This window comes from Aliamphritea hakodatensis, assembly GCF_024347195.1.
GTDB classification, from domain to species: Bacteria; Pseudomonadota; Gammaproteobacteria; order Pseudomonadales; family Balneatricaceae; genus Amphritea; species Amphritea hakodatensis.
The window spans coordinates 1,325,921-2,248,666 of sequence record NZ_AP025281.1 but is presented as its reverse complement, the minus strand read 5'-3'; the positions used below and the strand labels follow the sequence as shown (position 1 = coordinate 2,248,666).

General features: G+C 52.1%; 833 protein-coding genes, 5 tRNA genes, 3 rRNA genes, 2 other RNA genes, 3 pseudogenes and 3 riboswitches (2 of these 849 only partly in view). Of the genes and pseudogenes, 368 read left to right on the top strand and 478 right to left on the bottom strand.

Annotated elements, in window-relative coordinates; genetic code table 11:
* A protein-coding gene (locus PCI15_RS10295) for a tripartite tricarboxylate transporter permease (RefSeq protein ID WP_271274244.1) crosses the window boundary here: on the top strand, window positions 1-381 show its final stretch. The gene continues 1,110 nt to the left of window position 1, outside the view; only the last 381 of its 1,491 coding nucleotides appear in the window; its start codon lies off the left edge, out of view; it ends in the stop codon at window positions 379-381.
* Between the two features lie 33 nt (window positions 382-414).
* Here PCI15_RS10295 and PCI15_RS10290 read toward each other — a convergent pair whose 3' ends face one another.
* Window positions 415-903: an MEKHLA domain-containing protein gene (locus PCI15_RS10290; RefSeq protein ID WP_271274243.1), complete on the bottom strand. Its 489-nt coding sequence runs from the start codon at window positions 901-903 to the stop codon at window positions 415-417.
* 33 nt (window positions 904-936) lie between these two features.
* Window positions 937-1,386: an ester cyclase gene (locus PCI15_RS10285; protein ID WP_271274242.1), complete on the bottom strand. Its 450-nt coding sequence runs from the start codon at window positions 1,384-1,386 to the stop codon at window positions 937-939.
* Between the two features lie 202 nt (window positions 1,387-1,588).
* Between PCI15_RS10285 and PCI15_RS10280 the strand changes: the two genes are divergently transcribed.
* From PCI15_RS10280 to PCI15_RS10270, 3 genes are all read left to right on the top strand, one after another.
* Window positions 1,589-2,305: a helix-turn-helix transcriptional regulator gene (locus tag PCI15_RS10280; protein ID WP_271274241.1), complete on the top strand. Its 717-nt coding sequence runs from the start codon at window positions 1,589-1,591 to the stop codon at window positions 2,303-2,305.
* Window positions 2,306-2,421: 116 nt separating this feature from the next.
* Window positions 2,422-2,676: a type II toxin-antitoxin system Phd/YefM family antitoxin gene (locus tag PCI15_RS10275; protein ID WP_271274240.1), complete on the top strand. Its 255-nt coding sequence runs from the start codon at window positions 2,422-2,424 to the stop codon at window positions 2,674-2,676.
* Window positions 2,669-2,932 (top strand): Txe/YoeB family addiction module toxin, encoded by a 264-nt coding sequence (locus PCI15_RS10270; protein ID WP_271274239.1) that lies wholly within the window; start codon window positions 2,669-2,671, stop codon window positions 2,930-2,932. The genes PCI15_RS10275 and PCI15_RS10270 overlap by 8 nt, the downstream gene beginning before the upstream one ends.
* Before the next feature lie 21 nt (window positions 2,933-2,953).
* Here the strand turns inward: PCI15_RS10270 and tyrS are convergent, their stop codons facing one another.
* Window positions 2,954-4,237 (bottom strand): tyrosine--tRNA ligase, encoded by a 1,284-nt coding sequence (tyrS, locus tag PCI15_RS10265; protein ID WP_271274238.1) that lies wholly within the window; start codon window positions 4,235-4,237, stop codon window positions 2,954-2,956.
* A 227-nt stretch (window positions 4,238-4,464) separates the two neighbouring features.
* On the opposite strand from tyrS, the gene PCI15_RS10260 reads away from it, so the two are divergent.
* On the top strand, window positions 4,465-5,811 hold the full coding sequence (locus tag PCI15_RS10260; RefSeq protein WP_271274237.1) for an aspartate aminotransferase family protein: 1,347 nt from the start codon (window positions 4,465-4,467) through the stop codon (window positions 5,809-5,811).
* 87 nt (window positions 5,812-5,898) lie between these two features.
* On the opposite strand, the gene PCI15_RS10255 is transcribed toward PCI15_RS10260, so the two are convergent.
* Window positions 5,899-6,513 carry a YybH family protein gene (locus PCI15_RS10255; RefSeq protein ID WP_271274236.1) on the bottom strand — a complete coding sequence of 205 codons (615 nt, stop codon included), beginning with the start codon at window positions 6,511-6,513 and terminating at the stop codon, window positions 5,899-5,901.
* A gap of 34 nt (window positions 6,514-6,547) precedes the next feature.
* Here PCI15_RS10255 and PCI15_RS10250 point away from each other — a divergent pair, with 34 nt between their 5' ends.
* The 4 genes and pseudogenes from PCI15_RS10250 to PCI15_RS10235 all read left to right on the top strand — a co-directional run bounded on the left by PCI15_RS10250 (window position 6,548) and on the right by PCI15_RS10235 (window position 8,943).
* Complete coding sequence (locus PCI15_RS10250) at window positions 6,548-7,324, top strand: SDR family NAD(P)-dependent oxidoreductase (RefSeq protein ID WP_271274235.1); 777 nt, start codon at window positions 6,548-6,550, stop codon at window positions 7,322-7,324.
* A 12-nt stretch (window positions 7,325-7,336) separates the two neighbouring features.
* A complete protein-coding gene (locus tag PCI15_RS10245) occupies window positions 7,337-8,095 on the top strand; it encodes an SDR family NAD(P)-dependent oxidoreductase (protein WP_271274234.1) in 759 nt (252 codons plus the stop codon).
* Between the two features lie 116 nt (window positions 8,096-8,211).
* A pseudogene (locus tag PCI15_RS10240) lies at window positions 8,212-8,511 on the top strand (GFA family protein); the annotation flags it as partial.
* Window positions 8,512-8,652: 141 nt separating this feature from the next.
* Window positions 8,653-8,943, top strand: a complete 291-nt coding sequence (locus PCI15_RS10235) for a hypothetical protein (RefSeq protein ID WP_271274678.1) — start codon at window positions 8,653-8,655, stop codon at window positions 8,941-8,943.
* Between the two features lies 1 nt (window position 8,944).
* Here PCI15_RS10235 and PCI15_RS10230 read toward each other — a convergent pair whose 3' ends face one another.
* The 6 genes from PCI15_RS10230 to PCI15_RS10205 form a co-directional block, all read right to left on the bottom strand.
* Window positions 8,945-9,874 carry a LysR substrate-binding domain-containing protein gene (locus PCI15_RS10230; RefSeq protein WP_271274233.1) on the bottom strand — a complete coding sequence of 310 codons (930 nt, stop codon included), beginning with the start codon at window positions 9,872-9,874 and terminating at the stop codon, window positions 8,945-8,947.
* An 85-nt stretch (window positions 9,875-9,959) separates the two neighbouring features.
* A complete protein-coding gene (gene gbcB, locus PCI15_RS10225; protein WP_271274232.1) occupies window positions 9,960-11,066 on the bottom strand; it encodes a glycine betaine monooxygenase reductase subunit in 1,107 nt (368 codons plus the stop codon).
* 130 nt (window positions 11,067-11,196) lie between these two features.
* Window positions 11,197-12,540: an NAD(P)/FAD-dependent oxidoreductase gene (locus tag PCI15_RS10220; protein ID WP_271274231.1), complete on the bottom strand. Its 1,344-nt coding sequence runs from the start codon at window positions 12,538-12,540 to the stop codon at window positions 11,197-11,199.
* 115 nt (window positions 12,541-12,655) lie between these two features.
* Window positions 12,656-14,173, bottom strand: coding sequence for an aldehyde dehydrogenase (locus tag PCI15_RS10215; RefSeq protein ID WP_271274230.1), 1,518 nt, complete (start codon window positions 14,171-14,173; stop codon window positions 12,656-12,658).
* A 3-nt stretch (window positions 14,174-14,176) separates the two neighbouring features.
* Entirely contained in the window at window positions 14,177-15,109 is a 933-nt protein-coding gene (locus PCI15_RS10210) for a dihydrodipicolinate synthase family protein (protein WP_271274229.1), read from the bottom strand.
* A gap of 253 nt (window positions 15,110-15,362) precedes the next feature.
* Complete coding sequence (locus tag PCI15_RS10205) at window positions 15,363-16,361, bottom strand: LysR family transcriptional regulator (protein ID WP_271274228.1); 999 nt, start codon at window positions 16,359-16,361, stop codon at window positions 15,363-15,365.
* A gap of 306 nt (window positions 16,362-16,667) precedes the next feature.
* Here PCI15_RS10205 and PCI15_RS10200 point away from each other — a divergent pair, with 306 nt between their 5' ends.
* From PCI15_RS10200 to PCI15_RS10165, 8 genes are all read left to right on the top strand, one after another.
* Window positions 16,668-17,897, top strand: coding sequence for an aromatic ring-hydroxylating oxygenase subunit alpha (locus PCI15_RS10200; protein ID WP_271274227.1), 1,230 nt, complete (start codon window positions 16,668-16,670; stop codon window positions 17,895-17,897).
* A gap of 137 nt (window positions 17,898-18,034) precedes the next feature.
* Window positions 18,035-18,934, top strand: a complete 900-nt coding sequence (locus PCI15_RS10195; protein WP_271274226.1) for a DMT family transporter — start codon at window positions 18,035-18,037, stop codon at window positions 18,932-18,934.
* 409 nt (window positions 18,935-19,343) lie between these two features.
* Window positions 19,344-20,522 carry a glycine betaine/L-proline ABC transporter ATP-binding protein ProV gene (proV, locus tag PCI15_RS10190; RefSeq protein WP_271274225.1) on the top strand — a complete coding sequence of 393 codons (1,179 nt, stop codon included), beginning with the start codon at window positions 19,344-19,346 and terminating at the stop codon, window positions 20,520-20,522.
* A gap of 52 nt (window positions 20,523-20,574) precedes the next feature.
* Window positions 20,575-21,510: a glycine betaine/L-proline ABC transporter permease ProW gene (gene proW / locus PCI15_RS10185; protein WP_271274224.1), complete on the top strand. Its 936-nt coding sequence runs from the start codon at window positions 20,575-20,577 to the stop codon at window positions 21,508-21,510.
* 61 nt (window positions 21,511-21,571) lie between these two features.
* Window positions 21,572-22,594, top strand: coding sequence for a glycine betaine/L-proline ABC transporter substrate-binding protein ProX (proX, locus tag PCI15_RS10180; RefSeq protein ID WP_271274223.1), 1,023 nt, complete (start codon window positions 21,572-21,574; stop codon window positions 22,592-22,594).
* 66 nt (window positions 22,595-22,660) lie between these two features.
* Complete coding sequence (locus PCI15_RS10175) at window positions 22,661-23,992, top strand: MmgE/PrpD family protein (protein ID WP_271274222.1); 1,332 nt, start codon at window positions 22,661-22,663, stop codon at window positions 23,990-23,992.
* Window positions 23,993-24,050: 58 nt separating this feature from the next.
* Window positions 24,051-25,043, top strand: coding sequence for a GlxA family transcriptional regulator (locus tag PCI15_RS10170; protein WP_271274221.1), 993 nt, complete (start codon window positions 24,051-24,053; stop codon window positions 25,041-25,043).
* 105 nt (window positions 25,044-25,148) lie between these two features.
* The gene (locus PCI15_RS10165; protein ID WP_271274220.1) at window positions 25,149-26,126 is read left to right on the top strand and encodes an isopenicillin N synthase family dioxygenase; all 978 of its coding nucleotides are present in this window, start codon (window positions 25,149-25,151) and stop codon (window positions 26,124-26,126) included.
* A gap of 184 nt (window positions 26,127-26,310) precedes the next feature.
* Here the strand turns inward: PCI15_RS10165 and PCI15_RS10160 are convergent, their stop codons facing one another.
* The 4 genes from PCI15_RS10160 to PCI15_RS10145 all read right to left on the bottom strand — a co-directional run bounded on the left by PCI15_RS10160 (window position 26,311) and on the right by PCI15_RS10145 (window position 28,476).
* A complete protein-coding gene (locus PCI15_RS10160) occupies window positions 26,311-26,631 on the bottom strand; it encodes a hypothetical protein (RefSeq protein ID WP_271274219.1) in 321 nt (106 codons plus the stop codon).
* 105 nt (window positions 26,632-26,736) lie between these two features.
* The gene (locus tag PCI15_RS10155; RefSeq protein WP_271274218.1) at window positions 26,737-27,096 is read right to left on the bottom strand and encodes a hypothetical protein; all 360 of its coding nucleotides are present in this window, start codon (window positions 27,094-27,096) and stop codon (window positions 26,737-26,739) included.
* A 288-nt stretch (window positions 27,097-27,384) separates the two neighbouring features.
* Complete coding sequence (locus PCI15_RS10150; RefSeq protein WP_271274217.1) at window positions 27,385-27,927, bottom strand: hypothetical protein; 543 nt, start codon at window positions 27,925-27,927, stop codon at window positions 27,385-27,387.
* Between the two features lie 156 nt (window positions 27,928-28,083).
* Window positions 28,084-28,476 (bottom strand): hypothetical protein, encoded by a 393-nt coding sequence (locus PCI15_RS10145; protein ID WP_271274216.1) that lies wholly within the window; start codon window positions 28,474-28,476, stop codon window positions 28,084-28,086.
* 365 nt (window positions 28,477-28,841) lie between these two features.
* On the opposite strand from PCI15_RS10145, the gene PCI15_RS10140 reads away from it, so the two are divergent.
* Window positions 28,842-30,089, top strand: a complete 1,248-nt coding sequence (locus PCI15_RS10140; protein ID WP_271274215.1) for a cation:proton antiporter — start codon at window positions 28,842-28,844, stop codon at window positions 30,087-30,089.
* Window positions 30,082-30,495, top strand: a complete 414-nt coding sequence (locus PCI15_RS10135; protein ID WP_271274214.1) for a VOC family protein — start codon at window positions 30,082-30,084, stop codon at window positions 30,493-30,495. The genes PCI15_RS10140 and PCI15_RS10135 overlap by 8 nt, the downstream gene beginning before the upstream one ends.
* A gap of 75 nt (window positions 30,496-30,570) precedes the next feature.
* Here the strand turns inward: PCI15_RS10135 and PCI15_RS10130 are convergent, their stop codons facing one another.
* From PCI15_RS10130 to PCI15_RS10115, 4 genes are all read right to left on the bottom strand, one after another.
* On the bottom strand, window positions 30,571-31,473 hold the full coding sequence (locus PCI15_RS10130; protein WP_271274213.1) for an MBL fold metallo-hydrolase: 903 nt from the start codon (window positions 31,471-31,473) through the stop codon (window positions 30,571-30,573).
* 81 nt (window positions 31,474-31,554) lie between these two features.
* Window positions 31,555-32,976: a mannose-1-phosphate guanylyltransferase/mannose-6-phosphate isomerase gene (locus tag PCI15_RS10125; protein ID WP_271274212.1), complete on the bottom strand. Its 1,422-nt coding sequence runs from the start codon at window positions 32,974-32,976 to the stop codon at window positions 31,555-31,557.
* A 109-nt stretch (window positions 32,977-33,085) separates the two neighbouring features.
* Window positions 33,086-34,126: a PLP-dependent cysteine synthase family protein gene (locus tag PCI15_RS10120; protein ID WP_271274211.1), complete on the bottom strand. Its 1,041-nt coding sequence runs from the start codon at window positions 34,124-34,126 to the stop codon at window positions 33,086-33,088.
* 118 nt (window positions 34,127-34,244) lie between these two features.
* The gene (locus PCI15_RS10115) at window positions 34,245-34,655 is read right to left on the bottom strand and encodes a GFA family protein (protein ID WP_271274210.1); all 411 of its coding nucleotides are present in this window, start codon (window positions 34,653-34,655) and stop codon (window positions 34,245-34,247) included.
* Between the two features lie 169 nt (window positions 34,656-34,824).
* Between PCI15_RS10115 and PCI15_RS10110 the strand changes: the two genes are divergently transcribed.
* Complete coding sequence (locus PCI15_RS10110) at window positions 34,825-35,187, top strand: winged helix-turn-helix transcriptional regulator (RefSeq protein ID WP_271274209.1); 363 nt, start codon at window positions 34,825-34,827, stop codon at window positions 35,185-35,187.
* 244 nt (window positions 35,188-35,431) lie between these two features.
* Here PCI15_RS10110 and PCI15_RS10105 read toward each other — a convergent pair whose 3' ends face one another.
* The 5 genes from PCI15_RS10105 to PCI15_RS10085 form a co-directional block, all read right to left on the bottom strand.
* Complete coding sequence (locus PCI15_RS10105; protein WP_271274208.1) at window positions 35,432-37,156, bottom strand: sensor histidine kinase; 1,725 nt, start codon at window positions 37,154-37,156, stop codon at window positions 35,432-35,434.
* A gap of 30 nt (window positions 37,157-37,186) precedes the next feature.
* Complete coding sequence (locus PCI15_RS10100; RefSeq protein WP_271274207.1) at window positions 37,187-38,005, bottom strand: phosphate/phosphite/phosphonate ABC transporter substrate-binding protein; 819 nt, start codon at window positions 38,003-38,005, stop codon at window positions 37,187-37,189.
* Window positions 38,006-38,085: 80 nt separating this feature from the next.
* Entirely contained in the window at window positions 38,086-39,363 is a 1,278-nt protein-coding gene (gene nosR, locus PCI15_RS10095; RefSeq protein ID WP_271274206.1) for a response regulator c-di-GMP phosphodiesterase, NosR family, read from the bottom strand.
* A 141-nt stretch (window positions 39,364-39,504) separates the two neighbouring features.
* Window positions 39,505-41,511, bottom strand: coding sequence for an EAL domain-containing protein (locus PCI15_RS10090; protein ID WP_271274205.1), 2,007 nt, complete (start codon window positions 41,509-41,511; stop codon window positions 39,505-39,507).
* Window positions 41,512-41,694: 183 nt separating this feature from the next.
* Window positions 41,695-42,687 carry an NAD-dependent epimerase/dehydratase family protein gene (locus tag PCI15_RS10085; RefSeq protein WP_271274204.1) on the bottom strand — a complete coding sequence of 331 codons (993 nt, stop codon included), beginning with the start codon at window positions 42,685-42,687 and terminating at the stop codon, window positions 41,695-41,697.
* Window positions 42,688-43,078: 391 nt separating this feature from the next.
* On the opposite strand from PCI15_RS10085, the gene PCI15_RS10080 reads away from it, so the two are divergent.
* The 8 genes from PCI15_RS10080 (at window position 43,079) to PCI15_RS10045 (ending at window position 54,040) form a co-directional block, all read left to right on the top strand.
* Window positions 43,079-44,131 (top strand): glycosyltransferase family 4 protein, encoded by a 1,053-nt coding sequence (locus PCI15_RS10080; RefSeq protein WP_271274203.1) that lies wholly within the window; start codon window positions 43,079-43,081, stop codon window positions 44,129-44,131.
* On the top strand, window positions 44,128-45,588 hold the full coding sequence (locus PCI15_RS10075; RefSeq protein ID WP_271274202.1) for a hypothetical protein: 1,461 nt from the start codon (window positions 44,128-44,130) through the stop codon (window positions 45,586-45,588). The genes PCI15_RS10080 and PCI15_RS10075 overlap by 4 nt, the downstream gene beginning before the upstream one ends.
* Window positions 45,589-45,792: 204 nt before the next feature.
* Entirely contained in the window at window positions 45,793-46,866 is a 1,074-nt protein-coding gene (locus PCI15_RS10070; protein ID WP_271274201.1) for a DUF4114 domain-containing protein, read from the top strand.
* A gap of 265 nt (window positions 46,867-47,131) precedes the next feature.
* Window positions 47,132-48,643, top strand: coding sequence for a lipopolysaccharide biosynthesis protein (locus tag PCI15_RS10065; RefSeq protein ID WP_271274200.1), 1,512 nt, complete (start codon window positions 47,132-47,134; stop codon window positions 48,641-48,643).
* A gap of 2 nt (window positions 48,644-48,645) precedes the next feature.
* The gene (locus PCI15_RS10060; protein WP_271274199.1) at window positions 48,646-50,022 is read left to right on the top strand and encodes an O-antigen ligase family protein; all 1,377 of its coding nucleotides are present in this window, start codon (window positions 48,646-48,648) and stop codon (window positions 50,020-50,022) included.
* A gap of 170 nt (window positions 50,023-50,192) precedes the next feature.
* Window positions 50,193-51,998 (top strand): glutamine--fructose-6-phosphate transaminase (isomerizing), encoded by a 1,806-nt coding sequence (gene glmS, locus PCI15_RS10055; RefSeq protein WP_271274198.1) that lies wholly within the window; start codon window positions 50,193-50,195, stop codon window positions 51,996-51,998.
* A 60-nt stretch (window positions 51,999-52,058) separates the two neighbouring features.
* Window positions 52,059-52,874 (top strand): acyltransferase, encoded by an 816-nt coding sequence (locus tag PCI15_RS10050; RefSeq protein WP_271274197.1) that lies wholly within the window; start codon window positions 52,059-52,061, stop codon window positions 52,872-52,874.
* On the top strand, window positions 52,871-54,040 hold the full coding sequence (locus PCI15_RS10045; RefSeq protein WP_271274196.1) for a glycosyltransferase: 1,170 nt from the start codon (window positions 52,871-52,873) through the stop codon (window positions 54,038-54,040). The genes PCI15_RS10050 and PCI15_RS10045 overlap by 4 nt, the downstream gene beginning before the upstream one ends.
* Window positions 54,041-54,067: 27 nt before the next feature.
* Here the strand turns inward: PCI15_RS10045 and PCI15_RS10040 are convergent, their stop codons facing one another.
* On the bottom strand, window positions 54,068-54,400 hold the full coding sequence (locus PCI15_RS10040) for a hypothetical protein (protein WP_271274195.1): 333 nt from the start codon (window positions 54,398-54,400) through the stop codon (window positions 54,068-54,070).
* Window positions 54,401-54,730: 330 nt separating this feature from the next.
* On the opposite strand from PCI15_RS10040, the gene PCI15_RS10035 reads away from it, so the two are divergent.
* The 9 genes from PCI15_RS10035 (at window position 54,731) to PCI15_RS09995 (ending at window position 63,828) form a co-directional block, all read left to right on the top strand.
* Window positions 54,731-55,207 (top strand): hypothetical protein, encoded by a 477-nt coding sequence (locus tag PCI15_RS10035; protein ID WP_271274194.1) that lies wholly within the window; start codon window positions 54,731-54,733, stop codon window positions 55,205-55,207.
* Window positions 55,208-55,248: 41 nt separating this feature from the next.
* Complete coding sequence (locus PCI15_RS10030) at window positions 55,249-56,745, top strand: GumC family protein (RefSeq protein WP_271274193.1); 1,497 nt, start codon at window positions 55,249-55,251, stop codon at window positions 56,743-56,745.
* 25 nt (window positions 56,746-56,770) lie between these two features.
* Window positions 56,771-57,874 carry a glycosyltransferase gene (locus PCI15_RS10025; protein WP_271274192.1) on the top strand — a complete coding sequence of 368 codons (1,104 nt, stop codon included), beginning with the start codon at window positions 56,771-56,773 and terminating at the stop codon, window positions 57,872-57,874.
* Entirely contained in the window at window positions 57,871-59,058 is a 1,188-nt protein-coding gene (locus PCI15_RS10020) for a glycosyltransferase family 2 protein (protein ID WP_271274191.1), read from the top strand. The genes PCI15_RS10025 and PCI15_RS10020 overlap by 4 nt, the downstream gene beginning before the upstream one ends.
* Before the next feature lie 69 nt (window positions 59,059-59,127).
* On the top strand, window positions 59,128-59,841 hold the full coding sequence (locus tag PCI15_RS10015; RefSeq protein ID WP_271274190.1) for a sugar transferase: 714 nt from the start codon (window positions 59,128-59,130) through the stop codon (window positions 59,839-59,841).
* Between the two features lie 240 nt (window positions 59,842-60,081).
* Complete coding sequence (locus PCI15_RS10010) at window positions 60,082-60,396, top strand: STAS domain-containing protein (protein WP_271274189.1); 315 nt, start codon at window positions 60,082-60,084, stop codon at window positions 60,394-60,396.
* A gap of 32 nt (window positions 60,397-60,428) precedes the next feature.
* On the top strand, window positions 60,429-60,950 hold the full coding sequence (locus tag PCI15_RS10005; RefSeq protein ID WP_271274188.1) for a hypothetical protein: 522 nt from the start codon (window positions 60,429-60,431) through the stop codon (window positions 60,948-60,950).
* Window positions 60,947-63,064 (top strand): SLBB domain-containing protein, encoded by a 2,118-nt coding sequence (locus PCI15_RS10000; RefSeq protein WP_271274187.1) that lies wholly within the window; start codon window positions 60,947-60,949, stop codon window positions 63,062-63,064. The genes PCI15_RS10005 and PCI15_RS10000 overlap by 4 nt, the downstream gene beginning before the upstream one ends.
* A gap of 47 nt (window positions 63,065-63,111) precedes the next feature.
* Window positions 63,112-63,828: a CpsD/CapB family tyrosine-protein kinase gene (locus PCI15_RS09995; RefSeq protein ID WP_271274186.1), complete on the top strand. Its 717-nt coding sequence runs from the start codon at window positions 63,112-63,114 to the stop codon at window positions 63,826-63,828.
* A gap of 16 nt (window positions 63,829-63,844) precedes the next feature.
* Here the strand turns inward: PCI15_RS09995 and PCI15_RS09990 are convergent, their stop codons facing one another.
* On the bottom strand, window positions 63,845-65,371 hold the full coding sequence (locus tag PCI15_RS09990) for a fused response regulator/phosphatase (RefSeq protein WP_271274185.1): 1,527 nt from the start codon (window positions 65,369-65,371) through the stop codon (window positions 63,845-63,847).
* Window positions 65,372-65,589: 218 nt separating this feature from the next.
* Here PCI15_RS09990 and PCI15_RS09985 point away from each other — a divergent pair, with 218 nt between their 5' ends.
* Together PCI15_RS09985 and PCI15_RS09980 are read left to right on the top strand one after the other, a co-directional pair.
* Complete coding sequence (locus PCI15_RS09985; RefSeq protein ID WP_271274184.1) at window positions 65,590-67,083, top strand: sigma-54-dependent transcriptional regulator; 1,494 nt, start codon at window positions 65,590-65,592, stop codon at window positions 67,081-67,083.
* A 506-nt stretch (window positions 67,084-67,589) separates the two neighbouring features.
* Window positions 67,590-70,418: an EAL domain-containing protein gene (locus PCI15_RS09980; protein ID WP_271274183.1), complete on the top strand. Its 2,829-nt coding sequence runs from the start codon at window positions 67,590-67,592 to the stop codon at window positions 70,416-70,418.
* 73 nt (window positions 70,419-70,491) lie between these two features.
* On the opposite strand, the gene PCI15_RS09975 is transcribed toward PCI15_RS09980, so the two are convergent.
* The 5 genes from PCI15_RS09975 to PCI15_RS09955 all read right to left on the bottom strand — a co-directional run bounded on the left by PCI15_RS09975 (window position 70,492) and on the right by PCI15_RS09955 (window position 75,841).
* Window positions 70,492-71,328: a response regulator gene (locus tag PCI15_RS09975; protein ID WP_271274182.1), complete on the bottom strand. Its 837-nt coding sequence runs from the start codon at window positions 71,326-71,328 to the stop codon at window positions 70,492-70,494.
* A 149-nt stretch (window positions 71,329-71,477) separates the two neighbouring features.
* On the bottom strand, window positions 71,478-72,086 hold the full coding sequence (locus tag PCI15_RS09970; protein ID WP_271274181.1) for a nucleotidyltransferase family protein: 609 nt from the start codon (window positions 72,084-72,086) through the stop codon (window positions 71,478-71,480).
* Entirely contained in the window at window positions 72,076-73,107 is a 1,032-nt protein-coding gene (locus PCI15_RS09965) for an XdhC family protein (protein ID WP_271274180.1), read from the bottom strand. The genes PCI15_RS09970 and PCI15_RS09965 overlap by 11 nt, the downstream gene beginning before the upstream one ends.
* A gap of 67 nt (window positions 73,108-73,174) precedes the next feature.
* Window positions 73,175-75,376 (bottom strand): xanthine dehydrogenase family protein molybdopterin-binding subunit, encoded by a 2,202-nt coding sequence (locus PCI15_RS09960; protein ID WP_271274179.1) that lies wholly within the window; start codon window positions 75,374-75,376, stop codon window positions 73,175-73,177.
* Between the two features lie 6 nt (window positions 75,377-75,382).
* Window positions 75,383-75,841, bottom strand: a complete 459-nt coding sequence (locus tag PCI15_RS09955) for a (2Fe-2S)-binding protein (RefSeq protein WP_271274178.1) — start codon at window positions 75,839-75,841, stop codon at window positions 75,383-75,385.
* A 217-nt stretch (window positions 75,842-76,058) separates the two neighbouring features.
* Here PCI15_RS09955 and PCI15_RS09950 point away from each other — a divergent pair, with 217 nt between their 5' ends.
* Window positions 76,059-76,934: an AraC family transcriptional regulator gene (locus PCI15_RS09950; protein WP_271274177.1), complete on the top strand. Its 876-nt coding sequence runs from the start codon at window positions 76,059-76,061 to the stop codon at window positions 76,932-76,934.
* 16 nt (window positions 76,935-76,950) lie between these two features.
* On the opposite strand, the gene PCI15_RS09945 is transcribed toward PCI15_RS09950, so the two are convergent.
* The 4 genes from PCI15_RS09945 to PCI15_RS09930 all read right to left on the bottom strand — a co-directional run bounded on the left by PCI15_RS09945 (window position 76,951) and on the right by PCI15_RS09930 (window position 81,735).
* Window positions 76,951-77,940, bottom strand: a complete 990-nt coding sequence (locus tag PCI15_RS09945) for an aldo/keto reductase (protein WP_271274176.1) — start codon at window positions 77,938-77,940, stop codon at window positions 76,951-76,953.
* Window positions 77,941-78,183: 243 nt separating this feature from the next.
* Window positions 78,184-78,918 carry a DNA/RNA non-specific endonuclease gene (locus PCI15_RS09940; RefSeq protein ID WP_271274175.1) on the bottom strand — a complete coding sequence of 245 codons (735 nt, stop codon included), beginning with the start codon at window positions 78,916-78,918 and terminating at the stop codon, window positions 78,184-78,186.
* Window positions 78,919-79,072: 154 nt separating this feature from the next.
* The gene (locus PCI15_RS09935; protein WP_271274174.1) at window positions 79,073-80,362 is read right to left on the bottom strand and encodes an NAD(P)/FAD-dependent oxidoreductase; all 1,290 of its coding nucleotides are present in this window, start codon (window positions 80,360-80,362) and stop codon (window positions 79,073-79,075) included.
* Window positions 80,362-81,735, bottom strand: coding sequence for a glutamine synthetase family protein (locus PCI15_RS09930; RefSeq protein ID WP_271274173.1), 1,374 nt, complete (start codon window positions 81,733-81,735; stop codon window positions 80,362-80,364). Before PCI15_RS09930 ends, PCI15_RS09935 begins: the two co-directional genes overlap by 1 nt.
* 190 nt (window positions 81,736-81,925) lie before the next feature.
* On the opposite strand from PCI15_RS09930, the gene PCI15_RS09925 reads away from it, so the two are divergent.
* Window positions 81,926-82,744: a helix-turn-helix domain-containing protein gene (locus PCI15_RS09925; protein WP_271274172.1), complete on the top strand. Its 819-nt coding sequence runs from the start codon at window positions 81,926-81,928 to the stop codon at window positions 82,742-82,744.
* A 19-nt stretch (window positions 82,745-82,763) separates the two neighbouring features.
* Here PCI15_RS09925 and PCI15_RS09920 read toward each other — a convergent pair whose 3' ends face one another.
* Entirely contained in the window at window positions 82,764-83,681 is a 918-nt protein-coding gene (locus PCI15_RS09920; RefSeq protein WP_271274171.1) for a LysR family transcriptional regulator, read from the bottom strand.
* 122 nt (window positions 83,682-83,803) lie between these two features.
* Here PCI15_RS09920 and PCI15_RS09915 point away from each other — a divergent pair, with 122 nt between their 5' ends.
* Window positions 83,804-84,400: a short chain dehydrogenase gene (locus PCI15_RS09915; RefSeq protein ID WP_271274170.1), complete on the top strand. Its 597-nt coding sequence runs from the start codon at window positions 83,804-83,806 to the stop codon at window positions 84,398-84,400.
* A gap of 92 nt (window positions 84,401-84,492) precedes the next feature.
* Here the strand turns inward: PCI15_RS09915 and PCI15_RS09910 are convergent, their stop codons facing one another.
* The 3 genes from PCI15_RS09910 to PCI15_RS09900 all read right to left on the bottom strand — a co-directional run bounded on the left by PCI15_RS09910 (window position 84,493) and on the right by PCI15_RS09900 (window position 87,378).
* The gene (locus PCI15_RS09910; protein WP_271274169.1) at window positions 84,493-85,206 is read right to left on the bottom strand and encodes an SDR family NAD(P)-dependent oxidoreductase; all 714 of its coding nucleotides are present in this window, start codon (window positions 85,204-85,206) and stop codon (window positions 84,493-84,495) included.
* A 69-nt stretch (window positions 85,207-85,275) separates the two neighbouring features.
* On the bottom strand, window positions 85,276-86,649 hold the full coding sequence (locus PCI15_RS09905) for an ATP-binding protein (protein WP_271274168.1): 1,374 nt from the start codon (window positions 86,647-86,649) through the stop codon (window positions 85,276-85,278).
* A 3-nt stretch (window positions 86,650-86,652) separates the two neighbouring features.
* Complete coding sequence (locus tag PCI15_RS09900; protein WP_271274167.1) at window positions 86,653-87,378, bottom strand: response regulator; 726 nt, start codon at window positions 87,376-87,378, stop codon at window positions 86,653-86,655.
* 218 nt (window positions 87,379-87,596) lie between these two features.
* On the opposite strand from PCI15_RS09900, the gene PCI15_RS09895 reads away from it, so the two are divergent.
* The 7 genes from PCI15_RS09895 (at window position 87,597) to PCI15_RS09865 (ending at window position 91,960) form a co-directional block, all read left to right on the top strand.
* Window positions 87,597-88,445, top strand: a complete 849-nt coding sequence (locus PCI15_RS09895) for a hypothetical protein (RefSeq protein WP_271274166.1) — start codon at window positions 87,597-87,599, stop codon at window positions 88,443-88,445.
* A gap of 45 nt (window positions 88,446-88,490) precedes the next feature.
* Window positions 88,491-89,075, top strand: a complete 585-nt coding sequence (locus PCI15_RS09890; protein WP_271274165.1) for a YceI family protein — start codon at window positions 88,491-88,493, stop codon at window positions 89,073-89,075.
* 326 nt (window positions 89,076-89,401) lie between these two features.
* Window positions 89,402-89,644, top strand: coding sequence for a thioredoxin family protein (locus PCI15_RS09885; protein WP_271274164.1), 243 nt, complete (start codon window positions 89,402-89,404; stop codon window positions 89,642-89,644).
* A gap of 58 nt (window positions 89,645-89,702) precedes the next feature.
* Entirely contained in the window at window positions 89,703-90,452 is a 750-nt protein-coding gene (locus tag PCI15_RS09880; protein WP_271274163.1) for a hypothetical protein, read from the top strand.
* Between the two features lie 68 nt (window positions 90,453-90,520).
* Window positions 90,521-90,802, top strand: coding sequence for a DUF2024 family protein (locus PCI15_RS09875; RefSeq protein WP_271274162.1), 282 nt, complete (start codon window positions 90,521-90,523; stop codon window positions 90,800-90,802).
* A complete protein-coding gene (locus tag PCI15_RS09870) occupies window positions 90,799-91,269 on the top strand; it encodes a peroxiredoxin family protein (protein ID WP_271274161.1) in 471 nt (156 codons plus the stop codon). The genes PCI15_RS09875 and PCI15_RS09870 overlap by 4 nt, the downstream gene beginning before the upstream one ends.
* Before the next feature lie 91 nt (window positions 91,270-91,360).
* On the top strand, window positions 91,361-91,960 hold the full coding sequence (locus PCI15_RS09865) for a MarR family winged helix-turn-helix transcriptional regulator (protein WP_271274160.1): 600 nt from the start codon (window positions 91,361-91,363) through the stop codon (window positions 91,958-91,960).
* 20 nt (window positions 91,961-91,980) lie between these two features.
* Here PCI15_RS09865 and PCI15_RS09860 read toward each other — a convergent pair whose 3' ends face one another.
* Complete coding sequence (locus PCI15_RS09860) at window positions 91,981-92,433, bottom strand: MarR family winged helix-turn-helix transcriptional regulator (RefSeq protein ID WP_271274159.1); 453 nt, start codon at window positions 92,431-92,433, stop codon at window positions 91,981-91,983.
* Between the two features lie 123 nt (window positions 92,434-92,556).
* Between PCI15_RS09860 and PCI15_RS09855 the strand changes: the two genes are divergently transcribed.
* Window positions 92,557-93,456, top strand: a complete 900-nt coding sequence (locus PCI15_RS09855) for an MBL fold metallo-hydrolase (RefSeq protein WP_271274158.1) — start codon at window positions 92,557-92,559, stop codon at window positions 93,454-93,456.
* A gap of 108 nt (window positions 93,457-93,564) precedes the next feature.
* On the opposite strand, the gene ubiT is transcribed toward PCI15_RS09855, so the two are convergent.
* Window positions 93,565-94,092 carry a ubiquinone anaerobic biosynthesis accessory factor UbiT gene (gene ubiT, locus PCI15_RS09850; RefSeq protein ID WP_271274157.1) on the bottom strand — a complete coding sequence of 176 codons (528 nt, stop codon included), beginning with the start codon at window positions 94,090-94,092 and terminating at the stop codon, window positions 93,565-93,567.
* 183 nt (window positions 94,093-94,275) lie between these two features.
* On the opposite strand from ubiT, the gene ubiU reads away from it, so the two are divergent.
* Window positions 94,276-95,271 (top strand): ubiquinone anaerobic biosynthesis protein UbiU, encoded by a 996-nt coding sequence (gene ubiU, locus PCI15_RS09845; RefSeq protein WP_271274156.1) that lies wholly within the window; start codon window positions 94,276-94,278, stop codon window positions 95,269-95,271.
* A 10-nt stretch (window positions 95,272-95,281) separates the two neighbouring features.
* Entirely contained in the window at window positions 95,282-96,163 is an 882-nt protein-coding gene (locus tag PCI15_RS09840) for a U32 family peptidase (RefSeq protein ID WP_271274155.1), read from the top strand.
* An 82-nt stretch (window positions 96,164-96,245) separates the two neighbouring features.
* Here the strand turns inward: PCI15_RS09840 and yegD are convergent, their stop codons facing one another.
* Together yegD and PCI15_RS09830 are read right to left on the bottom strand one after the other, a co-directional pair.
* Entirely contained in the window at window positions 96,246-97,610 is a 1,365-nt protein-coding gene (gene yegD / locus PCI15_RS09835; protein ID WP_271274154.1) for a molecular chaperone, read from the bottom strand.
* A 226-nt stretch (window positions 97,611-97,836) separates the two neighbouring features.
* Complete coding sequence (locus PCI15_RS09830; protein WP_271274153.1) at window positions 97,837-98,748, bottom strand: LysR family transcriptional regulator; 912 nt, start codon at window positions 98,746-98,748, stop codon at window positions 97,837-97,839.
* Window positions 98,749-98,854: 106 nt separating this feature from the next.
* On the opposite strand from PCI15_RS09830, the gene PCI15_RS09825 reads away from it, so the two are divergent.
* Genes PCI15_RS09825 through grxB form a run of 3 tightly spaced genes read left to right on the top strand, consistent with a single transcriptional unit; the run spans window position 98,855 to window position 100,892 of the window.
* Window positions 98,855-99,304: a cupin domain-containing protein gene (locus PCI15_RS09825; RefSeq protein WP_271274152.1), complete on the top strand. Its 450-nt coding sequence runs from the start codon at window positions 98,855-98,857 to the stop codon at window positions 99,302-99,304.
* Between the two features lie 32 nt (window positions 99,305-99,336).
* Entirely contained in the window at window positions 99,337-100,212 is an 876-nt protein-coding gene (locus PCI15_RS09820) for an MBL fold metallo-hydrolase (RefSeq protein ID WP_271274151.1), read from the top strand.
* A gap of 8 nt (window positions 100,213-100,220) precedes the next feature.
* Window positions 100,221-100,892 (top strand): glutaredoxin 2, encoded by a 672-nt coding sequence (gene grxB, locus PCI15_RS09815; RefSeq protein ID WP_271274150.1) that lies wholly within the window; start codon window positions 100,221-100,223, stop codon window positions 100,890-100,892.
* A gap of 68 nt (window positions 100,893-100,960) precedes the next feature.
* On the opposite strand, the gene PCI15_RS09810 is transcribed toward grxB, so the two are convergent.
* Genes PCI15_RS09810 through PCI15_RS09795 form a run of 4 tightly spaced genes read right to left on the bottom strand, consistent with a single transcriptional unit; the run spans window position 100,961 to window position 104,095 of the window.
* Entirely contained in the window at window positions 100,961-101,878 is a 918-nt protein-coding gene (locus PCI15_RS09810) for a nitronate monooxygenase (protein WP_271274149.1), read from the bottom strand.
* Window positions 101,871-102,824 carry an LLM class oxidoreductase gene (locus PCI15_RS09805; protein ID WP_271274148.1) on the bottom strand — a complete coding sequence of 318 codons (954 nt, stop codon included), beginning with the start codon at window positions 102,822-102,824 and terminating at the stop codon, window positions 101,871-101,873. The genes PCI15_RS09810 and PCI15_RS09805 overlap by 8 nt, the downstream gene beginning before the upstream one ends.
* Window positions 102,825-102,884: 60 nt before the next feature.
* Window positions 102,885-103,340: a RidA family protein gene (locus tag PCI15_RS09800; protein ID WP_271274147.1), complete on the bottom strand. Its 456-nt coding sequence runs from the start codon at window positions 103,338-103,340 to the stop codon at window positions 102,885-102,887.
* Window positions 103,337-104,095, bottom strand: coding sequence for an SDR family NAD(P)-dependent oxidoreductase (locus PCI15_RS09795; RefSeq protein WP_271274146.1), 759 nt, complete (start codon window positions 104,093-104,095; stop codon window positions 103,337-103,339). Before PCI15_RS09795 ends, PCI15_RS09800 begins: the two co-directional genes overlap by 4 nt.
* Window positions 104,096-104,190: 95 nt before the next feature.
* Here PCI15_RS09795 and PCI15_RS09790 point away from each other — a divergent pair, with 95 nt between their 5' ends.
* Window positions 104,191-105,060, top strand: coding sequence for a LysR family transcriptional regulator (locus PCI15_RS09790; protein WP_271274145.1), 870 nt, complete (start codon window positions 104,191-104,193; stop codon window positions 105,058-105,060).
* A gap of 60 nt (window positions 105,061-105,120) precedes the next feature.
* Here the strand turns inward: PCI15_RS09790 and PCI15_RS09785 are convergent, their stop codons facing one another.
* Window positions 105,121-107,304, bottom strand: a complete 2,184-nt coding sequence (locus PCI15_RS09785) for an OsmC domain/YcaO domain-containing protein (protein ID WP_271274144.1) — start codon at window positions 107,302-107,304, stop codon at window positions 105,121-105,123.
* Between the two features lie 217 nt (window positions 107,305-107,521).
* Here PCI15_RS09785 and PCI15_RS09780 point away from each other — a divergent pair, with 217 nt between their 5' ends.
* On the top strand, window positions 107,522-109,078 hold the full coding sequence (locus PCI15_RS09780; protein ID WP_271274143.1) for a right-handed parallel beta-helix repeat-containing protein: 1,557 nt from the start codon (window positions 107,522-107,524) through the stop codon (window positions 109,076-109,078).
* Between the two features lie 679 nt (window positions 109,079-109,757).
* Window positions 109,758-114,530 (top strand): Ig-like domain-containing protein, encoded by a 4,773-nt coding sequence (locus PCI15_RS09775; protein WP_271274142.1) that lies wholly within the window; start codon window positions 109,758-109,760, stop codon window positions 114,528-114,530.
* A 196-nt stretch (window positions 114,531-114,726) separates the two neighbouring features.
* Here PCI15_RS09775 and PCI15_RS09770 read toward each other — a convergent pair whose 3' ends face one another.
* Window positions 114,727-115,641 (bottom strand): ornithine cyclodeaminase family protein, encoded by a 915-nt coding sequence (locus PCI15_RS09770; protein WP_271274141.1) that lies wholly within the window; start codon window positions 115,639-115,641, stop codon window positions 114,727-114,729.
* Window position 115,642: 1 nt separating this feature from the next.
* Complete coding sequence (locus PCI15_RS09765; RefSeq protein ID WP_271274140.1) at window positions 115,643-116,809, bottom strand: DSD1 family PLP-dependent enzyme; 1,167 nt, start codon at window positions 116,807-116,809, stop codon at window positions 115,643-115,645.
* Window positions 116,810-116,913: 104 nt separating this feature from the next.
* Between PCI15_RS09765 and PCI15_RS09760 the strand changes: the two genes are divergently transcribed.
* From PCI15_RS09760 to PCI15_RS09750, 3 genes are all read left to right on the top strand, one after another.
* Window positions 116,914-117,816 carry a LysR substrate-binding domain-containing protein gene (locus tag PCI15_RS09760; protein ID WP_271274139.1) on the top strand — a complete coding sequence of 301 codons (903 nt, stop codon included), beginning with the start codon at window positions 116,914-116,916 and terminating at the stop codon, window positions 117,814-117,816.
* A 223-nt stretch (window positions 117,817-118,039) separates the two neighbouring features.
* Complete coding sequence (locus tag PCI15_RS09755) at window positions 118,040-119,809, top strand: sensor domain-containing diguanylate cyclase (protein ID WP_271274138.1); 1,770 nt, start codon at window positions 118,040-118,042, stop codon at window positions 119,807-119,809.
* Window positions 119,810-119,983: 174 nt separating this feature from the next.
* Window positions 119,984-120,151: a hypothetical protein gene (locus tag PCI15_RS09750; protein ID WP_271274137.1), complete on the top strand. Its 168-nt coding sequence runs from the start codon at window positions 119,984-119,986 to the stop codon at window positions 120,149-120,151.
* Window positions 120,152-120,244: 93 nt separating this feature from the next.
* On the opposite strand, the gene PCI15_RS09745 is transcribed toward PCI15_RS09750, so the two are convergent.
* Window positions 120,245-121,033 carry a formate/nitrite transporter family protein gene (locus PCI15_RS09745; protein WP_271274136.1) on the bottom strand — a complete coding sequence of 263 codons (789 nt, stop codon included), beginning with the start codon at window positions 121,031-121,033 and terminating at the stop codon, window positions 120,245-120,247.
* Window positions 121,034-121,556: 523 nt separating this feature from the next.
* Between PCI15_RS09745 and PCI15_RS09740 the strand changes: the two genes are divergently transcribed.
* The 3 genes from PCI15_RS09740 (at window position 121,557) to PCI15_RS09730 (ending at window position 125,699) form a co-directional block, all read left to right on the top strand.
* Window positions 121,557-122,924, top strand: coding sequence for a dihydroorotase (locus PCI15_RS09740; protein ID WP_271274135.1), 1,368 nt, complete (start codon window positions 121,557-121,559; stop codon window positions 122,922-122,924).
* A gap of 119 nt (window positions 122,925-123,043) precedes the next feature.
* Complete coding sequence (thrS, locus tag PCI15_RS09735) at window positions 123,044-124,993, top strand: threonine--tRNA ligase (protein WP_271274134.1); 1,950 nt, start codon at window positions 123,044-123,046, stop codon at window positions 124,991-124,993.
* Between the two features lie 145 nt (window positions 124,994-125,138).
* Complete coding sequence (locus tag PCI15_RS09730) at window positions 125,139-125,699, top strand: DapH/DapD/GlmU-related protein (RefSeq protein WP_271274133.1); 561 nt, start codon at window positions 125,139-125,141, stop codon at window positions 125,697-125,699.
* Between the two features lie 166 nt (window positions 125,700-125,865).
* Here PCI15_RS09730 and PCI15_RS09725 read toward each other — a convergent pair whose 3' ends face one another.
* On the bottom strand, window positions 125,866-126,348 hold the full coding sequence (locus PCI15_RS09725; protein ID WP_271274132.1) for a TetR/AcrR family transcriptional regulator: 483 nt from the start codon (window positions 126,346-126,348) through the stop codon (window positions 125,866-125,868).
* A 132-nt stretch (window positions 126,349-126,480) separates the two neighbouring features.
* Here PCI15_RS09725 and PCI15_RS09720 point away from each other — a divergent pair, with 132 nt between their 5' ends.
* Window positions 126,481-127,080, top strand: a complete 600-nt coding sequence (locus PCI15_RS09720; protein ID WP_271274131.1) for a hypothetical protein — start codon at window positions 126,481-126,483, stop codon at window positions 127,078-127,080.
* Between the two features lie 273 nt (window positions 127,081-127,353).
* Here the strand turns inward: PCI15_RS09720 and PCI15_RS09715 are convergent, their stop codons facing one another.
* On the bottom strand, window positions 127,354-128,277 hold the full coding sequence (locus PCI15_RS09715) for a LysR family transcriptional regulator (RefSeq protein WP_271274130.1): 924 nt from the start codon (window positions 128,275-128,277) through the stop codon (window positions 127,354-127,356).
* 59 nt (window positions 128,278-128,336) lie between these two features.
* Here PCI15_RS09715 and PCI15_RS09710 point away from each other — a divergent pair, with 59 nt between their 5' ends.
* From PCI15_RS09710 to PCI15_RS09700, 3 genes are all read left to right on the top strand, one after another.
* Window positions 128,337-128,759: a PACE efflux transporter gene (locus tag PCI15_RS09710; RefSeq protein WP_271274129.1), complete on the top strand. Its 423-nt coding sequence runs from the start codon at window positions 128,337-128,339 to the stop codon at window positions 128,757-128,759.
* A gap of 14 nt (window positions 128,760-128,773) precedes the next feature.
* The gene (locus PCI15_RS09705; protein WP_271274128.1) at window positions 128,774-129,403 is read left to right on the top strand and encodes an FMN-dependent NADH-azoreductase; all 630 of its coding nucleotides are present in this window, start codon (window positions 128,774-128,776) and stop codon (window positions 129,401-129,403) included.
* Window positions 129,404-129,580: 177 nt separating this feature from the next.
* Window positions 129,581-130,042 (top strand): hypothetical protein, encoded by a 462-nt coding sequence (locus PCI15_RS09700; RefSeq protein ID WP_271274127.1) that lies wholly within the window; start codon window positions 129,581-129,583, stop codon window positions 130,040-130,042.
* A 27-nt stretch (window positions 130,043-130,069) separates the two neighbouring features.
* Here the strand turns inward: PCI15_RS09700 and PCI15_RS09695 are convergent, their stop codons facing one another.
* The 3 genes from PCI15_RS09695 to PCI15_RS09685 form a co-directional block, all read right to left on the bottom strand.
* On the bottom strand, window positions 130,070-130,462 hold the full coding sequence (locus PCI15_RS09695) for a hypothetical protein (RefSeq protein ID WP_271274126.1): 393 nt from the start codon (window positions 130,460-130,462) through the stop codon (window positions 130,070-130,072).
* 442 nt (window positions 130,463-130,904) lie between these two features.
* Window positions 130,905-131,528, bottom strand: a complete 624-nt coding sequence (locus PCI15_RS09690) for a LysE family translocator (RefSeq protein ID WP_271274125.1) — start codon at window positions 131,526-131,528, stop codon at window positions 130,905-130,907.
* Between the two features lie 275 nt (window positions 131,529-131,803).
* On the bottom strand, window positions 131,804-132,583 hold the full coding sequence (locus PCI15_RS09685; protein ID WP_271274124.1) for an AraC family transcriptional regulator: 780 nt from the start codon (window positions 132,581-132,583) through the stop codon (window positions 131,804-131,806).
* 135 nt (window positions 132,584-132,718) lie between these two features.
* On the opposite strand from PCI15_RS09685, the gene lhpI reads away from it, so the two are divergent.
* The 3 genes from lhpI (at window position 132,719) to PCI15_RS09670 (ending at window position 136,538) form a co-directional block, all read left to right on the top strand.
* Entirely contained in the window at window positions 132,719-133,672 is a 954-nt protein-coding gene (gene lhpI, locus PCI15_RS09680; protein ID WP_271274123.1) for a bifunctional Delta(1)-pyrroline-2-carboxylate/Delta(1)-piperideine-2-carboxylate reductase, read from the top strand.
* Window positions 133,673-133,776: 104 nt separating this feature from the next.
* Window positions 133,777-135,261 carry a Na+/H+ antiporter NhaC gene (gene nhaC / locus PCI15_RS09675; protein WP_271274122.1) on the top strand — a complete coding sequence of 495 codons (1,485 nt, stop codon included), beginning with the start codon at window positions 133,777-133,779 and terminating at the stop codon, window positions 135,259-135,261.
* Window positions 135,261-136,538 (top strand): NAD(P)/FAD-dependent oxidoreductase, encoded by a 1,278-nt coding sequence (locus PCI15_RS09670; RefSeq protein WP_271274121.1) that lies wholly within the window; start codon window positions 135,261-135,263, stop codon window positions 136,536-136,538. The genes nhaC and PCI15_RS09670 overlap by 1 nt, the downstream gene beginning before the upstream one ends.
* 181 nt (window positions 136,539-136,719) lie before the next feature.
* On the opposite strand, the gene PCI15_RS09665 is transcribed toward PCI15_RS09670, so the two are convergent.
* Complete coding sequence (locus PCI15_RS09665; protein WP_271274120.1) at window positions 136,720-136,938, bottom strand: hypothetical protein; 219 nt, start codon at window positions 136,936-136,938, stop codon at window positions 136,720-136,722.
* 288 nt (window positions 136,939-137,226) lie between these two features.
* On the opposite strand from PCI15_RS09665, the gene PCI15_RS09660 reads away from it, so the two are divergent.
* The gene (locus tag PCI15_RS09660; protein ID WP_271274119.1) at window positions 137,227-137,460 is read left to right on the top strand and encodes a YecH family metal-binding protein; all 234 of its coding nucleotides are present in this window, start codon (window positions 137,227-137,229) and stop codon (window positions 137,458-137,460) included.
* Between the two features lie 343 nt (window positions 137,461-137,803).
* Here the strand turns inward: PCI15_RS09660 and PCI15_RS09655 are convergent, their stop codons facing one another.
* From PCI15_RS09655 to argE, 4 genes are read right to left on the bottom strand one after another with little or no spacing between them, the layout of a single operon-like run.
* A complete protein-coding gene (locus tag PCI15_RS09655; RefSeq protein ID WP_271274118.1) occupies window positions 137,804-138,910 on the bottom strand; it encodes a mandelate racemase/muconate lactonizing enzyme family protein in 1,107 nt (368 codons plus the stop codon).
* Between the two features lie 22 nt (window positions 138,911-138,932).
* Complete coding sequence (locus tag PCI15_RS09650) at window positions 138,933-139,982, bottom strand: threonine aldolase family protein (protein ID WP_271274117.1); 1,050 nt, start codon at window positions 139,980-139,982, stop codon at window positions 138,933-138,935.
* Window positions 139,975-141,144 carry a clavaminate synthase family protein gene (locus tag PCI15_RS09645; RefSeq protein ID WP_271274116.1) on the bottom strand — a complete coding sequence of 390 codons (1,170 nt, stop codon included), beginning with the start codon at window positions 141,142-141,144 and terminating at the stop codon, window positions 139,975-139,977. Before PCI15_RS09645 ends, PCI15_RS09650 begins: the two co-directional genes overlap by 8 nt.
* A gap of 49 nt (window positions 141,145-141,193) precedes the next feature.
* Window positions 141,194-142,354, bottom strand: a complete 1,161-nt coding sequence (argE, locus tag PCI15_RS09640; RefSeq protein WP_271274115.1) for an acetylornithine deacetylase — start codon at window positions 142,352-142,354, stop codon at window positions 141,194-141,196.
* A 152-nt stretch (window positions 142,355-142,506) separates the two neighbouring features.
* Between argE and PCI15_RS09635 the strand changes: the two genes are divergently transcribed.
* Window positions 142,507-143,439 (top strand): LysR family transcriptional regulator, encoded by a 933-nt coding sequence (locus PCI15_RS09635; protein WP_271274114.1) that lies wholly within the window; start codon window positions 142,507-142,509, stop codon window positions 143,437-143,439.
* Between the two features lie 212 nt (window positions 143,440-143,651).
* On the opposite strand, the gene PCI15_RS09630 is transcribed toward PCI15_RS09635, so the two are convergent.
* The 11 genes from PCI15_RS09630 to PCI15_RS09580 form a co-directional block, all read right to left on the bottom strand.
* Window positions 143,652-144,233, bottom strand: coding sequence for a restriction endonuclease (locus tag PCI15_RS09630; protein WP_271274113.1), 582 nt, complete (start codon window positions 144,231-144,233; stop codon window positions 143,652-143,654).
* A 170-nt stretch (window positions 144,234-144,403) separates the two neighbouring features.
* Window positions 144,404-146,131: a protein adenylyltransferase SelO gene (locus PCI15_RS09625; protein ID WP_271274112.1), complete on the bottom strand. Its 1,728-nt coding sequence runs from the start codon at window positions 146,129-146,131 to the stop codon at window positions 144,404-144,406.
* 258 nt (window positions 146,132-146,389) lie between these two features.
* Complete coding sequence (locus tag PCI15_RS09620; RefSeq protein WP_271274111.1) at window positions 146,390-148,105, bottom strand: Na(+)/H(+) antiporter subunit D; 1,716 nt, start codon at window positions 148,103-148,105, stop codon at window positions 146,390-146,392.
* Entirely contained in the window at window positions 148,098-148,352 is a 255-nt protein-coding gene (locus PCI15_RS09615; protein WP_271274110.1) for a hypothetical protein, read from the bottom strand. Before PCI15_RS09615 ends, PCI15_RS09620 begins: the two co-directional genes overlap by 8 nt.
* Window positions 148,353-149,882 carry a monovalent cation/H+ antiporter subunit D family protein gene (locus tag PCI15_RS09610; protein ID WP_271274109.1) on the bottom strand — a complete coding sequence of 510 codons (1,530 nt, stop codon included), beginning with the start codon at window positions 149,880-149,882 and terminating at the stop codon, window positions 148,353-148,355. It abuts the gene before it with no gap.
* Complete coding sequence (locus tag PCI15_RS09605; protein ID WP_271274108.1) at window positions 149,879-151,429, bottom strand: monovalent cation/H+ antiporter subunit D family protein; 1,551 nt, start codon at window positions 151,427-151,429, stop codon at window positions 149,879-149,881. Before PCI15_RS09605 ends, PCI15_RS09610 begins: the two co-directional genes overlap by 4 nt.
* Window positions 151,429-151,788 (bottom strand): cation:proton antiporter subunit C, encoded by a 360-nt coding sequence (locus PCI15_RS09600; RefSeq protein ID WP_205655897.1) that lies wholly within the window; start codon window positions 151,786-151,788, stop codon window positions 151,429-151,431. Before PCI15_RS09600 ends, PCI15_RS09605 begins: the two co-directional genes overlap by 1 nt.
* Window positions 151,785-152,768 carry a DUF4040 domain-containing protein gene (locus tag PCI15_RS09595; RefSeq protein ID WP_271274107.1) on the bottom strand — a complete coding sequence of 328 codons (984 nt, stop codon included), beginning with the start codon at window positions 152,766-152,768 and terminating at the stop codon, window positions 151,785-151,787. Before PCI15_RS09595 ends, PCI15_RS09600 begins: the two co-directional genes overlap by 4 nt.
* Window positions 152,768-153,100: a monovalent cation/H(+) antiporter subunit G gene (gene mnhG / locus PCI15_RS09590; RefSeq protein ID WP_271274106.1), complete on the bottom strand. Its 333-nt coding sequence runs from the start codon at window positions 153,098-153,100 to the stop codon at window positions 152,768-152,770. Before mnhG ends, PCI15_RS09595 begins: the two co-directional genes overlap by 1 nt.
* A 23-nt stretch (window positions 153,101-153,123) precedes the next feature.
* Window positions 153,124-153,390, bottom strand: coding sequence for an MrpF/PhaF family protein (locus tag PCI15_RS09585; protein WP_271274105.1), 267 nt, complete (start codon window positions 153,388-153,390; stop codon window positions 153,124-153,126).
* A complete protein-coding gene (locus PCI15_RS09580) occupies window positions 153,387-153,869 on the bottom strand; it encodes a Na+/H+ antiporter subunit E (protein WP_271274104.1) in 483 nt (160 codons plus the stop codon). The genes PCI15_RS09585 and PCI15_RS09580 overlap by 4 nt, the downstream gene beginning before the upstream one ends.
* A gap of 324 nt (window positions 153,870-154,193) precedes the next feature.
* Between PCI15_RS09580 and PCI15_RS09575 the strand changes: the two genes are divergently transcribed.
* A complete protein-coding gene (locus PCI15_RS09575; RefSeq protein WP_271274103.1) occupies window positions 154,194-155,126 on the top strand; it encodes a hydrogen peroxide-inducible genes activator in 933 nt (310 codons plus the stop codon).
* A 198-nt stretch (window positions 155,127-155,324) separates the two neighbouring features.
* On the opposite strand, the gene PCI15_RS09570 is transcribed toward PCI15_RS09575, so the two are convergent.
* Window positions 155,325-155,645 carry a hypothetical protein gene (locus tag PCI15_RS09570; protein ID WP_271274102.1) on the bottom strand — a complete coding sequence of 107 codons (321 nt, stop codon included), beginning with the start codon at window positions 155,643-155,645 and terminating at the stop codon, window positions 155,325-155,327.
* 213 nt (window positions 155,646-155,858) lie between these two features.
* On the opposite strand from PCI15_RS09570, the gene PCI15_RS09565 reads away from it, so the two are divergent.
* From PCI15_RS09565 to PCI15_RS09555, 3 genes are all read left to right on the top strand, one after another.
* Window positions 155,859-156,524, top strand: coding sequence for a hypothetical protein (locus PCI15_RS09565; protein ID WP_271274101.1), 666 nt, complete (start codon window positions 155,859-155,861; stop codon window positions 156,522-156,524).
* Window positions 156,525-156,692: 168 nt separating this feature from the next.
* Entirely contained in the window at window positions 156,693-157,706 is a 1,014-nt protein-coding gene (locus PCI15_RS09560) for an IS110 family RNA-guided transposase (protein ID WP_271274100.1), read from the top strand.
* A gap of 375 nt (window positions 157,707-158,081) precedes the next feature.
* Window positions 158,082-158,288, top strand: coding sequence for a type 2 periplasmic-binding domain-containing protein (locus tag PCI15_RS09555; RefSeq protein WP_271274099.1), 207 nt, complete (start codon window positions 158,082-158,084; stop codon window positions 158,286-158,288).
* 156 nt (window positions 158,289-158,444) lie between these two features.
* On the opposite strand, the gene PCI15_RS09550 is transcribed toward PCI15_RS09555, so the two are convergent.
* The 6 genes from PCI15_RS09550 to PCI15_RS09525 all read right to left on the bottom strand — a co-directional run bounded on the left by PCI15_RS09550 (window position 158,445) and on the right by PCI15_RS09525 (window position 163,891).
* Complete coding sequence (locus PCI15_RS09550) at window positions 158,445-158,966, bottom strand: hypothetical protein (protein ID WP_271274098.1); 522 nt, start codon at window positions 158,964-158,966, stop codon at window positions 158,445-158,447.
* Window positions 158,967-159,169: 203 nt separating this feature from the next.
* Window positions 159,170-160,765 carry a DUF4435 domain-containing protein gene (locus PCI15_RS09545; protein WP_271274097.1) on the bottom strand — a complete coding sequence of 532 codons (1,596 nt, stop codon included), beginning with the start codon at window positions 160,763-160,765 and terminating at the stop codon, window positions 159,170-159,172.
* A gap of 467 nt (window positions 160,766-161,232) precedes the next feature.
* A complete protein-coding gene (locus PCI15_RS09540) occupies window positions 161,233-162,414 on the bottom strand; it encodes a BaiN/RdsA family NAD(P)/FAD-dependent oxidoreductase (RefSeq protein WP_271274096.1) in 1,182 nt (393 codons plus the stop codon).
* A gap of 67 nt (window positions 162,415-162,481) precedes the next feature.
* Entirely contained in the window at window positions 162,482-162,673 is a 192-nt protein-coding gene (locus PCI15_RS09535) for a CPXCG motif-containing cysteine-rich protein (RefSeq protein WP_271274095.1), read from the bottom strand.
* A 5-nt stretch (window positions 162,674-162,678) separates the two neighbouring features.
* Window positions 162,679-163,116 (bottom strand): SRPBCC family protein, encoded by a 438-nt coding sequence (locus tag PCI15_RS09530; RefSeq protein ID WP_271274094.1) that lies wholly within the window; start codon window positions 163,114-163,116, stop codon window positions 162,679-162,681.
* A gap of 73 nt (window positions 163,117-163,189) precedes the next feature.
* On the bottom strand, window positions 163,190-163,891 hold the full coding sequence (locus PCI15_RS09525) for an aspartate/glutamate racemase family protein (protein WP_271274093.1): 702 nt from the start codon (window positions 163,889-163,891) through the stop codon (window positions 163,190-163,192).
* Between the two features lie 171 nt (window positions 163,892-164,062).
* Between PCI15_RS09525 and PCI15_RS09520 the strand changes: the two genes are divergently transcribed.
* Entirely contained in the window at window positions 164,063-164,674 is a 612-nt protein-coding gene (locus PCI15_RS09520; protein ID WP_271274092.1) for a LysE family translocator, read from the top strand.
* Window positions 164,675-164,745: 71 nt separating this feature from the next.
* On the opposite strand, the gene PCI15_RS09515 is transcribed toward PCI15_RS09520, so the two are convergent.
* A complete protein-coding gene (locus tag PCI15_RS09515; protein WP_271274091.1) occupies window positions 164,746-165,468 on the bottom strand; it encodes a YebC/PmpR family DNA-binding transcriptional regulator in 723 nt (240 codons plus the stop codon).
* Between the two features lie 653 nt (window positions 165,469-166,121).
* On the opposite strand from PCI15_RS09515, the gene acnB reads away from it, so the two are divergent.
* Window positions 166,122-168,716: a bifunctional aconitate hydratase 2/2-methylisocitrate dehydratase gene (gene acnB, locus PCI15_RS09510; protein ID WP_271274090.1), complete on the top strand. Its 2,595-nt coding sequence runs from the start codon at window positions 166,122-166,124 to the stop codon at window positions 168,714-168,716.
* Window positions 168,717-168,814: 98 nt separating this feature from the next.
* On the opposite strand, the gene PCI15_RS09505 is transcribed toward acnB, so the two are convergent.
* Window positions 168,815-169,540 carry a sulfite exporter TauE/SafE family protein gene (locus PCI15_RS09505; RefSeq protein ID WP_271274089.1) on the bottom strand — a complete coding sequence of 242 codons (726 nt, stop codon included), beginning with the start codon at window positions 169,538-169,540 and terminating at the stop codon, window positions 168,815-168,817.
* Window positions 169,541-169,646: 106 nt separating this feature from the next.
* Between PCI15_RS09505 and PCI15_RS09500 the strand changes: the two genes are divergently transcribed.
* Window positions 169,647-170,540, top strand: a complete 894-nt coding sequence (locus tag PCI15_RS09500) for a LysR family transcriptional regulator (protein WP_271274088.1) — start codon at window positions 169,647-169,649, stop codon at window positions 170,538-170,540.
* 108 nt (window positions 170,541-170,648) lie between these two features.
* Here PCI15_RS09500 and PCI15_RS09495 read toward each other — a convergent pair whose 3' ends face one another.
* From PCI15_RS09495 to nfuA, 5 genes are all read right to left on the bottom strand, one after another.
* Window positions 170,649-172,526, bottom strand: coding sequence for a SurA N-terminal domain-containing protein (locus PCI15_RS09495; RefSeq protein ID WP_271274087.1), 1,878 nt, complete (start codon window positions 172,524-172,526; stop codon window positions 170,649-170,651).
* A gap of 68 nt (window positions 172,527-172,594) precedes the next feature.
* A tRNA-Asp gene (locus PCI15_RS09490) sits at window positions 172,595-172,671 on the bottom strand.
* A gap of 141 nt (window positions 172,672-172,812) precedes the next feature.
* On the bottom strand, window positions 172,813-173,088 hold the full coding sequence (locus tag PCI15_RS09485) for an HU family DNA-binding protein (RefSeq protein WP_205655877.1): 276 nt from the start codon (window positions 173,086-173,088) through the stop codon (window positions 172,813-172,815).
* 129 nt (window positions 173,089-173,217) lie between these two features.
* On the bottom strand, window positions 173,218-175,644 hold the full coding sequence (gene lon / locus PCI15_RS09480; RefSeq protein ID WP_271274086.1) for an endopeptidase La: 2,427 nt from the start codon (window positions 175,642-175,644) through the stop codon (window positions 173,218-173,220).
* 391 nt (window positions 175,645-176,035) lie between these two features.
* A complete protein-coding gene (nfuA, locus tag PCI15_RS09475; protein WP_271274085.1) occupies window positions 176,036-176,629 on the bottom strand; it encodes a Fe-S biogenesis protein NfuA in 594 nt (197 codons plus the stop codon).
* Window positions 176,630-176,823: 194 nt separating this feature from the next.
* Between nfuA and PCI15_RS09470 the strand changes: the two genes are divergently transcribed.
* Window positions 176,824-177,993, top strand: a complete 1,170-nt coding sequence (locus tag PCI15_RS09470; RefSeq protein WP_271274084.1) for a cation:proton antiporter domain-containing protein — start codon at window positions 176,824-176,826, stop codon at window positions 177,991-177,993.
* Between the two features lie 27 nt (window positions 177,994-178,020).
* Here PCI15_RS09470 and PCI15_RS09465 read toward each other — a convergent pair whose 3' ends face one another.
* Window positions 178,021-179,022, bottom strand: coding sequence for a glycosyl transferase family protein (locus tag PCI15_RS09465; protein WP_271274083.1), 1,002 nt, complete (start codon window positions 179,020-179,022; stop codon window positions 178,021-178,023).
* 194 nt (window positions 179,023-179,216) lie between these two features.
* Here PCI15_RS09465 and PCI15_RS09460 point away from each other — a divergent pair, with 194 nt between their 5' ends.
* The 4 genes from PCI15_RS09460 to PCI15_RS09445 all read left to right on the top strand — a co-directional run bounded on the left by PCI15_RS09460 (window position 179,217) and on the right by PCI15_RS09445 (window position 182,624).
* Window positions 179,217-179,996, top strand: coding sequence for an adenosylcobinamide-GDP ribazoletransferase (locus PCI15_RS09460; RefSeq protein ID WP_271274082.1), 780 nt, complete (start codon window positions 179,217-179,219; stop codon window positions 179,994-179,996).
* A gap of 132 nt (window positions 179,997-180,128) precedes the next feature.
* Complete coding sequence (gene rlmD, locus PCI15_RS09455) at window positions 180,129-181,568, top strand: 23S rRNA (uracil(1939)-C(5))-methyltransferase RlmD (protein WP_271274081.1); 1,440 nt, start codon at window positions 180,129-180,131, stop codon at window positions 181,566-181,568.
* Window positions 181,568-182,209 carry an RluA family pseudouridine synthase gene (locus PCI15_RS09450; RefSeq protein ID WP_271274080.1) on the top strand — a complete coding sequence of 214 codons (642 nt, stop codon included), beginning with the start codon at window positions 181,568-181,570 and terminating at the stop codon, window positions 182,207-182,209. Before rlmD ends, PCI15_RS09450 begins: the two co-directional genes overlap by 1 nt.
* Window positions 182,210-182,234: 25 nt before the next feature.
* Complete coding sequence (locus PCI15_RS09445; RefSeq protein WP_271274079.1) at window positions 182,235-182,624, top strand: YacL family protein; 390 nt, start codon at window positions 182,235-182,237, stop codon at window positions 182,622-182,624.
* Here the strand turns inward: PCI15_RS09445 and PCI15_RS09440 are convergent.
* The 3 genes from PCI15_RS09440 to bamC form a co-directional block, all read right to left on the bottom strand.
* The gene (locus tag PCI15_RS09440; RefSeq protein WP_271274078.1) at window positions 182,621-182,980 is read right to left on the bottom strand and encodes a thiol-disulfide oxidoreductase DCC family protein; all 360 of its coding nucleotides are present in this window, start codon (window positions 182,978-182,980) and stop codon (window positions 182,621-182,623) included. The genes PCI15_RS09445 and PCI15_RS09440 overlap by 4 nt on opposite strands.
* 18 nt (window positions 182,981-182,998) lie before the next feature.
* Window positions 182,999-183,949 carry a 2-hydroxyacid dehydrogenase gene (locus PCI15_RS09435; protein WP_271274077.1) on the bottom strand — a complete coding sequence of 317 codons (951 nt, stop codon included), beginning with the start codon at window positions 183,947-183,949 and terminating at the stop codon, window positions 182,999-183,001.
* Window positions 183,950-184,027: 78 nt separating this feature from the next.
* Entirely contained in the window at window positions 184,028-185,410 is a 1,383-nt protein-coding gene (gene bamC / locus PCI15_RS09430; RefSeq protein WP_271274076.1) for an NlpB/DapX family lipoprotein, read from the bottom strand.
* A 514-nt stretch (window positions 185,411-185,924) separates the two neighbouring features.
* Here bamC and PCI15_RS09425 point away from each other — a divergent pair.
* Window positions 185,925-186,392 carry a peroxiredoxin gene (locus PCI15_RS09425; RefSeq protein ID WP_271274075.1) on the top strand — a complete coding sequence of 156 codons (468 nt, stop codon included), beginning with the start codon at window positions 185,925-185,927 and terminating at the stop codon, window positions 186,390-186,392.
* A gap of 13 nt (window positions 186,393-186,405) precedes the next feature.
* On the opposite strand, the gene PCI15_RS09420 is transcribed toward PCI15_RS09425, so the two are convergent.
* Entirely contained in the window at window positions 186,406-187,314 is a 909-nt protein-coding gene (locus PCI15_RS09420) for a LysR family transcriptional regulator (RefSeq protein ID WP_271274074.1), read from the bottom strand.
* A gap of 143 nt (window positions 187,315-187,457) precedes the next feature.
* On the opposite strand from PCI15_RS09420, the gene PCI15_RS09415 reads away from it, so the two are divergent.
* Entirely contained in the window at window positions 187,458-188,384 is a 927-nt protein-coding gene (locus PCI15_RS09415; RefSeq protein WP_271274073.1) for a DMT family transporter, read from the top strand.
* A 69-nt stretch (window positions 188,385-188,453) separates the two neighbouring features.
* Here PCI15_RS09415 and PCI15_RS09410 read toward each other — a convergent pair whose 3' ends face one another.
* Together PCI15_RS09410 and PCI15_RS09405 are read right to left on the bottom strand one after the other, a co-directional pair.
* A complete protein-coding gene (locus PCI15_RS09410; protein ID WP_271274072.1) occupies window positions 188,454-189,527 on the bottom strand; it encodes an AI-2E family transporter in 1,074 nt (357 codons plus the stop codon).
* A gap of 20 nt (window positions 189,528-189,547) precedes the next feature.
* Entirely contained in the window at window positions 189,548-189,784 is a 237-nt protein-coding gene (locus PCI15_RS09405) for a sulfurtransferase TusA family protein (protein WP_271274071.1), read from the bottom strand.
* A gap of 194 nt (window positions 189,785-189,978) precedes the next feature.
* Between PCI15_RS09405 and PCI15_RS09400 the strand changes: the two genes are divergently transcribed.
* Window positions 189,979-191,469 (top strand): M48 family metalloprotease, encoded by a 1,491-nt coding sequence (locus PCI15_RS09400; RefSeq protein WP_271274070.1) that lies wholly within the window; start codon window positions 189,979-189,981, stop codon window positions 191,467-191,469.
* Between the two features lie 67 nt (window positions 191,470-191,536).
* Here the strand turns inward: PCI15_RS09400 and PCI15_RS09395 are convergent, their stop codons facing one another.
* Both PCI15_RS09395 and PCI15_RS09390 read right to left on the bottom strand, forming a co-directional pair.
* Window positions 191,537-192,001, bottom strand: coding sequence for a DUF302 domain-containing protein (locus tag PCI15_RS09395; protein ID WP_271274069.1), 465 nt, complete (start codon window positions 191,999-192,001; stop codon window positions 191,537-191,539).
* Window positions 192,002-192,098: 97 nt separating this feature from the next.
* The gene (locus tag PCI15_RS09390) at window positions 192,099-193,727 is read right to left on the bottom strand and encodes an acyl-CoA synthetase (protein ID WP_271274068.1); all 1,629 of its coding nucleotides are present in this window, start codon (window positions 193,725-193,727) and stop codon (window positions 192,099-192,101) included.
* A 208-nt stretch (window positions 193,728-193,935) separates the two neighbouring features.
* Between PCI15_RS09390 and PCI15_RS09385 the strand changes: the two genes are divergently transcribed.
* Entirely contained in the window at window positions 193,936-195,447 is a 1,512-nt protein-coding gene (locus tag PCI15_RS09385) for a PAS domain-containing sensor histidine kinase (RefSeq protein WP_271274067.1), read from the top strand.
* An 11-nt stretch (window positions 195,448-195,458) separates the two neighbouring features.
* Window positions 195,459-196,070, top strand: a complete 612-nt coding sequence (locus PCI15_RS09380; RefSeq protein WP_271274066.1) for a response regulator transcription factor — start codon at window positions 195,459-195,461, stop codon at window positions 196,068-196,070.
* Here the strand turns inward: PCI15_RS09380 and PCI15_RS09375 are convergent.
* From PCI15_RS09375 to PCI15_RS09360, 4 genes are all read right to left on the bottom strand, one after another.
* Entirely contained in the window at window positions 196,039-196,932 is an 894-nt protein-coding gene (locus PCI15_RS09375) for an alpha/beta fold hydrolase (RefSeq protein WP_271274065.1), read from the bottom strand. The genes PCI15_RS09380 and PCI15_RS09375 overlap by 32 nt on opposite strands.
* Entirely contained in the window at window positions 196,929-197,351 is a 423-nt protein-coding gene (locus PCI15_RS09370; protein WP_446680451.1) for a PaaI family thioesterase, read from the bottom strand. Before PCI15_RS09370 ends, PCI15_RS09375 begins: the two co-directional genes overlap by 4 nt.
* Window positions 197,352-197,423: 72 nt before the next feature.
* Complete coding sequence (locus PCI15_RS09365; RefSeq protein ID WP_271274064.1) at window positions 197,424-199,076, bottom strand: AMP-binding protein; 1,653 nt, start codon at window positions 199,074-199,076, stop codon at window positions 197,424-197,426.
* Window positions 199,077-199,200: 124 nt separating this feature from the next.
* Window positions 199,201-200,370, bottom strand: coding sequence for an acyl-CoA dehydrogenase family protein (locus tag PCI15_RS09360; RefSeq protein ID WP_271274063.1), 1,170 nt, complete (start codon window positions 200,368-200,370; stop codon window positions 199,201-199,203).
* Window positions 200,371-200,736: 366 nt separating this feature from the next.
* Between PCI15_RS09360 and PCI15_RS09355 the strand changes: the two genes are divergently transcribed.
* Window positions 200,737-201,249, top strand: a complete 513-nt coding sequence (locus tag PCI15_RS09355; RefSeq protein ID WP_271274062.1) for a 2-thiouracil desulfurase family protein — start codon at window positions 200,737-200,739, stop codon at window positions 201,247-201,249.
* A gap of 18 nt (window positions 201,250-201,267) precedes the next feature.
* On the opposite strand, the gene PCI15_RS09350 is transcribed toward PCI15_RS09355, so the two are convergent.
* Window positions 201,268-201,774 (bottom strand): DUF3087 family protein, encoded by a 507-nt coding sequence (locus tag PCI15_RS09350; RefSeq protein ID WP_271274061.1) that lies wholly within the window; start codon window positions 201,772-201,774, stop codon window positions 201,268-201,270.
* A gap of 191 nt (window positions 201,775-201,965) precedes the next feature.
* On the opposite strand from PCI15_RS09350, the gene PCI15_RS09345 reads away from it, so the two are divergent.
* The 11 genes from PCI15_RS09345 to PCI15_RS09295 all read left to right on the top strand — a co-directional run bounded on the left by PCI15_RS09345 (window position 201,966) and on the right by PCI15_RS09295 (window position 212,932).
* Window positions 201,966-203,687, top strand: coding sequence for a proline--tRNA ligase (locus tag PCI15_RS09345; RefSeq protein ID WP_271274060.1), 1,722 nt, complete (start codon window positions 201,966-201,968; stop codon window positions 203,685-203,687).
* Between the two features lie 106 nt (window positions 203,688-203,793).
* Window positions 203,794-204,102, top strand: a complete 309-nt coding sequence (gene hmuQ / locus PCI15_RS09340) for a heme-degrading protein HmuQ (protein WP_271274059.1) — start codon at window positions 203,794-203,796, stop codon at window positions 204,100-204,102.
* A 10-nt stretch (window positions 204,103-204,112) separates the two neighbouring features.
* The gene (locus PCI15_RS09335; protein ID WP_271274058.1) at window positions 204,113-204,700 is read left to right on the top strand and encodes a lytic transglycosylase domain-containing protein; all 588 of its coding nucleotides are present in this window, start codon (window positions 204,113-204,115) and stop codon (window positions 204,698-204,700) included.
* 154 nt (window positions 204,701-204,854) lie between these two features.
* Window positions 204,855-206,420 carry an ABC transporter ATP-binding protein gene (locus tag PCI15_RS09330; RefSeq protein ID WP_271274057.1) on the top strand — a complete coding sequence of 522 codons (1,566 nt, stop codon included), beginning with the start codon at window positions 204,855-204,857 and terminating at the stop codon, window positions 206,418-206,420.
* Entirely contained in the window at window positions 206,417-207,502 is a 1,086-nt protein-coding gene (locus PCI15_RS09325; RefSeq protein WP_271274056.1) for an ABC transporter permease, read from the top strand. Before PCI15_RS09330 ends, PCI15_RS09325 begins: the two co-directional genes overlap by 4 nt.
* Before the next feature lie 2 nt (window positions 207,503-207,504).
* On the top strand, window positions 207,505-208,431 hold the full coding sequence (locus PCI15_RS09320; protein ID WP_271274055.1) for an ABC transporter permease: 927 nt from the start codon (window positions 207,505-207,507) through the stop codon (window positions 208,429-208,431).
* 5 nt (window positions 208,432-208,436) lie between these two features.
* Complete coding sequence (locus PCI15_RS09315) at window positions 208,437-209,018, top strand: DUF3750 domain-containing protein (protein ID WP_271274054.1); 582 nt, start codon at window positions 208,437-208,439, stop codon at window positions 209,016-209,018.
* A 38-nt stretch (window positions 209,019-209,056) separates the two neighbouring features.
* Entirely contained in the window at window positions 209,057-209,542 is a 486-nt protein-coding gene (gene gpt, locus PCI15_RS09310) for a xanthine phosphoribosyltransferase (RefSeq protein WP_271274053.1), read from the top strand.
* Window positions 209,543-209,616: 74 nt separating this feature from the next.
* Entirely contained in the window at window positions 209,617-210,696 is a 1,080-nt protein-coding gene (locus PCI15_RS09305) for a BMP family ABC transporter substrate-binding protein (protein WP_271274052.1), read from the top strand.
* Between the two features lie 129 nt (window positions 210,697-210,825).
* Window positions 210,826-211,788: an isopenicillin N synthase family dioxygenase gene (locus PCI15_RS09300; protein WP_271274051.1), complete on the top strand. Its 963-nt coding sequence runs from the start codon at window positions 210,826-210,828 to the stop codon at window positions 211,786-211,788.
* Between the two features lie 151 nt (window positions 211,789-211,939).
* Window positions 211,940-212,932: an adenosine deaminase gene (locus PCI15_RS09295; RefSeq protein WP_271274050.1), complete on the top strand. Its 993-nt coding sequence runs from the start codon at window positions 211,940-211,942 to the stop codon at window positions 212,930-212,932.
* Window positions 212,933-212,944: 12 nt separating this feature from the next.
* Here PCI15_RS09295 and PCI15_RS09290 read toward each other — a convergent pair whose 3' ends face one another.
* Together PCI15_RS09290 and PCI15_RS09285 are read right to left on the bottom strand one after the other, a co-directional pair.
* Complete coding sequence (locus tag PCI15_RS09290) at window positions 212,945-213,397, bottom strand: hypothetical protein (RefSeq protein WP_271274049.1); 453 nt, start codon at window positions 213,395-213,397, stop codon at window positions 212,945-212,947.
* Window positions 213,398-213,441: 44 nt separating this feature from the next.
* Window positions 213,442-214,743: a virulence factor BrkB family protein gene (locus tag PCI15_RS09285; protein ID WP_271274048.1), complete on the bottom strand. Its 1,302-nt coding sequence runs from the start codon at window positions 214,741-214,743 to the stop codon at window positions 213,442-213,444.
* Window positions 214,744-214,939: 196 nt separating this feature from the next.
* Between PCI15_RS09285 and arsC the strand changes: the two genes are divergently transcribed.
* From arsC to PCI15_RS09265, 4 genes are all read left to right on the top strand, one after another.
* Entirely contained in the window at window positions 214,940-215,287 is a 348-nt protein-coding gene (gene arsC, locus PCI15_RS09280) for an arsenate reductase (glutaredoxin) (protein WP_271274047.1), read from the top strand.
* Window positions 215,288-215,887, top strand: coding sequence for an NAD(P)H:quinone oxidoreductase (gene wrbA / locus PCI15_RS09275; protein WP_271274046.1), 600 nt, complete (start codon window positions 215,288-215,290; stop codon window positions 215,885-215,887).
* A gap of 25 nt (window positions 215,888-215,912) precedes the next feature.
* A complete protein-coding gene (locus PCI15_RS09270; RefSeq protein WP_271274045.1) occupies window positions 215,913-216,305 on the top strand; it encodes a DUF2069 domain-containing protein in 393 nt (130 codons plus the stop codon).
* Window positions 216,306-216,392: 87 nt separating this feature from the next.
* On the top strand, window positions 216,393-218,069 hold the full coding sequence (locus PCI15_RS09265; protein WP_271274044.1) for a SufS family cysteine desulfurase: 1,677 nt from the start codon (window positions 216,393-216,395) through the stop codon (window positions 218,067-218,069).
* 61 nt (window positions 218,070-218,130) lie between these two features.
* Here PCI15_RS09265 and PCI15_RS09260 read toward each other — a convergent pair whose 3' ends face one another.
* Entirely contained in the window at window positions 218,131-219,006 is an 876-nt protein-coding gene (locus PCI15_RS09260; RefSeq protein ID WP_271274043.1) for a HalD/BesD family halogenase, read from the bottom strand.
* Window positions 219,007-219,178: 172 nt separating this feature from the next.
* Here PCI15_RS09260 and PCI15_RS09255 point away from each other — a divergent pair, with 172 nt between their 5' ends.
* Window positions 219,179-220,045 (top strand): LysR family transcriptional regulator, encoded by an 867-nt coding sequence (locus tag PCI15_RS09255; protein WP_271274042.1) that lies wholly within the window; start codon window positions 219,179-219,181, stop codon window positions 220,043-220,045.
* Here PCI15_RS09255 and PCI15_RS09250 read toward each other — a convergent pair.
* The 8 genes from PCI15_RS09250 to PCI15_RS09215 form a co-directional block, all read right to left on the bottom strand.
* Window positions 220,037-221,308 (bottom strand): sensor domain-containing diguanylate cyclase, encoded by a 1,272-nt coding sequence (locus tag PCI15_RS09250; RefSeq protein WP_271274041.1) that lies wholly within the window; start codon window positions 221,306-221,308, stop codon window positions 220,037-220,039. The genes PCI15_RS09255 and PCI15_RS09250 overlap by 9 nt on opposite strands.
* Window positions 221,309-221,445: 137 nt before the next feature.
* Entirely contained in the window at window positions 221,446-222,246 is an 801-nt protein-coding gene (gene tcdA / locus PCI15_RS09245; protein ID WP_271274040.1) for a tRNA cyclic N6-threonylcarbamoyladenosine(37) synthase TcdA, read from the bottom strand.
* A 16-nt stretch (window positions 222,247-222,262) separates the two neighbouring features.
* Window positions 222,263-222,478: a hypothetical protein gene (locus tag PCI15_RS09240; protein WP_271274039.1), complete on the bottom strand. Its 216-nt coding sequence runs from the start codon at window positions 222,476-222,478 to the stop codon at window positions 222,263-222,265.
* 26 nt (window positions 222,479-222,504) lie between these two features.
* Window positions 222,505-223,209, bottom strand: coding sequence for a TIGR01621 family pseudouridine synthase (locus tag PCI15_RS09235; RefSeq protein ID WP_271274038.1), 705 nt, complete (start codon window positions 223,207-223,209; stop codon window positions 222,505-222,507).
* Between the two features lie 4 nt (window positions 223,210-223,213).
* Window positions 223,214-223,462, bottom strand: a complete 249-nt coding sequence (locus tag PCI15_RS09230; protein ID WP_271274037.1) for an RNA recognition motif domain-containing protein — start codon at window positions 223,460-223,462, stop codon at window positions 223,214-223,216.
* A 39-nt stretch (window positions 223,463-223,501) separates the two neighbouring features.
* A complete protein-coding gene (gene hda / locus PCI15_RS09225) occupies window positions 223,502-224,206 on the bottom strand; it encodes a DnaA regulatory inactivator Hda (protein ID WP_271274036.1) in 705 nt (234 codons plus the stop codon).
* A 157-nt stretch (window positions 224,207-224,363) separates the two neighbouring features.
* Window positions 224,364-225,494, bottom strand: coding sequence for an AI-2E family transporter (locus tag PCI15_RS09220; protein WP_271274035.1), 1,131 nt, complete (start codon window positions 225,492-225,494; stop codon window positions 224,364-224,366).
* 29 nt (window positions 225,495-225,523) lie between these two features.
* Window positions 225,524-226,594 (bottom strand): DUF2066 domain-containing protein, encoded by a 1,071-nt coding sequence (locus PCI15_RS09215; protein ID WP_271274034.1) that lies wholly within the window; start codon window positions 226,592-226,594, stop codon window positions 225,524-225,526.
* A gap of 168 nt (window positions 226,595-226,762) precedes the next feature.
* Between PCI15_RS09215 and purM the strand changes: the two genes are divergently transcribed.
* From purM to PCI15_RS09195, 4 genes are read left to right on the top strand one after another with little or no spacing between them, the layout of a single operon-like run.
* Complete coding sequence (gene purM / locus PCI15_RS09210) at window positions 226,763-227,818, top strand: phosphoribosylformylglycinamidine cyclo-ligase (RefSeq protein ID WP_271274033.1); 1,056 nt, start codon at window positions 226,763-226,765, stop codon at window positions 227,816-227,818.
* A 3-nt stretch (window positions 227,819-227,821) separates the two neighbouring features.
* Window positions 227,822-228,487, top strand: a complete 666-nt coding sequence (gene purN / locus PCI15_RS09205) for a phosphoribosylglycinamide formyltransferase (protein ID WP_271274032.1) — start codon at window positions 227,822-227,824, stop codon at window positions 228,485-228,487.
* 2 nt (window positions 228,488-228,489) lie between these two features.
* A complete protein-coding gene (locus PCI15_RS09200; protein WP_271274031.1) occupies window positions 228,490-229,203 on the top strand; it encodes a DUF3108 domain-containing protein in 714 nt (237 codons plus the stop codon).
* Between the two features lie 45 nt (window positions 229,204-229,248).
* Window positions 229,249-229,512 (top strand): YfcL family protein, encoded by a 264-nt coding sequence (locus PCI15_RS09195; RefSeq protein WP_271274030.1) that lies wholly within the window; start codon window positions 229,249-229,251, stop codon window positions 229,510-229,512.
* 29 nt (window positions 229,513-229,541) lie between these two features.
* On the opposite strand, the gene PCI15_RS09190 is transcribed toward PCI15_RS09195, so the two are convergent.
* A complete protein-coding gene (locus tag PCI15_RS09190; protein ID WP_271274029.1) occupies window positions 229,542-229,853 on the bottom strand; it encodes an MGMT family protein in 312 nt (103 codons plus the stop codon).
* Window positions 229,854-230,043: 190 nt separating this feature from the next.
* Between PCI15_RS09190 and PCI15_RS09185 the strand changes: the two genes are divergently transcribed.
* Window positions 230,044-231,789, top strand: coding sequence for a DEAD/DEAH box helicase (locus PCI15_RS09185; protein WP_271274028.1), 1,746 nt, complete (start codon window positions 230,044-230,046; stop codon window positions 231,787-231,789).
* Between the two features lie 77 nt (window positions 231,790-231,866).
* Here PCI15_RS09185 and PCI15_RS09180 read toward each other — a convergent pair whose 3' ends face one another.
* The 3 genes from PCI15_RS09180 to PCI15_RS09170 form a co-directional block, all read right to left on the bottom strand.
* Window positions 231,867-234,617: a bifunctional diguanylate cyclase/phosphodiesterase gene (locus tag PCI15_RS09180; protein WP_271274027.1), complete on the bottom strand. Its 2,751-nt coding sequence runs from the start codon at window positions 234,615-234,617 to the stop codon at window positions 231,867-231,869.
* Between the two features lie 345 nt (window positions 234,618-234,962).
* A complete protein-coding gene (locus PCI15_RS09175; protein ID WP_271274026.1) occupies window positions 234,963-236,741 on the bottom strand; it encodes a methyl-accepting chemotaxis protein in 1,779 nt (592 codons plus the stop codon).
* Window positions 236,742-236,812: 71 nt separating this feature from the next.
* Window positions 236,813-237,508, bottom strand: coding sequence for a M48 family metallopeptidase (locus tag PCI15_RS09170; protein ID WP_271274025.1), 696 nt, complete (start codon window positions 237,506-237,508; stop codon window positions 236,813-236,815).
* A 287-nt stretch (window positions 237,509-237,795) separates the two neighbouring features.
* Between PCI15_RS09170 and PCI15_RS09165 the strand changes: the two genes are divergently transcribed.
* A complete protein-coding gene (locus PCI15_RS09165; RefSeq protein ID WP_271274024.1) occupies window positions 237,796-238,110 on the top strand; it encodes a hypothetical protein in 315 nt (104 codons plus the stop codon).
* A gap of 2 nt (window positions 238,111-238,112) precedes the next feature.
* Here the strand turns inward: PCI15_RS09165 and PCI15_RS09160 are convergent, their stop codons facing one another.
* From PCI15_RS09160 to glaH, 3 genes are all read right to left on the bottom strand, one after another.
* Complete coding sequence (locus PCI15_RS09160) at window positions 238,113-238,619, bottom strand: invasion associated locus B family protein (protein WP_271274023.1); 507 nt, start codon at window positions 238,617-238,619, stop codon at window positions 238,113-238,115.
* Between the two features lie 79 nt (window positions 238,620-238,698).
* Complete coding sequence (gene lhgD, locus PCI15_RS09155; RefSeq protein ID WP_271274022.1) at window positions 238,699-239,919, bottom strand: L-2-hydroxyglutarate dehydrogenase; 1,221 nt, start codon at window positions 239,917-239,919, stop codon at window positions 238,699-238,701.
* Window positions 239,920-239,944: 25 nt separating this feature from the next.
* A complete protein-coding gene (gene glaH, locus PCI15_RS09150) occupies window positions 239,945-240,898 on the bottom strand; it encodes a glutarate dioxygenase GlaH (protein ID WP_271274021.1) in 954 nt (317 codons plus the stop codon).
* Between the two features lie 157 nt (window positions 240,899-241,055).
* Between glaH and csiR the strand changes: the two genes are divergently transcribed.
* Entirely contained in the window at window positions 241,056-241,739 is a 684-nt protein-coding gene (csiR, locus tag PCI15_RS09145) for a DNA-binding transcriptional regulator CsiR (protein WP_271274020.1), read from the top strand.
* A 113-nt stretch (window positions 241,740-241,852) separates the two neighbouring features.
* On the opposite strand, the gene PCI15_RS09140 is transcribed toward csiR, so the two are convergent.
* From PCI15_RS09140 to PCI15_RS09125, 4 genes are all read right to left on the bottom strand, one after another.
* Entirely contained in the window at window positions 241,853-242,080 is a 228-nt protein-coding gene (locus PCI15_RS09140) for a DUF1127 domain-containing protein (RefSeq protein ID WP_271274019.1), read from the bottom strand.
* Window positions 242,081-242,445: 365 nt separating this feature from the next.
* Window positions 242,446-246,057 (bottom strand): bifunctional proline dehydrogenase/L-glutamate gamma-semialdehyde dehydrogenase PutA, encoded by a 3,612-nt coding sequence (gene putA, locus PCI15_RS09135; protein ID WP_271274018.1) that lies wholly within the window; start codon window positions 246,055-246,057, stop codon window positions 242,446-242,448.
* Window positions 246,058-246,227: 170 nt separating this feature from the next.
* Window positions 246,228-247,694: a sodium:solute symporter family transporter gene (locus PCI15_RS09130; protein WP_271274017.1), complete on the bottom strand. Its 1,467-nt coding sequence runs from the start codon at window positions 247,692-247,694 to the stop codon at window positions 246,228-246,230.
* A 166-nt stretch (window positions 247,695-247,860) separates the two neighbouring features.
* Window positions 247,861-252,669 carry an NAD-glutamate dehydrogenase gene (locus PCI15_RS09125; protein WP_271274016.1) on the bottom strand — a complete coding sequence of 1,603 codons (4,809 nt, stop codon included), beginning with the start codon at window positions 252,667-252,669 and terminating at the stop codon, window positions 247,861-247,863.
* Window positions 252,670-253,053: 384 nt separating this feature from the next.
* Between PCI15_RS09125 and PCI15_RS09120 the strand changes: the two genes are divergently transcribed.
* Both PCI15_RS09120 and PCI15_RS09115 read left to right on the top strand, forming a co-directional pair.
* Window positions 253,054-253,515, top strand: coding sequence for an Lrp/AsnC family transcriptional regulator (locus PCI15_RS09120; RefSeq protein WP_205655807.1), 462 nt, complete (start codon window positions 253,054-253,056; stop codon window positions 253,513-253,515).
* A 26-nt stretch (window positions 253,516-253,541) separates the two neighbouring features.
* The gene (locus PCI15_RS09115; RefSeq protein ID WP_271274015.1) at window positions 253,542-254,426 is read left to right on the top strand and encodes a DMT family transporter; all 885 of its coding nucleotides are present in this window, start codon (window positions 253,542-253,544) and stop codon (window positions 254,424-254,426) included.
* 54 nt (window positions 254,427-254,480) lie between these two features.
* Here the strand turns inward: PCI15_RS09115 and asd are convergent, their stop codons facing one another.
* From asd to leuC, 4 genes are all read right to left on the bottom strand, one after another.
* Window positions 254,481-255,593 (bottom strand): aspartate-semialdehyde dehydrogenase, encoded by a 1,113-nt coding sequence (gene asd, locus PCI15_RS09110; RefSeq protein ID WP_271274014.1) that lies wholly within the window; start codon window positions 255,591-255,593, stop codon window positions 254,481-254,483.
* Between the two features lie 307 nt (window positions 255,594-255,900).
* The gene (gene leuB, locus PCI15_RS09105; protein WP_271274013.1) at window positions 255,901-256,983 is read right to left on the bottom strand and encodes a 3-isopropylmalate dehydrogenase; all 1,083 of its coding nucleotides are present in this window, start codon (window positions 256,981-256,983) and stop codon (window positions 255,901-255,903) included.
* 57 nt (window positions 256,984-257,040) lie between these two features.
* Window positions 257,041-257,688: a 3-isopropylmalate dehydratase small subunit gene (leuD, locus tag PCI15_RS09100; protein WP_271274012.1), complete on the bottom strand. Its 648-nt coding sequence runs from the start codon at window positions 257,686-257,688 to the stop codon at window positions 257,041-257,043.
* 12 nt (window positions 257,689-257,700) lie between these two features.
* A complete protein-coding gene (gene leuC, locus PCI15_RS09095) occupies window positions 257,701-259,122 on the bottom strand; it encodes a 3-isopropylmalate dehydratase large subunit (RefSeq protein WP_271274011.1) in 1,422 nt (473 codons plus the stop codon).
* A gap of 261 nt (window positions 259,123-259,383) precedes the next feature.
* Between leuC and PCI15_RS09090 the strand changes: the two genes are divergently transcribed.
* Genes PCI15_RS09090 through phaC form a run of 3 tightly spaced genes read left to right on the top strand, consistent with a single transcriptional unit; the run spans window position 259,384 to window position 262,327 of the window.
* Window positions 259,384-260,259 (top strand): LysR family transcriptional regulator, encoded by an 876-nt coding sequence (locus PCI15_RS09090; RefSeq protein ID WP_271274010.1) that lies wholly within the window; start codon window positions 259,384-259,386, stop codon window positions 260,257-260,259.
* A gap of 56 nt (window positions 260,260-260,315) precedes the next feature.
* On the top strand, window positions 260,316-261,260 hold the full coding sequence (locus tag PCI15_RS09085; RefSeq protein ID WP_271274009.1) for a poly(R)-hydroxyalkanoic acid synthase subunit PhaE: 945 nt from the start codon (window positions 260,316-260,318) through the stop codon (window positions 261,258-261,260).
* Entirely contained in the window at window positions 261,260-262,327 is a 1,068-nt protein-coding gene (gene phaC, locus PCI15_RS09080) for a class III poly(R)-hydroxyalkanoic acid synthase subunit PhaC (protein ID WP_271274008.1), read from the top strand. Before PCI15_RS09085 ends, phaC begins: the two co-directional genes overlap by 1 nt.
* Here phaC and PCI15_RS09075 read toward each other — a convergent pair.
* The gene (locus tag PCI15_RS09075) at window positions 262,321-263,124 is read right to left on the bottom strand and encodes a sterol desaturase family protein (protein ID WP_271274007.1); all 804 of its coding nucleotides are present in this window, start codon (window positions 263,122-263,124) and stop codon (window positions 262,321-262,323) included. The two genes, phaC and PCI15_RS09075, sit on opposite strands and share 7 nt — an antisense overlap.
* Window positions 263,125-263,328: 204 nt before the next feature.
* Here PCI15_RS09075 and PCI15_RS09070 point away from each other — a divergent pair, with 204 nt between their 5' ends.
* The 3 genes from PCI15_RS09070 to metA all read left to right on the top strand — a co-directional run bounded on the left by PCI15_RS09070 (window position 263,329) and on the right by metA (window position 265,918).
* Window positions 263,329-263,793 (top strand): hypothetical protein, encoded by a 465-nt coding sequence (locus PCI15_RS09070; protein WP_271274006.1) that lies wholly within the window; start codon window positions 263,329-263,331, stop codon window positions 263,791-263,793.
* A gap of 196 nt (window positions 263,794-263,989) precedes the next feature.
* Window positions 263,990-264,826 carry a hypothetical protein gene (locus PCI15_RS09065; RefSeq protein ID WP_271274005.1) on the top strand — a complete coding sequence of 279 codons (837 nt, stop codon included), beginning with the start codon at window positions 263,990-263,992 and terminating at the stop codon, window positions 264,824-264,826.
* A 9-nt stretch (window positions 264,827-264,835) separates the two neighbouring features.
* Window positions 264,836-265,918, top strand: a complete 1,083-nt coding sequence (gene metA / locus PCI15_RS09060) for a homoserine O-succinyltransferase MetA (RefSeq protein ID WP_271274004.1) — start codon at window positions 264,836-264,838, stop codon at window positions 265,916-265,918.
* A gap of 74 nt (window positions 265,919-265,992) precedes the next feature.
* On the opposite strand, the gene prpF is transcribed toward metA, so the two are convergent.
* From prpF to PCI15_RS09030, 6 genes are all read right to left on the bottom strand, one after another.
* Entirely contained in the window at window positions 265,993-267,171 is a 1,179-nt protein-coding gene (prpF, locus tag PCI15_RS09055) for a 2-methylaconitate cis-trans isomerase PrpF (RefSeq protein ID WP_271274003.1), read from the bottom strand.
* 86 nt (window positions 267,172-267,257) lie between these two features.
* On the bottom strand, window positions 267,258-269,846 hold the full coding sequence (gene acnD, locus PCI15_RS09050; RefSeq protein ID WP_271274002.1) for a Fe/S-dependent 2-methylisocitrate dehydratase AcnD: 2,589 nt from the start codon (window positions 269,844-269,846) through the stop codon (window positions 267,258-267,260).
* A gap of 138 nt (window positions 269,847-269,984) precedes the next feature.
* A complete protein-coding gene (gene prpC, locus PCI15_RS09045; protein WP_271274001.1) occupies window positions 269,985-271,115 on the bottom strand; it encodes a bifunctional 2-methylcitrate synthase/citrate synthase in 1,131 nt (376 codons plus the stop codon).
* A 53-nt stretch (window positions 271,116-271,168) separates the two neighbouring features.
* A complete protein-coding gene (prpB, locus tag PCI15_RS09040; RefSeq protein ID WP_271274000.1) occupies window positions 271,169-272,062 on the bottom strand; it encodes a methylisocitrate lyase in 894 nt (297 codons plus the stop codon).
* A gap of 36 nt (window positions 272,063-272,098) precedes the next feature.
* Complete coding sequence (locus PCI15_RS09035; protein ID WP_271273999.1) at window positions 272,099-272,809, bottom strand: GntR family transcriptional regulator; 711 nt, start codon at window positions 272,807-272,809, stop codon at window positions 272,099-272,101.
* 330 nt (window positions 272,810-273,139) lie between these two features.
* On the bottom strand, window positions 273,140-274,000 hold the full coding sequence (locus tag PCI15_RS09030; protein WP_271273998.1) for an alpha/beta fold hydrolase: 861 nt from the start codon (window positions 273,998-274,000) through the stop codon (window positions 273,140-273,142).
* A 246-nt stretch (window positions 274,001-274,246) separates the two neighbouring features.
* Here PCI15_RS09030 and pabB point away from each other — a divergent pair, with 246 nt between their 5' ends.
* On the top strand, window positions 274,247-275,638 hold the full coding sequence (gene pabB / locus PCI15_RS09025; protein WP_271273997.1) for an aminodeoxychorismate synthase component I: 1,392 nt from the start codon (window positions 274,247-274,249) through the stop codon (window positions 275,636-275,638).
* 178 nt (window positions 275,639-275,816) lie between these two features.
* Window positions 275,817-276,392 carry an acyl-CoA thioesterase gene (locus PCI15_RS09020; protein ID WP_271273996.1) on the top strand — a complete coding sequence of 192 codons (576 nt, stop codon included), beginning with the start codon at window positions 275,817-275,819 and terminating at the stop codon, window positions 276,390-276,392.
* Between the two features lie 9 nt (window positions 276,393-276,401).
* Here the strand turns inward: PCI15_RS09020 and PCI15_RS09015 are convergent, their stop codons facing one another.
* The 4 genes from PCI15_RS09015 to rluC form a co-directional block, all read right to left on the bottom strand.
* Window positions 276,402-277,148, bottom strand: coding sequence for an SDR family NAD(P)-dependent oxidoreductase (locus tag PCI15_RS09015; protein WP_271273995.1), 747 nt, complete (start codon window positions 277,146-277,148; stop codon window positions 276,402-276,404).
* A gap of 29 nt (window positions 277,149-277,177) precedes the next feature.
* Window positions 277,178-278,152, bottom strand: coding sequence for an HTH-type transcriptional regulator CysB (cysB, locus tag PCI15_RS09010; protein WP_271273994.1), 975 nt, complete (start codon window positions 278,150-278,152; stop codon window positions 277,178-277,180).
* A gap of 181 nt (window positions 278,153-278,333) precedes the next feature.
* Complete coding sequence (locus tag PCI15_RS09005) at window positions 278,334-279,437, bottom strand: hypothetical protein (RefSeq protein WP_271273993.1); 1,104 nt, start codon at window positions 279,435-279,437, stop codon at window positions 278,334-278,336.
* A gap of 65 nt (window positions 279,438-279,502) precedes the next feature.
* Window positions 279,503-280,492, bottom strand: coding sequence for a 23S rRNA pseudouridine(955/2504/2580) synthase RluC (rluC, locus tag PCI15_RS09000; RefSeq protein ID WP_271273992.1), 990 nt, complete (start codon window positions 280,490-280,492; stop codon window positions 279,503-279,505).
* Between the two features lie 768 nt (window positions 280,493-281,260).
* Between rluC and rne the strand changes: the two genes are divergently transcribed.
* Window positions 281,261-284,275, top strand: a complete 3,015-nt coding sequence (gene rne / locus PCI15_RS08995; RefSeq protein WP_271273991.1) for a ribonuclease E — start codon at window positions 281,261-281,263, stop codon at window positions 284,273-284,275.
* A 97-nt stretch (window positions 284,276-284,372) separates the two neighbouring features.
* Here rne and murB read toward each other — a convergent pair whose 3' ends face one another.
* Window positions 284,373-285,398 carry a UDP-N-acetylmuramate dehydrogenase gene (murB, locus tag PCI15_RS08990; RefSeq protein ID WP_271273990.1) on the bottom strand — a complete coding sequence of 342 codons (1,026 nt, stop codon included), beginning with the start codon at window positions 285,396-285,398 and terminating at the stop codon, window positions 284,373-284,375.
* A complete protein-coding gene (locus tag PCI15_RS08985; protein WP_271273989.1) occupies window positions 285,398-285,886 on the bottom strand; it encodes a low molecular weight protein-tyrosine-phosphatase in 489 nt (162 codons plus the stop codon). The genes murB and PCI15_RS08985 overlap by 1 nt, the downstream gene beginning before the upstream one ends.
* A 146-nt stretch (window positions 285,887-286,032) precedes the next feature.
* Between PCI15_RS08985 and PCI15_RS08980 the strand changes: the two genes are divergently transcribed.
* Window positions 286,033-286,341: a DUF1272 domain-containing protein gene (locus PCI15_RS08980; RefSeq protein WP_271273988.1), complete on the top strand. Its 309-nt coding sequence runs from the start codon at window positions 286,033-286,035 to the stop codon at window positions 286,339-286,341.
* 68 nt (window positions 286,342-286,409) lie between these two features.
* Here PCI15_RS08980 and kdsB read toward each other — a convergent pair whose 3' ends face one another.
* From kdsB to PCI15_RS08950, 6 genes are all read right to left on the bottom strand, one after another.
* Window positions 286,410-287,177 carry a 3-deoxy-manno-octulosonate cytidylyltransferase gene (gene kdsB, locus PCI15_RS08975; RefSeq protein WP_271273987.1) on the bottom strand — a complete coding sequence of 256 codons (768 nt, stop codon included), beginning with the start codon at window positions 287,175-287,177 and terminating at the stop codon, window positions 286,410-286,412.
* A gap of 12 nt (window positions 287,178-287,189) precedes the next feature.
* A complete protein-coding gene (locus PCI15_RS08970) occupies window positions 287,190-287,375 on the bottom strand; it encodes a Trm112 family protein (RefSeq protein ID WP_271273986.1) in 186 nt (61 codons plus the stop codon).
* Window positions 287,376-287,384: 9 nt separating this feature from the next.
* Window positions 287,385-288,392 (bottom strand): tetraacyldisaccharide 4'-kinase, encoded by a 1,008-nt coding sequence (gene lpxK / locus PCI15_RS08965; RefSeq protein ID WP_271273985.1) that lies wholly within the window; start codon window positions 288,390-288,392, stop codon window positions 287,385-287,387.
* A 1-nt stretch (window position 288,393) separates the two neighbouring features.
* Window positions 288,394-288,816 (bottom strand): ExbD/TolR family protein, encoded by a 423-nt coding sequence (locus tag PCI15_RS08960; RefSeq protein ID WP_271273984.1) that lies wholly within the window; start codon window positions 288,814-288,816, stop codon window positions 288,394-288,396.
* A 9-nt stretch (window positions 288,817-288,825) separates the two neighbouring features.
* Window positions 288,826-289,446 carry a MotA/TolQ/ExbB proton channel family protein gene (locus PCI15_RS08955; protein ID WP_205655774.1) on the bottom strand — a complete coding sequence of 207 codons (621 nt, stop codon included), beginning with the start codon at window positions 289,444-289,446 and terminating at the stop codon, window positions 288,826-288,828.
* Between the two features lie 79 nt (window positions 289,447-289,525).
* The gene (locus PCI15_RS08950; RefSeq protein ID WP_271273983.1) at window positions 289,526-291,853 is read right to left on the bottom strand and encodes a DNA internalization-related competence protein ComEC/Rec2; all 2,328 of its coding nucleotides are present in this window, start codon (window positions 291,851-291,853) and stop codon (window positions 289,526-289,528) included.
* Between the two features lie 43 nt (window positions 291,854-291,896).
* Between PCI15_RS08950 and PCI15_RS08945 the strand changes: the two genes are divergently transcribed.
* Window positions 291,897-292,457, top strand: coding sequence for a DUF2062 domain-containing protein (locus PCI15_RS08945; protein WP_271273982.1), 561 nt, complete (start codon window positions 291,897-291,899; stop codon window positions 292,455-292,457).
* Window positions 292,458-292,553: 96 nt separating this feature from the next.
* Here the strand turns inward: PCI15_RS08945 and PCI15_RS08940 are convergent, their stop codons facing one another.
* The 3 genes from PCI15_RS08940 to PCI15_RS08930 all read right to left on the bottom strand — a co-directional run bounded on the left by PCI15_RS08940 (window position 292,554) and on the right by PCI15_RS08930 (window position 295,620).
* Window positions 292,554-293,240: a hypothetical protein gene (locus PCI15_RS08940; RefSeq protein ID WP_271273981.1), complete on the bottom strand. Its 687-nt coding sequence runs from the start codon at window positions 293,238-293,240 to the stop codon at window positions 292,554-292,556.
* Window positions 293,241-293,693: 453 nt separating this feature from the next.
* On the bottom strand, window positions 293,694-294,383 hold the full coding sequence (lolD, locus tag PCI15_RS08935) for a lipoprotein-releasing ABC transporter ATP-binding protein LolD (RefSeq protein ID WP_271273980.1): 690 nt from the start codon (window positions 294,381-294,383) through the stop codon (window positions 293,694-293,696).
* A complete protein-coding gene (locus tag PCI15_RS08930) occupies window positions 294,376-295,620 on the bottom strand; it encodes a lipoprotein-releasing ABC transporter permease subunit (protein WP_271273979.1) in 1,245 nt (414 codons plus the stop codon). Before PCI15_RS08930 ends, lolD begins: the two co-directional genes overlap by 8 nt.
* Window positions 295,621-295,716: 96 nt before the next feature.
* Here PCI15_RS08930 and PCI15_RS08925 point away from each other — a divergent pair, with 96 nt between their 5' ends.
* Genes PCI15_RS08925 through PCI15_RS08915 form a run of 3 tightly spaced genes read left to right on the top strand, consistent with a single transcriptional unit; the run spans window position 295,717 to window position 297,454 of the window.
* On the top strand, window positions 295,717-296,298 hold the full coding sequence (locus PCI15_RS08925; protein ID WP_271273978.1) for a PilZ domain-containing protein: 582 nt from the start codon (window positions 295,717-295,719) through the stop codon (window positions 296,296-296,298).
* The gene (locus tag PCI15_RS08920) at window positions 296,298-297,143 is read left to right on the top strand and encodes a DNA replication terminus site-binding protein (RefSeq protein WP_271273977.1); all 846 of its coding nucleotides are present in this window, start codon (window positions 296,298-296,300) and stop codon (window positions 297,141-297,143) included. Before PCI15_RS08925 ends, PCI15_RS08920 begins: the two co-directional genes overlap by 1 nt.
* 11 nt (window positions 297,144-297,154) lie before the next feature.
* On the top strand, window positions 297,155-297,454 hold the full coding sequence (locus tag PCI15_RS08915; protein WP_271273976.1) for a hypothetical protein: 300 nt from the start codon (window positions 297,155-297,157) through the stop codon (window positions 297,452-297,454).
* Between the two features lie 72 nt (window positions 297,455-297,526).
* On the opposite strand, the gene sthA is transcribed toward PCI15_RS08915, so the two are convergent.
* The 10 genes from sthA to PCI15_RS08865 form a co-directional block, all read right to left on the bottom strand.
* Window positions 297,527-298,927: a Si-specific NAD(P)(+) transhydrogenase gene (sthA, locus tag PCI15_RS08910; RefSeq protein ID WP_271273975.1), complete on the bottom strand. Its 1,401-nt coding sequence runs from the start codon at window positions 298,925-298,927 to the stop codon at window positions 297,527-297,529.
* Between the two features lie 136 nt (window positions 298,928-299,063).
* A complete protein-coding gene (nqrM, locus tag PCI15_RS08905; protein WP_271273974.1) occupies window positions 299,064-299,297 on the bottom strand; it encodes a (Na+)-NQR maturation NqrM in 234 nt (77 codons plus the stop codon).
* 83 nt (window positions 299,298-299,380) lie between these two features.
* On the bottom strand, window positions 299,381-300,316 hold the full coding sequence (locus tag PCI15_RS08900; RefSeq protein WP_271273973.1) for an FAD:protein FMN transferase: 936 nt from the start codon (window positions 300,314-300,316) through the stop codon (window positions 299,381-299,383).
* A 126-nt stretch (window positions 300,317-300,442) separates the two neighbouring features.
* A complete protein-coding gene (gene nqrF, locus PCI15_RS08895) occupies window positions 300,443-301,675 on the bottom strand; it encodes an NADH:ubiquinone reductase (Na(+)-transporting) subunit F (RefSeq protein WP_271273972.1) in 1,233 nt (410 codons plus the stop codon).
* 33 nt (window positions 301,676-301,708) lie between these two features.
* Complete coding sequence (gene nqrE, locus PCI15_RS08890; RefSeq protein WP_261844665.1) at window positions 301,709-302,317, bottom strand: NADH:ubiquinone reductase (Na(+)-transporting) subunit E; 609 nt, start codon at window positions 302,315-302,317, stop codon at window positions 301,709-301,711.
* Window positions 302,317-302,976, bottom strand: a complete 660-nt coding sequence (locus PCI15_RS08885; RefSeq protein ID WP_205655763.1) for an NADH:ubiquinone reductase (Na(+)-transporting) subunit D — start codon at window positions 302,974-302,976, stop codon at window positions 302,317-302,319. The genes nqrE and PCI15_RS08885 overlap by 1 nt, the downstream gene beginning before the upstream one ends.
* 2 nt (window positions 302,977-302,978) lie before the next feature.
* Complete coding sequence (locus PCI15_RS08880; RefSeq protein ID WP_271273971.1) at window positions 302,979-303,758, bottom strand: Na(+)-translocating NADH-quinone reductase subunit C; 780 nt, start codon at window positions 303,756-303,758, stop codon at window positions 302,979-302,981.
* Entirely contained in the window at window positions 303,751-304,956 is a 1,206-nt protein-coding gene (locus tag PCI15_RS08875) for an NADH:ubiquinone reductase (Na(+)-transporting) subunit B (protein ID WP_271273970.1), read from the bottom strand. The genes PCI15_RS08880 and PCI15_RS08875 overlap by 8 nt, the downstream gene beginning before the upstream one ends.
* 2 nt (window positions 304,957-304,958) lie before the next feature.
* Window positions 304,959-306,290 (bottom strand): Na(+)-translocating NADH-quinone reductase subunit A, encoded by a 1,332-nt coding sequence (locus tag PCI15_RS08870; protein ID WP_271273969.1) that lies wholly within the window; start codon window positions 306,288-306,290, stop codon window positions 304,959-304,961.
* Between the two features lie 330 nt (window positions 306,291-306,620).
* Window positions 306,621-308,069 (bottom strand): glyceraldehyde-3-phosphate dehydrogenase, encoded by a 1,449-nt coding sequence (locus PCI15_RS08865; RefSeq protein ID WP_271273968.1) that lies wholly within the window; start codon window positions 308,067-308,069, stop codon window positions 306,621-306,623.
* Window positions 308,070-308,368: 299 nt separating this feature from the next.
* Here PCI15_RS08865 and mfd point away from each other — a divergent pair, with 299 nt between their 5' ends.
* The 5 genes from mfd to yddG all read left to right on the top strand — a co-directional run bounded on the left by mfd (window position 308,369) and on the right by yddG (window position 315,058).
* Window positions 308,369-311,815 carry a transcription-repair coupling factor gene (gene mfd / locus PCI15_RS08860; protein ID WP_271273967.1) on the top strand — a complete coding sequence of 1,149 codons (3,447 nt, stop codon included), beginning with the start codon at window positions 308,369-308,371 and terminating at the stop codon, window positions 311,813-311,815.
* Window positions 311,812-312,561 (top strand): CsiV family protein, encoded by a 750-nt coding sequence (locus tag PCI15_RS08855; RefSeq protein ID WP_271273966.1) that lies wholly within the window; start codon window positions 311,812-311,814, stop codon window positions 312,559-312,561. Before mfd ends, PCI15_RS08855 begins: the two co-directional genes overlap by 4 nt.
* Window positions 312,562-312,696: 135 nt before the next feature.
* Window positions 312,697-313,254, top strand: coding sequence for a gamma-glutamylcyclotransferase family protein (locus tag PCI15_RS08850; protein ID WP_271273965.1), 558 nt, complete (start codon window positions 312,697-312,699; stop codon window positions 313,252-313,254).
* 45 nt (window positions 313,255-313,299) lie between these two features.
* The gene (locus PCI15_RS08845; protein ID WP_271273964.1) at window positions 313,300-314,073 is read left to right on the top strand and encodes a helix-turn-helix domain-containing protein; all 774 of its coding nucleotides are present in this window, start codon (window positions 313,300-313,302) and stop codon (window positions 314,071-314,073) included.
* 97 nt (window positions 314,074-314,170) lie between these two features.
* A complete protein-coding gene (gene yddG / locus PCI15_RS08840; protein ID WP_271273963.1) occupies window positions 314,171-315,058 on the top strand; it encodes an aromatic amino acid exporter YddG in 888 nt (295 codons plus the stop codon).
* A 62-nt stretch (window positions 315,059-315,120) separates the two neighbouring features.
* On the opposite strand, the gene PCI15_RS08835 is transcribed toward yddG, so the two are convergent.
* The 6 genes from PCI15_RS08835 to sohB form a co-directional block, all read right to left on the bottom strand.
* Window positions 315,121-315,648, bottom strand: coding sequence for a hypothetical protein (locus tag PCI15_RS08835; protein WP_271273962.1), 528 nt, complete (start codon window positions 315,646-315,648; stop codon window positions 315,121-315,123).
* 205 nt (window positions 315,649-315,853) lie between these two features.
* Window positions 315,854-316,963, bottom strand: a complete 1,110-nt coding sequence (locus PCI15_RS08830) for a mechanosensitive ion channel family protein (protein ID WP_271273961.1) — start codon at window positions 316,961-316,963, stop codon at window positions 315,854-315,856.
* 35 nt (window positions 316,964-316,998) lie between these two features.
* Entirely contained in the window at window positions 316,999-318,015 is a 1,017-nt protein-coding gene (nagZ, locus tag PCI15_RS08825) for a beta-N-acetylhexosaminidase (RefSeq protein ID WP_271273960.1), read from the bottom strand.
* A gap of 110 nt (window positions 318,016-318,125) precedes the next feature.
* A complete protein-coding gene (locus PCI15_RS08820; RefSeq protein WP_271273959.1) occupies window positions 318,126-318,605 on the bottom strand; it encodes a L,D-transpeptidase in 480 nt (159 codons plus the stop codon).
* A 1-nt stretch (window position 318,606) separates the two neighbouring features.
* The gene (locus PCI15_RS08815; protein ID WP_271273958.1) at window positions 318,607-319,266 is read right to left on the bottom strand and encodes a TetR/AcrR family transcriptional regulator; all 660 of its coding nucleotides are present in this window, start codon (window positions 319,264-319,266) and stop codon (window positions 318,607-318,609) included.
* Between the two features lie 117 nt (window positions 319,267-319,383).
* Window positions 319,384-320,451, bottom strand: a complete 1,068-nt coding sequence (gene sohB / locus PCI15_RS08810) for a protease SohB (protein WP_271273957.1) — start codon at window positions 320,449-320,451, stop codon at window positions 319,384-319,386.
* A 97-nt stretch (window positions 320,452-320,548) separates the two neighbouring features.
* Here sohB and PCI15_RS08805 point away from each other — a divergent pair, with 97 nt between their 5' ends.
* Window positions 320,549-320,872 (top strand): SCP2 sterol-binding domain-containing protein, encoded by a 324-nt coding sequence (locus PCI15_RS08805; protein WP_205655748.1) that lies wholly within the window; start codon window positions 320,549-320,551, stop codon window positions 320,870-320,872.
* Between the two features lie 48 nt (window positions 320,873-320,920).
* Here PCI15_RS08805 and nudC read toward each other — a convergent pair whose 3' ends face one another.
* Window positions 320,921-321,700: an NAD(+) diphosphatase gene (gene nudC, locus PCI15_RS08800; protein ID WP_271273956.1), complete on the bottom strand. Its 780-nt coding sequence runs from the start codon at window positions 321,698-321,700 to the stop codon at window positions 320,921-320,923.
* 208 nt (window positions 321,701-321,908) lie between these two features.
* Here nudC and nhaB point away from each other — a divergent pair.
* Window positions 321,909-322,149 (top strand): annotated as a pseudogene (gene nhaB / locus PCI15_RS08795) (sodium/proton antiporter); the annotation flags it as partial.
* 58 nt (window positions 322,150-322,207) lie between these two features.
* On the opposite strand, the gene dnaQ reads toward nhaB, so the two are convergent.
* The 9 genes from dnaQ to PCI15_RS08750 all read right to left on the bottom strand — a co-directional run bounded on the left by dnaQ (window position 322,208) and on the right by PCI15_RS08750 (window position 330,912).
* Window positions 322,208-322,924 (bottom strand): DNA polymerase III subunit epsilon, encoded by a 717-nt coding sequence (gene dnaQ, locus PCI15_RS08790; RefSeq protein ID WP_271273955.1) that lies wholly within the window; start codon window positions 322,922-322,924, stop codon window positions 322,208-322,210.
* 32 nt (window positions 322,925-322,956) lie between these two features.
* Window positions 322,957-323,403 carry a ribonuclease HI gene (gene rnhA / locus PCI15_RS08785; protein WP_271273954.1) on the bottom strand — a complete coding sequence of 149 codons (447 nt, stop codon included), beginning with the start codon at window positions 323,401-323,403 and terminating at the stop codon, window positions 322,957-322,959.
* 21 nt (window positions 323,404-323,424) lie between these two features.
* The gene (locus PCI15_RS08780; RefSeq protein WP_271273953.1) at window positions 323,425-324,195 is read right to left on the bottom strand and encodes a class I SAM-dependent methyltransferase; all 771 of its coding nucleotides are present in this window, start codon (window positions 324,193-324,195) and stop codon (window positions 323,425-323,427) included.
* Window positions 324,196-324,327: 132 nt separating this feature from the next.
* Window positions 324,328-325,467 (bottom strand): HD domain-containing phosphohydrolase, encoded by a 1,140-nt coding sequence (locus PCI15_RS08775; protein ID WP_271273952.1) that lies wholly within the window; start codon window positions 325,465-325,467, stop codon window positions 324,328-324,330.
* Window positions 325,468-325,512: 45 nt separating this feature from the next.
* Window positions 325,513-326,673: a response regulator gene (locus PCI15_RS08770; protein ID WP_271273951.1), complete on the bottom strand. Its 1,161-nt coding sequence runs from the start codon at window positions 326,671-326,673 to the stop codon at window positions 325,513-325,515.
* A gap of 40 nt (window positions 326,674-326,713) precedes the next feature.
* Window positions 326,714-328,903, bottom strand: a complete 2,190-nt coding sequence (locus PCI15_RS08765) for a PAS domain-containing sensor histidine kinase (protein ID WP_271273950.1) — start codon at window positions 328,901-328,903, stop codon at window positions 326,714-326,716.
* A complete protein-coding gene (locus tag PCI15_RS08760; protein WP_271273949.1) occupies window positions 328,900-329,562 on the bottom strand; it encodes a c-type cytochrome in 663 nt (220 codons plus the stop codon). The genes PCI15_RS08765 and PCI15_RS08760 overlap by 4 nt, the downstream gene beginning before the upstream one ends.
* An 85-nt stretch (window positions 329,563-329,647) precedes the next feature.
* Complete coding sequence (locus PCI15_RS08755; protein ID WP_271273948.1) at window positions 329,648-329,965, bottom strand: plastocyanin/azurin family copper-binding protein; 318 nt, start codon at window positions 329,963-329,965, stop codon at window positions 329,648-329,650.
* Between the two features lie 2 nt (window positions 329,966-329,967).
* Entirely contained in the window at window positions 329,968-330,912 is a 945-nt protein-coding gene (locus PCI15_RS08750) for a cytochrome-c peroxidase (protein ID WP_271273947.1), read from the bottom strand.
* A 352-nt stretch (window positions 330,913-331,264) separates the two neighbouring features.
* On the opposite strand from PCI15_RS08750, the gene gloB reads away from it, so the two are divergent.
* The 3 genes from gloB to PCI15_RS08735 all read left to right on the top strand — a co-directional run bounded on the left by gloB (window position 331,265) and on the right by PCI15_RS08735 (window position 334,042).
* Entirely contained in the window at window positions 331,265-332,038 is a 774-nt protein-coding gene (gene gloB / locus PCI15_RS08745) for a hydroxyacylglutathione hydrolase (protein WP_271273946.1), read from the top strand.
* Between the two features lie 139 nt (window positions 332,039-332,177).
* Window positions 332,178-333,773: a lytic transglycosylase gene (locus PCI15_RS08740; RefSeq protein ID WP_271273945.1), complete on the top strand. Its 1,596-nt coding sequence runs from the start codon at window positions 332,178-332,180 to the stop codon at window positions 333,771-333,773.
* A gap of 20 nt (window positions 333,774-333,793) precedes the next feature.
* Window positions 333,794-334,042: a hypothetical protein gene (locus tag PCI15_RS08735; protein WP_271273944.1), complete on the top strand. Its 249-nt coding sequence runs from the start codon at window positions 333,794-333,796 to the stop codon at window positions 334,040-334,042.
* A gap of 48 nt (window positions 334,043-334,090) precedes the next feature.
* On the opposite strand, the gene phaR is transcribed toward PCI15_RS08735, so the two are convergent.
* The 5 genes from phaR to prmB form a co-directional block, all read right to left on the bottom strand.
* Window positions 334,091-334,564, bottom strand: a complete 474-nt coding sequence (gene phaR, locus PCI15_RS08730) for a polyhydroxyalkanoate synthesis repressor PhaR (RefSeq protein ID WP_271273943.1) — start codon at window positions 334,562-334,564, stop codon at window positions 334,091-334,093.
* 61 nt (window positions 334,565-334,625) lie between these two features.
* Window positions 334,626-334,880, bottom strand: coding sequence for a DUF6489 family protein (locus PCI15_RS08725; RefSeq protein ID WP_205655733.1), 255 nt, complete (start codon window positions 334,878-334,880; stop codon window positions 334,626-334,628).
* A gap of 106 nt (window positions 334,881-334,986) precedes the next feature.
* Window positions 334,987-336,135 carry an MFS transporter gene (locus PCI15_RS08720; RefSeq protein ID WP_271273942.1) on the bottom strand — a complete coding sequence of 383 codons (1,149 nt, stop codon included), beginning with the start codon at window positions 336,133-336,135 and terminating at the stop codon, window positions 334,987-334,989.
* A gap of 56 nt (window positions 336,136-336,191) precedes the next feature.
* On the bottom strand, window positions 336,192-337,283 hold the full coding sequence (gene aroC, locus PCI15_RS08715) for a chorismate synthase (RefSeq protein WP_271273941.1): 1,092 nt from the start codon (window positions 337,281-337,283) through the stop codon (window positions 336,192-336,194).
* Window positions 337,284-337,398: 115 nt separating this feature from the next.
* A complete protein-coding gene (gene prmB / locus PCI15_RS08710; protein ID WP_271273940.1) occupies window positions 337,399-338,322 on the bottom strand; it encodes a 50S ribosomal protein L3 N(5)-glutamine methyltransferase in 924 nt (307 codons plus the stop codon).
* A gap of 220 nt (window positions 338,323-338,542) precedes the next feature.
* On the opposite strand from prmB, the gene PCI15_RS08705 reads away from it, so the two are divergent.
* Entirely contained in the window at window positions 338,543-339,106 is a 564-nt protein-coding gene (locus PCI15_RS08705; RefSeq protein ID WP_271273939.1) for a Smr/MutS family protein, read from the top strand.
* A gap of 178 nt (window positions 339,107-339,284) precedes the next feature.
* On the top strand, window positions 339,285-339,824 hold the full coding sequence (gene folE, locus PCI15_RS08700; protein ID WP_271273938.1) for a GTP cyclohydrolase I FolE: 540 nt from the start codon (window positions 339,285-339,287) through the stop codon (window positions 339,822-339,824).
* Window positions 339,825-339,895: 71 nt separating this feature from the next.
* On the opposite strand, the gene PCI15_RS08695 is transcribed toward folE, so the two are convergent.
* Entirely contained in the window at window positions 339,896-340,804 is a 909-nt protein-coding gene (locus PCI15_RS08695; RefSeq protein WP_271273937.1) for a DUF4892 domain-containing protein, read from the bottom strand.
* 72 nt (window positions 340,805-340,876) lie between these two features.
* Window positions 340,877-341,761 (bottom strand): alpha/beta hydrolase, encoded by an 885-nt coding sequence (locus tag PCI15_RS08690; protein ID WP_271273936.1) that lies wholly within the window; start codon window positions 341,759-341,761, stop codon window positions 340,877-340,879.
* Window positions 341,762-341,931: 170 nt separating this feature from the next.
* Between PCI15_RS08690 and PCI15_RS08685 the strand changes: the two genes are divergently transcribed.
* The gene (locus PCI15_RS08685) at window positions 341,932-343,626 is read left to right on the top strand and encodes a PglL family O-oligosaccharyltransferase (RefSeq protein WP_271273935.1); all 1,695 of its coding nucleotides are present in this window, start codon (window positions 341,932-341,934) and stop codon (window positions 343,624-343,626) included.
* A 20-nt stretch (window positions 343,627-343,646) separates the two neighbouring features.
* Here PCI15_RS08685 and PCI15_RS08680 read toward each other — a convergent pair whose 3' ends face one another.
* The 5 genes from PCI15_RS08680 to dinG all read right to left on the bottom strand — a co-directional run bounded on the left by PCI15_RS08680 (window position 343,647) and on the right by dinG (window position 349,058).
* The gene (locus PCI15_RS08680) at window positions 343,647-344,117 is read right to left on the bottom strand and encodes a SixA phosphatase family protein (protein WP_271273934.1); all 471 of its coding nucleotides are present in this window, start codon (window positions 344,115-344,117) and stop codon (window positions 343,647-343,649) included.
* Window positions 344,117-345,142, bottom strand: coding sequence for an NAD(P)H-dependent glycerol-3-phosphate dehydrogenase (locus PCI15_RS08675; protein WP_271273933.1), 1,026 nt, complete (start codon window positions 345,140-345,142; stop codon window positions 344,117-344,119). Before PCI15_RS08675 ends, PCI15_RS08680 begins: the two co-directional genes overlap by 1 nt.
* 8 nt (window positions 345,143-345,150) lie before the next feature.
* The gene (locus tag PCI15_RS08670) at window positions 345,151-345,393 is read right to left on the bottom strand and encodes a hypothetical protein (protein WP_271273932.1); all 243 of its coding nucleotides are present in this window, start codon (window positions 345,391-345,393) and stop codon (window positions 345,151-345,153) included.
* A gap of 7 nt (window positions 345,394-345,400) precedes the next feature.
* Window positions 345,401-346,594, bottom strand: coding sequence for an ATP-dependent RNA helicase RhlB (gene rhlB, locus PCI15_RS08665; protein ID WP_376787834.1), 1,194 nt, complete (start codon window positions 346,592-346,594; stop codon window positions 345,401-345,403).
* Window positions 346,595-346,901: 307 nt separating this feature from the next.
* Window positions 346,902-349,058 (bottom strand): ATP-dependent DNA helicase DinG, encoded by a 2,157-nt coding sequence (dinG, locus tag PCI15_RS08660; RefSeq protein WP_271273931.1) that lies wholly within the window; start codon window positions 349,056-349,058, stop codon window positions 346,902-346,904.
* 97 nt (window positions 349,059-349,155) lie between these two features.
* Between dinG and lexA the strand changes: the two genes are divergently transcribed.
* Window positions 349,156-349,758: a transcriptional repressor LexA gene (lexA, locus tag PCI15_RS08655; protein WP_271273930.1), complete on the top strand. Its 603-nt coding sequence runs from the start codon at window positions 349,156-349,158 to the stop codon at window positions 349,756-349,758.
* Window positions 349,759-349,762: 4 nt separating this feature from the next.
* Window positions 349,763-350,236: a cell division inhibitor SulA gene (locus tag PCI15_RS08650; RefSeq protein ID WP_271273929.1), complete on the top strand. Its 474-nt coding sequence runs from the start codon at window positions 349,763-349,765 to the stop codon at window positions 350,234-350,236.
* A gap of 62 nt (window positions 350,237-350,298) precedes the next feature.
* On the opposite strand, the gene PCI15_RS08645 is transcribed toward PCI15_RS08650, so the two are convergent.
* The 3 genes from PCI15_RS08645 to topA all read right to left on the bottom strand — a co-directional run bounded on the left by PCI15_RS08645 (window position 350,299) and on the right by topA (window position 353,827).
* Window positions 350,299-350,556: a hypothetical protein gene (locus PCI15_RS08645; protein WP_271273928.1), complete on the bottom strand. Its 258-nt coding sequence runs from the start codon at window positions 350,554-350,556 to the stop codon at window positions 350,299-350,301.
* 27 nt (window positions 350,557-350,583) lie between these two features.
* Window positions 350,584-351,081: a DUF6586 family protein gene (locus PCI15_RS08640; protein ID WP_271273927.1), complete on the bottom strand. Its 498-nt coding sequence runs from the start codon at window positions 351,079-351,081 to the stop codon at window positions 350,584-350,586.
* A gap of 82 nt (window positions 351,082-351,163) precedes the next feature.
* Window positions 351,164-353,827: a type I DNA topoisomerase gene (gene topA, locus PCI15_RS08635; RefSeq protein ID WP_271273926.1), complete on the bottom strand. Its 2,664-nt coding sequence runs from the start codon at window positions 353,825-353,827 to the stop codon at window positions 351,164-351,166.
* 202 nt (window positions 353,828-354,029) lie between these two features.
* Here topA and PCI15_RS08630 point away from each other — a divergent pair, with 202 nt between their 5' ends.
* Complete coding sequence (locus PCI15_RS08630) at window positions 354,030-354,722, top strand: DNA topoisomerase I (protein ID WP_271273925.1); 693 nt, start codon at window positions 354,030-354,032, stop codon at window positions 354,720-354,722.
* On the opposite strand, the gene PCI15_RS08625 is transcribed toward PCI15_RS08630, so the two are convergent.
* Entirely contained in the window at window positions 354,719-354,940 is a 222-nt protein-coding gene (locus PCI15_RS08625; protein WP_271273924.1) for a DUF1653 domain-containing protein, read from the bottom strand. The genes PCI15_RS08630 and PCI15_RS08625 overlap by 4 nt on opposite strands.
* Window positions 354,940-355,446 (bottom strand): hypothetical protein, encoded by a 507-nt coding sequence (locus tag PCI15_RS08620; RefSeq protein ID WP_271273923.1) that lies wholly within the window; start codon window positions 355,444-355,446, stop codon window positions 354,940-354,942. Before PCI15_RS08620 ends, PCI15_RS08625 begins: the two co-directional genes overlap by 1 nt.
* A 120-nt stretch (window positions 355,447-355,566) precedes the next feature.
* Between PCI15_RS08620 and PCI15_RS08615 the strand changes: the two genes are divergently transcribed.
* Entirely contained in the window at window positions 355,567-356,007 is a 441-nt protein-coding gene (locus PCI15_RS08615) for a universal stress protein (RefSeq protein WP_261844612.1), read from the top strand.
* A 22-nt stretch (window positions 356,008-356,029) separates the two neighbouring features.
* Here the strand turns inward: PCI15_RS08615 and PCI15_RS08610 are convergent, their stop codons facing one another.
* Window positions 356,030-357,919, bottom strand: a complete 1,890-nt coding sequence (locus PCI15_RS08610; RefSeq protein WP_271273922.1) for an ATP-binding cassette domain-containing protein — start codon at window positions 357,917-357,919, stop codon at window positions 356,030-356,032.
* A gap of 201 nt (window positions 357,920-358,120) precedes the next feature.
* On the opposite strand from PCI15_RS08610, the gene PCI15_RS08605 reads away from it, so the two are divergent.
* Both PCI15_RS08605 and PCI15_RS08600 read left to right on the top strand, forming a co-directional pair.
* Window positions 358,121-360,142: a transglycosylase SLT domain-containing protein gene (locus PCI15_RS08605; RefSeq protein ID WP_271273921.1), complete on the top strand. Its 2,022-nt coding sequence runs from the start codon at window positions 358,121-358,123 to the stop codon at window positions 360,140-360,142.
* A gap of 8 nt (window positions 360,143-360,150) precedes the next feature.
* The gene (locus PCI15_RS08600) at window positions 360,151-360,978 is read left to right on the top strand and encodes a TatD family hydrolase (RefSeq protein WP_271273920.1); all 828 of its coding nucleotides are present in this window, start codon (window positions 360,151-360,153) and stop codon (window positions 360,976-360,978) included.
* Between the two features lie 6 nt (window positions 360,979-360,984).
* Here PCI15_RS08600 and PCI15_RS08595 read toward each other — a convergent pair whose 3' ends face one another.
* On the bottom strand, window positions 360,985-361,239 hold the full coding sequence (locus PCI15_RS08595; RefSeq protein WP_271273919.1) for a glutaredoxin family protein: 255 nt from the start codon (window positions 361,237-361,239) through the stop codon (window positions 360,985-360,987).
* Between the two features lie 266 nt (window positions 361,240-361,505).
* Between PCI15_RS08595 and PCI15_RS08590 the strand changes: the two genes are divergently transcribed.
* The 5 genes from PCI15_RS08590 to PCI15_RS08570 all read left to right on the top strand — a co-directional run bounded on the left by PCI15_RS08590 (window position 361,506) and on the right by PCI15_RS08570 (window position 368,761).
* Window positions 361,506-363,239 (top strand): PHA/PHB synthase family protein, encoded by a 1,734-nt coding sequence (locus tag PCI15_RS08590; protein WP_271273918.1) that lies wholly within the window; start codon window positions 361,506-361,508, stop codon window positions 363,237-363,239.
* A gap of 140 nt (window positions 363,240-363,379) precedes the next feature.
* Window positions 363,380-364,729 carry an MATE family efflux transporter gene (locus tag PCI15_RS08585; protein ID WP_271273917.1) on the top strand — a complete coding sequence of 450 codons (1,350 nt, stop codon included), beginning with the start codon at window positions 363,380-363,382 and terminating at the stop codon, window positions 364,727-364,729.
* 86 nt (window positions 364,730-364,815) lie between these two features.
* A complete protein-coding gene (locus tag PCI15_RS08580; RefSeq protein ID WP_271273916.1) occupies window positions 364,816-365,838 on the top strand; it encodes a DUF3080 family protein in 1,023 nt (340 codons plus the stop codon).
* Window positions 365,839-366,064: 226 nt separating this feature from the next.
* Window positions 366,065-366,787 carry a transglutaminase-like cysteine peptidase gene (locus PCI15_RS08575; protein WP_271273915.1) on the top strand — a complete coding sequence of 241 codons (723 nt, stop codon included), beginning with the start codon at window positions 366,065-366,067 and terminating at the stop codon, window positions 366,785-366,787.
* 24 nt (window positions 366,788-366,811) lie between these two features.
* On the top strand, window positions 366,812-368,761 hold the full coding sequence (locus tag PCI15_RS08570) for a bifunctional diguanylate cyclase/phosphodiesterase (RefSeq protein WP_271273914.1): 1,950 nt from the start codon (window positions 366,812-366,814) through the stop codon (window positions 368,759-368,761).
* Window positions 368,762-368,830: 69 nt separating this feature from the next.
* Here the strand turns inward: PCI15_RS08570 and PCI15_RS08565 are convergent, their stop codons facing one another.
* Window positions 368,831-369,274: a ProQ/FINO family protein gene (locus PCI15_RS08565; protein WP_271273913.1), complete on the bottom strand. Its 444-nt coding sequence runs from the start codon at window positions 369,272-369,274 to the stop codon at window positions 368,831-368,833.
* Window positions 369,275-369,391: 117 nt separating this feature from the next.
* Complete coding sequence (tusA, locus tag PCI15_RS08560; RefSeq protein WP_271273912.1) at window positions 369,392-369,631, bottom strand: sulfurtransferase TusA; 240 nt, start codon at window positions 369,629-369,631, stop codon at window positions 369,392-369,394.
* A gap of 120 nt (window positions 369,632-369,751) precedes the next feature.
* Here tusA and PCI15_RS08555 point away from each other — a divergent pair, with 120 nt between their 5' ends.
* Complete coding sequence (locus PCI15_RS08555; protein WP_271273911.1) at window positions 369,752-370,033, top strand: antibiotic biosynthesis monooxygenase family protein; 282 nt, start codon at window positions 369,752-369,754, stop codon at window positions 370,031-370,033.
* Window positions 370,034-370,054: 21 nt separating this feature from the next.
* On the opposite strand, the gene rlmM is transcribed toward PCI15_RS08555, so the two are convergent.
* Both rlmM and PCI15_RS08545 read right to left on the bottom strand, forming a co-directional pair.
* Window positions 370,055-371,107 carry a 23S rRNA (cytidine(2498)-2'-O)-methyltransferase RlmM gene (gene rlmM / locus PCI15_RS08550; protein ID WP_271273910.1) on the bottom strand — a complete coding sequence of 351 codons (1,053 nt, stop codon included), beginning with the start codon at window positions 371,105-371,107 and terminating at the stop codon, window positions 370,055-370,057.
* Between the two features lie 17 nt (window positions 371,108-371,124).
* Window positions 371,125-371,739, bottom strand: coding sequence for an alpha/beta family hydrolase (locus tag PCI15_RS08545; RefSeq protein ID WP_271273909.1), 615 nt, complete (start codon window positions 371,737-371,739; stop codon window positions 371,125-371,127).
* A 454-nt stretch (window positions 371,740-372,193) separates the two neighbouring features.
* Here PCI15_RS08545 and ccoN point away from each other — a divergent pair, with 454 nt between their 5' ends.
* The 16 genes from ccoN to PCI15_RS08465 all read left to right on the top strand — a co-directional run bounded on the left by ccoN (window position 372,194) and on the right by PCI15_RS08465 (window position 387,694).
* Window positions 372,194-373,630, top strand: a complete 1,437-nt coding sequence (gene ccoN / locus PCI15_RS08540) for a cytochrome-c oxidase, cbb3-type subunit I (RefSeq protein ID WP_271273908.1) — start codon at window positions 372,194-372,196, stop codon at window positions 373,628-373,630.
* 18 nt (window positions 373,631-373,648) lie between these two features.
* Window positions 373,649-374,269, top strand: a complete 621-nt coding sequence (gene ccoO / locus PCI15_RS08535; RefSeq protein ID WP_446680450.1) for a cytochrome-c oxidase, cbb3-type subunit II — start codon at window positions 373,649-373,651, stop codon at window positions 374,267-374,269.
* Window positions 374,270-374,313: 44 nt separating this feature from the next.
* Entirely contained in the window at window positions 374,314-374,463 is a 150-nt protein-coding gene (locus PCI15_RS08530) for a cbb3-type cytochrome oxidase subunit 3 (RefSeq protein ID WP_271274602.1), read from the top strand.
* Window positions 374,463-375,350, top strand: coding sequence for a cytochrome-c oxidase, cbb3-type subunit III (gene ccoP / locus PCI15_RS08525; protein ID WP_271273907.1), 888 nt, complete (start codon window positions 374,463-374,465; stop codon window positions 375,348-375,350). The genes PCI15_RS08530 and ccoP overlap by 1 nt, the downstream gene beginning before the upstream one ends.
* A 221-nt stretch (window positions 375,351-375,571) precedes the next feature.
* Window positions 375,572-376,996, top strand: a complete 1,425-nt coding sequence (gene ccoG, locus PCI15_RS08520) for a cytochrome c oxidase accessory protein CcoG (protein WP_271273906.1) — start codon at window positions 375,572-375,574, stop codon at window positions 376,994-376,996.
* 77 nt (window positions 376,997-377,073) lie between these two features.
* Window positions 377,074-377,592 (top strand): FixH family protein, encoded by a 519-nt coding sequence (locus PCI15_RS08515; protein WP_271273905.1) that lies wholly within the window; start codon window positions 377,074-377,076, stop codon window positions 377,590-377,592.
* Window positions 377,592-380,111 (top strand): heavy metal translocating P-type ATPase, encoded by a 2,520-nt coding sequence (locus PCI15_RS08510; RefSeq protein WP_271273904.1) that lies wholly within the window; start codon window positions 377,592-377,594, stop codon window positions 380,109-380,111. The genes PCI15_RS08515 and PCI15_RS08510 overlap by 1 nt, the downstream gene beginning before the upstream one ends.
* An 18-nt stretch (window positions 380,112-380,129) precedes the next feature.
* Complete coding sequence (ccoS, locus tag PCI15_RS08505; RefSeq protein WP_271273903.1) at window positions 380,130-380,324, top strand: cbb3-type cytochrome oxidase assembly protein CcoS; 195 nt, start codon at window positions 380,130-380,132, stop codon at window positions 380,322-380,324.
* Window positions 380,317-380,991 (top strand): sulfite exporter TauE/SafE family protein, encoded by a 675-nt coding sequence (locus PCI15_RS08500; RefSeq protein ID WP_271273902.1) that lies wholly within the window; start codon window positions 380,317-380,319, stop codon window positions 380,989-380,991. Before ccoS ends, PCI15_RS08500 begins: the two co-directional genes overlap by 8 nt.
* A gap of 102 nt (window positions 380,992-381,093) precedes the next feature.
* On the top strand, window positions 381,094-382,491 hold the full coding sequence (gene hemN, locus PCI15_RS08495; RefSeq protein ID WP_271273901.1) for an oxygen-independent coproporphyrinogen III oxidase: 1,398 nt from the start codon (window positions 381,094-381,096) through the stop codon (window positions 382,489-382,491).
* 196 nt (window positions 382,492-382,687) lie between these two features.
* Entirely contained in the window at window positions 382,688-383,470 is a 783-nt protein-coding gene (gene fnr / locus PCI15_RS08490) for a fumarate/nitrate reduction transcriptional regulator Fnr (protein WP_271273900.1), read from the top strand.
* A gap of 72 nt (window positions 383,471-383,542) precedes the next feature.
* Window positions 383,543-384,085 (top strand): adenine phosphoribosyltransferase, encoded by a 543-nt coding sequence (locus PCI15_RS08485; RefSeq protein WP_271273899.1) that lies wholly within the window; start codon window positions 383,543-383,545, stop codon window positions 384,083-384,085.
* Between the two features lie 278 nt (window positions 384,086-384,363).
* A complete protein-coding gene (locus PCI15_RS08480; protein WP_271273898.1) occupies window positions 384,364-384,915 on the top strand; it encodes a thioredoxin family protein in 552 nt (183 codons plus the stop codon).
* Between the two features lie 110 nt (window positions 384,916-385,025).
* Window positions 385,026-385,940, top strand: a complete 915-nt coding sequence (gene rdgC, locus PCI15_RS08475; RefSeq protein WP_271273897.1) for a recombination-associated protein RdgC — start codon at window positions 385,026-385,028, stop codon at window positions 385,938-385,940.
* 139 nt (window positions 385,941-386,079) lie between these two features.
* The gene (locus tag PCI15_RS08470; RefSeq protein ID WP_271273896.1) at window positions 386,080-386,601 is read left to right on the top strand and encodes a phosphatase PAP2 family protein; all 522 of its coding nucleotides are present in this window, start codon (window positions 386,080-386,082) and stop codon (window positions 386,599-386,601) included.
* Between the two features lie 40 nt (window positions 386,602-386,641).
* A complete protein-coding gene (locus PCI15_RS08465) occupies window positions 386,642-387,694 on the top strand; it encodes an MJ1255/VC2487 family glycosyltransferase (RefSeq protein ID WP_271273895.1) in 1,053 nt (350 codons plus the stop codon).
* Here the strand turns inward: PCI15_RS08465 and PCI15_RS08460 are convergent.
* The 4 genes from PCI15_RS08460 to trmA all read right to left on the bottom strand — a co-directional run bounded on the left by PCI15_RS08460 (window position 387,678) and on the right by trmA (window position 393,483).
* Window positions 387,678-388,079, bottom strand: a complete 402-nt coding sequence (locus PCI15_RS08460) for a hypothetical protein (protein ID WP_271273894.1) — start codon at window positions 388,077-388,079, stop codon at window positions 387,678-387,680. The genes PCI15_RS08465 and PCI15_RS08460 overlap by 17 nt on opposite strands.
* An 88-nt stretch (window positions 388,080-388,167) precedes the next feature.
* Window positions 388,168-391,638: an acyl-[ACP]--phospholipid O-acyltransferase gene (locus tag PCI15_RS08455; RefSeq protein WP_271273893.1), complete on the bottom strand. Its 3,471-nt coding sequence runs from the start codon at window positions 391,636-391,638 to the stop codon at window positions 388,168-388,170.
* A complete protein-coding gene (locus PCI15_RS08450; RefSeq protein ID WP_271273892.1) occupies window positions 391,635-392,237 on the bottom strand; it encodes a TetR/AcrR family transcriptional regulator in 603 nt (200 codons plus the stop codon). Before PCI15_RS08450 ends, PCI15_RS08455 begins: the two co-directional genes overlap by 4 nt.
* Window positions 392,238-392,388: 151 nt before the next feature.
* Window positions 392,389-393,483 (bottom strand): tRNA (uridine(54)-C5)-methyltransferase TrmA, encoded by a 1,095-nt coding sequence (gene trmA, locus PCI15_RS08445; RefSeq protein ID WP_271273891.1) that lies wholly within the window; start codon window positions 393,481-393,483, stop codon window positions 392,389-392,391.
* 270 nt (window positions 393,484-393,753) lie between these two features.
* Here trmA and metG point away from each other — a divergent pair, with 270 nt between their 5' ends.
* From metG to PCI15_RS08425, 4 genes are all read left to right on the top strand, one after another.
* Entirely contained in the window at window positions 393,754-395,799 is a 2,046-nt protein-coding gene (metG, locus tag PCI15_RS08440; RefSeq protein ID WP_271273890.1) for a methionine--tRNA ligase, read from the top strand.
* Window positions 395,800-395,884: 85 nt separating this feature from the next.
* Window positions 395,885-396,349, top strand: a complete 465-nt coding sequence (locus tag PCI15_RS08435) for a CYTH domain-containing protein (protein WP_271273889.1) — start codon at window positions 395,885-395,887, stop codon at window positions 396,347-396,349.
* 54 nt (window positions 396,350-396,403) lie between these two features.
* Window positions 396,404-397,387: an SrkA family protein kinase gene (locus PCI15_RS08430; protein ID WP_271273888.1), complete on the top strand. Its 984-nt coding sequence runs from the start codon at window positions 396,404-396,406 to the stop codon at window positions 397,385-397,387.
* Between the two features lie 66 nt (window positions 397,388-397,453).
* Window positions 397,454-397,885 carry a tetratricopeptide repeat protein gene (locus tag PCI15_RS08425; RefSeq protein WP_271273887.1) on the top strand — a complete coding sequence of 144 codons (432 nt, stop codon included), beginning with the start codon at window positions 397,454-397,456 and terminating at the stop codon, window positions 397,883-397,885.
* Window positions 397,886-398,365: 480 nt separating this feature from the next.
* On the opposite strand, the gene PCI15_RS08420 is transcribed toward PCI15_RS08425, so the two are convergent.
* The 3 genes from PCI15_RS08420 to PCI15_RS08410 all read right to left on the bottom strand — a co-directional run bounded on the left by PCI15_RS08420 (window position 398,366) and on the right by PCI15_RS08410 (window position 399,772).
* Window positions 398,366-398,746, bottom strand: a complete 381-nt coding sequence (locus tag PCI15_RS08420; protein ID WP_271273886.1) for a hypothetical protein — start codon at window positions 398,744-398,746, stop codon at window positions 398,366-398,368.
* The gene (locus PCI15_RS08415) at window positions 398,739-399,083 is read right to left on the bottom strand and encodes a plastocyanin/azurin family copper-binding protein (protein ID WP_271273885.1); all 345 of its coding nucleotides are present in this window, start codon (window positions 399,081-399,083) and stop codon (window positions 398,739-398,741) included. The genes PCI15_RS08420 and PCI15_RS08415 overlap by 8 nt, the downstream gene beginning before the upstream one ends.
* 119 nt (window positions 399,084-399,202) lie before the next feature.
* On the bottom strand, window positions 399,203-399,772 hold the full coding sequence (locus PCI15_RS08410) for a DUF1285 domain-containing protein (protein WP_271273884.1): 570 nt from the start codon (window positions 399,770-399,772) through the stop codon (window positions 399,203-399,205).
* Window positions 399,773-399,943: 171 nt separating this feature from the next.
* Here PCI15_RS08410 and PCI15_RS08405 point away from each other — a divergent pair, with 171 nt between their 5' ends.
* Window positions 399,944-400,936 carry a methylenetetrahydrofolate reductase gene (locus PCI15_RS08405; protein WP_271273883.1) on the top strand — a complete coding sequence of 331 codons (993 nt, stop codon included), beginning with the start codon at window positions 399,944-399,946 and terminating at the stop codon, window positions 400,934-400,936.
* A gap of 201 nt (window positions 400,937-401,137) precedes the next feature.
* Here PCI15_RS08405 and PCI15_RS08400 read toward each other — a convergent pair whose 3' ends face one another.
* Both PCI15_RS08400 and PCI15_RS08395 read right to left on the bottom strand, forming a co-directional pair.
* Window positions 401,138-401,503: a translation initiation factor Sui1 gene (locus PCI15_RS08400; protein WP_271274601.1), complete on the bottom strand. Its 366-nt coding sequence runs from the start codon at window positions 401,501-401,503 to the stop codon at window positions 401,138-401,140.
* A 32-nt stretch (window positions 401,504-401,535) separates the two neighbouring features.
* On the bottom strand, window positions 401,536-402,870 hold the full coding sequence (locus PCI15_RS08395; protein ID WP_271273882.1) for a deoxyguanosinetriphosphate triphosphohydrolase: 1,335 nt from the start codon (window positions 402,868-402,870) through the stop codon (window positions 401,536-401,538).
* A gap of 159 nt (window positions 402,871-403,029) precedes the next feature.
* On the opposite strand from PCI15_RS08395, the gene PCI15_RS08390 reads away from it, so the two are divergent.
* Genes PCI15_RS08390 through PCI15_RS08380 form a run of 3 tightly spaced genes read left to right on the top strand, consistent with a single transcriptional unit; the run spans window position 403,030 to window position 404,662 of the window.
* A complete protein-coding gene (locus PCI15_RS08390) occupies window positions 403,030-403,518 on the top strand; it encodes a hypothetical protein (protein ID WP_271273881.1) in 489 nt (162 codons plus the stop codon).
* Complete coding sequence (locus tag PCI15_RS08385; protein ID WP_271273880.1) at window positions 403,518-404,120, top strand: SCO family protein; 603 nt, start codon at window positions 403,518-403,520, stop codon at window positions 404,118-404,120. The genes PCI15_RS08390 and PCI15_RS08385 overlap by 1 nt, the downstream gene beginning before the upstream one ends.
* A 59-nt stretch (window positions 404,121-404,179) precedes the next feature.
* Window positions 404,180-404,662 carry a copper chaperone PCu(A)C gene (locus tag PCI15_RS08380; RefSeq protein WP_271273879.1) on the top strand — a complete coding sequence of 161 codons (483 nt, stop codon included), beginning with the start codon at window positions 404,180-404,182 and terminating at the stop codon, window positions 404,660-404,662.
* A 49-nt stretch (window positions 404,663-404,711) separates the two neighbouring features.
* Here PCI15_RS08380 and PCI15_RS08375 read toward each other — a convergent pair whose 3' ends face one another.
* The 19 genes and pseudogenes from PCI15_RS08375 to PCI15_RS08285 all read right to left on the bottom strand — a co-directional run bounded on the left by PCI15_RS08375 (window position 404,712) and on the right by PCI15_RS08285 (window position 449,114).
* A complete protein-coding gene (locus tag PCI15_RS08375; RefSeq protein ID WP_271273878.1) occupies window positions 404,712-405,308 on the bottom strand; it encodes an elongation factor P hydroxylase in 597 nt (198 codons plus the stop codon).
* Window positions 405,309-405,316: 8 nt separating this feature from the next.
* Entirely contained in the window at window positions 405,317-406,051 is a 735-nt protein-coding gene (locus PCI15_RS08370) for a hypothetical protein (protein ID WP_271273877.1), read from the bottom strand.
* 141 nt (window positions 406,052-406,192) lie between these two features.
* The gene (soxB, locus tag PCI15_RS08365; RefSeq protein ID WP_271273876.1) at window positions 406,193-407,959 is read right to left on the bottom strand and encodes a thiosulfohydrolase SoxB; all 1,767 of its coding nucleotides are present in this window, start codon (window positions 407,957-407,959) and stop codon (window positions 406,193-406,195) included.
* 67 nt (window positions 407,960-408,026) lie between these two features.
* Window positions 408,027-408,446 (bottom strand): SoxAX-binding protein, encoded by a 420-nt coding sequence (locus PCI15_RS08360; RefSeq protein WP_271273875.1) that lies wholly within the window; start codon window positions 408,444-408,446, stop codon window positions 408,027-408,029.
* Window positions 408,447-408,464: 18 nt separating this feature from the next.
* The gene (gene soxA / locus PCI15_RS08355) at window positions 408,465-409,328 is read right to left on the bottom strand and encodes a sulfur oxidation c-type cytochrome SoxA (RefSeq protein ID WP_271273874.1); all 864 of its coding nucleotides are present in this window, start codon (window positions 409,326-409,328) and stop codon (window positions 408,465-408,467) included.
* 40 nt (window positions 409,329-409,368) lie between these two features.
* Window positions 409,369-409,683: a thiosulfate oxidation carrier complex protein SoxZ gene (gene soxZ, locus PCI15_RS08350; RefSeq protein WP_271273873.1), complete on the bottom strand. Its 315-nt coding sequence runs from the start codon at window positions 409,681-409,683 to the stop codon at window positions 409,369-409,371.
* Between the two features lie 24 nt (window positions 409,684-409,707).
* Window positions 409,708-410,166 (bottom strand): thiosulfate oxidation carrier protein SoxY, encoded by a 459-nt coding sequence (gene soxY / locus PCI15_RS08345; protein ID WP_205660002.1) that lies wholly within the window; start codon window positions 410,164-410,166, stop codon window positions 409,708-409,710.
* 33 nt (window positions 410,167-410,199) lie between these two features.
* Window positions 410,200-410,559, bottom strand: a complete 360-nt coding sequence (soxX, locus tag PCI15_RS08340; protein ID WP_271273872.1) for a sulfur oxidation c-type cytochrome SoxX — start codon at window positions 410,557-410,559, stop codon at window positions 410,200-410,202.
* Window positions 410,560-410,825: 266 nt separating this feature from the next.
* Window positions 410,826-411,604: pseudogene (locus PCI15_RS08335) on the bottom strand (enoyl-CoA hydratase).
* A gap of 99 nt (window positions 411,605-411,703) precedes the next feature.
* A complete protein-coding gene (locus PCI15_RS08330; protein WP_271274600.1) occupies window positions 411,704-412,159 on the bottom strand; it encodes a YaiI/YqxD family protein in 456 nt (151 codons plus the stop codon).
* Between the two features lie 23 nt (window positions 412,160-412,182).
* Window positions 412,183-413,073 carry a tRNA 2-thiocytidine(32) synthetase TtcA gene (gene ttcA, locus PCI15_RS08325; protein ID WP_271273871.1) on the bottom strand — a complete coding sequence of 297 codons (891 nt, stop codon included), beginning with the start codon at window positions 413,071-413,073 and terminating at the stop codon, window positions 412,183-412,185.
* A 175-nt stretch (window positions 413,074-413,248) separates the two neighbouring features.
* Window positions 413,249-414,592 (bottom strand): TolC family outer membrane protein, encoded by a 1,344-nt coding sequence (locus PCI15_RS08320; protein WP_271273870.1) that lies wholly within the window; start codon window positions 414,590-414,592, stop codon window positions 413,249-413,251.
* A gap of 38 nt (window positions 414,593-414,630) precedes the next feature.
* Window positions 414,631-416,223, bottom strand: a complete 1,593-nt coding sequence (locus tag PCI15_RS08315) for an HlyD family type I secretion periplasmic adaptor subunit (RefSeq protein ID WP_271273869.1) — start codon at window positions 416,221-416,223, stop codon at window positions 414,631-414,633.
* Window positions 416,224-416,229: 6 nt separating this feature from the next.
* Complete coding sequence (locus tag PCI15_RS08310) at window positions 416,230-418,407, bottom strand: type I secretion system permease/ATPase (RefSeq protein ID WP_271273868.1); 2,178 nt, start codon at window positions 418,405-418,407, stop codon at window positions 416,230-416,232.
* A gap of 87 nt (window positions 418,408-418,494) precedes the next feature.
* The gene (locus PCI15_RS08305) at window positions 418,495-443,925 is read right to left on the bottom strand and encodes a Calx-beta domain-containing protein (protein WP_271273867.1); all 25,431 of its coding nucleotides are present in this window, start codon (window positions 443,923-443,925) and stop codon (window positions 418,495-418,497) included.
* Between the two features lie 746 nt (window positions 443,926-444,671).
* The gene (gene dddP / locus PCI15_RS08300; RefSeq protein ID WP_271273866.1) at window positions 444,672-446,009 is read right to left on the bottom strand and encodes a dimethylsulfonioproprionate lyase DddP; all 1,338 of its coding nucleotides are present in this window, start codon (window positions 446,007-446,009) and stop codon (window positions 444,672-444,674) included.
* Between the two features lie 74 nt (window positions 446,010-446,083).
* Window positions 446,084-448,123, bottom strand: coding sequence for an NADH:flavin oxidoreductase (locus tag PCI15_RS08295; protein ID WP_271273865.1), 2,040 nt, complete (start codon window positions 448,121-448,123; stop codon window positions 446,084-446,086).
* A gap of 181 nt (window positions 448,124-448,304) precedes the next feature.
* Complete coding sequence (locus PCI15_RS08290) at window positions 448,305-448,514, bottom strand: DUF3565 domain-containing protein (RefSeq protein ID WP_271273864.1); 210 nt, start codon at window positions 448,512-448,514, stop codon at window positions 448,305-448,307.
* A gap of 48 nt (window positions 448,515-448,562) precedes the next feature.
* The gene (locus PCI15_RS08285) at window positions 448,563-449,114 is read right to left on the bottom strand and encodes a TetR/AcrR family transcriptional regulator (protein ID WP_271273863.1); all 552 of its coding nucleotides are present in this window, start codon (window positions 449,112-449,114) and stop codon (window positions 448,563-448,565) included.
* Between the two features lie 156 nt (window positions 449,115-449,270).
* Here PCI15_RS08285 and trpB point away from each other — a divergent pair, with 156 nt between their 5' ends.
* The gene (gene trpB / locus PCI15_RS08280) at window positions 449,271-450,500 is read left to right on the top strand and encodes a tryptophan synthase subunit beta (RefSeq protein WP_271273862.1); all 1,230 of its coding nucleotides are present in this window, start codon (window positions 449,271-449,273) and stop codon (window positions 450,498-450,500) included.
* A complete protein-coding gene (trpA, locus tag PCI15_RS08275) occupies window positions 450,500-451,276 on the top strand; it encodes a tryptophan synthase subunit alpha (protein ID WP_271273861.1) in 777 nt (258 codons plus the stop codon). Before trpB ends, trpA begins: the two co-directional genes overlap by 1 nt.
* Before the next feature lie 69 nt (window positions 451,277-451,345).
* On the opposite strand, the gene speB (PCI15_RS08270) is transcribed toward trpA, so the two are convergent.
* Window positions 451,346-452,263, bottom strand: coding sequence for an agmatinase (speB, locus tag PCI15_RS08270; RefSeq protein ID WP_271273860.1), 918 nt, complete (start codon window positions 452,261-452,263; stop codon window positions 451,346-451,348).
* A gap of 366 nt (window positions 452,264-452,629) precedes the next feature.
* Here speB (PCI15_RS08270) and PCI15_RS08265 point away from each other — a divergent pair, with 366 nt between their 5' ends.
* The 5 genes from PCI15_RS08265 (at window position 452,630) to PCI15_RS08245 (ending at window position 457,642) form a co-directional block, all read left to right on the top strand.
* The gene (locus PCI15_RS08265; RefSeq protein ID WP_271273859.1) at window positions 452,630-453,358 is read left to right on the top strand and encodes a response regulator; all 729 of its coding nucleotides are present in this window, start codon (window positions 452,630-452,632) and stop codon (window positions 453,356-453,358) included.
* Entirely contained in the window at window positions 453,355-454,131 is a 777-nt protein-coding gene (locus PCI15_RS08260) for a substrate-binding periplasmic protein (RefSeq protein WP_271273858.1), read from the top strand. The genes PCI15_RS08265 and PCI15_RS08260 overlap by 4 nt, the downstream gene beginning before the upstream one ends.
* Before the next feature lie 10 nt (window positions 454,132-454,141).
* Entirely contained in the window at window positions 454,142-456,511 is a 2,370-nt protein-coding gene (locus PCI15_RS08255; protein WP_271273857.1) for an ATP-binding protein, read from the top strand.
* A 64-nt stretch (window positions 456,512-456,575) separates the two neighbouring features.
* Window positions 456,576-457,013: a DUF2214 family protein gene (locus PCI15_RS08250; RefSeq protein WP_271273856.1), complete on the top strand. Its 438-nt coding sequence runs from the start codon at window positions 456,576-456,578 to the stop codon at window positions 457,011-457,013.
* A 14-nt stretch (window positions 457,014-457,027) separates the two neighbouring features.
* Window positions 457,028-457,642, top strand: a complete 615-nt coding sequence (locus tag PCI15_RS08245) for a DUF6151 family protein (RefSeq protein WP_271273855.1) — start codon at window positions 457,028-457,030, stop codon at window positions 457,640-457,642.
* Between the two features lie 64 nt (window positions 457,643-457,706).
* On the opposite strand, the gene PCI15_RS08240 is transcribed toward PCI15_RS08245, so the two are convergent.
* The 3 genes from PCI15_RS08240 to dctP (PCI15_RS08230) all read right to left on the bottom strand — a co-directional run bounded on the left by PCI15_RS08240 (window position 457,707) and on the right by dctP (PCI15_RS08230) (window position 460,650).
* The gene (locus tag PCI15_RS08240) at window positions 457,707-458,996 is read right to left on the bottom strand and encodes a TRAP transporter large permease (protein ID WP_271273854.1); all 1,290 of its coding nucleotides are present in this window, start codon (window positions 458,994-458,996) and stop codon (window positions 457,707-457,709) included.
* 12 nt (window positions 458,997-459,008) lie between these two features.
* Complete coding sequence (locus tag PCI15_RS08235) at window positions 459,009-459,557, bottom strand: TRAP transporter small permease (protein WP_271273853.1); 549 nt, start codon at window positions 459,555-459,557, stop codon at window positions 459,009-459,011.
* A gap of 94 nt (window positions 459,558-459,651) precedes the next feature.
* Entirely contained in the window at window positions 459,652-460,650 is a 999-nt protein-coding gene (gene dctP / locus PCI15_RS08230) for a TRAP transporter substrate-binding protein DctP (protein ID WP_271273852.1), read from the bottom strand.
* 471 nt (window positions 460,651-461,121) lie between these two features.
* Here dctP (PCI15_RS08230) and PCI15_RS08225 point away from each other — a divergent pair, with 471 nt between their 5' ends.
* Window positions 461,122-462,168: a GlxA family transcriptional regulator gene (locus PCI15_RS08225; RefSeq protein WP_271273851.1), complete on the top strand. Its 1,047-nt coding sequence runs from the start codon at window positions 461,122-461,124 to the stop codon at window positions 462,166-462,168.
* Window positions 462,169-462,179: 11 nt separating this feature from the next.
* On the opposite strand, the gene PCI15_RS08220 is transcribed toward PCI15_RS08225, so the two are convergent.
* Complete coding sequence (locus PCI15_RS08220; RefSeq protein ID WP_271273850.1) at window positions 462,180-462,959, bottom strand: hypothetical protein; 780 nt, start codon at window positions 462,957-462,959, stop codon at window positions 462,180-462,182.
* Window positions 462,960-463,131: 172 nt separating this feature from the next.
* On the opposite strand from PCI15_RS08220, the gene PCI15_RS08215 reads away from it, so the two are divergent.
* The 3 genes from PCI15_RS08215 (at window position 463,132) to PCI15_RS08205 (ending at window position 466,643) form a co-directional block, all read left to right on the top strand.
* Window positions 463,132-463,458 (top strand): hypothetical protein, encoded by a 327-nt coding sequence (locus tag PCI15_RS08215; protein WP_271273849.1) that lies wholly within the window; start codon window positions 463,132-463,134, stop codon window positions 463,456-463,458.
* A gap of 632 nt (window positions 463,459-464,090) precedes the next feature.
* The gene (locus PCI15_RS08210; protein ID WP_271273848.1) at window positions 464,091-465,029 is read left to right on the top strand and encodes a LysR family transcriptional regulator; all 939 of its coding nucleotides are present in this window, start codon (window positions 464,091-464,093) and stop codon (window positions 465,027-465,029) included.
* A 39-nt stretch (window positions 465,030-465,068) separates the two neighbouring features.
* On the top strand, window positions 465,069-466,643 hold the full coding sequence (locus PCI15_RS08205) for a PI-PLC domain-containing protein (protein ID WP_271273847.1): 1,575 nt from the start codon (window positions 465,069-465,071) through the stop codon (window positions 466,641-466,643).
* Here PCI15_RS08205 and PCI15_RS08200 read toward each other — a convergent pair.
* Window positions 466,640-467,188 (bottom strand): restriction endonuclease, encoded by a 549-nt coding sequence (locus PCI15_RS08200; RefSeq protein ID WP_271273846.1) that lies wholly within the window; start codon window positions 467,186-467,188, stop codon window positions 466,640-466,642. The genes PCI15_RS08205 and PCI15_RS08200 overlap by 4 nt on opposite strands.
* Window positions 467,189-467,704: 516 nt before the next feature.
* On the opposite strand from PCI15_RS08200, the gene gltX reads away from it, so the two are divergent.
* On the top strand, window positions 467,705-469,198 hold the full coding sequence (gene gltX, locus PCI15_RS08195) for a glutamate--tRNA ligase (protein WP_271273845.1): 1,494 nt from the start codon (window positions 467,705-467,707) through the stop codon (window positions 469,196-469,198).
* Between the two features lie 155 nt (window positions 469,199-469,353).
* Window positions 469,354-469,429: transfer RNA gene (locus tag PCI15_RS08190), tRNA-Ala, on the top strand.
* 133 nt (window positions 469,430-469,562) lie between these two features.
* Here the strand turns inward: PCI15_RS08190 and PCI15_RS08185 are convergent.
* Window positions 469,563-469,940 carry a diacylglycerol kinase gene (locus PCI15_RS08185; protein ID WP_271273844.1) on the bottom strand — a complete coding sequence of 126 codons (378 nt, stop codon included), beginning with the start codon at window positions 469,938-469,940 and terminating at the stop codon, window positions 469,563-469,565.
* 292 nt (window positions 469,941-470,232) lie between these two features.
* Between PCI15_RS08185 and PCI15_RS08180 the strand changes: the two genes are divergently transcribed.
* On the top strand, window positions 470,233-470,448 hold the full coding sequence (locus PCI15_RS08180) for a hypothetical protein (protein WP_271273843.1): 216 nt from the start codon (window positions 470,233-470,235) through the stop codon (window positions 470,446-470,448).
* Window positions 470,449-471,117: 669 nt separating this feature from the next.
* On the opposite strand, the gene PCI15_RS08175 is transcribed toward PCI15_RS08180, so the two are convergent.
* Window positions 471,118-471,546, bottom strand: coding sequence for a hypothetical protein (locus tag PCI15_RS08175; protein ID WP_271273842.1), 429 nt, complete (start codon window positions 471,544-471,546; stop codon window positions 471,118-471,120).
* A gap of 598 nt (window positions 471,547-472,144) precedes the next feature.
* Between PCI15_RS08175 and PCI15_RS08170 the strand changes: the two genes are divergently transcribed.
* The 7 genes from PCI15_RS08170 (at window position 472,145) to PCI15_RS08140 (ending at window position 477,025) form a co-directional block, all read left to right on the top strand.
* A complete protein-coding gene (locus PCI15_RS08170) occupies window positions 472,145-472,477 on the top strand; it encodes a hypothetical protein (protein ID WP_271273841.1) in 333 nt (110 codons plus the stop codon).
* A 203-nt stretch (window positions 472,478-472,680) separates the two neighbouring features.
* Window positions 472,681-472,929 carry a GlsB/YeaQ/YmgE family stress response membrane protein gene (locus PCI15_RS08165; protein WP_271273840.1) on the top strand — a complete coding sequence of 83 codons (249 nt, stop codon included), beginning with the start codon at window positions 472,681-472,683 and terminating at the stop codon, window positions 472,927-472,929.
* Window positions 472,930-473,771: 842 nt separating this feature from the next.
* Window positions 473,772-473,939, top strand: coding sequence for a hypothetical protein (locus PCI15_RS08160; RefSeq protein WP_271273839.1), 168 nt, complete (start codon window positions 473,772-473,774; stop codon window positions 473,937-473,939).
* 87 nt (window positions 473,940-474,026) lie between these two features.
* Window positions 474,027-474,827 carry a hypothetical protein gene (locus PCI15_RS08155; RefSeq protein ID WP_271273838.1) on the top strand — a complete coding sequence of 267 codons (801 nt, stop codon included), beginning with the start codon at window positions 474,027-474,029 and terminating at the stop codon, window positions 474,825-474,827.
* Window positions 474,828-475,163: 336 nt separating this feature from the next.
* Window positions 475,164-476,042: a hypothetical protein gene (locus PCI15_RS08150; RefSeq protein ID WP_271273837.1), complete on the top strand. Its 879-nt coding sequence runs from the start codon at window positions 475,164-475,166 to the stop codon at window positions 476,040-476,042.
* A 343-nt stretch (window positions 476,043-476,385) separates the two neighbouring features.
* Window positions 476,386-476,562: a type II toxin-antitoxin system HicA family toxin gene (locus PCI15_RS08145; RefSeq protein WP_271273836.1), complete on the top strand. Its 177-nt coding sequence runs from the start codon at window positions 476,386-476,388 to the stop codon at window positions 476,560-476,562.
* A 52-nt stretch (window positions 476,563-476,614) separates the two neighbouring features.
* Window positions 476,615-477,025: a type II toxin-antitoxin system HicB family antitoxin gene (locus PCI15_RS08140; RefSeq protein ID WP_271273835.1), complete on the top strand. Its 411-nt coding sequence runs from the start codon at window positions 476,615-476,617 to the stop codon at window positions 477,023-477,025.
* Window positions 477,026-477,055: 30 nt separating this feature from the next.
* Here PCI15_RS08140 and PCI15_RS08135 read toward each other — a convergent pair whose 3' ends face one another.
* From PCI15_RS08135 to PCI15_RS07985, 31 genes are all read right to left on the bottom strand, one after another.
* The gene (locus PCI15_RS08135; RefSeq protein WP_271273834.1) at window positions 477,056-477,382 is read right to left on the bottom strand and encodes a hypothetical protein; all 327 of its coding nucleotides are present in this window, start codon (window positions 477,380-477,382) and stop codon (window positions 477,056-477,058) included.
* A complete protein-coding gene (locus PCI15_RS08130; protein ID WP_271273833.1) occupies window positions 477,382-478,500 on the bottom strand; it encodes a hypothetical protein in 1,119 nt (372 codons plus the stop codon). The genes PCI15_RS08135 and PCI15_RS08130 overlap by 1 nt, the downstream gene beginning before the upstream one ends.
* Complete coding sequence (locus tag PCI15_RS08125) at window positions 478,500-480,176, bottom strand: hypothetical protein (RefSeq protein WP_271273832.1); 1,677 nt, start codon at window positions 480,174-480,176, stop codon at window positions 478,500-478,502. Before PCI15_RS08125 ends, PCI15_RS08130 begins: the two co-directional genes overlap by 1 nt.
* 9 nt (window positions 480,177-480,185) lie before the next feature.
* Entirely contained in the window at window positions 480,186-480,959 is a 774-nt protein-coding gene (locus PCI15_RS08120; RefSeq protein WP_271273831.1) for a phage tail fiber protein, read from the bottom strand.
* Window positions 480,956-483,874: a hypothetical protein gene (locus PCI15_RS08115; protein WP_271273830.1), complete on the bottom strand. Its 2,919-nt coding sequence runs from the start codon at window positions 483,872-483,874 to the stop codon at window positions 480,956-480,958. The genes PCI15_RS08120 and PCI15_RS08115 overlap by 4 nt, the downstream gene beginning before the upstream one ends.
* On the bottom strand, window positions 483,871-484,494 hold the full coding sequence (locus PCI15_RS08110) for a hypothetical protein (protein WP_271273829.1): 624 nt from the start codon (window positions 484,492-484,494) through the stop codon (window positions 483,871-483,873). The genes PCI15_RS08115 and PCI15_RS08110 overlap by 4 nt, the downstream gene beginning before the upstream one ends.
* 3 nt (window positions 484,495-484,497) lie before the next feature.
* Window positions 484,498-487,959 carry a coiled-coil domain-containing protein gene (locus PCI15_RS08105; RefSeq protein ID WP_271273828.1) on the bottom strand — a complete coding sequence of 1,154 codons (3,462 nt, stop codon included), beginning with the start codon at window positions 487,957-487,959 and terminating at the stop codon, window positions 484,498-484,500.
* A 111-nt stretch (window positions 487,960-488,070) separates the two neighbouring features.
* Window positions 488,071-488,394: a hypothetical protein gene (locus PCI15_RS08100; protein WP_271273827.1), complete on the bottom strand. Its 324-nt coding sequence runs from the start codon at window positions 488,392-488,394 to the stop codon at window positions 488,071-488,073.
* A gap of 44 nt (window positions 488,395-488,438) precedes the next feature.
* On the bottom strand, window positions 488,439-489,173 hold the full coding sequence (locus PCI15_RS08095) for a phage tail tube protein (protein ID WP_271273826.1): 735 nt from the start codon (window positions 489,171-489,173) through the stop codon (window positions 488,439-488,441).
* Window positions 489,166-489,342, bottom strand: coding sequence for a DUF7210 family protein (locus PCI15_RS08090; RefSeq protein ID WP_271273825.1), 177 nt, complete (start codon window positions 489,340-489,342; stop codon window positions 489,166-489,168). The genes PCI15_RS08095 and PCI15_RS08090 overlap by 8 nt, the downstream gene beginning before the upstream one ends.
* On the bottom strand, window positions 489,343-489,786 hold the full coding sequence (locus PCI15_RS08085; protein WP_271273824.1) for a hypothetical protein: 444 nt from the start codon (window positions 489,784-489,786) through the stop codon (window positions 489,343-489,345).
* Window positions 489,783-490,382 carry a phage tail protein gene (locus tag PCI15_RS08080; RefSeq protein WP_271273823.1) on the bottom strand — a complete coding sequence of 200 codons (600 nt, stop codon included), beginning with the start codon at window positions 490,380-490,382 and terminating at the stop codon, window positions 489,783-489,785. The genes PCI15_RS08085 and PCI15_RS08080 overlap by 4 nt, the downstream gene beginning before the upstream one ends.
* Complete coding sequence (locus PCI15_RS08075) at window positions 490,375-490,680, bottom strand: hypothetical protein (protein ID WP_271273822.1); 306 nt, start codon at window positions 490,678-490,680, stop codon at window positions 490,375-490,377. Before PCI15_RS08075 ends, PCI15_RS08080 begins: the two co-directional genes overlap by 8 nt.
* Before the next feature lie 60 nt (window positions 490,681-490,740).
* The gene (locus PCI15_RS08070; RefSeq protein ID WP_271273821.1) at window positions 490,741-491,163 is read right to left on the bottom strand and encodes a hypothetical protein; all 423 of its coding nucleotides are present in this window, start codon (window positions 491,161-491,163) and stop codon (window positions 490,741-490,743) included.
* 95 nt (window positions 491,164-491,258) lie between these two features.
* A complete protein-coding gene (locus tag PCI15_RS08065; RefSeq protein WP_271273820.1) occupies window positions 491,259-492,287 on the bottom strand; it encodes a major capsid protein in 1,029 nt (342 codons plus the stop codon).
* Window positions 492,288-492,357: 70 nt separating this feature from the next.
* On the bottom strand, window positions 492,358-492,708 hold the full coding sequence (locus tag PCI15_RS08060) for a head decoration protein (RefSeq protein WP_271273819.1): 351 nt from the start codon (window positions 492,706-492,708) through the stop codon (window positions 492,358-492,360).
* A complete protein-coding gene (locus tag PCI15_RS08055; protein WP_271273818.1) occupies window positions 492,708-494,111 on the bottom strand; it encodes a S49 family peptidase in 1,404 nt (467 codons plus the stop codon). Before PCI15_RS08055 ends, PCI15_RS08060 begins: the two co-directional genes overlap by 1 nt.
* Window positions 494,112-494,176: 65 nt before the next feature.
* Window positions 494,177-495,757, bottom strand: a complete 1,581-nt coding sequence (locus PCI15_RS08050) for a phage portal protein (RefSeq protein ID WP_271273817.1) — start codon at window positions 495,755-495,757, stop codon at window positions 494,177-494,179.
* Complete coding sequence (locus PCI15_RS08045; RefSeq protein WP_271273816.1) at window positions 495,754-495,957, bottom strand: phage head-tail joining protein; 204 nt, start codon at window positions 495,955-495,957, stop codon at window positions 495,754-495,756. The genes PCI15_RS08050 and PCI15_RS08045 overlap by 4 nt, the downstream gene beginning before the upstream one ends.
* 3 nt (window positions 495,958-495,960) lie before the next feature.
* Window positions 495,961-498,129 carry a terminase gpA endonuclease subunit gene (locus PCI15_RS08040; RefSeq protein WP_271273815.1) on the bottom strand — a complete coding sequence of 723 codons (2,169 nt, stop codon included), beginning with the start codon at window positions 498,127-498,129 and terminating at the stop codon, window positions 495,961-495,963.
* The gene (locus PCI15_RS08035) at window positions 498,047-498,550 is read right to left on the bottom strand and encodes a hypothetical protein (RefSeq protein WP_271273814.1); all 504 of its coding nucleotides are present in this window, start codon (window positions 498,548-498,550) and stop codon (window positions 498,047-498,049) included. The genes PCI15_RS08040 and PCI15_RS08035 overlap by 83 nt, the downstream gene beginning before the upstream one ends.
* Before the next feature lie 208 nt (window positions 498,551-498,758).
* Window positions 498,759-499,082, bottom strand: coding sequence for a DUF1353 domain-containing protein (locus PCI15_RS23695; RefSeq protein WP_376787833.1), 324 nt, complete (start codon window positions 499,080-499,082; stop codon window positions 498,759-498,761).
* Between the two features lie 379 nt (window positions 499,083-499,461).
* Entirely contained in the window at window positions 499,462-499,641 is a 180-nt protein-coding gene (locus PCI15_RS08025; protein WP_271273812.1) for a hypothetical protein, read from the bottom strand.
* Complete coding sequence (locus tag PCI15_RS08020) at window positions 499,641-500,261, bottom strand: hypothetical protein (RefSeq protein ID WP_271273811.1); 621 nt, start codon at window positions 500,259-500,261, stop codon at window positions 499,641-499,643. Before PCI15_RS08020 ends, PCI15_RS08025 begins: the two co-directional genes overlap by 1 nt.
* 174 nt (window positions 500,262-500,435) lie before the next feature.
* The gene (locus PCI15_RS08015) at window positions 500,436-500,936 is read right to left on the bottom strand and encodes an RNA polymerase sigma factor (RefSeq protein ID WP_271273810.1); all 501 of its coding nucleotides are present in this window, start codon (window positions 500,934-500,936) and stop codon (window positions 500,436-500,438) included.
* A gap of 35 nt (window positions 500,937-500,971) precedes the next feature.
* A complete protein-coding gene (locus PCI15_RS08010; protein WP_271273809.1) occupies window positions 500,972-501,721 on the bottom strand; it encodes a hypothetical protein in 750 nt (249 codons plus the stop codon).
* Between the two features lies 1 nt (window position 501,722).
* The gene (locus tag PCI15_RS08005) at window positions 501,723-502,502 is read right to left on the bottom strand and encodes a hypothetical protein (RefSeq protein ID WP_271273808.1); all 780 of its coding nucleotides are present in this window, start codon (window positions 502,500-502,502) and stop codon (window positions 501,723-501,725) included.
* 116 nt (window positions 502,503-502,618) lie between these two features.
* On the bottom strand, window positions 502,619-503,200 hold the full coding sequence (locus PCI15_RS08000; protein WP_271273807.1) for a hypothetical protein: 582 nt from the start codon (window positions 503,198-503,200) through the stop codon (window positions 502,619-502,621).
* Window positions 503,197-503,430, bottom strand: coding sequence for a hypothetical protein (locus tag PCI15_RS07995; protein ID WP_271273806.1), 234 nt, complete (start codon window positions 503,428-503,430; stop codon window positions 503,197-503,199). The genes PCI15_RS08000 and PCI15_RS07995 overlap by 4 nt, the downstream gene beginning before the upstream one ends.
* A gap of 11 nt (window positions 503,431-503,441) precedes the next feature.
* The gene (locus tag PCI15_RS07990; RefSeq protein WP_271273805.1) at window positions 503,442-503,924 is read right to left on the bottom strand and encodes a phage regulatory CII family protein; all 483 of its coding nucleotides are present in this window, start codon (window positions 503,922-503,924) and stop codon (window positions 503,442-503,444) included.
* Window positions 503,925-503,929: 5 nt separating this feature from the next.
* The gene (locus PCI15_RS07985; protein ID WP_271273804.1) at window positions 503,930-504,190 is read right to left on the bottom strand and encodes a transcriptional regulator; all 261 of its coding nucleotides are present in this window, start codon (window positions 504,188-504,190) and stop codon (window positions 503,930-503,932) included.
* A 133-nt stretch (window positions 504,191-504,323) separates the two neighbouring features.
* Here PCI15_RS07985 and PCI15_RS07980 point away from each other — a divergent pair, with 133 nt between their 5' ends.
* From PCI15_RS07980 to PCI15_RS07955, 6 genes are all read left to right on the top strand, one after another.
* The gene (locus PCI15_RS07980) at window positions 504,324-504,977 is read left to right on the top strand and encodes a S24 family peptidase (RefSeq protein ID WP_271273803.1); all 654 of its coding nucleotides are present in this window, start codon (window positions 504,324-504,326) and stop codon (window positions 504,975-504,977) included.
* Between the two features lie 39 nt (window positions 504,978-505,016).
* Window positions 505,017-506,036, top strand: a complete 1,020-nt coding sequence (locus PCI15_RS07975; RefSeq protein WP_271273802.1) for a hypothetical protein — start codon at window positions 505,017-505,019, stop codon at window positions 506,034-506,036.
* An 82-nt stretch (window positions 506,037-506,118) separates the two neighbouring features.
* Window positions 506,119-507,426 (top strand): BRCT domain-containing protein, encoded by a 1,308-nt coding sequence (locus tag PCI15_RS07970; RefSeq protein WP_271273801.1) that lies wholly within the window; start codon window positions 506,119-506,121, stop codon window positions 507,424-507,426.
* Between the two features lie 383 nt (window positions 507,427-507,809).
* Entirely contained in the window at window positions 507,810-508,082 is a 273-nt protein-coding gene (locus tag PCI15_RS07965) for a hypothetical protein (RefSeq protein WP_271273800.1), read from the top strand.
* A gap of 260 nt (window positions 508,083-508,342) precedes the next feature.
* Window positions 508,343-508,702 (top strand): hypothetical protein, encoded by a 360-nt coding sequence (locus PCI15_RS07960; RefSeq protein WP_271273799.1) that lies wholly within the window; start codon window positions 508,343-508,345, stop codon window positions 508,700-508,702.
* A complete protein-coding gene (locus PCI15_RS07955; RefSeq protein WP_271273798.1) occupies window positions 508,702-508,965 on the top strand; it encodes a pyocin activator PrtN family protein in 264 nt (87 codons plus the stop codon). Before PCI15_RS07960 ends, PCI15_RS07955 begins: the two co-directional genes overlap by 1 nt.
* Window positions 508,966-509,126: 161 nt before the next feature.
* On the opposite strand, the gene PCI15_RS07950 is transcribed toward PCI15_RS07955, so the two are convergent.
* From PCI15_RS07950 to PCI15_RS07935, 4 genes are all read right to left on the bottom strand, one after another.
* On the bottom strand, window positions 509,127-509,936 hold the full coding sequence (locus PCI15_RS07950) for a hypothetical protein (RefSeq protein WP_271273797.1): 810 nt from the start codon (window positions 509,934-509,936) through the stop codon (window positions 509,127-509,129).
* A gap of 95 nt (window positions 509,937-510,031) precedes the next feature.
* A complete protein-coding gene (locus PCI15_RS07945; RefSeq protein WP_271273796.1) occupies window positions 510,032-510,994 on the bottom strand; it encodes a HEPN domain-containing protein in 963 nt (320 codons plus the stop codon).
* 159 nt (window positions 510,995-511,153) lie between these two features.
* Window positions 511,154-512,104 carry a hypothetical protein gene (locus PCI15_RS07940; protein ID WP_271273795.1) on the bottom strand — a complete coding sequence of 317 codons (951 nt, stop codon included), beginning with the start codon at window positions 512,102-512,104 and terminating at the stop codon, window positions 511,154-511,156.
* Between the two features lie 491 nt (window positions 512,105-512,595).
* The gene (locus tag PCI15_RS07935; RefSeq protein ID WP_271273794.1) at window positions 512,596-513,660 is read right to left on the bottom strand and encodes a tyrosine-type recombinase/integrase; all 1,065 of its coding nucleotides are present in this window, start codon (window positions 513,658-513,660) and stop codon (window positions 512,596-512,598) included.
* 203 nt (window positions 513,661-513,863) lie between these two features.
* Between PCI15_RS07935 and dusA the strand changes: the two genes are divergently transcribed.
* From dusA to PCI15_RS07920, 3 genes are all read left to right on the top strand, one after another.
* The gene (gene dusA, locus PCI15_RS07930) at window positions 513,864-514,796 is read left to right on the top strand and encodes a tRNA dihydrouridine(20/20a) synthase DusA (RefSeq protein ID WP_376787832.1); all 933 of its coding nucleotides are present in this window, start codon (window positions 513,864-513,866) and stop codon (window positions 514,794-514,796) included.
* A 40-nt stretch (window positions 514,797-514,836) separates the two neighbouring features.
* Window positions 514,837-515,799, top strand: a complete 963-nt coding sequence (tal, locus tag PCI15_RS07925; protein WP_271273792.1) for a transaldolase — start codon at window positions 514,837-514,839, stop codon at window positions 515,797-515,799.
* 252 nt (window positions 515,800-516,051) lie between these two features.
* Window positions 516,052-516,240, top strand: coding sequence for a hypothetical protein (locus PCI15_RS07920; protein ID WP_205660068.1), 189 nt, complete (start codon window positions 516,052-516,054; stop codon window positions 516,238-516,240).
* A gap of 55 nt (window positions 516,241-516,295) precedes the next feature.
* Here PCI15_RS07920 and PCI15_RS07915 read toward each other — a convergent pair whose 3' ends face one another.
* The 7 genes from PCI15_RS07915 to PCI15_RS07885 form a co-directional block, all read right to left on the bottom strand.
* Window positions 516,296-516,943 carry a LuxR family transcriptional regulator gene (locus tag PCI15_RS07915; RefSeq protein ID WP_271273791.1) on the bottom strand — a complete coding sequence of 216 codons (648 nt, stop codon included), beginning with the start codon at window positions 516,941-516,943 and terminating at the stop codon, window positions 516,296-516,298.
* A gap of 147 nt (window positions 516,944-517,090) precedes the next feature.
* Window positions 517,091-517,390 carry a DUF6506 family protein gene (locus tag PCI15_RS07910; protein ID WP_271273790.1) on the bottom strand — a complete coding sequence of 100 codons (300 nt, stop codon included), beginning with the start codon at window positions 517,388-517,390 and terminating at the stop codon, window positions 517,091-517,093.
* Window positions 517,391-517,741: 351 nt separating this feature from the next.
* On the bottom strand, window positions 517,742-518,740 hold the full coding sequence (gene pta, locus PCI15_RS07905) for a phosphate acetyltransferase (RefSeq protein WP_271273789.1): 999 nt from the start codon (window positions 518,738-518,740) through the stop codon (window positions 517,742-517,744).
* 200 nt (window positions 518,741-518,940) lie between these two features.
* The gene (gene xsc, locus PCI15_RS07900; RefSeq protein WP_271273788.1) at window positions 518,941-520,704 is read right to left on the bottom strand and encodes a sulfoacetaldehyde acetyltransferase; all 1,764 of its coding nucleotides are present in this window, start codon (window positions 520,702-520,704) and stop codon (window positions 518,941-518,943) included.
* 62 nt (window positions 520,705-520,766) lie between these two features.
* Window positions 520,767-521,873, bottom strand: a complete 1,107-nt coding sequence (ald, locus tag PCI15_RS07895; RefSeq protein ID WP_271273787.1) for an alanine dehydrogenase — start codon at window positions 521,871-521,873, stop codon at window positions 520,767-520,769.
* A gap of 267 nt (window positions 521,874-522,140) precedes the next feature.
* Window positions 522,141-523,616, bottom strand: a complete 1,476-nt coding sequence (gene pdxR / locus PCI15_RS07890; protein ID WP_271273786.1) for a MocR-like pyridoxine biosynthesis transcription factor PdxR — start codon at window positions 523,614-523,616, stop codon at window positions 522,141-522,143.
* A gap of 380 nt (window positions 523,617-523,996) precedes the next feature.
* Entirely contained in the window at window positions 523,997-525,388 is a 1,392-nt protein-coding gene (locus PCI15_RS07885) for an aminotransferase family protein (protein WP_271273785.1), read from the bottom strand.
* A gap of 508 nt (window positions 525,389-525,896) precedes the next feature.
* Here PCI15_RS07885 and PCI15_RS07880 point away from each other — a divergent pair.
* The 7 genes from PCI15_RS07880 (at window position 525,897) to speB (PCI15_RS07850) (ending at window position 533,438) form a co-directional block, all read left to right on the top strand.
* Window positions 525,897-526,610, top strand: a complete 714-nt coding sequence (locus tag PCI15_RS07880; RefSeq protein WP_271273784.1) for a CsgG/HfaB family protein — start codon at window positions 525,897-525,899, stop codon at window positions 526,608-526,610.
* 13 nt (window positions 526,611-526,623) lie between these two features.
* A complete protein-coding gene (locus PCI15_RS07875) occupies window positions 526,624-526,980 on the top strand; it encodes a DUF4810 domain-containing protein (protein WP_271273783.1) in 357 nt (118 codons plus the stop codon).
* Window positions 526,980-527,633, top strand: a complete 654-nt coding sequence (locus PCI15_RS07870) for a DUF799 domain-containing protein (RefSeq protein WP_271273782.1) — start codon at window positions 526,980-526,982, stop codon at window positions 527,631-527,633. Before PCI15_RS07875 ends, PCI15_RS07870 begins: the two co-directional genes overlap by 1 nt.
* A gap of 330 nt (window positions 527,634-527,963) precedes the next feature.
* Window positions 527,964-529,925 (top strand): biosynthetic arginine decarboxylase, encoded by a 1,962-nt coding sequence (gene speA / locus PCI15_RS07865; protein WP_271273781.1) that lies wholly within the window; start codon window positions 527,964-527,966, stop codon window positions 529,923-529,925.
* 99 nt (window positions 529,926-530,024) lie between these two features.
* Window positions 530,025-531,236, top strand: a complete 1,212-nt coding sequence (locus PCI15_RS07860; RefSeq protein WP_271273780.1) for a saccharopine dehydrogenase family protein — start codon at window positions 530,025-530,027, stop codon at window positions 531,234-531,236.
* Window positions 531,237-531,334: 98 nt separating this feature from the next.
* Window positions 531,335-532,534 carry a carboxynorspermidine decarboxylase gene (gene nspC / locus PCI15_RS07855; RefSeq protein WP_271273779.1) on the top strand — a complete coding sequence of 400 codons (1,200 nt, stop codon included), beginning with the start codon at window positions 531,335-531,337 and terminating at the stop codon, window positions 532,532-532,534.
* A 28-nt stretch (window positions 532,535-532,562) separates the two neighbouring features.
* Window positions 532,563-533,438 (top strand): agmatinase, encoded by an 876-nt coding sequence (speB, locus tag PCI15_RS07850; protein ID WP_271273778.1) that lies wholly within the window; start codon window positions 532,563-532,565, stop codon window positions 533,436-533,438.
* A gap of 71 nt (window positions 533,439-533,509) precedes the next feature.
* Here the strand turns inward: speB (PCI15_RS07850) and PCI15_RS07845 are convergent, their stop codons facing one another.
* On the bottom strand, window positions 533,510-534,301 hold the full coding sequence (locus PCI15_RS07845; RefSeq protein WP_271273777.1) for an AraC family transcriptional regulator: 792 nt from the start codon (window positions 534,299-534,301) through the stop codon (window positions 533,510-533,512).
* Between the two features lie 131 nt (window positions 534,302-534,432).
* Between PCI15_RS07845 and PCI15_RS07840 the strand changes: the two genes are divergently transcribed.
* Both PCI15_RS07840 and PCI15_RS07835 read left to right on the top strand, forming a co-directional pair.
* A complete protein-coding gene (locus PCI15_RS07840) occupies window positions 534,433-535,377 on the top strand; it encodes a DMT family transporter (protein WP_271273776.1) in 945 nt (314 codons plus the stop codon).
* Between the two features lie 251 nt (window positions 535,378-535,628).
* The gene (locus tag PCI15_RS07835) at window positions 535,629-536,024 is read left to right on the top strand and encodes a hypothetical protein (protein WP_271273775.1); all 396 of its coding nucleotides are present in this window, start codon (window positions 535,629-535,631) and stop codon (window positions 536,022-536,024) included.
* Window positions 536,025-536,184: 160 nt separating this feature from the next.
* Here the strand turns inward: PCI15_RS07835 and PCI15_RS07830 are convergent, their stop codons facing one another.
* Entirely contained in the window at window positions 536,185-536,388 is a 204-nt protein-coding gene (locus PCI15_RS07830; RefSeq protein WP_271273774.1) for a hypothetical protein, read from the bottom strand.
* 292 nt (window positions 536,389-536,680) lie between these two features.
* On the opposite strand from PCI15_RS07830, the gene PCI15_RS07825 reads away from it, so the two are divergent.
* A complete protein-coding gene (locus tag PCI15_RS07825) occupies window positions 536,681-538,609 on the top strand; it encodes an acyltransferase family protein (RefSeq protein WP_271273773.1) in 1,929 nt (642 codons plus the stop codon).
* Window positions 538,610-538,763: 154 nt separating this feature from the next.
* Here PCI15_RS07825 and PCI15_RS07820 read toward each other — a convergent pair whose 3' ends face one another.
* Complete coding sequence (locus PCI15_RS07820) at window positions 538,764-539,453, bottom strand: ArsR/SmtB family transcription factor (protein WP_271273772.1); 690 nt, start codon at window positions 539,451-539,453, stop codon at window positions 538,764-538,766.
* A gap of 139 nt (window positions 539,454-539,592) precedes the next feature.
* Between PCI15_RS07820 and PCI15_RS07815 the strand changes: the two genes are divergently transcribed.
* The 4 genes from PCI15_RS07815 to PCI15_RS07800 all read left to right on the top strand — a co-directional run bounded on the left by PCI15_RS07815 (window position 539,593) and on the right by PCI15_RS07800 (window position 543,914).
* The gene (locus PCI15_RS07815) at window positions 539,593-539,988 is read left to right on the top strand and encodes an NIPSNAP family protein (RefSeq protein WP_271273771.1); all 396 of its coding nucleotides are present in this window, start codon (window positions 539,593-539,595) and stop codon (window positions 539,986-539,988) included.
* Window positions 539,988-540,314 carry an antibiotic biosynthesis monooxygenase family protein gene (locus PCI15_RS07810; protein ID WP_271273770.1) on the top strand — a complete coding sequence of 109 codons (327 nt, stop codon included), beginning with the start codon at window positions 539,988-539,990 and terminating at the stop codon, window positions 540,312-540,314. Before PCI15_RS07815 ends, PCI15_RS07810 begins: the two co-directional genes overlap by 1 nt.
* 239 nt (window positions 540,315-540,553) lie before the next feature.
* Window positions 540,554-541,606, top strand: a complete 1,053-nt coding sequence (locus PCI15_RS07805) for a polyamine ABC transporter substrate-binding protein (protein ID WP_271273769.1) — start codon at window positions 540,554-540,556, stop codon at window positions 541,604-541,606.
* Complete coding sequence (locus PCI15_RS07800; protein WP_271273768.1) at window positions 541,584-543,914, top strand: putative bifunctional diguanylate cyclase/phosphodiesterase; 2,331 nt, start codon at window positions 541,584-541,586, stop codon at window positions 543,912-543,914. Before PCI15_RS07805 ends, PCI15_RS07800 begins: the two co-directional genes overlap by 23 nt.
* An 82-nt stretch (window positions 543,915-543,996) precedes the next feature.
* Here PCI15_RS07800 and PCI15_RS07795 read toward each other — a convergent pair whose 3' ends face one another.
* Window positions 543,997-544,200, bottom strand: a complete 204-nt coding sequence (locus PCI15_RS07795) for a ribbon-helix-helix domain-containing protein (protein WP_271273767.1) — start codon at window positions 544,198-544,200, stop codon at window positions 543,997-543,999.
* Window positions 544,201-544,339: 139 nt separating this feature from the next.
* Here PCI15_RS07795 and PCI15_RS07790 point away from each other — a divergent pair, with 139 nt between their 5' ends.
* Complete coding sequence (locus PCI15_RS07790; protein WP_271273766.1) at window positions 544,340-544,627, top strand: hypothetical protein; 288 nt, start codon at window positions 544,340-544,342, stop codon at window positions 544,625-544,627.
* Window positions 544,628-544,779: 152 nt separating this feature from the next.
* Entirely contained in the window at window positions 544,780-545,064 is a 285-nt protein-coding gene (locus tag PCI15_RS07785) for a helix-turn-helix domain-containing protein (protein ID WP_271273765.1), read from the top strand.
* 236 nt (window positions 545,065-545,300) lie between these two features.
* Here the strand turns inward: PCI15_RS07785 and PCI15_RS07780 are convergent, their stop codons facing one another.
* The 3 genes from PCI15_RS07780 to PCI15_RS07770 all read right to left on the bottom strand — a co-directional run bounded on the left by PCI15_RS07780 (window position 545,301) and on the right by PCI15_RS07770 (window position 547,421).
* Entirely contained in the window at window positions 545,301-545,888 is a 588-nt protein-coding gene (locus tag PCI15_RS07780; RefSeq protein ID WP_271273764.1) for a hypothetical protein, read from the bottom strand.
* Window positions 545,889-545,950: 62 nt separating this feature from the next.
* Window positions 545,951-546,205 (bottom strand): hypothetical protein, encoded by a 255-nt coding sequence (locus PCI15_RS07775; RefSeq protein ID WP_271273763.1) that lies wholly within the window; start codon window positions 546,203-546,205, stop codon window positions 545,951-545,953.
* Window positions 546,206-546,494: 289 nt separating this feature from the next.
* Window positions 546,495-547,421 carry a helix-turn-helix domain-containing protein gene (locus PCI15_RS07770; protein WP_271273762.1) on the bottom strand — a complete coding sequence of 309 codons (927 nt, stop codon included), beginning with the start codon at window positions 547,419-547,421 and terminating at the stop codon, window positions 546,495-546,497.
* 150 nt (window positions 547,422-547,571) lie between these two features.
* Between PCI15_RS07770 and PCI15_RS07765 the strand changes: the two genes are divergently transcribed.
* From PCI15_RS07765 to PCI15_RS07750, 4 genes are all read left to right on the top strand, one after another.
* Complete coding sequence (locus PCI15_RS07765) at window positions 547,572-549,590, top strand: TonB-dependent receptor (protein ID WP_271273761.1); 2,019 nt, start codon at window positions 547,572-547,574, stop codon at window positions 549,588-549,590.
* A 110-nt stretch (window positions 549,591-549,700) separates the two neighbouring features.
* Complete coding sequence (locus PCI15_RS07760) at window positions 549,701-550,975, top strand: MFS transporter (RefSeq protein WP_271273760.1); 1,275 nt, start codon at window positions 549,701-549,703, stop codon at window positions 550,973-550,975.
* A 17-nt stretch (window positions 550,976-550,992) separates the two neighbouring features.
* On the top strand, window positions 550,993-552,114 hold the full coding sequence (locus tag PCI15_RS07755; RefSeq protein WP_271273759.1) for a siderophore-interacting protein: 1,122 nt from the start codon (window positions 550,993-550,995) through the stop codon (window positions 552,112-552,114).
* 368 nt (window positions 552,115-552,482) lie between these two features.
* A complete protein-coding gene (locus PCI15_RS07750) occupies window positions 552,483-552,698 on the top strand; it encodes a carbon storage regulator (protein ID WP_271273758.1) in 216 nt (71 codons plus the stop codon).
* A 384-nt stretch (window positions 552,699-553,082) separates the two neighbouring features.
* Here the strand turns inward: PCI15_RS07750 and PCI15_RS07745 are convergent, their stop codons facing one another.
* The 9 genes from PCI15_RS07745 to PCI15_RS07705 form a co-directional block, all read right to left on the bottom strand.
* Entirely contained in the window at window positions 553,083-553,550 is a 468-nt protein-coding gene (locus tag PCI15_RS07745; RefSeq protein WP_271273757.1) for a hypothetical protein, read from the bottom strand.
* A gap of 309 nt (window positions 553,551-553,859) precedes the next feature.
* Window positions 553,860-554,819, bottom strand: coding sequence for an aminotransferase class IV (locus tag PCI15_RS07740; protein ID WP_271273756.1), 960 nt, complete (start codon window positions 554,817-554,819; stop codon window positions 553,860-553,862).
* 169 nt (window positions 554,820-554,988) lie between these two features.
* The gene (locus tag PCI15_RS07735; RefSeq protein WP_271273755.1) at window positions 554,989-555,903 is read right to left on the bottom strand and encodes a CobW family GTP-binding protein; all 915 of its coding nucleotides are present in this window, start codon (window positions 555,901-555,903) and stop codon (window positions 554,989-554,991) included.
* Complete coding sequence (locus PCI15_RS07730) at window positions 555,893-557,551, bottom strand: amidohydrolase (RefSeq protein ID WP_271273754.1); 1,659 nt, start codon at window positions 557,549-557,551, stop codon at window positions 555,893-555,895. Before PCI15_RS07730 ends, PCI15_RS07735 begins: the two co-directional genes overlap by 11 nt.
* Before the next feature lie 72 nt (window positions 557,552-557,623).
* The gene (locus PCI15_RS07725; protein ID WP_271273753.1) at window positions 557,624-559,375 is read right to left on the bottom strand and encodes a dipeptide ABC transporter ATP-binding protein; all 1,752 of its coding nucleotides are present in this window, start codon (window positions 559,373-559,375) and stop codon (window positions 557,624-557,626) included.
* Between the two features lie 2 nt (window positions 559,376-559,377).
* Window positions 559,378-560,298: an ABC transporter permease gene (locus PCI15_RS07720; protein WP_271273752.1), complete on the bottom strand. Its 921-nt coding sequence runs from the start codon at window positions 560,296-560,298 to the stop codon at window positions 559,378-559,380.
* 8 nt (window positions 560,299-560,306) lie between these two features.
* Window positions 560,307-561,251 carry an ABC transporter permease gene (locus PCI15_RS07715; protein WP_271273751.1) on the bottom strand — a complete coding sequence of 315 codons (945 nt, stop codon included), beginning with the start codon at window positions 561,249-561,251 and terminating at the stop codon, window positions 560,307-560,309.
* 118 nt (window positions 561,252-561,369) lie between these two features.
* Window positions 561,370-562,944, bottom strand: a complete 1,575-nt coding sequence (locus tag PCI15_RS07710; RefSeq protein WP_271273750.1) for an ABC transporter substrate-binding protein — start codon at window positions 562,942-562,944, stop codon at window positions 561,370-561,372.
* Window positions 562,945-563,035: 91 nt separating this feature from the next.
* Window positions 563,036-564,553 carry a M81 family metallopeptidase gene (locus PCI15_RS07705; RefSeq protein WP_271273749.1) on the bottom strand — a complete coding sequence of 506 codons (1,518 nt, stop codon included), beginning with the start codon at window positions 564,551-564,553 and terminating at the stop codon, window positions 563,036-563,038.
* 230 nt (window positions 564,554-564,783) lie between these two features.
* On the opposite strand from PCI15_RS07705, the gene PCI15_RS07700 reads away from it, so the two are divergent.
* A complete protein-coding gene (locus PCI15_RS07700) occupies window positions 564,784-565,611 on the top strand; it encodes a helix-turn-helix transcriptional regulator (RefSeq protein ID WP_271273748.1) in 828 nt (275 codons plus the stop codon).
* A gap of 32 nt (window positions 565,612-565,643) precedes the next feature.
* Here PCI15_RS07700 and PCI15_RS07695 read toward each other — a convergent pair whose 3' ends face one another.
* A complete protein-coding gene (locus tag PCI15_RS07695) occupies window positions 565,644-568,442 on the bottom strand; it encodes an EAL domain-containing protein (RefSeq protein ID WP_271273747.1) in 2,799 nt (932 codons plus the stop codon).
* A gap of 159 nt (window positions 568,443-568,601) precedes the next feature.
* Between PCI15_RS07695 and PCI15_RS07690 the strand changes: the two genes are divergently transcribed.
* Window positions 568,602-569,564, top strand: a complete 963-nt coding sequence (locus PCI15_RS07690; RefSeq protein WP_271273746.1) for an ABC transporter substrate-binding protein — start codon at window positions 568,602-568,604, stop codon at window positions 569,562-569,564.
* A gap of 134 nt (window positions 569,565-569,698) precedes the next feature.
* Here the strand turns inward: PCI15_RS07690 and PCI15_RS07685 are convergent, their stop codons facing one another.
* On the bottom strand, window positions 569,699-570,088 hold the full coding sequence (locus PCI15_RS07685; RefSeq protein WP_271273745.1) for a helix-turn-helix domain-containing protein: 390 nt from the start codon (window positions 570,086-570,088) through the stop codon (window positions 569,699-569,701).
* A 191-nt stretch (window positions 570,089-570,279) separates the two neighbouring features.
* On the opposite strand from PCI15_RS07685, the gene PCI15_RS07680 reads away from it, so the two are divergent.
* The 4 genes from PCI15_RS07680 (at window position 570,280) to PCI15_RS07665 (ending at window position 573,018) form a co-directional block, all read left to right on the top strand.
* Window positions 570,280-570,693, top strand: coding sequence for a universal stress protein (locus tag PCI15_RS07680; RefSeq protein WP_271273744.1), 414 nt, complete (start codon window positions 570,280-570,282; stop codon window positions 570,691-570,693).
* Between the two features lie 218 nt (window positions 570,694-570,911).
* Complete coding sequence (locus PCI15_RS07675; protein ID WP_271273743.1) at window positions 570,912-571,358, top strand: hypothetical protein; 447 nt, start codon at window positions 570,912-570,914, stop codon at window positions 571,356-571,358.
* Window positions 571,359-571,486: 128 nt separating this feature from the next.
* Window positions 571,487-571,831, top strand: coding sequence for a hypothetical protein (locus PCI15_RS07670; RefSeq protein ID WP_271273742.1), 345 nt, complete (start codon window positions 571,487-571,489; stop codon window positions 571,829-571,831).
* Window positions 571,832-572,406: 575 nt separating this feature from the next.
* The gene (locus PCI15_RS07665; RefSeq protein WP_271273741.1) at window positions 572,407-573,018 is read left to right on the top strand and encodes a C39 family peptidase; all 612 of its coding nucleotides are present in this window, start codon (window positions 572,407-572,409) and stop codon (window positions 573,016-573,018) included.
* 795 nt (window positions 573,019-573,813) lie between these two features.
* Here the strand turns inward: PCI15_RS07665 and ffs are convergent.
* Window positions 573,814-573,910: signal recognition particle sRNA small type (ffs, locus tag PCI15_RS07660), an RNA gene on the bottom strand.
* 244 nt (window positions 573,911-574,154) lie between these two features.
* On the opposite strand from ffs, the gene PCI15_RS07655 reads away from it, so the two are divergent.
* Together PCI15_RS07655 and PCI15_RS07650 are read left to right on the top strand one after the other, a co-directional pair.
* Window positions 574,155-574,667, top strand: coding sequence for a retropepsin-like aspartic protease family protein (locus PCI15_RS07655; RefSeq protein WP_271273740.1), 513 nt, complete (start codon window positions 574,155-574,157; stop codon window positions 574,665-574,667).
* Between the two features lie 26 nt (window positions 574,668-574,693).
* A complete protein-coding gene (locus PCI15_RS07650; RefSeq protein WP_271273739.1) occupies window positions 574,694-575,116 on the top strand; it encodes a hypothetical protein in 423 nt (140 codons plus the stop codon).
* Window positions 575,117-575,177: 61 nt separating this feature from the next.
* Here PCI15_RS07650 and PCI15_RS07645 read toward each other — a convergent pair whose 3' ends face one another.
* The gene (locus PCI15_RS07645; protein WP_271273738.1) at window positions 575,178-575,546 is read right to left on the bottom strand and encodes a nuclear transport factor 2 family protein; all 369 of its coding nucleotides are present in this window, start codon (window positions 575,544-575,546) and stop codon (window positions 575,178-575,180) included.
* Complete coding sequence (locus tag PCI15_RS07640; protein ID WP_271273737.1) at window positions 575,543-576,016, bottom strand: VOC family protein; 474 nt, start codon at window positions 576,014-576,016, stop codon at window positions 575,543-575,545. Before PCI15_RS07640 ends, PCI15_RS07645 begins: the two co-directional genes overlap by 4 nt.
* Before the next feature lie 127 nt (window positions 576,017-576,143).
* On the opposite strand from PCI15_RS07640, the gene PCI15_RS07635 reads away from it, so the two are divergent.
* Window positions 576,144-577,067 (top strand): LysR family transcriptional regulator, encoded by a 924-nt coding sequence (locus PCI15_RS07635; protein WP_271273736.1) that lies wholly within the window; start codon window positions 576,144-576,146, stop codon window positions 577,065-577,067.
* Window positions 577,068-577,099: 32 nt separating this feature from the next.
* Here the strand turns inward: PCI15_RS07635 and PCI15_RS07630 are convergent, their stop codons facing one another.
* Window positions 577,100-577,969, bottom strand: coding sequence for a LysR substrate-binding domain-containing protein (locus PCI15_RS07630; RefSeq protein ID WP_271273735.1), 870 nt, complete (start codon window positions 577,967-577,969; stop codon window positions 577,100-577,102).
* 100 nt (window positions 577,970-578,069) lie between these two features.
* Here PCI15_RS07630 and PCI15_RS07625 point away from each other — a divergent pair, with 100 nt between their 5' ends.
* Both PCI15_RS07625 and PCI15_RS07620 read left to right on the top strand, forming a co-directional pair.
* Window positions 578,070-579,200, top strand: a complete 1,131-nt coding sequence (locus PCI15_RS07625) for an S-(hydroxymethyl)glutathione dehydrogenase/class III alcohol dehydrogenase (protein WP_446680449.1) — start codon at window positions 578,070-578,072, stop codon at window positions 579,198-579,200.
* Window positions 579,201-579,350: 150 nt separating this feature from the next.
* Window positions 579,351-579,460: riboswitch (SAM-I-IV-variant riboswitch) on the top strand.
* A 40-nt stretch (window positions 579,461-579,500) separates the two neighbouring features.
* Window positions 579,501-579,824, top strand: a complete 324-nt coding sequence (locus PCI15_RS07620; protein ID WP_271273734.1) for a hypothetical protein — start codon at window positions 579,501-579,503, stop codon at window positions 579,822-579,824.
* A 66-nt stretch (window positions 579,825-579,890) separates the two neighbouring features.
* Here PCI15_RS07620 and PCI15_RS07615 read toward each other — a convergent pair whose 3' ends face one another.
* The 3 genes from PCI15_RS07615 to PCI15_RS07605 all read right to left on the bottom strand — a co-directional run bounded on the left by PCI15_RS07615 (window position 579,891) and on the right by PCI15_RS07605 (window position 581,860).
* Entirely contained in the window at window positions 579,891-580,373 is a 483-nt protein-coding gene (locus tag PCI15_RS07615; RefSeq protein WP_271273733.1) for an FKBP-type peptidyl-prolyl cis-trans isomerase, read from the bottom strand.
* A gap of 69 nt (window positions 580,374-580,442) precedes the next feature.
* Window positions 580,443-580,916, bottom strand: a complete 474-nt coding sequence (locus tag PCI15_RS07610; protein ID WP_271273732.1) for a GreA/GreB family elongation factor — start codon at window positions 580,914-580,916, stop codon at window positions 580,443-580,445.
* A complete protein-coding gene (locus tag PCI15_RS07605; protein WP_271273731.1) occupies window positions 580,913-581,860 on the bottom strand; it encodes a diguanylate cyclase domain-containing protein in 948 nt (315 codons plus the stop codon). The genes PCI15_RS07610 and PCI15_RS07605 overlap by 4 nt, the downstream gene beginning before the upstream one ends.
* Window positions 581,861-582,135: 275 nt before the next feature.
* Here PCI15_RS07605 and trhO point away from each other — a divergent pair, with 275 nt between their 5' ends.
* Window positions 582,136-583,125 carry an oxygen-dependent tRNA uridine(34) hydroxylase TrhO gene (gene trhO / locus PCI15_RS07600; protein WP_271273730.1) on the top strand — a complete coding sequence of 330 codons (990 nt, stop codon included), beginning with the start codon at window positions 582,136-582,138 and terminating at the stop codon, window positions 583,123-583,125.
* 45 nt (window positions 583,126-583,170) lie between these two features.
* On the opposite strand, the gene PCI15_RS07595 is transcribed toward trhO, so the two are convergent.
* Entirely contained in the window at window positions 583,171-584,046 is an 876-nt protein-coding gene (locus PCI15_RS07595) for a LysR family transcriptional regulator (RefSeq protein ID WP_271273729.1), read from the bottom strand.
* Window positions 584,047-584,229: 183 nt separating this feature from the next.
* On the opposite strand from PCI15_RS07595, the gene PCI15_RS07590 reads away from it, so the two are divergent.
* Entirely contained in the window at window positions 584,230-585,003 is a 774-nt protein-coding gene (locus PCI15_RS07590; protein WP_271273728.1) for a ferredoxin--NADP reductase, read from the top strand.
* Between the two features lie 174 nt (window positions 585,004-585,177).
* Window positions 585,178-585,954, top strand: a complete 777-nt coding sequence (locus tag PCI15_RS07585) for a hypothetical protein (RefSeq protein ID WP_271273727.1) — start codon at window positions 585,178-585,180, stop codon at window positions 585,952-585,954.
* A 12-nt stretch (window positions 585,955-585,966) separates the two neighbouring features.
* On the opposite strand, the gene PCI15_RS07580 is transcribed toward PCI15_RS07585, so the two are convergent.
* A complete protein-coding gene (locus PCI15_RS07580; protein WP_271273726.1) occupies window positions 585,967-586,851 on the bottom strand; it encodes an SEL1-like repeat protein in 885 nt (294 codons plus the stop codon).
* A 498-nt stretch (window positions 586,852-587,349) separates the two neighbouring features.
* Here PCI15_RS07580 and PCI15_RS07575 point away from each other — a divergent pair, with 498 nt between their 5' ends.
* The 3 genes from PCI15_RS07575 to PCI15_RS07565 all read left to right on the top strand — a co-directional run bounded on the left by PCI15_RS07575 (window position 587,350) and on the right by PCI15_RS07565 (window position 591,111).
* Window positions 587,350-588,348 carry a glycine betaine ABC transporter substrate-binding protein gene (locus tag PCI15_RS07575; RefSeq protein ID WP_271273725.1) on the top strand — a complete coding sequence of 333 codons (999 nt, stop codon included), beginning with the start codon at window positions 587,350-587,352 and terminating at the stop codon, window positions 588,346-588,348.
* Window positions 588,349-588,742: 394 nt separating this feature from the next.
* On the top strand, window positions 588,743-590,227 hold the full coding sequence (locus PCI15_RS07570; RefSeq protein ID WP_271273724.1) for an alanine/glycine:cation symporter family protein: 1,485 nt from the start codon (window positions 588,743-588,745) through the stop codon (window positions 590,225-590,227).
* Between the two features lie 197 nt (window positions 590,228-590,424).
* Window positions 590,425-591,111, top strand: coding sequence for an HAD family hydrolase (locus PCI15_RS07565; RefSeq protein ID WP_271273723.1), 687 nt, complete (start codon window positions 590,425-590,427; stop codon window positions 591,109-591,111).
* A gap of 82 nt (window positions 591,112-591,193) precedes the next feature.
* On the opposite strand, the gene dctP (PCI15_RS07560) is transcribed toward PCI15_RS07565, so the two are convergent.
* From dctP (PCI15_RS07560) to PCI15_RS07550, 3 genes are all read right to left on the bottom strand, one after another.
* Window positions 591,194-592,210 (bottom strand): TRAP transporter substrate-binding protein DctP, encoded by a 1,017-nt coding sequence (gene dctP / locus PCI15_RS07560; protein WP_205658452.1) that lies wholly within the window; start codon window positions 592,208-592,210, stop codon window positions 591,194-591,196.
* Between the two features lie 201 nt (window positions 592,211-592,411).
* Complete coding sequence (locus tag PCI15_RS07555) at window positions 592,412-593,254, bottom strand: hypothetical protein (protein WP_271273722.1); 843 nt, start codon at window positions 593,252-593,254, stop codon at window positions 592,412-592,414.
* A 144-nt stretch (window positions 593,255-593,398) separates the two neighbouring features.
* Window positions 593,399-594,301: a LysR family transcriptional regulator gene (locus PCI15_RS07550; RefSeq protein WP_271273721.1), complete on the bottom strand. Its 903-nt coding sequence runs from the start codon at window positions 594,299-594,301 to the stop codon at window positions 593,399-593,401.
* A 96-nt stretch (window positions 594,302-594,397) separates the two neighbouring features.
* On the opposite strand from PCI15_RS07550, the gene PCI15_RS07545 reads away from it, so the two are divergent.
* From PCI15_RS07545 to PCI15_RS07525, 5 genes are all read left to right on the top strand, one after another.
* Window positions 594,398-594,907 carry a lactoylglutathione lyase family protein gene (locus tag PCI15_RS07545; RefSeq protein WP_271273720.1) on the top strand — a complete coding sequence of 170 codons (510 nt, stop codon included), beginning with the start codon at window positions 594,398-594,400 and terminating at the stop codon, window positions 594,905-594,907.
* Between the two features lie 349 nt (window positions 594,908-595,256).
* Window positions 595,257-595,634, top strand: coding sequence for a ribosome hibernation-promoting factor, HPF/YfiA family (hpf, locus tag PCI15_RS07540; protein WP_271273719.1), 378 nt, complete (start codon window positions 595,257-595,259; stop codon window positions 595,632-595,634).
* Between the two features lie 225 nt (window positions 595,635-595,859).
* Window positions 595,860-597,029 carry an alpha/beta hydrolase gene (locus PCI15_RS07535; protein WP_271273718.1) on the top strand — a complete coding sequence of 390 codons (1,170 nt, stop codon included), beginning with the start codon at window positions 595,860-595,862 and terminating at the stop codon, window positions 597,027-597,029.
* Between the two features lie 387 nt (window positions 597,030-597,416).
* On the top strand, window positions 597,417-598,715 hold the full coding sequence (locus PCI15_RS07530; protein ID WP_271273717.1) for a diguanylate cyclase domain-containing protein: 1,299 nt from the start codon (window positions 597,417-597,419) through the stop codon (window positions 598,713-598,715).
* A gap of 202 nt (window positions 598,716-598,917) precedes the next feature.
* The gene (locus PCI15_RS07525) at window positions 598,918-599,286 is read left to right on the top strand and encodes a VOC family protein (RefSeq protein WP_271273716.1); all 369 of its coding nucleotides are present in this window, start codon (window positions 598,918-598,920) and stop codon (window positions 599,284-599,286) included.
* A gap of 128 nt (window positions 599,287-599,414) precedes the next feature.
* Here PCI15_RS07525 and PCI15_RS07520 read toward each other — a convergent pair whose 3' ends face one another.
* From PCI15_RS07520 to PCI15_RS07485, 8 genes are all read right to left on the bottom strand, one after another.
* Window positions 599,415-599,714, bottom strand: a complete 300-nt coding sequence (locus tag PCI15_RS07520) for a HigA family addiction module antitoxin (RefSeq protein ID WP_271273715.1) — start codon at window positions 599,712-599,714, stop codon at window positions 599,415-599,417.
* A gap of 167 nt (window positions 599,715-599,881) precedes the next feature.
* Complete coding sequence (locus PCI15_RS07515) at window positions 599,882-601,513, bottom strand: GMC family oxidoreductase (protein ID WP_271273714.1); 1,632 nt, start codon at window positions 601,511-601,513, stop codon at window positions 599,882-599,884.
* A gap of 13 nt (window positions 601,514-601,526) precedes the next feature.
* Window positions 601,527-602,918: an aldehyde dehydrogenase family protein gene (locus tag PCI15_RS07510; RefSeq protein WP_271273713.1), complete on the bottom strand. Its 1,392-nt coding sequence runs from the start codon at window positions 602,916-602,918 to the stop codon at window positions 601,527-601,529.
* 192 nt (window positions 602,919-603,110) lie between these two features.
* On the bottom strand, window positions 603,111-604,475 hold the full coding sequence (locus PCI15_RS07505) for a glutamine synthetase family protein (RefSeq protein WP_271273712.1): 1,365 nt from the start codon (window positions 604,473-604,475) through the stop codon (window positions 603,111-603,113).
* Window positions 604,476-604,512: 37 nt separating this feature from the next.
* The gene (locus PCI15_RS07500; protein ID WP_271274598.1) at window positions 604,513-605,277 is read right to left on the bottom strand and encodes an N-formylglutamate amidohydrolase; all 765 of its coding nucleotides are present in this window, start codon (window positions 605,275-605,277) and stop codon (window positions 604,513-604,515) included.
* A 36-nt stretch (window positions 605,278-605,313) separates the two neighbouring features.
* Entirely contained in the window at window positions 605,314-606,642 is a 1,329-nt protein-coding gene (locus PCI15_RS07495) for a TRAP transporter large permease (protein WP_271273711.1), read from the bottom strand.
* Window positions 606,639-607,178, bottom strand: a complete 540-nt coding sequence (locus tag PCI15_RS07490) for a TRAP transporter small permease subunit (RefSeq protein ID WP_205658465.1) — start codon at window positions 607,176-607,178, stop codon at window positions 606,639-606,641. Before PCI15_RS07490 ends, PCI15_RS07495 begins: the two co-directional genes overlap by 4 nt.
* 82 nt (window positions 607,179-607,260) lie before the next feature.
* Entirely contained in the window at window positions 607,261-608,313 is a 1,053-nt protein-coding gene (locus tag PCI15_RS07485) for a TRAP transporter substrate-binding protein (RefSeq protein WP_271273710.1), read from the bottom strand.
* A gap of 319 nt (window positions 608,314-608,632) precedes the next feature.
* Between PCI15_RS07485 and PCI15_RS07480 the strand changes: the two genes are divergently transcribed.
* Window positions 608,633-609,526, top strand: a complete 894-nt coding sequence (locus PCI15_RS07480) for a MurR/RpiR family transcriptional regulator (RefSeq protein ID WP_271273709.1) — start codon at window positions 608,633-608,635, stop codon at window positions 609,524-609,526.
* Window positions 609,527-609,643: 117 nt separating this feature from the next.
* Here the strand turns inward: PCI15_RS07480 and PCI15_RS07475 are convergent, their stop codons facing one another.
* Together PCI15_RS07475 and PCI15_RS07470 are read right to left on the bottom strand one after the other, a co-directional pair.
* The gene (locus PCI15_RS07475) at window positions 609,644-610,417 is read right to left on the bottom strand and encodes a TSUP family transporter (RefSeq protein ID WP_271273708.1); all 774 of its coding nucleotides are present in this window, start codon (window positions 610,415-610,417) and stop codon (window positions 609,644-609,646) included.
* A 53-nt stretch (window positions 610,418-610,470) separates the two neighbouring features.
* The gene (locus PCI15_RS07470) at window positions 610,471-611,538 is read right to left on the bottom strand and encodes a substrate-binding domain-containing protein (protein ID WP_271274597.1); all 1,068 of its coding nucleotides are present in this window, start codon (window positions 611,536-611,538) and stop codon (window positions 610,471-610,473) included.
* 384 nt (window positions 611,539-611,922) lie between these two features.
* On the opposite strand from PCI15_RS07470, the gene PCI15_RS07465 reads away from it, so the two are divergent.
* Genes PCI15_RS07465 through PCI15_RS07445 form a run of 5 tightly spaced genes read left to right on the top strand, consistent with a single transcriptional unit; the run spans window position 611,923 to window position 618,002 of the window.
* Window positions 611,923-612,414 (top strand): formate dehydrogenase subunit gamma, encoded by a 492-nt coding sequence (locus tag PCI15_RS07465; RefSeq protein WP_271273707.1) that lies wholly within the window; start codon window positions 611,923-611,925, stop codon window positions 612,412-612,414.
* Window positions 612,414-613,982: a formate dehydrogenase beta subunit gene (locus PCI15_RS07460; protein ID WP_271273706.1), complete on the top strand. Its 1,569-nt coding sequence runs from the start codon at window positions 612,414-612,416 to the stop codon at window positions 613,980-613,982. Before PCI15_RS07465 ends, PCI15_RS07460 begins: the two co-directional genes overlap by 1 nt.
* An 11-nt stretch (window positions 613,983-613,993) precedes the next feature.
* Complete coding sequence (gene fdhF / locus PCI15_RS07455) at window positions 613,994-616,852, top strand: formate dehydrogenase subunit alpha (protein WP_271273705.1); 2,859 nt, start codon at window positions 613,994-613,996, stop codon at window positions 616,850-616,852.
* A gap of 19 nt (window positions 616,853-616,871) precedes the next feature.
* The gene (gene fdhD / locus PCI15_RS07450) at window positions 616,872-617,735 is read left to right on the top strand and encodes a formate dehydrogenase accessory sulfurtransferase FdhD (RefSeq protein WP_271273704.1); all 864 of its coding nucleotides are present in this window, start codon (window positions 616,872-616,874) and stop codon (window positions 617,733-617,735) included.
* A gap of 45 nt (window positions 617,736-617,780) precedes the next feature.
* Window positions 617,781-618,002 carry a formate dehydrogenase subunit delta gene (locus PCI15_RS07445; protein ID WP_205658473.1) on the top strand — a complete coding sequence of 74 codons (222 nt, stop codon included), beginning with the start codon at window positions 617,781-617,783 and terminating at the stop codon, window positions 618,000-618,002.
* Between the two features lie 197 nt (window positions 618,003-618,199).
* On the opposite strand, the gene PCI15_RS07440 is transcribed toward PCI15_RS07445, so the two are convergent.
* Together PCI15_RS07440 and PCI15_RS07435 are read right to left on the bottom strand one after the other, a co-directional pair.
* Complete coding sequence (locus PCI15_RS07440) at window positions 618,200-618,622, bottom strand: DUF3135 domain-containing protein (protein WP_271273703.1); 423 nt, start codon at window positions 618,620-618,622, stop codon at window positions 618,200-618,202.
* Window positions 618,623-618,800: 178 nt separating this feature from the next.
* Window positions 618,801-618,876 (bottom strand) — tRNA-Glu (locus PCI15_RS07435).
* Between the two features lie 327 nt (window positions 618,877-619,203).
* Between PCI15_RS07435 and PCI15_RS07430 the strand changes: the two genes are divergently transcribed.
* The 9 genes from PCI15_RS07430 to PCI15_RS07390 all read left to right on the top strand — a co-directional run bounded on the left by PCI15_RS07430 (window position 619,204) and on the right by PCI15_RS07390 (window position 627,188).
* Window positions 619,204-619,407 carry a hypothetical protein gene (locus PCI15_RS07430; RefSeq protein ID WP_271273702.1) on the top strand — a complete coding sequence of 68 codons (204 nt, stop codon included), beginning with the start codon at window positions 619,204-619,206 and terminating at the stop codon, window positions 619,405-619,407.
* A 166-nt stretch (window positions 619,408-619,573) separates the two neighbouring features.
* Complete coding sequence (locus PCI15_RS07425; protein WP_271273701.1) at window positions 619,574-620,362, top strand: putative hydro-lyase; 789 nt, start codon at window positions 619,574-619,576, stop codon at window positions 620,360-620,362.
* Window positions 620,363-620,385: 23 nt separating this feature from the next.
* On the top strand, window positions 620,386-621,120 hold the full coding sequence (locus tag PCI15_RS07420) for a 5-oxoprolinase subunit PxpA (RefSeq protein ID WP_271273700.1): 735 nt from the start codon (window positions 620,386-620,388) through the stop codon (window positions 621,118-621,120).
* On the top strand, window positions 621,117-621,818 hold the full coding sequence (gene pxpB, locus PCI15_RS07415) for a 5-oxoprolinase subunit PxpB (RefSeq protein WP_271273699.1): 702 nt from the start codon (window positions 621,117-621,119) through the stop codon (window positions 621,816-621,818). The genes PCI15_RS07420 and pxpB overlap by 4 nt, the downstream gene beginning before the upstream one ends.
* Window positions 621,818-622,753 carry a 5-oxoprolinase subunit C family protein gene (locus PCI15_RS07410; RefSeq protein WP_271273698.1) on the top strand — a complete coding sequence of 312 codons (936 nt, stop codon included), beginning with the start codon at window positions 621,818-621,820 and terminating at the stop codon, window positions 622,751-622,753. The genes pxpB and PCI15_RS07410 overlap by 1 nt, the downstream gene beginning before the upstream one ends.
* A 208-nt stretch (window positions 622,754-622,961) precedes the next feature.
* Window positions 622,962-623,810, top strand: a complete 849-nt coding sequence (locus tag PCI15_RS07405; RefSeq protein ID WP_271273697.1) for a DUF4392 domain-containing protein — start codon at window positions 622,962-622,964, stop codon at window positions 623,808-623,810.
* Window positions 623,811-623,978: 168 nt separating this feature from the next.
* Complete coding sequence (locus PCI15_RS07400) at window positions 623,979-624,326, top strand: hypothetical protein (RefSeq protein ID WP_271273696.1); 348 nt, start codon at window positions 623,979-623,981, stop codon at window positions 624,324-624,326.
* A gap of 121 nt (window positions 624,327-624,447) precedes the next feature.
* Window positions 624,448-624,888, top strand: coding sequence for a lactoylglutathione lyase (gene gloA, locus PCI15_RS07395; RefSeq protein ID WP_271273695.1), 441 nt, complete (start codon window positions 624,448-624,450; stop codon window positions 624,886-624,888).
* A 296-nt stretch (window positions 624,889-625,184) separates the two neighbouring features.
* Entirely contained in the window at window positions 625,185-627,188 is a 2,004-nt protein-coding gene (locus tag PCI15_RS07390; RefSeq protein WP_271273694.1) for a methyl-accepting chemotaxis protein, read from the top strand.
* Window positions 627,189-627,233: 45 nt separating this feature from the next.
* Here PCI15_RS07390 and PCI15_RS07385 read toward each other — a convergent pair whose 3' ends face one another.
* From PCI15_RS07385 to PCI15_RS07360, 6 genes are read right to left on the bottom strand one after another with little or no spacing between them, the layout of a single operon-like run.
* Window positions 627,234-627,704, bottom strand: coding sequence for a GNAT family N-acetyltransferase (locus PCI15_RS07385; RefSeq protein WP_271273693.1), 471 nt, complete (start codon window positions 627,702-627,704; stop codon window positions 627,234-627,236).
* Window positions 627,701-628,051 carry a GFA family protein gene (locus PCI15_RS07380; RefSeq protein ID WP_271273692.1) on the bottom strand — a complete coding sequence of 117 codons (351 nt, stop codon included), beginning with the start codon at window positions 628,049-628,051 and terminating at the stop codon, window positions 627,701-627,703. Before PCI15_RS07380 ends, PCI15_RS07385 begins: the two co-directional genes overlap by 4 nt.
* Window positions 628,052-628,084: 33 nt before the next feature.
* Entirely contained in the window at window positions 628,085-628,606 is a 522-nt protein-coding gene (locus PCI15_RS07375) for a DinB family protein (RefSeq protein ID WP_271273691.1), read from the bottom strand.
* A complete protein-coding gene (locus PCI15_RS07370) occupies window positions 628,607-629,959 on the bottom strand; it encodes a DUF2252 family protein (RefSeq protein ID WP_271273690.1) in 1,353 nt (450 codons plus the stop codon).
* Between the two features lie 54 nt (window positions 629,960-630,013).
* Window positions 630,014-630,535 carry an RNA methyltransferase gene (locus tag PCI15_RS07365; protein ID WP_271273689.1) on the bottom strand — a complete coding sequence of 174 codons (522 nt, stop codon included), beginning with the start codon at window positions 630,533-630,535 and terminating at the stop codon, window positions 630,014-630,016.
* Window positions 630,536-630,574: 39 nt separating this feature from the next.
* On the bottom strand, window positions 630,575-631,165 hold the full coding sequence (locus PCI15_RS07360) for a TetR/AcrR family transcriptional regulator (RefSeq protein ID WP_271273688.1): 591 nt from the start codon (window positions 631,163-631,165) through the stop codon (window positions 630,575-630,577).
* Between the two features lie 116 nt (window positions 631,166-631,281).
* On the opposite strand from PCI15_RS07360, the gene PCI15_RS07355 reads away from it, so the two are divergent.
* From PCI15_RS07355 to PCI15_RS07345, 3 genes are all read left to right on the top strand, one after another.
* The gene (locus PCI15_RS07355; RefSeq protein ID WP_271273687.1) at window positions 631,282-632,457 is read left to right on the top strand and encodes a TauD/TfdA family dioxygenase; all 1,176 of its coding nucleotides are present in this window, start codon (window positions 631,282-631,284) and stop codon (window positions 632,455-632,457) included.
* A 177-nt stretch (window positions 632,458-632,634) separates the two neighbouring features.
* Window positions 632,635-633,531 carry a LysR family transcriptional regulator gene (locus PCI15_RS07350; protein ID WP_271273686.1) on the top strand — a complete coding sequence of 299 codons (897 nt, stop codon included), beginning with the start codon at window positions 632,635-632,637 and terminating at the stop codon, window positions 633,529-633,531.
* 535 nt (window positions 633,532-634,066) lie between these two features.
* The gene (locus PCI15_RS07345) at window positions 634,067-634,930 is read left to right on the top strand and encodes an aminotransferase class IV (protein WP_271273685.1); all 864 of its coding nucleotides are present in this window, start codon (window positions 634,067-634,069) and stop codon (window positions 634,928-634,930) included.
* 88 nt (window positions 634,931-635,018) lie between these two features.
* On the opposite strand, the gene PCI15_RS07340 is transcribed toward PCI15_RS07345, so the two are convergent.
* The 3 genes from PCI15_RS07340 to PCI15_RS07330 form a co-directional block, all read right to left on the bottom strand.
* Window positions 635,019-636,977, bottom strand: coding sequence for a RecQ family ATP-dependent DNA helicase (locus PCI15_RS07340; protein WP_271273684.1), 1,959 nt, complete (start codon window positions 636,975-636,977; stop codon window positions 635,019-635,021).
* 87 nt (window positions 636,978-637,064) lie between these two features.
* Window positions 637,065-638,033: a glutathione S-transferase family protein gene (locus PCI15_RS07335; protein ID WP_271273683.1), complete on the bottom strand. Its 969-nt coding sequence runs from the start codon at window positions 638,031-638,033 to the stop codon at window positions 637,065-637,067.
* Window positions 638,034-638,178: 145 nt separating this feature from the next.
* Window positions 638,179-639,120, bottom strand: coding sequence for a LysR family transcriptional regulator (locus PCI15_RS07330; RefSeq protein WP_271273682.1), 942 nt, complete (start codon window positions 639,118-639,120; stop codon window positions 638,179-638,181).
* A gap of 115 nt (window positions 639,121-639,235) precedes the next feature.
* Between PCI15_RS07330 and PCI15_RS07325 the strand changes: the two genes are divergently transcribed.
* From PCI15_RS07325 to PCI15_RS07315, 3 genes are all read left to right on the top strand, one after another.
* Window positions 639,236-640,078 (top strand): pirin family protein, encoded by an 843-nt coding sequence (locus PCI15_RS07325; protein ID WP_271273681.1) that lies wholly within the window; start codon window positions 639,236-639,238, stop codon window positions 640,076-640,078.
* A gap of 82 nt (window positions 640,079-640,160) precedes the next feature.
* The gene (locus PCI15_RS07320) at window positions 640,161-640,817 is read left to right on the top strand and encodes a LysE family translocator (RefSeq protein WP_336296734.1); all 657 of its coding nucleotides are present in this window, start codon (window positions 640,161-640,163) and stop codon (window positions 640,815-640,817) included.
* A 294-nt stretch (window positions 640,818-641,111) separates the two neighbouring features.
* Complete coding sequence (locus PCI15_RS07315; RefSeq protein ID WP_271273680.1) at window positions 641,112-641,450, top strand: hypothetical protein; 339 nt, start codon at window positions 641,112-641,114, stop codon at window positions 641,448-641,450.
* A gap of 57 nt (window positions 641,451-641,507) precedes the next feature.
* Here the strand turns inward: PCI15_RS07315 and PCI15_RS07310 are convergent, their stop codons facing one another.
* Complete coding sequence (locus PCI15_RS07310; protein WP_271273679.1) at window positions 641,508-641,960, bottom strand: DUF6714 family protein; 453 nt, start codon at window positions 641,958-641,960, stop codon at window positions 641,508-641,510.
* A 67-nt stretch (window positions 641,961-642,027) separates the two neighbouring features.
* A complete protein-coding gene (locus PCI15_RS07305) occupies window positions 642,028-642,540 on the bottom strand; it encodes a MarR family winged helix-turn-helix transcriptional regulator (protein ID WP_271273678.1) in 513 nt (170 codons plus the stop codon).
* A 149-nt stretch (window positions 642,541-642,689) separates the two neighbouring features.
* Here PCI15_RS07305 and PCI15_RS07300 point away from each other — a divergent pair, with 149 nt between their 5' ends.
* Window positions 642,690-643,622: an EamA family transporter gene (locus PCI15_RS07300; protein ID WP_271273677.1), complete on the top strand. Its 933-nt coding sequence runs from the start codon at window positions 642,690-642,692 to the stop codon at window positions 643,620-643,622.
* A 59-nt stretch (window positions 643,623-643,681) separates the two neighbouring features.
* Window positions 643,682-644,329 carry a nitroreductase family protein gene (locus PCI15_RS07295; protein WP_271273676.1) on the top strand — a complete coding sequence of 216 codons (648 nt, stop codon included), beginning with the start codon at window positions 643,682-643,684 and terminating at the stop codon, window positions 644,327-644,329.
* 56 nt (window positions 644,330-644,385) lie between these two features.
* Here PCI15_RS07295 and PCI15_RS07290 read toward each other — a convergent pair whose 3' ends face one another.
* On the bottom strand, window positions 644,386-645,150 hold the full coding sequence (locus PCI15_RS07290) for a hypothetical protein (protein WP_271273675.1): 765 nt from the start codon (window positions 645,148-645,150) through the stop codon (window positions 644,386-644,388).
* 350 nt (window positions 645,151-645,500) lie between these two features.
* Between PCI15_RS07290 and PCI15_RS07285 the strand changes: the two genes are divergently transcribed.
* Window positions 645,501-646,232: a DNA/RNA non-specific endonuclease gene (locus PCI15_RS07285; RefSeq protein WP_271273674.1), complete on the top strand. Its 732-nt coding sequence runs from the start codon at window positions 645,501-645,503 to the stop codon at window positions 646,230-646,232.
* Between the two features lie 106 nt (window positions 646,233-646,338).
* Here the strand turns inward: PCI15_RS07285 and PCI15_RS07280 are convergent, their stop codons facing one another.
* Window positions 646,339-646,800 (bottom strand): tellurite resistance TerB family protein, encoded by a 462-nt coding sequence (locus PCI15_RS07280; protein WP_271273673.1) that lies wholly within the window; start codon window positions 646,798-646,800, stop codon window positions 646,339-646,341.
* 132 nt (window positions 646,801-646,932) lie between these two features.
* On the bottom strand, window positions 646,933-647,529 hold the full coding sequence (locus tag PCI15_RS07275) for a hypothetical protein (RefSeq protein ID WP_271273672.1): 597 nt from the start codon (window positions 647,527-647,529) through the stop codon (window positions 646,933-646,935).
* A 417-nt stretch (window positions 647,530-647,946) separates the two neighbouring features.
* On the opposite strand from PCI15_RS07275, the gene PCI15_RS07270 reads away from it, so the two are divergent.
* A complete protein-coding gene (locus PCI15_RS07270) occupies window positions 647,947-649,356 on the top strand; it encodes a multicopper oxidase family protein (RefSeq protein WP_271273671.1) in 1,410 nt (469 codons plus the stop codon).
* A gap of 196 nt (window positions 649,357-649,552) precedes the next feature.
* Window positions 649,553-650,965 carry a sensor domain-containing diguanylate cyclase gene (locus PCI15_RS07265; RefSeq protein ID WP_271273670.1) on the top strand — a complete coding sequence of 471 codons (1,413 nt, stop codon included), beginning with the start codon at window positions 649,553-649,555 and terminating at the stop codon, window positions 650,963-650,965.
* A 60-nt stretch (window positions 650,966-651,025) separates the two neighbouring features.
* Here PCI15_RS07265 and PCI15_RS07260 read toward each other — a convergent pair whose 3' ends face one another.
* The 4 genes from PCI15_RS07260 to PCI15_RS07245 form a co-directional block, all read right to left on the bottom strand.
* Window positions 651,026-651,379: a putative quinol monooxygenase gene (locus PCI15_RS07260; RefSeq protein ID WP_271273669.1), complete on the bottom strand. Its 354-nt coding sequence runs from the start codon at window positions 651,377-651,379 to the stop codon at window positions 651,026-651,028.
* Between the two features lie 285 nt (window positions 651,380-651,664).
* Window positions 651,665-652,015, bottom strand: coding sequence for a cupin domain-containing protein (locus tag PCI15_RS07255; protein WP_271273668.1), 351 nt, complete (start codon window positions 652,013-652,015; stop codon window positions 651,665-651,667).
* Window positions 652,016-652,069: 54 nt separating this feature from the next.
* Window positions 652,070-652,702: a TetR/AcrR family transcriptional regulator gene (locus tag PCI15_RS07250; protein WP_205658518.1), complete on the bottom strand. Its 633-nt coding sequence runs from the start codon at window positions 652,700-652,702 to the stop codon at window positions 652,070-652,072.
* A gap of 61 nt (window positions 652,703-652,763) precedes the next feature.
* Window positions 652,764-654,062 (bottom strand): NAD(P)/FAD-dependent oxidoreductase, encoded by a 1,299-nt coding sequence (locus tag PCI15_RS07245; RefSeq protein WP_271273667.1) that lies wholly within the window; start codon window positions 654,060-654,062, stop codon window positions 652,764-652,766.
* Between the two features lie 480 nt (window positions 654,063-654,542).
* Between PCI15_RS07245 and PCI15_RS07240 the strand changes: the two genes are divergently transcribed.
* The 5 genes from PCI15_RS07240 to PCI15_RS07220 all read left to right on the top strand — a co-directional run bounded on the left by PCI15_RS07240 (window position 654,543) and on the right by PCI15_RS07220 (window position 658,959).
* A complete protein-coding gene (locus tag PCI15_RS07240) occupies window positions 654,543-655,886 on the top strand; it encodes a glutamine synthetase family protein (protein WP_271273666.1) in 1,344 nt (447 codons plus the stop codon).
* Window positions 655,887-655,969: 83 nt separating this feature from the next.
* The gene (locus tag PCI15_RS07235; RefSeq protein ID WP_271273665.1) at window positions 655,970-657,091 is read left to right on the top strand and encodes a polyamine ABC transporter substrate-binding protein; all 1,122 of its coding nucleotides are present in this window, start codon (window positions 655,970-655,972) and stop codon (window positions 657,089-657,091) included.
* Between the two features lie 124 nt (window positions 657,092-657,215).
* Window positions 657,216-657,692, top strand: a complete 477-nt coding sequence (locus tag PCI15_RS07230; protein ID WP_271273664.1) for a GNAT family N-acetyltransferase — start codon at window positions 657,216-657,218, stop codon at window positions 657,690-657,692.
* A 133-nt stretch (window positions 657,693-657,825) separates the two neighbouring features.
* Window positions 657,826-658,143 (top strand): cupin domain-containing protein, encoded by a 318-nt coding sequence (locus tag PCI15_RS07225; protein WP_271273663.1) that lies wholly within the window; start codon window positions 657,826-657,828, stop codon window positions 658,141-658,143.
* Window positions 658,144-658,179: 36 nt separating this feature from the next.
* Entirely contained in the window at window positions 658,180-658,959 is a 780-nt protein-coding gene (locus tag PCI15_RS07220; protein ID WP_271273662.1) for a metallophosphoesterase, read from the top strand.
* A gap of 8 nt (window positions 658,960-658,967) precedes the next feature.
* On the opposite strand, the gene PCI15_RS07215 is transcribed toward PCI15_RS07220, so the two are convergent.
* The 6 genes from PCI15_RS07215 to PCI15_RS07190 all read right to left on the bottom strand — a co-directional run bounded on the left by PCI15_RS07215 (window position 658,968) and on the right by PCI15_RS07190 (window position 665,154).
* Window positions 658,968-659,573 carry a class I SAM-dependent methyltransferase gene (locus PCI15_RS07215; RefSeq protein WP_271273661.1) on the bottom strand — a complete coding sequence of 202 codons (606 nt, stop codon included), beginning with the start codon at window positions 659,571-659,573 and terminating at the stop codon, window positions 658,968-658,970.
* Window positions 659,574-659,602: 29 nt separating this feature from the next.
* Window positions 659,603-660,118, bottom strand: coding sequence for a DUF2799 domain-containing protein (locus PCI15_RS07210; protein ID WP_271273660.1), 516 nt, complete (start codon window positions 660,116-660,118; stop codon window positions 659,603-659,605).
* 123 nt (window positions 660,119-660,241) lie between these two features.
* Entirely contained in the window at window positions 660,242-660,802 is a 561-nt protein-coding gene (locus tag PCI15_RS07205) for a hypothetical protein (protein ID WP_271273659.1), read from the bottom strand.
* 351 nt (window positions 660,803-661,153) lie between these two features.
* Window positions 661,154-662,617, bottom strand: coding sequence for an NAD-dependent succinate-semialdehyde dehydrogenase (locus PCI15_RS07200; protein WP_271273658.1), 1,464 nt, complete (start codon window positions 662,615-662,617; stop codon window positions 661,154-661,156).
* A 125-nt stretch (window positions 662,618-662,742) separates the two neighbouring features.
* Window positions 662,743-663,948, bottom strand: a complete 1,206-nt coding sequence (locus tag PCI15_RS07195) for a CaiB/BaiF CoA transferase family protein (protein ID WP_271273657.1) — start codon at window positions 663,946-663,948, stop codon at window positions 662,743-662,745.
* A gap of 18 nt (window positions 663,949-663,966) precedes the next feature.
* Entirely contained in the window at window positions 663,967-665,154 is a 1,188-nt protein-coding gene (locus PCI15_RS07190) for an acyl-CoA dehydrogenase (protein ID WP_271273656.1), read from the bottom strand.
* A gap of 260 nt (window positions 665,155-665,414) precedes the next feature.
* On the opposite strand from PCI15_RS07190, the gene PCI15_RS07185 reads away from it, so the two are divergent.
* Complete coding sequence (locus tag PCI15_RS07185; RefSeq protein WP_271273655.1) at window positions 665,415-666,494, top strand: sensor domain-containing diguanylate cyclase; 1,080 nt, start codon at window positions 665,415-665,417, stop codon at window positions 666,492-666,494.
* 2 nt (window positions 666,495-666,496) lie between these two features.
* Here PCI15_RS07185 and bluB read toward each other — a convergent pair whose 3' ends face one another.
* The 8 genes from bluB to pdxR (PCI15_RS07145) all read right to left on the bottom strand — a co-directional run bounded on the left by bluB (window position 666,497) and on the right by pdxR (PCI15_RS07145) (window position 676,449).
* Window positions 666,497-667,252, bottom strand: a complete 756-nt coding sequence (bluB, locus tag PCI15_RS07180; protein WP_271273654.1) for a 5,6-dimethylbenzimidazole synthase — start codon at window positions 667,250-667,252, stop codon at window positions 666,497-666,499.
* A 44-nt stretch (window positions 667,253-667,296) separates the two neighbouring features.
* Window positions 667,297-667,494, bottom strand: a riboswitch (cobalamin riboswitch).
* 96 nt (window positions 667,495-667,590) lie between these two features.
* Window positions 667,591-669,309 (bottom strand): BatD family protein, encoded by a 1,719-nt coding sequence (locus PCI15_RS07175; protein WP_271273653.1) that lies wholly within the window; start codon window positions 669,307-669,309, stop codon window positions 667,591-667,593.
* Window positions 669,306-671,237: a vWA domain-containing protein gene (locus tag PCI15_RS07170; protein WP_271273652.1), complete on the bottom strand. Its 1,932-nt coding sequence runs from the start codon at window positions 671,235-671,237 to the stop codon at window positions 669,306-669,308. The genes PCI15_RS07175 and PCI15_RS07170 overlap by 4 nt, the downstream gene beginning before the upstream one ends.
* The gene (locus tag PCI15_RS07165) at window positions 671,227-672,237 is read right to left on the bottom strand and encodes a vWA domain-containing protein (RefSeq protein ID WP_271273651.1); all 1,011 of its coding nucleotides are present in this window, start codon (window positions 672,235-672,237) and stop codon (window positions 671,227-671,229) included. The genes PCI15_RS07170 and PCI15_RS07165 overlap by 11 nt, the downstream gene beginning before the upstream one ends.
* Complete coding sequence (locus tag PCI15_RS07160; RefSeq protein WP_271273650.1) at window positions 672,230-672,790, bottom strand: DUF4381 domain-containing protein; 561 nt, start codon at window positions 672,788-672,790, stop codon at window positions 672,230-672,232. The genes PCI15_RS07165 and PCI15_RS07160 overlap by 8 nt, the downstream gene beginning before the upstream one ends.
* Window positions 672,790-673,818, bottom strand: a complete 1,029-nt coding sequence (locus tag PCI15_RS07155; protein WP_271273649.1) for a DUF58 domain-containing protein — start codon at window positions 673,816-673,818, stop codon at window positions 672,790-672,792. Before PCI15_RS07155 ends, PCI15_RS07160 begins: the two co-directional genes overlap by 1 nt.
* Before the next feature lie 2 nt (window positions 673,819-673,820).
* Window positions 673,821-674,798 carry an AAA family ATPase gene (locus PCI15_RS07150; RefSeq protein WP_271273648.1) on the bottom strand — a complete coding sequence of 326 codons (978 nt, stop codon included), beginning with the start codon at window positions 674,796-674,798 and terminating at the stop codon, window positions 673,821-673,823.
* Between the two features lie 169 nt (window positions 674,799-674,967).
* The gene (pdxR, locus tag PCI15_RS07145; protein ID WP_271273647.1) at window positions 674,968-676,449 is read right to left on the bottom strand and encodes a MocR-like pyridoxine biosynthesis transcription factor PdxR; all 1,482 of its coding nucleotides are present in this window, start codon (window positions 676,447-676,449) and stop codon (window positions 674,968-674,970) included.
* A 140-nt stretch (window positions 676,450-676,589) separates the two neighbouring features.
* Between pdxR (PCI15_RS07145) and PCI15_RS07140 the strand changes: the two genes are divergently transcribed.
* The 4 genes from PCI15_RS07140 to PCI15_RS07125 all read left to right on the top strand — a co-directional run bounded on the left by PCI15_RS07140 (window position 676,590) and on the right by PCI15_RS07125 (window position 680,590).
* Entirely contained in the window at window positions 676,590-677,303 is a 714-nt protein-coding gene (locus tag PCI15_RS07140) for a GNAT family N-acetyltransferase (protein ID WP_271273646.1), read from the top strand.
* A 49-nt stretch (window positions 677,304-677,352) separates the two neighbouring features.
* Window positions 677,353-677,802 (top strand): GNAT family N-acetyltransferase, encoded by a 450-nt coding sequence (locus PCI15_RS07135; RefSeq protein WP_271273645.1) that lies wholly within the window; start codon window positions 677,353-677,355, stop codon window positions 677,800-677,802.
* A gap of 167 nt (window positions 677,803-677,969) precedes the next feature.
* Window positions 677,970-679,379, top strand: a complete 1,410-nt coding sequence (locus tag PCI15_RS07130; RefSeq protein WP_271273644.1) for a DEAD/DEAH box helicase family protein — start codon at window positions 677,970-677,972, stop codon at window positions 679,377-679,379.
* The gene (locus PCI15_RS07125) at window positions 679,379-680,590 is read left to right on the top strand and encodes a DUF790 family protein (protein WP_271273643.1); all 1,212 of its coding nucleotides are present in this window, start codon (window positions 679,379-679,381) and stop codon (window positions 680,588-680,590) included. The genes PCI15_RS07130 and PCI15_RS07125 overlap by 1 nt, the downstream gene beginning before the upstream one ends.
* Here PCI15_RS07125 and PCI15_RS07120 read toward each other — a convergent pair.
* The 15 genes from PCI15_RS07120 to PCI15_RS07050 all read right to left on the bottom strand — a co-directional run bounded on the left by PCI15_RS07120 (window position 680,580) and on the right by PCI15_RS07050 (window position 702,485).
* The gene (locus tag PCI15_RS07120) at window positions 680,580-680,756 is read right to left on the bottom strand and encodes a hypothetical protein (protein WP_271273642.1); all 177 of its coding nucleotides are present in this window, start codon (window positions 680,754-680,756) and stop codon (window positions 680,580-680,582) included. The two genes, PCI15_RS07125 and PCI15_RS07120, sit on opposite strands and share 11 nt — an antisense overlap.
* Window positions 680,757-680,832: 76 nt before the next feature.
* The gene (locus PCI15_RS07115; RefSeq protein ID WP_271273641.1) at window positions 680,833-684,585 is read right to left on the bottom strand and encodes an SPM autocatalytic domain-containing protein; all 3,753 of its coding nucleotides are present in this window, start codon (window positions 684,583-684,585) and stop codon (window positions 680,833-680,835) included.
* A 219-nt stretch (window positions 684,586-684,804) separates the two neighbouring features.
* Window positions 684,805-685,491: a hypothetical protein gene (locus tag PCI15_RS07110; RefSeq protein WP_271273640.1), complete on the bottom strand. Its 687-nt coding sequence runs from the start codon at window positions 685,489-685,491 to the stop codon at window positions 684,805-684,807.
* Window positions 685,492-685,650: 159 nt separating this feature from the next.
* On the bottom strand, window positions 685,651-686,583 hold the full coding sequence (locus tag PCI15_RS07105) for a hypothetical protein (RefSeq protein WP_271273639.1): 933 nt from the start codon (window positions 686,581-686,583) through the stop codon (window positions 685,651-685,653).
* A 22-nt stretch (window positions 686,584-686,605) separates the two neighbouring features.
* The gene (locus PCI15_RS07100; RefSeq protein ID WP_271273638.1) at window positions 686,606-687,526 is read right to left on the bottom strand and encodes a hypothetical protein; all 921 of its coding nucleotides are present in this window, start codon (window positions 687,524-687,526) and stop codon (window positions 686,606-686,608) included.
* A gap of 13 nt (window positions 687,527-687,539) precedes the next feature.
* Window positions 687,540-688,025, bottom strand: coding sequence for a hypothetical protein (locus PCI15_RS07095; RefSeq protein WP_271273637.1), 486 nt, complete (start codon window positions 688,023-688,025; stop codon window positions 687,540-687,542).
* A 407-nt stretch (window positions 688,026-688,432) separates the two neighbouring features.
* A complete protein-coding gene (locus tag PCI15_RS07090; protein ID WP_271273636.1) occupies window positions 688,433-688,795 on the bottom strand; it encodes a SpoIIAA family protein in 363 nt (120 codons plus the stop codon).
* A gap of 526 nt (window positions 688,796-689,321) precedes the next feature.
* Window positions 689,322-690,077, bottom strand: coding sequence for an NYN domain-containing protein (locus PCI15_RS07085; RefSeq protein WP_271273635.1), 756 nt, complete (start codon window positions 690,075-690,077; stop codon window positions 689,322-689,324).
* 144 nt (window positions 690,078-690,221) lie between these two features.
* A complete protein-coding gene (locus tag PCI15_RS07080) occupies window positions 690,222-693,968 on the bottom strand; it encodes an AAA family ATPase (protein WP_271273634.1) in 3,747 nt (1,248 codons plus the stop codon).
* 12 nt (window positions 693,969-693,980) lie between these two features.
* Complete coding sequence (gene sbcD / locus PCI15_RS07075; RefSeq protein WP_271273633.1) at window positions 693,981-695,675, bottom strand: exonuclease subunit SbcD; 1,695 nt, start codon at window positions 695,673-695,675, stop codon at window positions 693,981-693,983.
* Between the two features lie 54 nt (window positions 695,676-695,729).
* A complete protein-coding gene (locus PCI15_RS07070) occupies window positions 695,730-696,674 on the bottom strand; it encodes an EamA family transporter (RefSeq protein ID WP_271273632.1) in 945 nt (314 codons plus the stop codon).
* Window positions 696,675-696,884: 210 nt separating this feature from the next.
* Entirely contained in the window at window positions 696,885-697,892 is a 1,008-nt protein-coding gene (locus PCI15_RS07065) for a metal-dependent hydrolase (protein WP_271273631.1), read from the bottom strand.
* Between the two features lie 111 nt (window positions 697,893-698,003).
* Entirely contained in the window at window positions 698,004-699,347 is a 1,344-nt protein-coding gene (locus PCI15_RS07060; RefSeq protein ID WP_271273630.1) for a DUF3422 family protein, read from the bottom strand.
* Between the two features lie 234 nt (window positions 699,348-699,581).
* The gene (locus PCI15_RS07055; protein WP_271273629.1) at window positions 699,582-700,934 is read right to left on the bottom strand and encodes an aminotransferase; all 1,353 of its coding nucleotides are present in this window, start codon (window positions 700,932-700,934) and stop codon (window positions 699,582-699,584) included.
* 84 nt (window positions 700,935-701,018) lie between these two features.
* Window positions 701,019-702,485 carry an NAD-dependent succinate-semialdehyde dehydrogenase gene (locus PCI15_RS07050; RefSeq protein WP_271273628.1) on the bottom strand — a complete coding sequence of 489 codons (1,467 nt, stop codon included), beginning with the start codon at window positions 702,483-702,485 and terminating at the stop codon, window positions 701,019-701,021.
* Window positions 702,486-702,641: 156 nt separating this feature from the next.
* Here PCI15_RS07050 and PCI15_RS07045 point away from each other — a divergent pair, with 156 nt between their 5' ends.
* From PCI15_RS07045 to PCI15_RS07035, 3 genes are all read left to right on the top strand, one after another.
* Entirely contained in the window at window positions 702,642-703,589 is a 948-nt protein-coding gene (locus PCI15_RS07045) for a LysR family transcriptional regulator (RefSeq protein ID WP_271273627.1), read from the top strand.
* A gap of 69 nt (window positions 703,590-703,658) precedes the next feature.
* A complete protein-coding gene (locus PCI15_RS07040; protein WP_271273626.1) occupies window positions 703,659-704,792 on the top strand; it encodes a porin in 1,134 nt (377 codons plus the stop codon).
* An 18-nt stretch (window positions 704,793-704,810) separates the two neighbouring features.
* A complete protein-coding gene (locus PCI15_RS07035) occupies window positions 704,811-705,116 on the top strand; it encodes a BufA1 family periplasmic bufferin-type metallophore (RefSeq protein WP_271273625.1) in 306 nt (101 codons plus the stop codon).
* Between the two features lie 32 nt (window positions 705,117-705,148).
* Here PCI15_RS07035 and PCI15_RS07030 read toward each other — a convergent pair whose 3' ends face one another.
* On the bottom strand, window positions 705,149-705,787 hold the full coding sequence (locus PCI15_RS07030; RefSeq protein ID WP_271273624.1) for a LysE family translocator: 639 nt from the start codon (window positions 705,785-705,787) through the stop codon (window positions 705,149-705,151).
* Between the two features lie 191 nt (window positions 705,788-705,978).
* Here PCI15_RS07030 and PCI15_RS07025 point away from each other — a divergent pair, with 191 nt between their 5' ends.
* On the top strand, window positions 705,979-707,262 hold the full coding sequence (locus PCI15_RS07025; RefSeq protein WP_271273623.1) for an NAD(P)/FAD-dependent oxidoreductase: 1,284 nt from the start codon (window positions 705,979-705,981) through the stop codon (window positions 707,260-707,262).
* Between the two features lie 109 nt (window positions 707,263-707,371).
* On the opposite strand, the gene PCI15_RS07020 is transcribed toward PCI15_RS07025, so the two are convergent.
* The 4 genes from PCI15_RS07020 to PCI15_RS07005 form a co-directional block, all read right to left on the bottom strand.
* Window positions 707,372-707,860, bottom strand: a complete 489-nt coding sequence (locus tag PCI15_RS07020; protein WP_271273622.1) for a Crp/Fnr family transcriptional regulator — start codon at window positions 707,858-707,860, stop codon at window positions 707,372-707,374.
* Between the two features lie 290 nt (window positions 707,861-708,150).
* A complete protein-coding gene (gene hrpB / locus PCI15_RS07015) occupies window positions 708,151-710,682 on the bottom strand; it encodes an ATP-dependent helicase HrpB (RefSeq protein WP_271273621.1) in 2,532 nt (843 codons plus the stop codon).
* 329 nt (window positions 710,683-711,011) lie between these two features.
* Window positions 711,012-711,848 carry a hypothetical protein gene (locus tag PCI15_RS07010; RefSeq protein WP_271273620.1) on the bottom strand — a complete coding sequence of 279 codons (837 nt, stop codon included), beginning with the start codon at window positions 711,846-711,848 and terminating at the stop codon, window positions 711,012-711,014.
* Window positions 711,849-712,037: 189 nt separating this feature from the next.
* Window positions 712,038-712,442 (bottom strand): phnA protein, encoded by a 405-nt coding sequence (locus PCI15_RS07005; protein ID WP_271273619.1) that lies wholly within the window; start codon window positions 712,440-712,442, stop codon window positions 712,038-712,040.
* Window positions 712,443-712,871: 429 nt separating this feature from the next.
* Here PCI15_RS07005 and PCI15_RS07000 point away from each other — a divergent pair, with 429 nt between their 5' ends.
* Entirely contained in the window at window positions 712,872-713,357 is a 486-nt protein-coding gene (locus tag PCI15_RS07000; RefSeq protein ID WP_271273618.1) for a hypothetical protein, read from the top strand.
* Window positions 713,358-713,368: 11 nt separating this feature from the next.
* Here PCI15_RS07000 and PCI15_RS06995 read toward each other — a convergent pair whose 3' ends face one another.
* The 3 genes from PCI15_RS06995 to PCI15_RS06985 all read right to left on the bottom strand — a co-directional run bounded on the left by PCI15_RS06995 (window position 713,369) and on the right by PCI15_RS06985 (window position 716,394).
* Window positions 713,369-714,163, bottom strand: coding sequence for an amidohydrolase (locus tag PCI15_RS06995; protein WP_271273617.1), 795 nt, complete (start codon window positions 714,161-714,163; stop codon window positions 713,369-713,371).
* Complete coding sequence (locus tag PCI15_RS06990; RefSeq protein WP_376787831.1) at window positions 714,151-715,296, bottom strand: pyridoxal phosphate-dependent aminotransferase; 1,146 nt, start codon at window positions 715,294-715,296, stop codon at window positions 714,151-714,153. Before PCI15_RS06990 ends, PCI15_RS06995 begins: the two co-directional genes overlap by 13 nt.
* 159 nt (window positions 715,297-715,455) lie before the next feature.
* Window positions 715,456-716,394 carry a nucleoside recognition family protein gene (locus PCI15_RS06985; protein ID WP_271273616.1) on the bottom strand — a complete coding sequence of 313 codons (939 nt, stop codon included), beginning with the start codon at window positions 716,392-716,394 and terminating at the stop codon, window positions 715,456-715,458.
* Window positions 716,395-716,676: 282 nt separating this feature from the next.
* On the opposite strand from PCI15_RS06985, the gene pbpG reads away from it, so the two are divergent.
* Window positions 716,677-717,594: a D-alanyl-D-alanine endopeptidase gene (gene pbpG, locus PCI15_RS06980; protein ID WP_271273615.1), complete on the top strand. Its 918-nt coding sequence runs from the start codon at window positions 716,677-716,679 to the stop codon at window positions 717,592-717,594.
* On the opposite strand, the gene PCI15_RS06975 is transcribed toward pbpG, so the two are convergent.
* The 10 genes from PCI15_RS06975 to PCI15_RS06930 all read right to left on the bottom strand — a co-directional run bounded on the left by PCI15_RS06975 (window position 717,595) and on the right by PCI15_RS06930 (window position 726,580).
* Window positions 717,595-718,143, bottom strand: coding sequence for a DUF3299 domain-containing protein (locus PCI15_RS06975; protein WP_271273614.1), 549 nt, complete (start codon window positions 718,141-718,143; stop codon window positions 717,595-717,597).
* An 18-nt stretch (window positions 718,144-718,161) separates the two neighbouring features.
* Window positions 718,162-719,418: an ABC transporter permease gene (locus tag PCI15_RS06970; protein ID WP_271273613.1), complete on the bottom strand. Its 1,257-nt coding sequence runs from the start codon at window positions 719,416-719,418 to the stop codon at window positions 718,162-718,164.
* Window positions 719,418-720,104 carry an ABC transporter ATP-binding protein gene (locus PCI15_RS06965; RefSeq protein ID WP_271273612.1) on the bottom strand — a complete coding sequence of 229 codons (687 nt, stop codon included), beginning with the start codon at window positions 720,102-720,104 and terminating at the stop codon, window positions 719,418-719,420. The genes PCI15_RS06970 and PCI15_RS06965 overlap by 1 nt, the downstream gene beginning before the upstream one ends.
* Before the next feature lie 79 nt (window positions 720,105-720,183).
* Window positions 720,184-720,924, bottom strand: a complete 741-nt coding sequence (locus tag PCI15_RS06960) for a DUF2796 domain-containing protein (RefSeq protein ID WP_271273611.1) — start codon at window positions 720,922-720,924, stop codon at window positions 720,184-720,186.
* Between the two features lie 100 nt (window positions 720,925-721,024).
* On the bottom strand, window positions 721,025-721,438 hold the full coding sequence (arfB, locus tag PCI15_RS06955) for an alternative ribosome rescue aminoacyl-tRNA hydrolase ArfB (protein ID WP_271273610.1): 414 nt from the start codon (window positions 721,436-721,438) through the stop codon (window positions 721,025-721,027).
* Window positions 721,439-721,442: 4 nt separating this feature from the next.
* Window positions 721,443-721,865: a GFA family protein gene (locus PCI15_RS06950; RefSeq protein ID WP_271274594.1), complete on the bottom strand. Its 423-nt coding sequence runs from the start codon at window positions 721,863-721,865 to the stop codon at window positions 721,443-721,445.
* A gap of 50 nt (window positions 721,866-721,915) precedes the next feature.
* A complete protein-coding gene (locus PCI15_RS06945) occupies window positions 721,916-722,938 on the bottom strand; it encodes a GGDEF domain-containing protein (RefSeq protein ID WP_271273609.1) in 1,023 nt (340 codons plus the stop codon).
* A gap of 47 nt (window positions 722,939-722,985) precedes the next feature.
* Window positions 722,986-723,999: an asparaginase gene (ansA, locus tag PCI15_RS06940; protein ID WP_271273608.1), complete on the bottom strand. Its 1,014-nt coding sequence runs from the start codon at window positions 723,997-723,999 to the stop codon at window positions 722,986-722,988.
* Between the two features lie 20 nt (window positions 724,000-724,019).
* A complete protein-coding gene (gene pyrC / locus PCI15_RS06935) occupies window positions 724,020-725,054 on the bottom strand; it encodes a dihydroorotase (protein ID WP_271273607.1) in 1,035 nt (344 codons plus the stop codon).
* Between the two features lie 119 nt (window positions 725,055-725,173).
* Entirely contained in the window at window positions 725,174-726,580 is a 1,407-nt protein-coding gene (locus PCI15_RS06930) for an aminotransferase-like domain-containing protein (protein ID WP_271273606.1), read from the bottom strand.
* Between the two features lie 221 nt (window positions 726,581-726,801).
* Between PCI15_RS06930 and ccoG (PCI15_RS06925) the strand changes: the two genes are divergently transcribed.
* The gene (gene ccoG / locus PCI15_RS06925) at window positions 726,802-728,190 is read left to right on the top strand and encodes a cytochrome c oxidase accessory protein CcoG (protein WP_271273605.1); all 1,389 of its coding nucleotides are present in this window, start codon (window positions 726,802-726,804) and stop codon (window positions 728,188-728,190) included.
* 68 nt (window positions 728,191-728,258) lie between these two features.
* Here ccoG (PCI15_RS06925) and PCI15_RS06920 read toward each other — a convergent pair whose 3' ends face one another.
* From PCI15_RS06920 to PCI15_RS06895, 6 genes are all read right to left on the bottom strand, one after another.
* On the bottom strand, window positions 728,259-729,128 hold the full coding sequence (locus PCI15_RS06920; protein ID WP_271273604.1) for a TraB/GumN family protein: 870 nt from the start codon (window positions 729,126-729,128) through the stop codon (window positions 728,259-728,261).
* A gap of 124 nt (window positions 729,129-729,252) precedes the next feature.
* Entirely contained in the window at window positions 729,253-729,537 is a 285-nt protein-coding gene (locus PCI15_RS06915; RefSeq protein ID WP_271273603.1) for a GIY-YIG nuclease family protein, read from the bottom strand.
* A 21-nt stretch (window positions 729,538-729,558) separates the two neighbouring features.
* On the bottom strand, window positions 729,559-730,407 hold the full coding sequence (locus PCI15_RS06910) for an alpha/beta fold hydrolase (RefSeq protein WP_271273602.1): 849 nt from the start codon (window positions 730,405-730,407) through the stop codon (window positions 729,559-729,561).
* A gap of 196 nt (window positions 730,408-730,603) precedes the next feature.
* Window positions 730,604-732,040: a siroheme synthase CysG gene (gene cysG / locus PCI15_RS06905; protein ID WP_271273601.1), complete on the bottom strand. Its 1,437-nt coding sequence runs from the start codon at window positions 732,038-732,040 to the stop codon at window positions 730,604-730,606.
* 254 nt (window positions 732,041-732,294) lie between these two features.
* Window positions 732,295-732,777, bottom strand: a complete 483-nt coding sequence (locus tag PCI15_RS06900) for a DUF934 domain-containing protein (protein ID WP_271273600.1) — start codon at window positions 732,775-732,777, stop codon at window positions 732,295-732,297.
* Entirely contained in the window at window positions 732,761-734,422 is a 1,662-nt protein-coding gene (locus PCI15_RS06895) for a nitrite/sulfite reductase (RefSeq protein ID WP_271273599.1), read from the bottom strand. The genes PCI15_RS06900 and PCI15_RS06895 overlap by 17 nt, the downstream gene beginning before the upstream one ends.
* 749 nt (window positions 734,423-735,171) lie before the next feature.
* Here PCI15_RS06895 and rsxA point away from each other — a divergent pair.
* The 7 genes from rsxA to nth all read left to right on the top strand — a co-directional run bounded on the left by rsxA (window position 735,172) and on the right by nth (window position 742,944).
* Entirely contained in the window at window positions 735,172-735,753 is a 582-nt protein-coding gene (rsxA, locus tag PCI15_RS06890) for an electron transport complex subunit RsxA (protein WP_271273598.1), read from the top strand.
* A 24-nt stretch (window positions 735,754-735,777) separates the two neighbouring features.
* Window positions 735,778-736,383 carry an electron transport complex subunit RsxB gene (rsxB, locus tag PCI15_RS06885; protein WP_271273597.1) on the top strand — a complete coding sequence of 202 codons (606 nt, stop codon included), beginning with the start codon at window positions 735,778-735,780 and terminating at the stop codon, window positions 736,381-736,383.
* Entirely contained in the window at window positions 736,380-739,679 is a 3,300-nt protein-coding gene (rsxC, locus tag PCI15_RS06880) for an electron transport complex subunit RsxC (protein ID WP_271273596.1), read from the top strand. Before rsxB ends, rsxC begins: the two co-directional genes overlap by 4 nt.
* Before the next feature lie 5 nt (window positions 739,680-739,684).
* Window positions 739,685-740,740, top strand: coding sequence for an electron transport complex subunit RsxD (gene rsxD / locus PCI15_RS06875; RefSeq protein ID WP_271273595.1), 1,056 nt, complete (start codon window positions 739,685-739,687; stop codon window positions 740,738-740,740).
* The gene (rsxG, locus tag PCI15_RS06870) at window positions 740,740-741,405 is read left to right on the top strand and encodes an electron transport complex subunit RsxG (protein WP_271273594.1); all 666 of its coding nucleotides are present in this window, start codon (window positions 740,740-740,742) and stop codon (window positions 741,403-741,405) included. Before rsxD ends, rsxG begins: the two co-directional genes overlap by 1 nt.
* A complete protein-coding gene (locus PCI15_RS06865; protein WP_271273593.1) occupies window positions 741,405-742,115 on the top strand; it encodes an electron transport complex subunit E in 711 nt (236 codons plus the stop codon). Before rsxG ends, PCI15_RS06865 begins: the two co-directional genes overlap by 1 nt.
* Window positions 742,116-742,308: 193 nt before the next feature.
* Window positions 742,309-742,944: an endonuclease III gene (gene nth / locus PCI15_RS06860; protein ID WP_271273592.1), complete on the top strand. Its 636-nt coding sequence runs from the start codon at window positions 742,309-742,311 to the stop codon at window positions 742,942-742,944.
* Between the two features lie 849 nt (window positions 742,945-743,793).
* Here the strand turns inward: nth and yfaE are convergent.
* The 3 genes from yfaE to nrdA form a co-directional block, all read right to left on the bottom strand.
* The gene (yfaE, locus tag PCI15_RS06855; RefSeq protein WP_271273591.1) at window positions 743,794-744,060 is read right to left on the bottom strand and encodes a class I ribonucleotide reductase maintenance protein YfaE; all 267 of its coding nucleotides are present in this window, start codon (window positions 744,058-744,060) and stop codon (window positions 743,794-743,796) included.
* Between the two features lie 17 nt (window positions 744,061-744,077).
* On the bottom strand, window positions 744,078-745,208 hold the full coding sequence (gene nrdB, locus PCI15_RS06850; RefSeq protein ID WP_271273590.1) for a class Ia ribonucleoside-diphosphate reductase subunit beta: 1,131 nt from the start codon (window positions 745,206-745,208) through the stop codon (window positions 744,078-744,080).
* Window positions 745,209-745,345: 137 nt separating this feature from the next.
* Window positions 745,346-747,607 (bottom strand): class 1a ribonucleoside-diphosphate reductase subunit alpha, encoded by a 2,262-nt coding sequence (gene nrdA / locus PCI15_RS06845; protein ID WP_271273589.1) that lies wholly within the window; start codon window positions 747,605-747,607, stop codon window positions 745,346-745,348.
* Between the two features lie 466 nt (window positions 747,608-748,073).
* Here nrdA and PCI15_RS06840 point away from each other — a divergent pair.
* From PCI15_RS06840 to PCI15_RS06820, 5 genes are all read left to right on the top strand, one after another.
* Window positions 748,074-748,157, top strand: a tRNA-Tyr gene (locus PCI15_RS06840).
* Between the two features lie 145 nt (window positions 748,158-748,302).
* On the top strand, window positions 748,303-748,551 hold the full coding sequence (locus tag PCI15_RS06835) for a TIGR02647 family protein (protein WP_271273588.1): 249 nt from the start codon (window positions 748,303-748,305) through the stop codon (window positions 748,549-748,551).
* A gap of 67 nt (window positions 748,552-748,618) precedes the next feature.
* Window positions 748,619-749,284, top strand: a complete 666-nt coding sequence (locus PCI15_RS06830) for a TIGR02466 family protein (protein WP_271273587.1) — start codon at window positions 748,619-748,621, stop codon at window positions 749,282-749,284.
* 128 nt (window positions 749,285-749,412) lie between these two features.
* Window positions 749,413-749,928, top strand: coding sequence for a disulfide bond formation protein B (locus PCI15_RS06825; RefSeq protein WP_271273586.1), 516 nt, complete (start codon window positions 749,413-749,415; stop codon window positions 749,926-749,928).
* 118 nt (window positions 749,929-750,046) lie between these two features.
* Entirely contained in the window at window positions 750,047-750,259 is a 213-nt protein-coding gene (locus PCI15_RS06820) for a DUF2788 domain-containing protein (protein ID WP_271273585.1), read from the top strand.
* 78 nt (window positions 750,260-750,337) lie between these two features.
* Here the strand turns inward: PCI15_RS06820 and PCI15_RS06815 are convergent, their stop codons facing one another.
* Window positions 750,338-750,874 carry a HugZ family pyridoxamine 5'-phosphate oxidase gene (locus tag PCI15_RS06815; protein WP_271273584.1) on the bottom strand — a complete coding sequence of 179 codons (537 nt, stop codon included), beginning with the start codon at window positions 750,872-750,874 and terminating at the stop codon, window positions 750,338-750,340.
* 134 nt (window positions 750,875-751,008) lie between these two features.
* Between PCI15_RS06815 and kdsA the strand changes: the two genes are divergently transcribed.
* The 3 genes from kdsA (at window position 751,009) to PCI15_RS06800 (ending at window position 755,482) form a co-directional block, all read left to right on the top strand.
* A complete protein-coding gene (gene kdsA, locus PCI15_RS06810) occupies window positions 751,009-751,854 on the top strand; it encodes a 3-deoxy-8-phosphooctulonate synthase (RefSeq protein WP_271273583.1) in 846 nt (281 codons plus the stop codon).
* A 168-nt stretch (window positions 751,855-752,022) separates the two neighbouring features.
* Window positions 752,023-754,077, top strand: a complete 2,055-nt coding sequence (locus PCI15_RS06805; RefSeq protein ID WP_271273582.1) for an SUMF1/EgtB/PvdO family nonheme iron enzyme — start codon at window positions 752,023-752,025, stop codon at window positions 754,075-754,077.
* A 4-nt stretch (window positions 754,078-754,081) separates the two neighbouring features.
* Window positions 754,082-755,482, top strand: a complete 1,401-nt coding sequence (locus PCI15_RS06800) for a DUF4139 domain-containing protein (protein WP_271273581.1) — start codon at window positions 754,082-754,084, stop codon at window positions 755,480-755,482.
* Here the strand turns inward: PCI15_RS06800 and PCI15_RS06795 are convergent.
* A complete protein-coding gene (locus PCI15_RS06795) occupies window positions 755,479-755,940 on the bottom strand; it encodes a tetratricopeptide repeat protein (RefSeq protein WP_271273580.1) in 462 nt (153 codons plus the stop codon). The two genes, PCI15_RS06800 and PCI15_RS06795, sit on opposite strands and share 4 nt — an antisense overlap.
* Window positions 755,941-756,123: 183 nt before the next feature.
* Here PCI15_RS06795 and cysK point away from each other — a divergent pair, with 183 nt between their 5' ends.
* The gene (gene cysK / locus PCI15_RS06790; RefSeq protein ID WP_271273579.1) at window positions 756,124-757,092 is read left to right on the top strand and encodes a cysteine synthase A; all 969 of its coding nucleotides are present in this window, start codon (window positions 756,124-756,126) and stop codon (window positions 757,090-757,092) included.
* A gap of 285 nt (window positions 757,093-757,377) precedes the next feature.
* The gene (locus PCI15_RS06785; RefSeq protein ID WP_271273578.1) at window positions 757,378-758,364 is read left to right on the top strand and encodes a sensor domain-containing diguanylate cyclase; all 987 of its coding nucleotides are present in this window, start codon (window positions 757,378-757,380) and stop codon (window positions 758,362-758,364) included.
* 71 nt (window positions 758,365-758,435) lie between these two features.
* On the opposite strand, the gene PCI15_RS06780 is transcribed toward PCI15_RS06785, so the two are convergent.
* The 3 genes from PCI15_RS06780 to PCI15_RS06770 form a co-directional block, all read right to left on the bottom strand.
* A complete protein-coding gene (locus PCI15_RS06780; protein WP_271273577.1) occupies window positions 758,436-759,392 on the bottom strand; it encodes a Dyp-type peroxidase in 957 nt (318 codons plus the stop codon).
* Window positions 759,393-759,463: 71 nt separating this feature from the next.
* Window positions 759,464-760,294: a sulfurtransferase gene (locus PCI15_RS06775; RefSeq protein ID WP_271273576.1), complete on the bottom strand. Its 831-nt coding sequence runs from the start codon at window positions 760,292-760,294 to the stop codon at window positions 759,464-759,466.
* Window positions 760,295-760,316: 22 nt separating this feature from the next.
* Entirely contained in the window at window positions 760,317-761,594 is a 1,278-nt protein-coding gene (locus tag PCI15_RS06770; protein ID WP_271273575.1) for a tryptophan--tRNA ligase, read from the bottom strand.
* A gap of 267 nt (window positions 761,595-761,861) precedes the next feature.
* Here PCI15_RS06770 and PCI15_RS06765 point away from each other — a divergent pair, with 267 nt between their 5' ends.
* From PCI15_RS06765 to yaaA, 3 genes are all read left to right on the top strand, one after another.
* Window positions 761,862-762,152, top strand: a complete 291-nt coding sequence (locus PCI15_RS06765; RefSeq protein WP_271273574.1) for a hypothetical protein — start codon at window positions 761,862-761,864, stop codon at window positions 762,150-762,152.
* A 76-nt stretch (window positions 762,153-762,228) separates the two neighbouring features.
* Window positions 762,229-762,462 carry a DUF2789 domain-containing protein gene (locus PCI15_RS06760; protein ID WP_271273573.1) on the top strand — a complete coding sequence of 78 codons (234 nt, stop codon included), beginning with the start codon at window positions 762,229-762,231 and terminating at the stop codon, window positions 762,460-762,462.
* 100 nt (window positions 762,463-762,562) lie between these two features.
* On the top strand, window positions 762,563-763,339 hold the full coding sequence (gene yaaA / locus PCI15_RS06755) for a peroxide stress protein YaaA (protein WP_271273572.1): 777 nt from the start codon (window positions 762,563-762,565) through the stop codon (window positions 763,337-763,339).
* A 68-nt stretch (window positions 763,340-763,407) separates the two neighbouring features.
* Here yaaA and PCI15_RS06750 read toward each other — a convergent pair whose 3' ends face one another.
* From PCI15_RS06750 to PCI15_RS06740, 3 genes are all read right to left on the bottom strand, one after another.
* Entirely contained in the window at window positions 763,408-764,313 is a 906-nt protein-coding gene (locus tag PCI15_RS06750) for a Tim44 domain-containing protein (RefSeq protein ID WP_271273571.1), read from the bottom strand.
* A gap of 108 nt (window positions 764,314-764,421) precedes the next feature.
* Window positions 764,422-766,110 (bottom strand): potassium channel family protein, encoded by a 1,689-nt coding sequence (locus PCI15_RS06745; protein WP_271273570.1) that lies wholly within the window; start codon window positions 766,108-766,110, stop codon window positions 764,422-764,424.
* A gap of 12 nt (window positions 766,111-766,122) precedes the next feature.
* A complete protein-coding gene (locus PCI15_RS06740) occupies window positions 766,123-766,506 on the bottom strand; it encodes a DUF6394 family protein (protein WP_271273569.1) in 384 nt (127 codons plus the stop codon).
* Between the two features lie 215 nt (window positions 766,507-766,721).
* On the opposite strand from PCI15_RS06740, the gene PCI15_RS06735 reads away from it, so the two are divergent.
* Window positions 766,722-769,529: an insulinase family protein gene (locus tag PCI15_RS06735; RefSeq protein ID WP_271273568.1), complete on the top strand. Its 2,808-nt coding sequence runs from the start codon at window positions 766,722-766,724 to the stop codon at window positions 769,527-769,529.
* Between the two features lie 83 nt (window positions 769,530-769,612).
* Here PCI15_RS06735 and PCI15_RS06730 read toward each other — a convergent pair whose 3' ends face one another.
* The gene (locus PCI15_RS06730; protein WP_271273567.1) at window positions 769,613-770,104 is read right to left on the bottom strand and encodes a hypothetical protein; all 492 of its coding nucleotides are present in this window, start codon (window positions 770,102-770,104) and stop codon (window positions 769,613-769,615) included.
* Entirely contained in the window at window positions 770,104-771,555 is a 1,452-nt protein-coding gene (gene sbcB / locus PCI15_RS06725) for an exodeoxyribonuclease I (RefSeq protein ID WP_271273566.1), read from the bottom strand. The genes PCI15_RS06730 and sbcB overlap by 1 nt, the downstream gene beginning before the upstream one ends.
* Window positions 771,556-771,654: 99 nt before the next feature.
* Here sbcB and PCI15_RS06720 point away from each other — a divergent pair, with 99 nt between their 5' ends.
* Both PCI15_RS06720 and PCI15_RS06715 read left to right on the top strand, forming a co-directional pair.
* Window positions 771,655-772,083 (top strand): YchJ family protein, encoded by a 429-nt coding sequence (locus tag PCI15_RS06720; RefSeq protein WP_271273565.1) that lies wholly within the window; start codon window positions 771,655-771,657, stop codon window positions 772,081-772,083.
* Between the two features lie 226 nt (window positions 772,084-772,309).
* Window positions 772,310-775,177, top strand: a complete 2,868-nt coding sequence (locus PCI15_RS06715; RefSeq protein ID WP_271273564.1) for a DUF349 domain-containing protein — start codon at window positions 772,310-772,312, stop codon at window positions 775,175-775,177.
* 52 nt (window positions 775,178-775,229) lie between these two features.
* Here PCI15_RS06715 and phbB read toward each other — a convergent pair whose 3' ends face one another.
* Together phbB and PCI15_RS06705 are read right to left on the bottom strand one after the other, a co-directional pair.
* Window positions 775,230-775,979 (bottom strand): acetoacetyl-CoA reductase, encoded by a 750-nt coding sequence (phbB, locus tag PCI15_RS06710; protein WP_271273563.1) that lies wholly within the window; start codon window positions 775,977-775,979, stop codon window positions 775,230-775,232.
* A gap of 223 nt (window positions 775,980-776,202) precedes the next feature.
* Window positions 776,203-777,558, bottom strand: coding sequence for an MATE family efflux transporter (locus tag PCI15_RS06705; RefSeq protein ID WP_271273562.1), 1,356 nt, complete (start codon window positions 777,556-777,558; stop codon window positions 776,203-776,205).
* A 185-nt stretch (window positions 777,559-777,743) separates the two neighbouring features.
* Between PCI15_RS06705 and PCI15_RS06700 the strand changes: the two genes are divergently transcribed.
* The 6 genes from PCI15_RS06700 to PCI15_RS06675 all read left to right on the top strand — a co-directional run bounded on the left by PCI15_RS06700 (window position 777,744) and on the right by PCI15_RS06675 (window position 785,318).
* Window positions 777,744-778,457, top strand: a complete 714-nt coding sequence (locus tag PCI15_RS06700) for a 16S rRNA (uracil(1498)-N(3))-methyltransferase (protein ID WP_271273561.1) — start codon at window positions 777,744-777,746, stop codon at window positions 778,455-778,457.
* Window positions 778,458-778,677: 220 nt separating this feature from the next.
* Window positions 778,678-780,096, top strand: a complete 1,419-nt coding sequence (locus tag PCI15_RS06695; RefSeq protein ID WP_271273560.1) for a DUF4856 domain-containing protein — start codon at window positions 778,678-778,680, stop codon at window positions 780,094-780,096.
* 82 nt (window positions 780,097-780,178) lie between these two features.
* Window positions 780,179-781,291: a sterol desaturase family protein gene (locus PCI15_RS06690; protein ID WP_271273559.1), complete on the top strand. Its 1,113-nt coding sequence runs from the start codon at window positions 780,179-780,181 to the stop codon at window positions 781,289-781,291.
* 118 nt (window positions 781,292-781,409) lie between these two features.
* Window positions 781,410-782,441, top strand: coding sequence for a Fe(3+) ABC transporter substrate-binding protein (locus PCI15_RS06685; protein ID WP_271273558.1), 1,032 nt, complete (start codon window positions 781,410-781,412; stop codon window positions 782,439-782,441).
* 104 nt (window positions 782,442-782,545) lie between these two features.
* Window positions 782,546-784,195: an ABC transporter permease gene (locus PCI15_RS06680; RefSeq protein WP_271273557.1), complete on the top strand. Its 1,650-nt coding sequence runs from the start codon at window positions 782,546-782,548 to the stop codon at window positions 784,193-784,195.
* 55 nt (window positions 784,196-784,250) lie between these two features.
* Window positions 784,251-785,318, top strand: coding sequence for an ABC transporter ATP-binding protein (locus PCI15_RS06675; RefSeq protein WP_271273556.1), 1,068 nt, complete (start codon window positions 784,251-784,253; stop codon window positions 785,316-785,318).
* Between the two features lie 13 nt (window positions 785,319-785,331).
* Here the strand turns inward: PCI15_RS06675 and ampD are convergent, their stop codons facing one another.
* Complete coding sequence (gene ampD, locus PCI15_RS06670; protein ID WP_271273555.1) at window positions 785,332-785,868, bottom strand: 1,6-anhydro-N-acetylmuramyl-L-alanine amidase AmpD; 537 nt, start codon at window positions 785,866-785,868, stop codon at window positions 785,332-785,334.
* Between the two features lie 192 nt (window positions 785,869-786,060).
* Here ampD and nadC point away from each other — a divergent pair, with 192 nt between their 5' ends.
* The gene (gene nadC / locus PCI15_RS06665; RefSeq protein WP_271273554.1) at window positions 786,061-786,912 is read left to right on the top strand and encodes a carboxylating nicotinate-nucleotide diphosphorylase; all 852 of its coding nucleotides are present in this window, start codon (window positions 786,061-786,063) and stop codon (window positions 786,910-786,912) included.
* A 73-nt stretch (window positions 786,913-786,985) separates the two neighbouring features.
* Here the strand turns inward: nadC and PCI15_RS06660 are convergent, their stop codons facing one another.
* From PCI15_RS06660 to PCI15_RS06650, 3 genes are all read right to left on the bottom strand, one after another.
* A complete protein-coding gene (locus tag PCI15_RS06660) occupies window positions 786,986-787,336 on the bottom strand; it encodes a hypothetical protein (protein WP_271273553.1) in 351 nt (116 codons plus the stop codon).
* A gap of 61 nt (window positions 787,337-787,397) precedes the next feature.
* Entirely contained in the window at window positions 787,398-787,823 is a 426-nt protein-coding gene (locus PCI15_RS06655) for a pilin (protein ID WP_271273552.1), read from the bottom strand.
* 84 nt (window positions 787,824-787,907) lie between these two features.
* Entirely contained in the window at window positions 787,908-788,327 is a 420-nt protein-coding gene (locus tag PCI15_RS06650; RefSeq protein ID WP_271273551.1) for a pilin, read from the bottom strand.
* Window positions 788,328-788,613: 286 nt separating this feature from the next.
* Here PCI15_RS06650 and pilB point away from each other — a divergent pair, with 286 nt between their 5' ends.
* From pilB to PCI15_RS06625, 5 genes are read left to right on the top strand one after another with little or no spacing between them, the layout of a single operon-like run.
* The gene (gene pilB / locus PCI15_RS06645; protein WP_271273550.1) at window positions 788,614-790,332 is read left to right on the top strand and encodes a type IV-A pilus assembly ATPase PilB; all 1,719 of its coding nucleotides are present in this window, start codon (window positions 788,614-788,616) and stop codon (window positions 790,330-790,332) included.
* A 20-nt stretch (window positions 790,333-790,352) separates the two neighbouring features.
* Window positions 790,353-791,579 carry a type II secretion system F family protein gene (locus PCI15_RS06640; RefSeq protein ID WP_271273549.1) on the top strand — a complete coding sequence of 409 codons (1,227 nt, stop codon included), beginning with the start codon at window positions 790,353-790,355 and terminating at the stop codon, window positions 791,577-791,579.
* Between the two features lie 24 nt (window positions 791,580-791,603).
* Complete coding sequence (locus PCI15_RS06635) at window positions 791,604-792,470, top strand: prepilin peptidase (RefSeq protein ID WP_271273548.1); 867 nt, start codon at window positions 791,604-791,606, stop codon at window positions 792,468-792,470.
* A 2-nt stretch (window positions 792,471-792,472) separates the two neighbouring features.
* On the top strand, window positions 792,473-793,069 hold the full coding sequence (gene coaE, locus PCI15_RS06630) for a dephospho-CoA kinase (protein ID WP_271273547.1): 597 nt from the start codon (window positions 792,473-792,475) through the stop codon (window positions 793,067-793,069).
* Between the two features lie 16 nt (window positions 793,070-793,085).
* Window positions 793,086-793,313: a DNA gyrase inhibitor YacG gene (locus PCI15_RS06625; protein ID WP_336296733.1), complete on the top strand. Its 228-nt coding sequence runs from the start codon at window positions 793,086-793,088 to the stop codon at window positions 793,311-793,313.
* Window positions 793,314-793,356: 43 nt separating this feature from the next.
* On the opposite strand, the gene PCI15_RS06620 is transcribed toward PCI15_RS06625, so the two are convergent.
* The 31 genes from PCI15_RS06620 to rsmI form a co-directional block, all read right to left on the bottom strand.
* Complete coding sequence (locus PCI15_RS06620; protein WP_271273546.1) at window positions 793,357-794,289, bottom strand: Nudix family hydrolase; 933 nt, start codon at window positions 794,287-794,289, stop codon at window positions 793,357-793,359.
* Window positions 794,290-794,304: 15 nt separating this feature from the next.
* The gene (argJ, locus tag PCI15_RS06615) at window positions 794,305-795,522 is read right to left on the bottom strand and encodes a bifunctional glutamate N-acetyltransferase/amino-acid acetyltransferase ArgJ (protein WP_271273545.1); all 1,218 of its coding nucleotides are present in this window, start codon (window positions 795,520-795,522) and stop codon (window positions 794,305-794,307) included.
* Between the two features lie 99 nt (window positions 795,523-795,621).
* Window positions 795,622-798,357, bottom strand: coding sequence for a preprotein translocase subunit SecA (secA, locus tag PCI15_RS06610; RefSeq protein ID WP_271273544.1), 2,736 nt, complete (start codon window positions 798,355-798,357; stop codon window positions 795,622-795,624).
* Window positions 798,358-798,553: 196 nt separating this feature from the next.
* Window positions 798,554-799,465, bottom strand: a complete 912-nt coding sequence (lpxC, locus tag PCI15_RS06605; protein WP_205658633.1) for a UDP-3-O-acyl-N-acetylglucosamine deacetylase — start codon at window positions 799,463-799,465, stop codon at window positions 798,554-798,556.
* 130 nt (window positions 799,466-799,595) lie between these two features.
* Window positions 799,596-800,789, bottom strand: a complete 1,194-nt coding sequence (gene ftsZ, locus PCI15_RS06600; RefSeq protein ID WP_271273543.1) for a cell division protein FtsZ — start codon at window positions 800,787-800,789, stop codon at window positions 799,596-799,598.
* 113 nt (window positions 800,790-800,902) lie between these two features.
* Window positions 800,903-802,141, bottom strand: coding sequence for a cell division protein FtsA (ftsA, locus tag PCI15_RS06595; RefSeq protein ID WP_271273542.1), 1,239 nt, complete (start codon window positions 802,139-802,141; stop codon window positions 800,903-800,905).
* 52 nt (window positions 802,142-802,193) lie between these two features.
* On the bottom strand, window positions 802,194-803,051 hold the full coding sequence (locus PCI15_RS06590; RefSeq protein WP_271273541.1) for a cell division protein FtsQ/DivIB: 858 nt from the start codon (window positions 803,049-803,051) through the stop codon (window positions 802,194-802,196).
* A 2-nt stretch (window positions 803,052-803,053) separates the two neighbouring features.
* Window positions 803,054-804,016 (bottom strand): D-alanine--D-alanine ligase, encoded by a 963-nt coding sequence (locus tag PCI15_RS06585; protein WP_271273540.1) that lies wholly within the window; start codon window positions 804,014-804,016, stop codon window positions 803,054-803,056.
* Between the two features lies 1 nt (window position 804,017).
* Complete coding sequence (murC, locus tag PCI15_RS06580; RefSeq protein WP_271273539.1) at window positions 804,018-805,460, bottom strand: UDP-N-acetylmuramate--L-alanine ligase; 1,443 nt, start codon at window positions 805,458-805,460, stop codon at window positions 804,018-804,020.
* Entirely contained in the window at window positions 805,460-806,554 is a 1,095-nt protein-coding gene (gene murG / locus PCI15_RS06575) for an undecaprenyldiphospho-muramoylpentapeptide beta-N-acetylglucosaminyltransferase (RefSeq protein WP_271273538.1), read from the bottom strand. Before murG ends, murC begins: the two co-directional genes overlap by 1 nt.
* On the bottom strand, window positions 806,538-807,824 hold the full coding sequence (ftsW, locus tag PCI15_RS06570; RefSeq protein WP_271273537.1) for a putative lipid II flippase FtsW: 1,287 nt from the start codon (window positions 807,822-807,824) through the stop codon (window positions 806,538-806,540). The genes murG and ftsW overlap by 17 nt, the downstream gene beginning before the upstream one ends.
* A gap of 2 nt (window positions 807,825-807,826) precedes the next feature.
* Entirely contained in the window at window positions 807,827-809,176 is a 1,350-nt protein-coding gene (murD, locus tag PCI15_RS06565) for a UDP-N-acetylmuramoyl-L-alanine--D-glutamate ligase (protein WP_271273536.1), read from the bottom strand.
* Window positions 809,177-809,197: 21 nt separating this feature from the next.
* Entirely contained in the window at window positions 809,198-810,280 is a 1,083-nt protein-coding gene (mraY, locus tag PCI15_RS06560) for a phospho-N-acetylmuramoyl-pentapeptide-transferase (protein ID WP_271273535.1), read from the bottom strand.
* 4 nt (window positions 810,281-810,284) lie between these two features.
* Window positions 810,285-811,655, bottom strand: a complete 1,371-nt coding sequence (locus tag PCI15_RS06555; RefSeq protein ID WP_271273534.1) for a UDP-N-acetylmuramoyl-tripeptide--D-alanyl-D-alanine ligase — start codon at window positions 811,653-811,655, stop codon at window positions 810,285-810,287.
* Window positions 811,652-813,172, bottom strand: a complete 1,521-nt coding sequence (locus tag PCI15_RS06550; RefSeq protein ID WP_271273533.1) for a UDP-N-acetylmuramoyl-L-alanyl-D-glutamate--2,6-diaminopimelate ligase — start codon at window positions 813,170-813,172, stop codon at window positions 811,652-811,654. Before PCI15_RS06550 ends, PCI15_RS06555 begins: the two co-directional genes overlap by 4 nt.
* The gene (locus PCI15_RS06545; RefSeq protein ID WP_271273532.1) at window positions 813,169-814,923 is read right to left on the bottom strand and encodes a peptidoglycan D,D-transpeptidase FtsI family protein; all 1,755 of its coding nucleotides are present in this window, start codon (window positions 814,921-814,923) and stop codon (window positions 813,169-813,171) included. The genes PCI15_RS06550 and PCI15_RS06545 overlap by 4 nt, the downstream gene beginning before the upstream one ends.
* Complete coding sequence (gene ftsL / locus PCI15_RS06540; RefSeq protein WP_271273531.1) at window positions 814,913-815,278, bottom strand: cell division protein FtsL; 366 nt, start codon at window positions 815,276-815,278, stop codon at window positions 814,913-814,915. The genes PCI15_RS06545 and ftsL overlap by 11 nt, the downstream gene beginning before the upstream one ends.
* Before the next feature lie 2 nt (window positions 815,279-815,280).
* Entirely contained in the window at window positions 815,281-816,219 is a 939-nt protein-coding gene (gene rsmH / locus PCI15_RS06535; RefSeq protein WP_271273530.1) for a 16S rRNA (cytosine(1402)-N(4))-methyltransferase RsmH, read from the bottom strand.
* Window positions 816,220-816,258: 39 nt separating this feature from the next.
* On the bottom strand, window positions 816,259-816,714 hold the full coding sequence (mraZ, locus tag PCI15_RS06530; protein WP_205658646.1) for a division/cell wall cluster transcriptional repressor MraZ: 456 nt from the start codon (window positions 816,712-816,714) through the stop codon (window positions 816,259-816,261).
* 420 nt (window positions 816,715-817,134) lie between these two features.
* Window positions 817,135-817,752: a type 1 periplasmic-binding domain-containing protein gene (locus PCI15_RS06525; protein WP_271273529.1), complete on the bottom strand. Its 618-nt coding sequence runs from the start codon at window positions 817,750-817,752 to the stop codon at window positions 817,135-817,137.
* 169 nt (window positions 817,753-817,921) lie between these two features.
* Complete coding sequence (locus PCI15_RS06520) at window positions 817,922-819,043, bottom strand: YchJ family protein (RefSeq protein WP_271273528.1); 1,122 nt, start codon at window positions 819,041-819,043, stop codon at window positions 817,922-817,924.
* 128 nt (window positions 819,044-819,171) lie between these two features.
* Window positions 819,172-820,824 (bottom strand): bifunctional UDP-sugar hydrolase/5'-nucleotidase UshA, encoded by a 1,653-nt coding sequence (gene ushA, locus PCI15_RS06515; RefSeq protein WP_271273527.1) that lies wholly within the window; start codon window positions 820,822-820,824, stop codon window positions 819,172-819,174.
* A 100-nt stretch (window positions 820,825-820,924) separates the two neighbouring features.
* A complete protein-coding gene (locus tag PCI15_RS06510; protein ID WP_271273526.1) occupies window positions 820,925-821,377 on the bottom strand; it encodes a YcgN family cysteine cluster protein in 453 nt (150 codons plus the stop codon).
* Window positions 821,377-821,667, bottom strand: a complete 291-nt coding sequence (locus PCI15_RS06505; RefSeq protein WP_271273525.1) for a YcgL domain-containing protein — start codon at window positions 821,665-821,667, stop codon at window positions 821,377-821,379. Before PCI15_RS06505 ends, PCI15_RS06510 begins: the two co-directional genes overlap by 1 nt.
* Window positions 821,668-821,701: 34 nt before the next feature.
* Entirely contained in the window at window positions 821,702-822,877 is a 1,176-nt protein-coding gene (rnd, locus tag PCI15_RS06500; RefSeq protein WP_271273524.1) for a ribonuclease D, read from the bottom strand.
* Window positions 822,878-822,900: 23 nt separating this feature from the next.
* Window positions 822,901-823,500 carry a recombination mediator RecR gene (gene recR / locus PCI15_RS06495; protein ID WP_271273523.1) on the bottom strand — a complete coding sequence of 200 codons (600 nt, stop codon included), beginning with the start codon at window positions 823,498-823,500 and terminating at the stop codon, window positions 822,901-822,903.
* A gap of 9 nt (window positions 823,501-823,509) precedes the next feature.
* On the bottom strand, window positions 823,510-823,836 hold the full coding sequence (locus PCI15_RS06490) for a YbaB/EbfC family nucleoid-associated protein (RefSeq protein WP_271273522.1): 327 nt from the start codon (window positions 823,834-823,836) through the stop codon (window positions 823,510-823,512).
* A gap of 72 nt (window positions 823,837-823,908) precedes the next feature.
* The gene (dnaX, locus tag PCI15_RS06485) at window positions 823,909-826,032 is read right to left on the bottom strand and encodes a DNA polymerase III subunit gamma/tau (protein WP_271273521.1); all 2,124 of its coding nucleotides are present in this window, start codon (window positions 826,030-826,032) and stop codon (window positions 823,909-823,911) included.
* Between the two features lie 188 nt (window positions 826,033-826,220).
* Complete coding sequence (locus PCI15_RS06480; protein ID WP_271273520.1) at window positions 826,221-827,981, bottom strand: sensor domain-containing diguanylate cyclase; 1,761 nt, start codon at window positions 827,979-827,981, stop codon at window positions 826,221-826,223.
* 368 nt (window positions 827,982-828,349) lie between these two features.
* Window positions 828,350-828,702, bottom strand: an RNA gene (gene rnpB, locus PCI15_RS06475) — RNase P RNA component class A.
* A 143-nt stretch (window positions 828,703-828,845) separates the two neighbouring features.
* Window positions 828,846-829,688, bottom strand: a complete 843-nt coding sequence (gene rsmI, locus PCI15_RS06470) for a 16S rRNA (cytidine(1402)-2'-O)-methyltransferase (RefSeq protein WP_271273519.1) — start codon at window positions 829,686-829,688, stop codon at window positions 828,846-828,848.
* 39 nt (window positions 829,689-829,727) lie between these two features.
* On the opposite strand from rsmI, the gene PCI15_RS06465 reads away from it, so the two are divergent.
* Genes PCI15_RS06465 through PCI15_RS06450 form a run of 4 tightly spaced genes read left to right on the top strand, consistent with a single transcriptional unit; the run spans window position 829,728 to window position 833,146 of the window.
* Entirely contained in the window at window positions 829,728-831,542 is a 1,815-nt protein-coding gene (locus PCI15_RS06465; RefSeq protein ID WP_271273518.1) for a penicillin-binding protein activator, read from the top strand.
* A 17-nt stretch (window positions 831,543-831,559) separates the two neighbouring features.
* The gene (locus tag PCI15_RS06460) at window positions 831,560-831,934 is read left to right on the top strand and encodes a YraN family protein (protein ID WP_271273517.1); all 375 of its coding nucleotides are present in this window, start codon (window positions 831,560-831,562) and stop codon (window positions 831,932-831,934) included.
* Between the two features lie 39 nt (window positions 831,935-831,973).
* On the top strand, window positions 831,974-832,567 hold the full coding sequence (locus PCI15_RS06455; RefSeq protein WP_271273516.1) for an SIS domain-containing protein: 594 nt from the start codon (window positions 831,974-831,976) through the stop codon (window positions 832,565-832,567).
* Window positions 832,568-833,146, top strand: coding sequence for a BON domain-containing protein (locus PCI15_RS06450; RefSeq protein ID WP_271273515.1), 579 nt, complete (start codon window positions 832,568-832,570; stop codon window positions 833,144-833,146). It begins immediately after the preceding gene.
* A gap of 44 nt (window positions 833,147-833,190) precedes the next feature.
* Here the strand turns inward: PCI15_RS06450 and PCI15_RS06445 are convergent, their stop codons facing one another.
* From PCI15_RS06445 to moaB, 12 genes are all read right to left on the bottom strand, one after another.
* The gene (locus PCI15_RS06445) at window positions 833,191-833,613 is read right to left on the bottom strand and encodes a ClpXP protease specificity-enhancing factor (protein ID WP_271274592.1); all 423 of its coding nucleotides are present in this window, start codon (window positions 833,611-833,613) and stop codon (window positions 833,191-833,193) included.
* 78 nt (window positions 833,614-833,691) lie between these two features.
* Complete coding sequence (sspA, locus tag PCI15_RS06440; RefSeq protein WP_205658663.1) at window positions 833,692-834,321, bottom strand: stringent starvation protein SspA; 630 nt, start codon at window positions 834,319-834,321, stop codon at window positions 833,692-833,694.
* 88 nt (window positions 834,322-834,409) lie between these two features.
* Window positions 834,410-835,171: a cytochrome c1 gene (locus PCI15_RS06435; protein ID WP_271273514.1), complete on the bottom strand. Its 762-nt coding sequence runs from the start codon at window positions 835,169-835,171 to the stop codon at window positions 834,410-834,412.
* On the bottom strand, window positions 835,171-836,418 hold the full coding sequence (locus PCI15_RS06430) for a cytochrome b (RefSeq protein ID WP_271273513.1): 1,248 nt from the start codon (window positions 836,416-836,418) through the stop codon (window positions 835,171-835,173). The genes PCI15_RS06435 and PCI15_RS06430 overlap by 1 nt, the downstream gene beginning before the upstream one ends.
* Window positions 836,418-837,011 carry a ubiquinol-cytochrome c reductase iron-sulfur subunit gene (gene petA, locus PCI15_RS06425; RefSeq protein ID WP_271273512.1) on the bottom strand — a complete coding sequence of 198 codons (594 nt, stop codon included), beginning with the start codon at window positions 837,009-837,011 and terminating at the stop codon, window positions 836,418-836,420. The genes PCI15_RS06430 and petA overlap by 1 nt, the downstream gene beginning before the upstream one ends.
* A 270-nt stretch (window positions 837,012-837,281) precedes the next feature.
* The gene (rpsI, locus tag PCI15_RS06420; protein ID WP_205658667.1) at window positions 837,282-837,674 is read right to left on the bottom strand and encodes a 30S ribosomal protein S9; all 393 of its coding nucleotides are present in this window, start codon (window positions 837,672-837,674) and stop codon (window positions 837,282-837,284) included.
* A gap of 13 nt (window positions 837,675-837,687) precedes the next feature.
* Window positions 837,688-838,116 carry a 50S ribosomal protein L13 gene (rplM, locus tag PCI15_RS06415; protein WP_271273511.1) on the bottom strand — a complete coding sequence of 143 codons (429 nt, stop codon included), beginning with the start codon at window positions 838,114-838,116 and terminating at the stop codon, window positions 837,688-837,690.
* Between the two features lie 233 nt (window positions 838,117-838,349).
* A complete protein-coding gene (zapE, locus tag PCI15_RS06410) occupies window positions 838,350-839,459 on the bottom strand; it encodes a cell division protein ZapE (RefSeq protein WP_271273510.1) in 1,110 nt (369 codons plus the stop codon).
* A gap of 174 nt (window positions 839,460-839,633) precedes the next feature.
* The gene (gene mobA / locus PCI15_RS06405) at window positions 839,634-840,215 is read right to left on the bottom strand and encodes a molybdenum cofactor guanylyltransferase MobA (protein WP_271273509.1); all 582 of its coding nucleotides are present in this window, start codon (window positions 840,213-840,215) and stop codon (window positions 839,634-839,636) included.
* A 3-nt stretch (window positions 840,216-840,218) separates the two neighbouring features.
* On the bottom strand, window positions 840,219-840,467 hold the full coding sequence (locus PCI15_RS06400; protein WP_271273508.1) for a MoaD/ThiS family protein: 249 nt from the start codon (window positions 840,465-840,467) through the stop codon (window positions 840,219-840,221).
* A 46-nt stretch (window positions 840,468-840,513) separates the two neighbouring features.
* Window positions 840,514-841,749 carry a molybdopterin molybdotransferase MoeA gene (locus PCI15_RS06395; RefSeq protein ID WP_271273507.1) on the bottom strand — a complete coding sequence of 412 codons (1,236 nt, stop codon included), beginning with the start codon at window positions 841,747-841,749 and terminating at the stop codon, window positions 840,514-840,516.
* On the bottom strand, window positions 841,746-842,297 hold the full coding sequence (moaB, locus tag PCI15_RS06390; RefSeq protein ID WP_271273506.1) for a molybdenum cofactor biosynthesis protein B: 552 nt from the start codon (window positions 842,295-842,297) through the stop codon (window positions 841,746-841,748). The genes PCI15_RS06395 and moaB overlap by 4 nt, the downstream gene beginning before the upstream one ends.
* Before the next feature lie 281 nt (window positions 842,298-842,578).
* Here moaB and PCI15_RS06385 point away from each other — a divergent pair, with 281 nt between their 5' ends.
* The 6 genes from PCI15_RS06385 (at window position 842,579) to PCI15_RS06360 (ending at window position 848,488) form a co-directional block, all read left to right on the top strand.
* Complete coding sequence (locus tag PCI15_RS06385) at window positions 842,579-842,788, top strand: hypothetical protein (protein ID WP_271273505.1); 210 nt, start codon at window positions 842,579-842,581, stop codon at window positions 842,786-842,788.
* Between the two features lie 133 nt (window positions 842,789-842,921).
* Window positions 842,922-843,809 (top strand): UTP--glucose-1-phosphate uridylyltransferase GalU, encoded by an 888-nt coding sequence (gene galU / locus PCI15_RS06380; protein ID WP_271273504.1) that lies wholly within the window; start codon window positions 842,922-842,924, stop codon window positions 843,807-843,809.
* 2 nt (window positions 843,810-843,811) lie between these two features.
* Window positions 843,812-845,458 carry a glucose-6-phosphate isomerase gene (gene pgi / locus PCI15_RS06375; RefSeq protein ID WP_271274591.1) on the top strand — a complete coding sequence of 549 codons (1,647 nt, stop codon included), beginning with the start codon at window positions 843,812-843,814 and terminating at the stop codon, window positions 845,456-845,458.
* Window positions 845,459-845,464: 6 nt separating this feature from the next.
* A complete protein-coding gene (locus PCI15_RS06370; RefSeq protein WP_271273503.1) occupies window positions 845,465-846,739 on the top strand; it encodes a nucleotide sugar dehydrogenase in 1,275 nt (424 codons plus the stop codon).
* Window positions 846,739-847,104, top strand: coding sequence for a VanZ family protein (locus PCI15_RS06365; RefSeq protein WP_271273502.1), 366 nt, complete (start codon window positions 846,739-846,741; stop codon window positions 847,102-847,104). The genes PCI15_RS06370 and PCI15_RS06365 overlap by 1 nt, the downstream gene beginning before the upstream one ends.
* A 13-nt stretch (window positions 847,105-847,117) precedes the next feature.
* Window positions 847,118-848,488 (top strand): phosphohexomutase domain-containing protein, encoded by a 1,371-nt coding sequence (locus PCI15_RS06360; RefSeq protein WP_271273501.1) that lies wholly within the window; start codon window positions 847,118-847,120, stop codon window positions 848,486-848,488.
* 84 nt (window positions 848,489-848,572) lie between these two features.
* Here PCI15_RS06360 and aceF read toward each other — a convergent pair whose 3' ends face one another.
* The 3 genes from aceF to pdhR all read right to left on the bottom strand — a co-directional run bounded on the left by aceF (window position 848,573) and on the right by pdhR (window position 854,524).
* On the bottom strand, window positions 848,573-850,528 hold the full coding sequence (gene aceF, locus PCI15_RS06355; protein WP_271273500.1) for a dihydrolipoyllysine-residue acetyltransferase: 1,956 nt from the start codon (window positions 850,526-850,528) through the stop codon (window positions 848,573-848,575).
* A 34-nt stretch (window positions 850,529-850,562) separates the two neighbouring features.
* The gene (gene aceE / locus PCI15_RS06350; RefSeq protein WP_271273499.1) at window positions 850,563-853,220 is read right to left on the bottom strand and encodes a pyruvate dehydrogenase (acetyl-transferring), homodimeric type; all 2,658 of its coding nucleotides are present in this window, start codon (window positions 853,218-853,220) and stop codon (window positions 850,563-850,565) included.
* Between the two features lie 539 nt (window positions 853,221-853,759).
* Entirely contained in the window at window positions 853,760-854,524 is a 765-nt protein-coding gene (gene pdhR, locus PCI15_RS06345; RefSeq protein WP_261844188.1) for a pyruvate dehydrogenase complex transcriptional repressor PdhR, read from the bottom strand.
* A gap of 510 nt (window positions 854,525-855,034) precedes the next feature.
* Between pdhR and PCI15_RS06340 the strand changes: the two genes are divergently transcribed.
* The 7 genes from PCI15_RS06340 (at window position 855,035) to PCI15_RS06310 (ending at window position 862,935) form a co-directional block, all read left to right on the top strand.
* On the top strand, window positions 855,035-856,102 hold the full coding sequence (locus PCI15_RS06340) for a TRAP transporter substrate-binding protein (RefSeq protein WP_271273498.1): 1,068 nt from the start codon (window positions 855,035-855,037) through the stop codon (window positions 856,100-856,102).
* Window positions 856,103-856,223: 121 nt separating this feature from the next.
* Window positions 856,224-856,751 carry a TRAP transporter small permease subunit gene (locus PCI15_RS06335; protein WP_271273497.1) on the top strand — a complete coding sequence of 176 codons (528 nt, stop codon included), beginning with the start codon at window positions 856,224-856,226 and terminating at the stop codon, window positions 856,749-856,751.
* Window positions 856,751-858,136, top strand: coding sequence for a TRAP transporter large permease (locus PCI15_RS06330; RefSeq protein ID WP_271274590.1), 1,386 nt, complete (start codon window positions 856,751-856,753; stop codon window positions 858,134-858,136). Before PCI15_RS06335 ends, PCI15_RS06330 begins: the two co-directional genes overlap by 1 nt.
* A 72-nt stretch (window positions 858,137-858,208) precedes the next feature.
* On the top strand, window positions 858,209-859,900 hold the full coding sequence (dld, locus tag PCI15_RS06325; RefSeq protein ID WP_271273496.1) for a D-lactate dehydrogenase: 1,692 nt from the start codon (window positions 858,209-858,211) through the stop codon (window positions 859,898-859,900).
* 108 nt (window positions 859,901-860,008) lie between these two features.
* On the top strand, window positions 860,009-860,497 hold the full coding sequence (locus tag PCI15_RS06320; protein ID WP_271273495.1) for a universal stress protein: 489 nt from the start codon (window positions 860,009-860,011) through the stop codon (window positions 860,495-860,497).
* A gap of 191 nt (window positions 860,498-860,688) precedes the next feature.
* Window positions 860,689-862,071, top strand: coding sequence for an SLC5/6 family protein (locus PCI15_RS06315; RefSeq protein ID WP_271273494.1), 1,383 nt, complete (start codon window positions 860,689-860,691; stop codon window positions 862,069-862,071).
* A 15-nt stretch (window positions 862,072-862,086) separates the two neighbouring features.
* Entirely contained in the window at window positions 862,087-862,935 is an 849-nt protein-coding gene (locus PCI15_RS06310) for a metallophosphoesterase family protein (RefSeq protein WP_271273493.1), read from the top strand.
* On the opposite strand, the gene PCI15_RS06305 is transcribed toward PCI15_RS06310, so the two are convergent.
* A complete protein-coding gene (locus PCI15_RS06305; RefSeq protein WP_271273492.1) occupies window positions 862,915-863,583 on the bottom strand; it encodes a tRNA-uridine aminocarboxypropyltransferase in 669 nt (222 codons plus the stop codon). The genes PCI15_RS06310 and PCI15_RS06305 overlap by 21 nt on opposite strands.
* A 156-nt stretch (window positions 863,584-863,739) precedes the next feature.
* Between PCI15_RS06305 and mnmH the strand changes: the two genes are divergently transcribed.
* Both mnmH and PCI15_RS06295 read left to right on the top strand, forming a co-directional pair.
* Window positions 863,740-864,831: a tRNA 2-selenouridine(34) synthase MnmH gene (gene mnmH, locus PCI15_RS06300; protein WP_271273491.1), complete on the top strand. Its 1,092-nt coding sequence runs from the start codon at window positions 863,740-863,742 to the stop codon at window positions 864,829-864,831.
* Between the two features lie 218 nt (window positions 864,832-865,049).
* Entirely contained in the window at window positions 865,050-866,258 is a 1,209-nt protein-coding gene (locus tag PCI15_RS06295; protein ID WP_271273490.1) for an ammonium transporter, read from the top strand.
* A gap of 44 nt (window positions 866,259-866,302) precedes the next feature.
* On the opposite strand, the gene PCI15_RS06290 is transcribed toward PCI15_RS06295, so the two are convergent.
* The 6 genes from PCI15_RS06290 to aceK form a co-directional block, all read right to left on the bottom strand.
* Window positions 866,303-866,956 carry a hypothetical protein gene (locus tag PCI15_RS06290; RefSeq protein WP_271273489.1) on the bottom strand — a complete coding sequence of 218 codons (654 nt, stop codon included), beginning with the start codon at window positions 866,954-866,956 and terminating at the stop codon, window positions 866,303-866,305.
* Window positions 866,957-867,164: 208 nt separating this feature from the next.
* A 5S ribosomal RNA gene (gene rrf, locus PCI15_RS06285) occupies window positions 867,165-867,280 on the bottom strand.
* A gap of 175 nt (window positions 867,281-867,455) precedes the next feature.
* Window positions 867,456-870,345: ribosomal RNA gene (locus tag PCI15_RS06280) — 23S ribosomal RNA — on the bottom strand.
* A 334-nt stretch (window positions 870,346-870,679) separates the two neighbouring features.
* Window positions 870,680-870,756, bottom strand: a tRNA-Ile gene (locus PCI15_RS06275).
* Between the two features lie 85 nt (window positions 870,757-870,841).
* Window positions 870,842-872,383, bottom strand: a 16S ribosomal RNA gene (locus PCI15_RS06270).
* Together the 16S, 23S and 5S rRNA genes with 1 tRNA gene alongside form the textbook arrangement of a ribosomal RNA operon.
* Window positions 872,384-872,953: 570 nt before the next feature.
* Window positions 872,954-874,672 carry a bifunctional isocitrate dehydrogenase kinase/phosphatase gene (aceK, locus tag PCI15_RS06265; protein ID WP_271273488.1) on the bottom strand — a complete coding sequence of 573 codons (1,719 nt, stop codon included), beginning with the start codon at window positions 874,670-874,672 and terminating at the stop codon, window positions 872,954-872,956.
* A 149-nt stretch (window positions 874,673-874,821) separates the two neighbouring features.
* Between aceK and pfkA the strand changes: the two genes are divergently transcribed.
* On the top strand, window positions 874,822-875,826 hold the full coding sequence (gene pfkA, locus PCI15_RS06260; protein ID WP_271273487.1) for a 6-phosphofructokinase: 1,005 nt from the start codon (window positions 874,822-874,824) through the stop codon (window positions 875,824-875,826).
* A 12-nt stretch (window positions 875,827-875,838) separates the two neighbouring features.
* Here pfkA and PCI15_RS06255 read toward each other — a convergent pair whose 3' ends face one another.
* On the bottom strand, window positions 875,839-876,585 hold the full coding sequence (locus tag PCI15_RS06255) for a lipoate--protein ligase family protein (RefSeq protein ID WP_271273486.1): 747 nt from the start codon (window positions 876,583-876,585) through the stop codon (window positions 875,839-875,841).
* Window positions 876,586-876,708: 123 nt separating this feature from the next.
* On the opposite strand from PCI15_RS06255, the gene zapE (PCI15_RS06250) reads away from it, so the two are divergent.
* The gene (zapE, locus tag PCI15_RS06250; protein ID WP_271273485.1) at window positions 876,709-877,896 is read left to right on the top strand and encodes a cell division protein ZapE; all 1,188 of its coding nucleotides are present in this window, start codon (window positions 876,709-876,711) and stop codon (window positions 877,894-877,896) included.
* An 8-nt stretch (window positions 877,897-877,904) separates the two neighbouring features.
* Here the strand turns inward: zapE (PCI15_RS06250) and PCI15_RS06245 are convergent, their stop codons facing one another.
* Window positions 877,905-878,147 (bottom strand): hypothetical protein, encoded by a 243-nt coding sequence (locus tag PCI15_RS06245; protein WP_271273484.1) that lies wholly within the window; start codon window positions 878,145-878,147, stop codon window positions 877,905-877,907.
* Between the two features lie 174 nt (window positions 878,148-878,321).
* A complete protein-coding gene (locus tag PCI15_RS06240; protein ID WP_271273483.1) occupies window positions 878,322-878,963 on the bottom strand; it encodes an MBL fold metallo-hydrolase in 642 nt (213 codons plus the stop codon).
* Between the two features lie 156 nt (window positions 878,964-879,119).
* Between PCI15_RS06240 and PCI15_RS06235 the strand changes: the two genes are divergently transcribed.
* Window positions 879,120-879,383, top strand: coding sequence for a DUF5062 family protein (locus tag PCI15_RS06235; protein WP_271273482.1), 264 nt, complete (start codon window positions 879,120-879,122; stop codon window positions 879,381-879,383).
* Between the two features lie 83 nt (window positions 879,384-879,466).
* Here PCI15_RS06235 and thiC read toward each other — a convergent pair whose 3' ends face one another.
* Together thiC and PCI15_RS06225 are read right to left on the bottom strand one after the other, a co-directional pair.
* Complete coding sequence (gene thiC / locus PCI15_RS06230; RefSeq protein ID WP_271273481.1) at window positions 879,467-881,347, bottom strand: phosphomethylpyrimidine synthase ThiC; 1,881 nt, start codon at window positions 881,345-881,347, stop codon at window positions 879,467-879,469.
* A gap of 327 nt (window positions 881,348-881,674) precedes the next feature.
* Window positions 881,675-881,781: riboswitch (TPP riboswitch) on the bottom strand.
* Window positions 881,782-882,378: 597 nt separating this feature from the next.
* Window positions 882,379-882,843 (bottom strand): Lrp/AsnC family transcriptional regulator, encoded by a 465-nt coding sequence (locus PCI15_RS06225; RefSeq protein ID WP_271273480.1) that lies wholly within the window; start codon window positions 882,841-882,843, stop codon window positions 882,379-882,381.
* A gap of 168 nt (window positions 882,844-883,011) precedes the next feature.
* Here PCI15_RS06225 and PCI15_RS06220 point away from each other — a divergent pair, with 168 nt between their 5' ends.
* Together PCI15_RS06220 and rarD are read left to right on the top strand one after the other, a co-directional pair.
* Complete coding sequence (locus PCI15_RS06220; protein WP_271273479.1) at window positions 883,012-884,028, top strand: hypothetical protein; 1,017 nt, start codon at window positions 883,012-883,014, stop codon at window positions 884,026-884,028.
* A complete protein-coding gene (gene rarD / locus PCI15_RS06215; RefSeq protein WP_271273478.1) occupies window positions 884,018-884,914 on the top strand; it encodes an EamA family transporter RarD in 897 nt (298 codons plus the stop codon). Before PCI15_RS06220 ends, rarD begins: the two co-directional genes overlap by 11 nt.
* Before the next feature lie 102 nt (window positions 884,915-885,016).
* Here the strand turns inward: rarD and PCI15_RS06210 are convergent, their stop codons facing one another.
* Window positions 885,017-885,775: a phosphoadenylyl-sulfate reductase gene (locus tag PCI15_RS06210; protein ID WP_271273477.1), complete on the bottom strand. Its 759-nt coding sequence runs from the start codon at window positions 885,773-885,775 to the stop codon at window positions 885,017-885,019.
* 52 nt (window positions 885,776-885,827) lie between these two features.
* Complete coding sequence (locus tag PCI15_RS06205) at window positions 885,828-886,622, bottom strand: sulfite exporter TauE/SafE family protein (RefSeq protein ID WP_271273476.1); 795 nt, start codon at window positions 886,620-886,622, stop codon at window positions 885,828-885,830.
* Window positions 886,623-886,967: 345 nt separating this feature from the next.
* On the opposite strand from PCI15_RS06205, the gene cysD reads away from it, so the two are divergent.
* The 3 genes from cysD (at window position 886,968) to PCI15_RS06190 (ending at window position 890,290) form a co-directional block, all read left to right on the top strand.
* The gene (gene cysD, locus PCI15_RS06200; RefSeq protein WP_271273475.1) at window positions 886,968-887,885 is read left to right on the top strand and encodes a sulfate adenylyltransferase subunit CysD; all 918 of its coding nucleotides are present in this window, start codon (window positions 886,968-886,970) and stop codon (window positions 887,883-887,885) included.
* Window positions 887,886-887,987: 102 nt separating this feature from the next.
* Window positions 887,988-889,682, top strand: a complete 1,695-nt coding sequence (cysN, locus tag PCI15_RS06195; RefSeq protein ID WP_271273474.1) for a sulfate adenylyltransferase subunit CysN — start codon at window positions 887,988-887,990, stop codon at window positions 889,680-889,682.
* Between the two features lie 326 nt (window positions 889,683-890,008).
* The gene (locus PCI15_RS06190) at window positions 890,009-890,290 is read left to right on the top strand and encodes an SWEET family sugar transporter (protein WP_271273473.1); all 282 of its coding nucleotides are present in this window, start codon (window positions 890,009-890,011) and stop codon (window positions 890,288-890,290) included.
* Window positions 890,291-890,358: 68 nt separating this feature from the next.
* Here PCI15_RS06190 and iolB read toward each other — a convergent pair whose 3' ends face one another.
* From iolB to PCI15_RS06170, 4 genes are all read right to left on the bottom strand, one after another.
* A complete protein-coding gene (gene iolB, locus PCI15_RS06185) occupies window positions 890,359-891,174 on the bottom strand; it encodes a 5-deoxy-glucuronate isomerase (RefSeq protein WP_271274589.1) in 816 nt (271 codons plus the stop codon).
* Between the two features lie 15 nt (window positions 891,175-891,189).
* A complete protein-coding gene (gene iolG, locus PCI15_RS06180; protein ID WP_336296732.1) occupies window positions 891,190-892,176 on the bottom strand; it encodes an inositol 2-dehydrogenase in 987 nt (328 codons plus the stop codon).
* A gap of 38 nt (window positions 892,177-892,214) precedes the next feature.
* Window positions 892,215-893,066 (bottom strand): MurR/RpiR family transcriptional regulator, encoded by an 852-nt coding sequence (locus PCI15_RS06175; RefSeq protein ID WP_271273472.1) that lies wholly within the window; start codon window positions 893,064-893,066, stop codon window positions 892,215-892,217.
* 220 nt (window positions 893,067-893,286) lie between these two features.
* Window positions 893,287-894,249, bottom strand: coding sequence for a sugar ABC transporter substrate-binding protein (locus PCI15_RS06170; RefSeq protein ID WP_271273471.1), 963 nt, complete (start codon window positions 894,247-894,249; stop codon window positions 893,287-893,289).
* Between the two features lie 412 nt (window positions 894,250-894,661).
* On the opposite strand from PCI15_RS06170, the gene PCI15_RS06165 reads away from it, so the two are divergent.
* From PCI15_RS06165 to PCI15_RS06125, 9 genes are all read left to right on the top strand, one after another.
* Window positions 894,662-895,792 (top strand): ABC transporter permease, encoded by a 1,131-nt coding sequence (locus PCI15_RS06165; protein ID WP_271273470.1) that lies wholly within the window; start codon window positions 894,662-894,664, stop codon window positions 895,790-895,792.
* Window positions 895,793-895,831: 39 nt separating this feature from the next.
* Window positions 895,832-896,686 (top strand): ATP-binding cassette domain-containing protein, encoded by an 855-nt coding sequence (locus PCI15_RS06160; RefSeq protein WP_271273469.1) that lies wholly within the window; start codon window positions 895,832-895,834, stop codon window positions 896,684-896,686.
* Between the two features lie 48 nt (window positions 896,687-896,734).
* Window positions 896,735-897,868: a Gfo/Idh/MocA family protein gene (locus tag PCI15_RS06155; protein WP_271273468.1), complete on the top strand. Its 1,134-nt coding sequence runs from the start codon at window positions 896,735-896,737 to the stop codon at window positions 897,866-897,868.
* Between the two features lie 75 nt (window positions 897,869-897,943).
* A complete protein-coding gene (locus PCI15_RS06150; protein ID WP_271273467.1) occupies window positions 897,944-899,863 on the top strand; it encodes a bifunctional 5-dehydro-2-deoxygluconokinase/5-dehydro-2-deoxyphosphogluconate aldolase in 1,920 nt (639 codons plus the stop codon).
* A 36-nt stretch (window positions 899,864-899,899) separates the two neighbouring features.
* A complete protein-coding gene (iolD, locus tag PCI15_RS06145; RefSeq protein WP_271273466.1) occupies window positions 899,900-901,750 on the top strand; it encodes a 3D-(3,5/4)-trihydroxycyclohexane-1,2-dione acylhydrolase (decyclizing) in 1,851 nt (616 codons plus the stop codon).
* Between the two features lie 29 nt (window positions 901,751-901,779).
* Entirely contained in the window at window positions 901,780-902,679 is a 900-nt protein-coding gene (gene iolE, locus PCI15_RS06140; protein ID WP_271273465.1) for a myo-inosose-2 dehydratase, read from the top strand.
* A gap of 125 nt (window positions 902,680-902,804) precedes the next feature.
* Window positions 902,805-903,818: a type I glyceraldehyde-3-phosphate dehydrogenase gene (gap, locus tag PCI15_RS06135; protein WP_271273464.1), complete on the top strand. Its 1,014-nt coding sequence runs from the start codon at window positions 902,805-902,807 to the stop codon at window positions 903,816-903,818.
* 323 nt (window positions 903,819-904,141) lie between these two features.
* Window positions 904,142-904,510: a diacylglycerol kinase gene (locus PCI15_RS06130; protein ID WP_271273463.1), complete on the top strand. Its 369-nt coding sequence runs from the start codon at window positions 904,142-904,144 to the stop codon at window positions 904,508-904,510.
* Between the two features lies 1 nt (window position 904,511).
* Window positions 904,512-906,158, top strand: a complete 1,647-nt coding sequence (locus PCI15_RS06125; RefSeq protein ID WP_271273462.1) for a phosphoethanolamine transferase — start codon at window positions 904,512-904,514, stop codon at window positions 906,156-906,158.
* Window position 906,159: 1 nt separating this feature from the next.
* Here PCI15_RS06125 and PCI15_RS06120 read toward each other — a convergent pair whose 3' ends face one another.
* A complete protein-coding gene (locus PCI15_RS06120; RefSeq protein WP_271273461.1) occupies window positions 906,160-907,149 on the bottom strand; it encodes a GlxA family transcriptional regulator in 990 nt (329 codons plus the stop codon).
* Between the two features lie 212 nt (window positions 907,150-907,361).
* On the opposite strand from PCI15_RS06120, the gene bcoG reads away from it, so the two are divergent.
* From bcoG to PCI15_RS06105, 3 genes are all read left to right on the top strand, one after another.
* Window positions 907,362-908,279, top strand: coding sequence for a 3-dehydrocarnitine:acetyl-CoA trimethylamine transferase BcoG (bcoG, locus tag PCI15_RS06115; RefSeq protein ID WP_271273460.1), 918 nt, complete (start codon window positions 907,362-907,364; stop codon window positions 908,277-908,279).
* A 79-nt stretch (window positions 908,280-908,358) separates the two neighbouring features.
* The gene (locus PCI15_RS06110) at window positions 908,359-909,828 is read left to right on the top strand and encodes a carnitine 3-dehydrogenase (RefSeq protein ID WP_271273459.1); all 1,470 of its coding nucleotides are present in this window, start codon (window positions 908,359-908,361) and stop codon (window positions 909,826-909,828) included.
* A gap of 223 nt (window positions 909,829-910,051) precedes the next feature.
* Complete coding sequence (locus PCI15_RS06105) at window positions 910,052-911,140, top strand: HD domain-containing phosphohydrolase (protein WP_271273458.1); 1,089 nt, start codon at window positions 910,052-910,054, stop codon at window positions 911,138-911,140.
* 88 nt (window positions 911,141-911,228) lie between these two features.
* On the opposite strand, the gene ykgO is transcribed toward PCI15_RS06105, so the two are convergent.
* From ykgO to PCI15_RS06070, 7 genes are all read right to left on the bottom strand, one after another.
* Window positions 911,229-911,369, bottom strand: coding sequence for a type B 50S ribosomal protein L36 (gene ykgO / locus PCI15_RS06100; protein ID WP_271273457.1), 141 nt, complete (start codon window positions 911,367-911,369; stop codon window positions 911,229-911,231).
* Between the two features lie 11 nt (window positions 911,370-911,380).
* Window positions 911,381-911,638 carry a type B 50S ribosomal protein L31 gene (locus PCI15_RS06095; RefSeq protein ID WP_205659689.1) on the bottom strand — a complete coding sequence of 86 codons (258 nt, stop codon included), beginning with the start codon at window positions 911,636-911,638 and terminating at the stop codon, window positions 911,381-911,383.
* A gap of 229 nt (window positions 911,639-911,867) precedes the next feature.
* On the bottom strand, window positions 911,868-912,932 hold the full coding sequence (locus PCI15_RS06090) for a glycosyltransferase (RefSeq protein ID WP_271273456.1): 1,065 nt from the start codon (window positions 912,930-912,932) through the stop codon (window positions 911,868-911,870).
* Window positions 912,933-912,938: 6 nt separating this feature from the next.
* Window positions 912,939-913,064 (bottom strand): hypothetical protein, encoded by a 126-nt coding sequence (locus PCI15_RS06085; RefSeq protein WP_271273455.1) that lies wholly within the window; start codon window positions 913,062-913,064, stop codon window positions 912,939-912,941.
* An 81-nt stretch (window positions 913,065-913,145) separates the two neighbouring features.
* On the bottom strand, window positions 913,146-917,684 hold the full coding sequence (locus PCI15_RS06080) for a cadherin domain-containing protein (RefSeq protein ID WP_271273454.1): 4,539 nt from the start codon (window positions 917,682-917,684) through the stop codon (window positions 913,146-913,148).
* A 153-nt stretch (window positions 917,685-917,837) separates the two neighbouring features.
* Entirely contained in the window at window positions 917,838-922,172 is a 4,335-nt protein-coding gene (locus tag PCI15_RS06075; RefSeq protein ID WP_271273453.1) for a hypothetical protein, read from the bottom strand.
* 30 nt (window positions 922,173-922,202) lie between these two features.
* On the bottom strand, window positions 922,203-922,746 hold the 3' portion of the coding sequence (locus PCI15_RS06070; protein ID WP_271273452.1) for a hypothetical protein. The gene runs 20 nt beyond the window's last position; 544 of the gene's 564 nt are visible here — the last part of the coding sequence; its start codon lies beyond the right edge, outside the window; its stop codon occupies window positions 922,203-922,205.

Below are 922,746 nucleotides of genomic sequence, written 5' to 3'. Positions count from 1 at the left end.
TATCTCTCCGTTGCTACCCGCTGGATCGTCAACCTGACCCGCATCCGTGGCCGCTTTATCGGTGCCTTTATTCTGGTACTGGGCTTCATTGGCAGTTACAGCCAGAACTACCAGTTCTCGGATGCACTGATCGCGCTGGGCTTTGCCATCTTCGGTTATATGCTACGTAAAAATGATATTCCGGCGGTGCCGATCATTCTGGGGCTGGTGCTGGGTCCGGTCTTCCTGACCCGCTTTAAACAAGCGCTGGGAGTATCCAACGGTGATCTGACTATTTTCCTGACCCGGCCAATCAGTCTGACACTGCTGTCGCTGACCGTCGGCTCAATTCTGATTTACGCCTGGAGCCAGCTGAAAAACCGCCAGACGGTTACCCCGTAACGGGTAAAACACTGATAACAGCCGGCCCTGCTTTCAGGCCGGCTTTTCTTCCAGAGCAGTCCATTCCCGAAACATAGCAGCCTGCCCGGTATAGTTACCTTCCGGATCATACAGATTCCAGACCCGGGCATTTTCAATATAAAAACGCTTGCCGGTGGCTGAGATTCTGACCCCACGGTAATGATCAATGCAGCCAAACGCCGTGACCTGTGCCAGCAGTTGATTGCGTTCTTCCTGTGAAACCGGTTCCGCCGACTGGCGGGAAGGCAGTGCGGTCAGCGCGGCATAGTCCATTTCGAACAGCTCCAGCGCCATCCGGTTACCGAAATTAAACACCGGATCGCTGCCGCCTCCGTGGGAAAGCAGTACAAAATCTGCCCGCCAGAGATGCTCAGCAATGCTGTCGGTTTCCCTGCTTATCCCGCTGATCAGCAACTCATCAAAAAACCGCATATAGCTGGCCATTACGTTGTCCAGATGACGTAACATTTCAGGGGATTTCAGGGCATCCGGTGCAGACATATAAAACCTTTCAAAGAGTTGAAAATACGAGACTTACTGTAAATTCTGTTGCAGCTGGTTTTCAAGGGTTTTCAGGTCACCTAACACCCAGGTTTCCGCAATTTTACCGCCTCTGAAGGTAAACAACGCGCAACCCTGCCAGGTCAGCCGTTTTCCGGTGGGCGCATAGCCCATAAAGTCGTTACGGTGAATTCCGGTGAAAGACATTTTGGCAAATACCTTATCCCCTTCTGCCACCAGCGCTTCAATGATGCAGCTATATTCACCCAGCGCCAGATGGACCATATCGACATATTCCCCAAAGCCCGCATGGCCGGTTTTCTCCTGCCCCAGCGAACCGCGGAAGACAAAATCCTCATGCAGTACTTCAGGGATCGCCTGTTTGTCATGGGCATCCCAGAGCACTTCATAGAATTTATGCACCAGCGCTTTATGCGCGCTGCTCGCCGCTAAGTCAGTTATATTGTCTTTATCGCTGTACATCCTCACCTCCTGTGTGCCGGTAAAATTTCAGGGCCTGAGCAGTTATACCGGCATCCCTTAAAGCAGGCCAGACTTTCCAACTGAATTGTTTTTACTTATTCTATAGATCAGAAAATTATAATTAACATGTTAACTTTTTATTTCTTTTCCGCTACTCTCAGTTCATAGTAATACGTACAGCTTGTGCTTAGAGGTAACGGCTATGGGCCAGATCAATCAACAACGCCTTTCAGGTTTATATAAGTTTCAGGACGAATGTCTGACGCTGCTAACCGGTGTCACGGATGCCAGCCACGCGGTGACCTATCTGCTGGATGATCGCGCAAAGCCTATGTGTTACAAGAACCATCAAATGCAGCCGCTGATGCACCGGGAGTATCTCTCAGACTTTTACAGATCCGATCCTCTCTACCCGGCTAACTTCAAAGAAAGCCACGCCGACGTGGTTAAAATGAATGATCTGGTGCAGCCTTACCGGCGCAATACCCATCCCTACTACCGGGATTTTGTCACCCCCTGGGGCATTCAGGATATCGTTGAGCTGTTTTTCCACGTGGACGGTAAACTGATTGCCGGCGCGGCACTGTTTACCTCTAAAGATCAGCCGGAACTGATGAGCGGAGATCTGAAAAAGATCCAGCACCTGCACCGCTTCATTGAATACTCACTGGAACAGAACCTCTCCACCCCGACCCTGACCAGCTTTGATGATTTCTGCGACAACTACCAGCTCACAGCCAAAGAACGGGTGGTGGTACAGCTGGTGACCCAGGGCCTGCCCAATAAGTCCATTGCACAGAACCTGTGCTGCAGCCTGGCAACCATCAAAACCCACCTGCAGCACATCTTCAGCAAAATGGCCGTGAACAGCAAGGCAGAAGTGGCGAACCTGGTGTACCGCCAGAACTGCCAACTGTAAAACTGGCAGCTGTAGAGCTAGGGTAACAAACAAGCCCCCACTCACATGTACCGTTAACTGTACATATAACGCTTACCGGACTAGACTTGTACCATTAACAGTACAGGTTAAACACTATGCGAGTCATTACATTTACCGAAGCCCGGAACAATCTGAAAAACGTGCTGGATGAAGTGGTCAATGATGCAGACACAACGGTCATCACCCGAAGAGATTCTGAAGATGCTGTTGTCATGTCTCTGGATCATTACAACAGTCTTCTTGAAACTGTTCATCTGTTACGTTCTCCGGCCAACGCTGCCCATCTGAGCCGCTCCATTGAACAGTACAAACAGGGAAAAACCAGTCCGCGGGAACTGACCGATGACTGACCGCCTGCTCAGCTGGACTGATGAATCATGGAGCGATTATCTGTACTGGCAGACGCAGGATAAGAAAACCCTGAAACGTATCAACAAACTCATTCGCGATGTAAAACGCGCTCCTTTTGAAGGGATCGGAAAGCCGGAACCGCTTAAGGAAAACCTTTCCGGCTTCTGGTCCAGACGAATCGATGAAACCAACAGGCTCGTTTACGTCATTGAAAAGAAAGCCATCGTGATCATTTCATGCCGGTATCATTATTAAAACCGCACTGCAGATAGCAGCTTACTCCACTTCTACAAGACAAAAGTGCTTCTTCCCCTTACGGATCAGGAAATAACGGCCGTGCAGTGCCTGCGCCTTATCCAGCCGGATATCAGCAGCCTCAGCCGGCACACCGTTTAACAGTACCGCGCCGGCACTGATCAGCTCACGGGCAATTTTGCGTGATCCCGCCAGTCCGGCTTCAGTCAGCGCATCCTGCAGATCAGTATCAGCACCGAGCGCTAATGCAGGCGCACCATCCAGACTCAGTTGCTGCAGTTCTTCCGACGTCAGGGACCGCGGATCACCGCTGAACATCGCCTGGGATATCCGCTGCGCCTGCGCCAGCCCCTGCTCACCGTGAATCAGTAAGGTCAGTTGTTCCGCCAGAATCCGCTGAGCTTCCGGTTTAGCGTTACGCTGCTCATCCCCTGCTTTAATCCGGTCGATCTCCTCTACACTGAGGAAGGTGTAATACTTGAGGTATTCGTAAACATCGGCATCCGCACTGTTCAGCCAGAACTGATAAAAGCTGTACGGTGAGGTTTTTGCCGGGTCCAGCCAGACCGTGCCGGATTCAGTTTTGCCGAACTTGGTGCCGTCTGACTTGGTAATCAGCGGCAGGGTCATACCGAACACCTGCTGCCGGTTCATCCGCCGGGTCAGGTCGATCCCGGCGGTGATATTGCCCCACTGGTCATTACCGCCAATCTGCAGGACGCAGTCATAACGGCGGTTCAGCTCAGAAAAATCATACGACTGCAGCAAACTGTAGGAAAACTCTGTAAATGAGATGCCCTGTTCCGGACGGTTAATGCGCTGCTTCACCGACTCTTTGCCGATCATGCTGTTCACCGAGAAATACTTGCCAACATCCCGTAAAAACGTCAGCACATCCATGCCGGCCATCCAGTCAGCATTGTTGACGATCCGGGCGGCACTGTCCGGGGTATCCGCATCCAGAATACCGTTAATCTGCCGCCCCAGTTTTGTCACCCATTCGGCCACCCGCCCGGCACTGTTGAGGCTGCGCTCCGTGGCTTTAAAGCTCGGATCGCCAATCATACCGGTGGCACCGCCGATCAGCGCCAGCGGTTTATGACCGGCCAGCTGAAACCGTTTCAGCATCAGTAAAGGGACCAGATGCCCCACGTGCAGACTGTCTGCGGTTGGATCAAAACCACAGTAGACCACCCTTCCCGGCTGTGAGAAATACTCTGTGAAGCCCTCATCATCTCCGGATTTCTGGGCGATCAGGTTACGTTGCTGCAGGTCATCAAGCAGCCGTGTGGTGTCGGTGGTCATGGGAGGTTTATCACTTTTCAGAAGGTTTGTTTACATACACAGGTAAGCAGGGGTTCCCGCCCATTTTCAGTGCTTACAGCGATGGTAAAGGATGCCCCCTGCCGGGCACATCAACCATCTGGTTGATATACATCTGAACCGCCCCGGAGATACTTAACTCAGCAGAAAGCGCCACGATTAAGCACTGAAACTTTCTCCCCACAATTACTAAAACACTGGAGCAAATAATGAGTACAAACAGCCCAGCACAGACATTCTGGAATCCGATGGTGCACCCGGGTGACCCGCGGGCACGCAACGGCATCGTTATTACTAAGGGTGACGGCAACTACGTTCAAAATCAGGAAGGCCAGTGGCTGGTCGACGGTGTCGGCGGCCTGTGGAACGTCAACGTTGGCCACAACCGTACCGAAGTGAAAGACGCAATCAAAAATCAGCTGGATGAACTGGAATATTTCCAGATCTTCGACGGCATCAGCCACCCACGGGTAACCGAGCTGTCGGACAAAATCATCAGCATGCTGGAACCGGAAGGCATGGCCCGGGTTATGTACTGCTCAGGCGGTTCTGATTCGGTTGAAACCGCCCTTAAACTGGCGCGCCAGTACTGGAAAGCAGTGGGTCAGGCCCAGCGCTATAAGTTTATTTCCCTGAAACAGGGCTATCACGGCGTACACTTTGGCGGGGCTTCCGTGAACGGCAACACCGTGTTCCGTACCAACTATGAACCTGTCCTGCCCGGCTGTATCCATATTGATACCCCATGGCTGTACCGCAATCCCTGGAACACTGAAGATCCGCAGGAACTGGGTGAACTGGCCGCGAAACAGCTGGAAGCAGAGATCGTCTTCCAGGGCCCGGATACCGTCGCTGCCTTCATCGCCGAGCCAATCCAGGGCGCAGGCGGTGTGATCGTGCCACCGGCTAACTACTGGCCTCTGGTGCGTGAAGTCTGTGATAAATACGGCGTTCTGCTGATCGCCGATGAAGTGGTTACCGGCTTCGGCCGCTCCGGCAGCATGTTCGGTGTGCGTGGCTGGGGTGTGGCTGCTGATATCCAGTGCTTCGCCAAGGGCATTAACTCCGGTTACGTGCCACTGGGTGCAACGGTTATCAATCAGCGCATTGCCGAAGGCATTGAAACCTGTGACAACTTCAGCGGCGCTGTGATGCACGGTTACACTTACTCCGGTCACCCGGTGGCCTGCGCCTCTGCGTTAGCTTCACTGAAAATTGTTGAAGAAGAGAACCTGCCGGAGAACGCCGGCCGTCAGGGTGCGGATCTGTTAGAAAAACTGCAGGCTAAGCTGCTGGATTTCCCGTCTGTCGGTGAAATCCGCGGTAAAGGTCTGATGGTTGCCTTGGATCTGGTCAGCGATAAGAAGACCCGTCAGCCGATCGATCCGATGAGCGGATTCGCCAATCAGGTAGCGGCAGTGGCGCTGCAGGAAGGTGTGATTGTACGCCCGGTCGGCACCAAGATTATCCTCTCGCCACCGCTGACAATCGGTACAGAAGAAGTCGACAAGATAGTGCATGCCTTGCATCAGGGTTTTGCTACTGTCGATAAATAACAGCCGATAAATAAGCGTGAGCTTCCGACTGCCCGGTCACGCCCGGGCAGTCGTCTTTTCCCCTTTGAATACAAGGGACTCACTCATCTAGTGCAGTGCAGGCATGCTGGAATTAATCATATCCCGGTGCAGCTTCCAGTGGTCAGATTCTTTTTTCCAGATCACCATAAACTTACCCCGGTCCAGAACCATACCGTCAGTATCTTCCAGAATATATTTACCAATCTCAAAAGCAGTATTACCAAATCCATCCAGTTCGGTGGTTTCCAGTTTAATCTCCTTCACCCCCATATCCATAAAGCTCTGGAACTGTTTTTCGATGGCTGAACGTCCCTTTATAATATCTGTATTTGGCGGCATAAATTCACCGTCCTTTGTATAAAGTGCCGCTAAACCAGCTGCATCGCCTTTATGATAAGCCTCGGTAAAGGCTTCATCTGCGGCTCTGATTTCGTCCATTACTTCCATTGAAATGCTCATACTTGCCTCCTCAGTGTTAATTAATGAACACCCCCAACCTTTAAAGCTAGACCAAAACCTTAGCTTGTAACTTGATTTAAACTCACACACAGCGCGTCCCAACTGGCTTTTACCGCCAGCTTCTCCTCCGAACAGTAATCGCAGCCCCGCCTCCACACTTAACCTGAAGTAATCTGAAACCGCTGTATAAGTCGTTTGTCGTCCCCTGCGCTTCCAACGCACACTGCCCCTAAACAACTAACAGTGTGAGAACGAAATGCGCTTTGAAAATAAAACCGTCCTGATCACCGGCGGTGCCGGCGGTGTTGGCCAGACACTGGCCAGACTCTTTGCCCGTGAAGGCGCAAACGTCATGATTGCAGATCTGAATGAATCAGCCTGTGCTGAGGTCGCCCGCCGTATTGCCGAAGAAACCGGCCGCAACCCTGCAGATATCAGTTATCTGGCCGGTAATCTGCGGGAGCGGGAATACTGTGACGGGGTGGTTGAGCACACAGTGAAACACTTTGGCGGGCTGGACATTCTGCTCAACAACGCCGGCATCATTCCCCGGGGCACCGTTGAGGAAACCACCGATGACATGTGGTTCACCGCCATGGACGTGAATCTCAACGCGGTGTTCTTCCTGTGCCGTGCTGCCGTCCCGCATATGAAACAGAACGGCGGGGCCATTGTGAACACCTCATCCGTCTGGGGCACCTACCCCGGCCCGGCGCACGTAGCCTATTGCACCAGCAAAGGCGCAGTGGCAGCACTGACCAAAAACCTTGGCCGGGATTGCGCACCACTGGGTATCCGGGTGAATGCTGTCTGCCCCCATGAAATCAATACGCCCATGATCCGCTCCGGCTTTGAACGCCGTGGCCTTGATCCGGATAAAGCGGTGGAAGAACTGAACAAAACCGTGCCTCTGGGGCGCATTGCCGAACCCGAAGACATTGCCGATGTCATCGCCTTTCTGGCCTCAGACGAAGCCCGCTACATCGCCGGGGAAACCGTTGAAGTCACCGGTGCCAAACCGGTTTCCGGATAAAAGGAACACCACATGATTAATCTCGATAACAAACTGGCCATTGTCACCGGCGGTGGCCGGGGCATTGGCCGGGGTATCAGCGAACAGTTACTGCAAGCCGGCGCACGGGTGCTGATTGCCCAGCGCCAGCCGCTGGACGATGAACTGAACAGCCATCCCGGCGTCGCCTTTATTCAGGCCGACCTGCTGCAACAGGAAGCCCCCTATGAGATTGCTGCCGCCGCAGGCAATCTGGGCGGGGCCGACATACTGGTGAATAACGCCGGCTTTATGTTCGAAATGGCGCTGGAGGATATGACCGAAGCCGACTGGGACCGCATGATGACGGTGAACATGCGCGCCCCGGTCTTCCTGTGTAAAGCCCTGCTGGGCCAGATGCGGGCGAAAGGTGGCGGCAGCATCATTAATATCGGCTCCATTGAAGGCCTTGGCGCGAATCCACTCCACGCCGCTTACTGTGCATCCAAAGCAGGTGTTCACGGTTTCAGCCGCGCGCTGGCCGTTGACCTGGGTAATGACGGCATCCGCTGCAACGCCATTGCCCCGGGCTGGATCAACTCAGACCTGAGCAACGACTATATCAACGCTCAGCAAAATCCTGATCAGGCCAGGCAGGACCTGTATGCCATGCACCCCGTTGGCCGTACCGGCGAGCCCACCGATATCGGTGCCATGGTGGCATTTCTCGCCAGTGACGCAGCAGGTTTTGTCACCGGCCAGACCTTCACCGTCGACGGCGGCCGGACCGCCAAGCTGCCATTGCCTTTTTAAGCGACATTCCTCCCAAACCGACTTTATGGTTTTGGGAGGAAATACAACCCGGAGTAAAGTAAGTTAAGCGATAACAAACAACGTACGATACCTTTCAGGGAAGCGGGGTAAATACTATGGGCAACAATGATATTCATCAGGCTTCATGCCATTGCGGCAAGGTACAGTTACGACTGAGCCTCCCCCATGGTCTTCAGGAACTGAACCGCTGTAACTGTTCAATCTGCAACAAACGCGGAGCAGTAATGGCATCGGTTCCGTTGAACGGCTTAACAATTACCCGCGGAAAAGAACACTTATCTGTCTACCGGTTTAACACCAGGACCGCCACACATTACTTCTGCAGCCTGTGCGGTATCTATACCCATCATCAGATGCGTTCTGACCCGGAGAAATATGGTTTTAATGTTGCCTGCCTGCACAATACAGATATAAATAATTTAGGGGTAATACCGACATCTTATGGCCTCAACCATGTATCTGACCGGCCAGCAAAAAACGCGGTAAAGGAAAAGGCTAATACAATGCCCCTAACCCGTGAGTTCAAAGAAACAGTCATGGAACTCTGCCAAAACCCTGAATACCGCAAAGCCCTTCTGCTTGAAGCACTGGAATCTTATCTGGAAGGTGATGTTACAGTGGGTAACTCATTCCTTCGCGATTATCTCAATGCCACTCAGGGATTCGCTGAAGTTGCCGCTGAAATGGAGATGAAGGAAGCCGGCCTCAGACGCATGGTCAGTAACAAAGGTAATGCCACCGCCAGAAACCTGTTTAGCCTGTTTAAACTCTGTCAGCGCCGGGAAAGCATCAATACAGCGGAAGAACTGTTCAGGCTGGCCGGCTGATTCATCCGCGCAAACCGGCTGTTTCTTCCAGCAGCCAGTTTCTTAACAATTGCATACCCGGCTCACCCTCCAGCTCCTTACGGCAAACAAAATAATGCTTACGTTCCGGTGCAGCATAACTCTCCACTACCGGGCGGATCAGCCGACCACTACTCAGCAGTTCATCGGTCAGGTGCCGCCAGCCCAGTCCGATACCCAGCCCTTCCAGTACCGTATCCAGCAGCATGGGGAAATGGCTGAAGTACATTTGCGCCTTCACCTTGGGATTCTCCACGCCACAGTGGCGGAGCCAGAAATGCCAGTCCACCGGGGACCACCAGCGGGCCTGCCAGAATGCCGGATCAAGATCCAGTAACGGCAGTTGCTGTAGCCCCTGCAGAGAATCGGCCTGAGGGTTGTCCTTTAAAAACTGCGGCGTACACACCGGAAAAATTTCTTCCGCAAACAGGAAGTCCGCCTGATACCCCGCCAGCTCATTCAGCCCAAGGGTCACGGCCGCATCAAACTTATCTGCTTCACCGGGGGTCGATTCCACACTCATGAGATGTAAATGCAGATTAGGATACAACTGCCGCAGGCGGCCCAGCCGGGGCACCATCCACAGGCGGGAAAAAGAACTGGTAGCATGCAGGTTCAGGTAGCTGTCGGCCACCTGGCCACGGATTTCACGGGTAGCACCGGTAATCTCATCAAAGGCATTATTGGTGGCCCGGAACAGCCGCTCCCCCGCTGCGGTAAGCGTTACCTGCCGGTGCCCGCGGACAAACAGCACTGTGGTCAGTTGCTCCTCCAGCTGTTTAATCTGCCGGCTGATGGCCGCCGGCGTCACACACAGCTCATCCGCCGCAGCTTTGAAGCTCTGCCGCCGGGCAGCCACTTCAAAGGCACGGATCGCCGTTAACGAGGGTAAATCAAGACGACGGGATTGCATTTAAGATTCGTCCCCACTGCCAGAGTTTACTTAAAGTAACCTAAAAACTGAGCGGAAACAGCCCCTTCTGGCCACCCTCAGCCATTCAGTAATCAATCGTCATATCACCGTTCACTGTGGTGCAGCAGGAAAGCACGTACCCCTGTGCTTCCTCCTCTTCGGTAATGCCGCCGTTATGAGCCATTTCATACTCACCGCTGACCACCTGTACCCGGCAGGCACCGCAAATACCCATACCGCAGGCCTTGGAGATATTCACTCCGGCCTCACTGGCCGCTTCGTTCAGGTTAGTCCCCGCCACCACGCTGACGCTGTTACCGGAATCCGTGAAGCTCACCTGATAGATTTCGCCGGTCACTTCCTGCTGATCCGCTTCATCCGCGTGTTGCTCAGCGTCTTTGGCATCTTCTGCCGGGGTCGCGCCGAAAGATTCTTCATGGTACCGGCGCATATCGTAACCCAGAGATTCCAACAGCTTGCGGACCGCCTTCATATAGGGGTCCGGGCCACAGCAGAATACTTCCCGCTCAAGAAAATCCGGGGCGATCAGTCGCAGCATATTCTCATTCAGATAGCCCCGGTAACCGGCCCAGGCCTGACCGATTTCTGATTTTTCACAGATCAGGTGCAGCTTAAAGTTTTCAACCCGGGTAGACATGTAGTCCAGCTCCCGGGCGTAAATGATATCCGCCGGGCTGCGGGCACTGTGGGCAAACACCATGTCCACTTCGGAGTCGGTATCAAACCACCAGCGGGCCATCGACATCACCGGCGTAATGCCCACCCCACCGGATAGCAGGAGGGCTTTATCCGTTGGAAAATCCAGACAATTAAACTGCCCTGCCGGGCCGTGTACCGCAATCTGATCGCCGGACTTAAGGTTGTCGTGCAACCAGTTGCTGACCATCCCCCCCGGCACCCGTTTCACGGTAACCGAAAAACTATAGGGGATCGAAGGTGAGCTGGAAATGGTGTAGGAACGCATCACCCGTTCGCCGTCGATTTCCAGTTCCAGGGTGACAAACTGCCCCGGCTTGAAGAAAAACAGCACCGGCTGGCCCATGCTGAAGGTAAAGGTGCAGACATCATGGGTTTCATGAATCACCTTGGAACAGCGCACCAGATGGCGGCCATTGCTCCAGGTCTGGGTCGCCACAGGATTCAGAAAATCAGCAGTATTAAAATCAGTCATAGATCTCTCCACAGATCAGCAACAGGCACGCATCAGCCCAACTTTTCCCGTCAGGCTGAAGCAATTACTGATCTGATGAAATGTGCAGGTGAATGCCCTGCAGGTCTTATAATAATTGGTCGCTGGCGGACTAGAGTTCTTTGCCCGCCAGCCATTCTTTCCAGCGCAGATTAACGTTGGCCCCGACCGACAAAAACGGCTCCACCGGCAAACGTTTTGGCTCAGCATAGTTACTGAATTCACGAACCAGTTCAGTATCACCCAATACCGCCTGTTCAGCCGCCAGCATCCCCGACAGGGTACCTTTAACGGTGCCCAGACCATTCTGACAGGCCGCCGACCAGATGCCCGGTTCCAGCTCGCCAAAGGCCGGCACAGAATTCCACGACAAACACAGCCTTCCGCCCCAGCGATGCTCCAGCGGTACATCCGCCAGCATCGGAAAGCGGGAAATAAAGGCCTTATCATGCACCTTCACTATGCTGTCGATATCTTTCTGGCTGATCTCCATCGACTGATTCAGGGTAAAGCGGTTACGTACCGTTAGCCGGTCGCCACTGCCCAGATAATCCGATGTTTTACGTACCGTGGTCCCCATAGGGTCCGCCGGCAGCACGCCCCAGTCAGCATCACCGCCTAAGCGCTGCAACTCATCACCGGACAGCGCCCGGGTCATGGAGGCATAGGTAAACACATGTAACAGCTGGCGGGGGTAATAGCCGAATGACTGGACATGGCCGTTCACCGCCAGAATCACCTTCTTCGCCCGGATACGGGCCTTAGGCGTGCGTAACCTGTGCGGGGTGCCGGGGCTCATTTCCACCACCGGAGACTGTTCGAAAATCCGTACTTTCTCGCTCAGGCCACGGGCCGCCTGACGGATATAGGCCGCTGGCTGAATCATCACCGCCCCCGGGGTATAAAGCCCCTTCTGGTAGTAGCTGATGCCGGTGCGGGCCTGCATATCTGAGGCAGACAGCAATTTATAGGCTTCACCCAGCCCGTCCAGATGCCTCACATAACTGTCGATATGGGCAATGCCCCGCTCACTGGCGGCACCGGTCACCCGGCCGCAGGGGTCAAACACCTGCGCTGGCATACCAAACTCACGGGCCATATCAGCGGCAAACTCGATCCCGGCCCGGTTCAGCATAATCTGTTTAAGATCCGCTTCTTTACCGCCAGCATAGGTTTCTGAATTCAGATCGTGGGGTAAATCAATCATGAAGCCGCTGTTACGCCCGGCGGGCCCTTCGGCCATTTTGCAAGCTTCCAGCAGGACGATATCATCGCCTGTCAACTGGCTCAGGCGTCTGGCGGCAGCAATGCCCGCAAAGCCGCCACCGATCACCAGCCAGTCGGTTTCTATGTTGCCACTGGCCTGCGGAAAACTGTGCGAATCGTCAAGAATCTCATTCCAGGCAGCCGGGCCGGTTTCTTTCGGCACCTGGCTTACCCTGATTGTTCTGCTCATATAATCGCTCCTAACGGGGCAGCCCGGTCACCGGCCCTTAGAGTAAGGGCAAACAACAGGCAATACCCGGCCCCGCCGTTCATCTGACAGGGCCTGTAAATGCGAAAGCGGCGTATCAGTCTACGCTGCCATCGACTGCATCGTCACTCAGATCGATCCAGATGGTTTTCAGTTCGGTGTACTGATCATGGGCATGAATGGAATTATCCCGCCCACCGAACCCGGACTGCTTATAGCCGCCAAACGGCGTGGTGATGTCCCCTTCACCGAAGCAGTTAACCGTGACCGTACCGGCCCGGACCGCCTGCGCCGCACGGATGGCTTTTTTAGCATTGGCCGTAAACACCGATGCCGCCAGACCGTATTCTGTATCGTTGGCCACGGCGATTGCTTCGTCATAGCTGTTGACAGTGATGACCGACAATACCGGACCAAAGATCTCTTCCCGGGCCAGTGCGTCACTGTTGCTGACGCCATCAAAAATGGTCGGCTGGATGAAGGTTCCGTTCTCGGTTCCGCCCCCCAGCACCACGTCATGGCCGTCGGCTTTACCCTGCTGCAGGTAACCGTCAACCTTGGCAAAGTGGCCGGCATCGATCATCGCGCCCAGCTGATTTTGCGGGTCCAGCGGATTGCCGGTGTTCCAGTCACGGGCGTGGGCTTTAATGCGTTCCAGCAGAGCATCTTTCACCCCCGCCTCAACGATCAGACGGGAACCGGCAGAACAGTTCTCACCCATGTTCCAGAACGCGGCAGCCACGACCTGTTCAGCCACCTTGTCCAGATTTTCCGCATCATTCAGGACGATGCATGGATTCTTACCGCCCAGCTCCAGTACCACCTTCTTCAGGTTGGAATCTGCCGCGTAACGCAGGAAACGGCGGCCCGTTACCGTCGAGCCGGTGAAGGTCACCATGTCTACGTCCATATGCATGCCCAGCGGTTCGCCGACTTCAGCACCGCCACCGGTGATCACGTTCAGGACACCTTTCGGCAGGCCGGCTTCCATCGCCAGTTCAGCAATGCGCAGGGCTGTCAGCGATGTCTGTTCAGCGGGCTTTACCACCATTGAACAGCCAGCCGCCAGCGCCGGGGCGATTTTCCAGGCCAGCATCAGCAACGGGAAGTTCCACGGCAGCACTGCCCCTACCACGCCGATTGGCTCACGTACGACCATAGCAATGGCATCGTTGCCGACAGGTGCGGTCTGGTCATAAATTTTATCGATCAGTTCCGCGTGCCAGGTCAGGGTATGAATAAATTCCGGAATATCGATGCTTTCACAGTCGGCAATTGGCTTGCCGGAATCCAGGCTTTCCAGCACCGCCAGTTCACGGCTGTTACGCTTAACCAGCTTGCACAGCTTAATTAAGATTTCTTTACGCTCACCCGGATGCAACTTGCTCCAGCGGCCATCTTCAAAGGCTTCACGGGCTTTGTGTACCGCAAAATCCACATCTTCAGCGTTACACGCAGCCACATTGGCCAGCAATTCACCGGTGGCCGGATTGGTGCTTTCAAAGGTATTACCCGACACTGACGGGCGGAAACCGCCGTCCACAAAGCTCATGCTGGCAGGGTTAAGATCGGCAGCAACGGCCTGATATTCTTCCAGAGTTAACAGATCAGTCATGGCTTATTGCTCCGCAGAATCTTCTGCCAGAATGCTGGCAATGGTGGTTTTCAGGGTCTTCACAACCTGGTTCATGGCACGCTTATCGTCTTTGTTCAGGCCACGCAGCGGGCGACGGACTTCACCGGAATACCGGCCGTCAATCGTCACGCCGTACTTCACGCTCTGAATGAACTTGCCGCCCTGCTCCAGTACCCGCATCAGGGGCATCATGGCCGACATAATCCGGCGGGCTTTATTGAAATCGTTTTCCAGCACACAGGCCTGATACAGCGCAAGATGCTCTTTCGGCAGGAAGTTAGAGCCGGCACACACCCAGCTCTTTGCGCCCCAGGCGAAGAATTCCAGCGCCTGATCATCCATACCACAGGCGGTCTGAATATGCGGATAGTCCCGCGCCAGCATGTGTAAACGGTTAATGTCGCCGGAGCTTTCCTTGATCGCCATGAAATTGGCAGAACGGCCGACACGGTCGAAGAATTCTTCTTCCATGTTCACGCCCATACGGTCCGGGTAGTTGTACAGCATGATTGGCAGGTTCGCTGCCCGGTCGATGGTCAGGGCATGCAGGGCCAGCTCACGCTGGGTCGGCAGAGAGTACGGCGGCGTCGCCAGCAGGATGACATCCGCGCCGTGTTTGGCACCGTCTTCCGCCAGCTTAATGGAGTGATCCGGGTTTACAGAACCGGTGCCGAAGATGACGATGGCCTTATCAGCGGCAATCTGCTTAGAGATCTCCAGCAGCTTCACCCGTTCTTCATGGCTTTCCACGTAATATTCGCCGGTGGTACCGCCCACCATCAGCCCCTGAACGCCGGAATCCACCAGATACTGTACCTGTGCGGCAAAGGCATCATAGTCGATGCTGTGATCTTCGCCGAACGGGGTAATGACTGGCGTGTAAATCCCCTCAAAATGCATAGTTGTGTTACCCATTAAGATTCTTATTGTTCCTGCTGTCAGAGGCATTGCACTGACAGCCACATACTGAAAATCTTAACGAGGAGACAGCAACTCCCACAATCAACCTTTTTGTCGCAAAAAGCATAACCACAAGTTATCAAAGACCGGCAAAAACCCGAAAAGCATCACTCAGGTAATGATTAACCGACCGGCAGCACCTGCCAACAGGCATAAAAAAACGCCATCCTGCGGAGACAGAATGGCGTTATCCGGATAACAGACACGGCTAGGATTCAGCGACGTCATCTGCCTTGCCGATATACGTTGGTTCATGGCGAATGCAATCCATAAACCAGTCCATAAAGGCTTTGAAGGCCGGGGTAGTGCTTTTGTCTTCGGTGTAGGTCAGATAATGGAGTTTTTCTTTAAATACCGCCTTGTGATCCCCTACCCGGACCAGCCGGCCTTCCGCCAGCATGTGCTCAACCAACTGGTTCCAGCCCAGACAGACCCCCTGATGGTTCAGCGCCATCTGCGCCAGCATATTAAAATCGTTAGCATTGAAAATGCGCAACTGGCTGTCATCGCTCTGATCCAGCTCCATATCATGAAAGGCAAACCACACGCCCCAGTCCACATGCTCTGCCACCTGGGAACGGCCAAAGGGGCTGAGGTTCAGTAACACCGCCTGCTGCAGGCCTTCCAGCGTGACGATATCGGGATTGTCTTCCAGATACCGGGGCGAACACACCGGATAAATCAGATCATAAAACAACGGCACCGAATGATAACCTTCCCGCGGATCACTGGCCTTGTTAATGAAGATATCCGGCCGCACCCCCGGCTCCATCTGCAGGAAGTTATTGGTGGTCACCATGTTCACATCAATTTCCGGATGCAGCGCAATAAACTCCGGCAGCCGGTATGACAGCCAAAAAGTTGAAAACGCCGGAGTACAGCAGATGGTCAGCGCCTGCCGCCGCTTACCGGTATTCTGAATCCGCTGGGCCGCCTGGGCGATATTCACAAATGAAAGATAGGCCGCATCGTAAAAAATACTGCCGGCTTCCGTCAGCTCAACCGCCCGGCCGGAACGCTTGAACAGCGTGACGCCTAAGGCCGCCTCCAGCTCACGGATTTGCCGGCTGATGGCCGCCTGTGTCACGCACAAAGCTTCTGCCGCACGGGTGAAATTCTGATACTTTGCCGCCGCCACAAACGACTTAACCGCCCGTAACGAGGGCATCTTGACCAGTATCTGATCCGGTTCTACGTGTTTAACCATAACGTCAGGTATTCAATTCTCTAAATAAAAAGTCGCTTTACCGATTTTCGGGCCAAAAATACACTGGCCCCGCTATCACACCCTGTTCGCAGCGGTACTGCCTGTGCCGTGCTGAATCCTCGCAAACCCTTCTGTACTGGCCATTTCAGCGGAGTTTGAGTATTCGGTTTCCGGTTTTAAGCGCTGCCGGTACCTGCTGCATTAAAAACGATAGATGGTCTGAAAAACAATAGCCATGTTTTTTATCCGGGTGTGTCGCAACTGTATTTCTAACAACAATAAACGTGTGTTTACAGGAGTCATCCTATGTCTGATCAGGCCAAAACCCTTGAGCTAATCCGCCAGCGTCCGCCCCGCTATGCACTGAGCAGCGCCCTTTATCATAGCCAGGATGTCTACCGGCAGGATCTGGAACAGATCTGGCACAGCCACTGGATTTTTGCCGGCCACAGCTTCGAAATACCCAAAGCCGGTGACTACCTGACCCTGCAGATCGGCGACTATCCGGTGGTCATCGTCCGGGGTGACAAGGGTGAAATTAATGCCTTTCATAACGCCTGCCGCCACCGGGGTTCACGGCTGTGCTCTGCCGCCAAAGGCAAATCTGCCAAACTGGTCTGCCCATACCATAAATGGACCTTCGGGCTGGACGGCAAACTGCTGTTCGCCGGTAACATGGGCCCGGATTTCAGCAACGCCGACCACAACCTCCTGCCGGTTCACTGTGAAGTGGTGAACAGCTTTATCTATCTGTGTGTTGCTGAGACCCCGCCGGATTTCGAAGCCTTCCGAGCCGATGTCACGCCGTTTATTGCACCCCATAATCTGGATGACTGCAAAGTGGCCTTCGAATCCAACATCATTGAAAAAGGCAACTGGAAACTGGTATTCGAAAACAACCGGGAGTGCTATCACTGCGATGCCAATCACCCGGAACTGCTGAATTCCTTCGTTGAGAACCTCTCCGTAGCCGGCGTAGGCGGTAACGATGACCCTGAACTGACCGCCCACTGGGACAGCTGCGAAGCGGCCGGTTTCCCAAGCCGGCTGGTTATGGACCCGAAAAATGGCCAGTACCGTATGACCCGCATCCCGCTGGCCGCCGGTGCCGTCAGCTACACCATGAACGGCAAACCCGCCGTGAATGGCCGGCTGGATACGCCAGATGCCGAAGGCAAGCACCTGGAAGATATCGGTGCCCTGCTGTACTTCAACTATCCCTCCACCTGGAATCACTTTTTGGGGGATCATGCCCTGAGCTTCCGGATTCTGCCACTGGGCCATGACCAGACGCTGGTCACCACTAAATGGCTGGTGCACAAAGATGCGCAGGAAGGCGTCGACTACGACCTGGATGCCCTGACAAAAGTGTGGCTGGCCACCAATGATCAGGACCGGGAACTGGTAGAAGAAACCTTCCGCGGTACCGGCTCACCTTCCTACACCCCGGGTCCGTTTTCCGAAATCGCTGAAAACGGTGTATGTCAGTTCGTCGACTGGTACTGCCAGACAATGGAAACCCGGCTGAGCAAGTAAACCGCTACGCGCTTTATGGTAGCTGGTCACCCCGAAAAACGTTCGGGGCCTGATCAGACAGAGTTTAGTCCGTCTTCCCTGCCGGTTCTGACCGGCACCGGCAGGGCTTTTTCAGACCCACAGACAACGGATGTACAATGCAAACAACACTTCCCACACCGCTCAGCCCCGGCGAATATCTGCGGGGCTACCTGCTGGTGATTGTCGCAGCAGTCAGCTACGGCCTGCAGCCTTTATTCGCCTTTCAGGCCTACGGGGATGGCGCCACTCCGCTGGGATTACTGCTGTGCCGTTACATCATTGCCTTCACTCTGCTGCTGATCTGGCTGCGCTGGCGCAACATCGCCCTGCCCAGAGGTAAGGCATTTCGCCAGTACCTGATTATCGGTATCGGCTATGGTTGTGCTGCACTGGGGTATTACACCGCCAGCCAGAGCACCTCTGTGAGCCTGGCAGTGATTGTGATGTTTTCGTTCCCGGCCTTTATCACCCTGTATGCCATGGTGATTCTCAAAGATCCGCCGCGCACATCCCGGCTGTTAAGCATGGTCATGGGGCTGGGTGGTGTGGTTCTGGCGGCCGGTTCAGACCTGCAGGGGGATCTCAGCGGCATTGGCTGGGCACTGTTCGCCGCCCTCAGTTATGGCGCTTCGATTATTTACGGCAGCCATAATGCGGTCAGTAAACAACCGCTGGCGGACAGCTGTGTGATCATGCTGGGCGGAGCGCTGATCTTCAGCGTTGCCATACTTGGCAGCACGTTGCTGAGCACTGGAATTCCCGTCAGCCTGCCCTCCGGCACTGCCAGTTGGCTGGCGACTGTCAGCCTCGCGGCATTTGCCACCCTGTTACCGGCAATCTGCTTTATCAGCGGCTCCCCCAAAACAGGGGCTGCCAATGCCGCCACCATCTCCACGCTGGAACCGGTGGTCGCGATCAGCATTGCAGTGCTGATGATCGGCGAATCCCTGCCGACCGATACCCTGCTGGGCGGTATGCTGGTGCTGGCGGCTGCCATTACGCTGGCACGTAAGTAACCCTGACCAAACCTTCCCGGGCAGTCAGTTTACGGTCGGCTGCCCTTCCCTTTTCCTCTGTCAGCTGAGCTGTACAGACCGCCGATAATGGCGTGAAATCCTGTATCCGTCCTGCCGATACCCTCCCTCCTGTCTACTTACGTAAACCAAAATATTGTCGCAAACCTAAGTCTTTAATTACTTAAGTGACGCATTTCGTTCGCCAGGCTATGAACAATAACGCCAGGTTATGGTTTCTAGGCAAATAATGTCGTTGGACGCTTTTTTGCAAAATCTCTAATTTAAATAACAGAACTTCTTTACACCTTGCCCGTTGGAAACTGTTGTCAGTGGCCCGCAAACAGCAAGGTGAATCAGCAGGTTCAGGCCTGCTGAACATATGTAATCCAATAATAAAAACGGGGACAGCATGACAGACAACACAGATATCCTGTCGATTCGCAACGTGTACAAGGTATTCGGTGAACAGCCGGAAAAAGCGATGCAGATGTTGCGCGATGGCGCAGACAAGGATCAGATCTTTGAAAAAACCGGCCAGACTGTCGGTGTCTTTGATGCCAGCTTCTCAGTAAAGAAAGGTGAGATTTTCGTCATCATGGGCCTCTCCGGCTCGGGCAAATCCACCATGGTACGTCTGCTGAACCGCCTGATTGAGCCCACCGCCGGCAGCATCGAACTGAACGGTAAAGACATTACCAATCTCGGTGATGAAGACTTGCTGGACGTACGCCGTCAGGAAATGAGCATGGTGTTTCAGTCCTTCGCGCTGATGCCACACATGTCGGTGCTGGAAAACGCCGCGTTCGGGCTGGAAATTTCCGGCGTCGAATCCGAAGAACGTAACCGCCGCGCCCAGGAAGCGCTGGATCAGGTTGGCCTGGGTGAACACAGCGCCAGCTATCCGCACCAGCTTTCTGGCGGTATGCAGCAGCGTGTGGGTCTGGCCCGCGCACTGGCCAACGACCCGACCATCCTGCTGATGGACGAAGCCTTCTCCGCCCTCGACCCCCTGATCCGTTATGAAATGCAGGGCGAACTTATCCGCCTGCAGAAGGAACAGGAACGCACCGTTATCTTTATTTCCCACGATCTGGATGAAGCCATCCGTATCGGCGACCGGATCGCCATCATGGAAGGTGGCCGGGTGGTGCAGATCGGCACACCGGAAGAGATTATGCGCAACCCGGCAGATGACTACGTAGAGACCTTCTTTCAGGGCGTGGATGTCACCAAGATCCTCAAAGCCGGCGATATCGCCTGTGCAGATACCGGCTGTGCCATCCGCATTAACGGTACGGTGCAGCCTTTCGACAGCAGCCTGCACAGCTTCGGCTACCTGCTGGATGACGGTAACCAGTTGCAGGGCGTGGTGCCATTAAGCGCCACCGACGGCTCCACGGCCACGCTGGCCTCGCTGCAAGCCTCACAGCTGGACAGCCATCATCAGGTATACAGCGATGACCTGCTCAAAGATGTGGTGAAAAAAGTCGCCAACAGCGATTACCCGGTGCCGGTAATCGACCGGGCAAACGGTTTCTGCGGAGTGATCAGCAAAGACCAGTTGCTGCAGACCCTGAGCCATTCCTGAGCCAAAGAGCCTGAGTTAAGCCGAATACAACAATAAAAGAGACCGAACCATCATGTCTGAATTCAGTTTATTAGACCCGTTTCAGTTCCTCAGCATCCCCCTTGGTGAGTGGGTCGAGAGCCTGCTGAACTACTTAGTCCAGAACTTCCGTGGCTTCTTCCGCGCCATCCGCTGGCCGATTGATCAGGTACTGGATTTTTCCGAATACGTGCTGCAATCCATCCCCCCGTTAATCGGTATCATCCTGTCATCCCTGCTGGGCTGGCAGCTGGCCGGTAAAAAAATGGGCCTCTTCTGCGCCATCACCCTGATTTTCCTGGGCCTGATTGGCGTATGGTCTGAATCCATGACCACCCTGTCACTGGTACTGACGTCCCTGTTCTTCTGCATCATTTTCGGCATTCCGCTGGGCATTGCATCTGCCCGCAGCGACCGGCTGGAAAAGATCGTCCGTCCAGGTCTTGATGCCATGCAGACCTTGCCGGCATTCGTCTATCTGGTACCGGTCGTCATGCTGTTCGGCATCGGTAACGTACCCGGTGTACTGGTAACCATCGTCTTTGCCCTGCCACCGCTGGTGCGCCTGACCAACCTGGGTATCCGTCAGGTACCGGCCGATAAGATCGAAGCCGCCCGTGCCTTTGGCTGCACCCCGCGCCAGATGCTGTTCAAAGTTCAGTTACCCCTGTCTATGCCAACCATCATGGCAGGCATTAACCAGACCCTGATGCTGTCGCTGTCGATGGTGGTAATCGCTTCCATGATCTCGGTGGGCGGCCTCGGCCAGATGGTACTGCGCGGCATTGGCCGTCTGGATATGGGCCTGGCCACCGTCGGCGGTGTCGGCCTGGTGTTACTGGCCATCTTCCTGGACCGCCTGACTCAGGCCATGGGCGATCGTTCAGAAGCCAGCCACGGCATGCACTGGTACGAAACCGGCCCGGCAGGCCTGCTGGTACGCAGCTACCGCAGCCTGACGGCTAAATAAAAACGGCAACACAACCGCTTACAACAACAATAAAACTGTTAAATAAAATGAGGACCCAGCGATGATCAAATCACGCTTCAAAGAACTGTCTAAACGCATTATTCAGTTAACTGCCGCTGCCGCTCTGGCAACCTCTGCCAGTGCTGTACTTGCAGCTGAAAAACCGGGCGAAGGTGTGGAAGTCACCCCTATTTTCCCAAGTATTGCTGAAGAACGTTTCCGCGGTGAAATTGCCATCGCGGGCCTGCAGGAGCTGGGTTATGAAGTAGAAGAGCCAAAAGAAACCGAATACGCCACCATGATGCTGGCGCTGTCTTATGGCGATGCAGACTTCACCGTTCACCTGTGGGACGTGCTGCACGACACCTTCTACAAGAAGGCCGGCGGTGACGACACCATGGTCAAGGCCGGTGACGTTATTCCGGGCGTACTGCAGGGTTATCTGATCGACAAAAAAACCGCTGACGCGCACAACATCAAGTCTCTGGCGGATCTGAAAAAGCCGGAAATCGCCAAGCTGTTTGATGCCGACGACGACGGCAAAGCGGATCTGACCGGCTGTAACCCGGGCTGGGGCTGCGAACTGGTTATCGACCACCACATCGAAGCTTATGGTCTGGGCGACACCGTTAACCACAACCGCGGTTCTTACTTTGCCCTGATGGCAGACACCATCACCCGTTACAACGAAGGCAAGCCAATCCTGTACTACACCTGGGTACCACAGTGGATCTCCGGCGTACTGGTTGAAGACAAAGACGTGGTCTGGCTGGAAGTACCGCAAACAGACCTGCCAGACGGCAACAACGACGTTAACACCAGCTTCAACGGCAAGAACCTGGGTTTTGCGGTCGACAAAGTGATGTCTGTGGTGAACAAAGAGTTTGCTGAAGAAAACCCGGCGGCCACCAAACTGCTGTCTCTGGTACAGATCAGCGCCAGCGACGAAAGCGCCCAGAACCTGAAAATGCAGGACGGCGAGAAGTCTGTTGAAGACATCAAGCGTCACGCCCAGGAATGGATCACGGCTAACCGCGGCACCTACGACAACTGGCTGACTGAAGCCCGCGCGGCTGCTAACTAATCACATACCCCTGAATACCAAAGGCACCTGCGGGTGCCTTTATTTGTTTATCTGCAAGGAATAACAATGTCCCTCTACCGCTTCATTAACAGCCTGACCTTCAGCGACGTACCTGCCCACACCCAACAACTGATCACCACCTCGCTGATGGACATCATCGGCGTTATGGCCGGGGCAACCGCTAATACCACCAGTCAGAACATCCGCAATTACGCCGCCGACCATTATCCGGCCACCCGCCTGAGCAGCCGGTTGCTGTTTGATGGCCGCGCGGTACATCCGATGGGAGCAGCCTGGGCCGGGGGATTTACCGCCGATAGCCTGGACGCCCACGAAGGACACTTCACCTCCAAAGGCCATGCCGGTGCTACCGTGGTACCTGCCCTGCTGGCCATCGCCGATGCCTGCCACGCACAGGGCAAGGCCATCTCCGGCGCTGAATTTCTGGCAGCCGTTACCCTCGCCTATGAAACCGGATTGCGGGCCGGTGTTGCCCTGATGGATACCGCCGCGGAATATCATGCCTCCGGGGCATTCTCCGGGTTAGGCGTCGTCTGTGGCGGTGCCCGCTTAATGAACATGACCGAAGAACAGTTCATGCACGCACTGGGCATTGCCGAATACTTCGGGCCACGTTGTCCGATGATGCGCTTAGTAGACTTCCCCTCCATGCTGCGGGATGCCCACGGTGCTGGCGCCTATGCCGGGGTCAACGCCCTGTTCATGGCGGAAGCCGGCATTACCGGTGCGCCGGCCGAAACCGTTGAACAGGATAAAATCAAACACTGCTGGGATGACCTTGGCCAGCGCTGGGAAATCGACGCCCAGTACTTCAAACCGTGGCCCGTGTGCCGCTGGGCGCAGCCGGCTCTGACCGCCGTAACCGCCATGCTGAAAGACCATCCGCAAATCAGCAGTGAAACCGTCACCGCCGTTCAGGTAGAAACCTTTCATGAATCCATGCGCCTGCAGGGACATTTTCCTGCCAATGCGGATGAAGCCCAGTACGGTCTCGCCTTTCCGCTGGCGGCACTCATTACCCGGGGGCAAGTTGGTCCGAATGAGGTTACAGGTGACGCAATCAGAGATGCACAGATCCTGAAGGTCAGTAAGCTAATCGACATTACCGAAGCAGATGACCTGTCGGCCCGCTTCCCGGAAGAAATTCTCAGCCGGGTAACCATTGAGCTGCAGGACGGCAGCCGTTTCACCAGCCCGGTCACCCAGGCAAAAGGCGATCCGGCAACGGCCATGAGTCAGGAAGAGTTCCGCGCCAAATTTGATTTACTGGCCGGGGTTAACCTGTCGGAGGTCCGTCGCGATGCCATCTGCACGGCCATTGATTCACTGCCGGAAACGGAATCCTGCAGCGAACTGTTTGAATTACTGATGCATTAAAAAAACGGTCTGAGCAGTTGCCTGCTCCGAACCGGAGCAGGAAAGGACGAAACACAGTATGAACACCCTGAGCAGACATCCCGGCGAACCCGTCACAACGGTATCAAAGCAGATCAGCTTTATTCTGTTACCCGGCTTTGCCCTGACATCTTTCTCGCTGGCGATTGAAGCCCTGAGTGTTGCCAACAGTCTGGACGACCAGCCGATCTACAGTTACGGGATCTGCAGCCTGACGGACGGCGACCATCCGGGCAAAGTCATCAGCTCCAACGGTGTACCTGTTGAAGTCAGCCACGGGCTGGACGCCTGCGACAATGCTGAAATGGTGTTCATCTGTGCCTATAAAGGCGCAGCTACAATAGAAGACCCGCAACTGCTCAGCCAGCTACGCCGCCTTTCCCAAAAGGGCGTACGAATCGTGGCGCTGAGCGGCGGCAGCTTCGTCCTCGCCAAAGCAGGATTACTGCAGGATAAAGGCTGCACCCTTGTACACGAACACCGCAGCACCTTTGCCGAGCTGTATCCGTCCATCCCCCTGCAGGACAGCATCTACACCGTGAATGGTAATGTACTCACCAGCGCCGGCGGCACCGCCACGCTGGACATGCTGCTCTACCTGATCGGTCTGGATCAGGGCAAAACCTTCGCCCATAACGTGGCGCAACGGTTCCAGCAGGAACGCATACGCTCCGGTGAAGAAGTGCTGGCCAGCCAGCGAATGCTTGCTCTGTCCATGAAATCCCCCTGTCTGGGTGCCGCCATCGAACTGATGGAAAAAAGCATCGATCAGCCCTACAGCATCGAAGACCTGTCCCAGCGCATCGGTACCACCCGGCGCAATCTGGAAATGGTATTTCAGCGCCATCAGAACACCACCCCTAACCGTTATTACCTGAAACTGCGGCTGCAACATGCCCGCCGGATGCTGGAAGAAACCAACCTCAGCATCGCCAGCATTGCCCAGGCAACCGGCTTCAGTTCACAGAGTTATTTCGGTAAATGTTTTAAGGATCTTTACGATATCCAGCCTTCACAGCTGCGTCAGGATTAATTTCTCGCACCACTAAGACACTCTTTCGCATTTTTGATATAACCCAACCCCATAAAACAGCAATACTGGCACCTCAAATAACAACTAAAACCGACAGGTGCCAACGTGTCTACGCAGACAGACTCCCGACTCGCGAGTAAATCAACCTCCTTCCATGAAATTCCCATTATTGATATCGGACCGTTACTCGACGGCTCTGATCCGCAACAGGTTGCCAATCAGATCGGCGATATCTGTGAAAACGTGGGCTTTCTCTATATTCGCAACCATGGCGTCGACAAAGCGCTGATACAGGCCGCCTACGAACAGGCTGAAGCCTTCTTCAAACTGCCAATTGCTGAAAAACAAAAACTGCACATCAGCCACTCCGGCCAAACCCTGCGCGGCTACATTCCCATGTATGCGGAAAACGTTGACCCGGAAAATACCAAAGACCACAAAGAATGCTTTGACCTGGGTGCCGAATGCCCGGCAACAACCCCCTTCCACGGCCCGAACCTGATGCCGGACACACCGGCAGCGTTCCGCGAAACCTTCGAACGCTACCACAGCGCCATGATGAAACTGGCCGAACAGCTGATCAGCGCTATCGCCCTCAGCCTGAACCTGCCGGCAGACTACTTCGCAAAACTGCAGCAAAATCCCATCACCATCCAACGGCTGCTGCACTACCCGTCGCAATCCGGTGATATCCGCCAGGAAGAAATCGGCATCGGCGCCCACACCGATTACGGCTTCCTGACCATCCTCGGCCAGGACAACAACGGCGGCCTGCAGGTCCAGAACCGTCAGGGAGAATGGATCGACGCCCCTCCGGTGGAAGATACGTTTATCGTCAACATCGGTGATCTGGTGCAAACCTTCACCAACGACAAATACATCTCCACCATGCACCGGGTCATCAACACCAGCGGCCGGGAACGCTACTCGCTGCCCTTCTTCATCGATCTGGATTTCGATGCTGAAGTCAGCGTCGTGCCCACCTGCCAGAGCGACAGCAACCCGGCGAAATACCAACCCTACACCTGCGGCCAGCACAAATACAAACGCTTCATCGACAGCTACGAACATCTGGGTGAATAGCCGTAACTTCTGAAAAGTCATAAAAAATGCGCCACATGGGCGCATTTTTTTATTCGGGTAATCCGCTAACTTAGCGTCACGTAACCATCCTTAGCCTTGCATTTTATTCCTTCTATGAAAATAAGACACAGATTTATTAAAACCACACTGTTTGATCATTTAAATAAATCTGTCACCTTGTCAGTCACTCTTCAATTAGCTCAATTGAGTGTAAGTACCTGATTGCAAAGAAAACCGTATAGTATTTGATTTTATAGCATTTATTTAGCGCTTCATTTGTAAGACTAACTGTTTCCCCTTCTCTTTGATAAATAGTTTCCTCTTCACCACTTTTAAATTTTGCAACTAACCCACTACTAGAGTACAAAGAGATTAAACATCCAGTCGTCTCCTTAATATCATCAGCTGCAATCTCATATTTCCACAAATTCAAAATTGCAGACACGAAAAGCACAATAGCAATAGCCTTTAAATGTGATTTATACCAAACCTTTCTCACCTTCATAAAAACACATAACAATATTCCAGCTGATAGAAATAATAAGAAATACATAGTACATCGATTTAAATTAATAATTTTTATTTATGGAGTTCAATTCACAAAGAATCTCTATTTATATGTTAAAGCATGTGACTGCATTAGCAGATGAATAAAAATCAAGGCATAAACATTCACGTTCAATATTTTCTTTAATTTCAAGTAGCCTAATAAGGAAACAATAACAAACATAAAAGTTGCGGTGAAGAACATAAAAAAGCTATTAAAATTAAAGCGCAGATACCCAAAAGATAGAACTAATGGAACTATAATAAAAACTAAAGACGCGCAAGTTATATAATCAATCTTTTTTTGATTATAAAAATAAACCCCTGCTCCAATAGCATATACAGGTGCAAAAAAACTCCCATAAAGATAACCTGCTAAATCTCTTATATTGAAAACAATGTAATGCTGATATAGTTCTTCCATTTTAATATCCTAGCAAATAACAAAGGCTAATAATTAATTTAATACTTAACTGACTGCCCTATATTCCCTTACTTATATTAACTCTCTTTATCTTACCTCATTTTATTTTTTAGTAATCACTCCCTGTGAGCAATTTTATTCTCGCTAACTCTCTTACTAAAAAAGGGCAGACTTATCTATTATATCAAACATTTAAATAATCCTATTCACTTTTCCATACAAATCATAAACCAAACCTATCTGTGCATTTATCAATGATATGTATAAACCTTATGATAAGATTAAAATTTAAAAAATCTTATATATATTTTTATAAAAATAACCAATATCTGAATTACAATAGTATGAAACAGAATCATCTCCTATAAAATCTGTCTTATAATCAATATATTCAGACATCAAGAAACCATCATTCAGCCGTATAAACTTAAATTTTATTTTCTTTATCTCCTTATACTTACCAATAAACTCCGATTCACTAACTTGTTCATACTCTGACTCTTCTAGTGAGCCAGATAGTAAATTAGAGTATGACATAATATTCTTTTTATCCCCTTCGACATATTTTACCTCAAACACATCACCATTTGATTTTTTATATCTCGCAGACTTAACCTGTTCAAACTGAGCTACAAGGGCTGCATTAAAATAATCATTTGCTCGCCATACGCTATCTACTTCAACTTTCTCATAAACATGAAAGCCAAAATCATATCCACAATAAGAACTAAATTGATAATAGCTTATTATATTTTTACGAAATAAAAACAAACCAAATAAAATAATAACCAAAACACCGATAAAAACAATATACTTTCTACATACAATCATATCCCCCCCAAACGTTTATTTTAAGAATCTCATAACAAAAGCCTGTTCTATTTACTCTACACTGTCCAAATCTCTTTATACTGCCCATCACTCTGGACCAAATCATCGTGACGTCCAGCTTCTATTATTTCTCCATACTCCATTACCACCACCCGGTCACATAGCGGCATACAGTTCAGCCGGTGGGCGATCATAATGACGGTTCTTCCTTTTACGATTTCTAGCAGTTTTTTTTAAGGTTGTTTGTTCGGCTTCGTAATCCAGTGCGGAGGTCGTTTCGTCGAATACGAAGATTTTCGGGTCGGCCACCAGAGCTCCGGCGATGGCGATGCGCTGGCGCAGGCTGCAGGAGAACCTGAAGACCCGCTCGCCTAACGAAGTAAAGGCTTTCTCAGGCGCTTCAGACAGTGCTGATTGAGCAGAACGCTCAAAGGTATGAGGATCATCCGTCAGCTGAAGAATCTGACAGAGAATTTGCAAAGCACTGAGCAGGCTTTGTGTTTCTTGATGTATATCTGAACCGAGTGATTCAGCGGCGACTGAGTTCATCCCTGATATCTATCCCTGTATGTTCCTGCAGATACGGCTGCTACCGTATGCTGCGGCAAAAATTTCCATTTTTTGTAATCTGCAGGCAACCGATACTCATTATCAGTACTGGCCTGCAATACATTCTTTATATCATCATCGTCCTCAGGCATCACACTAATTGATGATTTGCCTTTCCTATACCTCCCATCTATCTCCGGTCTGAAAAGGCTCAGACGAAAGTAGCAGCACGAAAAAAATGTGTCAACAATCTCAATCAAGGCTCATAACTTATTATTAAATAAGAAAATGATGTATAGGCATCACAGCGTTCTTCCCGTAGTACAGCTAGAATGAAATGTACTCACGTGCTTCAGGAGCTGAACATGCCAGTCACTGACATCATTGCTGTACTGCTGATATTTGCGGCCACCGGGATTATAGGGCTGTTCATTACCCGACTGGTGAATATTCCATATTCGCTTATTCTGGTGGGGCTGGGTTTCCTTCTGGCGCTGTCAGTCGAAGCCTTTGGCTGGGACAGTGGTATCCGGGCCAGCAATTTTCAGGATCTGATGCTGTTTGTGCTGTTGCCGGTGCTGATTTTTGAAGCGGCGTTCTCGCTGGATTCAAAACTTCTGTTCCGGTTTATGCCCAATGTACTGACGCTGGCCACCATTGGCCTGTTGGTGTCTACCGTGGCAACCGCCGTGTTTATCTTCTATGGCATAGGTCACCCGGGGTTTCCCTTCATCGCGGCGCTGATCACCGGTGCAGTGATTTCAGCCACTGACCCGGTGGCCGTTGTAGCCCAGCTAAAAGCTCTGAATGCCCCGGCGGAACTGAATGTGCTCATTGAAGGTGAAAGCCTGTTTAACGATGCCACGGCCATTGCCCTGTTCACAATTCTGGTGGGCATAGGGTTGGGCACCGTTGAGGCGGATGTGACGGATGGTGTGATTCAGTTCATGAAGATCTTCTTCGGCGGGGTCGCTGTCGGCGTGGTGATGGGCTACCTGTTCGCCCTTACCCTGCACATTTTCTCCGTTACCCTGCCGGGGCTGATTCTGGTGACCATCGTGCTTTCCTACGGCAGTTTTTATATCGGCGAGCATTTTCTGCATGTGTCCGGCATTGTTGCGGTGCTGTTCGCGGCGATTGTGTTTAAGAAAGTCGCCGCCGGGCAATTGGCAGAGCTGGAGCATCAGGTGCATCACGTATGGGAGTCTCTTGGCTTTATTGCCAACGTCTTTGTGTTTGTTTTACTGGGGCTTGTGATTACCGTTGAGATGTTCACCGAACGCTGGATTGCCATTGTGCTGGCGATCATAGCTGCAACGCTGGCCCGCACCGTGGCAGTGTATGTGTCAGTCTGGCTGAACGGGGTTACTGTCGGGCAACCCACCGACAGCCGCTACCCGCCGATTATGATCTGGGGCGGTCTGCGCGGTGCGGTCACCATTGCGCTGGTATTATCCCTGCCCACCGAGTTGCCCTACTGGTGGACGATTCAGTCAATCGGTTTTGGTGTGGTACTGTTTACCCTGCTGGTACAGGCCACAACGAATCCGTGGCTGGTTAAAAAAATCCTTAGCAAGCCACCTGAATCTAAAAAAAGGACACCCCATGGCTAACATCTTCCATTACGCCTTTAAAGTGAAAGATCTCGCCAGTACCCGCCGTTTCTATATTGATATTCTCGGCTGCGAAGAAGGCCGCTCAACTGACACCTGGGTTGATTTTGATTTCTGGGGCAATCAGTTATCCGCCCATGTGGCCGAGATGCCCGAAGCACTTGATTACTGTGGCAAGGTAGATGACATTGAGGTGCCGATTCCGCATTTTGGCGCGGTACTCAGCCCGTCAGAGTCTGAGGATACCCGGCAACGGCTGGAAGCCGCCGGTGTGGAGTTCATTGTTAAACCGGTACAGCGTTATGCCGGTCAGCCGGGCCAGCAGGCCACCATGTTCGTGCTGGATTTCAGCGGTAACCCGCTGGAGTTCAAGAGTTTCAGCGATGAACGGGAGATGTTTGCCTAAGCCTCCAAATAAAGGCCCTGAAATAAAGGCTGCCAAACAAAAAAGGCACCCGTTAGGTGCCTTTCAGATTATTTCTCAGTTCAAACCGTCATAGACGATACTGACCCACTTATCGGGTTTCATGAATCCGCCACCCCATTTTTCATCCAGATCCGCCGTGGGTTTGGCTTCGACGATCTGCAGGCGGGTTTTCCCTTCGGCGATCATCTTGCTGATACGGCTTTCCACCAGCTTCAGCATGTCGCGGTATTCGGCCAGTTCTGCCTTGTTCGACAGTTTGCCGTGGCCGGGAATAATTTTGGTATTCACGTCGGCCACTTCCAGAATCTGATCAGCCGCAGCAATGACCCCGGTAATGGAGCCGCCGCTGCTGGCATCAATAAAGGGATACATGCCGGCAAAGTACAGATCGCCGGTGTGAATTACGTTGGCGGCCTTAAACTGCACGAAGCTGTCGGTATCCGTATGGGCGTTTGGCTGGTGCCGTACCCGCAGTACATCGCCGTTCCAGTGGAAGTTCACCCCTTCACCGAAGGTGATCACCGGCAGTGCAGCTTCCGGAGCGGGCTCAACCTTGCGGTTAAAGGCCTTGATGAACTGATTGGACGACATGCGTTCGCGCACGTTATCGTGAGCAACGATGATACTGCCCTGCTTACCGAAGTTTTCATTACCGCCGGTATGGTCACCGTGCCAGTGTGTGTTGAGCAGGAATTTTGGTACATCGCCGCCGAGGTCTTTAATCGCGGTAAGAATGCGCTCTGAAAGCGGCGCGAACTGATCATCCACCAGATAGGTGCCGTTCTTGCCGATGGATACCGCCATATTCCCGCCGGCACCGGTGAGCATATACAGGCCTTCACTGACCTGGGCAGACGCAATCTTAACGTCTTTAAACCGCTCATGATTGTCTGCCATCACCATGCCTGCCTGGGTCAGCAAACAGAGTGATGTTGCTTGAAGAAATCGTTTGATCATGCCTGTGTCTCCCGGAATTCCTGCTCAGAAAAAAGGTATCAGGCTTACAGCTTAGTCCAGGATTTCAGTCAGACCGCCTGTTCAGCCACCTTTACTGCGACCATATACATCTTCAAGCCGTTCAATATCATCTTCACCGAGATACTCACCGGACTGCACCTCGATCAGTTCCAGCGGCATTTTTCCGGGATTCGCCAGGCTGTGAACACCGCCAATGGGAATATAGGTGGACTGGTTCTTTTCCAGCAGAAAACACTGCTCCCCCTTAGTCACCTCAGCAATGCCGGACACCACCACCCAGTGTTCCGCCCGCTGCTGGTGCTTTTGCAGGCTTAAGCGGCCACCGGGGTTTACCGTAATCCGTTTTACCTGATAGCCATTACCCATATCGATACAGCGGTACTTACCCCAGGGACGGTGCACCGTGCCATGGGGCACATCGCTGAAGCGGCTGTCGGCTTTTACTTTTGCCAGCAGCGCTTTCATAGATTCACTCTGATCACGGTCGGCCACCAGCAGTGCATCCTGCGTATCAACGATCAGCAGATTCTCCAACCCTAAGGTTGCCACCGGCCGGGACTGGCTGTGAATCTGGCAGTTGCGGCTGTTAAATGCCAGCACGGTACCTTCGGTCCGGTTGCCCTGCTGATCCGTTTCCAGTTCGCCGGCCAGCGCCGGCCAGCTGCCCAGATCATTCCAGCCAGCCTCCAGCGGAATCACGGCCACTGCGTCAGGATCATCTGCGCACAGGGGCTCCATGACGGCATAATCCACCGACTCCGCCGGGCAAGCGGTAAAGGCTTCGATATCAATGCGCTGAAAATCCAGATCTTCCCGGCGACCCCGTAAAGCGTCACGGCAGGCGGCCATAATATCCGGCCGGTAGTGCGCAAGAACATTCAGGAAACGGTCTGCCCGAAACATAAACATACCGCTGTTCCACAGATATTCGCCGCTGGCAAGATACGCCTTTGCCCGGGCAATATCCGGTTTTTCAACGAACTCTGCGACGGGAAAAACAGATTCAGTGCGCTGTGCGTCGGCACAGGTACGGATATAGCCATATCCCGTGGCAGGTGAATCCGGCACGATGCCGAAGGTCATCAGCTTGCCGGCCTCCGCCGGCTCCAGCCCCAGCTTAACCGCCGTGCGGAACACTTCAGCTTCACTGATGACGTGGTCTGCCGGCAACACCAGCAAGACTTCATCTGGCCGGGCCTGCAGGGCCGCCAGTGCAATTGCCGGGGCAGTATTGCGGCCCGCCGGCTCCAGCAGAATGTCCGCCTGTATATCCAGTTGCCGCAGCTGTTCTGCCACCAGAAACCGATGATCTTCTGCGGCAACAACCGTATAGCCGGACACGTCCAGCCCCTGCACACGGGCAAGGGTATCCTGCAACATGCTCTGTTCTGAATGCAGATTTAAAAACTGTTTGGGATGTTGCGGGCGGGACAGCGGCCACAGGCGTTCACCGACGCCGCCGGCAAGAATAATCGCTTTCATAACGGAATACATCTGGTACAGGAAGCCGCCATTCTATAAGCCAGAACAGCCGCCAACCAGTAAAATGTGCACTCAGCCAGCCCGAATGTATTAGCGCGTCCGGTAAAACCTAGGTGAAACGGGCCAGTGCTCCGGCAGGCTCACTCAGATCGCCAATATTGTCCTGCACCCACTTTGGATCGTAATAGGTGTCAAGATAACGCTCGCCGCTGTCGCACAGCAGGGTAACAATGGAGCCTTTCTGGCCATTTTGCACCATCTGTTCGGCCACCTGCAATGCACCCCAAAGGTTCGTGCCGGTGGATGCTCCGGCCTTGCGACCGATCAGCTTTTCCAGCCAGAGAATGGTGGCAATGCTGCTGGCATCAGGGATTTTCATCATGTGATCGATCACATCCGGCTGAAAAGAATGCTCCACCTTCGGCCGGCCAATGCCTTCAATCCGGCTGGAGGATGCGGAGGTAAGCTGCCGGTCGCCGCTCAGGTAGCTGTCGTAAAACACGGAGTTTTCCGGGTCTACTACCGTCAGTTCCGTGTCATACCCTTTGTAACGGATAAAACGCCCCAGGGTAGCGGACGTACCGCCGGTGCCGGCGCTCATGACCAGCACAGAAGGAATCGGGTGAGGCTCACAGGCCATCTGCCGGAAAATACTTTCGGCGATGTTGTTGTTCCCCCGCCAGTCCGTCGCCCGCTCGGCATAGGTGAACTGATCCATAAAATACCCACCAATGGATTGAGCCAGCGCCACCGATGCCTCATGCATTTCAGATGACTTGTCGACGAAATGACATTTACCGCCATAAAACTCGATCTGCTTTATCTTTGTCTGGGCTGTGCTTTTCGGCACCACGGCAATAAAGGGCAGACCTATCATGCGGGCAAAATAAGCTTCGGATACCGCCGTACTGCCGGAAGATGCCTCCACCACGGTCATGCCTTCTTTCAGCTTGCCGTTACACAGGGCATACAAAAACAGCGACCGGGCCAGCCTGTGCTTCAGACTGCCGGTGGGATGAGTACTTTCGTCTTTCAGGTAAATATCCACCCCGGGCAGCGACTGCAGCGGCAGTTTGAACAGATGTGTATCCGCCGAGCGGTGCGCATCGGCATTTATCTGGCTGACAGCCTCTTTCACCCAGGTATTCATGCTGTTATTCCTTGTATGTTGGGTTTACGTATCTCATTCAGATTATGACGCCGGCCCGCGGTAAAAGACGAAACGCAACCGCAGGGTGCGCACTCTCAGGCGCTTACAGAGAAACAGATCACATCTCAGGCATCGCTTCGAATGCGGGAAGTTCAGGGTCAATATAATCCCACGATGCAGCACTGCCGGCATAGACGACCATACCCGGCTTAAACGCTTCCGGATCATGCAAGCTGCCGGCGCGGATAAACTCCAGTTGAGGAAAACCGCTGTTCTCTGCATAGATGTGGCAACCGCAACCCGGGCAGAATCCCCGCCTGACAATATTGCCACTGGCCGCTTTTTTATCATGAAAACTCAGGGTCCCTTGAATGTCCAGGCTTCCCTTCGGCAGGGCAATGCTTGATATATGCCCGGTGCCGCTTATTTTCTGACAATCCCTGCACTGACAGTGGCCGGCCATAACCGGTTCCCGGGTACACTCATACCGTATTTCGCCGCACAGGCACTCCCCTGTTAAAGTTGCCATAACCTTCCCTCCTGACTGAACTGTGTCACTGACACATATGTAACTTACGTTTTTGAAGTAACTAAAGCCTAACCCACGAATCAGCACAGTTCAAGCCGGTTATTCAGGTTACTTCAAAATCACAAGTGACTGGGTTACCATTTACGCTCAACAGTTGAATGACAAGACAATGACGGCTGAAAAACAATTTCTTCGTTCGGGTTGCCCCATTGCCAACGGGCTGGACATATTCGGCGATAAATGGACCCTGATCATCCTCCGGGACTTAATCTGTGGGAAGGAAACTTATTCAGAGCTGGCCGGCTCACCGGAAGGCATTCCGACTAACCGGCTGGCGGAGCGGCTGAAAATGCTCGAAGCCAACGGCCTGTTAAGCAAACAGCTCTACCGGGAAAAGCCCAAACGTTACAAATATTTACTGACCCAAAAAGGCAAAGACACCCTGCCCGTTCTGCAGGCGATCTCACGCTGGGGAAATACACATATCGATGGCACCTGGGTGCCGCCGGAATGGTTTATGAAACCACAGTAAATCAGCCGGCGACCCCTATACGTCTTACTCACGGCAAGACGCTGCTAAGCGAATAACGGCATACCCGGCACAGGAATCTTCTTACCAAAGCATGACAACAGGCCTTGCTGCTGCGTCTTATCTGCTTTTTCCCACTGTGCGCTGCCCCGTTTCATGAATAACTGTTGGGATTTCACTGCAATCTGAATGACTCAATACCTACATAGATAACGGTATAAATTCAGTTCCAAAAAAAATCATCCGGCTAGACGGACACGCCGTTTTCTGGCTGCTGATCTGATGCCAGTTGTTCGGATTTTGCCTCTGCCTGCGCCTTTGGTGTCGGCGAAACCTTAGCTTTTTGCGCTGGCGCTGTAGCAGCCGATGGCTGGCCCTGCACCGGTAACCGCACAATGAAGCGGCTGCCCTTGCCTTCCACACTCTGCACCTGAATACGGCCACCGTGCTCTTCAATAATGCCATGGCTGATCGACAGCCCCAGCCCGGTGCCCGAGCCGACATCCTTTGTGGTAAAGAACGGGTTGAACAGTTGCTTCTGCACCTCCGGCGACATCCCGCAGCCGGTATCCCGGATGCTGACAATCACCTCGTTATTAATGAACCGGGTGCCTATAAAAATCTCGCCGTCTTCGTCTATGGCCTGCCCGGCATTCACCAGCAGGTTCATGAACACCTGGTTCAGCCGGCCAATGTTACAGGTCAGGGCTGGCAGGTCGGCATAATCTTCTTGCACCGTGCATTTGTATTTAAGCTGATTAGCGGCGACTTTAAGGGTACTTTTCAGCGCGTCATTAATATCTGCCGGCGCCAGCTGTTCATCATCTTCCCGGGCAAAGCTGCGCAGGCCGGAGACAATGGCTTCCACCCGGTTAACCCCGTCCAGCGATTCCACAATCAGCGGGTCAATATCTTCTGCTGTGTATTCAATATCAAATTCTTCACGGGCGCTTTGCAGTGCGTCCTGCAGGCTCTGCATATCATCATGCTCTTTCAGCAATTCATCGAGCCGCTGCACATAGTCTGTCAGGTTTTTACTGTATGCCTGCAGGCTGCCCAGATTACTTTTTACAAAGCCAACCGGGTTATTGATTTCATGGGCCACACCCGCCGCCATGGTACCCAGCCCGGCCATTTTTTCAGACTGTACCAGTTTGGCCTGGGTCTCTTTCACCGATTTAAAGGCCTTTATCAGCAGGCCATGTTTTTTCTGCAGCTCTTCGGTCCGCTGCTGTACCCGGGCTTCCAGAGAACGGTTCAGTTCGAGGATTTCAGCTTCAAAACTGTCCCGTTGCTTACTGGTTTGGGTGAGGTTTTTAGCCATGGTATTAAAGGCTTCGCCTACCACGGCAATTTCATCTTTGCCCTTCACCGGAATACTGATATTGAACTTACCGCTACCGATGACTTTTGCCGCCCGCTGCAACACATTGAGCTGCCCGGTGAGATAGCCCCCCAGCAGGAATGAAAACAGCGCAACCAGCAACATTTCTACTGTTGCCAGGGTCATACCCCAGGTGTAAACCTGATTAATCGCCTGATTAATGCTGGCAATATGAATGCCGATTTCTACCTGCCCGTAGACTTCACCGCCTTCTTCAATATCGACAATGACATCAAATACATCGTCATCCACCAGGCTGACGTCAGTATCGGCCAGGAAAGGCTCCGTCAGGTGGCTGATATCCCCGGATTCTGCAAACACATCCCCTTCCGCTGAAAGCACCCGGGCATAGACCAGGTCCGGGTTTTTCAGCATTTCATCGGTAAAGGTTTCCAGCGAGGCCAGATCATAGGAAAGCACAGCATCCTTGGTGGTGGTGGCGAACAGGGTCGCGGTGGTCTGGGCGCGCTTCACCAGTGCTTCGTAGTTCGAATCACGCATGAAGTTCATCATCGTCACCAGCAGGACGATCAGTAATGAACCCTCAATCAGCGCCACCCCAAGGATGGTCTTCAGCCGAATAGACATAACTGCTGCTTCTGTTCCTCAGCCTGCCGGTTACAGCATGTGATCAAGCAGCGTGATGTTCAGCCCGCGAACGTCGTCCCAGTCCTTATCGCTGGCCGGGGTGAATGCTTTGAAGTTAATCTTCTTCAGCAGCTCAGCCCCTTTAGGGTCTGCCGCCATGTCCACCAGCGCCTGCTGTAATTTGGCAGCCGCATCAGTGCTGACGTTCGGGCCTACAGCAACTGCGTGAGGGGTGTAACCGTCGGTGGTCCAGAGCACTTTCAGCTGTTCACGGACCGCCGGATCGGTGTTGTTAAAGGTACGGATAACGCCGCCACCGGCCGGGAAAATGCCCTTAGCAACATTCAGATACACCGAATCGTGGGAAGATACATATTTGGGATCAAACTCGATGCCTTTCTGGGTCAGGTTCGCCCGGGGCACCACACTGGCCGCAAAGGCAGCCGGAGACGGGAACGCCAGCTTGGAACCGTCCAGCCCCTGCAGGTCGGCATAGCTGCTGTCTTTACGTACCACCATAATGCCTTTGATGCGCTTGTTCTTCTGCCGGGCAATCGCTTTATAACCCGGTTTCTGGTTAAACACCGTAAAGTGATACGGGTTCATATAGGCAATATCGTATTCACCTTTTTGCAGCCGTTTTTCAAAGGTCGGGATATTTTTGGCGGTGGTGAACTTAATGTCATGGCCGGTCTTCTCACTCAGGTAAGCAGTTACCGGGGTCCAGAGTTTGGCAAGTTTCTTTGCAGATTGCTGAGGTACGATGCCAAAGGTAAAGGTATCCGCCTGGGCGCCCAGGCTGAGTAATAAACCGCCGGCAATGAGTAAACTGTGTAACTTCTTCATCATGCTGCTCCTTGAAATGTATCCTTGTTCACCGGCCGGTACCCTGTGTATCCGCCGGCGACGTCTACTGCCTGCTGCCACCGTTAACTGGCGTCAACATATATCTCCAGCTGTTCCCCCAGATTTTCTTCCATTTCGGTTAACCGGTTAATCGTATCCTGATCCAGCTTCGCGCCGGCACTGAGTAACAGCACCCCCTGCTCGCTGAGCAGATCCCGGGTCAGGGACATACCCGGCTTCATGCCGTGGCTGAGAATCCGCTCGTCCTGAATGGCTTCGCCTTCTTTTGCCAGGGTCGCGACTGCACCGGCAAGGGTTTCGATCAGATGGGTATCGTAACGCTGACCTTCAAATTCACGGATAAACTGCAGCGCTTCCTCTGAGCTGTACGGCCTTGGCTGATAACGGCCGTTGATCAGTTCAACAAAGTCATTCAGTACCGCCAGCACCTGTGCATTGCGGCTGATATGTTCTGCTGTCAGGCCATTGGGATAACCGCTGCCATCCAGATATTCTTTATGCTGTAACACGATTTGCCCGGCGGCATGCAGGGGTTTCACCAGCACCATGGAGGCATTGGCAAGCACCGGATGCCGCTGAAAACGGCGCTGCTGTTCAGCGTTCAGGTCCACATAGGAAGGTTTCAGCAGTTCATCGTCGAAACTCAGTTTGCCGATATTGCGTAGCTGCCAGGCGTAAAACAGCTGCTTGAGGTCGGCCCCGGTAATATTGAGCCGGTCCGCCATTAACAGCAGCAGTTTATTGAGGTTCTGGTTATAACGGCTGTCCTGCCCCATCCGCCGGGCCGTCAGGGAGGAGAACATCCGTACCACCGCGCGGTAACTGTTCTGTAAGCTCTGGTGGCTGTCCCGCAATTGCCGGGTGCGCTGTTCAACCTTGTGTTCGAGGGTTTTATTCAGCTGGGCCAGTTCCCGGGTTTTCTGTTCTTTAACCGCTTCCAGCTTGTCAGCCCGTTGGCGCAGTTCGGTCAGCTCAAAGCCTTTCGCGACGACACTCAGAACTTCATCGTCTTTCCAGGGTTTGGTCATGAAACGGCTGATCTTGCCTTTATTAATGGCATCAATGGTGGCCTGGGTATCGGAATAGCCGCTCATTACGATGCGTTCAGTGTCCGGCCAGCGTTCCGCCACAATGGCCAGAAATTCCTCGCCACCCATTTCCGGCATGCGCATATCACTGATCACCAGATCCACCGGATGTTCTTCAAGCACCGCCAGCCCGGCGTGGCCGGACTCCGCGGTGTGCACCGTGCACTTTGTCCGGCGCAAAATCCGCTTCAGTGCATTCAGCACTGATGCTTCATCATCAACCAGCAATAAGCTGCGCTCAGGAAACTCCATACACTTTGCATCCTTTAGTTAACATGCCCGGCACCGGAAACGGCTTTCAGACGCCTAACTGTTTGTTTCTTATAGTACATAGTAAACGTACTTCAAAAACCCTGACCAGCATTCAGCTACCCAAAGCGAGCTTTCATCCATTTATATCCGCGCCGGAACAGCACCTTCCGTTGTAACGTCCAGCATGATGAGCGGCTGGTTTTCCAGTAACTCCCTGAAACTGTCTGCGGAAACCGGCGGGCTAAAGAAAAAGCCCTGGATCTCATCACACTGCAGGCCGGTGAGGATATCCAGCTGCTCCCGGGTCTCCACCCCTTCCGCCACCACCCGCTTACCCATATCATGGGAAAGATGAATAATGTTTTTCACCAGCTCAAATGCTTCGTGGTTCTGGCCTAATCCGGTGACGAAAGAACGGTCAATTTTCAGGGTATCGACGGGTAACTGATGGAGATAATTCAGCGATGAATAGCCAGTACCGAAGTCATCTATCGCCAACCGCACCCCTAACGCTTTCAGCCCTCTTAATAATTCCAGACTGTGGCTGATATCCTGCATCAGAAAGGTTTCGGTGATTTCCAGTTCAATCTGCGACGCATGTAAAGCGTTTTGCTGAATCAGATCCCTGACCCGGTCCAGCAGAGCGTCATCTTCCAGTTGTCGCCCTGACAGATTTACCGACAGCACAAAATCCGGCACTTGCTGCGCTTCCCAGATCCGTTTCTGTGCACTGGCGGCTGCCAGCACCCAGTCTCCGATCGGATCAATCAGGCCATTTTCCTCGGCCATGGGAATAAACACCGACGGGGAAATAACACCTCGGGTACCGTGTTCCCAGCGGATCAGTGCTTCAGCCCCGGCAATCCGGCCGTCCGGCATCGATACCTTAGGCTGATACAGAACAAACAACTGATCCCGCTCCAGCGAACGGTATAAATCCGACTGCAGGGACACAAACTCACTGTCGTGGGTATTCATATGCTGCTGATAACAGACCACCGTCCGGCGTCCGCCACGGGAGGCTGTATTCGCAGCAACCTGTGCGTTACGCAGGAGCTCATCGGCGTCCTGGCCATCCACCGGTGAGCGGGCATAGCCCACCCGGAACGCCACATGCAGTTCCCGCCCGGCAAAATGAATCAGATCATGGAACGGCAACAACATTGCTTCCAGCTGCCCGCAGATATCCGCCAAGCTGAACCCGCCGGCGATAAACAGCGCAAATTCATCACCGCTCATCCGTCCCAGGCTGGCACCCTCCGGTTTAGCTTTCAGCAGTTCTGCGGCTATCATTGCCAGTAACCGGTCGGCCTGCTGATACCCCAGGCTGTCGTTGAAGCGGCGAAAGCCGTTAATGTCCAGATAAATAGCGGTTACCGGTTCGCCGGAGCTGAGCAACAGCCGGTCCAGCTGATAGAGTAATTCCTGCCGGGAAAGCAATTCAGGGATCGCCAGGGTATCCAGCTCAAACAGTTTCTCAACGCGGAACATCCGGCGCTCACTGTGCAGCGCCTGACTGCTGACCCTGAGCATCTGGCCGTTGGTTTTATCCTGCACTTCCAACTGCCGCTGCTCACCGCTGGCAAGATACAGGAGTTGCTCCGGACGCAGCATCGGCAATACAGCTTCCAGAGGTGCACCGCTTATGTCTTCATTAATGTTCAGCAGCCGGACCGCTTTCTGGTTTACATACAGCGTGCGGCCTTCAGCATCCGTTTCCAGCAGGGCATGTTCGTGATTTTCCAGATAGGTATGCTGATCATTCACCTGCTGCTTTTCCTGCCAGCAAACAAAGGCATCGTGCAGACAATCCAGCAGGGCCTCCGGTTCCCAGGGCTTCTGAAGAAACCGGAATACGGCCCCTTCATTCAGCACCCGGATCACCGCATTCAGTTCGGCGTACCCGGTCAGCAGAATTCCAACAACCTCAGGGTACTGGTGTTTAATCCGGGTCATCAGCACATCGCCGGTCATTTCCGGCATCCGTACATCAGACACAACGACCTGTACTTCAGTGGCGGCCAGAATGTCCAGCGCTTCCTTCCCGGAACCGGCCACCAGTACTTCATATTCTGTAGCACGCAACTGCCGTTTTAAGGCTGACCGCATGGCCGCTTCATCATCCACTAACAAAACCCGTCTGAGCATTCCCTGTTTCCTTATGATGATTGGTGCTGTGAAGAGTCAATTCTTCCTAAAACAACCACTTATATGTAATAGCACACGCGGTGAAGATAACCTTTGTCAGTTACCCAAAGCGGGAGACAAAGGATGAATAAAACGTCGTACACCCGCGATAAACTCCATCGCAGATGTACGACTGCCCACGACTCATAATTCGTCCAGCTCAACTTTTTCACACAAAAACGGCTCCGGCTCCGGGCGATAGCTGGCATCTTCCCGGCGCAGGGATTCCAGCGTCAGCATCAGCCCTAACCCCAGATCCACCTTCGCCCGTAAGCCAAAGCGTGCCACCGCCTTCCCCGGATCTCCCAGCGAAGAAGCAATATCGCCGGTGCGGGCCGGTTCAAAACGGATCACCGATTCAGAGCCTGCCACCAGCTTCAGGGTCTGACTCAGTTGCAGAATGGATGACATCTGCCCGGTTGAAACATTAAAAACGGCTGCTTCCTGCCGGTGGTTCATCATGGCCGCCACCAGAAACCGCACCACATCCGTCACGAAGATAAAATCACGGGTTTGTTTGCCGTCACCGAAAACTGTTAGCGGGATGCCTTTGATAATCCGGTCGATGAAGATTGAAATCACCCCGGAATAGGGAGAATGGGGGTCCTGACGGGGGCCGTACACATTGAAGAAACGCATCCCGACAGTCGGTACACCGTGCACCAGCCAGGCCACACGGGCATGATGCTCGCTGCCCAGTTTATCAGCCCCGTAGGCACTGATCGGCCGGGGTAATGCATCTTCGCTGAGCGGCACCGAGGCATTGTCGCCGTAAATGGCCGCTGAAGATGCATAAACCACAGGGACCGGTTTACCGTTATTTGCCGTCCGGGCAGCATCCAGTACATTCACCGTGCCCTGCTGGTTGATACGGTGGCAGCCAACCCAGTCAGTGGATGAACGTTCTACCGAGGCCACCGCCGCCAGATGGAAGCAGCCGGCTACCCCCTGCATTGCAGCGCGTACCACCTCAGGATTGGCAACATCACCGATAATCAGTTCAGCTTCATCCGGCAGATTACCGACACACCCTGTCGACAGGTCATCCAGTACCCGGACCTCATAGCCTTTTTCAAGTAACGAGTCGCACAGATGCGAACCTATAAAACCACAACCACCAGTCACTAAATATTTCATGGGCTTTCTCCTTTTGCTCTCAACAGAGCGAAAATGAATCGCTGATGTGTAGAGTGCAAAAGCCTCGCCAACTCGAAATATTCATATTTTTCAATAAGTTAAAAAACATCCACCTGATTCAGATAACAAATTGATTCGCAAAATGCGAAATCCCCACGCAACTTGCTACACCGCCTCTCAATTTAAGTGATTTCGCTGTGTCAGCCGTCTGATCCTGCTCAGGCGGATCATCCCCCTTATATGTAACCCACTGATTAAACTCCGTTTTTTATCGGCTGGCCGTGAAATTGCGTAATCAGCTGTATCAAAGCTGCCGGCGCGTATCTGTAACCGTGCCGACAGTTAAGGAAACACATTTAAAAAAATGGAAACTGTGACAGGAGATCTGACTATGTCCTTACATGACTGGATCATTTTTCAGCTGATCGACAGCCGCAACAGCGGTGGTATCGAAACCCACATCCTCAATCTGTCCGGCTGGCTGAAACGCCGCGGTTATCAGACACGGGTCATTTTTATACAGGATTACGGCCCCCATCCGCTGAAAGACCAGCTGGACGCTGCCGGCATTGAATGGCAGATCAGCCCGGGCTGGCACGGCCTGTATAAAATGCTGGGCCGCTATCCGTCGATGCTGGCTACCCACGGTTACAAAGCCGGCATTCTCGGCCGCATTACCGCCCGGCTGGCACGGGTGCCGGTGGTTTCCACCTATCATGCCGGCGATCTGGGAGAAGGCAGACTGAAGCTCTACAGTATGCTGGATACTCTGAGTGCCCCACTGGCAGACCGGATCATCAGCGTAAGCCCGGAAATTGCCGACCGGCTCCCGTGCGACTGCAACCAGTTGCCCAATTTTGTGAACACCGAACGTTACCGCCGCAACACCGGCCAGAAAATAGCCTTTGTCGGCCGCTTGTCACACGAAAAAGGCCCGGACTGTTTCGCGCAGATAACCGCCACGCTGTTTTCCGCCAACACCGCCGTGGAACACCCGGAAGTCGCCGTGTTCGGTGATGGTCCCATGCGGGCCGAACTGGAAGCACAGTACGCCCATCTGACCTTTTACGGTCAGGTTGATATGCAGAACCACTGGCAGGATATCGGCTTACTCTGTATTACCAGCCGCTGTGAAGGCTTGCCACTGGTCGCCCTGGAAGCCATGGCCCGTGGTATACCGGTGGCCAGCTTCGCGGTGGGTGCTCTGCCCCAACTGATTGAGCATGAACACAATGGCTGGCTGGTTGCCCCGCAAAACTTTATCCGTTTCCAAAAGGTCATCCAGAACTGGCTGCAACACAGCACAAGCGACCACAGCCGGATGTCTCTGCTGGCTTATCAGACTATCCGCCGGCGGTTCAGCTGTGATGTCGTTGGCCCGAAAATCATCGACGTTTACCGTCAGGCACTGCCGGCACTGGCCCGGATGGCGGAACGCTCATGAACGGCCGTTTCTTCGCAGGTTTAAGCGCACTGGCAGCGCTGAACGCCCTGTTACCCGCAGCCCTTACCGCTGTCTACAGTCAGGGGCTGGTGCAGGCGCTGGCTGAGGGCTTTGGCCGCAGCCCGGTGATCTGGCTGAGCCTGCTGATCGCCTTTCTGCTGTGCCGCAAAGCCCGCCAGAAAGGCTTAACTCACCAGCATGCAAGCCTTAACAGAAGCATCGCCGACGCCGGTATGGCCGGCCTGCTGACCCTGATGCTCCTGCTGCCCATCGCGTTGCTCAGCTGGCTGGTCTGCGCCGCTGCGGCTACCTGCTGGTTGCGAACCAGCCAGCAACCCTATGCCCGGGCCGCCGCCTGGCTGATGATCTCGGTGGCGATACGGGAGCCGGTCACCCAGTTATTGCTGAACGGTTTTGCAGATCAGATTCTGGGATTCGATACCTGGTTATCGGCGCTGTTTCTGCCCACCGGGGATCAGTACAGTGTCTCAGGCAACCTGATTAATCAGGCTAACGGCTTCAGCCTGCTGATTCTGACCGGCTGTTCGGCCTTTACTAACCTGTCACTGGCCCTGCTGCTCTGGCTGAGCGTCAGCCTCTGGTACCACCAGCGGCTGAATAAAACCGACCTGCTGCGAGCCGCCGTGCTGTGTATCGCAGTACTGGTGATCAACGGCGTCCGTCTGGCGCTGATGGCCACCGGGCCGGAATTGTATGCCTATATCCATGACGGCGACGGCATGCTGATCGTCGACGCCCTGCTGTTTATCACACCGGTGCTTTGTGTACGTCCGGCCAGAAAAACACGGGCACAGCATTCCCCTGAAACGCACAAGCCTGCACTCACCGCCATCAACTCAGTTCCTATGACTATAGGATTAAAAGCACCGGCACTGGGCTTACTGACAACGGCCCTGCTGATCGCACCTGCCATTCGTATCACCGACATTAACTCAACCGCAGCGACAGCTTCTGTGGCAGCCTCTGCGCCAGTGGCTGTTCAGGGGCTGGACGGTTTGCCTGTCCGTAAGCTGGGTGAACTGTCACCGGCGAACCGGGGTAATTACCGGGTCAGTGGCTTTGCCCATAACATCTGCGATGGCAGCATTGCCCTTTTGCCGCTGGAACGGAATGCCGAAGGTGCGCATATTCTCGAAAACATGCTCAGCACGCAGATCAGTGGCACCGGCAGGCAGGTCACCCGGGGCATTATCTTTGCCGGACAGCTGTACCCGGAATACCCGGAACTGACAGTGCTGATCAGACGCGTCACGTTTCAGGTCAGCAGCCTTTTCCGCAGCATCAGCCGCATTTTTCAGCCTGTCGGTGCGCTGCCCCCCAGCGCAGACATTTTCCCTGGCCCGGTGGCATTTGTGGAATTCGGCCAGTGCCGGATTGCTGACGGAATTGCGGCCAACTTTGCCACTGAACAGCAATTAAGTTATTTCGCAAAATGAGAAGAAATGGCGGACAAACCGGTATTTTTTCGCATTTTGCAATGCATAAAGCGACAGACCAAACAGACAAAACCAATAATAACAAGGAGTTAGACAATGGCACATTAACTGCAGATATTACCTCAGGCATACCGCCTGCTCAGACAGACCACCATATCTGTCGCTACCCAGGTGCATCTGCATCGGTAAACTAAGGGGATTGCTATGCAAACACACACATCCATTCCGTTCCGAACGCCCGGACAGCGCCGGTATATGATGCGTCTGGGGACCTTTCACCGCCTGAGCCGACGACTGATGGTGCTCAGCTTATTCTGCAGCCCGTTAGCCCTGGCAGCCGACGATGCCACTGACACACTGGTCAACATCGACCTGCCCGCAGGCCTGCTCACTGAGGTTACCAACGCCCTGCCAGAAGGGATGGATGTTAACCAGGAATTTCTCAATTCATCCTACAACCCAAACCTGACATTCAACGAGGACGCCCATGTCAGTGTGACATTTCTGTCAGAAGGTGCCGGTTACCGCAACTCACTGGGTTACTTTACCTTTGAAGATAACAGCTTCGATGGCATCAGTTTCGGCAGTATCGACACCAACAGTTCCGGTAATATCAGCCTGGGCGAGTTACAGAATGTCAGTGGCGTGAATGCCGGCATGATATTCAACAACGTCTCTGCTACTGGCAGCGGCGGCAGCCTCAATGCCGGTGATACGGTTACCCTGGGCGACGCGTCGATAACCAATGTAGTCGGCACCGACTTTGAAATGACCGGTGGCACCACCTTTGGTGAAGGCACTAACATGGGCTTTTTCCTGATTCAGAATGCCTGGAACGGCTCACAGGTAAAAGGCTGGGACACCGGCCATGACAATCTGGCGATGTACACCATCGATTTCCTTAACCCGGAAAACAGCAGCGATGCTTACCTGAATACGGGCATCGATGAAGACGCCCGGCACGTGGCCATGATGTCCAGCCTGTCAGCCACCAATGATTACATTCTCGGCTTTGAGGATCTGAAACGCCCCTGGGGCGATAATGACTTCAACGATGCGGTGTTCCGTATCCGGACTGACCCGGTCACCGCCATGTTTGCCGACATCCCTTCAACTGAAACGGTTATCAGCATGCAGGCGGCACCCATGCCAAAACTGGGCAACAGTGCCGCCAGTGTATTGCTGATTCTGCTGGCGGGTATCGGTCTGCTGGCCAGACAGACAGCCCGTCAGTTAAAGGCACGGTTCGCGTTTCTGAAGCTGATCCGAATCAGCTGATTTCTGTCCCCCCCTTCCTCCCGACATCCCCCGTCCGGGAGGCACACCCGGCCACTGGCCGGGTGTTTTTTTGTTTATAACATCCTGACACCAAGGTCATTCACATTTTGTTTTGCAAAATGCGAAAACCCGGACGACGCTACCCTCTAAAGCTAAACCTAACCTTAAGAATCAACCGTAACCAACTGATTTAACTAATAAATAAAGAAATGGCCCGGATATAGCTTAGTACTTATCAGAACCTATATCACGGAGGGTCCGCACCATGTCAGGCAGATTACATATCAGCAACCCGGTTATCCGGCGGTTTAACAACCTGCCCCAGGCGTTACAGTACAGCCTGATTTATGCGGCGGCACTCGGCCTTTCCAAGGGGTTGGCACTGGTGATGGTACCGGTCGCTACTCACTACCTGACCCCGGCGGATTATGGCCGGCTGGATGTGTTACAAACCCTTGCAGACTTGCTCAGCATTCTCATCGGTATGGGCCTTGCGGAAACCCTTTACCGCTACGCCGGCAGTGCCGATAAGCCGGAAGAACGTCAGGTAGCCGTCGCCAATATTTTTGGTATGGCTCTGTGCCTTGGGGGATTCGCCCTGGTACTGGGTCAGCTGTGCGCCGGCCCGGTCAGCCGTTTATTGCCCGGTGATGTCAGTGAAACGGATACCCGTCTGATTCTCTTCAGCCTGGCCCTGTGCGGCACAATTCTGGTACCACTGGCCTGGTTACGGATGCAGAATTTCGCCTGGCTCTATCTGGCAGGCACCGCTGGCAGAGTAGCCCTGCAGGTTGCCATCAGTGTGCTGTTACTGACCCTGGGATTCGGCGTCACCGGCGTCCTCAGTGCTACGCTGATTTCTGCCATCGTACTGGCCGGCTATCTGATTTATAAACAGTATCAGGACACCGGGATCCGCTTTGATTTCACCCGTTTTCGCAGCTATTCCGTTTACGGCGGCCCACTGATTTTTGTCGGCATTGCCGGTTTTGTGCTGGGAAGCTTTGACCGCTGGATTCTGGCAGACAGTGTGGGTACCGCGAAAATGGCCGAATATGCGCTGGCGGCTAAGTTTGGCCTGATCACCGCTGTTCTGATCCAGCCGTTTGATCTGTGGTGGCACGCCCGCCGGTTCAGCCGTCTGAAGGAAGCAGACGGCCCCCGGGCCTGCGCCCGTTTCGCAGCTATCGGCATTGTTATCGCCCTGTTTGCAGCCCTGTTTATTACCGTCGCTGGCCCCATTATGGTCAGGCTGCTAACCCCTGCAGCGTATCACGGTGCCATCGTATATATTCCCTGGCTCGCGGCGCTGGCGGCGGTTCACAACATCACCGCCACGCTGAACTTCGGTGCCATGAGCCAGCGCAGCACCTGGCGTCCTGCGGCCATCGACTGCAGCGCTGCAGCGCTGGCACTCACCGGCTACCTGTTGCTGATTCCCCTGTATCAGGCCTGGGGGGCAATTATGGCCACCAGCATTGCACTGGTCAGCCGTTGTCTGGTAACCCTGTATATCAGCCAGCAGATCCTGCCATTACCCTACCCGCTGCGCCGCCTGACGTTGCTGGCAGTTATCAGCCTGTTGCTGATCAGCCTGACACCTCAACAACCGCTAAGCTGGTCAACACTGGGCATTTATCCGCTGATTTTTGCAGCCTTTGCTTGCGCCGTTATTGTCAGCGGGCTGATTCCCCTGAACCTGTTACCGGCCGGGCTGCAGCAGCGGCTGCACAACCTGCGCCGGAAACTTTCGCTGTCCGGCAACACAGGTAAATAACCATGCTGCCTGTGAACCGTCGCCGTACCCAGATCATGCTGGCAGGCAGTTTTCTGCTGCTGATCGCACTGGTCTGGGTGAAAGTTCCCAACCCGCTGATAGCAGCTATTGCACTGTTACCTGCCTGTCTGGCGGCGGGTTTGCAGATGCCTTTTTTACTCTGTCTGGCCTTTATTGCTTTCTCATTCTTCCGTCTGCATGAGGTATTTCCGGCACTGTACCCCTTGCACATTCCCCAGTTGCTGGCGCTGGGCACACTGGGCTCGCTGGCGGTCAACCTGCTGACCAAACGCATCAATATGTTCTGGAGCCGCGAACTGTCGGTATTCAGCTTCTTTCTCTTTCTGGTGATTATTGGCAGCCTGCTGGCCACCAACCGCAGTGCTGCCATGGGCAGCCTGACCGGCACCTATATCAAAATTGCCGCCATGGTATTCGCGATCAGCTGGTTGCTGCGTAACAGCCGGCAGTTCTTCTGGCTGCTGCTGACCATGATTGTTTCCGGTATTTCGGTGGCCATTGTCGCCCTGCGTAATAAACATTTAGGGCTGGAACTGGTGGAAGGCACCCGGGTGACCATCGGCCGCAGTATCGGCTCCATGCTGGGCGACCCGAACGACCTGTCTCTGGTGTTACTCTTCCCCGCCAGCTTTGCTCTGGCACTGTTGCTGACACCAGGTTTTGGCAGATTCTGGAAATGTCTGGGGCTGATCTGTTTTCTGTTGGTCGCCTGCGCGGTTATCGCTACCCAGAGCCGGGGTGGCCTGCTGGGCATCTGCGCGGTCAGCGGCATTTATGCCTGGCACCGGGTACAAAATAAAGCGTTGCTGATCGGCATGGGAGGCGCCGCACTGATGGTGCTGTTTGTGCTTGCCGGCATCACCGACCGGGCGTCCGGCGGCGCCCACGAAGAAGGCATCGATGAATCCGCCATGGGCCGGATCTATGCCTGGCAGGCCGCCATCGGCATGGCACTGCACCATCCGTTAACCGGGGTCGGGCTGAATAACTTTATCTCAAATTATTTCGATTACAGCCCCCACTGGGATGGCAAAAACCATGCGGTACACAGCACCTGGTTCGGGGTGCTTGCAGAAACCGGCCTGCTGGGTTTTACGGTATTCATTGCCATCATCATTGCGGTTGCCCGCATCAGCAGCCGCTGCCGCAGCTGCTTTGCCCCGGGTAACAGCCACACCGGCCACACCTACGACCCGGTGCTGTTTGCCTGCGCCCAGTCGGTACAGGCCGGGCTGGCTGGCTTCTGCGTGTCCGGCACCTTTCTGACCATGGGTTTCACCTGGCCACTGTACATCATGCTCGCACTGGCGGTGGCGCTTTCCCAGTATCTGCACCGCCAGACCACCGGCCAGCGTTAATGCTGCCTGGCGCGACCGGAAACCGGTTACGCCTCGCAAATCTGCTCTCAAAATGCGAAAGCACATCTAACCAAACACAGCCCATCTAATTAACCTATTGATTTTAAACAATATACAAGGCTGGCACGGCTTCTGCACTCATGACTGTAACCGTTAAAAGGAGAATTATTATGTGTGGAATTGTCGGATCTATCAGTCATTCAAACGTCGTCCCTGAACTGCTGGATGGCCTGAGCAACATTGAATACCGCGGCTATGACTCAGCCGGCATTTCTGTACAGACAGACGCCGGTATCTCAACCGTAAAGCAAACCGGAAAACTGCAGGCCCTGCGGGATCTGCTCAGCCAACAGCTGGTCAGCGGGAACGCCGGAATCGGCCATACCCGCTGGGCAACCCACGGCGAGCCGAATACCCGGAATGCCCATCCCCATACCAATGATCATGTGGCGGTGGTACATAACGGTATCATCGAAAACCATCATGAACTGCGCCAGTGGCTGAATGCTGAAGGCTTTATTTTCCGCAGCCAGACTGACACCGAAGTGATCCCCCACCTGATCAGCTATTACTACAGCCGCTGCAGTGATCCTGCTCAGGCCCTTAATCAGGCGCTGGAACGGTTACAGGGCGCCTTCGCGCTGGGTGTGCTGTTCAATGACGATGCCGAACATATTTATGCAGCCCGCCGCGGCAGCCCGCTGGTACTGGGCTGCGGCGAGGCTGAGATGAGCCTGGGTTCAGACACCATGGCGCTGGGCAACGGCGCTTCGCAGGTCATTTACATGGAAGAAGGTGATCAGGCCTGCCTGGGACAACGGGACATAGAACTGGTGGATGCCTTCGGCCGTACCGTCAGCCGTAAACGGGTGGATAACGACATCGACCATGAGCAGACCGGCAAACAGAACCACAGTTTCTATATGCATAAGGAAATCCACGAACAGCCGGATACTGTGGCCCGCACCCTGGTCCACAGCTATCACCTGAAGAATCAGCTGGAGCTGGATTTCATGGAAATCGACCGCCTCAGCATCATCGCCTGCGGTACTTCCTATTACGCCGCCATGGTGGCCAAGTACTGGTTTGAGCAGTTGGCCGCCCTGCCGGTGGATATCGACGTCGCCTCGGAATTCCGTTACCGCTCACCCTTGATGAGCAACCACGGGCTGGCGGTGTTTATTTCCCAGTCCGGTGAAACCGCCGATACCCTGGCCGCCCTGAAATACGCCCGCAGCTATAAACAGCAAACGCTGGCGGTGGTCAACGTTGCTGCCAGCAGCATCGCCCGTGAAGCGGATATGTCGGTTCAGACCCAGGCGGGGCCGGAAATCGGCGTGGCGTCCACCAAAGCTTTTACCGCACAGCTGAGTGTGTTGGGCAGCCTGGCCATTCAGGCTGCGCAGCAACGGCGTCAGTTTTCGCCGGAAATGGCCCGGGCAGCGTTCACCACTCTCGCCAGCGTACCGCAGAAACTGGAGCAGATTCTCAGTATGGAAAGCCAGCTTGAGGCCATTGGTAACAGTCTGGCTGATGCCCGCGACGCCTACTTCATTGGCCGGGGCAGCAGCTACCCAATCGCCATGGAAGGTGCGCTGAAACTGAAGGAAATCAGTTATATCCATGCCGAGGGCTTCGGGGCCGGTGAACTCAAACACGGGCCGATTGCGCTGATCGAAAGCGGCGTGCCGGTATTCGTGATCGCGCCGAACAATGATCTGCTGGAAAAAACCCTTTCCAACATGCAGGAAGTGGTTGCCCGGGGGGGCCGCTGCATCCTGCTCGGCGATAAGCACAGCATTAAAGCCTGTGGCGATGATCCGGTGGAATGCATCGAGATACCGGAGTCTGACCCCTTTACCAGCCCGCTGCTGTACGTCACTGCCCTGCAGCTGATTGCCTATTACGCGGCACTGGCAAAGGGTACCGATGTCGACCAGCCCCGTAATCTGGCCAAATCCGTCACGGTTGAATAACCACCACCCGTTCCCCGGCCGGACGGCTCACTGTCCGGCCACAGACTTAAAGGTGATGCCATGAATACACTGCATAACGTAAAGCGCTGGGTTAAAGCCACCCGTCACCCGCTGGGTACGGTGATTCGCGGACTGCATACCGGTTGGCGTGAGTTTGAAATTCCGGCGCTGTACCCCGTATATAAGCCTCTGCGCCTGCTGCATCAGACACTCAATCAGCTGGCCAGCGAAACCGCCCGGATTCTGTACTGGACGCCCATGTTCCGCACCCGTCTGCGCCACGGTCCGCAGGGCCTTGGCAACCAGCTGTATCTGTTCGGCGGTATGCCGCTGGTACAGGGCAACCTGATCATTGAAATGGGCCGTCACTGCCGGCTCAGCGGCCAGACTACCTTCAGCGGCCGCTGGCGCAGCGAACAAACCCCGATGCTGATCATTGGCAATAACGTGGGTATCTCATGGCAAACCACCATTGCTGTTGGCGGCAAGGTGGTACTGGGTGACAACGTAAGAATGGGCGGCCGCTGTTTTCTGGCCGGCTATCCGGGCCACCCGCTGGATCCGGTAGCCCGGGCCAAAGGCCTGCCGGATACCGATGATCAGGTCGGTGACATCATTCTGGAGCCGGATGTCTGGCTGGGCTCAGGGGTCACGGTGATGAAAGGGGTCACCATCGGTGCCGGTACAGTTGTTGCCACCGGCAGCGTGGTCACCCATGACCTGCCAGCCGGCGTCATTGCTGCCGGTATGCCTGCCAGAGTCATTAAAGCCATTAGCTGCCCGGAACAGGCAGTTGCCGAAAAGGAAGCGTTACTCAGTAAAGAGAGCCGGGAAGAAAACCGTGCCCATTTGCTGACAGAGGAGGACGTCGCATGAATATTGATATGTTAGTGTTTGGTGAAGACTGGGGCGAGCATCCAAGCAGCACCCAGCACCTGATCACCCAGTTACTGCCAGAACAGCAAATCCTGTGGATCAACTCGCTGGGGCTGCGCCGTCCGCGCCTCAACCGTGCAGATCTGCGCCGGGCCTGGCAAAAAGTCAGCAGAATGATGGGGCAGCCCGGCCAGCAGCAACTGACAACCAACGGCCCGGCAGTGGCAAGCAGCCTGCCGGAGCAGCTGCAGATCGTCAATCCGCGGGCGATTTCCTGGCCCGGTAACCCGCTGGCCCGCAGCCTCAGCCGCCAGCTGCTGACCCGCCAACTGCTGCCAATGCTGTCCGGTTCTGACCGGCAGGCAAAGAAGGCACCGCTGTTATGGACCTCTCTGCCATCCGCCGTCGACGTTGTCGGCAAGCTGAATGAGCGGGCCTGTGTCTACTATTGCTGCGATGATTTCGCCGCGCTGGACGGGGTTGATCACGGCCCGGTCAGTAAAATGGAACAGGAGCTGGCCGGCAAAAGCCAGCTGATTATCACCGCCAGCTCAAAACTGGCGGCTAAATTTCCTGATCATAAAACCTGGTTACTTCCCCACGGCGTGGATACCGGCCTGTTCAGCACCCCGGCCCCCCGTGCCGAAGACCTGCCCAGCGAAGGTCCGGTCGCCGGCTTCTACGGTTCACTGGCTGGCTGGTTCGATCAGCAACTGTTTGCGGTGCTGGCAAAACTGCTGCCCCACTGGACCTTTGTGTTGATTGGCCCGGCAAAAACGGATATTTCGACCCTGCTGGCCCAGCCCAATATTCGCTGGCTGGGCAGCAAACCCCATCACGAACTGCCCCGTTACAGCCAGCACTGGGATGTCAGCCTGCTGCCGTTCCTGCAGAATCCGCAGATTAAAGCCTGTAACCCGCTCAAACTGCGGGAATATCTGGCCGCAGGCAGCCCTATTGTCAGTACCAATTTCCCGGCACTGGACGGTTACCGGGACCTGGTCAAAGTCAGCGACTGCGCCGCCGGGTTTGCGGAAGAACTGGAAGTGATTTACTGCAGCCGGCAGGATCTGAACGCCCTGCGGATGATCCGCCAGCAACGGGTCGAAAAAGAAAGCTGGCAGCAGCGTGGTCAGGAACTCAAAGGCCTGTTAGACGCGCTGTAAAGATGGCCCCCATACCGGATGCCGGCACTAACAACCGGCACGCCGGTATTTTCCGGCTATCAGCGCCAGTGTATCAAGCTGCTCATTAATACAGATAAATACCTGACAGGCCGGGTAACCCTGACGCCGCAGGCATTGCATAAAGGAATCTTTGGTCATGCAGATTTGCTGATGGGCTTCGATCAGCAAAACGATCCGGCGCACCACTGCGGCAGCGGACAGATCATCATCGCTGAGTCGGAAAGCCAGATAATGAATCCGGTTGGTCAGGCTGTAGATAGGGTTATCGCAGTGGCTGTAACGGAGTAAACCGATAATTTCGGTCCGGCAACGGTCAATTCTGGTGGAAACGTATCTCATGGCGCACTCCCTGTGCTGTCTGAACGGCGGCGTCCTGCCTGTGCTGCCGTTGGTATGCTCTCAGGTGCATTGTAACCGGACAGCGGCCGGATACCACACCCCTGACGTCATGCAATGTCCTTCGCATTTTGAGAAACATTCTGAGATTTCCCGGAAACCGCCAGGATTTCTCACTTTTTTACCCCGTCTAAAACACATCACAAAACTGCGACAGCCCCCAAGGACTGTAGCCTGCAGCCATTCCCTCATATTTCTGGCCCACTTATTGCCCTCTTTAAAGGTACACAGATAAAAATCGCCACGCTGTGACAGGAAAAACGGAGAAGGACAATGAACAGACAGCCAGAGACAATCCGCACCGCCGCCCTTGGCATGCTAATCAGCACCCTGCTGCTGACCGGCTGCGGCAGCCAGCAACTGACCCCTCAGGCCATTCTGGATCAGGGGGCTGACGGTTCTCAGGCCGGTGCGATCAGTATCACTGAACTGCTGAACAATGCCCGTCACCAGGCCGGTACCGACACAGACAGCCAGGTACCTGCTCAGTTGACCCTGACCTTCAGCCCGCAACAGATGGAACTGTCTGAACAGCAGGCCATCCGGCTCAACGCCTACGCCAATCAGTATCACCGCAAGGCGGTTCAGCTGAAGTGCGCGCCCTCTGCTGCCAGCGACAGCTTTACCGCCATGGCACAGGGTATGAACCGCTGTATTCGCGTGTCCCGCTTTTTTGACCGCCGGGCACTGAAGGCTGAAGTACATATGCAGCCGCAAATGACCCACAACCAGATTCTGGTTGCGCAGTAACCCGGTCATCTGAACCTGTATTTCTAAAAGGATGAATGATTATGCTACGCAGCACACTGATTCGTAACATCGCCAGCCTGCTATGGGCCGGATGGCGACGCCGTTACCTGATCATGCTACCGATACTGGTGATGCCGGTACTGGGTGCTGTGGTGGGGGTCATTTCTCCTAAGAAATACACCACCTCCACCACCATCCTGTTCCAGGAAGCGGCGCAGCATAACCCGTTTCTTGAAGACCTCTCCATTGCCACCAACCTCAAAGGCCGCATGGAAGCCCTGAACGCCCTGCTGCACAGCCGTCATATCCTGGCCGGTGTTGCCTGGAAAATGAAGCTGCTTGATGAAGACATGGATGAGCAGGAGAAAGCGACCATCATCAGTGAATTGTCCAAGTCGCTGAAATGTAAACTGGTGGGTGAAAACCTGATCCGGATTACCTATACCGCGGCAGATAAAACCACTATGAAAGAAACCCTGTCTACGGTGAGCATGTTTTTTGTCGAACGGGTACTGGCACCGCAGCGTTCATCCATCGCCCAGTCTGAAACCTTTCTGGCCAAAGAACTGGAACAACGCAGTAAAGATCTGATTACCGCCGAAACCGCACTGGCGGAATATAAAAACCGCTTCGCCAGTGAGTTACCTACCCTGCACTCTGCCAATGTTGCCCGTTTATCAGCGCTTAAAGGCCTGCTGGGTGAGCGCCGCATTGAACTGGACGGCGCCAAAGCCGCTCAGGCCAGCCTGGCGATCCGACTGTCGCAGACCAATCCGGTGGTCGGTAAAATCGAAGAAGCCGTCGTCAATGTGATGGCGGAACTGACCCAGTTACGGGCCCGTTATACCGACAATCACAGCAAGGTTCAGAGTGTGCTGGCGCACCTGCGTTCCCTGGAGAAAGAACGCAACCGGGTCATGGCCGCTACCCGCAGTCTGGACACCAAAAGCCTGGACCGTGAACAACTGGAACGCCTCTGGGCGCTGGCTACCTCTAACGGTCAGGATGCCGGCCCTCACACCCCGCACATGTTACTGGTATCCCAGTTGGAACGTTTACAGAAAGCCGACGACCACATTCAGCGGCTGGAGAAAGAAGTCTCTTCCCTGACAGACGAGATCAGCAAGCTGCAGGACCGGGTAAATGAATTCGGTCAGCACGAGCGTCGCCTGAATGAGCTAAACCGGAACATTCAGATCCGCCAGAAGGTTTACCACGACCTGGCCGAGCGTTATGAGCTGGCACAGGTCACCGGTTCCCTTGGCAAAAACGAAGAAAATGAGCGGGTAAAACTGATCGACCCGCCTTATGAACCACTGGCTCCCAGCAACCTGCCCCTGATCGCTTTTATCCTTGCAGGCCTGTTTGGCGGTATCGGTCTGGGCTTTGGGCTGGCCACTGTGGTTGAACTGCTGGATACCAGCATCCGCCGCCGCGACACCCTCAGTGAGATGCTCGCCGTGCCGGTACTGGCCCGGATTCCGGTTCAGCCTGCAAACAATCATTCAGAAAACCCGTTCAGCCAGTCCGGCTCATAACCGGACCGGCAAGGAGGATAGGACAATGCGTCAGGTCATCATTCAACTGGTACAACACCTGCGTCCCGGCGGCATCGAAACCATGGCGCTGGACCTGTTAAGCCATATCAGTACGCTGGATACACACTGCGAAACCCACATTGTCAGCCTTGAGGGTACTGCGGAACAGGCCCTGGCTGCCTGGCCACGTCTGAAACCTTACAGCCAGAAGCTGCACTTTCTGAATAAACCGGCGGGGCTGCGTCCGGATGCGGTCATTGCCCTGTCCGGTCTGCTGAAGCAGCTGCAGGCCACCGCCATTCACACCCATCATATCGGCCCGTTACTCTATGGCGGTATGGCCGCCAAACTGGCCGGGCTGAAAGTGCACGTACATACCGAACATGATGCCTGGCACCTGAATGCCCGGGCTAACCGTCGCTTACAGCGGATGCTGATCGGCCTGCTTAAACCGACACTGGTGGCCGACTGCGAAGCGGTTGCCAGCGTTTTGACCCGCTATTTTCCCCGCAGCCAGCCACAGGTCATTCTGAACGGCATTGATACCCGTAAATTCACCCCGGTGCACCCGGATGAACAGTGTCTGAAGAAGGCAAAATTTAACCTGCCCCAGTATGGCACCCTGATCGGCTGTGCCGCCCGGCTGGAAACCGTGAAGGGTCATCAGTTTCTGCTGGAAGCCTTCAGCCGGCTGCATCCGCGCTTTATTCTGGCGCTGGCCGGCGACGGCTCCCTGCGGGAAGAACTGCAGGCCAGCGCAGAACGGCTGGGCATCAGCAACCGGGTCTATTTTCTCGGTGCGCTGGACGACATGACCAGTTTTTATCAGGCCATTGATATCTTCTGTCTGCCCTCACTGAACGAAGGCCTGCCCCTGTCACCTCTGGAAGCACAGGCCAGCGGAGTACCTGTGGTGATCACCGACGTGGGTGGCTGCAGCAGCATCGTCTGTAAAAACAGCGGTGTACTGGTACCTCCCGGCGATGCAGCTGCGCTGGAAAGCGGCATTCTCAGCTGTCAGCACCGCAGCAGCCAGTTTACCCCGCGCAAATTCGTTCTTGCCAACGCCAACCTGGAGAACACTGCCCGGGCTTACTTCTCACTGCTGCAGTTAGGAGGTGCGTCATGAATACCCTGTTACTCACCCTGTTGTTCACCTTACTGGCAGTTTGCTGGGGGCTGATCATCTATCACCACCTGCTGTATCCGTGGCTGCTTGGCCGGCTGGGTGGCAGGCATACCCGCCGGGACGACACGGCACCGGCCAGACCAGACTGGCAGCCAACCATCAGCCTGGTGATTCCTGCCTACAACGAAGCAGCGGTGATCGCGGATAAAATCCGCAACGTCGCCAGCCTGGATTACCCGGCAGACAAACTGCAGCTGATCATTGCCTGTGACGGTTGCACTGACGCGACTGCCGACATTGCCCGCCGGACGGCCCGGGAACCCGAATGTCGCCAGTTACCGGTACATATTCAGGACTTCCGTGAAAATCGCGGCAAAGTCGCCGTCCTTAACGACATTATCAGCCAGCTTGATTGCGACATTGTTGCCCTGAGTGATGCCTCAGCACTGATCTCCATTGATGCCCTGCTGCAAGCCAGCCATGCCTTTCAGGACAATGAAACCGGTTTTGTGGCTGCCACCTATAAACTGCTGAATCCCGGCAGCCAGGGTGAAGCTGACTACTGGCAGTACCAAACCCGAATCAAGTGTAACGAAGCGAATCTGGGCAGCCCGGTTGGCGTACACGGTGCACTCTATTTTTTCCGCCGCACACTATTCAGACCGTTACCCGCCGACACTATCAATGATGATTTTATTCTGCCCATGCAGATGGTGATGGCCGGTTACAAAGGGGTTTACCTGCTGGACATTGTTGCCCTTGAACTGGAAGAAGCCAGCCTGCAAATGGATGAAAAACGCCGGGTACGCATCGCCGCCGGTAACCTGCAACAACTGTTACGTCTGGCCCGACTGACACTGCCACGCTACAAAGGCACCGCCTTTACCTTTGTCTCAGGTAAAGCGTTGCGGGCACTGATGCCGGCCATTCTGGCGGTGCAGTGGTTACTGTGCTGCCTGCTGGCCACTGAGTCACAGATGCTGCTGGCCCTGAGCATTCTGCAACCACTGGGATTTGCCTGTGCAGCCCTGAGCAAACAACTGCCGGCAGGCATGCTGCCGGGCAAGATTGAAACCCTGTTTTATCTGGCAAACGGCTATCGCGCCAGCTTCACCGGCATGTTCCGCTATTGCGTCGGCCTGGAGCGCGGTTGCTGGAAGTCTGTCAGCAAAGATACCCGGTAAAGACTGCCATTAACGGCAGCCACCCGAAATGAATTTAACGGGCAACATAACCGCCCGGGGAGAAACATCATGAATATGACAATCAATACAACTTCACGTAGCGCTACCCCAGCAACTGTCCGTACTCATCAGGCCAGTTATTCAGCGCTGAACAGTTATGTGCCTAAAACCGTTCTGCTTGCCAAGCGGGCCATGGACATTGCAGTTGCCGCCACCGGCCTGCTGGCCTGCGCTTTCCTGCTGCCGGTCATTGCGCTGGCCATCAAACTGGACTCCCCCGGTCCGGTGATCTTCCGTCAGCTGCGCATCGGCCATGCTGAAGCCAGTTTCACCCATCTGTTCTGGATGTATAAATTCCGCACCATGCGGGTAGATGCTGAAGCCGCCAGTGGCGCAGTATGGGCAACCAAAGGTGATCCGCGGGTAACCGCGCTGGGCCGTTTTCTGCGCAAAACCCGTCTGGATGAACTGCCACAGCTGTTCAATGTATTACGGGGCGATATGTCCCTGATCGGTCCGCGCCCGGAACGTCCCGGTTTTTATCAGAAACTGGAAACAGCGATTCCCTTCTTTGCGGAACGTACCTTTGGCCTGAAACCGGGTATTACCGGTCTGGCGCAGGTCAATCAGGGCTATGACCGGGACATTGAAGATGTCCGCTCAAAAGTGGGCTACGACCACGCCTATGCCCTGAGCCTGAGCAGCTTCATTACCTGGCTGAGTACTGACCTGCGCATCATGGTGCAAACCGTGGCAGTGATGGTCTGTGGCCGGGGCCAGTAATCATCGGAAATGAGCCCGGCACCCGCCGGGCATCCTCTGCACCGTCCGCTCTCTGATAGCAAAATCAGCGCTTCACGGTTTCGTCTCTAATACTGACTCGCAAAATGCGAATCCCCCTTCTGATACGCGAACCCGCCCTGCTGACATCCTCTGTTTTTATTATAAATCAGCAACTTAACCTTCTGGCACGGCCTTTGCTCTTACTAAGGTAAGCGACTCAACCTGTAAGGAGAAAGCGCCATGACAACTCCAGCCACTTCAAATCCGATGCTTTGCATCAACCTCAGCGGAGACTTCGACGCCCTGGCCGTTGAAGAACTGCGCAGCGAATTCGACAGCCTGAGTGAACAGCAGCAGGACGTCATCATCGACATGCAGGACGTTACCTTTATCGACTCTTCCGGTATAGGTGCCATCGTCTTCCTGTTCAAGCGCCTGCGCAGTCAGGACCTGAATCTGTCGATTACCGGCGTACACGGTCAGCCCCTTGAGCTGATGCGTTATCTGCGCATCGATAAATGCATCAGCCTGTTTGAACAACAGGATCAGGCGTAAGCCGCACGTTTTCAACGCTGAGGAGTCAGACTATGCCACCACTAACCTTTACTTCATTCCCCACCCTGTTACTCGGCAGCAGCCTGCTGCTGAGCAGCGGTTGCTTCTACATGGTGGAACCGGGTCAGGGCGGTGTTGCTGAACGTTTTACCCAGCCGGAAAACTATCTGACGCCGGGGGTTCACCCCCAGACAGACAGCTGGCCTCATACCGAAACAAGCCTGGAAAAACAGCGCTTTATGTTTCGTCTCGGCCGTTGCCAGGCCCTTAAGCGGGTGCATCACAAGCAAGGACTGACGGTCACGTATCCGCACTTTTACCAGCATATCAACCTGTTACTGACCCGCAGCCTGCGCCTGCATGTTGCCGGTTTTTATCCGCAGGCCAATGAGGCGATGGACAGTGCCGAGTATCTGCTTAAGCAGGCCGACAAAGACGTCTTTACTGACATGCAACCGGTCGGCAGTGAAGCCCCTGCCGCTGCACAAAAAGATATACCCACCAGGGACAACGGCACCGCCGTACGCTCCATTGATCAGGAGATTATCCTATGAAACGCTTAATGATTTTGCTGCTGGCGATGACCAGCCTGCTCACCGCCCTGAGCCTCCAAGCCGGGACCCCCGAACTGCGTCCGGGGGATCTGCTACAGATCAAATTTCCCGGTGAAAGCAGCTTCGATAAGCCGTTTCAGCTGGATCATCAGGGCAGCATTAACCTGCCTGAAACCGGCCCGCTGAACCTCAACGGTCAGAGCATCAGCGAAGCCCGGGAACTGATCCGGGCCACGTTGGCGGTTATCTACCGGGATCTGGACAACCTTGATCTGGTGCTGATGGAACGCCGCCTGAGCGTCATCGTGCTGGGCTATGTAAAAACCCCGGGACCGGTTGATCTGCCCCTGCGCTCAAACGTGCAGATGGCGATTAACCATGCCGGCGGTCTGGCACAGGGTGCCCAGCTGGATAAGCTGCAGATCCGCCGTAACGGTAAGCTGATCGAGTTCGATTACAAGCATTATCTGGACAGCGGTAACCTGTCGGTACTGCCAAAACTGCAGCCGATGGATACTATTTTTGTTCCCGCGTCTCCCCTGATTGGTAACGTCCAGGTAGAGTTCGACGCCCGTACTCTGACCGCTTCCGGTGACGCCGGCGAAGGTGATACCGCCATCAAGGTATTCGGTGAAGTGCACCGTCCGGGCACCTTCGCTTTCAAAGGCACCCCTTCAGTGATGGATATGATCATGCGCGCCGGCGGCGTAACCCGCTACGCCGGCATAGAGCAGATCCGGGTGATTCATAACGGCCAGCCTTTCCCGTTTAACATGCGCGAATATCTGGATACCGGTAATCAGGAGCTCTTGCCGGAGATCCTTGCGGGCGACACCATCTTCATTCCGCAAGCATCTGATCAGGTGCAGGGCGGCGCCCGTACGGTTTACGTCATGGGTGAGGTGTTCAAACCCGGTGCCATGGAAATGAAAGAAGAAAGCAGCTTTTATGACCTGCTGGCCACTGCCGGTGGCCCGACCCGCTTTGCTGAAACCCGTCAGATCCGTATTCTGCGGGCCGACGGCGCAGTGGAACCCTTCGACCTGCAGGGTTACATCGACGGTCAGAAACGCGGCCAGATCCCAAGCATTAACCCCGGTGATGCCATTCTGGTACCGGAAAAATCTGACATGAACGAGAAGAGCTGGCTGGACATTCATCCCAACCGTGCCATCCGTATTATCGGTGCGGTGAACCGTCCGGGCCGCTATGAGTGGGCACCGGAAATGACCCTGATGGATCTGATCGCCCACGCCGGTGGTCCGCTGGCCGGCGCCGATACCGCCCACCTGCAGGTACTGACCGCCAGCCACAAAAAAGGCAAGCGTCATATGACCGAGTCCATTGCATTTGACCTGAAACGTTTCCTGGATAAAGGCGGTGACATCCGTCAGATTCCACGGATTCATGCCGGCGATACTGTGGTGGTACCGGAACTGCCAAAAGACCCTAATGACAACCGCTCGCAGTGGGTGCGTCAGTCCAGCGAGCGTTCTATCTACATCTTCGGACAGGTCGGTGCACCGGGCCGCTACGCCTTCAACGACGAGCTGAATTTTCTGGACATTCTGTCTGCGGCCCAGGGGCCAACCGCCCGGGCTGATCTGTCTAACGTGCGCATTACTCACCGGGGCAGCGGCAGCGATGAAGTTACCCATCTGAACCTGCACAACTACTTCCACACCGGTGACGAAACCATGCTGCCAATGGTGAGCACCGAGGATGTCATCTTCATCCCTGAACGTGACCGTGCCTGGTTAGAAAAGCCGAAGGAAACCGTTGTCCGGGTACTGGGTGCCGTGCAGCGCCCCGGCCGTTACAGCTTCGACAGCAACATGACCATTCTGGATCTGCTGGCTGAAGCCGGTGGCCCGCAAAACAACGCCCTGCAGGACCGCATTCTGGTGGTCAACCGGATCGACGGCGAAGCCCATTCCAGACTGTTCGATCTGGTCGCGTTCGCGAAAACCGGTGATTACAGCAAGCTGCCGGTACTGCAGGCCGGTGACACCCTGTATGTTCCCAGCCGGGAACAAAGCAACTGGCACCGCTTTGTCAGTACCCTGCAGGAATCTGTCACCGTGATTTCATTTGCCAAGCTGCTGGGGCTGTAACCCTCGCAGCGAGCCACAGGACGCATCAGTGTATAAGGAGTCAGACCATGCATCAGTTACATACGTCACCGTCAGTGGATGCCATTTATAACCAGCTGATCCGCAACCGTACCTGTCTGCTGGCGATCGCCAGCCCCAGCCCCCAGAGTGGCAACTCACTGCTTAGTCTGGCACTGGCTCAGCGGATGGCCCAGGCGGAAAAACGGGTACTGCTGATTGAGTTTAATAATGAATCCCCCAGCCTGCATCAGCGTACCGGTACTCGCCAGAGTAACTGGCTCCCCTGTGATGACAGCTGGCAGGACGCCCTACAGAAAACCGGCTGCCCGGGGCTGATGGTGCTGACAGCGCCGCTCCACGACCAGACCCATCCGGATAACATTGAGTTCCGGAATACCGAAGTGCTGTGCAGCTTCTTTGGCCAGGCGCTGGACAGTTTCGACATCATCATCTGCGATACCCCACCCCTGCTACACTCCAGTGACGGAGCCATTTGCGGGGTAACCATCGCATCGGTCTGCGAAACCTGCATGCTCAATGTGGTCACCCATGTCACCACTGAAAGCCAGATAGACGAAGCCCGGCAGGTACTGAAACAGGCCAATATTCCCCTCTGCGGTGCCGTCATGAATGACCGCTATTCACCGGGCCTGCGGGAAGAAATGCTGCGGGAAATAAAACGCCTCGACAGATGGCTGCCACGGCTGGCTGGCTACCTGCGTAAAAAAGTAGAAGCCTCAGACCTGATCAATCAGCCGCTGTAAACTTAAACTTCAGCACTTAGCGGCATCCCAGCAGAATCAGGGTAATATCGTCCCCCTGAGGGTCGGCAGGCAGTTGCTGCATCAGGTAATCCGCCGCCTGTGCCAGCGGCATCGACATACTGGCCTGCACCCGGCTGACAAAGGCTTGAGAAGGCGATTCAGCGGCGTCCAGCACGCCGTCGGAAAAGATCAGTAACCGTTCCCCGGCACCGAGCTGTAAACAGTATTCCCGGTACACCGCTTCAGCCCCCTGCTGCAGGCTTAATCCGGGCAGTGGGCCATCAATATCCAGTTGGCGCACGGCGGCGTCATTGCCGGCATCCGGCCCGCATAATACCGGCCGGGGCTGGCCGGCATTGGCGATTAGTAATTCCCCCGCAGGATTCAGCTGCACCGCCATCAGGGTTGCCAGGGTTTCTGCCAGTACCGGGTCATCACTGAAGCCCTGGCTGACCAGCGTCAGCAATTGTGCGGGTGACGGCCGGGCCTGCGCGCCAGTACCGGCCGCCGCGCACAGCCCCCGTAAATAACCGGCCAGCGCATATACATATCCCTTCGCGGTAATGCCGTGCCCCATCAGGTCCGCAAAGATCACTAACTGATCCCGCAACAGCACCATATCGCCGCCGCCGGCTTCCGGCACCCGGCTGCGCAGAGCCACCTGATAATCATCTATTTCGCGGGGTAAGGAAGGCTGCAGCCCAAGAGTAATTTTCTGATCCAGCTCCGCCTGCAACTGTTCGGTCAGGTGCCGTCGCCGCAGCAGCGTCCGCTGCACACTGATCAGCAGCTTATCCCGGGCCACCGGCTTTGCCAGAAAATCATCAATCGGCCGCTGCAGCGCCCGGCTGATTACGTCTTCATCCTGACAGCCGGAAAGATAAATAAACGCCGTACCGGAAACCTCCGGAATGTGCCTCATGCGGTCGAACAGTACCGGACCGTCGGCCTCCGGCATACTGATATCACAGATTACCAGCTCCGGACGGTGCTGTAATACCTGCTCATACCCTGCCGTCACATCTGCCGCTTCAAGCACCCGGTAGTCCGGCTGCAAATAGGCCCTGACCACCGCCCGGTAGACGGGATCATCATCCACCACCAACAAGGTTGGCCGGGGCAGGCAGCGCTGTTGCTTTACCAGCATCAGATTACGGGCATCATCCCGGTAACAGGCCGGTACATAACAGAGATCATCAAAACTGGCCGCCAGCAGTTTCAGCCCCATGCCATTTTCGGCGGCCTGCAAAGGCGAAGTATCCTGTAACTGCTGGCTAAAATTGATAAAACTGCCGCCATCGTCCAGTAACTCCAGCTGATCATAGAATTCATCCTGACAGAAACGCAGCGTGGCCGCCGCCGGTCGCGGCTGCGGATACCGGGTCAGATTCACCACCAGTTCACTGCAGGCCAGCAAAAAGCCCTGAACATTGGCAACGGTCTGCTCCGGCGGCAAGCTTTCCAGCAATGCCGCCAGCTTATTGCGCAACTCCCGCGCGGCCTTCAGATCCGGTTGAAATTCCCACTCGGCCAGTACCTGCATATCGCCTCCTTTTAGCCAGGAAAGTTGCCCCTGCGTCATCAGTGATAACTACTCATTCCGGTCAGCCAGACATCCATAACTGGTTGATCCGCTTATATCTCTAGCTTACTCTACGTGCTACAAGGATCACAATCTAAGCGGTTTCTGTACCTGCCAGACTGAGCGTCTGCGCTATCGGTAACACCGGAAACCGGCTTACTTTCTGCAGAGGAATTGCTGTGCCAAACGTGACCCCAACACTATTACTTGTTGAAGATGACCCGACCATGACAGCGGTATGCCAGAGCTATCTGCGGGATCAGGAATACGACCTTCACTGCGTGGCCGACGGCAGCGCTGCCCTGCAGGCCCTGAGCCAGAAAAGCTATGACGGTATCCTGCTGGACCTGAGCCTGCCGGACATGAACGGGCTGGAAATTCTTAAGAAACTCAGCAGCGAAGAACAGCCCGCCGAAGTCATCATCACCACCGGCGACTGTTCCATGAATACCGCCATTGAAGCGATGCAGCTGGGGGCCCGGGACTATCTGGTTAAACCTTTCGATCAGGAACGCTTACTCACCACCCTGAAAAACACCTTCGAAAGCCAGAACCTGAAACGCATCGTTGAGACCTATCACAACGAAATCGACCGCCATCAGTTCTGCGGGTTTATCGGTTCCTCTCTGGCGATGCAGCGGGTATACCAGATCATCGACAGCGCCGCCGACTCCAAGGCAACAATTTTCATCACCGGTGAAAGCGGTACCGGTAAAGAAGTATGTGCCGAGGCGATCCACCAGCACAGTGGCCGCCGCAAAGCCCCTTTCATTGCCCTGAACTGCGGTGCGATTCCCAAAGACCTGATCGAAAGTGAAATCTTCGGCCACGTGAAAGGTGCCTTCACCGGCGCGGTGGGTGAACGGGACGGTGCGGCCAAAGCGGCCCAGGGCGGCACCCTGTTTCTCGACGAAATCTGTGAAATGGACATGTCACTGCAATCCAAACTGCTGCGGTTCCTGCAAACCGGCACCCTGCAGAAAGTCGGCAGTGACAAAACCGAACAGGTCGATGTACGCATCGTGTGCGCCACCAACAAGGACCCGCTGGCCGAAGTGCAGGCAGGCAACTTCCGGGAAGACCTCTTCTATCGTCTGCACGTATTACCGGTCCATCTGCCGCCCCTGCGGGAACGGGACAACGATGTTATTGAAATTGCCAACCACTTCCTCAGCCAGTATGCGACCGAGGAACAGAAAGCCTTCGCCGGTTTCGAACCGGACTGTGAATACATCCTCAGCAACTATGACTGGCCGGGCAACGTCCGTCAGTTGCAGAATGTCATCCGTAATATTGTCGTACTGCACAGCGGCGACAGGGTAACCACCGCCATGCTGCCAGCTCCGCTGGACGGCATGACCGGCATCAGCACCGCCCAACCCCGTATGTCTGCTCAGGCGCCGATACCACCGGTACCACCGATAAACTCAACCATGCCCCCGCAACCGGTCACCGGCGGTTACACTCAGCCAGCCAGCTTCAGCCCGCCGCCACAGCCTGCGCCGGGCAACGGTGACGATCTGGCACAACTTATCCGCCCCATTGCCGAACTCGAGCGCGAAGCCATCGAACGGGCCATCGACCTGTGTCAGGGCAACATCCCGAAAGCCGCCCATTATCTGGAAATCAGCGCCGCCACAATTTACCGGAAAAGGAACAGCTGGAAGGAATAAGTCGTTCTGTCAGCAACGGCTGTAACCACTGACAGCCTGCACCCTCTGCAGGCTGTAAAAATATAGCGGCAGTACATTCTGTGCAGCAATCAGTCTTTTAGCAGACAACATCCCCATAATGAGTAGTCGAATAAATAATCAGATTCAGTTAGCCGCGCCAACCGCTGTTCCCCTCTGCATCAGTAAGCATCAGGGTTTAAGCTGTACGCTTGGAAATCACATCCACTAAACTGACCAACCAGTCATATTTATCACTGTTTTCAAGTATTTACGATTGCCTGTAATTCCAGTTAACTTACTGACCTGACCGGTTTGGCAGTCCGGGTTGTTCAGTCGGTGTAAACCCCGGGTAAAGGAAGTACCGGCGTTCACAGGATTAATCGCAGAATACCCGCCAAGCCGAATACCAATAATAAGTATAAAAAAAATAATTCAGGTCCCACCGCAACCGTCTGTTTACTTTGCGAACCCAGGACCTGCTTTGCATATGACAGGATTCATAGCTAATGTCTTTTTCTGCATTTACAGGCACCCGGTTTCGTCTGCAAACGATCATTTTCTGCTGTCTGGTACTGATTTCCCTGATTCCGATTCTGCTGCTCGGACTCTGGGTACAGCAGCACTCGCTGGACAATGAATATAAAGCAGTCAAAGAAAAACACTTAATCATCGCAAAAAACCTCAGCCGCGAATTTCAGCGCTACATTACCGATACAAAATCAGCCTTCAGTTTTGTGAATTCCGTTCAGCTGGCCCCTGAATATCATATATACGGCAAGGCACTGCTGAGCAGATATGGCATTACAGCCTCCTGTATTTTTTACCCTGACAAAACCGCCACTAACCGATTCAGTAACACCCCCTGCGACTTTCAGCTAAGCCCTTCTCAGGCAGGTGTCCTGCGCAATACCTCCGGTAATACCCAGCTTTCCGACCTGACCCGTATTCACGGCCGCCCGACATTTCTGATCAGCAAGGCACTGAGCAATAACGCCATCGCCGTAGGCGTGTTAGAAACCACCTATCTGAAAGAAAGCCAGCGTTCCATTGCCTTCGGCGAACGTGGCCATTCGATGATTGTCGATGCCACCGGTAAGGTGGTCGCCCACCCGAATGAAGAATGGGAACATACCTCTAAAGACGCTTCTGCCCTGTCTGTCGTGAAAAAGATGATGGCAGGCACCACCGGCGTCAGTACCTTTTATTCACCGCCGATGCAGGCTGAAATGATCGCCGGCCATACCGCAGTTCCCGGCGAAGGCTGGGGCATTATGGTACCTCAACCCATCGCTGAACTGACCGACAACGCCGGAGATGTCCATCTGGCGGTCATCATCATTTCCCTGATGGGCTTAACAGTATCGACCTTTTTAAGTTGGATCGCCGCCAGACATCTGGCCCATCCGATTGAACGGATCAGCCAGACCGCCGCCAGCATCGCCACAGACAAAATCTCCGGTATTTCTCCGGTGAAACATCAGTCCCGGATTTTAATTAAAGAGGTGGATGACCTTACCCATCTGTTTAACAAGATGGTCGGTGAGTTACAGACCACCGGAAAAGCCCTTCAGACCCACCAGCAAACACTGGAAAAATCCGTCGAGGAACGGACCGCTAAACTTCAGGACGAAATACAGCAGCGAGCAGCGGCTGAACAGAAACTCAGGCTGTCCGGTCAGGTGTTCGGCTCCGCCAATGAAGCCATACTGATTACCGATACGAACCTGTCGATTCTTGAGGTCAATCCCGCCTACTGCAAAATCATGAACACCCGGCCAGAGCTGGTCATTGGCGCAAAAGCTAAATTCGGAGATCTCAGCGAGCATAAACCGGCGACATTAAAAGCGATGTGGCAAGCTATTGAACTGCATGGCAGCTGGCAGGGCGAAATCAACGGCATACGCTATGACGGTGAGAGCTTTCCTAAATGGCTTTCCGTCTCTGCCATGCACAATGACCAGGGAGAGGTGCTGAATTACATCGGTATTTTTTCGGACATTTCCCCCCTTAAAACCGCAGAGTCACAGCTTAAACAACTGGCGTATTACGACCAGCTCACCTCGCTGCCTAACCGCACCCTGCTGTATGACAGAATCGAACAGTCGCTGCAGCGAATCAGTACCGGCAACATACAGACAGCCTTTATGTATCTGGATCTGGACCAGTTCAAACAGGTTAACGATACCCTGGGGCATGCCATTGGCGATACGCTTTTACAGCATATCAGCCGCCGGCTAACTGCGTCGGTCAAACCGACAGACACTGTGTCACGTATCGGCGGGGATGAATTTACAATCCTGTTGCATGATGTCGCCGGCAAAGAAGACGTTGAGCAAACCGCCCAGGTAATCCTTGAAACCTTCAGCACCCCTTTCCTGATCAACAACATCCAGATTTCTGTCGGCACCAGCATTGGCATCTGCATGCTGCCCGATGACGCAAATTCTGTGCAGCAGGCGCTTAAACGGGCGGATATGGCCATGTATGAGGCGAAGTCTGAAGGCCGGGGCCACTATCATTTTTATGATGCAGAAGAAGGCAGAAAACTGAATGATTCACGGGAACTGCAACAGGATCTGGTACAGGCAATCCATGAAAACCAGCTGTTCCTGCTGTATCAGCCGATTGTGGACGCACACACCGGGCAGATCGTCTCAGTTGAAGCGCTGATCCGCTGGCAGCATCCGGAAAAAGGCCTGCTGACACCCGATACATTCATTGCGCTGGCTGAAGAAAGTAACCTGATTCTCGACCTGGGTGACTGGGTGATTAAACAGGCCTGCGCCCAGGCACTGAGCTGGCAGGAAGAACTCGGCTTCACCTTACCGGTGGCGATTAACTTATCTGCCCGGGAATTCAGTAACCCTGAACTGGTTGAGCGCATTCAGAGCGTACTCAGCTCAACCGGTGCTACCCCGGATATGATGGAAATTGAGATCACCGAAACCTCTGCCATGAAAAATACCGGCATGAGCACCGGCGTTCTTAAACGCCTCAGAGGGATCGGGATCAATATCAGCATTGACGATTTCGGCACCGGCTACAGTTCACTGGCCTATCTGAAACGGCTATCGGTCGACAAAATCAAAATAGACCGCAGCTTTATTCATGATCTGACCAGTGATGATACCCATGCTGCCTTTGTTAAGCTGATCATCGAGTTTTCTAAAGAACTGGGATACAAAGTGGTCGCCGAAGGGGTTGAAACCGAAGGTCAGCAAGCCATTCTTCAGGAATTGCAGTGTGACTTTATTCAGGGATACCTGCACTCCAGACCGGTCTCAGCTGACCGGATTACCGAGCGCTACGCCAGAGAAGAGGCCCTGCCGTTATAACTGCACCGGCCGGCGCAACATCGCCGTAACCCTGCAAGCTTACCCCCTGACATAGCAGGGGGAGTTATCGCCGTCAGCGGGGTTCCGCTTCAGCCATATATTCTTCCAGTTGCTGCAGGCATTCCCGGCTTAATTTCACAAACGCCGGCAGATTAGCCATCACCTTTTCCATATCAGTGTCACACAGCCCTTCCAGCCTTCGGGCCAACGCAGAGACTTTCATCAGCCCGTACAGTGCAGAACTGCTGCCCAGCGTATGTAACTGATGTTTCACATTACCGGCGTCCGCAGCCGCACTGACGTCAAGGCTTTGCAAGCGGCCAGTGGCATCCTTAAGGAAAATATCAATCAGCGACGGCAGTGTATCGGCACCGACATCCTGCCCCAGCTTAGCCAGTACTTCAGGGGCAAATACGGCAGGCAGTTCCGGTGCCGGGCTGTGCTTTTCCACCGCGCTTTCTGCATCCACCGCGATGACAGCCGCCCGTGAGACTCTCTCTTCAGGCTTTTCATCCCCACCGGCACTGACATCGGGTTTACCGTCCCGGCCCTGAAAGGCCTGACCGATAACCGCCAGCAATTCTTCGTTATCCCAGGGCTTGGTCAGATAAAAATCCACCACCCCTGTCGCCAGCGCTTCTTCAGTGCTTTCGTAATCAGACTGACCGCTGAGCATCAGCCGGGCCGCACCGGGCCAGCGCTGTTTTACTTCAGTGAGAAATTCAATGCCGTTCATCTGCGGCATGCGAAAATCACTCATGACCACCTGCGCGGGATTTTCCGTCAGTATCTGCAGTGCTTCACTGCCGCAACTGGCCGTTTGTAACTGAAAGTCCTGCTGGCGCAGTACCCGGCGTAATGACGCAACCACGGCCGGGTCGTCATCCACCAGTAACATCCGTTTTTCCATGGCAATCATCTCCTTAGATGCCAGACAGGCGCAAAAGACCCAAGCCTGTCAAAACGCTCGTATTACAATACTTTCAGCATATCGGGATTTGAGGGAAAACGGGGGGCTTCAGAAGGGGAAATTACCCAATCCGGGATAATTACGTGCTTTCATGCCGGGAACAGACCGTGCAGATCCCGGGGATAATCAACATCCTTAGCCGCCCGGGGCAACTCAACCCCGATAACGCTGAATGCGGGATTACTTAGCAGGGCTTTGGCCCCCTGCTGGCCGTTCAGTTGCATCAGTGAGGCGAACGTCCCGGCACGGAATAACGCCGGCACACCCCGGCTCCCGCCATATTCTGCACAACAGATATCCGCCCGGGCATCGGCTGACAACAGCTGCCGGCAGTCTTCCGGGGTAATCAGCGGCTGATCCGCCAGCAGAACCAATATTTCGCTGCATGTCCCGGCCATGGCTGACACACCCAGTGCCACCGAACTGCCCATGCCTGACGACCAGTGCCGGTTAAACAGCAACGGCAGCCGGGGCACGGTGCCGCGGGTCATCGCCGCTGCCACGTCCCCATGCCAGGCTCCGGTCACCACCTGAATCTGTGCCCGGGGAAATGCCAGCGCCGTACGCAAGGCATAATTGATCAGAGGCTGACCTTTGCAGTCTGCAAGCAATTTACAGCTGCCAAAACGGCTGCTGTTACCCGCTGCCAGAATCAGGATGCCTAATGCTTCCGGTGATGCCTGCGTATCAGGCCGCATAACTGTTCAGCCGGACATTTGCGGCAACGGCTTTTGCCTGATGTAACACCTGATGACATTCAGCCAGCATCGACAGGGCAATGCTTTCCGGCAGTTCACCGCCAATGTCCAGCCCTGCCGGGCCTGAAACCGGTGTGGTCAGCTGTACTTCGCTAAGCCCTGCTTCCAGCAATACATCTGCCTTGCGGTTCAGCGGGCCTAACAGCGCCAGATATCTCAGTTCAGCAGCCTGCAGATGCTTCAGGGCGGCGGCATCCAGACGAACACTGTGCGACATGAGGATGGCGGCACTGACCCGCTTTTCAGCTACAAAGCCCGACAGCTCCGTCACCGGACCGCTGAGAATCGTATCCGCCTCCGGGAAAAACTCCCGGCGACCGTTGGCCGGACGCGGATCCCACAGGCTGACGGCCCAGCCCAGCTGTTTCGCCATTGCCACCACCGGGCGGGCATCCACGCCGCCACCCACCACCAGCAAATGGGGTTCCGGCTTAATCTGAATATGCAGCCATTGCTGACTGTTCTCTGCTATCAGCGCCGTCTTTTCAACGGGCGTTTCATGTTCAGCTATGAAGCGGCTTAACCCTCCGCTCACTTGGCCGAGGGAAGTTTGAGGGATTTGCAGCTGCAAACCCGACACCTGCCGTTGCTGCAGGCTTTGCCGCACGGCATCCAGATGCAGATAGTGATTGTCTGCCGTTACCGCCTGCAGAACGATATGTACGGTACCGCCACAGCCGATACCCAGCTGAAAGGCCAGATCATCTTCATCGCTGCCGTCATAACACAATGTTACCGCCTGCCCGGTTTGCATCACCCGGCGGGCATGGGTCTGAATATCGGATTCCAGACAGCCGCCGCTGAGCATCCCAAACTGCTGCCCGAGGCTGTTAAACAGCATCATTGCACCGGCCTTGCGGTAACAGGGGCCGTGGGTCTGATAAATTGCCCCCAGCACCCATTCCAGTTCATCCCGGCGGGGATACCATTGCTCCAGCAGGCCGGATAACTGATTCGCCATATACGGACTCCTCCACAGGGTAACCACCGGCAGCCGACGCTGCCGGCGTTGCCCTTCCCAGGTAATTTTATGCCTTCAGATTGCGGGGTAAGGGTAACCGGGTATACACCTCACCGGTCACTGCACTCAGGGCGTTGGCAACGGCCGGGGCCACCGGCGGTGTTCCCGGCTCACCCACGCCGGTTGGCGGCTCTGCCGAAGGCACAATGTGCACCTCAATTTCCGGCATCTGATCCATGCGTAACACCTGGTAATCATGGAAGTTAGACTGTTTAACCTGTCCGTCTTCCAGCGTGATTTCACTCATCAGTGCAGCGGACAGACCATAGCCAATGCCCCCCTGCATCTGCGCTTCGATGATGTCCGGGTTGATTGCCAGCCCGCAGTCCACCGCACAGGTAATTTTCTCAACCCTGAAGCTGCCGTCTTCAGCGACGGATACTTCCGCCACCTCGGCCACATAGGAGTTAAATGACTCATGTACGGCGATCCCCATGCCACGGTTGGCGGGCAGTTTACGGCCCCAGCCGGCTTTCTCCGCTGCAAGCTTCAACACCCCCAGATGGCGGGGATGGCCGGCCAGCAATTCTTTACGTAACTCATAAGGGTCTTTCCCCCCTTTACGGGCCAGCTGATCCAGAAAGACTTCCGTTGAAAACGCCGTATGGGTATGGCCCACCGCACGCCACCACTGGACCGGCACCTGATTTTCCGTGGTGTGCAGTTCTACCTGCAGATCCGGGACCTGATAAGGCAGGTCCGCTGCCCCTTCAACCGATGTCCCGTCAATGCCGTCTTTCACCAGAAAGGCTTCAAAGGCAGTGCCTTTGATGATCGACTGACCGACAATCCGCTGCTGCCAGGCCTGGGGATACCCCTGTTCATTCACACTGCCCTTCAGGCTGTGCAGATACAGCGGGCGGTAGTAACCGGCACGCATATCATCTTCACGGGTCCAGACCAGCTTGACCGGAACGCCTGACTGGCTTTTGGCAATCTGCACTGATTCCAACACATAATCAGACAATGGGTTCGCCCGGCGGCCAAAACTTCCACCGGCCAGCAACGTATTGATCTTCACCTGCTCCGGCTTCAGTCCCAGTGTGGCAGCAATCGCCCCCTGATCCATGGTTTGTACCTGATCACCGTTCCAGATTTCACAGCCATCTGCAGTCACTTTCGCCACACAGTTCATCGGCTCCATTGCCGCATGGGCCAGATAAGGAAACTCGAATTCCAGCGCTAACGGATCTTCAGCGCCCTGTAATCTTGTTGCCGCATCGCCTTCCTGACGGGCTACCAGCCCTGGCGAGGCTGATAACTGCCGGTATTCTGCCAGTAATTCTTCTGAGCCTTTGCTGATCGCATCCCGCTCATCCCAGGTAATCTGTAATTTATCCCGGCCGGTTTTGGCGGACCAGAAGTCTTTCGCCAGCACCGCCACACCGGACGGAATCGCCACAACGTCCACTACCCCCTTCACCTGACGGGCGGCAGCAGCATCAAAATTCATGACCACCGCGCCGAAACGGGGCGGATGGGCGACCACTGCGGTGAGCATGCCATTCAGCTGGATATCCTGGGTGAAAATGGCCGTGCCGTTGTTCTTGCCCCGGTCTTTGCGGCTGACCTTTCTGCCAATCAGCCGGAACTGCGAAGGTGATTTAAGCCTCACCTGCTCTGCCGCCGGCACGCTCAGGCTTGCAGCCTGATCCGCCAGTTCTCCGTAAGTGGCGGACCTCTGGCTGGCAGTATGTATGACGGTACTGTTTGCTGTTGTCAGCTCACCCGCTGGCACCGCCCACTGTTCAGCGGCAGCATTGATGAGCATTTGTCGTGCCGTCGCGCCGGCTTCGCGCATCTGCAAAAATGAATTGGCCATGGCTGAGCTGCCGCCGGTACCCTGCGCACCCCAGTGGAGGTTTTTATAGCGGGCAGCATCTGCAGGTGCGGCTTCCAGATCAATCAGATCCCAGTCTGCATCCAGCTCTTCAGCTACCAGCGTTGTCAACCCGGTATAGGTGCCCTGCCCCATTTCCAGATGTTTCATCACAAGGGTTATCCGGTTATCCGGGGTAATCCGTAAAAAGGCATTCGGGGCAAAGGTTTCACCCGCTTGCTGAGCGTCGGAAATCTGCTCCGCTGCCGGCAATTTCATGGCCAGCGATAAACCGGCACCGGCACCCGCCAGCTTCAGAAAACCACGGCGGCTGGTTGTAACGGCTGAGGCTTTGTGGCCAACCATTGCGAGGGCATGTCTGTTAAACATAATCGGTTACTCCAGGTTCTCGGCGGCATCTTTAATGGCGTGGCGGATACGTGCATAGGTGGCACAGCGGCATACATTGCCGGACATAGTGGCGTCGATATCGGCATCAGTCGGATGCTTGTTGCTTTCCAGTAATGCCGTCGCGGCCATCACCTGACCAGACTGACAATACCCGCACTGCGGCACTTCCAGTTCATTCCAGGCGGTCTGTACCGCCTGTGCGGCCGGCGTTGCCAGACCTTCAATGGTGGTAATGTCTTTACCGGCCACACCGGATACCGGCGTCACACAGGAACGGATCGGCTGGCCTTCCATATGCACGGTACAGGCACCGCACTGGGCAAGCCCGCAGCCGAATTTGGTACCGGTAAGATTAAGATGATCGCGAATTACCCAGAGCAAAGGGGTATCCGGGCTGGCATCAACCTGCTGGTCGACACCGTTAACACGAAGAGTAACAGACATGAACATCTCCTGATTCAGCAATACCGTTTCATTGGCGTAGGGTATTGCCCGCTGCGTTAGTGTTTTTTTAATATGCGCGGAATCAGCAATCAGCTGTTAGTGTGATCCTCCGTACTACTTGCACAAAACTCCGGGAACCCTCTCCGGTACTGGTTAATATCCCCGGCGAAATGGCATAATCCTCGGCAAGATAACCTGATAAGCCGGGAGAAGTAACGTGCAGTTTGATTCAGAATTAGCCGCCAGTATTGGCCGTTTTCATCAGCAAGACGGTATTTGCCAGACTGGCTTACCCGGCCTGGTTCTGTACCGCTCCGCCAAAGTCATGCCCCGTCAGCCGGTGGTCTATAACCCCAGTATCTGTGTCATTGCCCAGGGTAAAAAGCGAGTACATTTCGGCACCCGGGAATGCGCATACGACCCGGATAACTATCTGATCAACTCAGTGACCATGCCGGTGGAAGGTGAAGTGGTCCGTGCTGCAGAAGACAAACCTTACATGGGCCTGAGCCTGCGCATAGACAGCTATGTGATCAGCCAGTTACTGATCGAAATGGAACAGCAGGAACAACAGCCGGAACAGCCGCCGTCGGACGATATTATTCTCTCCAGCCCGGCCACCGACAAACTGCAGAGCAGTTTTATCCGGTTACTGGAGTGCCTGCCTGATGAAATGGACCGCAAGGTGCTGGCCCCGGGACTGATCCGGGAAATTTACTATGAAGTATTAAAAGGCCCACACGGCGAGGTACTGCGCAACTGTGTACTGAACAATGCCGGTGCCAACCGCATTGCTCCCGTGGTGCATTACATTGAAAAGAACTTTCATCTGCCGCTGGACATCGACACCATCGCCCGGTTTGCCGGCATGAGCAGCTCAACCCTGCATGAACAGTTCAAACAGATCACGTCCATGTCCCCGATGCAGTTTGTTAAAAGCCTGCGCCTGCACCGGGCCCATTCCCTGTTGCTGAGCGGCACTCAGGCCAGCGAAGCCTCATACAGCGTAGGCTACTCCAGCCCGTCACAGTTCAGCCGGGAATTTAAGCGTTTCTTCGGCGACTCGCCACGGGAGATTCAGGCAAACCTGTAAGCAACAACGGCAATGCTCAGAATCGCTCAGTATCCACTTCAGACTGCGCCTTCTCAGGATAACGCTCCCCAACCACTGTCTGCTGATTTATAACCGCATCCACCCGGGTAAACAGATCATCGCTGATACTGATCTCTGCCGCCGCAATATTATCTTCCAGATGTGCCAGCACCGCCGTGCCAGGTATTGGCACGATGTGCTCAGCCTTCTTCAGTAGCCAGGCCAGTGCCAGCTGGCCCGGCGTACAGCCGGCCTCTTCAGCCAGAGGCAAGTAGTCATCCAGCAACTGTAAATTGCAGGCATAACTGACCGGGCTGAAGCGCGGCATATTGCTGCGAAAATCATTCTCTTCCAACTGTTTCAGGTCCCGGAGGGTATTGGTGAGAAACTTACGCGCCAGCGGACTGAACGCCACCAGCGTAGTCCCCAGTTCTTTACAGGCATCCAGCACGGCAATCTCGACATTGCGGCTCCACAGGGAATATTCGCTCTGCACCGCTGCAATCGGATATTCCTTATGGGCTTTACGCAGGGTTTCTGCAGACACTTCCGACAAACCTACCTCACGGATCTTGCCTTCCTGCACCAGCTCCCCCAGTGCGCCAACACTTTCTTCAATGGGTACATTACGGTCCCAGCGATGCAGGTAATACAGGTCGATCACATCGGTCTGTAAACGCGTCAGGCTGGCTTCACAGACCTTACGGATGGCCTCTGGCCGGCCGTTGATCTCCCTTACCCCTTCCTCATTCCGGAACATACCGCACTTACTGGCCAGCACAAACTCCTGCCGACGCCCCTTAAGCACCTCCCCGATCAGCGTTTCGTTGGCACCAAAACCATACAGGGCAGCGGTATCCAGAAAGGTATAGCCCGCATCTAAAGCCCGGTTCAGCATTTGCTCTGCATACTCACGGGACGGTGGCGTACCATAAGCATGGGACAGACTCATGCAGCCGTAGCCAATAGGTGAAACAGTCAGTGAACCGATACGGCGGGTCGTCATGAAAGATTCCTCAGATAAAGTATCTTTGTTAAAAGTAGCAGTGATATGTTTACGTAAGCTTCCATACTCTGAAAACAGCCCGCTTTAAGTCATTAATCGTTAATTAAAAAAGAACAATATACAGCACCAATACCTCAGTACGAGGAAACGGTGGCCTTGCATAAAAAATAACAAAGCGTGACACAACCGAATTGTATCTTTACCTGTTTAAATTGCCCTTCGCATCGGATATCAGCCATTCATTCAGCATCCCAGCCGTTTACTGATAGCTGATGAATCCTTAAGGGTCGGCAGTTCAAATGGGGTTTCTGACTGTATTTTTGCGAAGCTGACCGCGCTGGAACAGAAGTCATCCTTGCGGCCTGCACTCTGCTGCATAATAAAACCTGCAGACTCCCCTTTGAGGTTGTACACCAGCTTGAAATAGCCGGACGGCACCTGATGCGGCTCATCCGCTTTCGGCAGGGCCGGCATGGCCTGATCATACAGCGGGCCGGTCATTACATATAAAGATTTGCCATAGCTGACGCCGGCGCGCACCGCATCTTCCAGCGCCTTCCACGGCCCCTGATTGAGGTGTTTATCCTGCGGAGTAATATTGCTCAGATAATTCAGTTCCGGCCAGTAGCGGGAACCGGCGAACGAGGCCAGTGGGGCCTGATGTCCCCGGTCTGCTTCCAGATCACTGCTGCGGGCACCGGTATAGTCTTTCGCTTCAAGGGTTTCGTTTTCATCCAGCAAAGGATCAGTGGCCCAGTCCCGGCCCGGTGAGGTACCAAAGTTCACCACATCCACTTCATAGGCAACCCAGTCAGCAAACTTGGTATCGGGATTATTCGATAAGGCATACAAATGGCTGAACAGCATATCATTGCCGGCGGGGCTTTCCGGGCAGCCCACAGGACAGTGAACCGAGAGGATTTCAGCAGACGCCAGGCTGCTGAACATAAGGGCAGAAACAAATACGGAGGTTTTCATAGCGATCTTTCCTGATTGATCATCGCCACGAATAATCCGTGCTACATCAAATAATTTCAAGGCCTGTTATCAGAAATCAGCCCGTCCGGGGAAACTCTCTCTCCGCCCCCCCTTCTTCAGGCCGATTGATTATCAGTTGCCGTCGCAGGAAAGGCTAAATCCCGATTCTGTCCCGCAGGCCATACCACCAGGAACCGGCTACTGAATAGGGTACCCGTAAGCGCTGACCGCCGGGAAAACCCGACCATGGCACACGGGAAAAAATATCAAACAGTTCTGTGTCTCCACCAATCGCGTCTGCCAGCAGCTTGCCGAACAGATGGGTAACATTTACACCGTGGCCGCAATAGCCGTGGGCAAAATACAGATTGTCCCGCAACTTACCCAACTGGGCATGGCGGTTATTGGTGATAGCGATATTACCGCTCCAGGCGTAATCAATTTTGACATCCGCCAGTTGCGGGAACACTTTCAGCATATTGGGCCGCAGTTTGCCGATGATATCCGCCGGGGCTACACCGCCGTATACCGTGCCGCCGCCAAATAACAGCCGCCGGTCGGCAGACAGGCGGTAATAATCCAGAATATAGCGGCAGTCCGCGATGCACATATCCGCCGGCAACAATGCTTTTGCAAGCGCTTCCGGCAGCGGCTCGGTGGCCATCACCTGAGTCGCCGCCGGCATAACCCGTTTAGCCAGCGGTTTGGAAAGTTCACCAAGATAGGCATTGCCACAAAGGATCACCTGACGGGCAATGACCTGTCCGCTGGCGGTCATCACCTGCTGACGATCCCCTTGTTCTTCAATCGCTGTTACCGGAGAGTATTCAAAGATCTGGCCGCCAAGATCTTCCAGCGCCCGGGCTTCACCCAGTGCCAACTTCAGCGGATGCAGGTGTCCGCCCCGGCCATCCAGTAAACCGCCGGCATAGACACCGGAGCCCACATATTCCTGCAGCTGATCTTTATCCAGCATCTGATAACCGGGAATGTCATGCCGCTGACACAGCGTTGCTTCTTCCGCCAGCCCCTGCATGTGTTTTTGGGTATAGGCAACCGTGACATGTCCGGACCGGTAATCACAGTCGATCCGGTGACGTTCTGTCACTTCTCTGAGAATATCCCCGCCGGCCAGATGCAGCTCTGCCACTGAAGTGCCGCAATCTAAAAAATAGTCCTGCAGGAAATCAATGCCGCCGTTGAAACCGTTAATCAATTGGCCACCATTGCGGCCGGATGCACCCCAGCCAACCCGCTCGCCCTCCAGCAGGATGACCCGGTAGCCCAGTTCCTGCAGGAACAGCCCGGCAGCAAGCCCGCTGAAACCGGCACCGACAATACAGATATCCGCGTCGTGACTGCCTTCGAGTGATGCCCGCCGGGGTGGCAGATCAGCACTGGCTGCATAGTAGCTGTGAGGATAGCCGGTTGATGCCGGTGCCATCACACGTCCTCCAGATAGCTGGCATATTCAAATTCAGAAACCCGCTGCTTAAAGGCCACCAGCTCATGCCGCTTCAGGCTGATAAATTGTTTGTGCAAAGCCGGATCAAAAATCTTCTGCGCCATTTCGCCCTGTTCGAACAAATCAATCGCATTGGCCCACTCCGTGGGGATTTGCGGCGCTTCAGCTTCGTAGTTCCAGCCTTCCACCGGCGCGCCCGGGTCGAGCTTTTGCTGCATGCCTTCCAGCGCGGCCCCCAGATGTGCGGCCAGTACCAGATAAGGGTTGGCATCCGCACCGGCAGCCCGTTGCTCGATCCGGCGGGCAACCGCCGGGCCACCGGGAATCCGGATAGCAGCGGTACGGTTTTCATAGCCCCAGGTCACGCTGGTCGGGGCCAGCGAATGGGGCCGCAAACGGCGGTAAGAATTGTAATGGGGTGCAAAAATCAGGGTCAGTTGTGGTAACGCTTCCAGTAAACCGCCGACGGCATGTAACAGGCGCTCGCTGCCCTTTTCCGTGCCATCGTCGAAAATATTATTGCCTTCAGCATCCAGTACGCTGAAATGCACATGCATACTGTTACCGGCCCGGTCGCCGTATGGCTTCGCCATGAAGGTTGCACCGTAGCCCTGCTGGCGGGCAACCCCTTTGATAATACGCTTGAACAGCACGGTGTTATCTGCCACTTTCAGCGGGTCTGCCAGATGGTTAAGGTTAATTTCGTACTGCCCCGCGCCGCCTTCAGAAATGGCCGCATCCGCTGGAATATCCTGGGCTTCGCAGGCTGCATAAATGTTGTTAAACAGCACTTCCATCTGATCCATTTCATCAATGGAGAGTAAACCGCTGGTATCAAACTGGCGATGTCCGTCCGGCGAGTACGGAGCCACTGGCTGACCATCTTCAAGGCTGTACAGGTAGAACTCCAGCTCAGTCGCCACCACCGGGGTCAGCCCCAGATCTGCATAGGCTTTTTGCACCGCGGCCAGCGCGCCGCGGGGATCGCCGGGGAACGGCTCGCCCTGTTCGTCGGTCATCCATAGCGGAATAAACGCGTGGGGAGCCGCCGTCCAGTTAACCGGTAACACCCCCCGGCCGGTGTACTGGCAGATACCGTCACCGTCACCGGTCAGATCCGCATACTGATTATCTTCGATATCGCCACCCCAGATATCACTGGACAGGCTGGAAGGCGGCATACGCATACTGCCCCCAAGAATCTTTTCAGCCTGCGCCACCGGCAACCGTTTACCCCGCAGAATCCCGTTGAGGTCTGTCACGGCAGCAGTGATATGTTTAATCTCAGGATTGGCTGCAAGCCATTCCAGTTCAGAGTTATACGAAGGTTTTGCAGATGAATCAGCAGACATAGAATACTTCCTGAATATTTATAATCAGCGCCGGCGTTGTGAAGCAGTACCGGCAGATATATCTATGATATGAAGCATCATTCGAATTTGATATGGGTTAAGCAGTAAATAACTGATGCTAACTGAACGCTTAGAGCATAAACTGGCATAAACCCAATATAAATACAGTTAATTTACGGGATGCTCTGTCATGGGTCAGTCTGCTCTGTCTGAAAATATCCGCCTGCTGTGCAGCTACGGCCACTCCATATCCGACATTTGCCGCCGGGCAGGCATTAACCGGCAGCAGTTCAGTAAATACCTTAACGGCCATTCCGAACCCTCACTGGCAAGCCTGAGAAAGATCTGTGATTTTTTTGGCGTAGAAGAGCATGAGATCATGCTCGGTGAAGACAGCTTCCGTGAAATTATCCGCTTAAGGCCGCCGCGGTTTGATCAGCGTAAAAACCGCTTTCAGCGTATCGTTGAAGATCTCACAACCAGTGAACACACCACAGCGGGATTTTTTGAGCGACACGAAGGGTATTATCACGCCTACATTATTCCGGACCCGGCAAAGGGCCATTGCATCCGCTCCCTGTCGAGGATCTATCCGGAAGACGGCAAATGGCTGGTAAAAACCGTGGAGCGGCAGATGGATAAGCTCTTTATGCTGCCGGCAACGCTTAAATACTCCGGCATCATCATGGAAGGTTGTAACCGTATCGCAATATACGAGCGGGAACAGGGCCAGGGCCGCAGCCTGAACGCCACATTTCTGTACCCCTCCGAGCACAGCGAACCCCGCTTCTTACCCGGTCTGCTGGTCGGTTTCTCAGCAGAGGGGGCTCAGCAAATCAGCTGTATCCGTACCGTCTGGGAATATCTGGGTAAAAAGCCGGATCTGCGTCAGGCGCTGGCAAAATGTGGCGCTGTTGACCGCAAAAAGGAAACACTGCCCACCTTTGTGGAACAGGGTATTGGCAATGATATGACGGCGTCTGAACAGCTATTTACGCCCCGCTTCTGATGTTTGTGGTGCTTTAGGATTACTCTGGTTTTGCGCCTTCCGGTTTTTCGCCTTCAGACAGTGAATTGTCCACCAGAAAATCGATCATAGCCCGCTGGCTGGCCTTCATCACCCTGTTCGCCGGGTAAACCACCGACACCGGAGAGGCGGGCATCAGATACTCATCCAGTATTCTGACGAGCTGTCCGGCATCCAGATACTGACGTACGAGGAAGTCCGGCAACAGTGCAATCCCCAGGCCGTCGGCGGCAAACTCTGCAGCCGGCTCTCCACCATTCACTTCAAGCACCGGACGAACGCTGAAATAGCGGGTGGCGTTATCAATCTGAAAACGCCAGCGCCCCGGCTGTCGGATAGACGTATCAAGAATACAGTGATGATCGGCCAGTTGTTTCGGGTGCTCAGGCACACCCTGCCTGGCCAGATAATCCGGGTGCGCCACGCAATAGACCTGCGTGACACCGATGCGCCGGGCAACCAGACCGGAATCTGGCAGATCACCCACCCGAATGGCCAGATCAATCCCCTCTTCCACCAAATTGACAAAGCGGTTCATGATCAGCCAGGAGACTTTCACCTGCGGATACTGACGGATAAACCGGCTGATCAGCGGCTGTAAACCAAAACACAGCGAATGCATCGGCGACGTGATCCGCAGCTCGCCCGCCACCACCTGCTGTCGCTCGCTCATATCATCCTGCAACGAGGCCAGCCGGTCGAGAATCTCACTGAATCCGGCCAGATACTCCCGCCCCTCTTCCGTTAATGTCATGGAACGGGTTGTCCGCTGTAATAAGCGGCAACCAAAATGCGCTTCCAGATCATTCACCTGCCGGCTGACCGCTGAGGTCACCACACTGAGCTTTCTGGCCGCCGCCGAAAAGCTTTCCTGTTCCACCACGGTTCGGAAGGTATGCATTGCCTTTAACAGATCCACATCAGCACCATTTTTCTGATTTAGAGAAATATCTTTTCACAAACACACTGTTTTTCTGATTAACGCACAGCATTAGCATAACAATCAACCGATCAATATTCAGATTTACAACGGAGAGACAGATGAAAATTCTTATCATTGGCGCGACAGGTACTATAGGTAAAGCCCTTGCAGACACACTTTCAGCAGAACATCAGGTAATCCGGGCGGGCTATAATGGCGGCGATGTTCAGGTAGACCTGGGCAATCCGGTCAGCATCCGTGAAATGTTCGCCACCACAGGTAAAGTAGATGCGGTGATTTCCACGGCCGGTCTGGCGAATTTCGCTCCGCTGACTCAGCTGCAAGACAGCGATTATCAGTTAGCGCTGGATAATAAACTGATGGGCCAGATCAATCTGATCCGCCTGGGCAGCGAGTTCGTCAACGATGGGGGCTCAGTCACCCTGACCTCCGGGATTCTTTCCAAAGAACCTATGCCCGGCAGTGCCAGCATTGCCATGGTAAACGGCGCGCTGGAAAGCTTTGTGCTGGCAGCCGCGCTGGAAGAAACCCGCATCCGCCTGAATGTAGTCGCTCCGGCTTTTGTGAAGGAAACCATGGAAATGATGGGCATGGACAGCAGCTCCGGCATCAGCGCGGCAGACACCGCCAGCGGCTATATTGCAGCGCTGAGCGGTCACCACGGTGAAACCCTGGATGTTCGGGATTATCTCTGATTACTAAGGCTAACACAGGCGGCAGTGATAACTGCCGCCTGTCTCCAGTTCAGTAACGCCCCCGGAGTTCTACTGTCAGAAAGCGGAAAAGTTCAGTCAGCCACGCTATACCTGATGCCGTTACTGAAGCCCTGTCGGTATTTAAACAGCAGGTCAGCGGCAACCTCCGCAGCAGGCCGTAACACACCGTCGGCATAATAATCATGAAAGCGCCGGATCGCCGGAAAATCCGCTTCATCCGCCTGACGAATCTCCGCCTGCATGGCGGTATCCATTACCCCCGGATCATAATTAACAGCCGTGAATGGCAAAGCCTGATGCTGTTCTTCATCCACCAGTGCATGAATGAAGTTGTCTGTTGCCGCTTTGGATGCACAGTACAGGGACCAGCCGGCATACCCTTTCAGCGCCGCACCGGATGAAAGATTCACCAGCGTCTTAGGGCCGCTAAAAGTACGGAATGCAGACACAAACCCTGCCATCAGAATCATGGGGGATATCTGATTCACCGTAATGCTACTGGCAATCTGATCCGGCATTAAGCGCTGCACTGCACTGATCGGTTGCAGATATCCGGCATTATTCATCAACAGCACTTCATCCCATGACCGCTGCGCCAGTGCCGGTAACAATTCTGCAGCCAGTGCAGCCACGGCAGCGGTATCCGCCAGATCACAGTCATGATGTCCTTCAGCCTGTCCGGAGCGGGACAGTTCGGCAACATGCCATTCCGCTGATTCAGACAACTGCTTAACAAGCGCCTCCCCCAAGCCACGGGAACCGCCGGTTATGATAGCCAGTTTCATACTTACATCCCTTTATCTCTGTACTGAGAAAGACATGCTACATAATTAAAACCGCCGGAAAAACCACCGTTAACGCACTGGCAGGCGTAACTGCACCTCAAAGCCCTGCGGGGTTAGATTCTGCAGGTAAATATCGCCGCCGTGGGCATGGGCAATTGAGCGGGCAATGGCCATTCCCAGCCCGATACCGCCGGTATTTCGGTTACGGGAATCTTCGAGGCGGACAAACGGATCAAACACCCTTTGCCAGTCTTTCTGCGGGATCCCGGGGCCGTTATCCCGAATGCTGATAATGACTTCATCTGTCCCCTGCCAGACATGTATGCTTGCCTCGCCACCGTAGTAACAGGCATTTTCCAACAGATTATTTACCGCCCGTTTCAGCCCCACCGGCCTGCACATATAGGGCAAGCGATCGGTCACACTGCACTCAATATTCAGGCCGATATCCTGCAGATCATCACACAGGCTACCGATCAGCGCAGACAAATCCACCAGCCGGCTTTCTTCCCGGGTAGCATCTTCCCGGGTGAATGCCAGGGTCGCTTCGGTCATTTCCTGCATTTCATCCAGCGTATGAATGATTTTCTCACGCACGGCCTGATCAGGCACAAACTCTGCCTGCAACCTTAAGGATGTCATAGGGGTACGTAAATCATGGGAAACGGCGGCCAGCATCTGGGTGCGGTTTTGTACAAAGCGTTCAATCCGGTCACGCATGCGGTTAAACGCCCGGGTTGTCCGGCGCACATCCTCCGGCCCCCGCAGGGGAATGGCGGCATCCAGCTCTCCCCGGCCAATCTTATCGGTGGCATCAATCAGTTCCGCCAGCGGACGGGTCACCCGGCGCACAATCAGCACCACCATCACCACCGACAGGGTAAACAGCGCCAGCGCTACCAGCACTGCCGCAATCCAGCCGGGAAAAGAACTGGGCGTCATCAGCACCCCGTTAAGCCAGTTACCCGGCTCCCGCTGGATAGACACAATGGCAATCGGCCGGCGGCCTTCATTTTCACCAAAGGTAAAGTCCGGCACGGTGAGGTTTTTAATCCAGCTATAACACCAGTAATAACGGGGGCTGATCGATAAACTGTTAGCCCCGTCATCTGCCGGGCTGGAAGCCAGTAACTGCTGGAACAGCGGATGTTCAGGGGCCGCCATGTTATCCGGATTCACTCTGGAGGTGCGATTCAGTGAAAACTGCAGCCGGTCGGTGGAGATAGCCTCCAGTATCTGGCCGTGTAATTCAGACGGCGTCTCATCCAGTAACCGGCCCATAGATACACTGCGTGCCACAAGATCTTCCATCTGGCTTAACCGCACCGCCCGGCCCCGCTCTTCATAGAATACGTACACGGTCACGGCATTAAGCAGGCCAAAGCCCAAAATCAGCAGGCCGATTACCCGACCCGGCAGGCTCTTTCTCAGGTATTCAATCATCGCTTACTGCTCACACTTCGTTACTTCTGCCGTCAGGGTGTAGCCACCGCCCCAGACAGTTTTTATCAGGCTCGGTTTGGATGGATTCTGTTCCACCTTGCGGCGTAACCGGCTGACCTGGTTATCAATGCTGCGGTCGAATACATCCGCCTGCCGGCCCTGGGTAAGGTCCAGCAGCTGCTCGCGGCTCAGAACATGATGCGGATGGGCCAGAAAGGTCGACAGGAGTTTAAACTCTGCGGTACTCAGCGGCACCGCCACGCCGTCAGAATCCAGCAACTCCCGGCGGCTGACATCCAGCAGCCAGCGGTCGAAACGCAGCGTCTGTGACGCCAGCGCCTCTTTTTGCGGCGGTAACGCAGCGGTGCGGCGCAAGACAGCCTTGATGCGTGCCAGCAACTCCCGGGGAAAGAAAGGCTTGGTCAGATAATCGTCGGCCCCCATTTCAAGCCCTACAACCCGGTCAGTCTGCTCTGTCATGGCAGTCAGCATAATCACCGGTAACTGCCCCTGCTCACGTAAATGGCGGCACAGGGTTAAACCGTCCTCACCGGGCATCATGACATCCAGAATAACCAGATCGACCGCACTGCTGCTGAGCACCGCTTTCATCGCCTTACCATCTTTGGCGGTTGTCACCCGGTAGCCATGCTCCGTCAGATAACGCGCCACCAGATCACGGATGTCCTGATGATCATCAACAACAAGAATATGAGAGGTATTTTGCATAGCCTGGCGGGTCCACAGGAAGGGTTATCACTGCTGCCAAGGATATCGGTTCAGAGGGCCGCACAACAATGAAAAAAGTGTATCAAATTGTATCAGCCAGCCAACCTGATAAGCCTTGCGACAAAACACCCCCAAACTGAAAAACTCTGGTGACAATTTAGCGCTGAAATAACTGCCACATTCACTGTTAAGCCGGCCTGTCAGGTAAAAGATTAAATATGGAAACACTGCTGAATAACCCGTTGATTCAAAGCTCTTTACTGCCGTTAATTCTCAGCCTTGCCCTCACTGCGGCCATTGGTTTCAGCAGTGCTTCCGGGAAGAAAATTGCTGCGGTGGCGATCGCCGCCAGCCTGCTGATCAGCATTATTCAGATTCAGGGATTTTCCGCCATGCCCCGGTCAGCCTCACAAAAACTGCCCTATCTGATTCTGCTCGCAAGCTTTGCCGGCTTACTGATTGATACCCTCAGTACCCGCAACATAGCACTGCAGATCATGGCCGTGGTTATGCCGCTAACCGTACTGGGCTGGCTGTTCGGTGGCCGCATCAGCAGCATTGATGCCACAGGCTGGGGCTATTTTGCTGCCATTATATTTGCGGCAGCCATGGCTCAGCGCCAGTGTGCCGCTGCCACTAACGGAACAACCGGCGCGGTTAAACTGTTGTTTATCAGCATCGGCCTGGGTGCCGTGAGCATTATCGGTGCCTCCGCGCTGCTGGGTCAGACCGCATTTGCTCTTAGTGCTGCCATCGGCGGATTTCTGCTGCTTAACTGGCCAAAACAACGTTTTACATTCGGCGCCACTGCGCAACTGGTCGTGATTACCGTACTGACAGCCCTTCTCGCCCAGACGCTGTTTTTCACCAAAGCCAGCGGCATCGCCCTGCTGCTGTTACTGCCATTGCTGTTTACCGACCGTATCCAACAAAAAATCGCCTTTATCCGATCTTATAACAGCCCGGTCACACAGCCTGTGTGCCTTAGCTTGATTGCCGCCGCCCTGCTGCCGCTGGCAATCGGCAGTGCCGTGCTGCTGGCTGAACCCGTCAGCATGGCGTACTGAATCACCCGTTTATTATCCCTGTAACCTTTCCCGGAGACACCCGATATGTACCTGAAATCCCTCATGACAGCATCCGTACTGACTGCAGCCATGCTCACCGCACCACTCAGCCAGGCTGCCCCCGTCGGCTATGACATTGATATGTCACACACCAATGTGCTGTTTGACGTTAACCACCTTGGCCTGAGCACAATGATCGGCCGCTTTGGCGACGTAGCCGGCACCCTGATGTTTGATGAAGACAACATTGAAAACTCCACGGTTGCTATCACCGTGCAGACCGCCTCCATTAATACCTTCCATGAGAAGCGCGATGAACACCTGCGCTCACCGGATTTTTTCAATACCCTTGAATTTCCTGAGATGACATTTAACAGCACCTCGGTTACCAAACTGGACGACAACACCGCTCAGCTCAACGGTGAGCTGACATTACTTGGCGTGACCCAGCCGGTGACGCTGGACCTGACCGTAAACAAGGTGGGTGCGCATCCGTTCAACAAAAAGCAGGTGGCAGGATTCACCGCCACCGGCACCATCAAACGCAGCGACTTCGGCATGAAATACGGTGCCCCGATGATCGGTGATGACATTGCCCTGCGTCTGGAGCTGGAAAGCGTCCGCCAGTGATCCCCCTTCTGCGGGAACGCCATCAGCGGCGTTTCCGCAACGGTTTCCTTTCCCCGTACAGCCTGCTCAGGCGAATCACCGCCCACTCATAGCCATTGCCGGCTTTCGCCTTCACCCGGCGCTTTCCCGCTTTTTTATTGATCACCCGCTGCCCGGCCCGCGATTCAGCGAGCGAACATTCTGATACCGCGAAAGACACATAGTTAAAAACTACAGCCCCGATAGAAAAGATAAAACTGTCAAAATCTTCGCTGTCATCTATTATCCAAACACATAGTTAGGACTCCTAACTATATTTGATCATCAATGACACGGAGAAGTACGTTATGAGTAATGCCATTTTTTATCACGCCGGCTGCCCGGTATGCGTTTCAGCTGAGTCTCAGATTCTGGAGATCATCGACAGAAGAAAAGTGGATCTGGAAGTTGTGCACTTTGGCGAAGGTCAGGCAAACCGCATCCGGGAAGCAGAAGCTTACGGGGTTAAATCGGTACCGGCCCTCGTCATCGACGGTCAGGTCTTACACATCAACTTTGGCGCCAGCATGGACGACGTAAAAAACGGCTGAGCAGATCTCAGCCAGACATTTTTACGGTTCAACAGTATGGAATAAAAGGTTATTTACGATGAAAACAAAACACAGATCCAACACTTTACTGGCGACAGTGTGCTCACTGGCACTGACGGCCTCTGCAACGGCGCTGGGCGGCGGCACCCACATCGACTCACCCGTTAACAACAAGATCAATGCCGACTTCGACATTCTGAAAGCCCGGGTAATTACCGACGGTTCACATCTGGTATTTCATCAGGAAGCCCGCGGTACCGCCGGCAAGACAGTACCGAAAAAAGTCGGCCAGCTCGGGGGATCAGAAATCTATACCTATGTATGGCCCACCACGCTGGATAGCAGCACTGTCGGCTTCGAAGCGGGTCAGGGTATCCTGGCGCTGGCCTTAACCATCCACCCCGATTTTGACGATACCCCCCTTTACGATGAAGACAACGACGGAGACAAGAACAATGACGGGGACAAATGGCACAGCCACTGGGTGGTGCTGACGCAGGATGACAGCTGTGGCAAAGGGGCACTGAAAATCCGGGACATTCCGGAAGGCACGACACCCAAAATGCCGGCAACCTGGCCAGAGCTGCCTATCTATATCGACAGCCCGGGTTACGACTGGGCGCTGAATAACGGCGAAGCCCTGATCCGGGTCCCTCTTAAGGAAGTGGGTTTATCCGCTGATTTCAAATTTGATGCGGTGACCTCCGTCGTCAAAATCAACGACAACGTTCACGCACCACTGGCCTGTATCTCCAACGTCTGGGATGTGGCATCCGGTGACCTGAGTCTGCCCGGCACCGTGCAGTAAACCACCACACAAACACCGGAACACACCTGCCCCGGGCAGGTGTGTTCCGCCAGCCGACTGAGGCCATTATGAAAATTGATGTTTATGATACCTATGCCACCCTTTCAACCGGCAAAATGGTCCACTTTGATATTTTTATCCCTAGCGGGCAAAACAAAGCAACCGCGATGAATTACGCTAATATATTTTTAACCAGGCTGGGCGAAAAACATAACAGCCTGAATCAGCAACTGTGCAATTTCTGCCACTCAGAAATTACCAACCCGCAGATCGCGGCTGAAATTGCCGAACACGGCCATTTCATCCTGCAAATGGAAGGCTGCCCCAATCCTTACGGAGGCCCCAAATGACCCCGCTAATGCCTGCCCCGCCATTAGAAGTCGAGCAGTGGTTAAACAGCCAGCACGGCATCAGTCTCCCGTCCCTGCAGGGGCGGGTTGTCATGATCTGTGCCTTTCAGATGCTCTGCCCGGCCTGTGTTGAACTGGGGTTGCCCCAGGCAAAACGGGTTCGGGCGCTGTTTAATGATCAGGATTTAGTCGTGCTGGGCCTGCACACCCTGTTTGAACACCACAGTGCGGTCACCCAGGCGACGCTGGAAGCCTTTCTGTATGAAAACCGGATCGGGTTCCCTGTTGGAATTGACCGGCCCGGTGAAAACTCACCCATACCGAAAACCATGCAGACCTATAACTTACAGGGAACACCCACAACCATACTGATCAGTAAGCAGGGCCAGATCACCCGGCAACAGCTGGGCCATATTCCTGATTTGCAGCTGGGCGCAGAGATCATGGCCCTGATCGCTGAAGATTAAGGGCTTAAGGAAGCAGCCGTTTGAGCATCCGGAGAACTTATGACACACTGGCCGCCGAAAATCAGTACAACGCCCGCAACATGAGTGCCTTATGAATAATGGCTTTGACAGCTCGCAGCAAAACATCCACACGAAGATCATCGTGGGTATTGAGCGGCTTGCCACATTATTTCGCTTTGGCTTACAGGATCAGGCTAAAAAGAATCACCTGACCCCACTGCAGGTGCAGATCATTCTGTTTATTGGTTTTCATCCCCGGCCAAGTTCTCCGTCAGCCATTGCTGAAGAATTTGCCCTGACCCGGGCCACTGTCAGCGATGCAATCAAAACGCTGATTAGCAAAGGGCTGGCCGAGAAAATACAGGACTCACTTGATGCCCGTAAATTTTCGGTATGCCTGACCGCTGAAGGGAAGCAACAGCTGCAATCGTTTCATCCGCTCACGCAAAGATTCGATCTGGCACTGGATAAGCTGTCAGAAGCAGATTGCCTGATCATCTGGCAGGGCATTCTGACCCTCTTTAAAGTGCTGAACCCATCGGATATTCCGGTACGGATGTGTTACAGCTGTCAGTATTATCAGCCGTCCGGTGAAGATAAAGAGAGCTTCTGCACCCTGATGCAGGTTCCCCTGCCGCCACAGGCACTGCGCCTGGACTGCCCGGAACACCTAGCGAAAGACAAACACTGAAAACCTCCCCTGCCGGATGGTTAAGCGTCGCTTTTCTCATGCATCAGCGGCCCGAGGATATGCCTTAACTGGCGACACTCCTGCTCATTCAGCCGGTCCCCGATTGTTGCCTGTATGCCCCGGGAATACACCGCCCACATCTGTTCCCGGATTGCCTGTCCCTGCGGGGTGATCGTCACCTGGTGGCCCCGGCCATCCGACTGACACTGGGTTTTCACCAGATAGCCTGCTTTTTCCAGCCGGCCCAGCAAACGGGACAGGCTGTACTGAGACAGTAACTTTTGCTGCTCAATCTCAAAGGGCCTCAAGCCCGCATCACCGGCCTTATCCAGTTCCCACAGTACGTCATACCAGGCGAAAGGCGGCAAGCCATTGTCTTTAAGGGATTTTTCTACGTAGGCAAGCGAAGCATCCTTTGCTCTGAGCAAGGCTATCCAGGCATCGACCACATATTCTTCAATGTTTTCACTCATGGCCGGATTATAAATTAAAAAAGATGCAGGTGCATATAGATTGATTATAGATGCAACTGCATGTAGATTGACATAGATGCAATTGCATGTAGTTATTCACGGATCAATCAGAAAGGCAGTCCCATGAAAACAAATCCCTTACATAAAAGCCCCATGAAAAAATTCAGCACGGCGGTCGTTGTACTGCTGACCCTGTTACTCAGCCCGCTAAGCTCAGCGGCCAGTAATGCGAAAGTCACTCAGATATCTGACAACGTCTACGCCATCTTCCTGGATTATTACCATTCACTGGTCGTGGTTGGTGATCAGGGTGTACTCATCACCGACCCGGCCAACCCGGCCCGGGCAGAAGCGTTACAGACTGAAATCGCCAAACTGACAGACCTGCCCGTCACGCAAGTAGTACTCAGCCATGAACACTACGATCATGTTGGCGGTACTGAAGTATTCAAAGACGCGGATATTTATGCCCATCAGGCGACCCGCCCGGTATTCCGCATTGATACAACCGGTCAGGCACCGACCAGTGTCGACCAGTACGTACAGGACAAAACCACATTAGAGGTAGGCCAGACGCAGGTAGATTTACTGCACTACGGCGCTGCGGACGGTGTGGGCACGCTGGCAATTCATCTGCCAGAAGAGAAAGTGGTTTTCACTGCAGACCTGTACGAAACCAATCAGTTGACCGACCAGCGCTGGTTAGCCGATTCAAACTTTCTGGGCAGCCGTAAATTGCTGAATGCACTGACTGAATTCAAGCCTGAATTTGCCATCACCACCCATTCGGCGGAGCTGGACCCGGAGCAGCTGCAACTGGCAGCCGATTTTTATAACGATCTGTATGCGGCAGTTGAGCCGGCACTGAGCAAGGCAATGGCAGAAGGCTTCCCCGCAGTTATGGCGCTGATGGCAACCCTGCCGGAACAGGTAAAACTGGATAAATACAAAAGCTTTCAGAATTACGACCACCTGCCTGCCCACGTTGAACGGATGATTTTCTCCATCTTCCACGGCGGTTAAGCCATCGGCGGGTATTCAACAGACGGTTTATCAGCTGACGGTGATAAAACTGCCGTCACACAGATATCGGCAGATGCCTGTGTGACGGCCCTGAAATAAGAGTACAGACTAGGCTGGCGGACTGATCTGCCCGGCGGCAAAGTTCACTATCCGGCTGACAGGCCCCGGCAGGCAATCCAGGTCGGCGCTGTCGATGATGTTCTTAATCTCCAGCCCCAGTTCAGTATCCCCTTCAATAATCAGACGGCGCTGAAAAAACAGACTGTCCGGATCTTCGTAACGGGCAGCAATCAGTAACAGGTCTTCGCTGCTGGCCCGGAACGTCACCTTTGCTGCGGCGTCTTCCCGCAGGGCATCCGCCACCACTAAACGGCTGTCACGGTAGGTAATCAGCCAGCTCAGTTCAAGATCGGTAATATCAATCCGCAGCCATTGATCCGTCAGGCATTCAAAATCCCCGTCCTCCAGCGCTTCGGCGAACAGCCGTTCCAGCGTGGCCTGAAGGCCGGTTTTGATGACCGTAAAAGGAACCACTCTTAAGGCCGGTTTGAAATGCCCGGGACGCAGCCATGACGTGGGTTTAGGTAAGCCGGCACCGGCCGCAGTCAGATGCTGTTGCAGAGTTAAAAGCATCATCAATCCTCTGGCAAAAAAAATCCATTATACCCACTGGCCCGGGCGCAAACTTGATATGCATCAACCGGCCCTTTTCGTCTCAGGGTCGGCGCCACTTGTCATTTATCAAGGAGCAACCGCCAAACCCTGCTTAAGATGTGCCCCCGTTCCCCCACATACTCATTCTCTGACTCAGGTAACAGCATGGAATTACTTTGTCCTGCGGGTAACCTGCCCGCACTGAAGTCCGCCATTGATAATGGCGCTGATGCGGTTTATATCGGCCTGAAAGATGACACCAACGCCCGTCATTTTGCCGGTTTAAACTTTAACGACAAAAAACTGATAAAAGCCTCTGACTACGTCCATCAGCACGGTAAAAAACTCCACGTCGCGATCAATACCTTTGCCCAGCCAAACCGCTGGTCACGCTGGCAGCATGCGGTGGATCAGGCGGTTGATATCGGCTGCGATGCGTTGATTATTTCTGATATCGGTGTGCTGGAATACGCCGCCAATACCTATCCGCATGTTGAACGTCACTTATCCGTACAGGCCTCATGCACCAACCTGGAAGCCATCAACTATTACCACAACAATTTTGCAGTCGACCGCGTCGTCCTGCCCCGGGTATTGTCGATTCAGCAGGTTATGCAACTGGCCAAAAACAGCCCGGTGGCGCTGGAAGTATTTGCCTTCGGCAGCCTGTGCATCATGGCGGAAGGCCGCTGTTATCTCTCCTCTTATATGACCGGTGAATCGCCGAATACCGCCGGGGCCTGTTCCCCCGCCAAATATGTACGCTGGCAGGAAACCGGTCAGGGTACCGAGGCCCGTCTCAACGAAGTACTGATAGATGTGTACGCCCCGGACGAATCCGCCGGTTACCCCACCCTGTGTAAGGGCCGCTTTGAAGTGGAAGGCAATACCTATCATGCGCTGGAAGAACCCACCAGCCTGAATACGCTGGAGTTACTGCCGAAACTGGCGGCCGCCGGCATCGTCTCGTTCAAGATTGAAGGCCGTCAGCGCAGCCCCGCCTATGTGGAGCAGATCACCCGTACCTGGCGTCAGGCCATCGACAGCTATCAGCAAAACCCCGACAACTTCAGCGTCACCGAACAGTGGCATAAAACTCTGGCGAATCTTTCCGAAGGCAGCCAGACCACTCTGGGCGCGTATCACCGCAGCTGGCAATAGGAGATAGATTATGCAGTTTTCATTAGGGCCGGTGCTGTTCTTCTGGACCAGAGAAGATATCCGCCACTTTTATGAACAGGCGGTCAGCAGCAGCGCCGATATCATTTATCTGGGTGAAACCGTTTGCTCAAAACGTCGGGAATTAAAGGCCGACGACTGGATTAATCTGGCACGGGAAGTCAGCGAATGCGGCAAAAAAGTGGTGCTTTCAACCATGGCCTTGCTGGAATCCCCCACGGAGTTGAACACCCTGCGTAAGCTGGTCGATAACCATGACATTATGATCGAGGCCAACGACCTGTCTGCAGTTGAACTGGCCCGGCAGAAAAAGCTACCTTTCGTGGTTGGCCCGGCCATCAACTGTTATAACCTGGCCACCCTGAAAGTCCTGTTAAACCAGGGCATGCGCCGTTGGGTGATGCCGGTGGAATTGTCCGGTGACTGGCTGGGCCGGCTGTTACAGGAAGCCACTGAAGCCGGCATCCGCGACCGGTTCGAAACAGAAGTTTTCAGCTATGGCCACATGCCGCTGGCCTACTCAGCCCGCTGTTTCACCGCCCGGGCGGAAAACCGGCCCAAGGATGACTGCCGTTACTGCTGTATCAACCACCCCAACGGGTTAATGATGAAGTCCCGGGAAGCGGAAAAAGTCTTCCGTCTGAACGGCATCCAGACCATGTCCGGTTACTGCTATAACCTGATCAATGAAGTGGGCGCTATGGAACAGCTCGGCGTTGATGTCATGCGGCTCAGCCCGGAATCCACGGACACACTGCAACAGCTGGAAGCCTTCCGCGAACAGCTGACAAATCCGGTTTATACGCCACTGACGAAGGATCTGGAATGTAACGGATACTGGCATCAGATTGCCGGAATGAGCATGCAGGGCTGAAAACCGCACTGAAAAAAAGCCACCGTGTCGCCGCGGTGGCTTTTTCAGCGCTGAAAACTTAAACCGTTACACAGCGTATCGCTTATCGGAAGCAAAGATCCGCCCAGCGGGCCAGCCCTTCTGTAACTGATCCCATATAATTGCCGCTGACAATCGGTGTATCCGGCAACAGGGCCTTCACCGCCTTGCGGATCACCGGAGAGCGGGACGAACCACCGGTGATGTACACCACATCGGGCTTCACGTCACTCTGGGCCAGAATATCCTTTATCAGGCCATTCACCTGCCGCATAGGCTCGGTAATTGCCTGTTCCATCTGCTCCAGCAATACCGGCACCTCAACCACTTCATTCAGCAGATTAATACTGGCGGTACACTGCTGAGCATCAGACAGGGCAATCTTCGCCTTTTCAGCCTCTCCCACCACCAGATGCCCCAGCGATTTCTGATACACCTGAATCAGACGGGCAATCTTCTCCGGCTGACGGGCTTCAATCTTCAGTTGTTTCAGCGCATCAAGGTTCTCATAGGAATAAAAGCTGCGCTGGGCGTTCACGTCATTGGTGGCCACCGGATTCCAGAACGCCATAGACGGCAGGGTTGTACCGGACACCGTCTGACCGTCTTTACCGAACTCCGGCATAAACCGCTGGAAGGCAATGGCAATATCCAGATTGTTACCGCCCACAGAGCGGCCGGCATGGCCCAGCAGCGTTTCAGAACGGTCCTTTTTCTGCAGCCACTGCGGCCCCATACGGATCATTGAACAGTCAGACGTACCGCCGCCGATATCCACCACCAGCACGTTCTGTTCTTCTGTCAGGCCGGATTCAAAATCCAGCCCGGCGGCCACTGGCTCAAACTGAAACTCGATATGCTTAAACCCTGCCCGGGTCGCTGCCCGCCGCAAGATGCCTTCCGCCTGAATGTTCGACTGTTCACCGCCGCGATTGTTAAAGTTAACCGGCCGGCCAATCACGGTTTCAGCAACGTCCTGCTGTAAATGCGCTTCTGCCCGGCGTTTAACATTGGCCATCATGGCGCAGACGATATCTTCAAACATCACCAGCTGTGCTTCGCGCAATTGCAGGGTGCCGAGGAATGACTTGGGAGATTTTACGTAATACACAAAGTCCGGATCTTCCAGATACAGATCCCGGGCCTGCTGCCCAAAAAACACATCATCCGCTTTTACCTGAAGCCCTTCAGCCCGGTTTTCAGCAATCGCCCGGCGCAGCATATCTTCCCCAACGGTACTCAGGGGCTTAATATCCAGACAACTGAACAGATACTCAGGCACTGCCTCACGGGTAGGCGCGCACATTGCGGACAACATTAACGGCCCGTTATCCGTCAGGGGAATGGTTTCAACCTGCGCACCGGAGCCTTTATTAATTACATGTGCCACAGAACAGTTGGATGTTCCGAAATCAAAGCCAATCGCCATCGTTCACCTCTATTGATTTGACCAGTTGAGTCACCGAAACCCGCCATGATCAGCCCTGAACCTTTAGTCAGGTCAAGCAGTAAAACACTGAAGGGGCCGATTAAAAAACGGCGGCGGAGTATAACGGAAAACCGGCATGAGGTGGATATATTTTTACCGCTGCCCGCGACAGGTAGCCAGCGAGGCGCTCCCGCCCCGGACAGGATCAAAACCAGTAAACCCGGGGCTACTTCCCCAGCACCACTAACTTTTGAGGTGCCCATTCCTTAAGAAAATCCAGGAACAGATTCACCCGGTACGGCAGGTGCTTTCGGGTTGGGTACATGGCATAAATACCCAGCGCCGGAAATTCTGCGATATCCTCAAGCTGCACTATTTTTCCGGCGGAAACGGCCTCATGGGCGAACAGTTGCGGGATCATGGCGACTCCCATCCCTTCAGCTGTCGCCTGAATCAGACATTCGGTATTCGGCACGGTCAGCGCCCATTGCTGGCGAAAATTCATCACTTTGCCGTCGCTCAGAATATTCCAGTAATCACCATATTTACTGCGCCCCATATGCAGACAGTCATGCTGCTTCAAGCCTTCCAGGCTGACAGGCTTTCCCCGTTCGCGGATATAGTCCGGTGAAGCATACAGCCCAAAAGAGGTATGCCCCAGCCGGCTGGCAACCATTGAAGAATCATCCAGTTCAAATGCCAGCCGGACCGACAGATCAATCTGCTCCTTAATCAGATCCAGCGGCTCACTGCTCAGATCAAGCTCAAAACACACCTGCGGATACCGGTGCCGGAACAACTTCATCGCTTCAATCAGAAACGGGCTGCCCAGCCCGTCGGGGGCTGATAAACGAATCAGCCCCTGCGGATTACTCTGATGCGAACTGGTGACCGAAGCTTCCAGTTCGGAGACATCCGTCAGTATTGTCTGACATCCTTCATAGTAACTGCGGCCACCCGGGGTCAGCTCCATACGCCGGGTTGTCCGGTTAAACAGCATAAAACCCAGATTAGCTTCAAGTGCAGCAATCCGCCGTCCGACCATTGCCGGCGTTAATCCAACCAGTTTGGCCGCCTGCGAAAAACTGCCCTTTTCAACAGCCGCCACAAACAACTGCATATCTTTAAGCTTATCCATTCAATACTCCAGATATATTCTGAGCATACATTGAGGCTAATTGTTAATAATTAATATCAAAATTAAGATAAATCCATTGATCTTACAAGCATTCGCGGAGTCCACCATGAGTAATCAGATCGTCGTCACACAAGCAGAAGATACCCGGGCACGCTATAACGTTGCCCTGCTCGGAGAAGAAACCGCCGGCCAGCTTTCTTTGCGGGTACAGGAAGTACAACCCGGCGAAGGAACTCCACTCCACATTCATACAGCACAGGCTGAAACCTTTCATGTTATCAGTGGTAATTTTCGCTTCAGAGCCGGTAACGAAGAAATCACAGGTGGTCCCGGTTTCACTGTACATATCCCGAAGAACACACCCCACTGCTTCCTTTATGAAGGTAAGGAAAACAACGGCCAGTTAATCAGTGTGCTTACGCCGGGCATTCACGACGGCTTTATCCTTAACATTCCCCGGGCACAGGCAGCAGGCATGCCAACGACAGAACTTACTGAAATGGCTGAGCAGTTTGGGGTAGAAATTATCGGCCCGAAACTGTCAGCACGCGACTGAATAAATCACATCACTTTAACAAGGCAATTCACATGAAAACACTGCTCACCTCTGTTGCGGCACTGGGCCTTACCGTGAGCCTGGCGACCGGTCAGGCCAATGCAGCCGAATCAGAATTTAATCCGGCTAAGCCGGTCATGACCGAACTGAAAGACGGTATCTACCAGTACAGCCAGTTTTTCTATAACAGCCTGATTGTCATTTCCGAAGACGGGGTTGTCATCACCGATCCTTCCGGGGCAAAACGTGCCGCCGATATGCGCGCTGAAATCCGCAAGCTGACCGACCTGCCGGTAACCCGGGTTATCTATTCCCATGACCATTTCGACCACAGTCGCGGCGGCCAGATCTTCAAAAATGAAGGGGCACAATTCATTACTCAGGAAGGCTGCAGGGAATTACTCGGCAGAGATCTGGAAAATAAGGTCGTCCAGCCGGATCTCACGTATCAGGACCAGATGCGTATTACCTCCGGCAGCAAAACCATAGATCTGCACTACTACGGGCCTAATGATGGCAGCTGTATGAGTGTTATCCATCTGCCAGAAGACAAAGTGTTAGTGGGCGTCGACTGGCACCTGCCCGGCTATGTAAACGAAACCCACCGGCTGCCGGCACATAACTATGTGGGCATTCTTAACACCTTTAAAAAGGTCCGGGCTGAACTGGAGTACGACACCGTTATCAGCGGCCATACGCCGACATCATCGCCGGACCAGTTCGAAGAAGACTATCGCTTCGTGCAAGCCCTGTTCGATGCCGTCTGGGAAGGTATGCAGGCAGGTAAAACAGCCGAAGAACTTAAGCACAGTATTCAGTTGCCTGAGTTTGCCCACTGGCGGGGCTATCAGGAGAACCTACCGGGTCATATCGAACGGATGGCCTATTCCATCTGGCACGGTAACTAGAGGCTCCCATGAAACTGTATGCATTCAACAGCTGCCCCTTCTGTGTCCGGGTCATCACTCTGCTGGGTATTAAAAATATTCCCTGCGAAATTACCTATATCACCGTAGGCGATTTTCCGAAGCACCTGCAGGAGCAGCTCACCGGCACGACTGTGCCGGTACTGGAAGATCCGGCCAACGGTATATTGCTGCAGGACAGCACAGAGATCATCCGTTATCTGGATAATCTGAACGGACAACCCCTACTAAAGAATCATCAGCCAGGCGAAGCAATGACCCACTGGCTGAGCAACATGAAACCAAGTACGGCCCTGCTGTGCTATCCGCGTATGCCGGGGCTGAACCTCCCGGAACTGGCAACGATGCAAGCAAAAGCGCATTTTAACAACATGATCAGCAACCGGCTCGGTATGCCCCTGCCAGAAGCGCTGACGCTGACCGAAAAAATTCTGCCACGCGTCAGCCAACAGCTTAAGGAATTATCAGCCATCATTGATATTCCGGCGTATCTGCAAAACTGCCGGCCTGTCAGCGTTGATGATCTTTGTGCCTTTGCAGAACTGCGCAACCTGACGATGGTAGAGACGCTCAGTTTTCCTGAATCGGTGTCAGCTTATCTTCACAAAATAGCGGAGGTCGCCGGTATCCACCTCTTTTCCGATGACAGGCCATCCGGATAAGCACCGCAAATCAGCCAGGTGAACAGAACAGCGTCATTCAGGGTTCATCTTAACCAGGCTCGCACGCCTTAACGAAAACCTTTCGCTAATTCGGCCACCAGCTGAGCAGCGGGCTGAGCCTCATTTAGCTGCCCCAGCCCCTGCCCCCAGAAAAACCGTAACGGATGCTGATCATGGCTGCTGGCCTCAGCAGGAGAAGATAAAAAGCGCCGCAGAAACCCCTGTTGCCGGACAGGCTTATGCCCCGGCTCTGCCTGCGGATCAGCACCGGGTACCGGCTCACAACATAAACGCTCTGATCCCGTTTCAGCCGCCAGCAGCCTCTGCTTTACTTTCTTTGCGGCACTGCTCTCATGGCAAACCGCAAAGTCGGCACTACACCATACCCCTGCAGCGCCCATCGCCATCAACCCGCGAACACTGTAGCTGTCATGGACCGAACCGGCGGCTATAACAGGCACTGCGCCAGCCAGCGCAATCAGCTCAGGTAACAATGCCATCAGCCCGATCTGACCCGGTATATACCCGGCCGCCTCCTCGCCCTGAGCGATCAGCACCTGTGCACCGTCACGTAATGCCAGACGGGCTTCAGACTGAGTGCGGACCTGAACCGCCACACCAATTCCGGCAGCCCGGGCCTTACGGATAGCGTCACCATAGTAGCCGTAACACAGAGTCAGTATTTGGGGACGTCCTTTAATTACAGCCTTTAAACATGACCGGAATGTTGCATGATCACTGTGCTGCGGGATCAGATAAACACCAAATGGCCGGGCCGTTAACCGGCGGGTCTGTTCAATGGCCTGTTCAATATCTGCAGCATGCGAATAGCAGCCACCGATGTGGCCCAGGCCGCCGGCATCCGACACCGCGGCTGCCAGTTCAGTCCCGGCAAAACCCGGCAGTTCGCCCTGAAATACCGGAACGTGAGCACCGCTCAGCGCCGTGACGGTACTGCCCAGCAGTTGAGGAATCCGGTCAGTCATCGTCTCCTCCTGATAACAGAGGTAACATCTCTTCTCCCAACTCCTGAATAACGTCTGCTGCGGGCCGCCGGCCATATTTCAGATTAATCACCACATGGCTGACACCTATCTGCTCCAGCTTCAGCAAAAAATGCAGCAACTCATTACGACCGCTCCTGAACCCCAGATGGATAGGACTGGCCTTCTCTGCTGGCTTGTCACTGAGGTCAATGTACAGTGACTGAGCAAACGGTTTAAACGGTGCCTGCCCCCGCTCCGCAACAGACCTGTTCCACCCCCTGACCAGCTGTTCCTGCTGGGCAGATGAACGGGGATACGTGATCCAGCCATCAGCCTGTTCAGCAATCCAGCCGGGGCTTTGCTGACTGTTCCCGGTAACCAGCATAGGCACACGGGATTCAGGCTTTGGCAGTGTGTCAGCAGTGCCGTTCAGGCGGCCATAGCTGGCCTCAAAGTGAGGAAAGTCATCCGTTAAAGCTTGCCTCACCCCCTGAAAATACGCCCGGAATAATTCACCCCGGTGACCCCGCTCAATGCCAAAGGCGGGAAACTCAACGGGGCGATCCCCGGATGCCAGCCCCAGCACCAAACGGCCACCGGAGAGCTTATCCACGGATGCCGCGGCCTTGGCCACATGCAGCGGATGCCGCAGCGGCAGAACCACAGACCCCGTGGCCAGTGCAATTTTGCGGGTGTGCGCGGCCATCCATGCCAGATACACCCAGACATCAAATATCTGGCCTACATCTCCAAAGGCCGGATCTCGTAATGGCACATCCCGGAACCAGAGTGCGGAAAAATTATAGTCTTCCGCCAGTGCGGCAAGTGACTCCTGTTCTGACATGACAGGTATATCCCCGCTGTACGCCTCCAGAGGCATAAACAGGCCCAGCGTCAGCTTGCCGGGCTTAAACATTCTCTGATATCCCGCGTTAAAACCGGTCATAGCATTCACCTCTTAACACACGGGACCGCACCTGCAGCACAGCCCCGAAGAAGACTGACATCAATCCAGTTCAGCAATTAACGATACTTCGGTCGCAGCGCCCAGCGGTAAACTGCTGCAGCCGATCACCGTACGGATATGCCTGGCATGTTCGCCCAGCACCTGAAACAGCAAATCCGATGCTCCATTGAGTACTGCTGCATGTTCCGTAAAGGTTTCGCTGGCACAAATGTAACCCTCAACCTTAACCAGCGAACGGATGCTGCGGCCTTTCAGTGCCTGATCCAGCTGACTGAGCAGATTCAGTGCAGACAACTGAGCTGCCTGCTGGCCCTGCTGAACACTCAGTTCCGTTCCCAGAGCGCCCCGGAACATCAGCTCGCCGTCCAGCAACGGCATCTGCCCGGAGACATACACCAGTTTTCCCACCTCAATAACCGCCCGGTAATTGCCCACCGGTTGCGGTGCAACAGGCAAGCGGTAGCCGGCCTGTTCAGTTAACTGCCGGATATTCATGCGTGGGAACCTGCGGTAATCCCGCCATCAACAAACAGCGTCTGGCCGGTCACAAAGTTGCCACCGGTACCTATCAGGTGCAGCACCCAGGCGATAATGTCTTCCAACTGACCAAGCTTACGCAACGGATGTAACCCGGCCAGCTGCTGAAGCTTTTCCTTATCCATCAACTGATCGTATAAAGGTGTATCAATCACCGCCGGCGCAATGGTATTCACCCGGATATTATCTTTAGCAAACTCAATCGCCAGATGGCGCGTCAGGGTATGCATGGCACCTTTAGCCACCTGTGAGGCTGCAGCCGGGGTGACTTCAATCGGGTTCTCAACCCACATAGAACCGATATTGATAATGCTGCCGCCCCCCTGATTCTGCATCGCCGGAATCACCGCCTGAGCCGTCATAAAGCTGCCTTTAACAGTGGTACCGTAATAACCGTCGAGCTCATCTTCTGTGACATCCAGAAATGGTTTGGGAACAAAGGTCCCGGCATTATTAATCAGCACATCGATAGCACCGAACGCGTCCAGCGCGGTCTCCTGCAGGGCTTTACCTGTTAAGGGCTGTGAGATATCACCAACCACTGTTCTGATCTGATCTGCATAGACCTGATTACCGGCCACGAAGGCATCCAGCTTTGCCTGACTGCGGGCATTGACCACCACATTGGCACCGGCCTCCACCAATGCCTGCGCGATTGCTTTGCCCATACCGGAAGAGGCGCCGGTGATGATAACCGTCTTATTTGTGTGCATATGAAATTCCTCATGTAAGTTGAGAAATCATATTAATAAGATTTAAAATATAGAAATAACTGATTTTTTCTCTGGATTATATAGAAGATATCTATATGGATTTACAACAGATCAAATACTTTCTGGCGGTCGTCGACAGCGGCACCTTCCTTGCGGCGGCTCACAATGTCCATGTCAGCCAGCCGACACTGTCAGCCGGTATCCGCAAACTGGAAGAATCACTGGATGTCACGCTGTTTAACCGTGGCAGCCGTGCGGCTACACTCACCGCCGCCGGAAAGCAGTTTCTGGAACCGGCCCGTCAGGCATTTAATCAGTTGCACAGTATTAAATCCCGGCTCAAAGAGGAACCGCACAAGATCGTCATTGGCGTGCTGGCAAATATTCACATGGACCATGTGGCGGGCATTATCCGTGCGCACCGCACCAGCCATCCACATATCCTCATAGAACTGGTTGTTGCTGACAGTCAGGAACTGAAAGATATGCTGCAACAGCAAACAGTGGATCTGATCATCGTTAACAGCAGCACCGAAGCCCGTAATTTTACACCACTGTTCGCAGAAGAACTCTGCCTTGTAGTCCCCCGTAATCACCGGCTGGCACAGGAAAAGTCAGTTGATCTGAAGGTGCTCAGTGACGAGTTGTTTATCGAACGGATCAACTGCAGTTTCTGGCAGGATGTGAACCGGGTCTTCACCGAACAGCAGATCAGCCCCCACAGGGTTATGCAGTCAGACAGTGACGAGTTTGTACTGTCGCTGGTCGCGGCCAATCTTGGCGTGTCTGTCATTACAAACCGCCGTACGCCCTACCCGGTCGCATTTATCCCGCTCAGAGAAATCGGTATTCACCGCAGCATTGGCGTCGCTATCACCGACACCGCGCCGTCCGACCATGTGGCAACCTTTTACCAGACCCTGCTGAATCAGTATAAAAACTACCAGCCAGCGAAACACAATTAACGCTTCCCATTGCACAAAAAAACCGGCCACAAGGGGCCGGTGTTTTCAGTTTTCTCCCAATCAGCCTGCGGCTCTGGCAGCCCGTGCAGCATGGAGTTTCTGATAGCTTTCAATCAGACGCAGGTGACGATCCAGGCCTTCCAGCTTCATGCTGGTCGGGGTTAAACCGAAGAAGGTTACTTCACCGGTGATTGAGCCTACCACGTTATTCATGACCTCTTCACCGAACATCCGGCGCAGGTTGTACAGATAATCTTCAAGTTCCAGATCATCATTCAGCACGATCTCCAGTACCGCATTCATCGCCTGATAGAACAGCCCCCGCTCAACGGTGTTGTCGTTGTACTGCAAGAAGTTCTCCACCAGCTCACGGGCCTCTTCATGCTGTTGCAGGGCCAGATAGATCAGAATCTTCAGTTCCAGAATCGTCAGTTGCCCCCACACGGTATTCTCATCAAACTCGATACCGATAAAGGTTTTAATCTCGGTGTAATTATCTTCTTCACTCTCTTCCAGACGTGCCACCAGATCAGCCAGCTGTTCTTCATCCAGCTTATGGATGTTAAGAATCTCTTCCCGGAAGTGAATCGCCTTGTTGGTGTTATCCCACACCAGATCTTCCACGGGATATACTTCGGAATAGCCCGGTACGATGATCCGGCAGGCCGACGCGCCAAAGTCATCAAAGGTGGCCACGTACACTTCCTTGCCCATGTCTTCCAGAATCGCCATCAGGCCGGCGGATTCTTCTTCATTGGAACCGGAGAAGTCCCACTCGCAGAACTCGTACTCATTGGCCGCACTGAAGAAGCGCCAGGACACCACACCGGTAGAATCAATGAAGTGCTCGACAAAGTTATTCGGCTCAGACACCGCTTCACTGCTGAAGGTTGGCGCAGGCACATCATTCAGGCCTTCAAAACTGCGGCCCTGCAGAAGTTCGGTCAGGCTGCGCTCCAGTGCCACTTCAAAACTCGGATGGGCACCGAAGGACGCAAACACACCGCCGGTGCGCGGGTTCATCAGGGTGACACACATCACCGGGAACTGACCGCCCAGCGAAGCATCCTTCACCAGCACCGGGAAGCCCTGTTCTTCCAGCCCGGCAATGCCGGCCTGGATACCCGGGTACTTCGCCAACACGTCCTCAGGCACATCCGGCAGGACAATTTCATCTTCAATGATCTGACGTTTCACCGCCCGCTCAAAGATCTCGGATAAACACTGCACCTTGGCTTCGTGAATGTTGTTACCGGCACTCATACCGTTACTCAGGAACAGGTTTTCCAGCAGGTTCGAGGGAATGTACACCGTCTCTTCATCGGACTGACGCACATAAGGTAAAGCACAGATGCCCCGCTCAAAGTTACCGGAGTTGGTATCAATCAGGTTAGAGCCGTGCAGTTCACCGTCCGGGTTATAAATTTCCAGACAGTAGTCATCCATCAGGCCATCAGGAATGGCATCGTCTTCGGTCAGTTCAAACCACTTTTCATTCGGGTAATGCACAAACTCACTGTTGGCGATCTCTTCACCGAAATACTGATCGTTATAGAAGAAGTTGCAGCTTGCCCGCTCAATGAACTCACCCAGCGCCGAACAGAGGGCACTCTCTTTTGAAGCCCCTTTACCGTTGGTAAAACACATGGGTGATGCCGCATCCCGGATATGCAGCGACCACACATTCGGCACGATATTCCGCCAGGATGATATCTCGATCTTCATGCCCAGAGATTCCAGCATGCCGGTCATGTTCTCGATGGTTTTTTCCAGCGGTAGATCTTTACCCAGGATCCGGGTTTCATGGTTCTCATCGATCCCCATGGCCATGATGGATGCATCTTCATCAAGGTTTTCAACGGTCTCAATCTTAAACTCAGGTTCCGTCTGCACCACCTTCTTCACCGTACAGCGGTCGATAGAACGCAGAATCCCGGCGCGGTCTTTCTCGGAAATATCATCCGGTAATTCAACCTGAATCTGGAAGATCTGGTTGTAACGGTTTTCCGGATCAACAATGTTGTTTTGCGACAGGCGGATATCTTCCGTCGGGATATCCCGCGCCTTGCAGTACACCTTTACAAAATACGCCGCGCACAACGCCGAAGATGCCAGAAAGTAATCAAACGGACTCGGCGCAGAACCGTCGCCTTTATAGCGAATCGGCTGGTCTGCAGTCACAGTGAAATCATCAAACTTTGCTTCAAGTCTGAGGTTTTCTAAAAAATTAACTTTGATTTCCATGGGATAGTCTTTCCGGCGTCGGTGAATGCAATATGGGGGAGAAGTACAGGCAGATTGATACGTTTCTCAGATGGGCAGACTTTACACTGTGCATGGTGCCGGAGCAATCATAGCCCCTTCTCCGCCACGACATAAACATGGGATATTTGCTTGAACCATTACATTTTACTGCGCTAAGGTTGCATGAATTTATGTTTATCAGGCACGGGAGAAAAGGATGTCAGAAAACAGTTGCGACACACTGGAAGAAATCGCCCCGATGGTTCACCGTGGCATGCTGTTCTGTGACGGTGAAAGAGAAGTCCCCTGGCTGATTTTCTGCACCCCGGAAGGGGATACCCGGGTTTTACCCAAAGCATTCATTGCCACGGGGAATCCGGATGAATTTCCGGCCCGGCCACTCAACCGCGCCGACCAGCTTCCCTGCCAGACCTACACCCTTGAAGAAGCCATCCGCTTTGCCGGCAAAGGTACCCGTATTCAGCTGTTACCGGGAAAATACTACCGCCCGGTCATCATCAGCAAAGACCATACCCGCAAGGCCACACCCCTGATTATCAGTGGCATGGACAACAAAACCATACTCTGCGGCAATAACCGCCCGGGTAAAATCTACCCGGATCTGCCGGACATGCAGGACTTTGCCTTCTTTAAAATTAAAGATACCGAAGGGGTAACGGTCCGTAACCTGAGTGTACAGGGCTGCTGGCCCAGCTTTCTGATCGCTGAAAACAGCCGCCATATCCGTATTGAAAAGCTCCATGTGGAAGACGGCCGCTACCCAGTCTTCGCCGGCCCCGGCTGCCGTGATTTCATCATTAACGATAATTACTGGAAGCAGGACCCCACCGAAGCCATCTGGCAGGACATCGACTGGCTGTACACCCATCATACCCAGTACGCCTATATGAACGGCGGCTTTTTTGGCAGCCTGAATTTCACCACCGGCCTCGTCTTCAGTAATAACGAAATCGAATATGCCTTTAACGGCCTGCGCATGGCCATCGACAGTGATGATGTTTCCGCCTTTAACCGCAATGTTCAGGTGTACAGCAACCGGTTCAGCTACATACGGGATAACGCCATCGAACCGGAAGGCCACGCCCTGAACTGGCACATGTACCACAACCGTTTCTTTAACAACCATGCTCCCTTCTCATTTGATAATGTCAGCGGCGGGCACTGGCTGATTTATGGCAATACCGGCTGGTTTGATGATCAGCCCGGCCGCCCTTACCAGACCGGCCGTGGTGGCAAGATTTTTAAGTTTGGTAAAAAAGCCTCGACTACGAAAGACAGCTACATCTTCAACAACAGCTGGTACACCCGCTCCTTTGTCATTAAGAAAAGCAACATCAACCACATTTATCACTACAACAATGCCTATCAGTTTTGTGATCCCGGCACTTATAGCGACCAACCCTGCCTGTGTGTTACGCGGGATACCCTGACGAAAAAATTTCCGGAAGACGGAAAATGGCCTGACAAACTGTGCTTTGACTTTGACCTTTCAACCGTCTGTTTCGGCCAACTCTGTGATCATGGCCAGGAAGAGAACGGCATACATAACCCCGCATTCCGGTTCAAAAATCCTCACAAAGGCGATCTGAAACTGAAGAAATCCCAGCAGGTTGAAGGCCGGCCACTGGATGACATATTCAGCCTCTCCTGGGTGGATACCTCCTCCGTAAAACCGGCCAAAAACCGTAAATTAAAAATCGGCGCCTATCAGGGTGATGAACTCACAGAGGGGCCGGCATTTAAACCGCTCTGACCGGTACCACAATATCCGGGGCGAAACTGCGGCGCCCCGCGTCCGGCAAGCAACATCTCTGCCCTATTCTTCTGTATTCATACAGATTCCATACAGGAACCCTGTGACTAAATTAGCGCACAGAAAAACAAAGTTAGCGGTCAACACATTCAGACAGCCGTACTGAAAACAACTTTTTTCAGCGCGTAAACAGATGTAAAAAGACCTGCAACACTGATTCAAATACTATAGAAATACTTTGGACTCCCGGAGCAGAGGCTGGCAATGAATGCCTCCCCTGCTCACTGGCAGACCGGTTAACAGCAAAAGGAAATTGCTCGGACCGGTACCGGAGGTTCCCGCTACACGCAGGTGAACACCGGATGCTGTCGGTCAACCAGTCAGTAAAAGAAACGGAACTTCGACTATGCGTATACCTGCCGCCGTATCGGGCCATGCATCTCTTAAAAAAGCGTTGATCATCTGTCCAGTGCTGGTAACCACACTGGCAGTTTTAACGTCGGCGCATGCTAACGCGGATGCTGCTGGGCTGGCCGGAACAGATGTCACATCTACATTTACCGGTCCGGATATATCATCTTCCCCAACAGTTTCCACAGGGATTCCAACTGGCTTCTCTAACGGCGCTAGCTTTTGGGTCACAACCCCATCTGACGGGGGATTCGCAAAGGGGCTCAGGGTGCAGCTTGACGGAGAACCGGTTAACGCAGTAATCACCGGGGCTCCCGTTTCTGCGTCACTGTCGGGGTTTACCGTTACTGTTACTTTCAGCAAGACAGTCACAGGGTTTGACGCCGGGGATATCAGCGTTTCCAACGGCAGCGTCACTGACCTGACAGGAGGAGGTAACACTTATACGGCGACTGTTATCCCAAATGGCAGCGGCGATATCGCGGTTAGCATTCCTGCCGCCAGCGCCCACAGCATCGGCAACTTAAGCGCACGAATTACCGAAGCTAAGTACGAAAATGTTTCAACCTTTGCCGCTGCAGCTAACCCGGATACCTATTTCGATACTAACGGTAACAGTCATACCGTTGCATCATCCTCTACAGGCTGCTGCTACGCACTGAGTAATGTTCGTTTTGCAGGATACCCAACAATCAGTTTTTTAGGATCTTCTGCCATCAATCTGGTGTCTGACACTGCAGTTGCGCCCAACAGAGCAAGCCAGGTCGTCAGCGTAATCTATATCCCACCGGCAACACCTATCATTACCGCATTGAGCGTTAGCCCCGACGGAGAGATTATCGCCAGTGGCACCGCCGAGCCCGGATCAACCATCACCGTCAGCTTCCCCGACGGCAGCACCGGGACGACAACCGCCGCCCCGGACGGCTCATATTCAGTAACTTCAGCGCCGAATCAACCATCCGGTAATGTCGAAACCTTTGCCAGTGACCCGTCAGGTAATCAATCCCCTTCAACCAGACAAGCCTATACCGACAGCACCGCCCCGGCCGCTCCCGTTACCAGCGCGCCGAGCATCAGCCCCGACGGGGCTATCACCGCCAGTGGTACCGCCGAGCCCGGTTCAACGGTCACGGTAACCTTCCCGGATGGCAGCACCGGCACCGCCACCGCCGCACCGGATGGCACCTATTCAGTAACTTCCGCCCCGAATCAGCCGTCCGGTGACATTGAAACAATTGCTGCCGATCCGGCGGGTAACCGGTCTGCCCCTGCAACGCAAACATACACCGACAGCACCGCACCGGCGGCTCCCGTCGTCAACGCACCGAGCATCAGCCCAACCGGAGAAATCACCGCCAGCGGTACCGCCGAACCCGGCTCAACGGTCACTATAACCTTCCCGGATGGCAGCACCGCCACCGCCACCGCTGCGCCGGATGGCACCTACTCAGTAACCTCCGCCCCGAATCAGCCGTCCGGCAACATTGAAACCCTTGCCACTGATCCGGCGGGGAATGCATCCGCCCCGACCATACAGGCATATTCTGACAGCACCGCACCGGCTGCGCCTTCAACGAACGCGCCAAGCATCAGTCCAACCGGGGAGATTACCGCCAGCGGTACCGCCGAACCCGGTTCAACGGTCACAGTGACCTTCCCGGATGGCAGCACCGGAACCGCCACCGCCGCCCCGGATGGTTCCTACTCAGTAACCTCTGCCCCGAATCAGCCGTCCGGCAACATTGAAACCCTTGCCGCCGATCCGGCGGGTAATGCATCCCCTCCGACCACGCAGCCGTACACTGACAGCACCGCCCCGGCCGCTCCCGTTACCAGCGCGCCGAGCATCAGCCCCGACGGGGCTATCACCGCCAGCGGTACCGCCGAACCCGGTTCAACCGTCACGGTAACCTTCCCGGATGGCAGCACCGGAACCGCCACCGCCGCCTCGGACGGTACTTACTCAGTTACTTCCGCCCCGAATCAACCATCCGGCAACATTCAAACCCTTGCCACTGATCCGGCGGGTAATGCATCTGCTCCGACCACGCAGGCGTATTCCGACAGCACTGCACCGGCTGCGCCTTCAACGAACGCGCCAAGCATCAGCCCAACCGGAGAAATTACCGCCAGTGGTACCGCCGAGCCCGACTCAACAATCACGGTAACCTTCCCGGACGGCAGCACCGGCACCACAACTGCTGCACCGGACGGTACCTACTCAGTTACTTCCGCCCCGAACCAGCCTTCCGGTAATATTGAAACCCTTGCCACTGACCCGGCGGGGAATGCATCCGCCCCGACCACGCAGCCGTACACTGACAGCACCGCCCCGGCCGCTCCCGTTACCAGCGCGCCGAGCATCAGCCCCGACGGGGCTATCACCGCCAGTGGTACCGCCGAGCCCGGTTCAACGGTCACAGTGACCTTCCCGGATGGCAGCACCGGCACCGCCACCACTGCACCGGATGGCTCATACTCAGTAACCTCCGCCCCGAATCAGCCGTCCGGCAACATTGAAACCCTTGCCACTGACCCGGCGGGTAACCGGTCTGCCCCTGCAACGCAAACATACACCGACAGCACCGCACCGGCGGCACCTTCAACCAACGCGCCAGGCATCAGCACAACCGGAGCCATCACCGCCAGCGGTACCGCCGAACCCGGCTCAACCGTCACGGTAACCTTCCCCGACGGCAGCACCGGAACCTCCACCGCTGCGCCGGATGGCTCATACTCAGTAACCTCTGCCCCAAATCAACCTTCCGGCAATATTGAAACCGTCGCCACTGATCCGGCGGGTAATGCATCCCCTCCGACCACGCAGCCGTACACTGACAGCACCGCCCCGGCCGCTCCCGTTACCAGCGCGCCGAGCATCAGCCCCGACGGGGCTATCACCGCCAGTGGTACCGCCGAGCCCGGCTCAACCGTCACGGTAACCTTCCCGGATGGCAGCACCGGCACCGCCACCGCCGCCTCGGACGGTACCTACTCAGTTACTTCCGCCCCGAATCAGCCTTCCGGTGACATTGAAACCATTGCCGCCGACCCGGCGGGTAACCGGTCTGCCCCTGCAACGCAAACATACACCGACAGCACCGCACCGGCTGCACCTTCAACCAACGCGCCAGGCATCAGCCCAACCGGAGAAATCAATGCCAGCGGTACCGCCGAGCCCGGTTCAACGGTTACAGTAACTTTCCCCGATGGCAGCACCGGAACCGCCACCGCTGCACCAGACGGCACCTACTCAGTAACCTCTGCCCCGAATCAGCCGTCCGGCAACATTGAAACCCTTACCACTGACCCGGCGGGGAATGCATCCGCCCCGACCATGCAGGCGTATTCTGACAGCACCGCACCGGCCGCGCCTGTCGTAAACGCGCCAAGCGTCAGCCCAACCGGAGAAATTACCGCCAGTGGTACCGCCGAGCCCGGCTCAACAATCACGGTAACCTTCCCGGACGGCAGCACCGGCACCGCCACCACCGCCCCGGATGGTACCTACTCAGTAACCTCTGCCCCGAATCAGCCGTCCGGCAACATTGAAACCCTTGCCACCGATCCTGCCGGCAATTCATCCACTCCCACCACGCAGGCGTATGCCGACAACATTGCGCCGGAAGCCCCCATCGCGAACACACCCGCCGTTGACCTGGACGGAGCCATCACCGCCAGTGGTACCGCCGAGCCCGGTTCAACGGTTACAGTAACCTTCCCCGACGGCAGCACCGGAACCGCAACCGTTGCGCCGGATGGCTCATACTCGGTAACCTCCGCCCCGAACCAGCCTTCCGGTACGGTCGAAACGGTTGTCACCGATGCCGCCGGAAACACATCACCTGCAATCACGCAACGGGTAGATTTAACCAGCCCGGGCGTTGTGCTTTCCGGCGGGCCTGAGACGTTTTCTGACCTGCTGCCGTTTACCGTCACCACCACATTTTCTGAAGACGTAACAGGCTTTGATGACCTGAACAATGATATTTCCGTTATCAATGGCACAGTCAGCGCAATCAGCGTCGGTACATCCTTTTATACGCTCACAATCATGCCTTCAGGCAGCGGCGATGTGCACATTACAGTGCCTGCCGGTGCCGCTCAGGATACAGCAGGCAGGGGCAACAACGCCTCAAATACACTGGTCGTTCGCAGCACCATTGTTGAACTGACGCAGCGCAGGATTGCAGAATTCATGTTATCCCGGGCCAATAATCTGGCCGTCAACCAGCCTGGCCTGACCCGTTTTTTACAGGGCAAAGACTGTACGGATGTGAATGCCCGCGCCAACCAGTCTTCAGGGGAATTTAATGGCTGCCTGTCCGGCAATAATATCTGGGTTGATATCACCGGCTCATGGACCGATGACAATTCATATGTACTGGGCGCATTCGGAGCCCATACCTTTATCAGCGATAACCTGCTGATCGGCGGTATGTTCCAGCTTGATGATACGAAAGACGATGCGAATAACGCGTCCGGTCAGGGTTGGCTGGCCGGGCCTTATTTTGTGGTACGCCACCCTGAACAGCCGCTGTTTACAGAAGGCAGGCTCCTCTACGGGGAAACCGATAACAAAATATCCCCCCTGAACACCTACACCGACAGCTTTAAAACACGGCGCTGGCTGGCCCAGCTTCGACTCACCGGAGAATATGAGTACCGGGCCACCACCCTGATGCCCATACTTGACCTGACATATACAGAAGACAGCCAACGGCGCTATTCTGACAGCCTGAACAACACCATTCCGTCACAGAGCATCGCGCTGACCCAACTGAGAACCGGCTTAAATTTCGAAACACCGGTGCTGTTACAAAACGGCCTGATTACATTCAGAGGCGGCATTTCCGGGATCTACTCATCCAACAACAAAACATTCAGCGAGTTTGAAAACCTGCGGGGCCGGGCTGAACTCGGCGCAGATTACCTGTTCAGCAACGGTGACATTCTGGGAATTGATACCTTCATCGACGGCTTGGGTGTCAGCCACGATGCATACGGGATAAGCATACAGTTCAAAACTGAATTTTAGTGCCCGATGATGACACGGGCCGCAACCGGTTAAAGAAAACAGAGTGGGAAAATACAGGCAGTCATCCATGTACAGAGCCTGATCTTCTGATTCTGCGAACCCGGGCAGGACAGATACAGGTTGACTGCCCGGCAGCATTTCTGCATGCATTTAACGTTCCCGGCTGCCGTGCCTGCACCACACAGGCATGAATCCTTTAAACGTCTGCTTTTTCCAGTAACTTCTCAGCGACGAACAAGTCCTGAATTGCAATGCCTGAACTGTCGAAAACAGTAATAGCAGTATCGGTTTCCCGGCCTGAAGCCTTCCCGCTAATGACCTTCCCGATATCTGTAATCTGAGCATTACCCGCGTGCTGGAACTCCCCGATCACTTCAGATTGCGGCTTATAGTCACAAAACAGCTTAGCGGTCTTATACAGCTCTGCTGGCAGCTCCTGCTTACCCACTTTATCCGCGCCCATTGCCGAGATATGCGTACCCGGCTGTACCCAACCGGCCTGAAATAACGGCTCTGTCGCAGTCGTTGCCGTCACGATAATATCGGCCTGCTCACAGCCGCTTTGGGCATTGCCGGCTTCAGCCTTAAGCCCCTGCTTTATCAGCTTTGCAGTAAATGCCTGCGTTTTATGTTCGCTTCTTCCAACGACGATTACACGGCTGATATTCCGGACTTTTGCAATCGCCAGCACTTCATATTCAGCCTGATGTCCGGTACCAAAGACTGTTAATACTGATGCATCAGGGCGGGCCAGATAATCAACCGCGACGGCATCGGCCGCGGCCGTACGATAAGCATTCACTTTTGTTGCAGCCACGGCGGCCACCAAGGCTCCCGTTGCAGGTCTGAGTAAAAAAATTGTTGTCCCATGGCAGGGCATATTTTTAGCCTGATTTTCAGGCCAGTACGAGCCTGTTTTCCAGCCCACCAGTGAGGGCGTGGAGGCGGACTTCAGGGAAAACACCGAGCCCACCTGCGGGCCGGATGCATTCACCACCGGAAACAGTGTTGCCTGATCACCGATGGCGGCAACAAAAGCATCTTTCACCGCCTCATACGCCAACTCATGTGAAATCAGTTTTGATGTTTGCGCTTCACTTAAATACATCATCTCACCACCCCTGAATCCGGTTCCATACTTCGTAAGTTTCAGCCTGCGTATCAAAAACGTGATACTTGCTATGCATTGCAGCCGTTGCGCACGCATGATTCGGCAAAATATGCAGCCGCGAGCCGATCGGGAAATCATCCGGTTTCAGTTGCCGGTCATTTACCATTGTAAGAATGCCATGTTCCTGATTGACCGAGCTTACCTGGAGACCTTCCAGTAACTGGCCGGTTTCATCTGCTACCAGACCATAACCGCAATCGTGTGGCTGCTGAGCCGTGCCCCTGTCACCGGATAACGCCATCCAGCCGGCATCGACAAACAACCAGCCTTTTTCGTGATTATGGCCAATGACGGTGGTCGCAACCGTGGCTGCGATCTGATTAAGCTCGCAAATACCAATGCCTTTCATGACCAGATCAAAGAAACTGTACACACCTGCTCTGACTTCAGTAATGCCGTCCAGATTTTCATAATGATGAGCGGTGGGAGTAGAACCGACACTGACGATTTCACATGGAATATTCGCTGCCCTGAGCCTCGCAGCAGCGTCCAGCGCAACTTTGACTTCGTTGGCGGCAGCTTCGCGCAAAGCATCAGGATTTAAGCAGTGATAAGACTCACCCGCATGGGTTAAGACCCCCTTAAAATCAGCAGCACCTGTATGCAGTAGCTGCGCAATGTCTATAAGCAACGGGTCGTCAGGACGAATACCTCCACGGTGACCATCGCAATCGATCTCCAACAATACCGGAACTGAACAACGGTGTTCTTCGCAGAACAGATTCACCTGATTTGCCTGTTCAGGCGTATCTGCCAATACCCGTATGGTCTGCCCTTTGTGCTGTAAGTTCTTTATTCTTTTCAGTTTTGCTGCAGAAATACCAACAGCATAAATAACATTCGTATACCCCTCACTGATTAACGCTTCAGCTTCTTTAAGCGTTGAAACCGTTATCGGAGACGAGCTATCAGGCAGCAGGTATTTTAAGGCCTCCGCTGCCCTGACGGTTTTAAAGTGCGGCCTTAAGCTGGCCCCCAAAGCTTCGGTTCTGGTGCGTAAATGCATCAGGTTCTTCAGAAATGTTTGTTTATCCACACAAAGGCAAGGTGTATCAAGAGCCTGATAAGTATCTGACTGGGATTTATTAAAATATCTGATGTTCAGCATAATCACATTCCGGCAAAGCAGATGAATAAGTGCTCATCAGTATCTAAAAAACATATTTAGCTGTACATTAACTATCACTAACAAACTCATTAATACAGAACCTAATGATTACAACTGAAGACCTGCGCTTCATCATGAACATCGCCAGCCACAGAACGCTGGCTGATGCGGCCAGAGCCTTAAATATTACCCCCCCGTCTGTCACACAGCGGATTCAGCATATTGAGAAAAAACTGTCGGTTACCCTGATTCAGCGACCTTCGCGGACCGTCAGTCTGACGGAAGAAGGCCAGATGTTACTGGATAAGGGAATTTCAATACTGCAGGAACTGGATGAACTTCAGGATCAGCTCGATGAGCGCAAGCAACAGGTCCGTGGCAAATTGCGGGTTCTGGCACCGTTAGGCTTTGGAAATGACCATATCGCCCCGCTACTCGAAGCCTACAAGCGACAGCACCCGCAACTGGATATAGAGCTTGAACTGTCCGACACCCCCAACTGGGCCAGTCATCACAAATGGGACATCATCATTTACATCGGCGCATTAAATGATTCTTCACTGAAAATGATCACCCTGCGCAAAAATCAACGCTTTCTGTGTGCATCACCACAATACATTGAAGAAATGGGCTGCCCCGAAACACCCCGGGACCTGCTGAAACACCAGTGCATTGCCCTGAGAGAAAATAATGAAGACGTCACCGTGTGGCAATTCACACACCAACATACCGGCAAAGAGGATGTCGTCAGGATCACGCCAGCCCTGGCCTGCAACGAAGGCAGGGTAATTAAAGACTGGGCCCGGTCCGGTCTGGGCATCATCATGCGCTCTGAATGGGATGTACAACCCCAACTGGAAAGCGGCGAGCTGGTGCGTCTTCTGCCCGACTACAGCCTGCCTGCAGCCAACATAGTGGCACTGCTCAGCACGCCGGTAACAACACGCTCCGCAAGGGTGTCAGGATTTCTGTCTATGCTGAAGGCACAGTTAGCGTCCCCTGTTTGAATTCTGAAAAATCTGCGCTGGCCAGAGTGACCCGGTTATCCCTAAAGACCACCGCGCCCGCTGTCACAGTACCCGGATAACACCGGTACATTCAGTAACAATTTTTTAACACATTTCGTTGGAATGAATGGGCCGCAACACGGTATACTACGGCCGTTGATATAGCCAAGGTGTGGCATACTTCTGACTGGCAGGAACGTCAGTCTTTCCGGAATCTGCCAGAATGCCCAGAATCGCGCAATATCCTCTGTTTACCTCCCTGCTGACACTGCTGTTTCTGGCAGTCGTAACCGGTATCACCAGTTACGCAATCAATAATATCGAACAGGCCACAAAGCAACAGATCCGTACGTCCCTTAAAACGGTTCTGCAAACCACAGTTACCACTTATCAGGTCTGGATTCAGTACCGTAAGAGAGACGTTAAAGAGCTGGCAACAACCCCGGCGGTCGTCGATATGACCGCAAAGCTGCTCAACGGTAACACTGCAGAACAATCACTGGCGCTGACCCGTATGCGCGAATACCTGACACCTAAACTGCGCAAAGAAAGTGATCTGGGATTTTTTATTATCTCACCTGCCCGCCTGAATATCGGTTCTATGCGGGACAACAACCTGAACAGCCTGAATCTGATTCACATGCAAAGGCCCGCTTACCTGAACCGCGCCTTTAAGGGTGAAACCCTGTTTATACCGACCCTGTTCTCTGATGTTCCCCTGTCCGGCAGAGCCGCCAGTGACAAGCAGCGCTCTCTGACCATATTCGTGGTTTCCCCGATCCGGCAGGATGATGAAATCATTGCCGTGCTGGCCCTGCGGATCAATCTGAATACCCTGTTTAACCATGTATCTGGCCTGGCCCGTCTGGGCGATACAGGCGAAACCTATGCCTTTGATGAACGGGGCATGATGATCACCGAAAGCCGCTTCGAACATCAGCTGCGCAAAAAGAACCTGATCAGCCCGGACAGCAACAGCATTCTGAATATCCGGATTACCGACCCCGGCGGCAATCTGCTGGAAGGTTACCTGCCGGATCACCCACCCCGGCAACAGCCCCTGACCCTGATGGCCGCTGAGGCGACCCGGGGCATATCCGGCATCAATGTGGATGGCTATCGGGATTACCGCGGGGTGCCGGTATTCGGCGCCTGGCTGTGGGATCACGACCTTGGCTTTGGGGTTACCACCGAAATAGACGTCGATGAAGCTCTGACACCTTATTACCAGACCCGCCAGACGGTACTCGGGGTGCTGAGCCTGATTATGCTCATGGCAGTATTGCTGCTGGCCTATATCATTCGCAGCCAGCAAGCGAAAAAACGGTACTTACAGCAATCCAAAGACATACTGGAACAATTGGTGGAACAGCGTACTGCTGAACTGAATACCACCCGCAAACAGCTGGAAACCGCCAACCGTGAACTGGAAGTACAGGCCACCACCGACAGCCTGACTCAACTGGCAAACCGCCGTAACTTTGATGCTCACCTGCAAAGTGAGTGGCTGCAGTGCAGCCGGGATAACAAACCACTGGCGATTCTGCTGATCGACATTGATCACTTTAAAGAATACAACGACCATTACGGCCATCTGCAGGGTGACGAATGCCTGCGCCATGTCGCTCAGGCCCTGCAGGATGCAGATGTGCTGCGCCGCCCCGGGGATCTCATCGCCCGCTATGGCGGTGAAGAATTTGCCATCATTCTTTCGGCCCCCAACGGCACATACGTCAGCCAGACGGCTGAACGTTTAAGGGAACAGATCTGTAAGCTGGAGATCGCGCATCAGGCCTCGGCAGTGCCTGAAAGAATTCTCACCATCAGCATTGGCTATGCTGTCAGTCAGCACTTAAAGCAGATATCCCCTGAAACACTGTTTGATCAGGCCGATCAGGCACTGTACCGGGCCAAGTCACGGGGCCGTAACCAGAGCTGCGGTGCCGGCGCCAGCAACGGGGAACAGGATGCGGAAAACAGACCAGCAGGCTGACATCGCTGATCTCAAAATGAGCAAGAGCCCCTTGCGGTGATACGGCCCAAGGGTAATAACCGCCGATACCACGGCCAGCAAAAACATAACTGTCGCCATGCAAAGTATGTTGCCAGCGGCGGTGAATTCAGTAACATGCTGTTAAGACAATAATCACAACTAACTGGAAAATATATGAAAATTTTAGGAGCAGTAGTCGCCGTCTGTCTGGCACTGTTTTTATTTTATCAGGCACACGGTATGCCAGGCCTGAGCCTCGAACGCCTCGGCTACATCGCTGGTGCAGTGATTCTGATCGTGGTCTCCATCATCGTATTTGTCCCCCCGCGAGAAGATCAGTAACCGGCTGACGACGCAACATCAGAACATTGCTGGCTGAGATACCTCTCACCTTCAGCCAGCAACCAAACCATTCTGCCTCTCCAGCCGGTAAAATCAGCCCGCAGTATTACCGTACGCAATCCGGTAGAACAGTGCGACACCCCCGGCACCCCCAACAATATTCCCCAGTAACACCGGGAAAATATTATTCAGCACAGCACCAAAACTGATATCTGCACCGGACAGAATGCCTGCCGGAATCATGTACATATTGGCTACGGAATGCTCCATACCCATGGCCACAAAGCCGGTTATTGGCCAGACAATTGCCATGATCATGCCTGAAGTAGTCCGTGCTGATACTGTCATCCACACCGCCAGACATACCAGTGCGTTACACAGTACGCCACGGCAAAATGCTTCCACCCAGGTGAGTGAGGTTTTGGCGACTGCGACCTGCATAGCCCGCTCGGCTACATCGCCTTTAAATAACCCGGCCCAGTACACCAGTGCCAGAATAATCATGCTGCCAATCAGATTACCCAACAGCACAATCGACCAGTTGCGCAGCAATTTAGCGAGGCTGACTTTGCCGTCCACCACCGCCATTACAATCATCGTGTTACCGGTAAATAACTCCGCACCGGAAACCACAACCAGGATAAGCCCCAGCGAAAACGCCAACCCGCCTAACAGTAAAATCGGCGGGTATAAAACATCCAGACCTGAGGTGGTTTTGGTATAAAACAGTGCCCCGAAACCGATAAAAATCCCCGCCAGAACCGACAGAGTGATTAACGGAACAAGTGCCATTTCGGCCTTAGCAATGCCGGTAAGGCGAATGCGTCGGGTAATTTCTGCAGGTTTATGTGCATCCATTCCCGTAGGTGCTAACTCAGACAATAGTGTTTCTCCAATAACGCCCTTCAGCAGTGAAACATGCTGCAAAGGCAGTCTGCTCAGGTATACATCCTGAAAATCAAATACAACAGAAGTGCTTCAGAAACGGGGCACAAAGCAACTGACACACAGATCTGCCAACAAAGAGAATGAACATCATTCTCACTCTCATTATAAAGTAGTAGCACGGAAAATAAACGCTATTATCTGCGACGAAAACAGAACTGTTCCCGCCATAAGCCTAAGATTTAACGGATTTTTTTTAACAGTTCTTTCAAGGAAGGCATTGATCAGTAAAACCCGCGGAACAGAGCAAAATCAACAGACCGTTACTGACAAATAACATCACCATCAGCAAAGAATCAGAAACACTCCTGAGCTACGACTGCAACCTGCTCTGATCCGGCCTACGGAGGCACTGGTGGTTGCTTTATAAAAGCACAATCAATTAAATGTTATATTATAACATAATTATCATGCTATGATCTTTCCAACGCTAAACTCATAAGGTCAGACACCTCAGAACATGACAACACTGATTAAAAATGCCCGCATCGTTAACGAAGGAAAAATATATGAGGCCGATGTTCGGATCAACGGACAGCGGATCGACCGGATCGACAAAGACATTCCCGCCCGCCCGGATGAAACCGTAACCGATGCACAGGGCTGCTGGCTCTTACCGGGTATGATCGATGATCAGGTTCATTTTCGTGAGCCCGGGCTGACCCACAAAGGAACCATTGCCAGCGAATCACGGGCCGCTGTCGCCGGTGGGATAACCAGCTATATGGAGATGCCCAACGTCAACCCCGCCACCACCACCCACAGTGCCATCCGGGAAAAAAACCTGATTGCCCGGCAACACTCATATGCAAACTATGCGTTCTATCTGGGTGCGACGGAACACAATCTGGACGAAATCAAAGCGCTGGACCCGACAACTTCGTGCGGCGTAAAAGTGTTTATGGGCGCATCAACAGGAAACCTTCTGGTTGAAAACCCGGTTGCGCTGGAAGCCATCTTCCGGGAAAGCCCGGTATTAATCGCCACCCACTGTGAAAGCGGCCCCGTGATTGCGGATAACGTAAAAAACTACCCTCCGGGTTATGAAGCGACCATTCAGGATCATCCGGTCATCCGTGATACTGCAGCCTGCTATGCATCCTCTTCCTATGCCGTGGAACTGGCCAGAAAGTACAACAGCCAGCTGCACGTGCTGCATATCACCACCGAAAAAGAACTGGGCCTGTTTTCCCCCGGGCCGGTTGATACAAAACATATTACCGCTGAAGCCTGCGTACACCATCTGTGGTTCAGTGATCAGGATTATGAGCCGCTGGGCAACCTGATTAAATGTAATCCGGCGATCAAAACCTCACAGGACCGCACTGCACTGATTCACGCACTGCACAGCGCCCAGATCGACATCATTGCTACCGATCACGCCCCGCATACCCGGGCAGAAAAACACCAGCCCTACCCTGCGGCACCGGCGGGGATGCCACTGGTTCAGCACGCACTGCTCAGTCTGCTGGAACACGTGCAGCAAAACCGCTTATCCATTGAACAGGTGGTTAAAAAAGTCGCCCATAATCCGGCAATACGCTACCGCGTGGCAGAACGGGGCTTTATCCGTGAAGGCTATTATGCGGATCTGGTGCTGGTCGACCCGCAGCAGAGCACACCGGTTTCCCACCGCAATTCGCTGTATCACTGCCAGTGGACACCCTTTGACGGCACCACCTTCTCATCCCGGATTTGCGGTACCTGGGTGAATGGTCAGCAAGTGTTTGACGGCAATCAGGTACTTCCCCTGAACAACGCGGCAATGCCACTGCGATTTTCAGACGCTGCAAACCTGCACAGGCCGCTTCGAACCATTGAAAAGTAACCCCTGAAGAGGCCAATAGCCCCTGACTCCGACAGGCTTTTCCCTTTAGCGGCCGGATAATTGCCAAACAAAGCATCATCCCGTCATCACACGCTTCATAAAAAGACTAAAACCCAACTATGACAAACCTTAACACCCCTGTCTCTGTAACCCTCCCTGATCAATCGGTACGCCAGTTTCCCGGACCGGTAACCGTCATGCAGATCGCTGAAAGCATCGGCCCCGGCCTTGCTAAAAACACCCTGGCAGGTGAAGCAGACGGCCAGCTTTGCGATACCTGCGACCTGATAACCCGGGACGCCCAGGTACGTATAATCACCCCAAAAGATCCGGAAGGTCAGGCCATTATCCGGCATTCATGTGCGCACCTGTTAGGCCAGGCGGTTAAGCAGCTCTACCCGGCCGCCAAAATGGTGATCGGCCCGGTCATCGAACACGGCTTTTACTATGACATCAGCGCAGAACGCCCTTTCACACCAGCCGATCTGGACGCCATTGAACAACGGATGCACACGCTGATCGCCACCAACTACCCGGTTAAGAAAACAGTGGTCCCCAGAGAAGAAGCCATCAGGGTCTTCAGCGCCCGGGAGGAAAGCTACAAGGTTCAGCTGATTGAAGATATGCCGGATGTACCGGCAATGGCCCTCTATCATCATCAGGAATACATCGACATGTGCCGCGGGCCTCATGTTCCGAATACCCGGTTTCTCAAACACTTTAAGCTGACCAAACTCTCCGGTGCCTACTGGCGGGGTAACTCTGATAACGAACAGCTGCAAAGAATTTACGGCACCGCCTGGGAAGATAAAAAAGCCCTGCGGGCTTATCTGACCATGATGGAAGAAGCCGAAAAACGTGATCATCGCCGACTGGGTAAAGCCCTCGACCTGTTTCACTTTTCCGATGCCGCCCCCGGTGCCGTTTTCTGGCACCCCAAAGGCTGGACACTGTTTCAGCAACTGCTCGGCTACATGCGCCACCAACAACACAACGAAGGCTATGAAGAAGTAAACACGCCAGACCTGATGGACCGTAACCTGTGGGAACAATCCGGCCACTGGCAAAACTACCGGGATCACATGTATACCAATACAACCCCGGACGGCCGCACCATGGCACTCAAACCCATGAGCTGCCCCGGCAGTGTACTGATGTATGACCACGGCCTGAAAAGCTACCGTGACCTGCCGATCCGCATGGCTGAATTCGGCAAGGTTCACCGTTATGAACCGTCCGGTGCCCTGCATGGCCTGCTCCGGGTGCGGCATTTTACCCAGGACGATGCGCATATTTACTGCACGCTGAGTCAGGTACAGGAGGAATGCATCAGAGTCATTGAACTGGTGCTGGCCATTTACCGGGATTTCGGCTTTAACGATGTGCACATCAAACTATCCACCCGGCCGGATAACCGGATCGGCGACGATGCCACCTGGGATACTCTCGAATCTGCGCTGGTTACCTCGCTGCTCAGCCTGTCACTGCCCTATCAGCTGAATGAAGGCGAAGGCGCCTTCTATGGGCCAAAACTGGAATTCACCCTCCGCGACTCCATTGGCCGCGACTGGCAATGCGGCACCCTTCAGGTAGATATGAACCTGCCAAAGCGGTTCGGACTTTCATATATTGACGAACAGGGTGAACAGCAAACACCGGTGATGCTGCACCGGGCACTGTTCGGATCACTGGAACGTTTTACCGGCATTCTGATTGAACACTACGCCGGTAAACTGCCCGCCTGGCTGGCACCGGTACAGGTCGCCGTACTACCGATATCCGATAAATCGAACAAATATGCTGAACAGATTTATCAAACCTTCCGGCAGGCAGGCCTGCGAACAGCCTTTGACGCTGGCCGGGAGAAAATCGGCCATAAGATCCGTCAGCATACCCTCAGTAAAGTACCGTTCATGGTGGTTATCGGCGCACAGGAAAGTGAGACCAACCGCATCAGCCTGCGGCTCCTCAACGGCGAAAGCATGACCGGCCTGACGCCTGAGGAAGCAACAGCATACCTTAAGCACAACGCGCCCCCCCCGAACGAAAGTCCCCGGCAAAAATGTTAACCGCAAGCTATAAATAAACAGGTAAGCCCTTCCCGCCGCAGCCGCAGACCTGTGGCGGGAAATACACCGGCCATCATTCAGCCCCGGCGGCGCAAGCGGTGCCGGCTGGCAACCGGACGCAATCCACTTATCATCAGGAGAGAACATGCTCAGAAAATGCCCCGCGGGCTATTACCCGGACGTATCAGAAAAAGCCTTCATCGACCCAACCGCCATCATCTGTGGCCGGGTCATTATTCAGGAGAATGTATTTGTCGGCCCCTATGCGGTCCTTCGGGCAGATGAGGTCGATGAAGACGGCAATATGCAGCCAATCCTCATTCAGCAGGGATCAAACATTCAGGATGGCGTGGTGATCCACTCCAAAGGCGGCGCAGCCGTCACCATTGGTGCCCGCACATCCATTGCCCACCGTTCCATCGTGCATGGCCCGTGCAGTGTGGGTGACGATGTATTTATCGGCTTTAACAGCGTTGTGTTCCGCACCCGTATCGGTGATGGCTGCGTCATCCGGCATAACTGCGTCATTGACGGTCTGGATCTGCCTGATGCATTCCACGTCCCCCCTGTCACTGCGATCGGTCCGGACTTCGACCTGAGTACAATCGATAAAGTCCCGCCGGAGTACTCATCATTTTCCGAATCAGTGGTATCCGCCAACCATGCCCTTGTGGAAGGATACAAAACCCTGGCGAATGAGCTGTAAAAACCGTTGCCGGACACAATTCTCTTCAGGGGCGCCACCGCCCCGTTTTTTTAAACTGCCCGGATAAATCCAGTTGTATTGAGTCTGTGCAGGTAATGGATACAGGCCGTAGTCCGTTGTTTCTGGCTTCATCCTGCAGCCGCTAAAAAACGTGTTCAGGCTTAGCCTAAATCTGCCCGGACATATACTCCAGTAGTAAGGTACCCAGTAATTTAGATAATGTCTCACGGGCTTTCTCTTCACCAACAATGGCTGCCACACTGCGTTCATAGACATTCATTGCAACCTGCATCGCTTTATCGTTAGCAATTTCGTCTTTGCTTCTCCCCCGCATGTACTCAACCATGATGGTAATTTCAGAACCAAAGTTCGCTCGCATAATATTCAGCAGCTTCTCAATTTTCACATCTGCCGGCAGATCACCGGGAATGACAAAATCCTCTTCTGCCCGGGACATCACAAAGCCGGTACAGGCAAGAAACAACTCTTCCTTACTTGGAAAGTAGTGATAAAGCGCACTTTTCGAGATCCCCAGATACACACCCATTTTCCGCATGCTGGCAGCGGTATATCCGTGCTCTGAAAAATATTCAGCAGCGCGGCTGATCAGCTCTTCCCTGTACGCATCATGATCAACAATTTTTGGCACAATTCTCACCTTCGTTTTAATTGGTCCAGTTGGTCGAAAAAGATTGACACATCTGTTTAGCAAAATCTAGAATGATTTATATAGTCCAATTGGTCGAAAAAGAACATGCTGATAAATTATATGGGTGAAAAAATGAAAATAGATTGGGAGCTGCCAGAAATACGGGCAGGCTGGAAAGGTAAAATTGATACGTTTATCGGTCCTGGAGCAACCAGTGCCGAAAAGAACATTCAGCTATACCCACCCATACTGTCGATCCTGATACTGATTATTACCGCCTGGCAGCTGGATTTTGGCTGGACACCTGGTCAGTACATCGTTGGCTCAATCCTGATGGGTGACATGGTTGGAGGCATCATTACCAACTCAACGTCTGCAGCGAAACGCTGGTTTTTCCGCGAAGGCGAAGGATTCAGGGAAGTCATGAGCTTTATCGCCATCCACATTCTGCAGATAGCACTGGCCAGTTATTTCTTCCTGGGCTTTGATCTTGTATGGATAGCACTGGTTTATGCTTATTTGATGCTGGCATGCAGCCTCACGCTGTCTGCCCCACTCTACCTGCAGCGCCCCCTCGCCGGCCTGCTGTACGCCATTTCACTGGTGCTCGCGCTCTATGTATGGGAGATACCTGCACATCTGGAATGGTTTTTACCCATGCTGTTTTTCAAGCTACTCATTTGCCATGTATTACGGGAAGAACCATACAGGCCTGTGACAAATACCGAATAACACTCAGCTTTGTACACTGTTGGCTCCAATAACTACCCAATCTCGCCTAAATGCTGATGAGTCCGTGAACTGACATCCTGAGCGCACAGCCTCTTATGCAGAACCCGTTATGTGGGGCCACCCCAGCGAACAGGTATAAACAAGGGGCGTTAATACGCCCCTTCTTTTTACACTCTCATCCTGCTAATTATGCTGTACCGGCACCAAAGAACAGAAGAAAACACCCGCACCTGAAACAGAGCTTTATAAAGAAAATCTAAGTAACAGACACCGTTACGAAAACAGCTCTTTCAAAGCCTCCGACAGCCACAACAGCGCCGGGCCCATCACCTGATTCTTTTGCATGACTAACTCAACCGGCGGGCTCCATGGCTTATGATCGAAACTGAGATTCATCCGGTGCAACCGGCCAGCTTCAATTTCCTGATCAACAAGATGGCCCGGTAAATAAGACCAGCCCACCCCCTGTATCACCATCTCCCGGATCACATGAAAACTGGTTGCACTCCAGATATCAGTAGACAGCGGTGGAAACTGATCAAGCCCCTGACCGACTTTGCCTTTCATCATCAACTGCCGGTGTGGAACAAGATCACGCATAGCGACGCTTGCCAGCCTGGTTAAGGGGTGCGTCGGCTCACAGACCGCGTAAAAAGGCAGATTGCCAATGAAACACTGATCAACTCCCTTTTCAATTTCCATTTCTGAAAACATCAGCCCGATATTCGCTCTGCCATTCAGCACAAGATTCGCAACATCAGGACTGGGAGCCGATAACACTTCAATGGTCGTAGCCTGAAAACGTTCACCAAACGCCGTCAATATCAGTGAAAGCCGGGGAACAAGAATAGCATCTTCCAGAGCGATCCGTATCCGGACCTCTTCCCCCCGGTTAATGCCTGCAGCGGTGGTGTTCAGGTCATCAATCTGTGAAAGCACCGACTGCGCATGCACCAACAAACGGGCCCCTTCAGCAGTCAATTGGGGTTTTCGGGTGGTACGGTCGAACAACTCAACACCCAGATCTATTTCCAGATTAGCAATGCCCTGGCTAACCGCCGACTGCACTTTACCAAGCTTGCGGGCACTGGCGGAGAACGAGCCCGACTCCACCGTTTCAGCAAACATCCTCAGTTGTTCAAGATTATACATTTCACCCAAACCATCATTAAAAGTGATAGTAACTAATTTAATCATATCACTTCAGGTGATTACCATAAGAACCCGTTAACCAATGTATTTCTGGGAGACCCCCCATGACAATGAAAGAACGCATCATCCATATGATCTTATTTGAGGCCATCGCGCTGGCCATGTTCGTCCCGCTGGCCATGCTCGCGACGGGTAATGGTGCCGGCAGCATGACAGCCCTGTCAGTCATGCTGTCGCTGATCGCCATGGTCTGGAACTTTATCTATAACTGGGGGTTTGACTGCTGCTTCGGTGATGAACGCCTGGCACGCACCTTTGCCATGCGGCTGGCTCACGGCGCAGGCTTTGAGCTCGGCATGATCGTAACCTCTTTTCCGATCATTATGTGGATGCTGAATTTGGACTTCCTGACCGTACTCCTGATGGACATCGGCGCGGTCACCTTCTTCTTTTTCTACGCCATCATTTTTAACTGGGCTTACGACCTTATTCGCGCACGGCGAATGGCTTCAGCGGCCAACACTTAAACCGGGGAGAACCAATGAAAAAACTTCTACAGATCAACAGCGGCATGCATGGCTCGGCCTCTCATTCAACCCAACTGGCCAGTGAATTCAGCGAGGCATACCTGCACCACAATCCCGGCTCCGAAGTCACCGTCAGAGATCTGAATGCCAGCCCGGTGCCGCACCTGAATGCCGAAACATTTGCCACCTTCCACGATCCGGAAGCGGCGGTATCGCCAAAGCAGAAAGATGCGCTGAGTTTATCCGACACACTGGTCGGGGAGCTTCAGGAAGCTGACGTGCTTGTGCTGGGCGTGCCTATGTACAACCTGGGCATTCCTTCAACGTTAAAAGCCTGGATCGATCACGTAGCCAGAGCGCGGGTCACCTTCCGCTACACGGCCACCGGGGTTGAAGGCCTGCTGCAGAACAAAAAAGCCTACATTATGATGGCCAGAGGCGGCGAATATGCCGGTACCCCTGCGGATGTGCAAACACAGTACCTCAAGCTTATGCTCAGCTTTATTGGCATAACCGACATCCACTTCATCTATGCTGAAGGGCTGGCGAAAGGGCCAGAAAAACAAGCCACAGCCCTACAGGCCGCCACTCAGCAGATGCACGAAGCATTACAAAGCAAAGAGCCTGCCGGTATTCCGGTATAACAGGCACCATCAGGGTAACTGTCTGAATACAAAAGACGTTTAAGACCTGCATCCGGCTAACGCCGTTATTAGCATGAGGCCTTTCTTTTTAACCTGTAATTGTTAACACTGAGAAAATTAACGCTCTACCCGGCCCTCCCCTTGCCGGGTAAGCCAACCAGATAAGGATGTTAGCAAATGTATTTTCCCAAACCGGGTATTAAGAAAGACCCTGTGCGCCGGTGGAATCAGATGGACCGGGTCTTTTTTGGCCATGGCGCCTGCCACATACTGGCGGGCGTCTACCTGCAACGCTTCCCGGACAGCGGCTTCTATGCCGTCAAAATCATTCCCGGTGAAGGCCTCGCCGGCAATCACGTATTTGTCACCAACGGGACCCGGGCATTTGATTACCACGGATATAGTTTTTTGGATCAGCTTATCACCCATCACACAAAAGGCTGGCACCAACGCATTCCTGAGTGGCAGGCAACCATCAGCAAAGTCGACTTCCCCCTGCTGAATACGGCCGCCTTAAATGCCCATAAAATGCTGGGGCCTGATCAGTACCTTCATAACCCCATTAAGCGCGCACAGAAATTCATTGATCGCTTTGATCATAAGCTGGCGAAATCACTGAAACAGGAACAGAGTATCTGACAGCCTGATCTGCTCATTCATTCCTGCCTACCTGCAGCGATAAGCGTCAAGATTGTTTTCGACACTGAGCAAGTACTCGTTCCAGCCATGCAGCATTGCCTGCGCCTGTGCATACGGCGCACTCCTGTGAAGTTCCCCTTCGAAATACACGGCACTCTTACAGGTATCGCCGTTCCTCAGGCGTATGCCCTCCTGCAGCGCCGGATCACCTGCCAGATCGAGCGAGGGCCTGCCTTCTTCCAGCGGTTTTAATATCTGTAAACGCACGGTATTCCCGGTGCTGTGCAAGACCGTGTGCGCCCCGCGCCGGTTCAGGCTGAAGCTGAGCATTGCCAGCCCGCCGATAAAGGCAGACAGCGCCATTAACTGCTTTTGAGTGAGCGGAGCAGCGGATTGTTGCGACGGTGTTAACGGTTCCATCACGGACTAACCTCCCTGTAAGTACCTTGTTTAAGCTGAATAAATCGTTCCGGCATTTGTGCATCCATGCAGTTGCCTATAGAGTTGTGTTGAGAGACAAGCAACCCGGTTAAATATTAACCAGTTATTATTTAACCATCAACAGCGGATAGTTATTATTTAACTAATTTATATTTATGATGCGAGAGAGATTGATAGCTTTGGTAAATCACGTCTGTGAAACCAAAAGCATTCATAAAGAGTTTTCAGAGAAGACAGGACTCCCACGAAGCGTGATCAAGAATCTCCTGAACGGCGTACAACGCTTTAACGAAGACCATATAACCGCAATAGGTAAGTCCTTCCCCCATTTTCAGATTTGGTTTGCGACCGGAATAACAATCCCTGAAAAAGGACACATTAGCCCCGAACTAGAAAATAAGAGTTAGCTGCCTGAACTGAATCAGCCTCTGCGGGCCACCAGCAAGCCCACACCTGCACTGGCCAGCATTGCAGAACAGCCGCGGTTAAACAGCTTTCTTTTCCCCGGTGCAGCAAACCATTTTCGCAGATAAACACCAAAGCAGCCGTAAGCCGCAATTGCGATCCACTCCAGGATCAGAAACGCCCCGCCCAGAATAAAGAACTGCAAGCCTATCTGCTGCGCAGGGTTAATGAACTGCGGTAAAAAAGCGGTGAAAATCAGAATGGCTTTAGGGTTACCGGCGGCCAGTAAAAACTCTTGCCGGGCAAGGCTAAAAATCCCCTTACTGTCTGCAGAGATCTGCTCATCTTCGGCAGAAGTATCTGCGGTCCAGAGCTTATACGCCAGCCAGAACAGATAGCAGGCACCCGCCACTTTGACGACAAAGAATATCTTTTCTGATGTATACAGAATCACCGCCAGACCCGATGCCGCCAGCATAATCATGCCGGCAAACGCCGTCAGCCTGCCCAAACCTGCTGCCACGGCAACCTTCAGCCCGTAACGCTTGGCATTGCTCATTGAAAGAAGGTTGTTTGGCCCCGGAGACATATTCAATGCAAAACATGCCGGAATAAAGATTAAAAAAGCCATCAGGTCCATGATCACATTCCTGCAAAACGGGTATAAAGCCAACAATGATAAACGCCCTGAAACAGCATTCCCAGTTTATTCTCAACCCGGAGCCCGGCAGTTTTCTGCGGAAAAAGTCAGGAGTGCAAATCCTGTTCTTTCACACCCTTACCGATGTGATCGTCCAATAGTCTCATCCACTTTCTGCCATTAAACCTCTTCTGCCAGCACCGGAAATACATCCCGAAATAAACTTAAAATGCGACTCATATTTTATAACTAACATTACAGCCTGAAGCAGCGGATCAGCGTCGGGCTTTGCCTGGCGTAATCTGAAAAAACTTCTTAAATGCCCGGGAGAAACTTGAAGAATCTGAAAAACCAAGCTCTGCAGCCAGCACCGCTAATGGGTACTTCGTATTCTGTAACAGAAAATGCGCCCGGTGCATCCGCCTTGACATCACGTACTGCTGGGGAGTAACACCAAACGTCTGTTGGCACAGGTAATAGAAGTGGCTTTCACTGAGATACTGACTTTTAGCCAGCTCCGCATTAGAAGGCGGATTCGCTAACCGCCGATCAATAAAACGATTTAACTCTGTAGTATTTAAACGGCTGTCCTTTGGCGTTTGTGTGGTTGAAGAATACTCCTGACACAGCTGCGTCATAAACAGCGAAATCAGCTGACAGTTAACCTGCCGACTAACATGTGCCTCACCGTGGGCCAGTTGGTTCGCCGCAAAATCCAGCATTGGCAGTAACTCAGGATTCAGTGACAAAAATTCAGGCTGGCGAAAGAGGGTATCTTTAAACGAAAGATTACAGGCTTGTTCTAGCGCCTGAATGAAAGGATCAACGGGGGCCAGATCAATAACGAGTAGTTCACTGTCATCGCTCAAACCTGTAAAAAAGTGCTCAGCACTGCTGGGAACAACCGCGACTGTTCCGTTTGTTATCTGACCGGCACCTTTTGTGAATTCACACGCCATCTGACCTTTCCAGCCAATCAGTATCTGTGAGAAATCATGGCAGTGCTGCCCTTTTTGCCGGGCAATCAGGTTGCGCCTTGCATGACTGTCTGTCATCTAAAAAATTCTCTGAACTTCCGTGCATTTGAGGTGATCTGCAGAGCCTGAAACAATAATTTCATAGTCTCGGTCAAATATGCTGAACGTCTTCTGGCTACCATGTGTGAAAGCCTAACAATAAGAGAAGATGTGATGCAACTGAATGCTAACCAGGTACGCCAGGCACTGCCCTGGCCACTGTTAATTGAAGCCCTTAACGACATATTTACTAAAAATGTCTGCGCTCCGGTGCGTCATCATCATAGCATCAATGTACCTGATGACCCGGCTGCAACGCTGTTGTTAATGCCTGCCTGGCTGGAAGGTGAATATCTGGGCGTAAAATTGGTGAACGTCTTTCCTGGCAACAGCTTACGCGGCAAACCGGGCCTGAACAGTAACTATATCCTCTCGTGTGGCAAAACAGGACAACCGCTGGCGCAGCTGGATGCCAATGAGCTGACGTCTCTGAGAACAGCTGCCGCTTCAGCCATGGCATCCCGGTATTTATCCCGTGAAGATTCCAGCGAACTGCTGATGGTCGGTGCCGGGCGCATGGGCCGGAACCTTATCCCTGCTCACATGAGCGTTCGTCCGATCAGCTCAGTCAAAGTATGGGACCGTAATGAAGACGCTTCCCGGATTCTTGTGGCGGATCTGAATGCACAAAACATAGATGCAGAAGCCTGCGAATATGATCAGTTGGAAACAGCAGCACTACAGGCTGACATTATCAGTTGTGCAACCATGGCCACCAACCCTCTGATTAAAGGGGAATGGTTAAAACCAGGAGCACACCTGGATCTGGTGGGCAGCTTCACCCCAACCATGCGCGAAACGGATAACACAGCAATGCAGATCAGCGCTGTATTTGTTGATGTGCGCGCCGGCGCACTGGCTGAAACCGGTGATCTGATCATTCCTATCAGTGAAGGGGCTATCACAGAAGATAAAATTATTGCCGAGTTTACCGAGCTTTGTAGCGGCCAGCACGCCGGACGTTCAGCCCTGCCCGATTCCGCCAATGCCATCACCCTGTTCAAAGCTGTCGGTGACTCCAGAGAAGACCTTGCCGCGTCAATACTGGCTTATCAACGCTCAGTTTGAGACTGACTGCTTGCCCTAAGCAGTCTTTGGGGGGGCTACCTCTGATGTCCCCCATTTTTTCACAATAAAAAAAATCCAGGCGTGACTGCCTGAGGAGCTTCCGAATGAATGAAAGCACTTCCCCCAAAATAGCTGTTCCCAGCCTTGGAGTCGCACTGATTCCAATCGTGCTGACAATCGGGCTACTGGCGATCCAAATATTCTATTACGACGACTTTACCCCGCACATCGCGCTGGCGATCGGCTTTGCTATTACCTCTTTGGTAGGCTGGTCCCAGGGCTATCGCTGGAAGGATATAGAAACCGGCGCTTTCCATGTGCTTCATGTCGCGATGCCATCGATCGCCACACTGATCGTTGTGGGCATGCTGGTCAGTACCTGGATCTCCAGCGGTACTGTGCCGTTACTGATCTACTACGGGCTGGAGCTGATTGATCCGGCCTGGTTCCTGGCCGCCTCTATGCTGCTGTGCTCCGTTGTTTCACTTTCCATCGGTACGAGCTGGACCACAGTCGGTACCATTGGACTTGCACTGATAGGCATCGGTGCTGCATTTGGTATTCCGGTTTACTGGACAGCCGGCGCAGTCGTATCAGGCGCATTCTTTGGAGATAAAGTATCACCATTATCCGATACTACCAATCTGGCGGCCGCAGTTACCGAAACGAATGTGTTTAATCATATCCGTAATATGATGCCAACCACCATTCCAGCCATGCTGATTGCCTTCATTATTTATCTGTTTGTTGGCGGCCAGACAACTACTGATGCTGCTCAGTTAGAACAGATCGCGCTGTTCAAAGATGGCCTCAAAACACATTTTGATCTTGGCTTTTTGCCGCTGATCCCGCTGATTACCGTTATGGCACTGGCATTTTTTAAAGTTTCACCGATTCCTGCACTGTTTGTCGGCTTTGTTCTGGGGGCTGCGGTAGCCGTCATTAACTACGGTTATAACCTGAACGAAGTACTGACTTTTGCCCACAGTGGCTTCAAAATCAACACCGGTACCGCTTCGCTGGATAGCCTCTTAAACCGTGGCGGCGTGTCTTCAATGACATGGGTAATCACGCTGATGATGTTTGCGCTGGCATTTGGTGGTGCGTTAGAGCGCACCCGCTGCCTGGAAGCGGTCGTTAGTGCAATTATGCGCATGACGAAGGGCTTCAGAGGCCTACAGACCAGTGCAATTCTGACATCAATTTCTACCAATGCGGTATCCGGCGATGTCTATCTGTCCATTGCCCTTCCCGGGCGTATGTACGGCCCTGAATATAATAAACTGGGATACAGCCGCCTGAACCTGTCCCGGGCAATTGAAGAAGGTGGCACACTGGTATCTCCCTTAATTCCATGGAACGCAGGCGGTGCTTTTGTCATGGGTACTCTGGGCTTAACCGTTGTCTCCGGTGACTATAGTGCACTGCTTTACATACCGTTAGCCTTTGCCTGCTGGCTGTCGCCGGTCATTGGAATCATCTATGCTCAGACCGGATGGTTCTCTAAACGTGCGGAAGCCTCAGAAACCAACGCCGCGCCAGGCACACCAAACACTGAACTGAAATCAAAAGCCGAAGGAACCGCCTGATGCCACTGCCCGACTCCAACATCACAACTGATGCTCCGCCACTGACTGTTGGCATTGTTGGGGCCGGGATAATTGGACTGTGTACTGCACTTGAAGCACAAAGGAAAGGTTACCGTGTAACACTGCTAGACCGCAGTGAACCTGGTCTTGGTGCTTCATTTGGCAATGCAGGTTATCTTGCAACCGAGCTGATGGACCCTCTGTCCAACCTTAAAACCCTTCGCTCGGCCTTGCCTATGTGGCTCAACCCACACGGCCCATTGTCACTGCCAATGGGCCATTTACACAAGATTCTGCCCTGGCTGGTTCGTTTTATCTGCGCGGCCAGACCAGCAAATGCGGCAAAAAACCGTGATGGCCTTGAACAGCTTAATACTGAATCAATTCCCGCCTGGAAACGCTGCCTGTCAGATATCGATGCACGTGAACTGCTTGTTAAATCAGGCTATCTGCTGGTATGGGAAACACCCTCAAAACTTGATGATGCCAAACAGCATGCAATCTACATGGCACAGTTCGGTATTAAAACCGAATTGGTACAGGGTGAGCGGCTCGCGCAACTGGAGCCGGAGATGGCGAACAATCTCAGCCATGCCCTGTACTTCCCTGAAGCTTATCGCGTTAGGGAACCTTATCAGCTATGCAAAATGCTGTTTTCAGCCTTTATGGCGCGGGATGGCAGTTTTATTCGTCAGGAAGTTCAGGCCGTCCGTCCACAAAAGAAAAGGGTATCCGTTCAGACTCCGGAAGATATGCATCAATTCGATCACGCCATCATTTGTACCGGTGCCTGGAGCAAACAATTATTAAAAGGTGTTGGTCTCGATGTACCACTGGAAGCCGAACGCGGCTACCATCTCACCATTGATGCCGGAAATATCAGACTGAATCAACCTATCGGTTCAGTAGAGCGCCGTTTTGTGATGAGCCCTTTGGATTCAGGATTGCGGGTAGTCGGTATGACAGAACTGGGCGGGCTAGACCTAAAGCCGGTTAAGCGTCGTTTTGCTTCTCTCAGGCATCACAGCCGCAAACTGATGTCACGGCTCAATGATTCTACACTGCCAGTCAGTGAATGGATGGGACACCGCCCTACCCTGCCTGACTCTCTGCCTGTCATAGATAAGCACCCTCATCATCCTCAGTTACTGTTTGCTTTTGGCAATCAACACCTGGGACTGACACAGGCCGCAATCAGTGCAGAACTGGTGGTAGGATTAATGATAGGGAGTGATACAAAAATAAACTGTGAGCCATATCGGGTAAACAGGTTCTGAAGAGACTGATTAAACACTCAGAGAATATTAGGCTTACCGTACCATCGAAGCTTTTTTCTGTTCTCAGTTACATTTCAGGACAGCAGAAAAAACTGCGGGCTCACCTACAGTAAGCCCCATCAAAAACATTTACATAAAATGCCCAGCCGCAGAGCGGCAGGCACAAAATATTCCACCTGAATCAGTCGTCATCTTCCATCGCCAGTGAATATTTACCGGAGGCAAGGCCCGTCAGCCGTTCCACAATGCTCGCTTCTTCAACACCGGTCAGCTCTACAGACTCGTCGTCCGGGCAGAACTTGAACTCGGATAAAGAGCCATCAAATTTAATCTTCCCAAGAATGCGACCGCTACTGCTGATGCAATCCAGCTCTTGCTGAATCGGAAAGAACAACACCATCTGAAATCTCCTAAAAACATATACTTCGGTGGACGCTGCCCTGCTTGCTCTTACATACGAAGGGATGCAGTTGCAGGAATTACTGTGCATCTGTCCGGCACGTATCTGCCGGGATACCCAACCGGGTAAAGCACGTATACAGCCACCATCTTTCGGCGGGCATTCTAACACTAATCATGAACTGAAAACGAAGCGAATCCGCAGTCACTGCTGACTTGATCATTCTCAATGTTTAAACACAGGTTACATGCTCAAATGCCCCTCCCAACACATTAAACCGGAGTTGTTATGTTCAAAGCACATGTGCATGAAATTTTAGAAATGATACATGCGTCTGATAAGGCATATTCTGTCGCAGAACTGCAGGAAGCGGTTATCAGCCACTTCAGTGAAGATACCGTTTTTAATTCCTGCTCAATCCATGATATGAGTGCAGCGCAGGCGATCGAATTTCTGGTGCAGCGTGGCAAGTTCGTTCCACTACAGTCAGGCTCTCCCTGCTGTGGCGGATGCGGCGGTTAAGAAACCTAGCAGAACACTTCTGAGACCGGCTGAGGCTTACTACAGCCGGTTTATTCAGCCGTCAAAATCTATTGCTAGGAATGGGAAAATAACTTTGCTGATTATTTTTATAAACTCTTTATATTTAAAACCGAATCTTATTTATATATTCATTTAAGTGCATAGTTGTTCTGTATAAAAGCTGATACGGATAAAACCTCAGTCACACCTGAAAAACTCCCATTATAAATTGCTTTATGTAAAGAAGTGATAAGAAGTATGTATTTTAAGTTAAAACGGTCGAATTATTATTAGACCCAACTTCAGTTTTATATAACAACCGGGAAACTGCTATAGATACAAATCAGTGATAGTTTGCCAACTGATTTTGGAGCATATCCCGACTCGGCTCTACGCCCAAACCAGGCGCATCATCCACAAACATTCGTCCGTTTTCAAAACGCGGACCACCTTCACATAAGGAGTGAGCGTTAAACTCCTGGCAGTTCCAGAATTTATGGGGAACACCACCCGGAGAGGATATTGCCATATGGGCTGCAGCAGCATTGGCAATTGCGGTACCACCAGACGCCTCCCAAAAACTGGAGAGGCCCGCTACGGAGCAGAAGTCACGGAAAATACGTGCTTTTGTTAAACCACCAACGCGAGAAATTTTGAAGTGCAAGGCATCGGCAGCATTAGTGTTGAGTATTCTGACTAAATCATCACTACTAATAACCGACTCATCGAGAATAAAAGGCGAATTAACTTTATTACGAACACGTAAGCATTCACTCAAAGTAGCACAGGGCTGCTCGAAAATAAGTCCCTGACTATCCAAGCGGGTTAATACCTGTAAGGCAGCGGCCACGCTCCATCCTGCGTTGGCATCGACGATCATAGTCTCTTCCGGAAGTCGCTGATTAGCGATGGCTTGAAAAGTCTCTAGATCCTGGTAGGCAATGCCGCTGGCTTTTAATGAAAAACTACTGATTCCTTGTACTCTTCCTTGTTCAATGCGGGAAAGCATATCATCAACCGAACCATTATATAGGGAGCCAAGTAAAGGAATACTGTCGCTGCAACGTCCACCAAGTAAGGTAAAAACACTTTGCCCGCTATACTTTCCAAGTATATCCCAACAAGCCATATCGATTGCAGCCTTTGCATAAGGATGACCTTGTAACAGGATATCCAGCTTTTTATTCAAGGCACTCAAATTACAGGGATCTGTTCCTATAAGCTGTGGAGCTAATACCGATAACGCTGCTCTGGCACCTTCTGCAAATTCAGGTAAATAATTACGGCCCCAAGGGCAAATTTCTCCCCAACCGATTATACCGCAGGCCGTTTCAATTTTAAGTAACGTACTGTCCAGCGATTCAAAACTGCGACCGCTGGACAGTTTGTAGGAAATACCAGCAAATGGAACGTCAAACTGATATAAGGATATCTGAGCTATTTTCATCATTAATTATCCATTTTTATTATGCTTAGTTGTTATCAAGAACCGCAGCTTGTAACGTCTTGATGAATACTTCTATATCCTCATCACGAGTATCCCATGAAGTACAAAGGCGCATTGAATACAAGTTGTTTTCAACTTCTTCAAAATACCCTGATAACTCTGCCTTATTCAGTACGGTCGTCATAAAAGCAGGTAATGTGACATAAAGCATGTTGGCTTTAGGCGTTTCCGCTTTTATATCTGTAAACTGACTAAGTTGTTTAGCCAATTTTTCTGCAGCAAGGTTAGCTACGCGGGCATTTCTTATCCATAAATCATTTTTGATATAGGCGAGAAGCTGCGCTGATACAAAACGCATCTTAGAGACTAACTGGCCAGCTCGCTTTGCCCGGTATTTCGCTTCTTGTTTCTGTTGAGGGTTAAATAGCACAACTGCCTCGGCACCGAAGCAACCGTTCTTAGTCGCACCAAATGAAAGTATATCGACACCAGAGCGCCAGCTGATATCTGCAGGGTGACAATCTAAAGCCGCCACTGCGTTAGCAAAGCGAGCACCGTCCATATGCAATTTAAGCCCTTGACCATGCGCATAGTCAGCAAGTGCCCGAATCTCATCTGGCTGATATAACTCACCCAGCTCGTTAATTTGGGCAATAGAGATCGCCGCAGCTTGTACGCTGTGGCGATCTCCTTTGCGCCCTTCTATTGCTTTAAACATTTCTTGAGTCAATTTGGCACTGCCGATTGAATCAACGTCTGTAAAAGGAATTAAACGGGCACAGCTATAAAACTCCGGAGCATTACATTCATCCTGGTAAATATGAGAGTCTTGATGAACATATACAGATTGAGTGGCCCCCGCTACGAGCGATATAGCCAGAGCATTCGCTGCAGTGCCGCTCAGACAGGGAATAACAGAGACCGGAGTACCAAAAAATTCAGAAAAGATCTGGTCAAGCGCATCACTATAAGGGTCATCACCATAAGGCGCTGAATTTTGCTCATTAGCCTCTAGCAATGCTTGAACTATCTCAGGGTGAGCACCACTGACATTATCTGACAGAAATCTAGACATCGATGCGCTCTCGGTTAACTAACATATCCAGTGGTCGTGGCTGAAGCATACGCAGACGACTTTCAAAATCTTCTCGATTTATATAACTGCCAGCCATATGACGTTGCCCCTCAAAAGCTTTGCGACCATGAAGCAGACGCCAATTATCAAAAATGATCATATCTCCAGGGCGCATGGCTAAAGTGAACTGATTACTAACATCTTTACTGAGTCGGTCAAAAATCTTTAACGCTTCATACACCTGACTCATTTGCGGCTCAGGCAAAATAAAGGGTGCTCTGTCGTGATTATTGAAGCTCACTTGAAGCAGACGACCATTTTTATGATGAAATACGGGGCGCTGAGCAACCAGATACGCCCCATCTCCAATATATTGACCGGGAATCTCTACATGGCTTAAAAGCTCATACGCCTCGGGATGATTTAGCTTCATAAGCTGAGCAATTTTAAAACCATCAACCAATACGTTATCACCGCCTTTGGCGTCATAATCTATACACAATAAACTCATTACACCCGGAGCATCGTGGCTGTATGTACCATCGGAATGAGGTGATATATCAAGAGGCGTTGATCCGGTATCCGCGATCTTGCCATCTGATTTCAATTGCCACATTTCACCAAATATACTGGACCGAATGTAGCTAATACGCTCCATTACTTCTCTTGCAGCACTTATTTTCAGAGGAACGTCTCTAATAATAGCTACGCCCATCTCACGTATACCGTGCAAGGCTTTCAGTAATACTTCATCATCATGAAGGTAGTCTTGGTGATCGACCTGACAAAACAACTTACGATCGGTGTTGGCGTCCCAAAGAGTTACCGGCTGCTTTATCACATCATACAACCCGTTAGATTGAGTAACAGTTTGCAGGTAGTCGGCGGTATAATTGATCACCTTACCGGTTGGCCAAGTCAATGTTAAACGTTGTAGGTCCTCACTGATTTCTATACCCGTAGCGACAGTTGGTAATTCAAGAGCGAAGGTTTCTAATAAGCGCTGCTTAGCATAAGGATGAAAACATTCTTGCTCCTGGCTGTGGTCTACCAGCCATAACCACGAGAAGAAGTGCTCTTTACTGTTGCCATTACGCTCTATCTTTACTTTTAAGCCTTCGGTAGTGCTTTGGGTGTTAATGATAGTGTTAGCAGTCGTCATTTTCTGATCCTATTTTATCTTTTAACGCTCAGGTAATTTTTAAGAGTGGTTAGTCAGAATCGTTTTGGCATTGCTCGATAATCAATCGGCCCAATAATGCTTCGCAGGCGCTAAGCTGCTCTATTTCTATAAATTCATCAGCAATATGTGCCTGCTCTATGGAACCAGGTCCCAATAGCGCACAGGATAGGCCTGCACTCTGAAAGACCCCTGCTTCTGAACTAAAAGAAGCAACATTTGGTTGACTTATTTCACTAAGCCTACACGCTAGCAACTCAGCATCACTATCAATATTATCGATCAGGCCTGGTACCCCGTAGTCCTCGCGGTATTCGATGCGAGATCCCGGTACAATGTTGTCTGCCTGCTTGATTATCTGGTCAATTTTATGATCCAGAACCTTCAAAAAATCATGATAATTATCTTGAGGAAGAGTACGTAGATCCCAGTGAAATTCGCAGCTGTCGGCTAAAATATTACAGGCATTACCACCATTAATTAGTCCGACGTGGCCACTACTGTAATTTGGAATGAAGGGGCCTGGTTCAGCATTTAGTTTGTTTTTTATAATTAAACCATCTAACCAGCAGATTAATTGGCTGGCTAATGAAACAGCGCTAACGCCCAGATGCGGTAAACTTGAGTGAGCAGCAACACCTGTTACTTTAAAAATATAACCGTAAGCTCCTTTGTGAGCAGTGACTGGCTGCATATTGGTGGGTTCTCCAATTATTACGGCCTTGATTGGTGGCAATTTTAATTTCATATCCTGAATAGCGGAGACAACCCCCTGGCAAGTAGTTTCTTCATCATATGAAATTACTAAATGGATTGGTCTTTTTAGATCTGCCCTGAGCATATCTGGCAACATGCTTAAGCAAACCGCAATGAATCCCTTCATATCACAAGTGCCCCGGCCATATAACCGTGCTCCTTGTTTACTTAAAGCAAACGGATCAGTAGACCATTTTTGACCTTGAACAGGCACCACATCACTGTGTCCTGACAAAGCAACTCCACCACTAACTAAAGGACCAACAGTGGCGTATAAATTTGCTTTCGTACCATCACTATTAGGTACTACAGTTCCAACAACTCCATGCTCTTCAAGAACGTGGTTGATGTAATTAATCAATTCAATGTTTGAATCTGCTGAAATGGTTTTAAAGCTAACCAACTTTGCTAAATGGGCTAGTGTACTTTGCCTCATAGTGAAGAACTCCCATTGCGGAATTTTTTACCGCGACTACAAACTATTTTCTTCTGCACAGGTGCTGCCCCCTGCTATATTCAGGTACTCTAGATTGAGTCCACCAACATTTGAAGAGAAAAAATCTACGCAAAAAGGAGTTAAATTAGTCAATGTCTAAACGTTTACCCCCCTTAAACAGCTTGCGAGCTTTTGAAGTAACTGCCCGTTGGGAAAGTTTAGCGCCTGCTGCTGAAGAACTGGCCGTAACTCCCAGCGCTGTTGGCCACCAAATAAGAACTTTAGAAAAAAGTTTAGGAGTGCGTTTATTTGACCGCAAAAATAAACGCTTAACTCTGACAGCAACAGGTAGACATTATGCAGAGCAGCTTAGTCAGGGATTTGATTTACTCGCGCGTGCAACTAATGCAGTTCGCAGAGAGAACGCTGACCGTAATATAACGATCAGCGCCACTCCCGCACTCGCAATTCGCTGGTTAGCACCCGCACTGGATCAATTGCGTGAACAAGGGGTACAGGGCATAAAAATTGACGCCTCTTCTCAAGAAGCTAACTTAGCAGCTGGGGAAATCGATATTGATATTCGCTATGGCAAGTCTGTTGAACCAGAGCTGATTACGGATATTCTTTTTAGCGAAGTTGTCTTTCCTGTTTGCAGCCAGGAATTTGCCATTAAACATAAGCTGAAAAAAAGTGAAGAACTTCTCACAACCCAACTATTATTTGTCGATGATTGGGGGAGTCGTGGCGGAATTTGGTCAGCTTGGCATGACTGGTTCCATAATCAGAATATAAGCAGTCAATCACTGACTGAAGCCGGACGCTACTCTGCGATGGATAAAGCAGTAACAATAGCAGCACAGGGTGGAGGAGTTGCAATGGGGGCTGATCGTCATTTACAGATGTTTAATGAACCTAGCAATCCTTTGGTAAGAGTGTGCCCTGATGTACCCGGTATAGAGTACGCTGCATACTTAGTATCTCTGCCTGAAGTAGCGGAAGAGCGCACGATAAGGGACATTAGATATAAGCTGTTAGCACTTGCTAAGCAATCTGACTCTGTATTACACGACGGAGCCTTTTAGATATTTATCAGCTTGGGCGAATAACTTCTAGCTGCTTAATTCATACTATGTGAAAAGAGTTGCGAACAGTGACGTTACTTATGGATAAAAGCCTATAGATAAAAATTTCATACGAGCCGAAATAACTCTATGTTTGCTGATTAACAGCATCAGGTCTTCCCTTTGCCTGTATTGATAAGCTAATAAAAAAGACCTGACCCATTTGTATATGATTAGCTAATCTTCGCCTTGCCATCAAACAACACCGCGAGCCTGTCCGACTGAATCAGCTCAATACTGTGCTCTTGCGCATACTTAACAGCGGCGTCGGAGACTTCACCTAAGGTCACGTAAAGGAATCCCGTCGCTTCGGTATTTTTCCCCGCAGCAACGAGTAACTTGAGAGGCTCTGTTCCCGTATTAGCCGCTTTAAACCGCTTACTGCTCAGCAACAGTTTTCTACCACCGTGGGTTAACACCATATCTGCGCCATTGCCTTTAAACACGCTGCTCTCGTAGCCACTTTTTATGTAATTAGCGGCTACTTTTTCAGCGATGACCCCGGCCGGCATTTCTCTAGCTTGCTGAACAACGTCCAGTACCCGCTTTTGCGAAGGTTGCTGTAGCTGTTTATAGGCAGCAATCGCACCGATTATTAAAAACGGCAGTGAACCTGTGATACTTAAAACCACATACTTTGCGTCGGTAAGCGCCAAACTGACCAAGAGAATGAACAGGCCAATTAATACGCTGTACCACCAGTTGGATCGCAACAGCACTGCAAACAACGACCCTTTGGCCATTTTTAACGCCATAAACAGATTACCTTTTGTGTTCTGCTGCCCCTGACGGAGCAGACAATGAGTAGATTAAATAAGCGGCCGTATGCCGGCACTTTTCTCAATCTCTGAGGCGTCCGGACAAATAAAGGCCAGCCCAGTAGCCAACTAATAGTCAGCGGTTACGGGAATACATTTTCAAAGCATCAAGATGAACAACTGTAATGCGACAAGCCACCAACTTCAAAATACTCAAACGGTTTAAGCCGGTAGTACTTGTCCTCTACTTCCTGTGACTGCTCAGCATATGGCTGCGTCATTACCTCCTGAAGCTCCCGCACCAGCTCGTAATTACCCAGGCGTGCCTGCTGATAAGCAGGTACAACCAGCCATTCCCGCCAGCTATATTTGGGGTTGACCTGTTTCATCTGCGCAGAAAGCAAGTCCCTGTCGTAAGTCTCCGTAGAACTCTCAATCAGTGAGCGCCAATTCGTCAACCACTGTGACCAGCGCAGGTCCATTGCATCCGGATCTGCCCGGTAAGCAGGCCCTCTGTAGAAGCTCTTTTTGAGCGGCTCAATATCGTCAGGGATTTCCGACAGTTCACGGAAGAAAATCGTGTAGTCGACCGCAGTTTCCAGCATGAGTGTTTGCAGCTCGTCTAATAAAGCGCCATCAAAATGCTCAAGACCCAGCTTGCTCGCCCACATCTGCTCGGTTTGCGCCTGTATTGTTTGAGCAAAGCCCGCCGGAATCTCGTCCAGTTGTTGTAAAACAACCGGGTCCGAGGCTAGCAAAGGCTTTAACGCACTGCAGAACATGTGGAAATTGGCCTCTGCGGCCACCGGCTGATTGTAAAATGAAAAGTGCATTCCACCGCCGGTCCAGGGCTGAAAACGCGGGTTGAACAGTTCGCAAAATCCAAACGGACCGTAGTCGAGTGTGAAACCGCCCACAGCACAGTTGTCGCTGTTGAAGTTACCCTGGCAATACCCAACACGGATCCAGTTCACCACCAGTGAACTCAACCGATCACGAAACGCCTGCGCCAGCAGCAGTATCTTGTCGACCATCTCTAACCGGCTGTCGATAACGTCAGCGTACTCACGATCAATCAGGTGCAGGACGAGCATTTCAAGCTCAATCATCGCTTCAGGATGCTCGCCTTTGCGGGCGCGCCGCCCAAAGAGTTCCAGCTGACCAACCCTGATAAATGAAGGTGCCACCCGTGTCGAAATGGCAACAGGTTCAGCGATAACCCGATCCGGATTCTGTGAGCGGGAGCCTTCTGAGTACCATTGCCGGTCTACTGTCTCGGTTTTTGAAACATACAGACTCAGCGAACGGGACGTAGGAACACCCAGCGCATGCATATGCTCCTGCGCCAGAAACTCGCGAACACTGGAACGCAGAACTGCACGCCCATCAGCACCGCGGCAATACGGAGTGCGGCCAGCGCCTTTTAACTGCATCTCCCAGCGCTGACCGTTAAGAACCGCTTCCAGTACAGACAGCGCGCGGCCATCGCCGTAACCGTTACCGGTGCCAAACGGACATTGCTGATAATATTCAGTGCCATAGATAGACAGCGCATACCCGGTCGCCCAGCCAGTACTGCGCAATGGCGCAGGTACCTGAGCCATATCGCCGGAGAACATCTGCATAAAATCGGCCGACTGCGCCAGGCTGTCGGCAAAGCCAAGCTCCCGGAAAAAGCTTTTGCTGTGAGCAATGTACTCAGGATTCTGGATAGGTGTCGGGGTGACAGGCACATAATGCCCGGTAAAGACCTGCCGCGGCGCATGTTCAGCGCCGTTTTCATCCGCATCCGGATCACAGTTGAGTGTCTCCAGAAACGAGTAATCAGCCAGGTTGGACAGTTCATCAAGCGTCGTAACGCCTGAAGAAGTATCGGAAGACAATGGCTTTACCATGGTGGGGCCTCACACGGGAATGAATGAACGAAAACTGCAGATTTTGCCCGTAAAATCAGCAAAACAATAATGGGGCTTCTCTTTTAAAAATAAGCCTTCCAGGAAAAAAGCCTTTCAGAAAATAAACCTCTCAGCCTAAGAATAGACTGAGAGGTTCTTTACTGGCTACCCGAAGAGCCGGGGTAACGCCAGAATGTCGTTTAATCCGCAATTTTGCTATCTGAAACTGCTATCTGAAACTAATAGCAGTCAGGATAATCAGTGCAGGTAATAAAATAACAGATAGACCACCAGCAATATCGCTACCCAGACAACCATGGTTTCAGTTGGCCATAGCTTGGCAAAGTAACCCTTTGGCTGGCCTGCCTCGGCATCATATGAATTCTGTACCATTCGTTTGACTGAATGGATGACAGAATTTTCAACGCTGACATACGCACCGTAGGTTGTGCTCGCCACCCGTTTCACAACAGCCGGCGCAAGCTTACGGTAGAACCAGTCAGCATCGAGATTGGTCGATGGCAGCTCAGGCGGATACATATTCTTCATGTTCAGCCATACAAACGCGAGCGCCGAGAAGAACAGCAACTGCAGCTGAGTTAACACGTGAGTAACATCATAAGGCTGATAGCTATGCTCCCACGGTAACAGGGCATAAACCGTCTGGGCCGGGAAAGTACCTAAAACAACGCATGCTACTGCTGCCAACGTCATGGCGACAAGCATGTTTTTAGGCGGCTCAGTTGTACGGATACCTGAATCGTGCGCAAAGAAGGCAAAGTAAGGGATCTTGATGCCCGCGTGATGGAATACACCTGCAGCAGCAAACAACAGCAACAGCCAAACCACATCATAACCTTCGGCAACCGCTGCAGCCATAATCATCGACTTGGATACGAAACCGCTGAACAGTGGGAAAGCCGAGATAGAGGCAGCACCGACAATACAGAGCACCGTGGTTTTAGGCATACTTTTATATAAGCCACCCAACTCGGAGCCATTGATCTTACCGGTCATGTGCAATACCGCACCCATGGTCATCATCAGCAGGCCTTTAAAGATAACGTCATTAAAGGCGTGTGCGACGGCACCATTCAGCGCGATTGCAGTACCAATACCAATACCCACGATCATAAAGCCGATCTGGTTAATCAGACTGTAAGCCAGTACCCGTCGCAGATCATTCTCAATTACGGCAAAGAAGATTGGGAAACACGCCATGGTGACGCCGATCCAGACCAGAATTTCTTCCCCCGGAAAACCCCGGGCAAAGGCGTATACCGCTACCTTCGTTGTGAATGAAGCTAAGAAAATTGTACCGCTGGGCGTTGCCTCAGGGTAAGAGTCGGTTAGCCAGTTGTGCATAAACGGGAACGCACACTTGATACCAAAGCCAAAGAAAATTAACCAGGCTCCGATCTGGGCAATACCTTCATGTTGCAGGCCGATCTGGGTGAACAGCAGACTGTTATTTACCTGGGCGAAAATCAACAGGCCCACGAGCAACAGGACGCCGGATAATACCTGAATAATCAGGTAGCGAATGCCGGAAGAATAAGCACGGTCCGTCCGGCGGGCCCAGATCAGGAATACCGACGTCAGCGCCAGCAGTTCCCAGAAAATAAACAGCGTAAGCAGATCGCCAGCAAACACCGCACCCACTGCACTTGCTGCATAAGCCAGACCAGCCACATGCTGAACGGTATCTTTAACATGCAGCGCATAGATAACCGCTATCAACGAGGCAAGATGGAAAAGATAACCAAACATCAGGCTGAGTTTGTCTACTTTTACCGGCTCCAGGGCATACCCCATAAACTCAAGGGACCAGAACACACCATGGTCCATCCCCATCAGGTTTATAGCCCCCAGAATTGGCGCAACAATCATTATCAGATTGCGCAGCCAGCCCCGCAGAAATATCGCCGCCAGTGCACCCAGCAACAAAGGAAGAAACGGTATAACACTATTCATCGTAGTAATCTTCCCCACGCATCAGGTACTTACGCATCTCTGTCGCGATAAGCACCAGAACAACACAACCAATAAAACCGTAGATGGCATAAAATGCTGGGATGTTCTCCCAGTCATGATAGATATGCCGGTTCACCATAAAATCAACCAGAACTAACAGGCCGCAGATAACATAGAAAACTTTTAACATTTTTTTAACGTTTTCCGGCTTATCAAACCAGCCATCTGAATCATGATTATCAGACATCTAGCCCTCCCCCATATTCGTTGAAGCTGCCATATCGGTTGAGACTCCCGGAATCATATTAATAAGATCGACCAGGGGCTGCATATAGAAAAACAGTGCCAGACAACCAACAGACGTGATCGACAGCGCAATCAGAATCGGTAACGGCGCTTCCTTAGTTTCTGACCAGGACCACGGCTGTGCACCTTCAGCAGGCTTGCTGAAGAACGCCTTGATCGGAATCGGTAACAGGTAAGCAATGTTTAGCAGGGAACTTACCATCAGCACTGCCACGATGATGAGTTTGTCCGTCTCTAACGCGCCAATAGCCAGATACCATTTACTCCAGGTACCTGCCATCGGCGGCAAGCCGATAATACTGATGGCACCGATAGTAAACGCGGCGAAAGTAAGAGGCATTTTGCGCCCCAGCCCCACCATATCGCTGATATTTTTCTTATGGCTGGCAACCATGATGGCACCGGCACAGAAGAACAGCGTGATCTTACCGACCGCATGGGTCGCAATATGCAAGGCAGCGCCGGCACTGGCGATGGAAGATGCAAGCAGAGCACCGACCACGATATAACTCAGCTGACTCACTGTTGAGTAAGCCAGACGGGCCTTCAGGTTATCCTTGGTCATGGCAATACAGGATGACAGCACTATGGTCGCCGCACCGATATACAACATGACATCGGTGGTCGCCAGATCCTTCAGACCTTCAATACCAAAGATATAGATAACGATCTTCAGAATGCTGAACACACCGGCTTTTACGACCGCAACGGCGTGCAATAAGGCACTTACCGGAGTAGGTGCAACCATCGCAGCGGGCAACCAGCGGTGGAAAGGCATAATAGCCGCTTTACCTACGCCGTAGCAGAACAGCACCAGCAGAACACTGAGAACCACCTTATTATGGGAGTCATCAAAGATACCGCCAGCCCGGAAATCCAGCGTTCCGGTCAGGGCATAGGTACCCAGCACCGCGAATAGCAGGAATGCGATTGAGGTACTCAGCAAAATGCCCAGGTAGACCCGCCCGCCCTGCTTTGCCGCATGGTTGCCGGCATGGGTTACCAGAGGGTAAGTTGAAAGCGTCAGTACCTCATAGAAGATGAACAGCGTCAGCAGGTTGCCTGAAAAACAGATACCCATGACTGAACTGATTGCCAATGCAAAACAGCAGAAGAAACGCGTCTGGTTGTCTTCATTATGGCCACGCATATAGCCGATGGCATAAATGGTGGTCACGATCCACAGGAAGCTGGCAACGATAGCAAACAGCACGCCTAACGGTTCAACATCAAAGCTGATCCCAAGCCCCGGAAATATCTCAACCACATCGGACTGAAGCGCGACGCCGTTGAAAGTGTAATCCGTAATTGCCAGCACAATAGTGAACAATATGCCGGCGGTTATCAGCGTCACCGCTTCACGCAGATTAGGGAATTTACCCGTCGCAATAACCAGTAGCGCACCAATAAAAGGAACACAGATAGATAGCGCAATTAACTGCGCCGGTTCGATTGCCTGCCAGAGATTCATGATGAAACCTCCTGCACAACAATGTCTGACATCTGACCATCCTGTGTATTACTCACCGACATACTGTCAGCCTGGAAAAGCCACTCTGCAGCGCTATTCGCCGCTTCAGTCGTCAGGGACGTATCAATGCCGAAATAGATATTCGCAATCACCAGTACCCACATCGGCGCCAGCATCAGCCAGGACACTTCTTTGATGTTTTTCGAACTCTGGGAGTCAGGCAGTTTCTGGAAATAAGCCGCTTCAAGCACCCGGCCAATATAGACAACCGCAAACAGAGAACCGAGCAGTACCAGCGCTGCTACAATCCAGTTATCCTGCTCCAGCGCTGCTGTCACTAAATACCATTTGCTGACAAAACCAGCGGTAAGCGGTACACCAATAATACTCAGGCCAGCGATGGTAAACGCCGCCATTGTCAGAGGCATTTTTCTGCCCAGACCCGCGAACGCTTTGATATCGACAGAGCCAACGCGATAAAACACTGCGCCCACAGCCATAAACAGGGCTCCCTTCATCAGCGCGTGGTTAAAGATATGGATCATACCGGCCATAAGCCCCGCGACACTCACCAGGCTAAGCCCAAGGATCATATAGCCAATCTGCGCAACACTGCTGTAGGCAAGTACGGTCTTAACGTTACCCTGTACTGTTGCCATGTAGGAGCATTTGAAGATAGCAACAACCGCCAGCACCATCAGGATCAGGCCCATCCCCATATCAACAAAGACATGCTCAATGCCGAACACAGTGAAGATAAAGCGGATCATGACGTAGACCGCCACTTTCGTCGCCGTACTGGCCAGGAATGCTGTCACTGCCGAAGGTGCATGGGTATATGCCGGCGGCAACCACATATGCAACGGGAACAGTGCAAGCTTGAGACTGACACCGACCATGATAAACGCGAGACCGGTATTGATCGTACGGCTGCTGTCGTAAGCATCCATTCTGACCGCCAGATCCAGCATATTCAGGGTACCGGTTTTCATGTAAAGCAAGCCAACACCGATCAGGATAAAGGTCGCACCGATAGTCCCCATCACCAGATAACGGAATGCTGCTGTCAGACAACGCCGGTCCGAAGCCAGACTCACTAAGGCGTAGGTCGCCAGTGAAGAGACTTCCAGGAACACGAAGAGGTTAAACGCATCACCGGTAATCAGGATGCCTGAAAGACCGGCAAGGCATAGCAAGTGTGCGGTGTAGAAAAGCGAGTGATTTGCCGCTTTCACCTCTTTCTCTATGCTGTCTTTTGAATACACCAGCACCAGAGTGGAGATAGCCGTTACTGCCAATAAGACAAAGGCATTAGCAACATCAACGCGTAATTCGATTCCCCAGGGCGGCGCCCAGCCGCCAACGGCATAGCTGACCACACCATCAGATAAGGCTGCTGCCAGCAATTGCCAGGAGAATATAAATGCAAGACCACTGACCAGGGTAGCGAAGCCCCAGGAAAGTACTGACCGGCCCAGAATAAGTGCAATAGGTGCTGCGATCATGGGCAGTATGATAGGAAGCGCAGCCAAATGTTGTTCAAGCATCAGATTGCATCATCCTTCTTATTATCAAATTCATTCTCTTCAACGGTGCCATAAGCGCGTTTAATCCGGACAATCAGTGAAAGCCCCACCGCTGTTGTGGCAACACCTACAACAATGGCGGTAAGAATAAGTACGTGAGGAAGCGGATTCGAGTATTGAGTAACCCCCTCCACCACGATAGGTGCGGTACCTCCGGTCACTTTACCCATGGATATATAGAGCATGAAAACAGAGGTCTGAAAAACATTCAGGCCAACAATTTTCTTAACCAGATTGTTCGCAGAAATAACAATGTAAAAACCGGCCATCATCAGAAATACGACGATCCAGTAGTTGTAATAATCGAGGATAAAGTTCACTGGACGTTTGACCTCTCAGCCTGACTGCCAAAGGCATAGAAAATATTCAGCATGACCGCAAACACGGTTAAACCCACCCCCAGCTCAATAATGATGATGCCATAGTGCTGACCGGCTAACGGATCTGCGGCGAGTTGGTTGTAATCAAGGAAATTTCCGCCCTTATACATGCTGTACAAACCGACACTGGCATAGAGCAGCACGCCAAAAGCAGCCATCCACTGTAAGAACTTGGGTCCAACGACGGCAAATGCTTTGGGCAGGCCGAAAACCAGGGCATACAAAATGAAAGCCGCTGCCGCAATGACGCCTGCCTGGAAACCGCCGCCAGGGCCGAAGTCGCCATGGAACTGAACGTATAAAGCAAACAGGATCACCAAAGGAATAATGACCTTCGCAATCACTTGCAGCACCCGGTGTGATTCCAGACCCGATTCCAGATCTTTCTTCTTCTTACGTCGTACGCCCAGCAGAGAGAAAACGCCGATGAAGGCCGAGAATACTACGACCGTTTCACCCAGCGTATCGAAGCCACGATAACTCGCCAGCACCGACGTAACCATATTCGGCAGGCCAACTTCTTTCGGTGACTCTTCTATATAACGTGGTGCGACATGCTGATGCACCGGGTTATCAGGATGCCCGAAAGGAGGCATATCGAGCGTGCCGTAAATTAACGCTGCACCTGTAAGCGTGACAACAAACAGCGGCAATAGCGTAGAGCGGGTGCTCAGTCTAGGTTTCTCCTGCCTGCCGGTCAGCGCCAGCGTTCCGAGCATCAGAACGGTAGATATACCCGCCCCCACTGACGCTTCAGTAAAGGCAACATCAACCGCATCAAGGTTCACAAAAATCAACGCGGAAAGGAAACTGTAGATACCGAACAACATTACCACGGCAAACAGATCTTTTAAGAAAATGATCCACAAGGCGGTCAGTGCAAGCATTGCCAGCAGCACCAGATCAATAAACTCTGCCATTACTGAGTATGCTCCTGTTTATCTTTCGGACGGGTTTCCGCCAAAGTAAGCAATCCACCATGACGGGCAGACTTTGCCAGTGCATGGGATGCTGTAGGGCTGGTGACCATTAAAAACAGCAAAATAAACGCTAACTTAGCCGTATTCAGATCGAATGAAGTTTGTAACAGTAAACCGCCAATAATTAACACGGCGGCAATAGAATCGGTAACACTGGCTGCGTGTACCCGGGTGAAAAAATCTGGAAATCTGAACAGCCCGACAGCGCCGCTCAGTCCAAAAAATATACCTGCGAGAAGCAATATGCTACTGACAATGTCAATGAAAAGCATGGCTTACCACTTATACTCAGTTGTTATTCAATTGGTGAGGTATATTCGAAGAATCGAAGTACCGCGACCATCCCAATAAAATTAATCAGCGCATAGACAATGGCGATGTCCAGAAAGTCTGGTCGTCCCATCAAAAATCCTAAAACCGCGATAAATAAAACGGTCTTGGTGCCAAACATATTGACCCCAAGGATACGGTCATAAACCGTAGGTGATTTAAATGCTCTGGCCAGGGCAATCCCCATGACGACCAGAATAGCAATGCATACTGCTGCCAGAATATCTGTCATTTGTTTTTGCCCCAGATGCCCGTAATCTTTCTTTCCATTTCACCTTCTTTCAAATCATCGATAGACGATTTGTGTAATGCATGGACGATTACTTCATCATCTTTATCTTCAATGTCCACAGTCAACGTACCGGGAGTCAGTGTGATTGAATTTGCATAAAGGACACGGCTGCTTAACGGAATCTCTTTTGAGCTGATTTTTGCGGTAGCTGGCGAAAGCTTATCCGGTGAGCCCCAGATGAGTTTCGTAACGTGGATGCTGGAACTGATGATTTGCCCAATCAGCCAGGGAAGATAGCGGATAAGCCGAAGGCTTGTGCCGATCGGCGCGGACTCAGTTTCGACATTATCCATTCGTTTCAGTACAAAGAGTACGACAACGACTGAAATAACACCGAAGCTCAGTAATAAAGGTTCGATGAAGCCAGATAGTAACAACCAGAATACTGATAGTACTACCGCCCACTTAACGATATGCATGTAATATCGCTCCAATTTTTCCCGAAATTATTCTTGTTTTGTCCGGCTAGGGTAACCGGGGTCAAAGCCGGCAGACGCCCAAGCTTAATGGCAGTTAACCATAAATGGAACCAAGCAAGCAGACTTTTACTTTTCGCAAGCAAGGTTCTCCGGAAACACAGAAAGCCTCAACCTATCAATAAATTGCGGCTTATTCATTAGTCCAGATCAACTACGGGGCGTAATATTGCGATTCAACAACTGATAGCTCAATAGAGATTATTTAATTTTATTGATAGGATAATCCTATCAATATAAAAGTTATGATACTAAAGAACCACAACTATGGCCCTGAAAACACCTACCATTAAGCAGTTGGAATACTTCGTATGCCTGGCCGAATCCACGACATTCCGTAGCGCTGCAGAACAGCTCAAAATCAGTCAGCCAACGCTGACAGCGCAGATCTATAATCTGGAAAAAACCTTAAACCTGACCTTAATTGAACGCAGCCGCAGCGGCGCGACCCTGACGCCGGCAGGCAGGGATATACTGCTGAACGCCCGCCAGGTGCTTGAAGAAATGAATGGCCTGCTGGATCAGGCAGCCATGATGAATCACGGGCCCGGAGGCACCTTCCGGATGGGGGTATCACCCACCGTCGGCCCCTACCTGCTGCCGCATATATTACCGGGGCTACATCACACCTATGCATCCCTTAAACTCTTTGTACGGGAAAACACACCTAAAGCCCTGGAGCTTGACCTGCTTGAGGGGCGACTGGACCTGGTACTGATTCCAAAACCCTTTGGCAACCCTCGCCTGACCACAGAAGTGCTGTTTGACGAACCCATGAAACTGATCACACCGGATGATCATCCGCTGGCTAAGCTGAAAAAAGTCCGATCTGAGAATCTGGAAGGCCAGAATATACTGACACTGGAAAAACAGTACGGTAGCTATCAGCAGATGGAAGTCCTCTGTTCCGAACTGGGTGCGACAATCGCAAGGGATTACGAAGGAAGCAGTCTGGACGCCCTCCGACAGATGGTGATCATGCAGATGGGATTAACCTTCTTGCCCTCCCTTTATATGTATTCTGAAATTCACCAGCCTCAGGGACTGGTCGTCAGGGATATAGAAGACCTGAATCTGCACCGCACCCACGTACTGGCATGGCGGCAGAACTCACCGAACCGGGGTTTTTACAGACAATTAGCCGAGCTGATACGCTCATTAGTGAAAACCAATCTGGCTGAAGCCAAATTAAGTTTCTGAATACACGACGGCAAAGGATTGCGAAGACACTTCGTCCAGGACGATACCCCAAAGGGTGACTTCAGCAGTGCGGTAAGGTTAACAGAGCCAGGTCTTTCTTTTTGCTTTTCTATTAAGCTGGCAAAGAAAAAGACCTGACCCTTTATATTTGTGAGTATTCCTGCATACCACCAGAGTTTTCAATCGATACCTGCCAATTCACTTATTTTTATTTAACTCACTTAATTGTTGTTTCCGAACAGCTTTTAATTCTCTGTTTTTTCGAATCATAATCATCAGAAAAAGCACATTCATAAGAAAGTATGCAAGCGTTATCATTACCGCCGAATAACGGGAAGCCAAAAACCATGCACAAGCAACCAAAACAATTGCAAAGGCATTAAACCCACCAGCGAGGCTGGTATTAAATTCGGTACTGGCTGATCGCTTTAAAGCTTCGGGAGAATCATTTCCAGCGTTCCCTTTCAGCAGCTTTAATTTAAAGACTGCTAAATCACTGTGTTCCTGACCTTCAGCCATAATATTCATCCTAATAGGGTAACGTGGCAATGGTTAGCAAGATCAAGCCTTTCCTGTTGCTTGTCTTGGTAAGCATGTAAAAGATAAGGCTTGACCTCAGGTGTTCACTTTATTTTTTACGCTTCAAAAATAGAGATATTCGTGCTCGCTCTGTATGTAATTTTGTTCTAATAAGTTAAATTTAAAGCATATTTTATTGAAAGGATAATGGATATGGCTCCAAAGATAAAAGCAAAAAAAGAATCAGGACTAATTTACCTGCGAGATATGCTTGAGAAGACGCTTCAGTACACTCGTCTCGCATATGAAAAATACCGTATTCCAACTGCATTTCTTCCTAGTGCAGGTAGGGAAATCGCAATCACTCCTCTGTTCGTCGCTGCCGCATACGAGTCTAATTTTGTCGCTACAACTGAAATTCAGGTTTCTAGGAAAAGTGGACTATCAAAAGGAAGATTAGATTTAGCCCTTTTTTCTAAACGAGATGGCAGACGTGCTGACTTACTAGAACTTAAGGCAACCAGATACATTATATCTACAGATGTGGAAGTTGGACTAAAAAAATTGCGGGATAGTATACAGTCAGCTAAAGACCAACTTGATGACATTGATTATGACGAGATAGAGATCCAAGACCCTGGAAGAGTCGCAGTAGTTATTCAAAACATTATCTGTCTATCTTCAATAACTAACGGTGAAAAATGGGAAGATAAAGAAGATGAATACCATCAAAAAGCTGATATTCTGTACAAAAAAGTCACTAAAGAAACTCCTGACTCTCTTGTTGGTTTAATCAAGTGGCCTTCACCTCACAAGGTTAACGCTTCGCATGATAAGTATTCATCAATTGGTTTACTTGTTGTTTTACAAAGAGTATAACCATAATAATACTGCGCTACGAATACTTAGAGATTAATGGGGTCAGGTCTTTCCTTTTACATGTTTTGGTAAGCTGGCAAAAAACAAGACCTGATAATCTTCTAGCCGCCTCCTCAATCAGGTGGTATCCGTTAAAGTGAAAATACCCACCTAACCAAGGAGGCTTCTATGACACTTTATTGCGGTATCGACCTACACAGCAACAATTGCGTCATCTCTATTATCAATGAAAATGACCGGGTCTGCTTTGAAAAACGGTTGCCTAACGATATTCATCACATTCTCGATGTGTTGCAACGCTTCAAACAAGACCTCTATGCATGTGTGGTGGAATCTACTTATAACTGGTATTGGCTGGTCGACAAACTGGTTGAGCAGGGCTTCAACGTTAAGTTGGCACATACCACCGCTATTCCTCAGTACTCCGGCCTGAAACACTGTAATGATCAGAGTGATGCACGTCATCTGGCGCATCTGTTACGTCTGGGCATCTTACCTGAAGGGTATATTTATCCGGCAGAACAACGGGGCTTGCGGGACCTTCTCCGCCGGCGATTACTGTTTGTCAGACAACGAACACTTTATCTGCTCAGCCTGCAAAGCCTCATTGCCCGTCAGGCTGGACTGCAAATGTCTGCCAATCAAATAAAGTCCCTGAAGGGAGAGCAAATCGACTCATTGTTTGATCCCCCTATACGACTGGGGGCTCAGCTAACCTTTCTTGCGTTGGAATGGCAGACAAAGGCTATCAAACTGATCGAACGGGATGTGTATAAACAAATGGGTCATTCAGTACTGTATGACCTGATCAACAGCATACCGGGAGTTGGGAAGGTACTTGCCTCAACCATTGTTCTGGAAACAGGCAGTATTGAACGCTTCCCCGGCCCCGGTAACTATGCTTCTTATGCTCGCTGTGTCAGCGCTGACAGAATCAGCAATGGCAAAACAAAAGGCCATGGCAATGCTAAAAGCGGTAATAAATATCTGAGCTGGGCATTTATGGAAGCGGCTCACTTTGGTGCAATCTGGAGCCCAGGGATTAAACGTTACTATCTGAAAAAACAACAGAAACGTCATGTGATGGTTGCGAAGAAAGCCGTTGCTAATAAACTGGCCCGGGCCTGTTATTTTATGTTGAAGCGTGAGGAACCATTCGATGAAAAACGCGCCTTCAGCTAGATAAGTTACTCCGCGGCTGATGACGTGTTTGGGGTTGGCTTCGAGCTTTAAGACCTGATTATCACAGCTGCGGACCTTAAAAAAGATGTTATTGAATCGCCTCACGCATAAGCTCTGATGAGTTTGGCCCTGAGAGGCCGTAGATCTGAATTAAACTGGCTATGCGTGGGCACTGACCATTTTCTGGAGCCGGACACGGCTTGGGGCTTATGCAATATCGTTAAGCCTAGAACCTGATGGGTGACTGGTGCGTTTCAATGAAACAACACCCGCCGATGAAAAGACAGGTGCGGTCTAATAACAACTTTAAAGCAGACGGATGGTGTACAAGACATCAGGAACTTACTCACCCTGTTGACCGGAAACGGCTAATGGGTGACCCCGCATATTGTTTATATCTATTCTGAAATTCACCAGCCTCAGGGACTGGTCGTCAGGGATATAGAAGACCTGAATCTGCACCGCACCCACGTACTGGCATGGCGGCAGAACTCACCGAACCGGGGTTTTTACAGACAATTAGCCGAGCTGATACGCTCATTAGTGAAAACCAATCTGGCTGAAGCCAAATTAAGTTTCTGAACGGACGGCTGCAAAGGATTGCGAAGACACTTCATCCGTAGTGATACCCTCAAAGGTGACTTCGGCAGTGCGGTAAGAATGACAAAGTCAGGTCTTTAAGCTGGCAAAAAGCAAGACCGGACCCTTTATTTTTAGCAGCCCCTATTGAACAGTTTGTTAGCTGCCGGTAACTAGTTCGTTTATATACCATTGTTTATGAAATTCAGTTAAATCTTCCATTTGCTTTCCAAGCACCCCGATTAAGCCACCAGTCCAAGTTGAAAAAGCTTGTGAGCCATCAAGATTGTATACATTTTGAGGTAAGTTCCTTAAAGTATAAACAGGATTTTGAACACCATATTCCATACCGGTTTCCTTAAAGAAGCTACCTTCAAGCATGAATTTTTGACGACCTCTGAATGACAAAACAACCCTGTGGTATTGTTTGTCTTTCAACTTCTCAGACAACTGTAATAGGACTCTTGTCACATCCATTGGACTTTTATCCGATTGAACACCTCGAACATCAAAAACTATAACGCTTGGGTTAACAAACCAGTCAAAATGGACAAAAATACTAATCCCTTCATTTCTAGAGTCTGAAGCGACTACGTCAGATAACTTTTTTTGCAAGGTAAAGTAATTCCAACTAGCAACTAGAGCGCCAATTAAAGCCAAAATTATTACAAGTTTACGCATAGTATTTATCTTCCTTGAGGCAGCTAAAAGGTTAACGGGGTCAGGTCTGTTCTTTTGCTTGCATTGGTAAGCTGTCAAAAAACAAGACCTGACCCCGCGTGTTATAAAAAACAAGACCTGACCCCGCGTGTTATAAAACAACTGGCTAAAATAAGCGAGGAACGAGCAAAAGCCAGCTGCTTTTTGTCCGTTTAAGCAACTTGTTATGTCATGTGTTGCTGAAAGTTACCAAAATATGGCTTTAAGGCTGTTACTAAAGATTCTTTACACTCTCCCTTTATCAGCCTTACTACTGTTTCAGGTAAACTACCATTGGATAAACCTAATGATGTACTAACTTGAGTACAAAGTGATTTACGATTATATAAGGCTAGTAGTTGCTTATAATCTCTAGCTTCCAATACATCGGTTAACCGTTGATTTATATCTGAGTATATTTGATTAACGTCAATACTTGTAACTAAATTTTGTAGTGCTGTATTAATATTAGCAGCACCTTTTTGGCTGACATCAAATACGTTAAGTTTATATTTTATTTCACTTGATACATGCAGTGACACCTGAGTTTCAAGTTCTGATTGGAGTCGTCCAAAAATTGTATTGGATACTGTTGCGAAATCATTAGATGAATCACGAGCAAGCCTTTCACTTACAATTTTTAATACCTCCTCTGTGCAAAATAAATTTTCGACTTCAGCAACTTCCAGCACATATACAGAACCTTGCTCTAATTTCGTTATTTCAGTTTGGAGGCGCCTATCTCTATCTATTACCCCAAATACATCTAAATGATGAATTTGCGAGTTAGCTTTTAGTGCCTTTACAGATTGAATTACTTGTGAGCAACTACCGCGAGGAATGACAAGAAAGTTAGGTAACAATTCTCGATAAAGGCTGCTATCAAAACTCCCATTTTCTCCTTCGACAAATACAACAGGTTTTCTGCTGCCTAATACTTCAATAAGCAACTCATTTGGTAGATTCTCATCTTCATTGATAAGCTCCCAATCCCACTTTTGACCATCGAATGACTTTAACCAGATAGATTTTGTTGCTTCTTTGGCTGCTGCAAAATCGACATCATGGGTTAAATAAACAAAAAGGCAGTCTTGACGTAGTTTTTCTATGGCATCCCATAAAGGCGCTTGTACTGACTTATGTAAGTGTAATTCAGGTTCATCGATTACAATGATGCCATCTTTTGGAGCCGCTAAACATTGCCCAATAAGATAAAATATAACTCTCTCTCCATCGCTCATTTCGGATGAATTATATATTTTGTCTTCTTGCCCTTTTATCCGTGTTTGAATCCGTAGCCCTCCAATGATCAACTCTCTATGAGGAAGAATTTTTTCCCAGAGCTCTTTGACTCGATCAATCTTAGTTGTCGGCGGTGCAACACGATCTTCCGAAGCAATGCACGCTCTTTTGAATTTAGCATTTTCTTCTGTTTCGTCGGAAAACAAATAAACCATGAGTTTTTGGAAGTCATTCAATAATGTAGTCGCGGGCTTGCTACTCCATTTATTCACTTTGTTTTGATAAGTCCATCCAGGGTTACCAAATAGTAAATCTTTTTCCGCTTGCTCAATTGATTGTGGTGTCGTGGAATCCGGTAAGGCCAAAGATTTTTGCGCAGAAATTCTATGCACAAACTCTTTTTGTGGGGAATTTATCTCTATCCATGTGCCTAACCTAGTTTTACCTGAACCATTGGCACCTATAAGTAACATGCTTTGGCTTGTTTCAATTGATTCAGTTGTATTTTCTTTAGGAAGAGTAAGTGCTTTAGTGACCAATTTTATCTACTCCATCAGAATGACATAACATTTTAATAACGAGCGTGTGTATTTTTCTGACAACACAGAAAACACTTATAGCTGCAACCAATTGAATTTAAACATTTTTTAGACATCAAACCCACTTTCCTCCGATAAAAATGAGCATGCGTGTTGTGATGACTGACTGGGCGCGTAAGTCTGCACAGCGAGGTCCTTAAGTGCTTAATATGTAATCGATTAATGGAAAAGGCAAGACTGAAATATAGCTGTTATTGATAGACAGCAAGCATACGAGAAAGAGCTATCCGAGCGTTGTCAGATGAGAAATGTGTGTTACTGAGAATAGCCAAAACCAGCGTGTCCGCGTTGATACAAAACAGCCACCCGAGATACAAGTGGCTCTACCCTTCATAAACATCAGGTTGATATAAAACTTAAACTTAGAGATCAGACAAACGTCCGCTTGTCTAACCTAACATCTCTGATCACACAAACTGCCCGGCGGCGAAGCCGCAGGCCCAAGCCCACTGGAAGTTGTGGCCGCCCAGGTGGCCGGTAACGTCCAGACATTCACCCACGAAGTACAGCCCCGGGGCTTTTTTGGCTTCAAAGGTTTTTGAAGACACTTCATCCGTGATGATGCCGCCCAGAGTGACTTCGGCGGTGCGGTAGCCTTCCGTGCCGCTGGGTTTAACGGTCCAGTTGTGGAACTGGTCAGCGATGGCCGCCAGCTTTTTGTTGTCGAACTGATTCATCGGGCCGCTGATGTTCCAGAGTTCACAGAAGGTCTGCGACATCCTCTTACTCATCAGCTGTGCAAGCTGGTTTACGATATCGGCTTTGCCGTGCTGAGTTTTTGCCTCAAGCAGCCAGTCACTGAGGTCCAGTTCCGGAAACAGGTCGATGGTTACTTCGGTGCCCGGCTGCCAGTATGAAGAGATCTGCAGAATCGCCGGGCCGCTGATACCCCGGTGGGTGAACAGCATGTTCTCACGGAAACTAACCTTACCGATGCTGGCGGTGACCGGATGGGATACACCGGAGAGCGGCTTAAAGTGCTCCAGATCTTTCGGTTGCAGGGTGAACGGCACCAATGCCGCTTGCAGTTCGGTGACTTCCATACCGAACTGTCGGGCCAGATCATAGGCAAAGGAGGTTGCGCCGCCGTTAGGAATCGACAGCCCGCCGGTGGCAATCACCAGCGACTGACACTGCAGTTCACCTGAGGTGGTTTCCAGCCGGTAGCCGCCGTCGGCCAGTGCTTCAACCTTGTTTACGCTGGTTTCAGTACGGATTTCGGTACCGGACCAGTCACATTCGGTAAGCAGCAATTGCAGGATTTCTTTACTGGATTCATTACAGAACAACTGGCCAAGGGTTTTCTCGTGGAATTCCACCCCGTGACGCTCCACCAGTTCGATAAAGTCAGCGGCTTTATAACGGCTCAGGGCAGACTTGGAAAAGTGCGCATTGGCAGAGAGAAAGTTATCCGGGCTGTTGTGGATGTTAGTGAAGTTACAGCGGCCGCCGCCAGACATAAGGATCTTACGGCCAACCTTTTTGGTGTGCTCCAGAACCAGCACATCCCTGCCCCGGTATCCGGCGGTTGCAGCCGTCATTAATCCTGAGGCTCCGGCACCAATAATTACTACGTCGCGGCTTTCCACTGTGTGTTGTCTCTGTCAATCTGAAAGGCGCGTAGTGTACACAGATACAGGCACCTGAAACAGTGTTTCAGGCGTCATCTTCACGGCGCAGCTGTATCTCCGCTTCCCCGTCGGTAATGAACAGATCAAAGACAATGGGCTGACAACACACCTGACAGTCTTCAGTGTATTGTTGGTTGCCGGCGCTGCAATCCAGCAGGCAGGTAAAACCGGCACCGCAATAAGGGCATTCCACCCGCCGCTCTTCAAGGCACTGCATGATGATCAGCTGTGGTCGATGTGAATGTCATCGGGAAACGGCTGGCCGGTACCGGTCTCGATCAGGGCTTTAAGGCTCAGCAGAAACACCGCCCACTTGGTGGTGCAATGGGCCATAAAGTCGGTCGCTTCTTCCCAGTTGGCGTGGCGGAAACGCACCATTACCTGATTTTCCCGGGGGATGAGGTCAAAGCTGACTTCCGTGCCCTTCCAGGCTTCCGGCATATCGCCATGGTGCCGCCAGACAACCTTTTGATCCGGGATCAGTTCGGTGACCTGAAAATCCGGCCCGCCGCCGTTAAATCTGAACTGTATGACTGAGCCGACTTCGCCGGCACCGGTGACATCGTTGGTCCACCAGTCCATTAGCCCTTCATTGGTGGTAAGTGCTTCGTAGATGTCCGTGGCACTGCCGGCAATTCCCACCTGATGGTTGATGATCATAACCGCCTCCTGCTGACTGTAACTGTTTCAGATGCTGTCTGATTAACAGTTTAGTCAGCCTGAAGGCAGCCTGCTAAGAATCCTCTTGCAGCGCGAGCTTAACGGCACCTTCCGCATGCAGTGCAGTGGTGTCATATAAAGGCACAGTGGTATGCTCAGGCTTCACCAGCATGGCGATTTCGGTACAGCCGAGGATCACCCCTTCAGCGCCACGGGCAAACAGGTTGTCAATAATCTTCAGGTACACCTGCCGTGAAGTATCCTTCACCTGGCCCTGACACAGTTCTTCATAAATGATGCGGTGAACATCATCCTGCTGAGCAGCATCCGGCACCAGTACCTGCAAGCCAAACTTGTTGGTTAAGCGGCCTTTATAAAAGTCTTCTGCCATGGTGAAACGGGTGCCCAGCAAACCGATTTTCTGAACACCGTCCGCCAGCAGTTTTTCGGCGGTTACATCGGCAATATGAAATAAAGGAATGCTGATGGCCGCTTCCACCTCATCAGCCACCTTATGCATGGTGTTGGTGGCGATGAGCAGAAAGTCCGCTCCGCCCCGTTCAGTAGCCGCCGCCTGCCCGGCCAGAATTTCTGCCAGTTGCTGCCAGTCGCCGGCGTGTTGTAACTGCTCAATCTCCGCAAAGTCCACACTCAGCATACAGACTTTCGCGGAATGCAGGCCGCCCAGTTGTTGTTTAACGCCCCGGTTCAGCGCGGCATAATAGTCCGCACTGGATTCCCAGCTCATGCCACCCAGCATGCCGATTGTTTTCATAACGCCTCCTGCTTTCATTGAGTGCGAAAAAGTCTGGCACGGCACATTGAATGACACAATTTATTTATTGCCTGACATGCAATAAGACTCCAGCCTGCCAGTTGCATTTCACGTGTCACAACGCTTAAATGCAGCTCTTCAGGGAACCGTTATCTGCTTAAGGATCAATACATGACATTCACCGCCTGGCTTTCACTTTTTCTGGTTTGCTGCCTGGGGGCGATGTCTCCCGGGCCGAGTCTGGCCGTGGTGCTTAAACAGACGGTTAATAACAGCCGCCAGCACGGTTTACTCACCAGTTGGACACACGCTGCCGGCGTTGGCCTGTGGGCGTTCGCCACAGTGACAGGCTTATCCCTTCTAATCAGCCAGTCCGGCCAGCTGTTTACCTTCATCACCTGGGCAGGTGCTGCCTATCTGGCATGGATTGGAGTACAGGCGATCAGGGCGGGGGCCGCCGGTGCACTGAATGTCACCGCCAGCCGGCAGGTTTCACTGGTACAGGCCGGTCAGGAAGGCCTGCTGATTTCATTACTGAATCCCAAGCTGGCAATTTTCTTCATTGCGCTGTTTTCCCAGTTCGTTTCTGCCGATGCAAGCCAGGCCGATAAACTGATTCTGATTGCCACCGCCACCCTTGTTGATGGCTTGTGGTACACGCTGGTGTGTCTGGTGTTGTCGAAAGGTTCAGTGCTGAGCCGGTTACAGCGCAACAGCCAGTGGATTAACCGGATCACCGGGCTGGTATTACTCGCGCTGGCGATCCGGGTGGTGACGCTTTAATGCCCAGACTACAGATACAAAAAAGCCCTGCAGTGCAGGGCTTTTTACTTTAACGAACGCGATTGCCTATATCACTCAGCAATCTCAGCGTTGTGGTAGATTTCCTGAACATCATCGCAGTCGTTCAGCAGGTCCATAAACTTCTCGAACTGTTCTACATCTTCACCGCTCAGCTCGCTGATAGTCTGAGGAACGAAGGTGATTTCCTCCACGTCGAACTCAACGTCCGGCAGCGCTTCATGCAATGCTGTTTTCGCTTTGAAGAATTCGGTATGCGGCGCGTAAACAGTGATCTTGCCGTCTTCGCTTTCGATATCAGCCACATCCACGTCGGCCATCATCAGCAGCTCAAGAATTTCATCTTCATCGCCGTGAGGAAATACCAGTACTGCGCGGTGATCAAACATGTGTGCCACAGCACCCTGACCGCCCAGCTTCGCCTTACCTTTGTTAAAGGCAGTACGCACGTCACCGAAGGTACGGTTGTTGTTGTCCGTCAGACAGTCAACAATCACCATGCAGCCGCCCGGACCAAAACCTTCGTAACGGGCGTGTGAGTAGTCTTCGCCGCCACCGCCACTGGCTTTGTCCAGCGCTTTATCAATTACGTGGGCCGGAACCTGATCTTTTTTTGCTTTTTCGATCAAACGTCGCAGAGACAAGTTGCCGTCCGGGTCTACGCCACCACTTTTTGCGCAAACATAAAGCTCTTTCCCGTACTTGGCATATAACTTAGATTTAGCACCCTGGGTTTTCGCCATAGATGCTTTACGATTTTCAAAACTTCTTCCCATTAGAAATACTCTTTCATCCGATACTCAAAGCAATGACATGGATTCTAATGCCTGACGGCAATTATCACTACCCCGACATGCAAATATGCCTGATTCTTAGAGATTAAAGTGATTCAGATGGCAGTTTATCGCATGACAGGCTCAGTTTGCTGACAAAACACCCGGGCACGCCTCTACAGGTTTAGGAATGTCCTAAAAAATTCATAAAAATTTTAAAAACCCTTTAGGCTACGCAAATTGTCGACAATCCAGCCCAAAAAACCCAATAAAAAAACCATTTTCGTCCTGACTGTCTACACTTTTGCATTCTGGCCTATGTCGCACACTGACAAGCTATTTCTGTAAAGTGATCGCTTTTACACGGATAAAGCATCATAAAAACAATAATAGCATCAACACAAAACCCTTATTTTACAGAGAGTTAAGCAACAAAAACCGTAAACTTCCCCCCGTATTATCCAGACAGGCCCGTTGTCAGGGCTGAATCGGTATAAGCGGAAAGTATTAACATAAACATTGTTGACAAAACTTAACTTTTTCACCGGTTTGAGCTAGAATTCACGCGCCAAATTCAAGAATCGTCCAAAATATGGGCCATTCGACCACCGGCTGTTCTATGGAGCCGGACAGAGACAACAGATGAGGGCTATATCGTGCTTGAAGCTTACCGTAAACATGTAGAAGAACGCGCCCAGGAAGGCGTGCCGGCTAAACCACTGGATGCAGATCAGACAGCTGCACTGGTTGAGCTGCTGAAAAACCCGCCAGCTGGCGAAGAAGCATACATCCTTGATCTGCTGGAAAACCGTGTACCTGCCGGTGTTGACCAGGCAGCTTATGTAAAAGCCGGTTTCCTGGCTGCCGTTGCAAAGGGTGAAGCGACTTCCCCTCTGGTAGATCAGGTTAAAGCTGTAGAACTGCTGGGCACAATGCTGGGCGGTTATAACATCGAGCCACTGATCGCAGCACTGGACAATGACGCACTGGCACCGACTGCCGTTAAAGCGCTGTCCCACACTCTGCTGATGTTTGATGCGTTCTACGACGTAAAAGACAAGGCGGATGCCGGTAACACGTACGCTAAACAGATCATGGAATCATGGGCTGCGGGCGAATGGTTCACCAGCAAGCCTGAACTGGCTGAAAAAATCACCGTTACCGTCTTCAAGGTACCGGGCGAAACCAACACAGATGACCTGTCTCCTGCACCGGATGCGTTCACCCGCCCTGATATCCCGCTGCACGCGAACGCCATGCTGAAAATGGAACGTGAAGGCATCGAGCCGGTTAACAATGGCAGCGTTGGCCCTCTGAAGCAGATCGAAGAAGTGAAGGCTAAAGGCCACCCTGTTGCCTACGTAGGTGACGTTGTCGGTACAGGTTCTTCCCGTAAGTCTGCCACTAACTCTGTGCTGTGGTTCTTCGGTGACGATATCCCGAACGTACCGAACAAGCGCGCTGGCGGTTACTGCTTCGGCGGCAAGATTGCTCCGATCTTCTTCAACACCATGGAAGATGCCGGCGCCCTGCCGATCGAAATGGATGTTGCCAAGATGAACATGGGTGACGTAGTAGACGTTTACCCGTACGAAGGTGTTGCCAAGAACGCTGAAACTGGCGAAACCCTGTGCGAATTCGGTCTGAAGACTCCTGTACTGCTGGACGAAGTCCGTGCCGGCGGCCGTATCCCGCTGATCATTGGCCGTGGCCTGACTGAACGTGCCCGTGAAGCACTGGGTCTGGGAGCATCTGACCTGTTCCGTAAGCCAGAGCAACCTGCCGACACTGGCAAAGGTTTCTCTCTGGCACAGAAGATGGTGGGTAAAGCCTGTGGCGTTGAAGGTATCCGCCCTGGTGCATACTGCGAACCTAAGATGACCACCGTAGGCTCTCAGGACACTACCGGCCCGATGACCCGCGACGAGCTGAAAGATCTGGCTTGCCTGGGCTTCTCTGCTGATCTGACTATGCAGTCTTTCTGTCACACCGCCGCTTACCCTAAGCCGGTTGATGTTCAGACTCACCACACCCTGCCAGACTTCATCATGAACCGCGGCGGTGTTTCCCTGCGTCCTGGTGACGGTGTAATCCACTCCTGGCTGAACCGTATGCTGCTGCCTGACACAGTCGGTACCGGTGGTGACTCTCACACCCGCTTCCCAATCGGCATTTCTTTCCCTGCCGGTTCCGGTCTGGTTGCATTCGCTGCAGCAACCGGTGTTATGCCTCTGGATATGCCTGAGTCTGTACTGGTTCGCTTCAAGGGCGACACTCTGCAGCCAGGTGTTACTCTGCGTGACCTGGTTAACGCGATTCCTTACTACGCGATCAAGCAGGGTCTGCTGACCGTTGCTAAAGCCGGCAAGAAGAACATCTTCTCTGGCCGTATTCTGGAAATCGAAGGCCTGCCGGATCTGAAAGTTGAGCAGGCATTCGAACTGTCTGACTCTGCCGCAGAACGTTCTGCTGCTGCATGTTCTATCAAGCTGAACGAAGCGCCTATCCGTGAATACCTGAACTCCAACATCACCATGCTGAAGTGGATGCTGTCTGAAGGTTACGGTGACCCGCGTACGATCGAGCGCCGCATCGGTAACATGGAAGCATGGCTGGCCAATCCGGAACTGATGGAAGGCGATGCAGATGCTGAATACGCAGCTGTTATCGAAATCGATCTGGCTGACGTAAAAGAGCCTATCCTGGCCTGCCCGAACGACCCGGATGACGTGAAGACCCTGACTGAAGTTGCCGGCGTACAGATCGACGAAGTATTCCTGGGTTCATGCATGACCAACATCGGTCACTTCCGCGCTGCAGGTAAACTGCTGGATGCGGCTGGCACAACTCTGCCGACCCGCATGTGGATTGCACCGCCAACCAAGATGGATGCCGCTCAGCTGACTGAAGAAGGTTACTACAACATCTTCGGTAAAGCCGGCGCCCGTATGGAAATGCCAGGCTGCTCCCTGTGTATGGGTAACCAGGCACGTGTAGGCGACAACACGACTGTTGTATCTACTTCTACACGTAACTTCCCAAACCGCCTGGGTACAGGTGCTAACGTTTACCTGTCTTCTGCAGAACTGGCGGCGGTTGCTGCGCTGCTGGGTAAGATCCCGACCGTTGAAGAGTACATGGAATACGCGACTAAGATCGACAGCATGGCTGAAGATGTTTACCGCTACCTGAACTTCGACCAGATCGACTCTTACACCAATGCAGCTTCAAGCGTGATCGCGACTGCGTAACGCTCTGCACTGACACAGGCTCATACAAAAGAGCCATAAAAAAACCCCGCCAATGCGGGGTTTTTTATTGCCTGATGCCTATACAAAAATCTTAAGAGTTAACTGAACAGTAACAGCTTGGTTGCCGCTACCGCTGCCAGCCCGCGAATGATCCACTTAAACTGTGCCGCACTCAGCGTGCCTAAAAAGCAATAACCGATCAGACCACCAAGTAATAACCCTGGCACCGCCAGCACACTCACTTCCAGCGAATCCTGAGTCAGAATTCCCAGATACATCAGCACCGGCACCTTTGCCAGATTGGTCAGGGTCGCCATCCAGCACCGGGTGGATACATAGCTGCGCTTACTCAGCTTCTGTTCCAGCAGGAACAGGCTGACCAGCGGCCCGGCCGCATTTGCCAGTAACCCCACAATGCCGGTAAAGAATCCCATCACCGCCATCACAGACGGCTTACGTAGCCATCCAGCCCCCAGACGGTCAAATACAAACCCAAGCATCAGCGCCAGCAAAATCAGCCCTCCCAGCAGCAATGAAAACAGCTGCACATCCATGTCAGTCAGCAACAGGCTGCCCGCCAGAATACCCGCCAGCATCATGGGCACCAGCCGGCTGATAAAGCCCCAGTCAGCCCCTTTGCGATAGGGCCACATCGTCAGCGCATCCGTCATCATAAACAGGGGCACGATAATCCCCAGCGCCGCCGTGCCGGGAAACGCCAACATCAGCACCGGTAAAATCAGCAACCCCATCCCACCGACAGAGAATTTGGAAAACCCGGTCAGAAACCCGGCCACCGTCAAAATAATCAGTTCAAATCCCACTATGACTTTCTCCCCTTCAGCAACTTCAGAACGGGGTCTAGCTTACGCCTTAATTCGAAAGTAAAATAATTTCATCTTTTTATCGAAATGAAAGGAATTTACTTTCATGACGCATGATCAGCTAAAAGCATTTATTGCAGTGGTGGAACACGGCAGTTTCCGCGCGGCTGCCAACGCCATTTTTAAAACCCAGCCAAGCATCAGCGCCGCTGTACGCAACCTTGAAGCCCAGTTTGATTTGCAACTACTGGACAGAGACAGCTACCGCCCCAGCCTGACAGAAGCCGGCCGGGCATTTTACCGGCAGGCCAGACAACTGATTAAACAAAGCGAAGATCTCGAACAACTGGGCCATCAGCTGGCGCACCAGAACACCCCCACCCTGCATATCAGCATCAGCGCGAACTTCAGCCAGCTACCCAAGCTAGAAACCATCCGCCAGTTCTGCCTGCAGCGGCCTGATCTGCGCCTGACCATCAATACTGAGCATTTATCCGGGGTGCCGGAGCAATTGCATACTGAAATCTCTGACCTTGCCATCGGCCCGCACACCGGCCTTGATGAACGCTTTGAGTTTACAGTGATCGATCAGACCGAGACCCTGACAGTCGCCGCCAGAGGCTTTCTCAGCGACGCAGATACCCCCACATCGGGGCAACTGATCAGCCAGAGTGTATTGCGCAACCGCCCCCATATCCTGATTTCCGACAGTGGCTCAGTGGCACCGATACCCCACCGCCATGTCATTCCGGGTGGTCAGGCCTGGTACGTCAACGATTATCACATGAAGAAAACCCTGCTGATGGCAGGTATGGGCTGGGCCCGCATGCCCAGACATATGATTGCAGCGGAACTTGAATCCGGGGAGCTGCAGCAACTGGATATCAGCAATTATCCGTCCAGACTGCTGAATCCGATCTATCTGATCCGCCTGAAAGACCGGCTGCACAGCCCTCAGGCCGTGCAGCTTTGGGAGTTGCTGACCACGGATCCCGGCTGAATTGTTCAGACAAAAAAAACGCCCCTGAACAGGGGCGTTTGTGACTATATCGCTTTGCTGAAATTCAGCAGCGGGTCTGCATTAAGTACATGCAGTTGAAAAAACTTTTTACAGACGTTCGATTTCAGCAGCCGCCTGACGAGCCTTGAGCAGCGCCTGATAATCAAACTGTCCGACACGCTGCGCCAGCATCGCCTGCATCGCAACACGCTCTTCTTCTGTGAGCGCTGCAATGTCAGCGTTATTTACTTTGGTCAGCGCAATAATGGCTTTATTGCCGTCAAACAGATCCAGGCTGGTGTAAGTCGCTACATCACCGGATGGCTGAGCCATCTTGAAGACCTGCTGCACAACCTGCGGCTGCTGTTCACGGTCAGCACGGTTTACCTGATCCGCCACAGCCCAGTCAGCACCCTGAATACTGGTACGCTCAGCGCCATTGCGCAGGTTAGCCAGTTCAGAATCGATATCTGACTGCAGCGCTTCAGCAGCGCCCTGATCAATCAGACGGGTACGGATAACCGCAGCCACTTCAGTTTCAGCTTCCTGACGCGGACGGATATGCTCCTTAACCCGCAGTACCATGGTACGGCCGGAATCCAGCTCAATCGGTGTACTGTTGATGCCGTCCTGAATCAGCTCCTGATCAAATGCCTGACGCAGCACACGCTGGTTGCTGGTCAGCTCATCAGAACCGCCGTTACGGCCAAACGCCGGGGCAGTGATGATTTCCAATTGCAGCTCTTCAGAAGGATCCTGCAGATCACCGGCAGAGAAGGTCAGGTCAGCCAGCTGTTCCAGTTTCTCAACATACAGCGACTCAACCTTGTTAGCGACCTGCTCTTCGATAAGCTGATCTTTCAGCGCCTCAAAGCTTGGCGGCTCTGAATTAGTGATCGCGTTCACTTTTACCAGGTGATAACCGAAGTCTGTCCGGACAGGGGCAGATAACTCACCTTCACCCAGAGTGTTAACAGTGTCATCAAAAGCGCCCGGAATCATTCCCTGGAAATACACACCCAGGTCACCGCCGGCATCCGCAGAGCCCGGATCATCAGATTCAGCGCGGGCCAGTTCAGCAAAGTCAGCGCCGCCCTGTAACTGCGCGTACAGTTCGTTCGCTTTGGCTTCAGCAGCGGCTTCATCGTCACCCAGCTCAATCAGGATGTGTGAAATCTGACGCTCTTCCTGGGCCTGAAAAGCAGCCAGACGCTGATCAAACTGCGACTGCAGCTCAGCTTCGTCCACTTCAACGTCACCACGCAGATCTGCTTTATTCAGCATCAGATACTCAATGATGACCTGCTCTTCAGTCATAAATTCAGACTTGTTGTCTTCGTAGTAAGCACTGATATTTTCAGCGGTTACGTTTTGCTGAGCTTTATAATCTTCAGCAGACAGGGTAATGACGGCAAAGTCACGGGTCTGACGGTCCAGCGCCACTACCTGTTCAGCTTCATCTTCAAGCGTGAACGCAGACAGCACATAACCAGCACGTTCCTGCTCAATCAGCTTGTCTTTAAGCAGCAGCTGCTTATACAGCAGCGGTGAAAAACCGGCGTTACGTAACACCGCTTCATATTGCTGACGGTTAAACTGGCCATCCACCTGAAAATCCGGTGTGCTCACAATCAGCTGATCAAGCTGCTGATCGGAAATGGTCATATCCTGGCTCACTGCAGACTGACGCAGCACTTCCTGCTCAATCAGACCTTCCAGTACAGCCTTACGGATCAGGTTGTCATCTAATAAGGTAGGATCAGCATTTTCACCCATCTGGGTCAGCAGCTGCCGACGCTGTAAATCTGCGCCCTGAAGCACATCACGCTCGCTGATCTCTTCGCCATTAACCGTTGCCGGCGCATTTGAGCCACTGGTCAGGCTGACTAAAGATTCAACACCAAACAAAGCAAAGGTCACGGCAATCAGACCTACGATGATTTTAGCGACAATGCCTTTTGAATTATCTCGGATACTCTGAAGCATGATCCTCCCGGACCTCTAATATTTTCAGATAAAAAAAAGCGCATCCTTATAGAATGCGCCTTTGATATTGGCGGAACGGACGGGACTCGAACCCGCGACCCCCTGCGTGACAGGCAGGTATTCTAACCAACTGAACTACCGCTCCTTTAATCACTCGCCTTTACTACAAGCAGTTAAGCTGGTTCGTTGATTCTCTGTTTACAAACCGCGAATGTTCAGTGCTAAGCAAAGGCTGAACAGTCACACCAGGAAGCAGACGAATTAACGAACCGGAATAACAGAAATATTACTTGTTTACAGCGTCCTTCAGAGCCTTACCAGGCTTGAAAGTAGGCAGAGTAGCAGCAGCAATCTCAATTGGCTGACCAGTCTGTGGATTACGACCAGTACGTGCTGCACGCTCTTTAACACTGAATGTGCCAAAACCAACCAGAGCAACAGAATCGTTCTTCTGCAAAGCGCCAGAGATAGATTCCAGAGTTGCGTCCAGTGCACGACCAGCAGCCGCTTTAGGAATATCAGCAGAAGCCGCGATTGCATCAATCAGTTCAGATTTATTCACTTTGTTCCCCTTTTACCAATCATTTTTATATGTTCTTAATCCATGCCCAGCAATATAGTCGGACAATTTATACCAAGCGGCAGATTCAGGTGTCAAGCGGCTTTCAGCCACTTTTACCCATATTTGCCATTAATGTGTTTTTATTTGTCCGCGCTCAGTTTTTGCTTGCTTTTTCTTTGTCGTTACGCTTGCTTTTTCAGCCTTTTTTAACGGTTCCGGCTGATATTTCAGTGCAACTTCAAGTACTTCGTCGATCCATTTAACCGGGCAGATCCTTAAATCAGCCTTAATGTTATCCGGAATCTCTTTCAGGTCACGGGTATTTTCGTGCGGAATAATAACGGTCTTGATGCCACCACGGTGAGCAGCCAGCAACTTCTCTTTCAGACCGCCGATCGGCAGCACCTGACCGCGCAGGGTAATCTCACCGGTCATTGCCACATCGGACTTAACCGGGATATTGGTCAGCACAGACACCAGCGCAGTACACATACCGATACCGGCACTCGGGCCGTCCTTCGGCGTCGCACCTTCCGGTACGTGAATGTGGATATCACTTTCTTCGTGGAAGTCTGCCGCAATGCCCAGGGTCTCCGCACGGTTACGGACCACTGTCAGCGCCGCCTGGATGGATTCTTTCATCACATCGCCCAGCGAGCCGGTATGCACCTGACGCCCCTTACCCGGTACCACAGCGGATTCTATGGTGAGAATATCACCGCCAACAGATGTCCACGCCAGACCGGTAACCTGACCGATACGGTCTTCTTCTTCAGCAATGCCGAAGTTGAACTTGCGCACACCGCTGTACTGTTCCAGATTCTCGGAATTAACGACAATGTTGGCGGCTTTGTTATCTTCCAGGGTGATCTCTTTAATCACCTTACGGCACACCTTGGAAATCTCACGCTCCAGACCACGGACACCGGCTTCACGGGTGTAATAACGCACCAGATCCAGAATCGCTTCATCTTCGATTTCCAGCTCTTTCGCTTTCAGACCATTGGTCTTCATTTGCTTAGGCGTCAGATACTTCTTCGCGATGTTCAGCTTTTCATCTTCGGTATAACCCGGAATACGGATGATCTCCATACGGTCCAGTAACGGCCCCGGAATGTTCATGGAGTTAGACGTACAGACGAACATCACATCGGAAAGATCGTAATCCACTTCCAGATAGTGATCATTGAAAGTACTGTTCTGTTCCGGATCAAGTACTTCCAGCAATGCAGACGCAGGATCACCACGCTGATCCATGCCCATTTTGTCGATCTCATCCAACAGGAACAGTGGGTTACGCACACCGACTTTCGCCATCTTCTGAATCAGCTTACCCGGCAGTGAACCGATGTAAGTACGGCGGTGGCCACGGATCTCCGCTTCATCACGTACGCCGCCCAGCGCCATACGGACATATTCACGGTTCGTCGCCCGGGCAATGGAACGGCCCAGCGAGGTTTTACCGACACCCGGAGGTCCGACCAGACACAGGATCGGGCCTTTCAGCTTGCGAACCCGCTTCTGTACCGCCAGATATTCAAGAATACGGTCTTTAACTTCTTCCAGACCGTAGTGATCTTCGTTAAGGATTTTTTCCGCCCGCTTCATATCGTGGCGTACTTTGCTGCGCTTCGCCCACGGAATCTGCAACATCCAGTCGACATAGCTGCGTACAACGGTCGCTTCCGCTGACATCGGTGACATCATCTTCAGCTTGTTAAACTCGTTGATGGTCTTGTCGTAAGCTTCTTTTGGCATGCCGGCTTCATCGATACGCTTTTTCAGCTCTTCGATGTCTGTGGTGCCATTTTCGTCCAGATCACCCAGCTCTTTCTGAATCGCTTTCATCTGCTCGTTCAGATAGTACTCGCGCTGGCTCTTTTCCATCTGTTTCTTAACCCGGCCACGGATGCGTTTCTCAACCTCGACCAGATCGATTTCCGCTTCCATCAGCGCCATCAGGTGTTCCAGACGGGCACGGTCATCCAGCATTTCCAGAATGCTCTGCTTTTCATCCAGCTTCAGCGCCATATGCGCAGCGATGGTATCCGCCAGACGGCCTACCTCATCAATGCTGGACAGGGAGCTCAGGACTTCAGACGGGATCTTCTTGTTGACCTGAACAAAACGTTCAAACTGATCCAGCGCGGTACGCTTATAAATGTCACCTTCCGCCGGGTTCAGCTCAGCAACCGGCAGTACCGAAATTTCAGCGGTAAAGAATTCACCTTCTTCACTCAGGGTTTCAACTTTAGCCCGGTAATCACCTTCGACCAGTACCTTTACAGTACCGTCCGGCAGTTTCAGCATTTGTAATACGCTGGCGACAGTACCGACAGAAAACAGATCACTGCCCACCGGCTCATCATCAGAGGCATTTTTTTGTGCCACTAACAGAATTTCTTTGTTCTGCTCCATCGCAGACTCAAGGGCTTTGATAGATTTTTCGCGACCCACAAACAGTGGAATCACCATATGCGGATAAACAACGACATCGCGCAGGGGTAAAACCGGCAGCGTGGTAGTGATCTCAGTATTATTCTCGAGTGGTGCCATGGGGACCCTCTCCTTCTTCAGATACTGCCTATGAAACTCTGCCGGAAACCAAAAGGCAGGTTAGATAGATGTGCAACAAAACGTTTTAAATCTAGATGGGGGCCGCAATTCAGATTACAAGCACTGAAAATAAAAATAATCTGAAATTCTTTTTCAAGGTCAATATGTTGTGTGCCCCTGTTACCTCGCCTGATTTTTATGTGCCAGAATCAGGTTAATCAGTTTATAGCAGCTCAGACACAGCGATACAATCTACCATTATGGGAATAATTCTCAGCTGGTTATTTCGCCACCAGGACTGTTTAAAAAGCATACAGAAACGGCCGTTTAATCCGTTTTTCAGGCAATAAAAAAGGCTCCCGAAGGAACCTTTTCTTTTTAAAACCGCTGCTTACTTGTAGTAAGCGTTGTCACGCACCGAGTGATCGGTCACATCACGTACACCGATCAGGCCCGGGACACGTTCGATCAGGGTTTTCTCAACACCGTCTTTCAGGGTCATATCAACGGCACTGCACCCCTGACAACCACCGCCAAACTGCAGAATCGCAATGTGGCCGGCTTCTTCTTCCACCAGTTCAACCAGCTTCACTTCACCGCCGTGGGAAGCCAGGCCCGGGTTGATGTCTGAGTACAGTACATAGGTAATCTGCTCGTCCATCGGGCTGTCTGCGGATACTTTAGGCACCTTGGCATTCGGCGCTTTAATTGTTAACTGGCCACCCATGCGGTCAGTGGCATAATCAACTGTCGCTTCTTCAAGGTAAGGCAGGCTGTTGTGTTCAAAGTAAAAATTAACCTTGGTCAGCTCTAATAATTCATCGTCGGCAACAACTTCTTCCGGCCGGCAGTAAGCAAGACAGGTTTCAGCGTATGGGGTACCTGGCTGGGTCACAAACATACGCACGGCAATGCCTTCAACGTTCTGCTTTTCCAACAGTTCGGCCAGATAGCTCTCGGCCGACTCAGTAACCGTAATATTCATGTATATTCCTGTGGCAAATACAACTCTTGTGGCGTGCAGGATACACCCATTCTATACCCGAGTAAATTGATCAGTTATTAGACAACGGTTCACCCTCTTTATTCCTTCTTTAAATCAGCACAGCGCTTCATATGTCTGCCCTGATTGATTAAACTGTTGATTTTTGACCCGTTCACCCGAGGGCTCACCGGCACATGGCAGAACACAGTTTAGTATTTTCGTTTTTCCTGATATTTACCGGTGCGGCGGTGCTTGCTTCCATTGCCCTGTATACCCGCCAACCCCTGCTGGTTGCCTACATTGTGCTGGGGGCGCTGCTCGGCCCCTACGGTTTTGCATTCATCGGCGATACCAAGCTGCTGGCTGACATTTCCCATATCGGCATTATATTCCTGCTGTTCCTGCTCGGGCTGGATATGCAGCCTTCCCATCTGGTGCAGATGCTGCGCAAGGCAACCCTGGTTGCCATACTCAGTGCGCTTATATTCATGGCCATAGGTTATCTGGTTGGCATCGCCTTCGGTTTCACTCAGACCGAAGCCATTATCATCGGTGTTGCCCTGATGTTTTCCAGCACCATTATTGGCATCAAACTGCTGCCCACCACAGTACTGCATCACAAACATACCGGTGAACTGGTAGTCGGTTTACTGCTACTGCAGGACATCATCGCCATCATGGTACTGCTGGTTCTGAACAGTACCGGCGCTGAAGAAAGCGATCCAATGATGTTTGTGCAAACGGCCATTGCCCTGCCGGCAATTATTGTCGCGGCGTTTGTCTTTGTCCGCTTCTGCCTGCTGCCCCTGATTCATCAGTTCGACCGCTTTCATGAATACATATTCCTGCTGGCTATCGGCTGGTGCCTTGGCATGGCAGAAGTTGCCCAACTCGCGGGACTGTCCGCAGAGATCGGCGCCTTTATCGGTGGCGTAGCCGTGGCTACCAGCCCGATTGCACAGTACATCGCCACCAGCCTGAAGCCGCTGCGGGATTTTTTCCTGATCCTGTTTTTCTTTTCGATCGGTGCCAGCTTTAACCTTGCCCTGCTGGGTGAGATTATTGTACCTGCTCTGGTACTGGCGGTACTGGTACTGGCCCTTAAGCCACTGGTGTTCCGGGTACTGTTACGCCGTATCAGTGAGAGCAAACAGCTTGCATGGGAAGTGGGTTTCCGGCTGGGACAGATCAGTGAATTCTCATTGCTGATTGCCTATCTGGCCACCAGCACCGCGCTGATCGGGCAGGCGGCGTCTCATGTGATTCAGGCAACAGCGATTCTGACTTTCCTGCTGTCCACCTATGTGGTGATTTTCAACTTCCCGAACCCCATTGCGGTGTCCGATAAGTTACGCCGGGACTGATGCCCGGCGCTAGCCGTTACTGCTACCTTAGCCGTTAAACCTCTGCTTATTACGGTTCGCCCAGATCTGCTCTGCCCTGGCTATATAATCCGCCGCATCAGACTGCTCCGGTGCCTGATCGCTGAGCAGCTGTAATACCGTGGCCAGGGTGGAAATCACCGCCCCTTCACCGTATTCATGAGCAACTTCACCGCGCCACAGGCCCGGCAGCGCTTCCAGACTCAGTTCCTGCTTCACCAGCCGGCGCGGATAATAACGCGGCCACTGAGTTGCCTGATATTCACCGTCAAAGGTCCACTGCAGATCACAGTCGCTGTCCGGTTTAATCTCTGCTTCACCGCCATCACCCTTGATTGTCAGCCCCCGCTTAACCCCCAGCAGCATGGCGGTTTTCTGGTGCATCGGCCCGTACGCCGGATGAAACACCCCGTCCACCGTATGTTCAGCATGTAACGGATTCAGCAAACGGCACAGAGTATGCACCGGCGAGCGTAAACCCATGATGTTGCGCAGATTAATAATCTTCGACATCTTCGGGCTAAGCTGCTCAATCGACATAAATGCGAAGTTATCGCGATCCAGCGCGGCGGCACTCTGCTGCCAGTCCTGGCAGGCTTCCAGACCAAACATTGCCAGCATTTCCTGGGTGTACATCCGGCCATGGGTATGGCCACGGGCACCGTGCATAAACACCCGGTAACCGGCATCGGCAAGGGCCAGCGCGCTGAGCAGGAACCAGGGTAACTGACGTTTTTTACCCGCATAGGTAGACCAGTCGATATCAACCCGCAGATCCTGTGGCGGATGCATTTCAGAGCGTACCGCGGATACAAAACCCGCCAGTTCTTCCGGCGCTTCTTCCTTCACCCGCAGCAACATCATAAATGCCCCGAGCTGCTCCGGCTCAACTTCACCCCGGATGATCATCTGCATGGCATCGCGGGCTTCTTCCTGAGTCAGTGAACGGGAGCCTTTCTTACCTTTACCAAGAATACGTACATATTGAGCAAAAGGATGTTCCAGGGACATAGACCTTCTCGATTGATTAAATTAAAGTGCGCGGAGTTACCGCAAGCGCCGGCACATTTTTTAGCAAATATCCGCCTGATACAACGACGCCTCATAGTGTTGAATTCTAAAGGCTGGAATGCACAGCGCAAAGGTATAAATTAACATTTGTTGACCGGCACAATTGCCTGTCAGCGACCCGGCATGGCGTGCACATGAAAACTCTGCAACAGCACTATCATTTATTTTTTAACGCGCTGGTATTTTTTACCCGCCTGCCGGCCCCTGCCGGGGTCGAATACAGCCAGAAAAACAACCAGCTGGCCAACCGTTACCTGCCTGTAATCGGCCTGTTAGTGGGGAGCGGTTGCGCACTGAGCTTTGCCATAACCGGGTATCTGTTCGGCACGGCAATCGCTACCCTGTTTGCGATAGCCACCGGCATTCTGCTCACCGGTGCACTCCACGAAGACGGTCTGGCAGACTGTGCTGACGGCTTTGGCGGCGGCTGGGAAAAATCCCAGGTGCTGGCCATCATGAAAGATTCACAGCTGGGCAGTTACGGCTGTATTGCCTTATTGCTGGCACTGGGCCTGAAATTTCTGACATTAACAACCCTGACAGACATCGCGCTGGTGATGATCCTCGCCCATACCCTGAGCCGCTTCAGCCCACTGCTGCTGATATACATGGATCAGTACGTGCGGGCAGATAACAGCAGTAAAGCCCGCACCATGGGCCGGGGCATCAGCATCGGCGGGCTGAGCTTTGCTGCCCTGCCGGTCATACTGATTCTGATCATCACCGCTGTTTTCAGCGACACATACTCTACTACAGGCATCTGGTTAGCCAGCTTACCGGCGATCATTACTGCCCTTGCCTGCCGGCGCTATTTCCTGAAACGGATCGGCGGTTATACCGGTGATTGTCTGGGCGCCTGCCAGCAACTTTCTGAGCTGAGCATCTACCTGTATTTCTGCTGGCTGATCACATAAATTGCTTTCCCGCCTGACACTGGTAAAATCCGCCGTCCAGAAGGCCTGCCGGAAATACACCGGTTAACGATCAGATTGCTTCTAAGCAACCACCACGGGCCTAGCCAAACTTTTCCTGACCAGAGCCCCGTCATGCGCCGAGCCAACCAACGTCACCGTTCTAAATCAAGCCAGCCACACAAGCCCGTTTCCAGTGAACCGGCTGAGCTGGTTATCGACTCACTCAGCCATGACGGTCGCGGCGTCGGACGCCTCAGCGGCAAAGCCACCTTTGTCAGTAATGCACTGCCCGGCGAAACCGTGATTGCAAAGCTGCACAACGCTAAATCCAAGTTCAATGAAGCTGACTGTGTGGAAGTGATCAGCGCCAGCTCAGACAGAGTGGCGCCTTTTTGCGAGCATTACCACACCTGCGGCGGCTGCGACCTGCAACACCTCAGCCAGCAGGCTCAGGTCAGCCACAAGCAGACCCAGGTACTGGAGCAGCTGTCGCGCATCGGTAATCTGACGCCTGAACAAACCTTGCCGGCATTACAGGGGCCTGCACAGAACTACCGCCGCAGTGCCCGTATCGGCATTAACCAGCGAGCCGACGGTGAAGTGATTATCGGTTTCCGTCGCCGGGCATCCAACCTGCTGACCCAGATCGATAACTGCCCGGTTCTGGACCCGCGGCTGGATAGCATCTGCGCCAGCCTGCGTGATGCACTTGAGGTATTGCCGACCGTTAAACACCTGACGCACCTGGATATCAGCCTCGGGGATACCGGCGGACTGTTCAGTGTTCGCCATGTTAAACCGCTGAACGAAGAAGAACTGACCATTTTTACTTCGGTTTGTGATGCCTACGGCCTGACACTGCAGTACGAGAAAAGTGAACGACACAGTTCCAGTTATCAGGTCAGCGACGTGAACCTGACTTTTCACAGCGGCGACTTTATTCAGGTTAACGGCGAGATTAACCGCCAGATGGTTGATCAGGCCCTGACCCTGCTGGATATTCAGCCTGACGACAAGGTCCTCGACCTGTTCTGCGGGCTGGGTAACTTCTCGTTGCCGCTGGCCCGCAAGGCGGCGCAGGTAACCGGCGTGGAAGGCAGCGACGCCATGGTAGAACAGGCAACCGCTAACGCCGCTGCCAATGACATTGAGAACTGCCGTTTTTTCCGTGCCAACCTGGCCGACACCATTATTCATACCCAATGGTACAAAGACAGCTACGATAAAATTCTGCTGGACCCGCCACGGGCCGGTGCGGAAAACATTATTGAGCAGGTTTGTAAGCTGAAAGCTGAAAAGATTCTCTACATTGCCTGCAACCCGGGTGCGCTGGCCCGCGATGGCGGTCAGTTACAACGGTACGGTTACAAGCTGAGCCGCTTTATGCTGGCGGATATGTTTCCCCAGACCCACCATATTGAATCCGTCGCACTGTTTGAGCGTGACCCGGACTTTAAACCGGAACAGCAGGAAAAACTGCTGGGTAAGCACAGCCATCTGCGGGAAGACTCCCAGAAAAAACGTAAAAGCAGCAGCAAGCCGGTGAAACAGGGCCTGTGGAGACGCCGGTAATGATTTACCCCTCCCTTGCAGCAGAACAGGTCCTCTACAGCGACGATCAGCTGATCGTCGTGAATAAACCTGCCGATCTGCTCTCTGTGCCGGGTAAAGGTGAAGATAAACAGGACTGTCTGTGGCGGCGTGCCCAGACAGATTTCCCAACTGCCCGTATCGTACACCGCCTGGACTACGCCACCTCCGGTGTGATGGTGATCGCCCTCAGCGCCGAAAGCCACCGCCACCTGAGCATGCAGTTTCAGAATCGGGAAACCGACAAATACTACCGGGCAGTCATTGCCGGCTCGCCGGCTGAAGACCAGGGACTGGTGGATCTGCCTTTGCGCTGCGACTGGGATAACCGGCCTCTGCAGATGGTCGACCATGAACAGGGTAAACCTGCTCAGACCCGCTGGGAAATAACCCAGCGGATGGATGATAAATGTCAGGTTAACCTCTATCCGGTGACCGGTCGTTCACACCAGCTGCGAGTCCATATGCTGGCACTTGGCCATCCGATTGTCGGCGACCGCTTCTATGCCAGCGAAGCTCAGCAGGCGATGGCCCCCCGCCTGCTCCTGCACGCTGAACAGCTGACCTTCAGCCACCCGGCCAGCGGTGAATCACTGACCTTTACCGCACCCGCCGACTTCTGACGCTAACCGCCATAACGGAACACACGTGGATTATCAGTTTAATCAGGATTACATTCTCGGCTGCCAGGCAAGCTTTGCGATGCCTCACGAAGCCTTTGGCCACTGGCTGAATGCAGCCCTTCATCAGCCGCAACACGACGCTGAGCTGAGTCGGATTATCCGTCAGGCAGAGTCAGTACTGGCCGGTGCCAGCATGAGCTGGGAACATGCCTCGGATGAGTATCAGTTAATACTGGAAGACGGCAGCGCCCGGATTTGCCACCAGAGCCTCAGTGAAGATTACGGCCTGGCCGACGCAGGTCTGGAGAACGATTTCGACTTCTACGATGAAGAAGCAGACAGCCACTGCGGGCTGGAAGACTTCATCGACGCACTGACAGACTGGCAAAGCTTCGTGCGTGAGAACAGCGGCTAATCCAGCCGCCCTTCCCGCCGTAACCGGCGTTTTACCGACCAGCGATACAAACAGGACAGCACCTGCTTAATCCCCGGCAGGCCTATCAGCCAACTGAGCCCGCGGTACCGGGGAATCCTTTGCAGCAGTAATATATAGGCATCCAGCTCCCTGAGCACCCGACCATCTTCCGCCTGAAGATGAAGCTCAGTCAGGGCCAGATAGGGGTCTATCCCCAGAGCCATCAGATAAGCATCCTGGCCGGTGATATCAAACCACTCCACGCCGGCAGGATCAGGATCAAGACGCTCATAATCTGCCCGGTCCCGCCGGCACCGGGGACAACTGCCATCATAGAACACTCTTAATCTGGCCATAGAGGCGCTCCTGAAAATTCAGTTCACCACCCGCAACAGCGCTCCCGATACATGAGCCGCAATGTTCTCGGCAACCTGATCTGCAATCCGCTGCCTTGCCTGCACGCTGCCCCAGGCACTGTGGGGCGTAATGATCAGATTAGGAATATCATCGGCGAGTAACACATTGCCTTCTTTTGGTGGCTCCACACTGAGCACATCCGTCGCCGCACCGGCAAGATGCCCTGAGCGCAGCGCATCCGCCAGCGCAGCTTCATTAACGATGCCGCCACGGGCGGTATTGATTAAAAAACTGCCCGGTTTCATTGTAGCCAGTGCAGCAGCATCTATCAGGTCCCGGGTATCTTCCGTGAGCGGGCAGTGCAGGCTGAGCACATCCGCGTTCATCAAAACCTCAGCCAGCGGTAACCGTCCGGGCTTTTCCTGCCCGGCGCGCCGGGCCACAATCACCTGCATCCCAAAGGCTTCAGCCAGCCGGGCAACTTCCTGCCCCAGCTCACCATAGCCCACCAGCCCCAGCGTTTTACCCGCCAGTTCTGACACCGGATAATCCAGCAGACAAAACTGTTCTGAACGGCCCCAGTCACCTTGTTTCACCGCCCGGTCATATGCAATCAGATTAGTATGCAGCGCCAGCATCATCGCCATCACATGCTGGGTCACCGAACGGGTACCGTAAGCCTGACAATTAGTTACAGTTATTCCAAGCTGCCGTGCGGCGGTCAGGTCCACATTATTGGTCCCGGTTGCCGCAATACAGACCAGCCGCAGCTTCTTCGCCCCGGCCAGCAACGCCTCACTGAGCACCACCTTATTGACGATAACCACATCCGCATTACAGATCCGTCCGGCGACCTGCTCCGGCCCGGTGGATGCATAACTGCTGAAATGCCAGCCACCCTGCTGCAGCGGGGCCAGATTTAAATCATCAAAATCCAGAGTCGCCAGATCCAGAAACACAACATTCATCAGAACGTTCTCCTTATGACAGATACAAAAAAAGGGCCTTCCTCAGGCCCTTTTTGCTATGCATAAATCCAGCGGCTATTAACCGGCCTGATTCAGGTTGTCCTTAACTTCCCAGAGGATTTCCTCAGCGATGGTTTTCGGAGCAGATACATCTTTATCTGTCTTAACCACCAGGAAGGCACCATCATTGGTCCGGCGCAGCTGCAGCTGATAACGTCCGATGTGTTCATAGTCACCGGTATTTTCGTTAATGACACCTTCATTATCGCCAAACACGTAGATAACCCGGTTACCTAACCAGATTTTATAGCCTTTACGCTTGGAAAGATCCGTCGGATCGGTCCACGGCTTTTCTTCACCTTTACGGCTGCCCGGCTGGAAGCCTTCAGCAACAGATGAATACTTAATATTGGCGTCCTGATCGCTGTCACCCAGCCCCAGCACTTCAGATAACCCGGTGGTATCCAGCTTAATTTCTTCACGGTCGGAGTGCAGCCACTCAAAGAAGCCCAGTGTCGGACCTTCATCAAACGGCGTAGTGGTCGCATAGGTCATGTAAATCACACCCAACTGCTGATCACGGGTACCGATATCCAGACCGGCACTGTCCAGTGCCCGGTTGACTTCACCCCATGCCTGATCAATGGTGCCGGAAATCTTCAGTGCAGGGAAACCGTTGGCATCACGTCCCAGTTGCGGACGTTTAACGCGCTGCGCCTCAACTGCCAGCTCACGCTGTGTGGTCGGCTTGTGCGCCGGACGGCTCAGGAAGCGCAGCATCTCAAACATCTGATTCGCTTTGTAGGCGTTATCCGTGCTCTTTTCCCAGTCAACGGTCGCCGGACGTGCTTCCTGCGGCACACGGCTGTGATCCATAACTATCTCGGTACGCTGGTAATCATCTTCCACCGGACGCAGGCTGACACGGACCTTATCACTCACGTCACCTTCCACATCGCGGAAGGTGACAGTATTCACCACGCTGTCGAAGAAACCGTAATCTTTACCGGCGGTATCCACCCACTCGGTTTCCATTACACCTTCACGGGGGGAAGATTCGCTGAGTTTGATACCACGGCTGGCCCAGTAGCTCTGTACCCGGGTCCAGACATCAGCAATCGGCTCATCAACAATTAACACTTTATCCAGACCGTCGCGCTTCATGGCAACGTTTTCACCACCGGCTTCAGCGTAGAAGAACTCAGGACGCGGTACGGTAAACTCCTGTTTACGGGCAACAGACGTCTCACCCACAGTCGGCACTTCAAGACGGTCACTCATCTGAATCGTATCGTCACGCAGGCTTGGCGGAATTTCCAGCCGCTGACTGGTTTGCGACTTTTCATAGTCCTGGCTGCGGTCTTTGATCAGACCGTTCTCACCGTAGATAGGATTAGATGTGCCACATCCAGTCAAAGTCAGTACAGCTGCCGCTAGTGGCAACAACACAAAATTTCGCATGTTTAATTCCGTTCTAAAATTAAAGGCAACCACATACATCGTTCGAGACGCCCTTTACCCCTGCAGATATGATTACCGGATTTTTCAACCGAAAATCATTGCGATTACAGATGCCTTAACCCGGCATTCTTCGGTTGCTGGCACAGTCACCAACCACAACGACAGCTACAGATGTAAATGAAAGTGCCTAATACTACTTGGCCTGCGAAGATCACTCAACGCTTCAGGCCGGTAAAATAACAAAAAGTCATAACAGACTAACCTTTGTGTATTTAAAGCCTTAATAGTTCAGCATTTTTTACATGAAAATCAGCCTGTAAGGGAAGGCATTTTAAGCATCTGCGATCATGCACAGTACGGACCCGGCTGACAGGCTGTTTTATCCGAGAAAAATCCATCCGGCTATTTTCTTCGTATCCATACTTTGTTTGAATGTACGCCTGTTTTTTTGCGGTCGGCGGAATCCTCCGGAGAGCGCCAGATATAAACACCTGTCTTTTTAAAGGAGCTAACTATGAGCCTGCCAGTTATCGGCGAAGCCGTTACCCATTTTACCGCTGCCGCGACCAGCGAAACCACTGTCACCCTGAGCGAGCTGAAAGGCAAAAACGTAGTCATTTATTTCTACCCGAAAGACAGCACCCCTGGCTGCACCACAGAAGGTCAGAACTTCCGCGACCTGTATCCGCAGTTTCAGGCAGCCAATACTGAAATCTTTGGCGTGTCCCGCGACGGCATGCGTGCCCATGAAAACTTCAAAGCAAAACAGGCCTTCCCGTTTGAGCTGATCAGCGACAAAGAAGAAGAACTGTGCAAGCTGTTTGACGTCATCAAACTCAAAAAGATGTACGGTAAAGAGCATCTTGGCATTGAGCGCAGCACCTTTCTGATCGATGCAGAAGGTGTATTGCGTAACGAATGGCGCAAACTGAAGGTGGCCGGCCACGCCGACGAAGTGCTGGAAGCCGTTAAAGCCCTGTAAGCAACTCCGCCCGCTACGCCGGTGTGTTGTTTGCCTGAAACCAGGTTTGCAGCATGCCGGCCAGTTGCCGCACCTCAGAAGAAGACTTCTCGTTACGCCTGACCAGCGCAGACCACTGTAAAGATAATCCTTTCCCCGGCGTAACCGCCACCACCCTGCCCCGGCTCAGTGCTTCAGATACCGCCCAGCGGGACAGAATACTGACCCCGAAACCGGCAGCTATCAGCTCAACAATGGCATCCGTCACTTCCACCACACTGAGCCGGCCGGGCACCACCCCCGCTGGACGGATAAAGCGTTCATACTCAAAACCCGGCTGAGTAGTCCGGCTGTAGGTCAGATAGTTTTCGGTCTGCAAATCCTGCGGATGGATACTGTCTCTCACAGCCAGCGGATGATTAACCGGCACAATCAGCTCCAGACAATCTTCAAACAGGGCAATCGCTTCAACCCCCGGCGTGGTCATATGACCGGGTGCCAGCACCATATCCACCTCACTCTCCAGCAGACTCTGCAGTGGCCGGTGGGTAGCGGCAGCAATCAGTTCTATTTCAATCCCCGGTGCCTGTCGCCTTAACACAGCCATGAAATCCGCCAGCCAGTGATAACAGTTATAAGCGGCAACCCCGATCCGCAACGTCACACCATCGTTCTGCTGGCGCTGTATAAAGTCCTGTTCTGCCCGCTGCAATACCGGCAAAACCTGCTGCATCTGCTGTATCAGCACCTCACCGGCGGGGGTCAGTTTCAGCACCCGTCCCTGACGTTCAAAAACCGCGCCTCCCAAGCGCCGTTCCGCTTCAGCCAGTCGATGGCTGAGTGCCGACTGACTGATGCCCATTACCTGAGCAGCCTGCCGTAATGTTCCGCACTGGCAGACCTGATGAAACATCTCCCAGTGACGCATATCCAGCCGCATCATAACCGGCCTCCTTAAAACCCACTAACACATGCATAAAACTAATTGATTAGCCGAATAATTCAATATTTATTTCATCATTTTATTACTAGGATGCAGGCATCCAATCCATCGTACGCATGCAGCAAAAGGATCCTGACGTCATCATGCAAAGCTCAGCACCGCAACTAACCTCTGCACTGAACGGCAGACCGCAGCAAAGCAACGTCTCTCAGCTAGCGGGGCCAATGATGATCTTCGCCTCTGCCTGCGGCTTCGGGCTCAACCCGCTGTTCGTACAGTTTCTGGCTCAGGAAGGCTTCGATACACTGGCCACAACCTTCTATCGTTTCGCGATCCCCGGCCTGATCTGCGCTGGATTTTTACCCCTTGCCCGGGCCCTGTGGCCGGAAGCCGGGCGGATGCTCGGGCTGGGCATGCTCAATGGCATCGGTGCTTACTGCTATTTTGATGCCCTGCAGACAATTCCTGTCAGCCTGGCCATTCTGATTTACTACACCTATCCGGTGTTTTGCGTGATTATCGGCTGGGGCTGGCGTAAGCGCCGCCCCTGCCGGAATGCCTCACTGGCCGCTATGCTGATCCTGATTGCAGTATCACTGGTCGCCACCCCGGAAACCCTGCGCGGAGTGCCCGTCAGCGCAATGCTCAGTTGCGCGATCGCCCCACTGATTTTCGCTGCCCACATTCAGTATCTGGCAAAGCCGGCACAGCACATCCCCGCCACTGGCCGCATCGCCTGGAGCTCCGCCGGTCACCTGGTCATTCTCGTCCCGATGATGCTGCTGTCACCGCCTGAGCAGTTACTGCCGCACAGCGTCAGTGGATTGTACGGTCTGCTGGGGATTGCGATCATTGCCGCCACCATCCCCCAGTTTATGTTTCTGGCCGGGGTGAAGCGTACCGCCCCGGAGCAGGTCGCCATTATCGGTGCCAGCGAACTGATTATCGCGATGCTGACCGGTACCTGGTTTATGCAACAGCCGCTGGGCCAGCCGGAGATTACCGCCATGTTGCTTATCTGCATCGCCCTGATGATCCGTACCCACAAAGAGGTACAGGCCCCGGCCTGAACATGTCATCAGGCATAAAAAAACCGCATCAGGCTGCACCTGATGCGGTTCTTAATCTCTGAGCCCGGTCTACTCTGTCGCCCCCGACCCGAGGGCATGACTCTTCGGCCAGGCATTCAGAATTGCTTTAATCAGGGTGGCCAGCGGAATTGCAAAGAACACGCCCCAGAAGCCCCATACCGTACCGAAAATCAGCACCGCCACAATGATGGATACCGGGTGTAAATTTACTGCTTCAGAGAACAGCAAAGGCACCAGCACGTTGCCGTCCAGCGCCTGAATAATGCCGTAGGCGATCATCAGGTACCAGAACTCATTCGTCCAGCCCCACTGTACAAAGCCGATCAGCGCCACCGGCAGAGTCACCAGAGCTGCACCGATATACGGAATCAGTACTGACAGCCCCACCATAATGGCCAGCAGTGCTGCATAGTTAATGCCCAGGAATACAAATGCGATATAGGTAACCGAACCAACAATGACTATTTCGATAACCTTGCCGCGGACATAGTTAGCAATCTGATCATCCATTTCATGCCACACATTGGTCAGCATTTCTTTCTTTTCCGGCAGGAAAGACACCCACCAGCGGGCCAGGCCACCGCCATCTTTCAGGAAGAAAAACACCAGTATCGGCACCAGAACCAGATAAATCAGCAACGCAATTAGACCGGTAATCGAGTTAAGCGAGAAGGTCACCACCCACTGACCGGCCTTACTCAGCTCGGTGGTGGCAATATCAATGATCTGGGTAATCTGGTGCTCAGAGAAAATCTCCGGATACTGCTGCGGCAACAACAGCAACACATGCTGGGCCTCAGTGACCATCCTGGGAAGTTCGTTAAACAGGTTCACCGACTGTTTCCACGCCAGCGGCAGAATAAACAGAATGACGGATAACAGCACCCCGACAAATACCAGAAACACCGACACCACCGATACAATATGCGGGACGTTCTTTTCCTTCAGCCAGACGATAACCCCCTGCATCAGAAACGCCAGTATGATACTGGTAAACACCGGTGCCAGTGCCTGCCCCAGATAAATGATGACACCAAAAGACGCTACCAGAAGCACCAGCAACAACATTACTTCTTCATTTGAGAAGTAACTTTCAATCCATTTAGAAAAAATCTTCTTCAAACCCGGGAGCTCCTCAGCCGTTAACCGCGGCGAATCACGTAAATATATTCATCATCCTCGGTGAACGCTTCCAGCAATTCATGGTCGGACTGATCTGTATAGGCTTTAAAATCCCGAACCGAGCCGGCATCTGTTGCGACTACCCGCAGCACCTGACCCGGTGATAAAGCATGTAAAGCCTGCTTGGCTTTAAGTAAAGGTAGCGGACAATTCAGGCCACGGGCATCAAGGTGTTGATCAACCAACTCAGACATCATACATACTCTCAGAATAACACGCGCCAACACCCGGATTACAAAACCACTGTGGCGGTTAAAACCATAATGCTAATAACAAGTTGAGCAATATATAATAAAAAGGCTCAATAACCTATGACACCAAAGTTATTTTCTGCGTGCTGCTATACACTGCCTGACAGATATCATGAAAGCTGCGATAAGGGTTCTAAGCTGTGACGACGAAAGCTGTGACAACAAACGTTGCGATACAAAAAGTTGTGATGATGAAAAAGATTTTTCAGCGCGGCCTGATCGCCGCCGGCAGTGCAGCATTCTGCCTGTTGCCGTTGAGTGCCCCGGCCAGTAATCAACTGCCGACGATTGGCGATACAACCTCTTCTGTGATTTCACTGCAACAGGAATACCAGCTGGGCCGCACCTGGGCCCGGCTACTGCGGGGCAGCACCCGTGAATATCATGATCCGGTGGTCTACAACTACCTGTCAGACACCCTGTGGAATCTGGCAGCCACCAGCCAGTTAGCCGACCGCAGGCTGCAACTGATCGTACTTGATAACCCGACCCTTAACGCATTTGCGGTTCCCGGTGGGATTGTCGGCATTAATGCCGGGCTGGTGCTGGCGGCAGAAAACGAACAGCAACTGGCATCCGTCGTGGCACACGAACTGGCACACCTGTCACAACGGCATTATGCCCAGCAACTGGAACAGCAGCGGATTAATCAGCCGCTGATCCTCGCCGGTGTACTGGCCAGCATTGTTGCCGGGGCAGCATCCGGCGGTCAGGCCGGCGTTGCCGGTCTGTCCACCAGCATCGCTGCCGGCCAACAGCTCAGCCTGAACTTCAGCCGCCGTAACGAGCAGGAAGCTGACCGGATCGGCATGCTCAATCTGGTTGCCTCCGGCTACGATCCTAATGCCATGCACCAGATGTTTGGCCAGTTGCAGCGTTCCAGCCGCTTTCTTGGCCAGCGGCCACCGGAATTCTTACTGACTCACCCGGTCACTGAATCCCGGATTGCCGATGCCAAAAACCGCGCCAAGCAACTGGCTTCCAACGGCCACCGGGCTTACACCCCGGAATTCGGTCTGATCCAGACCCGTATCAAAGTCAGCTACAGCAAACAGCCCGCCGATCTGATTAAAGAATACGAAGCCCAGAGCCAGGACCCTCTGAGCCAGTACGGCATCATGCTGGCAGCAACCCGCCACCTGCAGTTCGATAAAGCGATGCAGGCCTACGATAAACTGCCAGCCAGCTTCAAAAACCAGTTGGCCGTCAACATCGGCTATGTGGAACTGCTGCTGGCTAAAAAAGATTATCCCGGCGCACTGGCAAAACTGGACAGCCTGTACCAGCTCTACCCCGACAGCTATCCGGTCCGCCTGTTTTATGGCCGGGCGCTGATGAATGCAGGGGACTACTCCAAGGCGGTCAGCTTTTACGAAAACCTGACCGAATCCCAGCCACAGAACAGCCGGCTCTGGTATGAGCTGGCCGAACTCTATGGCCTGGCTGGCGACACCAAAGGTTTACATCTGGCACGGATCGAATATTTTCTGGCCGTTGGTCAGGTAGACCGGGCCATGCAACAGATCGATATAGCACTGAAAAATCCCGGGCTAAGCAGCCATGAAATTACCAACCTGAATCTTCGCAAAAAATCTGCTGAAGCGATCCGCGAACAGATTAAGGCTCTGTAACTTTACATTCTCCACCAAAAAAGGCGCCAAAGGGCGCCTTTTTTAACAGTTAAACCACCGCGAAAATCTACTGGGTTGCTTTCTGAGCAAAGGCATTCAGGGCCCCGGCAACCTTCTTCAGCGGCATCTCACACCCCTGAATATCATGCCGTTCAGCCAGGTATTGCGGATCGTTATAGCTCAGCCAGACCTGCCCCTGATCATCTTCCTGGATCAGTGCTTTTTGAGGTAAATCAATGGCGACCTGCGGGCTGCAGTTCATCAGCAAGGTACCGATTTTCGGGTTACCGAATACCACTACCTCGGTCGGACGCAGTGACAGGCCAACGCTTTCCGCCCCTTTAGTGTGGTTGATACGGGTAAACACCGTCATCCCTTTTGCTTTCAGAACCGTTTCAAGCTTATCAGCGGTCTCAGCGACAGACGACGCACTCTTCAGCCGGATCAGGCCATCTCCGGCATGAGCACTCAGCGTAGCCGTCGCAAATAAAATACTGCCGGCAATTGCGGCAATCTGAGGAAACTTCTTCATGATAATCCTTTATATCTGGGTAATTAATGTGGTTCACCTGGCAATACTCTGACCACATTTCTGCCCGGAAGATTCCTCAGACACACAAAACACCCGACTAAAGACTGACCCTTTCCCGCAGCACAAACTTCTGAATTTTGCCGGTTGAGGTCTTCGGCAACGATCCGAAAATCACACACTTCGGCACTTTAAAATGCGCCATATTATCCCGGCAGAATGCAATAATATCCGCCTCGCTAATATCGGCAGCTTCTTTCAGGGTCACGAACGCACAGGGCACTTCCCCCCACTTTTCATCATCTTTGGCGACAACCGCGGCTTCCATAACCTGAGGATGCCGGTAAAGTACATCCTCCACCTCAATGCTGGAAATATTCTCACCACCGGAAATAATAATATCCTTGGAACGGTCCTTAATTTCGATATAGCCATCCGGATGCCAGACCGCCAGATCACCGGAATGAAACCAGCCCCCGACAAAGCTGGCCTCAGTGGTTGACGGGTTCTTCAGATACCCTTTCATCACCAGGTTACCGCGCATAAAGATTTCCCCCATGGTCTGGCCATCCCGGGGAACCGGTTCAAGGGTATCCGGGTTAGCCACCATCAGGCCGTCCAGCATGGGGGCCCTCACGCCCTGCCGGGCCTTAAGCCGGGCAATTTCATCCTGACCCCTGTCATTCCAGGCATCATGCCATTCACACACCACAGAAGGCCCGTAGGTTTCGGTCAGACCGTATACGTGTGTCACGGTAAACCCCATTGCTTCCATATTCTGAATCACCGCCGCCGGCGGCGCAGCCCCGGCAGTCATCACATTCACCGCATGGTCAATCCCGGCTTTCAGCTCAGCAGATGCATTATTCAGCATGTTAAGCACAATCGGTGCACCGCAGAAATGGCTGACTTTCTCTTCCCGGATGGCCGTATAGATTGCATCATCCCGGACATGCCTCAGGCACAGATTCACACCTGCCGCAGCCGCCACCGACCAGGGGAAACACCAGCCGTTACAGTGGAACATCGGCAGGGTCCACAGATACACAGGGTGCTGGCCCATATTCCAGGAAACAATATTGCTCATCGCATTCAAATACGCACCGCGATGGTGATACACCACCCCCTTCGGATTACCGGTGGTACCGGAGGTATAATTCAGGCTGATTGCATCCCATTCATCATCAGGCATTTGCCAGACATAACCGTCACTGCCTTCTGCCAGCAAAGCTTCATAATCACACTCGCCGATCAGGTGCCCGCCTTCGAAATACGGATCATCAATATCAATCACCAGCGGCCGGTGCTCCAGCATATTCAAAGCCCGCTCGATCACGCCGGAGAATTCCCGGTCAACGATGACCACCTTAGCTTCAGCATGCTGCAGAATAAACGCCAGCGCCTCAGCATCCAGACGAATATTCAGGGCATTCAGCACCGCGCCGGCCATTGGCACCCCGAAATGCACCTCAAACATTGCCGGAATATTCGGCGCCATTACCGCCACCGTATCCCCTTTGCCGATGCCCCGGCCATGCAACGCGCCGGCCAGTTGCCGGCAACGGCGATAGGTTTCCGACCAGCTGCGTCGGGTTTGCTGATGCACCACCGCCGGATAGTCGGGAAACACGCTGGCCGCCCGCTCAATAAAGCCAAGCGGACTGAGCGCGGCAAAATTGGCAACATTTTTTTCCAGACCAAAACTGTAAGGGCTGCTGGGGGTCGGCATAGGGATCTCCTTCTCAAAACGCACGGGACTTATATTCGACAACAAAATCTGACAACAAAGTCCGATAACAGAACATCGCCCGATATTAAGGGTAATTACCTATACGTGATACTATCCTAAAGTCATACCCGGCCAGACCACATTAAGAATTGATTTTTTATCAGGGTTTATCCTAGGATCAGGGCATCAATTACCGGACACCGTACATATGACCGACAGTAAACTCCGACATCTGGATGACATTGACGAAGCCGAACGCTTCCGTTTTCTGGTGGAGCAGTCCACCGACATGATCTCCCGTCACTCCCCCAGCCAGGACTGGACCTTTCTGGATGTCAGCCCGGCGGTTGAGCGGATGCTCGGATACACCGTTGAAGAAATGATTGGCACCCGGGGCTACGACCTGTTTCACCCGGAAGATGCTGATAACCTGATCAAACGGTCTGCCTCTGTGCGCTACCGCCGGGGAATGTACACCAACGTTTACCGCTACAAACATAAACAGGGCCACTATATCTGGCTGGAAACCACCAGCCGGACCCTGCGGGACGAAGACGGTAAGCCCATCGAAATTATCTGTGTCTCACGGGATGTCACCGAACAGACCCTGGCCCAGCAGGCTACCCGACGGCTGGCAAGAGTGGTGGAAGCCTCTTCGGACATGATCATGTTCTGCAACCACAACACCCGGCAACTGACCTACATGAATGAGGCCAGTTACATCACCTTTGGCACTGAAAAAGAAAACCCGGTGGTGTTCTATCTGGAACAGCTGTTCGAGCCTCAGGTTTACAGCAGTCTGCTGCACGACGCCCTTTGCCATGCGGCGGAACACGGCACCTGGTACGGCAGCATTCCCCTCAAGCTGCCCAACAACCGGCCCCGCAACGCCGAAGTACGGGAAATCATCGCGCACCGCAACCTGAACGATGATATGTCTGTTGAGTATTACTCCATTATCGGCCGCGACATCACCCTGCGCCGCAAGGCGGAAGAAGAAATGAAACGGCATCAGCTGGAAATGGCCCATATCTCCCGGCTGCTGTCAGTGGGAGAAATGGCCTCCGGCCTCGCCCATGAGATCAATCAGCCACTGGCGGCCATTCTCAACTACTGCCGTGGTTCGATGCGCCGGATCGAAGAAGGCCGCTTCAAGAGTATCGGTGAAGTGGGAAAATCCATGGAACTGATTACCCGGCAGGCCAAACGGGCGGCTGAAATCGTTAAACGTATGCGCAGTTTTGTGAAAAAGACCGAATATCAGCGCATGACGTTTTCCCTCAATGACAGCTGTCATGAGATTGCCGAATTCCTCAAACAGGAAGCCATTGACCACGGCACGGTATTTGAATTCCAGCTGGAAAACGACAATCTGCAGATTCTTGCCGATAAAATACAGATCGAACAGGTACTGCTGAACCTGTTCCGTAACGCCATCGAAGCGTATAACGGCTGTCAAAAAAATCACCGACCCGTTATTATCGCCACCCGAAAGCAAAATGAATGCATTTATATTTCGGTATCAGATGAAGCAAAAGGCATTTCCAAAGACATGCTGGGTAAGCTTTTTGAACCCTTTTTCACCTCTAAAGCCACCGGGCTTGGGATGGGGTTATCGATATCGAGAACCATAATAGAAACCCACGGCGGGCAGCTCTGGGCAGAGAGTGATGGTAAAACCGGCACCCGGTTTTACATTAAATTACCGGCAAAAACCTGAAGGCAAGCACCATGCAGAAACACCCTGGCAACGTATTCATAGTGGACGACGATGATGACTTCCGTGATTCCATGCAATGGCTGCTGGAGAGTGCTGACCTGAACGTCAGCAGCTTCGCTTCGGCCCGGGATTTTCTGAGCAACTACAAAGGCGAAGCCGGCTGTATGCTGCTGGATGTCCGTATGCCGGAAATCAACGGCCTGGCCCTGCAGCAAATCATGAAGGAACGGGATATCCACCTGCCAATCGTGGTGCTGAGTGGCCATGGTGATATTCCGATGGCTGTTACCGCAATGAAAAACGGCGCGCTGGATTTTCTGGAAAAACCCTTCGACGACGAAGTACTGCTCCCACTGGTGGAAAATGCACTGGCCCACAGCACTGCCCTGTTCGAAAACCAGCAACAGCAGCAGCAGATTCAGGACCTGCACGACAGCCTGAGCCGCCGTGAAAAACAGGTCATGACACTGGTGGTCGACGGACGGGCTAACCGTGAAATTGCTGAAGAATTAGGCATCAGCCCAAAAACCGTGGAAGTTCACCGTTCCCGGGTAATGAGTAAGATGCGTGCCGGCAGTCTGCCGGAACTGGTTAAGCAGGCCGAGCAACTCGGCCTGAACTGATCCGGCGCGTTAAAAAGCCACTGATCACTGCCACACAGGCATCAGTGGCTTCCAGATGGGGGATATGACGGCAGTCTTCCAGCATCAGTGCTTCAGCCTGAACCGCGCCGTCACCGCTGCCTCTGCGGTTAATGCCGTGACAGATCTCGTCAACCTGGGCCGGCTCGCCGTACTGATCTTCAACCCCCTGCATAATCAGCGCGGGGCATTCAACCCGGCTCAGCCAGCCACTCAGATCCAGCCCCTGAAAAGAGTCCCGCAGCCAGGTGTCATTCCACAGCCAGAAAAGCTGGTCAGTATATTCCCCGTGATAACGGGCCAGACGTTCCGGCAAATCGGTTTCCTGATACAGCCTGCGGGCCGCTAAAACCCCGCGCCGGGTCAGCGGGTCCACCCGTACATGGGCAGCCATCGTGACGATAGCCTGCACCCTGCCCGGCAACTCTGCAGCCCCCATAAAGGCAATCGAACCTCCATCACTGTGCCCTACCAGTATCACCGACTTCAGCCCGGCCGCATCCAGCACCGGCCCGAGCCTTTGCAGGGCTTCACGCTGCAGGTAATCATCAGGACGAACATCATCCGGCACGCCTGACCTCCCATAGCCCTGACGCTCATACGCAAACACGTCCAGCCCGGTGGCCAGCGCCAGCCGGGAAGGAAAGTCTTTCCACATATCCAGGTGCCCCAGTGCTTCATGCAATAGCACCAGCACCGGCTTATCCGGGTGATGATCACCGCCGTGGCGACCGTGAATATAATGAATCTGCCCCCCCGTTTCCGGGATCAGATACCCTTCCTGCCAGCTCAGCGCAGCTGCATAATAATGCTGCCGCCGTTCTGCGCTCAGATACTCACTCATGTACGCTCCGGTATCGAATAGGTCAGGGTACTGTGGGCCACCACATCCTCAGAACCGGCGGAACGAATCCAGACTTCCCCCACGGCCAGCCGTTTACCCAGTTTCATGATCTGGCAACGGGCCACCAGATCACAGTCCGGCAGGGGTTTCTGCATAAAATTAATATTCAGATTGGTGGTTACCGCCAGCGCCACCATGCCGATCTGGCCAAGCAAAGCGGCGTACATGGCCACATCCGCCAGCGCCATCATTACCGGACCGGACACCGTGCCACCCGGGCGCAGGTGTTCATCGCCCACCTGCAGGGTCATTTCCGCCCAGCCATCCCCCAGCCCGGTCAGCACACCGAAGCGCTCGCCCTGGGGAAAATGCTCGGTCAGAAAACCGTTTAAATCTGCAATCGACATTACTGGCTGCACAGACGACTCCTTATACAGTCTTTTTCAGACAGATATGCTCATACAAGCACACTTTAACAGGACACACCTGACTTAAACCGTCAGGGCATCCGCCTCTTCTTTGGCCCGGTTACGCAAAATAAACCGCTGAATTTTGCCACTTGGAGTTTTCGGCAAATCCGCGACAAACTCGATTTCCCGGGGGAATGCATGGGTCGATAACCGCTCACGCACCAGGGTTTTCAGTTGCGCGATCAGATTTTCATCCGGCTCAAAACCGGCCTTTATCACCACATAGGCCTTCAGGATGGCGCCGCGTTCCGAGTCAGGCTTACCGACAACCCCACTTTCAGCCACCGCTTCATGTTCCAGCAACGTGCTTTCAACATCCGCCGGGCCCACCCGGTAACCGGCAGTGGTAATAATGTCATCATCCCGGCCATTAAAGGAATAGCTGTCATCCCCATGGCTGACCACTACATCTCCGGTGAGATAATACTTGCCCCGGAACGGGTTCTTTTCCCCCCAGGTATAGCCGGGGAAAAAGAACAGTGGTGACTTTTCCATATCGATGGCCAGTTCTCCCACCTCCCCTTCACCGATTTCCTGCAAATTCGGATTCAGCGCCACCACCCGGTGACCGGGCATCGAAAAGCCCATCGAGCCAATGCGCACCACCCTCTGCTCCAGCTCGTGGTGGTTGCAGGCTGTCATGCCGGTTTCAGTCTGTCCGTAATGATCCATGACCGGACACCCCAGCCGTCGGCCAACCCAGCCGATCACCTCCGGATTGAGCGGTTCACCGGCACTGCTGGCCACCCGCAGATTAAATGGCTGTTCGCCATCCAGCACATCATCATGAGCCATCAGCATCCGGTATGCGGTCGGGGCTGCGGCCAGATTGGTAATCGCATATTTACGCAGCATTGCGTAGGTGGTTTCCGGGGTAAAACCATGCTCATTAAAGTGTGTCGCATTGCCCAGCAGCAATGGCCCGACAACCGCATAATACAAACCATACGCCCAGCCCGGATCAGCCACATTCCAGTATTTATCATCAGCGCGCAAACCAATGGCGTAACGCATATACACATGAAACGACAGTAATGCTCTGGCCGGGACCGCCACCCCTTTCGCCTTACCGACAGTGCCGGAGGTAAACATCTGTAAAAACGGCTCATCCGCGCCGATCACAACCGGCGTAAACGCATCACTTTGCTGCTCCAGCTGCTGCTTAAAATCCATATCCTGCTGATATTCGGTAGCAGCTCCGTCACGGTTAACCAGCAATACCGGGGGGCAGGCATTCACGGTATCAAATTTATGCCGGTTTTCCCCGTCAGTCACCACCAGCCTGGTTTCTGCCCGGGTCAGACGGTATTCAATCGCACCACTGCCAAAAGCAGTAAACAATGGCTGATAAACCGCCCCCGCCCGCAAAACACCCAGCACAACCACCAGCAACTCCGGCGTGCGGGGTAACATACAGGCCACCCGGTCGCCACGGCCAATGCCCTGTGCGGCAAGAAAATTGGCAAACTGCGCCGCCCTCGCCTGTAATTCTGCAAAGCTGTGCTGCGAGGCAGGCCGGTTAACGCCTTCGTAATACAGCGCAATCCGGTCTTCATCTGCCCAGCGATCACATATTTCACTGCAGACATTAAAACCGTCTTTTAAATTACCGATCAGTTGCGTTTCAACTTTGTCCGCACTGAAATCACCGTAAAATGCCCCATAGTTTTCCATGTAAATTGCCTCTTATATTTATTATTTCTGCGGGCACATTCCGGGTTACATCCCTGTGCTCACGACATATCGGATAAAAAATCGGTGGACGCATGTACCTGTCAGAAAGGCACGTCAAAAGACATCAGACCTGCTGTGAAGCAGCCTCCTTCAGCAAATCTCTGGCGATGATGATGCGCTGAACCTCACTGGTCCCTTCGTAGATAGTGGTGATCCGCACGTCACGGCTGAGCCGCTCCAGCGGATACTCCTGCATATAGCCATAACCACCCAGCATCTGTAATGCGGTATAACAGGCATGATTGGCCTTCTCACTGCTGAATAGTTTGGCCATCGACGCCTGCTTAGAAAATGCCTGGCCGCTATCCTTCTGCCAGGCGGCACTCATTAACAGCAACCTTGCCGCTTCCAGCTCTGTCATGCAGTCCGCCAGCATCCACTGCAACCCCTGAAAATCCGCCAGCGGCTTGCCAAACTGCTGCCGCTCCAGCAAATAAGCAGACGCATATTCCATTGCCGCCAGACCAATGCCCAGTGCCAGCGAACCAATGCCGATACGCCCGCCAGCCAGCTCGCCCACGGCAATGCGAAAACCGTCATTGAGCTTGCCCAGCAAAGCATCTGCAGGCACAAAACAATTATCAAAATGCACTTCATTGGTGGGCGAGCCGTGCTGGCCCATTTTCTTTTCCGCCGGGGCAATACTGATGCCATCAGCATCTGCAGGTATCAGAAAACAGCTGATGCCCTTCCCTTTGGGTGCTTCGGGATCAGTCACTGCCCACACCACAAAAACCCCGGCCAGTTCAGCACTGGTAATCCACTGTTTGGTGCCGCTGAGACGCCAGCCGCCCGCAACGGTTTCCGCCCGGCTGCGCATGCTGGCCGGATCGGAACCGGCCCCGGATTCTGTCAGGCAAAAACTGCCGGCGGTAAAACCACCACTGCACAGGCCGGGCAAGTACTGCTGCTTCTGTGCGGCGGTCCCCATCGCCTGAATAACCTCAGCGACCATATTGGTTACCGACATGGTAACGGCAGTCGCAGCGCAACAGCGGGCAACTTCAGTAATGGCCAGACTGAACGCAACGGTTCCCGCTTCACTGCCGCCGTATTCACTCTGAATATTGAGTCCCATAAACCCCAGCTCTGCGAGCTTGCGACAGTTAGCAGCCAGTCTGCTGTAATCTTTTGTCAGATCCAGTTCAGCGGCGTGGGGCGCCAGTTCAGCGTCGGCAAAGCGCCGGGCGGTTTCCTGAATCATGAGCTGTTCTTCAGTAAGACTTAAATCCATCACGCATTCCTGTCTGTTACCGGTGATCAGACGGTTACATTCAAAACAATCACCGAAATAAGGGTATACCCCTAATTATATACCCTAATAAAACAACAAAGGTAAAGCCTCACTGAAACTCTGCGCATACACACTTAGTCTAATGCTCTGCCAGTCAGCCCTTTATCGGAACACTCAGCGGATAGCCGAAAAATATGTAATCAGTTGCATAAAAGAACGCTAAAACCTAAGCCAGCGATAATCTTCACCTGTCACTCTCCGCTGAATTCACCTAGAATAGCCGCGCTGTAGTAAACGGACTTTTACACCGCCTGATTACAATCAAGATTTGCCGTTCTCAGGCATTCAGAAAACGGTACAACTACGATGCAAGCACAACACAATAAGATCCTTATCAGCGCCTGCCTGCTGGGCAATAAAGTCAGATACGACGGACGGGATAACCTGCTGGACCACCCGGTTATTCATCGCTGGCAGGAAGAAGGCCGGATGGTACCGGTCTGCCCTGAAATCGCCGGCGGCTTACCGACTCCCCGGGCACCTGCGGAAATTCTCAACAAATTCCCACTGCACATCGTGACGGACGACGGCGAAGACGTAACGCCGGAATTCCTTGCCGGTGCTGAGCATTCCGTGAAGCTGGCCCGCCAACAGGGTTGCTGCTGCGCATTACTTAAGTCGCGTAGCCCTTCATGCGGTAATGTGGAAATTTATGACGGTCATTTTAACGGCACGATCGTGCCCGGCTCCGGCGCAACCGCCGATGAGCTGATGCGCAACGGCGTGCCGGTTTTCAATGAACGACAGCTGGATCAGCTGATCGATTTTATGGAAAACTTTGATAACGACGCCGCAGAGAATCTTCCCCACCGCGCCTGAATCACTTAACCTCCCGGCTCAGAATGCATCCAGCATGGCCGGGCTGAAACGTACGGTATCCAGTGACACACAGAAACTTTCAGCCAGCGCATCCAGCTCAGCCACTGACTTATTCAGCTCATCCATGGTCAGGGTATTATTATCCAGCAGGTACAGCTGCCTGGAGCCCTTATAACTGAAATTCATAATCTGCATCGCATCCGTATTCCCCTCAGCCATCGCCGCTTTAATCTGTTTCTGTTTACGGTAAATCTTATTCAGTACCTGCTTCAGGTCCCAGACATACATCACTTCAAACATAAACGGATGCTGGCGATAATGGCGCAGCAGGCTGCCGGCGACCAGTGCGGCAACCGCTACCCCGGCCAGGTTCAGCCAGAAATGACTGCCATCGCCGTCGGTCAGGAAATAAATCAGTAATGTCGACACCGCCAGCGCAATCACCAGCAGGACAACTGCCACCGCCACAAAGACCATTTTAAAATGCTTGCTGTAACGTGCTTTATCAATTTCCTGTAACTGCATGATTTTTCCTGAAAACTTAACTGAATACCTGAGCCGTTCAGGCCCGGGGGAATAAAACGGTTTAAAAAGACAGCGCGAATTATACGGCCGCCGGGCGGATAGCGACAGAGCAATGATTATTTACTTGTCCCGAACGCCCCGCCCCCCTAAAATATCGGCTTTTATTTCATTGTTGATCACTAGAGTATCCTATGCGCGCCAGTCAATATCTGATAGCCACACTGAAAGAAACCCCATCTGACGCCGAAGTCATCAGCCATCAGCTGATGCTGCGTGCCGGTATGGTTCGTAAAGTTGCTGCCGGTTTATATAACTGGTTACCCCTGGGCCTGCGGACTCTGCGCAAAGTTGAACGCATCGTGCGCGAAGAAATGGATAAATCCGGTGCACAGGAAGTACTGATGCCGGCAATTCAGCCATCTGAACTGTGGCAGGAATCCGGCCGCTGGGAACAGTACGGCCCTGAACTGCTGCGGGTAAGAGACCGTCACGACCGTGAATTCTGTGTGGGCCCGACCCACGAAGAAGTGATCACTGATCTGGTTCGCAACGAAATTCAGAGCTACAAGCAACTGCCGACGAACCTGTACCAGATCCAGACTAAATTCCGTGATGAAGTCCGTCCGCGCTTCGGCATTATGCGTTCCCGTGAATTCATCATGAAAGATGCATACTCATTCCACAGTTCACTGGAATCCCTGCAGCAGACCTATGATCTGATGCACAGTACCTACTGCAAAATTTTTGACCGCATCGGCCTGGATTACCGCCCTGTACTGGCTGACAACGGCTCAATCGGTGGTAACTCATCTCACGAATTCCACGTACTGGCCTCTTCCGGTGAAGACGATATTGCCTTCTCTACCGGCAGCGAATTCGCCGCCAACATTGAAAAGGCAGAAGCACTGGCCCCAGCCTGCGAACGCGGTGTTGCCACTCAGGAAATGACCCTGGTCGATACGCCTGATGCAAAAACCATTGCACAGCTGGTTGAACAGCACGGTCTGGACATTGAAAAAACCGTCAAGACCCTGTTTGTCGTTGCCTCTGAAGAATGCGAAGCAGATTTTGTCGCCCTGATGGTACGGGGCGATCACGACCTGAACGAAATCAAGGCCGAAAAACTGCCGGAAGTCGCTGCACCGCTGGTGATGGCCGAGGAAGACAGCATCCGTAAACTGGTCGGTGCCGGCCCGGGTTCTCTGGGCCCGGTAAATCTGCCAATTCCGGTCATCATTGACCGGACCGTTGAGAAAATGGCCGACTTCGGCGCCGGTGCCAACATTGAAGGCAAGCACTACTTCGGTATCAACTGGGAACGGGATCTGCCACTGCCTAAGGTCGCAGACATCCGTAACGTTGTTGAAGGTGATCCAAGCCCATGCGGTAACGGTACCATCAGCATTAAGCGCGGCATTGAAGTGGGCCACATTTTCCAGTTAGGCAAGAAATATGCTGAAGCCATGAACGCCACCGTGCTGGATGAAAACGGCAAAGCTGCGACGCTGGACATGGGCTGCTACGGCATTGGTGTTACCCGTGTAGTTGCTGCGGCAATTGAACAGAACAACGATGACAAAGGCATCATCTGGCCAGAAGCGATCGCACCGTTCACGGTTGCAATTGTGGCGCTGAAATACGAAAAATCAGAAGCGGTTCAGCAACAGGCAGATGCCCTGTATGAAAGCCTGACTGCCGCCGGCGTTGAAGTGATCCTGGATGACCGTCCTAAAGTCAGCCCGGGAGCGAAGATGGCCGATATGGAGCTGATGGGTATCCCGCACCGCATCGTCATTTCAGACCGCGGTATCGGCGCAGGTACCTATGAGTACAAAGCCCGCCGTGATGCCGACAAACAGGAAATCGCTGCAGATCAGGCAGAAGCCTTTATTCTCAACGCCCTGTCTGTCTGATGCTCCTCCCACCCCGGCCATGCGCCGGGGTGTTAGTTTTGGCTGACCGCCGTTTAATGCACTTTGCTATGCTCAGAGATACGTACAGGGACCAGGGAGAATACGCATGTATATTGCGATGAACCGTTTCAAAATCGCCTTAGGCAGAGAACAGGAATTTATCGGCATCTGGCGCAACCGTGACAGCCAGCTGCACAGCGTTGACGGCTTTGAATCTTTCAGCCTGATACAGGGTGAAAGCAATGAAACCTATACCCTGATGGCATCACACGTCATCTGGCGCGACAAGGCAGCCTTTGATGCCTGGCTGAAATCCGACGCCTTTAAACAGGCCCATGCCAACGCCGGCAAAAGCCGCCCGGAAGGCCTGTACCTGGGGCCGCCTCAGTTTGAAGGTTTCAGCAGCGTACTCTGAGCACCCCGCCGTGACTGCGCCTGTGCCCGCCAAAATACTCCGCCACTTTCTGATCGGCTTGCTACTCGCCTGCCTGCTCCCTCTGACCGCAGCGGCCCAGGAACCGGCACCAGACCCCCTGCTGCGTCAGGCACTTAAAGATGCCTTCGCCGACAGTGACAGTTTTGATGACCGCTTTGATGCAGAAGTCTGGCTGACGGATATGTCCGGCCGCACCGCCCGCTACGTCGATGACGAGCTGGAGCGGATTGAAATTCTGCGTACCCTCCACGCTGAAGCCCGCCGGGTAGAACTGCCTCCTTCGCTGCTGATGGGGCTGATGCATACCGAAAGCCTGTTCGACCGTTTTGCGGTATCCGTCGTCGGTGCTCAGGGGCTGATGCAGATCATGCCGTTCTGGAAGAAAGAAATTGGCCGCGAGCAGGATAACCTGATGAATATTCAGACCAACATCCGCTACGGCTCCACCATACTGAAGCATTATCTGGAACGCTCCAAAGGGAATCTCACCGAAGCACTTGCCCGCTACAACGGCAGCTATGGCAAAACCTGGTACCCGGAAAAAGTATTTAAAAATCAGAAACGTTACATGGAATAACTCTTTCAATTTACACGACAAACAAGAAAAACCTGTCTTTTGAATCAGTTTTTGAATATATTTTTGCCTCGTGTAAAAAAATAATAACACTCTGGTCATAATGACCATTCCGGACGCATGTGAGCATGCATCCGTTGATGAGGACACTCCACCGATGGACACGCACCATGATGCCGGCAACAACCTGAATTTACGGTTGCGACTGCAGGGGATTACCAAGCAATATCCCGGCTGTCTGGCCAATGACCGGATCAATCTGGCAATCGAACCCGGCGAAATCCACGCCCTGCTGGGTGAGAACGGCGCCGGTAAAAGCACCCTGATGAAGATCATATATGGCGTCACCAAACCCGATGCCGGTCAGGTCTACTGGCAGGGAAACCCGGTCACCATAAAAGACCCGGCCACCGCCCGACGTATGGGTATCGGCATGGTTTTCCAGCACTTCTCACTGTTTGAAACCCTGACGGTTACCGAGAACATCGCCCTTGCACTGGGTGAAGATGCCGGTGACCTTAAAGCACTTGCCGACAAGATCCGCACGGTTTCACAGCGTTACGGTATGGAACTCAACCCTGAACGACATATACATTCGCTGTCGGTGGGTGAACGCCAGCGGGTAGAGATCGTTCGCTGCCTGGTACAGGACATCCAGCTGCTGATTCTGGATGAACCCACCTCGGTACTGACCCCGCAGGAAGTGGAAACGCTATTTGTCACCCTGCGCCAGCTGGCCGAAGAAGGCTGTAGCATTCTGTTCATCAGTCACAAACTCAAAGAAGTTCAGGACCTGTGCCACAGCGCAACCATATTACGTGCCGGGCAGGTTACCGGTGACTGCATTCCTGCCGAAGCAGGTGCCACTAACATGGCTCGCATGATGGTGGGTGATGACACCCCTATCAGCACGGATTACCCGAAAGCTGAAGGCAATGATGTCTTCCTTAAGGTGCATGGTTTATCACAGGTGACGGATGACCCTTTTGGCATCAACCTGAAAAACGTTGATTTTGAAGTCCGCAGCGGTGAAATTCTCGGGGTTGCCGGCGTTGCCGGTAATGGCCAGGAAGAACTGCTGGCTGCACTCAGCGGAGAAACACTGGAAGCACGGGCCGACGAAATCCTGTTTGCCGGCGAACCGGTTGGCCGCCTTGATCCGAAACAGCGCCGCCAGCGGGGCCTCGGCTTTGTGCCTGAAGAGCGCCTTGGCCGCGGTGCCGTACCGGAAATGAGCCTGAAGGATAACGGTTTGCTGACCGGCTTTTTACAGGGGCTGGTCGGAAACGGATTCATTAACCGTCAGGCCACCAGTAAATTCGCCGACAAAATCATTAATGACTTCAACGTAAAAACCCCGAATCAGCACACCGCTGCACAAAGCCTTTCCGGGGGTAATCTTCAGAAATTTATCATTGGCAGGGAAATCCTTCAGAACCCGAAACTGCTGGTTGCTGCCCATCCAACCTGGGGCGTGGATATCGGTGCTGCCACCGCCATCCATGAAGCGCTGATCCGGTTACGGGATGCAGGTGCCGCCATTCTGGTCATATCAGAAGACATTGATGAGCTGTTCCTGATCAGTGACCGGTTATGCGCCATCTGCAACGGTGAAGTCTCACCCTCTAAGCCCACTCAGCAAACCAGTATTGAAGAAGTGGGCCGCTGGATGACCGGCATTTTTGACACTGACCCCCAGGCTGTACCACAGGAGTCCGTATGATTAAGTTAGTCCCCCGTGGTGAACAGTCCCGTGCAATGGCCTATATGTCACCGGTGCTTGCCGGCCTGCTGACCCTGTTCACCGGCGGTATTTTCTTTGCGGCACTGGGCCTCGATCCATTGCATGCCTTAGGAGTATTTCTGATTGCCCCGGTATCCGATATCTACGGCATTGCTGAACTCTGCGTAAAAGCCGCACCTATTATGCTCTGCGCCGTCGGACTGGCGGTCGCCTTTAAAGCTCAGGTATGGAACATCGGTGCCGAAGGTCAGCTGTTAATGGGTGGTCTGGTCGGCAGCGCGGTTGCTCTGCAATTTGGCGAGGCCGAGGGTTTCTGGATTTTACCTACCGTACTGATCAGCGGCATGATTGGCGGCGGTCTGTGGGGGTTACTGGCGGCATGGCTGAAAACCCGCTTTAACGCCAATGAAATCCTCACCACCATCATGTTTAACTATATCGCTCTGTATCTGCTGCTGTACTTCGTACACGGCTCACTGAAAGACCCGGATGGCTACGGTTTTCCGGAATCCGCCCTGTTCAGCGATGCCGCAACTCTGCCGATTCTGATCGAAGATACCCGTATTCACATCGGCATCCTGTTCGCTCTGTTCGCCTGTGTCAGCATCTGGGTACTGATGCAGCGCAGCTTCATCGGCTTTCAGATCAAGGTGCTGGGGGCGGATGCCAATGCCGCCAAACTGGCAGGCTTCAGGCATAAGCATCTGGTCTGGATCGCGATGGTGATCAGCGCTGCACTGGCAGGCCTGGCCGGCGCCAGCGAAGTCACCGGCCCTATTGGCCAGCTCATTCCGTCCATTTCACCGGGCTACGGTTACGCGGCGATCATTGTTGCCTTTCTTGGCCGGCTGCATCCAATCGGCATCCTGTTCGCCAGTATTCTGATGGCCCTGATTTATATGGGCGGAGAACTGGCACAGATCGAACTCAACCTGCCACTGGCGGTAACCGCACTGTTTCAGGGGATGCTGCTGTTCTATCTGCTGGCATGCGATGTATTAATAAACTTCCGGATCCGGCTGAGAACAGCCGCCGCCAATAACGCTGTAACGGGGAACTGAGCGTGGATATCGATCTGATCACCAATATACTCTATGCCATGGTACGTACCGGCACGCCCCTGCTGATTGTTGCACTGGGGGAAATGGTCTGTGAGAAATCCGGCGTCCTGAACCTCGGCCAGGAAGGCATGATGCTGATGGGCGCGGTAATAGGCTTCATTGCCACCCTGACCACCGGCAGCCTGTTACTGGGCTTTATTCTGGCAATCCTCAGCGGTGTCGTTATGTCCATGCTGTTTGCCGGTATTGCGCTGGGGCTGAACGCCAATCAGGTCGCGACGGGGCTGGCGCTGACCATTTTTGGCACCGGACTGTCGGCCTTTATCGGCGCGGACTTTGTCGGCCAGCCAATTGAAGGTCTGAACCCTTACTCAATTCCATTCCTCAGTGAGATTCCCCTGATCGGTAAAATGCTGTTTGCTCAGGATCTGATTGTCTATCTCTCCTTTGGGCTGTTTGCTGCAATCTACTGGTTCTTTAAATCCAGCCGCGCCGGTTTAACCGTTAAGGCCGTGGGGGAAAATCCTCACGCTGCCAATGTTATCGGTCTGCCGGTCATGCGCACCCGTTATCTGGCAGTCGCCTTCGGCGGTGCCATGGCAGGTCTTGCCGGCGGCTACCTATCGCTGGCTTACACCCCCTTGTGGACCGAGAATATGACCGCCGGCCGGGGCTGGATTGCGCTGGCACTGGTTGTCTTTGCCACCTGGCGGGCTGAACGCATCATTCTGGGGGCGTACCTGTTCGGTCTGGCCAGCATCCTTAATCTGGTGGCTCAGGGCCTGGGGTATCCGGTATCGCCGAACATCCTCGCCATGATGCCTTACGCTGCGACGGTTATGGTACTGGTGATGCTCTCCAGTAACGTGGTTAAAAGTAAAATGCACACCCCAATGTGGCTGGGCAAACCCTTCCACCCGGGAGGCTGAAAACCGTGTCATTTCAGTGGATGTCCGGCAAATACCGACTGTTACTGCCTCTGGTGGCAGTTTTACTCGGTGCCTGCTCCACGGATACTGACTGGCGAACCGCAAGCCGGGAGTCCGCCGGACTGGCACCGGACCCAAGCCGTTTCAGCGAAGCTGTGGTACATGTTTATGCTGCTGATGCCTGGGGCTGGAGAGGCTGGTTTGCCACCCACCCGTGGATCGCCACCAAGCACAGCGGCGAAAGCCGCTACACCATCTATGATGTCATTGGCTGGCGAGGCGGCAACGGCCGCCCGGTTCTGGGCATTTATCAGGACGTGCCTGACCGCCACTGGTTCGGCGCAAAACCGGAACTGCTGGTTTCCCATACCGGCCCCCGGGCAGACGCCATGATTACAAAAATCCGCCAGGCTGCCCTGAGTTATCCCTGGAAACATGAATATAAGGTTTTCCCCGGTCCGAACAGCAACACCTTTGTTGCCTGGGTCGCCAGTCAGGTACCGGAACTGAATCTCAAACTGCCATTTTCCGCCATCGGCAGCGGTTACATCAGCAATTATAAACCCGCGCCAGAGGCACAGAATTAACCGGATGATCCCGGACTTTTTGAACAACGAGGACTCACATGTCATACAACAAGGATTTCCCGGTCTCATGGGCCGAACTTCACCGCGATTCCCGGGCACTGGCCTGGCGTCTGCTGGATATGCAGAAATGGAAAGGCATCATCGCGATCACCCGGGGCGGCCTGGTACCGGCAGCCATTCTGGCCCGGGAAATGGACATCCGCATGATCGACACCGTTTGTATTTCCAGCTACAGCGCTTCTGAGGGTGATGGCGACAAAGCCCGTGGCGAACTGGAACTGATCAAAGGCGCCGCCGGTGACGGCGAAGGCATGCTGCTGGTTGATGATCTGGTAGATACCGGCAAAACCGCCCAGTATGTCCGTGAACTTCTGCCTAAGGCTCACTTTGCTACAATCTATGCCAAACCTTCCGGCCGGCCACTGGTTGACACCTTTGTCACCGAAGTCAGCCAGGACACCTGGATCCGGTTCCCGTGGGATATGGAATACTCCTTCTCCACCCCGCTGGCAGACCGTAAATAATTGCCGGCTTTGCCGGTATGCTCGACAAACAAGCGCACTAAATAAGAACACTAAAAACCAATGAGGAAGCTGAAATGAAACACAGCATCAAACATCTTATCGCCTCTGTTGCGGTTGGCCTGGGAATCGCCAGCGCACCGCTCGCACAGGCAGAAGAACCGCTTAAGGTTGGCTTTGTGTATGTGGGTCCGATCGGAGATCATGGCTGGAGTTATCAGCACGATCAGGGACGTCTGTCTATCGAAAAGCACTTCGGTGACAAAGTCGAGACAACCTACGTTGAATCAGTACCGGAAGGTGCAGATGCAGAACGGGTTATCCGTAACCTGGCAAAAGCCGGTAATGATCTGATTTTCACCACCTCTTTCGGTTACATGAACCCGACCATCAAGGTTGCCAAGCAATTCCCTAAGGTCAAATTCGAGCATGCCACCGGTTATAAAACCTCGAAGAACGCCGGTAACTACCTGTCCAAAACCTTCGAAGGCCGTTATGTAGCGGGCTTTGTTGCGGCTAAGAAAACCAAAACCAACAAGATCGGTTACATCGCCTCCTTCCCGATTCCGGAAGTGATCCGCGACATCAACACCGTACAGCTGGCGCTGAACAAATATAACCCGGAAGCGGAAATGAAGATCGTCTGGGTGAACAGCTGGTTCGATCCGGGTAAAGAAGCGGATGCCGCTAACGTCATGATGGATCAGGGTGTAGACGTAATCCTGCAACACACTGACAGCCCTGCGGCGATGCAGGCAGCTGAACGCCGTGGCATGTTCGCCGTGGGTCAGGCATCTGACATGTCCAGCTTCGGTCCGAATGCTCACCTGATGTCGGTTGTGGACGAATGGGGCCCACTGTACATCAAGCGTGTACAGCAGGTAATGGACGGCACCTGGAAGCCGGAAAGCTACTGGGGCGGTATGGCCGAAGGTGATATTGTCGTGCCTGAAATCAATAACGTTTCTGACGAAATAAAAGCCGAAGGTAACCAGATTATCGCTGATATCACCAGCGGCAAGTTCTTCCCATGGACTGGCCCTATCAAGAACCAGAAAGGTGAAGTGATGATCGCCGCTGGCGAGCGTATGCCAATTAAAGACCTGCTGGGCATTAACTGGTATGTTGAAGGTGTTCAGGGCGATATCCCTAAATAACACCGCTGGCTGAATAATCAGCCGGTAAAAGCTGAAAAGCAGGGCTGTGGTGCGGCCCTCACAAACAACACACTGGCACCCGGTGCATTCCGGCCGGGTGCCAACTCTTTTAATCAGGAGGTGTGTTACATGACACCCTATATCCCGCAAATCGATATATCCCCGCTCTACTCCTCTGATCCGGCCGACTGGCAGACCGTCGCCAGCCAGATAGATAGCGCCTGCCAGAACAGCGGTTTCTTTTATATCACCGGCCATAACATCAGCCCGGAAAGAATTGACCAACTGCGCCAGCTGAGCGAAACCTTCTTCGCCCTGCCCCATGAAGAAAAACTGAAGATAGATATTACCGCCACCCCTTACCACCGGGGCTACGGCAGCTTCGGCACCGAACAGCTGGACCCGGAACGCCCGGGAGACTTTAAAGAAACCTTCGATATGGGCCGCCACCTGCCGGAAGATCACCCGGACGTTGTCGCAGAAAAGCCCCTGCATGGCCCGAACCGTTATCCGGACATCGCCGGTTTCAGAGCGCTTATGGAAACCCATTACTGGGATATGATCGAACTGGGCAAAACCATTTTACGGGGCCTGGCCATCGCCCTGAAAATCGATCCGGATTTTTTTGCCGATAAGTTCACCGCGCCTATAAGCGTACTGCGCTTTATTCACTATCCGGAAATCGCCCTTAAGCCGGACGCTGAACAAATCGGGGCCGGGGCACATACGGATTACGGCTGTATCACTATTCTGCATCAGGATCAGGTGGGTGGCCTGCAGGTCAAAAACCGTGACGGTGAATGGCTGGATGCCACCCCGGTGGAAGGCAGCTTTGTCATCAATATCGGCGACATGATGGCCCGCTGGAGCAACGACCGCTACACCTCTACCCCACACAGGGTAATTAACCCCAGCGGCCGGGAACGCTATTCCATGCCATTTTTTGTAGAACCTAATTTTGATACGCTCATCGATGCACTTGAAGGCTGTTACAGCGACGACAATCCCGCCAGATACCCGAAGATAAGCGCCGGTGAATATTTGCTGTCACGGTTTGCCGCGACATACGAATACCGGGAAAAATTTGAATAAAAACTGTTTAGCAGGCCAGCCTCATGCGCCCCGGCCTGCTATAGTTTCTTAAAACAAAAGCAGCAAAAACAAAGAGTTCTCACAGACAACAGCGCTGAACACGAAAAGAGCTGCAGTAAAACACACTGGAACGCAGCCGGAAGGAGATCAGATGCAGCAACTAATCCAAGCCATTCCCAAAGCCGAATTACACCTCCACCTTGAAGGCAGCCTTGAGCCGGAACTGATGTTCGAACTGGCCAGACGCAACCGCATTACCCTGCCCTACAGTTCCGTTGAAGATATCCGTGCCGCTTACGAGTTCAGCAACCTGCAGGACTTCCTCGACATTTACTATCAGGGTGCCAATGTCTTACAGACCGAAGACGATTTTTACGACCTGACCTGGGCCTACCTGCTCCGCTGTCAGGCAGACGGTGTGGTACATACCGAGCCATTCTTTGACCCCCAGACCCATACCGAACGGGGCATCCCCATAGGTACGGTAATTCAGGGCATCAGCCGGGCACTGGCCGACGGCGAAAAAAAGCTGGGCATCACCAGCTATCTGATACTGTCCTTCCTGCGCCACCTGAGCGAAGAGGATGCCTTTAATACCCTGCGGGACGCATTACCCTACAAAGATCATTTCATCGCCGTCGGGCTGGACAGCTCCGAACTGGGGCACCCGCCGGAAAAATTTGAACGGGTATTTGCTGCCGCCCGGGAAGCCGGCCTGAGAACCGTCGCCCACGCCGGTGAAGAAGGCCCGCCGGAAAATATCTGGAATGCAATCAGCCTGCTGAATGTCTGCCGGATTGATCACGGTGTGGCAGCAACTCAGGACCCGCAGCTGGTGAGCTATCTGGTACAGCACCGCATCCCGCTCACGGTATGCCCGCTGTCCAATACCAAGCTGAAAGTTTTCAGCGATATGGCCGAACACAATATTCTCGAGTTACTGGATAAAGGCGTCCGGGTCACCGTCAACTCCGACGATCCGGCCTACTTTAGCGGTTACGTGAATGCGAATTATCAGGCACTGGCGGACGCACTGAACATGACCGCAGAACAGCTGAAACAACTGGCCGCAAACAGCATTACTGCCAGCTTCCTGCCGGAAGATCAGCAAGCTGTTCATCTGGAAAAAATAACGGCTCTGTAAGTAAACCTATGCTCAGGACTTCCTGCTGATGCTGGCAATCACATCAGCAGGAATGTCCAGTTTAAGAATGGCTTCGGACAGATTCGTCGCGTCACTGTGCTTAACCATGGTCTTCAGCAGCGCCCAGGCCTCATGGCTGATAGTAATGGTCTTCTGTGATGCTTTCCGGGAACCGTTACGGCGGCGGTAGTTACGCACTCTTAAAGCATTTCTCAGCTTGCCCATGACACCGGCAAACTCAGGATGCACATCAAAGCACTGCAGGTTACGGGCAAACACTTCTACCGCTTCCTCTTTACTCAGCAGGCGTACTTCCCGGCGCTGCAGCACGGTATCCATTTCATCAATTGCACTGACCAGCGGGCCGTCACTGAGCCCGCCCGCCTGGGTGACCTGCTTACGGACAAAGTCCCGGGCGAAGGGCAGATCATCATTTTCAAGAACATAATTGGTGGTACGCGCCATACAACTTCCTTAGCAATAGCCTGACTGTCAAAAAGAGGAAAAAATTAAGGTTTAGTCACAGGACTATTCAGCTTAGCCGCAGATTCAGAATCTGCCTTATCCGCCGCTGTTTCAGCAAACAAGGCTTCCAGGCTCACATCCAGTGCAACTTTACGATGTTCATTCACATCATCAAGCCGGCCATTCAGCCGCCGCTGCCAGAACTCCATAGCAGCCACTGCGGTGGCATCCGGTAACGGCCAGGGTAAACGCTGTTGCAACTGATCCAGTGTCAGACTGCCCAGATCCCGGGCCAGCAGATATTCCCCCTGATCCGTACGGCGCAGAATACCGGGGGTAAGTAACCTCACAAACTCATCCCAGCGGCTCTGATCCAGCCCTTCCACCTGGCGCAGCAAAACCCGCTCATCCACTGATTTCCCCCGCTGCTGTGCCAGCCAGAGCCGGTGCAACACCGCCAGCAGCGTATGCAGCTTTGAGTGCTCAGCCGGCTCCAGTTCCTGACGGTAAACGCTCAGGGCCCGGGTCAGCTCAGCCCCGATAAGAATAATCACCCAACTGATATAGATCCACAGCAGAAATAGCGGCACCGCCGCAAACGCCCCGTAAATTAACTGATACGACGGTGACTGGGTGACAAAAAAAGCAAAGCTGCGTTTGGCTGTTTCAAATAACAGCGCCACCACAATGCCGCCGATCAGCGCGTTTCTCAGCGGTACCTTACAGTTAGGCACCGCCGCATACAGCAGGGTAAAGGCTGCCGCTGACAACAGCATCGGCAGCATCGACAGTAAACGCCCCCGCCCCACCAGCTCAGTCGCGCTGGTAAACAGTGACAATGACGCCACATAGGAGGTCACAAACAAGCCGACGCCAATCAGAATCGGTCCCAGACTCAGTACCGCCCAGTACAGTAAAAAACTGGATAAACCCTTACGGGGTTCACCCACCCGCCAAATCCGGTTAAATGCCGCCTCGATGTTTTTCATCATCATGATCGACGTAACGACCAGAAACACAATCCCCACCACCGTCAGTTGTCGGGCCTGCGCAGCAAAACTGTTCAGATACTCCTGCACCACATTGCCGGTTGCCGGGACAAAGTTATCAAAAATCCAGCTCTGCAACTCCTCACCGGCCCCCTGAAACGGCGACACAATCGCCAGCATAGCGTACGTCACCGTCATCAGCGGTACCACTGCAAACAGGGTGGTATAGGTCAGCGCAGAGGCATTCAGCATGCCTTTATTCTCTATAAACTGTACAAACAGATAACGGACAAACGCAGCCGCTGCACCTAACTTGATGAAGGGTTTATTTTCATCAGGAATATTTCTGCCGGACATCTTCTGGTTACCCCGTTAAAAACTGCCAAATCATCGCTTCTGACGCTTTAGACCCAACGCCAAGCTGTATACAATAAGCCCTGTCAGCGCCACCTGTTTAAACATATATATCATAGGCCTGACGCATCATTATTATAATTGCGCCGTTGTAAAAGTAACGGCCTGTTTGCTCACTGTCTTTAAAAGGTATGGTGCTATGTCTGCTGAAATTTACCACAACCCTCGCTGCTCCAAGTCCCGGGCGACCCTTGCCCTGCTGGAAGAAAACGGCGTCACGCCGGAAATCCGCCTGTATCTTGAGAATCCGCCGACTGAAATGGAACTCAAGGAAATTATCACCCAGCTGGGCATCAGCGCACGGGAACTGCTGCGTCCCGGTGAAGCTGAATATACAGATAACAATCTGGCGGATGAAACCCTCAGCGAAGACCAGATTATTGAGCTGATGGCTGAATACCCGAAGCTGATCGAGCGCCCGATTGTCATCAAAGACGGTCAGGCACGGATTGGCCGTCCGCCGGAATCCGTACTGGAGATTCTCTGAGTGAGTTCACCTTACGTTCTGGTTCTCTACTATAGCCGCCATGGTGCCACCCGCACCATGGCTGAACAGATCGCCCGGGGCATCGAAGCCAGCGGCATTGACACCCGTCTGCGCACCGTCCCGGAAGTGTCTGCCGAGTGTGAACAGTCTGCGCCCACCATTCCTGCAGACGGTGACATCTACTGCACTGAAGCAGATCTGGCAAACTGCAGCGGTCTGGCACTGGGCAGCCCGACCCGTTTTGGCAACATGGCCTCACCGCTGAAATACTTCATCGACAGCACCAGCAGCTTATGGCTGAGCGGTGCGCTGATCGACAAACCTGCCTGCGTATTCAGCTCCACCGCCAGCTTACACGGCGGCCAGGAAACCACCCTGCTGAGCATGATGCTGCCATTAATGCACCACGGTATGCTGATGGCCGGCATTCCTTATTCTGAGTCTGAGCTGCTCAGCACCACCCGGGGCGGCACCCCGTACGGCGCAACCCATGTTGCCGGACAGGATGGTCAGGATCTGGACAATACCGAACGCAATCTGTGCCAGGCACAGGGCAAGCGTCTGGGCAGGCTGGCCACACAACTGCTGAACGCCCGCTAATTAACCACTGGACGAGAACCTTCCCATGCAAGCAAAACTTCAGCGTCTGGTTAATATCAGCCGGGCTGCGACACTGCTCAGTTACTTTGGACTGATCCTGTTACTGACCGCCTGGTATCTTCTGATATCTCCGCCGCCGACGGCAAACCCTTATGTTATCTGGGCAGTACAGACAGTGCCTCTGGCCCTGTTCTACCCGGTGGTCATCAGGAAAAATCTGCGTGGCCATATCTGGCTTTGCTTCTTCCTCAGTATCTATTTTATGCATGCGGTACAGACCGCCATGGCCGGCGGCCCTAACAGTTTACTGGCACTGGCTCAAAGCTTACTGGTTGCCAGTCTGTTTACGGCAGCCATGATGTTCACCCGCTGGCAGAGTAAACTGAATAAATTACTGAGTGCTGCAAAAGCAGAATAAGCAACGGCTGATATCCGGACGCTTTCAGAACAGCAAAGCGCCGGCTTATTACCGGGAAAATACAGAGTCAGACCCAGGAGTTGTAAGTTGAGTTTTTCAGTTGCCGACATCCGCCAGCAATTTCCACTGCTGGCTCAGCAGATTCATGATCAGCCACTGGTCTATCTGGATAATGCCGCCACCACCCAGAAGCCGGCAAGCGTGATTCAGGCAATCAGCAACTATTACAGCGCGAACAATGCCAATGTTCACCGTGGCGCTCATCATTTAAGCGAACGGGCAACGGTACAGTTTGAAGCGGCCAGACAAAGCGTCCGACAATTTATCAACGCCGCCAGTGACAAAGAGATAATCTGGACCCGGGGCACCACCGAAAGCCTGAATCTGATCGCCCAGTGCCTGACAGGCCAGCTACAGAAAAACGATGAAATCCTGCTCACCGAGCTGGAACACCATGCCAATATCGTCCCCTGGCAAATGCTGGCGCAACGCACCGGTGCAGTCATCAGGGTCGTGCCGGTTCTGCCAAACGGCGACCTTGATCAACAGGCATTTGGCCACCTGCTTAACCACCAGACCAGAATTGTCTCACTGACCCATGTATCCAACGCACTGGGCACGGTAAACCCGCTGGCCGCTATGGTCCGTCAGGCCAAGGCAGCCGGTGCAACAGTGGTTGTCGACGGCGCTCAGGCCGTGGCCCATATGAAGGTTGATGTACAGCGCCTGGGTTGCGACTTTTACGTTTTTTCCGGCCATAAGATGTACGGCCCGACCGGCACCGGGGTGCTGTACGGCCGCCAGGCACTGCTTGAAGCACTGCCCCCCTGGCAGGGTGGCGGTGAAATGATCCGCAGCGTCAGCTTCGAACACACCGAATACAATGACCTGCCTTTTAAATTTGAAGCCGGCACACCCAACATTGCCGGTGCGGTTGGCCTGATGGCGACGATTGACTGGCTGAACAGCCTGGACCGCCGTGCCGTTGCCGGCCATGAACAGGCACTGCTACAGCACGCAATAAAATGCTGTGATCAGGTAAAAGGCTTTACCCGGATTGGCACGCCTACCGCCAACGCCGCCATTCTGTCATTCCAGCTGACCAGTCACCACCAGCAGGATGTAGGCCTTATTCTTGATCAGCACGGGATCGCGGTACGTACCGGCCATCATTGCGCCATGCCACTGATGAGCAAACTGGGCCTGCCGGGCACCATCCGTGCTTCATTTGCAGCCTATAACACCACTGAAGACGTGGAGCGTTTTGCTGAAGTGCTCCATCAGCTGACCGCCAGCGGCTTCTTTCCGGTCGCCGAAACCGTCAGCAGCGACAAAGCCTTTACCGATAACCCGTTCGGTAAAGACATTGATTCAGACACCATACTCAGCAGGCTTGAACCCCTGACCAGCTGGAACGACCGTTACCGGGAAATCATGTTACTCGGCAAACAGTTGCCTCACATGACCAGCGAAGCAAAAGTCAGCGAACATCTGGTAAAAGGCTGCGAAAGCTCTGCCTGGCTTGATTATCAGAAAGATAATGACGGGCGCTACTGGTTCAGCGCCGATGCGGATGCAAGGGTTATCCGCGGGCTGATCGCACTGTTGCTGGCAGCGGTAAACGGCAAAACCGCTGAGGACATTCTGCTGTTTGATATTGAAGGCTATCTGAAACGCCTGCAACTGATGAAGCATCTCAGCCCTTCCCGGGGGAACGGCTTGCTGGCGATCATCGCCCGCATCCGGGAAATTGCAACGGCCTGACTTCCCTGACAATACCGGAAAAACAGGCCATTTGTGCCAACTGTACTCTGAACAACAGTGGCTAATCGGTCAGATTATCCACCCGCATATTTTCCCGTTCATAATGAATCGGCATCGCACGGCCATATAAATGCTCGGAATGTTTAGGCCGGTTAACCGTAAACGGGTCAGTTGAATAGGTCGGCAGCGCAATAATGCGCATGGTATCCCCTTCGATACGGGTCACCCGGTGCATGGAAAAACGCCCCTTGAACAACTGCAGATCACCGGGGCGCAGCTGTAACTGATGCACCCTGTCACTGTTGCCTGCCAGCACGTCCCTGACATCGTCAAAACACTCATCTTCCGGATGGCGGACATCCGGGGCGAATTCAAAACACCCGCCGGCTTCAGACTCCTGTACCAGAATACTCACAGTGAATTCATTACCGTCAAAATGCCAGGGGAAATAATGCCCGGAATCCATCACCGAATACGGGTTACGTCCCAGTGGATCCGCCCAGCAATATAACGGCCAGATATTCAGGCACTCGCCCACAAAGCGCAGCATTTGCGGGTCTTCATAAATGGCACGCAGGTCTGAGCTGTCTTCCAGCACATCTGAATTGATATAGCCGCTCTCACGGCGCTCAAAAAAGCGTTTCGGATGGTCTGCTGGCAGGCTCTCATCATCCGGCGTGAAATAAGGATTATGGCTCCCCTGCGACCAGAATGTTTCCGGCAGCAGGCGCTTTGCCTCTGCAGTCATCCGCTGCAGGGATTCCGGCCTGACAAAATTGCGGATCACCACACAGCCGATATCATCCAACGCTTCACGGCAGTGCGCCAGTAACGCCTGCATTTCAGGATGTTCCAACTGATCAATCGGATACCTTTGCAGATCAACAATGTCTCCCAGCTGCATACCTTCCGCCTGAATCACTGTTTGCCCGTTCATGATCTTCTAACTCCACATCAGATGTTTATGTTGCGGCAACCGGCCGCCGTTTGCATAAATATCAAACAAGCTCTTCCATAAAACAAACAAATATAATCTAATGTTAATATCGAATTTCCCGATTCTAATCAGGACCGGTAACGGCACCGGCGAGTCTTACTTAAGAGGTGTTATGAACATAGAGCACATGCGCGCCTTTCTGGAGGTGACAGCTACCGGCAGTTTCCAGCTGGCTGCAGACAAACTCTGCGTCACCCAGTCAACCATCAGTGCCAGAATTAAAGCCCTGGAAGACCGCCTTAACCGGGAACTGTTTCTGCGCCGGCGTAACGGTGCAGAACTGACCGCTGCCGGCCATCACTTCCGCCGCCATGCCCTGACGTCAGTACGGGCATGGGACCGGGCACGCCAGGAAATCGCCCTGCCCGACGACCTTAAGGCCATCGTTAATCTTGGCTTACAGCTCAATCACTGGGAGCAGATTGCTCCGCCCTGGCTCGCCTGGATGGAACAGGAAGCACCGAATGTTGCCACGCATGTACTGGCGGAATACTCCACCACTCTCATGGAGCGCCTGCGGGACCGGTTACTGGATGTCGCCATTCTTTATGACCCGCAACAGCGACCGGAGCTGACCATTGAGCCCTATATGAGTGAACCGCTGATTCTGGTCTCCACTGAGCCCCGTGAAGTGGTTCCCGGCAGAGTACCCGGTTATATATTCGTCGACTGGGGTGACAGCTTCCGGGCTCAGCACAGCCTGGCATTCGCCGATGTTCCGGTACCCAAACTCACCGTCGGCCTGAGCAGTGTCGGCTTACAGCACATTCTTAACCACGGCGGGTCAGGGTATTTTATCGCCAGCTCAGTTGAACCACTGATCCGGGAAGGCAGACTGCACAGGGTTGAAGAAGCACCGGTATTCCAGCGCCCTACCTATCTTGTGTATCAGGAATCACCCAGCGACAGTGAACTGATTGAAACGACCCTGAAGGGCCTGAAGGCGATCGCACAGACTCAGTCAGCAATATCAGACTGACAGTTCACCCTGAGCCATCCCGGTGACCTCATTACTGACACTGATCTGATTACGGCCGGCAGATTTAGCGACATACAAAGCATCATCTGCCGCCTTAATCAGCATATCCATCTGTGCAGCATGTTGCGGAAAACTGGCAATCCCGGCACTGAATGTGTAATGAACTTCAGCCTCAGATAATTGCATAGGCTGCTCCGCCACACGCCGGCGCAGCTGTTCAACTAACTGAAAAGCACCGTCTGAATCCGTATTGGGAAGAAGCAGCAGGAATTCTTCACCGCCCCAGCGCATCAGCGTATCCGATTGCCTCAGCTGCGCGGAAATACCCGCCACCAGATGTTTGAGTACCTGATCACCCACCTGATGACCATAGCTGTCGTTGATCGTTTTAAAGTGATCAAGATCGATCAGGCTGACACTGAACTGCCGCCCATAGCGCTGCGCATAACTGAGCTGCTTACGAAAATGCAGATAACCGGCCCGGCGGTTGAGCAAATCTGTCAGGTAGTCATAGCTGGCCTGCCGCCGTAACAGGACCTCCTGAGCCTTGGCAGCGCTGATATCCTGCACCATCCCCACCATCCTCAGAGGCTGTTGCTGCGCATCCCGCTCATACACCCGCCCCTGATCACGTACCCAGACGTAATCACCGGAGAAAGTCTGCAGGCGGTATTGCGCATCAAAACGGGGAATTTCACCCCGCAGATGGGCATTCATGAGATCCACAACTTCCACGCAATCATCCAGATGTATCTGCTGCTGCCACTCCCCCAGGCCAAAATGAGTCTTTTCTGCCGGAAAATTCATGATGCGTTTAAATTCAGACGATATATATACTTCGCTGGTTTGCAGGTTAATTTCCCACAAACCGTCAAGAATATCGTTCAGGGCAAAGTTACGCTGCAACCCGGTTTCAATCAGCGCTTCACGGCTGTGCAGCTGAGCGGTTATATCCCGCACACTGACCACGCCGTAGCACGCCCCCTGCCAGGCAAAAGGATGGATGCTGATTTCCAGAGACAACGGCTGAACCGCTCCCAGATACTGCACCTGACGGGTATCCGGCTCACCGGACCAGTCATAACTGAACACAGCTCCGAAAGCCTTTCCCTTCAGACTGCCAGGAACACGGTCAAGCAAACGGCACAAGGGCTGGTTCACCATCCGTATGGCCCCGTCCTTGCGGTCAATCAGACACAGGCCATCGCTGCTATGGTTCAGCATCGCAGCGTAAAACTCAGTATCCGGAAAGATATCACACACAGTAAGGGCCCTGAACATTCACAAATCACAACTTGAAGTGAAGGGTATTTAGACCATATAACTGTATAAAATTCAAACACCATTCGTCCGGCATAACTTGCCGGACGGACGTCATTGGCAAAAAAAGGAAGGGAAACTTACACTAAAGTGTTTTCGCGGCGGGCTTTTTCAATCAGCTTTTGTAATACCCGTGACACCGCCGCAAATGCAAAACTGGCGGTCACACAGGTTGATGCGCCAAAGCCGCCACTGCAATCCAGACGGGTGTTACCGTCCTGGACGGACTTCATCTGACACACGGAGCCGTCCGGCTGCGGATAGACAAGCTGCTCGGTCGAATACACGCAGTCAACCGCAAAACGGCGGCCACTCTTACTGAAATTATATTCCCGGCGCAACAGGCTGCGCACCTTAGCCGCCAGGGGATCATGATTGGTCTTACTCAGATCACAGATATCAATCCGGGTCGGGTCCATCTGCCCGCCGGCCCCCCCCACGGTAATAACCCCCAGTTTACGGCGTTTACAGTGTGCGATCAGGGCGGCTTTTTCTTTCACGCTGTCAATCGCATCGATCACGTAATCAAACTGTTCACCGATCAGTTCAGGAATGTTCTCCCGGGTAATAAAATCATCCACTTCAGTGACTTCGCAGGCCGGATTGATCGCTTTAAGCCGTTGCGCCATCACTTCAACTTTGGATTCTCCAACCGTATCGGTGAGCGCATGGATCTGGCGGTTAACATTAGTAATACAAATATCATCCAGATCAATCAGCGTGATCTTTGCGACACCGGAACGGACCAGCGCCTCAGCAACCCAGGAACCAACGCCGCCAATTCCGATTACACAGATATTTACCCGCTGAAACAACCGCAACCCTGCCGCACCATACAACCGCTCAATGCCGCCAAATCGCGGATCCGTCTGATTTGTCACGCCGTCAATTCCCCTGCTAAAACTCTTCGTCCGTCAGCTCAGTCAGCACGACTTCGCCACACCGGTTGCACTTACCCTCAATGAATACAATGCCTTTAAATTCATATTCTAGCGGGGTATTCATTCCCAGGTTTTCCTGTAAACACTGATCACACCAGGTTTGCTCCAGAAACGCCTGCCGTTCCTGTTCATCCCGGGCCATAAAGTCCCGTTCAATCCGTTCATCACTCATGGGAGTTCCTTACTGCTTTTCACGTGCTATTTCTTTATTTCAGGCCAGGCTAATAATTCCGGCTCGGCCCACTGGGCAGGCCAGCCTTCCTGCCGCCACTGCGATTCTTCCGGCAGGCAGCTGTAACGGTAAGGTTTCCCGTCCAGTTCAAACCCCAGATACCAGGCATGCAAAAAGCCCCGTTCAGCTGCTGTACCTGAGTAACGGCTATCTCCCAGAATCGGCGCACCGATACTTTTTAACGCGACCCGTAGCTGATGGGTTTTACCTGTGACTGGCCGGAGTAAAAAAATCCGCAGGCCGTCCCCCAGTCCATGGCTGAAAAACTGCGTTCTGGCAGGATTCTCAGCAGTGGGCGCCAGCTTCCAGCTCCCCCGGCGGGCCTTCAGCATATCGCCACTGATCAGCCCCTGCTTCTTTTTCGGCTTTGCCTGACTGAGCGCCATATAAAACTTTACCATGCGCCGCTCAGCAAACTGCCGCCCCAACTCGGCGGCCACCGCCTTACGCTTAGCCAGCAATAACAACCCTGATGTCATCCGGTCAAGCCGGTGCACCAGATACAATGCAGGTAATTGCAATTGAGTCTGCAACAGCATAACCAGCCCGGCATCCTGATCATCTTTGTGGACCGAGATTCCGGGAGGCTTATTAATTAACAGAAAATCATCCGTCTGGGCGACGATACGGATGTCAGCCAGGCAGGTTTCGTTTGGCAGAATGTCGGGCATCAGATCAGCGGTTATCCGAAAAAAGAGAAATATAGACTTCTACTGTGCGTTCCCGCCAGTAACGGCCATTAAGACGGCCAATAGCCCAGTGCGCTTCTGCATGAGTAGCAGCAATGGTCACCCAGGCGCTGGCATGATCCCGATGTTCGCTGGTGTAAATCTCAAGATCCAGCACGTCCACATAACCTTTCAGAAATTCCCTGATGTCATCAGCAGAAACGTCATGGGGTAACTTTTCAAGAATAATTTTCACAGCCCCTCCTGGTATGTTTGCTAACACACAGTATAGCGACTACCAGCCAAGCACCTGTTTTACGAAAGGTATGGTGACTTTGCGCTGCGCACTCAGAGAGGCATTATCCAACTGGTCCAGAAGGTCAAATAAATCCTGCATACTGCGGCTGGCACGGTGAATCAGGAAACGGGCAACTTCTTCAGACAGCTCGAATCCACGGCTCTGTGCGCGCACCTGCAGTGCGATTACTTTGCCGTCATCATCCAGCCCCTGAACCTGAAAGACCATTCCCCAGGTAAACCGCGAAGCCAGATCAGGCAACTGAATCCCCAGCTGGCGCGGCGGCCGGTCGGCGGCAACCACCAGAAAGTTGTTTTCACTGCGGATACGGTTAAAGAAATGAAACAGCGCTTCTTCCCATTCCCGGTTGCCAGCAATGGCCTGAAGGTTATCCAGACACACCAGATCCAGATGCTCCATACCGTCCAGCACGCCCGGCCCCAGGTCTGTCAGCTCATCCAGTGGCAGATACACCGCAGTACGGCCGGCAGGATCACTGGCGTGGCAGGCCCCCTGCAACAGGTGCGAACAGCCGACGCCGGGCGTTCCCCAGAGGTACAGGAAGATGTCACCTTCCCCGATCGCCACCTGTGCCAGGCAGTTACAGACAAGCTCATTACCCCGGCTCAGATAGGTATCGAACCTGGCATCATCACGTAATGCAATGCCTAAGGGTAATTGAATAGGTACAGGGTTATTCATGCATTCAACAATCGGAGCTGGCAAATCCAGTTATATCAGATCGGACCTGACAGGCCTGCCGGTGAAATACTATCCAGCAATCACTAAATTCCGGACCGGCCTGTCAAAAAATTTCGCGTATCTTACTACGCCTCGAAACGCAAAAAAAGGTGCCAGTTCAATCCCCGGCAAGATCCTTGCGACTATCGGTGACACTGGCTGCACTTCCGGGAGGATCTTCAGCCGTTTTAGCCTCACCATAGAGACTGCTGCGCTGATATCCGTCATGCAGATGCCGCAACAGAACCATAATCACTGCCGCCACCGGCAGCGCTATCAGAATACCGACAAAACCGAATAACTGACCACCGGCCATAATGGCAAAAATAACCGCCACCGGGTGCAGACCGATCCGGTCCCCGACCAGTAACGGTGTCAGCACCATACCTTCGAGCATCTGGCCAATTATAAATACCAGCCCGACCCAGGCCAGTATTGTAGGGTCATTGAACTGCAGCATCGCTGCAATAATCGCCGCCACGATACCGATAATAAACCCCATATACGGCACAATACTGGCCAGCCCGGCAATCATTCCCACCAGCAGCGCCAGATCAAGCCCCACCAGCCAAAGACCAATTGCATAAATTGCGCCCAGCGCAGTCATTACCAGCAACTGCCCCTTAACAAAAGCCCCGAGTACCTCATCACACTCACTGGCCCACAGGCTGACTTTGGGCTCAACATTACGGGGTAGCAGGTGGCTGATTTTATCTATCATGACGTCCCAGTCACGCAACAGATAGAACATCACCACCGGAATCAGCACAAGATTCGCCAGCCAGGCAGCAACCGCCATACCGGACTGTCCGATACTGTTCATCACATCTTTCAGCACATTACCGGTCTGTTGCCAGTTGCCGCTCAGAATCTGACGGACACTCTGCCAGTCGAAACTGGCCAGCGAAATCCCCAGGTTCACTTCCATCCAGGGAACGACTTTTGTCTCAACTAAGGTAATTACCGCCGGAATGGTCTTCACCATGACCTGAATCTGATGCCCCAGCTTCGGCAACAGTAATAACAGCAGGACCATCACCAGCGCACTGATAAGACCGAATACAATTATGACCGCACCGGTGCGGGACATACCTTTATCTTCCAGCCGGTCAGCCAGCGGATCGAACATATACGCCAACAGCGCTGCTACCATAAAAGGTGAAAGAATCGGCTGGAGCAGATACACCAGCCCGCCAGCCACCGCCAGCACGCAGATAAACATCCAGCGCTGTGAATCAGTCAGTTGCATTTTATTGTCATTCCTTTATCAACAGTCGGTTACTGCCAGCGATAATACAGCGGCCCTGCCGCCTGTGTGGAAGGCAGAACAGAATCAGACTGGATACGCGGATTCAGCCGGATAGCTTCCACCAGCGCCGGCACGCCGCCCTGCACTTTTACCCTCAGGGTTACCCGGTCGTTTTCCAGCTGCGCAGGTAAAACCTTTTCAACAGGTTGCAGTTCACGCATATATGTCAGTAACTGCAGGTAATCATCAATCGAATCGAGTTTGCTGATTTCCAGCACGATACCCTCTTCAACGTAGGTGTTCTCAACCACAGCCGTTGCGCCCAATAGCTGATCGGCAACAGAATCCACCACTGTCTTGAGTTGCTCACCCAGATTGCCTGTCGGCGCAAAATTCTGGTTCCGCCCCTGATACGTCAATTGCCAGCGGGTTTGCCAGGCACCACTGGCCTGGCGCTGCAGCCGTCCTACCAGAACCGCATCGGCACGGTAACGGGAGGAAGCCCGGCTCACCGGCTCCTGAAACGCCCCCCAGATATCACCTGGTGTCACCGCCTGCTGATCATCCAGGTCCAGTAACGGCAGCAATACAGGGAGGGCCCGTAACTGTGCCAGCCCCTGCAGCTCCGTCACTATTTCACTTTCTGCTGCAACAAAGTCCCGGGGACGCTCCGGGCCTTCTGCCACCAGCCATACCAGCACTCCCGGACGGCCGGAACCGGCTGCGGACAAGCCGGCTTCATTCAGCAACCGGCTGACCGCCTGCTCATCAAATGCCAGCGTTAACCGCAGCCCCAGCACTTCCCGGCCATCACCTGCTGCCACCGGAATCTGAGTCGACTCATAAGAGAACCCCTGTAAATAGGCCGCCGGTGCCTGAAGGGCTTCACTGACCCGTGCATTTCCGGCCACCTGGCTGCGCCCGGAAACTTTAACCAGCACCCCCTGCAGCGCTTCACTCAGTTGGGCATCTGTCGGCTGGGCCAGTTGCTCAGGCACCAGCAACTCGGAACGGTAAAGATTACCGACCACCGCCGCCTGTGCGAAGCCGGTCACCAACAGCAATAAAGTCAGCACGGCACTGCTAAAAAAACCTTTCATGAACAAAATTCATCCTTAACCTGACGCCCGCGCCCGGCAGATAATGATTAAAAATAAGTACCAAAAAAATAGGCCTCAAACTCTACCACACATAGCTCCCCTTAAAGCAACCTGATAGAATACCGCCACATTTTTTCAGTAACCTCCTAGAATGGGTTTTCACACACTATGTCTACCACTGACAATACCTCTATCAGCTACAAAGATGCCGGCGTTGATATCGACGCAGGTAACGCCCTGGTTGACCGCATTAAGGGCGTTGCAAAACGCACAGCCCGACCTGAAGTAATGGGTGGCCTGGGCGGCTTCGGAGCCCTGTGTGAAATCCCGGCTGGCTACAAGCAGCCAGTACTGGTTTCCGGCACCGACGGTGTTGGCACCAAACTGCGTCTGGCGATGGATCTGAACAAGCATGACACCATCGGTATCGATCTGGTAGCCATGTGTGTTAACGACCTGGTTGTTGCCGGTGCTGAGCCCCTGTTCTTCCTGGACTACTATGCCACCGGTAAGCTGAACATAGACATAGCAGCTGACGTCGTTGCCGGCATCGGCAAAGGCTGCGAACTGGCCGGCGCTGCACTGGTTGGCGGCGAAACCGCTGAAATGCCAGGTATGTATGAAGGCGAAGATTACGATCTGGCCGGTTTCTGCACCGGTGTGGTTGAAAAGTCTGAAATCATCGACGGTTCAAAGGTAAGCATCGGCGATGCCATTATCGGCCTGCCATCTTCCGGCCCGCACTCAAACGGTTATTCGCTGATCCGTAAGATCATCGAAGTCCGCGGTGCTGACCTGACTGGCGAAGTGGACGGCAAGCCGCTGACCGAAGCCCTGTTGGAACCTACCCGTATTTATGTGAAGCCATTACTGGAACTGATCAAAAAGAGCCAGGTCAACGCCCTGTCTCACATTACCGGTGGCGGCCTGCTGGAAAACATTCCGCGGGTTCTGCCGGAAAGCGCCAAAGCGGTTATCGACACTCAGTCATGGAACATGCCTGAAGTCTTCCGCTGGATTCAGCAACTGGGCAACGTTGAAAACCGTGAAATGTACCGCACCCTGAACTGCGGTGTGGGCATGGTTGTGGTGGTACCGGCCGACCAGGCCGACGCCGCACTGCAAGTTCTGCAGGATGCCGGTGAAAGCCCATGGGTAATCGGTCACATTGCCGCCGCTAACGCTGAAGAAGAGCAGGTTGAACTGCTGGGTGTGGAAGCGTAATCAATGACGAGCCCTGCACCGGCTGCACAAAAGCGAATCGTTGTCCTGATCTCGGGCAGCGGTTCAAATCTGCAAGCCATCATTGATGCCGTTAATGCCGACCGCATTAACGGCAAAATCGAGATGGTCATCAGCAATAAGGCTGACGCCTACGGTCTCGAACGGGCCCGGCAGGCAAGTATTCCCGGTTGTGTCATCCGCCATACTGACTACAGTGACCGCGACAGCTTTGATCAGGCACTGATTGCCGAAATCGACAGCCACGCACCTGATCTGGTTATTCTGGCTGGCTTCATGCGTATCTTTACGCCGGAATTCGTCAACCGCTATTCCGACCGGATGCTGAATATTCACCCGTCTTTGCTGCCCAAGTACAAAGGCCTGAATACCCATCAGCGCGCCATTGATGACGGTGAAGCCCGCCACGGCTGTACTGTGCACTTTGTCACAGAAGAGCTGGATGGCGGACCACTGGCCGTTCAGGCTACCGTAGATATTCTGCCAGACGACACTGCCGACAGCCTGCAACAGCGGGTCCACACTCAGGAACATAATATTTACCCTCTGGCCGTTGAATGGTTCTGTAATGACCGCCTGCAACTTGTTTCAGGACAGGTTCAGCTCGACGGCTCCAGGCTGGACAGTCAGGGTTATCAGTTCACGGAGTAAATATGCCTCTGAGCATTCGCCATACCATCCGGCAAACCGCCGCCCTTTGCCTGCTGCTACTGCCCGCTTCAGCGGTGCAGAGCGCCGGTATACCGGTTGAGCCCTACAAGGCCGTCTACGCCTCTGAATGGGATCTCGGCTTTTCACTCAGCGGAGAAGCTGTCCGGCAACTGCAACAGATGGAAAGCGGCTGGCAACTGAGCCTGAATGCCAGCGCCATGGTCGCCAGCCTGAGCGAAAGCAGCAAGCTTCGCTTCACCCCGGAAGGTGTTGAACCCCGCAGCTACAGCTACCAGCGCAAAGTACTGGGCAAAAAGACCCGTGAAGCACTGAGCTTTGACTGGCAAAACCATCAGGCCAGCAGTCAGATCACTGATGACCCCTGGCAGCTGGACATTCCGGCCGGAGCGCTGGATAAGCTGAGTTACCAGCTGCAGTTACGCCTTGACCTGATCAGCGGCCATGAAACGCTGGAATATAAGATAGCCGACGACGGCAAACTGAAAACCTATCGCTTTATACGGGAAGGCGAAGAAGAGGTCACCACTGAACTGGGCACGTTCAACGCTGTAAAACTGCGTCGTGACCGCGGCACAAACAGCAAACGGCAAACCTGGATCTGGTTCGCCCCGGAACTTAACTACCAGTTAGTTAAGTTGCTGCAAAGCGAAAAGGACGGCAAACGTTACTCTCTGGTACTTAAAGAACTGAAGTAATACGGCCTGCCAGTATATTTACCCTAAACGACATCCGCTAAGACTATGACCGACTACCATACCTACGCCGAAACCCTGTACCAGCAACTGCTGAACATGGAAGCCAATGCCAGCGGCGAACAACTGTTTACCTACAGCTATCTGCTGGGCCACATCAGCCTGATCAGCAGCGCACAAGGCAGCACTTCTGAAGAATTTATAAACGGTGTTGAGCAAAGCCTTGAAGACGCCTTTAAAGTTGATCATCTGGAAGATGCAGACAAAGCCGATATTCTCAGCGTCTGGCAGCAACTGAACCCCGCCGGCTGAGCGGTCATCGCAGGCAGTCCCGGACTGTATCAGGGTTGCCAGCGGTATTCAGACAGCTTTACCCGCCCATTCAGCACCACCACGCCCTCTTCCTGCAAACGGCCCACCTGGCGGTCGTAGCCCTCGCTGCCCACCGGCAGAGAAATTTTCCCCTGAGCATTGATCACCCGGTGCCAGGGCAGCCTGGAGCCTTCCGGCAACTGCCCCAGACAGCGCCCGACCATTCTGGATTTCCCGGCCAGCCCGGCCAGCTCAGCCACCTGACCATAGGTAACCACCTTACCCGACGGAATCTGTCCCAGCACCTGCCAGATACGCTGATGCATTTCATTTACAGCCATTCTTCTGCTCGCTCTGCCGCACTTTAAATCCGCATCATACTGAGTGGCAGACAATCACGACAACACCACATCGTTAAAATCCCCCCCACAGATCCGGAAAACCTATATTTATCATAAATAGTACGGGCTTTTATTTACTTTCATGCGTATAATACTGCCTCTTTCGAAAACTCCCCCGGTGTTACCTGATATGTCCGATACCCCAGTCGCCTTTAGCGATCTTGATCTACCTGCTGCCGTCCTTAAATCTATTACCGAACTCGGTTACGAAACGCCGTCGCCGATTCAAGCCAGCTGTATCCCTCTCTTACAGTCCGGCAAGGACGTACTGGGTATGGCGCAAACGGGGACAGGTAAAACCGCTGCTTTTGCACTGCCACTGCTTAGCCGTATCGACTTATCAGTCAGCAAGCCTCAGGTACTGGTGCTGGCACCGACCCGTGAACTGGCTGTACAGGTTGCAGAAGCATTCCAGGCATATGCGCGCCATATTCCCGGCTTCCACGTACTGCCAATTTACGGTGGCCAGAACTATAACATCCAGCTGAAGCAGCTGCGCCGTGGCCCACACGTTGTGGTTGGTACCCCGGGCCGTATCATGGATCACCTTGACCGTGGCACCCTGAAACTGGATACCCTGAAAGCCATGGTACTGGATGAAGCCGACGAAATGCTGCGCATGGGCTTCATTGACGATGTTGAAACCATCATGGCAAAAACACCGGCAAGTCGCCAGACCGCACTGTTCTCAGCAACAATGCCGGAACAGATCCGCCGCATTACCAAGCGCTATATGAACGATCCTCAGGAAGTGAAGATCGCCTCAAAAACTACCACCATGGAAAATATCGAGCAGAAATGCTGGATTGTTTCCGGGGTGAACAAGCTGGACGCACTGGCCCGGATTCTGGAAACCGATGAGTACGGCGGCGTGATCATTTTCGCCCGTACCAAGACGGCCACCACCGAACTGGCAGAGAAACTGGAAGCCCGCGGTTACGCGGCTGCAGCCCTGAACGGTGACATGAACCAGCAGTTACGTGAACGTACCGTACAGCGTCTGAAAGACGCCAAACTGGACATTCTGGTCGCCACTGATGTTGCTGCCCGTGGTCTGGACGTTGAGCGTGTTGGCCTGGTTGTTAACTATGACATCCCTTACGACACCGAAGCCTATGTACACCGTATTGGCCGTACTGGCCGTGCCGGCCGCGAAGGTAAAGCGATCCTGTTCGTTGCACCGCGCGAGCGTCGCCTGCTGAAGCAGATCGAACGGGCTACCCGCCAGCCAATTCAGACAATGGACCTGCCATCCCGCGACATGGTTCAGAACAAGCGTCTGGAATCATTCCGTGAACAGATTGCCAACATCTTCAGCAATGAAGACATGGCCGTTTACCGTGAACTGGTTGACCAGCTGGCATCTGATACCGAACTGGAAACCCTGGATCTGGCCTCTGCCCTGCTGTACATGGCACAAAAAGAAAAGCCGCTGATCCTGCCACCGGAACCGGAACCACGTGCTCGTCGTGAGCGTAGTGAACGCGGTGAACGCGGTGAACGTCCTGAGCGTGACGGAAAGCGCCGTGAGCGCATGCCAAGCGCAGATATGGATGTTTACCGTCTGGATGTAGGCCGTAATGACGGTGTACAGGTGAAAAACATCGTTGGCGCAATCGCCAATGAAGCTGATATTAACAGCCGCCATATCGGTGATATCCGCCTGAACGATGACTTCAGTACCGTTCAGCTGCCGAAAGGCATGCCGGCCGAAACACTGTCGCATCTGCAGAATGTTTACATCTGCCGCAAGAAAACCAATATCACACTGTTCGAAGGTGAGCTGCCGGCACGTGCGCCACGCAAACCACGTTCAAGCAAGCCACGTCACAACGACAAGAGCCGCCCGCGCCGTCGTGACGACCGCGGCGAGTAAGATAAAGATTAAAAAAGCCCTGTATATACAGGGCTTTTTTTTGCCTTTTAAATCTGCCTTATAAACAATGACTGAAACTATTTCGCCAGCAGCTTACCCGCAGACTCAGGTGCCTGCCGGTAATGACGTACAATCCATTCATCCAGTTCACTGGCAGACTGGGGTGATGCAATCAGATACCCCTGCACCAGATCACAGTCCCGCTGCGACAGAAAACTGAGCTGCGCAGCATTCTCAACCCCTTCAGCCACCACCTCAATCCCCAGCTGCGCCGCCATCGCAATGATCGCCGAAATAATCTTGCCATCACTGGGGTTCTTCGGCACATCACGGATAAAAGAGCGGTCAACTTTCAGAGCATCCACCGGCAGGCGCTTAAGGTAACTCAGCGAAGAATACCCCGTACCGAAATCATCTATACTGATGCGAATCCCCATGTCACGCAGCTTTTCCAAAACTTCCGCGACCTGATCAAGATGCTGAATCACATAGCTTTCGGTAATTTCCAGCTCCAGATGGTGAGCCGGCAAACCGGTTTCTTCGAGTACCTCCTTAACCGTCCCGAGCCAGTTACCGTTGATGATCTGTAAGCCGGAAATATTCACCGCCACACGCATTGTCAATCCCTGATCCAGCCAGCATCGCATTTGCCTGCAGGCCTGTTGCAAAACCCACTTACCCAGCGGAATGATCAGCCCGCTGTCCTCTGCCAGCGGTATGAACTGATCCGGCTCCACCAACTGACCATCTTCTTTTTGCCAGCGAACCAGTGCTTCTATACTGTCCAGCCGGCCACTGGATAGCCGTACCTGAGGCTGGTAATGCAGCCGTAACTGGGCGGTATCAATGGCATGACGAAGGCTGCGTTCCAGCGAATAATTGGCATAGGTCCGGACACTCAGCTCCGGCAAGTACAGCACCGCCTGATTACGGCCAGATTCTTTGGCATGGTACATCGCGATATCGGCATGCTTAACTAACTGATCCGCGTCACTGCCGTGCTCAGGAAAAACACTCATACCGATACTGCAATGCACATTTACCCGGTGAGACTCCAGCTGAACCGGCAAAGCCAGTGACTGCATGATTTTCCCGGCAAGAATACCCAGGGTATCCTGTTCGTCCAGATCCTCCACAATCACAACAAACTCATCCCCGCCCAGCCGCGCAACAGTGTCAGACTGGCGAATGCTGTCCTGCAGACGTTTCGCTACCAACTCCAGCAGCAAATCCCCGACCGGGTGCCCCAGGGTATCGTTTATATATTTAAAACGGTCAAGGTCCAGAAACATCAGCCCTATCTGGCGCTTAAAACGTCTGGCGCGCTGAATCGATTGTTGCAAACGGTCATTAAACAACACCCGGTTCGGCAACCCGGTCACCGCATCAAAATGGGCCAGATACTGAATTCGCTCTTCATCCGCCTTCTTTTCCGTGATATCTGTAAACACACTGATGTAATGCTGCACTTTGCCACTGCTGTCGCAGATCCGCTCAATGCTCTGTAACGCCGGAAAGACAGAACCGTCTTTACGCTGATTCCATAACTCCCCCTGCCAGCGCCCCTGCTTATTTAGCACCTGACGTAAATGAAACACAAAATGATGATCATGATGGGCACGGCTGTAGAGAAACTCCGGCCGCTTGTCCAGCACATCCGTTTCTGAAAAACCGGACATTTGAGTAAATGCCCGGTTCACCCGGATAATACAGCCGCTGGCATCCGCAATGATGATGCCTTCCTGAGTATTTTCAAACACCAGAGACGTGAGCCTCAGCTGCCGCTCTGCTTCCAGCTCCTGCAATTCAGAACTGGCCCGGCTGGCTGCTACCTGCAACAACGAAAGCACAGCCTGCTCATTGAGCATAGGTTTCTGATCCAGCATCACAATCAGACCACTGCATTTACCTTCCGAGCTGAACATCGGAATGCCGGCGTAGCTTTCCACATCCATCTGCTGCAAAACCTCCACATCAGGAAAATGCAGCAGCAGATCCCGGGCATAAAAACAGACATGGTTTTCAATTACCTTCTGACAGGGGGTATCCGCCATATAATAATAAAAGTCCTTAACAATTTTCCCCTTAGCAATGAGGCATAAACTGTCTACCCGCCCCGGCTCCGTTTTACTGATGACGCCAATCAGCACATACGCCACATTAAATGTTTCTGCCAGCAAGCCGGCCAGCGCATTAAAATAGTCATTACCGTGCTGCCCGGTCACCTGACGGGCAAATCCCTGGAAAAACAAATCCGACAAATGCCGGTCGGTAATATCCTGCAGCGTACCGTGTACCGTTTCCGCAGTGACTTTACCCTGACATTTCACATAGCGTACCGCCCCATCCGCACCAGCTACCCGGAACTGACAGTCAAGCGCATTCTGATAACGTAACGTTGTGTAAAAGTAGTTTTCGACCCGCAGACGGTCATCGCCGTGAATGGTATTCAGAAACTGTTTGTAACAATCACCGGTACCCGCTGGCTCAACCCCCAGTATGCGGTGCATTTCATCACTGCAGGTCATCACCCGGTCAGTCACCGATAACTGCCATGAACCGATTGCCGCTATCTGCTGGGAATGCAGCAGGTTCTGCTCACTCTCGCGCAGGGCAGCTTCAATCTGACGGCGCCGGCTAACCTCCCTTCTGAGGCGGGTATTCCAGAGTAAAACAGCAAGGAAAACGCAGCCGGTCAGGCCCGCTATGATAAACAGATAACCGCTCAGCGCATCCCAGTGAATATGCCAGGACGGCGACGGAAGAACAGATGGCGGGGCATCATTCTGACCAGGCTCAGCTGACTCCGCTGCCACTGAGTGTCGCACATCAGAATCAGCTTCTGCCCCGGTGGTAACATGTGCCTGCGCCGGTTGCTGACTGAGCATCCCGCAACAAAGCATTATCCGTATAAGCCGCCACACTACTGCCATACCTACCGCCCATAGTCATATGACTGTCCCGGAGAATCAGGAAACAGTCCGGCTGCCAGTAAACTGAAAGACAGGCATTAAATATCCCACAGAGAACATACAACCTTGAGCCTGGTCTGCATGCTTCGCATTGCCATGCAGAAATCCATTTCAGTAACCCGAAGGTTACAATAAACAACCATAGCTCATAATTATCAGCCTGTTAGCCTGAAGCGGTGTTTTACTGCCTAAAATATGAGATCAGTCCCCGCTCTGGTCCAGCAGCAGTTCAGCATTAAAGCCCATAATAAGACTGCCCCAGCGCTTACCCTTCACATACACCGGGAACGATAAATCATTCAGTACTTCCCCGGTATCACGGATAAACGTCTGCAACAGGAAATTCGAGTCATGAGTAGCCCGGCGCTGCTCTGCCCGGGAAGCAAAGAAAATCCGGCGATGACGACTCTGCAGATTGTCTGTCTCAAAGTGACCGGTCAGTGGCTTGGACACCTTCCCATGATGCGCCGGCGCATAGCCCTGACTGTTCACGCCAATGGCGTAGATGACATCCGGTAACTCATCAAGAAAACCATCCATCACAGGCTGGAGCCGTTTTTCATACATATCGGTGTAACTCAGATCAAATTTGGCCGGCTCCTGCCCATTGTTGAGCCGCCGATACTGCTGATCAAATACATTCAGCCCTTCATCTGCCATCGCCTCCAGCGCGGTTTGTAAGTCATGGCTCCAGCGTTTTCCGGCATCGATGATGGTTTCAAAGCTGCCATAGCCAATTTTAAACCGTGACAGGAGCTCCTGAGTATCCTCTGTCGCAGACTCCAGATCCCCCGAATATTCCTTTGAAGACTCCATCCCTTCACGGATGTCGCAGCTGACCTCAGCAATTTTTTCTACCTTCTCATGGGCATCCCGGTTCACGTGGGACAGCTGATCCAGACTGCTGCTGATATTGCCAAGCTGACCGTTTACCTCTTCAAAATCGTTCACCAGACGCTGAAAATGCTGACTGGTATTACCGATAAAGCTCTCAGCATGCTCAATATTCTCAAGAATGTCTTCGGCCCCTTTCTGGGTCTGCCCCATCAGCCGGGCCATTTGCGAAATATTTTCATCAATGGCATCGGTGGCCTGATTAACCTGCTGCGAAAGCCCCCGTACTTCGTCGGCAACCACTGCAAACCCCCGTCCGGCCTCACCGGCCCGGGCCGCCTCAATAGAAGCATTCAGCGCCAGGAGATTGGTCTGCTCCGAAAACTGTTTAACCATCACCAGAATTTCAGTGATATTGTTTGAGCTGGCATTCAGTTGCTGCAACGTGGACTGAAAGCCCTGAGAAAGCTCCGTAATACTGTGAACCTGGTCCAGAACCCCGGTCAGCTCTGCCGAAGACTGGCGAATCTCTTCCAGATTACTGGCGGTAAATTCTGAAATATTCAGGGTATTTTTTGCCACTTCATCAATCGCTACCGTTGATTCAGCACTCGCCTCCAGTACCTGCTGCGCCTGAGTCTGCTGAATACTGGTTGCTTCATAAGCTGACAGTAGCACCTGCTGCAACCGGGTCGCACTCAGGGCTACGTTGACGCTCTTATGCCGGGTATTGGAAATTATTCGCTTCAGGCTGTCCGAGAAACCGTTGTAATCACTGGCCATCTGGGAAATTTCATCATGGGTAAATGCCGGTAGGCGGGCAGATATATCGCCATCCTGATTACGGATAGCACTGAGCACCACGATCATTTCCTTAATCGGACGAAGAAACAGGTGACGCATAAAAAACACTGAAAACACCGCCGCAAACACCGTAAAACCAACAATGCCCCAGATCACCAGCAACATGTCATTCAGTAAAACTTCCGCCTCGACAGGTAATACCTGCTGCTGCAGCCCGGAGATGTAGTAGACAACGAACAGACAAAGCAGAACGGCGGGAGATATCAGAAACAGGACGTTTCCGATAATTTTTCGGGTGAGGGTAAAAAAACAGTTTCGTTCGACAGCATCATACAGATTCATAGATATCAGTTCACAAACAGACCATGGAATGTTCACTGATCATGACAGCTAACGCTGCTGTACTGGTATTTTCAGGGCAGAACCAGTGTCGCGCCCTGTTGCTTCAACCAGTTTTGCCAGCGTTTATAATCCGGGCAATACCGGGACACCAGCGACCAGAATGCAGCAGAATGATTCATATGCTTTAAGTGAGCCAATTCGTGAATTACCACGTAATCAATCACCTCATCCGGGGCCATAATCAGCAGCCAGTTAAACCGTACTTCAGCCCTTGAGTCGCAACAACCCCACTTTCGTCGAAAGCTTTTAACCTTGATTGATGCAGGAAAAAGTGCCATACGCGCTGACCATTCGGCCACTCTTTCGTCGAAGATCGCCACGGCCTGTTGCCTGAGCCACGTTTCGAGTAATTGCCGGCAAGCGTCTTCCCGGCTCTTACGCACCCGGCGGGAAACCTGAAGAGTAACGACACCGTCAGAAAAGCTGACTTCGCTTTGATCTGCATCAGATAAAACCTGCAAAGGATACGCGCTGCCACGGTATAAAACCTGGCTGGCTTCAGTAATCTCAGCTTTATGGGCCTCAATCAGCTGTAACTGACGCTGCAGCTCTGCATGACGTGTTTCAATCCAGCCCCGGCGCGATGCGACAAAGCTATCAATCCACTGCTGACTGATATGACCGGGCGCAAGCACACGTACCCCTTCCGGGCGCACCTGAATTTCCACTGTTTTACGCCGGTTGCTGCGCCGTAACTGATAATCCAAACCGCCTGTCTCCGGTAACCTCTGTTGATAATGGCAGGAAATTGTACCTCTTTTACCGCGGGCACCACATATTGACAGAAAAACTTTTACCGTCGACTTTCCAGATAGCCGGAAAGCTTCGTGAGCAAAAACAAAGGTTAACTGCATATTTTCGTAGCATAGCCCGACCAAAGAGCTGCTTTTCTGCCTCAAAGCGGGTAACAGATCTTTGCAGTCAGCCCGGTAGCTGGTGCATAATTAGCCAGTTACGCAATACCTTCAGAATAAGTACACCCTGTGAGACAGCCATGAAGCGACCGACAAAAGCCGAAATACGCGCACAGCTTGCACAGCACACCCAGGCGTTCCTAAGCCAGGGCGGTGTGGTGAGTGAGGTAAACAGCGGTGCATCCGGGCTGATTGACGGCGCCTATAACACCCGTAACTTCAATTTTACGGAGCCTCGCCAGGAACGTACGCCGCTGACAAATGTGATGGCCACAATGGACGCCCGCCGCTCTCAGAAACAGGCAGCAACAACTGTACACCGCCCCCGCAATCGCAAGAAAGTCATTTATGATGATTTTGGCGAACCGCTGCGGGTGATCTGGACCGACGAATAAGCCTACTGCAAAGACTTAAAACCAGCGGTAAAGCCCATCAGGGATACCGGAAAAAAAACCTGCTCACCATTATTAATATCAACAAAGGCGACAACCCCCTGCCGGCCTTTCTTCAGCTCAGACAGTAATCGGTCATCCAGAATCATGTCTCCGCGGCACCGCTGTGAATTACACTGATAACCGACACTGATAGCGGCATTGTCATCGGTTTTAAACAGCAGCATCTCTTTTGGATCCAGTACCGGGGGTAAATGAAAGATCACCAGCGCTTCTTTTGTTTCCAGATGATAACCAACCTGTGTGATCATCAGAGTGCTGTCACTGTTGACCCGCTGCAGCCGCTGCAGGATATAACAGGACTCCCGGCCATCAGGCATAGGCTCACACTGCCCCAGCCAGTCTCTGAAGGTTTTTCCGTCAACCTCTCCTGCCCGGACATTCACAGCCGACAACGTCAGCCCCAGACATACCGTCAACAGCAACACTTGCGCCATTCCTGATCTAAGCATCACACCACCCTGGTAAGTTATTCAGATACCTCTATTGTAGCCTTATTCAAACACAAACCGGTACGCCTGACAGGTTTTATTACTGGCCGCTGGAAGACTGACGGGATAAAACCTGTTCACAGATATAATCTCCGATTGGGATTGCGGACGTTGCCGCCGGAGACGGCGCATTGCACACATGGAGGCTGCGGGGGCTGTCTGCAAACAGAAAATCATGTACCAGATCACCGTTAGACATCACTGCCTGAGCACGAATACCCGCCGGATAAGGCTGCAAGTCTGCTACGCTGATTTGCGGGCAGTATTTTTGCACCAGCCTCAGATAACCGGGCTTCCACAGAGAGTTTTTCGTTTCCACCAAACCGGTACGGAAATGCTTCTTAAGCACCCGCCAGAAACCGCCGAAGCAAACCATGTCTGCGACATCCCGGAGGCTGAAATTGATCCGGCCATAGCCCTCACGTTTCCAGCCCTGCACCGCATTTGGGCCAACGGTAATCGTACCATTAATCATCCGGGTCAGGTGTACCCCGAGAAACGGCAGATCAGGATCAGGAATCGGGTAGATCAGATGTTTGACGACATCGTTATACTGTTCCGGCAACTGGTAATACTCCCCCCGGAACGGAATGATCTGAAAATTAGTGTCGATGCCCAGCATCCGGGTCGTCCGGTCTGCCATCAGGCCGGAACAGGCGACCAGAAATTCACCGTCAAAAGTGACCGTCTGCCCATTGTGCTTCGCCGTTGCCCGGACATATTCCGGGGTTTCCTCCAGCGCTGTCACTTCATGGGATAAACGTATATGCCCGCCCAGCGCCTCAAAGCGCGCAGCCATACGGGCAGTGACAAGGCGGTAATCAACGATTGCCGTATCATTCACCAGAATCGCCCCCAGGCCGACAACATTCGGCTCCTCAGCTTTTAACTGAGCGGCATCCAGTAACTCCACATCAATACCATTATCATGACAGCGGCTGTAGAGCGCCTGCATCCGTTCCACTTCCAGTGGCGTCGTGGCAACCAGCAGCTTACCGCACTGCTGAAAGGGGATATCATTCTCCCGGCAGAATGCCAGAGTCGCCGCAACGCCAGCCTTGCAGAATTTTGCCTTCAGGCTGCCGGGGGCATAATAGACCCCGGCATGCACCACACCACTGTTATGGCCAGTCTGATGCTGCGAGAACGCAGATTCTTTTTCCAGCAACACTATTTTCTTTTCCGGAAAGCGCTGCTGCAGTTGCCAGGCGGTGGATACTCCGACGATGCCACCACCAATCACAAGATAATCGTATTTCATCTGTTTCTCTGCTTATAACACGCGGTTACTGGTAAAAATGGCCACGCTGACGCAGCAGCTCGCGGCTCAGCTCAGGGTGGGCGACAAACTTGTCCCGGCCGTGCAGCCAGCAATGATTCTGCACCACCAGCATTGAACCAACCGGCAACGGCACTCTGATAAAATTCGGATCAGCTTCCAGCGACTCACCCATTTCATAGAGATAACGGCCCTGCGCCATATTCTGCGGCTCCGCAAACTGATCAATAAATAACATATGCGGTTTACCCTGCGCATCCTCTTCAAAGAATACTGGATGCTGTACCTTTGTGCTGACGTTCTTGGACTTTGGCGCCCCCCAGAAAATATCCTGTTTGGCCAGCGGGTGATGATAGAATTTATCCAGCTCCTGCCACTCATCCACATGCAGTAACAGGGAATCCCCGCCTTCCATATTGGCTTCACCTAGCTTTTGCATCAGCACAAAATCCGTTCGCTCATCCACATAGGTACCATCATTATGCAATTCCATCCGCCGATGGGCCTGACGCAGGTAACTGTCTGAATTATCGGTATTCTTTACGGTAAAGCGGGCATAAAACTTACCATACATTGCATCATGGTTCGGCACACCGATCAGATGTGATACCGCCGTGGATAACTTAATGTCCAGCTCGGTTGCCTGTGCCCCGTCCAGCGCCGTTAAAGGCGCTGCATATTTAAGCAGAAATGCCCCGGTATCCCGGCTGCGCATGATGGCATTCAGAAGTGGCGCCAGACTGTTATCCGTCAGTTCATCCAGAAAGTCTGCAATCGCAAACCGCAGGAAGGGTTTGTATTCCAGTGCCTGCAATGGCCAGTGTTCCGACCCTTCCACAAACCGCTGCATCACATCAGCCTCTATAGTGACAACCTGCAAACGCGGATTATCCGTAAACGGCTCTGTGGTAAATCCGCAGCACTCCTGCGTAGCGATCATATCTGGCAGTACGGCATTCATATTTTTTCCTCCGGTAGCAAAACTGACATTATTTTTATATCGATGAAATGCAATAATGTCGACATTTTATGTTTTCGTCAATATTTTAAATTAATATATTTAACTCACACCCTACATCCCGTAAACTTCCGTCTGAAATCTTCAGCGATCAGACAGCATGCAGAGTGATAACAGAGACAACAGCGCCGGCCGTGTAGTCGGCGACCTGAAACAGGATATTTTGCAGGGCTTCTTCGCCCCCGGAGAAAAACTGGCAATGGCGCGCCTGAAAGCGCGTTATAACGTTGGCGTAGGCCCTCTCAGGGAAGCCCTTTCACAGCTTCTGATCGAACAACTGGTGGTGGTTGAGAATCAGCGTGGCTTCCGGGTACACCCCATCAGCAAAGAAGAAATGCTCGATATCTATCAGACCCGGGCACGGATCGAAGCGCTCTGCGTCGGTCTGGCAATTGATCAGGGCGATGATGAATGGGAGGCCGGCATTCTTGCTGCAGCCCATAAAATGCATAAATTCAGCTCCGCAATGGAAGCAGATCCGCAGGAGTGGGAACGCCGCCACCACGAATTTCACAGTGCGATCGTTGCTGGATGCAATTCCCCCACGCTTCTGGAGGTCAGGCGCTCCCTGTACGAGAAAGCCTCCCGTTACCGTAACCTGTGGCTGACCGGCAACATGCAGCAGACCGACTTCTTCGACGCCAACCGCAAAGAACACGACCGGCTCACTGAGGCATTACTGAAACGGGATCGTGACACCGCCTGCCAACTCATTGAACAACATCTGTTAAGCCCCAGCAAAGCACTGTTGGCAAGCCAGACAATCCCGGATAAAACAGTGTAGCCGTCACAGACGGCCACACCCTGACGGTTTGCAAAAACCGCCTGCTACAGGACAGGACGAACCTGCGCCTGAATATTTACCCTGCCGGCAAACTCCTTTGCCGACAGCCGGCTTCAGCCACCGCCGCCCTTCAGATCACCTTCCGGAACCTTCTCAGCACGGATAGTGCTTAATTCATCATCGCGGAAATCGTAGCTGACGATACGGCCAAACTCACGGGCCAGACCAATATCACGCAATAAGTGATCATCCAGGTATTCAAGGCGCTGGGCATTGATGCGCGCAGAAAAGAACCCATTAACTTTTTCGGTAATACCGGCCAGAACAGTAATTAACAACATGACTATCTCCTTTTAGCCGGAGACAAAAAGCAAAAGCGGGAAAATCTTTGAGAAAGGTTTCACAGCGCCGCTTCAAGTCCCGCGGCAACTGTAAAATGATTTATTCAGTAATCAGAGTACAGGCACGCAGACACGCAACCGGATTCCACATAATGTGGCGGCTGGCTTGTCGGTATGAAATGACGTTAAAGCAACGCGGCATTTTCATTGCGCTCAGATTCCAATAAGAATAAACAAAAAAGAAACTGCTGAACTGATTTCAGCAGCAGACATTAAAATCTCTTTTGCACGGCAGATCAAGCAACTTTATTAAACAGATACAAAAAAGCCCTCACAGGGAGGGCTTGGCGACAACAATATCTGCCTTACTCAACCTGAGCAATCAGGCTGGCATTGCCCCCCGCCGCCGTTGTATCAACACACAGGTGACGCTCAATCACATAGCGCTCCACGGTACCCGGTTCAGTCAGCAGCGGCAGTAATGCACCACCCCGCTCAGCCAGTGCCTGGCGGTATGCCTGCAATTTTGCCGGCTCAGCCTGACTGGCAACCGCGGCAAACCCTTCACAGCCGACAAGGGCAACTTCATCCAGACTGCCACTGACACCTTTAACTGCAAAACCTTCCGGCAGGCTATCTGCCAGCTGGGCAGCGCCGGGGGCGACAGCAATCGCCGCATTCCCCTGTGACAGCGCCATCAGTAACTGTTCACGCAGGCTCGCCAGATCCGGCCCCAGACAAAGAACCACACCACGGGCATGGTTGGTCAGCAAGTTAAGCTCACCTGTCGGCCCCGGCATACAATGCTCTGTGTCCAGCTCAGGAAGCGGCAACTGACAGGCATCAGCAAGGGCGGCCAGCTGCACAGCGGAAGGAGCTGCGACAGGCAACTGCTTAACGTCTGCAATCAGGGCCTGCAGCATTTGCGCTGAAACCGCCTCAGCGAACTGTTCCGCAACACCGGTATAAGGCACCACCTGCTTAAAACGCTGAACATACTGCGGGCCGCCGGCTTTAGGCCCGGTACCGGACATGCCTTCACCGCCGAATGGCTGTGAACCGACCACCGCACCGATCTGGTTACGGTTCACATACATATTGCCTGCCTGAATCCGGCTGACCACCTGCTCAACACGGTTATTCACCCGGGTGTGCAGGCCAAAGGTCAGGCCATAGCCCTGCGCGTTAATCTCATCGACCACGGCATCCAGTTGCTCCGCATTGAACGTAACAACATGCAAAACCGGCCCGAAAATCTCTTCTTTCAGTTCAGCGATCGAATCCAGACGGATAACCGCCGGCGCGACAAAACGGCCTTCAGCCGGCACAGATAAACGCTTGAGCATACGCCCCTGCTCTGCAAACGCCTGACAATGGGCATCGATCTTCTGCTTGGCCGCCAGATCAATAACCGGTCCGATGTCCGAAGAAAGGGCCCACGGATCAGCCAGCGTCAGCTCATCCATTGCGCCATAGAGCATTTCCAACAGCCCCTCAGCAATGTCTTCCTGCAGATACAGAACCCGTAATGCAGAACAGCGCTGACCGGCACTCTGGAAAGACGAAATAAGGACGTCACGTACCACCTGTTCAGGCAGTGCCGTAGAATCCACGATCATGGCATTCAGACCACCGGTTTCGGCAACCAGCGGCGCTTCTGGTGCCATCGTTTTTGCCATCACCCGGTTAATAGACTGAGCAGTTGCAGTGGAACCGGTAAAGCAAACACCGTCGATCCGGCTGTCGGAAGTCAGTGGCACCCCGACCTCCAGACCACTGCCAGGCAACAGCTGCAACGCCGCCGCCGGCACACCGGCCTGATGCATTAACTCAACCGCCCGGGCGGCAATCAGCGGCGTCTGATCTGCAGGCTTAGCCAGCACTGCATTCCCCGCCGCCAGACAGGCCAGCACCTGACCGGAAAAAATGGCTAACGGGAAGTTCCACGGCGAAATACAGGTCAGCACACCACGGCCGGGCTGCTGATCACCGATACGTATCGCTTCATTGGCATAAAAGCGGGCAAAATCCACCGCTTCGCGCACTTCACCGACCGCATCCAGCATGGTTTTACCAGCTTCCCGGCACACCAGCGCGAAAAACTCAGCCGCATTCGCTTCATACACGTCGGCAATGTTATTCAGCACGGCAGCACGTTCCTGAGCAGACAACGCCGACCATTCACTGAAGCCTTCACGGGCGGCAGCAATGGCCTGCTGTACATCTTCAGAGGTTGCACTGATAACCCTGCCTACCTGATCAGCGTCCAGTGCCGGATTCATTACCGCCGCAGCATTGCCCGCAGGCTCCGCACCGGCAATCATCGGCCCGGCAGACCACTGATGCGCTTTATAGACGGCCCGCTGCTCATCCAGTTCAGCAATCACCAGCGGATCGGTAATATCCCAGCCCAGCGCATTTTTACGCGCTGCACCGTAAATATCAGCAGGCTTCGGAATGGTCTGGCTGGCAATTTTTCCTTCCAGCGCAGCAACGGCGGTAAAAGGATCTGCAGCGATATCTTCTGGCTGAATCCGGGTATCCACAATCTGATTCACAAAAGAACTGTTTGCACCGTTTTCCAGCAGACGGCGCACCAGATAAGCCAGCAGATCCTGATGTGCCCCTACCGGTGCATAGATCCGGCAGCGGGTTTGCTGATTTTTCAGCACAGCGTCATGCAGGGATTCACCCATTCCGTGCAGCCGCTGGAACTCAAACTGATCATTCGGAACATTTCTGGCAAGGTGCAGGATAGCCGCCACAGAATGGGCGTTATGGGTGGCGAACTGCGGATAAATCCGGTCAGTCATGCCCAGCAACTTCTCTGCGCAACACATGTAAGAAACATCGGAATTCAGCTTACGGGTAAAGACCGGAAAGCCATCCAGACCCAGCACCTGAGCCCGTTTGATCTCAGCATCCCAGTAAGCACCTTTTACCAGACGCACCATAATCTTACGGTCCAGTTCTTCGGCGCAGTTATACAGCCAGTCCAGCACAAAGGATGCCCGCTGGCCAAACGCCTGCACTACTACTCCGAAACCGCTCCAGCCCTTTAGTTCAGGGCGAGCCAGCACGGCGTAGATAACATCCAGCGACAGATCCAGACGGTCTGCTTCTTCGGCATCGATGTTGAAACCCATGTTGGCTTCTTTGGCCTGGACCGCCAGACTCAGAGTACGCTCAACGAGTTCTTCCATCACCCGCTCGCGTTTAGCAAATTCATAACGGGGATGTAACGCTGACAGTTTCACGGAAATACCCGGATTCATGCGGATATCATCATGTACGCAAGCCTGCGCCAGCGCGCTGATCGCATCGCTGTAGGCACGGTGATAACGCAACGCATCAGCATCTGTACGGGCCGCTTCGCCCAGCATATCGTAAGAGTAAGAGTACCCCTGGGCTTCCAGCTTTGTCGCCCGGCGGGTCGCTTCCTGAATATCCCGGCCCAGTACAAACTGACGCCCCAGCTCTTTCATCGCCTGCGCAACAGCCGTACGGACCAGAGGCTCGCCTAAACGCTTTACCATTCCCTTGACGGTCTGCCCCAGTGAACGGCTTTCACTGGGCGCCAGCAGTTTTCCGGTGACCAGCAAAGCCCAGGTGGAAGTGTTCACCAGTGACGAATTAGAGTGACCCAGATGTTCACGCCAGTTACCGGTGGCAACTTTATCTTCAATCAGCGCATCGATGGTGACAGTATCCGGCACCCGCAACAACGCTTCAGCCAGACACATAAGGGCAACACCTTCCTTCGTGGTGAGACCGTATTCTGCAAGAAACTTTTCCATCATCGACGGACTGCTCCCGGTACGGACCTTACGTACCAGATCGGCAGCATTGCGGGAAATGACCTCACGGTCAGCGGCGGTCAGACGGGCGTTGGCAATAAGGTCTGAAATCACCCCGGCTTCATCAGCCAGATAATGTTCACGGATAGCTTCGCGGCAAGATTGAATACGCGGATGCATAAGGTCACCTCTAAAATTATTATGCAATCATTCTAGCTGCAACACGAAAGACGCTTTCTCTAAATTATAAAGATAAGCACCATTTAACATCTAACTTTTAAGTCATTAGAAAGACAAAAACCAATTTTCCTCCCTTATTATAGGAATAATTAAAAATTCAGACATTCTTATCAGTCCCGTAGCTTTACCTGAACTTTAGCAAACATCCAGCGTACTGACTTACTGGGGGGACCAAACAGCTTACTCATCAGAATCGCAACCAGCGTTGCTGCCACAATTCCCGGCAGCAGCTCGTACAGCTCAAACCAGCCACCTTCCATCTGCCGCCAGACCACAACCGTCATCCCGCCGGCCAGCATACCTGTCACAGCCCCGGCACGGTTCATCAGCGGCCAGTACAGAGACAACAGCATCACCGGCCCGAAAGTAGCACCCAGCCCTGCCCAGGCATAGGCAACATATTCCAGAATATCTGCCTGTTTACCGATCGCCAGCCAGGCGGCCAGTGCCACCAGCAGCAGGACGGCAAAGCGCCCGATATCAGCACTCAGACCATCATCAGCTTCCCGGTCAAAAAACAGGGCGTTACAGTCCTCGGCGACGGTCGACGCCGCCACCATCAGCTGAGAATCCACACTGCTCATAATTGCCGCCAGTACCGCAAGCGACAATAATGCCGCTACCCAGGGGCTGAACAGCGCATTCAGCATAGCAGTCAGCACGCCGCCGGTATCCGTGAACGAATCCGGTAACGTAATCAGTGCAAGCAAACCGGTAAGGCAGGCGCCGACCATTACCAGCGCCGCCCAACTGACGGCGATATAACGTGCCCAGATAATTTTATTCTTTGACGAAATCGCCTGAAAACGCGCCAGCACATGGGGCTGACCGAAATACCCCAGCCCCCACACCGTCAGGGAAATGATTCCAATGGCTGAAATCGCCTGCCCTTCAGGGTTACTGAATATGTCTACCATCGCAGGATTAGCCGCCTGCAGAGCGCTGAAGCTTGCCGCCAGATGCGCCTGATCATCAATCACTGCCAGCGGCACTGCCAGCAAGGCAGCCAGCACCAGCAATGCCTGAAAGACATCACTCCATGATACCGCCAGAAACCCGCCCAGCAAGGTATACGAAGCCACTGCCAGCGCGGCAAGAATAATTGCGATCCGCAGGTCCCAGCCAAAAACACCGGCCAGCAATTGCCCTACCGCCAGCAAACCGGCACTGGTATAGAGCAACATAAACCCGAGAATAAACAGGGCAGCAATCAGCCGGATCAGCCGACTGTTATCTTCAAAACGATTATCAAGATAGGCAGGAATTGTCAGAGTATCCCCTGCCAGTTCAGAGTACACCCGCAAGCGGCGTGCCACGAAAACCCAGTTGAGCCACATGCCCACCAGCAACCCCGCCACCAGCCAGAGCACATGGAACCCGGTGGTCATTGCCAGACCGGGTAAACTCAGTACAAGCCAGGCCCCCATATCACTGGCACCGGCACTTAAACCGCAGGACCAGGCACCAAGACTCCGGCCGCCCAGAAGATAATCCGACAGATCTTCGTTACGCCGGAACGCCAGATAGCCAATCAGCACCAATAGTGCCAGGTACACTGCATATGCCACTGCCAGCATATTCGCCCTCGTTATTATTCTTAATACTGCTTATTAATATGACAAATTTCCCACTACAGATTCAAGCATTTAGCTTACCTGAGTCTGTTTTTATCATGATAACCGGCAGAAATAAAAAAGCCCCTGCCTAAGCAGGGGCTTTGTTTCAACGGATCAGCAACACAGGTTATGCCAGTTCAAGCAGGACGCTGAGTGCCACAGAGAAGATGGCACAGTCCACCAGCTTGGTGTTTTCAATGTCTGCCAGCGTATTGTTCCAGCGGGTCAGCAGATCCTTATGGGATTCGCTCCACTGGGTCAGACGCTGTTCAACCGTCTGATCAGATTCACTGCCGCGCAGCACACTGAGTGTGAGCCCCCGCTGCTGGGTATCCAGCTCGATACGGTAGCTGTTTTTCGCCAGTGCCTGCCAGTGGTTGGCTGCTTTGAACTCGCGGATCTTGCGGTCAAGACCCACCAGGTTCAGATGGGTACCCAGACCGAAGTATGTCCGGGCCACCACTTCCACGCTTTCATCCAGCTCGGAAGCCACATCAATCACATCCAGTAACCAGTAGAGGCTTTCTGTTGCCGCCGCAAATGCCGCCAGACGCTCAGGCACGCCTGAAGCTTTATAGTCTTCATAGCGTTCAGCCATCCGGTTATCCGGCACAGTGTTGCTGATCTTCTCAGCGCTGGAAACTACTTCGTCAATAGCCGCTTTGTAGCTTTCCAGACAAGGTTCCAGACGCAAGCCGTCGCGGCGGTTACGCAGCAACCAGTGGCTACCGCGGGTCAGCAGCTGAATCATGTCACGCATCATGGTGACCTGAATATCACAAGTTACCTGATAATCCAGAGATTCAACTTCACCCCACATGGTATCGATGTCGTACAGCTCACGGACAATCATATACGCCGCAGCGATATCACTGTAATCCAGGCCAGTCGCCGTACGCAGGTTGTTGACGTAAACAATGCCCATACGGTTAACCAGATCGTTGGCAATCTGGGTGGCGGTAATTTCACGGCGCAGACGGTGGTTACGTACCGCTTCAGGGAAGGCTTCCAGCAGACGCTGCGGGAAAGCCGTTTCCATTTCACGGGAGAAGCTTGGATCATCAGTAATCCAGGAGTTAATCAGCGCCTGCTTCAGCTCGATTTTCGCATAGGAAATCAGCACGGACAGTTCCGGACGGGTGAAGCCCAGCCCGTTCTCTTTGCGTTCCTGCAGCTCATCTTCACCCGGCAGGAATTCCAGCTGGGGATCCAGCTTGCCTTCCGCTTCCAGACGGCGGATCAGACGGATGTAATCATCCATTGCACCGCTTGCATGCAACTCAGCAATGTTCAGCGCCTGCGCCTGACGGTAGTTGTTCTTCAGGACCAGATCAGACACATCGTCGGTCATATCACGTAACAGCTGGTTACGCTGCTTAACCGTCATATCTCCCTGACTGACCAGTTCATTCAGCAGGATCTTGATATTTACTTCATGGTCGGAACAGTCCACGCCGCCGGCATTATCGATAAAGTCGGTGTTAGACGAGCCGCCATTCAGACCAAACTCGATCCGGCCCAGCTGTGTGAAGCCTAAGTTACCGCCTTCACCCAGCACCTTACAGCGCAGCTCGTTACCGTTAACCCGCAGGCTGTCGTTGGCTTTATCGCCTACATCCGCATGGCTTTCCTGTGTCGCTTTCACGTAGGTACCGATACCGCCGTTCCAGATCATATCCACCGGTGCTTTCAGCAAGCGGTTTAACAGATCGGTCGGCGCCAGACGGTCTTCTTCAATATCAAAGCGCGCTTTCATCTGCGGGCTGATCTTGATCCACTTCGCGCTGCGCTCAAAAATACCGCCGCCTTCACTGATCAGCTTGGCGTTGTAATCGGTCCAGGAGGAACGGGGCAGTTCAAACATCCGCTGACGCTCCGCAAACGCTGGCGCAACGTCCGGATTCGGGTCGATAAAGATATGCATGTGGTTGAAAGCTGCCACCAGGCTGATGGTCTCAGACAGCAGCATGCCGTTACCGAATACATCCCCTGCCATGTCACCGATACCGATTACCGAGAACTCTTCTTTCTGGGTGTTGATATCTTTCTCACGGAAGTGACGCTTCACCGACTCCCACGCACCACGGGCAGTAATACCCATACCCTTGTGGTCATAGCCCTGGCTGCCACCGGATGCAAACGCATCTCCCAGCCAGAAGTTATATTCTTCAGAAATTGAGTTAGCAATATCCGAGAAGGTTGCAGTACCTTTATCGGCTGCAACCACCAGATACGGATCATCTTCGTCACGACGAACCACGTGTGGCGGATACACCACATCAGAGCCCACCAGGTTATCAGTGATATCCAGCAAGCCGCGGATATACAGCTTGTAACACTCAATACCTTCCGCCTGAATCTCTTCACGGCTGCCATTCACCGGCATTTTCTTACAAATGAAGCACCCCTTCGCACCCACCGGTACGATAACCGAGTTCTTCACCTGCTGCGCTTTTACCAGACCCAGCACCTCGGTACGGTAATCCTCGGTACGGTCCGACCAGCGCAGACCGCCACGGGCTACCTTACCGAACCGCAGGTGTACACCTTCCATACGCGGTGAGTAGACATACACCTCGAAGGCTGGCTTAGGCAGCGGAATATCCGGGATAGACTGGGAATCAATTTTGTATGAATAGTAAGACTTCGGCTTACCGTCTTCCGCCATCTGGAAGAAGTTGGTCCGCAGAATGGCCTGAATCACCACCAGGAAGCGGCGCAGAATTTTATCATCATCCAGACTCGCGACACCTTCCAGCGCTTCCAGAACGCTTGCTTCAATGGCTTCAACCCGGCTTTCATCACCGGATTTTTCCGGGTTCAGACGGGCATGGAACAATTCGGTCAGCTGACGGGTAATCGCAATGTTCCGGTGCAGCACTTCAGCCATAAACGGCTGGGAATAACCAAAGCGCAGCTGTTTAATGTAACGGGCAATGGCACGCAGCATCGCCACTTCACGCCATGCCAGATTACCACCGATAACCAGACGGTTAAATTTATCACTGGCGGCACGGCCTTCCCAGACACTGATAAAGGTGTCCTGCAGGATGGTTTTAACCTGCTCCAGCTCAATGGCATCTTCCTGACCATAACTCACCAGGAAGTCACTCACCCAGTAGGTGCGGCCGTCTGCGGCCTTAATCTGATACGGATGCTCATTCATCACCCGCAGTCCCAGATCTTCCAGAACCGGAATGACATCGGACAGTACCAGAGACTCGTTCGCACTGTAGAGCTTGAACTTCAGAATGCCACTGGATTCCTCAAAAGAACGGTAGAAGCTCATGGAAATCTGACGGTCGTCACTCAGGCTGTCCAGGTGCTGGATATCGGATACCGCATTGCCCGTCGAGAAGTTCTCTGTATACGACGACGGGAAAGCGCTGCGGAAATTACTGTTATAGCGGCTGCCCTTCTCTTCACCGAATGCTTCAATCAGGTTAGCCTGCAGATCATCCGGCCATGAGCGGGACATTTCCAGAATGCGCGCTTCAATGGTCTTGATATCAACATCTTTCTGCTGTTCCGGGTCCACGTAGAGTACAAAATGGGTACGGGACAGAATCGACTCAGAAACCTGTGCGTTTACTTCAGAATCCAGCGCATGGAAACCGTCAACCAACAGCTTGTGAATGCGGCGGCGTAATTGCGTGGTGTAAAGGTCTCGGGGAATGTAATACAGGCAGGAATAGAAACGCTTACTGGAATCCTGACGCACAAACAGGCATGCCTTGCGGCGTTCCTGAAGGTTAAAGATGCCCATCGCAGTATCCTGCAGTTCCTGGGCACTTGCCAGCATCAGTTCTTCACGGGGCATATCAATCAGGTGCTGCACCAGCGCCTTATGGCTGTGGCCGCCCGGTTCAAAACCACAGGCAGACAGGGTCTGAATAACTTTGCGGCGAACCATCGGGATGCTCAGCGGCTTGGCAAAGAATACTGAAGACGTGTACAGACCATAGAAACGGTGCGCGCCGGTAACCTTACCCTTGGCATCAAACTGTTTCACAATTACCAGATCACGGTACGCCGGACGGTGTACTGTCGAACGGATGGTATCCTTGCTGAAGCTTACCAGGTCAGCATTGCCGGCAAAGTCACGCTCACAGTCAGTCAGCACATGGCTGCCTTTCTTATCCGCGGCCAGACGGCGAATGCCCAGACGGCTCTTCACATCAGCATTTTCGGTGACTTTCGCACCGGCATACTTATAACTGACATGTTCGTAGCCCAGAAAGATGAAATGCTCATCCACCATCCAGTCCAGTAATTTACGGGCTTCTTTAATGTCAGGGTTGTTGGCATCGGTTTCTTTTAACTGCTCTTTAACAACCTGTACCTGATCCTGCAGTTCACGGAAATCCTGAACCACATACTGCACATCTTCCAGCACACTGGCCAGGGTGTCACGCAGCTCATCCAGCAACGCCGGATCCGAATCCCGGTCAATTTCCAGACAGATCACAGATTCCATACGTGCCGCATCACTGCGCGCATTCGGCGTGGTGACATTGGTCAACTGATGCTTGTTATCCCGCTCAACTGCCATCACGCAGTTGTTGATGTTATGAATAGCCACTTCACGGCGGTTCAGCTCCATGCGAACCGAATCAACCAGGAATGGCATATCAACATTATGGATCTGTACAACCGTGTGGTTTGAGTGCCAGCCATAGTGTTCAAAATCCGGGTTGAAAACCCGCACTTCCGGCCGGGTACCGTCGTAGTTCTGAATAACCTGCCAGTATGAATAGGCAGTAGAGTAAAGATCTTCAAGGGATTTGCGCTGCAAATCAGAAGGGGGGGAAACACTGAAAAACTGGTGAGCGTAATGGGTAATCGACTGTGCGAGGGATGAATCCACCTGTGCACATAATTTTTCGGTCAACAGATCCATGATCTGTGCCTTGGTCAGACCAGCGAGTTGATGCATATTTTTTTGACTCCAGATAGCAATTACGTCGCGCGAACTTGCTTTAAAGCCCTGGTCAGGAAATGCGATCTCCGAACCGGAGCTTTTTTATTATTATTCCTAGCGCCACTCTACCTAAGTCGTCTGGACGATTAAAGACGCTTAGGCTGAGTATTTGGTTTTTATTGGCTTTTATAGGAAAAAAATCAGATTTGGCACCCTTGTGTCGACGGCTTTGGCACCAAAAGCGACTTTTTCCGGCCAACAGTTTTTATCATGTGACATGAAAGCCATAAATTATATGAAAAAGTAACAAGTCTTTTTCCCTGTAATCTGAGAATATATAGGCGTATCCTTTTCGCTATTGCAGCATAGAATTACAAAAACATAAAAAGAAGCCTACACATGGACAATTTGGATAAATTAGACATTGCAATTCTCCGTGAACTGCAAAAAAATGCCCGGATCACCATCACCGAACTCGCTTCACGGGTTGGGCTATCAAAAACCCCCTGCCAGATTCGCATGCGCCGGCTGGAAGACCAGGGCTACATTCTGGGTTACATCGCCCTGGTTGATCAGAAAAAACTCGGCACCAAGCATGTTGCCTTTGTACAGGTATCCCTGAGCGACACCCGCACCAAGGCATTACAGGCGTTTAATGATGCGGTACGGAGCATTCCGGAAATCGAGCAATGCCATATGATTGCCGCTAATTTTGACTACCTGCTGAAAGTCCGTACCGCCGATATGGAATCCTACCGGGCGGTACTGGGCGAAAAGATATCCTCGCTGCCTTTTGTCACCCAGACCAGTACCTTTGTGGTCATGGAAGACGTAAAAGACATTGAAGCCAAACTGGTTTAACCCGGCACCCTTAAGGAAGAGAAAACATGAACCGCAAAGCATTTCTGCTGGCGATGTGTGTCGTACTGATGTGGTCCACGGTAGCCAGCGCGTTTAAACTGACCCTGTCGCTGGTGACACCGCTGCAAATGCTCTGGCTTGCTGTCGCAACCGGCGTGGCGATCTTAGGGGCTGCGGCCTGGAAGCAACAGAAACTGCGACCGGCCTGGCAGTTACTGAAACAATCCCCGGGGTTCTTTCTGTTACTGGCTTTCCTTAATCCAACCGCCTATTACCTGATCCTGTTCGCGGCCTATGACATTCTGCCTGCCCAGCAGGCCCAGGCACTGAACTATACCTGGGCGGTCATGCTGAGCATGCTGGCCGTTCCTTTTCTCGGCCAGACCTTCACCCGGATAAACCTGTTCAGCATCATCATCGCCTACTCCGGGGTGCTGGTCATTGCCACTCAGGGAGAACTGATGGCGCTGGACTTCAAACAGCCGCTGGGGGTTGCACTGGGGCTGGGCAGCTCAGTCTTTTTCTCCAGTTACTGGATTCTCAATACCAAATACCCCCATGATCCGGTGATCACCCTGCTGCTGTGCTTCGGCCTGAGCCTGCCCATGCTGTCCGGCATGATGCTCTGGCAGAACGGCTTCAGTGAGATTCCACTGGCTGCGGTTGCTGGCGGTGTTTACATCGGCGCCTTTGAGATGAGTTTTGCCTTTCTGTGCTGGATGAGCGCATTACGGCTGGCAACCAATACCGCTCAGCTCAGCAACCTGGTGTATCTGGCACCGCCAATTTCACTGGTACTGCTGGCGGTCATCGTCGGTGAGGAAGTCCTCTACTCAACCCTGATCGGCTTCGCGCTGATTATCATTGGCGTGCTGGTCCAGCAAATCAGGCAACGCCCTTCATCGGTATAAACACCAGCCACAAAAAAACCGCCATAAAGGCGGTTTTTTTTAAATCCGTAATACTTAACCCTGCATCAGGATCCGCAGCATACGGCGCAGCGGCTCAGCAGCACCCCACAACAGCTGGTCACCCACGCTGAATGCATTCAGGTACTCATCACCCAGATTCATCTTACGCAGACGGCCTACAGGTACGCTCAGGGTACCGGTGACTTTCGCTGGCGTCAGTTCAGCCGCGGTGATTTCACGCTCATTAGGGATAACTTTAACCCAGTCGTTGGCTTCTGCCAGCATGGCGTTAACTTCATCCATCGGTACGTTCTGCTTCAGCTTGATGGTGAACGCCTGGCTGTGACAACGCATCGCACCGATCCGTACACAGGTACCGTCGATTGGAATCGGGCTGTCATTCAGACCCAGAATTTTGTTGGTTTCCGCGTACGCCTTCCACTCTTCACGGCTCTGGCCATTCTCCAGCGGGCTGTCGATCCATGGGATCAGAGAGCCGGCCAGCGGCGCACCAAAATTATCCGTTGGCAGGCCTTCACGGATGATATCCGCAACCTGACGGTCGATGTCCAGGATTGCGCTGGCAGGATTCGCCAGATCAGTCGCCACAGACTCCTTGATCATGCCCATCTGGGTGATCAGTTCACGCATGTGACGGGCACCGCCACCGGACGCTGCCTGATAGGTCATGGACGTCATCCACTCAATCAGACCGGCATTAAACAGGCCACCCAGGCCCATCAGCATCAGGGATACGGTGCAGTTACCACCTACAAAAGTCTTTACGCCTTTGCTCAGACCGTCTTTGATGACATTCATGTTTACCGGGTCCAGAACGATGATCGCATCATCTTCCATACGCAGAGAAGACGCAGCATCTATCCAGTAACCCTGCCAGCCTGCCTTACGCAGATCAGCATAAACCTGTTTCGTGTAGTCGCCACCCTGACAGGAAATAATGGCATCCATCTGTTTTAAATCTTCAATGGATGTCGCATCTTTCAGCGCCGGAATCGTCTTACCAATATCCGGACCGGCCTGACCTACTTGGGATGTCGTGAAAAAGACCGGCTCTTCGATGTGATCGAAATCCCGCTCTTCCATCATGCGTTGCATCAGCACAGAACCAACCATTCCGCGCCAACCAACAAAACCTACACGCTTCATTGTATTAATCACCAAATTAAGGATTTAAAAAACGACAAAAGCCGGTGCCTGAATTGCAACACCAGCCTGTCTGCCCCTTCTGTTTTTCACCCAGAAGAAACTTACTTACGCAATCGCAGTAAGCGAACTCAGTATTATGCAATATTTCTAATACATAAACTATATAGCTTCATACGACTTTTACATAACGCTGACCCGGATCAAGATCCTTCAAAAGACCATTCCGGGTCAAGACGGTACTCATACCAAGGTCGTAACCTGGCAATGGGTGCCGTTTCTGTGCCTGAAAACAGACACAGATGATGTTTTATGCCTGCAGGGCAGCCACCACGGCATCACCCATTTCGCTGGTGCTTACCTTAGTCATACCGTCAGACCAGATATCAGCGGTCCGCAGGTTCTGATCCAGTACTGTGCTGACAGCCGCTTCAATGCGGTCTGCCGTTTCACCGGCATTCAGAGAGTAACGCAGCATCATTGCCGCAGACAGAATCGTTGCCAGCGGGTTGGCAATGCCCTGACCGGCGATATCCGGTGCAGAACCGTGGCACGGCTCATACATACCCTTACCGCTTTCATCCAGCGAAGCAGACGGCAGCATACCGATTGAACCGGTCAGCATCGCTGCAGCATCAGACAGAATGTCACCAAACATGTTGCCGGTCACCATCACATCAAACTGCTTGGGCGCACGGACCAGCTGCATGGCTGCGTTATCCACGTACATGTGGCTCAGCTCAACATCCGGATATTCTTTGGACAGCTCATCCATGATTTCGCGCCACAGTACGGTAACTTCCAGTACGTTAGCTTTATCAACAGAGCACAGACGCTTATCACGGGCACGGGCCGCTTCAAATGCTACCCGGCCGATCCGGCGGATTTCGTTTTCGTCATAGACATAGGTATTGTAGCCTTCACGGATACCGCCTTCTTTCTCACGCACACCCCGTGGCTGACCGAAATAAATACCGCCGGTCAGTTCACGCACAATCAGAATATCCAGACCGGCAACAATCTCAGGCTTCAGTGAAGACGCATCCGCCAGTTGCGGATACAGAATCGCCGGACGCAGGTTACCAAACAGTTCCAGATTAGAGCGGATACCCAACAGACCCTTTTCCGGACGAATCTGGAAGTCAGGATTGGTATCCCATTTCGGGCCACCGACTGCACCCAGCAGGATTGCATCGGCATCTTTAGCTGCATTCAGCGTCGCTTCCGGTAATGGCACGCCGTCCGCATCAATCGCACAGCCGCCTACACGCGCTTCAAATAATTCCAGCGCCAGATTATCCTGCGCATTTACCAGTTCAAGTACACGGCGGGCTTCAGCCACAATTTCCGGACCAATGCCGTCACCCGGCAAAATCAAAACATTCTTAGACATTCTTTAACCTTTCCAATCTCGAAAGCAGCCGACACCTCAGCTGCTTTATAAATTCTGTTAACGGATCGCGTCAAACAACCACGGGCTTGCGGCGCGGGCTTTGGCTTCATAAGCACGGATATCATCAGCATGCTGCAACGTCAGACCAATATCATCCAGACCGTTCAGCAAACAATGCTTACGGAAATCGTCAATTTCAAATGCCATTTCAGCACCGGACGGCGTGACAACCACCTGACGCTCAAGATCAACGGTCAGTTCATAGCCTTCATTCGCAGCAACTTCAGTGAACAGCTGATCAACCTGTGCTTCGCTCAGGACGATTGGCAATAAACCGTTCTTAAAGCAGTTGTTATAGAAAATTTCTGCAAAGCTCGGTGCAATCACCGAACGGAAACCGTAGTCATCCAGCGCCCACGGCGCGTGCTCACGGCTTGAACCACAACCAAAGTTTTCCCGGGCCAGTAATACGCTGGCACCTTTATAGCGGGGCAGGTTCAGTACAAACTCTTCATTCACCGGACGGCCGCTGCAATCCTGATCAGGTAAACCTTCATCAAGGTAGCGCAACTCATCAAACAGGTTCGGACCAAAGCCGGAACGCTTGATGGACTTCAGAAACTGCTTCGGGATGATCATATCCGTGTCAACGTTGGCACGGTCTAAAGGTACGGCAATCCCGCTGTGCTGATTAAACTTTCTCATGATTGCTTCCCCTTATGCCTTAACCATTTCACGAACGTCTACAAAGTGACCTGCAATCGCTGCTGCTGCAGCCATCGCCGGGCTCACCAGATGGGTACGGCCACCAAAGCCCTGACGGCCTTCAAAGTTACGGTTAGAGGTAGAGGCACAATGCTCACCGGCACCTAACTTATCCGGGTTCATCGCCAGACACATAGAACAGCCCGGCTCGCGCCATTCAAGGCCCGCTTCCGTAAAGATCTTATGCAGACCTTCCGCTTCCGCCTGCTCTTTCACCAGACCGGAACCCGGCACCACCAGTGCCTGAATAATGTTACCGGCGACTTTACGGCCTTCAACAACCTTCGCAGCATCCCGTAAATCTTCGATCCGGGAATTGGTGCACGAACCGATAAACACGCGGTCCAGCTGGATATCCGTAATCTTCTGATCAGCATCCAGCCCCATATACTTCAGCGCACGCTCAATGCCGTCAACTTTAACCGGGTCCGCTTCATTTGAAGGATTCGGCACCAGCTCAGAAACACCTACCACCATCTCCGGTGACGTGCCCCAGGTAACCTGCGGTTCAATATCAGCGGCTTTAATTTCAACCACCTCATCAAACTCTGCATCCGCATCAGAGACCAGATCCTGCCAGGCAGCAACCGCCGCATCCCACTGCGCACCTTTTGGCGCAAAAGGACGGCCTTCAACGTAATCAACCGTGGTCTGGTCCACTGCCACCAGTCCCACACGAGCACCGGCTTCAATCGCCATGTTACTGACCGTCATCCGGCCTTCCATCGTCATGTTACGGAATACATCACCGCCAAACTCAATCGCATAGCCGGTACCACCAGCCGTGCCGATAACACCGATAATGTGCAGGATGACATCCTTTGGCGTCACCCCCATACCCAGTTCGCCATCAACGCGAACCAGCATGTTCTTCATTTTCTTGGTAATCAGACACTGGGTTGCCAGCACGTGCTCAACCTCAGACGTACCGATACCGTGCGCCAGCGCACCCAGCGCACCCAGGGTTGCAGTATGGGAATCACCGCAAACGGCGGTTACACCCGGTAAAATAGCCCCCTGTTCAGGCGCCATTACGTGAACGATACCCTGACGCTGATCGTTCATTTTAAATTCCAGAATGCCGAAATCATCACAGTTCTCATCCAGGGTTTTCACCTGAATCTTAGACACCGGATCAACAATCTCTTCCACACCACCGGAACGCTCCGTAGTCGGTACGTTATGGTCCGGGGTCGCGATGTTCGCATCAATCCGCCACGGCTGACGGCCGGCAATACGCAGCCCCTCAAATGCCTGTGGTGAAGTCACTTCGTGCAGTACCTGACGGTCAATATAAATTAACGCACTGCCGTCTTCATTCATGCGGACCAGGTGTTGCTCGAACAACTTGTCATATAACGTCTTGCCAGCCATGTTTAGCTCCTGTCGGCATCAGGCTCACTTCCGAACCTAATTATGTCATTGCTGCCCGTCTGCTGCGGGCTTTATAAAGTCTTTAATACAGCACAGAAAACGCCCTGATTCAGGACCCGCTCTGCGGGAAAGACTCCTTGGATAGCGCATATCCTAGTGCAAGGTTTCTGATAAAACAAATTCATATTTTTTATAGATTGCATTCCCATCAGGAATAGAAAATACTGATCCCATGAGCATCTTTTTTCTGCCGGAATTCCCATGGACAGTAACAGCCTGCAAGCCTTCGTCACCGTTGCCGACAAGGAGTCATTTTCCCTCGCAGCAGAACAGCTGTTTCTGACTCAGTCAGCCATCAGCAAACGCATCGCCCTGTTAGAAGAACAGCTGGACAGCAAGCTGTTCGACCGCATTGGCCGTAAAGTCAGCCTCACTGAAGCCGGCAACACATTACTGCCCCAGGCCCGGCAGATACTGCGCCAGCTGCAGGATGCCAAACGTTCACTGCACGACCTGCAGGGGCAGGTCAGCGGCAACCTGTCGATGGCCGCCAGCCACCATATCAGTCTGCACAGGCTGCCCCCGGTACTGCGCCGCTTCACCAAAGAATGCCCGGAAGTGGATCTGGACCTGCGCTTTGATGCGTCAGAAATTGCCTACGAAGGGGTCCTGAAAGGCGACCTTGAACTGGCGCTGATCACATTATCCCCCCAGCCCCATAAACAGATCCATGCGCAAAAGGTCTGGGATGATCCGCTGCGCTACGTGGTCAGCCCGGACCATCCACTGGCCGGCAAGCCCAGCGTCAGCCTGGAAGAACTGACCGCCTATAACGCGATACTCTCCGGATCAGCCACTTTCACCCGGCAAATTGCCGCCCAGCAGTTCAGCCATCCGGAACTGCGACTGAAAACAGCCATGTCCACCAACTATCTGGATACCATCCGCATGATGGTGACAATCGGGCTGGGCTGGAGCCTGCTCCCGGACACCATGATAAACCGGGATCTCAGCGTACTGAATGTTGATGCTCCCCCGGTCAGCCGCCAACTCGGCTATATAAGCCATAAGGAACGCACCCTGAGCAAGGCCGCCCAGCGTTTCATCGAAATGCTGGAAGCGAACAGCAGTACCTAAGGCTCGCTGAATTCGTTAAGCTAAACAATCAACCGTGCTTAAAAGGAAGCCCAGTAATGACCAAAGCAGGCCAAACGCCAACCGACCTCTGGCTGGAACAGCAGCAGGCATTCTGGGAAGCACTGCAGGCAGGCCAAAATGCCCCGCCGGTTTCAGGCTGGCAGTCATTTATGCACGACAACCCCTATGAATCTGAAACACACAGCGACAGCCTCACACAGCTGCTCAGTCAGAATCAGCAGCTGGCTGCCGAATTTGCTGATCTGTACAGGGACTTTGCAACCCGTCAGGCCGGCCCGGACAACAGCAGCGACACATTGCAGACACTGATCAGCGGTTTACAGGCGTTACTGGAAGAAAAAGCCGGCAGCCTGTTAGCAAAAAACTGGCAACTGAGCAGCCTGCTGAAACCACAAAACCAGCAATCACTGCAGGCATGGCAAAAGGCGCTGGACGATTACTTCCGGCAGCTTAACGAACAGGCAGACAGCCTGCCCGATAATCTGATCAGCCAGACACACAAAGCGCAGCTGAAAACATTCCACGAACACTGTAAGTCCTGCCGGAACGCCTTCTCCGCTTTAAATACTCAGCATCAGGGAATTCTTCAGGCCACCACCGACAACCTCCGCGACCTGCTGCAGAAACAGCCGCCGGAAAGCCTTAAGCAGCTACTGGATCAGTGGACTGACTGTTACGAACAGGCGTACGCCCGGCAAGTGTATACGCCGGAGTACCAAAGTACCCACGCAGCGTTTAACAACAGTTTGCTGAAAATCATCAGCCTGCAACAGTCGCTTTGCCAGCCGGACAACACTCAGCGGTTAATGCCGGGATTCGTCAGCCAGCAGGACTACCGGCAAAGCCTGAAGCAGCAACACCTGTTACGTAAACAGGTTAAAGCTCAGCAACAGACCATCACACAACTGGAACAACGGCTCAGCCAGCTCGAAGCCCGGTTTGCAAACAGCGACGGTACTGACACGGCAGGACAACAGTGATGACCCACAAATTCTTTACTGCCCAACAGATCGCAACCGAAATCAGCCAGTTCAACCGGCAACTGGCGGACAGCTACCGCACCCTGCAGTCACTGACCGACTGTGACACAGGTCCTACTCCCAAAGACTGCATATATACAGAAGATAAACTCCGCCTGTATAAATACCGGTCACAGGTGGCAGACAGCTGCCAGACACCCCTGCTGATCTGCTACGCACTGGTCAACCGCCCCTACATGCTGGATCTGGATGAACAGCGCTCTTTCATTGCCCGCCTGACGGCCAGTGGCATTCCGGTATATCTGATCGACTGGGGTTACCCTGATGCCGCCGACTGTTTTCTGGATATGGATGACTATATAAACGGCTACCTGCACACCTGTGCTGAACAGGTTAAACGGCACAGTGGCCAGCCCCGAATCAACCTGCTGGGCATTTGTCAGGGCGGCTGCCTGAGTCTGAGCTACACCGCCCTGCAGCCGGACAATATAAAAAACCTCATCACCATGGTCACCCCGGTTGACTTCCACACCCCCGGGAACATGCTCAGCCACCTGATTCAGAAAACAGACGTAGACCTGATGGTTGATACCCTGGGTAACATACCCGGACAAATGCTCAATGATGCTTACGCCGCGCTGATGCCGATGCGCCTGAGCCTGCAGAAATACCTCAACATGCCGGGCCAGTGTGCCACTGAAGAACAGGCCGCCGGGTTTCTCAGAATGGAAAAATGGATTAATGACAGCCCTGATCAGGCCGGTGAAATGTTCCGGGAATTTGTCACTCAATTTTTCAAAAGCAACGGCTTAATACACAACACTGTCCGGGTCGGCGACCGGCAGGTAAACCTGAAACAGATTCAGCAACCCATTCTGAATGTATACGGCAGCTACGACCACCTGGTCCCGCCAGCCGCTTCAAAGGCACTGCAAGGTCTGACGGCCAGCAGCGACTACCGGGAACTGGAAATACGCTCCGGCCATATAGGCGTGTTTGTTTCGCAAAAATCCCGGCAAACCCTAGCCCCTGCTGTCAGCCAGTGGTTAACCGAACGCGATCACTGACTTCCGGATTTAATTTGCCTGAACGGCTGGGTCAGCATCTTATCAAGACGCTGCTCCCGGGGTGCCGTCAGCCCACACACACCGATGCGTAACGGCGAGCGGGCATCCTTGCAGTAACTTCCCAGCCAGCGGTCCCAGCAGGACAGGTTAAAGCCAAAATTTGTATGGGTTTCGAGCACGTCAGCTGAATGATGTATCCGGTGCATATCCGGCGTCACCACCAGACAGCGAAGCCAGCGCTCATACGGCTGTGGTAAATTCACATTGGCATGATTGAAAACCGCCATAGCGCTGAGCAACACTTCGAAAGCAATCACCGCCTCAGCCGGCACACCCAGTAACCACACCACCAGCATTTTTATCAGCAGCGACAACAGGATTTCCAAAGGGTGGAACCGCAACCCGGTACTGACATCCACATCCTGATCCGCATGATGCATCCGGTGCAAGCGCCACAGCGCCGGCACCCGGTGAAAAAGACGGTGTTGCAGATACAGCGTCAGATCCAGCAACACCAACCCTGCAATCAGGCTCACAGCATAGGGTAAATCCAGTAAATGAAACACACCGCTCTGCTCATGGGCAGCGTACAGCGCGACAGTCACCGGAAGCACTGGCATTAAAAGCCGCACCAGCAAACTGTTCAGCGTTACCAGCAGCAAGTTATGGCACCAGCGGTAGCGTTGGTGGCCGGTCAGTTCTCTCGCGGGACGGCGACACTCCCAGAACGCCATCAGGATAAATAACAACCCGGGTAAAGCTATCCGTAACAGAGGTTCAGCACTCAGCCAGTCCATTATTTCCCACCTGCTTCACACATAAGGCTGTCCCCGGTAAACCCTGCGCTGAATCAACAGATCAAGCCTGTGAATGCGAACAAAACTCAATTTGGGCAACCTACTGCTTTTCATTTCTTTACCACTCGATAAAAATGGGTATATCACAGGGTACAATGGAAACCAATTATGCTTCAGCCGTATCGCCTCCTTGCAGGCATCTTCATGACATGTCTGATTCTGCTGTTACACGGCTGTAGCAATGAAGCGGCGGAAGAAAAAGTTGTGCGCCCGATTCCTCAGTTGTCTGATCTGAATATCAAAGAATTTGTGAGCGTGTTTAAGCAGGACTACGAACGCAGCCTCAATGACATTGAAAACGCTTACGATGAACACAAATCCAATAATGACCCGGAAGGCTATGTTGCTTATCGCAACCTGACCTGGACCCCGGCCTATATCGATCTGAAAAATCATTACGCCGCCGTACTGCATCAGAACAAACCGTATCTGGCCCGCAAACGGCTACTGCCGCTGTTTACCCTGTTCGAAAACGTGCTGAAAATCGGTCTGGATCTGAAAAAAGCCATGAACGATAACGACGAACGCTACCATGGCCGTGCAGTCGACAGCATCCAGAAAGGCAAGCTTGCCTTTAATAAGCTGGCGCTTAAACTTCAGGCCAGCTAAACAGCGTTTCTGCGACCGCTGAACCCAGACACCGGTGGCCCCTGTGCTATCGGGCCGGCAGGTCGCATTTTTCCCTTTTTCAGCCCCTCGCTTTGGTATAGTATTTGCCGGTCCGTCAGATACTTAACACCACTGTTTACTGCGTTATCTGTCACTTCCGGTTTACCGTCAACCCTATCAACTGAGCACGATCTTTATGCGTATGAACATTGACGAATTTCTCGCCAGCCCGAATAAAGCGGTTACCCTGATGGGGATGTCCGGTGTAGGCAAGACCTACATATCCAACATTCTGGAAGAGAAAAACTGGTACCACTTTTCGGCAGATTACAGGATTGGCCACAAGTACCTGAACAGCGATATAGAAGCCAACCTGCGCGACAAAGCCATGACCGTGCCGTTTCTGCGCGAACTGCTGGAAAATGACTCAATCAGCATCAGCAACAACGTCACCATTAACAACCTGAGTTCGGTCTCCGCATTTTTAGGCAAGCTGGGTAACCCGGAAAAAGAAGGGCTGGCACTGCCGGAGTTTTTACGCCGCCAGAAACTCTATCTGGAAGCAGAAATTGCATCTGCCTACGACGTACCGAAATTCATTGATAAAGCCCATGCTGAAGGTCATAACCACTTTATCAATGACTCAACCGGCAGCCTGTGCGAAATTGATGAGCCGGGTGTATTTGAAATACTGGCGAAAAACACCCTGATTCTGTATATCAAAACGTCACCTGAAGATGAGATTAAGCTGATCGAGCGGGCCCAGAAAAGCCCGAAGCCTCTGTATTACCGTCAGGACTTCATTCTGGAACAGCTGGCTAAGTATCAGGAAGAGCGGAACCTGGACTATCTGGCAATGATGGAACCGGATGACTTTATCCGCTGGGTTTTCCCGAACCTGTTCCATTCCCGTTTGCCACGCTATCAGCACATTGCAGACAACTATGGTTATACTGTTCAGGCAAGCGAACTGGCCACCTGCAAATCTGAAGCAGACTTTATTGACATTATTACTGCCAGCGCCCGCCGCTAGGAATTTATTATGCCGATTATTACCCCTTCCAGCCGGGTCTTACCCAGCTATACAAAATTAGCAGCTGAAGGTTTCGCGATCCTCACCCATGAGCGCGCCACCACTCAGGACATTCGTGAATTGCATATCGGTTTCCTCAACATGATGCCGGATGCGGCTTTCACCGCGACCGAGCGGCAATTCCTGCGCCTGATCGCCAGCAGTAACCAGATCGCCCAGTTTATTTTTCACCCGTTCACCATCAACGCAGAAAAACGCAGCCCGGAAATTCAGCAGTACGTGGCGGATTACTACGACGACTTCGAACAGCTGAAACTGGAAGGTCTGGATGCGCTGGTCATTACCGGCGCAAATGTGGCCAACAAGAATATTCAGGACGAAGACTTCTGGGAACCGCTGAAAGACGTGGTCGACTGGGCGTACGACAACGTCACCTCGATTCTCTGTTCGTGCCTGGCATCCCATGCACTGCTGAAAATCAAGTACGACATCGACCGCCAGCCGCTGCCGGAAAAATGCTGGGGGCTGTTCAATCATACTGTCAGCGATCCCACTCACCCGCTGGTACACGGTATGAACAGCCGGTTTGACGCCTGCCACTCACGGCACAACGAAGTGGCCAGTGATGCGATGCGCAACGCCGGCCTGAAAGTACTGGTGGAATCGGAAGAAGCCGGTCCCCATCTGGCCGTCAGCGAAGACGGTTTCCGGATTATCTTCCTGCAGGGACACCCGGAATACGACACCATCAGCCTGCTGAAAGAATACAAACGGGAAGTCATGCGTTATGTCAGCGGTGACCGTGGCGACTATCCGCCATTTCCGTCGAACTATCTGTCGCTGCAGTCCCAGGCGATTCTTGAGGAATACCAACTGCGCCTGACCAGCGCGATGACCAATGGCACTGAACTGCCGGAATTTCCGGAAAAACATGTCACGCCGCTGGTACACAACAGCTGGCAGGACACCGCTAACGCCTTTACTAACCGCTGGCTGGGTCAGGTTTACCAGACGACCAACGTCGACCGCACCAAGCAGTTTGAAGATCAGCTGGACCCGAACGATCCGCTGGGGCTCTATTCCGGCAAGTAAAAACGTCAGCCCCCGGACACAAAAAAGGACTCACATGAGTCCTTTTTTATTATCCGGTCACTGAACAGTTTATCTCAGAAACAGTCACCGGGAACCCTTACCCAGCCTTCCATCAGCACCCGCGCACTGCGGCTCATCACAGCCTTGGTCGCGGTCCACTCGCCGTTTTCACAGGCCGCCTCTGCGCCCACCCGTAAAGTTCCGGAAGGATGCCCAAAACGCACCGCACTGCGTTCACCGCCACCGGCGGCCAGATTGACCAGCGTGCCGGGAATCGCCGCAGCGGTACCTATAGCCACCGCTGCCGTGCCCATCATGGCATGGTGTAACTTCCCCATGGACAGCGCCCGCACCTGCAGATCGGTATCACCGGCAGCAATCGCTTTACCACTGGAAGAGACATAATCCGATGGCGGCGCCACAAAGGCCACCTTTGGCGTGTGCTGCCGGCCGGCCGCTTCACTGATATCACTGATCAGCCCCATGCGCACCGCACCATAGGCCCGGATGGCTTCAAACTTCGCCAGCGCAGCTTCATCATTATTAATGTCATCCTGCAATTCAGCACCGCTATAACCGATCTCAGCCGCATTAACGAAAATAGTAGGGATACCCGCATTGATCATAGTCGCCGCTAAGGTACCGACACCCGGCACCGCCAGTTCATCCACCAGATTGCCGGTGGGGAACATCGCACCGTCACCGTCCGCCGGCGACATAAACTCAACCTGCACCTCAGCGGCCGGAAAAGTAACACCGTCCAGCTCAAAGTCGCCGGTTTCCTGCACTTCGCCGTTCGTCATCGGCACATGGGCAATTATGGTTTTGTGAATATTCGCCTGCCAGATTCTGACTACGGCGACACCATTTTCCGGCACCCGCGAAGTATCCACCAGCCCTTTACTGATCGCGAACGCCCCGACTGCTGCCGACAGGTTGCCGCAGTTACCGCTCCAGTCCACGAAAGGCTTATCGATGGCCACCTGACCAAACAGGTAATCCACATCATGATCCGGCTGGCTGCTCTTCGCCAGAATGACCGTTTTACTGGTACTGGAGGTAGCACCTCCCATCCCGTCGGTTTGCTTACCGTAAGGGTCCGGGCTGCCGATCACCCGCTGCAGCAACGCATCCCGTGCAGGCCCCGGTAACTGAGCTACTTCCGGCAATTCTTCAAGGCTGAAGAATACCCCTTTACTGGTGCCGCCACGGATATAGGTTGCCGGTATTCTGATCTGAGGAACATGCGCCATAATTCAATTCCTGATTAAATGCCCGCCATGGTTAAACCGCAGCGGGCCGTTTACATTAGCTGTTACGCGTTACCTTCAAGGTAGCCCTAAGCGTTTCCCTCAAGAAAGTCCTTAGCAAAACGCTGCAGAACACCGCCCGCCTCATAAACCGATACCTCTTCAGCGGTATCCAGACGGCAGGTAACCGGCACTTCAACGGTTTCACCGTTCGTACGGTGAATCAGCAGCGTCAGTTCGGCCCGCGGCTTACGCTCACCCAGCACATCAAATGTCTCGGTGCCGTCAATGCCATAGGTCTCACGGGTTTCACCGGCCTTAAATTCCAGCGGCAGAACCCCCATCCCCACTAAATTAGTCCGGTGAATACGTTCAAATCCTTCCGCCACAATGGCTTCAACACCCGCCAGACGGACGCCTTTCGCCGCCCAGTCCCGGGATGACCCCTGACCATAATCCGCACCCGCCACAATGATCAGCGGCTGGCTGCGTTCCATGTAGGTTTCAATGGCTTCCCACATACGGGTCTGCTGCCCTTCCGGCTCAACCCGTGCCAGCGAACCCTGAATAATTTCACCGGCATCATCCCGGCACATTTCATTGAGCAGCTTAGGGTTCGCAAATGTCGCCCGTTGCGCCGTCAGGTGATCACCACGGTGGGTCGCGTAGGAGTTGAAGTCTTCTTCCGGCAAGCCCATATAAGCCAGATACTCACCGGCAGCACTGCTGGCCAGAATCGCATTAGAAGGCGACAGGTGATCCGTTGTAATGTTATCCCCCAGCACCGCCAGCGGACGCATGCCCTTAAGGCCACGGGCACCGGCCAGTGCACCTTCCCAGTATGGCGGGCGACGAATGTAGGTACTCTGCGCACGCCAGTCATACAGCGGACTTTCTGCTTGCTCCGCCTTACCCAGATCAAACATTGGAATGTAAACCTGCTTGAACTGTTCCGGCTTCACGCTGGAGGCAACAATCGCATCAATTTCTTCGTCACTTGGCCAGATGTCTTTCAGCGTAACCGGGTTACCGTTCTGATCTGTACCCAGTACGTCTTTTTCAATATCAAAACGTACCGTACCGGCTATAGCATAAGCCACCACCAGCGGTGGGGATGCCAGGAATGCTTGTTTGGCATATGGGTGAATCCGGCCATCAAAGTTACGGTTACCGGACAGCACCGCGGTGCTGTACAGATCACGGTCGATCACTTCCTGCTGGATTGCCGGATCAAGGGCACCGCTCATGCCGTTACAGGTGGTGCAGGCATAGGCGACGATGCCGAAACCCAGAGCTTCCAGCTCAGATAACAAACCGGCTTCTTCCAGATACAGGCGGGCCACCTTGGAACCCGGCGCAAAAGAAGACTTCACCCAGGGCTTACGCAGCAAGCCTAACTCATTCGCTTTGCGGGCCACCAGACCGGCCGCCACCACGTTGCGCGGGTTGCTGGTATTGGTGCAACTGGTAATGGCTGCAATGATCACGGCACCGTCCGGCATTTCACCGGGTTTTTCTTCCCAGCTGCCGGCAACGCCCCGCTCGGCCAGCTCAGAAGTGGGCAAACGGCGGTGCGGGTTAGACGGCCCCGCCATGTTGCGGCATACCGATGAAAGGTCAAAGGTCAGCACCCGTTCATATTCAGCAGCAACCAGATCATCCGCCCACAGGCCGGTGGTTTTTGCATAATGTTCAACCAGCGCCACCTGCTCCGGCTCACGTCCGGTCAGTTTCAGATAATCAATGGTCTGCTCATCGATGTAGAACATACCGGCAGAGGCACCGAACTCCGGCGTCATATTGGCAATGGTTGCGCGGTCACCGATGGTCAGATCCCGGGCACCTTCACCGTAGAACTCAAGATAGGCAGAAACCACCCGCTCTTTACGCAGGAACTCCGTCAGTGCCAGCACGATATCCGTGGCAGTAATCCCCGGCTGACGTTTGCCGGTCAGCTCAACACCGATAATGTCCGGCAGGCGCATCATGGAAGCGCGCCCCAGCATCACGTTTTCGGCTTCCAGACCACCGACACCAATGGCAATTACACCCAGTGCATCCACGTGGGGGGTATGGCTGTCAGTACCAACACAGGTGTCCGGGAAGGCAATGCCATCACGGGCCTGAATCACTGGCGACATTTTCTCCAAATTAATCTGGTGCATGATGCCGTTACCGGCCGGAATCACATCCACATTTTCAAATGCGGTTTTGGTCCACTCGATAAAATGGAAACGGTCTTCATTACGGCGATCTTCAATGGCGCGGTTTTTCTCAAATGCTTCAGGGTCAAAACCACCGTGCTCAACCGCCAGCGAGTGATCGACGATTAACTGAGTTGGTACCACCGGGTTGACCTTCGCCGGGTCACCGCCCTGATCTGCAATTGCATCCCGCAGGCCCGCCAGATCCACCAGCGCAGTCTGCCCCAGAATGTCATGACACACCACCCGGGCCGGATACCATGGAAAATCAAGGTCCCGCTTGCGCTCAATAATCTGTTTCAGGGAATCGCTCAGCACCGCCGGTTCACAGCGGCGCACCAGCTGTTCCGCCAATACACGGGAAGTATAAGGAAGGCCGGCATACGCGCCCGGCTGAATGGCTTCGATCGCAGCACGCGTATCAAAGTAATCCAGCTGCGTACCCGGAAGGGGTTTACGGTTTGCAGTATTCATAGCATCAGGACCCGTCAGTATTTTTTACACGAGCGAAGCCTTGCACACAAAAAATCCGGTGCCGGCTCCCCTTTTTTATTAGAAATGTTCCGCGACCCCGGCATAACCGGCCGGGGCAACGGTGACTCAGCTCAGTGGTTAAGGACGATCTTCGATCGCTACCCAGTCAGCGGAATCAGGACCGGTATAGTCCGCCGACGGGCGGATAATCCGGTTATTGGCTCTTTGCTCCATCACGTGCGCAGTCCAGCCGGCAACACGGGAACAAACAAAAATTGGCGTAAACAGCTTGGTCGGAATGCCCATGAAGTTATAGGCAGAGGCATGGAAGAAATCCGCATTACAGAACAGCTTCTTCTCGCGCCACATCACCGCTTCTACCCGCTCAGAAACCGCGTACAGGTACTCATCACCGACCTGCTCCGACAGTTTCTTCGACCATTCCTTGATGATCGCATTACGGGGATCAGACTCACGATAGATCGCATGGCCAAAGCCCATGATCTTATCTTTACGGGCCAGCATGCCCATGACTTCAGCTTCCGCCTCGTCGGCACTGCGCCAGTTTTCAATCATCGCCATCGCCGCTTCATTAGCACCGCCGTGCAGCGGGCCACGCAGTGAACCGATCGCCGCAGTGACACAGCTATGAATATCTGACAGCGTTGAAGCACATACCCGGGCGGTAAAGGTAGATGCATTGAACTCATGCTCGGCGTACAGAATCAGCGATGCATGCATTACTTCAACATGCAGCGGCTCAGGTTTCTTGTCATGCAGAGTCCAGAGAAACTGCTCGGCAATGGAATCGGCATCCGTTTCTACACTGATCCGCTTACCGTGGTGGCTGTAGTTGTACCAGTAGTTGATGATGCCCGGGAATGCTGCCAGCATACGGTCAATATGATGATGCTGCTCAGCAAAGTCATGCTCAGTTTCCAGGTTACCCAACATTGAGCAACCTGTGCGCATCACATCCATCGGATGGGCATCCGCCGGAATATTTTCCAGCACGGTCAGCAATGCCTGTGGCAGGCTGCGCATCTCTTTCAGGCGGGCTTTGTACATCTCAAGCTCACCCATATTTGGCAGCTTGCCGTACAGCAACAGATAAGCCACTTCTTCAAACTGCGCTTTATCCGCCAGTTCTTTAATGTCATAACCACGGTAGGTAAGCCCTGCACCGGACTGACCTACTGTACACAGTGCCGTTTCACCGGCAGACTGCCCCCGCAGACCGGCACCGCCCAACTTCTTCGCTTCAGCCATGATATGTCTCCTCACACCGGGCCGGCATCACACCGGCCAAAACACACTGATTTTTATTTGTTCTTACCTTCCTGAAACAACGCATCAAGCTTCTGCTCAAAGTCGTGGTAATTCAGGAAATCATAAAGCTCCATCCGGGTCTGCATGCTGTCGACAACCGCTTTCTGATCACCGTCACGCAGGATCGCTTCATAGACATTCAGCGCTGCCTGATTGGCCGCACGGAACGCAGAGAGCGGGTACAGCACCATGGTGGCACCGTTCTCAGCTAACTCCTGCTTGTTAAACAGCGGCGTGGCACCAAACTCGGTAATATTCGCCAGCAGATGCGCACCGTTAATGCCTTCAGCAAACGCCCGGTAATCACTCAGGGTATGAACCGCTTCTGCAAAAATACCGTCAGCACCGGCTTCCAGACAGGCCTGAGCCCGCTCCACCGCTGCATTCAGACCATCCTGCTGAAAGGCATCCGTCCGGGCAATGATGAAAAAGTCGTCATCGGTTTTGGCATCAACCGCGGCCTTCACCCGGTCGACCATTTCTTCCAGACTGACGATTTCTTTATTTGGCCGGTGGCCGCAGCGTTTCTGGGCAACCTGATCTTCAATATGCACCGCCGCGGCACCTGCTTTGGTCATATTGCGTACGGTCTTCGCAATGTTAAATGCACCGCCCCAGCCGGTATCAATATCCACCAGCAACGGGGTTTCAACCGCATCAGTAATACGGCGTACGTCTTCCAGCACATCGTTCAGCGAAGTCATACCCAGATCAGGTAAACCATAAGACGCATTCGCAACACCGCCACCGGAAAGGTAAATAGCTTTATGACCAACCCGCTCCGCCATCATTGCGTGGTAGGCATTCACGGTGCCCAGAATCTGTAGTGGTTTGGTTTCTGCCAGAGCCTGACGGAAACGTCCGCCGGCGGTCAGTTGCTGCGACATAAGTGACTCCCTATGTAAGTACTCGATTCAGACCGGTCAGTCTTTCTGCTGATCGGTCAACTTAACTTCTATATTGCGCCGCGCCGTACTGATATGGCGGCGCATCAGGATTTCGGCCAGTTCACCATCACCCTCTTCGATGGCATCCAGAATCCTGTGATGTTCTTTCAGGGCACGTTGCGGGCGGGATTTGGACACACTGAACTGATAGCGGTACATACGCACCAGGTGATAAAGCTCACCGCCTAACAGTTCCATCAGCTTGTCGTTGTGACTGCCCTGCACGATCCGGAAATGGAAATCCAGATCCCCTTCTTTCTGAAAATAGGCATGGCCGTCAATCTTTTCGATGCTGGCTTCATGCTCATGTAATAGTTCCCGCACGCTGTCTATTTCTGCCTGCGACATTTTCACAGCCGCCAGTCGGCTGGCCATGCCTTCAAGGGCTTCACGTACGTGATAAATTTCCAGCAACTCATCCGTATTAAGGGATACCACCCGTGCGCCCACATGGGGTACACGAACCACCAACCGCAAACCTTCCAGGCGGCGAATCGCCTCCCGTAACGGCCCCCGGCTGATCCCATAAGTACGCGCCAGTTCCGGCTCGCTGATCTTATGGCCCGGCGGAATATCACCCTTAACAATGGCAGTTACCAACTGCTCGCAAACCTTATCAGCCAGCGTGCGCAATTCGCTGTTACTGATTGTTTGCTCTGTTACTTCAACTTCAGAGACTTCAGTCATATTATTTTCCAGATTGTCGACAATCTAAATTGTGAACTAACAATACAGCCCATATTATAGCCCGTCAAGACGGTTTTAAGGGCGATTTGTCAACATTATACAAAAGTATAAGGGTAAACCCTAGGACCTTTCTCCCTCTAAAAAACCTGTAAATGAACAGGTATAAATGAAAAGAAAGAACACAGAAACAGCCGCAATAGCCTATAAATTAAGGCCGTCAGCCTATTTATAAAAATCAGAAGAGAAACAGGCAGCAGTAAAAGAACATACTAAGGAGATTGTCGACAATCCTGCAAATTAATCAAACTGTCGACACTTTATGAAAAGTTTTCAGTCCGCCAGATAACGTTCAAGCTCTGTCTGCATTAACTGAGCAATCTGTCTTGGTTTCTGAAATGGCAGGGAATGATCGGTACCGGCAACCATGAAGTAATGCCAGTTTGGCAAACGCTCTGCCAGTACCCGTTGATATTCATGCATCGCTGACACACTGTTACCCCCGATAAAACTGCTGACATCTCCCTGAGCTGCCAGCAACGCCTCACGGTCCACATCCTGCAATGCATCGGTGACACATTTAAGCGCATGGGCAAATCCCCGGGGGCGGTTGGCCAGGCGTTCAATGGTGACCTTCTCCACCAGCGGTGAGACTTTCCGGTTAGGTGAAATGGTATCCAGAAACTGCCGTACACCCCTTTCAGCATCGGTGCTAAGATGCTCTGCGGCCTGCATATACTCAGCCCGTAACTCAAGACTGGCCTGCCAGTCACCACGGTCTACCGCCGCCGATTCCAGCAGATACTGCTTTTCAACGTGCTGACTGTGCTGCTGTTTATAGAGCATAGAAATCAGTCCGCCCATTGAATACCCGGCCAGATCAAAACGTTGCCAACCCAGATGATTCAGCAGCTGCGCCACATCATTTACAACTTCCTGAGCCGTATACGCATACTCTACCCCGTCCGGCGCAACCGTCTGCCCCATCCCCCGCAGATCCGGCACCAATACTTCTGACCACATAGCCAGCTGCGCCAGCAACGCCTGCCAGGTATCCTCACCGGCCACCCCCGCACCGTGGAGCAGGACCAGCCGCCGGCCGGTCCGGTTTTCCTTATGACGGTACACCCGGTAAAAAATCCGCTGATCCGGTTGCTGGAAAATATCGGTATGCAAGGTATAGGGAAACTTCATAATGACTCGTTAACATTCAGAAAAATCACAAAAAACAGCAGGCCCAGTGTACATCAAATCACTTCATTTCCACTAAACCGGTGAAACTGCTCTGGATGCGTAATATTGTGCCGTATTCCCGCCAATATACTCGCATTCATAGGACCAGATGGTTACAATCGCCCTCTTTAACCGGACACTCGGCCCCACAAGGGCTAACTGTCCGTTACGCAGTGACTCTTGCAGCTACAACAAAAGGCTTACCCGGTGTACAGACTGTTCCCTCTCCCCTATCTAGATGATGCCTGCCCATACTTTGCAGCAATCCGCCAGCATAATGCGCCGGTTTTTCTTGATAGCGGTAAGCCCCGTTCCGGCTTTGGCCGGTATGACATCATTGCGGCCTCACCGGTAGCTGAACTCAGCTACCAGCACGGCATTACGACACTGACCAACACCAGCGGCACAGAATCCCTCGGCGGCAATCCTTTTTGTCACCTGCAGGCCATGTATCAGGCCAGTGCTGAAAACTGTCCGCCACCGGCGGATGAAGCGATCAGCCAGCTACCATTTTGTGGCGGCATGATCGGTTATTTCTCCTATGACCTGGGCCGCAGCCTTGAAGATCTGCCGGAACTGAACCCACAGGATCAGGAACTGCCAGACATGCAGGCAGCCATTTATCCGTGGGCAGTCATCGTTGACCATCAGGAAAAGCGCACTCAACTGATCACCACACCGTTAATGGATCAGCCTTCTGCAGAAGCCCTCAAAACACAGATAGAAACGGCGCTGAAAGCGCCGCAGGCGACAGGCGAATTTACCCTGACAAACCGCTTCAGCAGCAACCTGACTGAACAGGATTATTATGACGCTCTGGATAAAGTCAGCGACTATATCCAGGCTGGCGACTGCTATCAGGTCAACTTTGCCCAGCGTTTTAAAGCCGGCTATGAAGGCGATACCTGGCAGGCATACCTGAAACTGCGCGCTAAAGCGCCTACCCCGTATTCAGCCTACATCGAAACCCCGCAGGGCAGCATTTTGTCCCTGTCACCGGAACAGTTTCTCGAAGTAGACAACGGCAAGGTCACCACCAAGCCGATTAAAGGCACCCGGCCACGGGGCAAAACCCCTGAAGATGATCAGAACCTGGCACAGGAACTGTTCGACAGCGAAAAAGACCGCGCTGAAAACCTGATGATTGTCGACTTGCTACGCAATGATATCAGCAAGGTATGCCAGCACGGGACTGTACGGGTTCCGAAGCTGTTTGATATTGAGTCTTACGCTAACGTACATCATCTGGTGAGCACGGTTACCGGCATGCTGGACACTGATAAAACTCCACTGGATTTGCTGGAACACAGCTTCCCGGGCGGCTCGATCACCGGTGCACCTAAAATCCGCGCCATGGAAATCATCGAAGAGCTGGAGCATAACCGCCGCTCTATTTACTGTGGGTCTATCGGCTATTTAAGCTTCTCCGGCCGGTTTGACAGCAGCATTACCATCCGTACCCTGCTCTGCCATGACAACCAGATCCACTGCTGGGCCGGCGGCGGCATCGTTGCTGATTCAGAAACCGCCGACGAGTATCAGGAAACCTATAACAAGGTAAACAACCTGTTACAGGCACTGGAAGACGGCCTGCACTGATCCTTCCCCCCCTCGCCTCACACCCTGCCCTGAAACTCAGCCTGCATTGCCAGGCTGAGACTTAGTACCCGTTTTGATTGCTATTCCCTTTGCAAGCCACTGATCCCGATATACTTTTTTCAGAATCACCACCTATACTGGTGCTCATCGATCTCGAAACGGACCCAAGAGGCAGGCTATGAGCAGCAATTACACCGGCGGTAAGAGTAAAGATTCGATCTCCATGACCATGCTGATGACCCCCGACATGGCCAACTTTTCCGGCAACGTCCACGGCGGCGCTCTGCTTAAAATTCTCGATCAGGTCGCCTATGCCTGTGCCAGCCACTTCAGCAAGCACTATGTGGTCACCCTGTCAGTAGACCAGGTACATTTCAAACAACCGGTGAGAGTGGGCGAACTGGTCACCTTCTATTCCTCAATCAACCATGTGGGGCGCTCCACCATGGAGGTGGGCGTGAAGGTCATTGCAGAAGACATTCACAGCGGTGAAGAACGCCATACCAACAGCTGCTACTTCACCATGGTTGCGGTAGATGATGACGGCAAATCAACAAGCGTTCCCCGGCTGGAGCTGAACACGCCGCAGCGTAAAGCCCGCTATATCGCCGCCGCCCTGCGCAAACAGCTGCGCAATGAACACGATCAGCGCCTGGCTGAAATTCATGATAAATGGACCGAGCACGTGGATGACCTCTCCACTGAAGAGATTGATGCCCGGTTAAAAGATATGCTGGAAAATGATGCCATGTAAGGCACGGCTCTACTTGGCAGTAAAGCCGCCATCAATGAAGATCGTCTGGCCGGTAATGTAGTCCGACCCGTGACTGGCCAGAAAAATACACAGCCCGTTAAGGTCTTCCAATTCACCGTTGCGACCAATGGCGGTTTGCTGGGCCAACTGGTCGCTCAGCGTATCATCAGCAAACACTTTCTGAGTAAGCTCAGTCGGGAAGAACCCCGGCGCAATGGCATTGCAACTTATACCCCGTGACGACCAGGCTTCTGCCATGGCCCGGGTAAGCTGTTCCACACCACCTTTTGAAGCGCCATAGGCAATGCCGTTAGTGAATGCCCGGCGGGACTGCAGCGAAGCCACATTGATAATTTTTCCCCAGCCCCGGTCTGCCATCTGCGGCACCAGCTTCTGAGCCAGAAAGAAAGGTATCTTGAGGTTAAGATCCTGGGTCAGATCCCAGTCGCCGGGGGATACATCATCCGCATGCTGCCGAAGATTCACCCCGGCGGTGTTACAGAGAATATCAATGCGGCCAAATACCTGCAGGCATTGCGTGACAACATCATCCAACTGATCAGTGTCTGCCAGATCCGCCACCACAGGCACGATCCGATCATCATCTGCGGCCAACTGACCCAGCCGTTCACGTCTACGCCCCAGCGCAACCACAGAGGCACCCGCACTGCGCAACGCAATCACCTGCTGCATACCAATTCCCGAGGTCGCGCCGGTCACCAGCGCTACCTTACCGGTCAGATCAAATAAGCCCATCAATACTCTCCGCAAGGATGTCTCTTATATCAGAGCTCAGGTAACTCCTGATTCGCAAACATCTCTTCCACTTCAGCCCGGTTATTACAGGCCTGTACATCCCGGACCACATCCGGCGTCAGGTGCGGCGCAAACTTCTGAATGAAATCATACATATAGCCCCGCAGGAAGGTCCCTTTTCGGAAGCCGATCTTGGTATAGCTGGCCTCAAACAGATGACTGGCATCCAGACACACCAGACCGTGATCCGCCGCCTCATCAAATGCCATGGTGGCAATAATGCCGATCCCCAGCCCTAAGCGGACATAGGTTTTGATCACATCGGAATCAACCGCCGTGAAGACCACCCGCGGGTCCAGACCTTCACGGATAAAGGCATCATCCAGCTTGGACCGACCCGTAAAACCAAAGACATAAGTCACAATCGGATAATCAGCGATATCTTTCAGCGTCAGACGCGAAACCTGCGCCAGCGGATGATCCTTAGGCACCACTACCGAACGGTTCCAGCGATAACAGGGCATCATGATCAGATCATTAAAGTGACTCATGGCTTCGGTGGCTATACAGAAGTCCACCGTCCCGTCTGCCGCCATTTCAGCGATCTGCATAGGCGTGCCCTGATGCATATGCAAAGATACATCCGGATAAGACTGCATAAAGCCGTTAATCGTTTCAGGCAACGCATAACGTGCCTGAGTATGGGTAGTGGCAACATCCAGGCTACCCATCTTCTCATCACTGAATTCCTGCGCCACCTGCTTGATACTCTCAACCTTACGCAGAATATCACCGGCCACTTCCAGAATTTTTTCACCCGCCGGTGTTACCCGCGTCAGATGCTTACCACTGCGGGCAAAAACCTCTACCCCTAACTCGTCTTCCAGTAAACGAATCTGCTTACTGATACCCGGCTGCGATGTATATAAACTCTGAGCTGTTGCTGAAACATTCAGATCATGGCGGGCAACTTCCCAGATATAGCGCAACTGTTGCAACTTCATGCAAACCTCCAGACTCGGATCAAAAACTGCTCAGCTGAACGCACCCCGCTCGAAAATCAGCAAAACAGAAGTAACAAAGGCATTATTAATAACTAATAATTATATAGGACGTATATTCACACAGAATTCGTGTGGTTGCCAGCCCCTGCAGACAACTGCAGGGGCTATTTACAGAAAAGGCTTACAGACGGGATTTTAAACGGCGGATTTCTTCTTCCTGAGAGGTGATACGCTTCTCCAGACCGGTTACCCGGCCAATCGCACGGATCAGCTCATCATCTTTCAGTTTAACCTGACCGCGCAGCGCGCTTTCACGGCGGGTTGCTTCGTTGGCCGCCGCCAGCTGCTTCTGATTCAGACGCTTGGTCTCTTCAGTCAGTTCTTTCACTTTATCGGACAGACGCTTGTTCTTGTTCTGCTCAGACAGAATTGAACCGGAAACTTTATTCAACTGACGGGACCCCTGATCAACGTCGGTTTTATAACGCTTCAGCTCATCTTCCAGAATCTTGATCTGATTCTTTTGCGAATCCAGTTTTACATCCCGCTTAGCCACCACCGCCTGCAGATCATGAATCTCTTTGGTCAGCGCAGATTCTTTACGGCCACTCTCATCACGGATTTTATCCAGCGAACCGCGGTAATAGCGGACATCCGCCTCAGCCTTACTCACCTGCTCAAGGCTGTGGCGCTGTTCATCCTTAACCCGCTGATCAAAAGTTCGCTTGGAGTCATCCAGCTTCTTCTGCAGCAGCGCCATTTCCTGTTCAACGTTATGATAACGCTGTTCGGCGGTCTTCAGATCAGAAGTAACGGCGCCGAGGTTAATTTTCAGAACGGAAATTTCAGCTTCCAGCGCCTGAATCTGGCTGGTTTCTGCTTCAAGCTTGGTCCGCAGGTGACGGTACTTATTTTCCTGCTCGGTCTGATCTTCATACAGACGCTTTAATTCCTGCTCGCTGTGCTTACGGGATTCTTCACCGGCCAGGATCTGATCTTCCTTATCACTCATCACCAGCGCCTGGGCTTCCTGAATCGCCTGATTCCAGAGGGTCTGGAAGGACTTATTCAGGCTGCTTGGCACATCCGGGATTGTAATCATGTCACCGTTGACGGCCTGTAACCGGCCGGAAAGGCTGTCCCACCACTCGGCCAACATATCCGCGAGGCAATCCGGCTCAGTATTTAACTCAGCGGCGATCAGCTCAGTTGTTGGAATTACCCCCCGCTGCAGCATGCTGTCTGCAGTCAGATTAAAAATAGTCGGGTCAACCCTGTCACTCATTTATACATCCTGATAGAAACCACACCTGCGCACCTGCAGGCTAACATTATATAACAGCTTACAAATTACTCAGCAGCACTCTGATTACGTTCAGCAATGTGCTGCTGCAAATTACTCATCCCTTTTTGTAGCACATCTCCAAGTGGCGCTTTTATCACTTGGCGACCACCGGAAGGCAACGGCATACGCAATTCAACCGCATGCAGAAATAAACGTTTAAGGCCAAATTGGCGCATAAACTTATTAGTGTCATCCACACCATACTTATCATCACCGATAATCGGATGGCCGGCAAACTGGCTGTGCACCCGGATCTGGTGTGTTCTTCCCGTTACCGGACGGGCCTCAACCAGCGTCGCATAACCAGCAAACCGTTGCAGCACCTTAAACTCTGTCAGGGACTCCTTACCCATCGGGTGTGCCTTTACGACGCGCTCCCCAGACTTAAGTTCATTTTTCTGCAGCGGTGCATCAACTTTGGTTTTGCGGGTCGACCATTTACCATCCACCAGCGCATTATAAATCTTGGTCACTTTTTTGTGCCGTAACGCTTCATGAAGAAAACGTAACGCACTGCGCTTTTTAGCTACCATAATACAACCGGAAGTGTCCCGGTCTAAACGGTGCACCAGTTCAAGAAACTTTGCCTGAGGACGGATCTGACGTAACGTCTCGATCAGCCCCAGACTGATGCCGCTGCCACCGTGCACCGCCAGGCCACTGGGTTTATTGATCACCATCAGATCTGCATCTTCATAAAGCACCGCCGCTTCCAGGCTTGCAGCCAGGCCGGCACTGGCCACCGGTGCCTGACGCGCTTCCGCCAGACGCAGTGGCGGCACCCGCACCAGATCACCTTCCTGCAGCCGGTAATCCGGTTTGATGCGCTTTTTATTAACCCTCACCTCACCTTTACGCAGGATTCGGTAAATAAGCGTTTTAGGGGCGCCTTTTAATTTGGTACGCAAAAAGTTATCAATGCGCTGCCCTGCAAGATCAGCATCAACATCAAACCACTGAACCTGGCTTTTCGGGGCATCATTATTGTCGGACATCTTTTAAATTCGGCACTCGTACAGATACTGAAGAAAATATTTACAAAACTGCCTGAATGAGACAGATTCAGGCACATCTATGAATTGATGCCCCTGTTAATAGCTGCTATATTCTAGCGCTGCTGCAGGCCTTTGGCTTTAGCTAATTTGCTTTTATGGATAAATAACCTGATGTCAATAACCTAATCAGGAATTTATTCAACAGCCTGCGCAGAAGATGATGAAATATTTACGTATTTTTATCCCGAAGCAGCCAGAGTTAAGGCCCGAAGCTTCCGCAACCCGCCGCTGAACAGTACTGTTACAAACCACAGGCTGACGTCAAAAAGCGAACCGGTCGCCAGAAGCGAGCAACGGAGACACTGCCACAGGCAGACGCGTAAAGACCAACATCAAAACAACAGAATTAACTACGTATTTCATCCTTCTGGTACTGTTTTGGCCAGTTGGAGGTGGAGATGTCGCCAGCCCGGAACCTGCGTGCCATCAGAACGGAAAGCGGCCAGAGATAAGTAACCTGGCCGCCTGAACCGGACTGAAAGATCCGCAGTAACAGCTACGATCAGATATTGAAAACTGATAGAGGCTGCTGTTTCCTCCACCGTCGATAAGACCCGTCTGCGCTGTAATACACACCAGACAGGCAAAAACTGAACTATTGATGTCGTTACGAAGATTGGACTCACGTGACAGGGTAAGCCCTGTCCCCATACGTAAACAGCCATAGCGATGAAATACGTTAGTGTTATAAGAGAACGCTAACACAACATGAAAAGAATGCTCATTAATGCAACTCAGCCTGAAGAGTTGCGCGTCGCTCTGGTCGACGGTCAGCGTCTGTATGATCTGGACATTGAATCCGGCTCCCGCGAACAGAAAAAAGCTAACATCTATAAGGGTAAAATCACCCGCGTAGAACCAAGCCTGGAAGCCGCGTTTGTCGATTACGGCGCAGAACGTCACGGCTTCCTGCCACTGAAAGAAATCTCCCGCGAATACTTCATCAAAGGCAGCGATAAAGGCGGCCGTCCAAGCATCAAGGATGTTGTTGCTGAAGGCACCGAAGTAATCGTTCAGGTCGACAAAGAAGAACGTGGCAACAAGGGTGCAGCCCTGACCACCTTCATCAGCCTGGCGGGCCGTTATCTGGTACTGATGCCTAACAACCCGCGTGCAGGGGGCATCTCCCGCCGCATCGAAGGCGACGACCGTAAACAGCTTAAAGAAGCAATGGACGGCGTTACCATTCCGCAGAAAACCGGCGTAATCGTCCGGACTGCCGGTGTCGGCCGTAGCTCTGAAGAACTGCAGTGGGACCTTGACTACCTGCTGATCCTGTGGGAATCCATTACCAAAGCTTCCAGCGAACGCCCGGCACCTTTCCTGATCTACCAGGAAAGCAACGTGGTAATCCGTGCAATCCGCGACTACCTGCGCCAGGACATCGGTGAAGTACTGATCGACAGTGAAGAAGTTCACCAGGACGCACTGAACTTCGTTAAGCAGGTCATGCCAAGCTACGAACAGAAGATCAAGCTGTACACCGAACAGGTACCGCTGTTTAACCGGTTCCAGATCGAAACTCAGATCGAAACCGCTTTCCAGCGTGAAGTACAACTGCCTTCCGGCGGCTCGATTGTCATCGACCCCACCGAAGCACTGGTCTCCATCGATATCAACTCCGCACGGGCAACCCGCGGCAGCGACATCGAAGAAACCGCCCTGCACACAAACCTGGAAGCCGCTGAAGAAATCGGCCGCCAGCTGCGTTTACGGGATATCGGCGGCCTGATCGTTATCGACTTTATCGATATGACACCGATCAAGAATCAGCGTGAAGTTGAAAACCGCATGCGTGATGCGATGAAGATCGACCGTGCCCGCGTCCAGCTGGGACGGATCTCCCGCTTTGGCCTGATGGAAATGTCCCGTCAGCGCCTGCGTCCGTCACTGATCGAAAGCCGTGGTTCTGTCTGCCCGCGCTGTAACGGTCAGGGCACCATCCGTGACACCGAATCTCTGGCACTGTCTATTCTGCGACTGATCGAAGAAGAGTCTGCCAAGGAACGTACCGCCCAGATCCGTGCGATTCTGCCGGTATCTGTCGCCACCTTCCTGCTGAACGAAAAACGCAGCGAAGTACATGACATCGAACAGCGTCAGAATGTACGGGTCGTCATTGTACCTAACCCGAACATGGAAACACCGCATTACGAAGTTGTCCGTCTGCGTGATGATCACACCGTGATCAACACCAACGACGCCAGCTATACTATGCAGCCTGAACCTGAAGACATTGCTGAACCGGATACCGCAACTAACACTCCGGCCCGGGAAAAAGCCGCTGTCCGTACTGTTGCACCGCCTACTCCGGCACCTGTCAGCACAGAGACAGCTGCAGCACCTGCCAGCAAACCTGCCAAAAGCGAAGAAAAATCCCTTTTGTCTGGTCTGATCTCTGCCATTACAGGTCTGTTCAGCAGCCCTGAAGAAACGAAGAAAGAGCAGGAAAAACAGCCTCGCAATAAAGACAACAGTGAACGCAAGCGCTCTAACAACCGTCGCAACCGTCGCCGTAAGGACGACCGTGAACGCGGAGAAAACAAGCCACAAAACGCCGCTAAGGATGAACAGCAGGAATCCCGCAGCGACAAGCCACGTGGTGAAGGCCGTTCACGTAACCGCCGCCGCAACGACCGTGACCGCGATCAGAAACGCAACAAGCCTGAAGTTCAGGAAGAAAACCTGCAGCAACAGGAAAATGAAGTTCAGGAAGATGGCCGTAACCGTGGTGAACGCCGCCGGGGCCGTCGCCGTCGCGGTGAACGTAATGCCCATCGCAGCGGTTCAGAACAGCAGGAAAACGCGCTGAATACTGAGCAGCCAGTTGCTAACGCCGAAGACGCTCAGACTGAAAACGCAGCCAAAGCAGCGATTGATGCGCCAAAGCCTGATACCGCAACGAATGCTTCTGACGAAGAGCAGCCAAAACGCAAACGTCGCCAGCGTCGTCCGCGTAAAGATCGCAAGCGCGAAGAGTCAGCAGAAGCAACTGAAACAGCTACTGAAAACGCTGAATCTGCAGTAGCCGAAGCAGAAGCTCCAACGGCAGACACAACGGCAACCGAAGCCGCTGAACAGCCTGTCGCTGAACAAGCACCGGCAACAGAAGCCACTGAAGCCGCAGCAGAAGCAGCCCCACAAGCCGCTGAAGAAGTAACTGCACCTGAAGCACCCGCTGCAGAAGCTGAAGCCGTTGAAGCACCGACAGAAGCAACTGCTTCCGAAGAACCTGCTGCTGAACCCGCTTCCGAAGAAGTCGCAGCCGAAGAAGCTGCTGAAGCACCGGGAACGGAACAGGCCGAAACTGAAGTAACAGAAGAAGCTGTTGCCGAAGAAACAGCTGCCGAAGAAACAGCTGCCGATGAAGCAGTCACGGAAGTAACCGCTGCGGAAGAAACTGCAGCAACCGCCGCGGAAGAAGCACCTGCGACTGAAGCTCAGCCGGAAGCAGCCGCTGAAGACAACGCAAAGCCTGCGGAAGAAGCACCTTCTGCCAGCAAGCGTCGCGGACGTCAGCGCCCTGCCCGTAAAGCAAAGCCGGAGACATCAGCCGTGACAGAGTCGCAGCCAGCTGCACCGCGTCGCCCGGCACCGCTGGTTGCTGACCAGGACTCTGCGCCAACTCAGCGCCGCCAGCGTCGTGCACCGAACGATCCGCGCGGCCGCCAGCAGGCGATACCGGAAAACAATCAGACAGACAGTGAAACCACTGAAGTCTGATACTGCCTGATGGCACCGGCCAGCCCGGTGCCCGCGCACAAAAAAGCCAGCTGTTCAGCTGGCTTTTTTATGTTCGGCTTTTCTGCTGCCCTTCCTGTTATTGGGGAAAAGTGCGTGGCTCAATCTCCAGCCGCACCTTAAAGTGACTGAACACATCTTCCTGAATAGCCTGAGCCAGGCGCAGAATATCATCACCGCTTGCCCCGCCATGATTCACCAGCACCAGCGCCTGCTTATCATAAACAGCCGCATGCCCCTGACACCGGCCTTTCCATCCCAGACGGTCTATCAGCCAACCCGCGGCCAGCTTATAGCCTTCACCGTCCGCAAAACTGACCAGATCCGGATAGTCTTTCAGAATCGCCTCCCGCCGAACGGCCGACACAACCGGATTTTTAAAGAAGCTGCCCGCATTGCCGATCTCTGCCGGATCTGGCAACTTAGCACGGCGAACCTGACAGATATAATCACTGATCTGCAAACCGTCGGGAGACTCAATGCCAAGGCCGGCAAAATGATCCGCCAGCCCCGCATATGCCAGCACCGGCTGACACTCCCGGCTAAGCATAAAATTCACTTCGGTAATGATATAGCGCCCCGAAGCACGCTGTTTAAAAATACTGTCCCGGTATCCAAATTCACAGGCTTCGGTGGTAAATTCGCACAGCTCACCGGTCTCCCGGTCCAGCGCCGTAAGGTTGAGCATACGATCTTTGATCTCTACACCGTAGGCCCCGATATTCTGCATGGGTGCAGCACCAACAGTCCCGGGAATCAGCGACAGATTCTCCAGTCCGTATGCACCGCACTCAAGTGTATAACGCACGAAATCATGCCAGTTCTCACCCGCTGCAGCGGTGACACATACCCGGGACGGATCATCGACATCAGCCTTAACCGTAATGCCCCGTAAGCGATTTAAAATCACCAGCCCCGGTATATCACTCACCAGTATCAGGTTACTGCCGCCGCCAAGCACCAGCACATCCAGATTCTTACTGTCCGCAAATGCCAGTGCTTCACGAAGCTCAACTAAACTGGTTACCTCGCAGCAATACTCCGCCGCCACATCAAAACCAAAACTGTTAGCACTTTTCAGGGAATAATTTTCTGAAAACTCCATTAACCGGATACTCCCCGGACAACGATCTGATCCAGCAAAGCACTGCAGGCATCTTCAAGCATATCCAGCACATGGGTAAAACCTGCTGCACCGCCAAAATACGGATCCGGCACATCCCCCTCATAGCGATCAGTGAAATCTGTCATCATCCCCAGATAGCCGGGATAATCCGCAGGGCAAATACTGCGCAGTCCCCCCAAATTCTGAACATCCATCGCGATCACATAATCGTAATAACCAAAATCCGTCGCAACCGCCTGACGGGCCCGCAAATCACTCAGATCATAGCCACGCCTTGCCGCCTCCATCGTTGCCCGGTGATCCGGCGGTTCTCCCACATGGTAAGCCCCGGTACCGGCTGAATCCGTTTCGATAAGGTGTGACAGGCCCCGGTCCTCAACCAACTGCCGGAACACACCATGGGCCGTTGGTGAGCGACAAATATTGCCCAGGCAAACAAAAAGAACCTTCGTTTTTTTCTGTTCCATTTATACCTCTGAAAAAGCGCAAGAACCTACCAGAACACAGTAAACAAACTTGCAAAAATAGCCGTCATGCAGCCCAATGAATACCGTCATTATATACGCTGCATGACTATCTTCTGACAGATTTATTCTAAACAGGAACTGAAATTATGCTTGAGCTGCGTCCTAACTGTGAGAACTGTGACAAAGACCTGCCGCCAGACGCTGCAGATGCCTGCATTTGCACCTATGAATGCACCTTCTGCAGGCAGTGTGTTGAGTCAATTCTGGAGAATGTATGCCCGAATTGCGGCGGTAATTTCTGCCCCCGTCCCATCCGGCCCGTCACCGCCCGCCGGAAAGGCGTCAGTCTTGAACATCACCCCGCCGGCACACACCGTAAACATACGCCCTACAGCGAAGCAGAAATCCGTACATTTTCAGCCGCCGCCAAACACCTGCCACCCCGGAAACGCTGAAGCAGGCATAAAAAAAGCGCTTTATCTTTGCCGGATAAAGCGCTTCGGATCACAACTTCAGATTAGGCTCAGGATGCACTGAACAGTGCCCGTATCCGTTCCAGATCCGCTTCGGTGTCGACCCCTGCAGGTGGCAGCTCATCCGCCACATCCACATGGATAACCGCACCGTTATACATAGCCCGCAACTGTTCCAGACACTCAACCGTTTCAAGCGGCGCCGGCTCCCAGCGTACAAAGTCATTCAGCAGCTTAACCCGATAGGCATAAATACCGATATGACGCTGAAAATTAACGCCTTCAGGTAACACATTACGCGCCTGAGGATCCGCAAACTCATCCCTCGGCCACGGGATTGGTGCACGGCTGAAATACAGCGCTTTCCCCTGGGTATCGCTGATTACCTTCACAACATTAGGGTTTAGCACTGCCTCTATATCACTGACAGGCTCACTGAGTGTCGCGATACTGGCATCCAGGTTTGCCATCAGGTTATGGGCAACCTGATTGATCACCCGGGGCGGGATCAGTGGCTCATCACCCTGCACATTCACGACGATATCATCCGCATAGAAGCCCAGTTGCTGAACTACTTCCTGTAAGCGGTCCGTGCCGGAAGGATGATCACCACGGGTCATACAAACCTCAGCCCCGAAGGCCGTGGCAACATCATAGATACGCTGGTCATCAGTGGCAATCACCACCCGCTGGGCTTCACTTTTAAGCGCCTGCTGATACACCCGCTGAATCATCGGCATACCGGCTATATCCGCCAGCGGCTTACCCGGCAAACGGGACGAAGCATAGCGTGCCGGGATAATAATCGAAAAACCCATGATAAATCCGCCTTACTTTTCCAGACGCTCTTCTGCACTCAGCGTACGCGCTTCGTTTTCCAGCATGACCGGGATGTCATCACGTACCGGATATGCCAGACCACTGGCACGGCAGATCAGCTCATTTGTCTCAGCATTATACTCAACCGGTGCCTTGGATACCGGACACACCAGAATATCAAGCAGCTTCTTATCCATGTAATAACCTTATTTGTCGTATTTCAACGCCTGCAAACGCTCTGTCAGCTGTTCTGCAAATGCATCATCGAGCTGTGCATCGACCGGCAGATACCAGGCATTTTTAAGTGGAAGATGTGCGCATTTTACAGCGTCTTTCTCGGTCATGATAATGCTTTCCCCGCCGGCAAATGAAAAATCATCCATTTTATAGGCGTGATGATCAGAAAATGCATGCCGCTCAACCCTTAACCCATGCGCTTCAAGCACACTGAAAAATCGCTCCGGATTGCCGATGGCAGCCACACCGTGCACCATCGGATTGGTTTCAGCAAAGTTTTGCAGAGAATCAGGTAACGCATCACAGGTCACATCAACCGGATGTACACGGCCCGGCTGCAAGTGCATTTCACTGTATGGATAACCCGGATGCTGTGCTGCCTTACCGTTGACCACGATCAGATCAACCCCCGCGAGCCGCTCAACCGGCTCCCGCAAAGGCCCTTCCGGCAAGCCGCGGCCGTTCGCAAAACCCCGCTGCCCGTCAACAACAGCAATCTCTATATCGCGCCCCAGCGAATAATGCTGCATACCGTCATCGCTGATAATAATATCGCAGTCAAAGTGCTGCAGCAGGTTTCTGACAGCCGCAGGGCGGTCCGGATCAATCACCAGAGGCACCGCCGTGCGCCGGGCAATCATGACCGGCTCATCGCCGCCTTCAGAAGGCAAAGTTGTTGAGGTTACACTGAAAGGAAAGGCCGGAGGCTTTGCTCCGTAACCACGGCTGACAACACCAGGCGTATAACCCTGCCGGCGCAGCCAGTTAACCAACCAGATCACCAGTGGAGACTTACCCGTTCCGCCGACCGAAATATTGCCGACGACGATCACCGGCACCGGTGCACGCCAGACCGGCTTAGTGCCATTCAGATACTGGCTGCGACGGCGCTCAGCCAGCGCCGTAAATACAGCGGACAGCGGCCGCAACATAATCAGCCACGGGGACTTTCGGTACCACGCTCGCTCCAGTGCCAAGCTATTGCTCCGCCGGTGGTTTCTGTGTCGTAATACTCAGGCTTGAAAAGCCCATTTTGCCGGCCACATCCATCACAGTCACAACCGCCTGATGGGGTGTATTGGCATCGGCAGTTACCACAAAGGGTAACGCCCGGTTATCACCCGCCGCCTTCAGTAGCGCCCGGCGCAGAGTATCCGCCTGACTGTTAATCAGCGCCAGCCCGTTGACACTGTAGCTGCCCGCTTCATTAACAACCACTTCAAGATTATCCAGTGGGGCTTCTGCGACCAGGCCATCAGCTTCCGGCAACTCAACCGCCAGGTGAGTCTCTTTGGTAAAGGTGGTCGTGACCATAAAAAAGATCAGCAACAAAAACACCACATCAATCAAGGGTGTCAGATTGACATCCACATCAGCGGGCCGGTTACGTCTAAACTTCACAGCGCAGCCTTATTCGTAATCAACGGCACGGTCGCCGTGGACAATTTCAACCAGCTTAATCGCTTCCTGCTCCATCTCCACCAGCAGGGTATCGACCTTACGCTGAAAGTAGCGGTGAAACATGAGCGCCGGAATGGCGACAGCCAGACCTGCCGCCGTCGTAATCAGCGCTTCAGAAATGCCTCCGGCAAGTACATTGGCATTGCCGGTGCCCTGCAGCATGATTTCAGAAAATACCTTGATCATACCGATAACTGTCCCCAGCAAACCCAGCAAAGGGGCAATTGAGGCAATGGTACCCAGCGCACTCAGAAAACGTTCCAGCTCATGCACTACGTGACTGGCAGCTTCCTGAATACTTTCTTTCATAATCTCACGGCCATGGGAAGAACTGTTCAGGCCAGCAACAATGATCTTACCCAGCGCACTTTCATTGCGGATCTGATTCAGCTGTTCAGCACCCAGTTCTTTTTTTCGTGCCAGCTCCCACACCCGCGCCAACAGGTTGGCCGGCGCAACCCGGTCTTTTTGCAGTACCCACAAACGCTCCAGACAAATCGCCAGAGCAATCACAGAACAACCGATGATCGGAATCATTAACCAACCGCCGGACTGAAGTAATTCAAACACCTACTGCCTCCCACAAACTTGCAGATACACGCTAAAACCAAGCCGCTAAATTAGAGCTGCGCTACTGTAACATAGCGGCTCATTGGCGAATAGAATCCGCTAACCAATATCGCCACTTAACTTGACGTGCCGCTACGGTTCCGCAGGTATTATGCTGCGCCGACAGCTGCACAGCCCCATGCAAGCCTGTATCCAGCCAGGGCACCGAACGGCGCTCCAACCGCGCAATGACCTTTTCAGCAGGATGCCCGTAACGGTTCTTAAAACCACTGCTGAAAATCACCTGCTGCGGTTTCAGCCAGTCCAGCCACAGATCACCGGTAGACGTCTGACTGCCATGATGCCCTGCCACCAGCCAGGTATACTTAGTGGTTAACAGGTCACTCTTCCTGATAATCTGCTCTTCAACCAGCGCTTCAGCATCCCCCGGCAATACCAGCCGGCAGTCATTGTTCTCAATCACCAACACACAGGATGTATTATTCTCATTCACTGCGAACTTGCTCTCTGGCTGAATAAAGCTGAACCGTACCCCGTCCGCCTGCCATGTCTGCCCTTCTCCGCAGGCACCTATCTGACCACTGACATTTCCCTGACGCGCCCGCCATCCAGCACTGCCATAGAAGATCCTGTCGGGCTTCAGCATCCGGTTTACATCCATGAAACCGCCGGAATGATCATTGTCACCATGACTCACCACCAGCCAGTTAAGCTTACCCACACCGGAACGCTGTACGGAAGGCACGACAAAACTCTGCGCAAGGCTGCCGCCGGGATAGCTGGCACCGGTATCAAACAGCAGAGAATGCCCGGAGGTTTTTACCAGAACGGCCAGCCCCTGCCCCACATCCAGCACCCACGCCTGAAAACCGCCCTGTCCGACCGCATCTCCCCGGCCAAAGAACAAAGGCAGACACAACACAGCACCGATAACCCTGAACGGAAACACTCTCGGTAACAGCAACAGGCCAATACCGGCAACGGCCAACAGCAGGTACTCAGGCTCCGGCGTAAAGTTCGCAGTCAGCTTGGCTTCTGCATTCGTCAGTAAGCCTGACCGGTTTAACAGGCTATCTGCCCATGCCAGCCCCTGCCAGAACCATGACAGCATCTCTTCAGCAAACGTGACCGGCAGGCCTGTAACTCCCAGCGCCAACAGTGGGATTAACATCACCATTACCGGCAATACGATAAAGCTGATGAAGGGTATCGCGACAATATTCACCAACGGGGAAATCAGTGAAAAGTTACCGGTAAAAATCAGCAATATCGGTAACAGACCCACAAATATAGCTATCTGAGCAAACAGCATTCGCTGCAATACAGCCCACCACCCCCGGCCCGCTCCCGTTGTGACTACTGTCAGCAATACCGCTACCGCAAAGAACGATAGCCAGAACCCTGCCTGCAATGGGCTGAGGGGTTGTATCAGCAGCACCAGCATCATGGCAAACCACCACCGCTGCCACACAGACACAACCACACCGAAAACCGGTGGCAGTAACATCGCTGCCGCCATGATCAGCGCCCGCTGAGTCGGCACTGTAAATCCGGCAAGAAAGGCATAAACGGTTGCAAAGAGTAACGCAACCACTATCCGGCTGCGCCTCAGATCCGCAACCTGTAACCGTGCCATCACCAGCGGCAACTGAATCAACGCCGCCAGCCAGTAACCCAGCAGACAGGCAATACCGATATGCAAGCCGCTGATAACCACCAGATGTACGGTACCGGTATCCTGCAGAAGCAGCCACTGAGCGTCAGACAGATAACGCTTATCCCCCAGCAACAGAGCCTGCAGGGTCGACAACGCCTGCCTGCTAAAACCGATACCTTCAAGCCACTTGCTCAGCAAATAGCGTTGCCTGTCAGGCCACACCACCCCCTTCGCATCTTCAGTCAGGCGTTCAGGCGCAATATCAGATCTGACATACCCGCGGGCATCAATGCCCCGGGATAAATGCCAGGCCGCGAAATCAAATCCCGCCGGATTAACCAGGCTGCGCGGGGTCTTAAGACGCACCGAAAAACGCCAGCGCTGTCCGGGGCTGATTGTCTGCGTATGCCGGTACCAGGTTAAACGGACCTTTCTTAGTGAATCCGCGCCCGCCGGGGGAGTCTCCAGTAACAACTCAAACCGTACCCGGTCGGAAAAATCATCCGGCAATCCCACAACCACCCCACTGACAACACCATCATAAGGACTGGCCTCCAGAGGCAGGCGATGGCTTAACTGCCATTGCCCCCAGAAAAACACATACGCCATTCCCAGACTGAAACTGAAAAAACCGAAACGGCGAAAAAAAGCAAATGAAGCACTTAAAAGAGCTGCTACAGGCCACAGCCCACCAGCGGCGGGCAGGAACGAATAATTGCTGAGAATTACAGCGATACAAAATCCGATCATCCTTGATCTCACAGTGTTGGCTTAAGCAACGGGAGTAGGCATAATGACGCTCCCATTCGACAATATAAGTGCGTCACGAATGCCGCGCAAACTGATTCGCAAGTACATGCCCGACGAGGCAAAGCTCAAGCAAAACCGGCACCTTAGCTGGCTGGGTGATTACATACACGACCCTAACCTGTGGCACCTGACGCGCAAGTCGGTCTGCAGGGCATTTATGGTCGGGCTTTTCTGTGCATTCCTGCCGATTCCTGCGCAGATGCTCGTGGCCGCGGTTTTTGCCCTTTTTTTGCGCAGTAACTTGCCAATATCTGTCGGCTTAGTCTGGATCACCAACCCGATTACCATGCCACCAATTTTCTACTTTGCTTATCTGGTGGGGGTCTGGCTGATGGATTTGCCAGCACAGGCAATAGAATTCGAACTCAGTGTGGACTGGCTGTCGAGCGGTCTGAATCATATATGGCAGCCACTGCTGCTGGGCTCTGTGATTTGCGGCATTGTTGCCGGTATTCTTGGCTACTTCCTGATGCAGGCATTCTGGGTTTGGCAGGTCAACCACAGCTGGAAACACCGTCGCAAGAACAGCAAGAAAAAGCCCTGATGTAAAAACGCCAAACTTTCTGGCAACCTGAATGACATCATGGCTTTGATATTGTCCGCCATCCGAAAGAAGCTGAGGTAACTGCTGATTCGTTACTTAAATAGCTTCGAACTCCAACTCAGTCAGCTTATCAATAACCCCCTTCCACTTCAGAACATTACCGGTATCAGAATCCATTTCTTCTCCTTCTTTGGCGGCAGTAATGATCACCTCTACTTGCTGAGAAGGCGTCTTATTAGGTGTTAAATAAAGCTTATTCTTACCTTTAACTAAATAACCAACGATATTTGAATCTATATAAGAACTGTTTAATCTATCTCTGAACTGAACAATTCTCGTATCCCTATTAAAACCGATATCTAATGTCGCCCCTTTTTGCCCGGTAATCTGAATAGCATAAACCTGCTTTAAACCCGCCAGATTTTCAACACCGGTCCAGGCCGAAAGCTTCCCCTGACTGAACCGAAAAGCCACAGCATTTGAATCATCCAACTTAATCTCACAAAACTGCGCAGAGCATGCAAAGCTTTTAGCTTTATCAATATTTTGATACATGCCATAAATCATGCCCGCATTCTCTAGAAAAGCTTTCTCACCACCAAAAATTCCCATCTGAGACGCATGGAGGTCTTTAAAGAAATCTGCATTCTTGTTTGCAGCCGCTGTCTTAGAATCTTTAACCAGTTTATCTAAGGCTGCGTTAATAGCTGACTCTGCACCCATTACATTCCCTCCTGAAATAACAAGCAACATGATGAATACGAAACGTCCATATCTGTTCATTAGAATCCCCTCAGCTGATTAAGCCCGACAAGGATAGTCCATTCATCTGCCTGATAGAGCACAAAAGCTTTCCAGAAGCATTAAGGAAAAAACATATACTTTATTAAAACGTAAAAACGGAGGGAAATTTTGAGGTGATCTTTACCCTGAAGGAAGCCTGGAAAGATGAGGGAGAATGCCTTAAGCCCTGATCTGTTCTTTTCATTCCTTCTGTACTTTTAAACCCGACGGGGCTGGTATATGCCCCATCATACTGACTGACCGATTCCGGGGCTTTATCGCCTGACTTTCCTGCTGTGTTTTTCCCAGACAAGCCAGAGGTTTTGGGTTGTACTGATAAAGCCCGGGGCCGCTTTTCGCCCGGCGTATCCGGCACACGTTCTTTCTTTTCGACCTTTGCTACCTTCGCAGCCACCACTAAAAAAAGCCGCGGTAACCGCGGCTTTTTCAGCTTTATACCGGCTGCAAACAGCCGTCTCTTAATTCCAGTACCCGGCCCTGTTTATGAGCCAGTTGCGGATCATGGGTCACCACCACAAAAGACGTATCCAGCTCTTCATTCAGCCGTTGCATAAGCGCCTGAATGTCTTCAGCAGTATTACGGTCAAGATTGCCTGTCGGCTCATCCATCAGCACACAGGCAGGATTCGCCACCAGCGCACGGGCAATCGCCACCCGCTGGCGTTCACCGCCACTGAGCATAGAAGGCTTGTGTTCAATCCGGTGCTCAAGACCAACCGCCACCAACAATTCTCTGGCTTTGGTTTTTATACTGCTGATTGGCTCACCGCGAATCAGCAACGGCATGGCAACGTTTTCCAGCGCGTTAAATTCCGGCAGTAAATGATGAAACTGATACACAAAGCCCAGCGCATTATTGCGCAGCTCGGCCCGTTGTTTTTCATTAATCAGATACAGCGGCTTATTGGCAACTTTCACCTCACCTGAAGTAGGAACATCCAGCCCGCCCAGCAGATTCAGCAGAGTACTTTTACCGGAACCGGAGGTACCGATAATGGCCAGCTGCTCGCCTTTAGCCACATCAAGATTGACATCCCTGAGCACTTCAACCTGAGCATCGCCGTCCCCATAGACTTTTTTAACCGAGACACACTGCAGAACCAGATCCGCCGAATTATTCATAACGCAGCGCCTCCGCAGGTTGAGTTTTTGAAGCCCGGTACGCCGGATACAGGGTAGCCAGGAAGCTGATCGATAATGCTGTTGCTACAATCACACCAACATCATTCATCTGCAACTGTGACGGGAGGTAACTGATAAAGTACACATCCGCGCTGAGAAACTGAATACCAAAGGTTTGCTCAACCCAGGCCACCAGATCCGTCACGGTCAGGGCCAGTAATACCCCCAGACCGGTACCCAGCAGCGTACCGATAACCCCGATCACGGTGCCCTGCACCATAAAAATACGCATAATGCGTCCCGGAGTTGCTCCCAGCGTACGCAGGATAGCAATGTCTGCCTTTTTATCGGTCACGACCATCACCAGCGTGGACACAATATTAAACGCTGCCACAAACACAATCAGAAACAACAGCAGGCCGATCATGCGCTTTTCCAGCTGAATCGCCTGAAACAGGTTTCCGTGGGTACGGGTCCAGTCGCTGGCGCGGTAATAGTTACCTGTCGCAGAAACAATCTGGGTCATTCGCTGCGGCGCATCGAACAGGTCAGTAAACTCCAGACGCAGGCCATCCACCCCTTCCGCAATTCGTTTGATACGTGCGGCATCATCGATATGAATATACGCCAGGCTGGCATCCAGCTCAGCGCCCACCTCGAACAGGCCAACAACTTCAAAACGTTTCAGCCGGGGAACGACACCGGCCACACTGATTGAAGCTTCAGGCAACACCAGGGTGACCTTATCACCGATAGCAGCCCCCATAGAGCGGGCCAGCAAAGCCCCCAGTACAATGCCATATTGACGGGGCTGCAATGCATCCAGGCTGCCAGCCTTCATATGATCATCAATAATAGAAACTTTCTGCTCCAGCTCAGGATCAATGCCATTGATAACAACCCCGCGCACTACGCCACGGTTTGTCAGCATGCCCTGCGCCTGAATAAAGGGTGCCGTGCCCTTAACATCCGGTTCCTGCTCAACCTGACGGGCCAGATTTTCCCAGTCGAGCAGAGGCTGGCCATAATCAGTAATGGTGGCATGGGGCACCATCCCTAAAATGCGGCCTTTAAGTTCACGGTCAAAACCATTCATAACCGACAAAACAAGGATCAGCGCTGCGACACCCAGTGTCAGCCCGAGCATAGAAACCAATGAAATGAAGGAAATAAAATGATTACTGCGTTTGGCTGCGGTGTAGCGCAAGCCTACATAAATAGAAAATGGTCTAAACATGGCTCGGATTAAATCATAGACTCGAAAAATTCTCTAACAAAATCAGAATAATATTCGCTATACTCAAACTTGTATTAACTTGCTCAGGAGCATGCTTTGAATCCCGAACGCCGTGAGTACTATCGTATCAGCGAGAACGTATCCCTGGATTTTCAAGTTATCAGCGAACAGGAAATGCAGGCCAGCTCTTTACCGACACAGTTTAAGGTCTCGCCTTTCTTTACTCTGTTAAGTCAGCTACAGGAACTTGACACCGATACGACTCATTTGTTGCGTAAAATTGCACAAAAAGATCCAGCCATGGGGACGTTTCTGGAAGTCACCACCAATAAGATCGATGCAATCGCCAAAACAATCGCCAGTCACGGTATCGAATTTGACGACATTCAGACGCAGGAGATCAATCTCAGCGAAGGCGGACTGAGCTTTGATACCCAACGCCAGGTTAACAGCGGCGAATACCTGGCCCTTAAACTGGTTTTTCAGGAAGCCTGCATCGGCCTGCTGCTGTACGGCAAAGTACTTTACTCAACCGCCAATGAAGATGATTCAGGCAGCAGCAATATAGGTATCCAGTTCTTCCGGATGCCTGAAAGCAGCCGCATGATCATTGCCCGTCACATTATTGCACTGCAATCCAAAGAACTGCAGCTGCAGGGCAACATCGATCTGGACTGATGGCTCAGACACCCGCCCACGAACTGATTGAAGCGCTGGATACTTTACTCCGGCGCCTGAATGCTTTCTCAGCACAACTCTGCCAAAGTAAACTCCCCTTCTGGCTGCCTGATGAATACATCTGCGATTTACCACAATGCGCAGCCCTGTTTAACGACATCTGGTACCGGGACGGTCAGGATGGCAGAGTCACACGCACCCAGCACGGCCTGATCGGCGCAGACCAATCCCTGCTTGAAACCGCTCATCGCGTCAATGCCGCCAAGCAGGCTTTTCAGACGCTGGCCACCCATCACCGCTTAAGCCAGGACAGCGACCTGCAGAACCAACTTACCCGCCGGGAATCTCTGTTGGCAGAAACCCTGCAACATCACGGTTATTCAAGAATCCACCTGCGCCAGTGTTACCGGCAGATCCCCATTATCGACGGCAGACCGGTCAAAATTGGCTTCAGCTGGTATACCAGCGGCCGGAGTATAAAACAGCTGACGCCGGAACAGGCTTTGCAGCGCTTACAGAAAATGGACTCCAGCCAGACACATATCCAGATGCAGATCGATGCGCTCGGCCACCTGATGCCCGGCGATATGCTGGCCCAATTACAGTCACAGGTACCGGTGATGCGGGCCAACCTGCTCTGGAAACAAAATGACCGAATAATCCGCAAAGCTCAGAACGTATCTTTACCGATGCTGATTCCCCTGCAACCCGGGGAAACTTTACCCGAGCATAACCAACCGCTATCATCTCCCCCTGAACAACGCAGCCGCAGTTTACGCAGCGACCTCAAAATTGATCCTGTGCCCTTCCTGCCCAGCCTGCGCGTCCACAAATACATCAACTGATCTGACACACCATGACAAAACCTGAAAAGCGGCAAAAAATGCTGCACCATATCGGCGTAGCACTCGGCCTGTCCGGCCTCGGCGCGTATTACCTGATTATCGATGCATCAGGTTTTCTGGAATGGGCCACCGGCCTGGTGAATGAAGAATATACCGGCTCCGCCCTGATGGTAGCCATCATGGTCAGCATGACCCCAGCGTTTCTGCTTTGGAAATACTACAACCGTTTCCTGGAACGCCGGCTGGCGATTAAAGGCATTTATTACGAAGACAGCTTTTATAAGAAGGAAGACGGTACAGACAAAGAATAACTACCCGTTTCTGAATCCGGATACAAAAAAACACGCCAGAAGGCGTGTTTTTTATACCCGCAAATCTGAGATTTACAGGTTTGCCACCCGGTTCAGGCCGGCAATTGCCGCGACGCGGTATGCTTCAGCCATGGTTGGGTAGTTAAAAGTCGTATTGACGAAGTAGTTAATCGTATTCGCCTCACCTTTCTGATTCATAATCGCCTGACCGATGTGAACGATCTCTGACGACTGGTCACCGAAGCAGTGAATACCCAGAATCTGCAGGGTTTCCCGGTGGAACAGAATTTTCAGCATGCCCACCGGCTCACCGGAAATCTGTGCCCGGGCGGTATCTTTAAAGAACGCCTGCCCGACATCATATGGCACCTTTTCTTCCGTCAGTTGCTCTTCGGTTTTACCGATAGAGCTGATTTCAGGAATGGTGTAAATACCGGTTGGTACATCATTAATGAAACGGAAGTCATCGGCATCCAGCATATCCGAAGATGCAGAGCGGCCCTGATCAATTGCCGCTGAAGCCAGCGCCGGCCAGCCAATCACATCCCCACAGGCATAGATCCCTTCGCACTCGGTACGGTAGAACTCATCTACTTTAATCTGACCACGGCCGTTCGCTTCCAGACCAATCTTTTCCAGCTTCAGCATATCCGTATTACCGGTACGGCCGTTACACCACAGGAAAGCATCCGCACGGACTTTCTTACCGGACTGCAGCGTCAGCGTAACACCGCGCTCATCCGCTTCAACACTCTCATAAGTTTCATTGTGACGGATCTTCACCGCACTGTTACGCAGGTGATAGCTCAGGCTGTCAGAAATTTCCGCATCCAGAAAAGACAACAAACGGCTCTGGGAATCAATCAGGTCAACCTTTACCCCCAGACCACTGAAGATAGATGCATATTCAGAACCGATAACGCCGGCACCGTAAATGATCATTGTCTTAGGGGTGTGTTCAAGATTAAGAATCGTATCGCTGTTGTAAATCCGGGGATGCCCAAAATCGATATCCGTCGGTGAATAAGGACGGGAACCGGTTGCAATGACGACATTCTTGGCACGCAGGCGCTCATCACCCTTCACAGTTCCCTTAACCAGAACAGTATTCTTGTCTTCGAACTCAGCTTCACCAAAAAACAGATCAACCCGGTTTCGGGCGTAGAAGTTAGTCCGCATCATTACCTGATTCGAAATAACTTTTTCGGCACGCTTGAGTACTTTAGGAAACGAGAACCAGCGTGGCTCACCGATATCACGGAACATCGGGTTGGTGTTGAATTCAATGATCTGTTTGACAGAGTGACGCAACGCTTTGGAAGGAATAGTGCCCTTGTGAGTACAGTTACCACCCACGGAATCCTGTACTTCAATAACCGCTACCCGGCGTCCTTTTTTTGCGGAGTTCATCGCCGCACCTTCACCGGCAGGACCTGAGCCTATTACAATGACATCGTAGTCATATACAGCCATTACATTCCCCTATTCTGATTTACTTCAACACCGTAAATTAATACTTAACAACAAGTTAGCTATGCTACGGCAAAACCTGCCAGAGCTAAACCCTGACACACTAACTGCGACATAAAAGCTTCGTGATAATGACGGTTTACTTCGCCTGATAACCCAGATCAGCAGCATCTGCCGAAGCCGACTGCTTCTTCTGCTGCTCAGTCTCACAGATTTCCTGATCACCGCCACAGACATCACAGGCAGTATCCATACCCAGCGCACTCATACCACCACAGGAACCGGTGATCGGCTTACCTTTGATAATTACACCAATCGCCATACCGGCAACCAGCAACAACATAATCACTATGGCAAAAATCAATTCAGTCATCTTCATTCACCTGAAATAGACACGTGCTTATATACTGCAGCACGCATTGTACTTAACTTCAAAACACCTGACACTGACCAGGATCACTCTACTAAATAAGCAGCAAACCCCGGGGTTTGCTTTTCAACAAAACCGGTATCACTTTTCACGATAAACATGGCATCAATGCCATTGGCTATCGCATATGCGTAAGCTTTATCCTCACCCATGACCGTAAACGCAGTTGCCAGTGCATCCGCTTCGGCACAGGTAGGCCGCAACACCGTCACCGACGCCAGTTTATGACTGATCGGCCGGCCCGTTGCAGGATCTATTGTATGCGAAAAACGGATACCGTTTTCCTCAAAATAATTCCGGTAATCACCGGATGTTGCCACTGCCACATCATTGACAGCAATTATCCGCTGAATCGCCCGTTTACCGGAAACAGGGCTCTCAATGGCAATCAGCCAGGGCTCATCATTGAGCTTCAACCCACTGGCCCGCAGCTCACCACCGATCTCAACCAGATAATCAGTAATACCATGAGACTCCACCAGTTCAGCGAGACGATCAACGCCGTAGCCTTTCGCCACTGCTGAGAGATCAATATACACCCCTTCAGCCCGCTCAACGGCAGACTGCTCAGCATCGAGCTTCACTTTCTGATAACCGATCCGCGGTTGCAACGCCAGAATATCTGCCGCTGACGGCGCCTTCGTTACCCGGCCGTCCGGGCCAAAGCCCCACAGATTCACCAGCGGTCCCACGGTGACATCGAATGCACCATCGCTCTTAACACTGATCTGCCGGGACAGTTCCAACACCTGATACAGCGGTTCTGACAATTGCTGCGTCACCGTGCCTGAAGCCCGGTTTAACTGCGACAATTCAGAATCTGTAATATACGTCGACATCGACTGATTCACATCTGCCAGCATGGCATCTGCGGCACTGCTCAGCGCTGCGGTTTGCTGAATAACCTGATCAGATCCGGCGCTGTCAGCTGCCAGCCATTTAACACTGTAACTGGTACCCATAGTACCACCCGTGAATCCAACCACCTCCGGCTGAGGTGTTTTTTCACAGGCAGTTAAAAACAAAACGGCCAGCAGCGAAGCTGCCAGCCGTATGATTACCTTATGATAATCGTGCATCATTAATGCTTATCCACCAAAGTCATCAAGCAGGATATTTTCAGGCTCAACACCCATATCTTCCAGCATCTTGATAACCGCTGAGTTCATCATTGGCGGTCCGCACATGTAGTACTCACAATCTTCAGGCGCGTCATGATCACGCAGATAGTTTTCATACAGTACGTTATGGATGAAACCGGTATAACCTTCCCAGTTATCTTCTGGCTGAGGATCAGACAGCGCCAGATGCCAAACGAAGTTATCGTTCTCTGCAGCCAGCATGTCATATTCATCATTGTAGAAGGCTTCCCGCAAACTACGGGCACCGTACCAGAAAGACATCTTACGGGTAGAATTCAGACGCTTCAGCTGATCAAAGATATGGGAACGCATAGGCGCCATGCCTGCACCACCACCGATGAACACCATCTCTGCATCGGTATCTTTAGCGAAGAACTCACCAAACGGACCGTATACACTGATTTTGTCACCTTCTTTAAGGCTGAATACGAAAGAAGACATTTTACCCGGCGGAATACCTTCCGGACCACCCGGAGGCGGAGACGCGATACGGATATTGAACTTAACAATACCCTTCTCTTCCGGATAGTTTGCCATCGAGTAAGCCCGGATAGTGGTCTCGTCAACCTTGGACACATAGCGCCACTGGTCGAAACGGTCCCAGTCTTCACGGTACTCTTCCTGGATATCAAAATCCTTGTAGTGCACTTCGTGCGGAGGACATTCCAGCTGAACATAACCACCGGCACGGAAGTCAACGTTTTCACCTTCAGGCAGACGCAGGGTCAGCTCTTTGATGAACGTTGCTACGTTCGGGTTAGAATCAACTGTACATTCCCACTTCTTAACACCGAAGACGTCATCTTCAACTTCAATCTTCATGTCCTGTTTAACAGCAACCTGACATGACAGACGCCAGCCTTCACGGGCCTGACCTTTAGTGAAGTGAGGCTCTTCAGTTGGCAGCATACCGCCACCGCCTTCTTCAACAATACATGAGCACTGTGCGCAGGTACCGCCGCCACCACAGGCTGATGCCAGGAATACACCCTGACCCGCCAGTGTTTGCAGCAGTTTGTCACCTGCAGGCACCTGAATTGTTTTTTCCGGATCACCGTTGATTTCGATGGTCACATTACCGCTGTTAACCAGCTTGGCACGGGCTGCCAGGATTACCGCAACCAGTGCAAGCACCACTGCGGTAAACATGACAACACCAAGAATAATTTCTGCATTCATCGCATTAATTCCTTTCGTTGTTCATGCAGCCTGTTAAAGCTGAACACCTGAGAAAGACATGAAGCCAAGAGACATCAGACCAACAGTAATGAAGGTGATACCCAGGCCACGCAGACCATGCGGTACATCGCTGTAACGCAGTTTCTCACGGATACCTGCCAGCGTCGCAATCGCCAGCGCCCAGCCGATACCGGCACCGGCACCGTAGACCACACTTTCACCGAAGTTGTAGTCACGCTCTACCATGAACAGTGCAGCACCAAGGATTGCACAGTTTACGGTGATCAGCGGCAGGAATACCCCCAGCGCGTTGTACAGCGCCGGTACGTATTTATCCAGGAACATCTCCAGGACCTGTACCATCGCTGCAATTACACCGATGTACGAGATCAGACCCAGGAAGCTCAGATCCACGTCCGGCATACCGGCCCACGCCAGCGCGCCGTCCTTCAGCAGGTAGTTATAGATCAGGTTGTTTACCGGCACGGTAATTGTCAGTACAACAATTACTGCGATACCCAGACCGATTGCTGTCTGTACCTTCTTGGAAATCGCCAGGAATGTACACATACCCAGGAAGAAGGCCAGTGCCATATTCTCAACGAAAATGGCTTTAACCAGCAGGCTAATATAATGTTCCATTACGCTGCCTCCTTCTTAGTGTTAGGCGCCATTTCGAACTCCGGCTTTTCAACCTGATCCGGGTACGCAGTACGCAGGATCCAGATGAAAATACCGATCAGGAAGAAGGCACTTGGTGGCAACAGCAACAGACCATTGCTGTAGTACCAGCCGCCATCGGTAACCAGTGGCAGAATTTCAATGCCAAACAGCTTACCGGAACCGAACAGTTCACGGACAAAACCAACACTCAGCAGAACCACAGAGTAACCCAGACCATTACCAATACCGTCCAGGAACGAAATGCCCGGCGGGTTCTTCATCGCAAAGGCTTCCGCACGGCCCATGACGATACAGTTGGTAATAATCAGACCAACGAATACCGACAGCTGCTTGGAAATCTCATAGGCAAATGCCTTCAGTACCTGGTCAACCACGATTACCAGAGAGGCAATGATGGTCATCTGTACGATAATACGGATGTTACCAGGTACATGGTTACGGATACTGGAAATAAACAGGTTAGAAAACGCTGTTACACTGGTCAGTGCCAGACACATAACCACGGTAACCGACATGCTGCTGGTAACCGCCAGGGCAGAACATACACCCAGAATCTGCAAAGCAATCGGGTTGTTCTTGAAGATTGGTGTTATAACCACTTCATTCGTCTTAGACATGCTTAAGCACCTCCCGCTTTCAGATTAGCCAGGAATGGTGCATAACCATTCTCGCCCATCCAGAACTGCACCAGATTCGACACACCTACGCTGGTCAGAGTCGCACCGGAAAGTCCGTCGACTTTGTACTCAGCATCAGCGGTACCGGCACCAACCTTGCCTTTAATAACAGCAAGCTTAGGGGTGTAAGAACCTTCTGCATACACAGACTTACCCTGCCACAGATTCTTCCAGACAGGATTATCCACTTCACCACCCAGACCCGGTGTTTCAGCATGCTCATAGAAGCCAAACCCACCAACAGTATTCAGATCACCTTCAAGGGCGATGAAACCGTACAGTGTAGACCACAGGCCATAGCCGTGAACCGGCAGGATCAGCTTTTCAATCTCGCCCTGGTCTTCAACCACGTAGACCGGCATATAGCGGGCCTGACGGCGAATACTGGCGATATCCTGATCAGCGGTCAGCTGAATAGACTGAGCCGGATCTTTCGCGGCCTGACGGGCATCGTAACCGTCAGCCTGAACAGCATCGGTGAATTTGCCGGTTTCCATATCCAGCATGCGGGTGGTGATCTGTGCAAACAGCTCATCAACCGATTTGCTGCTGTCAGAAATACCGGCAGCCGCCAGAATATTGGATTTACGGTCAAGGTCTTTGTTGGCCTGCTGAGCAGGACGCAACATAACAGCCGCCGCAGATACGATGATCGAACAGACCACACACAGCGAAACGGCAACGGTAAGCGTCTTACCAATGGTATCGTTATTACTAGCCATTGCGTGCAATCCTCCGCTTGATGTTAGCCTGCATGACGAAGTTATCAATCAGCGGCGCAAAAAGGTTAGCGAACAGAATCGCCAGCATCATACCTTCCGGGAATGCAGGGTTAACCACACGGATCAGTACGACCATGATGCCAACCAGCGCACCAAAGTACCACTTACCCACGTTAGTCATGGAAGAAGACACAGGATCCGTTGCCATGAACATCATACCGAAGGCAAAACCACCCAGTACAAAGTGCCAGTAGAAAGGCATCGCGAACATTGGGTTCGAATCAGAACCGATCACGTTCAGCAGCGTTGACGTTGCAACCATACCCAGGAAGACACCGGCAACAATGCGCCAGGCCGCGATACGGGCAAACAGAATAACTGCACCACCAATCAGAATCGCCAGAGTAGAGGTTTCACCGACAGAACCCGGAATAAAGCCCAGGAAGGCATCCATCCAGCTCACACCCTGCGCCATGATCGCGTCAACACCACCCAGTGCAGCCATACCCAGAGGGGTCGCACCGGAGAAACCGTCAACAGCAGTCCAGATTGCATCACCTGACATCTGTGCAGGATATGCAAAGAACAGGAACGCACGGCCGGTCAGCGCCGGGTTCAGGAAGTTTTTACCTGTACCGCCGAATACTTCCTTACCGATAACAACACCGAAAGAAATACCCAGAGCAACCTGCCACAACGGAATAGTCGCTGGCAGAATCAGGGAGAACAGGATAGATGTTACGAAGAAACCTTCGTTAACTTCATGGCCACGTTTCATGGCAAACAGGACTTCCCAGAAGCCACCCACCACAAAGGTAACCGCATAGATAGGCAACCAGTAAACCGCACCGTGGATAATGTTATCCCAGATACTGTTTGCGTCGAATCCGGTCAGGGCACCGGCAATCGCACCGCGCCAACCGTCAACTTCGGTCATACCCAGCTCGGCCATACCCATATTGGCCTGCAGACCAACATTGTACAGACCGATTAAAATAGCCGGGAAAGTACACATCCATACCAAAATCATCATACGCTTAAGGTCAACCGCATCACGGATGTGAGCAGCCGCCTTGGTTACGTGACCCGGCGTGTAGAAGATAGTATCCGCCGCTTCATAAAGGGCGTACCAGTTTTCGTACTTGCCGCCTTTATGGAAGTGAGGTTCCATCTTGTCGAGAATATTACGTAAGCTCATCTTCAGCCCTCTTTCTCGATCGTTGTCAGGTTATCCCGCAAGATCGGGCCATACTCATATTTGCCAGGGCAAGCGAACGTCATCAGTGCCAGATCTTCTTCATCCAGCTCCAGACAACCCAGCGCAATCGCGTTCTCCATATCACCGACAACCAGTGCACGCAGCAGCTGAGTTGGCAGGATATCCAGCGGCATCAGTTCTTCAAACTGACCAACAGGCAGCATTGCACGTTCCGAACCGTTAGTGGTTGTGGTGAACGCAAACTTTTTACCCTTAGATAACGCCGAAGCAAACATATTCAGGACAGAGAACTTCTCGCTACCCGGTGCAACCCAGCCCATGAACTCACGTTCGCGGCCTTCCAGCAACACAGATACCTGGCTGGCATAACGTCCCAGGTATGCAAACGCACCACTGGCATTACGGCCATTCAGGATTGAGCCACTGATCACACGGTTATCACCACTTACCAGACGGCCTGCAGTCAGCTCTTCCAGATCTGCGCCCACACGGGTACGCAACAGCGTCGGAGCACTTACCTGAGGTCCCGCCAGTGCCACTACACGGTCGGTAAATAATTTACCTGTGGTAAACAACTTACCGACTGCGATGACATCCTGGTAACCGATCGTCCAGACAGTCTTCTTTTCAGAGGCCGGATCCAGGAAGTGAATATGCGTACCGGCATTGCCCGCCGGATGCACACCTGAAAACTCGGCAACGTTAACACCATCAGCAGACGGCACATCAGCACCTGATGCTTTACACAGGTGAACCTGCGCCAGCTTACCCAGCAGCGTCAGACCCTGACTGAAAGCATCTTTCTGTTCAGCGATAATCACGGCAGGATCTGCCGCCAGCGGATTAGTATCCATCGCTGTCACAAAGATTGATGATGGTTTTGTACCGGGAGCCGGTACTTTACTGAATGGCCGGGTCCGTAATGCGGTCCACTGGCCCGACGCAACCAGGGTTTCTTCAACCTGTTCCGCCGTCACTGACGCCAACTGGCTGGCATCGTATTTTGTAAACTCTACAGCTTCATCGCCATCGACTTCGATCACAACAGACTGCAAAGCCCTTTTCTCACCACGATTAATTGCTTTAACCACACCTGCCGCAGGGGCTGTGTAATTAACACCAACCGTTTTTTTGTCGGTAAAGATCACTTGACCGAGTTTAACCCGGTCTCCCGCCTTAACCAGCATCGTAGGTTTCATACCTATGTAATCGAAGCCGATCACGGCGACGGTCTTTGCCTCAACAGCTGCAGATACAGACTGTTCAGGCGCGCCCGTTATAGGTAGATCCAGACCCTTGTTGATCTTGATCATCCGCCTCACCCAATTTCTATTATAATTTTTCAGGACTCCGGACCTTCATCAAGGGTCTGACGCACAACTATTTGTTCACTTTTCAGGCAAAAAAATAGCCATATGCCAGGCTCTGAATTCAGGTGGAGCTATCCCAACCTTAAAACTGGTCTAGTATAAGGTTCAGGCGGTAAATTTTCTACAAAACCGTCCGATAAACGCCGGTTTTAGATCAAGAAATGAGTAACTCTCATATATCAATAAGGAATAGGCTTATTCCAAAAAGACATATAAGAAAAAAACCAAAAAAAACCGCCCAAACAGGCGGTTTTTCGTTTATTTTTTAGACAATTAAGCGTCAGTGTGACGGGTTGCCTTAGGGAAGGCCGGCAAAGTGCACTGAGCCATACGGTGCGCCATGCGAATAACCTGACAGCTGTAACCGAACTCGTTATCGTACCAAACATACAGTACGCAACGGTTACCTTCAGCAATGGTCGCCAGAGAATCAACAACACCGGCTGCACGGGAGCCAACGAAATCACTGGATACCGCTTCCGGAGAGTTGCTGTAGTCGATCTGCTTCTGCAGTGGAGAGTGCAGCGCCTGATGACGCAGGAACGCGTTCAGCGTTTCTTTATCAGTCTCTTTATCCAGGTTCAGGTTCAGAATCGCCATTGAAACGTTTGGCGTAGGAACACGGATCGCATTACCGGTCAGCTTACCTTCCAGCTGTGGCAGCGCCTTGGATACAGCCTTCGCCGCACCGGTCTCAGTGATAACCATGTTCAGACCGGCAGCACGGCCACGACGGTCACCTTTATGATAGTTATCAATCAGGTTCTGATCGTTGGTGTACGCGTGAACAGTCTCAACGTGACCGTTGGTTACGCCGTACTCAGCATCGATCGCCTTCAGGACAGGAGAGATTGCGTTAGTGGTGCAGGACGCCGCAGACAGTACAGTATCGCTGTCTTCGATATCGCCGTGGTTAACACCCATAACGATATTCTTAACGCCTTTACCCGGTGCAGTCAGAGCAACCTTGGCAACACCCTTGGATTTCAGGTGCAGAGACAGGCCGTCTTTATCACGCCAGATACCGGTGTTATCCAGTACCAGCGCATTGTTAATCCCATGCGCGGTGTAATCAACCTGATCAGGACCGTCAGAGTAGATAACCTTGATCATATTGCCATTAGCAATGATCGCCTGATTTTCTTCATCTACACGGATAGTTCCGCGGAAAGAACCGTGTACAGAGTCACGGCGCAGCAGGCTGGCACGCTTCTCAAGATCCTTGGCAGCCTTACCTTTACGTACCACAATTGCACGCAAACGCAGCGACTGACCACCACCGGTACGTTCGATCAGCAAACGCGCCAGCAGACGGCCGATACGGCCAAAACCGTACAGGACAACATCAGTACCCTGAGACGCTTCACCACCGATTACCGGAGCCAGCTCTTCAGCCAGGAAGTCTTCCAGAGATGCACCGTTACCTTCCTTACGGAATTTAACAGCCAGCTTACCCACGTCAACGTGAGCGCTGTTTACATCCATCTTATCCAGTGCCTGCAGTACCGGGAAAGTATCAAAAACAGACAGTTCCTGATCTTCAACCTGACGTACAAAACGGTGGGCCTTCAACACATTCACGACTGAACGCTTAATCAGCAGGCGACCGTACACAGACGATTCAATGTTTTTATCACGGTACAGACGCCCGATCAGCGGGATCATCTCTTCAGCTAATGCTTCGCGACCTTTCCAGTCAGCTAACACTTGTTCTTGGCTCACGGCTTGCTCCAAAAATAGGCAATATAGAAAGTAGTCAAAATAGCAGCAATGTTTGCTGGCCGGCATTATCCTCTTTTCTCAGGCTGCGGGCAAATGCCAATCGGGAATTTTTCTCGCCAAAAGGTAGACTTGTCATAATTGACCAACTCTGATGAAACCCCGGCAAAAAAACATTATTCGCAGTTTTTGTAGTAAAAATACAAAGCTTTTCCGCTACGCTGACAACAACATATGTACATTTCGGAATTCCACCGTAACATAAGCAGCCTTTTAGCAGATTTAACAGGACATCAGTGCACGTGTTTGCCGCAGAATACCAGCTACCGGAAAAAGATGGCGATATCCGCCGCATAGGCGCCCTTCATGGCAGCGCCCGTGGATTATTCATTGCCGATATCGCCCGCCAGCATGACGGTTTACTGCTGTGCATCACCAACGACACCGATACCGCCACCCGGCTGGAAAGCGAAATCAGCTTTTTCAGCCCGCAGAACACACCGGCACCGCTGCTGTTCGCCGACTGGGAAACCCTGCCCTATGACAGCTTTTCCCCGCACCAGGATATTATTTCCCAGCGTATCAGCACCCTGTACAGCCTGCCCCGGCAAAAGAAAGGCGTTCTAATTGTCCCGCTGAGCACCCTGATGCACCGGATTGCCCCGCCGCGCTTTCTTGCGGGCAACGTACTGATGCTTGATACCGGCCAGACGCTGGACACCGACAAAATGCGCCTCCAGCTTACCGACGCAGGTTACCGGCAAAGCGATAACGTCTATGAACACGGTGAGTTCACTATCCGCGGTTCGATCATTGACATCTTCCCTATGGGTAGCCAGCTGCCTTACCGGATCGACCTGTTCGATGATGAAATTGACACACTGCGCACCTTTGACCCGGAAACCCAGCGTTCCCTCGATAAAGTCGACAGCATTCGCCTGCTGCCAGCCAAAGAATTCCCGTTTGATACCGACGCCATCAGAGCTTTTAAACAGCACTGGCGGGAAACCTTTGATGTAGACTATAAACGCTGCCCTACCTATACGGACGTCAGCGCAGGGATTACACCGCCAGGGATTGAGTACTACCACCCCCTGTTTTTTGGTGACAGCGCCACGCTGTTCGACTATCTGCCAGACAACACCCTGGTCATCGCCGAACATGATCTCGAACAGCACGCTGAACATTTCTGGCAGGAAGTGGGTAACCGCTACGAAGAACGCCGTTACGACATTGAAAAGCCGATTTTACCGCCGCAACAGCTGTTTCTTTCCAGCCAGGATCTGTTCAGCACGCTTAAACCTGCCCGCCGGGTTCAGCTGCAGAAAGAAAACCTGACAGCCAAAGCCGGCCGCTATAACCTGAGCTGCACTGAGCCGCCAACCCTGACGATAAACGCTCAGCATAACCAGCCGCTGGCAGAGCTGAAAACATTCCTCGACAGCTGTCAGGAACGGGTATTGTTCTGTGCCGAATCCGCCGGCCGCCGTGAAGCCCTGCTGGAACTGCTGGCGCGGATTGACATCAAACCTGATGTTACCGACAGCTTGGATACCTTTTTAACCACAGATGCTTCGGTCAGTATCACCATTTATCCCCTTGAAAAAGGACTGGTACTGCCCGGCAAGTTTCAGCTGATCAGCGAAAACCAACTGTTCGGCCAGCAGGTATTCCAACGCAGACGCCGCAGCCGGGATCAGGAACAGTCCGATCAGGTCATTCGTAACCTGACAGAACTCAACATAGGCTCACCTGTGGTTCATATTGACCACGGGGTGGGCCGCTATCAGGGCCTGGTGACACTGGACCTGGATGCCCAGACGTCAGAATTTCTGATGCTGGAATATGCCAATGAATCAAAACTGTACGTGCCGGTTGCCTCCCTCCATCTGATCAGCCGCTACAGCGGTGCCGGTGATGACCTGGCCCCGCTGCACCGCCTGGGCACCGAACAGTGGAGCAAAGCCCGCCGTAAAGCCGCCGAAAAGGTCCGCGACACCGCCGCCGAACTGCTCGACATCTACGCCCGCCGTGCGGCCCGCAAAGGCTTCAGATTCAGCGCGCCGGATGAACATTACGCCAGCTTCAGCGCGGCCTTCCCGTTCGAAGAAACTGTCGATCAGGCCAACGCCATTCAGTCAGTCGTCAAAGACATGACCGCAAAACAGCCAATGGACCGCCTGGTATGCGGCGACGTGGGTTTTGGTAAAACCGAAGTCGCCATGCGGGCTGCATTTATGGCCGTACAAAGCACCAAGCAGGTTGCCGTACTGGTCCCCACCACCCTGCTGGCCCAGCAGCACTACGAAAACTTTAAAGACCGTTTCGCCGACTGGCCGGTCAACGTAGAACTGATCTCCCGCTTCCGCAGCGGCAAACAGACCAGCGCGGTACTGGACAAGATGGCAGAGGGTAAAATCGACATTGTTATCGGCACCCATAAACTTATTCAGAACGACATTAAGTTCGCTGATCTCGGACTGGTCATTATCGACGAAGAACACCGTTTTGGTGTGCAGCAGAAAGAGCGTCTTAAGTCACTGCGTTCTCAGGTGGACATCCTGACGCTGACCGCCACGCCAATTCCCCGTACCCTGAACATGGCAATGTCTGGCATCCGCGACCTGTCGATCATTGCCACGCCACCGGCGAAACGCCTGTCGGTAAAAACCTTCGTGCGTCAGGCAGACACACCGCTGAAAAAAGAAGCCATCCTCCGGGAACTGATGCGCGGCGGACAGGTGTACTACCTGCATAACGAAGTTAAAACCATCGAACAGACCGCGGAAGAAATCCGCGCCATGATTCCCGAGGCCCGGGTTGGCGTGGGGCACGGCCAGATGCGTGAACGTGAACTGGAACAGGTCATGACTGACTTTTACCACAAACGCTATAACGTACTGGTCTGCACCACCATTATCGAAACCGGCATCGACGTCCCGAATGCCAACACCATCATCATCGACCGGGCAGATAAATTCGGCCTGGCACAGCTGCACCAACTGCGCGGCCGTGTCGGGCGTTCACATCATCAGGCATATGCTTACCTGATGACCCCGCACCCGAAAGCCATGACCAGCGATGCGCACAAACGCCTTGAAGCCATCGAATCCGCCCATGACCTCGGCGCGGGCTTTACACTGGCAACCCACGACATGGAAATCCGCGGAGCCGGTGAATTGTTGGGTGAAGGCCAGAGCGGCCAGATCCAGAGCATCGGTTTCTCCCTGTATATGGAAATGCTGGAACAGGCGGTTGAGTCCATCAAAGAAGGCAAGACCCCGAATCTGGAACAGCCCCTGAAACAGGGCGTGGAAATCAATCTGCGGTTACCGGCACTGATTCCCGATGACTACCTGCCGGACGTCCACACCCGGCTGATTATGTACAAACGCATTGCCAGCGCCCGCAACGACATCGAACTCAAAGAGCTGCAAATTGAGATGATCGACCGCTTTGGCATTCTGCCCGAACAGAGCAAGAATCTGTTCCGCCAGACCTTGCTTAAACTTCAGGCCGACAATTTGGGTATTGTAAAAATTGATGCAGGCAGCGAAACTGGACGTATTGAGTTTGCAGCAGACACCCGGGTCGACCCGTTTACACTGGTCACCATGGTACAGAAACACCCACAAAAGTACCGGCTGGAAGGTGCCAGTCAGCTCAAGTTCACCTCGAACATGGATACAATAGAGCAACGTTTTAACTTTATAGAACAACTGCTTACACAACTGGCCAAACAATCATGACAAGTAACTTATTACGCCACATTTTCATTCCACTCAGCCTGACATTAACACTGGTTGCCAGCCAGGCCTGGGCAGCCACTTCGAACTACAAAGTAGAAGTCATGGTATTCAGCTATCAGGGAACTGACACACTGGATGATGAAGCCTGGCCGGAAATCACCAGCATTCCGCAAGTACCTAATGCCCGCAGCCTCGGCTACCGGGAAAATGGCAGCGGCTACTTTACCCGCCTTGGCCGGAATTCACTCAGCATGACCCGCCGACAGGCCGCACTGAGTAACAGCGCAGATTATCGCGTACTGTTTCATGAAGCCTGGATTCAGCCGGTTGGCAGCGTTGAAGGACGGCACACAATCCGCATTACCGGCGGCAGCATTCTGGACAACGGTCTGTACGAACTGGATGGCTATATCTCCATTGATAAAGGCCGCTACCTGCACTTCCGTAACAACCTCTTCATTAACCGGCAACTGACGCCAGCTCAGAGCCAGCAGCTGATACGGTTTAACGAACCAACACCTGAAGCGCTAACCGCACCGGAACAGCCGCAATCATTATCGACCGTTTTCGGTGACACCCCGGAGACAACTGTCGTTAACAGCTTCCCGGCTGACAATATAGTCTCGGACTTCCTGACCGCCCAGATGGAAGGCGGCCGGCGTATGCGCCGTGACGAAGTCCATTATATTGATCATCCGCTAATGGGAATTCTGGTGTACATCACCGGTTACGAATCCGGCAACTGATATTTGCCTGATACTGTCCGCTGACGCCCGTCAGCGGACAAGGCCCCCACTGTTCCATTTGCGACATCAGGCTATCTGCTCAAAATATCATCACGTACAATTGTCCGGCTGAACCCTTTACAGACAGGTATCACTATGCAGCCACATCCGCTATTCATCTACGGCAGCTTGCTGGACAAAGACATTCTCAGTTGCGTACTTGGCCGTAAGATCGACCCCGACATGGTGTGCCCTGCCCGCCTGGCTGACTTCGCCACCCACACCTACCCGAACGAAAGCTTCCCGCTGCTTAAATCCAGCCCCGGCCACTTCGCCACCGGCGAAGTCATATACGGACTGACTGAGACCGATTTTGACCGGATTAATTTCTACGAAGGGGATGAATACGGGTTTGGAGAACTGCAGGCGGAACTGACTGACGGCTCACTGATTACCGCCATTTATAACCGCTCAGAACCCATTGAAGCCAATACGCCTGAGTGGAACCTGACCTGCTGGCAGCGGGATGAAAAACCGTTATTCATGGGCATGTGTCAGCGCTATATGGCACTGTACGGCACCATGACCATCGATGAAGCCGATGTCATCTGGCAACAGCTGGTAAAAGAAAATCAGGCACGGAAATCACTGCCGACAGACAATACTCTGATAGACAGCCACACCCCTGAAGACCGCCTGGAAGAAAGCTTTTAAAGCTGCCGGTTGCCTGCCATAAGGGGGTTAAGGTATAACGCCCTTATGGATAATAAAGAACAACCTGCCACCATAGACACCGGCGCACTGACAGGCTTACAGCTGGATTTACGCAGCTACACCACCGACACTGAATCCCACAGCCATGACTATCATCAACTGGTGTTACCCGTAGCCGGCAATCTGGACATTCAGATTGGCAACACCGGCGGCCTGGTAGACAACTGTAAAGGTGCCATTATTGCCGCCGGCGCCGTACATGAATTTGCCGCACAAGGCAGCAACCGCTTTCTGGTCGCGGATATTCCCTACTCCCTTGCCCGACAACTTGAACAACTGCCTGCGTTCATTGAGCTGGATGACAGCCTCAGCCACTACGTACAGTTCCTGCACAGCCAGATGACCGGCCAGCAAACACAACAACCTTCCAGCCAGCAGCAAATGCTACTGTTACTGGTCCAACTGCTGAACGAACGCTTCACCGATACAGACAGCAACCCGGACGCCCGGGTCACTGCGGTTAAACGCTATATAGATAACCATTACGCTGAAGCCATTACCGCCCGGCAACTGGCATCAACAGCAAACCTCAGCCCCCGGCAGCTGGGCCAGATATTTAAAGCCCGGACAGGCATGACGCCGCAACAGTACTTACTGGAAAAACGCATGCAGACCGCCTGGCTGCTGTTAAGCAATTCGCAGGAACCGGTGCAAATCATTGCAGACAAGGTCGGTTACCGGAATCTGGCGGCATTCAGCGACCGTTTCCGTAAACATTTTGGCCACTCACCCCGCTACTTTCGTCAACACAGTGAATAAACACCATCGCAGCAAAGTTTTCCGCCGTCACGGCAAAGCGTCAACAGCACTCGCCACGTAGACTGACAGCATTCAATCACGCACATCAGGTAATGCTATGAAACAACGCCAGGCCACACTGATTGGCTTCAGTGCAATTCTGCTCTGGGGGACGCTCGCCCTATTCACCCGGCTGACTGACGGCCTGATTCCACCTTTTCAGCTGATGGCGATGAGCTTTGCAATCGCCTTCCTGCTTATGCTCAGCCGGTTTATCTTTCAGGGTCACCTCGGCCTGCGACACCTGAAACACCCTAAAAGGGTATGGCTGCTGGGAATTAGCGGTTATTTCGGTTATCACTTTTGCTTTTTCAGCGCGATGCAACTGGCACCGGCCGTCGAAGTCAGCCTGCTCGCCTATCTGTGGCCACTGCTAATCGTTTTGCTGGCCGGCCTTCTGCCCGGGGAATCACTGACACTGAAACATATCTGCGGTGCACTGCTGGCACTGCTGGGCTGCTGGTTGCTGATCAGCAAACCTGAAAGCGGTTTTGAAAGCCGTTACATCAATGGCTATTTACTGGCAATAAGCTGCGCCTTTATCTGGTCAGGCTACTCCGTACTGAGCCGGCTGATCAGCCAGGTATCCACCGATACCGTTGCCTGGTTTTGCGCGGGAACCTCCCTGCTGGCACTGATTTGCCATCTTGCACTGGAAACCACTGTCTGGCCCGAAAAAACTACCCAGTGGGCGGGCATTATCGGTCTGGGAATTGGCCCGGTGGGCATTGCATTCTTCACATGGGACTATGGTATCAAACGGGGAAACCTTCAGTTGCTCGGCGTACTGGCATACGCCGCCCCCCTGATTTCTACCCTGCTACTGGTCGCTGCCGGCCTGGCAGATACCAGTTGGACGCTTGCAGTTGCCAGCCTGACAATTGTTGCCGGATCACTGATCGCCGGTATTGGCAAAAAACCCACAAAACGCACACTCAGTACCTGATCCTACCATTCATACAAGCGCCGGCCGTGCCCCACTGAAGCCTGCCGGCCTCCTGCAACATTCTATTCAAGCATCTTTCGCACCAGCCAGTCTTCAGTATCAATTCCCAGATATTTTTCAATTTCCTGCTGTACGAACAAAGCCTGCTGCTTTTCGGTAAACCCTCCAACCAGCTTAATGTCCTCTCCGTTTTCAGGCACGGCAAACACCGCAAAGAAAATTGAATAGCCGTTGGTAGACACAAACTCCTTCTTCTGGCTGTATAGCCGTGTGATACCGCAGGTATCGACCACCTTCGCCCCCATCCAGTGAAGCGGAGAATGACTGACTGAAATATGCTTATCGGTGATCCGTATTCTGGTTTTATTAATCCAGCCGGCAATGGCTATATACGTCAGAATCACCGCCAGACAAAGACGGATTAACAGCGGAATATCCGCAAAGAAACCGCCCCCATAAGAGACACCGACCGCCAGAACAGTTATAAAAATATTGCTCAGCCGGAACCAGCTGTAAGAGATTTCAACCAGGTTATATCTGCGCTTAACCTGCATTTGCCTGGGCAATCCTATGCCCCCATACTTCGCCATATCACATCCCTGTATGACTATAAACCGGAGAACCACTTAACTAAAAGCGGCTTTATGTACCCACAATGCCTGCAGGAAAACCTGCCTGTGCGAATAACGGCACTGCCCGCATCCACAACATCAATGTACATAAGGGTATTTTAATATTCAACCGGCCTGAATACCCCTGACCTGACTCAGTTAAAACCGAATCAGATCATCCGCTTTATGCCGGCCGTTCTTCACTGGCCAGGCGCACTGCATCCGGCAGATGCACCGTTTGCGTCGGAAACGCAAAATCCGCCTCATGAGACTGAACAATATCAATCACCCGGCTCAGTACATCCTGTTTAATTTCATGGTACTGAACCCAGTCAGTTGTGCGGGTAAAGGTATAAATAAAGAAATCCAGCGATGAAGCACCAAAGCTGTTCAGGTTCACAATCAGCGTCTGGTTAGCATCAATGTCCGGATGCTGTTGCAGCATTGCTTTAACATCCGAGATCACGGCTGCCACCTTAGGGGCATCTTCATAGCGCAGGCCAATATTTTCATAGATACGCCGGTTAGTCATCCGGGAAGGGTTCTCTACAGAAATACTGGTAAACGTGGCATTCGGTACGTACAGCGGCCGCTTATCAAACGTACGGATACAGGTCTGACGCCAGCCAATATCCTCAACCGTACCTTCTATTTCCTGATCAGGAGACCGTATCCAGTCCCCCACCTTGAATGGCCGGTCCAGATAGATCATCAGCCCGCCAAAGAAATTCGCCAGCAGATCCTTGGCGGCAAAGCCTATCGCCAGACCACCGATACCACCAAACGCCAGCACCCCTGAAATGCTGTAGCCGAAGCTCTGCAACACAACCAGCGCAGAGGTTACAAAAATAGATGCCCGTAACAACTTCCCCATGGCGCCGACGGTTGTCTGGTCCATAGGCTTACTGGTTTTTTCAGGGCTGACCAGCGCAATTTCTGCCCGACGAATAAAACGAATCAGAAACCAGGCAATCGTCACGATCACCAGCACCCGCCGGGCAGGATCTGCAACGCTCATAAAATCGGAACCGGTACTGCGATCCACCACATTCAGCGCCCAGCTGCCACCGATCACCCAGATCATCAGCGCAACCGGCTTTCTGGCAGCCAGCAGCAAAATGTCATCCCAGATATTACGGGTTTTCGCCAGCTGTTCCGCCAGACGGTTAAACATCCGGTTGGAGAAAAAGTTGGCCAGCATAGTGAGAAACACGATACTGAAAACAACCACAATCCAGCTGTTATCAACATGGCCAGCAATCAGGTTTTGCCACCACTGCTCAAACGCGATCATCTTATTCTCCATCATGACTCACTGTATTCTCAGGCTTAGCTTTCCATCAGTAACCTTGCCGTCTGCAATGCAGCCTGCCAGCGGGGATCCGCACGCAGAGCTTCTTGCGCAGGTTTCTGTCGGGCCAGCATTCGGGCAATCCGTTCAGAGCCCTGATGTTCAATATCATTGAGGTAATCCAGCACCTGCAGCGCCGCCGCCCGGTCATTACACACCAGCAACATGTCGCAGCCGGCCTGCAGCGCCCGCTCTGCCCGCTGGCGATAATCGCCAGCTACACTGGCACCTTCCATGGTCAGGTCATCACTGAAAATAACGCCATCAAAGTTAAGGTCAGTGCGTAAAACCTGCTGCAGCCAGTGCTCAGAAAAACCGGCCGGTTGCTGATCAACCTGAGAATAGATAACATGGGCCGGCATGACCGCATCAAGCCCTGTTGCAGCCAGCGACCGGAAAACAGCCATATCCTGGCTGTCAATTTCAGCCATCCCCCGCTCATCCCGGGGGATTTCGTGATGGGAATCAGCCACCACCCAGCCATGACCCGGAAAATGCTTACCTGTTGCCGCCATGCCTGCAGCGTGCATACCGGCTATGAACGCCGTACTCAGCGCTGTCACATCCTCCTTCGAGGCTGCAAAAGCACGGTCACCGATCACTTCACTGCGCCCAAAGTCCAGATCAAGAACCGGTGCAAAACTGATATCCACACCGTATACCAGCAGCTCACTGGCCATCAGCCAGCCCAGTTGCTCAGCCATTTCACAGGCACGCTCCGGCTCGGTTGCATATACCTTACCCAGCTTACCCATCGGCGGAATGCGGATAAAACCGTCCCGGAAACGCTGTACCCGGCCACCTTCCTGATCCACCGCAACCAGAATTTCAGGATTACAGCGACGAATATCCTGCACCAGTGCATCCAGCTGCTCACATGATTCAAAGTTACGGGCAAACAGAATCAGACCGCCTACCTGCGGGTCTTTCAGCAACTGACGATCTTCATCGGTCAGGCTCAGACCTTCAACATCAAGCATTAAACAACCAGACATATAACTCTCTCTTTTTCACTCAGATAATGCGTACCGGGCAGCTTGGACAGCCCGGAAAAGACACAGATTCAAAACAGCATACTAACAAAGCAAGAACCGCTTAACAGCTGTTATTCAAGGATATTTACCGGGGTACCGGAAGGCACTTTTGAGAAGAGTTCAACCACATCAGCACAACGCATCCGGATACAACCATGGGACAACGGAACGCCCATAGGTTCAGTATCAGGGGTGCCGTGGATATAAATATAGCGCTGCATGGTATCGACATCACCAAGCCGGTTTTTTCCCGGCTCGCAACCACACAACCAGAGAATACGGCCCAGTATCCAGTCTCGGCCGGGAAAGCTTTCAGCCAGCTCCGGCGTATACAGCTCCCGGGTAAAACGGCGGCCAACCATCACGGCATTATCAGGCAAACCTTCACCGATCTTGGCCCGGATATAATGTGCGCCTCTGGGTGTCTGACCGGTGTTTTTCATTTCACCGACACCGTTCAGCGCGGTAGACACAGGATACTCAGCCAGTAATGTGCCGGTGTCGCTATACAACCCCATGGTCTGCATAGCAACGGATACACTGAGCTTCATATCAGATACGGGTAAAAGGCGCGCTGTCTGCCCGGGCACTGAAACCGGCAACCAGCACAGGAATCATCCGGTGCAGGGTTTTCTCAATCTCAGCGGTGCGTTCATATTCACGCATCTCGATGGCAACCAGAGTTTGGAAATTAGACAGGGTAAAGACAACAGAACCCAGCAAGAAGTGCAGACGCCAGAAAAACTCACTGTCGTCCATCACGGCAGCGTCACGCTTTAGCAGGTTAATAAAGCCCACAAAGTGCTGCCCGTAACGCTCAACCACATCATCACGCAGCTCTTCCTGGTTCTTCATATACAGCAGTTCAAGCAACCGCATAAACACCGGTAAAGCATACTGCTGAGACTTACCCAGCTTCAGCAGGATCCGCATCAGCATTTCCAGCAGATCATCCAGCATAATGGTGTTATCAGGATTATCAGCCAATTGCTGCTCAATGCCCTCACTGAGGCTGGCAGCCAGCGGGGTAAGATACTTATCTGCGACGGCGGTTATCAGACCTTTCTTGGATCCGAAATGGTAATTAACAGCTGCCAGATTCACATTTGCTGCACTGGTAATCTGACGCATGGTTGTTTCGGTAAAACCCTGCTCAGCGAATAACGCTTCTGCTGCTACTAAAATTTTTCGTGCTGTTGCAGATTGACGCATCAACAACCCCTATGACTAAAATCATTTCCTGTTACAGTTCCTTTGCATTGTTTCAAACAAACAGGATAAAAGTATAACGCTGTTACCACTATTCCCTGTTTTTCTTAACCAAAATGGTTACTTAGCTAAAAGCCTAACATTGGTCAGCCTTCCCAGCCAGCGAACCAGTAAAGAATCTGCTGTTTTAATCGACATATCCGACAAACGCTCCTGCAGGTTCTTCTTATATTCATACCGGACTGTAAACACATCTGCATCCTGACAGGCGGCAATCAGATATTCATCACTGGTCTGCAGCTCATCAACCAGTTTCACGTCCAGCGAGCGCCGCCCAAACCAGACTTCACCGGTAGCCACTTTTTCAAGGTCTACCTGAGGCCGGAATTCACCGACGAATTCTTTAAACAACAGGTGCGTATCTTCCAGATCCTCAATAAACTTCTCACGGCCCTTGTCAGTATTCTCACCTAACACGGTCATGGTGCGCTTGTACTCACCGGCTGTCAGTACTTCATAATCCACATCGTACTTTTTCAGTAACCGGTGGAAGTTCGGTAACTGTGCCACCACACCGATCGAGCCCAGAATGGCGAAAGGCGCGGCAATAATTTTATCTGCCAGACAGGCCATCATATAACCTCCGCTGGCAGCCACTTTGTCCACACAGACTGTCAGTGGCACACCCTGGCGTTTAATACGCTCGAGCTGTGAAGCAGCCAGACCGTAGGTATGCACCATACCGCCGGGGCTTTCCAACCGCACAACCACTTCATCCTTCTCGGTTGCCAGCGTCAGTATAGCGGTAATTTCTTCCCGCATCGGCTCCAGCTCAGAGGCTTTAATGTCGCCATCAAAGTCAATTACAAATACCCGTCGGCGATCTTCCTCTTCCGGTGATTCGCCTTTTTTAAGTGCTTTTTTGCGGGCCTTGGCTTCCTGTTTCAGTTTCTTTTTCTCTGCTTTCTGCTGTGCCTTATACAGGTCACTGTCCAGCACGGCTTCTCGCAGGGCATCTTCCATATCTTCCAGGGTGTCATTCAGGCTGTCTATGTTCAGCACCCCTTCTGCACTGCTCTTATTACGGCTGCTTAAGGCAGCTATTCCGGCAATCACTACAATAATCGCAGCAACAACCGTCACTGACTTAGCTAAAAACAAACCGTAATTGGCAAAAAAATCGACCACAGTCATCTCCCGCAGCATCGAAACAAAGAAAAATAAGCGCCGCTAATGTACCATAGCCCCCTCTGCTATTCGATTTTAATTACAGTGAAGCTAACCGATGTCCGATACAATCAGCGTCAGCCAGGTGATTGACAAATTTGCCAGCCGTTTTTGCCCTGAAAATGCCGCAGGATTCAGTGCCTGCTATCAGTTCATTCTTGATGACGCTGAAGACTTTTATCTGGATATAGCCAACCAGCAGTGTCAGGCATTACGGGGCGAACATGACGACCCGGATATCACCCTCATCACCAACAGCGAAACATTTATTCGTATCGTCAACGGTGAAACCGATGGTATGAGTGCGTACCTGAAGGGCAGTTTGCGTGCCGAAGGCAACATCATGCTGGCCACTAAACTCAGTAAGCTTTTTAAACGCTGATTTAATACAAACACACCACCAGTATAGACCTGAAACCCGCCGGCAACCTTACTCTGCTGGTGGAACACGGCCTCTGGAACGAATGAAGTCATTAATCAGAAAGCGGGATATAGAAAATCGCGTGGGCAAATCCGGCAATTCATCCACATGAAACCAGCGGGCATCGGCCAGCTCTTCCGGCTGAATACAGATATCCCCGCTGGCATATTCAGCGGTGAATCCCAGCATCAGAGAGTGGGGAAACGGCCAGGGCTGGCTGGAAAAGTACCGCACATTTTTAACCCGGATGCCGGTTTCCTCAAATACCTCCCGGGCAACGGCCGCTTCAGCGGTTTCTCCCACTTCAATAAATCCCGCCAGCGTACTGTAAACACCGGGCACAAAGTTATGACCGTGGCCCAGTAAACAGTAATCACCGTCACTCACCAGCATAATCACACAGGGCGATAACCGCGGATACTGTACAAGCCCGCAACTGTCACACTGTTTGGCCAGATCTTTCTCGTGGGGTCTCAGGCCGGTACCGCAACGGGGACAGAAACGGTGATCATGCTGCCAGGTTGCCAACTGCGACGCCCTTGCCAGCAACTGGAATATCCGGTCGTCGGCACCGGCGAGCATTTGCCTGAGAGTCAGTACATCATTCTGCAAGCCGTTACTCAGAGAGTCCACAACCAGCATCTGAACCGGGTATTCCGGCTCTAAGGAAAGCTCATAAACAGCCCGTATCTTATCCGGCGCCACAAAACTTTCGGAAAATAACCAGCGGCCTGCGGTATCGGTCAGCACCATATTGTTCAGAACATACACAAATTCGGTAGTCGGCATCTTGACTAATCCCTGAAAAAACAAAAGTTAGGCAATATAAAAGCGGAAACGGCAGATAATGTCTAATTCCGCTCCACCGTCAGCCTGGCTTTATCACCCGCGACCGGTGAACAGTGCTGAAACAACCAGTGCGGTTTTCTCTAACGTCAGAACAGGAACGTTCAACCGGCAGCGACAGCGTTTTTAAGGAATAAAAGCAAAGGAGAAGGAAGTTGCTGCTGCACTGGATGCCGGTACGATCACCCTTGAACACTTTGACAAGCTGGCGATTGCCATTAACACCGGCACCAACATTCCAGGTGTTCCGACCGGCTGCCTTCCTGTTCCTGCTAACGTCAGCAGTGGCTCCGTTAATCCGCCGGCCTTACAGCAAGATGGTCTGGATGGCATTGCCATACACCATCGTCATGGGCAGCGCGGATTTCCTGAACATAACGGCTTTCATCTGAGGCTGACGGGACACAAAAAAAGCAGACTATATGCCTGCTTTCTTCAACTGCGTACCGGTCAGTTCGGGCTTTCACCCTGCTCAATCGTTTTCCAGATGCAGCCACCTTTCGACTCAAGCTTATCCAGAAACGCCTGATGCTCTGCAAGTTCATCATCGCTGGCGTTCAGCACTGTCAGCTGAAACTGACCGGGATCAAGACGCTGAATCTGACTGCCACCTTCACCTGTGTCACCATCCCCCCCCAACATCAGGGCCTTTTGACCACCGGTAAGCAGCAAATACACATCTGCCAGAATCTCGGAATCAAGCAAAGCGCCGTGAAGCTCTCGGTGCGAGTTATCAATACCGTAGCGGCGGCACAGAGCATCCAGGTTATTCTTCTGACCGGGATGTTTCTTGCGCGCCAGCGCCAGGGTATCCACAACCCCACAGAAATCGCTGACCCGCTCCGGATGACGATTGAGCTTCAGCTCATGATCCATAAAGCCGACGTCGAAGGCTGCATTATGTATAACCAGTTCCCCACCCCGGATAAAGTCCAGAAATGCCTGCTGAATTTCAGCAAACCGCGGTTTATCCGCCAGGAACTCATTGGTAATCCCGTGTACACCGATCGCTTCATCCTCAACGACACGGTCCGGATTAATATACTGATGATAGGTCCGGCCGGTTAACTTGCGGTCCACCAGCTCAACACAACCTATTTCAATGATCCGGTGACCAGCCTGAGGGTCTATACCTGTGGTTTCAGTATCCAGTACTATCTGCCGCATAGGGCTCTCTCACTTTCTGAATGATTATTTGCTCAGACCGATGCACGGGCCTGCTCAACACCTTTATTGGCTAACTGATCAGCCAGCTCATTTCCGGGATGTCCGCTGTGTCCTTTCACCCAGCGCCAGTCTATTGTGTAACGGGCGTTAAGAGCATCCAGACGCTGCCACAAGTCCGCATTCTTAACCGGCTGTTTGGCAGCGGTTTTCCAACCATTACGCTTCCAGCCTTTCAACCACTCGGTAATGCCTTTTCGCACATATTGCGAATCGGTGGTCAGAATCACCTCACAGGGCTGTTTGAGGGCTTCCAGTGCAGCAATCGCAGCCATCAGCTCCATCCGGTTGTTAGTGGTATTGCGCTCACCGCCACACAGCTGTTTCTCATTATCACCGTAGCGAAGTACGGCTCCCCAGCCACCGATGCCCGGGTTTCCCTTACAGGCACCGTCGGTATAAATCTGTACAGTTTTCGGCACACTTACCCCTTAAAAAATATATTACCGGCCTACTTTGTTTGCCCTTGCCGTCGGTTCAGCAATTGGCAGATTAATTAATCTGCGGCGCAGCCAGCGAGGTTTAATCGCGGTCATGCCTGCAACGTCTTTACGTGCAACCTGCACAGAAAATGCGCCATTGCGTTTACCGTAACGGCGCAGGATACGCTCGCAGATAAAACTGTTTTCACGCCACCCGGCCCGCTGAAACGGAAGCGCGAAATACCCTGATAAAGCACGCACCTCAGTCAATTCCAATAATGCCAGCCAGTCACGCAGGCGGTGCTGGCTGATAAAATGGCCACTCCAGGGCAACTCACTTTTTTGCCATTTGAGCGCCCTGTATAACCCCCAGGTACTGACAGGATTAAAGCCCAGTAAAATCAGATGCCCACCGGGTCTCAGTATTCTTGCTGCTTCACGCAATACCTGATGCGGGCTCTGGGCAAAATCCAGCGCATGATGCAGTATCACCACATCACAGCTGTTATGCTCCAGAGGTAATTCTTCGTTTTTAGCGACCAGTGCCTGCTCATTCATACCCAGTTCAATGACCGGATTAATACGTATACGGTGCTTAATCGGGCTTTCTCTGCCCAGATCAAGCCGGTTATCAACACTGACCTGAACCAGATAATAGCCGAATAAAGTGGGCAATAACCTGTCCAGCAGGGCCTGCTCCGCGTCCAGTAGCTGCCGGCCCAGATCAGAATCAAACCACTCCCGCAACGCCGGCAGGCATTCTTCCAGAGGAGGTTGTTGTTTCAGCAGCATGGTAACAAGAATATTCCGCTTATCAGAGTAAACTCTGTGCAGTATACAAAGACTGTCCCGGGGATGCAGCCAGAAAGGCTAAAGAATACTGTTCAGACCTACATCTCCCCGCAGGATATAAGCCTGATTGTCTCAGTGACTGACATATACACCGAACTGTTCCGGTAATTTATGATGCCTGCTGAAGTTATAAAAACGGTCGATAACGCATTCTGTTACCTCCTGCCCCTTGCTGACCAGTAACAGCTCCTGATCGGTCATAACATCTTCAGCAAACACCATACCCGGTTTCAGCGCCATCAACCCGACATGCTCCAGCGTCAGCTGCCGCGCATCTCCCAGTGACTGGACGAAATATTTAAAAATCCGGGGATCATAGCGCGCCTGATGTTCGTGGATGTAGGCCAGTGCTGATTCGGCGGAACCGCCCAGCTTTTCAAAGCGCTCGTAATCCAGCGCAAGTTTAAGTATCCGAGACCCGACCGGCAGCTCACTGCCTTCAGGCCCCTCCGCAGGAAAGCCACTGCCATCAAATCCTTTATTCTGATAACGGATCGCCAGAGCAACATCCTCCAGACGGGGGATCTTACTGACCAGTTTATAGCCAACCTCACTGTGTTTATAAAACGCCTCCTGCTGACTTTCATCCAGCGGCTGCCCCAGCATCAGTTTATCCGTAATGTCTTTAGACAAACTGATATACCCCAACTGGGCGAGCATGGCCATCGACTCATACATCCAGACATTCTGAGCGCCCATGGCTTTTACACAGTCAATCACATGACGTTTAACTCGGCTAACCGAACCAAAAGACTCCGGACAGGCCAGAGAAAGAGTTTCAATCAGGGCTTCGATGCTCTTTTTCAGGGTTGTCCGTAACAGTTCCTGCTCTGCAACAATCAGTTGATACTGTTTTATCGATAGCTTAAGTATCTGCAGCATTTCTGCCGGTGAGCAGGGCTTATTGATAAAACGGAAGATATCCCCCTGATTAATCGCATCAATGGCGGTTTTCTGATCGGCATTACCGGTCAGCATCAGACGCACACTGTTTTTAGCCACGCCCCGGGCCTGCTCCAGAAACTCCACTCCGTTCATCGAGGGCATCTGCATATCAGTGACAATCACGGCGATATCTTTATGTTTTTCCAGCATCTCCAGTGCATCTTTGCCACTCAGGGCTGTATACACATCAAAATATTTACGCAGGTTACGTTTATAGGCATTAAGTACATTGGCTTCATCATCAACAAACAACACGGCATATTTCATAAATACTCCATGACAATCGCTGCAGGACTGCTCAGCGATATATTTTTACAACAATAACCAACTGGCCAGCCGCTCTTCAGCAACCAGCCCCTGTTCAGTAAGCTTTTCGGATAAATTGGTGCCATTGATAATGTCTTCCGCCAGTACATTGGCGCAGAACAGAATATGCGGCAGAGTCAGCTCATAACCGGTAAAGTGCTCAGAATTATGGTGATAGGCGACACATTCAACGACTGTCTGAGGGATTCCCCATAACCGCAGCAGATAAACACTGATCTGATCATGTGAACCCCCGACAGCCTGCCTTTCCAGTAAAAGGGCATCGCCGTCATTGATATCATTCCACTGCACGTTTTCGCCAAGGCCTTCAGGAAAGTACTGCAGCATAACCAGCTCGCCAAGATCCTGAAGCATTCCCGCCACCAGCAACTGATCGGCCTCTTTCTGGGAGAAGCCTTCTTTACGGGCAATTTTTTTTGCGATATTCCCCACGAGCTGGCTGCGAACCCAGATATCATTCAGGCTTCTGGCATCAATTTCTTCTTCAAACTTTTCGAAAATTTTAATCGACAACACCAGACTCTTAATCACATCCAAACCAAGATGCGCGGTTGCTTCTGCAGGCGAGACAATTTCACGCGCCAGGCCAAAGTAAGCCGAGTTAACTATCTGCAACAGTTTCACGGACATCCCGATATCGGTGGATATCAGCTCTGCCACACGGTCAACAGACGCTTCTTTGGATGCCAGAATCCGGACCAGTTTTTCATAAACTGCCGGTACAGATGGCAGTGAACTGATACCTGAGATGAAATCGCACAACTGCGGATTACTGATAATGGACTGAATCGACAAACTGCGCTCAATCAGCGAAGAAAGGGTCTTGGCATCCGCCGGTTTGGCAATGAATAAATGCGTGGCCTTAATACTTTCCAGTACCATTTCTGTATCAGAGTAACCCGACAGCGCAATCCGGGTCATACCCGGGTATTTACCCCGGATATTTGTCAGCAGACGGGCACCACTCATGCCCGGCATTCGCATATCACTGACGATTACATCGAACGGTTTTTCCTCAAGCAACACCAGCGCTTTCGCTCCGGAATCAACAAACTCCATATTCCATTCCGTTTTGCGATTACGCAGCATCCGCCTTAATCCGTTAAGCACATTCACTTCATCGTCAACGAAAAGAATATTTTTCACGGTTATGCCTCCTGGCAACGTGCCACATAATGCAGTTTCATCAGTCAAGTGGCAGCGTGATGGTAAACCTGCTGCCGTCTCCCGGATGACTGTCTACTTCCAGCGACCCGCTGTGTTTTTCCACAATGACTGAATATGCAATTGATAATCCCTGCCCGGTTCCTTTCCCCACATCCTTGGTGGTGAAAAAATGCTCAAATACACGGTTACGTACGCTTTCTTCCATGCCGATACCATCATCGGCAATTTCTATGACCACCTGTCCGGCTTCCGCCGAGGTGGTAATAGTTATATTGCCTTTATCCTCTCCCGCCGTTTTTGCCTCGATGGCATGGGCGGAATTAACAATCATATTGAGAATGGTCTGATTTATTTCACCCGGAAAGCAATTCACCATCGGCAAATCTTCGGCCATCTCCAGATGAACATCGGCAAGGTACTTCCACTCATTCCTGGCGACTACAACCGTGCTTTCGATCGCGTGGTTCAAGTCAACTTTTTGTTTATTTTCCAGCCCGGGGTGGGAAAACTCTTTCATTGCCGAGACGATTTTGGAAATCCGGGCAATGCCATCGATCGACTGTTCAATCGCCTGTGGAAACTCATCATTCAGGAAGTCAATATCCTGCTCTTCATGCGCACTGTGCATAGCAGAAACAACAGACTCATTGCCTGATTCTTTCAGTAAGGTTTCCAACGCGGATATATAGGCAAAACTGTCATTCATTGCATCCTGAATGAAGTTCAGATTGTCACCCACAAACTGTGAAGGGGTATTGATTTCATGAGCAATTCCGGCCGCCAACTGACCGATCGCCTCCATTTTCTGGGCATGCTTAAGCTGACTTTCCATCTCCAGCCGCTCCGTCTCATGGTTTTTTTCCTCGGTAATATCAAGAAACACACCGCGGATGCGCACCAGACGACTATCATCAAATACCTTGGTGATAATATTTCGCACCCATATCAGATGCTTATCTTTACGATACCCCTGATATTCAAGGGTAAAATTATCTTCGCCGGGCATTTTCTCCAGCATCATTTCCCTGACCGATAGCTGCCCTTCCGGAACCTGCTGCCCGCCGAGTTTGAAGCGACCACTCAAATACTCTTCCGGTTCGTAACCCAGAATCCGGGTAACCTGATTACTGATATAGGTATATTCCATAGTATCCGGATCAGCTTCCCAGATCACTCCGTTCACAGAGTTGGTAACCGCTTCCAGGTTATCAACTGAGGCTTTGATTTTCTGATAGAGATAGCCCTTCTTTTCAACCTCGATCTCAAGCTTCACCTTTGCCTTGGTCAGCTCACGGGTTTTCATTTCGACCTTTCGGCTAACTTCAGCATTCCGCCGGGACACACTGATCAGATACATCACAATCAGCAATGTCAGAAACAAACCAAATATCAGCGGCAGATAATCCATCCAGATGCCCATACGGGGCTGTGGTCTGGCGGTAAATAAAACCGAAAGTTGCTGCCCGCCCGCTTCAACGACCCGGGGCAGAAAAATCGAACGGCCCTGCTGCTCTGCCAACGGGTCTTTACTGGAGGTACGGCCAGACTCAGAAAACTGATAAATCTGCTGATAACCCGACACCATGTCACCGGAATACAGATATATATCCAGCCAGTCATAAGAGGAGCGCTGTAATACAGGATCCAGAAAGCTCGCCAGATCAAAGCAGGCGGTTACAAATCCCGGCTCAGACGCCCCCACCCTCACGTCATCCACCATACACACCACATAGCCGATCGATGGCAGGCTGAAAAAAACACTGCTCAGTTGCCGGTCTGGCTGAGTCGCAAGCTGTTCAACCGTTTGCCTTAACTGCGGCTCGATTTTATCGCCAAAATAATACCGGTGCTGCCAGCTGTCGTCCGCCTGATAGGGCACGCTTTCTTCCGCACGGGAGTAAAGAGTAAAAAACAGCGGTTTATAATTTTCCAGCAACAACTTTTCCAACACATATACCAGTTGCTCTGACTGAACATTCACTGCCAGTTCCCTGGCCGCCCCGGAGAACACGACGAACTCATCCACCAGATTCTGAAAATCATCAATAATAAACAGGGTCAGATTCGAGGTCTGAGATTCAAATTCATAGCGTGCTTCTTTACTGTTGGATTGCCAGATAAAACTTTGCAAACCATATGACAGTAATGCACCAACGAGCAGCACCCCCAGAATAACCGCCTTATCAATTCTGGTTTTATTGATAGTCATACGTCACCTGCCTGATCGCCAGCCTTACGTAACGTCATCAGATAAGCAGCCAGCGCTGTAATGTCCTGACCTGTGAACTCCTCACCCCAGGGCGGCATATTGCCTGACCGTTCCATCGCCGCGCCACCACGGCGGATAATCTGCTCGATATACTGTTGTGGCCGGACACTCTGCGTCAGGTCATAGGGAAGAGGATCTTTAATGACTTTACCCGCCAGCTTGCCATCTCCCTGTCCGTCTTCGCCATGACAGACCACACAACGGCTCAGAAACAGAAACCGTCCCCGTGCGATATCGTTCGCTGATTTACCGGCTGCACCGTCCAGCAACTCAGCCGCTGACTCAGGATGCTGGTAAAGATGACCGACAAACAATGCCACAGCACTGATCTCCTGAGGCGTCAGCTCATTCTCCCAGGGTGGCGAAAACAAACTCATTTTTCCTTTCATGCCACCAAAACGGATATTTTCAACAATATCCCGGTGCCGGTTTCCGTAGCGCTGATTAACCAAGTTCGCTGACGGGTAATTGTCCATCAGCAAGGTTAAAACACCGTCCCCCATTCCCCGGTTCCCGTGGCACAGTACACAACGCTCAGCAAAGATATCAGCCCCGCTCATCAGACCGGGATCATCTTCAGCGTTTAATGAACTGCTCATGAAAGCCAGCCACAGACACAACCCGGCCAACCGATATTGAAATAGACGACTCAGTACAATTTTCAGCATCCCTGTCTCCCGCCACTCACTCTTCTACATGAATGGTCATCTGCATATTTGGATGAATCGCACATTCCACTTTCAGAGTGCCGGGCTTCTCTGCAACAACCGAACGCTGATTCCCTTTCGGATAAGAGCCAAGATCAAATGACTGACTTTCCGACAAGCTGTAAATATTGTGAAAAAAAGGGTCCTGATTCGTAAACGTCATCTTATCGCCAACCCTTACGGTGATTTCTTTTACCGTGAACGCCTTATTTTTCTGACCTATCTCATACTCCTGAGCAAAACTGTTTACGCCCACCAGCCCCATTACCACGACAAGCATCAAACTGATTTTCATGCTTAACTCCCCGCATCCCTGGACGTCAGCGCTTTCAAGAACGCAACCAGTGCTTGCTTTTCCTGTTGTGTAATATCTAAAGGTTTAAAATTCGGAGACACACCGGACCGGTGTCTGCCGCCCTCAATGTAATAGTCCATTACCGATTCAAGCGTCGCGGCAGAACCGTCATGGAAGTAGGGCGCTGTCCGTTCAATATCCTTCAGGCCCGGCGTTCTGAACGCACCTTTAAGCAACGCCACCGGACGAATGTTGTAACGGCCCAGGTCAGCACTTTCCTGCTGGACATTCTCTAACCCGAGATTATGGAAACCGTTATCGGTAAACCCAGGCGGATGATGACAGGCAACGCAGTTACCTTTTTGCGGGTCTGTAAACAGTTGAAATCCCTGCTTTTGCTGCACCGTCATTGCCCGTTCATCCCCGGCAACCCATTCAGAAAAATCACTGACGCCACTGACCAGCGTTTTTTCAAACCCGGCAATCGCGTGTTGTATGTTCCGGGCTGTTACACCATCGCTGTACAGCTCGGAGAATTCGGACTCATAGGCCGGGACCGCCCGTAACCTGAGCACTAACTGATCAAGGTCCATGTTCATTTCGCGGGGAGACGTAATCGGCAATGCAACCTGATCAACCAGATTTTCAGCCCGTCCGTCCCACATAAAAACAGTATGCTCCTGCAAATTCAGCAGCCCGGGGGTAGCCCGTCCGATGCGTTCACCAAACCGGTCAAGGGGTGTTTTCTCACCGTCTGACCAGCCTTTATCCGGCTGATGACAGCTGGCACAGGACATGGAGTTATCAACACTGAGACGGGGATCAAAGAACAACTGTTTTCCCAGTGCAACAATTGCTGTTTCACGGGGTGTAAGCTCATCGGGTGTGGTAGCAGAATGCCAAACGGCTCTATCGGTAAAATCCAGCACTTCAGATGCCTGTAACATCAGACTGCCCGTCGACAAACATGCTGTAAAAAAAATAATTGCTGACACATTCTTTCTACACATTTCAATAGTCCCTCACACGATGTGCTATTTACAGATTAGCTCAGTGCATACGGGCTTCAATGTTTTTAAGAACAACCGCGAAACATGCTTAAAAATATTTTAAATCAAGATGATAAGTCCCACTCTAAGTACTCTGAGCAGCCTTGCGGAAGGCACACCCAAAACGCTGCTAAACAGGCGTTTTAAGGCAGGGTTTAACTCAGAACGACATCGTGCGCAGATATCTGGCCTAAGCCGATGATTCTTATTACAATCGAAATATACTTATGATCTGCCCAAGAGGTTTATAATGCTCAACGTCACCCCAATCTCTGCATTTGATGATAACTACATTTGGGCAATACACGCGCCTGAAACCGCTAATGTCTTCGTTGTTGATCCCGGCCAGTCAGAACCTGTCGAAGCCTTTCTGAATGAGCATGATCTGAATTTAGCCGGCATACTCATTACCCACCATCATTACGACCATACCGACGGTGTTGCAGCACTTACCGCTGAACGGGATATTCCTGTATACGGGCCTGAAGAATCACCTTTTGAAGGGATTACCGATCCCCTGCACAACGACTCTGTTCTGGAAATCTTTGGCCTGCCGATTATCATCCGCGCCGTGCCCGGCCACACGCTGGATCATATCAGCTACCTGATTGACGGCGTTACGCCACAGCTGTTTTGCGGTGACACCCTGTTCCTCGCCGGCTGTGGCCGTTTATTTGAAGGCAGCCCTGAACAGATGCTGGCAGCGATGCATTATTTCCGTGATCTGCCGGACAGCACCCTGGTGTACTGTACCCACGAATATTCGATGGCCAATCTGGCATTTGCCGCCGCCGTTGAGCCGGATAACACTCACATTCTCAACTGCATCGATACGTGCCGCACGCTCCGTCAGGAAAATAAAGAGACGCTGCCAAGCACAATAGAACAGGAAAAACGCGTTAATCCGTATATGCGGACGGACCAACCAGACGTGATCGCTGCTGCCACAGACTATGACCCTCAGGCCAGCGGCTCTGAAACCCAGGTATTCGCCGCCCTGCGTGAATGGAAAAATAATTTCTGAATACATACGCTAAGCGTTTCATTCCTATTGACATATTGGTTCCAAAGTCGAATATGGCATCGCCGGCAAGCGGGCTATTGACCCGCCAGCCGGCGCTCCATAAAATGCTGCCTTTTAACTACTCTTAAGGCATCTCTGCATGGGTCGCTATCTACTCGCAGTCACTTCCACGGCTATCTTACTTGCCGGCTGTCAAAACACAGGCAACCTCAAGCCCCAGGACAGTGACCCCGATGCTCAGACCAGTAATCATTCTGAACAGGTTCTGGTTAACGCAACAGAGAACGACACACCTGTTACGCCGGTACTGAATTCACCCCGTAACGCCGATCTGTGGACCCTTACCCGGGAAGGTATGCAACTTGATCTGGATGCCGATCAGCCACGTATTGCAACGCAACTGAAATGGTATGCCGGCCACCCGCAATACATGCAGCGTGTGGGTCAGCGTTCAAGCCGTTACTACCATTACATTCTGAACCGGATTAATGAACGCGGCCTGCCAACAGAGCTGGCGCTGTTACCGGTTGTAGAAAGTGCCTATGATCCGTTTGCCTATTCCTCCGGACGTGCGTCTGGTCCCTGGCAGTTTATCCCCAGTACCGCCAAATATTTCGGCATCAAATCAAACTGGTGGTATGACGGTCGCCGGGACATCATTACCTCTACCGAAAAAGCCCTGAATTATCTGGAACAGCTTAATAAGCGTTTTGACGGGGACTGGCTGTTAGCGCTGGCTGCATACAATGCCGGCGGCGGCACAGTGTCCAAGGCGATGCGCAAAAACCGGGAAGCCGGCCTGCCAACGGATTACTGGTCTCTCAAACTGCCACGGGAAACCATGGCTTATGTGCCCAAGTTACTGGCAGTATCCAAGCTGGTCCGTGACGCTGAGCAGCATCAGTTGGCATTACCACCGCTGAATAACCAGCCATATTTTGAAATCATCGATATCGGCAGCCAGATTGACCTGGCCCAGGCAGCCAAAATGGCCAATATCAGCACCCAGGAACTGTATCAGCTTAATCCGGGATTCAATCGCTGGGCAACCGATCCTTCCGGGCCACACCGCTTACTGATCCCGGTGAAAAATGCTGAACAGTTCCGCCTGCAACTGGCACAGATCCCAGCGGAAAGCCGGGTAAGCTGGAGCCGCTACACCATTAAGCGGGGAGATTCCCTGAGTACGATTGCCGCCAGACACAACATCACCACGTCGGTGTTACGCAGTACCAATAAGCTGGCCAGTAATAATATCCGCGCCGGCAGAACCCTGCTGATTCCGACAGCCCAGCAAGACTCAGGACAATACGCCCTGAGCGCCTCACAGCGCCTGAGCCGCAAAGAAAACCAACTGGCTCAGAGTAACCGGGAAAAGCGCCATTACAAGGTGAACAGCGGTGACAGCCTCTGGTCTATCGCCCGCTCCTATAATGTCAGCCCACAGCAAATTGCCGGCTGGAACCAGATGAGCACGAAAACACCACTGCAGATTGGCCAGCAACTGGTAATCTGGAAACAGCCTAAAAGCGCATCAGCACTGAGTAAACGCGATCAGCAGCTGACCCGCAGAATCGGTTATCAGGTGCGAAACGGGGATTCACTCTACGGTATTGCCAACAAATTCAGCGTGACCATTAACGATATTAAGCGCTGGAATAATCTGGAAAACCAAAAATATATCAAACCCGGCCAGCAACTGACGCTGTACATTGATATCAGCAAGTCGCGGTAATTCAGGACAGAGTTAACGTTATGGACACAACCAGCATTGTTATCATTATCATTGCCACTTTGGCGGCCATTATTTTTAAGTACGTGCTGTACAAAAAAATCTGTCGCTGGATGGATAACGATCTGGCAAAGGGCCTGGCAGAAGGGAATGCTGAAAAACACAGTTTCCTGCAGCAACAACTTGATCAGATGCGCCTGGATAAAGTTAACCGCAAGGAATACCCGGCACGTCTGAATGAACTGGCAGATCAATACGACCAGCAGCAGTAACCTGCCCGTCTCCGACAACAAAAAACGGCGCTGTTAAGCGCCGTTTTTTTATGATTTTTCCTGCCCGTCTTTGTCGTCATCCGGCTCAGGTGGCTTTTCATTCTGCGGGTTAAACATATTCCACATAGCCATATTCTGATCAGCAAAACGGTTCATCATATTGAGGGGATTTGCCGCCCCCATCATATTATTCATTTGTTCCCGAATCCGCTCCTGATGCTCAATGAAGCTGCTGATACTTTGCTCCAGATACTGACTCATCATGCCCTGCATGCTGTCGCCATAGAAGCGAATCAATTGCTGTAATACCTGATTAGTCAGCAGCGTTCCGTGACCCATCGCTTCCTGCTCACTGATAATCTGCAGCAAAATGTTACGTGTCAGATCGTTGCCGGTTTTGGAATCCTGAACCTGAAACGGCTCCTGATTCAGAACCAACTGTTTAACATCCTCCAGGGTGATATAACAACTGCGTGAGGTGTCATACAAACGACGGTTAGTGTACTTTCTTAGAATTCGCAAAACAGTTCTCTCTTAAACAGCTGCTTTTCCGACACGGACACGGGTAGCCCACTTACAGCTATTAATCAGTTTTATTCGTATTATTGGTGTAGCTGGTCATCATATTGAGCATCATTTTCTGCAGTGCATCCATCGATCCCAGACTGTTTGTCATATAAGGCTGGAATAATGTCAGGGGATCATAACCTTCGGCACCGGCAGCCATGTTTTCCTGAATTTTATCCATCATTTCTTGCTGAAAAGCCGCCACATCAGGTAAACCCAGTACCTTACGCAACTCTTCCGGCGTCATCTCTACGTCAATCTTGAAATTCATCGCCTCTCCTCAACAATTTGCCCTTCACAGTCAAACTAACAACCCTGAGAATACATGTCCAACATTATTGTGCATCTGAACAAAAACTCATCCGGTATCGGTTATATCAGACATGTACTCGCTCCGGACGTATCCAGATCCAGGCCATGACGACGGCCAGCGCTACACTTCCTGCCGCCAGCATAAAGGTCACTTCCGGTCCGACACTGTCCCATAATAAGCCGCTGATAAATGCGCCCAGCGCGCCGCCAACCCCAAAGCCAAGGCTGCTGAATAGCGCCTGCCCCTGACCGTGACTGGCCGGGGTAAAATACTGATGCACCAAAGCAATGCCCACCGCATGTAAAGCGCCGAACGTAACTGCGTGCAGACACTGAGCGAACAGCATCGTCGGCAGATGATCCGGCAACAAACCGATCAGCAACCAGCGCACAACACACAGCAACAAACTGATAAGCATAATCGCCCGCAGGCCATAACGGCTGATCAGCCGGTGCATGTACATGAAGATAACCACTTCAGCAACGACCCCCACCGCCCACAGCAAACCGATCTGTGCCCGGGTATACCCCAGGCTGTCCATCAGCACCGAATAAAAGGTGTAATAAGGTCCGTGACTGAGCTGAATCAGCAGACAAATCACGAAAAAGGCCACCACCTGAGGTCGCCACAGCTGTTTCAGAAAACCGTCGGTACTCTTATCATGCTCAACCTTCGCGTCTTTGACACACAACGATGACAACCAGATAAGCACCATCAGCCCCAGCATGAGATAAGGCAACCAGCGCACTGAAAACCAGTCCAGCAACCAGCCAATCGCCACCACAGCAACGACGAAACCAACCGAGCCCCATAACCGGATGCGGCTGTATTGCTCTGACTGGCTCCCCAGGTGCGCGAGGGTAAGTACTTCAAACTGGGGCAGCACTGCATTCCAGAAAAAACTGAAGCCCGCCATTACCAGCGCAATTCCCAGCACATCATCCTGCCAGAAAATTGCTATAAAAATCAGACAGGTCACCAGAGAGCCAGCCCTGACAATCGCCAGCCGCTGTCCGGTTTTATCCGCCAGCCAGCCCCAGATATTAGGGGCAATAATCCGTGACGCCATCAGGATCGACATCAGCATACCAATGGATGCAGCATCCAGATCAAATGACTGTAAGTACAGGCTCCAGTACGGAACCAGCGCACCAAGAAGAGAAAAGTAAAAGAAGTAAAAACCCGACAGACGGGTATAGGTAGCTGGTGTCATAACACCTCAGATTTGCCCAAAAGTGCCGCAGCAATTGCTGCTGCGGCTACATATACTTACAGGTCGCGTAATACCGGCGTTTCACAGGTTACATCGGCATTCTGCCCGCGGTTCCGTAAGAACTGATCCATCAGTACAATTGCCATCATCGCTTCTGCAATTGGCGTCGCCCGGATGCCAACACAGGGATCGTGACGCCCCTTGGTAACAACCTCGATGCTTTCTCCGGCGGCATTAATACTCTGCCCCGGCAAACGCAGACTGGACGTAGGTTTCAGCGCAATGTGCGCAATAATGTCCTGCCCTGTTGAAATGCCCCCCAGAATACCGCCGGCATGATTTGAGCAGAACCCTTCCGGGGTCATCTCATCACGGTGCTCAGTACCCTTCTGTTCGACACAGGCAAAACCGTCACCGATCTCAACACCCTTCACCGCATTGATACTCATCAGCGCATGCGCCAGATCGGCATCGAGCCGGTCAAAAATCGGCTCGCCCAGGCCCACAGGCGCACCGCTGGCAACGACACTGATTTTCGCACCGATAGAGTTACCTTCTTTGCGCAGCGCATCCATGTAATCTTCCATTTCAGAGACCTTACCGGCATCCGGGCAGAAAAACGGATTCTGTTCAACCTGATCCCAGTCAAAGGCCTCAATCCTGATCGGGCCCAGTTGAGAGAGATAGCCGCGAACCTCTATGCCTTTGGTCTGCAGGTATTTTTTGGCCACGGCACCGGCCGCAACCCGCATGGCGGTCTCGCGGGCAGAAGAGCGTCCACCACCCCGGTAATCCCGGAAGCCATATTTGTGGCTGTACACATAATCGGCATGGGCCGGACGGAAGGTCTCAGCAATATTAGAGTAATCCTTGGAACGCTGATCCGTATTTTCAATCAGCAGGCCGATCGCCGTACCGGTTGTTTTCCCTTCAAAGACACCGGACAGAATTTTAACTTCGTCTGCTTCCCGGCGCTGGGTGGTATGGCGGGATGTCCCCGGCTTACGGCGATCCAGATCTTTTTGCAGATCAGCCTCGCTCAGCTCAATTCCCGGAGGACAGCCATCAATGATGCAGCCCAGCGCAGGGCCGTGACTTTCACCAAAGGTGGTAACTGTAAACAACTTACCGTATGTATTTCCTGACATCCTGACTTCCTGAAAACTAACGTTCGTGACATGTAAGGGCACGAACCCAAAACTCTGATCAACAATAACAGGTATTCATCTGCAATCCAGACCGGCACCTGTTATCCGACATAAATTAACCGCTGAAAACATCCCGGTAGTGGTGTAAATCCGCCGCCGTGAGAAGGAATATACCGTTCCCTCCTTCTGCCAGCTCTACCCAGGTAAAAGGCACCTGAGGAAACGCCTGTTGCAGATGAACTTCACTGTTGCCCACCTCAACCACCAGCAGACCGTCATCGGTAAGATAATCTGCAGCTTGCGCCAGAATCCGGCGGGTAATATCCAGGCCATCATCCCCGGAGCCGAGTGCCAGATCCGGTTCATGCTGATACTCAGCCGGCATACTGCTCAGATCATCCAGATCGACATAAGGCGGGTTAGACACAATTATATCGTACTGTTTACCTTTGAGCTGACTGAACAGATCACTCTCAATGGCCGTTACCCTGTCCTGCATTTCATGACGCTGTATGTTCTTCCGCGCGACCTCAAGTGCATCTGCGGAAATATCCGCCAGATCCACTTCTGCTTCCTCAAACGTATATGCACAGACGATACCGATACAGCCGCTTCCGGTACATAAATCCAGGATCCGGTCGACCGGTTTCTCCGGCAACCATGGACTGAACGCCTCTGCAATCAGTTGCTGTACAGGCGAACGGGGAATCAGTACCCGCTCATCAACACTGAAGGGTAAACCGGCATACCATGCCTCACCGATAATATAAGGTAACGGGCGGCGCTGCTCAGCCCGCTGGCGGATAAAATCCAGCACTCTGAGCTTCTCATCACGGGTCAGCTTCGCGTCCAGAATCTGCGGATCTGTATTCCAGGGCAGATTAACAGCCCCCAGCACCAGCTGTACCGCTTCATCCCAGGCATTGTCCGTTCCATGACCATAGTACAGCTCACCGGCATAAAAACAGCTCATGCTGTAACGGATATAATCACGGATTGTGGATAATTCACAAAGCAGTTGTTCTTGATCGGTCGACATAAGCGGATAGATAATCTGTAAAATAAGGAAGCAAGGCTTTATAGCCGCATAGAAAATGTTTTACGCTATGCTGAATATCGCCCTGACAGGATTCAAAACCGTCCTGACAGGCTTCTGTTAATAATAAGCGCCTTTAACCGGCACTACGCCCCGGCATCAAAATCCTGAGCGGCTATCGGTAAACGGCCCCGTATGTTAAAGAAAAACTCATCTGAACGCTATGTCCGACAACGATAATGACGACTTCGATTTTGCCAGCGCCATGCAGGGAATTACCCCGCACAGCCATGACAAAGCCGACCTGACCCCCACACCGAAGAAGCTTAGTGCAGCCAATGATGCTACCGCTCAGTATAAGCGCCGGATGGCCTCTCAGGACACCGAAAGCCTGGTGGACGGTTTATCCAGCGAAATTGTGCAACTGGTTGAAAGTGAAGAAGAACTGATTTTTGCCACCCCAGGCATTCAGTTAAAAATGATGAAACGCCTGAAACAGGGGCATATACCCTGGGAAGCCGGTCTGGACTTACATGGCTTCAGCCTGGACGAAGCCCGCGATGAACTCAGCCGCTTCATCCGTGACGCCAGCCAGAACCAGTGCCGCTGTGTCATTGTCATTCACGGTAAAGCCTACAGTGGCGAAGGCCAGCAGCCCCTGGTTAAGTCATACGTCAACGACTGGCTGAAACAGATGCATCAGGTAACCGCATTTTGCTCAGCCCAGCCAAAAGACGGCGGCACCGGCGCACTCTATGTCCTGTTACGGAATGCCAATAAGCGCTGATCATGCTGAATATTGTCTGCCGCAGGACCTTTATTGCCGCGAGCGCGACAAGGGTCAGACAAAAGCATGAATTTCACTTTACCTTAAACGCCAGATCACGTACCTTAGCGGCCTTTTAAGACCTTTTATGGGCTGCAAGGCCCGTAAACTTAGCCAGATAAGCAGGATCCAGACTGTAATGGAAAAAGAATTTGCAAGCATCATCGAGAGCTTAGGTGAAGATATCACCCGTGAAGGCCTTGTAGATACGCCAAAACGTGCCGCGAAAGCGATGCGCTTTTTAACCCGTGGTTACCAGCAAAACCTTGATGATGTTATCAACGGTGCACTCTTTCCTACGGAAAACAGCGAAATGGTTATCGTACAGGATATCGAACTGTATTCGATGTGCGAACACCACATGCTGCCATTTATCGGTAAATGTCATGTTGCCTACATTCCCAACGGCAAAGTAATCGGTCTGTCAAAAGTTGCGCGCATCGTTGATATGTTTGCCCGCCGCCTGCAAATTCAGGAAAACATGACCAAGCAGATTGCAGACGCCATTATGGAAGCCACCGGTGCCGAAGGCGTGGGCGTAGTGATTGAAGCCAAGCATATGTGCATGATGATGCGCGGTGTTGAGAAACAGAACAGCAGCATGAAAACCTCGATGATGCTGGGCCTGTTCCGCTCAAACCAGGCTACCCGCAGCGAATTCCTGTCTCTGATCCGTTAAGTATTCAGATGACAGATAAAAAAGGCAGCCCTGGGCTGCCTTTTTTTATTGCTGCATGTAACCGTTGCCTGTTATTCCATCAGCTGTAGCCAAACAGCGCCCTGCTGTTCCGGCGCCTTAACAACCGACAAATTACCTGACGCAATTATACTCAGCCGCTCAGGTGACACACCGTTCTCAAGCAAGACTCTCTCAACCCGCGCCACATATTCAGACGACCGGCTCAGCGCTCCCTCCGCGAGGTCGCTATACCCTAGTACAACCAGCGTCCGGGTATCCGACTGAATCTTATTCAGGATCTGACGCACAGAGGCGTCAATTTGATCATCCGAAGCTGTAGCCACAAAATCGACCGGTAACCAGGCACCACTCGTTTCAAAATCAGCCTGCCAGTCCGACACGGCTGAGCCAACTTCCCCGGACACAGCTAAAGTTTCCACTGCTGCTTCTGGTTTGTCGCTAAGAATATCAAGCTGAAGATACACACGCTTGTTTCCCCGCTTTACGGTATAAACAGCGATAAAATCTCCGCCCAACCTGGCCGCAAGGTAACTTTGCGTCCGGTCAACCCCGTACAATCTGGACACCCCAAACACCTGATTGGCCCATTGATGGCTGTTGCCACACTGCCGGCTCTGACAGCGAAACAGTTCTTCAGCATTTTGTTGCTGCAGCTGCCCGACAATGAAATCAAACGTTTCTTCGGCAGAATGTCCATCCGGAATCCGGTAAGTAATCTGACGCAACTGACCGGATAACCGGCGGGAGGCTTCAGGCGCAATCACCCCTGACTTTTTTTTCATTTTACCCAGTGCTAACAGATAATCAGGGGACGCTTCTGACTGATATTCAACAATCCAGGATAAGGGATAGCGCTTCAGCCCCTCGTAATCACTGCTGCCCCGTAAGTCACTTTCAGCAAATGCAGAACCTGCTACAAGCATCATCAGACCGGATAACACCCGTTTAATACGGTACATACTCATTAGGACCATAACTGAATACTCGCCTCCTGCTGTTTTCGTCTACTACAGTATGAATCATTTTCAGGTTTACTGAAGGCCATTCTCACATTCAGCAAAAGAATTCGCGACTTTTTTTGCAGTTTCAGGCTCCATGTGCAAGTGATGCCCGCCTGCTAAATGAAAAACCTGACACGTCTTCAGACAGGCCATCCGGTCCGGATGTTGTTCAATTCCATGATCCCCCAGCACCAACGTGACAGGCGCCGTGATCTTACGGAGAAAATACTGCACCTGCGTCTCAGTCAATCGCACCGGTGATGGCAGAACGAGCCAGGGGTCATGATGCCAGAAATACTCATCTTTCCCACTGGCTGCAGAACGGCTGCTCACGCCCCGTTCTGCCAGCCAGCCAGCAGCCTGTTCAGAAACAGGCCAGCGACCGTTACTGCGGGCCAGAACCGCCTCTTCACGGCTGCAGAACGTATTCACGTCCCGGTTGCGGATACGCTCACGCTTCTGCAGAGCACGGTAAAGCTGTCCAGGCGCGGACTCCGCTTCTGTAACAACCGGCCCGATCCCTTCTATCAGCAATAACCGGTCAACCTTTTCCGGATAGCAGGCCGCCAGTAAAGCTGCCACCCCGGCTCCCATAGAATGCCCCAGTATACTGAACTGCTTAGCCTGAAGCTGCTCAGCAACCGCCAGCACATCCGGCACATTGTCCCACACATAATATGCCATTCCGGCGGGGCGGTAATCTGAAAGGCCATGACCTGCAAAATCCAGTGCTACGACACAGTAACGGTCAAGCAGCGGTGCCAGCGCATTAAAGCTGGCACTGTTATCCAGCCAGCCATGCAACGCAATTAGTACCGGGGCGCTCTCCTTACCCCACTGACGGGCAGCAAATGATCGTCCGTCTACTTCAAAATGACGCTCTTTGAAACCTAATTCCTTTCTGAACATAGCCATGACTTTTTCTGTTAAATGAATATCTTAAAGCAACGGGCTCGGTTAACATTGGACAACGGAAACCAACCAAAATACCTTATCAGGCCTCTGAATCCATGCAACTCAGCCCTTATTTATCTGCCCCTAAAACCGGCCTGTTATCACTTATATTTATTTTCATAATATGCACGGTGTACTTCCAGCTAAACATCGGCGGTGAGGGTCTGTTTCTTCCCTATAACATTGCTGTCTGGACCGGCACCGCCCTGACAATCAGCCTGGGAATGTTTGTCGCTCTGAAAAACAACCTGTTTATTTACAGCCGTTACTGGCCCGGGCTACTGGCTTTACCGTTATGTGTGATAATCAGCGGATACATCGCTGACACTTTCACCCCCATAGAATGGCTTTTCAGACAACTTTACATCATCGCCGGAGTTGGCTTTCTGTTTACATTATTTCAGTTTCGCTGGAAAAACAAAGACCTGGACAAGCTCTTATACATATTGCTGGCGGCCGGCTTTATACAGGCAGTTTACGGAGCCGTTCAGTTGATATGGCAAGACAGCATTGTCAGTTTTATGGCACCCAATACAACCCATCAGGGTTACGGTATTTTCCAACAAATTAACCTGCAGGCCAGTTTTCAGGCAACCATGCTGCTTATTTGTCTGTACACCCTGACCCGCCCGGGCTTTAAAACTCTGAATATCTTCTTTCAGGCATTATGCTTTGTAAGCCTTTTCAGCAGCACGTACATGGTCGCAAGCGCAGGCTCCAGAGTCGGCATTTTAAGTGCTGTTATTGGTATCATCATGATTGTTTGCGGCCGTAGCATTCAGATTAAACAGCGCCGCGGTACCTTTATTATCGCATTAATGGTTATCATCAGCGCGGGGTATCTGGGTAAAGCAGGACTAACGAAATCATACAGTAAACTATCAGATTTAACCGGCGAAGTGGTCGCAGTACAGGGCTCTGCCAGCCGGAAGAACATCTATGCAACCACCTATGGTCTGGTTGAAGAAAGCCCCTGGGTAGGACATGGCATCGGCAGCTTTCAGAGGGTCTGGCAAAACGCTAAAATAGATTTTCTGAATGAAAACCCCGAAGCACTTTTCCCGGCCGACCGACTCAGCCATCCGCATAATGAAATCCTTTTCTGGGCTGCCGAGGGCGGCCTCGTCGCGTTAACCGGTATTTTCATCGCAATGGCGACCATTCTGATAGCCGCCTTCAGCTGCGGCTGGCGGCGGGGAATCAGCTATCTGGCCTTACTACTGCCAATAGGTCTGCACACACAGGTAGAACTGCCATTTTATATTTCCAGTGTGCACTGGATACTGTTTCTGACGCTGTTTTTCCTGATTCTGCAACATTCACGTAAAACAGAAAATATACGTATCAGCCAGGCAGCAAACCTGAGTTTAAAAGCCGTAAGCCTCATCATTGTGTTAGGCACAGCCAGCTTCATGTACCAGGCCGATAAAGCGAACACGGCGATTGTTAACTTCTTAAACACCCGCATGTCACAACCGGCGTTACTCCAGCCGGGGCTTGAAAATGCCTACTTTAATGAAACGGCTGAGCTCTACCTGATGCGCACTATCATGCTACGCGGGGTACAAAGTAACAATTATGAGTTCTTACCTGATTTTATTTCCTGGGCGGAAGACTTCCTGCAGAAAAGACCAGTTCCACAGATCTATATTGACCTGAGCCAGGCATATAAGCTCATGGGAAATAAAGCGAAGAGTGAGGCAACACTGGCACATGTCAGAGCAATGTACCCCATCAATGCCGCGACTAAAAACGCCGATAAATTCTTAGCACAACTTGCTGCATCACAATCGGTATCCGCTCCCCGGGCAACCGGCGATAACTAACACCGGGCGGCGACGAACTGTCAGCCGGCGCGCCAGACTTTAATCAGACGGGCCAGGCCCGCCGCGGGAAAGTCAGCATCCAGTTCGGCTAGCTGCCCGGGCAACAGAGGCTCCGGACGGCGGGTATGTCCTTCGGTCAGCAAACAGGTCAGGTAGCCTATCAGCGGCTGATGGGTCACCAGTGCGATATTCTCTGTACCGGCACTCCCTGCCAGCTCACCCAGCCAGTCCACGACCTGCTGGGGTAATGCCTCCGGCACCAGCAGATCAGCTGAAACCAGCTCCGGGCGGCCCTGTATCACACTGAACCGCTCAGCTGTCTGACAGGTACGCAGATACGGGCTGTGATAGATACGGGACACCTTATGTTCGGCACTGAATACCCGCAACATCGTGTCCAGATCCTGCTTACCTTTTTCGGTCAGGGGCCGGAGCCGGTCCGAAGGCGCGTTATAACCCGCCTCACCGTGCCGTAACAGATAAATGTGCATTAGGGGATCCGGGGCAAAACAAATTCAACGTCACTGCTCTGCGTACTGAGCATCATACTCCTGGCAACCTCAGCGATCGGCGCACCGTTGAATACGACCTCATAGAGCCCCTGAACCAGAGGCATATACACCTCCAGCTCATCACTCTTTTCTTTAACGTAACGTAACGTATTAACGCCTTCAGCCACTTCTCCGAGCGCAGCCACTGCTTCAGCCAGCGTCTGCCCTTCCCCAAGCGCATAACCAACCCGGTAATTCCTGCTGAGGGATGAAGAACAGGTAACGATCAGGTCACCCACTCCGGCCAAGCCGAGAAATGTCATCGGGTTAGCCCCCATCTGTACGGCGAAACGGCTCATCTCTGCCAGACTGCGTGTCATCAGCATACTCTTGGTATTTTCACCCATCCCCATCGCAGCACTTAACCCGGAAGCTATGGCATAGATATTCTTCAGCGTGCCACCCAGCTCAACACCGTAAGTATCCGAACTGGCATACACTCGGAAGTGAGCACAGTGAAGGATTTCCTGCACATGCTGACGCAACGCATCGTTATCACTGGCGATAACCGTTGCAGTCAGGTGTTTCTGAACAACTTCTTTAGCAAGATTAGGACCGCTGAGAACGCCCACCGCCTGCCCGGGTAATTCTTCGGACAGAATCTGACTCATCAGGCTAAAATGGTCTGCTTCAATGCCTTTTGTCGTGCTGACCAGCTGATGATATGACTGTATAAAAGGCTTGGCCTGACGCACCACACTGCGGAATGACTGGCTTGGAATAGACACAAAAACCAGATCCGAATTCGCCAGAACCGCTTCGATATCAGAACTGGCATGGATACCTTCCGCAAGTGTATACCCGGGTAAATACCGCTGATTGGTGCGGCACTCATTAAGTTCTGCAACCCGCTCTTCACTGCGCATCCACTGGTGAACAGGTATTCCTTTGCTGGCAACCAGATCAGCAATGACGGTGCCGAAACTGCCGCCCCCCAATACCGCTACCGCCTTTTGATTTTGCATAAAAAACTCTACCTGTCCTGATCAGACGACGGGCCTGATGACTTATCCAGTGAATCCAGCAAACGGTTAATGCCGGCAAACAGCAACTTTACGACTCCGAAAGCAACCACCGCCAGTAGCAGAAAGAGAAGCAGCTGCAACACGTCTCCGGTACGCTGATAACCGAACCAGGCAATAACAACGAAAAAAAGACTGACCGCATAGCCCAGCCACTGACTGATCCGTGCGGTATTATGTTTATCTTCGGTCATTCGCGGCCTATAACGATTGCAATAAATGGGGATCCGGATAAATACACTCCATCTTCACCCCGGCTTCCGCTTCAATATCCGGAATCAGGAAGGCATCATCTTCACTGGCAAAGCTGATTGAAGTACCGGTAGAGCCTGCCCGGCCGGTACGGCCAATCCGGTGTACATAGTCGTCCGGATCTTCAGGTAATGCATAGTTAATAACATGGCTGACGCCATCAACATGTATCCCCCGGCCGGCAACATCAGTGGCGACCAGAATGTTTATCGTACCGCTACGGAAAGCCTCAAGGGTTTTCAGGCGTTTTTGCTGGGGTATCTCACCAGACAGCAGGGCTGCCGACAAACCGTCTTTCTGCAGGCGCTCAGCCAGCCGGCGGGTTTCGTCACGGCGGTTACCAAACACAATTACCCGCTCCAGCTGATTGGCCCGCATAAAGTTACGAAGAAGGGTATATTTCTCCTGACGGGAAACCAGATAGACCTGCTGAGTGACAGAATCTGTACTTCTTTTTTCCGGTTCAATTTCAATCACCTGCGCATCGACCGTCCACTGCTTGGCAAGGTTCATAATGTCGTCAGTAAAGGTCGCACTGTACAACAGCGTCTGCCTGTCGCCTTTGCGCGGCGTATGACGGATGATAGTGCGGACATCAGGAATAAAGCCCATGCTAAGCATCCGGTCGGCCTCATCCAGAACCATCACCTCAACATCCCCCAGATCCACATCAGAACTGCGCACAAAATCGATCAGACGGCCGGGAGTAGCAACCAGAATATCCACCGGACGGGCTGCCAGCTGTTTACGCTGTTTGTCGTAATCCATTCCGCCCACCAGCGAAACAACACTCAGATCACAGTATTTGGACAACTGTTCAGCATCCGAAGCGATCTGCAAGGTTAATTCACGGGTCGGTGCAATGATCAGCGCCCGCGGAACACCCCGGGCACGCTTATGCTCAAGCGGAAAGTCAATCAGGTCAGTAATAATACTGATCAGAAACGCGGCGGTTTTACCCGTGCCTGTCTGCGCCTTGCCGATCATATCGTTACCGGCCAGAGACTGGTTCAGCGTTGCCGCCTGAATGGCAGAACAGTACTTAAACTCAAGATCAGCAATGGCATGCATCACATCATCTGGCAAATTAAAGTCGTGAAAACGCTGTTTACCCTCCTCAGGCTCCACCTGAAACTGATCCACAGACCACGAAACCGGTGGCTTCGCCTTTGGCTGCCGCGGTTTGGATTTTACCTTTGGCTTTGACTTTGTTTTGGCTTCAGTCGACTTTTCCTGAGACGTAACGGCTGCAGCCTGCGGCTGTGCCTCTGCTGATTCCGGTGACTTATTCACCTTACGAAACAAATTTTTTATCAAGTTAGTACCTATGTATTCAAATACTTATATTATTCCGCCGGCTATGCTGCATACTCTTCACTTTCTCTTTTCCACTTAAGAAGCGCATACCTTACAAAGCCCGGAACTCATCGAAAGACGTTACCGTCAGGCATTAGCCAACGGTACGCCGAAAAGGCGGCAAGGCATCTAATAATTGCCGCCCATAGCGCCGGCTTACTACTCGCCGGTCCAGCAGAACGATTCTGCCGGTATCCTGTTCGGTCCGTAATAACCGGCCGGCGGCCTGCGTCAGGCGCACCGAAGCCATCGGAACAGACCACTCCATAAAGGCATTACCGCCTTTGTTTTCAATCCATTCTGCCATGGTCGCATCAACGGGGTCATCCGGCACACTGAACGGCAGCTTGGTGATGATAACCTCCGTCAGGTACTTCCCTGGCAGATCAACCCCCTCAGTGAAGGAGGCCAAACCAAAAATAATACTGCCCTCACCGTCATCAATACGGCTGCGATGACGCTTCAGTATTTCATTTTTACTGTAATCACCCTGTGACAGCACACTATTGTTGAGCTTTTCGTCCAGCGAGGCAAGCACTGTGCGCATTTGGCGCCAGGAAGTAAATAACACCAGCGTAGCCGCTTTACTGTCGAGCTCACTGTTCAGGAAGTCACACACCGCCTGGGTATGTGCGTCCGGATCACTGGCCTCGGCATTCATCGCCGGGATATAAAGCTCAGCCGCATTATAATGATCAAACGGGCTCAGCAAACTATGACTCGGGGTGTCAGGCGGCAGCCCCAGATCATCAAGCACCCGGTCAAATCGCCCCAGTGCTGTCAGGGTCGCGGATGTAACAACAGCAGCAAAACAGTTTTGCCACAAATGCTGTTGCAGCATATGCGCAGCAGACACCGGTGCACTGTGAAATTCAAAATCCTGACCGATACCCGACTCTACCAGATTGACCCAGCGGGCTGTGGGGCTTTCTTTCAGCTCATCAGCCCGGAAAAAACTTTTCGACAGACCGGTAATGGACTGAAAGCGCGACACCATAAGCCCAAGCCTCGGATACCACTGCTCAGCCAGTTGTTTATCAATGTCACCCACCTCACCGTCCAGCGCCTCACGGAAAAGGTCCAGTAACATTTCATGACGGGTTAACAGCCGGGCAGCCAGATGCTCAGAATCTTTGAACATCAGCCTTAACTCTTCAGGGACTTCACCACCGGCAAAGCGGTAACGGTCACGTATCCGGCCATTTTCAGCATTGACCATCAGCGGCTTCACCAGCTCATGGATCTGTTCAAGCAGAATTTTTAAATCTTCGCCAGGACGTAACGTTTGCTCAACATACTGAGACATCACACCCGGATGACCGAGCTGTTCCAGCATCTGAGCATGTTGCTTGGGAAGGGTATTGAGCCAGCGCGACGATGACTTGATCCGCAAACTGAACGCAAAATGATTACTGGCCTTGGGCGCCAGATGATGCCCCTCATCGAAAATATATATCGCTTCACCGGGATCAGGCAGGATAGCCCCGCCCCCCAGAGAGAGATCCGCCAGAACAATATCGTGATTAGCAATCACGCATTCAACCTGATCCAGATCCCGCCGTGCCTTAAAAAAGCTGCAGGCACTGAAGTTGGTACAGCGGCGGTTAGTACACTGTAAATGGTCACTGGTTAAGGGTCCCCAGCGGGCATCTTCGATCTCTTCGGTAAGATTATCCCGGTCACCGTCCCAGCGGCCCGACGCGTACTCATTAAGCAGGTGCTTGTAAAAAGTCTCCGTTTCCGGGTCCAGCCGCATCGCCTGTTCATCTTCATACAGTGCGATCTGACCGGTTGAAGCACTTGAATCCAGGTGTTGCTCAACCTTGTTAATACAAAGATAGCGGCCCCGCCCTTTTGCAAGGGTAAAACTCATCGACAATTCAGTATGTTCAAGTACTTCAGGCAAATCTTTGTGCAGTAACTGTTCCTGAAGGGCCACGGTGGCGGTAGACAGAATAATCTTCTTCTTTAAAGCCTTGGCAACCGGAATTGCCGCCAGCAAATAGCCGATCGTTTTGCCCGTCCCGGTTCCCGCCTCTACAACACAGACGTGATTTTCCCCCAGGCGCTGAGCTTTATCGTCAACAGGGATATTACCAATGACTTTAGCCACTTCTGCGATCATCCGCTTCTGACCGGCACGGGCTTTTAAGCCACGGCTGGCTAAAAACTTACTGTAAGCAGTCTGTATCTGTTTTTTAAGATCGTCGGTCAGCACGTCAATCAATCCGTCTGTATGAATGGCGGCCATTCTATCAATAACACTGGATATATAAACATAAAAAATGTTTACAAAAGCAAAATACTGTATATAGTTACAGGCACTGGATAAAAACACAGAGATCATCATGAAACTAACACAACGACAAACCGATGTTCTTGAATGTATAAAACATTACATTGCAACCACCGGCTATCCGCCAACCCGTGCAGACATTGCCCGGGAACTGGGGTTTAAATCTGCTAATGCTGCAGAAGAACACCTCAAGGCGCTGGCGCGTAAAGGCGCAATCGAAATGATACCTGGCACATCACGGGGTATCCGTATTCCCGACCTTGAACAGGAAGCTGCAGGCCTGCCTGTCGTCGGACAGGTCGCCGCAGGTAACCCGATACTGGCTCAGCAACACGTTGAAGACCGCTGCACCATTGCTGCAGACTTCTTTCACCCGCCAGCGGACTATCTCCTGCGGGTACGGGGCACCAGCATGAAGAATGTTGGCATTATGGACGGTGACCTGCTTGCCGTACATCAGTGCAAACAGGCAAAAAACGGAGAAATCGTTGTCGCCCGTATCGAAGATGACGTTACCGTTAAACGCTTCAGAAAAGATGGCAACTTAGTGTACCTGATTGCTGAAAACGAAGAATTTGACCCGATTGTGATCAACCTGGAAGAACAGGAATTGTCTATTGAAGGCCTTGGCGTAGGCGTGATTAGAAGAGGATAACGACATGATGCAGGCAGAACTGGTAACTCAACCCACTCAGAACGCGAATATTCCCCTGATTCGCCCTTCTGACAGCATGTTAACTGAACAGGTATCTCAGCCGATGCCCGCTCTTGCTGGCAAAATCACTGAAATTGTTATGCAAAACAATGATTTTGATCAGTTAACGATGTTACTGCCTTTGCTTGCTCAGTTAAGCCGCGACGATCGCTGGTTTGCCTGGATTGCACCGCCAAGCAGCCTGCCCAAAGCACTGCTTTCGGCTGCCGGCATTGATCTTAACAAGATCATGCTGTTACAACCCGACGCCAGCCACACAACTTATGATCTGGCATGCCAGGCCCTGAAAGCAGGCACCTGCCACGCGGTAATCACCTGGCCCGGAATGCTCAGCAATGAGCAACTAAACGGCCTGGAAAATGCAGCTGAACACGGCGCCAGCCACGGCATTGTGATCCGGGACCGCATAGCCTCATAAAACAGTTTTTATCCGCCATAAAAAAAGCGCCCTGTGGCGCTTTTTTTATGATCGTTAACTGCTCAGTGCAAAACCGGCGGTTTCTCATCTTCCGCACTTTTAAGCTCCTGTGCTTCAGCAGCCTTATTCTGTATTTCTGCAGCCATGTGAATGCCGGCACTCAGCATCACCTTCGCCACATCAAGATGCTGATCCTGCAGGCGCTTTTTCATATCATCCGAGAAGCTGACCCGCATCACAGGCACATCATCGGACTCCATTTCACGCAGTACAACTTCACCACTCTCAAGCTCAACAATTTCCAGAAACAACTCAGCCATCAATAAAACTCTATCTTAAAAAATGAATTACCATTCCTGAGATACAGCGCGTAAGCGCTGTATAACTGAAGACAATGCTTCCAGCCACAATGTGAGACTGGATTGCCGGTCATCATCAGTCAGCATCGTTAAACTGATCTCAGAATGATGCACTACACCGGTTTCATGACTGTCTCCACCCAAAGCAGAAAGCTGTACAAATGTCCGTTGCATCTGCGCCAGCCAGGAGGCGATTTCTGTTTCAAGCATCGCCAGCTCCTGCAGTTCCGGTGATACAAAGTCCGCAGAACATCCTTCAAGTAAGACAACAGCACTGCCTGTATCAGCTGATAACGGGACATTCTGGGCCTCTGCCAATTCACGCAGAAATGACCGGTAAGCCTGTATCAGATGAAATACAACAGACTCATACTGTGCCTGCCGCGCAGGCTCTGACTCACCGTCAGCCAGCGCGCTATATTGCTGCAACTGCAGTTTTGCAAAATACAGTCGCTGATTTGTCAGACTCAAACCACTCAGAGACATACAGGTACCTGCCAAAAAAAAGAAATACTACACATCAATGGCCACAGCAAAAGCCGTGGCCATCAACCCTAAGTGTAGACCCTTACTTCTTAGCTTTCGCTTTAGCCTTTGGCTTTGCCTTCGCGGCTTCAACTACCCAGCTATTACCCTGATAAAAAGCCCGCCAGCCCGTCGCCTTACCCTCTACTTCAGTCATCACATACTGCTCTTTGGTTTTCCGGCTGTAACGGACAATACTCGGGTTACCCTCATCATCCTGAACCGGTGCACTGAACAGGAAGCTGTACTTCGGATCAATTTCTTTCTGGTGCGGCAACAACTCACTGATCTTTGGCGCGCGGGTTTCCCGTTTCCGCGGGAACTGGCTGGCAGCCAGGAACAAACCGGACGCGCCGTCACGCAATACGTAGGTGTCCTCAACCTTGTCACAGGCCAGCTCAGGCATAGGTACCGGGTCCATCTTCGGCGGTGCAGCTTCACCACTCTTCAGCAGTTTACGGGTATTTTTACAGCCCTCAGCGGTACAGCCAAAGAACTTACCGAACCGACCGGTTTTCAGCTGCATTTCCGCGCCACATTTATCACAGTCGATAACCGGGCCGTCATAGCCTTTAATCTTGTAGCTGCCTTTTTCGACCTCAAAGCCACTGCAATCCGGGTTATTGCCGCAGATATGCAATTTACGCTGCTCATCAATCAGATAGCTGTCCATTGCCGTATCACAAATCTTGCAACGGTGTTTATTAATCAGAATGCGGGATTCTTCTTCATCATCACCGTCAACACTGACGACTTCATCGCCGTGAATCAGATTCATTGTCGACTTACAGCGCTCTTTTGGTGGCAGCGCATAGCCGGAACAGCCTAAAAAGACCCCGGTAGTACCTGTCCGGATCATCATTTCACGGCCGCAGGTCGTACACGGAATATCAGTTGCAGTCGGCGAGTTAGGCCGCATGCCGCCTTCAGGTTGCTGAGCAATTTCCAAACGGTTTACAAAACCGTTGTAAAACTGATTCAGCAATACCTTCCAATCCGCTTCGCCACTGGCAATATCATCCAGCGCTTCTTCCATACGGGCTGTGAAACTGTAATCCATCAGATCAGTAAAGTTCTCTACCAGCCGCTCAGTAACAATGTCACCCATCTTCTGGGCATAAAAACGACGATTCTGTGACTCAACGTAACCACGGTCCTGTATGGTCGAAATAATAGGCACATAGGTCGATGGGCGGCCAATACCGCGCTTCTCAAGTTCTTTCACCAGCGACGCTTCAGTATATCGTGGCGAGGGTTTAGTGAAGTGCTGTTTGGGTTCAATCTTTTCCAGCTTCAGGGTGTCACCCTGCTGTACGTCCGGCAAAATAATATCGTCATCTGCTTTTGCTTTTGACAGCACCCGGGTATAGCCGTCAAAGCGCAGGATCCGGCCCTTTGTAGACAGTTCAAACTCACCGGCCTTAACCGTAATGCGTGTACTGGTGTACAGCGCAGGCATCATCTGACATGCAATAAACTGACGACGGATAAGCTCATAGAGGCGCTCAGCATCCCGCTCCATGCTTTTCAGGGATGTAGCCTCAACCGTCACATCCGAAGGACGAATCGCTTCGTGTGCTTCCTGCGCGCCTTCTTTACTGCTATAACGGTTCGGTGCCTCAGGTAAATACTTATCACCGTAGCTGTCCTGAATATAATCCCGGCAGGCAGCAACAGCCTCAGTACTCAGATTGGTCGAGTCCGTACGCATATAAGTGATGTAGCCCGCCTCATAGAGTCGCTGAGCCATCATCATGGTTTTCTTTACACCAAAATTCAGCCGCGTACTCGCCGCCTGCTGTAATGTCGAAGTGATAAACGGTGCAGAAGGTTTACTGCTGGTTGGCCGGTCCTGACGCTGAGCAACTTCCAGCGGTGACTGGCCGATCAGCGCCTTATACTGATCGCTCTCTGTCTCACTGGTCGGCCGGTAAGCTTTGTCCTGATATTTATTAACCTGCAGACGCAGGGCCTCTTTCGCCCCGGAACTTGCATCAAGATGCATCTCCCAGAACTCTTCCGGAATAAAACTGCGGATTTCCTGCTCGCGCTCAACCACCAGGCGCACTACCACCGACTGTACACGTCCGGCAGACAGACCACGGGCAACCTTCTCCCACAGCAGTGGCGAGACCATATACCCCACAACCCGGTCCAGAAAACGCCGCGCCTGCTGAGCATTTACCCGGCTCATATCCAGCTCGCTTGGCTGCTTAAACGCTTCCTGAATGGATTTTTTGGTAATCTCGTTAAATACCACCCGGCGGTAACGGTCATCTTCTCCGCCAATCGCTTCACGCAAGTGCCACGCAATCGCTTCACCCTCTCGGTCCAAATCGGTCGCGAGATAGATGGTGTCAGCATTTTTCGCCAGACGTTTCAGTTCGTCTACAACTTTTTCTTTGCCCGGCAATATCTCATATTGCGCCAGCCAGTCCTTTTCCGGATCCACCCCCATGCGCGCAATCAATTGGGTTTTAGCCTTTTTAGCTTTATGTTTCACCTTTTCTTCAGGTGACATTTTACGGGTAAGTGCGGCCTGTCTGGCCCGCTCTTTGGGATCAGATTTAGACGCACTCGCTGAACCGCTGGTAGGCAAATCACGTATATGCCCCACACTGGATTTAACGACAAAATCGTTACCTAAATATTTGTTAATCGTCTTGGCTTTCGCCGGAGACTCCACAATAACGAGGGACTTACCCATATACAAAAATCCTTAGAGGATATAATCAGCAACTCAAATCAGCGTGCATATATAATGTCTCAAACCTAAAGGGTCAAGCTTCTGATTAAAATTACAGGTTCAATTATTAAAATCTATTTCAACAGGGTATATGCCAGATCATGATTTGGCAGGTACAATAGCGACACTCTTTATTCGCATATAATTACAACTACCTGAGAATATGCTTCAAGACAACCTGATTATCTTACTGACTGTTGCCTCAATTGGTTTTGTTGCCATTTGTATCAACCACTTTATCGCCTCCCGGGAGCAGCGTGAAGAAGCCCGTATCAAGCGCCTGAGAGAGCTGCGCCGTAAATCTGAGCTGGCGCTGAACACGATTACCGTACTGCGGGAAGCCAGCTGCCGTAAAGAAATTATCGATAAGCTTAGCCTGTTCGTCACTCACATGATCGAAGAAATTTCCCGGCTGGCACCGGATTCTGACCTGCTGGCAGAAATCAGCAACCTTAAAGATACCAACGACAACACTCAGGTCGCACCCGGAAACTTCAGCAGTGACAAAGCCCTGAAACGGGCCCAGTTATTTATCAGTCATGCTGAACAGATTTTTGTTGAAATGGCAAAAATGCGCATGCTGACCCCCACGCAGGTACGCCATTATCAGCACGATTTGTACTGGCTGCATGTCTGCGTGTTTGCGGATGCCCACATTCAGCAGGGCAATGATTATCTGGAGCAGGAGGATCATCTGATTGCCCTGTCTCACTTTAAACACGCCAAAGCCATCATAACCAAGACCAGCGTACCCCAGAAAAAGAAAAAAGACCGCCTGGAAAAACTCGATAAATTTATCACTGCGGCCCGTAACCCACCGGAAACAACTAAAAACCCAAGTGAAGTCTCCGGCTAACCCTCAAAAGCAAAACGGGGTACGGTTTTGCCATCAACTGTCACCGTTTCTGTAAACATTCCATACGGGCGTACCCACAGGGATTCATCGCCATAACACTGCCGGTAGACCACCAGATATTCTTCTGTTTCAGAATGCCGGGCAACACTGATAACTTCGTATTCCGCCCCTTTATAGTGACGATACTTACCGGGCTGTAACGTGACTGACTCTGACATTAAAATTTTTCCTCAGTAACTGATTTCATTGCATCCTGAATACGGTCCAGGTCTTCTAACTCACCACGCTCATCCCAGAACACACTCAGGTGCACCGGGTCGGATTCAATGGCAACAACACCTTCGGGCAAACGCGCAATCAGCTCCAGCAACAGACCTAACTGACCGGCCGACAACTGACGCTCACCTTCTCCCCAACACCAGCCTTCAGGTAACCCCTCCGCTGCCAGCGCCGTTTGTTTATATACCTGCCAGTGTACAAACGTTTCACGCTCCTGACGGGAAATATTTGTCCGGGGCAAGCGGTAAACCGGCGAATTGAAACTTTCCTGCTCAACCTGTCCACTGGCCCGTGGCGGATTCACCTTTGCCACCTGAACATTAAAACCTTTTCGCATTGCCAACTGCCGCAGCTGCGCCTGAAAACGTTGCCGCTGACTTGGCATGACCCACATCATCGAGCCCACCAGCGACATCATGACGAGGATAATAATCGCCCATTTCATTATCTGCACTCTCCTTAAAAAAGCTACAAAAAACCGCCTAGATATTTGACATCTCTCATGTTTTACAATATTTCTCTTATGCTATTCTGAGATACAGGAAACAACAGGGAATCAAAACATATGAGCATTTATAACCATATTCTGCTTGCTGTAGACCTGTCTGAAGCATCCCACCAACTGGTGGAAAAAGTACGCATCATTGCGCAAAGCTGCCAATCTGATCTGTCACTGATCCATGTGATAGAGCCCCTGAGTTTTGCCTACGGTGGCGACGTCCCCATGGACCTCACCGCTATCCAGGAACAATTGGATGAGCACGCTCAGGAAAAAATCCGTAAATTCAGCGCGGCCCTGGACTATCCCATCAAGCATCAGCATATCGTCAGCGGCCATACAGAGAGTGAAATTCACCGTATAGCCGAAGAAACAAACTGCGACCTGATTGTTGTCGGTAGCCATGGCCGTCAGGGCCTTGCATTGCTGCTGGGCTCCACCGCAAACGGCGTCCTGCACGGCGCTAACTGTGACGTCCTGGCCATCCGGCTGGCTGAGGAAGAGTAACGCTCAGTAATGCAGGGCTGAATCAGCCCTGCATTGCTTCAAGCTCAACCCAGCGCTCCATTAAACGCTCGACTTCAGCTTCCTGCTGCTGCAACGCCTCAAGCGTTTTAGCCACTTCATCACGGTCACCGCTATAAAAATCACCGGCACTGGAGACTTCATGCAACCGTGCCAGCTCTGCTTCTGCAAGCTCAAGCTGTTCCGGTAACTGATCAAGCTCGCGCTGTAACTTATAGCTGAGTTTTTTCTGCTTTTCTGCCGGCGGTTTAGCCACCTCTGCCGGCGCTTCTTCAACCGTCTTTTGCGGAACAGGCTGTTGCTTCGCAGGATCAGGTCGCTGTCGCAACCAGTCCTGATACCCACCGACATATTCCTGGATATGGCCGTTGCCTTCAAACACCAGTGTTGAAGTAACTACATTATCCAGAAACGCACGGTCGTGACTCACCAGCAGTAATGTGCCACTGAAATCCATGAGAATTTCTTCAAGCAGTTCAAGGGTTTCAATATCCAGATCGTTGGTCGGCTCATCAAGTACCAGCAGGTTAGCCGGCTGAGAAAACAGCTTCGCCAGCATGACCCGGTTACACTCGCCCCCTGACAGCGCTTTAACCGGCGTTCTGGCACGTTCAGGGGTGAACAGAAAGTCCCCCAGGTAACTGATAATGTGACGGGACTTACCATTAATGGTAATGCTCTCCCGCCCTTCAGAAATATTATCAATAATGGTTTGTTCCGGCTTAAGCTGCCCACGCAGCTGGTCAAAGTAAGCAACTTCAAGATTTGAGCCCTGACGTACTTCACCGCTGTCCGGTGTCAGCTCACCCAACAGGATTTTCAGCAATGTACTCTTGCCCACACCATTCGGGCCGATTAAACCTATACGGTCCCCACGCTGCATCCGGACGGAGAAATCCTTAACCACGGGTGCACCTTTGAAGCTCTGGCACACATCTGAAACCTCAACCACCAGCTTGCCTGAACGGTCCGCCTGTTCCAGATTAAACTTCGCTTTACCCTGCCGGTTACGCCGTTCAGAACGTTCGACACGCAGCGCTTTCAGGGCGCGTACCCGACCTTCGTTACGGGTCCGGCGCGCTTTAATTCCCTGACGGATCCATTTTTCTTCTTCCGCCAGTTTTTTATCAAACAGCGCGTTGTGGCGGGCTTCTTCTTCCAGCAGCTTTTCTTTCTGATCAAGATACGCCTGATAACTGCCCGGGAAAGAGGTCAGTGTGCCCCGGTCCAGCTCAATAATCCGGGTTGCCAGACGCTCCACCAGCGAACGGTCGTGCGAGATAAACAACACACCGCCTTTAAACTCAAGCAACTGTTTTTCAAGCCACTCGATGGTTTCAATATCCAGGTGGTTGGTCGGCTCATCCAGCAACAGCAAATCCGGCGACTGCACCAGCGCAGCACCCAGTGCCGCCCGGCGGCGCCATCCGCCAGACAGGGAAGACATCAGCACATCGCCATCCAGCCCCAGCCGCTCCAGAATCTGCTCAATGCGCAGCTCGAGCTGCCAGCCATCCACTTCTTCAATCTGATGCTGCAGACGGGTCATTTCATTCATTGCTGCATCATCAAACTGACCGGCCAGCTCGTGATAACGTAAAACCAGCTGATAGGCATCACCCAGACCTTCAGCAATGACATCCCGTACCTTTCGTTCATCCGCGGCAGGCAGCGCCTGAGGTAATTCAGCAATAACTGCACCGCCGTCCTGCCACAGCTCTCCGTCGTCGGTCGCCTGATGACGGGCAATCACTTTCAGCAAGGTTGACTTACCGGCACCATTTAGCCCGACCAGTGCAACCCGCTCGCCTCTCTCCAGCTGGAAATCCACCTGATCAAGTAAATGTTTATCACCAAAGGCAACGGAAACTTTTTCTAGTCTGATTAACGCCATTAATCGTCCACCTGTATAAAATCAGGCGCCTATTCTACTGAAAAAAATAAATTAAACATCCCTGCAGTGTGCTCATAAACTGCTATATTAGCGACCTCAGAGAAAAGGACATCCAGTGTTGCTACAACACGTCGCTTGCATCTTACAGGGGCTTCGTAGACACTCGATACATCGTTATATTATCGGCAAGGATTGTTAACCATGCTGGCCAGGCAAAAGTTTTATCGCAATCATTTTTTCAGTGTAATTGGTCTGAGTTTAGGGCTGTTCTGTAGCCAAGTCTCCGCCACAACCCTCGACCAGCAACGTCAGCTATATCAAGATGCCAAGCAATCCATCAAAGCATCCGAGTTCGGCAAACTTGATTCAATCAAAGCAAAACTCGCTGATTACCCGTTGCTGCCCTATGTGGAAGCTGCCCAACTGAGCAAGCAACTTGCCAGCGTAACCCAAAAGCAGATTTCTGAATTCGGCAAACAATACCCGGATGTCCCCGTTACCACACAACTGCAACAGCGCTGGCTGAACCAACTGATTCGTCAGAAACGTTGGAAAGCCTACCTGCCGGCACTGGCAAAATCCGGCATCAACGGCAGTGAAAAATATGAATGCTATCGCCGCCATGCACTGATGGAAACCGGGCACAAAGCTAAAGCCATTGCCGGTATAGATGCTTTCTGGAATGTCGGTCACTCCCGCCCTGACGCCTGTGACAGCAGCTTCGAATACTGGCAGAAAACTAAAGGCGGTCCATCTTCCGCACTGGCAACGTCCCGTTTCTGGAAAAGTGTTGCTGCCAAACAAATGTCACTGGCAAAATATTTACGGCGCTTTATCACCGCCAAACAGGATAAAGCCGTTATTGATCGCTTTTATAAAATTCAGGCGAATCCTGAACTGCTGACCAAAAAGAACGCCCTTAAAGATGATACCCTGGCTAACCGGGAAACGTATCTCTACGGCCTGACCCGGCTAAGCCTGAGCAAGCCGGCAGCGGCAGCCAAAACCTGGCTGACAGTGCGTGACACCCTGAAATTTAACACTAAACGGAAAGAATCACTCAACCGTAGACTGGCTTCACGGCTTCAAAGCAAGGCACCTAAAGGCGCACTGAAGCTGATAGAACAGCTGGGAGATAACCAGGACGAAACCATCCAGAACCGCCTCTTCCGTACGGCGCTGATCAAAGAAGACTGGCAGGAAGTTTTCCGCCTGATCAGTAACCTACCCGAAGAAACCCAGAAAAATGAACGCTGGGTCTACTGGCGCACTCTCGCCGCAAGCCACACTCAGGGTCTGACACCCGCCGCGTCACAGGCGTTTGTCACCCTCAGTAAAGAACGCAGTTACTACGGTTTGCTGGCGGCAGATATCCTTAACCGACCTTTCAGCCTGAATCCGACAGCTACTAAACCCGCCGGTAAAGCACTGAACACACTGGCGGAAACACCTGCCTTTAAGCGCATGTTCGAACTCTATAAACAAAACGAACACTACCTGGCACGGCGGGAATGGAACCGTATCACTCAGGATGCCGACTCAGACACCTTCTATGCAGCTGCAACCCTTGCGCATCAGTGGGGCTGGCACGACCAGGCGATCCGCGGCGCCGCTAAAGCCCGGGTCTGGGATGCGATCGATATCCGTTTTCCGGCCCCTTATACCAAAATCTTCGACAAGATGGCGGCTGAGCTGGAAATTGATACCAACTGGGCACGGGCTGTCGCCCGTCAGGAAAGCGCCTACCAAACCACGGTACGCTCAAGTGCCGGCGCCCGTGGTCTGATGCAACTGATGCCCAAAACCGCTAAACAGACAGCCAAGAAGTTTGACGTGAAATACAAAGGTGTTACCGACCTGAACCGGCCGGTTATCAATATCAACCTTGGCAGCGCTTACCTGGCACAAATGCAAAAACGCTTTAAGGGCAACCAAATACTGGCAACAGCAGCTTATAATGCCGGCCCCCACCGGGTTGATCAGTGGCTGAAAGCCCGCGGACATCTGCCTATGGACATCTGGGTAGAAACCATCCCTTTCAGGGAAACCAATAAATATGTCCGTAACGTCATTGCCTATCACGCCATCTATGCCACCATAGCCGGCGAATCTAAGCACTCCCTTGAACAACCGGCCTTTGAACTGGCACTGCAGGACGCCGTCGGCGCAAAGCAAAGCAAAACCCTGCGCAAGCAGATTAAACAGCAACTGAGCGCCTACTAAGATCACCCATGCGAACATTCACCCCGCAAAGTGCCGAACAAGTACTGATCGATATAGGCGTTAACCTTAGCGATTCCAGCTTTACAAAAGACTGGCAGGAAGTGGCTGAGCAGGCGCAGCTCGCCGGTGTTTCACCTCTGATCCTTACCGGCACCAATATGTCTGAAAACCGCCAGTGTCAGGAAATGTGTCAACAGAGCAGCGCCCCGCTGTTCACCACGGCCGGCGTACACCCTCACTCGGCCAGCGAGTACAGTACCGAAACAACCCGGCAGTTACGCCAGCTTTTAAAGCAAGAGAAGGTAGTCGCGGTCGGCGAAACAGGTCTGGATTTCAACCGTAATTTTTCTTCACCTGAGGCGCAGGTATACGCTTTCGAACAACAACTGGAACTGGCAGCAGAAACGGGCCTTCCCCTGTTTTTACATGAACGGGATGCCCATCAGAAACAACTGGAAATGCTAACCGCCTGCCGAGAACATATCAGTGGCGGGGTCGCCCACTGCTTTACCGGCACCCAGGAAGAACTGTACAACTATCTGGACCTGGACCTGCACATCGGAATTACCGGATGGATTTGTGATGAACGTCGCGGCAGTCATCTGCATCCATTGCTGAAAGACATTCCCTCAGACCGCCTGATGCTGGAAACAGATGCGCCGTATCTGTTACCACGGGACATTCGTCCAAAACCCAAAAGCCGGCGTAACACACCACTGAATCTGCCTCACATCCTGCAGGTAGTCGCAGAGCTGGTGGGTAAACCTGCAGAACAGGTCGCCCGGGAAAGCCGCACAACCAGCCTTACGTTCTTTAACTTACAGGACCTGCTTTAAAACCGCCTACTCGCTGACCTCCAGACCGCGAAGAAAATCCTGCAAAGCGGGCTGATCAAAGGGCCAGTCCAGCTCTTTACCACTGGCGTCATCAAGCAGAACCGGGATACGAACGGCATAACGGGTCATATATTCATCTTCAAAGGCAATATCTACCAGCTCCGCTTCGTGCAGCGCAGGGTTAAGCGTTGCTACAACGATTGCAGCGGCATCATCACACAGATGACAACCCTCAGTGCCCATCAATAAAAACTTACGCATAACCGTTCTGCCTGTTCAAAAAAATGGCATTTTAGGGGCTGCTATGCAGCAAGTACAGACAGGCTTTACAGATAGCCGCTCCAAAGCATCGGCCTGACACCGGATTTTTGCAGAATAATTCACGGAAATGTCACTAAAGTTCCACGAAACACCTCTTGCTGCACTGCATCAAATTGTCTATTCTCAATGATCGCATGATGCATTGATGCACCCTGTCAGGGATGTAACACAGTCCGGAACCGGGACAACTACCTAAAGGCGGCTTTATGGAAAACAACAGCAATCTCTTCTCTAATCCTCAGGAATTCATTAACTATCTGAATCAGGAAAGCCAGAAAGTGCTGGCGATGTATTCCTCTGCCGGCAGCGAAGACATATTCAAACAGTTCAGCCAGTCATGGACTGATCTGGCGGCAAAATCCTTTGAAGACCCTACCGCCTGGGTTAAAGCCATCGCAGACTATCAGCAAGCTCAGTTCAACCTGTGGCAAAATTTGCTCTCGGGCAAAAGCAGCGAACAGGAAAACGCTAAATCGGACCGCCGCTTTGCAGCCGAAGAATGGAGCAAAAACCCGGTATTTTCCTACATCAAGGAATCCTATTTCCTGGGCTCTAAGCTGCTAAGCGAAATGGCCTCCAACGCCAATCTCAGCGAAAACGAGCAGCGCAAGCTGGAGTTTTATACCCAGCAGTACATTGACGCCATGTCCCCAACCAACTTTGCAGTCACCAACCCTGAGGTGATGCAGCAAGCTCTGGACACCAACGGTCAGAGCCTGGTTGACGGCCTTAAAAACCTGCTGAGCGACTTTGAAAAAGGCCGTATCAGCATGACAGACGAGTCTGCATTCACCCTTGGGGATAACATTGCCACCACTCAAGGCAGCGTTGTATTTGAAAACGAAATGTTGCAACTTATTCAGTACGCCCCTACCACTGAAAAAGTCTATGCCCGCCCGACACTGATCGTCCCGCCGTGCATCAACAAGTTCTACATCATGGATCTGCAGGAACACAACTCGTATGTTAAATACTGTGTCGATCAGGGCCAGACCGTTTTCCTGATTTCCTGGCTGAACCCGACTGTCGAACAGCGGGACCTGAACTGGGATAACTATGTTGAAGATGGTGTTCTGAAAGCCGTCAGCACCGTTAAAGACATCACCGACAGCAGCAAAATCAACTGCGTTTCCTGGTGTATCGGCGGCACCATTCTGGCCTCCACACTGGCAGTTCTGGCAAAGCGTAAAGATGATTCAATTGCTTCCGCCACCTTCCTCACCACCCTGACCGACTTCACCGATCCGGGCGACCTGCGGGTATTCATCGATGAGCAGCAAGTTGAGCAGATCGTTCAGAAAGTTGATGAAGATGGCCTGCTTAAAGGCCGCAGCCTGGCAACAGCCTTTAACATGCTGCGCTCTAACGATCTGGTATGGTCTTACGTGGTAAACAATTACCTTAAAGGTCAGAACCCGGCGCCATTTGACATTCTCTACTGGAACAGCGATTCAACTAACCTCCCGGCCAGCATGTACAACTTCTACATCAACAACATGTACATTGGCAACAAACTGGTTGAACCCGGCGGACTGACCATCTGCGGTGAACAGATTGACCTGCGTGATATCACAATCCCTGTGTACTTCCTGTCTACCATCGACGACCACATCGCCCCCTGGAAAGGCACGTTTGCCGGTACCGAACTGATGCAGGGTAATATCGAATTTGTGCTGGGCGCCAGTGGCCATGTGGCTGGCGTAATCAACCCGGTTTCTAAAAACCGCCGCCACTACTGGTGCAGTGGGGAACTGGGCAAAGGCCCTGATCACTGGCTGGAAAGCGCCCAGCGGGAAGAAGGCAGCTGGTGGAGCCACTGGAATAAATGGATCAAACCCAAAGCCGGTAAAAAAACTGACGCACCTGCCACACCCGGTAACGCCAGCCATCCGGCAATCGAGCCGGCACCCGGTCGCTATGTAAGTGTCCGTGTGGATTAACCTGCACTTCCATTGCCTCAAAAAAGCCGGGACATTCCCGGTTTTTTTATACATGAAACAAAACGTTAAATTCATCCTGATTTGTTTCTAAGCCCGCCGCTTAGGGGTATCATGCGGCTTTTACTCCGGCAAGATACCCTGTGAACCCAACTCCCCTGTCAAAGCGCCTGTCAGAAATCAAAACCATTCTGATACTCGGCCTGCCAATTATTATTGCTCAGTTATCCCAGACGGCCATTGGCTTCGTTGATACCCTGATGGCTGCCCGGGTCAGCGCAGAAGATCTTGCCGCGGTTGCCCTTGGCTCCAGCTTCTGGCTTCCGATCCTCCTGAGCATGGGCGGCATACTGATGGCAACCACCCCGCTGGTTGCCCACCACGTCGGCGCAGGCGAAGAAGGGGAAACCCGGGTTCAGTTTCAGCAGGGGCAATGGATTGCCCTGTGCCTGACCGTTGTGGCAATTATTCTGCTGAATAACAACACCTCCCTGCTTGAATACATGGATATCCACGGCAGTTTACTGATAAAAACCCAGGCATATTTATCAGCGCTGTCGTGGGGTGTTCCTGCCATACTGTTTTATCAGGTGATTCGCAGTTACTGTGAAGGCTTCGGCAAAACCCGGCCAATCATGAAAATTGGCATCCTTGCCCTGCTCTGTAATATTCCGCTGAATTACATCTTCATTTACGGAAAACTCGGCTTACCCGCGATGGGCGGTGTAGGTTGCGGCTGGGCCAGCGCGATTGTCATGTGGATAATGGCCATTGCCAGCAGCCTTTACATCAGTAAAAGCGAACTGTTTAAACCCATTAAGCTCTTTAATCAGTGGCAAAACCCACAACGTAAGCCATTGGGATCGATACTCCGCCTCGGGGTTCCGATCGGCTTTACGCTGCTGATTGAAGTCAGCATGTTCAGTGTTATCGCGCTGCTGGTTGCCCGCCTCGGTGAAGTAGTGGTTGCCGCCCATCAGATCACCATCAGCTTTACCGGAATGGTTTTCATGCTCCCCTTGAGTATTGCCATGGCAATTACCATTCGGGTTGGTCAGCAACTGGGGGCAAAAAACCGTGAAGGGGCCCGGTTTACCGCAACATCGGGCCTGCTACTCACCGGCAGTTTTTCTGTGATTTCCTGTAGTTTCATGTATCTGACGGCAACCCTCATTGCACAGATGTATACCCCGCTGACAGAGGTGGTTACACTTGCCAGCAGCCTGATTGTAATTGCAGCTATTTTTCAGTTTTCAGATGCAATTCAGGTTGTAGCCGCCGGTGCATTACGGGGCTACAAAGACACCAGCGTACCACTGCTGGTGGTATTCGTTGCGTACTGGCTGATTGGTCTGCCTTCAGGCTATATCCTCGGCCTGACTGACCTTCTCGTACCCGCCATGGGCGCTGCCGGTTTCTGGTACGGGCTGGTTATCGGACTGACCATTGCCGCTATACTGTTACCATGGCGTTTATTCCGTTTAGCCCGATAAGTTTACCCCTGTACAGGGTCCGGCTTTTCTGCAGCCTGTGCCTGTGTCTTATCCTGTCTGGCTGTCAGCCCACCACCCCTGAAGCCATGCTGGAAGACTATATCAGCCGACTGGGTAACGCCCTTGGTACCGATGCTTCGCTGGACCTCAGTGACATACACCCTGCTCCCCTGCCACGGCGACGCCTGCGCATTCTGGAAGAAACACCGGTCCGTCAAGGCCTGCTTGAAGTACTGGAGCTGCGACAGTGCGACTTACTGCCTCTGATTGCCCAGCGTAACAGTTCGCTGGGCCGGGTCATGAAACCGTCGCAGAAGCTGGTCTACGAACTTAAATTCATTGTTCTGATGCGGCAGTGCGTGGACCGTATCCGCACCCAGGAGCTTGAACCGGAAGTACGCGAACAGATATTGAATATCTGGGCAATCAAACAGGCCAACCTGCCGGCGGTCCTCTGGAACAGCCTGTATAACACCGACGAAATGGAAGCCAATTTCTCTGCGTCAGAACCGCCCCTGGAACTTCCGTCAGCAGACATCTCCGAAAAACGTTTGCAGCAGGCGCGGTTTGCCAGTGTAAAACTGAGCCTGCAACATTTTCAGCAACTCAGCAGCCTTGCCAGTCAAGCCCAGAACTGGCCACTGCCAGATTTCATTGACAATATTGAAGAGGATTACCTTACCCTCTACAGCAACCGGTTTGGCAGCCGCTGGCAACGCTCGCTTCTTATCACCACAACGACACTCAATCAGGGAGCGAACCTGATTGAACAACGCCTGAAATCCAGACCCTTCTGTTTCAGTGGCCACCGTAATCAACAGGCAGAAATACTGATGAATGTGTTTCAGAAGTATTATGCCGGGCAGCTTCAGCCGTATCTGGCTAACATCCACCAACAGGGCGACATCTGGCTTGCAGCCCATGAAGCCATTCTGACACCGCTGCAAAGCACCCTGCCAGACGCCATGCGCGAGTACCGCAAAGACTATCTTGACCGGCAGAATCAGACAGGCCAGTGGCAGCAGTACCGCCAGGCACTGCACCGTCATACAACGGCCTGGCAGGAAATACTCGGACAGTGCAACATGATGCCTGACGGCAGCCGCTGAAATAACCTCTGCACATTTTGGGTAGCCCCCACGGAACATTCGCAGCAACCGCCAATCACACCCTTCAGACATACCGGTAATTAAAGACTATTACCCATTATGCACAGCTTAACCGCTGCATCGGATGATTAGCGGGAATGATTTCTCTAGAATCATGAGCTCTCTTTAAAGACCATTACAGACCGCACAGCCTTCCGGTAGTAACCGGGTGTCGTCAGGAGCAGGGATGACCGCACGATCAGTTGCAGCCAATAAATATCAGTCAGGTAAACTGACCAGCCCGGTCATTGCTGTCTGTGCCCTGCTGATTGCCCTGACACTGGCCCTCACCTCCATGGCGGCCGTCGAAATGGATGTGCGCATGAGCCAGGCCCAGATCGAAAAGCTGGGGCGCCAGTATGGTGAACAGGCCCAAAAACGCCTGCAGGCATGGCAAAGACTGATCGATGAAATTGGCACCGACCCTGAAGACATTAAGCTGCGTAAAGTGAATAAATTCTTCAATCAGGTCCGCTTCATTGACGACATTAAACACTGGGGCAAAAAAGATTACTGGGCCACGCCTGTTGAATTCCTGATTTCCAATGGCGGTGATTGCGAAGATTTCACCATTGCCAAATATTACACCCTTCGCCAGGTCGGTGTGCCGGTAGAGAAGCTGAGCCTTGCCTACGTAAAAGCGCTGGAACTGAACCAGGCCCACATGGTACTCACCTACTATGAAAAACCCTCTTCAACCCCGCTGATTCTTGATAACCTCATCTCACGGATTAAACCGGCGAACCGTCGCCCGGATTTGTTACACGTTTACAGCTTTAATGCCGATAACCTGTGGCTTACCAAGAAAGGCAAACGTAATAAACTGGTGGGAACATCAGATCAGCTAAAACCCTGGGTAAAACTGAAATCAAGAATTCAGAACCTGGATAAAGACATTAACGTACAATAAGCGGATGTAGAGAAAGGAAAAGTCATGTCTATCGTAAATCAGTTAATGGCTGCTGTTTTAGCCGTCTTGCTAGGCCTGGTATCCGGATCTGTCTATCTGATGTCGGATAGCTCCAAGGCCATGCTGCTCAACCAGCTCGAGTCCCATGGCCAGGACACCGCTACCCACCTGGGCCTCTACCTTGCGCCGTATATGCTGCAGGAAGACGAAGCCACGATTGAAACCACGGTCAACGCCATTTTTGACAGCGGCTATTACCAGCAAATAAAAGTGGTTAACAACCAGGGCCAGGAGCTGTTTTCCAAAAGCACACCCCCACAGATCAGTGAACAGGTGCCTCAATGGTTCGTGGACATTGTCAAAATTGATCCACCCGAAATGACCCGGGAAGTGACCTCTTCCTGGAATAAAGCCGGCTCAATATTCGTCCAGAGCCGTGCAGGATATGCCTACGAACAGCTATGGCGCGGCACCAAACAAACGTTCCTGTGGTTTGTGGTACTGTCACTGCTCAGCATTGTCTTTATTCACTTCCTGTTGCGTTACATTCTGAATCCGCTCAAAGGCGTGGAAGATCAGGCTGTCGCATTATCAGAACGCCGTTATGTCGAACAGGAAAACATCCCTAAAAGCCGGGAACTTCGCCGGGTAGTCATAGCGATGAACATGATGATCCAGCGTGTGAAGGCAATGTTTGATGCCCAGGCGAAACAAATCGAAGAAATCCGCCGCACCGCTTACCAGGACGACCTGACCGGGCTGGCAAACTATCGTTCAACGCAATCACAACTGGTTGAAAGACTGGATTACCGCAAAGATTTCGGTAACGGCACCATGATCTACCTGCACATTGCAGACCTGCAGGGACTAAACCAGAAACTTGGGGTAGAAAAATCCAACAACTTCATTAAAGCCACCGCCGGACAAATGGAAAAAATTGCAGCCTGCTGCGAACAGTCTGTCATCGGACGCCTGACAGGTTCAGACTTCGTATTGCTTGCAGACCTTACTAATCCGGATCACCTGCAGCGCGAACTCAACACACTGATCAGCAGCCTGCATGACTATTACCGCCAGCTGCATCACGACAGCAGAGATGCACAGGCTCCGGTTTATATCGGCACCACACCGTTCCGAGAAGACTGTAATGCCAGCCAACTGATCGCTAACGCCCGGATTGCCAGCGAGCAGGCTGTTACTGATAACAACCACGTTCACTCCATCCAGGCCCAGGAACAGGAGCAGCAACAGCAGAACAGCTGGCATCAGCATGTTTCTGACAAAGTCAGCCGGGGCGATATTTTCCTGCAGAGCCAGCCGGTATATGCCGTCGGTAATACAGAAAAACATCTGCAGCAGGAACTGTTTGCACGGATACTCAATCAGGAAAATGAACCCTGCATGGCCGGTGAATTCATCAGTGTTATCAAGCAACTGGATCTGATGTCTGAACTGGATAAAACCGTGATCAACAAGGCGATCGAACGGCTACAGAAAGGCGACCAGAACACCTTCTGTATCAACCTGAGCAACGACTCATTGCGGGAAGACGGCTTCTATAACTGGTTTGCTAACGCCGTACGCAACCTGAATGCTCCCCAGCAGCTCCAGATTGAGATTAACGAATCATCCGTACTGAATAACATGGAACAGGTGGTACGCTTCCGCCAGCAACTTAAGGATTCACGCATTGGATTTGGTGTCGATAACTTCGGGGTACACCCTGCAGGCTTTGCCTACCTTTACAGCCTGCATCCCGATTACATTAAGATTGACGGTTCTCTGATCCGTGAAATTGATAATAACGCTGAAGACCGCTTCTTCGTACGCAGCCTGTCTACCGTTGCTCACAGCCTGGAAATTCAGGCATACGCTGAACACGTGGAACGCAACGAACAGCTGAATGTTCTGGCCGAGCTGGAAATCAACGGCAGCCAGGGCTGGGTACACGGCCGCCCGGTGGTACTGGACTAATATCATCCGGCCTTATTCCGGATAAAAAAAACGCCGCTGAAAAGCGGCGTTTTTTTTAACTGCAAACCCTTAACGGTGCTTGGTAACCAGTTGTTCCAGCTTGTTGCTGATACGGTCTTCACGGGCCTGGACACGCTGCGCCTGCTGGTTTTGCTGACGACGCTTATTGGCTTCTTTCAGCTGCCCTTTGGCATGTTCAGCTTCTGATGCCGTGACGGTACCTGCTGACTCGCCGGCCAGACCGATACGGTCAGCGCCTTCCTGCAAGCTGCGGAAATAATGAGGCGAACGAACATAAGAAGCCAGCGCACGCTTAATCTTATTCTTGGCCAGTTTTTCATCAGCAATCAGATCTTCCTGAATACCAATTTTCAGAGGGCGAACATTTTTGCGGTTAAATACCTGCGGGTATAACTCGCAAATCAGTTGCAGAGCGGCCTGGTTCGCGGCACGGTTCTTGTTCTTAGACTTCGACGGTGCTGCAGATGTTGCTGCTGTATCAGTAGCTGTCACAATGAGTTCTCTCGTTACTTACCGGACTGTTGCCGGACTAAAACTTGGTATTACCATACAGAGAGCTGATATTACGTACATCAGCGGAGCTGTACAGTTAAATTTTAAATAAAGCCGTTATTCGCCTTTGCGAATATAATAAAAAAATCGTTCGTCATCCGTATCCTGCGCAATAAGCTCATGGCCCAGAAAGGTACAGAACTTAGGTATGTCCCGCTGCGTCGAAGGATCTGTTGCCAGTACCTGCAACACCTCGCCGGAGATCATCTCACGTACTTTATTGTGCAACAGCATCACAGGCTCCGGGCAATATAAGCCGCAGGCATCCATGACGTGGTCTGCTTTCACTTCAACCATTCTATGTACAACCTCATATTAACAGGCCGCTATTGTCGCAAATAATTTGTTCCAGCAAAACCCATACAGGTCACGGAAAATGTTAGGCTTACAGTCAGGACTATAAAAAAGGAGCCTAACATGATCCGCGTTATCATCGAACGTCACATTGCCGATGACTTAGAAGAGCATTACGAACAGGCAGCACGCAGCACGCTGGCACAAGCCATGCAGGCCCACGGATTTATTTCCGGGGAATCTCTGCGTAATGCATTCGATCACAACCACCGTATTGTACTGGCAAATTACCGCTCAGTTCAGGACTGGCAACGCTGGTACTCATCCTCAGAACGCCAGTCCATGATGTCGACTCTCTCGCCGATGCTTCAGCGGGAAGAGAAAATCACCGTCCTGGAACAGTAAGCCCATCCCCACCGGGAAGATTTAAAGAATCCTGATGTGACAGGTAATTTCTTCCCGGTCATGATAAAGATGCTTGGCCGCCATACGATATTTAAGGCCAGCCTCTTCCAACGCCGTCTCGATCATCGCCAGGCAGCTACGCACTTCTGTATAGCGCTGCTTCATGGGCAACTTAAGATTGAACACCGTTTCCCGACACCAGCCATTCACCAACCACCGGATCATCAGATCCGTCACCCGGGCAGGCTTATCAACAATGTCACACACCATCCAGTCCAGATTCTTAGCCGGCTGAAAGGTAAACGCATCTTCGGGCTTATGTGTAACCTGACCACTGTCCATCAGTGATTCTGCCATCGGACCGTTATCCACGGCGGTCACAAACATATTCTGCTTTACCAACTGCCAGGTCCAACCTCCCGGGGCGGCTCCCAGGTCAGCAGCCTTCAGGCCACCACTGATATAATGCTGCCATTCATGGGGCGGCACGAACCAGTGCCAGGCTTCCTCTAACTTCAGCGTCGAACGGCTCGGGGCAGCATTCGGAAATTTAAGCCGCATAATCCCCATTGGCCATGGCGCAGAGTTTTCTACCGGTGCCACCCCCAGATAGAAGCAGGTGCCGGTCAGGGCAAAAATATGCAAGCGATACGGGTTAGCATCTGCCAGCAGTTTATTGCGCCGTAATTTCTGACTGAATGCAGAACTGAAGCTGTTACAGAAACGCTGCATTTCACGCCCGTCAGTTGTATCTGCCGGCTCTACCATCACCGACTGGCAAGGTGGCAGCTCCCTGACCTTTTCAAGCAGCGGCGAAATCCGGTCATCCGCAGAGATCCCGTCAATCACCGGTAAGCAGGCCACCCACTGACGGGCAAAAATCAATTTACTGAAATCCGCTTCATCTATCAGCCGCAACGCGGCATCCGGTTCATGGGTCACATACAGCACATAACCACTGTTTTCATCCAGCTTACAGTAGCCGTAAATACCTTCGGCTTCGGCAATATCCCGTATTTCAGCGGCACACTCTTTCTCAAAACCCGGGCGACAATAAAGTAATAAATGATTCATAAAAGTCCTGACTGATTTCAGAGTGTTGTAGAAAGGCAAATCTGCTGGCACCGGGCGACCGCATATTCAAGATGCTGTTGCTGGGTGAGGCCACTGGCTTTGCGGGGTTTGAGATCATGATCACCGTCTTCCAGCCAATGCAGTTCAATACCGCCTGCAAGCGCATAATCGCAGACAACCGCCTGCTTCCCCATCGGATCACGGGTCCCCTGAAAAATACTGATACTGCCTGTTGTGGTCTGCAAATGCTCGGTCCGCGGCTTATCTTGTTTACCGGGAGCGTAGAAGGGATAGCCAAACACAAAACACCCGGATACCTCAGGAAGGTCTGCCAGCATGGTCGCCATACGCCCTCCCATAGACTTGCCGGCGAGATATAACGGAATGTCATCCTGAGAATTTGCGGCAATCAGATGCTGAAAATGCTCAAGCAATTTCGGCTGGCGGTCCGGCGGACGGCGCTTACCGTCTTCACGGCGCTTCTGCATATAGGGAAATTCAAAACGAACTACTTCAATATCATCACTTGCCAGACGCTGCGCCACATCTGCCATAAAGTCACTGTCCATCGGCGCGCCGGCACCATGAGCGAACAAAATACGTGCCCGCCCCGCGTTTCCATCAGTTAACATCAAACTGCCTGCCACAAAAAAGCCGCGATTATAGCCTGATTTCCTGTGCCTATATAGCAATAGTCTGCCCACATCCGATATGACACTGTAAGCACCTGAAAACACTGATTTTAGACTTTTGGCTAATACCTAATCCCTTATGATGTACTTGATCTACATCAAGAAAGCCCCCGTTATGTACAAAAGGCAACAGAACAAGTCTGTTATCGGCCCGGTAAACGTAACGCTTTCGCCCACAACAAAAAATAAAAACCAGCCTTTAAAATCAATGCATTAGCACGCAAACAGGTAACTAAACTGAGACATCAAACACGTAAAACACGACAGGTTTCATGTGACAAACTGTCGCAACTAATCCTGTAAACGCATTGAAATACTAGGGCTATTTCATGATAATAGCCCCGGAAATTTTACTTTCTAAACCTTATTAATAGCTTGTTGATGAGAGCCTGATATGAGCACTGCAGCTGAACACCCAACCTACAATTACAAGGTGGTGCGTCAATTCGCCATCATGACAGTGGTATGGGGCATTGTTGGAATGGCCGTGGGCGTCTTAATTGCCTCCCAGTTAGTATGGCCTGCATTAAACTTTGATACTGCCTGGTTATCTTTCGGCCGTTTACGTCCGTTACACACCAACGCGGTTATCTTTGCATTCGGAGGCAGCGCACTGTTTGCTACCTCTTACTACGTGGTACAGCGTACCTGCCAGGTGCGTCTGATTTCAGACAAACTTGCCGCATTTACATTCTGGGGCTGGCAGTTAGTTATCGTTGCCGCTGCTATCACTTTACCTTTAGGCATTACTTCTTCTAAAGAATACGCTGAACTGGAATGGCCGATCGATATCCTGATCACCATTGTATGGGTTGCATACGCAATCGTATTCCTTGGAACTGTTAAGATCCGTAAGACCTCTCACATCTATGTGGGTAACTGGTTCTACATGGCCTTCATCATTACAGTTGCGGTATTACACATTGTAAACAGCGCTGCAGTACCTGTTTCCCTGTCCAGCTTCAAATCTTACTCTGTTTATCCGGGTGCGATTGATGCGATGGTACAGTGGTGGTACGGCCATAACGCGGTAGGTTTCTTCCTGACTGCCGGCTTCCTGGGCATGATGTACTACTTCGTACCTAAGCAGGCTGAGCGTCCTATTTACTCTTACCGTCTGTCTATCGTTCACTTCTGGGCTCTTATCGCAACTTACATGTGGGCCGGTGGACACCACCTGCACTATACAGCCCTGCCTGACTGGGCTCAGTCTGTTGCTATGGTTATGTCCCTGATCCTGCTGGCACCTTCCTGGGGCGGTATGATCAACGGCATGATGACGCTGTCCGGCGCATGGCATAAGCTACGTACCGATCCAGTACTGCGCTTCCTGGTTGTATCTCTGTCTTTCTACGGTATGTCTACCTTCGAAGGCCCGATGATGGCAATCAAGACCGTCAACGCCCTGTCTCACTACACTGACTGGACTGTTGGTCACGTACACGCCGGCGCACTTGGCTGGGTAGCAATGATTTCGATCGGTGCGACTTACCACATGATTCCGCGCCTGTGGGGCAAAGCTCAGATGTTCAGTGTAAGCCTGATCAACACTCACTTCTGGCTGGCAACGATCGGTACTGTACTGTACATCTGCGCGATGTGGGTTAACGGTATCCTGCAAGGTCTGATGTGGCGTGCGGTTAACGAAGACGGCACTCTGACCTACAGCTTCGTTGAAGCACTGGAAGCAAGCCACCCTGGCTACTTCGTACGTGCACTTGGCGGTGCTTTCTTCCTGGCCGGTATGTTCTTAATGGCATACAACGTCTGGCAGACAGTGCGTAAAGACAGCAAGGCGCCAGCCGCCGACGCGTCAGCACAAGCAGCGTAAGTTCAGGAGCAGATTGAAATGATCAAACACGAAACGATTGAAAAGAACATTGGCATGATGGTGCTGCTGATCATCCTGGTGATCAGTGGCGGCGGTCTTGCCGAAATCGTCCCCCTGTTCTTTAGCAAATCTACGACGAAGCCAATTGAAGGCTTACGCCCGTACACCGCTCTTGAAATGGAAGGCCGTGACATCTACATCCGTGAAGGCTGTAACACCTGTCACTCCCAGATGATTCGTCCATTCCGTGCGGAAACTGAGCGCTACGGTCACTACTCAACTGCCAACGAAGGCGTTTGGGAACACCCATTCCTGTGGGGTTCCAAGCGTACAGGTCCTGACCTGGCCCGTGTTGGCGGCCGTTACAGTGATGACTGGCACCGTGCTCACCTGTACAACCCGCGTGACGTAGTTCCTGAGTCTAAGATGCCGTCTTACCCATGGTTGTTTGAAAACAAACTGGATGGTAAAGACACTTCAGCCAAGCTGGCAGTCTTTAAGAATTTCGGCGTCCCTTACACCGATGAGCAAATCGCCAAAGCTGGCGAAGAAGTGAAAGGTAAGACTGAAATTGAAGCTGTTGTTGCTTACCTGCAGTCGTTAGGCAAGCTTCACTCCGTCTACAACAACAAGCGGTAATTACAGTGAGCTACGAAGTTTACGGCCCATTCATTCCGGTAATCATGCTGATTACCTTCGCCGGCCTTTTTATCTGGGTATTACTGCCCGGCAACAAAAAAAGGTTTGATGATGCATCACAGCTGCCCTTCGCTGATGAAGACAAAGCAGCCAGTGACGAGACTGAAAGGGCCAGTAACGGGAGAAACAAATAATGAGTGATTTTTGGAGCATCTGGGTAAGTGTAATTACGCTGGGCGTAATTGGCGGTTGCGCTGCCCTGCTTTGGTCTACTCGCAAGAGTGAAGTCCACAAAGGGGCGACCGAAGAAACAACCGGTCATACATTCGACGGAATCGAAGAGTATGACAACCCAATGCCAGGCTGGTGGTTACAGATGTTTGTTGCCACTATTATCTTCGGCGTGGTTTACCTGCTGCTTTACCCGGGTCTGGGTAACTTCAAAGGTTTCTTCGGCTGGACACAGGTTGGCCAGTATGAAGAAGAAGTAGCATACGCAGAAGAAACATACCGTCCGGTTTTCGCCAAGTATGCTGCAATGTCTGTTGAAGATCTGCAGTCTCAGCCTGAAGGTCTGAAAATGGGTCAGCGCATGTTCGCCAACAACTGTTCTGTATGCCACGGCACAACAGGCTCCGGCGCACACGGCTTCCCTAACCTGACAGACACTGACTGGCTGTACGGCGGCAACGCTGACACCATCAAAGCCACCATTGCTGGCGGCCGTACCGGTGCCATGCCTCCATGGGGTGCGGTACTGGGTGAAGAAGGTGTACGCGACATGACAAACTATGTCCTGTCACTGGGCGGTAAGACTGCTGACGCGGATGCTGCTGCACGTGGTGAGCAGCAGTTCCAGGCACTGTGTACTGCCTGTCACGGTCAGGATGCGAAAGGTGTTCAGGCACTGGGCGCGCCTAACCTGACAGACGACGTATGGTTATACGGCGGTTCTTTCGAACAGATCAGCCACACTATCCGTGTGGGTCGCAGCGGTGTAATGCCTGCTCATAAAGACCTGCTGAGCGACGACAAGATCCACCTGATCACATCTTACGTCTACAGCCTGTCAAATAAATAAGACTGGCTTAGATCAATAAAAAGGCGATATGTTAAACTACATATCGCCTTTTTTTTTGCCTGAGGTTTTCAGCCAGTGGAATGGGCGTATAATATTCGCGTTTGCTAATACATGGACTGTGAGCACAGCCATTTCTTTTTTAACCCGCTCACAAAAAATGCCAAAACCCTTTATGCTCCAATGTGTTAGCCTGTATTCGACGACTAATGGTGAGGATTGGTATGAATCAGATACCAGTAAAAGATATTACCCCAAAGAGCAAGAACAACGGCGCTCCTGAAACATATGACCTGTACGCCAAACGGGTTCATATCTATGTAAAGTACTACAAAGGTTTTTTTAAGAACTTCCGCACCATTTCCGGCTTCATCATGCTGGCCATGTTCTACGGCTTCTCCTGGCTGCAATGGAATGGCCAGCAGGCTGTACTCTTTGATCTGCCGAACCGTCAGTTCCACGTGTTTAACTTCACCTTCTGGCCCCAGGACTTCATTCTCTTATCCTGGCTGCTGATTATTCTCGCTTTTGTACTTTTCTTTGTGACCGTGTTTGCAGGCCGGCTCTGGTGTGGTTATGCCTGCCCGCAATTCGTCTGGACCTGGTTCTTTATCTGGGCTGAGCGCGTAACCGAAGGTGACCGCAACGTACGGATGCGTCGCGACAAACAACCCATGAGTACAGAAAAATTCCTCCGCAAAGCGGCCAAGCACTGCCTGTGGCTGCTTATCGCCGCGGCAACAGGCGTTGCCTTTGTCGGATACTTTTCACCAATCCGTGAACTGATCCCTGATCTGCTGACCTGGAATCTCGGTCCGTGGGAAACCTGGTGGATCGGTTTCTTCCTCGTTGCCACTTATGCCAATGCTGGCTGGTTACGGGAACAGGTCTGCATTTATATGTGCCCTTACGCCCGCTTCCAGAGCGTCATGTTCGATCAGGACACACTGGTTATTTCCTACGATGAAGTCCGGGGTGAAAACCGCGGTAAACGTAAAAAGAATTTCGATTACAAAGCAGCCGGTATGGGTGACTGCATTGACTGCGGCAACTGCGTTCACGTCTGCCCTGTGGGCATCGATATCCGTGACGGTCTGCAATATGAATGCGTTGCCTGCGGTGCCTGTGTCGATGCCTGTGACGACATAATGGACCGCATGGGTTACGACCGCGGCCTGATTCGCTATACCACCGAACACGCGCTGGAAGGCGGTAAAACGCACATTTTACGCCCTCGCCTGATCGGTTACTTTGTCGCCATGTGTGCAATGTTCATTGCCTTCGGTTACACACTGTATGCCCGGATACCGCTGGAAGTGGATATCATCCGTGACCGGGGACAGCTGTATATCGAAGCATCCAACGGCACGATTGAAAATGCATACATGCTGAAGCTGGCCAACAAGTCACAACAGGACCACCGCTACAGCATTGAAGTATCCGGCATCGACGGCCTGAAGATGATCAGCACCTCAGAAGTTGAAATCCGTTCAGGGGAACTTCTGGATCATCCGGTACGTCTACAGATCAAGCCAGCTTATCTGGAACGTCCGAACTACAACATTATGTTCCACGTTAAGGCTCTGGACGATGAAGATATCAGTATTGATGAAGAGAATCGTTTTATCGGCCCCACCAATCGACGCTAAAACGATGCTTAACAGCACTGAGTAAGTTAAAATAGCCGTTTCGCCCGAGACGGCTTTTATCTTTTTGAAGGAAGATCATGTCCCAACCTAATCCTGTCGCCCCATGGTATAAGCAACCGTGGCTTTGGTTTATTCTTGCACCGCTGATTGCAACGTTTATGTATTCCACGGTTTATATCTCTGCCGCTGTTTTTACCCGTGACACACTGGTACGGGATGACTACGTTAAACATGCGAAAGAAGTTAAACAGGACAATTCAAAAATTCAGGCCGCCGCTGACCTCGGCGTTAAAGCAATCCTGAATATTGACTCTCTGACCGGCGATATCAGCGTCGAACTCAACAGCGACGGCGCCATCCAGAAACCTGAAAGCATGACGCTGGATCTGGTACACGCAACCCTTGCCGACCGGGATATTGAAATCAGTCTGCGCCGGGTCCGTGACGGCCTTTACCTTGGCAGTATTGACAGCAAACCTCTGGGTAAGCAATACGTCATACTGCAGCCTGAAGACGGCAGCTGGCAGATTCGTCAGACCATCTTTCCTCCTTATGACGATACCCCCTTCGACCTGATTCCGCTTAAGACTGATTAATGTCCGAACGATCCTCTGCTAACCAGCCGCAGTTGTGCTTCCACTGCGGCCTGGATGTACCTGCCAACGCCGGATACTCCGCTGAAATAAACGGCCAGTTACAGCCTATGTGCTGTCCGGGCTGCCAGGCAGTGGCTGAAGCAATCGCTGCTGGCGGGCTTGAAAACTACTACAAGCACCGCACCGGCGATGCCCAGTCCCCCAACACTGCTGACCGCAACCACTCCCAGCAACGTCTGGCGGAACTGAAGCTCTATGATGAAGCCTCCGTCCAGCAGAGCTTTGTAAACACGCTCAGTGATGGCAGCAAGCAGGCGGCACTGGTCATTGAAGGCATCACATGTGCGGCCTGTGTCTGGTTACTGGAGCACCACCTGTCCGCACTGGAAGGGGTCACCCAGGCATCCGTCAATATGACCAACCACCGGGCACAGATCAGCTGGAATCCCGATCAGATTGAACTGAGCACAATTCTCGGCGCTATCTATTCGATTGGTTATCAGGGACACCCCTACCACCCGAACAAAGAAGAACAGCTGCTGGCAGCCGAAACCCGCCGGGCTACCCGACGCCTGGGCATTGCCGGCATATTCACCATGCAGATCATGATGCTGGCTGCAGCCATTTATGCAGACAGTAACAACCAGCTTGAACAGCAATTTATCACCTTCATTCGCTGGGCAAGCTTTGTCCTCGCCACACCAGTGGTTTTTTATGCGGCAAGGCCCTTCTTTGACGCGGCCTGGCGCGATTTAAAAACCCGCAGTCTGACCATGGATGTGCCGGTCTCTATTGCCATTGGCGGTGCGTATACAGCCAGTGTATGGGCGACAGCCACCGCCAGTGGTGAAGTATATTTTGACTCAGTCAGCATGTTCACCTTTTTCCTTCTGGTGGGCCGTTACCTTGAAATGAAAGCCCGTCACCGTACCGGCCGGGCAGGTAATTCATTGCTCAACCTGCTCCCGGCAAGTGCAACGGTTATCCGTGACGGACAGGAAGTACTGATTCCGGCCACCGACCTCAAAACCGGCGACCGGGTTATTGTTAAGCCCGGACATACAGTCTCTGCCGACGGCATCATCATTGCCGGCAATAGCAGCATTGATGAATCAGCCCTCACCGGTGAATATCTGCCGCTGAACAAACAGCCCGGTGATAAAGTGGTCGGCGGTACGATTAACGTCGAAAATCCGCTGGAAATCGAAGTCACTGACGTCGGCGCTGAATCAAAGCTGTCTTCCGTCGTCCGCCTCCTCGACCGCGCCCATCAGGAAAAGCCAGCGGTGGCCAAAACCGCGGATAAAATCGCCGGGTATTTTGTTGCTGCCGTCTTAATTACAGCCATCACCGTGGCGCTTATCTGGTGGAACATCGCCCCGGAACACGCACTCTGGGTAACGCTCTCGGTACTGGTAGTAACCTGTCCGTGTGCACTTTCTCTGGCGACCCCTACTGCGCTGACGGCAGCCACCGGCGCCCTGCGGGAAAACGGCATCCTCATCACCCGGGGGCATGTGCTGGAAAGCCTCTCTCACGCCACCCATATAGTGTTTGATAAAACCGGCACACTGACTGAAGGCAACCTTTCCCTGCAGCAAACAATCACTCTGGATGCACTTAATTACACCCGCTGTCTGGATATCGCCGCCGCACTGGAAGCCCACTCCGAACATCCGATTGCCAAAGCGTTCCACCCTCATTGTGAAGAATTTCAGATTGCCCCGGCAACCGACCTTCGCAACCATATTGGCGAAGGCCTCGAAGGCACAGTAGACGGGATCAGATACCGGATTGGTAAGCCTGAATTTGCCAGCTCAGACTGCCCGAAGGTATTGTCTTATCAGGATGCGCCGGATAACAATGGCCAGTGGCTCTTACTGGTGACTGAACAGACACCACTGGCATGGTTCTGCCTTAACGACCCGCTTCGCAAATATGCCGCTCAGTCAGTCCAGAAGCTACAACAGCAAGGCCTGACCGTTACAATGCTGACGGGCGACAACTCCGCGGCTGTCGGTGCCGTCTCCCAGCAACTGAACATTGATCAGGTTATCTCCGGTGTATCTCCTGAAGAGAAACTGCAACACGTGCAGCAGCTACAGGCAGAAGGCGCCCGGGTCATTATGGTTGGCGACGGCATTAATGACATCCCCGTTCTGGCCGGCGCACAAATCTCTATCGCCATGGGCGCCGCGACGGATCTGGCCAAAACCAATGCCGACGCGGTACTGATCTCCAGTGATCTGCAACGCCTGCCTCAGGCGCTGAACCACGCGAAGAAAACCCAGCGAATTATCCGCCAGAATCTGGGCTGGGCACTGGTGTATAATATTATCGCCCTGCCGCTGGCTGCCAGCGGATTAATTGCCCCTTACATGGCAGCCATTGGTATGTCTGCAAGCTCACTGGTGGTCGTCGGTAATGCCCTGCGCTTATCGCGGCTGAAGCAACGCCTTACAGTCGCCAGACAACCGGCTTCATCGCCGGATGTAACAGCAGTTAAATCACAAAGTTAATCAGGCTACGGATCTCTCATGGACATCATCTACCTGTTAATCCCAATTGCAATTATCCTTGCGGGTCTGGGCATCTGGGGATTCTTCTGGTCCGTCAACAGCGGCCAGTACGACGATATGGAGTCGCCTGCCCACAGTATCCTCTTTGATGACGACGAACATCTGATTCCCGACGACGCCAAACAGAAAGCTGCTGATAAACAGGATGACTGAACTCAGTATCTTTTATGCAGTCCTGCTGGGGCTGCTCGGCAGCGCTCACTGTCTCGGTATGTGCGGCGGGATATCCAGCGCAATCGCCATGGGTATCAACCGGCAAAATAATCACCCTCTGCTACTCCTGCTTGGCTTCAATGCCGGCAGGGTACTGAGCTACGCGCTTGCCGGCGGAATACTCGGCGCGCTGGGCTGGCTGATCGAATCCCCCACCACCGGCCTGATTATGCGAACCGTCGCCGGCCTGATGCTGATACTGCTCGGCCTGTATATTGCCAGATGGTGGCAGGCCGTCACCTATATTGAACGTCTGGGCAAACATCTGTGGAAACATATTCAACCGTTCAGCAAACAGCTTCTGCCGGTCAGTTCCGTGCCGAACGCCCTGTTACTGGGCAGTCTGTGGGGCTGGCTGCCCTGCGGACTTGTTTACTCAACACTGATCTGGAGCGCCAGTGCTGCTGACTGGCAAACCTCCGCGATGCTGATGGCAGGCTTTGGCATTGGCACCATTCCGGCCATGCTGGTTACCGGAATGCTGGCCCGGCAGCTACAGGGATTTTTACAGCACCGCCTCACCCAGGCCACCGCCGGCCTGTGCATTATCGGCTTCGGCATCTACACCTTACCGGCTTCCGGCTTACTGCAATTCTTCAGCGCTTGATCAGGGTCAATGCGGCTGCTGTCTGGCACGCATAAAATATCCTCATACCAAATAAGTCGGCACAGACCGGCCCCTATACAGTTTTAGCAAGAGACTTATGCAGTGACTCAACCAAACCTAATTGAATGGGATCTGGATCTGATCCGCCGTTACGATCTGTCAGGCCCCCGTTATACTTCTTACCCAACCGCGATCCAGTTTGATCCTTCTCTTCAGGCCAGTGATCTGGTTAATTGCGGGCAAACTACCGCAGATACCAGCACACCCTTATCGCTTTATGTGCACATCCCTTTCTGTGCTCACGTGTGCTATTACTGCGCCTGTAATAAGGTTATCACCCGGAACCGCAAGAAAGCCCAGCCTTATCTGGATACCCTGTATCAGGAAATGGCGCAGCTTTCCAAATGGTACTCTAAAGACCGGGTTGTTGAGCAACTGCACTGGGGCGGCGGTACCCCAACGTTCATCAGCAATGAACAAATGACTGAGCTGATGCAGGCACTGCGTGACAACTTTAACCTGCTGGATGATGACAGCGGCGATTATTCAATTGAAATTGATCCCCGTGAAGTGGATAACGAAACCCTTCAGGTACTGCGTAACATTGGCTTTAACCGTATCAGCCTGGGTGTGCAGGACGTTGAGCTGAAAGTACAGGAAGCCGTTAACCGGGTACAACCGGTGGAAGAAGTCGCTGCGGTGCTGAGCGAAGCACGCCGCCTGGGCTTTCGCTCCATCAACATGGATCTGATCTACGGCTTACCCCATCAGACACTGGAAAGCTTCAAAAAAACCCTGGCTACCATCATTGAACTCAGCCCCGATCGCCTGAGCGTATTTAACTATGCGCATATGCCAGACCGTTTCCGTTCCCAGAAACATATCCATGCTGAAGATTTGCCAAGCCCGGAAACCAAGCTGGCCATTCTGGAAACGACCATCGCAATGCTGACGGCTGCCGGCTACGTGTATATCGGCATGGATCATTTTGCCAAACCGGACGACGAGCTCGCCATCGCCCAGCGTAATAACCAGTTACACCGGAACTTCCAGGGGTATACCACCCATAAAGAATGTGATCTGGTTGCCATGGGTGTTTCCTCGATCAGCCAGATCGGCGATGTTTACTATCAGAACCAGCACGATATGCGCCTGTATACCGATGCAGTGGAAAGCGATGTCCATGCGATTAACCGGGGTGTTACCCTGAGCCTTGACGACCGTATCCGCCGGGCGGTTATTACCCAGCTGATTTGTCATTTTGAACTGGATAAAAACCGCATCGAAACGGATTTTGATATTAGCTTTGACGAATACTTTGCCGATGAGCTCGAAGAAATAAATCAGTTTGCTCAGGATGGCCTTGTCAGCCTCGAAAAACAGGGCCGCGAACTTCTGGTAACCGGCACTGGCAGGCTGCTTATCCGCCGGATTTGCATGACTTTTGATGCCTATATTCCGAAGCGAACGGCGACTCAGGGGTTCTCCCGAATTATCTGACCGGTAACACTGAATGTCCTGAGCGAACAATGACTCAGGACAACAGCCCGAGCAACGGACTTAACAAAACTGTTACTTTTTATGGCTTTGTGCGACAAAAGTAACGTGTTGTGGTCTAAATTGCTTCAACCCGTACTAAAATTACTTCATAATCGAATGTATACACTGATATATGAACTAATCACAGGACTTGATAATGAGTGACACAAAGGCAACCGATCGCAAAGTACACAGTATATCTCAGGTACATTGCAGCACCTGTAGCCTGAGTTCACTGTGCCTTCCTGTATCCCTGAATCTGACAGAAATGGACCGTCTCGATAACATTATTGAGAAAAGCCGCCCTTTGAAAAAAGGTGAACATCTGTTCCATCAGGGTGATTCATTCTCATCAATTTACGCCATCCGCGCCGGCAGCATTAAAAGCTACAGCCTGACCAATGAAGGCGAAGAACAGATCACCGGATTTTATTTCCCGGGCGAACTGGTTGGTTTCAGCGGTTTTGATGGCAATGAGTACCCTATTTCCGCCAAAGTACTGGAAACAACTACCGTTTGTGAAATTCCTTTCCCACGGCTGGATGAACTCTCCGGACAATTACCGGAGCTGCGCCGCCAGGTACTGCGGACGCTGAGTAAAGAAGTGCGTGAAGATCAGCAAATGATGCTATTGCTCAGTAAGAAAAATGCCGAGCAGCGTATCGCGACATTCCTGTTTAAGCTGTCCTCCCGTTATAAAGCACGTGGTTACTCCGCTACACAGTTCCGTTTATCTATGTCACGGAATGAAATCGGCAACTTCCTGGGTCTGGCCGTTGAAACCGTCAGCCGTATCTTTACCCGTTTCCAGAAAAACGGTCTGATTACGGTTGAAGGTAAAGAAATCGAGCTGGTTCAGCTGCATGAAATTCAGCGCCTGTCCGGTGACTGTGTCGGCGAAGAAGACGACGACCGTATCACCACCAGCCAGATGGACTAGTCTTCCTTTTCAGTACACGACAAAATATATCGGTACACATTTTAGAATTACGCCCTGTTGTAAGGACTCTTCATGTCTTTTGATGAATGTTATATAAAATCAGTTATGCGCACGATTCCGGACTGGCCGGAACCGGGCATTATGTTCCGCGACATCACACCGCTGTTTAAAGACCCCAAAGCCCTGCGTATGATCAGCGACGCTTTCATTCAGCGTTATATCGACTCAGACATTACTCATATCGCCAGCATTGACGCCCGCGGCTTTCTGATTGGTTCCATTATGGCTTACCAGCTTAATATCCCGCTGGTGCTGGTTCGTAAAAAGGGCAAGCTGCCGGGTGAAACAGTCTCCCAGGAATACAAACTGGAGTACGGCAGCGCCACGGTTGAAATGCAGTCTGATGCGGTATCAGAAGGTGACAACGTGCTGATTTTTGACGATCTCATCGCCACCGGAGGCACTGTACTGGCCGCCAGCACCATCATAAAAGAACTGGGCGCCAGCGTTGCCGAAGTCGCCACCCTGATCAACCTGCCGGACCTGCAGGGCTCCCGCAAGATTCAGGAAGCAGGCATTCCCGTTTACAGCCTGATGTCTTACGAAGGCCTCTGAGCCCGCTCTTAACAATTAACAGCCCTGTATTTACAGGGCTGTTTTGTTTCACCCTGAAAAACACTTTCCTATAAAACAACAACTTAAGTAACCAACCACCGTTACTCTCACCATTCTGCCCAGAAACGTAGCAAACCGTCTCAAAAATCGCTTACAATCGGTCAACGTCGTTGGTGCACTGCCGGTTAGCACGCAAAATATCTACCGTCAGCCTGTGCCTGAATCCGCCATGCGAGAGACAACTGCATGGACAAAACAGCCTTGAGTTAATAATAAAAATGAAACTGAGACTGCTCCCCCTGATTACCCTGCTAACGGGTACAATGATCAGCCTTCTGAGCTGGGCTCAGCCAGCACAGAAACTGGCTCTGTCCCCGATCAGCCAGCCTGCGGCAGCTACCGCTGAAAATTCCCTGCCTGAACTCCTCAACCTTCAGCAGGACGCGCAGATCGCCGGTGACCGTTTCGCACTGATTCTGGTCAGCCAGCCCGACTGTCAGTACTGTGAACTGATCACCCGCGAAATTCTTCAGCCCATGCAACTGAGCGGCAAATACGACAAAAAACTGCTGTTCCGCAAACTGACTATTTTTGACGGCAGTAAAACCATCATCGACTATAACGGTGATCCGGTAGACGCGACGGCTTTTGCCAGCCGTTACAACTCAGCATTCACCCCTACCCTGTTGTTTGTTGACCCTAATGACGGTAAGGTGCTGACCGACAAGATGGTTGGCATCAACACCGTTGACCTGTATGGATTCTACGTAGACCGGGCCGTAAACAAGGCACGTAAAGCATTGCGCTATAAATTACTGGCATCCAATTAATTCCGGCGAACCACCCGCCGGTAATGTCCGACTTCATCAGCCCCCTTTACCTGACTGACAGGTAAAGGGGGCTTTTTATCGATTTACAGTTTCACAAATCAAGGCACGTTATGTGGTTTAAAAACGCAATCTTTTACCGGTTCTCTCAACCTTTCGAACACACCGCAGAAGCACTGGAAGCCAAGCTGGAAGACAAAGCCTTCACCCCCTGCAGCAGCCAGGAACTGAGCCGCTTTGGCTGGATCAGCCCCAGCCACGGTCTGTCTGACATGCTGGTCCATGCTGGCCAGGGCTTTATGCTGATTGCCGCCCAGAAAGAAGAAAAAATCCTGCCTTCCTCAGTTATCAAGCAAAAACTGGAAGCCAAAGTTAAGCAGATCGAACACGAACAGGCCCGTAAGGTATACCGTAAAGAACGCGATCAGCTAAAAGATGAAATCATCATTGATCTGCTGCCCCGGGCCTTCAGCAAATTCCAGACTACCCACGCGCTGATTGCTCCGCAGCAAGGGTTGCTCATTGTTGATGCCAGCAGCCATAAACGGGCCGAAGAGCTGCTCAGCCACCTGCGAACCGAGCTGGGCTCACTGCCAGTAGTACTGCCGGACGTCAATCATTCACCGTCTGCCATCATGTCACAATGGCTGGAAAGCGCGGATACCCGCCCCCAGGACTTTGTCATACTTGATGAATGTGAGTTACGTGACACCAGCGTTGAAAATGGCGTAATCCGCTGTAAAGGTCAGGATCTGGAAAGCGATGAAATCCGCCAGCATCTTGAAGCCGGTAAACGCATTGCCAAACTGGCGGTTGACTGGCAGGAGAGCCTGAACTTTATCATTCAGGAAGACCTGTGCCTGAAACGCCTGAAGCTGTCCGATTCACTGAAAGAAAAACTCGATCAGGACAGCCCTGAAGAAGCCATGGAACGGTTCGATTCTGAATTTATCGCCATGTCGCTGGAACTGACCCGCCTGATTCCGATGCTGCTGGAAGCATTTGGCGGTGAAGCAGTCCGTCCATAGTAATACATCCGCAGCAGACCTGTTCCGGGTCTGCTGCATTTCCTTCCCCGGCTTCACTTAACTGTCATTTCAATTTCACGTCGCTGTCACCCTTTCTTTCAACAATGCACATATTGAATCACTCAATGAGACTGATCATATGCTGCAACAACTTCAGTTCCTGGATACCCGGCTGTATTTCTGGATTTTTAACCGTTATGAACAACCGTATATCGCCCTACTCAGTCGCTGGACATCCAGGCTGGGAGACGGTCTCGCATATCTGTTGGCAGGATTACTGCTATTCTGGCTCGAACCGGTCAGTGGCCCGGACTTCTTACAGGCCAGCCTGATTACCTTTAGTATTGAAGTACCGCTTTTCCTGATCCTGAAGCAAATGATCAAACGCAACCGGCCCTGTGATCATCTCCGTGGGGTTACCCCGGCTATCCGGCCGGCAGACCGCTTCAGCTTCCCTTCCGGCCACGCAGCAGCCGCCTTTGCATTTGCGTCAGCGCTGAGTATTTATTACCCCAACTGGTCTGAAGCCGCCTTCACTATTGCCGGGCTGATCGGCCTGTCACGGATATTACTGGGTGTGCATTACCCAACAGACATTCTTGCCGGTGCAATGCTCGGCCTGTCCAGCGCAATGCTTGGCCACCACCTTTATCTGATATGACGCAAGCATCTTCCGCCACGTCCGCAAACAGGGTGACAGCATGAAAATACTCTACGGTGTTCAGGCGACCGGTAACGGCCACATCACCCGGGCCCGGGTGATGGCCAACAAACTGCGAGAACAGGGCATTGAGGTCGACTATCTGTTCTCCGGACGGCCCGCTGACAAACTCTTCGACATGCAGCCTTTCGGAGATTACACAGTCAGACAGGGGCTGACTTTCATTGTCGAACAGGGGCAGGTCAGAAAACTGAAAACCTGCCTTAATAATAACCTCACAAGATTTTACCGGGACATCCGGCATCTGGAACTGAGCGGTTACGACCTGATCATCAGCGACTTCGAACCTGTTACGGCCTGGGCGGCCCGGTTACAGGGTAAGCCCTCTATCGGCATTGCCCATCAGTATGCGTTTGAGCACAACCTGCCGGGACCGGATATCAAATACGCCATGCTGCCCGGCACCCGGCTGTTTGCACCGGTCAGCCTGGCCATCGGCTTACACTGGCACCAGTTTAATGCGCCGATCCTGCCACCGCTGATCAGCCCTCCGTCACCGGACCAGCCTGTCGAGCAGGATAAGATCCTGGTCTACCTGCCGTTTGAGCCACCGGAGCAAATACTGCGGTGGCTACAGCCGCTCAAAGATTACCGCTTCTATGTTTACTGTGATACGCCGCACATTCAGCAACGGCAACATATCAGGCTGTGCCCTTTCTCCCGGGAAAACTTCCCACGGGATATGCAAAGCAGCGCGGGAGTTATTGCCAACAGTGGATTCGGGCTGGCCAGTGAAGTCTTGCAGACAGGAAAAAAACTGCTGACCAAGCCACTGAATGGCCAGCCTGAACAGCGCTCCAACGCCGCTATTCTGAAACACCTTCAGTTGGCAGACAGTTTTGAACATTTCTCTGCAGATATATTTGCATCATGGCTGGATAAACCCGCACCCGTGGCCCAGAAATATCCGGATGTTGCCGGCGCACTGGCCTGCTGGATTGCCGATAACTGCCAGACGCCGGTCGCGTCCCTCAGTGAACAGTTATGGTCTGAAATGGAGGTTACTGAACGTGGTTCTAACCTGCCGCGTTAATCCGGGCGTTGAGCCAGCGCCGGGCATCATCAGCATCACTGAACGCCTGAAACACATCTCCTGCGGCGGTATAGATCTCCTGCAGGTGCTGGGTCACCAGCCCTGGAACGGAGCATTCTCCCAGCACCAATGCCGTGGCCAGTCGCCCTTTATCACGGTCATCACGGACCACATCGATGAGCCGGGCTTCCGCATCCGGCACCAGGATAGAATCCCCTTCAACCATGACCAACGCTCCCCAGGGAGCACCATAAAGGGCACGTAAATCATCACCGATGGAATCAACACTCAAATCGATGGATTCCAGATTCCATGGCCCCCTTCCTTCAATGGTTAATATTCTGCCCTCAACACTTAAACGTATGGTTCCGTGTACTGTCTGCATGATCGCTAATCCCTGTTCTGCCCAAGCTGTATACCGGAGAAATCACCTTTATTATTGATGATTTCTCCTTACCCTGCCTGAACAGACATCAGCTAACAGCCGCTTCAGCCAGAATCTTAGCTGCCGGATAGTCCGTTTTACCGCTGCCCAATACCGGTACTTCATCAACAGTGAAGATCTTAGCCGGCAGCATCAGCGGCTGTAATCCATTTTCAACAAGCTGGTTACGCAACAGATCCGGTGTCAGGTTTGCCAGTGCCTCAATCAGCAAGACAACTTTTTCCCCTTTCTTTTCATCCGGCAGATTAACCGCCACCAGGCGGACATCATCATGGGCTTCATCCCGCTGAATAATCTGCCGGATCGCCGTTTCAACGGCTCCCAGGCTGACCATCTCGCCGCCCAGTTTGGCAAACCGTGAATAGCGGTCAACAATGGTCAGGAAACCGTCTTCATCCACCCGGCCTTTATCACCACTCTTGTACCAGCGTAAACCGTCCATCTCGACCACCACATCGGCGGTTTTATCCGGATTATTCAGGTAACCCTGCATGATCTGGGTACCGCCAATCAGAATCAGCCCTTCCTCACCGGTCGGCAACTCCTCCAGGCTGACCGGATCAACGATGCGGAATGTAGAACCCGGCAGTGCCAGCCCCACAGTACCGGCCCGGGTACCTTCCTGAACAAACCAGCCTTCAGGTGATAAATGATCGGGCAGATTTACCCCGGCAACCGGTGTCGTTTCAGTACAGCCATAGCCTTCCACAATCGGCACTTTAAAGCGCTGCTCAAAATCCTGCTGGATTTTAGGGTCAAGGCGTTCGGCACCGGCCACGGCAATTCGCAGGCTGCTGAACATCAGCGGATGCAGGCGTTTATTCCGGGTATACAACCGCAGAAAGGTTGACGTGGCACACATCATGGTTGCTTTATAACGGGCTACACCCTTACCGATATTCTGTGCGTCAGTAGGGTCCGGATGACAGACAACGGGAATGCCTTCCAACAGTGGCATAAAGCAGGTCACAGTTAAACCGAATGCATGGAACAGCGGCAGGGTCGCCATAATGCAGTCCTCATCCCGGACATTCAGCACATCAGCAATCTGTTTAAGGTTGGCCAGAATGTTCCGGTGGCTCAGCATAACCCCTTTCGGCGCGCCTTCACTGCCAGAAGAGAACAGAATTGCAGCCGTATCATGCAGATGGCTGTGACGGCCATACCAGCGGCTTAAAATGCCTGCAGGCAACACACTGACCATCAGCATCGTCAGCAAACCTTCAGCTTTCGACACCCCGGCTTTTACATCTTCCATGTAAATAACCTGTTTACCGGCTAACAGCGGCGCGGTATCAATGCCCCGGGCGTTCAGCCTGGTAATGAATTTATGCGCCGTCAGGATGGTTTTCACCTCTGCCTGTTCCATCGCAGACAAAAGCGCCTGCTCAGATGCAGTGAAGTTCAGGTTCACCAGCGTTTTACCGGCAAACAGCGCCGCCATATTGGCAATAGCACCGGCACTGGAAGTCGGCATCAGAATACCCAGACGCTGCCCTTCAGCCCGGTTAAGCCGACGGCTGAAAATCGTACAGGCCGTCAGTAAACGACGGTAGCTAAGCGGATCACCCTGCACATCTGCAATGGCCATATCCGACATCCCCTGCTTCGCCGTACGGATAAAACTCTGCGGCAATGCTTCCAGGCCGTTGGTATGCTCGTCCCAGGCATGAATAGACAGCTCAGTGACCTTCTTTTTCACCGTAATCGCCGTGCTGTTAATGGGTAACGGCTTACCGTACGCGACAATCACATCACGCTTCAGACCGCTGCGACGCAGACTCTTCATCTTATCGGTAGAGCGGGAGAAACGGCTGCCCCACAAGCCGCGCAGGTAAAACGGCAGAATCACCCCACTGGCATCTTCACAGGCCTTTTCAAAGCCACGCTTAAACTCACCAATCTGTCCGGTATGACTGATAGCGCCTTCAGGGAACAGACACACCACCTGACCATCATTCAGCAAATCCCGCACCTTGTTCAGCGCCGTGCGGTTACTGCCTGCAGAAATCGGTACAACCTTGTACAGTGATAGGAACCACTTCAGATACCAGCGCTCATAAATCGTTTTTTCCATCACGAAATGGATATGACGTGGACAGGCTATCTGAATCATTGCCCAGTCCAGCCAGCTGATATGATTACCCAGCATCAGCACACCAGTGCCGGCCCGGGGCAGATTTTCAAAGCCCAGCACCTGTAAATTATATTTACGGCGCATAAGAATCGCCGCCAGCACCCGGATCAGCGCTTCCGGTAACGTAGAGATAGCAAACACAGCACCGCCCAGCGCCAGAATCACCAGGAACCACATCAGCCAGATCGCATCCAGACTCAGGTATGCAAACACCGCGGTCAGCGCCAGAAAACTCAGCATCATCAAATTCTGAATGAAATTATTACCCGCCAGCACCTTACCGGTATCTTCCATCCGGGCATGGAACTGTACCAGCGCATTCAGAGGCACATTCAGTAAAGAACCACACACACCAATCAGGAAGAACGCCATGGCCTGCGCTGTCATCGTATCCAGCTGAGGCAACAGAAACAGCCCTAATGTCACACCGGCGGCACCCAGCGGAATCAGGCCGGTATTGATATAGTGGCTGGATAAACGGCCTGCCAGCATAGCACCGACCATAATGCCGATGCCGGACATCGCCATGGTGCCCTGAATCACAAAGGTATTGGTCTGCCCCAGACGGTCTTCCGCAAAGGCCGGAAACACTGCCAGCATCATCTGACAAATGGACCAGAAAATACCGATACCGATGATCGACAGCCAGATAGTCCGGCTGCGGTAAATCAGACCAAGATTCGCCATCAGCGTTTTACCGGTACGGTAAGCCTTCCAGTCAAACCGGGCTTTCTCATCCAACTGCCGGGTGGCAGGCAGACGCATCGCCAGCATAAGTTCAATCACCGAGCCGGCCACCAGCAGCCATCCCAGCGGCGCGACAGATGTCAGGCTCAGCTCAGGTGTAATCGCTACCAGCTCCGCCACCCGGGTCTCATACAACAGTGAAAACACCACAATGCCGGACAGAATAGCGATCATGGTTACCGCCTGAATCCAGCCGTTACCTTCACTGATGTTATCAACCCCCACCAATTCCTTGATATAGCCGTATTTGGAAGGTGAATAAAATGCACTCTGCAGCGCCAGTACAAACGTCAGGGCAAAGGCGGTAATAAACCAGCCCTGATAGTAACTCAGGGTAATCAGCAGGGTGATTGCCACTGCCGCCACCGCTGAAAGCTGCATCACCCGGTGCTTGGGAAACTTATCCGATACAAAACCGGAGGGGGTAAACAGCATAATAAACGGCAACAGAATCAAACCATTGATCACCGCGGTCAGAATGATCTGCAGATCACCGTCATAGCTTTTGAACAGGGTATTCTGAATGATGATTTTATGGCCAAGATCGACGAAAGCATTAATAAATGCCACGCTGATAAACGCCAGAAAGCCACGGATACTGAGTAACGCCTTCATACCATTTTCTCCTGTTGCCAGCCGTTCAGATAACGGCTGATCACTTCATTCAACATTTGCTGCTCCAGTGCCGGCTGATTAAGAAACAGCTTGTCCAGCGACGCCAGTACCGCAATCCCATGCACCGACGCCCATAACGTCCGCGCTGAACGTTGCAAACTGTCAGCGTCAGACTGTGGAAATAACTGTGCAAGTGCCGCTTCCAGATACTCAAACATACCGACTATCTTGCCCTGCAACGCATCCGGAATATCACTGCCCTGGCTTTTATGCTCAAACAGTAAATGCCAGCGGTGTGGCCAGCGGTGTGCAAATTCAAGATACGCCTCGCCATAGCCAAGAATGATCTCCCGGGGCTGCTGTGCTGAAATAGCATTCAGTTCAGCCTGAAATTGCTCCAGTGTCCGGGCATTCAGCTGCCAGCACAGATCATCAAGGTTTTTGAAAAGCTGATACAAACTGCCCACTGAATACCCGATTGCCGCGGCAACCTTGCGGGTACTCAGCGCAGCAACCCCCTGCTCATCCAGCAGTGCCTGTGCCGCACTCAGCGCCATTTCGTGCAGTTCCTCACGGGAGTGATCGTTACGTCGGGCCATGATGGTTACCTGATTATATTAAACACTGTTTAATTGATTTTCAGGAGTTTAGTAAACACTGTTTAATTACGCAAGTATGTCGTAACAAATAATTATCAGGCAGGCATAAAAAATGCCGCAATCAGCGGCATTTTTCAAAACAGACGCACCATCAGATACGGGTCAGATAGACACCGCACTCCAGATGGTGGGTATACGGAAACTGATCGAAGATCGCAAACCGCTCGATACGGTGGGTTTTAGTCAGCGCGTGCAGATTATCCACCAGAGTATCCGGGTTACAGGACACATAGACGATATTATCGTAAGCCGTCACCTGTTTAACGGTTTCATCATCCAGACCGCTGCGCGGCGGGTCCACCAGCACCGTGCTGAAATCAAAGCTGTTCAGGTCAATATTCTTTTCCTTCAGGCGACGGAACTCACGTACCCCCTGCAATGCCTGAGAAAACTCTTCGCTGGACATCCGCAGCACCTGAACATTTTCAATATTGTTCACATCAATATTATATTCTGCTGCCCGTACCGATACCTTGGCAATTTCTGTCGCGACCACCGAACGGAAGTTCTGCGCCAGCGCCAGGGTAAAATTACCGTTGCCGCAGTACAGCTCCACCAGATCACCGCCGGCATCTTTGGTAATATCGATTGCCCACTCCAGCATGTGCTGGCAGACGCCGCCGTTTGGCTGAGTAAAACTGTTTTCTACCTGCTTGTAGAGCAACTCCCGGTCATTAACCTGCATCTTTTCGATGACGAAATCATCCCCCAGCACCAGCTTGGTTTTGCGGCTGCGGCCAATCAGGTTAATGTTGAACTTCTCCCGCAGAAATGCGGCTTCTTCCAGCCAGCTTTCATCCAGTGCTTTGTGGTACAGCATGCTGACTACCAGCTCACCACTGAGCGTACTGAGAAAATCTACCTGAAACAGACGCCGGCGCAGTAGCTCGTTAGGACGAACCGCTTCCAACAATTCGAACATCACGGCCTGAATACGCTCAGACACCATCGGGCAACTGGTCAGTTGCTGATGCTCATGCTTACTCCCCGGGGTAAACATCACATAGTAAAGATCATCACCCTCATGCCACACACGAAACTCAGCCCGCTGACGGTACGCTGTACGCGCTGATTCGAACACCTCGATTTCAGGCAGGGTAAATTCGTCAAACTGCTGCGCAATCTGCGCCTGCTTTTCGCTTAACTGGGCGTCGTAAATTGAAGGGTCGACATTTGGCAGCGCCATGATTACCTCGGCAACGGGAAGAACAGATAGATATAAATGAGGCGCGCATTCTACCAGCAGATCCGGCCAGTGACCATCTGCTGAAGCGCCGGATTAACGATCCTCATGATCACGCACCGCACAGGATCTGCCCACTCCCTCTTCACAGCTTTCAGAATTCCCGGAGAAAATGCCCCGCAGAGCAGAATTCCCTTTAAATCAGGCTGCATTAACCGGCCTTTAAAGGTAAAATTGCCGGCTTACTTGCCAACTTTGAATCAGTTGAGAGCCATGACCGAAAAACAACGCAAAATTCTTGTGACCAGCGCTTTGCCTTACGCGAACGGTCCGATCCACCTTGGCCATCTGGTGGAATATATTCAAACCGATATCTGGGTTCGTTTTCAGAACCAGCGCGGCAACAACTGTACTTACGTCTGCGCCGACGATGCACACGGCACCCCGATCATGCTCAAGGCAGACCAGATGGGCATCAGCCCACAACAGCTGATTGATCAGGTAAGTGAAGAACATCAGCGTGATTTCGCCGGTTTCATGGTTGGCTTCGACAACTACTACTCCACTCACTCAGAAGAAAACAAAGCGTTTTCTTCACTGGTGTACACCCGTCTGCGTGATGCCGGCCACATTGCCCGCAAAACCATCACCCAGGCCTATGACCCGGAAAAAGAGATGTTCCTGCCGGACCGTTTCGTAAAAGGTGACTGCCCGAAATGTGACGCACCGGATCAGTACGGCGACTCCTGCGAAAAATGCGGTGCCACTTACAGCCCGGTAGAAATGAAGAATGCCTATTCTGCAGTCTCCGGTGCCAAGCCGATTGAAAAAGAGTCTGAGCACTACTTCTTCAAACTGGGTGACTTTGAAAACTTCCTGCGTAACTGGGTAGATAACCACGTTCAGGAACAGATGATTCACAAGCTGAACGAATGGTTTGAGTCAGGCCTGCAAAACTGGGATATCTCCCGTGATGCACCTTACTGGGGTTTCGAAATTCCCGATGCGCCGGGCAAATACTTCTACGTCTGGCTGGATGCGCCAATCGGTTACATGGCCAGCTTTAAAAACTGGGCGGACAAAAACGGCGTAAACTTCGACGACTACTGGAAAGCCGATTCCGATGCCGAACTGTATCACTTCATCGGTAAAGACATCGCTTACTTCCACACCCTGTTCTGGCCAGCCATGCTGGAAGGCGCCGGTTTCCGTAAGCCAGACGGCGTATTCTGTCACGGCTTCCTGACAGTGAACGGCCAGAAGATGTCCAAATCCCGCGGCACCTTCATCATGGCGGAAACTTACCTGAAGCATCTGCGCCCGGAATACCTGCGCTATTACTTCGCTGCCAAACTGGGCTCCGGCATTGATGATATCGATCTGAACATGGACGATTTCCGCATGCGGGTGAATGCCGATCTGGTGAACAAGGTCATCAACATCGCCTCCCGCTGTGCCGGCTTCATCAAGAAGAAATTCGACGGCCAGTTGGGCAGCCAATTAGCAGAGGCCGAACTGTATAACACTGCTGTTAATGCAGGCGACACCATCGCTGCTGCCTATGAAGCCCGTGAATACGGCAAAGCAATGCGCGAAATTATGGCCCTGGCTGACAAAGCCAACCAGTACATCGACGCCGCTGAACCATGGGTACTGGCCAAGCAGGAAGGTAAAGAGCAGGACGTGCAGGACTGCTGCACTATGGGCATTAACCTGTTCCGCGCCATCATTACCTATTTGGCACCGGTACTGCCGCAGGTTGCTGAAGAAGCCGCTAAATTCCTCAACCTGGAATCACTGGCATGGGATTCAGTTAAAACGCCACTGCTGGATCATAAGATCAACAAATTCAAACCGCTGATGCAGCGGGTTGAAGAAGATCAGGTTAGCGCGATGCTGGAGGACAGCAAGCAGACACTGGCAGCAGCCGCTGCCACACAGCCTGCTGCAGTTAAAGCGGAAAAGACACCGCTGACAGAAACGCCGATTGCTGATGAAATCACCTTTGATGATTTTGCCAAAGTGGATCTGCGCGTTGCGCTGATCGCCAAAGCGGAACACGTTAAAGGGGCTGACAAGCTGTTACAGCTGACACTGGATCTGGGCGGCGAAACCCGCAACGTGTTTGCCGGTATCAAGTCGGCCTACGCGCCAGAAGACCTGGAAGGTAAACTGACCGTCATGGTTGCCAACCTGGCACCGCGTAAGATGAAGTTCGGCATGTCTGAAGGCATGGTGCTGGCAGCTGGCCCGGGCGGTAAGGATCTGTGGATTCTGGAACCCCATGAAGGTGCACAGCCTGGCATGCGGATTATGTAATCCGGCCTGAATGGTTAACACTGATAAGGGCACCTCTTACGGGAGTTGCCCTTTTTTGTCTTTACAGCCCAGCACAGGAAATAAAATGGCACTGGAAATAGAACGTAAATTTCTGATTGATCTCAACAGCCTGGGTCCGTTACCGCAGGGTATCCGAATAGTGCAGGGCTATATTCCAACTCAGGGAAAAACAGCGGTACGCATCCGTCTGAAGGGCGAACAGGCCTTTCTGACCATTAAAGGTGAAAACCGCGGCGCCGTACGCAGCGAATTTGAATACCCCATCCCTGTTGATGATGCCGACGCCATGCTGGCAGAACTCTGTAACGGCCAGTCAGTGGATAAAATCCGTTATCTGATCGACCACGCAGGTCACACATGGGAAGTGGATATATTCAGCGGCAACAATCAGGGGCTGATCGTTGCGGAAGTTGAACTGGACAGCGAAAACGAAAGCGTCGCCCTGCCGGACTGGGTCCGCGAAGAAGTCACGGGCGACCCGCGCTATTACAATTCAAGCCTGATCAGCCATCCCTACTCCGGCTGGTAATCCCCGGAACACGGCCTGAGCGTATCTGTGAGCTAGACTAATGAGTAAATGCCAATGAGCAAGACACATCCATTCGAAACCCTGACCCCCAGCTTCATTATGGATGCTGTAGAAAGCCTGGGGTACCTGTGTGACGGTCGTAATCTGGCCCTGAACAGTTATGAAAATCGGGTATATCAGGTGGGTATCGAAGATCAGGTACCGGTTATCGTAAAATTCTACCGCCCGGAACGCTGGAGCCGGGAGCAGATACTCGAAGAGCACCGCTACAGCTATGAACTGGCGGAACACGAATTACCGGTCGTTGCCCCCACCCGTAACGACAACGGTGACAGCCTGTTCGAATATGGCCCGTTTATGATGTCGGTCTTTGAACGCAAAGGCGGGCGCGGCCCTGAGCTCGACGATCTCGATAACCTGTTCACTATGGGCCGGTTACTGGGCCGTATGCACCTGATCGGTGCCAGCAAACCTTATCAGCACCGCCCTTCGATCAATCCGCAAACTTTTGGCCATGAAAGTGTTGAGCTGATCAGTAACCACTTCATTCCTGCCGAACTGAAGCTCGCCTACGACAGCCTCACCGCGGATCTGCTGCCACTCATCGATAAAGCATTCGCCAATGCCGGCGATATCACCCAAATCCGTGTACACGGCGATTGTCACGGCGGCAATCTGCTGTGGCGGGACGACGCACCGCATTTCGTTGACTTCGATGACTCCCGCATGGCCCCCGCCATTCAGGACATCTGGATGCTGCTTTCCGGTGATACCGACAGACAACGCCGGCAGCTCGCTGAAATTGTCGACGGATACAATGAGTTCTATGACTTCCGTCCCCGGGAACTGGCATTAATAGAACCACTGCGTACCCTGCGGATGATGTACTACAGCGCCTGGCTTGCCCGCCGTTGGGAAGACCCGGCGTTTCCCCACAGCTTCCCGTGGTTTAACACAGTACGTTACTGGAGCGATCATATTCTGGAACTGCGGGAACAGTTAGCTGCCCTGCAGGCACCGGCAATCGAACTGTTCTGAATAAACCCACTTAATTCAGTCCGGGGATAACCGCTGTTATTCCCGGCCAACAAGACATACATCATCATGATAAATACCAAAATATACCAAGCCGTTTACAGCCTGTCTGAGCAACTGATGGATGCGGCCAATAATGACGACAGAGACACTTTCGAAGCGCTTTATAGTGAGCTGAAAGCCATCTGCACCGACAATGAATACACCGATAAAGACCACCCCGAGCAATGGGAAACCCTGGCTGATTTCACCGAAGAACTGAAAGACGCTATCGCCGGTTACGAAAAAGCCCTGCAAAAAGCCATCGCCATCGATTCGAAAGACCATATGTCTTCAATTGCTTACTCCATGGCCCGCATGCAGGCAGAACTGGGCCAGACAGACGCTGCCATTAAAAACCTGCAGGACGCTAAGATCAGCTCAAAGAAAATCGAAGACAAAGAGCTGAAAGCTGAAATACACGACCTTCTGGCCAGCCTGCAAGATCAACCGGAAAACTGATACGTCCCGATCAGCAGAGAGGACGACAGGTCCTCTCCGTTACCCGGCCCATCAGGAACATAGCCCGCAAACCAATACCTTTTTACGATTATAAAATGTAGTTGATGCGTATCAGCTATTCACCACTTATCCCACCACGCCTGCACGCTTTATGGCACACTGCTCAGGTAATTCTGAATAACAGTGACGAAGTCTGAATACGATGAATACTGAAGACAACAGCGGCGAAAAGATCTGTGGCAATTGCCAGACCCGGGTAAAAAGTGACGTGAAGATGTGCCCTAAATGCACATCTCCCATCCGCCCGGCGAAAAGCAAATGGAAAGGCATCAGCTTTCCGGTTTTCTTTGCAGGATTAGTAATTTTTTGTGCGGCAATGATTCTGTTACTGCCAAGATAAACACTGCCAGCAAACAGCTGGCAGCTCAGTTGAATTTATCTGTCTGAAAGCTTATTCCTGACAAGCTGATCCCTTAAAGCTTAGCCCCGGATAAGACGTGCAACCTGCTTGCCGTCCTTTATCAGTTCCGCCTGACTCTCATCGCCGCCTTCTGCCACCACAAACTCAAACTGAATGCTGGTATCGGTGTCACCGCGACACTCCAGATCCGCAGCATTCGCTGATTTTGCCTGCCAGACACAACGCAGGCCCTTGCTTTTCTCCTGCCCGGCGAAGTCAGTATTCGGATATACACTGCCCGTTCCGTCAAACTCTAACTTCACCGAACTGTAAGCCGAATCGCTCACAGACGAACCTTCACTCACCCAACTGCCAGAACTGGGATGTGGCCCACAGCCGGTCAGTAACAGACTGATGGCTACCGCAGAGGTCGCCGCTAACACGCGGATACATTTATTCATGACGGCTAACTTCCTGAGATACATTCTGAACAATGACGCTGCCTTTCATCTTTGGATGCGGCCCGCAAATGTAATTGAAGGTGCCGGCATCAGGAAAGGTACGCTGATAGGTTTCATCGGGAAAAAAGATATCCGGCTCTGCGCTGACTAAATCCTTAAACCAGACATTGTGATACTGACGCTTCTCGCGATTTGTCCAGACAACCGTATCACCGGCATTGATTGTCAGTTGCTGCGGGGAAAACTTAAATTTTGCGATATCAACGTGAACGGTTTCAGCCATCGCCGGCTGCAGGTTCAGCGCCAATACAAACAGAGGTAGGAGTAATCTTTTCATACGCCCATTATTCACCTGCGGCTAAAACCTTGCCTTGACCGAAAACAAGAAAGGCACTCAAAACTGAGTGCCTCTGTAGATTCCTGCGCAGGAGATATAACGGTTACCCGTTGCAAACCTCAGAAGGTGCCTAAACTGAACTGCATCCCGGCGCTGTCCACCATCAGGTGCTGCTGGCCGTTAATCTCAACTTCACAGGCCAGTTCAGCCAGTTGATAAAAGACGTTGCGGTTTAACCGGGCTTCCATCCCGTAACGCACCATAATGTAAGGCGATGGCTCTTCGGTTTCCGGATCAGTCTCTACCCGGATAAGATGATCCACACCGGCGGTCACGACATCTTCTGTGCTGGTCATAAACCGCAATACCTGCAAACCGTTCTCTTCTTCTACCTGCAGTTCAGTGACAAACAGGGGAACGTCTTCAACCTGAATCCGTACTTTTTCGGCCGGGGTAACCAGAAAGTATTCATCATTTTCGTGCCAGAGAATACTCGCAAACATGGTGACCATCGCCGGGCGTTTAATCTGTCCACCCTCATGCCACCAGGTACCGTCGGCACGGATTTGCATATCAATATCACCACTGAAATCCGGCTTCCACAAATGTACCGGCGGGAGTGAGCGAGACTTTTTATGTGCTTCTAACTGACCGGCAACTTCTGCCAGATCTAACGTCTTCTTAGCCACGGGGAATTTCCTGAAACAGCCCTGCGATCAGGCAGGCTTATAATTTTTTTGCCAAGTTACATTAACAGCATTCATTTTTAATCAAAATAATTTCAAGCATTTTACTAAATACATGAATTGTGTTCATTGTTAAACTTGTCCGCAGTTAAATAAAGCATAGCGGAAACTATCATGTTCGAATCATCTCTTAAGACAAAATTCAGCGATCCAGGCCGTGGAGTGTACTTCATCGGCACCACGCCACCCAAGCGTACGGTTGCGATGTCAGAGATGCAGACCATTGCCGCCAAGCTGGTTAAGCGCCTGGAAAACATCGAATATGACGGTCTGGTGGTCTATGACATTCAGGATGAAACCTCCCGAAACCCTGAACCAAGGCCATTCCCTTTCTGCCAGACCCACGACTCCCGGGAATATTCAGCTCTGCTGCGTACAACGTCAGGTCTGCCGGTAATCACCTATAAAAGCGCCGCTGAAGAAAACCGTCTGGAGTTTGATCAGTGGCTGGATAAGGCGTGGAGTCCAAACGGCGTGCGTGACCTGGTACTGGTCGGCAGCCCGGCCACCAGTCAGGGCAGTAATTTTCCTCTGCCGGCAGCCTACGATGCCTTAAAACAGCACCCGCTGGATTTTCACCTTGGCGGCGTAGCCATCGCGGAGCGGCATGCCAGCAAAGCTAATGAACATTTGCGGCTGATCGAAAAGACCCGTCAGGGCTGTGACTACTTTATTACCCAGGCGGTTTACAATCCTGAAGCCACCATTCAGTTATGTAAGGATTATGCCGCTGAATGCCGCCGCCAGAACCTGCAGCCCAAACGCCTGGTCCTGACCTTCAGCCCCTGTGGCAGTGAAAAGACGCTGGACTTTATGCAGTGGCTTGGCATTTCCGTCCCTGATGCAACCCGCAGCAAAATTCTCGGGGCCACAAACCCGCTGGCCGAATCTATCCGGGTATGCCGCAATAACCTGCAACGGATCATTGACGCCTGCGCGGAACTGGGGATCCCTTTAGGGCTGAACATTGAGAGCCTGACAAACCGCAAAGAAGAAATTGACGGCACCATCCGCTTATTCAAATTACTGAAGGCAACGCTGGAACTGAATCTGGCTGAGCAGCATTTGCAGGATTTCGATACGCCACCATTGGCCAATATTGCCTGATGCAAAACAAAACGCCCTGCAATTGCAGGGCGTTTTTATATAACGGCAGAGAAACGAAGGGGTCATCCCCAGAACTGATAAATACCGTTCAGCAGGAAAACGCCCACACACGCCAGAAACACCAACATGAAGCGTAACATCAGACAGGTAGTACAAATGCGCTTACTCTTTTTCATTGCCTGTTCTCCTGTTTGCTCTGCTTTAACCACCGGCCAGTTTAACGGTATAGCCCTGCTTTTCCAGCGCCAGCTTTAAGGTGTCCCGGTGATCACCCTGAATTTCAATGACACCTTCTTTTACCGAGCCGCCGGTACCACACTGCTGCTTTAACTTTTTCGCCAGCTGCTTGAGCTGTTTTTCCGCCAGCGGCACGCCGGAAACTGTGGTAACGCCCTTACCTTTACGGCCCGCTGTTTCACGGCGGATACGTACGATTCCATCCAACTGTTCCAGGCGCTGTTCTTCAGCCAGCGTATCACAGGCACACTCGTCCAGCGCTTGCTGGCATCCCGGGCACATCTGCCCTTTCTCAGTTGAAAATACCAACCCACTTAACTGATCACGCATGGACACTGTTCAATACTCCAGAATTATAAAACTCAGCCCGGACGGGAATTCACCATTCCACCAATTTGCCGGGCCAGATACGCGGCGTAATTATCAGTCATCCCGCCGATGAAATCGAGTACCCGCATATAGGAAGGGTACAATTCCCACTCGGGCTGAGGGCTGTGAATCCCCATCAGGCTGATAATTTTCTGACTGCGATAACTGAGATTCTCATGGCCACCACAGTGCAGTTCGTGGGCCGCGGCACAGAATGCATCTAACAGTGTTCCCAGCGTGCTGTAGGCCCCCACTTCCAGCTCAGCCTTACGGTTATCCGGAAATACCCGGTTGCGGGCCATGGCTTTTGCTTTCTGTAATCCGTCACGGACATCAGCACTGCCGTCACTGAGCAGTTCTCCCCGGTATTCACCGTTCATAATCTGCGGCAGATTCTCCATATAGGCCTGTACGGTTGACTCCACCATGTTCTCCATGGCTTTACCCCGCAGTGCTGAAATCTTGCGGCGGGCAGACGCCTGGGTCGCAAATATTGCATCGTCATATTCAAGGTCACCACACAGCTGAAGCAGGATTGGCTTTATATCATCGAAGCCTAAAATATTAAGCTCTATGGCATCTTCCAGATCGAGAATGGCGTAGCAGATATCATCCGCGGCTTCCATCAGATAGGTCAGGGGGTGCCGGCACCAGTGGTTTTCACCTAACTGTACCAGATCAAGTTCTTTACTCAGGCTGGTCATAATTTCCAGTTCCGTCAGAAAACAGCTGAATTTACCTTTAGGGCTGGCATTCTCAACGGTCCAGGGATATTTCAGCAAGGTTCCAAGCGTCGGGAATGTCAGACGCAGGCCACCGTTAAAGAGATGATTTTCAATGCGGGTTACCACCCGAAAGCCCTGTGCGTTGCCTTCAAAGGTTTCCAGGTCTTTACTCTGCAGATCAGATACACCTTCTAACAACTGAGCACCTGCCTTATGTTTAAACCAGTCCCGGATGGCATATTCACCGGCATGGCCAAACGGCGGATTGCCGATATCATGGGCCAGACAGGCTGACTGTACGATAGTCCCCAGATCATAGGCAGAGACCCAGTGCGGTAATTCATTCTGTAATAGTTCACCAACACGAATACCCAGACTGCGGCCAACACTGCCCACTTCAATACTGTGAGTCAGCCGGGTATGGATATGATCATTCAGGGCCAGAGGGTGTACCTGGGTTTTTCGCCCCAGCCGGCGGAATGCGCTGGAGAAGATGATACGGTCATGGTCCTTATGAAAGTGGCTCCGGCCGATTTCTTCCGGAGTAACCTGTTCGTGGCCGTACCGCTTCGTTGTCAGTAACCGATCCCATTGCATAACCATGCATGATTTCCTTGTGTACAGGTGTGCTGATGTCATTCTGACGGTAGCCAAGTCACCTGCCAAATGCAACCATGGCAACCTTGCGACAATCTGCCACATAGCTATCTGACAGATTTATAAGGATAATAAAGGCATATTCTGAATATTAGATGTAATCCCATGACCAGTAATACCCTGCCTTCCGGCAAGAAATCTCTGTTGTCTTTACTCAGCACATTACTGCTGATCGCAGCGCTGGCTGTTTTATGGCTGTTTGCCGAACGCTTTAACCTGCTGGAACCAGCAGAAACAGAACTCAGAGCAGCCAATTGCGATGTTGCTCAGTCCGCCTGTACCGCACAGGGCGATGGCTTCAGCATTACGCTGGAACCGGTTTCCGGTAAGGTATCGTCGCTGCAACCCACCGACTGGCAGGTTAAGGTAGAAGGTATAGAATCCAGTAATGTACTGCTGGATTTGCAGGGTGTTGATATGTTTATGGGACCGAACCAGACACTATTTTCACCGGCTGACAACCAGTCAGGACTGTTCCGTGGCCAGGCAATACTCGGTGCCTGTACCACAGGAGAAATGCAATGGGAGGCGACTGTACTGATGGATACGCCACAAGGTAAAGTAACCACCCGGTTCGGATTTAAGGCAAAATAATGACGTCATTTTCTACCCTGCGAAACCTGTTAATTCTGACACTGTGTCTGCTGACCGGACTGGCAGTCGCGCTATACATGTCGCCGAAAAAATCCGCCAATAACGGCCTGAATCAGTTAGGCGGTGACTTTACTTTGCAGTCTGCGGCCGGCCCGGTGTCTCTGTCTGATTACCGCGGTAAAGTCGTGGCTATGTACATTGGCTATGCATCCTGCCCGGATGTATGCCCCACCTCTCTGGCAATTATGTCCCAGGCGCTGAAAAATCTTGCCCCGGAAGAAGCCGCCGGCGTACAGCCCGTATTTATCAGCGTCGACCCTGAGCGGGATACGCCGCAGAAACTGGCCCAGTACAGCAACTTTTTCTTTCCGACCATGGTCGGTCTGACGGGAGAGCGAAGCGCCATCGACGACATTGTTAAACGCTATGGTGCCTTCTATAAGATTGTCGATATGGGCGATTCTGCCATGGGTTATGCCGTGGATCACTCATCCCGTACCTACCTGATTGACCAGCAGGGCCAGTTCAGCAAAGCCCTGCCCCACGGCACACCGCCGGACGGGGTAGCTGCTGCCATTCGCGAGCTGCTGGCCAAAGGCTGATATTTAAGCATTTACCGCACATAAACCGCATCAGTACACATTGCATAAAAGGAACCCGTATGCGCCAGTTATTTCCCCAGTCACTCAAGCGTCTGTTAACCACCGGATTACTGTTAGGCGGGCTGACCGTCAGCGGTTCAGTACTTGCCGAAGTTGAAGTTGACCACCCATACGCCCGTGCAGTGCCACCGGGACAGATGAACAGTGCCGCATTCATGGACCTGAACAATACAGGTAAACAACAGGTTGCACTGATCAGAGCGGACAGCTCCGTTGCAGAGAAAGTGGAAATGCATACTCATAAACACGGGGAAAACGGTGAAATGCAGATGCGCCAGATCCCTCAGATCACAATGTTTGCTAAAGAACGGGTTGTACTGAAGCCCGGCGGCCATCACATTATGCTGATTGGCCTGAAAAAAGCACTGGCCGAGGGTGACACCATAGATCTGACGCTGGAATTTGATGACGGCAGCAAACAGGCACTGACAGTACCTGTTAAATCGGTGATGTCTGCCATGGGCACAAAACACACCCACTGATTGCAAAAGAACGGCTGAAGGCTGATACGGCAACCCGTATCAGCCTTTTTTAATTCAGGGAAAAATGCCCTGACTGAGGTAATTCACTGCCAAACTCTTTGCGCAGTGCCACCATTAACATTGCCGGCCGTGATGGCAGCCCCTGCTGCAAAAACGACTGAATCTGCGCAACAACATTGTTTTTAAAACTTTCACTGGCGCCAATATCACTGGCCAGGTTATCCGCACTGAAATGAAACTTTCGGCCAGATGCATGGCTGAACAACCATTCATATGCCTGCGGTTTTACTTCAACCCGTTCGAACTCGGCCTGCTCTTCTGCACTGCGGCCGTCCGGCTTATACCAATAACCAAAATCTTCAAGTAACCAGCGCCGGGGCCCGGCAACACACCAGTGGCTGATTTCATGTAATGCGCTGGCAAAAAATCCATGGGCAAAAATGATCCGGTGGTACTCACATGTTTCATCCGCCGGCAGATACACCGGCTCATCATCACCGCTGACCAGAATCGTGTTATGACTGATGGCAAAGCAGGCATTAAAAACATTCACCAGGCGTTCAACACTCTCATCCAGAGGCACAGAAGGTGCATGTAACTGTTGCAGCACTGACAGATCTGCCGCGGCCGGCAGCGAAACATTCATATCTGACATTATTCGTACGGCACCCACTGCTGATCATTCAGCCACCAGGTATCGCCGGTGTTATTATCAATCCGGGCGGCCACATAGCCTTTTGCGTCACTGGCTGCGCTGGTGATCTGAATCTCATATTCAGAAATTGGCAGATCATAATCATCCCCCAGTGGCAACCAGCTACCACCTTCAGAGATCCAGCTTTCACCGGTTAACCGGTTATAGCGCACCAGAATCCATTGCCGCTTGGCGGTGTACGTGGTCGACAAACGAAAGGCATTTCCGCCCCCCAGCGCCGGCGATAACTGTTCCAACTCCATCAGTTGCTGATCAAGGCGACGAATCAGTTGGTCAGTTCCGGCGACAGACTGTGCTTGCTGCCCCGCTGAATTCTGCTGTCGGCCCTGGCCACGGTTATTCATCTTCACATCCTGCGCCAGTACCTGAAACTGTGTCAGCAGCAACTGACTGCGTTCCGCCAGCGCACCGTTCTGAACTTTAAGCTGCAGCACCTGTTCCTGTAGCAGGGTTATGCGGCTGTTAATATTTTCCAGTGCTTGCATCTGCGCTGGTGTTACATTTGCAGGAGGCGCAGATACAGGTTGTGATACCGGTGCCGCTGTACCCGCCGGAGATTCAGCACCCGCAGACAGCCCTTCCTGAGCCCCGGCATCTGGTTGCACATTTGCCCCGTTACAGCCGGTCAGGACCATGGCAAATGCCAGACCACATAAAAGATGCTGATACTTCATAAAAATAAAGCCTCTGGAGAAATCATAAAATTACCGTAACGCGGGATCATTCTAAACAACTCAACTGCCGCCGCCAACCGCCGGCCCGGAACAAACAAACCGGCACGGGGCCGGTTTAATGTATATCAGCATCAGTAACCTTTAGCTGTAATCAACAATTCCCGGATTGCCTTTCACGTTAAGCAACTTAGGCGTATTCAGCTTACTGATGCGGGCGGTCTGGTGATCCCGCAGATAATCAGCCACCACATCCCAGATATCAGCGCCTTCGGAACGGGCACCCACCGTTGCCCACCCGGCGACCTTATAGGTTTTACCGGCTTCGATAAGGGTACCGTCATCCAGTGTCATCTGTGATACCCGGTTGCCAATTGATGCCAGCGGATCGCAGACATAATCAAAGCCACCAACCCTGACCATATCACCACCGGACTGCAGATACGGATTCGGATTAAACAGGTTATCTGCCACATCCTCAAGAATCAGCTTCAGCGCTTCCCCGGTCATTTCACGCACATAGGTTTCCGGATAGGTCAGGCAGGTTTGATCCAGTACATGCTCCATGGTTACCATCTGCCCCTGCAGGACAGTTGTTCCCCAGCGGAATCCGGGAGACAGGGAGATCTGAGCGCCCTGCCGTTCTCTTAAAGCATCACAGATCAGCTGATCAAAGGTGCCATTGAAGTTACCGCGACGGAACATCAGTTCATCAGCGACCGCCAGCTCTTCCTGTAACCAGTCAAGATGTGGTGCCCGGATATCTGTGATCAACTGCTTCATTTCAGCATCCGCAGGCAGCAGCTCGGAAAAAACCGGTAACAGACGGTAGCGGTAATCCTGAACTTTACCGTTGCGGATATCCAGATCCATCACACCAATGAATTTTCCGTTAGAACCGACATTGCAAACCAGTGTCTGGCCACCGTTATTCTTAACCAGTGAAGGAGCCGGCATACCATCATGTGTGTGCCCGCCAAGAATGACATTAATACCACTGACCCGCCGGGCCAGTTCCAGATCCACATCCATGCCGTTATGGGAAAGCAGAATGACCGCATCCACTGATTCTGTCTCACGGACTTCGTCTACCAGCGCCTGAAGATTTTCATCATAGATATCAAAGGTCCAGTCAGGAATGAAACGGGCCGGATTCGCTATCTTGGTGCGCGGAAAACACTGGCCGATAACCACGATACGGGCACCGCCCATTTCACGGATTGTATAAGGTTTGAATACCCGGCCACTGTCTTCATCAAAGACATATTCGTCAGCGCCTTCAAACAGCGCATCTTCAGTAATGAATACATTCTGCGCCAGAAACTCACCCTTAAACGCTGCAATATTTTGCAGTATTTCCTGCTGATGATAGGTGAATTCCCAGTGACCGGTCATCACATCCACCCCCAGCAGGTTAGCGGCTTTCACCATATCCATGCCACGGGTTTTGTATGCCGTTCCGGATCCCTGCCAGGTATCCCCTCCATCCAGCAGCAGCGTATGTTCACTGCCATAGCTTTGCCGCAACCGTTCAACTAAGGTGCGGATATGGGCAAAGCCACCGACCTTCCCGTAACGGCCGGCATCCTGCTGAAAATTCAGACAGCTGAAGGCATGCGCTTCCAGGGTGCCCGGACGTACAGAGAAATGCTCCAGTAAATGATTCCCTACCAGATGCGGGGCTTTGCCCCAGGCATTCCCCACGCCCAGATTGACATTTGGTTCACGGAAATACACCGGCTGTAACTGGGCATGACAATCCGTCATGTGCAGCAACCGAACATTGCCAAAGTTAGCCAGTTCGTACATATCTGCTGGTTGCTTCTTTGCTGCAAATCCCTGTAACGGCAGTAATCCTGCGGCGCCGGCCAGCCCCAGTAACTGCGCGAACTCCCGTCGCGTCATCGACATGCTTGTATCTCTCTGAAATAAAAACGCCCAACTAATTTGGGCGTTTATAAGGTGTATTAAATTGCTGTTACTGCGGCACAGCCTTATACCAGTTTGCCTCAGCATATTCATACTGAGCCAGCCCGATACGGGCGTGGTATTTCGCCTGGGCAGCCAAGTCCAGCGCTTTACGGTAGTCCCCTGCTTCAATCGCCTGGGCAGACTTTTTCAGTAACCCACCGGTCAGCTTCCATTCGAACCCGACAGCCGCAACTTTTTTATTCGCTGCGATTGATTTATCCAGTAATGCCTGAGCATTTACCTGTGTTGCTTCAACTGCCGCTTCAATTTCTTCTTCATGCAAGGTTTTATAGGTTTTTCCCTGCCACTGAAACTCATGCCCTTTACCGTACATCGCACGGGCCTTATTAAAAGCGTCCTGGTATGTTTCAGCAGTTACCGCCTGACTGAATAAGACTGCAGCACATAAGATCATTAGTTTTTTCATGTTTATCTCCTGCAGCCTTTACTTACGGGCACCGGGGCCATTCACCACTAACCCGTTACTCATATAAGTCTGAAAGTATTCCAGATTCCGAAACCCTTCAGCCTGTGGTTTTAACGGTTTGGAACGGGAATCACGGTGGCAACCGGCATAACGGCGATGCAGGGTTCCAAGATTACCCCATTTGGAACGGAACACCGGCCAGTGCGTCACCTGACCAAGCATCGGGCCTGGCAAGTCAGCACGGATGCGGATATTCGAGCCCTGTAAGTGGCAGTTCGCGCAGGAAATATTCAGCTGACCACGCTTGGTGTAAAAGAACTTTTTACCGTCCAGATACGCCTGTAAAGCCCGGCTGTCATCTTCAGGAATCTGAATATCAAAAACGTTGTCTCTGGATGTCCAGGCCATATAGGCGGAGATACGGGCGATGTCCCCTTTCCCCCACTTGAGTGGCTTTTCGCCGTTTTCTTCACGGCACTCATTAATGGCAAATTCCAGCGTCTTAACGGTGCCGTCTTCTCTATCCCAGTAAGGATAATTCTGGCGGACACCGATGCCCCCATTCTCGAAACAGTCGGCATAGCTTTCACCATTGGCGAAAGGGGTGTTAAACAGCTCTTCACCTTCTTCAATGGAAAACTCATAGGGGGGAAACTCTTCAATTTCTTCCCACTGCTCCCGGGATTCCGCATCCAGCGCATAAATACCGTTGACGTAATCTTCGATTGCAACATCCGGGTAGCGTTTCTGATAAAACGCCTGTAATGCCAGCCGGTCAGCTTCGGGATTAACGGTTTCAAGATTAAAACCGCTGTCGGCAGCCTGCAGCGGCAATCCCAGTGACAACATACCGGCGGCAACTAAACCTGTTATTATTCTCATGATCCTTCTCCGCAATATGCGCTTATCCGCAACACCGGACCTACTTAATTTTGGCTGTCTCAGTTGCAGATGTACCGGTATTCTCCACCCAGCTGATCGACAGCTCTTCACCTTTGGCACCGCCGGCGAAGGTAAAGGAAAAATACGGGTTTTTAGATACCGCAGTCCCTAACTGTCCGGAAAAAACAGTGTTACCCCCGTGCTGTACAGTGACTTCCTGAATAAACTTAGCCGGAATCACTTCTCCGGTTTTTTTATCTTTACGCTGACCGGTTTCCATTACATGCTTTGCCAGCATCTTAACCCTGGTCATACCGTCTTTAGCTTTTGCTTTAACTTTAAAAATACCCGCCATGGGAAAACTCTCCGTTATATTCTCTTAACCACCACAACCACCGATGGTGACTTTGGTTTCACGGGCGGTGCTGAATAACTTGCCGTCCGCTTTAACAACCGCTGTTATAGTTGAGGTTTTACCCATACGGATACGTGTAGCAACGCTGGCCTGAGTGCCGGCCGGAATCATAAATTCCGCAACCAGCGGGGTTGGATTGTCTGCGACAAAAATACTGATACTTTCTACATTGGCCATTTCCGTGCTGACGGTTACAGGCACCACTGCACCATTCTCAGCAATGCTCGGGGCCTTAAGTACAATATCGGTACTGTTAGCCGGTTCAGCATCAAACAATGCCTGCATAGCCTTTGCCTGATCATCTGAACTGAAAGCGTCCTTATTTCGGGCAGCGAATGCTGCTCCGGGAATTACCGCACCTAAACCGACTAAAGCACTGCAGGCAAGCATAGCTTTAACCACAGTACGACGATGCATTGTCATAATTCTGTCCTCAAATACGTCTTATAACGTCACTTAAAACTGATAAACATACTCAACCACGGCATCAATCTGTTCTTCAGAGAGAATCCAGTGTTTGCCCAGTGGTGGCATAATGGTCAAAGGATTATTAACTGTCGCGTCCCAGATCTGGGCGCGCAGCTTGCGCTTATCCGGAAAGCGCTGCGCCATTGCAATCATGGGCGGCCCCTGATTACCGGCCAGCTTGGCACCCGGATCACTGATCTGATGGCAGGAAATGCAATTACCCTTGGATTTGTTCAGGAATACATCCCGCCCCTGCTCAATCAGCGCATCAGAAGTTGCCGCCTGTACACTGCCAGCAATAGATAACACAGCGCCTGCCACAAACATTGAGAGGTATTGCTTATGCATCGAAATCCCTCCGTCGTGCATATTGTAAGCCTGACGGGATACCCTGATCCGTCAGACCTGCATACTGTTTTTATTGTTTTACATTCACGAGACAGAGCAAAAGATGAGACTTTTAGCGGTCGTGATCTGAAAACTTATAGCTGATAAGAATAAAATATAACCAAAAAGAATATATAAACAATTTTTAGCTATAAAATTTCATAAGGCTAAATGTACCAGAATCTGACCGGCTAACAAGCATGTTATACGTAATTTTTGTGCTGACTTTACCGGTGCTGCCAATCAGGAGAGCGTTTACTGACAAACGCATCGATGCCCTCGGCACAATCCTGAAGCTGCATGTTATTTGTCATCAGCTGACTGCAGTGGTCATAGGCTTCAGGAAGCCCCTGACCCAGTTGCTGATAGAATCCCTGTTTACCCAACTTCACGACGGCTCTGGATTGTGATGCAATTTTTGCCGCTATCTTCCGGGTAAAAACTTCCAGCTCTGCGTCGGCAACCTGCCAGTTGATTAAGCCAATGTCAGCGGCCCGCTGTGCGCTTATCATCTCACCCAGTAACACATTTCCATTGCGTGTTTAGGCTGGACAGCCCGGCTCAGGGCAACCATTGGGGTCGAACAGAACAGGCCGATGTTAACCCCCGGTGTGGCGAACCGTGCCGTTTCAGCGGCAACCGCCAGATCACAACTGGCAACCAACTGACAACCGGCGGCGGTCGCAATGCCATGCACCTGAGCAATGACCGGTACAGGCATAGTCACTATCTGCTGCATGACAGCAGAACAGGTTGAGAATAGCTGCTGATGAATGGCAGGATCATTTACCCGCCTCATTTCTTTCAGGTCATGCCCGGAGCAGAAGCCCCGCCCGCTTCCGGCGATGGTTAAGACCCCGATACTGTCATCACTGGCCAGCTCTGTCAGCGTTTGACTCAGGGCTTCAAGTAATTCCAGAGAAAGTGAGTTATACGCCTGCGGACGGTTCAGGCGTAATATGACCTGTGCATCCTGACGCTCAAGAATAACCAGTGACTGTTCCATAGCTCGCTCCTTTTTTAAACGAAGCTAAGAAACTAGCAAATTGAAATCTGCCGGGCAGTAAAAATATGATAATTACATCTAAAGATGTATATAGGAGATTTAACGCTTACGAAGCAACTTTGTTAACAGCCGGTCCAGCTGGTTAGCAAATTGTTGCCGTTCCGTCTGGCCAAGTTTAGGCGGCCCGCCACTGACCATACCGGCATCCCGTAACTCAGCCATGAAGTCACGCATATTCAGCCGCTGGCGGATATTTTCGGCAGTATAGAGTTCGCCGCGCGGATTAATCGCCAGCACACCTTTTTCGACTACTTCAGCGGCCAGCGGGATATCTGCGGTAATAACAAGGTCATCCCCCTGACAATGCTCAGCAATGTAGTTATCAGCCACATCGAAGCCGGAAGGAACCTGTACCGACCGGATATAAGCTGACTGAGGTACCCGCAAAAACTGATTGGCCACAAGTACGGTAGGAATCTGCTTACGGTCAGCTGCCCGGAACAATATGTCTTTAATCACATTCGGGCAGGCATCTGCATCAACCCAGACGGTCAAAGGTGCTGCTGGCTGATTCGTCATCAGAGCGCCAGAATATCGATCATTTCCGGCATGGCCGCCGGTGTTGCCTGCTTCAGGCCTTTACCTTCAGGGTCGGCAATACCGTGAGCATAGCCGTGTTGCAGACCTTTAAAGTCAAACAGTTCGATATCTGCCAGATGAGACGGCACTACATTTTGCAGGGAACGGAACATGGTTTCGATGCGTCCGGGATGCTCTTTATCCCAGGTTTGCAGCATCTCTTTTACAACCTGACGCTGTAAGCCATCCTGCGAGCCGCAAAGGTTGCAGGGAATAATCGGGAATTCACGCAATTGCGCGTATGCTTCAATATCCTTCTCACGGGCATAGGCCAGTGGCCGGATAACCATATTTTTACCGTCATCGCTGACCAGTTTCGGCGGCATGGACTTGAGTTTGCCACCGTAAAACATGTTCAGGAAAAATGTTTCCAGGATGTCATCGCGGTGATGACCAAGTGCGATCTTATTGGCGCCTACTTCTTCTGCAAAACCATACAGTGTGCCACGGCGTAACCGCGAACACAGTGAGCAGGTCGTTTTCCCTTCCGGAACAACTTCTTTTACAACGGAGTAAGTATCACGTTCGATAATGTGAAACGGCACTCCCACCTCAGTCAGGTATTCGGGCAATACATGCTCAGGGAACCCCGGCTGCTTTTGATCGAGGTTAACTGCCAGAATTTCAAAATGAATCGGCGCACTCTTCTGCAGATTCATTAAGATATCCAGCATGGCAAATGAATCCTTACCGCCAGACAGGCACACCATGACCTTGTCGCCATCTTCAATCATATTGAAATCTTCAATGGCACGCCCCATTTCCCGTCGCAGACGTTTCTGCAACTTGTTCAAACGGGTTTTATTTGCCTTTTCCAGCGCTTCGCTCATGGTGTTACTTTCACATTGATTTTAAAAAGCGGCGATTATAGCCCAATTCCCAGCCATTAGCAGTATTTCTGCCTGCCAGAGTTTATCCCCGGACAGACTCAGATCAGTTATTTCACAGACATTAAAAAAGCACCTGATCCGTTAGGAAGAGGTGCTTTCCGGTTGTTCGGTACACTCAGTTCAGTGACTGAATTTCTTCAACTTCTGCAGCTGATAATACAGATGAACGGTCAATATTCAGAACCGCCAGTAACTCACCCATCGCATTAAGTACACGATACTTGGACATCGTAAAATCACGCTCTGCCGCTAACAACTGACGACGGGATTCGAACAGTTCGTTTTCAGCGTCAAGCAAATCAACCAGCGTCCGGCGGCTAAGCTCAAACTGCTGTTCGTAAGCGATAAGTGTCTTATCACTTTCTTCAACGTATCCGCTCAGAAACTCCATTTGCTTATCCAGCAACTGGTAAGCATTCCAGGCCAGGCTCAGGCCTTCAGCCACCTGACGCTGTGCCCGTTCTTCAATACCGGTCGCTTCCATCAACTGGTAGTACGCCTGTTTCTCACGGTAAGTATCTGCATTACCGTTAAACAGGTTATAGCGTAAACGGATCATTGCCGTCCGGTCATTGTTATGACCTTCGGTACCGTCCAGATCATCATTCCATGTTCCGCCCAGTTCAAAACGGACATCGGGCCGGAATGCAGCATCCTGCACACGCAGCTGAGCTTCTGCTGCATCTACGTCAAAACGGGCTGCCTGAAGGGTTGGATGAACCTTTCCTGCATGCTGAAGCGCTTCTTCGTACGACAGCGGCATGTTTTCATTCACATCACTTACCGCCTGCAGATCATCAGCCTCCTGGCCAACAATCTTGAAGAACCTAGCTTTAGCATCCAGCAGGTTGTTTTCTGTAGACAGGTAATTAGCATGGGCCCGGCTCAGCCGGCCTTTTACCTGAGAAAGATCTGATGCGGAGCTCAAACCGGATTCAGAACGTTCCCGGATACCTTCCAGAATATCAATATGATCATTGAGGTTCTGCTCTGCCAGACCGAGTTCATTCTGTGAATGTATGACGTTCAGATATGCATCGGCCACTTCCAGGGTAATATTTTCCGCTGCAGACCATAACTGATAACGGTGAGCTGTTGCTTCAGAGGTTACCCGGTCTACCTCATTGCTGGTACGGCTGCCATCATATAACAGCTGAGACAGCGTCAGTGATGCTTCTTTACGGGTCAGTTCAACATCTTCATGGCCATTCGCCGGCGTACGCGTTCCCGGACTGTCAGTCCACTCCTGACCATAGCCTAACGCAAGATCTACAGTTGGCAGATAACCCGCCTTGGATATACCGATTTGCTCAGTCCTGCTCAGATACTGGCTCTTAATGATGCCTACATCCGGTGAACTCTCAATCGTATATGCAGCCGCTTCCATCAGAGTCTGTGCCTGAGCACTGCCTCCGTATGCAAGCATCACTGCCAGGCCATACCTAGATAGTTTAAACATATTCCCCATTTCCCCCCGAACATTGGTCCCTGTCAGTTTCATCGTTCCGTCAGTGCTCGTTGTTGAGCTTTAAAAATCGGTTTCAGCAAATAATCTAAAACGCTCTTTTTTCCCGTCATTATATCAACCGTTGCCATCATTCCCGGAATGATCGGCAAGTCATCTTTGCCCTTAGCTAAGCTGCTGTTATCTGTACGGATCCTGATCAGATAATAAATATTACCCTTCTCATCTTCGATACTGTCAGCGCTGATATGTTCCAGCTTACCTTCGAGTCCGCCATAAATGGCAAAATCATAAGCCGTCAGCCTTACGATGGCCTTCAGCCCGGGCCGAAGAAAGGCAATGTCCTTCGGCGCAATTTTCGCTTCAATCAATAACTGGTCTTCCGTCGGTACAATTTCGACAAGATCCATACCCGGCTGAATGACCCCGCCAAGTGTATTGACCAGCAACGTTTTAATCGTCCCCTGTACCGGCGAAACAACAGTCGTTCGCTCTACTCTGTCTTTCAGCCCTACCTGTGCTTCTTTTGTCTGGTTGAGCTTAGCCAGCATTTCATTCAGCTTGCCCAGACTTTCTGAACGGGCCGCATAAGCGACTTCACGACGTTTATCAACGGCTTCCTGAATGCCTGACTGAATCTTCGGTACAACCAGCCGGGCACCTTCAAGTTCCTGCTTAAACCCGTTTAATTCCCGCTCCAGCTTCAGCACTTCGATACGGGGAATGATCCCCTGTTGTGCCAGTGGCTTGGTAATTTTCAGTTCTTCAAGGCTCAGACTGTAGGATCGTTCAAGGTGACTGATCCGCGACTGTAACTCCCGTTGTTCCTGTACTTTCTGGTCGACCTGCCGGCCAATAATACTGAGCTGGTTACGTAAATTACGCTGGTATTCAGCCAGTTGAGCCTGCTCCCGCCCAAACATCAGCGGAAACTGTTCCTGAATCTCGCTATCAATCTCAATCGGAGCCGCAATAACTTTAACATTTTCCTGCCAGTCATCAGGCGCAGCATCGTCATTAATATCAACGCTTTTCAACTCCGCACGTAACCGGGAGACCGAGACCTTCAGGAATGCTGCTTCCTGCTCCCGCTCCCTGAAATCTGAAAGAAAGCGGGTATCATCAACCCGGACCAAAGGTTGTCCGGGCGACACTTCCTGGCCTTCTTTAACAAAAATTTCCTCAACGATTCCGCCTTCAAGGTACTGAACAACCTGCAGTTGCTGCGAAGGAATAACACTGCCTTCACCACGAGTAATTTCATCCAGTTCTGCATAATAGGCCCAGACCACAATCACCAGCAAAAACGCAAATACCGCCCACAATAAAACACGGGAGCTGCGTGGTGTATCCAGCAGAACAGCTTCTGCGGCACTGTCGATAAACTCATGCAGCTCAGGGTCGACGCTGACGTTATCTTTCTTGGCTATTTTTGATGCCTGAGACATTTCAGACATCGCCTGCCTGGCATTTCCGGGCGCTTCACTTTTTGCATCTGCCAGCGTTTCATTCATGCTGCTAACTGCTTCATTTTTATCAGCTTCAGCATTAACATCCTGTATACCGCTCACATCTTTATCAAGTGGCGACTGTATATCTGCTGAATAATCCTGCTGTTTTGTCATCAACCATTAGCCTCTCTGCTGCGCCTGACCACTTCGGGGACCGCCTTCACGCAGCCAGTTGATCACTTCAAGCTTCGGCCCGTCCGCAATCAGACGGCCTTTTTCCAGCACAATAATACGATCCACAACATCCAGCATGCTTGATTTGTGCGTACTGAGGAAAATCGTTTTCGTCTCATCCAGTTTCTTAAGTTGTTCAAGCAGCCGTTGCTCTGAACGCCTGTCTAACTGACTGGTAGGTTCATCAAGAACAAATATTGGCGGGTCCATAATCATCGCCCTCGCCGCAGCAACCGCCTGACGCTGGCCACCGGACAACTGACGACCGCCTTCACCGACCTGCCGTTCCAGACCATCCGGATCATGATTGGTAAACTCAGTCACGCCGCCCCACTCTGCAGCCCGTAACAGTGCCTGATCAGACGCAAACGGGGTACCCAGTACGATGTTATCCCGGATACTGCCAAAGAACAGCTGAGCGTCCTGGGTGATGCAACCGATATTTCGCCGTAACTCTGCAGGATGAAGTTGCTGAATATTTACACCGTCAATGCGGATATCCCCTTCCGTTGGGACATACAGCCCTAATATCAGTTTTTCCAAGGTACTCTTACCGGCCCCGATACTGCCGATCAGCGCAACCCGCTCACCGGGATTAATAGTGAAGCTGATGTTGTTCAGTGCGGTGGATTCGTAACCTGGGTAAGAAAAACTCACATTATCAAATTCGATTTTTCCGTCCAGCTTGGAATGGCTGACGTACTTGCGTCCCTCTTCCTGCTCAAGCGGCATTTCCATGACCTGATTGATCAGAGTCATGGACGATTTCGCCTGATTATACCGGGTTGCCAGTAATGAAACCTGCGCCATTGGTCCTACCGCCCGGCCACCGAGCATCACCGCCGCAATAATACCGCCCATCGTCAGTTCACCGGCAGCAACCAGATATACCCCCAGGATAATGACAGCAACTGTCATCATCTGCTGTAAAAAGCTGGACAGGCTGGAAGCACTGTTTGTCAGCCGGCGGGTTTTAATATCATGTTTGCCCATTTCACTGATCGACTGTTCCCAAAGCACCTGATACTTACTCTGGGAATCGGTGATTTTAATGGCTTCTATGCCATACAGACCTTCTATCAGAGTGGCCTGTTTCTGCGCGGAAAGCTTGGATGTAAGCTCGATTTGTTGTGCCAGAGGTTTCTGCAAATACATGCTGTATCCCAGCAATATCACAATCACCACGACAGGGATGGCGACCAGAGGTCCACCGACTATCCAGATCACCAGTAAGAAAATAATAGTAAAGGGTAAGTCAACCAACGCACTGATTGTGGCGGATGTAATGAATTCCCGGATCGCTTCAAATGACTGTAAATTGTTTGCAAAAGCCCCGACTGATAAGGGCCTGGCTTCCAGACGGATACCCATTACCCGGGAGAAAATTTTTGCTGACAGTTGCAGGTCCAGTTTTTTACTGGCGACATCAATGAAATAATAACGCAGCTTGCGTAACAGGAAGTCAAAGAGGAAAACCAGCGAAACCCCGACAGCCAGCACCCACAATGAATCGAACGCCAGATTGGGAACAATCCGGTCATAAACGTTCATGACAAACAGGGGTGATGCTACAGCGAAACAGTTAATCAGCAGTGAGGCAACCAGAACATCCCGGTAGATCGGCATGACCTGCATGACCGTTCCCCAGAACCAGTGCTGTTTCTTATCACCCAGCACTTCCGGGCTACGCTGATCAAACTGATATTTCTTCTTAACGTAGAACACATTACCGGTAAAGCTGTCTGCCAACTCTGTAATTGGCAGAACCATTTCACCGTCACCCACTTCAGGCTGCAAAATATGTGCTTCACCCTTGTCATGGTCTACTTTTAAAAGGATGCAGCAACGCCGTCCCTTAAGCAGCAGAACACAGGGCAGTAAAAGGTTATGGATCTGGTTAAGATTTTGTCTGGCCAGACGTGCGGCCAGCCCGGTACGCTCTGCAGCCCGGGGGAAAAGCTCCACATCAAGCCGGCCATCCACAAGGGGCAGGCCGCTGGTGAGAGAATCGGCGGAAGCCGGCATACCGTAATATCTGGATAAAGATACTAGCGCATCAAGCAAAGGGTCGACGAAATGCTCCTGCCGCGAACCTATTGCCCAGTCAGCGTCTAACTGCGTCACTTTATAAAGACTCCATCGTCACTCTGATCCATGCAAAATCCCCGCTGCTTCATGTAAATAAAACAGCGGGGATATCTCCTTCCGGTATTAAACTATTAAAGTAGTGTCATCTACAAGTTTATTCAGCAGATCCGCCTGATTGGCGGTACCCGTAGCCGAATACAGTTCATTCAAAGACTGCCCGTCAAACTGAATTTTCTGCTGGTCAGTGCCGTTAGTATCTTTTATGGTCAGAACCGCTGATCCGTTATCTTCTGAGAAGTCCAGATACTGCATCAGATCAACTGGGTCGGTAGCAGCGCCGTGGAGACCATCTAACATATCGGAGATATCAATTTTATCATCAGAAAGATTGAAATCAGTGATCCGGTCAACCGCAGCATTGCCGGTTCCCTGATCACCTGCATTCCAGTCAAAGATATCATCACCTTCGCCGCCGGTCAGAATATCATCACCCAGGCCACCAACAAGCGTATCATTGCCGGCCCCTGCTCTGAGGACATCATCACCTGCGTTACCCCGCAACTCCTCATTACCGTTTCCGGCCACAAGGGTTTCGTCAGCGCTACCACCAGTCAGAACATTATCGTCGGTATCAAACTGAATCGTTGCAGTGGCAGATTCTGTCTTGATGCCATTGGATACGTCGTAAGTGATATCACCGGCATTGTTGACACGATTGCTCAGAACAAGCGTATTGCCATTAAGGTCTGCGTCGTTGGCTAACAAATCTGCGTCAGTTATATCAGTTATCAACGACTGATTTGTAATGATGATATCGCTCTCAACCTCAAGCGGTTCCTGAATGACCACTTTTAATGTAGAACCTGTAACTACATCACCGTCACCATCCCTCACAGTAATAGCAAACACTTCTTCTGCGCCTGTCGTAATAGTAACTCCGGGCGGAATGAAGTATGTATATTCACCAGTTTTAAAGTTGAAGGTTAAATTTGCACCTTCAGCCGTGGTAAACGTTCTGCGGTACAGTGACGGATCATTAGCCTGAGTATTAGGGTTATAGGTAAGCGTTGTTCCATTGACAGTAATCGACTCTACATAACCACCGTCAGCACCGAATACAATATCATCACCGGTAGCCCCCGATACGGAAATATTGCCGCTCACCTGAGAAGTAACCCCATTAACAAACTCGGCAACAAGATCCGACTGAGCAACAACTTTCGAAACACCATTAGGATCGGCGGATGCAACCTGGTTGAGACTGCCTTGTCCATTGCCTGTCAGGCTAACATTGCTATCTACTCCATAGGCGTAAACCTTATCGACATGATTATCAACATAACCATCCCAACGGTTAAACACATTATCAAGATCACCTGCGTTTGGATCTCCATCACTCAGGAAATACGCCAGCGTCTGATTTGAGGAAGGCACGCTGGAAGCTAAGTCATCAGGATCACTCAGATCGAAATCAACCGCATTAAGCGCCCTGGTTATACCGGCCTGATAATTAGTACTACCGTTGGAACTTATATCATCTAATTCATCCTGCAGATCAGAAGCATTGCTAAACCAACCATGGTTTGTAGAGTTGTTAGCAAAGCTGACCAGCAATATATTGACGTTACCTATATCGTCATAGGCATCAAATAGCTCTCTGATCGCATTTTTAGCTGTATTTAGACGGGTTGTTCCCATGCTGCCAGAACGGTCAAGAACAAATACAAGGTTAGTTGTATATGTTTCAGACGGACTCACATAACCCACAGACTGAGCAGAGCTAGGCTGGTCATCAACGATAGTAACAGGAATGTTTGCAGTTGTTTGCAAAGTACCGTCACTGACTGTCAGACCAACATCAAACGCTATTGAATCTTTACCCTGAGCACTATGGTCAACAGGTTTTAAGAGAGTCGTTGTATAGGTGCCATTATCCGTTACTTCAAGTCTGATAACCTGAGAATCAGCATCTGCCGGATCATTCCCTGTATAACCTAACAACGTTTTCCCATTATCCTGAAGCACAAAACTTACAGCTTCACCGTCTGAAGTCAGACTGACTCCTGTCGGTACAGATAAGGTAGCAGTTAAAGAAGCCCCCTCAGCATCTGAAGCATCATAAGTACCGTTATAAACACTGCCTGAAGAGCTGTTTGAACCTTCCGCTAAGCCTTCTTCATTAAGACTTACAGGATCAACGGACGCTATAGCAGGTGCAGCATCTGTTCCTGTTATATTCAAAGTAATTGTAGCGGTCGAACGATCGCCGTCAGAATCCACAATAGTATAGGTGAATACATCCGACACGTTTGCGCCTGGCGCTGCAGCACCATTAGGTACGTAGGTATAGCTACCATTAGCATTTAATGTCAGAGAACCGTAGGTTCCGGATATAGCCGTGCCAACACCACCGCTGACATTTCCACCTGGTGTGCCTGACTGAACACCTTCTACGGTAACGGTATCTTCTTTAAGCGTTGCAGCAGAGACAACATTACCCGTTGCACTGGCATCATCTTCGCTCAGGCTGGAACTTACAGCATTGGCAAGCGGAGCTGTATCAATGACACGGATGTCCAGCGTAGTCTGAGTAGAAGCAGTATCTACAACCACACCATCAACAATTTCAATACTGTTAGCAGTAACTGTCAGTGAATGAATTTCACTGTCACTGTCCTGATCATCCGCATTACCTTCATAAAACAGGTTACTCAGATTCCAGCTGCTAACATCCACGGAAGTATTGCCAGCAGTTGCTGTAAAGGTATTGGTACCATCTGTCAGACTTGAACCGACAGGTATATCAGAAATAACCACCTGTCCTGGGTTGTCACTTGCGTCAGCAGCATCAGCTCCAACAGCAGTTCCCAACTGTTCTGATCCGTCGGTATCAACCAGGCTTCGGGTAATACCCGTCAACTTAATCGGACTGTCTTCATAGCCAACATTCAGTTCAACCGGATAGTGACCACCGTCACTGCCTGGCTGTAACTGGAACTCGGAATGCTGACCATTATTACTGTCTACCTGATTTATATCTGTATAAATCTGATGGTTAGCAGTATTCAGCGGTGTTGTAGTCGCAGACTCACCCGGCTTCTGTACTGTAACGTTGATAGACATATCACCAGGGCCAGAGTGGTTATATACATAGGTTTCCAAAGTATAGTAACCACTGGCTGGCGCGGTAAATGTTCCACTGGTAGTAAATGTACCCGCACCAGCACCATTTGACCCTGCTGACGCAGTGTTGTACGACCCGTAAGCATCACCTGTGCTGCTTAGCAGGGTGTTACCGCCAAGTTCAATCCGTACCGAATCATCAGCATAACCATTGAAGGAAATCTGGGTACCCGCTTCCAGATAAATCAATCCTTTGGTAACTTCAATAGAGCGGGAAGCAACATTAGTCGGACCGTTACCACCGTCACGATAGGGTTGTGTTTCAACCGTAGTTGAACCACCACTGAGTCCGTCGGTGATCCCTTCCAGAGCATTACTGTTAATTAACTGCCCCGAACCGTAGTTGGTATAAACAGTTTTCTCGAGACCATTACCACTTGGTACCACAATCTGACCACTGATCGGATTATTGCTGCCGTCAATGATAGCGTTAGTAGCAACATTCGGCGCATCAGCATCAGGTGTAACATCAATCTGCATTGTTGCTGGCGCAGTGCTCCAGTTTGTACCGTCACTGACGCTAAACTCGAAAGTAGCGTATGTTGCTTCCTGATCTCCAACGTCGGTACCGCCATAACCATCGACACCGGAATCATTAAGTTCAGGCTCAAACGTCAGTTTACCGGCCTGAAGATCAGCAACCGAAATAACCAGCGGAGCTGTAACTTCATTACCGTCAAACTTCAGGGTACCCAATGCTAATGCATCGTAGCTGTCAATGCGAACTGACTGAAGAGAATCACCTGCATCCGCATCAGAGAAACCAAAGTCACTTGCAGAAAAGACCTTAGTAGTATCTTCAAGAGTAGCAACTTGGCTATCCGCAGCAACCGGGCGTGAATCATTGTCAACAATAACACCCGCTGCCGTGGCGGTGCCCAGTACAGCATCTGTTTCACCGGCGGCCAGCGCCAGGTTCATGCTCAGACTTTCACTGACTTCATAGATGTCATCGTCCAGCGCCGTCAGGGTGAACACCGGGGCATAGCTGCTGTTGGCCGGGATCGTAATGGCCAGGCCGTTCACCAGATCGCCCACTGTGGTGGTCGCCGGGCTGCCGTCTGCCAACGTGTAGCTGACACTGGCGGACAGGTCTGCCGCTTCAACGCTGCCCAGATCCAGCGTCACCACAACGTCGGTATCAACGTTGCTTTCATTGCTCTGGCTGACCTGGAACGTCAGTTGGTTATCGGTGCCGCTGCCGCCTTCTACCGCACTGCCATCCAGTGCTGCGATGGAGACCGTTGGCTGATCGCCCAGCTTATCATCCGGGGTGTCTTTATCTTCGTCATTGATCACACCCGCTGCCGTGGCGGTGCCCAGTACAGCATCTGTTTCACCGGCGGCCAGCGCCAGGTTCATGCTCAGACTTTCACTGACTTCATAGATGTCATCGTCCAGCGCCGTCAGGGTGAACACCGGGGCATAGCTGCTGTTGGCCGGGATCGTAATGGCCAGGCCGTTCACCAGGTCGCCCACCGTGGTGGTCGCCGGGCTGCCGTCTGCCAACGTGTAGCTGACACTGGCGGACAGGTCTGCCGCTTCAACGCTGCCCAGATCCAGCGTCACCACAACGTCGGTATCAACGTTGCTTTCGTTCGTCTGGCTGACCTGGAACGTCAGTTGGTTATCGGTGCCGCTGCCGCCTTCTACCGCACTGCCATCCAGTGCTGCGATGGAGACCGTTGGCTGATCGCCCAGCTTATCATCCGGGGTGTCTTTATCTTCGTCATTGATCACACCCGCTGCCGTGGCGGTGCCCAGTACAGCATCTGTTTCACCGGCGGCCAGCGCCAGGTTCATGCTCAGACTTTCACTGACTTCATAGATGTCATCGTCCAGCGCCGTCAGGGTGAACACCGGGGCATAGCTGCTGTTGGCCGGGATCGTAATGGCCAGGCCGTTCACCAGGTCGCCCACCGTGGTGGTCGCCGGGCTGCCGTCTGCCAGCGTGTAGCTGACACTGGCGGACAGGTCTGCCGCTTCAACGCTGCCCAGATCCAGCGTCACGACGACATCTGTATCAACGTTGCTTTCGTTGCTCTGGCTGACCTGGAACGTCAGTTGGTTATCGGTGCCGCTGCCGCCTTCTACCGCACTGCCATCCAGTGCTGCGATGGAGACCGTTGGCTGATCGCCCAGCTTATCATCCGGGGTGTCTTTATCTTCGTCATTGATCACACCCGCTGCCGTGGCGGTGCCCAGTACAGCATCTGTTTCACCGGCGGCCAGCGCCAGGTTCATGCTCAGACTTTCACTGACTTCATAGATGTCATCGTCCAGCGCCGTCAGGGTGAACACCGGGGCATAGCTGCTGTTGGCCGGGATCGTAATGGCCAGGCCGTTCACCAGATCGCCCACCGTGGTGGTCGCCGGGCTGCCGTCTGCCAACGTGTAGCTGACACTGGCGGACAGGTCTGCCGCTTCAACGCTGCCCAGATCCAGCGTCACCACAACGTCGGTATCAACGTTGCTTTCATTGCTCTGGCTGACCTGGAACGTCAGTTGGTTATCGGTGCCGCTGCCGCCTTCTACCGCACTGCCATCCAGTGCTGCGATGGAGACCGTTGGCTGATCGCCCAGCTTATCATCCGGGGTGTCTTTATCTTCGTCATTGATCACACCCGCTGCCGTGGCGGTGCCCAGTACAGCATCTGTTTCACCGGCGGCCAGCGCCAGGTTCATGCTCAGACTTTCACTGACTTCATAGATGTCATCGTCCAGCGCCGTCAGGGTGAACACCGGGGCATAGCTGCTGTTGGCCGGGATCGTAATGGCCAGGCCGTTCACCAGGTCGCCCACCGTGGTGGTCGCCGGGCTGCCGTCTGCCAGCGTGTAGCTGACACTGGCGGACAGGTCTGCCGCTTCAACGCTGCCCAGATCCAGCGTCACGACGACATCTGTATCAACGTTGCTTTCGTTGCTCTGGCTGACCTGGAACGTCAGTTGGTTATCGGTGCCGCTGCCGCCTTCTACCGCACTGCCATCCAGTGCTGCGATGGAGACCGTTGGCTGATCGCCCAGCTTATCATCCGGGGTGTCTTTATCTTCGTCATTGATCACACCCGCTGCCGTGGCGGTGCCCAGTACAGCATCTGTTTCACCGGCGGCCAGCGCCAGGTTCATGCTCAGACTTTCACTGACTTCATAGATGTCATCGTCCAGCGCCGTCAGGGTGAACACCGGGGCATAGCTGCTGTTGGCCGGGATCGTAATGGCCAGGCCGTTCACCAGGTCGCCCACCGTGGTGGTCGCCGGGCTGCCGTCTGCCAGCGTGTAGCTGACACTGGCGGACAGGTCCGCCGCTTCAACGCTGCCCAGATCCAGCGTCACCACAACGTCGGTATCAACGTTGCTTTCGTTGCTCTGGCTGACCTGGAACGTCAGTTGGTTATCGGTGCCACTGCCGCCTTCTACCGCACTGCCATCCAGTGCTGCGATGGAGACCGTTGGCTGATCGCCCAGCTTATCATCCGGGGTGTCTTTATCTTCGTCACTGATCACACCCGCTGCCGTGGCGGTGCCCAGTACAGCATCTGTTTCACCGGCGGCCAGCGCCAGGTTCATGCTCAGACTTTCACTGACTTCATAGATATCATCGTCCAGCGCCGTCAGGGTGAACACCGGGGCATAGCTGCTGTTGGCCGGGATCGTAATGGCCAGGCCGTTCACCAGGTCGCCCACCGTGGTGGTCGCCGGGCTGCCGTCTGCCAGCGTATAGCTGACACTGGCGGACAGGTCCGCCGCTTCAACGCTGCCCAGATCCAGCGTCACCACAACGTCGGTATCAACGTTGCTTTCGTTCGTCTGGCTGACCTGGAACGTCAGTTGGTTATCGGTGCCACTGCCGCCTTCTACCGCACTGCCATCCAGTGCTGCGATGGAGACCGTAGTGGAATCATTATCAACGATCACACCCGCTGCCGTGGCGGTGCCCAGTACAGCATCTGTTTCACCGGCGGCCAGCGCCAGGTTCATGCTCAGACTTTCACTGACTTCATAGATGTCATCGTCCAGCGCCGTCAGGGTGAACACCGGGGCATAGCTGCTGTTGGCCGGGATCGTAATGGCCAGGCCGTTCACCAGGTCGCCCACCGTGGTGGTCGCCGGGCTGCCGTCTGCCAGCGTATAGCTGACACTGGCGGACAGGTCTGCCGCTTCAACGCTGCCCAGATCCAGCGTCACCACAACGTCGGTATCAACGTTGCTTTCGTTCGTCTGGCTGACCTGGAACGTCAGTTGGTTATCGGTGCCACTGCCGCCTTCTACCGCACTGCCATCCAGTGCTGCGATGGAGACCGTTGGCTGATCGCCCAGCTTATCATCCGGGGTGTCTTTATCTTCGTCACTGATCACACCCGCTGCCGTGGCGGTGCCCAGTACAGCATCTGTTTCACCGGCGGCCAGCGCCAGGTTCATGCTCAGACTTTCACTGACTTCATAGATGTCATCGTCCAGCGCCGTCAGGGTGAACACCGGGGCATAGCTGCTGTTGGCCGGGATCGTAATGGCCAGGCCGTTCACCAGGTCGCCCACCGTGGTGGTCGCCGGGCTGCCGTCTGCCAGCGTGTAGCTGACACTGGCGGACAGGTCCGCCGCTTCAACGCTGCCCAGATCCAGCGTCACGACGACATCTGTATCAACGTTGCTTTCGTTCGTCTGGCTGACCTGGAACGTCAGTTGGTTATCGGTGCCACTGCCGCCTTCTACCGCACTGCCATCCAGTGCTGCGATGGAGACCGTTGGCTGATCGCCCAGCTTATCATCCGGGGTGTCTTTATCTTCGTCATTGATCACACCCGCTGCCGTGGCGGTGCCCAGTACAGCATCTGTTTCACCGGCGGCCAGCGCCAGGTTCATGCTCAGACTTTCACTGACTTCATAGATATCATCGTCCAGCGCCGTCAGGGTGAACACCGGGGCATAGCTGCTGTTGGCCGGGATCGTAATGGCCAGGCCGTTCACCAGGTCGCCCACCGTGGTGGTCGCCGGGCTGCCGTCTGCCAGCGTGTAGCTGACACTGGCGGACAGGTCTGCCGCTTCAACGCTGCCCAGATCCAGCGTCACGACGACATCTGTATCAACGTTGCTTTCGTTGCTCTGGCTGACCTGGAACGTCAGTTGGTTATCGGTGCCACTGCCGCCTTCTACCGCACTGCCATCCAGTGCTGCGATGGAGACCGTTGGCTGATCGCCCAGCTTATCATCCGGGGTGTCTTTATCTTCGTCATTGATCACACCCGCTGCCGTGGCGGTGCCCAGTACAGCATCTGTTTCACCGGCGGCCAGCGCCAGGTTCATGCTCAGACTTTCACTGACTTCATAGATGTCATCGTCCAGCGCCGTCAGGGTGAACACCGGGGCATAGCTGCTGTTGGCCGGGATCGTAATGGCCAGGCCGTTCACCAGATCGCCCACCGTGGTGGTCGCCGGGCTGCCGTCTGCCAGCGTGTAGCTGACACTGGCGGACAGGTCTGCCGCTTCAACGCTGCCCAGATCCAGCGTCACGACGACATCTGTATCAACGTTGCTTTCGTTGCTCTGGCTGACCTGGAACGTCAGTTGGTTATCGGTGCCGCTGCCGCCTTCTACCGCACTGCCATCCAGTGCTGCGATGGAGACCGTTGGCTGATCGCCCAGCTTATCATCCGGGGTGTCTTTATCTTCGTCACTGATCACACCCGCTGCCGTGGCGGTGCCCAGTACAGCATCTGTTTCACCGGCGGCCAGCGCCAGGTTCATGCTCAGACTTTCACTGACTTCATAGATGTCATCGTCCAGCGCCGTCAGGGTGAACACCGGGGCATAGCTGCTGTTGGCCGGGATCGTAATGGCCAGGCCGTTCACCAGGTCGCCCACCGTGGTGGTCGCCGGGCTGCCGTCTGCCAGCGTGTAGCTGACACTGGCGGACAGGTCTGCCGCTTCAACGCTGCCCAGATCCAGCGTCACGACGACATCTGTATCAACGTTGCTTTCGTTGCTCTGGCTGACCTGGAACGTCAGTTGGTTATCGGTGCCGCTGCCGCCTTCTACCGCACTGCCATCCAGTGCTGCGATGGAGACCGTTGGCTGATCGCCCAGCTTATCATCCGGGGTGTCTTTATCTTCGTCATTGATCACACCCGCTGCCGTGGCGGTGCCCAGTACAGCATCTGTTTCACCGGCGGCCAGCGCCAGGTTCATGCTCAGACTTTCACTGACTTCATAGATGTCATCGTCCAGCGCCGTCAGGGTGAACACCGGGGCATAGCTGCTGTTGGCCGGGATCGTAATGGCCAGGCCGTTCACCAGGTCGCCCACCGTGGTGGTCGCCGGGCTGCCGTCTGCCAGCGTGTAGCTGACACTGGCGGACAGGTCTGCCGCTTCAACGCTGCCCAGATCCAGCGTCACGACGACATCTGTATCAACGTTGCTTTCGTTGCTCTGGCTGACCTGGAACGTCAGTTGGTTATCGGTGCCGCTGCCGCCTTCTACCGCACTGCCATCCAGTGCTGCGATGGAGACCGTTGGCTGATCGCCCAGCTTATCATCCGGGGTGTCTTTATCTTCGTCATTGATCACACCCGCTGCCGTGGCGGTGCCCAGTACAGCATCTGTTTCACCGGCGGCCAGCGCCAGGTTCATGCTCAGACTTTCACTGACTTCATAGATGTCATCGTCCAGCGCCGTCAGGGTGAACACCGGGGCATAGCTGCTGTTGGCCGGGATCGTAATGGCCAGGCCGTTCACCAGATCGCCCACCGTGGTGGTCGCCGGGCTGCCGTCTGCCAACGTGTAGCTGACACTGGCGGACAGGTCTGCCGCTTCAACGCTGCCCAGATCCAGCGTCACCACAACGTCGGTATCAACGTTGCTTTCATTGCTCTGGCTGACCTGGAACGTCAGTTGGTTATCGGTGCCGCTGCCGCCTTCTACCGCACTGCCATCCAGTGCTGCGATGGAGACCGTTGGCTGATCGCCCAGCTTATCATCCGGGGTGTCTTTATCTTCGTCATTGATCACACCCGCTGCCGTGGCGGTGCCCAGTACAGCATCTGTTTCACCGGCGGCCAGCGCCAGGTTCATGCTCAGACTTTCACTGACTTCATAGATGTCATCGTCCAGCGCCGTCAGGGTGAACACCGGGGCATAGCTGCTGTTGGCCGGGATCGTAATGGCCAGGCCGTTCACCAGGTCGCCCACCGTGGTGGTCGCCGGGCTGCCGTCTGCCAGCGTGTAGCTGACACTGGCGGACAGGTCTGCCGCTTCAACGCTGCCCAGATCCAGCGTCACCACAACGTCGGTATCAACGTTGCTTTCGTTCGTCTGGCTGACCTGGAACGTCAGTTGGTTATCGGTGCCGCTGCCGCCTTCTACCGCACTGCCATCCAGTGCTGCGATGGAGACCGTTGGCTGATCGCCCAGCTTATCATCCGGGGTGTCTTTATCTTCGTCATTGATCACACCCGCTGCCGTGGCGGTGCCCAGTACAGCATCTGTTTCACCGGCGGCCAGCGCCAGGTTCATGCTCAGACTTTCACTGACTTCATAGATGTCATCGTCCAGCGCCGTCAGGGTGAACACCGGGGCATAGCTGCTGTTGGCCGGGATCGTAATGGCCAGGCCGTTCACCAGGTCGCCCACCGTGGTGGTCGCCGGGCTGCCGTCTGCCAGCGTGTAGCTGACACTGGCGGACAGGTCCGCCGCTTCAACGCTGCCCAGATCCAGCGTCACCACAACGTCGGTATCAACGTTGCTTTCGTTCGTCTGGCTGACCTGGAACGTCAGTTGGTTATCGGTGCCACTGCCGCCTTCTACCGCACTGCCATCCAGTGCTGCGATGGAGACCGTTGGCTGATCGCCCAGCTTATCATCCGGGGTGTCTTTATCTTCGTCACTGATCACACCCGCTGCCGTGGCGGTGCCCAGTACAGCATCTGTTTCACCGGCGGCCAGCGCCAGGTTCATGCTCAGACTTTCACTGACTTCATAGATATCATCGTCCAGCGCCGTCAGGGTGAACACCGGGGCATAGCTGCTGTTGGCCGGGATCGTAATGGCCAGGCCGTTCACCAGGTCGCCCACCGTGGTGGTCGCCGGGCTGCCGTCTGCCAGCGTATAGCTGACACTGGCGGACAGGTCCGCCGCTTCAACGCTGCCCAGATCCAGCGTCACCACAACGTCGGTATCAACGTTGCTTTCGTTCGTCTGGCTGACCTGGAACGTCAGTTGGTTATCGGTGCCACTGCCGCCTTCTACCGCACTGCCATCCAGTGCTGCGATGGAGACCGTAGTGGAATCATTATCAACGATCACACCCGCTGCCGTGGCGGTGCCCAGTACAGCATCTGTTTCACCGGCGGCCAGCGCCAGGTTCATGCTCAGACTTTCACTGACTTCATAGATGTCATCGTCCAGCGCCGTCAGGGTGAACACCGGGGCATAGCTGCTGTTGGCCGGGATCGTAATGGCCAGGCCGTTCACCAGGTCGCCCACCGTGGTGGTCGCCGGGCTGCCGTCTGCCAGCGTATAGCTGACACTGGCGGACAGGTCTGCCGCTTCAACGCTGCCCAGATCCAGCGTCACCACAACGTCGGTATCAACGTTGCTTTCGTTCGTCTGGCTGACCTGGAACGTCAGTTGGTTATCGGTGCCACTGCCGCCTTCTACCGCACTGCCATCCAGTGCTGCGATGGAGACCGTTGGCTGATCGCCCAGCTTATCATCCGGGGTGTCTTTATCTTCGTCACTGATCACACCCGCTGCCGTGGCGGTGCCCAGTACAGCATCTGTTTCACCGGCGGCCAGCGCCAGGTTCATGCTCAGACTTTCACTGACTTCATAGATATCATCGTCCAGCGCCGTCAGGGTGAACACCGGTGCATAGCTGCTGTTGGCCGGGATCGTAATGGCCAGGCCGTTCACCAGGTCGCCCACCGTGGTGGTCGCCGGGCTGCCGTCTGCCAGCGTGTAGCTGACACTGGCGGACAGGTCTGCCGCTTCAACGCTGCCCAGATCCAGCGTCACCACAACGTCGGTATCAACGTTGCTTTCGTTGCTCTGGCTGACCTGGAACGTCAGTTGGTTATCGGTGCCACTGCCGCCTTCTACCGCACTGCCATCCAGTGCTGCGATGGAGACCGTTGGCTGATCGCCCAGCTTATCATCCGGGGTGTCTTTATCTTCGTCACTGATCACACCCGCTGCCGTGGCGGTGCCCAGTACAGCATCTGTTTCACCGGCGGCCAGCGCCAGGTTCATGCTCAGACTTTCACTGACTTCATAGATATCATCGTCCAGCGCCGTCAGGGTGAACACCGGTGCATAGCTGCTGTTGGCCGGGATCGTAATGGCCAGGCCGTTCACCAGGTCGCCCACCGTGGTGGTCGCCGGGCTGCCGTCTGCCAGCGTATAGCTGACACTGGCGGACAGGTCCGCCGCTTCAACGCTGCCCAGATCCAGCGTCACCACAACGTCGGTATCAACGTTGCTTTCGTTCGTCTGGCTGACCTGGAACGTCAGTTGGTTATCGGTGCCACTGCCGCCTTCTACCGCACTGCCATCCAGTGCTGCGATGGAGACCGTTGGCTGATCGCCCAGCTTATCATCCGGGGTGTCTTTATCTTCGTCATTGATCACACCCGCTGCCGTGGCGGTGCCCAGTACAGCATCTGTTTCACCGGCGGCCAGCGCCAGGTTCATGCTCAGACTTTCACTGACTTCATAGATGTCATCGTCCAGCGCCGTCAGGGTGAACACCGGGGCATAGCTGCTGTTGGCCGGGATCGTAATGGCCAGGCCGTTCACCAGGTCGCCCACCGTGGTGGTCGCCGGGCTGCCGTCTGCCAGCGTGTAGCTGACACTGGCGGACAGGTCTGCCGCTTCAACGCTGCCCAGATCCAGCGTCACCACAACGTCGGTATCAACGTTGCTTTCGTTCGTCTGGCTGACCTGGAACGTCAGTTGGTTATCGGTGCCGCTGCCGCCTTCTACCGCACTGCCATCCAGTGCTGCGATGGAGACCGTTGGCTGATCGCCCAGCTTATCATCCGGGGTGTCTTTATCTTCGTCATTGATCACACCCGCTGCCGTGGCGGTGCCCAGTACAGCATCTGTTTCACCGGCGGCCAGCGCCAGGTTCATGCTCAGACTTTCACTGACTTCATAGATGTCATCGTCCAGCGCCGTCAGGGTGAACACCGGGGCATAGCTGCTGTTGGCCGGGATCGTAATGGCCAGGCCGTTCACCAGGTCGCCCACCGTGGTGGTCGCCGGGCTGCCGTCTGCCAGCGTGTAGCTGACACTGGCGGACAGGTCTGCCGCTTCAACGCTGCCCAGATCCAGCGTCACGACGACATCTGTATCAACGTTGCTTTCGTTGCTCTGGCTGACCTGGAACGTCAGTTGGTTATCGGTGCCGCTGCCGCCTTCTACCGCACTGCCATCCAGTGCTGCGATGGAGACCGTTGGCTGATCGCCCAGCTTATCATCCGGGGTGTCTTTATCTTCGTCATTGATCACACCCGCTGCCGTGGCGGTGCCCAGTACAGCATCTGTTTCACCGGCGGCCAGCGCCAGGTTCATGCTCAGACTTTCACTGACTTCATAGATGTCATCGTCCAGCGCCGTCAGGGTGAACACCGGGGCATAGCTGCTGTTGGCCGGGATCGTAATGGCCAGGCCGTTCACCAGATCGCCCACCGTGGTGGTCGCCGGGCTGCCGTCTGCCAACGTGTAGCTGACACTGGCGGACAGGTCTGCCGCTTCAACGCTGCCCAGATCCAGCGTCACCACAACGTCGGTATCAACGTTGCTTTCATTGCTCTGGCTGACCTGGAACGTCAGTTGGTTATCGGTGCCGCTGCCGCCTTCTACCGCACTGCCATCCAGTGCTGCGATGGAGACCGTTGGCTGATCGCCCAGCTTATCATCCGGGGTGTCTTTATCTTCGTCATTGATCACACCCGCTGCCGTGGCGGTGCCCAGTACAGCATCTGTTTCACCGGCGGCCAGCGCCAGGTTCATGCTCAGACTTTCACTGACTTCATAGATGTCATCGTCCAGCGCCGTCAGGGTGAACACCGGGGCATAGCTGCTGTTGGCCGGGATCGTAATGGCCAGGCCGTTCACCAGGTCGCCCACCGTGGTGGTCGCCGGGCTGCCGTCTGCCAGCGTGTAGCTGACACTGGCGGACAGGTCTGCCGCTTCAACGCTGCCCAGATCCAGCGTCACGACGACATCTGTATCAACGTTGCTTTCGTTGCTCTGGCTGACCTGGAACGTCAGTTGGTTATCGGTGCCGCTGCCGCCTTCTACCGCACTGCCATCCAGTGCTGCGATGGAGACCGTTGGCTGATCGCCCAGCTTATCATCCGGGGTGTCTTTATCTTCGTCATTGATCACACCCGCTGCCGTGGCGGTGCCCAGTACAGCATCTGTTTCACCGGCGGCCAGCGCCAGGTTCATGCTCAGACTTTCACTGACTTCATAGATGTCATCGTCCAGCGCCGTCAGGGTGAACACCGGGGCATAGCTGCTGTTGGCCGGGATCGTAATGGCCAGGCCGTTCACCAGGTCGCCCACCGTGGTGGTCGCCGGGCTGCCGTCTGCCAGCGTGTAGCTGACACTGGCGGACAGGTCCGCCGCTTCAACGCTGCCCAGATCCAGCGTCACCACAACGTCGGTATCAACGTTGCTTTCGTTGCTCTGGCTGACCTGGAACGTCAGTTGGTTATCGGTGCCACTGCCGCCTTCTACCGCACTGCCATCCAGTGCTGCGATGGAGACCGTTGGCTGATCGCCCAGCTTATCATCCGGGGTGTCTTTATCTTCGTCACTGATCACACCCGCTGCCGTGGCGGTGCCCAGTACAGCATCTGTTTCACCGGCGGCCAGCGCCAGGTTCATGCTCAGACTTTCACTGACTTCATAGATATCATCGTCCAGCGCCGTCAGGGTGAACACCGGGGCATAGCTGCTGTTGGCCGGGATCGTAATGGCCAGGCCGTTCACCAGGTCGCCCACCGTGGTGGTCGCCGGGCTGCCGTCTGCCAGCGTATAGCTGACACTGGCGGACAGGTCCGCCGCTTCAACGCTGCCCAGATCCAGCGTCACCACAACGTCGGTATCAACGTTGCTTTCGTTCGTCTGGCTGACCTGGAACGTCAGTTGGTTATCGGTGCCACTGCCGCCTTCTACCGCACTGCCATCCAGTGCTGCGATGGAGACCGTAGTGGAATCATTATCAACGATCACACCCGCTGCCGTGGCGGTGCCCAGTACAGCATCTGTTTCACCGGCGGCCAGCGCCAGGTTCATGCTCAGACTTTCACTGACTTCATAGATGTCATCGTCCAGCGCCGTCAGGGTGAACACCGGGGCATAGCTGCTGTTGGCCGGGATCGTAATGGCCAGGCCGTTCACCAGGTCGCCCACCGTGGTGGTCGCCGGGCTGCCGTCTGCCAGCGTATAGCTGACACTGGCGGACAGGTCCGCCGCTTCAACGCTGCCCAGATCCAGCGTCACCACAACGTCGGTATCAACGTTGCTTTCGTTGCTCTGGCTGACCTGGAACGTCAGTTGGTTATCGGTGCCGCTGCCGCCTTCTACCGCACTGCCATCCAGTGCTGCGATGGAGACCGTTGGCTGATCGCCCAGCTTATCATCCGGGGTGTCTTTATCTTCGTCACTGATCACACCCGCTGCCGTGGCGGTGCCCAGTACAGCATCTGTTTCACCGGCGGCCAGCGCCAGGTTCATGCTCAGACTTTCACTGACTTCATAGATGTCATCGTCCAGCGCCGTCAGGGTGAACACCGGGGCATAGCTGCTGTTGGCCGGGATCGTAATGGCCAGGCCGTTCACCAGATCGCCCACCGTGGTGGTCGCCGGGCTGCCGTCTGCCAGCGTGTAGCTGACACTGGCGGACAGGTCCGCCGCTTCAACGCTGCCCAGATCCAGCGTCACCACAACGTCGGTATCAACGTTGCTTTCGTTGCTCTGGCTGACCTGGAACGTCAGTTGGTTATCGGTGCCACTGCCGCCTTCTACCGCACTGCCATCCAGTGCTGCGATGGAGACCGTTGGCTGATCGCCCAGCTTATCATCCGGGGTGTCTTTATCTTCGTCACTGATCACACCCGCTGCCGTGGCGGTGCCCAGTACAGCATCTGTTTCACCGGCGGCCAGCGCCAGGTTCATGCTCAGACTTTCACTGACTTCATAGATGTCATCGTCCAGCGCCGTCAGGGTGAACACCGGGGCATAGCTGCTGTTGGCCGGGATCGTAATGGCCAGGCCGTTCACCAGGTCGCCCACCGTGGTGGTCGCCGGGCTGCCGTCTGCCAGCGTATAGCTGACACTGGCGGACAGGTCCGCCGCTTCAACGCTGCCCAGATCCAGCGTCACGACGACATCTGTATCAACGTTGCTTTCGTTGCTCTGGCTGACCTGGAACGTCAGTTGGTTATCGGTGCCGCTGCCGCCTTCTACCGCACTGCCATCCAGTGCTGCGATGGAGACCGTTGGCTGATCGCCCAGCTTATCATCCGGGGTGTCTTTATCTTCGTCATTGATCACACCCGCTGCCGTGGCGGTGCCCAGTACAGCATCTGTTTCACCGGCGGCCAGCGCCAGGTTCATGCTCAGACTTTCACTGACTTCATAGATGTCATCGTCCAGCGCCGTCAGGGTGAACACCGGGGCATAGCTGCTGTTGGCCGGGATCGTAATGGCCAGGCCGTTCACCAGATCGCCCACCGTGGTGGTCGCCGGGCTGCCGTCTGCCAGCGTGTAGCTGACACTGGCGGACAGGTCTGCCGCTTCAACGCTGCCCAGATCCAGCGTCACCACAACGTCGGTATCAACGTTGCTTTCGTTGCTCTGGCTGACCTGGAACGTCAGTTGGTTATCGGTGCCACTGCCGCCTTCTACCGCACTGCCATCCAGTGCTGCGATGGAGACCGTTGGCTGATCGCCCAGCTTATCATCCGGGGTGTCTTTATCTTCGTCACTGATCACACCCGCTGCCGTGGCGGTGCCCAGTACAGCATCTGTTTCACCGGCGGCCAGCGCCAGGTTCATGCTCAGACTTTCACTGACTTCATAGATGTCATCGTCCAGCGCCGTCAGGGTGAACACCGGGGCATAGCTGCTGTTGGCCGGGATCGTAATGGCCAGGCCGTTCACCAGGTCGCCCACCGTGGTGGTCGCCGGGCTGCCGTCTGCCAGCGTGTAGCTGACACTGGCGGACAGGTCCGCCGCTTCAACGCTGCCCAGATCCAGCGTCACGACGACATCTGTATCAACGTTGCTTTCGTTGCTCTGGCTGACCTGGAACGTCAGTTGGTTATCGGTGCCGCTGCCGCCTTCTACCGCACTGCCATCCAGTGCTGCGATGGAGACCGTTGGCTGATCGCCCAGCTTATCATCCGGGGTGTCTTTATCTTCGTCATTGATCACACCCGCTGCCGTGGCGGTGCCCAGTACAGCATCTGTTTCACCGGCGGCCAGCGCCAGGTTCATGCTCAGACTTTCACTGACTTCATAGATGTCATCGTCCAGCGCCGTCAGGGTGAACACCGGGGCATAGCTGCTGTTGGCCGGGATCGTAATGGCCAGGCCGTTCACCAGGTCGCCCACCGTGGTGGTCGCCGGGCTGCCGTCTGCCAGCGTGTAGCTGACACTGGCGGACAGGTCCGCCGCTTCAACGCTGCCCAGATCCAGCGTCACCACAACGTCGGTATCAACGTTGCTTTCGTTGCTCTGGCTGACCTGGAACGTCAGTTGGTTATCGGTGCCACTGCCGCCTTCTACCGCACTGCCATCCAGTGCTGCGATGGAGACCGTTGGCTGATCGCCCAGCTTATCATCCGGGGTGTCTTTATCTTCGTCACTGATCACACCCGCTGCCGTGGCGGTGCCCAGTACAGCATCTGTTTCACCGGCGGCCAGCGCCAGGTTCATGCTCAGACTTTCACTGACTTCATAGATATCATCGTCCAGCGCCGTCAGGGTGAACACCGGTGCATAGCTGCTGTTGGCCGGGATCGTAATGGCCAGGCCGTTCACCAGGTCGCCCACCGTGGTGGTCGCCGGGCTGCCGTCTGCCAGCGTATAGCTGACACTGGCGGACAGGTCCGCCGCTTCAACGCTGCCCAGATCCAGCGTCACCACAACGTCGGTATCAACGTTGCTTTCATTGCTCTGGCTGACCTGGAACGTCAGTTGGTTATCGGTGCCACTGCCGCCTTCTACCGCACTGCCATCCAGTGCTGCGATGGAGACCGTAGTGGAATCATTATCAACGATCACACCCGCTGCCGTGGCGGTGCCCAGTACAGCATCTGTTTCACCGGCGGCCAGCGCCAGGTTCATGCTCAGACTTTCACTGACTTCATAGATGTCATCGTCCAGCGCCGTCAGGGTGAACACCGGGGCATAGCTGCTGTTGGCCGGGATCGTAATGGCCAGGCCGTTCACCAGGTCGCCCACCGTGGTGGTCGCCGGGCTGCCGTCTGCCAGCGTATAGCTGACACTGGCGGACAGGTCTGCCGCTTCAACGCTGCCCAGATCCAGCGTCACCACAACGTCGGTATCAACGTTGCTTTCGTTCGTCTGGCTGACCTGGAACGTCAGTTGGTTATCGGTGCCACTGCCGCCTTCTACCGCACTGCCATCCAGTGCTGCGATGGAGACCGTTGGCTGATCGCCCAGCTTATCATCCGGGGTGTCTTTATCTTCGTCACTGATCACACCCGCTGCCGTGGCGGTGCCCAGTACAGCATCTGTTTCACCGGCGGCCAGCGCCAGGTTCATGCTCAGACTTTCACTGACTTCATAGATGTCATCGTCCAGCGCCGTCAGGGTGAACACCGGGGCATAGCTGCTGTTGGCCGGGATCGTAATGGCCAGGCCGTTCACCAGGTCGCCCACCGTGGTGGTCGCCGGGCTGCCGTCTGCCAGCGTGTAGCTGACACTGGCGGACAGGTCCGCCGCTTCAACGCTGCCCAGATCCAGCGTCACGACGACATCTGTATCAACGTTGCTTTCGTTCGTCTGGCTGACCTGGAACGTCAGTTGGTTATCGGTGCCACTGCCGCCTTCTACCGCACTGCCATCCAGTGCTGCGATGGAGACCGTTGGCTGATCGCCCAGCTTATCATCCGGGGTGTCTTTATCTTCGTCATTGATCACACCCGCTGCCGTGGCGGTGCCCAGTACAGCATCTGTTTCACCGGCGGCCAGCGCCAGGTTCATGCTCAGACTTTCACTGACTTCATAGATATCATCGTCCAGCGCCGTCAGGGTGAACACCGGGGCATAGCTGCTGTTGGCCGGGATCGTAATGGCCAGGCCGTTCACCAGGTCGCCCACTGTGGTGGTCGCCGGGCTGCCGTCTGCCAGCGTGTAGCTGACACTGGCGGACAGGTCTGCCGCTTCAACGCTGCCCAGATCCAGCGTCACCACAACGTCGGTATCAACGTTGCTTTCGTTGCTCTGGCTGACCTGGAACGTCAGTTGGTTATCGGTGCCACTGCCGCCTTCTACCGCACTGCCATCCAGTGCTGCGATGGAGACCGTTGGCTGATCGCCCAGCTTATCATCCGGGGTGTCTTTATCTTCGTCATTGATCACACCCGCTGCCGTGGCGGTGCCCAGTACAGCATCTGTTTCACCGGCGGCCAGCGCCAGGTTCATGCTCAGACTTTCACTGACTTCATAGATGTCATCGTCCAGCGCCGTCAGGGTGAACACCGGGGCATAGCTGCTGTTGGCCGGGATCGTAATGGCCAGGCCGTTCACCAGATCGCCCACCGTGGTGGTCGCCGGGCTGCCGTCTGCCAGCGTGTAGCTGACACTGGCGGACAGGTCCGCCGCTTCAACGCTGCCCAGATCCAGCGTCACCACAACGTCGGTATCAACGTTGCTTTCATTGCTCTGGCTGACCTGGAACGTCAGTTGGTTATCGGTGCCGCTGCCGCCTTCTACCGCACTGCCATCCAGTGCTGCGATGGAGACCGTTGGCTGATCGCCCAGCTTATCATCCGGGGTGTCTTTATCTTCGTCACTGATCACACCCGCTGCCGTGGCGGTGCCCAGTACAGCATCTGTTTCACCGGCGGCCAGCGCCAGGTTCATGCTCAGACTTTCACTGACTTCATAGATGTCATCGTCCAGCGCCGTCAGGGTGAACACCGGGGCATAGCTGCTGTTGGCCGGGATCGTAATGGCCAGGCCGTTCACCAGGTCGCCCACCGTGGTGGTCGCCGGGCTGCCGTCTGCCAGCGTGTAGCTGACACTGGCGGACAGGTCTGCCGCTTCAACGCTGCCCAGATCCAGCGTCACCACAACGTCGGTATCAACGTTGCTTTCGTTCGTCTGGCTGACCTGGAACGTCAGTTGGTTATCGGTGCCGCTGCCGCCTTCTACCGCACTGCCATCCAGTGCTGCGATGGAGACCGTTGGCTGATCGCCCAGCTTATCATCCGGGGTGTCTTTATCTTCGTCATTGATCACACCCGCTGCCGTGGCGGTGCCCAGTACAGCATCTGTTTCACCGGCGGCCAGCGCCAGGTTCATGCTCAGACTTTCACTGACTTCATAGATGTCATCGTCCAGCGCCGTCAGGGTGAACACCGGGGCATAGCTGCTGTTGGCCGGGATCGTAATGGCCAGGCCGTTCACCAGGTCGCCCACCGTGGTGGTCGCCGGGCTGCCGTCTGCCAGCGTGTAGCTGACACTGGCGGACAGGTCTGCCGCTTCAACGCTGCCCAGATCCAGCGTCACCACAACGTCGGTATCAACGTTGCTTTCGTTCGTCTGGCTGACCTGGAACGTCAGTTGGTTATCGGTGCCACTGCCGCCTTCTACCGCACTGCCATCCAGTGCTGCGATGGAGACCGTAGTGGAATCATTATCAACGATCACACCCGCTGCCGTGGCGGTGCCCAGTACAGCATCTGTTTCACCGGCGGCCAGCGCCAGGTTCATGCTCAGACTTTCACTGACTTCATAGATGTCATCGTCCAGCGCCGTCAGGGTGAACACCGGGGCATAGCTGCTGTTGGCCGGGATCGTAATGGCCAGGCCGTTCACCAGATCGCCCACCGTGGTGGTCGCCGGGCTGCCGTCTGCCAGCGTGTAGCTGACACTGGCGGACAGGTCTGCCGCTTCAACGCTGCCCAGATCCAGCGTCACGACGACATCTGTATCAACGTTGCTTTCGTTGCTCTGGCTGACCTGGAACGTCAGTTGGTTATCGGTGCCGCTGCCGCCTTCTACCGCACTGCCATCCAGTGCTGCGATGGAGACCGTTGGCTGATCGCCCAGCTTATCATCCGGGGTGTCTTTATCTTCGTCACTGATCACACCCGCTGCCGTGGCGGTGCCCAGTACAGCATCTGTTTCACCGGCGGCCAGCGCCAGGTTCATGCTCAGACTTTCACTGACTTCATAGATATCATCGTCCAGCGCCGTCAGGGTGAACACCGGTGCATAGCTGCTGTTGGCCGGGATCGTAATGGCCAGGCCGTTCACCAGGTCGCCCACCGTGGTGGTCGCCGGGCTGCCGTCTGCCAGCGTGTAGCTGACACTGGCGGACAGGTCTGCCGCTTCAACGCTGCCCAGATCCAGCGTCACCACAACGTCGGTATCAACGTTGCTTTCGTTGCTCTGGCTGACCTGGAACGTCAGTTGGTTATCGGTGCCACTGCCGCCTTCTACCGCACTGCCATCCAGTGCTGCGATGGAGACCGTTGGCTGATCGCCCAGCCTATCATCCGGGGTGTCTTTATCTTCGTCACTGATCACACCCGCTGCCGTGGCGGTGCCCAGTACAGCATCTGTTTCACCGGCGGCCAGCGCCAGGTTCATGCTCAGACTTTCACTGACTTCATAGATGTCATCGTCCAGCGCCGTCAGGGTGAACACCGGGGCATAGCTGCTGTTGGCCGGGATCGTAATGGCCAGGCCGTTCACCAGGTCGCCCACCGTGGTGGTCGCCGGGCTGCCGTCTGCCAGCGTATAGCTGACACTGGCGGACAGGTCCGCCGCTTCAACGCTGCCCAGATCCAGCGTCACCACAACGTCGGTATCAACGTTGCTTTCGTTGCTCTGGCTGACCTGGAACGTCAGTTGGTTATCGGTGCCGCTGCCGCCTTCTACCGCACTGCCATCCAGTGCTGCGATGGAGACCGTTGGCTGATCGCCCAGCTTATCATCCGGGGTGTCTTTATCTTCGTCATTGATCACACCCGCTGCCGTGGCGGTGCCCAGTACAGCATCTGTTTCACCGGCGGCCAGCGCCAGGTTCATGCTCAGACTTTCACTGACTTCATAGATGTCATCGTCCAGCGCCGTCAGGGTGAACACCGGGGCATAGCTGCTGTTGGCCGGGATCGTAATGGCCAGGCCGTTCACCAGATCGCCCACCGTGGTGGTCGCCGGGCTGCCGTCTGCCAGCGTGTAGCTGACACTGGCGGACAGGTCTGCCGCTTCAACGCTGCCCAGATCCAGCGTCACCACAACGTCGGTATCAACGTTGCTTTCGTTGCTCTGGCTGACCTGGAACGTCAGTTGGTTATCGGTGCCACTGCCGCCTTCTACCGCACTGCCATCCAGTGCTGCGATGGAGACCGTTGGCTGATCGCCCAGCTTATCATCCGGGGTGTCTTTATCTTCGTCATTGATCGTTGCGCTGTCGCTGCCTGCACTGGTGCTGACATCGGCATTGGTGGCCGAGTCGATCGTCAGGCTGAACGTCTCACTCTGTTCGTAGACGCTGTCATCCACCGCCACAAAGTCGATCGACGGGGCCACGGTCTGCCCCGCCGGGATCTGCACGCTGATGCCGTTGGTGAAGAAGTCCTGGATGTCTGCCGGGTCGGTCAGGGTGTGAACGGTACCGGCCGCATCGGTGTAGCTGATCTGGCTGAAGTCTGCGGTTTCCGCAGTGCCCAAGTTCGCGCTGATCACGACCGTGGTCGCCTCTTCGCTGACATTATCCTGGCTGACTTCAAAGCGGATGGCATTGTCCACGCCTTCCACTGCAACAGGGTCCACCGCGTCTATGGAGACGGTTGGCTTATCGCCCTGACGGTCATCCGGGGTGTCTTTACCTTCGTCATTGATCGTTGCACTGTCGCTGCCTGCACTGGTGCTGACATCGGCATTGGTGGCCGAGTCAATCGTCAGGCTGAACGTCTCACTCTGTTCGTAGATGCTGTCATCCACCGCCACAAAGTCGATCGCCGGGGCCACGGTCTGACCCGCCGGAATCTGCACGCTGATGCCGTTGATGAAGAAGTCCTGGATGTCTGCCGGGTCGCTCAGGGTGTGAACGGTACCGACCGTATCGGTGTAGCTGATCTGGCTGAAGTCTGCGGCTTCCGCAGTGCCCAGGTTCGCGCTGATCACGACCGTGGTCGCCTCGTCGCTGACATTATCCTGGCTGACTTCAAAGCGGATGGCATTGTCCACGCCTTCCACTGCAACGCTATCAACGGCGTCTATGGAGACGGTTGGCTTATCGCCCTGACGGTCATCCGGGGTGTCTTTACCTTCGTCATTGATCGTTGCACTGTCGCTGCCTGCACTGGTGCTGACATCGGCATTGGTGGCCGAGTCGATCGTCAGACTGAACGTCTCACTCTGTTCGTAGATGCTGTCATCCACCGCCACAAAGTCGATCGCCGGGGCCACGGTCTGACCCGCCGGGATCTGCACGCTGATACCGTTGGTGAAGAAGTCCTGGATGTCTGCCGGGGCGGTCAGGGTATGAACGGTACCGGCCGCATCGGTGTAGCTGATCTGGCTGAAGTCTGCTGCTTCCGCAGTGCCTAGGTTCGCGCTGATCACGACCGTGGTCGCCTCTTCGCTGACATTATCCTGGCTGACTTCAAAGCGGATGGCACTGTCCACGCCTTCCACTGCAACAGCGTCCACCGCGTCTATAGAGACGGTCGGCTTATCGCCCTGACGGTCATCCGGAGTGTCTTTACCTTCGTCATTGATCACACCCGCTGCCGTGGCGGTGCCCAGTGCAGCATCTGTTTCACCGGCGGCCAGCGCTAGGTTCATGTTCAGGCTTTCACTGACTTCATAGATGTCATCGTCCAGCGCCGTCAGGGTGAACACCGGGGCATAGCTGCTGTTGCCCGGGATCGTAATGGCCAGGCCGTTCACCAGGTCGCCCACCGTGGTGGTCGCCGGACTGCCGTCTGCCAGCGTGTAGCTGACACTGGCGGACAGATCCGCCGCTTCAACGCTGCCCAGATCCAGCGTCACCACAACGTCGGTATCAACGTTGCTTTCGTTGCTCTGGCTGACCTGGAACGTCAGTTGGTTATCGGTGCCACTGCCGCCTTCTACTGCACTGCCATCCAGTGCTGCGATGGAGACCGTTGGCTGATCGCCCAGCTTATCATCCGGGGTGTCTTTATCTTCGTCATTGATCGTTGCGCTGTCGCTGCCTGCACTGGTGCTGACATCGGCATTGGTGGCCGAGTCGATCGTCAGGCTGAACGTCTCACTCTGTTCGTAGATGCTGTCATCCACCGCCACAAAGTCAATCTGTGGGGCCACGACCTGACCCGCCGGAATCAACACGCTGATACCGTTGGTGAAGAAGTCCTGGATGTCTGCCGGATCAGTCAATGTATGGAAGGTACCGGTCGCATCGGTATAGCTGATCTGACTGAAGTCTGTCGTTTCCGCGCTGCCAAGGTTCACGCTGATCACGACCGTGGTCGCCTGTGCGCTGACATTATCCTGGCTGACTTCAAAGCGGATGGCATTGTCCACGCCTTCAACCGCTGCTGCGTCAATTGCAGCAATGGAAACAACCGGTGTAACAACAGGAAGTTGTGCTATATCCTCTTCTACCGGCCCATCATCCTGAAAACGGTCATCATCTGAGCCATTTCTTGTACCGGTATCAAAACCTGCTTCAGCAATAACCGAGTCACCGGTACGTAACACTTCACCGAGGCCGGTAAAGCCATCGTTGGCCGGCGCGGTTCCGCCAGCTTCACCACCTGCAGCGGTTTCTTCTAACAGTTCAGTAGGGTCGGCACCTGCCAGAATTAACTGTTCAATCTCCGACAGTTCGGATTCTTCATCCTGATTCTGCTCTAACAGGGTTTGGATATTCAGATAAACTTCACCGGTTTCCGGATCAATTACCACCAGCGCAACGCTGTCCGATGGCAATTGCTCAACAGTATCATCACCCAGACTGACAACAGCTTCACTGTCGCCAGAGGTAATGACTTTTTCACCCGGCTGAAGCTGGTCATTCACCTGAACTGCACGCATCTTACCTGCGGCATCCAGTACAACCACGTCACCTTCAACACTAACAACATTTACAACTGCGTTATTGGTCTTATCCATAAGCCCCCCCCGGGCCAATCAGAGCAATCACAACCAGGCTTTTTCGCCGTTCATCCTTAAACGCAAACCAAGCACACTGGCTTCATCACCTTGAAGCACAAAAATATCTGTATTTTCATTTAAACAAATCTAACCCGCATATAGCAGGCCACAACAAACATCTGATTTAATTCTGACTACTGTAAAGTCAGCCACAGTGTTTAAAATCAAACAATTACTTAACCATACTGTTAAATCTCAAGAGCAAATTTGCTTGAATAAATCCATTAAGCTCTTGTTTTGTTTTGCAATCTTAACAAAGTAAACTGTTTAAAAAAACACCTACTCAAACCGTACACCCGGCCACTGAGAGCCATCCGGGTTGTATGCCTGGCAAAAGAGCAATAAAAAAGCCCTATATTTATTCAGGATTAAGCTTAGGCCGTCGTTTTCAAACAAACTTCTTACAAAAAACTAACATTTTATCGCAATAAAGATGATTTCAAGCTTAACTGAAAGCCTATCTAATCAATTAGTCGCACATGAGGGTCAGCTACCCATTTTGCAGATAAAAGGGTCAGTTAAACGACGCCTGTTCTGCTTAATATCGGCCGATTCCAGCAATCCTAAAGCTTGTTACGCATTGAAAAGATTGATTTTTTCGGCCATGCAGATAACGAATCGGAAAACACAGCTGCAGATATTTTACAAATCAGAAGAGAGGAATACCGGCCGACCATGCCAGAGCCGGTATTGTACGATATGTTTCAGCTCAGAAAATCAGCTTCAAAAGGAAAGTTAGTCAGGTTTTCATAGCCATCTTCAGTAATGATAATCTGATCCTCCAGTTTAACGCCTTCACCTCCGCCCACGGCCCCCACATAGGCTTCAACACATAATGCCATCCCCGGTTCGAGGACGCCGTCATAACCATGGCCATCAATATCTTCCGGATAGCGGATTGACGGGTATTCATCACACAGCCCCACACCGTGCATCATGACCCCATAGCGAAGATCACGGTATTCCGGCGGTAAACGTAAACCGGCTTCCGTCACTTCACGGAAACTCATTCCCGGTTTTAGTAATTGCATGTTGTACTGAATATGCTCATAGGCAATCTGATAAAGATGCTTTTGCTTAGCGGTCGGTTTAGCGTCACCGATCATCCAGGTTCGGGACAGGTCGGCACAGATACCGTATGGCCCGATAAGGTCGGTATCAAACGCCAGCAGCTCACCTTGCTGAACGACACGCGGACCACATTCCTGGAACCACGGATTAGTACGCGGTCCTGAGGCCAGCAGCCGGCATTCTATCCATTCACCGCCACGGCGAATGTTCTCGGCATGCAGTACCGACCAGATATCGTTCTCTGTTACCCCCGGCACAGTAGCTTCTTTCATCAGTTGCATCGAGATTTCAGTGGAGGCAATCGAACACCGCATGGCATTGATCTCATCCTCACCTTTAATGACACGGGCATGTTCCATTAATGCCTGACCATCTCTGATTTCAACGCCGCACTTATCAAGCTCCCTTAAACCGGCAATTTCGATCTTATCAACCGCCAGCCGACGGTTATCGCCGCCATGCTCACGCAGTAAGGCGTCAATTTCTTTAGCAAAGTGCGCTGCATGCTCCTGAGTACGGTCACCGGTTTCAAAATAGAAGAATGATGCACCGCCCCGCACTTCCTTCACCAACGGCAAGTACGAAGAAAGGTGTTCGCAATTATGAAAATCCCACAAAATCATATGCCCGCTGGCCGCCACAAAGCAGGCCCGGGCATGGTTGTGTGTGATCCACAACTGCATATTCGTGCTATCGGTGGCATAGCGGATATTCAGCGGGTCAAACAGCAGCACCCCCGCCAGATCCTGTTTGTTCAGCGCTTCCACAATCCGCTGTAAACGAAATTCACGCATCCGGGTCAGATTCGGTGTTGTAAGCCCTAACTCATCCCACTCATTAAATGCCAGGTCTGTCGGCCCGATTTCTACCCGGTCATTTTCGTTTGGCGAACCATCGGGTTTAAGCTGCCCTGCCCGTCGCCGGGTGGGATCTATTTTCCGGTTAGATGAACTGAATACAAAATCTGTCATTAGGTTTTCCTCACCAGTGCAATCACCCATGCAAACGAAGTTTGCATGGGTGATTCGCTTTATTGTTTTTAAGGCTAGATGTCTTTCACCAGACGCAGTGCATCATAGATGGCCGCATGGGTATTTCGGGATGACACAGCGTCACCGATTCTGAACAGCTGGAAAGCCCCGGCAGGATTATTTACCCGGGTTTGCGGCGTGCCGACAATCAGGTCTTCATAGACCACTTCACCGGCATTGCTGGAGGTGCCTTTCAGGTCAAAGTAAATATCGTCCAGCGGCCGGGTTCCGTGGTTAATCACCACCTGATCAACATGCCGGTATTTTTCAACACCGCCATAATCGCTGCCTACCCGGGCCACCAGCCCTGCACCTTCACGCTGCACGCTTTCAAGCCGGAAAGTCACGGTAAAGGTCACATCTTTCTGCTGCATTGCCCGCATATAGGGTACAAGGTTCATGGCCATCACCTCTGGAGCAAAGGCCCGATCTGGCGTCATCACTTCGAGTTGCGCCCCACTGTCGGCGATCACTTCCGCCGCCTGCATCGCTGCATGATCGCCGGCATCATCAAACAGCAACACATTCCCTTTCGGCTTTACATCTCCGGAGAGGATATCCCAGGCAGATACCACCAGTTCATTACCTGCCTCAAGGATGTCAGTATGTGGATAGCCCCCGGTTGCAATAATGACCACAGCAGGCTTTAGAGCAGTAACATCAGCGGCTTCCGCCCAGGTGTTAAAACGGAACTCAACACCTAAACGCTCACATTCCGCCATGCGCCACTCAATAATGGAGATCATTTCATGCCGGCGCGGACTTTGTGATGTCAGCAACAGCTGCCCTCCGGCCTGCGCTGCTGCTTCAAGCACAACCACCTCATGCCCACGCTCGCCGGCGACCCGGGCCGCTTCCATCCCTGCTGGCCCTGCACCGACAATCACCACTTTTTTCTTAACATCCGCCTTCGGAATATCGTGGGGCATCGTCAGCTCACGCCCCGTTGCAGCATTATGGATACAGAATGCATCTCCCGCCTGATAGATCCGGTCAAGGCAGTACGTCGCACCGACGCAGGGCCGGATCTGCTCTTCTCTCCCTTCGATAATTTTTCTGACAATATGCGGATCAGCCAGATGTGCACGGGTCATCCCCACCATATCCAGCTTCCCTTCCGCAATTGCGTGACGTGCCGTCGCCACATCAGGAATCTTCGCAGCATGGAACACCGGCATATCGACAGATGAACGGAACTCACCGGCAAAATCCAGATGCGGTGAATTACGCATCCCCATCACCGGAATCACATCCGTCAGCCCCGGATCAGTGTCGATATGCCCTCTTATGACATTCAGAAAATCAATATGGCCGGATGCTTTAAGCAGTTGGGCTATCTCCACGCCTTCTTCAAAACCGAAACCACCTTTCTGTGCCTGATCAGCGGTGAAACGCACGCCGACGATAAATTCACTGCCCACCCGGGCACGAATCGCCTCCAGCACATCCAGTGTGAAGCGCACCCGATTCTGTAAACTTCCACCATAAGGGCCTTCCAGGGTATTCGTGAGCGGCGACCAGAACTGATCATGCAAATGACCATAGGCCTCAATTTCAATACCATCCATTCCGGCGGCCTGCATCCTTTCTGCAGCATCAGCAAAGTCTTTGATGATGCGTTCTATATCCCAGTCTTCCATTTGTTTGGGAAATGCACGATGCGAGGCCTCACGTTCATGGGATGGCGATACCACCGGTAACCAGTCGCCTTTCGACCAGCCGGTCCGCCGCCCCAGATGGGTCAGCTGAATCATTACGGCAGCACCATGTTCATGGCACTCATCAACCAGATCTTTCAGATAAGGGACCACCTCATCTTTATAAGCCAGAATGTTGTTAAAAACGGGCGGGCTGTCTTTTGATACCGTAGCAGAGCCGGCAGTCATGGTCAGCGCCACACCTGCTTTTGCCCGTTCGACATGATAAGCCCGGTAACGGTCTTTCGGCATTCCGGCTTCCGGGTACGCCGGTTCATGGGCAGTGGTAATTATACGGTTACGTAATGTGAGGTGTTTCAACTGAAACGGTTGGAGCAATGGATCTTTATGACTCATATCATCATGCCTGGTATTTGTAACCCCGGTCAGACTTCACCTCAGTAACCGGCATTACTTTATTGTTGTTATATTTGCTCGTATGGCGCCCGCTCATTGTGGCAGCAGAACAAAGATTCCAGCCAATGATATTTTTTTCAAAACAGCATAAATTAATTTTATACCCTTATTTATCTCCCGATCAGTAGGAATTATCCCGGGGCTCCCCCCTTTCACATTTTTTACAGGTCAGCAAATGGCCGATAAACCGGTCCCGCCCGGTTACTGTCAAAACCCATGGACGGTTAATCCATGGTGGATTGTGGCGTACATGCTGGTTATGCCCACACTCAAGTTCAGCCACCCAGTGCTGCTCTTCATCGGTATGGAAAGCAATTATCGCCCGCTGCATGATTTACCTGCCTGCAATATAAAGCTGACTTATATCAGTACTCAGCATTTACCCTTCGCCCATTAAGGCCTTCAGACGGACAACTAATTGGCTTGCATCCGGTAACTCAGCATTTGGCAGCGCTTTCAACGCCTGCCCAATTATCTGATCCCGGCAAAACATCATAATCCGTTCAGACGAGGTAATACCGGCAGCTTGCAGGCCTTCCAGACAGCGCTGCTGAAGCCCCTGATCAAATGACAGAATCTGACTGCGGGTCAGCTCATCCAGCTTGTAATGCTCGCCACACAGCATCCGGTAAATCATCAGGTATTCAGGCTGCGACGCGATGTTCAGATACCCCCTGATAACCGCTTCAGATGTATCCAGATCACTTGCCAGTAACTCTGATGTAGTCATTTCCAGCTCAGCGGTTAGCTGTTCCAGCAAGGCCATTAACAGCGCCTGCTTAGTGGGAAAGTTGTTATACACAGTCGGCTTGGAAACCCCGGCCTCCTGAACAATCAGGTCAATCGATGTCCCCTGATAACCGTTTTCAGCAAACACCCTGCGGGCGGTATCCAGCAGTTGCTGTTTTTTGGACGGACGACCTCGGGCCATAAAAACTCCACATATCAGCCAGCCGACAAACGTCCACAGGCTATTGACGGCGGTAAAAATATTTATTATTTTTACTATACCGTTTAGTTAAATAATTAATTTCAGTATGCCGTAGCTTATCACCCTCCGGCATACGAGCCACAAAAGAGCGACAAAATGATGAATCAGGACGGGCAATTCGGTCAATACGGGGGAAGTTATATTCCCGAGATTCTTTTCAACAGCCAGCAGGAACTGCTCAAAGCCTATCAGGATGCAATGGCTGATCCGGCGTTCATTACCGAAGTAAAGGATCAGCTCCAGCATTATTCAGGCCGGCCAACACCTCTGACTTACTGCAGCCGGTTATCGGCTGCCATCGGCGGTGCTCAGATTTACCTTAAACGGGAAGATCTGAATCACAGCGGTGCCCATAAAATGAATAATGTTATTGGCCAGGGCTTATTAGCCAAACGCATGGGCAAACGCAGAGTTATCGCAGAAACCGGTGCCGGACAGCACGGCATTGCCAGCGCCCTGGTGTCAGCACGTCTGGGGCTGGACTGCACAATCTATATGGGTGCCCACGACATTGAACGTCAGTACCCAAATGTATTCTGGATGAAACAGCTGGGTGCCACCGTCGTACCCGTTGAAGAAGGCTCTGCCACCCTGAAAGACGCACTCGACGAAGCGCTGCGCGACTGGTCTTCCAATTATGCCGATACCTATTACCTGATCGGCACCAGCTGTGGCTGCGCCCCCTACCCGGAAATGGTCAGTGGATTTCAGTCCGTCATCGGTGAGGAAGTCCGTGAGCAGGCACTCAGCCAGTTCGGTACCCTGCCGGATAAGATCTATGCCTGTGTCGGTGGTGGCAGTAATGCCTGCGGTATTTTCCTGCCCTTCCTGAACGAAGACGTAGAACTGGTCGGTGTAGAAGCCGGAGGGCGCAGCGATGCACCGGGAGATCACGCAATGCGGTTTAATACCGATCAGGCACGCTTCGGCATCGCCCAGGGATTCGCAACCAAATTCCTGCAGGATGAACAGGGCCAGTTACAGCCCACCCACTCGATTTCTGCCGGGCTGGATTACGTGGGCGTCTCTCCTATCCTGGCGGATCTGGAAGAACAGGGAAAAGTCCGCATGACCCAGGCAAGAGACACGGAAGTACTGCAGGCCTTCCAGCAACTGGCCAGCAATGAAGGCATCATCGCCGCACTGGAATCCTCCCATGCGATTGCAGCCGGCTTACGGGAAGCGGCGGACATGAAGCCATCAGAGAAAATTGTTATCAATGTGTCAGGCCGCGGTGACAAGGACATCTTCAACATCGCCAAAGCCCTGCAGGACCAACCTTTCAATGATTTTATCCAGTCATATCTGACGCAGGAGAACAGCTGATGAGCGATCTGAGCCACTATATTCGCCAGCAACGTGCCGACAAACAACTGCTGCTGATGACCCATGTCATTTATGGTTACCCAACCATCGCAGACAGCCTGGAGATGATGCGACGGCTACTGGAACAGGGGGTTGAAATTCTGGAAGTACAGTTTCCGTTTTCTGATCCGGTGGCTGACGGCCCGGCGATTACTCATGCCTGTCATCAGGCGCTGGCAGAAAGGCCACAACTGACGCAATGCATCTGGGATATCAGCCAACTTGCCAGCGAGTATCCGCAAAGCCGGGTATTACTGATGAGCTACCTGAACCCGGTTATGCAGTCCGGTCCGGCCCAACTGGCGTCACTGATGGCACAAAGCATCAGCGGTATTATCGTGCCGGATATCGCTGTTGAACAACAGCAATTGATTGCACCACTGACACAAACCGGCATTGATCCCATATGGATTATTACGCCAGACACGCAGGAATCCCGCCTGAAGACAATCTGCAGTCAGGCCAGCGGCATGCTTTACTGTGTCAGCCGTGCCGGTGTTACCGGGGAATCAGCCGATAAAAATCAGGCCTTAGGTGACTATCTCAGCCGGATCAGCCAGCATACTGACTTACCGCTGGGTGTCGGCTTTGGCATTTCTGATGCTGCAGATATTCAGGCACTGTGCGGCCATGCGGATATCGCCATCATTGGCTCAGCCTTTCTGAATGCCTATAACAAGAACGGACTTGACGGGGTATCAGCAAAACTGACAGAACTGAAGCAGGCTATCGCATAACAGCCCACTTCATCAGGGCCGGGTGCGCGTGAAGGAATCACCCTTCACGCGCACATTGCCCGGTTGGGATCACATCTGGCTGGCCTTCAGATACAGCATCTCCAGCGCCAGTGTCGCTGCCGCTAAAGACGTAACCTCAGCATGATCATAGGCAGGCGCAACTTCTACCACATCCATGCCGACAATATTTACCCCGGATAAACCACGGATAATTTGCAAAGCCCGGTCCGAAGTAAGGCCACCGCTCACCGGCGTTCCGGTACCCGGCGCAAAAGCAGGATCAAGGCAGTCGATGTCAAAGCTCAGATACACCGGCCGGTCACCCAGCACCTGTTTAATCCGGCCGATACAGTCTTCTACACTATGGTTATTCACCCAACTGGCATCCAGCACAGTAAACCCATGATTTTTCTGATTGAAGTCTGTCCGGATACCCACCTGAACACTGCTCAGCGGATCAATCAGACCTTCCATAGGCGCATGATAAAACATTGAACCGTGATTATAGGCAGCGTCACTCTCTTCCGTATCGGTATGGGCATCAAAATGCAGCAAGGCCAACGGGCCGTATTTCGCCGCATGTGCCCGCAATAAAGGCAACGTGACAAAATGATCTCCACCAATACTCAGCAAGGCCTTATCCGCCGCCAGTATCCTGCCCGCATGTAACTCAACGGTTTGCAACATATCGTCACCGTTACCGTCTTCATATACCAGATCTCCGTAATCCACCGCCTGTAAGCGTTTACTCAGCGTAAACTGCCACGGCCAGCGTCGCTCTTCCCAGCGTAATTGCGCGGATGCCTGGCGAACGCCATTCGGCCCAAAACGGGTTCCCGATCTCCCGGATGTTGCCAGATCGAACGGAATACCCATCACGCACACATCCGTGCCGTCATCCAGCGCTCTGGAAAGCGGTAACCCCATAAAAGTGAAAATATTTGCGTAGGTATTTGAATCAATACCCAAAAGCTCAGAATTGGTCATCGAGCAGCTCCCTATTAATAAAGAATATAAAAGCGCTCTCGCAAAAGAATCATTGATTGTCTTACGGACGTCAGGAGAACAGCAGAACGGTTCCCACGTTTAGAGTCGTGATGTTTGCGACTTTGGCACCCGTTAACCGGATACCAAACCGAATAATAATTCTGTTTATAATTAAAACTCAAGCCTTTTTAAGCAGGCTGCTTTTCATCTGTTCTTCCCCTGAAAAAGCACAACATTCGTATAAACTTGTAAAACCTTGTAAATGAAATGTAAACAAGCCTTGCCTGAGCTAAGCTTCAGGCACTAATGTTGAATTAAAATAACAACAAATCCGGCCACTACTGCGCCGCTGAAACGAAGTAACCTATGAACTCAGACGCCCGTATCCTGGTAGTCGACGATGAACCTGTCACCCGGGAATGCCTGACAAGCTATTTTGAAACCGAAGGCTTTCGTGTCTTTGAAGCTGAAACTGCTGAACAGGCGGAATCCGTACTCAGCGAACAAACCATAGATGTCGTACTGTTGGATATTCGCCTGCCCGGCAAAGACGGCCTCACCCTGACCCGGGAACTGCGGGTGCATACCGAAGTGGGGATCATTCTGGTGACTGGCCGACAAGACGAAGTAGACCGTATAATCGGCCTGGAATGCGGTGCTGATGAGTACGTCACCAAACCTTTTAACCCAAGGGAAATTCTCGCCCGCACCAAAAACCTGGTACGCCGGGTACGGCACTGCACAGAAGCCAAACCCACCGATGCTCTGCCCAACAGTTTTAAAACGTTCGAGCGCTGGAAGCTGAATCTGGATCGCCGCCAACTGGTAGATGACCAGCAACAAACCACCCAGCTTACCGAAGGCGAATTCCAGCTGCTGAACACGCTGATGAACCATGCCGGGCAGATCATGAGCCGTGAACAGATTCTGGAACAGATCCGGAACCGCGAATGGGTACCCAGTGACCGCACAGTTGATGTGCTGATCGGCCGCTTACGGCGAAAACTGGGCGATGATCCCGCTCAGCCAAAGACCATTCTTACCGTCCACGGTGCCGGCTACCTCTTCACCCCTAAACCAGCAGATTTATCGTGAGCCGTTTTTTTACCGGGCTCCTTCTGATCTCCGCGGTACTGGCAAACACAGTCAAAGCTGACACCCCGCGACCAGTGCTCACCGCTTGCGGGCATCCGTTCTACCCACCGGTATCCTGGGTCAGCGAAGGACAGCTAAAAGGTCTGGCCCCGCAACTCACTCAACAACTCTTTGCGGAACTTGGCTATGACGTACAGCTGATCGCCGACACCAACTGGAAACGCTGCCTGCTGGAAGCCCGCCTGGGCAATATTGACATTGTGGTTGCCGCCTACCGCATTGCCAGCCGGGAAAGCTATCTGGCATTCAGTGACCAGTACATCATTGCCGATGAAGTCCGGATTTTCGTAAACAGTAATGCTGACGCCCCGATTACCGGCATGGAAGACCTGCCGGGTAAAACAGTCGGCTTATTACTGGGAGACAGCTTCGGTGACCGCTTTGATGCTTTTCTGCAATCCAACAGCCATATCGAATATGTTTCAAGAAATCAGCAAAATTTCAGTAAACTGGCCAGCCAGCGTATCGATTACATGCCCATTGGCTGGCGCAGCGGCATGTTGCAAACCCGTAAACTGGGTTTTGAAAACCGCATCATGCCGCTACGGGAGAAAATCACCAGTGAATATTACTATCTGGCCCTGAGTAAAGCAGGCACCCTCAGCCAGCATCTGCCGTTTATTAACCGGCGTCTGCAGGAGCTGCATAAAAGCAACCGGATCCGGAATATGATTCGCAGTAACAGCCTTGAATACCTCCACAACCCTCTCTGAGAGATGTCCCATGCGCGCCCTGCCTGATCTTATCCGCCAACTGCTTCGTTATCCAAAGGACCATCCTCTGGGTTACCGGATCATGCAATATGTCAGCGCCTGCAGCTTTGTATTCATTCTGCTTTCCACGGCCGTGCAGCTAACCATCGACTATCAGCGGGAGTTCAGGGTTCTGAACCAACAACTGGAAGTGATTCGCGACAGCTATCTGGCCAGCCTGGCAAAAAGCCTCTGGGATATCGATCAGGCCCAGATCGAACTGCAGTTACAGGGAATCGAAAACCTGCCGGATATCAGCAGGCTTGAACTCCGCCTTCCCACCGCAGCGACTGAACATACGGTGCCCGGCCCGCAAAAACATATGCAACGGTTCGAACTTATCCATACCACCGCCAACGGTCAGCAAAGAAATCTCGGACAACTGGATGTCCACATTGATATTCAGGGTATTTATAACCGTATCTATGCAAAGGGCTTCACTATACTGCTGAACCAGACACTCCTTGTATTGCTAATCGTACTGGTCATCCTGATCATTTTTCACCGCCAGATCACCCGACACCTGGAAGCCATGGCGACCTACAGCCGGAAAGTGGGCGCCGGACAACTTGAGGACAGCCTTCGCCTCAACCGGCACAAACCCCAGCACCGGGATGAACTGGATCAGCTGGTCAGCGCCCTGAATGACATGCGCCAGGCCATCCAGCAGGACCGCCAGCGCCGGGATCAGGAACAACAGGAGCTGCGTTACAACCGTGACCAGCTACAATCCATGGTGGAGCAGCGGACTGAAAGCCTGCGCCGCGCCAAAGAAGCCGCCGAAGAAGCCAATGCCGCCAAAACCCGGTTTCTGGCAACCATCAGCCATGAAATCCGCACGCCGATGAACGGCATGCTGGGTATGATTCAGCTGCTGGAAAGCACCCCGCTGAATAACAGCCAGTATAAACAGGTGCAGGTCCTTCATGACGCCACCGACGCCCTTCTGGAAACCTTCAATCAGGTACTGGAATACGGCAGACTGGTAGAAGGCGCACATCAGGTAGAACAGAAACCCTTTATTCTGCAATCCATGCTGGAAAACCTGATCAGTCTGTTTGAGCCCGGCGCCCGGGACAAAGGTCTGAGTATTGAGCTGAATTATCCGTCCACTCTGGCGCCAGCCTATTTCGCCGCTCACAGCAGCCTGCGGCAAATACTGAATAACCTGCTGGCCAATGCCATCAAGTTTACCCACGAAGGAAAAATCACTCTGACCGTATCTCAGTTAGCAGGGACCGCTGAACAGCACACACTTCGCTTCAGTATCCGCGATACCGGCGTTGGCATTCCCCAGCCCCTGCAGGAAAAAATATTTGAACGCTTTACCCAGGCCGATGAAAGCATTACCCGCCGCTTTGGCGGCACCGGCCTGGGGCTGGCCATCTGTAAAGAACTGGCCCAGCAACTACACGCAAAAATCGGTATGCAAAGCGAAACCGGTCAGGGCAGCTGTTTCTGGCTGGAGGTAAAACTGCCGGTCAGCAGCTCTCTCGCTGCCCCGGCTTCAGACTTGACACCTGACAGATCAGCACCACCGCCAACCCAGCCTGAACTGAATATATTACTGGTTGAAGACGTACAGATTAATCAGGATGTTGTGCTGGGACTGCTGGCACCTTTTAATCACCGGATCAGCATTGCCAGTGACGGCGAACAGGCACTGACGCTTTGCAAACAGCAGAGTTTCGACCTGATACTGATGGACATGCACCTCCCCGGCCGCAGCGGGCTGGAAATCAGCCAACTGATCCGTAATGACCCACTATACCAACACCAGACCATTCATATCATTGCCCTGACAGCCAGTGTACGTCAGGAAGATCTGCACACCTACCGGTCCCTGGGCATCGATACCGTGATCGCCAAACCGGTCAACAGAGACCAGCTACTGCACGCCATTTCGCACTCCGCCGGTAGCAACACTGATGCACTCCCTCCGGCCACACCACCGGCACCGGAGGCGCAGCCTGCCCCTTTCCTTGATGAAAACCTGATCCGCATGCATGAAGACATGCTTGGCACAGAAAAAGTCACAAACCTGATGAAAGGATTTGTAAACAGTTGCGATGAACTCTGGCCAGCCATTCGTCAAAGCCTGGCGGAAAACGATCTGCACCACGCTGAACAACAGCTTCACAAACTGGCCGGTGCCTGCGACACTCTCGGCTTTCGTGCCACGGGAACGCTGTTACGGCATACAGAGCAACAGCTGGCAGATGCGGCACTGAACGGCAAGGCACCGGACACAGACACGCTGCTTCAGCAATTGCACTCAGGCATTGAAGCAAGCCGGCAGATCGCCCTGCACTGGCCCGGGCAGCAAAGAAACCACGACTAACGCTATCCCCCTCCGGCCATTTCGGTCTACACTGAGCCGCTAACACCGGCAACAGGACCCTGTAATGGAAGAGCTTCTTGTCAGATATCTGCACTTCACCGGCCTGATCATCCTGGCTGCGGCTCTGGTCAGTCAGCATCTGCTGTTACGTAAAACCATGACCCCGGCCGCCATCCGGAAAATAGCCATCATTGATGGCATTTACGGGGCAGGTGCGATGCTCATGCTGGTCAGCGGCCTGCTAATGTGGTTTATCGTCGGAAAACCGCAAACATTTTATTCCGCTAACATTATCTTTCACATCAAACTCCTGCTGTTTGCGATAATTGCGGTTCTGTCCACAATCCCAACCTGGTTTTATTTGCGAAACCGTCGGGCAAGCACCAGCAGAATACCCGTGCCCCGGCGCATTATTCGCATTATCCGGACTGAACTGCTGTTACTGCTGCTGATGCCATTACTGGCGGTCTCAATGGCCAGAGGGATCGGCAGCACATCCTGATAAAGAGCCTGACCATGACTGATATTCCCCTGCAATGCGATTGTGGAGCCGTTAAGGGCATCGTCAAACATGCCTCACCCACCAGTGGCAACCGTCTGGTCTGTTACTGCCGCAGCTGCCAGGCATTTGCACACCATCTTAAAACACACCGTCGGACTGGAGACCACCCGTCTGTTCTGGATAGCGATGGCGGTACCGAAGTGTTTCAGATACCGCCGGCCCGTTTGCGGATCACGGAAGGCTCTGAGCATATCGCATGCCTGAAACTGTCTCCCAAAGGAACATTCCGCTGGTATACCCGCTGCTGCCATACACCGATCGGTAATACACTGACAGCCGGCGTTCCCTTTATTGGCCTGATACACAGTTTTATCCGGCTGGCCCCGCAAGAACGCCAGCAAAGTCTGGGAGACGTTCAGGGCTATATTCACGCCAGACACGCAACCGGCAACCGGATAGCCGCCCGCAGGCATCAGGGAATGCCTGTGACTGTCGGCCTGAAAATTGCCGTTCGCCTGCTTCTCTGGAAAATCTGCGGTTTAAACCGTCCCACGCCGCTGTTCGATGTTGATGGCAACCCCATCGCAGTACCAGCAATCATTCTCCCTGACAGCCCCCCTTCTGACTGACACATAAAAAAACCCCCGGTGCCGAAACAGCCGGGGGTTTGAACCGTGATCTTTACATCAGCATTCAGCCCATCAATAACTCTGGCAAGAACAGTGATACCTGCGGTACATAAGTCGTAATAATCAGCGTCGGTATCCAGGCAAATGCAATCATAATCAACGTCGGCTTCAGCATCGCGCTGACACGTACATTCGTCACCCGGGACCCCAGATACAGCAGCGGAGCTGTCGGCGGTGTGATATTGCCCATCCCCAGATTAACGCCCACAATTGCTGCAAACTGAATCGGATCAACCCCCAATTCAACCACGATCGGGAATAACAGCGGAGAAGCCAGCAACACACCACTGACATCATCCATCAGCATGCCGATCAGAATCATCACAACGTTGATCATAATCAGCACAACAATTGGATTTTCAGAGACCGAGAAAATCAGCTCCTGCGCCAGACCCGGGATGTCTTCAAAAATCAGCAGCCGGCTGACGATCATCACCATAAAGAACATCACCATTACCACACCGGTGGTGGTGGCAGACTGTACCAGGGCTTCTTTGAAGTTATCCTTATTCAGACCTTTATAGATAAAAAACCCCACAGGAATGGCATATACCACCGCAATACCTGCCGCTTCGGTCGGCGTCATAATACCGCCGTAAATACCGCCCAGGATCATAAACGGCATCAGCAGTGCCGGTAAGGCAAAGCGGCTTTTACGGGTAACTTCGCCCACAAAATCATCACTGGGCGGTAAGGTTTTAATGCCTTTATGTTTACGCAACATAAAGTAGTTCACGATGCACAGCAGCGTCACCAGAATCAGACCCGGGACAATCGTCGCCAGAAAACACTTCAGTACCGACTGACGGGTAACCCAGGCATAGATGATCTGAATTGCGCTGGGAGGAATCAGCAATCCCAGCGGGGCCGCATTGGTAATCAGCGCGGCAGACAACCCTTCCGGATAGTTTGCCTTCCGCAGCTGGGGCATCATGATACTGCCGATACAAGTCAGGGTTGCAGTCGCACTGCCGGCAATCGAACCGAATACTGCACTCGCCCCCACGGCGGTGTATGCAATACCGCCTTTAAAGCGGCCGACAAACAGCTCTGCCAGCTCGACCAGAGGCTGAGCAATCTTACCCCGCTCCATAATCGTACCGGCAATAATGAACAGAGGAATCGCCAGCAGAACCAGCACATTCATACGCCAGTGCCCGGAGGTTAAAAAGCCGGCCGGATCGTGATCCCCGGTCAGCGACATATAAATCAGTGCCAGGCCAAACGCGAACGGTACCGGAATACCGATCAGCAGAGCGACACAGATCACTAATAGTGTCAGAAGAATTAACATAAAGCCTGCCTGTCAGATATGTGGTGGGGTTTCGTTGTCTTCCCAGACATCACTCGGCCCGGAACGTAACCCGCTGTAGAGATGCAGCGCGGTATAAAAGGTCATGAAGACAAACCCCAGGAAAATGCCCAGCTTGGGAATAAAAAACGGCAATTCCAGACCTGTGGTGCGCTGCCAGTTCGGATAGGCAACCACCTCTTCCTCGACCATCAGCCAACCCCAATAGGTAAGCACCAGACCGATCAGCACCTCCAGAAAAACAGTAAAGTTAACCACCAGCCATTTTTTACGGGGATCTTCCATTACGGATAATAAAAAGTCGGCTTTAACATGGGTGTTTTCATAACTCCCCATAGCACCGCCAAGAAAATAAACCCAGAAGGCCAGCATTAATACCCATTCTTCATACGCAAACAGGTCTGCTTGAAACCAGTAACGCAGAATAACCACAAAGAAAAACACACACGCCATCACCAGACTGGCAGCAGCAAGGAAATATTGTTTTATTTGCAGTAAGAAATTAACCAGACTTCTGAGCGGGCGCGGTATATCCAAATACATAAAGCACCTGCTTACTCAGAATTAAATATACAAAGAAGAAAGCTGCAGAAAATATTCTTTACTCTGCAGCCCCCCTTCTCAGACAGCAGAGCCGTTACAGATCAGCAACGATTTTATTCAGATTCTCTTTACCCAGACGTTCTTCCAGTTTTGGCCAGGTCTTCGCGCGAATCTCATCGGCAATTGCACCCCGCTCCGCATCAGTAATTGGCAATACCTTCACACCAAATTCTTCCAGCTTTTTCAGATTGGCCGCGTCATTCTCACGGCTCCAGTCAACGAACTTTGCTGCGGCACGGGCGAATACATCAGCAATGACTTTACGCTGCTCATCGTTCAGTTTCTTTTCCCAGGTTTTCTTACTGGCATAGTACGCGTAGTTTTCAACAAATGCGTTATATGGCACATAGTTGCTGATTGCTTCTTTAAAGGTGGTATAAGTCGCTTCAGGCGTTGCACCGATCATTCCGTCAACCACACCCTGCTGAATTGCCGGGAAGGCATCACCCCAGTCGATTGTCGTGGTGTTATACCCCATATCCTGTGTTGCCAGCTTCGCAGACTGAGCACTCCAAACACGTATATTCTGACCTTTAGCACCCGTAGTACGGTAGTTTTCCGGCTCAGTCGAAGACATCACACCAATGAAACCTTCTGCCGTAATACCCAGCAGTTTCAGGTTCAGCTTATCCATACGCTGATCGAAAAGCGTGTAGAAGTTAGACCCCGGACTGAAGACTTTTTCCATCTCGTCATAGTTGGAAACCAGGTATGGCAAAGAGTTAATCTCCAGTACCGGATCCTTATGGCTGTAGACAAATGAATGGACAATATCGATAGTCCCACGTGCTGCTTCCCCTAAAAGCTGCTCACCTGAACCCAACTGCCCAGCCGGGTAAAGTTTGATTTTCAGATCAACACCGGCACCTTCAAGCTCATCCTTAATCTGGCGTAACACTTCAGATGCATACTGATCAGGCGCATGCTGGCTGGCAATCCGCAATGTAGTTGCAGCTTCAGCAGAAGTGGTTAAAACAGCCCCCAGCATCATGCTGCTGGCGATCAGGGATTTAAGGCTGGACATTTTACTCATGAGGAACTCCAGAAATATTATTTTTATATATAACACCGATAAAAACTCACCGGCACAGTTAAAACTATTTACACACACTACAACCTTGCAGCGTGTCTTGAATAAACAGCTAAAACATTTATACACAGAGAGTAATAATATTTCTAACCGACCATAAACCGCCAAAAAACACATCCGGACACATAGTTATTAACACTTTGTAAACACCCAAAGCTAACCGTATGTTTTATTATATTTATATTTATATTTACCTGAAAAACATAAATATAATGTTACATCTGATAAGCATTTTTCAAAAAAAGCATTACATATAATTACAGTCTGTTTACAAAATAAATACTCTGCACAGGCTTCAGCGTCGCTAACTCACTGATCAGATATCAGCCCGATAAAACGCACGCACTGTAAAATTACAACTTTACGGTGAAAACTGTTATAAAAGCGCCTTAACCTGTGAGAACACCGCAACCAATGAGCGCATCAAAAGATACCCGTCAGTTCAGTACCCCGCTTCGCGAAACCAACCGGCGCTTCCTGCCGGGTGAAACGCCCTCAGAGAAGCCGCTGCACGTCGCATTTATTCTGCTGGAACATTTTTCAATGATGGCCTTTACTGCCGCCGTGGATGCTCTGGTCACCGCAAATCTGGTACGCACCGCTCCCCTGTTCAGCTATCAGACTGTCGGTCTGGACAGCACTCAGGTTAAAAGCGATCTGGGAATCGAAATATCGACCGGTACTCAGTTATCGCAACTGCAGACAGAGACTAAAGATAACTTCGATATGCTGATCGTTTGTGGTGGTTATCGCTGCAGCATTGATGTTCACCCGACACTGACGGAGTACCTGAAATCCCAGAACACACCTCAGATCATTTACGGTGGTCTGTGGAACGGTGCAATCGCACTAGCCCAGGCAGGCCTGATGGACGATACGCAGTGCGCCATTCATCCGGAGAATCACGCCTTTATTAAGGAAAAATACCCAAAAGTACACGTCAGCGACCAGATTTTTGTCACTGACAACAACCGAATCAGCTGTGCAGGTCCAAACAGTGCACTGGAAATGATGCTGAAAATCATCGAACGCCTGCAGGGAAAAGACATTGTCCGGGCAATACGGGAAATTCTCAGCTGTGACCAGCTGGCCGAAAACAGTCAGAATCGTCTGACGCAGTTATCAGATAAAACCGACTTGCCTGAAAGCCTCAGAGAACTGATCCAACTGATGACGGCCAACATTGAAGAACCCCTGAGTATCGAAGAGCTGTGCAATTTTGTCGGCGTGTCGCGGCGTCAGGCCGAGCGCCTCTTCCAAAACCATCTGGAAACATCGCCCAGTAAATACTACCTGGAGCTGCGAATTACCCAGGCGCGGCGGCTACTGTTACAAACCAGCCACAGCATTACTGATATCGCACTGGCCTGCGGCTTTGTCAGTTCCAGTCACTTCAGCAACTGTTATAAAGATTATTTTGGCACCGCCCCAACGTTTGCACGGGAACAGCACCGCCAGTAACAGAGACTCATTCAGTCAGCAGGCAGACGTACATCCATCAGTAAGCCCGCTACCGGTTCAACCCCGCTATCCGGTGCGGCAAACAGTGGCTTTACCGTAACTTTTTCAGCGCAGGTATCAATTACAACCTCTCCCTGAATCTGAGTACTGAGAAGATCTGTCAGGCCATCAGTCACTCTATGGTCATAATGCTCCCAGCAAAGCAGATAGCCAGCTTCCGCCTGCAGAATAACGTTATCCGCAGCTTCATGCCCACCAGCAAGCCAGTCATTCACAACCGCGGCAATCTGTTCATACTGCTCAGCCATGCCTGCCGCCTCCCGGCTTTTCATCACCAGACACCGCAGTATTCCGGCATGCCAGTCGATTGCAGCCTCTTTCAGATACACAGGCTTGGAGTCTTCAAGCTTGCCGGACCAGGGCGCCGGAAAAAACGACCGGCTGCGGGGAATATCACCGTCCCGGTTAAAATTAAACACCGTGCCGTGTAACGCACCATAAGCCCGGCCTGCAACCGTTTCACGGGTCGCGGTTTTATATACGGCCTGGCTGGGATAAATCACTAACGCCAGCTCATCCGGTAATGCAAACCCTGAGTCAGGTAAAATCAGGGGAAAGTACGCCTGCAAACCTAACGGCTGCATTTGCTGTACGGTCGCGGGTATAAATATTTTGCCCAGTTGCTCACTGAAGCTCTGCCAGTCAGTGGCCATGGAAGCAATGCGAAATCCTTGCCAGACACGCATTCCGGCCGGGTGTATCCGCCTGGCGGGTAGGGTACCCTTATCCATCAGACTCTCCTATCTACCTGATTTATAAGTAACATTTCTTATAGCTGATACCTAAGACTAATGCCAGCCGGATTTCCCGGATTGGCAATCCTGAAGTTACGGTTGGCCTTTACTATAAGGAGCCGCTAAAGTTTGAAGCGTTAAATGAGCAACCGCAGTAAACCGAGACAAGATGCGCGTAAAGACGATATGTAACGACACAGATCATCCTATTCAGGTCACCCTGTATGTATCGGGCAGATCGAACAGTGATGTTACCCAGACCCCCTACGGGACCCGTAGCGTGGAACTGGAACCGGGACAAATCAGTGACGTCAATTTTGGCGATATCCGGCATAACTATTTACACGGTGTAAAGCTCGAAGCAAATATTGAAGGAACCAAAGTAATCAACCAGGGCATGGTGGATTTGCTGGACTCGGTCTTCGACCGTGTAATTAATAATGAAGAACTGCTGGAAATTTCACGGCTCCGGCAGTTACTGGTAAGCCCGGTTTAACAACGCTTCTGAGTTAAGACTTCAGGAAAGATTACGCCACAGGGATGCTGGCGGGTAAAAGGACTTAGTACACCAGGGACAGGCAGGGACAGATATCCCCATATGGAAATGGGAAGTGCGCTGAACGGATGATACGCACAGTGGATGGGTTGTTGGGGAAGTGGACTTCCTCCCAGGGAAAAAATTTATAAACGTCTAAAGGGATTCAGACAGCAGGGATTGCACAGTAACAAAACGGAATTATTCAGGGACACATGCTTTACACAGTGCGTATATGGATATGACGTACCACGGAACGAACACTGCGGCCGGGATGCCCACAGGGACGACACTACGCACCGCGCCAAAACGGATTTGGCCCCTATAGAACAAAGCCATCACGGAACGGCAAACAGCGGAGTCTGTTTTGCCTGAAAGCCAGCAAAGGATTGCATGTTCTATAGACCACAGCTTCGACGGATCTCTCCACCCACATGGACGTGGACACTTAACTTTCAATAAGATAAGTACGCAAAGGCTATTTTTAGCATATAATTGCGAATTCTTGGCATGGACCGCTCTTCATTGTTATATCGGAATATAACAATCAGTAAGGGATGTGACGAAGAAAACTGTTATCACGGATCCGACAGATGAATTTCGCGAGTCAGAAATACCTCAAGCTAGACCCCAAACTTTTCAAAGCGTTTATGGCTGTGGCCGAATATGGCTCATATGCCACCGCTGCCAAAAAATCAGCCCAGAGCCCTTCGGTGGTTTCTGATCACATGATCAAAATCCGCGAAACACTGGGGCATGATGTCGTTATAAAAGTCAGCGATACCTATAAACTTACCAGTGCCGGCAAAATGCTGCAGCAATATATCCGCCGCATTATGGACGTCACCGCCGAATTTCATGACGGCCTGGATCAGGGGCAGGAATCTATGGAAGGTATGGTACGTTATGCCATGCCACCTTCCTGCCTGCAAAGCCCGCACTTCCCTATGCTGTTACAGCGCCGCCTGGACTTTCCCGGTATCGCCCTTCAGGTTGAACTGTGCCCAACCGAAGCGGTCACTCAGTCGGTCATTGACGATCGCTTTGATTTTGGTTTTGTCACGGAACGGATTGAGCACCCTTCACTGCGTTACATTCCATTCTGTGAAGAAGAGTACGTACTGGTCTCAAGCTCCCGGTCCACGCTTGACGAACTTCAGCCAGACACCGTCATGGACCACCGCTTCATTAATTATCCGGGAATGGACGTCTGCTTTGACCTGTGGGCCAGACACTTCATGACGGAAGCTAAAACCCTGACCGCCCGGTCGCTGTATCACACAGGTGATATCAACGACATTGTCGGCGCCATTAAAATGGTTATTGGCGGGCTGGGAATCAGCGTATTCCCCCGCCACTGTGTGGAAGCTTATCTGGAAAACGGCGAACTGGTCGAGTACGACAAAGGTGACCTGCCACCGATGATGAATACCATTTACATCACCACCCGGCGGGATATCAGCCAGCCCCGGCGTGTAGACACCGTTATTCAGTGGTTCCGGGATATGCATCCTGAATTCCAGGAAGAATAACCGCACCGTATAACAGCAGCACTTATCGTGGGGACCCATATGGATATCAGAAACATTAATCTTTTTGCCCACAACGGAGACTGCTGGGTAACACCTCCCAGCACCATGGAAAGCCTGTGGGCCGGTCTGGGAGGTGGTGCAAACGGACTTTGCCTGGATGTCCTGCTGACCCGCGACAAGCAGATTATCTGCACAGCGAACGCCTCACTTGAACACAGTTGTGGCGTACCTGCTCAGGTTGACACCCTGGATCTTGACGCTATCCAGAAACTGGATGCGGGTAAAACCTGGCGTTCAAGCGAACTTGATGCCAATTACCAGCCGACCGGTGCCCGGGGGGAAGACACGCCCTGGGATGCCAGTAGTCAGCGTCCCGTTGTCCTCAGCAAGCTGGAAGATGTGCTGCGAATCTTTGGCCGCCGTACCCAACTGCTGATCCGCCTTCCCGACCTGACATACCAACATCAGTCTGACCTGACCACCTTACTGGCAGAACTGTTAAGCCGCTTCGGCCTGACGCAACGAGCCTGCATCATCGCGCCCATTGCTACCTGTCAGCTATTACGCCAACAGGGATATCACGGCGAACTGGCAGCAGACCTGACCCGGATGAACGGTCTGAACCCGGCCACTCTCGATGCCGCCAGCTGCGTCGACGCCGATTACCAGCTTGCCTGGGCTGAAGAATTTGTCAGCTATTTTTTGAACCAGAACCAACCCGTTCAGAATAAAAACTGGTTACTGATCACCCAGCAGCCATTTGCCCCTACACCGGACACAATCCGCGCCCTCAGACAGGCAGCGCCTCATATTGCCGGGCTTATCGCCAGGGGGGCACTGCCAACCAGTGAACAGCTTCTGCCACCAGCACAGGTTATGCAGGACGATTTTTCCGGCGACCGGATTGACCGCGACCTTTGGACCGCCGGTTACAGCCACACCAATCAGGACACCCGGATTTATCAGGAAGACGGACTGCACATCGATATAAAACAGGGCGGCGAGTATTCCGGTGCTGCAGCTGTCACCTGTAACAGTTATCACGGTGACTTCGATGCCCGGGTGGACTTTCATGTCGCCAGCCCTCATCAGGGCACAACCTTTGAAATGGCTGCCATCGGTATCGACCCCGGCTACTTCAACATAAGCAACGACAACCTGAATGGAAAAAAAGTAAATCTGACATTTGACGTCCATGGCGCACCGCCTTATGCCTCCAGCGAACGGGATGAAGATGACGGTTTCCGGACCGGCTGGAATAACAGCTTTAACCTCACCAAGATTGGCAGTGTCAGTCAGGAAAACGGGGAGCTGAACATCGATGACTGGGCTGCCAGCTCCGTCAACATGTACAACAAATACCGGCGCGACGTGGGTTACGGCGGCAATGACTCCCCCACCGGCACACTGCGGCTGATCCGCCGCGGCCCGGTATTCAGCTCATACTACAAAGACGCTCTGAATAAAGCCTGGGTTTGCTCCGGAACTGTGTTAGTTCATAACCTGCAAAGTGAAGCCTTTATCCGGCTGGCGGCCAAACACTGGAAAAAACGCAACCCGGAACCGCCCAAAAACCACGTCACCTTCAAACAGTTCAGACTCTTTCAGTATTAAATCTGACAACCGGGGAGGCTTAACTGAGCTCCCCCGGCATCCGGTGACAGCGCTGAACCGACAGGCTGCGCATTCATCAGTAACTCAGAAACCACTTCATTCTTCAGTGAAAACAGCGTAAGCGTCGCCCCCAGACTGTTCTGAACGGCCTTACTGAGATCATCACGGGCAACAACTGACAACCAGCTTACCGGGCGAATATTGGCATACCGGTCCAACCACTCAGCCTCGGCAACATGCCGGTACCTTCCCAGATCTTCACCCAGTAAATACAGCCTCCGTTCGGGCATATAGGTGATAACCAGATCCCCGGCGCTGATCTGCCGCGCAAACCGGTGCAACATACTCACTGCGTTACTGACTTTCGCAGGCTTCTCGTCTCCGTAGGCTGACACATACGCCCCGTGCAACGCAGCCACATCAGCATAACCCGCCAGATTCCCCAGACAATTCCAACCCAGCGCCACACAGCCCCGGCTTGCAAACAGCTCAGCCAAACGCCCCCCTTTACTGGCTCTCACCATCCAGGCATTTTTATATTGCAAATGAAATACCGCCTTTTCTGTTTAATCCGCTGTATCAGGTCCACCCGTACAACATAAAAACGCCATTATAAACAGCAGCAACCACTCCTTTGAACAGGCAGCCTCTTAACGGCTGTATCTTTCTTCATAATCCGTCATTCAGATAAAAAAACGCCCGGATCAGACAAATCTGAAGCCGGGCGCTAAAGTCCACAGAAAGCACAGCTGAACAACAGCCGTACCTCGTCTTTAGCATGAAACATGCCAGAACAATAAGCCGGAGCCTTTTCAGCCAGAATCACAGCGTACATCGCCAGCACACCCCACCGGATACAACCAAACCGCACCGTTACTGCGCAGACACCTTAACTTTCAGCAGCGAGAACCTGCCCCTGAATCATGCAACATCCGCCGGTTCGCACCAGTATGTACCATAACTGGCGGCACCAAACCTCCATCAACATGATGTACCCAACATCAGCAACGGAGTATAATGCGCGCAATTTTACTTAACCCGATTTTGTTAGCAGGATTCTGATGACTGTTCGCACCCGTATTGCACCTTCCCCTACCGGCGACCCGCACGTAGGTACCGCTTATATTGCTTTATTCAATCTGGCTTTTGCCCGCCAGCATGGCGGCGAATTCATTCTTCGTATCGAAGATACCGACCAGACCCGCAGTACGCCTGAATCCGAACAGGCCATCCTTGACTCTCTGCGCTGGCTTGGCATGGACTGGGACGAAGGCCCTGACAAACCCGGCCCACACGGTCCGTACCGTCAGAGTGAGCGAAGCGAAATCTACCAGAAATATACGCAGCAACTGCTGGACGAAGGCAAAGCATTCAAATGCTACCGTACCGCAGAAGAACTGGATGAGTTGCGTAACCAGCGCCGGGAACAGGGCCTGCAAACGGCCCTGAAACAAAGTGATCTGGCCCTGCCCGCTGAAGAAGTGTCAGCCCGGGAAGCAGCCAACGCACCTTACGTTGTTCGCATGCAGGTACCTGAAGAAGGGGTATGTGTTTTCGATGACCTGTTACGCGGCACCATTGAAGTTGAATGGTCACAGGTAGACTGTCAGATTCTGATGAAGTCCGACGGTATGCCAACCTATCACCTGGCCAACGTTGTCGATGACCATCTGATGGAAATCACCCATGTATTACGGGGTGAAGAATGGATCAGCTCCGCACCTAAGCACCAGTTACTGTACAAATACTTTGGCTGGGAAATGCCAGCACTGTGTCACATGCCACTGCTGCGTAATCCTGACAAGTCAAAGCTGTCCAAGCGTAAAAACCCGACCAGCATCATTTACTACCAGCGTATGGGTTACCTGGCAGACGCCCTGCTTAACTACCTGGCCCGGATGGGCTGGTCGATGCCGGACGAACGTGAAAAATTCAGCCTGGAAGAAATGATCGCCAACTTTGATATCAGCCGGGTATCGCTGGGCGGCCCGATCTTCGACCAGGAAAAACTCAGCTGGCTGAATGGCATGTGGATCCGTGAAGACCTGAGCGACGAACAATTCGCACAACAATTCCAGCAATGGGCGCTCAATCCTGAGTACCTGATGCAAATTATCCCGCTGATTAAGCCACGGGTTGAAAAATTTACTGATGTTGCTCCGGTTGCCGGCTTCCTGATGTCAGGTATGCTGTCGATTACTGAAGAAGACTTCGCCCACAAATCTCTGGAACGGGACGACGTCCGTAAGATTCTCCAGTACGCCTCCTGGATGCTGGACTCCGAGCAACAATGGAATAAGGACCGCCTGTTCAGCCAGTGCAAAACACTGGGCGACGCAATGGGCTTCAAGGTGCGTGACTTCCTCTACCCGTTATTCATTGCAATTGCCGGCACCAGCGCCAGTGTTTCCGTCGTCGACTCTATGCAGATTCTGGGACCGGACATGAGCCGCGCCCGTATCCGTCACGCGCTGAACACTGTGGGTGGCCCGTCCAAAAAAGAAGCTAAACGCTGGGAAAAAGAATACCGTGAGCTGGCCAAATCACTCGGCTAAACAGTCACAGATCTGATCCTGAGCCCGGGCAAACTGCCCGGGCTTTTTTATATAAAAATTAAACACTTGGCCTTTAACTGAAAATTCTGAAGATTTGTGCTGCACAGCGCTTGACAGTCTGCAGAGTCGTCATTAATATAGCCGCCATCTTGTGAGGGGCCTTAGCTCAGCTGGGAGAGCGCAACACTGGCAGTGTTGAGGTCAGCGGTTCGATCCCGCTAGGCTCCACCAACTTCAAAGAAGTTAACACAGGATATCGAATTAACCAGCCATGCGCTGGTTTTTTTGTGCCTGGAATTTGCCAGATCAACTGACACCATATCCGCGGGCTCAACGACCGAGTGCGACGACCGCTTCCCTTATGTCAGCCAAACACGCCGTTGTCGTACAAAATACCGCACCATACAACAACCGTTAGCATGATCATCAGAAACACCCCTGCTGAGCCCATATCCTTAGCGCGGCCTGCCAACTCATGATATTCCGAGCCCCAGCGGTCAACAACGGCCTCTATCGCCGAATTGACAATCTCAAATGCCAGCACCAGAAGACAGCTCCCCCACAGTAACGCAAGCTGAACACCACTCTGTGCAATCCAGACCGCCGCCGGCATCAAGAACAACATAGCTGCCAGCTCATAACGAAACGCCTGCTCCTCTTTAAATGCAGCACGAAACCCCTGAAAAGAATATTTCGTTGCATAATAAAAACGTCGGATGCCACTGTTTTCGCTTGGTTTCATATAAGTATGACTTGTAAAAAATTGATGAAAGAATATCACTGATTATTAAGCAACAATTATAAGCTTATCAGTCTGGCCTTACAGCCTAAATTTTAATCTGCAGCCCTGAATTAAAATAATTTATCAGCTCTAAAACTTAAACACTCAGGAAATTGATGCTAAAATTTGTTTTAGGTTGCCTAAAAAATTCTATGCGCCGCAACCTTCTACACGGAAGAAGCATGACTTTGCCGTTTGAGTCCAGAGCCAGTACGGAAATCTCACAGATAATTTTCAGGTTTACTGCCTTTTCATGAACAAGACAGACATTTTTGAAAGCCTTGCATCACTAAGCATTGAGCAATTGAATAAATTGCATCTAAAGATTGAGCAAAAAGTCGCTGAAAAAAAAGCCCGTGCTCAACAGCTCAGCTCAGTACCGCCCCGTAACCAGTCGGACCTGGAACAACTTGCATCTCATCAGGGGCTGGACCTCAGCGGTTTAATGCGGGAAATATCTAAGCGCTAACCCCCTCTGTCATTAAGTCTATAACGAAATATTAAATGCTCATAATCAGGTTATGGTTCGCCTTGAAGATTTACTAAGCTCCAGACTGAGCCGCATTTAATTAAAATACACCAGCAAGCCTTTAATATTAAATTATGCCAGCTACAGTCCTGCGAACCTGTTATTCACATATTCACATCAGTTTTTATTTAGCAATATACGCTGAGCGCCTCAAAACCTGTTTAAAATCTGTGTATCAATAAAGCTGCAGCAAACACAGGATACACACCGCCATATATACCAGCGAAATCAAGTAATTAAAAAGACACTTGCTTGATTAATAATTGAGCAAACACGTATAATAACCGGGCACGGAGGCTTTCGTGTTGGCTGATGATCCTAAAAGAATTAGCCAGAAAGGCAGCTCACAGTCCCCCAAGAGCTGCCTTTCACCCTTCCTTTAAGGCCCCCTCTGACTTGCGATCTCATTAAGAAGCGCCTTATAATTCAAACGCTTGTATTACTAAGTGCCAGGAATGTCCCCCAGACGCTTAGGTAAGCAGAGCTGCAATTCTGTTGCGGCTCTTTTAACAGGCACCTTCATCAGGGGCAATCCAAGCCTAAAAACATGTAAATATCAGAACTGACAGGGTTTATAGGCAACATACCCTGCCAAGGAATCATAGTAACTTAAGGACTGCCCAGCACCTGTTCACTCATCGCGATAAAGTCACGAAATAACAATTCGCACAAGTCCTCCGGTGAAGCACAGTTCATATCCGTATGAATCCTGATTTTGCCGTCACTGTTGATAATCTGACGCCTGACCGCAGCAGGATAAGCCGGGTGATAAACCGGCGGAAATGACCAGATCGCCTTTTCGTCAGGCGTATTAACTTTGACAATCACCCAATCCTCAAAAACGCCCAGCCCCGACTTCGGATACCTCTGCAAAACATCAAACAGGTGAATATATTTGGCCGATGAATCGATATCAGCCACCGGTTCTTCTACCAACACATCATCAACCTGCGTTACCGTGGCCGATTCATTTTTATCCGCATCCACCGCAGCACAGCCCGACAAAAGTGCTATTAAAAACAAACAGATAAATCTCACACCCCCTCCCCGCCTGATCAGTACCCACTCTATAAAACCGAATCAGACTTTCTGACAGCATGCGTTAAAAATACCGCCATATTAAGCATGGCTGCTCTATCAATATGGCCGGTATTAGCTGAAAAACAAGCAGCACAATTTCACATTTGATATCCGCTATATCATCATGGCTGATTACTTTGTCTCTTATCTGATACAGAAAATACCCGATAACGAATAAAGATTGAGCAAATTAAAACGATTGTTTGCTTGATTACGCATTATCCTTTCGTATAATGCGCCTCGCACAGCAGTAACGTGCTGGCAGATGTTCTCTCCGCAGATTGCCAGAAAAGCGGCTCACCGTCCCCCGAGCCGCTTTTCAACCTGAAGATCCATTGGATATATTTCCCGTTAACCGCGCTCAGACAGCGCCATACGTTTACCCGGCCACACGCCCGGGCAAGGTTAAATCACGGAATATATTCACAATTCATAATCCACAAAATGAGTAATATATTGCCCAAGTTGGGCAGTACATATACGAGTGATTATTATCTTCCGGAAACTCCCGCGATAGACTGATCAGTATCTGAACAGTCCAACAAAGGATTTCTGTATGGACGACATCATGGAAACGATATACACGATAAACTTCTTTACGGAAGGTTATACTTTTATTGGCTCAGCAAAGCGCATCGGACACCTGCCAAGGGTTGGCAAAATACTCCACCTGCCAAAACTCGCCAACCGAGCAGACGGACTCACCCATTTCCGGCTCAGTGATTTCTGTTATCAGGAAGAACACGGCGAACTGCAACCACACTTCATGGCTTATGCCATTACCTCTGAACAGGCCAGAAAAGAAGCCACACCGAACACCATTGTTCAACCTAAAATCAGTACAACAAAGAAGCAGGATAAAACGCTGCTTACCCTGATAAAAAGCTGACCCCTTCCAGACCGGCATGCACAACAAAACTGTTTACCGATAGCCATCCGAAATAAAACCAGGCTCCTCAAATCGCTTTCTGTAACAAGTATCGCCAACAGCCCCTGCTTATCAGCGCACTTCTGTGTCCTATAATTAAGCAATGATTCAGTACGAAAAACAGATCATTACCGGCAAATTAATCATTCATCAGGGCTAAATTTATGGGTATTTTAAGCTGGATAATTCTTGGACTGGTCGCCGGAGCCTTAGCACGCTGGCTGATGCCCGGCGAAGACAAAATGGGCTGGATTATGACAATGGTCCTGGGCATTGCGGGGGCTTTTGCCGGTGGGTTTATTGGCTCCTTTATCGGCCTCGGCTCCGTAAGCGGATTCAATATTGCTACCATTCTTACCGCAACAGCCGGTGCTGTAATCCTGCTCTTTACCTATAACAAATTTATTAAATAACCGGATGATAAACATGTGACCTGCAGAATTAACCGGGCAGGTCATTTACGCCATCTTTTGTTGATTCAACCGCAATATGAAGCTTGTTCCAAACCGTTTCGCCCCCATTCCACTTAAGAATGACTGCGCACTGAAGACCCCCGAATAATTCCTGCTCAGTGACGCCAGCAACCTGAAAAACAGGAAAGACTAAGTAAACACCCTGATTTCTATAGAAAAATCAACAAATTAAAACAACCGTTTGCTTGAACAACGTAAAAACATCCATATACTGATGCTGCACTGCGAAATCAGTGTAGGCAGCAGATCCTCTCTCCACGAGCGCTGCCTGAAAGGCGGCCCAGTTCCCCCCGAGTCGGGCCGCCTTTCACCAAAATAGTGAATACGAAAGTAGCAAAGATTCACAGACAGACCGTATAATCCGGACGCTTGTTCTGAAGGCTGCCCAGCCAGTAGCAAGTTAAAGCCGGCGGTATACCCCGGCTTTATTTATTTCCGGCCTCTTTATCCCCGGCTATCAACAAATCTGCAGACTAAAGTGAACAGCATTGTCCACCTGCGCGATTAATTCTATAATGACAGCGCACACTCGCAATGTGCTGGCTGCAGTTCTTCTCTCCGTTGATAGCCAGAAGGCGGTGGTGGTGTCCCCCACACCGTCTTCAAACACCCTTCTCCTGAAAAGAGTTCAACGACCGCTTTCTATCGAAACTGCCTTGCTCACAGGTTATAATCGCTGCCACTCATGCATCCGGTTTGCAAAATAAACATCTGAAACGCGCAAGCACAGGAAGCGCCATTAAAACCGCCAGAGCCGCTTAATCAATGCGACAGCTCCCTGAATGCAACAAGAAGCCCTGAAGCCCAAAAACGAAGCCCTGATGCCTAAAGATTTAGTAGAGCCAACAGTGAATAATGCCCTGAATGCAACCGCCAGCCCTGTAACCGTCACAGATACCGTCAACCGCCGCTTTACCGTGGCCCCGATGATGGATCGGCCAAATCAATAAACTTATCTTTCGTAATCAATAGCTTAAATATAATATTTTTTTTCCGTAGCACTGACGTAGCACCACCAATACAACAAGGATGTCTTCATGTTCCACTACACTAATGCAACAGCAGCAAATGGCATCGTTTTTGAGAAAAAAATCAGACTGACTCACATACTTTTTCAAAATGACCGAGAGGAATATAACGGCGGCATAAAAATCCTCCTACAACACCTGCACACAATCCAAAATTCCAACAAGCTCACTGATCTATCCAAAGAAATTTTTGCCGGGGCTATCGATATTCTTAGAGACAACTCCGCAACCTTAAAGCCATCAATCTATACTATGTCCTTTTCGACAAATAACGACTCTCTCAACCAATGGCGCAGCTACGGACACTACTGCATAGAGTTAAGCGAAGAAATACAAAACTTAATCGACGGTGATCAATTCTATCTACAAAAATGCATTTACGACGACACAACTTTTTTATCAATAGCCGAAGATCGCCTCAATCTGGTAACAAACCATCCCACCACATTAAACCTAGGAAATGAAAATATGAAAATAGTGCTCTCTGGCCTGCTAAAAAACTTAATTGCCACAAAGAAGGACTGCCGTTTTTCCGAAGAACAAGAAATACGATTAATATACAACACACTCCCACTCCCACTCTCCGAGCATAGGCACGAAATAAAATACGCTGCAAATCCATTCTCAGACATCATCAAACCCTATGTAGAACTACAGATTAAAGAAGAACACCTTAAATCAGTTCGTATTGGCCCCCATAGTGACCAAGCTTTAGCGCAAGAAGCCTTCTTAATACACAACCAAATCCAAAAAGAGCTCCAAAAACCCTCACTTCCAATACATCTATCCGACATTCCTTACAGAGGCTAACTAAATCACTAAGCACAGCTCTCACAAGCACAAAAAACATGCGCTGTATGTCTCTTGATTCAAAAGAACCTCACCTCACAGCTGTAACACAAAAAAACCTAAGCCATTGTACTTAAAGAAGATGTTAAGATTCCTTATCGAATCTTACCCAGTTTATCACCCTGACTCATAAGACTCTTTCACGATCCTTGTCAGAAGAGCGTTGACGCATTACAGAAACAACCAATCAATTTGTGTCCATATAAACTTACGCATAGCTTCAAAACATAATATTTTTAATAGATAATGCCGCAAGATTTCTAGGCCACCGCTGACTTCAAATTCAAGGATCACGAATTGACTACCACAATCTTCCGAAAGAAAGGGAAAGAAGCAGTTATTGCGGCAGACACCCGAGTAAGCCGCATGAACCATAACGGACATATTGTCAGCTGGAATGATGTTCGCAGTTATTTAAAGTGCATCAAAATCGGTGGCGCTCTATATGGTTTCGCTGGAACTAATCGAATATTTACTGCATTTCTACAAGAATACAGCGAAGTTATTACAGACTCTAACCATGTACTGGACACTCTTGTTGAAGCAGCAAAAGAAGTCGGATATCAATTTTACATTATGAGATATGACGGTACCCTCCAGGTCTTCGCATACTCAGCACCAGACCCATCGCGAAATCAACCCGAAATCAAACGCACATCGAATGAACCGCCTATTAATAAATCTTCATTCGCCATCGGCTCCGGCCAGTACTCTCGCATGTACAAGAAATTCAGAACACAGGGCGGAGCACAACTTCCCATTCATAAAATAATCACAGCAAACCTAAAAGCTATTCAAGAGCAAAATCTCCACGATATTGCAACAAAAGCAAATAGTGTTATTCTTGATGATGATGACGCAATAAAAATATCCTTAGCGTGCGATCAACATGGTGGCGACTTAGCCACTGGAGGACATATTAATATGACCAATAAACAGGACAATCTTAAAATGGAAAGAGAGCTTGTCGAACAGCAAGTGGAGCTTTTACAAGCTTTAGAAAAAAGCGCCTCCGCTGCTGGATTAGTTTGTGCTAGTCCTTTTGACGCAACAGAAGAAGCTGCCCGTCTCCAAAAATTAGGGCAAGAAGCTTGCAGCGATCACACACCAGAGCAAACTGACGAATTTATTGCTCTGAAGCAAAAGCTAGTGAACTCCATACAAGTAAGTTACTGATCATATTTATAAAAAAGCAGCCATCGAGCTGCTTTTTTTACATCTCGCCCTCCAAAAAATTTCCCACCTTAGCGCACCTGCACCCCATGCACAAAAGCAATGCACCGTAAGCAATTGATTTAAAAGAACTTTACATCACATCGACAACGCTCAAACGCGCACTAAACGAACATTACAAAACAATAACTTAAGGTACTGTTTTGCATTTCCCAACCACTTAAAAACAACCGCACCGCCTCCCTACCCTCATTCAAAAGACAATCCACGCTGTAATCTTTTTTGTTTACACTGTAACCATTTTTGTTTACTATTGGTTACATAGTCAACCAATACAGGAGAGTCAGTGAAGCAAAGCGAGTTTCGGAGGTGGCTGGAAAGCCAAGGAGTAGAGATAAAACAGGGAACCAAACACCTGAAACTCTATTTCAACGGCAAGCAAAGCACCATGCCACGACACCCCGGAAAAGAAATAGGCGAAGGTTTAAGAAAAGCAATCATCAAACAGCTTGAATTAAACTGAAGACCAAAGCCCCGAAAGGGGCTTTTCTTGCCACTTCACTGCAGAAAACAATATGAGATATTCAGCAATCATCGAAAAAGACGGAAGCGGCTTTATTGCCAAATTTCCAGACATTCCCGAAGCCCTGGCAGGCGGCGAAACTTACGAAGAAACCATACAGGAAGCACAGGACGCCCTGATAACCGCCTTCGAATTTTACTTTGAAGACCAGCGCCCAGTTCCTGAACCTTCTAAAACCAACACAGGGGAACCTATTGAAGTCCCCTTAAGTGTGTGGACAAAAGTTTTACTCCTGAACACCATGCTAGAACAAGGCGTCAGCCAGAGCGAGCTGGCGCGACGAATGGGAACCCGCCGCCAGGAGATTCAACGAATTGTCGACCTCCACCACACAACCAAGATTGACACACTGAGCCAGGCACTGCAGGCACTCGATAAGAGATTCAGCATTTCTATATCCTAACCAACCCCGCCCCCAAAGGGGCGGCCCCCTCTACCCCCCAGAAGAAAAGCGACGGCTAATATTCCAGCGAACCTGCTTTCTTTCAGACGGGTAAATATGCGGATTACCAGCCGGGTCCTTATATTCGATCTGAAGCAAATACACCCCCGGCGGAATATCCGCCGGCGGCACAAGATCAACCGCGCCGATATCACCATTAAACGTTGCCGTGATTCTCTCAACTTTTTGAGTCTCTACATCCTCCAGAAAAGCCGCAAAACTATGACAGTCCTCCAAAGGCAAGTCAGCACCATTCGCATGAGGCCTCACCGAAACCGCTGCCCCATGACCTGAAACCGAATCAATATCTCCGTACATCAAACAACCTCCAATAAGGTCACAGAGGGACTCAATACAGCAAGCCCCACCTGACCACGATCAGCCTTAAGCTGAACAGATTCTGTTAACACTCTAAGTCCCGCCATCTGCTGCCGGTATCCTTTACCAGGCACATAAGCATGCGCATACAGATCACCACCAACAGAAGCCTTCACTACCAACGGGCGAGCCTCATTAGATGACGCCTTCAGATCTGCAGACACCTCAACAGCAGCAGCCACAGGCTGGGAACGCACCGCCCCTGCTGACACCTCAGACTCAACCCCAAACACCCACCGCAGGCGATACAGGCTTAATTCTGACTCAATAGAAAGCGCTGCCTTTAATGGCCGCCTTACCACCCCATTTGCAGCCAGAGCAGCCTCAATAGACACATCCCCCCTAAGCGGACGCTTTACCAGCTGAGAAGCCGAAAGGCCGCCAGAGAGCGACACAGAGCCACTAAGCGACATATAACGGAAAGCCGAGGCATGCACATCACCCAACAGACCAACGACACCAGAAAGCTCAGATCTCCGGACAGAAGCAGCTGAAAATTCGGAACTGACACCAAGACCCGCAGACAACTCCCTCGCTGACGTGGCCGCAACCTGCATTTCAGACTGAATGGCAAACACCCAAGGGCCTACACTACCACTCGATTTAGCACTCAAGGCACCGGCCACAAAAGCGGACGCCTTTAGCTGAGTGCTGCGAATAGCATCAGCTGCCAGCACTGAATCCAGAACAACGGGCGCAACAGATAGCATCTGACGCCGCACACCACGCGCCGACAGATCACAAGCAACCGACAGGACCGCATCAAGCGGCCTGGAACTGACAGCGGATACATGAACATCTGACCCAAGAGAAAGCACAAGCCGCAGAGACTTAACCTGCTTTTTCTTACCTGAATCCGCAACAAAGCCGGCCATAACCGGCGAGAACATCACCGGCCCACCCATCAGCGAACAGACACCAGGAACAACGTTTCCAGCAGCATCTAACAGCGCTGGAGACATCATAACGCCCTGCGACATAAGCGGCGCAGAACCACCAACATCAACCGGCTCACCACCAAACAACAGCGGCCCGGACATTACCGAACCGGACAGCATTATGACACCTTAGTCATCATGAAATCCGACGATAACGCCATGCCTACTGGATACGGATGGGTCGCCAGATCACCCAGCTCACCCGCAGAATCAAGCCCGTACTCTTTGCCGGCAGTAAGCCCTGTTAAGACCCCTTCAATAGGACCGCCCCGAAGGACAAACCAAGCTGGAACATTCTCTGCAGCAGCTTCAGCGGCTATCATCGACCAGCGCCCAGCCTTAACATCAGGCAAAAAATATTCTACCTCAGCAAAATAACAACCGGCGCCGTTATAGCGGCCTGCAGCTGAAAACAACCGCCCTGAATAGCTACCCAGCGCCGCCTCACCAATTCCATTAGAGGAATCCATTGCAAGACTTTGATCCAACACTACCCCGGCGTCAGTGAAACGCAACTGCTTGTAAAAATAGCCTCCAGCAGAATTGCTCTCAAAAATAGACGCCATCAGAGAGCTTGCATCAAGAGCCGCGACACTAATTCGCCCCGCAGACTGCACCGAGGAAATACTAACCGGATCACCCAGCAACGACACAACACCCGCATTGTTAATTGATAACGCCTGAGCCTGAACACCTGACGTATTAACGTAAACGACAACCGCACGAGAAGGCGACAAACACACAACATCAAGCGCCTCCTGAGATGCGCTAATTTCGAAGTGACTTAATTTATTTTCCGCATCGCCCTCAAAATCAATAACATCTAACTGCACATAACCTACAGCAGAGAACGAAGCAAACAACGCCCGACGCCCGGCCAGACGGTCAACCCGCACATAACGAACAGAAGATCGATTACTGGCTTGACCGCTACGAATACTCGTAGGGGCTGACGAGTCAGAATTTAAAAGCCAGTACTGCATATAACCGTTATCACAGTACCCAACAACTGAACGACCATCGCCCAACGATACGACATCATAAGTACCCGTTCCGTAAAGCGTTCCAGAGTAATATTCATACTCATTAGAAAAAGATAAATTCCCCGAACCCGTATGCGTGATAAGAAAAACACGCCCATCATAAGAGCTATCCCTATGCGCCATGACAGCTTTCCGCCCATCAATACGCGCCAAACGCGGTACCGTGACATATGAATAAACCCGCGTAGACTTCAAAAACACAGGTGTTGCGCCAGTGATATCATAAACATCAATGTACGAATCATTATCTTTAGTGTGAGAAATAAGAACCACATCACCCAACACGCACACGCTTGGGTTTTGGCCATAGCTAGAAGTCATCTGCTGCCAACCAGGGGAAGAAATAGCACCTGGCGGCCCCACATCCACAACACCATCAAGCAGATAAAACTTCCCTTTTTCGACTGCCACAGACAAAGCCTTACGCACAAAAAAGGGCGAATAAATCCGCCCTTTCTCTTCCTCTGTTGTATCGCAATAAACGTGATGTGTACCCTCAGGTAAATCAAGGGGATTGTTATCATTTGTCGAGTAGATAATTCGACCGGATGCCCGCGCCAGACCCACCGCAGTTACCTGAGCTTCACCGGCCTCATAAGCACCGCCATCAACCTCGATAACATAATAAGCCCAGTCCCCAACCGCATAGGCCTCTTTAAACAGCCGGGCGTTTTTAACCCCACCACCACGGAGAACAATATCACCAGGACCAACACTATTTGTTGTTTCTGACACACGCTCTTTTATAGACATAGACCCACCTTACCCCACTTTAATAACAATCAGACCCGCAGCCAGAATCAGCTCATCACCAGCAGCATAATTTGTCAGATTCATCTCCACAGGAAACACCAGAACAGCCAGCTCATTTCCCGCCTGATCAAACAACTTTCCACGGTTGACTAATGGCCAATCCTCAGTGGCCACCCATGAACCGCCCTGCTGGTTTGAAATAGTTAGCGCCGAACTATCCTGATCCGGCTGCGGGGCGTTAAACACAACCGGCAAGCGGCTGCAACCCGGATCAGCCAACTCGCCCGCATCGCTGAATAAGCCAGCATGTACCGATTCCGGAGCCGTCACCGCATGCCCCTTACAGACATAATTCAAAACGGCATCAAGAAACGAATCAGAAGCCCCGCGCAAAGACGGATACAACTCACCGGCCTTAACTTTAATAACACCGCCCTTCACAATATCTTTCGGGGTGGTTGCCAACCCTCGAATAACAACAACATCATCTACCGCAATGCCGTAACTGGTAATCTGACCTCCTGTTGTGTCGAAAGGGCCAAATTCAACGTCCACATTACTTACGCACTTACGACGACCAGCTGTGCCCGCTTCCGGATCATTGAACGTAACCGCCTTACGACTGTAACCAGTGTCAGAGACCTCAACAGACTGAGACACACCATCATCATCCGTACTAACCGCCGTATAGGCGACCAACTCAACCTTCGTCCCGGCCGGAATATCCACTCCGCGAAACAGATTAAGAACAAGGGCTTCACCTTCGTTCGTTAACGCATTCATTCGACCAACTCCTCAATGGAAACAATTATTTTTGAATGGGATTTTTTAACGTCTAGGACGCGCCATAACGCTTCCTCAAATACAACCAAATGGCCTTTCTGAATCAGCACATAAGGATGAGGCAATGGCAGTTCTGTTACTCTCCCCAGCCTTGCCCCAAGCTGCATTTTCAGATCCGCGTAAAGCCCTGCTGACTTGGCATCAGATAGCCAACCAGCATTAATTTCATAGTGACGATCAGCACCAGCCTGAAGCCGGCCAACTGCTGCGAAATGATTATTCTCTGGAGTGCGCTGAACTACATGCTCACCACACTTAACCAGTAGATGTGTAAACGCCTTGTCAGGCCGCTTACACCTAATAGTCGGATGCGCCAAACAATCGTCATAAGGCACCTCTCGACGCGGACCGCCAATATCCAGAAGCCGTAACAACCAAACCCCTTCAGGCGTATCCGCAGCCATCAGCCCGGCCTGATCCAGCGCCCGAACAATTAACGGGGCCACTTCCTGACGATCAGCCACCCGCCGGGCAAAGCGCCAGCCGGCCCGCTCGAACCATCCACGCAAAGCCGCCACACAGCCGGGATGTAACTGCTTACCTACCCGGCCATACAGATCCGCCAATACATCTACAGGATTCGACCGGGCATCACTCAGCTGCGCCGTCATCGCCTTAACCGGCACCTGCTTAACGGCCTCATAATCAACCACCAACCAGAAACGAAAGATCCGCAACTGCTCAGAACCGCCGCCGTTGTACCAGATACCGGAAAGCTGATCGGTTAACTGCCCCCAGTCAGATACCGGCAAATCAAACTGATTAATAATGCTCTGCGCCTGTACCGGGGTATCGACAACAACACTGCTGCCGGAGTTATTCACCCTGGCCCGCACATTCACACCTGATACAGAACTTCGCCCATCATTCAGCGCAGGACTACCGGAGACACCACCGCCCTGAACGCCGATAGGGTCAATATTCCACTCAACCCGGATAGAAGTCGGACGCACCGTATTTTCAGCCGTCTTCCCCGCTATCAAACCTTCGACAATTTCGTTAGATATCTCACATACTTGGGAAGCGCTAGTGACATAAAACACACTGGTCTTTGCCCCATTTTCCACCAGAGACACCGACCGGCCTCCGCTATCAGAAATAGAAACACTATTCGCATAGTCTCCATCACCGGAATAAAACCACACCGCATGATTGCCAGGCCGAACATTTTCCGGGGGCTTTATTTTCAGATTCAGTCTATGCGCCGTCAGACCCGCGCCACTGCTCACTTGATAGGAAGCAACATAAGTCTGCGACTGCACAGAAGGCGAATTCAGAATCTGCGCCGCCTGACTGATCAAGCCACCCACATCCCGACTGACCAGACTTGCACTGCCCTGGCTAATCACATCCGCGCTGATATTGAAGCTTTGAGAACCCCCACCCTGCACCTGCGCATCGAGGAGGCCGACCTTTTTCCCGGCAAAATGCACCTCAGCCAATCCGGACAGCGCCCCCGTGGGCATCCACTCAACCGCCAGCCGGGCACGGTTAATTTTTCCGTAGTTGGGATTATCAGTGGTTTGCTCAACCACCAGGGACTGATCACGGGAAACGGTCGCAAACGCATTATTATCGAGGTTGCCCAGCACCAGAGTCCGGGCTGCCGCCGACACCGTAAGCTCAACAGCCGCCCCGCCTGAATCACGCTGAATCAATACCGCAAGACTTGAACTGTCCTGCTGATTTGAAAACGTTAATTCACCAGGGGCGTACACAACCGCGCCCGATTCCATCGCCCAAGCCAATTGCCCGCCAATCATCACCGTCGCGTCACCCTGAAAATCACTGCTGACCGAGTACTGAACGGTATACGCAGCCCGCAAAATTCGATCCTGACCCGGTAACGGAAAATTGATCACGTCAGAGCGCGTCAACTCCTGCTCACCCGTACCAATCACCAGCGGCATATCAAGCGCCTGAATATCAGTTTCAATCGCTGTAGCCGCCTGTATGGCGTTCACGCTGTTAGTGGCAGAGCTATCCGGATGCACCTGGTCAAACTGCAGCTGCGCTGAGTATTCCCCCAACTGCTCCGGCAAAACTGGCAACCGAGGGAAAACCACCTGACCATTACTGACCTGATAACCCGACAACCGCTGATCGCCGGACCGCACATCCGAAACCCCCAGGGCATTGCCTGCAGCCAGAAAACGGCACTCGCCATCAAGCGCCACCGCCGTTCCCTGATAATGTGGAGCCAGCACCTCAACCCCGAGAAGCGCCTTATCTGTCCGGCTGCTGTAGTCATACTTATGACCATCCACCCAGACGCTGCCAGATGCCGGAAACGCTTCAGCATTCTGTAAAAGCAATTGCCGGTCACCAACCCGGGCAAAACCGCTCAGCACCTGACTAATCGGCTGCTGAGTATTCAGCAGCTCACCGCGCAGCTCACCGTACACTTCCGGCACCTGATCACCTACAGACAACGCCGTCGGATAAGTCTCGCTATCAACCACCCCATAAGCAGGTAACTGCACAGGACTGGAAGCAGGCAGCGCCAGACGCAAGCGCATTAAACCATTTGTTAGCTCCGGCTCCTCAGACACTACACCTGAGAACAACAAATCCCTATCAAAGTCACGCGCCAGATCCGGCAACCGCCACACACTGGCCTTTCGGTTACTCCAGTAACACCGGCTTACCCAATCAGGCAACGCATCAGCCACCAAAGATAAAGACCCGCCAGTTTCAGGCACTTCCGGGCTTACGCTAAAAGCATCGAAGACATCCAATCCGGCAACCATTCCAGCACGATTACCGACCGCTAACCGCTGGCCGTCCAGATCAAACAAGACAACCAACTGTGTAGACTGAACCGCCCCTTTCAACTGATTATCTAACGTATTCATACCACCTCAGAAACTGTCATTTGACCGGCACACACTTCCCGGACAACATCCTGCAAAACCGGCTCAGCCAACCCCACAGCCTGCACCAGCGTCGGCTCAACATGATCAGGCACCTCAACCACAAAAGACTGACGACCACCCTTGGTAGCGTCCACCAGTTGCCGCCAACCAGGCAACTCAGCCAGAGGAATATTCCCTATCCCCCAACTGCCCTGACGCCGCGAACTATCGACCGAGCTATAAACAGCCCCACCAATGGTTTTGTTTACTACGCCAGACACCACCCGCCCGAAAGTAAACGGCACATCCGGATTAGTCAGATGAACCAAACACCCAGGATAAAAAGCCGTCAGAAAGCTATCCCGCACAGCGGCAATCTGCCACCGATCAGCATCAACATCAGGCACCGGCACAAGCACATCACCATCAACCTCAATACTCCCGGACCAGACCTCCACTCCATCCATATACGCGATCAATTCAAACTCACCCTTAGACGCCAGCAGCGCCACACCTGACACTTCTTGCTCCCAGGCAAGGCCAACCTCACTACCTTTTTCCAAAAAGCGCGTACGAGGCATCCTCTGCACATTCAGCAGATGACTAAACAACACATTCATGATTTATCCTTGAGATATATTCCGATCGGAAATATTTATATTGAGCGGCTCAACAGCAGAATGCTGCTCAAGCTCCCGCACAAAGGAACGAACGTCAGGCGCAACAACTTTGCGCACATAGATATTAATCGACTCTGCACCAGAAGAAGCCGGCGCAGATACAGGCACAGCATCACCAGACACAGGCCCGCCCGCCTGCCGCCTGACAACATCACCAGCTGACGGGGCTAAGGACATTGCATTCAGACGCTCAATAAACCCCTGACCATAGAACGCAACCGCCTCTTTCCTTAAAACGTACTCACCTTGCTCAGCCAGCAGCTTTACCCGATCCCCGCCACCGTAGCCCGGAATCCTGCCGGTGTAATGCGGCCCCCAGGGAATAACCCCGCCGGCCTGACGCTTCACCACCTGCCCGCCAACCTGACCCAGCGCTGACGTGATAGAGGAATTCGTACCAAACAGCCGGTTAAGCTCCGCCTGCAGCTGCTGAACCTCGCCACGGACCTGACTAAGATTCGTCTTAATCTGCAGCGTTTTTCCGTCGCCGGTGACCTCTGCTAATTCATCGCCCAGCTTTCGCAACTGGCCCCGCGCATCCTTCAAAGATTGCTCAGTTTTCTTAAGCTCCGTGCGCAACGACTGCTGCCGCGTCTGCTCTTTTGCCTGTGCCTCTTCTGCACGGCGGATTTCCTGCTGATAAGCCTCTTCATTCAGCTCAGCGGTTTTCTCAATCGTCTCCCGCAACAGATCTTCTTTACCAATAGATTCAGCCTGACGTAACGCTTTATCAGCGTAGCGGCGAGCCTCTTCCTCATGCCCTTCCGCTAACGCCTTTTGTGACGCCTCAAGAGTCTCACCCAACTGCTTTAATCGGTCTTTTTCAGCCTCCTCAGCGGTCAGCTTTTCCCGGTCCATCTCACGCAAACGATCTTCAGCCGTCTGCCGATCCAGCAACTGACGGTCAGTCAGATCCTTTATCGTTTTAGCAAAGGTTTCTATCCGCTTCGTCGAACCCTTAATATCAGACTCAAGCGCCGCCACCCTGGCCTTACTGGATTTAATAACCTGCTTTGCTGCTTCTTCCTGCAGCTTAACCTCCAGACCCGCAGCCGCCTGCTGCTTCTTCTGCAGGTCATCAAGCAACTGGACCCGGCGATCAGATAATTTTTCTACCTGATGGAGCGCTTCTGCAGCACTGATTTTCCCAAGGTTATACTGCTGACGAATCCCGGCCACAGCTTCAGCAGCACCCTGCTGGTTCAGCTGCATAAAAGCCCGCTGACTATCCGCCAACTGCTGATATAACGCCGCCTGCTCCGTCGGTATATCAACCAACTTCTGCTGCGCTATCAAGGCATCATTAATCTGGCTATAGGCGAACACCGCCGCAGAAGTCAGACCCGCAATCGCTAAGCCTATCGGGTTCCCAGCCAGCGCTGTAAAGGCAAAATTCAAACCACGAACAACACCCGTTAACGCCAACACCGCCGCCCCAGCTCCAGCACCACCCGCAACATTCGAAAGCAGATCAAGACTCACAACAGCATCATCTGTCGACCGGATAATTTTGGTCAGCTCATCCAGCGCCGCACCGATACTCGGTGCCAAATCCGCCGCAAACTCTGATTTTGTTGTTTCCCAAGCCTTACCCAGGGTACTGATATTCACCGCCAACGCTTCCAGAACTGCGCTGTCCTGCTCACTTAATGACAGATTGAGCTGATCATACTCAGCCCGCAAAGCCTCCAACTCCTTCCGCTGGCCGGTATACGCAATACCCACACGCACCGCCTCATCCCCCAATGCCTCCCACAGATTAACCTGCTGAGTTGCCGGCACATTGGCCACAGCCATCGCATCCGCAACACGCTCAATAATCTGCTGAGAAGACAACCCGGACAGAGACTCAGCCGTTAAATCAACACGGCCCTGGACCTTTTCAAAGAAGTCCTTAAACTCACCGCCGTCATTAGCCAGGAAGTCACCAACCTTATCCTGAACGTCCTTCAGCATCTGGCCCAACTTATCCGACTGAAGGCCGGTAACAGCCCCCACTGAATATATGAACTTCTCATATTCCTCAGTGGACGAAAGCGCCACAGCAGCCCCCTGCTCCATTTCACGACGCAGGTTAGCCAAGTCATTAACCATGACTGTAAATTGCGCTCCTGCCGCCACCAGAGCGGCCGCCTGCAACACAGAACCAAGGCCGGAACCGGCATCAGCAGCACCATTAACCTCCCCCTTCAGCCTGGCAACTTCGGCTTTCATTTTTTTATGCGCCTGGGAAAGCTCTTTAGCAGAAAGAGTGCCGCCATCAGCCAGCCGCTTATATGCCGCCTGAGTCTGAGCAATCTCCCGACGAATCTTGCTGTGCGGCTTATGGCCAAGCAACTCCATAGCCCGAGCTGTTTTATCAGCTTCGGTCCGGACAACCTGAGTTACCTCTTTTGTTTCAAGCTTCATAGACCGCTGCAAGCGATCCACCTTGTCAGTCATATTTTGATAAGCAAGCGCCAGCTCATCAGCAGACAAATCACCCGCATCAGCCAGCGATTTATATGCAGCCTTGGTTTCTTCGATCTGCGCCCGGATCTTGCTATGCGAGGTATGCCCCAGAACATCCATCGCTTTGCTGATTTTCTCAGCCTGAACCTGAGCAGCTGTTGGCACCTCCTCAACTGTTCTTTGCAACCGAGACTCAAGCTTTTCAACATCGCGAACCATGCTGTCATACGCCAGAGCAATCTCATCTGCAGACAGCTCACCGGCTTCAGCCAACACCCGATAAGCCGCCTTAGTTTCTTCGATCTGCGCCCGGATTTTGCTGTGCGAAGTATGTCCCAGAACATCCATCGCTTTGCTGATTTTCTCAGCCTGAACCTGAGCAGCCGTTGGCATTTCCTCAACCGTTCTCTGCAACCGAGACTCAAGCTTTTCAACATCGCGAACCATGCTGTCATATGCCAGAGCAATCTCATCTGCAGACAACTCGCCGGCTTCAGCTAACACCCGATAAGCCGCCTTGGTTTCTTCGATCTGCGCCCGGATTTTGCTGTGCGAAGTATGACCCAGCACATCCATCGCCTTGCTGATTTTCTCAGCCTGCACCTGCGCCGCCGTCGGAACCTTTTCCATACTGACGACCAGCTGAGACTCCAGCTTTTGAACCTTACGGACCATAGCCTGATGCGCAGCTGTAAGCTCCTGAGCTGAAACCTCTCCACCCCGAGCCATACGGTTGTAAGCCGCCTTGGTCTTATCAATTTCGCGCTGTATAGACTTATGAGACTTATGACCAAGCACAGCCATCGCATCATTCATCTTTCGAGATTCAGACCGCGCTGAATTCCCCATATCCTGCAACGCTTTCCGGTAACGCTTTGAATTATTCTCTAAAGCCTTTTTGAACTGCGCTTCAGACAAACGCAGCTCAATACTGATTTCTTCATTCTTTTCCATGTAAAAGCTCCGCAGCAGCATGATAAAGCGCTGGCGAATAACTCCAGGCATCACGGTGGCCAGCACAAATCAGAGAAAGGACACTCTTCTCAAACGACTTTAAATCCCTTGCTACATCTCGCGAGCCACCGCCTGAACCATCTCGCGAATTGCAAAAAAATCCGGATTTACCTCTTCACACTTTCGCTTTAACTCATGAATCTCAGAAGGCCGCATTTCATCAAAATTAAACCCTTCCGTGAGCACTTTCAGCTGCGGCACCGTCACCCCAGGAATCAACAACTGCTCAATCACCGCATCAACACCACTCAGGCTATCGTCTCCTGATTGAGTCACCTCTTCCTTCATCATCTTTCGGATATCAGCCAAAGACAGCTCTTTCACAACTCCCTTTTGCTCACCGATAGTCACGTCCTGCTTAAATTCCATAGGCATAAAAAAACCCGGCACAAGGCCGGGTTTATCTCCGTAAATTCAAATTAACCAATCTTAGTATACGTGTAGTGATCAGACTCGGCCTTACCCAGCCCAGTACTCAACACAGTACCCGTTAACGTCAAACTGCCGAAGTCATCAGTCAGCAAATCCAAATCACTAACAGGCGGAATATCGACCTTAAACAGATGCACTGAGTACTGGTCATCCGTTTCGGCACGGTTAATACCGTCAATCAACATTTCCCACTGCTTCCCTTTGGTCACCAGCCCCTGAAGAACCTGCTTAGGCGGATGCTCATAGTCTGCCAGAAGATTATCCGCTTCATTAATAGCGCCACCCTTATGAATCAACAGACCAGAAGGCATCACTGTATAATCCTTGCCCTCCTCATAAGTAGTGGAACCATCGGAACTGGTTAATACTACCGATTTCGCCCCTTTGTGTTTCAGCATGACCAAACCATAACCGGCAACCAAAGACTCATCAGTCACGGTTCCACCCGCCTGATCTATCTCGGTTGCGCCCAGCGCCAGTTTTAAGTTATCCAGATGCCAACTGGTCAATGTAAACTGAACAGAAACATCACTGACCTGTGTATATGTCTTAACGTCAGCTCCACCAGACAAAATACTTTTACCGGGAATCTTTTTCGTATCCTGGCTTTGGCTGATTTTTAACTCTGACAAATCACCAACAAGAGACGCTGGCACACCCGAACCATAAGGCCGCAAATACAGCTCAGCCAATCCCAAAAACGCACGATGCTCACTACTCACTTTCCACCACCTTTTTAGCTACGCCATTCTCAACCAACCATTCAGATTGATGAACAGACACTTCAATTTCTTCACCAGCCTTACACTGACGCCCTTTATGCTCATGCTCTTTCTGCAAGCACAGCAAAACACCTTTCGACTCATCCGCCGTTTTCTTTGCCCGAGGCATTTAGCCCTCCACATATTCCACAGTAATTTTTAACACCGCATAGAAACGATCCGTAATAATCGCCCCGTTATGCTCCTGGAACTCCGGCTCAAACCGACTCACCGACAACCCCAAAGCCAAATCACCCAGAGCCTGCCGCCCATCAGCAAATAACTGCCGCAAATCGTTCTCAACTTTCAGCGCTTCCCGTTCAACATCTTCCGTCCCCTTTACAACCAGAAACAACGGATACACCCGCCGGACCCTGCGCCGAACACCACTCCGACCAAGCACTTCCGAATTACTAGGCCGAAACGCCATAACTGGAAGAACCGCGCCATCATCAAACATACCCGCAGACCATGACGCGCTATAACCCAAACCAAGATCCGTGTTATAGCCATTAGCTACCTGAATCGACTTAAGCTTTTCAGCAAGCGCATCACGAATTTCAAGCGCCTTCATACCGACCTCCTCAGCAATTGCCGCAGCAATTCTTTCTTAAGCTCGCCCTGCATCTCCGGCCCGATATTCTTAATGGCATCCTGAAACGCGTGATGGACAGAAGTAGAATGCAACACCTTAATATCATTGCGCCCTTTGTCATCACGGACAGCAATCCCTGCCGCACCAGACCCACGAAGACTAGGAATAAAAAACGCCTTATCCAGCGTTTTCCGTCCCTCTGCCACATTGACCCGAAATGACACACCGGCCTTGCGCCGCTTACCATTCTTATACTTCCCCCGCCGGACCTGACGAGCTGAGAATCTGGACAGTAACGTCCCCCTCACCTCAGCAAAGACCCGGCCGGACAAATTGCTTTCTGTCGCAAAACCAATGGCAAGCCTTGGCTTTACTCTGTTAACCAGATAACCGGCTTTAAATCCCTTTCTGCTACGAATATCACGACTTGCACGCGTCCTGATCTTTCTAGCCGTTGAGTTAATCGCCATGCTTGACGCCTTAGGCGCATTTCTGGCAATCAACAACAGATCTTCAATCTGCTGATCAACCCGCGCCCAAGGTACCGTTATCTCCAATGATGGAAATTCATACATCCTCAACGCTCACGGTGACCGACGTTGCGTCGATCTTCAGAATCCGCCCGACCTTGTACGAACTGCCAACAACCAGGCTATCCCCCCGCCTTGGTTCACGCGGCAAACCACGCCTTTCAAACCAAGCCGTGTCATAAACCCCTACCAGCTCGCCCATATCGCCGAACACCTCAACACCGGACTCCACAACCGCCGAAACCCCATGCTTAACGCCTTCCATCAGAATGTGACCCGGATCACCGAACACACCCGCGATTTCAGCGTCAATATCAGCCATCGCATCATCAAATTCAGACATAAGCACCCCACAAAAAAGCCCGCTTATGCGGGCTATATTCGAGCAACAAAATCCGCTGAATTACTCAACGTGACCATCTTCTTTCAGCAACCCGGCTGTTTTGGTAGTCACCGAACCCGGCGGCAGCGCTTCACCTTTCTTCATGAAGAACTTATTTCCGTCTTCACTGAAGCGCACCGTTTCAACAAACACCAACGACTCTTTATTTGTGCCTTTTTTCACCGAAGGCTTTTTCTGAGCCGTGTTTTTCCCCGGTGCCGGTTTTGTTGCCGCAGCATTCTTATCACCTGCCGCACCTTCGACACCTTCAGCACCTTCAGCACCTTCACCGCTATCACCTTCAGTTGCCGCTAAATGCGTTTCATACATTTTTACCAGATCCGCATCCGGAGCAATCTGCGCATCCGCACCCAGCAATTCCACCAACATCGCCCGCTGCTGCTCTTCTTCCAGCGCCGCGAACTCTTCTACTGTCTGAGTCATACCCATTACCTTTTTTTCAAAACCAGAAACCAAAAAAGCGGTTGCCGCTCAACACAGACAACCGCTTTTTCTCACACCAGGCTTAACCGCCTGACTTACTGACCTACAATGACCACCACAAAATCATTCAGGTTCATTGGCACCATAAGCGGTGACGCCTGAACCATTGTGTACTCACGGGCCGGATCACCATCAGTAATCCAGTTACGCGGGTAACGATCAGTTTGCTGCATGCCTTCACGGACCGCATGAGCATCTTTAATTGCACCATAACCCCGCACACCCTGATTTTCAGTGTTGCCCATGACAATGCAGTAATCCGGCAGGTAACGCTGCTTAACACCCTTTTCTTTATAGTAATGCTGGGACACAACAATTTGCACATCACCAAACCAACCCTTAAAACTGACTGATTCACCCAGATCCTTCAGCGCCGTTTCCAGAACGGACGTACTACCCCGGCGGCTATCCAGTTTTTTCTTCACCGCTTCAAAACTATGAAACAGCGCCCAGGCCTTTGAATCCATCACCATGATATTAATCATACCGTCAGATTCAGAGGCCCATTCGGTGATATCGTCAGTCGGATCATAAGTCGCCTTGTCCTTATCCGCCCAGCGCTCACCCACACCCAGGGTCACACGGTTTTCAGCCCGCTGACCAAACTCAACCTGCTGTGTCGGGTAACCATCACCTTCAACGGTATAGCCACCGAAAACAATGGCATCAACCGCCTGCTTTTCTTCATACTGCTGAATAGCCAGATCTTCTTTAATCATATTTTCAGCAATCTGCGCTTCACGCCGCTGATGCATAGTCAGCGCACCAGACAAACGCTCACCGGCCCGGCGCTTCATCATCTTTGACGGATCAACTTCATGTTTCGGTTTTACATACGCCGCTTTAAAAGAGCGCGTTTCATAACCCTGATCAGCAATGACCTTACCGCCCACAACCGGCGAAACCGTCACCGCAATGTCGATATCTTCGTCCAGCTTATCCAGCTTAATTTCTTCCGACTCAGACAGATAAACCTGCGGGTAAAACAACGCCAAGAACAACGCCTGAAATTTCTGCTTAGCGCCAACAACACCCAACAGTTCAGCGGTACCAAAAGTATCCATATTTTCTTTCTCCAGATACAAAAAAGCCCCGACAGAGCAGGGCATTTTAAAAACGAATTTTTACGCCAGATTAACCCGGCATCTGTGTACTGATTGGCGTTCCGACAAAGGCCACCATTTTCTGCACAGCGGTTACACCGTCAGGCCAGACAACTGCCGCTTCATTGAAAGTCCCGCTCTTATAAGCCTGATCTTTCTTCGCACCTGCAGAGGTATCTACCGCCGCCGCTGTCATCCGCGTCGCCACCTGGGAGCCGTCATTAGCTGTCGGGTCCCAGGCTTTAAACTCGCCCGTTGCCGCTACCTGCCCCAGCGGTTTCAACGCTGGCAGGTTCTGACCTGATGCAATCGTAATTTCAGTGGTTGCTGCTTCATCGCCACCCGCAAAGCGGTTATCCGGCACGTATGTTTCTGCTGCCATTATTTGTCACCTGTTACACGTTCATAACTTGCCAACAGGGAACTCCCCTGCGACCCCTTACCCCCGGCATCTGCTTGCGCATCCGCCACAATACCCGGCTGCGGTTCAGCACTCATAGCCGCTTCCAGAGCATTACCCATTTCAGACGCTTCCGCGCCTGCACCGCCAACATCCACCGTTGCCAACACCCCCTTCGCTTCTTCAACGCTCATCGAGGTATTGAAGGCCAGATGCTTTGCAGTGGCCTCCCGGCCAACCGCTTCTTCACAGTCCAGAATCCCGGCGATACGCTTTTGCATATCTGCCGCTGCATCCGGCTTATCCATTGCCGCTGACTGATCCGCTACCGCACCGGCATCAGCACCTGCTGCAGGCAATTGCTCAGCCGCCGCAGGGCCGTTACCACCAGGCACTTCTGCCTGAGTTGCTTTGTCACCTTTTGACATACTCGCTCCAATTGAAATCACTCTGCCCTGCGAGGACAGATGTTCAGAAAATACCGATACCGCATCGATACCATTTACCACTTCATCAGCAAACCCGACATCTACTGCCGCCTGCCCCCGAAATGTTGCCGCTTCCGTAGCCAGCACTTCCGCCACAGATAACCCCATATGCCCTGCCACCAGTTCCGCAAACTCATTACGCAGCACATCTGATTCAGACTGAAACCGCGCCGTCACTTCAGCACCCAATGCCTCATAAGGATTACCGTCTACCTTATGCGCCCCGGAATGAATCAGCGTGACCCGCACCCCGTCAGCCTCCAGCTTTGCCGACAGATCCGCATGCGCCATAACCACACCCACCGATCCGGCTATGCCGGTTTCGTTGATCAGCCGGTGATGCGCCGCACTGGCTAACGCCATCCCCGCACTGCAGTTCATGTCGTAACACAGCGCCCACAACGGCTTGCCTACCGCATCTGCCATTTCCCGCAACTTACGGGAGGTATTGAAACATCCGGAGACTTCCCCGCCCGGCGTTTCGTTATCCAGCAAAACCCCTTTTACCTCATGATCAGCAAGCGCAAGCCCAGCCCTTTCAATAATGCTGTCATAACCTGTCATTCCACTCGTAGGGTTAAGGTAACCAAACTTGTGCACCAGGGTTCCCTGCACAGAGATAATCGCCACCCCATCAACAATGTGATAGATAAGCTCTGGCTCACCAAACACGCCCGGCCGAGTTCGCGTCACTGTACCAGCCCGCTGACGCCCACCTGACCAAGCCGCCGCCGACTGTCGCATTTTCTCGCCTGTCAGAATCACCCCGCTATCATCCTGCAGCTCCAGAATATTCAGCCGGGGCGCTAACGCACTGAAAAAGGTGCGGGCATAACCCGGCTCCAGCAACAGCGGCGTATTCAGCACCCGGCTGGCTACATGTGCCATATTTTGCATGTTCGTTTTCCTACATTACCGGCATAAAAAAACCCGCCGTAGCGGGTTCTGTTTACCATTTAACATTAAGCCTCAGCGGCTTGCTGATCATCCTGCGCAAAGTTATCTATCTGCATCCAGGCCGGACGCGGCAGGCCTGCCTGCTTCCGCTCTTCCTGCTCACGTACCTGCTGCTTAAAGACCTCCTGATAGTCCAACCCCATCTGCGCCAATTCTTTTTCATACGTGCTTAGTCCGTATTCAATCCGCAGAATGGCCTCTTTCACATCCTTAAGGCCATCAATCGCCATCCGGCCACTGCCGATAAACTCGCAGTTACACCAGGCAGCAATTGCCTGATAGAAATCCCGGTTCGCTCCCTTCGGCAATTTCAGCACACCGCTATGCAGCAGATCCTCTAGCACCAGCCTGAAAATCACCTGCCCCTTACGGGACGGGATAATCTTGCGCCGGCCCATGAAGTAACAAAACTCAGCCAACATAGAGGCCCTGGCCGTACTGAAGGACATCTGCTTCCAGTTTTTTGAAAGCCCTTCTTTCGACAGATTAAGACCTGCCGCAATCCAACCCAACACCCCATCTTCAAGATCTGTATAGCCGTTATCTGCATTACCACTGGTTAGCAGATTTAAGCGCTCATTCGGCATCATTTGCAGCGCTTTAACACCTCCGCCAATATTCAACCCACCACCCCGAAAAGCTGCTATTTTCTGCATATATCCCTGCAGTTCAACACCACTATCAGCCCCCAGCAACGCCATACCAGCCTCCGGACCAAGATCCGACTCCAGCGCCACTGCATACATAGCATTCACCACCGCTTTCTGCAGCGTTGTATGATGCAGCTTAGGCAATATCTGCAGCTGCTCCAGCACTGAGAGAAACTGATTAGCACCCCGCGTTTGCCCATCTTCCATTGGCTCAAAGGTGTGAATAACCTTGGCGCGACCCCAAACAGTTTCACGGGACACCCGCTTCCAGGTGCGACCCATGCCGTCACCCAGACCATAACCCGCACTCACCCCCTGGCGAATGTGATACGCCAGCGCGGCCCCATGTTCATCATGCTCAATACCCGCCCGGATTATTTCGCTATCAAAACCGCCGCTGGGATTGGATACCCGCTTTGGCGAGACTGATTTGATAGCCGTACTGATCAACGATCCAGGGCGGTCAAGCCACTCAGCCACTGCAAAATCTTCACCCAACCGGGTATGCACACTGACCGTTTCACGCATCATCATCGTAAAGGTGCGTTTGCGCTCTGCATCCAAATAACAGCCAACCGGATCTTCAGCCACTTCCAGCCAGATCTGTTCAACATCCCGGATAAACGCTCGCGCCTCTTCTTCACGAACACCCAGCGATTCCCACCGGGGCTTATAGCTCAACCGGAAGTGATCACCCACGATGTTATCAACGTGAAGCTGCACACCATTGGCTGCAAAGGCATTGTTACGCACCACATCTTCGGAACGTGCATTACCCATTTTCAAATCAGGCAACAGGGCGGCATCAGCCGTTTTCACTCCTGGACTCCAGCGGGCCAACTGCCCACCATGCCCGACACCCGCCCCCTGATAACTGCTCATTGAGCCGCGTAACGGCAAGCCATCAAGCCCGACTATCGGTTGCGATTCCGTCATAAAAACACTCCCAGCGGACGCCGCAAACTCACCTGCCCCAACTGCTGCTGAAGATGTAATATATAGCGCTCCAGATCTGCAAGGCTTGCCGGTGTATACTCAACCATCCGACCATCTTTCTGAATTTTTACTGCCCGCTTTCCCATCAACAACTGATGCTTAGCCGCCAGGGCTTCATTTAATTGCTCTTGTGTCGCCACGCTTTAACCTCCATTCATCATCCGCCCCAACTCAGCCAAAGATGGCCCACTTGATACCGCTTTCTTAGGCTGCACCACCGGCACAGCTGCCTGCTCAACCTTAGAATCAGACGCAAGCTGAACCTCCACCTCCGAATCCGTCACCGTTACCTCACCATCATCACCTGGCGTATGATCAATCACTGTCACCAGATCGTCCGGCGCGTTATCTGCCAGCATATCAACTTGCACCAACTCCACCGCTTTCGCCTCCCACCAGTCAGCAGACTTAATGTGGAGTTTCAATGTGTAAGCAGCATGCAAGGCATACACCTCACAATCCCACGCCTCAACCGCCCGGCCTGACTTCTTTTGCCAGGCGAGCTTTTTAGACTGCCCCTTCAGTGGCGCTTTGATCTCGCCAGTCATCTGATCCGCATAGTCCGCCCGGATCTTCGAATAATGATGCATTCGACCTGGACCATTACCATGCAACTTCATCCGCCCGGCGATTAAATCCTTAATCGCTTGCGTACCAACCGGCCAAATCTTCAGACCGAACTTATCCGCCTTAGTCGCCGCCGCATTGATATCCACTTTTTTAGGCAACGCTGTGATAGGCGCTTCAAGATTATTCGAACCCTTAATCCCCATCAGTTTTACACCTCGACCCTGACGTGAACGGACATAGTTATACGTTCCGTCATGTGTCACACCGTCACTGGTATCCAGGGAAACTGCAGATATTCGCATCACTGCCCCGCTGGCATGCCGATAGCTACCGAACAGAACCGCATCCAACGCAGTCCATACCGGGTCATTCACATCATTAATTGAGGTGTGTGCCCAAATCTCACCCCAGTAAACACACCACGACTCTATACCTAACCCCCAGGCCCGAATAACAATCGCCACCCGATCCCGCTGAATATCCACACCAGCGGTCAGCATCACACCATGACGCGGCACGATCAGCTCAGGATAATCTCTACCTTTCTCCCGGATCTGCTCAGCCGTTACGTTGTCATCCTTAAACTCATACGGCTTACCCAGCTTCTGATTCTGGAACGCCCGCTTTTTACTATCATCACCTTGCTCAGCTAGCGCCTCAGCCTCCAGGTAACTCTCAAAAACCTTAGCCAGCGTTGTCCCTTCCATGCAGACATACAGCTCACTCAGATCCTTAAACCCAACCGCGTTACCTTCACTTTTTGCCGTCGGCACCCAACCGCAAAGCTTGCTGTCCGTTTCGCCTTCTAAGTAAGCGTTATATGCATCAAAACAGGTGTTACGAATATTTTCCTTTCGCTGAAAATCACTCCACTCAAAACCGCAGCACGGGCAACGGTAAATCACCGTCGATAAGTCATAACTGCCATATGTCGGATGATTCAAACTTGGGTCTTTGTCACAGTGAACATTGGCCCAGTCCAGCACATGCGATTCATCACAGTTATGGCAACGAATCGGCAGCTCCCGCTGGTCCGTTTTCTTTAGCCGCTCTTCTGTTTTAGAAAGATCTTTAATCGCAGGCGTACCACCAACAATCAGCAACGAATTAATCGCCCGCTTTAAGCGCTCTTCCAGCAGGGTAATCGCATCCCCCTGATCCGCTACGTTGTCCGCCGTGTCATCCGGCTCCTCAACAACACCCACACCGATCTTAGAAGACGACTTAACATTACCCGGCGAGTTAGAACCGACGATCTTAAGAAAACCGCCCGAGTAGCTTTTGTTATCCCAACGGTTGCCAGACTTACGGGTTGAATTTACATCCAACACATCCGCGACAACCGCCGAAGCATTCACCGTTGGAACCAGCTTCTCATCATGGAAGTTTTTGCCATCTAATGCCTTAGCGAACAGCAACATGATATTGCAGGGATCTAAACCGGCCTCAACAACCCGCTTTAAGAGATACCCCAATAACAGATAGGTCCAGCCGATCTGCGCCGCCTTCATCAAAACAACTTCATCAACCTTCAGATCATCAAAGGCCAACGCAACCGCAAGAAAGTAAGGCGTGTTATAAAAGTCGTAGAAGGCATTGCAATCCGGGAGAAAGAAATTCTCCTCAAGCCACTGAATAGTAGGAGCGACCTCAACAACATCAAACGCTGTCGCCACCTCCTCCAGAAGATCCGCCAAGTTTCCTTGCAAAATCTCCAATTCGCTTGTTTGCAGCTCCAGCATACTTTTCCTTTAACTCTACCGGCACAGCCTCACCCGTCCGCTCTTCAATCGCCTGAAACAAACCATTGAAAGCATTTTCAAATTCCCGCCGGGCATACCGCGACCAATCACCCAGGAACATCCGCGCCTCTTCACGATGAATAAGCGTCCCGATTTTTTCGTGATACTGAATCTGCTTAAGCGCAGCACTTGCAGCCATATCCGCTGCCCGCGATTTCTGAAAATCAGCCTGCTGATCACCACCCCGGCCTGCAGCCTGCTCCCGCAACTCTTCACAGTACGTCAGCAACCAATCAGCAAACGATGCCCCCTCACGCAAACGCCCGTCTTTTACCCGCCCGCTTATGGCCTGCTGAGACACCCCGACCAACCGAGCAAAACCAGTCTGCGTTGCCCTCTCTTCCAAACCATCAAACGACATAAAACACCTATATATCAGGGAGTTACCACCACAACCCCCTCAAAAATTCGTATCTCTGCAAAAATTCCGCGTGTCTGCGCCCCCGTACAGCCAAATCTGGCCCAAAGTACCTTTTATTTTTCAGAGCCTTACCGGCGAATACACATAGAAAAACAGGGCTTTCACTGAAAGCCCTGCTCTATGCACACTCAAACAATCAGCAGCTAAGCTACCAAGCGCCGCGACCACCCAGACGCACAGCCACCCACACAACATTGCGCTTCCACATCGAGGCCGGGACTGTCACACACCCCATAGCCTCCCGCAGCACCAGATCCGCCTGCGATCTGCTCATGCTGCTGCACAGATGCGTATAGCAGTAGTCGTGGATCACTGCCGCCGCCCGAATGTGCATCGAAGCCGGAGACATGAACCAACGCGCCCACCACGGAATAGTTGCCAGATCCGTCAGATACCCAACCGGCACCGATATCACCCGATCCAGAATCGCTGAATGAAACTTCAGTTCCACCTGATTCAACCAAAGATCCATCCCGCCCCGAGGGTCCGGCCGAATATCCCAGGTCGTCAGATCCGTTATAAACCCCGCCTTCATCATCCAATTCCCCCAGCTGCTCAACCAGCACATCCTGCACCCAGACAGGGCTGCAGATTCCATTAGGCGGATAATCCGGCACACGCAACTTGATCGCCGCAACCAGCACCCGTTTTTCTGTTACCGAAAGAGACGCACAACCTTTCTCTTTCAGAGTTTTAACGTGCGCATGAACTTCAGCAGCCTTTTCACCCACTGATTCCAGCACAGCACAACCTCCCAGCCCCAACACGCAGACAGCAGTAACCGCCGCCAGCGCATAACGCAGTCGCTTCATAATAAAAATTCCTTTTGCTTGTATTGCTGCAGAACGCAGCTATTGATTCTTGCGCTTTCGATTGAAATGAAAATTCATGATCAAGGTTGCCGTTGTCACTACACAACCATAAAACCCCGCATGATCATCCAACCAACCCACCACATCACCGACGATCAACCCTGTGCCAACAAGGTACGAACCCATCGCTGAAATCTTAGCCCCCAGGTAATCAATCATTACGCCACCCGTTCAATAACAGGAAAAACCTCTTCCTCAGTGAACAACGTGTATGTAAACGAATTACCCCAGATAGCAGCCGCCTTCTCAGCTATCGCCATGAGAATCCGATGATCATAATAATCCGCTAACACTTGGCACCCGGCAGACCATTTGCCAACCAACTGACTAACCCCCTTGTACGCCGCATGATGAATATTCGCCCCCTGCAACCCATACTCAACCGCAGGAAAAGCAACATCAACAACAGCATCACGATTATTATCACGCCATACCGGCAACCGCTTACACTGAACCAGCGCCGGAAACTTACCCTGATGAAGACCCATCTTATAAGCGCCGCGATACTGACCAGGGATAAACACCATCGTCCCATCTACGACCATTGGATTTTCCCGGTAGTAAGTACCGGCATCAGTCGTACACTCAAATACAAAATGCTTTTCTTCACCGGCCACCTTAAACACCAAACACATAAAGTCATTGAATGTGTTAGCCGCCATATCCGCCGCCCGGATGCCAATTATATTTAAGTTGAAATCACCATCTTCAAAGAACGCATACCCACGAGCAGCACACGCCGCTCTGAGAACATCCACAGTGATATCTGATTTCCTCACATAAACACCCTCCCAAACTCCAGACCAAAAAAAACCGGCACTAGGCCGGTATCAATCTCATCAATGTTCAACCTCAAATTGCAGGCATAAAAAAACCCGGAGGGGTTAACTCCGGGTTTCTGTAGCCGCAACTCTTAGGCAGTAGCTGATTTATATAACTACTGTGTCACGGTGTCAAACACCATTTTTCACCGCTGACTGATTTTGACGCATCTGATCACGCACAGAAGCCTTGCGAGCCGGGGGCTTCAGATAAAATAAAATATTTTGCTGAGCCGTCGCCACATACCGCAAGAACGTCCGCCTGGAAACCTTCATCCGATCAGCCCTCTGCTGATCACTTAGCTCCGGCTCCAGATACTTCAAAAACACAACCTCCCGATACTTATCATCCAATCGACACACCGCCCGCTCAGTGTCATATACATCTTCAGCCATGTTCACAGCCTTACCAGTGCTGCGCACAACCACACCACCACCATCAATCAAAGCAGCCAACACAGAACCACCACCTCCACCCTCGCAGCGATTCGCTACCGTCCATTCTCCCCACACCCTCAACCGACTATCAATCGCCGGATGTTGAGACTTGCCAGCATCAATGCTTGCCTGCCGCATCACATTCACCTGTCGCTTCTGAACTGCCAATGATGCGAAATCCATTACCTGAGTCATCCTGTATCCCTATGCTTGTATTACAAAGTTTCAGGCTATGCCCGTTTCTTCCTTAACGCCCTAACAGCACTCTCCACGAACCGAAGCTCCCACCCCGCTTGTGAATACTGCCTATCTGGCCGCCCACTCCAGTAATCAACGAATTCTGTTAACACCCCCTCCTTTTCAAATTCATCCAAATCCCAAAAATACAGACCATGACCAGCAACCGAATAAGACACCCGATCCTCATCAACCAACTGCCATCCAGCATGCATAGAAAATTTTTCAGGCTGCTCCAGAGAAAGAGAGTTTTTTAACGGATTAACGGATGTCTGACCCTGTTCATCGTTTAAGCTGCCGTTGTGCTGCCGCTTTACATCATCCGACCCACCGGCAACCCCATTGTTTTCAAAGGATTTTTTGCCTAAATCATCCTGACGCTGTGCAGCGCTATTGCTGCCGCTGTACTGCCGCTGTTCTTTTGCACGGTTTTCATCGCACGTAGCCAATGGCAACCTGAACACCAAAGGAAGATCAGGCACCGGCTCAACAAGACCACGCTTCTCAAGCTGCTCAATCTCATAACGCACCTTACGCACGTTATACGTCTGCTTAGGCAACCGTGACCGACGGGGCCGCTGAACTTCCAGCGCCTCCATCAGCTTCGGATAACTAATGCGCGCCGTAACACCCACAACACCCGTCACATAATCCATATACCGCCGCAGCACCATCAGATAGATCAACTTAGCCTCATGAGACAAAAACTCAGCATCCAGCGCCTCATACTCCCTTTGATTCAAGCTAATCCTCCTCTGTGATAGATTTCTGATCACGCCTGAAACACAGGCGCGACGTGGCTTCATCGGCAATCCGGTCTAACATCCCGTGTTGGTATTGGGTTGGTGCGTCACCCTCGACAAATAAAAACGATGGCAGACCATCCGCCAACTGCTCAAGAGGGCACGGCCCAGACCACAACGTCTCACCTGTGAACCAGATATACCCCGCCGCCTCCTGCGCCTCATCCGGTGGCAGACACTCACACACGTCAATCGGCACCGGCCCATCTTTCACATACCAGTAATCCGTCATACCTTTGCCATCCAACGCCCGCACGGCTGCCTCCGGCGTTTCACCCCGGCCATACAGCAGGATCACACCATCTTCCACCTGTAAATCCCGGTACGGAATGGCGACATAATCCCCTTTAAGGGGCGGTTTCTGTTCGTTAGGCTTCATGCTCACCCCTCCCGGGCATTTCTCCTGCTCCGCAGGCACACCCAACTCATCCAGCCACTCACCCAGCGGCTTCAGCTCAGCAGCCCAATAAGAAAGATACGGCCCCGACAAAAAGCCCAGCGACACATTCTCCGAAAAAACAACCTTTGGCCTGACTGTCACCCTCAACCACTTAGGCTCACCCACCTGCGAAACAGGCCTTACCCGCAGCCCCGGACAAACCTCAAACACCTCACCACACTGTCCCTGAACAGCAGGAAACAACCGAAACAACAACTCACGAGCCGCACATAAATCCTCAGCTAACAGATAAACCAACCCTGATTTAAAGCATTCACTCATTACCAAAATCCTCACAACGGTTCAAAAATGCGAATAACACCGCTCCCAAAATTTGCACCCTTGCTCAAAACGCCCCTATAATTCAGGCGCTTGTATTGCAAAGGGCCGCCCAGCCCCTAGCAATCGCCTGCCGCTGTTCCCGCAGCGGTCAGGCACTCCCCCCGACCCGAAACGAACCGCCGCCAATCAAACGACGAGCAATGCCACCCCGTCCAGGCAGAAAATCGCTCCCTCAGCCAATCCAAAGAAAGCCCGGCAGGGTCATACTCAATGTCATGGATCTCACTGTTAACAGGCGTATCAAGCGCAAACTCACAAGCAGTGATATGGATAATCAAGCCACCGCAATCACGCACAAACTTCGCCTGCCACTCCTCAGTTAAATCCGTCAAAACAACATACTGACAAGGCGGGTATTCTTTGAGGCGCTTAACCACCCCCTGCCGCCAAACCTCAACCGGCACAAAATCCCGAACCCAATCAACCAGCCCATCAGGCGACTCACCAAACACGGAATCACGAAGACCCCGATCCGCATCACTAGCCATCTGGCGATAACTCAAACCAAACAACGCCCCGGCAACCCGCTCCGCCGCACTGGAGAATGACCAGATAACAGGCGATTCACGCCCAACCAAAGCCTCAGCAACCCGCTTCTGCTGAAGCGAATCTGAACCAGTTACACCGATAACAATCATGACCCTGAAACCTCCTGACCTTTAGCAGACTCACGCACTTCAGCCGCCATAGACTCAAACCACTCTGCAATCTCATCCGAAGTAGCAGCCGTAAAAACAACAGTGTTACCAACTGACTCACCTTTCTCAGCCAACACGCACACCCAAAAAGGCTCACCATTGCCATGACTGAAATACGAGTTTCGCATCTCGACACGCTCAATATCCGACTGAATAGAAACAGAATTCATAACCGCTCTCCCTAATCCTTCCGGAACTGATCAGCCACCAACAGCAGCTCAGCAATCCGTTTTTGTAATTCATACGCCTCACGCTTCAAGTTCTCGCTCTCAGGCCCATCAATCACACCATCCTCCAGCGCCTTAACAAACGCCTTACTCAAATGGAAAGACCCGCCATGCAAGTTAGTCCCACACTCAAGAACACCCACATCACCAACAGGCTCAACCTTTTCAACCGGCACGAACACACCGCCGCCAGCAACACCAAGCGCCGCCAAAATCCGCTCATCACGGGTCAGCTCAAGCACCGCCTCCAGCTCTTTCGCCGTCAGCTTATGCGTTGTCTGTGTCGGGTTAATCTTGTTTTGCAGCACCGCAGGCTTCCACCCGAACCCCGCCGCCACGGCATTCACACCGCCGGGATATGCATGAATCGCGTGATAACACGCCAGATCAACGCTATGAATCTGCCCGTCATCCTGAAACTGTTTTTTTGCACCCATCGGTTTCAATCTCCGCTTTTCACCGTAGCGATATCTAGATCTGAAGTTTTATCCTTCACTTTAACGACATCCTCTGGATATAAATCTGGGCGAAGTTGGTGCCGCGTTACTTGCCCAGAAGTAATTGCCTCTATTCGAATAACTCGACTTGCAGGCACCCGATCTTGCATTACCCACTGCTGAACTGACTGAGGGCTAATTCCAAAATGCTCAGCCAAGGCTGTTTGACCACCAATCATTTCAACTGCCTGTCTTAATGCGCTCATATGAATTTCCATAGTCTAAAATTACAACCAAAACTTTAAATGCACACAGTAAGAATTACAACAATTAATTTAAATGAGAGTTTAAAGGATTGCTTGTACAATCATCTATCACCCAAAGAGTTGCAGAGAAATCATGACTGATAGCACCAGCACCCGCATAACAAAGCGCCGTGAAGAACAGGGACTGAACATGTCTGAACTAGCCCGGCGGCTAGGAGTCACCCCGCAATCTGTTCAACAATGGGAAGCTGGTCGCAACTCCCCCAGAGGCAAACGTTTAGAAGCGCTTGCCCAGATATTAAACTGCTCTAAAGAGTGGTTAATGTTTGGTACCAGCGAGCCTGAATCAGGCGCTCCAGCAAACTTTATTAAAATACCTGTCTTCGATGTTGAGCTTGCTGCAGGAGCAGGACGCCATATAGATATGGAAGAAGTATCTGACTGGGTACCAATTGATCAGGATTGGATATATCAGAACGGCCTCAGCCCTGATCATCTTTCTGTCGTATATGTCAAAGGGGACTCTATGACACCCAAGCTGGAAGATGGCGATATGCTGCTGGTAAATACTGCCGAGCGCCGCCCTGTTTCAGGAAAGATTTATGCGATTGCCGTCGAAAATGAGTTGCGCGTAAAACGCCTAATGCAACGCATGGATGGTAATTGGCTAATCACATCAGACAACAAAAACAACCCTGAATACCAAGATGAAGTTATTGCACCTTATAACTTCGAAAACTTACGCATCATTGGCCAAGCAGTAAAAGTACTAATGGGCAGTTTATAGTCACTTAATTTTAATCTTCGCTGTAAAAAGGATATTACTATGAGTTTTTTTAAGTCAGCACTAACATTAACCAAAAACGCATTAAATACTGCTGAAGCAAAATATATCGAAAAATCGATAGTCGATACACAAAAGAAAATTGATAAATTCAAGAGCCTTAAAGACTATATTGAAAACTTTGAGCAATATCCTGTTTTTGAGACTGTAACTATCGATAACCTGAAGTCAACAAAATCCAAATTAAAAGAGATTGACCTTTCATATATATTAATTATTGCAAAAACCGCTAAAGAAAAAAAAGAAAACATCATAAATAAAATTAGCAACCTAAATACAGAAAATATCCCAGAAGTAATTCAGCATTTAATACCAATCCCATCAGACATTAACATTGATAATTTATCTGATGCTGAAGGTGCCGTAAAAAGCATTCAAACTATCATAAATGCTGAAACTCTATTTCAAGATGAATCTATAGAGTTTAACTCATATAAATTTTATAAAAGACATGATATAGATGCATTTAAAGCAACTAAGTCTTATATGGAAAGCCCAAACCTGGTTGCTAACCTAGGGCTTTCAAACATGTTTGGAGGCGCCGTAGGAGCTGCTTATGCTGCACAAAGCATAGTGGGGACCGCTATTACCGCGGGGAACAGATCAGTAATAATGGCAACTGTTGAAGGTGTAGACTTTTACCGTAATATACAAGATCTCAACGACTCTGAAAAATTCATACTCGCCACCGCATTTTGTTTAAAAGAAGAAGGCTTATTCTCTAATAAAGATTATCAAGATGCTTATCATGGTTTTATCTGGAATGACGCACAGTGTAGCTACAAAGGCATTGGAAAGAAAACTAACGGAGCATTTTCAGATATTGAGCTAAATGAAAAGTCAAGATTCGGCTTAGCAATTGCGGTAAAATTAATTTCTTCATGCATCCTTGATAGAGGAAAAATAAATACCGTAATTTATAAAAAAGGACAAGAGCTTAATCCTGCAATATTAGAATATTTAATAAACAAATATCCTTCACAGGAAAGTTCCGAAAACTAAGCCTTAGATACTCTTAGATGTACGAGCAATTTAATTAATTGCTCGTACCGGATAGGTAGCAGAAAAAATAGAGTACACATGGATGTATAACACAAATCGATTTAACTACTCACGAAATTATAGAAAAGCACTTACATCATTACGCGGAATCACCTCCGGCATTGTTGCAGACGACACAATAAATGATGTAGAAATTCTCTTTTTAGATGCTTGGCTGAAACAGAACAAAAACATCAGCAGTCAGGTTGAAGTAGCCTTGTTAGCCTGCACTGTTAGAGAAGCACTTAAAAAGAAGACTCTAACTACAACAGAGCATACTGAACTTAAAAATAGCTTGGCAAGACAAGCAAAGGAACTCAATGCTTATCAAGAAAAAACTCCAGAAATAATTAATAATATTTTGGGGTTCATTCAAGGTATAACAGCAGACAACATTCTCAATGACCAGGAAATCTACGAACTACAACAGCAAATAAAATTAAGCTCACTTGATGAATGGCCTGTTAGCATTTTACGCACCCGATTGAATAGCATTCTCAAAGATCAACTAATCACTGAAGAAGAGCGAACTGATTTATTAGAGCTCCTTTCGAACTTCAGCACAAACTTTCTCCAAACCGGGTCCACAGAGGCAACCGTCACTTCAATATCCCTCCATGATGACAAAGTAGACTTTAACGGTAAAAGCTTTTGCTTCACCGGAACATTTGCCTCAGGGAGTCGAAAGCAGTGCGAAAATGCCACCATCAATCAAGGCGCAACTATAAGCAAAAACGTCACGAAAAATCTTAACTACCTTGTAACTGGAAGCATAATCACAAAAGACTGGATTCATTCAAGTTATGGTAGGAAAATTGAAAAAGCTATGGAATATCAAGCAGATCCTACCTGCCAGCTACACATAATTTCAGAAGAAGATTGGCTTGAAGCAATTTATGATCCTACTTCTCGCTTAGAACACCTCAAGCTACTTTGGAAGGATCGCTCACAACGATCAACAACATTACTAGTCTCAAAAATTAGCTATTCAGGATCACAAGGTAGCCTACATACTGACGAATGGGCTTTCCCAGTACCATACGCTATGCGAGAAGCATTGGACATTCAATACGACACCCGTACTAAAGATAAAAAAGCGTACCAGGTATGGACACAAGGCCCCATCATAAGCTTCAAAGAAGGCGATATCATATTCAGCGGAGATAAAAAGACCTGTATACAAGTTAAATTTGCAAACCGTATGGGCTGGGACAAAGATAAAGACGAAATGTATCAAGGCTCTGTAACCTACGACACATATTCCGTTTCTAATATGGGAACTATGACACCCATTACCAGCTCTACAAACACAACACAAATGCAGTTCCTTGAGTACCTAATCCGCGGTTAAGCTCCTCCCCCATTCCTTTTCAAGCCCGCCCACTAGCGGGCTTTTTTACATATCCGCACTGCCGTTCATCCACTTCCAACAACCAATTGCAAGTTTAAATTTAAAAATTCGCATCAATTATCTTGACCAATTTCAGTTTTTGATTGTAGGATTTACAACATAAACTTTAAACAAAGTATTGCAAATGAATAATCCGATACAACAAATATCAGCAAACCAGTGGCGTTTTAAGGGCCAACACACCAGGGGAATAATCACCTATCAACGCGTCGGGCTTGTATACCGCCACACCGTTTCAGGCTCTGAACAACACTTCAGCAGCATGGAAGAAGCCGCCAACTTTCTCATTAACCGGGACCAACCACAGCAAGGGAGCAACAGCAATGGCACTGTATGACATGAAAGCCGCAGCCGAAGCCATCAACTTCAACGGCGGCCGCAACAAACTCATTAAATTCCTTAAGGAAAAATTCTACCTAAACACCGACAACACACCGGTACCAGAGCTGCGCGAAAAAAGACTGCTCATCAGCGTCCCACGCACAGCCTTTACTGCTGGCGGCATGCAACGCCAGTACTACAAAACCGTAGCTACCAGCGAAGGCCTAACGTGGCTGGAAAACCTCTGTCGCACGAATGACATGCTCAAACACTAATAGGAACGGACACAATGCCAACACACAAAACAGCAAGCTGTGTCAATGACGATATAGAGCAAGCACTGCTCACGGCAAAAGCCGCACTACTCACAGGCGACGAAAGCCTAATGGCAGCAGCCCTAGCAGACATAGAAACCGCCCTACAAACAGAGAAGTGCTATTCAATTCCAATCATCGGCTGAACACAGCATTACCCAACTTTCCTAGCGCCCCTTCAATGGGGTTTTCGCAGTACAAGTACTTAACTGGAAATCAACATGAGCGCATTACTAAAAGACCAGGTAACGGTCACAATCAGCGCAGAAGCGCGGATTTTACTGGCCCACGAAGCCCTCAGCTTTCAGCCTGGCGACTGGCACCCCGGAAGCATCACTCGCCACCTGGTAACCCAGAACAAACTGGCCCTCAATCACCTGCAGGAAATACTCAACCACAACACCTGCAGCCTGACTGAAGACCTGAAAAACCTGCTGGAGAAAACCCTGCGCCAGCAACAGCAGATAGACGTGCTCACGGCAGGCATCAAAGAAGCCACCCAGAACCTGAGCCAAAACTACGTAAAAGAAGCGACAGCAGCACTCAACATCGCCACCACCCTCAGGACCGGAGAAGAATAATGGCATCTACATATTTCAGCCTATTGGCAGAATTCGAAACAGGAGAAATCCCACTCAAAGACTGCTGCGAAAAATTCTTTGGATTTAACATCAAAAAAGCCGCTGAACACGCCAGACACCAGCGCCTGCCTGTTCCGGTATACAGAGGCGGATCACAAAAAAGCGAATGGCTGGTCAGCGCCGCCGACCTGGCCAACTTCATAGATAATCATCGACAACAAGCAAAGCATGACTGGGAACGGGTGAATGGGAAAAGCGCTTGAGCTCTATACCTACAGGCCTAATCAACAAAAATCAGGCCTGCCCTTTTTTAGCATTATGTCAGGAGTAGACATTAACGCCTCAAACAGAGGCTTTTTTGCGCTTTAGGCCGAAGCAAAGCAAAAAAACTCCCGACCGGGCCTGTTATCCATTCTCCACCTTGCTAGGAGATGATTGAATTTTCACTAACCACCTCAATGCTTTCCAGCTCGTTTGATGGCCTAGGACCACGAAACATGGCTGCCGTGCAATCACAGAGACTTTCAGAACTAAAAGTTGCTTTGTATTTTCTGTAAGCCCAAGACTCAACAATTTGCCTTAGAAGTGAAGGGATATCTTCGCCATTAAAAATAAAGGGGTTAGCTGCTGACAACGCAGATTCAAAATCAACTACAAATGAAATTAAATATGGAGTCCGGTTAATACTTAATAGCCTTCTCGCTGCAGCTAAGTCGTCAAACATCATACTAGCCACATGCCCATCAACTTCCGCGCCGTATCTTAAATAATGACTAGCCCCCTCGAGAAGACCTTTCCTGGAGAAGCAAGCATAGATATTTCCATCCTCCCTTCGGCCTGCTTCCTCTCCAGGCCCTAGCCGATGAAGCACTCCATCAAGATTCGACTTTACTCCTTCCCACTCGGAATGCTCTTTGAAAATCTCTATTAAATTCTTCTTTCTTTCCTTTAAAAGTAGTGGACGAAGCCCGTTAGATTTTATATCAGCTAATTCGCCTTGCGAAAGTCGTGTTCCGTGATATACCCTTACATAGAATTTTTTAAGGCTATTTTCTAAATAGTTTACTAAATCTTTTTTATCGATATACTGATACAAAATATCCGCAGCATCTTCGATATACTCCGGCTGATATTTTGCTATATGTTTTAAAAAATCACGGGAGATAGCTCCGAAAATCATTTCATCTATCCAAGGCGCCCATTCTTCTATCCTATCGTAGTCAATAACTTTCATTTATCGCCTCAAGTTACTAAATAAATAGCTTAGACCGTAATAGCTCTAACCATTGAAGTTTACATACATACCAAGAGCTAATATTAAAGATAAGTTTATCCTTTCAGTAGTGACACTTTTATTAAAAAGGATGCATTGTTGAATTTATATTTTTTTGTATATTTATCTGTTAACTTCGACACCAATAATAACGCTATTTTATAGTAATGCAGCACCTCACTCTGATTAATAATAAGCTCGGAATACCGTAGTCTAATAGCCCTTTTGTCAGTCGGTAGCAATTGAACAAGTGAAAGATCTAAAGAAGGATCATGCTCTCTAATTCTGTCACATAATTTAATCAAGTCATGTCCAAATGGCCTACTACCACTAATTTGCTTTAAGTAGACTTTAAGAGCCTTCTCAATTGCTAAATGGAGTTCCCAACAACCTATTGATAGTTGTTGAGTTTTAAATGATAAAATGTCTGCAATAGACTTTTCAAAATGACTCCATATACCTTTTGCCATATTGGACGTTTCTTGGTCAAAACCGGTCATCGCCATAATATTCAGATTTATAGAACGAGTTAGATAAACAACCTCTTCAAATTCAGAAGATAGCTTATCCATCTCTTTTTTAGATAGGCTATTCAATCCGCTTTTCGTTTGAACCATATCACTCATTGATTCGGTTTCCTGAAGACTGTCAGGAAAAGTCAACCATGCTGTTTCATTACGCACTTCGACCCTACTTGTAGTAGCAGGTATATCAACTAATACAGGATGACCATAGGGAATAATTATTCCAGAATAAGATCGGTCTTTAATATCCCCAGCTAAATCTCCATATTTATTGCGATACCAGTTATTTACTAATGGAACTATTCCATCAACAAAAGCTTTACTTTTTAACAACTCATCTTTGCTCTCAAGATTACAATCAACGACAACCTCATCTACAAAAATTTTAGCGGCACGTATGAATCGATAAAATATGGGGACATTTGACCTCTGAAGAAGCTCATCAATAAACGGCATATTCTCGTCAATAGCTTCTTTTAGCCCGTATTCACACATTTAAAAACTCCAATATATTTAATAACTAAATAGTCTGAACTTGATAAATCCCGCCACCAACCCTCTTCTACTACTCTAAAACCATTTAAAACTAAAAATCTTTCACTAATATAATGCCTACTCAGAGCCCCCCCCCCTAAGTTAATTATTTTTTAAAGTTCAACTCTCGTATGGGACTATGTATGTTATATTTTGCTGCCTAGAATCGATAGGAAGTTCTTCTTTTCTATCAACTATACTTTCTTTAATCCCCGGTTTATAAAACACTAGTAGACCTTCTTTATGGCTTGAGGAGGTCATGTATTGGCGCAATTGAGACTCGGCTCTCTCAAGAAATAATGAGCCATTTTTACTGCGCTGAGTTTCAACTATTACACTTTCACCGTCAGAGCTAAAAACAAAATCTGCCTGGTAACGTTTATTTGAATCAACTATAACTTCTTGCCTAATTACTAAACTAGGATCGATGGCTTTAATGAAGCCTGCCAATTGGCCGTTAAACTCTAATTTTGATTGAGGTGGATTTTCCCCCTCCATGAGATAATAATAAGATCTTTTAATCAGAGCTGTTAGTTTATCTACTAAATTCAGAGTATTATAATTGCCAATACTAGAAATTATTTCCATTGAAAATTCACTAGCCTTAAGCTTTTCATGTTCTTCGTTAGATTTTGAAAGCATTTGATCTAGTAGTATATTACAAAATGTAGTTACGCTAGTTATTGCTAATATAGCCTCTTGCTCATCGAAAAAAAGTTTGTAGTCATGTGCTGCTTGATTTCTCCAATCTTTTCGATATCTAGTAAATAACGATAGAACTCGATCCCTGAATATAGAGTTCTCTGAAAGATACATCTCAATTTCATAAGGAGTTTTATTAGAGGGATCTCTGTCAGCAAGAACCTCATAAGCCTCTTTTAGAGTCCCCTCAAATGCTTGATTAGATCGATATATAACGTCCGTGAACATATTTGAATCTGAACTATTACAAGCAAATTTCCAATACTTCTCTGCTGTTTCTATATGCAGAATTACAGCATCTATCCCTTGTCGTCTTTGACCATTAGGAAAACTATTTGCTTTTGTTCTAATTAAATCCAGTAAATTCATATACTTCGCTCTACGTTCGACCTAACAATTTCAATATAAGGTCCTTAATTTTATAGCTTTATTAGTAACGCTAAAGTTCAAGGATGAGTATGAAGCGCCCCTGAGAAGTCACAAGGACCAGCAAGATGTAACGAAACAAGCAAGGAAAAGTACTGCAAGAGAGACAAAAAGGATTAATGGTATTCATCCTGAATATCCGCCTGACTTATCTTAAGTGCTAAATCGAGCTGCGCAGACCTTTTTCAGACTACGGTACGGGTACTCCAATCACCCACCTAACTGGACTATATCTCAGTAACGATATTAATCGCTATAGCATCATAAAATGGAAATGGACTTTTTGGTAACACGTTGAGATAAATCAGGTATTTTAAGCGCCACAGCAGACCCCACCACGCAGTACTCATTACTTCTAAACTTATCCGCTTTTGGCACACAACTGACATCCACCAACGTCAATTAACGTGAAAAACATACACTGCAATCCATGCTCACACCCAAACCCGCCACTTATCATACTTATCAAACACACCTTGCTCACTCAGATGCGTATACCGCTGCAAACTACTCCAAGACTTATGACCGGTAACCCCAGCCACCCTAGGAATATCCAGTCCCTGCTCAAACAACCAACTGGCACATTCATGTCGCAGATCGTGGAACCTCAGATCTTCAATCCCTACTAACTTACAAGCTCTAGTGAAAGCGGCACTGACTGATTTACCGTTATAGGGGAATATCAGTTCATTATCTTTAGGCTGGCGCTGCAGTACTTCCCAAGCTCTATCAGGAAGAAACACCCAGGTATCAATTTTCTCTAGCGGGTGTTTCATTTCCCGTACCAGCACTCGTTGCTTTTCTGTATCAACATCAGCCCAACGAATCCTGCAAATTTCATCCTGCCTCCTGCTGGAAAACAGTGCGAATAGAATTACCTCACCCATCGGAATCTGAGCTTTACGCTTCTGGCCGAAATGCTCAATAAGCCGATCTAACTCGGCCAGAGTTGGTCGTCTATCACGCTTCTTAGATTTAGCAATGACTTTCTCTTTGCGACACAAATACGCAGCGTCATCCAAAGGCTCAAGACTCAAAGGAATATTTCGCCCAATCTTCACAGCACGAAAAGCATTACGCAGCCAGATTAAATCGTTATTAACCGTTGAGGGCCCTGCACCTTCCGCACGCCGTGAATGTATATAAGCAACCAGATCTGCAGCAGTCACTGTCAAGGCATCTATCTCAGACAGCTCAGGATGATTAATCAGATAATTAATACTACTTAGCTTAGAACGGCCAAACTTTGACAGACCATGAAAATCGTCGCGATACCATCTAACCACCTGGCCTATTGAAACCCCAACATGCAGCATCTTTTCCAGCACACCAGGCATCTTTAACTCAGCTTCTCGCCGGTCAGCCCATGCCTTAGCTAATGCCTTTTTGGAAAAGGTTTCTGACTCAGTGTAAACTACTTCCCTTTTTTGCTTAATGCGGATCTGGGCCGTGTAAGAAAACGAACCATCGACTCTCTTCCGCTTGCTAATCGTTGCCACCTTTTCACCCCTCTGATGCTATAGACACACCAAACAGGTGCTACAGAAAATTATTGTAGCATTTGTGTAGCACCAAGTAGCAAAAAACAGTGAAAAACCGGGTAAAACAAGAGTAATACAGAGTGTCTGAAACCGCAGTAAAAACAACGAACAAGCCTATAAACCCGCAAGATACAGTCAATCGACGCTTTACCGTAGCCCCGATGATGGACTGGACAGACCGGCACTGCCGGTATTTTCACCGGCTGATCTCTTCCCAGGCGGTGCTGTACACCGAAATGGTTACCACTGGGGCGCTGATTCACGGGAATACTGAGCGCTTCCTGAAATACAACCCTCAGGAGCACCCCGTTGCGTTACAGTTGGGCGGCAGCAATCCTCAGGATCTGGCCCAATGCAGCAAAATGGCCGAAGACTATGGTTACGATGAGGTTAACCTGAACGTCGGCTGCCCGAGCGACCGGGTACAAAACAATATGATTGGCGCCTGTCTGATGGCCCACCCGGAACTGGTTGCTGAGTGTTTACATACGATGCAAAGCTCAGTTTCCGTGCCGGTCACGGTAAAACACCGCTTAGGGATCGATGATATGGACAGCTATGAACAGCTGCACCACTTCATTTCCACCGTTAAAATGTCAGGCTGCAAAACCTTCATTATCCATGCCCGAAAGGCCATTTTGCAGGGCCTGAGTCCGAAAGAAAATCGTGACATCCCCCCCCTGAAATACGAATGGGTATACCGGATCAAACAGGATTTTCCGGAACGGGAAATCCTGATTAACGGCGGCATAAAAACCCTTGAAGCCAGTCAGGAACATCTGCAGCACGTAGATGGCGTAATGCTGGGCCGGGAAGCTTATCAGAACCCGTATATAATGGCTGAAGCAGACCAAGTCTGTTATGGTCAAAGTTCGTCTGTACCAAGCCGTGCCGAGGTGCTGGAGCAGTTTTACCCGTACATTGAAGAACAGTTATCTCAGGGTGCTTATCTGGGTCATATGACCCGCCATATTCTCGGTTTATTTCATGGTCAGCGAGGCGGCCGCCAGTTCCGTCGCCATATCAGTGAAAACGCCCACCGCAGCGGTGCCGGCATAGAAGTACTTAAACAGGCAGCGGAATTTGTTAAGTAAGCGCGCCTCAGCACAATAAGAATGACAGGTAGTTATTAATATGCAAAACCAGCTGGATCAGTTGAAACAATTCACCACCATTGTCGCAGACACCGGCGATATCAAAGCGATTGAACAATTACAGCCGCAGGACGCAACAACCAACCCATCCCTGCTGCTCAAAGCCAGCCAGGATGAAAGTTATCGTCCGTTTATCCAGCAGGCAAGCCAGTGGGCATTGAGCCAGGGCGGCAGTTCAGCTGAACTGCTGGCAAATACCAGCGACAAACTGGCTGTTTTAGCCGGCTGTGAAATTCTGAAATATATTCCGGGCCGCATCTCAACAGAAGTGGACGCCCGCCTGTCTTTTGATACGCAGGCAACGGTTGATAAAGCCCGTAAGCTGATCGGGCTGTATAACGAAGCCGGCATCGCTAATGACCGGGTACTGATCAAGATCGCATCGACCTGGGAAGGTATTGAAGCAGCCCGCCAACTGGAAAAGGAAGGCATTAACTGTAACCTGACCTTACTGTTCGGCTTTGCTCAGGCAGTTGCCTGCGCCGATGCCGGGGCTTACCTTATTTCACCCTTCGTTGGCCGTATTCTGGACTGGTACAAAGCCAACAGCCCGGAAGGATCTGACCTGTCCGGGGCAAACGATCCGGGTGTCGTGTCTGTTAGCCGTATCTTTAATTACTACAAGCAGCACAGCTACAATACCGTTGTCATGGGCGCCAGCTTCCGCAACGCAGAAGAAATTCGTCAACTGGCCGGCTGTGACCGTCTGACCATCAGCCCAGCCCTGATCACTGAACTGGCCAATACCCAGTTACCGCTGGACCGTAAGCTGTTCGCAGAAAACCCGGTCAGTGCCGACGATCTGGCCGCCAACAGCGAAACCGTGTTCCGCTGGAACATGAATGAAGACGCCATGGCCACTGAGAAGCTCGCTGAGGGCATTCGTAATTTCACTAAGGACCAACTGACACTGGAAGCACAATTAAGCGCCCTGCTTAAATAAGCGCCTCTGAAGTCATACGATGAGGGCCCTTTGGTCCCTCATCCGTTTTTATTCTTCCCGCTCATCTTCTGCTGCTTTCCTGCACCGCTAACGCCACTGCCTCCCTGTTTTGTTGCACAGCTGTCAAACAGTTATAAGACACCGTAAAAGTGTCATAGCGAAGTCATAAATAGCGTCTATGCTGTATCAGAGCTTTAGCTGTATTAAGTTTTTGTGACAACCGACGATGAGACAGAGAAGGGGAACATCAGCATGTATCACAAGCAGCCGTCCCAACCGTTACAGCAGCATAAAATTACCGTGATTCCTTCGCGCAAGAATACCCGCAGTCTTCTGCTGAACAGCAGAGACACGCACTGCCCGCTGAATCAGAGCGATACAGAATTTGCCCGGGTAAGGCATGATGCGTATTTACTGAAAAATGAAATCTATCCCGGATAGGAAGAAAATCAGCTCCCCTTCAGAATGCGAACGCAGGGGGAGCTGTCAGAATGAATCAGGCTGTTAGCAAACGCGCCTGATTAATATCGATTTTTTGCACCGCAATCACCAACTGAGTCCGGTTTTCGATCTCGAGCTTACGGAGTATGTTCGACATATGTGATTTAATCGTGTGCTCAGTGAGCGACATCTGATGGGCAATCTGCTTGTTGCGTAAACCGCAGCGTACCAGGCTCAGAACGTTGTTTTCCTGTTCAGACAAACGGCGCAGCGCATAACCGATTCGGGTCTGCTGGCCACTGAGCTGATCAGGATCCGCACTTTCATCGTAGCGCCAGATCTGGCCTTCCAGCACGTTGCGGATCGCATTACCAAACTCTTCCATACCCGATGTCTTGGCAATCACTCCGTGAAAACCATTCAGTACCGCCCAGCGGGACACGACAATATCCAGATTATTGGTCATAATCAGAAAACGTGTATCCGTGTTACCGGCTGCTACCTTAAGCTGATTAAGGCTTTGCAATCCCGGTAACTGCGCATCAACGATAACCACGACAGTACCACTGGCTTTATTCAGACGGCTGGCCATCGCTTCAATACTGTTTACTTCAAACGTATCAACGATGATCCCGGCCTGCTCTAAAGCAAGGCCTAAACCAAGACGGAACAGCGGCGAGCGATCAGCAAGTATGATCTTCATATGGGCACCTATGATGATTGCGCCCGGATTCGGTGGCCGAGTTGAAGCACTGGCAGTCAGAATAATGCCTGGTAATAAACCCCGTTATTAATTCAGTAGGCTGCCAGCCCTCAATGCTTCAACTGTTTACCGCGCCCGGACTCTGACTTAACTCAGCTCGCGCGTTAAGCGTTCGCGTTCTTCGGTGGTGTACTGAACATAACCCACCGGAATTCTGTCTTCGAGCGCATCACGAATCTGCTGGGCTTCCTCACCGGAAAATGCACCACACAGCTCAATCAGCTGAACACCCTTAGTAAGCATCTCTTGTGCTACAAAGCAGGCCTGCCCGGCGTCCTGTACGCCAGCGATCGACATATTAAAGTTATCACTCGCCAGGTGCCCCTGATGCTTGAACATGTCCAAGTCTGCACTTTTAACGATGAAACCATATTTCTGTAAAGCCATTGCGACCCCCTTTGTTATTGTTTTCGACCAGTCATGTCTGAAGCTTTCAACTTAAAGTCAAATCAACAATTGCCAAACTACGACTCAGGATGACGCTATTAGAAACGTGTTTCAGACTTTAAGTTAGGGCCAAAAATTTTTAAAATTTAGAACCAGTAATATGATTAAATAAATCCTTTTAAAACATTAAGTTATAACCGACATAACGAAATATTAAGAACAAACAGACAAAATATTTTCAATCTAAGGTCAAAGACTGAAATCGTTTTTTTCCTATCCGGAAACAAAAACGCCGTTGCAGGTTCGCCCTTGCAACGACGTTTTCAGACACGTTTTAAGCCTTCACTGTTATTACAGGTTTTGCGCCTGCAGCACGGTAATTGCTATTACGTTTACCACATCTTTAGCACTGCAACCCCGGGAAAGGTCGTTAGCAGGCTTTTTCAAGCCCTGCAGCACCGGCCCGATCGCCTCGGCCTTACCGATACGCTCAGCAATCTTATAACCGATATTACCCGCTTCCAGGCTTGGGAAGACCAGTACGTTAGCCTGACCATTTACCTGAGAGTCTTTCACCTTTCGCTCAGCAATGGCCGGTACAATGGCGGCATCAAACTGCACTTCACCGTCCAGCTTAAGATCAGGCATCTGCTCACGGACCAGACGGGTCGCCTCAGCCACTTTATCCACCGCCGGATGGTTGGCACTGCCATGGGTAGAAAATGACAACATTGCGACCCGTGGCTCTTCACCCAGCATCGTCTGGGCACTGGCGGCTGCCGACATTGCGATCTGGGATAACTGTTGTGCATCCGGATCAATCACCAGACCGCAATCAGAAAACACAATTCCACCCTGCACATCGTGGTGCGGCTGAGACATCATCATCAAGAAGAAGCTGGACACCATAGAACTGCTTTCCGACATACCGATAATCTGAATGGCACCGCGCACGACGTCACCGGTAGTGTATACGGCACCGGCAACAGAACCGTCAGCATCCCCCAGGTGGACCATCATCTGCGCGTAATACAGCGGATCACGGATCAGCTCAGCAGCTTTCTCTTCGGTCATGCCCTTAGCTTTGCGCTTCTCAAACAGCGCCTGCGCATAACGGTCAGCGGCATCAGAGGTTTTAGGGTTCAGTACTGCAATGGATGTCAGATCCAGTGCATTGGCAACCGCCAGAGCCTTCACTTCATCAACATTGCCCAGCACAGTAACATCGGCAATACCCTGCGCAGTTGCACTGACTGCCGCTTCAAGAATACGCGGGTCATTACCCTCAGCCAGCACGATCGAACGCGGATCAGCACTCGCCCGTTGAAAAATTTTCTCTAATGCGGTCATAAAAAAGACTCCTTCTCGCCGACGTCCGCCAACCGCGGTATCTGCGCATAATCTGAATAAAAAACTGCTGTGAATATATCACCGGTAGATGCGCTATTCACAAAAGTCTTGAACAGGATGTGACAGCTGAAAAGCTGACAACCCGGAAAAAAAAACCGAAGGCCTGAGGCCTTCGGTTTGCTGTCGATAAAAACTAAGACTTATACGAAGTCTTTGTACTTATCCAGGTGACGGGTAGGCTTAGCCAGTGCGTCACGGCGGAACGGGTCGCCCAGTTCACGGGTACACATAATTTCGATTACGGTAGTAACACGCTCTTCCATCTGCTTACGGATAGCTTCTTTCAGAGCAGGACCTACGTCTTCCAGCTTGTCAACAACAACGCCTTCAGAACCCATAGCCTGTGCGATGCCTGCGAAGCTCTGGTTTTCCAGTTCGCCAGCAACGAAACGACGGTTGTAGAATTCAACCTGGTTCTTCTTCTCAGCACCCCACTGACGGTTGTGGAATACAACAGCAGTTACAGGGATATCTTCACGTACACAAGTCATGATTTCCATCATGGACATGCCCCATGCACCGTCACCGGCGTAAGATACAGCCGGACGCTCAGGCGCAGCAACTTTAGCACCCATGATAGTAGGCAGTGCGTAACCACAGTTACCGAAAGACATTGGCGCGAAGAAAGAACGTGGACGTTCGAAACGCAGGTAGCTGTTTGCAACAGAGTTGATGTTACCGATATCGGTAGACACCATTACGTCTGCAGGCATAGCTTCTTCCAGAGCACGCAGAACCTGACGTGGGTGCAGGTAGTTACCTTCTTCGTCAGCCTGTTCAGCGATCATGTCCAGAGAGTAATCATCTTTCTCGTGGATCCACTCAGTCAGCTCAGTTTCCCAAGATTCTTTCTCAGCAGCAACCAGCTTCAGACGCTCTTCTTTGTTGTCCAGACACTTAGGAGACTTGCCTTTCAGCAGGTCCATCAATGCGTTAGCAGTTGCTTTCGCGTCGCCGTGGATACCAACAGAGATCTTCTTAACCAGACCCAGCATCTTAGGGTTGCAGTCAACCTGGATGATCTTAGCGTCTTTTGGCCAGTAGTCCATGCCGTGCTGTGGCAGAGTACCGAATGGTCCCAGACGGGTACCCAGAGCCAGTACAACGTCAGCTTTAGAAATAACGCGCATCGCTGCTTTAGAACCCTGGTAACCCAGAGAACCCGTACCCAGACGGTGAGAAGCAGGGAAAGAGTCATTGTGCAGGTAGCTGCTTACAACTGGCATTTCCAGCTGTTCAGCGATGGCAATAGCCTGCTCGTAAGCGTCGCCCATTACAACACCGCCACCAGCAACCATTACTGGGAATTCAGCGTTAGCCAGCAGCTCAGCCGCTTCTTTCAGGGACTCAGGGCCACCTGCAGAACGCTCGATACGGATAGGCTGTGGAATTTCACAGTCGATGTCGCCGTAGAAGTTATCACGTGGGATGTTCAGCTGAGTAGGACCGTTTTCCAGCATCGCGCGGTCGAAGCAGCGAGCAGTCAGTTCAGCCATACGGGTGTTGTTTACAACACTTACCTGATACTTAGTGATAGTTTCGAAGAATGGCAGCTGTTCAGCTTCCTGGAAACCACCCAGACCCTGAGAGTTAGTACCGGTTTCTGGAGTGATACATACAACCGGAGAGTGAGCCCAGTATGCAGCAGCGATCGCAGTAACGAAGTTAGTAATACCAGGACCGTTCTGAGCGATACAAACACCGTGACGACCAGATACACGAGCGTAACCGTCAGCCATATGGCCAGCACCTTGCTCATGCACTACAGGGATCAAACGGATACCTGCCGGGGTGAAAATATCCATCGCATCCATAAATGCAGAACCCATGATACCAAAACAGTCAGTAACACCGTTGGCAACAAGGGTTTCTACAAATGCTTCACTAGGAGTCATACGAGCCATAATTAGAATTCCTTATTATATTAAAAGGCGTTAACCGGAATTAACGCCACATCAGTTAACAATTAAGCGCTGAAAGGCGAATATTCACGCCCTAACGCCACTGCGACTTCTTCACTGGTGATCTTACCAGCATGAACGTTGAGGCCGTTTGCCAGGTGCTTGTCCCGGCGAATGGCTTCCTGCCAGCCCAGATCCGCCAGTGCCACGATAAATGGCAAAGTGGCGTTGTTCAGAGCCAGAGTCGAGGTGCGGGCAACAGCGCCTGGCATATTTGCCACACAGTAATGCACCACATCATCGACAATATAAGTAGGATCCTGGTGAGTCGTTGCATGGGACGTTTCAAAACAACCACCCTGATCAATCGCAACATCCACAACCGCAGAACCCGGCTTCATACGGGACACCATTTCAGCTGTTACCAGCTTAGGCGCCGCCGCACCCGGAATCAGCACACCGCCGATTACCAGATCAGCAGACAACACATGCTCTTCAAGTGCTGCCTTGCTGGAATATACAGTTTGCACCGTGGTACCGAACTCAGACACAATCCGGCGCAACACATCAACAGAACGGTCCAGTACCACAACCTGGGCACCCATACCGACTGCCATACGGGCCGCGTTTGAACCAACAACGCCACCACCAATAATAGTCACTTTTGCCGGTTCTACACCTGGCACACCGCCAAGCAGTACACCCCGGCCCTGTTTAGACTTCTCCAGACAGGCTGCACCGGCCTGGATAGACATGCGTCCGGCCACTTCAGACATCGGCGCAAGTAACGGAAGACCACCGCGATCAGAGGTAACCGTTTCATAGGCAATACAGGTCGCCCCGCTGGCTTGCAAATCATCGGTCTGCTCCGGATCCGGGGCAAGATGAAGATAAGTAAAAAGTAACTGATCCGGGCGCAGCATTTTCCGTTCAACGGCCTGCGGCTCCTTCACTTTCACGATCATATCAGCACTGGCAAAAATCTCTTCAGGGCTGTTAGCAATGGTCGCACCGGCCGCGCGATAATCATCATCGCTAAAACCGATACCTGCACCGCCCTGCGTTTCTACCACGACCTGATGTCCGCGGCTGGTCAGCTCCTGCACACTGGCAGGTACCATACCAATGCGGTATTCGTGATTTTTAATCTCTTTCGGGACACCTATCAACATCGCACCACTCCTTCCGTTAGCTCTTTTTATTCATTACAAGGTAGTAGACTTTGCTCGTTCTGACTGAGCAGAAGTCTTTCTACCAGTACAGCTAAGATGTGATACAGATTAGGATTGACGGGCAAAACACAGTAGAACCAGATTTGAGCTACAAGTTGCGCCAGTATGGATCCAGCGAACAAAACCGGTAAAAAATCATAAGAATCAATAAATTAGAATAGAGCCAAAAAAGCAAAAACCGCTCATCCAGAGCGGTTTATTTTCACTTTACTCAACCATCGAATGGATCAGTTCAGCCAGTTTTTTAATTCCCGGCTCGATCTTGTCCGTCGAAATAGACGAATAAGCCAGCCGGAAATAATTCTTCGGCATCGGCTCCCGGAGGAAATGGATTGCACCGGACTCGATCAGAATCCCCTCCTCCATAGCCCGTTTCTGCAGCTCAAGGGTATCCAGCCCTTCCGGCCCCCTGACCCAGTAACAGGAACCACCAAACGTCGGCTGATCGTGAGACTCCGGCAAATATTCCGTTAACGCCTCATCCATCGCCCGCCAGCGGGTCTGATAGTTACGCATAATGTTCATGATCAGCGAGTCGTGATATCCCCGCTCAAGGAACAGCGCAACCGATCGCTGATTATTCGCCGCAGGATGGCGCACCATTAAGCGGCGTAAAGCCCGGGCCTCTTCAATAAACTCAGCCGGACCGACCATATAGCCCACCCGTAATCCCGGTGCCAGCGTCTTCGACAAACTGCCGATGTACAGCACCCGGTCATTCTTATCCAGGCTTTTCAGCGCCGGAATCGGGTTAGACTTAAAATTGGTTTCGCTTTCGTAATCGTCTTCAATGATGAGGAAATTATCTTCCTCAGCCCGCCTCAGTAACTCATATCGGCGTTCAATGGGCATGGTCACGGTTGTCGGACACTGGTGGCTCGGCGTTGTATACACCAGGTCACAGCCGGTCAGTTTTTCATCGACCTGCATGCCATCTTTATCCACCGGAATTGGGCGTACCTGCGATGGATTCAGGCTGGCAATATTCCGGATATCCACATAACCCGGATCCTCCAGACCAATGACACTCTCCTCATCCAGCAACAGTTTAGCCAGCATATATAATGCCTGCTGCGCCCCCACCGTTACCAGAATCTGATCCGCCGAGGCCCAGACACCTCTGCGGGGCAACAGCCGGGTACGGATCTGCTCAACCAGCAAAGGGTCATCATTATCAAACCGGTCTGCCGCCCAGTCACCGATCGCCGGTCCACTGACCGCATCACGGCAACACTCACGCCAGTTAACCGTCGGAAACAGCGACGTATCAAACTGCCCGTAGATAAACGGATAATCGTAACTTTGCCAGTCGCGGGGCTTAACAATATTACTCTGCTCACTGGGGCGCAGCTTGAAACGGCTCGCCCAGTCAATCTGAGTCGCCGGAATATCGACTTCCTGACGACCCGGAACATCAAGCTTAACCTGACCATTCAGAATGTCCGGATTCACATAATACCCGCTGCGCTCACGCGCCAGCAGATAACCGTCATCCAGCAAATGCTCGTAAGCCAGAACCACGGTATTACGTGCGACATTCAGCTGCTGTGCCAGTTTACGGCTGGATGGCAACGGCGAATCTACCGGTATATTACCGTTAAGTATCGCCGTCGCAATCTGCTCCCGTAGCTGCTGCTGTAAGCTGCCGCCTTTACCTGGAGTCAAATGAAAAAGCTGAAACATTCATCTTGCCTTATATTCGCCAATTACATGCACTTCTTTTGCTACCCGTCAGAAAGCCTTACCCCGACGGACCTGCACCGGAACGCCTGAGTAATATCTTTCCTGCCGGCCAGACAGTTTGGAGCACTTCTTGGTTGCTCTCCGGTCTGGTCGCTAAGATATTCTTTAATTTATATTTTTTGTAAAAACAGCGTATATGAGAAGCATAACACGCCTGACTCAGTTCGCTAAGACAGAGGCGGGGTTCTCAAGACAAAATACCAGTCCGGCGTAATCATCAGACACTTAGTAAACTGCAACTAAGGAATGAATAACCAAACCGGACTGGTATTTTCGGGATATGACCGCAAGGCTCAGAAGAGCCCTGCGGATAAGCTGAATTAAGCGTTTGGTGCTACTTCAGCCAGTGCGTTATCCAGTGCTTCAACAATTGCATCGATATCAGCCTGAGTGGCGATCAGCGCCGGGCTCATGCAGATAGTGTTGTTGAATTTACTGAAAGAACGGTTCGTACGGCCCATGATTACGCCATTTGCCATGCAGTGTGCACCGATAGCAGTCGATACGCTTTCATCAACAGGCTCTTTAGTTTCACGGTCTTTAACCATTTCGAAACCGCAGAACAGACCTTTACCGCGTACGTCACCGATAATGTCGTACTTGTCTTTCAGTTCATTCAGACGGCCCAGCAGGTATTCACCCTGAATCTTAACGTTATCCAGCAGGTTCTCATCTTCGATGATCTGCATGTTAACCAGTGCCGCAGCAGGACCTGCAGTACAGCCACCGAAAGTAGAAATGTCACGGAAGTAATCCATACGGCCATCTTCCGGATCTTTAAACATGTTGAATACTTCTTCCGTGGTGACGGTGCAGGAAATAGCCGCATAACCGGAAGCAACACCTTTCGCCATGGTAACCATGTCTGGCTTGATACCGTAGTGCTGGTAACCGAACCAGGTACCGGTACGGCCCAGGCCACATACTACCTCATCAATGTGCAGCAGGATGTCGTACTGCTTGCAGATTTCCTGAACGCGGTCCCAGTAACCTGCAGGTGGCTCAATCACACCACCACCGGCGGTGATTGGCTCCAGACACAGTGCGCCTACAGTTTCAGGACCCTCTTCCAGAATCACTTTTTCAATCTGGTTTGCAGCCCAGACACCGTAGTTTTCCAGATCAGCACCTTCCTGCGCACGGTATTCGCAGCAGTGTGGTACTTCAACGAAACCCGGCGTGAAAGGACCGTACTGGTTCTTACGCTCGAACTGACCAGTCGCACTCAGTGCAGTAATGGTTGTACCGTGGTAATCACGCTCACGGAACAGAATCTTGTGTTTCTTGCCGCCGTATTTACGTTCAGCGATCTGACGAACCATTTTGAAGCACTTCTCGTTCGCTTCAGAACCGGAGTTAGAATAATACACACGGCTCATACCCGGCATTTTATCCAACAGCTTCTCAGCGAACTGAGCAGCAGGAACGTTACCTGCAGTCTGCGCGAAGTAGTTCATAGTAACCAGCTGGTCACGGACAGCGTCAGCAATTTCTGTACGGCCATAGCCAACGTTTACAGTCCATACTGCACCGGAAACAGCGTCCAGGTATTCGTTACCCTTCGCGTCCCAAACGCGCATACCTTCGCCTTTAACGATCATCAGCGGATCGCTTTCTTCATAAGGCTTATGCTGTGACAAGTGGTGCCATACGTTCTTACGGTCTTTGCTTACTACTTCTTTGGCGTCAAATTCATTAGCATTAAAGGTCATGCTCACCTCCTCTGAGGAAACTCATTATTATTGTTTGTTTGCTGCAGTGCCGGATCAGACAAGCCAAAAAATAAGATTCAGGCCCGCCACGCAATCTGTAAAACTACCGCGTACAATGTGTCAAAGCACTCAAAACGACATCGCACAGTGCTTCTCTATACCCCATAAATTAATGGCACCACGGTAAAATCAGTTAGAACCAGATGCTGGAGCAATATGATGCCAGCAGTATTTATCAGCCTTCAACCTGCTGCTAACTGCCTTAAACAGCGCAAAACATGCCTCTAACAGACCGTCGTAAATAAGCAAAAATCCAGCTTACTTTACCCCTGGCTACCCACTAGCATACAAAAGATATCCGCCCCCGGCTGTCATGTTTTGTCGGTCAGCCATAGTAATTTACGACCTGAAGGTACTTTACAGACATCCCCTGACCGGAAAAACAATTGACCGCCCGACAGACCTTTGACATCCTCCGCTCTTCTAAAATACATACAAGGAAGTAGTCATGCCTCTCCCTCAACTGTCTGCAGCAAAAAACACCCCAAAAACACTGGCAACCTCTCTTATGGTCGCGACGGTACTCAGTGCTTCTGTCTTATCCGGATGTGCCACAGAAACCAAACGCACAATCGTCTCCGAGCCGGTTGCCACCTATCAGCCACCTTATCAGGGCGTTAAGACAACCCTCGCCGTTGGTCAGTTTGAAAACCGCTCTAATTACCTTCAGGGCATGTTCTCTTCAGAAGTTGACCGGTTAGGTAATCAGGCCAAAACCATCCTCAAAACTCACCTTCAGCAAACCAATCGCTACAAAGTCGTTGATCGCACGAACATGCAAAACATCGCCCAGGAAGCGGAAATCAGCGGCGTCAAACAACAGCTCAAAGGCGCCCGCTATGTCGTCACGGGAGACGTCACCGAATTCGGCCGCAAAGTGACCGGTGACCGCCAGCTGTTCGGCATTCTGGGATCAGCCAAAAAGCAAAGCGCCTACGCAAAAGTCTCACTTAACATCGTAGACGTGGTGACATCGGAAATCATCTATGCCGTTCAGGGTGCCGGCGAATATGAACTGAGCAACCGCGAAATCATCGGTTTTGGCGGCACCGCAGGCTACGATGCCACCCTTAACGGCAAAGTACTTAACCTGGCGATCACCGAAGCGGTCAATAACATGACCAGAGATCTGCAAAACGGCGTATGGACCGTTGAAGGGTAACAGGGACGTAAAGATGTACACACGCACACTTACCGTTCTTGCTGCTGCATTACTGGCGACCGGATGCGCCCCTAAAAACACCAGCCTCTATCACTGGGGCAACTACGAAGGTGTTGTTCATGATATGTATCTCAAACCGGGTGAGGCACCAGCACAAACCCAGATTGATAAAATCACCCGGGACATTCAGGAAAGTCAGGCGCAGGGAAAACGGGTTGCTCCGGGGCTGTATGCTCACCTGGGTATGATGTATGCCGCAGAAGGTCAGTCAGCACAGGCCCGGGAATCACTGCTCAAAGAAAAGCAGCTGTACCCTGAATCCACAGTACTGATCGATACACTGCTGAAAAACCAGCAAGGAAGCCACTAATGCTTAACCACGTTAAACTCGTTTTGCTGACGGTTGCTGCACTTATTCTGGCCGGCTGTAATCAGCAACAGGTTAAATACGACTACGCCGCGTTCGAAAACAGCCGCCCTAAATCGATATTGGTGATTCCGCCGGTCAACAACAGCATCGAAGTGAATGCGTCGTATATTTTCCTGTCGACCATCTCCCGGCCTCTGGCTGAGAAAGGCTATTACGTTTTCCCCGTCGCCGTTATTGAACAGTTCATGCGCAACAACGGCCTGCAGGACCCGGCCGAAATGAACAGCATCCCTCTGGATAAGATCAATGAACACATTGGCCCTGACGCCATTCTGTATGTCAGCATTGAAAACTGGGGGCAAAAATACGAAGTATTCGACTCCCGCACCATTGTGGATTCTAACTGGCGTCTGATCGATGCAAAAACCGGTCAGCAAATCTGGGACGGCACCGCCAAAGGGCAATACAGCTCTAATGACAACAACCAGAATGGCTTAATCGGCATGCTGGTCGGCGCGGTGATTAATCAGATTGCCGGTTCCGTATCAGATAACACACCGATGCTTTCGCAGCAGGTTAACCAGGGCACCGTCTTTAACAGCCATAACGGCCTGTTAAACGGACCTTATCTGAAACCTGACACTGACAGCTGATCCCGGCACAAATCAGATCATTCATCCAAAAGGGAAAGCCGCAGCTTTCCCTTTTTCATATCCGGTGCAGGTTTCACGAAACCGTTCAGTTCCCCCTCAGTACGCCTAATAACCCACTGTAAAATCAGCACATCCTGAAAGCGCCACAAAAAAACAACCCGAAACATTATTCAACTTATTGTTTTAACGGATATTTTCTGGCAATAAATCCCTCAGAAAAAGTTTGACACCGGGCCAATTACGGAGAAAATGCCTGCTTGAGCAGCAGGCGGAAACACTGCCGTTCAATACCTCGTTTATGTGCCACACTTCAGGTATTTGCAGAAAACTATGCCAACACCCTCTTCTAATTCCCAGGCTCCCAACGCCGCACCGGCTAACACCGAAAGCCGCTGGAGCACCGATAACAGTGCCGACCTGTATGGCGTGCGCAACTGGGGGGCCGGCTACTTTGATATCGCCGCCAACGGTGAAGCAGTGGTCACAGTCACTAACGGCAAACGAACCGAAGTTTCCCTGCTGGACATTGTTGAAGGCATGAAAGAACGCGGGCTGGAAATGCCAGCGGTACTACGCATCGAAAACGTGCTGGACCAGCGGATAAAAGAGCTTAACGAAGCCTTTTCCCGGGCCATTAAAGACGCTGATTATCAAAACGAATACCGCGGCGTTTTCCCGATCAAGGTTAACCAGCAATGCCACGTCATTGAAGAAATTGCCGACTTTGGCAGCCATTACCACCACGGGCTGGAAGCCGGCAGTAAAGCAGAGCTGATTATCGCCCTGTCACAGCTGAAAGACCACCGCAGCCTGATTATCTGTAACGGCTATAAAGACGCAGAATTCATCGAACTCGGCCTGTACGCCCGGCAGATGGGCATTCCCTGTTTCTTTGTACTGGAAACCCCTACCGAACTGCCCATTATTCTGGAGCGCAGTAAAGCCCTGAATATCGATCCACTGATTGGCGTGCGTATCAAATCCTCTGTAGTTGTTGAGGGTCACTGGAACGAAGACAGCGGTGACCGTTCCATCTTCGGTTTATCCACCGGCGGCCTGCTGGATGTGATTGATGAACTGAAAGCGGCTGACATGCTTCACTGCCTGCAGTTACTGCACTGCCACCTGGGCTCTCAGATACCGAACATCCGCAATATCCGCAGCGGCGTACTGGAAGCCTGCCGGTTTTATACCGGGCTGATTGCTGAAGGCGCCCCTATGGGCTATCTGGATCTGGGCGGCGGTCTGGCGGTGGATTACGAAGGTGCCCGCACCAACAGCACCCACAGCATGAACTATCAGTTGGATGAATACTGCGTCAACATCGTCGAAACCATTCGTGAAAGCCTCGATCCGCTGAATATCAGCCATCCGGTGATCGTCTCTGAATCCGGCCGTGCCACCGTTGCCTATTCATCCATGCTGCTGTTCAACATCCTGGATGTGCGCAACCACGAACCCTCACCGCTGCCGGCGCAGTTGCCGGAAGATGCCCACGAACTGCTGCATAACCTGTTTGCGGTTCTGCAGGCGGTGGATGTGCAGAAATTTCAGGAGTGCTACAACGACGCACTCTACTACCGGGACGAAGTCCGCGAACTGTTTCGCCGCGGCCAGACCGACTTGCGCGCCCGGGCGATGGCCGAAAACATCACCCTGGCCGTGCTGGAAAAAATCGCCAAACTGCTCAGCCAGGTAGACAGAGTACCGCCGGAGCTGGAAAAACTGCCTGAGTTGCTGTCCGACATCTACTACGGCAACTTCAGCCTGTTCCAGTCCCTGCCGGACATCTGGGCCATCGATCAGGTCTTCCCGATCATGCCGATTCACCGGCTGGACGAAAAGCCGACCCGGGAAGCCATACTGGCAGACATCACCTGTGACTGTGACGGTAAGATCGATAACTTCACCACCCCGGACGGCATCCGCAATACCCTGCCGTTACACCCTCTGCGGGAGGGCGAAGAATACTATCTGAGCATATTTCTGGTCGGCGCCTATCAGGAGACCCTCGGAGATTTGCATAACCTGTTTGGCGATACTAACGTTGTCAGCGTAAAGATAAACAGCGACGGCAGCTTCGACTTCGCCCGGGAATTTCAGGGCGATAGCATTGCCGACGTCCTCAGCTATGTTGAATACGACCCTAAACATATGCTCGAACAGTTCCGCCGCACCGCTGAGCAGGCAGTGCGGGATAAACGCATTAATGTTGCCCAGCGGCAGCAAATGCTAAAAGCGTTCCGGGAGAGCCTGCAGGGCTACACCTACTTCGAACGCGAACACCATTAACAACAGCCGGCCGACACAGCTGGCTGAACATTCATTGACAGTGCCGGACAGATCCCGGCGCAGAACGTCCGACAGGACTCACAATAAAGGATCATAAATATGTCAAAAGTCATGATCATTGGTGCCGGCGGCGTCGGCGGTGTTGTTGCTCAGAAATGCGCCCAGGTGGCAGAAATCTTTGACGACATCATTCTGGCCAGCCGTACCGAATCCAAGTGCATCGCCATTGCTGAACAGGTTAAAGAAAAAACCGGCCAGACCATCCGTACTGCTCAGGTTGATGCGGACAACGTACCGGAACTGGCAGCCCTGCTGAAAGCTGAGAAACCGGAACTGGTGATCAACGTTGCTTTGCCATATCAGGATCTGACCATTATGGACGCCTGTCTGGAAGCCGGCGTGCACTACATGGACACCGCTAACTACGAGCCACTGGATACCGCCAAGTTTGAATACAAGTGGCAGTGGGCCTATCAGGAACGCTTTGAAAAAGCCGGCCTGACTGCCCTGCTGGGCAGCGGCTTTGATCCGGGTGCCACCAACGTCTTCACCGCTTACGTTGCCAAGCATTACTTTGATGAAATCCACGAACTGGACATCATCGACGTCAACGGTGGCGACCACGGCTATCCGTTTGCCACCAACTTCAACCCGGAAATCAACATCCGTGAAGTTACCGCGGACTGCCGCCACTGGGAAAACGGCGAGTTCATCACCACACCGGCGATGTCGAAGAAAGCCAGCTTCACCTGCCCGGAAGACGTAGGGACGTACAACGTTTACCGTCTGTACCATGAAGAGCTGGAATCCCTGACCAAGCACTACCCAACTCTGAAGCGCGCCCAGTTCTGGATGAGCTTCGGCGACAGCTACCTGAAGCACCTTGAAGTGCTGGGTAACGTCGGCATGACAGGTATCGAGCCAATTGAATTCAACGGTCAGGAAATTGTACCGATTCAGCTGCTGGCACACCTGCTGCCGGATCCGTCCACGCTGGGTCCGCGGACTGTGGGCAGAACCTGCATCGGCGTTGTGGTTCGCGGCATCAAAGACGGTAAAGAAAAGATCGTCTACTGCTACAACACCTGCGACCACCAGAGCTGCTACCAGGAAGTAAACTCTCAGGCAGTTTCTTACACCACCGGTGTACCGGCCATGATCGGCGCCAAGCAAATGCTGGAAGGCAACTGGCTGAAACCGGGCGTATGGAACATCGAACAGTTTGATCCGGACGGTTTCATGGACGACATGAACAAGCACGGCCTGCCCTGGAAAGTGATCGAGCTGGACAACTTCAGCCTGGATCAGTAAAACAGCCATAACGTCAGACACTGAAACCGCCACGGCTCTGCCGCGGCGGTTTTTTCACAGCTGACCAACACAAACACCCGACACCGCCGGACACCCCTATGCAATTTACCGACTTCAGCAAACTGGACCTCAGCCGTCTGCCCTCCCCCAGCTTTGTTGTGGATCAGGCCGCCATCGAGCGCAACCTGACTATCCTGCGTGAGGTGGCTGACGCCAGCGGGGCTAAAATTCTGGCCGCCCTCAAAGCCTTCTCCATGTGGGAACTCGGCCCGCTGACCGCCCGGTATCTGGATGGCACCTGCGCCAGCGGCCTGCACGAAGCCCGGCTGGGCCATGAAGAATATCAGGCCGAAGGCCGGCCCAATGAAGTTCATGTTTACAGCGCTGCTTACAGTGAAGCCGATGTAAAAGAACTGCTCACCTTTGTCGATCATATGGTGTTTAACAGCACCGGCCAGTGGCAACGGTTTCAGCCCCTGATTCAGGCAGCACTGGCAGAACGCCCGGACATTCAGTTCGGCCTCCGCATCAACCCACAACACTCTGAAGGCAGCGTTCCCTTATATGACCCCTGCGCGCCCGGCTCCCGGCTGGGCATTGTTGGCGACCAGCTGGACGCCGCATTAGCCGCCACCCCTGAGTTGCTCAACAACATCAGCGGCCTGCATTTTCACACTCTGTGCGAACAGGGCTTTGAACCGCTGGCCCGAACACTGGATGCCGTCGAAGCACGTTTTGGCGACCTGCTACATAACATGCAGTGGATCAATTTTGGCGGCGGTCATCACATCACTGCACCGGGCTATAACACCGAAGCACTGATCAGCCGCATTAAAGCCTTTGCAGCCAAATACGACGTACAGGTTTATCTGGAACCCGGTGAAGCGGTTGCCATCGGCACCGGCGTGCTGTGCTGTGAAGTACTGGACATCATTCACAATCAGGTTGATCAGGCCCTGCTGGACACCTCAGCCACCTGTCACATGCCCGACACCCTGGAAATGCCCTACCGCCCGGATATCATGCATGCCGGCGAAAGCGGTGAAAAAGCCCACACCTACCGGCTGGGCGGTTTAACCTGTCTGGCCGGCGACATCATCAACGACTACAGCTTCGACGCCCCTCTGGAAGTGGGCCAGCGACTGCTGTTTGAAGATATGTCACACTACACCATGGTCAAAACCAGCACCTTTAACGGCACCAAACTGCCGGCACTGGTCCTGTGGAATTCTGAAACAGACGAACTGAAAACCGTGAAAACATTCGGCTATCAGGACTTCAGGCAACGCTTATCCTGATCCTGCAGACGCATAAGAGATAACTGACATGAGCTACAACCCAGAAGATTATCCGATATTCCTCGGATCAGAAATCGAGCAACCTGATCCTCAGCAGGCAGCCTTTCACGTATTGCCGGTACCCTATGAAAAAACCGTCTCCTACGGGGGCGGCACCAACGAAGGCCCGTCGGCAATCCTGAAAGCCTCCTGGCAACTGGAGGAATGGGACGGTAAAAGCAAACCCTGCGGCGAAGGCATCTATACCTGCGAGCCGGTAGACTGCACAGTGGCGCCTGATCAGGTGATCGACAACATCGCCGCCGCCACGAAGAAGATTGTCGAAAATGGTGCCATGCCGGTGGTCTTCGGTGGCGAACACACCGTCACCTACGGGGTAGTGAAAGGCCTGCGCGAAGCCGGCTACGACAACTTTGGCATCGTCCAGATAGACGCCCACGCCGACCTGCGCGAAGCCTACGAAGGTGATCCGCTGAGCCACGCATCCGTGATGAAACGGGCCGTGGACATGGGTATCCCCCTGTATCAGTTAGGTATCCGTGCTTACTGTGAAGAAGAAATGCACATTCGCGAACAGCACGGCGTCTACTTTCAGGACGGTGATGAGCTGGTACCGCAAAATATCCAGAGCATCGAACTGCCGGAAGACTTCCCCGAGCAAGTATTCTTCACGCTGGACATCGACGGCATGGACCCCTCCGTATTCCCGTCAACCGGCACACCGGTCCCCGGCGGGCTGGGCTGGTACCAGACCCTAAACCTGTTCGAATCTGTCGCCAAGCAGCGCAAAATCATCGGCTTTGACATCATGGAATTTGCCCCGATTGAAGGCTTCCATGCATACGACTTTGCCGCGTCTCTGCTGACTTACAAAATGATGGGCATTGTGCAGCGTAATCGCTAACTCCTGCTCAACCGGATCCCGAATATAAAAAGCCGCTCAGAACAGCGGCTTTTTTATACCCGAAAACACACTTACTCCTGTCCCTTCCTAAACTCATCCGGCGTCATACCCATCAGTTTACGAAACATCACAATAAAGGCTGATGCACTGCTGTAACCCAGATCAAAGGCAATGGTTTCGACGGTTTGCCCGGCCGCCAGCAAGGGTAACGCCGCCATGGTGCGTAGCCGCTGCCGCCACTCGGTAAAGGTCATGCCCAGCTCCTGTTTACAGCGGCGGATCAGTGTACGTTCGGTGGTATTGGCCCACTTTGCCAAATCTGCCAGTGAGCGGTTATCCCCCGGGCAGGCTTCTAACTGATTCAGCACCTTGCGCAGCAACGGATCATGCGTATCCGGCAGGTAACTGCCGGCACATTCTGCCCGGGCCAGTTGATCCCGCAACACCAGCAGTAAGCGCTCATCCTCGGCGGACAGCGGTAACCCCTGAAAGTTATCCCGCAAATATTCCAGTACAGAACGCACCATCGGCGATACGGCTAATGCACAGGGCACCTTTGGCAGCCCCTCCAGAAACGGTTCACTCAGATACACTGAACAGTAGAGCGTAGCATCGCGGTTTTGCCCCCGGTGTACCGTATGCGGTGGCAACCAGACCCCGTACGGCGGCGGTGCCATATAATGGCCATCTGCCAGCTTCACCTCCATCACACCGCAGAAGGAATAAACAAACTCCCCCCAGGTATGGCTGTGCTCCGGGTAGCTGGAATCCGCCAGCATATTCTCAGCCCGGTAAAACAGCGGTGCCGGCAACGCATCCGGAAACGGCGTTGCATAAACATGGGTACTGCCCACTTCATCCACGGGCGCTCTCCTTCACTGAAAAAATGAACCACTGACATATATACAGGATAAAATGTCACTATTTCACTATATCAATAATAAATTCCAGACCGATAATCAACATCCATGTTACACCGAGTCTGGAAACGCTTATGAACACCCGCCTGCCCGTTGATGGCCGCGCCATCGGCCTGATGATGCTCCTGTGTATGACCTGGGGGATGCAACAGGTATCGATCAAACTGGCCGCTGATGATATCGCCGCCGTGCTGCAGATCTGTCTGCGCTCAGGCATCGCAGCCGTCTTACTCGGCCTGTTCATGCTCTGGCGTAAAGAACGGATGAACATCGCTGACACCTGGAAACCGGGGCTGCTGGCCGGCTTTCTGTTCTCATCAGAATTCTTTCTGGTGGGTGAAGGGCTGCGGTACACAACCGCTTCACATATCTCCGTATTCCTCTACAGCGCACCGGTTTTTGCGGCACTGGGGCTGCACATAAAGCTGCCGGCAGAACGGCTCAGCCTGCTGCAGTGGGCCGGTATCCTGCTGGCCTTCTCAGGCATCGCGGTTACCTTTCTGGGCCGTGAAGCCGCCACCGATACCGCCACCGCCGATATGATCATCGGTGATATGTACGGGTTGATGGCCGGCTTCTGCTGGGGCATGACCACTGTACTGATCCGCTGCTCGACGCTGTCTTCAACACCCGCCAGCCAGACACTCATGTATCAGTTGCTGGTCTGTTTTGTGCTGCTGCTCGGCGCGACACTCATCTCCGGCCGGACCGATATCCAGTGGAGCGACATCGCCATCGGCAGCCTGGTCTTTCAGGGTATAATCGTGTGCTTTATCAGCTTCCTGGTCTGGTTCTGGCTGCTGAAAGAATATGTCGCATCGCAGTTAGGTGTGTTCTCTTTCATGACCCCCATGTTTGGCATTGTTTTTGGTGTTGTCGTGCTCGGGGAAAAACTGGAACAAAGCTTTATCTCCGGTGCGATACTGGTCATGAGCGGTATCGTTCTGGTAAGCGGACAAAGCCTGATACAGAAATATCTTAACAACCGGCGTAATCCGGAAATTTCGTCAACTGAATAGGCTTTTTCAAACGCTTTTTTGAACAGCGAATATCCGGCGAAAGTGCTTAATTTATATTACATTAAGCACTTTCCCTTCCCGAAACCGCCATACACCCTTGCCTCAGCCGCCCTGAAAATTATTCATAAATCCCAGCACATCAAGAATGTGCTCCTCCCACCCATCTAAACTTTAAACAGCCTTCAGCCACTCTTTACAGGCACAGAACCACCCGCCGAACATCAGTATTGGCTTACTTGGGAGGGAATACCATGGTCATTGCCAAACCGATTTACGAACCACTGCCCTTTGCTTACCTGCTGATAGCAGCGGGCCTTGTTTACTGGCTTGATAACCCCTTTGCGCTGGCATCTGCGGTTTTATTTTATTGCGCCGGTGCGATCATCTGGGTGCAAAGGTCAGTGTTTCGGCGTGATCAGCGCATCATCGCACGGAACGGTCGCAGTCATATCAAAACCCGGCCGGACCATGCAATGATCAACCTGCCCGAATCAGCCTATGAAATGCTGCCGTTTATCTACATAGGAACAGGTTTACTGATTTTTTACCTCCAGCCCGGAAGGCTGGGGTTATTGCTTGCCGTGCTGTGCTGCTTCGCCGGCAGCCTGACACTGGCCATGCGCTCAACGAACCGGCACCGGCACTGATTCAGCCACACGGACAGCATTTTAACGATACACAAGTCCTACCCCCTGCGTGCACGTAGACATGTAATGGTCCGACATGCGTCGGGCAGGCACCTTAATCGCCATACTCACCCTGCTCAAACTAACGCCTGCCCCCCAATCAGCTTAAGTATTCCTTACCTCAGTTGGTAACAGAAGATAACAAGGGTAGCCGGTAATGCGCTGCAAACGCCTTCAGCCCTGCCGGCGTAAACGCCACCGCCCGGGAATCGGCTATCCGGTGCGCCCAGCCCCGGTTAAACACATCCAGTAATAGCCACTGCCCCAGCGACCCGGCCAGATGATTGCGCCGCTCACTACAGTAAAAAATCAGTTTTAAATACATCAATAAAATAAAATACTTTTTCCATCAACCAGTAAATAACATTGCATTTAAAACCATGTTTTCCTCAAACAACAAAATCAACTCAAATTATAAATACATCTAATTTATTAACAGCAAAAAATAAACAAAAAAACACGAAACACCCAGAACCACACATTAAAAAATATGTAGCGCAAATGAAGCACATAGTATAAAATGCAGCATATTTTTTGTACGCCACAAACCTGCAATCTTATTACAAAATAAGACTGACACATAGTTTACTTATAAAATATACAGTATAGGTTTTACTTTGAACTTTAGAAGCGATATCAATGGCCTTAGAGCTATAGCGGTTATCTCAGTTGTATTATTTCACTTTGGCTTTGATTTTTTTCAAGGTGGGTTTGCTGGGGTTGATATATTCTTTGTAATCTCCGGTTACTTAATGACTGGAATAATTATTAATGGATTAGAGGATAACCGCTTTACTCTTATTAATTTTTATCACTCCAGAGCTAAAAGAATAATACCTCCTTTAGTCGTTTTAAGTTTGGTAATTTTACCTATAGGTTACTATTTTTTAATTAGACCTGAAGATTTCACCTCACTTTCTAAACATGTTTATAGCAGCTTAGGATTTTTCTCAAATCATATTTATCTTTCAGAGTCAGGATATTTTGATGTAGCTCCGCAAGATAAGTGGCTACTGCATACCTGGTCTTTATCTGTTGAATGGCAGTTTTATATGATTTATCCAATACTGCTAATATTATTATACAAAACCACCAGCATTAACAAAATAAAGATAACTCTGGGTATACTATTTGCTTTATCATTTATCCTGAGTGTTATAGCAACAACAAACTGGCCAACACATTCTTATTACCTTCTACCTACCCGTGCATGGGAAATGATACTAGGAGCCCTGGCATTCCTCTATCCAATACAACTAAACAAAAATTCAAAACTCGCGTTTGAAACCACTGGTTTGGCACTGATCTTACTAAGCATCACTTTAATATCCAGTGATACTCCATGGCCTGGCTATATGGCAGGACTCCCTGTCATAGGTACCTACTTAATAATTGTTGCTAACCGTCAGAATAGCCTTATTACAAATAACATCGTGATGCGCCCAATTGGAAAGTGGTCATACTCTATTTATTTGTGGCACTGGCCGATTGTTTCTTTATCCTATTTTATTGGGGTTAACAATAACCCAACATATAAAGTTCCTTTAATACTTCTGTCACTTCTATTAGGTTATATTTCCTATAAGCTCATAGAGCAAAGGTTAAGCTTAAAAAACACCGCCTTTATTTTGCTTGCAACTTTTTCATCAAGCCTATTAATATATAACTATTCTCCTGAGCCCAACAGACACCAGTACCTTGAAGATATTGTCACGTCTATAAAAACCAAAAAATATCAATGTTTTGATGAGATAGGCAAGCATGCCGATAATCACGTTGCATGCCAATTAACGACTGGGAATAAAAGGTTGATGGCGCTTGGTGATTCTCATATGAATTCATCATTACCTGTTATCGAAAAGATTGCTAAAGAATCCGACTATGAACTTTTCTATGCGGGATTTAGTGGATGCCCACCGTTGATAGGTGCATATCCGGTAAGAAGTGATCAGGATAAAAAGAACTGTAAAATACTAAATGAAAAAGCGATAAACTTTGCCGTAGAAAACAACATTGACACAGTATTTCTTGCTGCACGATGGACATACTATACTATTGGGGATTATAACAGAGGTTACTTCCAGTTTTTGCGTAAAACTGATGATATAACTACCAGAAAAAATAGACAGTCCTCTGCACAAGCATTAGAGCACGGGTTAGAGACAACTTTAACAGAGTATAAAAACAAAGGGATCAAGGTATTAATTTTACTGCAAGTTCCTATGCAAACTAAAGGTCCAGATAAAGCATATTCAAGCTCACTATCAATGAGTAATAAAATCGATATTGATTTACTGAATAAAAACTCAGTTAGCAAAGAACTGCATAACGCCCTTCAGAAAGAAACAAACACAATAATTAAAAATGTAAGCAGAAACTTTAATAATGTGACATTGATAGACCCAACTGATATCTACTGTGGTAGTGAGCAGTGTCTAATCGGCGATAAAAATAATTCTTTTTACTCTGACGATGATCATCTTTCCGTCATTGGATCTTACAAACTACAATCCATGCTGGAAAAAAACTTAGCTATTAATAAGTAACAATATTACTGGCACAATATTAGTTAGATAGCAGAGGTTTCAATATCCAGTGCTAAACGGGCTGTACACTCTACGTTACAGCCCTTTTATTTCAGGATCTCACCTCTGATAACCCTGATATTCCTGCCCCCAATCAGCTTAAGTATTCCTTACCTCAGTTGGTAACAGAAGATAACAAGGGTAGCCGGTAATGCGCTGCAAACGCCTTCAGCCCTGCCGGCGTAAACGCCACCGCCCGGGAATCGGCTATCCGGTGCGCCCAGCCCCGGTTAAACACATCCAGTAATAGCCACTGTCCCAGCGACCCGGCCAGATGATTGCGCCGCTCACTCCAGTCCAGACAGGACTTACACAGCGGCCGCCGTCCCTTAAACTGCGAAAAATCCACACCGGCAGCTAAAAACCACTGTTTGCCCTCCGGGGTCAGTATCGTCTCCTCTCCCTGATCAAGAATAAGCCCCTGTTCTGCCAGCGCATCATACACAGCAACACCATACTCACCGGCCAGATGGTCATAACACACCCGGGCCCGGCGCAACGCGGGATCAGCAGGGCCGGTCACCGCCGGCGAAACAGAGGCGGCAAGGTTCAGTAAATTCTCAATCACCCCGGCTACCTGACCGTTGCGTAACTGAAAGTACTTATGCCGGCCCTGTTTGCGTACCACAATCAGACTGGCTGCAGATAACTTCGCCAAATGGCTACTGGCGGTTTGCGGCATAATATCCGCTTCCAGCGCCAGCTCGGTTGCCGTTAAAGCACGTCCCCCCATCAGGGCCGTCAGCATTTTACTGCGGGCACTGTCACCAATCAGACCTGCTATCTGTGATATATCCGGCTGCACCGTCAACCTCCCTCATTCAACATGCGTCTTAGTGTACCCCAGAAAATACCCGTACAGTTCGACGCCCGTCGAAGCACGCAAATACCAGCGACTTAGTATACCGGCTGAACCAACCATATTACCCAGGGAGCCAGCCAGAATGACCATTACCTGCTTCATTGAATACCGGATTGATCCGGCCAAACTATCTGAATTCCGGCAATATGCCGAAAACTGGGGACGCATTATTCCCGACTGCGGCGGCCAGTTACTGGGCTATTTTCTCCCCCACGAAGGCACCAATAACCGGGCCTTTGGCCTGATCAGTTTCGCCAGTCTGGCCGATTACGAAAGTTATCGCCAGCGCCTGAAAACCGACCCGGCCGGCGGTGAAAACTTTCAGTTTGCCCAGCGCGGAGAATTCATTCTGGAAGAACGGCGCAGCTTTCTGAAAGCCGTGCCCAGAACCTACTTTCCAGATATGAATTTTGCAGAAACCGGCTATGTAAAACAAACCGCACCGGCCAACAAAACCGACACTGAGGAGCAAATCTGATGATCGCTGTTATTTTTGAAGCCACGCCCAAATCCTGCGGCAAGCAAGCCTATCTGGACATCGCGGCTGAACTGAAGACCCACCTGGCAAGCGTGCCGGGCTTTATCTCAATTGAGCGCTTTCAGAGCCTGAATGATCCGGAAAAAGTACTTTCTCTTTCCTTCTGGGAAGATGAAGCCGCTGTCGCCCGGTGGCGTAGAGATATGCACCATCAGGATGCCCAGCACCAGGGCCGTCACCACCTGTTTGCCGACTACCGCCTGCGGGTCGCAAACGTCCTGCGGGACTACGGCATGAATGACCGTCAGCAGGCCCCGCAGGAATAATCAGGCCCGGCTGACAGCACAACCTTACATCTGTGTTCAGCCGCAACAGCTGAATACAGACCTACCTTCTTATTTCCAGCCTGAGTCATCCCAGTCAAACACCCTCATCCTCAAATTGGGACCTGGCCCAACCTTCAAACGTTAGTATTAATATACACTCAATAATGAAAGACATTAGGTTTACTCAAACACAGACGCGTTAACCCCTTAATACCTAAAGTTAATCAACGGGAAGATTCATGCCACTCAAGATACGCTCAGCCATGTTCAGTTTAGCAATCTCACTGCCCGCGCAGGCAGACACATTGCGGTTACTGAACTGGGATGACTATCTCAGCGAGCACGTACTCACTCAGTGGCAGGCCTCAGGCCACGACATCGAATCGGTACTGATAGATAACGATGAAACCCGGGACGCCGTCCTGCTAAACTCAGCAGACAATCTGATTGATCTGGCAGTCATTGACGAAACTGTCAGCAAGCAGTTTGGCAACGAAGGCCGGTTAGTTGAAGTCAGCGAAGCCAATGTGCCCTCCCTCGCACACGTCGAGCCATTCTGGCGGGAACGCTGCGGCAACTATGCGGTACCCTACCTCTGGGGCACACTGGGCATTGCTTACCGTGCCGATAAAGTTACCCCAGCGCCCACCTCCTGGCACGACCTTCTACAACCCGATGACGCCCTCAAAGGTCATATAGGCATGATGGATGATCACGTTGACATGCTGGCACCCGCGCTGTTTGCCAACGGCCATTCACTCAACAGTGAAAACGAAGCCGAGCTGAAGCAGGCATTTGCCACCCTCAGACAACAGGCCCCGCACATCCTGACCTACGAATACCCGATCACTTATCTGGGCAACAGCCCAAACGCCGGTCAGTTACATATGGCCATGGTCTACGGCGGTGATCAGTACAGCATGAACCTTAAAACCGGCCCGAAAATCCAGTGGAAATATGTTGTTCCAGAAGAAGGGACCATCCTGTGGGTAGACTGCATTGCCGTTACGACAAGCTCAGACAATCAGGTACTGGCACTGGAATTTCTGGACTTTATCAACCGCCCGGCCATCGCGGCGCAAAGTGCGGAAGACCTCTACTTCGCCACACCCAATGCCGCGGCAAAACCTTTACTGAGTGACGCGTTCCGGCAAAATTCCGAAGTCTTTCCGGCCGATGATATTATCCGCCGCAGCCAGCTCTACCGGGAACTGAGCCGCGACAATGTTCAACTGCGCCTGCGCATCACCAACGCTGTGATAAATATCTATGAATCTCGGAAAACGCACTAGTTTACTGATCCTGCCGGTGATCATCATCAGCTACACAATGATCGCCTGGATAATCTACGAACGGGAATCAAGGTCGTTACAGGCACTTGAAAAAAACCGCCTGGAACAGCGTGCCAGCCTGATCGGCTTTACCTTTAACGCCTATAACAACTTTCTCGATACTTACCTGACATCGTTAACCGAAGGGAACGTACTGGCCGCTTACCTGCGCAACACCAACAATGTCTACCGGGAAAAAATGCTCACTGGCCATCTGGAGGCTGCCATCAGCCGGGGCCGGCAGGGGCGGCAAACCTTTGCATCGCTGAGTATTTTCGACAGCAACAATGCCCTTAAACTCTACATCGAAAACAGCACTGACCCTTTTGCAACCATCCGGCCAGAACAAATCCGCATCGCCACCGAAATGGTCAATCAAAAACTGCGTAAAAAATGGGAACACACAACCTCCGACAACGGCCAGTCAGCCATCCGCCAGGGCACTGCCATCGATGCAAAAACCCTGCTGACCCCCACCCTGTTACAAGCCGAAAGCACTTACCGCATCATCGTCACCGCACGGCCGGATAAATTCGATGATCTGCTGAAAACAACACAAACAGAATATCAGGCTAAACTGCGCTATTTCGGTATCGACAACCCACTGGAAACACCGCCGCAGGGGCTGAGCGCCACGGTAAAACTGTCACAGAATTACTCCTTGCTGATCCAGCCTTCTGAAACATATCTGGCCTCTCTGCTCAGCCAGCTACAGATACGCCTGCTAGCCAGCATGGCCGCCGGGGTACTGATAACATTCATCCTGTTGCAGCTGCTGATACGCCGCTATATTACTAACCCCATCGTCCGCCTGGATGAACAGCTCACCGACGTTATCGCCCGCAAAAAAGACAACATTGACTTCCCCTACGCCGAAGACGAAGTGGGCCGGCTGGGCCGCAAATTCCACGACCTCTACGAAAAACTTAATCAGGCATTTCAGGAAAGCTTCCTGCAGGCCCGGATCGACGCCCTTACCCAGCTCCCTAACCGGGTTGGGTTTCACGAAGCTGCGGAAAAACTGCTGCTCGATGCTGAAAAACACCAACAGCAATTCAGCATTATTTACATCGACATCGACAACTTTAAATTCGTTAACGATAAATACGGCCATGAAATCGGTGATGAACTGCTCAAAGCCATCGCAGCCAAGTTTAACCATCTGATCACCATCGCCCTGAAACGGGATGATATGCCCTTTGTATACCGGCTCTCCGGTGATGAATTCATCATCATACTGCCCGAATACGACAGCAACAGCGCCAGCCAGATCTGCAATAAAATCCTCAAACTGTTTACCAACGGATTCAACTTCGAACGGGGGCACTTTGCTGTCACAGCCAGCCTTGGGCTGGCCAGTTTTCCACAGGACGGCAGCAGCATCACCCAGCTGATTTCCAACGCAGACCTGGCCATGTATCAGGCGAAAAATACCGGTAAAAACCGGCTGGCCCACTACTCCAATGAACTGGCCAAAAACGATCGGCAACTGAAAGAAATCGAATTTCTGCTGAAAGAAATTAACCCGCATGAAGAACTCTCCCTGAACTACATGCCGGTGATTGATCATGCCGACAATGTCAAAGGGTGTGAAGCCCTGCTGCGCTGGCACTCGCCCCAGATCGGCCCGGTATCCCCGGCAGTGTTCATCCCTATCGCAGAAGAAACCGGCGTTTTCGAAATGATCGACCTGTGGGTCATCGAACAGAGCTTTAAGGATTACCCACAACTGCAAAATATTCTGGGGGAAGCGTTACAGGTATCGATTAACATCTCCTCGGCTGAAGTGCATTCCGATAACTTCATCCATAAACTCAAAGCCCTGTGTCATCAGTACAGCATCACCCCCGGCAACTTCATTCTTGAGATTACCGAAACCTTCGCCATGGAACAAAGCTCCAAGGCCATCCAGTGGCTGGAACGACTCCGCCTGCTGGGGTTCAAAATTGCCATCGACGACTTCGGCACCGGCTACACCAGTCTGATGCAGATGGTGGACTACCCGGTAGATATCATTAAATTCGACAAACAACTGGTCGAGCGCATCACCCAGACAGAACGCCGCCATCTGGCAAAAGCACTGATCGATCTCTGCCATATACAGAGCATACAGGTGGTCGCAGAAGGCATTGAAACCAGCGAACAAAGCCGTTGCCTGTGGCAGGCAGACTGCGACATACAGCAAGGCTTTCTTATTGCCAAACCCATGCCCATCGGCACCCTGAAAAACTGGCTGGAAGAGCACAGCTATCTGGAACGGGTGGTATAAAACCTGAGAAAGTCACCCAGCCGGAGTGAGAAAGAATCGCCCGGCTGCAAGCTTCAACACCTGACCGGCAATTTAACGGTAATCACAACTGACAATTCTGCAGCAGACGGCGCTGCGCCTGGCTATTTGCCGCACGGGCCTGCAGTGCTTCATCGATAAGAATCGCCGCCATTTTAGACTCAGTACGGTCTTCCTTTTCCCGTAACAGCGTCAGACGTCTGTAGGTCGCCGCCGGGATAACTGTCTGAACCCGATGACTTTTTCCGGTGGTGTTCGTTGCTTCCATTGATATAATCCCTTATCAAGTATGTGGTAGTAACGTGTGGTAAGGTAACTATAGGTATAAATATTACACCATGTCAACAAATCCAGTAGAAATATCACACCTGAGATTACGTGAGGAATTGGAAAGCCAGGGTTTTACCATGGCTGCCGCATCACGGGAAATGGGTGAAAAAAGCCCACAAAGGCTCAAGGATGTAGTCAGCGGCAGACAAAAACTCCCTGCTGATATGCTGGCAGCTGCCGCAGCGTTAGGAGTAGATATAATCTACGTACTCACCGGCAAACACAGAATCACCACCGACGCCCTTTCTGAAGACGAACAAACCCTGATCCGATACTACCGCTCACTGAAAGAAAGCGATCAACAGGCGATCTATCAGGTCAGCGAAACCATGGCAGCTTACCGGCTGAATCAAAATTCAGAGTGATCAGAAGATCTAAGCCTCCCTCCCCTCATCACTCATGGCACATTGCCTCATTACGTCCCAACACCAGCGCTTCACAATAAACTGCCTGTTTGAATTATAAAGCCTTTACGATTAACCTCAGATCACACATGAAACTCAGGGAAGGAGTAACCATGAACGTACAGACATTAAAAGAACGCGCCCTGCAAAATGAAGATGTTCGTAATGAATATGATGCATTAGAAAGCGAATTTTCTCTTATCAATCAATTGTTTGAAATGCGTAAAGCCGCAGGCTTAACTCAGGAGCAGGTAGCGGCAGTAATGCATACTAAAAAAAGTAACATTAGTCGTTTAGAAAAAGGTGGCGTTGCACCTAAGATTGATACGCTTAAACGTTATGCTGATGCCTGCGGCTATGACCTTAACCTTACTTTTCAGGCCCGGTCAGCAAGCTAAAAACTTACAGAATTTAATTTTCTTCCACCCTGTAAATGATCCTATGCGAAAGAGGCACCGCACATAATCGCACGATGACCCAGACTCTCTTGCAGAAGAATATTCTTGCCGTTCATCATATAGCGACAGGAAAAGAGTGACGCAGTAGCGTTGATGACTGACCTTGGTGAAGTTCAAACCGGTTGTAATCAGCGCTCTGTAAAGGACTGGCAGTGCAAAACCAAACAGCTTAACCCTCAACAATCTAATTCAGAGTAACCCTCTTCCATTGCTAATAAATCTAGCTTGATATGACTAAATTTATAATCACCAAGACCAGTTGGGTGATATGTCATATATTCTGGATAGTGGTTTGTATAATACTCAACCAGCTTTTTTTCTGGATTATTTATAACAACAGACTCTCTTCCGGTTAATCCGGCATAGTTCATGCCGCATGTGAGAGAAATATTGAAGATATACCCTGTTAATGAGTTGTTTAATCCACCTTCAATGAAATCTATCCTGGTTTTGGATTTTTTCTTTGAAGTCTTTCCCAATGCCAATCCACATAGCTCATCGTCATACCAAACCGATAGCTCAAATCTTCTTGGCATTTTTCTGTAACGTTCAGATAAACGAAGCCAATCAAAATCCCAGTTTTTGGTCTTTTCTGCTATCGTTCGATAATTTATTGGGGCTAGAGATATTCTGCTTGTATCTATGTCATCGCTGACAATTCCCTTAAGATCCTCTGTCGTTAGTACGTAAGATTCATTTCTTAAGGCTTGATATGCTTTGCTGACAAAATGGTATCCATACCCAGGTTTATCCTTTTTAACCAAGCAACAATATCCTTATATAGTTGTCAGTATTGGAGCAGAAGTACGGGCTATCTCCCTCGTACTTAAAGAGAAGAATGGGAACGAGGCTCGTTTTCCATCTTTTGTATTGGATTTTTCTTAATGAAGTTTCTAATTGCTTTCATCCTCTTTGCAGAATGATTGCTACGTGTATTCAATGCCTCTAACAACTCATCTTTATGCTTTTTCTCATAAGACTTTTTGGTGTTAGCCGGTTTCATGCGCACGGCTAATCTTTCCTTCTGCTGGGAAGAGTAATAGCTGAAACTTGTGAATGTTTCTTTTCGTAACGCAGTCATTGTGATTTCCTCTGAAGATCGGCCTCTGAATAAACCTATCGACGCTTCCATCTTGGAGGTAACTTTCTTTGCTGTCAATTAAACCGGCCCCATTGTATGCCGCTATGAGTCGCTTGAAGGCTACTTTCAGTACCGGTTGTAATCAACTTGTGAGGAACCATCACCAAACAATCAAAGCATAAAACTAAAAAGCTTTCGGAGTAGTAAGCCTGACTCTTTAGTTTTTGATATAGGCAGGATAGAGGTAGCTGTTCGAACTGAGCAGCAGGTGCCCTTCACAGCCAACCACTCAGGAAACAGACTGCCGCAGGCTGGCGTTAAACTCGCAGACGTCAGGGCGTTTTTTCCACTCAGACGGCGGTACGCCGGTGCTGCGCCGAAACGCCGAGGCAAACTTGGCAGGGTTTGCGTAACCAACCGCCAGCGACGTTTCTGTCACCGAGACTTTCGCATTCAGCAGTACTTTGGCCCGCTCCATCCGGCGGATGGTTAAATACCGGTACGGAGTACAGCCATTCTGGCGTTTGAACAGCCGCGTGAAGGTAATAGGTTCCATATCCACAGAGGCTGCCAGCTCATTCACATGGAGATCTTCATCTAAACGTTCATCTATCATGTTCAGCACGCTGGCCAGGGGATCATCCTGCAGGTTGCGTGTGGCGGCCTCACGGCCACTGGCTTTCGAGAGGGTCAGCAAACGGTGAATCACTAATGAGAGACCATGATTAAAGAAGCTGGAGAAGGTACCATTGACCTGCGCATCATGCAGTAATGCCCGCATCACGGAAGCCACCAGCTCGTCATCAAACAGCTGCCCCTGCACCCTGTGCAGGTCATCTGCAGTCAGCTTATAGCCTTCAAATGCCGGCACTTCGCTGATATCAAACGCGATTGTCAGCGACTGCATTTGCGGGGTGTAGCCCACCGCCGCCCGGCCCGGCAGAATCAGCCCGGCACGGCCGGGTTTCCAGACATCATTGAGGCTGCACTGATCATTCTTACGCAGGGTTGCGCCCCCGCCCGCCGTGCATAAACACAGCACCGTATAGGCCAGAGCTGCACCCCGGCCGTCGGCATGTTCCACTTCAACACCGTTTACATTCACATGGGCCACAACGGTGGAGCCGGAAGTATTGGAGATAATGACGTCACGGTCAGAGCCAAATGCCTTTAGCCGCCCTATGTATCTTTCCCGATGCTGAGACCAGCTTTCCATTTAACTTTTTACTGCCATGTTTGTTTTGGATTGGTGGCTGACCACTTTGGAGTGGTTTAGATTTCAACGCAAAATACAATCATTCTCATAAACTTTCAACCGCAGCGTTTGTTGTAAAGCGCGCTCCCAAGAGATAACAGGGTTTAGTCAATGAAGTATACGTTTTCAGATGTTGGTGTTTCCGCACTGGCATTCGCAATGCTCGGTGCCATTAACACTCAGGCAAACGAACAGCCAGTAACCGGTAACACCCTTATCATTACCGGAGAGCATACAGACCGTACCCTGCAGGATACCGCTTCCAGTGTAATTGCATTCGGTAAGGATGATCTGAAAAGCGCTGCCGGCATGCTGACGTCCAATGACCTGCTGGACAGAATCCCAAACATTGTTACCGTCGAACCGGGCAACGATGCCCCCACAGTGCGGGGTCTGGACGGCACCGGGCCGGCTTCCGGCGCGAATGCATTCTTCGCCGGTACCCGCCCGCGGCTGAACTACCAGATTGACGGCCGTACACTGGGCTTTAATGAATCTGTTTTTCAGTCCGCTTCCCTGTGGGATGTCGAACAGGTCGAAGTTTTCCGTGGTCCGCAGAGCACCCAACAGGGCCGTAACTCAATCGCCGGCGCGATTATCGTTCATACCGCTGATCCGACCTTTGAATGGGAAGGTAAAGTCCGGGCCATTACCGGCAGCCGGAATACTCAGGTAACCTCATTCGCCATTTCCGGCCCCCTTGCGGAAGATGTACTGGCCTTCCGTCTGGCGGCTGACCGCCAGACCAGAGAGACCGCCGTTAGCTTTGAGCCTTATGCGCAGGAAGATGATCCGGATCTCTACGAGAATAAAACAGTCCGGGGTAAGTTACTCTTTACCCCCACAGACACCCTCAGCTCGATACTGACTGTGGGTCGCAACGACGGTCAGGCGCCGCAGTCGGAGCATGTTGTCACCCCGTATGACGAGCGTACGGCAGAATTTCCGAACCAGCCGACATTCCATACACGGAATACCTATGGAATTCTGGATACAACCTGGGAAGTGTCAGACAACCTGACCACGGAACTGAACCTGTCATATACCGATTTCCAGACCGACCGCCACGCGTTAACCGGCCAGGGTAACCTGACAATTAACGGTGACGAAACCGTCGTGCAGCCAATGATCAGACTGCAATCAGACGACGGCAGTCTGTCAGGTTTTGCCGGTGCCTATATTTTCAGCACGGAACAAAAAGAAGTAATCGACCTGTTTGGCGGCGGTGAATTCCGGGATGAAACCGACAGCAAGGCCCTGTTCGGCGAAGTAAACCTGACACTGAGCGATGAATACAGCCTGACCTTAGGCGGCCGCTACGAAGAAGAAGAGCGTAAACGGGTCGGCAGCGCCGGACCACTGGCGCTGGATTACAATGAAACTTACCGGGAGTTCCTGCCTAAAGCGACTCTTTTCTGGGATTTTCATGACGACTGGACTGCCGGCCTGACAGCAGGCAAAGGCTACAACGGCGGCGGCGCAGGCATTACCTTCAGCGCTCCCTTTGTGGCGTACACCTATAAGCCAGAGTATGTGTGGAACTACGAAGCTTTCCTGCGCGGCACCCTGCTGGATGGTCAGTTAGACGTCACCGCCAACCTCTTTTATAACGACTTTAAAGACATGCAGCTGCCCTTCTATCTGGGCGCTAACTCCACCGTAATCCGTAATGCAGATAAAGCCACAACGTACGGGGCGGAAGCCGGACTGAAATACAGGTTCTCCCCGGGCAACGAAGTGTTCGCCAATCTGGGCCTGCTGCAGACCAAGGTGAATAACTATTCTGACGCAAGCATTGAAGGGAATGACCTGTCACGGGCACCTGCGTTCAGCCTGGATCTCGGCTTTGTCACCACGCCGCTGCCTGACTTTGAGATCAGCGCAAATGTAAGACATTCCGATGCCTATTACTCAGATGCAACGAATACAGCACGGGGCAAGATCGACGCTTATACCATCGCAAATACGCAACTCGCCTACAGGATACGTAAAAATCTGCGGGTCCACCTGGCTGTAAACAACCTGTTTGATAATGACGATCCGGTCCTGATCAACACCAGCCTGACCAGTAACAGCGCCACCATTCAGAATCCGCGCACCATAACCGCCGGCATTGAATACAACTTCTGATCAGACAGCAGCATCAACCCGAAAGGCTTTCAGCAAGGCATTGCTGAAAGCCTTTCTTTGTAAGCAGCAGCCCAGCCTGACAACCGGCAGCGGCGTGTTAAACGGACACTATGAAAAAAACACTTTCGCTCTGGTCAATGCTGGCCAGTATTTATATTACCCAGTACGTTGCACTCGCATTCATTATGTCGGCGGCGTTTTCTATTCTGCGCAAACAGGGCGTCGAACTGGATAAACTGTCGTTGCTGAATCTGGCTGCCACGCCACTGGTATTTAAAATTCTGTATGCGCCGGTGATCGATAAATACCGCGGATGTTTTAACGGCAAATACCGCAGCTGGCTGATTCTCGCCATGACTGCGATGACCGCCTTACTGATCATTACCAGCACCCTGAACCTGCAGACACACTTTTACTGGGTCGTGCTGGTATTCACAGGGTATGTACTGGCCACCGGTGTTCAGGATGTCTCCGTAGACGGCTTATCCTGCAAGCTGTTCAACCACGAACAGCGTAAGTTTGCCAGCAGTGTGCAGTTTTCCGGAAACCTGCTGGGCAACATCATTGGTGGGGGGCTGCTACTGATTTTTTACCCCTGGCTGCAATGGCAGGGCTCCCTGCTTTTACTGGCAGGGCTGACGCTGATTTCTCTGCTGCAGATTATCTGTTTCCGCGAGCCGGAAGACACAACAGCAACGGCGGCAGATTCTCATCGGATGAAACCCGGCATGTGGCGGGAAATACGTACCTTTGTCAGGCAAAACCGAATCTGGATGCTGCTATTGGTCTTCTTCCCGATCGGTTTCAGCAACGGCACAGCCATTCTCAATGCCCTGCTGGTCGACAGCGGCTGGGCACTGGCAGACATCGGCTTTGCCATAAAAGTCTACGGTTCGGTGGTGGGGTTCCTGTCAGCATTACTGGCCACCCCGCTGATGACGGCGCTGGGCCGGGCAAACGCTCTGCTTACCATCACCTTCATACAGGCCTGCGGGCTGATATTTTTGGTGCCGGTGACCTTAGGGTCTGTCGACAAACTGACGGTCTATATGGCAATCACCGCCTACTATCTGGCGTTCCCGGCAATACTGGTCATCCTCGCAACCATCATCATGGATAAAGCAGCGCTCACCCATAACAAAGCCACTGTGTTTACCCTGCAGTTCAGCCTGGTCTCTCTCATGGGATTCATTTATTCAGCGCTGAGTATGAATCTGGCCGATCACTGGGGCTACAGCAGCGTCGCCATTGCCAGTGTGATCCTTACCTACGCTGCCGCGCTGAGTGCGCATTGTATTTTCAGACGCCAATCAGGGGCCAGCCTCAGCCCTGCAAGCAATACCGCCGGATCAGACGCTGAACGGCTTATCCAACATAACCCTTAAAACTAAGACAAACAGCCATGCGTACACCCATTCAGGACCATGATCACAAGACAGATATCATTGATCACGTGAATCAGGATCATTCCGAAGAGTTGCTGACAATCGCCAACGCGCACTCGCCTGACCGGCAGGTTCATTCAGCCGGAATAACTGATATCTATCAGGAAGGTATTCAGGTTTGCATCACCCCGCAAGGCAATCAAAATGCCTATGATGCTTTCATCCCCTTTGAGATAGAGGGCGATCTGGAAGAAAAAATTCTCTATTCCGCCTATGCTGCCATCGTTAAACAGGGGGGCAGCCTGAGCGGTTCACGTAAACGCTTTTTTGAAGTCACAGCGACCACACAGCTGACGCCAAACTTCACCCGGCTGACGGTCCGTTCTGCGACACCCTTTCCGGAATATTACCCGGGATACGCCTTTGGCTTTATGCTGAAAACCATTAAAAGCGCCCCCAAACAGGCATCTGAACCGGGCAATATCCGCTGGCTACAGCAGGCGGGCAACCGGTTTTTTATCTGGCTGATGAAACGCTTATCCAGTAACCGCCGGCAAAAGATGCTCACAAGCATCAACAAAAACGTACGCCTGTACACATTACGAAAAGCCTGGCAAACCCCAGAAGACACCGCCACGGTACATTACGGCCAGATCGATATCTTCACCCATGGTGACAGCCCCGGCAGCCTTTGGTCCGGCAGCCTGAATACCGGCGATATTGTAATGACCCGCTCTGAATCCGCCGATAAGCACCCGCATCTGGCCACCGGGCAGGCGCTGCTGATTGCGGATGAAACCGCCTTTCCGGCACTGGCGGCCATTCTGGAGCACTGGCATAACCCTGTGCCCCCTTATGTCATCACCCTCAGCACCCTGCCGGACGAACAAAATTACTTCAGTGACGTCCGGCTACCGGCTGACGCACAGCTTCATCAGATCATCTGTCCGGCGCACCATCAGGCGGAAGAAGTGTTAAAAATCATCGCCAGGCTGAGCCGTTTTGAAACGGTATGGGCAGCCATGGAAGCCGACGCCGCGAAAGCGGTTCGCCACCATTTACGGAATGTCCGAAATATTCAGGGAAAACATAATCACACCAAAGGCTACTGGCGTTTACGCGCACCCAAAGCCGGCTAGCGCACGACGGACCTGCAGGGATATCACCCTATCCCTGCCACGCTTGCAACGGAATCACCAGCCAACCCTCTGCCTGCTCAACAGGCTTTCCTGTACGGGAAATCAGTAACACGCAGTAGCAACACATAGCATTCAAGCGCGTGCTTTTTTATTTAAAACACTGTCGCTTTCCCATTTATACTCCTGAGCGAGATATCCTTTTAAAACACATTATTCTGACTAATTTTCAATACATTACAGACAATTACATCAAAAAATGATTATTCACCTCTGGTTTACCATACCCCAAACAGATACATCTAAAGCCTTGCTATCCCCTGCCTGCCACGCCATCATGCCTGTATACAGACATCACAGGGAGCGTGATCATGGTGGAATTTACACTGAGCAGAAAACAGGCAATTGTCATCAACGGCGAGACCACCATTAAGGTCCTCAATATAACCTCAAATGAAAAAACCTTTCTGGGCATCAGTGCTCCCGGGCACGTCAACATCCTGCGCGAGAATGCCAAACGTAAAAAACCCGGAATGGATTCAGATGCAGAGATTCAGCCCGACGAAACTGAACAGGAAACTGAATAATCAGCGGTGATGCTGTCGGAATTTCTGGCGGGATAAAAAGCCTGCCGGCTTCGCTTACAGGGAAAGTGCCTTACCGTCAGGTGGTTTAATTCAGAACCAATAACACAACGATCAGTAATACAAGGAACATCAGCCCGATCAGAGATAACCGGTTTCTGGCTGATGGATAGCTGTTTACCATCCCTTTCAGGGACAGGGGTTGTGTCGGATATTTACCTAACGTACAGACCTTACAGACAACCCAGCCGGTGTAATAACAAATTCCCCAAAACAGACACTCGACTAAAAGCCAGACAACACCCTGAACAATCAACCTGAAAACAAAACCGAATAACTCCTCCAAACAAGACTCCCTGTACTGATAACAACGCTGGAAAACGGCCTTTATAAATACTCAACTTCAGCGCCCCCTGAGGGCCTGCCATTCCTCGACAGTGCCTGATAAGCCAGTACGATGCTCGAAACCCGGCCACCTTTAAACCAGTAGATAATACCGTTTTTAAGATCAGACACCGCAGGGGCCTGGATCCGTTTCTTCAGCACATATTCAACGTCCCGTTTAAATTCGCCAACCCGTATTCCGTTCGCGTCCACATACATACGGTCATAAATAATAATGGTGTTTATCCGGCCGGTACTGTCCTGAATAGTGACGTGTACACCGTCAAAATAATACCTGACATTATTACTGTTGGCCTTTTTCCCATGGGGCGAACCTAACACTGAAATAACATCCGCGATTGTGGCCTTACCCACCTGCAGACCTTTATACCGGGTATCATAAGTAATGATTTGCGCGCTGCTGGCGTAAAAAGCCATAAGCAAAGACACGCATAAAATGACGGGTTTCATTGTTTCTCTCCCAATCCATTAGCCGCCCGCGCGGACGACGGATGTCCGTGTCCTTTGCATCAGTGTAGTCGCTTTTATCAGGCTGCTCCGCAAACCGTTGACAGCCTGTCGCCCGCTCGCAGATGAAAACCGGCCTGCAGGAGCCCCTTATTTAATGAACCACCAAAGCCCCAAAAAACGCACCGGGCCAGAGGTTTAAGCGAATCGCTCCGGCTATGTTTCCCTGATGTCTCAGGCAAAATACAGGCATAAAAAAACCGCTCCGGGGAGCGGCTTTTCAAGCTTTTTATCTTGCTGACAGTCGCCGGCTTACAGCACCGTACCGTTTTCCTGCTGGTCTTTTTTCAGCAGTTCGCGGGCCAGCTTAGCCACCGGGCCAGGCTTGCCGTCACCCACGGTCTGGCCGCCCACTTCAACAACCGGCAGAGCGTCCAGCGTGGTGCCGATCATGAACACTTCTTTCGCCTTATACAGCTCTTCAGCGCTTTGCTTGGCTTCTTTCATGCCGGTAATCAGGCCCTGTGCCTGCAGCTCGCCGGAAAGCTCATGCAAACGCAGCAGTGTGGTACCGCGCAGCGTATGTTCAAAGCTTGAGTAGATCAGTTCATTGGCATCGTTCAGGTAAACGATGTTCTCCGTCGGGCCTTCACCCAGGAAGCCATCTTCCGTCACGTTCACAACGAAGTTCAGTTTCTGGTCGACCGCTTCTTTAGCCATCAGCACGTTAGAGATGTAGTTACAGGTTTTAACCTTGGCTAAGCCACCGCTCTTAATCGCGACCTGGCTGAAACCGATTTTTGCGCCGTTTTCGTACAGTTCCGGTGCCGGGTTACGCAGTGCTGAAGCAATCAGATATAACTGTGGGCCAACAGAGGCATACGGGTTTGGCGTAAAGCCACCCGGCCCGCGGGACGCATACAAACGGAACAGGATATCTTTCAGGCCGCTCACTTCTGCCAGTTGCTTACAGATCGCGATCATTTCTTCTTTGGTGTGGCACAGATCCAGGAAGATATCACCGGCAGAACGTTCCAGACGCGCCAGGTGTTCATCCAGCAGGAAGACTTTACCGTCAACCATTTTGAAGGCTTCAAATACACCGTCGCCCCGGTGAACCAGGTGGTCATCAACCGGTACAGTCATCAGTTTAGGGTCGGTCACGATCCCTGAAAAAACACTGGAGTACATAGCATGATAGTCATTCTGCGCCGCATATTCCGGGCAGGCTTTCACTATCTCTGTCACGTCGTTATAAACTGGATATCCCATAAAGCTTCCTCACTCAACTGATGTTCCGGACCAACCGGCAAAACTGATACAGTAAACCGTTAAACATGCCGTTCATTTTACAGCCAGTTTCATAAAAGCCTATGGTCCAGAAGTGGGATACCGGGGTTTAGCCGGTTTTACCCGCCTGTTAAGTGAATAACCCGTTGAATTAAAAGCAGGTCGGCAGGCTTTCTTTACGTTTACTGATCAGCAACAGCTCACACCCGGTGACAGAATCTTCATAGCTATAGTCCGTCAGCCGTACCTGATCTCCGACTTTTTGCCATAACCATGTACCCGGTTTATCGGTAAAGTGAACCAGCCCTTTGCCCCGCAGAATGTCAGCAGACAAACCTTCAGCCCATGTATGAAACCGGTCATACTGAAGCGGCATTTCAGCTGTCAGAATTTCACTGTACAGGCCATGATTGGTCGCTTCAGCCAACAAGGGCCGGAACTTTCGCGGGCGCGCAGGCAGCGCCAGTAAATCTGCCGGGTCCACCCTGCCCCAGTCTGTATAGAGCAAGGAGGCATCACTGAGCTGTTCCAGAAAATGGGTCAGAGCCCGGCTATCTGTCGCAGTTAACAGGTTATGTTTATTAACGATAAGCAGATCAGCAGCAGCGATTTGCTGATGAATCAGGCTGCCAATGTGCGGATCCTGCGCCTGCTGCAGCAATTGCCGGGCGTCCAGCATCACCGGATTCCCCCGGGTCTCAAGCCGGGGTTCAATACGGGCGATATCCTGGATCCTGCCGGGGTCAGCAATACCGCTGGCTTCAACGATGATGTGGTCAAAGCTTTGCAGATTATCCAGCACCTGCCCCAGCCCTTTACTGAACCCTGCCGCCAGACTGCAACAAATGCAGCCATTGGCCAGGGCGATGGTATCCCCCTGATGTTCACGAATCAGCCCGGCGTCAATGTTCAGTGCGCCGAAGTCATTTACCAGTACGGCATAACGTTGTTCTGCACTGGCTAATAAATGGTTTACCAGGCTGGTTTTGCCCGCCCCCAGAAATCCGCCGATCACCGTAAAGGGTACCTTGCGATCAGGCTGTGCAGACCGGGTTTCAGTCACCACTGGCCACCCCCTGCGCAGCCCTGTGTGGCACACCGGCTAAGACGGTCCCCCACACATTAATATCTTTTATCTGTTGCTCAGGCACGTTAAGCGGATCATCATCCAGCACGGCAAAATCTGCAAATTTGCCCACTTCAATACTGCCCACCAGATGATCCATTTTCAGGGTATAGGCCGCGCCTAAGGTCAGCGCATGCAGGGCCTGTGGCACGGTAATTTTCTGCGCTTCACCAAGCACAGTTCCGCTACGAGTGGTCCGGTTGACGGCACACCAGGCACTGAATAACGGGTTCAGCGGCGTCACTGGCGCGTCGGAATGAATCGCCAGTGGCACACCGTGCCGCAAAGCACTGGCGGCGGCATTCATCCGTTTAGCCCGGACAGGCCCCACTGTTAGCGTACTGTGCTGATCCCCCCAGTAATAAATATGGTTAGAAAACAGATTGACGCACAACCCCAGCCTGCCCATACGCCGGTACTGCGCTTCAGTGGCCATCTGGCAATGTTGCAGGGTATGGCGGTGATCTGCCCGGGGAGAATCTGCCAATACATCTTCCAATATATCCAACACCAGCTCAGTGGCCTGATCACCGTTCACGTGTATGTGTAGCTGAATCCCCGCCTGATGATATTCACGGATCATCTGCGCCATCAGTTGCGGCGGTTGTTTCCAGGCACCGTTTGCCGCCTGATTATGATAGCCGGGCCATTCCAGCCGGGCTGTAAAACTCTGTATAGAGCCATCCACAATCAGCTTGCAGCTGCCCAGATGCAGTTTGTCATTACAGGATCGCTGCGCAAGCTGCAGCCGCTCAATGCCCTGTTCGATGCTGAGGGTTTCGGCATTCTGCGCCGCATAAAAGCGCAACGGGATACTGTCACTGGCTGCCGCGTCCCGGTAACTTTGCAGTGATTCATCATCCAGTGAGGCATAGAGTTCGGTGGCAGTGGTAACCCCTACATTCGTTGCCAGCCGCGCATACTGATGCAGAATATCCAGATCCACTTCGCCAATTAGCGGGTTGCCCACCACCCGCAAGACGGCAAACTGGGTAGCCAGATCCCGCAATTCGCCAGTTAAGCGCCCTGCGGAATCTTTCATCAGGCCTTCAATATCAAGGCTTTCATCCAGACTGGCCATGGCCAGCAAAGCAGAATTAACGTTAATCACGTGCCCGCTGGCATGCATCACCATAACGGGTCGGGTCTGCGATACCTTATCCAGCGCCCGGCGGTCCAGCAGCCGATCCTGATCCTCCCAAAAGATGGGATCATAATGCCAGGCGATCAGTGGCGTCTGCGGATCAGTCAGCAGAGCTTCAGCAGCCTGTAACCGTGCCTGTGCCTGTTGCTGGTTTTCAACGCCGGGCCAGCACTGCCCCTGCGGATCATACTGATCATCAAATCCTAAATAGGTAAAGCGCCAGCTCTCACCACTGATAGCATGACCGTGTGCTTCTACAAACCCCGGCATCAGCACTTTATCTGCGAACCGGTCATCAATGGGCAAATCCCAGCCGGACATATCCTGCCCGGTGCCAACAGCCAGTATTTTGCCGTCTCTGACGGCCACATGTGTGGCTTGTGGGCAGTCAGGATTAAGCGTCAAAATGTTACGCGCCACAAAAATTTTGGTCGTTTCAGACATAAAAGTATTCTCGGTATATAACGCTAAACACAGCCCGCCGGTGAAACAGATAAGTCCCCGGCGGGCAGCACGTTAAACAGGATCAGGGTGTATGTTGGCTTCCAGCAACTGCCGGGTGTAGGCATGTTGCGGGTCGGCAAAGATGGTGTCTGTATCACCCTGTTCGACGATATCGCCCATATTCATAATCAGGGTACGGTCGGCCACATGGCGGACAATATTCAGGTTATGAGTAATGATCAGAATGGCGATGCCCAGATCTTCCTGTAACTGATTCAGCAAGTTGAGGATCTCCCCCTGCACAGACACATCCAGACCAGCAGTCGGCTCATCCGCAACGATCAGCTTGGGCGACTGCGCCAGCGCCCGTGCGACACCGACACGCCGTGCCTGTCCGCCGCTTAACTGATGCGGATAACGGTCGGCAAAGTGCAGCGGCAAACCAACAATCTGCAGCAGACGCCGGGCTTCCTGTTCTCTGGAATCGAACGGCAGGCCGTGAATCACCAGAGGCTCGGTGATCAGATCCGAGATTTTCATCCGCGGACTCAGGGAGCTGATCGGGTCCTGAAACATCATGGCGATGTCCCGCCGGGTTTTACCCCGCTCACGGGCCGACAGGCTCAGCAAGTCCCGCCCCTGAAAATGAATCGCACCGGACCACGGCTGGTTCAGCCCCAGAATCGCCTGCGCAACGGTGGTTTTTCCGCTGCCACTTTCCCCGACAATCGCCAGCGTTTCGCCCCGGTCCAGCGTCAGGCTTACCCCTTTCACCGCATGCAGGTAAGGGTCTTTATTGCCACTGAGTAACGCTGCTAATTTACCCTGCATCGGAAAGCGTATGCGCAGCGCATCAATGTTCAGCAAAGGCTGATCCTGCTTACCGGCGCCTGTATCCGGCCCGGCCTGTTCCAACTGACTGGCCAGATAGCTGCCGGCAGGAATTTCAATCTGCCCCAGGCCATCAGAGTTCATTGTTGGCAACCGCTTACTGCGTTCTTTGATCCGCGCCGGATCACAGGCCAGTAAACGCTGGGTGTAACTGTGCTGTGGCCGGTTAAATACCTCCCGCGTTGGCCCCTGCTCCACCACATCGCCGTGGTACATCACCACGGTGTAGTCACACAGGGTGCCCACTACGCCCAGGTGGTGGGACACAAATATCATGGAACAGCCAATTTCAGCCTGCAGCTCTTTAAGCAGTTCGATGATCTGCACCTCCAGGCTGGCATCCAGCGCAGTGGTCGGTTCATCCGCAATCAGCACTTTTGGTCTGGCCATCAGCGCCATGGCAATAGAAATCCGCTGGAGCTGCCCACCGGAAAATTCATGGGGGTACCGGGGTAAGCGTAATTCCGGATTCGGAATGCCCACCCGGTCCAGTGCGTCTATCGCCCGCTGACGTTTCTCCTGATAGGGAAGGTCCTGCCGGTACTGAATGTCAGTCATCTGCTTTTCAATGCTGAACACCGGATTCAGGGTGGTCATCGGATCCTGAAAGATCATTGCAATGTCGTCACCCAGCAGTGCCTGCATTTCCCGGGGGGATTTTTTCAGTAAATCCGCACCGTCCATCTCGGCAGTGCCGGAGGCAACAATTGCGTTGTCAGCCATCAGTTGGGTAAGGGTATAAATCAGGGTGGATTTACCGCTGCCACTCTCGCCAACCACGCCAACAATCTGCCCGCGGGGTACAGTCACGCTGACATCTTTCAGGCCGGAAACCAGCCCGCCGGCCACTTCAAACTGCACACTCAGGTTATTCACCGTGATGATATTATCCTGCACAGCCTGACCGGTTTCATTCGTCATATTATTTGTCATGGCTATACATCCTTCCGTAATTTCGGATCAAAAATATCCCGCAGTGATTCACCCAGAAAGGTGAAACCCAGAGTCGTTATGATCAGCGGTATACCACCGGCAATGATCGGCCAGGGAGTATTACGGATGAAGGAATAGCCATCATTAATGATCGATCCCCAGCTTGGCGTTGGCGGCTGAATGCCCAGCCCCAGAAAGCTCAGCCCCGCTTCAATGGTAATGACGATCGGAATGTCCATGCTCGCCAGAATCAGTAACTGGCCAATAACGTTCGGCAGCATATGTCGGAACAGAATCCGTGGCATGCTGGCGTTCATGGCCCGCTCGGCAAGAATAAATTCCTGCTGTGCCAGCGCCTGGGTCTGGGTACGTACCACCCGCCCGTAAATCGGAATAGAGGTCACCACAACCACCAGCACAATGGTACTGATGCTTGGTCCGGTCAGGGTCACTACCGCCAGTGCGAAGATAATGGTCGGGAAAGAGCGCACCATATCAAACAGCGTCAGGATAATGTTATCCAGCCAGCGCGGACCAAAACCTGCCAGCAGGCCAAGAATAAGACCAAATCCTAACGCCAGTGCGATGGATGAAAGCGCCACCTGAAGAGCAATCTGCCCGCCGTAGAGCACCCGTGAAAAGGTATCCCGGCCAAGCTGGTCAGTACCCAGCCAGTGTTCAGCACTGGGCGGTTGCAGGCGGTTAAGAATGTCCAGTGCGACCGGATCATAAGGCGCAATTACGCTGGCAAACAGTGCGCTTAATATCACACTGCTGACCAGAATCAGGCCGAGTAAACCCAGCGGCTGTTTTGCCAGCCGGCGCAAAGTGTCCAGCAGTACTTTTACAGTGCTGTTTTCATTCAGCGGCGCAGTGGCCGCATCAGACGTTTGTTTCTCGCCGGTTTGAGTAAGCTGATTCATATAACCTCCTAGCGGCCAGCACGAATACGCGGATCTAACAGCGCATTAACAAAGTCAGCCAGCGTAGTGGCTATTACAAACAGGCCGGTGGTTACCAGCACTGACCCCATCACAACCGGATAATTACGGGTGCTAACGGCATCAAAAATCAGCTTACCGATGCCCGGACGGGCAAAAACGATTTCCGCAAACAATGAAGCAGACAGCAGATAACCGATGCCTACGCCCAGCAGGGTGACCGTGGGTAAAATTGCCAGCCGCAGCGCGTAGCGGAACGTGATCCAGCGAGAAGGTAAACCAAAGGCTTTTGCAGTACGGATATGATTGCTGCCCATCACTTCCAGCATGGAGGCCCGTACCAGCCGGGAGATATAACCCACCCAGCCTAAACCAACCGCAAATGCCGGCAGAATCAGGTGCTCGAGCTGGCTAAGCAGATTACCCTGTTCGCCGGCGCCAATGGCAGGCAACCACTGCAGGCTGACCGAGAACACCAGCAGGCTGTAAATCGCTACCACAAAGGATGGAATAGCAATGGTGCCGACCGAAACAATGCCGGTCAGGGTGTCGAACCAGGTGTTGGCATGCAGCGCGGAATAACAACCCAGTGGAATGCCCACCAGCGCCGCCCAGAATACCGAGGCGAAAATCAGTGCCAGCGTCCAGGGCAACTGTTCCAGCACGATATCGGTTACATCACGCTGGCTGAATACGTCATAGCCCAGATCTCCCTGAAAAATATTCCCGAAGAAACTGGCTAACTGCATATAAACCGGCTGGTCCAGCCCCATTTTGATATAGAGCGCCGCTTTCATTTCATCGGTGGCCCGGGGGCCAAGAATGATGCTGGCAGGATCACCGGGGATCGCGTGAATCATCAGATACAGCGCACTGACGGCTAACATCACGATCAGCACCGCTAATCCGCATCGTCTCAGTAGAAATAACCACATAGGCTAACCTTCATTATTTTTTTATTATTCGTGCCCGAAGGCGGTCTTGCATTGCATCAGTCAGACTGAAAAAAACCGACAGGCAGCCACCTCCGCCTGCCGGCTTAAAACACACTGATCAGTTGGCCGGTTTAAAGTGCCGGTAAAGTGGACGACCATCCGGACGTAACCCTGCGGCGACAGAATTCCGGATTGCCAGCGGCTCGGCTTCATGGGTAATGAAACGGTAAGAGCCGGACTCTTCCATCAGATCCTGCATGCGCTGATACATTTCGCCACGCTTTGCCAGATCCAGTTCGGCCTGTGCCTGCTCATTCAGCTGATCAAACTCCTCGTTCGAAAAACGCTCCCAGTTCCACTTACCTTTTTGCGAAGTAATGAAGTTCACCGTCGCGTAGTAAGGGTCCGGCACCATCGAATAGCGGTTCAGAATCAGCTCAATATTCTTCCAGCGCTCACCGGCTTTCTCAGAGCCCAGGGTCCAGAATGAACCGGCTTCATGCTGATTGATGTTCACCTTGATGCCGATCTGGGATAGCAGCGCCTGAATGATCTGCGCGGTGGTCACGTTAGTGGCCTTGTTAAGTACATCCAGACTCAGCTCCAGATTGCTGACACCGGCTTCTTCAAGCAAGGCTTTGGCTTTGGCGATATCAGCCTGTGGTGCAATCAGTGACTGAGCACGGTGGCCCAGCAGGCCCGGGGCGATAATGCCGGTAGAAGCTTCAGCTTCACCGAAGTAAGACGCCTGCAAAATTGAAGGCACATCCACCGCATACTGGATCGCCTGGCGAACCCGTGGGTCCTGCAGTTTAGGGTTTTCAAAATTGATGCCTAACCAGACATAAAACAGCGACGGGAAAACCTGCAACTGGCTGTTATCCGGTGGCGTTTCCCGGTAGCTCTGTACCGAGCTCATGCTGATACGGGTCACATCCAGATTGCCTGATTCAAAAGCGATTTCAGCGGTCTTCTCGTCATCAATCTGGTTGATGTGGATTTCTTTATACGCCGACGGCTCGCCGTAGTAATCCGGGTTACGCTCTAAAATAACTTTTTGCTTCGGACGCCATTCTTTTACGATATACGGGCCGGAGCTGGCAGGCGGAGAATTGGTAAACTCACCCACAGACTCATAAGCTTTCTGCGAGATGATATTCCCGGCGGCATAGCTCAGCGCCAGATTCCACAGCGGCTGATACGGCTTCTTCAGCACAATCACGCCGGTGTATTTACCGGTTACTTCAACTTCTTCCAGCGCCCCGCCCCAGTCGGCTGCAGCCGCAGGATTCTCACCAAATGCCGCACGCTCAAAAGAGAACTTCACGTCTTCGGCGGTCATTTCACCAAAGCCGTTACTGAACTGAATACCTTCTTTCAGCTTGAACTTAATGTGAGTGGCATCAACCTGTTCAATGGATTCAGCTGCCTGTAATTCCCACTCCCAGGTATTACCGGGCTTGAAATAAATCAGCTTGCTGTAGATGGCACCCATAACATCTTCATCAACCGCATTCAGATAATTCGCCGGATCAAGCGAAGTAATGTCCACATAACTGCGGCTTTGCAGGACTTCATCAGATCCGGCCGCCATACTGAACGGCACCATCATGTTTAAACCAATCACCGTACCGGCCATCAACAGAGTTCTGCGGGACAACCGCAAACCCTTCTGAATAGTGTTTATAGCCATTGAATGACACTCCTTATATTTATTGTATTTATTAATGTTGTCTGTTTAGCACTCGGTCAGCCGGTGTGACGCTACCCTGATCAGGGTAGTATCACGCCGGGTCTGTCGCAGACATATGCACCGGCCCGCAAGGCCCGAGACGCACATGACTGCGCAATTTCTGATACTTCAGTTTGCCTAACTGGCAGGGATGCAGACCCGGGGCTGCCACCGATAAAATATGATCACTGATCGGCTCAAACGCGGCACGAAAGTGCACCGTGCTTTTCACTACCAGTAAAGCATATTCCAGCGGATTGATTCCCACGTGGGTATAGACGGCCAGATCAGTACAGGCATAACGTTCAGTGCTGACGATGATCTGAATATCACAGGTATCCGCCACCACTTTTAACAACGCCATCGGGCCGATCTTTACTTCACAGCCGGCATACATGTCACCGACACAGGTAAAATTACCGTCGGCCACGGCCATGACTTCAAAACGGCCTTCACAGGGGCCTAGGCCAGCAACCCCGCTCTGGCCACCTAAGGCCAGATCTATAACCGCACCTGCGCCTGCCCGGTGCGCTGCCGCTGCCGCTGCACCATCTGCCAGTACGGCAACAATTGTTTTCTGTGCTCCGCCAGCCATCAGATCTGCAAGCATGCCGGTGGTATCCGAGCTGGCACCGGCGCCTGAGTTGTCCTGTACATCCGCCAGCACCACAGGCGCATTACTTTGCAGGCTGCGGGATAAATCCAGCGCCTGAGCCGTGCTCATCAGGTTATCGGTGTACTGCCCTTCAGCGGCCAGTACCCGGTCATAAAACTGCCGGCAGACCGCCTCTACCTGCTGGCGGTCATTGCCAAATACAGCGATGCTGGCACCGCTGTCGGGAATATCCGCCGCAGGAAAGCCCATCGCAAACTCGATATTGCTGATACCGGGGGTCGCTTCAAGCTCAGACAATGCTTCAAACAGCGCTACGTTTGGCGCCGAACCGGTATGCTGGGAAGATAAAGGAATCAGATAAGGAATCTGGATAAAGGCTTTATAAAGGGGTTGCTGTGCTTGCTGTTGTTCCAGCAAAGCCATGCAGCGGGCGCCGGTATCGGCCATGTCCAGATGCGGATAGGTACGGTATACCGCCATGGCATCTATCTGGCTGACAAAGGCTTCGCTGAGGTTGGCATGAAAATCCAGACTGGCAACAATCGGCAACTGTTCGCCAAACGCTGCGCGGATACGCCTTACCACTTCGCCTTCGCCATCATCATAACTTTCACTGACCATGGCACCGTGCAAATCAAGAAAGAGTGCATCTATCTCTCCGGCCTGACGAATGCCATCCAGTACCAGTTGCATGATCCGCTCAAAGGTTTCATCAGTCACTTTGCCGCCGGGTTCTGCCGAACACCAGTTCACCGGCACAATGCTGTGACCCTGCTGGCGCGCTGCCTGTATAAAGCCCTCGCTGGCAATGTTCAGACCGGCCAGCACCCTGCAAACGTCTTCTCCAAGCAGCAATCCCGGCCAGCTGTCTTCCTGCAGATAATCTGCATATTCAGTCGGTCGCGGCGAGAAAGTATTCGTTTCGTGCTGAAAGCTGGCAACAGCAATACGCATAGCGATAAAACCTTTTTATTATTATAAGAATCATCTGCTTAAACCGTGAAAAGTGACGCTGGCCTAAACACTGTTCAACCGAGTATATCGGGTGTTTTTTGGGCCAGATATTCGCGACCAGAAAATAATTGACGCGAGTTGACGCGAGGGAGTGTCATTTGTAACATGACGCTAGGTGACGCGAATTTTATCAGCGACACAGCGGATTTATTCAAAGAGAGGTACGTTTCGTGAAAGAGAATCTGGCGGCTAATTTACGCACTTTATGCTCGTATTATTCTTCTATCTCTCAGGTCACCAAACTGGCGGGGATCAACCGGCAACAGTTTAATAAATACCTGGGGGGCCAGAGCAGCCCGTCCCTGAGCAGCCTGCGAAAAATCAACGATTTTTTTGGCCTGGAAGAAGACGAACTGTTTTTACCGCCGCAGGATTTTAAGCGTCTGGTCGATCATAAACCCCGTGTTGCCCAGCCCGACGCCAACCATCAGCCACTGCAGGACCTGTTCGACAGTACCCTGCAAAGTTCAGATAAATCTCAGGAGTTTCTCAGACCCTACCACGGTCTGTATCACGATTATTACTGCTCGCCGTCGAATCCGGGCATGGTGCTGCGGGCGCTGATCAGTGTGTATGAAAAAGATAACGTCACGCTGACAAAATCCATTGAACGCCTGCCCTACAAAGACAAAGACAAAACCCGCCACTTCAACGTGCGTTACCACGGTTTTGTACAGGCCATACGTGACCGGCTGGTATTTACCGATATAGAAACCCAGACCCTGAAAAACTGGGGACAACGCATCTATTACCCCGCTAACCGGAGCCGTATTGATCTGCTGTCCGGCTTAACCATGGCCATTTCCGGCGGGCTGGATCACCAACCTTTTTGCTCCCATGCCGTACTGGAACGCATCAACGATGGCATCACCATGAAAGAGGCTCTGCAACAATGCAGCGTGTACCCCATCGACAGCCAGGAAATCCGCGACGATATAAAAGAAAAGCTGTATCTGGAATGCTACAACGACAAAACGATTATGACCGCGAACGGATAAAGTGCTGCCGGCAGCAAAATCTGCCGGCCCGCTTAACGGTAAAACCCGGAGGCTTTCAGGCCTGCTACATCCAGCGGCCTGGAAATAATAAAGCCCTGCACCAGATAACAGTCCAGTTCATCCCGAATAAAAGCCAGCTGCGCCTCAGACTCCGCCCCTTCCGCCAGTAAGGTCAGTTCCATGCCACTCGCCAGACCGGCGATCGCCTTAACAATGTGCACATCATCCGAGTTATCCGGCAGCCCCTGCACAAACTGCTGATCAATTTTAAGCGTATCAATCGGCAACTGCTTCAGATAAGTCAGTGAAGAATAACCGGTACCGAAATCATCAATGGCAATACTGACCCCCAACGCTCTTAATTCCTGAAGGTGCTCGCGGGCTGAATGATAGTTATCCAGAATCACATTCTCGGTGATCTCAACCACCAGCCTGGAAGCTTCAAGCTGATGCTCCTGCAGGCTATTGCGGATAATCTCTGTCAGGTTATGACGTTTGAACTGATGCGGTGAAATATTCACCGATACTCTGTTGATTTTTGAGCCGTCCCGTATAAATTCTGCCAGATCTGCACAGGCCTGCTGAATCACCCAACAGCCAATGTCGTCAATCAGCCCGCACTGCTCAGCGACCGGAATAAACACCGCCGGGGATGATTTACACAACGCCGGATGCTGACAACGGATCAGCGCTTCCACTGCGACGGAGCCGTCTTTAAGATTCACCTGGGGCTGATAATGCAGCGTAAATGCCTGGCTGTGCACGGCTTCACGCAGCGATGATTCAAGCACCTGCTGCTGTTCAATTGCCCGGTTCATTTCAGGCTGGAAGAAACGGAACGTGTTCTTACCGCTCTCTTTCGCGTAATACATCGCATGGTCCGCACTGATCAGCAGCTCTTCCGCGCTGCAGCCATCCCGCGGATAAACACTGATACCCACGCTACCGGAGATATGAATGATATTCTTAAAAATATCAAAAGGCGTACTGAGCTGTTCCCGGATGCGGTTAACAACCTTGGGCAGATTAACAATCTCATCCTCAGGGCTGAGGTTTGGAATCAGAATGGTAAACTCATCCCCGCCCATTCGGGCCAGCGAATCCTCATCACGGATACACTGTTTCATTCGCTTACTGGCTTCTTTCAGCAACAGATCACCAATGTTGTGACCAAACGTATCATTGGCACCTTTGAAACCGTCCAGATCCACATACAGAATCGCGACATGCCGCGCTTCCCGGGAGGCCTCAGCAAGCGCCTGGGTAAGCCGGTCCTGGAACAGGTTCCGGTTAGGAATATTCGTCAGCGGATCAAAATATGCCAGGTGTTCAATCTTGCGGGCGGCAGTGATCCGTTCAGTCACATCATTCTGCACCCCCACCAGATGAGTCGCCTGACCGGTATTATCGGTAATGACAGACAGGGTGAACTCATTCCAGAATGTTGAACCGTCTTTACGGACATTCTGAATAACCACAGTGCAGGGGGTTCGGGTTTCAATGGCAAGACTGATTTTACTGAGGCTCAGCGCATCCCCTTCCCCTGAGCCAAAAATCCGCGGATTCTGCCCGATCAGTTCCGCCTGCGTATAGCCCGTCAGGTCAGTCACAGCCGGATTCACATAGATAATCGGGAAGTCCGGCGCGTCATAAGCACAGATAACAATGCCACTTTTAACCGACTCAACCGCCCTGTATAACTGGGTCAGCTGAAGTTCTCTTTCCTTCTTCTCGGTAATATCAGAACAAAGTGCTCCGACCCATTCGATCTCATCACTGCTGTTAAATACAGGAAACAGAGTCGCTTCATAGTGACGGTTTTTAGCCCCGAAGTTCAGTTGCTCTTCATAGCGAATTGTCCGCCGGGAGGCTAACACTCTGGCTTGCAGCGTCTGTTGGCGATCTATTACGCCCTGCCGCTCAGACGGATCAAGCTCAGCAGACAAATACGATGTTTTGTAGGCTTCGTTTCTGATCAGATTGGTGCCATCAATCCGGTTCAGGGCAAACCCCACCGGCAGGTGATTAACAACGGTTTTCAGCAGCTTATCCCGGGAATTAATGGCATCCAGCATTTCATTGATCGACTGGCCAAGCACCCCGATTTCATCATCCGTCAACTGACGGGTGCGGGCCTCAGCCATACCGCTTTTCTGTTCCCGGATCGTCCGGCCAATTAAGTTCAGCGGCTTAAGAATGACCTGATAAACCGTGACAGTAGACAAAACCAGCATCAGCACAATGGCGGCGGTAATCGCCAGCATATCGTTGATCAGATCTTTATATGCCAGCGCTTCCACTTCTGCCCAGTTAAAGCGCAGATACAGAATGCCTTCGTAATCACCGCCGGCCAGCGTGTAGGCACTGGAAACCGCCACACCTGCCGGCAACGACAGCGGCTCCGTCTCTGTTATCTGATGACCGGCATCCGCAATAAAGCGCTTCAGTGGCGCCACAACAACCACATCACCATTGCCCTGAATAAACTCACCAAACAGATGCTGCTCAGCACTGACATCCAGAAAATTCAGCATATCAGCGGTATGCTGATCCGGCTCCGCATCAGGATGGGTGCTGGACGCCCAGATAATCGTGGGATTCAGCGTTGCCAGAGTAATGCCGTAAACCCCGGACGTCTGCAGCGTGATTTCTTCCAGCGCCAGACGCAGATCCTGATAACGGGGATTGATCGCAGACGCTGCTCTGATGGTCGTAATCATCAGTTCAGCCCGCTTATATAACTGAGCACGTAAATCAGGCAGCAAACCAAGATGCGTGGTTATTGCAGCACACAGAATCAGCACGATTGCACCAAAGGATATAGGCAGCACAAACTTGCGCTGAAGAGACGTCCCCACTGACCATTACCCCCCGGTAATCAGATATGAGATAGCTTAAAAAGCGCGTAGAATACCCTGCCGGGGTATTCACCCGCTACTCTTTTCGTGACGCGGATCAGGCCGGATCAGACTTTATCAGGGATATTTACGATGCTAAAAATCACCAGACTGTTGGTACTGTCAGTATTTATGACCGTACTCGGTGTCCAGGCAAGCCCGGACAAACAGACCATCCGGGTTGCGCTGAACGATCTCCCGGGGGTCGACATGCTGCCAACGCTTATTGCCATTGAGCGCAGTAAGGCGCAGGGCGTGAATATTAAAGTCAGTTACATGCTCTCAGAAGGCATGGCACTGCGCAGCATTGTCAACCGGCATGCGGATGTGGGCATGGGAACTCCCTACCAGAAGATCCAGCAGGAACAGGCGCCAATCCGGATGTTCTATCAGCTAAGCATGCTGCGTTTCCATCCGGTGATCGACACCCGTTACTACAACAGCTGGCACGAACTGGACGGCGTGGAAATGTATTCTCACGGCAAAGGTTCAGGCACCGAAGCTCTGGTGAATATGATGGCCAAAAAGCATGGTATCACCTACAGCAAAATGATTTACCTGCCGGGTTCCGGGGTACGGGCCAGAGCCATGATCAATGGCCGCATCCATGCCACTGTCGTCGATACAGAGCGCAAGAATAAACTGCTGGCGATGCCGGACTCACCGTTTGAGGCCTTGCCTATTCCGCCAATCAACGCCTCTGACGAAGCACTGTACGCACATGAAGCCTTTATCCGCTCTCACCAGAGTGAACTGACCACCCTGACGGCAGAACTGTTGTATGTATGGAAAACGATGATTGCTAACCCGGAATTCGTACTGGAAGAGCGTCATAAATATGCTCTGCTGCCTGATCTGGAAGACAGCCAGATTCGCCGGTATATGCAGGAAATGGTCGCCGAAAAAACCTTCCCCACTGACGGCGGTAACAGCCGTGCATTTGATGCGGACCTGGCATTTTACGGAGCGAGCGGAACCATCAGCCAACCGGAACAGCAACGACTGAATCAGTACTGGGACTTTTCGCTGCTCCGGCAACTGCTGGAACAAAATTAACCGGGCATACTGCCGGCTAAACGCAACAGAAAACAACCCGCATCCAGTGAAAACCTGTATCACAGGATACCGTCCATAAAAAAGCAGCTCTGAATGGCTGCTTTTTTATTCACGCTTTTTAACACGAAAGGTCGTCAGTTATCCTGAAAACTCTGATAACTCTCCAGGCGGCCGCCCAGGACTTCTAACTCATCAGCAATCATCATCGCCTGTTCACGCAAACTGACAATGCTTTCTTTAATCCGGAGTAACTCTGTGGCATCTCCGGTATGGTTCACCGGCTCTTCGCCCTGCCCTACCAGCAACCAGGTCGGCGCAACGTTCAGAATACCCGCCAGCATGGCTAAACGGCTGGAGCGGGGCTCCGAGCGGTCAGATTCCCAGGCTTTCAGCGTGGTGGTGTTGACGCCCAGACGACGGGCAAGCTGTGAACGGGTGATATTCTGTGATTCCCTGGCACGCACTAAGCGTCCTCCCAGAGTGGCAGACATAGATTCATGATTTGATTCGTCGATAAAAGCCACTGAACAGTTCCTTATGTAGTTAACGGACCTTTACCATACGGACATCGCCGGTAATTAGCCATTATCCTTTTGACCCGGATCACTTAACCTGTCTGAAACACACCGTTCCTCCGGGGGCAGACGCTGTTCATTGCTATACTCAGACTATCCCATACAGAAACGCCTGACACCCAGTAAAGGAGGAAGGCATTATGTTTAAGAAAATACTCATCCCTCTGGATTTAAGCGATTCACAGGCACAAACCAAGGCACTCTCCGTCGCCACTGAAATGGCCCGTACCCATCATGCTGAACTACATGCTGTAAGTATCGGCAGCAACCTGCCTGATCCGGCAGCCCGAACGGAAAGCGAACGCACCGCCACCCTGAACGCACTGGTCTCAGACCTGCAGACACAACACAATATCGATGCGACCGCCCATGAAATTCATTCCGTCGACCCCGGCGCAGAAATGGATTCACTGCTGATGCAATTCATCGAAGAATGCCGGATTGATCTGGTGGTTATGTCATCCCATGAGCCGGGGATGATGGAATATTTCTTCCCCGCTCACGGCGGCTATATCGCCGCTCACGCTAAAATTTCTGTTTTCGTGGTCCGTTAAACCACCACATAATGCCCGGTAACGTTTTAATACTTACCGGGTTGCCCCTCATCCACCGGTTCTTTTTCAACAAAAAACCCGTCATCAGAAGAACCTTATACATAAATAACAACCGTTTACATCACCATATAAGTTTCCGGATCTAAATTCAGACATGATATTATTCGCCGGGTAACAGGACGTTACTAACCCGCTTCTCACAGACACGGAGTCAAACAGTGAAACCTATACCTACCCTCCTCGCTTGTATTCTCAGCACCTTATATCTCACCGGTTGCACATCAGCAGCCCAGCATCAGAAAAACCTGCCACAGGCAGAAGAGAAAAAAATGACTGTCGGTATCGTCCAGGCAGAAATCCGCGAAGGAATGTCCCAGGCTGATGTCGCTACCGCGTTAGGATCACCTAACCTGGTCACGAAAGACAAAGACGGTATTGAAACCTGGATTTATGACAAAGTCAGCACCGAGTACGCCTACTCCAGCAGCACCGGCGGCATCAGCACACTCATCCTCGGCGGAGGCAGAGATGTTGCCGGGGGCGGCTTCGGAAATTATTCCCGCTCATCCGGAGCAACTGCCTCTACCCAACGGACGTTAACGATCATCATTAAGTTTAAGGAAAATACTGTAAAGGAGTACACCTACCATGCAAGTAGCTTCTGATCTGTTTAAGCTTCTTTTTCTGGCAGCCGTTATCAGCGTTGTATCCGGCTGTGTACCCCAAAGCGGAGGCGTAAAAAAAAACCAGTATCGAACTTCAGGCCTTTCAGGCTAAAGAATTTAACACCACCGTGAAAACGGCTTTTGCGTCAACGTTATCCGTGTTCCAGGATTTAGGCTATACCGTACAGTCGGCCAGTCTGGATACCGGATTCATTACAGCAAAAAGCCCAACGAACCAGTCCTATTCATTATTCATAGGCAAGGAAATGCAGGAAGTGCGGGCAACCGCGTTTATAGAGCCTATCGCTGAAGAGCGCTCCCGGATCCGTCTGAGTTTCGTCGACAATGTCCAGACATCCAGTGATTACGGTATGCAGGGTGAAAGCGAAACACCGATAGAGGACCCGGTCTTCTATCAGGAGGCATTCAAAAAAATACAAAAGGCTATTTTTGTAAGAACCAATCTCGAGTAAAACCAGCCCCGGGCCACTCCGTTTAGGAAGTGGCCCTGAAATCCACTTCAGAATTTTCAACTGAGCCAATACGCCAGCCCGGTCTTACAATTACTTTCCCTAATGAACATCAGGCGCAACATCAGCCTGCTGAACGACTTTTTTAGAAATAGGACAAAACTGACTCCGCCGCGGTCAATCGTCACAGGGGCAAGAGGGTAACCCTGCTCAGCCTGGAAGAACCGGTTCCGAATCAAACTCTGTACAACGCCAGGGTTCTCTAGCTTCAGGAAAAAAATCTACCGTCCCTCCTGATGGTTTATGCAAAACCACCGTTAGGTGACCTACAGGCAAAAGACAAGCAAACGGATTCGAATATTGCCCATAACTATAGAGATATGGCCCGGTATGCATAAAAAGCTAATCTGCATTTCTGCACAAAGAGCATCAGACAGTTAACGTACCGATGCTTCTCTCTATCAGTGGCATAAATCTTCTCTCCACACTAACGATTAATGTAACTATATTTTAATAACTGATAGATTCTTCTGCGTGTTTTTAATGACAAAACACTCACCTCAGCAAAGGAATCTAAAATGCGCCTATTCTTTTTATCTCTTTCCCTCTTATTGCTAACAGCATGCAATACCCTTTCAGGCATAGATGTACCCGAAAATTTTAAAGAAAACCTACCATCTAAAGCTGAAAACGATGTACCCGTTCTAGGACAGTACGACGGCTATTCCTGTGCAACAACTTCACTAGCTATGGTCATGTCCTTCCATGATAAAAAACGTTATAACGCCAACGAAGTCTGGGACAAATCTGGAAGCAGTATCCACCAGGTTTCACGGGTCTGCGGCAATGACATGAATGGTTTGCGTAACGCTGCGGAATGGGCAGGATTTGAAAAACACGAGTTCATTACAAATGCCTCTGTAGCACAGCTGAAGTATCTGGTTTCTCAAGGCCTACCTGTCGTTATTAATATCCATAATTTCTTCAGTAACAATCCCCGTCAATATCATGCAGTAGTTGTGGCGGGATATGATGGTGACCAATTCCTTATCCGTGATCCTCAGGGCGCAGGACGGTCTTATAAAATATCTGAAAAGAAACTGGAAAAAGACTGGTACGCGGTTCTTTGCTCACCACGTACAAAAAGGGCAGACCGTTCAATGTTTGTTCTGTATCCGAAAAAAGCATAAACCTGAGGCTATTCTGCCCAACATCGTTGGGCAGTTTTTGAGTTCCTTCCTCAAGAGACTGTACCAATGTCGTGTGCCGTAAAGCTTCCCGGCACAAACTTTGGTATCAACTCACCTGACGCAGCTGCAAAAACTGAAGTAAGCCGTAAAGCAATTCCGAAAGAATTAACCAGCGGAATGAAGACTGAACACAGTGTTGATGCTATTACCCATGAGCTCGTTTGATTAATCTCGTCGCTGAAATAAATCCGTGGTGAACCAACATTGTTGATGAAAACCAGATAGATCTCACCATATGTCCGAACACTTATCCATTGTCCACGCAAGCTAAATTACTTCTTACCCAAAAGCATCCGTCTTTGTTGTGCATCAGCAACTGATCAATAACCATAAGAAGTTCGTTCTCAACCAACAAGCTTACTTCTTCACTTAGCACACATAGAAAAAACGTCGGATTATTACACTAAACAAACATACAGAAAGAAATTGGAATGATCCGGCCAACATCCCGGCACATGAGTACACATGCTGATCCGGAAAGCCTGCCTGGAGAGCCTGCTCCCGGGCCTTTTTTCAGACGAACGAGTGCGGCGAGAAAGATATTCTGCGGTATAGAAAAATATGTAAGAGAAATTGGGGGCGCTACTCTCATTCACGGCCAGCCAACATCCCGGCACATGAATCCATTGCCTGCTTGTCTGGAGAGCCTGCTCCCGGGCCTTTTTTCAGACGAACGAGTGCGGCGAGAAAGATATTCTGCGGTATAGAAAAATATGTAAGAGAAATTGGGGGCGGTCCCACCAGCCACATCCCGGCACATGAATCCATCGCTGTGGCTGCTCCCTTCCGGGCCTGACCAGGTTCACGACTTATCATTGCGGGAGGACCAACAGGACCGCCATAACAGACCGAATTTACCCACAGTCACAGGATAAATGGCCACCTCGATTGAGGTACGGCGCGCAGTATAACAGCCTTCGTTCAGGATGCAACTGCCGCTGGGCATATCCCGGTATTTTTCCTTAACCATCAGGGGTGTCGGGAGCCGCACCTTTAACTATCAAACAGTTGCGGGGACGGCGAGCTATAGTAAGATAAACATGAACGAAGCGTCATAAACACCCGACGGAATGACTATGAGTGATCAGGATGGCCCGCGCAAAGGGCTGGCTAAATCGTTTTTTTACCTCAGCTGGATCTGCCTGCTCGGGGTGCTGTATCTGGTATTCGGCAATGTACTTGAGTCCCGATACAACCCGAATAAGGATCTGAACAGCCGGCAACAGGCAGGAAAACCCGTGGTACTGACCCGCAATAAGCAGGGCCACTACGTTGCACCGGGGCTTATTAATCAACAGCCGGTGATTTTTTTACTGGATACCGGCGCCACCAATGTCAGCGTACCGGCGTCCGTGGCTGGAAAAATCGGTTTACAGGGACAGGCCTGGGGCAAGGTGCAGACGGCAAACGGCACCATCGACATTCAGGTAACGACATTGGACTCCATCAGCCTGGGCAATATTACCCAGACTGGCGTCCGGGCAAATATTAACCCCTATATGGATGATAACACCGTACTGCTGGGGATGAGCTTCCTCAGGCATCTGGAGTTAACACAACGGGGCAACACACTGACACTGAAGCCTTAACCGTGACACATTAAGCAGGAATAACCATGCAGGCACAGAAGTTTAAAATCTATCAGATGACGGCCATTTTCAGCATGTTGTTCGCCCTGCTGGGATTCAGCTATAACGTCTGGCGGATGGAAGTCACCGAAGAGAACAGCAATATCCGAACCGCCTGCTTCGAAATCTTGCTGGAGCTTTCCAATCTGGAACAGCAGATTTACGCACTGCATTACGATAAAGATCAGATCGCCGGTAATCCCCGTAAAGGCTGGGTCAAAGTCGGCCTGATTGCCGATCTGAGTACACTGACCAAAGACAGCGTTAAAGAAGAAGCACAGGAACTGAAAGATATCTGGTCAAGCAAGTGGGATAAAATTGAATATGACCAGAGCGCGACCAATAATATGGTGACCCAGATTGAAGCGGTACGCAGTGAAATCAAGCTGGTACTGAGCACGCTTGAATAACCGGTTCCTACTGACCTGTAACGCCGGATAAACATCCGGCGCACCTCCCTGAAAGCCCCGCTTACAGACCGGAAATGTCCGCATACACCCGGTAGTCATCAATCATGCCATCCTGCCAGCGCAGAACCGTAGCAAAGCGGGCAGAATAACGGCTTTTATCCAGCCGGATATAATCCACCCGGCCATGGCATACGGTGCAGTCATCACCGGTCTGCCAGATATCATCCAGCGTATGGTGCATGGCTTCGATACTGCTGAAAAATCCACGGTTCGCCTCCAGTACCGCTTCCAGGCCCTCAACCGCCGGGAAGTTACCCAGCTGAAAGTACACCGTTTCCCCCAGCACCTGTGCCAGAAAATCCACATCTTTACGGTCTACTGCCTGATATAACGCGTGTGTCAGCGACAGGGTATCGACGCTTGTATTCATGCCGGCTCCCCCTCTAAAGAACGTACATTGAATCTTAAATCCCCGCTTTCTCCGCCGTACATATTTCGCGCTTCCGGCCGCTCACTAAGGTACTCCAGAAACTCGAACTGAAAACCCGCCGGATCGGTGTAATACACTGTTTTACGGTACGGGTGATCCCTACCAAGAATGTCGATGGCATAGCCCTGCAGCCATAACCGTTCAGTCAGGCCTGCCAGGTCATCCACCACAAAGCCCAGATGCGCCAGTCCGGGCTGAATACCGCCAATATCCCGTATCTCGCCAGCAGCACTGTCATTCAGGGTGATGTAATAATCGTCACTGCCCACATGTACCCAGCGTCTTACGGTATTCCCCCAGCGCCCCTTTCCGCTGCCCCGCAGCCGCCATTCGGGAAACGCTGTCAGCAGGAAATCCAGCGTTGGCTGTATTTCCTTTACCACAAGATTGGCGTGTTCAAATCGCACCATTGTTTATCCCTCCAAAGCGATTAAATGTTGCAAACCACTTTAACCAGCACCAAATTGACAAACAATATAGGTAAAAATAGACTCTTAGTTAACTAAAACTCAACAATATAAATAAGTGGCTTCATCCATGGAAAACTTTAATGCGATTCCCGTTTTCGTGGCGGTGGCCCAACAGGGTGGCTTTTCTGCCGCCGCCCGTGAACTGAATATATCCAAGTCGGCGGTCAGCAAACGTATCACCCAGCTGGAACAGCAGTTAGGGATCAGGCTGATCCACCGCACCACCCGCAAACTGAGCCTCACCGAAGCCGGGGAACGTTATTATGAGTATTCACTGCAGGCGACCCGTGCAGCACAGCAGGCGGAAGATGCCGTAGGAGAATTGCAGGGTGAGCCCCGGGGGTTGCTGCGGATCAACGCGCCGATGTCCTTCGGCCGTCTGCACATCGCCCCGCTGATGGCAGAGTTTCTGCAACGTTACCCGCTGATAGAGATGGATCTGGTACTGGACGACAATACCCTGAATATCATCGAACAGGGGTTTGATCTGGCCATCCGGGCCACCCGGCTACCCGATTCAACCCTGATCGCCCGCAAGCTGGCTCCGCTGCACAGCGTGGTTTGTGCCGCACCGGGCTACCCGTTCCGCACCGCTCTCACCTCTCCGATCAGTCTGGCGGATGAAAACTGCCTGCTATACAGCTATTCAGATGACGCCAGCCACTGGGCGTTTGTGCCGCAACCAGAAACCTGGGGAACCGCCCTTCAGGTTAAAGTCAGCGGGAATTACCGGGTTAACAACAGCGAAGCCTTACTGGAAGCCATTCTGGCGGGAGCCGGCATTGGCCGGTTACCGTCGTTCGCCGCAGCGGAATACATTCGCCGGGGCAAACTCATGCGGTTATTCCCGGCGTACCGTATGCCGGTTAAAACCATGTACGCGGTATATCCGGAGCGGCATTACATGCCCGCCAAAGTACGGGTGTTTCTGGAATTTGCCCGTGAAAAACTCGGGAAGGATGCCCCGCACTGGGATGCCGGACTGTTCTGATTCTGATCAGACCTGAAGTTCAGAGGTGACCTTCAGCTGAGCTGTTCACTCAGAAAATCCACCAGCACCCGGACCTTCGGGGACAGATGACGGTTGTGCGGATACAGTGCCCAGATACCTTCTTCCGGTGGCTGATAGGGCACCAGCAATTCAGTCAGTGTGCCATTGGCAAGGCAGTCCTGTACGTAGTAATCCGGCAATTGCACCACCCCCAGACCTTTCAGTGCCGCATCCAGTAATACCTGGCCACTGTTACAGTGCAGAGGCCCTGACACCCGGACGTTTCTCTCAACTCCTGCCTCAGCAAAACGCCAGTACCCCAGATTGCCCTGCAGGCAGTGTTGCGCCGCCAGATCTTCCGGGGTTTCAGGCACACCGTGCGCCGCCAGGTATTCAGGCGAAGCGCAGACATGCAGGGTCCGGGTTGCCAGCCGTCTGGCCATCATACTGGAGTCTTCCAGTTGCCCCAGACGGATCGCCAGATCAAACCCCGCTTCGATCAGATCCACTTTCTGGTTAGTCAGCCGACAGTGCACTTCCAGTTCCGGATAACGCCGCATGAAGTCATTCAGCAACGGGGTTATCCGGGTTTCACCGTAGGTGGTCGGGGCGGTGATTTTCAGCTTGCCACGGGGCGTACTCTGCAACTGACTTAACGCCCGCTCCGCCTCCTCAAGCCCTTCCAGAACCTGTCGGCAATGCTGGTAATACACTTCACCGGCTTCTGTTAACGAGACTTTGCGGGTCGTCCGGTAAAACAGTTTGGTGGCCAGCCGTTTTTCCAGCGCGGTTACCTGCCGGCTCACCTGAGCCGTTGATATACCCAATTGTGCCGCCGCCGGTGTAAAACCGCCCCGCTCTGCGACGGCAACAAATTCAGAGACGCCTTCCCAGTGACCCATTATTACCAACCAGTAAAAGTTATTTGATAAAAACACAGATTATCACTCTAACAGAAACAATTAAACTAGCCGTATTCATTCATCAGAAAGAGACAGCTTAATGTCAGACACCATGATCAAATCCAAAGCCGCCATTGCCTGGGGCCCCGGCCAACCGTTAAGCATTGAAGAAATTGACGTAATGCCTCCCAAAGCCGGCGAGGTACTGGTTAAAGTGATTGCCAGCGGCGTATGCCATACCGATGCTTTCACCCTGTCCGGTGATGACCCGGAAGGCATTTTCCCGGTGGTACTTGGTCACGAGGGCGGCGGCATTGTTGAAGCGGTTGGCGAAGGCGTCACCAGCGTAGCCGTCGGGGATCACGTTATTCCGCTGTACACACCTGAATGCGGCGAATGTAAGTACTGTCAGTCAGGTAAAACAAACCTGTGTCAGAAAATCCGTGAAACCCAGGGTAAAGGTCTGATGCCGGATGGCACGACCCGCTTCTATAAAGACGGCCAGCCAATCTACCATTACATGGGTTGCTCGACCTTTTCGGAATACACGGTTCTGCCGGAAATCTCACTGGCAAAGGTAAACCCGGAAGCACCGCTGGAAGAAATCTGCCTGCTTGGCTGCGGTGTGACCACCGGTATGGGCGCGGTTATCAACACCGCCAAAGTTGAAGCAGGTGCCACAGTCGCAATCTTCGGCCTGGGGGGCATCGGTCTGTCGGCCATTATCGGCGCCACCATGGCCGGTGCCGGCCGCATCATCGCCATTGACATCAACACCTCAAAGTTTGAGCTGGCGAGAAAGCTGGGCGCAACCGACTGCATCAACCCGCAGGATCACGATAAGCCCATTCAGGATCTCATCGTTGAGATGACTGACGGTGGCGTTGACTACTCATTTGAATGCATCGGCAATACTCAGGTGATGCGTTCCGCGCTGGAATGCTGCCACAAAGGTTGGGGAGAATCGGTCGTTATCGGCGTTGCCGGTGCCGGTCAGGAAATATCCACCCGTCCTTTCCAACTGGTCACCGGCCGGGTATGGCGTGGTTCGGCTTTCGGTGGGGTCAAAGGCCGTTCTGAACTGCCGGATTACGTAGAGCGTTATCTGCAGGGTGAGTTCCGTCTGGATGATTTCATCACCCATACTATGGGGCTGGACTCCATCAATGAAGCTTTCGAGCTGATGCATCAGGGCAAAAGCATTCGCAGCGTGATTCATTTCGACGCCTGAAGCTAACAGGCTCTACTGCTATACCGACAACTGTTCCGGCAACACGCCGGAACAGTGTTTCAGTTGCCCCTGCCATAAACACTTCCCGGAATATTCTCCGGACAACCGTTGCAACTGTGCAGAAAATACCCTAAATTAACCGCCATTAAATCGTTACATCAAGAGAAGGGCTGACGTCCTCGCCAACCTGCCAACCTGGGCAAGGTGGTAACCCGGAATCTCCGGGCGATGTGGTCATACCGACAAAGAATCAGGTAGCACCCCGCACACGTCAGTTCTCATGAAAATGGGAGCAGATCCATGTTTGAAGCACACATATATTCAACAGAACCACCCCGGCTGGCCACAGAGCACAGCCTGCAACCCTGTGAACCTGTCCTTTGCTGGCATCCGGCGCAACAATGCAATCTGGCAGTCTGGTTTACCCCCGGTAAACGTAATGGCCGCCGCGTCAGTTTTGTTTACTTTGAATACCGCCGCGGGGATAACAGTCACGCATCGGTGCAAACGGAAATATCCGACACACCGGACTTCAGCCGTTTACAGCTACTGAGCGCTGATCAGGACATTACGGATCTGGACACCAGCCTTACTGAACAGTGGCATCTGCTGCGAGGTTTATAACCGGCCCTGCTTTCACCACAAACAAAAACAGCGCCATCAGGCGCTGTTTTATATTCGGTCCGCAGATCAGTGCTGGTGACCACCTACGCCATGCGCGTGGCCGTGAGCAACTTCTTCTTCAGTCGCATCACGCACATCCATTACTTCCACATCAAAGGTCAGGGTCTTGCCCGCCAGCGGATGGTTATTATCCACGGTTACCTTGGACATACCTACTTTAACAACGGTGACCTGACGCAGCCCTTTATCCGTCTGAACGGTAGCAACCATACCCGGCTTCCAGTTCTTTTTACCCTGCAGATGCTTCTTCTGAATCACCTGTTCGCAGTTAGGCAAAAACGCGCCGTAGGCATCTTCAGGTGCCAGTGTCACCGAAAAAACATCACCGGTTTCACGGTCATTCATTGCCGCTTCCAGACCTTTGATCATATTGTCATGGCCATGCAGGTATAACATCGGGTTACCTTTACGGCTGGTTTCCTGCACGCTGTCATCGGCAGCGGAAAGGTTGTAATGAAACTGAACAACCTTATCTTTGGTGATCTTCATGCTTGTTCCTAAATTCTGAACTATATGTCTGGCGGCATTATACGCTGGCTTTACAGGAATAATCAGCCTTTATTGCACATCGGTAATTTCAAACTCAGTGGCGGCAATCATCACACAATCGCCCACATACTTACCGGTCAGTTGCGCCCCCAACGGTGCTTCCGGCGTTACAACAGTGACGGTCATACCGGCATGGGAAAGCTTCATTCCGCCGGCAGCCGGCCCGAGCAGTAACAACCGCTGTTCTTCAGTGTCCATCGCCTGCAACATAACCAGACACCCCGAAATCACCGGATCATCTTCATAGAAACCGGTTTCCGGCAGCGCCTGCCAGGCCGCGATTTCCTGCTGTATTTCGGCTACCCGCCGGGATTGTCCTTCCGCCAGATAAGAGGCTTCCAGGCCCAGGGTGTCATACTGATTTTCAGCCACACTTTCTTCGTGGGTTGCCGCCTGATGCGCTTCATTTGCCGCCTGCTCACAAACAGCCAGATCCGCCTGCAACTGCCCGATAACAGCAGCTATCAGTGTATGTTTACTCATAATTCTGTTTCCGCCGACTGCCCGATATCTTCGTAGCAGCAGATCTGACTACGGCCATTGGATTTCGCTTTATACAAACTCCGGTCTGCCTGACTGAGCAATTTCTGCGCCGTCGTTGCCCCGTCACGGGTTGTGCTGATTCCGATGCTGGTGGTGATATACGGCGCAACATGGGAATGCTGGTGCTCAATCTGCTCCTGCGCTAACCGGTGCAAAATCTTCTGAGCAAGCTTTTCTGCTGCCCGCAAAGTGGTATTGGGCAGTACAATGACAAACTCTTCCCCGCCATAGCGGGCCAGTATGTCACTGTCAGAACGTAAGCAGCTCTTAAAGAGTTCAGAGACCTGACGCAGACAGCGGTCACCCTGCGGGTGTCCGTAGTTATCGTTATAGGTTTTAAAATCATCTATATCGAGGAACAGCAAACACAGTTCCTGATTATTCCGCCGGTACAACCGCCAGGTATGCTCAAGTGACTCATCAAAGCCACGGCGGTTTATCACATTGGTCAGCGCGTCGATCTGAGTCAGCCGGCTCAGTTGCAAATTGGTTTCATCCAGTGCTGCCTTCATTTTTGAAATCCGGGACATGGCATGCACCTTCGCCAGCAACACCACCTGATTAACCGGCTTCACCAGATAATCATCACCACCGGCATCAATGGCGGCTGCCAGATAATCCGGATCATCTTTGACGGTCAGGAAAATTATCGGTATCCAGTAATCATCTTTCAGGTTACGGCGGATCTGACGGGTAAGTTGCAATCCATCCACACCGGGCAATGAAATATCCATCAGAATCAGGTCAACAACAGACCGTTTAATGTGCGCTTTTGCTTCCCTCGCATCTTTGGCGGGCAATGGTTGCGGATAACCGGCGCCAACAACAATGCTTGTTACCAGATCCCGCACCAACGCGGAATCATCTACTACTAAAATCTGCATCTGAAGACCCGATCCATGTATATAGCCGTCAACAATAAGCTAATGGTATCAAGCTATTCCATTCGCGCCAAAGCTTGATATTGGGTAATACAAACGGATCAGAAGCACACCAGACACCCAGCCCTTACTCAGCGGGCTTTTCAGCCTGAGACTTTTTGATTAAAATGCCGCCCCTGTCCCATCCCGGACAGCCGGTATCAGCAGTTTTTCACTTAACTGCCGAAACAACATAATGTATTGCTCCGGATTTACGCTCCGGTTCGCAGAGGAAAACCATGTCACAAATCGTTGTATGTGCGCTCTATAAATTCGTCACCCTGAAAGACTATCAGGACATCCGTGAACCCCTTCGCCAGTTGCTGGAAAGCAACGGTATCCGCGGCACACTGCTGCTGGCTAAAGAAGGCATTAACGGCACCGTCGCCGGCACCCGTGAAGGTATCGATGCCCTGCTGACCTGGCTGAAGAATGATCCCCGTCTGGCGGATACGGTTTACAAGGAATCATTTGACGACAGCAACCCGTTCTACCGCACCAAGGTTAAGTTGAAAAAAGAAATCGTCACCATGGGCGTTGAAGGCATCGACCCTAAACAGGTAGTGGGTACTTACGTTAAACCGAAAGACTGGAATGCACTGATCTCCGATCCGGACGTTATTCTGGTGGATACCCGCAACGACTACGAAGTGCAGGTCGGCACCTTTGAAGGCGCCATCAACCCGGAAACCGATACGTTCCGCGAATTTCCCCAGTATGTAAAAGAAAACCTGGACCCGGCAAAGAACAAGAAAGTTGCCATGTTCTGCACCGGCGGTATCCGCTGTGAAAAGTCTACTGCATACCTGAAAGAACAGGGTTTCGATGAGGTTTACCATCTGGAAGGCGGTATTCTGAAGTACCTTGAAGAGGTACCTGAAGAAGAAACCCTGTGGCAGGGTGAATGCTTTGTATTCGATAACCGCATCACCGTTAACCACCAGCTGGAAAAAGGTATTTACGATCAGTGCCACGCCTGCCGCCTGCCGATTACTGAAGAAGAGAAGCAGAGTGATAAGTACATGCAGGGTGTCAGCTGTCACCAGTGCTACGACAAGCAAGACCCGGCTCAGCGGCAGCGTTTTATTGAACGTCAGAAGCAGATGCAGCTGGCAGAAACCCGCGGTGAAGCCCACCTGGGTGCCGATGCGTTAGAAACCATTGCTCAGCGCCGTGAACAGAAAGAGCAGCTGCGTAAAGAACAGCAGGCCCGTAACGCACAGGCGTAATGCTGAAAGTTATAAAAAACCGGCCAGATGGCCGGTTTTTTTATTTCAGCGCCGGCACAGCTGCATCCAGTGTTCAATGCCCGCACTGATGTATTTATGCCGGTGCAGCATCAGATACAACCGCCGGTTCAGATCCCGCCCGGCAACCTGTAACGGTACCAAACGCCCCTGAGCAAAATCTTCCAGCAGGGCGATCCGCGACAAACATCCCAGCCCCAGCCCCGCAGCAACCGCCCCTTTAATGGCTTCGATGTGTTCCAGTTCCAGAGTCACTTTCAGTTCCGGCAGCAAACCGTGCATGGCCCGGTCAAAGGTTTGCCGGGTGCCTGAGCCCTGTTCCCGCAGAATCCAGTTGGCCTGCAGCAAGTCAGTATCACTGAGACGGATCTTCTGCGCCAGCGGATTATCCGCTGCACAGAACACCACCAGTTCATCATTCTGCCAGGGCAGAATTTCCAGCTCCGGATGCTGCACCTCTCCTTCGATCAGACCAATATCAATGTCAAAATTCACTAACCGCCGGGTAATGGTGGTGGTATTGGCAACCTGTAAATCCAGCCGCGCCTGCGGATGCTCTGCCATATACTGCGCCATCAGCCCCACAGCCAGATAATTCCCGATGGTCAGGGTCGCCCCGATCCGCAACTCCCCCACGGCCTGATGCTGCTCCATTTCCTGCTGTAAAGACTTAGCCCGTTCCAGCAGCGCTTCAACCCTTGGCCGCAATGAACGGCCCAGCTCATTAATCTGTAAACGCTTGCCTACCCGGTCAAACAGCTGCATATCAAACTGCTGCTCGAGGTCCCGCAGCGCGCCGCTTACAGCCGACTGAGACATCGCCAGGCTTTGTGCGGCCTTAGTAATGTTGTCGAAGTGAGCAACCGCCAAAAACACTTCCAGTTGTCTTAAGGTATATTTCATATTCGGTTTTACCGATATAAGTTTTCTGAATTATCGTCTTTACCAATATCATAGACAGGCCTATTATCGATAACAAGAAATAAGGAATACGATTTTTATAACTTTAAGCTATAGATAATTCACTACGGTCATGAGCACACAGACCCTCAGCCCCGGTGAAAACATCTTATATAGGAATCAGCAATGGCAAACATAGCAACCGAAGAAGTTCTCAGCGTCCATCACTGGAACGATACTTTATTCAGCTTCACCACCAGCCGGGATCCGGGTTTTCGTTTCAAGAACGGTCATTTCGTCATGATCGGCCTGGAACATGAAGGCCGTCCGCTGATGCGTGCTTACAGCATTGCCAGCGCTAACCACGAGGACCGTCTGGAGTTTTTCAGCATCAAAGTGCAGGACGGCCCGCTGACATCTAAATTACAGAACATCAATGTGGGTGATCAGATTCTGGTCAGCCGCAAGCCTACCGGCACGCTGATTAACGATAACTTGCTGCCGGGCAAACGTTTGTTCCTGATCAGCACTGGCACCGGTCTGGCACCTTTCATGAGCATCATTAAAGATCCGGAAATCTACGACGCCTATGATCAGGTTATTCTGACCCACGGGGTGCGTTACCTGTCGGAGCTGGCCTATACCGATGTGATTGAAAACCAGTTACCTAACGACGAGTTCCTCGGGGAAATGGTGTCAGACAAGCTGCTGTACTACCCGACCGTTACCCGGGAAAAATTCCGCAATAACGGCCGCCTGACCGACTTAATGGTCACCGGTAAACTGACCAATGATCTGGGACTGCCGGACCTGAACCCGGAACACGACCGCTTCATGCTGTGCGGCAGCCCGAGCATGCTCAAGGACACCTGCAACATTCTTGAGAGCATGGGCTTCCATGAAGCCCGTCAGGGTGAACTGGGCCACTATGTCATTGAACGGGCGTTTGTTGAACGCTAACCCTTCTTAAATAAAGCCGGCCCTCCCCGACCGGCTTCACCGGCTTGTTGAAAGCAGCGATCTCTCTCCTGCGTTGGCAGCTCAGTCACTGAGCTGCCTTTTTTATTCCCACCTCGCCTAAGCATCCACTGCTACACTTAAAGTCCCCGAACAGATCTTTAAGAGGTACCGGCTATGAAATCACCGGTCAGACAACAACTCGGGTCGGTTCTTCTGGCCTCAGCTTTTATTTTTTTACCTCTAGCACTGGATCACCTGCCCAGTGTGGATACCCAGAGTCAGGCGTTTGCTAAAAACGGTAACGGCGGCGGTAATGGCGGCGGTAATGGCGGTGGCAACGGCGGCGGTAACGGCGGCGGTAACGGCGGCGGTAACGGCAAAGGCGGCGGACATGGCAACAGCAGTGACAACAGCGCCGGTCCGCAGGGCAATAAGAACCTCAAATCGCTTTCGGCGAAAGACAAGACCTCCGGTGAAAAACTCAAAGGCAGCCTCAATGCCGCACACGCATCGGCAACCGCCAGAGAACATGCTGCGCCTCACTCCCGGGTCGGCCAGATTGCCACCTATGAAAAACTGGCGCTGGCCACCTCCCTGACCGAACAGGATGCGCTGGATATAGAAGATATCCTCACTCAGCTGGAAGATCCTGAATTAACGCCGGAAGCCCGTAAGGCCCTCCAGCAACAGCTGGCGGATATTGCCGACAGCCTGCCAGATGACGGCGAGACAGATCCGGATTCAGTTGAGACACTGGCCAGGGCCGCTGAAACCACCCTTCAGGGCGCCAGCAATAAAGCGCTCGATGAAGAGAATAAAATGCTGGACGCCGTGAATGAGCTGTTAGGCATTTCCTCACCCAACGCTGTTATTGATGCAATCAAGTCACCCGAAGAAGATACAGAAGAAAACACTGGCGACCCTGTCACGGATGAACAACCCGCCAGTTGATATGAACTGACATCAGCCGTCGCCGGCCGCACTGGCTGGCGACGCTGCCGGGTGCTGAATTAACGCATCCCTTAATGCATTTACCAGTGCAGTATTCACGGCAGCTGTATTGCCCGCGAGCCCTTTTGCCTGACGAAACTGACCAATCGCCTGGCGGGTAACCGGGCCGATCCAGCCATCAGCATTTCCGGAATCATATCCCAGCCGGTTCAGGGCATGCTGAATAAACCTTACCTGCCCCCGGGGCACACTGCTTTCTTTCTGAACCTGTCGCCAGCCGGACAGTAACTGTTTGCCTTCAGCCAGCTGGCTGGCCGATAAACGCGGCTGCAACCGCCTTAGCAGATCGGCTGCTGATTCATCCCCGGCACGTTTTGCCAGACTCAGCCAGGCCCATGCTGCGGGTAAATCCCGGGGCCAGCCCAGCCCGGCAGCATAGGCAATCCCCAACTGATATTGCGACTCTACATGCCCCTGATCTGCCGCTCTGGCCAGCCAGTGAATACCCCAGGCCTCTTCGGCATCCACGTCCCGCCCGTTCAGATAGATATCCCCCAGACGAAACTGGGCTTCTGGCTGCCCGTTTGCAGCGGCCTTTTCCAGCCAGAACAGCCCGGATGAGTAACTGACACGGCCACCTTTACCGTTAAAATAAGACAGAGCCAGCAAGTACTGAGCATTCGCGTGGTCTTTATCTGCGGCCTGACGAAACGCCTGACGGGCCGCCACCAGATCCTGATGCTGACTGTCAGCTGTATGCTTTAAACCCAGCCGGTAATAATATTCGCCACTGCTGACAGTGGGGCTCACCGTTTCAGCCGGCGCCTGTTCCTTTAACGGAAGCCAGTCGAACTGACACCCGGATACACTGATCAGGAAAAAAACCACAATTCCCATGCGCCAGAAACGGCAAGTTCTGTTGTTACCACTGCTCTCAGACATCATCGCTCCCGGGTGGATGTATTAGTCACAAGCTAGTACAGCTTATCCTGTGCTTCAACCGCCACTTCCCCAGTCTGAAACCTCCCCCCGGTAATGGCAGGCACAGATACAAACTCAGATCAGACGTCACAACAACTTACTGTTCAAAATGAAACTACACCCCATACAGTATTTTTTTACGTGCCAGATTTCCGGCAGAAATACCCCTGCAAAAACTGAAATTATGACGTTCAGGTAGAACAAAACAGCGTAATTATTCAAGCGGCTTCCAGACACAATCCCCAATACTAAGGCTCATCACACAGCAGCAGTCTGTCGCTTGCGGTCAAATACAATGCGCATTCTGACGAAACCGTACTGATTGCTCTGTAATACTGCCTGCAGATCGGATATTTCAGTTTGCATAAACCGCTGATCAGCACCTTATAACGATAAAAAAACAACGGAGTATTTATGACCCTATTGAAGCAATCAGTAGCCGCCGTCACCCTCGCCCTGGCATCCGGTATGGCAATGGCCGAATGCGGTGACATCGTCGTCGCCGAGATGGACTGGGCATCTGCCGAGTTCGCCGCCAACCTGGATAAGATCATCCTTGAAGAAGGTTTTGGCTGCAGTGTCGATCTGGCGCCGGGCGCAACGGCAACCACACTGGCCTCAATGGAGTCGAAAGGCCGGCCACATATTGCGCCGGAATTCTGGTCTAACGCCGTACGCGAACGGCTACAACAAGCTGAGGATAACGGTCAGGTGATCGTGGCAACCAAACTGATTCCTGATGCCGCCGACGGCTGGTATGTCTCCAAAAGCATCGCCGATGATTATCCGGAAATTAACAGCATCGATGACGTGCTGGCCCGTCCGGAACTGTTCCCGAATAAAGAAAACCCGGGGAAAGGTACCTTCGTCAACTGCCCGTCCGGCTGGACCTGCCAGATTGCCAACACCAACCTGACCAAACCCACCGCCTATAACTTTGAAAAAGCCGGTTTCATCGCGCTGGATCCGGGATCAGCAGCCGGTCTGGATGGCACCATTGCCAAGTCTTATGACCGTGAAGAAGGCTGGTTCGGCTACTACTGGCAGCCATCATCTGTACTGAGCAAGTACGAGCTGAAGCGCCTGACCACGGATGCCGACATCAATGATGAGCACTGGAACAGCTGTATCGCCAAAGAAGAGTGTGACACACCACAGCGAACTAACTTTACACCGACCACAGTGAACACCATTGTGACCACCGGATTCGCCGGCGACAACCCGGATGTAATGGCGTACATCAACAAGCGTGCCTATACCTCAGATGAAGTAGGTAAGGTGCTGGTGTACATGAGTGATAACCAGGCTGACGGTGAAGACGGTGCAATCTACTTCCTGGAAAACCACGAAGAGATCTGGACTAAATGGGTTACCCCGGAGATCGCCAACAAGGTGCGTCAGGCAATTAACTGATCCCGCCTCTCCCGAAGCCGGCCCTGTGCCGGCTTCGGCTTCAGTCAGACCATCCTGACTTCAACTCCTTTCACTTTGATATATAAGCATTTTATAATCTAAGCCATCTTCAGAACACAGTTTGCCTGCCCTGAGACCTTTGACTGACCCGCATTTCACCTTCCCGCCTTTCTGTTCCGCTCAACATTTCGCCATTTAAGTAATAAAGACTTACAAATCATACATATATAGACAAAACAACCACATAAAGTCCTGTTTCAGAGAAAACACCCACAACACACGGGGTAGAATGGCCGCGGTTTTCTCCGCCAGTTTTCCGGCGTTTGCCGTCAAGTGCCCTGACCGTTAAATCCGGCAACTGGCCAGTAATAATAAATATTGGAGTTTTGTCTCAATGCAAGCATTTGTCGATTTTATGAACGGCATTATCTGGAGCCCGGCGCTGATTTATCTTTGCCTGGGTGCCGGTCTTTTCTATTCCATCATGACCCGTTTCGTACAGGTTCGCCTGTTCCGCGAAATGTGGCGCTTACTGTTCTCCGGTAAGAGCTCTGACAAAGGTATCTCTTCGTTCCAGGCACTGGCGGTTTCGCTGTCTGGCCGTGTCGGTACCGGTAACATCGCCGGTGTTGCCGCTGCGATCGGTTTCGGTGGTCCGGGTGCTGTATTCTGGATGTGGGTTGTAGCTTTCCTGGGCGCCGCTACCGCTTACGCAGAATCCACACTGGCACAGATCTATAAGGAAGAGCAGGATGGCCAGTACCGTGGTGGTCCGGCTTACTACATCGAAAAAGCGATGGGCCAGAAATGGTATGCGTGGATCTTCGCGATCGCGACCATCCTGGCCTGTGGTGTGTTCCTGCCGGGCGTACAGTCCAACAGTATCGGTAACGCTGTAGAAACCGCATTCGGTTCCGGCGACATGATCGAAACCGCTATCGGTACCCTGAGCTTCGCGAAAATCGTCACCGGCACAGTTGTTGTTCTGGTACTGGGCTTCATCATCTTCGGTGGTGTTAAGCGTATCGCGAACTTCACTCAGGTCGTTGTACCTTTCATGGCACTGGCTTACATCATCATCGCTACCGTGATTGTTCTGCTGAACGTAGACATGCTGCCGGAAATCTTCGGTATGATCATCGGCGATGCATTCACACCAATGGCTGGCCTGGGTGCTGCGATTGGCTGGGGTGTTAAGCGTGGTGTTTACTCCAACGAAGCCGGTCAGGGTACTGGTCCTCACGCAGCCGCTGCTGCTGAAGTAGACCACCCTGCTCAGCAGGGTCTGGTTCAGGCGTTCTCTGTATACATCGACACGCTGTTCGTATGTACTGCAACGGCGCTGATGATCCTGATCACAGGTGCTTATAACGTTCACGGTGCCGGTGATGCCTTCCTGGTTCAGAACCTGGCGGCTGATGTTGCAGCAAACAGCCCGGCCTTCACCCAGACCGCAATTGAAAGCGTCCTGCCAGGTGTCGGTAGCCCGTTTGTTGCTTTCGCTCTGTTCTTCTTCTCGTTCACCACCATTCTGGCGTACTACTACATTGCCGAAACCAACATCGCGTACATCCAGCGCACGCTTCACATCCCTGGTCTGAAGATGATGCTGAAGATTGTTCTGATGGCTGCAACCTTCTACGGTTCGGTGAAAACAGCCAACCTGGCATGGGGTATGGGTGACGTAGGCGTAGGCATGATGGCCTGGCTGAACATCGTCGGTATTCTGATCATCTTCTTCATGGCCCGTCCTGCAATTAAGGCCCTGAAAGACTATGAAGAGCAGCGTAAAGCCGGTGTAACCGAGTACACATTTGATCCTAAGAAACTGGGCATTAAGAATGCTAAATTCTGGGAAGACCGTATCAGCAAGAAATAACTGATACTGTTTAGTGTGATATCAAGGCCGCGATCATCGCGGCCTTTTTTTATGCCGCCAGCCCCTCTGATTCCACCCTTTTCTGCCCCACATAATCCCCGCCAAAAATTTCTCTAACCCCGGAACCTAACCCAACCGGATCATTCAAACCTATAGCGCATACTCAATATACTGAAGGCAAACCACAGGGATGAAACATGGATACTTTTGAGCTGATAATTTTTGATTGCGACGGAGTTCTGGTCGACAGCGAGCGCATTGCCAATGAAGTGTTCGCCGGCATTCTTAAGGAAAGTTGCGGACTCACGCTGAATCAGGCTGAAATGTTTGAACTGTTCGTTGGCCGCTCGGCGAAACAATGTATCCAAACCCTCACCGATCTGCTGGGTCACCCACCGCCGGCAGACATACAACACCGCTATGAGCAGGACATCAATATTGCCCTGCGCACGTCGGTAACAGCGGTTGAAGGCATCAGGGAAGTGCTTGAAGGTTTACAGCTACCCTACTGTGTTGCCTCCGGTGGCACCTATGCGAAGATGCACATCACACTGGGGAAAACCGGCCTGCTCCCCCTCCTTGAAGGCAGGCTGTTCAGCACTTCTGATGTTCACGAAGGCAAACCCCGGCCGGATATATTTCTCCATGCGGCAGCCCGTATGGGTGTCACCAACCCGGCAAAATGTCTGGTGATAGAAGACAGCCCGCCGGGAATACAGGGTGGCATTCATGCCGGGATGACGGTATTCGGCTATGCAGAATGCATGAACCCGCAAACCCTGCGGGAAGCCGGTGCGCACCTTATTTTCAATGATATGCGACAATTACTCCGGCTTAACAATGGCCGCTGGCCGGACAGCATTTTCACAGATAAACAGCGATAACAGACGCAAAAAAGCCGCATCCCTGCGGCCCGTTTGCACAATCCCTTGCACCGGAATCCTTACCGGTCATCCCTGCAAATATTTATACCCGGCCAGCGGCCTGTGCAGCGGCTGTCAGGGCAGCAATCGCCTTGCTGTTACGCTCAGACTTTTTCGCCTCATCCTTCCAGACGGACATGGCTGCAGCAGTCAGCGCGTTGGAATCTTCTACCGGCAGCGAAGCAAATTCAAAGATGCCCTCACCGTTTACATCCATACAGCCGTTCACGTTCCAGGCGTGCATATCTGTTGCATGCTTAGCGTAGGCCAGTTCAATGACCCGACGCTGGTCATCACTCATAGAATCCCATTTCGCCTTATTGATCAGCATACCGTCGGCATAACCCGGGTTAATCATGTTCAGATAGGTGTAGTGCTTCGCCGCTTCATGCAGTTTCAGCGCTTTATATTCCAGTGAGCCGCCGTAGATCACACCGTCAATAGCACCTGTAGTCAGTGCCACATACAGTTCCTGACTCGGCAGATAGACGGTCGGAATATCAAACTTCTCCAGAATGGAGGCAACCGTCGCTGTCGCCCGGATCTTCATATTTTTCAGATCCGCCAGACTCTTAACCGGCTTGGTGGTCAGCAGGTCGTAAGGACCGCCAAACACAGGGCCCAGATAATGCACACCTTTTTCTGCATAGGCTTCAGCAATCAGGTCAGACAGACCTTTTGCCTTGTGCAGATACATGGCTTCATCAAAGCTGGTCCAGGCACCGGGAATGCCGGATTCGATCTTGGCGATGTCCAGCTGGCCGGCCCAGTAGCCACCATAGCCCTGACACATGTCCAGCGTACCCTTGGATACCGCTTCCAGCATCTGGTCATTCGCCACCAGCTCACCACCACGGAAACGGCTGATACGAACACTTTTGTTAGAACTGGTTTTCACATCATCCGCAAACGCTTTATACAGGTCGTCGGTTTCAGTGCCATACAGGGTTTGCATCCGCAGACGAACTTTATCAGCAGCCTGGGCTGAACCGGTTGCCATCGCCAGTGGAGCTGCAGCCATGCCGGTGGCCGCTACTTTCAGCAGATCTCTTCTCTTCACGTGGGTGGTCCTTTTGTTATTGTCGTTATGGCGCTGGGCCGTTATGGGCAAATGCCCGGTCACCGGCGTATTATCCCGCGACAGACACAAATAAGGGTATACCCCCATAAGGGGATGACTCCTAACCTGTTGTTAAACAAAAGATTATTGAAAATCAAAAGAGAAAAAATTCGACCTTAGTCGCAGACAAAACCAGCCTTTTCAGAGGGCGATCTCATGCTGGAGGAGCAGTTTTGTCAGATGTTTATCCAGACGGCCAAGATCATCAGGCCGCAGATCAGCCACTTCAGACTTATGCAATGCATAATGGTTTTTACGGGCCATTTTCTGCGCCAGCTGATTCGCTGTCAGAGAATCACACCAGAATTCCAGAAAGAGGCCGGCATCCGGCAAATAGAAATCCGCCTGCTGCCCCGGTAACTCCGGAATATTCATATGCGTGGTGAAACGGATATTTGCCAGATACAGCCAGTTGGCTATCAGTGCCGCCCCCTGATTGTCCATCATACGGCCATCCAGCGTTCTGACTCCCTGAATATCCCCGGAGCTGTCTTTACCCAGGGCGACATTCAGGCGCTGTTCCAGCAAGGCATTGGTCTGCACCGATTTCTGCCACAACACTTGCGGCACACCGGAGTCCTGATCTTCATGCTGTACCCCGCCCTGCAGTTTACCGGCGGCGGTTAACTGCCAGCCATGCAAATGCGGCTTCATCCACCCCAGTTCAGTGAGCAAACGTTGCATCATCAGCGGGTCGTAACTGAAATGCTCGGCAAGGTCCTGGTAATTCAGTAAGCGGGCTTCAAACTTCACCAGTGCCGGGTGCTGGCGCACCGACTCCGGCCAGACAATGTAGGTGCCAAACTTATCACTGGTATGGTATTTACCTTTCTCGAACTCACCTTTAGTGGTGAGTTTCCACTGATCATCCTCACGGCGAATCCAGCCTAATGCAGCCAGCTCAGCAAACATCTGCTTACTGGTTTTATCCAGCGCTCTGGCCAGCGCAGAGGTCGATAATCCCCGTGATGAATCCTTTGTCATTGGTTCTTTCCTGAAGCCTGATTACACCCGTCCATAGTGCCACAGGGAGTATTCCGCTGTTAAGAAGAATCACCGTAAAAACAATTCATCCGGGCTTAAAACTATTACCGCCAAATGCCCCGTCACCTTACCCGCCTGCGGACTTCAACCTGACGCGTCATCTTCAGCAGGAACCGTCCGCAGCTGTTCCCTGATCAGCGCGCGAATCGGCTGATAGCGCAGCGGCAGATTACGGTGTTTCCGGGTAATCAGATAAACGCTTTCATCAGTGGCCGTTGCCAGACGGGCCGTACGGATCATATCCCCGAACGGGCACACATCCAGCGAAGACTTCGGAATCACCGTGAATCCCAGCCCACGGGATACCGGTAATAAAATCTGGCTAAGCTGATTGATATAGCCTGACTGTGGCACCGACTGCATGCCTTTGAAATCCTCAGCAAAATTCGCCTCTAACACCTGAATCGCGTAATGATGGCCATCCGGATGATTAATAAACCCCAACGCCATCAGGCTGTCCCAGTCTGCTGCAACATCTGCCGGCAATACCAGACACAGCCGGTCAGCGCCGACCTTCTCCTGTAGCATCTCCGGATCATGCACCGGCTGGGTAATCAGGCCAATATCAGATTCTCTGTTTCTGACTCGCTCGGCAATGGCGGCATTGGGTGCCGCCTCCACGCTCATCTTCAGCCCAGGATAACGGGCCTGCAGACTCAGTAATTGCGGATACAGCAACATCGCCATGGAACCGGAACAGGCCAGCCGGCATTCACCGCTCTGCTCATCATCCTGTGCAATGGCACTGAGCAGTTCCGACTCAGCATCTGCCTGCTGGCTGGCATACTCACAGAGCAGCTCCCCGGCCTGCGTTAACTCGAAGCTTTTTCCCTGACGGTCTAACAGTGCCGTCCCCAGTTGCGCCTCCAGTTTCTGAATATGCTGGCTGACACCCGGCTGGGTCATATGTAACTGCTGAGCGGTGTGTGTGAAGTGGCGGGTTTGCGCCAGATGCACAAAGGTTCGCAGATATACCGGATTAATCATAACAATATGTTATCAAATAAATCATTAATGATAATTTCATATTAACACAATCAATTCATACACTGCGCTCAAAATTAATTCTGTGGAGCAAAGATCATGAATGTTACAGCCCCTTACCCCCGTACGTTTTCCCATATCGGTATCTCAGTACCGGACCTGGAAGCAGCCGTTAAGTTTTATACTGAAGTACTGGGCTGGTATTTAATTATGCCCCCCACAGACATTACCGAGGATGACAGCCCCATCGGTGAAATGTGTACCGATGTATTCGGCGCCGGCTGGGAGTCGTTCAGAATTGCCCACCTGTCCACCGGCGACCGGATCGGCGTTGAGCTGTTCCAGTTTAAAGGCCAGCAAAACCCGGAAAACAACTTCGAATACTGGAAAACCGGTATCTTTCACTTCTGTGTTCAGGACCCGGACGTAGAAGGGCTGGCGGAAAAAATTGTTCAGGCCGGCGGCAAAAAACGTATGCCCAGACCCCGCTATTATTTCCCGGGTGAAAAGCCCTACCGGATGATTTATATGGAAGACCCGTTCGGCAATATTCTGGAAATCTACAGCCACAGCTATGAACTTCACTACGCCTCGGGTGCCTATAACTGAGCCACCGTATACCGCCTGCCGCCGGTATTCTGCCTGAATACTGGCGACAACCTGATGCGCGGGTTTCCCCTCTTCCGCCGCAAGCACAGCCGAGGGCTGACGTCTTTTACAGGCCGTAATCATATATCGACTCAACGTGTTACAAAGAGTTCATCTGTTCAGTATTTTTAACAGCCAGAACCCTGCAAAACCTTGATCTGCGTTGTTTTGTAAGAAAAATTACACATTTTGACCACAGGCACTATTGCAATTTTTTTTAATCGGAGCATTCTGTAAGTGAGCCTGTCACGAAGGACAGTAGGTTTGGCAGGCGGAGACGTGTCCGAGTTTTTTGCAGTAAGGGTTATATATGAATATAAACATCACTAATCGCAATGACAAAGTTTCAGACGCAACACGGGAAAAAATAGAAAGTTGGTTACACGAAAGTCAAAAGCGCTATAACGTCATTACCAGCGCACAAGTCACCATTGAAAAATCAAACGGCAAAGAGGAAGTCGTCGAAGCGACTGTCCATGCCACCGGTAAAGATCTGTTCGCCAAAGCCAGCCACGAAAATCTGTTTGCCGCGCTGGATGCACTGAGCAGCAAAATCGATAAACAATTAGCCAAAATCCGCGATATTCAGACCAACAAGAAAGGGACGAGCAAACCGGTTGAAGAATCCGCTGAAACAATGGTTGATGATGAGGATGACACCGATTACGAAGAGCAGTACTCCGCGTAACGCTGTTAGCCAGCACTGAATCAGAAAGGCCGCACACTGTGCGGCCTTTTTTGTTGCCATTCACAGCCCTGCCCCCTTAAGACCCACCTGACTTTCCCCTGCTCAGATCCGGCCACACTGAATACAGGTTCAGAACCGCAGAGATTTAACATTTCTTAACACCCTTTTTACTTTGTCTGGTGTACAAAGAGAGACACACAATCACAATTACCTTTTGTACCGGCTATGCTAAAACGAATATTTCCGCTTCTGACCCTGCTTCTGCTCAGCGCCTGTACCCAGGTCAGCGAGCAGAGCCCTTTACACACGGCATCTGCCACCTTGCCTGAATACCGACAGACTGATTTTCAGACCTATATACAGGATACCCGTACCTGGTTGGAGCAACAGCGGGTATTCGTCTCAGCAGATAAGCAGGCAGAGCTGGATGCCAACACACCTTACGAGCTTCCGCCCGCAAATGGACTGCCACCCCGTAAAGGAATACTGCTGGTACACGGTTTAGGTGATTCGCCCTTCTTTTTTCGCGATATCAGCCAGGCACTGAGTCAGCAGGGCTTTCTGGTGCGCACCCTGTTACTGCCGGGCCACGGCAGCCGGCCTGCAGATCTGATGCTGGCAGACGCCGATGAATGGCAGGCAGCAGTCAGCCATCACACCCGGCTGTTGCAGCAACAGGTTGATGAAGTCTGGCTGGGGGGCTTTTCAACCGGCGCCAATCTGGCAACCTCCGAAGCACTGAGCAATGATGACGTCAGCGGATTACTGCTATTCTCCCCGGCAATCGTGCCGGAATCCGCCATGACTCACTTATTGCCCGTGGCTAACCTGTTCAGCAACTGGCTGGATCAGGACTCCTCAGACGGCAACTACACCCGTTATGGCTCACTGACTACCAACGGCGCCACCCAGTATTACTACACCACCCGGCAGGTTCGCCAGCAGCTGGCAAAAAGTACCTATAAAAAGCCGGTTCTCATCGCCCTGAGCGCTGATGACAGTGTGGTCGACTCTGAAGCCGTAAAAACCCTGTTTGAACAGCGCTTCAGCAACCCGGACAGCAAACTGTTCTGGTTTGGTGAAACCGCAGCACCGGCCGACCCGCGCATCAAAGTATTAGCCAGCCAACTGCCTCAGTTACAGATCAGTAACTTCTCTCATATGTCACTGCTCTTCGCCGCCAACAATCCTTTCTACGGCCGTAACGGCAGTCACCGGGTCTGTGAAAATGGCCAGACTGAAGCAGCAGAAAGGCTATGCCCTGCCAGTAATGACCTGTGGTATTCCAACTGGGGTTATCAGGAAGCCGGCAAGGTACACGCCAGGCTGACCTGGAATCCTTATTTTGAGGAATTGGTCAGTGGGATGGCATCAGTAACCTCTGCTAATCTGTAAGTTAGCCGGGTAGTTACACCGAGGTTCCGGCGAGATCACAGGTTGTTACAGGTACAAAACAGAGACCGGAGCCGGCGCCTGCTAATTTCTGCTCAGGCTACATGCAGTCACGGCGCCAGATTATCGTGGCCGTCTGTTCCATCGTGACGGGCCAGCCCTGCTCTGCAGCTAACACAACACTCAATGCAACTTGTGATAAGGTTTATCTGAACGGGAACAACTACTGCATCTGATGTCATGAGATTTTGTTTATCGGTTGGTACTCTTTGCTTGTTATCAGGGCTCCTCTTTATCAGCCCCAACGGGGTTGCAGGAAGCCCTGACATTTCTGATCCCAACCATCAAGAACACTTTCGTCAACTGTTAAGCCCCGAAGAAACCGCATGGATGAATCAGGGCAATCCACTGCGTTATGCATATGACCCCGACTGGGCCCCATTCGAATGGAAGAATGAACAGGGAATCCACACCGGCATCATCGCGGATTTATTTTCACTTCTGAGGCAAAGAACCAATCTCAAACTTGAACCGGTAAATACAGAAACCTGGAGTGAATCAGTGGAACTGGTGCGCCGGGGTAAAGCTGACATGTTCAGCGCAATCACGGTCACTGAAGAGCGAAAGCTGTATCTGGACTTTACCACCAGAAACATCTACACATATCCGGCAGTGCTGGTTACACATTTTGAAGACCGTACTGTGTATCTTGACCTTGAAAAAGACGCAACCCGGAAAACGATCGCGATCGTCGAAGACAGCGGTTTGGGCCAGTATATACAGCAAAGCCATCCCACACTGAATTTCCTTTATGTCACGTCCACTAAAGCAGGATTCAATGCGGTGCTGAACGGCCGGGCAGATCTGTTTGCGATCAACACCATTACGGCAAAATACTATATTGAGCAGGACCACCAGTACGATATAAAAATCGCCACCAAACTGAATTATTTTTATCAGCTCAAAATAGCGATACACAAGGATAACGCCCCGGTAATACTGCCGATCATTGATAAAGCCCTGAGCACGATCACCGACAGTGAACAAAATACTATTTTCGAAAAGTGGACCACTGTCGAGAAATACGCCAAAACCGACTGGAAACTGATCGCTGAAATATCTGGTATCTTTCTGATTATCATAATCTTTCTGACCTGGCATAACGTCCGGCTCAAGAAAGTTGTGAAAAAAAAGACCAGAAAGCTTCGCAACCTTGTCAACATCGATCCGCTGACCGGTGCCTATAACCGGCGTAAGCTCATTAAGGACTTTTCACAGGAAGTCAGGCGTGCAGGCCGGCACAATCGTGAGATGGCACTGGTGTACATCGATCTTAATAATTTCAAAACCGTCAATGACACGCACGGCCATAAGTTTGGCGACTCAGTACTGAAACTGGTCTCCTCTGAAATCATTGCGTCATTACGGGCTGAAGAGAGATTCTACAGGATCGGCGGTGACGAATTTTGCATTCTGATTCCTGAAGTGTCGGACCGGGAAGAACTCCTTGCAGCCAAAAAACGCCTTAAATCATTCTTACTGAATATAAAAACCTCAGACGGGCAGTCAATTTACATGAGCTACAGCGCAGGTATCGCCGTTTACCCTGATGCCGGAGATACACTGGACGCCCTTATGGCAGCAGCAGACCGGAAGATGTATCAGGATAAAAAAACCTGCGAAAGCTAAAACAGCTTTGACGCTGTTACATCAGTTATCAGCCTGATCAGAAGCCACACCGGAAGTACCAACCGGGCCGGGTCTTTTCCTTTACTTATTCTGGTGGGCTGGCAAAAAACAAAACCTCCCCCTATGTTACTCTCAGTACCGGCCCCCTACGCTGTTCTTTAGCGCCAAACGATTCGACAAACCATTGATACAAGGAAATACAATGTCATCCCGAAATATTAATAGCGTCATTTCGGTCATTCCGGTTAACGACTTTGAAAAAGCGTTGAGTTTCTATATAAAATTGTTTGGACGTGATCCGGATATGGTACCGATGGAAGGAATCGCTGAATGGCAACTTATAGAGAATGCATGGATTCAGGTTTCAATAAATCCTGAAAGAGCAGGAACAGCCACTGTGGTTGTAGGCGTGAATGAAATTGAGGCTCAGTGCGAAGAATGTATTAGCGCCACCCTCTCCATTGGAGACATTGTAGAATATCCAGGCATCATAAAAATGGCGGAAATTAACGATCCAGAGGGTAACACCATTGCCTTTGTGCAGGATATTTCTGGCAATCCTGGGACATAATGTTTTGTTAAAATACAAAAGCTGACAATTTTGTTAACCGGATTCAGTAGAAAGGACAAAGCGTCAGGCCTTTCCGATTGCTTTTTTGAGTAAATTGGCAAAAAAGATCAACGCCCGTGATTCTGATTTCAGGCGGCACGTGGCCGAACGTTCCGCTTAATCGTTTCTCCCGCCGCTGTTTCAGCCAGCTTAAGATCATAAGCAATCTGCAGATTCATCCAGGACTGCGCATCGCCACCGAAATAACGGGCCAGGCGCAATGCTGTATCAGATGTCACGGCGCGCTTCCCCCGGACAATATCGTTGATGCGCGTAGCCGGTACATGAAGTGCAATTGCCAGGGCATTTGCGGACATACCCAGCGGGACCAGATATTCTTCTTTCAGAATTTCCCCCGGATGTATTGGCCGTAGTTTATTGGTTACCATAATTATTATACCTCAGTCGTCGTCCACAACTTGCGCACCACGGATCAACAGTTTACCTCACCACATTAAACATCAAACGTTAAACCAATCTGACAGCCAGATATAAAAAAGCCCCTGCCGGTGACCTTCTGAAGCACCGACAGGGGCCTGACCAACACAGTAAACGGTTAGTTGTTCATATCATCCAGAATCATATGCGCACCTTTCTCACCGATCATCATTGAGGGCGCTGAGGTGTTGCCGCTGATCAGGGTTGGCATGACCGAGGCGTCCATCACCCGCAGGTTCTGCATGCCTTTCACCTTCAGGGTTTCAGGGTCAACCACGGCCATCTCGTCCACACCCATTTTGCAGGTGCCCACCGGGTGATACACCGTGGTGGTAGTTTCACGCAGGTAGTCGAGGATCTGCTCATCAGTCTGAATGTGCTTACCCGGGGCCATTTCTTCGCCGCGCAGGTGATCAAACTCAGGGGATGCCAGAATCTCACGGGCCTTTTTAACCCCTTCTACCAGCACGTCCTGATCCCGTTTATCGGCAAAGAAGTTATGGTCGATCAGCACGTTACGCCGGGTACCGTCGTTCGCCAGTTTTACCGTGCCGGCACTGCGCGGGCGCAGTACACAGGTAAACACTGAGTAGCCGTGGCCGTATTCAAACTTCTTACCCCGGTGGCTGCGGTACAGTGGCGTAAAGTGGAACTGGATGTCCGGGTCCGCATCGGCAGAACCTGGCTCAGCGTCTTCCGCCAGCCGGGTTTTGGCAAAACCACCGGCTTCCACGTAGTTGGTGGTCCACCAGCCTTTCCGGTTCAGCCAGTATTTAAACGGCGCCGGAAGGATGTGCGGCAACAGAGTACCGGCTGATACACCAATGGTATCGGACTTCTCAGAGCGTACCGTCACCATGCTGTCCACATGGTCCTGCAGGTTTTCACCTACACCCGGCACGTGCTGCTTACATTCGATGCCCAGCGCATCCAGCTGAGACTGATCGCCAATGCCGGAGGCCAGCAGAATACGTGGCGAAACGATAGTGCCGGCGCACAGAATCACTTCCTGACCGGCCAGAATCGTTTGCGGATTGCCACTCACTTCGGCTTCCAGTCCGGCAACCCGGTCACCTTCAATGATCAGAGAAACCACTTCGGTATGGGTCATGATGGTCAGATTAGAGCGTGGCAATACCGGTTCAATAAAGGCCGTATAGCTGCTTTCCCGCTTACCCTGACGCTGCTTCACGTCATAGATACCCAGGCCCAGCTGGGTCCCGGCATTAAAATCGGTATTTTCCGGCAAACCGGCTGCCTGCCCTGCTTTCACAAACACCCGTCCAACCGGGTTCGGGTCCTGCGGCTTGGTGACATTCAGCTCACCGTCGGTGCCATGAAAGTCCCGGCTCTGGCCATTTGCGTTCGCCTCCAGCTTTTTAAACAGGGGTAACACATCCCCGTAGGACCACCCCTTACAACCCAGCTTTTCCCAACCGTCATAGTCGTTCCGGTTACCCCGGATATACACCATGCTGTTAATCGCACTGGAGCCGCCCAGCGCCTTACCCCGGTTCACCATCATGGTGCGGTTATTCAGGTGCTTCTGGGGCGTCCCTTCAAAAGTGTAGTCATATTTCTTATTGCCATACAGGCCGAAAATGCCTGCTGGAATGGTCACCCAGGGGCTTTTATCACTGCCGCCGGCTTCAATCAGACACACACTCACGGCAGGGTCAGCCGTCAGGCGGTTGGCCACCACACAGCCAGCCGAGCCGGCACCGACAATGATGTAATCAAATGACTTCATCGTTCACCTGCCATCAGTCTGTAGAGGTTTTAAAGTGGAAGCTTTTCGGCCGGGTCAGCGCATCAAAACCCAGCGTCGACAGAGAGCAGCCACGGCCGGTGTCTTTCACGCCGGTCCAGGCCAGCGCCGGGTCCAGATAATCACAACGGTTCATGAACACGGTGCCGGTTTCCAGTTGCGGTGCAATGCGCTCAGCGGCGGCCAGATCTTCGGTCCAGATGCCAGCAGTCAGGCCAAACTCAGAGTCGTTCATCAGGGCGATGGCTTCTTCATCACTGGTGACCTTGATTACGCCTACTACCGGGCCAAAACTCTCATCTGTCATCACGGACATTTCGTGAGTCACATTCGACAGCACCTGCGGCGCCATGTAGGCAGAGCCCGGCTGATCCAGTTCAAACTGGCTGGTATCCACATGGGTCTGTGCCCCTGCTGCAACTGCATCCGCAATTTGCTGACGCACAAAATCTGCTGCGGCCGGTTTGATCATCGGGCCAAGATTAGTTGCTGCGTCCAGCGGGTTGCCCAGCACATAGGCCTGCCCGGCAGCGGCAAGGCCGGCCACCAGTTCATCATGAATGCTTTCGTGTACGTAAATCCGTTCAATGCTGCAGCAGGACTGGCCACTGTTGAAGAAAGCCCCGTCCGCCAGATTCTCAATGGTATATGGCAGGTTGGCATCCGCCCGTACATAGGCGGGGTCTTTACCGCCCAGCTCCAGCCCCAACGGAATAAACTGCCCTGCGGCGGCCTTTTCCATCGCCTTGCCGCCACCGACAGAGCCAGTGAAGCACACCATGTCTAAATTGCCTGAGCCAATCAGTTCACTGGTGGCATCATGGTCCAGCACGATATGCTGGAAGATACCTTCCGGCAGCCCCGCCTGATCAAAAGCATCCTGAATACGTTCTGCCACCAGCAAGGTATTCGCGGCATGTTTCAGCACCACAGCATTACCCGCCAGCAACGCCGGAATCACTGAGTTCAGGGCGGTCATGAACGGGAAGTTCCACGGGGCGATGGTCATAATCACGCCCAGTGGTTCCTTGCTGATCTTACGGGCAAAGCCCGGCTTTTCACCGGGATCGAACGGATTAAGGGATTCCTCCGCCACAGAGATCATATAGCGGGCGCGCTCTTCCAGACCGCGCACTTCTCCCGCACCCTGGCTGATTGGCCGACCCATCTGCCAGGCCAGCTCTTCGGCGATACGGTCAGTCATAGCCACCATGGCATCTACGGCGGCGCTGCAATAGGTGCAACGTTCCGCCACGCTTAACTGTGCCCAGGCATGCTGAGCTAACTTGCTGCGGGCGAACAGTGCCGTCACCTGTTCCGCATCTGCTACCGGGCGTTCAGCGTAAACACTGCCATCAACCGGTGAAATACTCTGGATTGTACTCATCTTCATTTACTCAGATATTTGGCCCCGCCGGATATTGGCAGAGCCTGCTTTTCAGCTTTCGTATAGTAAGTGTCGCTACAACCTGCATAACCATTCTGTAGCTCCCCTAAGCACAGGCTGAATGACATCCGGGGGGACCTTCATTCAGACAATGTTCTGCGCAGGCTGCAGCGACAACGACCCGGTGACGCGTTATGCCCGTTCAAAGCCGCGGGCAACTTCCCAGTCAGTCACGCGCTTATCATGTTCCTTCTGCTCCCAGCGGGCAGCATGTACATAATGATCGATCACCTCATCACCAAAGGCTTCACGCAGCATAGTGGATTCGTTCATTTTCTCAGCCGCAGCCCGCAGGGTTTTCGGTACTTCGCGGGCGTTTTCGCCGGCGTAGGCATCACCGACAAACTCTGCTTCCAGTTCAAGCTTCTGTTCCATACCGGCAATACCGGCTGCCAGTTGCCCTGCCAGTGCCAGATACGGGTTCAGGTCTGCGCCGCCAATCCGGCATTCGATGCGGATCGCTTTAGTGCCTTCACCGCACAGGCGGAAACCGGCAGTGCGGTTATCCAGGCTCCACACTGCTTTGGTCGGTGCAAAAGTGCCTTCCTGAAAACGCTTATACGAGTTAACGTACGGCGCCAGCAGGCAGGTCACATCATCCGCATGCGCCAACAGGCCAGCCAGATAATGGCACATCAGTTCCGACATGCCATGAGGACGGCTTTCATCCAGGAACAGCGGTTTACCGTCGGTGCTCCACAGTGACTGATGCACGTGTGAGGAACTGCCCGCTGCCTCGTTATGCCATTTCGCCATGAAGGTCACCGCCTTGCCGTGCTGCCAGGCAATTTCTTTACAGGCGTTCTTCACAATGGAATGCTGATCGGCGGTGACCAGTGCTTTATCGTATTTAACGTTCAGCTCTTCCTGACCGGCAGAGGCTTCACCTTTGGAACATTCCACCGCGATACCGGCACCGTAAACACCATTACGCATGGCGCGGATCACTTCTTCTTCCTTGGTGGTCTGGAAGATGTGGTAATCCTCGTTATATGAGCTGACCAGCTGCATATCCCGGTAACCGGCTTTGCAGGCATCCGAATAGCTCTGGTCGAACAGGAAGAATTCCAGTTCGGTGGCCATCATCGGCTCAATGCCCATCACTGCCAGACGGTCGATCTGCTTGCGCAGAATGGCCCGTGGCGAGTGCGGTACCGGGTTGTGGTGATGGTCCAGTACATCGCACAGCACCAATGCAGTGCCTTCCAGCCACGGCACCCGGCGCAGGGTGCTCATATCCGGTTTCATCACGTAATCACCGTAGCCTGCTTCCCAACTGGTGGATTTATAGCCCTCAACCGTTTCCATTTCCAAATCGGTCGCCAGCAGGTAATTACAGGAGTGGGTCTCTTCCACCGCATGATTAATGAAGTAATCTGCGTGGAAGCGTTTGCCCATCAGGCGCCCCTGCATGTCGATCTGGCAGGCCAGCACAGTGTCGATGCTTCCTGCCGCAAATTCTTGTTTTAATTGTTCCAGCGTCAGCATACCGCTCATGGTTATTCCTCTTTATCCGGCTGCGTTATTACACAGCTTAATTCTTATTCGTTAACGTATTCAGCGTGGCAGCGATCAGCGCCGCCCAGGTGTCCTGCCCTTCTTCAGCGCTCACCAGATCATTGCGTACTTCCAGCATGACGTTCTGCAGTTGCTGGTCATCCCCGTGCCGGGTAACCATGTGCAGTACCGGATCAGACGGGCCGTAAGGCTCATTCATCCGGATATCAAAACCGCTGTTATTCAGCTCTGCATATTTCTGCGCCACCCGCAGGAAGTCGCCGGCAAAGGCGTTATCTTCATGACAGATGATCCCCAGCTGCACCGCCCGGGGCTGGCCCATAAATACCGGTGTAAAACTGTGAATGGTCACCAGTACGGTATTGCGACCAGCGGCTTTGCGTTCAGCAATCTGCCCGGCAATGGCATTATGAAAGGGTTCATAAATGCCCTGCACACGGTAATTGCGTGCTTCCGGCGGCAAATCTTTATTGCCCGGTATTTCCGTCACTTCACTCAGCGGCGGCACCGCACTTGGCTCACTGGGGGGCCGGTTACAGTCATACAGCAAACGTGAATAATGCTGCAGGATAAGACTGGCATCCAGTGCCTCACTGAGTTTACGCGCCAGATCCGCGGCGCCGATGTCCCAGCCGATATGGCTGAGACGCTCCTGTTCGCTTAACCCCAGATTGGCAAAACTGTCCGGAATGTAATTGCTGGCGTGTTCACACACCAGCAACACATCAGAACGGCCATGGGGGTTAACCAGATCTGCCGGCGATTGTTCTAAACCTTGCATCACCACAGTGTTAAATCTCCTGTCGTTCCGTCGTCATTATTTTGCACCGTAAATCAGTTCCGGCAACCACAGCGTCAGTTGCGGGAATGCCATCAGCAGTAACAGCGCCAATACCATGATCGAGACAAACGGCGTAATCGATTTATAAATGTCCATCAGCCCCACTTCTTTCGGTGCCATGGCCTTCATCAGGAACAGGTTATAGCCGAACGGTGGTGTCATATACGCAATCTGACAGGTAACGGTATAAAGTACGCCATACCAGATCGGGTTAAATTCCAGCGCAATGATCAGTGGAATATACAGCGGCGCAACAATGACCAGCATCGCGGTATCATCCAGGAACATTCCCATAATGATGTACGACAACTGCATCATCAGCAGCACTTCCCATGGGCTCAGGCCCCACTCTTCCAGAAACAGTGCTTCAATGGCTTTAACCGCACCCAAACCATCAAATACCGCACCGAAACACAGCGCCGCCATGATGATCCACATAAACATGCAGCTTACACCCAGGGTTTTCCGCAGAGTGGTGTGAATCAGACGGAAACTTAACCGGCCCTTGGCCAGCGCCGCCAGCATGGCGACCGCAGCCCCTACCGCCGAACATTCCACCAGACTGGTGTAGCCCATCAGGAATAAACCAATCACTGAAAAGATCACCAGCAACGGCAGAAAACCCGCGCCCAGCAAAAAGTACTTTTCTTTCGTGCTGTACTGGTCCCGTTCTTCTTTCGGTAACGGTGGCCCCAGCTCAGGCTGTATTTTGCAGCGAATCACAATGTAGGCAATGAACATGGTCGCCAGAATCAGTCCCGGAATCACCCCGGCCAGCCACAACTGACTCACCGGCTGACGGGCAATCATGCCATACAGCACCAGAACGATACTTGGCGGCACCAGAATACCCAGCGAGCTGCCTGCCTGAATCACACCGGTGACCATACGCTTGTCATAACCGCGCTTGAGCATTTCCGGCAGTGCAATACTGGTCCCGATGGCCATACCCGCCACACTCAGCCCGTTCATCGCGGAGATTGCCACCATCAGCAAGATGGTGCCGATTCCCAAACCGCCTTTCAGCGAGCCCATCCAGACATGCAGCATTCTGTACAGGTCACCGGCAATGCCGGATTCCGACAGCATATAGCCCATAAACACAAACAGTGGCAGGGTCAGCAGCGGGTACCAGTTCATCAGTTTCATCGTGGCAGCAAATGCCATTTCAGAACCGCCGTCGCCCCACAGACCCAGTGCGGCAATCACGGCCACAAACCCTACAGCTCCAAACACCCGCTGGCCGGTTAGCAGCATCAGCATCAGGGTGGAGAACATCAGCAGGGCAATCATTTCATAACTCATACCGAGGTTTCCTCCGGGTGTTGCTCAATATCAAACGGCTTGCCCAGCGCATCCGCGACATTCTGCGCAAAGGTTGCCAGGACCTGTAACAGCATCAGCAGGATACCGCCGGTCATGATCAGCTTGATCGGGGCCAGTGGTGGCGCCCAGGAGGAATAGTTCTTCTGCCCGTATTCAAGGGCATACATGCTGCTGGAGATTCCGCCGTAGAGCAGCATAATCAGATAGGTAATCAGACAGATAACTGTCAGTGCATCGGTAATGGCCTGCCGGCGGGGCGACCAGGTCCCGTAGAATACATCCATGCGAACGTGGGCATCCATCTGCATGGAATAGCCACCGCCCAGAAGATAATAAGCAGCCATGGTGAACTGCGCTGTTTCGATCACCCAGATCTGCGGTGATCCGATTCCCTTGGAGATGGATGAGAACAGCAAAATCGCCATCATCACCAGTACCAAGTACATGGCAAAGATGCCCACCGTACGGTTGAACTTATAGATAAACCGTATGTAGGCCTGAATCGCGTTATACACAATCACGTACCCAGATAGAAAACTGAAAAGCCCCCTCCGGGCATGGAAATAGGAGGGGGACTGAGATTACCGTCGCTAAGTGTTAGCTGTAACGGTAAGGGCGACCGGCTTTTTCCATGGTCTCGTTGTACTTCTTGAAGATGTCGACCACCTTCTTGGCACGGTCGCTGGTAGCAGCCACTTCTTCCCAGTACTTCTTACCTTCAGCTTCAACCTGCGCCCATTCCTCATCAGGAATAGTCGTCAGTTCCATCTTGGTGCCTTCTACACGCAGCTGTGCTTCGCCACCCCAGTACCAGTACTGACGGTAGTAGTGTGAGCTGTCCATACACAGCTGCCACAACTCTTTCAGATGATCCGGCACTTTTGCCCAGGAATCAGAGTTCGCGAAGAATGAACCGGCCCACGCACCGGAAATGTTGTTAGTCAGGAAGTAACCTGTCCCTTCTGCCCAGCCAGAGGTGTAATCCTCAGTAATACCGGACCAGGCAACGCCGTCCAGCTCGCCGGTCTGCAGAGCAACTTCCACATCTTCGAATGGCAGGGTGACCGGAATCACACCGAAGCGGTTCAGGAAGCGACCCGCGGTCGGGAACGTGAATACCCGCTTACCTTTCAGATCTTCCAGGCTGCGGATCGGCTCTTTAGTGGCAAAGTGACACGGGTCCCAGGCACCGGCGCTCAGCCATTTCACGCCGACTTCATCGTACGCTTCCTGCCAGATCTCTTTCAGACCGTACTGTTCGAACAGTACAGGTACATCCAGGCTGTAGCGGGTCGCAAACGGGAAGTAACCACCGAATACGGAGATATCAACCGGCGCCCCCATAGAGTCATCATCGCTCTGCACTGCATCGATGGTGCCTTTTTGCAGGGCACGGAACAGTTCAGGGGTAGGTACCAGTTGGTCGGCATAGTACAGCTCAATTTCCATCTCACCGTTGGCAGCCTTGTTGAATGCATCAACTGCAGGCTTGATGACATGGGCACCCAGAGCAGCACCTGCATAGGTCTGTAAACGCCATTTAATCGGCGCGGCTTTCGCCTGAACGTACGGCGCGCTAACCGCAGCGGCAGCTGTCGCTGCACCACCAACGACCGCCTTCTTTATAAACTCGCGTTTATTCTTATTCATTATCTGTCCTCTGCTGAATCAGCAAGATTATTTTTTTTGTATTACGAACGTCACGAATCTTATCCAACTTACATCCAACCTGAGCAGTAAGCCGGCAGGATGTAAACATTTATACATTACATATTTTACTTGTCAATTTTTTTATGTAAGGTAAATTACATGTAAAGATTATTACCGTGTAACCGTATCGCGGACATATTCATACAGCCGTAAAAGCCGATGGCAGCACCAGAGAAAGTACCAGAGAGACTTGCGAATAAATGCAGCAAAACATTGTAGAATAGCGCCCCACCGCCACCTGACCACGAGTATGCCGCCCATGAATGACAACCCTGTAACCCCGGACAACAGTCACACAATTGCCGAACTGATCCGCTCACAGCTTAATCAGTTCAGCCCGGCGGAAATGAAAATCGTCAATCACCTGCTGGCCAACTACCCTATGTCAGGCATGGTCTCTATTACAGAATTGTCGGAAAGCTGCGGGGTATCTACCCCCACCGTAATGCGGACGCTGAAGAAAATCGGCTACTCCAGCTTCACCACCTTCCAGAAAGAGCTTAAAGACGAACTGCAGCAAACCCTCTCCGATCCGATCACCAAACATGATCAGTGGGCCGCCGATGCGCCGGAAAGCCACGTGCTGAACAAGGTTGCAGAAACCGTTACCACTAACCTGCGTCACAGTCTGAATCAGATCAGCCACGAACAGTTCGATGCCATCGTCGACCTGCTGGCCAAACAGGAACGCGCCCTGCACATTGTCGGCGGCCGGATCACCAGCGCCTTTGCCCGCTACCTGAATACCCATCTGGAAGTGATCCGTGAAAATGTTCACATCTTCCCGGAAGCGGTCGCCCTGTGGCCCCATCACCTGCTGAAAATTAAGAAAGACGATGTGCTGATCGTGTTTGACGTACGCCGTTACGAGCAGGATCTGATTACCACCAGCCGGCTGGCCAACGCCCGCGGGGCAAAAATCATTCTGTTCACTGACCAGTGGCTGTCACCGGTGGCCGGATACGCCGATCACACTCTGCCGATCCGCATTGAAGGTAAGTCCGGCTGGGACTCAGGGGTCGTGACCCTGTTCTTTGCCGAAGCACTGGTGGTGGCCCTGGAAGAAAAGCTCTGGAGCCAGACCTCCGAGCGGATGCGAGAACTGGAAAACATGTTCGACCTGACGGAACGGTTTAAGAAACGGACCGAATAAAGCCTGCTTAACTGCCAGCAAATTCGCCGTCAGGAGATATACCCGGATACTGGTCGGTTAATAAAAGCTGACGCGATATATCAAAAGCCACCGTTTACCGGTGGCTTTTCAGTGCCGCTAAATAACCGCCTTCACCAGCCCCATCATACTGACCACAATCAGTACACTGCCCAGTATCCGGAAAAATACCGGGGTTTCTGCCGCCAGCATTTTCTGATGGGCCTTTTCACCAATGACATGGCCAATATAGCCCAGCGGTAACAGCCACAAGTGATGAATCAGCTGCAGATCTACCCCGGCAATTACGAAAGAAGCCAGCTTAATCAGCACCAGAATGGCCCAGAGAATAAACAGCGTGTCACGCAGCTTATGTTTGGCCACATTGGAGACAAATACCGCGACGATTAATGGTGCGCCAATTAAAGACGTACCGCTGATATAGCCCCCCAGAATCAGAAACAGGGTATCCAGCGTTTTACTGTTACTCTTCAGCGGTTTGTTCAGTACATAAGAAATCGCATAGGCGATAACAATTACATAGATGATGCTGCTCATCAGAGTCGCTGGCAGGGTCAGCAGGCCGAACACCCCGATCAGTTTCGGGATAATCATCACCTTGAGGCTGTATTTCAGGTACGACCAGTCGATAGATGAAGAGCCAAAAAAGCTGCTGTCAGGCTGACTCTTATTGCTCTTCCAGGTAATCAGCACCGAAAAGAACAGCAAATGCACGCCGATAATCGGCAGAAAAACCAGCGGATCATCTTTAACTAATAACAGAAACGGCAACGCCAGCACCGCGCCGCCAAATCCCAGCCCGCTGCGGACAAACCCGCTCCAGATAAAAATCAGCCCGATCAGTACATACTGGTAATATGCTAAGCCTTCCACTCACCCTTCCTTCTTTTATATCTATCCTTCGGCACGGTTCAGATTGCGGTTTATCAGGGCGACTGATTCAGCGCTTCTTCCACTCCAACGACATCCCCGCACAGATCCGGGCTGTAACCCGGCAACTCACGGACCGCCTGATAGAACTGACTGGTGCGGATCATCTCCAGGAACCTGATCACCGCTTCCTGCTGTAAACTGCGGTGGTGGCAGACAAACAGATACCGCTCATAAGATAACGGTATAAAATCAAGGTTAAACTGCCGGGCCGCCGCCTCAACACCAATGCCAACATCCGCCATGCCCGCGGCAACATACGCCGCAACCGCCGAGTGAGTGAATTCCTCATCGTCATACCCGGAAACCTTGGACGGGCTAATCTTCTCCCGGCGTAACAGTTCATCCAGCAGTGTGCGGGTTCCGGAATCTTCCTGCCGGTTGATAAAGCGCACGTCATCCCGCAGCAGATCACTCAGCCCCTGAATCTCACAGGGGTTATCCCGCTTCACAATTAAGCCCTGCCGACGGGTAATAAACTGAATCACCTTATGTACACGGGGCTTGAGATAGTGACCGTACTTTTTGATCTGTGCCTGACTCATGCCTTCAATCGGTACATGGAAGCCGGCAATGTCGCAGGCACCACGGTTAAGGGCCGCCAACGCTTCTTCACCGCTCTTGTACTGCAGATCCAGCTGAATCTCACTGGCGTGCTCCGGCAGCAGTGCCACCGCATAGCCGTAACTGGCATGCACCCGTAATAGCGGGCTGACCCCTTCAAGGGCACGGTGGATTTCCAGATTCAGTTGCGACGTCAGGCTGTCTAATTGCGGCTCCAGCCGGGCAACCACCCGTTGCTTGGCCCAGAGCAACTTATCGCCTAAGGGAGTCAGGGTTGCCCCTTTCCCCTTCTGCATGTTGACCAGTGGGACCCCAAAGAAGGCTGCCCATGTATTCAGCAGGTTCCAGCCATGACGGTATGATATCCCTACACTTTTTGTGGCTGCTGTCAGCTTGCCATGCTCATGGATCGCCGCCAGTAAACTGAACAGCTGCGGATTGAGTTCATTGCCACTTTCATCCCGGAATGACCACCCAGGAACCACCTGTATTCTTTTAATATGCATAATTATTCATATTTTCAATTTTTAGGCCCAATGCTACCTTAGGGGCATCTAAAAGGGATAAATCTGTACTCATTTTAGCCAAATATGAAAATGAGTTCATATATAAATTATAAATAAGAGTCGTTTGCATTTGTACTGCTTGATAATTAAGTAAATACGAACAGCAATGTCGCACTCAGATAAACAGGCTGTGAATTTTACTGCTAATCGCAGGCAAAAGGGTGATTTTCTGTAACCCGCTGTCCTTTGATACGCGGTTAATTCCGGTTAAATAATTCAACAAGAGCTGCTCAGTAATGAGTTTTCTGATTAAACCGGCACTTTAATAAGCCGGATAATCCTAAAACAGCTGAGACACTTAAAGCAGGTGAGCAAAAAATGACTGCATTCAACGAGCAGAGTCGCCAGCAAGTCTGTGATATTGTCGAGGAGATGAAAAATCTTCCCGGTGCAATGTTACCGATCTTGCACGCCATCCAGGACGCCCAGGGCTACATCCATGCCGACGCTGTCAGCATCATTGCCGACGGTCTGGCCCAGTCCCGTGCCGAAGTCCACGGCGTGATCAGTTTCTACCATCACTTCCGCACCACGCCTCCGGGCAAACACACCATTCAGGTGTGCCGTGCTGAAGCCTGCCAGTCTATGGGCTCACGCCAACTGGAAGCACACGTTAAAGAAAAGCTGGGCATCGGCTTCCACCAGACCAGTGCTGACCAGCAAGTGTCTCTGGAACCTGTTTACTGCCTGGGCAACTGTGCCTGCGCACCTTCTATTCAGGTAAACGACGATGTCGTTGGCCGTGTTACCGCAAGCAAGTTCGACCAGTTGGTTGATCAGCTGTCCACCCAAGCGCTGGAGGTGAAGTAATGGTTAAGGTTTATATCCCACGGGATACGACAGCTCTGGCCATGGGCGCTGAGCGTCTGGCCACTGAAATGGCGGTGGAAGCCAAAAACCGCGGTGCTGAGATCGAAATCGTTCGCAACAGCTCCCGTGGCATGTTCTGGCTGGAACCTCTGGTTGAAGTTGAAACAGCCAATGGCCGTGTTGCTTTCGGCCCGGTTGAAGCTAAAGATATCGACAGCCTGTTCGATGCGGATTTCGTCAACGGCGGCCTGAGCCATCCACTGTGCCAGGGTCTGACTGAAGAAATTCCTTACCTGAAAAAGCAGCAGCGTCTGACGTTTGCCCGCGCCGGTATTACTGATCCGGTCAGCCTGGAAGATTATCAGGCGCACGACGGCTTTAAAGGTCTGAAGAAAGCACTGGAAATGTCCGGTCAGTCTATCGTTGATGAAGTTAAAAACTCCGGCCTGCGTGGCCGTGGCGGTGCTGCCTTCCCTACCGGTATTAAATGGCAAACCGTACACGACGCCGTTGCACCGGGTGATGCTGCTCAGAAATACATCGTCTGTAACGCCGACGAAGGTGACTCCGGTACCTTCGCTGACCGCATGGTCATGGAAGCTGACCCGTTCATGCTGATCGAAGGTATGACCATTGCCGGTCTGGCGGTAGGCGCGACTCAGGGTTACATCTACCTGCGCTCCGAATATCCGATTGCTCACCAGATCCTGAACGAAGCACTGGCCAAGGCAGAAGCGGCCAACCTGCTGGGTGAAAACATTCAGGGCAGCGGCAAGACCTTCCACCTGGAAGTACGTCTGGGTGCCGGTGCTTATATCTGTGGTGAAGAAACATCCCTGCTGGAGAGTCTGGAAGGTAAACGCGGCCTGGTCCGTGCCAAGCCTCCTCTGCCAGCTATCGTTGGCCTGTTCGGTCAGCCAACCATCGTCAACAACGTTCTGTCTCTGGCAGCCGTTCCTTACATTCTGGCTGAAGGCGCCAAGGCATACGCGGATTACGGCATGGGCCGTTCTCTGGGTACCCTGCCGTTCCAGCTGGCCGGCAACATCAAGCGTGGCGGTCTGGTAGAACTGGCTTTCGGCCTGACGCTGCGTGAACTGCTGGAAGATTTCGGTGGCGGTACTTTCTCCGGCCGTCCGATGCGTGCGGTTCAGGTGGGTGGCCCTCTGGGTGCATACCTGCCGGAAAGCCAGTGGGATACCCCGCTGGACTATGAATCTTTCGCGGCGGTAAGCGCTGTGCTGGGCCACGGTGGCGTGGTTGCATTCGACGACACTGTTGATATGTCTCAGCAAGCCCGCTTCGCAATGGAATTCTGTGTGGTTGAATCCTGCGGTAAGTGTACCCCTTGCCGGATCGGTTCGACCCGTGGTGTAGAAGTCATTGACCGCATTGTTAACGACGAAAACCGCGAAGATAACCTAGAATTATTAAATGACCTCTGCGATACCATGATTGACGGCTCACTGTGTGCAATGGGCGGCATGACGCCGTTCCCTGTGAAGAGCGTTATCAATCACTTCCCAGAAGACCTGCATAAACCCGTCACCGAAGACATGGCGTCTTAAGGAGTCCGATCATGCTGCAACATTTTGATCCAAACAAAGATTACGGTACGCCGGCCCGTGTTTCCGAGAACCTGGTGACACTGAACATCGACGGTGTGGACGTCACTGTACCTGAAGGTACGTCCGTACTGCGTGCCGCTGCTGAAGCGAACATCAACATTCCTAAACTGTGCGCCAGCGACAACCTGGAAGCATTCGGCTCCTGCCGTATCTGTGCAGTGGAAATTGAAGGCCGCCGCGGCACTCCTGCGTCCTGTACCACACCTGCCGAAAACGGCATGTCTGTTACCACGCAGAACAACAAGCTGGCGAAACTGCGCCGCAACATCATGGAACTGTACATTTCCGATCACCCGCTGGACTGTCTGACCTGTCCAAGCAACGGTAACTGCGAACTGCAGGACGTTGCCGGTGCGGTTGGCCTGCGTGAAGTCCGTTACGGTTTCGAAGGCGAAAACCACCTGGATGCGAAGAAAGACGAATCTAACCCGTACTTCACCTTCGATCCGAGCAAATGTATCGTTTGTTCCCGCTGTGTACGTGCCTGTGAAGAAGTTCAGGGTACCTTTGCGCTGACCATCGACGGCCGTGGCTTCGACTCCAAGGTAGCTGCCGGTCAGGACGACGGCTTCCTGGCCTCTGACTGTGTATCCTGTGGTGCCTGTGTCCAGGCCTGCCCAACCTCTACCCTGATGGAAAACAGCGTTATCGAACGCGGCCAGCCAGAACACAGCGTTGTAACAACCTGTGCATACTGTGGTGTTGGCTGTTCCTTCAAGGCAGAAATGAAGGGTACCGAAGTTATCCGCATGGTGCCGTTCAAAGACGGTGAAGCGAACCGTGGTCACTCTTGTGTGAAAGGCCGTTTCGCCTTCGGTTATGCCACTCACAACGACCGTGTAACTGAGCCGATGATCCGTGATTCCATCGACCAGCCATGGAAGAAAGTAAGCTGGGAAGAAGCCTTCAGCTTCGCTGCTGGCCGCATTAAAGACATTCAGGCGAAATACGGCCGTGAATCTGTCGGCGGTATCACCTCTTCCCGTTGTACTAACGAAGAAACATACCTGGTTCAGAAACTGATCCGTGCCGCCTTCGGTAACAACAACACCGATACCTGTGCCCGTGTTTGTCACTCACCAACCGGTTACGGCCTGAAGACCACCCTGGGTGAGTCTGCCGGCACCCAGACCTTTGACTCAGTAATGAAAGCTGATCTGGTGATGGTTATCGGTGCCAACCCGACTGCCGCTCACCCGGTATTCGGTTCACGTCTGAAGCGCCGTGTCCGTGAAGGTGCAGGCCTGATCATTGCCGATCCGCGCACCACTGAGCTGGTTAAGAGCCCGCACATTGTTGCCGATCACCACCTGAAACTGCGTCCGGGCACTAACGTTGCGTTCATCAACGCCATGGCTCACGTCGTTATCACTGAAGGTCTGGAAGACAAAGACTTCATCGCCAACCGTTGTGACAACACGGCATACAACAAGTGGCGCGAATTCATCTCTGAAGAACGTCATGCACCGGAACAGACTGAAGACATCACCGGCATCCCTGCCGCTGAAATCCGCAGTGCTGCCCGCCTGTTTGCTGCTGCACCAAACGCCGCTATCTTCTACGGTCTGGGTGTAACTGAGCACAGCCAGGGTTCCAGCATGGTAATGGGTATTGCTAACCTGGCACTGGCGACCGGTAACATCGGCCGTGAAGGCGTAGGTGTTAACCCGCTGCGTGGTCAGAACAACGTACAGGGTTCCTGTGACATGGGTTCTTTCCCGCACGAACTGCCGGGTTACCAGCACGTTGCCGACGACACTATCCGTGGCCGCTTCGAAGCAAGCTGGGGCGTGACGCTGGACAACGAACCGGGGCTGCGTATTCCGAACATGTTCAACTCTGCAATCGACGGTACTTTCCGTGGCATGTACTGCCAGGGCGAGGACATTGCACAGTCTGATCCGAACACCAACCACGTTGACCAGGCACTGCGCTCTCTGGACTGCCTGATCGTACAGGACATCTTCCTGAACGAAACAGCCAAGTACGCCCACGTGTTCCTGCCGGGCACCTCTTTCCTTGAGAAAGACGGCACCTTCACCAACGCCGAACGCCGTATTAACCGTGTTCGTCAGGTGATGCCGCCAATGCCTGGCCTGGCTGACTGGGAAGTAACCATGGCGCTGTCCAAGGCGCTGGGTTACGAAATGAACTACAGCCACCCATCCGAAATCATGGATGAGATTGCGACCCTGGCACCAACCTTCAAGGGCGTCAGCTATGAGCGTCTGGAAGAGCTGGGCAGCATTCAGTGGCCATGTAACGATGCAGCACCGGAAGGTACGCCAACCATGCACATCGAGAACTTCCCGATCGGTCTGGGTAACTTCGCCATCACTGAATACGTGGCTACCGAAGAACGCTCTAACCGTAAGTTCCCATTATTGCTGACCACCGGCCGTATCCTGTCGCAATACAACGTAGGTGCTCAGACCCGCCGTACGCCCAACCAGGCATGGCACGATGAGGACGTACTGGATCTGCACATCTCCGATGCGGAAATGCGCGGCATCAATGATGGCGACTGGGTAGGCATCAGCAGCCGTGCCGGCGACACCGTAATGCGTGCGCGCATTACCGATAAGGTACAGCCTGGCGTGGTTTACACCACCTTCCACCACCCTGGCAGCGGTGCCAACGTTGTTACCACCGACAACTCTGACTGGGCAACTAACTGCCCTGAGTACAAGGTAACAGCCGTACAGGTCGTGAAAGTGAATTCACCATCCAACTGGCAGCAAAACTACCAGAACTTTGACGACCAGCAGCAGGACTTCCTGAAGCAGGGCCGTGAAAGCATCAGCCAGTAACAGAGTCACGAGGACATTGATGACCCAACCACGTTTCAGGCAGGACGCCGGCGGGCAGACACCCGCCGCCGAACTGCAACATTGCCACCGGGGTGCTCAGGTAACCCGGCGGCAACTGGACCAGATAACCGACACTGAAGATCAGATCGCTGAAGAGGTGCCTGTTGCCATGATCTTTAACGGCATTTCCCATGCCGTGATGATGGCCAGCCCCAACGATCTGGAAGATTTCGCCACAGGCTTCAGCCTGAGCGAAGGCATTGTCGAGCACAGCGATGAGATCTATAGCATCGAGGTGATCCGTCCGACTGCCAGTCTGACCGCCGGTATCGAAGTCCAGGTTGCTATTAGCAGCCAGCGTGCTGCCCTGCTGAAACAACGTCGCCGTAACCTCACAGGCCGCACCGGCTGCGGCCTGTGCGGTGCTGAATCACTGCAACAGGCTATCCGCCCGATCCGTAAAGTTGAAAAAACTGAACTGATCAGCGCGGCGGCTGTTGAAACCGCCATTGCTCAGCTCACGCAGCGCCAGCCGCTGCAGTCGCTGACCGGTGCGTTTCACGGTGCTGCCTGGTGCAACCTTAGCGGTGACATTGAAATGATCCGTGAAGACGTGGGCCGTCATAATGCGCTGGACAAACTGCTCGGCGCACTGAAACGTGACAAGGTCGATCTGACCACCGGCTTTACCCTGGTATCCAGCCGCGCCAGCTACGAAATGGTCCATAAAGCCAGTAGCTGCGGCGTTCCGACCCTGGTGGCAGTCTCTGCCCCTACCGGTCTGGCACTGGATCTGGCTAAACAGTCAGGGCTAAACCTGATTGGTTTTGCCCGCCCGGGTAAACACGTTGTTTACAACCGGTCAGACATACCGAGAGATTAACTGAACCGGTCAGGTGTACTGGCCGGGCATAAATGGAGTAGATCCATGGGAAATGCAACACTGAGCAGTCTGATTAAAATGGTTAATCAAATTGCAGACAACAACGTTCATGTCGGTACCGCTGATGATGCAGCGAACGCTGTGGCGTCACACATTACCCGCTTCTGGGCCCGCCCGATGAAGCAGCAGATCAATGAGTATCTGAACGAAGGTGGTGAAGAACTGAACGACATCGCCCGTCAGGCGGTTACTCAGCTACAGAAATAACAGCAGCTGATACACAAAAAAGCCACCTTTACAGGTGGCTTTTTTGCTGGGGCGCTCCACCAGCATGGTGCCTGACCCGTCACGGCAGACACAATGAAAAAGAAAAACCGCAATTACCCCCGAGACAACTGCGGTTTTTGAGCCTCGCGGCTCTTTTCACACCGAAAGCCTGCCTATACAGACTCCCGAAGAAAATCCTAATGCTTACCCGGCTTATTCTTAGCCGGCAGATGTTTATCGAGCTTACGTTTAAAGGGTAGCACCTTTGCTTTAAGTGTGGGCAGCTCGGAAGCCGGCGGCGCCGGTTTATCCTCATCTACGCTTGCCACCCCTTTCGGATGCGTCAGGGCAACCCCGTTTCTGAGCACATCATTCAGTTCCCACAGCTGCTCATGCATAAACTTCGAAATCTGAATACAGGCATGCAGCGGCGAGCCGGCCCGGCGACGGATGGCATCCATCCGGAACTGCAAACGCTCAAGAATAATACGGGACTCAGGCTTTGCCTGACTGATAATCTGACGAACCTTAAACCGCAGATACCGGTCGATAACGGCCGGCCGGGTCGTTGCCAGCAACGCAATACGGTCCAGATCCAGAGGCTGGTGATCGGTTAACATATGCTCACCCCTTATCTCGCTTACAACGCCAGACTGTCCGGGAATAAAAGAGCCACGCAACAGCCTGATCTTGAGATAAAGTATGGCAGATAAATAGCAATCTCACCGGAATGGGTACAAATCCAGTGCACAGAACAACAAAAAGGAAAAATAAGAAAGATAAAGCAAGAAGAGAAAGTGGCGTCCCATAGGGGGTTCGAACCCCTGTTACCGCCGTGAAAGGGCGGTGTCCTAGGCCACTAGACGAATGGGACGCTGCAGGTAGGAATTCCGTTCAAGCATTCAGTTATAAGTGCTTGTTAATAAGCGTATAACCGGCTGCCTTCAGGTCATCCTCAGGACGGGGCGTATAATACCCCGGCAGAGATTATTGTCAACACAGTGAAGTAAAAAAACCGCTAATGTGGCACATTTCTGTCTTACCCCGCTGATGCTGTCTGTACAACACCACCCCCAAAAATCCTGATAAATAAAAGTTATCAGATCTGGCAATCATTATTCATTAGACAGCCCTATGGGTGGCAAGTAAAAATGCCAGTCTGAGAATTTTTTTTCGCGAGCCTGATACGAGAATAACAACCATGCGAACAGCGATGCCTCTTCACCAGTTTCAACAAATCCGCCACGTTGATGAAGTTGTCGAAAAAGCCGGCGACAGCTGGTGGGTTTACCGCCGTAATGTCAATCATAACGGCGCACTGAGCACCGTTGCCCGGGTTGTGTTCTTCGCCCGCACCAAACAGGCGGTTGATCAGTGGCTGGCACAACAGGCCACCGCCTGCTAGCCACCCCTCCCCTGCACAGTATTTCCCTGCCGACAGCACCGCTGGTCCTGTCGGTCAGCGCGCGCTGGCTGCATTCAGCACAGAGCATATACTTTATGCTCAGAATCAGCCTGTATATGACAATAAAAGACAATAGCGGCCAAGCCGTTTCAGAGTAAGGTTTATTATGAACGCAGACATGACGCCTCTGGCAATTCGCCAGCAAATCCGCAGCGGTGAATTCACCGGCAACACTTCAGGTTTCGCTCAGGGTTTTGTACAGGGCAATCTGGCGATCATGCCAAAAGACTGGGCCAATGACTTCCTGCAGTTCTGTCAGCTGAACCCTAAGCCGTGCCCGATCGTTGGCATGTCCGGCCAGCCCGGCGCATTCATGCTGCCGGATCTGGGTGAAGATCTGGATATCCGCTCCGATATCCCGAAATACCGCATTTATGAAAACGGCGTGATGACCGCCGAAGTTGCCGATGTAAAAGACTACTGGCGCGATGATCTGGTGACCTTCGTACTGGGCTGCTCTTTCTCTTTTGAAGAAGCCCTGATTGCTGACGGTCTGGAAGTACGTAACATCACCGAAGGCGTTAACGTACCGATGTACCGCACCAATATCGAATGCCGCAGCGCCGGCCGCTTCAGCGGTACCACAGTGGTCAGCATGCGTCCGATGAAAGCCGCTGACGCGATCCGTGCAGTACAGATCTGTACCCGCTTCCCGTCAGTACACGGTGCGCCACTGCACCTGGGCGACCCGTCCCAGATCGGCATCAGCGACATCAACAACCCGGATTTCGGCGACGCAGTCACCATTAAAGAAGGTGAACTGCCGGTATTCTGGGCGTGCGGCGTTACGCCACAGGTTGCTATCGAACAGGCTAAACCTGATTTCTGCATTACCCACAGCCCGGGCCACATGCTGATCACTGACCTGCCAAACAGCCGTCTGGCCGTTCTGTAAACCGGCGCACTGGAGAAATTATCATGACGTTACAACTGAACTGTGACCTGGGTGAAAGCTTCGGTTCCTGGAAAATGGGTCTGGATGAAGCGGTCATGCCGCATATCGATCAGGCCAACATCGCCTGTGGTTTCCACGCCGGCGATCCGCTGGTGCTGGAAAAAACCCTGAAACTGGCCAAAGAAAACAATGTCACCATCGGCGCGCATCCGGGCTACCCGGATCTGGTTGGTTTCGGCCGCCGCAGCATCAAAGCCTCTCCGGCTGAACTGAAAGCCATGGTGATGTATCAGATCGCTGCGATCGACGGCATGGCTGCCAGCCTGGGCCTGACACTGGCTTACGTAAAGCCACACGGCGCTATGTACAACGACATGATGGCCAACATTGACGTCCGTAAAGTCATCATGGAAGCGATCGCCTCTTACCAGCGTCCGCTGGTACTGATGCTGCAGAGCACCCCGGAAGCCGACACCATTCAGGCGGAAGCGGATGCAGCCGGCATCTCCCTCTGGTTCGAAATTTTTGCCGACCGTTGCTACGACGACGATGGCAAACTGCTGGCCCGCAGCAAGCCGGGTGCTGTTCACACCAAAGACAAAATGCTGGCGCAGGTTAAGCAACTGAAAGAACAGGGCACCATTACCACGGTAAGCGGCAATGTTCTGAACCTGCGTGCTGATACCCTGTGCGTACACGGAGACAACATGGACGGCGTCAATGCCATTCAGGAAATCCGCGAGATGATCAAGCAATGAGCCAGACTGAATATCAAACTACGAGAGTCGAAATTGCCGGTGAAAACGCCCTGATTCTGTATTTTGGCGAAAAGACCGATCCGGCCGTATCCGCAAAAGTTCAGCAGGCAGTCGACGCACTGGAAACCGTACTGGCCGACGTGCTGATTGATATGGTGCCATCCTATGCATCCCTGCTTGTAATCTTTAACCCGTTGGCCTGTGACCATCTGGAAGTACGCCGCCGTATCCGTACCGCGCTGAGCGATCAGGCTGCCGGTGAAGCATCTGAAGGCCGCTTAGTCAGCCTGCCGGCTTACTACAGCACCGAATCCGGCCCGGACCTTGAAGATCTGGCCAGCCGCGCCAACCTGAGCGTCGAAGAAGTCATTAAGATTCACAGCGAAATGGAATACCGGGTTTATGCCATCGGCTTCGCGCCGGGCTTTGCCTACCTGGGGGAAGTGGACGAGCGCATTGCTGCACCCCGCCTTTCCACACCACGTCAGAAAGTCCCCCGCGGCGCTGTCGCCATTGCTGACCGCCAGACAGCCGTTTACCCGGCGGTTTCACCGGGCGGCTGGAACCTGATCGGCCTGTGCCCTACCCGTATGTTTAACCCGGACGCGACCCCGAGTATGCCGGTACAGGTGGGCGACCGGATTCGTTTTGAGCCCATCGAACGTGATGAATTTCTGTCTCTGGGAGGCGAACTGTAATGAGCGGATTTAAAGTATTACAGCCTGGCCTGTTAACCCTGATTCAGGATGCCGGCCGTATCGGTCAGCACCGTATCGGCCTGACCACCGGCGGCCCGCTGGACAGCAATGCCTTTGCCTGGGCAAACCGTCTGCTGAACAACGACGGCAACGCCACTGCGCTGGAAATCAGCATCGGTGGTCTGGTGATGGAAGCCCAGTGCGATACCTATATTGTACTGACCGGTGCCGCCATGCCGCTGAAGATCAACGGTACCGAACAGGAAGGCTGGTGTGCCCATAAAGTGCAGGCCGGTGACCGTATCGACGTTGGATTCTCCAGTGCCGGTGCCCGTGCCTATCTGGCAGTCAGCGGCGGCTTCACCGTTGCCAAAAGCTTCACCAGCACCGCCACCGTTACCCGTGAAGGGATCGGCGGCCTGAACGGCGAAAAACTGCAGCAAGGGGATATCCTGCCGGCAGAATCTGCGGCAGACCAGCAGGTTTACCGCCTGCCGGAAGCCTTCCGTCCGGATTACACCGCGGCGGTTTCCCTGCGGGTGATCACCGGTTACCAGCAGGACGCCTTCAGCGATGTTCAGAAGCGTCTGTTCTTCAGCAGCGAATATAAAGTAACTGACCGTGCCGACCGCATGGGCTACCGTCTGGAAGGCCCGCAAATCACGCCATCCATTGACGGCATCCTGTCAGAAGGTATTTGCCACGGTGCCATTCAGGTACCGGCAGACGGCCAGCCAATCGTGTTGCTGAATGACCGCCAGACCATCGGTGGTTATCCGAAGATCGGTTCCATGATCGCCATGGACACTGCCCGCCTGACCCAGCTACTGCCAGGCTCTGCGGTATCTTTTGAAGAAATCAGCATCGACGCTGCACACAACCTGCGTTGCCTGGAACAGGCGCGCTTCGCACGGACCGAGCCGGAAGCTCTGTAAGCGAACTGAGATTGCCGGCCCGGCTGCGGTATGACAAGTAACTGCAACCAAGCGCCGGCAGTCATGTTTTACCGATATAAGAAATGCGGTTACAGCGTGCTGTAATCAGCTGTTAATAAACTTTTGCTGCTGTCCGGACGGATCAGCCAAAGCCGGCGTAACGTTACCGGCCCGAACCGCGCCAGCAGACAAAAAAGAGAGATGACCTATGGAAAATTTAATGAATGAGGCGGCACTGAGCCAGCAAATCGAAGATGCTCTGGTTGCCCGTAACCTGCGGGGTATGAAAACCGTGCAGCCTGCCCTGCAAACCGGTTACTACCTGCGTGCAGCGCGTATCCTCAACAAATGTAAAGGTCACGTTCTGATCGGCACCGGCTTCCCGGTGGTTGATACGTTTGAAACCGACGGCCCGGTTGGCGCCATCGCGCTTTACCGTGCGCTGGAAACCCTGGGTGCGACGCCTGTGATCGTCTGTGGCCCACCGGTTTCACAAGCCCTGATGAAAGATTTCCGCGTGCATGAAATCCGTGTGGGTGAACACCAGGAACGCAAACTGGAAGCCTTCCAGGCCCTGTACCACTATAACCCGGATGCGGTTCTGTCTATCGAACGTCCGGGCCAGGCAGCTGACGGCGGTTACTACAACATGCGCGGCGAAAGCATCAGCCCACGCACTGCCTGCTTCGATACCTTCATCAATAACGCTAAATGCCCGACCATCGGTATCGGCGACGGCGGTAACGAAATCGGCATGGGTAACATTACTGAAGCTCTGAAAGATCTGGACATTGTGTCTGCGTCTACCCGCGTTGACGAACTGTGTATCGCCGACGTTTCCAACTGGGGTGCCTACGGCATCATGTCTTTCCTGAGCCTGTGGAACAACATCGATCTGCTGGAAGCGGTTAAGCCACTGGAAATTCTGGAATACCTGTCCGGCCTTGGCAGTGTTGACGGCGTTACCCGCCTGAACGAACTAACAGAAGACGGCTTACCGATGGAAGAAGGCGAATCCGTTCTGCTGGAACTGCGCAAAATTATCGGCATGGCATAATTGCCCCGCCACTCAGAAAACGGCCGCATTCAGCGGCCGTTTTTGTATCTGTGCTAAGCCGGTAATAAAAAGCCCTTCACAAAAGCTTCACATAAAAACATCCACACTTTCCCTCACCTGCGCAAAGCCCTTCTATACTGACAAATGTGTGACAGAAAAGGCCTGCTTATGAATGGGAAATACCCGCGCTATACGCTGCACTTAGACGACAAACACCCCGGCCAGCCCATATTTATCCGGGACGACTCAGCCTCCGGACAGCCTGATCAGAGCGGGCTCCACATTGCTACAGACCTGCTGCTGACGCTGGCACTCGCCGGGCTCACCTACATTGCACTAAGCAGCTACCCGGAACTCTGGCCCGGCTGGTTACAAACCGTTACCGGTGCAGGATTTGCCATCGCCGCCGGCTATCTGGCCATCCGGTACTACACCCTGCTAATGGCGCTGTACTTACTGAGCCTCTGCGGTGCAGCCGCCGTCTCCGCTGTTGCCTTCCTCTGGTGGATTTTCTGATCAGCCCGGCACTGCATTATTGCGGTTAACTTATGTAGAATCAGGCACATGACAAGAGACGGCCAAAGCCGCAGCGAACATTCGCCACTCTCACCCTTCGCATAAAAACAACGAGGCCACCATGCGCTACCTACACACCATGGTTCGGGTAAAAGACCTGGACGCATCCCTGAAATTCTACTGCGACCTGCTGGGTCTGACTGAAATCAAACGTAACGACTACGAAGGTGGCCGCTTCACCCTGAGCTTTCTGGCTGACCCTCACTACGAAGCCCACGCCCGGGAACACCAGAGCCCGTTACTGGAACTGACGTATAACTGGGACCCGGAAGACTATGATGAAGGCCGCAACTTTGGCCATCTGGCGTTTGAGGTGGATGATATCTACGCCCTGTGCCAGAAACTTCAGGACGCCGGCGTCACCATCAACCGCCCGCCCCGGGACGGCCACATGGCATTTGTCCGCTCACCGGATAACATTTCTGTGGAACTACTGCAGAAAGGTGAATCACTGGCACCGGCAGAGCCATGGGTTTCAATGGAAAACACCGGTCACTGGTAAGCCCGATTAAAGCACGCTTCTGCAGAAAAGCCCCACACTGAAACCACCGCTAAAACGGTGGTTTTATCTTTTACGACAGAGTCTTTCTCAACATGCCCATTCACGACCAAAAAACCCAGATTGGGCAGTCAAAACCCAAAGTGCGAGGTTGTTTTAATTAAATGATCATTTAACAACCTTATACTGAGCCGGTAAATATTACAGGGAACGTCATAACAATGGATTGCGTACAGGCCGGTGCTTTCACAAGAAGCCAGACCTGCACCCATAACAATAAAAAGCTTTAAGGAGCTGTTATGCATCTCTCTGTTACCCACCGTATCGGTGGCGGATTTGCGCTGCTTGTTCTGTTGCTGCTGGTCATCAGCACTACCTCATACCGTAGCCTGGACGCCGTTGATACCCAGTTTCAGCGGACCACCGGTGAAATTGCCCCGATCGCCACCCACAGTGCCGATATCGCAGTCGCCCTGCTGTCCGCCAACAAAGCCCTGATGCAGTTCATGAGTAGCCAGAACGACACTACCCTGAGCGCTCAGGAAGACGCCCTGAACACGCAACAGGCCGGCTATAACACCCAGCGGGAAGCCCTGCTCAATCTGAGTAAGCAGTATCCGCAGGTCAGTGAAGCGATCAGTGTTATCGACCCTCAGGCCAATGCATTTTTCAGCAGTTCACAGCAGGCCATGAGCAGCCACCGTCAGTACCTGTTACTGGGAGCTGATGTTAAACAGCTGGAAAGTGACCTGCTGGACGAACTCAAGTTCTTCACCGTGGATATCAACGATCTGACGGAATACGGTGAAAATCTGGCTGAGCAGAATGCCGGTCCGATTCTTACCAGCAACCTGCAAACGGTCACCAGCGACATCGGCCGGCTGTTAAAAAGTGAAGATCTGAGCGTTATTAAACCGCTGGAAAGCTCATTCAACATTACCGGTTACGGGCTGAAAGCCATGCAGGACCGGCTGGAAAAGCTGAAGGCTTCCGGCAGTGCGTCCGCCGACAATCTGCTGGAAACCCTGGCCATTATTCAGCAGGCCACAACCGCACCGGACGGCGTTGTTCAGGTACATAAAAAGCGGGTTGAACTGAAACTGCAGATCGCCGCATTGCTGGAACAGCTCTCGGCCACCATCAACAGCACCAACGACACCGTTAACCAGCTGCGGGCTGATTCTCAGGCCCTTGCGGATGCCGCCACACTGAATGCCCGTGACACCGTCAGCCTGAGCCAGACCGCCAGCATCATTATCAGCGCCGCATCCGTGATCATCGCCATCATCATAGCCATCTGGGTAAGCCATAACATCCGCACGCCGCTGAACCGGGTGATGTCGATCCTGAAAACCATTGCCGACGGTGACCTCAGCCAACGCCTGAGCATTACCAGCAAAGACGAATTCGGTCAGCTATCTCAGTGGGTGAACGATCTTGCAAGCAAGCAGGAAAGCATTATCCGGGATATCCAGAGTGCCTCCGGCAAGATCAGCGAATCCGCCCGGGAAGCCGCCACCATCAGCGACCGTACTAATCAACTGATGGATGAACAGAACCAGCATACCACTCAGGTGGCGACTGCCATTCATCAGATGTCTGCCGCGGCGGAAGAAGTCGCACAAAGTGCCGAACAGGCCCAGCAACAGGTTACCGCCATTGATAACACTGCCGGCGAAAACCGTGCCCTGATGCAGCAAAACATTACTGTAGTTAATGGTCTGGCCAGTGAAATTGACCGGGCTTCTGCGGTCATTACTCAGCTCAATGAAGACTCCGCCAACATCGGCCAGATCCTTGAAGTGATTAACGGCATTGCCGGCCAGACCAACCTGCTGGCGCTTAACGCTGCAATCGAAGCCGCCCGTGCCGGTGAACAGGGCCGCGGCTTTGCGGTAGTGGCGGATGAAGTACGCAACCTGGCCAGCCGTACCAAGGACTCCACTGAAGATATTCAGGCGATGATCGACAAACTGCAAACCCGGGCAAAAGAAGCCGTGACCATTATGGAAAGCAGCCGTCAGGAAGCCCAGTCCAGTGTTGACCAGACCGAACAGGCCAGACACTCTCTGGAGAACATGGTTAGCCAGCTGTCTGAGATTCGTAATATGTCAGAGCATATCGCGGTGGCTGCTGAAGAACAGACATCGGTCAGCCAGGAAATATCTGCCAGCGTACAGCGTATCGCCGACATGGCCGAACAGGGTGCCCACGATGCCCAGCAAACCGCCCGGGGCAGCGAAGCCCTGTCCGGCCTTGCGGAGCGTCAGCAGAAACTCACCAGCGTGTTTAACCTCGGTTAAACCGACACTGCAGTATAAAAAAACCACCGCATTGCGGTGGTTTTTTTATACCAGCCTGCGTAACCGCTGGCCGGTGCAGATAAAGCCGTTCGCTTCATAAAATTGCTGAGCCCGGGGAAATTCAGCCAGTGGCGGCGCACCGACCTCCAGCCGTTGCCAACCCTGCTTCGCTGCAAATGCCATAGCCTTGTCCAGCAACCGCTCGCCAACTTTCATCGAACGGTAGCCAGGTACAACATACCGCTCAGAGACTTCTCCAAACACCCCACCTGCATACAGAGCAGCACAGCGGTGCAGGGTAATAACCCCCACTAACTCCCCGGCATAAAGGGCAAAGAACGCATAGATAAGCTGATCAGCCAGCATATCCTTCGCCTGCTTCGGCAAATTCATAGCGCTGAGCTCAGCGTCTGCACCCGGCTCAAGCTCCAGTAACAGCGCCCTGACCAGCCGGGCGACTTCATGAGCATCCTCAGGGCCTGCCTGAATAACGCTTATGCCATCTGGCAGGTTCAAAGAGATTTACCGTCGAACATCTGCAACGGCAGACTGCCGGCATCAACCCCGTCCACACAGTTCAGATTAAGCCGGTAAGAACCCGGAGCGCGAAGGGTTTCATGAAAGGGATAAATGCCACAGCGGCTGCAGAAATAGTGTTTCCCCACCATGGTACCGAACTGATACAGGCTCAGGGCATCGGCCTTTGCGGTGATTTTTAACTGCTCTGCCGTAAGCAAAAAGTCCGACATAACCGCGCCCTTTCGGGTGCAGATGGAACAGTTACACTGCACACCGCCGCTGATCAGCGGGGCTTCAAATTCAAATTTTACATCGCCACAATGGCAGGATCCTGTGTATTGCACGGCATCGCCTCCGTCTTTAGTGATCATGAAAATTCAGGGCATGACCCCCAGCAAATCGGTCTCACCGATATCCACACCGCGCTGGCTGAACAGTGTACTCAGTTGGCCCCGATGATGGGTCTGATGGTTAAAAAAGTGCTGCATCAAGTACGCAAAACGGCGGCTGAAAGCAACGCCTTTGGTATTGTGGTATTCCAGCTCATGCGCCAGATCTTCGTCGGTCAGCTGCGTGCAGAAGGCACAGATCATGTTATCCAACTGACGGCGCTGTTGTGCCAGGGAAGAAAGGTTATCATGCAGCATCTGGCTGAGAGTCGCCGGCCGGTTAAACTCCCTGACACTCTGTAACGGTTCACCGGCGGGATGTTCAGCAAAGCGTTGCAGCCAGATAATATCCCCCACCATCAGGTGGTTGAATGTCCCCAGAATCGAATTAAAAAATGCGCCGCTGTCCCGCTTCAGTTCTGCCTGGGTCAGTTGCCCGGCGGCGTCCAGCAGCTTGCTGTTCATCCAGCGGTTGTACTCAGCCATTAAGCGGTAGTTCTCTGCCAGCATTTACACCTCCCGGGCTAACATCTGATTAAGTAACGTCCAGTCTTCCCGCACCCGCTGTGCATATTCCATGCAGGCCTGCACAAAAGCTTCGCTATGCGCCGGCAGTACGCCGGTGACCGCCTGCTCAAAACGGACTGAGCGCCGGTCGCCCCGGCCATGGGCCAGTGCCAGCGCATGACCACAGGTTTCAGCATATTCTTCAAAGCCGCCTTTACGGGCCTTTTTGCCCAGTGCAACATTTTCCGGGTCCAGCCCTACCTTCGCATGATGGCGGGAACGCACCAGCCAGTGCTGGCCATCATATTCTGCTTCATCCAGCACCAGATCCGGAAAGCGCTGCATCCGCCGCTGGCATTCCAGCGTCAGGTGAGCCGGGTTTAAACGGTTCACCGGGCTGAGGTCATCAAAATAAAACAGGGGGGCGGCTTTGCGCTGCTGCTTCACTTCAACAATGTGGCACAGGCTGAGATCCTGCGGGCCCTGATAATCAGCGGGGCCAACCAGCAGGTAATAACGGCCCATATTCACCGAGCCGGTGCCTGCATCCAGACGGGCAACGATGTCCAGCACGGTATCATCCATGTACGGGGCGAACGTTTGTTCCAGCTGCTGATATGTGTCTGCACTTACGCGCTGAAACTTATCTGCCCGGTCACGGAAGCGCAGCGTTACAGCATCCACATCCACCGCCTTGGCCAGCGCGCTTTTTATCAGAAAGTCTGCACCACCGGCCGCTCTCGCCCGGGCTTTATTGAAGGGTTTGCTGAGGATATGATCATCCGGGAAGTCCGCCAGCACCTGCTGATGATAATCCGGGCTGGCGATCAGCATGTCACAGCGCTGCTGATAGCCTTCTAAAAACCGGCGAACGGCCTTCTCAGCGGCATCGGCTTTTACCCGGGCTTTACCGGCATAATCCTTGTCACCAGGCACCTGCGGAAATTCCCCTTTCGAGAGCCCCCGGCAATACTCAGCACACAGCACCAGGCTGACCGCAAAACGGGCCATATCCCAGACGGCATGCCCCACACAGGCATCGTCAAAGTCGTTCGGGGCGAACACCACCCGCTCCCCGTGGGAGCCTTCCTCGGTAAAAAAGCCAAAGTTGGAGGTATGGCAATCCCCCATGATGCGGGTTTTTGGCAGGGTATAAAGTGCTTCGGGCAGCTGCAGATAACCGGCCTGTATATCCGCATAGAACAGCTGGGCAGCGCCCCGTAAAAACACAAAGGGGTTGCCCGCCATTTTCAGATGTTTACCCAGAGGGGCGGAGCCGGTATCACGGGGAGACTGTCCGTCTACCCGGGTTAATTCGGTTTCAAGCCATGCGGCACGGTTCTCAGCTACAGTCATATTCGTTCCGTTGATAATGCCCGTGAAGGGAGGTTACACAACCGCTGCGCGGTATCAGCCGGCCTGAAAGCTCACACTGTTATTGCGGTCGCGGCTACTGCGAATCAGCGCATCACCGGCTTGTGCCGCACCAAGCTTGGCCTGCCGGTCATAGAGTACGACATTAACAGTGGCCGCCAGATTCAGGCAACCGACAGTAGGAATATAAACCGCGGCATCCGCCCGGTCTACGACCGCCTGGCTCAGGCTGCCATCTTCCGGACCAAATATATAGAAGGCTTTTACCGGATGTTCAAACTCTGCCAGCGAAGTGGCACCTTCCACCAGATCGATACACACCAGCTGCGTATCGTCGTCCAGCTCCGGTAATACGTCCAGTAAGCAGTCGACACCCGTCAGGGGGATTCGCTGGCTGGCGGATTTAGTATCGGTATGAAACTGGGCAGCGCGGTCATAACGGCTGCCGGTGTAATACACCCCGTCGGCTTCAAAACAACCGGCAGCACGCATCACAGCGCCCACGTTTGTTGGGGATTTAGGATTCGTCAGGCCGATACGGGCAGAGGCTTTTTTCATTGTTTAACAACACTCACAACGGGTGCCCTGATTCCAGAGCTAAGGCATTAACCCCGACTGACGCAGATAGTCACTGAGTAATTTATGTAAGCGCAGTGCCGACCAGTCGTCCGGGGCGATCAGGGTACGAATCATCAGACCATTAATCTGCGCCGTCAAGGCCTCAGCAACATCCAGTGGCGGTTCAGTCAGTTCCAGCCCGTGCTGCTGGCAGTGAATGGCCAGTTGCTGCTGTACCAGTTCAATCCAGCGATTGTGCACACCGATCTGATGTTCCGCCAAACGGGGTTCGGTCAGCGAACGCCCCCAGAAGATCAGCCAGGCAGATACCATGCCCCGCCCTTCAGCATCACTGGGCAACACCTGCAGTAAAACCCGGTCGAACTGATAAGGCTGCTGTTCAGCCTGCACCAGCATACGCTCAACACTGCTGGTATAGGCGTATTCCAGCGCGGCAATCAGCACCGCTTCCTTGTCTTCAAAATAATGGCGGATTGCCCCGGTGGTGACCCCTGCTTCCTTACCGATATCAGTCAGTTTGGTTGCTTCCAGTCCCCGGTGGGCAATGACTTTGCTGGCCGCTCTGGCAATGGCGTCACGGCGTTGTTGATGATCGACTATTTTAGGCATTGACAGACTATACAGCACTCTTTTACATTACGGTGATAATATAAAAATAATAACGACGCGGCTTTTCTAAAAACGCCACCGACTAAACGCCAAAAAAACAACTTCGGAATACAGTCATGCTTAACACCTCTGCTGAAACGCATCTTCACATGCCAGGCAGCGCTGCTGTTCAACTGCAGCAAAATGGTTTAACCGTTAACATTCAGGGCGCACAGGCCTACTTTAACTATTACTGGCTGCGGGATAACTGTAAGACATCCTGGGACAAAGAAACCCAGGAACGTACCTTCGACATTCTGGCCGAGCCGGATAACCTGCAGCCACTCACCGCCGCCGTTGAAGCTGACGCGCTGCAGGTACAGTGGCCGTGCGGTCATCAGAGCCGCTACGCACTGCAATGGCTGGCAAACTGGCATCAGGGACAGGGCCACGGTGACATAGCTATCCGTGCCCGCCGTTCCTGGTACGCCGAACACTATCCGAATATGGCCCGCTTCAGTCAGCCTGAACTCATGAGCAACCCGGCTAAAGTTGCCGACTGGCTGGAAGCCATGCTGGACGAAGGCGTTGCCCTGATCACCGACATGCCCGACAGCAATCAGGGGCTGCAGGAAACCTGCGAACTGATCGGCACCGTGCGGCCGTCATTCTCCGGCTACCATTTCGACGTTAAGTCGAAGAAGAATCCGGAAAACCTCGCCTACACCAGTAAAGCGCTGGAACTGCACACCGACCTGCCGCCGGAAGAACTGGCCCCGGGGATTCAGTTCCTTCACTGCCGGGTAAATAATGCCGAAGGGGGCGACAGCCTGTTTGTGGACGCCACCAGCGTTGCCAACGCCCTGCGTGAGCAGTACCCGGAATACTTTGAACTGCTGTCTACCGTCAGCGTGCCGTTCCGTTACACCACGGACCATCAGGACGTTCGAGCCCGGCAGACCATTATCGAAATCGATCCAAACAACGGCGAAGTCAGCGGCATTAACTACAGCCAGCACCTGAGCGATGTATTCGATCTGCCACAGGCCACTCTGGATACCTTCTACCCGGCTTTCCGTGCCTTCGGCCACATGCTGCAGGACGAACGTTACCTGATGCGCTTCCGCCTCAATGCCGGCGAATGCATCGTCTTCGATAACCACCGCATCGCCCACGGCCGTGCCGAATTTGAAGCCGGCAGCGGTGAACGTCACCTGCGTGGCTGCTACGTGGACCGCGGCGAACTGCGCAGCGCTTACAGAGTGCTACGCAAGCAGCATCCGGTGGCTGAATTCACCATTACCACGGACTGATCCCCGGATCAGCAAATACAAAAAAGGCAGCGCGGGCTGCCTTTTTCAGTTCTCTACAGTCAGTTGTGCTGCCCTTCCACACTCCACTAAAATCAGCATCCGTTACAGACAGATCAGCTTCTAACAACCTGATGATAATGGCATACTCCAATCATCAGTCTGATTCACTGGATAATCATGCGCATACGCAATCTGAACACCTTCGTTAAAATTGCCCGGCTTGGCAGCTTCCATGCGGCGGCTCAGCATCTGCACGCCACTCAGCCAGCGATCTCGGCACGGATTACCGCGTTGGAAAACGAACTGGGTGCGCAACTGTTTATCCGTGACAAAAGCGGCACCCGGCTCAGTCCGAGAGGCGTTCAGCTACTGCCCTATGCAGAAAAGCTGATCGCCATCAGCCAGGAAATGAAACAGCAGATTCGTGAAGACGCACCGGAAAAAGGCAGCCTGCGTATCGGCATTGCCGACACCCTGGCACACCTGTGGCTGTCACCGCTGCTGCGGCACTGGCAGGCTCAGTATCCGCTGATGTCATTCGAGCTGATCAGTGATGTATCCCCCACGCTGGTCAAACAGCTCACCAACTGCCAACTGGATCTGGCCCTCATGGTGTCGGATCAGAACGACATTCCCGAGCTGGTCAGCGAACCCTTATGCAGCTATCCGCAGTGCTGGGTTGCGGCACCCGGATTAATCAGTGACGCCAGCATCCGTTCCGTTGCTGATCTGGTGAACTATCCGGTACTCAGCTTCCCCCGGGAAACCCGCCCATGGGGTTATCTGCAACAACTGTTTCAGCCCTTTTATGAAGATGCACCGGTATTCCACACCTGTAGCTCAGTGGCCAGCCTGCTGACCATGGTGGCACAGGGTATCGGCGTGGCGCTGATGCCCGAACCGATTGTCCGCCAGTTACTGGACGACAAACAGCTGGTGGAGCTGAACATTGATCAGGCGGCACCGGCACTGAGTTTTAACTGCAGCTGGCGGTTAGACGACGATCGCATCCTGCCACAGCTACTTGCCAACAGTAGCCGGGAGATCATGACGGATACCATTCAGACGGCCTGACGCCCGACAGTAATCCGGCGGATTTTCAACAGGCGTTTTATCTAAACTTGTTAAATAAGCAGAATATAATTCTAAAAAACATCTGCTGGCAGCATTATATTCTGAAGTATTTTTGCCTATTGAAAGATATCCATTTTTCAAACACACTGCTGCGCACTCAAAAAGTATGATGGCAGTTCTGCCTTCGGAATACGGCCACAAGCCAAACCGGAGTACTGCCCCGATCTGTAGCTGTTCATTTCCCGTCGTCTCGCGACCGTATATGTCTACAGTATCATTTAGGAGGCGTCAGTGTCTGACGCAACCTGTTAAGGCCGCAATTGCACAGTGATCCCGGATTGCCGTCAGGCAGTGAGGAGTCCCGGACCGCGTAATGCTTGAGCAATTTAGCTGGTTGATAGCTAGCTGGTACTTGCCTTTGCCAGGTTTATCCAGGTGTACCCCTAAAACGTGTCAGGACGTTGGCAGACCTTACCCACAGGAAGGTCGGCGGGGATACGCCCCCACAGAATTATAGTTTGAGAGGAAAGTTAACATGAGCATTGCTTACTTAAACGGTGAATACCAGCCACTGGCAGAAGCCCGCATTTCACCACTGGACCGTGGTTTCCTGTTTGGTGACGGTATCTACGAAGTTATTCCGTACTATAACGGCAAATCTGTAGGCCTGATGCCTCATCTTAACCGTATGGCTGATGGCCTGGCGGCTATCGAGATCAAGAACAGCAACACCATCGAAGGCTGGAAAGAACTGCTGGACGATCTGGTTGCACGTAACAGCGACATGGGTGAAAACCTGGGCGTTTACGTTCACATTTCCCGCGGTACTGACGTTAAGCGTTACCACCCTTACCCGGAAGGTGTTGAACCAACCGTATTCTGCTTCTGCTTCGCGATCAAAGATCCTGAGCCGGTTGACCGTACTAAAGTTACCCAGTACAGCCTGGTAAGCACCGAAGACCTGCGCTGGCAGCGTTGCCACATTAAGTCCACTGCACTGCTGGGCAACGTCATGCACTTCCAGGAAGGTTACTCTACCGGTAGCGATGAAGCACTGCTGTACAACGCGAACAACGAAGTTACTGAAGGCAGCTCCTGCAACGCTTTCATCGTTAAAGACGGCGTGATCATCACTCCGATTCAGGACAACCAGATTCTGCCGGGTATCACCCGTCGCATCATCATCGACAGCATCAAGGCTGACGGTTCCCTGAAGCTGGAAGAACGCACCATCACTATGGACGAAGTTCGCAACGCTGACGAACTGTGGATCACCAGCTCTTCTAAAGAAATCGCACCGGTTACCAAGCTGGACGGTAAGCCAGTCGGTAACGGCGAAGTTGGCGAGATCTGGGAAAAAGCATTCGCAATCTACTCTGCGTCTAAGTACGACTACTAAGCTTTACTAAACAGTTAAATGCTTTAGTAAAGACACAAAAAACCCGGCACATGCCGGGTTTTTTATTGCCTGGATTACAGCCGGTACATCAGCCTATCTGAATCTTAGCCACAATGCCCTGCACCCGCTCAGCAGTTTCGCCGTAGCGCATATCCTCACAGCTACCATAGCCCGGCAGTTGCCGTGCTTTGATCTTTGTCCACACCGGTACGCTGATGCCCGCCAGAAATCGGCACGCTAGCGGGATTGTTAAAACCTGATTCGTCTGGCTGTTTGCAGCCAGCTTACCGGCAAGCGTCTGCAGCCATTCAGCTAACTGGGTGTCTTCGGGCCAGTTCACCTGCCGTGAACGGCTCAGTGTGGCCGGCTCTCCCCGGCATACGGAGCAGTGGCCACACTGCGCGGGGGCTTGATGATCCGCAAAATACTCCGCCAACTGATGGCTCAGGCAGCGATTTTCTTCGAAGAAGCCCACCAGCGCGGCAATTCTGGCAATTTCTTTTTGTTCTTTTTCTGCAAAATACTGCTGCAGTTCATCCGCCAGTTCTGGCTGTAACAGGGCCTGTTGGTTTACGCCGAATACTTCGGTAACGCCCCGGCTCTGCAGTTCAATCAGCTGTTGCTCACTGAGGTATTCCAGCGCCTTCACCGCCCTGTCCCGGTCGCCGCCATAGCTTTGCAGTAAAGCTTGCATGTCCAGTTCACCCCAGACCCGCTTAAACTGCGTATGGGCAAACACGGCCTGCAGGAATGCCCGCCGTTCTCCGTTAAAGCGATTAAGAACTTCTTGCTGATCCTGCAGGAACTTGTATTTAAATTCGGCGAAATAGACGGATTTAGCCTGAATAACGTCGAGCAGCTCCAGCTGTACCAGCAGGGTTTTCAGGGTCAGCTGGCGGATATTGCTGCTGTTCGACAGCCCCAGTAACTGTACTTCCCAGTTGCCTTCCGGGTTTATATTGTCAGCGATATCCTGCAGCACATAGCGAATGCCTTCCGGCTCCGGGGTATCGCCATATACGAAGTTCTCAACGGTGTTGATGCCGTCCAGATTGCCCAGTGCGATACAGTTGGATGGCGCACCGTCACGGCCGGCCCGGCCGATTTCCTGACTGTAATTTTCAACGGATTTAGGCAGGTCGTAATGCACCACGCAGCGAATGTCGGACTTATCCACCCCCATGCCAAAGGCAATGGTGGCAACGACCACCTGCACCCGCCCGGCCATAAAGTCATCCTGCACTTGCTGGCGCTGTTCATCTTTAAAACCGGCATGGTAAGCAGCGGCATTCAGGCCACGGTGCTGCAAGAACTCAGCAACTTTTTCGGCGGTTTGCTGCAGGGTCACATAGACAACCGCAGCACCCGGTGACTGCTGCAGGGCTTCCAAAAGGCGGTCATGACGTTGCTGCTCCGCCACCGCCCAGACACTCAGATCCAGATTCGGCCGGTAAAAGCCGGTCTGCACGATATGTTCAGGCTGAATGGCAAACTTGGCCGCCATATCCACTTTTACCTGTTCGGTGGCGGTAGCTGTTAGCAGCAGAACCAGCGGAATATTCAGAGTTTCACGGTACACCGGCAGTTTCAGATAGTCCGGCCGGAAGTTATGCCCCCACTCAGAAATACAGTGAGCTTCATCCACCACCAGCATCGACAGAGGAATGCCAGCGATGAACTGGCGGAAACGTTCATTCTTAAACCGCTCTACAGACACCATGAGAATTTTCAGCTTGCCGCTTCGGGCATCCGCCATCACCTGCCGGTTCTCTTCGAAGCTCATGCCGGAATCAATCCGGGCCGCGGGAATGCCTTTGCTGTGCAGGAACTCCAACTGATCCTTCATCAGGGCCAGCAAGGGAGAAACAACTAAGGTGAGGTGCGGCAATTGCAGCGCACTGAGCTGATAACACAGTGATTTACCGGAACCGGTGGGGAATATTGCCAGGCTGGAATGCCCCTGCAACAGCTGATCTACCGTCTGCTGCTGCCCGGGGCGGAACTGATCAAAACCGAAATATTGCTGTAACGCTCCCTGCGTGTCCATCGTCCGTACTCCTCTTTAAACTCGTGCCCGCGGCATAAAGAGGCCAGTATACGTGATCAGTTCAGGTTGCAAAGCCGGCGGAGAAATTTATCCGCGGCCGTGGGGCTGATCAAAATCCAGCACCGGCCCCAGCGGAATAACCCGGGTCGGATTGATGCCTGTGTGGCTGTAATAGTAGTGACGTTTAATGTGCTCGAAATTGCAGGTCGCCGCCACATTACCCTGCTGATAAAGCTCCCGTACATAGCCGCTGATATTCGGGTATTCGCGCAGCTGACGCAGGTTACACTTGAAGTGGCCGTGATATACCGCATCAAAACGGATCAGCGTGGTAAACGCCCGCCAGTCCGCTTCTGTAATCCGGTCACCGGCAATATAACGCTGCTCGCTCAGTATGCTTTCCAGCCGGTCCAGTGCACTGAACAGGTCCAGCACGTTGTGTTCATAGGCCGCTTGGGTGGTCGCGAAACCAGCCCGGTAAACGCCGTTATTGATATCCCGGTAGACCCATTCATTAGCGGCTTCAATTGCGCTTTGCAGATCCTGCGGGAAGAAATCCAGTTCATTACCGGTCAGGTGATTAAAGGCCGAATTGAACATGCGGATGATTTCTGAAGATTCATTGCTGACAATGGTTTCCCGCTGCTTATCCCACAGTACAGGTACCGTTACCCGGCCGGTGTAATCCGCTTTGGCCCGGGTATAAATCTGGTGCATGTATTCTGAGCTGTACAGGGCGTCACCGTCTGAACCACTGGCTTTATCGAAGGTCCAGCCATGTTCCTGCATGTCCGGGCTGACCACGGATATGCTGATCAGATCTTCCAGCCCTTTAAGGTGCCGGAAAATCAGCGTCCGGTGTGCCCAGGGACAGGCCAGGGAAACATACAGATGATAACGGCCGCCTTCCGCCGCAAAACCGTCTCCACCGCTGATACCCGGGCTGCCATCCGGGGTAATCCAGTGACGGAATCCGGCATCTTCACGGACAAACTCACCGTCACCGGAAGTGTCGTACCATTCATCGTGCCAGTTGCCGTTTATCAGTAATCCCATCGTTTTATCCTCTGTGAATGCAGCCTGATGTAACCGTCTGCATTGTCTGAACATGTTGTGATGGAATTCATATTAGTTTGTTTTAAAAGAAACAAAATCGCGAAAATTCGCACAAACCATTCGATTAAACAGAACTTAAAGTAACTTATTCATCATGATTCACCTTTTCGAGAATCTGAGCACGCATTGGCACATCGTATTTCGGACACTGCATGACGCAGAATTCTTTCAGTAATTCCGCCAGCCGCATCACCCCCGGTCCGCTCTGTTCACCCTGTGCGTAGTACATCTGTAACGTAGCACTGCGAATCGCGCCCTTGGCCAGTGGCAGGATACGCAACTCATCACTGAGGATTAACGTGCCGACTCTTGTCATCGGTAACCAGGCAAACCCCACACCCCGCTGCACCATCGCCACCGCCGTGCTCAGATTACTCACCGTCCAGCGCTGTTCGGCCTTCAGCCAGCCGGAGTCCACCTTATCCTGCAGGGCGGAGTCACGGGTAACAATCTGCCGGTAGTTACGTAAATCATCCATACTCAGCGGCCCCATATTGCACAACTCATGGGCCGGAGAGGCAACCGCGATAAAGTCCACGCCGGTCATCGGTTCCGACAGGTATCCCGGCATCCCGGCACCGGCAATGGCCAGATCCACTGCACCTTCTTCCAGCGCTTCCCGGGCACCGGATAAAACCGTCTCATACAGCTGCACCCGGGTATTCGGATATTCGCTGGCAAACTGCTCCAGCACTTCAGTGATATACACAGCAGGCATAATCTGATCAATCGCCAGACCGATTTCCGGCTCTTCCCCGGCAGAGAGACTGCGGGCCAGATCATCAATGTGCTGGGCACTGTCCAGCAAGCCTTCCGCCCTTCGCAACAGTAAATGACCGGCATCCGTGAGGTATGCCTTACGGCCTTTGACCTGCAGCAGCTTCACTCCAAGCTGATCTTCCATTTTATGGATTGCGTGGTTAATGCTCGACTGGCTCTTATGTACCGCAGCCGCCGCATGGGCAAAGCCGCCATGATCCACCACAGCTTTAAGCATTCGCCACTGTTCAAGGGTTACCCGCATCATTCACTCCCGGCATTCGTTCTATTAAACCGAATAAATCATACAACTATTCGCGATTAACTTACGAATTTTATGAACTTATAGTAGCTAACATATACTCATAACAGGGGTTTGCCGCATGCATATTCAAATCATTAACAGCCGGCCATCCAGCGACGGTGCCGGCGTCAAACTGCAACGCATACACGGTTTTCGGGACAACAGTCTCGATCCGTTTCTGATGCTGGACGAGATCAATTCCGATAATCCGGATGACTACATTGCCGGTTTTCCGCCCCACCCCCACCGGGGTCTGGAAACCCTCACCTATATTCGCGCCGGCGGCTTTGAACATAAGGATCATATGGGCAATGAAGGGGGCATCAGCCAGGGTGAAGCCCAGTGGATGTCTGCCGGTAAAGGGGTCATTCACAGTGAAAAACCGCTGATGGAACAGGGCCACCTGCACGGTTTTCAGCTGTGGATCAACCTGCCTGCGGCTAACAAGATGCAACCGGCCGCCTGGAAGGATATTCCCCGGAGTGAACTGCCATGGCAACCGGTTCCGGCAGAGAACGGTACCGCACCGGCCAGTATCAAGGTCATCAGCGGTTCTGTGAAACTGAATTCACAAACCTTCAGTGGCCCCCTGCAGACCACCGCCCCGACCCGGGTGGCAGACCTGCAGATCAGTGCCGGCCAGAGCCTGACTCTGAACGCGGCCCGCGATGAAAACCTGCTGATCTTTGTGTACGAAGGCCAGGCGGATATTGCCGGCCAGCCGGTTAACAGCCGCCAGATGGCCAGGATCAGCGATGCAGATGATCTGCAACTGAGCACGCACGCCGGTACCGGCATGCTGGTCCTCAGCGGCAAGCCCCTGAATGAGCCGGTCGCCCATCACGGCCCTTTTGTGATGAACACCGCCGAAGAAATTCAGCAGGCCATTGCGGACTATCAAGCCGGCACCCTGACAAACTGACCTATAAAAAATCCTTGACGGGTAAAGGAATCTGGGGATTCATAAAGCGATTATCAAATCATTCAAGGATGGGTAAGCCCTTATGACCCCTGATTCTTTTTTTGTTTTCAACACTTTTCTGAGCCTGGAAGCCTGGCTGGCTTTTGTACTCGCCACCGGCATTCTGGTGATTATTCCCGGCCCGACAATCCTTACCGTCATCAGCTATTCGGTTTCCCACGGTAACCGAGCCCGCTGGCCGCTGATTGCAGCCGTCGCGCTGGGGGATTCAACTGCCCTGTTGCTGTCTCTGCTGGGCTTGGGCACCCTGCTGGCGCAATCGGCTTTCTGGTTCACGGTGGTTAAATGGATCGGTGGGCTTTATCTGCTGTATCTGGGTATCAGGCTGCTACGAGCCGGCGTTAATCCCACAGACCTGCCCACAGACGCCACCGTCTCCGGCTGGAAGCTGTTCAGCGATACCTGGCTGGTCACTGCACTTAACCCCAAAGGAATTATCTTTTTCGTCGCCTTTCTGCCCCAGTTCATTACCCCGGGTGCCGGTGCTACCACTCAGATGTGGTGGCTGGCGGTTACCTTTGTCACGCTTGCAACGCTAAACGCCTGCCTGTACTCGCTTTTTGCCGCGCAGGCCCGAAAGTTACTGAGTAACAAACGCGCCCACCGGGCATTTAATCTGGGCGGTGGTGGCCTGCTGTCGGTAGCGGGTATCTGGGCACTGACAGCCAGCCGTCAGTAATCCGCAGGGAAAAATTGCAGATTCTGATCTAGGCTATACAGGGGTTCAGATATGATCTGGCAGGGAGCCGGTGCTGAACCTTTCGTACACACAGCAAAAGGATGTTGCATATGCCCGGAACCGACCCAGGTATCGATCTCAGAGCTAACCTGACAGCTCTGCCCCCGTCTTTCGATCCGTCTCCGGTTTCAGCGGCGCAACTCACATCCACGTCTGTGATTGTCATCAAACCAATACTTGCACCGGCAGCCAGACCGACTGCCAAGCAATTTATGCGCAGCATTGGAGTATGCCATGATTATTAACAACGTAGATTTCGATTCCGTTCTGGAACGTATAATTGCCTCCGCCACACTAGAAAACGGCACCGCACAGGAAGATGTCAGGCGGGTCATTGAATACATAGGCAGAGATATGTTCAGCGACATTGCCTTCCTCAGAGAAAAGCAGCAAAGCGGCGAATATGAAGAAGATGATGCCCGTACCCTGATGGATGAGCAGAAACTTATCGCCCGGTTGCGGCTAAGAAACCTTCCCTCATTAGACATCTCACAGGCCAACCGTTTATGGACCCTGGTCGCCGATGAATTCAGCTTTGCCATCAGCAGAGCCATAGGCTGGCAGGTGCTGTAACAAGCGGTACGCCTTCCGGGAAGCCGGTAACGCGCCGGCTGCCCGGTTGCCACTGCGTCAGTTTTGCCAGTATTCCCGTAGAGCTCTCGTGATGGAGATATGGTCAAAGCTGTACGCTTGCTGTTCAAGACACCACTGCAAATACAGTACAACGGACTGCCGTTGCATGTTACTCAGAGACGCAAGTTTCGACAGCGAATACTCATCCAGCTGAATAAGGTGAAAAAGCGGATCATCAACCTTTCCCCGTATACTGCCAATGATGTAAGCCGGCAGATGAAACTTCATCCCCTCAGTATCAAAGAAAGACAGACTGCTGTGGCAACGTTGCAGGTCATCGTAATCCAGTAACTTCCAGTCTGCTCTCTGATCCCGCTCCCGGTTACTTCGGCGTACGTCTTCAGAGGCGTAATCATCGATCGCCTGAGCTTCCCAAAGGCCAGTGCCCGCACCAAGGGTTACTCCCGCGAACGCTGCAGTCACTTCTTTTTCAACGCTTTGTTTACTCATAATGGCTGTCAGCATAGTCCGGTTTTACCGCCCACGCTGAAACCGCCAGGGTTTCTGACATCATCACTTACGCGTCCAGCACCGCCAGCAAATCCACCAGCGCTTCATCCAGCGCCGCCAGCTTCTCAGCCGGTAATTGCGCCAGAATCTGTTGTTCATTGATGGTATGCGCGGTGACCGCCGCATCCACTTTGGCAAAACCTTCGTCTGTCAGTTTCACCAGCATGCTGCGGGCATCCTGAGGATTCGGTAACCGCTCCACCAGCCCGCGGGATTCCAGTTGCTTCATCCGGTGGGTCATGGTGCCGGACGTGATCATCATGGTGGAAAACAGCTCCGTAGGTGACAGGCAGCAATCCCCACCGGAACGGCGCAGAGTTGCCAGTACATCGAACTCCCAGAAATTCAGATCATACTCTTTGAATACTTTCTCCAGCTTCGGCTGCAGTAAAGCCGCGCAACGCTTTACCCGGCCGATGGTCGCCATCCCTTCCAGATTAAGGTCCGGCCGTTCAGCCCGCCACTGGGCAATGATGTTATCCACGGCATCGCCGCCCGCGTCTGAATGCTTATCCGTCATATGAATTTTCCATAACCGTCAGACAAGGCTGACATTAAACAGTAAAACCATTATCGATAAATTTATCTTGACTTCAAGACAAATCATCATAAGAATACCATTTATCTTGATATCAAGACAAATTAAATCCAACCGCTAAGGTGAACCCGATGCACAACTCAACAGCCAGACCGGCACTCTGGTGGGATATATTTCTCACAGCAATTGCCCCGGTCACCTGGGGATCGACCTACATTGTTGCCACTGAACTGCTGCCCGCCGACCGACCGCTGACAGCAGCCATGCTGCGCATTCTGCCTGCGGGTATTTTACTGGTGTGCCTGTGCCGTCATCTGCCACGCAAAGAAGAATGGTGGCGGCTGACAATACTGGCAGCACTTAATCTGGGGCTGTTTCAGGCACTGCTTTTTATTGCTGCTTACCGTCTGCCCGGCGGGGTTGCAGCGGTACTGGGGGCGATTCAGCCAATGTTTGTCATCCTGCTTTGCTGGGGGCTGGCACAGCAAAAACCGGCGCTGATCACGCTCCTTGCCAGTATCACCGGGGTTGGCGGAATGGCCGTACTGCTGCTCTCTCCCGATGCCGCCTGGGACAATATAGGTATAGCCGCTGCTCTGGCCGGTGCACTGAGCATGGCCTGCGGTACTTATCTGGCCCGTCAGTGGCGCAGCCAGATGCCACTGCTGGCATTCACCGGCTGGCAACTGCTGCTGGCAGGCCTGATGTTGCTGCCGGTCAGCTTGCTCACTGAAGCGTCTCTGCCGGCACTCAGCCCTGTGCAGATCGGCGGCTACACCTACCTCTGCCTGATTGGCGCGGTTCTGGCCTATGCGCTGTGGTTCCGGGGCATCAGCAAACTGTCTCCGGCAGCTGTTTCATCACTGGGACTGTTCAGCCCTCTTACCGCCGTGGTACTGGGCTGGACATTCCTGGGGCAAAGCATCTCTGCCACCGGAATGGCCGGTTTCATAACCGTGCTGATCAGCGTTTACCTGATGCAGAACAGACCGGCCAAAACGCCTGCGGCTGAGCCGAAGACCCGGACCATAAGCGACAATCCTTTAGCAAAAACAACTGCCTGAACACCACTGAAAATTACTGAAAGCTACTGAAAACTACTGAACATAAAAAGGACACCGACATGACTTCACAGCCACAAACATCTTTACCACAACAGGTATTTACCGGACTGATGGAAAACCGCATTTCAACCGGCCGTTATCAGCCCGGCCGGCAGTTGGAACAGCACACCATTGAAACCCTGATCCGGCTGACCGGTTTAAGCCCTTCCGCCTACAACATGCAGAACTGGCGTTTCATTGCGGTTCAGTCCCCGGAGGCGAAAGCCAGGCTCCAGGCGCAGGCCTATGGTCAGCCACAGGTTGCCAGCGCGGCGGTCACCTTTATTATCTGCGGTACACTGAATGCACATAACCAGTTACAACAGGCGCTGCAACCTTCCGTGGATGCCGGTATCGTACCGGCGAAGCTGCAGGAGAGCTGGGTAGATGCCGCCACCCAGACCCACACGGACAACCCACAGTTACAGCGGGATGAAGCCTTCCGTTCAGCCTCGCTGGCAGCCATGACGCTGATGCTGGCAGCCGAAAGCATGGGGCTGGCAGCCGGCCCTATGAGCGGGTTTGATATAGAAGGGGTAATTGCAGAATTTCAGCTTAATGCTGACGAAGTGCCGGTGATGCTGGTCACGGTGGGCTACCCGGAGGAACAGAGCAACCGGCGGCAAAAATGCCGGAAACCGGTTGCTGAAATACTCGACTATATCTGATTAAAAAAGAAGGTCTGATTAAAAAGACATCCTGAGTTAAAGCATCCCTGGAAAAATCAGGATTCAGCCAGATTGGCCGGACAGTGAGGTTTACCGATCTGTACCGGCCGGTCGGTTTCCCGCCGGTTATAATCGTAGCGGACCACTTCCCATCCCTGACTGACAGCCTGATTATATTCGCTGACCATTTTCGCCGTTATCGGTGCCAGTAAAAATGCCCGGGCGCCGCCAGTATACTGATTGCCATAGGCCAGCCCCCGGCTGTTGGCAAAAATAGACATGGTCTTCCAGCGACGCAGCAGGCTGGCATATTCCAGCCACTCATACAAACACCCCTGATTGAAAACATTGTTAACGGCTGTTTCCACATCGCTGAACCGGGCAGTTTCAGAAATAACAAACGCCAGCATTTTCAGCGTGGCCTGTTTCTGACGGCGGGATAAAGAGCCAAACCACAGCGCATTTTCAAAGCTGGCTTCGAACCGTTCCCGGCTGATAGTTAACGGCTCATTGGTATAGCGTACAATATCTTCCGGAAGGGTATGGCCGTTAATGCCGAGAATGTAGAGATTCTCTGTCAGCAGTTCCAGCTGAAAGCGCGCTTCATCCCCGTCGCACTGGCGGATAAAAGCAACATTGAATCGCTGTTTGGCGCGGTTCAGCCGTGGGCGCATTTCGTCTTCGGCAAAGGCTGAAATCTCTTCAACCGGGTAAGGCTCACTGTCACCGGCAGACAGCCAATAAGAACACTGGCCGGCAAAAACAGTCCCTGGCAGCATCAGTGGCAGCAGCAATCCCGCAAGTGCCAGCAGATATCTCATGATTAACTCCGTTTATTAGAATGTGGTATCCATCACCTCAGGTGATGGTATCGTTATCAGGCGCGGGATCATCCAGAGTTCCTCAAATATTGCACATCCGTGATCAACATCTGCCGCGACAATTCTGATAAGCGGCGCATAGTCAAACATGCCCATACCTGCGACGCAAGACTTAACCCCTATTATTCGCCGCTAAACAAGAGTTTTGCGCTACCCCCCAAAAAACACACATTAAACAGCACATTCAGCACGCTTAATCAGCCCCTATTCTGGGTAATCTCTGCTGGTATTCAGCCCTCTCAGGCCATAATCTGAATACTCTTCAGTAATAACTACTCAGGAAAACGCCTATGAACCTGAACACACTGAAACCTGAAACCCGCTATGGCTGCCCGGCAGCTGACCAGATTTTATATAACCGCTTTTTTACCGTTGGCTATTCCTATTACTTCCGACAGGCAAAATGGGCACTGGAAATTGTTGATCCGGGCCAAACCGACATGGACGGTGTCACCCGGCTGAATAACTTCCGGCCTGACTTCCGGATTCCTCCGGAATTCAGGGCTGACCTGAGTGATTACAGCAACTCCGGCTATGATCGCGGCCATCTGGTCGCCAGCGCCGACATGGACGACACCCATGTGCAGAACAGCGAAACCTTTCTGCTATCTAACATGTCGCCTCAGGCATCAAAGCTGAACCGGGGAAAATGGCGCACCCTGGAAACCGCCATTCGCAAGCTAAATCAACTGGAAAACGTGGTTGAAACCTATGTGATTACCGGGCCGGTCTTTGACTACGACAGCCCGATAGAAACCGTCGGCCAGCATGACGATAACGGTGTGGAAATCCCCATCCCCAGTCACTTTTTCAAATGTATTCTGGCAGAACAGCTGAACGGCCGGCTAAAAATGTGGGCATTCGAAATGCCCAATGCGCGGGCCGACGGCGAGCTTGAAGCCTACCAGGTAAAAACCAGCTATATCGAAAGGCGTACCGGCATCATGGTCTGGAATAACCTGACCGGTGAAAAAATTGAGCGGGAAAAAAACACCATCAACCGGCTCTGGCCAATGGGATGAAGGATTCGCTGTCGGTACCCCTTACTTCCGGTGACAGAAACAAGTCAGTCACCGAAGTTTCCGACACTCAGAACTGTCCTGCTACAGGGGCAGACGTACAAGTGATTCAGAGATTTTTTGCCTCAAGCACCGCCAGTTTAGCGCGGATAAACTCGCCGTGCGGCAGGTGAATCAGGTCCGCAATCCTGCGGATTAAATGATCTTCGTATTTACTGATCTCACCATCAGCCGCCGCAACCTGCCATAACATTTTCACTAACTCAAAACGCTGTTCCGGGCCGTAGTTGTCGGTGACCAGAGAGGTAAACGGATACAGTGATGTTAAGTCACTGCTCTGCTGTTCCGCCAGTTCAATCACTTGTTTCAGCTGCTCAGGATCAAGATCAAAACACTTATTCAGGGCGGCCTCTATAGCCTCCTGCTCCTTCGGATCACGCTCATAGTCAGCCTTACTGAGCTCAATAAGCAAGGTAGCAGCAGCCAGCTGTAACCTGTCCGCCGTATCCTGAGTATCACTGACTGACAGCTCTTGGGTAAAAAAATGCTTTATTTTGTCTTTTAAGTTCATAGTAACTCGTGACAGCTATAACTCATGAATGTTCAGACAGTTACCAAAAACTGCTTCCGAAGTGACTTACTATAACAGCAGTAAAATGGAAAGAATGTGGAATACTTCAGTTCAACACTTTCACACGAACGACTAGCCAATATTAACTTGCTCAGACCTTCTTAATTTTGAATACATAAAGGCCCCAAATAGCCCGCCAGCTATGACTATAAAAGGATTCGTATGAATACTGTAGATAACAATGGGGATATTGAACATGGTTAAGATAACTATCATGGCAACCAAAAGAGCGCTGAAATAACATTGCGAAACAGATAAACGGGCCGCTAAATAGCCAGCAGTAATCATGATAAACAGACTGGATAAGCGCCCTAATCCCGCTTGGTGAGCATGAACAACAGAAAGTGCCAGATCAACATCTGACCCTGTTACATAAATGGAGTAGACAGTAAGAATTATGTAATAAACAAATCCAATCCCTACAGCAAATACACCGCCAATCCAGATGCCTCTTGTCGAAAAACCATCCTTTTTTCCATCTGCACTGCTATGTGCAACACCTTCAAATACTTCAACCTTTTCATTCTGTTGGTATTTACTTCCGGCAGAAATCTCCGACGCACACTTTTCAACGTTTTTAGAACGTTCGCGCTCAGTCAGTTTAACTGCAAAAAAAGCAGGTAAAGCTATAAACAGTACCGCTATGCAAACAAATACGATCTCTAACATCTCTGACAATCACTCCATGATTACTGATACCGAGTCATTACAGCCTAAGCTACTGCAACAACTCCATACTTCCCAAATAATTACACAGCTTACTTGCTAGCCGTCTCTGTATTAAACCTTCCTCGATGTACTGTACGGGATCACTGCGATCCAGCCCTCAGTTCCTGAAATACCCCATCAAATCAACATATAAACCACTTCGCCTGAAGCACTTCGGGGCAGAGAGAAACGGAAACCCGCTGCGTATATCCACCGATAGCGGGTTACCCAGAGCAACATCGACGTTCAGCTCATGGCCTGTACCTGACGTCTTATACCTCATTCAGGCGTCAAAACCGTGCTAAGAAGTTTGACAAAACTGACCCGGCCCTATAAAACGCAAATAATTCCCATTTATATTTAATTCAGAGATTCTCCATGAGCGTCAACCGCCGCGACTTTTTGAAAACCAGCCTGCAAACCGGCCTGCTGGCCAGTGCTGTACTCACCGGCTGCGTACCGGTCACCCGTATGCAGCAAAACGGCGAGTATGACTATACCCTGACCGTTGAACCGGCCGATTTTGAAATCAGACCCGGCACCACTACCCCGGGGTTAGGCTTTAATGGTGAATACCCTCATGCGCCACTGAAAGCAAAACAGGGCAAGCCCATCACAATACGGGTAGTCAACCGGCTTCAGCAACCGACCACCATTCACTGGCACGGCATACGGATTGATATCAAGATGGACGGCGTGCCCTTCCTGAGCCAGATGCCGATCATGCCGGGTGAAACCTTTGTTTATCATTTCACCCCGCCGGATGCCGGCACCTTCTGGTTCCACCCCCATGTGAACAGTGTTGAGCAACTGGGTAAAGGGCTGGTCGGCCTGTTAATTGTGGAAGAAGCAGACAATGAACAGTTCTCACCGGACGAATACGCCGCAGATCTGCCGCTGATGCTGAAGAACTGGCATCTGAATAAAGACGGCTCATTTAAAGCCCTGACCACCCCGCGAAATGCAGCCCGTATGGGCACCCCGGGTAACTACCCAACGGTAAACGGCGTCAATAAGCCCTCCATAGATGTGCCGGCTGAAGGCTGGTTACGGCTGCGTTTCGCCAACGTGGATAACACCGTGGTCTATAAACTGCGCGTGAAAGACTACCCCGCGTATATCATCAGTATCGACGCCAATCCCCTGGCGGAACCCAAGCCACTGGACACTTACTCTATCGGTGCCGGTATGCGCGTGGACATTGCCATTAAAGCCCCGCCAGCCGGACAGGAGATCGTCATTGAAAACGGCAGAGGCAAACGCTCGTACCGGGAGTTACTGCGCCTGAAAACGGTTGCCGCGCCGCTGAGGCACCCGGTTGCAGAAACGGCGCCTCTGCCCCCCCTGAATCCGCTGGCGGAACCGGATCTGGCCAGTGCCGAAGTCAAACGCTTTACCTTTGAATGGGAAGGCGCAGTCACACCGGCCGACAGCAAAGGCAAAGCCATGCCAAGGTTCTGGGCGATCAATCGCATTCCCTGGACAGGCATGAGCGCAGATAACATCCCGGCCCCGCTGGCAACGCTGGAGCTGGGCAAAACCTATGTTTTTGACCTTAAAAATGCCACGCCGCACCGCCACCCTATTCATATCCACGGCGTAATGTTCAAGGTCATCCGCTCTAATCAGAAGAAGATCGATCCGTTCTTCACCGATACTGTACTGATGGAACGGAATGAACAGGTTCAGATTGCCTTCGTTGCCGATAACCCGGGCCGCTGGATGTACCACTGTCATGTTATTGAACACATGAAAACCGGACTGATGGGCTATATAACCATCGCCTGATTCCCCTCCTTTCTGCCGGTGGCCTCTTGTCATAAAAGCCGGCAGACTCTTTAAAAAAACCGCTGACGGCAGCTTTGTCAAAAAGCGACCACCTTTATAACTTTTTCACATTAACATTTTCGCTCGAGTTATTTATGGCACGGATTTTGTTATAGTCCGCCGTTTTTCCCGCCTGAGTAAAATTTAGCCAGTTTCTATGAGCGATCCCACTGAGCATTATCTCCGCAAGGAGCTTTACGCGCTGATCCAGTCCGACACCAATACTTTCGATTTTCTCGAACAAGCCTCGCTGGATGGCCTCTGGTACTGGGATCTGAAAGATCCCGAACAGGAATGGATGAGCGCAACCTTCTGGCAGACTCTGGGAATAGATCCGGCACACAAAAAGCATCTGGCATCCGAATGGCAGGATCTGATCTTTCAGGAAGATCTGGCGCTGGCACTGGACAATTTTAACAAACACCTGGCCGATCCGGACCACCCTTACGATCAGGTTGTTCGCTATAAGCACGCCTCAGGTTCTACGGTATGGGTCCGCTGCCGGGGCATGGCAATCCGCGATACCGATGGTACACCGGTCCGCATGCTGGGCGCCCATAACGATATTACCCAGCAAATGGAGATGGAGCAGCAGCTGAACAGTAATCTGTTAAGAATGGATGAGCTGTATGCATCTACCAGGCTGGCGCTGGACGAAAGCCAGGCGCTGTTTGATATGTCTCCGGACGCCCTTATCCAAAGTAATTTGGATGGCCTGATTGTTCGTGCCAATACAGAAGCAACACTGCTGCTGGGCTACAGCAATGATGAACTGCTGAATATGAATGTTGATGACCTGGTCCCGCCGGCTTACCGCCATAATCACAAATTACAGCGTGAAGCACAGGCAGAGAACAGCAACCTGCGCAACATGAAACGTACCCGGACGGACATTCACGCCCTGCATAAAGACGGTCGGGAAATACCGGTAGAGGTTCGTCTCAATAATATCCTCACCCGGCACGGAAAACAGATTCTGGCAGCCGTGCGGGACATTTCTGAATACGTCGCTCTGGTCCGTTCGCTAGAGAAAACCATTTCCGAAAACAAATACCTGAGTATGCAGGCCAATACTGATCCCCTTACCGGGCTCTACAACCGGCGCTACTTTAACGAAGTGCTCGACCGGGAATTCAGTCAGGCACAACGCCATGGCATTGTGTTTTCTGTGCTGATGATTGATGTTGATAACTTCAAGGATATTAATGACAACCACGGCCACGACATTGGCGATAAGGTGTTACTCGCCATTACCGAACGGTTTAACAGCCTGATGCGGACCGGAGATATTACCGGTCGCCTGGGGGGCGATGAGTTCGTGGTGTTATTACCCCATACCAGTCAGATCGCCGGGCAGGCGTTGGCAGAAAGGATACGGCTGGATATCGGTGAGCAACCACTGTCCGTTAACGGGGAGCCTGAACTGAATATTACACTCAGCATCGGGCAGGCCTGTATCTCAGTACAGGATGAAACACCGGAACAGATTCTCAAGCGTGCAGATAAAGCGCTGTATAACGCCAAACAGAATGGCAGAAACAGGGTTATCTGCGCTCAGGAACCTTTCTAAAAACCACCGTTAAAGCAAAACTTCTGACAAGTTTTTTCACTGACCGTGGTGTCAGTAACCTTATTTATGGAAACCGTCAAAGGTCTTCATGTAACACATCGGAAAATCTTTCATGGCATTCCGAAAAGCCTCACTGGCATTGCCGTAACAGACAATCTCTCTGGGCGTAACTAACGCAAACAGTTCATCAAGCATCGGCCCCACATTTCCCAGATGGGTCAGCGCAGCATCACTGTTTGAATAGCGTTCATAGACATGGAGACGCTTGCCATCTTCACTCAGTGACCATTCGTAAGCAACAACGCCTTCTTCTCCTGCTGTGCGTTCACAGAACTTTGTCGCCACAGCATTCAGGCCCGCCTGCATGCCTGCATTCACATCACACTTCAGAATCCAGTAGATTTGGCTTCTCATATTCATTGCCTCATTCAATCGCTTATCTCGCCAGATGCCCGAATATCCGGTGATTCTCTGCTGCGGTATCCGGTCAGACCGAACCCCTCAAAACCACCCCTAAACACCCCGAAAAGCCTGGCAATGCCTTTTTCAGAAAACGTCCTTGCTTCCCAAAACCTAACTACAAGAATGGCAATACATTGGCAAAACAGCCACAAAATTTCTTCACAACAAAACGGCTAAAAAAAAGCACACCCCGCAGGATATGCTTTTATTTTTCAGTTTACCGGTACTGAAACAGATTTAATCTTCGTAAATCGCGTAAAACTTCTTCACTTCACCGATGGTTTCCCAACTGCCGCTGAAACCGGCTGAAATGGTAAAGGCATCGCCGGCTTCAACCGTTTCGCTGTGGCCATCAGCATCGGTAATCACGGCTTTACCGCTGATGATGTAGCAGAACTCATCTTCGCTGTAATTCAGTGCCCACTTTCCTTCTGTCGATGACCAGACGCCGCAAAAGAAGTTTTCCTTCGCGTTGGTAAACATATTGTTGAGCATATTGGTGGGATTACCGCTGATCAGCTTTTCAGCAGCGATAGGGGTGGATTCAGCATTGCCAACAGAAGCTGGCAGGCGTTGCAGTTTTGACATCGGGATACTCCGGGCCGCATTACATTATGAAATATTTGCAGCCCGGTATGCCGATCAGCGATAGGTTTCCTGATACTGGCGCAGCAGGCTGCAAACCATGAATTTAAGATCCTGCAGGGTCCGCTTGGCACGCTCACCTTTCTGGTTAACCACTGTCAGGAAGAGCGCATGAGTACTTTCCAGGTATACCCGGGCAAGACGTTCACGCTCTTTTACATGGGCATTGATCCCCATGCGTTTAAATATTTCTGCCATTTTGCTGATGACCAGCTCATCATGCTGGGTATCCAGTTCCCGCAGCTCAGGCACTGAAAACATCGCCTGCACCAGGGTCAGCATGGCTTTCTGCTTGCGGTAGGCTTTAAGGTTCAGCTGAACCATTTTATCTACCAGCTCTTCCAGCTCATATTCTTCCACCGGCCAGCCCTGAAACTCCTGCAGAATTGCATCGATTTCATTCAGCCAGCGCAGCCCCATCGCATAGAGAATGGCCTGTTTGTTCGGGAAGTAGTGATACAGGGAACCGATAGATATCCCTACTTCCTTGGCAATCAGAATAGTATTCAGATCATCCAGACCAACCCGTTCAAGCAGTTCACCGGTGACATCAATGATCTGTTTGGAGCGCAGCTTGGAGCGCCCCTGAACCGGTGCATTTCTGGGTGATAGATTCTGCTTTGTTTTCATGCTTCCAAATATACCTGCTGGATCAGCCAGGCATATTCAGGGTCAGCCAGACTGATCGACGTTAAAAAAAGCGGTCACGTAACGAATAATACAGCATTCCGGCCACTAATCCCGGCCATCGTAATAAAGTACCACCGGGAAATGTCGGTGTGGGAACATTTGCAAAGGTATCAAACTTCTCCGCACTGCCACTGATTGCTTCCGCCATCAGCTTGCCGCCCAGCGTCGCCAGTGCCACACCGTGGCCTGAATAACCCTGCGCGACAAACACATTCTGATCAATGCGGTCAAAATGCGGCATCCGGTTCAGAGTAATTGCCAGAGTCCCGCCCCAGCCATAATCGATCTTCACATCTTCCAGTTGCGGGTAGAACTCAAGCATGTACTTACGTACAAAGGATGGAATATCCGCCGGAAACTTAGCGGTATAGTTCTCCCCGCCGCCCCAGAGGAGCCGGTTATCGCCGGACAGGCGGAAGTAGTTAATCACAAAGCGGGAATCCGCTACTGCGTAATCTTCACGGTTAATCGCTCTGCACTGCGCATCAGACAGAGGTTCGGTGGCGATAATAAAGTTGTTGATCGGCATGATCTTACCGGCAATGCGTGGTTCCAGCTTACCCAGATAACCGTTACAGGCCAGCAGGATATATTTGGCTTTCACCACGCCTTGGGTCGTATTCACCTGAGGATCCGCCCCCTGGGTATAGTCAGTCACCCGGGTATTTTCATAAATACGTACCCCGGCCTTAACTGCCGCCTCCGCCAGCCCCAGCGCATAATTCAGCGGGTGCAGGTGAACTGCTTCTTTCCAGAGTTCACCGCCGTGATAACGGTCAGTGCCCAGCATGCTCTGCACGTCAGGGGTATCAACATATTCAATATCCTGATAACCGATCACGTTGCGTTTGTATTCAACGCTTTCACGGATCTCTTCCACATGCCCGGGCTTTGCTGCTACATGCAACACGCCCTGCTTGAGATCACATTCAATCCCGTGCTCAGCGATCAGCGACTTGACCAGTTCCACGGATTCAACCGACATATCCCAGAGGCTGTCTGCCGCCTGGCGACCCACCTTATCGATCATGTCTTCATGATCCATATTGTGCCCCTGACAGACCTGCCCACCGTTTCGGCCTGAAGCGCCCCAGCCAACTTTTTCCGCATCCAGCAACACCACTGAATAGCCTTTCTGCGCCAGATGCAGCGCGGCAGACAACCCGGTAAAGCCCGCGCCAACGATGCAGACATCCGCCTGGGTTTCACCACGCAAAGGCTGTCCCTGAATACCGGACAGCGCCGGCGATACGTTCGCAGTGGCCGAGTAATAAGAAGGTTCGTATCCGGACAATGTCATATGCGGGTCTCCGAGTGTTGCGGGGCAAATTTGTCAGGCACGTCTGACAAGCTGCTGAATTATCATTATTTTTTATCAAATAGCCAGTAAAAGTGCTTAAAACAACTTCCACCAAAAACCAATAAACCGAATAATAATTCTAAAAAAACATACTTACAAGCGCCATAAACCAATAATTTTTTCACCTTTCCGTATTGATTTAAGGCAATCAATAAAATACTCTAAAACTCGAATGATATTTCGGATTAACAAGAATCATCCGGTAATCACTCAGTTAGCAGACAGGTGCGTAACAGCAAACAGCAGATAAAAAATATATCCCCCAGGGGGCATATAAGGACTATTTTATTACTGCTAAGCTATTCTTGTACTTGTATGCTAACAAACTGTTTATTAACACAATTATTGGCTGAAAGCTGGCCTGACCGGAATACGTCTGGCAGCCACTTTCCTCGACAAGACATTATAAGAAGGTGATTTATGGAAGCCGTAGCAAGGTTTCTCAAAGAACACGGTATCACTGAAGTTGAATCCACCATGCCGGACATGACCGGTAATGCCCGGGGCAAATTCTATCCAACGAATAAGTTCCTGGCAGAGAAAGGTGGCCGGATTCCCGAACAGCTTCTGGTACAGACAGTTAACGGCGAATGGGCGGAAAACCACGACGACATTGTCGATCCGACCGATAAGGATATGGTACTGGTCCCTGACCCGGACTCTCTGCGCCTCGTCCCCTGGGCCGACGAACCCACCGCTCAGGTCATTAACGACTGTTTCACCTTCGACGGCGACCCACACCCGCTTTCCAGCCGTAACGTGCTGCGCCGGGTACTGAAACTCTATGAAGAGAAAGGCCTGCGTCCGGTAATCGCACCGGAAGTTGAATTTTATCTGATCGAAAAGAACCTTGATCCTGACTACGAAATCCGTCCGGCCACCGGCCGTTCTGGCCGTCAGGAAACCGCCCGCCAGTCATACAGCATTGATGCGGTGAACGAATTCAACCCAATCATCGATACCCTGTATAACTACTGTGATGCACAGGGGCTGGATGTGGACACCCTGATTCACGAATCCGGCGCTGCGCAGATGGAAATCAACTTCCTGCATGGCGATGCCCTGAAACTGGCGGATCAGGTATTCGTATTCAAACGTACCCTGCGGGAAACCGCACTGAAGCACAACATCTATGCAACTTTCATGGCAAAACCGATGGAAGCTGAGCCAGGCAGCTCAATGCATATTCACCAGAGCCTGATCGACGTTAAAACCGGCAAGAATGTTTTTGCCAACGAAGATGGCAGCTACAGTGACATGTTCTACCACTACATGGGTGGCCTGCAGACATTCACCCCTAACGCCATCAGCTTCTACGCACCCAATGTGAACTCATACCGCCGTTTTGCGCCGGATATTGCCGCACCGGTGAACATGAAATGGGGCGTGGATAACCGTACTACCGGACTGCGTGCGCCGGAAGCCGTGCCGGCGGCAACCCGGATCGAAAACCGCTTCCCGGGTGCAGACTGCAACCCGTACCTGGCCATTGCCGCCAGCCTGGCATGCGGCTATCTGGGGCTGGTTAACAAAATTGAACCGACCAAACCCACTGAGGGTCCGGCCGTTAAAGACGGTGACTCCGTCGAACTGGCCCGTTCACTGGAAGAGGGTTTGCGCTTGCTGGAAGAATGTCCGGAACTGCGTGAAATCATGGGGTCACGCTTCATCGACGCCTACATCGGCGTGAAACGGGCAGAATTTGAAACCTTCCATCAGGTGATCAGTTCCTGGGAGCGTGAATTCCTGTTACTGAACGTATAAAGAAACCGTGCCGCAGATCATACCCTGCGGCACTAACTACTCGCCGGCATCATTCGCAGGCACCAAACGTGAGGCAGAAAATAATGAAAACAGCTTTACCATCCCGATTGAAACTTATCGCATCGTCACTGGCGATTGGCTTATCCGGCATGACCCTCTCTGCCCAGGCGGAAGAAGTGCTGAACTTCTATAACTGGTCTGATTATATTGCCGAAGACACCATTGAGCGTTTCGAAGCAGAAACCGGTATTAAGGTGACCTACGACGTTTACGACAGTAACGAAACACTGGAAGCCAAACTGCTTGCCGGTAACTCCGGTTACGACCTGGTAGTGCCAAGTTCTACATTTATGCGCTTACAGATTGCCGCTGGTATTTTCCAGCCAATGGACCGCAGCAAGCTGCCTAACTTTGAAAACCTGGATCCGTCTCTGCTGAAAACCCTGGCCAGCGCTGACCCGGGCAATAAATACGGCCTGCCATACCTGTGGGGTACAACCGGTATCGGTTACAACGTTGACATGGTTAAAGCGGCGCTGGGTGAAGACGCCCCGGTTGACAGCCTGGACCTGATCTTCAAGAAAGAAAACATCGAAAAGCTGGCAGAATGCGGTGTCACCGTTCTTGATTCACCGAACGAAATTATGCCACTGGTGCTGAATTACCTGGGTAAGGATCCAAACAGCAACAAACGCAGCGATTACAAAACAGATGCTGAAGCAGCACAGCTGTTAAAAAACATTCGTCCATATATTCGTCAATTCCATTCATCACAGTATGTCAATGACCTGGCGAACGGTGATATCTGTGTGGCTATCGGCTTTTCCGGTGACGTTTTCCAGTCACAATACCGTGCGATCGAAGCTGAGAACGGCATAAACATTGAATACACCATTCCAAAAGAAGGCGCTGAAATCTGGTTCGATATGATGATGATTCCGGCGGATGCCAAAAATGCTGAAAACGCGCACAAGTTTATCGACTTTGTAATGCGTCCGGACGTTATCGCACCAATCACTGAATACGTTGCATACGCCAACCCTAACTCAGCGGCAAATGAACTGGTTGATCCGGAAATCACCGGCAACCCAAATATCTACCCAACCACTGAAGTACGCGAGCGTCTGTTCCTGGGGAACGCCACGCCGCCAAAAATTGCCAAGGTTCAGAACCGTACCTGGTCTGATATTAAAACCGGTCGTTAATACTTACGTTTAGCTGACCGTCAAAAAGCACGACTAAAAAGCCCCTGCGGAAAAGATCCCCGGGGGCTTTTTAGTGCCTGTAAAAGCCTTTACTCTGACAGCTTTCCTGTTCTCAGACATGCGTATGGATACCCGAGTGAATATCAACTTTGTAAATGCTGACAATGCTGCAGAAATAGCTCAACTGGCCGTTTGCCTGACCAATGAAATCATTGAACGCACCGGCACTCAGCACTTCGATGTCGATCTGCCGCAGACGACTGTTCTGTGCAAACGCTTTCTTGAAGAGCAGCGCTACCGGGTGTTAGCTACCTGGCACGGGGATAAAATCATTGGCTTTATCGCCTTGTGTGAAAGCTATGCCCTATACACAGAAGGCTGTTTTGGCATCATTCAGGAATTCTACGTTTTACCGGAATACCGCCGCCGGAAAACAGGCGAGGCCCTGCTCCGTCAAGCAAAACACTATGCCAGAACTCAGGCATGGAAAAGGCTGGAGTTGTGTACGCCGCCTGTTGAGGAATTTCAGAACACGGTCGATTTCTACCTGAAACAGGGCTTTGAAATTACCGGTGGGTATAAGATGAAACTTCCACTTTAAAAAAGTCTTTTTCGTTTTAACATCATCCGTCGCTGGTACTACTGGCAAACACAACCGTGGCCCTACTGATCAGTTTTTAAACAGGCGTAAGCTGAATGCCTGACTAAAACGACGGACAGTTGAGGGACAGGCCATGCCACACAGCAGACTGAAAGCACAAAGCCGGATACAGACAGACAACGATCGGGTTATCGTGACGGAATGGCGCTTTGCTCCCTTCGCTGAAACCGGCTGGCATACCCACACAATGGCATACATCGTCGTGCCGCAAACCAGTGGCAGGCTGCTGCTGGAAACCTGTCGTGGTGAACCCGGCAAGGAACAGGAAGCAGAACAGTTCTCTGAATTAACCGCCGGCGAATCCTATTACCGCCCTGCCGGTATCAGACACAATGTGGTTAACGCCAACGAACATGAATTTGTGTTTATTGAAATCGAGTTAAAAAGTTAAACTGCCACTTCGTTTCATCCTACAGCGGACATGGATATGACCCGGCTACGCATCGTGCAACTCAGTGATATACACCTGACACAATCTCCCGGAGAAACACTGTACGGCGTTGATACCGGTGAATCCCTCACCGCCGCCATACACAGCATCCAAAGCCTGCAACCGGCACCTGATCTGATCGTCGTTACCGGCGACATCAGCGAAGACGGTTCAGTTAAAAGTTATCAGCGTTTCGCAGACTGTATGGTTCCACTGGACTGTCCGGTTTATGTGTTACCGGGTAACCATGATTTGCCGGAAAACATGACCAGCGCCTTTACGGATAAACTCAGGATCAGCTATCAGCAGGCAGTCACGGTTCGGGGCTGGCACCTGCTGTTTCTGGATTCACACATCCCCGGCGAAGAATTCGGCCAACTCGATCCTTCAGATCTGAAACAGCTCAGAGCGCAGCTGCAATCCGCCGGTGATTTACCGGTGCTGGCCGCCTTACATCACACACCGGGGAAAGTCTGCCCTTCTTCAGGGTGCCAGCTACACAATCCGGATGCGTTACTGAACATCCTGAAAGATGCTCCGAACACAGAAGCTGTGATTGCCGGTCACACCCACAACGACAGCGATCAGACAGTGAACGGCGTGCGCATCCTCACCTGTCCGTCCACCTTCGCCTACGCACAGCATGCACAACCGGAGGATAACGTCGATCACGAGGATTTCTGGGCGGCTCACCAGTTGGACATTAGCCGGCAGGGCTACCGGATAATTGATCTGGATGATGCCAACATCACCGCCACAGAAATTATCTGGTTCTGATAAGAGCCTTAAGCAAGTTTACGGGCAATGACCGTATGCATATGCCAGTGCTTACTTCGCCCGAGGGCCGTCTGCCCCGGCTCATCCCGCTCATTACGACAGATAATTTCAAAGCCGGTAAACAGCTCATCTACCTGAGCGGCAGTGAAAGCGGATACGTCATGATCCGGGCTGTTAACCCAGCTGTCATTTACGCCCAGAAGATCACCGCTGAAGATACCGCCAGCCGGCAGTGCAGCCATCATCCGTTGCCAGACGTCGGGAAACCCCGGTTGCGGGCAGAAAAACAAACTTGAATTTGCAACAATCAGGCTGACCGGCGAATACTCAAACCCCATAAAATCTGCCTGGGTGAGCCTTAGCTGAGGACAGCCGCTGAAACGCTGTCGGCACACATCCAGCGGTTCTTCACGGATATCAAAACCCTGTACATCAAACCCCTGTTCCAGCAGATACGCAATGTCACTGCCGGTGCCACAACCACAGTCGACCGCGGTTTTTTGCAGCGCCGGGGCAAGTGCCTTCACAGCCATGGCAGTCAGTTTACGGTGTGGCTGCGCACTGACCTGTGCATAATATTTCTGCCAGCGGGCTTCCGTTGCTTCCTGATCCATAAACGTAAAATGTCCTTCTGTGTGTCAGTTTATTTAGCTGAACGGTAATAACGACTGCGTTCGAGCATCTCATCCCGCTTTAACTCAAGCCGCTCAATTTTGAATTCATAGTAGGCTTCACCAAAACCGCCCCCAAGGGTGTAATCCATGTCGGCGCTGTAAAGAAACTGCCGGGCAGTGCTGATCTGCCGTTCGATCCGGTAAATTTCCAGCCCTTCGGCGTGCCCGTCAAGAAAGGCCTGCTCATCGTAGTCGGTACAGAATCCCTGATAATCGTATCCACGGCGGCCTGCTTTAAAGCCCGACTCAGCGGTACAGAAATCCGGTACGCCGGCTTGATGGCCCGCGCTGTAAGCGTCGAAATCCGGGCTGACACCGTAATCAAAACAGGCTTCGCGGTGCTCGTCATAGCGGGCAGTTGTCAGGCCTTTCATGGCATCTGCATAGCCGATATCCTGCCACTGACCGTCCAGACATTGCTGTTTATTCAGGCTTGCACAGGCCGATAATAAAAGAGTCATCACCAGCAATAATACGTATCTCATAACCCTCGCCTCTGATCTGGCTGCATATTTGAGTATGACAGGAAATCCCGACAGTGATTCCACTTACCTGTCTGAACCGGTATAGCCAGTGCAGTAAACCGGACAACCGGCCAGCCCGGAAAATCACCTTAGCTGTAACCAAAATGTACCGATCATTTCATCCGCATCATCAAACACCTTAACCAACACGTCGCTGCCACGGGCCTGTCGCAAAAGTTCAGCAGTTTTATACCGGGTATCCAGTATCACATCGGCACAGGCATCACGCTGTAATGCGATCACCCAGTATTCCAGTTGCAGTTTGCTGAGGATAGGGTTCCAGTGGGAAGCCGTATAAAACCGATCCCAGACGCTTCTGCCGAATATTTCATATGTCTGATTACCCATACTGATCACAAAATGCTCTGCAGGTACAGAAAAGCGCACCGGGCCACCCCGGTAGCAGTGCTGCCCAACAAGATAAACATTGAACTTATCCGAGTACTCAACCGTCTCTGAAAACCGGTACGAAAATCCCTGCTCAGCATGCTTATCTGCGGGAACAGGACGCGCCCGGTCGGTATTTTTTACCGCCGGAGCCATCGGCTGATAGCCTGACGCAGCTGCTTCCGGCATCACAGAGCATGCCAGCAAAAACATGCTCAGAAATACGTACGAACATTTGACTGCTAAGTAGTTATTCATTATCCATCCCTGGTTGTGCAGAACCGTAACATGAAGCGCATCCCTGGCTTCCATCTCTGCTGCTTGCTATGCGTACCTGCCTCTGTCAATTCCCAGCGGAAACTAAAAATCTTCCGGCCGTATCCCCACAGCATTAGATTAACAAGCGGCACAAACACCTACGACCCGCGGCTGCACCAACCCGCCACAGCAACAGAGCCTCAGGAATAACTATCTGAACAATCAGCCTGAAAAGCAAGACCACCAACCCCACAGGATCATTCTTACCGGACAGCGCCCATAAAAAACCACCTGCTGCCAAAGCAAACAGGTGGTTTTTTTTTACCGAATACTTATCTGAAGTAATTCTGATTAACCGTTAATGCCCCCCAGCAGGGTGTATTTAATTTCCAGATAATCTTCGATGCCGTATTTGGAACCTTCACGGCCCACACCGGATTCTTTAACACCGCCAAAAGGCGCCACTTCCGTGGAAAGAATGCCTTCATTCACCGCCACCATACCGTACTCCAGGCCTTCTGAGACCCGGAATACCCGGCCCAGATCGCGGCTGAAGAAATACGCCGCCAGACCGTACTCGGTATCGTTTGCCATCTGAATGGCTTCAGCTTCGGTTTCAAAACGGAACAGCGGGGCAATCGGGCCGAAAATTTCCTCTTTTGCCACCCGCATCTGCGGCGTCACATCGGCCAGCACCGTCGGTTCAAAGAAGTTACCGCCCAGTTCATGGGCCTGACCGCCGCACAGCACCCGTGCGCCCTTCTCCACGGCATCGTTCAACATGCCGGTAACCTTCTCTACCGCCTGACCATTGATCATTGGTCCCTGCTGGAAATTACCTTCCAGACAGTTACCGGTTTGCAGCTTCGCCACTTCAGCTGCGTACATCGCCGCAAACTCGTCATACACGCCGCTCTGCACCAGCACACGGTTGGCACAGACACAGGTCTGGCCGGCATTACGGAATTTCGAGGCAATCGCCCCCTGTACCGCTTTATCCAGATCAGCATCGTCAAAAATGATCAGCGGTGCGTTACCGCCCAGCTCCAGCGACATTTTCTTCACTGTATCCGCACACTGGCGCATCAGTTGTTTGCCCACCGCGGTTGAACCGGTGAATGACAGCTTACGCACCACCGGGCTGTCGGTGAGGGTTTTACCCACTTCTACCGGCCGTTTAGTGGTTACAACATTCAACACCCCGGCAGGAATACCCGCCCGCTCAGCCAGTACCATCAGCGCCAGTGCTGACAGCGGTGTATCTTCTGCTGGTTTCAGTACCATGGTACAGCCGGCCGCAAGCGCAGGGGCCGCTTTACGGGTGATCATGGCATTCGGGAAGTTCCAGGGGGTGATGGCTGCTACCACACCGATCGGTTCCTTGGTAACCATGATGCGCTTATCCGCCGCGTGGGTCGGAATAACATCACCGTAGGTGCGCTTACCCTCTTCGGCAAACCACTCAATAAATGAGGCACCGTACATCACTTCACCACCGGTTTCCGCCAGCGGTTTGCCCTGCTCGGCGGTCATTAGCAGCGCCAAATCATCCTTGGCAGCGACAATCAGCTCGTACCATTTGCGCAGTACTGCTGCCCGTTCTTTAGCGGTTTTTGCCTTCCATAAAGGCAGGGCTGCATTGGCCGCATCAATCGCCCGCTGAGTTTCTGCCGCCCCCATATCCGGGACCGTCGCCAGCTGTTCGCCGTTCGCGGGGTTTAATACTGGGTTAATGGCAGACTCATCAGCCTCCAGCCACTGGCCATTAATGTATGCCTGCTGACGAAACAGTTCCTTATCCTGTAAATTCAACATCTTATCTCCTGAATTCGCTATGATACTTCTGCACGGCAGATGCTCCTGGCAACTGTATGCAAAAGTATCCGGTATAAAAAAACCGCCAGCGGGCGGTTTTCAGTATGAATAACCCGGCCTCAGCGTTAACTGATAACCCGGTCCTGACGTAATTTGGCAATCTCTGCAGCATCCAGACCCAGATTCTGTAACACCTCATCGCTATGCTCGCCCAGCAACGGCGATGCCGACTGACAGGTCACCGGTGTACCGGAGAACTTCACCGGATTGGCCACTCCGGGCACGGAGCCGATTTCGGGATGTTGCAGATTCACTTTCATTTCCCGGTGCTGTACCTGAGGGTCACTGAACACCTGATCAAGTGTATTGATGGGGCCGCACGGCACACCGCAACCTTCCAGCTGAGTCAGCCACCAGTCACTGCTGTACTGTTTCATCAGGTGTTTAATCAGCGGAATCAGATCCGTCCGGTTAGCAACCCGCTGGGGATTGGTGGCAAACGCCGGATTCTCCGCAAGGTCCGCGGCACCGGCCAGTTCGCAGAAGGCCCGGAACTGGCTGTCGTTGCCCACGGCCAGAATGATATGGCCATCCTCTGTAGCAAAGGCTTCATAGGGCACAATATTTGGATGGGCATTGCCCAGCCTGGCCGGCGGCTGCTCCGCCACCAGATAGTTCATCGCCTGATTGGCCAGCGCGGCGACCTGCACGTCCAGCAGAGACATATCAATGTACTGCCCCTCACCGGACTGTTCCCGGTGCAACAGTGCCGCCTGAATAGCCGTCACCGCATACAGGCCGGTCATCACATCCGCCAGCGCCACTCCCACCTTCATCGGTTGCCCTTCAGGCTCACCGGTAACACTCATCAGGCCACCCATGGCCTGAATCATAAAGTCATAACCGGCCCGCTGCTTATAAGGTCCGTCCTGACCAAAGCCGGTGATTGAGCAGTAAACCAGACGGGGGTTTACCGCTTTCAGGCTGGCGTAATCCAAGCCGTATTTTGCCAGACCACCAACCTTGTAGTTCTCAATGACCACATCCACCTCAGCAGCCAGCTTGCGCACCAGCGCCTGCCCTTCGGTGCTGGTGATATCAATCGCCACCGACTTTTTCCCCCGGTTAGCACTGTGATAATACGCAGCGTCGCCGGGATTACCTTCGGCATCCTTAACAAACGGAGGCCCCCAGCGGCGGGTATCATCACCACAGCCGGGACGTTCTACTTTAATGACTTCGGCACCGTAATCCGCCAGTGTCTGGCCGGCCCAGGGGCCCGCCAGTATACGGCTGAGATCCAGTACCCGAATGTGAGAAAGCGCGCCCATTGGAACCTCCCGCCCGAATTAGAAGAATGCCTGAATACCGGTCTGCGCCCGCCCCAGAATCAGCGCGTGCACATCATGGGTGCCTTCATAGGTATTCACCGCTTCCAGATTCATCACATGCCGGATCACGCCAAACTCATCGGAAATGCCGTTGCCGCCGTGCATGTCCCGGGACATACGGGCAATATCCAGTGACTTACCGCAGTTATTGCGCTTGAGCAGGGAAATCAGTTCAACCGGGCAGGCATCCCGATCCATCAGGCGTCCCATCTGCAGACACGCCTGCAGGCCCAGCGTAATTTCAGTCTGCATATCCGCCAGTTTTTTCTGGATCAGCTGATTTGCCGCCAGCGGGCGACCAAACTGAATCCGGTCCAGCGTATACTGACGGGCACTGTGCCAGCAGAATTCTGCCGCCCCCAGCGCACCCCATGCGATGCCGTAACGGGCCTTGTTCAGGCAACCGAACGGTCCGGCCAGCCCCTGCACATCCGGGAAGATGTTTTCTTCCGGTACAAAGACATCATCCATCACGATTTCGCCGGTGACCGACGCCCGCAAAGAGAACTTACCTTCGATCTTCGGTGCACTCAGCCCCTGCATGCCTTTTTCCAGAATGAAGCCACGCACCACACCGTCCAGTTTGGCCCAGACGACAAATACATCGGCCACCGGGGAATTGGTGATCCACATCTTGGCGCCTTTGAGCTGGTAGCCACCGTCCACTTTCACCGCACGGGTTTTCATATTATTCGGATCGGAACCCACGTCCGGCTCGGTCAGGCCGAAACAGCCAATCCACTCACCACTGGCCAGCTTAGGCAGATATTTCATCCGCTGGGCTTCGGTGCCGTAGCTATAAATAGGATGCATCACCAGCGAAGACTGCACGCTCATAGCAGAGCGGTAACCGCTGTCGACCCGCTCAACTTCACGGGCAACCAGGCCGTAACACACATAATTCACATCCGCGCCACCATACTGTTCCGGCAGAGTTGAGCCCAGTAATCCCAGCTCACCCAGCTCAGGCATAATCTCAGTATGGAAAATCTCATGACGGTTGGCTTCGGTTACCCGGGGCAGCAGCCGCTCCTGGCAGTATTCTCTCGCGGTATCGCGCACCATGCGTTCTTCTTCGCTCAGCTGTGCGTCAACAGATAACGGATCCAGCCAGTCAAACGCCGGCTTTTTAACAGACTTACTCATGTTCATTGCCCCTGAAAATCGATGTCCGGATAACCCAAAAATACACGGAATAAAATCCATACTACCCCCCTCCCACGGAAAGGGTACATACCCCTTATGGGTAGCACAGATTTATAAACACTGTATTAGCCATCTATTTTCATAGATATTAGATAACTATGCGTTGATACAGATCTTGCCAGCCTGAAACCCGGCGGCAAAATCCAGGCAATAAGAATGCTTTTACACGGAAAGAAACATTCACAGCAACAGGTAATGATATGACGTACGCGTTCCCTCTTCCGGATAACGAATCAGAACGGCTGCTGGCGCTTGAAGATTACGATATTCTCGACACCCTGCCCGAACAGGCCTACGACGATATCGCCAGGCTGGCGGCCTTTGTCTGCGGGGTGGATAAAGCCATGGTTGCCTTTGTTGATGGCGAACGGAAATGGCATAAAGCCCGGTATAACATCGCCCCTGAAGAAGTCCCCCGGGGCTTTGCTATCTGCTCCCAGACCATTATGGGTGCTGATCCTTTCATCGTGCCCGATACCCACAAAGATCCGCGGGTGAAAGACATCGGCATGGTCACCCACCCGCCCCACGTCCGGTTTTACGCCGGGGTACCGCTGATTGACGACGCCGGTATGGCGCTGGGCACCCTCTGTGCGGTAGATACCCAACCACAGGACATCAGCGAAGAACAGACCCGCGCGCTGACGGCACTGGCAAATCAGGTGATGCAACTGCTTCGGCTGAGAAAATCTCTCAAAGTACTGGAAGCACGGGAGCGGCAACTGAATGAATCCAGACAGCGGCTGGACAGTGCCAACAGCGAACTGCGCCGCCTGACCCTGACTGACGAACTTACCGGGCTGAATAACCGCCGCGCGTTTAACACTGAACTCAGCCGCGAAACCCACCACGCCGGTACCCGGGAAACCCCGCTCAGCCTGCTGGTTATCGACATTGATCACTTTAAGATTCTGAATGACAACCGCGGCCACAGTTTTGGTGATCAGGTACTCATCAGGGTAGCCGGACTGCTGAGACAAAGGGTCCGGCATCAGGATTTCTGTGCCCGCTACGGCGGTGAAGAATTTGTCATACTCCTGCCGGACACACCGCTGCAGGGCGCGTTAAAACTGGCCGAAGCCTGCCGGAAAAGTATTCAGGAAAACGGTTTTGACGGCGAAAAGCTGACCATCAGCATTGGCGTTGCAGAATACCAGGGGCAGCCTGCAGAGGCTTTATTCGACAGCGCGGATAAAGCCCTGCTCGATGCCAAACGTCAGGGCCGTAACTGTATTGTTACCGGATCAGTCACAGGACCAGCGACCGCCCCGACACCCTGACCTCAGAAAGGCTGATGAGGAAAATCAGCCTGAGCAACAACCGCTTCGGTAATCCCTTCCTGCCCGGCGGTATCCCGGTTCCCCCACTGATCAAAATGCAGCAGGCTTTCCAGCGGTGTCCGGGGTAACCAGCCGGCCGATTCAAGCTCCGGCCGTTTATAGAAGTGATCCACATAGCCAATACACAGATAGGCAACCGGCACGATATCCCGGGGAATGCCCAGCACATCCTGAAGCTTTTCCGGGTCCATAATGCTAACCCAGCCAATCCCCAACCCTTCCGCCCGGGCAGCTAACCACAGGTTCTGTACCGCACATACGCTGCTGTACATGTCCATTTCCGGAATATGGGTACGGCCAATCACCGTCGGGCCGGTCCGGCTACGGTCACAGGTAATACAAATGTTCAGCGGTGACTCCAGAATCCCCTCAAGCTTCAGGGAGCGGTAGGTGTCCCGCTTTTCTTCTGAAAACATATCTGCCGCTTCATCATGGGCCGTATCAAACAGGCCTTTCACCTGCTGACGCACCCCGGCATCGCGAATCAGCATAAAATCCCAGGGCTGCATGAAACCTACCGACGGCGCATGGTGAGCTGCGTACAGCACCCGGCTGAGCACCTCGTCAGGAATGCTGTCCGGCCGGAACTGCCCACGGACATCCCGGCGGTTAAAAATGGTTTTATACAGACCGTCACGGTCCTGTGAAGTAAAACGAATGGTTTCCTGATGCGGAAAATCAGTTGTTGGATGCCCCATAGGTATTCCCCTTGATATGGTGGCGATAAGTGTCTGTCCAAACACTTTTCTGATACCTACAGGCCGGTCTTCTGACTCAGGATCAGCTTCTGTAAACACCTTCCCGAGATCACTCAGTGGCTGGCAAATGCCTGTTTACAGAATCCCCTTCACAGCGTTGGGCACGTTCCGGACTCACACCGGATTCCCGATTCTCCCGTCACTGTTAAACAGCTCAGGGCACCTGTATGCGGATATAAATTGTCTGCCAGCGGTTATATAAAATTTGCCGGCGGCGGGCAAGCACAATCCGCCGTTAAACCGATCCGGATCAAACTATTCGCATCCCTTTCGGCCTGTTACTGGCCGGGATAAAAGGCTGACAAACCTGCCGTTTTTTGCTGCCCGGATCGCAACGCAGATAACTGTGTATGCAACTCAGCCAAACCAGTACCCAGTGTATCCAGATCCGGGCCGCTGGTTTCAGACGAAGCAAACAGCGCCCGCTCCAGCAGTACCAGCTGTGCTGTCAGGTCATCACCGGCTAAGGCCTTCAGTCCCGTGATACCGCTGGCTGGCAATAAACCCGACCGGTAACAGCGATTGCCCCAGTGCTGAACAGCCTGATGAATCGCCGCCAGTTGCTGACCCGCCAGCGCCCGCTGCACATCAGAAAAGCCATCCGCTAACACAGACCTTTCAGACAGCGAATCCGCTTCAGAAACCGGCTGAAGCTCCCTTATCTGCCGGCGTTGCTTCAGGAGCACGACAATCAGCACCAGCGCCAGACAGGCCCAGAACAGATTCGCCCACAGTAACCAGGAAGCCAGCGGCGCAGGCTGATAAATAATCTGTGGCTCCGCCTCCGGCAAAGGAGATGCTGGCAGTAACGGCGCTGCCGGCTGTGCCGGTGCAGCAGGTACACTCGCGGAACGGCCTGTGGCAGCTGGCAACACTTCAATCGTCCGGGCCGGTAAACGGGCCTGTTCTGCCCGGTTTTCCGTACTGTTCCACCACCTGACGACCAGCTCAGGAATTTCAATCAGTCCGGGCTTCACCGGCACGAATGCCACACTGCGCTGGCGGGCATTGATAACCCCCCGGCTGTTGAGATCTTCCGTATTTTGCAGCGGCTCGGCGTAGACATTCATCCCGGGGATATCGGCAAACTCAAAGGTGGGCAAGCGATCAGGGGCGGCCCCCACCGTTGCCAGCGTAACCGTTCGGGTCAGGGATTCTCCCAGACGGATTTGTTCCGGTGGCTGGCTCCAGCTGTCAGAAAGATCCAGTTTATTCGCCACCAGCCATTCCTGAGGCGTAAATTCCGCCGGACGGGCTTTCACCTGCAGGGTTTCGGCCCCCATTTGCAAACGTACTTTCTGTGCAGGCCGGCCGCTCAGCAGGTTCCGCCGGCCAACCTGAATATCAAGACTCTGTGCCGGTATGTTCAGCTCACCGGCCTCGCGGGGAAACACCGCATAAGCCACTTCATAGACCCCGAAACGCCGGCCATTGCGGGTGGTTTCATACTGGTTATCCCCCAGCTCAATGACCTGTGCTCCCGGCAGTTCAAACGGCTGCATTTCCAGCCCGCCAACCGCCACCCCGTAAAGTAACCGGCGGGTGACAATCACCTGTCCGTTCTCGAAAACCTCCGATTTATCCAGCACCATCTCCACCCGTAAATCATCGGTTGAATCCGTAGGCGGGGGCGGCGCGGTAACTTCAATGGTAATGGGTGCGCTTCGGGCACCTTCCAGCTCAAAGGCAGGGATGACCAGCGTACCCTCCTGTTTCGGGCTGAGAATCAGCCGCCATTTCACAGTCCGGCTGATATCACCGTTAATGATCGAGGTATTGCGCCCCACGGACCGGTTCAGCACCTTAAACAGCGGATCAAGTAATGAAAAGTCCGGCTCACCTTCAGTTGAACCTTCGGCAAGTACCGTCAGGGAAAGGCTGTCTCCCATGGCCATCCGGTTACGGTCAACACTGGCTTCAAGTGCTGCGGCCAGTACACTGTGCGTGAACATCAGCATGGCCAGCGCGGCCAAAATCTTTACAAAAAACTGTTTCACCACCGTTGCTCCTGCGCCGGTTTCCAGTCACCACTTTCATAGGCCTGGCGCTTCTTCTGATACTCATAGTTAAACTTGTTCCGCAGCAGACCTGCGGGATCTTCCGGCAGTTGCCCAAGCCATTTCTGCAGGGCTTCATCTTCCGGGGAAGATTGCTGTTCAGCCTGAGCCAATGCCGATGTCGCTTCCGGCTGTTCAGCCTGTGACTCAGCGGCGGCCTCTTCAGCCTGCTGCTTGTCCAGAGCTTCCTGCTGTTGCTGATCCACCTGCTGGCTAAGCTGCTCCGCCTGACTCTGCAAGTCTGCCTGCTGTGAACTCTGATCCTGCTGGCTGTCGCCCTGCTGGTTCTGATCCTGCTGGCCCTGTTCGCCCTCACTCTGCTGATTCTGGCTCTGCTGACTTTCGCCTTGCTGATTCTGATCCTGCTGACTTTCACCTTGCTGGTTCTGATCCTGCTGGTTCTCACCCTGCGGGTTCTGATCCTGCTGCCCCTGCTGATTCTGGCTTTGCTGTTGCTGCAGTAGCTTTTCGATCAGGGCTTTATTTGCCTGTGCGTCTTCGTGCTCCGGCTGCTCATCCAGCACCTGCTCATAAGCCGCCAGCGCCTCATTCAGCTTGCCCGCTTTCGCCAGCGCATTGCCGCTGTTATATAAGCCTTGGGTGCCGCCTTCTGCGGCAAACTGTTCTGCAGCGGCGGCATAATCACCGTTGCGATAGCGGGCTGCCGCCTGCCAGTCGGGTCTCTGAAACAGTTCAGCGGCCGAGGCAGCATCACCTGCTGTTAATGCCTCTTCCCCTTGCTGGTCCGGTGTTTGCCACAGGTTTTGCCAAATGCTGTTGTCGGCTTCTGCTGCGGTCACTGGAGGGCTGTGCACTGCGGGCACAATGAAAGCAAAACACACCGCCAGCAACCAGCCACGCCGGAATGCCAGCGCCGCAATTGGCAACAGCAGCAACACCAGCCAGCTGCCAGCCTCCTGCCACTGGTCAAAGGTTTGTTCAGCAGCTTGCAGATTCTCACCGTTCCGGTCAGAGACATTCCCGGGTAACAGCCCCGCCTCCGCATTAATTAACGCGTCAGTATCGCTGTTATCCAGCTGCATCGAGGTATAAATACCGCCGTTGTCTGCCGCCAGTTGTCTGAGCCTTTGCGTATCCAGACGGGCAACCACAATCTTGCCTGCGGCATCTTTGGCAAATCCTTCCGCCAGTGGAATCGGCGCCCCTTCAGCGGTACCAATGCCCATGACCGACAACGAAAAATCCGTGCCCGCCGGTAAACTGGCAAACAGTTCATTCACCCCACGGGCAGCCTGTGCTGTCACACCGTCGGTGATTAACACTACGCTGCCCTGCCGGCGGTTATCCTGCTTAAACAGACCCAGCGCCAGTGCCACTGCCTCTTCAGTATGGCTGCCGGGAATCGGCATAATTTGCGGTGACAGCCCCGGTAACAGGGCCAACAGTGTTTGGCGATCGTCACTCAGCGGGGCCAGCACGTGAGAGTCACCGGCGTATACCACCAGTGCTGTCATCCCTTCTTCCCGGGCTTTGATCAGATCAGTGAGTTTATAACGCATCCGTTCAAGCCGGCTGGGAGCAACATCCCGTGCCAGCATCGAAGGCGACAGATCGGCAACGATCACCATCGCATCGCCGGTCTGGTACACGGGCTGAGGCAGGCGCTGCCAGGCAGGCCCGGCCAGTGCCAGCACACCCAGCAACCAGCCACAGCCAAGCATTACAAACAGCCATTTGGACAGGCGGCCGCTGTGACCGTCGATCAGATAGTCCCGCAGGCCCGGCGCAATCAGCGTCTGCCAACTTACCCGGGAAGAACGGAACTGCCACAACCCCGCCAGCAGTAAGGGTATAAGCGGCAGTAGCAGCAGCCATAACGGCCGGATGAAATGAAAATCAGCCAGCATGCTTCACCTCCGCAGGCATCCTGCGACGGTACACCAGCACCGCCGCCCAGCCCATACTCAGCAACAGGGCCAGGCCTGCCGGCCAGTAAAACAGCGCTTGCTGCGGCCTTACCTGCTGAGCGTCCTTCAGGCTGGGTTCCAGTTCATCCAGCAAAGCGTAAATGCCGGTGAGTTCTTCAATATTACGGGCCCGGAAATACCGCCCACCGGTACTCTCTGCAATTGACTTCAGGGTTGCTTCATCAAGATCCGCAGAAGGATTTACCTTACGGTTGCCAAAAAAACTGCGCACAATCATTTCATCCGCCCCAAAACCCAGGGTATAAATTTTCACCCCCTGTTCCGCCGCTACTCTGGCTGCCTCCAGCGGTTCAATGGCACCTGAGGTATTCGCACCGTCGGTCAGTAACACCATGATCCGGCTTTGCTGAGGCCGGTCCGCAAGGCGTTTAATGCCCAGCGCAATGGCATCACCGATGGCGGTATCCGGGCCGGCAAAACCAATCTGGGCATCCAGCAGAAACTGGCCGAGGGTGTCATGATCAAAGGTCAGCGGGGCCTGAATGTAAGCATTACTGCCAAACAGGATCAGGCCAAGACGGTCCTGCGGGCGGCGGCTGATAAAGCCATCCATGACAATTTTTATGCCCTGCAGGCGGTTAAGGGAGGTGTTATTCAGTACCATATCTTCGGTTTCCATACTGCCGGAAACATCGACCGCCAGCATCAGATCACGGCCACTGGCGGCCAGCGGCTGAGGCTCACCCAGCCAGACAGGCCGTGCCGCAGAAAATATCAGTAACAACCAGATAATGATTAGCAGAATCAGTGGCACCCGCCCCCGGATGACCGTGCCCGGTGCCTGCTGTGTATTCTGTAACTGCTTATAGTAAGGTACCCGCAAAGCCGCTTCCGGCCGGGCAACCGGCGGCATAAACCAGTAAATCAGTGCTGGCACAGGTAAAGCCAACAACACCCAGGGGAGCTGAAAACTAAACATTGACAGCTTCCCCCGCCGGCACCGCTGTTAACAGCGCCCGCTTATGTTGCTGAAGCCAGCGGTGTAATTCCTGCTGTATCCTCTCAGCATCCGGTTCTGACACGTCCAATTCCGGCCGGTACAGAGCTGCCAGCCGGTCTGCAAAACAGTCTATGGAAACACCGGGAGCGACCCGTTGCAGCTCACTGATCCAGAGATCACTGCTAAGCCCGGCAACCTGGCTGCCGCCGTGAGTAAAGTACACCTGCTTCAGTAAACGGTTCACCTGTTGCAGATATTTCTGGCCGGCGTCCGGGGCAGTGCTGCCCTGCAGGTCAGATATATATTGCTGATAAATATTATTCAGTTCTTTTACCGCTGCCCGGCGATAAGCATCGCGGCGGTACCGGCGCACGGCCCAGACAATCAGCCCCGCCAGCAACAGCACACTGGCCAGCAACAGCCACCAGCCCGATGCCAGCGGCCAGTAGCCCACGGCTTCCGGCAGATGAATATCACGCAGCTCCGCCAGCGGATCAGCGGCTGCTGTTGCTGAATTTGTCGCCCCGGCCATTATGAAGTTCTCCCCGGTGCTCTCCCTGACAATCTGCCGGCAGACTGGCCGTAACGCCGCTGCAGTAATTCAGCCACCTGGCCGTCTCCCCTGATATCCAGCAGTTCAATACTGCTGCCAGTACAGGCGTGTAACCGCTCCAGACGCCGGGGCAGCAGATCATTCAACTGCTCCTGTGCAGATAGCAACTGTCGCTGGCTGCCATCCGTTACCCAGAGGCTGCTGCCTTCCGGTAGCTGCCACTCCAGCGGGTCGGATATACACAACAGAGTCACCTGTGCATGCCGCGCCAGACGCTGTAAATGGGGAATACATTCATCGCTGAAGTCATGAAAGTCACTGGCCAGATATACTGAGCTGCCCGGCCGTGTTACCCGCTGCAGTTTCAGCAACAGATCCTGCATACTTTGTTCCGTCGAGTGCAGCGGATTGCTTAACCGCCGGCTGAAATCATCAAGACTGTGCAAGACACCCAGCACACCTTTTTTACCGTTCTTTGGCCGGATCTCCCGGTGCAGCTGATCGCCCATCACCAGACCGCCAACCCGGTCCCGGCTGTTTTGTGCTGCCCAGCCAATTAACGCCAGAGAGGCGGCTGCGGTTACGGATTTAAACCCCAGCGAAGAGCCGAAAAACATTGGCGAGCGAAGATCAGCCGCCAGAATAACCGGCCTTTCCCGCTCTTCGGTAAATACTCTGCTGTGGGGGGAACCGGTACGGGCGGTTACCCGCCAGTCCATGCTGCGAATATCATCGCCGGGCTGATACTCACGCACTTCTGCGAAGTCCATCCCCCGGCCACGAATCCGGGTCTGCCAGTTACCGCTCAGCTGTGCGGCTCTGCGGGGAGCACTCAAGAGACTCATCTGGCTGCTGTGCTGCTGCAGACCGATCAGGTGGTTCAGCCGGGTATAGGCACCGGCAAAAGCCGGCGTGATGCCATCATCAGCCCCCCTTTCCGGGCCGGAGTTGGCTGATGCAGTCACGGCAGATTCCGCCCGGTGCCCTGTACGCAGGAAATCAAACATCTTCAGCCCACCGGCACCACAGACAGCAGCGCATCAATTACCTGATCTGCGTCGATACCGTTGGCTTCCGCCTCAAAGCTCAGTATCAGGCGATGACGATAGACATCATGTAATACCTGCTGCACATCTTCAGGGGTAACAAAATCCCGCCCGGCCAGCCATGCATGGGCACGGGAACAGCGGTCCAGCGCGATACTGGCACGGGGGCTGACGCCCACTTCCAGCCAGCCGGCCAGCCTGGCATCGTATAGATACGGCTGACGGGTCGCGATACTCAACTGGACGATATACTCTTCCACCGGCTCCGCCATATGAATATTCAGAATAGCTTTTCTGGCAGCCAGAATATCCGTCTGGGTCAGCTGTGGCGGTTCGGCCATGCCGTTATCAGACGCACCGCCGGCTTCCTGCCGGTTTAACCGCAATATGGCCCGCTCAGCCACCGCATCCGGATAGGCCACCAGAACCTTCATCAGAAAACGGTCCAGCTGGGCTTCCGGCAACGGATAAGTACCTTCCTGTTCCAGCGGGTTCTGAGTGGCCATCACCATAAACACATCCGGCAACGGAAAGGTGTTCTGCCCTACGCTGATCTGGCGTTCCGCCATGGCTTCCAGCAAGGCTGACTGCACCTTCGCCGGTGCCCGGTTAATTTCATCCGCCAGTACAAGGTTGTGGAAAATCGGCCCCTGCTGAAAACTGAAACTGGCATCTTCCTGATGGAAAATATCGCTGCCGGTGATGTCTGCCGGAAGCAGGTCAGGGGTAAACTGAATACGCTGAAAATCTGCCTCCAGCCCTTTGGAAAGGCTGTTGATTGCCCGGGTCTTGGCTAATCCCGGCGCCCCTTCCACCAGCAAATGCCCGTCCGCCAGCAGTGCCACAAGCAAGCGTTCCACCAGTGCTGGCTGGCCAATGATCTGCGCCGATAACCAGGCGTGCAGACGTTGAAAATTATCACTGAGAGTAACGGCGTCCAAAATATCTCCTTACATACCGTGAAAAGCCCGGGGACAGATTCACCCGGGCAGCTTTCCCGAATTGTTTACAGCTGAGAGCTTTGAGCCAACAGCCATAAAATGGTTCCTGTTTATACATACGTCTGAAGTGAAAAAATACAAGGGTTTTCCTGAACCTGCCCTGCCCGTTTTAAGCGCTGGCAGAATGCAACACAGCGTCAAGAATATCCATCCCCCGGCGCATCTGGGCTTCATCATAACCGGCAAAACCGATCACAATGCCCTGCGGCCCTACGCTGTGGGAATAAAAATCTGATAATGCCCGTATCCCCAGCCCCCGGGCCTGTGCCGCGGCCGCCAGATCCCGGTCTGTAACCTTCACACTGTCCCTGAACAGGAAGGTAGAATGCATGCCGCCATCGCTTTCAATCCGCTGCAGCTGATCACCGAAACGCTGCTCAGCGAGCGTGTTGAGAATGTCCCGCCGTTGCTGATAGAGCTTACGCATACGCCGGACATGGCTGGCAAAATCACCGCTGGCCATAAAATCCGCCAGAGCTATCTGAGGCAGGGACGACAGCCCGCCATCCACATAGGCCCGCACCTGACTGAAAGGTTCGGTCAGGGCTTCTGGCAATACCAGATACCCCAGCCGGATCGACGGATGCAGAATCCGGCTGAAGGTGCCCATATAAATCACCCGCTCACCGCCAGATAACCCCTGCAGCGACGTTAAAGGCGGGCCGTCAAAGCGGAACTCACTGTCGTAATCATCTTCGATGATCCAGGCATCCTGTTCCCGGGCCCAGTTCAGCAACGCCAGCCGCCGGGCGAGGCTCAGGGTGTAACCCATCGGATAATTTCGCGACGGCGTCATCAGCGCCAGCCGGGCATTGCCGGAACGCTGCAAAGCAGCCTCCAGATGAAAACCCTCTTCATCCGCCGGCACAGCCACTTTGTTGGCCCCCACCGCGGCCAGTGCGCCATCCACGCCATAATAGCCCGGCTCCTCCACCAGAATATCGTCCCCCTGATCCAGCAACAGCAGCGCCGCCAGATAAATCGCCTGCTGGGAACCGGAACAGATCTGTACCTGTTCAGCACTGGCTTTTACCCCCCGGACAACGTTCAGATAATCCGCAATCTGCCGCCGTAAACCGATATACCCGGCCCGGGAAACAGATTCTTCAAACTTAATTTTACGGCCTGCTGCGGTGGCATGCCGCTGCCATTTCAGCCAGGGAAAGCTTTTCACACAGGGTGTGGCCGGTAACAGCAGACCATTGCCCAGTAACGGCCGTTCGGCAAAGGCGGCAGAAATCCGCGCCGACACTTCAGAAAGCACCGGTTGTGCGGCGTCCTGCAGGGTCTCATCACCACCTTTTTTGGAAATCTGATCCGGCACCGCCGCCGACACAAAGCTGCCCGCCCCGTGCCGGGTTTCGATATAGCCTTCGGCCTGCAGCAACTCATAAGCTGCTTTCACTGTATTCCGGGACACCCCGAGATTTTTACCCAGCGGCCGGCTGGCGGGCAGTTTACTGCCCGGTCCCAGTTGTCCGGAAAGAATCGCTTGCTGAAAACCGCGGAACAGCGCCCGGTACTGGGGCCCACTGTCTGCAGACAAAAACGGCAGAAACAACTCTGAAGGAAATTCATCACGAAAGTGCATCAAAGTGGGCCCTGTATCTGAAAAATAATGGATCTTTGTATTACCCCATTAAACACCTAACCTGACAACAGTTACAAGTGCCCGGCAAAGGGCCCTATCAACATAACCTTTTGTTAAGGCTTACATTTAAGGACACACAAATGACGTATCAGGATCACAATCAGATGCCCGTTGGCGAACCTGTAGACAACTGGCAACCGCGCCCCTTCCCCCCTCACACCGTGATGCAGGGGCACTATTGCCGTCTTGAACCGCTGGACATTGACCGTCACACAGAAGATCTGTTTAACGCCTTCGCGGCCGATCCAAGCGGCAAAGGCTGGACCTACCTGTTCAGTGAACCGTTTACCGACCGGGTCACTTTTAACCAGTGGCTTGAAACAACCTGCACCGGACAGGACCCACTGTTTTTCACCGTGATCGATGAAAGCACAAACAAGGCCGTTGGCATGGCCAGCTACCTGCGCATAACCCCGGAGATGGGCGTAATCGAAGTGGGCCATATTCATTTTTCTACGCTGATGCAGCGTACGCCTGTGTCTACTGAAGCTATGTTTCTGATGATGCAGCGGGTATTCGATGAACTGGGTTACCGCCGTTATGAATGGAAGTGCGACTCCCGCAACGAACCGTCTAAAAAGGCTGCGGCACGGCTGGGCTTTACCTTTGAAGGGATTTTCCGTCAGGCCATCCTCTACAAGGGCCGCAACCGCGACACCGCCTGGCTGTCGGTGATTGATAAAGAATGGCCGGCCCTTAAAAAGGCATTTCAGCTGTGGCTGGCACCGGAAAACTTTGACGCCAAAGGCCAGCAACATCAGTCCCTGCAGGAGATGCAGGCTTTACAGAAATAACCCGGCCCCGACCGCCGGACAGGAAAGAGCAAAAAAAGGACTAAAAACAATGACCATCACAACCCGGATGTTACAGCCTGAAGACAGGCAGCAATGGGAACAGCTGTACCGGGGCTATGCCGAGTTTTACGGCATGCCTATGGCACAGGAAACACTGGATCAGATATGGCAGTGGATCTTTGCGGAAGACCAGCCGTTCTTCTGCCTGGTAGCGATTAATGAAGAACAGACACTTACTGGCCTGATGCACTACCGCGCCATACAATCCCCGCTGCGTGGCGGCTGGGTAGGTTTTCTGGATGACCTGTTCGTCAGCCCCCAAGCCCGGGGCAACGGCAGCGTTGATGCGCTGTTTAAGGCATTGGAACATTCTGCTGCCGATCATGGCTGGCCCTTCGTACGCTGGATCACCGCTGAAGATAACTACCGGGGACAGGCCGCTTATGACAAGATCGCCGACCGGACCCGCTGGGTAACCTATCAGATGCCGGCTGGATAACAGGAAAGAAACAGAACGATCTCTGCCCCCGGCAGGCCTGCATCCGCAGCCTGCCGTCTCCCTCATTTCTACACCAGACCGCAGCCAGCCCGCTGCACGGCAACTTCCCGCTAAACATCTGTTATCATGCGTTTTTTACTGATCTGATCCGGTAACCCGAAGCAACCATGAAGCTGACCTTTGATGCAGGTTCCCTGCTGCTCAGCGGGAATACATCCCTGCTGACAGAACACAGTGCTGATCATCTGGTATTCGACAGCCGGGTCGACGCCTGGCGTGCCCCTGCATGGGCCTATCACATCGTCAGGCAACAGCTGGAAAATCTGACACAGAACAACACCTGCGCACTGCAAGATCAGGTTTTCAGTACACCGCCTTTGCAGGTACCGGAGCAACTCAGCATCACCCTGCGGGATTATCAGCAACAGGCCGTGGACAGCTGGCTGGCAAATCAGTGTCAGGGCTTAGTTATTCTGCCCACCGGGGTCGGTAAATCCATTGTGGCGATCGAAGCCATTCGCCGCTGTGGTGAAGCCGCACTCATCGTCTTGCCCACCATTGATCTGATGATCCAGTGGGCCACCCAGCTGGAACAACACTTTCAGCAGCCCGTCGGCGTCTACGGCGGTGGCAGCAAAGACCTGCAGCCAATTACCGTTATTACCTACGACTCCGCCGTGCTGATGATGGAATATATCGGTGACCGCTTTCCGCTGATCATCTTTGACGAATGCCATCACCTGCCCGGCCCGGTTAACCGTCAGGCCGCTGAACTGAGCCCTGCCCCTTACAGACTCGGTCTGACAGCCACGCCGGAACGTAACGACAATGGCGAACATCTGCTCTACAGCCTAATCGGCAACGAAGTCTACCGCCGGGAAATTAATGACTTTGATGACGGCGTGCTGGCCCTCTACGACACCGAAGTGATCGAAGTCCCCATGACTGCAGAAGAACTGGCGGACTATCAGCAAAACCGTCAGCAATATCTGGACTTTGTACGCAGCCACCGCATCAGTTTCTCATCGCCATACGGTTGGTCAAACTTCCTCCGCGCCTGTGCACAGGCCCCGGACGGACGGCAGGTGTTACAGGCCTTCCGCACCCAAAAAGAAATTGCTGCAGCCAGCGCCGCCAAGTTTGATAAGTTATGGGCACTGCTGAATCAGCACCGCGGTGAACGGATCATCATTTTTACCGCCCTGAATAAACTGGCTTACGACATAGGCGAACGGTTTCTGTTACCGGTGATTACCCACAACACCAAAGCCGCTGAACGTAAACGTTTCCTTGACCGTTTCCGGCAGGGAGAATTTACCGTGCTGGTTACCAGCAAGGTGCTCAATGAAGGCATTGATGTACCGGAAGCCAGTGTCGGTATTATCGTCTCCGGCTCCGGCTCGGTACGGGAACACGTGCAGCGGCTGGGGCGTATCCTGCGGCCATCCGCCGACAAACGTGCCCGCCTCTATGAACTGATCTCCGCCGGCTCATCAGAAACCAATATCTCCGAACGCCGTCGCCAGCATCTGGCCTACGGGAACCAGACACCGGACAGCGCGGAGCAGGAAGACTGATGCTCACAAAAGACCTGCAGGTATACAGCCTTAAATCTACCCGGATCATCCCCGGCTTTATTGATGTTGAAGCCCCGGGGTTACTGCAGTTTGCCGAACAACTGCTGATGGTATTTAACGAAGGCACCGGTAAAACCCGCGAAACCATTGAGGCGGAGGCAGAACTGTATCTGCAGGGACAACAGAATCTCAAATTCGGCAAGGGCCTTTACAAGATCCTCATGGATCACGCCGAATTCACCCTTGCGGAAGAAGATGCCGGCAGCCGCCGGGATGCCATCCTGAGCGCCGCTGCCAGTCAGTTAAAACATACCGAACTCCAAACACTGGAGGAATATCGCGAAGCTGTTCAGGCACTCAGCCAGCAAGACCTGGATACCGCCCTGTACCCGGACCTGCCGGCATTCGAACAGCTGACCCGGATAAAGCGGGACTTTTCGCCCCGCCAGTTACTGCAACGCTACAACATGGCGCAGGTACAGGCCCTGTTACTGTCGACTCAGTCCTTAACGCTGACCACCCACGAGATGTCGGCCGCTAACCTGCGGCGGATCTTCAAATGCCTGAAGTTCTTCCGGTTGCTGGCTGAGATTAAGCAAACCAAAGACAAAACCACCGTAGTTATCGACGGGCCCCTTTCCCTGCTGGAAGGCACTAAAAAGTACGGCCTGCAGATCGCTTCGTTCTTCCCGGTTATCTGCCTGCTGGAACAATGGCAGATCAGCGCCAAGGTAAAACCTAAGCGGGCAATAAAAAATCTTAAGCTGGATGAGACCTCACAGCTGGTCAGCCATTACCGACATATGTCTGCCTATGTGCCGGAAGAAGTCCGGCTGTTCGCCAGCCACTTTGAAAAGACCGTTGAAGACTGGACCTTTGTGGCTGAATCCCCGTTCATTAAACGCCCCAAAGGCCGGCTGATATTCCCGGACTTCACCCTGCAACACAGCTCAGGAGTGACCGTGTATCTGGAAATATTCCACCGCTGGCACCGGGGGCCGCTGATACAGCGTATGGAAGAACTGGAAAAGATGAAGGAACCGCTGATTCTGGCCATCGACCGGTATCTGCTGAAAGGCCTGCCATCCGGTGACCGGCAGGATGCGCTGGAAGATCTGGATAACAGCCGCCACTTTCTGTTCAGTGACTACCCGGCGGTATCTAGGCTGCAAAAGACGCTTGAGCGGTATCTTGCCAACCTTAATGCTTAGGTGATGGCAGCTCTTTCTCCGCTCCCCAGCTGTTGAGCCACTCAGCTGTTTCATCACCATCAACTGCTTTACCTGCTTTTACTGACTCAAGGGCTGACAGTGTATCCTCCCAACGGTGATCTTCCATAGACTGACGCCGAACATAGTCTTTAACTGCCTTATTCATAATTGAGACAGTCCTTTTCGATTTCGCAGGACCAAGACTTTAAATAGCTAACATTTTAAAGGCTGGCCCCGGTGAATCATCTGTGTTCCCACGCCTGAGCTAAAACAGGCTGTAAAGTGTCTTTAGCCGTTTGAGGAATGACACCATCTACTCCCTCCGGCGCACTAAAAACTGCCATAGCGTTGACTAACTGGTTCACCTGACTATTAATCAGCACGCCTGATTCCGTCTCGATTTTATCTAGCTGGTAAGAATCCCCACGGTACCAGTTGTTCACAGTTACCTGGTCATCTGAACCAACAATTGTAATTCGAAGATCCTCCCCATGACGTCTGAACCAGATTTCATCTGCAGAAATATCACCATCGAAAGCCAATACATCCTTTCCGGAAACATCATTCTGATTTATCACATCCTGCCCGTCACCTTCAGCGAACTGGTAACGGTCATTACCGAAACCGCCGTTGAGAGTATCATTACCTCGTCCCCCCTGAAGTACATCATCACCAAACGAGCCATTCAGCGTATCGTCGCCTTTATTACCTGCTATCCGGTCATCGCCTGAACCGCCACGCAGGTTATCATCGCCACCGGTTCCACTGATCCAGGCATTATTTTCCAGATCTTCATAATTCCATTGAGTGCCATCAGCAAAAGTGACTGTTTCTATAGCGTCCCAGACAAACTGATCTTCAAGCGTGATAGTTTCACCCGTTGGGATGACAGTGATCACTGCATCGTTACGGTTCAACCGCGTGACAGTTATCTCATCGGAATTTATATCCGTTAGTACCAGATGGTTGTTACCAAAGAATTCGTCTATTACGTCGTTCCCGTCACCTTTACGGTAATAGAAAGTATCATCACCCATCGAGCCATCCAGCGTATCGTCGCCTTTATTGCCCATTATCCGGTCATCGCCTGAACTTCCACGAAGATTATCATCGCCATCAGCTCCACTGATCCAAACATTATTTTCCAGATCTTTATAGTTCCATTGTGTGCCATCGGCAAAAGTAACAGTTTCAATGGCGTCCCAGAAAAACTGATCATCAAGCGTGATAGTTTCACCCGTCGGGACGACAGTAATCACTGCATCATTCCGGTTTGACCGTGTCACAGTTATCTCATCAGGGTTTATATCCATCAATACGAGATGATTGCTACCGAAAAACTCATCGATAACATCGTTGCCATCACCTTTACGGTAATAGAACGTATCATCACCTATCGAGCCATCCAGCGTATCGTCGCCTTTATTACCTATAATCCGGTCGTCTTCAGAGCTACCGCGCAGGTTATCCGCACCGTCAGTACCGCTGATCCAAACATTCCTTTCTAAATCGTCGTAACTCCACAAACTCCCATCTGCAAAGGTTACTGTTTCTATAGCATTCCAGAAAAACTGATCTTCAAGCGTGACAGTTTCACCCGTCGGGATGATCGTAATCACGGCATCATTCCGGTTTGACCGTGTCACGGTGATCTCATCAGGGTTTATATCCAACAGTACGAGATGGTTGCTACCGAAGAACTCATCTATTACGTCATTGCCATCACCTTTACGGTAATAGAAAGTATCATCACCTATCGAGCCATCCAGAATATCATCGCCCTTCTGCCCGATAATCCGGTCATCCCCTTTGGTACCACTAATCTCATCATTACCAACAGTGCCGACGATCCCGTCGAACTCAGCAAGATAATGAGCATTCCCACAGGAGGTAGAAACGGAAATACTGACAGAGGCCTTTTTCACCCCGCTAAGATTATCGGTAGTACTGTAGGTAAACGAGGTTTCACCGGTATACCCGGCATCAGGAGTAAAAACGATATCCCCCGCAGCATTTAATTCCACTCTTCCGTTTTCAACATTCCCAAATATAACGTTGCCCGGAATACTCTCATTATCATTACTGAATACATCAGCAGCAGGAATAGTTACCGACTGATTTTCTTCCGTAATAAAATGATGATTACGCTCAGAACCCGAGCGAGTGTCAGGTGAGTTAACGACCAGATTAAAATCAGTGGATACTGAATTTTTACCATCTGTCGCAGTAACCTGAATACTCAATACGTCCGCGGTATTTTGCGGCGGCTGTCCGCAAAAGTGTTGTGCCGCAGAATAAAACGTCAGCCATTCAGGTAATAGGCTTCCGTCACTCATTGCTGCACTGAAAGTCAGCGTATCACCGTCTATATCAGTGAAAAGGTCTTCCGGTACAGTGAAACGCCAGCGCCGGTCTGTATTTGCAAACTGCTCAGAGATATTTAAAGACACCACCGGCGCATCGTTCACCGACGCGTTATCTACAAAATAACCAGCCTGTGAAGCATCAAATACATAACTCTCACCGTTATCAAACTCAAGTATTTCAATAAGGTTGCTGTCATCAGTAAATGCCTGATAAATGATGATTTCATCATTGGCATTCCCTGCTGGGTCATCAACACGTATCAGTAAATTATCATCCACTCTGGAGGTACTTATCTGTGAAACAAGAATGCCTGCTCCAAAACGAACACGGTCATAAACGGTGAGTCCTTCTTGTGAAGATTCTGAGATAATATCCCTGCCATCTCCCCGGTTGAACAGGTAAACATCCTCGTGGATGCCTCCGACCAGAACATCACTCCCTTTTCCGCCATTAAAAGTATTCCTGCCACGGCCACCATTGAGCCAGTCATCCCCAGCCCCGGCATCAAGGAAATCATTGCCCTCCTCAGCGAACATGGCATCGTTTCCGTCAAATCCATTCAGACGATCACTGCCGTCTCCGCCTATCAGTAAGTCATTACCACCGGCCCCTGTTAACGTATCATCGCCGGCACCGCCATCAAACGCATAATGAACAGAACTCTGGCTTCCCCAAATCACATCATCGCCGGAGCCCGACTGTACGGCTTCTATCCCAACACTGTCCGCATCTAAACTTAAAGCCGGATAATCCTGATAAATAAGGCGGTCAAAACCCACTCCACCAGATACATTTCCGTTAACAGAGAAATCGTCTGCATCTGCGTATAGCCAATCATTTCCGGCGCCACCTCTCAGCGTATCAGCACCGGCCCCACCAATAAGAAAGTCATTACCGGTGCCGCCCAACAAGCTGTCATCTCCGTCATCACCCGAGAGCACCGTATCCCGGGTTACATCTGCAGCATCTAAAATATTGGCTGACCGGTTACCTTCAGCAGCAACCCATTCGCTATCTTGCTGCGTAAACTTAAAATCATTCCGGGTAGCAGAGAGCACCTGCACTTTTTCTATATCACCATCTTCAAACTCATACACAAGATTCCCCTGTGCATCAGCAGAGGTCCTTACTCCCCGGGGATCATACGCAAAGGCAACATCCGCACCTGATCGTTTCTCGCCATTACTCAGGTAAACATCGATAAGGCCATGCACAACCGTCCCGTCGCTCAGTTGTGTCTGGGAATTTTCTCTGACCTCCAGACCGAGAGACTGAATACCTGCCTGAGATAACGTCTGAAATTCCCCTTCGTCAGCAATGCCATCACGGTTTCGATCCTGCCATATTTTGAACTTACCCCAGTGTTCATCACTACTGTTAAATTCTTTGTTACCATCACTGTCAAACAGCGTTTGCAGGGCTTGCAAGTCGGTATCATCGGCCTCGGTTAACATCGCGAATGCTATATCTTCAGCCCGGTTAATCTGGTTATCATCGTTTTCATCAAATACCAGCAATCCGTCATCACCGGATGTCCAGGCAGTAAATTCTCTGAAATCATCGTTATCAAAATCGAATGAAGTCACTGTATCTTCCAACGAAACCAGTTCTATACCATCACCATCCATATCAATAACAACAGGCTTCCCTCCTGAGTTACCGCTATTCCCACTACCGCCATAGCTCTGGCCCGCAGTAGCCCCCCAGTGGGATGATGTTGTATTACTGCTTGAGCCTGAACTGCCCTGATAATTTTGCCCGGCAGTATTATTAAAATGGTCTTTTCTTTGTGATTCCTGAGAGGCTGTATAGCTTTGGCCAACCGTATTATTAAACTGTGTTTCACGCTACGCTTCAGGAGCAGGGGGATAACTCTGACCGGCGGTATTATTGAACTGATTCTTACGGTTGCTTTCCTGTGCTGCTATATAACTCTGGCCAACCGTATTATTAAACTGCCCACTGCTTTCTGATTCGCTGGCCTGCCGGTTAACGATGGACTTAAATGCCTCTTCAGCCTTCAAAGGTGTCAATCCAACGGTTCTCTGATGTAGCTGGTCTGTCCGGCTGAACTCAGATTTTGTTTTAGCCAGCCCAGAGCTAAAATCCAAGCCTGGATTATCTGCAATAACCGAGCGGGCAACTTCGGCGAAAGCTCTGGTTGCGGGTGTATCAAATCTATAATCCGCGGGGTCTACTCCATCCTGTACAAGAGAAAACACACCCACTTCCTGATTAGTAAAGCCAGTTATCCCCGACCATGATATCTGATGCGCAATGTCCTGCTTAACTGCCGCTTCTGAGCCTATTACTGAAAGATAGTCACTTTGGGAATTAAAAACACTGTCATAGGGTTGATCATAAGCACCTGTAAAACCTCCAATGCTATTTTCACTCTGCGCGCCTACTGATATATTGAGGGAGTCAACCAAACTAAGGCCTTGTTCCTTCTTACCCTTAATGTACCGATTAACTCTTTCATTAATTATTTTTTGTGCTGAAGTTATTGGTTTTACAAACCCTAGATTTGACATAAAAAAGTCCTTTTATATTATTGTCTATGATTTAAACCTTAATTTTGAAAAATTAAAGAGATAAATAAGATTACGTCTTAATCCTTTAAGACCATAATTTGTCGAACAGCACTAATATTTTTTAAGACATCAGTTTAGATAATATTAAACCAGCCCCATTTATATATTATTTTTTATAAAATCATGCCGACATGCAGCAAAACCTTTTGATCCTTCCCAATTCAAAACATCATTATTTATGCCCTTCCAATATATTAGTGAACATTGTTCTGCAGATATATTTGAAAGTAGAGCACACTTTTTATAATTAAGCTCGTTGCTAGAAAATATTGCAGAGCAACTTTTCATAAAATAATCACTAATGTATGAACTATCATTCAAAAAAAACTTATAAGATTTTTCAATATTATTCGAAGATAACTTTCTAAATTCCTGCTTATTATAAAAACCAGGAACAAACAACGCATACATATTTAAAAAAACATCTGACGATAGACGCTTACATGGAAATTTTTCACCAAGCTCGACCACCACCTTAAAATACATCATATAATTTGATTGATACTTATCACAAAATTCAGAGTATTGCCCACGATATTTAGCATCTACATATTCAATAAAATACGTCATATTATTAAAAACATACATTTGGTTATAAGCTTCGTTCAACCGTGTATGGTTAGGAATAGAAATCATATTCAATAGAACTTTAACAAATATATTTTGCTTTGATATCTCCTTCATATCTAGCAAATATGTTCCTTCGTATAAATTGTTATCCATAATGTATTTTATTTTAAAAGACTCACTCAAATCATAATTTATAATATTTTTAAAACTATCATATTTATTTAAGTCATAACCAAAGGCCTCACTAATAAAAACAGCAAGACTCATATCCTCAACACTTGGGTTCTCCATGGAATCAATATATGCCGCCGCAGCCTCTATACCCTCATCAAAAAGAACAGACTTAACATCATCAGAAATATCTAAGTCTTTAGCAAATGCTAAAAAAGACATTAAGATTAAAACACAACAAAGAAAAAACTTTTTATATGATTTTTCTCTATAAAGTATAATTTCACTCATATTAATAACCTGCCATTAATTATTAAACTAACCGGGTCATATATTCTTTAATAAAGTCTATCCTGCACAAATTAAAACCATTGGAAGTCTCCCATCCGTTTCTTAAATTAAGAATACTCCAATATGGTAATAAACAATTATTCACCGCTGCATTAGAAATAACATTACAAACTTTCCATTCAAAACTATCAGTATTGTAAATTTTAGAGCATTCTTCCTTCATAAAATAATCCTTAAAGTATGAATTATCATTCAAGAAAAAAGAATATCCATTTTCAAAGTCCTTCCTTGGTATATCCCCCCCTTCCTCGAAACTGAAATACGCAGGAATGAACTTCTTATAACGATCAACATATGCTTTATTATCTCTTGCACATGGATACTTCTCATTAAACTGATATACAATTTCAATATACATAAGAAAGTCATTAAAATATTGATCACATAAATTTTCATCAGAAGTAACTATCTTATAAGCATCTACAAAATAATCTATTTGATGCGATATGTACTCATTGCTAACCAAGTTACTAATAAAAATATCTGATTCAATATTTTCAATTTCAAGTAATCTACTCATGAAGTAATTATCTTTTGATAGACGTTTTACTTCTCTCATATTTTCTTCAAAGGAGTTATTAATAAAAATATTTTCTATTTTAAAAGAATCACTATTATTAAAACCTACTTGTTGTAACATCAAGCCCTTATTTTTAAGGCTTATTTCATAATTTTCTGACAAATATAGAGCCAGACTCATATCCTCAATACTCGGACTATCCATGCCATCAATGTATGCCGCTGCAGCTTCGATTCCCTCTTCAAAAAGAACAGACTTAACATCATCAGAAATAACAGAAGAACTACCGTAACCAGCCTTGGTAAAAAACATTACCAGTGCAAATGCTATTAACAACTTCCAACTCTTATTATTGTTAAACATAAAAACACCATTACTATAAAGAAAGAAGATAATTTCCACCCAATATTTTCAAGCCTATTCTCCTAAAAAACCTATCCGTACTTTTAATTTGAACACCAGATGTCACATGAAACATTAAGTAATCAGCATGTCTTAATGCCCCCCACTCCTTAATCGCTTTAACAAGGCCTAAAGTAACTTTCCCACCGGCAAGACTCTCACGAATACCAGCAATTACATAGATACTTTGCACGCTAACAAACAATGATTTTTCGCCTATAAAGTACTCTCCTAGAGTTGCATATAAATACCCTCTTATATAACCTCCCTCTTCAACAATGAGCCCTGCATGCAAATCAGGCCTTTCAATAATTAACTCAAATATCTTTCTGAACTTTTCATCAGAAAATTCAACTTCCTTGAAACAGCTTTCCTGATGATTCTCCAGCGCTATATCCCTCACCTGTAAAAAATCTGATTCCTGTACTCTCCGTACTCTTATTACATCTTCATCTGACATACTGAGTATCTCCTCTGCCAGGTAGAGATATATCTAAACTTTCCTCTGATATAACCAAAGAAATCAAAAAAATATATTGAGGGTAAATTACGGGCAACATAAAACGCATCAGAGGTTACTGACGCAGTATGTCTACGAGGGCAAATAAATATGGAAGGGTAATACGTCAAATCCATGACAGTCATCCTCTTCGTGTCTTAATGCAATATAAGACTCAGAAAACAGGCTTCTTCCCTTAAAGGCAGATATCAGTCTGGCCAATCGCCTACTCAGAAAGCTAGCAACGGATCACAAACAAGTCAAACAACCGTATGAATTTTCAACTTATCAATGTCTATGGAATTACGTGCTGACTATACTGATCAGCTCAAAAAGACGCCATTCACTCATAGTTATCAGTGATATACTCAGGCTTTCAGGAACTCAATCGCTGCTGTGTCATCGTCCATGGCAAAGCATTGCATGTCGATGCCTGAGAAGAGCTTATCTTCAATGCGGACGATATGTTCAATCCAGGTTTTATCCGTCTGAATCGCTACCTTGCGCATGTTGGACATCCCCACCTCCCGGAGATAGCGGAATTCTTCCAGTAAGGCGGCCAGCTCAACCCCATGGAAGGATTCTATTTTTTCCAGAATCACGATGCTTCCGTAGTGTTCTACTTTTTCTTTGGAGGCATCCAGAACCCGGGTCATATCCTGTTCTGTGATTTTCCCGGAAATCCGGAATGCGACGGCATTGTCGATGCCAATATCGATCATTTCTAACATGTGGATTCCTCCATGACGTTACTGGGTTCTTTATGTATTAAGGATAGTCGCTGGGGGCTTTGCTGTTAGTGAGTGTGAATGACGGTTATTTGGGAAACGCCCGCTCGGGGATGGCTAACTGGTTTATTTGCGACGTGGATTCAAAGATAACGGTATAAATTATAAATTGGGCGTTTTGTTACTTGGGGATGAGCTTAATGACGCTGTCGCTATTATTGTGGTGAATTTATGGTTGAGATGGTCTGTTTCGACTTCGTCGAGTCAAGACCTTTAAACGGCTAAAGCTTGTAGAAAAGAGTTCTTAAGAATCTAAAAGCGGCCACACTGTTTGCCTCGCTCTTTAATACTGGCAGACCGGATTCCCTGTGCGTTTCGCCATTGAATGGCATCACAAAAACTCGACCGCTACGCGCTCTCAAACAGTTTGTGTCGCTGATCATTCAACAGCTGCAATGCTCGGCTGCACAGAAGGGGAACCGGGGTGCCTGCTTCAGGTTTATGAACCATTAAAATCCCTAAAAAAATTTCAGGCAGGCACAGTGCTTCGTGATGTCTTTTGGGTTAGTTTATTGGAACTACTTAACTTTCTCTTATCCCTAACCCACAAAACAGAACCATTTGTTTTTTTCATTTCGAACAGATCGATAGCCAAAAACAAATCACTAAGCTTTTTAAAACCATAATTTCTCTGATCGAATGAGGCATGATTAGAAATATGAGTACCGATAGGCCCCAACATCGCCCAACCATCATCTTCTTCAACAGCTTCGATTGCCTGCCTGAGAAGATTCATTAATTTCGTGTCGCTCTTAATGCTCTTACTCTGTTTCTGTACAGGCTGTGCAGGTTCTGATTCATCATCAAGATAAAGGAAGCGTGAACAACTATTAACAAAAGCAAGGGGAGTCTTCCGTTCTCCAAAACCAATCACATACTTGCCATCAGCAAGAGAACGGGTAACAAGCGGTGTAAAATCACAATCTGAAGATACCAGACATATGACATCAATATCTTTAGTGTAAAGGACGTCCATGACATCAATAACTAAAGCCATATCAGTAGCATTTTTTCCTTTTGTCAGATCAAACTGCTGAATTGGCTGTATTGCAAACTCATGCAATATATCTTCCCAGGACTTCAGATTTAAACTCTTCCAATTTCCATATGCTTTACGAATGTTTACAACGCCATAGCGAGCCAACTCGGACAATACATTATCTATCTTTTTAGCAGGCGCATTATCAGCATCAATAAATACGGCGATCTTTTCCTTATCTTTCATCCCTGTCGACTTCCTTTCAAAATGTTAAAAATAATGATTCCATTCCATCCCTGTATACCTTACCAAATTACTCATCGTTAAAGGCCAAACAGAGTTAACCTTACACGTATAGGTTTTAATAACTACAACGACCAGCGCCACCAACTAAGCTATTTCTTCAGCTACTTTGTCTGTGAAAGCAAACTGATCATCCAGCTTGCTGATGCCGACGCCGCTGGTTTTTCTGACTCTTATCTGTACCGGTACCCGTTCTTTGAGGGCGGCGACGTGGCTGATGACGCCAATCATTTTGCCGCTGGCATTTAAGTTATCCAGAGCATCCAGGGCGATGTCCAGTGTCGCGCTGTCGAGGGTGCCGAAGCCTTCGTCGAGGAACAGGGAATCGATGCTGGTTTTCTGGCTGACCAGATCTGAAAGTGCCAGTGCCAGCGCAAGGCTGACCAGGAAGCTTTCACCGCCGGAGAGGGTTTTGGTGTCTCGTACGGCGTCGCCCTGCCAGGTGTCCACCACTTGCAGTTCCAGCGCTTCGGCCTGATCCTGCTTGGGTTTCAGCTGGTAACGGCCATGCAGACGATTAAGCTGAATGTTAGCCAGATGTACCAGATGTTCCAGTGTCAGGCTCTGGGCGAACTTACGGAATTTGTCGCCTTTTTGTGAGCCGATGAGGCTGGTGAGATAGCCCACGTCTTCATAGTCCGCTTCACACTGCTGAATCTCTTCCAGCAAACGGGTCTGTTCGGTGCGTTTGCGCTGGTCGTCTTCCAGCCGGTGGCTGTTGCGGCCCTGTGCTTCGATCAGTTCACGATGCTCGGTTTGCAGGTTTTCCAGCTGCGTCGCCAGCGCTTCAGGGGTGCGTACTTCACCTTCAGCCTGCTGTTCTTCAGCGCCGGTTTCCGGCTGCAGAGCAACCAGTTGCTGTTCGGTCTGCTCCAGCCGTGCTTTGGCGGCGTTAATCTGGAGTTCAATCTGCTTTTGCAACTCGCTCAGACGGTTCTGCTCTTCCGGCTCCAGCATGGCGGCAAGCAATTCTTCTTCAGTGCTGAATACGCTGTCGGCCAGTTGTGTCTGCCAGCTTTGTTCACCAGCCGTCAGTTCGGTTTGCTGGGTTTGCATCCGGCTGTTCAGTTCAGCCAACTGACCACTTAACTGCTGCAGCTGGCTGTGCAGATGCTGATAGTTCAACTGCGCCTGTTCAGCGGCATGCCGGGCAGCGGCGGTTTTATCGGCTGCCTCCTGACGGGAAATAGCGGTATCCGCTTCTCCGAAAATATCCTGACGTTTTACCTGCTGCTCCTGCAGTGCAGTGTTCACTGAACTGAGTTCGGTCTGCAGGTCTTTAAGTTTTTGCTCCAGTTGCTGCTGTTGCTGCAGCTGTTCTGACATTGCTTCCTGCAGTTGCTGACGCTGCTGCTGAAGTTTGTCTGTCTCTTCACGGCAGGCCTGCCAGCCTGCAACCAGAGTTTCCTGTTGCTGTAACCAGTTCTCACAGATTTCTGCGTCGTTGAGATCCGGTACCGGTAATGCCTGAGAGGCAATAGCCGCTTCCAGTTCGCTGACGGTTTGACCGGCACCGGTGAGGTATTCCTGCCGGCTGGTTTGTAGCCGCTGTACTTCTGCTTCCTGTTTGCTGAGGAAGCCACTCACCTGCTGCAGCTGCTGACGCAACCCCTGCGCCCGCTCATCGGTCTGGGCACGGCGCTTTTGCAGTTCTGTTTGCTGTTGCTGTAACTGTACCACCTGCTGACGTGCCTGCTGGAAGGCTTCCTGCTGACCCTGCATGTCCGTGTGGAATTGCTGCAGTGCAGGATGATCTCCAATCGTCAGCTGGATATTCAGCTGTTGGCAGATTGTCTGCCAGCGTTGCTCACTGCTTTGCTGTTCGGCCTGCAGCTGTTGCAGCAGCGTTTGCCATTCCTGCTGCCGGGTCGTCAGTAATTTGATCTCCCCGGCAACGTTCATGCCCTGCTGTTTCACTGTTTCCAGTGCCTGTTCAACAGTTTCAAACCGCTGCTGAGTCTCGGGGACATTAAGGCTTTGGTATTCCTCCACCAGCGGATGGTCTTTTGAGCCGCATAACGGGCATGGCTGCTCTGCTTCCAGCTGTTCACGCAGCTGGGTCAGGTCGGCAATTTTCCGTTCCTGTTCCAGCATCACCTGTAAATCTTTCCGGCTTTGCTGATGGGTGGCGTAAAGCTGGCGGAACTCTTCGCGCTGAATGTTCAGCTGTTCCAGTTGCTGAAGCCGCTGTGTATCCGCAGCCTGGCCTTCCTGCTGCCGCTGCTGGTTTTGCAGCCAACCGGCGGTCAGGCTGTCCATTTCAACCCGTGCCTGATACAGCTGGTTGAAGCGCTGTTCTTCCTGCTGCTGAACCGCCTCATCAGCGCTGACCGGCTGTTGAGCGATCTTTGCCTGCAAGCTGGCGAGCTCCGCATCCAAGCCACTCAGTTGCTCTTCCGCCCGGGTCAGTTCCGCGTTAAGAACCTCCTGTTGTTGCTGGCTGTCGGTTAGCTGCTGCTGGCCGTTACGCAGGTTTTCATTAGCTTTTGCGGTTTCACGGTGTAACCGTTGCAAGGATTCAAAGTTTACCTTCCAGCCGGACAACTGCTCCGCCAGACGGGCGACCTGCGGCGTAACCGTTGTAATTTTCGTCAGTTGGTCTTTCAGCGCTGCTTCCCGGCTCTGACATTCCGCCAGTTGCCGTTGCTGATCCGAGCCTTTAGTCAGCCCCTGTAGCTGCTCGCTGGCCTGACGCTGTTCTGTCTGTTTTGCCGTCTGCTGTTCCTGCAGGGCTTTGATCTTTTCATCCAGCGGAATGACCTGTTCTGTCAGCAAGGTATCCAGCGCCTGTTGTTCAGCCTGTGCGGCCTGGCTTTTCTGTTCGCTGTTCTGCTTCAGCTGTTCAGCCTGTTGCTGTTCCTGTTGCTGACTTTCAGTCTGTTGCTGCAAGCTGCTGTGTTGCTGCCGAATCTGTTGCAGTTGCTCGCGTTGCCGGTGCAGGTTGTGCAAAGGCTGGCGTAAACCTTCAGCCGGTTGTGACCGGGCCAGCCGCTCAAAATCAGCCCCGTGCACCTGTTGCTGCTGTTCGCTGTTGTGCAGCTCTTGCCGGGCTGCAATCACCTGTGCCGTTGCGTCAGCAAGCTGTTGCTGCCGGTGCAGGGTTTGCTGTAATTGTTTAATCTGCTGTTCCAGCGCACCGCTCTGCTGCTGCAACTGTTCCGTTTGCCCCTGTAAGTCGGCGCTTTCTTCAACACTCAGCAGTGAGTAGGCCGCCAGACTGGCACGGAGGGTATCCAGATGAGCCTTACTTTCTTTGTGCTTTTCATAAACCCGCTCAGAGATCTTGCCGTATATTTCGGTACCGGTCAGTTCTTCCAGCAGCTCTGCCCGGTCATTAGCATCGGCATTCAGGAAGGCTGCGAACTGCCCCTGTGAGAGCATCATGGATTTGGTGAAACGGCTGAAATCCAGCCCGGTCAGCTCTTCCGTCTGCCGGAGCTTTTTATTCACCTGGCTGGCGAGAATTTTACCGTCACTGATACGGGCCAGTTCAACTTTGGCGTCCTGCAGGTTACCGGTGACGGAATCCCGCGAACGGCGCTGGCTCCAGAATGCCCGATAGCCCTGCCCCCGCACTTCAAATTCCACTTCAGCCAGACATTCCGCACAGCCGCGGGTCATCATCTCATTGCTGTTTTTAGAGAAGTTATTCAGCCGTGGCGTACGGTGATAGAGGGCCAGACAGATAGCATCCAGCAACGTAGTCTTGCCTGCACCGGTAGCGCCGATAATGGCGAACAGTCCGTTGTCCACAAAGGGGGATTGGGTGAAATCCAGCTTCCATTCCCCCTGCAGGGAGTTAAGGTTCTTCAGCCGTAAACTTAAAATTTTCATGCGTCTGAGCCCTTAAAATCCGTCAATCAGTGACTGTTGCTGCATAGCTTCCGGCTCAGCGGATGCCGTTTTCTTCGATCCGGCGGGTGTCGCCGCCGGCTTTTTCTCCGTTACAGGGGTGGGTTCCGGCAAGCTGTTCCCGAACAGGTCATCTACCGGTTCCGGCGCTGGCGCTGGCTCTGGCGCTGGCTCTGGCGCTGGCTCTGGCTCTGGCTCTGGCTCTGGCTCTGACTCTGGCTCTGGCTCAGACGAAACCTCAGCAATTACCGGTTCTGAATTTTCGGGCTCCGGTTCCAAAGCCTCTGATACATCTGCATCTGCAGCCGTTTCAGAAACCTCTTCGACCTCTGTTGCATCGTCGGTCAGTGTTTCGGACTCTTCACCGGTTGGCTCTGTCGCTGCCGATTCAGTCACAGGTGCCTGTGTCACCGCGGTGGCCGCACGGGTCAGTTGTTCTGCCAGTACCGGATCATCACCATCAAGATTATCCCGGACTTCACCTAACACCTGCGCAAAGCTGATCCGTAAGCGCTGCAGGCGTTCCTGTTCAGAGTCACTGCTGAAGTCTTCCCGGGCGAGGCGTTGTTCAAAGACATCCTGCGGGTTCAGTTCTGCCAGGGTTTCCCGCTGTTCAGCGCCGGCTTGCTCAGATTTCTGCACCCGGCTGCGGCGCAGCTGTAACACCTCAACGTTGTAGTCGGCGGTTAAGGCCTGAATCCGCTGCTGCAAATCATTCAGGTAGGCCTGAGCACTCACCTCAATGGTCAGCCAGACCGACAGCTCTCCTGCGGTTTCCAGTGCGGCAAGCTGTTCGGCAATCTCTTCCAGATCCCCTTTCAGTTGGGCCATTGGCTGAAACATCGGCACCGGCAGTTCGATCACCTGAGCAGTTTCGCCGGGAGCAACGTCCACCAGCAATACCTGCTTCTGACTGCGCAGTTCATCAAAACTCAGCGGAATCGGCGAGCCGCAATAACGGATGGTGTCAGACTTGGCGACTTTCTGCGGCCGGTGGATGTGCCCCAGCGCAATATAATCGGCAGGCGGAAAGTGGTTGGCCGGAAAGGCTTCCAGTGATCCCACATAGATATCCCGGACGGATTCGCTGGTCTGCACACCCATGGCGGTCAGATGGCCGGTGGCCACAATGGGCAGGGGCTGATCTTCGCCTTGCTCCCCGGCCAGTTGCTGTGCAATCTCATAACGGCTCTGGTAGAAGTCACTGATTGCCTGCCCTAACTGTTGTTGCTTCTGCTTACCAGACTGTCCGGCTTCACTGGTCATCAGGTCCCGGGGGCGCAAATAAGGTACGGCACAGAGCACAGCCCCCGGCTGACCGTCGGCCTGATTCAGCACGATCACCTGCTCCTTCGGAGCATTCCCCACACCGGCGATCACCCGGGTATTTAACTGGGCCAGCAGGGTTTTCGACTCATTCAGCATGGCAACGGAATCATGGTTACCCGCCAGTACCACTAACTGGCAGTTCAGCCGGCTCAGTTCAACTATGAAATGGTTATACAGCTCACGGGCGTAGCTTGGCGGGGCGCCGGTATCGAACACGTCACCCACAATCAGCACCGCATCAATGGCCTGTTCCTGTACCTGCTGCAAGACCCAGTCACAAAACTGGCGGTGTTCATCCAGCCGGCTTTTACCCATAAAGTTCTGACCAAGATGCCAGTCCGATGTATGCAGAATTCGCATGTGATTCTTTAACTCTTTCACCGGCTGCCGGGGCAGCCATTTAACTCATTGTGTTTACTGCTCTGCGGTAGCGGTTTTGCCGCTGCGCCGTAGCCAGCGCAGCAGTTGTGGCCCGCGCGTATTCACGCCCAGCCCGGCCAGTACCAGTAATATACCCAGCCACTGGATGCTGCTTAACTGTTCGTCCAGCAACCATGCAGCACAGCTCAGCCCTACAACCGGTACGCCAAGCGTTAACGGTGCAACCTGCGAGACAGGGTAACTGCTCAGCAAGTAGCCCCACAGGCTGTAACCGAGAATAGTGGCAATCAGCGCCAGATAGACCAACGCAAAAATTGAACTGAAACCGATATTCAGCAGTGCATTTTCTATTAAAGGCCCTTCAAGATACAGGGAGAGTGCAAAAAACGGCAGCGGCGGAATCCACGCAGACCACACCACCAGACTGATGGCCCCGTTCTTATTGCGGTTATAGCCATGCTGATGAATCTGCCGGTTTACAATGTTCCCCAGTGCCCAGGCTGCTGCCGCTGCGATCGTCAGGCCAAAACCGATGGCGGTCATATTCTGCTGCAGCTCAGCAGACATAAACCACAGATCGCCCCAGCCAATGAGCACCAGCCCGGAAGCAGCGATCATAATCGCCAGTAACTGGTAACGGCGGATATCTTCCTTCAGCCAGAAAACAGCCAGTACCAGAGTAAAGAACGCCTGCGACTGCAGGACCAGTGACGCCAGCCCCGCCGGCATGCCCAGATGCATGGCCGTAAAAAGCAGGGCGAACTGTGCAAAGCCAAGGGTCAGGCCATAGGCCAGCAGCCAGCGCAGCGGTACATCCGGCCGGGCCACAAACCAGCAGCCAAGTGCGGCCACCAGCAGAAAACGCAATCCGCCCAGTAACAGCGGCGGCATACCTTCCAACCCCCAGGCAATCACAACAAAATTGAACCCCCAGACCACCACGATAATGAGGCCCAGCAGGGTATCTCTGACATTCATCCGGTTCGCATCCCTGACGCAGTTTGCTGCCCGCGCAACATGAAGAGTATGCACCTGAACGGCGCATCATATAAAAGCAAACAGGCAGGTTATGGGAATATCCGTCCGGCGTCCAGAGTGAGATTTACCCCGGAAGGGGCTAGTGAAATGAAAACAGCCAATCCCCTGAAAAACACCGGCAGGATTTCTCCTGCCGGTGTCTGATCAGTTTCAGTTATCGCGGCTGACTATTCGCTGCAATAACTGTTTCGCCAACCCCCAGTCACGGGGCTGTTCAATGCGCTGGTCGGTCACCGGAACGATATCTTCGCCCTGCTGTTCAGCCACCTTAAATGTGAACACATAAGCGGGCTCTGCCCCCATCCGCAAATCAGAGATGATTACATCATCATTACCGGTATGCTCAACTTTAAAGAAGCCTTTACTGAACCATTGCAGGCGGCTGACCGGCCAGTGATCCTGTAATCCGGATAACAGCTCCGGCTGGCTTGAGTAGTGCTTAAATTCGATCTGACGGTCCGGATCAAACAGGGAATAGTAGCCTTCCAGATAACCGTCATCCTGCATCACCAGTACCCGCCAGAGTAATGTATTGAACGGCCCCGCCGTGACCAGCAGTTCCTTATCCGGCGTGTTTTTGCCCGCCGAAGCAGCCAGATTTTCTTCCGCAATGCCGGTGACATACGCCTGCGCAGTCAGCCCCCAGATCAGATACAGGCTGCTGAATGCAAGGCCAACACGGTTCATCTTCCGCCCCCAGTCTGCCTGTCGGGAGGCCAGCGCCAGCACAACGCCCAGTAACAGCGGCACCGTATACAGCGGATCAATGATAAATATGCTGCCAGAGCCCGTCGGCTCCACCGGCAACGGCCAGAACAGCTGGGTACCGTATATGGTAAAGCTATCGAGAATTGGATGGGTCACCAGTGCCAGCCAGACCAGCAGCAGCCAGCGACGCTGCAGATCGGGATACTGGCCATGGAGTTTATTGATCAGCCAGGCCAGCAATGGCGTCAGGAGTGTCAGGGTAATCAGCGAATGGCTGAAGCTGCGGTGATAGGTAAAATCCGCTACCGCACCGCCCATGGAAACAAATACATCCAGATCCGGCAGGGTTGCCAGTGCACCGCCCCACAGGACCGCCCGGTAACCCACTTTATGGCCTAATACTGCTTGCCCCAGGGCCGCGCCCAGCGCGATCTGCGTAACCGAATCCATGAAAATCCCTGTGCCTCAAACTGACCTGCAAAGGGCCCATGCTACGTAGCTGCCCGGGGATTTACAAACAGCTTTACAAAACGTAACACTTGGCTGGCCAGAACTGACTGGTCAGTTTTCGGCGTCCCGTTTCAGGTGCTTCTTCACCCGGTGGGTCACCAGCCAGACGCCGGCCAGCACGACTGGCAGAAAAGCTGCCTTGAGCGTGGTCACATCCACACCCGGCGTATACGGCACCGCTGCGTTGAACAGAACCCCGCACAGCGCCAGCACATAGTAGGTGATGACTACAATCGACAGGCCTTCAACGGTCTGCTGTAAACGAAACTGCAGCTGCGCCCGTTTATCCATGGATTGTAATAACGCCTGATTCTGCGCTTCGATTGCCATATCCACCCGGGTACGCAGGAAGTCACTGGCCCGGTCTACCCGGCTGGAGAGATCATCCAGACGGCGCTTAGTAGCTTCGGTGGTCCGGAAGGCCGGACCCAGCCGGTGTTCAATAAATGCCGACATGGTTTGCAGACCGTTGAGTTCGGTTTCCTGCAGGTCTTCCAGCCGGCTCTGCACCATCTGATAGTAGGCACGGGCCGCATCAAACCGGTATCGGGTTTCAGCAATCAGCTCGGCCACCGCGGCGGCCATATCAGACAGCTTTTCAAGTTGCTCACGTTCTTCGCTGATGACCCGCTCACCACTGATCTGACGTAACAGATCCGCCAGTTCGGTTTCCATATCACTGACCTGCGCGCTGGTTTGCTGTGCCACCGGGAACGCCAGTAACATCATATTCCGGTAGGCTTCCAATTCCAGCAGGGTACGGATCAGCCGGCCGGTCTGGCATTCATTCAGGCTGTTATTGACCAGCAAAATCCGGTTAAAGCCATCACTGTGCAGCCGCAGGGCACTCCACACGCTGGCCGCTTCATTCCCCAGTTGGGAAGCAATCAGCCGCTGGCCTTCAAAGCAGGGTCGCAGGGTCTCTTTGTCCACCACCGCGGTATCACTGTCGATGCCTTCGATATGCAGCGCCGCAACCACTTCACCGGGCAGTTCACTGATCCAGTCATCCGGTAACAGGCTGATCGCCGGCTGAGCAAAGCACTGGGTACTCTTACCCTTCAGCAGAAAGGTATAGCTGCTGAACTCGGTATGCCGTTCCCAGCGGACTTCAAACTCACCAAAATTCTGATAAAAGCAGACATCCCCTTCTGACGGCGGATTAATGCTGTAGCGCTTACACAGGCTTTTCAGGTGGTTCAGTTCACGGGGGTAATGATCCGTCCCGGTATGCAACAGCGTCATATGCGAGACCCGTACCGGTGTGGTGGCTACCGGAAACGGACGGGCATGGAGATCCGCATAGTTATCCTGAAAGCGCATGTGCTGACTCAGCCCGAAACTGTCGTGCAGCGGGTCGTTCAGAACCGGTAGCTGGTGTAAAGCCTGGCGCAATTGCTTATCCTCAAAAATTATAGGGCCACTATTCATACCGTCAGATTCGCCATAAAACAATCACTTAGCATAAAAAACGTCGTGTTTGAGCTAATTTAGATAAGTTTTGTGACAAGCCGAAGTGAAACAGATGATAACTCTGTTAAAGACAACCCAAACAACATTAACCGCTGGCATAAAAAAGGCCCGTAAAACGGGCCAAGGGTCTGAATGATCACACACAGGTTGCGACTGTCAGCCAGTCAGTAAACCCTGTTTAGTGACGTGATCCAGGGTGTCATCCAGCGCCTTGCCGAACGACTCAAGGATTTCATCCACGTGCGCTTCAGTGGCAATCAGCGGCGGGCATAACGCCAGCGAAGATCCGGCCACCGCACGGGTAATCAGGCCATGACGCTCGCAGGCCTGCTGAGCAAAGGCACCGATGGCACCGCCGGCAAAGGCTTCACCGGTCTGCTTGTTGGCCACCATTTCAACGGCGGCAATCATGCCTTCACCGCGGACTTCACCCACCAGCGGATGCTCCGCAAACTTCGCCAGCCCTTTCTGCAGGTAAGCGCCGGTTTCAGCGGCTTTACCGAAGATATTATCCCGCTGGTAGATTTCCAGCGTCTTCAGGGCAACCGCACAGGCAACCGGATGACCGGAATAGGTATAGCCGTGACCGAATACGCCGACTTTGGCACTTGGCTCGATCATCGCTTCGTACATATCGCCGCGGATTACGGACGCACTGATCGGGATGTAAGCCGAAGACAGCTGCTTGGCAAGGGTCATCAGTGCCGGAGAATCGATCCCCATGGTGGTGCAGCCGAAGTCTTTGCCGGTCCGGCCAAAGCCGGTGATGACTTCATCGGCCCAGAACAGAATGTCATATTTCGCCAGAATTTCCTGAACCCGCTGGTAATAGCCTTCCGGCGGCACGATGACACCGCTGGCGCCGGTAATCGGTTCAGCGATAAAGGCAGCAATGGTTTCCGGACCTTCTTCCAGAATCATCTGTTCCAGATTATTGGTAATCCGGGTAACAAAATCTGCCTCGGACTCACCCGCCAGTGCGCCACGGTAATAATGCGGTGCATCGGTACGCAGGATTCCCAGCGGATCAAACGGCAGATCAAAATGCTGATGGTTGGCCGGCAGGCCGGTCAGGGATGCCGATGCCACGGTAATACCGTGATAAGAGCGGTCCCGGGAAATGATCTTGTACTTCTCCGGCTTACCGATAGCATTAAAGTAGTAACGCAGCATTTTGATATGGGTGTCGTTAGCGTCGCTGCCGGAGTTACCGAAGAATACTTTGGCATTCTCAACCGGCACCATTTCTGCCACTTTGGCCGCTAAATCAATGCCCACCTGGTGGGTTTTACCGCCGAACATATGCGAGTAAGACAACTGCCCCATCTGTTCGCTGGCCGCGTCAATCAGTTCACGGTTGTTGTAGCCCAGCGACGTACACCAGAGGCCCGCCAGACCTTCCAGATAGCGATTGCCCTGATTATCGTAAACATAGACACCGTCGCCGCGCTCAATGGTCAGGGTTTCGGTGTTAGTCAGGTTAGTGGTCGGATAAATGATATTGCTCATAACCGGTCCCTCAAATTTAAGTTTCACAGGCGGCACACTCTGCCAGCGGAGCATATGCCCGGTGGCAGAAAATGCCGGTCAGCATCAGCGGTTCAGACCACCCATGCAGATGTATTTCGTTTCCAGATAATCATCCAGGCCATACTTGGAGCCTTCACGGCCCTGTCCGGATTCTTTTACCCCGCCGAATGGAATCACTTCAGAGCTGATCGCCGTTTCGTTGACGCCCACCATGCCGTAATCAATACCTTCCGCCACACGCCACATACGGCCCATGTTTTCGGTATAGAAATACGCCGCCAGACCAAACTCGGTATCATTGGCCATGGCAATAGCTTCTTCTTCGGTGCTGAACTTGAAGATTGGCGCAACCGGGCCAAAAATCTCTTCACGGAACACCCGCATCTGCGGATTAACATCGGTCAGAATTGTCGGCTGGTAGAAGTTGCCGGCACCGGACTGTGGTTCGCCACCAATGACAACCTTCGCCCCCTCTTCCACTGCGCTGCTCACCTTGGCATGCACATCACGCACGGCTTTTTCAGTAATCAGCGGGCCATGGGTGGTGTCCGCCGCAAAGCCGTCACCGATGCTGAATTCAGCAACCGCTGCCCGCAGCTTTTCAACAAAGGCATCGTAAATACCTTCCTGAACAATCAAACGGTTAGCACAGATACAGGTCTGACCCGAGTTACGGTATTTAGACACCAGCGCACCGGCCACGGCCTGATCCAGATCGGCATCGTCAAAGATAATTACCGGTGCATTCCCGCCCAGTTCCATCGACGTGCGTTTTACCGTATCCGCACACTGGCGCATCAGCAGCTTGCCAACCGGGGTCGAACCGGTGAAGGTCACTTTTTTAACCGTCGGGTTGGAGGTCATTTCACCGCCGATGGCCGGTGCATCGCTGCCGGTCACCACACTGAACAGACCGGCAGGTAAACCGGCCCGCTCAGCAAGTTCTGCCAGCGCCAGCGCTGATAAAGGGGTCTCAGCCGCCGGCTTCAGTACGATGGCACAGCCTACCGCCAGTGCCGGTGCAACCTTGCGGGTAATCATGGCATTCGGGAAGTTCCATGGGGTAATCGCAGCGACCACACCCACCGGCTGTTTAATGGCAATGCCACGGCGATCGGTCTGCGGCGTTGGAATAATATCGCCATACACCCGCTTGCCTTCTTCAGCAAACCACTTCAGGTAAGATGCGCCGTAGCCCACTTCACCCCGGGACTCGAACATTGGCTTACCCTGTTCAGCCGTCATCAGAATGGCCAGATCTTCCTGATTTTCCAGTATCAGTGCGTGCCACTTTTCCAGCACAGCGCTGCGGCTTGCCGCAGATAACGCCCGCCACTCCTGCATGGCACGGGATGCCGCTTCAATCGCCTGACGGGTTTCTGCCGCCCCCAGATCAGCCACATCCGCCAGATGTTCACCGTTAGCCGGGTTGGTCACGGCAAAGGTTTTACCTTCAAAGCCGCCTGTCCAGTTACCGTCAATATAAGCCTGGGTTTTCAGCAGACCCGAATCGTTCAGTTGAATTGCCATGAATTACTCCGCGTATTGTTCTCTACAGCCGGTAGCGGCCGGATAAATATCGTTGTGAACATTTATAGTGAAGATTTTTATTTGTTAATATAATTATTTACCCAAGCAAACATTTATATATTCAAATGTAATTATTTCACTGCAGCGGAGTTAAACATGGGCCGTAAAAAAGCAGCCATCAGCGGACAGCTGGCAGATCAGGATCTGCGCCTGCTACGGGTGTTCAAAAGCGTTGCTGAAGCCGGTGGTTTCAGTGCCGCGGAGGTGCAGCTGAATCTGGCCAACTCCACCATATCCAACTACATCGCCGATCTGGAAAAACGTCTGGGTATGCGATTATGTGAACGGGGCCGCGGTGGCTTCAGCCTTACCCAGCAGGGTCAGACCGTCTATGAAGCCACGCTGGAACTGCTCAATGCACTGGATCAGTTCAGCCAGCGCCTTAATCGCTCAGCTCAGGGGATTTATGGCCGGCTGCATCTGGCCTTTGCCGAACACATGCTCGGGGCGCATAACGCCTTTGTGGTTGAAGCACTGGATCTGTTTACCCGGCAGGCGCCGGAGGTAAATATCGAAATCACCACCCTCAGTTCCGATGAGGTCACCACCGCCGTGCTGAATAAACAGGTGGATATCGGCATCACTGTTGAAGCGCAGCGCTACCATGAGCTTAATGCGGTGGATCTGTTCGATGAACAGATGCTGCTTTACTGCGGCCAGCAGCACCCGCTGTATGAGCAGGCTGAAAAAACCATCAGCCCGGAAACACTGCGTGATTACCGCTTTGTTGAATCCCCCCGTTTGCTGCCGGGCCGGGAAGTGCATCCGGATATGCGTCACTGGCACCGCCATGCCAAAGCGCACCATCAGGAAGCCCGGGCCACGCTGATTCTCAGTGGCCAGTATCTGGGCCTGCTGCCGGAACACTTTGTCGCCAGTTGGGGCCTGGGGAATAAGTTACGCCCACTGATGAGTGATACCTACGGATACCGCAACAGTTACCGGGCAATCTGGCCGAAAAAGACCACCAAGGATGAAATCATTGAGGTCTTTCTGGAGGCACTCAGCCAGGCCCGCTCCACAGCCACTCATCCGCCGGCGTAGCAGAATATTCACCCTGATTTCAGGAAACCGGGGAATAATACCTGAAACCTGATAACGGACCCGTGACATATGCCAAGCGCTACTTTCCCCCGCCGGACAGCCTTTTGCCTGTTGCCCATGTTTCTGACCCCTGCCGGTGCCAGCGCAGGCATTCTGATAAAACACCCGGATTTCAGCGTCGTTGCCGATGCCTATCTGAACCTCACCACCGGCAATGCGGCGGATAACACCGAGCATGTGGCCGCCGATGCCGACATCCGCCTGCTGGGATTATATGAAACCGCCGGTGGCAATAAATACGGCGGACGGATTACCTTTGAATCCAGCTCAGCAGGCAGCAATAACGCAGACCCGGAAGTGGGTGAATACAGCCTGCTGGCGCAGTCAGACTGGGGCCGGATAGAGGTTGGCGAACGTCAGGGATTACCGGATGTCCTGACCGGATTTGCCCCCAATAACTATACTTTTACCTTTGCGGAATACGGCCCGTCCACCGGGCGCAACCTGAATCCGGCCGGTGGCCTGCAAACCAGTTTCATTGATGCTGCCGATGCGGCGTCTGTGAATCAGCTCAGTTCGCTGGGATTTGTCGCGTCTCTGGCCGGCGACCGCTCTGCCAAACTGATCTACGCAGCCCCCCGCTCGGCATCCGGCATCAATACCGGTATCTCTTATGCCCCGGATATCAGTGAAGACAATCCGGGCTTTAAACAGTTAATCCAGACCGGCCTGACCTATGATTACTACTGGGATGAACATCAGTTGCATCTGGGCGGCAGCTACACTTACGCGAACGCTGAAGACCTCAGTGCCGGCCAGCAGCGGGATGATCTCAGTTCCGTAAACCTGGGGATTTCAGCCACTTTCAACAGCAAACTGGCATTGGGAATCAGCACCACCCTTAACGGTACATCCGGACAACTGACGAACAGCATTCAGGAAGATACCCGCGGCTGGGTAACCAGCCTGAACTACAACAGTGGCCCCTGGACCTACGGCGGTTTTTACCAGCAGGCTTACGGTCAGGGTGAAACTCAGCAGGCCGGCCGAAACCGGCTGGAAGCCTATCAGTTAGGCGTTTCATACCGGTTTAATATCCGTACCCGGCTGTATACCGCCTATTATCATTATGATCTGAGCAGCGATAATCAGAACAACAGCGACGGCGATGTCGTACTGTTTGGCGTGCGTATCATTCTTTAACAGGAAAAGAGTCTGACTATGAACAACAAAACCAAAGCCATTCTGGCGCTGACATCGGCAGCCGCTCTGCAGGGCTGCGCCCAGCTGGAAATATCGTCAACCCTGACACCGGGTGAGACCACTCAGCCCCTGAGCCATCCGGAAAAGCCTGTCTATGAATTTGAGAAATGTTACGGGGTGGCAAAGAAAGGCCAGAACGACTGTTTTTCCAACGGTCTGGCCTGCGCGGGCACCTCCACCGAAGACCGTCAGAAAAACGCCTGGATTTTTGTCCCCGAGGGAAACTGCAATAAAATTGCCGGCGGCAGCACGTCTAAAGGCTGACTCCCTGTTACTGAAGTACGATTGCTGAAGCCCTATTGCTGAGCCGCGCTTTTGAATGACAGCAAGCCCACGCCCATGCTGACGAACAGGCCGCCGGTTACCCGGTGAAACCATTTCATCCCCTGCCCGCCGGTAAGAAAACCTTTTGCCGACTGAGCAATCAGGCCGTAACAGCTTAACGAGATAAACGAAAACAGCATGAAGGCACCGGTCATCACCGAAAACTGCGGGGCCAGCGCATAATTCAGATCGATAAACTGCGGAAACAGTGCGCCGAAAAACAGAATAGGTTTAGGGTTGGTCACCGCCAGCAGCAATCCTTCCCGGTAATGAGACAAACCACTGCGCTGTTCAGCTGCTCCTTCTGCCTGAAGCGTCATCTGACGTTTACGGGAAAACAACTGACGTGCCCCCAGATAAATCAGATACGAGGCACCCAGTATTTTCACCACCATAAACAGGGTGGTTGAAGCCATCAGGATGGCACCCAACCCGCCGACAGACACCAGCGAGAGAATAAACAGCCCGGTAATGTTCCCCAATGCACCTATCATCACCGCCCGCATGCCATGGGAAATACTGTTGAAGATCACCAGTAAAATTGCAGGTCCGGGACTGATCACATAAAAAAATGAGATCAGCAGATACATCATCAGCGTGTCGGTATTCATTCTGAATGTCCTTATTTTCCACCGTTTCTGGCACGATTTTGCCGCAGGAGAAAAACGATAGCGCTTTTACCCGCCGGTGACGACTGGTACGCAAAATATCTCCAACTGGGTATATCAGCCCCCGGGGGCTTACCGATACTGTAGCGGCATGATCGGCGAATCTGTTCGCCCACCGAATGACAGAGGTATTTATGACTGCCCAGGCCCACACAACATCTTATTACGCTGCATCCGCCAATGAAAAACAGTTACGCCCGGCGCTGACCGATAATATCGACGCCGACGTCTGTGTCATCGGTGCGGGATTTACCGGGCTGTCCAGCGCCCTGCATCTGGCCAAAGCAGGCTTAAAAGTGGTGGTACTGGAAGCCAACCGGATTGCCTTTGGCGCATCCGGCCGTAACGGTGGCCAGATCGTGCACAGCTACAGCCGTGATATTGATTTCATCCACAAACATTACGGCAAAGACACCGGCACAGCGATGGCCAGCATGGCATTTGAAGGCGGTGAAATCATCCGTGGGCTGGTCGAGGAATTTAATATTCAGTGTGACCTGAAAGACGGTGGCATTTTCGCCGCCTGTAACGATAAGCAGATGCGCGAGCTGGAAGGTAAAAAAGCCCTGTGGCAGGCCAACGGCCATCGCCAGTTGGAGCTGCTCAGCGAAACAGAGATTCAGAATCATATCGGTACCGGCCGTTATAAAGGCGGTTTGCTGGATAAGAGCGGCGGCCACTTCCACCCCATGAACCTTGCGCTGGGCGAAGCCGCTGCAATTGAATCACTGGGCGGTCAGATTTTTGAAGACTCTGCGGTGACCGGCATTGATCAGCAGGCGATCACCCGGGTAAATACCGCCCGCGGCAGTGTTACCGCCAAATACGTGGTTGTAGCCGGTAACGCTTACCTCAACGGTTTGCTGCCAAAGCTTGAACAGAAGGCTATGCCCTGCGGTACGCAGGTGATTGCCACTGAACCGCTGAGTAAAGATTTACAGCAACAGCTGTTACCCGGAGATAAATGTGTCGAGGACTGTAACTACCTGCTGGACTACTTCCGCCTGTCCGGTGACGGCCGGCTGATCTATGGGGGCGGGGTTACCTACGGTGCCCGTGAGCCGGGCAAAATTGAATCACTGATCGTGCCGAAAATGCTGAAAACCTTCCCGATGCTGACGCAAACCAAGGTGGATTTCGCCTGGACCGGCAACTTCCTGCTGACACTGATGCGTCTGCCGCAGTTTGGCCGTATCGGCAATAATATCTTTTATGCCCAGGGCTACAGCGGCCATGGCATCACCAGTACTCACCTTGCCGGCCGGGTTATCGCCGAAGCCCTGCAGGGACAGGCTGAACGCTTTGATGTGTTTGCCGGCCTGCCACAGTATCCGTTCCCCGGCGGCCGTACCTTCCGGATTCCGTATACCGCAATGGGCGCATGGTATTACACCCTGCGCGACAAGCTGGGCATCTGACCAGGTAAAAAGTCGGAGATGACGGGATGTTACTCATCCTGTCACGCTGGCAGATCGGGAGAAGAATACCCCACAGGTGGTGGAGAAACTCAAAACAGGCAAATGGCTGTCAGGTGGACTGCATGTTACCGCACATGCTGTCCAACTGAGCAATTTCACGGCTCATTTCCCGGGTCACATTGATCATGAAGATCTTAAAGTCTTCCGGGTAAATATCACAAAGTTCATGAAACAGTGCACTGGAGATTTCCAGTACAAACCCTTCTTTCTGCATGACCGCGTTACCATGACGGGCCTGCAGGCCAATCATGCCCACAAACCCCAGTTGCTCGCCGGGTAAATAAGCTTTCAGGGGAACCTGATCATCGGAATCTGTCTTGGGATGATAAAACCGCGCCTGGCCGCTGAGGATGACAAAAAACATATCTGAACTGTCACCCAGAGAATAAATTCTGTCGTTGCCTGCCAGTTTGTATATGTCGCCGTGGGTCAGTAAAAACGTCAGGCTTTCATCAGATAAAGCACCAAACATGGACAGGCCATGGCAATACTCCAGGGAAAATTGCCCACTCAGATCTGAGTATTGGTATAACTGCATAATCCGTCTCCGGGAATCACAACCTCAGTATAGTGCAATAACCAGGTTCCCAAACGCCTAAGGCACGAAAACTAAAGAAAAAACCAAAAATATCTGCAGCGTCCCAAATACCCGAAACTTTGACAGGGTTTTACACAATTGCTGCGTGAATATTGCACAAAAAAGTATACGTCGTCGCACGTTAACTCCGAGTTAACAACATAGCAATACTACTCATTGATTATTCACCTTCACTACCCGACTTAAGTACTAAACTTAAACAGCGGTGTAACGCATTTGAACCAACGGGGTCAGTCTGCACGGCGTTTTTTCAGTGAATGACCCGGATCGGCTTCCAGTGGGTTATCAGGCCAGTAATGCTTCGGATAGCGGCCTTTCATATCTTTCTGCACATCCCGGTAGCTGTTTTGCCAGAAACTGGCCAGATCCTGGGTAACCTGCAGGGGCCGCCGGGCCGGTGATAACAGATGCAGCACAACGGCTGTGCCGCGGCCAATCGTAGGGGTTGCGGTGCAGCCAAACATTTCCTGTAAGCGAACCGCCAGAACCGGCGGATGCTGGCTGTAATCCAGCCGGGCGTTGCTCCCCGCCGGTAATTTAATGCTCACCGGTGCCAGATTATTCAGTGCCTGCTGCTGCTCCCAGCTCAGCCGGGCCAGCAGGATATCCTGCAAATTCAGTTTTTTAAGCTGCGACAACTGGCGGACATTATCCAGATATGGCCCCAACCATTCAGCCAGTGCTGCGGTAAGCGCTGCATCCGATACATCCGGCCAGCTTTCAGAATCCTGCTGATGCAAAAAAGCCAGGCGCTGGCGTAAACCGGCTGCCCCTTCCCAGTTCAGGATGTGCAGCCCGCGTTTCGCCAGCATACCGAGGACAGCCCCAACCCTCAGCGCCGGATCGGCATCCGGCAAATCAGCACGCTGTAACACAATCGCCCCCACTGCCACCTGCCGCTCACTGCGCAAACGTTCACCTGAAAGGTCCCATTCAACCTTGTCCCGGCGGGCTGTCAGCGCCTTGAGCGGCCCGTCAAACAGTGCTCTGTTCAGTGTCACTGCCGAATAGATCTGATCAACACTCTGGCCCTGCCGGCCCCCCTGCTCAGCGATGACCAGAAATTCAGATTTCTGCAACGGGTCATGCTGTTTCACACGGGCTGCACGGCCGTTACTCAGCAGATAATCATGGCTGCGGGGATTCCGCCGCGCAGCAATTCTGTCCGGATAGGCGTAACTGAGCAAAATGGCCAACCAGTTTTCCTGATGATCCGCCGGGGGCAACCCGGTAAGATCCTCCTGAGAGAGATTATGTTTACGCACCAGCCGGCTGAACTGATCTGCGAGTTGCCGGCAACGTTTGCGCTGCGGGGCATTATGGCTGTTAGCGCTGATATCCCCCCGCAGCCAGGCAAGATGACGGCTAAAGTCTGAACTATCGGTGCCGGTACGCTCACTCAGCAAGGCGGCGATATCCGCCGCCAGCGCCAGTTGCCCCTGCTGTGCGCCAAGAATAAGCATCCGTGCCAGGCGGGGATGGACCGGCAACGCGGCCATCTGTTCGCCCAGCGCAGTAATGCTGATGGCACCGGTTGCCGGATCTGCCGTTAATGCAGAAAGGTTCACCAGCAATTGTTCTGCCTGCGCCACAGCACCTGCCGGGGGCATGTCCAGCCAGGCCAGCTCGGCAGGATCACTGACGCCCCATGACAGCAGCTGCAACACCAAAGGCACCAGATCCGCGTTGCTGATTTCCGGATCGGAGTGAGGTGCCAACTGATCCTGTTGCTCCCGGGACCAGAGCCGGTAACAGATACCGGGCTCCGTTCGCCCCGCACGGCCGCTGCGCTGAATGCTGGCCGCCCGGGACAAACGCCGGGTATGTAACCGGGACATGCCGGTATTCGGATCAAACGCCGCATAACGGCTCAGGCCCGCATCAATCACCACCCGTACACCGTCGATGGTCAGGCTGGTTTCAGCAATACTGGTAGCCAGTACTATCTTACGCTCCCCCGCTCCGGCCGGGGCAATGGCCTGCTGCTGGCGGGCAAAGTCCAGATCACCAAATAATGGCAGTAACCTGGCGCCCTGAAAAAGCTGTTCAACATCTGCCAGTTGCTGAGCGGCCCGGCGTATTTCTGCCTGCCCCGGCAGAAATACCAGAATGCTGCCACTTTCTGTCTCCAGTGCCTGACGTACGGCGGCAGATACCTGCGCTTCCAGCCGTTTATCAGCGTTGTACCCCAGATATTCCACATCCACCGGATACATGCGTCCGGCACTGCTCACCAGCGGCGCAGCCGGCAGAAGTTGCTGAATCTGAGCGCCATCCAGTGTTGCAGACATAATCAGTAGCCGTAATGACTGATCTTCGCGAAACAGCTCCCGCCCCTGCAAACACAGCGCTAACCCAAGATCCGCATCCAGATTACGCTCATGAAATTCATCAATGATAACCAGCCCCACACCTTCCAGGCTGGGATCAGCCTGAAGCATACGCACCAGGATACCTTCGGTAACGACCTCAATCCGGGTGGCAGGACCGGTAGAGGATTCAAGCCGCACCCGGTAACCCACGGTTTCCCCCACCTTTTCACCCAGCATAAATGCCATCCGTTGTGCGGCAGCCCGGGCAGCCAGCCGACGAGGTTCCAGCATGATGATCTTCTGTCCGCTCAGCCAGTCTTCTTCCAGTAACGCCAGCGGTACACAGGTGGTTTTACCGGCACCCGGCGGTGCTTCGAGTATTACATCAGGCGAATTTCGTAAGGCAGACGTCAGCTCATCGAGCACATCATGGATTGGCAGTGAAGTCATAAAAGGTCAGTATCGGGTTACAGGGGAATAAAACAGACTTACTTCATTGTATCAGCCGTGGCCGTAGCATTCAGAGAATAACATGCAGGTAAAAGTAAAAATCTTATAGGTGAAGTTTTCTCACCCGACCCGATCTGTCCCGCCTCACGGAAGCCGAAAAATTACAGGCAAAAAAAAACCGCACATTTGTGCGGTTATAAGCAACGATCAAAGGTTTGTCGCCCTCAACAGTCCCAGGAAAATTCCGGTTTACGGAAACAGACTGGACGGCATTGAGTGAAAGTTGCCGGTTAGTGTGTCTGCTTCACTGTAGATAAATTCATCATAGCTCAGGCTTGACTGTTTGGCTCCCCTTGTGTTTGGGTTTCATCCCCAGATTGGGTACCGAGGTTTGCCAGCATTGAATCCAGCATCGACAGATTATTCTGCAGCTGCTGCTGTGCTTCGTTATTAGCGTCGGTATAACGGCCATCTTGCTCAATCAGGTTGTTAAGCAACGAGCGGGTAAAGTCAGTCGCATCCTGCATGATCTGATGGGCATTATCCAACTGATCAGTCAGGCCTTCACGTAAAGGCTGTAAACCCTGCAGCCCAAAGCCCGGATCGTTCATTTGTTGTACGTTTTCATACATGGCTGTACTGGTATAGGTCTGGCTGCGGGTCAGCTGGAAGTCCATCGCTGCCAGTTCAGCACCGTCCATCTGATAATTAGCGGCGGTATTAAAAGCATCCTGTACATTGCCCGAAAAAAAGTCGTTGGCAATGCCGGTCATGTCTTTTACCAGATTGGTAATGGCATCCAGCTCGTCAGCATTCAGATCGCCCTCAACACTGAAACCGAAGGAACTGCTGGAAGATTGCTCAAGCGAAACACTGGCGGCCTGGCCGTTCTGATTCTTTACACCGGCAATGCTGGCACTGAAGCTGTCCTGACCACTGAACTGAATCGTGACCTTATCACCTTCTTTGGTTTCCAGTGTCAGGGAAAAACTTTCTGCGGAGGTAAACCGCTCCGATGCAGCAACAGCCCGGGAATTTCCGCTACGGGATACATCTTCCGATTGAGTCCGGACATTGGCTTCGGGACGTTCATTACGCCCTTCCGCACGGTCAGAAGAAAACGGATGACTGAATAAGTTCGAGGACGGTAGTTGTGAAATGTCCATCGTGCTGGCCCTGTAAGTTTGTATTCGATAGCCGGGTTATCGACCCCCGCCGGGAATACTTAAGGCCTAAATTCAATCAGTTTGTTATTTGCTAATAGCTCAGACAGCGCTAACGCATTGAAGAAAATGTAAGCGTGACTGATTTTTAAGCAGTTTTTAAAACAGGGAATAATTGCAAAAAAACCGAAACTAACAAATTTCAATTTGTTCAATCCAGTTTTCTTCGTCAGCATCCAGATACACCTGCTCCAGCAGAGCTCCCGGCCAGGCATGCTGCCGGTGAATGTAACGCAGCATAGCCACCGACAACATTTTCACCGGTACAACTTCACTCCAGATTGAGTTATTCAGGCAGCGCCAGTGATTATGATCAATCAGTCCGGGTCGCATGATCTGTTTCTGACAGGTATCACAGATCATAATGCAATGATCATAATCCGGTTCTGTCAGCACCGGTGGCACTTCAAATACCGACAGCTTGACCCCCTGCGCATCGCATAGCTCACAGTGTGCGCTGCAGCGGCGCACTAAATCTTTTCCAAACACAGACAGGCCATGATGACCTTCGTAGTGTCTGGCATGCCCCCTGGACATACATCACCCCCATACCCGGCCAGACCTGTAAACCACACTTCAACCCTGAATCACCCGGCAGTGGTTGCCGGTCTCAGCCCGAGTCCATTCCATAAAAAACATTGATACTAAGTATTGTTCAGAACCTCAGATTTACAACTTTTTTGAATATATAATTCTAATATTTCAATAAGTTATATCAAAAATTAAAACATTTCATCCATTATCAAAGTAACATTTTTTTCAGAGGTTAGCGGCATGTTCAGCGCTGTTACACACCTGATTAGCCCGGCTTTTACCAAGTGGTCAGTTGCAATTACAACAAACCCCATTTTGAAATTTTTTCCCGTCTATACCCTTAAGACACGCAAAAATGACATATGTCACTTTACACTGCGGCATCATATAAATATGATAATCGTTATCATTTAGATTTACGGATAACAAACTATGCGCTTTCTATGCGAAACCCATCGCCAGCAGCTTCTTCAGGATGAAACTCAGGTACTCAGCCACTGGCATGAGTGGATGCGTCAGGGTGATGATTTTCTACAGGCTGAACAGTGGGCCGATGCTTTTCGTGTTCTGGGCTGCAGCTTTGAAGCCGCTGAGTGGCTGGTATTCGACTGCCAGACAAACCAGCAGGATTTTACTCACCTGAAACACTTCATCACCGCCGGTCACCAGCTCGCGGGCTGTTGCCGCCGCAGTGGCCGTACCGATCTGGAACTGCATTTTTTACTGTCAATTCACTACCGGCTGATTGACCTGGCTAAAGGCAGTGCCGCTGAATATTATCCGCTCAGCCTGAATCTGCAGGAATCGGTGCAGCGGCTGAAACAGCACAGCCATCAGCACGGCGCATTTGAAGGCTATCAGGACTGCCTGGCGGAAACAGATACTTATCAGAAGAACCTGCGCCGCCACCTTCACTGATCAGCCTACGGTTACAGCTTCAGGCTGAAGTCATCGGCATCCTGATAGGCAGGAAACTGTTCGCGAAACGCCAGTAAATCACCTTTTGATAAGGTATTACTGGCGCAGAACACTTTGCCCTGCATGTAATCGCAAAGCACTTCGCCCTTAAAGTCCAGCAGCATACTGTCACCGCTGTACTCCAGTTCGTTGGCATCTGTTCCTACCCGGTTTACACCGGCCACATAACAGAGATTTTCGATCGCCCGGGCCGCCAGCAGGGTACGCCACGGATAGCGGCGAACCGCCGGCCAGTTAGCAACATACAACGCCAGATCATAGTCATTGCAGTTACGGGAATAAACCGGAAAGCGCAGGTCATAGCAGACCTGCAACAGGATATCCCAGCCGCGGAAACTGACGATGACCCGCTCCTGACCGCTTTGATAACGTTCGTGTTCGCCTGCCATCCGGAACAGATGCCGTTTGTCATAATGCTGCACCTTCCCGTCCGGTTCCACCCACAGCATCCGGTTGTAGTATTCACCGTTTTCAATGATCGCCAGGCTGCCAGTGATTGCAGCATCACGCTGTGCGGCCTGCTGTTTCATCCAGACAATGGTTTCACCGTCCATCGTCTGAGCGGCCTTACGGCTGTCCATGGAAAAACCGGTAGCAAACATTTCCGGTAAAACGACCACATCGGCGCTGGCTGAATGTTCATCCAGCAGGCGCGCATACATGTCACAGTTCTGTGCCGGGCTCTGCCACTTGATATCCGGCTGAACCAGCACCACCGTCAATTCTTCCTGAACTAGATTTTGCATAATATTTCCGCCGCTTTCTCAAGGGTATTGTCTTCTTTGGCAAAACAGAAACGGATCAGTTTCTGTGCCGGCGGTTGCTGATAAAACACTGAAACAGGAATCGCAGCAACGCCCTGTTCTGTCAGCCAGTCGGCAAATTCAACATCACCACGCTGGTCATCAATCGCTGAATAATCCATCAGCTGAAAATAAGTCCCCGCTGTCCCGGTAAAGCTGAAACGACTTTGCTGCATCAGGGAGCAGAACAAATCCCGCTTGGCCTCGTAAAAAGCCGGCAACTGCAGATAATGTTCCGGTTGTGCCTGCAGATAATCGGCCACCGCGCACTGCATAGGGTGCACCGAACTGAACGTAAGGTACTGGTGCACCTTACGCAACTCTTTGCTCAGTTCAGCCGGCGCTACACAATACCCAAGCTTCCAGCCGGTGGTATGCAGGGTTTTACCAAAGGAAGAGACCACAAAACTGCGTGCTGCCAGCGCCGGCCGTGCAAGCACGCTGTGATGCTGATGGCCGGTGAAATAAATATGTTCATAAACTTCATCGCTGAGCAACAGTATTTCCGTGCCGGCTAGCAGCGTTTCCAACTCATCCAGCTCTGCCTGGCTGAGTACAGCACCGCTTGGATTATGGGGCGAATTAATGATCACCATCCGGGTTCGGTCACTGATCGCCCGTCCCAGAGACGCCAGCGGCAGGCTGAAATCTTCACTGTTAAGCGGCAAATGCACCGCAATACCGCCATTCAGTTCAATGGCCGGTTCATAACTGTCATAGGCCGGGTCAAAAACAATAACCTCATCACCGGGCCTGACTGCAGCACTGATCGCCGCAAAAATGGCTTCGGTTGCACCGCTGGTGACAGTGATTTCAGTGTCTGCACAGGGGAGCACGCCGTAACAGCGCTGCACTTTTTCGGCAATAGCCTGACGTAAAGAAGGGGCGCCGGTCATCGGGGCATACTGGTTCAGCCCCTGACGCAGATAAAAGTTTACCCGCTCACGCAGCGCGTCCGGGCAGTCAAAATCAGGAAAACCCTGAGACAGATTAATTGCACCGTATTCCGCCGCCAGTTGCGACATCCGGGTAAATATAGTGGTACCGACATTCGGCAGTTTGGAGTCTATATACACACTGAGTTTCTTTTAAAGGTTCTTATTTTAAATTCAGAAAAAGTGTACACCGGGTAACGTCTGACACCCAGTGGTTTTCAGCAAAAAGAAAGTGCGGTATCCGAAACCAGTCAGCCCCGGTATCAGCCGGTGGGCGTGAGTACCGGAGCAGATCACGGTTCAGAAGATCAGCAAATGCAACGCCCCCCGGACCAGAACCCCCACCGTTGCCCCCATGATGGCGGCTTTGGCCACCTGCCGCACACGGGCGCCGGCAGAAATAATGATGGCCACGCCCACCACATCAAAGGGATTAATTGCAAAACCGGCGATACGGTTCAGATCAGTGACCGTCAGCAATCCCTGATCCAGCAGATCCAGCGTCACCCCCATCATGGCGGTTCCGCCGGCAATGAACTTGGTCACTATCGGCAGCACTGCGGCTTCCGGCAATGCCAGCAACTCCAGTAAGGGTGACAATAACCAGGTGATTCCTTCAATGGCGCCGGTGAGCTTCAGTACATTCACCAGACAGATTGCCAGGATCAGCAGCGGAATCGAGCTGATAACGATCTTAATACCTTCCTGACCACCGTCAGACATAATCTGCATAATACTTTTCGGCGTCTGCCGGGCAGCTTCTACCGCCTGATCTTCCTGATTACCGTCCTGCCACACCGGCTGCCGGGCAAACCAGTAATACGTCGCACTGGCGGCCACCAGCCCACCAATCACAGAGGTCAGCATCATCATGCCCAGATCCAGCCCTACCGCTGCAAGCGGAAACACCACATTCGCCTGAGAGAGTGTCAATACTGCGGCCAGCGTTGCGGCAATGGAGCGCCGGGCAGTACCGTCTTTATCCATCACTGCCAGCGTTGCAACCGGGGCTGAAAAACTGACAAACAGGATTTTCACAATGGCGAATACCCCCATCCCGGGAATACCGAACACCCTTAACAGGGGCGACAACCGGTTCGCCATAAAGGCCAGCACACCTTTGGCTTCCAGTAACTTCATCAGCGCCAGCATGACAACCATCACCGGCATTAACAGGTAAAGTGCCATATCTATGGCGGTCCGGCCGGACTCCAGAATTAACGGGACAATCTGTTCCACTGATAAAGCTCCCTAAATTAACGCAGTGAAATCAGCAATGTTACGCAAAGAAACCGGTTAATTCTGAAAAATTTAGCGACCGGTCTGACCGCCCGAAACAGAGGTATTCCATAAGAAGTTCGAACTGAAACACGTCAATAATGTACAAAAACCTGACAAAACCTTTCCTTATTCACCATATTGGGTATATTTAGAAGTGTATGGTTTTTCTTTTTACAGCGGTGCATTAATACTGCACCTCGTGCAATAACAACTTCTAACACCTGTACAAAGGCAATGACTATGCGATCAGCACTCATTCTGACGATTCTCTTTTTTAGTGCCTGCATCCAGGCTGGCTCCCAGCCCTCCCCAGAAAAACCGCCAAAACTTGCCTCTGTCAGCGTTGCTGTTGCAACGGAAAATGACTCCGATCCTGTGCTGTTAAAAAATGCCGACATGGTCGTGCCGATTGCATCGGTCACCAAGATTATGACCGCCATGATCATTCTTGATGCCGAACAGGATCTGAACGAATACATCACTTTTACCAAAGCCGATAAGCAGGCCATCAACAATTATTACAGCCGGATCCGTATCGATTCCCGCCTGCGCCGTAAAGATGCGCTGCGTATCGCACTGATGTCCTCTGAAAACTTTGCATCCATGAGCCTGGCCACCAACTACCCCGGTGGCAGTCAGGCATTCATTCAGGCGATGAATGATAAAGCCGACAGTTTAGGTATGACACAAACCCGTTTTGCTGATCCGAGCGGTCTGTCACCTGAAAATGTATCAACCGCTAAAGATCTGGCAAAAATGGCTCTGGCTGCCGCCAAATATCCGAAGCTGCGTGAGTTCAGTACCACCGGCCAGTTCACTGCAAACTTCAAAGGACCACGCTACCGGCTGGGCTACGGCAACACCAACCCGCTGGTACACCGCAGCAGCTGGCCGATTGATATTACCAAAACCGGTTATCTGGACGCTGCCGGCCGCTGTCTGGTCATGGTGACGGAAGTGAAAGGCGAGAAAGTTGCCATGGTATTGCTTAATTCGTACGGCAAACGCACTCCGATCGGGGATGCAGGCCGTATCAAACGCTGGATGACCACGGGCGAAACCGGCAAGATCAGCCAGAATGCCCGCAATTATCAGAAGAAACAGTTAGCACTGTATAAAGAGAAACTGGCTTCACAGCTAGCCTCAAACGAAAGCTGATCAGCCCTCTTCATAGGGTTCGATCTGAAAAGCATCCATCACATAACCGGCAGTGCCCAGATCATGCGCCACCGTGGCGATCTTCAGCTTGCCGGTTACCCACACCGCGTCATACAGATTTTCCACATTGGTACCCGGCTCAAAGGCCACGTGAATCATCTGATTAGAAGGCGGCGGCGGTACGTGAATGCAGGCACCGAAAAACGGTACCAGAAAAAACTCTGTTACCCGGGTACCCTCTTCGCTGAGGGGCACAACAAAACCGGGAATGCGGATCATTTTACCGTCCATTTCCGGCACCACCGGCGCAGACGCCAGCGACTCCATCAGGGCCTTAAACTTAATTTCGGCTAACGGATCAAAATCATCAAGCGTACTGTACTGATCTGCCGTGGCGGCAAAAATGGCTTCAATATTGTAATCCGCCGGCATCAGCATTTCCCAGTCAAGTTCCTCGACCGGTTCACCGTTAAAGGTATTGGCAGCGCTCGCCGGCAAAGGTAATAAGACCAGCAACGACAGCAATACAGATACACAGAACTTAAACACCTTTCTTCTCCACAACGGTTAAATACGGATCGTCATACCATCTGCCAGCGAGTACCGGTACGCCCGGTAACCGGGTATCAGCCCGGTACACAGACCGGCAATAAAAATTATCCCCAGCAAACCCAGTTCATGCAAGCTAAGCCAGCTCAGTTGCAGATACAGACCAAACTCGGTTTCCAGAAAACTCAGCCCCGCCGCCAGCGCCAGAAATAACAAACCGGTACCCAGCAGTATTCCCAGCAACGTCAGCAGGCAGGCTTCCATGACCAGCAAACAGTATACATGCGCCGGACGCGCACCCACAGAACGTAAGATCGCCATTTCCCGACGACGTTCATTTAATCCGCTCAGTATTACGGTCAGCATGCCAAACAACCCTGAAAGCACAACACAGGCAGAGATCACCAGCATGGCATTTTCCGCCACATTCAGCATGCTCCACAACTCCTGCAGCGCCACTCCGGGAAGGATCGCCAGCAAGGGTTCTTTGCGGTAATTATTGACCGCTCTCTGCAGCTGAAAGGTCGCCACTTTGGATTTCAGGCCAACCATAATTGCCGTGATAGCCTGCGGCTGAAGGTCTCTGGCTTCCACAGGTTCAGTTCCCCCGGAACCAGGCAGATAGGTGCCTGACTGCCAGTCCACATGAATCGCTTCAATTGCCTCCAGGCTGACGTACAGAGCCCGGTCTACCGGCGTTCCTGTTGGCGCCAGAATTCCACTGACCCGAAACGGCTGATCGTCATGCTTGGCAAAACTGGCATTGCCGGTACCGTGCGCAACCACCAGCTCATCCCCCATGCTGTAACCCAGTTTCGCCGCCACTTCAGACCCCAGCACAACATCATGCAGTGCACTGAACGCCCGGCCATCAGTGAATACCAGGGGTTGCTTACGGCCGTATTTATAATGTTTGAAATAGTCGGTATTGGTCCCTACTACCCGGTAGCCCCGGTGGGAATCCCCCAGTGAAATGGGAATAGTCCAGGCCACCCGGGAATGCCCGGCTATATCCTGATAACTTTGCCAGGTAATGTTATTACTGGCGTCCCCGAAACGGAAAACCGAGTACAGCAACAGCTGCACGGACCCCGACCGGGCACCGACGATCAGATCCGTACCGGAAATGGTATTGGTAAAACTCTGTTTCGCCTGATCGCGGACCTTCTCTACCCCCAGCAATAATGCAACGCTGACGGCGATCGAAATGATGGTCAGCACCACCGAGGTACGCCGGTTAAGTAAACTTTTCGCCGCGATACGGAATAACATCATCAGTACCCTCCTCCGTTATTCAGCTGTGCCAGCGATACACTGCGGTCAAACTGAGCGGACAGCGACAAATCATGGCTGACAAACAGTAAACTGCTGTTGCTGGCTTCGCACTGCTCGGCCAGTAACTCAATAAACCGGGCCCGGCTGTCGGCATCCAGCGCTGAAGTCGGTTCATCGGCAATGATCAGCTCCGGCTCACCAATGAGCGCCCGTGCCGCGGCAACCCGCTGCTGCTGCCCGATACTCAGCTGAGCAACTTCTCTGTCCATCAGATGCCCCAGCCCCAGCCGCTCAAGTAATGCCGCTGCGCCGGCCGTTTCACTGCCGTAGGTATCGATAACCCGCTTTTTGCGCAACGCTGAAAACCCGCAGGGTAAGAGAACATTTTCCTGCACGGATAAATACGGCAGCAGATTAAACTGCTGAAAAATCAGCCCAAGATGATCGGCTCTGAAACGGTCGCGCTGTTGACTGCTCAGGGCATCAGACGCGGTATCCAGCACCCTGACACTGCCAGACTGAGGTTGCTGTATACCGCTGATGAGATTGAGCAGTGTGCTTTTACCGCTGCCGGATGGCCCGTGCAGAAACACCTTCTCCCCGCGGGATATCGCAAAATGCTGTATATCAATCAGGACAGGCTGACGGGGCCAGCCAAAGCAGATATCTGTCAGTGTCAGGATCATATAGTTACTCTGAATCTCGTCCTTACTCTAAAAAAAACGGCCAGTATGAACTGACCGGATTTTGTCTCATCTGTACAACTCAGAATTCAAACCTTGAATTCTGCGGTGTCAGTGTCTGTAAGCTCTGCTGCTGGGTACCCACGGCCTGCACCCGGATTTTTTCTAATGCCGGATAAGCAGTGAATAATCCAACATCAAGGTATGTGACCGCCTGACCGTCAGAACATTGCAGATGATACTCTAACCGCCAGTCACTGTGGGTGTCGCCGTGGCCGTGTTCATCATGGTCATGGTCGTCATGTTTTTCATGATCATGGTCATCGTGCTTCTCATGATCATGGTCGTCATGCTTTTCATGATCATCGTGCTTGTCATGATCTTCTGCGGACTCCGTAAACGCTGCCTGCTCCAGGGTACACCCCGCTGCGGCAGGTATCCCTAACCAGGATTCCGCATCCAGCAAAAACTGTTTGGCATCGCTGACTTTCTGACGTTCTTTATCCGTTTTGGGTGCGTATTCAAACCCGACAATATTTGCTGCCGGGGACATCAGACTCAGCACTAACTCATTGCCATCAAGGGCAATATCCAGATGCGCTTCACCGTGCTGATGGCTGCCCAGCTGACGTTCAAATCCGTTATCATCCCCGGCCTGGCTGGCGGTTGAGGCCATACTGCTGGCCAGCAACACTGATGTAAACAATAATGCCCGGGAGGTTCGCTGGCGGACCTGCGTTTGCGATGCAGAGTGGCGACAGATTGCCAGCGGCTGCTGCCCGGCGACATCTTTTATCAGTATTTGCTGTAATCCCATTTTCATAACGCGTTATGCTCCAGGCGGAATAATAAATCAGATACGGGCTTCATGTATCCGGAAAACATAATTGTTACAATATAACATAATACTTACAAGCAAAATTTTAGTCTGTTACCCGGCCCCGTAAGGCCTTGGTGGCCCCTCGCTGTTTTTTACCGTCCAGCCGTCGGCGCTGGGACCCTTTGGTGGGTTTGGTTGGTCGCCGCGCCTTCTGTACGACTGTCACCGTGCGGATCAGTTCCACCAGCCGCTGGAGTGCATCTTCACGGTTCAGCTCCTGGCTGCGATGTTGCTGTGCCTTAATCACAATCACACCTTCCTTGCTGATTCGGCGGTCTTTCAGGGCCAGTAAGCGTTCCTTATAAAACTCAGGCAATGATGACGCCGCAATATCAAACCGCAGATGAATAGCGCTGGAGACTTTATTTACATTCTGACCGCCCGCCCCCTGTGCACGGATACCGGACAGCTCCACTTCATCATCATGTAAACGAACGGCGTTAGAAATTACGATCATTGGATTACCTGTCCGCAGCCGGCTCGGCTTCATCAAACACCGGCAGTTCAGCATTATTCTGATACCAGCTGGCCTGCTGAGATGTCCAGATGTGGCTGCGTTCACGGGGGGTATTCTCAGCATTCAGACTGTCATTATCCAGGCTGCCAAGACGCAGTATCACATGGGCAGTCCCCTGGCGCTTGGCATAAATATGACTGCCGCAGGCCTGACAGAACCAGCGCTGTTTGCCAGGTGAGGATTCGTAATGGCTGAGCTGCCCGGCAACAGCCTGCAGATGAAAATCACCATCGGCAACAGCAGCCACGCTTGAAAACGCACTGCTATGGGTTTTACGGCATGTTTCACAGTGACAGTGCACAATGTCTCCAACAGGCCCCGTCAGGTGGTAACTGACAGCACCGCATAAACAACTTCCGGTTATCATCACTGATCTCCCTTCACTTTGCCCCTGACCGATCCGCCGGATCAGCAGAGTTAAAACAGTTCCACATCTCCGCCGGTAACTGCCGGGCAGTCTGATGCCTGCATATCTGCGTAAAATGTTACCCGGTTACGTCCGTGATCTTTACTGTGATACAGCGCCCGGTCCGCATACTCAAGCAGGGTGACCGGCATGATCTGAGGTGAAATCCGGGTTACCCCGATACTGACCGTTACCTGCCCCAGCTGAGGAAAATCCTTACATTCAATGGCGTAACGTAAACGTTCAAACATATGACGGGCTGCCTTTTCATCACTGCATTCAGCAACCAGCACAAATTCCTCGCCACCGTAGCGGAATAGCATGTCATTACGGCGCAGTTTGTTCTGCATGGTTTGCGCCAGTAACACTAATACTTCATCCCCGTAGAGATGGCCAAAACTGTCATTAATGTTTTTGAAATGATCGATGTCCAGTAACGCCATCCAGTAAACAGGCGCGTTAACGGCAGTATCTGTCCCGGCTTTCAGATCACCATACTGGCTCACCTGCTGATAAATCTTTTTGACGTATTTATCAAAACTGTTGCGGTTAGCCAGGCCTGTCAGCTGATCTTTCTGGGCATCTTCCAGCAAGTTACAGAAATTACTGTATATATCCATCAGACCGGTAATCAGATCGCTGTGATACTCCGACAACGTCTGTCCGGTCTTCACCAGCAGATATACCTGATAAAAACGGGATTCAAACAGGCTGAACAGGTTCAGTTCAGCGTCGTTTTGCTCAACGGTGTATTGTCCGGATGCAGAAAAGTCGGCCTCAAGAATGATATCCGGCAGGGTCAGCCCGTCGATCTGTACATCACCGCCGTCCTCTGTATAGCGCACCTCAGCCAACAGGTGGCCATCATTATGCCGCTTATACAGAGTCAGATCCTGAGGCCGCAGCAACTGGTGTAATGATTTCAGCAGGCTGAATTCAAGATGCTCGGTATCACGGACCGCTGTCAGGTCCGCTATATTATCAATCAGGGCCCGCTCCATGCTTCGCCCGACTGCATCTGCAGGATTATTCATTACTCAGCCGCTCAGCCTTCATTAACAGTGACACATACAGATAACGCTCAGCCAGATAACTCACCGCACACTGATTCTGCCATTAACCGGCGAACGTCATCAGGTGACGGTTCGGTTGCCAGCAGGAAATGTAATTTACTGAAGGCTGCTTCCAGGGTCAGATCACTGCCCGGCAGCACACCGATTGTATTCAGAGTCTGGCCGGTGGCGTATGCGCCCTGGCTAACCCGGCCCTGCAGACAGTGCGTCAGGTTAACAATCACCACCCCGCGGGCCGTGGCCGCCGCCAGAATATCCATCAGTTCGGTATTGGCATCCGGCGGATTGCCCACGCCGTAACTGATCATAACCAGGCCTTTAACATGAACAGGCGCCAGCAGATCCCGGGCCACCGCCGCACTGATACCCGGATACACCGGCAGCACCCGGACCGCATCTTCAGCAAATTCCGGATTCATAAACCGCTGTTCACGCTTGGGTAACAGCAGGTGACGGTGTAAATCAATATGAATCCCCGCCTGCCCTAACCACGGGAAATTCGGTGAATCAAAGGCATCAAAGCCGGTACTTTTCAACTTACTGCTGCGGTTGCCCCGTAACAGCCGGCCGTTGAAAAACACACTGACCTCATTCAGCGGATAATTACCCGCCAGAATCAGTGCCGTCAGCAGATTATCCAGCGCATCGTTGCGTAATTCAGTTAAAGGAATCTGAGAACCGGTAAAAATTACCGGCTTATCCAGCCCCTGCATCATGTATGACAACGCCGAGGCGCTGTATGCCATCGTATCGGTGCCGTGCAGAACGATAAAACCGTCATAACGGTCCCAGTTCGCCTGCAACTGAGCAGCAATTTTATTCCAGTGATGCGGCTGCAGGTTTGAGCTGTCGATGAGATGCTCAAACTCCAGCACGTCAAAGTTTGGCAGCTGCATGGCAGCACCGGCATTCAGCCGTTCCCTCAATAACGCTTCAAAGCCTGCAACCGGTACGTAACCCTCCTCAGACATCTGCATGCCGATGGTACCGCCGGTATAAATAATCAGCACATTGCTGCTCATCAGTCAGTCTCCGGTCCGGTTTAGGCCTGAACTTTCCAGCGCAGTGTTTCACCGGCATAGAAAGGCACAATCGGTTTGCCGTTAGGCAGGATAATTTCGGCCGGTACCTGCCACGCTTCCTGCACCAGCGTGATGCTGCCAGCATTGCGCGGCAAACCATAGAAATCAGCACCGTGGTGGCTGGCAAAGGCTTCCAGTTTATCCAGTGCACCGATGTCTTCGAACACCTGCGCATAAAGCTCAATGGCGCTCCAGGCACTGTAACAGCCGGCACAACCGCAGGCACTTTCCTTCGCTTCTTTCGCATGGGGTGCAGAGTCGGTGCCCAGGAAGAACTTCGCAGATCCGGACTTAACCGCATCCTGTAACGCCAACTGATGGGTGTTGCGCTTCAGCACCGGCAAACAGAAATTGTGCGGACGGACACCGCCCACCAGCAGATCGTTACGGTTCAGCAGCAGGTGCTGTGGGGTAATCGTTGCTGCCACATTGTCAGAGGCGCCAGCAACAAAAGCGGCCGCATCCGCGGTGGTGATGTGCTCAAACACAACTTTCAGCTCAGGAAAACGTGCCACAATATGTTGCAGTTTCTGATCAATGAACATTTTTTCTCGGTCGAAGATATCAATGTGATGATCAGTAACCTCACCGTGAACCAGCAATAACATTCCCTGCTCAGCCATGACTTCAAATACCGGATACATAGCTTCCAGCTGGCTGACCGCTGCGGCAGAGTTAGTTGTCGCACCTGCAGGATACAGCTTGGCAGCCACTACACCGGCCGCTTTTGCGTCAATAATATCCTGAGCAGAGGTAGCATTGGTCAGGAACAGGGTCACCAGCGGCTCAAACGTATTCCCTTCAGGACGTGCATCCAGAATGCGCTGCTTATACGCCATTGCCATTTCAACATTGGTTACCGGCGGTACCAGATTCGGCATGATAATCGCACGCTGGAAACAACGGGCGGTTGCCGGTACGGTTTCAGGCAACATGTCAGCATCACGCAGGTGCAGATGCCAGTCATCAGGGGTTTGGATCGTCAGGCTAGTCATAGAGGCTCTTCTGTATAACCGGACAACTGTATTTAACAGCCGTCCTTTGGCGGGCATGGATAATATGCCCGCATTATACAATAACCGTCAGCGACATGTATGAGCTGTACCGGGAATTTTTATTCGCCGGTGAGCAACTGGGCAATCTCTTCCAGCGCCGCAACTCTTGCCTGGGTCCAGGGCTGGGCAAAACCGATGCGCAGACAGTTCTGGTAACGCTGCTGGGACGTAAACAGACTGCCCGGCGTAATGATAATGCCCTGCTTACGGGCCTGATTGTACAGTGCCAGCGTATCGACATGCTCCGGCAGCTCCAGCCAGAGAGCAATCCCCCCCAGCGGTTTACTGCAACCGGTTGCCTGAGGAAACAAACGGGCTAACAGATCCTGCAACTGCTGGCACTGTTCTGCCAGTTGCTGACGCCGTTTACGCAGAAAGCGGTCATAACTGCCAGACTCAAGAAACATCCGCACGCCCTGCTGGGTCAACTGGCTGCTGGCAAGCTGGGTCACCAGTTTCAGGCGCTTTACTTTATCCTTGTAACGGCCCGGCAAAATCCAGCCCACCCGTAAATCCCGGGATAAGCTCTTTGAAAACGACGAACACAGTAACACCAGCCCGCTGGCGCCCATTTCCTGATCATAGGAGTGAATACTCCGGGGCCGTTGCAGCCCAAAGGTCAGATCACCATAGATATCATCTTCGATCAGCGCAATGTCCTTACTGCGGATCAGACTCAGTACCCGCTGTTTATGGCTGTCAGGCATACAGGCCCCGGTGGGCGTAGCAAAGTTCGGGCTCAGTAAAACCGCTTTTATCGGCCAGTGTTGCATGGCCAGTTCCAGCGCATCCGGGCTGACGCCGGTCGCCGGTGAAGACGGCACTTCCACCGCCTGCAGCCCCAGCGCCTCAATCAGCTGCAAACTGCCGTAAAACCCGGGAGACTCCACCGCCACCGTGTCGCCGGGAGAGGTAGTGGCCATCAGCGCCAGCATCAGTGAGTGCTGGCAGCCCCCCGATATAACAATATCATCCGCCTGTACCATACTGCCGGCATCGGCACAGCGCCGGACCAGTTGGTGACGCAGCCCTGACAGGCCCGCAGGCTCATCGTAATACTGCTGTTCCTGACCTTTTTGCGAGCGGGCAGCCCGGGCCAGACAACGGCGCAAAGGCTCGTTATATTCATCCCACTTGCCGTCCGGACGGATATCAAATGCCGCACTCTGCTCCATAATATCCAGCAAAACCTGATCCAGGCTAATGAAAGCCGGCGCCATATCCGGTTTACTTTCAGCAGGCAGTTCCAGCCGGCGGGTGGTATAGCTGACGAAGTACCCGGATTTGGGCCGGGCTTCGATCAGCCCGGCCGCTTCCAGCCGGGCATAGGCATTCAGCACGGTTGCTTTCGACAGATCCTGCTCCTGACACAACGCCCGCACCGACGGTAAGCGACTGCCAAACGCCAGTTGGCCGCTCTCAATCTGTTCGCGGATTTGCTGCTCAAGCACTTGGTAAAGGAACATAGGTACAGATTCCATAAAAATTACAGGCACAGACTAGATTACACAAAATCTGTACCTAATAATATATTATTTTTTACATCTGTTCTTATTCTATTTTTTCTCTACTATAAGCATCCTCGCAAAGAACCAAGTGACAACAAAACTGATAACACACCCCTCTTGATTGCGACCCGGTTCCCGTCAATACGCCACAAGCGTTATGCGGGGCACAGCCAATACTTTTGAACAGAGTTTTTCAGAGCATCGCCATGCAACAGATTCCGGTACACCAGCACGATCCCAAACAGGTCGACGGCAAGATTTACGTTCGTCTCACCGAAGGTCACTACCAGCGCATCCGCCGGGTCATCAGCGGCAGCCTGATGCTGATGTTTTTCCTGACGGCCTGGGTCAACCTTGACGGTCAGCAAATCGTCCTGTTTGATTTCTTCAGCCGTCGCCTGCACCTGTTCGGTATGCTGCTGAGCCCGAAAGACATCTATCTGCTCGCCGGCTTCATGATTGTCGGTGCGATCCTGCTGTTTGCACTGGCCTCCGCTTACAGCCGGGTATGGTGTGGCTTTGCCTGCCCACAAAGTATCTGGACCTGGGTCTTTATCCGTATCGAAACCATTACCGAAGGTCGCCGTAACAACCGTATTAAAGATGACAAAAAAGGCTGGAACCCAGGTAAATTAAGCCGCCGTATCGCCAAGCACAGCCTTTGGGCAGTTTTTGCAACCCTGACGTCAATGACCTTTATCGGCTATTTCGTCCCGATCCGTGAAATTGCCAGCGATATCATCAGCCTGAACCTTAGCCTGGAGATGTTCAGCTGGATCCTGATTTTCGCCCTGCTGACTTATGTAAATGCAGGCCTGGTCCGGGAAAAAGTCTGTGCCCATATGTGCCCATATGCCCGCTTCCAGTCAGTGATGTTTGACCCTGATACCCGCACCATCAGCTATGATGTTGATCGCGGTGAGCCACGGCATAAAAACCGCAGCAGTAATGAAGGCGGAGACTGCATAGACTGCAACCTGTGCGTACACGTGTGCCCAACCGGCATCGATATCCGCCAGGGCCTGCAATCCGACTGCATCAGCTGCGGTGCCTGTATTGATGCCTGTGATGACGTAATGACCCGGATGCGCCGGCCAACCGGCCTGATCCGCTTTATTTCCGAAAATCAGGAACAGGGCAAGGCCAGCCCGGTATTACGGCCACGTATCTGGGCCTACATCGCCTCTATTGTTCTGATCAGTGGGTATCTGGTGTGGGCATTCGCGAATAAAGAAGCACTGATTATGGATATTCTCCGCGACCGCCAGACCCTGTATGTCACCAACGGTGCCGGAGAAATATGTAACGAATATCATCTGATCATCGAAAACGTATCGGTTGCCGCTACAGATTTCTCTCTCAGGCTGGATAACACCGTGTTGCGCCTGGAAGGCAAGTCCGGTCTTAACCTGCAGCCTGGCCAGCGAAATGAACTGAATTACCGGGTATGTGCACCCCATGATGCCGATACCGCACTGATCCCGCGTCAGATTCACTTCACAGCAGCCAGCCGCGACGGTCAGTGGCAACAGATGAGTTCGTTTATCATGCCTCAGCAACGCCGCTAAAAACCGCCTCAGCACCAAATAAAAAAACGGGCTACAAAGGCCCGTTTTTTTTAGCTGATGAAAGCACTTCAGTGCATTTGTACAACACTGTACCCTTTCTTTTCCAACTGCTGCAGCAAACCTTCCCGGCCAACAAGATGCATGGCCCCCACAAGCACCAGCTCATCTTCAGCGGTCCGGAACATACGTTCAATTTGCGGCATCCATTTATTGTTTCGGTCCACAATCATCAGTTTGAAATCTGCGGGTAATTCTTCACGGAAGGGTTTAACCGTCAGATCGGTTAAGCCGCTTCTGTCACCCCGGCGCCAGGCGTCACGGATCTGATTAAAATCTTCCCGTAAATTTGCCACGTCTGTCAGGGCATTTTCTATCACTTCACTTTCGTTGCCCTGCCCCATTGTCGCAATGACATGGATCTGATCCTGAGGGGTTTCCAAACGCCCCCGCGGCTTATTATCCCGGATTGCTGCATCATTAAAGTAACTGTCGACCCCGGCGACTGAAATGCCCTGTTTACGCAGCTCAATCTGGCTGAGCTGCATACCAAGCATGCCAGGCCTGAACTGTTCCAGCGCCTTAAATGATATGCCCTGAGCAACAAGATAGGTCTTCAGTTTAGCCAGCGTCTCAGCACTGAGCCTGGAAACAATACTTTGCCCCTGCGGATACGAGGTTTGTGCCAGTAACTGCTGAACAAATCCCTGTGTGGATAAAGCATCTATATCCGTTTCAAAGAACACCATATCCGCCTGCCGGTAAGCCTTATCAAAGGTCGCAGGCAGAGGATAATCTCCGGCCTCCAGAACATGAACGGTCCCCCCAAGGTAAACCGTCTCCTTACCGTCAGACACTTTCCAGACCGGACTGGCATAAATACTCTGACTGGCCAGAACAACGCTGGCCATAAAACCAAGCAACGCAGAATAACGCATCATCAACACCCCGAAATTCAACTCTGTACACTTCACCTTTCCGATACGGGCAGGCACCCAACAGAGACAGTTTTACTGACAGATAATTCATACAGATGCCTGAGAGTACGTCAGAAAGTGTAGTGACTCAATCCACTGACGAATGAATCTCAGAGGTGGCGATCAGCCTGAGCTTGGCACGGCGGGAGAGCTTCTTAATGGCCGCTTCACGCTGACAGGCATGGCTGCGGCCGGTACAGGGCTCATGATACTGCAAACTGACAGGACGCCGGACCCGGGTATATTTTGCCCCGAGCCGGTCATTATGATTATGCTCATTCAGCCGCCGCTGCAGGTCAGTAGTTACCCCGGTGTACAGCGTATGATCTGCACACTCGAGGATATACACAAACCAGGTATCAGTGTCTGGCATACAGAGAAAGTCCGACGGGCCTCAGATCAGCACCAGACGGTCAGCATCACAGGGAATGTCAGGATTCGCTTTGAGGTAATCAACCAGCACCTGGCTTACCTGACGGTCCTGCTCAAGGTTAGAAATGTGTCCGGCATTCTTGATCACTGTAAGCTCACTGCCTGGCATCTGACTGTGCATATGCCGTGCTTCAGCAACCGGACGGAACACATCGCTGTCGCCAACAATAATGCTCACCGGACAACGGAGTTCCTCTAACCGGTCGAGCTGAGAGCGACGCTTAAGCATCGCCTTCCCCATTGCAACTGCAGTGGCAATCTGCTCAGGAGTCAGCGTCATCATGTCGAAACGGTAAGTTTCAACCAGTGCCGGTTTGGAAACAAAGGTAGATTCACAGAACATCATCCGGCTAAGTGCATCCATCACCGCACCGGGAATAGACCCCATTGAGCCGACGATATCCAGAAGGTGCTCATAATCAGCAACATTTTCGGCAGGCTCTTCACCCAGATAGCCGTTGAGCATGACCAGCCCGACGACTTCTTCAGGATATTCAATCGCCAGACGGGCACCCCAGAGCACACCGATCGACGACCCGATTACCCCATAACGGTCAATGCCAAGTTGTTGCATAAGTGCATGATGATCATCCGCCAGCGCGCTGATATCCAGCGGACGTGCGGCATCCGACTGGGAGCCGCCATGACCCCACAGATCCGGAACGATGCAACGGAAATGTTCTGATAAGACATCAAGCTGCGGTGCCCACATACGTGAGTCCCACAGATAGCCATGTCCAAACAATAGCGGAAACCCTTCTCCCTGATCCAGGTACTGCATTTCCATGCCATTGATATTCGCCGTAGGCATATACTTTCCTCGGTATTGTGCCTGCTTCCCCCCTGAAACAAGCTTAGCTTCAACTTAACAAGCTATGATCCTGATACCGAATATAAAGAAAACCCGCGCAGAACTGAAGTAAGATATTTCTCATCTTGGGTTTTAGTGCCCCCAATCACTGAAAAAGTACCGGTGACCGGGAGCGAGAGCAGAAAATGATTAAAAATCAGTCTTCTGCAGCGTGTGCGTCCGGCAATACCAGACCGTGATTATGTAAAACCTGATCACCGAACCAGGTCAGACTTTCATGCAGGTTGACCACTTCACCCACAATGATCAGCGCCGGCGCTGCCAGCTGAGCCTTCGCCTGTTTTTTAGCGATATCTGCCAGCGTACCGATCAGTACCTGCTGCTCACGGGTTGTTCCCCGGGAAACCACCGCAGCGGGTGTATCCGCCGGCTTACCGTGCTCAATCAGATTCTCAGCCAGCACCGGCAAGGTATGCAGCCCCATATAGAAAACCACCGTCTGATTCGGATGAATCAGCTCAGCATAATTCAGGTCCGTGGTACGGTTCTTCAGCTGTCCGGTGACCAGTTTAACTGACTGCGCATAATCCCGGTGGGTCAGCGGAATGCCCGCATAGGTTGAACAGGCACTGGCAGCGGTAATACCCGGCACCACCTGGAAGGGAATATTCTTAGCCTTCAGGGATTCCAGCTCTTCACCGCCACGGCCAAAAATAAACGGATCGCCCCCCTTCAGACGCAATACCCGCTTACCCTGCAATGCATAATCAATCAGCAGCTGATTAATACCATCCTGCGGCACCGCATGGTTATCACGGCGCTTACCGACAAATACCTTGTCAGCATCACGGCGGCACAGGTCAACGACCTCATCAGACACCAGGCTGTCATAAAGAACAACATCCGCCTGCTGCATCAGCCGCAGCGCTTTGAAAGTCAGCAGTTCAGGATCACCGGGACCACCACCGACCAGATAGACTTCACCCACCTGCTGGTGCGGATCAGCCGCCTCAAGGTTAGCCTGCAGCAACTGAGCAGCTTCCTCTTCACGCCCGGCAAATACCTTTTCAGCCACTTGCCCCTGCAGCGTTTTTTCCCAGAATGTACGGCGGGCATTGATCGTCGTAAAACGCTCTTTCACCTGCTCACGAAATTGCCCCACCAGCTTACCCAGACGGCTGTAGCCCTGCGGAATCCAGGTTTCCAGCTTGGCACGCATTAAACGGGACAGGACCGGCGACTCACCGCCGGAAGACACGCCAATAACCAGCGGAGAACGGTCAACGATCGCCGGGAAAATAAAGCTGCACAGGTCCGGTTTGTCTACCACATTCACAGGAATATGCCGGGCAACCGCATCATGATGTACCTGCGCATTCAGGGACAGATTATCCGTCGCAGCAATGACCAGATCGACGTTATCAAGCATCTGCGCCTGATACTCACCGACAATTGCCTCGCCGTTATTCTGCTCAACCAGTTCAGCCAGCTCAGGCAGAATCTGATGCGAAATCACCTTAACCTGCGCCCGTGCCCGTACCAGCAGGGTCGCCTTACGAAGGGCCACCTGACCGCCCCCGACCAGCACTGCGGTTTTATCATCTAATTTAAAAAATAGCGGAAGATATTCCACGAAGAATCTCCTGAGAAAAGCTCTGTTCCTGGCGACAGATAAATACGGCCCGATAAAAAGACAGAAAATTCCGGGCGCTTACTGGCTCGGAATGTAACAAAAACTCAGGAACGAAGGTACCGATTAGTTCACAAATAGCGCCAATGTTGACGCATATTGGAAAGTTGGACGTTTTATCTCAATTTACCCGCTCATCACCATTGATCAGCGGGTAAAGATAAGGCCGGCAGCATAACGGCCGGCCCGGCAGGGATTTAGCGGCGGAAAATTGGCCGCTCATCGTCAGCACTGCCCTGATAGTGCACGGTGATCTCACCAAAAACCGCACAGGTTTCAGCAGTGAAACGCTCATCAGCAATTTCAAAGGCATCAAAACCACAACGGGTCATATACTCCAGGCGATCATGGCTGACATCGCCGGTCGCACGGATCTCACCGGTAAAACCTTTACGGCGCAGGATACGCGCAAAGCTGAAACCGCGGCCGTCAGTAAACGCCGGGAACTCAACCACCACCAGAGACAGACGTTCAAGATTCGCCAGTACCAGCTCAAAATCCTGATCACCATTGATCTGAACCGCCAGCGGGCGGTTACCCGCCAGCAGGGAATCCTGCTCTGCAGCAAACAGCTCAAAAGGCACAATCACCGCAGCATCAGGGTGCTGAGCCAGTGTATCAGCATCAACCCGCAGCCACTTATCGTCGGCAACAACGCTCTGATTAATTAACAGGGGCATAAACTCTCTCCTTAAACGGCGTCAGACCGATACGGCGAACGGTATCAATAAAGCGCTCTTCTTCTTCACGCTGTTCAATATAAACCTGCAGAACTTTCTCCAGAGTGTCAGCTACCTCAGCCTGCGGAACCGCTTTACCGATAACCTTACCCAGAGACGCATCTTCACGGGAAGATCCGCCCAGTGTAATCTGATAGAAATCTTCACCCTTACGGTCCACACCCAGAATGCCGATATGAGCGACGTGGTGATGGGCACAGGCATTGATACAGCCAGACATATTCAGCTTAATATCACCGATATCGTGCAGGTAATCCAGGTCATCAAACTTCTGGTTAATCTGGTCAGCGACGTTCAGCGTATGCGCATTGGCCAGTGAACAGAAATCAAAACCCGGGCACACGATCATGTCGGTCAGGGTGCCGATGTTCGGACGGGCCAGATTGTGCTCAGCCAGCACCTGCCACAGCGCATACAGATCGCCGGCCTGAACATGGGCCAGAACCAGGTTCTGGTCATGGGTACTGCGGATTTCACCGAAGTTATATTTATCAGCCAGATCAGCAACCACATCCAGCTGAACATCCGTGATGTCACCCGGCGCCTTCAGGTAAGGCTTCAGGCTGACGACTACCGCACGGTAACCATCAATTTTATGTTCACGGGTATTACGCTCGTACCAGGCAGCAAAATCAGTGTCTTCAGCCAGCTTGGCATCCAGTGCAGTAACACCGTTAACAGCATCAGCCGCATAAGGATGCGGTGCGAAGAAGCCTTTAATACGCTCGATTTCAGCATCCGTCAGGTGCATTTCACCGCCACGAATCTCAGCCCATTCAGCATCAACCAGCTCACGGAATTTATCGATACCCAGAGCATCAACCAAAATCTTGATACGGGCCTTGTATTTGTTGTCACGGCGGCCATTCAGGTTGTAAACCCGCAGGATGGCTTCCAGATACGTCAGTAAGTCGTGCTTCGGCAGGAACTCACAGATTACTTTACCTATCATAGGCGTACGGCCCAGGCCACCGCCGACCAGTACCTCAAAACCCACTTCACCGGCATCATTCTTTACCAGGTGTAAACCGATATCATGAACCTGTGACGCAGCACGGTCTTCGCTTGAACCGGTCACGGCAATTTTGAACTTACGCGGCAGGTAAGCAAATTCCGGGTGCAGGGTTGTCCACTGACGGATGATTTCACACCACGGACGGGAATCTTCAATTTCATCTTTCAGAATGCCGGCGAAGTGGTCTGTCGTGGTGTTACGCAGGCAGTTACCGCTGGTCTGAATAGCATGCATCTGCACTTCAGCAAGCTCCGCCAGGATATCAGGCACTTCTTCCAGCTTCGGCCAGTTGAATTGCAGGTTGGTCCGGGTTGTGAAGTGGGCATAATTCTTATCGTAAGTACGGGCAATGTGAGCCAGCTTGCGCACCTGTACTGAATTCATCAGACCGTACGGCACCGCCACACGCAACATAGGCGCGAAACGCTGAATGTACAGGCCGTTCATCAGACGCAGGCCACGAAACTCATCATCCGGAATTTCACCGGCAAGAAAACGCCGGGTTTGATCACGATACTGCTCAACCCGCTGATTGACCAGGTTCTGATCCTGTTCGTTATACTGATACATATTTATTAACCTTAAATAAAGCCGGCTGTTCTGCTTATCCTGTTACCGTCTGTCACATTTGGCGCTAACAGTGGTTCAGGAGATACCGGCGCTCACCCTTTATTCATAAGTAAAGCAGGCTTTACCTGCATCCGGCCCGACGGTCGGCTCTTGCTCTGCCCTGTGCAGAAGGAAGCCTTGGTGTCAGACCGTTTCAGTTCTGTTGGGCTGCCACAGATGTAGCACACACGAATGCCCTAGATTAGACACAGTCTACCCGTCTCTCTTTATAACTCAAAATAATAATTAGTAATTAAAAATCACCAAAAAGGAATAAGCAGATAAAACTAAAGTTTATTAATTATTCCTAAAAGATTTAAAAAGAAGGTAATTTATTCTTTTTAATTTTATGCAGTTATCTGCCATAATAGCCGCCACCATGCCCTCTCCGCCGGTACAGGGCCGCCAAAAAGGCGCAAAAAAACCTGCGCTCCGGCAATAAAAGCCGGAAAAAGACTAAAAATTGCCGTCGCCGGAAAGCTTGCCTATACCCCGGGGATGCTAAAATCAGTAGAATTTAGCCGCTTTAAAAAGCAGCCGCCGTCATCAGCCTACTCCTGCTGACGACAGCAGAGTAAATGCAACACACCGGCTTACGGAAAAATCGAATATACAGCGGACGCCCAATCAGTATTCAGGCGTTAGACGACTCCTCTTCCCTCTGGAAGAGAACCCTATAAGAGCTATATAAAAGGTTACACAATCGCCATATGACAGAGTATCTGCTTATTCTTATCAGCACCGTGTTGGTTAACAACTTCGTACTGGTGCAGTTTCTCGGCCTTTGTCCGTTCATGGGGGTTTCCAATAAACTCGAAACCGCGATGGGCATGTCGCTGGCGACAACCTTTGTACTGACCCTGTCATCCGTCTGCAGCTACCTGGTATACAGCTACCTGCTGGAGCCACTTGAACTGACCTATCTGAAAACCATCAGCTTTATTCTTGTCATTGCTGTGGTTGTACAGTTCACCGAAATGGTTGTGCGCAAAACCAGCCCACTGCTGTACAAGCTTCTTGGCATCTTCCTGCCACTGATTACCACCAACTGTGCAGTACTGGGTGTCGCTCTGCTGAACATCAAAAAGATGAACGGCTTTATCGATTCGATCGTTTACGGATTCGGTGCAGCCGTCGGCTTCTCACTGGCGCTGATTCTGTTTTCAGCCATGCGCGAACGCATCGCTGTCGCAGATGTTCCTACGCCATTTAAAGGCTCAGCCATCGGTATGGTAACCGCCGGGCTGATGTCTTTGGCATTCCTGGGCTTTACTGGCCTCGTTCAGTTTTAACCGCCGGACAGTCGAGGAATTATCATGAGCGCAGTATTAATCGCCATTCTTGTTCTGCTGGGTCTGGGGCTTGCCTTCGGCATCCTGCTCGGCTACTCATCTATTCGCTTCAAGGTTGAAGGCAACCCGCTGGTTGAACAGGTTGACGGACTGTTACCGCAAACCCAGTGCGGACAGTGCGGACACCCGGGCTGTCGCCCCTATGCCGAAGCCATCGTAAACGGCGAAGCCATTAACAAATGCCCACCGGGCGGCCAGAGTACCATCGAGGCACTGGCAGACCTGCTGGATGTTGAAGCAATCCCTCTGGACTCTGAGCACGGCGAAGAACAGATAAAATCCGTTGCCTACATCCGTGAAGATGAATGCATCGGTTGCACCAAATGCATTCAGGCCTGCCCGGTCGATGCCATCCTTGGTGCCGCCAAACAAATGCACACCGTCATTACCTCTGAATGTACCGGTTGTGACCTCTGTGTTGAGCCATGCCCTGTTGACTGTATTGATATGCTGCCAATTGAAACCACTCTGAACACCTGGCAATGGAACATGCCAAAACCCGGCGTTGATCTGATCGCCACCGACCTGCGTCCGGGCGTTAGCCAGCACTCTGCGGAGGGCAATGCATGACAGCCCAGATTCACAGTTTCCATGGGGGCATTCACCCTCCGGAAAACAAGCGTCAGTCGACCGGTGGCACCATCACTGAAGCACCGGTACCGTCGCGCATTGTCCTGCCATTACAGCAGCACATCGGCCTGCCGGCTGACCCGTTGGTAAACGTGGGTGATACAGTTTTAAAAGGCCAGACCGTTGCTGAAGCGATCGGCCGCATCAGCGCCAATATTCACGCCTCAACATCCGGCACAGTGGTCGCTATAGAAGCACATCCGGTGCCGCACATGTCGGGCATGATGGCCGAATGCATCGTAATTGAAGCGGATGGCGAAGACCGGTGGACAGAACACCAGGGCCTGGAAGATTATCAGCAGCTGCCCAAACCGGAACTCATTGAGTTCATCCGCAAAGCGGGCGTTGCGGGCATGGGTGGCGCAGGCTTCCCGACCGACGTAAAACTTCATCTGGGTGATGATCATATCGTTAACACCCTGATCATCAACGCGGCCGAATGCGAACCTTACATCACCGCCGATGATATGCTGATGCGCGAGCGGGCCGATAAAATTTGTGGCGGCATTGAAATTATCGCCCACCTGTTAAAACCCCTGCATATCATTGTCGGCATTGAAGACAACAAACCACAGGCAATCCGCGCCCTGCACGAAGCCTTTGACGGCTGCGGACTGAATCTGGACATTATCAGCGTCCCGACCAAGTACCCGTCCGGCGGCGAAAAGCAGCTCATCAAACTGCTCACCGGTGTTGAAGTACCCAGCGGAAAAATTCCTGCCGACGTAGGTATTGTCTGCCAGAATGTAGGCACCACCACCGCAGTGTATGACGCAGTTCAGCATGGCAAACCACTGGTTAGCCGGGTCATCACCATCACCGGCGAAGCCGTGGCCCACCCGCAGAATCTGGAAGCCCGGATCGGCACCCCCTTTGCAGACCTACTGGAATATTGCGGCCTGAATGAACAGCACCTGGCCCGGCTGATTGTCGGCGGCCCGATGATGGGCCTGACCATCGAGAACTCACAGATTCCGATGATCAAAACCAGCAACTGCCTGATTGCCGGCAGCATTAACGAATTCCCTGCACAGGCGCCGGCACAGGCCTGTATCCGCTGCGGTATGTGCGAACAGGTCTGCCCGGTCGAACTGTTGCCACAACAACTACACTGGTTTGCCAAAGGCCGTGAGTTTGAGAAAGCCAAACATCACAACCTGTTCGACTGCATCGAATGCGGCGCCTGCTCTTACGTCTGCCCGAGCAATATCCCTCTGGTGCAGTACTACCGCTTTGCCAAAGGTGAAATCCGCAAAGAAGATGCTGAACAGCGTAAAGCCGACCATGCCCGTCTACGTTTCGAAGCCCGTCAGGCCCGTCAGGAACAGGAACAGCTGGAAAAAGAACTGCGCCGTAAAGCACGCGCAGAAGAAGCATCCAAGAATCAGGCAGCCAAGCGTGATGCAGTTATAACCAAGCAAGCCAGCACCACATCTGCTGACAGTGGCGAACCTGATCTTAAGCAGCTGAAAACCAACGCTGCCGTTGCCCGCACCAAGCTGAAGAAAGCGGAAAAAGCACTGAGCAACGCCCAGGCGAAAGGCCTGGACGGCATAGACGCCCTGCAGGAAACGGTTACTCAGTTACAGGCTAAATCTGACGCAGCAGCCCAGGCTTATGAACAGGCACAGCAAGCGCCCGCCGCACCGGCAGCACCTGTGGTGGACATCAAACAGCTTAAAACCAATGCAGCCATTGCCCGCACCAAGCTCAAAAAGGCCGAAAAACAACTGGCCAGCGCACAGGAAGCCGGCGCCGATAACATCGCCGAGCTGGAAGCTGAAGTTAAAGCCCTGACCGAAAAGTCAGCCACGGCTGAAGCCGCCTTTAAAGCAGCAGAATCTGGCGGTACACCACCGGCAGCCACAGCGGCCGCACCGGCCTTCAGCCAAGCACAGCTGGACGACCTGAAAGCCGCTGTTGAAGCGCTGCAGGGCAAAGTAGATAAAGCCAAAGCCGCTTACGAAAAAGCCGCGGCATCCGACAGCCCTGCCGCACCGAAAATGGCCGATGGCGTCACTAAACTGGAAGGCAAGCTTAAAGACGCCGAAGCCGAATACCAGGCTGCTCTGCAGGCCAATCAGGCCAGCACCGCTGCTCCGGCCCCTGCTACACCGGCCTTCAGCCAGGCGCAGCTGGATGACCTGAAAGCAGATATTGACGCACTGCAGGGCAAAGTAGAGAAGGCCAAAGCGGCTTACGAAAAAGCCGCTGCATCCGAAAGCCCTGCTGCACCGAAGATGGCCGACGGTGTCACTAAACTGGAAGGCAAGCTTAAAGACGCCGAAGCCGAATACCAGGCTGCTCTGCAGGCAAATGAGACCAGCACCGCTGCTCCGGCCCCTGCTGCTCCGGCCTTCAGCCAGGCGCAGCTCGATGACCTGAAAGCCGATGTTGACGCACTGCAGGGCAAAGTGAATAAAGCCAAAGCCGCTTACGAAAAAGCCGCTGCATCCGACAGCCCTGCCGCACCGAAGATGGCCGACGGTGTGACTAAACTGGAAGGCAAGCTTAAAGACGCTGAAACAGAATACCAGGCAGCCCTGCAGGCCAACGAAGCCAGCACCGCTGCTCCGGCGCCTGCTGCACCGGCCTTCAGCCAGGCACAGCTGGACGACCTGAAAGCCGATGTTGATGCCATGCAGGGTAAAGTGGCAAAAGCAAAAGCCGCTTATGAAAAAGCCGTTGCTTCAGACAGCCCTGCCGCACCGAAGATGGCCGACGGCGTGACCAAACTGGAAGGCAAGCTTAAAGACGCCGAAGCCGAATACCAGGCAGCTATGCAAGCCTGTGATGCCAGCACAACGGCTCCAGAGCCTGCCACACCGGCCATTAACAATGTTGCCGCTGAAAAACCGGACGCCAAAGCGCTGAAACAGCAGGTATCCATTATGCGCACCAAGCTGAAAAAAGCAGAAAAAGCGCTGAATGAAGCGGATGACAGCAACCGTGAAAACCTTCAGCAGGATGTCACAAGTCTGACAGCCCGCTACGAACAGGCACAGAGCGAACTGGCCAGCCTGGAAGCAGAGCATATAGCCGCTGCAGCCGCCGCAGGCGTCGATCTGAAACAACTTAAAGTTGATGCTGCACTGGCACGTGCCGCCGTCACCAAAGCCGAACGCGCACTCAGCAAGGCTGAAGACGACATGCAGGCAGCCCTGCAGGCAGAATTACTCAGCGCGCAGGAAAAAGCAGCGGAACTCAACTCAACTCTGGAACGTTTTTCTAAGTAACCATTATGGCTTTAATAAGAATTACATCTCCTCATACGCACCGGCCGGGTAACACCGGTGATGTCATGCGTACAGTTATCCTGGCGACACTCCCGGGAATGGCCGCCATGACATTCTTTTTCGGCTGGGGCACCCTGATTCAGATTCTCTGGGGCTGCCTGCTGGCCGTTGGCTTTGAAGCCGCCATCATTAAACTGCGCAAGCGGCCGGTCAGCTTTTACCTGCAGGATTACAGCGCCGTCGTTACCGCTGTGCTGCTGGGGCTGGCTATACCGCCGTTTGCTCCATGGTGGGTGATGTTTGTCGGCATTCTGTTCGCCATTGCTATCGCCAAGCATATGTATGGCGGCATGGGCAGCAACCCGTTTAATCCGGCGATGGCAGCCTATGCGCTGCTTCTGGTGTCCTTCCCGGTCCCGATGACCAGTTGGAGCGCTCCGTTTGTCATGGTCGGTGAAGGCTGGAACATCATCAGCCTGACAGATTCCCTGCAATTCATTTTTGCCGGCATTCAGCCAGCGCTCTATGATGCGTTTTCCATGGCCACACCACTGGATGTTATGAAGCACAAAGGCGGCTTCACTACCGAAGAAATGTGGAATCAGAGCGAACTGCTGGCCGATGGGATCGGTGCCTGGCACGCTGTCAGTGCGGCCTATGTCATGGGCGGCATATTCCTGCTGTACCGCAAGATTTTCACCTGGCATGCGCCGGTCGCAATGCTTGGCACACTGGCACTGGTATCCACCCTGTTCTTCCTGATTGATCCGGATAACTACCCCGACCCGTTCTTTCACCTGACCACAGGTGCAACCATGCTGGCGGCGTTCTTCATCATCACGGACCCGGTTACTTCCTGTACCAGTAACAAAGGCAAGCTCTGGTTTGCCGCCGGTATCGGCCTGATGATCTTTATTATCCGCAGCTGGGGCAACTATCCCGACGCCGTCGCCTTCGCTGTTCTGCTGATGAACCTGAGCGCACCTTTTATTGATCAGTACACCCAGCCACGCACTTACGGGCATGCAAAAGCCAAACGTGGCATGAAGGGGAATAGCTAATGGAAATGCTCAACGCTATCCGCAACAGTGCTGCCGGCCTCGGTATCTTTGCAGTCGTCACCGCCGGTGCCATTGCCCTGACGCAGATATCCACTGAACAGCGCATTGCTGACAACATTGAAGCACAGCAGGCAAAAGCGCTGTATGAGATCGTCCCGCGCACCAGCATCGACAATGATCTGCTTAATGACACACTGACCATCAGCAAGCCCGCACTGACCGGTGCAAATGAAGCAACGGTTTTCCGGGCCCGGCGCAACGGTCTGGTCGAAACTGTTATCATGCCGGTAGTTGCGCCCGACGGCTATACCGGGGCAATCTCCCTGATTGTCGGCATCAACCGGGATGACAGCCTGGCAGGCGTTCGGGTACTGGCTCACAAAGAAACCCCCGGACTTGGCGATAAAGTTGAACTGAAAAAGTCTGACTGGATCTTAAGCTTCAACGGCCAGCATTATGACGGTGAAGATGATACCGAATGGGCAGTCAAGAAAGATGGCGGCCGCTTCGACCAGTTCACCGGTGCGACGATTACCCCGCGGGCGATTGTTAACGCCACCAAAGCGGCTGTACGCTATTTCCGCGAAAACAAAACCGCGTTACTGGATGACCCCCAACCACAGGATCACCAGAAAACGATGACTGAAACTACGGGAGCAGAATAATGGCGACCGATTACCAGAAAATCACTTTAGACGGCCTCTGGACGAACAACCCGGCGCTGGTTCAGCTGCTGGGCCTGTGCCCCCTGCTGGCGGTCACCGGCACCGTTGTTAACGCACTGGGGCTGGGCATTGCCAGTATCCTGGTACTGATAGGCTCAAACCTGACAATCTCCATGTTCCGGCACTTTGTACCGGACTCTGTCCGCCTGCCGGTATTCGTGATGGTGATTGCCTCTTTTGTAACCTGTATCGAACTTCTGATGCAGGCGTTCACCTATGAGCTGTACACCATACTCGGCATCTTCATCCCCCTGATCGTAACCAACTGCGCCATCATGGGACGGGCGGACGCATTTGCCTGTAAAAACCCGGTAGGCGCTTCACTGCTGGACGGCGTGATGATGGGACTGGGCTTTACCCTGGTGCTGGTACTGCTGGGGGCAATGCGGGAAATTCTTGGCCTGGGTACCCTGTTTGCTGATATGAATCTGCTGTTCGGCCCGGCCGCTGAAAGCTGGAAAATCACCCTGGTTGATGACTACAGCGGCTTCCTGTTTGCAATTTTGCCACCGGGTGCCTTTGTTGGCATGGGACTGATTGTCGCCGCCAAGAACATCATTGATCAGCGCCTGGAAGAACGCCGCAAGCAACAGCCGAAAGCACCGTCAGAAGGCCCTAAACGGGCGCGTATCACAGGTAACATCAGCTGATTCTGATAACAGAATATACAAATCTGAAAATACCGGCTTACCGCCGGTATTTTTTTATCCACGGTTTAACCGCCTTACCTGAAAACAGCCTCTTTACGCCCTTCAATTACATGTCTGCGGCCATTAAGATAAGAGCCATTAAGACAAAGCCTATTAAAACAAGCGCCACGAGCCACATAATAAAGCCAGAATAATGAATAAAACCAAACGCCAGGAAATCTTCACCCGTCTTCGCGCCGACAACCCCAACCCGGTTACTGAACTGGAATTCAGCGATCCGTTCGAACTTCTGGTGGCCGTTGCACTGTCAGCACAAGCGACGGATGTCAGCGTCAACAAAGCCACCCGGAAACTGTTTCCCGTTGCCAATACCCCTGAAGCCATCTATGCACTGGGGGTCGACGGCCTTAAGGAATACATCAAAACTATCGGGCTGTATAACTCCAAAGCTGAAAACGTCATCAAGGCCTGCAAAATCCTGATCGATAAGCACAACTCTGTTGTGCCGGAAAACCGTGAAGATCTGGAAGCCCTGCCGGGCGTCGGCCGCAAGACCGCTAACGTGGTGCTTAACACCGCCTTCAGACAGATCGCGATGGCAGTGGACACACACATCTTTCGCGTCTCTAACCGCACTAAAATCGCCCCTGGCAAGAATGTAAATGAAGTCGAGCAAAAGCTGCTGAAGTTCGTACCGAAGGAATTCCTGATGGACGCCCACCACTGGCTCATTCTCCACGGCCGCTATGTCTGCACCGCCCGCAAGCCCAAATGCAACAGCTGCATGATTGAAGACCTGTGTGAATTCAAAGATAAAACAGAACTCTGAACAAGGGTTAACAATCCGGCAGCCTGCCTGCTATAAACTGCCCCGCACTCGCCACAGCCTGAACAAACACATCTTTTTCAGGGGTGGCGTTTCAGCCAGCACCTATTCTCCGCTCCCACCACCCGGCCGTCAGAGGAGTCAGACCCGCCTTCCTTTCTCAGCCAGGCTCCCCGACATCACAGGCAAAATCATGCATACATAACAGACCTAAAATCAGTCTGAAATGCCACTGAAAGTTACCCCCACTTTCTGTGGATAAAACTGTTTACAACTATTGGACACCCGCCTGAAAGCCGCATAACTACGGGCTTTGTTACAGATCGGTCACATTTAACACAAAACTATTAACTATAATAAATTCAATAACTTACAAAGAAACAAGCGTTACAATTAAAATATTACTAAACAGTTATTCAAGAAAAAAAACCTTGACAAGCAGCTGTGGACTTTAAATTTTTCAATCAACAAAGGAGGGTTATTAGGCTGATTAAATAACAACCAATTTTCATGCCAGACAGGCATTAAAAACGCTTTTAACTGTATTCTGCCAGGCTACTCAAACATTGTTTTTGAGGAACACAGCCAAACCTCCACAGACTCAGCAACACCCCTTCGGCAGAGAAACCTTCCAGGCAACGGTATGACGCTACCTGGTGCGTAAAACCGGGTCAGATACTGTACCGCCCTAAAAAACCACAACACAAAATTCAAACAAAACTGTTAACGATTATTTACATCAATGAAACAATTTTTAAGTTTCAGACAATAACAGCACAGGAATTTTTCCGCCGCTGTACGGCAGAGGCAGCAAAAAAACAAGCAAGAGGAAGTGTTGTGGAAAACTGAGAATCAGTCTTCCGGAAGTTCGATTTCTATATGTCCGACAGGCTTACAGCAGCAGGTCAGGATTTCGTCACCCACGGTATCAAACAGCGCATCCTGTACCTGTTCAACCTCACCGTCGATCAGCCTGACTTTACAGGTACCGCAATAGCCACCGCGGCAATTATAGGGCGCAGGAATCTCCTGCGCCTCCAGAGCATCCAGTAGTGAGAACTCATACTGGTAGTAGAACGTACCGTGGTGATTGACCTTAATCCTTGGAATACCACTCATGAATCAGCCCTCAAAGATCAAAGATCAAAATCATCAAAGTCGCTTTCATCAACTTCATTATCAATTGCCCCCACCAGATAGGAACTGATTTCAGCTTCCTGTGGCGCAACCTGTACGTTATCACTCACTAACCAGGCATTCATCCACGGCAGTGGGTTCTGGCTTGCCGGAAAGATTTCTTCCAGGCCGACAGCTTTCATACGCACGTTGGTGATGTATTCAATATAATCGCGCAGGATCTGCGCATTCAGACCGATCATAGAACCACCACTGAACAGGTAGTTCGCCCAGTCTTTTTCTTGCTCTGCCGCTTCACGGAAGATTTCAATCACTTCCTCATGGCATTCAACAGCAATCTTCTTGAAATCCGGATCATCAGCACCGGAAGACAGGACATTGATCATGAACTGGGTACCGGTCAGGTGTAATGCCTCATCACGGGCAATCAGTTTAATGATCTTGGCATTGCCTTCCATAATTGCCCGCTCAGCAAAGGCAAAGGAACAGGCAAAGCTGACATAGAAACGAATGGCTTCCAGAACGTTTACCGATACCAGCGTCAGGTACAACTTCTTTTTCAGATTGTACTTGGTGGTATCAAACAGCTTACCGTCAACAGTATGGCGACCCTCGCCCTGGATCAGATAAATATTGGTTAACTCAATCAGCTCATCATATAAACGGGTAACACTCTGAGCCCGCTTAACGATTTCTTCATTGGTAACAATCTGATCAAACACTTCAGACGGCTCATTCATGATGTTCCGGATGATGTGCGTATAGGAGCGGCTGTGAATGGTTTCACTGAACGACCAGGTTTCCAGCCAGGTTTCCAGTTCCGGTAACGAAACAATCGGCAGGAAAGCGATGTTCGGGGAACGGCCCTGCACACTGTCCAGCAGCGTCTGATATTTCAGGTTGCTCAGGAAGATATGCTTTTCATGCTCCGGCATGTCCATGAAATCTTTACGGTCAGTGGACAGATCCACTTCTTCCGGACGCCAGAAAAACGATAATTGCTTTTCAATCAACTTTTCAAAGATCGGATACTTTTGCTTGTCATAGCGGGCAACGTTAACGTTGTGGCCGAAGAACATCGGCTCTTTAGTGCTGTCATTAAAGGTCGGATCAAAAGTTGAATATAGCATCTGGTATCTTAATGTTTTGCGAGCTTGGGATCATCACGCCGGTAAAGAAATTCCGGCAGCACTCATATCTGAAACCCGGCGTTACACCGGGCAGAACCTGAACAGCCAGCCTTTAACAAAGGCTGGCCGACAGGCAATTAAAGCTTACAGGCACCGCTTTCACAACCCATATCATCGTGCTGGTCGGTCGCGCCGTCACGGGTGTTGTGATAGTACAGCGTCTTAACACCGTATTTATAGGCCGTCAGCAAGTCTTTAAGCAACAGCTTCATCGGTACTTTATCGCCCGGGAAGTTAGCCGGATCGTAATTCGTGTTCGCTGAAATAGACTGGTCGACGAACTTCTGCATGATGCCGGTCAGCTGCAGGTAACCATCGTTGCCCGGAATATCCCACAGCAACTCATAATCATCCTTAAGCTCAGTGTACTCAGGCACCACCTGCTTCATTACACCGTCTTTACTGGCCTTCACACTCACATAACCCCGTGGCGGTTCAATACCGTTGGTTGAGTTAGTGATCTGCGATGATGTTTCGCACGGCATCAGTGCAGTCAGAGTACTGTTACGCAGACCAAACTCGCGAATATCGGTACGCAGCGTTTCCCAGAAGTAATGCAGTGGCTCTTCACAGAAGTCATCCACTTCACGCTTGTAGGTATCAATCGGCAGCAAGCCTTTTGAATACGTAGTTTCATCAAACTTAGAACAGGCACCCAGCTCTTTAGCAAGCTCATTAGAAGCTTTCAGCAGATAGTACTGAATCGCTTCAAATGTCTTATGTACCAGACCGTTTGCAGAACTGTCTGAGTAGCGCACACCGTTCTTCGCCAGATAATAGGCAAAGTTAGTCACACCCACACCCAGTGTACGGCGGCTCAGGGATGCCTGACGGGCAGCTTCAATCGGGTAATCCTGATAATCCAGCAGGCTGTCCAGCGCGCGGACAATCAGGTCAGCCAGATTTTCCAGCTCATCCAGGTCTTCCAGTGCCCCCAGGTTAAATGCCGACAGAGTACACAGGGCAATCTCACCCTTATCATCATTCACATCAGACAGAGGTTTGGTTGGCAGTGCAATTTCCAGACACAGGTTTGACTGTTTAACCGGTGCAACAGCCGGATCAAACGGGCTGTGCGTATTACAGTGGTCAACGTTCTGAATATAGATACGGCCGGTAGACGCGCGCTCAGATGCCAGCAGACCAAACAGCTCAACTGCTTTAACTGTTTGCTTACGGATGGAGTCATCCTGCTCATACTTCACATACAGGCGTTCAAATTCTTCCTGATCAGCAAAGAACGCATCGTACAGCCCAGGCACTTCGTGCGGGCTGAACAGCGTAATATTCTGACCTTTAATCAGACGCTGATACATCAGCTTGTTCAGCTGGACACCGTAATCCAGATGGCGGACACGGTTCTCTTCCACACCACGGTTATTCTTCAGCACCAGCAGTGACTCAACTTCCAGATGCCACAGCGGATAAAACAGCGTCGCTGCACCGCCACGCACGCCGCCCTGAGAACAGGACTTAACCGCCGTCTGGAAGTGCTTATAAAAAGGAATACAACCGGTGTGGAAGGCTTCACCCTGACGAATCGGGCTGCCCAGCGCACGAATCCGGCCAGCATTAATACCGATACCGGCACGCTGACTGACATATTTAACAATGGCACTGGCGGTCGCATTGATTGAGTCCAGGGAATCATCAGACTCGATCAGCACGCAGGAGCTGAACTGACGGGTCGGTGTCCGTACACCGGCCATAATAGGTGTTGGCAGTGACAGCTTAAACAGAGAACAGGCGTCGTAGAAACGCTTCACGTAATCCAGACGGGTCTCTTTCGGGTAACCCGCAAACAGACAGGCGGCCACCAGCATATACAAAATCTGAGGGCTTTCAAAAATCTCACCGGTGACCCGGTTCTGTACCAGATACTTACCTTCAAGCTGCTTCACAGCCACATAACTGAAGTTCATATCCCGGCTGTGATCCAGGTAGTCATTCAGCTCATTGAATTCGGCTTCGCTGTAGTCTTCCAGCAGATGTTTATCATAACGTTTACTGTCAACCATCTTGGCAACATGCGCCATCAGATGTGGCGGCTCATAGCTGTCAAACGCGCGCTTACGCAGGTGGAAAATCGCCAGACGTGCAGCCAGATACTGGTAATCCGGTGCATCTTCAGAAATCAGATCTGCTGCAGACTTAATCAGCGTCTCGTGAATATCAGCAGTCTTAATGCCTTCGTAAAACTGTATATGTGCTTTCAGTTCAACCTGAGATACCGAAACATTCTGCAATCCTTCTGCCGCCCAGATTACGACGCGGTGAATTTTTTCCAGGTCGATCTTTTCCTTTCGACCATCTCTCTTGGTAACCATCAAGTCCTGCATTACGCGCTTCCCACCAATGAATAAACTGAAATCAAACTTTGCCGTCACTGCAGCGGAACCATCCGTTCAGCAACAATGGAGTCGGACTGTACAAAATCCAAACAATACAGACCCTTAATAAAGCAGTGAACAACACTATATATAGTGCAGGGTCATACAGCAGACACCCAATATAGATACTAAGAAGTTAAATTCAATATTGATTTTGCTATCTGATACGTGTAGCCAGATAAGAACCAAACCCATTAACAGTTGGCAAGCCCACTGGTTTCAGGACCTCTGGCGGGACAGTTAAACTAAAGCCGTGTTTCAAAAACTTTTATATGGCATCCGGAAGTTTCATAGATAAAATCTATTGAAATTTTCTACGGCCTTCAGCCCACCTGGCGAGTAAGTTTTTTTCATTTTTTTTCGTTTCAGATGTTTACAAAGCGCCTTTGCACACATAAGATTCACGCCCTCTCCCGGTGGGGTTCCCGAGTGGCCAAAGGGATCAGACTGTAAATCTGACGCGCAAGCTTCGGTGGTTCGAATCCACCTCCCACCACCATCTTCTTTTCCTGAAGATGTTTCATGATTACACCGATTTCTCCTGTTTATTTCTTCCTGACTGTGCCAGAGTTGATCCATGCCGGTGCTGTAACTTTTTTTACCGGTAGAATCACCTGAAGCATACCCGTATAAGGAAAGTGAATATGCCTTGTAATCATGAGATTGCCGAAGAGATTAACATGCTGATCCGTTTCAGCCAGACCAGTACCCTGCAGGGTATAAAAGTACACGCCAATGCCGATACCGATATTATTGCTGCCACCACACGGCTGTTCGATAAAGGCTTAATTTCCCAACAGGACGGCGGTTATCTCACACCGCTTGGCCATGAAGCCGCCGATCAGGCCCACAGTCTGTTAAACATCCTCACACCGCCAAAACCGGCTGCCTGATAACCGCACCGCGCTGCAAAGCATTTGCAGCGCCCCATTTTCCAACTGAACGCACTTAAGGACCACAATGAGCGGCGAGCCATTCCTGATTGAAGATATGAATGTCTGGGAAACGCGTATGTTTAGCGTTAACTACCCGGAGCACAGTAAAAACCGGCAGGCGCTGTTAACGGCCATTGAAAATATCCGCCAGCAGCAGGAAGATGCTATCGCCAGCTACGTCGCCCCTACAGCCAAACACCGGCTGTATGAAAGCAGTCTTGACCTGCTCGATCAGCCAGAACCGGCCCTTAACGACCTGAAGATCTTTCTGGAAGATATGCTGACCACCGTCGCTCATGCTGTGAACGAAGAATTCTGGCCGGAAGACGCTCAGGCTCAGGCAAGCATTATCGAGTCCTGGTTCCACGTGACCGAAAACGGTGGCTACCACGACACCCACTCACACCCGAACTGTTCCTGGTGTGGCATTTACTACCTTCAGGCCGGCGAAAGCGGCATTGAAGCACGTAATGGCGTGAACCGCTTTTATGATCCGCGCCACGGTGCTGACCAGTATCTGGATGCGGGTACGGCCTATCTGAATGCTGCGGGCACCTGGGACTTTGCTCCCCAGGAAGGACAGATTGTTATCTTCCCCTCCTACCTGAAGCATGCCGCCATGCCGTATTTTGGCGCTCAGGCACGTATCGTACTGGCCTTCAACAGCCAGGTGAACTTCCTGGAAGAATGACAGATCACTTCCCTCCTCGCCCTTAAACCTTTTCCGGGGAGGGAAAATTAAGCTTAATCCATTGATTGAACTTTATTTTTCACTTAGCCTCACAACATCTAAATCAGGGACTTACAGGTATTGTAATTATGTTGCACTATGCTGCCGCACTCGGAAAACACGCTGGCTTCTGGCTGACAATCATTCTCGTTGGCTGTGTACTTGAAGGCGTTGCACTGTTTTATCAGTATGTTTTAGATTACGGCCCCTGCGTACTCTGCATTCATATCCGGATCTGGATTCTGGCAATTATCGCTCTGGCGGTTCTCGCGTTATGCCTGAGACGCTACCGGATCCCCAACCTGTTATTACAAACACTCAACCTCGGGGCCGCCGCAGCACTGCTTGAACGCTCCTGGATGGTATTTGCGGTTGAACGCAACCTGATTGAAAGCAGTTGTGAAATGTCTACCGGACTGCCGGAATGGTTCGCAGTCGATCAGTGGTTCCCGGCAGTATTTGAACCTTGGGAGCTGTGTGGCTATACCCCGGATCTGTTACTGAGCATTACGATGGCTGAAGGCCTTATGGTTATTTCACTGGCTGCCGTTGCAGCATTTTCCGCCGTGCTGATCGGCAGCTTCAAACACCCATACGCGGAATAACCGCCGGTGCAGTGAAGGCTTTCACCTTCGTTTTATTCCCTGTACAATCGCGATCAATTTTTAAACAGGTCCGGCGACGCCGGGCTGATTGCAAACCTTTATCTTCAAGAGGTGTACTGTGCGTCTAGCAGAGATCGAAGGCATCATGATGAACGTAGGCATCGCAGTGTTTGCGGCCTTTATCTTTTTCATCATTTACGATTTGGCAAAAAAATCCAATGCCGGCAAATTCGGAACAGTTATTCTGTTCTTTGCTCTGGGTTTAGGCCTGGCAGCCTTTCTGGTTAAAACCGTTGCCGTCTATATGATTGAGGGTGGCGGAGCCGCCTGATCAGAACCGCTGACTGAGTGCTCTGATAAACATTCAGTCAGCGGCCTGGACACAGCTTTTGTAACACGTCTTTAGCAATTACTTCTTCAAGTCGTCCGGCCCCACATGACGCAGACTGAAATCCGACGTATTAATATCGTACGCCTTGCCAAACCCTACCACATAGCGGCCACTGACCGGTTGCAGCGCGAACAGCCTGAAATCACTTAACCCCCTGAGCACACCGACCGTGGCGCCGAATGCCTCTTCCAGATCAGCCAGTGCCGGCTCAAACGCCAGAGCATCCCGGGGTACCTGTTGCGCCCTGCAAACAAAACTTGTCCGCCGCCGGGCAAACGGATTACGGTTACCCACCTCATCCTCAATAAACATGACAGATGTTCGTTCGCACGCCATCAGATTACGGGTATGCGCTGCCAGCTCACTGATAAACACGTAAAACACACCGTCACGCCAGATAAACGGTGCATAGCTGACATCCGGGCAGGCATCAGTTGCAGCCCCGCCGTTCAGACTGTCCGCCACCAGCGACCCCAACATCAGAGACTGTCGCTGCTCAATAAATGTCCGGCATTCCTGTGCCAGTAAAGTAAGATCCGTTTCACGCATTTTCATGTTCCCTGTGGTCCTGTATTCATGTCCCTAATATACCGCAAACCCTCTGCCTAGCGTATACTGATGCCACTTTTAAGCAGCCTGCCACCCCCTTTCTGTACATTGCAGGCGCGCAACATTAAGGAATTGTCAGGATGCAGCAGAAAACCATTAAAGCCGGTCAGATCGAAATCAGTAACGAAAGCCCGATGGTTCTGTTTGGCGGCATGAATGTTCTGGAATCCCGGGATCTGGCCATGCGCATTGCCGAACATTACGTCGAAGTGACTCAGAAACTGGACATTCCTTACGTCTTTAAAGCGTCTTTTGATAAAGCGAACCGCTCTTCTCTGACATCCTTCCGCGGCCCTGGACTGGAAGAAGGCCTGAAAATCCTGCAGGAAATTAAGCAGACTTTTAACGTACCGCTAATCACTGATGTTCACGAACCGCATCAGGCGGCACCCACGGCCGAAGTGTGCGACATCATTCAGTTACCGGCGTTCCTCTCCCGCCAGACCGATCTGGTTGAGGCCATGGCTAAAACCGACGCTGTAATTAATATCAAGAAAGCACAGTTCCTGGCACCACAGGAAATGAAACACATCCTCAATAAAGCCGAACAGGCCGGTAACGACAAGCTGATCCTGTGCGAACGGGGCAGCAGCTTTGGTTATAACAACCTGGTGGTAGATATGCTCGGTTTCTCGGTCATGAAAGAATTTGGCTATCCAATCATGTTTGATGCCACCCATGCCCTGCAGATGCCAGGTGGCCGCAGTGACAGTGCAGATGGTCGCCGGGCGCTGGTTGCACAGCTTTCCCGTGCCGGTCTGGCGCAGGGCATTGCCGGTCTGTTCCTGGAAGCGCACCCGAACCCGGCCGAAGCAAAGTGCGACGGCCCCTGCGCGCTGCCACTGGATAAACTTGAACCTTACCTGCAACAGATGCAGGCGGTGGATCAACTGGTTAAGAGCTTCCCGCCACTGATTACTGAATAATCTCATCCAGCCTGCTACCTCCGCCAACCAGCTTTCACGCCGGCAGGTAACAGGCTGTTATACAAACCTTTTCCCGCTTTTTTGCCCTATCCCCCCGGGCTGCTTCACTATACTTTACGCATGATCTATTATGGGCTGATAACTCATCAGGGATTAGGCCGGTAATGTATGGTGGATTCTCAGCAAGCCCTTTATAACGGACTGAAAGCCGAACAGATTATCGGCCCGGATCACCATCCGTATAAACTGCTGACCGCACTTAAACCCACTGTACTTGGCCAGCTCTGGCAGGCCGAAGACCTTTCCACCAGTACCGGCGCGCTGGTCAGCCTGCATATTATCAACCCTGCCTTCAGCCGGCACAGCGGCTTCATCGAACACATCAAAAAGCAGGTTAGCCTCAGCAAACGCCTTAAACATCAGTATCTGGCAGATCATTACGGTATCTTTAAACACCGTGGCGGGCTGGTTTTAATTGCCACAGAACGGCTGGATGGCCTGACTCTTGCCCAACTGCTGAACAGCGGTGCCCATAAAAAGCTCAGCCGCGCACAGAAAGAAGGTTTGCTGATTCAACTGGCACTGGCACTGGACAGCATTCATGCAAAACTGGCCAGCCCCCACCGCAGCCTTAGCCCGGACATGGTCTTCGTCAACCGTCAGGGAGGCGTCCGGTTAACCGGCTATAACCTCGCTGACAGCCTTGAGTGCATCAGTGAACAGCTCAAAGAACCCGCCGGTTATCTGGCCTACCGGGCACCGGAATGCTTCCATCCGGAACCGCTTACCCCAAAAGCCGATATCTACGCCTATGCCGCCATCATCTATCAGCTACTGAGCGGTAAAGCACCGTTCCGGGCGCAGGATGATGAAGCCAGCCGGGTACGCATTGAACTGAAACCTCTGAAAATGCTGACCGCCACCCAGTGGCAATCATTGCAAAGCGCGTTTTCCACCGACCCGGATGAACGCCCGGCGACGGCCTCCCAGCTTATTCAGAGTATTCTGCAGGAAGAAAATGAAGCACCGCTGCCCGACATCAAAGGCCCGGATACCGCTAACAACACTCTGTCTGATGAGGCACAGTCCGAACGTACAGCAGGCAAGTCCGGCTTGGGCGCCAGACTTTCCGGACTGACAGCCTGGCGCCCCAGCCGCCCACAGATATTCGGCTTAGGGATTTTCACTGCCGGTATGCTGGTTGGTGCAATCGCGACCGCCGCCATTCTGATGTTGCAGCAAATGCGTACAAACAACGCACTGGCAACCAGCCTGGCGGAAATCGAAAGCCTGCGGAGTCAGTTAGAACAACAGGCAACCGAACAGCAATCCGCCAGCAACGATTACCAGACGCAAATCGACGCTCTCAAAAACAGCCTGACAGCCCGTACCGATGAAGTAGCCACGCTGGAAGCCCGGTTGCTCAAAGCCAAATACCCCGACGCGGATGCCAAAACACTGTTTACTGATCAGCTTACCGGCGGTTTTAAAGGCCCGCAGATGGTAATCATCCCCCGGGGACGCTTCATGATGGGCGACCAGCAGCTGATCGGCGATGATAACGAACTGCCCAGCCACGAAGTCAATATTGGCTATAAATTTGCGCTGGCCCGCAATGAAATCACCTTCAGCGACTATGACCACTACGCCCTGGCCACCGGCCAGCCGCTGCCGGACGACAACGGCTGGGGGCGGGGCAACCGGCCAGTGGTCAATGTTACCTGGCAACAGGCCAAAGCCTACACCCGCTGGCTGGCAGACATCACCGGACAGCCCTACCGCCTGCCGACTGAAGCTGAATGGGAATACGTTGCCCGGGCAGGCTCAGACAGCAACTACTGGTGGGGTGAAAAACTGGAACCGGAACGGGCAGTCTGTGGCGAGTGCGGCAGTCCCTGGGACGGCAAACAAACTGCTCCGGTGGGAAGTTTCCCCGCAAATTCATGGGGAATTCATGACATGAGCGGTAATGTCGACGAATGGGTGGAAGACTGCTATCAGGATTCCTATATCGGTGCGCCGGTAAACGGCGATGCCCGCCAGGATGGCAGCTGTGAGTTTCGCGTCATGCGGGGCGGTTCCTGGTTTGATATCGGCCGGGTTATCCGTTCTTCCAGCCGTTACCGCCACCCGGCCAATGCCAGCAAAAATACCTGGGGCTTCCGGGTCGCTCTGAATTTACCGGAAGATACACCGGACGTATCAACGCTTAACGAGGAATAATATCATGCACAGGTTTGTTACCGGTGTCGTCACTTTACTCACCCCGGCGCTGACGCTCGCCGCCGGAATCAGTATTGATGCCAGCCAGCAAAAATCACTCACAGTGACACTGTACAACGACAATCTTGGGCTGGTCAGAGACACCCGGCAGTTACCGGCTATTCCTGCCGGCGAGAGTATATCCGTGCAGGATGTCAGCCATCAGATGATGAGTGAAACCCTGCGTTTTGAAAATGCCGGCGAAGTACTGGAACAAAATCTCAACACCAACCTCATCAGCACACAGGCACTGTTACAGCACTATATAGGCAAAAACCTGCAGCTGGCCCGGACAAATCCGGCAACCGGGCAGGAAACCCGTGTTTCTGCCCGCCTGCTCAGCAACGACGGACAACTGGCGACTGTTGAGCGTGACGGCAGTATCGAAAGTATCCCGGTAAACAGCAATGGCTGGCGGTTTATCTTTCCGGCCCTGCCCGCAGGTATGCAGTCCAAACCCAGTCTGGAAATCACCACCGGCGGCAGTAAAGCCAACCGCGAAGCCATACTGACCTATCTGACCCGTGGCCTCAGTTGGCAGATGGATTATGCCATGACCCTGAATCAGCAGGGCAACCGGCTCAGCCTCGACGGACTTGCAACACTCAACAATCAGACAGGGGTCGACTTCAACGACAGCAACATTCTGTTAATGGCCGGACAGGTTAACCAGCCACCGGAAAACCTGCGTTACAAACAGGAACGGGGCATGATGGCCATGGCGATGGCCGACGGTATGGAAAGCGGCCAGCCGCAACAGTTACAGGATTACCAGCTCTATAAGCTGCCCCGCACCACCAGCCTCAAAACCGGCCAGACCAAGCAGGTTAACCTGATCAGCTCTGACCGGGTAAACACCGAAAAAACCTACCGGTACCGGTTCCCCGTGTATCCGGGGCTCGACCACAATGAATACCGGGAAAAACCGGCCATTGAACTGAGCTTCCAAAATACTGCCGACAGCAATCTGGGCTTTCCCCTGCCGGCCGGTAATGCCCGGGTATTCAGCCCGGATAATGACAACCGGCTGCAATTCATTGGCAGCGCCCGGGTGGAACATACCGCCGCCGGGGAAACCGTCCGCCTGCCAATCGGCAAAGCCTTTGACCTGAGTATTAAGCGCCAGCAGACTGACTTCGAAAAGGTGTATAACGGGCACAAAATGCGCCAGACACTGGAAGTCCGTAACAGCCGGAGCACCGCCACTAAAGTGACACTGAATGCGGATTTCTCACAGGACTGGAAAATTGAAGACAGTAGCCACACCTATACCAAATCAGCGGCAGGTCAGGCTCAGTGGATTGTCGATGTTCCCGGCAACGGCGTAACCAAGGTCAGTTTCAGCGTACAGCTGCTGCAACCTTAACCGCCAAAACGCACCTGTTGCGCCTTCCAAAACGCCAGCTGGCCTGAATCCGCCAGCTGGTGTAAACCGCCTGATTCATATACCTCGATCAGACGTTTAATGGCCAGAACATGCCCCTTTTCACCGGCCTGACGGTAAAACTGCAGTGCCTTATCGGCATCTTCACCGATAACCGGGTAACCCTGTTCGAATAAGCGGGCAACCTGATACGCAGCTTTAGCATCCCCCTGTTCCGCCGCACGGCGAAGATAAATCGCCCCCTGAATCCGGTTGCTCTCATCTTCCCCCCGGTAATGCAACAGGTGCCCGTAAACTGACAACGCTTTGGTACTGCCATTATCCGCCGCCTTACGGAACAGCTTCATAACCAGCTGATGCTTTGCTCTGGACGATTTCAGCAGCGAGCTGCGAAATGCTGCAAAAGCCAACCAACCCAACAGGGGCGCTATAAGTTTCATAAACAACCGCATTGCTATCCTCACCGGAAAATCAGAATAAAACCGATAAAACCAATTTTATTTCAGGCGGACTAAGTAATACATCGATATTTGTCTTGCGTTCGTTATTGCGCTGCGCTTAAATCGAAAAGTTATAGAAGTTATTTCTCTTATTACTTATTTTAGTGAGATCAGGATATCCCCATGAACAGCTTCAGTGATAATTCCCTATCGATCGGTAACACTCCGTTAGTACGCCTTGGCAAAATCGCACCGCAGGCTAATATCTACGCCAAAATTGAAAGCCGTAACCCTGCCGGTTCAGTAAAATGCCGGATCGGTGCCAACATGGTTTGGGCCGCTGAGCAGGACGGACGTCTTAAGCCGGGCATGACCCTGATCGAGCCTACCAGTGGTAACACGGGTATTGCGCTGGCTTTCGTGGCCGCATCCCGTGGCTACAAACTGGTGCTGACCATGCCATCTTCCATGAGCATAGAACGCCGCAAGCTGATGAAAGCACTGGGGGCTGAAATCGTTCTGACCGAACCGGCGAAAGGCATGAAAGGCGCGATTGCCAAAGCGGAAGAACTGGTTGCCGAAAACGCTGACAGCTACCTGATGCTGCAACAGTTTGAAAACCCTGCGAACCCTGAAATCCACGAAAAAACCACTGGCCCTGAAATCTGGCGCGACACAGAGGGGCAAATTGATGTTCTGGTCGCAGGCGTGGGTACCGGCGGCACTATCAGCGGCACGTCCCGCTATATTAAACAGACTGAAGGTAAAGCAATTCATTCAGTCGCAGTTGAGCCGACTGACTCTCCGATTATCAGCCAAACCCTGAACAACGAAGAGTTGCAGCCTGCTCCACACAAAATCCAGGGCATCGGCGCCGGTTTCGTACCGAAGAATCTGGACCTGTCTCTGGTGGACGAAGTCGCACAGGTAAGCAATGAAGAAGCCATTGAAATGGCCCGCCAACTGATGGTTAAAGAAGGTATTCTGGCAGGTATCTCCTGTGGTGCAGCACTGGCTGCAGCCGTTAAGCAGGCAGAGAAGCCGGACAACCAAGGTAAAAACATTGTCGTGATCCTGCCGGACTCCGGCGAGCGTTACCTGTCTACCGCGCTGTTTGAAGGCATGTTCAGCGATAACGAAAACGTACAGTAACACCCCCTCCTCTGACAGACCTGCTCAGCAGGTCTGTTTTTACTTCCCGGCAGTCTCCACAAAATGGAGAATCATGCCTGCATTTTCAAACAAATCCGGTTGCGATTTCTCAGGGTTAAAACCATACTGGCAATTAATCATACCAACATTTGATTAAGACTAAGGAATCAGGTCGCACACATACTGCATTATCTGGTTTCAGTACGCTTAACCAGGTGACCTGACGAACACTGATTCTGCTTGAGTGCCTTTGTGGCAGCAAAATCAGCACCCTGACAGGTTACGATGATGATAGATACCCAAGCTTGCCTTTCCCGCCATCCACACCCTAACCTTGATCTGGATAAATGGCAGACCACCGTCGATCTGATGGCCGAGTTGTTTGGCTCAGCCTGTGGCACCATCGTCCAGTTCCGCCAGCAGGAATTTAATGCAGTCGTTGCCAGCCTGAATGAAGACAACTTTCTGCAACGTAACTCCAGCTGGCCATGGGATATGAAAAGCTTCTGTCGACGAATCGTTGAAACCGGCGAAGGGCTTTATGTTGAAAATGCACCGTGCAACAGCGAATGGAAAGATGCACCTCCCGTGGCAGAAGGCCCTGTGCGCTCATACTTCGGCATGCCCATCACCTGGCCTGACGGCTCACTGTTCGGCACCATCTGTGTCATCGACAAAAAGCTTTCCGACTATTCCGACACCCAGCTGAAAATACTCGAACAGTTCCGTAATCTGATCAATGCCGACCTGCATATGCTGATCAGCTACGAAGAAATCAAGGCACTGGCCATTACTGACGAGTTAACCCAGGTGCATAACCGCAGAGGCCTGAACCTGCTGGGGGAACAGCGCTTCAAAGACGCCCGACGCTTTGGCCAGCATATCGGCATGGTGTATATCGACATCGATAATATGAAACAGCTCAATGACACCGAAGGGCATCAGGCAGGGGACGCCTGTATCACGGGTCTGGCAAAAACACTGCAAGAAAACTGCCGGGACAGCGACATTATTGCCCGGGTAGGCGGTGACGAATTTCTGGTCATGATGCTGACAGATAACGAGCAACAGATTCAGACATTTTGCCAGCGGATCGAACATCAGTTCAGCGAGCAGTTAAAACAAAACCCCGCCTTCCGTATGAACAGCCTCAGCCACGGCTATTGCTTTGCCACAGAGGTTGATGAAACCTCAATGGAAATAATGATCGATAAAGCAGATAAACACATGTACGAAAATAAACAGGCCAATAAGCTGCACCGCTCAGCCTGACCGGCCACCATTTTCAGGACAAAAAAATACCTGCGCAATGCAGGTATTTTTTAACTCTGAACCGATTTGTTTCAGGCGTCGTTCCAGCTTTCCAGCATTGCCAGCCCCGGTGCGAAGAATGACTGCCCCGTCACCGCCACAGTATAGTCCAGCAGTTTGTCGTAAGCACCGCCCTGTTCTTCACCGTGAAACATACTTTCCAGCATCCGGGTAAAAGGCACCGCCGAAGCACCGAAAGACGCAAACAGCAAACCCCGTTTGGTCAGATCACCATAAGGCATACTGTGCCGCAGGATTTCAACAGATTTACCCTGAGCATCTTTCAGGGATGTCCGCTTGGTATGGGCAAAGCTGGCTTTATCTGCGCCGGCATATTCCACATTTTCTGTTTTGGTACGGCCGATAATATCTTCCTGCTGCTTAACCGCCAGCTGGTTCCAGCGCTGCAGATCATGCTCGTAACGTTGCAGGTGAATATAACTGCCACCGGCAAACGGCCCGTCAGCAATCACCGCAACCGCAGCCCGGTCATCCCCCTGAGGGTTCTCCGTGCCGTCAACAAAACCGGTCATGTCCCGGCTGTCCAGATAGCGGAAGCCGTGAATCTGCTCCACCAGCACCAGGTGCCCGGCAAGCAAGGCGTGCAACCGGGATGCCATTTCATGGTTGATATCATGACGGTTACTGCGAATATGCAGCAGCACATCCGCCGGTGTCGCCGGCGCAGACAGCTGATCCCGCTGTTGCTGAGGAAAAGGCAACAGTTCAGCAGGACGCTGAGCCCCATCAAACCGCTCCCAGACCTGCTCGCCGACAGCAAGGGTAACATGCAATTCAGCGCTGGCTCCGGACTGGGATGAAGCATCTTCCATCGCCCGGGTCAGCACCGGCACCTGCGCCAGCAAATGCTTCAGACGGGAGACATCCGCTTGCGGGGATAAATCATACGTAATAAACAACGCATCACTGTTTGCTTCAGCAATGACACCGGACTGACAGAGGGCCTGTGCAGCACGTATTTCAGTCATACCTCACTCCTTTTCTGCTTTACCGGCCTGATTTGGCGTGCCGGCAGCTATCTTTCTGACATTCTGAATATTCAGGCCGGCGGATGGTATTTTAACCATTCACTCCATGACCCCGGATACACCCGGGAGCCACTCAGCCCGGCAATTTCCATCGCCAGCTGGTTATGGCAGGCGGTAACACCGGAACCACAGTAATGTATCACCTGCTCAGCAGGAATATCTTTTAGCAAAGCCTGCCACTCAGCCTTCAGCACATCTGCCGGCTTAAACCGGCCATCGCTGCTCAGGTTAGCCTGTAACGGCCGGTTCAGTGCACCGGGAATATGCCCGGCAACAGGATCAATCGGTTCCTGTTCTCCGTTATAACGCTCCGCGGTTCTGGCATCCACCAGGCAGCTGTCCGCCGCAAACCGGGCAACCTCTTCCCGCCCGGCAATCATTGAATGATCATAGCTGTTCAGCCTCACGGCGCTTGGCTGAGGCATAATAAACTCTGTCACCACCGGGGCTGATGCCGCCAGCCAGGCCGGATAACCACCGTCCAGCACTGCCACATCCCGCACCCCGATTGCTTTCAGCAGCCACCAGGCACGGGCAGCCATCGCGCCCCCGCAGTCATCATACACGACCACCTGTACATCCGGCCGGATACTGGTGGCTTCACATACCTCGGCAAACTTATCCAGCGCCGGTAACGGGTGCCGGCCGGTCTCATCGGTAACCTCAGCGGCAAGATCTTTATTCAGATCCACATACAGGGCACCGGGAATATGGCTTGCCTGATAGGCTTTGCGGCCCTGATTAACATCCATCAGATTAAAACGGCAGTCCCAGATCACCAGGGCACTGCCACGCTCAACCTTTGTTTTCAGATCATCGACGCTGATCAGTGTCTGATTCATAGGTTACTCCGTCATTTCCGGGTTACAGATACTGAGCGAACTCTTCCTGCAGAACATCCAGCTCGTTCTGGGCCTTTTGCTTCGCTTTTTTCTTCAGGCCTTCAACTTCAGCGGCTTTAGCGGCCAGCACGTCACGGGCTGCAGCGGCTTTATCATCAGCCTGCGCGACCTGCTCCAGCACTGATTTAAGCTGCATCAGAATACCGCGACGGCGGCCTTCTTCAGCCCGGGCAATCTGCTCGGCGGATTTTTCTTTCTTCTGCTCTTCCTGCTGTTGCGGTGCCGCTTCAGTGTAGGTCAGCGGACGGATACCGGCAGCAATACGCGCCTGCGCCAGGAACGGGGTTGCAAACTCACGGGCTTTGGCTGCCCCTTTATGCAATTGCTGCTCAACGAAAGCCATGTCCTGCATCAGACGGTTATATTCTTCACGGGGTTTGGTCAGGTAGGCATCCAGATATTCGAAAAGCTGCTTCTTAGCATCCCCCCAGCCGATACCGTTTTCGAACTGACGGCGCATATCAGCCTGTTCTGCCTCGGTGGCAAAGTTGGCAAACAGCTGAAAGATTGTGCTGTCGTCCGCATCCTTAGGCTGACCCGGCTCCAGCGTATCAGTCTTAATCTGCTTGATCAGTTTGTAAAGATCATCTGAGCTGGCAAACAAAGGAATCGTATTGTCATAGCTCTTGGACATCTTACGGCCGTCCAGACCCGGGATCAGCTGAGTCTGTTCATCAACCTGAGCCTGCGGCAGATTAAACAGTTCGCCATAGGTATGATTGAAACGTCCGGCAATATCACGGGCCATTTCAATGTGCTGAATCTGATCCTTGCCCACCGGAATAATATCCGCATTAAACATCAGGATGTCCGCGGCCATCAGAATCGGGTAGCTGAACAACCCCATAGTGACATCATCATCTTCCTGCTTACCCGCTTCACGGTTTGCATCGACAGACGCTTTATAGGCATGGGAGCGGTTCATCAGCCCCTTTGACGTCATGCAGGTCAGAATCCAGGTCAGCTCGGTAATTTCCGGAATATCCGTCTGGCGGTAAAAGGTTGCTTTATCGGTGTCCAGCCCCAGCGCCAGCCACGTCGCGGCAATCTCCCGGGTAGAACGCGCGACACGTTCCGGATCATGACACTTGATCAGGGCATGAAAATCCGCCAGGAAAAAATAACTGTTAAAGTCACTGTTCAGGCTTGCTTCAATCGCAGGCTTGATCGCCCCTAAATAGTTACCAATGTGCGGGGTACCGGTGGTTGTTATACCAGTAAGAACAGTCTGTTTAGTCATCTGAATTCTGCTTAGGTCTGAAAAATTACAAATCTCAAAAAAGGCCGGCACCTGATCAATAGCGGTACCTGGAATAAGGCCATCCATGATACTCGCTGGCGGCTTAATTAGAAACGCACAGACACGCTTTTTCTCCACCACCTTGCGACTATACGCCCTACTCTGAACCCGACTATAGGCGTAACGATTTCAGCACTTTAACACTGGGTTCAGTACCGGCCCCGGGGTATAATCCCGGACTTTGTGATAACACTGAAAGGAACCGACATGACCGAACTGCTCCCGTCATGGATTGTACTGGCCTCTGCACTGGGCTCACTGGCTTTTCTGATCGCCACCGGGCCAGATAAAAAACCCGCTACCCTGGTTAACCGCCTGCTGATGGCGGCGTTATGTTTTATCGGTGGCTTTCTGTTATCCGCCATGTATTCACGGGTTGTCGGCGAAGCAACTGCCCCCATGATTGTTGCCATTCTCGTTATGATCGGCACCGCCGGCTCCACCGCCATCTTCCGCACCATTGAAAAAAAGCATAAAACCGGCGACCGCGAAAACTGATCACTTTTGACAAGTCCGGCTAACCCGCTAGGCTTTTTAGGGCACCCGTAATTAAATCCCCTGACGGAGGCCCTTTATGGATCGCTCATTACACAGTATCAATACGCTGTTCGCTCAGCTGGGACTGCCCAGTGAAGATCATGAAATTGATCAGTTTATCCGCACCCATACCCTTTTCAGCCAGCGAGTCCGCCTCGACGAAGCCAGCTTCTGGACACCGAGCCAGGCAAGCTTCATAAAAGAATCACTGGATTTCGATTCCGACTGGTCGGAAGCTGTGGATGAACTGAATACCCGGCTCCATGCCTGATTAATATTCCCTATCCTGACGATACACTTTCTAAACTTTCAGTTTGCCGGCCAGTGGTTTACCATCATGACAAATTCACTGGCCGGGTATATTCACAACCATGCTACTTGTTATTTCTCCAGCAAAAAATCTGGACTACGACCCCCCTGCAACCACCAACACTTACAGCCAGCCAGACCATCTGGACCACGCTGCTAAGCTGATTGAGCAGCTGAAAGAGTTTGCGGTGCAGGATATTGCCGAACTGATGAAGCTCAGCGATAAACTGTCAGCACTGAATGTTGCCCGCTACCAGAGCTGGCATCCGGACTTCACCACCGACAACGCCAAACAGGCGGTACTGGCCTTCAACGGCGATGTATATACCGGCCTGAATGCCCCTGCTTTCAGCGAAGAAGATCTCGACTTTGCTCAGCAGCATTTACGTATCCTGTCCGGCTTATACGGTTTACTCCGGCCACTGGACCTGATGCAGCCTTACCGGCTGGAAATGGGTACCAAGCTGGCCAATCCGCAGGGGAAAGATCTGTATGCGTTCTGGGGCAATGTGATCACCGCTGCTCTGAACGAACAGTTGCAGGCACTGAACAGTGAAGAACTGGTTAACCTTGCTTCCACCGAGTATTTTAAATCGGTCAAGCCTAAAGGCCTCAACGGCCGGGTCATTACCCCGGTATTTAAAGACTGGAAAAACGGCCAGTATAAGATCATCAGCTTCTTTGCTAAAAAAGCCCGCGGTCTGATGTGCCGCTACGCCATTGAAAACCGTATACAGAATGCTGAAGACCTGAAAGGATTCGATCTGGCTGGCTATCAGTATGATGAAAGCCTTTCCAAAGGTGACACCTGGGTATTCACCCGGAAAGAAGCCCTGTAAATACAGGTTACAGATACAAAAAAGGCGCGGTTCCTGAGGGAACAGCGCCTTTTTTATCGCCTGATCAATCAGGAAGGCTGTTCGATGCCCACGATCATCCAGTCGGCATTTTCCTGAGACATGTCACGCATCAGGTGCCACAACTCACTGAATTCAGTGGTCTGATCACTGTCTTCTTTCATCCAGCCATAGAAGTTGATGGTGGCAATTACATGATCACCGTTATCGATGAAGTTAGCCATCTCAGCCATCACCGATACCACTTCCGTATGCTGGGCTTCAGCCAGTTTTGCACGCTCAGTCTGCAGATGATGCAGCACATCCGGGGACACATATGTCTGAATATCGTCCCAGTCATTACTGTCCCATGCCTTTTGCAGGTGCGCAAAATGCTGCTTGCCGCCTTCCAGGAAGCTGTTTTCGTTAAACCAGTTCGGTAAAACGAAACCACGGCCACCAAAGCCACCGCTGTTAAAACGTGAAGGCTTGGCCACCGGCTCAGACGCCTGGAAATTCTGTGGTTCAGACGTTTTAAAGTTCTGCGGTTGCTGAGCGCTCTGCTGGCTCAGGCCGCCCATACCGGCACCTGCGCCGGCATAATTTGGCCGGGAGCCCTTCTTAAGTATCGAGAATATCTTGAACGCCACAAAGGCCAGTAAGCCCACCAGCAAAATATCCATGAACTGGATACCGTCGAAACCGTCACCAAAGAACATTGCACCTAACAGACCACCGGCCAGCAGACCCGCCATCAGACCACCAAAGCCACTGCGTTTTTTGCCCTGGGCAGTCTTGCCCGCTGTATTTGTTGCCGTTTTCTGGCTGGTAGGCGCTGCTGCAGGCTTAGCCGATTTAGGGGTAGAAAAAGATTTACCAAAGCTCTTACCGCCACCGAACCGCTTGGCCTCTGCGTCCGGTGCAACCAGACCAAAGCTTAGAATACAGGCAAAAAGAGTTACTAACAGGGTACGCATATCATCTCCTGAATCATGCTGATTTTTCAGCAACAGTTACTCGCTTACATAACGGCCGCCAGATTATTTCAGTCAAGATAGTAGCGGTATAACCGGCAAATATAAAGTTCAGAAACGCTTAAGTATGCGTGAAAGAAGGTTAAAACTCGGGTCTTCTCCGGTCAGAATATAGAAAAGAATATTGTAATTCTTAAGAATCCACTCCATCCGTCCCTTCGCCGACGACAACCCGCAAAATAACACCTCATCCCCCGGCTCCAGCTCGGTCAGCTCACCGGGCAGCATTGAAAGTACCCCATCCCTGCGATGCAACAGTGGAAAACAGGGCAGTGAACGGTTACGGTCCCGGGAATTTTTCATCAGCGCCTGCAACTTCACCGCCATCCCCTGATCAAACATAGCCATCACTGCCGGCGCAGAAACATCGGACACCTTCACAGACCAGCTGTCCAGCTCCCTGTCACCGGCAATGTTACTCATACGGTTCAGCAACGTATGGGCCCAAACTTCATCGTGATGCTGCATTTTTTCGATAAAGACCGGCAACAGCGGGGTTTTCAGTTTAGCCAGAATACGATTCGCGATGATTCTGCCCGGCTCCATCACAAAGTCTGCCCGGGAATTCTCAAACACCAGCCGGTTAGAACTCAGATTCTGGCGAACAACGGTTACCAGCTTCGGATTGATTTCCATTGCCGTCATAATGATCGACATGTTATCCGCATCATTATGAGTGCCGGCCACAACGGCTACCGCATCTTCTACACCGGCTTTTAGCAGGGTCTCCGCTTCGGTCCCCAGCCCCAGCACGGTATTTTCGTATCCTTCCAGCACCGCCGGATTATCATCCAGCAACACGGTCTCCACATTCCCCTGCCGGAAGTCATCATACAGCGCCCGGCCAAAACGGCCGAAACCACAGATAATCCAGCGCCCGGATGCCTTCTTATACACACTGGATAAAGGCCGGTGGTACGGGTTGACCAGCCAGTCGTAAACCAGATGCATATAGGGGGACTTAGCTACCAGCGAAAGATATTCCGCGTAGGCCCTGAAAGGATCAATAATATGGTTAGTGCCAAATGACGCCAGATTGCGCGCATGGACATCCGACTCAGTACGGCTGACCACAACCCCCTCAGGCTGTAGCAGCTTACTGGCAATAGCTATCGACAGATTAACATTATCATCATCCGTCAGGGCCAGCACACCGATACAGGTAGCATGCTGTAAACCGGCATCGTCCAGTACGTCCGGCAAAGACGCATTGGCACACAGGCCCGGCACCCGGATAGGTAAATCATCCATCTGCAAAGCATCAATCCGTTCCTGATCAACATCCACCACCACAGAACGGATGCCCCGCTGGCAAAGCCCCGCAATGATTGCGGTGCCGGTGACGCCGTATCCGCACACCAGATAAAAAGGCTCATTAAAATTCCGCACTTCCTTCGCGAATGAACGGCGTCGCAGGATACGGGAAAAGCCCGGCTCCTGAATCAGCGCCAGCATGGAACCAATACTGTATAGCCAGGCAATAACGGTTGCATAGATGGTTACCAGCGTCCAGGCACGCTGCGGCGCTGTAAAGGGGTAGGGAATCTCACCGAAACCGATGGTCGAGCCCATAAAACTGACAAAATAAATGGCATGGAAGAAGTCCATGCGCCAGGGCTGGCCGGCATCATCCTGACCGGGTATCAGTACAAAGCCGGTCACCGCAATCGCATACACCACGATCACAGTGATCAGCGGTTTACGCAGACGCCTGAGCAGCACATAAAGAACATCATGCATAGTGGCAAGCCTTTAACGGCGTACCATAATGGTCTCGACCATAAGCAGCACGACGGACACCACGTTCGCCAGCAACGCGCCGCCAGACAGTGACACAATGCTGCTGACCAGCTCCGGGGTCATACCGTCCACACTCATCTGCACGCCGTATCCCCACATCATTGCCGCGACGACCAGCTGTAAATCAGCCACCAGACTGGTTGCCAGCATCAGTGCGCCGATATGAGTGCGGTCGCCGAACTTAAGCACGGTACAGATCATGCTGACAATCGTAGCGGCAAACAGCTCATACACATTATGATGGGCTATTTCATCGAATCCACCGAGAAAGAAGCCGAAATTAAGGGTTAGCGCCAGAACGATAAAAAACGCAAATATCACTTTTTCCCGGTTCATATGTCACTCATTCCAATTAAGTGCGATAAAAAAGAACAGATCCGAACAACCGCTCAGCCCGCCTGATGTCTGAATTGTAACTAAGCCCCTGCCCCGCAACCAGAAAAACACGCAAAATATCAATGAATAAGTGATCTATATCGAAAATCAGCTGTCCAAACCGCAAGTTGGATATACTCCATTATTACGACTGTAAGCTAATACAGAGATTTACCATGCATCAGGTAACACTACGCCATCTATTCGCCGGCTGCTTAGCGCTGGCACTCAGCTCAGCAGTTCCGGCTGCTGCACTGGCTGATACAACACCGGGTCAGACTGACAGAAGCATCATTAAAAGCCCCAATGATCAGCGCCTGTATCGCAGTTTCAGCCTGCCAAACCAGATGAAAGTACTGGTAATATCAGATCCGGAGGCCGACAAAGCGGCCGCTTCACTGGATGTAAATGCAGGCTCTAACGCAAATCCTGAAGGCCGGGAAGGTCTGGCACACTTTCTGGAACACATGCTGTTTCTGGGCACCGAAAAATACCCGGAAGCCGGCAGCTACAAAGCGTTCATCAGTGCCAATGGCGGTAACCATAACGCCTATACCGCCTATCAGAACACCAATTACTACTTTGATGTTGCGGTCGGTCAGTTAGCGCCGGCGCTGGACCGCTTCGCGCAGTTCTTTATATCCCCAACCTTTGATGAAGCGTACGTGGACCGGGAACGTCAGGCGGTTTTTTCTGAATACCAGTCAAAGCTTAAGGACGACAGTCGGCGTTTACTGGATGCCTACAAGCAAATCATGAATCCGGAACACCCCTATGCTCAGTTTTCCGTCGGAGACCTTAATACCCTGAATAACGACCAGCCCGGACAACTGCGGCAAGAACTGATTGCCTTCTACGATCACTACTATTCAGCTAACCTGATGAGCCTGGTGGTACTGGGCAATGAACCGCTGGATCAGCTTGAAAATATGGTTCGGGAAAAGTTTACCCCGGTACTGAACCACGGCACGGCTGCCCCCTCTTCTGACCTGCCCCTGTTCGCAGGGGAAGACTTACCCGCACAACTGACAATTCAGCCACTGAAAGAAATACAGCAACTTAAGCTGAGCTTTCCTCTGCCCTCTACCCGCCAGCTCTATAACCAGAAACCCCTGTTCTATCTGGCCTCGATGCTCGGATACGAAGGGGAAAACAGCCTGCTAAGCGAACTTAAACGCCAGGGGCTGGCCAACTCACTGTATGTATTTCAGGGCACCGACCTGAGTAATCTGGCAACCCTGGATATCTCCATTGACCTGACTCAGGCGGGCCTGGCCAGTATAGACAGCATTGTTGAACAGGTATTTGCCAGTATTGAGCTGCTGCGCAACAGCGGCATTCAGGAACGTATCTATAATGAAGAAAAACGCCTGGGAGAACAGGCATTCAGGTTTAAAGAAAAAGGGGGCGCACTGGGTTACGTATCCAGCCTGTCGAGGCGTTTACAGCTTTACCCGACCCCGCAGATTCTCAATGTCGGCTACTCGATGAATGACTATCAGCCTGAAATCATTGCTGATTTTGCGGCCCGGCTTACCCCAGAGAATATGTTACTGACGGTCTACAACTCTGCCGCAGAGACCGACAAGACCAGCCCGTGGTACGACACCCCATATAAAACCGAAACCATCAGTCAGGCCCGCCTGGATCGCTGGCGGGCTCCGGCGATCCCTGCCAGCCTGAAAAACCGGGACGCTAATCCATTTATTGCTGAAAATCTTGACCTGAAAGCAGCCGGCAAGCCGGAAAACCAGCCGGTTAAGCTGGTCAGCAAGCCGGGCGCCACACTGTGGTATCAGCAGGATCAAACCTTCAACCTGCCGAAAACAAATACCTTTGTGTCACTGTTTTCCCCGGTTGCCAACACAGATCCCCGTGCCCGGGTTCTCACCAGCATGATGATTCAGATGACCCGGGAACAGCTGAGCGAAACCCTTTATGACGCCAGCCTGGCGGGAATTGGCGGGCAGATATACTCCCACCTGCGGGGCTTTGGTTTCCGGATTACCGGGTACAACGATAAACAGGAAATCCTGTTAAAACGCATTGTTGCCGCTTTTAATGAGCCGCAATTTGATCAGTTAAGCTTTGAGCGAATCAGGCAAAAATATCTCGAGCAATTGCAAAACAGCGCTCAGGATAAACCGTATAACCAGACCATCGACGAGATTTACAACGCACTCATGCCCCGCTGGCGGGCAAAGGATAAGATAGCTGAACTGGCTGAGATCACCCTCGAAGACGTTGTTCAGCACGCCCGGAAACTGACTGAAACCAGCAGCATACGCATGCTCACACACGGCAATGTATCTGCGGCTGAGGCCGAATCCATGCTACAACGGGTGGAAACCGGTTTAACCCACCGACAGGACAGCGCAGCAGAAACCACCATTACCGTTAAACGGCTGGATACTGACGCGCCTCGCACAACCACACTGGACCTGACCCATAACGACTCAGCAATCAGCATTTATTTTCAGGGAGAAAATACCGACCTCAGCACCCGGGCAGCCTACACGCTGTTAGGCGAAATTCTGGAAGCCCCCTTCTATACCAGCCTGCGGACGGAGCAACAGCTGGGATATGTTGTTTTTGCAACCCCGCTGCTAATGCAGGATGTTCCCGGGCTAGCCTTTGTTGTTCAATCTCCCAACAGCCATCCTGACCAGATAGCACAGGCAATTGATCGCTTTCTGCAGAACATGCAACAGCAACTGGCAGATATGACAGAAGAACAGCTGAGCACTTACAAGCGCAGCGTGCTGTCACGTATTAATCAGAAGGAAACCAGCCTGTATCAACTGACCGGCCGTTACTGGCGGGAAATAGATCGCAAAGAGTACGGATTTAACAGCCGGGAAAAGTTCAGCCAGAGCATCTCTGAGCTGCAACTTGAAGATCTGCAAAACACACTGCAGCACTTGCCTGAACGCCGCTTTACCGTTGAGAGCATTGGCAGCAATCTGCTGGCTGCCAAACCCTGACGCGGCCTTACTTTCAGGTACAAAAAAACGCGTCGGAAGAGACGCGTTTTTTATTCTGGCTGTTTTTAATGTTCACTGGCCGGTTATTGCAACGCTTGGAATTGCCGGTCAACAACCCGCCGTGACTTAGGCTCTGCAGGCTCATCTTCAATAATATCAAAGGCAGCACAGTCCTCCCCTTCCCGCTCCCCGAGCAGGCAGTCAATCTCCACCTGATCCACAGCGATCTGGAAGAAAATCTTATCTTCGGCAGAGTGAGTCGGCACAATCTCCTGCTCACCGATCACCACCTGCACCGGATCAAAACGGTCGAACGGGATCACGGTAGGCGGCGGCAACTGCTTTTCCTGAATCATGGCAGGGCGCACCTCAAACATAGTTTCGCTGTCCACAAAGCCCCGCGGTTTCAGGTCATACAGGGTTGCCGGTTCAGGTGAACTGTCCAGATAACCGGCAGACTGTGTCACCACATAGGTAATCGCTTCATTCAGTTGTTCTGCAGCATGAGAAACCACCGGCACAGAGACCAGACTTCCCGTGAGAGACAACCATAAAGCGGCTTTACCTGTGTTCATTAATAGACCTCATCAGCGGGATAGATAGCCTCCGCGTACAGCGCCAGCTCCTCCAGTATTTCCCTTTGCTTCTGTTCTGTTTCCGGTTGCTGATACAGAGTATTCAAACGCTCAAACAACGCAGGAATCGTCAGATACCCGCCGTTATCCGGCCCCATCAGCTTTTGCTTGCGGTATTCTTCCCACCGCTGACGCTGTTCTTCATCCAGCGTATGCGGATAATTTCGGGCTTTATAACGCAGCAACATTTCTTCCAGACGCGGATCCTGAAAGGCAAACTCCATCGTCCCCAGCTGCGCCGGTGACGCTTCCCGGATCTGGTTCATGGCAGCCTTATCTGAATCGTTAAAAAAACCACCGCCATACAACATATGATCCGGATCCAGATCTTCTGCAAAATCCTGCTCTGCAAATACCCATGCTAGCTTCTCTTTTAAATCCCGACTAGCACGCAACATCTCTAAATGGGTACGGCAGTCCGGGCCACGGATCCCCAGACGGTTCGCCTCTTCCGTCGACAGCATACCTGCCGGCGCGACTATCGGAGATTTGTTGGTATGAAGTTGTTTAAGAGGCAAACGGGCTTCGCCCGGTGCCAGATCATCTGTTGCGGTATACAGCAAACGCTTAATATCTTCCTTAGGCATCGCCAGCATGTCGGAAGGATCAACCCGCAAGTCATACACAATAATGCTGTTACGGTTGACCGGATGGGCTGCCACGGGAGCAACAATCGCAAGATTGCCCCATTCAGCGGGATACATTGAGGAGACATGAAGCACGGGCTTCATGGTCACCACATCCAGCCTATTCTGTACCGCCTGTTTGGAGCGGTTATTTAACACATAGTCATACAGTTTGGGCTGACGTTCCTTAACCAGCCGCGCCATACCGATGGTGGCGTGTACATCCGACAGAGCGTCATGGGCATTGCCATGATCAATGCCATTGGCCCGGGTCAGATCTTCCAGACGCATGCTCGGACGGCCATCCGGATATTCAGGCCATTCAATACCGTCCGGACGCAGCGCACGGGTCAGGCGCATCATGTCGATGATATCCCAGCGGGAACAACCGTTCTGCCACTCCCGGGCATAAGGATCAAAAAAGTTGCGGTACAGCGCCTGACGGGTAATTTCATCATCAAAACGGATGCTGTTATACCCGACGCCGCAGGTTCCCGGACGGGCCAGCTGTTCATGCACCTGCTGCATAAACTCTGCTTCACAATAACCTTCACGCAGCGCCTGTTGCGGCGTAATACCGGTAATCAGGCAAGCCTCCGGATGAGGCAGAACATCTTCCGCCGGACTGCAGTAAATCATCAGCGGCTCTTCAATGATATTCAGATCCATATCTGTACGGATACCGGCAAACTGCAATGGCCGGTCACGGCGGGTATCAGCACCACTGGTTTCGTAGTCATGCCAGTAAAAAGTTTGCTTTGCCATTGCTAGCCTCTAATGCTATCGGTCTATATGATTCACGTCACAGCTATTTATAATAAAACGACGACGAACCAAACCGTTTGAATCGAAACAGGAATTCCCATGCTGCATGATGCCAAAGATACCACAAAGCAATGCCCGTGCGGCGCCGGAAAGCCCTTCAGCTTTTGCTGTGAACCGGCCATCAGCGGCACCAAACCGGCAACGACCGCAGAGGCCCTTATGCGGTCCCGCTATACGGCCTTTGCACTGGGCAGTGTGGACTATCTGATAGCCACGACGGCAGCAGAAAACCGGCAACCGGAAGACGCGCTTCTGATCGCCGAACAAATGCGTATGACCACCTGGACAGGATTAAAAATAATCAGCACCCATAATGGCGGGCGCGAGGATACCACAGGCACCGTGGAATTTATCGCCTATTTCGACAGTGAAGGACAGTCGGCAGCTCTCCAGGAACGTTCCCGGTTCAGACAGGAAGATAATCGCTGGTATTACATCGACGGCGATGTTGAAGTACGCAGAAGCTGACCTGCAGATTATTAAAAATAACCATTTTCCCACCTGACAGCGCCGTATCAGGCATTCCAGCTGGGTCCTGAGCACTCCCGACAGAGCAACTGCAACAAAACCCTGACTAAAAGGCGATTTTTCTCAGCTGTCAAGCCTTCCCCTGCCACCTTAAAGCCCGGTAGAATAGCCGCCCTTAGCCACAGTATCGTGTTTTTTAGCTGGCTCATTCAGGATCGGGTTGTAAATGTTTGCGAAGTTCTTTAAGCCGAAATGGCAACATAGTAAAGCTGATGTACGTATCCGTGCGATCACTAAGCTAAAAGCGAGTAATTCAGAACAGCATCAGATCCTTTCACAGCTCGCCCTGCAGGATCAGAATCCCGCTGTACGCAGTGCCGCCGTCATAAAGCTGGAAGAGCCGGAACTGCTGTGCCGTATCTCCAATATCGACACCGATCATCAGGTCAGGCATCTGGCCGCTGACCGCGCCTGCCGTGTCATTATCAAAACAGATAACTGTGATCAGCAGCAAAGCATTAACAGCATCAGGCAGTTACAGGATGACGACATCCTGACTCATATTGCACTGCACATAGATGACAGCACCGTACAACAGGTTGCAATTGAAAAAATCAGCGACCAGACCTGCCTGGGTACGATCACCCTTCAGGCCGGCCACTCACAAACCCGGCAGGCCGCGGCTGAAAAGCTTCACGAAGCAGAAATCATTGAACAGCTATCTAAAGAAATACGCAGCAAAGATAAAACAGTGCACCGCATTATCCGTAATAAATTACGGGATATCCGCGAACAACAGAAAGCCCGGGAACAGCTTTTGCAACAGCAGACAGAGCTGACATCTGCCCTGCAACAACTGTTAAATACCGGCATGTATCCTCAGTTTGAAGCCAGACTGAACGCCTATCAGCAGAACGCTGAAAAACTGTTACAGAACAACCACTCCGACGATACTGCCCGCACCTTACTGACAGAAGCTCTGAACGCCTGCCAGCAACTGCTTCAGCAGGAACAGCAAAAGCAGGCTGAACAGCAGCAGCGCGAGGCAGAAGCCCTGCAGCGCCAACAGCAGCGTGACACCTTACTTGCTGCGTTTAATGAGTTACTGAAACAGATCCGGGCGACCCTTGAAGAAACACTGCCGGACCCTGCAGAATTCACTGCCAAGCTGAATGACCTGCAAGCATCTCAGCAAACACAATCTTCGGGTGACCCTGAGTTTGCTCAGATAACCGGACAGCTAAGCAGCAAAAGCACTCAGATCCAATCCTTACTGGATGCAGTTAACCGGGCGCAGCAGAACAATGCGCAACTTACTGAGCTGCTCCAAAACGAAACGGCTGACAGCGCTGCCCTTAAACATGCTATCCAACTGATTAACTGGCCGGAAAACGAACCACAGCCTGAGGGACTCCGCACGCTGCAGAAACGTCTTGATCAGCAGAATCAGGTCAGGCAGCAGCACAAAGCAGAACGCCAGCAGGTACAGCAACAGGACCAGCAGCAGATCGACAGCTGCCTTGACCAACTTGAGCAGGCTCTCAGCGAAGGCAATACTAAAAACGCTTACCGCCTCGATAAACGGGTCACTGAACTGCTTGGCCAGCAAGCGAAGAACAGCGTTAAAAGCTGCCGCAACCGCCATGCCGGTCTGCAAAAACAGTTACAGCAACTGAAAGACTGGCAGGGCTTTGCCGTCACCCCGAAAAAAGAATCACTGTGCGAAAAAATGGAGGCACTGATTGGCAACCCAGCCGAAGCGGCGGTACTGGCTGATCATATCCGTGCCCTGCAGCAGGAATGGAAAGACCTGGATGCCACTGACCCTTACCACAGCCATGACTTGTGGAAACGCTTCAAACAGGCATCAGATCAGGCCTACGAGCCCTGCAGCCAGCATTATGCCGAACTGAAACAACAGCGCGTCAACAACCTGCAACAACGCCTTCTGCTTTGCGAGCAACTGGAAACCCTGATGGCCAATACTGACTGGGAACAGCCAGACTGGCAGGAAGTTGAGCAAATCAGCCGCACAGCAAAGCAGGAGTGGCGCCAGTACACCCCGGTTGACCGAACCCCCGGCCGGGAAGCGCAGAGCCGTTTTAACAGCACCCTCAAACAGCTGGACGGCAAAATCAAGGCTTACCGTGAAGCCAATGCTGAAGTAAAGCAGACCCTGGCGGATCAGGCTACAGCCCTGTGTGCAGCGGCCGAACAGGCCGTCGCAGAAGGCCAGCCGGAATTGCTAAATGCCCTGTTGCGTCAGGTTAAACAACTGCAACAGCAATGGCGGCAGACCGGCAACAGCTTCCACAGCGTAGAACGCAAACTGTGGCCAGCATTCCGCCTGACCTGCAACAAAGTCTACGAACTGGAAAAAAGTAACCGCAAGGCAGTTCAGTCACAGCAAACCGAGCAGGAAAAAGCCGGGCAGCTATGTGAGCAGCTGGAAGCTCTGCAGACCACGCCTGCATCCCCGTCTCAGATCAGCAATCTGCTGGAGCAGGCAGACATACTGTGCCAGAAAAACGATACGCCGGAACCGCTTCAGCAGCGATTACACGCCGCCAAAAGCAATCTGCAGCGTCAACAGGCCGATCTGGACCGCCTGCTTGAAAGTGAAACCTATCAGGCCTGGCAACGTAAAATTAACCTGTGCGAACAGCTGGAAGAAAAGTTACTGGCGGAAGAGCTGGACGACAACACCCTCGAACAACTTAACCAGGCATGGGAGCAGGGCCTGAGTCCGGATGCTCCTTTTGCTGAACTGCTGCACAATCGTTTTATCACCGGTTGTAATATTCATCAGGGTTCACAGGAATTTGACCCGGTCATCTATGCATCAGATACCGCCCTCCGGCAACTGTGCATTCAGCTGGAAATTGCCTTTAACCTCAGTTCACCGGAAGAAGACCAGGCATTACGGCTTGAATACCAGATGCAACGCTTGCAACAGGCGCTGGAAGAGAAGCACAGTTCCACCAGCCTGAAAGACCTGAAACACCTGGAAATGGAATGGCTCTGCCAGCCATTCGCCAGGCATCAGGAAGCCCTTTATCAGCGCTTTTACGGTCTCCTGCAACAGGTACTGTAACAGCCACAAAAAAACCCGCAGCTGCGGGTTTTTTTATACACCTGATACGCCCTCAGGACATATGCTGACCACCGTTAATCGAGAAGTCAGACCCTGTCACGTAACCACAGTCATCGCTGGCCAGATAGGTAACGGCTTTACCGATTTCTTCCGGCTGCCCCAGACGGCCGACCGGAATCTGCTTAACAATCTTAGCCAGTACCTCTTCCGGAATTTTGGCAACCATCGGTGTCAGTACATAACCCGGGGAGACCGTATTGACCGTCACACCTTTTGCAGCCACTTCCTGCGCCAGTGCCTTGGTAAAACCATGGATACCGGCTTTGGCAGCAGAATAGTTACACTGACCAAACTGGCCCTTCTGCGCATTCACCGATGAAATGTTAATAACCCGGCCCCAGCCGTTTTCCAGCATAGGGTTAATAACCAGGCGGGTCATATGGAACATACTGTCAAGGTTTGCAGACAGTACCTGGTTCCACTGTTCCCAGCTCATTTTACGGAACGTACCGTCACGGGTAATACCGGCATTATTCACCAGAATATCCACACTGCCGCCGGCAACCTCTTCCACCGTTCGGATACAGGCCGCACAGGACTCTTCGTCCGTTACATCACCATAAGCGACCAGAATATCGTAACCGTCCTGCTTTTGCTCTTCCTGCCAAGCCCTGGCTTTCTCGTGATTTCCGCCGGAATTGTAACCCGCAACCACCTTTACACCTGCATCCGCAAGCGCACGACAAATAGCTGTACCAATACCGCCCGTACCACCTGTAACCAGCGCAATCTTTTGTGTCATGCCCACATCCCCTTTGCATCTATATCGAGTACATTTGATCTACCGGGCTCAGTTAAGCCCAATAAGATCATATTGCTTAATCAGCAAGCTGATAATATGACTTTGGTGGACATTCCCAGCAGTGGAATATATCTCGCAAAGTCACGAATAATCTAACTGCTGTGTGTTAAGCACGTATGACAACATACCCCCATTCCCTGAGAGTTAAAACCCCTTATAGCCTTTAGGGTGAATCCGGCACCGGCTGTTTCTGCAAGCCTGCAAGGTGATTACGCACCCAGAAAAACGCCAGACCGGCGGTGACCATATTGGCTAAAACAAAGCCATAAAACATCCCTTCAAGGCCCAACAGATAATTACCGGCACAGCCTAAAGGCACATAGAGAATAAAGAGTCGGAAGATACTGATTCGCATCGCTTTGAAAGGCTGATGCAACGCATTAAAACTGGACGCGCTAAGAAAGGTAACTGCCTGAAAACCAAAGCCAATCGGGACAATCATAATCCACAGACCAATCAACTCAACAACCTGCTCTTTATCGCTGAACAGACTGCCAATACCGCTGCCAAACTGCCACAGGAACAGGTACACAACTGCCTGCCATACCAGCGCAAATTTCATCGCAGCAAGGTAGGCCTGAGATACACGTTTAATGTTCCCCCGGCCGAAATTCTGACTTAAAAAAGGCGGCAGTGTCATGGACAAAGCCAGATTAACGATCAGCGCCAGGGATTCCAGCCTGCTGCCAACCCCGAACGCTGCAACCGCCTCTGCTCCGTGTTCCGCAACCACTGCCGTCATGATCGCTGCAGCCAGCGGCGTCATCATATTAGAAAGTGCCGCCGGAAAACCGATTCGCATCACCATCAGCCAGTGTGAAACACAATTTGCCCAGGAAACAATCGTGAGCAATAACAAGCGTTTACGCAGCAACAGATTCAGCACGGCCAGAGTTGCGGTCACTCCCCAGGCCAGCACGCTGGCAATGGCAGCCCCTTCGATGCCATACGCGGGTACCGGCCCCCAGCCAAAGATAAATAACGGATCCAGCACACCGTTGAGAATGGCAGAAAAGGCCATAATTACGCCAGGTATCGTGGTATCACCGTAAGCCCGCAAAGAACTGTTAGATACCATGATAATGACGTAGAAAACCGCCCCGACAAACCACACGGACATATAAGCATCAATAAAAGGCAGCAGTGAAGAATCCGCGCCTAACAGGCGAAACAGGGGCTCAATAAACTGTGTCACTATGCTGCTGACCAGCACCATTAACAGCGTTGTCAGCAACAGATTATCCGTCGTCAGCTGTTTGGCCTGCTGATGCTCTCCGGCACCGATCAGCCTTCCGAGTGTTGCAGAGGTTCCGACACTCAGTCCGATAGACAAACTGATAACAGCAAAAGAAACAGGAAACGTAAAACCAAGCGCAGCAAGCTGACCGGTACCTAACTGACTGACAAAATAACTGTCAACCAGGTTAAACAACATCAGGCTGACAATGCCAAACACCATTGGAATAGTCATTCTGACCAGCGTGCCGGTAATATTGCCTGTCAAAAGATTCGCGCGCACAAATTGGCCTTAACAAGAAAATTTCCGCTATTCTACAGAATCCCCTGTCGTTATGGGGCTTTTCTCTGGGTTTTATTGATACAGCAGCAGTGATACTGATTTACCGCAAGTGCACTACACAAATGCCCGGCTTTGCCGCATACTCTGCGCCGCCTGACAACTCTCATCACACAGAATGCCGCACCATGAACCTGATACTGTTAACTGCCACAGACTTCAAAACAGAGAACACCGCTGTCCTTACAGACCGGCGTTTCGAGCACATCCGCAGTGTTCATCAGGCTCAGGAAGGCGATACGCTGAGAGTAGGCAAACTGAACGGTGATCTGGGGAGTGCTGTCGTCACTTCACTGTCGGAACACTCAGTGACATTACAGGTCAGTTGCACACAGTCTCCTCCGCCAGCACTGCCGCTGACACTTATTATGGCACTGCCACGTCCGAAGATGCTCAAACGTACTTTACAAAGCGTTACCAGCATGGGCGTTAAGCAGATCTATCTGATAAACGCGTACAGAGTCGACAAGAGTTACTGGTCATCCCCGGTGCTTGAAGCAGATAGCCTGAACGAACAGCTGTTACTCGGACTTGAACAATGCGTTGATACCCAACTTCCGGAAATTCACCTGCGTAAGCGCTTCAAACCCTTTGTTGAAGATGAACTTCCGGCAATCGCTGCCAATACCCGGGCCCTGGTTGCCCATCCTTACGATGCGGCCCCCTGCCCGATAGCCGACGAAATTCCAACGACCCTTGCAGTCGGACCGGAAGGCGGATTTATAAAATATGAAGTTGAAAAACTTCGTGAAGCAGGGCTTCAGGCTATGCACATCGGACCGCGGATCTTACGGGTAGAAACCGCCGTTCCCGTGCTCCTGGCCCGGCTGTTTCCCATCTGAACATGACATCCGTCAAACCGATCAGCTCAGCTTTCAGATAGACTGCTTATTCTCTGCAAATATGACCCGCATCAAACATAATCTAAATGATAATAACTATTAATTGCCCCTTGAATACGATTATGATAACTTCCTGCCATCTTAAATAAGCGTGCCTGAAGTCTGACACGGACCTCATGCACTGGATATTCACACCTGTTCAGTTAAAGGTCTTATTACCGTGAAACTTAAATCTCTCGCATTAGCAGTTACTTTCGCTACCTCTGGTATGCTTGCTTCCCAGGCAACTCTGGCTGACAGCCACAAAGTTTATGCGGACTTCCCAGTTACCGTTAAAGACTATAACGGCGATAAGAAAAGCTCTGTTTCCTACGGCGGCCAGATTGCACGTCACGCCCTGCACAACTCGCTGAAAAAACTGACAGGCAAAGGCAACGGCTCTGCCAACCCTGAGCTGGAAACTCAGATGCTGGCTTACTTTGCAGGTAAAGATGCTGGCCGTGCCATCATTGATCCAGCTTCAAAAGAAGGCTTTAAAGTTAAGCAGTCTCAGATCGATGAGCTTTCTAAAAAGAAAAATCTGGCAGGTAAAACCTACAAGGGCGCTGTAAACGGCTGGCCTGGCAACATGACCGGTGCTGAAGTTATCGAATTCATGATCAAGAAAGCTGCAGCGACTAATAAAGGCTTTGATCCGCTGACCGGCCTGGACTACACCCAGCTGATTTCCAAGTTTGCAATGGGCGCTGTCTTCTACAACCAGGCAGTTGATAACTATCTGGATGAGAAACTGGAAGCAGGTAACAAACCTAACGGTAAAGCCTACAAAGAAGGCACACCTTACACCGGTAAAGAGCACGTTTGGGATGAAGCTTTTGGCTACTTCGGTGTACCGGCACATGCCCTGACGATGGACGCTAAAACCGCTTACGCCATTGCTAAAGGTAAGAAAGACGTATTCAAAGCCGCTGATGCCAACAACGATGGCATGATCGACCTGAAAACAGAAATGACTTTTGCCCACGGTTACTATGCAGCTAATGCAGACAAAGGCGGCAAGTCTGACTACATGCATACCATCACCAAAGCATTCATTGATGGCCGTGAGCTGATCACGTCTGCAAACGGTGAAGACCTGACTGCTCAGCAGCGTGAAGCTCTTATGGGTTACGCGAAAACCATCAAAACTAACTGGGAAAAAGTCATTGCTGAAGCAGCATTTAAATATGCCGGTTCTGTTTACAAAGATGCGATCGCCCTGCAGGCAGCAGTTGAAAGCAATGCTGATATCGAAAAGCTGTACCGCAAGTACGCCAAGCACTGGGGCGAGCTGAAAGGCTTCGCTATGTCATTGCAAACCGGCGGAAAAGACCTGGGCGAAACAGCGGTTCAGCTGAACCGTCTGATCGGTTACAGCCCGGTTCTGCTGGGTAACACTCAGATTTCCGGTATCGATGCCAAAGGTAACTACCAGCAGTCTAACTCTGTATCTCTGAACGAGTACGCACTGAACATGCTGAAAGTACAGCAGCTGCTGAAAGACAAGTTCAGCCTGGTAGCCAACAACAACGATCAGTTGGCAAACCTGTCTGACCTGGCCGACAAGCTGGGTTCTGCTGACAGCGCTGAAAACGACTGATATAGCAACCTGTGTCAGTAAACAAAAAAACCGCAGACACTCTCTGCGGTTTTTTTTCAGCGCTGATTCGGCACCGGCTGACATGGATCAAACAGACATCAGCCTCTACGCCCTGAAACTGCTGACAATATCCAGACTTAAAAATATACTCGGTAAACCTTATCAGGTCAGATTCGCAGTAACCTATCCGACTCCAGGCAGTAACGTGTTCGATACTATATTTTCTGAATTTAGCAGCGATATTTACGCAAACTTTTTCGACCCACGTAAGCGTCTGTTTGTTGGGTATCTGGGCTGTGCCCTGATTATCGCTCTCGCCTGGCTGACCTTACTTAAGAAGCAAAAAATGACACATGCCTGGCGAACCTGCTTCGATAAACAGGCGTGGCTGTCCAGATCCAGTCGGGCCGACGGGCTGATTTTTATAATCAACAGGCTGTTATTTACTGTACTTGCACCCGCTTTACTCGCCAAGCTGACCATCGCCACCTTTATGTTTCAGTGGCTGCAAAGTACGGCAGGCTTCCGTCCGCTCATTCTTCTTGAGGACTGGCAGATAGCCGCCGGCTTCACCCTCTGGCTGTTTATTCTGGACGACTTTGCCCGCTTCTATCTTCACTACCTGATGCACCGCTGGCCGGTGCTCTGGGCATTTCACAAAGTACATCACAGTGCCCGTACGATGACGCCGCTGACGGTTCTGAGAACACATCCAGTTGAAGGGATTTTGTTTTCTCTGCGCAGTAGCCTTGTACAGGGTATCAGCATTGCTTTATTCGTATTCCTGTTTGCCAACCAGGTAGACCTGATTACCGTACTGGGGGCAAACGTACTGGTATTTGCGTTTAACGTAACCGGCTCCAACCTGCGCCACAGTCATGTTGCAATCCATTACTGGCAACCATTGGAACGCTGGCTGATCTCTCCGGCCCAGCACCAGATTCATCATTCCACAGCGCCACGGCATTTTGATAAAAACTTCGGGGCAGCACTGGCTGTCTGGGATCGCCTGTTCGGCTGTCTGCACTTATCAGAACCTGATACCCGGCTCAGTTTTGGCATCAGCAAAACAGAAGAGGCTAATGAGCATTCGTTAAAACAACTCTATCTGCAGCCTTTCGCTGAAGCAGCGCTTCTCATCAGGAATTCACTGCGAAAGCCCCGGATTTTTAAGACATTGATCCAGCGCAGATAAATCACTCAGCATCCGTAACGATGCTACAAATACAAACCGTTATCATTTATAATCGACTTAACTATCCGTTGGTCACCAAACAGACCAACCGCTAACCACCCACAGTAAGGTATCTTCGATGGCAAATCGTTTTGGTATTTTCGCCCTGACAGCCGGCACGTTATTTAGCTCATTCGCCCTTCCGGTACTGGCAGATTCAGATCTGGTCAATGTCTATTCAGCCCGTAAAGAAGCGCTGATCAAGCCCCTTCTGGATAAATTCGAAGCAGAAACCAACATTGTGGTAAACCTGGTCACCGGCAATGCGGATGCTCTGCTGAAACGTCTGCAGATAGAAGGTTCAGCCAGCCCGGCAGATGTTTTTATTACTGTTGATGCCGGCCGTCTGCAGCGGGCGAAAGATGCAAAAGTATTACAATCAATTACCAGCGAAACACTGGATGCTGCTATCCCTGCTCATTTGCGGGATACCGATCGCCAGTGGTATGGCCTGTCACAGCGTGCCCGGACGATCTTTTACGCAAAAGACAAAGTTGATCCTGCCCAGTTAAGCACTTATGAAGACCTGGCAGATCCTAAATGGAAAGGCAAAATCTGCTCCCGCTCTTCCAATAATGTTTACAACCAGTCGCTGGTTGCAGCGATGCTGGAAGCCAATGGCACAGAGCAAACCGAAAACTGGGCAAAAGGCTTTGTGAAAAACTTTGCCAAACCGCCTGCCGGTGGCGACACCGATCAGCTGCGGGCAGTCAATGCAGGCGTCTGTGACCTGACCCTGGCCAATACGTATTACTTCGGCCGCCTGGCCAACAGCAGCAAAGATGCAGACAAACAACTGGTTAACAATGTTGGCGTTTTCTGGGCAAACCAGGATGACCGCGGCACCCACGTTAACGTCAGTGGTGCCGGTGTAACCAAAGCCTCTAAAAACAAAGAAAACGCAATTAAACTGATTGAGTTCCTGACTTCCGCTGAATCGCAGAAGTGGTACGCCGAAGTCAACAGTGAGTACCCGGTTGTTGCAGGCAGCGATGTTTCCAGTGTACTCAGAGAATTTGGTGACTTTAAAGCGGATACTGTTGAACTCAGCAAACTGGGGGAAAACAACCGCGCAGCCGTTGAACTTATGGACCGCGCTGGCTGGAAATAAAGCCTGCCCTCCCTGCATAACGGCGCATGCCTCCAAGCGTTGCCACTCATTTTTAAGTGAAATGAGTGGCTGACGCTTTTTGTATTTTTGTAAGATTGATTTTTATGACGACGCAGACATTCAGCTCAACCGCCAGAAACATTAACTGGTTATCTGGCTCAGCCGTACTGATTGCAAGCATCCTTGCTCTCCCGGTACTGGTGATCTGCGCATTCCTGTTCGCAGGCTCTGTCGATGTCTGGAGTCATCTGTTCAGCACAGTACTGGGCGATTACGTAGGCAACTCGCTGGCGTTGCTGATTGGCGTCAGCGTCGGCGTTTTATTGCTGGGGGTCCCTCCTGCCTGGCTGACCAGCGTTTGTGACTTTCCCGGCCGCAAAATATTCACCTGGGCGCTACTGCTACCGCTGGCAGTGCCCGCCTATATCATTGCCTACACCTATACCGGACTACTGGATTTTGCCGGCCCCGTACAGAGCCTGATCAGGAACATCACCGGGCTTGGCTACGGTGAATATTACTTCTTCGAAATCCGCTCACTGGGCGGTGCCACCGTCATGTTATCTCTGGTGCTGTACCCGTACGTGTATCTGCTGAGCAGAGCGGCTTTCCTCGAGCAGTCAAGCAGTGCCCTTGAAGTCAGCAGAACCCTTGGATACAGCCGCCAGAAAGCCTTTTTCAAACTGGCTCTGCCACTTGCCCGCCCGGCAATCATTGCCGGCCTGACGCTGGCGTTAATGGAAACCCTCGCCGATTACGGCACCGTGCAGTATTTCGGTGTAGCCACCTTCACAACCGGTATTTTCCGCACATTCTATGGCTTGGGTGACTCGGCAGCCGCAGCACAGCTGGCGGCAATGCTACTGGGTTTTGTGGTACTGCTCATCCTGCTGGAAAAATATTCCAGAAGGCAGATTAAATACCATGCGAATAACGAGCAGAGAAAACAACCTAAGCTGGTTCAACTCTCTGGCATGCAGGCGACATCGGCTTTCTTTGTATGCCTGCTCCCGGTTTTATTTGGCTTCCTGCTACCCGGCGGAGTACTGCTCAACTGGGCCATAACACAGGCTGAATTTAATCCTCAGGATTTTATCGAACTTGCCTGGAATTCATTTACGCTGGCATCGGCAGCAGCCGTTCTGGCGGTGTGTCTGGCACTCATTCTGGCTTATGCCAGACGTATGAATGATCACAAACGTGTCCGGACATCGGTTATGGTCGCCGGCATGGGTTACGCGCTGCCCGGCACCATTATCGCCATCGGCATTCTTATTCCGATGGCATGGCTGGATCACCAACTGATCAACCTGTCTTCAGAATGGTTTGGCTTTAACCCCGGGCTGATCTTCTCAGGCACGTTATTCGCTCTATTATTTGCATATATGGTCCGCTTTCTGGCAGTCTCACTGGGGTCAATTCAAACCGGGCTGGATAAGATAAAACCCAGTGTTGACAGCGCAGGTCGCTCGCTGGGCTGTACTCCGACTCAGGTATTAAAGCGCATTCACGTACCACTGATGCGCAGCTCGGTCTTAACTGCGCTGTTGATTGTGTTCGTTGATGTACTCAAAGAACTCCCGGCAACACTGATACTGCGGCCATTCAACTTTAATACACTGGCCGTCAGGGCATTTGAACTGGCCTCTGATGAACGCCTCATTGATGCAGCCCCTGCTTCACTGATGATTGTCGCTGTCGGGCTGTTACCGGTAATATTACTGAGCCGTTCTATTGCCCGGGGAAAAGAATAATGCCTGCACTGAAAACCTCATCTGCTGTCATGCAGTCTGTTGTAAAGAGATGACTATGAACGCCCAGGGAACTTCACTGACATATCAGCTTGAACTGAAAGAGCTTGAGCTTGCCTATGGCAACAAGACCGTTGTGCATAATGCCAGCTTACAGTTAGCGGCCGGACAGATTGGCTGCCTGCTCGGCCCCAGCGGCTGCGGTAAGTCCACCCTTTTGCGGGCGATAGCTGGCTTTGAAAAACCGGTTAAAGGCAGCATCAGCACGGTCAGCAATACGATTTCTGATGTAAACGGTGTTCTGCCACCGGAGCAACGTAATATCGGCATGGTTTTTCAGGACGTTGCGTTATTCCCACACCTTACTGTTGCAGATAACATCCGTTTTGGTATCCGTCATCTGGACTCAGATCAACAGCAGCAGCGTATCAGCGAACTGCTCATGCTCGTTGGTTTACCGGAATATGCAGCACGCTATCCCCATGAATTATCCGGCGGTCAGCAGCAGCGCATCGCACTGGCAAGAGCACTGGCACCAAAACCTGACTTACTGCTGATGGACGAGCCCTTTTCCGGGCTGGATGCCAAGCTCCGTGAAACCCTGGTTCCTGAAGTCCGCCGTATTCTCAAGCAGGAAGGTATCAGTGCACTGGTTGTCAGCCATGACCAGTCAGAAGCCTTTTCGATCGCTGACTTAATCGGTGTTATGAACGAAGGTGAAATCCACCAGTGGGATCTGGCTAAGACAGTCTACCAGAGCCCTGCGACACCTTTTGTCGCGCAATTCGTTGGTCAGGGCAATCTGATCGATGCTACGGTCTCATGCGAACACTGTGTCGATACCGTACTGGGTAAAATCCGCAGCCCTGCCCCGCACTCACTGACGCCCGGCGAGCATGTAAAGCTGCTGGTCCGCCAGTATAACGTTCAGCAAAATCACGAAAGCCCTTATGCGGCTCAGCTACTGAAGAAAACCTTCCGCGGCGCTTATCACCAGTATCAGTTAGAACTCGAATCAGGTGAACACCTTATCTGTGCAGTACCGGCCAACGTTGAACACCAGCCCGGCGACAGCGTCCACCTCCAGCTGGATATCCGAAATCCGGTGTTATTCACAACGGACTAAATCACAGATCTTGCTAGAGAGCCTTGAAATACTGCCAGTTAAATGCGGCTCCGGGGTCAGTTTTCCGCCCCGGCGCAATATCTGAATGACCGGTAACCGCCTGCGCAGATAAGCCCGGGTAATACCCCTGTAAAGCTTTATGCACCTCCGACAGCCTCTGATACTGAATCAGGGTATAGGGCACATCGTCACAACCTTCCAGCTCAATTCCCACGGAAAAATCATTACAGGCCTCACGCCCCTGATATTCAGAAATACCCGCGTGCCAGGCCCGTTTATCAAATGACACAAACTGTACCATTCTGCCTGAGCGTTCAATCAGCAGATGTGCCGACACCTGCAGATGACAAATCTCAGCAAAGTAAGGATGTTTCCCGGCATTCAGCTTATTACAGAAAAATGCCTCCACATTACCGCCACCAAACTCACCCGGGGGCAAGCTGATGTTATGTACGACCAGTAAGTCAGGGGAGATATCTGCAGGCCGGTCATTCTGATTCGGGGATTCACAGATATCAGCATTCACTAACCAGCCATCAACAATTTTCATAAATAACCGCTCTTCCTCACACATTGAAACGCCACTGTGGTCTTACAAAGAAAAACTCAGGGTGCATATATTAACCGACTGAATTAGAATATCGCGCCATAAATTGCAGCCATTCTACCTTGTTCGCAGCTTTTGAAGCTATCAGATACAGAATGGCCGTACTGTTAAATAACAGCTTAAAACGAGAGACGCATGACTCAATCACCATTACTCGCAGACCTGCATTCAACTGTCGCAAATGCGCTGGCAGAGGATATTGGTGACGGAGATATTACCGCTCACCTCATCCCGGAAGATCAAACGGCTAAAGCACGGGTGATCTGTCGGGAAGATGCCGTTATTTGCGGCACCGCCTGGGTAACAGAAGTCTACCGACAGGTTGACGAGCGTATGCAACTGAACTGGAAAGTTGCTGACGGTGACCGGGTGAGTGCTGATCAGACACTATTTGAGATTGAAGGGCCTGCCCGCTCAATGCTGACCGCCGAACGGGCTGCACTTAACTTCCTGCAGACCCTATCAGGAACGGCAACCATCAGCGCGCATTACGCATCGCTGGTTGCCGCTACAGGCGTTAAACTGCTTGATACCCGCAAGACCATTCCCGGCCTGCGTAACGCCCAGAAATACGCGGTAAGCTGCGGTGGTGGCTTTAACCACCGTATCGGCCTGTATGACGCCTTCCTGATTAAAGAAAACCACATCATGGCCTGTGGTTCTATCGCAGACGCCGTCGCTACCGCTAAATACAACGAACCCGGCAAACCGGTAGAAGTGGAAGTGGAAAACCTGGACGAATTTCAGCAGGCACTGGATGCCGGTGCCGATACCGTCATGCTGGACAACTTCAGCCTGGAAAACATGCGCACAGCTGTTGCCAGGAACACCGAACTGGGTAAACCTTTAAAGCTGGAAGCATCCGGCGGCATTAACGATCAGACCTTACTGCCAATCGCAGAAACCGGTGTTGATTACATTTCTATCGGCCTGCTGACAAAAGACTGCCGGGCGATCGATCTGTCGATGCGGTTCATTTCAGAATAAAAAAGAAGTTTACGTGTTATTCAGGACCGGATAACACGTACTTTAAGCGCTGGCTTCAAACCCGGAAACAATCTCAGCGGCGACAATCAGCCCCGCCGATCAGCTTCCAGTCATCATTTTGCTGAATTTTTTCGATATCATAAACTTCGACAGCTGTGCGGTTTACATCAAACTTCCACAGTATCTTACAGATATCTTTCGCTCCGGCGGTAATAACAGCCTCATCAACAGCCCGCATACCGACAGCAAGAATATCACCGTCCGCCCACCACACCGGTGTTGCCGGATACCTTTCAGACTCCAGCGCTAATGCCGCTTCCACGGAAGCACGCTGCTGCGTAGTGACCTGCACCTTTTTAGTTTCAAGAAAGTAGCCAACACCAGCGGCTACAGCAATGACGATAATCAGAAGTGTTTTTTTCATAGACCAATTAAAACATAAAAAAAATCCGGCCTCAGCCGGATTTTTCTAAATAAATAGTCTATTAACAAAGACCTGCCTGAAGACAACTACCTGCACGGGTCCAAACCACCGTGCCGTTATTAATGACCCCTCTTAATTCGAAAACAGGCTGTGCGTTATTAACAGGATTAAAACCTACGCCCCTGGCAGTGATCACACCATCACCGTTACCCAGTCCAACAAAACCTACACGGGGCTGCGGCGCATCTGCTACATTACCGGGTATCCCAAGATTACCAGGAGCAAGGCTCGCCACGGCTACTATTTCATTTAACCTTACCGCTGTTTCAACCGCAGCTTTAAGCGGTTTCGTGGCCGTTATAACTTCAGAAAATCTTGCCCTGTCAGTATAAGTAGAATAAACAGGAAGGGCTATTGCAGCGAGAATCCCTATAATGGCTACTACAATCATCAATTCAATTAATGTAAATCCACGCTGTATTTCCATTACACTCTCCTCTGAACCACATTTTTTCCCACTGAGAAGATAAAAAAAGAGAGGCAATTGCCTCTCTTTTCTCAATAAGTAATCTTAGTTACTACACAGACCTGCTTGCAGACAAGTACCGCCTCGTGTCCAAGTTATAGTTCCATTACTAACTGCAGCTGTAAGTGTATAAGTAGGTTGAACATTCTGTGTAAAGCCCGCCCCTGTCGCCGTAATTACGCCATCAACTGCATTAATATCACCGACATTCGGCTGAGCAGGGTTTTGGTCACGTGCCGGGATTCCCACCTGACCAGCATCCAAGCTTGCTGCTTGAGTCACACCACCAGTCTGAACAGCCAACTCCATCGCAGTTTTATACGATCCCGCAGCCAGCATTACTTCAGAAAACTCAGCCCGCTCAGTATAAGTTCTGTATGCAGGTAATGCTATAGACGCCAAAATACCAATGATCGCAACAACGATCATTAATTCGATAAGGGTAAAGCCCTGTTGTTTTTTCATGCTTCTTCTCTCCACAGAGATTATTTTTAATTCATCCTTGCTCCAGCAAAACGCTCCCTTGCCGATAAGCCCTTCATCCTTGCTCCATACAAGCCTGAAGTCAGTATTACCCCAACTAGTATGTCAGTCCAGACATGGATATCACAAAATGACAGGTCTGCTGAAACAGATTTGTCTCTCTACACGCCAGTCAGTCCTTTGATTTTTCAAACCGGCGTATAAATGTTACTTTAGAACCCAAGACGAATACAAGGCAGCAAGACTGCTAAATTCAGCAGAGGAATCAATGAGTTTACAGCCTTTTCAACCCTTAAGCGGACTTGCCAGACGGCTGGTCAATGACGGTGTTTTTTCTTCAGATGTTGCCATGGAGGCACTTAAAACATCCCGTGAAGAGCAAACCCCGTTTATCTCCCATATTATTGCTAACCGTCTGGTCAGTGCTTACCGCGCAGCTGCCGCTGCCGCGGATGAGTTTGGCATGCCGATTCTGGATCTGGATATGCTCGATCCGGAAAGCATGCCTAAAAGCCTGGTTGATGAGAAACTCATCAGTAAACATCACGCCCTGCCGCTGATACAACGGGAGAATCGCTTATTTGTCGGCATCTCAGACCCGACCAATATACAGGCCCTAGATGAATTCAAGTTTAATACCGGTATAACCACCGAAGCGGTAATAGTTGAAGAAGACAAACTAAACCGCCTGATCGACAGTTTTCTTGACGAACAAAACTCTGCTCTGGAAGGCCTGGACGATGCTGATCTGGACAATCTGGACGTCGAAGATCCAACTGAAAATCAACAGGAGGATCAGGCCGACGATGCAGCTAATGATGCGCCAATTGTTCGTTTCGTTAATAAAATTCTGTTAGATGCCATTAAAAATGGCGCATCCGATATTCACTTTGAACCGTACGAAAAAAGCTACCGGATTCGTAGTCGGGTAGATGGCATTTTACAGGAAGTGGCTAAACCACCTACCAACTTAGCGCTGCAGCTGTCTGCCCGTTTAAAAGTTATGTCCCAGATGGACATTTCTGAACGACGCATGCCTCAGGACGGGCGGATTAAAATGCGCCTGTCGAAAAAACGCTCCATCGATTTCCGGGTAAACACCCTGCCCACCTTATGGGGTGAAAAGATTGTATTGCGTATTCTGGACCCCACCAGCGCGCAGATGGGCGTAGAAGCCCTCGGATTCGAACCGGAACAGAAGGCTCTGTATCTGGAAACGTTAGAAAAACCCCAGGGTATGATTTTGGTCACCGGCCCCACCGGCAGCGGTAAAACCGTTTCCCTCTATACCGGCCTGAACATTCTTAACACTACCGAACGCAATATTTCCACCGCAGAAGATCCGGTGGAGATTAACCTCGAAGGCATCAACCAGGTGCATGTAAACACTAAGGTAGGTCTGACATTTGCTGAAGCCTTAAGGGCTTTCCTCCGTCAGGACCCGGATGTAGTCATGGTGGGTGAGATCCGGGATCTGGAAACCGCCGAAATTGGCATTAAAGCCGCACAAACCGGCCACATGGTGCTCTCCACCCTGCACACCAACAGCGCCCCGGAAACCCTGACCCGACTGCGCAACATGGGGGTGCCGGCATTTAACATAGCCACCTCCGTCAGTCTGATTATTGCCCAGCGGCTGGCAAGACGCCTTTGTACCCACTGTAAACAGCCGGCAAACATCCCAAAAGAGGCACTAAAAGAAGCAGGCTTTAGTGATGAGCAGCTCACTAATCAGTTAAGCTTGTTTGAAGCTAACCCTAAGGGCTGTGGTAAGTGCAACAAAGGATACAAAGGACGGGTCGGTATTTACGAAATGCTGTCTATGAGTCAGGAAATAGCCGAAAGCATTATGTCCAACGGCTCTTCATTAGATATTCAGGCGGTTGCTGTAAAACAGGGATTTAAAACCTTACGCCATTCCGGGTTACACAAAGTAAGTCAGGGCCTCACCAGCCTTGAAGAAATCAACCGGGTAATCAAGGTTTAACAGGACGGTGTTAGCAATACATGGCCATTAAAAAGAAAGAAAAATTACCTACTACCTTTATATGGGAAGGCAAAGATAAAACCGGCAACCCCAGTAAAGGAACAATAGATGCTGAAAACCTGACCATTGCCAAGGCCCAGTTACGCCGTCAGGGCTTACTTCCCAGAAAGGTACGAAAACAAACCAGCAGCGTTTTCAGCAAGGCCTCCAAGCCAATAAAACCATTAGACATTGCCCTTTTTACCCGCCAAATGGCCACAATGCTTAAATCCGGTGTTCCACTGCTGCAAGGATTTGATATCGTCTCGAACGGCATTGAAAAAATACAACTAAAAAAAGTCATCAATGAGCTGAAAAATGACGTTAACAGCGGCACCAGCTTTGCCAAAGCACTGGAGAAACACCCAAAGTACTTTGATGAATTATTCTGCAATCTGGTTCAGGCGGGCGAACAGTCTGGCTCACTTGAGACCATGCTTGACCGGATCGCCACCTACAAAGAAAAAATTGAATCCCTGAAAGCTAAAATTAAAAAAGCCATGACCTATCCCATCGCCGTTATTGTGATCGGGGTCATTGTATCTGCCATTTTGCTCATTAAGGTGGTTCCGCAGTTCGAAAGTGTTTTCCAGTCTTTTGGGGCTGAACTGCCCGCCTTCACCCAGTTCGTTGTGGGACTTTCCGTGGTGGCCCGCGAATGGTGGTTCATTGCCTTGTTAGCAATAATTGTCTCAGGTTATCTGTTCCAAAAATCGATGCAAAGCTCAGCGAAGCTTCGAGCGTCCGTTGACCGCGCGGTACTGAAACTGCCCATCATCGGGAAAATCCTGCATAACTCAGCCATCGCCCGGTTTGCCAGAACCCTTTCTACCACCTTTGCTGCGGGCGTCCCATTAGTTAATGCCCTGGAATCAGCGGCAGGTGCTTCGGGCAATATTGTCTATTCAACGGCCATCATGCAGATTAAAAATGGCGTTTCTACCGGTCAGTCTTTAAAAAACGCCGTAAATATGACCGGGCTGTTTCCGCCGATGGCCACACAGATGATTGCAATCGGCGAAGAAGCAGGCTCTTTAGATATGATGCTCGATAAAATTGCTAATTTCTACGAGGAAGAAGTTGATAATGCCGTGGATAATCTGTCCAGCCTGATCGAACCCATGATCATGGCAATATTAGGTATCCTGGTAGGTGGACTGGTTATCGCCATGTACCTGCCAATTTTCCAACTTGGCTCAGTTATTTGAATCGATACAACGAATTACTATTTTATGATTATTGAATACATTGCAGCCACTCCCTGGTTTTCTATTTCTATTACCCTTATTTTTTCGCTGTGTGTAGGTAGCTTCCTCAACGTAGTGATTTATCGCCTGCCAGTGATGATGGAACGGGAGTGGGAAGAACAGATAGCTGAATTAAATGAAAGCACTGAAGCCACGCCAACTGATAAATTTAACCTGAGCGTACCCGCTTCTGCCTGCCCGAATTGTCAGCACAAGATTCGCTGGTATGAGAATATACCTGTTCTCAGCTACCTGTTTTTAAAAGGGGCCTGCTCGTCCTGTAAAATAAAGATATCACTCCGGTACCCGTTTATTGAGCTGACAACAGGATTACTCAGCGCCTGTATCGTCTACCAGTTTGGTTTTAATCTGGTCAGCCTGTCACTGGTCTTTTTAACCTGGTGCCTGATCTGCCTGACTATGATTGACGTTGACCACCAGCTACTGCCGGATAAGATCACCCTGCCGCTGATCTGGCTGGGTTTAATCGTGAACAGTTTTGATTATTTTACCTCACTGCCACAGGCCCTTTGGGGGGCAGTACTTGGCTACCTGTCCCTGTGGAGCATTTACTGGCTATTTAAATTACTGACCGGCAAAGAAGGCATGGGATACGGCGACTTCAAGTTGCTTGCTGCACTGGGTGCCTGGGCAGGTGCCAGCATGCTGCCGCTGATTATCCTGCTTTCCTCACTGGTCGGCGCTGTGCTTGGAATAACCATGATCCTGTTGCGCCGGCATGAGGCTCAGAACCCGATTCCTTTTGGGCCTTACCTCGCCTGTGCCGGGTGGATCGCAATGCTTTGGGGCAGTGAAATAACCGGTTTTTATTTACACTTCCTTCAGGTATAACGATGCTGATCATAGGCATTACCGGCGGCATTGGCAGCGGAAAAACGGCCGTTTCTGACCACTTTATCAATCTTGGTATAACTGTCATTGATGCGGATATTGTCGCCAGAGAAGTCGTAGAACCCGGCACACCGGCATTATCAAAAATACAGCAGCACTTTGGGGATGAGATTGTTAATGCTGACGGCACTCTCAACCGGGCTGGGTTGCGCAAGCTGGTATTTTCATCACCGGCTGAAAGAAAGTGGCTTGAAGAATTACTCCACCCCATTATTCGCGAGAGCATCGTCAGCCAGTTAAACTGCGCTGACAGCCCTTACGCAATTCTGACCTCCCCTTTATTGCTGGAAACAGATCAGTACTTACTGTGCGACGACGTTGTCGTTGTAGATATAGCTGAGGAATTACAGATTGAACGCAGCTGCGCCAGGGACAATAACTCTGCTGAACAGATCCGGAAAATTATCGCCGCTCAGATGTCACGGCAGGAACGCTTAGACAAAGCCAGCCACATTATTGATAATAGTGGCCCGCAAGCAGCGCTGGATGAACAGGTCGACAGCCTGCATACACTGTTTCTTCAGCAGGCTAAAACGTAAAAAGTACCGAGATCAGATGATGAGCAAACCAATGGTCGACTGCCCCCAGTGCGGCAAAAAAAATGAATGGAGCACCAACAATCAATCCAGGCCCTTCTGCAGTGAAAGGTGCCGGACCCTGGATTTAGGCGCCTGGGCCAGTGAAGAGTACCAGATTGCCAGCGAACCGGAACTGGATGATTACAGTAGCAGTTTCGAAGACCCGGAAAGCCGGATCGACGAAGCGAAACCACGCCTGCACTGAGAATCAGCTACCGCATCAGGAGCTCTCTGCAGAGCTCCTCAAATCACCAGAACTCCCGGATTGCACAGATTCCCTGACCTCCATGGTCCCAGCATATCTCCAGATCCTCTGCAGCCATGCCACCCAGCGCATAAACCGGTAACGGATACGCATTCGCCAACTGAGAAAACGCATCCCAGCCGATCCCTTCCTGATCCGGATGCGTTGCCGTCGGGTTAACCGGCGAAAGAGTAACAAAGTCCAGCCCTAACGCCACGGCTTGCTGTAACTGTTCTTCATCATGACAAGAGGCACTTAACCAGCGCCCTTTAAACACAGAGCGGTCCTGCAAAGCCATCAACCGGGAAGATGTAAGGTGCAACGCGTCAACACCCGCGGCATTCGCCTCTTCAATGCTTCCGTTCAGGCAGACAACAGCCCCTTCACGATCCATCAGATGTCTGGCCAGCTCTGTCCTTTCAGCAGACGCCAGCCCGTGAGCCCTTAACATCAGCCACTGCGCACCTTTGTTAAATGCACCGGCAGATTTCTCGATGTACTGGGCATTACTTTCAGCGCTGCCTGTAACGGCTATCTTCTCCGGTAATAACAGCGCATTCACAATCGGGGTATTTGCAGCAGGGAAGTCATACTTATCCAAATCCGCTATATTTACCCACTCCAGTGGCTGCCCTTCAGCACCATGTGGCACCCCGGAAAAGCCGGATACCTTAAAAACATCCAGCAGCACAGACTTATCTGGGTAATGATAAGGCACCTGGATCAGCGGCCGGGTGGACATCTGGTCAATCCGGATGCCTAACTCTTCTTCAAGCTCTCTGGCAAGGGCGTCACGTACCAATTCACCCGCTTCTACTTTTCCGCCAGGAAACTCCCACAGGCCGCCCTGATGCTGTTTTTTACTGCGCAGGGCAAGCAGCACCTGCCCTTCCGGATTAAAAATGGCCGCCGCAGCAACATGGATCAGTTCAGGCATCGGTAACAGTCCTGCTCAGGAGCGGTAATCAGCATTAATAGACACGTATTCTTTACTCAGATCGGTCGTCCAGACAGTCTCAGCGACATCGCCACGGTTCAGTACGATACGAATGGTGATTTCTTCTTCATTCATTACCGCCTGACCAGCGTCTTCTGTGTAGCTGGCAGCACGTCCACCATCTTCAACAATGCAGACATCACCCAGATAGATCTGTAAGGCATCAACATCCAGATTCTCAATACCGGCATAACCGACAGCCGCCAGAATCCGCCCCCAGTTAGGATCGCTTGCGAACAGCGCCGTTTTCACCAGCGGAGAATGTGAAACCGCATATGCTGCTAACAGAGCTTCTTCTGAACTGCCCGCCTGTTCAACAGAGACGGTAATAAATTTAGTCGCACCTTCGCCATCCCGCACAATCGCCTGAGCCAGCTGCAACATAATGTCATCAAGGGCATGATTAAAGGCAGCAAACAGTTCGGCATCAGCTTCCGAAACATTCAGCCCACTGGCACCGGTTGCAATCAGCATGCAAGAGTCATTGGTAGAAGTATCACCATCAATGGTGACCCGGTTAAAGCTCTTATCCGCTGAACGTTTAAGCATCTGCTGTAACAGCTCAGCATCCACTGCTGCATCTGTCGCCACATAGGCAAGCATCGTCGCCATATTCGGTTTAATCATGCCCGCACCTTTAGAAATACCGCTAAAGGTAATGGTTTGCCCCTGATATTCAAACTGAGTTGAATAAGCCTTAGGGCGGGTATCCGTGGTCATAATACCGCTGGCGGCATCCAGCCAGCCATTCTCAGACAACGCCTCAAACGCAGCAGGAACCGCTGAAGTAATACGCTCAACTGGCAGTTTCTCGCCGATAACACCGGTAGAAAATGGCAATACTTCTTCCAGCTTTACACCAGCATGATCAGCAACCGCCTGACAGCACGTCAGTGCATCTTCATGGCCTTCTTTACCGGTGCCAGCATTGGCATTGCCGGTATTAATCACCAGATAACGGGGCTTATCTGATTGCAGGTTTGTCTTACAGATACGCACCGGTGCGGCACAAAACTGGTTAAGGGTGAAAACCCCGGCCACTGTGGCCTGCTCTCCCAGTTCCATCAGCACCAGATCCGGACGGCCCGGCGTTTTTACACCTGCTGAAGTCGTACCTACACGCATACCCGCAACCGGATGAAGTTCAGGGATTGCACCGTTACCTACTGCCATTTTTATATCCTCCAACCAAAAGAAAGCAGCCAGGCTGCTTTCTTAAGTTAAACATGTTTTACCGAAGCCACCTGGTTCAGGCAGCTTCGAAATGCATCATCAGTTTAATTTACCGTGACACTGTTTATATTTCTTACCGGAACCGCACGGACAAGCCTCATTACGGCCAACCTTTTTCTCATCACGCACAAAGGTTTCAGCAACAGGTTCTGCGGCAGTCTCACCTTCAACACCATTACCCATTGCAGATTCAGCATCATGTTTAAAATCCATCTGCTGACGTTCTGCCTGTTCACGGCGCTGACGTTCCATCGCTTCGATTTCTTCAGGCTGACGGATCTGAACATTGCTCAGAACCTTCACAACGTCAGTCTTGATATTTTCCAGCAGCTGCTCAAACAGGATAAAGGATTCGCGCTTGTATTCCTGCTTCGGGTTCTTTTGTGCATAGCCTCGCAGATGAATACCCTGACGCAGAAGGTCCATTGCCTGAAGATGCTCTTTCCATAAAGTATCCAGCACCTGCAGCATAACCTGCTTCTCAAAGGTCCGCATGTTATCCAGGCCGACCATCGCTTCTTTCGCCTGATAGTCTTCAACAATTTGCTGTTCGATTTTGGCACGCAGGGACTCTTCATGCAGAGAGTCATCAGTATCCAGCCACTGCTGCACCGGCAACTGCAGACCAAACTCACCTTCAAGATGTTTCTCCAGCCCCGGGATATCCCACTGCTCATCCAGACTCTGAGGTGCAATAAAGGTATCAATGCCTTTATTAATCACTTCACTGCGTACAGCCGTAACCGTTTCAGATACATCACTGCTGGCCATCAGCTCATTACGCTGCTCGTACACCGCACGACGCTGATCATTGGCAACATCATCATATTCAAGCAACTGTTTACGGATGTCGTAGTTACGGCCTTCTACCTTGCGCTGCGCTTTTTCGATCGCATTGGAAACCATCTTATGTTCAATGGCCTCACCTTTTTCCATCCCCAGCGCCTGCATGAACTGACGTACCCGCTCAGAAGCAAAGATACGCATCAAATCATCTTCAAGTGACAGGAAGAAACGGGAAGAACCGTTATCCCCCTGACGGCCGGCACGGCCACGCAACTGGTTATCAATCCGGCGGGATTCATGCCGTTCCGTACCGATAATGTGTAAGCCACCGGCTTCCAGTACCGCATCATGGCGCTGTTGCCACTCAGCTGTTGCCTTAGCAATTTCATCTTCTGAAGGATTTTCAAGTTTGGCAAGCGCCGCATCAAGCTTACCGCCCAACACAATATCCGTACCACGGCCAGCCATGTTGGTTGCAATGGTAATTGCCCCCGGGCGACCCGCTTCAGCAATGATACCCGCCTCACGGCCATGGTTCTTAGCGTTCAGGACATTATGCGGAACATTCTTCTTGGTCAGGAAGGCAGAAATCAGTTCTGAAGATTCAACAGACGCCGTACCAACCAGTACCGGACGTTCCTGTTTCACACACTCTTCAATTTCCTTAACAATGGCTTCGTACTTTTCAGCCACCGTCAGGAACACCAGATCGTTATAATCAATTCGTGCAACCGACACGTTCGTCGGAATAACTACCACATCTAGCGCATAAATCTGACGTAACTCGAATGCTTCAGTATCCGCTGTACCGGTCATACCGGCCAGCGTTTCATACAAACGGAAGTAGTTCTGGAAGGTCGTGGAAGCCAGGGTCTGGCTTTCCTGATTGATGTGTACGCCTTCTTTCGCCTCAACCGCCTGATGCAAACCTTCAGACCAGCGACGGCCCGGCATGATCCGGCCGGTATGCTCATCAACGATGACCACCTGGCCGTCCTGAACAATGTAATCAATATCCCGCTGGAACAGATTATGCGCGCGAAGCGCCGCCAGCACGTGGTGCAACAGACTCAGGTTATGAGGTGCGTACAGGCTCTCACCTTCGCCCAGAATGCCTTTTTCAACCAGAACCTCTTCGATCTTCTGATGGCCCTGCTCAGTCAGCTCAACACTCTTGTTCTTCTCATCAACCGCAAAATCGCCATCAACTTCTTCTTCGCTCTTCGGATCAATCTCACCTTCAAAACGGCGTAAGCCCGGGATCAGCGTATTCATCTGGCGGTAAAGCTCAGAACTGTCTTCAGCCGGGCCGGAAATGATCAGAGGCGTACGGGCTTCATCGATAAGAATGGAGTCAACTTCATCCACTACGGCGTAATGAAAGTCCCGCTGCACTTTTTCTTCAACGCTGAACGCCATGTTGTCGCGCAGGTAGTCGAAACCAAACTCGTTGTTCGTGCCATAGGTAATATCCGACTGATAGGCAGCACGCTTACTTTCAGGATCCTGTCCGGAAAGAATCACACCGACACTTAAGCCCAGCGCTTCATACAGCGGACGCATCCACTCGGCATCCCGGCTGGCCAGGTAATCGTTCACCGTGACAACATGAACGCCTTTACCGGTCAGGGCTCGCAGATAAACAGGTGCTGTTGCAACCAGTGTTTTACCTTCACCGGTACGCATCTCTGCAACCTTGCCTTCGTGCAGGGTGATACCACCGATAAACTGCACGTCAAAGTGACGCATTCCCATCACTCGCTTGGACGCTTCGCGGACGGTCGCAAAGGCTTCCGGCAAGATCTGTTCCAGTGACTGTCCGTCGGACAGTCTTTGTTTGAATTCTTCAGTCTTCAGTTTCAGCTGTTCATCACTGAGAGACTCAAGGTTAGCTTCAAGGGCATTGATCTGTTTAACGATCTTTCCCATCCGCTTGAGTTCACGATCATTCTTACTACCAAAAACTTTCTTTAACATCGAGGTGAGCATAATGTGACTTTTAACCCTTGAGACACGTGAGCGGCTGAAATCCATGCCGCTGTTCTAAACTATTATTGGCCAAGCATTCTACCTCTATTGGGGCAATAAGTTGAATCTCAACCGCGAATATTTTCAAAGACATAAAAAAACCGGGCCTAAACCCGGTTTTAATCAATATTTTGCACTGCCCGCAGGCAATTTTACCTTATGCCAGAATAGGTTTCAGGTATGAAATTGGTACAGCTGAGTCCTGATCTTCAAAAGTTACCACTTCCCAGGCTTCTTCATTTTCCAGCAACTTACGTAACAGCAGGTTGTTTAAATAGTGCCCGGACTTAAAGCCATGGAATTCACCAATCAGACTCTTACCCAGCAGGTACAGATCACCTACCGCATCAAGCACTTTGTGCTTCACGAACTCATCATCATATCGCAGGCCATCTTCGTTAAGGATGCGGTAATCATCCACAACAATCGCATTATCCATGCTGCCACCCAACGCAAGGTTCTGTGCACGCAGGTACTCAATATCACGCATGAAACCAAAAGTTCGTGCGCGACTTACTTCTTTAACAAAAGATGTGCTTGAGAAATCCAGGCTGGCTTCCATATTGCGACCGGCAAACGCAGGATGATCAAAATCAATGGTAAACCCGACTTTGAAGCCATCAAACGGTTTAAAGGTTGCGACTTTGTCATCCATAGAAACAGACACTTCCTGCTTAATACGGATAAACTGTTTTGGCTCGCTCTGCTCTTCAATACCCGCAGACTGAATCAGGAAGACGAACGGCGCAGCGCTGCCATCCATAATCGGCACTTCTTCAGCGCTCAGCTCAACATAGGCATTATCAATCCCCAGACCCGCCATCGCAGACAACAGATGCTCGACCGTAGAAACACGTACGTCACCCTTCTGCAAATTGGTAGACAGGGTAGTATCGCCTACGTTATTGGCACTGGCCTGAATTTCTACTGCAGGTTCGATATCAACCCGACGAAACACAATGCCCGTATTAACCGGCGCAGGCTTCAGCGTCAGGTAAACTTTCTGTCCTGTGTGCAGCCCCACTCCGGTAGCTTTAATACTGTTTCTTAGCGTGCGTTGTCCGATCATATTCTCTGCCAAATTTTGAGTCGCATATTAACCCGACATTGTAACAAAACTTGCTGCATTACAGCAATCCCGGTTACAGCGCATTTTTCGCCTTCAATCCTGATCAAATCTGCAGTTCAGAACTGTCTGTTTAATCTGCCTGACGGCGTAAAAACGTAGGAATATCAAGATATTCGCTATCGGTCTCTCCATCACTTTCTTTGGACACAGCTGGCGCGGATAGTTCCGCGGTCTCTAAATTATTTTCTGCCCGCAGATCTTCGCCCTTACGGCGCAGTACTGCAGGCATTTCCAGCTGCTTCAGATCAAGGCTGCCATCCGGCTTACGGTTCTGGCTGACAACCTTCACAGTTTCTTCCACAGCAGCGCCACCATCAATGCCGGTAGCAACCACCGTAACCTTGATTTCATCCTCAAGGGTCGGATCGATTACCGTACCAATTACGACGGTAGCCTGCTCAGAAGCTATCTCTTCAACCACCTGACCGACTTCTGAAAACTCACCTAACCCCAGATCAGGCCCGGCTGTAATATTCACCAGGATACCCCGTGCACCGTGCAGGTCGATATCTTCCAGCAGCGGGCTGCTGATCGCCGCACTGGCCGCTTCAGTACCACGATTTTCACCACGGGCAGTACCGGACCCCATCATGGCCGTACCCATTTCAGACATCACAGTACGTACGTCCGCAAAGTCAACGTTGATCATCCCCGGACGGATAATCAGATCGGCAATCCCCTGCACCGCGCCTTTGAGCACATCATTGGCCGCATTAAAAGCATTGATCAGTGTACACTGGCGACCCAGAGCCTGCATCAGTTTCTCATTCGGGACGATGATCAGTGAATCAACATTCTCCCGTAATTCACGGATACCGTCTTCGGCGTACTGAACCCGCTTCTTACCTTCAAACGGGAACGGCTTGGTGACCACGGCAACGGTCAGAATACCCAGCTCTTTTGCCACTTCTGCAACAATCGGCGCGGCCCCTGTACCGGTACCGCCTCCCATCCCTGCAGTAATGAAAACCATATCAGCACCGTGTAGCATCTCAGCAATTTTTTCACGGTCATCAACGGCCGCTTTACGGCCAATATTCGGATCTGCACCGGCTCCCAGACCTTTGGTCATCTGCCCGCCGATCTGTAACAGGGTTTTCGCCTGCATACGGTCCAGAGCCTGTGCATCGGTATTCGCACAAATGAAATCAACCCCTTCAACATCTGTTGATACCATATGCTGAACCGCGTTGCCGCCACCGCCACCAACGCCTACTACTTTAATCACCGCGTTCTGCGCGAGATCATTTACTAATTCAAACATATCCCTTTCCTCCAGATTCAGTGCCTGACCCACACCGGCTTCTGTAAACTCTTTATATCTTATAATTTCGTTTTGCCCCTACGGGGCAGCGCCTGTCACTACCGGACAAACACTTAAAAATTTCTGGCAAACCATGCTTTCATTCTGCTTAGCAGCGGCTCTGCCGGCTCCCGGGGTTCGCCAACAGGATGCTCTGCTTTAAAACTGCGTTCCGCACCACCTGCAGGCAACTCCCGCCGGGCATGCTGTAACAGCCCGATACCGGTGGCGTAAATCGGGCTGGCAAGAATATCTTCCATACCCCGGACACCTTTAGGCAATGCTAAACGCACCGGCATATGGAACACTTCCTCAGCCAGTTCAACAGCACCTTCCATCTTGGCAGTGCCGCCGGTAAGCACAATGCCGGCAGCAATCATGTCTTCAAATCCACTGCGGCGCAGTTCTGCCTGAATCAGGGTAAACAACTCGTCGTAACGGGGTTCAACCACTTCAGCAAGTGCCTGACGGGATAAATCCCGGGCCGGACGGTCTCCGACACTGGCAACCTTGATCATTTCTTCCGGACCGGTTAACTGCGCCAGACAGCAGGCATACTTCTTTTTGACATCTTCAGCATGCTGTGTCGGCGTCCGTAACGCCATGGCTATATCATTGGTCACCTGATCACCGGCAATCGGAATAACCGCGGTATGGCGGATAGCACCGGCTGTAAATACGGCAATATCCGTCGTACCGCCCCCCATATCCACCATGCAGACACCGAGTTCTTTCTCATCTTCAGTGAGAACCGAATAGCTGGAAGCCAGTTGCTCCAGCACACTGTTATCTACTTCCAGGCCGCAGCGCTGGACACACTTCTCAATATTCTGTACCGCATTCACAGCACCGGTTACCAGATGAACCTTAGCTTCCAGACGCACCCCTGACATGCCCAGCGGCTCACGGATGCCTTCCTGATTATCAATCACATACTCCTGAGGCAGGATATGGATAATTTTTTCATCAGCAGGAATCGCCACGGCCTGAGCAGCATCCAACACCCGCTCAAGGTCATAATCCATCACTTCCCGGTCACGTACAGCAACGATGCCATGGGAGTTCATACTCTTAATATGGCTACCCGCAACACCCACTGTAACCGAGTGAATTTTACAGCCAGCCATTAACTCAGCTTCTTCAACTGCACGCTGAATGGACTGCACGGTTGACTCGATATTTACAACCACACCGCGTTTCAGACCGCGGGATACATGCGAGCCAATACCAACAATATCAATCCCTCCATCAGGACTGATTTCTGCAACCAGACAGACCACCTTGGAGGTACCGATATCCAGGGCGACAATCATATTATTTCCAGGCTCATTCACGAACTACCTACCCACTTGTCTCTAATCTGCCTTAACCTAAATCAGCAGCGTTTTCCGGCTGTGGCCGCCATTTGACTGCCACACCATTTTCATAGCGAACGTCGATCCGGTCGATCCGACCAGCCTCAACATCATCTTTTAATCTCAACTGATACAGGCTGACAAACCGCTCCAGCCTGCCGACTAAATCTTCACGGCCGAGTACCAGAGTCACACCGTTTTTCAGTTTCAGGGACCAGGCCCCCCGTGCTTCCATCTGTAAAGAATCGACCTGTAACGATAAATGCCGTAAGCGCTGACTCAGTTCGTAATACTGTGCCATCATTTGCCCGGTATTACTGGAAGGCCCCTCAAGCAAAGGTAACTGCTGATACGTAGCAGAACCTTCCGGCCAGAAAATATCCCCTTCATGGTTCAGCAGGCCATTGCCTCCCCAGCGCGCCACCGGAACCTCTTCCTTTACTTCAAGCACCAGACTTGCTGGCCACTGACGCTCCACATTCACCTGATACACCCAGGGATGTGCCTGCGCTTCAGCTTTAACCCGGTTGATATCCGCCGACATCAGGCCGCCATTTACCGCCGCCAGGCTTTTATTCGCCAGATCCGTCTTATCCAGAAAACGCGTCTGCCCTTTAACGGTCAGATGGGTAACCGGCTGATCAAGCCAGATATACAACTTTTCGGTAACGCTGCCGGCCAGCGCAGCAAACACCAGCACCGCGGTCAGCAGAATGACGGGCTTTAACCACCAGTCAGTTTGCCAGGACACTGATAACCGCCAGGTATGCTTTTCAGCGACCACAGATTCAGGCTCAGCTTTAGCCCGGGTGCGCGATGCCCCTCTGGGCGCCGGGCTGGCGATATCCTGATGCTCTGCAGCCGTCATACTTACAACGTTCCCCGTAAAATCTTAACCACCAGCGCTTCAAAACTGATACCGGCTTTCCGGCCCGCCATCGGCACCAGACTATGATCAGTCATTCCCGGCAGCGTATTCACTTCCAGCAACTGAAACCCAACGCCGGGTAACTGCATCACATCAACCCGGCCCCAGTCTTTACAGCCCACCATATTGAAAGCATTCACGGCCAGTGACTGAAGTTCAGTTACTTCAGCATCACTCAGCTCGTTATCAAAATGATACTGTGTGTCATCCGACTGGTACTTAGCTTCAAAGTCATAAAAATCATTCGGGGTTTCCAGCCGGATAACGGGCAATGCCTCACCGTTAATTACAGTGACCGTAAACTCAGGCCCTTCAATCCACTGTTCAGCCAGCACTGCCCGGTCATATTTAACCGCCTCAGCGTACGCGGCTTCCAGCCCGGCAATGTCCGCGACCTTACTCATACCGATACTGGAACCTTCATGAGCCGGTTTAACAATGACCGGAAAACCAAGCCGTTCTGCAACGGCGGTGAAATCGCTGTCAGCCGTCAGCAATTCATAAGCAGGCGTGGGCATGCCCGCCCCCTGCCATATTTGCTTACACTTGACCTTATCCATCCCCAGTGAGGATGCCATCACACCGCTGCCGGTATAGGGTTTGCCCATAATTTCCAGCAGTCCCTGTAAAGTGCCATCTTCACCGCCGCGGCCGTGCAGGATCAGAAATGCCCGGTCGAAACCGGCATCCATTAACTGCTGCACCGGCGATAAACCATCAACCAGGTTTTCACCGTCACCGCATAAATCAAGACCGAACGCATTCACACCGGCATTCTGCAAGGCTTGCAGCACTTCTGCACCGCTCTTCAGGGACACCGAACGTTCTGCCGAATTCCCGCCATAAATTACAGCAACCCGGCCAAAACGGTCCTGTAACTGCGCATCAATACGATATTCAGCCATATCAGCTCTCCTGTGCGGTGCTCAGATCAAGTGACGCTAACCGGTGCGCCAGTGCGGTGATATCGCCGGCTCCCTGAGTCAGCAATAAATCCCCCGGCTGCAACAGGTTTTTCAGGATTTCGGGGACGGCATCCAGTGACTCAACAAACACAGGATCAATGCTGCCACGCTGACGGATACTGCGGCACAGACTGCGGCTGTCCGCCCCTGCGACCGGCTCTTCGCCGGCGGCGTAGACTTCCATCAATAACAACACATCCACATCAGACAAGACCTGAACAAAATCTTCATACAGATCACGGGTACGGCTGTACCGGTGCGGCTGGTTAATCATTACCAGACGGCGGTCCGGCCAGCCATCTTTAACCGCTTTTACCGTTGCCTGAACCTCACGGGGGTGGTGGCCGTAATCATCCACCAGCATAACGTCGCCGCCTTCAACAGGAATATCACCCAGCACCTGAAAACGGCGCCCGACGCCCTGGAAGTTTTCCAGCGCCTTACTGATTGCGGCATCATCGATGCCTTCATCACTGGCCACGGCAATGGTTGCCAATGCATTGAGAACATTGTGGTGCCCCGGCATATTCAGGGTAACCTGCAGATCAGGGCGGCCATCCGGACGGGTGACGGTAAAGTGGGTATGCATACCGTGCTGGCTGATATCGACCGCGCGGTAATCTGCCCCTTCCTCGATGCCGTAGGTCACCGTTGGGCGGCCGATTTCCGGCATAATTTCCCGGACAACCGGATCATCATTACACAACACCGCCAACCCGTAGAACGGCAGGTTATGCAGAAAATCCACAAAGGTTTTCTTCAGCTTGCCGAAATCACCGCCATAGGTATCCATATGGTCGGCATCAATGTTGGTAACAATTGCCACCATCGGCTGAAGGTGCAGAAACGACGCATCACTCTCGTCGGCCTCGGCGACCAGATAGCGGCTCCCCCCCAACTTGGCATTGGTACCTGCACTGTTTAGCCGGCCACCAATCACAAAGGTCGGATCAAGCTTGCCTTCAGCCATTACCGATGCAATCAGACTTGTAGTCGTGGTCTTACCGTGGGTACCGGCTACAGCAACACCGTGACGGTAACGCATCAGCTCCGCCAGCATTTCCGCCCGGCGCACCACCGGTATACGGCGTTCACGGGCTGCTTTTACCTCAGGATTTTCTTCGTTTACAGCTGTAGACGTCACCACAACATTGGCGGCAGTGATATTGTCTTCACTGTGGCCAATAAAAATTTCAGCGCCCATTGAGGCCAGATGCTCAGTCGTGGCAGACACTTTAATATCTGAACCGCTGATCTGATATCCCTGGTTCAGCAGGACTTCGGCAATGCCGCACATACCGACGCCGCCAATACCGACAAAGTGTATCCGCCGGATCCGACGCATTTCGGGTACATCGTGTCTTGTCACTGTTGACTGTGTCATTACTTCATTTCCTCCAGGCATGCATTGGCAACAATTTCTGTCGCCTCAGGCCGACCCAAGCTTTTGGCCGCCTGCGCCATTTCTAATAATGTATCCCGCTGTGACAGCTCGTCTGTCAGCAGTGTTTTTAACCGCGCTTTATCCAGATCGCCCTGCTGCACTAAAACAGCCGCGCCCTGTTCAGAAAGGTAACGCGCATTACCGGTCTGATGGTCATCAACCGCATGTGGGAACGGCACTAAAATTGCCGCAGCTCCGGCAATGCTTAACTCGCTGACAGTTAACGCCCCGGCCCGGCATAACACAATGTCCGCCCAGCCATAGGCTTCATCCATCCGGTCGATAAAATCCACCACCCGGATATTATCCCGGCCATTTAAACCGGCCGCGTCATACGCCTGCTCTGTGGCTTCAATGTTGCGTCTTCCTGCCTGATGCAACACTTCAAACTGTGATTCTGGCAATTCCTTCAGTACTTGCGGTAACAGGGTATTAATCGCCTGCGCGCCTAAGCTTCCACCTACAACAAGTAAGCGTATAGCACCGTTGCGCTGAGCAAAACGAACTTCTGGCTCAGCAAGCTGCAGGATATTTCCCCTTACCGGGTTACCGACAACCTGCGTCTTCAGATTACTGTTAAACGCGCCGCCAAACGCCTCCATTACTACACTGGCGACTTTAGACAGCAGCTTATTCGTCAGGCCCGCCGCCGCATTCTGCTCATGGACAATGACAGGCACGCCGGTCAGATAAGCCGCAGCGCCCCCCGGTCCGGAAGCAAAGCCGCCCATGCCCAGTACCGCATCTGGTTTTACCCGGCGTAACACCTTAAGCGCCTGGTAGCAGGCCTTCACTAACTTAAACGGTGCCAGCAACAGACTCAGCTTACCCTTACCCCGTAAACCGGTGACATCAATACAGTGCAGTTTAATGTCCGCATCGGGCACAACCCGGGCCTCAATCCCCGCAGCAGTGCCTAACCATTCAACATTAACGCCCTGCTCCCGCAGCACATCCGCACAGGCCAGTGCCGGAAAGACATGCCCGCCGGTACCGCCGGCCATCACCAATAATGTTTTATGCGCTGCCGACATTCATCACCTCCGGGGATTTTCCGTATTCTGATGAAACATCAGTAGCCGCGTTCTTTTTTCTGGTCTTCTGTTTTGCTGCGCTGGCATCTTTGCCGCTGTCTGTCTTTAACCGCAATATCTTTAACTCATAATCAATTCGTAACACCATGGCCAGCATAGCGGCACACACCAGCAAGCTACTGCCACCGTAACTTAGCAGCGGCAACGTTAAACCTTTCGTAGGCAAAGCACCTACATTTACGCCGATATTAATCAGCGCCTGAGCCGCCAGCATGATGCCAAAACCATAGGCGACGTAACTCATAAAAAACTGTTCCTGCTTTTCCGCCTGACGTCCGATGCTGAAAATCCGTAACACCAGAATCACATACAGCACGACCACGAACAGCGCACCGACGCCGCCCATTTCTTCCGCCAGCACTGAAAACACAAAATCCGTATGCGCCTCCGGCAGGTAAAACAGCTTCTGTACACTGTTCCCCAGCCCGGTCCCGAACCAGTCGCCACGGCCGAAAGCTATCTGGGCCTGTGCTAACTGATATCCGCTGCCGTAAGGATCAGCCCAGGGGTCAAGGAATGTCTGCAACCGCTGCATCCGGTAAGGCTGTACCACTGCCAGCGTCGCAATCACCGACAAACACCCGGTGACCACCAGTAAAAACTGACCAAACTTCATGCCACCGAGAAAGATCATGCCCATCACGGTGCCCATTAATACAACCGCCGCACCAAAGTCCGGTTCAAGTATCAGCAACAACACAAAAAACGCCAGCGGCAGAGCCGGCTTAGCCACGCCTTTCCAGCTGGAACGCACTTCAGATAAACGCCGCACCAGATAGCCCGCCAGATAAATAACCATACTGAACTTGGCGATTTCTGACGCCTGCAGGTTAATTGGCCCCAGGCCGATCCAGCGGGTGCTGCCGTTCACTTCCCGGCCAATCAGCAATACCAGCACCAACAACGCCAGCCCCAGGAACAATAACCACGGGCCGCTTCGCTGCCAGATTGCCATGGGAATTCTCGATACAATTACCGCACCGGTCAGCCCCATCAGAATAAAAATCCCATGACGGATCATATAAAAGAACGGGTTGTCATTTTTTACCGAAGCCACTTCGATTGATGCCGAGCTGATCATCACAAAGCCGATTAACATCAGACTCAGCGCCGCTGCCAGTAACCAGGCATCAAACGGCAACACCTGATTAACAGGTGCTGTTATCTGAGGAGCACCTGCCGCGCCCCGCCCGGTTAAGCGGCTAAACATACTCACAGCCCCTGCACCGCATCGCAAAATGCATCACCGCGGGCGGTGAAGCTGGCAAACATATCAAAGCTGGCACAGGCAGGAGAGAGCAATACGATATCCCCTGGCTCTGCTAATGCCTGTGCCTGCTTAACTGCAGCTGACATGCTGTCAGCGAAATACTTATCGAGATCAGAAACGGCAGCCAGTTGATCCGCATCTTCACCCATCAAAACCAAAGCGCGGCTATACGTATCCAGCGGGGCACTTAATGCTCCAAACTCCGCTCCCTTCCCCTGACCACCGGCGATCAGAATAATCTTTTGACCTGTTGCCAGCGTAGCACCCAGACCGTTCAGTGCTGCCACCGTTGCCCCGACATTTGTGCCTTTGGAGTCATTAAAGTAATTCACCCCATCCAGCTCTCTGACCCACTGGCAACGGTGACGTAACCCGGCAAAGGTTTGCAGGGTTTTCAGCATCACAGTCATCGGCAGATCAGCGGCGTCGCCCAGCGCCAGCGCTGCCAGCGCATTCGCCACGTTATGGTCACCCTTCAGCTTCATAGCGCTGACCGGCATCAGCCCTTGTAAGCCTTTTGCCAGCCATGCTTCACCGTTTTGTTCGATCACACCGAAGTCTTTCAGATCCGGCTTATCCAGCCCAAAGCTGCAGCGCTTAACCTGTTCAGGCAATAACGGGCTGGTCAGAGCATCATCACGGTTGATCACCACCTGCTGCGCACCACGGAATATCCGGTGTTTCGCCTGATAATACAGCCGCATATCGTTGTTATAGCGGTCCAGATGATCCGGACTGATATTCAGTACGGTAGCAACAACAGGGCGCAGGTCGTGGGTGGTCTCCAGCTGGAAGCTGGAAAGCTCCAACACATATAAACCCTGCTCACCGCTAGCCAGCATATCCAGCACGGGGGTACCGAGGTTACCGCCGATGCCGGTATCAATGCCGGCATTCTGCGCCATCAGGCCAACCAGACTGGTCACCGTGCTTTTAGCGTTTGAGCCGGTAATCGCAATCACCGGCGCACTGACCTGCCGACAAAACAGGTCGATATCACCGGATAACTTAACCCCGGCCTCAACCGCTTGCTGAATGGCCGGCTGATCTTTAGCCACGCCCGGGCTCAGTAACAGCTCGCCCGCCGTACAAAGCACTTCTGCATTCAGCGGACCGCAATATACTTCTGCCTGCGGAAACTCGGCTTTTATCGCCGCCAGATTCGGCGGTACTTCTCTGGTATCCATCAGCGCAAACGGCAAACCTTCCCGGGCCAGAAACCGGGCGCAGGAGAGCCCGGTTTGTCCTAACCCGATGACGATACGGCGGTTATCAGATGCAATCAGCGTCACAGCGATTTATTCCTCTGATTCTCAGCGAACCTTCAGTGTTGCCAGACCGATCAGTACCAGTACAACGGTGATGATCCAGAAACGTACAATGACCCGCGGTTCGGGCCAGCCTTTTAATTCAAAATGGTGATGCAGCGGTGCCATGCGGAAAATACGCCGGCCGGTCAGTTTGAAGGAAGCCACCTGCAAAATCACCGAGACTGTTTCAATCACAAACACACCGCCCATGATCAGCAATACCAGCTCCTGACGCACAATTACGGCAATCACACCCAGTGCAGCCCCCAGCGCCAGCGCCCCTACATCACCCATAAATACCTGCGCCGGGTATGCGTTAAACCACAGGAAGCCAAGCCCGGCACCGACAATTGAACCGCAGATAATAATCAGCTCACCGGAGCCCGGCAGATAGGGGATATTCAGATAATTGGCGAACTGAACGTGACCGCTCAGGTAAGCAAAAATCGCCAGCGCACCGGCAACCATCACGGTCGGCAAAATCGCCAGGCCATCCAGACCGTCCGTCAGGTTTACCGCATTGGAACTCCCGACGATGACAAAATAGGTAAACACGATATAGAAGATGCCCATCTCGAGCGCGACATCTTTAAATACCGGAATTATCAGCTGTGTTTCCACCGGTGATGTTGCCGTCACGTATAAAAACACCGCAGCGCCAATACCGCCAACAGACTGCCAGAAATATTTCCAGCGGGCAGGCAGGCCACGGGAGTTCTTTTCGATCACCATGCGGTAATCGTCTACCCAGCCAACGGCACCGAAAATAAAGGTAACAATCAGCACCACCCAGACATAACGGTTGGTCAGATCACCCCACAGCAGACTGCTGATCATAATCGCCAGCAAAATAAGCGCGCCGCCCATGGTCGGGGTGCCGGCTTTACTCAGATGAGACTGCGGACCGTCATCACGGACGGACTGACCGATCTGTTTCATTTTCAGGGTGCGGATCAGCAACGGCCCGAACATCAGAGAAATCGCAAGCGCAGTCAGTACTCCCAAAATCCCCCGTAACGTCAGATAACTGAATACGGTAAAGCTGGAAAAGTGTTGTGCTAACCAATCGGTTAGAAGGAGTAACATTGATTTAACCTCTCTCTTGCAGGCCCTGAATGACCTGTTCCATTCTTGCGCTTCGCGACCCCTTCGCCAGCGTCACCCTGTTATTTGTTAATTGCTGAATTGCCTGCACTACATCCCCGTGCTGCAGAAAATTCGCCGACTGTCTCCCGCCAGCTGCCTGATACGCCGCCACAGTATGCGCACCTAACGGACCACAGGCATACAGCACATCCACCCCGGCCTGCGCGGCATACCGGCCGATATCGGCATGAATCTCAGCCTCATCCGGCCCCAGTTCTCCCATATCACCCAGCGCCAGCACGCTCAGAGATGCCTCCGGTGTCAGGTCAAGTAACGCATCCACCGCAGCTTTCATCGAGCCCGGATTAGCGTTGTAGGTATCGTCGATCAGTAAACCGCTGTCGGAGGCAATAGGACACATCCGGCCGGCAACTGCTTTACAGGCCCGCAGGCCCTCTGCAATATCCGCCAGTGAGCAATGATCCGCCAGCGCAGCCGCCGCAGCCGCCAGTGCATTATTGACATTGTGACGTCCCAGCATCGCCAGCTGAATCTCTTGCTGCTGACCTTTAAACTGCAGCATGAACCGGTAACAACCGTTCGCCTGCCGGGTAATATCCGTGGCGGTTACATCCGCCTCAGGATGTAAACCGAAGCTCAGATGAGGCTGCGCTTTAAGCATGCCGTTCCAGACACTGAAGTGCGGATCATCCCGATTAATGATGCCAACCCCGTCAGCATCTAATCCGTTAAAAATCTCGGCCTTGGCATGCACTACACCTTCAAGGCTGCCGAACCCTTCCAGATGAGCCGCCAGGGCATTATTCAGCAGCGCCACACGGGGCTTTGTCAGCCCGACACTGTAATCAATCTCGTGCGGACCGCTGGCCCCCATTTCGATGACGGCAAACTGGTCTTCAGCCCCCAGACGCAACAGCGTCAGCGGCACACCAATTTCATTATTCAGATTGCCCCGGGTCGCCAGTGTCTGCCCCCGCTGGCTGTTAATAGCCGCCAGCATTTCTTTAACGGTGGTTTTCCCGCTACTGCCGGTAATCGCAAAGACGCTCCCGGAGAAGAAACTGCGGTTAAATGCGCCCAGATCGCCCAGTGCCAGACGGCTGTCTTTAACGATCAGCTGAGGTAAATCAGACTCCACCGGATGCTCTACCACCAGCGCCCGCGCACCTTGTTCAGCCGCCTGAGCGACCAGACTGTGGGCATCAAAATTCGGGCCTTTAATCGCCAGAAACAGATCACCGTCCTGTAACTGGCGGGTATCCGTGCTTACTCCGGTGACCTGCACATCAGCGGCATTAATAACCTCTGCACACAAAGCCTGCTGCAGCTGATCCAGTGAAAAAGGGCCATTCATAATGTGTCTCTCAGATTCAGTGCGTGACGGGCGACCTTCACATCATCAAAGGGTAAACGTACGCCATTTACTTCCTGATAATCTTCATGACCTTTACCGGCGATCAGCAAAATATCGTTCTGCTGAAGGGACGCAACCGCGTGTTCGATTGCTTCCCGGCGATCCGCAATACGGGTAAAGGCAGTATCCTGCTGCAAACCGGCAACCACCATATCGATAATGCTTTCCGGTTCTTCTGTACGGGGGTTATCACTGGTAACCACCAGTTTATCTGCCAGTGACTCGGCCACTTTTGCCATCTGCGGCCGTTTGCCGTTATCACGGTCACCGCCACAGCCAAAGACACACACCAGATCACCCCGACAGTAATCCACCACCGCCTGCAATGCTTTTTCCAGCGCATCCGGCGTATGGGCATAATCCACCAGCACCAGTGGCTGCTCATTCTGCACAGCCTGCATCCGCCCCGGCACCGCATGAATGCCGGCAATAGCGGCTTCAATCTGGTTGGCGGTAAAGCTCAGCTCACCCAGCACCCCGATGGTCAGCAGCAGATTGCTGAGGTTAAAACGTCCCAGCAGTGGTGACTTAACCGACAAGGCCCCCCACGGGGTGGTAAGCTCGGCTGCGATGCCGTGGCTGTTCAGCACGACCTCTGAAGCCATCACTGCAGCATCAGCACTTTCACCAAAAGTGGTCACCGATCTGCCATTGGCCAACGCCTTCAGCTGGCGACCATATTCATCATCCAGATTAATGACCTGACCGGGCACGTTCAGTTCAGTAAATAAACGGGCCTTGGCTGCAAAATATCCCTGCATATCGCCGTGATAATCCAGATGATCGCGGGATAAGTTCGTAAACGCCGCCACATCAAATGCCAGCCCCGCAACCCGTTGCTGATCAAGCGCATGACTGGATACTTCCATCACGACCGCGGTCGCACCGCCGGCCACAAACCCGGCCAGTAAAGCATGCAGGCTGACCGCATCCGGCGTGGTATGCGTGGCCGGCTTTAAGTCATCGAGCAGGCCGTTGCCAACCGTACCGATCAGAGCCGTTTTTTCCCCTAAGGCGTTCAGCCCCTGCGCAATATAATGCGCGCAGGACGTTTTGCCGTTCGTACCGGTCACACCAATGACTTTTAACTGTTCACCGGGCCGGCCATAAAATGCTGCGGCCAGCGCACCGGTGGCCGCATCAATATCATCCGCCTGAATAACAGGCACAGTAACCTGATCCTGCCCCGTAAAGCCTGCCTGCCAGTCGGCAGCAGACACAACCACAGCAGCAGCACCTTTTGCCTGCGCATCAAGAATAAAATCACAACCCCTGTGGGCAACGCCGGAACGGGCAAAAAATAACATGCCCGGCTGCACAGTACGGCTGTCCAGCGTCAGGGCACTGATCTGCACATCATTCAGATCAGTACCATGAATAAGTGGGGCTAACTGACTGCCGGCAGCCCCTACTGCCAGCAGATCAGCTAGTTGTTTCCCCGTTCCCAAACCTGTCATTTCATTACCACCTGGGTTTCGCCCTCGGCCAACTTATCCGGAGCAACATTCAAACTGCGCAGCGCGCCACCCACAACCCGGGCAAACACGGGAGCTGCAACTTCCCCCCCGTAATATTCCTGCCCTTTAGGGTTATCAATCATAACCACTGTAATAATCCGCGGATCACTGACCGGTGCGATCCCTGCAAACACTGAAATATACTGATCTTCCTTATAACCACCGCTGGCAGCTTTATGGGCCGTACCCGTTTTACCGGCTACCCGGTAACCGTCAACCGCCGCCTGAGTACCGGTGCCGCCTTTATTTGTCACGGTTTCCATCATGCCAAGGACAGTGTCCGCAATGTCTTCAGGCATTACCCGTACCCTGCTGTCCGGCTTATCAATTTTCAGTAAAGACACTGTTGGCATCACACCTTTATTGGCAAAAGGCAGATACGCCTGCGCGACCTGCAAAGGCGTGGCAGATAATCCATAGCCATAAGACATAGTGGCCCGCTCAACAACACGTTTTTTCTCTACGTAAGGTAAAACCCCGGTCTGTTCCCCTGGAAACCCACTGTTGGTGGATTGCCCCAGACCAAGGTTGTAAAACACATTCCGCACGGCATCTTCATGCATGCTCAGGGCCAGCTTAGTCACGCCCACATTGCTGGATTTAGTAATGATTTTGGTCATATCCAGCTCACCGTAATTACGGTGATCCCGGATGGTACGGCCTCTTACCCGGATAAAGCCCGGTGCGGTATCCACCACACTGTCAGTCGTGTACTGGCCGCTCATCAGTGCTGCAGCAACCGTCAGGGGTTTCATAGTAGAGCCCGGCTCAAAAATGTCAGTGATCGCCCGGTTACGGAGCATCGCCGGAATCAGGTTTGCCCGATCATTCGGGTTAAACGACGGCTGATTCACCATCGCCAGCACCTCTCCGCTGTTGGCATCCAGCATCACCAGCGCACCTGAGTCCGCTTGATGCGCACTCACGGCAGCTTTCAGCTCACGGTAAGCCAGATACTGCAGCCTTAAATCAATACTCAGCTGCAGATCTTTACCCTGCACCACGTCTTCCACTTGGCGAATATGCTTAATGGTTCGCCCCAGCAGATCCCGCATAACCAGTTTTTTACCCGGCACACCTTTAAGCCAGTCTTCAAACGCCAGCTCAAGCCCTTCCTGACCAACGCCGTCTAAATTAGTAAAGCCCACCAGGTGGGCAGTCACTTCGGAGGCCGGATAATAGCGCTTATATTCGCGGTCAACATAAAGGCCTTTAATGCGCAGCGCCTCTACACTTTCTGCCAGATCAGGTGTTATCTGCCGCTTCAGATACAAAAACTGTTTATTCCGGTACCGGGCGATCTTTTCCTTCACTTCAGCGGGATTAAATCCAAGCAAACCGGCAAGTTTTCCGACTGCAGGATTCTCCGCTTCAAACTCTTTAGGGTTAACCCATACAGTGGCAACCGGTGCACTGACTGACAACGGCTCACCATTACGGTCGGTAATGACCCCACGGTGTGCCGGTATAGCCGTTGTGCGCAGCACCCGGGAATCCCCCTGTTTCTGTAAAAACGCCTGGTCCTGCACATTCAGTGAAACCATCTTGCCGACAATAAAACCGGCAATCAGCAATAACAACAGCAAGACCAGCCACAAACGCCATCCCCGTGCTGCATGCGTCTGGATGCCGGCGACATCCTGAGATGCCTCCTGCTTATCCTGACTGTCTGCTACGGTTTTAGCGCTCATCACGTATAACCTCTATTCTTGCCGGTATCTGCATCGCCAGCTTTTTAGTTGCCAGATTCTCAACCCGGCTGTTCGCTGCCAGCGCACCCTGTTCGAGCAGTAATTGCCCCCACTCCACCTGCAACTCATCCCATTGCTGTACTAACTGTTGCTGATGGTTAAAATTGAGCCGGTACTGATAGGCGGTGTAAATCACTACCAGTGCCGATACGACAATGCTGCTCACCAGTACCAGTAACACCATCGCTTTCACATACAGATCACTGGCCTTCAGCAGCACGGCAGGGCGAAAACTTTCACCCTCCTGTTCATGCACTGTTGCAACCCCTAACTGCAACCAGGCAGGCCAGCTCACTTTCACTTCAGTTTCACCGCCGCACGCATCACAGCACTGCGCGAACGCGGGTTATCATCAACCTCTTTACGGCTCGCCTTCACCGCCTTAGTAACAGCTTTCAGACGCTTATTCAGCATGTCATCGGTGAACGGAATCCCCGGCGGCAAATGCTCATCGCCCTTCACATGATGACGGATAAACCGTTTCACAATCCGGTCTTCAAGAGAGTGGAAGCTGATAACCACCAGACGGCCACCCACTTTAAGCATTTCCAGCGCCTGCTCCAGACAGCTTTCCAGATCTTCCAGTTCACGGTTGATAAAAATCCGTATCCCCTGAAACGCCCGGGTTGCAGGATTCTTGCCCTTCTCCCAGGAAGGATTCGCTTCAGCAATAATTTTTGCCAGACGGCCAGTCGTGGTAATCGGTTCTTCAGCCTGAGCGGCAAGAATTGCGCGTGCCATCCGGCGACCGTGACGCTCTTCACCGTAGGTATAAAGCACATCGGCGATTTCAGCTTCGGTTGCATGGGTCAGCCATTCAGCCGCACTCTCACCAACATCCGGATTCATCCGCATATCCAGCGGCCCGTCTGCCATAAAACTGAAACCACGGCTAGGATCATCCAGCTGCGGAGAAGACACGCCTAAATCCAGCAAAACACCATCCAGCTGTCCGGATAACCCCCGGGCTTCCACAAACTCCTGCAGCTGAGCGAAAGAACCGCGCTCGATATCGAAGCGCGGTTCTGTTGCAAATCGCTGTTCTGCACAGGCAATTGCTTCAGGATCTTTGTCTATCGCCAGTAATCTGCCCTGCGGCGTCAGCTGTTCGAGAACCAGTGCTGAATGCCCGCCCCGTCCAAAGGTGCCATCAATATAAAAACCATCTCCGTCACCAACCAGGGTGTCGACAGCTTCATTCAGCAATACTGTAATGTGTTGAAATTCTGCACTCATGTGCACCGGCCCCTAATGGTTTAAATCAGCCCCGAAGGCTTAAAGCGATAAATTCTGTAAATCATCCGGCAGTTCCATACTGCCGTCATCATCATTCAGGTAGTCATCCCGGGTACTGTTCCAACGATCTTCACTCCAGATCTCGAACTTATTTCCCTGCCCCAGCAGAATGATTTTCTTTTCCAGTTCGGCGTAATCACGTAACGGCGCCGGTAACAGCAGACGCCCGTTACCGTCCATTTCAAGATCGGTCGCATGACCAATCAGCAAACGCTGAATACGGCGGGCCTGTTTATTAAAACTGGGAAGGGATTCGATCTTTTCCTGGATTTCTTCCCATTCGGAAAGCGGATAAAGCAGCAGACAACGGTCTTCGGTATCAATAGTGGCCACCAGCTGGCCAGCACAGAACCCTGAGATTGCCTCACGGTAGCGTGCCGGAATGGCCATTCGGCCCTTGGCATCAAGATTTATCGGGTTTACACCCCGAAACATACCCTGACTTCCACTTTAATTCCCCTTTGCTCCACTTTTACCCACATTTACCCACTAAGCCACACTATAGAAATTAACCCCGGCTTTTGCAAGGCCACAAAACAGATTTTGGGCAATCGTCAAGACCAGATATCCGAAGGGCTTACAGCCAGTCAGACATACTGAAAACAGAGCAATAAAACAGAAGAGATAAAACTGAATCAGGGCTTTATAAGCAGCCTGAAAAGAGAAAAAATCTGCAACTACAAAATCAAACCGCTATTGAAGCACACACTGTTACGGGTGAAGAATTTTACCACAGTACGCCATGACAAAAGACGCCTGACAGCCGGGATACACTTGAATTTTTTTGATAATGCCTGCGCCGCTGAAACAAAAAAACGGAAGCAATAGCCTCCGTTTTCAGGTTAGTCGTACATGTTAGTGAATATACAGAGAACCACGCTTATCCGTAATCCAGTAATGCCCTTCCAGGACGTCAGTGTTTTGCGGACCTATATACCCGGCAACACCCACGGCCACGGCACCCGCCCGATATAATGTCTGAGCCAGCTCCACTGCCGACTGACCGTTACGGACAAGCACCGCCTGATCAAGGCTAAGCACCGCCGGTACTCCGGCCTCAGAAGCGGCTTTTAAAAACGCTAACGCCGCGTCCTTACTTTGCAGATGACTCTGGATAACAAAATCCGCACCTTCTGCTGCAACCTGCGCTAATACATCTGAGTAATCACTCTCAGCAACCGCATTCAGTTCTGCCGAAACCAGTAAAGGTTCCGGCGTTTCATTAGCCACTCTGCGGGCGGCCCGCAGCGAAGCGATTGCAAGGTCGTTTTTTGCAGAACTGAAAGGATGACCGCTCTCAACCACATCCACCTGCAGATCCACCTGTTCAGAAAACTCTGCCACCAGGTGGTCTAATTTCTCACCCGGGTTCATCAGCGCGGCCGCTTGCACATCGCTGCAAGCGACACGGGATGCAGTTAATACTCCCTGGGATGCTAAACGGGTTTGAAGATCGCGCGATACAAGACTCATGATGTCTCTCCTCCGGTAATCAGGCTGTACGGCAAAATGCTATACAGCGGTTAAGGTGGATACATCATAAAAACAGTTAGTGAATTAGTAAAACTCAATATTTTCAGATTTTATTGAGAAATATTAATAGTGCTTTTTTACAGACCGTTGTCAGAGATAAAAAACGCCGCTAAACAGCATCATCCACATGTAAATCAAAGCAACAATCCACATAACGGCTACCACTGCCACACAGGCACGGCTGCGTTTTATCCGGCTGGGGCTGGCTGTTCTCCATCACATAATGAGATGCATGCTCGCGTTTCGTCCAGAGCTGCTCATTTTTATTCAGGAAATCACTCTTAATTAAAGGCTTGGTCACATCCAGATATTCACTGTATTTAGCAACAGCCTGCACCTGCTGATCAATCGAAGCATGCAGGGTCGCAACCGAGAACAGAGACTCGGTAGTCACCAGACTCAGCCGGTAACGGTTACCGAAACCATGCTTATACATTTCAAATGCCTGCGTGAAACACTCGATAGCAGACGGTTCCAACTCCAGATAACTCAGTGCAACGCCGATATCTTCAACCACAGACGCACGGCATGCACTAAAGCCAAACAGTGTCGACATTTCATAGGTATTACTGGTCAGCGAAAGCTCCAGGCAGGCCATCAGCGTTAACGCCGCCTGACGGTGATGATCAAACGCAAGCTGCAGCCGTGACACATACACCAGTAAAGCCGCCAGATCTGCCTCATCAACCCCAAGGGATCGGCACTCAGCAATTTCTGAATAAAACAGTTCAAGTAACAGAGTATTGGCTGCTTCAGAAATATAAGACTGTCCCACCAGCGTACTGTCGTTAATCAGCCGGGTGGCTATTCCTGCGATATACAGCGATAGATTCAGCCGCGCAGCACCGGGCATATCATCAATATCACGGAAAAGTTCCAGACCGTTCTTTTGCGTATTCCGGGCATACTGCCAGGCATAAATAAGAGCTTCCAGCCCCTTTTCCGGAGAAATACCGTTACTGAGAAACAGCGCATCCAGCTTTTCACACAACGCCTCAAACTCCGGCACGTCTTCTTTTTCACGGTATTCATAGACACTTTCATGAGGGCCGGCCGCAACCAGTGCAGCCATCACGGAAGACAAGCGCTCTTGCAGATACCCGTCGGTAACCGCAACATCCAGTACTGATTCTGAACGCGCCGGCTTACGCGGTAATGCAGCAACATTCAGGGGGATATCAGATGCGGTTGCCAGGGCAAAAGCCGCCAGTTTATTCTGCTGTACGCTCACATTCACTCCTCAGAAGCGTCGGAAATTTCTCTTCAGGCCAGCTAACAGTCACTGCCGTTCAGCCTGCTTCAGTTTCAGCACCTTAGAACCGTTAACTGAAACAAAGCTGAACGCATGAAAGAACAGACTCAGCGACGAATAATATCCGCGGAATCAAAGCGGGCTGCACTTAACGGACTATTTACCTCAAGATAAGTCCGCAGCACTTCTGCATCCACAAACCCGGTATTCACGTAGCCCGGATGATCATCCATTTTCGGGTAACCGTCACCGCCCGAGGCGATATAGCTGTTAATCGCCATCCGGTAGGTGCCGGCGGGATCCACAGGCTGACCGGCCACCAGAACCTTATCCAACTTACCGCCAACGACTTCCAGCTGAACCCCGGCAAACTGTGCAAATGCTCCGCTGTCCACCGGCTTCTCAGCAACAACCGCCAGATAATCCAGCAACTCGGCACCACTGAGCTCAACAAAAGCGACCGCATTGGCAAACGGCTGTACTTTAAGAACATCTTTGTAGGTAATATCACCGGCTGCAATGCTGTCCCGCACACCGCCTGAATTCATCACTGCCAGGTCCGACTGGGTTTTATCCATCTGCGCCTGCGCAATCAGCACACCCAGGTTGGTGGGCTGAAAACGGATCGCACCCCGGTCGCCTTCCAGTTTAGCGTCTACCTCGCCAATCTTAATCTGTAGCTGCGCCTGCCCCTGCTCCTGATAAGGCTGCAGGAACGCCTTCAGCCCGGCATCCTCAGCAATCGCATCAGCCACCAGCATCCTGACTTTTTTGCCGTCAGCACCTTTGACTTTTTTCTTAAGATTCACGGGAATCAGCTGATAGCTTTCCAGCCGCAGCTCACCGTCTTTAAATACCAGATCCGCACGGCCCACATATTTACCCCATTCATGGGCCTGCATAATCAGGGTACCGTTCTGCACGTCCGGCATACAGGCATCACCCGGCCGGAATCCATTCACAGCGGTTCCGTCCGCCGCCATACACACCGGGTCCTGAGAATGCCCACCGATAATCATATCCAGCCCGTCAACCTGGCGGGCCATGGTCACATCCCCCGGTGCGTTAATGCCGTAAGCAGCATCCACATAGTGCCCCATATGGGTCGCCGCGATGACAACATCAGCCTGATCCTGCAACTCAGGTACCAGAGATGCAGCTTCTGCCACCGGGTCAGTAAAACGGATATCACTGATAAACTCCGGGTTCCCCAGCTTAGCGGTATCCTTTGTCGTCAGGCCGAGCACTGCGATCTTCAGATCACCGCGGTTAAAGATACGGTAGGGCTCAAATAACCGCTCACCGCTGTCCTGTTCGTAGATATTCGCCGCCAGAAAGGGAAAGTCAGCCCAGGCCTGCTGTTCCCGCAACACACCCAGCGGATTATCAAATTCATGGTTACCCACAGCCATAGCATCATAGCCAATCCGGCTCATGCCTTTAAAATCCGGTTCGGCATCCTGAAGGTCTGACTCGGGGACTCCGGTGTTTATATCTCCACCGGACAGCAATAGCAGCTCACCGCCCTGCGCAGCAACCTCTGCACGGATGCGGTCAATCAGTGTTTTCCGGGCAGCCATGCCATATTCGCCATGCCGGTTTGACCAGAAACGGCCATGATGATCATTGGTATGTAAAACCGTCAGCCGGTACTCCTTACCCGCCTGCCAGTCTGCCTCTTGCTGTGCCCCGGTAAACGCACACCCGGACAGCGCCACTGAAACCAGCCCACCGGCAATCGCAGCTTTTAATCTGAACATCGGAAAACTCCTGTATCTTTATCCTGAAAAACCTATGCGGAATACCATAAGCCCGTAACAGCTTATAGCAGGGAAACAAACAAAGAGGCAACGGTGACCGCTAGGCCGGGCCACCGGATTCGATTACATAATCAATATAATCTTCTTCAGCAAGCTGATCATCGGTTACTTCAAACCAACTGACCACAGACGCCCCGGCCTGCTTAACAGACTCCCGGCGCCCGGTAATCAGCGGATGCCAGTCAGGAATGTCCTTGCCTTCATGAATTAAACGGTAGGTACAGGTACGGGGTAACCAGTGGAACTCCTCCACATCTTCCGGCCTGAGCTTGACGCACTGAGGTACCAGCGAGCAACGCTTCTCATACTCAGTACAAAACATGTTTTCCAGATCCAGCAGATGACAGACAACACTGGTGTAGTACACCTGCTCAGTCTCTTCATCTTCAACCTTATGCAGGCAGCATAAGGCACAGCCGTCACACAGGGATTCCCACTGGCTTTCAGACATCTCTTCCAGCGGCGTGGAACGCCAGAAGACTTCAGCAGCCATCAGCGCACTCCGGTTTCCGGCCGGTCAACATGCAAATCCAGCATGTAATCTTCTTTTGCCGGAGGCATTTGCAGGAAAAAACCCTTTTCCTGAATATCACTCAGTACCTTAGCCGCTTCCACACGGGCCATTTTCTTTTCCGGTGTAATCAGCATATCGAATACATGCAACGGGGTACCAAACATGGTTTTCAGTGCATCCGGCACACGGGCAAGCTGTTCCTGCTTATCAACGTACAGGTACATTTCGTCCTTTTTCGAACTTTTAAACACACTACAGATCTTTTTCATAGATATTCCGGAACGGCCAGCAAACCGGCCGTTGTTATGCAATTTCTTTCAGTTTAGCAACCAGCGCATCGCCAATTACCGATTTTCGCCAACCACTTAAACTTTCAGGCAGGCTGTACTCACCCTGCTCACCGGTTCGGATCAGCGCATCCAGATCCTTCTTACGTAACAGCACCTCAGGCGCCATGTCCAGCTCAGCTGCCTTTTCACGGGCCATAGCCTTGAGCTGCTTTAACGGTTTATTCCAGTCATAACTGAGCGGCTGCACAATGGATTCCGGCGGACTGGCCGCGGCAGAATCTTTCGCCATTTTCAGATAGCTCAGTATAGTCGCACCGTCCTGCCGCACCGCCCGGGGATGAATATCATCCACCTGAGACAGCGCATATTCGGAAGTGGGCCACTTATACACAATGTCAATCAGCGCCTGATTTCTCAGCACCCGGTTGCGGGGCACGTCGCGCTGGCGACAAACACGTTCACGCCACGCCGTAAGGTCACGCAGCGCGGCCAGCTTTTCAGCCGGCAACTTCCAGGCCTGACTGAAGCGCTTATAATAATGCACGCCGTCCGGGTCCCGATCGGGGATACTGGCCAGCAAGACCTGTAACTCATCTTCCACCCAGCTTGTCATGTTCCGGGCATCCAGTGCGTCTTTCTGTTTCAGGTACAGTGCCGGCAGATACGCCACATCCAGCGTGGCGTAATGCTCCTGCGCAGCGGTCAGCGGCCGCTGCAGCCAGTCGGAACGGGTTTCCCCCTTGCCGATCGCCACGCTCAGCGCATGCTCAACGATTCGCTGATACCCCATTGAAAAGCCCCAGCCCAGAAAACCGGCTGCAACCTGAGTATCAAACACCGGCGAAGGCATCTCCCCCAGCATGTAGAGAAATAATTCTAAATCTTCATTGCAGGCATGCAGAACCTTCAGCACCGACTCAGCACGGAACACCTCTACCAGTGGCGCGTAATTTTCAAGCGTCAGAGGGTCCAGCAGATAGCAGTGACGGTCATCCGCCACCTGAATCAGCCCCGGCAGGGGATAAAAAGTATCGACCCGGATAAACTCGGTATCCAGAGCAATGAGTGGCAGTGTCAGCCAGTGCCGGCAGCATTCTGCCAGCGCGTCATCGGTGCGCACCCAGACCGGTGTTTTGGCAGCCTCTTCAAGCGCTAAATAATCGTAAGATGCTGCACTTTCAGCATTCATAAACAGTTCCTGCAAAAGGCATTTCAGAGAAGTGAACGGCGACCGGCCAGCGCATGCGCCAGCGTGCCACCATCAACAAATTCAAGCTCGCCGCCCACCGGCACCCCGTGAGCAATACGGGTGACTTTTATCCCCATATCTTTAACCTGCTCGGCGATATAGTGAGCGGTTGCTTCGCCTTCAACCGTCGGATTGGTTGCCAGTATAATTTCTTCAATGCCGGCACCGTCAATCTGCTGAAGCAACACATCAAGCCCCAGATCCTGAGGGCCGATTCCGTCAATCGGGGACAAATGCCCCATCAGCACAAAATACTGACCGTTAAAACCGCCGGTCTGCTCGACAGCCAGCACATCCACCGGCGTTTCCAGAATACACAGCTTCGAACGGTCACGGCTACTGTCGTCGCAGATATCGCACAGCTCGTGCTCAGATAATGTCCGGCACCGGCTACAGCGGCCCACGTTTTCAATGGCCAGCTGTAAGGTTTCAGACAGTTTAATACCACCTTCCCGGTCACGCTCCAGCATATGAAACGCCATACGCTGAGCGGTTTTCGGTCCGACGCCGGGCAAGCAGCGAAATGCCTCAACCAGCGACTGAATCAAGGGACTGAATGACATAAACGCCCCTTAGAACGGCATATTGAAGCCTGGCGGCATACCCATACCACCGGTTACTTTGGCCATACGCTCCTGGCTGGCAGACTCGACTTTGCGCACCGCATCATTTACTGCCGCGGCAATCAGGTCTTCCAGAATTTCTTTATCTTCTGTCATCAGGCTGTCGTCAATATCAACGCGCTTTACATCATGACGGCCATTCATGACGATCTTCACCATACCGGCACCTGACTCACCGTTGACTTCCGCTTTGGCGACTTCTTCCTGGGCTTTTTGCAGTTCTTCCTGCATTTTCTGGGCCTGCTTCATCAGGTTGCCCATTCCACCTTTCATCATAATAAACCTCGATATTTATATATCTGTCGCCAGCAACACAGGTGCCGGCTAAGCAAAACTGTAATGTCTGAATTAATGCAGCGTTACCGGAGCATCAATAGGCTCAACGGAGGAAATATCAATCCGCCCGCCAAAACGCTCAATAATAGCCTGCACCGTTGCATCGGTTTCAATCGCGGTCACGGCCTGAGCCAGTCGCTCTGACTTTTTGCGCGAACGATACAGGCTCGGCGTCTCCCGGCTAAAGATTCCCAGTTCGAATTCTACCTGAAGTGGTTGCTGAAAATAATCGCTCAGCGCTGCAGAAATGCGGTCAGTGTGAACCTCATTGAGAATATTTCTCTGTTCATCAGCATAGTGGAATCTGAACACTCCATCACTGACAGCCTCAAGTGAGGTATTGGCGGCAATCATGTACGTCATCCCTGCCAGCCCCAACGCATCCACCAGCAGCACCCACTGAGATACATCCAGCTCAGCCAGTTGCCGGGAGATTTCTTCCGCCACAGGCTCAGCAATATAACCGTCCGCGACATTCGTCGGCGCTGTCATCACTGCCGGTGCCGGGTGTTCAGCCACAGCCGTATCCTGAGCCATCGCTGCCGATGGCTGCTTCACCTCTTCAGGCTTTTTTGACGGTTCAGACGCCTCCTGCGGTGCACCTGAAAAATACGACTCATCATAAGCCGGCGGCTCTTCCCACGGCGGTACATCATGTTCCGGAACTTGAGCAGCAACCGGCTCGCGGGCAACCGGAGCACTTTCGGCAACCGGCTGCGGAGCTGGCTCAGCAACTGCCGGCGCGGCGGCCTGTACAGACGGCTGTATAGGTGCAGCAGGCGCCTGTGCAACCGGCTGAGACAGCCCGGCTGATACTTCAGATTGTGCGGCGACGACCGAAACTTCAGAAGGTGCTGCAACGGGCGCTGCCGGAGGAGGCGTCACGGGTTCAGATGCCTGTTCCGTCGCCGGTGCAGGTACATTTTCAGGCGCAGGCGCAACCGCCTGAGCGGCCGGTGGCGGGCTGCTCTGAGCATCTTCCGACGGTTCAGCCCCGCCGTCAGAAACAGCCGACACTGATTGCGGCTTATCACCGCTTCGCGGCGGTGCAGATGCCGGACGGAACGCCAGCATCCGTAACATGACCATTTCCAACCCTTCACGGGCATCCGGCACATAGGGCAAATCTTTACGGCCCAGCAAAGCGACCTGATAATATAACTGCACGTCTTCAGCAGATAGCTGGCGTGCCAGTTCAAGCACCTGATCGCGGTCTCCCATACCATTATCAACGGCATCCGGCATCACCTGCCCCAGAGCTATCCGGTGCAACAGACTGATCAGATCTCCCAAAACCGTATTGTAATCCGGGGAAAACTGCGCCAGATCACTGACCGTCGCCAGCATATCTTTGGCGTTTTGCGCCACCAGGCTGTCAAGCAAACGGTACACCAGGCGCTGATCAATAGTGCCCAGCATAGAACGGGCATCTGCTTCATTAATCTCACCGGCACCAAATGCAATCGCCTGATCCGTCAGACTCATGGCGTCCCGCATGGAGCCATCAGCTGAGCGGGCCAGCAACCACAGCGCCGGCTCTTCAAATTTAATGGATTCCTGAGTCAGTACATGCCGAAGGTGATCAACGATCCGCTCGGGAATCATGTTCTTCAGATTGAACTGCAAACAGCGGGACAGAATCGTCACCGGCAACTTCTGTGGGTCAGTCGTTGCTAAAAGAAACTTAACGTGGGGAGGCGGTTCTTCCAGCGTCTTCAGCAGCGCATTGAAAGAATGGGTCGACAACATGTGCACCTCATCGATGAGGTAAACTTTGTAGCGACCGTGGGTCGGCGCGTACTGAACGTTTTCCAGCAGCTCACGGGTATCTTCAACCTTGGTACGTGACGCCGCATCCACCTCAATCAGGTCAACAAAACGGCCTTCGCTGATTTCCTGACAGGGTGCGCATTTACCACAGGGAGAAGAAGAAACACCATTGGCACAGTTCAGTGACTTGGCAAATAACCGCGCTATCGAGGTTTTGCCCACCCCGCGAGTGCCTGTAAACAGGTAGGCATGATGCAGACGATCATCGTCGAGAGCGTTCACCAGTGCCTTAAGCACGTGCTCCTGACCAACCATCTCCTGAAATGTTGCGGGGCGCCATTTTCGCGCCAGGACCTGATAACTCATGATGTGATGATTCTTATCCGGTAAGCCCAGAAACAGGCTTAAATTAAGCAGTACAAATAAATAAGCTCACATGCTAACGATAACCGCCCGACAGTGCCAGCTTAAGCCCGGGAATAATCAGCAAAAACTTTCATCAGACAGATCCCCTCTCCATTCACCTGATGCCTGAAAACCATTACTGAGGCTTATCAGACACTTTCCACAGGCTCAGTCAGCTTTTCACGGCACTCAGTGCCACTCAGCACAGCCACCTCGGCCCGGTCGCGACCATTTTGCTTCGCCATATAGAGGGCTTCGTCTGCCAGCCTGATCGCATCGTCCATTGATGCGGCATGTTGTGGGTATACCGCAATGCCAACAGAGGTTGTCACCGTACCCAGTGACAGCTGATTGATACTCAGCTCAAGCTGCCTGACAGCCTTGCAGATCCGTGCCGCGATCTGTTCTGCCTGCTGTGCGCCGGTAGACGGACATACAATACAGAACTCCTCGCCACCGTAACGACAGGCAATATCCTCCTGCCGGAGAGAATCTTTTAACGCCTGCGACACTGCCTTAAGGACATGATCACCGGCATCATGACCAAAGTTATCATTAAAAAGCTTAAAATGATCAAGGTCGATCATCATGACAGCTATTTCACTGCCGGTACGCTCAGCCCTGCTATGAGCCTGATCCAACGCCTCCAGCATATAACGGCGGTTGAACAACCCGGTAAGCGGATCGCGGATCGCCTGCTCCCTCAGGCTGTCACGCAACTGAATATTGGCCAGCGTCAGGCCAATTTGCTCTGATATCGCACTCCACATTCCCTGATAATGCTCTGTATCGGTATCCAGAGACATGACAAAATGCAGAATACCGATAGTTTCCCCCTGCGCCAGGAGCGGAACACACAGACTCTGTTGCTCCTCAGGGGTATCCACCCAGTGACGACAGTAAGTTTCTATCCCGTGTTCCACTGAAAAATGCTGATGACCTTTACGAAGCGCCCAGCACTCACCAGGTGCAAAGCGTTCTGCCCCGGGCCATTCGCCGCCCCATTCCGTAATCCGGTCCAGCCGGTTACGGGAAGACTTGATAATCGAAATACTGCCCCGGAATTCAGGCAATAACCTGGGGATAACACTGGTCATCACCTCCCCGGCCTCTTCCAGCGTTGTACAAGCGTTCAGCAACCCCCCCAGAGTTTGTAACATTTTAATTTCAGCGGTCCGGTCATCCACCCGTTTTTCCAGCAAATGATGCTCTGCCTGAACAGCTTTGTTCATCACCCGGGCGGCTAGCACACCCAGAATCAGAACAGCAATCAGGCTTACTCCGCCGGTGAATACCAAGGTCTCCCGGAGTTCATGCAAGGCATCTTCAACAGACTCTTGCGACCGGGCAACCCGGGAAATAATCGGATGGGCAAGATGTGAATTTTTATCGGTATAGTGCGCTTCATTGGAGCGCACGGCCACGTAAAGCATATTCGTATCCAGGGTCCTGCTATACCGCCCGGAGATTCCCTTACCGTCTTGCAGTGCTGTTTTAATTTCAGGCCGGTCTGCATGATTTTCGACGTAACTTAACTGGTCGTACGTTATATCCGAATCACCGAGAACTTTTCCGTTAGCATCAATATACGTAACCCGAAAATCCCCTGCATGCGCAAAGTTTTCTGCCAGACGCTGAAACGCAAGAATAATATGTTCTTCTGTATGCCCGCTAACATGAGAGCCCTCATGTTCTGTTACCCGGGTATCCGAATGCATTTCCGATTCGGCCTCCAGAGATTCCAGCGTTTTAACCGACTCAAGTGACGCTGTCGCCAGCAAATACAGTTCTTTTTTATTTAGGTCAATCAGGTGAGACTGCAGATAACGCTCAATGGTTATGATGGTAAATGTACTCACCAGCAGCATTACCATCAGCGGTATTACCACTATCTTCTGCTGTATCTTCATTACGCCTCCTGCCCCACATTGATTTAAATACAAATCAACAACTTGGGATAATCCTGACAAAAGATCAGTATAGTCACGACAGGCGGATAATCTGCAGCACGAAAAGACATGAACCCCTAAAATGGTGACAGTCGCTGACAATACTCAAACCCAGAGCAACAGGCGCCTTACTTTGCAAGGCGACACACGCACCTTAAGCGCACAATGCAGGGGCCGCACCGACGCTCCGGCTAACAGCCTGTAAAACCGCAGGCAAAGAACAGCATACCGATAGTAAAAAATAAGATAAGACGCATGCCCGAACAGGCAGAAAAGATATTTTCAGCGTATCACCGAGACCGGAAAATACACTGAAAATACTGTAAGAATGTAAGAGTTCACCGATAAGCCGGGTTCTGTCGTGGACAATCATTCATCTAGGACCTGCGTCGCCACAGGCCTCAAGCGACCTACCCGAATCCAGTGCGGATCACACCTTAAAGGATTCCTATTTGGTCTTGCTCCGAGTGGGGTTTACCATGCCGTGATGTGTTACCACCCACGCGGTGCGCTCTTACCGCACCCTTTCACCCTTACCGGCTCATTGCTGAGCTTAGGCGGTCTGCTCTCTGCTGCACTTTCCGTAGGCTTTCGCCCCCCAGGCGTTACCTGGCACCCTATCCTATGGAGCCCGGACTTTCCTCCCCTGGCAAATGCCAGCGACGATTGTCTGGTGAACTCTCGGCGGCAAGGATACCAAGAAAAACCTCAGATACAAGGAAATTAAACACTTTGTCAGTGCATCCGCCTTAAACAGCTTCACCGCCCCGCGGGAAGTTGATATTCAGGCAGGGAAACATCAACAATCAGCGACGCTGCAGGCCGTCAGCCTTCTTTTTTCTCCAGAGCCGCCTGATACAGCACCTTCTTCTTAACGCCGGTAATTTTGGCCGCCAGTGCCGAAGCCTGCTTAACCGACAGTTCCTCAAGCAGGATATCCAATACCCGGGTCGCTTCGGCATCCAGTAAACCGGCATCCGCCTGCGGAGCCCCCTGTACGATGACAACAAACTCACCTTTACGCTGGTTATGATCCGCCTGAACCTGCTGTAACACGTCTTCAGCAGAACCGGACAAAAACGTCTCAAAAGTTTTTGTCAGTTCACGGGCAATCACGACGGGCCGGTCGGCCCCGAAAGCACTCACAATCGCTTCCAGACTTGCTTCAATCCGGTGAGGTGACTCATAAAAAATCAGACTGCGGGATTCAGCCGCTAAGTTCTCATAATAATTTAAACGCTGCTGCGATTTGGCAGGCACAAAGCCTTCAAAGGCAAAACGGTCGGAAGCAATGCCCGCTGCACTCAGCGCCGCCACCATTGCACAGCACCCCGGTACGGGAACAACCCTGTAGCCTGCCGCCCTGACCTCCCGCACCAGTACAAAACCCGGATCAGATATCAGCGGCGTGCCGGCATCCGAGATCAGCGCAACGCTCTCGCCCTGCGCCAGAGAATTAATAATTTTTTGACCCTGCTGGCGTTCATTATGATCATGAACTGCTATCATCGGCGTTTTAATATTAAAATGTGCCAGAAGCCTGGCACTGTGTCGGGTATCTTCAGCCGCGATTAACGCGACTGAACTTAGTGTTTTGATCCCCCGGGGAGTAAAATCTTCAAGATTACCGATCGGGGTCGCGACTATATATAACGCTGATTCAGACATGTGTTTCTGGACTATTAATTATTCAGGGTGTGAAAGTATATGACGTTTGCAATCCGTCTGTCTCTAATCGTAACAACCAGCGCAACACTATTACTGGGCGGCTGCGGTACCAGCCCCATCACAACCGGCACCCCCCAAGTCGTTGAAACAACCGAACAGCAAGTCAGTAAGCTGCTGCTTCAGGCTGATCAGGCCGCCCCTATCGAGCAGGCCCGGCTGAAAGCTGAAGCCGCAAGAATCCTGATTGCCGCCAACCGCCGTGATGAAGCGGTAAACCTGATCGACGGGATCGATCTGCGCCTGCTGAGCCCGACACTCAAATTTGATATCGCGTCTCTGCGCGCCCAGGCAGCGCTGGACCAGCAAGATGGCGCCACAGCGCTGCGTTATCTTGAACAGCTGCCAACCGACGACCCGCGACTCCAGCCAGATCAGAAATATCAGGTTGGTCAGATGGCGGCAGAAGCATACGGCCTGGAGAACAACCAGCTACGTCAGGCGCAACAGCTGATCCGCCTGGGACGGTTCGGGCTGGAAGAAGACAAAGCCGCTCTGCACGACAGCATCTGGGCTGCACTGATGGCACTGGATCTGCAAACCCTGCAGCAAGTCGCACTGGCCACCGACAACAGCTACACAGAACAGGGCTGGTATGAACTGGCTTTGGCGGTAAGATCCGCAACCGACCTCGCCACGCAGACCAACAACCTGCAGCAATGGCAAACCCTGTGGCAATCCCACCCGGCTAACACCGCAGCACCGGAAAACCTGAACGCACTGGCAAACAATCAACTGATTGTCAGCGATCATATTGCCCTGGTACTGCCGCTGAGCGGCAAGCTGCAAAAACCTGCTGAAGCCATTATGACCGGTTTCATGGCAGCCCATTATCAGGCGGCCCAGCAAGGCAAAAAGACCTCTCAGATCACCATTCTGGATTCCAGCCAGATCACCAGCCCGGAAGCGCTTTATCTGGTGGCTGCTGAAAAAGGCGTTGACCTGATTATCGGCCCGCTGGAAAAACAGCTGGTCAGCGACCTTGTCACATCCGGCAACGCCCCGATTCCGACGCTGACCCTGAACGTGGTAGCAGACAGCGCAGCGGCAAACATCTATCAGTTTGGCCTGGCCATTGAAGATGAAGCCATTCAGGCCGCACGCCGTGCCTGGAACGATGGTCAGCGTACCGCCCTGATAATGACACTTGAATCTGAATGGGGTAAGCGGGCCACCGCCGCCTTTACAGAGGCATTCAGTGGGCTGGGCGGACGCGTGCTCGACACGGTTGAATACGCCAACAAAGACGACTACTCAGCCAAAGTAACCGATTTACTGGCCATTAATGAAAGCGAAGAACGCAGCAACCTGCTCCGCCAGATTATCGGCCCCGGATTTGAAACCGAAGACCGTCGCCGTCAGGACGTAGACGCCATTTTCCTGGGCGCGCTGCCGCAAGCCGCCCGTCAGATTAAACCAACACTGGCCTTTTTCTACGCTGGAAATATACCGGTATATGCCACATCTAACATTTACTCCGGCCGGCCCAACCCGATCAGCGATCAGGATCTGAATAACATCCTGTTCACCGGCAGCCCATGGCTGTTGCGCCCGCCATCAGACAATCACATCCGGCTGGCGCAACAGGGTAAAAACACCGACTCCCGGTTCGGACGCCTGTATGCACTGGGGCTGGATGCGTACCAGCTGTACCCCTACCTGAATCAGTTGGCGGCATCGCCTTCTGCCAGGATAAACGGTGAGACCGGTAGCCTGTCCATTCAGCATAACAACCACGTGCAACGGGAACTGGACTGGGCAGTCTTTCAGGATGGACAACCACAGCTAATCCCATAATTTCAGGATGAGATGTCATGGACAGACAACAACTCGGCAGGGACGCCGAGCAAACCGCAGAACGCTTTCTGCGCACACAGAAACTCACCCTGGTCTGCCGTAATTTTCACTGCCGTTTCGGTGAAATCGATCTGATTATGCTGGACAGCTCAGGCCTGGTATTCATCGAAGTCAGAAAACGCCTTCATCAGGGCTGGGGCGGTGCCAGCGCCTCAGTAGACCGGCGCAAACAGCAAAAAATTATTCGCAGTGCTGAATTTTTTCTCAGTCAGCACCCCGAATACGGTAAGCTTAACTGCCGCTTTGATGTTATTGCCTTTGAAGGCAGCATAAAGGCGCACGGGGGTGGCGATTCCCCGCCCATATGGTATAAAGACGCCTTCAGATTGTAAGCTCGTGAAAACGAGGCATTTTTCCACACAGGAGCCCCGATGGTACTTCAAGATCGCGTCATTAACCTATTTCATAACACTATGGAAGTTAATGCTCAAACCATCGAAGAATACACGCCTCTGATTGCGCATGCCGGCGAACTCCTTCTTAACTGCCTGATTTCTGAAAATAAAATTCTGTGTTGCGGTAACGGTGGTTCAGCTGCCCTGACTCAGCATTTCAGCGCACTGCTTATTAACCAGTTCCGCCATGAACGCCCGGGCCTTCCTGCCATCAACCTTTCCAGTGACGGCAGCGCCATAACCGGCATCAGTGATAACGGTCACTATAATGATATTTTTTCGAAGCAAATCCGCGCACTCGGACAACCCGGTGACCTGCTGATCATCGCTTCTTCAGACGGACGCTCCCAGAACCTTGTACAGGCGATCCAGGCAGCCCATGACCGTGAGATGCTGGTGATTGCCCTGACCGGTGGAACTAATGACAACATCCAGTCTCTATTACTTCCTGATGAAGTAGAGTTTTGCATTCCGGCAGATGATTACAGCCTGATTTACGGCGCCCATCTGCTGGTGTTACACGCTTTATGTGACCTTATTGATTACCAGCTATTCGGCGGAGAAGAATAAATGAAACGAGTCATCGCCCTGATTTTATCCAGTGCCATTCTCAGCGGTTGCGCCAACCTTATCGGCGCAGCGCGGGAAGAACCCGTCCAGGAGGATGTCGGCAACCGCACCACCGGCAGCTATATAGATGATGAACTGATTGAAGTTAAAGCGCTGGTGAACATCAGCAAAGGTTCACAGGAACTGCAACAGAGCAATGTCAGCGTCACCAGCTTCAACGGCATTGTCTTACTCAGCGGCCAGGTGGCTTCTGAGCGCAGCAAACTGGAAGCCGAGCAGATCGTCGGTCAGATCCGTAAAATTCGCCGGGTCCATAATGAGCTGACCCTGACCAGCCCGACTTCAGCACTGACCCGTGCCAGTGATGCATTCATTACCGCGAAAATCAAAGCCAACATGCTGGGCGATGAAGCAGTGGATGCCACCCGCATAAAAGTAGTTACCGAAAACGGCGTTGTTTATCTGATGGGCCTGGTTACCCGTAACGAAGCAGACAAAGCGGTTGATCTGGTACGCCGCGTCAACGGCATCCAGAAGATCATTAAGATCTTTGAATATGTTGATGACAACAATGCCTGATACTGATTAAGAACCATAAAAAAGGCCGCTGATGCGGCCTTTTTTTATTTAACGACCTTCAGACTCGGCCGCTTCGGTTTTTCTTCAGCCTCTTCGACTGGCTCAGCAGCCTGCGCATCAGCCTCTCCCGCCGCCTGCCGCTCATAAAGCTCTGCACCCGGCTCCATACCAAAGCCCATGCCCTGACCGTTCTCACGGGCATAGACAGCCATGATAGCTACCATCGGCACATACACATTCATTGGCACACCGCCGAAGCGGGCATTAAAACTGACACCGTCATCATCAATATACAGATTCTGTACCGCTGAAGGCGAGATATTCAAAACAATCTGGCCATCCTGCACGAACTGAGTAGGCACAACGACCCCCTGAATATGCGCATCCACCGCCAGATGAGGGGTACAGCTGTTATCTAAAATCCATTCCTGTAAAGCACGTACAAGATAAGGTCTGCTTGGATTCATCATTTCACTCTTACCAGTAATCAGGCACAAAAAAAGGGATTAAGCTCAAGCATAATCCCTCTTGATATACTTAGCAGTTTAGTCGCGCATTTCGCGCTCTTCTTCAGAAAGGCTCAACTGGAAAGATTCACGCTCAAACAGGCGCTCCATGTATTCCAGTAAGTCTTTGCACTGAGCTTCCGGCAATTCAACACCCAGAATCTCCAGACGCCACAGCAGCGGAGCAATGCAGCAGTCAACCAGCGTAAATTCTTCACTCATGAAGAAGTCTTTCTCACCAAAGATCGGAGAGATCGTCACCAGGCTGTCACGCAGCTGCTGACGCGCCGCATCAACCTGGTCCATATCTTCACTGTTCAGGATCACATCTACCTGTGAGCACCAGTCACGCTGAATGCGGTACATAAACAGACGGCTTTCTGCACGCGCTACAGGATATACAGGCAGCAACGGCGGATGCGGAAAACGCTCATCCAGATACTCCATCATCACATTTGGCTCGTACAACACCAGCTCACGGTCCAGCAGAGTTGGCAGGCTGTTGTACGGATTCAATGATGCTAGATCTTCCGGCAAGTTGTTCGGATCACAATCATTTATTTCGACTGCCACGCCTTTTTCTGCCAGCACGATCCGTACACGATGGCTGTAATGGTCTGTACCATTAGAATAAAAAGTCATGGAAGAACGCTTGGCCACTACGCCCATTAAATCACCCTTTTCCTGATTCCTAAAAATAACTATACGCGACCCCACAACAGGGTCGCGTATCCGTAAAGCGTACTATTAAAACGCTTTAGTGAATGTCGCGCCAGTATTCTTTCTTCAGAGCGAAAGCAAATACGAAGAAGATCGCCAGGAAGATCAGCACATTGGTACCAATCCGCTTGGATTCCAGCATGACAGGGTTACCCATGTAAGACATGAAGTTAACCAGGTCGTAGATGGTCTTATCGAACTCTTCTACAGACTGAGTGCCTTTCTTGCTCTGGGTCAGACAACCACCCATAACCAGACCGGTCAGCGGATCAATTTTCTTTTCCTGATGCAACAGCTCTTCCGGCGTACAGTGGTTAGACTGAACACCCTGCAGGCTTTCCAGCACGTTTGGCATACCAACGTCTTTAAAGACAACGTTGTTTACACCCCACGGACGCTCAGTATCCTTATAGAAGCTGCGCAGGTAAGTGTACAACCAGTCTTCGCCACGCAGACGCGACTCAAGTGTCAGATCCGGTGGCGGTGCACCAAACCAGTTACCGGCATCAGCAGGTGACATCGCGATGGTCATTTGCTCACCCACCTTCTGGTTACCGAAGATCAGGTTTTCTTCAACCATCTCTACCGGGATTTCCAGATCAGTGGCGGCACGCTCAAAACGCTGGTAGTTAGCAGAGTGGCAACCCATGCAATAGTTTACAAAGGTAGCCATCCCGCGCTGCAGTGACGCCTTATCAGTATGATCGACGTCGATATTGTCCAGAGGTACCTTAGCACCGGCCGCTTGCACGGCAACAGGCATCAGCACCATCATCAATGTGATAAAAAACTTTTTCATTAGCCTGTCACCCTTTCCGGTACCGGTTTAGTCTTTTCCATTCTGGTGTAGAACGGCATCAGGAAGAAGTACGCGAAGTACAGACCTGTACAGATCTGCGCCGCCAGCGTACGGCCCGGAGAAGATGCAACCACACCCAGGTAACCCAGAATAACAAAGCTGATCGCGAAGACTACCAACCAGATTTTGCTCCACAAGCCTTTGTAACGCATAGACTTAACAGGGCTACGGTCGAGCCACGGCAGAACAAACAGGATTGCAATCGCGCCACCCATAACAACAACACCCGGGAACTGCGAACCGGCAATAGGCGGAATCGCACGCAGCATTGCGTAGAACGGTGTGAAGTACCATACCGGTGCAATATGCTCAGGCGTCTTCAGCGGGTTAGCAGGTTCAAAGTTTGGCTTCTCAATGAAGTAACCGCCCATCTCCGGGAAGAAGAAGATGATCATGCAGAATACAAACAGGAAGACCACAACACCTACGATATCTTTAACAGAGTAATAAGGATGGAATGGGATGCCGTCCAGCGGGATACCGTTCTCATCTTTCTTATCTTTAATCTCAATACCATCAGGGTTGTTAGAACCCACTTCGTGCAGAGCGATGATGTGCATAACAACCAGACCCAGCAAGACGATTGGCAGCGCAACAACGTGCAATGAGAAGAAACGGTTCAGGGTGATGCCGGAAATTACATAGTCACCACGGATCCACTCCGACAGCTCCGGCCCGATAACAGGGACTGCAGAGAACAGAGATACGATTACCTGTGCACCCCAGTAAGACATCTGACCCCACGGCAGCAGGTAGCCCATGAAAGCTTCTGCCATCAGCGCCAGGTAGATCGCCATACCGAAGATCCACACCAGCTCACGCGGCTTACGGTAAGAACCGTACAGCAGACCACGGAACATGTGCATGTAAACAACCACGAAGAACGCTGACGCGCCGGTAGAGTGCATATAACGCAGCAACCAGCCATACTCAACATCACGCATGATGTATTCGATCGATGCGAAGGCACCTTCAGACGTTGGCGTGTAGCTCATTGTCAGCCAGATACCGGTTAACAGCTGGTTAACCAGAACCAATAAGGCCAGAGAGCCGAAGAAATACCAGAAGTTAAAGTTTTTCGGCGCGTAGTATTTCGCCAGGTGATCATCCCACATTGCAGTCAATGGGAAACGGTCGTCAATCCAGCCGATAAATCCTGGATTACCTTTATTTCGTGAGCCAGCCATTACACAGTCTCCGGATCAATACCAATGATTAACGCGTTGTCACTCTCATAATGATGAGGAGGAATAACCAGATTGGTTGGTGCAGGAGAAGCGTTAAACACGCGACCAGACAAATCAAAACGGGAACCGTGACAAGGGCAATAGAAACCACCTACCCAGTCAGGCCCCAGATCTGCAGGTGCCACTTCCGGACGATATGTCGGTGAACAGCCCAGGTGCGTACAGATACCTACCAGCACGGACAGATCTTCACGGATTGCACGGGCAGGCGTATGTGGAATATACGGTGGCTGCTGTGGCACATCAGAGTTAGGATCAGTCAGGTTACCCAGCGTAGCCAGGTCCTCAAGCGCCTTCGCACCACGACTTACAATCCACACCGGCTTGGCACGCCACTGGACAACAATCTGCTGGCCCGGTTCGATCTTGCTGACGTCTACTTTAACTGGAGCCCCCGCCGTTCTTGCTTTGGCACTGGGCGTCCATGAAGCCACGAACGGAACAGCAGCTCCTACAGCACCCACCGCTCCGACAACAGAGGTGGCACCGACTAGGAGACGTCGCCGTCCCTTATTCACGCCGTCATTACTCATTAAGACTTTCTCCCCTCACTCAACCTTTCTCCCCCGCTCATGCGGAAGTCGCCCGGTTGCTCGTAATGAATACCGATTTAACGGATTTTTAAAATGCGCCAAATATTAAAGAAAATCCCTGCTTCTTACAAGGTAATTCCACCGTAAAACGGCGTTTTTACCCCTACAGTTGACCTTGCACAAAGGATTGAAAAACAGGCACAAAAAAACGCCCGGACTGCAAGAGCCAGGGCGTTTTCCGGATGATACGAAAGTCGTATCGAAGCGATATTAACGCTTGGAGAACTGTGGACGCTTACGTGCTTTACGCAGACCCACTTTCTTACGCTCAACTTCACGTGCATCGCGGGTAACGAAACCGGCAGCACGCAGTTCTGGACGCAGAGTTTCATCGTAATCCATCAGTGCACGGGTAACACCGTGACGGATAGCACCGGCCTGACCGAAGCTACCACCACCTTTAACTGTTACGTAAACGTCGAATTTTTCAACGTTGTCAGTCAGTTCCAGAGGCTGCTTAACGATCATACGGGCAGTTTCACGACCAAAGTACTCTTCCAGAGTACGCTGGTTAACAGTGATCTTACCAGTACCCGGACGCAGGAATACGCGAGCGGTAGAAGATTTACGACGGCCAGTGCCGTAATACTGAGTAGTAGACATATTCAACTGCCCCTTAGATAGTCAGTTCTTGTGGCTGTTGAGCCGCATGCGGATGTTCTGCACCAGCGTACACTTTCATCTTAGTGTACATAGCACGACCCAGGGGACCTTTAGGCAGCATGCCTTTAACGGCCAGTTCGATAGTACGGGTTGGGTGAGTTTCAACCATCTTCTCGAAAGAAGTTTCCCGCAGACCGCCAGGGTAACCAGTGTGACGGTAGTAAGTTTTATCCTTACGCTTGTTACCGGTTACGTGAACTTTTTCAGCGTTAACAACAACGATGTAGTCACCGGTGTCAACGTGAGGGGTGTATTCAGGTTTGTGCTTGCCACGCAGACGGCGGGCAATTTCAGTAGCCAGACGACCCAGGGTTTTACCCTCAGCGTCTACAACATACCAATCGCGTTTTACCTCTGCAGGCTTTGCGCTAAATGTACTCATGATATTTTCGCCTTTACATCAGTCTGATCTTATTTACATAAGACCGACGACCTTATAATTATTGGTTGCCAGCCAGCCTGAGCTTCGCCGGCAACTTCATATAACCCTGTTATTCTGAACAGCTTTTAGCTGAACCCCATAACAAGAGGCGCGCATTATAAAGCAGCGGTTCCCATAAACCAACCCTGTTTAACACTTAATTTTACCGAATTGCCATTTATCCTCTTAAGCAATCAGGCTTTATGCTCCCGGGCCAGATATTCATGAGACTGCATCTCCAGCAAACGGCTCTGGGTACGGGCAATTTCAAACTCCAGTCCGCCCTGTGTATAGATTTCAGGTATGGACACTTCAGCGGAAATAATCAGCTTAACCCCGCTGTCGTAAAACTCATCGACCAGATTAATAAACCGACGTGCAGCATCATCATTGGCCCGTCCTAACTGCGGCACGTTACTTAACATCACTGCATGGAAAATCTTCGCCAGTTCAATATAGTCATTCTGGCTGCGCGGCCCCTCACACAGCTCAGAAAAATCAAACCAGACAACATCTTCACAACAGCGCCGCGATTTAATATCCCGGCCATTAATCTCCAGTACTTCGGCTTCCACCACCTCTTCCAGATCCGGTGCCAGATTTTCAAAACTGGTATTCAGGCTGATATCTGCCGCTTCATCCAGCGGGTAATGATAAAGTTCCGCCTGCTCAAGCGTACGCAAGCGGTAATCTACCCCACCGTCAACATTCAGTACATCGGTGTACTTATTCAGTAATTTAATGGCCGGAATGAAACGCTCACGCTGCAAGCCGTTTTCATACAACCCATCCGGAACAATGTTTGAAGTCGCCACCAGCGTCACGCCATTGGCAAACATCTGCTCCAATAACCCGCCCAGTATCATCGCGTCGGTGATATCCGTGACGAAAAACTCATCAAAGCAAATAATCTGGAACTCAGCCGCAAACTTCTTGCCGATCGTGACCAGCGGATCCTGAGTCCCGTCAAGTAACCGCAGCTCTTTATGAACCCGCTGCATAAAACGGTGAAAGTGCGTCCGCTCTTTGTTTTCGAAAGGCAGGCTGTCAAAAAACGTATCCATCAGATAGGTTTTGCCCCGGCCCACGCCGCCCCAGAAATACAGCCCCTGCACCGGCTCAACGGGCTGCTTATTAAACCGCCCGGTCAGACGCTGCAGCAAACCACCTTTTGGTTTTTCCTGCTGCGCCGCCACCATGTCATCATACAACCGCTGCAAATGCTTAACGGCCATTTCCTGGGCAGGATCGTAACTAAAACCTTCCCGCTTCAAATCAGCCTGATAGCGCTCCAAGGGGGTCATAACACTTCCAAATTATCAGTTTTATTAATCTGCGGGGGACTCTACATAGACACCGCTGACATTGCAACGCAACATAAACGCCCCTGATACTAAAGATGCTCACAGCATCCGCTAACAAAACACCGGACACAAAAAAGCCGGGCTGAATAACCCGGCTCTGTAATCAATATGCCTTTACTGCTGTAACTCATCCGGCGAATTCAGATTCTGCAGCTGCGCAGCCAGATCACTGACATCCACCTCGACAAAAGGGTGCTTACGCATCCAGCCCTGAACCCCACGACGCCCTTCTTTCAGCCAGTTATCCAGTGAATCAGCAAACTTAGTGGGAATAACCGCATGCAGAGGGTGCCACCAGTCTGCTTCAGACAAGACACAGATATGTCCCGGATGTTTCTGTGCCGCAGCCAGCAACCGGCCAACAATCTGTTCACTCAGTAACGGTGTATCGCAGGGCACCACCAGCAGATCATCCGTGTTACAGACCCGCAAAGCCGCCTGGATTCCCGCTAACGGGCCCTGAAAGTCTGCCAGCTCATCAGCAACGGTCAGATCCGCCAGCTCCGAGTAACGCGGGATATTTCTGTTACAGCTAATCAACAGCGTTGAAACCTCCGGGCGCAGCAACTGTACCGCATATTCAACCATCGGACGCTGGCGGAACTCTACCCAGCCTTTGTCCTGCCCACCCATGCGCTGACCCTGCCCACCGGCCAGTACCAGCCCGGTAACATCCGGCGATGATAACTCAGCCATGACTTAACCGCCTGTTACCGGAGGAAACAACCCCAGCTCGTCACCCTCACTCAGCTTGGTATCCAGTGACACCAGTTCCTGATTTACGGAGCACAACAGATCCGCATTATTCAGAACCTCATCCCAGACATCGCCACGCTGACGCAGTAACAGGACTACATCAGCAACAGAACACGCGTCATCACAGGTCACTTCTGTACGCTCAACCCCAAGAGTTTCACGGATAGAAGCAAAAAACAGCACATTGATCATTCAGTTATCCAACTATTATTTCGACGGTTAACCCGAAATATACTACCTAATTCAACACTTCGCTCAGAGGAATAAAGTCATAAAGCTGACCTTCTGCAACCTGAGTGTCACACGGCACCACCAGGAAGCCCGCCGCACTGGCGGCTGAACTCAGAATACCGGAGCTCTGATCCCTGCTCATACACGCCTTACCCGCCTCAAGCTCCACGCGCAGATATTCCTGACGTGAAATGGCTTTAGTCCGGCTAAAGCCCGCCGGAACCCTGAATACCTGCGGCATATATTCGCCAGCCCCCTGGGACTTCAGCAAATAAGGCCGGACTAAAATTGCGAAGGTAACAAATACCGACGCCGGATTACCCGGCAGGCCGATAAACGGCGTACCGCTAACCTCGCCAAACGCCAGTGGCTTTCCGGGCTTGATCGCCATTTTCCAAAGATTCAGCTTACCCAGCTTTTCCACTGCAGCTTTAACATGATCTTCTTCGCCAACCGAAACACCGCCACTGCTGATGATACAGTCAGCCTGTTCGGCCGCTTTTAGCAAGGACTCTTCTGTCGCTTCAAAGGTGTCATCCACTGTACCAAGGTCAAGCACATTAAGCCCAAGCCCCTGTAGCAGACCTTTAAGGGTAAACAGATTAGAATTATAAATTTGCCCCGGCTGCAAAGGATTACCCGGCATAACCAGTTCATCACCCGTGGTCAGAATCGCAACCGTCAGCGGCTGGCGCACCTTAACCCGGGCAACGCCCACAGATGCCAGCACCCCCAGATGAGCAGCCAGCAAACGCACACCGGATTGCATCACTACCTGACCGGCAGCAATATCCTGCCCTTTCGGACGCACATTCGCACCGGACTTAACCGGCCGGCTGAATTCAACCCAGGCACCTTTTTCATCTTCACCGCTGACGGTGTTTTCCTGCATTTCTACCGCATCAGCGCCCGGAGGAATTTCTGAACCCGTAAAGATACGTGCCGCCGTCCCCGCGTCCAGCGGTTGCGGCGCTGTTCCCGCCGGAATACGCTGAGAAATATACAGCCGCTTGCCGGCACTGAGGTCCGCAGCAGACAGCGCGTAACCGTCCATTGCGCTGTTATCCTGAGGCGGCACGTCTACGGAAGAATAGACATCTTCCGCCAGCACCATTCCCAGGGCATCCTCAGTGGCCACCTCAGTACACTTCTCGCTCACTCTGGCCAGATCGAGCATAGCACTGAGCGCATCAGCCACAGGCATTAATGCCTGTTGCTGAGAGTCACATCCGCAACTGCTCATCCCCGGCTCCCACAGGCAGTGTCCACCGGCCCGGTCATGACCATCTCGACAAAATTACAGGGACGGTGACGGGCATCCACCTGTTCACGGATAATATTATTCCAGGCTGTTTTACAGGCACCGGTTGATCCCGGCATACAGAAAATGACCGTACGGTTAGCAATACCGGCAAAGGCGCGGGACTGAACAGTAGAGGTACCAATTTCCTGATAAGAAATCTGCCGGAACAACTCACCAAAGCCTTCAACATGCTTATCAAACAGCGGTTTCATTGCCTCAGGCGTTGAATCTCTCAGAGTAAAGCCTGTGCCGCCGGTTACCAGAATTGCATGAATATTATCATCTGCAATCCAGGACGAAGCCACCGCCCTTAACTTATAGACATCATCAATACAGATCGTACGGGTCGCCAACTGATGACCAGCCTCTGTCAGCCCGGCAACCAAAGCATCACCGGAAGTATCATTTTCCGGGGTACGGGTGTCAGATACAGTTAAAACCGCAATATTTAAAGGCTGAAACGGAACGCCTTGCTTAGCATGACCCATGACTAAATCTCCGATCTGAATTAAAAGCCCGGCTAAATTATTGTATGCCTGCCATCCAGGCAAGCTTTATTTCGCAATCCTATACAGGGAATGCCAATCCACTGACCTAAGTTAATTTTTTCACTGCCGCACAACAGTAAACTTTAGCACTCTCGCGGGGCCGCTATAAGCAACGGCAAAGATCCGGGCAATCTGCTAGAATATTTGTGCTACAAATTTGCCTATGGAAAGGCCTTCCCCGCCAGAAGGGAAGAGAAAACAAATACACGGAGGTAACCGCAATGACATCCCGTATACAGGCTAACCGCCATACACAGGAACTTGAGAACATCGAACGCCTGCTTTCCCGCATTGCCCGGGACATTGAACGGGAGCTACTCGCCAGCGACCAGCAAACCTACAGACCCATTCTGATGACACTGGCGGATAAAGAACAATCCGACAAAGAAGTCCCCCCCGCGCCCAGACGCGATTTAAAAAGCGCCGTTTGAAAAAAGGGCCTATGGTCACCAAAACTAAACCGATATACTTGCGCTTATATAATGTTTGCAAAATGCCGGCGATGACTTCACCGGCCAGCAACACCGCTGTATCAACACCTGTTAACTGAGAGCTACTCACATCATGACAACTGTCCGAAAAGCTATCATCCCGGTTGCCGGCCTCGGCACCCGGGTACTGCCCGCCTCCAAAGCAATTCCTAAAGAAATGCTGCCAGTTGTGGACAAGCCGGTCATCCAGCATGTTGTCGAAGAAGCGGTCGCCGCCGGCATCAAAGAGATCATTCTCGTCACCCGCGCAGGCAAATCGGCCATTGAAGATCATTTCGACAGCCATTACGAACTTGAAGCCGAGCTCAGCCGTAAAAATAAGACCGCGCTGCTGGACGCTATTTCCAATATTATCCCTGATGACGTCACCATTCAGTCAGTCCGCCAGTCCCGCGCACTGGGCCTGGGTCACGCTGTTCAGTGCGCCGCCAGCATGATTAACAACGAACCTTTCGCGGTCATTCTGCCGGACGTTCTGGTCAATAATTTTGCACAGCCCGAAAACGATCTTGCCTGTATGATAAAAGCCTTTGAGGCAGGTAAAGCGGCACAGATTATGGTTGAAACCGTGCCGGCAGACAAAGTCAGCCTGTACGGCATTGCCGACTGCCAGCAGATCACCCCGGAAGCAGGCCAGTCTACACCGGTAGTACGCTTTGTAGAAAAACCGGCCGCCGATGAAGCCCCTTCTGACCTGGCGGTTGTTGGCCGCTATATTTTACCGGCCCGTATTATGGAGCTGCTTGCCACCACCAAACCGGGTGCCGGCAATGAAATTCAGCTGACAGATGCCATGGACGCCCTGCTGGAAGAAGCCACCATGGAAGCCTACAGGATGCAGGGAAAAACCTATGACTGCGGCAACAAAACAGGTTTTTTACAGGCAAATATTGCCTACGGGCTGCAACATCCGGAAACCTCAGCAGAACTGATGACATTTATTGGCCAACTGAATAAATAATGATGAGCATAACCTCAAGCGCTGCCTGGCAAGCCTTGCAGACACACGCCGAACAGGTAAAACAAACACATATTAAAGATATGTTTGCGCAACAGCCGGCACGCTTTTCTGAGTTAAGCTTTCAGACAGAACACTTACTGCTGGACCTGTCAAAACAGCGCTTTCAGCTAACAACGGTTGATTTACTGGTCCGGCTGGCAACAGCCCAACAACTGCCCACCAAAATACAAGCGATGTTTGACGGGGCCATTCTGAATCCTTCAGAAAACCGCCCGGCACTGCACAGCGCCCTGCGTCAGCCCCGGGATAAATCACTGGCTCTCGGTGACACAGATGTCATCGCTGATGTACACCACTCACTGGATGCAATGGAACAGCTGGTAAAGCGCATTCACCGGCGTCAGTGGCGCGGTTATGATGGCAGTCCGATCCAAAACGTTGTCAACATCGGTGTTGGCGGCTCAGATCTGGGACCGCTGATGTGCTGCAAAGCACTCTCTGAATGGGTACCCGAAGAAGCCCGGCAACTGAACATCCATTTCGTTTCATCCATGGATGGCAGCCAGCTGGAACGCCTGCTGCATCAGCTTGATCCGGCTTCTACATTATTTATTATTTCGTCCAAGTCATTTTCTACAATAGACACCCTCGCCAATGCCAAAACCGCCCGGGAGTGGCTGATCAACGCCAGCGGCGCACCTGCTGAGATTATCAATCAACATCACTTTATAGGCGTCACCAGCAAAGCGGAAAAAGCAGCAAGCTGGGGCATTCCTCTGGCCAACCAGCTGCATTTCTGGGACTGGACCGGCGGCCGCTATTCATTATGGTCCGTGATCGGCTTTCCGATTGCACTCCACATTGGCATGGAAAACTTCCACCGGTTACTGGCCGGCGCCCACCAAATGGACGAACACTTCCGGACAACCGAGCTCTCTGACAATCTGCCCGTATTACTGGCACTGACAGACATCTGGAACATTAACTTTCTGGATATACATGCTCACGCCATCCTGCCTTATGACGGTCGCCTGTCGCACCTGCCGGCCTACCTTGAACAGCTGGAAATGGAAAGCAATGGCAAGAACGTCAGCCTGGACGGTCAGGTAACAGATTACCGTACCTGTCCGATTTTGTGGGGTGAAATAGGCTCAAACGCACAGCATGCGTTTTATCAGTTACTGCACCAGGGCACAGAAGCAGTCATGTGTGACTTTATCGTCCCGGCGCAGCGCTATCAGCATGCCAGCACAGAATTACAGCAACAGCATCAGTTGGCCCTTGCTAATTGTCTGGCACAGTCCCGTTTGTTAGCCCTGGGGGACAGTATACTCGACGCGGCCGAGCAGGCACCGGCACACAAGCGCTATCAGGGCAACCAGCCCTCAAGCACCATTATGCTGAAAAGCCTTAATCCGGAAACCCTCGGGGAGCTCATCGCCCTGTATGAACACAAGGTATTCGTTCAATCTGTCATCTGGAATATTAATCCATTTGACCAGTGGGGGGTTGAACTGGGTAAGGTGATTGCCACGGAACTGCTCTCCCAGTTCGACGATGACGACACCTCCGCACTGGACAGCTCCACAGCAGGCCTGATTGACTTCATTCAGTCAAATACCGGCACCCGGCATACAAACGACGGATAATTCAGCATGAAAATCACAGTCTACGGAAAAGAACTGACATCCTGGGTGGCCGCAGCCTGCCTTGCCCGCAGTGGCAACGAAGTAACCATTATCGAGCATGCCGGCGGTGACAACAGTCAGCCCCCTCCCCTGGCGGCAATTCGGGTACTGGTAAATGAACCGGGTTTACTTGAGCTTGCTGAGCAACAAATCCGCTCAGGCCGGCTGATTCGTGGCTCGCAAAGCGACGCCGATACCACGGTGCACTGGCTCGCACTGAACGCAGATGAGATCAGCCTTGCCGAGAAAATCGTCAGACAGGAAACCCGGGAAGCCAACACGCAGCGTTTAATCGTCAATCAGTCAAACTTTGGTGTCGGTGCAACTCAAAAGCTGCAAAATATTCTCACCCGGTCAGAACAGCATGATGCGATTTATCTGCCGGATCTGATTCAGGAAGGTAATGCCATTAATGATTTTGCAACGCCGAAACGACTGATCATCGGCGCCGATCAGGAATGGAGCATTCTCCAGACCAATGCTTTGCTGCGCCCTTTCAGCCAGTCTGCCGACAACATTCAGGTAATGGCCCCGAAAGAAGCCGAATTCACCAAGTTTGCTATTACCGGCATGCTGGCCATCCGGATCGGCTACATCAATGAACTCGCCAACCTGGCCGACCAGATTAACGTTGATATTGACGTCATCCGTCAGGGCATGGGTGCAGACCCCCGTATCGGTCATCACTATATGTCTCCTGGCTGTGGATTTGGCGGTCAGAACTTTCAGGAGTACACCCGTAAGTTTTCTGAGCTGTTTGAGCAGAAGAGTAACCCGTCGCTATTGGCAACGGTTATCAAAGAGAACGAAGTTCAGAAAGAGCTCCTGTTCAGGAAGTTATGGCAACATTATCAGTGTGATCTGAAAGGTAAAACCGTGACGTTATGGGGCGGCTCCTTTAAACCGGAAACCGCCAGCATAGATAACGCCCCCAGTCTGAAAATTATTGAAGCACTGCTGGCTCAGCAGGTTACCGTCAAACTGCATGATCCTCAGGCCCTGCAAAACCTCCGGGAACATTTCGGTAACACCCCCTCACTCCGGTTCTGCGATAACCGTTACGCTGCACTGGAAAACAGTGATGCCCTGCTGATTGTCACCGAATGGCAGGAATACTGGTCACCGGACTACAACCTGATGCTGGAAAAAATGCGCACCCCGCTGATCATTGATGGCCGGAATATCTTCGATAAAGAAATGCTTCAGAATCAGGGATTCACTTACACAGGCATCGGCCGTTAATGCAGCCCAGACACCTCCGAAGCATTGCTCAACTGGTCTTTGTCCTGAGCGTCGCAGCCATTCTGGCAGGCCTGTTCCGCAGTACACCGCCTCAGGAACTGTTCCCGCATTCAGATAAGGTCGGCCACGTTGCCGGCTTTCTGCTGGTCGCCCTCTCCGGATATTACGCGCTGCCTGCCAACCTGACTAAAGCGTTTACGGCGGTACTGATTTTACTGGCGATCGGCTCTGAATACGCCCAGGCAAGTTTTCTGCCCGCCCGGTATTTCTCACTCCAGGATATGTTTGCTAACCTGTCCGGTATACTGATCGCCGGAATCATTATCCGCATGCACAACTCTTCAAACGCTAAAAAACACCAATGATTATGGATACCATATGACGCCTTTAGCCTGCTTCAAAGCTTATGATATTCGCGGCCAGCTCGGCACCCAGCTGGACACCGATATTGCCTATCGGATAGGCCGTGCTTACGCACAGTTCCTGAAGCCTGAAACTGTTGTTGTGGGGGGCGATATGCGCCTTTCCACCAGCGAACTGAAAGAAGCCCTGAGCAACGGCCTGCGGGACTCAGGTGTGAATGTACTGGATATAGGCCTGTGCGGCACGGAAGAGATTTACTTTGCAACTGCTTATCTGGGCACTGATGGCGGCATTGTCGTTACCGCCAGCCACAACCCGGAAGACTACAACGGCATGAAGCTGGTACGCAAAGGCTCCAAACCCATCAGCGGTGACACCGGCCTGAATGACATTGAGCGCCTGACCCGGGAAAACACCTTTCCCAAACCGGAACCCACCGCCCGGGGCGGATATCAGCTGGTCGACACCCGCGGCGCCTACGTTGAACATCTGCAAACCTATACAGACCTGAGTAAACTGAAACCGTTGCGCCTGGTGGTCAATGCCGGTAACGGTGTTGCCGGTCCCGCCATTGATGCCCTGGAACGCACATTTAAACAACTGCAGGTGCCGGTAGAATTTATCAAGCTGCACCACCAGCCTGACGGCACCTTTCCTAATGGCATTCCCAACCCCATTTTGCCGGAAAACAGAGCCGACACCATTGCCGCCGTCCTGGAGCACAAGGCAGACATGGGGATTGCGTGGGACGGCGACTTTGACCGCTGCTTCCTGTTTGATGAAAAAGGCCGCTTTATCGAGGGATATTATATCGTCGGCCTGCTGGCAGAAGCCTTCCTGAACAAACACCCGGACGAAGCAGTCATCCACGACCCCCGCTTAATCTGGAACACACTGGATATCGCTGAAGCCAGTGGTGGCCGGGCAATTCAGAGCAAAACAGGGCACGCCTTCATCAAGGAACGCATGCGCGAAGAAGATGCCGTATACGGCGGTGAAATGAGTGCCCATCATTATTTCCGGGATTTCTTCTACTGCGACAGCGGAATGATACCCTGGCTACTGGTTGCTGAACTGATCAGCGACAAACAGCAACCGCTTTCCGCACTGGTGGATGACCGGATTGCCAAATACCCGTCGCCGGGTGAGATCAACAGTAAACTGGCAGACCCGGCCAGCGCGATACAGCGGGTGCTTGAACACTACCAGAACGACGCAGTCAGCATTGACCACACCGACGGCATCAGCCTGGATATGGGCCAGTGGCGCTTTAATCTGCGCAGCTCTAATACTGAACCGGTGGTGCGCCTTAACGTTGAAACCCGTGGGGATGTGACACTGATGGAAGATAAAACAGCTGAACTGCTCAGCCTGTTACGCCGTTAAACCAACTCTCCTGCAGATACAAAAAAGGCGCTAAACAGCGCCTTTTTTATTACCCGGACAATTGTTTGTCCAAACAATACCGGATTACATCGCCATACGACGTACATCACTTAGCAGTGCATTCAGGTACGTCAGGAAACGTCCTGCATCACCGCCGTTGATTGCCCGATGGTCATAAGACAGACACAAAGGCAACATCTTACGTGGCTCAAATTCCTTACCGTTCCAGCGCGGCTCGATATCTGCCTTCGACACACCCAGAATCGCCACCTCAGGGGCATTCACAATCGGCGTAAAGCCGGTGCCGCCAATACCGCCCAGGCTGGAGATCGTGAAGCATGCACCCTGCATCTCATTCGGCTTCAGCTTACGGTCTTTCGCTTTACCGGCCAGCTCAACCGCTTCCCGGGACAGCTCATAGATGCTCTTCTTATCCGCATCTTTGATAACCGGTACCATCAGGCCATTCGGAGTATCCACCGCCATACCAATGTTCACATACTTTTTATACACAATATGTTCGCCATCAGCATGCAGAGAAGCATTAAACTTAGGATGCGCTTTCAGCGCCATAGCAATCGCTTTAATCATGAACGGCAGCGGCGTCAGCTTAACCCCTTCACGGGCAGCTTCTTCCTTCATACCGGCACGGAACGCTTCCAGGTCAGTAATATCCGCCTTATCGAACTGAGTCACATGCGGAATATTCAACCAGCAACGCGACATGTTATCGCGGGTAACTTTTTTGATTTTGCTCAGTTTTTCCAGCTCGACTTCACCAAACTGGCTGAAATCAATTTCCGGAATAGCCGGAATGCCGGAACCACCGCTTACCGCCGCTGCAGGCTGCTCTTTCAGCTTCTTCAGAGACGCTTTCACATAGGCCTGAACATCTTCCTTAAGGATACGGTTACGCGAACCGGTACCGGCAACCAGCGCCAGATCAACACCGAATTCACGGGCAATGGCACGGACCGCAGGGCCGGCATGAACAGATTTATTCTTCTGTTCCAGCTCAGTTTTATCAACGGTCTGAGCTGGCTGTGCAGCGGGCGCGGCAGGCTTTGAAGCAGCCGGTGCAGCTGCCGCCGGAGCCGGTGCTGGCGCAGCCGCTGCCACAGGAGCAGCACTTGCAGCCACTTCAAGGCTCATCAGCAGGTCACCGGCATTCACCTGGTCACCCTCTTTAATCTTCATGGATTTAACAGTACCCGCCTTAGGTGCCGGTACTTCCATGGACGCCTTATCGGTTTCCAGCGCGATCAGGGAATCACCTTCCGCAACGGTGTCGCCATCTTTAACCAGCACTTCCACCACATCCACATCAGTGGCACCGCTCAGATCCGGAATCAGCACATCTTCCACACCACCGGCAACTACAGGGGCTATTTCAGCAGCAGGCGCCGGAGCAGCAGGGGCTTCAGAAACCGGTGCTTCGGCTACCGGCTCAGCAACAGGCGCACTGCCTGCAATCTGCATTTCACACAGTGCGTCACCTTCGTTTACAGTGCCGCCTTCACTGATCGCCATGCTGACAATTGTTCCGCTGTGCGGAGCTGGTACTTCAAGCGAGGCTTTATCGGTTTCCAACGCGATCAGAGAATCACCTTCCGATACACTGTCGCCCGCTTTTACAAATACTTCAACGACATCTACATCGCTGGCACCGCTCAGATCAGGTACAGCAACCTGAACGGTTTCGCTCGCCGCAGCAGGCGCCACTGCCGGTGCAGTTGCCACCGGTGCCGCTTCTGCTACAGGCTCAGCAACAACCGGAACGTCTTCTGCAGGCGCATCCGCTGCCGCCGTTTCAAATACACACAATGCGTCGCCTTCGTTGATGGTATCGCCTTCGCTGACAGCTACCGAGACAACCACACCGGATTGCATCGCAGGTACTTCCATTGAAGCTTTATCGGTCTCCAGGGCAATCAGTGAATCCCCTTCTTCAACCTTGTCGCCGACTTTAATAAACACTTCGACTACATCAACGTCAGCCGCACCACTTAAATCAGGAACCGTAATATTCACAGTACTCACAGTCATTTCCTCTTTTGCTTCCGTCTGGCCAGGGTTACACAGTCCAAGGGGCTGGTTTTTCTGGGTTAATGCCAAACTTCTGCATCGCACTGGCAATTACAGAACGCTCAATCAGACCATCGTCGGCCAGTGCTGTCAGGGCAGCAATTGTCACGTAGTGACGGTTTACTTCAAAGAATTCACGCAGCTTATTGCGGGTATCTGAACGGCCATAACCGTCAGTTCCCAGTACCCGGTAAGTACCCGGCATATATTCACGCAGCTGTTCAGGGTACATACGCATGTAATCGGTCGCTGCAATCACAGGGCCCTGACGGTCCGCCAGACACTCTTGCAGGTAGCTGGTACGCTGTTCCTGTGCCGGGTGCAGCATGTTCCAGCGGGCAACCGCCTGCGCATCGCGACGCACCTCGTTGATAGACGTGGTGCTCCAGATATCCGCTTCAATGCCAAACTCATCACGCAGGATGTCCGCCGCTGCAATCACTTCACGCAGAATCGTGCCGCAGCCCATCAGCTGTACTTTCTTCTCTGCCTGCTTGCCTTCCTGCAGCAGATACATCCCCTTAACGATGCCTTCTTCAGCACCAATCGGCATAGCCGGGTGGGCATAGTTTTCGTTCATCGTAGTGATGTAGTAGAACTTGTTCTCTTTGTCCTGGAACATGCGCTTAAGGCCGTCCTGAACAATGACGGTCAGCTCGTAACCGAATGTCGGGTCATACGAGACACAGTTCGGAATCATTTGCGCCATCAGGTGGGAGTGGCCGTCCTGATGCTGCAGACCTTCACCGTTCAGCGTTGTACGGCCAGACGTGGCACCGATCAGGAAACCGCGGGCCTGCATATCACCAGCCGCCCAGGCCAGATCCATGATGCGCTGGAAACCAAACATCGAGTAGTAAATGTAGAACGGGATCATGGTGCAGTTATTATTGCTGTATGACGTTGCACACGCCATCCATGCACTCATTGCACCGGCTTCGTTGATACCTTCTTCCAGAATCTGACCGGTCTTGGATTCTTTATAGAACATGATCTGATCAGCATCGTGAGGCACATAACGCTGGCCTTCTGATGTATAAATGCCTAACTGACGGAACATACCTTCCATACCGAAGGTACGGGCTTCGTCCGGCACGATCGGTACGATACGCTCGCCGATAGCCTTGTCTTTCACCAACGTGCTCAGCACCCGGTTCAGGGTCATCTGAGTGGACATCTCACGCTTCCCACTTTCTTTCAGCTGGGAAGAGAAGGTATCCAGAGGCGGAATTTCCAACGCATCAAAATCTGCCCGGCGGGACGGGTAAACACCGCCCAGCTTATTACGGCGGTCCATCATATACTTCATTTCCGGCGACTCTTTCGACGGCCGGTAATAAGGTACATCTTTCAGCTGCTCATCCGTCAGCGGAATATTGTGGTTGTCACGGAAGTCCATCAGGTCATCCATGGCCACTTTCTTCATGGAGTGAGTATCGTTTTTCGCCTGACCGGATTTACCGGTACCGTATCCTTTTACAGTCTGCGCCAGAATAACGGTCGGCTGACCTTTATGGTTCATCGCCTGCTGGTAAGCGGCGAATACTTTATACGGATCGTGGCCACCGCGGTTCAGATTCATGATGTCCTGATCAGACATATCCTTAACCAGTTCAAGCAGCTCAGGATACTTACCGAAGAAATGCTCACGGGTATACGCACCACCGTTAGCCTTATAGTTCTGCAGTTCACCGTCGCAGACTTCATCCATCCGTTTTTTCAGCAAACCGGAAGTATCATTTTCAAACAGCGGATCCCAGTGACGGCCCCACAGGCACTTAATCACGTTCCACCCAGCACCGCGGAATACACCTTCCAGTTCCTGAACAATCTTACCGTTACCCCGTACCGGACCGTCCAGACGCTGCAGGTTACAGTTAACCACAAACACCAGGTTTTCCAGCTGTTCACGGCCGGCCAGTGCGATTGCCCCCAGAGATTCCGGCTCATCACACTCACCGTCACCCAGGAATGCCCATACCTTACGGTCACCACGGTTAATCAGGCTGCGGGCAGACAGGTAACGCATCACGTGTGCCTGATAAATCGCCTGAATCGGGCCAAGACCCATCGATACCGTCGGGAACTGCCAGAAGTCAGGCATCAGCCACGGGTGTGGATAAGAAGACAGGCCCACACCGTCCACTTCGCGGCGGTAGTTATCCATCTGCTCTTCTGTCAGACGGCCTTCAAGGTAAGCACGGGAGTAGATACCCGGCGCAATATGGCCCTGGAAAAAGACCAGATCGCCTTCCTGCTCACCTTCTGAGCCGCGGAAGAAATAGTTAAAGCCGATATCATAAAGCGTTGCGGAAGAAGAAAAACTGGAGATGTGGCCACCAAGACCTTCATCGTTGTCGTTGGCACGCATGACCATTGCCATCGCGTTCCAGCGGATAAAAGAACGGATCCGGCGCTCCATAAACAGATCACCCGGCATCCGGGCTTCATCTTTAGGGGCAATCGTATTTACATAAGACGTTGTTAACGTATTTGCCGACTCGATCCCCATGTCCGAGGCTCTTTCGCCAAGCTTACTCAGGATATAACGCGCGCGCTCATCACCTTCGTGTTTTGCAACAGACTCGAGCGCATCCAGCCATTCATTCGTTTCGATTGGATCAATATCATCGATTATGTCTTGCACGTTTCCTTTCTCCACTTTTTCTTACTTCTATCTTTTATTAGCAGGCAGCTTCCGAATAAAGCGCTGTTGACCACCAACAAACCAGAATGCTCTGAAAATTTGCTTACCGACGCACGGTCAGGTGCGGTACAGGCGACATCCGGTCACCGGCACCAACAACTACAAAAGAACAAATCAGAGTAACGATCAGCCTGAATCATCGCAAAAACAACGACTAATGACCCAATCAGACCTAAGCATGACGCATTTAATCCACTTTTCACACTGAGGTATAAAGGTTTGTTGGTAAAAATTTTGTAGTAATACTACAAAAAATGACTTTTCAAGTCTAGTCAGACTACAAAAATCTACCTTGGCAACAAGCTGTGTAGTTTTTATACAGAACGTATATGACAGGATATTTACAGGTGATGGGGGCTCAGGCAATGAACCGTACACAGCCCACCGGAAAAGGCCCGCTTTAAGTTAGAAACGTCACTTGTGCCAATTGAGACAAGTCACCAAATCAGGGAATTACCTTGAAGTTCAGAGGTTTCAGATCAGCGCGGGGTCAGATCAGCCCGGCGTAAAGCCCGCTTAAGGCGGGTATCTTCCTTACCCTGCTGTAATAAGGCATCTTCCACATATGCCAGATGATCATGCGCCGCCTGGCTGGCACGCTCCGGATCCCCTTCAAGAATGGCTTCCATCAGCACATAATGTTGCTGATGTATCTTGCCGCGAATTTCCGGCTTCGGATAAATATCCTGCAGGTTATCCCAGACATGCTGGCGCAATAGCGTAAAGAGCGCGCGCATCATATGTAACAGCACCATATTATGTGTGGCTTCAGCAATTGCCAGGTGGAAATCCACATCCGCATACACTTCTTTATCGAAGGCTTTATTCTCGTGATGCTCCTGAAGGGCATTATAACGGGCGCGAATGTTTTCTTTATCCGCAGCGGTACTGCGCAAGGCAGCATAATAAGCAGAGACCCCTTCCAGCGCATGACGGAACTCAAGCAGATCGTACTGCGCTTCCGGATGAGTCTTAAACAGCTCCAGTAAAGGATCAGAAAACGCACCGCCCAGATCCTCAGACACATAGGTCCCGCCACCCTGCCGGCTGATCAGCACCCCTTTGGCAGAAAGTTTCTGAACCGCTTCCCGTAATGAAGGGCGGGAAACATCGAACTGTTTTGCCAGCTCACGCTCTGAAGGTAACCGCTGGCCAGGCTTAAGCGTGCCTTCAAGCACCATCTCTTCCAACTGGCCCATGATGACATCAGATATTTTTGGCTGTTTTACGCGCTGATACGCCATATTCATATTTCTCCGTGGAACTGCATTAACAGCTCCGTACCGCAATCACACTGTGCTTTTTTCTAACCATCACCTAACGGCCGGGCTGAGATCATCTGCCGCGGACCGCAGTATACCTGCTCATCCTACCAATGGTTGCTTTTTTATCTTAGCAATCCCCTTCCGGTTTGTCTGATCCGGAAAATCACCACCGCCCTAATGTACAAAAGGCATTGATCCAGAGCAGTTCATTGTCGAATCGCAGATCACAAAACAAATTGGTAAGACCAAAATTAAACATAAAAAAAACAGCAACTTGCCGACAAAATCAGATTTAAGCGCACATATTCAGCAAAAATTAGCTATTGACAAGTATCCGCACGAATCTTTATGGTTACAACACTTTTGATGGTAAATTGGTATGACCAATTTATCAAGAAATAATCTGAATAAGGTTTCAGACATCAAAAGAATATCCACAGATTCAGCCTCTGGCAGAAAAAAGAACAACAACCTCAACGAGGGCAAGTCATGAAAAAGTTCGTAAAGTCTATTCTGAGCACAGCCGTACTGAGCGCCGCTGTTTGCGGTACCGTCACCGCACAGGCAGCAGATAAAGTCCTGCTGAAAACCCCAATCGCATTTGGCTCGCACCTGCCAGCACTGGGTACACCGATCAAATGGGTATCTGAACAGCTGAAAGTCATGAGCGATGGCTCTATCAAAATGAAGATTTACGAGCCGGGTAAACTGGTTGCACCTAAAGAGATTCTTGATGCTGTATCTGCCGGCAAGATCAATTCCGGTTATGCAACTGCCGGTTACTGGCAGGGTAAGATGCCGGCTGCCGCACTGTTCTCTGCTGTGCCTTTCGGCCCTGAAGCCGGTGAATACATGGCGTGGCTGTATTACGGTAACGGCATGAACCTGTATCAGGAAATGTATGACACTAACGGTTACAACGTAAAAGTGATTCCGTGTGCAATCATTTCACCGGAAACCTCCGGCTGGTTCAGCAAAGAAATCAACAGCCCTGAAGACCTGAAAGGTCTGAACATGCGCTTCTTCGGCCTGGGTGCTTCCGTGATGGAAAAACTGGGTGTGTCCACGTCTCAGTTACCGGGCGGCGAAATCTTCGGTGCCCTGGAAAAAGGTGCAATCGATGCATCTGAATTCTCTCAGCCTGCCATTGATCAGCGTTTGGGCTTCCATAAGATTGTGAAGTACAACTACTTCCCTGGCTGGCACCAGCAGGCGACCGTATTCGAATTGCTGGTGAACAAAGATGCCTGGGGCAAGATGTCAGAAGGCCAGCAGGCAATTGTTGAAAACACCTGTAAAGCATCCATGACCAACGCCATTGCTGAAGGTGAGTCCATGCAGTTTGAAGTCATGGCTAAAGCACAGGAAAACGGTGTAAACATCCGTTACTGGAGCGATGACATGCTGAATACTTTCAACGAAAAGTGGCAAGAAGTCGTTGCTGAGAAAACGGCCGGCGACGCATTCTTCAACAAGGTCTGGACAGATATGAGTACTTTCCGTCAGGGCTACGACCTGTGGGAAGCGAACGCATTCCTGCCACGTGCTGAACGGTAAAACGTCCCTCCGGAGAAGTTCTGCTTCTCCACCCCGCAGTAACGGGCTGCTCAGGCAGCCCGTTTGTTAACTGCTACAGATGTAGAAATATCAGAATAATAATTTACAGAGGAGCCTCAAGGTGAATACTTCCGGTAACATGCCACCCGTGCCTCTCGCCGATTGTATCGATCGTGCTATTCAGAAAATCGGCAGCTACATTGCCTGGTCATACGTATTACTGGTACTGGTAATCATGGCTCAGGTAATCCTGCGTAAAGGCTTTTCCAGCGGCCTGATTCTGCTGGAAGAATTACAATGGCACCTCTATGCCGTAGGCGTTATGTTTGGTCTTGCCTATGCACAAACCACCAACTCACATATCCGTGTAGATCTGTTCTACACCGGTTTCCGGGCCCGCAGCAAATACATCATTGAAATCTTCGGTATTCTGGTACTGGTGCTGCCCTTCATCGGCATTATCTTTTTACACAGCCTGGAATTTGTTGCTGACGCCTGGCGCATCAACGAGCATTCTGAATCGCCTTCCGGCCTGCCGTGGCGCTGGCTGATCAAGAGCGTAATTCCCCTCAGTATGGCCATGATGGCGCTGGCAGCGCTGTCACGTTTATACCGCGATACTGTTTTACTGTTTAAAGGGGATGCATGATGGAAATTAACGAAATTCTTGTCATTGCGATGTTCGTCTCGTTCATCGCACTGTTATTCACCGGCATCCCGGTCGCCTGGGTACTGGGCGGCATTGGGGTTATCTTCGCCGGCATCGGCTACATTGCGGATACCTACTTCGACACCATTACCGGGCTGGATTATCTGACCCTCGGTCTGGTGGTGAACCGCCTCTGGAAGATCATGGACAACTGGATTCTGGTGGCGCTCCCCATGTTCATATTCATGGGCATCATGCTGGACAAATCCGGTGTGGCAGAACGGCTGATGAAATCCATGCAGGAGTTGTTCGGTAATGTCCGTGGCGGTCTGGCCATTACGGTAACCGCGATCGGCATTATCCTGGCGGCATCCACCGGCATCATAGGGGCATCCGTGGTGTTGTTAGCCGTTATGTCTCTGCCTTCCATGACCAAGCAGGGCTACGCCATGCCGCTGGCTCTGGGCACCATTGCCAGCGCCGGTACCCTGGGGATTCTGATTCCACCAAGCATCATGCTGGTCATCATGGCGGATCAGTTAGGTCTGTCCGTAGGTGATCTCTTCATGGGGGCGGTGTTCCCGGGCCTGATGCTGGGTGCCATGTACATTGCCTACATTCTGATTACCGGCTTCCTGAAGCCTGAGTCTGCGCCGCTGCCGGCGGACGCCAAACGGGTAACGATAGCGACGCTGATTTCTGTAATCAAGGCCATCTTGCCGACATTAGCGCTGATCTTCGTGGTATTGGGGTCTATCTTCGCCGGTGTCGCTACGCCGACAGAAGCCTCCGGTGTGGGCGCTTTCGGTGCTACCTTGCTGGCCATGTATAACCGTAAGTTCAGTTTTAAAGTGCTGAAAGAAGTGATGACCGGCACCTACAACACCACGGCATACATCTTTGCCATTTTCATCGGGGCTACCTGTTTTGCGCTGGTACTGCGGGAGTTGGGCGGTGATGAGCTGATCGAGTCCTTCCTGACCGGCCTGCCGTTCGGCCCGTACGGCATCATATTCTTCATTCTGGGTGTAATCTTCCTGCTGGGCTTCTTCCTGGACTGGATAGAAATCACCCTGATTATCCTACCGCTGCTGGCACCGGTGATTTCTGCCCTGGGGCTGGATATCAACGGCTACGGTGTAGTGGATAATCCGGAACTGGTGTGGTTCGTGATGCTCGTCGCCATGGCCTTGCAGACCTCCTTCCTCACCCCGCCGGTGGGCTTCGCCCTGTTCTATCTGAAAGGGGTGTGTCCGCCGAATGTGAAGATTACCGATATCTATAAAGGTGTGACACCCTTTATCATTCTGCAGCTGACCGGCCTGTTAATCCTGGTATTCTGGCCACAACTGGTACTCTGGCTACCGGCGGCGGCATACGGCTAAAAAACCGACTGACACGCCAGGGCCCGGCATCTGCCGGGCCACGATGTAACGCGAAAGACTCAAGGTATCACTATGTCTCAAGATGCGATCATTCAGCAGTTAAGTGCAATTGTCGGCGCCGACAACATTTATACGAAAGCGCGCCAGACTGAGCACTACCGCAGCGGTTTTCGTTCCGGCAAAGGCGACGCGCTGGCCGTGGTATTTCCTACCACCCTGCTCCAGCAATGGCAGGTATTAAAAACCTGCGTAGCAGCCAACAAGATTATCATCATGCAGGCGGCCAACACCGGTCTGACTGAAGGCTCTACCCCCAGCGGCGACGACTACGACCGCGACATTATTATCCTCAATACCACCCGGATGAACAAAATCATCCTGCTGGATGAAGGCAAGCAGATTATCAGCTTTCCCGGAGCGACACTGTTCACACTGGAGAAATTGCTCAAACCTCTGAAACGGGCACCTCATTCTGTTATAGGCTCATCCTGCATAGGAGCCTCCATCATTGGCGGCATTGCGAACAATTCTGGCGGGGCACTGGTTAAACGGGGTCCGGCGTATTCTGAGCTGTCGCTTTACGCACAGATCAGTGAGCAGGGTGAACTGGAGCTGGTGAACCATCTGGGCATTGAACTGGGCAACTCACCGGAAGAAATTCTCACTAATCTGGAACTGCAGCACTTCAACGCCTATACCCTTGAACCCTACGAAGGAAAGGCGTCGGCCAGTGATTACCCGGAAATCCTCCGAGACGTTGATGCTGATACCCCGGCCCGCTACAACGCCGATACCAGCCGACTGTACGAAGCCAGCGGCTGTGCCGGCAAACTGGCCATTTTTGCCGTCCGTATCGATACCTTCCCGGTCGCTGAAAAAGAACAGGTTTTCTATATCGGCACCAATGACCCGAAAGAGCTGACGCAGCTGCGACGGGATATTCTGCAGAACTTTGAAAACCTGCCGGAAGTCGGCGAATACATGCACCGGGATGTTTTCGATATTGCGCTGAAATACGGTAAAGATGTATTTCTGATGATCAACTATCTGGGCACAGATCCGTTGCCCAAGCTGTTTGCCATGAAAGGTTCCATCACCGCCTGGCTTAACCGCTTCAGTTTCCTGCCCAAAGATATTCCGGACCGGGCCATGCAACTGCTGAGCCGCTGCTGGAAAAATATTGTGCCAAAACGTCTCATGCAGTACCGGGATGACTATGAGCACCATCTGATTCTTAAGATGAGTGATGCTGGCATTACTGAAGCTGAGTCTTACCTGCAGAAATTCTTTAAAAACAGCTCATCAGGAAATTACTTCACCTGCAGTGCCGATGAAGCCAAGAAAGCATACTTGTTACGCTTTGCTGCGGCAGGTGCAGCCATCCGCTACCAGACGGTCCATCAGGATGAGGTGGAAAATATCCTCGCGCTGGATATTGCCCTGAAACGGAACGATGAAAACTGGGTAGAAGAACTGCCGGAAGAAATCCGCAGTCAGTTAGTCAGCTCTCTGTATTACGGACATTTCATGTGCCACGTATTCCATCAGGACTATATTTTAAAGAAAGGTGCTGATGCGGCAGCGATAAAACAGCAGATGCTGGACATCCTCGCGGCGAAAGGTGCCAAGTACCCGGCAGAACATAATGTGGGGCATCTGTATGCAGCAGAGGAAGGTTTAAAGGACTTCTATGTTGCCCTTGATCCGACCAATACATTCAACCCGGGCATTGGCAAAACCTCTAAACGCCGTTGCGGTTGTTGATCCGGATCAAGACTACCCAATTTCGGGGATTTACCCTTGCGGAGCAACGACTTACCTTAGCCCTGTAAGATATTTACTCCCCGGGCAGACATAATAGCGAGGCAGACCATGGCTTTACCAAAGATTAAAACGATTCTTTATACCACTTCACTGGGGAAGCACACCCGGCCGGTATTCCGTCAGGCGGTTAACCTGGCACAACAGTTTGATGCCCATATAATCATGCTGCATGTTATTGAGCCGATCGGTGAACTGGGGCAAGCGCTGATTCAGAATTATCTGCCACAGGATCTGGTTAAAAAAATCCATGATGAAGGCATCGATGAAGTTAAAGCATCTATGCAAAAGCGTGTTGAAGTCTTCTGTGAAGAAGAGTTGGGCTCACTGGATAAAACCGTTACCCTGGACATTGAACAGCGGGTAGTGGAAGGTAATTACACCGATTCTATTCTGGCACAGGCTAAACTGAGCAATGCTGATATGATAGTGATGGGCTCTGAAAACACCTTCGGTCACCATAGCCAGACCACCCGTCAGGTCATCAAGGGTGCCAAAATTCCGGTCGTCGCGGTACCGACCGGCAAAGCATTCGACTGAACACAGGCCATGCCCGGGCTGCTGTCATATACCGCAGCCCGGATTCTATATAGCCTGCGGTTATAAGTTATAAAACAAACAGTCTTGTCAGCCAGCAGCCCTTTCTTGACCCTTTTTTCATTTTCCCTTGTAATTTCACGTCTGCTTGCAGCCATGCTGCAACTCATCCTATTCGAATAAAGGCATTAGACATGGCGTTATCTCTGGCAATTGTTGTTGGCATTGTGGCAGCAATTTCATTATTCCTCTCACCCAGAGTAAACAACGACCACACCTTTTTCAAAGGCTTTAGCAAAGACGACGAACAGCCGGGCTTATTACTGCTGACCTTTTCTCAGGTAACAACCTGGATCTTTGCCCGCTCATTGCTGAACGCCGCTATTCTGGGATTTTACTACGGTATCTGGGGCACGCTGGCATACGCTGCCTACTATCTGTCCTTCCTCACCGGGGGCAAGATCATAGATTCCTTACGCTTCCATCACGGCTATCCCAGTGTGCAGGCATTCCTGTACGCCCGTTTTGGCCGCTGGGGAACCGGTTGCTATAACTTTGTTATCGGCCTGCGCCTGATCAGTGAAGTATTCGCCAACATTTTGGTCATCGGCATACTCTTTGGCGTCGCCGGCAGCAGCAGCTACACCTTTGCGGTTATTCTTTTTGCCGGCATTACCCTGGTTTACTCAATGCTGGGAGGGTTGAAGGCATCCCTTCGTACAGACCTGTTCCAGATGACACTGTTTCTGGCTGTGCTGGCGTTGCTGAGCGGTCTGGTTCTGTTTCAGGGACACGTCAGCATCGACAATCTCATGTTTAAGCCATTTAACATCACAGAACCGGGCCCTGTTCTTCTGCTGGTCGCCTTACTGCAAGTGTGGAGCTATCCGATGCACGATCCGGTGATGATGGACCGGGGCTTCCTTGCCGACCGGGAAACTACCCGCAAAAGCTTTATTCATGCAGGCTGGATCAGCGTTATCTGTATCATTATTTTCGGCAGCTTTGGCATTATCGCCGGCGCTCAGGCCGCTTCAGGTGAATCCATGAACGAAGCGTTGCTGCGCCTGCTGGGTGAGAACGCCATGCTGCTGTTTAATATCACCCTGGTCATCTCAGCGATGTCGACACTGGACAGCACCCTCTCCAGCTCATCAAAACTGGTGGCTGTTGATATGAAACTGATGCCCGCCAGCCGCTTTAACGGCCGGGTCACGATGGCAGTATTTATGTTGCTCGGTTTACTGTGCGTATTCCTTGGCAATAAAGACCTGTTCAGTGCGGTCGCTGTCAGCGGGACAGCTTCTATGTATCTGGCGCCGGTTATTTTCTTTTGTTTATGGGGTAAACAGGATCAGGTCCCTGTATGGAGCTACGTCAGCACGTTCATCCTGGCGATTGCCGGGGCTGCCCTGTACTTTGTCGAGTCCGCCGGACACACCCAGTTGCTGGGCGACTCGCACAAATACACCAAACTGCTGTTCATCTCAGGGACTGTTCTGATTGGCGGCTGTGTGCTGTTCTGGCTGGGTATTCAGAGCAACCGCAAGACACAACCCTTACCCAGTTCAGCCTGATGACGGAATCCGGCCATGCAAAAATTTACCCCGGCTGATACCGCACCACTGCTCATTTTTGGTGGCCCTTACAGCAATCTGGCAGCAACTCAGGCGATTAAAGAGATCAGTCAACAGCTGGACATTCCAACCGGCAATATTCTCTGTACCGGCGACATTGTTGCCTACTGTGCTTCACCACAGGAAACAACTGACGTAATCCATGAATGGGGTATTTCTGTCGTACAGGGCAACTGTGAAGAATCTCTGGGGAATGACGCCAGCGACTGTGGCTGCGGGTTTGATACGGGCAGTTCCTGTGACTTACTGTCTGCCGGCTGGTTTAACTTTGCCAAACCCAGAGTCAGTGCTGATGCAAAAGCCTGGATGGCAAGCCTGCCGGCGCATATCAGCTTTGACTGGGCAGGGCTGACAATGCATGCCATCCACGGCGGCCTGAACAGCATTAACCAGTTTATTTTTGCTTCAGATACAGCGGAGCAGACACAACAACAGGCAGATTCCGGAGGAGATGTCATTATCAGTGGCCATTGCGGTATTCCTTTCGGGCGGATACTGACAAACGGTACATGGCTTAATGCAGGGGTCATTGGCATGCCAGCCAACGATGGCCAGCCGGATACCTGGTATATGCTGATAACCCCAGAAGCTGATGGCCGAATCACTGCCAGTTGGCATGCGTTACAATATGACGTACAAGACAGTATCAGTAAGATGCATCAGGCAGGCCTGAACACCCCTTATGCGGATGCCCTCAACACCGGTTACTGGCCCAGTACTGACATCCTGCCGCCGGCAGAACAATCAGCAACCGGCCAGCCCCTGAGCCTGTCCCCTTTACCCTTATCCCCGGGCATCGTCTGATATACCGGCAGTCACCTTCTGGCTGCGGGTTTCCAGATAACGTCCGGTAAACGCATCAAAATAGCGCTGTAAATGAGCACTGGCGCTGTGATCACCAATTTCACCGAGCAGAGCAATCGCTACTTCAGCGGTACATAGCTGATTGTCATGCACCGCCTTACGCAATTCGTAACGGGAAACCGGCACGTTTTTCAGACTGATGACCGCCAGCCCCTGCAAATATTCACTCAGGCGGAACATACGCCGTGCCTGACGCCAGGTTCCGTCCAGTACAATGAACACGCTTCGCTTATCCGGCTGTGGAACAAACTCCGCCATCCGCTCAGCATAGTCATCCCCCGGGGGAAAGACGATGTAAGCATTCACTTGCGGGTTCTGAATCAGGGCCAGCAGCTCAGGATCAGCTTCCTTTCTGTGCCAGATAAACCGCCGGGTGCCGGCAATAGAATCCCGGATAAGCCGGCCGGTATTGCTGGGCTTATACACTTCGTCATTATGCGTCAGCAAACAAAACTCAACCTGTGCAGAAATAGCACTGCGCAACTCACAGATACACTTATCAACCCGCAAAAAACAGGACTCACAGCGTTCAACAGTTGCCCCTCTGCCCAGATACGGACGGCGGGGCTGTACCACGGAAGAATTCATTCAGCTTACCAGACGATTACTTAACGCCGGGGAATATAGCCAAGCGCTCACCGAAATGCTACCGGAACTCAGTCAGCGCCAGTGATTCTTAGGCTTTCAGGCAGAGATCGCATATAATGGCGGCCCGAAAATGACAGCCAGCTTACAGGCAACATAATGCGCGATGATACACTGAATTACCGGCAACTGTTTCTCAATGACACCCCCATGATCGATCTGCGGGCACCGGTAGAATTTAAGCAAGGCGCATTTCCTTCTGCAGTCAGCTTACCGCTGATGAGCGATGAAGAACGGGAAAAAGTAGGCACCTGTTATAAACAGCAGGGGCAGGATGCGGCGATCAAACTGGGCCATAAACTGGTCAGCGGTGACATTAAAGAACAGCGCATGGCGGCCTGGAAAGCATTCGTAGAGGAAAATCCTGAAGGCTATCTGTATTGTTTCCGTGGCGGCCTGCGTTCACGCACAACCCAGCAGTGGCTGAAAGAAGCCGGTGCTGACTACCCCCTGGTCACCGGTGGCTATAAAGCACTGCGTAACTTCCTGCTGGATGAGATCGAAGCAACTTGTGAAGCACTGCCTTTTTACATTGTTGGCGGCAATACCGGCTGCCGGAAAACCCCTCTGATTAACAGCCTGAAAAACGCCGTCGATCTGGAAGGCGCTGCGAATCACCGCGGTTCAAGCTTTGGCCGTTATGTTACGCCGCAACGCTCACAGATTAATTTCGAAAACAAACTGGCCATAGACCTGCTGAAACTGCGCAATACCGGTATCAGCGAGCTCATTCTGGAAGACGAAGGCAGGATCATCGGCAGCGTTGATATCCCGCATTCCCTGCACCTCAAGATGCAGCAGGCCCCTATCATTGTGGTGGAAGAAGATCTCGAAACCCGGTTACATAACCTCCTTCAGGAATACGTCATCGATATGCACCGCTCCCATACCGAACATTACGGTCAGGAACAGGGCAATCATCTGTGCGCTGAATATCTGCTCAGCGGGCTGGATAAGATTCGCAAACGTCTGGGCAGCGAACGCTGGCGGGAACTGCGCAAGATGATGGAGCAGGCGATCGCCACCCACGACAAAGGCGAAGGTTACAGCCAGCATCTGAACTGGTTAAGCCCCCTGTTAGAGTGGTATTACGATCCGATGTACAGCTATCAGCTGGGCAACAAAGCCAACCGGATTGTATACCGGGGTAACTGGCAGGAATGCCAGGATTACTTACACAACATCACGTAACCCTTCATAAAGCTTATAAAACCGGGAACACTCCCGGTTTTTTTATGCCCCTGTCACACACGAATAAACTGGCACACCTCCTGCAATACCAGAAGCATACACCGCAAAACCGGGCATTCTGCCCGGTTTTGCTACATAAAAAACTATAAACGCGCTGAATTGGTGCAGGTGGTATTACGCCTGACTCCAATTGGTGCACTAATGCTTCGGAGACCGCTGTGGATAGTATTAACAGTGCTGTAGAAACCCTGGTTCAGAGTTCAAACACTCTCTTTATTCTCATGGGCGCGATCATGGTATTTGCCATGCATGCCGGCTTTGCATTTCTGGAAGTCGGTACAGTCCGGCAGAAAAACCAGGTGAATGCGCTGGTAAAAATCATGACTGACTTTGGCTTTTCAGCGGTCGCCTACTTTTTTATCGGTTACTGGATCGCCTACGGTGTGACCTTCTTCAACGACGCTCAGACACTCGCCGCCGGCAATGGCTATGAACTGGTAAAATTCTTCTTCCTGATGACCTTTGCGGCCGCTATTCCAGCCATCGTTTCAGGAGGGATTGCAGAACGGGCCCGTTTCTGGCCTTTCCTGATCGCCTCTGCCCTGATTGTCGGTATTGTTTACCCCTTATTCGAAGGCATGATCTGGAATGGCAATTACGGATTTCAGAACTGGCTGGAAAGCACTTTTGGTGCGCCCTTCCATGACTTTGCCGGCTCGGTTGTCGTTCACGGTGTTGGCGGCTGGCTGGGATTAGTTGCAGTACTTCTGCTGGGGGTCCGCAAAGGCCGGTATAAATCCGGACGTCTGATGGCATTTCCACCTTCAAACATCCCGTTTCTGGCGCTGGGCGCGTGGATACTGTGCATTGGCTGGTTCGGGTTTAACGTCATGTCAGCGCAAACTCTGGACGGGATCTCAGGCCTGGTCGCAGTTAACAGCTTAATGGCAATGGTAGGCGGTATCATTGCATCACTGCTTGCCGGTAAAAATGACCCAGGCTTTATTCATAACGGTCCGCTGGCCGGTCTGGTGGCCATATGCGCAGGCTCTGACATCATGCACCCGATCGGTGCTCTGTTTGTCGGCGGCATTGCCGGCGCACTGTTTGTCTGGATGTTTACCGTCGCACAGAATCGCTGGAAAATAGATGACGTCCTGGGGGTATGGCCACTGCACGGCCTGTGCGGTGCCTGGGGCGGCATCGCTGCAGGTATCTTTGGCACAACGGCCTTTGGCGGCCTCGGCGGTGTAAGCCTGATGTCACAGCTTACAGGCACCGCTGCAGGCATCCTTGTTGCCGTAACTGGCGGGTTAATTGTCTATGGTGCAATTAAAGTATGCTGTGGCCTGCGTCTGGATGAAGAAGAGGAATTTAACGGTGCAGACCTTTCCATCCACAGAATCGAATCCATGTATATGGACTGACATTCCCTGATGAAAACAAAAAGCCCGCCTGACAGGCGGGCTTTTTATATTTTACAAAACTCTTCCCAGTCGGCATACACCTGACTGATTTTACGAACCGCGGCATTAAGCAGCTGCTTGGCTTCTTTATCGGAACGGCTGACTTCAGCGTCATACTGTAAGTACCCGGCGGTATAGCGTCCCAGCTGTTCTGTAGGCAGCTTTGCACCGACCTTACCTTCCACCTCAACCGCACACGCCGTTCTGCGGGATTCCATCAGTTTAACATGTGCCATTACCGTCTCGACTTCGTCGAGCATATTCAGACCCACTTTAAGATCCTGCAGCATATTGGCCATAATCACAGAGGACACCAGCGGTAAATACAGCTTGGTCTCTGTCACAAAATAACCGCCACTCTTAGCCCGTCGATGCTTACTAACATAAGCCTTCAGCCGGGAAGAGGTCATTCGTTTAAGCGGTATATTCGGAAAACAGATGCAGGCTGAATACATCAGTTCGCCACGTTTATTCTGATAGGTTTCCAGCTCGATACGCTCATCAAAGCCACGCAGCCACGCCAGCAACTCGCCGGAATTAACCGTTTCATCAGCAGTACTGTTCAGGCCATACCACATCCCTTCCTGCCGGCAGGCGAAGAAAAACGGCGGCATAACGCCGTCCACATAAGGCATGTGATAATTAGAATGCGCCATCATTACGACAACCGGACTCTCAGATAAATATATACATTAAGCTTAGCCGGTAAACGCCAAGCCGCCGTCAATACCCGACTTGTGATCAGGTACGTATCCATAATAAGAAAACCCCTGACCGGATTACGATCAGGGGTTTTCTTATTATTATATTCACAATAACACACGAAAAAACCCTGCTACAAGGTAGCAGGGTTTCTCTTAATTAGGTGCTTGGCGATGACCTACTCTCACATGGGGAAGCCCCACACTACCATCGGCGCTAAGACGTTTCACTTCCGAGTTCGGTAAGGGATCGGGTGGTTCCATCTCGCTATGGTCGCCAAGCAAAAAAAGGTAACAATCTAAATCCTGTGTGCCTTATTCAGGCCGAGTCTTAAGCTTATGTTTCAAAACAATGTACAAACTCTAATCCGTCTCGCTTTTCAGCAAGCTCTTCAATGTATCTTCAGTTCTTGATCATGTTGCAGTCTTCTCTGCAACCAAACGCTTTTGGCGTTATATGGTCAAGCCTCACGAGCAATTAGTACTGGTTAGCTCAACGCCTCACAACGCTTACACACCCAGCCTATCAACGTCCTGGTCTTGAACGGCTCTTCAGGGGACTCAAGGTCCCAGTGAGATCTCATCTTGAAGGGGGCTTCCCGCTTAGATGCTTTCAGCGGTTATCCTGTCCGAACATAGCTACCGGGCAATGCCATTGGCATGACAACCCGAACACCAGAGGTTCGTTCACTCCGGTCCTCTCGTACTAGGAGCAACTCTTCTCAAATCTCAAACGTCCACGGCAGATAGGGACCGAACTGTCTCACGACGTTCTAAACCCAGCTCGCGTACCACTTTAAATGGCGAACAGCCATACCCTTGGGACCGGCTTCAGCCCCAGGATGTGATGAGCCGACATCGAGGTGCCAAACACCGCCGTCGATGTGAACTCTTGGGCGGTATCAGCCTGTTATCCCCGGAGTACCTTTTATCCGTTGAGCGATGGCCCTTCCATACAGAACCACCGGATCACTAAGACCTACTTTCGTACCTGCTCGACGTGTCTGTCTCGCAGTCAAGCGCGCTTATGCCTTTATACTCGATGCATGATTTCCGACCATGCTGAGCGCACCTTCGTACTCCTCCGTTACTCTTTGGGAGGAGACCGCCCCAGTCAAACTACCCACCACACAATGTCCGCGATCCCGATAAGGGACCTGCGTTAGAACCTCAATAGTACCAGGCTGGTATTTCAAGATTGGCTCCACTCGAACTGGCGTCCAAGTTTCAAAGCCTCCCAGCTATCCTACACAAGTAATATCAAAGTCCACTGCGAAGCTATAGTAAAGGTTCACGGGGTCTTTCCGTCTAGCCGCGGATATACGGCATCTTAACCGCAATTTCAATTTCACTGAGTCTCGGGTGGAGACAGTGTGGCCATCGTTACGCCATTCGTGCAGGTCGGAACTTACCCGACAAGGAATTTCGCTACCTTAGGACCGTTATAGTTACGGCCGCCGTTTACTTGGGCTTCGATCAAGAGCTTCGCCGAAGCTAACCCCATCAATTAACCTTCAAGCACCGGGCAGGCGTCACACCCTATACGTCCACTTTCGTGTTTGCAGAGTGCTGTGTTTTTAATAAACAGTCGCAGCCACCTAGTATCTTCGACCCCCAACAGCTTAGAGAGCAAGTCTCATCACCGTCAGGGGCGTACCTTCTCCCGAAGTTACGGTACCATTTTGCCTAGTTCCTTCACCCGAGTTCTCTCAAGCGCCTTGGTATTCTCTACCTGACCACCTGTGTCGGTTTGGGGTACGATTTCTTGTTATCTGAAGCTTAGAAGTTTTTCCTGGAAGCATGGCATCAACCACTTCGTCCAAAAGAGGACTCGTCATCAACTCTCAGCCTTAGGGAACCGGATTTTCCTAATCCCCCAGCCTACAGCCTTAAACACGGACAACCAACGCCGTGATGGCCTAGCCTTCTCCGTCACTCCATCGCAATAACAAGAAGTACAGGAATATTAACCTGTTTCCCATCGACTACGCCTTTCGGCCTCGCCTTAGGGGTCGACTCACCCTACCCTGATTAGCATTGGATAGGAACCCTTGGTCTTCCGGCGGGGAGGTTTTTCACCCCCCTTATCGTTACTCATGTCAGCATTCGCACTTCTGATACCTCCAGGATGCCTTACAGCTTTCCCTTCAACGGCTTACAGAACGCTCCTCTACCACGCAGACAAGCTGCGTCCGTAGCTTCGGTGTATGGTTTGAGCCCCGTTATATCTTCCGCGCAGGCCGACTCGACTAGTGAGCTATTACGCTTTCTTTAAAGGGTGGCTGCTTCTAAGCCAACCTCCTAGCTGTCTAAGCCTTCCCACATCGTTTCCCACTTAACCATAACTTTGGGACCTTAGCTGACGGTCTGGGTTGTTTCCCTTTCCACGACGGACGTTAGCACCCGCCGTGTGTCTCCCATAATTGCACTCTACGGTATTCGGAGTTTGCATCGGGTTGGTAAGTCGGGATGACCCCCTAGCCGAAACAGTGCTCTACCCCCGTAGGTGAGATATGAGGCGCTACCTAAATAGCTTTCGAGGAGAACCAGCTATCTCCGAGCTTGATTAGCCTTTCACTCCGATCCACAAGTCATCCGCTGGCTTTTCAACGACAGTCGGTTCGGTCCTCCAGTTGATGTTACTCAACCTTCAACCTGCCCATGGATAGATCGCTCGGTTTCGGGTCTAATCCCAGCAACTATACGCCCTATTAAGACTCGGTTTCCCTACGGCTCCCCTAAACGGTTAACCTTGCTACTGAAATTAAGTCGCTGACCCATTATACAAAAGGTACGCAGTCACAGAACAAGTCTGCTCCCACTGCTTGTACGTACACGGTTTCAGGTTCTATTTCACTCCCCTCACAGGGGTTCTTTTCGCCTTTCCCTCACGGTACTGGTTCACTATCGGTCAGTCAGGAGTATTTAGCCTTGGAGGATGGTCCCCCCATATTCAAACAGGATATCACGTGTCCCGTCTTACTCGATTTCACTGCGTATAAGTTTTCGTATACGGGGCTATCACCCACTACGGCCGCACTTTCCAGAGCGTTCTACTAACTACAACACAGCTTAAGGGCTGGTCCCCGTTCGCTCGCCGCTACTAGGGGAATCTCGGTTGATTTCTTTTCCTCCGGGTACTTAGATGTTTCAGTTCCCCGGGTTCGCCTCTCTAAAGCTATGTATTCACTTAAGAGATACCCAGCTTATACTGGGTGGGTTTCCCCATTCGGAAATGTTTGGATCAAAGTCTGTTTACCGACTCCCCAAACCTTATCGCAGGTTACCACGTCCTTCATCGCCTCTGACTGCCAAGGCATCCACCGTGCACGCTTAGTCACTTGACCATATAACCCAAAAGGGTCTGATTCAAAGTAACTGATAAAACTTCATAGCCAACTGTTAAACAGTTAACGCTGAAGTAACGATACATTTACGCCGGATTAGCGCTTGTACATTTGTCTTACTTAATTCTCGTTTTTACAGGATTTAAATTGTTAAAGAGCGTTTAAAGCAAAAAGCTTTAAAAGATAGTCACTTAAGCGTGAGTATTTTTTAAAACTTTCCTAAACTTGAGCGAAATTTCGATCGTCACTGCCGAACTTTTCATTAATCGAGGCAAGTTTTGAGGACGTGTAGCCTGCTACACGACGAGAAACTTAACGAAGAGAAATGGAAAGTTGGTAGGCCTGAGTGGACTTGAACCACCGACCTCACCCTTATCAGGGGTGCGCTCTAACCAGCTGAGCTACAAGCCTATATCTTGGTATAAATACCAATTCGCTCTCTTTACATTCTGATCAGATAATTCGTGTGAACGCTTGCTAAGAATCCGCTATCGTTTAAGGAGGTGATCCAGCCCCAGGTTCCCCTAGGGCTACCTTGTTACGACTTCACCCCAGTCATGAACCACACCGTGGTAACCGCCCTCCCGAAGGTTAAGCTAGCTACTTCTGGTGCAATCCACTCCCATGGTGTGACGGGCGGTGTGTACAAGGCCCGGGAACGTATTCACCGTGACATTCTGATTCACGATTACTAGCGATTCCGACTTCATGGAGTCGAGTTGCAGACTCCAATCCGGACTACGACCGGTTTTGTGAGATTAGCTCCCCCTCGCAGGATTGCAGCCCTCTGTACCGGCCATTGTAGCACGTGTGTAGCCCTACTCGTAAGGGCCATGATGACTTGACGTCGTCCCCACCTTCCTCCGGTTTGTCACCGGCAGTCTCCTTAGAGTTCCCACCCGAAGTGCTGGCAAATAAGGACAAGGGTTGCGCTCGTTACGGGACTTAACCCAACATTTCACAACACGAGCTGACGACAGCCATGCAGCACCTGTCACTGCGTTCCCGAAGGCACATCAGAATCTCTTCCGACTTCGCAGGATTTCAAGAGTAGGTAAGGTTCTTCGCGTTGCGTCGAATTAAACCACATGCTCCACCGCTTGTGCGGGCCCCCGTCAATTCATTTGAGTTTTAACCTTGCGGCCGTACTCCCCAGGCGGTCTACTTAGTGCGTTAGCTGCGCCACTAAGACATCAAGTGTCCCAACGGCTAGTAGACATCGTTTACGGCGTGGACTACCAGGGTATCTAATCCTGTTTGCTCCCCACGCTTTCGCACCTCAGCGTCAGTATCAGACCAGGTGGTCGCCTTCGCCACTGGTGTTCCTTCCTATATCTACGCATTTCACCGCTACACAGGAAATTCCACCACCCTCTTCTGTACTCTAGTTATCCAGTATCAGGTGCAGTTCCCAGGTTGAGCCCGGGGCTTTCACATCTGACTTAAATAACCGCCTACGCGCGCTTTACGCCCAGTAATTCCGATTAACGCTCGGACCCTCCGTATTACCGCGGCTGCTGGCACGGAGTTAGCCGGTCCTTCTTCTGCAGTTAACGTCACAGTATGCACGTATTAAGTACACACCTTTCCTCACTGCTGAAAGTGCTTTACAACCCTAAGGCCTTCTTCACACACGCGGCATGGCTGCATCAGGCTTGCGCCCATTGTGCAATATTCCCCACTGCTGCCTCCCGTAGGAGTCTGGGCCGTGTCTCAGTCCCAGTGTGGCTGATCATCCTCTCAGACCAGCTACGGATCGTCGCCTTGGTAGGCCATTACCCCACCAACTAGCTAATCCGACGCAGACTCATCTGATAGCGCAAGGCCCGAAGGTCCCCTGCTTTCCCCCGTAGGGCGTATGCGGTATTAATCCAAATTTCTCTGGGCTATCCCCCACTACCAGGCAGATTTCTACGCGTTACTCACCCGTCCGCCGCTCGTCAGCAAAGTAGCAAGCTACTCTCTGTTACCGCTCGACTTGCATGTGTTAAGCCTGCCGCCAGCGTTCAATCTGAGCCATGATCAAACTCTTCAGTTTAATTTTTTCGACACCGGAATTTGGTGTCTTAAATCTAGCTCAAAGTTACACTAACTTTCATAAAAACATCTTAAATGAATTCACGTGTTTGTCCGAAGACAAAAGTTGCTTACTTTGATAAAGCTTTTGTGCTTCATCTCAACAAGCGCCCACACGAATTATCTGATCAAATTGTTAAAGAGCGTTGCTTAAAACCACTTTCGCAACCGGTGTAACCGTCGTTGCTGTCGTCTCAAGCGAGGTGCATATTCTACTCAACACCCGGTGGAAGTCAACGGTTATTTTCAGAAGATTTTGATTAATTCCGAAGAACTTATCAAAACCGGAAAACACCTTTTTCGTTCCGGTCGAATCAGCTAATTCACACTGCAAAACAATTTGTTTTTCAGTGGTTTATTCTGACTCTCATTAAGCTTGCTTAGCTGCGTTGCCGCTGCCCTGCGTCTCAATGTGGGGGCGTATTATAGGGACGCAGCCAAAAGTGTCAACAGGCTTTTTCAGTTTCTTAATATTTATGTCATTTGCCTGTCATCAGGATATGAAGCAACTTGAAAAACGTGCCGATTTTTTTTACCGGCTGAAACGTTGCTGACGTCTGTACGGATAGACGTCAACGATTTCCCCCTTCTCAACCTGCCGCTGGACCCCCCGCCACCACTCAGGTGTTAATAAGTCACTGTGAAGACGGTTAAATACTGTACGGATTTTACGGTCACAGGTGGTTAACAGATTAAACTCTTCCGGGAATACATCTCCGGGCCCTACGGAGTACCAGGGTTCATCTGCCAACTCCTGTTCCGGGTACATGGGCTCAGGTATATGTCTGAAGTTACAGTCGGTCAGATACATGATCTCATCGTAATCATAAAAGACGATTCTTCCGTGCCGCGTCACCCCAAAGTTCTTAAACAGCATGTCACCGGCAAATATATTGGCTGCCGCCAGTTCTTTTATGCACTTCCCGTATTCATTCACCCCGTGAAGCAGCTGTTCTTCATTGTCATTTTTCAGCGCTTCCTGAAGATATATATTCAGTGGCGTCATCCTGCGCTCTACCCACACGTGCTTTATGAGCAACCTATCTGCCAGCATTTCCACAGAGCCCGCTGCCACCTGAAGCAGTTCAGCAATAAGATCCGGATGAAAACGCTCTGCCGGCAACTGCAGATTGGTAAATTCCTGAGTATCTGCCAGCCTTCCGGCCCGGTCATGGTGTTTAACCAGCGCGTAACGGTCTTTTACCGTTGCACGGGATACATATTTAGAGGATGAGAATCGGTCTTTAATAATCTTGAAGACTACCGGATAGGACGGCAGAGTGAATACTGTCATGACCATGCCCTTTATACCTTCGGCAGGCACAAACAGATCTGACGACAGCTTAAGGTGATCCATAAAATCCCGGTAAAATTCTGCTTTACCCTGCTTATAAAAGCCAATGGAGTTATAAAGTTCAGCCCGGGACTTCAGCGGTATCAGCTCATGTAAAAAGCAGATGAACTGTACCGGGGCATCAGCGTCCACCAAAAAATAAGCGCGGGTAAAACTGAATATCACTGATACCTGGTCCGGATCACTGACCGCTGTATCCACATATAACTGTCCCTTGTCATTCAGTAACAGCGCTATGACAAAGGGAAACTGCCGGCTTCTGCCGTTTACCCGGCCAACAAGATATGCGGCTTTATTTCTGTAAAACACACTGCGGATGACATCCACGCTGCTGTGTGCATCAATCTGACGCTCTTCACTGCCCCCGTCTAACCACTGCTGACGCATATAACGCATCAGATAACAGATATCCCGACGCTGATTTTCCCAGCAAATAGTGAAGCCACATTCATTCAGCACATTCCGTAACATCCCATATGCCCCGGTGCTAAGGGAATGGGATTTATAGATGTTATTACCTCCAGACTGTTCGGGCCTTATGCGGGGAATAAACAGCTGCGCCTGAGCACTCGGGTGGTCCCCTTCAATACGGCTGTAAACAGAGTTAAAAAATGTTTCTGCCAGCTCAGTGTCTGCCCTTATGGTGACCAGCTCAGCATATTCCCGCTTAACATCCGGCCACTGCCACCGGGCACCTTCGGCTACAGCAATTGCAGCGACAACCTGATTCACTTTAACACCGTACAGATCTATCCGGCGTGATGAGATCTCCTGCAACCTTTTCCACTGACTTTTCTCAAAGCAGCCTTTTGCTTCGCGGGCAATATGCTGAAACATTTCCCGGTATTCATTGAATCCACTCAGGATCAGGATCGCTATCTCTGCTGTATTATTCATGTGTTCCGTCCCGCAGCTGTTCACCCATTCAATAAGTATTAGCACAACCCGTAACACACTTCACAAAAGCGTCAGACCCGCCCGGTAAAGTGCTTGTTTAATTCAGTTAAGTCACTCATATTTAAAGCATCGCCAAGAAGGATTCATTTATGTATCAATTACCACAACTTGAACATACCCGTACGCTCAATGCGATTGCCGTGCTGACCAGTGGCGGCGACTCGCCCGGTATGAACCCGGCAATCCGGGGAATCGTTCGGGCGGCTATCAATCAGGGCATTAAAGTCTTTGGTGTTAACCGGGGTTATAGCGGCCTGATTATCGGCGATATGGTTGAGCTGGCTGCCAGCGATGTCACCAACATCATTCAGCGGGGAGGTACATTACTGAAGAGCGACCGCTGTGATGCATTTCGCGACCCCGTTGTACGGAACCAGGCAGCCGAAATTCTCAGGAAGAATGGCATAGATGGGCTCGTTGTTATCGGCGGTGACGGCTCTCTCTCAGGTGCGCACCTGCTGACCCAGGAAAGCGGCATTCCGGTTGTCGGCCTGCCCGGCACAATTGATAACGACATCTACGGCACAGATGACACCATAGGTTTCGATACCGCAGTAAATACCGCACTTGAGGGTATCGACAAGATCCGTGACACCGCCGTTTCACATGAACGGTTATTTCTTGTCGAAGTCATGGGACGTAATTCAGGCCATATCGCTACTCAGGTAGGCATTGCCTGTGGTGCTGAAATGATTGTTGTTCCTGAAACTGAGTTCAAACTTGAAGCACTGTGCTTTTCTCTGGCCAACAACCGCCATGAAGGCAAAGGCAGCAGCGGTATCATTGTCGTCGCAGAAGGGCCACGTCCGGGGCTAACCTATCGCCTGGCACAACAACTGGAAGAACAGGGCGAGTCACCGGGAGTCTGTATCCTCGGCCATATTCAGCGGGGCGGCACGCCCACCGGCCGGGACCGCGTGCTGGCATCCTGTCTGGCAACTTCAGCCATCGAATATCTGAAGGCAGGTTACAGCGACATTATGGTCGGTATTTCTGAGAGCCGGATCTGTACAGTTCCGTTAAGAGATGTAATGGAAAGAACCAAACCGGTCAACGAGCAACTTCTGGATATGGCAATGCTGCTGCATAAATAGCCGGCCTCCCGGCTATAGAACGTCCAAATGACCACAGGCTTCGTTCAACGTCCTGATTAAGTCATCCACCAGCGGATACAGCAATGTATCCGCATTTTTACCGCTCAGGCTGTCGCAGTCACTGTTAAGACGCGCAAGGACTGCCCCAAGTGACGACGCATCAGCCACGACTTCAGCCAGCAACGGCCATTCGCACGGAGACAGATGTAAACCGCTGACCAATGCCACGCCATTCCGTTTACGGATCTGCGCCAACCCCAGCAGCTTACGACCATCAGCAGAAACAAGTTCACCATGGGAAAGCCCCGCATAACAGGCCCACTCAACCCCCTGCGCCCTGGCGGTTATTTTAGATTCCGCAATCATAGGCTCATCAACAGACTGACAGGGTATACCCTGATCCTGCAAAATCTTTAACCAGGCTGCTTCAAACCACTTAAAAATATCAATTATGCCCAAATCAGCAGCCGGATGCGCAGTGGGTAAAAACAGGGTAACACTCAACATCCAGGGGCCGGCAAGCACAGCGCCACCACCCGAACCACGTTGTTGCACCGGAATATTTCTGGCCGCTGCACGCTGTAACATCTCATTATCCGGTCGCTGCGAACGCCCCATGATCACAGCAGGCTCAGCGTAGCGCCAGATCAGCAGTTTTGGCTCTGCAACAGGCGCGGACAGAACCGCATCAATCTTCGCCTGCTCTTCCGGCATTCCACCGCTGTAGATATGGCTGGCCATCTCTGACGTAGCACTCATATGAAGCCTCTTCCCGATAAACAACTGCGCGCAATTGTCCCGGTAACATCTGGCTAATACAAGTCCGGTCCATATACTGATATTCTCGCAGCACATTCATCAGGATCAGCATCACGGACTTAAATGCCTGCTCACAACACTTCATTTACCGGGTTTTACCAAACACGTAACGCCGAACTGGGCTATCAGAACGATCCTGCACAACAGCTCGCAACCGGGCACCTGCAGTTACTGGCAGAAGCACTGCTCCGGCCAAACCGTTACAGGCTTTTTGGCCAAAAATCCCAAACACCGAAAGGCTTATATATGTGGGGTGCGGTGGGCCGGGGTAAAACCTATCTACTGGACCTGTTCAGTGAATACCTGCCACCGGGTTATGTGACCCGCCTGCACTTTCATCACTTTATGGCCAGAGTGCACCGGGAACTCCGAACATTCAGCGGACACAGGAATCCGTTACAACAGGTTGCCAGACAATTCTCCCGGGAATGCAGAGTAATCTGTTTTGACGAGTTTTTTGTCAGTGACATCGGCGATGCCATGATTCTTGCCCGCTTACTGGAGAGCTTTTTTTCAGCAGGTGTGGTTTTTGTCGCAACGTCCAACACCCCGCCCCAGGCGCTATATAAAGAGGGCTTACAGCGGCAGCGTTTTGAGCCCGCCATTTTACTGCTACAGCAACACCTTAATGTCTTACATATGGACGGGGAGACTGATCACCGGTTACGCCAGCTGACACTCCGGAATAACTACTTTATCCGCCCGGCAGATTCGGCTTTAGGGGATCTGTTTGATGCCTTCAGCCCTCCCGGCGATCCGCCGAAAAACCAGCCTGCTTGTATAATGAACCGGACTATTCCGGTAATAAAAAGAAACCGCAGCTGTATCTGGTTCGAATTTAATCAGCTGTGTGACGGTCCCCGTTCACAGCTGGATTACATAGAGCTGGCCTCACAGTTCGATCATGTATTTATCAGCAACGTCCCCACACTTGGCGGGCAAACTCAGGAATGGATAAAAACCCGGGGAGTTGAAGACGGTAATATCGGTGCGGGATACGAAACAACGACGACCGGTGCACGGAAAATGCAATATGCCAGGATGGATGACCCCGCCAGGCGTTTTATCAGCCTTGTGGATGAGTTATATGATCAGCGGGTGAATTTGTTTCTGAGCGCGGAACAACCACTGGAACAGCTATATTCTCAGGGCAGTCTTGAGTTTGAATTCAACCGGACCCGAAGCAGGCTGACTGAAATGCAGTCGGAGGAATATCAAAATCAAGCGCCCGTAAGAAAATTCAGGGGTTAAAAATAAAGCTAGGGATAACTCTGAAGATCTGCATCGATAATCATTTTACCCAGCTCAATGCATTGTTTTATGGCCTCATGTTCAGAGGATGTAACTATCTGGTTTTCAGGATCAGCAGTAGAAAACATGGTTGGCGATACTAGTGCAGATACATTGGCGCCGGTAATCCTTGGCAGTAAGTTCCAGCGGTTACGACCTAACGACTGAACGGCCGGGGTGATCTGATAATCACCATATCTAACCTGCTGCATTCATGCCTCCCTAAGTTGCTTGAATATAGCCTTAACAGTATAGCTGAAGGCGCCATTCTGCCTGCCGTTGAACAGGATTTATATTCATGCACAAAGAGGGTATTTCAGGCCAGAAACGCTGCTCAGTTCCGGCCCGGAAAGGACAGCAAATTTATTCGTTAAAGCAGTCTGGCATTATCCGCGGTGATCACTGACAAACGGATTATTCAAACGCTCGTGTCCAAAAGTAGACAAGGGCCCGTGGCCGGGAATAAAGGTCACATCATCCCCCAGAGTAAAGAGCTTTTCACGGATTGAATGGATAAGGCTCGGATGATCCCCTTTCGGAAAATCTGTCCGGCCGATTGAACCGTTAAACAAAACATCGCCCACCAGCGCCAGCTGTGTTTCCCGGTGGAAGAAAATAACGTGACCGGGAGTATGGCCCGGGCAATGCAGCACTTCCAGACACTGATTACCAAAACTGACTGTATCAGCGTCATTCAACCAGCGGTCCGGGGTAAATGTTTCTACGCTCGGAAAACCAAACATCTGACTCTGCTGATCCAGTGCGTCTATCCAGAACTTATCCTCAAGATGCGGGCCTTCTATCGGTACACCGTACACCTGCGCTATTTCTGCAGTGCCTCCGGCATGATCAATATGTGCATGGGTAAGCAGAATTTTATCCAGTGTCAGGCCTTCCGCATCCAGCTTATCCACAATACGGGAAACATCGCCGCCGGGATCGACTACCGCCGCACGGCGTGTATCCGCGCACCAGAGCAACGTGCAGTTCTGCTGAAAGGCGGTAACAGGAATGATGCAATATTTCATAAAAAACTCTCGTACTGTGGCTGGCTGAATGTCACAACTGGCGATAAACCGCGCAAGTATACCGTATATTATCCTCATGCCCGCGGCTTAATTTATCTTGCCTGTGGCCGGCGCTTGGTTATAGTGACGGTACCGTCAGCATAAGGAGTCAGTATTTTGGCAAAACTGAAGCATGAAGCAGCCCTGGTTAAAGAAGCCATCCGTATCGGCAGTGTATATATGGAAAAGCGCGGTGCCGGGAAAATAGAAGCCACCGACAGTGCCAGCGATAAAATCACAGCAATCTACCGGCTACTTGTACTGGATAAACTGATTCAGCCACTGGCCAAAGGGGAAGATAACGAGCCCAACATGAAACATAAACTGGCGCTGTGGATTGAACGTCAGTTACCGGACGGGCACCCGCTGAAAGAAAGTTAAACACAGAATAAAAAAACCGCCGGAATGCCGGCGGTTTTCTGACTATGATCCGCCTGTCTGAAACAAACGGAACCCCCTGCCCGTTACACTTTGTGGTAGATCTCAGCGCCGGTTTCTTTAAACTCAGCTGACTTTTCTATCATCCCCTGTTCAGCCTGGGCATTAATCGCAGCCACCTGACTCTCATCCAGATCACGCACTTCCTGAGAAATCTTCATAGAGCAGAACTTCGGTCCGCACATTGAACAGAAGTGGGCCACTTTCGCAGACTCTTTAGGCAGCGTCTCATCGTGGTAAGCACGGGCAGTATCCGGGTCCAGACCGATGTTGAACTGATCTTCCCAGCGGAACTCGAAACGGGCTTTAGACATAGCGTTATCACGAATCTGTGCACCCGGATGACCTTTCGCAAGATCTGCGGCATGGGCGGCAATTTTATACGTGATAATACCGGTCTTAACGTCATCTTTATTTGGCAGACCCAGGTGCTCTTTTGGTGTCACGTAGCACAGCATCGCACAACCGTACCAGCCAATCATGGCAGCACCGATACCGGAAGTGATGTGGTCATAACCCGGCGCAATATCAGTTGTCAGAGGCCCCAGAGTATAGAACGGCGCTTCGTGACACTCAGTCAGCTGCTTATCCATATTTTCCTTGATCATGTGCATTGGCACGTGACCCGGACCTTCGATCATTACCTGTACATCGTGCTTCCAGGCAATCTTGGTCAGCTCACCCAGGGTTTCCAGTTCAGCAAACTGTGCTTCATCATTGGCATCGTATACAGAGCCCGGACGTAAACCGTCACCCAGTGAGAACGACACATCATATGCTTTACAGATTTCGCAGATTTCTTCGAAATGTGTATACAGGAAGTTTTCTTCGTGATGCGCCAGACACCACTTAGCCATGATCGAACCACCGCGGGAAACAATACCGGTCATTCGCTTAGCCGTCATCGGAACATAACGCAGCAGCACACCGGCATGAATTGTAAAGTAATCCACACCCTGCTCTGCCTGCTCGATCAGCGTATCGCGGAACACTTCCCAGTTCAGGTCTTCTGCAACACCCTTAACTTTTTCCAGTGCCTGGTAAATAGGTACAGTACCGATTGGCACCGGCGAGTTACGCAAAATCCATTCACGGGTTTCGTGGATATTCTTACCGGTAGACAGATCCATGATGGTATCTGAACCCCAGCGGATCCCCCAGGTCATCTTCTCAACTTCTTCTTCAATCGAAGACGTCAGCGCAGAGTTACCGATGTTACCGTTGATTTTAACCAGGAAGTTACGGCCAATAATCATTGGCTCAATTTCCGGATGGTTAATGTTTGCCGGAATAATTGCGCGGCCTTCGGCAACTTCTTTACGGACGAATTCCGGGGTAATTTCTTCCGGCAACTGAGCCCCGAAGCTATGACCCGGATGCTGCTGATCAACCATGGAACCTTCAGCTTTGGCTTTCGCCAGCTTCATGTTTTCACGGATAGCAATGTATTCCATTTCCGGCGTAATGATGCCCTTACGTGCATAGTGCAACTGGGTAACATTCATACCCTCTTTTGCACGCAGTGGCTTGCGGGTCAGCTCAAAACGCAGATGATCAAGACGCAGATCCTGCTCGCGAACACGGCCATACTCGGAGGTCATACCGGCCAGTTGTTCTGTATCTTCACGTTCGGCAATCCAGCCAGCACGAACCGGCTTCAGACCTTTACGGACATCAATTTCAGCTTCCGGATCGGTGTACAGGCCGGACGTATCATAAACATATAAGGGCTCATTGATTTCGCCACCCATATCGGTTGGCGTCTGATCCAGCGAAATCTCCCGCATCGGAACGCGAATATCACTGCGGGAACCTTCCACATACACTTTGCGGGATTTCGGAAACGGTTGCACGGAAGCTTCATCAACCTGAGCGCTGCGACTCAAAGCAATATTGGTATCAGTCATAGTATTACCTTTAGTTATTCTCGTTATTCTCTGCGGGACTACCGGTCTGGCCTTCATAGAAAAAGCCATAACGAATCAAAGTTATCCATCAACCCATAAAGGCAATACACTCATATTGGCAGCGTACAGGCCGTTACAGACGAGGGCTCATTTCCAGGCCATATAACACTGAAAACGGTAAACACCGCGCAGAAACTAAACTGAAAACCGGGCTGGCTTTACTGCTGAGCAAGTGAATCGACACCTGAAGCCCAGCATAAGAGTGGTTCAGAGAACAGTTAGCTACCCCGAGCTAAACCGCAAGAACCCTGTAGAAAGGAAATATAATGACGGTTTATCTCGATTTCCTACGCCGGTATTAGCCGGATCAGGTTCGCGGGTCACTGTTTATCGAACAGCTCTCAGCCCCATTCAGGGCACCCCGACCAAGATATTGCGACCTAGTGTAGGATGACATGTTTACGCTGTCCACCCGACAGGCCTGCCTGAATGGCACTAACTCTCGTCAGAAAGTCTAGTGCTCAGGAAACAAAGCTAGCCACTACATCTAAAGTCTAATAAGCCTCAGGCGAAAAATAGGACTTTTTCTTATATTTATAAAAAATATAACGTGGATAATGTGCTTCAGGATCATCAAACTTCAGGGACAGAATAAAGGAAGGCCACGCTCGCGGACCGGGTCATGGATGGTAGCAGGATGCAAATTAACCGCACGGAAAACGGATGCCAACGCGAAGAGGGTGCTTAGGGGGAACTGAGTACTCTCTTTTTTTTTCTGCCCCCACCTCTCAGTTTTATCTCTGTACTAAATCCTGAAAATAAGAATTATTCCTATATTAATCAGAATCTGATTCCGCATAATGAATGCCATGGAGCAAGACGCTTCATGGATCGAAGAAAGGATGGCTGGAACGCGGAAAGGGAATCATGGAAGAAGGCAGGACGCCGACACCTCCGCAAGGAACAAGGAAAGCCAGGCTGAAGAGAGTACTCAAGGGGAACTGAGTACTCTCTTTTTTTTGACCGCAAACCTACACTTCAACCCGGGTTGTAAACTTATCCCGCCGCATTGAAATCAGTGTACGGAACTTACGCAAATACGGATCGTTCGAAAGATCACGGCGCACAAACACCTCATACGCCTCCATATCAGGCACCATGACCACCAGCAGAAAATCGACCTCCCCTGTCACCTGATAACACTGAGTAACCTCATTAGCCTGCTGCATCTTACGCATAAATGCATCCGCCAGATCTGCCTGATCACGGATCATTTCAACTTCGACAATGATATTCAGCATCTTGCCGAATATTCTGGCATCAAGAATGGCCACATCCGCCTCGATGACACCAGACTCCCGCAAACGCTTTACCCGCTTCAGACACGCCGGGGGCGACAAACTCACTTCTTCCGCCAGCTGCAAATTACTGATGCGGTTATTACACTGCAAAATATTGAGTATCTGCCGGTCGGTACGATCCAACTGAAGTTTCATAAAATTCTCTGTATATGTTTTTTTATTATCCGAATATATCAATTTGAGAAATTTAATTAACCTACTAACCACAAATACAAAATATGAAAAGCCCCCACTGAATTACACTATATGCCTTCCCGGCACCGATCAGCCGACAATCACAACCATGCAGTAACAGGCTCAACCATGCATAAAATATGGCACTCCTTTTGGAAACATACCCTGCCAGACCTGACGAAAGAAATTTTTGATGTCTTCTTTCTGCTGTTTAAGCTCACGCTTCCGGTCATCATTATTGTCAAAATACTTGAAGAAATGGGTGCCATTCCTTATATCAGCGCCCTGCTGGAGCCACTGATGCTGCTGGTCGGCTTACCGGAAAACATGGGCATTGTCTGGACAACCACCATGATCACCAATGTTTACGGCGGTATGATCATTTTCTTTCAGATGGCGGATGATCAGGTTTTGACCGTCGCTCAGGTGACAGTGCTCGGCAGCATGATGTTGATTGCACACAGCTTGCCCATTGAGGTACGGATTGTTCAGCAGGCCGGCGTACGTCTGGCCATTGCACTGGGATTACGCATCATCTGTGCGCTGATACTGGGTATCATCCTCCATCATATATACAGCTGGGGAAACTGGTTACAGCAACCGGTCGAATTACTCTGGCAACCACCGGCGCAAACCGATAACAGCCTGCTAACCTGGACCGTTTCCCAGATAAAAAGCTTTGCAATGATTTTGGTGATTATTGCTGTACTGCTGAGCCTGCTGCGATTATTGCGCTGGCTGCATATAGAACGCCTGATGATCTGGCTGCTGAAACCGGTACTGAAAATTCTCGGTATCAGCCCCAAGGCAACCTCTCTGACCATCATAGGTATTACACTGGGCTTATCCTTTGGGGGCGGCCTGCTGATCAGAGAAGCGCGCAGCGGCAACATTGAACCACAGGACTGTTTCGCCGCGCTGTGTCTGCTTGGATTGTGTCACAGTATTATTGAAGATACCCTGCTCATCATGACGCTGGGCGCAGACCATTCCGGTATTCTCTGGGCCCGGCTGGCATTCAGCCTGATTTTTATCGCCATCATGACGCGCTTACTCAAGGCCTGCAGCGATACATTCAAACAACGCTACTTAATGCACAACGTGGTTGTCCCGACCACGACACAGGGAGATTCCGGTGCACGCTGAACAGGAACAGAAAAAAGGCATTTATTTTGCCCTCGCCGCCTATGGTATGTGGGGCATCTTTCCAATTTACTTTCATGCCATCGCCAGCGTATCTGCGATGGAGATCCTTGCACACCGTATCGCCTGGTCACTGGCCTTTCTGGCAGCAATACTGCTTATCAGCAAACGGAGTAAAGACATCCTCGAGTTGCTGAAAAAGCCCAAACTGCTGCTCAGTCTGACACTGACAGCAGTCATCGTTTCTGCCAACTGGCTGATATTCATCTGGGCTGTTGCACAGGAACAAATACTGGAAGCCGCACTGGGATACTACATTAACCCGCTGGTCAGTGTTTTTCTTGGCATGATTTTTCTCGGTGAACGCCTGCGCAGAGGTCAGTGGCTGGCGATTCTGCTGGCACTGGCTGCCGTTAGCTATCAGCTGATTCTGTTAGGCAAACTTCCCTGGATAGCGCTGAGCCTGGCATTCAGTTTTGGCTTCTACGGGCTGCTCAGAAAAACCATTCCGGTAGACTCTATTCTTGGCCTGTTTACCGAAACCCTGCTGCTCTTCCCTTTTGCCATCGGATATATGATCTGGCTGGCCAGCTATAACGAACTGGTATTACTCAACGCCAGTGCAGGGTTAAGTCTCTTATTGCTGGCAGCAGGTATCGTGACCAGTCTGCCACTGCTTTGCTTTACTTCTGCTACTCAGCGACTCAGCCTGCTATACATTGGTCTGATGCAGTACATCGCACCGAGTATTTCATTTCTGATTGCCATATTTTACTTCGGCGAAACGCTGGACTCTGACCGCCTGATCACGTTCGTCATGATCTGGCTGGCCCTCGTGATCTTCACCGCCGAAGGATTAATCCGGCGCAGACGCGCTCAGACAACATAGCGCGTAGCCTTGACCATTGGTCATTATAAAAAGCCAGCTGAAGTATGAAAATGCTGACCCGGCCCTGTCGCTGAAACGCACAGGGCGGGTAGCTGAACCGGGTCAGTCCGGCAGAAAGTCTGCAACACCTGTCGATGTTTCCGCTGCTGGCTGATCAGGTGTCCCCGGGTGCAAACCGCATTCACGGGTCTCCGGGTTTTCCCACCACCAGCGGCCGGCACGGATGTCTTCCCCCTGACTCACAGCACGGGTACAGGGTGCGCAACCGATACTTGGGAAGTTCTGATCATGTAACTGGTTATAAGGCACGTCAAAAGCACGGATATATGCCCATACTTCGGCATCAGTCCAGTCGGCCAGCGGATTATACTTATCCATGCCGTTACCGGCGTCATATTCTTTAAAACCCACTTCTTCACGGGTAACTGACTGTTCGCGGCGTAATCCGGTAATCCATGCGGAATTACCTGCCAGCGCCCGCTTTAACGGTTCCAGTTTACGCACAGCACAGCAGGACTTTCGCAATGACTGGCTGCGATAAAATGCATTCACACCATGGCTGGCAACATAGGTTTCGACCTGTTCCGCCACCGGATAGTAAACCTTTACCGGTAATTCCGGATAACGCTGCTGCACCGCTTCGAGCAGCGTCAGGGTTTCTTCCGGCAAACGCCCGGTATCCAGCACAAAGCTGGTAATCCCGGTTTTGGCACGCTGCAGCAGGTCGGTTATGACCACATCTTCTGCCCCCAGACTGTTGGCAAATACCACGCCGGAAGCGTGTTCAGCTGCAGCCCGCTGTAAAACACTCAGGCTGTGCTCTACTTTAGCCGCCAACTGCGGGGAAATTAAATCACTCACGTTTTCTCACCATTGCTCTTATCACATGTTCAACGACATGCTTTATCAATTTTCACACCAGCATAAAACGTACGCCGATGCCAAACAGCAATACCGCAATCACCGGTTGCAATACTGCGGAAGACAGATACTTAGCTAACTGACTCCCCAAAATCACCCCGGGAACAGAGCCCAGCAGCAAATACCCCAGTAACACAAAATCCAGATTACCCAGGCTGTAATGCCCACTGCCGGCAACGGCTGTCAGAACCACAGCATGGGCCAGATCCGTACCGACTACCTTGCGCATGCTCATGCGGGGGAACAGCAGGATCAGTAATGCCGTCCCTAACGCACCGGCCCCGACAGATGACAAGGTGACCAGCCCTCCCAGCAAAAAGCCTGAGACAATCAGAATCAGATCTTTCGGACCAAAGCCAACCGCCGGCTCTGAGGTATTTTCAACGTCCGCCTGCCGGCTTGCCTGCCAGCGCTGAATTCTTCCCCGCAGGCATAGCACCACAGAGGTCAGTACCAGGCTGATCCCTAAAATCAGATTGACCAGCGCCACCTGACTTTGCAAATTTTCAGCGGTGCTCAGATAGTGCAATGCAAACAGACTGCCCGGCACACTGCCGCAGAGCATCAGAATTACTACCCGCCAGGCCACCAGCCGCTGTCTTGCATAAGCAACACTTCCGGCAAACTTGGTAATCGCGGCATAGGCCAGATCCGTACTGACGGCGGTAACAACCGGTACCCCAAACCCCAGTATAAGCATGGGCGTCATCAGCGCACCGCCACCAATCCCGGTAAACCCCACCAGCACTCCAACAATGGCGCCAGCGATCACATAGCCAATTTCCATTCACCGCTCACTTGTGTGTCTCTTTCAGCAACATTTTCACAATACCCGGTATCAACACTATCAAAACCGACTATTGAAAAATTAATACCTCATATTACTCACAAACCCCTTATTCCATGAAATAATATTTAAATTAACTTCAATAACCAAAACGAATAAGTTGATGGTACCAGTGATTGAGGCCCTATATTCCAAAAAGAAATAAAAAATAATTATTTATTCTTTTATGTTTGATAAATTTTATTGAAATAATAATTACAACAACGAGTCAACCGGTGAAAACAAACCACCTGGCACTCTTTAGTCTAAGACACATTCCTTTGAACATTGATTGAGCACACAGCGATGAGCCTAGTATCACCCCACAAGCTGACCCACCTGCGCCAGCTTGAAGCCGAAAGTATCCATATCATCCGTGAAGTCATTGCCGAGTTTGAAAATCCGGTCATGCTTTACTCGGTCGGTAAAGATTCGGCGGTCATGCTGCACTTAGCGCGTAAAGCTTTCTATCCGGGTAAGCCACCGTTTCCATTACTGCACGTGGATACCACCTGGAAGTTCAGAGAGATGATCGAGTTCCGTGACAAAATGGCTGCCGAAGCCGGTATGGATCTGCTGGTACATATCAACCAGGAAGGTGTTGATATGGATATCAGCCCGTTTAAACACGGTTCTGCCAAACATACAGACATCATGAAAACTCAGGGCCTGAAACAGGCACTGGATAAGTACCAGTTTGACGCAGCGTTCGGCGGCGCCCGTCGTGACGAAGAGAAATCCCGGGCAAAAGAGCGGGTCTTCTCCTTCCGGGACAAACACCATCGCTGGAACCCGAAAGACCAGCGTCCGGAGCTGTGGAATACCTTTAACACCCGTATCGACAAGGGCGAGAGTATTCGTGTCTTTCCGCTATCCAACTGGACGGAACTGGACATCTGGCAGTACATCTATCTGGAAAGCATTCCAATCGTGCCCCTGTATTACGCAGCCGAACGCCCGGTGGTTAACCGTGACGGCGTAGACATTATGGTTGATGACGACCGTATGCCCCTGAACCCTGGCGAAGTGCCTGAAAACAAGATGGTGCGCTTCCGTACACTGGGTTGCTACCCACTGACCGGCGCCGTGGAATCTCAGGCAACAACCCTGCCGGACATTATTCAGGAAATGTTGCTCAGTACGACCTCAGAGCGTCAGGGCCGGGTGATCGATCACGACAGTGCCGGCTCCATGGAACAAAAGAAAATTGCCGGATATTTCTGACGGCGGGCGACGCCGGTGTCATCTCTGATACCGGCCATACACTTTTTATATTTTTAACCATTTGCGTAACAGACGCGCAGATGGAATATCAGGATTAGCACCATGAGCCATCAATCTGAACTGATCGCTGAAGATATCAATGCGTATCTGACCCAACATGAAAACAAAGAACTGCTGCGGTTTCTGACCTGCGGCAGCGTAGACGACGGTAAATCCACCCTGATCGGCCGCCTGCTGCACGATACAAAAATGCTCTATGAAGACCAGTTGGCAGCCCTGCACGCCGATAACGCCAAACAGGGTAATGCCGGTGAAGCACTTGACCTTGCCCTGCTGGTTGACGGCCTGCAGGCAGAGCGGGAACAGGGCATCACCATTGATGTTGCTTACCGTTACTTCTCTACCGATAAGCGTAAGTTCATCATTGCCGACACCCCCGGCCACGAGCAATACACCCGTAACATGGCGACAGGCGCATCTACCTGCGATCTGGCCATTATCCTGATCGACGCCCGTTACGGTGTTCAGGTACAAACCAAGCGTCACAGCTTCATTGCTTCTCTGCTGGGCATCAAACACACCGTGGTGGCGATCAACAAAATGGATCTGGTGGATTTCAGTCAGGAACGCTTTGAAGAGATCAAACAGGACTACCTGAATTTCTCCGCCAACCTGAACCTGCAGGACATCCGCTTTGTGCCGATGTCGGCACTGAATGGCGATAACGTGGTCACTGCCAGCGAACAAACCCCGTGGTACAGTGACGGTTCACTGATGGAAATTCTGGAAAATATTGAACTTGAAGAAGACAACAACCAGCAGGATCTGCGCTTCCCGGTGCAGTATGTAAACCGGCCAAATCTTGATTTCCGGGGCTACTGCGGCACCATCGCCGCCGGCTCAGTGAAGCCCGGTGATCAGGTCACCGTCCTGCCATCCGGCAAACACAGCACGGTTAAATCCATCATTACAATGGACGGCGAACTGACATCCGCCAGCGCCCAGATGGCTGTCACCCTGACCCTTGAAGATGAAATTGATATCAGCCGTGGCGACACCCTGGTGCACAGTGAAGCCGTCCCGGATACCCACGAACGTTTCGATGCCAATCTGGTATGGCTGACCGACGCTCAACTGGAAACCGGCCGTGACTATGACATCAAGCTGGCAACCCAGACCCTGACCGGCAAAATCAGCAGTATCCGCCACCGGGTAGATGTTAATACACAGGATCATCAGCCGGCGGCGAGCCTGAGCCTGAATGAAATCGGCCGTTGTGAAATCACCCTTGAACAGGCAATCATCGCTGATGATTATCAGCAGGTTGCCGGCACCGGCTCATTCATTGTTATCGACCGTTTAACCAATGCCACAGTTGCTGCCGGCATGATCGTCAGCGACCAGCAGACAGAAGAAGAATCGGTACTGACCCACAGCCCGGTCACCGGCGAAGCAAAAGCTCAGCGCTTCGGCCAGAAGCCGTTCAGCCTGGTGATCACCGGTGAAAATGATCAGAGCCGGAGCCAGCTGCTGAACGCGGTGGAACAAAACCTGTTCCGTCAGGGACGCGCAGTGGTCACACTGAACGCTGATGAACTGGGCGATAACACAGAAGTAACCGCCAACTTACTGAATCAGCAGGGTTTAATTGTCCTGATCAGCGCCAGAGAAAATGTTGAGGGAGCCTATCATGTGGACCTTAATGCCGGTGATGCGGAACTGAGCCTGAACACAGACCGCACCTCGGTGCAGGAACAGTACGAAGCCATCATGGAACTGATCAGCAAACAGCTGTAAACCTGTTCGTTTTTCCGGCCGGTGACGATACTGGCTGTCACCTGCCCCTTTAAGCTACCGGACCTTCCTCACCGGTTCCGGTAGCTTTCTTTTATTAAATATTTCAAGCCGTTACAGGGGAAGCCTTCTCCCGTTAAAACATCCGGTCAGCCAGCCAGCGTTCGCCTCTGCAGAACGTCATCAATAATTCATATAAAACTGCCCTGCCGTATCTTGTGCACAGCAACATCACTCCCTATAATCGCCGCCCTCTGATAACTGAAAATGCTTCGCAGCCACCTCATTACCCGGTTGCTACAGCAACATTAGCACCTACCGGAACACCTATGGACGCCACTACCCTGATTGGCCTGACTGCCGCTTTTTGTACCACCGCTGCTTTTATTCCGCAGGTTATTCAGATTTTGCGGACCGGCAATGTCGATGGCATTTCCCTGCTGATGTACAGCATCTTCACCTGCGGCGTCGCCATGTGGCTGACCTACGGCATCATTGTGGATGACCTGCCAATGTTGCTGGCAAACCTGATCACTCTGGTACTTGCTCTGGCAGTACTGGGGCTGACTATCTACAAACGCAGCCAGCAACGCCGTAAGCCTGGTATCTGACACCTGAAAAGCCTCCATCAAAAAGCCCGTCATATGACGGGCTTTTCAGTGTCAGGCACAGTCGGTCATCATGTCTGCCGGTCTGCCTCAATGATCCATTCATGATCCGGGTCATTATGGAAAATCCAGTTCCGTGACGGCCCCGCCATAACATTCAGATAGTAAGACTCGTAACCATGGGGCACACCCACCGGGTGATAGCCTTCCGGGACCATTACAACACCACCGTTTTCCACACTCATGGTTTCATCCAGGCTGCGGTCATCGGTATACACCCGCTGGAAAACAAATCCCTGCCCCGGATTAATCTTATGGTAGTAAGTCTCTTCCAGATGGGTTTCTTCAGGCACGTTATCCGTATCATGTTTATGGGGCGGATAACTGGACCAGTTTCCGCCCGGCGTGATGACCTCACAAACCAGCAGACTTTCCGCCTCCATATTACCGAACAGAATATTGCAGACGTGCCGGCGGTTAGTGCCCACGCCGCGGGTCTCATACTGACACATATCCGGGGTAATCAGCCGTGCAGGAAACCGGCCACTGCCCGGCGCCCGGCAAACAGCCAGCTCCAGATCTGTCAGTGCAGTGACCTGATATTCATCTTCAGGCGGTGCATACACGGCATAAGGCGCCTGTTGCTCAAAAACACTCATACGCTGCCCTAACCCGGACCAGTGTTCTGCACTGGTGCTGACATCAGCCTTTCCGCTGACCAGCACCAGACACACTTCCTGATCTTCCGTTGCCAGTGCCAGACGGTCACCGGCTTTCAGCTGATAGGCTTCAAACCCGACATACTGCCAGCCCGCTGAGGCTGGGGTAACTCTCTGAATACACCCGCTGTTATCCGGTGCGGTCACCGGAGAAAGCAATTTCGACATCATCCTCTCCCTGAATTAAAGCAGTACTGCAGCACCGGTACGCAACGACTCAACCGCCGCCTCCGCTAACCGTAATGACTGCAGGCCATCATGGGTATTGGCGACAGGCTCAGCATCACCGCCGATACAGGCAATGAAATTATCCAGCTCCAGACGGTACGCTGCTTCATAGCGTTCCAGGAAAAAATATTGTGGTTTGGCCGACCGGGAACCGGCACTGTCAGTCACAACAACGGTATTTTCCAACTGATTATTCGCCTGAACCATGCCTTCAGACCCGAAAGCCTCAATGCGCTGATCATAGCCATAACTCGCCCGGCGGCTGTTACTGATCTGGCATAACTTGCCGCTGGCGGTTTTAAGGGTCACCAGTGCGGTATCCACATCACCGGCTTCACCAATGGCCGGATCAACCAGACAACTGGCGGTCGCATACACTTCCACCGGTTCTTCTCCCAGCAACCAGCGGGCCATATCAAAATCATGAATCATCATGTCACGGAACAAACCACCGGAAACGCCAATATACTCAGCCGGCGGCGGCGACGGATCACGGCTGGTAATCGTCAGCATTTCCAGCGTACCGATACTGCCGTCACGAACCGCACGCTGCAGATTACTGAACTGCGGATCATAGCGGCGGTTAAACCCGATGGAACACACCACGCCACTGGCTTCCACGCTGGCCAGGCAGGCTTCTACCCGGGCAACGTCCAGATCCACCGGTTTCTCACAGAAAATCGCCTTGTCGGCGGCGGCTGATAACTCGATCAGGTCAGCATGGGTGTTGGTGGAACTGGCAATAATCACCCCGTGCAGCTCTGCATCTGCCAGCGCCCGTTCCGTACTGACCACATCAGCACCGTACAACTGCGCCAGTTTCTGCGCAGCCGGAGCATACGCATCAACGATATATTTGATGTTTACCTGCGGGTGACGGGCAACGTTGGCGGCATGAATTGCGCCAATCCGGCCGGCACCAAAAAGACAAAGATTGATCATATAAAACTCTCTTTGACAGGTGCCGCCATCGCCCGGATTCAGACGATATCCAGCGCCTGCTGTTTATCTAACCGATAAGCAAGACCTATCGATAATGACTGTGCCAAACATAAGGAAGAAGCCAGTGAACGGAACGCATGCACTTCGGCTTCTTTTACCACAAAGCAGGCCGTGGCCTGCGACGCCAGCGGACTCAGCTGGCTGTCGGTGATGACGATCAGGGGAACCCCGCGCTCAACGGCTACCTGAGCAACATCCTGAGTTTCTCCCGCATACGGATGGAAACTGATCGCTACCACCGCATCTTCGGCGGCAAAGGTACTTGCCTGTTCCCGGTACATCCCGCCGACACCATCAATCAGGTAAGCGCGGTGATCAATATGCCGCAACGCATACGCAAAATAACTGGCCACCACAAAGGCCCGGCGCACACCGACAATGTGCGTCGCTTTTGCACTGGCAAGAATTTCCACTGCCCGTTCCATTTCTGCGCCATCCGTCGTTTTACTTAACGTATCCAGCGCCAGCGTATTCGCCCGGACAAACTGCTCCAGCAACTGATCCGGTGCCTCCCCTGTATCACCGGACTCCTGCCGGGCAATACGGATCCGTTCCTGATAACTCGGCGCTTCCTGCATCAGCTTTTGCTGAAACAGGCGCTGCATCTCACTGAACCCGGTATAACCGAATGAATTGGCAAAACGCACCAGGGTTGAAGGATGCACCCCGGCATCCTTGGAAATAACCGCCACAGTATCAAATGCAATCTGACTGGGATTATCCACCAGATACTCAGCAACCTGCCGCAACCGCTTACTCAGCCGGGGATGGCATTCCGTAATCGCTTGTTTCAGTTCAACCAGACTTTCAGGGGCTTTTTCCAACAGCATAATCGCTCTCACTCACAGGACTCAGGCTGCATATTTTTCCTCAACCCTGAGGAAAATGGAATAAATTTTCCAAAATCAGTTAATCACTGGCTTAACACAAAAACCGCAACCGGGGCCGTGATCCCCGGCTGCGCACCATTCCATGGCGGCGTATACCTGCATTCTGACTACTTTGTGATACGTCACGACATCCTTATCTGTTCATATTAGAGGTAAACCGTTAACGGACTTCACCGGCCAGTTTCTCAACCTGCAGGATATTATCTTTAGTGATAAAACCCGGGCCGGAGTTGATATGGTTAGACGGCGCAATCCCGTAACGGCTGTACAGCGCCAGCGTCATAACCGGTACATAGCCCTGCAGATACGGCTGCTGATCAATTGCAAAATCAATTACCTCTGACTTAATCGCCCCGGCAATTTCAGAACTCAGGTCAAAAGTACCGAAATAGATGTTGCCCGCCTTACGGGTTTTCTCAAGTGCCCGCAGTGTCGGATGGGCAGACGTCGGCCCCAATGTCAGGACGGCACCGGTATCATCATTGCGACGTAAATATGCCTGCACCTTCTTTTCGATTTCAGACGGATCTTTACCCACATCAATCATCTGGCTGCCCAGCTCAACACCCAGTGCATCAGCAAACCCCTGACAACGCTCAACAGAGGCCGGGTTTTCGATGTAATGATTCACACATACAAAGCTCTTCACACCTTCAGCTTTAGCACGCTTACCGGCACCAAAACCGGCATCATATTCAGGCTGACCGACATGCAGTAATGCACCCAGTTTTTCAGACTGCTGCTGGGTACCCGAGTTAATGGTAATGACCGGGATGCCCTTTTTAACCGCTTTACCGATCGGACCGCGCAGTACGTCATAATCTGCAATCGTCACAATCAGGCCATCCGGATTAGAGGCAACGGCCTGCTCAACAATCCGGGCCATATCAGCCAGATCGCCGGTTGGTGGATTACGGTATTCAACCTTTGCCCCTACCTGATCACCCGCCTCTTTGATGGCGTTCTTGATGGTATTCCACCAGGAATCAGAGTCATCAGCATGGCTCACCAGCACGAATCGCTCATCGGCAGCCTGTACAGCAGTAAAAGGTGTCATCATGGCACCGGCGGTTGCCAGGCCTGCAAACACGAAGGCCTTCGTGGTAGTAAGTAGCTTTTTCATTTTCGCCTCCTGGCTCAGCATATTGCAAAGTCTTTGCCGGTTATGACGCCCCGGTCACTTCACTCATCCAAACCTGATATTCTTATTTTTAATTTGATAGAACATTTGTTCTATTTTTTAAAATGAGCTTTCCCGTTCATCTTGTCAAGCAGAAAAATGCCACAACCGCGCCGCGTAACTTGCAGATTTCTGACCGGCCGCAAGAACACACTTAATGCAAAAAACATAACATTAAAAAATTTTCATTCCACTTAATTGCAAAAATAGAATTTTTATTCTATCGTCATTCCAGACCTGTCTGACCATTCAACCGTACTGCCTGTACAGAACGGTTGCTGTAACGACAAAAAATAAAAATGATCTGCGATTCCAGCCGGAAAACAGATCTGAAAAAAAACAGGTTAACTAAGCTATGTCCACAATGACCACACCCGCGCAGCAAGCGCAGAAGAGCCCCCCCCGGGACGAACGGATACGTACAGAATCCTCATTAAAAAAACTGCTTACCCGCCCTGAGCTGGGTTCAGTTTCAGGCGCGATTCTGATGTTCATATTCTTCGCCATCGTTGCCGGTGACTCCGGCATGTTTAATGCCGACGGCATCATGAACTGGACAACCGTCTCAGCGCAGCTTGGCATTCTTGCCATTGGTGCCTGCCTGCTGATGATTGCCGGAGAATTCGATCTGTCGATCGGTTCAATGATCGGCTTCGCCGGCATGATGATCTCCATTCCCGCCCTGTACTGGGGCTGGCCGGTCTGGACAGCAATCCTGTTTGCCTTCGCCGGCGCCATGCTCATCGGCTTTATTAACGGCTATATCGTGGTAAAAACCGGCCTGCCTTCATTTATTGTCTCGCTGGCATTCCTGTTTATTCTTCGCGGACTGACCATTGCCCTGTCTATTCTGTTTACCAACAAAACCATTGTGTCCGGTGTTTCTGAAGTCGCCGAAGGCGATATTCTCGCGGCTGCTTTCGGCGGCCAGATAGGCACAAGCCTGTTTAGCTGGCTGGGAACAAACGGCTGGATAGAAGTCTATGCCGACGGCACACCGATCGTAACAGGTATCCCCATGGTCATCGTCTGGTGGCTGTTGCTGACGGTTATCTGTTCTTTTGTCCTGCTGCGCACCCGTTTCGGTAACTGGATTTTCGCCTCCGGCGGCGATGCAAAAGCCGCTAAGAACGTCGGGGTACCCACCGACCGGGTAAAAATCATGCTCTTCATGTTCACCGCTTTCTGTGCCACCGTATTCGCTGCCTGTCAGGTATTCGAATTCGGCTCTGCTGCTGCAGACCGCGGCCTGCTGAAAGAATTTGAAGCCATTATTGCCGCAGTAATCGGCGGAGCGCTGCTCACCGGCGGATACGGCTCCGTGATCGGTGCCTGTTTCGGTGCGCTTATATTCGGCGTGGTGCAGATGGGCATCTTCTTCACCGGCATTGACTCGGACTGGTTCCGGGTATTCCTTGGGGTCATGCTGCTGATTGCAGTGCTGTTCAACAACTTCATTCGTAAAAAAGTAACCGGCGCACGGTAACTGAACTGACACGGACTGAAACATATTAGGAGCAGCACAATGAGCGATTACATACTGGAACTGAAGAAGGTCAGCCGTTACTTCGGTTCAGTCATTGCCCTGAAAGACATCGACATGAAGGTAAAGCTCGGAGAAGTTCACTGCCTTCTCGGAGATAACGGAGCGGGTAAATCCACCCTGATCAAAACCCTGGCCGGGGTACACAAGCCCTCAGAAGGTGAATTTTTGCTGGACGGTCAGGCCACTGAATTTGAATCCCCCAAGGATGCGCTGGATGCCGGTATTGCCACCGTTTATCAGGATCTGGCACTGGTCCCGCTGATGAGCGTCACCCGTAACTTCTTTATGGGCCGGGAACTGACCAAAAAGATCGGCCCGTTCAGTGTGTTTGATACCAAACGGGCCAACGAAATCGCCCGTGCGGGACTTGCAGAAATGGGCATTGATGTCCGCGACCCGGAACATCCGATAGGCACCATGTCCGGCGGTGAGCGCCAGTGTCTGGCCATTGCCCGGGCGATTCACTTCGGTGCCAAAGTCCTGATCCTTGATGAACCGACCGCCGCTCTGGGGGTAAAACAGTCTGCCAACGTTCTGAAAGTAGTCGCCCGGGCCCGGGCCCGTGGTCTGGCGGTCATCCTGATTACCCACAATGTACATCATGCTTACCCCATTGCCGACCGCTTCACTCTGCTCAACCGGGGTAAGAGTTTAGGCTCCTGGCTGAAAGAAGATGTCTCCCGTGAAGAAATTCTGGAAATGATGGCCGGAGGGCAGGAACTGGAAGATCTGGAAAGTGAATTGGCGGAATTTACCCGCACAGATGCAGCCGCCAAAGCAGGCGAAAGCAGTGCCTTTGAAGCAGCCTCAGCAGCACAGAACGCCCATCACTGATAAAAACAGTTTGTTGCAGTTTTCTGCAACCATGAGAGAACACGCTATATGAAACAGGTTCGCATCGGACTTATCGGCACAGGTTACATGGGCAAAGCCCATGCGATTGCCTATAAAACAGCCTCGGCCGTTTTTCCCCTTAGCGGAGAAATCGTCTGCGAGATGCTGGCAGAAGTCGACCCTCAACTGGCAGCAGCCAAGGCCGGAGAGTTTGGCTTTAACCGTTCCACTGGCGACTGGAAAACACTGGTCAGTGATCCGGCCATTGATGTGGTTGATATCTGCGCACCCAACTTCCTGCACAAAGATATGGCACTGGCGGCCATCGCAGCCGGTAAGCATGTCTACTCGGAAAAACCGCTGGCCCTGAATGCCGCCGATGCGCTGGAAATGACCGAAGCGGCAGAAGCAGCCGGCGTTAAAACCCTGGTCGGTTTTAACTATATGAAAAACCCAACGGTTCAGCTGGCAAAAGAAATCATCAGCAACGGCGAGATCGGCGAAGTCGTGCACTTTCGCGGCACCTTCAATGAAGATTACCTGGCCGATGAACAATTACCCTTTACCTGGCGCTTACAGCGGGAATTTTCCGGCTCCGGTACCCTGGGCGACATGGGTTCCCACATTATTAATATGGCGGAATTCCTGGTTTCCCCAATTACTCAGGTGTGTGCGGACCTGCAAACGGTCCACCAGCAGCGGCCAGTCCCGGATCAGCCGGGCCGCACCGGCACGGTAGAAAATGATGATCAGGTACACATGATGGTGCGCTTTGCCAACGGTGCCATAGGGACACTGGAATCCTCCCGGATTGCCTGGGGCCGTAAAAATGGCCTCTGGTTTGAAGTCACAGGTACCCGGGGCAGCCTGATTTACGATCAGGAACGCCTTTCAGAGCTGCAACTTTACACGGCTGACGACGCCAGTAACCGGCAGGGCTTCCGGCGGATTCTTACCGGGCCGGAACATCCTGATTATGCACACTTCTGTGTAAGCGCCGGCCATGGCCTGGGCTTCAACGACATGAAGGCGGTGGAAGTCCGGGATCTGATCGAAGGGGTTCTGGCCAATAAACCCATGTGGCCGGATTTTCGTGCCGCTTATGAAGTAAACCGTCTGCAGGATGCAGTCGAGCAGTCACACGCTGAAGGTCGCTGGATCACACTGAACAGACACGAATAACAACAGCCCGGTACACCGGGATCAATACCATTTTTTGTCGCCCGCTGTATTCGGGCACTGAGGAGCTTTACACCTATGAGTCATGAAAAAACACTGGATGTCATCTGTCTGGGCCGGGCGGCAGTCGACCTGTATGGTGAACAGGTTGGCAGCCGGCTGGAAGATATGTCCGGCTTTGCCAAATATCTGGGTGGCTCCTCAGGGAACATTGCCTTCGGTACCGCCCGTCTGGGGCTGAAGTCAGCCATGCTTACCCGGGTGGGCAACGAACACATGGGCCGCTTTGTCACTGAAGAGCTGGCCCGCGGCGGTGTTGATGTCAGCCAGATTACCACCGACCCGGAACGGCTCACCGGGCTGGTAATCCTCGGCATTAAAGATCAGGAGACCTTTCCGCTGATCTTCTACCGCAGAGACTGCGCCGATATGGCAATCCGTGCCGAAGATATCTCACCGGAATTTATCGCCTCCAGCCAGGCTCTGCTGATCACAGGCACTCATTTTTCCACCCCGCAAACCTGTGCAGCCAGCAAACAGGCAATTGCCTGTGCCAAACAGGCCGGCACTAAAGTAATCGTTGATATCGACTACCGACCGGTTCTGTGGGGCCTGACCACTCCCGGTGACGGCGAAACCCGTTTTATTTCCGATGACAGCGTATCTGCTCACCTGCAAACCATTCTGCCGGACTGCGACCTGATCGTCGGGACCGAAGAAGAAATACACATCGCCGGCGGCAGCACAGACACCCTCACCGCGTTGCGCACAATCCGCAGCCTGAGCGACGCAACCATTGTGCTCAAGCTGGGCCCGCTGGGCTGTACCGTACTGGACGGAAAGATTCCCGCCAGCACCGATGATTTTGACGTTTTCACCGGCGTCAGAGTCGATGTGCTGAATGTACTGGGTGCCGGAGATGCATTTATATCCGGTTTCCTGCGGGGCTGGCTGAGAGGGGAAAGCTATCAGCAATGCTGTACCTACGCCAATGCCTGTGGCGCGCTGGTGGTCTCCCGCCACGGCTGCGCGCCGGCGATTCCGTCAGCCGAAGAACTGGATTACTACATTGCCAACTCAGCAGATATTCCCCGTCCGGACCTTGATGACGAACTCAACTACCTGCACCGGGTAACCACCCGGAACCCGAAACAGTGGCAGGAAATCTGTGGTCTGGCATTCGATCATCGCCGCCAGTTCTTCGATCTGGCCCGTGACACCGGTGCCGATCCCTCACACATTACCTACCTTAAGCAGTTACTGGTAAAAGCCGCTGAAAAAGGCGCCCTGACTGCCGGACTGGAAGACAATATCGGCGTACTGATCGACGATACCTATGGTCAGGATGCCCTCAATGACATTACCGGCCGCGGTTGGTGGATCGGCCGTCCAGTTGAGCTGCCCTCATCCCGGCCAATTGAGCTGGAAGGTGGCCGCAGCATCGGTGACCGTCTGAAAACCTGGCCCCGGGAACACGTGGTTAAATGCCTGATCTTCTATAACCCGGAGGATAGTCATGAACTGCGTCTGCAACAGGAACGTCAGGCCCAGGAACTTTACCGGGCCTGCTGTAACAGCGGCCATGAACTGTTGCTGGAAATCATTCCGCCGAAGGACAGCCCGGTCACTGACGACACCCTGGCCAACGCCCTGCAGCGTATGTTCAACTTAGGCATCCGCCCGGACTGGTGGAAACTGCCCTGTATGTCCCGTAACGCCTGGCAGAAAGTCAGTGACCTGATTGCCAGCCGCTCCCCTCACTGCCGCGGCGTCGTTATGCTCGGCCTTGATGCACCGGCCGCAGAACTGCAGGCGGGCTTTGATCAGGCCGCAGGCTTCGATATCTGTAAAGGTTTCACCGTAGGCCGGACCCTGTTTGTGCAGCCCAGCCGCCAGTGGTTAAACGGCGACATTAACGACCAGCAACTGATTGATGCGGTGGCCGCCAACTATGTAGAACTGATCGGTTTCTGGCGGAACCGCAAAGCACCGGTCTGACAAGACCGGTTAACTGACAGCATTAGGAATACACATATGAGCACCATCCGTCTGACGATGGCCCAGGCACTGGTAAAGTATCTGGCCGCCCAGCACACTGAAATCAATGGCCAGCTGCAGCCCCTGTTTGCCGGCGTGTTCGCGATTTTTGGCCACGGTAACGTCGCCGGGCTCGGGGAAGCCCTGTATCAGGTACGTGAACAACTGCCCACCCTGCGTGCCCATAATGAACAGGGAATGGCCCATGCCGCCATCGCCTATGCCAAGGCAAACAACCGCCAGCGGATGATGGCCTGTACCACCTCAATCGGCCCCGGCGCTGCCAACATGGTCACCGCCGCCGCGCTGGCCCATGTAAACCGCCTGCCGGTCCTCTTCCTGCCGGGGGACACCTTTGCCAACCGCACCCCTGATCCGGTTCTGCAACAGCTTGAAAACTTCACCGACCCGGGCATTTCCACCAACGACTGTTTCCGGCCGGTTTCCCGCTACTTCGACCGCATCACCCGCCCGGAACAGATCATTACCAGCCTGCCACAGGCACTGCGGGTACTGACTGACCCGGCTGAATGCGGCCCGGTCACCCTGGCGCTGAGTCAGGATGTACAGGCTGAAGCATACGACTACCCGGAAAGTTTTTTTGCCCTGAAAGTCCACCGCCTGCGCCGTCAGCCAGCGGATAGTCAGGAACTGGCGGATGCTGTTAAAGCGCTGCAACAGGCAAAACAGCCGCTGCTGGTTGCCGGTGGCGGGGTGCACTATTCCGACGCCTGCCAGCGACTGCAGCAATTCGCTGAACAACACAATATCCCGGTAGCTGAAACCCAGGCAGGCAAAGGTGCACTGGCCTGGGACCATCCCAACTATGTGGGTGCGATTGGCGTGACCGGTGCCGCTGCCGCCAACAAAATGGCCGACGAAGCCGATCTTATTCTGGCGGTCGGCACCCGCTTACAAGATTTCACTACCGCCTCCCGTACCCTGTTCAGCGATAAGCCGCTGATCCAGCTGAATGTCGCCGGCTTTGACGCCATCAAACATAACGCCCAGCCTCTGGTGACCGATGCGCGGCTGGGTCTGCATATGCTCAGTGATCAGCTGCAAAGCTGGCAAGCCGGCCACCACTGGCTGCAAACCGGCCAGCAGGCAATTGCTGAATGGAACGCTTATTACGACACAGTAACCGCCGCAGAAGGCATAGAAACACACACCGGCCTGCCTTCCGACGCTCAGGTACTGGGAGCAGTCAAACGTGCAGGCAGTCCGGAAGACGTCATCGTCTGCGCCGCCGGAGGTTTACCGGGAGAGTTACACAAACTGTGGCGCACCGACCATCAGAAGGGCTATCACCTGGAATATGGCTACTCCTGCATGGGATATGAAATTGCCGGCGGCATGGGCGTCAAGATGGCCAGCCCGGAACGTGAGGTGATCGTGGTTGTCGGCGACGGCTCCTACATGATGCTTAACTCAGAACTGGCCACCAGCGTGATGCTCGGCCTGAAAATCATCGTAATTGTTCTGGACAACCGGGGTTTTGGCTGCATCAACCGTCTGCAAAACGCCACCGGCGGCGCGGCATTTAACAACCTGCTGGAAAATTGCCAGAGCACCGAACAGGGTGCCCCTAAACTGGACTTTGCCGGCCATGCCCAGGCCATGGGCGCCCTGGCTGAAAAAGTCACCGGCATCAGAGAACTGGAAAGAGCGATGCTGCGTGCCCGCGACGCAGAACAATCATACGTTATTACCCTGGACACCGATCCGTACTGCACCTCAGAAGGCGGGTACTGGTGGGATGTTGCAGTGCCTGAAGTGTCTGCCCGCGACAGCGTGAACCGGGCACATACAGATTATCAGGATGCCAAGCGTAAACAGCCTTACTGAATACGAGTATTTTTTTGGAGAACACAGACATGACCGTCCGTATCGGTATTAATCCCCTGACCTGGACCAACGACGACCTACCGTCACTGGGTGCGCAAACCCCGCTGGAAACCTGCCTGAGCGAGGGTAAACAGGCAGGCTTCGCCGGCTTTGAACTGGGGAATAAGTTTCCCCGCCAGTCTGACGTACTGGGCCCGATTCTGGATAATCACGGCCTGCAGCTGGTATCCGGCTGGTTCAGCGGCCAGTTGCTGACCCGCAGTATTGAAGAAGAACTTGCCGCCATCGAAGACCATCTGACCCTGCTGCAAAACCTGGGAGCTACCGCCATGGTGTACTGTGAAGTAACCGGCTGTATTCACGGCGACCAGCAAACACCGGTGTCCCGGCGTCCACGCATGCCGGCGGATCAGTGGCAAAGCTACGGGGAAAAGCTGACAAAGGTGGCTGAGTATACCCGCTCCCGGGGGGTAAAGATTGCTTATCATCATCACATGGGCACTGTCATTGAAACCGAACAGGAAATAGACCTGCTGATGCAACATACCGGTCCGGCGGTTGGCCTGTTACTGGATACCGGCCATCTGACCTATGCCGGAGGCGACCCCATCGCCGTGCAGCAACGCCATGCCGCCCGGATCAACCACGTGCACTGTAAAGATATTCGCGCCAGTGTGCTGGCCGATGTAAAGAACCGGGACATGAGCTTTCTCGATGCTGTTTTGAATGGTGTATTCACCGTCCCCGGGGACGGCTGCATTGATTACGCGACCCTGTTCCGGGCCCTGAAGACCTCCGGCTATTCCGGCTGGCTGGTTGTGGAAGCCGAACAGGACCCCGCCATTGCCCACCCCCTGACATACGCCACGATGGGTGCGAATAACCTGAAACAGCTGTGTCAGGATGCAGGCATTACGCTAAGTCCCTGAACCTGAGATACAAACCGGGTATGCCTGGCAGAAATCCTGCCATGCATACCGGGTATAAATGCCAACTTCTGCCCCCTGGCACCCCATCAAGTAAGCTTTGTAACCCTGAACCTGAGGAGTCACTTATGAACACAATCCGGGTCGCGATTAACGGTTTTGGCCGCATTGGCCGTAATATCCTGCGGGCACTGTACGAATCCGGCTACCGGGATAAAATTCAGGTGGTGGCCATCAACGATCTGGGAGATGCCGGAATCAATGCCCACCTGCTACAGTACGACACGGTTCACGGGCGCTTTAACCAGCCGGTATCCGTCGAAGAAAACCAGCTCACCGTTGCCGGAGACCCAATCCGGATATGCTCACAACGCAATCCGGCAGACTTACCCTGGCAGGCACTGAAGGTCGATGTGGTGTACGAATGTACCGGCCTGTTCACCAGCCGGGAAAGCGCCGCTGCGCATTTACAGGCCGGTGCCCGTAAAGTCATCATATCCGCCCCGGCCAGCGACGTGGATGCCACCATTGTGTATGGCATTAATGATCACCTGCTGGATGGCAGCCAGACAATCATTTCTAACGCATCCTGCACGACTAACTGTCTGGCACCGGTTACCAAATTACTGAATGACAGCATTGGCATTGAAAGTGGCCTGATGACAACCATTCACGCCTACACCAACGATCAGAAACTTAGCGACGTATATCACACTGACCTTTACCGGGCCCGGGCTGCCGCCCAGTCGATGATTCCGACCAAAACCGGCGCAGCCTCTGCCGTCGGGCTGGTACTGCCAGAACTGAAAGGCAAACTGGACGGTATGGCGGTAAGGGTGCCAACCATTAATGTTTCTCTGGTGGATCTGAACTTTATTGCTGCACGTAACACCAGCACTGCAGAAATAAACAGTCTTATAGCAGAAGCCGCCGGCGGTTTCCTGAAAGGGATTCTGGAAGTTAACGAGCTGCCGCTGGTATCAGTCGATTTTAATCACAACCCGGCCTCCTCCGTATTTGATGCTACCCAAACCCGGACCAATGGCCGGCTGGTTAAAGTCATGGCCTGGTATGACAACGAATGGGGCTTCTCTAACCGGATGCTGGATAACACACTGGCGCTGTGTCAGAAAAACCTCTGAGACGCGGGGCGCATCAGTAGCGCCCCCTGACGATAACACCCGCCAAAGAGCTGTTCGCTGATCCCTGCCGCTGCAATACAGTGAAGCAGCAGAGATCAGCAGCTCTTTTCAGTGACGCCTGCGTTCCGAATTAAAATGAATATCTGACCACCCTGACCGCCCTGTCTCCCGGTCAACCGCCGGCTGAGCATTAGCTTACTGCCCGGCGTTACCTCCTGCCTGACACTCGCTGCCGCCTGCTCCTCCAGGGCAGGCCAGCACTTCGACATTTTTTCCACAGCCCGTCCCGATAATAGCCTGCATTTAACCACCCGGAGACCACTATGAAACCCGGTTATACAGGCCTGAAACGGCTTTGCTTTGCTACCGGATATTCGATCAAAGGACTGATCGCGGCCTGGAAACACGAGGCCGCCATCCGCCAGGAAACCCTACTGCTACTCGCAGGTACAGTTGTTGCGGTACTTCTTCCGGTCACCCAGACCGAACGGATCCTGCTGATTGGCAGCCTGATTATTCTGCTGATTACCGAGCTGCTCAACTCAGCCGTTGAAGCGGTGGTCGACCGGATTGGTCCGGAACACCATGAACTGAGCGGCCGCGCCAAGGACATTGGCTCAGCGGCAGTGTTTGTCTGCCTGCTCGGTACCGCCGCCCTCTGGATAACTCTGTTACTGCCTCTGGTGTACTAAGATGTCATACCCAGCTGTTCTGCAACGCCTCAGGCTGCCGCAACTGAGCATTGCTCAGATGACCTTCTGCCTGACACTTTATTATGTGCTGATACTTAACCTGCCCCTTTTCAGGGAGTTCTACAGTATTCTTTCTGCCGCTGATGCGGTGAAAACCGGTTTTGTCATATCCATCCCCTTCTTCATTTTTGCCGTTATCTATCTGGTGTTTAATCTGGCGGTCTGGCCCTACATTACCAAGCCACTGTTCAGCCTGATTCTGATCACGTCCAGCATGGTCAGCTACTCCATGTACAACTACGGCATTTATATCGACTACGGCATGGTGGAAAATATCTTTGAAACCGATACTGCCGAAGCCAGTGCCTATGTCAGTCTCTATTCAGCTTGCTGGGTATTGCTGCTGGGCATCCTTCCGGCGCTGCTGCTGATCAGCACCCGGCGGCGCAAACAGACGATCCTCTCACTGCTGCTGGAAAAATGCCTCGGGATTGCCACAGCAGTGGGCATTATTCTGGTGATCTTCTGGCTCTACTATCAGGATTACAGCTCGGTTGGCCGTAACAATCACTACCTGAAAAAGATGATTGTCCCCACCGAATACATCTACAGCACCGCCAACTACGTCAATCAAACCTACCTGACCGAACCTGTCAGCCATACGCAGATTGGCACGGATGCGCAGCAAAAACCCGCCGCCACCCGCAGCGAAAAACCCACCCTGATGGTGTTTGTACTGGGCGAAACCGCCCGGGCACAAAACTATGAACTCAATGGCTACCCCCGGGCAACCAACCGTTACACCCGGGATATGAACGTCATTTCATTTCAGGACGTCACGTCCTGCGGTACCGCCACAGCACTCTCTGTGCCCTGTATGTTTTCAAACCTGAACCGCGAAGATTACGATAAACAGATAGCCGCTAATCAGGATAACCTGCTCGATATTCTGCAAAGGGCCGGCATCGATATACTCTGGAAAGAAAATGACGGTGGCGATAAAGGCGTCGCTGACCGGGTGAAAAGCGAAGTCATCGAGCGGGGCAGCAGCCATCCGCTGTGTAACGGTAAAACCTGCTACGACATGGCCTTGCTGGATAACTTTTCGAATAATGTCAGCAGCCTGAAAAACAACCGGCTGATCGCCCTGCACCTGATCGGCAGCCACGGCCCGACCTATTACCAGCGCTATCCGGCAGAGTTTAAAGCCTTTACCCCTGACTGCCCCCGCAGCGACATAGAGAACTGTGAGATCAGCGAAATCGTCAACACTTACGACAACACCCTGCTCTACACTGACTATGTCATCAGCCAGACCATTGAAAAACTGAAGGCACTTGAATCAGAGTACAACACGGCACTGTTTTATATTTCTGATCATGGGGAATCGCTGGGAGAAAACGGTGTGTTCCTGCACGGCATTCCCTATCTTCTGGCACCGGAGACCCAGAAAAAAGTCCCTCTGATCACCTGGTTCTCAGACGGTTTCCTGCGTCAGAAGAACCTCAGTACTGATTGCCTGAAGAAACAGGCCCAGTCAGGCAGCTATTCCCATGACAATGTATTCCACAGCATGCTGGGGATCATGGACGTGACAACATCTGTCTACACCCCTTCGCTGGATCTGTTTGCTGAATGCCGGCAATAAGCTATCGACTGCGGGCCTCACGCCGGTAACGGCTGGGGCTCTCACCGTAAAAATTGCTGAACTCCCGGGAAAACACCGCCAGTGAATTAAAGCCGGTACGCACCGCAATTTCCTGCATACTGTGACGGCTGTCCACCACCAGCCGCCGGGCAGCCTGAAGCCGCAGACGCTTATAATACTGATGCGGGCTGATATCCAGCCGGCGCCGGAACAGGTTCTCCAGGCTGCGCACACTGAAGCCAAGGGCATCCGCCACTTCCTGGGTTTTTAACGGGCTGTCCAGATGCGCTTCCATCATCCGCACCGCCGCACTTAGCTGCGGCTCATGTTGTTCCAGCGCTCCCAGAGATACCAGCGGTTGCGGTGAATCTGCCTGAGCTTTACCGTCATAAATAAAGGCGCTGGCCACTTCCAGTGCCAGGGTATGCCCGTAACGGCTGCGGATCAGATACAGAATGAGATCGAAGGTTGGTGCCGCCCCGCCCGTGGTAAAAATCCGGCCATCCACCACATAACGGTCAGGGCGTACCTCTACCCTTGGATAGCGGTCCCTGAAATCCTCAAGATCTTCCCAGTGCGTCGTCGCACTCTTACCTTCCAGCAGCCCGGCCCTTGCCAGCACCCAGCTGCCGGATTCTACTCCGCCCACATAGGAGAAATCCCTGGCAAACTGTCTGAATCCGGCCAGCCGCTGTTTATCCATATGCTTCTCATGGTGAAACGCGGCAATGCAAATCAGCAGATCACGCTGCAACGCTGTGTCCTGCATGGTCGATTGCATTGAGCCCTGTGGATGAATCGGCTGCCCGCAGGACAACACCGCCGGCTCCCCGTCCAGAGTAATTACCCGCCACGAAAATAACGTGCGCCGGGAAATCCGGTTAGCCGCCCGCATGGTATCCAGCGTCGACGCCAGTGACATCAGGGATGAATCCGGCATCAGCAGAATCACCACATTCAGACTGTCATTAGCAGGGCTGAACAAGCTCATAAATACCACTCCGGTCAGAAAGAAAACCCATTAAAATCGCAAAAAAACACCCGTCTTTTGCGCAAAATATCAAATCATATTCGCTAAGTGCAAACTAAACAGGCATACCCCGTGCAATTATTGGCATATTCCGGTGCACAACAACGGGAACAATCCCTGTGCTCCAGCAAACAACAATAATCCAGTTAAGACTGATATACGCGGAGCCCGCTATGCCTTTACAGCCGAATACCAAACCTTTCATTACCTGTGCCGTAACCGGTTCCGGCGGAACCCAGGACCGTTCCCCTCATGTACCGCGCAGCCCGGAGCAAATCGCCAACGACTGTATCGATGCCGCTAAGGCGGGTGCCGCTGTCGTTCACTGCCACGTGCGTGAGCCTGACACCGGCAAGCCAAGCCGCCGGGTTGAACTGTACCGCGAACTGACCGAACGGGTCCGTGATGCGGAAGTGGATGTTGTTCTGAACCTGACTGCCGGTATGGGCGGCGACATCGTATTCGGTAACACCGAAGCGCCGTTCCCACTGAACGAAGCAGCGACGGATATGGTTGGCGCAACCGAGCGTATGGAACACGTACGCCAGTGCCTGCCGGAAATCTGCACCCTGGACTGCGGCACCATGAACTTTGCCGAAGCCGATTACGTGATGACCAACACCCCGGGCATGCTGCGGGCAATGGGTAAAATGATGACAGATCTGGGCGTGCGTCCGGAAATCGAAGCATTCGATACCGGTCACCTGTGGCTGGCCAAACAACTGGTATCCGAAGGCATCATCGAAGATCCGGTCATGATCCAGCTGTGCATGGGCATCCCATGGGGTGCCCCGGATGATCTGAACACCTTCATGGCCATGGTAAACAATATTCCGGAAAGCTGGACCTTCTCTGCTTTCTCTATTGGCCGTAACCAGATGCCGTTTGCTGCTGCCGCCATGCTGGCCGGCGGTAATATCCGCGTCGGTCTGGAAGACAACCTGTGGCTGGGTAAAGGCCAGTTGGCAACCAACGCCCAACTGGTAGAAAAAGCCGCGACGATCGTCACCAACATGGGGGCTACCCTGATGACGCCGGCGGAAGTACGGGAAAAAATGCAGCTGACCAAGCGCGCCCCGCTGGCACTGTAAAACCGCCTGAACATCAGCAGCCACCGGGCTGCTGATTTGTCTGACCGCCCCACTGGGCCCGAGATAGAAAGAGACAGATATGAATAAAATTGCAGCCTGTATAGGCGGTGGTGTTATCGGTGGCGGCTGGGTCGCCCGTTTTCTTTTACACGGCTGGGATGTCCGCCTGTTTGATCCGGCGCCGGATGCCGAACGCAAAGTTAACGAAGTCATCAGTAACGCCCGTCGCGCACTGCCAGCACTGGCAGATGTTGCAATGCCTGAAGAAGGCACTCTGACGCTCTGCACCACACTGGAAGAAGCTGTCAGTGAAGCACAATGGATTCAGGAAAGCGTGCCGGAACGCCTTGACCTGAAACACAAGGTGATGGCCTCCATTCAGGCTGCCTGCCGTACTGATGCCATTATCGGCTCCTCCACGTCCGGGTTTAAACCGTCGGAACTGCAGGAAAGCGCGGCAAATCCCGGCCAGATCATGGTCGCTCACCCGTTTAACCCGGTCTATCTGGTGCCGCTGGTTGAGGTGGTCCCAAGCGAGAAGTGTTCGCTGGAACAGGTTGCAGCTGCTAAAGATATTCTGGACGGCATCGGCATGAAACCGCTGGTTGTTCGCAAAGAAATTGATGCCCACATCGCCGACCGGCTACTGGAAGCTGTATGGCGGGAAGGCCTCTGGCTGATCAACGATGATGTCGCCACCACTGAAGAAATTGATGACGCTATCCGCTTTGGCTTCGGCCTGCGCTGGGCGCAAATGGGCCTGTTCGAAACTTACCGGATCGCCGGTGGTGAAGCAGGCATGGCGCACTTCATTGGCCAGTTTGGCCCGGCACTGGCCTGGCCATGGACCAAGCTTATGGACGTACCGGAACTGACCGATGAACTGATTCAGAAGATCGCTGATCAGTCAGATGCGCAGTCCGGTATGTACGACCTGCGCCAGCTGGAACAGATCCGGGACGACAACCTGGTGGGTATCATGCGGGTTCAGAAAAATGCCGACTGGGGTGTGGGTGCCATGCTGCGCGAGCACGATCAGCGGCTGAAGGCAATGACCCCGGAACAGGCTGCACCTGAAATCAGCGCCGAGCCCCTGCCAATGTTCAGCGGTAAAGTACTGCCCGCATGGATCGACTACAACGGCCACATGAATGAAGCAAACTATCTGCGGGTATTCAGTGATGCCACTGACAACTTCATGGCGTTTGTCGGCGTAGATGATGACTACATCCAGGCCGGCCAGAGTTACTACACCGTAGAGACGCATATTCGCCACCTGGACGATATAAAGCTGGGGCAGGGCGTTGAAGTCCGTACCCAACTGATCGCCCAGAGCGCGAAAAAAATGCACCTGTTCCACTTTATGTATAACCGGGAGACCGGCGCACTGATCGCCACCGGCGAACACATGCTGCTGCACGTGGACATCAATGCCGGAAAAACCTGCCCGGCAACAGAGACTGTACAGGCTAAGCTTGCCGCTGTATTTAACAGCCACGCCGACTTGCCTGTACCGGAAGGTGCAGGGAATGCCATCGGGAGCAAATAGCCCGGATACATTCAGCGGTTCTGCTACCTGAACCGGCCCCCCGACGGACTGCCTTTGCAGTCCGTTTTAGGTTTTATAATCATAAACTTAATGCACCACGCGAAAGTCATCATTGTGACAGATAAAACGGTTCCCATACGTTATGCATCATGTATAGTTTCAAAACACTGCATACTTTGTGGATATTTCTTAGATTTATCTGTCGCTGGAAAAGGATCACACGATGGCCACGTTCTCCCTCGGAGGCTCTCTGGATAATGAACTCTTCGCTGAGGCCTATGACGAATTTCTCGAGCAGTACCGGCTATGTGAATCCAGCATCGTTGATCTGGAACACTCTCCGGAAGACGCTGCACTGCTCGATGACCTCTTCCGCACAGTGCATACCGTAAAAGCGAACTCGAGCATGCTCAGCTTTGCGCCAATGGTCATCATTCTTCAGGAACTGGAAAATGTTCTGGATCTGGTCCGGGAAGGACAGATTCCGTTCTCTGACCGTGCCGGTGATCTGGTATTACTGCTGATGGATAAAGCCCGTGATTTCATGGAACAGTACCACAGCGCTCAGCAAGTCGAATACGACGATGCCCTCTATGAGGCCGTCAAAGCTGGCCTGCAAAGGCTTTCCATGGCGCCACCTGAAATGGTCGCTCCCTTGCTGGTGAACATTATCGCACTGGTAGACCCGAACACCCGTCAGGTTCCCCTTGAAGAAAAACACTGGCTGGATACCTTTACTGAACCCAGTGCTGATCTCAGTTTTCTCTACAATATGGCACAAGCCTGCGAACAGCGTGTGGGCTACTGGCAGGGCCGCACCGACCGGGTGGTTAAACTTGCCCTGGCCGTCAATGAAGCCGGCGGCAGCCCGGTAGATGCCAATGCGCTGGCGGCCTCGCTTTTCACCCACGACATTGCCATGGCATTTCTGCCAACGTCTTTACTGACCAAGCAAAGCTCACTGGATGACCATCAGACAAAACTGATGCGCCAGCATGTTCAGGTGTCGGCACACCTGATGCGCTCAATGTTTGATTCTCAGAACGCCGGCACCATGCTGATGCAACATCAGGAGCTGTTAAGTGGCAGCGGCTACCCCAAAGGTCTGAGCGGTAACCAGATCTGTACCGGCGCCAAAATTATCGCCATTGTCCATACCTTTGAAGCCATCACCCACGGCCACACCAGCACCTCCCTGCACAAACGCCCACTGATGCGGGCTTTGCTCGAAATCAGCAACAAAGCCGGCGTTGATTTTGACAAACAGTGGGTGGAAATATTTATGAAAGTGGTCCGCGAACAGCAGCAATAAAGTTGCCGTTAACAATTGAGACCCGGTCTGTCTGATATAAGAATGCTCTGCCTGCCGGCAAAGCATAATCACAGTAAAACCCTGCTGATCAGCCTTGTTTGGCTGCCCCCTGCCGGGCTTTAAAGCGTGGATTTGATTTACAGATCACGTACAAACGCCCCCGGCGTTTAACCACCTGACAATCCGGATGACGCTTTTTTGCTGACTTCAGCGAATTCAGAACCTGCATATATCCTCCTTTCAGGCCTTACCGGCACGCTTACCAAAACGCTTATTGAACTGAGCAATACGGCCCTCAGACTGCACTTTACGTTTTTCCCCGGTATACACCGGATGTGAAGCGCTGGAAACATCCAGATTAATCAGCGGATAGGTTTTACCGTCTTCCCACACCACCGTCTGATTACTCTTGCACGTCGAACGGATACGGAAGTCACGGCTGCAGCTGGTATCGCGAAAAATGACATAGTCGTACTCGGGGTGAATACCCTTTTTCATCACACTCTCCAATAATGTTATGATATAACATATATTATATTTGCGAATACCTCTCATTTGCAACCCGGTTTAATATACCTACTGATAAATAAAAATCAGCCCACTAAACTCGCAGCCATAGTTTCTGACAGGCAATAAAAATCCCCGGGGTCTTTACAGACGCCGGGGATTCTTCAGCGAACCGGCTGATTAACAGCCGGCAGATGCCAGGGGGATGATTTCAGCTCTGTCAACCAGCCTGATGAACCAACCTCTCTACAGAACGGATCACCTGACTATATGAGAACAACCGGGTACTGTTTTTATAACGGCCAGCGATTAACTGACTGGCTTGTCTGAATGACGCATTCCCGATCACAGACATGATCAGGTACATGGTTTGCTCAACCGAAGCAGCTCTTGGCAACGTTACTCCTACTCCCAATTGCTCAATCATCCGTGAAGTTTCTGTCTGCTCAAGCTGAGACGGACATACCAGTTGCGGGGCACCGGCCAGCAACGTTTCATAAACAAGCTCTTTACTCGCATGATTAATGACCAAATCTGCAGTTTCAATCAACTCCCCTGCATAAACAGGCTGGCTAAAGACTCTCAGGTTTTCTGTACTTATCCTGTTCCTGACCTTATCTGTCATATCCGGACAACAACATATAACGTCGTAATTCAAATTCTGCAAAGCGTAAATAACTGATTTGGTCGCCTGAACCTGTGCTTTTAAATACACAAATACCTTAGGTTTACCCTTATCTTTCCAGGCCACGCGCTGAAAGTTTTGGTTGTGGGGGTCAGGCTTTATGTATAACGTTTTATCCGGATCTCTCTGATAATGATCCAGCTCCGGAAGTGTCGTCAGCAACGTCAGATCGGCATTAAAAAGATCACTGATATATTTAACCGGTTTGGTATCCGGTAACAAAATACTGTTAATCACATCTACCACATGGCTTTCATGCTGAGCAGCATCACGCTTTGCATGAACAGACCAGGGCAGTAAAACTCTGCAAGGCAAATCAGGTTTCAGTTCAGCAAACCCCGAACCAACCAGCACTTTTTTAAATGAATAACCTTTTGATGCAATCAGTGGTGTCGGGGCATAATCAAACATAACAAGATCAGGTTTAACTAAATCAAACATGCTGTGCCATGACTGTAAAAGGGCTTGTAATGTCTGTGGCGCAGCATAACCTCTGCCCAGCAAAATACTCCCCAAACAAGCAGTAACTTCAGGCCTGCTATTCTGATCCAGTATATAAGGGCACTGAAGCACCCTTAACTTCCCGGAAAAACCGAACATCGGCAACTACCCCATGTCTTTGGTCACCAGTGTTACGTTATGCTGCTCAATGAGTACATGAATAAACGGCGCAAGATGCCTGATATGACCAAGCCCGTCACCAAACTCCCAGACAATCAGTATATTAGCCATGTAAGCCTTACCTGCTGCATCGATTCCTTTCTCTGCAAGCCCCCGCTTTAACGCACTGAACACTTAAAACGGGGAACTCTGTCAGTGACTTTTCCAACTGGCAGCCAACACCGGCTGTAAAGTATCTCTTACGGGCTGGGGAATCACACCCCCGTCTCCTTCCGGCGCAGCGAAAGCAGCCATTGCATTCACCAGTTGATTTACCTGGCTGTGACGTAACACTGCAGCATCGGTTTCGATCTGATCCAGCTGAGCATCAGAGCCGGTATACCAGTCATCCACCGTTACCTGATCATCAGTACCGACAACACTGATTCGCAAGTCTTCACCGTGGCGGCTAAACCACAGTTCATCTGCCGTTATATCACGGTCAAAAATCAGCGTATCGTGGCCTGCGGCATCAGCCTGAGCAATTACATCCTGCCCATCGCCTCTGGCGAAATAATAACCTTCGTCACTGCCGGTATCTGTGCTCATTTCCAATCCTTTGTCAGCATCATTCGCACCGCGGTTACCACCCTCATCAAAAAAGATAATCTGCGGTGGTTCATTCACATCCCGCACGGCGATGGTGAAATCCTCTTCCGCGCTGCCACCGGGACTGCTGGCCCGCACCCGGATGGTATGGCTGTCAGCCGCTTCATAATTCAGGTTGCCTGCCACCGTGACTTCGCCAGTCCGGGCATCGATGCTAAACCGGCCACCGGCATCATCCACCAGACTGTAAGTATCCGCATTTATTGCACGGGCAGTCACACCTGTCTTAGTGCCCACCGGGCTGTTTTCATCCACGGCGTTATCGGCGCTGTCACTGTCGGTTAGCGGGCCCGGTGCAAGGTCAAAGATAATCACCGGCGGTTCATTCACATCCTGCACGGCGATGGTGAAATTCTCTTCCGCGCTGCCACCGGGACTGCTGGCCCGCACCCGGATGGTATGGCTGTCGGCCGCTTCATAATTCAGGCAACCTGCCACCGTGATTTCACCGGTCCGGGGGTCGATGGCAAACCGGCCACCGGCATCATCCACCAGACTGTAAGTATCCGCATTTAATGCACGGGCAGTCACACCCACCTTAGTGCCCACCGGGCTATTTTCATCCACAGCGTTATCGGCGCTGTCACTGTCGGTTAGCGGGCCCGACGCTACATCAAAGATAATCACCGGCGGTTCATTCACATCCCGCACTGCAATGGTGAAATCCTCTTCCGCGCTGCCACCGGCACCGCTGGCCCGTACCCGGATGGTATGGCTGTCGGCTGCTTCATGGTTCAGGCTGCCTGCCACCGTGACTTCACCGGTCCGGGCATCAATGGCAAACCGACCACCGGCATCATCCACCAGACTGTAAGTATCTGCATTTATTGCACGGGCAGTCACACCTGTTTTAGTGCCCACCGGGCTGTTTTCATCCACAGCGTTATCGGCGCTGTCACTGTCGGTTAGCGGACCCGGCGCTACATCAAAGATAATCACCGGCGGTTCATTCACATCCCGCACTGCAATGGTGAAATCCTCTTCCGCGCTGCCACCGGCACCGCTGGCCCGTACCCGGATGGTATGGCTGTCGGCTGCTTCATGGTTCAGGCTGCCTGCCACCGTGACTTCACCGGTCCGGGGGGCGATGGCAAACCGGCCGCCGGCATCATCCACAAGACTGTAAGTATCCGCATTTATTGCACGGGCAGTCACACCTACCTTAGTGCCCACCGGGCTGTTTTCATCCACGGCGTTATCGGCGCTGTCACTGTCGGTCACTCTGCCAGGGCCTGTTGGCAACTGTGTCACAGCGTTAAGCTGTGCCTGAATATCCTGTGCGGTTATTTCGCCGTTATTCGTCACGATCCGGGCAACAGCATCTGCCCGCAAAGTCATCCAGTCCGTCACACGAATAGAATCCGTTGCCGAAAGCTTAATGATTAAATCATCTCCTTCAGTTTCAAATAACAACGCATCAGTAGCAATTTCAGAGGTAATTTCAATGGTGTTTACGCCTTCACTGTCCGAAAGGGTATCGGCACCGTCTCCTGAAGCAAAGTAATAAGTATCGTTGCCCTGACCACCGGCTAGGTGATCGTTACCTGCCCCACCGGTAATCCGGTCAACCACGGAAGTGCCTTTTATGGTGTTATCACCGGCATCCCCTTTCAGGTCAAATCCTAAAGCCACCAGCTCTTCATAGGTATAGCCCACGCCATTGAATTCGAAATAGTGAATATCGCGGTGGCCACCGAGCACATCATCCCGGTCAAAATTGACCAGATGGATTTCGCCTTCCATACCCGCAAAGGTAATTTTTAATGACCCGTAACTAAGCGACGGATTTAACGCAGGGCGAATGCCAAACCGGTACGGAGTATTAAAAATCAGCCTGTTATAGCCTCCCAAATCAGAAATATAATATTTATTTTTTAAGATATCGCTGAATGAATATGAATCAGAACCTTTTCCGCTGTATACCCTGAAATCACGGTAAATTCTGCGGCGAAGCGTGATATAACGGCGGGGCGATCTGAAAGCAATATGATTATTACCGCCACCGGTATTCACCGTATAGCTTTGCCGTTGGCTTGTATCCGTAAATGTGGAAGGGTCGATACTGATGTAATCATTCCTGTCAGACAGTGATAACACCCTATCTGTTTTATTCGACGGGTTAAAAACAACATAATTATCAAACGAAGCTTTATCTAACTGGCCATTCATATCTGCTGTAATGGTGGCAACCGATTCAGCGCCAGAACTGTCCCGAACCGTATATTCAATTAACACCTGTTCCGATTCAGAATCCGGCAGATAATCATAGGCCCCGCTGGCATCATAATGCACCTTACCGTTTGCAACGCTGACCTGACCATAACCCTCTAATATCCGCGCCGAAACTAATTCAAGGGTATCCGGCACATTCACTGAGTCTGGGTCATAGTCATTCACCAGCGGGTTGTATTCAAAACGGTCGGAAGACTTTGCCGCATAAGACACTGAAGACACATGCAACACCCCGGGAGAACTCCATACCGAGAGCACCTCATCACCTCTCACAATAGTATTGTAAGCATACTCACCGGCATCAGGATACGGATCACCGCTCCAAGGATGCATCGCATCATAATAATCATCAATAAACACCCCATAACTGTTCACGGGCTGCGCCGATAACAGTAAATCGTCACCTATTTGCTCACCGATAGCAGAAATAAAACGCCCTTTTATTTCATATAAACCCTGGTCATTCTGTTCACTGAAGGTAATAAACACAGCATTACCAGAGCCCGGGTTATCTACATAGTCCACATCAATAATATTCTGTGTATCAGAAAATTCTGACATCCGTTTCAGATCTGAATAAATGCCGTCCGCAGTATTAACGACGGTATAATACAACTGAGATCCGGACCACTGACGATTTGTAAACTGGGTTTTACTTCCGTAAGAATACAGCTGGGAAAGAAATTCCCGCCCCTCATTAAAGAGGCCTTCACCAAAATCGATGATAATCATCAGTCTGTCATCTGACAGCCTGAATACATACCCCTCATTGTACCCCAGGCCTAATTCCGGATAGTCAATCTCATAGCGGTAATCGCTGAGTGAATCAGAAGAATCCGGACCAAGATTCTGATTAATCAACTGCACCGATAATGACTGATTAGTGCCCATAAGCAGGGCAACCTCGTTATCAGAGACCCTGATGACCGAGTCGTCGATATAACCATAACCCCCTCCGGCATATATCGATTTCTGAGTTAAAGTCTGAGTATCACTAACGGTATAACCATAAGTATTCCGGTCAGGGGAAAATTCCCACAATACCCCTTTTCGATCTCCCTCAGACCAGACCACTTCCGCAGTATCTGCATTGGGGAAATAAATACTCCTGTCCTGGTAAGCAACATAACTTCTATCAGACACAGTTAAATCATCATTAACTGTCCGTTCATAAAAACTATAACGGCCTTCATAGGGTTCACTCTCAGCACCTTTCTGCCTGGTAAGGATTTTTACTTTGCCGTTCTCCTGATAAATACGGATTAAATAACTGTCATGAGGTAAATCAAAGGTTTTCACCTCGGAAGCAACAGAAACATCTGTCGCCAGTTTTTGATAATGCCATTCAATGCTTGAACCGTTTGTCTCTCCCTGCCAGAAAACAAGGGTGTCATCCCCCTGCTTTTCTATCCAGAAATCTCCGAACCTTGGTTTTCCGGGATCACTTTTCAGCTGCACTGTATAATTTTTACGTGACGCAGACTCCGCCGGTACCAGCACGTCATCTACGGCCACGGGGGCATCATTAGTGTTTTTGATCTGTATATTAAACTGGTTTTCAGCCGTTAGGCCGCCATTATCTGTAGCAATAACCTTAAGGGATACATCACCCACATCATGGTTTTCAGGTATGCCCGATAACACCTGGGTAGCTCCATCAAAGGTCAGCCAGGCCGGCAGGGGCGAACCGTCTGCAAGCATTACCTGAAAGGTCAGTGATCCGGGATCTTCATCTGTGAAATAATCTGCGACGGGCAGCGTAAATACTGAATCCTCATCGACAGACAATGACGCTATATTCTGCGCCACGGGTGCAAAGTTAAGCGCAGCGGTTACCTCGGTCTGGCTCATAACACTGCCATCAGGCAGTGTTATGCTTTTAAACGTTGCAGCCTTCCAGTTTTCAATAATAAGCGTTGCATCACCCAGTACGATTTCAAGATCATCCCCGGCTAAGTTAAACCCGGCTTCGCCTGTAAAAGCCGATTTAACTTCCAGGCTATTTTACCCTTCGTGATCAACGATCCGCGTATGAGAATTTTCGCCAAGGGTAACACGGTAGGTATCATTACCCCCGCCGCCATACAGCAGATTATTGCCCTCTCCGGCAATAATCAGGTCGTCACCGGCACCGGCCCACACCGTGTCATTACCTTTACCGGTATCAATCCGGTCATTCCCTTCTCCGCCAGACAGCGTGTCGTCATACCTTCCGCCCAACAGCACATCATCGCCATCAGTCCCCTCAGCGTCGACCGGCGTAATCAGTTTATCCTTCAGCAGTGCTGCAAGGCTGTACACGTCACCGGTTTCTGTGAATTCAAACTGGCTGATGCTGCCAAGCACACCGTAAGTCAGTGCAATACCTTCCCCAAAATATTTAATAAAAAGAGTATTACTGTCTGTTTCTAAACTCAGGTCATCAACCCGGATTCCCGGGCCAAATACGATCTTGTTGTTTTCCCCGGTTAAATCATGAATATTGTCTGCCGCACCATTTTCAGCTACCGCATCCCCAATATTAAAACGGTAAGTATCATCTCCTTCACCACCGATCAGCAGATCAGCCCCCCGGCCTCCGCTGAAAGTATCGTTGCCGGCGCCCCCCTGAAGAAGATCATTCAGCTTTCCGCCTGTCAGCACATCTGCAGCATCTGTCCCCTGAGCCTTAACCGGGTTAATCAGCTGCGTTCCCATCAGCTGTGCATAGCTGTAAAGCCCACCGGTTTCCGTAAACTCAAACTGGCTGATACTGCCAAGTACACCGTTTTCCAGATAAATATACTCTTCCTGATACTGAACGATCAGATCGCTCCCCTGGGTTTGCAGAATCAGATCTTCAGCACGGATACCCGGGCCAAAAACAAGTCTGTTATCTTCCCCGGGGAAATCCTCAATATATTCAGGCTTACCGTCTACAAGTACAGCATCTCCAATGCTGAAGTGGTAAGTGTCACGCCCTTCTCCACCGGCAAAAATGTCACGTCCCCCGCCACCGGTAAAGGTATCATTACCGGCACCTCCGCGGAGAACATCATTCAGCTTTCCGCCTGTCAATACATCATCAGCATCTGTACCTTGCGTATTTACTCGGTTGATCAGTTGCGTTGCCATCAGCGTTGCAAGGCTGACAACCTCACCGGTTTCTGTGAATTCAAACTGGCTGACAGTGCCCAGTACACCGTTCTCCAGATAAATATACTCTTTCTGATATCTAATGATCAGATCGTCGCCCAGCGTCTGCAAAGAAAACTCTTCAAACCGGATACCCGGGCCGAATACAATTTTGTTATTCTCCCCGGTTAATTCCAAAATCGTGTTTGCCACACCATTCTGAACAAGTGCATCCCCGGAATTAAAATGATAGATGTCATCCCCTTCCCCGCCATAAAACGCATCAAGCCCTTCGCCGCCGGTGAAGGTATCATTCCCCGCGCCACCATACAGGTGATCATCACCGGCACCGCCTTCCAGAGTATCCGCGCCATCGCCGCCGTTGAGAATGTCATCACCACTGCCCCCGTTTAAATAATCATTTCCACTGGGCAGATCGAGATAATCACCGTAAAGAGTGTCGTCCCCTTCACGGCCATAGACAGCATCATTGCCTTCCCCTCCCACCAGGGAATCATCACCGGCACCACCGTCTAAAAGATCGTCACCGCCATCCCCCGAGGCAAGATCGTTCCCCTCTTCCAGATACATTGCGTCGTTACCTGAGTTTCCGAAAACAAAATCATCGCCGCTTCCTGCATAAATCAGATCGTTTCCGCCCCCTTGCGTATACTCAGTTCCATAAACGTAGCTAAGCTCCTTAAACGTAAACCGATTATTTTTGTCATCCGGCCCAACGTTAAAATCCCAGTCTGGCCAATACTTGTTATCAAGCGATGCATCATATTTTTCAGGCTCCAGTGTCGCATCACCAAAAATAAGATCACCGCCCCCGCCGCCAAGAACAGTGTCATCCCCCAGACCACCGGACAACAAATCTTTTGAATGGCTGCCAAAAACCGTATCCTCGCCATCGCCACTGTCAATCAGATCACCCTGAAGGTTATTCCCGGCCTTTCTTCCCTGCGCCAGAAAATCAGAAAAGCCGGTCTTTTGCGCCCCGTATACATAATCATTCTTCTCACTGCCCAGAATCAGATCACCATCGGCACCTCCTTCAAAAACAACCTGTGTACCGTTAGCGCGTAAAACATCCCGGCCACCTTCTCCTTTTGCATGAACAGTGCCTTCTTCCCGCACTGAGTCTGCAAAAAAACTGTCGGGAAAATAACCAACGGTAACCGAGTCATCCCCTGCCCCCAGAAATACGATGTCGTCACCGGATTGCTTCATGTATACCCGGTCATTTCCGCCGCCGGTAAAAATGGCATCATTTGCATCTGTATCACGCAATACATCCTTAAGATCAGGCAAAGGCCGGCTCAAATCTCTTGGATAATTACCCCACTCATCGCGAAGGTTCTGTTTTTTATCGTCAAACACATTTATAGAGAAATCGCCATGTAATGTGTTTGAAGTTTGGGGTTCTGGTGGTGGGGCAGTCCCGGTAATATCCCCCCCTAAACTGATGCCCAAATCCCCTTCTTCAAACATCTGAACTTCAACATCGTTGCCCTGCGCATCACTAATGATTAATGACGTACCTTCCCGTGTGAGGCTGAAAGACTCTGACGCCCACAGGTTGTCACCAACCCATGCAGCATGCGTAATGCTTACCCCATTAATGAATAACTCACCTTTACCGTCGTAATCATCAATAATGATTCTTTTCTGATTCACAGAGCCGGTTGTCACCCGGTAAGCGTCGTCACCCTCGCTGTCTGTGGCGGTATCGCCGGCGCCCAGATAATAGAAATCGTGACCATTGCCGCCGGTTAAAACATCAGCGGCATTATCGGCAGTATTCATCTCATCGGAATTAAACAGAATATCGCTGCCATCACCGCCATAAAGTAAATCGGCTCCGGCACCACCTACCAGATAATCATTCTCTCTGCCGCCGTAAAGGCGGTCATCCGCCTCGCCTCCGTGCAGGGTATTTTTGGCGTCATGCTTACCGAACAGAATGCGGGTATGTTCAAATTCATTTAAAGCAACGGCAGTATTAGGTAAAGGAATCTGACCGGCAAAAACCTCCTGCCCGGTTTCACCGTTATAGAAAAATATATTCTTATGACTGATCGATGTTGGATAGGCTGTATTTTCAGTATTCCTGCTTAACAGGCTGTGTAACAGGCTGATACGGTCTTCCCAGTACTGATCTTCAGCACCGCTCAACCCCAGAGAAGCCTCATTAAAACTATATTCGGCATATAACGGCGCACCAACCAGTGCAAAACCCTGCAGATGCAACAGGGCGTATCTGGCGGCGGCAGACTCAGAAGTATTATCTGAACGAACCAGCGCCAGCATCTCTGATGCTGTTTTTTGTGAGTAATCAACAACCTGATAAGTAGCCGGTGCGCCATCCCCGCCGTAGTAACCCAGGCTTTTACCCAGCTCAACTACTCTTTCGAACAGGGCTATTTCGTCGTTAATGCCGCCACGGCTTTCGCCATAGGCCACTGTTTCCAACTGATTAACCAGCGACTCAATCCCGGTTTCAGCTCCCAGATTATCGGCACGCTGAATCAGGGAATGGACACTTTCATGGTCAAACTCAGGATCTATTTGGGTAAAAAAATCCACCAGCAACGCCAGCCCCCCGGTAATCTGACCACCGTTATCCAGCTCATAATCAGAAAACAGATCGGTCACAAAGAGTTCAAAAGCAGACTGTGAGGCTGAGGCGGGTATAACACCCACTAATTGCCGGTAGGAATCATAAATTTTCTGGATGTCTTCAGGCACCTGAGTATCTGTTATGGCCTGATAGGCAAAGGTTGCCACCGCCACACCACCTGCAACCAGCCCCACTGTGGCCCAAACCGGTGAGGTAACCGTCACCAGGCCAATGGCAGCGGCACTTATAACCGTGGCAGACACCCCGGCGACCACACCGCCGATGTTACCAATCAGCGAAGCAATTTTATCCGAATCCGGGCTCTCTTCTCCCGATGCGATTCTTTGTAAAGAAGTTAAGTCATCTTCGGCCAGATACAGACTGCCACTGGTAATCCCCACTCCCGGAACTATAGGGATTACATTAGCCAACTGTGCTAATGAGGACACTGCCACCAGTAAATTTGCGGCTAACTTACGCGTGTCACCTTCAACATATGCCTCATCCGCAGCATTTGCTGACGCGACAAAACCCGCCTGATCCACCGATTCGCTTAGCAATTCACGTGATTGCTTCCCTGCTTTAAAAACCTGTGTAAACATAAATCAAAACTCCCTTTCGATTCATTTCAGTTACATCAGCCCGTGCTTTCGTTTAAAAGCACGGTGTATGAAATACCCCACCACTATCACCAGCACAGCAAAGCCATACCAGCCAAGGGCCGGGTATTCGTACTCTAAGTATTCTTCTTTGTATCGTTCTAAAGATTGCTTATAACGTACCCCGGGATAATCCAAAGTACCGTCATCTTTATATACATCCATATGTAATACATACTTCTGATCATTCAACCGGGCCAGAAGATTAGCTGAACGCTGCCAGTAAACATCTACCTTTCGACCTTCTTCTTTCTCCGGTATCCAGCTTGTAACAACCCGAAAACAACAGATTTTCCCCTGTTCTGAACGAACACCGATCTGGGTCCCTCTGAACCCTCTTGAGCCTCTGGAACGCTTGGTTACATATAAATAACCGGATGTTTTTTCCAACTGACTGAACGGCAATATTTCATCGTTCAGCGCCCAATATCTAATTTTCATATCAATCATGAGCACAAAAATTAGAGGTAAAAAGAAGAACGACATTCTCAAACAGTCAGCATATAGACCACGCTTC

Coding starts and splice junctions, on each gene's coding strand:
- PCI15_RS07025 (WP_271273623.1), top strand. CDS start 705,979: ATGACTGCCCAGGCCCACACAACATCTTATTACGCTGCATCCGCCAAT.
- PCI15_RS10175 (WP_271274222.1), top strand. CDS start 22,661: ATGTCCCTCTACCGCTTCATTAACAGCCTGACCTTCAGCGACGTACCT.
- PCI15_RS07595 (WP_271273729.1), bottom strand. CDS start 584,046: ATGAAATATACCTTAAGACAACTGGAAGTGTTTTTGGCGGTTGCTCAC.
- lhpI (WP_271274123.1), top strand. CDS start 132,719: ATGCAACTGAATGCTAACCAGGTACGCCAGGCACTGCCCTGGCCACTG.
- metG (WP_271273890.1), top strand. CDS start 393,754: ATGACCGAAAAACAACGCAAAATTCTTGTGACCAGCGCTTTGCCTTAC.
- PCI15_RS09420 (WP_271274074.1), bottom strand. CDS start 187,314: ATGATGCGGCTGGATATGCGTCACTGGGAGATGTTTCATCAGGTCTGC.
- PCI15_RS09645 (WP_271274116.1), bottom strand. CDS start 141,144: ATGACGACTGCTAACACTATCATTAACACCCAAAGCACTACCGAAGGC.
- PCI15_RS08650 (WP_271273929.1), top strand. CDS start 349,763: ATGATGCAGGCAGAACTGGTAACTCAACCCACTCAGAACGCGAATATT.
- PCI15_RS08985 (WP_271273989.1), bottom strand. CDS start 285,886: ATGGAACAGAAAAAAACGAAGGTTCTTTTTGTTTGCCTGGGCAATATT.
- gltX (WP_271273845.1), top strand. CDS start 467,705: ATGACTGTTCGCACCCGTATTGCACCTTCCCCTACCGGCGACCCGCAC.
- lolD (WP_271273980.1), bottom strand. CDS start 294,383: ATGAATAATTCGGCGGATCTGGTTCTGCAGTGTGTCTCGGTTAAAAAA.
- PCI15_RS07440 (WP_271273703.1), bottom strand. CDS start 618,622: ATGTTAACCGATCACCAGCCTCTGGATCTGGACCGTATTGCGTTGCTG.
- dusA (WP_376787832.1), top strand. CDS start 513,864: ATGATGGACTGGACAGACCGGCACTGCCGGTATTTTCACCGGCTGATC.
- PCI15_RS06745 (WP_271273570.1), bottom strand. CDS start 766,110: ATGCATGATGTTCTTTATGTGCTGCTCAGGCGTCTGCGTAAACCGCTG.
- iolB (WP_271274589.1), bottom strand. CDS start 891,174: ATGTCGAAATTGCTTTCTCCGGTGACCGCACCGGATAACAGCGGGTGT.
- cysK (WP_271273579.1), top strand. CDS start 756,124: ATGAACAGCTTCAGTGATAATTCCCTATCGATCGGTAACACTCCGTTA.
- PCI15_RS08115 (WP_271273830.1), bottom strand. CDS start 483,874: ATGAATACGTTAGATAATCAGTTGAAAGGGGCGGTTCAGTCTACACAG.
- PCI15_RS09175 (WP_271274026.1), bottom strand. CDS start 236,741: ATGAATCTGTATGATGCTGTCGAACGAAACTGTTTTTTTACCCTCACC.
- PCI15_RS07810 (WP_271273770.1), top strand. CDS start 539,988: ATGATCGCTGTTATTTTTGAAGCCACGCCCAAATCCTGCGGCAAGCAA.
- nagZ (WP_271273960.1), bottom strand. CDS start 318,015: ATGTCTGGTTGTTTAATGCTTGATGTTGAAGGTCTGAGCCTGACCGAT.
- PCI15_RS06780 (WP_271273577.1), bottom strand. CDS start 759,392: ATGACTGAAATACGTGCTGCACAGGCCCTCTGTCAGTCCGGTGTCATT.
- PCI15_RS08165 (WP_271273840.1), top strand. CDS start 472,681: ATGGGTATTTTAAGCTGGATAATTCTTGGACTGGTCGCCGGAGCCTTA.
- PCI15_RS10060 (WP_271274199.1), top strand. CDS start 48,646: ATGCTGCCTGTGAACCGTCGCCGTACCCAGATCATGCTGGCAGGCAGT.
- PCI15_RS06165 (WP_271273470.1), top strand. CDS start 894,662: ATGTCCACAATGACCACACCCGCGCAGCAAGCGCAGAAGAGCCCCCCC.
- fnr (WP_271273900.1), top strand. CDS start 382,688: ATGAGTGACACAAAGGCAACCGATCGCAAAGTACACAGTATATCTCAG.
- PCI15_RS09940 (WP_271274175.1), bottom strand. CDS start 78,918: ATGAAAACCTCCGTATTTGTTTCTGCCCTTATGTTCAGCAGCCTGGCG.
- PCI15_RS09185 (WP_271274028.1), top strand. CDS start 230,044: ATGTCCGATACCCCAGTCGCCTTTAGCGATCTTGATCTACCTGCTGCC.
- argJ (WP_271273545.1), bottom strand. CDS start 795,522: ATGGCAGTAGGTAACGGTGCAATCCCTGAACTTCATCCGGTTGCGGGT.
- PCI15_RS07205 (WP_271273659.1), bottom strand. CDS start 660,802: ATGAATAACTACTTAGCAGTCAAATGTTCGTACGTATTTCTGAGCATG.
- PCI15_RS07705 (WP_271273749.1), bottom strand. CDS start 564,553: ATGCGTATTGCTGTTGCCAGCTTTCAGCACGAAACGAATACTTTCTCG.
- iolD (WP_271273466.1), top strand. CDS start 899,900: ATGAGCACCATCCGTCTGACGATGGCCCAGGCACTGGTAAAGTATCTG.
- PCI15_RS06525 (WP_271273529.1), bottom strand. CDS start 817,752: ATGAGTCTTGTATCGCGCGATCTTCAAACCCGTTTAGCATCCCAGGGA.
- PCI15_RS09615 (WP_271274110.1), bottom strand. CDS start 148,352: ATGTCTGATAATCATGATTCAGATGGCTGGTTTGATAAGCCGGAAAAC.
- zapE (WP_271273485.1), top strand. CDS start 876,709: ATGCCTGCTCACAACACTTCATTTACCGGGTTTTACCAAACACGTAAC.
- PCI15_RS07970 (WP_271273801.1), top strand. CDS start 506,119: ATGTATAACACAAATCGATTTAACTACTCACGAAATTATAGAAAAGCA.
- PCI15_RS07290 (WP_271273675.1), bottom strand. CDS start 645,150: ATGAGATATCTGCTGGCACTTGCGGGATTGCTGCTGCCACTGATGCTG.
- PCI15_RS10015 (WP_271274190.1), top strand. CDS start 59,128: ATGAATATGACAATCAATACAACTTCACGTAGCGCTACCCCAGCAACT.
- PCI15_RS06085 (WP_271273455.1), bottom strand. CDS start 913,064: ATGGCTAATATACTGATTGTCTGGGAGTTTGGTGACGGGCTTGGTCAT.
- bluB (WP_271273654.1), bottom strand. CDS start 667,252: ATGGGGCATCCAACAACTGATTTTCCGCATCAGGAAACCATTCGTTTT.
- PCI15_RS07335 (WP_271273683.1), bottom strand. CDS start 638,033: ATGGGATTACTGATAAACGGCAACTGGCACGATGAATGGTACGACACT.
- tal (WP_271273792.1), top strand. CDS start 514,837: ATGCAAAACCAGCTGGATCAGTTGAAACAATTCACCACCATTGTCGCA.
- pdxR (WP_271273786.1), bottom strand. CDS start 523,616: ATGTTTCAGCTTTTTCATTTGACTCCAGGTAAAGGCGGCAGCTTACAG.
- PCI15_RS09585 (WP_271274105.1), bottom strand. CDS start 153,390: ATGACAGATATTCTGGCAGCAGTATGCATTGCTATTCTGGTCGTCATG.
- PCI15_RS09330 (WP_271274057.1), top strand. CDS start 204,855: ATGGACACGCACCATGATGCCGGCAACAACCTGAATTTACGGTTGCGA.
- PCI15_RS06435 (WP_271273514.1), bottom strand. CDS start 835,171: ATGAAAAAGTTTTTTATCACATTGATGATGGTGCTGATGCCTGTTGCC.
- coaE (WP_271273547.1), top strand. CDS start 792,473: ATGCTGATCATAGGCATTACCGGCGGCATTGGCAGCGGAAAAACGGCC.
- PCI15_RS08075 (WP_271273822.1), bottom strand. CDS start 490,680: ATGTCTGAATTTGATGATGCGATGGCTGATATTGACGCTGAAATCGCG.
- PCI15_RS06110 (WP_271273459.1), top strand. CDS start 908,359: ATGAATAAAATTGCAGCCTGTATAGGCGGTGGTGTTATCGGTGGCGGC.
- PCI15_RS07515 (WP_271273714.1), bottom strand. CDS start 601,513: ATGAAGTCATTTGATTACATCATTGTCGGTGCCGGCTCGGCTGGCTGT.
- PCI15_RS07040 (WP_271273626.1), top strand. CDS start 703,659: ATGCCAAGCGCTACTTTCCCCCGCCGGACAGCCTTTTGCCTGTTGCCC.
- PCI15_RS08405 (WP_271273883.1), top strand. CDS start 399,944: ATGTTCGAATCATCTCTTAAGACAAAATTCAGCGATCCAGGCCGTGGA.
- PCI15_RS07550 (WP_271273721.1), bottom strand. CDS start 594,301: ATGATTAATCCGGTATATCTGCGAACCTTTGTGCATCTGGCGCAAACC.
- PCI15_RS08590 (WP_271273918.1), top strand. CDS start 361,506: ATGGAAAACAACAGCAATCTCTTCTCTAATCCTCAGGAATTCATTAAC.
- rsxB (WP_271273597.1), top strand. CDS start 735,778: ATGAGCGCAGTATTAATCGCCATTCTTGTTCTGCTGGGTCTGGGGCTT.
- ubiT (WP_271274157.1), bottom strand. CDS start 94,092: ATGATGCTTTTAACTCTGCAACAGCATCTGACTGCGGCCGGTGCCGGC.
- purN (WP_271274032.1), top strand. CDS start 227,822: ATGACGAGCCCTGCACCGGCTGCACAAAAGCGAATCGTTGTCCTGATC.
- PCI15_RS07105 (WP_271273639.1), bottom strand. CDS start 686,583: ATGAGTGAAATTATACTTTATAGAGAAAAATCATATAAAAAGTTTTTT.
- PCI15_RS07585 (WP_271273727.1), top strand. CDS start 585,178: ATGAAATCACCGGTCAGACAACAACTCGGGTCGGTTCTTCTGGCCTCA.
- PCI15_RS08005 (WP_271273808.1), bottom strand. CDS start 502,502: ATGAGTGAATGCTTTAAATCAGGGTTGGTTTATCTGTTAGCTGAGGAT.
- PCI15_RS07090 (WP_271273636.1), bottom strand. CDS start 688,795: ATGTTAGAAATGATCGATATTGGCATCGACAATGCCGTCGCATTCCGG.
- PCI15_RS06805 (WP_271273582.1), top strand. CDS start 752,023: ATGGTGGATTCTCAGCAAGCCCTTTATAACGGACTGAAAGCCGAACAG.
- PCI15_RS09970 (WP_271274181.1), bottom strand. CDS start 72,086: ATGCGGCCTGATACGCAGGCATCACCGGAAGCATTAGGCATCCTGATT.
- PCI15_RS06945 (WP_271273609.1), bottom strand. CDS start 722,938: ATGAATAATCCTGCAGATGCAGTCGGGCGAAGCATGGAGCGGGCCCTG.
- PCI15_RS09415 (WP_271274073.1), top strand. CDS start 187,458: ATGCAAAGCTCAGCACCGCAACTAACCTCTGCACTGAACGGCAGACCG.
- PCI15_RS10235 (WP_271274678.1), top strand. CDS start 8,653: ATGGAACTCTGCCAAAACCCTGAATACCGCAAAGCCCTTCTGCTTGAA.
- PCI15_RS10195 (WP_271274226.1), top strand. CDS start 18,035: ATGCAAACAACACTTCCCACACCGCTCAGCCCCGGCGAATATCTGCGG.
- iolG (WP_336296732.1), bottom strand. CDS start 892,176: ATGATCAATCTTTGTCTTTTTGGTGCCGGCCGGATTGGCGCAATTCAT.
- PCI15_RS07370 (WP_271273690.1), bottom strand. CDS start 629,959: ATGACTGTAGCTGAGAACCGTGCCGCATGGCTTGAAACCGAATTAACC.
- PCI15_RS08645 (WP_271273928.1), bottom strand. CDS start 350,556: ATGGCTGAGTTGTTTCTGGAAATTGTTGAGCTTGAGAGTGGTGAAGTT.
- proV (WP_271274225.1), top strand. CDS start 19,344: ATGACAGACAACACAGATATCCTGTCGATTCGCAACGTGTACAAGGTA.
- PCI15_RS07100 (WP_271273638.1), bottom strand. CDS start 687,526: ATGTTTAACAATAATAAGAGTTGGAAGTTGTTAATAGCATTTGCACTG.
- PCI15_RS07010 (WP_271273620.1), bottom strand. CDS start 711,848: ATGGACATTTCACAACTACCGTCCTCGAACTTATTCAGTCATCCGTTT.
- PCI15_RS09460 (WP_271274082.1), top strand. CDS start 179,217: ATGAAAACTCTGCAACAGCACTATCATTTATTTTTTAACGCGCTGGTA.
- PCI15_RS09385 (WP_271274067.1), top strand. CDS start 193,936: ATGACCGACAGTAAACTCCGACATCTGGATGACATTGACGAAGCCGAA.
- PCI15_RS08830 (WP_271273961.1), bottom strand. CDS start 316,963: ATGATCGCGTTTGAGCAGTGGTGGCAAAACCTGATTGCTGGCCATGTT.
- moaB (WP_271273506.1), bottom strand. CDS start 842,297: ATGGGTCATGCTAAGCAAGGCGTTCCGTTTCAGCCTTTAAATATTGCG.
- PCI15_RS09855 (WP_271274158.1), top strand. CDS start 92,557: ATGAAAACAAATCCCTTACATAAAAGCCCCATGAAAAAATTCAGCACG.
- bamC (WP_271274076.1), bottom strand. CDS start 185,410: ATGCGAAATTTTGTGTTGTTGCCACTAGCGGCAGCTGTACTGACTTTG.
- PCI15_RS06740 (WP_271273569.1), bottom strand. CDS start 766,506: ATGAACCGGGAAAAAGTGATATTTGCGTTTTTTATCGTTCTGGCGCTA.
- PCI15_RS09685 (WP_271274124.1), bottom strand. CDS start 132,583: ATGACAGACAGTCATGCAAGGCGCAACCTGATTGCCCGGCAAAAAGGG.
- PCI15_RS09345 (WP_271274060.1), top strand. CDS start 201,966: ATGCGCGCCAGTCAATATCTGATAGCCACACTGAAAGAAACCCCATCT.
- thiC (WP_271273481.1), bottom strand. CDS start 881,347: ATGACTGATACCAATATTGCTTTGAGTCGCAGCGCTCAGGTTGATGAA.
- PCI15_RS08135 (WP_271273834.1), bottom strand. CDS start 477,382: ATGTACGGAGATATTGATTCGGTTTCAGGTCATGGGGCAGCGGTTTCG.
- PCI15_RS09365 (WP_271274064.1), bottom strand. CDS start 199,076: ATGGAAAACTATGGGGCATTTTACGGTGATTTCAGTGCGGACAAAGTT.
- ftsZ (WP_271273543.1), bottom strand. CDS start 800,789: ATGTTTGAATTAGTAAATGATCTCGCGCAGAACGCGGTGATTAAAGTA.
- PCI15_RS07110 (WP_271273640.1), bottom strand. CDS start 685,491: ATGTCAAATCTAGGGTTTGTAAAACCAATAACTTCAGCACAAAAAATA.
- PCI15_RS09660 (WP_271274119.1), top strand. CDS start 137,227: ATGTTCAAAGCACATGTGCATGAAATTTTAGAAATGATACATGCGTCT.
- PCI15_RS10000 (WP_271274187.1), top strand. CDS start 60,947: ATGAAACGCTTAATGATTTTGCTGCTGGCGATGACCAGCCTGCTCACC.
- PCI15_RS09955 (WP_271274178.1), bottom strand. CDS start 75,841: ATGTCTGTTACTCTTCGTGTTAACGGTGTCGACCAGCAGGTTGATGCC.
- dinG (WP_271273931.1), bottom strand. CDS start 349,058: ATGGCCGCCATTCATACAGACGGATTGATTGACGTGCTGACCGACGAT.
- ttcA (WP_271273871.1), bottom strand. CDS start 413,073: ATGAGCGAAGCGCTGGAAAAGGCAAATAAAACCCGTTTGAACAAGTTG.
- PCI15_RS06970 (WP_271273613.1), bottom strand. CDS start 719,418: ATGATGTTATTCCGTATCGCGGCGAAAAGTTTACTTAACCGGCGTACC.
- PCI15_RS09595 (WP_271274107.1), bottom strand. CDS start 152,768: ATGGCAGAGTTTATTGATCTGGTGCTGCTGGCAATGCTTGCACTGACC.
- PCI15_RS07220 (WP_271273662.1), top strand. CDS start 658,180: ATGACCCGGCTACGCATCGTGCAACTCAGTGATATACACCTGACACAA.
- PCI15_RS08240 (WP_271273854.1), bottom strand. CDS start 458,996: ATGTTAATTCTTCTGACACTATTAGTGATCTGTGTCGCTCTGCTGATC.
- PCI15_RS06370 (WP_271273503.1), top strand. CDS start 845,465: ATGAAAATCACAGTCTACGGAAAAGAACTGACATCCTGGGTGGCCGCA.
- PCI15_RS06310 (WP_271273493.1), top strand. CDS start 862,087: ATGCAAAAATTTACCCCGGCTGATACCGCACCACTGCTCATTTTTGGT.
- hda (WP_271274036.1), bottom strand. CDS start 224,206: ATGAATAACCCTGTACCTATTCAATTACCCTTAGGCATTGCATTACGT.
- PCI15_RS07270 (WP_271273671.1), top strand. CDS start 647,947: ATGAGCGTCAACCGCCGCGACTTTTTGAAAACCAGCCTGCAAACCGGC.
- PCI15_RS06505 (WP_271273525.1), bottom strand. CDS start 821,667: ATGAAAAAGATCTGTAGTGTGTTTAAAAGTTCGAAAAAGGACGAAATG.
- grxB (WP_271274150.1), top strand. CDS start 100,221: ATGAAACTGTATGCATTCAACAGCTGCCCCTTCTGTGTCCGGGTCATC.
- PCI15_RS07590 (WP_271273728.1), top strand. CDS start 584,230: ATGGCAAACATAGCAACCGAAGAAGTTCTCAGCGTCCATCACTGGAAC.
- PCI15_RS07525 (WP_271273716.1), top strand. CDS start 598,918: ATGTCATCCCGAAATATTAATAGCGTCATTTCGGTCATTCCGGTTAAC.
- PCI15_RS08360 (WP_271273875.1), bottom strand. CDS start 408,446: ATGAAAAAACTAATGATCTTATGTGCTGCAGTCTTATTCAGTCAGGCG.
- PCI15_RS08290 (WP_271273864.1), bottom strand. CDS start 448,514: ATGCAGCGGGCGATAATTGCTTTCCATACCGATGAAGAGCAGCACTGG.
- sthA (WP_271273975.1), bottom strand. CDS start 298,927: ATGGCTGTATATGACTACGATGTCATTGTAATAGGCTCAGGTCCTGCC.
- PCI15_RS08595 (WP_271273919.1), bottom strand. CDS start 361,239: ATGCGTAAGTTTTTATTGATGGGCACTGAGGGTTGTCATCTGTGTGAT.
- folE (WP_271273938.1), top strand. CDS start 339,285: ATGGAAAAAGAATTTGCAAGCATCATCGAGAGCTTAGGTGAAGATATC.
- PCI15_RS06430 (WP_271273513.1), bottom strand. CDS start 836,418: ATGGCTGGCTCACGAAATAAAGGTAATCCAGGATTTATCGGCTGGATT.
- PCI15_RS09220 (WP_271274035.1), bottom strand. CDS start 225,494: ATGCAACTGACTGATTCACAGCGCTGGATGTTTATCTGCGTGCTGGCG.
- PCI15_RS09530 (WP_271274094.1), bottom strand. CDS start 163,116: ATGATCATCAACCATCAGGTGGGAATTGCCGGCAGTGCCACGGACATC.
- PCI15_RS07045 (WP_271273627.1), top strand. CDS start 702,642: ATGGGCCGTAAAAAAGCAGCCATCAGCGGACAGCTGGCAGATCAGGAT.
- PCI15_RS08385 (WP_271273880.1), top strand. CDS start 403,518: ATGACGTCATTTTCTACCCTGCGAAACCTGTTAATTCTGACACTGTGT.
- PCI15_RS06965 (WP_271273612.1), bottom strand. CDS start 720,104: ATGATCCTGACACTGACAGATATCTGCTTTGGCTGGCCCCGTCAGCCT.
- PCI15_RS07665 (WP_271273741.1), top strand. CDS start 572,407: ATGCGCCTATTCTTTTTATCTCTTTCCCTCTTATTGCTAACAGCATGC.
- PCI15_RS09720 (WP_271274131.1), top strand. CDS start 126,481: ATGAAAATAGATTGGGAGCTGCCAGAAATACGGGCAGGCTGGAAAGGT.
- PCI15_RS07310 (WP_271273679.1), bottom strand. CDS start 641,960: ATGAGTAAACAAAGCGTTGAAAAAGAAGTGACTGCAGCGTTCGCGGGA.
- PCI15_RS09755 (WP_271274138.1), top strand. CDS start 118,040: ATGCCCAGAATCGCGCAATATCCTCTGTTTACCTCCCTGCTGACACTG.
- PCI15_RS07940 (WP_271273795.1), bottom strand. CDS start 512,104: ATGAATTTACTGGATTTAATTAGAACAAAAGCAAATAGTTTTCCTAAT.
- xsc (WP_271273788.1), bottom strand. CDS start 520,704: ATGGCTCGTATGACTCCTAGTGAAGCATTTGTAGAAACCCTTGTTGCC.
- PCI15_RS07285 (WP_271273674.1), top strand. CDS start 645,501: ATGAACCTGAACACACTGAAACCTGAAACCCGCTATGGCTGCCCGGCA.
- PCI15_RS10220 (WP_271274231.1), bottom strand. CDS start 12,540: ATGAGCAGAACAATCAGGGTAAGCCAGGTGCCGAAAGAAACCGGCCCG.
- PCI15_RS07465 (WP_271273707.1), top strand. CDS start 611,923: ATGACTGCATTCAACGAGCAGAGTCGCCAGCAAGTCTGTGATATTGTC.
- PCI15_RS08760 (WP_271273949.1), bottom strand. CDS start 329,562: ATGAGCAGTTCATTAAACGCTGAAGATGATCCCGGTCTGATGAGCGGG.
- trpB (WP_271273862.1), top strand. CDS start 449,271: ATGATGAATCAGGACGGGCAATTCGGTCAATACGGGGGAAGTTATATT.
- PCI15_RS08480 (WP_271273898.1), top strand. CDS start 384,364: ATGAAACTGAGACTGCTCCCCCTGATTACCCTGCTAACGGGTACAATG.
- PCI15_RS08255 (WP_271273857.1), top strand. CDS start 454,142: ATGCGCGCCCTGCCTGATCTTATCCGCCAACTGCTTCGTTATCCAAAG.
- PCI15_RS06400 (WP_271273508.1), bottom strand. CDS start 840,467: ATGATCAATGTGCTGTTTTTTGCTTCTATCCGTGAAACTCTTGGGGTT.
- PCI15_RS08210 (WP_271273848.1), top strand. CDS start 464,091: ATGAATTTCGCGAGTCAGAAATACCTCAAGCTAGACCCCAAACTTTTC.
- PCI15_RS06920 (WP_271273604.1), bottom strand. CDS start 729,128: ATGATGCGTTATTCTGCGTTGCTTGGTTTTATGGCCAGCGTTGTTCTG.
- pyrC (WP_271273607.1), bottom strand. CDS start 725,054: ATGACTAGCCTGACGATCCAAACCCCTGATGACTGGCATCTGCACCTG.
- PCI15_RS06255 (WP_271273486.1), bottom strand. CDS start 876,585: ATGAGTGCTACGTCAGAGATGGCCAGCCATATCTACAGCGGTGGAATG.
- PCI15_RS09695 (WP_271274126.1), bottom strand. CDS start 130,462: ATGGAACCGTTAACACCGTCGCAACAATCCGCTGCTCCGCTCACTCAA.
- PCI15_RS07230 (WP_271273664.1), top strand. CDS start 657,216: ATGGATACCCGAGTGAATATCAACTTTGTAAATGCTGACAATGCTGCA.
- PCI15_RS08425 (WP_271273887.1), top strand. CDS start 397,454: ATGATAAATACCAAAATATACCAAGCCGTTTACAGCCTGTCTGAGCAA.
- nfuA (WP_271274085.1), bottom strand. CDS start 176,629: ATGAATATTACGGTTACTGAGTCGGCCGAGAGCTATCTGGCCGAACTG.
- PCI15_RS09635 (WP_271274114.1), top strand. CDS start 142,507: ATGTCTAAACGTTTACCCCCCTTAAACAGCTTGCGAGCTTTTGAAGTA.
- PCI15_RS08575 (WP_271273915.1), top strand. CDS start 366,065: ATGACCGCACGATCAGTTGCAGCCAATAAATATCAGTCAGGTAAACTG.
- ftsW (WP_271273537.1), bottom strand. CDS start 807,824: ATGTTTAGCCGCTTAACCGGGCGGGGCGCGGCAGGTGCTCCTCAGATA.
- PCI15_RS07500 (WP_271274598.1), bottom strand. CDS start 605,277: ATGCAAGGTTTAGAACAATCGCCGGCAGATCTGGTTAACCCCCATGGC.
- PCI15_RS09860 (WP_271274159.1), bottom strand. CDS start 92,433: ATGAGTGAAAACATTGAAGAATATGTGGTCGATGCCTGGATAGCCTTG.
- PCI15_RS09015 (WP_271273995.1), bottom strand. CDS start 277,148: ATGGGCTTATTTGATCTGACCGGTAAGGTAGCGCTGGTGACCGGCGCG.
- PCI15_RS07790 (WP_271273766.1), top strand. CDS start 544,340: ATGGCTGCCGCATCACGGGAAATGGGTGAAAAAAGCCCACAAAGGCTC.
- PCI15_RS08460 (WP_271273894.1), bottom strand. CDS start 388,079: ATGCAGACAGTACACGGAACCATACGTTTAAGTGTTGAGGGCAGAATA.
- murG (WP_271273538.1), bottom strand. CDS start 806,554: ATGTCGGCAGCGCATAAAACATTATTGGTGATGGCCGGCGGTACCGGC.
- PCI15_RS08735 (WP_271273944.1), top strand. CDS start 333,794: ATGGACACAACCAGCATTGTTATCATTATCATTGCCACTTTGGCGGCC.
- PCI15_RS08755 (WP_271273948.1), bottom strand. CDS start 329,965: ATGAAAATCAGTTTGATGCTTGTCGTGGTAATGGGGCTGGTGGGCGTA.
- PCI15_RS08220 (WP_271273850.1), bottom strand. CDS start 462,959: ATGGATAAGGGTACCCTACCCGCCAGGCGGATACACCCGGCCGGAATG.
- PCI15_RS07630 (WP_271273735.1), bottom strand. CDS start 577,969: ATGGGTCACTGGGAAGGCGTCTCTGAATTTGTTGCCGTCGCAGAGCGG.
- PCI15_RS07225 (WP_271273663.1), top strand. CDS start 657,826: ATGCCACACAGCAGACTGAAAGCACAAAGCCGGATACAGACAGACAAC.
- PCI15_RS07280 (WP_271273673.1), bottom strand. CDS start 646,800: ATGAACTTAAAAGACAAAATAAAGCATTTTTTTACCCAAGAGCTGTCA.
- PCI15_RS09405 (WP_271274071.1), bottom strand. CDS start 189,784: ATGATGTCTGAGTTGGTTGATCAACACCTTGATGCCCGTGGCCTGAAT.
- proX (WP_271274223.1), top strand. CDS start 21,572: ATGATCAAATCACGCTTCAAAGAACTGTCTAAACGCATTATTCAGTTA.
- PCI15_RS08055 (WP_271273818.1), bottom strand. CDS start 494,111: ATGCAAAATATGGCACATGTAGCCAGCCGGGTGCTGAATACGCCGCTG.
- PCI15_RS09895 (WP_271274166.1), top strand. CDS start 87,597: ATGGAAACACTGCTGAATAACCCGTTGATTCAAAGCTCTTTACTGCCG.
- PCI15_RS07955 (WP_271273798.1), top strand. CDS start 508,702: ATGGCATCTACATATTTCAGCCTATTGGCAGAATTCGAAACAGGAGAA.
- PCI15_RS08775 (WP_271273952.1), bottom strand. CDS start 325,467: ATGAAATATGCCGTGTTGTTTGTTGATGATGAAGCCAATGTACTTAAT.
- rsxD (WP_271273595.1), top strand. CDS start 739,685: ATGGCTTTAATAAGAATTACATCTCCTCATACGCACCGGCCGGGTAAC.
- PCI15_RS09550 (WP_271274098.1), bottom strand. CDS start 158,966: ATGCGTAAACTTGTAATAATTTTGGCTTTAATTGGCGCTCTAGTTGCT.
- PCI15_RS10155 (WP_271274218.1), bottom strand. CDS start 27,096: ATGGAAGAACTATATCAGCATTACATTGTTTTCAATATAAGAGATTTA.
- PCI15_RS07460 (WP_271273706.1), top strand. CDS start 612,414: ATGGTTAAGGTTTATATCCCACGGGATACGACAGCTCTGGCCATGGGC.
- secA (WP_271273544.1), bottom strand. CDS start 798,357: ATGCTCACCTCGATGTTAAAGAAAGTTTTTGGTAGTAAGAATGATCGT.
- PCI15_RS07650 (WP_271273739.1), top strand. CDS start 574,694: ATGCAGGCACAGAAGTTTAAAATCTATCAGATGACGGCCATTTTCAGC.
- PCI15_RS07920 (WP_205660068.1), top strand. CDS start 516,052: ATGTATCACAAGCAGCCGTCCCAACCGTTACAGCAGCATAAAATTACC.
- PCI15_RS09285 (WP_271274048.1), bottom strand. CDS start 214,743: ATGTCCGGCAGAAATATTCCTGATGAAAATAAACCCTTCATCAAGTTA.
- PCI15_RS07960 (WP_271273799.1), top strand. CDS start 508,343: ATGAGCGCATTACTAAAAGACCAGGTAACGGTCACAATCAGCGCAGAA.
- gloB (WP_271273946.1), top strand. CDS start 331,265: ATGCTCAACGTCACCCCAATCTCTGCATTTGATGATAACTACATTTGG.
- PCI15_RS07505 (WP_271273712.1), bottom strand. CDS start 604,475: ATGAGCGGTATGCTGACGCTGGAACAATTAAAACAAGAATTTGCGGCA.
- speA (WP_271273781.1), top strand. CDS start 527,964: ATGCCAACACCCTCTTCTAATTCCCAGGCTCCCAACGCCGCACCGGCT.
- PCI15_RS07425 (WP_271273701.1), top strand. CDS start 619,574: ATGAACGCAGACATGACGCCTCTGGCAATTCGCCAGCAAATCCGCAGC.
- PCI15_RS09435 (WP_271274077.1), bottom strand. CDS start 183,949: ATGAATGTTGTGTTTCTGGATCTGGCGACTCTGGATTTTGATGATTTA.
- PCI15_RS07165 (WP_271273651.1), bottom strand. CDS start 672,237: ATGTTTAGTTTTCAGCTCCCCTGGGTGTTGTTGGCTTTACCTGTGCCA.
- PCI15_RS06715 (WP_271273564.1), top strand. CDS start 772,310: ATGTTTGCGAAGTTCTTTAAGCCGAAATGGCAACATAGTAAAGCTGAT.
- speB (WP_271273860.1), bottom strand. CDS start 452,263: ATGACCAATTCTGAGCTTTTGGGTATTGATTCAAATACCTACGCAAAT.
- PCI15_RS06190 (WP_271273473.1), top strand. CDS start 890,009: ATGGACGCCACTACCCTGATTGGCCTGACTGCCGCTTTTTGTACCACC.
- PCI15_RS08080 (WP_271273823.1), bottom strand. CDS start 490,382: ATGTATGAATTTCCATCATTGGAGATAACGGTACCTTGGGCGCGGGTT.
- phbB (WP_271273563.1), bottom strand. CDS start 775,979: ATGACACAAAAGATTGCGCTGGTTACAGGTGGTACGGGCGGTATTGGT.
- PCI15_RS06075 (WP_271273453.1), bottom strand. CDS start 922,172: ATGTTTACACAGGTTTTTAAAGCAGGGAAGCAATCACGTGAATTGCTA.
- PCI15_RS08510 (WP_271273904.1), top strand. CDS start 377,592: ATGTCCGAACGATCCTCTGCTAACCAGCCGCAGTTGTGCTTCCACTGC.
- PCI15_RS08375 (WP_271273878.1), bottom strand. CDS start 405,308: ATGAATGTTTCGCTGCCGGCCGCGGCAGATCTGTCAGTGCTGCAACAG.
- PCI15_RS09825 (WP_271274152.1), top strand. CDS start 98,855: ATGAGTAATCAGATCGTCGTCACACAAGCAGAAGATACCCGGGCACGC.
- PCI15_RS07765 (WP_271273761.1), top strand. CDS start 547,572: ATGAAGTATACGTTTTCAGATGTTGGTGTTTCCGCACTGGCATTCGCA.
- ald (WP_271273787.1), bottom strand. CDS start 521,873: ATGTTGATAGGTGTCCCGAAAGAGATTAAAAATCACGAATACCGCATT.
- PCI15_RS08450 (WP_271273892.1), bottom strand. CDS start 392,237: ATGGCCCGACGTAACGATCACTCCCGTGAGGAACTGCACGAAATGGCG.
- PCI15_RS09515 (WP_271274091.1), bottom strand. CDS start 165,468: ATGGGAAGAAGTTTTGAAAATCGTAAAGCATCTATGGCGAAAACCCAG.
- PCI15_RS06800 (WP_271273581.1), top strand. CDS start 754,082: ATGCACAGGTTTGTTACCGGTGTCGTCACTTTACTCACCCCGGCGCTG.
- kdsB (WP_271273987.1), bottom strand. CDS start 287,177: ATGGGTTTTTCGATTATTATCCCGGCACGCTATGCTTCGTCCCGTTTG.
- PCI15_RS07265 (WP_271273670.1), top strand. CDS start 649,553: ATGAGCGATCCCACTGAGCATTATCTCCGCAAGGAGCTTTACGCGCTG.
- PCI15_RS07070 (WP_271273632.1), bottom strand. CDS start 696,674: ATGAATGTCAGAGATACCCTGCTGGGCCTCATTATCGTGGTGGTCTGG.
- PCI15_RS09375 (WP_271274065.1), bottom strand. CDS start 196,932: ATGAGTGAGTATCTGAGCGCAGAACGGCGGCAGCATTATTATGCAGCT.
- iolE (WP_271273465.1), top strand. CDS start 901,780: ATGACCGTCCGTATCGGTATTAATCCCCTGACCTGGACCAACGACGAC.
- PCI15_RS06700 (WP_271273561.1), top strand. CDS start 777,744: ATGAACCTGATACTGTTAACTGCCACAGACTTCAAAACAGAGAACACC.
- hrpB (WP_271273621.1), bottom strand. CDS start 710,682: ATGACTTCACTGCCAATCCATGATGTGCTCGATGAGCTGACGTCTGCC.
- dnaX (WP_271273521.1), bottom strand. CDS start 826,032: ATGAGTTATCAGGTCCTGGCGCGAAAATGGCGCCCCGCAACATTTCAG.
- PCI15_RS06240 (WP_271273483.1), bottom strand. CDS start 878,963: ATGAAATATTGCATCATTCCTGTTACCGCCTTTCAGCAGAACTGCACG.
- prpB (WP_271274000.1), bottom strand. CDS start 272,062: ATGTCGCAGCAACTGACCGCCGGCGGACGTTTCCGTCAGGCTCTGGCA.
- PCI15_RS06330 (WP_271274590.1), top strand. CDS start 856,751: ATGGAAATTAACGAAATTCTTGTCATTGCGATGTTCGTCTCGTTCATC.
- PCI15_RS06910 (WP_271273602.1), bottom strand. CDS start 730,407: ATGCCTACGGCGAATATCAATGGCATGGAAATGCAGTACCTGGATCAG.
- topA (WP_271273926.1), bottom strand. CDS start 353,827: ATGGGTAAGTCCCTCGTTATTGTGGAGTCTCCGGCGAAAGCCAAGACG.
- PCI15_RS09140 (WP_271274019.1), bottom strand. CDS start 242,080: ATGTTGTTAATTACTGTTCTGGCCGGTATTACCGAAAAAGTTAATGGG.
- PCI15_RS08470 (WP_271273896.1), top strand. CDS start 386,080: ATGCTGCAACAACTTCAGTTCCTGGATACCCGGCTGTATTTCTGGATT.
- PCI15_RS08130 (WP_271273833.1), bottom strand. CDS start 478,500: ATGCTGTCCGGTTCGGTAATGTCCGGGCCGCTGTTGTTTGGTGGTGAG.
- PCI15_RS06915 (WP_271273603.1), bottom strand. CDS start 729,537: ATGCCAGACACTGATACCTGGTTTGTGTATATCCTCGAGTGTGCAGAT.
- PCI15_RS08185 (WP_271273844.1), bottom strand. CDS start 469,940: ATGAAACCAAGCGAAAACAGTGGCATCCGACGTTTTTATTATGCAACG.
- PCI15_RS09195 (WP_271274030.1), top strand. CDS start 229,249: ATGACCGACTACCATACCTACGCCGAAACCCTGTACCAGCAACTGCTG.
- PCI15_RS10270 (WP_271274239.1), top strand. CDS start 2,669: ATGACTGACCGCCTGCTCAGCTGGACTGATGAATCATGGAGCGATTAT.
- tusA (WP_271273912.1), bottom strand. CDS start 369,631: ATGGTTGAAGTGAAAGCAGACCACGTCATGGATGCCTGCGGCTTATAT.
- hpf (WP_271273719.1), top strand. CDS start 595,257: ATGAATATAAACATCACTAATCGCAATGACAAAGTTTCAGACGCAACA.
- PCI15_RS09390 (WP_271274068.1), bottom strand. CDS start 193,727: ATGCCGACCCCCAGCAGCCCTTACAGTTTTGGTCTGGAAAAAAATGTT.
- PCI15_RS08065 (WP_271273820.1), bottom strand. CDS start 492,287: ATGGATACTTTTGGTACCGCTGAACTGTTGGGTGTTGTTGGCGCTAAG.
- ccoS (WP_271273903.1), top strand. CDS start 380,130: ATGGACATCATCTACCTGTTAATCCCAATTGCAATTATCCTTGCGGGT.
- dld (WP_271273496.1), top strand. CDS start 858,209: ATGTCTCAAGATGCGATCATTCAGCAGTTAAGTGCAATTGTCGGCGCC.
- ccoG (WP_271273906.1), top strand. CDS start 375,572: ATGAATCAGATACCAGTAAAAGATATTACCCCAAAGAGCAAGAACAAC.
- PCI15_RS07420 (WP_271273700.1), top strand. CDS start 620,386: ATGACGTTACAACTGAACTGTGACCTGGGTGAAAGCTTCGGTTCCTGG.
- yegD (WP_271274154.1), bottom strand. CDS start 97,610: ATGGCGATTGGCTTTGATTTCGGAACATCCAACTGTTCTGTGGCACAT.
- PCI15_RS09945 (WP_271274176.1), bottom strand. CDS start 77,940: ATGACGACCCGCCGTATCGGTTCACTGACTGTTTCACCTATTGGCTAC.
- ykgO (WP_271273457.1), bottom strand. CDS start 911,369: ATGCAGGTTCTGAATTCGCTGAAGTCAGCAAAAAAGCGTCATCCGGAT.
- prmB (WP_271273940.1), bottom strand. CDS start 338,322: ATGTCGACCGATCAAGAACAACTGCTTTGTGAATTATCCACAATCCGT.
- PCI15_RS08670 (WP_271273932.1), bottom strand. CDS start 345,393: ATGACCGAAGATAAACATAATACCGCACGGATCAGTCAGTGGCTGGGC.
- PCI15_RS10010 (WP_271274189.1), top strand. CDS start 60,082: ATGACAACTCCAGCCACTTCAAATCCGATGCTTTGCATCAACCTCAGC.
- PCI15_RS07575 (WP_271273725.1), top strand. CDS start 587,350: ATGACCCTATTGAAGCAATCAGTAGCCGCCGTCACCCTCGCCCTGGCA.
- PCI15_RS08250 (WP_271273856.1), top strand. CDS start 456,576: ATGGAAGAGCTTCTTGTCAGATATCTGCACTTCACCGGCCTGATCATC.
- PCI15_RS09425 (WP_271274075.1), top strand. CDS start 185,925: ATGAGCCTGCCAGTTATCGGCGAAGCCGTTACCCATTTTACCGCTGCC.
- PCI15_RS09240 (WP_271274039.1), bottom strand. CDS start 222,478: ATGAGTGATGAACGGATTGAACGGGACTTTATGGCCCGGGATGAACAG.
- PCI15_RS06550 (WP_271273533.1), bottom strand. CDS start 813,172: ATGACAGGTTTGGGAACGGGGAAACAACTAGCTGATCTGCTGGCAGTA.
- PCI15_RS09820 (WP_271274151.1), top strand. CDS start 99,337: ATGAAAACACTGCTCACCTCTGTTGCGGCACTGGGCCTTACCGTGAGC.
- PCI15_RS09130 (WP_271274017.1), bottom strand. CDS start 247,694: ATGCTGGCAGTGGCATATGCAGTGTACCTGGCACTATTGGTGCTGATT.
- fdhD (WP_271273704.1), top strand. CDS start 616,872: ATGACCCAACCACGTTTCAGGCAGGACGCCGGCGGGCAGACACCCGCC.
- PCI15_RS09880 (WP_271274163.1), top strand. CDS start 89,703: ATGAAAACAAAACACAGATCCAACACTTTACTGGCGACAGTGTGCTCA.
- PCI15_RS07625 (WP_446680449.1), top strand. CDS start 578,070: ATGTCAGACACCATGATCAAATCCAAAGCCGCCATTGCCTGGGGCCCC.
- PCI15_RS06395 (WP_271273507.1), bottom strand. CDS start 841,749: ATGAGCAGTTGCGGATGTGACTCTCAGCAACAGGCATTAATGCCTGTG.
- rlmM (WP_271273910.1), bottom strand. CDS start 371,107: ATGAATCATTTATTACTTTATTGTCGCCCGGGTTTTGAGAAAGAGTGT.
- PCI15_RS08025 (WP_271273812.1), bottom strand. CDS start 499,641: ATGATTGATTACCTGGGGGCTAAGATTTCAGCGATGGGTTCGTACCTT.
- PCI15_RS09975 (WP_271274182.1), bottom strand. CDS start 71,328: ATGGAAAAACGGATGTTACTGGTGGATGACGACCCGGCCGTGGTTGCG.
- PCI15_RS10020 (WP_271274191.1), top strand. CDS start 57,871: ATGAATACCCTGTTACTCACCCTGTTGTTCACCTTACTGGCAGTTTGC.
- PCI15_RS09785 (WP_271274144.1), bottom strand. CDS start 107,304: ATGGAAATCAAAGTTAATTTTTTAGAAAACCTCAGACTTGAAGCAAAG.
- PCI15_RS07255 (WP_271273668.1), bottom strand. CDS start 652,015: ATGTCAAAACTGCAACGCCTGCCAGCTTCTGTTGGCAATGCTGAATCC.
- PCI15_RS06080 (WP_271273454.1), bottom strand. CDS start 917,684: ATGAGCCAGACCGAGGTAACCGCTGCGCTTAACTTTGCACCCGTGGCG.
- PCI15_RS07805 (WP_271273769.1), top strand. CDS start 540,554: ATGCCACTCAAGATACGCTCAGCCATGTTCAGTTTAGCAATCTCACTG.
- ftsA (WP_271273542.1), bottom strand. CDS start 802,141: ATGATTGTCGCCCTGGATATCGGTACCTCCAAGGTGGTCTGTCTGGTT.
- PCI15_RS07495 (WP_271273711.1), bottom strand. CDS start 606,642: ATGAGTTATGAAATGATTGCCCTGCTGATGTTCTCCACCCTGATGCTG.
- PCI15_RS08415 (WP_271273885.1), bottom strand. CDS start 399,083: ATGAAAAGATTACTCCTACCTCTGTTTGTATTGGCGCTGAACCTGCAG.
- nqrM (WP_271273974.1), bottom strand. CDS start 299,297: ATGACTGAATTGATTTTTGCCATAGTGATTATGTTGTTGCTGGTTGCC.
- pxpB (WP_271273699.1), top strand. CDS start 621,117: ATGAGCCAGACTGAATATCAAACTACGAGAGTCGAAATTGCCGGTGAA.
- rsxG (WP_271273594.1), top strand. CDS start 740,740: ATGGAAATGCTCAACGCTATCCGCAACAGTGCTGCCGGCCTCGGTATC.
- rdgC (WP_271273897.1), top strand. CDS start 385,026: ATGTGGTTTAAAAACGCAATCTTTTACCGGTTCTCTCAACCTTTCGAA.
- nqrE (WP_261844665.1), bottom strand. CDS start 302,317: ATGGAACATTATATTAGCCTGCTGGTTAAAGCCATTTTCGTTGAGAAT.
- PCI15_RS09625 (WP_271274112.1), bottom strand. CDS start 146,131: ATGGTAAAGCCATTGTCTTCCGATACTTCTTCAGGCGTTACGACGCTT.
- rne (WP_271273991.1), top strand. CDS start 281,261: ATGAAAAGAATGCTCATTAATGCAACTCAGCCTGAAGAGTTGCGCGTC.
- PCI15_RS06635 (WP_271273548.1), top strand. CDS start 791,604: ATGATTATTGAATACATTGCAGCCACTCCCTGGTTTTCTATTTCTATT.
- PCI15_RS09605 (WP_271274108.1), bottom strand. CDS start 151,429: ATGCTTGAACAACATTTGGCTGCGCTTCCTATCATACTGCCCATGATC.
- PCI15_RS06320 (WP_271273495.1), top strand. CDS start 860,009: ATGGCTTTACCAAAGATTAAAACGATTCTTTATACCACTTCACTGGGG.
- PCI15_RS07510 (WP_271273713.1), bottom strand. CDS start 602,918: ATGAGTACAATCCAGAGTATTTCACCGGTTGATGGCAGTGTTTACGCT.
- PCI15_RS09930 (WP_271274173.1), bottom strand. CDS start 81,735: ATGTCTGCTGATTCATCTGCAAAACCTTCGTATAACTCTGAACTGGAA.
- PCI15_RS08725 (WP_205655733.1), bottom strand. CDS start 334,880: ATGAATTTCAAGATTGACGTAGAGATGACGCCGGAAGAGTTGCGTAAG.
- rlmD (WP_271274081.1), top strand. CDS start 180,129: ATGCGCCGAGCCAACCAACGTCACCGTTCTAAATCAAGCCAGCCACAC.
- PCI15_RS09715 (WP_271274130.1), bottom strand. CDS start 128,277: ATGATTAAATTAGTTACTATCACTTTTAATGATGGTTTGGGTGAAATG.
- PCI15_RS10260 (WP_271274237.1), top strand. CDS start 4,465: ATGAGTACAAACAGCCCAGCACAGACATTCTGGAATCCGATGGTGCAC.
- PCI15_RS09535 (WP_271274095.1), bottom strand. CDS start 162,673: ATGCAGTGCCTTGAAGAGCGGCGGGTGGAATGCCCTTATTGCGGTGCC.
- PCI15_RS09630 (WP_271274113.1), bottom strand. CDS start 144,233: ATGGCGTTAAAAATGGCCAAAGGGTCGTTGTTTGCAGTGCTGTTGCGA.
- PCI15_RS08805 (WP_205655748.1), top strand. CDS start 320,549: ATGTCCGATACAATCAGCGTCAGCCAGGTGATTGACAAATTTGCCAGC.
- PCI15_RS07275 (WP_271273672.1), bottom strand. CDS start 647,529: ATGTTAGAGATCGTATTTGTTTGCATAGCGGTACTGTTTATAGCTTTA.
- PCI15_RS09705 (WP_271274128.1), top strand. CDS start 128,774: ATGAAAAAACTTCTACAGATCAACAGCGGCATGCATGGCTCGGCCTCT.
- cysN (WP_271273474.1), top strand. CDS start 887,988: ATGAGCCATCAATCTGAACTGATCGCTGAAGATATCAATGCGTATCTG.
- acnD (WP_271274002.1), bottom strand. CDS start 269,846: ATGAATACTGCAAACCGTAAACCCCTTCCGGGTACGCAGCTGGATTAC.
- PCI15_RS08015 (WP_271273810.1), bottom strand. CDS start 500,936: ATGACTCAGGTAATGGATTTCGCATCATTGGCAGTTCAGAAGCGACAG.
- PCI15_RS08110 (WP_271273829.1), bottom strand. CDS start 484,494: ATGAATGTGTTGTTTAGTCATCTGCTGAATGTGCAGAGGATGCCTCGT.
- PCI15_RS23695 (WP_376787833.1), bottom strand. CDS start 499,082: ATGGATCTTTGGTTGAATCAGGTGGAACTGAAGTTTCATTCAGCGATT.
- arfB (WP_271273610.1), bottom strand. CDS start 721,438: ATGATCGTAATTTCTAACGCCGTTCGTTTACATGATGATGAAGTGGAG.
- PCI15_RS08850 (WP_271273965.1), top strand. CDS start 312,697: ATGCAGCCACATCCGCTATTCATCTACGGCAGCTTGCTGGACAAAGAC.
- PCI15_RS07445 (WP_205658473.1), top strand. CDS start 617,781: ATGGGAAATGCAACACTGAGCAGTCTGATTAAAATGGTTAATCAAATT.
- PCI15_RS06220 (WP_271273479.1), top strand. CDS start 883,012: ATGCATAAAATATGGCACTCCTTTTGGAAACATACCCTGCCAGACCTG.
- soxZ (WP_271273873.1), bottom strand. CDS start 409,683: ATGGCGGGTATTTTTAAAGTTAAAGCAAAAGCTAAAGACGGTATGACC.
- PCI15_RS06750 (WP_271273571.1), bottom strand. CDS start 764,313: ATGCGTACCCTGTTAGTAACTCTTTTTGCCTGTATTCTAAGCTTTGGT.
- fdhF (WP_271273705.1), top strand. CDS start 613,994: ATGCTGCAACATTTTGATCCAAACAAAGATTACGGTACGCCGGCCCGT.
- pdxR (WP_271273647.1), bottom strand. CDS start 676,449: ATGCACTTTCGTGATGAATTTCCTTCAGAGTTGTTTCTGCCGTTTTTG.
- PCI15_RS08070 (WP_271273821.1), bottom strand. CDS start 491,163: ATGACTCAGACAGTAGAAGAGTTCGCGGCGCTGGAAGAAGAGCAGCAG.
- PCI15_RS07115 (WP_271273641.1), bottom strand. CDS start 684,585: ATGGATGGTGATGGTATAGAACTGGTTTCGTTGGAAGATACAGTGACT.
- sspA (WP_205658663.1), bottom strand. CDS start 834,321: ATGGGCGTAGTGGCCAAGCGTTCTTCCATGACTTTTTATTCTAATGGT.
- PCI15_RS10280 (WP_271274241.1), top strand. CDS start 1,589: ATGGGCCAGATCAATCAACAACGCCTTTCAGGTTTATATAAGTTTCAG.
- PCI15_RS07210 (WP_271273660.1), bottom strand. CDS start 660,118: ATGAGATACGTATTATTGCTGGTGATGACTCTTTTATTATCGGCCTGT.
- PCI15_RS10170 (WP_271274221.1), top strand. CDS start 24,051: ATGAACACCCTGAGCAGACATCCCGGCGAACCCGTCACAACGGTATCA.
- PCI15_RS09465 (WP_271274083.1), bottom strand. CDS start 179,022: ATGTCCCTGGAACATCCTTTTGCTCAATATGTACGTATTCTTGGTAAA.
- sbcB (WP_271273566.1), bottom strand. CDS start 771,555: ATGGCAAAGCAAACTTTTTACTGGCATGACTACGAAACCAGTGGTGCT.
- PCI15_RS08750 (WP_271273947.1), bottom strand. CDS start 330,912: ATGTTACAGGCATCTGAAGTGCTGGATTTTACCGATAGAGCCGTTTGG.
- PCI15_RS10090 (WP_271274205.1), bottom strand. CDS start 41,511: ATGCTCAGACGGGTTTTGTTAGTGGATGATGAAGCGGCCATGCGGTCA.
- PCI15_RS07690 (WP_271273746.1), top strand. CDS start 568,602: ATGCTAAAAATCACCAGACTGTTGGTACTGTCAGTATTTATGACCGTA.
- PCI15_RS08085 (WP_271273824.1), bottom strand. CDS start 489,786: ATGAAGGCGCTTGAAATTCGTGATGCGCTTGCTGAAAAGCTTAAGTCG.
- PCI15_RS06105 (WP_271273458.1), top strand. CDS start 910,052: ATGGCCACGTTCTCCCTCGGAGGCTCTCTGGATAATGAACTCTTCGCT.
- PCI15_RS09270 (WP_271274045.1), top strand. CDS start 215,913: ATGCAAGCAAAACTTCAGCGTCTGGTTAATATCAGCCGGGCTGCGACA.
- PCI15_RS10105 (WP_271274208.1), bottom strand. CDS start 37,156: ATGTCTATTCGGCTGAAGACCATCCTTGGGGTGGCGCTGATTGAGGGT.
- PCI15_RS06675 (WP_271273556.1), top strand. CDS start 784,251: ATGAACGCCCAGGGAACTTCACTGACATATCAGCTTGAACTGAAAGAG.
- petA (WP_271273512.1), bottom strand. CDS start 837,011: ATGAGTAATGACGGCGTGAATAAGGGACGGCGACGTCTCCTAGTCGGT.
- PCI15_RS06225 (WP_271273480.1), bottom strand. CDS start 882,843: ATGAAACTTCAGTTGGATCGTACCGACCGGCAGATACTCAATATTTTG.
- PCI15_RS09075 (WP_271274007.1), bottom strand. CDS start 263,124: ATGGACTGGCTGAGTGCTGAACCTCTGTTACGGATAGCTTTACCCGGG.
- PCI15_RS08690 (WP_271273936.1), bottom strand. CDS start 341,761: ATGGCTATGTTCAGAAAGGAATTAGGTTTCAAAGAGCGTCATTTTGAA.
- PCI15_RS07990 (WP_271273805.1), bottom strand. CDS start 503,924: ATGGGTGCAAAAAAACAGTTTCAGGATGACGGGCAGATTCATAGCGTT.
- PCI15_RS06360 (WP_271273501.1), top strand. CDS start 847,118: ATGACGCCTTTAGCCTGCTTCAAAGCTTATGATATTCGCGGCCAGCTC.
- PCI15_RS09765 (WP_271274140.1), bottom strand. CDS start 116,809: ATGCTGAACATCAGATATTTTAATAAATCCCAGTCAGATACTTATCAG.
- PCI15_RS08050 (WP_271273817.1), bottom strand. CDS start 495,757: ATGACGGAATCGCAACCGATAGTCGGGCTTGATGGCTTGCCGTTACGC.
- PCI15_RS09830 (WP_271274153.1), bottom strand. CDS start 98,748: ATGGATAAGCTTAAAGATATGCAGTTGTTTGTGGCGGCTGTTGAAAAG.
- PCI15_RS08265 (WP_271273859.1), top strand. CDS start 452,630: ATGAACTCAGACGCCCGTATCCTGGTAGTCGACGATGAACCTGTCACC.
- PCI15_RS07305 (WP_271273678.1), bottom strand. CDS start 642,540: ATGACGGATAAGCATTCAGACGCGGGCGGCGATGCCGTGGATAACATC.
- PCI15_RS08600 (WP_271273920.1), top strand. CDS start 360,151: ATGCGAACATTCACCCCGCAAAGTGCCGAACAAGTACTGATCGATATA.
- PCI15_RS08215 (WP_271273849.1), top strand. CDS start 463,132: ATGCGCGTAAAGACGATATGTAACGACACAGATCATCCTATTCAGGTC.
- rpsI (WP_205658667.1), bottom strand. CDS start 837,674: ATGTCTACTACTCAGTATTACGGCACTGGCCGTCGTAAATCTTCTACC.
- PCI15_RS09520 (WP_271274092.1), top strand. CDS start 164,063: ATGACATTCACCGCCTGGCTTTCACTTTTTCTGGTTTGCTGCCTGGGG.
- PCI15_RS09125 (WP_271274016.1), bottom strand. CDS start 252,669: ATGCATCAACTCGCTGGTCTGACCAAGGCACAGATCATGGATCTGTTG.
- PCI15_RS09795 (WP_271274146.1), bottom strand. CDS start 104,095: ATGCACACAAATAAGACGGTTATCATCACCGGCGCCTCTTCCGGTATG.
- nqrF (WP_271273972.1), bottom strand. CDS start 301,675: ATGAATGCAGAAATTATTCTTGGTGTTGTCATGTTTACCGCAGTGGTG.
- PCI15_RS07050 (WP_271273628.1), bottom strand. CDS start 702,485: ATGGCAATTCAACTGAACGATTCGGGTCTGCTGAAAACCCAGGCTTAT.
- PCI15_RS06895 (WP_271273599.1), bottom strand. CDS start 734,422: ATGTATCAGTATAACGAACAGGATCAGAACCTGGTCAATCAGCGGGTT.
- dnaQ (WP_271273955.1), bottom strand. CDS start 322,924: ATGCGGCAGATAGTACTGGATACTGAAACCACAGGTATAGACCCTCAG.
- PCI15_RS07915 (WP_271273791.1), bottom strand. CDS start 516,943: ATGAAGATCATACTTGCTGATCGCTCGCCGCTGTTCCGTCTTGGTTTA.
- PCI15_RS09030 (WP_271273998.1), bottom strand. CDS start 274,000: ATGAAGTTTCCCTATACCTTGCATACCGATATTTTCCAGCAACCGGAT.
- PCI15_RS09670 (WP_271274121.1), top strand. CDS start 135,261: ATGCCACTGCCCGACTCCAACATCACAACTGATGCTCCGCCACTGACT.
- PCI15_RS07355 (WP_271273687.1), top strand. CDS start 631,282: ATGCTTAACACCTCTGCTGAAACGCATCTTCACATGCCAGGCAGCGCT.
- trmA (WP_271273891.1), bottom strand. CDS start 393,483: ATGGCGCTGCCAAATGTCGACCCTTCAATTTACGACGCCCAGTTAAGC.
- PCI15_RS07215 (WP_271273661.1), bottom strand. CDS start 659,573: ATGGATCAGGAAGCAACGGAAGCCCGCTGGCAGAAATATTATGCACAG.
- PCI15_RS07095 (WP_271273637.1), bottom strand. CDS start 688,025: ATGTCAGATGAAGATGTAATAAGAGTACGGAGAGTACAGGAATCAGAT.
- PCI15_RS09870 (WP_271274161.1), top strand. CDS start 90,799: ATGACCCCGCTAATGCCTGCCCCGCCATTAGAAGTCGAGCAGTGGTTA.
- soxB (WP_271273876.1), bottom strand. CDS start 407,959: ATGTCGATGACGCGACGGGAGTTCGCGCAGTTACTGGGGCTGGCCGGC.
- PCI15_RS07945 (WP_271273796.1), bottom strand. CDS start 510,994: ATGTGTGAATACGGGCTAAAAGAAGCTATTGACGAGAATATGCCGTTT.
- PCI15_RS10145 (WP_271274216.1), bottom strand. CDS start 28,476: ATGAACTCAGTCGCCGCTGAATCACTCGGTTCAGATATACATCAAGAA.
- PCI15_RS10250 (WP_271274235.1), top strand. CDS start 6,548: ATGCGCTTTGAAAATAAAACCGTCCTGATCACCGGCGGTGCCGGCGGT.
- PCI15_RS08920 (WP_271273977.1), top strand. CDS start 296,298: ATGGCTCAGACACCCGCCCACGAACTGATTGAAGCGCTGGATACTTTA.
- PCI15_RS10140 (WP_271274215.1), top strand. CDS start 28,842: ATGCCAGTCACTGACATCATTGCTGTACTGCTGATATTTGCGGCCACC.
- PCI15_RS09915 (WP_271274170.1), top strand. CDS start 83,804: ATGAAAATTCTTATCATTGGCGCGACAGGTACTATAGGTAAAGCCCTT.
- PCI15_RS08235 (WP_271273853.1), bottom strand. CDS start 459,557: ATGTATTTGGATATACCGCGCCCGCTCAGAAGTCTGGTTAATTTCTTA.
- PCI15_RS10275 (WP_271274240.1), top strand. CDS start 2,422: ATGCGAGTCATTACATTTACCGAAGCCCGGAACAATCTGAAAAACGTG.
- mnmH (WP_271273491.1), top strand. CDS start 863,740: ATGCGCGATGATACACTGAATTACCGGCAACTGTTTCTCAATGACACC.
- PCI15_RS10050 (WP_271274197.1), top strand. CDS start 52,059: ATGAATACACTGCATAACGTAAAGCGCTGGGTTAAAGCCACCCGTCAC.
- lon (WP_271274086.1), bottom strand. CDS start 175,644: ATGGCACCACTCGAGAATAATACTGAGATCACTACCACGCTGCCGGTT.
- aceK (WP_271273488.1), bottom strand. CDS start 874,672: ATGAATAATACAGCAGAGATAGCGATCCTGATCCTGAGTGGATTCAAT.
- PCI15_RS08580 (WP_271273916.1), top strand. CDS start 364,816: ATGCTGGAAGACTATATCAGCCGACTGGGTAACGCCCTTGGTACCGAT.
- PCI15_RS09935 (WP_271274174.1), bottom strand. CDS start 80,362: ATGGCACCGGCATCAACCGGCTATCCTCACAGCTACTATGCAGCCAGT.
- PCI15_RS06175 (WP_271273472.1), bottom strand. CDS start 893,066: ATGCTGTTGGAAAAAGCCCCTGAAAGTCTGGTTGAACTGAAACAAGCG.
- sbcD (WP_271273633.1), bottom strand. CDS start 695,675: ATGCGAATTCTGCATACATCGGACTGGCATCTTGGTCAGAACTTTATG.
- PCI15_RS10290 (WP_271274243.1), bottom strand. CDS start 903: ATGTCTGCACCGGATGCCCTGAAATCCCCTGAAATGTTACGTCATCTG.
- PCI15_RS08285 (WP_271273863.1), bottom strand. CDS start 449,114: ATGGCCCGAGGTCGTCCGTCCAAAAAACAGCAACTGCTGGATACCGCC.
- PCI15_RS10120 (WP_271274211.1), bottom strand. CDS start 34,126: ATGAATACCTGGGTGAAAGAGGCTGTCAGCCAGATAAATGCCGATGCG.
- PCI15_RS07125 (WP_271273643.1), top strand. CDS start 679,379: ATGCTCACAAAAGACCTGCAGGTATACAGCCTTAAATCTACCCGGATC.
- PCI15_RS08555 (WP_271273911.1), top strand. CDS start 369,752: ATGATCCGCGTTATCATCGAACGTCACATTGCCGATGACTTAGAAGAG.
- PCI15_RS06735 (WP_271273568.1), top strand. CDS start 766,722: ATGCATCAGGTAACACTACGCCATCTATTCGCCGGCTGCTTAGCGCTG.
- PCI15_RS06720 (WP_271273565.1), top strand. CDS start 771,655: ATGCTGCATGATGCCAAAGATACCACAAAGCAATGCCCGTGCGGCGCC.
- PCI15_RS09035 (WP_271273999.1), bottom strand. CDS start 272,809: ATGACTGAAGTCTCTGAAGTTGAAGTAACAGAGCAAACAATCAGTAAC.
- PCI15_RS08930 (WP_271273979.1), bottom strand. CDS start 295,620: ATGTTTAGACCATTTTCTATTTATGTAGGCTTGCGCTACACCGCAGCC.
- PCI15_RS09865 (WP_271274160.1), top strand. CDS start 91,361: ATGAATAATGGCTTTGACAGCTCGCAGCAAAACATCCACACGAAGATC.
- PCI15_RS07745 (WP_271273757.1), bottom strand. CDS start 553,550: ATGAAACCCGTCATTTTATGCGTGTCTTTGCTTATGGCTTTTTACGCC.
- PCI15_RS07760 (WP_271273760.1), top strand. CDS start 549,701: ATGAAAAAAACACTTTCGCTCTGGTCAATGCTGGCCAGTATTTATATT.
- yaaA (WP_271273572.1), top strand. CDS start 762,563: ATGCTACTTGTTATTTCTCCAGCAAAAAATCTGGACTACGACCCCCCT.
- PCI15_RS07130 (WP_271273644.1), top strand. CDS start 677,970: ATGAAGCTGACCTTTGATGCAGGTTCCCTGCTGCTCAGCGGGAATACA.
- PCI15_RS08870 (WP_271273969.1), bottom strand. CDS start 306,290: ATGATCAAGATCAACAAGGGTCTGGATCTACCTATAACGGGCGCGCCT.
- PCI15_RS08820 (WP_271273959.1), bottom strand. CDS start 318,605: ATGAAGCTCAGTGTATCCGTTGCTATGCAGACCATGGGGTTGTATAGC.
- rsmI (WP_271273519.1), bottom strand. CDS start 829,688: ATGTCTGAATCAGCGTTATATATAGTCGCGACCCCGATCGGTAATCTT.
- PCI15_RS06815 (WP_271273584.1), bottom strand. CDS start 750,874: ATGAAAATGCGTGAAACGGATCTTACTTTACTGGCACAGGAATGCCGG.
- PCI15_RS10230 (WP_271274233.1), bottom strand. CDS start 9,874: ATGCAATCCCGTCGTCTTGATTTACCCTCGTTAACGGCGATCCGTGCC.
- PCI15_RS08140 (WP_271273835.1), top strand. CDS start 476,615: ATGAGATATTCAGCAATCATCGAAAAAGACGGAAGCGGCTTTATTGCC.
- PCI15_RS09525 (WP_271274093.1), bottom strand. CDS start 163,891: ATGAAAACAATCGGCATGCTGGGTGGCATGAGCTGGGAATCCAGTGCG.
- metA (WP_271274004.1), top strand. CDS start 264,836: ATGCCGATTATTACCCCTTCCAGCCGGGTCTTACCCAGCTATACAAAA.
- PCI15_RS08605 (WP_271273921.1), top strand. CDS start 358,121: ATGCTGGCCAGGCAAAAGTTTTATCGCAATCATTTTTTCAGTGTAATT.
- pilB (WP_271273550.1), top strand. CDS start 788,614: ATGAGTTTACAGCCTTTTCAACCCTTAAGCGGACTTGCCAGACGGCTG.
- PCI15_RS09730 (WP_271274133.1), top strand. CDS start 125,139: ATGCTCAGAAAATGCCCCGCGGGCTATTACCCGGACGTATCAGAAAAA.
- PCI15_RS08380 (WP_271273879.1), top strand. CDS start 404,180: ATGCGCCAGTTATTTCCCCAGTCACTCAAGCGTCTGTTAACCACCGGA.
- PCI15_RS09190 (WP_271274029.1), bottom strand. CDS start 229,853: ATGGCTGTAAATGAAATGCATCAGCGTATCTGGCAGGTGCTGGGACAG.
- PCI15_RS06995 (WP_271273617.1), bottom strand. CDS start 714,163: ATGCAAAATCTAGTTCAGGAAGAATTGACGGTGGTGCTGGTTCAGCCG.
- PCI15_RS07485 (WP_271273710.1), bottom strand. CDS start 608,313: ATGAATAAGAATAAACGCGAGTTTATAAAGAAGGCGGTCGTTGGTGGT.
- PCI15_RS07325 (WP_271273681.1), top strand. CDS start 639,236: ATGCATATTCAAATCATTAACAGCCGGCCATCCAGCGACGGTGCCGGC.
- ansA (WP_271273608.1), bottom strand. CDS start 723,999: ATGAGCAGCAATGTGCTGATTATTTATACCGGCGGTACCATCGGCATG.
- PCI15_RS07640 (WP_271273737.1), bottom strand. CDS start 576,016: ATGGTGCGATTTGAACACGCCAATCTTGTGGTAAAGGAAATACAGCCA.
- PCI15_RS09900 (WP_271274167.1), bottom strand. CDS start 87,378: ATGCAAAATACCTCTCATATTCTTGTTGTTGATGATCATCAGGACATC.
- nadC (WP_271273554.1), top strand. CDS start 786,061: ATGACTCAATCACCATTACTCGCAGACCTGCATTCAACTGTCGCAAAT.
- PCI15_RS10035 (WP_271274194.1), top strand. CDS start 54,731: ATGAACAGACAGCCAGAGACAATCCGCACCGCCGCCCTTGGCATGCTA.
- PCI15_RS07295 (WP_271273676.1), top strand. CDS start 643,682: ATGACTTCACAGCCACAAACATCTTTACCACAACAGGTATTTACCGGA.
- PCI15_RS06170 (WP_271273471.1), bottom strand. CDS start 894,249: ATGAAAAAGCTACTTACTACCACGAAGGCCTTCGTGTTTGCAGGCCTG.
- PCI15_RS08245 (WP_271273855.1), top strand. CDS start 457,028: ATGACTGATATTCCCCTGCAATGCGATTGTGGAGCCGTTAAGGGCATC.
- PCI15_RS08040 (WP_271273815.1), bottom strand. CDS start 498,129: ATGCTGGAGCTGCAAACAAGCGAATTGGAGATTTTGCAAGGAAACTTG.
- PCI15_RS08500 (WP_271273902.1), top strand. CDS start 380,317: ATGACTGAACTCAGTATCTTTTATGCAGTCCTGCTGGGGCTGCTCGGC.
- PCI15_RS06120 (WP_271273461.1), bottom strand. CDS start 907,149: ATGAGCTTGTTCAGCCCTGCTAATGACAGTCTGAATGTGGTGATTCTG.
- PCI15_RS09750 (WP_271274137.1), top strand. CDS start 119,984: ATGAAAATTTTAGGAGCAGTAGTCGCCGTCTGTCTGGCACTGTTTTTA.
- PCI15_RS10150 (WP_271274217.1), bottom strand. CDS start 27,927: ATGATTGTATGTAGAAAGTATATTGTTTTTATCGGTGTTTTGGTTATT.
- PCI15_RS08855 (WP_271273966.1), top strand. CDS start 311,812: ATGACAAGTAACTTATTACGCCACATTTTCATTCCACTCAGCCTGACA.
- PCI15_RS08515 (WP_271273905.1), top strand. CDS start 377,074: ATGTCCCAACCTAATCCTGTCGCCCCATGGTATAAGCAACCGTGGCTT.
- PCI15_RS10030 (WP_271274193.1), top strand. CDS start 55,249: ATGCTACGCAGCACACTGATTCGTAACATCGCCAGCCTGCTATGGGCC.
- PCI15_RS08435 (WP_271273889.1), top strand. CDS start 395,885: ATGGCACTGGAAATAGAACGTAAATTTCTGATTGATCTCAACAGCCTG.
- mnhG (WP_271274106.1), bottom strand. CDS start 153,100: ATGCTTTTCATTGACATTGTCAGTAGCATATTGCTTCTCGCAGGTATA.
- PCI15_RS07340 (WP_271273684.1), bottom strand. CDS start 636,977: ATGGACACGCAGGGAGCGTTACAGCAATATTTCGGTTTTGATCAGTTC.
- PCI15_RS09085 (WP_271274009.1), top strand. CDS start 260,316: ATGACCAAAGCAGGCCAAACGCCAACCGACCTCTGGCTGGAACAGCAG.
- PCI15_RS09020 (WP_271273996.1), top strand. CDS start 275,817: ATGAGCAGCAATTACACCGGCGGTAAGAGTAAAGATTCGATCTCCATG.
- PCI15_RS07785 (WP_271273765.1), top strand. CDS start 544,780: ATGAACGTACAGACATTAAAAGAACGCGCCCTGCAAAATGAAGATGTT.
- PCI15_RS09295 (WP_271274050.1), top strand. CDS start 211,940: ATGCAGCAACTAATCCAAGCCATTCCCAAAGCCGAATTACACCTCCAC.
- PCI15_RS07085 (WP_271273635.1), bottom strand. CDS start 690,077: ATGAAAGATAAGGAAAAGATCGCCGTATTTATTGATGCTGATAATGCG.
- PCI15_RS06130 (WP_271273463.1), top strand. CDS start 904,142: ATGAAACCCGGTTATACAGGCCTGAAACGGCTTTGCTTTGCTACCGGA.
- PCI15_RS08625 (WP_271273924.1), bottom strand. CDS start 354,940: ATGTCAGAGTCAGTCACGTTACAGCCCGGTAAGTATCGTCACTATAAA.
- PCI15_RS07720 (WP_271273752.1), bottom strand. CDS start 560,298: ATGAATCAGCTTACTCAAACCGGCGAGAAACAAACGTCTGATGCGGCC.
- PCI15_RS10040 (WP_271274195.1), bottom strand. CDS start 54,400: ATGAGATACGTTTCCACCAGAATTGACCGTTGCCGGACCGAAATTATC.
- PCI15_RS07240 (WP_271273666.1), top strand. CDS start 654,543: ATGGAAGCCGTAGCAAGGTTTCTCAAAGAACACGGTATCACTGAAGTT.
- PCI15_RS07860 (WP_271273780.1), top strand. CDS start 530,025: ATGTCAAAAGTCATGATCATTGGTGCCGGCGGCGTCGGCGGTGTTGTT.
- PCI15_RS10085 (WP_271274204.1), bottom strand. CDS start 42,687: ATGAAATATTTAGTGACTGGTGGTTGTGGTTTTATAGGTTCGCATCTG.
- PCI15_RS09115 (WP_271274015.1), top strand. CDS start 253,542: ATGAACCGCAAAGCATTTCTGCTGGCGATGTGTGTCGTACTGATGTGG.
- kdsA (WP_271273583.1), top strand. CDS start 751,009: ATGCAGCAGAAAACCATTAAAGCCGGTCAGATCGAAATCAGTAACGAA.
- PCI15_RS07530 (WP_271273717.1), top strand. CDS start 597,417: ATGAATCAGGGCAATCCACTGCGTTATGCATATGACCCCGACTGGGCC.
- PCI15_RS09355 (WP_271274062.1), top strand. CDS start 200,737: ATGCAAGCACAACACAATAAGATCCTTATCAGCGCCTGCCTGCTGGGC.
- PCI15_RS06305 (WP_271273492.1), bottom strand. CDS start 863,583: ATGAATTCTTCCGTGGTACAGCCCCGCCGTCCGTATCTGGGCAGAGGG.
- PCI15_RS07835 (WP_271273775.1), top strand. CDS start 535,629: ATGGTCATTGCCAAACCGATTTACGAACCACTGCCCTTTGCTTACCTG.
- PCI15_RS10065 (WP_271274200.1), top strand. CDS start 47,132: ATGTCAGGCAGATTACATATCAGCAACCCGGTTATCCGGCGGTTTAAC.
- zapE (WP_271273510.1), bottom strand. CDS start 839,459: ATGACCCCCTTGGAGCGCTATCAGGCTGATTTGAAGCGGGAAGGTTTT.
- PCI15_RS09360 (WP_271274063.1), bottom strand. CDS start 200,370: ATGGATTTAAGTCTTACTGAAGAACAGCTCATGATTCAGGAAACCGCC.
- PCI15_RS06590 (WP_271273541.1), bottom strand. CDS start 803,051: ATGACGGCTGCAGAGCATCAGGATATCGCCAGCCCGGCGCCCAGAGGG.
- arsC (WP_271274047.1), top strand. CDS start 214,940: ATGTCTGCTGAAATTTACCACAACCCTCGCTGCTCCAAGTCCCGGGCG.
- PCI15_RS08485 (WP_271273899.1), top strand. CDS start 383,543: ATGTCTTTTGATGAATGTTATATAAAATCAGTTATGCGCACGATTCCG.
- PCI15_RS06625 (WP_336296733.1), top strand. CDS start 793,086: ATGATGAGCAAACCAATGGTCGACTGCCCCCAGTGCGGCAAAAAAAAT.
- PCI15_RS07350 (WP_271273686.1), top strand. CDS start 632,635: ATGCGCATACGCAATCTGAACACCTTCGTTAAAATTGCCCGGCTTGGC.
- leuD (WP_271274012.1), bottom strand. CDS start 257,688: ATGAGAAAGTTTAATCAGCACAGCGGGATTGCCGTACCTTTAGACCGT.
- PCI15_RS10080 (WP_271274203.1), top strand. CDS start 43,079: ATGTCCTTACATGACTGGATCATTTTTCAGCTGATCGACAGCCGCAAC.
- PCI15_RS10075 (WP_271274202.1), top strand. CDS start 44,128: ATGAACGGCCGTTTCTTCGCAGGTTTAAGCGCACTGGCAGCGCTGAAC.
- PCI15_RS09470 (WP_271274084.1), top strand. CDS start 176,824: ATGGCAGAACACAGTTTAGTATTTTCGTTTTTCCTGATATTTACCGGT.
- PCI15_RS10215 (WP_271274230.1), bottom strand. CDS start 14,173: ATGACTGATCTGTTAACTCTGGAAGAATATCAGGCCGTTGCTGCCGAT.
- PCI15_RS08945 (WP_271273982.1), top strand. CDS start 291,897: ATGACGCTCCCATTCGACAATATAAGTGCGTCACGAATGCCGCGCAAA.
- putA (WP_271274018.1), bottom strand. CDS start 246,057: ATGCATCCGCGTATTCAATCTTGCCGCGAAGCTATCCGTGAACATTAT.
- PCI15_RS08400 (WP_271274601.1), bottom strand. CDS start 401,503: ATGCGTGATCAGTTAAGTGGGTTGGTATTTTCAACTGAGAAAGGGCAG.
- PCI15_RS10200 (WP_271274227.1), top strand. CDS start 16,668: ATGTCTGATCAGGCCAAAACCCTTGAGCTAATCCGCCAGCGTCCGCCC.
- PCI15_RS06155 (WP_271273468.1), top strand. CDS start 896,735: ATGAAACAGGTTCGCATCGGACTTATCGGCACAGGTTACATGGGCAAA.
- PCI15_RS08180 (WP_271273843.1), top strand. CDS start 470,233: ATGAACAAGACAGACATTTTTGAAAGCCTTGCATCACTAAGCATTGAG.
- PCI15_RS08000 (WP_271273807.1), bottom strand. CDS start 503,200: ATGATTGTTATCGGTGTAACTGGTTCAGATTCGCTTCAGCAGAAGCGG.
- PCI15_RS07565 (WP_271273723.1), top strand. CDS start 590,425: ATGGATACTTTTGAGCTGATAATTTTTGATTGCGACGGAGTTCTGGTC.
- PCI15_RS08620 (WP_271273923.1), bottom strand. CDS start 355,446: ATGAAATGGGCGATTATTATCCTCGTCATGATGTCGCTGGTGGGCTCG.
- PCI15_RS10125 (WP_271274212.1), bottom strand. CDS start 32,976: ATGAAAGCGATTATTCTTGCCGGCGGCGTCGGTGAACGCCTGTGGCCG.
- PCI15_RS06760 (WP_271273573.1), top strand. CDS start 762,229: ATGGATCGCTCATTACACAGTATCAATACGCTGTTCGCTCAGCTGGGA.
- PCI15_RS06640 (WP_271273549.1), top strand. CDS start 790,353: ATGGCCATTAAAAAGAAAGAAAAATTACCTACTACCTTTATATGGGAA.
- PCI15_RS06585 (WP_271273540.1), bottom strand. CDS start 804,016: ATGGCTGAATATCGTATTGATGCGCAGTTACAGGACCGTTTTGGCCGG.
- PCI15_RS09560 (WP_271274100.1), top strand. CDS start 156,693: ATGACACTTTATTGCGGTATCGACCTACACAGCAACAATTGCGTCATC.
- galU (WP_271273504.1), top strand. CDS start 842,922: ATGACAACTGTCCGAAAAGCTATCATCCCGGTTGCCGGCCTCGGCACC.
- PCI15_RS06555 (WP_271273534.1), bottom strand. CDS start 811,655: ATGAATGGCCCTTTTTCACTGGATCAGCTGCAGCAGGCTTTGTGTGCA.
- PCI15_RS09440 (WP_271274078.1), bottom strand. CDS start 182,980: ATGGCCAGATTAAGAGTGTTCTATGATGGCAGTTGTCCCCGGTGCCGG.
- PCI15_RS07375 (WP_271273691.1), bottom strand. CDS start 628,606: ATGCTGGCAGAGAACTACCGCTTAATGGCTGAGTACAACCGCTGGATG.
- PCI15_RS08940 (WP_271273981.1), bottom strand. CDS start 293,240: ATGAACAGATATGGACGTTTCGTATTCATCATGTTGCTTGTTATTTCA.
- phaC (WP_271274008.1), top strand. CDS start 261,260: ATGACCCACAAATTCTTTACTGCCCAACAGATCGCAACCGAAATCAGC.
- PCI15_RS08035 (WP_271273814.1), bottom strand. CDS start 498,550: ATGTCGTTTGATGGTTTGGAAGAGAGGGCAACGCAGACTGGTTTTGCT.
- PCI15_RS08395 (WP_271273882.1), bottom strand. CDS start 402,870: ATGGTTATGCAATGGGATCGGTTACTGACAACGAAGCGGTACGGCCAC.
- PCI15_RS07770 (WP_271273762.1), bottom strand. CDS start 547,421: ATGGAAAGCTGGTCTCAGCATCGGGAAAGATACATAGGGCGGCTAAAG.
- PCI15_RS09990 (WP_271274185.1), bottom strand. CDS start 65,371: ATGCAGGTACTGGCCGAGTGGGAATTTCAACCGGATCTGAAGGCCGCG.
- PCI15_RS09090 (WP_271274010.1), top strand. CDS start 259,384: ATGGACAGTAACAGCCTGCAAGCCTTCGTCACCGTTGCCGACAAGGAG.
- PCI15_RS09260 (WP_271274043.1), bottom strand. CDS start 219,006: ATGAACGGGCAAACAGTGATTCAGGCGGAAGGTATGCAGCTGGGAGAC.
- PCI15_RS09305 (WP_271274052.1), top strand. CDS start 209,617: ATGAAACACAGCATCAAACATCTTATCGCCTCTGTTGCGGTTGGCCTG.
- PCI15_RS07635 (WP_271273736.1), top strand. CDS start 576,144: ATGGAAAACTTTAATGCGATTCCCGTTTTCGTGGCGGTGGCCCAACAG.
- soxY (WP_205660002.1), bottom strand. CDS start 410,166: ATGACAATGCATCGTCGTACTGTGGTTAAAGCTATGCTTGCCTGCAGT.
- PCI15_RS07000 (WP_271273618.1), top strand. CDS start 712,872: ATGCGCTTTCTATGCGAAACCCATCGCCAGCAGCTTCTTCAGGATGAA.
- mraZ (WP_205658646.1), bottom strand. CDS start 816,714: ATGTTTCGGGGTGTAAACCCGATAAATCTTGATGCCAAGGGCCGAATG.
- PCI15_RS07360 (WP_271273688.1), bottom strand. CDS start 631,165: ATGCCTAAAATAGTCGATCATCAACAACGCCGTGACGCCATTGCCAGA.
- PCI15_RS06510 (WP_271273526.1), bottom strand. CDS start 821,377: ATGGCTGCTGAAGTCTTCTGGCGTTCCACGCCGCTGGAAGAGATGTCT.
- PCI15_RS06385 (WP_271273505.1), top strand. CDS start 842,579: ATGACATCCCGTATACAGGCTAACCGCCATACACAGGAACTTGAGAAC.
- ushA (WP_271273527.1), bottom strand. CDS start 820,824: ATGTTCAGATTAAAAGCTGCGATTGCCGGTGGGCTGGTTTCAGTGGCG.
- leuC (WP_271274011.1), bottom strand. CDS start 259,122: ATGGCTGGCAAGACGTTATATGACAAGTTGTTCGAGCAACACCTGGTC.
- PCI15_RS08915 (WP_271273976.1), top strand. CDS start 297,155: ATGACAAAACCTGAAAAGCGGCAAAAAATGCTGCACCATATCGGCGTA.
- PCI15_RS07480 (WP_271273709.1), top strand. CDS start 608,633: ATGAATGACAACCCTGTAACCCCGGACAACAGTCACACAATTGCCGAA.
- PCI15_RS08705 (WP_271273939.1), top strand. CDS start 338,543: ATGTCCGACAACGATAATGACGACTTCGATTTTGCCAGCGCCATGCAG.
- nhaC (WP_271274122.1), top strand. CDS start 133,777: ATGAATGAAAGCACTTCCCCCAAAATAGCTGTTCCCAGCCTTGGAGTC.
- PCI15_RS08610 (WP_271273922.1), bottom strand. CDS start 357,919: ATGGCGTTAATCAGACTAGAAAAAGTTTCCGTTGCCTTTGGTGATAAA.
- PCI15_RS07030 (WP_271273624.1), bottom strand. CDS start 705,787: ATGAATACCGACACGCTGATGATGTATCTGCTGATCTCATTTTTTTAT.
- PCI15_RS07260 (WP_271273669.1), bottom strand. CDS start 651,379: ATGAGAAGCCAAATCTACTGGATTCTGAAGTGTGATGTGAATGCAGGC.
- PCI15_RS08105 (WP_271273828.1), bottom strand. CDS start 487,959: ATGGAAAAGAATGAAGAAATCAGTATTGAGCTGCGTTTGTCTGAAGCG.
- rluC (WP_271273992.1), bottom strand. CDS start 280,492: ATGTCCGACAATAATGATGCCCCGAAAAGCCAGGTTCAGTGGTTTGAT.
- rsxA (WP_271273598.1), top strand. CDS start 735,172: ATGACAGAGTATCTGCTTATTCTTATCAGCACCGTGTTGGTTAACAAC.
- cysD (WP_271273475.1), top strand. CDS start 886,968: ATGAGCCTAGTATCACCCCACAAGCTGACCCACCTGCGCCAGCTTGAA.
- PCI15_RS06545 (WP_271273532.1), bottom strand. CDS start 814,923: ATGAGCGCTAAAACCGTAGCAGACAGTCAGGATAAGCAGGAGGCATCT.
- PCI15_RS07410 (WP_271273698.1), top strand. CDS start 621,818: ATGAGCGGATTTAAAGTATTACAGCCTGGCCTGTTAACCCTGATTCAG.
- PCI15_RS07680 (WP_271273744.1), top strand. CDS start 570,280: ATGTTTAAGAAAATACTCATCCCTCTGGATTTAAGCGATTCACAGGCA.
- PCI15_RS10210 (WP_271274229.1), bottom strand. CDS start 15,109: ATGGGTAACACAACTATGCATTTTGAGGGGATTTACACGCCAGTCATT.
- PCI15_RS09165 (WP_271274024.1), top strand. CDS start 237,796: ATGAAGCGACCGACAAAAGCCGAAATACGCGCACAGCTTGCACAGCAC.
- leuB (WP_271274013.1), bottom strand. CDS start 256,983: ATGTCTAAGAATGTTTTGATTTTGCCGGGTGACGGCATTGGTCCGGAA.
- pbpG (WP_271273615.1), top strand. CDS start 716,677: ATGCGATCAGCACTCATTCTGACGATTCTCTTTTTTAGTGCCTGCATC.
- PCI15_RS07235 (WP_271273665.1), top strand. CDS start 655,970: ATGAAAACAGCTTTACCATCCCGATTGAAACTTATCGCATCGTCACTG.
- PCI15_RS07730 (WP_271273754.1), bottom strand. CDS start 557,551: ATGTCTGAAACGACCAAAATTTTTGTGGCGCGTAACATTTTGACGCTT.
- PCI15_RS09160 (WP_271274023.1), bottom strand. CDS start 238,619: ATGCTTAGATCAGGAATGGCGCAAGTGTTGCTGTTGACGGTATGTCTG.
- PCI15_RS07345 (WP_271273685.1), top strand. CDS start 634,067: ATGAGCATTGCTTACTTAAACGGTGAATACCAGCCACTGGCAGAAGCC.
- PCI15_RS10130 (WP_271274213.1), bottom strand. CDS start 31,473: ATGATCAAACGATTTCTTCAAGCAACATCACTCTGTTTGCTGACCCAG.
- PCI15_RS09200 (WP_271274031.1), top strand. CDS start 228,490: ATGCCTCTGAGCATTCGCCATACCATCCGGCAAACCGCCGCCCTTTGC.
- PCI15_RS07605 (WP_271273731.1), bottom strand. CDS start 581,860: ATGCAGATTTTAGTAGTAGATGATTCCGCGTTGGTGCGGGATCTGGTA.
- ccoN (WP_271273908.1), top strand. CDS start 372,194: ATGAGCACTGCAGCTGAACACCCAACCTACAATTACAAGGTGGTGCGT.
- cysB (WP_271273994.1), bottom strand. CDS start 278,152: ATGAAGTTGCAACAGTTGCGCTATATCTGGGAAGTTGCCCGCCATGAT.
- PCI15_RS10005 (WP_271274188.1), top strand. CDS start 60,429: ATGCCACCACTAACCTTTACTTCATTCCCCACCCTGTTACTCGGCAGC.
- PCI15_RS09780 (WP_271274143.1), top strand. CDS start 107,522: ATGTCAGAAAACAGTTGCGACACACTGGAAGAAATCGCCCCGATGGTT.
- glaH (WP_271274021.1), bottom strand. CDS start 240,898: ATGAATGCCGTACTGCCAGATATGATCGCTACGCAGGAGTGCTGCGGA.
- PCI15_RS08680 (WP_271273934.1), bottom strand. CDS start 344,117: ATGCACATTTATCTGTTACGGCACGGTGAGGCGGGTTATAACGCGCCT.
- PCI15_RS07800 (WP_271273768.1), top strand. CDS start 541,584: ATGAATCTCGGAAAACGCACTAGTTTACTGATCCTGCCGGTGATCATC.
- PCI15_RS07135 (WP_271273645.1), top strand. CDS start 677,353: ATGACCATCACAACCCGGATGTTACAGCCTGAAGACAGGCAGCAATGG.
- PCI15_RS09800 (WP_271274147.1), bottom strand. CDS start 103,340: ATGAATATCCGGCAGTTAACTGAACAGGCCGGCTACCGCTTGCCTGTT.
- PCI15_RS10245 (WP_271274234.1), top strand. CDS start 7,337: ATGATTAATCTCGATAACAAACTGGCCATTGTCACCGGCGGTGGCCGG.
- PCI15_RS10160 (WP_271274219.1), bottom strand. CDS start 26,631: ATGAAGGTGAGAAAGGTTTGGTATAAATCACATTTAAAGGCTATTGCT.
- PCI15_RS09875 (WP_271274162.1), top strand. CDS start 90,521: ATGAAAATTGATGTTTATGATACCTATGCCACCCTTTCAACCGGCAAA.
- PCI15_RS09885 (WP_271274164.1), top strand. CDS start 89,402: ATGAGTAATGCCATTTTTTATCACGCCGGCTGCCCGGTATGCGTTTCA.
- PCI15_RS10205 (WP_271274228.1), bottom strand. CDS start 16,361: ATGGTTAAACACGTAGAACCGGATCAGATACTGGTCAAGATGCCCTCG.
- PCI15_RS06365 (WP_271273502.1), top strand. CDS start 846,739: ATGCAGCCCAGACACCTCCGAAGCATTGCTCAACTGGTCTTTGTCCTG.
- asd (WP_271274014.1), bottom strand. CDS start 255,593: ATGAAGCGTGTAGGTTTTGTTGGTTGGCGCGGAATGGTTGGTTCTGTG.
- PCI15_RS08875 (WP_271273970.1), bottom strand. CDS start 304,956: ATGAGCTTACGTAATATTCTCGACAAGATGGAACCTCACTTCCATAAA.
- PCI15_RS06125 (WP_271273462.1), top strand. CDS start 904,512: ATGTCATACCCAGCTGTTCTGCAACGCCTCAGGCTGCCGCAACTGAGC.
- PCI15_RS07065 (WP_271273631.1), bottom strand. CDS start 697,892: ATGGATTCGGTTACGCAGATCGCGCTGGGCGCGGCCCTGGGGCAAGCA.
- PCI15_RS07365 (WP_271273689.1), bottom strand. CDS start 630,535: ATGAAAAAAGCCTCTGCCCGTATCGGCCTGACGAATCCTAAATCCCCA.
- PCI15_RS07830 (WP_271273774.1), bottom strand. CDS start 536,388: ATGTATTTAAAACTGATTTTTTACTGTAGTGAGCGGCGCAATCATCTG.
- yfaE (WP_271273591.1), bottom strand. CDS start 744,060: ATGAGTGGTATTCCAAGGATTAAGGTCAATCACCACGGTACGTTCTAC.
- PCI15_RS07775 (WP_271273763.1), bottom strand. CDS start 546,205: ATGACTGCGTTACGAAAAGAAACATTCACAAGTTTCAGCTATTACTCT.
- PCI15_RS06685 (WP_271273558.1), top strand. CDS start 781,410: ATGGCAAATCGTTTTGGTATTTTCGCCCTGACAGCCGGCACGTTATTT.
- PCI15_RS07535 (WP_271273718.1), top strand. CDS start 595,860: ATGCTAAAACGAATATTTCCGCTTCTGACCCTGCTTCTGCTCAGCGCC.
- bcoG (WP_271273460.1), top strand. CDS start 907,362: ATGCCTTTACAGCCGAATACCAAACCTTTCATTACCTGTGCCGTAACC.
- PCI15_RS08845 (WP_271273964.1), top strand. CDS start 313,300: ATGGATAATAAAGAACAACCTGCCACCATAGACACCGGCGCACTGACA.
- PCI15_RS09570 (WP_271274102.1), bottom strand. CDS start 155,645: ATGGCTGAAGGTCAGGAACACAGTGATTTAGCAGTCTTTAAATTAAAG.
- PCI15_RS08970 (WP_271273986.1), bottom strand. CDS start 287,375: ATGGATAAGAAGCTGCTTGATATTCTGGTGTGTCCGGTATCCAAGGCA.
- PCI15_RS08615 (WP_261844612.1), top strand. CDS start 355,567: ATGAGCATTTATAACCATATTCTGCTTGCTGTAGACCTGTCTGAAGCA.
- csiR (WP_271274020.1), top strand. CDS start 241,056: ATGCAGAGTGATAACAGAGACAACAGCGCCGGCCGTGTAGTCGGCGAC.
- PCI15_RS08155 (WP_271273838.1), top strand. CDS start 474,027: ATGTTCCACTACACTAATGCAACAGCAGCAAATGGCATCGTTTTTGAG.
- PCI15_RS09500 (WP_271274088.1), top strand. CDS start 169,647: ATGACGCATGATCAGCTAAAAGCATTTATTGCAGTGGTGGAACACGGC.
- PCI15_RS07725 (WP_271273753.1), bottom strand. CDS start 559,375: ATGACAAATAATATGACGAATGAAACCGGTCAGGCTGTGCAGGATAAT.
- PCI15_RS07795 (WP_271273767.1), bottom strand. CDS start 544,200: ATGGAAGCAACGAACACCACCGGAAAAAGTCATCGGGTTCAGACAGTT.
- PCI15_RS09610 (WP_271274109.1), bottom strand. CDS start 149,882: ATGAATCTCTGGCAGGCAATCGAACCGGCGCAGTTAATTGCGCTATCT.
- PCI15_RS06770 (WP_271273575.1), bottom strand. CDS start 761,594: ATGACTAAACAGACTGTTCTTACTGGTATAACAACCACCGGTACCCCG.
- PCI15_RS06655 (WP_271273552.1), bottom strand. CDS start 787,823: ATGGAAATACAGCGTGGATTTACATTAATTGAATTGATGATTGTAGTA.
- PCI15_RS09665 (WP_271274120.1), bottom strand. CDS start 136,938: ATGGTGTTGTTCTTTCCGATTCAGCAAGAGCTGGATTGCATCAGCAGT.
- nth (WP_271273592.1), top strand. CDS start 742,309: ATGAATAAAACCAAACGCCAGGAAATCTTCACCCGTCTTCGCGCCGAC.
- gpt (WP_271274053.1), top strand. CDS start 209,057: ATGTCATACAACAAGGATTTCCCGGTCTCATGGGCCGAACTTCACCGC.
- PCI15_RS06460 (WP_271273517.1), top strand. CDS start 831,560: ATGGACAGACAACAACTCGGCAGGGACGCCGAGCAAACCGCAGAACGC.
- PCI15_RS09395 (WP_271274069.1), bottom strand. CDS start 192,001: ATGAAGAAGTTTCCTCAGATTGCCGCAATTGCCGGCAGTATTTTATTT.
- PCI15_RS08675 (WP_271273933.1), bottom strand. CDS start 345,142: ATGCAAAATCAAAAGGCGGTAGCGGTATTGGGGGGCGGCAGTTTCGGC.
- PCI15_RS07840 (WP_271273776.1), top strand. CDS start 534,433: ATGAACACCCGCCTGCCCGTTGATGGCCGCGCCATCGGCCTGATGATG.
- PCI15_RS08170 (WP_271273841.1), top strand. CDS start 472,145: ATGGACGACATCATGGAAACGATATACACGATAAACTTCTTTACGGAA.
- PCI15_RS09790 (WP_271274145.1), top strand. CDS start 104,191: ATGGATTTACAACAGATCAAATACTTTCTGGCGGTCGTCGACAGCGGC.
- PCI15_RS07555 (WP_271273722.1), bottom strand. CDS start 593,254: ATGACAAAGGATTCATCACGGGGATTATCGACCTCTGCGCTGGCCAGA.
- PCI15_RS10100 (WP_271274207.1), bottom strand. CDS start 38,005: ATGATGAAGAAGTTACACAGTTTACTCATTGCCGGCGGTTTATTACTC.
- PCI15_RS08765 (WP_271273950.1), bottom strand. CDS start 328,903: ATGACTATCAATAAAACCAGAATTGATAAGGCGGTTATTCTGGGGGTG.
- PCI15_RS06340 (WP_271273498.1), top strand. CDS start 855,035: ATGAAAAAGTTCGTAAAGTCTATTCTGAGCACAGCCGTACTGAGCGCC.
- PCI15_RS07710 (WP_271273750.1), bottom strand. CDS start 562,944: ATGGCTATAAACACTATTCAGAAGGGTTTGCGGTTGTCCCGCAGAACT.
- PCI15_RS06315 (WP_271273494.1), top strand. CDS start 860,689: ATGGCGTTATCTCTGGCAATTGTTGTTGGCATTGTGGCAGCAATTTCA.
- PCI15_RS09005 (WP_271273993.1), bottom strand. CDS start 279,437: ATGAGTGACAGGGTTGACCCGACTATTTTTAATCTGACTGCAGACAGC.
- prpC (WP_271274001.1), bottom strand. CDS start 271,115: ATGGCTGAAGCGAAGAAGTTGGGCGGTGCCGGTCTGCGGGGGCAGTCT.
- PCI15_RS09070 (WP_271274006.1), top strand. CDS start 263,329: ATGACATGTCTGATTCTGCTGTTACACGGCTGTAGCAATGAAGCGGCG.
- PCI15_RS06900 (WP_271273600.1), bottom strand. CDS start 732,777: ATGCCCCTGTTAATTAATCAGAGCGTTGTTGCCGACGATAAGTGGCTG.
- PCI15_RS06620 (WP_271273546.1), bottom strand. CDS start 794,289: ATGCCTGAACTGATCCATGTTGCTGCGGCGGCCATTTTTAATCCGGAA.
- PCI15_RS08815 (WP_271273958.1), bottom strand. CDS start 319,266: ATGCGTCAATCTGCAACAGCACGAAAAATTTTAGTAGCAGCAGAAGCG.
- PCI15_RS06160 (WP_271273469.1), top strand. CDS start 895,832: ATGAGCGATTACATACTGGAACTGAAGAAGGTCAGCCGTTACTTCGGT.
- PCI15_RS08455 (WP_271273893.1), bottom strand. CDS start 391,638: ATGAAGGCGTTACTCAGTATCCGTGGCTTTCTGGCGTTTATCAGCGTG.
- PCI15_RS07580 (WP_271273726.1), bottom strand. CDS start 586,851: ATGGGAATTGTGGTTTTTTTCCTGATCAGTGTATCCGGGTGTCAGTTC.
- PCI15_RS06450 (WP_271273515.1), top strand. CDS start 832,568: ATGAAACGAGTCATCGCCCTGATTTTATCCAGTGCCATTCTCAGCGGT.
- PCI15_RS06465 (WP_271273518.1), top strand. CDS start 829,728: ATGACGTTTGCAATCCGTCTGTCTCTAATCGTAACAACCAGCGCAACA.
- PCI15_RS08530 (WP_271274602.1), top strand. CDS start 374,314: ATGCTGATTACCTTCGCCGGCCTTTTTATCTGGGTATTACTGCCCGGC.
- PCI15_RS09760 (WP_271274139.1), top strand. CDS start 116,914: ATGATTACAACTGAAGACCTGCGCTTCATCATGAACATCGCCAGCCAC.
- PCI15_RS06825 (WP_271273586.1), top strand. CDS start 749,413: ATGTTGCACTATGCTGCCGCACTCGGAAAACACGCTGGCTTCTGGCTG.
- PCI15_RS06765 (WP_271273574.1), top strand. CDS start 761,862: ATGACCGAACTGCTCCCGTCATGGATTGTACTGGCCTCTGCACTGGGC.
- PCI15_RS07190 (WP_271273656.1), bottom strand. CDS start 665,154: ATGAGTAAGTCTGTTAAAAAGCCGGCGTTTGACTGGCTGGATCCGTTA.
- dctP (WP_271273852.1), bottom strand. CDS start 460,650: ATGAGTAAAATGTCCAGCCTTAAATCCCTGATCGCCAGCAGCATGATG.
- gbcB (WP_271274232.1), bottom strand. CDS start 11,066: ATGACTGATTTTAATACTGCTGATTTTCTGAATCCTGTGGCGACCCAG.
- PCI15_RS07035 (WP_271273625.1), top strand. CDS start 704,811: ATGAACAACAAAACCAAAGCCATTCTGGCGCTGACATCGGCAGCCGCT.
- PCI15_RS08225 (WP_271273851.1), top strand. CDS start 461,122: ATGAGCGCATCAAAAGATACCCGTCAGTTCAGTACCCCGCTTCGCGAA.
- soxX (WP_271273872.1), bottom strand. CDS start 410,559: ATGCATAAGCAATACCTCTCAATGTTTGTGGCAGGCGCTGTGTTATCT.
- PCI15_RS09960 (WP_271274179.1), bottom strand. CDS start 75,376: ATGTTTAACAGACATGCCCTCGCAATGGTTGGCCACAAAGCCTCAGCC.
- PCI15_RS07750 (WP_271273758.1), top strand. CDS start 552,483: ATGGTGGAATTTACACTGAGCAGAAAACAGGCAATTGTCATCAACGGC.
- pgi (WP_271274591.1), top strand. CDS start 843,812: ATGAGCATAACCTCAAGCGCTGCCTGGCAAGCCTTGCAGACACACGCC.
- PCI15_RS06950 (WP_271274594.1), bottom strand. CDS start 721,865: ATGATAACCGGAAGTTGTTTATGCGGTGCTGTCAGTTACCACCTGACG.
- PCI15_RS07520 (WP_271273715.1), bottom strand. CDS start 599,714: ATGGTAACCAATAAACTACGGCCAATACATCCGGGGGAAATTCTGAAA.
- PCI15_RS09450 (WP_271274080.1), top strand. CDS start 181,568: ATGATTTACCCCTCCCTTGCAGCAGAACAGGTCCTCTACAGCGACGAT.
- PCI15_RS08315 (WP_271273869.1), bottom strand. CDS start 416,223: ATGACAAAACAGCAGGATTATTCAGCAGATATACAGTCGCCACTTGAT.
- PCI15_RS06865 (WP_271273593.1), top strand. CDS start 741,405: ATGGCGACCGATTACCAGAAAATCACTTTAGACGGCCTCTGGACGAAC.
- PCI15_RS07160 (WP_271273650.1), bottom strand. CDS start 672,790: ATGGCCGGGGCGACAAATTCAGCAACAGCAGCCGCTGATCCGCTGGCG.
- argE (WP_271274115.1), bottom strand. CDS start 142,354: ATGAGGCAAAGTACACTAGCCCATTTAGCAAAGTTGGTTAGCTTTAAA.
- PCI15_RS08695 (WP_271273937.1), bottom strand. CDS start 340,804: ATGTACCGTATTAAACGGGTGTTATCCGGTCTGATGATGCTTGTAGCA.
- ccoP (WP_271273907.1), top strand. CDS start 374,463: ATGAGTGATTTTTGGAGCATCTGGGTAAGTGTAATTACGCTGGGCGTA.
- PCI15_RS08390 (WP_271273881.1), top strand. CDS start 403,030: ATGACCAGTAATACCCTGCCTTCCGGCAAGAAATCTCTGTTGTCTTTA.
- PCI15_RS07250 (WP_205658518.1), bottom strand. CDS start 652,702: ATGAAAACAAAGCAGAATCTATCACCCAGAAATGCACCGGTTCAGGGG.
- PCI15_RS09120 (WP_205655807.1), top strand. CDS start 253,054: ATGGACAATTTGGATAAATTAGACATTGCAATTCTCCGTGAACTGCAA.
- PCI15_RS07755 (WP_271273759.1), top strand. CDS start 550,993: ATGCGTACACCCATTCAGGACCATGATCACAAGACAGATATCATTGAT.
- PCI15_RS07570 (WP_271273724.1), top strand. CDS start 588,743: ATGCAAGCATTTGTCGATTTTATGAACGGCATTATCTGGAGCCCGGCG.
- nrdB (WP_271273590.1), bottom strand. CDS start 745,208: ATGCTATATTCAACTTTTGATCCGACCTTTAATGACAGCACTAAAGAG.
- PCI15_RS08370 (WP_271273877.1), bottom strand. CDS start 406,051: ATGAAGTATCAGCATCTTTTATGTGGTCTGGCATTTGCCATGGTCCTG.
- PCI15_RS09575 (WP_271274103.1), top strand. CDS start 154,194: ATGGCCCTGAAAACACCTACCATTAAGCAGTTGGAATACTTCGTATGC.
- PCI15_RS09495 (WP_271274087.1), bottom strand. CDS start 172,526: ATGCTTCAGAGTATCCGAGATAATTCAAAAGGCATTGTCGCTAAAATC.
- glmS (WP_271274198.1), top strand. CDS start 50,193: ATGTGTGGAATTGTCGGATCTATCAGTCATTCAAACGTCGTCCCTGAA.
- PCI15_RS08090 (WP_271273825.1), bottom strand. CDS start 489,342: ATGCCTCGGGCAAAGAAAACGGCGGATGAGTCGAAAGGTGTTTTGCTG.
- pdhR (WP_261844188.1), bottom strand. CDS start 854,524: ATGGCGTATCAGCGCGTAAAACAGCCAAAAATATCTGATGTCATCATG.
- PCI15_RS06095 (WP_205659689.1), bottom strand. CDS start 911,638: ATGAAAAAGGGTATTCACCCCGAGTACGACTATGTCATTTTTCGCGAT.
- PCI15_RS09965 (WP_271274180.1), bottom strand. CDS start 73,107: ATGGCGAATCAGTTATCCGGCCTGCTGGAGCAATGGTATCCCCGCCGG.
- PCI15_RS08420 (WP_271273886.1), bottom strand. CDS start 398,746: ATGAATAAATGTATCCGCGTGTTAGCGGCGACCTCTGCGGTAGCCATC.
- PCI15_RS07950 (WP_271273797.1), bottom strand. CDS start 509,936: ATGAAAGTTATTGACTACGATAGGATAGAAGAATGGGCGCCTTGGATA.
- PCI15_RS07390 (WP_271273694.1), top strand. CDS start 625,185: ATGCATCTCTCTGTTACCCACCGTATCGGTGGCGGATTTGCGCTGCTT.
- PCI15_RS09980 (WP_271274183.1), top strand. CDS start 67,590: ATGTCTTTTTCTGCATTTACAGGCACCCGGTTTCGTCTGCAAACGATC.
- PCI15_RS08835 (WP_271273962.1), bottom strand. CDS start 315,648: ATGGCGAAGTATGGGGGCATAGGATTGCCCAGGCAAATGCAGGTTAAG.
- PCI15_RS07875 (WP_271273783.1), top strand. CDS start 526,624: ATGTACACACGCACACTTACCGTTCTTGCTGCTGCATTACTGGCGACC.
- nspC (WP_271273779.1), top strand. CDS start 531,335: ATGCAATTTACCGACTTCAGCAAACTGGACCTCAGCCGTCTGCCCTCC.
- PCI15_RS06245 (WP_271273484.1), bottom strand. CDS start 878,147: ATGCAGCAGGTTAGATATGGTGATTATCAGATCACCCCGGCCGTTCAG.
- PCI15_RS10045 (WP_271274196.1), top strand. CDS start 52,871: ATGAATATTGATATGTTAGTGTTTGGTGAAGACTGGGGCGAGCATCCA.
- rsxC (WP_271273596.1), top strand. CDS start 736,380: ATGACAGCCCAGATTCACAGTTTCCATGGGGGCATTCACCCTCCGGAA.
- PCI15_RS07245 (WP_271273667.1), bottom strand. CDS start 654,062: ATGACATTGTCCGGATACGAACCTTCTTATTACTCGGCCACTGCGAAC.
- PCI15_RS09740 (WP_271274135.1), top strand. CDS start 121,557: ATGACAACACTGATTAAAAATGCCCGCATCGTTAACGAAGGAAAAATA.
- gap (WP_271273464.1), top strand. CDS start 902,805: ATGAACACAATCCGGGTCGCGATTAACGGTTTTGGCCGCATTGGCCGT.
- PCI15_RS08125 (WP_271273832.1), bottom strand. CDS start 480,176: ATGTCTATAAAAGAGCGTGTGTCAGAAACAACAAATAGTGTTGGTCCT.
- PCI15_RS09770 (WP_271274141.1), bottom strand. CDS start 115,641: ATGATGTATTTAAGTGAAGCGCAAACATCAAAACTGATTTCACATGAG.
- thrS (WP_271274134.1), top strand. CDS start 123,044: ATGACAAACCTTAACACCCCTGTCTCTGTAACCCTCCCTGATCAATCG.
- prpF (WP_271274003.1), bottom strand. CDS start 267,171: ATGGCGCATGTTCCTCAGATCAGAATACCGGCAACCTATATCCGTGGC.
- PCI15_RS06490 (WP_271273522.1), bottom strand. CDS start 823,836: ATGATGAAAGGTGGAATGGGCAACCTGATGAAGCAGGCCCAGAAAATG.
- proW (WP_271274224.1), top strand. CDS start 20,575: ATGTCTGAATTCAGTTTATTAGACCCGTTTCAGTTCCTCAGCATCCCC.
- PCI15_RS07975 (WP_271273802.1), top strand. CDS start 505,017: ATGAGTTTTTTTAAGTCAGCACTAACATTAACCAAAAACGCATTAAAT.
- PCI15_RS06680 (WP_271273557.1), top strand. CDS start 782,546: ATGACGACGCAGACATTCAGCTCAACCGCCAGAAACATTAACTGGTTA.
- PCI15_RS08900 (WP_271273973.1), bottom strand. CDS start 300,316: ATGGGTACCAGTTACAGTGTTAAATGGCTGGCAGCTGACAGCGCCGGA.
- PCI15_RS08295 (WP_271273865.1), bottom strand. CDS start 448,123: ATGAGTCATAAAGATCCATTGCTCCAACCGTTTCAGTTGAAACACCTC.
- PCI15_RS09350 (WP_271274061.1), bottom strand. CDS start 201,774: ATGCAGTTACAGGAAATTGATAAAGCACGTTACAGCAAGCATTTTAAA.
- PCI15_RS08780 (WP_271273953.1), bottom strand. CDS start 324,195: ATGCTGCTGAAACAACAACCTCCTCTGGAAGAATGCCTGCCGGCGTTG.
- PCI15_RS10110 (WP_271274209.1), top strand. CDS start 34,825: ATGACGGCTGAAAAACAATTTCTTCGTTCGGGTTGCCCCATTGCCAAC.
- trhO (WP_271273730.1), top strand. CDS start 582,136: ATGTCACAAATCGTTGTATGTGCGCTCTATAAATTCGTCACCCTGAAA.
- PCI15_RS10285 (WP_271274242.1), bottom strand. CDS start 1,386: ATGTACAGCGATAAAGACAATATAACTGACTTAGCGGCGAGCAGCGCG.
- PCI15_RS09805 (WP_271274148.1), bottom strand. CDS start 102,824: ATGACCGGTTTTAACGCGGGATATCAGAGAATGTTTAAGCCCGGCAAG.
- rsmH (WP_271273530.1), bottom strand. CDS start 816,219: ATGAGTGCAGAATTTCAACACATTACAGTATTGCTGAATGAAGCTGTC.
- PCI15_RS08320 (WP_271273870.1), bottom strand. CDS start 414,592: ATGTTTAAACTATCTAGGTATGGCCTGGCAGTGATGCTTGCATACGGA.
- PCI15_RS10135 (WP_271274214.1), top strand. CDS start 30,082: ATGGCTAACATCTTCCATTACGCCTTTAAAGTGAAAGATCTCGCCAGT.
- ubiU (WP_271274156.1), top strand. CDS start 94,276: ATGGAATTACTTTGTCCTGCGGGTAACCTGCCCGCACTGAAGTCCGCC.
- PCI15_RS07885 (WP_271273785.1), bottom strand. CDS start 525,388: ATGACCTTTAATGCTAATGAATTTGACGCCAAAGAAGTAGTAAGCAAA.
- PCI15_RS07880 (WP_271273784.1), top strand. CDS start 525,897: ATGCCTCTCCCTCAACTGTCTGCAGCAAAAAACACCCCAAAAACACTG.
- PCI15_RS09620 (WP_271274111.1), bottom strand. CDS start 148,105: ATGAATAGTGTTATACCGTTTCTTCCTTTGTTGCTGGGTGCACTGGCG.
- PCI15_RS07965 (WP_271273800.1), top strand. CDS start 507,810: ATGGCACTGTATGACATGAAAGCCGCAGCCGAAGCCATCAACTTCAAC.
- PCI15_RS06090 (WP_271273456.1), bottom strand. CDS start 912,932: ATGTTCGGTTTTTCCGGGAAGTTAAGGGTGCTTCAGTGCCCTTATATA.
- pta (WP_271273789.1), bottom strand. CDS start 518,740: ATGACCGCATTAGAGAAAATTTTTCAACGGGCGAGTGCTGATCCGCGT.
- nudC (WP_271273956.1), bottom strand. CDS start 321,700: ATGCCGACTACCGAATTTGTGTATGTTCTGAACAATATGGTGCTGACC.
- PCI15_RS06795 (WP_271273580.1), bottom strand. CDS start 755,940: ATGAAACTTATAGCGCCCCTGTTGGGTTGGTTGGCTTTTGCAGCATTT.
- PCI15_RS08100 (WP_271273827.1), bottom strand. CDS start 488,394: ATGCCTATGGAATTTAAGCAGGACGTGACTATCGGTGAGCAAAAGGGA.
- rnd (WP_271273524.1), bottom strand. CDS start 822,877: ATGAATGCTGAAAGTGCAGCATCTTACGATTATTTAGCGCTTGAAGAG.
- PCI15_RS09300 (WP_271274051.1), top strand. CDS start 210,826: ATGACACCCTATATCCCGCAAATCGATATATCCCCGCTCTACTCCTCT.
- PCI15_RS07200 (WP_271273658.1), bottom strand. CDS start 662,617: ATGTTGAATTTACAGGATAAGGAACTGTTTCGTCAGCAGGCATACATT.
- PCI15_RS07300 (WP_271273677.1), top strand. CDS start 642,690: ATGCACAACTCAACAGCCAGACCGGCACTCTGGTGGGATATATTTCTC.
- PCI15_RS07120 (WP_271273642.1), bottom strand. CDS start 680,756: ATGAATAAGGCAGTTAAAGACTATGTTCGGCGTCAGTCTATGGAAGAT.
- PCI15_RS06830 (WP_271273587.1), top strand. CDS start 748,619: ATGAGCGGCGAGCCATTCCTGATTGAAGATATGAATGTCTGGGAAACG.
- lhgD (WP_271274022.1), bottom strand. CDS start 239,919: ATGAAATACGATTATCTTGTGATTGGTGGTGGCATCGTCGGAGTATCC.
- PCI15_RS09565 (WP_271274101.1), top strand. CDS start 155,859: ATGGCTCCAAAGATAAAAGCAAAAAAAGAATCAGGACTAATTTACCTG.
- PCI15_RS07645 (WP_271273738.1), bottom strand. CDS start 575,546: ATGAATACAAGCGTCGATACCCTGTCGCTGACACACGCGTTATATCAG.
- nrdA (WP_271273589.1), bottom strand. CDS start 747,607: ATGCAGGACTTGATGGTTACCAAGAGAGATGGTCGAAAGGAAAAGATC.
- PCI15_RS06835 (WP_271273588.1), top strand. CDS start 748,303: ATGCCTTGTAATCATGAGATTGCCGAAGAGATTAACATGCTGATCCGT.
- PCI15_RS09235 (WP_271274038.1), bottom strand. CDS start 223,209: ATGCCCGACATTCTGCCAAACGAAACCTGCCTGGCTGACATCCGTATC.
- PCI15_RS09810 (WP_271274149.1), bottom strand. CDS start 101,878: ATGACTGACCGGATTCCTCAACTGCTGGGCAGTACCGTCACGGCGCTG.
- PCI15_RS09995 (WP_271274186.1), top strand. CDS start 63,112: ATGCATCAGTTACATACGTCACCGTCAGTGGATGCCATTTATAACCAG.
- PCI15_RS09690 (WP_271274125.1), bottom strand. CDS start 131,528: ATGGACCTGATGGCTTTTTTAATCTTTATTCCGGCATGTTTTGCATTG.
- pfkA (WP_271273487.1), top strand. CDS start 874,822: ATGTATCAATTACCACAACTTGAACATACCCGTACGCTCAATGCGATT.
- PCI15_RS07715 (WP_271273751.1), bottom strand. CDS start 561,251: ATGTGGTTATTTCTACTGAGACGATGCGGATTAGCGGTGCTGATCGTG.
- PCI15_RS09890 (WP_271274165.1), top strand. CDS start 88,491: ATGTACCTGAAATCCCTCATGACAGCATCCGTACTGACTGCAGCCATG.
- PCI15_RS09700 (WP_271274127.1), top strand. CDS start 129,581: ATGTATTTTCCCAAACCGGGTATTAAGAAAGACCCTGTGCGCCGGTGG.
- PCI15_RS08160 (WP_271273839.1), top strand. CDS start 473,772: ATGCAACAAGAAGCCCTGAAGCCCAAAAACGAAGCCCTGATGCCTAAA.
- PCI15_RS06730 (WP_271273567.1), bottom strand. CDS start 770,104: ATGAACACAGGTAAAGCCGCTTTATGGTTGTCTCTCACGGGAAGTCTG.
- PCI15_RS06290 (WP_271273489.1), bottom strand. CDS start 866,956: ATGATGGCGCATTCTAATTATCACATGCCTTATGTGGACGGCGTTATG.
- PCI15_RS09910 (WP_271274169.1), bottom strand. CDS start 85,206: ATGAAACTGGCTATCATAACCGGCGGTTCCCGTGGCTTGGGGGAGGCG.
- PCI15_RS09650 (WP_271274117.1), bottom strand. CDS start 139,982: ATGTCTAGATTTCTGTCAGATAATGTCAGTGGTGCTCACCCTGAGATA.
- PCI15_RS08980 (WP_271273988.1), top strand. CDS start 286,033: ATGCTTGAGCTGCGTCCTAACTGTGAGAACTGTGACAAAGACCTGCCG.
- PCI15_RS06660 (WP_271273553.1), bottom strand. CDS start 787,336: ATGAAAAAAACACTTCTGATTATCGTCATTGCTGTAGCCGCTGGTGTT.
- PCI15_RS09655 (WP_271274118.1), bottom strand. CDS start 138,910: ATGATGAAAATAGCTCAGATATCCTTATATCAGTTTGACGTTCCATTT.
- PCI15_RS07195 (WP_271273657.1), bottom strand. CDS start 663,948: ATGGGCGCGCTTTCTCACATTCGGGTACTGGATCTCAGCCGTATACTG.
- PCI15_RS10070 (WP_271274201.1), top strand. CDS start 45,793: ATGCAAACACACACATCCATTCCGTTCCGAACGCCCGGACAGCGCCGG.
- PCI15_RS07655 (WP_271273740.1), top strand. CDS start 574,155: ATGAGTGATCAGGATGGCCCGCGCAAAGGGCTGGCTAAATCGTTTTTT.
- PCI15_RS08950 (WP_271273983.1), bottom strand. CDS start 291,853: ATGATCGGATTTTGTATCGCTGTAATTCTCAGCAATTATTCGTTCCTG.
- PCI15_RS07615 (WP_271273733.1), bottom strand. CDS start 580,373: ATGAAGATCACCAAAGATAAGGTTGTTCAGTTTCATTACAACCTTTCC.
- PCI15_RS10025 (WP_271274192.1), top strand. CDS start 56,771: ATGCGTCAGGTCATCATTCAACTGGTACAACACCTGCGTCCCGGCGGC.
- PCI15_RS07155 (WP_271273649.1), bottom strand. CDS start 673,818: ATGTTTGATTTCCTGCGTACAGGGCACCGGGCGGAATCTGCCGTGACT.
- PCI15_RS07140 (WP_271273646.1), top strand. CDS start 676,590: ATGACGTATCAGGATCACAATCAGATGCCCGTTGGCGAACCTGTAGAC.
- PCI15_RS07185 (WP_271273655.1), top strand. CDS start 665,415: ATGACGTACGCGTTCCCTCTTCCGGATAACGAATCAGAACGGCTGCTG.
- PCI15_RS07405 (WP_271273697.1), top strand. CDS start 622,962: ATGGAAAATTTAATGAATGAGGCGGCACTGAGCCAGCAAATCGAAGAT.
- PCI15_RS07910 (WP_271273790.1), bottom strand. CDS start 517,390: ATGGCTTTACAGAAATATGGTTTCATCGTTAAAAGTGCAGACTTGGAC.
- PCI15_RS06960 (WP_271273611.1), bottom strand. CDS start 720,924: ATGAAAATGGGATTACAGCAAATACTGATAAAAGATGTCGCCGGGCAG.
- PCI15_RS06205 (WP_271273476.1), bottom strand. CDS start 886,622: ATGGAAATTGGCTATGTGATCGCTGGCGCCATTGTTGGAGTGCTGGTG.
- PCI15_RS08205 (WP_271273847.1), top strand. CDS start 465,069: ATGGATATCAGAAACATTAATCTTTTTGCCCACAACGGAGACTGCTGG.
- PCI15_RS07620 (WP_271273734.1), top strand. CDS start 579,501: ATGTTTGAAGCACACATATATTCAACAGAACCACCCCGGCTGGCCACA.
- PCI15_RS07815 (WP_271273771.1), top strand. CDS start 539,593: ATGACCATTACCTGCTTCATTGAATACCGGATTGATCCGGCCAAACTA.
- PCI15_RS09215 (WP_271274034.1), bottom strand. CDS start 226,594: ATGAAAGGTTTTTTTAGCAGTGCCGTGCTGACTTTATTGCTGTTGGTG.
- soxA (WP_271273874.1), bottom strand. CDS start 409,328: ATGAGAATAATAACAGGTTTAGTTGCCGCCGGTATGTTGTCACTGGGA.
- PCI15_RS07080 (WP_271273634.1), bottom strand. CDS start 693,968: ATGAAAATTTTAAGTTTACGGCTGAAGAACCTTAACTCCCTGCAGGGG.
- hmuQ (WP_271274059.1), top strand. CDS start 203,794: ATGTATATTGCGATGAACCGTTTCAAAATCGCCTTAGGCAGAGAACAG.
- PCI15_RS06785 (WP_271273578.1), top strand. CDS start 757,378: ATGATGATAGATACCCAAGCTTGCCTTTCCCGCCATCCACACCCTAAC.
- PCI15_RS07315 (WP_271273680.1), top strand. CDS start 641,112: ATGATTATTAACAACGTAGATTTCGATTCCGTTCTGGAACGTATAATT.
- mraY (WP_271273535.1), bottom strand. CDS start 810,280: ATGTTACTCCTTCTAACCGATTGGTTAGCACAACACTTTTCCAGCTTT.
- PCI15_RS07545 (WP_271273720.1), top strand. CDS start 594,398: ATGAATGTTACAGCCCCTTACCCCCGTACGTTTTCCCATATCGGTATC.
- PCI15_RS07170 (WP_271273652.1), bottom strand. CDS start 671,237: ATGCTGGCTGATTTTCATTTCATCCGGCCGTTATGGCTGCTGCTACTG.
- mobA (WP_271273509.1), bottom strand. CDS start 840,215: ATGGCTGAGTTATCATCGCCGGATGTTACCGGGCTGGTACTGGCCGGT.
- ampD (WP_271273555.1), bottom strand. CDS start 785,868: ATGAAAATTGTTGATGGCTGGTTAGTGAATGCTGATATCTGTGAATCC.
- PCI15_RS06480 (WP_271273520.1), bottom strand. CDS start 827,981: ATGAAGATACAGCAGAAGATAGTGGTAATACCGCTGATGGTAATGCTG.
- PCI15_RS07870 (WP_271273782.1), top strand. CDS start 526,980: ATGCTTAACCACGTTAAACTCGTTTTGCTGACGGTTGCTGCACTTATT.
- aroC (WP_271273941.1), bottom strand. CDS start 337,283: ATGTCAGGAAATACATACGGTAAGTTGTTTACAGTTACCACCTTTGGT.
- tyrS (WP_271274238.1), bottom strand. CDS start 4,237: ATGACCACCGACACCACACGGCTGCTTGATGACCTGCAGCAACGTAAC.
- PCI15_RS06650 (WP_271273551.1), bottom strand. CDS start 788,327: ATGAAAAAACAACAGGGCTTTACCCTTATCGAATTAATGATCGTTGTT.
- PCI15_RS08570 (WP_271273914.1), top strand. CDS start 366,812: ATGTCTATCGTAAATCAGTTAATGGCTGCTGTTTTAGCCGTCTTGCTA.
- PCI15_RS07330 (WP_271273682.1), bottom strand. CDS start 639,120: ATGATGCGGGTAACCCTTGAACAGTGGCGAATGCTTAAAGCTGTGGTG.
- trpA (WP_271273861.1), top strand. CDS start 450,500: ATGAGCGATCTGAGCCACTATATTCGCCAGCAACGTGCCGACAAACAA.
- PCI15_RS09065 (WP_271274005.1), top strand. CDS start 263,990: ATGCGTATGAACATTGACGAATTTCTCGCCAGCCCGAATAAAGCGGTT.
- PCI15_RS08720 (WP_271273942.1), bottom strand. CDS start 336,135: ATGACACCAGCTACCTATACCCGTCTGTCGGGTTTTTACTTCTTTTAC.
- PCI15_RS06455 (WP_271273516.1), top strand. CDS start 831,974: ATGGTACTTCAAGATCGCGTCATTAACCTATTTCATAACACTATGGAA.
- PCI15_RS06690 (WP_271273559.1), top strand. CDS start 780,179: ATGGATCAAACAGACATCAGCCTCTACGCCCTGAAACTGCTGACAATA.
- PCI15_RS10115 (WP_271274210.1), bottom strand. CDS start 34,655: ATGGCAACTTTAACAGGGGAGTGCCTGTGCGGCGAAATACGGTATGAG.
- PCI15_RS07740 (WP_271273756.1), bottom strand. CDS start 554,819: ATGGGATATCCAGTTTATAACGACGTGACAGAGATAGTGAAAGCCTGC.
- PCI15_RS06775 (WP_271273576.1), bottom strand. CDS start 760,294: ATGAATCAGACACTGATCAGCGTCGATGATCTGAAAACAAAGGTTGAG.
- PCI15_RS07400 (WP_271273696.1), top strand. CDS start 623,979: ATGAATGGGAAATACCCGCGCTATACGCTGCACTTAGACGACAAACAC.
- recR (WP_271273523.1), bottom strand. CDS start 823,500: ATGTCATTCAGTCCCTTGATTCAGTCGCTGGTTGAGGCATTTCGCTGC.
- PCI15_RS08630 (WP_271273925.1), top strand. CDS start 354,030: ATGCTTCAAGACAACCTGATTATCTTACTGACTGTTGCCTCAATTGGT.
- murB (WP_271273990.1), bottom strand. CDS start 285,398: ATGGAGTTTTCAGAAAATTATTCCCTGAAAAGTGCTAACAGTTTTGGT.
- PCI15_RS09290 (WP_271274049.1), bottom strand. CDS start 213,397: ATGGCGCGTACCACCAATTATGTTCTTGAAAATGATGATCTGCCCTTC.
- PCI15_RS08545 (WP_271273909.1), bottom strand. CDS start 371,739: ATGTTAACTGATGGAAACGCGGGGCGGGCACGTATTTTGTTCGCTCAT.
- PCI15_RS09905 (WP_271274168.1), bottom strand. CDS start 86,649: ATGATTGAATACCTGAGAAAGAGCCTGCCGGGTCGGGTAATCGGCCTG.
- lpxC (WP_205658633.1), bottom strand. CDS start 799,465: ATGATCGGACAACGCACGCTAAGAAACAGTATTAAAGCTACCGGAGTG.
- nosR (WP_271274206.1), bottom strand. CDS start 39,363: ATGGAGTTTCCTGAGCGCAGCTTATTGCTGGTTGATGATGAAGCATCA.
- PCI15_RS09925 (WP_271274172.1), top strand. CDS start 81,926: ATGGGTCAGTCTGCTCTGTCTGAAAATATCCGCCTGCTGTGCAGCTAC.
- PCI15_RS09580 (WP_271274104.1), bottom strand. CDS start 153,869: ATGCATATCGTTAAGTGGGCGGTAGTACTATCAGTATTCTGGTTGTTA.
- PCI15_RS06445 (WP_271274592.1), bottom strand. CDS start 833,613: ATGAATCCAAGCAGACCTTATCTTGTACGTGCTTTACAGGAATGGATT.
- PCI15_RS08880 (WP_271273971.1), bottom strand. CDS start 303,758: ATGGCTAGTAATAACGATACCATTGGTAAGACGCTTACCGTTGCCGTT.
- PCI15_RS07610 (WP_271273732.1), bottom strand. CDS start 580,916: ATGAGTAAACATACACTGATAGCTGCTGTTATCGGGCAGTTGCAGGCG.
- dddP (WP_271273866.1), bottom strand. CDS start 446,009: ATGACAGATTTTGTATTCAGTTCATCTAACCGGAAAATAGATCCCACC.
- PCI15_RS08465 (WP_271273895.1), top strand. CDS start 386,642: ATGAAAATACTCTACGGTGTTCAGGCGACCGGTAACGGCCACATCACC.
- PCI15_RS08640 (WP_271273927.1), bottom strand. CDS start 351,081: ATGTCTCTGAGTGGTTTGAGTCTGACAAATCAGCGACTGTATTTTGCA.
- yddG (WP_271273963.1), top strand. CDS start 314,171: ATGAAACAACGCCAGGCCACACTGATTGGCTTCAGTGCAATTCTGCTC.
- PCI15_RS09325 (WP_271274056.1), top strand. CDS start 206,417: ATGATTAAGTTAGTCCCCCGTGGTGAACAGTCCCGTGCAATGGCCTAT.
- PCI15_RS08305 (WP_271273867.1), bottom strand. CDS start 443,925: ATGGATAAGACCAATAACGCAGTTGTAAATGTTGTTAGTGTTGAAGGT.
- PCI15_RS09710 (WP_271274129.1), top strand. CDS start 128,337: ATGACAATGAAAGAACGCATCATCCATATGATCTTATTTGAGGCCATC.
- PCI15_RS08120 (WP_271273831.1), bottom strand. CDS start 480,959: ATGAATGCGTTAACGAACGAAGGTGAAGCCCTTGTTCTTAATCTGTTT.
- PCI15_RS07430 (WP_271273702.1), top strand. CDS start 619,204: ATGCGAACAGCGATGCCTCTTCACCAGTTTCAACAAATCCGCCACGTT.
- PCI15_RS08885 (WP_205655763.1), bottom strand. CDS start 302,976: ATGTCTAAGACGAATGAAGTGGTTATAACACCAATCTTCAAGAACAAC.
- murC (WP_271273539.1), bottom strand. CDS start 805,460: ATGACACAGTCAACAGTGACAAGACACGATGTACCCGAAATGCGTCGG.
- PCI15_RS07980 (WP_271273803.1), top strand. CDS start 504,324: ATGACTGATAGCACCAGCACCCGCATAACAAAGCGCCGTGAAGAACAG.
- purM (WP_271274033.1), top strand. CDS start 226,763: ATGTCTACCACTGACAATACCTCTATCAGCTACAAAGATGCCGGCGTT.
- PCI15_RS09255 (WP_271274042.1), top strand. CDS start 219,179: ATGAACATAGAGCACATGCGCGCCTTTCTGGAGGTGACAGCTACCGGC.
- gloA (WP_271273695.1), top strand. CDS start 624,448: ATGCGCTACCTACACACCATGGTTCGGGTAAAAGACCTGGACGCATCC.
- speB (WP_271273778.1), top strand. CDS start 532,563: ATGAGCTACAACCCAGAAGATTATCCGATATTCCTCGGATCAGAAATC.
- PCI15_RS09380 (WP_271274066.1), top strand. CDS start 195,459: ATGCAGAAACACCCTGGCAACGTATTCATAGTGGACGACGATGATGAC.
- PCI15_RS07055 (WP_271273629.1), bottom strand. CDS start 700,934: ATGAGCAATATCATTTATCCGACCACTAACCTGACTAACACCGAAACC.
- PCI15_RS07020 (WP_271273622.1), bottom strand. CDS start 707,860: ATGCAGTTATACCAATACTCAGATCTGAGTGGGCAATTTTCCCTGGAG.
- PCI15_RS08060 (WP_271273819.1), bottom strand. CDS start 492,708: ATGGCAGCAGAAACATACGTGCCGGATAACCGCTTTGCGGGTGGCGAT.
- PCI15_RS08740 (WP_271273945.1), top strand. CDS start 332,178: ATGGGTCGCTATCTACTCGCAGTCACTTCCACGGCTATCTTACTTGCC.
- PCI15_RS07005 (WP_271273619.1), bottom strand. CDS start 712,442: ATGTCCAGGGGGCATGCCAGACACTACGAAGGTCATCATGGCCTGTCT.
- PCI15_RS07985 (WP_271273804.1), bottom strand. CDS start 504,190: ATGAGCGCATTAAGACAGGCAGTTGAAATGATTGGTGGTCAAACAGCC.
- PCI15_RS06150 (WP_271273467.1), top strand. CDS start 897,944: ATGAGTCATGAAAAAACACTGGATGTCATCTGTCTGGGCCGGGCGGCA.
- rplM (WP_271273511.1), bottom strand. CDS start 838,116: ATGAGTACATTTAGCGCAAAGCCTGCAGAGGTAAAACGCGATTGGTAT.
- ccoO (WP_446680450.1), top strand. CDS start 373,649: ATGATCAAACACGAAACGATTGAAAAGAACATTGGCATGATGGTGCTG.
- PCI15_RS07995 (WP_271273806.1), bottom strand. CDS start 503,430: ATGAATTCTGTTTCTATTCAGTCGGATATTGAGCGTGTCGAGATGCGA.
- PCI15_RS09840 (WP_271274155.1), top strand. CDS start 95,282: ATGCAGTTTTCATTAGGGCCGGTGCTGTTCTTCTGGACCAGAGAAGAT.
- lexA (WP_271273930.1), top strand. CDS start 349,156: ATGAAACTAACACAACGACAAACCGATGTTCTTGAATGTATAAAACAT.
- PCI15_RS06930 (WP_271273606.1), bottom strand. CDS start 726,580: ATGTTCCTTTACCAAGTGCTTGAGCAGCAAATCCGCGAACAGATTGAG.
- PCI15_RS07320 (WP_336296734.1), top strand. CDS start 640,161: ATGACCCCTGATTCTTTTTTTGTTTTCAACACTTTTCTGAGCCTGGAA.
- PCI15_RS08430 (WP_271273888.1), top strand. CDS start 396,404: ATGAGCAAGACACATCCATTCGAAACCCTGACCCCCAGCTTCATTATG.